The organism is Variovorax sp. LARHSF232, from assembly GCF_052871435.1.
The window spans coordinates 53,808-953,497 of the sequence record NZ_JBIXJS010000001.1 but is presented as its reverse complement, the minus strand read 5'-3'; the positions used below and the strand labels follow the sequence as shown (position 1 = coordinate 953,497).

The following is an 899,690-nucleotide window of genomic DNA, read 5'->3' as shown; positions in this document are numbered from 1 at the left end:
GCGCCAGGTGCAGGTCCTGGCGCAGCGCAGCGTCGAGCAGCGATTCGTCGGGCCGCGCATCGAAGCACTGCGCGCCCTCCATCAGGTGAATGCGGTGATGCATGGAACTCGGCCTTGAAAGCGCGGCCTACTTCTTGATGTCCGCCTCGGCCAGCACCGAATGGCCCTTGGGCGCCAGCAGATCGCGCAGCGCCTCCAGCGCGGCCAGGCCGCATTGGGTGTCTTGTTCGCCGTTGCCGCCGGAAAGGCCGACGCCGCCGATCACCTGGCCGTCGACCACGATGGGAAAGCCGCCGACGAAGACGGCGAAGCGACCCTCGAAGCTCCACTGGATGCCGAAGGCCTCGTTGCCGGGCAGGGCGGGGCCGTTGGGCGCTGTGTTGAAGAGGTGCGTGGAGCGCTTGTGGCCTGCGGCGGTGAACGCCTTGTTCCAGGCGATCTGCGGGCCGGTGACGCGCGCGCCGTCCATGCGGTCCATGGCGATCGGGTAACCGCCGTCGTCGGTGATGCAGATGGTCTCCAGCACGCTGATTTCCTGCGCCTTGCGCATGGCGGCCGCGATCATGGTGCGGGCTTCTTCGAGTTCGAGTTTGAGAGCGGTCTTCATGTGGCTGTGGTCCGTCGAGGGAAAGGAGGATCAGAGGCCGCGATACACGGTCTTGATCTGCGTGTAGAACTCCAGGCCGGTGCGGCCCGATTCGCGGAAGGTGGCGGTGCTGGAGCGCTTGAGTCCGCCGAAGGGGGCGTTGATCAGGTTGCCGGTGGTGGTGCGGTTGATCTTCACCGTGCCCGACTGGATGTCTTGTGCAAAACGATGCGCGTGCGCGGCGCTGCGGGTCGCCAGGGCGGCCGAGAGGCCGTATTCACTGTCGTTGGCCTTGGCGATCGCGTCGGCGTAGCTGTCCACCTCGATGACGGCGATCACCGGGCCGAAGATTTCCTCGCGGGCGATGCGCATCTGCTGGGTCACGTCGCTGAAGATGGCCGGCGTCACATAGAAACCATGGGCGAAGTCGCCATCCGTCAGCTGCTCGCCTCCGCACAGGAGCGTGGCCTCGGATTTGCCGATTTCGATGTAGCGCAGCACGGTTTCGAGCTGCTGGCGCGTGGCGAGCGGCCCGATGTCCATGCCCGGCAGCATTCCGCTGCCGATCTTCAGCGTGCGAACCCTGGCCACCAGCTTGTCCAGGAAGGCGGCGCGGACGGTCTTCATCACCAGCACCCGGCTGGTGCCGGTACAGGCTTGGCCGCTCAGCGACAGGCCACCCTTGATGGTGAGCTCGACGGCCTGGTCGAGGTCGGCGTCGTCCATCACGATCAGCGGATTCTTGCCGCCCAGCTCCATCTGCGTGCGCGTGGTCATGGCTGCCGCGCGGTGGATCTGCTCGCCGGCGGCGGTGGAGCCGGTGAAGGAGATGGCGCGGATCTCGGGCGACGTGGTGAGGGTCGGCCCCAGTTCCGCCGCCCGCCCGGTGACGAAGTTGAGCACGCCCTTGGGCAGGCCGGCCTGGATGAAGGCTTCCGCCAGGCGCAGCCCCGACAGCGGTGCGTCCGATGAGGGCTTGAAGATCACCGTGTTGCCGGTGATGAGCGCCGGCGCGATCTTGCGCGCCGGGATCGAGACCGGAAAGTTCCATGGGCTGATCACGCTCACCACGCCCAGCGGCTCGCGCTGGCTGTAGACCACCATGTCGGGATCGTCCTGCGGAAAGGTCTCGCCGGTGAAGGACTGACCTTCGGCCGCATAGAAGCGCAGGGTCTGCGCCGAGCGCAGGAACTCGTCCTTGGCCTGGGCCAGCGGCTTGCCTTCCTCGCGGGTGAGTTCCTCGCCGAACCTGGCGGCGTTGGCCTCGAGGTATTGGGCGGCGGCATTGAGGATGGCGGCGCGCTTGGTCACCGGCGTCTTCTTCCAGCCTTCGAAGGCGGCTGCCGCCGCGCTCACCGCGGCGCGCGCGTCTTCGGCCGAGGAGGCCTGAAAGCGGCCGACCACCTCGCGCGTGTCCGCCGGATTGATGTCGAGAAAGGTCTGGCCGCTGGCGCTGGGGCGCCAATCGCCGTCGATGCAGTTGAGGAAGGTGGCGGGTGGGGCGGTGGTCATGGCTGGCTTGCAGGGCAGTGAGGTCGTTGATGAGAATACTGTATACCGCAATGCGTGGCAAGAAGATCAGCGGTTGGCCTCCTTCATGGAGGGGGGTGGCTTGAGTTTGATTTTTACTTGGGATACAGTATTCATTAACGGCGATTCAACGCCGTCATCCGCCACCGACCAGGAGTCATCCGTGCCCGAACTCATGAACCGCGACGAATTCCGCACCGCGCTCGAGAACGCCATCAAGGGCAAGAGCGCCAACCAGTCCCCCTTCAGCCTGGCCTGGGCCGGCGGCACGCTCAGCCGCGAGCACCTGGCGCGCTGGGCCGAGAACCACTATCACTATGTCGGGCCCTTCGCCGACTATCTGGGCTACCTCTATGCCCGCATGCCCGACCATTGCACCGAGGCCAAGGATTTCCTCCTGGCCAACATGTACGAGGAAGAGATCGGCGGCGACCGTCACACCGACCTGCTGATCCGTTTCGCGCAAGCCTGCGGCACCACGCGCGAACGCGTGGTCGATCCCGACAACATGTCGCCCACCACCCGCGGCCTGCAAAGCTGGTGCTACGCGGTGGCGATGCGCGAAGACCCGATCGTGGCCGTGGCCGGTCTGGTGGTCGGGCTCGAATCGCAGGTGCCCTCGATCTACCGCAAGCAGACGCCCACCCTGCGCGAGAAGTACGGCTTCACCGACGAAGAAGTCGAGTTCTTCGACCTGCACATCGTCTCGGACGAGATTCACGGCGAGCGCGGCTACCAGATCGTGCTGGAGCACGCCAAGACGCCCGAGCTGCAACAGCGCTGTCTGAAGATCTGCGAGGTCGGTGCCCAGATGCGCCTGCTCTACACGACCGCCCTGTACCACGACTATGTCGAGGGGCGGGAAGCCGCCGCGAAGCAGCCCATGCTGCAAGCTGCCTGAGGGCGCGCGATCGTCGTTTGCTGCCCGCGCATGCCCAAGATCACTTTCCACAAGGCAGGCCGCGTCTTCGAAGACGAGGTCAAGGACAACACCAATCTGGTGGTGCGAGCCGGCATCAAGCAGTTTCCCTTTCCGCACCTGCGCTACGAGTGCGGTATGGGCAAGTGTTCCAAGTGCGCCTGCCGCGTTCTGGCGGGGGCGGAGCACCTGCCGGCGCCGAACTGGAAGGAAAAGAAGCAGCTCGGCGAGCGCCTGGAAGCGGGCTATCGGCTGGTGTGCCAGCTCTGGGTACAGCACGACCTCGAATTGGCGCAGGACGATGCGCAGCCCGCCCTCAGCACGACGAGCGAGCAAACATCGTGTACGTGATATTGACCAGCAAACCGGGCCAGTTCCGCACCGAGTTCGTCGATGGGCTGCGGCCCGTCGCGTCCTATGACTTTCTCTTCTTCGGCCGCTGCAGGGCGCGCTTCGTGATCGCCGAACTGCTCGCGGAAGTGAAGCTGCGGGTGATCGACGAGACACCACCCGAGACCTTGAACCTGGTGCCCTCGAAGTTCCTCGAGAAGTTCCAGACCCTGGAAGCAGCCCGGGCCGAGTTGCGCCAACTGGTACGCGAGGGCGATGCCGAAGTCCAACTGATTCCCACATGAGCCATACGCCAAGCATCGCCGCCGAACCGCAAGTGCCCCAGACCTCTTCGACGGTGCAGGTCACCTTCATCACGAATAACGCCAAGTGCGTGTCCGCACCCGAGGGCGGCAACCTGCTGCGGATTTCCCTGCGCGAGCAGGGCGGCATTCCCTTCAAGTGCGGCGGCGGACTGTGCGGCACCTGCAAGTGCCTGATCGAGACGGGGCGGGAACACACCGACGCCGTCAAGGCCAAGGAAAGGAAGCATCTTTCCGAGGACGACTTGAAGCAGGGCTATCGCATGGCCTGCCAGACCTTCGTGCACGGCGACATCAGCGTGTCCTGGAAACCGCGCGCGGCCACATGATCGCGGCACTTTGGCCGGAAGGCATCAGCCTGGCCGACTACGCCGGCATGTCGGCGCTGGTGCTGATTGGTGCCTGCCTGCAAGGCATCGGAGGCGTTGGCTTTGCGATGTTCTCGGCACCCATCGCAGCGCTGTTCTTTCCCGAACTGGCGCCCGGTCCCTTGCTGGCCCTGGGTTGCCCGCTGGCTCTGCTGTCCGCTCTGCGGGAACTGCATGAAGTGGACTGGCGTGCTGCGGGCACGGCGCTCGTGGGGCGGGCCGCAGGCACGCTGGCTGCTGCCGTGTGCCTGATGCTGCTGAGCGCAAATGTCTTGGCCGTCCTGTTCGCGCTCTTCATTTTGGCCGGTGTGCTGCTCAGCCTGCGCGGCGGGCGTATCGAGGCATCGCCTTCCAACGTGATGGGTGCGGGAATCGCGTCCGGCCTGATGGGCACCATCACTTCGGCCGGCGCGCCACCCTTTGCGTTGGTCATGCAATACCTGCCGCCGGCGCGGCTGCGCGCGACGCTGGGTTGCGTGTTCTTCGTGGGGGCCGCCTTCTCGCTCGTGATGCTGGCGATGGTCGGTCGCTTCGGACGGCACGAACTGTGGCTCAGCGTTTGGCTGTCGCCCTTGATGCTGGCGGGCTTCGCGCTGTCCGGACCGCTCACCAGGCGGGTGCCGCGCAAGGCGGTGCGCGGCCTTCTGCTCGGACTGTCCGCCTTCGGGGCCACCGTGCTGCTTCTGCGCGAGGCATTCGCTTCTTAGCCACACGCGAGATTCATCGTTCGGAGACTGTCTTGCAGCACATCAGCGATTCAATGGTCGACGCACTGGTGTCGCCGGCCGACGCGCAGCAGGCGCTGCGCGAGGCCTTCGGCCAGTTCGGTGCGGGTGCGGCCGCAATGCAGGAGCGCGTGCGCACCGAAGCGGGGGGCATCAAATTGTCGACACTGGGCGCGGTGATTCCCGGGCAGGGCGTGGCGGGCGCGAAGGTCTACACCACCATCGCGGGGCGCTTCTCCTTCGTCATCCTGTTGTTCTCGACAGAGGACGGGCAAGCGATCGCGTCCTTCGACGCCGGCGCCATCACGCGGCTGCGTACCGCCGCCTGCTCGGTGATCGCAGCGCAGCATCTGGCGCGGCCAGATGCGCGGTGCATGGCGCTGTACGGCGCCGGCACGCAGGGTCGGGCGCACGCCGTCCAGATGTCCAAGGCCTTTGCGCTGGCGCGCATCCAGCTGTGCACGCAGACGCCTGCGCCCGACCTGGCCGCGCAGTTGAGCGAGGCCTGCGGCGTGCCGGTACGGGTGTGCGGGGCGCAGGAGGCGCTGGAAGGCGCGGACATCGTTGTCACCGCTTCGCGCGCCACCACGCCGCTCTTTCGCGGCGAGCGGCTGCCGTCCGGCTGCTTTGTCGCGGCGATTGGCTCCAGCCTGCCGCACACGCGCGAGCTGGACGATGCGGCGCTGGCGCGGGCCGCGGTGGTGGCGGTCGAGTGGCGCCCGCAGGCATTGCGCGAAGCCGGCGACCTGGTGCTGGCTGGCGAAGGCGTGCTGGCGCCTGAAAAGATCGTCGAACTGGCGGATCTTGTGACTGGCAAAGTCCCTGGCCGCCGAGCGGCGCATGACATCGCCATCTACAAGTCGGTGGGCGTGGGCCTGGAGGACATCGCGCTGGCGGGCCTGGCGTGGCGCCGGTTCGCGCAGCGCTGAGGCCGCCGTCAGTGGGCGGCTTCGCCGGAAGGAGTGGACGCTTCCTCCAGCGCAGCTGGCAGCTCCGCGGCGCTGTAGACGTGCCGTGCCGCCAATAGCGAGGCCAGTTCGGCATCGCCGGCCACCACGGCGCGCAGGATGGCAGCGTGTTCTTCCCAGTTCTGCCGCATGCGTTCGCGGTTGTTCACGGTAAAGAAGAGCGCGGTGCGCTCGCGCAGCGAACGCATCATCTCCTGCAGAACCGAATTGGCGGCGACGCTGCCCAGCGCTTCATGGAAGTCCAGGTTCAGCGCCGAGATGCGGGTCAAGTCGTCCTCGCTCGTGAGGCGCGTGCCTTCGGCCAGGATGCGCTCCAGCCTGGCGATTTGCGCCGGGTCGTGTCGCCGCGCTGCCAGCTTGGCGTTGAGCGCCTCGAGCGTCGCGCGCACCTCGACCATTTCCCGGATCTGCTCGGGGGTAAAGCTGGTCACCGTGGCGCCGCGACGCGGCTCGATGACGACGATGCCTTCGGCGGCAAGGGCGCGCAAGGCCTCGCGCACCGGCATGCGGGAAACCCCCAGCTCTTCCGAGAGACGCCCTTCGACCAAGCGTTCCCCGGGTGCCAGTTCGCCACTGAGAATGCGCTCGCGCAGGGCGGCGAGAACCAGTTTGGTCAGCGGCGCATGGCGCGCTCCGAGTTTGCTGTCAGTCGTTGTATCCATAGCCAATTTGTATCGCCAACGTCGATTGTGCATGCACTTGGCGCCTGGGGCATTTGCGGGCTTTGGCTGTGTGCTCTTTCCTACAATCACCCCATGTTTGTTCACTTGCGCCTGCACACCGAGTTTTCCGTCGTCGACGGCACCAACCGCATCGACGAGGCCGTCAAGGCCGCTGCCAAGGACGGGCAGCCTGCGCTGGCGATCACCGACCTCAACAACCTTTTTGGGGCCGTGAAGTTCTACAAGGAGGCGCGCGGCAAGGGCGTGAAGCCGGTGCTGGGCACCGAGGTTTTTGTCGAGGGCCTGGGCAAGGATGCCGGCACGCTCACCCGCATGATTCTGCTGGTGCAGGACACCCAGGGCTACCTCAATCTGTCGGAATTGCTGGCACGCGCCTGGACGCAGAACGTGGGCCGAGGCCAGGGGCAGGCGGCTGTCAAGATGGAATGGCTGCGCGAGCTCAATGCCGGCCTCATCCTGCTGTCGGGCGCGCAGGCTGGGCCGCTGGGCCAGCCGCTGGCGCAGGGCGGGGCGCACGGTGACGCCCGTGCCGCCGAACTGGCGCTGGAACTGGCCGGCATCTTCACGCACCGCTTCTACATCGAGCTTCAGCGCGCCGGCCGCGCCGACGACGAGGCCCACGTGGTGGCGGCAGTGCAGTTGGCTGCGCGCCTGAACCTGCCGGTGGTGGCCACGCATCCGATCCAGTTCGCCACGCCGGATGACTACGAATCGCACGAGGCGCGGGTGTGCATTGCCGAGGGAGAGATCCTGGGCAATCAGCGGCGCGTTCGCAAGTTCACGCCCGAGCAGTATTTCAAGTCGGCGGCGCAGATGGAGCGGCTGTTCGCCGACGTGCCCAGCGCGATTGCCAACACGCTGGAAATCGCCAAGCGCTGCAACCTGACGCTGGTGCTGGGCAAGCCGCGCCTGCCGGACTTTCCGACGCCGGGCGGCATGCCGATCGAGGAGTATTTCCGCGTCGCCTCCTTCGAGGGCCTGGAAGAGCGCCTTGCGCATCTCTACCCCGACGCGGCCCTGCGCGACAAGGAGCGTGCGCGCTACGTCGAGCGGCTGGAGTTCGAGATCAACACCATCCTGAAGATGGGCTTCCCGGGCTACTTCCTGATCGTGGGCGACTTCATCAACTGGGCCAAGAACAACGGCTGCCCGGTGGGCCCCGGCCGGGGTTCTGGGGCGGGCTCACTGGTGGCCTATGCACTGAAGATCACCGACCTCGATCCGCTGCAATACAACCTGCTGTTCGAGCGCTTCCTGAACCCGGAGCGGGTGTCGATGCCCGACTTCGACATCGACTTCTGCCAGGGCAACCGCGACCGCGTCATCGACTACGTCAAGGACAAGTACGGCCGCGATGCGGTGAGCCAGATCGCCACCTTCGGCACCATGGCCGCGCGCGCTGCCATCCGCGACGTGGGGCGCGTGATGGACATGAGCTACACCTTCTGCGACGGCATCAGCAAGCTCATTCCGAACAAGCCCGGCAAGCCGGTCACGCTGCAGTACCCGCCCCCGGACCTGAAGGACGAGGACAAGGAGAAGTACGCGATCGCCGCCGAGCCCGAGCTGGCGCGGCGCATCGAGCGCGAGGAAGAGGTCAAGTCGCTGGTCGAGATGGCGCAGAAGCTGGAAGGCATGACGCGCAACATCGGCATGCACGCCGGCGGCGTGCTGATCGCGCCAGGCAAGCTCACCGACTTCTGCCCGCTGTATCAGCAGCCGGGCAGCGACTCGGCCGTGAGCCAGTACGACAAGGACGACGTGGAGGCGATCGGCCTGGTGAAGTTCGACTTCCTGGGCCTGGCGACGCTCACCATCCTGGAGATCGCGCGCGAGTTCATCATGAAGCGGCACAAGGGCCGCGAGAACTTCGCCTACGAGAACATTCCGCTGGACGATGCGCCGACCTATCGCCTGTTTTCCGACGGCAAGACCGAGGCCGTGTTCCAGTTTGAATCGCGCGGCATGCAGGGCATGCTCAAGGACGCGCGACCCACGCGGCTGGAAGACCTGATCGCGCTGAACGCGCTGTACCGCCCCGGCCCGATGGACCTGATCCCCAGCTTCGTGGCACGCAAGCACGGACGCGAGCCGGTGGAGTATCCGCATCCGGCCGTGGCCAGCATGCTCAGCGAGACCTACGGGATCATGGTCTACCAGGAACAGGTGATGCAGACCGCGCAGATCCTGGGCGGCTACAGCCTGGGCGGCGCCGACCTGCTGCGCCGCGCGATGGGCAAGAAGAAGGCCGAGGAAATGGCCGAGCACCGCGAGAAGTTCCGCGCCGGTGCGCTCCAGACCCATGGCATCACCCAGGAGAAGGCCGACGAGGTCTTCGACCTGATGGAGAAGTTCGCGGGCTACGGCTTCAACAAGTCGCACGCCGCTGCCTACTCTCTGCTGGCCTACCACACCGGCTGGTTGAAGGTGCACTACTGCGCCGAGTTCTTCTGCGCCAACATGACGGTGGAAATGGACAACACCGACAAGCTGAAGGTGCTGTTCGAGGACGCGGTGAAGAACTTCGGCCTCACCTTCGAGCCGCCGGACGTGAACCGCGGCAACTACCGCTTCGAGCCGGTGACCGACAAGGTGATCCGCTACGGCCTGGGCGCGGTGAAGGGCACCGGCCAGCTCGCCATCGAGGCCATCGTCAAGGCGCGGGAAGAGGGCGGGGCCTTCCGGAGCCTGTACGACTTCTGCGTGCGGGTGGATCGCCAGCGCATCAACAAGCGCACGGTGGAGGCGCTGATCAAGGCCGGCGCCTTCGACGCGCTGCAGCAGAACCGCGCATCGCTGATCGCCTCGCTGGACCGCGCCTTCGAGTTTGCCAATGCGACGACCGCCAACGCGGCGCAGGTCGACATCTTCGGCGACGCCGAGCACGGCAGTGCCACGCAGGAGCCCGAGCTGGTGGACGCCACGCCTTGGGGCGTGAAGGAACGTCTGACGTACGAGAAGACGGCCGTCGGCTTCTTCCTGTCGGGCCATCTGTTCGACGAAGTGGCGCACGAGGTGCGACGCTTCTGCAAGCGCCAGGTCGACGACCTGATCGACAGCCGCGAGCAGCAGGTGATCGCCGGCATCGTGAGCGACCTGCGGGTGATCAACGGCCAGCGCGGGCGCGTCGGCATCTTCAAGCTGGACGACAAGTCCGGCGCCATCGAGGCGACGGCGGACGAGGCGCTGCTCAATCTGCATCGCAACACCTTGAAGGACGACGAGCTGGTGATCGTCAGCGGCCGCCTGCAGCCGGGTCGCGGCGGCTTCGAGGCGCGTTTCATCGTGCAACAGATCTGGGACCTGGCGGCCGCGCGCTGCCGCTTCGGCAAGTACCTGAAGGTGGCGGTGAACGGCAAGGCGCCCGACATCGCACGCCTGGCGCGCGAGTTTCCGCCGCGGGTGGAGCAGAGTGAGCAGGGCGATCTGCGCCACGGGTTGGCCGTGCGGTTGTCACTCCAGCGTGCGGGGGCGCTGGTGGAACTGCAACTGGGCGAAGCGGCGCGCTTCTTCCCGACGGATGCGGCGCTGGCCAGCTGGATGGCGCAGGCGGAGTCGGGGAACGCTTCGGTGGTTTACGAGTAGCGTCGTTTGTCGGTTTGACGCGTTGATCCTTTGATGGTGGGGGCGCGGCAAAGGCCTGTCCATCGGCACGCGTGCGGGCCGGGCCCACTGCGCTTCTCGGCGCCCGAGAGGCGCGCCGGCACAGGGGCACACAGGCCTTTGCCAGACGCCGGGTGCTTGATCGGCCGTTCTTCTCCGGGTTGTTCAACCGCAGCGCGTCAACGCGGCAGGTGTTTGCCGCGCCACCCCCGCAGGAAGCACTCCCAGCAGGAAGCACTTGCTGAACGAGGTGCTCAATCCTTCGGTCGCAACGAAATCGTCATCGGTGTGTAGATGCGCCCATCGGTGTCGCGCGGCAGCTTGTCGGTCTTGCGCAGGGCGCGCTCGGCGGCGTCGTCCCAGCCGGGCACGCCGCTGGACTTGCGCAGCTTCACGCCGACGATGGTGCCATCGGGCGCCAGGTTGACTTCGAACTCGGCCGATGGGTTGCCCGCGACCGTTTCCACGTCGGGGTAGGTCACGTTGGGCCGTACCGCGGCCCGAACGCGGCCTGCATAGTTGCCCGAGGGACCCGACGAGCGCGCCGCCGTGCCGGTCGAGTTGTCCGGACCGGTGCCCGCCATGGCCTGCATGCGCTTGATGGTGTCGTTGCGGTCCTTGGTGGCCTGGGCGGCGGCTGCCTGCTTGCGGGCTTCTTCCTGCTTCTTCTGCTCGGCCAGCTTCTTTTGCTGCTCGTCCTTCTTGCGCTCTTGTTCTTCCTGTTCGCGCTTCTTGGCCTCGAGTTCCTTCTTTTCCTGCGCGGCCTTCTGCGCTTGCAGCTGCTTCTGCTTTTCCAACTGCTGCTGACGCTGCTGCTCCAGCTCGCGTTCGCGCTGTGCCTGAAGCTCCTTGCGCTTCTTCTCCTGCTCCAGCGCGATATCGGGTGCCTTCGGCAGCGGCGGCGGAGGCGGCGTCACGGCCTGGGGCGGCGGTGGCGGCGGGGGAGGAGGTGGCGGCGGGGCCGGCACTGGCGCGGGCGCCGGCGTGGGCGGCGCGACAGCGCGCGGCGCGGCCTGCTGCACACTGGAAGACCAGAGCTCGGCCTCGACCGCATCGTTCTCGCTGTCGCGCTTCCAGCGCACGCCCCAGGTCAGCGCGGCGATCAAGATCGCGTGGGCGATCAGTGCCAGGATGAGCGCGCGAATCGTGCCGCGTTGGGGCGGCGGCGCAAATTCGGGACGATCGGCGGCGAGGGACATGCTGCTTGAAGAGGCTTGCTTACTTGGTGCCAGTGGTCGTGACCGACAGGCCGACGCGTTCGATGCCGCTTCGCTTGAGCTGGTTCATGGCCTTGACCACGGTCTCGTACTTCACCGCCTTGTCGGCGCTGATCACCACCGGGCGGTTCTCGTCGCCGCCTTGCGCGTCGGCGGCGGCCTTGCCGATCTGGGCAAAGGGCACCGAGGTGGCGCCCGAGCCTTGCGACGGATCTTTCTTGACCTGCACCTCGTCCTCGCTCTTGATGACGATCTCGATCGGCTTGTCGGGCTGCTTGTTGGCGCGATCCACGGTGGGCAGGTTGATCACGCTGGGCGTGATGAGCGGCGCGGTGACCATGAAGATGATCAACAGCACCAGCATCACGTCGATGAACGGGACCATGTTGATCTCGTTGATGGTGCGGCGGCCGCGGCCGCGGTGGGAGACGGCGGGCATGGTGACTTGCCTTTCCTTGGCTGCCGATCAGCGGCCGCCTGGCGTGGCCTGGGTGGCGGCCGACAGGTTGCGCTGCAGGATGTTGGAGAACTCTTCGATGAAGGTCTCCAGCGAGATGGCGGTCTTGTCGATGTCGCGGGCGAAGCGGTTGTAGGCCACCACCGCCGGAATGGCGGCAAACAGGCCGATGGCGGTGGCCACCAGCGCTTCGGCGATGCCGGGCGCCACGGTGGACAGCGTCACCTGCTGCAGGCTGGCCAGGCCGGTGAAGGCATGCATGATGCCCCACACCGTGCCAAAAAGGCCCACGTAGGGCGAGACCGAGCCGACCGTGGCCAGGAAGGAGAGGTTGGATTCGATCGCGTCCATCTCGCGCTGAAAGCTGGCGCGCATGGCGCGGCGGGCCCCGTCCAGCAAGGTGACGGCGTCGCCGATCGAGCGTTCGCGCAGCTTGTGATACTCCCGCATGCCGCTCGCGAAGATGCGTTCCATGGGGCCGGCGAACTTGGCGTTCTGCGCGGCCGACGAGAACAGCTCGTTCAAGCTGGTGCCTGACCAGAACTCGCGCTCGAAGTCGTCGTTCAAGGCTCGGGTGCGCTTGAGCGAAAAATACTTGCGGAAGATCGACGCCCAGCTGGCGATGGACACCGTGACCAGCAGCAGCATGACGAGCTGCACCACGAGGCTGGCCTGGAGGATGAGGGTAACGATCGAGAAGTCTGTCTGATTCATGGCTTCACTGTTGAGAGGCGCAGCGCTGGCGAAGTTCCGCCCTTGGCGATGCGCTCGAAGACTGCCGAAACTGGGGCGGGCAGGCGGCTCGGCCGCAAGGAGGCGGCGTCGACCCAGCCGATGCGAATCGTGCCTTCGCAGAGCAAGGCTTGTGCCGGCAGTTCTTCCGGCGCGCTTTTCTGCTCTGGATTTGATAGCACGCGTTGCCCGATTATCAACGACGCGCTGCCTGCCTGGCGCAGCTGCGCTGTAACCAGGAGTTGGTCGTCCAGGCGCGCGGGGCGATGGTACTTGAGCGTGGTTTCGCTCACCACGAAGATGCCGCCCGCGCTGTCGCGCAGCGCTTGCTGCTCGATGCCCAGCGAGCGCAGCCATTCCGTGCGCGCCCGCTCCATGAACTTCAGGTAGTTGGCGTAGAAGACGATGCCGCCGGCGTCGGTGTCTTCCCAGTAGATGCGGATCGGAAAGGCGAAACTCATCTTCTCGTCAGAGGGCACGCAGCCGTTCGATCGCCTCTTCGAGATGCGCCATCGAGCTGGCGGTCGAGAAGCGCACGAAGCGGCCGGTCTGCGCCGTGCCGAAATCGCGGCCGGGCGTGATCGCCAGATGGGCCCGCTTCATGACTTCGAAGGCAAAGTCCCAACTGCCGGCGATGCCCATCTGCTCGGCCATCTTCGTGCAGTCGGCCCAGGCGTAGAAGGCGCCATCGGGCACCACCGGCACCGGCAGGCCGGCGGCTTGCAGCTGAGGAATGAACCAGTCGCGCCGCGCCTTGAATTCGCTTCGGCGGCGCTCGTACTCGGCAATGCTTTCGGGCTCGAAGCAGGCCAGCGCGGCGTGCTGCGACACGGTGCTGGCGCAGATGAAAAGGTTCTGCGCCAGGCGCTCCACCACCGGCACCAGCGCTTCGGGCACCACCAGCCAGCCCAGGCGCCAGCCGGTCATGTTGAAGTACTTGGAGAAGCTGTTGATGCTGATCACCTGGTCGTCGATGGCCAGCGCGCTGTGGCCGAACTGCTCGTCGTAGGAAAGGCCCAGGTAGATCTCGTCGATCAGCGTGATGCCGCCCTTGGATTTCACGAATTCGTGGATGCGGCGCAGCTCGTCGGGCGCGATCGAGGTGCCCGTCGGGTTGGAGGGCGAGGCCAGCAGCACGCCGCGCGTCTTGTCGGTCCAGGCGGCTTCCACCTTGGCGGCGCTGAGCTGGAAACGCTCCCCGGCCGTGGTCGGGACCAGCACCGCTTCGCCGTCGGCGGCGCTGACGAAATGCCGGTTGCAGGGGTAGCTCGGGTCCGGCATCAGGATCTCGTCGCCGCGCTCGATCAGCGCCAGGCAGGCCAGCTGCAGCGCGGCCGAGGCGCCGGCCGTGACCACGATGCGGCGCGCCGGCACGTCGATGCCAAAGCGCGTCCGATACCAGGTGCTGATGCGTTCGCGCAGGGCATCCAGGCCCATGGCGGGGGTGTACTGCGTGGCGCCGCGGCTGATGGCGCGGGCCGCAGCTTCCTGTACCAGCGGCGGCGCGGTGAAGTCGGGCTCGCCGATGTTCAGGAAGATCATCGGCCGCTCGGTGTGGGCGACCTCGCGCGCCAGCTGCGACGCGGCCTTGGCCACCTCCATCACATAGAAGGGCTCGATGCGCTCGGCGCGCGAGGAAATCCTCATGGGCGAGCCTTGCCGCTGGCGCGGTCGGCCTCGACCTCGGCAGCGCGCAATTGCGGTGCCAGGCCGTTGAGCACGGCGTTCACGTACTTGTGGCCGTCGGTGCCGCCGAATTCCTTGGCCAGCTCGATGCACTCGTTGAGCACCACGCGCCAGGGCACGTCGGGGCAGTGGCGGAATTCGTAGGCGCCAATCCACATCGCCGCATGCTCGATGGGCGAGATCTCGGCCATCTTGCGGTCCAGCAGGGGCAGGATCAGCGCGTCCAGCTCGGCCGCTTCGGCGATCGAACCATGCAGGAGGGCGTCGTAGTGCGCAGCATCGGCCTTGTGAAAGCCGGCCAGGTCGCGGGTGAAGGCGTCGATGGCGGCCGCTTCGTTGTGGCCCACCAGGTGCTGGTAGAGCGCCTGCAGGGCGAACTCGCGCGCCCGGCTGCGGGTGGACTTGGCCGAGGCCTTGCGTGCACCGGTGCTGGTGACACCGCCGCGCGTCTGGCGCGCCGGGCGCTTGTTGTCGTCGGGCTTTTGGGTGGAGTCGGTCATGCGAGGCGCGCCAGCAGTTGGGCCATTTCGACGGCCACGCGTGCCGCGTCGCGGCCCTTGTCGACTTGGCGGGCCACGGCCTGCTCGAAGTTCTCGGTGGTGAGGATGGCGTTGGCGATCGGCAGGCGATAGTCCAGCGCCACCCGGCTCACGCTGGCGCCCGATTCGTTGGCCACCAGTTCGAAGTGATAGGTCTCGCCGCGGATGATGCAGCCCAGCGCCACCAGTGCGTGGTAGCCGCCGCGCTCGGCCAGGGCCTGCAGGGCGGTGGGCACTTCCAGCGCGCCGGGCACCGTGACGTGCTCGATGTCGGACGCAGCCACGCCCAGCGATTCCAGTTCGCCCATGCAGGCCGCGGCCAGTGCGTTGGTGATTTCTTCGTTGAAGCGCGCCTGCACGATGCCGATGCGCAGCCCCTTGCCGTCAAGCGGCTGCACCGCTCCCTTGTTTGCATCTTGCATGTTGTTCTTTCTTCAGTCTTTCTTGGTGATATAGCCGGCGATTTCGAGGCCGTAGCCCGCCGCCATGCTGGGCATGCGGCGCGGCGTGCCCAGGAGGTTCATGCGGTGCACGCCGCATTCGCGCAGGATCTGCGCGCCGATGCCATAGCTGCGCAGGTCCATGCGGCCGCGCTCGGGTGCTTGTGCCGGGCGCGCCGTGCCTTCGAACTGGGCCACCAGTTCTTCGGCCGATTCGCCGCAGTTGAGGAAGACGGCCACGCCCTTGCCTTCGGCTGCGATGTGGGCCAGGCTGGCATCGAGGCTCCAGGAGTGCATGGAGCGATTGAGTTCCAGCGCGTCGAGGATCGACAGCGGCTCGTGCACGCGCACCGGCACCGTCTCGTCGGCCTGCCACTGGCCGCGCACCAGGGCCAGGTGCACGCCGCGGCTGGGCGTGTCGCGGAAGGCGTGGGCGGTGAACCAGCCCGCGGCGGTCTGGATCTCGCGGCAGCCCACCTTCTCGACCAGCGTCTCGGTGCGGCTGCGGTGCTCGATCAGCGCGGCGATGGTGCCGATCTTCAGGCCGTGCTCGGCCGCGAAGATCTGCAGGTCGGGCAGGCGCGCCATGGTGCCGTCCTCGTTCATCACTTCGCAGATCACCGAGGCGGGCGAGCAGCCGGCCATGGCGGCCAGGTCGCAGCCGGCCTCGGTATGGCCGGCGCGCATCAGCACGCCGCCGTCCACCGCCTGCAGCGGGAAGATGTGGCCGGGCTGCACCAGGTCGGCGGCCACTGCATTGGGTGCTACCGCGGCTTGCACGGTGCGGGCGCGGTCGGCGGCCGAGATGCCGGTGGTCACGCCCTGGGCCGCCTCGATCGAGACGGTGAAGGCCGTGGAATGCTTGGCGCCGTTGCGCGCCACCATGGGCGGCAGCTGCAGGCGCTCGCACATCTCGCGCGACAGGGTCAGGCAGATCAGGCCGCGCGCATGGCGGGCCATGAAGTTGATGGATTCGGGCGTGATGTGGTCGGCGGCGATCACGATGTCGCCTTCGTTCTCGCGGTCTTCCTCGTCCACCAGGATGACCATGCGGCCGGCGCGCAGTTCTTCGACGATCTCTTCGACCGGGGAGATCGGTGCGCTGGGCCGCGCGCTGGCGGCGGTGATGGGGGTGACGGCTGCGTTCATGGTTGTTTGTCTTTCTGTGGGGGCACGCCGATGGCGCCGGCTTGCAGCATGCGCTCGACATAGCGCGCCACCGTGTCGATCTCGAGGTTCACCGGGCTGCCTTCGCGCAGCTGGCCCAGGGCCGTGTTTTCTACCGTGTGCGGGATCAGGTTGATGCTGATCTCGCTGCCGTCCTTCAGGTCTTCGACGCTGTTGACCGTGAGGCTCACGCCGTTGATGGTGATGGAGCCCTTGTAGGCCAGGAAGCGGGCCAGATTGTGCGGCGCCAGCACCTTCAGCTCCCAGCTTTCGCCCACCGGCGCAAAGCGGCTGACCCGGCCGATGCCGTCCACATGGCCCGAGACGATGTGGCCGCCCAGGCGATCCTGGGCGCGCAAGGCTTTTTCCAGGTTGACCTGGGCGCCGGCTTCGGCGAGGCCGGCTGTCTTGTCGAGCGACTCGGCCGAGATGTCGATGGTGAACGCCTGCCGGGACGGGTCCAGGGTGGTCACCGTCATGCAGGCGCCGTTGAGGGCGATGCTGTCACCGAGGCCCACATCGTCGAGGTAGGCGGCAGGCGCCGCGATATGCAGGCGCTTGCCGTGCGATGAAGAGCTTCCGAGGTCGTGGACGGCGGCGATGCGCCCCACGCCGGTGATGATTCCGGTGAACATGCCTATATTTTCGCAGAGAACCTGAGGCCTCCCGGCTTTTCAGGCCGCTTCGCAGCCTGTAATTCGCCACCTCCCGAGGAGGGGACCCCACCTGCGGCCCGGCGGAGCCGGTTCCGCGGTGCGGGGCTGGCCTGTCCGCTCAGGGGTTTGTTTTGCCGAGCCAGACGTTGCGGCCGGCGAGGCGGGCGAGGATGCGCAGGTCGGGGCCGACGGATTCGACGGAGTGGAACTCGAGGTCCACGACTTGGGCCAGGGTCTGCAGGGGGCCCTGGGCGTGGATCTGGCTGGCCATGTCCATGCCGGCGCCGATCAGCTTGGGCGCGAGGTAGACCAGCAGCTCGTCGACCAGCCCTTCGCGCAGCAGGGAGCCGTTGAGCTTGTGGCCGGCTTCGACATGCAGTTCGTTCACCTCGCGGGCCGCCAGGTCGCGCAGCAGGGCGGGCAGGTCGACTTTGCCTTGGGGATTGGCCATGTAGCGCACTTCGACGCCGCGCGCTTCCAGGGGAGCGGCCTTGTCGGCATTTGGCTTGGCGGCGTAGATCCAGATGGGTCGTTCGGTATCGAACAGGCGGGCATCGGGCGGGGTCTGCAGATGGCTGTCGACGATCACCAGCGGCGGCTGGCGCGGGGTCTCGACTTCGCGCACGTCCAGGCGCGGGTCGTCTTCCAGCACGGTACCGACGCCGGTCAGCACCGCGCCGGCGCGGGCCCGCCAGGCATGGCCATCGGCACGTGCGGCATGGCCGGTAATCCATTGGCTGACGCCGTTTTCCAGGGCGGTCTTGCCGTCCAGCGAGGCGGCCAGCTTCATGCGCACCCAGGGTGTCTTGCGCAGCATGCGGCTGAAAAAACCGATGTTGAGTTCGCGTGCCTCCTCGGCGCCCGCGCCGACTTCGACCGTGACGCCGGCGGCGCGCAGCCGCTCGAAGCCCTGGCCGGCCACCAGCGGGTTCGGGTCTGCCATCGAGGCCACCACCTTGCCGATGCGCGCCTGGATCAGCGCATCGCAGCAGGGGCCGGTGCGGCCATGGTGCGCGCAGGGCTCCAGGGTGACGTAGACCGTGGCGCCTTCTACCGAGCGGCCATGCGCCTGGGCATCGCGCAGGGCCATGATCTCGGCGTGGGGGCCGCCGGTGCGCTGGGTGTGGCCGACGCCGATGACGACGCCGTCCGGCCGGGCGATCACACAGCCGACGGCTGGATTGGGTGGCGCCACGCGCTGGGCTTCGCGCGCGGCCTGAAGGGCAAGCTGTATCATGGACGCGCAAGCATAGCGGGCACGTGGGCCTGGCGCAGTCTCAGCGGTTCCAGCAGTCGCTCACCGCGGCCGTGTTGTTGACAAGGCCGCGCTCGCCGGTGCTGGTCAAGGTGAAGGTGCCGCACGGGTCCGTCGCTTGCCCGGCCTGGGGTGTCGCACGCAAGGTGAAGCGGGTGGCGGCCTCGGTGGCATCGGTCGGCGTCGTTCGGGCGATGCGGTAGCGGCCACCCGGCACCGTCGCCAGCGATTCCGGCAATGCCGCGTTGGGGTAGATGCCGGTGGCAGTGGCCTCGCGCTCCAGCCGATGCGCAGCCTGCAGCAGCCCGGTGCGCGCTTCGGCGCGGTGCGCGCGGCGCACGTAGCCGTCATAGGTTGGCAGCGCGACGGCGCTGAGGATGCCCAGCAGGGCCAGCACGATCAGCAATTCAAGAAGGCTGAAGCCGAAAAAAGGGTGGAGGCGTCGTTGCGTGTTCATTGGAGTTGGCGCCAGGACGGGCGTTTGGCGATGAATCCGAGGCGCCGGCGCGGCGGGCCTTCTGCGCTCTTTGCGTCGAAGCGAATGGCGCGCTCCTGGCCATGGCTCTTGAGCGGGACGCTGGGCTCGCCGTGAAGCTCGATGCGCGAGGCGCCGAAGCTGTTTCCCTCCTCGCCATAGAGCTGCGAGCGCGGCCGGGCGCCGTCCAGGGCTTGCAGGGTGTTGCGGAAGGCCCTGATGGCAGCTGGCTCGCAGGATTCGGGCGCATCCGGCCCTGCGTCGGCCGGCGGCGGCACCATGCTGGTCAGATCGATGAGCTTGCCCTCGAACCATTGGGGATGCGCGATGACGCGCTCGCCCGCCACCGGCAGATCCAGGAACCAGCCGCGCCTGGTTTCGCTGCCGGTGCCCGGCACGGGATGGTCGCTGGAGGTCCACAGCTGGCGACCGGCTGCAGCGCCCACCGGCGCCGGGTCGATCGCCTGTTGAACCAGGGCGCCGCGTCCCGCCGGCAGCGGCCCGGCTTCGGCCTGGTCACGAATACCGTAGAGCGTCTGGCTGCTGGTGTCGCGGCGGTCGACGTCGGTCAGCAGGCGGCCGGTGCCGAAGACCAGCATGCGTCCACCCTGGGGGTGTGGCAGCCAGACCGGCGTCACGCTGATCGGCTGGCGTTGACCATCGGCGTCCTGGGCGGTGAAGAGCGGACGGCCGTCAAAGGCGGGCTTCCATTCGGCGGCGTTGCGGCTGCCCAGATCGAAGCGCCAAAGCTGGCCGCGCAGGTCGCCGGCGTAAGCCAGGTCCGCCACCTGGTCGCCGTCGGTGTCGACCAGGCGCGGCGCCGACAGGCCGTTGCCGCCGGTCTGGCCCGCCGGAATCTTCAGCATTTCGCGCGCACCGTCGAGGTATTGGACGAGCAGCACAGCGCGCTGGTTGTCGCTGTTGTAGCCGTTGCCGATGACCAGGGCCCAGCGGCCATCGTTGAGCCGGGTGATCTGGCGCGTTTTTGTCGGCGCGCCGCGCTCGCGCACCGGCTCGGCAAAGAAGTGGCCGAGGTCCGGGTCGGCATCGGCGGTGCTGTCCAGCAGCACGAACTGCGCCGCCTGGTCTTCGGCCAGGGCCGCCGGATCGCTGACATCGAGCACGAAGTAGCCTTTGCCGCCGGCGCCCAGGAAGCCCGCCAGCAGCGTGCGGCGACGCCGAGGGCCATCGATCGTCTCGGCCGTGAAGGGCGAGCCGTCGACGTAGGGCTGGTGAACATATTGCGGCCGGGTCAGCAGGCCCAGGCGCGAGTACACACCCTGCGGAACATAGGCGAACTTCTCGACGCCGGTGTCGGCATCGAAGCCATGCAGCATGCCGCCGTTGCCGCCCAGGTAGAGCATCGCCGGGCGGGCGGGGCTGTCGCCCGATGCCGCGCGGCTGGCTGCGTACCAGAGCCCGGAGTTCACTGAATCGGCCTGGCGCGAGTCGCGGTCTCGAAAGGGGCCGCCCTGGGCCTGCTCTCGGGCGCGGTCGCCGCGCAGGTAGTGCAGGCGCTGCGGCCCCTGCACGTCGTCACTGTTCAATGCTTCCTGTTGCGACAGGGCCAGTTGATCCCAGCGGAATGCGATACCGCGCAAGATGGCGCCGCCGCCCTTGCTGGAAAAGATGACGCGCGTCTGCGGGTCGCGCTCGTCGAGCAGGCTGGCGCTGGTATGGGCCAGCGGCGAGCCCGCCTGCTGGCCCCAGGGCGAGGAGGCGCGGTCTGCTGCGTTCCCTGCCAGGGGCCGTGCCGCGACCTCGCCGCTCCAGCGGCTGGCCAGGTAGCGTGCTGCGAAGAGCAGGGCCGCGGGGTCGTGCGCTGCCTGGGTCGTTGCGGTGAGTGAGCCGATCGTGCTGATTGGCAGGGTCAGGCTCTGAGCCAGGATCGTGTCGAGCGCATCCCGGATGGCGCGGCTCGCCTCTTTGCCGTCGCCGATATTCGCCGGCTGAAGCAAAAGGGATTGCCAATCGGCCGGCGCACCGCCGCCGGACGTGGCCTTCATCGCATGCGTGGTGGCAAGCAACATGAAGGACTTGCGACAGCCCAACACCGGCTCCAGGCGCTCGGTTGGCGCTGCGGCACCGGCGCTGTGGACGCCCAGGCCTGGGCGCTGCAGATACGCCTGCGCCTGCTCGACGAGCGACTGGGGCGACACGCCGTCGCCCTCGATTGCCAGCGCGCGCAGACCTTCGGTGAAGGCCTCGAACTCGAGCCGGCGCGCATCGTCGAGCGCTTTCAGCGCGTTCCCGCCTCGGCACAGCGGGCCCGCGTCCGGCAGTGCCTCGCAGTGGCGGCTGGCCTGCCAAGCCAGGCGGATGCGGCCGCCCGGAAGTCGCTCTGCACCGAAGGCTTGGCGCAGTGCCGGCTGCAGGTCGGAAGTGGCGCCCTCATGCACGGCCACGAACACATTGGGAGCAGGCAGCCGCCCTCGCACCAACGCAGGCGCCGTGCTCAACACCAAAGGAGGCTCTGCCGGGCGTTCGGCTGAAGCGGTGCCTGCGCGCACCAGGCCCAGCGCGGCAAGGAACAAGAAGGCGCCCGTCTTCACGAGTCCACCTTCTTCAAGACGAACAGCGCCTGCAGCACCGCGCGGGTGGCTGGCTTGCGGCCTTCGGCCAGCACCGTGATGCGAAAGATGAAGGGATTGTCGGCGTCGGGCAGCAGCGCCTGGGCGCTTGGAGGTGCCGGCGCGCCGGTATTGAAGGGCAGCACGTCGACCCAGTACCAGCCCTTGGACATCAGCAGCGGGTTGCTGGCCTGCACCGAGGGCGCGCCGCTGAACTCGCCGTAGTGCGCCGCGCTGGCCTTCATCTTGTCGAGTTCGCGCTGGGGCTGGCGCCAGAACTCGGGAGCCACCTGCTCGGGCACGCAGATGCCTTGCACGCAAGAGGGCGCCTTCGATGCCAGCCAGGCACGCAGCGCTTCGAACTCGCCCAAGCCTTCCTGCGGATACCAGGGCTGGCCGCGCGTCAAGGCAGTCGCTCCGCGATTGCGGCAACTGCCCGCAAGTTCCGGCTCGCTGCGGCAGGGCGAGCCGTCGGGCCGGCGGCCCTGGATGTCGAGCTCGGCATCGCGCAGCAGGGCCTGGGCGTTGTCGAAGGCCCGCTGGTAGTCCGCTTCTGTGCCGGTGATCAGTTCGTTGAACCATGCGGTGCGCGCGGAACCGAGCACCAGCAGCGTGGCCAGCAGCACCATCGTCATCACGATCAGCAGCGTCGCGCCCTGTTGTTGCCGCGTACGAAGCTGCATGGCTCAGCGCCCTTCCTGCGTGCGCAGGCGAAACAGCTGGCGTGTCACCAGGTGCAGCCGCCCGCCGCCGGCGGCGCTTTGGCCGGTGCAGGCCGTGTAGCGGCCCTCGTAAGCGGCCGCGCGCTCATCGCCGTGCAAGTCCAGGCAGACCTCCAGTGCGATGACGGCGGGCCAGAGCCTGGCCTGCTCGACCTCGGCGGCGCGCAGGCTGCGAACCAGAAAACCCTGGCGCACCCGGTAGTGCAGCTTGAATGCGGTCACGCCGGCGACCAGTGGCTGGTTCTGGCCGGAGCTGCTTTTGCACTTCAGGCTGCCCTTGCCGTCGACCTGGAAACTGGCCTCCATGCGCTGGCCCGCCGCGATCTCCTGGCCCAGGCAGTCGCGGCGCTGGCTGGGCAGCAGAGGCGGTGCGAGCTGGGCCAGGCGCAAGGAGTCGTTGTCGCGGCCTTCTTCGCCATGGACGACGGCAGCACCTTCCATTTCATCGAATGTCGGCGACGTCGCAGCGAACCGGAAGGCGCCTTCGTCGGCCTGCAACGCGAGCGACCCCGCCGGCCGGGCCTGCAGCCCAAGCACGCGAAGCGCATGCGCGGCCTGTTGCTGCAACCGGCTCATCTCGCTGATCGCGCCAGCGGCGTCGCGCACCATCAGCAACGAAGCGATCGCCGCCGCGATGGCGATGGCGGCGATGGCCAGCCCGATCATCAGTTCGACCAGCATGGCGCCGGACTGCGACCTTGCTCGGCGGCGGCGAGGCTCAGGGCTGCACATGGCCAAAGTGGCAAAGCAGTCCGGCCGGGCAGGAAGTGCCAGGCACCGACAGCGCGACGGCATCGCCGCCCCTGGCGTGCCAGCCCACCGCGACGCCCAGCATCCGCCGTTGTGTATCGGGCGCGACGCTTGGCATGTCGAAGACCGCCGCATCGCCCAAGGGGAGGGCGCGGGCCACGCCTGCCTTCCAGTGCGCCAGATCCCACTGGGCGAGTTGGGAGGGGCTGCACCATTGCGCCTCGCAGTCGATGGCCGTTGTCGGCGCCGCGCCCCAATCGATGCGATAGCCGCCCAGCTCGGCAACGGCGCCAGGGTTGGATTGGATGCGCTCGGCCAGGTCGTCGATCAGCCGCAGCGCCTGGGCGCGGCGCAGGGCGCTCTCGGTGTCGGCCTGCGTGCGCAGCTGCACGAAGAGCATGCCCAGCAAGGCGCTGGCCAAAATCGCCAGCGCGATCAGCGACTCGAGCAGGGCCAGGCCTGCTTGCCGGCGTGCGTTCGAAGGCTTCATCCCGGGCATCGGTCCACGCCGGACCAGCTTTGCAGCCGGCCCCCGGACGACACGCAGATCACGCTCACCGCGTCGGCATCGGCGCGCGAACGCAGCACGAAGCCCAATGCGCCCAGGCCGTTGAACTGGCCCCAGGCATTGAGCTTGAAGGCGGCGCGCCGGGCTGTCTGGAACACCTCGATTCCCGGCGGTGGTTGGCCCACCTGCAGCAGTTCGTCAGCCGCGTCGCGCGCGCCGTCTTCGTCCTGGTCGGTGAAGATCTCCCAGCCGCAGCGCCATTGCGCGCCGTCTGAGCCGGCATCGCAGTCGGGTCGGCTGCCGTTGCGCGCCAGGGTGACGTGGCCGCCGCGCTTGAAGGCCTCCGCCCTGGCCGCATAGAGGCTGGACGTCAGCGCCTGGACGGCCGTGCGGACCTTCAGGCGTTCGGAGATGGCGGCAAAGCTGGGGGCGGCCAGGGCCGCGAGCACGGCAAGCACGCCGACGGCCACCAATGCCTCCAGAAGCACCAAGCCGCGCGCGTGGCGCGGCGCATGTGCAAGCCCTTGCATGCTGCTGTCTCCTCCCTGCCTTTGGACTTCATGCTAGTCCTAGCAAGGCGGCGCAGTCATGTGCCCGCCGGCCAGTCGGTGACGAATTGCCGACAAGCGGGGATCAGGTGCGAAATGAAACCTTCAAGAAGGAATGTCAGAAGCTGCGAATGAATTGGACGTGCGCGAGCAGGCTGTCTGAGCGTGCATGGCCGATTCGTTCACAGCTTCTCAGATGTCGCGCAACAACTGCCGGAACTCGTCGACGTCCTCGAAGCTGCGATACACCGAGGCAAAGCGCACATAAGCCACCTTGTCCAGGCGCTTGAGCTCGCGCATCACCAGTTCGCCCAGCTTGGTGGATTCGATCTCCCGCAAGCCGCTGGACAGCAGCTTCTGCTCGATGCGCAAGAGCGCGTTGTCGATCTGCTCGATGCTCACCGGGCGCTTGCGCAGCGCGAGCTGCATCGAGGCGCGCACCTTGCCGGCGTCGAAATCGGCACGTCGACCGTCCTTCTTCACGACCGCCGGAAAGGTGACTTCCGGCCGCTCGTAGGTGGTGAAACGCTTGTCACAGGCGCCGCACTGGCGGCGCCTGCGCACGAAGTCGCCGTCTTCCGAGATTCGGGTCTCGACGACCTGCGTGTCTGCGTGGCCGCAAAAAGGACACTTCATGCGGCGCTCTCGATGCTTATTTGTAGACCGGGAAGCGGCTGGTCAGGGCGTTGACCTTGGCGCGCACCGCTTCGATGTTGGCCGCGTCGCGCGGGTTGTCCAGCACGTCGGCAACCAGGTTGGCGGTGATGCGCGCCTCTTCGTCCTTGAAGCCGCGGGTGGTCATGGCGGGGGTGCCGATGCGCACGCCGCTGGTGACCATCGGCTTTTCCGGATCGTTCGGGATCGCGTTCTTGTTGATGGTCATGTGGGCGTCGCCCAGCACGGCCTCGGCTTCCTTGCCGGTGATGCCCTTGGCGCGCAGGTCGACCAGCATCACGTGGCTCTCGGTGCGGCCACTGACGATGCGCAGGCCGCGGCCGGTCAGCGTTTCGGCCACGATCTGGGCGTTCTTCACCACCTGCTGCTGATAGGCCTTGAACTCGGGCGTCATCGCTTCCTTGAACGCCACCGCCTTGGCGGCGATCACGTGCATCAGCGGGCCGCCTTGCAGGCCGGGGAAGATGGCGCTGTTGATCGCCTTCTCGTGCTGCGCCTTCATCAGGATGATGCCGCCGCGCGGGCCGCGCAGGCTCTTGTGGGTGGTGGAGGTCACCACGTCGGCATGCGGCACCGGGTTGGGGTACACGCCCGCGGCCACCAGGCCGGCGTAGTGGGCGATGTCGACCATGAAGATCGCGCCCACGTCCTTGGCCACCTTGGCGAAGCGCTCGAAGTCGATGCGCAGCGAATAGGCCGAGGCGCCGGCAATGATCAGCTTGGGACGGTGCTCGTGCGCCTTGCGCTCCATCGCGTCATAGTCGATGGCTTCGTTCGCGTCCAGGCCGTAGCTCACCACGTTGAACCACTTGCCGCTCATGTTCAGCGGCATGCCGTGCGTCAGGTGGCCGCCTTCGGCCAGGCTCATGCCCATGATGGTGTCGCCCGGCTTCAGGAAGGCCAGCATCACCGCCTCGTTGGCGGAGGCGCCGCAATGCGGCTGCACGTTGGCGGCATCGGCGCCGAAGAGGGTCTTGATGCGGTCGATGGCCAGCTGCTCGACCACGTCGACGTGCTCGCAGCCGCCGTAGTAGCGCTTGCCCGGATAGCCTTCGGCGTACTTGTTGGTGAGCTGGCTGCCCTGGGCGGCCATCACGGCGGGCGAGGCGTAGTTCTCGCTGGCGATCAGCTCGATGTGGTGTTCCTGGCGAGCGTGCTCGGCCTGGATGGCGGCCCAGACTTCAGGATCGGTCTCGTTGACCAGGATGTTGCGTTGGTACATGGCAGTCCTATTGAAAGGCGATGGTCCCTGTCTTCACTTGCAAACAAGGGCTGCCCAGGCGAACGGCTGATCGCCCGTCTTTTTCAATCGAACGGGCGGTACGCTTCCCAGTGGTGTGCCCCACGTCAGCGCAAGCGTTCCGGCGAGTTTCGCGGAGCGCGGCGCCTATCGCCAGTCGCGTACGGGCTCGAGTTTATCCGAGCTCGGCAATGCCGGCGCCCCGATCAGGAATCGGCGGCGAGCAGTGCGACCTTCTGGCCGCCCTCGGCGCGGGGCTTGGCGTCGGTGGTGGTGGAAGCGGGAATCGGTTGGGTCGGCTGCGGCGCGCGCAGGACCGGCGGCGCGGTCGGCACGTTGCGGCCACCCGCCACCTGGCGCAGGCGCTCGTGCTCGGCCAGCACCTTGGCGGCGTAGCCGCCGTCATCGGGCAGGTTGGCCGCGCCCACGTAGTAGCGCAGCCCACCCTCGACGGAGCCGGCGCGGGAGATGCATTCCATCAGCACCTTGACGCCCACCCGCATGTTGGTCACCGGGTCGAAAGCGGTGAGGGTGCCGCCGGCCGGCTCGTACTTGTCGCCGTGCACGCGCGTCATGACCTGCATCAGGCCTTGCGCGCCCACATGGCTTTGGGCAAAGGGGTTGAAGCTGGATTCCACCGCCACGATCGCCAGGATCAGGGTCGGGTCGAGCTTGGTGCGCTTGCCCAGGTCATAGGCCTCGGCCACCAGCACGCTCAGCGGCTCGGCCGCCACACGGTATTTCTTGCTCAGCCAGTAGGCCACCGCGGCCTGCGGCTTGGGCAGCTCGTGCGGGCTGGCGGCCGTGGTGCGCTCGATGGCGGTCGGCTCCAGGTCGACGGCCGGGGCTTCGGGCACCGGGCGGCGAGACTGCAGCCAGCTCATCAGCTGCTCTTCGCCGGACTGGCGCAGGTCAGGACGTGCCACCAGCGCGAGCGCAGCAAACACGATGGCCAGGCCGAGCAGGGCAAAGCCGTTGTGGGTGATTTCGAAAAAGCCGTCAGCCACGTCGGACAAGATGGTCCGTACCCCTTGGGCGGTGGCCGATAACGCCTGTTTCATCGCACTTCCTTTCTTATGCGGCACCCGATGTGCGTTGCCGCGGGATACGGGGCAAATGAAACGGGGCGGCGCGCGGATTGGTACTAATCAGGTCCGCGCGAAGAAGGGGTGGGAGCGCGGCCGCCTGATATTCAAGCTTGTAAACAATAAGTTCACGAAGCGGCGGATTCAAGAAGCCCGGTGCAGATTGGCACGTCAGGGCAGCGCGGATTCTAGGAGGGCCTAAATACCGGGTCAAGAATAAGAAGATTGTAGTTCATTACGAAAAGTGTATTGGTCAAGGCGCTCGAAGACCCTCGAAGGCCGACGAAATCGACCGCAAAAACCCCATTGAAAATCCGATTTGCATTGGGTGCCGGACGCGCCTAACCTTGGAATGCCTGAGTCTTTCAGGTGTCCGCCAAGGCTCGGTAGCCAGGGAATCCTCATCCCTCGGCTCGAAGGCCAAGGCCCAAGCGGTAGCAATCTCTTGCTACCAGCACGAACGGAACGATCCACTTCTGTTCGAGCGAAAAGATGGCATGAGCCTGGGGCTCGCCATCGGGCCCGGTTGCAAGACGTCACGTCGTGCGGCCGGGCTTTCTTCTTTTCGTGACCCAAATTGCGGCACACTCGCCGGCGATGAACGCTGTCTCACTGAAAAATAACAAGTGGGTGCGACGTGCTGTCGTTGCCCTGGCGGTTCTTCTGACGCTCTGGGCCATCGCCTGGGCCGCGGTGCCGCCCATCCTGAAAAGCCAGGCACAGAAGATCGCCGGCGAGAAGCTCGGGCGCCAGGTGACGATCGGCAAGGTCGACTTCAAGCCCTGGTCCCTGGAGCTGGCAGTCGACGACCTGCGCATTGCCAGCGCCGACGGCAGCCATTCGCAGCTGGACGTCGGCCGCGTATACGTGGATGCCGAGCTGCAGTCGATCCTGCGGCTGGCGCCGGTGATCGACGCGGTGTCGGTCGAGCGTCCCAAGGTCAAGGTCGTGCGCAACAAGGACGGCAGCTACGACTTCCAGGACATCCTGAAGCGCCTGGCCAGCGAGCCCGAGAAGCCCAAGGGCGATCCGGCACGCTTTGCCATCTACAACATCCAGGTATCGGGCGGCGAGGTCGATTTCGACGACCAGGCCATCGGTCCCAAGCACGAGCTGCGCAATCTGACACTGGGCGTGCCATTTCTGAGCAGCTTTGCCTCGCAGCGCGAGGTCAAGGTCGAGCCCAAGCTGTCTTTCACGCTCAATGGCAGCCCATTCGATTCGAGCGCCCAGGCGACTCCCTTTGCGGAAAAGCGGGCAGGCGGCGGACGGCTGCACTTCACCGGCCTGGATCTGAAGCCCTTTCTCAGCTACGCCCCGCCCGACCAGCTGGCCAAGGTGGCCGGCGGCAGCCTGGACGCCGACCTGCAGGTGGACTTCCAGCAGGGCGAGGCCGAGGGCCTGCGCATCACCGGGGTGGTGGAGTTTCATGACACCAAGGTGGTGGACGCCCGAGACAAGGACCTCTTGTCCTTCCAATCGCTCAAGGTGGCGCTGGCCAACGTGCGGCCGCTGGAGGGCATCGTCCACCTGAGCGAGGTCACGCTGCAGGCGCCGCAACTGGGCATCCTGCGCAACGCCCAGGGCCGGCTCAACCTGCAGCCAGCCGATCCGGCCGAGAGCGCTGGCAAGCCGGCGCCGGTTTCGCGGCCGGGGATCGAGGCGGCCAAGGGGGCAGCCAAGAAAGAGGCCTGGACGGTGCAGGTCGACAAGGTCGGGTTGCATGCCGGAAAGGTGGCCTGGCGCGACGAGAAGATCGCGCCAGCGGCGGCGATCGAACTGAGCGCACTGGAACTGGACGTCCAGGGCGTGCGCTGGCCAATGGACAAGGCCGCTCGCTTCAGTGGCGGGGCTTCCTTGGGCGGCGGCTCGATCAAGTTCAAGGGCGAAGGCACCGACAAGGTGGCCAAGGTCGAGACTGAAGTCGGCGCCTTGCCGCTGTCGATCGCCTCGGCCTATCTGGCGCAGAGCCTGGAGCCGGCCCTGGACGGCAAGCTGAGCGGCAAGATCGAAGTGGACTGGAACAAGCCCGCCCTGCAACTCAACGCGCACCGCGTGGCGGCCGATGGGCTGGCCCTGACCCAGGGCAAGACTTCCCTGGCCAGCGTTGGCCGCTTCGAGTTGACCGAGGCCAAGGCCGACCTGACCAAGCACACGCTGGCCATCGGCAGCTTCACCGCCACCGAGCCCAAGATCCGGGTGGAGCGCGACAGCGAGAAGCGCTGGATGTTCGAGCGCTGGCTCAAGACCGGTGCGCCGCAGAATGGCGGCGGTTCGGTGGCCAAGCCGACCGCGCCCAAGCCGGCCGCAGCGTCGGCGCCAGACGACAACTCCGCGCCCTGGACGCTCAGCATCGGCAACCTGGCCATCGACGGCGGCGTGGTGAACTATGCCGACAAGGCGAACGAGAAGACGCCGGTCGAAGTCGAGTTCAACCAGCTCAACCTGAAGATGCAGCAGGTCTCGCCCGGCAACACCAAGGCGTCCCCGATCGAGGCGTCCGGGCGCATCGTCTCGGGCCGGCGGGCTGACCCGGGCCGCTTCTCCTACAAGGGAAAGATCGCGCTGAAGCCGATGTCCACCGAGGGGCGTGCCGAACTGACTTCGCTGCCGGTGCATGCCTTCAAGGCCTACTTTGCCGACCAGGCGCCCAACGTCGACCTGCGCCGCTTCTATTTGAGCTATCGGGGCAGCGTGCAGTACGCGGCCGATTCGGCGGGCCCCAAGGTCGGCCTGGCCGGAGACACCTCCATGGAGGACGTCCGGGTCAACAGCGCGCTGCTGGCCCAGGCCAGCGGGGCACGCTCGGAGGCGCGCGGCGCCAGCCGGCTGCTCAGCTGGAAGTCGCTCACCCTGCGCGGCGTCAAGTTCGACATGGTGCCCAAGAAGCCGTTCTCGCTGGACGTGCGCGAGACTTCGCTCACCGACCTGTTCGCCCGGCTGGTGATCGACGAGACCGGCACGCTGCACCTGCAGGACCTGGCCAGCCGCCAGCCGGTGGACGTCGGCAAGCCGGCCGCCACCGACGCGCAAGGCAAGCCGGCCGCCGAGCCGGCCAAGACTCGGGAGAAGCTGATCGGCAAGGACACCGTCACCCAGTCGGCCCAACCCGTCACGCCGCCGCGCGATTCGGCAGCGCCTGCCGCGCCGGCCGATACCGGTCCCAAGCCGGTCATCAATTTCGGGCCGATCGCCCTGGTCAACGCCCGCATCGACTTCAACGACCACTTCATCAAGCCCAACTACTCGGCCGACCTGAGCGAGCTGACCGGCAAGCTCAGCGCCTTCTCATCCCAGCCGGTCGACGGCAAGGCGGTACTGGCCGACCTGGAGCTGCGCGGCAAGGCCCAGCAGACGGCAGCGCTGGAGATCGCCGGCAAGCTCAACCCGCTGGTGAAGCCGCTCGAGCTGGACATCACGGCCAAGATGCGCGATCTGGAGCTGGCGCCGCTGTCGCCCTATTCGGGGCGCTACGTCGGCTACGGCATCGAGCGCGGCAAGATGAGCGTCGACCTCAATTACAAGGTGGCGCCGGATGGCCGCCTCACCGCCACCAACAAGCTGGTGCTCAACCAGCTCACGTTCAGCGAAGAGCAGGTGCCGGGCGCCGAGCGCACCCTGCCGGTCAAGCTGGCGATGGCCTTGCTGTCCGACCGCAACGGGGTGGTGGACATCGATTTGCCGCTGTCCGGCTCGATCAACGATCCGCAATTCAGCCTGGCGCCGCTGATCTGGAAGGGCATCGTCAACCTGATCGTCAAGGCGGTGACTTCGCCGCTCAATCTGCTCACGGGCGGGGGAGGCGGCGGCAGTGGCTCGGGCGAGTCGAACACCATCGCCTTCGACGCCGGCAGCTCGGACCTCACGGCGACGGCCAAGGAGAGCCTGGACAAGGTGGCCAAGGCGCTGACCGACCGGCCCACTTTGCGCATGACCGTGGTCGGCACCGCCAGCCTGGACAAGGAGCGCAGCGCCTACCAGCGCCAGCGCGTGCGCGACCAGGCGCAGGCCGAGAAGCGCCGCGAGGCGGTGCGCGCCGGCAAGGAGGCCTCGGAAGTCGCACCGATGACCGACGCCGAATATCCGCAACTGCTCAGCGCCGTCTACAAGCGGGCCGACATCAGCAAGCCGCGCAACATGGTGGGGCTGGCCAAGGACCTGCCCGTGAAGGACATGGAAGACCTGCTGATGACCAGCGTCACGGTGAACGACGAGTCGATCCGCCAGCTGGCGGTGCAGCGCGGCGTGGTGGTACGCGACTACCTGCTCGAGCAGAAATTGCCGGGCGAACGCCTGTTCCTGGGCGCCGTGCAGACCAAGGCGGATGGCGACAAATGGCAGCCAGGCGCGGAGTTGAAACTCGACGCGCATTGAGCCGGGGCGGCGCGTCGGTCAAAATGGAGGGCTGCGCCGGAAATTCCGGCGCCTTTGCTTTCGAACAAAAGACCCCAAATTCAACGCGCTGTGACTTCAACTTCTTCCAAGCCCCACGACATCCAGGCTCTCGACGCGCTCACCGGCGGCGCCTTCACCGCGCCGACTGCCGGCGAGCGCGCCCAGCGCGTGCGCGACTGGCTGGCGGCGAGTCCCGCCGCCGAGCAGCTGCAGGAGGTCTTCAAGGAGCTGAGCAGCCGCGACAAGGGCGCCGCGCGCCTGGTGCGCGAAAAGCTCGATGAACTGCGCCGCGCCCGCGACCAGGCTTCCATTGCGGCCGAATGGGAGCAGAAGGCCCGCGGCTTGCTGGAACAGCCCAAGCTCAACATCGCCGATGCCCTGGCCTGGCAGCGCGACGCGGCCAAGGCCGGCGCGCCGCTGTCGCGCGAGCCGCTGGCCAGCGTCAAGACGCTGCTGGCCGATCGCGTAAAGGGCATCGAAGACTTGCAACACCGCGCCCAGGTCCATCGCGAGGCGGCCGTGCTGTTGGCGCAGCGCTTCGAGGTGCTGTCCACCAAGAGCTGGCAGGACGCGCAGGCCGCCGGCGATTCGCTGGCCGCCGATGTCGAAAGCTGGAAGCAGCAGGCCGCCGAAATCGCGTCCGACACCAACTGGAACAGCCTCGATGCGCGTTTCGCACCCCAGCTGGAGGCTTCCAAGGCCCAGCTGGTGGTGGTGTCCGACGCCTTCCAGGCCGCGTTGGCGCAGGCCGTGGCCGCCGCCGCCGATCCGGCGGCGCCGCTGCCGCCGGTGCCGGTTTGGGCCGATGAGCTGCGCGCCGCGCGTGGCTTGCCGCCTGAAGCGGCCAGCCCGGCCGCCGCTGCCACTGCCAAGCCAGCCAAGCCTGCCGCGCCCAGGGCACCCAAGGTCGATCCGGCCGTGCGTGCCGTCGCCGTCGAGGCGGTGAAGGCCGCGCTGGCCAAGCTCGAGCAGGAAACCGCCGAGGGCCATGGCAAGGCCAGCGCCGGCGCCGCCGCCGCCCTGCGCGCCGTGCTGAAAGAGCATGGCCGCCTGATCGAGCAGCCGCTGGAAGGCCAGGTGCATGCCGCCCTGATCGCCGCCGGCGAGCTGGAGGGCTGGCAGCGCTGGAGCGCAGACAAGGTGCGCGAAGAGCTGGTCGCCAAGGCCGAAGCCCTCCTCAAGCGTCCCGAGGGCCAGGCCCTGGGCGGGCGCAAGATGCAGGAAAGCCTGCGCAACCTGCGTGAGCAATGGAAGAAGGCCGACCAGGGTGGCGTGCCCAACCATGCCCTGTGGAAGCGTTTCGACGAAGCCTGCAACGAGGCGCACAAGGTGGTGGAAGCCTGGCTCGAGAAGGTGCGCGCCGACGCCGCCGAGCACCGCGCCCACCGCCTGGCCCTGATCGAAGAGGTCAAGGCCTGGGCTGCCGAGCATGCCGCCGATACCGACCTGAAGGCGCACAACCGTGCGCTGCACCAGTTTGCCGACCGCTGGCGCGATGCCGGCCATGTGGGCGAGAAAATCTTTGCCGAACTGCAGGCGCAATGGGCCGAGGCCTTCGGCGCCGCACGCGCACCCATCGAGACCGCGCAGAGGGCCAGCATCGAGCGCCGCCAGGCACTGATCGCCGAGGCCGTGGCGCTGGGCTCGGCGCCGCAGCTGCGCGTCGACGCGGTGAAGGCGCTGCAGCAGCGCTGGCAGGTCGAAGCGCAAAGCGTGCCGCTGGATCGTCGCCAGGAACAAAAGCTGTGGGACGCCTTCCGCGCCCCGATCGACGAAGCCTTCAACCGCAAGTCGGCCGAACGCGAGAAGGCCAGTGCCACGATGAGCGAGCACGACCGCTACGTGCTGGTCGCCTCCAAGGCGCTGGAAGCCGCCAATGCCGGCGGCGACGCGCAAAAGATCCGCGCTGCCATGGCCGATCTCGAAGCCGCGCTGCGCGGCGAGTTCAAGCCGGCCCCTGCCGACGGCCCCAACGTCGGAGCGACCGAAGTCGTGGCGCCCGGCCAGGCTGCCGCCGAATTTGCCGAGAGTGCCGATCTCAGCGGTGCGCCGTCCGAAGGCGGCGGCGAGAACACCGCCGAGCCCGCATCGGCAGATGCGCAGGCGGCGAACGATTTGACGGCACCCGCCGACGGCGCCGATGCTTCGGCGCGCACCGATGCGCAAGCTGCCGCGCCGGCCCCGGCCCCTGCGCCCAGGAAACCCGTGGTCGCCGTACGCGGCGACGATCGGCCTGGCGCAAAAAGGGCCGAACCGATGTCAGCCGGCCGTCCAGGCCGGCCCGGCGATCGGCGCGATGGCCGTGATTCACGCGGCCCGCGTCCGGACGCGCGCGGCAACGATCGGGGCAATGATCGGGGAGGCCGTTTCGGCGATCGCCCTGACCGTCCCGAGCGCGGCCCGCGCCTGGGCGATGCCGCCTTCCGTGCCCAGCGCGAAGCCATCGACCATGCACAGCTGGCCCTGCGCAAGCTGGCCGCGCAAGCGCATGGCGAAGCGCTCACCCAACTGATCGGCGCCTGGGAAAAGCGCGACGCCGCGCAACTGCCCAGCGTGCAGGAGCTGGGCCGCGCGGTGACGCCGGCGGTGCGGGGCACCTGGCAGCAGTCCTTGGGCGCGGCGCCCAGCAGCAACGACGCCGCGGCCGAATCGCTGCTGCGCCTCGAAATGGCGGCGGAAGTGCCGACGCCGGCCGAGCAGCTGGATGCACGCCGTGCGCTGCAGCTCAAGCTGCTGACGCGCCGCGGCGACCCAGCGCCGGACCAGACCTGGGGCCAGGACGTGGGCAAGGTGCTGGCGTCCGCGCACGATTCGGCGGCGGCGCGCCGCCTGCAGTCGGCGCTCAAGGCGCTGCTGCGCAAGTAATTGCGCGTCAGCTGCTGCGCGACTTCAGAAAGAACGCGTCGAAGAGCCGCAGCAATGCCGGCTCTTCCAGCGCGAACTGCGCACGGTTGACGAAATAGGCCTCGCAGGCCACTGCGAAGAACTCGGAAATCGATTCCGCGCCGTAGTCGTCGAGCCAGGGCGCTTCGCCGCCGAAGCGCTCGGCCACGATGATCTTCTCGCGAAAAGCCTGGTAGGCCGGCTCCATCACCGCGAACCAGGCCGCCTTGGCGGCGCGCGCGCTGGTGCAGCCGGCAAAGCCGGTGGGCAGGGGCGGGCAGCCGTTGGCGCTGCCATCGCGCATGTCGATCTTGTGGGCGAATTCATGGATCACCACGTTGTAGCCCACGTCGGTGCTCACGCTGCTGGCCAGCACGTCCTGCCAGCTGAGCATCACCGGGCCGCGGTCCATGGCTTCGCCGGCCACGACTTCTTCGTATTCGTGCACCACGCCGGCCTCGTCCATCACCTTGCGCGGCGCTACCGCTTCGGCCTTGTGCACCACCACGCCGACGAAATCGTCGTACCAGTTCATGCCGCCTCGCAGATGCAGGATGGGCAGCACGGCCTGGGCCGCGATGCAAAGCGCCACCTCGTCGGAAATGACGAAGCCGTGCGCGCCGTGGAATTCCTTGCCCTGCAAGAACTGCGCGGCCAGCAGGCGAAGCCGCTCGATATCTGCCGGCGAACGTTCGGTGGCGAGAAAGGGGTAGCGCGCAAGCGTCGCGCGCCAAGCCGTGTCGGGGATGGAGGGCAGAGGGCGCAGCTTGCGCAGCCAGCCGAACATTTCAGCGCAGGTCGACGCGCTTGGCGCCGCTGGCCGACAGGCACAGCACCTGGGCGCGTGGCGGATGCGCATCCACGTCCCAGTCGCTCAGCACGATGCGTTGCAGGCCATTGCCCAGGTCGTGCACGCGGGGGCGGTGCGTGTGGCCGTGGATCAGCGTGTGGGCATGGGCCTGCGTGAGCCACGCGCGCGCGGCGGGGGCGTCGACGTCGGCCCAGACCATGTCCGGTTCACGCTGGCGCGCCTCGCTCTGACTGCGAACCGAGCGGGCCAGCGCGCGCCTCTGCTCCAAGGGCTGGGCCAGCACCGCCTGCTGCCAGGCTTGCGTGCGCACCTGTGCGCGAAAACGCTGGTACTCGGTGTCTTCCAGGCACAGCGCATCGCCGTGGCTCAGGAGCCAGCGTTGATTCATGAAGACCAGCACCGTCGGGTCGTCGAGCAAGGTGATGCCGGCCTGCGCGGCAAAGGCGGTGCCGACCAGGAAGTCGCGGTTGCCGTGCATGAAAAAGATCGGCCGATGCGCCGCCGCCTCGTGCAGCAGGGCAGCGCACTGCGCCTCGAAGCCGGGCAGGGCGGCGGCATCGTCGCCCACCCACACTTCGAACAGGTCGCCCAGGATGAACAGGGCGTCGGCCGGCGTGGTCTGCAGGTAGCCGCGCCAGGCTTCCACCGTGGCGGGCCGTTCGGCCTGCAAGTGCAGGTCCGAGATGATGTCGACCGTGTGCCAGCCCTCGGGCGCCACGAGCTCCTGGAATGGTTGGGGCGCTTGCTGCGAACTCATTTCAGGAAGCGGCGGGCGCCATCGGTGCTCACTCGGAGATGACGACGGCCTTGTCGATCACCACATCTTCCAGCGGCACGTCGTCGTGGAAGCCCTTGCGGCCGGTCTTCACGCCTTCGATCTTGTCGACCACGTCGGTGCCCGAGATCACCTTGCCGAACACCGTATAGCCCCAGCCCTGGGCGGTGGGCGCGGTGTGGTTCAAAAAGCCGTTGTTGGCCACGTTGATGAAGAACTGCGCCGTGGCAGAGTGCGGTGCGTTGGTGCGCGCCATGGCGACGGTGTACTTGTCGTTCTTCAGGCCGTTGTTGGCCTCGTTCTCGATCTGCGCGTCGGTCGGCTTTTGCGCCATGCCGACTTCGAAGCCGCCGCCCTGAGCCATGAAGCCGGGGATCACGCGGTGGAAGACCGTGCCGTCGTAGAAGCCCTTTTTCGCGTAGGCGAGGAAGTTGGCAACGGTCTTGGGCGCCTTGTCGCCATCCAACTCGAGCGTGACGACGCCCTGGTTGCGGATGTGCAGTTCGACTTGGGGTTTGCTCATGTTGTGGCTCCTTGTGGTTACTTCGCCAAGGTGGCGGATTGAATGATGACGGGGGCGAGCGGCACGTTCTGCATGCCGCCCTTGTTGCCGGTAGGGACGGCGCGGATCTTGTCGATCACGTCCTGGCCGGCCACCACCTTGCCGAACACGGTATAGCCGTAGCCGTCGGGGTTGGGGGCATTGAGCATGTCGTTGTTCTTCACGTTGATGAAGAACTGCGAGGTGGCCGAGTTCGGATTGCCGGTGCGCGCCATGGCAATGGTGTAGGTGTCGTTTTTCAGGCCGTTGCTGGCTTCCAGAGGAATCGCATCGCGGGTGGGCTTTTGCGCCAGGTCGGCGGTGTAGCCGCCACCCTGGATCATGAACCCGTCAATCACGCGGTGGAAGACCGTGCCGTCGTAGTGCTTGTCCTTCACGTACGTGAGGAAGTTCTGCACCGTCTTGGGCGCCTTGTCGGGTGCCAGCTCGACCACGATGTCGCCGGCGGAGGTGGCCAGCTTGACGCGCGGCGCGGCCGCAGTGGGCGATTGCAATTGTGCGAAGGCGCTTGCGCTGCCAAGCAGCAGGCTGCAGGAGAGGGCCAGCGCCATGCGGCGCGCAAGGACGGGAGTGTTCAGGGCCAAAGCGTCTCTTTCTGAAACAAGGTTGGACAAAAAGCGGGGCAAAGGGGCGCTGCAAAAGCGCCGCCTGGCGCAGGAGCCTAGCGTACCGGCGACGTCCCGGCCGCCGGGGCGCTGGTGGTGTCCGCCCCGGTGCTGGCAGCGCCCTTGGCCGACGGCTTGACGGCCGGCTTGGGCAGGAACACCTCGCGCAGCAGCGCCAGCTTGGGCGCCGCGGTCGCGTTGCCCTTTTCGAGTTGCTGCGCGCGTCCGTAGGACTGGGCCGCCAGCCGCACATAGACATCGCCCAGGTTCTCGTGCGCCGTGGCGTAGCCGGGGTTGAGCTTGATGGCGGTTTCCAGGGCGTCGCGCGCCTTGCCGAACTGGCTTTGCGCGGCGTACAGGGCGGCCAGGTTGTTGTAGGGCTCGGGCAGCTCGGGGAATTCTTGCGTCAGCGCCACGAAGGCGCTGGTGGCCTCGGCTTGCTTGCCCTGCTCGGTGAGGATCACGCCGCGCAGAAAGCGCATCTGCGGATCGCGCGGCTTGCCGGCGATGTAGGTGTCGGCCTTGGTCAGCGCCTCATCGGTGCGGCCTTGCCGCAGCAGCGCGTTGACGTCCGCGTATTGGTCGGCGCGGGCGTTGCCGGCAAGACACAGAAAAACGACGGCGAGCAATGCCGCGAGGACGAAAGATCGGGGGAGGATGCGTGGAACTGCGACCTGCTGCATGAAGCCTCGGGAGTGGGAGTCGGGTTTCGCGGCAAGGCTCGAAACAACCGAAATGCGCACGGCACAGGCCGTTTATACTGCGGGGCATTGTAGCCGAGGGGGTTGCTGACACTCCCTCTTGCCACACCTCCCCTTTCCTGAAATAAAGCGTGCTTCGCCTGCTGCATCTGTCGTGCGCGGGCGCCTAAAAAGCGACGCCTTTCGAACCCCATGAGTTTGCGCATCTACAACACGCTCTCGCGTGAGCTGGAGATTTTTTTGCCGTTGAGGCCGGGCGAAGTCCGCATGTACGTGTGCGGCATGACCGTGTACGACTACTGTCACCTGGGCCATGCGCGCTCGATGATCGCCTTCGACGTCGTGCAGCGCTGGCTCAAGGCCAGCGGCTATCGCGTGAACTACGTGCGCAACATCACCGACGTGGACGACAAGATCATCAAGCGCGCGGTGGAGAACGGCGAGAGCATCCGCAGCCTGACCAACCGCATGATCGACGCGCTGCACGAGGACGCCGATGCGCTTCGCATCGAGCGCCCCACGCACGAGCCGCGCGCCACCGAGTACGTGCCGCAGATGCTGTCGATGATCGCCACGCTCGAGGGCAAGGGCCTGGCCTATCGTTCGTCAAATGGCGACGTGAACTACGCGGTGCGCAAGTTCCCCGGCTACGGCAAGCTGTCGGGCAAGACGCTGGACGAACTGCATGCCGGCGAGCGCGTGGCCGTGCTGGAAGGCAAGGACGATCCGCTCGACCCGGTGCTGTGGAAGAGCGCCAAGGCCGATGAGCCGGCCGAGGTGAAGTGGCCCAGCGAATTCGGTCCGGGCCGCCCGGGCTGGCACATCGAGTGCTCCGCCATGGCCTGCGAGTTGCTAGGTGAGACGCTGGACATTCACGCCGGCGGCGCAGACTTGCAGTTTCCCCATCACGAAAACGAAATCGCCCAGAGCGAAGGCGCACATGGCAAGCCGCTGGCGCGCGTGTGGATGCACAACGGCTTCATCAACATCGACGACGAGAAGATGTCCAAGAGCCTGGGCAACTTCTTCCTCATTCGCGATGTGTTGAAAGTCTTCGACGCCGAGACCATCCGCTTCTTCGTGCTGCGCGCGCACTACCGCAGCCCGCTGAACTACAGCGACGTGCACCTGCAGGATGCGCGCGCTTCGCTCAAGCGCCTGTACACGGCGCTGCAGCGGGTGCAGCCGGCGCCCGTGCCGTCGATCGACTGGAGCGAGCCCCATGCTGCCCGCTTCAAGGCGGCAATGAACGAAGACTTCGGCACGCCCGAAGCCGTTGCCGTGCTGTTCGAACTGGCCGGCGATATCAATCGCGCCACCCGCGATGAAGAAGCCGCGCAACTTGCCGGCCTGATGCGTGCCTTGGGCGGCACGCTCGGCATTCTTCAGGACGCGCCCGAAGCCTTCCTGCGCGCCGGTGCCAGTCTGGACGAGGCGACCATCCTGGCATTGATCGAGCAGCGCGCGCAGGCCAAGGCCGCCAAGAACTTTGCCGAGGCCGACCGCATCCGCAAGGATCTCCTGGCGCAGGGCATCGAGCTCAAGGACTCGCCCTCGGGCACCACTTGGACGGTTGTCAAATGAACGCGGCCACCAGCAAGACGACCGCCTCGAAGAGCCCGCCGATCAAGATCTTCACGCCCGACTACTGGGACGATGCCTGCAAGCACCTGGCCAAGAAGGACCGGGTCATGAAGCGCCTCATTCCGCAGTTCGGCGACGCCTGCCTGGAGTCGCGCGGCGACGCCTTCACCACCCTGGCGCGCAGCATCGTGGGCCAGCAGATTTCGGTGAAAGCGGCGCAATCGGTGTGGGACCGCTTTGCCGATCTGCCCCGGCGCCTGACGCCGGGCAACGTGCTCAAGCTCAAGGTGGACGACATGCGCGCCGCCGGCTTGTCGGCGCGCAAGGTCGAGTACCTGGTGGACCTGGCGCTGCACTTCGACAATGGCACCGTGCACGTCGACGCCTGGAAGGACATGGACGACGAGCAGATCATTGCCGAGCTGGTGGCGATCCGCGGCATCGGCCGCTGGACGGCCGAGATGTTCCTCATGTTCCACCTGATGCGCCCCAACATCCTGCCGTTGGATGACGTGGGGCTCATCAACGGCATCAGCCACAACTATTTTTCCGGCGACCCCGTCAGCCGCAGCGATGCCCGCGAGGTCGCCGTGGCCTGGGCACCTTTTTGCAGCGTGGCGACTTGGTATATTTGGCGATCGCTCGAACCGGTGCCGGTTGCGTACTAATTACAGGAGAAGACGTTGGCGAAACGAACCTTCCTCGACTTTGAGCAGCCCATTGCGGAGCTCGAATCAAAAATCGAAGAACTGCGCTATGTGCAGACCGAATCGGCGGTCGACATCTCGGAAGAAATCGATCAGCTGAGCAAGAAGAGCCTTCAGCTCACCAAGGACATCTACAGCGATCTGTCGCCCTGGCGGATCACGAAGATTGCGCGCCATCCGGAGCGTCCGTACACGCTCGACTACGTGAACGAGATCTTCACCGATTTCGTCGAGCTGCACGGCGACCGTCATTTCTCGGACGACCTGTCGATCGTCGGCGGCCTGGCGCGCTTCAACGGCACGCCCTGCATGGTGCTCGGCCATCAGAAGGGCCGCGACACCAAGGAGCGCACCGCCCGCAACTTCGGCATGAGCAAGCCCGAGGGCTACCGCAAGGCGCTGCGCCTGATGAAGACGGCCGAGAAGTTCAAGCTGCCGGTCTTCACCTTCGTCGACACGCCCGGTGCCTATCCGGGCATCGACGCGGAGGAGCGCGGCCAGTCCGAGGCCATCGGCCGCAACATCTTCGAGATGGCGCAGCTCGAGGTGCCGATCATCGTCACCATCATCGGGGAGGGCGGCTCCGGCGGCGCGCTGGCCATTTCGGTGGGCGACCAGGTGGTGATGCTGCAGTACTCCATCTACTCGGTGATCAGCCCGGAAGGCTGCGCTTCCATTCTCTGGAAGACCAGCGACAAGGCGCAGGAAGCGGCCGATGCGCTGGGCATCACGGCGCACCGCCTGAAGGCGCTGGGCCTGATCGACAAGATCGTGAACGAGCCGGTGGGCGGCGCGCACCGCGATCACCGCCAGATGGCGGTCTTCCTCAAGCGCGCCCTGGGCGATGCCTATCGCCAGGTGAGCGACCTGAAGCCGCGCGAACTGCTGGAGCGCCGCTACGAGCGCCTGCAGAGCTACGGCCGCTTCTCGGACACCCGGGCCGACACGAAGTAAAAAGGGGACCTCGGTCCCTTTTTCATTTTTTTCCTCAGCGCGCGCTGCGCCGTGCGACGCGTTCCTTCAGCGCCGCATGCAGCTCGCTCGGCATCCATCGGGCCGCCAGGCGCAGCAGCAGCACGGCCACCACGCCGTCGTCGATCCAGCCCAGCACCGGCAGCAGGTCGGACACCAGATCCAGCGGGCTCAGCACATAGAGCCCGGCCGCCAGGATCGCCAGCTTGGACGCGCCCGGCGTGCCCGGATTGCGCAGCATGGCCCAGGCCAGCGCCAACTCCTTGCGCAGCGAGAACCACAAGGTGCCCAGTTTCCACATGAATCGACTCCTTCGGCGCGCAGCGCCAACACCGCACAATGCGCGCATGCATTCTGCTGCCCGCCACCGCCCCCAAACGCCATGCCATTCATGCCGGCATGGGAAAACATCGTGACCCCCGTCGAGCATGCCGTTGCGGCCTTCGAGCCCGGCCTGCCGCTGGCCGTGGGCTTCAGCGGCGGCGCGGATTCCACCGCGCTGCTGCTGGCTTGCGCCCGGCGCTGGCCGGGTCAGGTTCATGCCTTTCATGTGCATCACGGTCTGCAGGTCGCTGCGGATGGCTTCGAGCAGCACTGCCGCGCCTTCTGCGACCAGCTTTCCGTGCCGCTGGCGGTGCGGCGCGTGGACGCGCGCCACGCCAGCGGCGAAAGCCCTGAAGACGCGGCGCGGCGTGCCCGCTATGCCTCCTTCGTGGAGCTGGCGCGCGAGACGGGCGTTGCCGTCAAGGACGTGGCCCTGGCCCACCATGCCGACGATCAGGTCGAGACCATCCTGCTGGCGCTCTCGCGCGGGGCCGGCCTGTCGGGTCTGTCGGCCATGCCGGCGCTGGCGCGGCGCGAGGGCCTGATCTATCACCGGCCCTTCCTGCAGCTGGGTGGCAACGAGATTCGCGCCTGGCTGCGCGCCCAGGGCGTGACCTGGATCGATGACCCGAGCAACGGCGACGCGCGCTACACGCGCAACCGCATTCGCGGCACGGTGCTGCCGGCGCTGGAGCAGGTCTTTCCGCAGTTTCGCGGCACCTTTGCCCGCTCGGCCAGCCACGCCGCGCAGGCGCAGGCGCTGCTGGTGGAACTGGCCGAGCAGGACCTGGCCACCGTCGGCGCGCCACCCGCCATTGCGGCGCTGCAGGGCTTGTCGCGTGCGCGCCAGGCCAACGTGCTGCGCCACTGGCTGCTGCGCATGCACCGCTGCACGCCCAGCAGCGCGCAGCTGGAAGAACTGCTGGGCCAGGTGGACGCCTGCCGCACGCGCGGCCACCGGGTGCACATCAAGGTGGGCACCGGCTTCGTCGATCGGGTGGGGGCCGTGCTCGATTGGTACAATGTCGCGCCCTCGGCGAAGCCTTCGCGCTGACCGCTGTAGGCGCGCTGCCCCCTTTCTCCAAGACACTCACCCATGGCATTGATCGTTCATAAATACGGCGGTACGTCGATGGGCTCGACCGAGCGCATCCGCAATGTCGCCAAACGCGTGGCCAAGTGGCACCGTGCCGGCCACCAGATGGTGGTGGTTCCCAGTGCCATGAGCGGCGAGACCAATCGCCTCTTGGGCCTGGCCAAGGAACTGGCGCCCAGCAAGCCGGACCCCGCATACGGCCGCGAGCTCGACATGCTGGCCTCCACCGGCGAGCAGGCCTCGTCGGCGCTGCTGGCCATTGCGCTGCAGGCCGAAGGCGTCGAGTCCGTCAGCTACGCCGGCTGGCAGGTGCAGGTGAAAACCGACAACAGCTATACCAAGGCGCGCATCGAGAGCATCGACGACGAGCGCGTGCGCGCCGACCTCGAGGCGGGCAAGGTCGTCGTGATCACCGGCTTCCAGGGCGTGGACGAAAGCGGCAACATCACCACCTTGGGCCGCGGCGGCAGCGACACCTCGGCGGTGGCCGTGGCGGCCGCCATGCGCGCCGACGAGTGCCTGATCTTCACCGACGTCGACGGCGTCTACACCACCGACCCGCGGGTCGAACCCGACGCGCGTCGCATGAAGACCGTGAGCTTCGAAGAGATGCTGGAAATGGCCAGCCTGGGCTCCAAGGTGCTGCAGATCCGCTCGGTGGAATTCGCCGGCAAGTACAAGGTGCCGCTGCGCGTGCTGTCCAGCTTCACGCCCTGGGACATCGACATCAACGAAGAAGCCGCATCCGGCACGCTGATCACTTTCGAGGAAGACGAAAACATGGAACAAGCCGTCGTATCGGGCATCGCGTTCAACCGCGACGAAGCCAAGATCTCGGTGCTGGGCGTGCCTGACAAGCCCGGCATCGCCTACCAAATCCTGGGCGCCGTGGCCGACGCCAACATCGAAGTCGATGTGATCATCCAGAACCTGAGTAAGGACGGCAAGACCGACTTCAGCTTCACGGTACATCGCAACGACTACAGCAAGACCGTGGACCTGCTCAAGACCAAGGTGCTGCCGGTCCTGGGCGCCGCGATCGTCGAAGGCGACGCCAAGATCTGCAAGGTCAGCATCGTGGGCATCGGCATGCGCAGCCACGTCGGCGTGGCCAGCAAGATGTTCCGCGTGCTGAGCGAAGAGGGCATCAACATCCAGATGATTTCCACCAGCGAGATCAAGACCTCGGTCGTGATCGACGAGAAGTACATGGAACTGGCCGTGCGCGCACTGCACAAAGCCTTTGATCTGGACCAGGTGGCCGCCTAAGATGGTGGCATAATTGCAGACTTACGGAACTGTGACCGAGTGGCCGAAGGTGCTCCCCTGCTAAGGGAGTATGGGGTGTAGAGCCTCATCGAGGGTTCGAATCCCTCCGGTTCCGCCAAAAGCAAAGTAAAAAAGCCGCTGTTGATCAGCGGCTTTTTTTCATTGGTGCATCCCGCTGCCGCGCCGGGCGGACAATACCGGAATCGTCGGAACCACCTGTAGGAGGCCATCATGACGAGACTGGTGATGCGCACGCGCAGCAAACCCTATCCGGTGACCATCGGCGGCGAGACGCAATACATGTGCGGCTGCGGCCTGTCGGCCACCCAGCCCTTCTGCGATGGCACGCACAAGCTGACGCGTGACGAAGAGCCGGGGGTGCTCTGCTGGTACGACGCCGACGTCGTGCGCAAGCAGATCGCGGATACCTTTCCCAACATCCGCGTCCCCAGCGAGTAGCGCCTCAGGCAGCCCCGGGCGTGGGATAGATGCCGCGCGCCTTGTGCAGGCGAACGAGCTGCCAAGTCAGGCCCGCAAGAAAGACCACAAACACCACCCCGATGACCTTTTGCAGCGCCGGATCATCCGGGCCGCTGAACAGCGGCGCGCCCACCGGCAGCCGGGTAAAGGTCTCCGTGAAGCCCGGGATCATGTGAAAGAAGAAGGTCAGCGAATAGCAGGCGGTCGCCACATAGGCCCAGGCGGCCCCATGCGGCTTGCGGCGCCATGCAAAGGTGGCGAGCGCGAGGACCAGCAAGGTGATGATGCCCAGCGCATGCGGCGCGCCGAAGCCGCCATGCCGGAAGATGCCGAAGCCGGTCAGGCAGGTCAGCACCGTGGCCCAGACATAGGTCTTGCCCAGGCTGGTGTCGGGAACGACGGCCTTGTCGCGCACGAAAGCCCAGATGCCTGCCCCCACCGCGACAAGGCTGATGAGGGTATGGATGGCGCCCAAGAGGGTGAGTCCGAGAATCATCGTCGAGCTCCTGTCGAAGGACACGCGCAAGCCGCGCGTCGCGAGCGTAGCGCCTCGAGCGCCAAAGCGCACGCCCCTTCGTCGGCGGGCGTGTTTTCAGTCCAGCGACACGTTGGCCTTCCTGGCCAGCGCCGCGTAGCGGGCGGCCTCGCTGCGAAAGAACCTGGTGGCGTCCTCGGGCGAACTGGGCTTGACCACGTTGCCCTGCTTGGCCATGGCTTCCGCGACCTCGGGGCTGGCGAAGGCCTTGACAAAGGCATCGTGGGTGCGCGCGACTTCCGCGGCCGGCATCCTGGCGGGCCCGACGACGGCAAACCAGCCCGCCACGTCGTAATCGGGCAGGCCCTGTTCGGCGATGGTGGGGACCTCGGGCGCGGCCGGCGAGCGGGTCGCGCCGCACAGGCCGATGGCCACCACCGCCCCGCTCTTGATGTGCTGCTGGATGGCCGGCAACGCGACCACGCCGAACTGCACCTGGCCGCCCACCAGGTCGGTCACCATCGGCCCGGTGCCCTTGTAGGGGATGTGGCGCGCCTGCACGCCGGCCTGTTCCAGAAACAGCACGCCCGCCAGGTGGATGATGGTGCCGTTGCCTGACGAGGCCATGTTGTAGTCGTCGGGCTTGGCCTTGAGCAGCGCCACCAGTTCCTTCACGTTCCTGGCCGGCAGCGACCTGGTGGCCACCAGCACCAGCGGCGTGGCGCCGATCACGCTGATCGGGGTGAAGTCGTTCACTGCGTCGAAGGGCATCTTCTTGTACACGGCCGGGTTGATCACGTGGTTGTTGGAGAACAGGCCCAGGGTCGAGCCGTCCGGCGCCGCCTTGGCCACCACCGCGGCGCCGGTGATGCCGCCGGCGCCGGGCAGGTTCTCGATCACCACCGGCTGCCCGAAGGACTTGGTGAGGGCCGGTGCGACGGCGCGCGCGATGGTGTCCACGCCCGAGCCGGCGCTGATGGGCAGCACCATGCGGATCGGCTTGTCGGAGCCCTGGGCCAGGGCCGGGAAGGCGCCGAGCGCCAGGGTGGAGGCGCCCAGGCCCAGGCCCAACAGCGCGCGGCGGGTGACGTGGTGCTCATTCATGTCTTGTCTCCTTCGTTTTCAACGGGGTTGGGGCCTGTTCAGGCCCTAGGCCGCTTGCCGGCGCGAGGCCAGCATCGCCAACACTTCCTCGGTGTGCTCGCCCGCCTTCGGCAGCGGCGAGCGCACGCCCGGCCGGCGTCCGCCCATCATGAGCGGCAGCAGCACGACTTCGGTGCTGCCGCCGTCTTCCGTCTGCATCGGCACCAGCCCGCCGCTGGCCTTGAGGTGCGGGTCCTGCACCAGCTGTTCGGGGCGCACGATGGGCGCATAGGGAATGCCGGCCGCCTCCAGCCTCGGTGCCAGCGCCTCCACCTGGTGCTGCGCCAGGATTTCGCCGAGCTGGGCCAGCAGCTGCGGCCGCACCGCCACCCGCGCGGCGTTGTCGCGATAGGCCGGCACGTCCAGCAGATCGGGGCGTTGCAGCACTCGGCACAGGGTGGCGAACTGCTTGTCGCTGACCGCGCCGATGAAGAGCTGCGCGCCTTCCGCCAGCGTGAACACGTCGTACACGCTCCAGGCCGACACGCGCGAGGGCATGGGCGGCGGCGGCTCGCCGGTCATCAGGAACTGCTGCATGTGCTGTGCGCTCAGGAACACGCAGTTCTCGAACAGGGCGCTTTGCACTTCCTGGCCGCGGCCGGTGGTCTCGCGTTCGCGCAGTGCGGCCAGCACGCCGATGGCGCCGAACATGCCGCCCATGATGTCGTTGACCGAGGTGCCGGCGCGCAGCGGACGGCCCACCGGTCCGGTCATGTACGACAGGCCGCCCATCATCTGCACCACCTCGTCGAGCGCCAGCCGGTTCTCGTAGGGGCCCGGCAGAAAGCCCTTGTGCGTGACGTAGATCAGGCGCGGATAGCGCTTGCAAAGCGTGGCGTAGTCCAGGCCCAGCTTTTCCATCAGGCCGGGGCGGAAGTTCTCCAGCACCACGTCGCACTGGCCGGCCAGCTCGGTGGCGGTGGCGCGTCCTTCCTCGCTGGTGATGTCGAGCACCACGCTCTTCTTGTTGCGATTGAAGGAGCGAAAGAAGCCGATGCCCAGGCCGGGCAGCTGGCGCGTCTTGTCGCCGCCGGGCGGCTCGATCTTGATGACCTCGGCGCCGAGATCGGCCAGGATCATGCCGCAGGTCGGGCCCATCACCATGTGGGTGAACTCGAGGACGCGGATGCCGGCCAGGGGCAGGGCAGGGATGCTTGTCATGTGGGGGTCGGAAATGCGTTGAAAGTTTTGGGCAGGCCGGCCTGCCACAGCGAACCATGCAGGGTCTCGCCCTGCAGCCAGCCGGCCACGCGTTGGCGCAGCGCCAGCAACTGGCCGATGTCGACGCCGGTGGCGAGCCCCATGCTGCCGAGCATGTAGGCCAGGTCTTCGGTCGATACGTTGCCACTGGCGCCGGGGGCATGCGGGCAGCCGCCGATGCCGGCCAGGCAGGCGTCGAAGCGGTGCACGCCGACCTCGAGCGCGGCGTAGACGTTGGCCAGGCCCAGGCCGCGCGTGTCGTGGAAGTGGCCGCACCAGAAGCGCTCGCCGGCGATCTTCAACGCTTCTTCGAACAGCGCGCGCACCATGGCCGGATCGGCATAGCCGACCGTATCGGCCAGGCTCACCCGGTCGGCGCCGGCGTCGAGCAAGGCCTGCATCAGGCGCAGCACCTCGCTCTTCTTCACCTCGCCCTGCAGCGTGCAGCCGAAGGCGGTGCCGACGCCGCCTTCGATCAGGGTCTTGGCGCCAGCAGCGTCGCGGGCGGCGCGGATGCGCGCCACCTCCGTCACCACTTCGTCAGGCGTCTTGCGCAAGTTGGCCAGGCTGTGGGCGTGGCTGGCCGAGAGCGGCACGATCATCAGGTCGGCCTGCGAGGCGATGGCGCTCTCGGCGCCGCGCAAGTTGGGGACCAGCACCGAGACGAAGAGCGCAGGCAGCGTCTTGGCGAAGTCAACCAGTGCGGCCGTGTCCGCCAATTGCGGCAGCAGGCGCGCCGGCACGAACGAGCCGACCTCGATCTCGCGCTGGCCGGCTGCGTGCGCGGCGCGGATCCACGCCTTCTTGTGCTCGGTGGCGAGGATGGTGGCGATGCTCTGCAAGCCGTCGCGCAGGCCCACCTCGCGGATCACGGCGGTGGCGGGCAGGCGCGGGTGCTGGGGCTGCATGTCTCTTGTCTCCATTCGTGGAGCAGACTTTAGGGATTCCCAGCTGATCCCTAAAGCGCTAATTTGGCACGCTAGACATTCCTGATTGGAAACTCTCGTACTGCCGCCATGCACGACCTCGACCTGACCAGTCTGCGCCTCTTCGTCACCGTCTGCGAGACCCGCAACATCGCCCGCGCCGCCGAGCTGCAAAACCTCGTGCCCTCGGCCATCAGCAAGCGCATCGCCCAACTCGAAGGGGTGGTGGGCAACGTGCTGCTCGAGCGCAAGCGGCGCGGCGTGGTGCCCACCGGGGCCGGCGAGATCCTGTTGGAGCACGCGCGCGCCATGCTGGCCAGCGCCGACCGCGTGGCGCGCGACATGTCGGCCTATGGCAAGGGCATCAAGGGGCAGGTGCGCGTGCTGGCGACGGTTTCGTCCATCGCCGAGTTCCTGCCCGACGATATTGCAGACTTCCTGCAGATGCCAGCACACCGCGACATCCGCATCGACATCGAGGAGACCCTGAGTCGCGACCTGGTGCGCGGCATCCGCGAGGGGCTGGCGCCGCTGGGCGTGTGCTGGGACGCGGCAGACCTGGAGGGCCTGCAGACACGCCGCTACCGCGGGGACCAGCTGGCCGTCGTCGCGCACCCCTCGCACCCGCTGGCCCGGCGCAAGCGCTGCGCCTTCGAGGACACCCTGGATTTCGACCACGTCGGCCTGCCGGCCTCGACCGCGGTGCACACCATGCTGGCGCGCGCCGCCGCCATCATCGGCCGCCCGTTGAGCTATCGCGCCGTGGTGACGACCTTCGATGCCGCCTTGCGTTGCGTGCGCGCCAACCTGGGCATTGCCGTCGTTCCGCGCGAAGTGGCCGAGCCGGTCGCGACCGCCTTCGGGCTGAAGATGATGCCGCTCAGCGACGATTGGGCGCGGCGCCGCTTTGCCATCTGCTTCCACGACGAGAAGCATCTGTCGCCGGCGGCGCGGCTGTTGGTGGCGCATCTGGAGCAGCGGGCGCGGGCCAAGACTAATTGACACCTAAACATTTGAAAAGTAATGTACGTGCTCGATCCATCCCCTTCCTGTCGTGGAGTGCCCGTTCATGAAAATCGCCATCCTGGGTGGAGGCCATGGCTGCTACGCCGCCGCCGCCGACCTGTCCGAAGCCGGCCATGAAGTGCGCCTGTGGCGCCGCGACGCAGCGGCGCTGGCCGCGGTGATCGAGGCGGGCTCGATCCGGCTGAAGGACGCGCAAGGTGCGCGCGACGTGAAGATTGCGCTTGCCAGCGCCAGCATCGGCGATGCCCTGCGCGGCGCCGAACTCGTCCTCATCCCGTCGCCCGCCATCGCGCAGGCCGACATCGCCCGGGCCATGGCGCCGCACCTGGTGGACGGCCAGGTGGTGTTCCTGCCGCCCGGCACCTTTGGCAGCTACGTCATGGCGCAGATCGTGCGCGCGGCAGGCAACCGCGCCGACGTGGCCTGGGCCGAGACCGGAACGCTGCCCTACCTGGCGCGCAAGCACGGCGAGCGCGAGGTCAACGTCACCATCCGCGCCATTCACCTGCCCACCGGCGTTTATCCGGCGCGCAAGGAGAAGGCGGCGATCGAGGTGATCCGTCAGGCCTATCCGGCGGTGCATGGCTGCGGCGATGCGCTGTCGGGCGCGCTGATGAACGCCGGGCCCATCATTCATCCGCCGCTGATGGTGATGAACGCCGCGCCGCTGCAGCACTTCGAGCGCTGGGACATCCACAACGAGGGCACGCAGCCGGCCGTGCGCGCCGTCACCGACCGGCTCGACCACGAGCGGATCGCCGTGCGCGACGCCTTCGGCCATGCCGGCCCGCACTACCCGCTGGCCGACCACTACGACAACGACCAATGGATGTACGGCGATGCCCACAAGAAGCTGGTGAAATCCGGCGACTGGCGCGAGCACATCGACCTGCACGCGCACCGCTACATCACCGAAGACACCGAGCTGGGCCTGGCCTTCCTGGCCTCGGCCGCGCGCCATGCGGGAGTCGATGCGCCGATCGCGCATGGCCTGCTGGCCATCGTCGGCGGCTTCCTCGGGCGCGATCTGCGCAAGGGGCCGCGCACCTTCGAGGCACTGGGCCTTTCGAGCTTGTCGCGCGACGCGCGGAAGGAGCGTCTGCATGACGGCAGCTGATGCGCATCCGCCGCGCGTCGTCGCAGTCGGTGCCGGGCGCATGGGGCGTGGCATCGCCATCGCCTTTGCCTACGCCGGCCATCGCGTCTCGCTGGTCGATCTGCGCGATCGCAGCGAGCCCGCCTGGCAGGCATTGGCCGCCGAAGCGCGTGCCGAGATCGAAGGCAGCTTGGCCGGCCTTGCCAAGCTGGGCGCGCTTGGCGCCGAGCAGGTTCAGGCCATCGCGCAGCGTGTGCAGCTGGTGCGCGCCGCGGACGCGCCGCGCGCGCTGGCGGCGGCCGAGCTGGTGTTCGAAGGCGTGCCCGAAACGCTGCAGGCCAAGCGCGAGGCCTTCGAGCACATCAACGCGCATTGCGCGGATGACGCCATCCTCACGTCCACCACCAGCAGCATCCTCGTCACGCAGATCGCACAGTTCGTGAAGCGGCCCCAGCGCTTTCTCAACATCCACTGGCTCAACCCGGCCTACGTGATCCCGGTGGTGGAACTGAGCTGCCACGCCGGCACCGACCCCGCCGTGCTGGCGCGTGCCAAGGCATTGATGGAAGAAATCGGCAAGCTGCCGGTGGTGTGCGGGCCCACGCCTGGCTACATCGTGCCGCGCCTGCAGGCGCTGGTGATGAACGAGGCGGCCCGCATGATCGAGGAGGGCGCGGCCACCGCGGAGGAAATCGACAAGGCCACGCGCTACGGCCTGGGCCTGCGTTTTGCAGCACTGGGCGTGGTGGAGTTCATCGACTTCGGCGGCGCCGACATCCTGCACCATGCGAGCCGCGAGATGGCGGCCTCGATCGACGCCGGGCGCTACCAGGCGCCGGCCATCCTGGGCCGCATGATGGAAGAGGGCCGGCTGGGCTTGAAGTCGGGCAGCGGCTTCTACGAGTACGCGGGCCGCGATGTTTCCGCCTACCGCGGCGATGTGCTGTCGCGCACGCTGGGCATGCTCAAGCATGCCGGCCTGTGGCGTGCGCCCGCTGCCCGAACGAACGACTGAACGGCAGCTGACGTGAACGCGCCGCCCATCCGCCGCGCCTTTGCCGATCTGTCGGTCGGCCAGGTCCACTACGCCGCCTGCGGTGAGCCCGGCGCACCGGCGCTGCTGTTTCTGCACCAGACGCCGCGCAGCTGGGCCGAGTTCCGGGCGGTGCTGCCGCTCGTCGGCCGGCGCTTTCATGCGATTGCGATGGACACGGTGGGTTTTGGCGACTCGGCGCCGCCACCCTGGGCGCCCAGCATCGAGCGCTGGGCGCGGGTGGCGGTGGAGCTGCTCGATGCGCTGGGCATCGAGCGCGCGCACATGGTGGGCCACCACACCGGTGGCGTCATTGCGATCGAACTGGCGGCGGCCTTTCCCGAGCGGGTGGGTGCGCTGGTGCTGTCCTCCACGCCATTCACCAACGAGGCCTTTCGCATCGCCCGGGCGCAGCGTCCGCCCATCGACGCGGTGCAGCGCAGCGCGGATGGCGCGCACCTCGTGCAGATGTGGCGCAACCGGCAGGGCTTCTATCCCGCGGATCGGCCGGACTTGCTGGAAGCCTTCGTCCTCGACGGCCTGAAGGCTTTGGGCGATCTCGAAGGCGGGCATCGCGCCGTCGCCAGCTACCGCATGGAAGAGCGCGTCGGCCGCATCACGCAGCCCGTGCTGCTGCTGCGCGCGCTGGGCGATCCTTTTGCCGCAGCGCATGCGGCCGAACTGGCGGCGCATCTTCCCGATGCGCGCATCGTCGACATCGAGGGCGGCATGGTGCCGCTGCCCGACCAGTTGCCCGAGGCCTTTGCCGGCGCGGTGCTCGACTTTCTCGACGCGCTGCGCTGAGACCGCGCAGGGCCTGCCTACTCTTCGTCCTCTTCCTCGGCTTCGTCGGACGGCGCGTGTTCGTGCAGCTCGATCATGCGGCGCAAAGTGCTCTTCAGTGCTTCCGCGCTTTCGTGGCCGAAGGGTTCCAGCACGCGGTGCTCGTGCTCGCGCGCCAGTTCCATCAGGTGCCCCACGGTGCGCTCGCCGGCCTCGGTGATGCGCACCAGCGTGATGCGGCGGTCACTGTCGTGGGGCAGGCGCTCCACATGGCCCTTCTGGCTCATGCGGTCGAGCATGCGGGTGACCGTGGGTTGCTTCGTCACCGCAATCTGCGCCAGCCGCCCGATGCTGATCGCCTCGCCGCCCGCCAGCGAGGCGAGCACCCGCCACTCAGAGACCGAGAAGCCGTGCTGGCGCGCCACCTTGTGGAACTCCGACGAGATCAGGTGGCTGGCTTGCGCCAGCAAGGCCGCCAGGTAGTCCTCGACAAAGCGCCGCTGCGGCGCTGCCGCCGCGCGTGCTGGGCCGCTTCGGCGCTGTGCCTTGGCGGGCACGGTGCTTGCTCGTCTAGGGTTATTCATGATTGTGGATAGATTCAGTTCTAAAGAATATACGTCCTTCGAACCGATTGTGTTCGAGGGTTTTCAAGGAGCACCATGGCTGAGCGATCCTTTGTCGAGGAAGTCAAGAAGCTGAAGCTGGGCGCTGGAGATGTCTTTTCCGGCGAAGGCATTCTGGCGGTGACCAAGGCCTTGCTGGAATCGGGAGTGGCCTACGTGGCCGGCTACCAGGGCGCGCCCATCTCGCACCTGATGGACGTGCTGGCCGATGCGCAGGACATCCTGGCCGAGCAGGGCATCCGCTTCGAGAACAGCGCCAGCGAGGCGACTGCGGCGGCCACGCTCGCGGCCTCGGTCAACTACCCGCTGCGCGGCGCCGTGACCTTCAAGGCCACCGTGGGCACCAACGTCGCGTCCGATGCGCTGGCCAATCTGGCCTCGGGCGGTGTCACCGGCGGCGCCCTCGTCATCGTGGGTGAGGACTACGGCGAGGGCTCCTCGATCATGCAGGAGCGCAGCCACGCCTTTGCCATGAAGTCGCAGATCTGGCTCCTGGATCCGCGGCCCAACCTGCCGTCCATCGTGGCGGCGGTGAAGGCCGGCTTCGAGCTGTCCGAGGCCAGCCGCACGCCGGTGATGCTGCAGCTGCGCATCCGCGCCTGCCACGTGCATGGCCAGTTCGTCGCCGCCGACAACCGGCCGCCCACCTTCACCCTGAAAGATGCGCTCGAGCAACCGCGGCGCGACGTCGGCCGCATCGTGCTGCCGCCTGCCAGCTTCGTGCACGAGCAGGAAAAGGTACGCGAGCGCTGGCCGGCCGCGGTGCGCTTCATCGAGGAACGCGGCCTCAACGAATTCTTTGCCGAGGGCGCCGACGACATTGGCGTCATCGTGCAGGGCGGCAGCTACAACACGCTGATGCGTGCGCTCGAGCGCCTGGGCCTGGCCGACGTGTATGGCAACAGCCAGGTGCCGCTGTACGTGATGAACGTGGCCTATCCGGTGATCGACAGCGAGGTGCTGCGCTTTTGCCAAAACAAGCGCGCGGTGCTGCTGGTGGAGGAGGGGCAGCCCAACTTCATCGAGCAGAACATGGCCACCATCCTGCGCCAGGCCGGCGTGCAGGCCGCCCTGCATGGCAAGGACATGCTGCCGGTAGCCGGCGAATACACCGCGGCCGAGCTGCTCAAGGGCGCGCGCGTCTTCTTCGAGCGCTACGGCCGGCTGGCGCCGCAGCCGGCGCCCGTGCCGGTGCGCAAGGTGATTCCGTTGGTGGCAGCGACGACAGGCATGCCCACGCCGCCCGAGCCCGAACGGCCCATCGAAGCCGTGGTGCACGCCCGCCCGCCCGGCTTTTGCACCGGCTGCCCCGAGCGCCCCATCTTCAGCGCGATGAAGCTGGTGGAGCGCGAACTGGGCCCGCACCACGTCAGCGCCGACATCGGCTGCCACCTGTTCTCCATCCTGCCGCCCTTTCACCTGGGCAACACCACCATGGGCTATGGCCTGGGCGCGGCCGGCGCGGCGGCGCTCAACGTGCCGGCGGGCAAGCGCGCGATCTCGGTGATGGGCGACGGCGGCTTCTGGCACAACGGCTTGACCAGCGGCATCGCCAATGCAGTCTTCAACCGCAGCGACAACCTCACCATCGTGGTGGACAACAACTACACCTCGGCCACCGGCGGGCAGGACATCCTGTCCTCGAGAGCGCAGAACCCGACCCGCAGCACCGGCCACGAGATCGAGCAGGCGGTGCGCGGCGTGGGCGTGAAGTGGGTGAAGACGATTCGCCGCACCTACGACGTGGCCAGCATGCGCGACACCCTGCGCGAGGCGCTGACCACGCAGGAGAAAGGTCCCAAAGTCCTGATCGCCCAGTCCGAATGCATGCTTAACAAGCAGCGCCGCGAGAAGCCTCTGGTGCGCAAGGCGCTGGCCGATGGCCAGCGGGTGGTGCGCGAGAAGTTCGGCGTCGATTCGGACACCTGCACCGGCGACCATTCCTGCATCCGCCTCTCGGGCTGCCCGTCGCTGTCGATCAAGCCCAACCCCGATCCGCTGCGCAGCGACCCGGTGGCCACCGTGCTCGACAGCTGCGTGGGCTGCGGCAACTGCGGCGACGTGTCGCAGGCCGCGGTGCTGTGCCCGTCCTTCTACAAGGCGCAGGTGGTGAGCAACCCAAGCGGCTGGGAGCGCCTGCGCGAACGCGTGCGCGCCGCGGCCATCGGCTGGCTGCAGCGCGATGAGGCCAAGCGGCGCGAACGCTACGCCTTCTAAGAACAAGAGCACCACGATGAACGCAGCACAACCCATCAAGATCGCGATCCTCGCCATGGGCGGCGAGGGCGGCGGCGTGCTGGCCGACTGGATCGTCGACCTGGGCGAGCACAACGGCTACATCGCGCAGACCACCTCGGTGCCTGGCGTGGCGCAGCGCACCGGGGCCACCATCTACTACGTCGAGCTGTACCCGCTCATGCGTGCCGAAGCCGACGGCGGCCGGCCGATCCTGGCGCTGATGCCGCTGCCCGGTGACGTTGACGTGGTGCTGGCCTCCGAGCTGATGGAAGCCGGCCGTGCGGTGCAGCGCGGCCTGGTGACGCCCGATCGCAGCACCCTCATCGCTTCCACGCACCGGGTCTATTCCATCGCGGAGAAGACCGCGATGGGCGACGGCCGGGTCGACAGCGAGCAGCTCGTCGCGCATGCCGAACGCGCCGCCAAGCGCTTCATCCGCTTCGACATGGCGCGGGCCGCGGAAGAAGCGGGCAGTGTGATCAGCGCCGTGCTGTTCGGCGCGCTGGCGGGCGCCGGCGTGCTGCCCTTCGGCCGGACCCAGTTCGAGGCCACCATCGAGCGCGGCGGCGTGGGCGTCAAGCCCAGCTTGCGCGCCTTTGGCGTGGGCTTCGAGCGTGCGCAATCGGACGGCGAAGCGGCGACGGCGGCGGCGCCCGTCAACAAGACGATCCCCGCGCCGCGTCACCCGCAAGTGAAGGCGCTGGTCGAGCGGGTGCAAAAGGACTTTCCCGCCCAGGTCCAGGCGACCTTGCTGGAGGGCGTGCGCCGCCTGATCGACTACCAGGACGTGCCCTACGCCGGGCACTATCTCGATCGTGTTCAGAAGATCCGGGAGCTGGGCGTGGACGATGGCCATCGCTTGCTGGAGAGCACCGCGCGCCACCTGGCGCTGTGGATGTCCTACGAGGACACGGCCCGCGTCGCTGCCCTGAAGACCCGCGCCACCCGCTTCGAGCGCGTGCGTGACGAGGCCGGCGTGCAGCAGGACCAGCTGGTCGCCATCAACGAGTACATGCATCCGCGCCTGCAGGAGATCTGCGAGACGCTGCCCGGCGGCATCGGCCGTTGGCTGATGAACTCCGGCGCGCCGCGCCGCCTGGTGGAGCGCATGACGAAGAATGGCCGCGTCATCCGGACCAGCTCGCTGCACGGCTACCTGCTGCTGCGCTGCGTGGCGTCGGCCCGGCGCTGGCGCCGCGGCACCACCCGCTTCGCGCACGAGAACGGGATGATCGAGCAGTGGCTGGCGCGCATCGCCGAGACGGCCAGCTTCAATCCGGCGCTGGCACTGGAGATTGCGCAGTGCCAGCGCCTCGTCAAGGGCTACAGCGACACGCACGAGCGCGGCGTGCGCAACTACGAGTTGGTGATGGAAGCTGCCCTGCGGGCCGGACAAGGCCTGGCGCCCGCCACCCTGCGCGAACTGCGCGACGCGGCGCTGGCGGACGAGCACGGCAAGCAGTTGCGCGCCAAGCTGGCGCAGTACGCCCTGGGCTGAGAAGCCGTGAAGGACAAGCAGCACATGTCGCACGACACCCCCGCCACCTTGCAACTGCGCGTCGCCGAAGCGCGCAGCCTGAATCCACTGATCCGCATGCTGCGCCTGGCGGCCGACAACGGATCGCCGCTGCCGGGCTTCAGTGCCGGTGCGCACATTCGGGTGCAGGTCAGCCTGCCGGATGGGCAGAAGGACTGGCGCCACTACTCGCTGATCAATTCGCAGGCCCGGGCCGATGCCACCGAAGCCCCGCGCGAGTACCTGATCGCCGTGCGGCGCGAAGACGACGGCCGCGGCGGCTCGCGCTTCATGCACGAAGGGCTGCAGGCCGGCGACAGCCTGCTGATCGAAGCGCCGAAGAACGATTTCCCGGTGCATGCCGGCGGGGCCCGGGCGGTGCTGATCGCCGGCGGCATCGGCGTCACGCCGCTCGTCAGCATGGCCGCGTGCCGCAAGGCCGCGAGCGCGCCGGTGCGCATGCACTACGCCGGCCGCAGCCGCGAGCTGATGGCCTTTCTTCCCGAGCTGCAGCAACTGCTGGGCGAGGACCTGCGCCTGCACACCGACGCCGAAGCCGGCGCGCCGCTGGACATCGCCGCCCTGCTCGACGACTGCGCGAGCGACGACCAGCTTTATGTCTGCGGCCCCAAGGTGATGCTCGACGCCGTGCTGGCCGCCACCCAGGCGCGCGGCTGGACGCACGAGCGGGTGCACTTCGAGCTTTTCACCACGCCGGCGTTGGAGGAGGGCGACCATCCCTTCGACGTGGTGCTGGCGCAGTCGGGCCAGACCTACACCGTCGCGGCCGACCAGACCATCCTCGATTGCCTGATCGAGCACGGCTGCGATCCGATGTATGACTGCAAGCGCGGCGAATGCGGCGTGTGCGCCACACCGGTGATGGAAGGCGAGATCGACCATCGCGACTACGTGCTCACGACACGCGAGAAGGCCGAGGGCAACGTCATGCAGATATGCATTTCGCGCTGCAAGGGAAAGCGCCTCGTTCTCGACATCTGAGCAGGAAGGAGACCCACGAATGACGACGAGCTACCGCGGCAACCCCGACGCCATCCGCGCCCTGGTGCAGCCCGACCGCGTGCACCGCGACCTCTACATCAGCCAGGAACTGTTCGAGCTGGAGCAGGAGCACTTCTTCGCCAACACCTGGAACTACGTCGGCCACGAGAGCCAGCTGCCCAAGCCCGGCGACTACATCCACGTGGAGATCGCCGGTCGCCCGCTGATCGTGGTGCGCCACACGGACAGCTCGGTGCGCGTGATGATGAACCGTTGCGCCCACAAGGGCTCGCGGCTGGTCAGCGCACCCTGCGGCAACACCGGCAAGTTCTTTCGCTGCCCCTATCACGCCTGGACCTTCAAGACCGACGGTTCGCTGTTGTCGATCCCGCTGAAGAACGGCTACGAGGGCACGCAGCTTCACGAATGCGAATCGGCCAAGGGGCTCACGGTGCTGAAGAACGTGCGCAGCTACCGCGGCTTCATCTTCGTGAAGATCAATGACACGGGGCCGGATTTCGACGCGTACTTCGGCGACTCGCTCAGCTCCATCGACAACATGGCCGACCGCTCGCCCGAAGGCGAATTGGAGATCGCCGGCGGGTGCCTGCGCTTCATGCACCAGTGCAACTGGAAGATGTTCATCGAGAACCTCAACGACACCATGCATCCCATGGTGGCGCACGAGTCCTCTGCGGGTACCGCGAAGACCATGTGGGCGGACAAGCCCACCGATGCGCCCAAGCCCATGGCGATCGAGCAGTTCGTGCCCTTCATGTCCGACTACAAGTTCTTCGAGGACATGGGCGTGCGCGTGTTCGACAACGGCCACAGCTTCTCGGGCGTGCACTACAGCATCCACAGCAAGTACTCGGCCATTCCCGAGTACGACGCCGCCATGAAGGCCGCCTACGGCCCGGAGCGCACCGCGCAGATCCTGGGGCTGGCGCGCCACAACACGGTGTACTACCCCAACCTCACGATCAAGGGCGCGATCCAGTCGATCCGGGTGATCCGCCCGATCGCGGTCGACAGGACGCTGGTGGAGAGCTGGACCTTCCGCCTGAAGGGCGCGCCGCCGGAGCTCTTGCATCGCACCACCATGTACAACCGCCTCATCAACTCGCCGTTCTCCATCGTCGGCCACGACGACCTGCAGGCCTATCGCGGCATCCAGGCCGGCCTGCACGGCAGCGGCAACGAGTGGGTGAGCCTGCACCGCAACTTCGAAGCAGAGGAAATCGGTGACAAGGACCGCACCACCATCGGCACCAGCGAGATCTCCATGCGCAACCAGTACCGGGCTTGGGAGCGCTACATGACGGCGGCGATGTGAGAGGGCCGCACGGATGAAACCGAATCCTTTGAACCGGCACTGCGGACTGCGTGCGCTGGACAAGAAGAGCCGCCTGGGGCGGGATCGCGCCGACGGCGTGCTCTGCTCCGCGAATGTCCCCCGCCGTCATCCTGCGGCTGCCGGCTCCTCCTTTATTTCGCTGCGCAGAGCACGCCATCGACGCGATCCTGACGCGCTCGGGTGGAGCCGTTGACATGACTATCACCCGCCAAGACCTCATCGACTTCGTCGTCCACGAGTGCCGCTTGCTCGACGCCAAGCAGTACGAAGAATGGAACCAGCTCTTCACCGACGACGCCTTCTACTGGGTGCCACTGGTGCCCGACCAGGAAGACGGCATCCAGCACACCTCGCATCTGTACGAGGACAAGCTGTTGCGCGAATTGCGCATCGAGCGCTTGAAGAGCCCGCGCGCCTTTTCGCAGCAGCCGCCCAGCCGCTGCCACCATCTGCTGCAGACGCCTGCCGTCGAGCGCTTCGATGAAGAAGGCAACGAGTTCGTCGTGCGCACCGAGTTCCACTACACCGAGTCGCAGGGCGACGAGCTGCAGTTCTACGTGGGCACCTTCTTCCATCACCTGAAGCAGGTCGACGGCGCGCTGCGCATGACGCTCAAGCGCGTGAACCTGCTCAACTGCGACGCGGCGCTGCCGGCCGTGCAGCTCTTCATCTAGGGCCTGTTCACACTACTTACGGAGTCGCGAAGGCATGCCAAAGCGGACAAATCAAGGCGCACGACGCAGTGTGTGCGTCGGCACACACAAGGCGTGCAACGCGGAGTTGGCGGCTTTGGCATGCCTTCCCTTCGGGTTGGCCCGCATTGGGGCCGTCTGCCGCGTTGCCCGCGCTTGCAATGCTTCAGCATTGCTGCGCACGGGCGCCTTGCATCCAGCCCCAATGCGGGCCAACGCGATCTCCGTAAGTAGTGTGAACAGGCCCTAACGCGATGATGAACACCGTCCACGATGTCTTTGCCGCCACCGCCGCGCGCACGCCAGAGGCCGAGTTTCTGTTCACCGAATCGGTGACGGCGCAGGCCTATGGCATAGCGCCGGGTGCGATCCGCTGGGGCGAGGCCGCCGCCGAGGTGACGCGACTGCGGCAGGCCTATGCGCAAGCCGGCTGGGGCCACGGCCACCGCGTCGGCCTCTTGCTGGAGAACCGGCCGGCCTTCCTGCTGCATTGGCTGGCGCTCAATGCGTTGGGCGTGAGCGTGGTGCCGATCAATGCCGAGATGCGCTCGGCCGAACTGAGCTACCTCATCGGCCACAGCGAGATCGGCCTGGCCGTGACGTTGCCCGAGCGCGCCGAGGACCTACGCGCCGCGGCCGAGCAGGCGAGGGTGCGCTTTGCCACCATGGCCACCGGCGATCCGGTGCCCACGGCGCCGAACGCGCCGCCGCGGGCCGGAGAATCCATCGGCGAAGGCACCGAGTGCGCACTGCTCTACACCTCCGGCACCACCGGCCGGCCCAAGGGCTGCATGCTGGACAACGCCTACTTCCTGCGTGCGGGCCAGTGGTATGCGTCGCTCGACGGCGTGTGCAGCATCCGGCCCGATGCCGAACGCGTCATCACCCCGCTGCCGCTCAACCACATGAACGCGATGGCCTTCTCCACCATGGTGGTGCTGGTGGCCGGCGGCTGCCTGGTGCAGCTGGACCGCTTCCATCCCAGGAGCTGGCTGCAAAGCGCACGTGAAAGCGGCGCCACCGTCGCTCACTACCTGGGCGTGATGCCGGCCATGCTGCTGTCGGCCGCGCCGTCGCCGGCCGACCGCGACCACGCCATCCGCTGGGGCTTCGGCGCCGGGGTGGACCGCAAGAACCACGCGCCTTTCGAGGAGCGCTTCGCCTTTCCGTTGGTCGAGGCCTGGGCCATGACCGAGACGGGGGCCGGCGCCTGCATCATGGCCAACCGCGAGCCGCGGCTGGTCGGCAGCAGCTGCTTCGGTCGCCGGCCCGATTTCCTGGACATGAAGCTGGTCGACGAGGAAGGCCGCGACGTGCCGCCCGATACGCCCGGCGAACTGCTGGTGCGTGCCAAGGGCGACGATCCGCGCCGTCACTTCTTCGCCGGCTACCTCAAGGACGACCAGGCGACGCGCGAGGCCTGGGCCGACGGCTGGTTCCACACCGGCGACCTGGTCCGACGCGACACGGAAGGCAACCTCTTCTTCGTCGACCGCAAGAAGAACGTGATCCGCCGCAGCGGCGAGAACATCTCGGCCGTCGAGGTGGAGAGTGTGCTCAACCAGCATCCCGCGGTGAAGGCCTCGGCGGTGGCGGCCACGCCCGATGCGGTGCGCGGCGACGAGGTGCTGGCCTGCGTCGTGCTGCGCGAGGGCATGGCCTCTTCCGACAACCTGGCCGCGGGCATCGTCCGGCATGCGCTGGATCAACTGGCCTACTACAAGGCGCCGGGATACGTGGCTTTTGTCGATGCGCTGCCGCTCACGCCCTCGCAGAAGATCCAGCGCGGCCAACTGCGCGACCTGGCACGAACACTTCCCGGGCAGCCGAATTGCATCGACACCCGGGCGATGAAGAAGAGGCAAGTATGAGCCGCCGCATGTCCTATGAGGGAGTGGCCGTCACCGTGCCGGTGACGGTGCCCTATGTGCGCTACTCGACCCACACGGCCCACTGGTTCATCGGCCAGGCGGTGGATGCGCTGGTCAAGGCCAGCGGCATCGCCAAGGAGGGCATCGATGCCCTGTGCCTGTCGAGCTTCTCGCTGGTGCCCGACACGGCGGTGGGCGTGACGCAGCACCTGGGCCTGTCGCCACGCTGGCTGGACCATGTGCCCACGGGTGGTGCTTCAGGCGTGATGTGCCTGCGCCGCGCCGCGCGGGCGGTGCAGGCGGGCGACGCCGATGTCGTGGCCTGCGTCGCGGCCGACACCAACCATGTCGACTCCTTCCGCCAGACCCTGGGCGCCTTCAGCAACTTCGCGCGCGACGCCAGCTATCCCTACGGCTCGGGCGGGCCCAACTCCATCTTCGCCTTCATCACGGCCAACTACATGCGCAGCTACGGCGCGACGCGCGAAGACTTCGGCCGCATCGCGGTGGACCAGCGCAGCAACGCGCTGGCCAACCCCAACGCCTTGTTCAAGAAGCCGCTCACGCTCGATGAATACATGGCGGCGCGGCCGATCTCCGACCCGATCCACCTGTTCGACTGCGTCATGCCATGCGCCGGCGCCGAGGCTTTTCTGGTGATGAGTGAAGCGCGGGCGCGGGACCTTGGCTTGCCGCATGTGCTGATCCGCGGTGCCATTGAGCGCCACAACGCCTTTGCCGAAGACCCGGTGATGGTGCGGGGCGGCTGGCGCATGGACCGCGCCGATCTCTACGCCCAGGCCGGCGTGCAGCCTGACGCGCTGGATTTCATCCAGACCTACGACGACTACCCGGTGATCGTGATGATGCAGTTCGAGGACCTGGGCTTTTGCGAAAAGGGCGAGGGCCCGGCCTTCGTGCGCGAGCACGGCATGACCTTCAAGGGCAGCTTTCCCAACAACACCAGCGGCGGGCAGTTGTCGGTGGGCCAGGCCGGTGCCGCCGGCGGCTTCCTGGGCATGACCGAAGCCATTCGCCAGCTGACGGACCAGGCAGGCGCCCGCGCCGTCGCCGATGCGCAACTGGGCCTGGTCGCCGGCTTCGGCATGGTGACCTACGACCGCTGCCTGTGCACTGGCGCGGTGATCTTGGGGAAATCCGAATGACCATGCCCTTGATGCGCCCCGAGCGCAAGAACCCCGTTTTGCGCACCCGGCAGATGAACCTGCCGCCCTGGCAGCGCGGCCGGGTGGCACTGGGCATCACCGCGGCGGCGGCGGAAGGCCGTTTCGAGCTACAGGTGTGCGATGACTGCGGGACCGTGCAGTACCCGCCGCGCGAGGCTTGCCACAAGTGCCTGTCGGCGGCGTTGCGCTGGCGCGCGCAGTCGGGCGAGGGCGCGCTGATTTCCAGCACCACCCTGCATCACAGCAACGACCTCTTCTTCCGCGAGCGCCTGCCCTGGCGCCTGGGCCTGGTGCACCTGGATGCCGGCCCGACCGTGGTGGTGCACCTGCACGGCGAGGTGGGCGATGCGCCGACCCGCGTGCGCGTGGGCGCCCGGCTCGACCGCGCCGGACAGGCGGTATTGATTGGATTTCCGAACGAAGGGAGCCCCCACATGGCCGACGACAAGATGCTGCGTGAAATGACCAGCGATCCCAAGTTCCGCAAGGTCCTGGTCACCGACGGCAAGACCCCCGTCGGCCAGGCCCTGGTGCGCGCCCTGGTGCAGGCCGGCGCCGACATCGTCTGGGTCGGCCATGCCGAGCCCTGGAAGAAGCTGGGCGGTCTGGACGACATCAGCGCGCTGCCGCAGGTCACGCTGGTGCCGCTGGACCTGACCAACGGCCGCCAGGTGAGCGAGCTGGCCGGCGAGATCGGCGGCAAGGTCGACATCGTGATCAACAACGCCGAAGTGCATCGCAGCTTCGGCATCGCCGCGCGGCGCGGCACCGATGTGGCCAAGGCCGAGATGGACATCAACTACTTCGGCCTCTTGCGGCTGGCGCAGGAGTTCGGGCCGGCGCTCAAGGGGCGATCGGCCGATGGCGAGACGGGCGCGACCGCGTGGGTGAACTTGCTCTCGGTCTACGCGCTGTCCAACTTCCCGCCGCACGGCACCTTCAGCGCCTCCAAGGCGGCGGCCTACTCGCTGGCGCAATGCCTGCGCGCCGAGATGCGGCCGGCCGGCATCCGTGTGTTGAACGTGTTCCCGGGGCCGATCGACGACGAATGGAACCAGCACCTGCCGCCGCCGAAGCTGGCGCCGTCGGCACTGGCCAGCGCCATCGTGAAGGCGCTGCGCGACGGCGTGGAAGACATCTATCCCGGCGACGTGGCGCAGGAATGGCTGGAGCGCTGGCGCGACAACCCCAAGGTGCTGGAACGCGAACTCGCCGCGGGCGGTAGCTGAACGAAGGATCGAAGCAATGACGACAAGCACACTCGCATCCGCCGCCGAACTGCTGGGCGGCCTGGTCAGCGCGATGGCCAGCGGCCGCATCCGCGTGGTCGACCTCACGCAAACGCTGACGCCCGAGTTCCCGCAGATCGCGTTGCCGCCCGAGATGGGCCAGTGCTGGCCCTTCCGCATCGAGGAGGTGTCCAAGTACGACGAGCGCGGGCCCGGCTGGTACTGGAACAATTTTTCCTGCGGCGAGCACACCGGCACGCACTTCGACGCGCCCATCCACTGGATCTCGGGCCGCGACCTGCCCAACAACTCGGTCGACACCATTCCGGTGCAGCACTTCGTGGCGCCGGCCTGCGTGATCGACTGCTCCGAGCAGGTCAAGAGCAACCACGACTACCTCCTGCGCGTGGAAGACATCGAGCAATTCGAAGCCGCGCACGGCCGCATCCCGGCGGGCGCCTGGGTGCTGATGCGCACCGACTGGTCCAAGCGGCAGGACCCGGAGGCGTACCAGAACTTCGACGAGACCGGCCAGCACACGCCCGGTCCGAGCACTGAGGCGGTGCGCTTCCTGGTGGAGCAGCGCGACGTGCTGGGCTTCGGCTCCGAAGCCATCGGCACCGACGCTGGCCAGGGCTACCACTTGCGCCCGCCATACCCCTGCCACTACTACATGCATGGGGCAGGGCGCTACGGCCTGCAGTGCCTCGGTAACCTCGACCAGCTGCCGCCCACCGGCGCGGTGCTGATCTGCCCGCCGCTGAAGATCCAGAAGGGCAGCGGCAGCCCCTTGCGCGTGCTGGCGCTGGTGGAGGGCGGACGATGACCATCCCCAGCCAACTCGTTGCCATCGTCACCGGCGGCAGCGCCGGCATCGGCAAGGTCATCTGCGAAGACCTGCTGGCCAAGGGCTACGAGGTGATCTCGCTGGCCCGCCGTGGCAGCGAGATCGACCACCCCAGGATGCACGACGTCGAGGTCGACCTGATGGACCGCGCGGCCACCGCCCAGGCCATCCATGACACGGTGGCGCGCTTCGAGGTGAACACGGTGGTGCACAACGCCGGCGTGATCCGCCCGGCGCTCGTGGCCGACGTGAAACTGGAAGACCTCGACGCCCTGGTCGAACTGCACCTGGCCTGTGCCATCCGCCTGGTGCAGGCCACGCTGCCGGCCATGCGGGCGCAGCGCTTCGGCCGCATCGTGCTGATGTCCTCGCGCGCGGCGGTGGGCGCGGCCACACGCACCAGCTACTCGGCCACCAAGGCCGGCATGCTCGCCATGGCGCGCACCTGGGCGCTGGAGCTGGCGAGCGAGGGCATCACGGTCAACGTGGTGGCGCCGGGGCCGATCCGCACCGACATGTTCTACGACGTGGTGCAGGAGGGCAGCGAGCGCGAACGGCTGCTCGTCAATTCGATTCCGGTCAATCGCCTTGGCGAATCGGCGGACGTGGCGCGCGCCGTGGGCTTCTTCGCCGACCCCGCCAACAGCTTCGTCACCGGCCAGGTGCTGTACGTCTGCGGCGGCACCAGCGTCGGCAGCCTCGTTGTCTAGGGTTTCCCTGCTCGCGAAATCGTGAGCACGATATATGCTTTACCACTGAACATTTGATAAATCATTGTTTACATCACCTGAGGAACGTCATGAAAGTCTCTGCCCGTCTTTGCATGCGCACCGGCCTGGCCTTGGCCGCAAGCGCGCTGGCCGTTGCCCAGGCCCTCGCCGCCGACCTCAAGGTCGGCTTCATCACCTCGATGTCGGGGCCGGTGTCTTCGCTGGGCATCCCGTATGACAAGGGCATCAAGGCGGGCATGGCCTACAAGTCCGAAGTGGCGGGCCACAAGATCACCATGGTGTCGCTGGACGATGCGTCCGACCCGTCGACGGCCGCGCGCAACGCCCGCAAGCTGATCGAGGAAGACAAGGTCGACGTCATCATCGGCACGGCCGGCTCGCCCGGCGCGCTGGCCATTGCCGCAGTGGCGCGCGAAACCAAGACGCCGCTCATCTCCATCGCCAACGCGAACCTGCCGGGCGAGGAGGGCGCGTGGATGGTGACGCTGCCGCAGCCGGCGCCGCTGATGGTGAGCGCGGTGGTCGAGCGCATGAAGGCCTCGGGTGTGAAGACGGTGGGCTACATCGGCTTCTCCGACGCCTGGGGCGACCTGGTGTACGACGCGCTGCAAAAGAGCGCTGGCCCGGCCGGCATCAAGGTGGTGAGCAACGAGCGCTATGCACGCGCCGACAGCTCGGTGGCCGGCCAGGTGCTGAAGATCGTGGCGCTCAAGCCCGACGCGGTGATCACCGGCACCTCGGGCACGCCCGGCGCCTTGCCTTACCTGGCGCTGGCCGAGCGCGGCTACAAGGGCCAGATCTATGGCACGCATGCCCTCATCAACCCCGATTTCGTGCGTGTCGGCGGCGCTTCGGTCGACGGCCTGCTGGCGCCCACCGGCCCGGTGATCGTGGCCGAGCAGCTGCCCGATTCGAATCCGATGCGCAAGGTGGCGATGGCGTTTCGCACCGCCTACCAGAAGGCCAACGGCGCCGCGCCCACCGATGCCTTCTCGGCCTATTCCTTCGACGGCTGGCTCCTGATGCTGGACGCCGCCTCGCGCACCAAGGGCGAGCCCGGCACGCCGGCCTACCGCGTCGCGCTGCGCGATTCGATTGTCTCGACCAAGGAGCTGGTGGGCACACACAGCGTCTACAACTTCAAGCCCGACAACCGCTACGGCTCCGACGAGCGCTCGCGCGTGATCGTCAAGCTCGACAAGGGCCAATGGAAACTGGTGAATTGATGATGAGCAACAAGAACAAGATTGCCAAGGGCTTCGCCCTGGCCGCCGTCGCGCTGGCCGCGGCACAAAGCTTCGCTGCCGACCTCAAGATCGGCTTCATCAGCTCGCTCTCGGGCCCGGTGGCTGCGCTGGGCATTCCCTACGAGAAAGGCATCCGCGCCGCCATCGCCGAGCATCCGCAGATCGCCGGGCGCAAGGTCGAGCTGATCGTGCTGGATGACGCCTCTGATCCGACCACCGCCGGCCGCAACGCGCGCAAGCTGGTGGTCGACGACAAGGTCGACGTGCTGATCGGCACCTCCGGCGTGCCCGGCGCCATGGCCATCGCGGCGGTGGCGCGCGAGACCGGCACGCCGCTGATCTCGCCCACGCCGGTGGTCATGCCGGGCGGCGCGGACACCTGGACCGTCACCGTCTCGCAGCCCTTCCCGCTGATGGTGGCGGCGGTGGTCGACAAGATGAAGAAGGCCGGCGTGAAGACGGTGGCCTTCATCGGCTTTTCCGACGCGCTGGGCGACCTGGCCTACGACTCGCTGGTCAAGAGCGCCGAGCCGGCCGGCATCAAGGTGGTGGCGAACGAGCGCTACGCGCGCTCGGATTCGTCGGTCGCCGGCCAGGTGCTGAAGATCGTGGCGCAGCGCCCCGACGCGGTGTTTGCCGGCAACTCCGGCACGCCCGGCGCGCTGCCCTACCTGGGACTCAGCGAGCGCGGCTACAAGGGCCAGATCTACGGCACGCACGGCCTGATCAACGCCGACTTCGTGCGCGTCGGCGGCGCTGCCATCGACGGCCTGCAGGTGCCCAGCGGCCCGGTGCTGGTGGCCGACCAGCTGCCCGACGCCAACCCGATCAAGAAGGTCTCGCTGGCCTTCCGGGCCAGCTATCAGAAAAGCAATGGCGCGCTGCCCACCGACGCCTTTTCCTCCTACACCTACGACGCCTACCTGCTGCTGCGCGACGCCGCTACGCGGGCCAAGGGCGAGCCCGGCACGCCTGCCTACCGCACACAGCTGCGCGACGCCATCATGTCGACCAAGGAGCTCGTGGGCACGCACGGCGTCTACAACTTCAAGCCCGACAACCGCTACGGCTCGGACGAGCGCGCGGTGGTCATCGTCCGTATGGAAAAAGGCCAGTGGAAGCTGGCGCCCGCGCCCTGACGCACTGAACGGCTGGCCATGTACCGCGACCATCCCGACCGCATCCGCGCCCTGGTGCAGGAGGACCGCGTGCATCGCGACCTGTACCTCAGCGAAGAGCTGTTCGTGCTGGAGCAGGAGCACTTCTTCGCCAACACCTGGACCTACCTGGGCCATGCCAGCCAGGTGCCCAATGCCGGTGACTACCTGGCGCAGGACATCGCAGGCCGGCCGCTGCTGATGGTGCGCCAGGCCGATGGCGGCATCAAGGTTCTGTTCAATCGCTGCGCCCACAAGGGCACGCAGCTGGTGAGCGACCGCTGCGGCAACACCGGCAAGTTCTTCCGCTGCCCCTATCACGCCTGGACCTACAAGCTGGACGGCTCGCCGCTGGCCATTCCGATCAAGAGCGGCTACGAAGGCACCCGCTTGAAGGACTGCGAATCGGGGCAGGGCATGACGGCGCTCACCCACGTCGCCGTGTACCGCGACTTCGTCTTCGTGCGCCTGGCCGATCGCGGCCCGGCCTTCGAGGACTATTTCGGCGAAGCCCTTGCCGCCATCGACAACCTGGTGGACCGCTCGCCCGAAGGCAAGCTGACCCTGGCCGGCGGCGCCATGCGCAACATCATCCATTGCAACTGGAAGATGTACCTGGAGAACATCAACGACACGGTGCATCCGCTGTCCACGCACGAGTCGGCCACCCGCGCCGCCAATGCGCTGTGGGAGGGCCATGCGCCCGATGAGCCCAAGCCGATGGCGATGGAGCAGATCCTGCCCTTCGGCGCTGGCTACGAGTTCTTCGACCAGATGGGCGGCCGCGTGCTGCCGCATGGGCACAGCGTGCTGGGCACCCGCTTCAGCATCCATTCCAACTATGCGCGCCTGGCCGACTATGAAGAGGCCATGCGCGCCGCCCATGGCGAAACGCGCGCCAGCGAGATCCTGCAGCGCTCGCCGCAGAACGCGGTGCTCTTTCCCAGCCTGTCGGTCAAGGGCTCGCCGCTGGCCATCCGCGTGATCCGGCCGCTGGCGGCCAACCGCACCTTGGTCGAGGCCTGGGCCTTTCGCGCGGCCGGCGCGCCCGATCTTCTGTTCGAGCGTGCGCTGGGCTACAACCGCCTGGTGTTCTCGCCCATGTCGGTGGTGGCGCATGACGACGTGCACCTGTTCGAGAGCATCCAAAAGGGCCTCGCCGCCGCTGGCAACGAGTGGGTGAGCCTGCACCGCGGCCACCGCCCCGGCGAGTTCGACGACGCGCCGGCGCAGGACACCAATGGCACCAACGAGCTGCTGATGCGCAACCAGTTCCGGGCCTGGGCCGAGTTCATGACGCTGCGCATGGGAGCCGCCGCATGAAAGACCGGTCCAGCGATCCCCTACTAAGCGAAACCGCGCTGTGCGACTTCGTCGCGCGCGAGGCCGCGCTGCTCGACGAAGGCCAGTTCGACGACTGGCTGGCGTTGTTCACTGAAGACGGCCACTACTGGGTGCCGCTCCTGGGACGCTTTCAGCAGGACGCGCAGGCGCACAACTCCATCGCCTCCGAGGACGTGCTGCTGCTCAAGCTGCGCGTCGAGCGCCTGAAGGATCCGCGCGCGCATTCGCAGCACCCGCCCAGCCGCTGCCAGCACGTGCTGCAGATCTCGCGGGTGGAAGACGTCGACCTCGAGGCCGGCAGCGCCGTGCTGCGCACGCCCTTCCTGTACATCGAGGCGCGCGGCGAACAGCAGCTGATGCTGGCCGGCAGCTATCGCCACGTGCTGGTGCGCACGCCCGAGGGCCTGCGCATGCGGCAAAAGCGCGTCGACCTGCTGGGCGCCGAGCGCGCGCTGCCGGCGGTGCAACTGTTCATCTGATCGATCGTCCCCACCGAAATCCCAACCATCGAGGAGTCCTGCGATGAAGAGCTTGATGATGATGAAGAAGACCGTGGCGCGCTGCGCGGTCGCCACGGCCCCCATGGTTGCGCTGGCCGCCTTCGCTTCCAGTGCGCTGGCGGCCGACCTGAAGGTGGGGCTGAGCGTCTCGCTCTCGGGCCCCAACTCCTCGCTGGGCGTGCCCTATTCCAAGGGCATGCAGGCGGCCCAAAGCTACAAGGGCGAGATCAACGGGCGAAAGGTGCAGCTGGTGGTGCTCGACGACGGCAGCGACCCGACCACCGCCGGCCGCAATGCCCGCAAGCTGATCGAGGAAGAGAAGGTCGACATCATCATGGGCACCTCCGGCGTGCCGGCAGCCATCGCCATGGCGCAGGTGGCCAAGGAAACGAAGACGCCGATGATCGGCCTCACGCCCATCGCGCTCGATCCGGCCGACAACCCCTGGGTGGTGACGGTGGCGCAGCCCACGCAGCTGATGATCGATGCGGTGGTGGAGCGCATGAAGCGCAACAACGTCAAGACGGTGGGCTACATCGGCTTTTCCGATGCCTGGGGTGACCTGGTCTACAACGCCATGATGAAGGCCGCGCCCAAGGCCGGCATCACGGTGGTGAGCAACGAGCGCTATGCGCGCGCCGACGCCTCGGTCACCGGCCAGGTGCTGAAGATCGTGGCGCTCAAGCCAGACGCCGTGATGACCGGCGGCGCCGGCACGCCGGGGGCGCTGCCTTTCCTGGCGCTGCAGGAGCGCGGCTTCAAGGGCGGCATCTACGGCCAGCACGGCCTCATCAACCCGGACTTCGTGCGCGTGGTCAGCGCGGCCGGGCAGGGCGCGCTGATGCCCACCGGGCCGGTGATCGTGGCCGAGCAGCTGCCGGCGGACAACCCGACAAAGAAGATCGGCCAGGACTTCCGCGCCATCTTCCAGAAAGTCAACGGCACGCCCACCACCGACGCCTTCTCGGCCTATTCCTTCGATGGCTGGATGGTGTTTGCCGACGCCGCGGCGCGCGCCAAGGGCGAGCCGGGCACGCCGGAGTTCCGCGTCTCGCTGCGCGACGCCATCTTCAGCACCAAGGAGGTGGTGGGCACGCACGGCGTCTACAGCTTCAAGCCCGGCGATCTGCATGGCGTGGACGAACGCGCCCGCGTGATCGTCAGGCTCGAGAACGGCCAGTGGAAGCTGGCCCCCTGAAATGACGCCCCCCGGCTTTTCACTTCGCTTCGCTGCGTGTAATTCGCCACCCCCCGAGGGGGCGACCCCACCTGGGGCCCGGCAAAGCCGGTTCCCCGGTGCGGGGCTGGCTCGGGCACGCAATGGTTGAAATCCGAGAAATTCGGGAAGGATGCTTGATATGACATGGGACGTGGCACTCATCCTGGGCATCGACGGCCTGGCGAACGGTGCCGTTTATCTGCTCGCCGGCCTTGGCCTGGTGCTCATCTTTTCGGTCACGCGGGTGGTGTTCGTGCCCTTTGGCGACGTGGCGGCCTTTGCCGCGCTGACGCTGGCGGCCTTCGAGACCAACCGCATGCCGCCCACCATCGGCCTGGTGCTGACGCTGGCCTTGCTGGCCATGCTGACCGAGATCGGCTCGCTGCTGCGGCGCGGCGAGCATGCGCAGATCCCCAAGGCCATCGCCCTGTGGGGCCTGGCGCCCGCCGTGCCCTGCCTGCTGGCCTGGCTGGCGGCGCACTTCGCGGCGCCGGCCGCGCTGCAGATCATCGCCAGCGTGCTGCTGGTGGCGCCGATCGCGCCGCTGCTGGCGCGCGTGGTCTACCAGCCCATTGCCGACGCCTCGGTGCTGGTGCTCTTGATCGTCTCACTGGCGCTGCACTTCCTGCTGTCGGGCCTGGGCCTCTTGTTCTTCGGCCCCGAGGGCTCGCGTACCGCGCCGCTGGCCAGCGGCACCCTGGCGCTGGGCGACGGCTTCACCGTGAGCGGCCAGGTGATGCTGATGGTGGCCTCGGCCATCGTGCTGAGCGCCATGTTCTTCCTGGTGTTCGAGCGCACGGTGGCCGGCAAGGCGTTGCGCGCCACGGCGGTGAACCGGGTGGGCGCGCGCCTGGTGGGCATCCGCCCGGCGCGCACCGCGATGCTGGCCTATGGCTGCGCCTCGCTGCTGGCCGGCCTGATCGGCGTGCTGATCGCGCCGGTGACCACCATGTACTACGACTCGGGCTTCATCATCGGCCTGAAGGCCTTCGTGGCGGCGATCATCGGCGGGCTGGTGAGCTATCCCATGACAGCCATTGGCGCCATCGCGGTCGGCCTGGTGGAGAGCTTCGCCTCCTTCTGGAGCGGTGCGCTGAAGGACGTGATCGTGTTCAGCCTCCTGATCCCGGTGCTGATGCTGCGCTCCTTCCTCACGCCGCAGGCGGACGAGGACGAAGAGGAGGTGGACCAATGAGCGCCATTCCAGACACCGGCACCGTCCCCGCAAAAGAACCGGGAGGCCTGGGAGGAACCAAGATGAACCGCACCTCGCGATTTCGCCTGCTGATCGCGCTGCTGGTCGCCGCGATCGCCCTCGCGCCGCTGGTGCTGGGCAACTTCAGCGTCTCGCTGCTCAACGACATCGGCATCGGCGCCCTGGTGGCCCTGGGCCTGGTGCTGCTGACGGGCGTGGGCGGCGCCACCTCCTTCGGGCAGGCCGCCTTTGTCGGCATCGCCGCCTATTCCACGGCCTGGCTCACCACCGCACACGGCCTCTCGCCCTGGCTGGGCCTGGCCTTCGCGCTGGCGCTCACGGGTCTTTCGGCGCTGGCCATCGGCATGCTGACCCTGCGGCTGGGCGGGCACTTCCTGCCCTTGTCCACCATTGCCTGGGGCCTGTCGATCGCCATGCTGTTCGGCAACGTGGATGCGCTGGGGCGCCACACCGGCCTGTCGAACATTCCGCCGCTGCATGTCGCCGGCTTCTCGCTGGCCGATCCGCGGGCCATCTACTACCTGATCTGGACGATCGTGGGCCTGGCCTTCCTGTTCAGCTACAACCTGATGGCCTCGCGCCCCGGGCGCGCCATCCGCAGCCTGCGCGGCGGCGCCATCCTGCTGGCCAGCGTGGGCGCCGATGCCTACAGGGTACGGCTCTCGCTGTTCGTGCTGGCTGCGCTGCTGGCGGGCCTGGCGGGCTGGCTGTATGCGCACATGAACCGCTTCGTGAGCCCGGCGCCCTTCGATGTGCGCGCCAGCATCGAGTACCTCTTGATGGCGGTGGCTGGCGGCCTGGGGCAACTGGCGGGTGCGCTGGTCGGCTCGGCCCTGGTGCTGGTGGCGAAGAACGGGCTGCAGGATGTGCTGCCGCTCATCACGCAGCGCGCCGGCCAATTGGAGGCGATCACCTTTGCCGCGCTGTTCATCCTGCTGCTGCACTTCGCGCGCGGCGGCCTGATGGGCTTTTTGCGGCGGCTGACCCGGGGCCGCTTCCAGGCGCCGCAGTCGATCGACAAGCTGGCCGAGCCGGCGGCGCCGCTGGCGCACCGCCAGCTGCCGCAGCGCGGCACGCGCATCCTGTCGGTGCAGGGCGCCGTCAAGCGTTTCGGCGGCCTGGTGGCGGTGAACGACGTGAGCTTCGACGTCGATGCCGGCGAGATCGTCGGCCTGATCGGTCCCAACGGAGCCGGCAAGTCGACCATGTTCAACCTGCTGACCTGCACCCTGCCGATGAGCGCGGGCACGGTGCGCTTCCTGGAACGCGACATCGCCGGCATGCCGCAGCGCGAGGTGGCGCGCCTCGGGCTTGCGCGCACCTTCCAGCACGTGAAGCTGCGTCCGCACATGAGCTTGCTGGACAACGTGGCCCTGGGCGCCCATTCGCGCACCCGCTCGGGCGTGCTCAAGGCGGGCCTCAGGCTGGACCGCGAGGAAGAGCGACAGATCCTGCACGCGGCCAAGCGCCAGCTGGACCGCATCGGCCTGGGCGAGCGCGCGCACGAGCTGGCCGGCAGCCTGCCGCTGGGCACGCAGCGCATCCTGGAGATTGCGCGCGCGCTGGCGGCCGATCCGGTGCTGCTGGTGCTGGACGAACCCGCCGCCGGCCTGCGCCGCAAGGAAAAGATGGCGCTGGGCGAACTCCTGCGCAAGCTGCGCGAGGAAGGGGTGACGATCCTGATCGTCGAACACGACATGGACTTCGTGATGAAACTGGTGGACCGCCTGGTGGTGATGAACTTCGGCTCCAAGCTGGTCGAGGGCGCGGCGTCGGCGGTGCGCGCCGACGAGCGGGTGCAGGCCGCCTATCTGGGGAGCGTGGCATGAGCAGTCTTATGTTGGAGATCAAGGACCTGCACGTTTCGTACGGCCAGGTCGACGCGGTGCGCGGCATCTCGCTCTCGCTCAATGCTGGCCAGATCATCTCGGTGATCGGCCCCAACGGCGCCGGCAAGACCACCTTGCTGGCGGCGGCCATGGGCCTGCTGCCGTCCAAGGGCCTGCTGCGCTTCGAGGGCGAGGACCTGCACGGCATGGATGTGGAAGCGCGGGTGGAGCGGGGCCTGTGCCTGGTGCCGGAAAAGCGCGAGCTGTTCGGCGAGCTCACCGTGCTCGACAACCTGCAACTTGGCGCCTATGCCAGGCGCATGTCCGGCGATGCGCTGCGCAAGCGCCTGAACTGGGTCTACGAGCGCTTTCCGCGCCTGGCCGAGCGTCGTTCGCAGCGCGCCAACACCCTGTCGGGCGGCGAGCGGCAGATGCTGGCGGTGGGCCGGGCCTTGATGTCGCAGCCGCGCCTCTTGATGCTGGACGAGCCCAGCCTGGGCCTGGCGCCGCTGATCGTGCGCGACATCCTCACCATCGTGCGCAAGCTGCGCGACGAGGGCGTCTCCATCCTGCTGGTGGAGCAGAACGCGCGCGCCGCACTGGAAAGCTCCGACGAAGGCTACGTGCTGGAAACCGGCGAGATCGCGCTGCACGGCGCCTCGCAGGCGCTGGCCAGCGACCCGCGCGTGCAGGCCACCTATCTGGGCGGCGCCACGCATGACGACGACTGAAGAAGAAGCCGCCGGCTACGACGTGCTGCCGGCCGCCGAGCGCACCCTGCCGGCCATGCTGCGGCGCCAGGCCGCGATCCACGGCGATCGGCCCGCGCTGACCATCGGCGCTGCTCGCTGGCGCCATGCACAGGCAGCCGACACCGTGGCGCGCCGCGCAGGCGCCCTGCAGCGCGCCGGCGTCAGGCAGGGCGACCGGGTCGCGCTGATGTGCGGCAACCGCATCGAATGCCTGGAGACTTTCCTGGCCTGTGGCTGGATCGGCGCCGTGGCGGTGCCGCTCAACACCGCATCGATGGGGCCGCAGATCCAGTACTTCCTGGGCAACAGCGGCGCGCGGCTGCTGGTGATCGAGGATGCCTTTCTCGAACGTCTGCAGACCGCCGAGCTGTCGCAATGCGCGCTGGCCGCGATCTGGGTGGTGGGCGACAGCAGCGCGGCTGCCGCAGCGGCGGGCAGCGTGCCTTGCCAGGCCTATCCCGAGGCGGATCTGCCGGCCGCCGATGCGGCGCCGGTTCAGCCCGGCGACCCGCTGGCCATCCTCTACACCTCCGGCACCACCGGCCCTTCGAAGGGCGTGCTGTGCCCGCACGCGCAGTTCTACTGGTGGGGCGTCAACAGCGCGCGCATCCTCGGCGTCGCGAGTGGCGACGTGCTGTGCACCACCTTGCCGCTGTTCCACATCAACGCCCTCAATACCTATGCGCAGGCCGCGCTGACCGGCGCCGAGGTCGTGTACATGCCGCGCTTCTCCGCCTCCGGCTTCTGGCCCGCCATGCAGGCTTGCGGCGCCACGGTGGTCTACCTGCTGGGCGCGATGGTGCCGATCCTGCTCGCGCAACCCGAAGGTGCGTCGGAGCGGGCGCATCGCGTGCGCCTGGGCCTGGGCCCCGGCGTGCCGGCGCATGCCAGCGATGCCTTTCGTGCGCGCACCGGCGTGCAGTTGCTCGAGGGCTACGGCTCGACCGAGACCAACTTCGTCATCGCCACCCACCCGAACTCGCCGCGGGGCGGCGTGATGGGCTGGCTCCAGCCCGGCTTCGAAGCGCGCGTGGCCGACGCGGCCGACGCCGAACTGCCCGACGGCGAAGCCGGCGAGCTGCTGCTGCGCGCCAGCCAGCCCCACGCCTTTGCCAGCGGCTACTTCAACATGCCGGACAAGACGGTGGAAGCCTGGCGCAACCTGTGGTTGCACACTGGCGATCGGGTGGTGCGCGAGGCCGATGGCGCCTTTCGTTTCATCGACCGCATGAAGGACGCCATCCGCCGGCGCGGCGAGAACATCTCGTCCTACGAGGTGGAGCAGGTGCTCTTGAGTCATCCGGCGGTGGCCACGGCCGCGGTGTATCCGGTGCAATCCGAGCTGGCGGAGGACGAGGTGATGGCCTCGCTGATCGCCCGGCCCGGCACGCAGATCGACCCGGAGGCGCTGGCGCGCTACTGCGAATCGCGCCTGCCGTACTTCGCCATTCCGCGCTACATGGATGTGGTCGAAGACCTGCCGCGCACGGAAAACGGCAAGATCCAGAAATACAAGCTGCGCGAACGCGGCATTACGCCCAGCGCCTGGGACCGCATGCCGGCGGCCACGCAGGCCGGCCGGCGCGCGGCCAGAGGATGACTGAATGACGACGACTGATGAACTGAAGAAGCCCCTCGAGGGCCGCCACGCCCTGATCACCGGCGCCGCCCGCGGCATCGGTGCGGAAATTGCCCGCGCCCTGGCCTCCGAAGGCGCCAGGCTGAGCCTGCTGGGCCGACGGCGCGACGCCCTGCAGCAACTGGCCGATACCTTGCCGGGCACCGGCCATGCGGTGGTCGTCGCCGACGTTGCAGATGCCGAATCGGTCACGGCCGCCTTCGCGCAGGCCCGCGCGGCGCTGGGCCCCATCGCCATCCTGGTGAACAACGCCGGCCAGGCCGAGAGCGCGCCCTTTCACAAGACCTCGCTCGCGCTATGGCAACGCATGCTCGGCGTCAACCTCACCGGGAGCTTTCTGTGCGCGCAGGCCGCGCTGCCGGACATGCTGCAGGCCGGTTGGGGCCGCATCGTGAACATCGCCAGCACGGCCGGGCAAAAGGGCTACCCCTACGTCAGCGCCTACGTGGCGGCCAAGCATGGCGTGGTCGGCCTCACCCGCGCGCTGGCGCTGGAGGTGGCCAGAAAGGGCGTGACCGTCAACGCGGTGTGCCCGGGCTACACCGACACCGACATCCTGCAGGACAGCATCGCCAACGTGGTGGCCAAGACCGGCCGCAGCGCAGAAGAAGCACTGGCCGAGTTCTCGGCCGGCAACCCACAGCAGCGTGTGGTGCAGCCGGCCGAGGTGGCCGACGCGGTGCGCTGGCTGTGCGGCGCGGCGGCGGCGTCCATCAACGGCCAGTCGATCTCGGTGTCGGGCGGGGAGGTGATGTGAGCGCGCAGGAAGCGAACGGCGCCAGCTTCTCGCGCGAGCGGCTGATCCGCTTTTCCGACTGCGACCCGGCCGGCATCGTCTTTTATCCGCAGTACTTCGTGATGTTCAATGGCCTGGTGGAAGACTGGGTGGACGAGGGCCTGGGCATCGGCTTTCGCCGGCTGGTGATCGAGCGCGGCGTCGGCTTGCCCACGGTGCGGCTGGAGGCGGATTTTCGCGCCGTCAGCCAGATGGGCGACCGGGTCGTGCTGTCGCTGGCAGTGGAACGGCTGGGCAGCCGCTCCATCACCTTGAACGCACGCTGCACCGGCGCGCAGGACGGCGAGCTGCGCATGCAGATGCGGCAGGTGCTGGTCAGCACTTCGCTGCAAAGCCATCAGGCGGTCGAGGTGCCGGCGGACATGCGCGCGGCCATCGAGCGGCGTTTTACTCGCCGTCCAGTTCCGGATAACGCCTGAAGATTCCGTCCTCGTTGAAGCCGATGCGCCGCGGGCTGTGCAGGTAGTCCCGGATGCGCTGGCGGCGCCGCACGTTGTCGTGCAGCTTGACCACCGCCGGCGTGTCGGCCAGCGCACGTGCGGCGGACTTGGGAAAGGCATGGCGCAGGCCTTCGACCAACTGGAACAGCGAGAGATCGGCATAGCTCAGGCGCTCGCCCACCAGATGCGTGTCGCCCGCCGGGTTGCGTTGCAGCACCTCTTCGAACCAGCCCAGGTACTTGGGAACGCGATGCTCGCGGAAGTCCTTGGCGCGCAGCAGGGCGGTGTCCTTCTGGTCCTCGTAGTAGAGCAGGACCGAGATCGGGTGATGCGTGTCATGCGCTTCCGCGACAGCATCCGCGATGGTCAGCTGCAGCTGGTGGGCCCACAGGGCCTCGCGCTCGTTGCGCCCGGCCAAGTCCAGGCGCGGCCCCAGATAAAGCAGGATGGCGGCGGTCTGGCCGATGACGATGTCGCCGTGCACCAGGAAGGGCGGGGCGAAGGAGGGCGTGGGGTTGGCCGGGTCGCGCAGCCGGCGGATCAGTGCCGCCTCGCCGCCGCCGTCGTGAGAGGGCGCATCGCGCGCCACGTCCAGATAGGGGGTGCCGGTCGCTTCCAGCGCCAGCCGCACGAATTCGCCGCGGCCTTGGATGCCGGGCCAGTAATGAAGCTCGTAGTCCGCCATTCGCTCTTCTTCTTTTCCATGTGGGGGTGGAGAGCGCGGACCTTACAACCTTGCACGACGGGGCCCGTGGGGCCCAAGCCTCAGGCCGAGGGGCTGCGCAGCTGGTACAGGCCGGTCTTGCGCCCGTTGATGCGCTGCAGGATGCCGTAGCCGTCGGCCAGGGCTTCGGCATAACTGGCGCAGGCCCGCGGTGCCCGCTCGAGGGTTTCGTAGTGGCCGTCGCACTGGACGTCCTCGTGAATCACCCAAAAATAGCGGCCGTCTTGGGGCCGCTCCACGGTCAGACCCATGCGTCGAATGGACATGTGTGAACTCCGGAGCGTCGTTGAATACTTTGGTTATAGATTCATGATGCTCCAAAAAGAAGGTAAAAGTTCACATTCATTGTGACCTTGTTACCCGGCGCTCAAGTGACGACCAGCCCCTCGAGCGCCGGATCGGCCGGCGGCAGCTGCAGCTTCATGTCCTTCAGGCTGCGCACGAGGAGCTGGGCGATCATCAGGTTGCGATGCGTTTTGCTGTTGGCCGGAATCACGTGCCAGGGCGCATGCTCGGTCGAGGTGGCCGCCAGCGCCTTTTCATAGGCGGTCTGGTAGGCGTCCCACTTGAGGCGCACCGCCAGGTCGCCGCGCGAGAACTTCCATTGCTTGCCGGGCGTGTCGATGCGCTCCTGCAGGCGGGTGCGCTGCTCTTCGCTGCTGATGTGCAGCATGCACTTGATGACGGTGGTTCCGGTCTCCACCAGCAGGCGTTCGAAGTCGTTGATCTGCCGATAGCGGCGCTGGGTTTCCTTCTTGTCGATCAGTTCCTCGACCACGGGCACCAGCACGTCCTCGTAGTGGCTGCGGTTCCAGATCATCAGCTGGCCGCTGCCCGGCACCACCGCGTGGCAGCGCCAAAGGAAGTCGTGCGCGCGCTCCAGCTCGCTGGGCACCTTGAACGGAATCACCCGCACGCCCAGCGGCGACGTGCGCGAGAACACCCAGCGGATGGTGCCGTCCTTGCCGCTGGTGTCCATGCCTTGCAGCACCAGCAGCACCTTGCGCCGTCCTTCAGCATGCAGGCGGTTCTGCAGCTTGTCGAGCTCGATCGCGAGTTCGGTCAGCTGTTCGCGCTGCTGGTCCTCGCTGCCCTGCGCGAAGGGGATGTCGCCGGGGTCGATCTTGGAGAGCTTGAACTTGCCGTTGCTGCTGACGCGGTAGGGTTTGAAGCTGGCCATCTTCTTGTTGCACCTTCTTGTTGCACCTTCTTGTTGGAAGGATGGAGGCTAGGGCTTGTTTCTTGATCGATCAAGCCGATTCAATCCGAGTCGTCCTCATCGTCCACACTGGCGCTCCAGCGCGAACCCCACCCGCCCGAAGCGTGATCATCCAGCTGCCGGCGCTGCCGCTTGGTCGGGCGCCCCTGCTCGATCGCCAGCGCCGGCTCGCTGCCCCCAAGCCGCCGTTGCTCGCGCGCCGCCGCCTGTGCTGCCAGGCTCTCGGCGGTTTCCTCGTACAGCTGTTGCGCGACCGGCGCCGGCCCGCGCTGGCCGCTGAGGCCACGCACGAGCACGGTTCTTTCCACCGCGCCCTGGCGCAACGTCACCGTGTCGCCGGCCTTCACTTCGCGCGAGGCCTTGGCCACGTCGCCGTTGACCTGCACCCGGTGCTTGCCGATCTCGTCGGCCGCCAGCGAGCGGGTCTTGTAGAAGCGCGCGGCCCACAGCCACTTGTCGATGCGCAGTCTTTCCATGAGGGCTATTGTTCTCCTTCCAGCGGCAGGCGTGCGGTGGCATCCAGGCCGCCGGCGGGGCGATTGTCCAAGGTCAGCGTGCCGCCTAGCGCCATCACGATCTCCTTGCAGATCGCGAGGCCCAGCCCGGAGCCCTTGGCAACGTCGCCAGCCGCAAAAGGTGCAAAAAGTCGTTGGCGCAACTCGCCCGAAATGCCGGGGCCGTCGTCGCGCACGGTCAGCACCGCCATGCCGCCCTGCGTGCGCAGGTCGATGGCCAGCTGGCCGCCGTGGGGGCTGTGCTTGATCGCGTTGTGAATCAGGTTGCGCGCCAGCTCGCCCAGCATCCACTGGTGCGCATGCACGGGCGCCGCCTCGGTGTCGATGCCGACGTCCAGCGCCTTGTCCGCCATCAGCGGCGACAAATCGAGCGCAATGCCGCGCAGCACCTGGGCGAAGTCGAGCGTGACCGATTCGGGCCGCTGGCGCAGCTGCTCCACCTTGGCCAGCGACAGCATCTGGTTGGCCAGCAAGGTGGCGCGGTCCACCGTGGCGTTGATCTCCGTCAGCGCCTGCTCGGCCGGCACGTCGCCGCGCCGCGCCGATTGCACCTGGGCCTTGAGCACCGCCAGCGGCGTGCGCAACTGGTGGGCGCTGTCGCGCACGAAGCGCTTCTGGTGGTCCAGGAGGCCTTGCAGCCGGCCCATCACCGCGGTGGTGGCGTCGATCAGCGGGCGCAGCTCGCGCGGCGCATCCGGTGCGTCGATGGGCGACAGGTCGTCGGCTTCGCGCGCCTCGATCGCCTGGCCCAGCTCGCGCACCGGCCGGGTGGCGCGCTGCACCACCATCACCGTGACGCCGGCCACCACCCCCATCAGCAGCAGTTGGCGCCACAGCATGTCGATGAGCAGCTTGCGCGCCAGCGTCTCGCGCAGCTCCAGCGTCTCGGCGACCTGCACCACGGCCATGCCGCGGCCGTTGGCGCTGGCCACCGGCTGCAGCAGCACGGCGATGCGCACCGGCTGCTCGCGGAAGTCGCCGTCGTAGAAGTCGACCAGCGCGGCGTAGGGCGGGCGCTGCGGGATCTGGCCGCGCCAGGGCGCCAGCTCGTCGAAGCCGGAGATCAGCGTGCCGTCCAGGGTCGAGACGCGGTAGTACATGCGGCTTTGCGTGTCGGCCTCGAAGGCCTCCATCGCCGCATAGGGCACGGTGGCGCGCAGTTGCGCGGCCTCGTCGAAGCCCACCACGTCGAGTTGCTCGCCGATGGTCTTGGCCGAGGCCAGCAGGGTGCGGTCGTAGGCGATGGTGGCGGCCACCAGGCTCTGGCGGTACAGGCTCACGCTGTTGATGACGATGAACAGGGCAATCGGACCCAGGATGCCGATCAGCAGCGTGCGCCGAAGGCTGGCATTGCCCGGCTTGGTCATCGGCATCGTCGTCTTCGGCTGCAAGCTAACTTTCTTTGTCTTGTTCTTCTTCGCGCAGCAGGTAGCCCAGGCCGCGCAAGGTCATCAGCGCCGCGCCGGTGCCGGCCAGCTTCTTGCGAAGGCGGTAGACCACCACTTCCACGGCTTCGTACTGCACATCGGATTCGCCCGGAAAGACCAGCTCGAACAGCCGCTCCTTGGTCACTGCGTGGCCGGGCTTGGCCATCAGCGCCTTCAACAGGGCAGATTCCCGCGGCGTCAGGTCCAGCACGTCGCCGCGGTGGTAGATGGCGCCGCTGGCCGGGTCGGCGCGCAGGCCGCCCACTTCCGGCAGGCCGATGGGGGCGGCTTCGGCGTCGGACTTCTGATGGCGGCGGCGCAGCGCGCGGATGCGCGCTTCCAACTCGTCCAGGTCGAAGGGCTTGGGCAGGTAGTCGTCGGCGCCGGCATTCAGGCCCACGATGCGGTCGCCCACGGTGCCGCGCGCGGTGAGCAGCAGCACCGGCGTGGTCAATCCGGCGGCGCGCGCCTGGCTGAGCACCTGCAGGCCATCGAGGTTGGGCAGGCTCAGGTCCAGCGCCACCACGTCGGGCTGCAGCGCGCGCCATTGCTCCAGCGCCTGCGCGCCGTCGCCGCACACGCGCACGTCGATCATGCGGCGGCCCAGCGTGCGCTGCAGGGTGGTTTGCATGGCCTTGTCGTCTTCGACGAGCAGCAGCTTCATGGTGGTGGTGTTCGGTGTTTTCCCCAGTCCGCCAGACAGCCAATTGACAGCCGGGGCGCGCATGATAGCCACGTTCATCGAGCTTCGATGACATCAGATTGCTTCCAAGAACAGGAGACCTCATGCGTCGCGATACCTTTCTGAAGTCCCTGGCGGCTCTTGCAGCCACCGGTGCGCTCCCGCTGTCGGCCTGGGCCGGCGCCAACATCAAGATGATGATCCCCGCCAATCCGGGCGGTGGCTGGGACACCACCGGCCGTGCGCTGGGCAAGGCCTTGTCCGAAACGAAAATGACCGACTCGGTCAGCTACGAGAACAAGGGCGGCGCCGCCGGCGCGCTGGGCCTGGCGCAGTTCGTCAACGGTTCCAAGGGTGACCCGAATGCACTGATGGTGATGGGCGCCGTGATGGTGGGCGGCATCATCACCGGCAAGCCGCCGGTGAGCCTCACGCAGGCCACGCCGATCGCGCGCCTGACCAGCGAATACAACGTCTTCGTGCTGCCGGCCAACTCGCCCTTCAAGACCATGAAGGACGTGGTCGAGCAGCTCAAGAAGGACCCGGGCAGCGTCAAGTGGGGCGGCGGTTCGCGCGGCTCCACCGAACACATCGCCGCGGCCATGATCGCGCGCGAAGTCGGCGCCGATCCGGCCAAGATCAACTACGTGGCCTTCCGCGGAGGCGGCGAGGCCACTGCAGCCATCCTGGGCGGCAACGTCACGGTGGGCGGCTCGGGCTACAGCGAATTCGCCGAGTACATCAAGACCGGCAAGATGAGGGCCATCGCCGTCACCTCCGCCACGCGTCTGCCCGGCATCGATGTGCCCACGCTGAAAGAGCAGGGCATCAATGTCGAGATCGGCAACTGGCGCGGCGTGTACGGCGCGCCCGGCATCAGCGCCGAGCAGCGCAAGGCGCTTACCGACCTGGTGCTGGCCGCGCTCAAGACCCCGGCCTGGAACGAGGCCATGAAGAAGAACGACTGGACGCCGGCCGTCCTGTCAGGCGATGCGTTCGCCAAGTTCGTCGATGACGAATTCGCCAGCTTGCGCGCGACCATGGTCAAGTCCGGCATGGTCTAAGGGGCCCGCCGGGCGGCGCAATTCATCAGGCACGTCCGGTCGGCGTGCTTTTTTTTCGTAGCAAACATAGACAGACAACAACACACAAGGGGTGTGACACCATGACTGCAACGCAAGCACATGAGCCGTCGCCGGATCCAGGCGCGCCGTCTTCCCGGGCCCGGTGGCCGCAGATGCTGGTGGGCCTGGGCGTGCTGCTGATCGGTGCAGCGCTGGCCTGGGGCGCCATCGACATTTCTTCCCAGGCGGGCTACGGCGGCGTCGGCCCCAACTTCCTGCCCTGGCTGGTGTCGGGCACGCTCATGATCTGCGGGCTGTGGATCTTGTGGGAAGTACGCACCGGTGGCTTTCGCCAGCTCGATGAACCCACCGGCTCGACGCACGGCTACTGGTCGGGCTTCGTCTGGGTCTCGGCCGGCCTGCTGCTCAATGCGGCGCTGATCACCATCATCGGCTTCGTGCTGAGCTGCACCCTGTGCTACCTGCTGGCGGTGCAGGGCCTGCGCCGCGCCGGCGGCCAGGCGGGCGCGAACCAGCCGCGCACCTGGCTCACCGACACCTTCACCGGCCTGGTGATTTCCGCGCCGGTGTACTGGATGTTCACCAAGTTCCTGGCCATCAACCTGCCGGGCCTCACCGGCACCGGCTGGCTCTGAGCGGCCGCCAAGAGAAAAAGGGAAGACCCAACCATGGACATCCTCAACGCGCTCTTGCAGGGCTTCGCGGCGGCGGTGACGCCGGCCAATCTGATCTGGTGCCTGGTGGGCTGCGCCCTGGGCACGGCGGTGGGCGTGCTGCCCGGCATCGGCCCGGCGGTGGCGGTGGCGATGCTGCTGCCCATCACCGCCAAGGTCGACGTGACGGCCTCGATGATCTTCTTCTCGGGCATCTATTACGGCGCGATGTACGGCGGCTCGACCACCTCGATCCTGCTGAACACGCCCGGCGAGACGGCCACCATGGTGACGGCCATGGAAGGCAACAAGATGGCCAAGAGCGGCCGCGCCGGCGCGGCGCTGGCCAGCGCGGCCATCGGCTCCTTCGTGGCCGGCACCATCGCCACGGTGATCGTCACCCTGTTCGCGCCCTACGTGGCGGAGTTCGCGGTCAGGCTCGGCCCGCCCGAGTACTTCCTCCTGATGCTGCTGGCCTTCACCACGGTGAGCGCGGTGCTGGGCAAGAGCACCCTGCGCGGCATGACGGCGCTGTTCGGCGGCCTGGCCATCGGCTGCGTGGGCCTGGACCAGATCTCGGGCCAGGGCCGCTACACCGGCGGCATGCCCGAACTGCTGGACGGCATCGAGATCGTGCTGGTGGCGGTGGGCCTGTTCGCGGTGGCCGAAGTGCTTTATGCCGTGCTGTACGAAGGCAAGACTGCGGAGAGCGAGAACAGGCTCAGCCGCGTGCACATGACCCGGCGCGACTGGCGTCGTTCGATCCCGGCCTGGCTGCGCGGCACCGCCATCGGCCTGCCTTTTGGCTGCATTCCGGCCGGCGGCACCGAGATCCCGACCTTCCTGAGCTATGCCACCGAGAAGAAGGCGGCCAAGGACCCGGAGATCAGGGCCGAGTTCGGCACCAAGGGCGCGATCGAAGGCGTGGCCGGCCCCGAGGCGGCCAACAACGCCTCGGTGACGGCGGCGCTGATTCCGCTGTTGACCCTGGGCATTCCCACCTCGAACACCACGGCCATCCTGCTGGGCGCGTTCCAGAACTACGGCATCCAGCCGGGGCCGCAGCTGTTCACCACCTCGGCCGCGCTGGTGTGGGCGCTGATCGCCTCGCTCTACATCGGCAACGTGATGCTGCTGGTGCTGAACCTGCCGATGGTGGGCCTGTGGGTGAAGTTGCTGAAGATCCCCAAGCCGCAGCTCTACGCCGGCATCCTGATCTTCGCCACGGTGGGTGCCTACGGCATGCGCCAGAGCGCCTTCGATTTGTACCTGCTGTACGGCATCGGCGTGCTGGGCGTGCTGATGCGCCGCTTCGACTTCCCGACGGCACCGGTGGTGGTGGGCATGATCCTCGGCCCCTTGGCCGAAGCGCAGCTGCGCAACGCCATGTCGATCGGCGAGGGCAGCGCGGCGGTGTTCTTCCAGCGGCCGATGTCGATCGTGCTGATCGCCATCATCGTCGGCGTGCTGGTGCTGCCGCGCTTGGCGAAGAGGCTGGGGGCGAGGAAGGCTTTGCAGCTGGCTGCTTGAGTTTTTTGCGTTCGCGGGTTGTCGGTTGTGAGTTGCCGGGCGCGTCGGCGGGCGGTGTGTGCCGGAGGCCTTCGCTGTGTCGGCCCTTCGGGCTGCCCTGCAGTGCTCGCGCCTCGTGGGGTCCGCGCAAACTCGCTCCACTCAAACAGTGCGCGGCCCTTTTTCCGCGAGTCGCTGCGCGCTTCGGCGACACAGAGGCGGCCCCCGGCACACACCGCCCGCCGACGTGACAAGTTGGGGTTGAACGCCCCCCAAACGGTCGCGGCAAGCGCGGCCGTTGATCACCCCCCGGAGCCCGGCATGCGCTGCCCGCTGGCGGCCGCCTCTGGGCCGCCGAGCAGCGCAGTGGGCCCGGCCCGCACGCGTGCCGAAGGACACGCGTGCTTCAACATCTAGCTTGCGGCAGCTGTTTGAACGGAGCGAGCGCAGCTCGCGCAGTGAGTTCTGCCGCGGGGCTGGGCTCGCGAGCAGCGCAGGGCAGTCGCGAAGCGACCGGCACAGCGAAGGCCGACAGCGGGCAGCGCATGCCGGGCGGACGCCGCTGTCGTCAAGAACACAGCTTCAGCGCTACTTCTGATCCGCCGGCAACACGATCGTCGCCCGCCCGTCCTTCGACGTGACGCCGTCCGATCCGCTGTTGGGTGGCGGCAGACCGGCCGGGCTGATGATGGTGGCGCGTCCGTCTTCCGAGGTGGTTGGCACGTCGCGTGGCGGCCCATCGGCGCGGTCCAGAGCCAGGCCGGCGTCGCGCACGCAGGCATTGCGGGCCGGGTCGGGCAGCTTGCCGCTGTTGCAGTAGGCGATCTGCCTTTCGTAGCGCTGCTGCGGCGTCAGCTGCTGCGGCTGTCCCTGGGCGGCAGCCAGAAGGCTGGCGCTGCACAGCGCGGTTCCGATCAAGAGGGCGAAGGGCTTGGACGTCATGGCGCGCATTCTCAGCCAGATACAAGCCCTTGTGCAGCACGCGTGAACGCACGCTGTGCCTGCCCGCGACAACCGGCGTTCGTTCAGGCGCCGGCGCCAACGGCCGGGCGCTGGCCGCCGCCCATGCGCGAGCGCGGTGCCCGGGCGTAGCGGCTCATGGCCAGGCCCTCGATGCTGATCTCGGGATGACGGCCGGTCATCATGTCGGCCACCAGCTTGCCGGAGCCGCAGGCCATGGTCCAGCCCAAGGTGCCGTGGCCGGTGTTGAGATACAGGTTCGAAAAGGGCGTGGCGCCGACGATCGGCGTGCCGTCCGGCGTCATCGGGCGCAGGCCGGTCCAGAAGCTGGCGCGGGCCACGTCGCCGCCGGGGAACAGGTCTTGCACCACCATCTCCAGGGTGGCGCGGCGGCGCGGATCCAGGCGCAGGTCGAAGCCGGCCAGCTCGGCCATGCCGCCCACGCGAATGCGGTCATCGAAGCGCGTCACCGCGATCTTGTAGGTCTCGTCCAGCACCGTGGAGCGGGGCGCCAGCTCGGGGTTGACCAGCGGCACCGTCAGCGAATAGCCCTTGACCGGGTACACCGGGATGTCGAGGCCCAGGGCCGACAGGGCCTGGCGCGAATAGCTGCCGAAGGCCAGCACGTAGCGGTCGGCCTTGAGCACCTCCTGGCCCACGCGCACGCCGCCGATGCGCCCGTCGTCGAGCAGCAGCTCGTCCACCTTGGTGTCGAAGCGGAACTGCACGCCCAGCTGCTCGGCCGCCAGTTGCGCCAGCGAGCGCGTGAAGAGGTGGCAGTCGCCGGTCTCGTCCTTGGGCAGGCGCAGGCCGCCTGTCAGGCGGTCCCTGGCCTGGGCCAGCGCGGGCTCCACCCCGGCCAGCTGCTCGGGCGTGAGCATTTCATAAGGCACGCCGCACGCTTCCAGCACCGCGATGTCGCGCTGCGCCGCGTCGACTTGCGCCTGGGTGCGAAACAGCTGCAGCGTGCCGCCGGTGCGTTCTTCATAGCCGATGCCGGTGTCCTGGCGCAGCTGCTGAAGGCAGCGGCGGCTGTACTCGGCCACGCGCATCATGCGTTCCTTGTTGACGGCGTAACGCTCGCTCCCGCAGTTGCGCAGCATCTGCGCCATCCAGCGCAGCTGGAACAGCGTGCCGTCGGGCCGCACGGCCAGCGGGGCATGCTTGGGTTGCAGCATCCACTTGAGCGCCTTCAGCGGAATGCCGGGCGCGGCCCAGGGTGTGGAGTAGCCCGGCGAAACCTGGCCGGCATTGCCAAACGATGTTTCTTCCGCCACACCGTCCTGCCGATCCAGCACGGTCACTTCGGCGCCAGCGCGCGCCAGGTAGTAGGCCGTTGTGGTGCCGATCACGCCGCCGCCGAGAACGAGGACTTTCATGGGTGGTACTGGGTATGTCTGGTGATTTCCAGAGTTTCTTCCATTGCGATCGGCAAAATTCTCTGAAATGATTGCATGTAGCAGTGAATATTTCTTCTGCAAGCCGCCCCGTTGGGCCAAAGACCGCAAATGCTCGAACTCGACCGCATCGACCTCAAGATCCTGGACATCCTCCAGAGCAATGGCCGCATCTCCAACACCGAGCTGGCCGAGCGCATCGGCCTGTCGATGTCGCCCTGCTCGGAGCGCGTCAAGCGGCTGGAACGGGCCGGCGTCATCACCGGCTATCACGCACGCCTGAACCCGGCGGCGCTGGGGCGCACGGTGCTGGTGTTCGTGGAGATCACGCTCGCCTCCAAATCGGGCGACGTCTTCGACAAGGTGCGCGACGAGCTGCTGCTGATGCCCGAGGTGCAGGAATGCCACCTGGTGTCCGGCGGCTTCGACTATCTCGTGAAGGCGCGGCTGCGCGGCATGGAGGAATACCGCAGCCTCTTGGGCGACATCCTCAAGAAGCTGCCGGTGGCGGCGCAGTCGAACAGCTACGTGGTGATGGAAGAGGTGAAAGAAACGCTCGCAATTCGAGTGGTGTGAGCCCTCCCGGGGTGGGGGCAGAATGCTGCCGATTGTCGGAATCGGGCCCAGTTCCTGCCGCTCGCCCGCCCCGGGTCTTCAGCGCTCTCTGCCGCGATGCGAGCGCCAGATCGAGACGATGATCCAGACGCTGTTGACGAACGCCATTAGAAAGCCGAACGATCCGAGCACCGCGAATATCGGGATGCCGAACAGTTTCGGGCCGGAGGTGACCGTCATCACAATCGATGAGCCGATGACGACCGACGCGGTCATGATGCCGATGGTGATGCGATCGATTGTGCTATCGAGCTTACGGACGAAGTTGTCGAGCCGCTTCAGATCGAGATCGATGCGCAGGCGGCCGCGGCGCGCGTCTTTCAGCAGCCGCGCGAGGTCGCGCGGCATCGAGCCGAGCAGGCCGATGAACTGGCCGAGGTTCGCGCCGCCACGGCGCCCCACCTCGGCAGGCGCGTAGCGCGCCGCGAGCGCACGGTCGACGAACGGCTTGAGCCGATCAACCAGGCGAAAGTCCGGATCGTATTTGCGCGCCGACCCTTCGAGGGTGATCAACGCCTTGAACATCAGCGTCAGGTCGGCCGGCAACGCGATGCCGTGTTCGCGCACGATCGCCGTGAGGCGCGCGATGAGGCTGCCGACCTGAATGTCCTTCAGCGGCAGGTCGGCGAAATCGGTCACGAGTTCGTCGACATCAGCGGCCAGCAGCTCCTCGTCGATCGCGTCCTCGCCGGCCCAGTCGAGCAGCACTTCGAGGATGGGCTCGTGGTCGCGGTGTGCGATGCCTGACACCAGATCGATGACCTGGTTTCGACGTGTCGTCGACAGCCGTCCGACCATGCCCAAGTCGATCAACGCGAGCCGGTTGCCGGGCAGGTAGATGACGTTGCCCGGGTGCGGATCGGCTTGAAAGAATCCGTCTACCAGGATCATCTTGAGCACTGCTTCGGCGCCCCGATGCGCGAGCTGTTTCGCGTCGAGCCCCGCACGCTCGATCGCCGCATGGTCTTCGCCGCAGGTGCCGTCGATGTGCTCCTGGACATTCATCAGATTGCTCGTCCACAGCATGAAGACCTGCGGAATCAGGATGTGAGGCTCGTCCCGGAAGTTGCGCGCAAAACGCTCGATGTTGCGCGCCTCGAGCGCAAGATCGAGCTCGCGCATCAGCGAGCGGCGAAATTCTTCGACCACGCGGGTCGGCTGGTAGCGGCGCGCCTCGGGGACTTCGCTTTCGATGACGCGCGCGAGGTGCGCAAGCAGGCGCACATCGGCCTCGATCTTGGCTTCGATGCCCGGACGGCGAACCTTCAGCACGACCTCGCGGCCGTCGCGCAGCCGCGCACGGTGCACCTGGGCGATCGATGCGGAACCCGAAGGTTCGCGTTCAAGGTCGACGAATACCTCGGAGGGCGGCCGGCCGAGCGCTCGTTCGATGACCGGCAGGATCTCTTCGAACGGCACGGGCGCGACGCTGGTGTGCAGGCGCGTTAGTTCTTCGGTCCACTCGGGTGGCAGCAGATCCTCGCGCGTCGCCAGCATCTGGCCGAGCTTGATGAAGGTGGGGCCGAGCTCCTCGAAGGCCAGTCGCAGGCGCTGCTGCGTCTCGAGCTGAGTGCCGCGGGCCACCTCACCCCAATGAAACATGGCGCCTGTGCGTTCGAGGAACGAGGCGACTCCGAGCCGGCGCACGAGGTCGCCGAGCCCGTGCCGGATGAGCACCAGGGTGATCTCGTGCAGGCGCGGCAGATCTCGCACTACGCTCACCGGCGTCTCACGCACGGGTGGGCCTATTTCGCTTTCTTGGATTCCGCCTGCTGGCGCAACGCGTCGGCGAAACCGGCAAGCAGCCCGCTGGTGAATAGCGTCATGTTCGCGCCGTACTCGCGCACTGTCTCGAAGCCCGGGACCGTCCGCGCGCGATATGAGTCGCTCATGCGGTTGGCGAACTCGCTCATCATCTGCGCGATGCCAACGCTCGCGTCAGCGCCGACCCGCTGCGCGTGCAGCGCGAGATCGACGAGATCGCGTCGGATGTTCCCAGTGGTGGCATCGGCGATATGGTTGGCGGCGGCGACGAAGTCGCCCTGCAACTTCTGCAGGGCGGCGAAGGCGTTCTTCAGGTCGTTGTCGGAAAAGTCCTTGCCGCGTGAGGCGAGCGCCGCCAGCGCCTCGTGCGCCGCTTGCGAAGACGTCTGCAGCGCCTGGTCGAGGCCGCGCAGCGCCTGCGCGAAAGCCTCGCGTGCCTGCGTGCTGTCCAGTGGCGGTTTGATGGTGCCGCCGCTCATCGCGCGCACGATTTCCTTGACACCTTCTGTGTCGAGCTTCCCGCCTGCAAGCACCTGGGCGGTCAGCTCGCGCACCCGCTCCCGGATCGCCTGCTCTTCGGCCGGCATGGAGGAATCTGCATTCCCCACCGGCGGTGTCGGATCGGTCATCTCACGACTCCCGTGTGTCGATGTGAGGGGCAGGATAACCCGATTCGTGGACTTGCTGTGCTCGAGTGAGCCGCTCGGGACTCAAGGAGCCATAGCCTTGCCTGCCGATCGGCAGCCACACCAGCGGCCTGGCAAAGCCAGTTCCACGGCGTGGCGCTTGCAGTGCCTCAGCTTGCGCTGGATGCCCGCAAATCGTCGTCGATATGCGGATCTGGCGTCTGCCCGCGCAACTTGCGCGCGGTGCGGCGCAACCAGTGCTGGATGTCGTCGATGTAGGTGAACACCGCCGGCACCACCAAAAGGCTCAGCACGGTGGAGGTGATGAGGCCGCCGATCACCGCCACCGCCATCGGCGAGCGGAAGCTCGCATCCGCCGCGCCCAGGCCGATGGCAATCGGCAGCATGCCGGCGCCCATGGCCAGGGTGGTCATGATGATCGGGCGGGCGCGCTTGTGACAGGCGTCGCGCAAAGCTTCCAGGCGCGTCATGCCGTGGTCGCGCCGCGCCACGATGGCGTACTCCACCAAGAGGATGGAGTTCTTCGTGGCCACGCCCATGAGCATGATCAGGCCGATCAGCGAGGGCATGGAAAAGGCCTTGTCGGCCACCAGCAGGCCGACGAAGGCGCCGCCCAGGGCCAGCGGCAGCGCGCACAGGATGGTGATTGGATGCAAAAAGTCTTTGAACAGCAGCACCAGCACGATGTAGATGCACAGCACGCCCGTCAGCATCGCCAGGCCGAAGCTGGTGAACAGCTCGGTCATCATCTCGGCATCGCCCACCTCGGCCACCCGCACGCCGGGCGGCAGGTTGAGGATGGAAGGCAGCTTCTCCACCGCCATCTTGGCGTCGCCAAGGCCCACGCCCGACAGCTCGATCTCGAAGTTGACGTTGCGCGAGCGGTCGTAGCGGTCGATCACCGCGGGGCCGCCTTCGGTCGTCAGCGCCGCCACCTGGCCCAGCATCACCGGTCCGCGCGCGCCTGGCACGGCCAGTCGGCCCAGCAGCCCCAGGTTCTGGCGCGCCGAGTCTTCCAGCTTGACCACGATCGGCACCTGGCGCTGTGCCAGGTTGAGCTTGGGCAGGTTCTGGTCGTAGTCGCCCAGCGTGGCCACGCGCAAGGTCTCGGCAATGGCGGTGCTGGTCACGCCCAGGTCGGCAGCGCGCGCGAAGTCGGGCCGCACGGCGATCTCGGGCCGCACCAGGCTGGCGGTGGAGGTGATGTTGCCCAGCCCGGGAATCGTGCGCAGGTCCTTTTCCACCGCCCGTGCGGCGGCCGACAGCGCCTGTGGGTCCTCGCCGGTCAGAACCAGGATGTACTTCTCGCCCGAGCCGCCCAGGCCGACGGTGCTGCGCACGCCGGGCATGGTCTGCATGGCGTTGCGGATCTCGTTCTCGATGACCTGCTTGCGCGGCCGGTCGCCGCGCGGATCAAGCTGGATGGTGAGTGTCGCCTTGCGCGTTTCCGGCGTGCCGAAGCTGGCAAACGGGTCGCCGCCGGCGCTGCCGCCGCCAATGGTGGTGTAGACGCTCTTCACATGCGGCACCGCCATCACGCGCCGGCGCGTCTCCTCGGCCGCCGCCTGCGTCTGCGCCAGGGTGGCGCCGGGCGCGAGCTGCAGGTACACCTGCGTCTGCGAGTTGTCGTCGGGCGGGATGAAGCCGGTCTTGAGCAGCGGGATCATCGCCAGCGAGCCGAAGAAGAACAGGGTGGCCAGCACCATGGTCTTGAAGCGGTGCCGCGTGCACCACTGCGCCAGCCACATGTAGGCCTTCAGCCAGCGCGGCTCCTCTTCCGCGGTGACGATCGGCTTGAGCATGTAGGCGGCCATCATCGGCGTCAGCATGCGCGCCACCACCAGCGAGGCGAACACGGCCAGCGATGCCGTCCAGCCGAACTGCTTGAAGAACTTGCCGGCCACGCCGCTCATGAAGGCGGTGGGCAAAAACACGGCGATCAGCGTGAAGGTGGTGGCGATCACCGCCAGGCCGATCTCGTCGGCCGCCTCCATCGCCGCCTGCAAGGGCGTCTTGCCCATGCGCAGGTGGCGCACGATGTTCTCCACCTCGACGATGGCATCGTCCACCAGGATGCCGATCACCAGCGAGAGCGCCAGCAGCGTCACCACGTTGATCGAGAAGCCCAGGAGGTACATGCCGATGAAGGCCGGAATCACCGACATCGGCAGCGCCACCGCCGACACCAGCGTGGCGCGCCAGTCGCGCAGAAAAAGCCACACCACCAGCACCGCCAGGATCGCGCCTTCATACAGCAGGTGCAGCGATCCGACGTACTCTTCCTCGGCCGGGTCGACGAAGTTGAAGGCCTCGGTGAGCTGGATGTCGGGGCGCTGGGCCTTCAACTCGTCCAGCTTCTTCTGGATGGCGCGGCCCACCTCGACCTCGCTGGCGCCGCGGGCGCGCGCCACTTCGAAGCCCACCACCGGCTTGCCGTCCAGCAGGGCGGCAGAGCGCGGCTGCGCAATGGTGTCGCTGATGCGCGCCACCTGGTCGAGCCGGATGCGCCGGCCGTCCGTGAGCGGAATCTGGATGTTGGCCAACTGGTCGGCCGACTCCACCGTGGCCAAGGTGCGCACCGGCTGCTCGCTGCCGCCCAGGTCGGTGCGGCCGCCCGCGCTTTCCACCTGCATCATGCGCAGCTGGCGCGAGATGTCGGCGGCGGTGGCGCCCAGGGCCTGCAGGCGTTCCGGGTCCAGGTCGATATGCACCTGGCGGGTGACGCCGCCCACGCGGTTGACCGCACCCACGCCGGGAATGGTCAAGAGCATCTTGCTGATGTCGTTGTCCACGTACCAGGACATCGCCTCCGCATCCATGCGCGAGGACGAAATGGTGAAGGCCAGCACCGGCTGCGCGGCGAAGTCCAGCTTGGTCACCACCGGGTCGCGCAGGTCGGCCGGCAGGTCGGCGCGCACGCGTTGCACGGCCGAGCGCACGTCGTCCACCGCTTCCTGCACCGGCTTTTCCAGGCGGAACTCGACGATCAGGTTGGCAGCGCCGTCCTGCACCTTGCTCGTGATGTGCTTGAGGCCCTGGATGGTGGCGATGGAATTCTCCAGCTTGCGCGCCACGTCGTTTTCCAGCTGCGAAGGCGCGGCGCCGGGCAGGGCGGCCGTGACGGTGACCGTGGGCAGGTCGATGTCCGGAAAGTTCTGCACCTTCATCGCCGAAAAGGAGAGGAAGCCGCCGAAGCTGAGCAGCACGAACAGCATCACTGCCGGAATCGGGTTGCGTATGGACCAGGCCGAGACGTTCATGGCGCGGTTCCTTCCTTGTTACTTGACGGCGTTGCCGTTGTTGGCCGCGGGCGCATTCACCACGCGCACCAGGTCGCCGTCGTTCAGGAAGCCGGCGCCTTGCACCACCACCCTGGCGTCCTGCGGCAGGGGCGTCTTGATCTCGACGCGGTCGCCGACGCGGCGGCCGGTTTCGACCTTCAGCGCCTGCACCCGCTGGTCGGGCTGCAGGACCAGCACATGGTTGAAGCCGTCGCGCGGCACGATGGACGCCTGCGGCACCGTCTTGGCCTGGTTGCGGCCCAGCTCGAAGTCGCCGCTGGCGAACATGCCGGCCTTGAGCGAGGACTTGCCGCCCATGGCGCCGGGCAGGTCCACATAGACCAGGGCGTTGCGGGTCTGCGAATCCACCGTCGGCGCCACGCTGCGCACGGTACCGCGCACCTGGGCGCCGCTGGCGCCGGTGACCACGGCCGGCGTGCCCACCGCGATGCGGCCCAGCTCGGTGGCCGTGACCTCGGCGCGCCATTCCAGGCGGCCCTGGCGGATCAGCCGAAACAGCTCGGTGCCGGCCCCGAGCACGCTGCCCACGGTGGCGGTGCGCGAGGAGATCACGCCATCGTCCGGCGCCAGCACGCGGGTGTTCTGGATGCGCACCTGCTGCGCGTCCAACATTGCCTTGGCGGCTTCGACCTTGGCCTTGGCGGTCTGCTCGGCCGTCTGGTATTGGTTGATCTGCTGCTGGCTCAGGGCGCCGGTGGCCTGCAGGGTGCGCGCACGCGCGGCGTTGCCCGCGGCGTCGTGAGCCGTGGCCTGGGCCTCGACCAGCGCAGCCTTGGCCTGCGCCAGGTCGGCTTGCACCGCTTCGCCGGAGAAGGTGGCCAAAAGCTGGCCCTTCTTCACCGCGTCGCCAACGTTCACCCGCACCTCGGCCAGGCGCAGGCCGCTGGCTTCCGAGCCCACGCTGGCTTCCTGCCAGGCGGCGATGTTGCCGTTGGCCGGCAGGTCGATGACGAGCTCGGTGTCTTCCGGCTTGGCCACCGTCACCGTCAGCGCAGGGCGCTGTGCGGCGGCGTGCTTTTTTTCCGCCGCATCTTGCGGCTGGCCCTCGCCGGCCTTGGGGCGCATGGCAAAGAAGGCGACCAGCGCCACGATGACCAGCAGGGCGAGCGCGGCGAGCAGGTGAGAGCGTTTGATGTTCTTGATCATGGCGAAGTCGATGCTGCGGCAGAAGAGACGGCGGTGCCGGCGTCGGGCCGTTGCCAGCCGCCGCCCATGGCGCGATAGAGAGTGACGAAGGCTTCGGCGCGGGCGCGCTGCAGGCCGACCAGGTTGGTTTGCGACACGAACAGCGAGCGCCGCGAATCCTCCAGCTCGAACAGGCTGGCCAGTCCGGTGTCGTAGCGCGCCTGGGTGGCGTCGAAGGAGCTCTGGAAGTTGCGCACGGCGTCGGTGGCGTCGGCAAAGCGGTCGTTGGTGCTTTGCAGGGTGACCAGCGCCGACTCGACCTCGCGCACCGCCTGGCGCACGGTGGCGCGGTATCGCGAGGCCGCCTCGTCGTAGCGCACGCCTGCCGCTTCGGCGTTGGCGGCGCGGGTGCCGGCGTCGAAGATCGGCACTTCCAGGAGCAACGGGCCGATGCTCCAGGTGTCGAGGTTCTGGCGGAAGTCGCCCATGCGGAACTGCAGGGCGGCGATGGAGCCGGTGAGGCTCAGGCGCGGATAGCGCCGGGCCTCGGCGGCGCCCGCCTCGGCGCTGGCTGCGGCGACAGCGCGCTCGGCCGCGTAGACGTCCGGGCGCTGGGCGAGGGCGGCGGCGGGCACCGCCTCGATCGCGTTCACCGCCGGCAGGGCCGGCTCCAGCGGGACGGCATCCAGCTTGGCATCGAGCGCGGCGGCGTCCAGCCCGGTCAGCGCCACCAGCGCCTTGCGCAGCAGCGTGCACTGGGCGCGTTGCTGGGTCAGGCGCGAGGCGCCGTCGGACGCGCTGGCGCGCGCACGCGCCGCATCGGCCGGGGCCTGGAAGCCGGCTTTGGCGGCCAGATCGGTCAGGCGCGCCGTCTCGTTGCGCGAGCGCGAGTCAGACAAGCTCACCTGCAGCTCGCGCTGGCAGGCGCGCTCGTCGAAGTAGTTGAGCGCGGTGTCCGCCGCCACCGACACGCGCGCTGCGTGCCAATTGGCACTGGCGCCGTCGAGCTGGGCCTGGGCCGCGTCGCGGCTGGCGGACAGGCCGCCGAAGAGGTCGATCTCCCAGCTTGACGACAGCCCGGCCTGCAAGGTGGTGATCGGCGTCAGGGGCGTGTTGGGCGCGGCGGCGGCGGCCGTGTTGCCGCGGCTGGCCTGCAGGTTGCCGTTGAGGTTGGGCACCAGCGCGGCGCCGGCCGCCACCCGGCTGGCGCGGGCATCGGCGATGCGCGCGGCGGCGCTGGCGATGCTCGGGCTCACCGACTGGGCCGAGTCGATCAAAGCCACCAGCAGCGGATCATCGAGCCGGCGCCACCATTGCGCCATCAGCACCGGAGAGCCGCTGTGCGGCAGCGGCACATGCCATTGCGCGGGGGTGGGGTCGGGCGCCTTTTCCGGCGGGCGGGTGGCGCAGGCTGTCAGCAACAGCAGGGGTGCGCTCAGGCAAAGGAGCGCGGAGAGGCGTCGTTTCGGCATGGTGTCCAGGTCTGCCGCTCGTGGCGGGGTTTGCTGGACCGGCAACCAAGAAAAAGGCCGGGGCCGGTCCGGGTTCGGGCGCGTCGCGTGGCTCGGTGGGCTGGCTTGCGCTCAAGGCGCGGAGCATAGCAAGTTGGGCCACCTGTTTTCGCGAAGCCCTGTCATCAACATTGATGAGTCGTTCGACGCGCATTGATGCCCGACTCGCAGCCCCGCTACGATGCGTGCAACCATGCCAGCTCCTGCCGCATCCCCCGCGCTCCCCCTCGACGCCGACGGCATCCTGTCGCTTGCCGCGCGCTCGATGTTCCAGCTGTTCTCCAGCATCAGCCAGGGCATGTTCCTGGTCGACCGCAGCGGCCGCATCGTCTGGATGAACGAGGGCTACAAGCGCTTTCTGCCGGCGCTGGGCTTCAATTCGGAGGACGAGTTCCTGGGCCACATGGTGGAGGACGTGATCCCCAACACCATGATGCGGCAGGTGCTGGAAAGCGGCGAACCGATCCTGATCGACCTCCTCACCAACAAGGCCGGCACTTTCGTCGTCAGCCGCATCCCGCTGCACGAAGGCGAGGGCGGGGAGAGCGGCAAGCTGGGCCCGGTGATCGGCGCCATCGGCATCGTGCTGTTCGACCAGCCGCAGACGACGCTGGCACCGCTCATCAACAAGTTCGCATTGCTTCAGCGCGATCTGGACGACGCGCGGCGCGAGCTGGCCAGCCAGCGCAACAACCCCTTGTTCAAGCACGCGGCCGACGGCCAGCGGCGCTCCAAGTACACCTTTGCCAGCTTCATCGGCAGCAGCCCGGCGGCGGTGGAGATCAAGCGCCATGCGCGGCGCGCGGCGCAGTCCAACAGCCCGGTGCTGCTGCTGGGCGAGACCGGCACCGGCAAGGAACTGCTGGCGCATGCGATCCATGCGGCGTCCTCGCGGGCCAATGGCCAGTTCGTCAGCGTCAACATCGCGGCCGTGCCCGATACCTTGCTCGAAGCCGAGTTCTTCGGCGTGGCGCCCGGCGCCTTCACCGGCGCCGACCGCAAGGGACGCGAAGGCAAGTTCAAGCTGGCCGACGGCGGCACCCTGTTTCTGGACGAGATCGGCGACATGCCCTTGGGCCTGCAGGCCAAGCTCTTGCGCGCCTTGCAGGAAGGCGAGATCGAGCCGCTGGGCTCCAACAAGCTGGTGCCCTTCGATGCGCGCCTGATCGCGGCCACCTCGCGCGACCTGACGGCGCTGGTGCGCGAAGGGCGCTTTCGCGAAGACCTCTACTACCGCCTGAACGTGCTGCCGCTGCGCGTGCCGCCGTTGCGCGATCGGCGCGCCGACATCCCGGCGCTGGTCGAGGTGCTGGGCGAGGACATGGCACTGCGCAGCGGCGAGGCGCCGCCCGAGCTCACGCCCGACGCGCTGGCGCTGCTGGCCGGCCAGCACTGGCGCGGCAACATCCGCGAGCTGCGCAACGTGCTGGAGCAGGTGGCCATGCGCAGCGATTCGCAGCGCGTCGATGCGGTGGAGTTGGAGCGCCTGATGCGCGAGTCGGGCGTGGAGCGCATCGAGGCCGCGGCTCCGCCGCACGACAACGCATCGGTGCCCGACGAGGCGGCGCGTGCCGCGGCGCTGCTGCGCCCGCTTCAGGATCAGATCGCCGAGCTGGAGCAGCGCGCCATCGCCGCCGCGCTGGCCGCCACCGGCGGCAATAAGCTGGCCAGCTCGCGCCTGTTGGGCATCTCGCGCGCGACCTTGTACGACCGTCTGGTAAACCCTGTATAAAAAGCGATCAATTGCTTGAACGGCAGGCAATGACGATGTTTGAATTTTGTCCTCTTCGAGGGAAAAACTCGGGAAAGTCCTTTGGATGCAAGGGCAGGAAAGCTGGCACGAACTGTGCAATATTCAGCCATCACCAAAAAGGAGACAGAGCAATGCATCGTCGCTATCTCGTGGCCGCCGCCGCCCTGGGCGCCATCGCCGCATCGGCCCTCAGCGTGCCCGCCTGGGCCCAGTCCGACGTCATCAAGGTCGCGCACATCTACAGCAAGACCGGTCCGCTGGAAGCCTACGGCAAGCAGACCCAGACCGGCCTGATGATGGGCCTGGACTACGCCACCGGCGGCACCATGATGGTGGGCGGCAAGAAGATCGAGATCATCGAGAAGGACGACCAGGGCAAGCCCGACCTGGGCAAGTCGCTGCTGGCCGCGGCCTACTCCGACGACAAGGCCGCGTTGGCCATCGGCCCGACGTCTTCCGGCGTGGCGCTGGCGCTGCTGCCGGTGGCCGAGGAATACAAGAAGATCCTCTTGGTCGAGCCCGCGGTGGCGGATTCGATCACCGGCGACAAGTGGAACAAATACATCTTCCGCACTGGCCGCAACTCCAGCCAGGACGCCATCAGCAACGCGGTGGCCTCGGACGCCAGCGACATCTCGATGGCCATGCTGGCGCAGGACTACGCTTTCGGCCGTGACGGCGTGAAGGCCTTCAAGGACGCGCTGAAGAAGACCAAGATCGTCCACGAGGAATACCTGCCGCCGGCCACCACCGACTTCACGGCCGGCATCCAGCGCATGGTCGATGCGCTGAAGGACAAGCCGGGCCGCAAGGTGATTGCCGTGGTGTGGGCCGGCGCCTCGAACCCCTTCAACGCCCTGGCCGATGCCGACCTGAAGAAGCGCTACAACATCGATGTGGGCACGGGCGGCAACATCTTGCCGGCCATGACCGCCTACAAGCGCTTCCCGGGCATGGAAGGCGCCACCTACTACTACTTCGGCATCCCGAAGAACCCGGTGAACGAGGCGATGGTGGCCGCGCACTACAAGCAGTTCAAGGCACCACCGGACTTCTTCACGGCCGGTGGCTTCAGCGCCGCGATGGCGCTGGTGACCGCACTGAAGAAGACCAATGGCGACACCAACACCAACAAGCTCATCGCCACCATGGAAGGCATGAGCTTCGACACGCCCAAGGGCAAGATGACCTTCCGCAAGGAAGACCACCAGGCGATGCAGAGCATGTATCACTTCCGCATCAAGGCCGACCCGGCCTTCGCGTGGGGCGTGCCGGAACTGGTGCACGAGATCAAGCCTGAAGAGATGAACATCCCGATCAAGAACAAGCGCTGATCGGGCCGCGGCGCCCGTGCGGCGCCGCTTCACACATCCAGACCGAAAACGCCGGCCGCGCCCTGGTGCGAGGCCGGTTCCGCCGCCGCATGCGCTAGACGCAGCGGCGCATGCCTCGCCCAGCCGTCAGAGCAATGAAAACAATGAGGAGACACGCCATGAGAAAGAGGATTTCGTCAGCGATTCTTAGGTTCGCCCTGGCCATCTCGGCCATCGCGCTTGCGTCGCCTGCCGCGCAAGCGGCCGTGCCGTTGCCCGCGCTCAATGTCGACACCAGCCAGACGACGGTGTCCGGTCTGTCCGGGGGCGGCTTCATGGCCACCCAGCTCGGCTACGCCTTCTCGGGCACCTTCAAGGGCGTGGGCGTGTTCGCGGGCGGGCCCTACATGTGCGCGGGCCACAGCAACTACACCGCCTGCATGTACAACGCCACGGTCAGCGCCAGCATGCTGAGCACCATGCAGGCCGATCTCAACAACTGGAGCGGCACCGCCATCGATTCGCTGGCCAACGTCGCCGGCCAGAAGATCTACATGTTCGTCGGCAACAGCGACTTCACTGTCGGCCCGAATCCGATGAACGCGCTGCAGACCCAGTACAGCAACAACGGCGTCACCGCCGCCAACCTGGAGTACGCCAAGCGCGCCAGCACGGCACACGTGTTCCCGACCGACTTCGACGCCACCGGCAACAACGCCTGCAGCAGCAGCGCCTCGCCTTACATCAGCAACTGCGGTTATGACGGCGCCAAGGCTGCGCTCAGCAAGTTCTACGGCCCGCTGAATCCGCGCAACGATGCGCCGTCCGCGGCCAACTACATCGAGTTCAACCAGGCGGCCTTCACCACCAATGCCGGCGTGTCGCCAACCGGCTGGGTCTACGTGCCGGCCAACTGCGCCGCCGGCGCCGTGTGCAAGATCCACGTGGCCCTGCACGGCTGCGTGCAGAACTACGCCACCGTCGGCGACAAGTTCATCAAGAACACGGGCTACACGCGCTGGGCCGACACCAACAGCATCATCGTGCTGTTCCCGCAGGCGCGGGTCGACAGCACCAGCCACGCCACGTCGGCCAGCGGATCGCTCGCCAACCCCAATGGCTGCTGGGACTGGATCGGCTGGTACGGCACCAACTTCGCCCAGCGCGCCGGCACGCAGGTGGCCGCGATCAAGGCCATGGTGGATCACCTCGCCTCCGGCAGCGGCAGTGGTGGCGGTGGCGGGACGGCGCTACCGGCCCCGACCGGCGTGGCCACCTCCGGCGCCACCAGCAGCAGCATGACGCTCAGCTGGAACGCAGTGAGCGGTGCCAGCGGCTACAACGTCTACCGCAATAGCAACAAGGTCAATGGCGCCCTGGTCACCGGCACCAGCTACAACGACACCGGCCTGGCCGCATCGACCAGCTACAGCTGGACCGTGGGCGCCGTCGATTCGGCCAGCGCCGAGGGCGCGCTGTCGACGCCGGCGACGGGCACGACACTGGGCGGCGGCGGCACGACCCCGCAATGCTTCACCGCCTCGAACTATGCCCACACGACGGCCGGCCGCGCCCACCAGAGCGGCGGCTATGCACTGGCCAACGGCTCCAACCAGAACATGGGCCTGTGGAACACCTTCGTCACCACCACGCTCAAGCAGACAGCGGCCAACTACTACGTGATTGGCACCTGTCCCTGAACGCGTGATTTGAATAGAAAGACATGCTGGAAACCCGAGATCTCACCATCCGCTTCGGCGGCCACGTGGCGGTGAATGCTGTGTCCTGCGCCTTCGCGCCGGGCACGCTCACCGCCATCGTCGGCCCCAATGGCGCAGGCAAAACGACTTACTTCAACCTGATCTCGGGCCAGCTCAAGGCCAGCAGCGGGACGGTGTCGCTGGACGGCCGGCCGCTCAATGGCCTGTCGCCCTCGGCGCGCACGCATGCGGGCCTGGGCCGGGCCTTTCAGCTCACCAATCTCTTTCCGCATCTGTCGGTGCTGGAAAACGTGCGGCTGGCCGTGCAGGCGACGCGCGAGGGGGCGCACCGGCGCGGCATCAACCTGTGGAGCATCTGGAGCGATCACCATGCGCTCACCGCCCGCGCCGACGAGATCCTGGCCCAGGTGGCGCTCAAGAGCCGCGAGCACGACGTCGTGGCGAGCCTGCCGCATGGCGACCAGCGCAAGCTGGAGGTGGCACTCCTGATGGCCCTCGAGCCGAAGGTCTTCATGTTCGACGAGCCCACGGCCGGCATGAACGCGGCCGAGGCGCCGGTGATCCTGGACCTGATCCGCCAGCTGAAGAAGGACAAGACCAAGACCATCCTGCTGGTGGAACACAAGATGGACGTGGTGCGCGAGCTGGCCGACCGCATCATCGTGCTGCACAACGGCACGCTGGTGGCCGATGGCGAGCCGGCAGAAGTCATTGCATCGCCCGTGGTTCAGGAAGCCTACCTGGGCATTGCCAAGGAGGCCGCATGACGACGAACCTCCTCGCGCTGGACGGCGTGCACACGCACATCGGCGCTTATCACATCCTGCACGGTGTGGATCTCGCGGTGCCCAAGGGCCAGCTCAGCATGCTGCTGGGCCGCAACGGTGCCGGCAAGACCACCACCTTGCGCACCGTCATGGGCCTGTGGCATGCCTCGCAGGGAAGCGTGCGCTTTGGCGACAGGGACATCACGCAGCTGCCGACGCCGCAGATCGCCGACCTCGGCATCGCCTACGTGCCGGAGAACATGGGCATCTTCTCGGACCTGACGGTCAAGGAGAACATGCTCCTGGCTGCTCGCGGCGCGAAGCGTGCGCAGGACATGGATGACGCACGCCTGAAGTGGATCTTCAAGCTCTTCCCCGCAGTGGAGAAGTTCTGGAACCACCCGGCCGGCAAGCTATCGGGCGGGCAAAAGCAGATGCTGGCGGTTGCGCGCGCCATCGTCGAGCCGCGCCAACTGCTCATCATCGATGAGCCCAGCAAGGGCCTGGCGCCGGCCATCATCAACAACATGATCGACGCCTTCGGCGAGCTCAAAGCGAGCGGCGTCACGATCCTTTTGGTCGAGCAAAACCTCCACTTCGCGCAGCGCCTCGGTGACACCGTGGCCGTGATGGACAACGGCCGCGTGGTCCATGCGGGAAGCATGGATGCCTTCTCACAAGACCAGGAACTGCAGCAGCGCTTGCTGGGACTCGCACTATGAAACTCGAAATGGATTGGAAGCCGCTGCTTCTGGCGCCGGTGCTGGCGCTCATCGCCTTGCCACTCACCGGCTCGTTCTCGACCTGGCTCACGCTCACCGTGGCGGGCCTGGCCATGGGCATGATCATCTTCGTCATCGCCTCCGGCCTCACGCTGGTCTTCGGCCTGATGGACGTGCTGAACTTCGGCCATGGCGTCTTCATCGCGCTGGGCGCCTTCGTCGCCAGCAGCGTGCTCGGCCTGATGGGCGACTGGACCGGCTCGCAGGACCTGTGGCGCAACCTGCTGGCGGTGTTCCCGGCCATGCTGGTGGCGATGCTCGTGGCCGGCGCCATTGGCCTCGCCTTCGAGCGCTTCATCGTGCGGCCGGTGTACGGCCAGCACCTCAAGCAGATCCTCATCACCATGGGCGGGATGATCATCGGCGAGGAGATCATCAAGGTGATCTGGGGTCCGGCACAGTTGCCGCTGCCGCTGCCCGAAGCGCTGCGCGGCTCGATCTTCATCGCCGACGCGGCGATCAGCAAGTACCGCATGCTGGCGGTGGCCGTGGGCCTGGTGGTCTTCGGCCTCCTGGCCTGGACGCTGGGCCGCACCAAGATCGGCCTGCTGATCCGCGCCGGCGTGCAGGACCGCGAGATGGTGGAGTCGCTGGGCTACCGCATCGGCCTCCTGTTCATCGGCATCTTCGTGGCCGGCAGCGCGCTGGCCGGCCTGGGCGGAACCATGTGGGGCCTGTTCCAGCAGAACCTCATTCCGCAGATGGGGGCGCAGGTCAACGTGCTGATCTTCATCGTGATCATCATCGGCGGCCTGGGCTCGACCACCGGCGCACTGATCGGCGCGCTGCTGGTGGGCCTGATGAACAACTACATCGGCTTCCTGCTGCCGGCGGCCACGCAGTTCTCCACCATCGCGCTGATGGTGGCGGTGCTGCTCTGGCGCCCGCAGGGCGTGTACCCCGTGGTCAACCGCTGAGGAGGGCCACCGAGATGTTCATGAAAAGACTCCTCTCCAATGACCTGCCGGGCAATCGCCTGCTCGTGCTTTTGCTCGCCGTCATCGTGCTGGGCCTGGCGTTCGCGCCCTTCATCTTTCCGGGGGTCAAGGCGCTCAGCGTGGCGGCCAAGATCCTGGTGTTCATCGTGCTTGTCGCAAGCTTCGACCTGCTCCTGGGCTACACCGGCATCGTGAGCTTTGCGCACACCATGTTCTTCGGCATCGGGGCCTACGGCATCGCGATCTCGGCGTCGAAGCTGGGGCCGAACTGGACTGCGATCGCGGTGGGCCTGGCGGCGTCGCTGCTGCTGTCGCTGCTGCTGTCGCTGGCCATCGGCCTGTTCTCGCTGCGGGTGCGGGCGATCTTCTTCGCCATGATCACGCTGGCGGTGGCCTCGGCCTTCCAGACGCTGGCTTCGCAGCTCTCGGCCTTCACCGGCGGCGAGGACGGCTTGAGCTTCAAGCTGCCGGAGATCATTTCGCCCAGCTTCGAGTTCGCCGAGGAGCCCTTCCTGGGTGCTTCGCTCGACGGGCGGCTGCTGTGCTATTACCTCCTCTTCGTGGCGGCCGTCGTGCTGGTGCTGGCGCTGCTGCGCATCGTCAACTCGCCCTTCGGCCGCGTGCTGCAGGCGATCCGCGAGAACGAGTTCCGGGCCGAGGCCATCGGCTACCGGGTGGTGGTCTACCGCACCGTCTCGTCGATGCTGTCGGCGCTGTTCGCCACGCTGGCCGGTGCCATGCTGGCGATCTGGCTGCGCTACAACGGGCCGGACACCTCGCTGTCTTTCGAGATCATGGTCGACGTGCTGCTGATCGTGGTGATCGGCGGCATGGGCACCATCTACGGCGCGGTGATCGGCGCCGCCATCTTCGTCATCGCCCAGAGCTACCTGCAGGACCTGCTGCGCCTGGCCAGCGAAAGCGCTGCAGCCTTGCCGTGGCTTGCCGCCGTGCTGTCGCCCGACCGCTGGCTGCTGTGGCTGGGCGTGCTCTTCGTGCTCTCCGTCTACTTCTTCCCGACCGGCGTGGTGGGGAAGCTGCGTGCTGCCGCAACAACAACAAGAGCGACTCGCTAGGCACGCCAAGAAAAACAACGACACGAGGAGACAGAAGATGGCAGGTGGCAACTGGAAAGGTTGGCGCGCCCGCTGCGCCGCGGCCGCGTTCGGCTTGCTGGCAGCGGCGGCGGCCAGTGCGCAGCAGCAACAGGGCGCCGAGCTCGTGATCGGCCAGGTGGCGCCGCTTTCCGGCGTGCTGGCCAGCACCGGCGAGCAGATGGTGCTGGGCGGCCGCCTGTACTTCGACTGGATCAACGAGCAGGGCGGCGTCCATGGCGCGCGCATCCGCGTCAAGGTGGTGGACGACGGCTACAAGGTCGACGAGACCGTGCGCCTCACGCGGGAGCTGCTGGCCAAGCCCGAGACCGTGGCCCTGTTCGGCTTTGCCGGCACCGCCAACATCGCCAAGCTGCTGGCCGACGGCGTGCTCGAGCGGGGCGGCGCAGCGCTGGTGGCGCCCTACACGGGCGGCGAGCCGCTGCGCAATCCCTTCAACCCGTGGATCTTTCACGTGCGCGCCGGCTACGGCGACGAGACCGAGCACATGGTGCAGCAGGTCACCACCCTGGGCCTGAAGCGCATCGGCGTGATGTACCAGGACGACGCCTTCGGCAAGGCGGGCCTGGCGGGCGTGAATGCGGCGCTGGACAAGCGAGGCCTCAAGCTGGCTGCTGCGGCCGGCTACGAGCGCAATACCGACAAGGTGGAGGAGGCGGTGCGGGCCATCAAGGCATCGGACGCGCAGGCCGTGATCATGATCGCGGTCAACAAGCCGGCGGCCGCCTTCATCAAGCGCTACCGCGAGGCGGGCGGCGGGGCGCAACTGTTCAACATCTCGGTGGTCGACCCGGCCGAGCTGGTGAAGGGCGCGGGCTTGTCGAACGCGCGCGGCCTGGGTATCAGCCAGGTGGTGCCCTATCCCTACCGGCCCGATCTGCCGGCGGTGCGCGAATACCAGCAGCTCTTGAAGAAGTACGCACCCGGGCAGGAGCCCAACTACACCAGCTTCGAAGAATTCCTCGGCGCCAAAGTGCTGGTCGAGGCCTTGCGCCGCGCCGGTCCCGCGCCCAGCCGAGCGCGCGTTGTGAAGGCCCTGGAGTCGATGGGCAACCACGACCTGGGCGGCGTGTTCGTCAATTTCTCGCCAGCCAACCGCATCGGCTCGCGCTATGTGGAAGTCACCGTGATCGGCAGCAGTGGAAAGCTGCTGAAGTAGTCGTCAAGCCAAGGAGAGGTCCCGCCATGTCACCCGTTTCGCACTACCTGTCTTGCGCAGGCCACGAAATCCACTACGTGGAGTGGGGCGCCGAGCATGCGCGCACCGTCATCGCCTGGCATGGCCTGGCGCGCACCTGCCGCGACATGGACGAGTTGGCCCTTGACCTGGCCGTGCGCGGCTGGCGCGTGATCTGCCCCGACACCATCGGCCGGGGCCTGAGCCAATGGAGCCGCGATCCGGACGCGCACTACCAACTGCGCTTCTACGCCCGCATTGCAGCGGACTTGTGCGCGCAGCTGGGGCTGGAGCGGCTGCACTGGATTGGCACCTCGATGGGCGGCGCCATCGGCACCGTGTGCGCCTCGGGCCTGTTCGAGCCCGCCATGAAAGGCCGCATCGCCAGCCTCACGCTCAACGACAACGCGCCGCAGCTGGCGGCGCCGGCCATCGAGCGCATCCGCTCCTACGCCGGCAGTCCGCCGGCCTTCGACACGGTGAGCGAACTGGAAGCCTTCTTCCGCCAGGTTTACGCGCCCTACGGCTGGCTCAGCGACGCGCAGTGGCGGCGCCTCGCCGAAACCTCCACCCGCCGCTTGGCCGATGGCCGCGTCACGCCGCACTACGACTCGGCGATGGTGCGCCAGTTCACCAGTCATGCGGACGACTACCTGATCTGGCCGCACTACGACGCCATCGAGGTGCCGGTGCTGTGCCTGCGCGGCGCGCAGTCCGACCTGGTGCTGCCCGAGACCGTGGCGCAGATGAAGACGCGCGGCCCCGGGCTTGCAGGCCGCCTGCAGGTGATCGAGGTGCCGGGCTGCGGCCATGCGCCGGCCCTCAACGTGCCCTCGCAACTCGATGCGGTGGCGGATTTTCTGGCCGCCAGCGAGAAATCTCACGGCGCGTGACAATGCGCTCCCTTTGAAGAAACTGGAGCATGCGATGGCGCTTTCGATGTACGAGATTTCCGTTCCACTGATCGTCCGCGGCCTCACTCAACTGGAGCACATCCTGGCCAAGGGCGCCGCCCACGCCAAGGAGAAGGACATCGACCCGGGCCAGCTGGTGCAGGCGCGCCTGGCGCCCGACATGCTCACCCTGGCCGGCCAGGTGCAGCGTGCCAGCGACACCGCCAAGGCCACCATCGCCCGCATCACCGGCGCCGAGGCGCCCGCTTTTCCCGATGAGGAAAGCACCCTCGATCAACTCGTTGCCCGTAGCGGGAAGACCCGAGCCTTCGTGCAGGGCGTGGACCGCGCGCTGTTCGATACCGCCGCCGAGCGCGTGGTGGAGATGAAGCTGGGCGGCAACGTCTTCCAGTTCAGCGGCCAGCAGTACTTGCTGGCCTTCGGCCTGCCCAATTTCTACTTTCACATCACCACCGCCTATGACGTGCTGCGCCATGAGGGCGTGCCAATCGGCAAGCGCGACTTCCTGGGCAACGTGACCCAGTGAGCTGACTCAGCTGCCCGCGCGGGTCGGCCAGCCGGCCAGGTGCTGCTGCGCGATCTCGGCCAGGGCGGCGATCCAGGCCGGGTCGTCGTTCAGGCAGGGGATGTAGTGGAAGGCCTTGCCGCCGGCCTGAATGAAGGCATCGCGGCCTTCCATGTTGATTTCTTCCAGTGTTTCCAGGCAGTCGCTGGTGAAGCCGGGGCAGATCACGTCCACCCGGCCCAGGCCCTGCGCGCCGAAGCCGCGCAAGGTGGCGTCGGTCGACGGCTCCAGCCACTTGGCCTTGCCAAAGCGCGACTGGAAGCTGACGCGCACGTGCGCTGGCGGCAGTTGCAGCCGCTCGGCCAGCAGGCGCGCAGTTTCCTGGCATTGCGCGGCATAGGGGTCGCCCAGCAGCGCGGTGCGCTCGGGCACGCCATGAAAGCTCATGAGCAGCATCTCGCCGCGGCCGTGCTGCTGCCAATGGCGCTGCACGCTGCGCGCCAGTGCGTCGATGTAAGCGGGGTCGTCGTGGTAGCCGTTGACGAAGCGCAATTCGGGCAGCCGGCGAATGCTGCGGCTCCATGCATGGACGGCGTCGATCACGCTGGCGGTGGTGGTGCCCGAATATTGCGGGTAGGCCGGCAGCACCAGCACGCGCTGCACACCCTCGGCCTTGAGTTCGTCGAGCCGCGCCCCGATGGCCGGCTGGCCGTAGCGCATCGCATCCAGCACCCGCACGCTGTGGCCGCGCTCGCCCAGAAAGCCGCGCAGCAGCAGCGCCTGCTTGGCGCTCCAGACCTTCAGCGGCGAGCCCTCCGCCATCCAGATGGCGGCGTACTTGGCGGCCGACCTGGCAGGGCGCGTGCGCAGGATGATGCCGTGCAGGATCAGCCACCAGATGGCCTTTGGAATCTCGACCACCCTCGGGTCGGACAGGAACTGCGCCAGAAAGGGCCGCACCGCGGCGGCCGTGGGCGCTTCGGGCGAGCCCAGGTTGCACCAGAGGATGGCAGTGGAGGGAGCGGAAAGGGTGTTGGGTGCGGGCGGGGCCAGGGGTTCGGGGCGAAAGCGCATGCGTATATTCTCCCGCATGACTTTTCAGCAGGAAGCCACGTCCCAGGGGCTCGAGGTGGCGCGCATCGCCGCCATCACGCTCGACCTGGACGACACCCTTTGGCCGATCTGGCCCACCATCGAACGCGCCGAGCGCGTCTTGCACGCATGGCTTGTACGCGAAGCACCGCGCACCGCCGATCTGCTCATCACGCCCGGCGTGCTGCGCGAGCTGCGCGAGGCCACCGAACGGGAGCGCTCCGACCTCGCGCACGACATGAGCGCGCTGCGCCGCGAATCGATCCGATCCGCCTTGACGCGCGCAGGCGAAGATCCCGCCTTGGCCGATCCGGCCTTCGATGCTTTCTTTGCCGAACGCCAGCGCGTCACCCTGTACGAGGACGCGCTGCCCGCCCTGCAATGGCTCAGTGCCCGCTATCCGCTGGTGGCCGTCTCCAACGGCAATGCCGACATCCATCTGACGGGCGTCGGCCCCTGGTTCCGCGGCGCCTTCAGCGCGCGGGGCTTTGGCAGCGGCAAGCCGCAGGCACCGATCTTCCATGCCGCGGCCGCCTCGCTGGGCCTTGCGCCGGATCAGGTGCTGCACGTGGGCGACGACGCCGCGCTCGATGTGCTGGGCGCCCTCAACGCCGGCATGCAGGCGGCCTGGCTGGTGCGCGACGAGCGGGCCTGGGAGCACGAGGCACAACAGCCGCAGCTGATCGTGCCGGACCTGCACGCCCTGTGCGTGGCGCTTGGCCACTGATCGTCAGCGTCCGCCGACGGCGCGTGCGATGCCCTCGTTCAGGGTGGCGGCCGTGTTGAGGTCCTTCAACAGGCTCATGCCGTTGGTCTGCGCATTGATCACCGTGTGATTGGCGATGCGCTGGTTGCTCAGCGTGTTCTGGATCACCACGCCGCCGAGGCCGCCCAGCGGGCCTTCCACCGTGTTGCCAGGACCGTTCTGCACCAGGTTCAGCGTATTGAGCTGGCGGCTCAGCTCGGTGGCCTGCGCGGCGGTGATCTTGTCGAGCTGGCCGAAGTTGAGCGTGGTCTGCGCCGCGAGCTCGCCGTTGATGTAGACCGCGCGCGTGATGCCGAAGCTCACCAGCAGGCCGGCGCCCAGGTCGAAGCCGCCGCGCTGCGAATCGAGCGTGTGGTCGCTCACGGCCATCCAGGTTTCCTCGGTACGCGCGAGCGGTTTGCCTGGCGCGTCCGCCTGGGCTTGCTGCGCGAAGGCGAGGGCGGCCAGCACTGCGAGCACTGGCGGGAAGCCATGCGCAAGTCGGCGGGCCGGCGCGGGCATCAGAAATCTCCAGGGCCCATCTTGGGCATGGTGAAGTCGCTCATGCTGCCGCGCGAGATGCCTTCGCCCAGCGGCGCGCGCGGCACGACGCGCCATTCGGCGGCGACGTTGAAGCGGGCGCGCTCCATCTGGTTGTGGATCACGAACAGCAGGCTGTTCTGCCAGCGCGCCTCGAAGTCGCGGCGCGACAGGATGCGGGTGCCGCGCGCCGGATCGCCCAGCAGCACGCGATCCGCCGAGACGCCCTTGACCACGACGAAGTGGTGGTAGCCGCTTTCGTTGATGAGCACGATGGCGGGAACGCGTGCTTCGTTGAGCTTGTCCAGCGGCAGCTGGAAGCCATCCGCCTCGAAGCCGCGCGCCTCCAGGAAGCGCTTCATGTCCAGGAGCGAGAAGCCTTCCTTGTGGATCTTGGCCTGGTTGCCGGTGCTGTACATCTCCTGGAACACCGTCTCTTCGCTGACCGGCATGCCGTAGTGATGCGTCAGCAAGGTGGCCAATGCCGCCGAGCCGCAGCTGAAGTCGTATTTCTGGATCAGCGTGGTGCGGGTGCGCGCCTGCTTCATGCTCGTGATCGGCAGGACGTAGTCGCCCCCGCCCATGCTGGGCATGTAGGCCTGCTGGGCGGCCACCGGAGTGGCCGCCGCGGCAAGCAGAAGCAGGGCGCGACAGAGCAATCGACGCATGATCGGTCAGTCCATCTGCACGTTGAGGATCACCGCGTTCTGGATCAGCACGTTGGCACCCGAGTTCTGGATCACGATCGGCAGCCCGCTCATGTTGGCGAACGCGCCGGTGCCGATGCTGTTCGTTCCCGTCGTGACCTCGTAGGCCGAGTTGTCCGCGGTCACACCGTCCAGCGCCATGTTGTTGCGCACCTGCGCACCGCCCCGGAAGCCGGACAGCGTGTCGGCGTCCACCGGTTGGGCGAACAGGCTGGCCGCAGGCCCGCCGGGTTCCACGGTTTGAGCGACCGCAGGCGCCGCGCAGACGAGCGCACAACCGGCGCACGCGAGTAGCAGTCGTTGGGCAGCTTTCATGGCGTCTCCCATGTTGTTGAGCCGGGCACGACCAGCGATCGTGCCCAGGCTTGCAAGGCGCCTTACGGCCCGCCGACCGTCAGGTTGGCCTGCACGTTGACGCTTTGCTGAACCAGCGAGGCAAAGCCGCTGTTCTGGTTCGCCAGCATCACACCGGCCGCTGACTGGCCGACGCTGGTCATGGTGTTGGACATGTTGAAGGTGCCGGCATCGACGGTAATGGTTCCGCCTGCGCCGCCCGTGCCACCTTGTCCTGCACCACCCGTGCCGCCCTGGCCGGTGTTGGTTCCGCCATTGCCGGCGCCGCCTGCACCACCGGTGCCATTGCCGCCGTTGCCGCCGTTGCCGGCGGTGTTGTCGCCGTTGGTGGCGCTGCCATTGGTGGCGCTGCCGTTGGTGGCCGAGCCGCCCGCGCCGCCGGTGCCTGCGCCCGCGGTATGCGTGCCGCCTGCGCCGCCCGTGGCCGTGCCGCCGGCACCGCCCGCACCACCTGCGCCACCGGTGTTGGTGCCGCCTGCGCCGCCAGCCCCTCCAGCACCAGCGGTATTCGTACCACCCGCGCCACCGGCCGCGCCTGCGCCGCCGGTATTCGTACCGCCCGCGCCGCCGGCGCCGCCGGCACCCGTGACACCGCCACCTTCGCCGATATTGCCGGAACGCCCACCGCGACCGCCGCGTGCGAAGCCGGCGTCACCGCCGCCTCCGCCGCCGCCGGCATTGGCGTTGCCGGTGCTGCCGCCGTCGTTACCACCGCCGCCGCTGGCGCCAAGCGCCGAGCCGCCGCGGGCGCCGCTATCGCCGTTGGCCGTGGCGCGTCCGCCGTTGCTGTCGCCGCTGGACCTGCCGCCGCGTCCGTTGCCGCCGTAGCCGGCCGTCGCGCTGCCATTGGTGGCGCTGCCGTTGGTGGCATCGCCGTTGGATGCGGAGCCGCCGTCGGCGCCGACCGCGCCGTTGCCAGTGCCGCCGTTGCCGCCCGTGGCGCTGCCCGTTGCTGTGCCGCCCCTGCCGGTGCCGCCGGTGCCGCCATAGCCCTTGCCGCCGGCCGCGGAGCCGGTGTTGTAGGCCGAGTTGCCGATGTAGGCGACGTTGTTGCCGGTCACCGTGCCGTTCAGCGTGCTGTTGGCCACCACGCGCGTGCTGTTGAAGGCATTGGTGAAGGTGCCGGTCGAGCCGTTGTTGAGCGCTGCCGAGCGCGCCGCGTTGGCATTGGCATCCCCCGTGTCGTTCCGGGTCCTGGTCACGGTCTTGGTAATCGTGGGCGTCACCGTGATCGTGGTCGTGTCCGTTGATGTGTTCGTGCCGCCGTCGCCGCTTGTCTGGTCATTTGCGGTGGCGAATGCCATCCCGCTGAAGGCCATGGCGAGAGCAGACGCTAAGAGTGTCTTTTTCATGAAGGCTCCAGGTTGGTTGATGAAACGCAAAGACAAGCGATCGACTTGCACGTGCGCAAATCGACCGTCGCGCTCTGCAACTTCGGGGCCAGTGCGTCGTGCTTGTGTGTGCGTTCGCTTCGGCACCGAGGAACGGCGCGGGTTGCGCACTGTCGGGTCCGTTGCCGCGCAGGGCCGGCGCCCGCAACGCAAGGGCTTTCGTGCTCGCATCTGTCACGCCTGCTAGACGCTGTTCACAGCACGCACACCTCGTTTGCAATGCGTTGCAGCCGCACGGGCGGCCTCGGCTGGCTTGGTGGCGGTGGCGTGACTGTCACGCCGGCGTGACAGCCGCGTCGGCTCCGCGCTCCTCTCTTTTGTGGAGGCGCCAACGACGCACCATCGGCGTGTCAAGCCGGGGATCGGGACGGAGCGCAAAAACGCTGATGCACCACATCTGAGACAGTGACCCTGTTGGCTGAAGGTTGATTACCTTTGTTTGCAAATTGTGTCTTGCCTGTTTTCGGAAGTAACGCGTACGCTGCCGCACCCAAAGATCGAACCAAGAAACGGGGTCGCGAGGGGGCCATGCAGACATCTCACCGGTGCAGGTTGCGCGTGCTCGTGCTGTGCTCGGCGCTGGCATGCCTGGGCGAGGCCGTGCAAGCCCAAAGCCAGGCGCAGAGCCAGAGCGGACGCAATGCCGTGCCGACGGCCAGGCGGGTCGATACGCTGCAGCGCCAGGTGGAGGCGCAAGGCCAGCAGATCGAGGCGCTGCGCAGCCAATTGGCCGAGCAGGAAGCGCGCTTTCGCGAGATGCAGGAGCGGCTGACGCAATCCCAATCCCAATCGCAAGAGGTTCGGCAGGAGGCGCGCAAGCCGGCGGTCCGGCCACCCGGCACGCCGGTGCCCGATGCGGGTGGCGCCGCCACCGCGGCCAGCGCGGCGGTGGCCGCAGAGAGTGCCGAGGCCGGCGAGCGGCCGGTTCAGGTGGGCGTGGCGCCGGCCGCGCAGGAAGTGGCGCCGCCGATGGCGCAGATCTTCGATGAGCCCAGCATCCTCACGCCGCCCGGGCGCTTCGTGTTCGAGCCTTCCTTCCAGTACAGCTACTCGTCCAACGACCGCGTGGCGCTGGTGGGCTACACCGTCATCCCGGCCATCCTGATCGGCCTGATCGACGTGCGCGAAGTCAAGCGCAACACGCTGGTGCCGGCGCTCACCGGGCGCTGGGGCGTGGGCAGCAAGACGGAGCTGGAGCTGAAGGTGCCTTATGTGATCCGCTCCGACTCCACCGTCAGCCGCGAGATCTTCACCGGCGCCTCGGTCGACAACGTGTTCAACACCAAGGGCAATGGGATTGGCGACGTGGAAGTGGCCATGCGCTACCAGCTCTTCAGCGCCAAGGAGAACTGGCCTTACCTGGTGGGCGGCCTGCGCTTCAAGTCGCGCACCGGCAAGGACCCCTTCGAGGTGGTGACCGACTGCGTCAACCGCTGCCTGGGCAACACCACCGGCACCGGACTGCCGCTGGATGTGCCCACCGGCTCGGGCTTCTATTCGCTGCAGCCCAGCCTGACCTGGCTCTTTCCCACCGATCCGGCGGTCTTCTTCGGCGGGCTGAGCTACACCTACAACTTCGAGCGCGACGACGTCAGCCGGCTGGTGCTCAACAACCAGCAGGAGATGCTGGGCAGCATCAAGCCGGGCGATGTCTGGGGCATGAATTTCGGCATGGGCCTGTCGATCAACGAGCGTTCGTCTTTCAGCATGGGCGTGGAGCTCTATTCGATCGGGCCGACCGAGCAAAACGGCCAGACGGTGCGCGGCTCGGTGCGCACGCAGCTCGCGTCGCTGCTGCTGGGCTACTCGTTCCGGCTCACCGACAAGACCAACATCAATGTCTCGGTGGGTGCCGGACTGACGCGCGACACCCCCGATCTCACCTTGACCGTCCGCGTCCCGATGTCCTTCTAGCGGGGTATGCATGATGCCGCCGCTTGAAGTCCTGTGCCTGACCTTGGATGGGGACGCGGGCGCCGCCGCCGCCCAGCTGGTGGCGCACGACTGGGCCGTGACCCATGCCCATACCGTGCCGGCCGCGCAGCGCATGCTGGCGCACGGCAACTTTCACGTGGGGCTCATGATCGCCGGCGCCACGCTGGGCGTTCCAGCCGCTTCCGTCGAGTCGCTGGTGCATGCGTCCGACGCCACCGAATGGGTGGCGCTGTGCGAGGCGCAGGCCCTGGAGTCGCCCGAGTTTCGCGACCTGGTGCTCGACTGCTTCTTCGACCAGCAGGTGCTGCCGGTGGACTGGAATGGCTTGGCAGTGATGCTGGCGCATGCGCAGCAGCGTGCCTTGCTGCGCCAGCGCCGGCGCAGCGAGACGCGCAGCCACGACGCGCTGGGCATGGTGGGGCAGGGCACGGTGATCGCGCGCTTGCGCGCCGAGATCCGCAAGGTGGCCAGCACCGACGCACCGGTGCTGATCGGCGGCGAAAGCGGCAGCGGCAAGGAGCTGGCGGCCCGCGCCATCCACCAGTGCTCGCAACGCGCGGCCGGGCCCTTCGTGGTGGTGAACTGCGGGGCCATCGCGCCCAGCCTGATCCATTCCGAGCTGTTCGGCCACGAGCGCGGTGCCTTCACCGGCGCATCGTCGGACCGGCGCGGGCTGATCGAGGCGGCCAACGGCGGCACCCTCTTCCTGGACGAGATCGGCGATTTGCCGCTGGACCTGCAGACCAACCTGCTGCGCTTCCTGCAGGAGAAAACCATCATCCGCGTCGGCGCGGTGCGCAACCTGAAAGTCGACGTGCGGGTGGTGGCCGCCTCGCATGTGGACCTGGCCGAGGCGGTGGCGGTGGGGCGTTTTCGCGAGGATCTCTTCTACCGGCTCAACGTGCTGTCGATCGACGTGCAGCCGCTGCGCCGGCGCATGGAAGACGTGCCGGTGCTGGCCGAACACTTCTTCCAGCGCTGCGCCGCCACCAGCCGCACGCGCGCCCGCGGCTTCAGCCGGCAGTCGATGGAGGCCATGCAGGCGCACAGCTGGCCGGGCAATGTGCGCGAGCTCTACAACCGGGTGCAGCGCGCGGTGGTGATGACCGACCGGCGCCTGATCGCGCCGGCCGATCTGGGCCTGTCGATGGCAGACAACGCAATCGGGGTGGCGCTCAACACCGCCCGCATCACGGCCGAGCGCGACATCATCTGCCTGACGCTGAACCGGGTTGGCCGCAACATCACCCATGCGGCGCGCGAACTGGGCGTGTCGCGCATGACGCTGTACCGCCTGATGGACAAGCACAGCATCACGTCGGACGAACCCTCGCGTCAGCCGGCCCCGAGCTGGAATGCGGCGCCGGCGCCGCTGCGGATCGCGCCTTCCAGGGTGGCCGGGTACGGCCCTTCCACGTAGTCGCCGCAGGCCATGAGGCCGGGCGCGATCTGCGCGGGCGGACGCACCAGGCCGGGCGTGCAGGCAAAGGTGGCGCGTTTTTCCACCACCGTCTGCAGCACGCGCAAGCCCGTCTCGCCCAGTTGTTTGGCGGCCTGCGCCAGCACCTGCGCCTGCAGTCCATCGCGCTCGGTGGCACTGGCGCTCACCACGAAGGCCAGCAGGCCGGCCGGGCCGCCCAGCTGCTCGCGGTCGAACACGAACTGCGCCGGCGCATCCGGTCCGTTGCGCAGTGCCAGCATGGGCGCGGCCAGCCGGCGCGACGCGCCTTGGGCGTAGACGGTGGCAATGGCTTCGTAGCGCAAGCCTTCGGCCGCATCCAGCCAGGGGCCTGCTTCGATGCCGGCGCCGCGCACCAGGCGCGCCGCATCCCAGGGCGCGCAGGCCAGCACGACGCGCTCGAAGGGCTCGTCATCCAGTTGCCAGTGCGCGCCCACGCGTTCGAGCGACTGCACGCGGCAGCCGGTACGCAGTTGCGCGCCGTGGCGTTGCAGCCAGGCAGCGGCGGCGTCCGGCAGCAGGCGGCCGAGATCGACGCGCGGCAGCAGCAGGTCGGCGCCGCCGCGCTCAGCGGAAAACAGAGCGTCGCGCAGCACCCGCAAAAAGACCTGCCCGCTGGATTGCGCCACCGGCGTGTTGAGTGCGGAAACGCACAGCGGCTCGACCAACTCCTGCATCACGCGCGGCGTCAGGCCGGCACACAGTTCCGCCACCGAGGCGCTCGGCGCGCACTGGAAGCCGGCGCGGCGCCAACCCAGTGCCGTGCGCAGCAGCGAGGCCTTGTCGCGCCAGTTCCAGCCGCGTGCCGCCAGGATGCCGACGGCCAGGTCCAGCGGCGCCGGCAGCCGCGGCAGGGCCAGTCCGCCGCCGTCGGCAAAGCGCAGTTGCAAGGGTGTGCGCAACAGCGCCGCCTGCGGCTCCACGTTCAGCGAGCGCATCAGTTCCAGCGTGGCGCTGTAGGCGCCGATGAGGATGTGCTGGCCGTTGTCGAGCGCAAGCCCGTTCTCGCCATCGACCCGGCGAGCCCGCCCGCCGAGGGTGCGCGCGGCTTCGAACAGCGTGACGCGATGTCCGGCGCGCGCCGCATGCACAGCGCAGGCCAGGCCGGCCCAGCCGGCGCCGACCACCGCAATCCTCATGTTCGCGCGCTCGTCACAGCCTGCCCAGGGCCTGCACGCGCCACGCCAGCCACAGCTTGCGCAAAGGCGTGAGGCTGACGCGCTGGTTCAAGACCTGGAACTGGTCGCCTTCGATCTCGCGCAGCAGGGTGCGGTAGATGCTGGCCATCATCAGCCCCGGCTTCTGGCTGCGCCGGTCGGTGGCCGGCAGCAGGGCCAAGGCCTCGTCGTAGCAGCGGTGCGCGCGCTCGGCCTGGTAGCGCATCAGCGCCACGAAGCGGTCCGAATGCACGCGGTTGAGGATCTCGTGGGCCTTCACGTCGAACTGCTGCAGCTCGTTCACCGGCAGGTAGATGCGGCCGCGCAGCGCGTCTTCGCCGACATCGCGGATCACGTTGGTGAGCTGCAGCGCCAGGCCCAGCTTGTGCGCGTACTCGGTGGTGGCCGTCTCGCTCTGGCCGAAGATGCGCGCCGCCACTTCGCCCACCACGCCGGCCACCAGGTGGCAGTAGCGCGCCAGGCCCGGGAAGTCGAGGTAGCGGGTTTGCTCCAGGTCCATCTGGCAGCCGCGGATGACTTCCTGCAGCTGGCGTTCCTCGATGCCGAAGGGCTGCACGTGCGGCATCAGCGCCTGCATCACCGGATGGTGCGGCTGGCCGGCAAAGGCCTGCGCCACTTCGGCTTGCCACCAGGCCAGCTTGGTGGCGGCAATGCCGGGGTCGCTGACTTCGTCCACCACGTCATCCACTTCGCGGCAGAAGGCATAGAAGGCGGTGATCGCGGCGCGGCGCGGTTTGGGCAAAAACAGAAAGGCGTAATAGAAGCTGCTGCCGGAGGCCGCGGCCTTGTCCTGTACGTATTGTTCTGGGGTCGTCGTCATGAAGGCTGCGATTGTCGACGCATTCGCAGCGCCCGCCAGGCCAGGCGCGGGGCATCCGTCTTGCCGACGGTGGGGCGCCGCGCGAAGCTGTCGAAATGCATCGCCTCCAGCTTGTCGAGGATGGCCAGGCCGCCTTGCACCACCAGCCGCAGCTCCCAGCCGGCGCGGCCGGGCAGGCGATGCACCAGCGGGGCGCCGCGCAGCATCAGCGCGCGGGTCCAGGCGCACTCGGCGGCCACCAGCGCCAGCGCGGCGGGTGGCGCCGGCATGCCCGCCAGCGGCTGGAAGCGGGAGAAATCCTCGCGCGCCAGGTGATGCGCGGCGCAATCCGAGAGCGGCAGGTAAAAGCGCGATCGCGGCAGGTCCAGGCTGAGGTCCTGCCAGAAGTTGATGAGCTGCAGCGCGCTGCAGATGGCGTCGCTTTGCGCCAGCGCATCGGCTTCATGCACGCCATAAAGATGCAGCAGCAGGCGGCCCACCGGGCTGGCCGAACGGGCGCAGTAGTCCAGCAATTCGGCACGGTCGGCGTAAGCGGCGCGCGCGCGCGTCTTCTCGATGTCCTGGGCAAAGGCCGAGAGCAGGTCGGCCAGCAGCCGTTCCGGCAGCGCGAACCGGGCGATGGCCGCGGCCAGCGGGCCGAATACCTGCGGCCATTGCGAGGAGCAGGGCTGGCCGCGCGCCGCCAGCGCCAGGTCGGCGCGAAAGGCGCCCAGCTGCGCCAGGCGCTCGCTGGGGCTGGCATCGCCTTCGTCCGCGATGTCGTCGGCAGTGCGGGCAAAGGCATAGATCGCCGCGATGGGCGGGCGCAGATGCGGCGGGCACAGCCAGGAGGCGACCGGGAAGTTCTCGTAGTGCTGTCCGGCCACGGCAGGCGCGGCGGCGAAAGTGGAGGGGGAAGTTGGGGAAACCGGCACGCGCGGATTGTCGGGCACCGCGCTGCCGGGCTCGGCGGCCGCGCATTCGCGTTGACATGAATTCACGTTTACCCTAAATTACTAACCGCCCGGTCATTAATGACCCTTTTCACTTCCCAGCTTCAGGTGTCTTCATGACTGTGCCCATCGCTCCAGCCATTTCGTTCCGCACCCTGGGCGCCGCGCTCCTCGTGGCCGCCAGCCTGGCCGCCTGCAAGGAGGCGCCGCAGCCGGCCGAGCCGATCCGCGCGGTGAAAGTGATGGAGGTGGGCAGCGGCTCCTATGGAAGCACCCTGGAATTTGCCGGCGAAGTGAAGGCGCGCGTGGAAAGCCGGCTCGGCTTTCGCGTGGCCGGCAAGATCACCCGGCGCCAGGCCGAGGTGGGCCAGCACGTGGAACCCGGCACGGTGCTGGCGCAACTCGATCCCAAGGACTACCAGCTGGCCGCCGACGCTGCCCGTGCCCAGGCGGCCGCGGCGCAGACGAGCCGCGATCTGGCGGCGGCCGACCTGCAGCGCTACCAGGGGCTGCGGGCCCAGAACTTCATCAGCGAAGCGGAGCTGCAGCGGCGCGAAAGCACCTTCAAGTCGGCGCAGGCGCAGCTGGAACAGGCGCAGGCCCAGGTCGCCTCGCAGGGCAACCAGGCGCGCTATGCCAACCTGGTGGCCGACGTGGCGGGCGTGGTCACGGCCGTGGAGGCCGAGCCGGGCCAGGTGGTGTCGGCCGGGACGCCCGTGGTGCGCATCGCCAACGACGGCGCGCGCGACGTGGTGTTCGCGGTGCCGGAAGACCGGGCCTCGCTCATCAAGCCGGGCTCGCCGGTGCTGATCCGCAGCTGGGCCGAGAACAACGGCCACACGCTGGACGGCACGGTGCGCGAAGTGGCGGCTGCGGCCGACGCCGTGACCCGGACCTACACCGTGAAGGTGGCCATCGATGCCGCCAAGTCGCCGCCGCTGGGCGCCACTGTCTACGCGCAGCCCAAGGCGCTGTCGCTGGCGGGCGCCCAGGTGCTCAAGCTGCCGACCAGCGCGCTGCGCCGCGAAGGGCAGGGCACGGCCGTCTGGGTGCTCGACAAGACCAGCATGACGGTGCGCTCGCAGGCGGTGCAGGTGGCCACGGCCGACGGCAACGAGGCGGTCATCGCCGCCGGCATCACGCCCGGCATGCTGGTCGTATCGGCCGGGGTGCACGTGCTGTCGCCCGGGCAGAAGGTGACGATCTACCACGACAAATACAGCAAGGCCTCCACGGCCCCAGCCGCCGCCGTCGCCGCCAAGGCCGAGCAACGCTGAAGAGGGCGCCCGCATGACGTCCCCCACCAACACCGGTTCGACCGGCGCAGCCGGCGAGGAGCCGCGCAAGCGCGGCTTCAATCTTTCCAAGTGGGCGCTCGACCATGCGCCGCTGACGCGCTACCTGATGGTGGTGCTGATGCTGCTGGGCTTTGCCTCGTACTTCCAACTGGGGCAGGACGAAGACCCGCCCTTCACCTTCCGCGCCATGGTGGTCCGCACCTACTGGCCGGGCGCCACCGCGCAGCAGGTGGCCGAGCAGGTGACCGACAAGATCGAGCGCACGCTGCAGGAGGTGCCGTACGCCGACATCATCCGCAGCTACTCCAAGCCGGGCGAGTCGCAGATCATCTTTCAGATCAAGGACAACTCGAAGCCCGGCGAGGTGGCCGACGTCTGGTACACGGTGCGCAAGAAAGTGGGCGACATCCGCGGCACCTTGCCCGGCGGCATCCAGGGGCCGTTTTTCAACGACGAGTTCGGCGACGTCTACGGCGTGATCTATGCGCTGGAGGCCGACGGCTTCTCGCCGGCCGAGGTCAAGGCCATGGCCGACGACGCGCGCCAGCAGCTGCTCCGCGTGAAGGACGTGGCCAAGGTCGAGCAGTTCGGCGTGCAGGACGAGAAGCTCTACATCGAGGTCTCGCAAAAGCGCCTGGCCCAGCTGGGCCTGGACTTCAACGCCGTGCTGGCCCAGCTGGGCTCGCAGAACGCGGTGGAAAGCGCGGGCAACATCCAGTCGCCGCAGGACGTGGTGCAGGTGCGCGTGGCCGGCCAGTTCACCGAGGTGGAGCAACTGCGTGCCATGCCGATCCGGGGCAGCTCGGGCAACCAGCTGCGCCTCTCCGACATCGCCGAAGTCCGGCGCGGCTACGTCGATCCGCCCGCGGTCAAGGTGCGCCACCAGGGCCGCGAGGTGATCATGCTGGGCGTCGCCATGACCAAGGGCGGCGACATCATCGCGCTGGGCGAGTCGCTGCGCGGCGCCACCGACGAGATCGGCCGGCGCCTGCCCGCGGGCATGAAGCTGGCGCAGGTGCAGGACCAGCCGGTGGCGGTGTCTACCTCGGTCAACGAGTTCGTGAAGGTGCTGATCGAGGCCATCGCCATCGTGCTGGCGGTGAGCTTCATTGCGCTGGGCCTGCACAAGGGCGGGCGGCTGGGCTGGTATGTGGACGTGCGGCCCGGGCTGGTGGTGGCGATCACCATTCCGCTGGTGCTGGCCGTCACCTTCCTGGCGATGAACTACTTTGGCGTCGGCCTGCACAAGATCTCGCTGGGCTCGCTCATCATCGCGCTGGGCCTGCTGGTGGACGACGCCATCATTGCGGTCGAGATGATGGTGCGCAAGATGGAGGAGGGCTACGACAAGGCGCGTGCCGCCACCTTCGCCTACGAGGTCACGGCCAAGCCCATGCTCACCGGCACGCTCATCACCGCGGCCGGCTTCCTGCCGATCGGCCTGGCCAGGTCGACGGTGGGCGAGTACACCTTTGCGATTTTCTTCGTCACCGTGATCGCCCTGGTGCTGTCGTGGATCGTCTCGGTGTATTTCGTGCCCTACCTGGGCACCCTGCTGCTCAAGGTGAAGCCGCACGACCCGGATGCGCCGCCGCACGAGCTGTTCGACACACCCTTCTACAACGCCTTCCGGCGCACGGTGAACTGGTGCGTGGCGCACCGCTGGCTGACCATCGGCGCCACCTTGCTGATCTTTGCCGTGGGCATCGTCGGCATGGGCAAGGTGCAGCAGCAGTTCTTCCCCGATTCGAGCCGCCCGGAGATCCTGATGGACGTCTGGTTCCCGGAAGGCACCTCCTTCGCCGCCAACGAAGAAGTCACCAAGCGCCTCGAGCAGCGCCTGATGCGCGAGGAGGGCGTGAAGACCGTGAGCACCTGGGTCGGTTCCGGCGTGCCGCGCTTCTACCTGCCGCTGGACCAGGTGTTTCCGCAGACCAACGTGTCGCAGCTCATCGTGCTGGCCAAGGACCTGAAGGAGCGCGAACGGCTGCGCGTGGCCTTCCCGGCGCTGCTGGCCGAGGAGTTTCCCGAGGTGCGCGGCCGCGTGAAGCTGCTGCCCAACGGCCCGCCGGTGGCCTATCCGGTGCAGTTCCGCGTGGTCGGTACCGATCCGGCCCTGCTGCGCACCTACGCCGACGAGGTGAAGGCGCAGATGCGCGAGAACCCCAACATGCGCGGGGTCAACGACAACTGGAACGAATCGGTCAAGGTGATCCGGCTCGAGGTCGACCAGGCCAAGGCGCGAACGCTGGGCGTGAGCAGCCAGGCCATCGCCCAGGCGTCGCGCACCATGTTCAGCGGCACCAACGTGGGCCAGTTCCGCGAGAACGACAAGCTGATCGACATCGTGCTGCGCCAGTCGCCGGACGAGCGCGAATCGATCTCCGACATCGGCAACGCCTACCTGCCGACGGCCTCCGGCCGATCCATTCCGCTGTCGCAGATCGCCAAGCCGGTGTTCGGCTGGGAGCCCGGCGTGATGTGGCGCGAAGGGCGCAACTATGCGATCACGGTGCAGGGCGACATCGTCGAAGGCATGCAGGGCGCCACCGTCACCGACCAGCTGCTGCCCTCGCTGCGCAAGCTCGAGGCCAAGTGGCAGGACAACGGCGGCGCCGGCTACATGATCCAGGTGGCAGGCGCGGTGGAGGAGAGCAGCAAGGGCTCTTCTTCCATCGTGGCTGGCGTGCCGATCATGCTGTTCATCATCTTCACGCTGTTGATGCTGCAGCTGCACAGCTTCAGCCGGGCCATGCTGGTGTTCATCACCGGGCCGCTGGGCATTGCCGGCGTGGCGGGGGCCTTGATGCTGTCGAACCGGCCTTTCGGTTTCGTGGCCTTGCTGGGCGTGATCGCGCTGGGTGGCATGATCCAGCGCAACTCGGTGATCCTGATCGACCAGATCGAGATGGACCGCGCGGCCGGCGTGCCGGCCTGGGACGCGATCGTCGAATCGGCGGTGCGGCGGCTGCGGCCGATCGTGCTGACGGCGGCGGCCGCGGTGTTGGCCATGGTGCCGCTGTCGCGCAGCGTGTTCTGGGGGCCCATGGCCGTCTCCATCATGGGCGGCCTGGTGGTGGCCACCGTGCTCACGCTGCTGGCGCTGCCGGCCATGTACGCGGCCTGGTTCCGGGTCAAACGCGAACCGAAGGCGATGGCGTAAAGCGACCCGGAAAGTAGCGCCCCCAAAGCCGATTAAAATACGCGGTTGCCAATTTCGCGGGCGGCTTTTTTCAAGAAGGCGGCTCGCACCTGAAGAATTTTCTGTAACGGCGCGGGTGGCGAAATTGGTAGACGCACCAGGTTTAGGTCCTGACGCTCGCAAGAGCGTGCCGGTTCGAGTCCGGCCCCGCGCACCAGCACAGAACACCCCTCACAAGGAAAAAGCCAAATGACCGTGAACGTTGAAACCCTCGAGAAGCTGGAACGCAAGATCACGCTGACGCTGCCCGTCGGCGTCATCCAATCCGAAGTGGATTCGCGCCTGAAGAAGCTGGCGCGCACCGTGAAGATGGACGGCTTCCGTCCCGGCAAGGTGCCGATGAACGTCGTGGCCCAGCGCTATGGCTACTCGGTGCACTACGAGGTGATGAACGACAAGGTCGGCGAAGCCTTCTCGCAGGCCGCCAACGAGGCCAAGCTGCGCGTGGCCGGCCAGCCGCGCATTACCGAGAAGGAAGAAGCGCCCGAGGGCGAGATGGCTTTCGACGCCGTCTTCGAAGTGTTCCCGGACGTCAAGATCAACGACCTGGCCAACGCCACGGTCGAGAAGGTCGCTGCCTCCGTGAGCGACGAAGCCATCGACAAGACCATCGAGATCCTGCGCAAGCAGCGCCGCACCTTCGCCCAGCGTCCCGCCGACGCGCAGGCGCAGGACAACGACCGCGTCACCGTCGACTTCGAAGGCAAGATCGACGGCGAGCCCTTCCAGGGCGGCAAGGCCGACGACTTCCAGTTCATCGTGGGCGAAGGCCAGATGCTCAAGGAATTCGAAGACGCCGTGCGCGGCCTGAAGGTCGGCGACAGCCGCACCTTCCCGCTGTCCTTCCCGGCCGACTACCACGGCAAGGACGTCGCCGGCAAGCAGGCCGACTTCATGGTCACCGTGAAGAAGCTGGAAGCTTCCAACCTGCCGGAAGTCAACGAGCAGCTGGCCAAGTCGCTGGGCATCGCCGACGCCACGGTGGAAGGCCTGCGCGCCGACATCAAGAAGAACCTGGAGCGCGAAGTCAAGTTCCGCCTGCTGGCGCGCAACAAGAACGCCGTGATGGACGCCTTGATGGCCAACGCCGAGCTGGATCTGCCCAAGGCCAGCGTGCAGTCGGAAATCCAGCGCATGGTGGAAAGCGCCCGCGCCGAGCTGAAGCAGCGCGGCATCAAGGACGCCGACAAGGCCCCGATCCCCGAAGACGTGTTCCGTCCCCAGGCCGAGCGCCGCGTGCGCCTGGGCCTGGTGGTGGCCGAGCTGGTGCGTGCCAACGACCTGTCGGCCAAGCTCGAGCAGATCAAGGCCCACGTGGACGAACTGGCTGCCAGCTACGAGAAGCCGGCCGACGTGGTGCGCTGGTACTTCAGCGATGCCCGCCGCCTGGGCGAGGTCGAGGCCGTGGTGATCGAGAACAATGTCACCGACTTCGTGCTGGGCAAGGCCAAGGTCACTGAAAAGGCCGTGTCCTTCGACGAACTGATGGCGCAGCAGCAGGGCTGAACTGGCGCCCCCACGCTTGCCACTTCGTGTGCTGCGCTGCCCCCCGAGGGGGATCGAGCTTGCTTGGGGCGGCCCGGCGCAGCGCTCGCCTAGCCTGTCCCTGATCCGGCATGGGGCTTGTGCTTTGCCGCACGAGCCCCATTTCGTTTGAGTACAGTACACATCTCATCCGGAGAGCAAATACATGAGCGCACAGGACATCCAAGGCCTCGGCATGGTTCCGATGGTCATCGAGCAGTCGGGCCGCGGCGAGCGGTCTTACGACATCTACTCACGCCTTCTCAAAGAACGCGTGATCTTCCTGGTCGGCGAGGTCAATGACCAGACCGCCAATCTGGTGGTGGCGCAATTGCTCTTCCTGGAGAGCGAGAACCCCGACAAGGACATTTCCTTCTACATCAACTCCCCGGGCGGCAGCGTCAGCGCCGGCATGGCGATCTACGACACCATGCAGTTCATCAAGCCGGACGTGTCCACCCTGTGCATCGGCTTTGCGGCCAGCATGGGCGCCTTCCTGCTGGCGGCCGGCGAGAAGGGCAAGCGCTTCTCGCTGCCCAACTCCAAGATCATGATCCACCAGGTGCTGGGCGGCGCCCGCGGCCAGGCCACCGACATCGAGATCCATGCCCGCGACATCCTGAAGACGCGCGAGCAGATGAACCGCATCCTGGCCGAGCGCACCGGTCAGCCGCTGGAAAAGATCGCGCGCGACACCGAGCGCGACTACTTCCTGAACGCCGACGAAGCCAAGGACTACGGCCTGGTCGACCAGGTCATTTCCAAGCGCGGCTGAGGGCCTTCAGCGGGCCCGGGCAAGGGCCCGGAGGCAGCGCCACGGCAAAGGCGGCGTTTTCCACACGGAGAACGCCGTTTTTGTTTCGTTATCATTGAGTTCAACCCGTTACGAGGCATCCGTCCATGGCCGACAAAAAAGGCTCTTCCAGCGAGAAAACGCTTTACTGCTCCTTTTGCGGCAAAAGCCAGCACGAGGTGAAAAAGCTCATCGCGGGGCCGTCGGTCTTCATTTGCGACGAGTGCATCGACCTGTGCAACGAAATCATTCGTGACGAGCTGCCGGCCGGCGAGGAAAACCGCGAGGCCAAGGGCGACCTGCCCACGCCGTCCGAGATCAAGACCAACCTCGACAACTACGTGATCGGCCAGGAACCGGCCAAGCGCATGCTGTCGGTGGCGGTGTACAACCACTACAAGCGCCTGAAGCACAAGGACAAGGCCAAGGGCGACGACGTCGAGCTGTCCAAGAGCAACATCCTCTTGATCGGCCCCACGGGCTCGGGCAAGACCTTGCTGGCCCAGACGCTGGCGCGCCAGCTCGATGTGCCTTTCGTGATGGCCGACGCCACCACCCTGACCGAAGCCGGCTATGTGGGCGAAGACGTCGAGAACATCATCCAGAAGCTGCTGCAAAGCTGCAACTACGAGGTCGAGCGCGCCCAGCGCGGCATCGTCTACATCGACGAGATCGACAAGATCTCGCGCAAGTCGGACAACCCCTCCATCACCCGCGACGTCTCGGGCGAGGGCGTGCAGCAGGCCTTGCTGAAACTGATCGAAGGCACCATGGCCAGCGTGCCGCCGCAGGGCGGGCGCAAGCACCCCAACCAGGATTTTCTGCAGATCGACACGACCAACATCCTGTTCATCTGCGGCGGCGCTTTTGCCGGCCTGGAGAAGGTGATCGAAAACCGCACCGAGGCCTCGGGCATCGGCTTCGGCGCCGCAGTGCGCAGCAAGAAGCAGCGTAGCCTGACCGACGTGTTCCGCGAAGTGGAGCCGGAAGACCTGATCAAGTTCGGCCTGATCCCCGAATTGGTGGGCCGCATGCCGGTCGTCGCCTCGCTGGCCGAGCTCTCCGAAGACGCCCTGGTGCAGATCCTGACCGAGCCGAAGAACGCGGTGGTCAAGCAGTTCATCAAGCTTCTGCAGATGGAAGGCGTGGACCTGGAAATCCGCCCGGCGGCGCTCAAGGCCATTGCTCGCAAGGCGCTGGCGCGCAAGACCGGCGCCCGCGGCCTGCGCTCCATTCTTGAACAGTCCCTGATCGACACCATGTTCGAACTTCCAAACATGAACAACGTCGAAAAGGTGGTTGTCGACGAATCAACGATCGACGAGAACAAGGCGCCGCTGCTCGTGTACCGCGAGGCGGCCAAGAAGGCCTAGTGGCCGACCAGATTCAGTTATTTGGCCACGCGCATTGCGCGCGTTTTCGGATGGGGTTTTCGCACGCACTTGAAATGCACGCGATTCCGACCATCTTTATTCTCACAACCCCTTGAGAAGGATTGCCATGTCCGGCCATACCCCTTTGCCATCCGATCCCGTCGACCTGCCGCTGCTGCCGCTGCGCGACGTGGTCGTATTCCCCCACATGGTCATCCCGCTGTTCGTGGGCCGGCCCAAGAGCATCAAGGCGCTGGAACTCGCCATGGAGGCCGAGCGGCGCATCATGCTGGTGGCGCAGAAAGCCGCGGCCAAGGACGAGCCCTCGGTGAACGACATGTTCGAGGTGGGCTGCGTCTCGACCATCCTGCAGATGCTCAAGCTGCCCGACGGTACCGTGAAGGTGCTGGTCGAAGGGCAGCAGCGCGCCCACGTCGACACCATCCACGACCACGAGAGCCATTTCACCGCCACCGTCACGCCCTCCGAGGCGGCTGACGGCGCCGCGCAGAAGGGCACCGAAGTCGAAGCGCTGCGCCGCGCGGTGATGCAGCAGTTCGACCAGTACGTCAAGCTCAACAAGAAGATCCCGCCGGAGATCCTCACCTCGATCTCCAGCATCGACGATGCCGGCCGCCTGGCCGACACCATCGCCGCGCACCTGCCGCTCAAGCTCGACAACAAGCAGGCGGTGCTCGACCTGGACGACGTCAAGGGCCGGCTGGAAAACCTGTTTGCCCAGCTCGAGCGCGAGGTCGACATCCTCAACGTCGACAAGAAGATCCGCGGCCGCGTCAAGCGCCAGATGGAAAAGAACCAGCGCGACTTCTACCTGAACGAACAGGTCAAGGCGATCCAGAAGGAGCTGGGCGAGGGCGAGGACGGCGCCGACATCGAGGAGATCGAGAAGAAGATCAAGCTCGCCAAGATGCCCAAGGAAGCGCTGAAGAAGGCGGAGGGCGAACTCAAGAAGCTCAAGCTGATGTCGCCCATGTCGGCCGAGGCCACCGTGGTGCGCAACTACATCGACGTGCTGATCGGCCTGCCCTGGAGCAAGAAGACCAAGATCAAGCACGACCTGGGGCACGCCGAAGACGTGCTCAACGAGGATCACTACGGCCTGGACAAGGTCAAGGACCGCATCCTCGAGTACCTCGCGGTGCAGCAGCGCGTGGACAAGGTGAAGGCGCCGATCCTGTGCCTGGTCGGCCCGCCCGGCGTGGGCAAGACCTCGCTCGGCCAGTCGGTGGCCAAGGCGACCGGGCGCAAGTACGTTCGCATGGCGCTGGGCGGCATGCGCGACGAAGCCGAGATCCGCGGCCACCGCCGCACCTACATCGGCGCGCTGCCGGGCAAGGTGCTGCAGAGCCTGAACAAGGTGGGCACGCGCAATCCGCTGTTCCTTTTGGACGAGATCGACAAGCTGGGCACCGATTTCCGCGGCGACCCGTCGAGCGCGCTTCTGGAGGTGCTGGACCCGGAGCAGAACCACACCTTCGGCGACCACTACGTCGAGGTCGACTTCGATCTGTCCGACGTGATGTTCGTCGCCACCTCCAACTCGATGAATATCCCGCCGGCCCTGCTGGACCGGATGGAAGTGATCCGCCTGTCGGGCTACACCGAGGACGAGAAGACGCACATCGCGCTGAAGTACCTGTTGCCCAAGCAACTGAAGAACAACGGCGTGAAAGAGGGTGAGTTGCTGGTCACCGAAGAAGCGGTGCGAGACATCGTGCGCTACTACACACGCGAAGCCGGCGTGCGCTCGCTCGAGCGCGAGCTCTCCAAGATCTGCCGCAAGGTGGTCAAGGGCATCCAGCTCAAGAAGATGGAGCCGCTGGTTACCGTCAACGGCGAGAACCTCAACGACTTCCTGGGCGTTCGCAAGTTCTCCTTCGGCCGTGCCGAGCAGCAGAACCAGGTGGGCCAGGTCGTCGGCCTGGCCTGGACCGAGGTGGGTGGCGACCTGCTCACCATCGAAGCCGTGACCATGCCCGGCAAGGGCGTCATCGCGCGCACCGGTTCGCTGGGCGACGTGATGAAGGAATCGGTCGAGGCCGCGCGCACCGTGGTGCGCAGCCGGGCACACCGCCTGGGCATCAAGGACGAGGTGTTCGAGAAGCGCGACATCCACATCCACGTGCCGGATGGCGCCACGCCCAAGGACGGCCCGAGCGCGGGCGCCGCGATGACCACCGCCTTCGTCTCGGCCCTGACCGGCATCCCGGTGCGCAGCGAAGTCGCCATGACCGGCGAGATCACATTGCGCGGCGAGGTGACGGCCATCGGCGGCCTGAAGGAAAAGCTGCTGGCCGCGCTGCGCGGCGGCATCAAGACCGTGCTGATCCCCGAAGAGAACGCCAAGGATCTGCAGGAGATCCCCGAGAACGTGAAGAACGGCCTGGAGATCATTCCGGTGAAGTGGATCGACAAGGTGCTGGAGATTGCGCTGGAGAAGCAGCCGGTGCCGCTGTCCGACGAAGAGGTGGCTGCTTCGCAGGCGGCCGTCGCGGAATTGGCCAAGCAGCGTGCGGGGCAGGCGAGCGAAGGCTCGATCAAGCACTAGCCTGACGGCGAAGATTTTTGCGGGCCTTGCGAACCAGCAAAAAACTACGCTATAATTTAAGGCTCGAAACGCGGGAATAGCTCAGTTGGTAGAGCGCAACCTTGCCAAGGTTGAGGTCGAGAGTTCGAGACTCTTTTCCCGCTCCAAATTTGAAAAAGGGAAAGCATTGCTTTCCCTTTTTTCTTGAAGGTGAGTAAAAAAGCGGCGCGTTAGCAAAGCGGTTATGCAACGGATTGCAAATCCGTCTAGTCCAGTTCGACTCTGGAACGCGCCTCCAAACTTCACGGCAAACAGCCCCGCAACCCATAGGTCGCGGGGCTGTTTTGTTTTGGGGTATCTTTGGGCTCCAGCGCATCACGTGATGCCCGAGTGGTGAAATCGGTAGACACAAGGGACTTAAACAATTTGAGCCTTCGGGGGGAAACGCCCGAAGTGAAGCCCGTCAAAGTCGGCGAAAGCCCTGGATGCCTCGCATCCGAGCCAACGCCGAGCCAAGCCCAAGCGCCACGGTTGGGAAGGTGTAGAGAGCAGACGGCGGGCACCTACGGCCGCAAGGCTATGGTGAAGGCGTGCTCCAGCCCACGAACAGTGCATGTGCGCTGGCGGCGAAAGCCGAAGTGGGAAGAAAATCCCTCGCCGCAAGGCGTGCCGGTTCGATTCCGGCCTCGGGTACCAGTCTCGAAAGCCGCCCCTGCTTCTGCCGGGGCGGCTTTTTATTTGGCAGCGCTCAGGGAATTGCCGCAGGGCGCAGCGTCGGCCATGCGGCGAAGGAACGTTTGCAGCGCCACGCGGTCCAACCAACGAAGCTTGCAAGTACGTCGACTCTAAAAGGTCGGCGGCTCTCCAGGGCCATCAGCGTGGACCACCCACCGTTGGCCCTCTTTTTTGGGGCCTACGATGCTGCCGACCGAAGCTGCCGGGCTCGATGCTCGTCAGCCACCGGGTGCACACGCTGAATGGGTGCCTGCTGCACGTCACGACGTGCAATGGCGGCCACTTCCGACATCAGGCCGCGCGCGTCCCAATCGAGCGGCCAGCCCTTCCACAGGCGCAGCGCCCCGTTGACGAACACGGCCTCGATCTGATCGCGATTGGCCAGGCGCACCAACTCCCAGGTCAGGTCCCAGCTCGGCACGAACTCCGGGACGTCGAGGTCGAGCAGCAGGAAGTCTGCGGCCAAGCCTTCGGCAATGCGCCCCGTGACCGAGCCCAGGCCCGCGGCCGCGGCGCCTTCGTGTGTGGCGTGGTCGAGCCAGAGCCAGCCGCCGCCGCAGGAGGAGTCGCCTTTGGCCAAGCCGTGGGTGAGCCGCTGCGTGGCTTCGGCCGAATCCATCAGCCGGAAGCCGTCGGCGCGCGTTCCGTCGGTGCCCAGGCCGAAAGGCACGCCGAGCATGCCGATGAGGCCGGCATCGAGCACCGCGTTGCCCTTCCATGCGCTGGCCACCGGGTTGTAGGCGACTGCGGCGCCGCTGTCGCGCAGCAGACCGATCTCGCGCGGCGTCAGCAGCGTGGCATGCGCCAGCAGGCCCGAGGCGTTGAGCGCGCCACAGGCATGCAGCAATTCGAGCGGGCGCAGGCCCCGCGCCACCAGCGAGCGCTCGACCGCGGCCAGGTGTTCGTTCACATGGGTCTGGAAGCGGCGGCCGCTCTCCAGCGTCAGCGCCGCGACCTCGCGCAACATGCGGTCGCTGGCGGCCTCGGGAATCGAGATCGCCAGCGAGGGATGCACCAGGGCGTCGTGTTCGAGCCGGGCCAGGAAGTCCTGCGCGGCATCGAAGATGCGGCGCCTAGCCGCTTCGTCGCCTTCGAGCCCGGCGTCGTTGCAGATCATGCCGAGCACGCAGCGAATGCCGGTGTCGCGCGCCGCGCCGGCGACGGCGTCCAGCCCGGCCTCGGAGCGTGTGCCGGCGTCCACCACCGTCGTGAAGCCGCCGCGCAGCGACTCCAGCGCGGAGAGCTTGGTGGCAAGGTAGGCCGCATCGGCATCCAGCGTCGACTCCATCGGCACCCAGATGCGCCGGAAGATCTCGGAGGGCTCGCCGAATGCCAGCGCCTTGCCGAAGGACTGCGTGAGATGGGTGTGGGAGTCGACCAGGCCGGGCATCAGGAGGCGCTGCGGCAAGGCAAGCGGCGCGATGCCCGGATGCGCTGCGGCAACCTCGGCCAGCGGCCCGACGGCAGCAAAGCGGCCCTTGCGCACCAGCACCCCCATGGCCTGCCGCGGTCCCTCGGGAAGCATCAGCCATTCGGGTGCGAGCAGCAGGTCGCCGCGGGTGTCCAGGAGGTCGGGAGAAATCATGATGGCTCCGGAAGAAGGTTCAGTTCAGCAACAGCCAGGCGAACCACGCGCCCACCGCCAGCAGAAGCAGCGACACCAGGCGCTGGAGTTGAAGCGTGTCCAGGCGGGCCGCGGCGCGCTGGCCCGCGATCGAGCCGGCCAGCATCAAGAGGCCGAACAGCAACGCGAGCCGCAGGTCGAGCCGGCCTTCGATCGCATGCACGGTGCTGCTCGCGAGCGCCACGGGCAGCTGGATGGCCTGGGCCGCGACCACCGCGAAGAGCACTGGCTGGCGCAGCAGCATCAATAGCGGCAGCACCAGCACCGGCCCGCCCGTGCCGGTAAGGGCCGATCCCATGCCGACCACCACGCCGACGGCCAGGAGCGCCGTGCCGGAGAGCGGGGCGGCCGCTGGCGGCGCGCTGGCCGCCGGGCGCAGCAGGCCGCGCCAGCCGGAAAACAACACCAGTGCGGTCACGCCCGCCATCAGAGCGTTCGCTGGCAACCAGCGCACCAACAGCGCGCCCGCGGCCGCGCCGGCGAGCGCACCGGCCAGCAGGGGTGCGCAGCGCGCCGCCAGTGCCGGCTGCCGGCGCAGCGGCCCGAGCGCCACCAGGGCCGGCAAGGCAAAGCCCAACGACGCCGCCGCAATCGCCTGCGGCACAGGCACGCCGCCCAGCTTGGTCAGCACCGGCACCAGCAGCACGCCTCCGATGCCCACGGCGCCGATCAGCGCGCCGGCCAGCACGATGGCCGGCAGCACGATCCAGGCGCTCGTCAGCGTCATCAGCATGGGGCGGCGCCTCGGGGCCTACTCGACCTTGATGCCGGCGGCCTGGACGACGCCGGCGATGGCCTTGCGCTCCTTCGCCAGGTAGTCGGCAAAGGCCTGTCCGGAGATCACTTGCGGCTTGACCGCAACTTCGCCGAGCTTGCGAACGATCTCCGGGTCCTTGAGCGTGCTGTCGATCGCGGCCACCCAGGCGGCGACAACCGTGGCGGGCGTGCCGGCCGGCGCCAGCACGCCAAGCCAGGAATCCATCTCGAGGCCCTTGAGTTCAGGCGTTTCCGCCAGCGTGGGAATCGAAGGCGCGCTCGGCGAACGGGCCAGCGAGGTGACGCCGAAGGCCTTGACCTTGCCGTCCTTGATGAAGGGCTGCGCCAGCGTCAGGGGCAGCACCGCGAGGTCGACCTGCCCGCCCGCGACGTCGGTCAGCACCTGCGGGCCCGACTTGTAGGGCACGTGCACGATGTCGATGCCCGCGCGCTGCTTGAACATCTCGGCCGTGACGTGCAGCGAGGTGCCGACGCCGTCGGTGCCGAAGTTGAGCTTGCCGGGCTGCGCCTTCGCCAACTTGATGAGTTCGGCCGCCGTGCTTGCCGGCAGCGTTGCCTTGCCGATTAGCACGAAGGGCGAGGTGCCCACGGTCGCGACCGGCACGAAGTCCTTGAAGGTGTCGTAGCGTACCGCCGAGGGCGCCACCAGCGGCGCAACGTTCAGCGGGCTGGCCACGGCGAATAGCATCGTATAGCCGTCCGCCGGCGCGCGCGCCACCTTCTGCGTGCCGATGGTGCCGGCCGCGCCGGCCACGTTTTCGATCACCACCGGCTGCTTGAGCGCTTCGCCCAACTTGGCAGTGAGCAGGCGCGCCGTGGCGTCGACGCCGCCGCCGGCCGAGAACGGCACAATCAGCGAGATCGGCTTGGCGGGATAGCCTTGGGCCTGGACGGCACCGAAGATGGCGCCGAGCGCGAACGCGGCGGCGGTGGAACGAAAAAGGGTTCGGGTTGCAGACATGGTCGTTTCCTCGGTCGATGAATGAACGGAAAGAAAAGCACCCAGACAGTGCGAGAGAATACTCGTTATGACAAGGTATAACAAGCAACGCAAACGGCATGCCAAGGGTTATTCCGGGATCCTCGATGTCTGAACTTCCGCAAACGCTGCACGCGCAGCTTCGGGACGACCTGCGCGCCCGCATCCTCGACGGCCGGCTTGCGCCGGGGGCCAAGCTGCCCTCGGAAGCCGAAATGACGGCCGAGCATGGCGTGAGCCGAATCACGGTGCGCCAGGCACTGGGGGCGCTTCAGGCCGAGGGCTTGATCGTCAAACTGCACGGAAAAGGTGCCTTCGTGTCTCATCCGAAGGCGGCGCAGAGCCTCAACCGGCTGCAGGGCCTGAACGAGGCACTGGCCCTGGGGCAGCACGCCGTCAGCAGCAAGCGTCTTGCATGGCGCGAAATCAAGGCGCCGCCCGCCGTGGCGCGTCAATTGCGGCTCGCACCGGGGGAGAGCGTCTACCACCTGCAGACGCTGCGCTACCTGGACCGAGAGCCGCTCTCGGTCAACAGCTCGTACCTGCCCCGTTTTCTGGGCGAGAAGCTGGCGCGGGTAGATTTCTCCCAGCGCGACCTGATCGACGTCTTCGAGCACGAGGGCGGCCTGAAGATCGGCGAGGCCCAGCTCGAGATCAGCGCAGGGCTGGCCCGCCCGCAAGACGCCAGGTTGCTGCACCTGGCGCACGGTGCGCCGGTGCTGCAGGTCGAGCGCCTACTGCACCTGGCGGACGGCGAGCCCATCCATGTCGAGATCGCAACCTATCGCGCCGACACCTTTCGCTACAAGCTCAGCTTGCGGCGCTGATGCGCAACCGCAGGTTCGGATGTTCGCGCCGCCGGCGCTGTAGCTTCCACGGCGCAGATCAGCGTTGAGCTGCGCTCCGGGTGGACTCCTGATGGGAATGGACTCTCAATAGAATCATGGCTCCCCGGCATCCACGAGAACCGAGATCATGGAACGATCAACCCGTCAACGAACCGCCATCCACGCTGCGATCGCTGCTGCGCAGCGCCCGTTGTCGCCGCAGGAAGTGCTCGAGGCGGCCCGTGCTGACGTACCGGCGCTGGGTGTGGCGACCGTCTATCGCAGTCTTCGCGCGCTGGTCGAGGAGGGTGCGATCGAGGCGGTCACCCTGCCCGGGGACACGCCTCGCTATGAGATGACTGGGCAGGGGCATCACCACCATTTCCAGTGCAACGTCTGTCATCGCGTCTTCGACATTCACGCATGCCCCGGTGGTCTCGGGCATCTGGCGCCACAGGGCTTCTCGGTGGAGAGCCACGACATCACCCTGTACGGGCGATGTGATGACTGTCAGCCCAAGGCGTCCAAACGACACCCAGCGTCGCGCAAGGGTTCGGGCACGGCGTAGCGTCGACCGTCGCCGGCGGCGACGACATCGCCAGGCGCAATCGAGGTTCCGGTGAGCCCAGACCCGGGGTTGCCGGATGGTCCGAGCTTGAACGATAATGAGAAGTCATTATCAAAAACAAGCGCGGCAATCTCATGTCATCCAGCTCGCTCCCGCAGCCACCCGGTCAGAGGGGTGCCGACCCTCGAAGGGCCAGCCCTGTCCCCAGTCTGCTGATGACGGGCGTCTGGAGGAGGGTGTTGGGAGCGCTGGCCCTGATGGCCCTGCTCTGGCTGGCCGTCGCGTGGGCACTGGGCTGATGGACGGGCCGCTCGACGCCGCGTCCATCCGGCTGCGCAACCTCACGGTGGCCTACCGTGGGCATCCGGCCGTGCACCACCTGTCGGGAGAGTTCGCGCCGGGCTCGCTGACTGCCGTGGTCGGGCCCAACGGCGCTGGCAAGACCAGCCTGCTGGCCGCCATCATGGGGCGCGTGCGGCCGGCCGGCGGCGAAGTGCAGTTCGGCGCGGGCTCGCGCAGCCGCATGGCCTGGCTGCCACAGCAGGCCGAGATCGACCGCAGCTTTCCGATCCGGGTGTTCGACCTCGTCGCGCTCGGACACTGGTCCCGGATCGGAAGTCTTGGCGGCCTGCGCACGGCGCAGCACGACGCGGTGCTTCGCGCTCTGGACGCGGTCGGCCTCGGGGGCTTCGAGCGGCGCGGCATCGCCGAACTGTCGGCGGGCCAGTTCCAGCGCGTGCTGTTCGCGCGCGTGCTGCTGCAGGACGCGCCGGTGATCCTGCTCGACGAGCCCTTCAACGCCATCGATGCGCGCACCACCGCCGATCTGCTGTCGGTGGTCGCGCGCTGGCACGCCGAGGCGCGCACCGTCATCGCGGTGCTGCACGACCTCGAACAGGTGCGCCAGCATTTCGACCGCACGCTGCTGATGGCGCGGCGCTGCATCGCCTGGGGCCCCACGGCGGAAGTGCTGCACGCCGAGAACCTGTTTCGCGCGCGACAGATGGCCGAAGCCTGGGACGACGATGCGCCACTCTGCGAGGAGGCGGCATGACGGCGGCCTCCCTGTTCATCCAGCCTTTCGCTGAATACGCCTTCATGCGCCGTGCATTGGTGGCCACGCTGGCGCTGAGCATGGGCAGCGCGCCGATGGGCACGCTGCTGGTGCTGCGGCGCATGAGCCTGGTCGGAGACGCGATGGGCCATGCGCTGCTGCCGGGCGCGGCGCTGGGTTTTCTGGTCGCCGGCTTCTCGCTCGCGGCAATGAGTGCGGGCGGATTCGCCGCCGCGCTGGCGGTGGCGCTGGCCGCGGGCTTCGTCACGCGATCCACCTCGCAGCGTGAAGACGCGAGCTTTGCCGCCTTCTACCTGATCGCGCTGGCGCTGGGCGTGATGCTGGTCTCCACCCGCGGCAGCAGCGTGGACCTGATGCATCTGCTGTTCGGCTCCATCCTCGCCGTCGACGACGCGGCGCTGCTGCTCATCGCCAGTGTCGCGAGCCTGACGCTGGTCGTGCTGGCGGTGATCTATCGCCCGCTGGTGGTCGAATGCCTGGACCCGGGCTTCCTGCGCAACGTCGGCGGACGCGGCTCCCTGGTGCACGGCATTTTCCTGATGCTGACCGTGGCGAACCTGGTGGCCGGCTTTCAGGCGCTGGGAACCCTGATGGCGGTCGGCTTGATGATGCTGCCCGCCACGGCGGCCCGCTTCTGGGCCGGCGAGCTATGGCGCCTTGCGCTGGTGGCGGCCGGCATTGCGGCGGCCTCCGGCTTTCTGGGGTTGCTGCTCTCGTTCCACGCCCAGTGGCCCTCGGGGCCCGCCATCGTGCTGGTGGCCGGTGCCGCCTACCTGATCTCCGTCATCGCGGGTCCGCGCGACGGCCTCCTTTGGCGCCAGCTGCGCCGCTCTCACCGGAAAGCATGAGATGAATCCCTCCCGTCGATCGACGATCGCGACGCTGCTGGCGCTGGCCGTGCCGTCGGCGCTGGCGCAACCCGCGCGCCTGCTGAAAGTCGTCGCCAGCTTTTCCATACTGGCGGACCTTGCTCGCGAGGTGGGCGGGAGCGCCGTGGAGGTCGTGGCGCTGGTCGGGCCCAACGCCGATGCCCATGTGTTCGAGCCCAGTCCGGCCGATGCCCGCCGACTCGCCACCGCCGACCTGGTCGTCGTCAACGGCCTGGGCTTCGAGGGCTGGATGGATCGCCTGGTGCGCGCCTCCGGTTATGGCGGTCCGATCACTGTGGCCAGTGCCGGCGTTGCCGCACGGTGGCTCGGCCGTGGACCCGACCCGCATGCCTGGCAGGACCTGGCGAACACGCAGCGCTACGTTTTGAACCTGCGCGACGCTCTGAGCCGCGCGCGGCCCGCGCTCGCCACCGAGTTCGGCCAGCGCTCGGCCCAGTACATCCAACGCCTTCAAGCCCTCGATCGCGAAGTGCGCGCACGATTCGACGCCGTCCCGCGTCCCCAGCGCCGCGTGATCACCTCGCACGATGCCTTCGGCTACTTCGCCGCCGCCTATGACATCCAGTTCCTCGCGCCGCAGGGCGTAAGCACCGACAGCGAGGCGTCGGCGGCCGCGGTGGCGCGGCTGATCGACCAGATCCGGCGCCACGACGTGCGCGCGGTGTTCGTCGAGAACATCGCCGACCCGCGCCTGGTCGAGCGCATCGCGCGCGAGGGTGGCGCGGCCGTGGGAGGCCGGCTGTACTCCGACGCGCTGTCGCCCCCCGGAACCGAGGCTGACACCTATCTGAAACTCTTCGCCCACAACGCCAGGACCATCGCCTCCGCGCTCCTCGGCCCGCGCTGAGGTCTTCGACCCACCCTCACTCCAGGAACCAGTCATGAGTCTCATCCCCGTCACCATCCTCACCGGCTTTCTCGGCAGCGGCAAGACCACCTTGCTCAACCGCATCCTGACGGAGCAGCATGGCCAGCGCGTGGCCGTGATCGAGAACGAGTTCGGCGAAGCCGGCATCGATAACGAGCTGCTGGTGCAGGAGGAGGGCGAGCAGATCGTCGAGATGAACAACGGCTGCATCTGCTGCACCGTGCGCGGCGACCTGGTGCGCATCCTGGGCGAACTGGCGCAGCGCAGAAAGAGCGGCAGCGCGAAGTTCGAGCGCGTGATCATCGAGACCACTGGGCTGGCAGATCCCGCGCCCGTGGCACAGACCTTTTTCGTCGACGAGGAAATCAGCCAGACCTATCTGCTCGACGCCATCGTCACAGTGGTCGATGCCAAGCACGCCACCGCGCAACTCGACGCGCACCACGAAGCGCAGGAACAGGTGGGGTTCGCCGACCGCATCCTGTTGTCGAAGACAGACCTCGTCTCTGCCGAAGAAGCGCATGCGCTGGAGCAACGCCTTCGGCGCATGAATCCGCGTGCTCCCATCGCCGCAGTGCATTTCGGCCAGACGCCGATCGATGACCTGCTCGACATCCGCGGCTTCAATCTGAACGCGATCCTGGAGATCGAACCCGAGTTCCTGACCGACGTGGACCATGCGCACGACGATGACGTGACGAGCTTCGTCTTCCGCGCGCAGCGTGCCTTCGATGGGGAAAGGCTGGAGGACTTCTTTGGAGCCATCCTCCGCATCTATGGCACCCAGATGATGCGCTACAAGGGCGTGATCGCGGTGGAGGGCCGCGACGAGCGGGTCGTGCTGCAAGGCGTCCACATGCTCATGGGCACCGACACCGGCACCCCGTGGAAGGCGGGCGATCCGCGCGAAAGCCGCATCGTCTTCATCGGCAAGCAGCTACCCAAGGACGTGCTCCTGCAAGGTCTCGAACAGTGCCTGGTTCCGACAGACCCCAAGGGCGCTTCGCGGCGCAGGCAGGCAGGCCGCGCGGATGAGAAGCCGAATTGAAGACCCCGATTGTTCGCGCGCTGGCCGTGGCCGGTGCCGCGCTCGCATCGTCGTCGGCTGCCTGCGCCCAGGCGGCACTGCCGGCCGTGGAGGTGAACGGCACCCGCACCGCGCCCGGCAGCACGCTGGGCCTCGACACGCCCAACGCGGCCGGCTCGCGCCTGGGCCTCGCGCCGCGCGAAACGCCGGCCAGCGTCAGCAGCCTCGGCCGAGCCGATATCGCCGAGCTCAACCTGACCCGTGCGCAGGACGTCGCGGTCCGCATGCCCGGCATCACCGAATCGTCCGCGCCCGGCAACGGCGGCACCAGCCTTGTGGCACGCGGCTTCGCAGGCCACAACTCGGTGGCGCAGATGGTGGATGGCACGCGGCTGGTCGTGGCCGCGGGCACCATCACCTACCCGTTCTCGACCTGGCCCTTCGAGTCCGTCGAAGTGCTGCGGGGGCCGGCGTCCGTGCTGTATGGCGACGGCGCGATCGGCGCGGCGGTGAACTACGTCACCCAGCCGCCGAGCTTCGGCCGCACCGAGCGCGAGGCTTTCTTCAGCCTCGGCTCCTTCGGCACGGCGCAAGGCGGGATTGGCCTGCGCGGGCCCATCAACGAGATGCTCGCGTATTCGGTCTACGTCGACGCGGGAAGAAGCGACGGCTACCGCAGGCTTGAGGACCATGGCCGCCGCAACTACGCGCTCGCGCTGGCGGTGCGGCCGAACAGTGCCCTCAAGCTCACGTTCTCCCTCGATGGCGGCCACAACGACGATGCCCGCTACTTCGGCACGCCGCTGACCCACGGGGTGCTAGACCGGCGGTTGCGCCGCACCAACTTCAACGTGGACGATTCGATCGTCAAGTACGACGATCGCATGTGGCGCGCCAAGGTCGACTACCGGGCGAGCGACAGCGTCCGCCTGCGCAACGAGACCTACCACCTCACATCCGATCGCCATTGGCGTAATGCCGAGGCCGCCACGTTCGACAGGGCAGGCACCCTGGTGAACCGCAGCGACTATCTCGAGATCCTGCACGACCAGGAACAGACCGGAAATCGCTTCGACGCGACTTTCGACGGCAGGCTCGGCAGCCTGAGGAACCGCTTCGTCGTCGGCCTGGACTGGTACCGGACCACGCTGCTGCACACCAACAACGCCCCCTACGGTGGGGCGAGCACGGTCGATCCGTTCCATTTCGCGCCGGGCACTTTCGTCAGTCCCGTGCGCACCACGCCGGGACGGCATGCGACGCTGGAAACCACCGCGCTCTTTGCAGAGGACGTGCTCGATCTCACGCCCCGCTGGAAACTGGTGACTGGCCTGCGCAGCGACCGCATGCAGTTCGACAACAGCGACCTGCGTACAGGCGACAACCTGTCGAAGAAGTACTCGCCTCTGGCCGGACGCGCCGGCGTCGTCTGGATGCCCGGCGACACGCTGTCGCTCTACGGCCAATACGGCACTGGCACCGATCCGCTGAGCGGCGCGCTGTCGCTTCCCGGCGGCGCGGCGAACTTCGACCTCACCAAGGGCCGGCAGGTGGAGGTCGGTGCCAAGGGCGCGTTGCCAGCGGTGAACGGCGAATGGACAGTGGCGCTGTATCGCATCGAGAAGCGCAATCTGCTGTCGCGCGACCCCGAGCGGCCGGACATCACCCAGCAGGTAGGCCGCCAGTCGTCGACCGGCGTCGAACTGGCTTTCGCCGCCGAGCCGCTGCCGGGCTGGACGATCGATGCGAACGCGGCGTTCCTGCGGGCACGCTACGACGACTTCAACGAATTCGCTGCGGGAACCCTGGTCTCGCGCGCGGGCAACGTACCGGCCGGCGTGCCACAGCGCACCGCCAACCTCTGGACCGCCTACCGCTTCCTGCCGAAATGGCAGGCGGGCTTCGGCATGCGCCACGTCGGCGAGCGGCAATCCAATGCGGCCAATACGGCCCGACTGCCGGCCTACACGGTGTTCGATGCCTCGCTCGCGTACGCGTACTCGCGCAGCCTGACGTTCGCGCTCACGGTCAGGAACCTGACGGATCGCGTTTATGCCGTCTCCGGCACCGGCAATGTCCGCTGGCTGCTGGGCGCGCCGCGCACCGTGCAACTGACGGCGCGTGCGACCTTCTGACGCACCGTTCTTCATGACGATGAAGAAGGCGCTGATCTTCCTGCACAAGTGGCTGGGCATCGCGCTCGCGCTGTTCTTCATCATGTGGTTCGCGAGCGGCGTGGTGCTGTACTTCGTCCCCTTCCCGAACCTGACCCAGGCCGAGCGCCTGGGGGCGCTGCCGCCCCTGCGGCTGCGGGCGGGCTGCTGTCTCACCGCCGAGCAGGCGGCACGCCGCGCCGGACTTGGCTTCACCGAAGCACGGCTGGGCATGCACGGTGACGTTCCCGTCTGGCGCCTGCTCGTGGCGCACGCCGACCCGGCCGCTCACACGCCACTTTGGCGGGCCCTCGATGCGCGCAGCGGCGAGGTGACCCCGCCGCTGTCGGAGACGGAGGCGGCCAGGGTGGCCGAGACCTTCAGCGCGCGCCGCACGCGCAGTGCCGAGCTTCTGGAGCGCGACCAGTGGACGGTGCCGCAGGGCCTCGATCCCTACCGGCCGCTGCTGAAGGTGAGGCTCGACGGCAGTGATGGGCTGGAACTCTACGTTTCGCCGGGCGCCGCCGAAGTCGTGCGCGACACGCGCCGAGGCGAGCGCTTCTGGAACTGGCTGGGCGCGGTGCCGCACTGGATCTACCCCACCGCGCTGCGGCAGTTTCCGAAGGCCTGGCACCACGCCGTCGTGTGGATCTCCATCCCCGGCGTGCTGCTGGCCGCGACCGGGCTGGTGCTGGGCGTCTGGCAGCTCTTTCTCAACCGTTCGCGCTGGATTCCTTACCGCAAGTTCTGGTTGCGCTGGCATCACATCGCAGGCCTTGCCGCGGCCGTGTTCACGCTGAGCTGGATTTTTTCAGGGCTGATGTCGATGAATCCATTCGGCGTGTTCTCTCCACGGGGTCCGACGACGGCGGAGCGCATGCTGTGGCGGGGCGCGCCGGCGCAAGCCAGGCTTGATGTCGCGGCTGCGCTGGCGCGGGCCCAAGCCCAGGGGGTTGAGACGCGTGAGCTCGAGCTCTTCAATCTGGCAGGACAGGCCTGGTACCGGCTGCGCGGCGCTGACCGCGACCTGCTGGTGCGCGCCGACATCGAGACGCCGTTGCCGCAGCCGCAAGCCGTGGCTGCGCTTCCCGACGATCTCGTCATTGCCACGCTCGCCGGGCTGCGCAAGGAAGCGGGCTCGCCGGCCGTGCGCCGCATCGTGGCCTACGACGAGCTTTACTACACCCGTGATCCCGCCGGCCCGGACGCACGCCACCAGCGTCCGCTGCCCGCGTGGCGCGCCGACTGGACCGACGGGACCACCCTCTACGTTGACGCGGCTTCGGGAGGAATGCTGCTGCGCGTCGATCGCGCCGGGCGCTGGCAGCGCATCCTGTACAACGGCCTGCACAGCTTCGACTTCGCGCCGCTGCTGGCGCGGCCGTGGCTGCGCCACTCGCTGGTGGTGGGGTTGTCGATGCTGGGCCTGGCGCTGTGCATCACCTCGTGCGTCATCGCCTGGCGTGCCCTGGGGGTGGCGTCGCGTCGGCGCAGTCCTTGAAGCCGACACGCGCGGAGTTCAGTGATGCCCTTTCCAAGGGCGGACTCCGAACCGCTACTTCGACGCAACGATCCCCGGGGGTTTCCAGGTTCCTGCACCGGCCGGCAGGATCGAAGGCGGCGACTCCTTGGGCCAGTACAGGCGCATGACCAGGTAGACGGTGTCGTTCGGCGCGGGCAGCCAGTTGGCTTCGAGCGCCTTGCCGGGCGAGTCCTTCTGGATGTAGAGCGTGAGCGAGCCGTCGGCGTTCTTCTTCATCGCCGGCAGCATCGGCGAGTTGATGAGGTAACGGTTGATCGGGTTCTTGATCAAGAGCTGGCTCTTGCCGTCGTACATCGTGACGGACCAGAAGGAGTTGACGGGTGGAAGCTGCCCCGCGGGGAAGGTGATCGTGTACTTGTGTTTGCTGGTGTCGATCGTCTCGCCGGTCGCCGTCACGCGGGTGAGGGGGTACATCGCTTCGGCGGCGTCGTTGCCGTAGACGCCGGACTTGGCACCGGCAGCGCGCCTGAGCCAGTCGCCGTTGTAGTAGTTGCGATCTCCAAAGTATGAGCCGATGCGCCAGCCGTTGATGCTCTTCACCGCGCTCGCCATGTACTTCTCGACCTTCTCGTCACCTTCCTTCATGGCCAGCAGAATCGCGGCCTTGTGTTCCAGCGAAAGATCCTTGAACTCGAAAGTCTTGCCCGGCCCCATGCCGATGCGGGCGAGCCGGGCCCGAAGCGCCTTGTCTTCGGGGGTCACTGGCACGTACTGAAGCGCGGCGTCCAGGTATTCGAAGTAGTTCTGCTTGATCCCGGCCGTGGTGGCCGGCAGGAAATTGACGGCCGGAGCGGCCGGCGGCGCGGGTCGCTTCAGAAACGCGGACAGCGGCTGCGCCTTGTAGCCAGCCTGCACCTTCTCGACGTTCGAGATGTCCTTCGGGCTGAAGAGTTGCGTGCGGAAAAGCGAGAGTGAATAGGGGGTCGTCGAGGCGAAGACTTTCTTGATGCCAGGAGGCGTCTGGCCTTTCCAGTCCGGGCCGACCACCATGTAATGGCCCGGCTCGTTGCCGGTGGCGCGGGTGCCGATGTAGCCGTAGTTGTAGGTATTGCCGTCGATCAGCTGCACCGAGTAGTAGCGCTTTCTTTCCACGGCGGGCACCGAAATCACCATTGGCTCCGCGCGCAGGTCCAGCCAGAGCACGGAATAGGGGGTGTCGCTGTTGGGCGTGACGACCGCCGTATCCTCGTAGGTGGCAACGTGGTGCTCGTTGCTGATCTTGTTGAAAGGCGCCTTGAACTGGCTGGACTTCGAGTCAACGGCGAACTCATACATCACGGCATAGTTCATCACGATCGGGAGACCGTAGATGAAGGCCTCTTCGGCGATCGCCTTGGTCTCCGCGATGCTCGGTGCAGCGATGCCTTTGGCAGCATCGGCCTTTGCCCCCAGGTTGATCGGATCGACCTTACTGGCGCAGCCAGCCGTCAGGCTGATCGCCGCGGCAAGCACCGTGAGCCATTTCATCCGTTCCGTTTTCATTTTGTCCTTCTGCCTTTCAGATCTTGATCCGCGCACCGTTGCAGCGGGCCCGCGCGATGATGACACCGGCCCCAATGGGCTGGCGGTTTTCTTGCACGCACGGCGACGCCGGTATCGAACGAGAATAGGCATTCGCAGCGCCGCCCGCACCTGCCCTTTCGGGAAGGTGGCGGTGAGTCTCCCGAGAACCCAAAGCAGGATGCGCTACCCGACATGAGTGTTGTTGTCACCGTCATCTGGCCCGTGATCGCTGCGGAGGCAGCGTGAGCGGCAGCGTAGCCATCGTCCACATCGTCGACGACGATGCGTCCTTTCTCGCGGCGACCGCTCGCCTGCTCGCGGCCAGCGGCTTTGCAGTGAAGACCTTTGCCGGTGCCGGCGAATTTCTCGCGCAATGCGGGCCGGACACCCGGGGCTGCGTGATCGCCGACCTGCAGATGCCGGGGCTCGACGGCCTGGCACTGCAGGATGCGCTTGCGCGCTTGCCCAACCCGTTGCCGCTGCTCTTTCTCACCGGCGCGGGCGACATCCCCTCGAGCGTGCGCGCGATGCGCCTGGGCGCCGAGGACTTCCTGGAAAAGCGCGCCCCGCGCGAGGAACTGCTGGACGCGGTGCGCCGCGCCCTGGCGCGCGACCTGCACGAGCGGGAGCAAAGGGCAGGGCAGGAGACGCTGCAGGCCCGCTTCGACAAGCTCTCCGAGCGCGAGCGCGAAGTGCTTTCGCACGTGCTGCTCGGGCGGCTCAACAAGCAGATGGCGGACGACATGCGGATCAACGAGCGCACCGTCAAGCTGCACCGCTCGGCCATCATGTCCAAGCTGGGCGTGCGCTCGGTGGCCGAGCTGGCGCGCCTCGCCCAGGACGCCGGGGTCCGGTAACTTGCGCCTGAGGGCGTCGCCTACTTGACCGTGTAGCCGCGGCCTTCCAGGCAGGCGGCGCGCGCCTTGGCGAAACCGGCCTGCTGCTGCTGCTGAGTGGCAGCAGCCTGCTGCTTGGCCGACGTGGCCGCCGCCGCGTTCTGGCGCCGGCTTTGCCCACGCGCGGCCATGGCGCCGGCGGCGGCACCGGCACCCGCGTCATCGCTGACGATCTCGCCGGCCACGGCACCGCGCATGGCACCGCGGGCGCCGGCGCCGGGCGTGCTGCCGGTGGCGGTGGTGGGCGGCTTGGCGGCGGCCGTGGGTGGTGGCGGCTTGGCCGGGTCGAAGCCGGTCTGCTGGACCGCCCAGGAGTGGCAGGCCGCCTCGTCGTTCTTCTGCTGCTGCGGGCTCTGCCCCTTGGCCGGATAGACGTACTGCTGCGCCCACGCGGCCTGCGAGGCCAATGCGGCCAGCCATGCCGCGCAGATCAATGTTGTTCGCTGCTTCATCTCGCCACTCTGTTCGCCGCCGCAGGCAGCGTCAACTGCCCGTTGGGGAAGGTGCAGGCCCGGGACCCGGCTTGAGGGTATGCCCGCGATTGGCGGAAATTGACAAGCAATTGTCGGCAACTGACTTTGGCGAAAGCGCGCGCACTTTCGATCATCGAGGCACCGCAAGACCTCCGCACAACGCAAGAGCACGCCATGCTTCACGAACAGATCCGCACCTCGGTGATCAACGACGAGTCGATCCCCTGGGTGCCATTCACGCCGCACAGCAGTGAGGTGCTCGTCAAGTACTTCAAGGCCGACCCGATTCGCGGCGAGACCATCCTGTTGATCAAGGCCACTGCCGGAACGCGCCTGCCCACGCACCACCACTCGGGCACGGTGCTCACCTACACCATCCAGGGCAGCTGGAAGTGCCGCGAGCACGACTGGATTGCCGGCCCCGGCAGCGTCGTGTTCGAGCCCGCCGCGTCCAGCCGCACCCCGCAGGTCCTGGCGAACAGCTGCGACCTCATCACGCTCAACATCGTCGCCGGCGATCTGATCTTCGTCGATGACGACGGGCAGGTGCTGGGCATCGAGAACTGGAAGACCGGCCTGGAGCGCTACCTGGCCTATTGCCGGACGGCCGATATCGAGCCCTCCGACATCACCGCCTTCAACTGAATTTCCCCTGCGGGGTTCGCGCCTCGCATTCACGACAAAAAAACTTCGAGGAGATCCTTCGTGCCCCAGCCTGCTTCGCGCCTTCCCTTCGCCACCCATCGCCTCAGTGCAGTGGCCAGCGCCGTGTTGGCTTCCCTTGCCCTCGCCCTGCCATCCCATGCGATGGAGATCGATGTCGGTAATCCGGACCTCAGCATCCGCTGGGACAACACGCTGCGCTACAACCTGGGCTTTCGCACGCAGGCACAGGACGCGGCGATCCTCGCCAACCCGAACTTCGACGATGGCGACCGCAACTTCAACAAGGGTTCGGCCGTCGCCAACCGAGGCGACCTGCTGAGCGAGTTCGACCTGGTCTACCAGAAGAAGTACGGCTTTCGCGTGAGCGGCACCGCCTGGTACGACGCGGCCTACCGCAACCTGGACAACCGCAGCAACGCCACCGCCAACACGCTGGTCAATGGCGTGCCGACGGCCGGCGTGCTGTCCAACTACACCTCGCGCTATGCCAAGGGCCCCTCGGGCGAACTGCTCGATGCCTTCGTGTTCGGCGGCACCACCTTCGGCGAGACCGATGTGAGCGTGCGCCTGGGCAAGCACACGGTGTACTGGGGCGAAAGCCTGCTGGGCGGCGGTGCCGTGCACGGCATCTCCTACGGCCAGTACTCGCTGGACCTGTGGAAGGCCTTCGCCACGCCGGGCATCGAGGCCAAGGAACTCTACCGTCCGCGCAACTCGATGACCCTGCAAGTGCAGCCGGCGCCCGACCTGTCCTTCTCGGCCCAGACCTTCTTCGACTGGGAGAGCGCGCGCTATCCGGAATCGGGCAGCTACCTGACGGTGAACGATGCACTGCTGTACGGCGGCGACTCGCTGATCGCCGGCCCCGGCCAGCGCCTGCTGCAGGGCCAGCCGGGCGAGCCCAAGAAGACCGGCGACTTCGGCCTGTCGGCGCGCTGGAGCCCCGAGTGGCTGGACGGCACCGCCGGCCTGTATGCCCGCCGCACGGCCGACATCCAGCCGCAGATTGCGCTGGTGCCGGCAGTGGCCGCCGGCGTGCCGGCGGGCGCCTGCTCGCGCGCCGGCCTCAGGCCCATCGGCCCCTCGACTTGCTACATCAACCCCGGCGCGGCCAGCATCGCGCAGGTCCAGGCGGGGCAGGTCGGCCAGTACCGCGCCTTCTACGGCGAGGACATCGACATCTACGGCATCAGCCTGGCCAAGAACGTCGGCGGCATCAGCCTGGGCGCCGAGCTGAGCTATCGCCACAACATGCCGCTGCAAAGCGTGCCGGTGCAGGTGCTGCCCGCGGCCCTGGTCAATCCAGCAGCCGGGCAGGTGGCCACCACGGCATTGGACGGCGGCACACCGGGCGCACGCGGCAACACCCTGCACGGTGTGTTCAACCTGCTGGGCGTGCTGCCGAAGACGGCCCTGTTCGACTCCGCCTCCTGGAACGCCGAACTGGTGTGGAACCGCTGGACCAGCGTTTCGCAGAACCCGGGCGCCTTCAAGGGCAGCGACGCCTACCGCGCGAACCCGGCCAATCTCGACGCCGTCAGCAGGGACTACATCGGCTTGGGGCTGAACTTCACGCCAACCTGGTTCCAGGTCTTCCCGAGCGTGGACATCTCGCTGCCGATGAGCTGGTCGGGCGGCCTGACGGGCGTCTCGGCCGTGACCTCGGGCGGCGCCAAGGACAACGGCTCGTATTCCCTGGGCATCGGCGCCGACGTCCAGTCCAAGTACAGCTTCACGTTGCGCTATGTCGGCTTCTATGGCGACTACAGCACGACGCCTTCCGGCGCGATGAATGTCGCGCAGAGCACCAACGCATCCTTGTCCGACCGCGGCCACGTGCTCTTCACCTTCAAGACGACCTTCTGAGTCGGATTCCCTTTGCATCCACGGAGACACATCATGAAATCCCGCACCCTCTGGGCCGGCGCACTGATCGCGCTGGCCGCCCAGGCCGCCATCGCCGCTGTTTCGGCCGAAGAGGCCAAGAAGCTCGGCGCCACGCTCACGCCCACCGGCGCCGAGCGCGCCGGCAGCGCCGACAAGTCCATCCCCGACTACACCGGCGGACTCACGACGCCGCCGGCCGGCTACGAGAAAGGCTCGGGCATCCGGCCCGACCCCTATGCCAGCGAGAAGCCGTTGTTCGCCATCAACGCGCAGAACATGGCGCAGTACGAGGCCAAGCTGACGGCCGGCACCCGCGAACTCTTGAAGAAGTACCCGACGATGCGCGTCGACGTGTACCCGTCGCACCGCTCGATGGCCTTCCCCAAGTACGTCATCGACAACACGCTGAAGAACGCCACCTCGGTGAAGACCACCGAGGACGGCCTGGGCCTGGAAGGCACCTATGCCGGGATTCCGTTTCCGATTCCCAAGACCGGCAACGAAGTGATGTGGAACCACCTGCTGCGCTTCACCGGCCAGAGCTACTACACGCAGTACGACTCGATCAACGTCGACTCCTCCGGCAAGGCGGTGCTGGCCACCACCGGCCAGATCCACATGGACTACCCGTACTACGACCCCAAGCGCAGCGGCCAGTCGGCCGAGAACGACGTCTACTTCCGCACCAAGATCGCCTACACCGCGCCGGCCCGCCGCGCCGGCGAGGCCCTGCTGGCGCAGGACTACATCAATCCGATGAAGAACGGCCGCCGCGCCTGGCAGTACCTGCCCGGCCAACGCCGCGTGAAGCTGGCACCCGACATCGCCTACGATACGCCCAACCCCGGTACCGCCGGCGCCTCGACCTACGACGACGCCTGGATCTTCAACGGCGCCATGGACCGCTACGACTTCAAGCTGGTGGGCAAGAAGGAGATGCTGGTTCCCTACAACACCTTCAAGCTGGTCTATGCCAAGGACCCCTACGCGGTGAGCACGCCCAGCCACATCCACCCCGACTACGTGCGCTGGGAAGCGCATCGCGTCTGGGTGGTGGAAGCCACGCTGAAGGCCGACAAGCGCCACATCTACGCCAAGCGCACCTTCTACGTGGACGAGGACAGCTGGGTGGCGGTGGCCTCGGACATGTACGACGCGCGCGGCCAGCTCTACCGCGCCAGCTTCGTCTACACCAACCCGTCCTACGAACTGCCCGCGCCGGCCGCCATGGGCCAGTCCTTCCACGATTTCACCACCGGCGGCTACAACGTGATGGGCCTCCTGGGCGCCTACAACGTCGGCGTCAAGTTCATCGACCCGCTGTCGGCCAACGCCTGGAGCGCCGACGCGCTGGCCGGGTCCGGCGTGCGCTGAAGAAGAACGCGAGCAAACAGGGAGAACTGCTGTGCAACGCAGAAGTTTGCTGATGGCCGCGCTCGGCGCGGTGGGCGGTGGCGGCGAAGCCTGGGCCAACGAGGTGCTGGACCGGCCGGCGCGCACCAGCGCACTGGCGGCCCGGCGCCTCGTCACCGGCATCGCCAGGGCCGGCGACGCGCTGGTCGCGGTCGGGCAGCGCGGCCATATCGTGCGTTCTACGGACAGCGGCCACAGCTGGACGCAGGCCGCAGTGCCGGTGAGCTCGGACCTCACCGCCGTGCGCTTCGTCGATGCCGAAGCGGGCTACGCGACCGGCCACGATGGCGTGGTGCTCGGCACCCGCGACGGCGGCCGCAACTGGAAGCGCCTGCTGGACGGCCGCACGGTCAACGCGCTCGTGCTCGAACACATGAAGAAGCGCGCCGCCGCCGCGCAAGCCACCGAGCAGGACCGCAAGCTGCTTGGCGAAGCGCAGCGCAACCTGGAAGCCGGCCCCGACAAGCCCTTTCTCGATCTGTACTTCGCCAACGTCAACGAGGGCTTCGTGGTCGGCGCCTATGGGCTGGTGATGCACACCGCCGACGGCGGCAGGCAATGGACGCCCTGGTTCGATCGCATCGACAACCCGCAACTGCTCAACCTCTATGCCATCTGCGCATCGGGCGGCGCGCTCTACGTGGCGGGCGAGGCCGGCCTGCTGCTCAAACTGGACCGCGAGGCAGGGCGCTTCGTGGCGCTGGCTTCGCCCTACAAGGGCAGCCTGTTCGGCCTGACGGCCACCTCCGCCGGCGTGCTGGCCTGGGGCATGCGCGGCAACGCCTTCCTCGGCACGGACGGCGGCGCCGCCTGGGCGCCGGTCACCACCGGCCTGTCTGCCAGCATCATCGGCGCCGCAGTGGCCTCGGACGGCACCGTGGCGCTGGCCGACCAGAGCGGCGGCATCGTGGCCAGCGAGGATGGCGGGCGCAGCTTCGTGCAGTCGCGCCTGCGCTCGCAGGCCCCGCTGGCGGCGCTGGCCTTCGCCGGCGGCAACAACGCCCTCGTCGTCGGCGGCCCGCGCGGCCTGGCCACGCTCGAGCTGGCGACCTAAGGACAAGTCATGACCATTTCAACCGGACTCGAGCGCATGCCGGTCGTGCGCGAGCTCGCCGATTTCCCGCGCAACTCGGGCACCTGGCTCGAGCGCGCCGTCTTCAATCACCGCCTGCTCGTCACCCTGGCCTGCCTTGTGGCCACGCTGGTGCTGGGCTTCCTGGCCACACGCGTCTCGCTCAACGCCAGCTTCGACAAGATGATCCCCGTGGGTCATCCCTACATCCAGAACTACCTGCAAAACCGCAGCGAACTGCGCGGCATGGGCAACACGCTGCGGGTGGTGGTGGAAAACGAGAAGGGCGACATCTTCGATGCACGCTACCTGCAGGCCCTCAAGCACATCAACGACGACCTGTTCCTGATGCAGGGCGTGGACCGCGCCTGGGTCAAGTCGCTGTGGACCCCGGCCACCCGCTGGACCGAGGTGACGGAGGAGGGCTTCCAGGGCGGCCCGGTGATGCCCGACAACTTCGACGGCAAGGCCGCCAGCGTGGACAAGCTGCGCCTGAACGTCGCGCGCGCCGGACTGGTGGGCAGCCTGGTGGCCAACGACTTCCAATCCAGCGCCATCGTGGCGCCGCTGCTGGACGGCAAGGATGGCGACCGGGACGCCCGCCTGGACTACTGGCGCCTGTCACGCGACATCGAGACGCAGATCCGCGACAAGTACGAGAAGGGACTCGCTGCCGACGGCCAGCCCTGGGGCGTGAAGGTGCACGTGATCGGCTTCGCCAAGATCATCGGCGACCTGCTCGACGGGCTGGTGCAGGTGATGATGTACTTTGGCGTCGCCACCGTCATCGCCGGGCTGCTGCTGTACGGCTACACGCGCTGCCTGCGCAGCACCGCCCTGGTGCTGGGCTGCTCGCTGGTGGCGGTGCTGTGGCAGGTGGGGCTGGTGCGCCTGGTCGGGCTGGAACTCGATCCCTACTCGATGCTGGTGCCCTTCCTGGTGTTCGCCATCGGCGTGAGCCATGGCGCGCAGAAGATGAACGGCATCATGCAGGACATCGGCCGCGGCACGCACCGGCTGGTGGCCGCGCGGTACACCTTCCGGCGCCTGTTCCTGGCCGGCGTCACGGCCTTGCTGGCCGACGCCATGGGCTTCGGCGTGCTGATGCTGATCCCGATCCCGGTGATCCGCGAGCTCGCGCTCACCGCCAGCATCGGCGTGGCGGTGCTGATCTTCACCAACCTGCTGCTGCTGCCGGTGCTGCTGTCCTATGTGGGCGTGAGCCCGAAGGCGGCCGCGCGCAGCCTGCTGGTGGAGAAGGCGCAGGCAGCGGGGCAGGGCAGTCGCCTGTGGGGACTGCTGGACAACTTCGCAGCCAAGCGCAACTGGGCGCTGGCCGCGGTGCTGGGCTCCCTTGCGCTGGCGGTGGTGGGATTTGCGGTGAGCCTCAAGCTGCAGGTGGGCGACCTGGACCCCGGCGCCCCGGAGCTGCGCCCGGACTCGCGCTACAACCGCGACAACGCCTACGTCGCAAAGAACTATTCGCTGTCCAGCGACCTGTTCGCCGTGATCGTCAAGACGCCCAAGGAAGGGTGCCTCAAGTACGCCACCCTGGAGCACGTGGACCGCCTGGCCTGGGAGCTGCAGCAGCTGCCCGAGGTGCGCACGACAGTGGCGCTGACCGACGTGGTGCGCCAGATCACCGCCGGCTCCTTTGAGGGCAACCCCAAGTGGCAGACCATTTCGCGCAACCAGGACATCCTGAACTACGGCGCGCAGCAGGCCACGGTGAACAACCCCGAGATGTTCAACGTCGAGTGCTCGGTGATGCCGCTGGTGGCTTACCTGAGCGACCACAAGGCGCAGACGCTGCAGAAGGTGCTGGGCGTGGTGGAGGACTTCGTCCAGGCCAACCCCACCGATCCGGCCCAGGTGCAGATCCTGCCCGCCGCGGGGTCTGCCGGCATCGAGGCGGCGACCAACATCGTGGTGCGCGAGGCCAACCGCACCATGCTGTTGTACGTGTATGCCGCGGTGATCGCCTTGTGCTTCCTGACCTTCCGCTCCTGGCGTGCGGTGCTGGTGGCGGTGATCCCGCTGGTCGTCACCTCCATCCTGTGCGAGGCGCTGATGGTTGCCTTGGGCATCGGCGTAAAGGTGGCCACGCTTCCGGTGATCGCGCTGGGCGTGGGCATCGGCGTGGACTACGCGCTGTACCTGCTGAGCGTGCAGCTCGCGGGGCAGCGCAGGGGGCTGTCGCTGGGCGCGGCCTACGCCGAGGCGGTGACTTTCACCGGCCGCGTGGTGGCACTGGTGGGCGTGACGCTGGCCGCAGGCGTGATCACCTGGGCCTTCTCGCCGATCAAGTTCCAGGCCGACATGGGAATCCTGCTGACCTTCATGTTCGTCTGGAACATGGTCGGCGCCCTGGTGCTGATCCCGGCGCTGTCGCACTTCCTGCTGAACGACAGGCACTTCCTCCTGAAGAAGCAGCAAACCGATCTCGCCGGCGCCATGTCGCCTTCGCAGCCTTCTTTTAGAACGCCATGAACCACCACACTCCCCAAGCCAAGCCCCACGCTTGTTCGGCCGCCTTCTTCAACCACAAGCTCATTGCCGTCGCGGTCGCCGGCGCCATGTCAGGTGTCTTCGGCGCGCCAGCGGCCTACGCGCAGGCGCAAGATGCCGCTGGCCCGGCCACGCCGGGCTTCAACAACAAGATCCCCAAGCAGATCCTGACCCCCGACCGGGTGGAAACGCGCATCGGCTCGCTGCGCTTCGTGGACGGCGTGCCGACGGCCGAGACGGCACGCAAGGCCTACGACAACCTGGATTTCCTGCGCGGCACCGAGGTGTTCCTGAACTTCATTCCGGCCGCCTCTCTCGAGGCCATGCGGCGGGGCAATGCGCAACTGGGCGCGGCCCGCAGCCATCAGGCGATCATCTTCGACCAGCTGCTGGACTCCAACCCGCTGCTGCTCACCGGCAACACCGACACCGTCTACTGCCTCGCCTTCCTGGACCTCCAGGCCGATGGCCCCACGGTGGTCGAAGTCCCGCCCGGCAGCGGCCCGGGCACCGTGAACGATGCGCTGTTCCGCTTCGTGATCGACATGGGCGGGCCGGGTCCCGACCGCGGCCAGGGCGGCAAGTACCTGATCGTTCCCGCCGATTTCAAGGGCGCGCTGCCCAAGTCCAAGGAAGAGGGCGGCGAGTACTACATCGCCCGCTCGCCGTCGTACGTCAATCTGCTGGTGCTGCGCGGCTTTCTCAAGGACGGCAAGCCCGACGCTGCGTCGAAGCTGTTTCGCGAGGGCATCAAGATCTATCCGCTGGGCAAGCAAACCAGCGCGCCGGCGATGCAGTTCATCAATGCCTCGACAGTGCCCTACAACACGATTCACGCCAACGACTTCGAGTTCTATCGCGAGCTGGACCACGTGATCCAGAAGGAGCCGCTGGACCTGATCGACCCCGAACTGCGCGGCTTGGCCGCTGCCATCGGCATGCGCAAGGGCAAGCCCTTCGCGCCCGACGAGCGGATGCGCAAGATCCTGACCGACGCCGTCGCTGTCGGCAATGCCACGACACGCGCGATGGCCTTCCGCAGCCGTGATCCACGCTCGGTCCTGTACGAGAACAGCCAATGGCGAACCGCCTTCATCGGCAGCGACTACCGATGGCTGGACGTCGACGGCGTCTCCGGGCGCAACCTGGATGCGCGCTCCAACTTCTTCTACATCGCCACCGTCAACACGCCGGCAATGTCGGCCAAGCTGGTGGGCCGGGGTTCCCAGTACGCCATGAGCTACGCCGACAGGGCGGGCCAGCCTTTCGACGGCGCCAAGTCCTATCGCCTGAACATTCCTGCCGACGTGCCTGCGCAGGACTTCTGGTCGGTGGTGCTCTACGACACCCAGACACGTGCGGAGCTGCAGACCTCGCAGCCCTTTCCCAGCAAGAACAGCAAGCGCAACAAGCTGGACGTGAATGCCGACGGATCGGTCGACCTGTACTTCGGTCCCAAGGCGCCGGCCGGCAAGGAGGCCAACTGGACGCAGACCGTGCCGGGCAAGGGCTGGTTCGCCGTCTTGCGCCTGTACGGTCCGCTCGAGCCATGGTTCGACAAGAAGTGGCGCCCGGGCGAGTTCGAAGCGCTGAAGTAGGAGCCTGCGATGCGATCTGCAACCTTGACCATCGAAGCAGGCCCGATCGTCACCGCGGCCGAACTGGGCTGGAAGTACGTCAGCTGGGGACTGGGCCTGTTCATCGCCGGCTTCGTGACCGGCTTCGTGCCGATCCTGCACTACATGACCGGCGCCGTGACCGGCAACGTGAGCGCCGAGTTTCTCAAGAACATCACGCTCTGGTGGGGCTGCCCGGCGATCCTGGCCGAGCTGACACTCAAGACCGGCAGCCTGGGCATGATCGGCATCGGCCTGGCCTACCTGGCAGCCGTACGGCAGGGCGCCTCGACCGTCGTATCCAGGCGCGAGCAGCTGGCTGTCGTGCTTTGTGGCTATGGGCTCATCGCCGAGCTGGTGACGGCCAGCGTCGGATTCGTGGTCTGCAACATGATCTGGCCAAGCTTCTACTACCACGCCGTGCCGGCCGGCAAGAACACCTGGCTGGCAATGCAGGGCGTCAGCATTGCCGTGTACGTCATCGGCCTGTGGCACGGCGTGGCGGGCGTGCGCCGGGCCTCGCGGGAGCAGCGGCGGTGACGCGTTCGCTCAAGCTGCTGGGCTTGAGTTGCGCCATCGTGGCCGCTGCCTTCTGGGTCTGGAGCGGCATGCCGATGATCTGCCACTGAGCCGGATTCGGGCTGGGGCTTCTCTGCCCGTACGACCGGTCCTCACGCCTCCCAGTCAGTCGGCCGGCGGCCTGCCGTCGCGCCGGATCTCGCTGGGCGCCATGCCGAACCAGCGCCGGCAGGAGCGCGTCATCGCCGACTGCTCGGAAAAGCCCAGCAGGTCGGCCAGCTGCCCCAGCGGCATCCGCGTCTGGCGCAGGTAGTGCAGGGCTGCGTCCTTGCGCGTTTCCTCGCGCAGGACCTCGAAGCTGGTGCCCTCGGCGGCCAGGCGGCGCTGCAGGGTGCGCGGGTGCAGCGCCAGCAGCCCGGCCACGCCGACCTTGTCGCCGCGCGGCGTGCCAAGCGTGCGGCGCAGGCCCAGGCGCACGCGCGCCGACACGCTTTCGCCGGGCACGCGGAAGTGCCTCGCCAGGTAGTCCTCAGTGATCTGGCGCAGGGCGGGGTTGGTGTCCTGCAGGCGGGCGTCGAGCGTGGCCGGCCCGAGGTGCAGGGCGGCACGCGGCTGCTCGACGTGGACGGGCACGCCATCGAAGAAACGCCGGTAGACGGCCAGCGGCGCGAGCGGCGCATGGGGCAGCGAGACGGCGCGCAGCTCGTAGCTGCCGCCGGCCAACAGGCGGGTGATGGTGTGCATGTCGCCCAGGCACAGGTCGATGGCCTGGCGCTGCGCGGGCAGCCGCGCCAGCCGAAGCTCGAAGCTCATCTCGGCGGCGCCTTCGAAGAGGGCGCTGCGTTCATGAAGGCTCACCACCAGCCCGGGGCTGTGCACGAACATGTGGCGCGACACATCCTCCCAGGCCCTGCGGACGGTGGGTGCGTTCTGCAGCATGATGGCCAGCGGGCCGAGCACGCTCACGTCCTGCATGCGCGACAGGCGCAGGCCGAAGTCGGGGCGGCCGGTCTCGATGGCGCTGGCTTCCAGCAGGTGAACCGCCGCGCGCAGCGAGACCAGCGCATCCTCGCCCGCCAGCGATTCCGGCGCGATGCGGTGGCGGCGCAGCAGCGCCTGCGCGTCGCCACCCAGGCTGTGCATCAGCGCCGCGTAGCCTCGCAGACCACTCGTCCGAACCATGGCTGTCATGTCTCGCAATGTCAAAGACTTGTCTCGTCATGTCAAGAAGAGAAGGTGGGGCCCCGGAATACTTGCGGGCATCCGATCGAACCACCAAAGAGACAAGACATGGCGACAAAACACTACGACGTGCTGATCATCGGTGCCGGCCTGTCCGGCATCGGCATGGCCAGCCACCTGCAGAAGGAATGCCCCGGCAAGCGCGTGGGCATCCTGGAGCGGCGCCAGGCCATCGGCGGCACCTGGGACCTGTTCCGCTACCCGGGCATCCGCTCCGACTCGGACATGTTCACCTTCGGCTACCAGCTGCGCCCGTGGCATGAGCTGAGGGTGCTGGCGGACGGCCCCTCGATCCGCCAGTACGTCGCCGACACGGCCCGCGAATTCGGCATCGACAAAAAGATCCGTTTTGGCACCAAGACCACGCACGCGGCCTGGTCCAGCGAGCACAAGCGCTGGACGGTGAGCGCGGTGGACGAGGCGAGCGGCGAGCCTTGCACCTTCACCTGCAGCTACCTGGTGAGCTGCACCGGCTACTACAACCACGACGCCGGCTACCTGCCGCGCTTTCCCGGCGTGGAGCGCTTCAAGGGGCAGTGCATCCATCCGCAGTTCTGGCCGGAGAAGCTCGACTACCGCGGCAAGCGGGTGGTGGTGATCGGCAGCGGCGCCACCGCGGTGACGCTGGTGCCCAGCATGGCGCAGGACACGACCCACATCACGATGCTGCAGCGCTCGCCCAGCTACGTGTTCTCGCTGCCCTCGCGCGACAGGATCTCCGAGCTGCTGCAGCGCGTGCTGCCCAAGCGCTGGGTTTTCGGCCTGGCGCGGCGGCGCAACCTGCTGGTGGCCCGCCTGATCTACAAGGCCTCCAAGCGCTGGCCCGCGCAGATACGGCGGCTTCTGCTGGCCGGCGTGCGCAAGCAGGTGGGGCAGGACTACGACATGAGCCACTTCTCGCCCGACTACAAGCCGTGGGACCAGCGCCTGTGCGCCGTGCCCGATGGCGACCTGTTCAAGGCGATCCGGGCGGGCAGGGCGTCGGTGGTCACCGGCCACATCGAGACCTTTACCGAGAACGGCATCCGCCTGAAATCCGGCCAGGAACTGCAGGCCGACATCATCGTGACGGCCACCGGCCTGCAGATCCAGTCCTTCGGCGGCATGGCGCTGAGCGTGGACGGCAAGGTGTGCGCGATCAACGAGCTGATGACCTACAAGGGCGTGCTGCTGCAGGACGTGCCCAACATGGGCTGGATCTTCGGCTACATCAATGCCTCGTGGACCTTGAAGGTGGACATGGCTGCGGCGTACATCTGCCGGCTGCTCAAGCACATGGACAGCCAGGGCCACGAGGTCGTGACTGCGCGCGCGCCCCAGGGCCAGGTGCAGGACGAGTCGATCGTCGCCGCGCTGCAGTCGGGCTATGCGCAGCGCGGCTCGGCGATGCTGCCGCGCCAGGGGAAGGGGGTGCCATGGCGCATCCTGCACAGCCCGGAGAAGGACCAGGTGATGCTGCTCAAGGACCCGGTCGACGATGGCGCGCTGGAGTTCGGGACCACTGCCACCGCCGCCGCAGGCACCGGCCTGCGCGGCCGACAACTGGACGCGAGCCTTTCATCGTGAAGCGCATCGCCACTTCCTTCGAGAGCGAAGGCCTGCGCTGCGCCGGCACGCTGCTGCTGCCCGATCACGGCGAGCGGGCGCCGGTCATCGTCATGGCGCACGGCTTCGCCGGCGTGCGCGCGATGCTGATGCCGCATGCGCAGCGCTTCGTCGACGCCGGCTATGCCGTCTACCTATTCGACTACCGCAACTTCGGCGACAGCGAGGGCCAGCCGCGCCATTGGGTGGACCCGTTCCGCCACCTGGAGGACTGGGATGCGGCCATCCGCCACGTGAAGACGCTGAAGGGGGTCGACGTGCAGCGCATGGTGTTGTGGGGCACGTCGCTCTCTGGCGGCCATGTGGTGTGCCTGGCGGCGCGCGGCGGGCACCGGCTTGCCGCGGTGATCGCCGGCCATCCGCTGATGAGCGGCCTGGGCGCCGTTGCGGGCATGCCGCTGCGCAAGACGCTGCGCCTGACCCTTGCCGGCTTGCGCGATCTGGCGGGCAGCTTGTTCGGCCGGGCGCACTACATGCCGGTCGTCGGCCGGCCCGGCGATTTCGCGGTGCTGACCGGCCCCGAGGCCTGGGACGGCATGGTGCAGCTGAGCGCCATCATCGAGGTGCCGTGGGAGAACAAGGTGCTGGCGCGCGTGGCGCTGAAGATCGCGCGCTACAACCCGATCCGCAGCGCACGCCGGGTGCGGGTGCCGGCGCTGGTGATCGCCGGCGCGAAGGACAGCATCGTCCCGGCGCGGATGGCCCGCGAAGCCGCTGCCCGCATGCCGCGGGGCGAGTTCGTGCTGCACGACTCCGATCACTTCCAGCCCTACTACGGCGAATACCTCGACGAGAACGTGCGGGTGCAGCTCGACTTCCTGCGCCGACACGTGGCGGTGTGAGCTGCAAGGCGGGCGCCGGGCGGCTTACTGCGATTGCTCCGACTGCCGCGCCTGCCCCCGGGCCGGCGTGCCCGCCTGAAACTCGCTGGGCGTCAGCCCGCAGTGGCGCCTGAAGGCCCGGCTGAAGTTGGCGGCGTCGCTGAAGCCCAGGTCCTGCGCCACTCGCGAGACGGTGATGCCCGGCTGTGCCAGCTGCTCGCGCGCCCGCTCGAAGCGCACCTGCTGCGACAGGTCGCGAAACTGCAGCTGCTCCTTCTTGAGGTTGCGGTCGATCGTGCGTGCCGAGATGTTCATGCGCCGCGCGATGTCGTCCAGCGTGAGCTGCTGGCCCTGCGCCTCGCGCAGCAGCATGGTGATGTAGTCGCCCCAGCCCGCATGGGGAACCGGGCGCCGCTGCAGGGGCTGTAGCCGGCCCTCGACCTGCTCGACCACCTGCGGCGAGGCCATGGGCAGCGGCTGGTCCAAAAGCCTCGCGTCGATGCGCAACTGGATGCCCGGCAATGCCCGTTCGTCGAAATGAAAGCGCGCGGGCAGCCGCTCCAGGTAGCGCGCATGGTGCGCCGGTGGCGGCATGCCCATGTAGACATCGAAGGCAGCGCCGTCCGGCCCGAGGAGCATCCGGAACTGGTTCTCGACCGAGATGGCGATAGCCTCCATGGCGAAGTGCATGGTGCGCAGCGGCATGGCCACCACTGGGCTGAATACCGCCTCGCCATGCTGTGGCCAACGGCGGTAGCGCAGGGTGAACAGCTCGAGGATGAAGTGGTAGTAGCGGCTGGTCAGCCCCAGCAGGTGGTCCAGATCGCGGCAGCTCAGCATGCCGTAGCCCAGCTGGTCGTGCGAGTTGAGCTTGATCAGCCGCCCCAGCTCGAAGCCCAGGTCGGTGCGACCGGTGAGGTGGTAGGCGGCCACGAGGAAGGCGTCGATCTCGGCCGGGGTCAGCATGCCATCGCTGCGCTCGAAGCGCCCGGCGTCCAGGCGGGCCATGGCCAGCAGGCGCGTGGTGTCCACGCCCTGGACCGCGAGCGCGCCCAGCAGCAGCGCGAAATAGCGCGCCGGCGCGCGCTTGGGCGAGGCCGTCATGCCGGGCCCCCGGGGTACTCAGGGTTAGCCCCGGTTTGTCGGGAATTGACTGGCAAGTGTCGGCAACTGAATCGCTGCGGGGGCGCCTTGAAAACCATCATCGGGGCAAGCCATTCGAAACACGTGACGGGTGGCGATCCTAGCCACATCGGCCATTCCCCACCACTGGAACAACCATGCTCTACGAACAGATCCACACCGCAGTCATCGACGACGAATCCATTCCCTGGGTGCCCTTCGCGCCCTACAGCAACGAGGTGATGCTCAAGTACTTCAAGTGCGACCCGATCCGCGGCGAGACCATCACCCTGCTCAAGGCCCCGGCTGGCGCGCAGCTGCCCAAGCACCATCACTCCGGCACGGTGATCGTCTACACGGTCAAGGGCAGCTGGAAGTACCTGGAGCACGACTGGATCGCCGGCCCCGGCAGCATCGTCTTCGAGACGGCCGCCTCCAGCCACACCCCGCAGGTGGTGGAGAACGGTGGCGAGCTCATCACGCTGAACATCGTGGTGGGCGACCTCCTCTTTCTGGGCGAGAACGACCAGGTGCTGGCCATCGAGAACTGGAAGTCCGGCGTCGAGCGCTACCTGGCCTACTGCCGCGCGGCCGACATCGAGCCGGTCGACATCACGGCATTCCACTGAGGACGGGCACCATGGGCATGAAGCGAAGCCTCCGGGTGCTCGGTGCGATCGCGGCCCTGGCGGTCGCGGCCAGTACCGCGCTTGCGCAGGACAGCCTGCCATTCCCTCCGAGGAAGTCGGGCAGCAAGGCCGGGCCGACCGTCCAGGCCTCGACCTACGCGCCCCTGCCGCCGGCCAGCCACCTGCCCAAGGGCGCGCCCAACGTATTGGTCGTGATGCTCGACGACGTGGGCCCGGCGCTGCCGGACACCTACGGCGGCGACATCCACACGCCGACCTTGTCGCGCGTGGCGAAAAGCGGCATCTCGTACAACCGCTTCCACAACGCCGCCATGTGCTCGCCAACGCGCGCGGCGCTGCTCACCGGGCGCAACCACCACCGCGTCGGCTTCGGGCAGATCGCCGAGCTGGCCAACGACTGGGACGGCTACACCGGCCGCCTGCCCGCCACGGCCGCCTCGGCCGCCAAGGTGCTGGGCTACCACGGCTACAGGACGGCGGCGTTCGGCAAGTGGCACAACACGCCGGCGGCAGAGACCACGCAGCAAGGCCCCTTCGACCTGTGGCCGACCGGGCGCCTGGTCGGCTTCGATTACTTCTACGGCTTTCTGGGCGGCGAGAGCTCGCAATGGGAGCCGGCCGTGGTCGAGAACACGGTGCGCCTGCCCGCGCCGCACCGCAAGGGCTACCACTTCACCGAGGACATGACCGACAAGGCGGTGCACTGGATCCGCCAGCACCAGGCGATCGAGCCCGGCACGCCCTTTTTCATGTACTGGGCACCGGGTGCCTCGCACGGCCCGCACCACATCTTCAAGGAATGGGCGGACAAGTACAAAGGCAGGTTCGACGAAGGCTGGGATGTGATGCGCGAGCGCATCTACGCCCGGCAGAAGGCCATGGGCTGGATTCCGCAAGACACGCAGCTCACGCCGCGCCCCGTGACGCTGCCGGCCTGGAAGGACATCCCCGAGGACGAGAAGCCCTTCCAGCGGCGCCTGATGGAGCTGTTCGCCGGCATGACGGAGCATGCCGACACGCAGGCCGGGCGCCTCGTCGACGAGCTGGAGCGCCTGGGCCTGCGCGACAACACGCTGATCTTCTATGTCTGGAGCGACAACGGCTCGTCGGCCGAAGGCCAGAACGGCACCATCAGCGAACTGCTGGCGCAAAACGGCATCCCGACGAAGGTCAAGGACCACCTCCGCGCCTTGGACGAGCTGGGCGGCCTCGACGTGCTGGGTAGCAACAAGACCGACAACATGTACCACGCGGCCTGGGCCTGGGCCGGCAGCACGCCGCACCAGGCGACCAAGCTGGTGGCGTCGCACTTCGGCGGCACGCGCACGCCGCTGGCGGTGTCGTGGCCCAAGTCGATCGAGCCGGACGCGGCCGCGCGCACGCAGTTCCATCATGTCAACGACATCGTGCCGACGATCTACGACGCGGCCGGCATCCGAGCGCCGAAGCTGGTCGACGGCGTGACGCAGGCACCGATGGACGGCGTGAGCATGCGCTACAGCTTCGGCGAGGCCAAGGCGCCGGGGCGCAAGAAGAGCCAGTACTTCGAGATCATGGGCAGCCGCGCCATCTACCAGGACGGCTGGATGGCCTCGGTCTTCGGGCCGCGCGTGCCATGGGTGCCGGGCCTTCCCAAGAGCATCGCCACCTGGTCGCCGGAGCAGGACAGCTGGGAGCTGTACGACCTGCGCTCGGACTACTCGCAGGCGAACGACCTGGCGGCGGCAAATCCGAAGAAGGTGGCCGAGATGAAGAAGGCCTTCGACGCGCAGGCGAAGTCGAACCGGGTCTACCCGGTCGGCGGCGGGCTGTGGTCGATCCTGCATCCGCAGGACGCGCCGGGCAATCCCGCCACCGAGTTCCGCTACACGCAGGACGTGGTGGCCGTGCCGGAGTTCGCCGGGCCCAAGCTCGGCGCGCGCAGCAACGTGGTCAGCATGGAGGTCGAGCTCAACCCCGACTCCGCCGGCGTGCTTTATGCGCTGGGCGCCTTTTCCGGCGGCCTTGCGCTGTGGGTGGACAAGGGCAAGCTCAGCTACGAGTACAACCTGTTCGAGGTGCAGCGCACCCGCATCGAGAGCAGCGCTGCTGCTGCGGTGGCGCTGCCGACGGGCAAGGTGCTCATCGAGGTCGAGTCGCGCATGGTCGAAAAGCGGCACGCGGCGCCGATGGACGTGGTGATCCGCGTGAACGGCCAGGAGGTGGCCAAGGGCCGCGTGCCGGTGACCGCATCGCTGGCCTTTACGGCGAACGATGCGTTCGATGTGGGGATGGACAGCTATTCGCCGGTGTCGCTGGCGTATTTCGAGCGGGCGCCGTTCAGGTTCAACGGGAGGATTGGGGGGGTGAGCATCCGGTATCTGTAGCCGCGTGTTTGCGGCGCTGGTAGGGCAGATCGGGCGGCGCGCTCTGCGCCAGGCTGCAGCGCTCACCTCGGTCGCACCCGACCCGTTAACAGAGTCAGCCAGCCAGGCGCGCTGCCAGCTGCCGCGCGGTTCGCGCGCTGGCGCCCTTGCCGGTAATCGCCAGCGCCGGGGGGTTGGCCAGCATCCGCTCGAAGACCGCCCGCACTTCTTCCGCTCCGATGTCGTCGATCATCGCAATCGCTTCGGCCACCGGCGTCACGGTCCCGCTGGCGAAGAGCTCTTCGACGGCCTGCTCCATCGTTGCGTAGGTCCGCTCCTGTGCGCGCACGCGGGACACGGTCAGCTGGTTCTTCGCCCGCTCCAGATGCACCGGATCGATGGTGGTGGCCTGCGCACGCAAAAGGCCACCCGTCGCCGTCAGCAGCGCATCCAGCTTGTCCGGGGTTGTGACCGCATGCACCACGAAGTTGGCCCAGACGTCCCCGCTGTCCATTGTGGAATGCGCCGTGTAGGCCAGGCCGAGCTGCTCGCGGACTGTGTCGACCAGGGGCGCCGACATCCCGCCTCCAAACAGGTTGGCTGCCAGTGAAGCCGCAAGGCGCCAGCGCTGCTGCGACATCTCCTCCTGCAGCGCGGGCGCCAGCGGGTAGGCAATGTTCAGGAACACCTGCGACACCTGCGTGAAGCGCCGGGCCATGGCATGACCGATGTACTTCGCGGGCGCCGGCTGTCGCGACATGAGCAGGTTGGCCGACGGGGGCACCGCTGCAAAGAGTTCCCCGGCGAGCGCGACCCAGGCTTCGACGTCGAAGTTCCCGGCCGCAGCGACGACGGTCTTTTCCGCGACGTAGTGGGACTGCACGTGGCGGACCAGGTCATGCCGGGTAAAGCTTTCAATGTTGCCGACGGTGCCGATCACAGGCATGCCCATCGGGTCGTCGCCCCAGATCGCGCGGTCGAGCAATTCGCTGGAGTAATCCTGTGGATCCTCCTCGTACTCGATGGCCTCCTGGCGAATCACTTCCAGCTCGCGCTGCAGTTCACTGTCGGGAAATGTGCTGTTCAAAACGATGTCGGCCGTCATGCGCAGCAACTGCTCCGCGTGCCGGCCCAGGCCGGTCATGAAGTAGCCGGTGGTGTCCTTGCCAGTGAACGCGTTGACATCCGCTCCGAGCCGCTCCGCATCCAGGTTGATGGCCTGAACGGAGCGGGTGGTGGTCCCCTTGAACGCCATGTGCTCCAGGACATGGCCGATGCCGTTGGTGACCGGCGTCTCGTCCCGGGAGCCGACACGCAGGAACACGCCCACACTGGCGCTCTGCACATGGGGAATGTGAATGGCGAGCAGCCTCACCCCGTTTGGAAGCGTGTGGAGGACCGTGGTGGTGCGCTCCGCGTGCAGCCGGACCATGGCTCAGCGGCCTTCCGGCTGCTGCAGCCTGACGCCGACGCCATAGAGCGCGAGCAGGCCCAGCACGTGCCCGATGGCCACGCCGGGCTCACCCGCTTCAATGCGGCCGATGGTTTGGACATGCACGCCAAGGCGCGCGGCCGCGGCGGTCTGGCCCTCGCCGGCCGCTGATCGGGCCAACCTTGCCGCTGCCCCCAATTCTCGGATTGCATGCAAGGCGTCGTCGCCGATGTCTGCCGAGATGCGCTTTCCTTTGGTCATGGGTGCATTGTCGCTGCGCCCGCGGTCTGATCGTTACCGTGATCCGGCGGCCGCTATTGGCCCGCGACCACAGTTCGCGGCCGAGCCTTGCAACGGACTTTCGGAGCGATTGCCCTGCTCGCCAAGAGCTGCTATCGGCGCGTTGACGGCCCGTTTGCGCTTGGATACTCAGGAGCGCATGATGCTTTGGCGCCCACGACGCAGTTTTTCTGCACCGTGACGGTAGGCTCCAACCGAGGAACACAATGGCGAGCGCCCCGATCCTGCCAAAGCTCTCAGCAGTTCTGCTCGCGGCATGCATGGCCGACGCCGCGCAAACTCAGACTGTGCAAGAGATCTCAGGTGCCGCTCTGGTTGAACTGGTCAGCGGGCGAACCTGGGGACTCTCAATCTATGGGACCCCGGAACGCCCTTCGCACACCAACCTCTTTGACTTTCGCAAGGACCGGTCGGTATGCGCGAGAGCGGTTGGGAGCAAGCATACGGACAAGTGCGCGGACCAGGGCAAATGGGAAGTTAAGAACAACGTGCTCTGCTGGGAACTGACATGGATGGGTGCTGAGTCAGGCTTGAAGGCTTCCTGCGTGTCCGTGAGACAGGTCGCCGGCAACCGATTTGAGCTGAGAAGCGAGAAGACGCCGGACCTGGTGTTCGCCGTAATGCAGGTCATGTGAGACTCGACGCGACAGCTCCATTCTCGGCTCCCCGCAGCGACCCTGGTACGGTAGATGAGTCAAAGCCGTGGAGGTTGAGCGCTCCACCGCGCTCTGCATTGAACGTCAACGCCTTCAAGCGGAGTCCCGGCATCCCTCGAACTTGGCTCTTGCGGATGCGACGCTTCACGATCGCGAACTGTAACTGTCGGGCCCAAGTGAGTCACCACGGGAGACCCTGGACCCCGTGGAGCCTGCCGGCGCCCAAGAAGCGCCCGCGCGGCCCGGGCAACGATACGCCATTCGTGATATGGCGAGTTGGCTGTTTGAGGTGTACAAGATTTGCGCCCGATGGGCCTTTGCGCCTGTTTGTTCAACCTCCTGAAGTGGGGGCTTTGGCCCTGGTATCACCGCCCGTGGCGGGGCAGAGGGATAGGTCATGAACAAGCTAATCGGAAAGGCTGTGTTTTGCTCCGCCGCGGCAGCAGCGGCGACGATGATGGGCGCTGCATGGGCGCACCAGGAAGGTCGAATGACGGGTGGCGGAAGCTTTGTCTGCAGTGATCCGGGGCAGCAAAAAGTGACGCACGGGTTCGAGTTGCATTGCAAGGGCGATCCGCCGGCCACGCTCGCAGAGCCAAACAATCTGGAAATCAACTTTTCCGGCGGCGACAATTTCCATCTGACCACTTTGACGAAGGCGGTGTGCACCGACACTGACGCGATCCAGCAACCCCCGAGTGCGAACTTCGACACCTTTGACGGAGCGGGAAGCGGCACCTTCAACGGGCAGCCTGCAGAAGTAACATTTACTTTCACCGATGGCGGAGAGCCTGGCACCAAAGACACCGCGCTGGTCCTCATCAAGCTGACGGGGACCGGACAAACCGTGCTCACTTGCAACACGGCGCCTCTGACCTTCGGCAATCATCAGGCGCACCAGGTGACCGGCAGCAATCAGTAACGACGGTCTCGGCACCCCGAAGGGGCATCGTTGTGGCGAATAGGAAGCGAGGAACGCGCAGGGCGTTGGCAGGCGTTTGTCTGGCAGCGCTGTCTGCGTTTGCGGGTGCATCGCTGTTTGCAGCCGACGCTGAGAAGGTGTCCTCTATCAAGGCGGACTTGATCGAGGAGCTAACTGGTAAGGATGTCGAGCGCGACGAGTCTGGCTCGGTGAGCTTCGGCGGGGCACTCTATAGCCCGTTCAGCACCGCCTTTGAAGCGGTGGCGCAACCCAGTGCCAGTGTTATGCCGACGCGGCAAAACGTGAACGAAGGGACGCCCGACCTTGTGATGATGACCGTCGCCACATCCGTCGCTGCAGGGCTCCTCGTCGTTCTTGTTCGCGTCCTAATTGCGAGCTAGGGGTCAGGCCTCGACGACGTGCCGAAGTTCGTAGCGCCTGCCTGCGACAACTCCACGTCGAGCGGATCTAGGAAAGACTGCCGAGCCACATACGACTGACCGACTTCAAAAGGATGTTTGCGCCAAGTTGAATCCTCGGAGGCCACATGGTCGGGTGGAGGCGAAAACTAAAGGACCGGCCTGAAGGCCGGTTGTGGCCGGACCCGGAAGTCTAGCTTCGGCTAACGACAGTCCGCTTCCGCTGCAAGACTGTCAGGGGAGTGCAGCGCCTGCGCGTCGGGGGCTACTGTCGCGCAAACATCGGCTGCTCGAAATGTGCAACGCGCGTAGTTCGCCCGGCGATGCAGACCTCCCGAAACTGATAGATGAATGCCGCCGTCGGCGCGGCGATCCAGGTCAGTCCCACGGGCATGCGCAGAACAGGCTGTTCGCTGTCCTCTATCGGATCCAGCCACGGTGCGTCGGCGCGCATGAACTCGCTCACCGGGATGCGATGGATGCTTGCAACTTCGCTCGCGCTGGGCTCGAGCTCGCGCGCCTCGCCGGCCCACACGACTATGGGCGTGATTGAGAATCCGGAGCGGGTGACGAAATCGTCCAGGCGGCCGAGGATGCTGGTTTCCTCCAAGCGTAGGCCAACCTCTTCATGCAGTTCGCGCAACGCGGCCTGCTCCGGCGACTCGCTGTCGTCAATGCTTCCGCCCGGCAGCGCCCATTGGCCGGGGTGGTTGCGTAGCCGGGCCGAGCGCCGCGTCAGTAGCACCGCGGCGCTGCGGCTCCAGGCGGTGGGGGCATCGATGCCGGGCAGCAAGGCGCCCGTGCCTTCCTCGATGAGGGCCAACGCCACGGCAGCCCGACGCGAATCGGTCGCACTGAGGCCGCGCTGCTCGAAGCGTCCAAGCCTGCCGGCGATCAGCTCACGTAGGGAGTCGGTGAGGTACATGCTGGCGCATTTCACTACGGAATGCGCCATTGCGTTTGCTTCCCTGTGTACTGAGAAAGATTGGCACTGATTCTTCCGGTGTGGAGGCGTCGCATATCTGAGCAAGTCATGTGATCGCTGCGGGTACCCACTCGCCATCTCGACCCGACGAAGGAGAGGGCACCACATCTCAAGCGAAGGCCTGCAGGTCATCACATCCGCTATCCCGGAGGACCGCTACCGCTGCGAAGCCGGCGGTCGCGTCAGAGGGATCGACCGACATGCCAATGGCCGCTTTGATGCTCATCCCTTCGTCGGCCTCTCAACCCCGTCCCAAGGCTTCGCGATACGCAATCGCTCACGGCATCGACTGACGAACCCACGCGCGACCGCGTCGTGTTCGCACGCCAGTAGGCAGGCCTCGAACATCGGCAGGGCCTCCGCCCAGTGCCCCGCGCGATACGCTGCCAGCGCATTCAAATAGGTTTCGCTGCACGCGCCGATCTGCTCCTGAACCCGCTCGGGCAGGCAGGCCACGCACTCGAACACCTCGAACTCTTCCGAGCGCCCTGCGACCGCGACCTGTCCGAGCGGGCGCAAACCGAAGTGGGCCGGCTGTCGAATCCGCGCCAGCGTGGCGCTGCTCAGCACCAAGGTCGCACCGAAATACTTGGTCAGGCCTTCGATGCGAGAGGCCAGGTTGACGCTGTCGCCCACCACGCTGCACTGAAAGTGGTCCGGGTCGCCGATGGTGCCGAGCGTGAGGCTTCCCCGGTGCAGGCCCATTCCAAACTGCAGTTCCGGGAAGTCCCCGCCTCGTTCGCGGTTGTATCCCTCCAGGCCTCGGCACATGGCAACCGCGCCGCGCAACGCATCGTCGGTGTCGTTCGGAAACAGAGCGAGCACGCCGTCTCCGTAGTACTGCCCGACAAAGCCGCCGTGCGCCGCGATGCCGGGCTGCACATGGGACAGGTAGCGGTTGATCATCGCGATGGTCCCGCTCGGCCCCAGTGCCAACGAGTGCGCCGTGAAGCCGCGCAGATCGACGAACAAGACGTTCATCTCGCGCTCGATGGCCTCGTTCAACTTCACATCGACGATGCTCTTGAAGCCGAGGCCACGCAGGAACTCGCGGGGCACGAAGCGCTGGTTCGCATCGGCGAGGGCGGTTTGCGTCTCCAGTGCGGCCTGGACCCTGCCGTACAGCCGGGCGTTCTCGAGCGCGATGCCTGCCTGGGCCCCCAGCGCGCGCGTGACCTCGACCCGGCTTGCGGTGAAGGCGCCGCGCGCCATGTGGTTCTCCAGGTAGAGCACGCCGATCGTGCGTCCTTGCAAGGCGATGGCCATGGCGAGCAACGAGGCCACGCCGTGCTCGCGCGCATGCGCTTCGCCGGTGAGCAGTTGGGCAGTCGCCGTGTCCTGAACAAGCACCGGCGTTTTTGAGCGCAGCGCCAGATCGACCGCTCGCCGGCTGATCGCCCCGAACGATTCCAGCGGCTCGCACCGGCTCACGGTTTCGTTGAGGCTGGCCTCGGCCTCGACCCGGAGCCGACGCTGCGAATCGAGCAGCAGCAAGAGTCCGCGATCGGCACCTGAAGCCTGCATCAGCGCCGGCATCAGCCGGCCCAGCAATGCCGACTCGTCGATTTCGCTGGAGATGGCGGCCACGGCATCGAACAGGCTCTTGAGGTCGGTGCCTTCCAGCTGGTGGTGATCGCCGGTGGTGCCGATCGAGGTCGTTGTGCGCAGGGCCGCCAGCGGCGCCGCACCGGTGCGCGCCGCCAGGGCTGGCGAGCCCCAGCGCATGAAGCTGTCCGAGGCCTGCAGCGCCGCCGCGGCAGCAGACTGCATTGCGCCTTGCGATTCGAGGATCGAAGCGATGCGCTGTTGCGCCATCGCCTGGTACATGAGCGCGCCGCGCGAGCCTTGCTCGACGGCCGCGTGCAGCTTGAGCAGCGCGTCGGCCGCACGGCCGGCACACCACGCCTGCTCGGCGTCGAGCAGCGAGACGCGATGGTCCAGGTTGAACGGCGCAAAGGCCGCCCAGCGCTTGAGCCGGCCGTGCTGCCGGTGCGCGACCTTCAGCGCGTCCTTGCCCGCCAGACCCTCCGCCACGCGCCGGTAGGCGTTCAGCGCGCGGAAGAAGGCCAGGCTCGGGACGAGGACCTGGCCGACGATGTTCTCTTCCCAGCGGGCGGCAGTCGCGAAGCGTTGCTCGGCGCGGTCGAAGCGGCCGGCGAAGTGATCGAGGATGCCCGCCGCGATCGAGCTGATCGCGATCTGCACGGCGTTGCTGGCCTGCTCGAAGCCGGGCAGCATGCGTGCATAGCCGAACCATTCGCCGTCGAGCTCGCCCGGCAGTTCGGGCAAGCGCAACGCGTCGAACAACTCGACCCACGCCAGGAAGCAGTCCTTGACGTGGATCTGCTCGCAGTCGACCAGATATCGGATCGATTCGCCGTAGCGCTCCTGCGCGTCGAGCGAGCCGCCGGCCATCAAGTGCGTGTACAGCAGCACGCCGGCACAGTACGTCGCGCTTTCTCCATCGCCGCTGTCGCGGTTGCGGGCCCAGTCGGTGTGCAGCAGCGCCGCCACTTCCGGCAAGGGCTCCTTCCAGTGCTTGATGAAGCAGTCGACCACGAAGCGCGCCCGTGCCTCGTCGGCACCGCCATAGCGCTTGCCGACCTCCAGCGCGAGAGTGCCGTAACGGTAGCCGTTGTCGATGCGGCCCAGAACGCCGCACAGCACCAGCGCCCAGACCGCGAAGCCGTAGGGCGATTGGGGCGTCAGGCCATGGCGTATCGAGAGCCTCGTGCAGGTCATGCCGATCAGCGGCAGCAGGTTCGGCTCGGCAAAGTAGGCCGCGTTGGCGATGTTGCAAAGCAGTGAAACCGCGGCGCGAATCTCGGGATCCTTGGCTTCGTGGAGTTCCGCGAAGCTCAGCGCGTCCCTGCGCCCTTGGGCTGCCAGGGCGCGCGCCACGCCCCAGAGCACGTGCGGAATCTTCGGCTTGCGAGGCAAGGCGACACCGAGCGATGCGGCCACGCCGATGCCCAGGTCCACCGCCTCGGCATAGCGGTTCTGGCTCTGCCGAACCCGTATGCGCAGGCTGTGCCCCTCGGAGGCGTGCACGGCGGTGCGTGCATGCTTGATCACGATCGCGGAGGTGGCCTCGAACTCGTCCCCCGACATCAACGCGTAGGCGCATTGGGCCAATGCCAGGTGGATGCCCATTGCAGTGTCGTAGTCCTCGGTCCACGCCTTCGGCGACAACAGGCTGGCGGCGGCGTGAAGCAACTTGCGCGCGCTGTCGAAGGCCAGTCCGCGCTGGGCACGCAAGCCCCCACTGAGCCCCAGGCGGGCCAACCGGTCGCGTTCGTCGCGCGCCTCCAGCATGTGCACGCCGAACACCACGTGGGTGAACACATCGACCACGCGTTGCTCCAGCTCGGCCGCTGGCAGATGCTGGATCAGCAGGCGGCCGATGCGCAGATGGCGCTCTGCCTGCCGCTGGGTGTCCAGCCGTTCGTGCACGGTCTGGCGCACCCGGTCGTGCTGAAAGCGATAGCGTGCGATGCCCAGCTCCGCAGTGGCCTCGTCGGGCATCGCCCAGCCGTCGAGCGACTCAAACACCTTGTAGCGCACGTCCAAGGGCACGATGACGCCGCTGCGCACCGCGGGTGCCAGCGCCACGGCGGCGGCGCTCTGGCCTGCCTCGTGCACGCTGGCGAGCGTGCGAAGGTCGAATTCGCCGCCCACGCACGACGCCGTGTCCAGCAGGTCCAGGCAGGCGGGCGGCAAGCCGCGCAGCCGCTCGGTGATGAGCGCCGCCACGTTGTCGGGCACGCCGTGCTCGTGGATGCGCGCGAGGTCCCACATCCAGGCCTGGTGCGCTTCGTCATAACGGAAGAACCGGCGTTCGCGCAATGCGTGCAGGAACTCGCCGACGAAGAACGGGTTGCCCGCCGAGACGCCGTGAATGTGCGTGCCGAGCGACTGCACCGCGCCGGCGTCCGCATGCAGGGTGTCCGCCAGCAGTTGCACCACATCGGCCGGGCGCAGCGGCCCCAGCTCGATGTCGACGCAGACGCCGGCGCCGCTGCGCAGCAGGCCCAGTGCGGTCTGCAGCGGATGGCCAGGCCCGACTTCGTTGGAACGGTAGCCCGCGATCAGGATCAGGTGCGCCAGGCTCGGGTCGGTCGCGAGGAACTCGATCAGCTGCATCGATGGCGGATCGGCCCACTGCAGGTCGTCCAGGAACATCAAGAGCGGTTGCTCGCGCGTCGCGAAGACCGCCAGGAAGCGAGCCACGACCAGGTGCAGTCGGCGCGCGGCGTCGCGCGGGGGCACCTCTTCCACTTCGGGCTGCGGGCCGACGATGGTGGCGAGTTCGGGCAGAGCGGCAGTCAGCAGTTGCCCGTGCACGCCGAGCGCTTCCTGCAGCGCGCCGCGCCTCGCTTCCAGCCGGTCCTCCGGCTCGGCCAGTTCGCGGCGCAGCAGAGCCCGCATCGCGTGCAGGATGCCCACGTAGGGCAGGTCGGCCTGGAACTGGTCGAACTTGCCCGCGCAAGCACTGCCGCGCGTTGCTGCGATCTGACGCTGAAGTTCGTTGACGAGCGAGGTCTTGCCAATGCCGCTCACGCCGGCCACGGTGACGACCACGCGTGCGCCCTCCGTCGCGAGATCGATGGCCTCGACCAGCCGCCGGTGCTCTGCTTCCCGGCCATACAGCCGATCGGGAATGCGAAAGCTGGAGCTGGCATCGGTCTGGCCGATCGGAAAAGGGCGCACCGTGCCGGTTCGGCGCAGCTCGGTGATGCATCGGCCCAGGTCATGGGCGAGCCCCTGGGCACTCGCATAGCGGTCGTCGGCATTCTTGGCCAGGAGGCGGCCCACCATCTGCGACACCACCGCGGGAAACTCCGGCCGCAGTTCGTGCAGCGGCGCCGGCGCGCGCGCGACGTGGGCGTGCGCCAGCTCAGCGGCCGACTCCATCGAAAACGGCGGGCGGCCCGTCGCCAGCTCGAACATCGTGACGCCCAGGCTGTACAGGTCGGAACGGTTGTCGACCGGGCTGGCGATGCGGCCGCATTGCTCCGGCGACATGTAGGCGAGCGTGCCCTCGATCTGGTCGAGCGCCGGCGCGTCGACGACCTCGCGTTTGAGGCGCATGGAAATGCCCAGGTCGATCAGGCGCACGCCGCCCGCACCCGGCAGCACGAGCACGTTGTACGGGTTCAGGTCCTTGTGGACCAGCCCCGATGCATGCAGCCGGCCCAGTGCGGTGGCCAGGCCGGCGCTGAGCTCGAGCCAGCGCGCCAGGGGCATCGCCTTTGCGGAAAGCAGCGTGGCCAGCGGCACGCCACCCAAGTCCTGCGTGACCAGCGCGACCGACGCATTGAAGCGCACCAGCTCGAGGTGCCGCACCACGGCGCGCTCGTCGGCATCGGCGGCGATGTTGAAGGCCCACTGGTAGCGCGCGATGTCCCGCGGCGTCGGGTTTTCCGTGGTCGGCGTCTTGATGATGACGGGGACCTCGCCCGCCGCCACGCCGCGGTACACGGAGGTGCGAGACGTCTGGTGGATCAGCTCCCGGACTTGGTAGCCACCGATTTCCACGGCAGTCGGGGCGCCGGCCGGATCAAAACTGGATGCTGGCCGGGATGGTCAGCGCGTAGGGCACTTCCGGTGGCCCAGGCTCGAGCGGCGGCGGCGGCTCGACAGCCTTGAGCGGCATGTACTGCGTCAGCGTCTTGTCGGTGCTGACCGAATCGAGGTTGTTGTGGAAGCCCTCTTGCACCAGCCACAGCAGCGGGCTGGTGAACGCGTAGTAGGTCTGGTCCAGGTTGGGCGGGATGGCCGAGGGCATGAAGAACATCGCCTGGGCCATCTCCGAGCGGTAGAGGTCATCGCCCGTGAAGATCTGGCCCGGGGTGACTGGCGGGTCGTTCGGCGAAGTGGGCGGCGCGCGGCGAATGCGCAGGTACTTGTAGACCGGCGGCACGTTCATGGCAAAGCTGTAGTGGTCGGCGCCGTGCGACACCGTCACGTCCCACATGTAGATCGCCAGCGCCTGCGCCAGGCACTTCAGGTCGAGAATCTGCTTCTCGTCGGGAAAGCCGCGCACGCATTGGTTCAGGTAGCGGGCCCAGCGCGTGACGTACGAATCCTTGGGGTCGGCTTCAAGAATCGCAAAGGCAACCGCCTCGCAAAAGGGCAGGAAGGCGCGCTCGTAATACGCCGTCAACCACCGGCTGTAGGGCGTATCGAACACGGGCGACGGCGGCGAATCCTTCAACTTGAGCAGTTGCGGCCGCATGTAGTCGTACGCCGGATAGGAATCGCTGTACGGCTGATCGGGCACGCCCGCGTAGCCGGCGGCGAACAAGAGCTTGAGGTTGTACGCGTTGCCGGTCAGCGGATCGAACCAGGAGCCGCGCGCGTTCTCGTTGACGACCGATTCCGGCCCTTCCAGCACGGCGTTGTCCAGGGCCAGGGTGTAGCTTGTATGCGGATACAGCAGCTGGAACAAGAGGTGCGTGTGCGGCACCGCCGTCTTGGTGATGGCATTGACCGAATCCATCGGGAAATGCAGGGCCGGGTGGACCACGAAAAGCATGTGGTACGCGGCACCCTGCAAGGCGTAGATCTTGGCGAGCCCCCAGGCCTGGTTGGCGGGCGTGACCATCATGCCGTTGACGCGGATACCCTCGACCACCAGCTTGCCTGCCGGCGATCCCGAAATGAAGATCTGGGTGCCGGCGCAATACATGCCTGCCAGCGGCTCGACCAGGCCCATGGCCCTGAAGTCGTACTTGAAGGTCTGGCCGCCCCCGCCGAAGCGGATGTTCTCGCGTTCGAGCAGTTCCGAATCCTCGACGGAGATCGGCTGCAGATAGCGCTGATACGACGTCGTGAACATCATCGTGGCGAACTCGGCGTCCGTCGGGGTGGTGGTTTCGATGTTCTTCGCCGCCCGCCCCGCCGCCATGGGCGGGTAGCCCACCTGGGTCTTCAGGAGCCGTTCGCCGATCGTGGCGTTCCAGAGCAGGGTCTCGATCGGCGGGATGTTGAGCACCTCGTACGCCTCGATCAGCGGGTGCGATGGCGACGGCTGCGGCCAGGGTCCTTTGCGTCCGTAGAGGAATTGATCCGGTGGCAGCGTCGCGTCGGTCATGGAAGCCCCTTCAGCTCGGTGGGTGCGGAAGGGTATCCCAGATAACCTAATCAGGATACGGGTAAATAAATCTTTCGACCTAATTCTCAAGTCCTGGCGAAGGAGGGCCGGCCGCCATTCAGCGCGGTGCATCCTTGCAGTCGTGAATAACAATCACGATGCTATGCATCAACTATCCGAAATCACAAGTCACCTTCTCCAGCGGACTCAGATTGCGCGAGGGATGCGCGTCCTCGACATCGGTTGCGGCAACGGCGAGCTCAGTCGAGCGATATCCGATCTTGTCGGACTGCAAGGCAGCGTAGTTGGCCTCGACGGCAGTCCAAGCGCAATCGAGGCGGCCAGGTCCGCGACTCAGCAGACCGGCCTCCAAAACATCGAATACGTCGTCGGGGACCTGTCCACCCTCAACTTTGAAGCCAACTCCTTTGACTGCATCGTTGGCCGGCGCGTGCTGATGTACGTGCCAAGCGCCCAGGATGTGCTTGCGAGCCTTGCTGCAATTCTTCGGCCAGGCGGGAGGATGGGATTGCAGGAGCATGACGCTACGATGACGCCTGGTCGTACAGGAAGCTGGCCTCTCCATGACCAAGTCCACCGCTGGATATGGGAAGCAGTTCGCCGCGAAGGTGCCAACCCCAATCTAGGCCTGGCGCTTGCGCCGATGCTTCAGAAGGCGGGCATGGCGGTGCAAGCGCTATGGGCGCAAGCCATTTTTGCCGGGTACGAGATGGGTGTGCACTACCCGCTGCATGAGATTGTTGGCTTCATGCAGTCTCGCATCGTCGCACTTGGTGTGGCCACTGCTGAAGAGATAGACGTGCCAACGCTTGGGAACCGACTCGAAGCAGAGCGCCAAAGCCATACTTCGACATACGTCGCAGACATGGCGGTATGCGTTGTCGCGACCAGATCAGAGGCGTCGTAAGACCGTCACGGCGAGACATCGCATGGTTTGAACTTCTGCGGAGTGGGCCGCATGCGTCCTATCCGATCGAAACCGTCGGGAGTTGGTCTGCGCCGGTGCTGGGGAGGGGCGTCACTTCAGCTTTGTTATGTCCGTGATTCGATGGGATAAAGCCGTCCCGGGAATGACGTCAGTTATAAAACCGTTCGTCCCAGTAAACGCCTCACTGAAAACATGTTCGTTGAATCGGTACGTTTGGGTCGACCCAGGGACCTCACTTTTCCCGTCGCCACTAGTAGTACTGCTATAGGATCCATCGGGGGTGCCGGTAAAGCTCACGTGTAGCGTTGCCCCATAAGTGCCAGTGCAGCCCGGCGCGGACGGATCAAGTGTGGCGTTGACAGTGGTTGCGCCGTTGCCCGGATTGACGGAAACAACGTTCGCGTACTGCGGCCCTTCGCAATATAAAAAGGTGAGGGTGGGTCCGGCTAAATAGTAAGCCTCAACAGTCCCGGCCAGCACCCCATTCGCGTCTTTCGTCTCCGCAGTGAACCCGGAGCATGCCCCGCTGATGCATACGCTACCTTGCGCATAGTCCCTCATTGTGTCGAATTTGGTAACGGGTGAGCCGCCCAAAGGGGGCGCGCTGAAGGCAGTGGAAGAAGCGCCCAGGGCAACTGAGGCAAGGCATGCGGTCAAATTGCCAAATTTCATGACCAACACCATTCATATGCCGAGTCCGCGTTGACTGTGTGAACCCAGCGTAGGCCGTTACCATAGTTCGGTTGCGCCAACGCGGCCCGTGTCTGTGCCTCCCGCCATAAGCACTCCAAGCATGATATGCCTGTGACCGGCGCCATGAGTTCATGCGGGTCAAGCGACAGTCCGCTTCCGCTGCAAGCCGAGCACGCGTGCAGCCCTACGCTTGGAGCAGGTGGGACAGCACGCTGCGGCGCGGCGCAGGGCCCACAGTTGGCCCGTAGCCCAGCCGCGCCCACATCTGGATTGTCTGGCCCGACCGCTGTGCGTCCAGCAACTTGTGGATCTGTGCGCGCATCTCGTCCTGCTCCGGATACTCCTGCAGCGCCTGTTGCAGAGGGTGCATCGCCAAGTTGTGCGCCGTGGCGGCCAGTTGTGCGCGCACGTAGGCTTGGCCCGCGAGCAACTGCGTGACGCGCTCGTTGTCGGCCGTCACCATCCAAAAGAACGCCGGCGTTGAATCAATCGCCGCGTTGAACCTCTTGATCTGGCCCTGGATGGCCTGGCTGTCGGGCGCCGAGGGGTGTGAGCGGTCGAACAAGCCCACGGCCGTGAGGAACCGCACCATCGGGTCATTCAGCGACAGCCCGTCACGATGCTGCGCGATTTCCTTCGGCCCCACGCGCAGCACTTTGTACGACTCCAGCAGCGTGCGCGGCGTGCTCAGCTCAATGCGCCACGCCCGCTTGGCGATCTCGCGCTGAACGTCCAGCGCGGCCGCCTGCGTCGGATCGCTGAAGCCCGCTGTCACCGGAAAGCCCGCCACCGCCTCGCGGATTGCCTGCAGCGCCTGTGCGCTGGGCGCCCGCATTTCGTAGGGCGAGCGATTTGTGTGGCGCCGGAACACCTGGGTGAACAATGGATCGGGCCTGATGGCCGCGTCTTCCACCAGGCGGATGCGTGCAGTAGGCCTTTGGTCGGGACGCTTGCGATCAAAGGCTCCAAGGGGAAAGAGCTGCATCTCGGCGCGGTAACCGCGCTGGCGCGCCGCCTGGTTCAGCAATTCCAGAAACGTGCCTTGGCTCATGACCATCTGGCGCGAGTACGGGTCGGTTTCGGGCAGGAGCCGCCCCAGGTCCATGTGGAGCGTGATCACGTCGGGTTCACGCAAGTCGACCAGCCACGACTGCAGGTTGTGCGAATGAGGCGCCAGGATCGCGTGCGCCAGGATCCAGCGCCGCAGGTCGGTTTCGGCGCCCGGGCCTTGCCAGGGGGCCACCGCTTCGGCCGGCAGTTCGTTGCTGCATGCCGTCACGGTCACGGCGACGGTGGCTGCCGCGATCGCCCCTCCGCCAATCAATCGCAAGGCATTGCGCCGGTTCGTCTGCATGAACTTCTCCCGTCGTTGAAGGCCTGAATTGTGAAAGCGGCGCCGCGACAGCACAATTCAAGAATGTTGAGAACAGATATGCATTCATGAATAACGCAAGCTTCGACTGGTCCTTGGTGCGCGCGTTCCTGGCGGCCATGGATCACGGCAGCCTGCTGGCCGCCGCGCGGGACATCGGCACCAGCCAGCCTACGTTGGGCCGCCACATCGTGCAGCTGGAACGTCAGCTCGCCGTCGTGCTGTTCGAGCGCACCGGCCGCGGCCTCGTGCCCACCGAACAGGCGTTGCGGCTGGCCGAAACCGCTCGCGCCATGGAGGGCAGCGCCGACCGGTTATGGCGGCTTGCGCAAGGTGCTGAAGAAGGGGGCAGAGGCGCCGTGCGCCTCAGTGCCAGCCAGCCGGTGGCCTGTGTGCTTCTGCCGCCGCTGCTTGCGCGCATGCGGGAGGTGCTGCCGCAGGTGACGGTGGAACTGGTCGTGAGCAACGCGGTAAGCAATCTGCTGCGGCGCGAGGCCGACATCGCCTTGCGCATGGTGAGGCCGCAGCAGGCCTCACTGATCACACGGCGTATCGCGCAGGTGACCATCGGTGCCTGCGCGCACCGTGACTACCTGCACCGCAGCGGCACGCCACAGCGGCCGGAAGACCTCGGCGCACACCTGTTGGTGGGCGGGGACGAGGAAAACGACGTGCGCGACCATGCCGCGGCATTGGGGATCCCGCCGGATACGCTGCGCTTCGGTCTGCGCAGCGACGACCTGATGGCGCAATGGGCTGCCGTGCGCGCTGGCCTGGGAGTTGGCTTCATCAGCGAATACGTGATGCGCACGGACCCCAAGGTGCAGCCCCTGTTGCCGACGCTGAAGCTGCCGCATTTCCCCATATGGCTCACTGTGCATCGTGAAATCCGCACCAGTCCCCGTATTCGAGCGGTGTACGACTTTCTCGCCGAGCAAGTACCTGTGGCCTTGTCGGCGCAGGGTTCATGAGTGCATGGGGCCCATCGCAAGTCCTCGACGTCCGAGACCGAGATCGAGGTTCCGGTCCCCGGCTCACGCATTCGCACTCAACGGACGTTCGAATGCGGCTCATCACTTGGGAAGCTTCGCGAGTTCCGGTTCTCGGTAGTGCTCGAACGTTCGCTTCATGAGAGCACGCAACCAACTCACGGCCGGGTCGTTGTGAAATCGGGGATGCCAATGCTGGCTCAACGCGAACTGTGGCAGCTCGATCGGTGGCTTCAGGATTCGCAGCGTGCCGTAGTTGGAGAAGACGCTCGCAAGTTCCATGGGTACGGTAGCGATGAGGTCTGGATGCCGATCGAGCAGTAGCGGCACAACAAGAAAATGAGGCGTCGTCAGGATCGGCAAGCCGACGCTGGCGGCCAACAGCTTCGCCGAACTACGCCAGTCTACGGGATCACCAGTCTGCAGCGGATCCCGCTCCCCGCGCTCAGGGATGCGCCGACCTTGTCGGAAGCCGGTCTGAAGGACTTCAATGTCCAGGTGTGGCATGGGCTCTATGCACCCAAAGGCACGCCGCCCGCGGTTCTTGCCAGGATCAACGCCGCACTTCGAGCCACGCTGAAGGACCCCGAGCTGATCAAGCGCGAGGAGGCGCTCGGTCTCGCGATCGTGAACGACGACCGGCTGGGCCCGGCAGGCCACAAGAAATTCCTGGTCGCCGAGACGGCGCGCTGGTCGAAGGTGATCAAGGACGCGGGCGAGTACGCCGACTGATGGCAGGCGCGAGACCAGCCCTCAAGCGCCGACCGTCATCCCCGCCAGCTGCCGAAACGCGCTGGGCGTCGCCCCCGCACGCCGCCTGAACGCCCGCGTGAAGTTGGCCGGATCCGTGAAGCCCAGCTGTTCGGCCACGCGCGCCACGGAGTGGCCGCGCTGCGCAAGCAGCAGGTCGCGCGCCCGCTCGAAGCGCACCCGCTGCGACAGCTCGCGAAACTGCAGCTGCTCTTGCCGCAGCTTGCGGTCGACCGTGCGGGCGGAGATGTTCATGCGCCGCGCGATGTCTTCCAGCGTCACCTGCTGGCCCTGCGATTCGCGCAGCAGCATGGTGATGTAGTCGCCCCAGCTCGCATCCGGCAGCGGGCGCGGGCGCAGCGATTCGAGGTGCTCGTCGATCTGCTCCACCACCTGCGGCGCCGCCAGCGGCAGCGGCTGCTCCAGCGCGGCGGCATCGATGCGCAGCGTGATGCCCGGCAGCGCCCGTTCGTCGAAGCGGAAGCCGTCGGCCGACAGGGCGGTGTAGCGCGCGTGGTGGCGCGGCTGCGACATGCCCAGGCTCAGGCGCCAGCGCCCCTGCTGCGCCTCGCCGGCCAGCAAGGCCAGGTGCTGGTGCACCGACACCGCGATCGACTCCATGTGAAAGCGCAGCACGCACAGCGGCATCGCCGTCACCGGGCTGAACACCGCCTCGCCATGGCCTGCCGCCACGCGGCGGTAGCGCATGCTGAACAGCTCGGTGATCAGGTGGTAGTGGCAGCTTGCCAGGCGCAGCACCTGATCCAGGTCGCGGCAGCTCAGCATGCCGTAGCCCAGCAGGCCGTGCGAGTTGGGCTTGATGCGCAGCCCCACCTCGAAGCCCAGGTCCTGCCGGCCCGACAGCCGGTACGCGCCATCGATCAGCGCCTGCGCCTCGTGCAGCGCCAGCATGCCGTCGTCGGCCAGCGCCATGCGGCCGGGCTCGATGCCAGCCAGCGCCAGCAGGCGCGCGCCGTCGACGCCTTGGGCGCGCAGCCAATCCACCATCAGCGCAAAGTAGCGCACCGGCACGCGCCGGGGTGCGCGGCGCGCAGGTGGTGGTGGTGAGGGCGGCAGCATCGGAAAAAGCGACTCGATTCGGTGCGTGCTCAGGCGATCAGCTTGACCACGCTGTGATAGCTGTTGGGCATGAGGCGCGACAGCCAGAACAGCGGCGCCGACTGGTTGCCCGTGACCACGCGCTTCTTGCCGCGGCGCACTCCGTTGAGGATGGCGGTGGCGCAGTCTTCCGGCGGCGTCGTCAGCAGCTTGTCGGCCAGCACCGAGAATCGCGCTTCCTCGTCGCCGGCGCGCGCGCAGCGGCGCGCGGCCCGCTCGATGTTGGTCTTGATGCCGCCCGGATGCACGCTGAGGGCACGCACACCGGTGCCTTCCAGCTCGCGCCACAGGCACTCGGTGAGGCCGCGTACGCCGAACTTGGAGATGTTGTAGGCGCTCTGCGCGGGAAAGCCGACCAGGCCGAACACGCTCGACATGTTGATGATGCAGCCTTCGCGCTGCGCCAGCATCATCGGCAGGAAGGCCTTGCTGCCGTAGATCACGCCCCACAGGTTGATGCCGAGCAGCCATTCGATCTCCTCGACGTTCATGTGCTCGAAGGTGCCCACGATGCTGGCGCCGGCGTTGTTGAAGACGAAGTGCGCTGTGCCGAAGTCGCGCTTGACGCCGTCGGCATGGTCGAACACGGCCTCCTTCGAGGACACGTCGAGCTTGTAGGCGCGGGCCTCGGTGCCGGCGGTCAGCATGCTCATGGTGACGGACAGGCTCGCCTGATCGATGTCGGACAGTGCCAGGCGTGCGCCGGATTGGGCCAGCTGCATGGCCAGCGCGCGGCCGATGCCGGAGCCGGCGCCGGTCACGACCGCGACCTTGCCTTTGAAAGTGGATTGCATGGGAGAGGCCTTTTTTTCTATCGGGTGAGGATGTGGATGGAGAGGGCGGCTTCCTCGATGCCGAGCAGGCCGCCGCCGTTTTCCTGGATGGCATGGCGCGCGCCATGCACCTGGCGCGCACCGGCTTCGCCGCGCAGCTGGGTGACCAACTCGTGGATCTGGCCGAGGCCGGTGGCGCCCAGCGGATGGCCCTTGGATTCCAGGCCGCCGGAGGGGTTGATCGGGATGCGGCCGCCGATGGTGAATTCGCCGCGCTCGGCCGCCGGCCCGCCCTGGCCGAGCGGCACCAGGCCGAGGTTCTCGGCCTGGATGATTTCGCCCATGGCGGAAGCATCGTGTACCTCGGCCACGTGCATGTCGGCTGGCCCCAGCCCGGCCTGCTCGTAGGCTTGCAGGGCCGCCAGGCGGCCGATGTTGCGGGCCGGCTCGTCGAGCGCGCGTGCGGTGAAGCTGCGCATCACGCTGGCTGCGAGCCTGACGCTGCGCGAGCGCGATGCGCCGATGCGCTTCAATCCGGCCTCGGTGCAGACGATGACGGCGGCCGCGCCGTCGGACAGCGGTGCGCACATCGGCAAGGTCAGCGGGTAGCTGATGGGCGCCGCCGCCAGCACCTCCTCGATGCTGAAGGCCTTGCGGATCTGCGCCAGCGGGTTGTGCACTGAATGCTGGTGGTTCTTGGCCGACACCGCCGCGATCTGGCGCTGCGTGGTGCCGTGCGTCTCCATGTGGTGGCGGCACAGGGCCGCGTAGATGGCCATGAAGCGGCTGTAGGGCTTGTCGGACTCGGAGCCGGGCGGCGGCTCGATGCCCTGGCCCATCTGCAGCAGCGTCTGGTAGTTCTGTTCGGCGCGCGAGACATCCCAGCCGGCCTCGAACAGGGCCATGGCGCGGGCCTTGTCGGGCACGTTCATCTTCTCGGCGCCCAGGGCCAATGCCACGTCGCAGGCGCCGGCCTTCAAGGATTGGACCGCTAGGTGCAACGCACTGCTGCCCGAGGCGCAGGCGTTCTCGACATTGAAGACCGGGATGGCCTCGATGCCGAGTTTGCCCAGCACCACCTGGCCGGGAATCGCGAGTTGCCCCTGCAGCGGGCCGTTGGTCACGCCGGCGTAGAAGGCGGCGCCCAGGTCACCGACGCCGCAGCCTGCATCGCGCAAGGCGCCGGTCAGCGCTTCGCGGGCCAGGTCCTCGAGCGAGCGTTCGAGGTGCCGGCCGAACAGCGTCATGCCGACGCCGGCGACGTAGATCGTGCTCATGGCAGTCTCAGACGGGGGTGCGGCGCAGGAACCAGATGAACAGGACGGCGTAGACGATGTCGCCGCTGACCAGGGCGGCCATCTGTGTCGTCGCGCTGCCGGCCAGCCAATGGCCGAACACCACCGCCACCATGGCCAACTTGGCGAAGGCGCCCAGGGCCGCGATGCCGCGGTTCGCTTTCGGGGACTGCCCGACCATCCAGTAGCCGCAGCCGAAGATGAAGATGGCGGCCAACGTGATCTGGCCGAACAGACTGTCCTGCGGCGGCTGCAGGCCCAGCGGATGCGCCAACAGCGCCAGGATCAGCACGGCGCCCCAGTTGAAGAAGGCGGCGGAATAGAACAGTGGCTTGGTTTGAGGGGGATACATGGTGATTTCTTCTCTTCAGATGGCGCGCTTGCTGCCCGCCCAGTAGGGCGCGCGCAAGTCTTTCTTCAGCACCTTTCCGGCGGCGCTACGGGGCAGGGCGGGGATGAAGTCCACCGTCTTGGGCGACTTCACCGCGCCCAGCTTGTCGCGGCACAGGGTGATGAGTTCCTCGGCGCCGACTTCCTGGCCGGGGCTGAGCTCGACCACCGCCTTCACCGCCTCGCCCCACTTGTCATCGGGCACGCCGATCACGGCGCAGTCCTGCACCGCGGGGTGGGCCCAGATCACCTGCTCCACCTCGCTGGGGTAGACGTTGAAGCCGCCGCTGATGATCATGTCTTTCTTGCGGTCGGTGATGTGCAGGTAGCCCTCGCCGTCCAGGTGGCCGACGTCGCCGGTGTGCAGCCAGCCGTCGACGATGGTCTCGGCAGTCTTTTCCGGGGCCTTGTAATAGCCCTTCATCACCAGGTCGCCGCGTACGCAGATCTCGCCGGTTTCGCCGGTGGGCAAGGGACGGTTCTGTTCGTCCAGGATCTCGACGCGCACCAGCGGGTTGGGCCGGCCCACCGAGGACAGGCGCTCGTCGCCGGCGATGCGGCCGGCGACGAAATGCTCGGCCGGGGTCAGGAAGGAAATCGAGGCCGGGCACTCGGTCTGGCCGTAGCCGCCGGTCATCACCGGGCCGAAGACCTCGATGGCGCGCTTGAGCTTTTCCACCGACATCGGCGCCGCGCCGTAGAGGAAGTAGCGCAGCGTGGAGAAGTCCACCTTCTCGATGCCGGGGACGTCCAGGAGCTTGTAGATCACCGTGGGCGGCAGGAAGAACTCCGTCACCTTGTGGCGCGCGATGGCACCCAGCAGCAGGGCGGGGTCGGGCTTGGAAAGCACCACCACCGTGCCGCCGCGCGCAGTGCAGGGCAGCGACAGCGCGCCGGCAGTGTGCGTCATCGGCGCCGCCGCCAGGTTGACCGGGAACTCGTCGCCGCCGTAGCTCATGCTGGTCATGAAGTGGGCGATGAAGGTCTGCAGGCTGCGGTGCGTGTTCATCACGCCCTTGGGCAAGCCGGTGGTGCCGCCGGTGGGCGAGATCGACACGACGTCGTCCATCTCGCAGGCGACGTCGGGACGGCTGGCGGGCGCGTCGGCCAGCCAGCGCGACATCGGCTCGGCGCCGTCATGGCTGCCGTCCAGGCAGATCCAGCGCTTCACCTTGGGCATGCGCTCGCACAAGGCGGCGATCTGCGCGCCGAAGGCTTCCTGGAAGAACACCACCTCGCAGTCGAAGCTGTCGAGGATGTAGAGGTTCTCCTCGGTGGCGTTGCGCACGTTGACCGGGATCCAGGTCATGTTGGCGCGCCACAGGCCCAGCGTGCAGATCCAGGCGCCGACGTCGTTGCCGGCCCAGACGGCGCCACGCGTGCCGGCCGCAAAGCCGTCCGCCAGGAGCTGGTTGGCGATGCGGCAGGACTGCGCACCCACCTCGTCGAAGCTGTAGCTGCGTTCGTCCTGGATGTAGGCGGCGCCGGTCGGGTTGATGCGCCAGCCGCGGTCGAAGAAGTCGATGATGGCCATGGCGGAACTCAGAGTGGCGTGACGGTGGCGCGCGCCAGGCCGCGCTGCTCCAGGAAGCCCAGCAGGTAGCGGTGGCCGAAGGCCTTGCCGGCGGAGGTGAAGCCGCGCTTGGCCGAGTCGTTGTCCAGGAGCTTGATGGCGGCGGCGGCCTGCAGCGCGCCGGTCGAGATGTAGGGCGTCAGGCCGTGCACGGTGGCGCGCACCGCGGCGAGCTGTCCGCGGCCGATGGCGAAGTCGACCGAGCGCTGGATGGTGGTGCGCTCGCGCGGCGGCATCGTGGGCGTGGTGGAGTCGACCAGGTGCTTGATGACGGCGTCCTGTTCGATCCGGCTCATGTGCTTGTATTCGGCCTCCCACTTCTTGCCGACCTGGTGCACCAGTTGCATCACCGGGTTGTCGTAGAAGCCGACCGCCGAGATGCAGGAGCGCACGCGCGCGTCGTTCTCGAAGAAGACCGGCAGCGAGGTGCCGCCCCAGGGTAGGCTGAAGACCGGCTGGGCGAAGTCGGGCGAGACGATGTTGAAGCTCGAGTCCGGCGCATGGGTCACCAGCTTCTTCTCCCACAGGTAGCACTGCTCGTGGCGGAACGCCTCGAAGATCGAGGCGGTGGAGCCCACCGTCACACCGGCGCCGACGCCGCGCGGGCCGCGGCACAGGGTGGCGGTCTCGAGCGCGTCCACGCCCTCGGTCTCCAGCGCCAGCTCGGCGGCGATTTCGGCAAAGGTGAACATGTAGGAAGTGGAGGGCGCCACCACCAGGCCGGCCTGGGCGTACAGCTTGCCGAACTGGTCGCGCACCTGGCGGATGTAGCCCTGTTCGCCGGTCGTGTCGATGTGGTGGCAGCCGGCCTTGAGCGCCGCTTCCACTGCCACCAGGCCGAAGTTCCCGAAGGGGCCCACCGTGTTGCACACCACCTTGGCGCCGCTGAAGGCGCGGGTGAGCGCTTCGACGCTGTGCTCGCACTCGATGATCTCGTAGGTGGCCGACTCCAGGCGCACCACGCGCTGAGCCATCATCTCGCGGGTGCGCTCGGCGTTGCGCGTGACCGCCGTGAACGGGATGTTCTGGTCGATCAGGACGTCCATGATCAACATGCCGGTGTAGCCGCTGGCGCCATAGACGACGACGGGATGCTTTGCCATTGGGGTGTCTCCTGGGAATGATGTGGATGAACGAAGCAGGGCAGCGGATGCGCTCTGGCTTGCGGGGAAGTTTCCGGTTTCGAAGGCACGCGGCCAATCACGGAAAGCCGCCAAATTGCAGGAGGCAGGGCGTTCACGGAAATCCGTGACGCAGGCTCCTAGGGATCGCCCGCCCCGGTGCGGCACCGGCCCGGTGCGAGAATCGCCGCGCCATGTTGTTGCCCACCCCCAGGCCGCTGTCGTTGAAGTTGTGCCCACCGCGCCCGGCCTCGATGGAGATCGAGCGCAGCGCAGTGGCCACCGCACTCGCCCGGTCCGGTGCCAGCGTGGTCCTGTTCAATGCGCCGGCCGGCTACGGCAAGTCCACCGCCATGGGGCAGTGGCTGCGTGCGCTGCGCGCGCAAGGGCTGCCGGTGGCCTGGCTGACGGCGGATGCCAACGACAATGATCCCGGCCGCTTTGCTTTTCATCTGCAGGCGGCCCTGGCGCCCTTGCTGCCCGATGCGCCACCGGCCACGGGCGGCGAGGTGGAGGCTGCCACCGGCAGCCATGCCTACCAGCTGCTCGACACCTTGGCCGTGATGGAGACGCCCTTCGCGCTGTTCGTGGACGATGCCGAGCACCTGCACAACCCCGAGGTGCTGGCCACGCTGGGCCATGTGATCGACGCCCTGGGGCCGGGGCAACGCATGGTGATCGGCGCGCGCGCCCGGCCGGCCCTGCCGTTGGCCCGGCTGCGTGCGCGCGGCCAGTTGCTGGAACTCGATCAGCTGATGCTGCGTTTCTCCGTCGGCGAGACGCAAGACTACCTGCGGGTGCGTCCGCAAGCGGCGCTGAGCGATGCCGACGTGGCCCGGCTGCAGCAGCGCACCGACGGCTGGCCGGCAGCCCTGCAACTGGCCACCGCCCTCGGCGGCTCGGCGGGCATCGACGCGGTGCTGGGTGCCAGCAGCGACTTCTCGCGCGACCTGGCGGCCTGGCTGGTGGAGGACGTGCTGGCACGCTTGCCGGATGAACAACGCAGCTTTCTGCTGCGGACCTGCCTGTTCGACAGCTTCTGCGCCGGCATGTGCGATGCCGTACTGGGGCGCGACGACAGCGCCGCGATGCTGCGCCAGACCGAGCGCGACAACCTGTTCCTGCTGAGCATCGAGGCGGAGGGCGAATGGCATCGCTATCACCCGCTGTTCCTGGCCTTCCTGCGCAGCCAGCCGGGGCTGCCCACCGCAGAGGAGGCGGTGCGGCTGCACACGCGCGCCGCCAAATGGCTGGCACAGCATGGCCGGCTGATGCCGGCGATCCAGCACGCGCTGGCCGGCGCTCAGCAGGGCCTGGCCGCCGAGCTGATGGCGACGCGCGCGCTGGAGATGGTCAACACGGGCCAGGTCGGCACGTTGCGCAAGTGGGTCGAGAGCCTGCCCGATGACCTGCTGGCGGCCAATCCCGAACTGGCGATCGCCGGCGCCTACGCCATGGCCATCCAGCACCAGCATCGGGCGGTACCGCGCCTGCTGGAGGTGGTCGGGCGCGTCGCCGAAGCGGGCTCGCAACTGGGCTACGAGCTGATGGGCGTGAAGCTGGCGACCCTGCTGTGGGCCGACGAGATGCCGCAGGCCATCGAGCTGGCATCGGCGCTTGTCGAGCGCCTCGACGATGCGCCGCCGCGCGTTGCCGGCATGGTGCACAACACCGCCGCCTTCGATCGCATCGGCTGCGGCGACTACGCCACGGCGCTGCGCTACCTGGCCACCGCCAAGCGGCTCTACGTCGGCGAGATCCACGGGCTCAACCACACCCTGTGCGTGGAAGGTGCAATCGAACTGCTTCAGGGCAATGTGCGCGAGGCGCATCAGCGCTTCGAAGCCACCCTGGGCAAGGTCATCGAGGCCGGCTGCCGCTACACCGATGCATCGGGCGTGGCTGCGAGCCACCTGGCCGAGGCGCTGTACGAGCTGAACGACTTGCAGGCGGTGGAACTGCTGGTGGAGGAATACCTCCCCGTGATCCGCGACGCCTGCATTCCCGAGCACCTGATCGTCGCCTACCGGGTGGCGGCGCGCACCCATGCGCTGCGCGGGCGGGCGGCGCAGGCCCGGCAGACCCTGGCGGAAATGCTGGACCTGGGCGACGCCTGGGGCATTCCCCGCATCGCCACGGCGGCCCGGCACGAGAAGCTGCGGCTGGCGCTGCTCGGCGGGGACGTTGCCAGCGCGCGCCAGCTCTTGAGCCTGATCGAGCAGGGTCGGGGCTGGAAGGCCCAGGCCGGGCAGATTCCCTATTCGGAAGACCTGGACGACAGCTTCATCGCAACGCTGCGCGTGGCCATGCGAACGGGCGCTGCGCCGTCGATGATCCCGCGCATCCAGGAGGCGGTGGCACAGGCCGAAGCGGTGCAGCATCACCGCCGCGCACTGCGGCTCGAGTGCCTGCTGGCTCAAGCCTACGAGGCGGCGCGCAAGCGGTCGGAAGCGCTCGAGGTGCTGGCGCGCGTGCTGCACGTGGCCTGCACCAAGGAATTGCTGCGCACCCTGGCTGACGAGCCTTGGCACCTGGCGCCGCTGCTCGATGCCATGCCACCGAGCGCCGGTGTCGACGCTGCGCACCTGGCGGCCCTGCGGGCAGCGCTGGAAATGCGTGCCGACACCGTTGCGCCCGTGAGCACGCCTGAAGGCATCGACGAGATGCTCAGCCAGCGCGAACGGCAGGTGCTGCGGCTGCTGGCAAGCGGCCTGTCGAACAAGGAATTGAGCCGCAAGCTGTTCATCAGCGAGAACACCGTCGAGACGCACCTGCGGCGCATCAACGGCAAGCTGGGAGCGCGCAATCGCACTCAGGCCGTTTCGCTGGCGCGCGAACTGGGCCTGGTCTGAGCGCCGCGCGCATGGCCTTCCTTCGAGACCGGTAGCGTAAAGCGCAGGCTGGCGCCGCCACCTTCAAGATTCTCCGCCCACAGTCGCCCTCCGTTTGCCTCGACCAGCGTGCGCGAGATCGACAGGCCCATTCCCATCCCGCTCGGTTTGGTGGTGAAGAACGACGCAAAGATCTGCTCGAACCGCTCCTTCGGAATGCCCGAACCATTGTCATTGACGGCGATCTCGACCGTCTCGGCACCGCGACGCCTCGCGGTGACCACAATGCTGCGCACCCTGTGTGCTGCTTCGTCGATGGCGTCCATGCCGTTGGAGATGAGGTTGAGCAGCACCTGCTGCAGATGGACTCGATCGCCAAGGACCGGCGGTAGATGGTGCGCAACTTGCAACACCACGCGAATGTGGCGTGCTGCGGCGTCGGGACGGACCAAAGCCGTGACATCCTCCAGAAGGTCGGGCACGTTCAGCGGCATGACCTCGACCTCGTGGCGCCGCAGCATCGCGCGCATGCGATCGATCACGGAACCTGCTCGCTGGTCATCGGCGAGGATGTCGTCAACGATCGCGCGGATTTCATCGAGGTCCACCCGATCGGTTTGCAGCATGAGTGCTGCGGCTTCGGCATTGCGCAAGATGGCGCCAAGCGGCTGGTTGATTTCGTGGGCCAGAGCAGCCGCCAGCTGACCCATCACGGACACGCGGCCTGCATGAGCGATCTCGTGCCGCAGACGCAACATCTCCTGCTCGGCTTCCTTGCGCGCAGTGATGTCGCTGCAGGCGCCCAGGCTGCGGACAGCGCGCTGGTGTTCGAACTCGAATTGTCCCTGCGCCGAGATCCACCGCGTGCTGCCATCGGAAGCGCAGACGCGAAACTCGATCTGGTAGCGGCCAGCCCTGTCCCCTCCTGCCGCCTCGGAGAACGCCAGACGAACCATGTCCTGGTCGTCAGCATGCACCTTCAACAGCAAGGGCTCCAGATCCAGCGGCTCGCTCGGCGAAAAGCCGAACAGCTGCCGCGTTCTCGGGCTCGCCCAGAAGGTGCCGGACGCGCTGTCACGCATCCACAGGCCCAGGTTCGCGGCTTGCATGGCGAGCGCCATGCGCTCCTCGCTTTCGCGCAACTCGTGCAGCAGTTTCGCCGCGTGACGCACGTTGCGACTCAGTTCGTAGGCCATCGCGAACACGATGCCCAAGGAGAACAAGCTGACCGTGATCGGCATCTCGACAACGCCCCAGAACACCAGCGCCGCCTGACCAACACCGCCCAGGGCGAAGAAGCAGGCCGTGCCGCCAATGGTGAGCGCAGGGGCCCTGCCGCCGCGGCGCCAGGCCGAGAGGCTGGCATCCAGGACAAAGATCGCGAGCAGGACCATCGACAACTGGCCGAGCAGCATCCACGGATTGGGCGTCCCGATGGCGATCGAGACGTTCTCGCCCAGGAACGGAATGGCGCGCAGCGCCGAGATCTCTTTGAAGTTCAGTGACTGTCCGGTCGTGAAGTTGGGCAGCAAGGTGACGGTCCGCAGGACGATGACTGTCCACCCCAACCAGGCGCGACCACTTTTGAGATGGCTGCGCACGAAGCCGACCAGCGACACGGTGGCGACCCAGACCGCCACCTGTCCCGCGCGATTCGCGACGGCATATTCCTCCGGCGACTGCGCTTTCATGATGGCGAGTTCGCAGAAGGCAAGCGCAGCGGTCGCCGCCGCCAGGATCGAAAAGAACAAACTCGGCCAGGCTTGCCGATCCTTCACCCACACCGGCAAATGCACGGTAGCCAGCATGAGGCACGCGGACCCGACCATGGCCCAAACAATGGTGACCCAACTCATGAAGACTCCAATCGGTGACCAGGCCCAATTCTGCCCTGGGTCAATCGGCGTCACCTTCCCCAAGGGGCAGTAGACGCCTGCAGGTTCTGGGCGCAAAGTGGCCCGGAGCCTCGATGATCATGTCTTCGCCGCCCCTCTATGTCGCGATCGTCGATGACGACGAGAGCCTGTGCCGCTCCCTGGCGCGCCTGCTGCGGGCGTCGGGAATGCAGCCCGTCACCTACACCTGTGCCGAAGACTTCCTGGCGGACCGTAAGAGCCCCAGCTTCGATTGTCTGTTGCTGGACGTCCAACTCGGCGGCCTGTCAGGCATCGAACTGGCGCGCAGCCTGAAGGCGCAAGGTGGGTATCCGCCTTTCATCTTCATCACGGCGCACGACGACGCGCAAACGCACGCCGACGCGATGGCCGTCGGCTGCGCTGCCTATTTCCGGAAGAACGATCCTGGTGCGGACATCGTCCAGGCGATCCGGCGGCTGGCCGGTTGACTCACCACCTGAAAGTCGCGCCGAGCATCGGGCCGTTGAAGCGCAGTTCCTCCAGCGGACCGCTATTCGATTTCATGTCATAGGAGATGTAGCGCCACATGCCGGTGAGTTCGCCCCACGAGAATGCATAGCTCAGGCCCGCTGCGGCCTGCCAGGTCAGGCTTGACTCGCCGGTACCCACGTCGACGTAGAAGGGCAGGCTCCACTTGCCCGATTCGCCCACGGCATAGCGTCCCTTGGCCCCCACGATGCCGTCCCACAAGGTTTCCTTGGTTTCGGCCGCGCCCGTTCGCCCTGCAGCGTCGATAGGTCCCAAGTCGCCATGGATGCTCCAGCGCAGCGAGGGCTTGAGCGAGAACATTCGCGCGCCGGCAAGGACATCCAGGGTCAGCTTGGGATCGGTCGGCACCCGGTATTCGCCGCCGAATGTCCAGAGCACGCCCTTGAGGTCCCAACTGAGGTCCGCCGAGGTGCTGGCGGGAATCTGCCCCCGGTTGATCGTGAAGTTCCGGCTGCCCTGCTTGCTCTCGCCGAGGTCGAGATAGATGAAGTCGGTGAAGAATCCGTAGCGTCCGTTGTTGGCGTCGAGGCTGCCCATGAAGGTGAACTTCAGCGCATCGATGATCTTGTCGGCGCTGACGTCGATGGTGGGGCCGCCCGGCGTCGTCGGGGCGCTCGAGGAACCGCTCAGACTGGGAAAGTAGCCGTACACGGACAAGCCGTAGCGCCACTCGCTCACGCTGCTCCCGCCGGCCTGTTGGGCATGCGCTGCCGAGAAGGGCAGCAGTACGAGCAGGGCTGCCATGCAGCGGACGCCGTGGCGTCCGGTTCGCTGGGTCGCAAACACCGCTCTACCTCTTCGGCGCCGGTTCCACCGAGAGTGCCAGCGCCTGCGTGTAGACGGCGTGGATCTGGTCTCCCACCTTGATCAGCTTGAGCTGCTCGGGATCGCGCACCTTCAGGTCGACCACGTGCTCGGGCCCACGCAGCTTGACCATCTGAGTCTTGGTGTTGACGGCAATCACGTCGGCCGTCACCTCCACCTGCTGCGCCGCGGCGCCGCCCGGCCGAGTGCCGGCCTCGGCGCGTGCGCCATCGGCGGTGTCGATCCGGCTGCGCATTTCCTTGCCGTTCTTCTTCAGTTCCAGGGACAAGGCCTGCAAGTAGCGCACGACCACGCGATCGCCCGCCTTCACCTGCGCCAGGTTGCGCACCTCAGGGCCGACGGCGGTCTTGAACACGTTGCCCTTCGGGCCCTTGAGCGTGACGACGCGCTGCTGCACATCGACGGCCTGGACGGTGGCTGTGACGCGCACTTCCTCTGCGAGGGTTGCCTTGCCCGGTGCAGACTGGGCAATCACGGCGCCGTCCGCAACTGGCTTGTCCTGGGCCATGACAGCCAGGGAAAGCGTGCTCAACAAGGTGGATGCCGCGAGGAGGTGTAGGGGTTTCATGTTGATTTTTGTGGATGAAGTGAAAGAGGAGATGGCTGAAAGGCGATCATCGGGGGAACATCAGCTGCGCCTGGAGTCTCAGCGACCACCGAGGTGCGTTGTCGGGTCGCTCGACGTTGTAGTAGGCGGAGGCTTGCAGGTTCACCGGCAGCTTGCCAAGGCGGACAATCTTGCCGACGCCCCCGCCCACTGGCACCGTCCACTTCTGGCCTCCGGCCGCCTCCCAGTTCGCGGTGATGAGCGGAGACGAGGTCAGGTACAAGCCTCCAGCAAAGTTGTAGTTCAGGAATGGCTGCAGTGTCAGCTGGTTGATCTTCGGATCGGTCGATGAGCTGCTCACCGACCAGATGTTGTTGATCAACGCGCCATAGACCCAGGGACTGCCCTTCTCGATCCGAAGCACGACCGCGGTCGGGCCCAGGCCCCAGCGATCGTTGCCGAGGCGATCGTTGGTGTGCGTCGGCAGCTGCGCCACGGCGCCGACGCCCCAGATCCATTCGCCGGAGTTCTTCGGCGACAGGAAGCCGTTGACCTGGATATCGCCGAGGCCGAAGGTCGAACCTTCGAAGGGGATAGAGGCCGGCTGCCAGATCAGCGGCATGATGGTCCGCGAGATCAGGTTCCAGTCTTCGTTGAGGCTGAAGGGCACGACCGGCTGGATGTTGAGCACGTTCTGCGTCCGCTCCTCCGGCCCCGTATCGAAGTTGGTGTTGAGCTGAAACGGCACACTGATCAGGCTGGCCAGCGGGTTCTGCGCCGCCTTGGCGAGTTCCTCGTTGCTGTGTTGCGCCTGGGCAGACGTTGACAGGAGGCCTGCGAACATGGCTTTGGCAAGCCAAATCCATTGACAGGGCAAGCGGTACTTGGTGCGGGATTGAGACATGTCTTTTGGCGCTATCGTGATGTATCGCGCAGGGCAGCGAATCGGCGCGCGAACGCCCCCGACCATTTGTTGAAGGCATCCTGCGCATAGCTCCAGCTGGTGAACGAGCTGACGTAGCCGTTCATCCATGCGACCGCTGCGGTCGTCGCACCCTTGTTCAGGTCGGCGGCGTACTTGAGTCCGATCTCGGTGTCCGCGCATTCGCCGACCACGTTGCCGGTGGCGCCGTCTCTGAACTGTGCCTCCAGCCCGGTCTGGCCCATGTAGGGGGTCGAACCCACAGGCCGTCCGGTCGCCGCGCCCGTGCCCATCTCGGCGATGAAGCCGTAGGGCACCGCCGTGCCGGCCAGGCTGGCAGCGGTGTTGGTGGGGATCAGCGAGGTCAGTGCAAATTTCAGGCGCAACACGCCCGGGCCGGGTTCATCGACGACACGGACGCCTGGCTGGAGGTTCCTGACCAAGGCCGCATGAAAGTAGTCGAGCAGCGCCTTCAGGTCCGTCGGATCCACGGGACGCTGCGTCGCGCTGGGCTCCAGATAGACCTGGATGCGCTCGATCATGACCTTGTCGTAGCTGCCCCACCGGACGTCCGGTTGCAGCCAGCACAGGAAGCCTTCCCCGCCGGGCGTGGGCTTCAACCGGCCCGGCTCCGTCAGAAATCCGACTTTGCTGATCTTGGTCTCGGCATTGTTCGACGCCACGATCCCGGTGCTGCTCGAGCCGGGCGTGGAGCAGCCCGCAAGGAGTGCGGCAGAAGCCATCGCGACGATGGCGAGATGAGGACGAGCTCGACTTCCCACGTTGGCCCCTTGTAGATTGGGCCAGAGCATAGGGGCGAACATGCACGCACGCGCCTTCCCTAAAGGGCAGTAGACGCCGCCCCGAGAAGCTCACACATTGCGCAGACCCTCCAGATGAGTGCGCCAATCCCTTCTCTATGTCGTTGTCGTTGTCGTTGATGGTGATGCGAGCCACTCCTGGGGCGGGCTTCGTGCATATGCAAAGCACACCTTCATCCGCCGGGAATAACCGGCTCGACAAAGGAGACCAATGAATCGCATCTTCCGCATCGTTTGGTCCAGGGCGCTGCGCGCCTGGGTGGTCGCATCCGAACTGGCAACGAGTCACGGGAGAAGCAGCCGGCGTGTCGAGCGCAGAGCAGGCCTTGGCAAGGCCGACCGCGGTGCCGGCGTGCAATCGGCATCGCGCTGGCGGCTGCGGCTGGGCGCATTGGCAGCGCTGCTGGCGATATATGCGCCGGCGCAGGCCGTGGACAGGTACTGGGATTCGAACAACACCGCAGTGGGTTCGGGCGGCGCCGGCATCTGGAACACGACCAGCGCGTTCTGGAGCCCGAACGGCGACGGCGTCAGCGGGCCCTACAGCGCCTGGAACAATGCCGCGCTGGACGATGCCTTCTTCGGCGGCACCGCCGGCACGGTGACATTGGGTGCGCCCATCACCGTGCACAACATGGTGTTCCTCACCAACGGCTACGTGCTGAACGGCGGCACGCTGACCCTGGGCGGAGTCGCGCCCACCATCACGACCAACCCAGGCGTGATCACCACCATCAATTCGGTCATCGCCGGCAGCGCAGGCCTCACCAAGGCCGGCACCGGCTGGCTGTTCCTGACGGGGGCCAATACCTTCAGCGGCAACATCAACGTCAATGGCGGCAGGCTGGACGTCAACGGCAACGCCGCCCTCGGCAACGTCGCCAATGTCGTCAACATGGCCAACGGCACCCGGCTGGATGTCGGCTCGACAGGCGGCGGCCTGGCAGGGCGGACGGTTTCGCTCACCGGAAGTGTCCAGATCTTCGGCAGCGGTGCCGGCAGCGGCTTCTTCACCGGCAGCGGCAGTGCCGGCTTTTTTGCCGTGGCGGTCAGCAACGACCTCAACAACTACACAGGCAGAACCACCTTCAATAGCGGGAGCGCTTCCAGCTTTACCTCCATTGCCGACCTGGGGATGGCCAGCTCTCTGGGGGCGCCCACCACCGTCGCAGATGGCACGATTACCGTCGGTGCTCCCAACCAGACCAACGCTGTTCTTCAGTACGTGGGCGATGGCGACAGCTCCAATCGCAACTGGCAGTTGAACCCCCCTGCCGGTCCGAGCGGTGAGGCGGTGTATCTCCAGAACTGGGGTACAGGCACCCTGACCCTCACGGGCAATATCGCGCTGGCTGGAGGTTCGGGCAATCGCGCTGAATTCGACGCGGTCACCGCCGACATGGAACTGCTGGGCGTGATCAGCAGCAACAACGGCCGCGATGCGTGGTTTGTTTCCAGTGCCGGGCGGACCATCCGCCTCGGTGACGCCAACACCTTCACTGGCCGCGGTGTGGTCCGGGGCGCGGGACAGGTGCAGGTCGGCACCATCGCCAACAGCGGCGTCGCCAGTTCGCTGGGGGCCGGCACCACCATCAACGTCAGTGCAGGCGGGACCTTGAGCTATACGGGCACCGGCGCCAGCAGTGACCGCAACTGGCAGATGGAGAACGGCACCCTCAACAACAACGGCAGCGGCGCGCTGACGCTGAGCGGCCCCATGGCCATCACCAATACCGCCACCCTCGGCGGCAGCTTTACCGGTGCCGACAATATCTTCACCGGTATCGTTTCCGGCAGCGGCAACCTGCGCAGTGGGGGCGATGCCACCTGGGTGCTCACCGGCGCCAACACCTACACCGGCAGCACCATCGTCAATGGCGGCGTGCTGCGCGCGGGTACATCCAGTGCCTTCGGCGCATCCACCGTCGCCCAGGTCAACGGCGGCACCCTGGACCTCAATGGTTTCAGTCGGACTTTCAGCACGCTGTCCGGCACCGGCGGCACCGTGAACCTGGGCAGCGCCACGCTGACCCTGGAAGCGCCGACCGGCACCACGGCAAGCTACGCCGGCAGCATCACCGGCAGCGGCGGCCTGACCAAGCTGGGCGCCAGCACCCAGACCCTGACCGGCGCCAACACCTACACCGGCGCCACGACCATCGGCGGCGGCACGCTCAACCTGAATTTCAGCCCCGCCGGCGGTCCGGCCAGCAACATCATCGCCAGCGCCTCCACGCTCAACATGAGCGGCGGTACGCTCAACGTGACCGGCGCGGCGGGCGAGAGCAACACCCAGACCTTCAACGGCCTGAACATCAGCGCCGGCAACAACACCATCGGCGCCAGTGCCGGCAGCGGCGGCAGCATGACGGTCAACCTGGGCGCGGTCACCCGCACCGGTGGGTTGATGAACTTCAATCTGCCGGCCAGCGGCAACATCACCACCACCAGCACCGCGCTGGGCGGCTGGGCCACGGTCAACGGCACCGACTACGCCAAGGTGGTGGGCGGCAACATCACGGCCTTCACCGCTGCCGATTACACCAACAAGGACAACGCGGCGAACTGGCTGGCCAACGAATTCATCACCGACGCGACCGGTTTCTTCGGCACGGTGAATGGCAGCGTGCAACTGGGCGGTCTGCGCTACACACGGCCGGTGTCCACCACCGTAACCGTGGCGCCCGGCGAGACCCTGGGCGTGGACGGCACCATCATCGTGGCGCCGTCCGTTCTGAACACCAGCCAGGTGATCACCGGCGGCATGCTGACCGGCGCCAATGGCGGCGACCTGGGCATCCAGCAGAACAGCACCGGCAACTTCACCATCGATTCCCAGATCGTCGACAACGGCAGCAGCATGGGCTTCGTCAAGGCCGGTACGGGCCTGGTCACCCTGACCAATTCCAACAACAGCTATACCGGCGCCACCCAGGTGGTGCAGGGCACGCTGTCGGTGAACACCATCAACAACGGGGGCGTGGCCAGCAGCATCGGCGCTTCCGCCGCCGATCCGTCCAACCTGTCGTTGGAGGGCGCCACGCTGAGCTACACCGGCGCTTCCACGACCAGCGACCGCGGCTTCACCTTCGCCAAGTCCGGCGGCATCCTGGGCAGCGGCATCGCGGTCACCAATGCGGGCACCAATCTCACCTTCACCGGTCTGGTCACAAGTCCGGACGATGCGAAGTTCACCAAGAGCGGCGCCGGCACGCTAACCCTGGCCAACGGTGCCAACGATTACGTGGGCGGCACCACCATCACTGGTGGCCTGTTGTCGGTGAGTACCCTGGCAAACGGCGGACAGACCAGCGGCATCGGCCAGTCCAGCAGCGCTTCCGCCAACCTGGTGCTCGACGGCGGTGGTCTGCAGTACACCGGTGCTACCACGACCACCAACCGCGGCTTTACCCTGGGCACCAACAGGGGCACCATCGATGTCACTGTTGCGGCCACCACCCTGACCGTCAGCGGCACCGCTGCGGGCAGCGGCGCGACCCGCTTGATCAAGGAGGGGGCCGGCACGTTGGTGCTGTCTGGTACTAACACGTACGTCGGCGGCAACACCGTCAATGGCGGCACCCTCCGGGCCGCCTCGACCCAGGCGTTTGGCACCCCCAGTACCGCTAACGTCATGACCCTGGCCAATGTGGCCGGCGTCACCCTGGACCTGAATAATTTCAACAACTTCGTCGGCCCGCTGGTTGGCGGCGGTGCCAACGGCGGCAATGTCACCCTTGGCTCGGCCACGCTGCGCATCGGTGGGGGCGGCGGCAACTATTCGGGCGTGATCAGCGGCACCGGCGGCGTCTGGCGCACTGACGGCGGTACCCAGACTTTCAACGGCTGCAACAACACCTACACCGGTGCCACTACCCTGCAGGGCGCCGTCCTGAGCGTCGACTGCCTGGCCAATGGCGGTACCGCCAGCGGCATTGGCGCGTCCGGCAGTGCGTCCACCAATCTCGTCTTCAGTAACGGCAACCTCAACTACACCGGCGGCACTGTCAGCATCGATCGCGGGTTCAGTCTTGCGGGCTATGGCGTCATCGATGTGCTCAGCGGCACCACGCTCGGCTTCAGCGGCCAGGTCGTCGGCGCAGGCGAGTTGTACAAGGACAATGCCGGCACGTTGCTGCTGTCCGGCATCAACTCGTACACCAGCAACACCCAAGTCAGAGGCGGCACGCTGCGCGCAGGGTCGAACACGGCCTTCGGCACCACCAACGCCTTCATCATGGCCAATACCGCTGGCGTATTGCTGGACCTGAACAGCTTCAATGCCAACGCGGGTGCCCTTATCGGTGGCGGCACCGCGGGCGGGAACATCGCGTTGGGCACGGGCACACTGACGATCAGGGATGGCTTTGGTCAGACGTACGCGGGTGCGATCAGCGGTACGGGCAACCTGATCAAGAACGGTGCCGGCACCCAGACGCTGTCCGGCTGCAATAGCAGCTATAGCGGGACGACCACGATCAACGCCGGCGTGCTGGCGGTCAATTGCCTGCCGAACGGTGGCGTCAACAGTTCGATCGGCGCTTCGACGTCCAATCCCGCCAACCTGGTGCTCAACGGCGGCACCCTGCGTTACGTCGGCGCGGGCGACAGCACCGACCGTCAGTTCACCCTCGGCACCAGCGGCGGCACGCTCGATGCGTCCGGCACCGGCATCATCGAGTTCGCTTCCACCGCGCCGGTGACCCTGGCGGGCGCCAACACGGCGCGCACGCTCACCCTGACCGGCACCAACACCGGCTACAACATCCTCGCCGCGCAACTGGACAACAACGGCGCGGGGATTACCTCGCTGACCAAGACCGGCACCGGCACCTGGCGCCTGACCAACGCCAGCAGCACCTACACCGGCGTCACCCGGATCAACGGCGGCGTGCTCAGCGTGGACCAACTGGCCAACGGCGGCCAGGCCAGCAGCATCGGCGCCTCGTCCAACGCGGCGGCCAACCTGGTGATCGGCAACGGCTCCACGCTGCGCTATACCGGCGCGGGCGACTCCACCGACCGCCAGTTCACCCTGGACAGCGGCGTCACCTTCATCGAGTCCTCCGGCAGCGGCGCACTGCAGTTCACCAATACCGGGGCGGTGACCCTGACCGGCACCAACACCGCGCGCACCATCGCCCTGGGCGGCACCAACACCGGCAACAACACCTTCGGCGGCACCATCGGCAACAACGGCACCGGCGCCACCACGCTGGCCAAGAACGACAGCGGTACCTGGATTCTCACCGGCAACAACACCTACACGGGCAACACCGTCATCAACGACGGCAACCTGGTGATCGGCAATGGCGGCACTACCGGCAATGCCGGCGCCGGCAACGTGATCGTCGACTCCGCGACCTCGACGCTGTCGCTGAACCGCAGCGATACCTTCACCTTCAACGGCACCCTGAGCGGCCCGGGCACCCTGGCGCAGATCGGCGCTGGCACCAGTGTGCTGACCTCGGCCAGCAACAGCATCGGCGCCACCACGATCAGCGCCGGCACGCTGCAGGTGAACGGGGCGATGCAGACACCGACCGTCGCCATGACCGGAACCTCGGCGCTGACCGTGAACGGCACGGTGCAGGCCGCTGGCGGCATCCCGGCCGCACTGAGCGGCGATGCCGGGAACCAGACCATCACAGTGGGCACCGGCGGCAACTTGCTCGCCGGCGGCGATCTGGGCGGCGGCAACGACACGGTGAATCTCACCGGCACCCTGAATACCGGCACCGGAGCCCTGGAACTGGGCGACGGCAACGACACGCTGGTCCTCAATGATGGTGCGGCGCTGCTGGGCGGCGGCGTGGATGTCGCCGCTTCGGGCGGCATCGATTCCCTGGTGGTCAACACCGTGCTGGGCCAGAGCCTGGACGGCGGCGACATAGGCGGCTTCGACATCCTGACCAAGCAGAACACCGGTACGCTGACCCTCACCGGTGCCTACGACTTCAGCGCCGGCACCACTATCGGCGGCGGCACCCTGAACGTCGACGGTCCCCTGGTCACGCCCACCGTCGCCATGGCCGACGGCACCACCCTGAACGTGAACGGCACCGTCGAGGATGCCGGCAGCACGCCTGCGACCTTGACCGGCAGCGCGGGCGCCAACACCATCACTGTCGGCGTCACCGGCACGCTGCGCGCGGACGGCGACCTCGGCGACGGCAACGACAGCGTGACCCTGGCGGGGCTCCTCAGCACCGGCGCCGGTACCCTGGCACTGGGCGCTGGCGATGACGTACTGACGCTGCAGGACGGATCGTTCATCGAGAGTGGTGACGGCGGTGTTGCCGCCGGCGCCGGCGGCAACGATCAATTGATCCTGGACAACGCCTCGGCCATGGTCTTCGACGGCGGCCAAACCGCCGGCTTCGAGACGCTGCTCAAGCAGAACAGCGGGACCGCCACCATGACCGGCAGCCAGGGTTTCAGCAACGGCACCACGATCGCGGGCGGCACGCTGGCTGTCGCTGGCGCGCTGCAGACGCCGACCATCGGCCTGGCCGACGCCACCGCACTGATCGTGGACGGCACGGTCGATGCCGGCGCCGGCACGGCGGCGGCGATCACCGGCAGCATCGGCGACAACACGGTGAGGGTGGGAGCGGGCGGCACGCTGCGGGCCAACGGCGACCTGGGCGCGGGCAGCGACGTGCTGGACGTGGCTGGCACCCTGGACACCGGCGCCGGCGTGTTCGCGCTGGGCGACGGCAACGACACGCTGACGATCCACGAGAACACCCGCATCGTGGGCACCGTGTCGGCCGGTGCCGGCATCGACACCTTCGACACCCATATCGACACCGTTGCCGACCTCGGCGCGGTGCAGGGCTTCGAGACGCTGAGCAAGACCGGTGCCGGCGTGCTGAACATCAACGGCCCGATGAGCTCGGACTTCACCACGGTCCAGGTGGCCCAAGGCATCCTGAACGTGACCGCGGCCGGCGATGTGGTTCCGGCGCCCGGCAGCACGCTGGCCACCATCGTGGCTAGCGGTGCGACGCTGAACGTGGACGGCAGCTACGGTTGCGGCACCGGCAACGACACGATGACCGTCGCAGGCACCGTATCGGGCAGCGGCACCATCGACCTGTGCGGCGGCGACGACACCCTGACCCTGCAGGACGGCGCGCTCCTGGGCAACGCCATCAGCGCAGGTCTGGGGACCGCGGATACGCTGGTGCTCGACAATGCCGGCGCGTTGGCCTTCGACGCCGGCAACACCACCAATTTCGAGTTGCTGCGCAAGGACAACGTCGGGACGGCCACCCTGAGCGGGAGCCAGAGCTTCAGCGGCGGCACCACGATCGCCGGTGGCGTTCTGGATGTGGACGGCACACTCGAAACACCCACCATCGACCTGGCCGACGGCACCGAACTGCATGTGGACGGCATCGTGCAGGCGGGCGGCCCGGCGGCAACGCTCATCACCGGCAGCACAGGCATCAATGCGGTGACCGTGGGCGTTGGCGGCACGCTGCGGGCCTCGGGCGACCTGGGCGCCGGTGCCGACGTGCTGGATGTGGCCGGCACCCTCGATACCGGTGGCGGCGTGTTCGCGCTGGGCGACGGCGACGACAACTTCGTGGTGCACGACGGCACCGTGGTGAACGGCACCATCGATGGCGGCGCGGGCCTGGACACGCGCACCTACGCCATCAACACCAGCGCCGACCTCGGCTCGCTGGTGAATTTCGAGGGCGTGACCAAGACTGGCGCCGGCGTGCTCAACATCACCGGCCCGGGCGCCACCGCGCTGCAGGATGTGCAGGTGCTCGAAGGCACGCTGGATGTTCACGCCGGCGCCAGCATCGTCGCCACCGCCGGCAGCGCGTTGAACGCCATCGTGGCCAGCGGCGCGACCCTGAACGTGGGTGGCGAGTTCGGCTGCGGCAGCGGGGCCGACAGGCTGGATGTGTCGGGCACCGTCAGCGGCAGCGGCACCGTCAATCTGTGCGGCGGCGACGACACCCTGGTGCTGAACGACGGCGCCAATCTGGCGGGGTTGGCCAACCCCATCGACGGCGACGCGGGCGCTGACCGGGTGGTACTCAACAACGCCGGCAGCCTCGTCCTCGATGCGGGCAGGCTCGCCAACTTCGAAGTGCTGCAGAAGGACAACACCGGCGAGGCGACCCTGGCCGGCGTTCACAGCTTCACCGGCGGCACCGTCCTCAACGGCGGCACCTTGACCGTGGACGGCACGCTTGAAACGCCTGCCGTTGCCATGGGCGACAACACCGTACTCAATGTCGACAACCAGCTGTCGGCCGCGGGTGGCACCGCGGCAGTCATCACCGGCAGCAGCGGCGCCAATACCGTCAACGTGCGGCAGGGCGGATTGCTGATCGCCAGTGGCGACCTGGGCGAGGGCGAAGACGTGCTGAACGTGGCCGGCACCCTGAACACGGGAGGCGGCGTCCTCGCTCTCGGTGGCGGCAGCGACACCTTTGCCATCGGCGACGGCACGGTGGTGCTGGGCACGGTGGATGGCGGCGCGGGCCTGGATGCCTTCAATCCCGACATCAACACCAGCGCCGACCTGGGTGCGCTGACCAACTTCGAGATCCTGAACAAGACCGGCAGCGGCGTGCTCAACGTCAACGGTCCCGCGCAGTCGGACTTCGTCGACGTGAATGTGCTGGCCGGTACCTTGAACATCGGCCCGGCTGGCGGGATCGGTGGGGTGCAGCACGCCACCGTGGCTGGCGGCGCCACGCTGAACCTGGATGGCAACCTGCTGTTCACGAGCGGCGACGACACCCTGACCGTGGCCGGCACCGTCACCGGCGGCGGCACGCTCGACATGGGCGCCGGCAACGACACGTTCACGATTCAGGACGGCGCGAATCTGACCGCATTGAGCACGCCGGTGCGTGGCGGTGCCGGCACCGATGTCTTCGTGGCTGACCTGGCCGGCAACGCCACCCTCGGCAGCGCCGTCGACTTCGAGACGCTGACCAAGACCAACGTCGGCACCTTGCACATCGCCGGCCCGGCGCCGTCGGCGTTCACCACCGTCAACGTCGACGGCGGCACCCTGGACATCGGCGCGGCCGGCAGCCTGGACGGCGTGCAGGACGCGAGCGTGGCCAGCGGCGCGCGCATGGTCGTGGACGGCTCGCTGCGCTTCACCCCCGGTGCGGACCGCTTCACCGTGGCAGGCAATGTCAGCGGTCTCGGCACGCTGGAGATGCTCGACGGCGACGATACGCTGACCCTGCAGGATGGTGCCGACCTGTCCGGCCTGTCGACGGCCATCGATGGCGGCACCGGCACCGACACCCTGGTCGCGGACATTGCCGGCAGCGCCACCCTGGGCGGCGCCGCCAATTTCGAAACCCTCCGCAAGACCAACGCCGGCACGCTGACCGTCGCGGGGCCGGCGCCCTCGGATTTCACCACCGTGAACGTCGACGGCGGCACGCTGGACATCGGCGCCGCCGGCAGTGTCGGCGGCGTGGTCACCACGACCGTGGCCGGTGGCGCGGCGCTGAACGTCGACGGCAACTACAGCGGCTCGAGCGGCAATGACACGATGACCATCGCGGGCGCGGTCCGCGGCGCCGGTGCCATCGCGCTCGGCGACGGCGACGACGTCGTCACGCTGCACGACGGCGCGGACCTGAGCGGCTTGCGCGGCAGCCTGGACGGCGGCGCGCACAGCGGCGGCGACACCGTGGTGCTCGACAACGCTGCGGCGTTGAGCTTCGGCGCCGGCACCGTCAGCAACTTCGAGTTCCTGACCAAGACCCATACCGGCACGGCGACGCTGGTCGGCACGCAGAGCTTCAGCGGCGGCACCGTGCTCAATGGCGGAACCTTGACCGTGGCCGGCACGCTTGAAACGCCGACCGTCGCCATGAGCGACAACACTGTCCTCAATGTTGACAATGTGCTGTCGGGCGGAGGTGGCGTTGCGGCAGTCATCACCGGCAGCAGCGGTGTCAATACCGTCAACGTGCGGGGCGGGCTGCTGGTCGCCCGCGGCGACCTGGGCGACGGCGCAGACCTGCTGGACGTCGGCAGCACCCTCGATACCGGCGGCGGCGTGTTTGCGCTGGGCGCCGGCGACGACAGCTTCGTGGTGCACGACGGCACCGTGGTCAATGGCACCGTCGACGGCGGTGCCGGCCTGGACACGCGCGTCTACGACATCAACCTGGCGGCCGATCTGGGCGCGCTGGTGAACTTCGAGGGCGTGACCAAGACCGGCACCGGCGTGCTCAACATCACCGGCCCCGGAGCGACCGCCCTTCAGGAAGTGCGCGTGCTCGGCGGCACCCTGAACATCGGCCCTGCCGGCAGCGTGGCGGCGATCGCCGGCAGCCCGCTCGACACGGTGGTGGCTGCCGGGGCGACCTTGCACGTCGACGGCAGCTACGGCTGCGGCGACGGCAACGACACGATGCGCGTGGCCGGCACCGTATCGGGTACCGGCACGATCGACATGTGCGGCGGCGAAGACGTGCTGACCTTGCAGGACGGCGCGGTGCTGGCCGCCACCATCAGCGGTGGCGGCCACGGCAGCGGCGACACGGTGGTGCTCGACACCGCCGGCGCCTTCAGCTTCGACGCGACCCGCACGACGAACTTCGAAATCCTGCGCAAGGAAAACATGGGCGAGGCGACGCTGACGGGCGCGCAGCAGTACACCGGCGGTACCGTTCTCAACGGCGGTACCTTGACCATCGCGGGGCAGCTGGGGACGCCGACCGTGACGATGGCCGACAACACGGTGCTGAACGTCGGCGGCGTGCTGCAATCGATTGGGGGCGCGGCCACAAGCATCACCGGCAGCGCCGGTACCAACACTGTGACGGTGGGCGAGGGCGGCACCCTTCGGGCGGCTGTCGACCTGGGTGACGGCGACGACAGCTTCAGCGCCAGGGGCGCGGTGGTGGGCACGCTCGCCTTTGGCGCCGGCAACGACACCGCGAGTTTCGTGGGCGGTGACATCACGGGCGTGGCCGGCCTGGACGGGGGCGACGGCGGCAACGACCGGCTCAGCTTCAGCGCGCTGAAGGTGGACGCCGATGCCATGTCCATTCCCGGCTGGGAGCGCGTGAACCTGCTGGACGGCGCCACCATGAGCCTGGGCCGCAAGCTTGGCCTGGGCGGCGGCGTATTGGCGATCGACGCGGCATCGCGCCTGCTCGCCAACGCCGGAGCGAGCATTGGCGGAAGCGTCGAGAACGCCGGCACGATCGTCACCGGAGCGAACCGCCTGGCGATCAGCGGCGGCTACACCGGACGCAACGGTGCGCTGCACGTGGCCGTGTCGCCGGGTCGCGGCACCAGCGGCGGCCTGGACATCGCGGGCGATGTCGTGGGGACCACGGCGGTGACTTTCGTCAGCGACGGCAGCGCGGCCGCGCAACTGCCAACCTCGATCCAGGTGATATCCAGTCCCAACGACGATGCCGCCACCGACGGCAGCTTCGTGGCCGCCGGTGCGAGCGATGGCACGCTGCGTTTTGCGGGCAGCGTGCATCCATGGACGCTGGGGAAGCAGGGCAACGGCTGGTACTTGAATTCCGCCGCCGACGTCCTGCTGCCGGAGATCGGTGCGTATGCCGCGCTGCCGAGCATCGCGTATGTGGGCATCCAGGACAGCAACCGGCTGTTGTTCCAGCGCATGGCCGGCATTCGCGGCGACACGCCTCGCTGCGGTGCGGATGAGACAGAGCCCCAGCGTGTCTACTCGAAGCTGACCGGCGAGTGCACTGGCTTCTGGATGGCAGCCACCTATAGCGACATGAAGATGGGCGCCAATCCCGGGTTTGGGTTCAGCGGCCAGAACCGGGGCCTGTACGCGGGTGTGGACCAGCTGCTGGAGGATCACGCGACGCGCACCTGGCGCGGTGGCGTGTTCGTGGGTTTCCAGGACGGCGACTATGGGACCAGCGGCGCCAATTCGACGGGACTGCAGGTTCCTGGCAAGGCCAAGGTGAGCATCAATGCGCCGACGTTTGGCGGATACGGCAGCATGACCTGGCGCAGCGGCACGTATGTCGACGTGACGGCGACGGGGCAGATGGCGACGAAGGCCAAGATCACGACGGCGGATGGCTACGAACAATCCATTCGCAGCGGCAGCATGGCCATGAACGCCCGCCTGGGCCATCGCTTCAAGCCCGGCGACGGCTGGACGGTGGAACCGCAACTGCAGTTGGGCGTCAGCTGGATGGCCGGCGATCATCTGCAGGATGCCAGCGGCAAACAGCTGACCATAGAGGACGCCGTGCTCCGTACGACGCGTGTGGCAGTACGCATGGAAAAGGTGTTCGAGGCGGCTGGCGGCGCACGGATCCGTCCGTGGGCGACGCTTGGACTGCAGGACACCCTGGGCGAGAAGCAAAGCAGCGTGTATGTCGGGGCGGCAGGGTCGGGTGCGGCGCCCCTGGGCTTTCCGAACCATGACCTGGGCCGGACGGCCACGCTGGACATCGGCGTGGAGGCCGAGTTGAACAAATCGGTCAACCTGTTTGTCGTGGGCTCGTATGACAAGAGTGTCGACGGCAGCAAATTCGAACAGCGTCAGGCGAATCTGGGCGTTCGCATCAAGTGGTGATGGAAATCAGCACCCCAGTCTGTGTCGCAGTCGCCGAAGAGGACGACTCCTTGGTCCCAATCAGTTCCGGAGAATTTGAATGAACCTCAACCTGAAAAGAATCACTCATCGGCTTGGCTATGCCTTGTTGGCGGCCTCGACGCTGCTGGGCACCGATCGCGTTGCACTGGCGCAAGAGACACCGGCGCCCACCGCGACAGCCGCGAAGGCGTTCAAGGACGAGCGCGCCCTCGGCTTGCTCAAGGCGATGAGTGACACGCTGGCCGGAGCGAAAACACTTGATTTCAAGATACGGGGCATCGTCCCGACGCCCTCTCCGACGGGGCAGTACGTCAGCCTGTTCGCTTCTTCGCGCGTGGTGATGCAGCGGCCCGACAAGCTGTTCGTGGCGGCGCGCGGAGATCTGTTCCCGAGCGACGTCGTTTACGACGGCAAGACCGTGACCGCCATCGGCGTGGACCGCAAGTTCTATGCGCAACGTGAGGCAGCGGGCGGCGCCGTCGAGTCACTCATGCAGAGCGAGCTGCCGGGGTCCGACGCCACGAGGCCGTTCCTGGATCTTCTCGTTGCGGACCCCTATGCGTTCTTGACGAAGGATCTTTACAGCGCGTTCTGGGTCGGTCGGTCGAGCGTCGGCGGCGTCAAGACGGACCACTTGGCGTTCACTGCCAAGGGGCTGGACTGGGAAGTCTGGATTGGCGCCAAGGACAAGCTACCGCGCTTGATGGTCATTTCCTACCGCGGCGGCGATCGTCAACCGACGTTCACCGTGGAGTTCTCTGATTGGAAGCTCGGCGCACCCGTTGCGTCGCAGACCTTCGTCGCGTCAATCCCCAAGGGTGCGGTGAAGCTCGAGTTCAAGCAGATGGACCCAGTCAAGTGATCACGCAAAGGGCAATGTGATGAAGCATATCAAGACACTCGTCTTCAGCGTCGCGATCGTGGCCGGCACGCTCGCTCCCTTGTCTGCCGCAAATGCGTGGGTCGCCGCTGCAGGAGGCTGGCGCGGCGGCGCCGTTGCGGTCGGCGGCGTGCACCACCCCTACTATCGTCCTGCCGGCTGCTACGGCTGCGGTGCTGCAGCGGGTGCGGTCGCCGGAATGGCGGTGGGCGCCGCGGTTGCGACAGCGGCGCGCCCTGCCACGGTCGTGGTCCAGCAGCCGTCGGCCATCGTCGTCCAGCAGCCCGCGTATGTGGTCGCCCCCAACATGCCGGTCGGCACCCAGCTGGCGAGCGTGCCCGATGGGGCGAGGGACATGGTCGTGAACGGCACCCACTACTACCAGGTTGGTCCAACTTGGTACAAGCCCTACTTCGGCTCCAGCGGGGTCTATTACGAAGTCGTGCCCGCACCCTAGGCCAGTCCGGCTTGGCTCCCTGAACAATCGACAAGGAAAAACCAAAAATCATGAAACAAGTACTGATTGGCTTGGTTGTCGCGGCCGCGATGGCCACGACTGCTTTCGCGCAGCCCTACAAGATGACCACACCCTTCGCGCCGGGCGTCGCCGTGCCGGACAAGATCGAGTCCTCGATCGGGACGCTGAACCTCGATTACGGCTACCCGTCTCCCGACACCGTCGACAAGATCTACGACAACCTGGACCGCTCGCGGGCGCTCCAGGCTTACCTGCTGGCGATTCCGATCGTCAATCAGGCCGGCATGCGCGAGTCGCTGCGCAAGTTCGGACCCGATAACCAGACCAACGTGATCTGGGAAAATCTGACTGATTCGAAGACTGTCGCACTGACCGCCAACGACAACACGATCTACAACTTCATGTGGGTCGACACGAGCAAGGGGCCGGTGGTGGCGGAGATTCCGCCCAAGGTGCTCGGGACGGTCGACGACTTCTGGTACAAGTGGGTGGGCGACATCGGCATCACCGGGGCCGACAAGGGCGAGGGCGGCAAGTACCTCCTGTTGCCGCCCGGATTCAAGGGCGCCATTCCACCCGGGTATCACGTTTTGCGGCCGAGCACCTTCGGCAGCTATCTGGTCTTTCGCTCTTTCCTCGTAGACGGCTCCACCCAACCCGCAGTCGATTCCGCCAAGAAGAATCTGCGCCTCTATCCCTTGGCCGAGGCTGCCAATCCGCCGCGGATGAAGTTCGTCAATGCCTCTGGGATTCCAGCGAACTTCGTCGCACCGGGCGACTACTCGTTCTGGAGCCTGTTGAATCAGGTCATCCAGGAAGAGCCGGCGGATGGCTCCGATCCCACCACCTTGGGCCTGTTCGCCTCGATCGGCATCGTCAAGGGCCAGCCCTTCAATCCCGATGCGCGGATGAAAAAGATCCTCACCGACGCCGCCAACATCGGCGCCGTGACGGCGCGGACGATCGCCTTCAAGATCCGCCCGAAGGATGCGTACTTCTTCCCGGACAGTGCGTGGCGCCTGCCGTTCCTAGGCGGCTACAAATTCGAGTCAGCACCCGGTGTCAGCAACCTGGACGGTGCGGTCTTCTTTTACTACTTTGCCATTGCCGTGACGCCGGCGATGGAGGAGAAGATGGTGGGCCGGGGCTCGCAATACCCCTGGTCGGTGCAGGATGCAAAGGGCAATCCCCTGGATGGCGGCAAGAATTACAAGCTGCGCCTGCCGCCCAACGTTCCGGTCAAGGATTTCTGGTCGGTCATCGTCTACGACAACCAGACCCGCTCGATGGTGCAAACCGACCAACTGGCCCCGAGCGTCAGCAGCCAGAGCAAGGGCGTCAAGACCAATGCGGATGGTTCGGTGGATGTCTACTTCGGACCGAAGGCCCCGGCGGGAATGGAGAACAACTGGGTGCAGACGATTCCGGGCAAGGGCTGGTTCACGCTGCTGCGCCTCTACGGTCCGCTGGAGCCGTGGTTCAACAAGACCTGGCGGCCGGGCGAGATCGAGCTGCAACCCTGATCGTCTTCGGCACGAAGCTGGCTCGTCGAAACCATGCATGCAGAGTGCCTTTTACATCGCGCACCCGGCGATCAACAATCGCTTCATGAAGCGCTTTTCGGGTCACCCTGGGACTGGACGTCCCATGGCCAGCCACGCATCTCGCCGCATTGAACGCAAGATTGCTTCGGTGCTCCTGGCCGTCGGCGCTGCGGTGTTGCTCGGCTGGCTGGTGGTGGAGCTCTACGTTGCGGCTGTGACCTTCGACTGATCGCGGATGAAGGGTGCGAAGGCGAAGACGGAGCCGGTCCGCGGCCGTCGCTGCTGCACCCAGCACCGCCTTTCCCAAGACCACCTGGCCAGGATCGCGCTCAGCGAGCCCCCGGGAGAGCATCGTGAAAGCACCCAGCCCTGTGCCGAAGCGCTGCACGAGCGGGGTACGGTACTGACGCCGAACAGCACGGCCGCCAGCAGCGCCAGGAGAGCGCAGCGCGGGAAGCTGGGTCAGGCGGTTGGGCATCGCCGCGTCACTTGAGCGCAAAGCGCAGGGTGATCGTCTTCTTGTCGGGGGTCGTCAACACGGCGACCACCTTGGCGCCCTTGTCCAGCTTCACCCCTTTGGCTTCGAGCTTGTTGCCGCCGGCGGGCTTGAGTTCCGCTTCGGATTTCTCGGCGCCGTTCAAAGCCGTCAGCTTGCCACGGGTACCGGCGGTGTCGAACGCGTCGTCGTGGTCGACCACGTAGATGGTGGCGCCGTCGCTGGTGGCCACCAGTTCGAAGGACAGGTCACTGGCGCTTTGCACCACGCCGCCGTGCATCGGCTTGGCGGCGCCGTGCGCGAACGCCTGCGTGGTGGCCAGGGTCGAGATGCTCGTCAGTACGGCTGCGACCAGATAGCTCAGGGACTTGCTCTTGATGTTCATGGAATCATTCCTTCTTTCGCATATAGCGCGCTTTGACAGGCGGCGCCGACAGCCTGTGGGATCTTGGTGGGTTCAATAGGCTTCCTGCGGGACCGAGCGTGGGCCCGCTTCGGTTTGCTTGTCTTCTTCGACCAGGCGCTCCGTCCCGCGCCGCCCGAACATCCAGAAGAGCACCGGCGTCAGCAGGGTATCGAGCAGGGTGGAGCTGACCAGGCCGCCGAAGATCACGACCGCGACGGGATGCAGGATTTCCTTGCCCGGCGCGTCGGCGGCCAGCAGCAGGGGCGTTAGCGCGAACGCGGCCACCAGCGCCGTCATGAGCACGGGCGTCAGGCGCTCCAGCGATCCGCGAACGATCATCGCCTGGCTGAAGGTCTCGCCTTCGAACTTGCACAGGTTGATGTAGTGGCTGATCTTGAGGATGCCGTTGCGCGCCGCGATGCCCGCCAACGTGATGAAGCCGACCATGGACGCCACCGACAGGCTCACGCCGGCCAGCCACATCGCCACCACGCTGCCGATGAGCGCGAGCGGGATGTTGACCATGACGATGCCGGTCAACACCGCGGACTTGTAGCGTGCGTAGAGCACCAGGAAGATCATCGTGAGCGAGACCAGCGACAGCCCGATGATCAGGGCCATCGCCTGCTCCTGGGCCTGGAACTGCCCTTCGAGGCTCACGAAGGTGCCGGGCGGCAGCGAGGTCCTGGCAATCACGCCTCGGATGTCCTGGATGATCTTGCCCATGTCGGAGCCGTCCGTGTTGGCATAGACGACGATGCGCCTGCGTCCGTTCTCGCGGCCGATCTGGTTGGGGCCGTCGGTTTCCTCGACGCTCGCGATCGCGGAGACGGGCAAGCGGCCGGCCGGCGTGTCGATCAGCGTGGCAGCGAGGTCCTGCGGGCTGCGGCGCCCGTCCGGCAGACGCAAGACCAGGTCGTAGCGGCGCTGGCCGTCGACGATCTGGGCGCCATGGGCGCCGTCGGTCAGGGCTTGCAGGATCCGGATCGCTTCGCCCGGCGACAGGCCCGTTTGCGCCAGCTTGCGCTGATCGAGCTTCACCGTGATCTGCGGGATCAGAACCTGTTTTTCGACGGTGAGGTCGACCAGGCCCGGGATGCCCGACAGGCTTTGGCGCATCTGCTCGCCCAGCCCGCGCAGGGTGTCGGTGTCGTCGCCGAAGATTTTCAGCGCAATTTGTGCCCGAACCCCGGACAGAAGATGATCCAGCCGGTGCGAAATCGGCTGGCCGATGGCGACCTGCGCCGGCAGCACCGAAAGCCTGGCGCGGATGTCCGCCATCACGGCCTCGCGGTCGCGCGCCGAGCGCTTCAGGTCGACATCGATCTCGGCGGAGTGCACGCCCTCGGCATGCTCGTCAAGCTCGGCCCGGCCGGTGCGCCGCCCGACCTGGACCACCTCGGGCACTTGGGCGATCAAGGTCTCCGCGAGTGCGCCCATGCGGTTCGCCTCGGCCAGGGCGGTGCCGGGATTGAAGACCATGCCCAGCACCAGCGATCCTTCGTTGAAGGCCGGCAGGAAGGCCCGAGGGAAGAAGGGCACGCTCGCCGCCGCGGCGGCCACCGCGAGCGCCGCGATCGCGATCAGCAGCCTGGCGCGGGTAAAGGACCAGGCGAGGATCTTCTCGTCCCAGCGCTTGAGCCGCGCGACCAGCGGGCTGTCGCCATGCTTCAGGCGCTTCATCTTCGGAAGCAGGTAGTGGCAGAGGACCGGGGTCACGGTCATGGACACCAGCATGGAGGCCAGGATCGAGACGATGTAGGCGATGCCCAGCGGCGAGAACAGGCGCCCCTCGATGCCCGGCAGCGCAAACAGCGGCACGAAGACCAGCACCACGATCACGGTCGCATAGACGATGCCCGATCGCACCTCGACGCTGGCCCGGCGCACCACCTCCAGCGTGGGCAGAGGATTGTTCGAGACCCGGTTCTGCTTGAGACGGCGCACGATGTTCTCCACGTCGACCACCGCATCGTCGACGAGTTCGCCGATGGCGATCGCGAGGCCGCCCAGCGTCATCACGTTGATCGACTGCCCGAGCAGCTTGAACACCAGCGCCGTGACCGCCAGCGACAGCGGAATCGCCACCAGCGAAATGAGCGTGGTGCGCGCCGATAGCAGGAAGGCGAACAGCACGATGGCCACCATGATGGCGCCGTCACGCAGCGCCTCGCTCACGTTGCGGATCGATGCCTCGATGAAGTCGGCTTGGCGAAACAGCACCTTGGGTGCGGCCAGGCCCGGCGGCAAGCCCTGCTTGAGCTCGCCGAGGGCCACTTCGATCGCGTGGGTGAGCTGCACGGTGTCCGCAGCGGGCTGCTTTTGCACGCTCACGATGACCGCCGGCGCCCCGTTGTAGCCGGCATCGCCGCGCTTCATGCCGGCGGCAAACCTCACGTTGGCCACTTGGTCCAGCAACACAGCGCGTCCGTCCTTCCAGGCCACGGCGATGCCCTGCAGGTCCTCGACCCGGTTCGTGCGCCCGAGATGGCGGATCAGGAACTCCCGGCTGTTGAGATCGATGAAGCCGCCACCGGCATTGCCCGCGAAGCCGCGCAAGGCCTGCTCGACCTGGCTGAGCGACACGCCGAACTGCGCCATGCGGGCCGTGTCGGGCTCCACGCGCAATTGCCGGACATCGCCACCGATCGGGATGACCTGAGAGACGCCGGGGATCGACAACAGGCGCGGGCGCAGCACGAAATCGGCATACTCGCGCGCCCGCATCGGGTCGGCTGCCGCCCGGCCTTCCGCCAGAGGCAGTGCGATCAGCATGACCTCTCCCATGATCGAAGAGACCGGGCCCATGATGGGCGTGATGCCACCAGGCAACTGCTCGCGCACCAGCGCCAGGCGCTCGGCGACGAGCTGGCGGTTGCGGTACACATCGGTGCCCCAGTCGAACTCGGCATAGAGGATGGACAGGCCCACGCCAGAGGTCGTGCGCACCCGGGTCACCCCCGGCATGCCGTTGAGCGCGGTCTCCAGCGGAAAGGTGACGAGCTGTTCCACCTCCTCGGGCGCCATGCCACCGGCTTCGGTAAGGACGGTGACCAGCGGCTTGTTGAGGTCGGGGAACACGTCCACCGGCGTGCGCCAGGCAGTGACGGCGCCGTAGACCAGCAGCAGCGCGGCCACCGCCAGCACGAAGAGGCGGTTGTGCAGGCTGTGTTGAACGATCCAGTTGAACATTTGCGCGCTCCGGTCAGCGGATCTGCGCGATCAGCGGTGCGCCTTGCACCACCACGCGGTTGTCGGCGCCGAGGCCCTGGGTGACGATCACGGTGCCGGCGTCCAGCGCCCGGTACTGCACCGGCTGCGGGATATAGCGCTCGGCACCGGACTTGATCCAGACGATCGGCTCGTTGGCGCTGTTGCGCACGACCGCCTGCGCGGGCAGGACGAAGCCCTTGATGCGCTCGTTGAGCGACGCAAGGACCGTGACAGGCTGGCCCACCGCCAAGGGCATCGCGGCGCCAGGCTTGTCGGGCTGTGCCTGGAAGGTGATCGGCAGCACGCCTTCGCGCAGCGAGCGAGCGGCGCCCAGCAGCTTTAGCTTGACGCCGGGGATGCCCTGCAGGGAGGCGTCGCCCACGCGTGCAGGCAGGGCTGCGTCCGCGGTCGTCGCCTCGACCAGGACGCGCGACGGATCGATCACTTCGAACAGAACGTCGCGCGCCTCAACGATCTGGCCGGCCACGGCGTCGGCGCGCGCGATCACGCCGGAGACGGGGGCGGAGAGCGCTTCGCGCACGCCCAGGCTCGCACCAATGCTCTTCTCGCGCGCGGAAAGGCTCTGCAGTTCGGCGCGCGCAGCGTCGATTTCCTTGCGGGGCACCGTGCCTTCGAGCGATTGCAGCCGCTGCACACGCTGTGCGGCCAGTTCGCGGCTGCTGCGCAACTCCGCCAGCTGGGCCTGCTGGTTGGCGAGCGCATAGGGCTCGGCGTGGTGCTGCACAAAAGCCAGCACTTCGCCTTTGCGTACCGCCTGGCCGGCCACAGGCAAGCCACGCGGGCCGGCCTCCACGCGTCCGCCGTGCACGGCTTGGATCCGGCCGCCGGCGTTCGGGTCGATCACGATCCGACCCGGCATTTGCACCGTGGCGGCGGCGTCGGTCTCCGTGGCCAGAACGGTCCTCACGCCGAGCCGGCGCTGGGCCAGCATTGGTACTTGCACGCTGCCATCGGGCAGGCGGGCGAGTCCCGACGTTGTGCTGCCGCCTCCGGCCGCGTCAAGATGCTCGCCATTGGGTCCGTGAGCGCCGGGGGATGCGAAAGCCGATCCCAGCGTGGTGCAACCGAGCACAAGAGCAAGCGCAACCAATGCGGACGAACGCCGTGCCGCCCGGCGCGAAATATGGGGGATTGGCGAATTCATTGCGCTGCTCCGGTCGCCGCCCGGTGGCGGCGGTTGAGGAAATAGATGGCGGCACCCAGCGCCAAGAGCGCCAGCAAAGCCCACGCTGCTCGGGGAAGCCCATGGCTGTGCTCATCATCATGGGCGTGGCCATGCGCTTGCGTCGCGGTGGCGCCCGCGCTCCTGAGGGTTCCGTCGAGGAGGTCCGACTCGGCTCCTGCCACGATGGTGACCACGATCGCATGGTCTCCCGGCGCCGCCAGTGCCTTCAGGAAGGCCGCATCATCGACGGCATAGTCGCCCAGATCGGCATGGAACTTGGCGGCGGCCTTGGTGCCACCGGACTCGACTTCGACCTTCGCTTCCAGAACCGGCTCGTTGGTCTCGAAGCGATTGATGAGCATCGAGAACTCGTCGGCGTGCAGGAGACCGACCAGCTCGAAGGCCTCCGATTTCGCCTCCAGGCGGGGCGCGCTGCTGCCGCCCACGGCGGCCTGCGCCGGCACGTCGAGATGCTCGCCGTTGGGGCCGTGCGCACCCGGCGCGGCCATGGCCGCTGCGCCCAGAAGCAGCATGAAGGGAAGGATGGCCGCCAGCACCAGATGGCTCGGCGTGCGGCGGTTGACGAAAGAGGGAGCTGTCATGGGAAAAGTCCGAGTGCTTGTTGAAGTTGGGCATGCGCCAGGCCGAGCGCGGCTTCCTGCCGCGCAAGCGCCGCTTCCGCCTGGGCCGCGGCATTCGCGGCGCGCAAGAGCTCCGGCAGAGAGCTTTCCCCTGCCTTGAAGGAGGCGTCGATGAGGTCGGCGCGCTCGCGCAGCAGCCGTGCCCGGGCGCGCGTGCTGTCGAGCTGCCGCGTGGCGCTTTGCAAACCGTCGCGCGCGACGGCAAGGTCGGCGGCCTGGCGTTCGCGTAGGCGCAGCTCCATGGTCTCGGCGACATCGAGCTCACCCAAGGCAGCGGCCTGCAGCGGAGCGTTGCGGGCGTCCGTGCCCAAGGGAATCTTCAGGCCGATGCCGATGCCGCGTTGGCTGGCCTCGCCCGGGCGGGGCGTCTCTTCGCGATAGCGCAGCGAGAGTTCCGGTGGATCTCGCCGCGATGCATTGACCGCATCGACCCGTTTGCGCGCCCGTTCCACGGCCTGCGTCGCTGCGAGCATCTCCGGGTGATGGTCGACGGTTGGGGCGGCGTCCGCATCGGCCGAGATCGAAGGCCGGGTCAGCGCCGGCATCGCATCGAGCCCGGTCAGCGTTCGCCATTGCGCCCGCGCTGCATTCACACGTTGATCGGCCTCGCTGCGAGCGGCCTCCGCTTCCAGCAGCTCCCCACGCGCTGCCAGATCATCTGCGCGCGCCAGATCGCCAGCATTCACCCGGCGCTGCACGTCGTCTGCAATTCCCCTCAGGTAGCGTGCCTGTGCTGCAACCGACGCTGCCTCGGCCAGCGCAGCCGCAAGTCTCCAGGCGGATTCGCGCACCTGCCCGACGATGCGCAAGCGCGCGGCGTCCGTCGCGGACTCGGCGAGCCTGAGTTCGGCGTCGGCCGCAGCCGCGCGCGCGTCACGCTGGCCCGGCATCCAGATCGGCCAGATGAAGCCCACCTCTGTTTCACGAAGGCCCGTGCTGGAGTGAAGGCGATCGTTGAAATGGCTCAACTCGACCTCTGGCGGTGCCGCCCAGAGGCCCGAGGCCGCCGTCTGTTCGGCACGGGCGCGGCGTGCCTGCGAATCGGCTTCGCGGGACAGGACTGCACGTTGCCAAGCGGCATCGCTGGCTTGGGCGAGTGTGACACTGGCCGGCACCGCGTTGGTCGGCGCCGAGGGCGCCGGCTGGCGTGCGAGCGCCGGCGCCGTCGCTGAAATAAAGAATCCTGCAAGGAGGCAGGAAACAGACCATGGAACGCAAGAGAAAGGGATCACGGGACCTCTGCTGACTTGCGACCATCAGCGCGGGAATACCGGACACGCATAAGCGCGCAGGGATGTCCGAACGATGATGGACCGCGTGAAAACCGCTCAGCGCGCGCAGGATGCGGCGCTGAGCAAGAGCGTTTCAGGTCGTCAGTCGAGGAGGTCGTCGAAGGCCGTCGAGATACGGCCACGGAGGTGCGGGCTCGCTGCCCAAGAAAGGTCGCTCTATGGCAGCCGGGATGAACAACGAAATGGTCGCAGGCAAGACCGCGGCGCCACCCAGGCAGCCGTCAGCGACGATGTGCTGAACGGACTCCTCCGAGACATCATGCGAAACCGAGCCATCGTCGTGGTGATGGTGCGGCTGCTCTTGCCAGTGGATCACTGCATGCGCGGCCTCTTCCAGGTCGCCCAGAGCTTGCGCGTGGCCTCCGACGGCCAGGGCCTGCCAGAAAGCAGAAATCAGCAGCAACAGAACGGGGAGCCGGCGGAGCATCGGGCGAGTCTAGCCGAGGTGGTCCACCGCTCGCGGAGGCACCTACCCCATTGCGGCGCGCCCCGGTCCGGGGGCGCCGCTCAAGTCAACTCAGGGCAAGGTGAAGTTGGTGGCGAAGGTCGCGCCCCCCGCCAGCGTCGGCGAGGACGCGGTCTTCACCGCGCCGGCCGCGCTGGCTTCCACCACGTACTTGCCAGCCGCCGCCGTGTTCGGCGCAAAGACCAGCGACGCCGGCGCAGCCACATAGGGCGCCACCAGCGGCGCATTCACCGGCACCGCGTAGGCGTAGGCGCCAGTGTCGCTGTCTACCGGGCGGTCGGCCACGACGATGGTCGGGCCACCGGAAAGCGGCTGCAGGGCACGCACCTGCGCTTCGATCGGCGAACTGCCAGTGCTCACGGCACCCGACAAGCTGGCCGTCGACGAGGTGGGCACGGCGAGCGCCGCAGTCGACGCATTGAGCGTGGTCACGGTTTCATCGGCAACGGGCACGCTGGTCACGACTGCAGTGGTGCGGCCGGGCGCCGTCAACACCAGGTGGTACGTTCCCGCAGGCACCGGCTGCAGCAGGAACTTGCCGGCGCTGTCCGGCACCGTCGCCTTGACGATGACCCCGTTCTGCTGCAGCGAAACGCTGGTCTGCGGACCGACCACGCCGACGTCCACATAGCCGAGCACGCCAGAGACCAGGCGCGGCACCACGCTCAGCACCGGCTTGAGCAGGTACTGGCCTGAGTTGCCGGCCTTCACCACTGACTTGCAGGCGTCGAAGTCGATCACGAAGTCGGCGAGTTGGTTGGCCGCCACGTCGATGTTGGCATGCACCTTCAGGCCCGATTGCTGGCCGCTGGGCGTCTTCAATGGCAATTCAGTCCCGTCGCCGCCGGTGAGGACGACCGAATTGGCCAGGGGCGTGCTGCCGCCGTTGTCCACCAGCACCAGGCGCAGTTGCGTGTACTTGCCGACCGGCAAGGTCGTTTCGCCGAGTGGGAACAGCTTGCCGTTGGTAAGCGTCAGCAGGTCGATGCGCGCGGGCGGATCCACCGGCAGTTCCGACCAGCCGGCTTCGCTTTCCGAAGCGGCGGCGCTCTGGTGCACGCGCACCGATTTCACCGTGACGTTCACCTCGTCATAGCCGCAGGCTGGCGCGTCGGTCATGGCCAGGCGCAGCGTGCCTTTCTCGGCAACGGGAGTCGAGCCCCCGTCGCCGCCTCCACCCCCTCCGCAGGCCAGGAGGGATCCCAGCACTACCGCGGATAGGGCAGTACGCAAGCAGGTGAAAGTTTTCATTTTTTGATCTCCGGAATGGAACGTGGGAATATTTCACATTCTGCGCATGCGCGGTCATTTCCAGCAAGCCGCGCGCCTGTAGATTGCGGCCTGTTTGCAACGACGCCCAGGGCCCCGATCCGATGCGACGCTATGCTCGAACCCAACGATAGAAAGGTCACTTCATGAAGAAGCTAATCGCTGCGCTTTTCGCAACTGCCATGCTCGGAGGCTGCGTTGTCTACCCCGAGGGGCCTGGGCACCCCGGTGGCGGATATGGAAAGCAATGTCCGCCCGGACAGGCAAAAAAGGGAAACTGCTAGCCCCTCGCGATCGGGTCCTGGCTTGAAGACCTTGCAAGGTGTATCCAAGTTGAGAAGTGCCCAGGGCGGGGCTTATGCTGTGGCTTAAAATCCGTCGCTTCCTGATAAGGGGACGTACCGGTTCGACCTCCCGGTTCCGGGCACCACAACACGACAAAGGGAGCAAGACATGTCCCGCTATAACGCTCCATTCGAAATCCATGTGCACGGCGACGTGCCCCTGCGCAGCGACGTCGGCTTCGCACAGATCCAGGAAGCCCTGAAGCCCCTGTGGATCTACGCGGGCGCCAAGTCGCTGGCCGATGGCGCTGCCAGCAGCTACGAGGAAGAGCCCGGCATCCGCTTCGACCAGAAAGAGCACGTGCTGCAGATCTGCTGGACGGTGGCCGGTGACGAAGACTTCCGCCATGCGCTCGACGAGATGTGCATGGGCGTGAACGAACTGGCAGAGCAGGGCGCCGCCATCGAAGTCACCTTCTACGACACCGACTACGACGAGGAAGAGGGCGACCCGAACGAGGAGTCGCGCGACGACTTCCTCATGCTCTTCGTCGGCCCCAATCCCGCCGCCATCATGCAGGTTCAACGCGACCTCTTGGTGGAAGACGTGGTGAACCTGATGGAGCGCCACTTCGAAGGCGCCGAGCTGGGCGGCGTGGTGGCCGAGATCGACAAGCTGTTCTCCGACCGCTTCGACGCGCTCGTGAACTCGCTGGAGATCGGCAAGCGCCCGCGCGGCGGCACCGGGGGCCCCGGCAGCGGCGGCCACGGCGGCGGGCGCCGCCCCAGGCATCTTCATTAGGGCCTCCCGGCTTTTCACTCCGCTTCGCTACGTGTAATTCGCCACCTCCCAAGGAGGGGACCTCACCTGCGGCCCGGCAAAGCCGGTTCCGCGGTGCGGGACTGGCACAGCGATCCGGAATGACATGTCGCTCCGCTATGCTCGCGGCGAATTCCGTTCTTCGTGGAGACGCCGTTGGCCCTGTTCCCCCTGTCCGCCCTGCGACCCGGCGTGCGCAAGCGCGAGGTGTTTGGCTGGGCCATGTACGACTTCGCCAACTCGGGCTACACCACGGTGGTGATCACGGCGGTGTTTGCCGCCTACTTCGTCGGCGGGCTGGCCCAGGGCGCGGCCTGGGGGCCGCTGGCGTGGACCGTGGCGCTCAGCATCTCCTACGCGGTCGTCATGTTCACCATGCCGGCGATCGGCGCCTGGGCCGACCTGCATGCGGCGAAGAAGCGCCTGCTGATGGCAGCGACCGCCGGCTGCGTGCTCGGCACCGTGGCGCTGGCCTTCACGCCGGGCCTGGCCGGCACGGCGGGCGGCATTGCGCTGGCGATGGGGGTCATCGTCATCTCCAACACCTTCTATTCCTATGGCGAGTCGCTCACCGGGGCCTTCCTGCCTGAACTGGCCGATGCCGAGGGCATGGGCAAGGTCAGCGGCTGGGGTTGGGCTTTCGGTTATCTGGGTGGCATGCTGACGCTGGGCATCTGCCTGGCCTATGTGCTGTGGGCCCAGGCGCAGGGGCTGCCGGCGGCGCATTTCGTGCCGGTCACCCTGCTGATCACCGCGGCCATCTACGGCGCGGCTGCCTGCGTCACCTTTGCCCTGCTGCCCGAACGCGCGCAGCCCCAGGCGGCGCGCGGCAAGGACAGCGCCTGGCGCCAGTTGCGCAAGACCTTCGGCGAGGCGCGAGCGCATCGTGACTTCATGTGGCTCCTGGCCTGCACCGTCTGCTACCAGGGCGGTGTGGCGGTGGCCATCACCCTGGCGGCGATCTATGCCGAGCAGGTGATCGGCTTCAAGCCCAGCGAAACCATGATGCTGATCTTCGTGCTCAACGTTGCCGCCGCGCTGGGCGCCTTCGGCTTCGGCTACGTGCAGGACCGCGCGGGGCACCGCCGTTCGCTGGCCGTGACCCTGGTGGCCTGGATCGTGGTGTGCCTGGTGGCGGCTTCGGCCACCAGCAAGGGCGAATTCTGGGTGGCGGCCACCATCGCCGGCTTGGCCATGGGCTCCAGCCAGTCGGCCGGCCGTGCCATGGCGGGTGTGCTGGCGCCACCTCGGCAGCTGGCCGAGTTCTTCGGCCTGTGGAGTTTTGCGACGCGTCTGGCCGGTATCGTCGGTCCGCTCGGCTACGGCCTCATCACCTGGGCCACCGGTGGCAACCAGCGCATCGCCATCCTGGCGACGGCAGGCCTGTTCATGGCGGGCATCGCGCTGTTGAAGCCGATCGACATGCAGCGCGGCCGCAGCGCGGCGCTGGCCGCTTAAGGCCCGGTCAGTTGCGCAGCGGCAGGTATGCCGCGCCGTCGTAGCGCAGGGTCAGTTCGCGGTAGCGGGCCGGATGGCTGCTTTCCACGCATTCCCCGCCCTGCAGTTCGTTGAAGGATTTCCAGTCGCTGCGGCGCACCACCAGGTCAGCCAGGCCCTTGGCGGCCGACGACCTGGCCACCGACACCTGGCTCTGCTGCTTCTCGAATTGCCCGCTGCAGCTCATGTCCCATTGGCCGCGCTCGCGCCGGACTTCCAGTTCGTCCAGCAGCAGACGCAGCTTGCTGTTGTTGCCTTGCAAGGCATAAAGCGACAGCGTTTCGCTCGACGCCGGCGCCTGCAGCGAGGTGCTGCGCCGGCTGATGCGAAGGCCGAAGCTGCGCAGCTCCGGCGCCAGCCGGTAACGGGCGCCATCGAGCGCAATGTCCGACACTGTCCATTCGTCCTTGCCGCCGGTGCGGATCGACTGCTGCAGTTGTGCCAGCACCGTGGCGCGCTCGCTGTTGCCGTTGTCGGGCTGCTGCACCACCAGCACCTCGAGATCGAGTGAATCCGCTGCATCGCCCTGCATCGGCAGCACGACCACGCTGCGCCCCAGGTGGCCGCGCCAGGCTTCGCACACGGCCAGTTCATGCAGTAGCCCGCGCTGGGGATGGCGCTTGGCGTGCAGGCGTTCGGCCAAGCCGGTCTGGCAGGCGGCCTGGGCCGTCAATTGAAAGGCGGCCAAGCCAAGGAGCAGCGCCAGGCGCCACATCACATCACGCGGTCGGCAAAGGCAGCGGCCGCAGCCAGCGCGCCGCCGCGCCTTGCAGTGCGGCGGGCTCGCCGCTGGTGAGCAGCCGCAGCGAACCGGGGCCGCCGGCCGCGAGCCGCCCCTGGGCCGCCAGCAAGCGGCGGGTCTGCTGGGCCACCGGCTCGCCGGTCTCGATCAGCTTCACGCCTGGACCGGCCAGGTGCTGCAGCTCGGAAACGATGAAAGGGTAGTGGGTGCAGCCCAGCACCATGGTGTCGATCTCGCCGGGCAGATCGCCGAAGCGGCCCAGGCCCTGCACGTACTGGTGCGACAGCGACCGGATCGCCTGCGCGTCCAGGCGCTCGATGGCGCCGGCCAGGCCGTCGCAGGGCATCAGGCTGAAGCGCACGCGGCCGCCTTGCAGCGAATCGTGCAGGGCCTTGAACTTGAGGCTGACAAGCGTCCCACGCGTGGCCAGCACGCCCACGTGGCCGGTGCGGGTGGCGGCCGCTGCCGGCTTGAGGGCCGGCTCCACCCCCACCACGATCAGCCCGGGGTGCGCCGAGCGCAACAGCGCGATGGCCGCCGCGGTGGCTGTGTTGCAGGCCACCACCAGCGCCTTGATGCCGTGTTCGTCGACCAGCCGCCTGGCCACGGCCAGCGTGCGCTCGATGACGAAGGCATCGCCGCGCTCGCCATAGGGCGCGTTCGCGGCGTCGGAGAAGTAGACGAAAGCCTCGTCGGGCAACTCGGTGCGCAGGGCGGCCAGAACGCTCAGGCCGCCCACGCCGCTGTCGAAAACGCCGATGGACGCCGGAACGCTCAAGCCGGTTCCAGCGTGATGGTCTTGAACTCGCCGCTGGCGATGCGCTTTTGCCACTCGGCCGGGCCGGTGATGTGCGCGCTGGTGCCGCCGGCGTCGACCGCCACGGTGACGGGCATGTCGACCACGTCGAACTCGTAGATGGCTTCCATGCCCAGGTCCTGGAAGCCGACCACCTTGGCCTTCTTGATGGCCTTGCTCACCAGGTAGGCGGCGCCGCCCACCGCCATCAGGTAGGCGCTCTTGTGCTTCTTGATGGCCTCGATGGCAACCGGGCCGCGCTCGGCCTTGCCGATCATGGCGATGAGGCCGGTCTGGGCCAGCATCATCTCGGTGAAGCCGTCCATGCGGGTGGCGGTGGTCGGGCCGGCCGGGCCCACGGCTTCGTCACCGATCGGGTCGACCGGGCCGACGTAGTAGATGACGCGGTTGGTGAAGTCCACCGGCAGCGGTTCGCCCTTGGCCAGCATGTCGGCGATGCGCTTGTGGGCGGCATCGCGGCCGGTCAGCATCTTGCCGTTCAGCAGCAGGGTCTGGCCCGGCTTCCAGCTGGCCACCACTTCGGGCGTGAGCGTGTTCAGGTCGACGCGGGTGCTCTTTTGCGTGTCGGGCGCCCAGTCCACCTTGGGCCACAGGTCCAGCGAAGGCGCTTCCAGGTACACCGGGCCGGCGCCATCCAGCACGAAGTGCGCGTGGCGGGTGGCGGCGCAGTTGGGGATCATCGCCACCGGCTTGCTGGCCGCGTGCGTCGGGTACATCTTGATCTTGATGTCGAGCACGGTGGCCAGGCCGCCCAGACCCTGCGCGCCGATGCCCAGCGCGTTGACCTTCTCGTAGAGCTCCAGGCGCAGCTCTTCGACTTGCGTGAGCTTTTCCTTACCGTCCTTGGCACGTTGGGCCTTGGCCTGCAGCTCGTGCATGTCCAGGTCGTCCATCAGGCTTTCCTTGGCCATCAGCGCGGCCTTCTCGGCGGTGCCGCCGATGCCGATGCCCAGCATGCCGGGCGGACACCAGCCGGCGCCCATGGTGGGCACGGTCTTGAGCACCCAGTCGACCACGCTGTCACCCGGGTTGAGCATGACGAGCTTGCTCTTGTTCTCGCTGCCGCCGCCCTTGGCGGCCACTGTCACTTCGACGGTGTTGCCCGGCACGATCTCGGTGAAGATCACCGCCGGCGTGTTGTCCTTGGTGTTCTTGCGGGCGAATTGCGGATCGGCCACGACCGAGGCGCGCAGCGTGTTGTCGGGATGGTTGTAGGCGCGGCGCACGCCTTCGTTCACCGCGTCGTCCAGGCTGCCGGTGAAGCCGCCCCAGCGCACGTCCATGCCCACCTTCAGGAACACGTTGACGATGCCGGTGTCCTGGCAGATCGGCCGGTGGCCGATCGCGCTCATCTTGCTGTTGGTGAGGATCTGCGCCATCGCGTCCTTGGCCGCGGGGCTCTGCTCGCGCTCGTAGGCCTTGGCCAGGTGCGCGATGTAGTCGGCCGGATGGTAGTAGCTGATGTACTGCAGTGCGGCGCTGATCGATTCGATCAGGTCGGCCTGCTGGATCGTGGTCGTCATGTGGGGGCTGTCCAGAGTGGGGAGGGAATCCCCTGATTATCTCAGCCAGGCCATGCCCCCCGGGGCCCGTCTGGAACCGCCGCCCCTGGGCAGGGGCGGCGCGGCGCATCAGGACTCGGCGGCGGCGCGTGCCGTCGCGATCCAGCCGTCGAACTGCTTCTGGTGTGCGCGGATCCAGCCGTCCACCTGTCGTTCGATGTCCTGCTCCGAGTTCTGGCCCTGGCTCATGCGCAGGTTCTGCGCGCCGATGTCGCCGATTGGCAGCTTCATGATCTCGAACAGCTTGGCCGCCGCGGGGTTCTCGTTTGCGAAAGCCTTGTTGGCCACGATCTGCTGCTTGTCGGGCGGGAAGCCGTAGTTCCTGCCGTTGGGCTGCATGGTGTCCATGTCCTTGGCCTCGGTGGCCGAGAAGGGCACTTGCAGCCACACCACGTCCTTGCCCGGGCGCAGCACGGCGCTGACCCAATAGGGCGTCCAGGTGTAATAGAAGATCGATTTGCCGGCCTTGTAGCGTGAGATGGTGTCGGCCATCAACGCGGCGTAGCTGCCCTGCTTGTGGGTGATCTTGCCGCGCAGCTTGTACGCCGTGAGCTGGTGCTCGATGGACAGCTCGCAGCCCCAGCCGGGATTGCAGCCGGTCAGGTCGGCCGTGCCGTCGCCGTCGGCGTCGAAGAGCGCGGCGATCTTCGGCTCCTTCATCTGCTCGATGTTGGTGATGTGGTACTGCTCGGCCGTCTTGCGGTCGATCATGTAGCCCTGCACCGCCCCGTCGGAATACGAGCCCTTGCGATAGAGCTTCGCGTCGCCGCCGCTGTTGGCATAGAAGCTGCCTTGCAGAATGGGCCAGTGGTTCGCCATGAAGGTGGCGTCGCCGTTGGCCACCGCGAGGTGCGCGGTGGCGGGTTCGAGGTCCTTCATCGGCTCGACGGTGTAGCCCAGCTTTTCCAGGGCGCGGCCCACCAGCAGGGTCTGGAAGCTCTCCTCGGCCAGCGAGCTCTTCACCGGCGTGACGGCAATGCCCTTGCCAGGCAGGGTGTCGGCCGCGTGGGCTTGGGTGGCCAGGCTACCCAGCGCGACCACGGCGCCGGCCAGCAGGCTGCGCGGCGCGAGACGAATCTTCTTGCTGTTCATGCGTTGAACTCCTTCGATGCTCATGTCGGGGATTAGTGCGCTTGGGCACCGAGGGCGGCGGCCGCTGGCGTTTGTGCCGGACGCGGCGTGCCGACCAGGCGCAGGGCAGCGCCCAGCGGGCCGGTTTGCCACCAGTGACGCGCTTCGTTGCGGTGCGAACGGCCCAGGGCCTGCGTTAGCCGGTCCAGCGTGATGGCCAGCAGCACGATGCCCACGCCGCCAACGGTGGCCAGGCCCATGTCGAGGCGGCCGATGCCGCGCAGCACCATCTGCCCCAGGCCACCGACGGCGATCATCGAGGCGATCACCACCATCGACAGCGACAGCATCAGCGACTGGTTGATGCCGGCCATGATGGACGGCATGGACAGCGGCAGCTGCACCTTGAACAGCATCTGCGCCGGCGAGGCGCCGTAGGCGCGCGCCGCTTCGATCAGGTCCGGCCGCACCTGGCGCAGGCCCAGGTTGGTCAGGCGCACCAGCGGCGGCAGCGCGAACACGATGGTGACGATCACGCCCGGCACGTTGCCGATGCCGAACAGCATCACCACCGGCACCAGGTAGACGAAGGCCGGCGTGGTCTGCATGGCGTCGAGCACGGGCCGTGTGAGGCGCTGCGCCCGGTCGCTGCTGGCCAGCAGCACGCCCAAGGGCAGGCCGATGACGATGCAGAACGCCAACGAGGTCAGCACCAGCGATAGGGTCACCATGGCTTCGGGCCAGATGCCCAGCATGGCCACCAGCAGCAGCGACACGACGGTGCCGATGGCCAGCGCGCGGCCGGCAAACTGCCAGGCCAGCAGGCCGATCAGGCCGATCATCGCCAACGGGGGCAGGCCGTTCAGCAGGCTCTCGACCGAGTCGAGGGTGGCGTCGATGGGCATTCGCGCCGACTGGAAGAGGGGGCGGAAGTGCTCGACCACCCAGCCCAGTCCCTGGTTGATCCAGGCTTCGATGGGAAGCGAGCCGTCCCAGAGCTGCCGGATGTGGAAGCCGCTCGCGCTGGGGTCGGCTGCCGCTGCCTGGTGCGCGGCGTCGAGCGTGGAGGCTGGTGCGTCCAGCCATGCGGTGCTGCTGCCGGAAGCAGACTCGTTGTAGAGCGCGGCCCAGGGGTCGACGTAGGAACCTGCCGTGGCGTCGTCGAGCGGTGCGAGCGTGGTGGTGTCGTTCATGATCTGTCCAATCTCCCTTGGGGCTTTCAGTGCGCGGCAGCGGCGGCGACGGGGGCGGCGGTCGTGGATGGCGCCTCGATCGGCGGCGTGTCGCGGTCCAGGAACTTCAGCAAGGTGGTCTTGCTGATCGCGCCGCGAAAGCGGCCGTCGCTCTGCACCACCGGCAGCGCGCAGGGCGCCTGGCCCACCTGGCCGATCAGGCCGGCCACGGGTGCGTCGGCGTCGATCGACGGCACATCGGCCAGGAAGGCATGCTGCAGGCCCAGCAATCCCGAGTGCCCGTCGAGCGCGGCGCGCAGCGAATCGGCCGACACCGTCCCGAGGTAGCGCTGCGCCGGGCTCACCACGTAGGCGAAATCACGATCCTGGTCCTCGAGTTGCTTGAGCGCGGCCCGCGCGCCGCGATCGGCGTGCTCGGACACCACGGTGAGCGATTTGCGCGCGATGTCCGCCGCCTTGAAGACCGCCGCGGTGTCCACGCCGCGCACGAAGGCGCGCACGTAGTCGTTGGCCGGGCTGCGCAGGATCTCGTCGGGCGTGCCGACCTGGATCACCTGGCCGTCCTTCATGATGGCGATGCGGTCGCCGATGCGCATGGCCTCGTCCAGGTCATGCGAGATGAAGACGACGGTGCGGCGGCGCTCCTGCTGCAGGCGCAGCAGTTCCGATTGCATCTCGGTGCGGATGATCGGGTCGAGCGCCGAGAAGGCCTCGTCCATCAGCAGGATCGAAGGGTCCGACGCCAGGGCGCGAGCCAGGCCCACGCGCTGCTGCATGCCGCCGGAAAGCTCGTCCGGGTACTTCATGCCCCAGCCCGCCAGGCCGACCTGCGCGAGTGCCGCATCGGCCTGCGCCAGCCGCTCGGCCTTGCCGGTGCCCGACAGCTCCAGGCCAAAGGCCGTGTTGTCGCGCACCGTCATGTGCGGCATCAGCGCGAAAGACTGGAACACCATGCTGATGTCCTTGCGGCGCAGCGCGCGCAACTCGCCGTCCGAGAGCTGGTTGATGTCGGCGCCGTCGATCACGACGCGGCCGGCCGTGGGCTCGATCAGGCGGTTGAGCAGGCGCACCAGCGTCGACTTGCCGGAACCGGACAGGCCCATGATGACGAAGATCTCGCCGGCCTGGATCTCGAAGCTGGCGTCGAACACGCCGATCGATTGGCCGGTGCGCGCCAGGATCTCCTCTTTGGAGTGGCCCTTGCGAACCAGTTCCATGGCATGTGCCGGCGCATCGCCGAACACCTTGAAGACGTGGTCAATGAGGATTCCCTTGGCCATCTGTTGGCTCCCTTTCCGAGTGGGTGGACAGTGGTCACGCCATACGGCAGTTCGACGCGGGCGCGTTGCCTGCAAGAAGAAGCCTGGCGTGGCATGGGCCGGAGCGAGTCCGGCTGTTGTTGTCGGGCTAGGCCCGACGAATGAGCTCTGCACCGCGACGGGATTCGAGGATCCGCGAGTAGTGCAAAGAGCAAGGCTTCAACATATCGTTGTTGATGGCCATTGGTGATTAATTATAACTTTTTGGCATGATGAACGTCAAGCCCGTGCACCCTTCAAGTGCTCCGCTTCGCTGTTCAAATGGCTGTTCGCCTCAACTCGCGGAGCTTTCTCACATGACCACCACTGCCAAGCCGCGCATCGAGCGCGACACCTTCGGGCCCATCGAGGTTCCGGCCGAGCGCCTGTGGGGCGCGCAGACGCAGCGCTCCCTGCAGAACTTCGACATCTCTGGCGAGCGCCAGCCGCGCGAGATCATCAAGGCGTTGGCGCAGGTCAAGCGGGCCTCGGCGGTGGTGAACCATGCGCTGGGCCTGCAGGACGAAAAGAAGACGCAGGCCATCGTCGCGGCTGCCGACGAAGTCATCGCGGGCGGGCACGCAGACGAGTTTCCGCTGGTGGTCTGGCAGACGGGCTCGGGCACGCAGACCAACATGAACGTCAACGAGGTGCTGGCCAACCGCGCCAGCGAGCTCTTGGGCGGCGAGCGCGGCGAGGGGCGGCTGGTGCATCCCAACGACGACGTGAACCGCAGCCAGTCGAGCAACGACGTGTTTCCCACCGCTATGCACGTGGCGGCGGTGGACGCCGTCACGCACAAGCTGCTGCCGGCCATTGCCAAGCTGCGCGCCACCTTGGCGCAGAAGGCCAGGGACTTCGACGGCATCGTGAAGATCGGCCGCACGCATTTGCAGGACGCCACGCCGCTCACGCTGGGCCAGGAGTTCTCTGGCTATGCGGCGCAGCTCGCGCATGGCGAGGCGCACGTGCGGGCAGCCTTGCCGCATCTGCGCGAACTGGCGCTGGGCGGCACCGCGGTGGGCACCGGCCTGAACGCGCCCAAGGGTTACGCGGTGGCGGTGGCGGCGGAGATCTCGCGCGTGACGGGCCTGGAGTTCGTCACTGCGCCCAACAAGTTCGAGGCCATGGCCAGCGTCGACGCGCTGGTGCATGCGCATGGCGCGCTCAAGACCCTGGCGGCCAGCATGACCAAGATCGCCAACGACGTGCGCTGGCTCGCCAGCGGCCCACGCAGCGGCATTGGCGAATTGAGCATTCCGGAGAACGAGCCGGGCTCGTCGATCATGCCGGGCAAAGTCAACCCGACGCAGAGCGAGGCGGTGACCATGCTGGCGGCGCAGGTCTTCGGCAACGACGTGGCGATCAACATCGGCGGTGCCTCGGGCAACTTCGAGCTCAATGTGTTCCGCCCGATGGTGGCGCACAACTTCCTGCAGAGCGTGCGCCTGCTGGCCGACGGCATGGTGAGCTTCAACGACCACTGCGCGGTGGGCATCGAGCCCAACCGCGAGCGCATCGCCGAACTGGTGTCGCGCTCGCTGATGCTGGTGACGGCGCTCAACACCCACATCGGCTACGACAAGGCGGCCTTCATTGCCAAGAAGGCGCACAAGGAAGGCACCAGCCTGCGCGAGGCGGCCATCGCCTCGGGGCACCTGACGGGCGAGCAGTTCGATGCGTGGGTGGTGCCTTCAAAGATGACCGGGCGCTGAAGCCCGGCGGTCAGTGCTTGTTGTTGCTTGCCGCCGACATCATGATCTTGTCGGTATAGGCGATGGCGATGGCCGAGAGCAGGAAGGTGATATGGATCGCGGTCTGGGCGATCAGCACCTTGTCGGTGTAGTTCTCGGCATTGATGAAGGTCTTGAGCAGGTGGATCGAGCTGATGCCGATGATCGACATGGCCAGCTTCACCTTCAGGACCGACGCATTCACGTGGCTGAGCCATTCGGGCTGGTCCGGGTGGTCGCGCAGGTCCATGCGGCTGACGAAGGTCTCGTAGCCGCCGACGATCACCATGATCAAGAGGTTGGAGATCATCACCACGTCGATCAGCGCCAGCACCACCAGCATGATCACCGTCTCGTTCAGGGTGGTGATGGGGGCCTGGGTCTTGTAGCCGATGCTGGTGACCAGGGCCTCCAAGGCGGTCGAGCTGCCGAAGGCGGCTTCGACCAGGTGCAGCAGTTCCACCAGGAAGTGCATCACATAGACGCCCTGCGCGATGATCAGGCCCAGGTACAGCGGCAACTGCAGCCAGCGGCTGGCAAAGATCATCTTGGGCAGCGGGCGCATCGGCGACCCGCCGGCGACGGTGGTCTTGTTGGCGTTGGATGACATGGTTTTGGGGTTTTCCGGAAGAGGTCGCGCTTGCACCGGGCGGCGCAAAGCCGCAAATTCTATTCGGGCGAGATGACGCAACGACGCCAGCAGCTACCATGCATCGTCAGTGGCCCGTAAGACCGGGCCGCCATATTCCTGCCGCAATCCCGACAAGAACTGGAGGCAAGCGCAATGAGTACCGCATCGACGACGAAACCCGCAAGCAGCAACATCGAATCCGTGCTGGTCGAAAACCGGGTGTTCCCGCCCGACGAAAGGGCCAGCAAGGGTGCCCGCATTTCCAGCATGGCCGCCTACGAGGCGCTGTGCAAGGAGGCCGAGACTGATCTGGCGGGCTTCTGGGCCAGCCGCGCCCGCGCCAACCTGGCGTGGACCAAGCCCTTCACCCGCGTGCTGGACGAATCGAACGCCCCTTTCTACAAGTGGTTCGAAGACGGCGAACTGAACGCCTCGGCCAACTGCCTGGACAGGCACATGGGCACGCCGGTCGAAAACAAGACCGCCATCATCTTCGAGGCCGACGACGGCGCCGTCACCCGGATCAGCTACAAGGATCTGCTCACCCGCGTCTCGCAGTTTGCCAACGCGCTCAAGCAGCAGGGCATCGGCAAGGGCGACCGCGTGATCGTCTACATGCCCATGACCATCGAGGGCGTGATCGCCATGCAGGCGTGCGCGCGCATCGGCGCCACCCACAGCGTGGTGTTCGGCGGCTTCTCGGCCAAGGCGCTGCAGGAGCGCATCATCGACGCGGGCGCGGTGGCGGTGATCACGGCCAACTACCAGCTGCGCGGCGGCAAGGAGCTGCCGCTCAAGTCCATCGTCGACGACGGCATCGCCCTGGGCGGCTGCGAGTGCGTGAAGACCGTGCTGGTCTACGAGCGCACCCTCCGCGACTGGCAGCGGGTGGAAGGGCGCGACAAGACCTTCACCGAGGTGCTGGAAGGCCAGAACACGCACTGCGAGCCGACGCCGGTGGGCGCCGAGCATCCGCTGTTCATCCTCTACACCTCCGGCTCCACCGGCAAGCCCAAGGGCGTGCAGCACGCCACCGGCGGCTACCTGCTGTGGGCGAAGATGACGATGGACTGGACCTTCGACATCCGGCCCGAAGACGTGTTCTGGTGCACCGCCGACATCGGCTGGATCACCGGCCACACCTACGTGGCCTACGGCCCGCTGGCGGCCGGCGCCACCCAGGTGGTGTTCGAGGGCGTGCCCACCTTCCCGCATGCCGGTCGCTTCTGGCAGACCATCGAAAAGCACAAGGTCTCCGTTTTCTATACCGCACCGACCGCGATCCGCTCGCTCATCAAGGCGGCCGACGGCGACGAGAAGGTCCATCCGAAGAATTGGAACCTGGACAGCCTGCGCATCATCGGCACGGTGGGCGAGCCCATCAATCCCGAAGCCTGGATGTGGTACCACCGGAACGTGGGCCATGAGCGCTGCCCGATCGTCGACACCTTCTGGCAGACCGAAACCGGCGGCCACGTGATCACGCCGCTGCCCGGCGCGACGCCGCTGGTGCCGGGCTCCTGCACCCTGCCGCTGCCCGGCATCATGGCCGCGGTGGTGGACGAGACCGGAAAGGACATCCCCAACGGGGGCGGCGGCATGCTCGTCATCAAGCGGCCCTGGCCCGCGATGATCCGAACCATCTGGGGCGATCCGGAGCGCTACAAGAAGAGCTACTTCCCCGAAGAAATGGGCGGCACGATCTACCTGTGCGGCGACGGCGCGGTGCGCAGCCCCGACCGCGGCTACTTCCGCATCACCGGCCGCATCGACGACGTGCTCAACGTCTCGGGCCACCGCCTGGGCACCATGGAGATCGAATCGGCCCTGGTGGCCAAGACCGACCTGGTGGCCGAGGCGGCGGTGGTGGGCCGGCCCGACGACGTCACCGGCGAAGCGGTGTGCGCCTTCGTCGTGCTCAAGCGCCCGCGCCCCACCGGCGAAGAGGCCAAGCAGATCGCCGCCGAGCTGCGCAACTGGGTGGCCAAGGAGATCGGCCCGATCGCCAAGCCCAAGGACATCCGCTTCGGCGACAACCTGCCCAAGACGCGCAGCGGCAAGATCATGCGGCGCCTGTTGCGCAGCATCGCCAAGGGCGAGGCGATCACGCAGGACACCTCCACTCTCGAGAACCCGGCCATCCTGGAACAGTTGGCAGAGGCCAACTGATCCAGGTGCGGCGTCAGCCGCGGCGGCGCGTGAGCGCGGTGCACGCCCGTGTCCGACACGGGGCTACATCGAAGTACGTTACAAACGGGCCTTCAGAAAACAAATCAGGAGGTCCCGAATGCGTTTGCGTACTGGAATTTTGCTTGTCGTCGTGTTGTTGATCGCGGCGCTTGCCACCTTGAACTGGGGCTTGCTGTCACAGCCCACGCCCATGTCGCTGGGCCTGACGCAGGTGACGGCGCCACTGGGCCTGGTGATGCTCGGCCTGACGGCGGTGCTGGGCGTGGTGTGCCTGGCCTACGTGTTCTATCTGCAGAGCACGGTGATGCTGGAAACGCGCCGCCACAACAAGGAGCTGCAGGTGCAGCGCGACCTGGCCGACAAGGCGGAGGCCTCGCGCTTCACCGAGCTGCGCAACTACCTCGATGCGCAGGAACAGAGCCGGGCCGCGCGCAATGCCGATCTGCAGGCAGAGCTGGTCAAGCGCATCGAGCAACTGGAGCTGGGCATCAAGTCACGCGCCGACCAGTCGGACAACACCACGGCTGCGCACATCGGCCAGCTGGAAGACCGCATCGAGCGCCGTACGGCGCCCTCCGATATAAATCCACAGATCTGAGGCCTCCCGGCTTTTCACTTCGCTTCGCTGCGTGTAATTCGCCACCTCCCGAGGAGGGGACCTCACCTGCGGCCCGGCGAAGCCGGTTCCGCGGTGTGGGGCTGGAAGGGTCGCGGTGGCGGCTGCGTTGTTACTTGGTTTGAAGCACCCAGGCGGCCAGCTTCTTCGCGTCGGCCTCGCTGACTTGCGTGTTGGCCGGCATCGGCACCGGGCCCCAGACGCCGGCGCCGCCCTTCACGATCTTGCCGGCGAGCAGGTCTACTGCGCCCTTGCTGTCCTTGTACTTGGCGGCCACGTCCTTGAAGGAGGGGCCGATCACCTTCTTGTCGACCGCATGGCAGGCCATGCAGTTCTTTGACTGGGCAAGTGCCAGGTCGGCCAGGGCAGGCGTCGACAACAGGCTGGCGAAAAGAGACAAAAACAACAGTGCTGATTTCATGGGGCTCTTTGTGGTCGGGGCTGCGCTAAAGTCGGCGCGAAGCCGTGCGCGCCATTGTAGGCAGCGGTGGCAAGACAACCCCGAAGGGAAAAGCAATGTGGTTCCTGGCCCTGGGCCTCTTGAGCGTGGCGCTGAAATTTTTCGAGATTGGGCCGATCGCGCAGTGGTCCTGGCTCATCGTGCTGAGTCCTTTCGGCATGGCGATGGCCTGGTGGGCCTGGGCCGACTGGTCCGGCTACACCAAGCGCAAGGCGGTCGAGCGCGAAGACCTGCGCAAGCAGGAGCGCATCGATCGCCAGCGCAGTCAGCTGGGCATGCTCAACCGCTCGCGCAACAAGCGGCGCTGAAGGACGCGGCGCCGAAGGCGGCCGCGTTATCGCCTTAGTATTTATCGAGCACCGCGCCCGAGCTGGCGCTCGAGGCATTGAAGGCGAACTTGGCCTGCACGCCACGCGTGTAGCGCGGCGCCGGCGGCGTCCAGCCTTCGCGGCGCTTGGCCAGCTCGGCCTCGGGCACGTTCAGCTCCAACTTCAGTTGGTGTGCGTCGATGGTGATCGAGTCGCCTTCATTCACGAAGGCGATGTTGCCGCCCGCAGCCGCTTCCGGCGCCACGTGGCCCACCACCATGCCCCAGGTGCCGCCGGAGAAGCGGCCGTCGGTGACAAGGCCCACGCTCTCGCCCAGGCCGGCGCCGATCAGCGCACCGGTGGGGGCCAGCATCTCGGGCATGCCGGGGCCGCCCTTGGGGCCCAGGTAGCGCAGCACCATCACGTCGCCGGCCTTGATCTTGCCGGCGAGGATGGCCGCCAGAGCCGACTGCTCGTCGTCGAACACGCGCGCCGGGCCGGTGATCACCGGATTCTTCAGGCCGGTGATCTTGGCCACCGCGCCCTCGGGCGACAGGTTGCCCTTCAGGATCGCCAAGTGGCCTTGTTCGTACATCGGGCTGTCGATGGAGCGGATCACGTCCTGATCGGCACGCGGGGTGTCGGGCACGTCCTTCAGCACGTCGGCAATGGTCTGGCCGGTGATGGTGACGCAGTCGCCGTGCAGCAGGCCGGCGTTCAGCAGCACCTTCATCACTTGCGGAATGCCGCCGGCCTTGTGCAGGTCGACCGCCAGGTACTTGCCGCTGGGCTTGAGGTCGCAGATCACCGGCGTCTTCTTGCGGATGCGCTCGAAGTCGTCGATGGACCATTCCACGCCGGCCGCATGCGCGATCGCCAGGAAGTGCAGCACCGCGTTGGTTGAGCCGCCGGTGGCCATGATCACTGCCACCGCGTTCTCGATCGCCTTCTTGGTGACGATGTCGCGCGGCTTGATGTCCTTCTTGATCGCTTCGATCAACACCTTGGCCGACTCCTTGGCCGAGTGGGCTTTTTCGTCGTGCGGATTCGCCATGGTCGAGGAGTAGGGCAGCGAGATGCCGAGCGCTTCGAAGGCGCTGGACATGGTGTTGGCGGTGTACATGCCGCCGCACGACCCCGTGCCGGGAATCGCGCGCTTCTCGATCTCGTTGAGATCCTCGTCGCTCATGTTGCCGGCGGCGTTCTGGCCCACGGCTTCGAACACGCTGACGATGTTGAGGTCCTGGCCCTTGTAGTGGCCGGGCAGGATGGTGCCGCCGTAGACGTAGATGGCAGGCACGTTGGCGCGCAGCATGCCCATCAGGCCGCCGGGCATGTTCTTGTCGCAGCCGCCGACCACCAGCACGCCGTCCATCCACTGGCCGCCCACGCAGGTTTCGATGCAGTCGGAGATGACTTCGCGGCTCACCAGCGAGTACTTCATGCCCTCGGTGCCCATGGCCATGCCGTCCGAAATGGTGGGCGTGCCGAACACCTGCGCATTGCCGCCCGCTTCCTCGATGCCGGCGATGGCCGCGTCGGCCAGCTTCTGCAGGCCGGAGTTGCAGGGCGTGATGGTGCTGTGGCCATTGGCCACGCCGACCATCGGCTTCTTGAAGTCGGCTTCCTCGTAGCCCATGGCATAGAACATGGAGCGGTTGGGTGCGCGCGACTTGCCTTCGGTGATGTTGGCGCTGCGGCGGTTGATCTGGATCGGCTTGGTGTCCATGGCGGTCTCTTGATTCGGTCTCGTGGGGCCCCAAGTATCCGCGCCTTCATTGATTGCTTCCAATCCAATTTGTCTGGTCTATTGATATGCTTGGCGAATGAGTCGGAGCATCGACCTGCGCGTCTGGCGCCAGTTCCTGGCGGTGGCGGAAGAACTGCACTTCGGCCGCGCCGCTGCGCGCCTGCACATGACGCAGCCGCCGGTGACGCAGGCCATCGCCCAGCTGGAGAAGACGCTGGGCGTGCTGCTGTTCGACCGCACACGCCGCCGCGTCGCCCTCACGCCGGCCGGCGAGGCGCTCGTGCCCGAGGTGCGCGAGCTGCTGGCCCGCGCCCAGGCGTTGCCGGCGCGCGCCCGCGCAGCGGCGGCGGGCGAAGTGGGGCGGGTCCGCCTGGCCTTTGTCTCCACCATCGGCTTCGAGCGCCTGCCGGCCTGGGTGCGCGACTTCCGCGCCGCCAGTCCGCAGGTCGCGCTGGAACTGGTGGAAGCCACCGGCGACGTGCAGCTGGAGGCTTTTGCGCGCGGCGAGATCGACGCCGGCCTGATGCTGCATTCGCCCGGCTTCGCGCCACCCGACCTGCAGCGCCTGCCGGTGGCCAGCGAGCCGCTGGTGCTGGCCGTGTCGGCGCAGCACCCCCTGGCGCGTGCCGAGAAGGTGGCGCTGGGCGATGTGCTGACCGAGCCGCTGGTGATCTTTCCGCGCCGCATCGTGCCTTCGCTGCACGACGCCATCTTCGGCCTCTACCATGCGGCCGGACGCACGCCTCGCGTGGCGCAGGAGGCGATCCAGATGCAGACCATTGTCAACCTGGTATGGGGCGGCCTGGGTGTGGCCTGGGTGCCGGAAAGCGTCACGCAGTTCCGGCGTGCCGGCGTGGTGTATCGCCGCGCGGCCGAGTTTGCTGCGCCGGTGGCGCGGCGGCGCGGACAGGGCAGCAAGCCGGCGACGCTGCCTTCTTGCGAGACCAGCCTGGTGTGGCCGGCAGAGGGCGACCAGCCGGCCCTGCAGCGCTTTGTCGATTTCGTGCGGGCCTCGGCGTCGCGAGAATCCGACGCTTCCGGCTGACAACGCTGCACCGCCCGCAGATTTGATTGGCTCCGGCGCCGGGCGCTCGCTAGGATCGCCCTTCACACCTGTTCATCCACGCCGAAAGGAGGCCTTCCATGACGACGATGCCCATGCCATTGCCGATCTCCATGCCCCCTCTTCGGCGGAGCGTGAACGCCTGAGGCCTCAAGCCCCCCGGCAGCGCCGGTCTCGTTTCACGCTTTCCGCCTGAGTTCAACGCGCTTCCGCGGCGTGTGCCGTGGCAGCTTGGCCACTCTTTTTTCTCAGGCAGACCATGAACAGTTCCTTGGATCGCCGCGCAGCGGTCGAATTGCAATTTTTTGATCCGGCCACGGCCACCGGCGCCGAATGGCAGCGTCTGCACGGCTACCGGCGCCAGCGGGCCGCGGAAGATGCGCCGGACGACCCGGTGATCAGCGACGCGGAATTCGAGACCGACCTGAAGACCCATCGGCCCTTGCACCAAAGCCAGCGGATCCTGGCCCTGCGCGATGACGCCATCGTCGGCAACCTGGTGCTCGGATTCAGGCGCCCCGGCTCGCCGGAAGCCGAGGACCATGCCGATCACATCGACGTCGGCGGCGGTGTGGCGGCAGCCCATCGGCGCCAGGGCGTTGGCCGGACGCTGGCTGCCGGCCTGGTCGATTTCATGGCCCTGCATGGCAAGTCGATCGCGACCGGCACGGTCCACTTGCCGCAAGGGCATCACTTCATGAAGATCGTCGGTGCGGCCTGCAACTTTCGGAAAGTGCAAAACCGGCTTCCCCTCTCGAACGTCGATTGGGATGCGCTTGGCCAGTGGGCGTCGTGGACGTTGTCGCGCGATCCGCGCACGGTCGGCCTGAGATGGGAGCTTCATGCCGGGCGCGTGCCGATGGACGTCCTCGCTCCACTGATGGGGCCACTGACGGTGCTGATCAACCAGCAACCGCTGGACACGCTGGACCAGCCGCGTATCCGCTACCAGCTCGAGGGCTACGAGACCTGGTACGCGGACATGGACCGCCGCGGCGGCGAGCATTTGATGGTGCTGCTGCGCGACGGCGACGAGTTGGCGGCGGTCTGCGACGCCAGCTGGGACCAGCGCTTTCCGGACCGGCTGCACCAGGCGCTCACGGCCGTTGCGGCGCCTTGGCGCGGCCTTGGGCTCGCCAAGGCCGTGAAGGCGCGCATGCTGCTGCTGGTGCAGCAACGACTGCCGCAAGTGCAGATGGTGAATACCTTCAATGCGCAGGCCAACGCGGCGATGCTGTCCATCAACCGGCGGCTCGGCTTCGCCGTGCACAAGGAGGAGGCGATCTACCAGATCACCCGCGAAAGGCTGTGCGCCTATCTGAGCCCAAAGGCCTTGGCACAATAGCCCGATGCTGATGTACCCACAGATCAACCCGGTTGCCCTGCAACTCGGGCCGATCGCCATCCACTGGTATGGCCTGACCTATCTCGCCGCCTTCGGGCTTTTCTATTTCCTGGCCACGCGGCGCCTTGCGCACGAGCCTTTCCGCTCGGTCAAGGCGCCCACGGTGTGGACGCGCAAGGACGTGGAAGACATCCTGTTCCTGGGCGTGATGGGCGTGGTCATCGGCGGGCGCCTGGGTTATTGCCTGTTCTACAAGCCGGGCTACTACCTCACGCATCCGCTGGAGATCTTCTTCGTCTGGCAGGGCGGCATGAGCTTTCATGGCGGCCTGCTGGGCGTGATCGGCGCCATGGTCTGGTATGCGCGCTCGCGTGCGCGGCCCTTCTGGCAGGTGATGGACTTTGTTGCGCCCTGCGTGCCCACCGGCCTGGCGGCGGGGCGCGTAGGCAACTTCATCAACGGCGAGCTGTGGGGGCGCTTCTCGAGCCCGGATCTGCCCTGGGGCATGGTGTTTCCGCAAAGCGGCTCGATGCTGCCGCGCCACCCTTCGCAGGTCTACCAGTTCCTGCTGGAAGGCCTGCTGCTTTTCGTGCTGCTGTGGCTCTATGCACGCAAGCCCCGGCTGGAACGCCGCGTGTCGGCGATGTTCCTGATCGGCTACGGGACCATGCGATTCATCGCCGAGTACTTCCGCGAGCCCGATGACTTCCTGGGCCTCCTGGCGCTCAACATGAGCATGGGCCAGTGGCTGTGCGTGCCGATGCTGGCCTTTGGCGCATGGCTCTACTGGAGCGCGGGGCGCAACGCGCCGGCCGCGCTGGCACAGCGCTGAGCTTTTTCAGCCGGGCGCCTGGGTCTCGAAATCCAGCGTGCGGCGGCTTTCGAAGCGGCGCGCCTGCCCGGTGATCGGATCGACAAAGGACACCGACTTGGCCAGCAGTTGCAGCGGCCGCGCGTAATCGTCGCTGCCGGCCGGGCGCAGCACCGGATAGAAGTCGTCGTGCAGGATCGGCATGCCCAGCGCCGCGCAATGCACGCGCAGCTGGTGCTTGCGGCCGGTCACCGGCGAGAGAAGCAGGCGCGCATGGCCGCCTTGCACTTCCAGCAGTTTCATGTGCGTCTCGGAGTTCGCCTCGCCGGGCGCCTCGCGCGTGCGCAGGAACGACGCGTCGTCCATCAGATGGCTGCGATGCACGCTGGGCACGATGGCGCCTTCTTGCCAGGGCACGATCGCTTCGTAGTGCTTGCGCACGGCGCGCTCGCGAAACAGGTTCTGGTAGCGGTCGCGTGTGGGTGGCTGCACTGAGAACAGCACCAGCCCGGCGGTCAGGCGGTCGATCCGGTGCATGGGTGCCAGGGTCTCGATGCCCAGCTTGCGCTTGAGCCGCACCAGCAGGCTGTGCTGAAGATAGCGGCCGGTTGGCACCACCGGCAGGAAATGCGGCTTGTCGGCCACCACCAGAAAATCGTCCTGGAACAGCACGCTTTCTTCGAAGGGGATGGCGTCCTCCTGCTCCAGCGCCCGGTAGTACCACAGCCGCAGGTGAGGGCGGTAGGCGTCGTCCGGGTCGATCGGCCCGCCCTCTGCGTCGACCACTTCGCCCACGCGCATGCGCGCACGCCAGTCCTCGCGCGTCACCAGCGGGAAGCGCTCGGCAAAGAAATCGCCGAAGCGGGCCCAGGGGCCGGCCGGCAGCGACACCCAGCTGGCGCTGACGCCGTCGCGCATCGGCAGCGGTGATATGGCGCGCACCCGGCGGCGTGGTTTTGGGGGCAAGGGCTTGCCAGATGCATTCGTCCTTTTCATAATTACGCGTAATTATCGAAAATTTCCAGTTCGTGGCGCCGATGCCGTCATTGGCAAGGCGCCTTGCAAGGAGTCGAGCGAAGGCCGGATTTCAACATGCGCGTGGTCCATAACTCCCTTCACGACGAGGTCGCCGCCAGTCTGCGCGAGGAAATCTTCGCCGGCCGCCTGGCGCCGGGCAGCTTCGTCGACGAGGCGGCGCTGTGCACCCGGCTGGAGATCTCGCGCACGCCGCTGCGCGAAGCGCTGAAGGTGCTCACCGCCGAAGGCCTGCTGCGCCACGAACCGCGGCGCGGCTGCTTTGTCAGCGAAGTCACCCAGCGCGACCTGGACGAAATCTTTCCGGTGATCGCGCTGCTCGAGGGCCGTTGCGCCTTCGAGGCGGCGCGCAATGCCAACGACGCCGACATCGCCGCGCTGGAGGTGCTGCACGACAAGCTGGAGCGGCATGCCAAGGCACACCGCATCAACGAGTACTACGCCGCCAATTTCGCCATTCACGAAGCCATCATCCTGCTGGCCGATAACCGCTGGCTGGCCCAGGTCATTGGCGATCTGCGCAAGATACTGAAATTGGCGCGCCTGCAGCAGCTGCGTGCGCCAGGCCGGCTGGAGCAGAGCCTGTCGGAGCACCTGGCGGTGTTTGCCGCACTGAAGGCACGCGACAGCGAGGGCGCGGAAGCCGCGATGCGCACCCACCTGAACCGACAACGCGAGGCGCTGCGTGCCGTGGCGCTCTTGCAGACCACGAGGATTGCAACCACATGAACAGCACCACCCTCCTGCGCATGGCGCCCGGCATGCGCGCCACTTCCTCCGCCTCTTCCGCCGACGCCAAGCCGGCCGAGCGCTCGCTGGATGTGCGCATGGCCGCCACCCTGCGCCGCTTTGGCGAAGGCCTGTCGCCGCGCGCGTTGCGCCGGGCCCTGGCCGACCTGCAGGCGGTGGTCGATTCGCGCATCAGCGAGGTGGAGGCCGGCCGCCGAGCCGCTGCCGTGGCGCAGTGGTACGCGGGCCTGGACGCCGGCGAGCGGCGCGATGTCTGGCTTTTGATGAGCGAGCGCTTCGCCCCCGACGCCAAGAAGATCCAGGCCGCACGCGAGCACTACGACGCCGTGGTCGAAGGCGCCGAAGCGGGGCACGCCGAAGTTCACCTGCGCCGTGCCCTGGTGTCGCCGCGCGCGCGCCTGCTGCAGCGCTTCGCGGTGGGCGAGCCCGGCCTTCGCTTCCTGATCGACCTGCGCGCCGAGCTGCTGCCGCACCTCAAGGGCGATTCGCGCCTGGTCGCGCTGGAGGCCGAGCTGGAGCACCTTTTTTCCACCTGGTTCGACGTCGCCTTTCTCGACCTGCGGCGCATCAGCTGGGACTCGCCCGCCTCGCTCATCGAAAAGCTGATTCGTTACGAGGCGGTGCATGACATCCGCAGCTGGGCCGACGTGAAGAACCGGCTCGACAGCGACCGCCGCTGCTACGGCTTCTTCCACCCGCGCATGCCCGGCGAGCCGCTGATCTTCGTCGAGGTGGCGCTGGTCGACCACATCAGCGACGGCATCACGCCGCTGCTGGACGAGGCCGCCGCGGTGGGCGACATTGCGCGCGCCACCACCGCCATCTTCTATTCGATCAGCAACACCCAGACCGGCCTGCGCGGCGTGAGCTTCGGCGATTCGCTGATCAAGCGGGTGGTCGAGACCCTGAGCGCGGAGTTTCCCAAGCTCAAGGTCTTTGCCACGCTCTCGCCGATCCCGGGCTTTCGCAGCTGGCTGGGCAAGCATGCGGGCGAGCTGCTCGACGGGCTGGACGAGAAACGCAGCACCGAGCTGGCACGCGCCCTGGGCGTCGACAAGCCCGCGCCGGCCGACCTGATGCATGCGGCAGAGCAGGCCCTGGCGCTGGAGGCCAAATCGCCGGTGCGCCAGCTGCTGCTGCGCGCCGCCGCCCGCTACCTGGGGCGCGAATTGCCCGATGGCCAGGCGGCCGATCCGGTGGCACGCTTTCACCTGGGCAACGGCGCGCGGGTGGAGCGGCTCAACTGGGCCGGCGACCCGTCGGCCAAGGGCCTCAAGCAGTCCTTCGGCCTCATGGTGAACTACCTGTACGACCTGAAGCGGCTGGACAAGCACCGCGCCCTGCTGGCGCAGGGGCGGGTGCCCGTCTCGCGCGAGATCGATGGTCTGCGCGCCTGATTCTTTTCTTCGACGACTTCCGACTAAAAAAGACTGGAGACACAAGCAATGAACAGCACCATTCATCGACGCGAAATTCTTCTCGGGGCCGCGGGGCTCGCGGCCTGGCCCCTCGCAGGCCTGGCGCAGTCGCCCTGGCCGGCCAAGCCGGTGACCCTGGTCGTGCCTTTTCCGGCCGGCGGCGGCACCGACGCCTTCGCGCGGCCCCTGTCGGCCCAGTTCTCCAAGGTGACGGGCAAGACCCTGGTGGTGGACAACCGCGGCGGCGCCGGCGGCACGCTGGGCGCGAGCATCGCGTCCAAGGCGCAGCCTGACGGCTACACGCTGTTCATGGGTGCTGTGCACCATGCCATCGCGCCCTCGATGTACCCCAAGCTGGACTACGACATCGAGAAGGACTTCATCCCGCTGATGCTGCTGGCCAATGTGCCGCAGGTATTGGTGGTGAATCCCAAGCGCGTCACCGCCAACAACTTCAAGGACTTCCTGGCCTACGTGAAGGCCAATCCCGGCAAGCTCAACTACGCCTCGGCCGGTGCCGGCACCTCGCACCACCTGGCGGGCGAGCTGTTCAAGCAGCAGACGGGCACCTTCATCACCCACATTCCCTACCGCGGCGCCGGGCCCGCGCTGCAGGACCTGATCGCGGGCAACGTCGATTGCATGTTCGACGGCCTGGGCTCCTCGGCGCAGCACATCAAGGCCGGCCGCATCAAGGCGCTGATGGTGTCTGGCAAGAGCCGCAACCCGGCCTTCCCGGACGTGCCCTGCGCGGCCGAGGTGGGCCTGCCCGACTACACCGTCACCACCTGGTATGGCTTGTGGACACCCAAGGGCACGCCGGCCGACGTGCAGGCACGCATCATCGAGGACATGAAGAAGTCGCTGGCGGGCGACGAGATCAAGGCAATCTGGGCCAACAACGGCGCCGAGATCCCCACGATCACGCAGGCGCAGTTCTCCGCTTTCGTCGGCACCGAGGTCAAGCGCTGGGCGGCCGTCGTCAAGTCGTCGGGGGCCGTGCTGGAGTGAAGCTGGCTGCACCTGCACCTGAAATCCGCGTGGAGCGCGAGGGCGCCCTGGCCTTCGTGACGCTGTCCAATCCGGCGCGCCTGAACGCCATGACGCGCGCCATGTGGCTGCAACTGCGCGCGGCCTTCGACGCGCTCAACGCCGACGGCGAGCTTCGCTGCGTGCTGATCCGGGGCGAGGCCGGCGCCTTCTGCGCTGGCGGTGACATCTCCGAATATCCGTCCTTCCGCTTCGACGAGGGGACGCTGGCCAACTTCCACGAAGCGGAGGTCTGGGGCGCACTGCAGGCGCTGCTCGATTGCCCGGTGCCGCTGGTGGCGCAGATCGAGGGCGCCTGCATGGGCGCCGGCCTGGAGATCGCCAGCTGCTGCGACATCCGCCTGGCCGGCAGTGCCTGCCGCTTCGGCGCGCCCATTGCCAAGCTGGGCTTTCCGATGGCGCCGCGCGAGGCCGCACTGGTGCGTGGCGCCGTCGGCGACGTGTTGGCGCGCGACATGCTCTTTTGCGCCGGCGTGCATTCGGCCGAGCGCCTGTACGACGCCGGCTTCCTGCTGCGCGTGCTGCCCGATGGCGACGTGGCCGGCGAGGCCCTGACCAGCGCCCAACGCATCCTCGAACTCGCGCCAATTGCGGCGCGCGCGAACAAGCGCAGTTTTGCCGCGCTGCAGGCTGCGCAGGTACCGCCCGGACTGCTGGCCGATGCCTACCGCTACGCCGGCGTGGCCGAACACCGCGAGGGCATCGCCGCCTTTCTGGAAAAGCGCGTTCCCAATTTTTGAGCTTGATTGACGATGAAGACCAACGCCAACCTGTACGCAGCCCTGCGCGCCGCCTTTCCCGCCGACCTCGACGCCGTCGCGGTCGAGACCGACAACGGCCTCCACTATTCCTGGCGCGACCTCGAGCGCGCCAGCGCCATGATCGCCAACCTGCTGGACAGCCTGAAGCTGGAGCCCGGCGCACGCGTCGCGGTGCAGGTGGAAAAGTCGGTCGAAGCCATGATGCTGTATCTGGCCACCTTGCGCGCGGGCTACGTCTTCCTGCCGCTCAACACCGCCTACCAGAGCGCCGAGATCGACTACTTCATCGGCAACGCCGAGCCGGCGGTGGTGGTGTGTTCCAGCCATAACGAGCCGTGGGTGCGCAAGATTGCGCAGGCCGCCGGCACGCGCCATGTCTTCACCCTGGACGACAACCGCAGCGGCAGCCTGCTGGAAGCGGCCGCGCGCTGCAGCGACCGGCACGCGGTAGCCAGCAGGGGCGCCGACGACCTCGCCGCGATCCTCTACACCAGCGGCACCACGGGCCGCAGCAAGGGCGCCATGCTGACGCACGGCAACCTGCTGTCCAACGCGCGGGTACTCAAGGACTGCTGGGGCTGGCGCAAGGGCGACGTGCTGATCCACGCGCTGCCGATCTTCCACGTGCACGGGCTCTTCGTGGCCATGCATGGCGCGCTGCTCAACGGCAGCAAGATGATCTGGTTTTCCAGGTTCGATCCTAAGAAGACCGTGGCGCGGCTGCCCGATGCCACCGTCTTCATGGGCGTGCCCACGCTCTACGTGCGCATGCTGGCCGAGCCGGCGCTGAACAAGTCGGCCGTGCGCAACATGCGCCTTTTCGTCTCGGGCTCGGCGCCGCTTCTGATCGAGACCTTCAACGAATGGCGCGAGCGCACCGGCCACACCATCCTGGAGCGCTACGGCATGAGCGAGACGGTGATGCTCACCTCCAACCCCTACGACCCGGCCCAGGGCGAGCGGCGCGGCGGCACCGTGGGCTTTGTCTTGCCCGGCGTGCAGCTGCGCGTGCGGGACGACGAGGGGCGCGACCTGGGCGCCGGCGAGATCGGCGGCATCCAGGTCAAGGGCCCCAACGTGTTTGCGGGCTACTGGCGCATGCCGGAGAAGACGAATGAAGAGTTCACCGCCGACGGCTTCTTCAAGACCGGCGACGTGGGCAAGGTGGATGCGCGCGGCTACATCAGCATCGTCGGACGCAGCAAGGACCTGATCATCAGCGGCGGCTACAACGTCTACCCGGCCGAGATCGAGGGCTACATCAACGAGCTGCCCGGCGTGGCCGAAAGCGCCCTGGTGGGCGCCCCGCATCCGGATTTCGGCGAAGTGGGAGTGGCGCTGGTCACGCTCAAGGCGGGCGCCAGGCTGGACGCCGATGCCATCCTGGCCGAGCTCAAGTCCAAGCTCGCCAACTTCAAGATTCCCAAGCGCTGCTTCGTGCTGGAAGAACTGCCGCGCAACACCATGGGCAAGGTGCAGAAGGCCCTGCTGCGCGACCAGTACAAAAATCTCTTCCTGAACTGAAATTTGCTTTTGGGAGTACCAGTCCCACACCGCGGAACCGGCTTCGCCGGGCCGCAGGTGAGGTCCCCTCCTCGGGAGGTGGCGAATTACACGCAGCGAAGCGAAGTGAAAAGCCGGGAGGCGGTCATTTGACCAAGAGGACTGAGACCTTGCTCTCGGCCACCACCTTGGTCGCCACCGAGCCCATCAAGGCACGGCCGAACAGGCCGTGGCCATGCGTGCCCATCACGATCAGGCCGGCGCCGTTGTGGGTGGCCGACTCGATGATCTCCTCGGCCGCGTGGCCGTGGCGCGCGTCGACCTTGTAGTTGGCAATGCCGCGGTCGGCCAGCAGCGTCTTCAGCGGTTCGATCACCTTGGTCTGCTCTTCGGTGTAGTAGTCCTGCACCACATCCTTGCTGACGTGGCGCGCCACGTGGCCAGGAATGCCCGGGCAGACGTGCACCAGGATCAGGTCCTGGCCGTCCACGAACATGCCGCGGTTGGCGGCCACGTAGTCGATGGCCTTGGTGGTGTAGGCGCTGCCGTCGACGGCAAGAATGATCTTCATGAGTACCTCTCGTTGTCTGAAGTTGCGGTGCAGGCGGCGTGCGCGCCGTGCATCCCGATGGTACTCAGTGCCCCGTCAAACCCTTCCAAAGCATGTAGGCGCCAAGGACATAGAGAATGCTGGCGAACACGCGCTTGAGCCTTTTCACCGGCAGGGCGTGCGCCGCCTTCGCGCCCAGCGGCGCGGTGAACACGCTGCACAGCGCGATCACGGCCAGCGCGGGCAGCCAGATGTAGCCGAAGGCGCCGGGCGGCAGACCGGTGGCGCTGCTGCCGCTGGCGATGTAGCCGACCACGTTGGCCACCGCAATCGGAAAGCCCAGGGCCGCGCTGGTGGCCACCGCGTTGTGGATGGCCACGTTGCACCAGGTCATGAAGGGCACGCTGATGAAGCCGCCGCCCGCGCCCACCAGGCCCGAGAGAAAACCGATGAGGCCGCCCGCCGCCAGCTGGCCGGCGCTGCCGGGCATCTGGCGCGAGGGCGCCGGCTTCTTGTCGAGGAACATCTGGGTGGCCGAGAAGGCGACGAAGAGGGCAAAGAAGATCGCCAGCCAGTGGCCCTTGAGCAGCGCAAACACGCCCATGCTGCCCGCCAGGCTGCCCAGCACGATGCCGGGCGCCAGGCGGCGTGCGCTGTCCCAGCGCACCATGCCGTGCCGATGGTGCGCGCGCACGCTGGAGATGGAGGTGAAGATGATGGTGGCCATCGAGGTGGCGATCGCCATCTTCACCGCCAGCCCCGAAGCCACCCCACGCTCGCTCAGGATGATGGTGAGAAATGGCACCATCACCATGCCGCCGCCGATGCCCAAAAGCCCCGCCAGGAAGCCCGTGCCGATGCCCAGCAGGGCAAGTTCGAGGACGAGAAGCGGTTCGATCGACATCAGCTGGAGGCTTTCGGACAGGACAAAAGAAACGGCCCCGGAAGTCGGGGCCGTTGCTCGGAATCAGTGTGAATCAGGGTGAACGACCCGGGTATTTTACCGGGTGAACCGAGGGTTTGCCCGAGGTCGATGCAAGGCATGGAAAAGCCGCCCGCAAGGAGGCAAAAAGCCTCCGCGAAGGGAGGCTTTTTTCAAGGGAAAAAGGTGTCTGCGAATGCCGCTGGACCGTCATCCTGAACGCAGGGTTCAGGTGGGCGAGGGCAGCAGGGCTTCGGGTTCATCTGACGCGAGATGATCACGCCCGCCAAGCAATTTACCAAGCCCGGGCTCCATAGAGCATTGGTTCAAGGAAATATAAAGCCCAACGCGCACCGCAGACAGATGCGATTTTACGCGCCTCGGTGTGACGCTCCCGCGAATATTTCCTACAGCAGGTGGCCGTCGCCGGCGAGCGCCTGGTCCAGGCGCTGCACCAGTTGCGTCAATCGCGGATCGGTGGCTTCGTTGCTCGATACCGGCGCCGGCGCTTGGGCATCGTTGGCCGGGGCCGCCTTGGCCTTTTCCACTTGCCCCAGGTCGAAAGCCAGGTTCAGCGCAGCCAGCACCGCGATGCGGTCGCGCGCCTTCACCTTGCCGGCGTCGCGGATCTTGCACATGGCGGAATCCACACGGTCCACGGCTTCGCGCAGTTGCGGCTCTCCGCCTTCGGGACAGCCAAGCACGTAGCTCTGTCCCATGATCTGTACGTCAATGTGCTTCATGCCTGATGCGCGTCATTCGAAGAAGAGGAAGAGGGCTCGTCCAGCGGCAGCTTCTCGAGCACCGCGTCCAGCCGTGCCCGGGCCGCGGACAGGCGCGACTTGAGGGCGTCGCGCTCGCGCGTCAATACCTCGACCTGTTCCTGCAACAGCGCATTGGTGCGTTGCACCTCTTCGTGGCGAACCAGAAGGCGCTCGACTCGCTCGGCGATCTGGTCGATGGGGCTGGCGGCGGACATGGTTTTGATTGTAGGGGGCGATGCGCACCGTCAACCGGCGCGCACGCGCTCGGCGGCGGCGCGCCCGGCCAGCATGGAAAGCGCGCCGAGCGCCAGCATCGCCGCGGTCAGCGCGAGGATCACCCTGCCCACGCCCCATGGCGCGGCGAAGGCGCCCACTGCCAGCCCGGCCAGCGGCTGTGCGAGGTTGTTGAGCAAGGCCATCACGCCGGTCGTCTTGCCGTAGTCGGACGCCGGAATGATGCGCTGGCGGCTGCTGCGCATGTAGATGCTGAACATCTTGTCGAAGCCGATCACCAGCAGGAAGCCGAGCGCGTAGCCCCATGCGGCGGTGCTCACTGCGGTGAGCAGGCCGCCCAGCGCAATCAGCATGAATCCGGCCAGGCCGAGCCGGTGCGCCGGGATGCGCGTGTGGGCGATGCCCATGAGGATCAGCACCGTTGCGGTGGCGCCGGCGGTCTGCAGCGCGCCGTACCAGGCGGTCGATTGCGCGTGCAGGCCGGTGACCAGCGCCGCCGAACTGGCCAAGGTCACACCGACGACGAGATTCACGCCGGCCGCCTGGATCACGAGCCTGCGCAGCCCCGGCAGGCGGATCAGATGCGCCGCTGCCGCCACCAGGTCGCCGACCAGGTGCTTGCCGCGATGGCCGGCGTGCGGGCCCAGGTCATCAGCGCGCAAGCCCCGTCGCCAGTAGCTTGCGGCGGCATCGGCCAGCAGGAAGATCGCCGCCGTGCCGCCCACCACCGCCTGCCAGGGTCCCCACGCCAGCAGCAGCGCGGCCAGCACGGGCCCGAGCACCGCGCCCGACTGGTCGGCGGTTTGCGAATAGGCCAGCACTTTTTCGAAGCGGTGCTGGTGGAAGGCGCGCGGCAGGATCACCTCTTGCGCCATCAGGCCCTGGGTCGTCAGCACGCCGCAGATGGCGGACGCGGCGATCAGCCAACCCACGCCGCCGAAGGCATGGCCCAGCAGTGCGCCCGCCACGCACACCGCGCCGCGCCAGAGCTGGCTCCAGCGCATCAGGCGCACCGGCGAGACGCGGTCGCACAGCGCGCCGCAAACGGGAAAGGACAGGAAGCGCGGGAAGGTTTCCAGCGCGAAGGCCAGGCCCGACCAGCCCACGTCCTGCGTCGTCTGGAACACCACCAGCGGAACCAGGAACAAGAGGATCTGGTCGGCAATCTTGGACAGGAACAGCGACGCAAGAAAGGCCTGGAAATTCGCCGGCGCCGGGCGCGGCTCCTGCAGCTCGCCAGGAGCCATGGGCATCGACACGTCGTGATCCTTTCGCGCGGCCGAAGCTGCCCGCATCGCGCAATCGTACGATGAAAGCAAGGGGCCACGGCAAGGCCATGCGTGGGCGCATCGCTAGAATCGCGCCCGTTGGTGCTCGCGCCGTGGTTCACGCGGCGCAGTTCAACGGGAAGCAGGAGCTCCCCGCCGTCCACACGGCGACGCCCGCCTGCGCTGCCCCCGCAACGGTCAAACAGCCGGAAGCCGCGAGTTTTTTTCTTGCGCCTCTCCACTTTCATCATTCAGCCACTGGGCGCCCTGAAACAGGTGCCTGGGAAGGCGATGAGAGCTGCGCTGCCAGCCCGGATACCGGCCAACGACGCGGCTGCCGAGCCTCAAGCCCGGCGGCCATATGCCCAAGTGCCGGCGGGGAAGCCGGCGACGGGTAGTTCTCCGTGAGTGTTTCAACCATCATGCCCACCTGCGAATCCAACGCGTGCTTTCAGACACGTGCGTCCACGCTTGCCCTGGCCCTTGCCGCCGCGCTGCCAGTCCACGCTCAATCCACCACCGGCGCCCTGGCCGAAACTGTGGTCACCGCCACCCGAACGCCGACCCGCGCGGACCAGTTGTTGTCCGACGTCGTGGTGATCGAGCGCGAGCAGATCGAGCAGCTCAACGACCGCACGCTGCCGGAGATTTTGGCGCGCACGGCCGGCGTGCAGATGACCGCCAATGGCGGCTCGGGCAAGAACAGCGGCGTGTTCATCCGGGGTACGGATGCGCGCCACACCATCCTCCTGATCGACGGCGTGCGCTACGGCTCGGCCACCGCGGGCACACCGATCTGGGACAACATCCCGGTCGACATGATCGAGCGCATCGAAGTGGTCAAGGGGCCGGCGTCGGCGCTGTACGGCAGCGATGGCGTGGGTGGCGTCGTGCAGGTGTTCATGCGCAAGGCCAAGCCCGGCGAGCCGGCGTTCCAACCGCGCGCTTCGGTCACCGTCGGCAGCGACAGCTATGCCCAGGGCTCAGCCGGTTTCAGTGGCGCCGCCGACGCCTTCACCTATTCGCTCGACGTGCAGAAGACGCGAGACAAGGGCTTCTCTTCGACCAACCAGAAGGTGCCGTTCGGCAATTTCAACCCCGACCGCGACCCCTACTACCAGGACGCGGCGAACCTCTCGCTCGGCTTCCAGATCAACCCCGACTGGAAGATCGACGGCGGCGTTCTGTACTCCGCCGGCGAGAACCACTTCGACGACGGCCCGGGCCGCGACACCTGGAGCAAGCTGCGCACCGAGACCGGCTACGTCGGCGTGCGCGGCAAGGTCATGTCCAACTGGACGACGCAGCTGCGCGCTTCGCGCGCCACGGACAAGTCGAACGCGGTGGTGGCCACGCCCTTCAACCTGCCGGGCGTCTTCGAGACGACCCAGGACCAGTACACCTGGCAGAACGACATCGCAACACCGATCGGCACCGTCGTGGCTGGCCTGGAGAGCCTGCACCAGAGTGTGAACAGCAGCACCGCCTACACGGTCGACAGCCGCACCATCAACTCGGGATTCGTCGGCCTGAACGGCAACGCCGGCGCGCACAGCTGGCAGGTCAATCTGCGGCGCGACGACAACTCGCAGTTCGGCGGCGAAAACACCTGGTTCGCCGGCTACGGCTACCGCATCACGCAGAACTGGCGTGTCAACGGCTCCTACGGCACCAGCTTCGTCGCGCCGTCCTTCAACCAGTTGTATTTCCCGGGCTTCAGCAATCCGGCATTGCAGCCGGAAGAGGGCAAGAACGCCGAACTGGGTGTCCAGTGGACCGAGGGCGCGCACAGCGTGAAGCTGGTGGGCTACGACAACAAGATCCGCGGCTTCATCACCAACACCACGCTCCCGCAGAACATCCCGCGCGCCCGCATCCAGGGCGCGACGCTGAGCTACGACGGCACTGTCGATGCGCTCGGCCTGCATGCAAGCTACGACTACCTCGACCCACGCAACGAGATCACGGACAAGCTGCTGCCGCGCCGCGCGCAGAACCAGGCGAACCTCGGTATCGACTACACGGTCGGGTCCTGGAAGATGGGCGCCACGGCGCTGTACGTCGGCACGCGCTATGACGATGTGGCCAATTCCGCGAACCGGAAGCTCGATGCCTACACGACGATCGACCTGTTCGCCGAGTACAAGATCACGCCCGCCTGGGCCGTGCAGGCCCGCGTCGCGAATCTCACGGACGAGACCTACGAGACCGCCTATGGCTACAACCAGCGCGGGCTGGCCGGCTACCTGACGGTGAAGTGGGCGCCGCGCTGATGTCGGCAGGCCGCGAGCTGATCTTGGGCGGCCAGAAGAGCGGCAAGTCGCGGCGTGGCGAGTCGCTCGCCGGCGACTGGCTCGCCCAGTCGCCGGCGCACCGCGCAGTCCTGATCGCCACCGGCCAGGCTCACGACGAGGAAATGCGCGAGCGCATTGCCCGCCACCGCGCCGACCGGATGGCGCGAGCGCCGCGCCTCGAAACCGTGGAAGAGCCGATCGACGTCGCCGGCGCGCTGCGTGCGCTCGACTCTCCGCAGACGCTGTTGGTCGTCGACTGCCTCACACTCTGGCTCACCAACGTACTGATGCCCGCCATGCAGCAAACCCAGGCCACTTCTTCCTTCGATGCGAGCGCGCAGACCGACGCACTGCTGGCTGCGCTCGCCGACGCGCGTGGCCCGGTGGTGCTGATCGGCAACGAGATCGGGCTGGGGGTGATCCCGCTGGGCCGCGAGGTGCGTGCCTTCGTCGACGCGCTGGGCCTGCTCAACCAGCGCGTGGCGGCCGCCTGCGAGCGCGTTACTCTGATGGCGGCCGGGCTGCCGCTCGCCCTGAAGGGGGCTCCCCGGTGAGTTGGCGCGGCCTGTGCCTTGCGGCGCTGCTCGGATGGGTCGGCACCGCCTTCGCGGCCAGCCTGAGCGATGACCGCGGAGTCGAGATCAGCCTGCCGCAGCCGCCGCAGCGCATCGTCTCGCTGCTGCCCTCGCTCACGGAGACGGTGTGCGCGCTGCAGGCCTGCGACCGCCTGGTCGGGGTCGACACCTTCTCCAACTGGCCGGCCTCGGTGCAGTCGCTGCCGCATCTGGGCGGGCTGGAGGATGCCAACGTCGAGGCCATCGTCGCACTCAAGCCGGATCTGGTGCTGCTGGCCAAGTCGGCGCGCGTGACGCCGCGGCTGGAGGGCCTGGGCCTGCGGGTCATGGCGCTGGAGCCCAAGTCGATGAAGGATGTGGAGCGCGTGCTTGGCAAGCTCGGCCAGGCGCTTGGCCGCGAGGCACAGGCACAGGCGCTTTGGCGGCAGCTCGACACCGGTGTGGATCACGTTGCCGCCGCGCTGCCGGCCGGCGCGCGCGGCAAGCGCGTGTACTTCGAGGTCAACAACGGGCCCTATGCTGCCGGCGAGGCCTCCTTCATCGGCGAGACGCTGCTGCGGCTCGGGGCGAAGAACATCGTGCCCGCGGCGCTCGGTCCCTTTCCCAAGCTCAACCCTGAATTCGTGGTGCGCGCGGACCCGCAGCTCATCATGGTGGGCGACCGCAATGCCTCGGCGTTGTCCGGCCGTCCGGGCTGGCAGGCAATCGAGGCGGTGCGGACGAACCGCGTCTGCGTCTTCAGCGCCGCCGAAGGAGATGTGCTGGTGCGGCCAGGGCCGCGCATGGTCGAAGCGGCGCAGATCATGGCCAACTGCCTCAAGGACCGGTTCAAATGACCAAGGCGGGCCTTGCGCTCGGGCTGCTGGCCGTCGGCATCGTGCTGGCTACGCTCGGCCTGTGCATCGGCAGCACCGGTTTCGAGAGCCTGCGCCTGGTTGCCAGCGATGCGGCAGCGCTGCAGATCGTGCGCGACATCCGCTTGCCGCGCACGCTCGGCGCCTGGCTGGCCGGTGCCCTGCTGGGCCTTGGCGGCGCGCTGGCGCAGGGGTTGTTCCGCAATCCGCTGGCCGACCCCTACCTGTTGGGCAGCTCCTCGGGTGCCCACTTCGGTGTCTCGCTGTTGCTGGTGGCGCTGGGTGCCTCGCCGGCAGCCGGCGGATGGGCCGCGCGCCTGGGCCTGACGGGCGCCGCCTTCCTCGGCGCGGTGCTGGCGGTGCTGATCACCCTGGGGCTGGCGCGCGGCGTGCAGCAGACGCTGCGTCTGTTGCTGGCCGGCGTGGTGGTCGGCATGGTGCTCGGGGCCGCCGGGTCGCTGGTCGTGCTGTGGGTGCCCGACATCATGCGTGCCATGCAGGCCTTCATGCTCGGCACCACCGGCTTCCTCGGGTGGGAGAGCGTCGGTCTCATGGGCGCGGCGCTGGCGTTGTGCCTGCTGCCTTCGATCGGTTTCGCGCGCGCGCTCGACGCGCTCACGCTGGGCGAGGCCAGCGCACGCAGCCTGGGCCTGGCGCTGCCCTGGGTGCGAATGGCGCTGATCGCGGCGCTGGCGCTTGCCACCGGCGCGGCCGTGGCGCAGGTCGGACTGGTGGCCTTCGTTGGCCTGGTGGCGCCGCACCTGGTGCGTGCCTTGATCAAGCCGACGCATGGCTGGCTGGTGCTGCTGGCGTCGCTGATGGGAGGCGCGTTGCTGCTCGCCGCCGACGTGGTGGCGCGCTGGCTGCTGGCGCCGCAGGAACTGCCGGTGGGTGTGGTGACGGCCGTGCTGGGCGGCGGCTACCTCTTGTGGCTGATGCACAGGAGGCGGCTGTGAGCGCCGAACGGCCCGCGCTGTCCGCACAGGACCTGCAGGTGAGGCTGGGCGGGCGCCTGATCGTCGACGTTCCCGCGCTGGCCCTGCCAAGCGGACGCTGGACGGCTGTCGTCGGCCCCAACGGAGCGGGCAAGACCACGCTGCTCAAAGCACTGGCGCACCTGCTGCCCGCACACGGCCAAGTGCAGCTGAACGGGCGCGATATTCAGCAATGGCCCGGCAAGGCACGTGCGCGCGCGATGGCCTGGCTGGGCCAGAGCGAGCCGGGCGCCGACGACCTGCTGGCCCACGACGTGGCGATGCTGGGGCGCCTGCCGCACCAGCCCTGGCTGGGCGCGCCGAGCGCCGAGGACCGGGCGGCGGTGGAGCGCGCGATGCGCCAGACCCAGTGCTGGGACTGGCGCGAACGGCCGCTCGGGCAACTGTCCGGCGGTGAGCGCCAGCGCGTGCTGCTGGCGCGCGCGCTGGCGGTGGAAGCGCAAGTGCTGCTGATGGACGAACCCCTGGCCAATCTCGATGCGCCGCACCAGGCCGATTGGCTGCTGACCGTGCGTGCGCTGGTCGCGGCCGGTCGCACGGTGGTGAGCGTGCTGCATGAGCTTGGCATGGCACTGCAGGCCGATGAACTGCTGGTGCTCGAGCGCGGCCGTGTGGTGCACCAGGGGCCAAGCACTGACCCGTCGAGCCACGCGGCGCTGCGCGCCGTGTTCGAGCATCGCATCGCCTTGCACCAGGTGGCCGGCCAGTGGGTCGTGCTGCCGCATTGAAACGAGAATTACGGAAACCGACCATGCAGATTGAAACGCCCCCCACCGAGAAGCCGTACGAAAAGCCGGAAGGCGAGCGCCGGGGCCTTTTGATCATCAATACCGGCGACGGCAAGGGCAAGAGCACGGCGGCCTTCGGCCTGGCGCTACGCGCCCATGGACGCGGCAAGGCGGTGAAGATCTTTCAGTTCATGAAGGTGCCGAGTGCCCGCTTCGGCGAGCACCGCATGTTCGAGCAGATCGGCATCCCGATCGAAGGGCTGGGTGACGGCTTCAGCTGGAAGAGCCAGGACCTGGAGCGGTCGGCGCAACTGGCGCGCGACGGCTGGGCGCGGGCGGCTGCCGCCATCGCATCGGGCGAGCATTTTCTGGTGGTGCTGGATGAGATCACCTATCCGCTGATCTACGGCTGGCTGCCGCTCGAGGACGTGCTGCGTGTGCTGCGCGATCGTCCCCGCGAAGTGCACGTGGTGCTGACCGGCCGCCGCGCGCCGCCGGAGCTGGTCGCGCTGGCCGACACCGTCACCGAGATGCAGATGGTCAAGCACGCCTTCCAGGCCGGCATCCCGGCGCAACGCGGCATCGAAGATTGATGCGCTCCGACCCGGCCCTGGTCGGCATCGCCGCGCTGTGGCTGGCGCTGCTGCTCGACCGCCTCTTCGGCGAGCCGCCGGCGCGTTGGCATCCTGTCGTGTGGATGGGCCACTACCTGGGCTGGATGGGGCGGCACATCGCGCCGCATGACGAGACGCCGCTGGGCGCCGATTTCAAGCGCTTCTTTGCCGGTGTGCTGGCGTGGTGCCTGGGCGCCGGCACGGTGGCGGGGCTGGCGCTGCTCGTGCAATGGGCGGCAGAGGCGCTGCCGATGTGGGCGGCGGCAGCACTGATGGGCGTGGCCCTCAAGCCGCTGCTGTCCTGGCGCATGCTGCGGCGCGAAGTGCTGGCCGTGGAGCAGGCCCTGGCCCAGTCGCTGGAGGCCGGCCGCGACCGGCTGGGGCATCTGGTCAGCCGCGACGTGACGCGCCTGGATGAAAGCCTCGTGCGCGAAAGCGCCATCGAATCGCTGGCCGAGAACCTCAACGATTCGCTGGTGGCGCCGCTGTTCTGGTTTGCCGTCGCCGGCCTGCCGGGCGCCGCGCTCTACCGCTTTGCCAACACGGCCGATGCCATGTGGGGCTACCGCGGCGTGCGCGGCGGCCGGGTCTGGGAATGGGCTGGCAAATTCGCGGCGCGGGCCGACGATGTGCTGTCGTGGATTCCGGCGCGCATCACCGCCGCGCTGCTGGCGCTGGCGGCCCTGCGCTGGCCGCGGGGCCTCTGCAAGGAAGCGCGGCGCACCCCTTCTCCCAACAGCGGCTGGCCGATGGGCGCCATGGCACTGCTGCTGGATGTGCGGCTGGGCAAGCCCGATTTCTATGTGCTGCATCGCGAGGGCCGGGAGGCGCAGCCCTACGACATCGGGCGTGCCTTGTGGCTGGGCTCGCGCGTGGTGGCGCTGGCCGGCGCGCTGGTCACGGCCGCGTTGCTGCTCCAGTGACCGGGGCCGGAGTTGCAATGACAGCGCCGCATGCCGCGCACGGCGGGCCCGATGCGCAGGGCACGCCGCTGCACGATTTCTCCACCAACGCCAATGCCTGCGGTCCCTGTCCACAGGCATTGGCCGCGCTGGCACGGACCGATGCCGCGCACTATCCCGACCCGGCCTATGGCGCACTGCGCGAGCGCCTCGCGGCCTTCCATGGCGTGCGTCCGGCGCAGGTTCACCTGGCGGCCAGCGCCAGTGAATTCATCGTGCGCATGACGGCCGCCGTTGCGCGCCAGGGCGGGCAGGGCGTTCATGTGCCGCTGCCCGGTTATGCCGACTACGCGCGGGCGGCGCAGGCCCTGGGCTTGAGGCGAGCGGCGGCGGCGGCCGATGCGCAGCTGGTCTGGCATGGCGATCCCGCCAGCCCCACCGGGCAATCGGCGCCAGCGCCGCAGCTTGCGCCGGGCGCCGTGGGCGTGCTCGACGCCGCCTATGCACCGCTGCGCCTGGGCGGCGAGGCCGCGGCGTGCGACGGCTACTGGCAGCTGTGGACGCCCAACAAGGCGCTGGGCCTGACGGGCGTGCGCGCCGCTTACGCCCTGGCACCGCCGGCGCACGACGAGGCGCTGGCCCGGACCCTGGAGGCACTGATGCCGTCCTGGCCCATCGGCGCCCATGGTGTCGCGCTGCTGCAAAGTTGGACCGAGCCCGAAGTCCAGCAATGGCTGGCGAGCTGCCTGCCGGTGCTGCGCGCGTGGAAGCTGCGCCAACTGGCCGTGTGCGAATCGCTGGGTTGGCGCTGCCTGCCTGGCGATGCCAGCTTCTTCTGCGCCGAGCCTGTCACCGTGCGCAATCTGCCTTCTCTGTTGGCGCACCTGCGCACGACGCGCGGCATCAAGCTGCGCGATACCACTTCGCTGGGCCTGGCCGGCCATGTGCGGCTCAACGTGATGCCGCCGGCATCGCAGGACGCGCTGCACGAGGCCGTCCTCGTGCATAGGCCCTAGTCCGTTTGCCGTGTTGCCGCAACGAGTGCCGCGGCTTAAGGTGCCACGCCTGCTTGGGGGCGCCACAGGAGACGAACATGCTGTTGGTCAAGGGCAACGAGGGTGCGGCGGTCAAGGCACTGAAGGCGCGGCTCTCGGCGGAACTGGGCGCGGATGCGCCGGCCTTTCCGGGCTTGGCGGCGGGTGCGGTGTTCGACGCCGACACCGAAGCCGCAGCGCGGCGCTGGCAGGCCGGCGTGGGCATCCTGGCCGACGGCATCGTCGGCCCCTACTGCCAGGTGCTGCTGGGCCTGGCGCAGCCGCGGCCCCTGGCCTTGTCGCTGGATCTGGCGTCGGTGCGGCGTCTGTTTCCGGCCACCAAACCTTCCAACATCGCGCGCTACCTGCCCTACGTTTGCGCGGCGCTGTCGGCGCTGGAGCTGACCGACCGGCCCATGATCCTGGGCGCGCTGGGCACCATCCGCGCCGAGAGCGAAGGCTTCCTGCCGATCTCGGAATACCCCTCGCAGTTCAATACCAAGCCCGGGCTGCCGCCCTTCAGCGCCTATGACGGCAGGCTGGGCAACAACGCGCCGGGCGACGGCGCGCGCTATCGCGGCCGCGGCTTCGTGCAGCTCACCGGCAAGGCCAACTACAAGACCTATTCAGAGCGCATCGGCGTCGACTTGCTGAACAACCCCGACTGGGCCAACGCGCCCGAGGTGGCGTCGCTGCTGCTGGCCGGCTACCTGGCCGACCATGCGGGCGCGATGCGCAAGGCGCTGGCCGCCGGCAACACTGCGGCGGCGCGCAAACTGGTGAACGGCGGCTCGCACGGGCTGGATCGCTTCAAGAGCGTGTTCGACATCGCGGGCGCCATCTGGCCCCTGGTGGCGGCGCCGTCGCCGGCCCCGGCCACCAGTCCGCTCGCGCCCGGCCTGGCCGCCACCGGCCGCCGGCGCGCGGGCGCCAAGAAAGCCGCCGCGGTGGCCGCCGTGGTGGCGCTGCCGGTGAAGCCGGCACGCGCCCTCGATGCGCGCAAGGACCCGGTCGACCTGCGCGACCGACCCTACCAGCCGCCGCCTTTGACCCTGCCGGACGAGTACCCGTCGCGCGAGGAAGTCGGCGCCTTCCTGCACATCTACACGCAGGCCAGGCTGATCCTCGACCAGGGCCAGGAGGGCGCCTGCACCGGCTTCGGCCTGGCCTGTGTCATCAACTACGCGCGCTGGCGCAAGGCCAGGCATCCGGTGAAGCTGGATTCGGTGAGCCCGCGCATGCTCTACAACTTCGCGCGCCGCTATGACGAGTACGCCGGCGAGGACTACGACGGCTCGAGCTGCCGCGGCGCGCTGAAAGGCTGGTTCCACCATGGCGTCTGCCTGGAAGGCGACTGGCCCTACGAGGCCAGCGGCATCGCGCGCCCGCGCTACGGCTATGCGCAGCGCGCCAGCGACCTGACCCTGGGCGTGTACTACCGCATCGACACCAAGTCGATCACCGACATGCAGGCCGCCATCTACGAGGTGGGCGCGGTGTACGTGTCGGCCAACACGCACGAAGGCTGGCAGAACGTGCCCTGGGTGAAGAGCAGGAAGATCACGCACGACAGCCTGCCGGTGATCGAGTTCGACGGCCAGCCTTCGCAGATCGGCGGCCATGCCTTCGCCTTGGTGGGCTTCAACACGCGCGGCTTCGTGGTGCAGAACTCCTGGGGCGAGCGCTGGGGCGCCGGCGGTTTTGCGCTGCTGCGCTACGAGGACTGGTTCGCCAACGGGATGGACGCCTGGGTCGCCTCGCTGGGGGTGCGCGGCGTGGTGCTGGGCCGGCTGGCCAGCGGCGCAGGCGTGGCCCGCGCGCGGGCGGGCGCGGCGCCGGCCAGCGTCTGGGACGAGGCCCGCGCCTACGAGCACAGCGTGGTGTTCGGCAACGACGGCCGCGTCTGCCGCTACCTGACGCAGGACGAGCTCAGCCGCACCTTGCTGTTCCAGGCCTGCGGCCTGCCGGACCAGTGGTTCCGCGACCCGGCCAGCCCGAAGTCGCCGGACGGCAAGAAGCGCCTGGTGATCTACGCGCATGGCGGGCTCAACAAGGAAAGCTCGGCCATCGACCGGGCCCGCGCGATGGGGCGCTACTTCGTCGGCAATGGCTGCTACCCGCTGTTCCTGGTGTGGAAGACGGGCCTCATGGAGTCGATCTGCAACATCGTGACCGAGGCGTTCGGCCGCCAGCCGGCGCGCGCCGGCGGCTTGCGTGACAGCCTGATCGAGGCCTCCGACATGCTGGTGGAAAAGACCATTGGCCGGCCGTTGGCGCGTCCGCTGTGGAGCGAAATGAAGGAGAACGCCGAGTTCGCCTGCAACCCCACGCGCGGCGGCGACCTGCTGGTGACCGCGCTTTCGAACCTGGCGCAGACCTGGGGCGATCAGCTGGAGATCCACCTGATGGGCCATTCGGCCGGCTCCATCATCCTGGGCCATCTGCTGGGCGTGCTGGCGGCGCGCAAGCTCGATGCGCGGGTGGCCTCGATCCATCTGTATGCGCCAGCCTGCACGGTGCAGTTCGCCAACCGCCACTACGCGCCGCACCGGGAGCTCATGCAGCGGCTGCACCTGTCGATCCTGTCGGACAAGAACGAGCGCGACGACAACGTGGCGGCCATCTACCGCAAGTCGCTGCTGTACTTCGTCTCCAACGCGCTGGAGCCTGACGTGCGCACGCCGCTTTTGGGCATGGCGAATGTGCTGGACGCGGCCTACAAGGCCTGGGACGGGTCATCGGCCACCGGCGAGGCGCTGGGCAACTGGCGCACTGCCGCCGCCGCCTCGGGCCTGGGCGCGCGCACCCGCATCATCGAGCCTGACAAGGTGCCGATAGCGCTGCCCGATCAACACATCAGCGCCAATCACGGCAATTTCGACAACGACGTCGAGCAGGTCGGCCGGACCCTGGCCGCGATCACCGGGCAGCCGGCGCTGCCTTTGCCGGTGACGGACCTGCGGGGCTTCTGAGGCTGCCGCCCGCGGCCCGGAACTGGCGGGGCGTGCTGCCGACCTGCAGGCGAAAGCGGCGGCTGAAATAGACCGCGTCGCCAAAGCCGCATTGCTGCGCGATGTCGCCGATGCGCGCGCTGGAGGTGAGCAGCAGTTCCTTGGCGCGCTCCAACCGGCGCTCGGTCACCAGCTCGGTGAAGGTGCGCTCGGTCTGCTTCTTCAGCAAGTGCGCCAGGTAGTTGGGCGACAGCATCGCCGCGGCCGCCGCCTCGTTGAGCGACATCTCCTGGTGCAGGTGTTCGCGCACGTAGGCCATCACGCGCTGCAGCGCATCGTGCCGCGACAGCTGGCCGCGATGGCGGCCGGCCTGTGCCAGGAGCTTTTCCTCGTGCCGGTGGCAGGCCAGGCCCAGCAGCTGGAGCAGCACGCCGCGAATCGCGCTCGTCGTGCCCAGGCGCCGGGTCTGGTTCAGGGTAGCCAACTCATCGAGCCAGCCCAGGATGCGGCCGAAATCATCCGGCGCGAAATGAAAGTCCAGATGTTCCTGGAACAGGAAGGGCGCCAGTTCGGGCAAGCGGCGGATCGGCACGTCTTCCAGGTCCAGTGGCGCGACGTCCAAGTCCGGCCAGAGGAAGCCCTGGTCGAAGTTGACGATGGCGTAGCGCGCCCCCGGCGGATGCGGCACCACGTGCACGCGATAAGGCAGCACGAAGCTCAGGTGCCCTTCGGAAAAGGGGCGCATGGAGCCGCCGATGAGCTGCTGCGAACCGCCTTCGATACTCACCTGAATCTGAAAGTACTCGTGCCGGTGCGGGCGCGCCAGCACGTCGCGCGCGCCCTCGAAGCGGATGTCGAAGTCCAGGTGGTCGGCGCGTTCCTGCATGCCGTACAGGCGCAGGTTGGAGGGGCGGGGCGGCATGGCGCGATGCTAAGGCGTGCCGCTGCTGTGTTGCCGCAGTCCTGCTTTTGCGTAGATGCGTGCGGCACAGCGCTGCCGTGGGCTTGCAAGATGGGCCGGTTATTCCAAGCTTAGGAGACAGCATGTCCAGTTCACGTCGCGGCCTGTTGGCCGCATCGGCCGTCGCGGCCGCCGGCGGTGCCCTCGGCGGTTGCGCGTTGCCGGCAGGCGCCGCGCGCTCGCCCGGCACGCCTTTCCAGATCGAGTCGACGACCATCCCGATCGCCGGCAGTACCCAGGCCTTTCCGGTGCGCCGCGTCTATTGCATCGGCCGCAACTACGCGGCGCATGCGCGCGAGATGGGTTCCGACCCGACGCGCGAGCCGCCCTTCTTCTTCCAGAAGCCGGCCGACGCGATCCAGGTGGTGCAGCCCGGCACGGTGGCCGACCATCCCTATCCGAGCCTGACCAAGAACTACCACTACGAGGTGGAACTGGTGGTGGCCCTCGCCAAGGGCGGCCGCAACATCCCGATCGCCAGCGCGCTGGACCATGTCTACGGCTATTCGCTGGGCCTGGACATGACGCGCCGCGACCTGCAGCGCGAGATGGGCGACCAGAAGAAACCCTGGGAGATTGGCAAGAGCTTCGATCACTCGGCCCCGGTGGGCCCGATCCATCCCGTCGGCCAGGTCGGGCACTTCGCCGATGGTGCGATCTGGCTCAAGGTCAATGGCCAGACCAAGCAGAACGCGACGCTCAAGCACATGATCTGGTCGGTGGCCGAGCAGATCAGCCGGCTTTCGCAGGCCTTCGAGCTGATGCCGGGCGACATCATCTATTCGGGCACGCCGGAGAACGTCGGCCCGGTGGTGCGCGGCGACCTGATCGAGATCCATATCGACGGCTTGCCGAACCTCTCGGTGCGGGTGGTCTAGCCGCTGCAAGCTGCTCGCCGTCATGCACACTCGGGTCAATGAAATCCCGATGTGTGATGGTGCTGGGCACGACCAGCGGCGCCGGCAAGAGTTGGCTGGCCACGGCCCTGTGCCGCTGGTATGCGCGGCGTGGCCTCAAGGTGGCGCCCTTCAAGGCGCAGAACATGAGCAACAACGCCCGCGTGGTGGAGGGCGGCGAGATCGGCAGCGCGCAGTACTTCCAGGCGCTGGCGGCGCGCGCCGTGCCCGACGTGCGGATGAACCCGCTCTTGCTCAAGCCCGAGCGCGACACCCACAGCCAGGTGGTGCTGCTCGGCCAGGTCCACGAAGAACTCACCGCCATGCCCTGGCGCGGCCGCAGCGAACGGGTCTGGCCGCAGATCGCGCGCTCGCTCGATGAATTGCGCGAAGAGAACGACCTGGTGGTGATCGAAGGGGCTGGCTCGCCGGCCGAGATCAACCTGATGGCGTCCGACATCGTCAACCTGCGGGTGGCGCGCCATGCCGACGCGCGCTGCCTGCTGGTGACCGACATCGACCGCGGCGGCGCCTTCGCCCACCTGTACGGCACCTGGGCGCTGATGCCGCCACAAGACCGGCAGATGCTGCGCGGCTTCGTGCTCAACCGCTTCCGCGGCGACGCCTCGCTGCTGGCGCCGGCGCCGCAGGACCTGGAGCGCCTGACCGGCGTGCCCACCGTGGCGACGCTGCCCATGTGGTGGCAGCACGGCCTGCCCGAAGAAGACGGTTTGTACGACCAAGGCGCACACGGCGCGGCCGTGCACGACGGCACGGCACGCACCGTGGCGGTGATCGCCTATCCGCGCATCAGCAACCTCGACGAGTTCCAGCCGCTGGCCGGCCTGCCCGGCATCCGCCTGCGCTGGGTGCGCACGCCGGCCGAGCTGGAAGGCGCCCACACCATCGTGCTGCCCGGCTCGAAGAACACCAGCGGCGATCTGGCCTGGCTGCGCACGCAAGGGCTGGACCGCGCCGTCGCCGCGCATGCGCAGGCCGGCGGCGCCGTGCTGGGCATCTGCGGCGGGCTGCAGATGCTGGGCGAGGCGCTGATCGATCCGCACGGCATCGACGGCAACGCGCCGGGCCTGGGCCTCTTGCCCCTGGTGACGGTGTTCGAGCGCGACAAGACGGTGCGCCGGCGCGAAGCCGTCTTTGGCGGCAACGTGCCGGGCCCGTGGGCCGCGCTGTCTGGCGTGGCGCTGCAGGGCTACGAGATCCACCATGGCCAGACGGCCCAGCATCCGGCGCTGGCGGCGGCGGGCGAGCTGGCGCACGCCGTGCTGCCCGATGGCCTGGGCTGGCGCAACGCCGCCGGCAATGTGCTGGGCTGCTACCTGCACGGCCTGTTCGAAGATGCGAAAGTGCTGCGCGCGTTGTATGGTTCGCAGGTGCCGACCTTGGACAACGTTTTCGACGGCCTCGCCGATTTCATTGACCAACATTTCGACGCCGGCGTGCTGCCCGGCCTGATCGACTGAATGACAACAACAAGCCAAGAACAACGCATTCCCGCCGTTGCCGACCTGCACGACACGGCCCTTTCCGCGGCGCTCCTGCGCGCGCTCGACAACAAGACCAAGCCGGTGGGCGCGCTGGGCCGGCTGGAGGCGCTCGCGCTGCGCATCGGCCAAGTGCTGGGCGATACGCAGCCGTGCCTGCAAGCACCGCAGATGCTGGTGTGCGCCGGCGACCATGGGTTGGCGGCGCGCGGCGTCTCGGCCTATCCGAGCGACGTCACCTGGCAGATGGTGCACAACTTCCTGCAAGGCGGGGCCGCGGTGAGCGTGCTGGCGCGCCAGCACGCGTTGGCGCTGACGGTGGTCGATTGCGGCGTGCGCCACGACTTCGAGCCGCAGCCCGGCCTCTTGATCCGCAAGATCGCGCCGGGCACGGCCGACGCGTCGGCGGGCCCGGCCATGAGCCAGGCGCAATGCAACGAGGCGATCCGCAACGGCCGCGAGATCGTGCGCGGCCTGCCGGGCAATGCGTTGTTGCTGGGCGAGATGGGCATCGGCAACTCCTCGGCGGCTTCGCTGCTGCTGGCGCGCCTCGCTGGCGTCGAACTGGATGCCTGCGTGGGTGCCGGCACCGGGCTGGACGCCTCCGGCATGGCGCGCAAGCGCGCCGTGCTGGCCGAGGTGCTGGCACTGCACGAAGGCGCGCGCGCGCCGCTGGCGGCGCTGGCGGCCTTCGGCGGCTTCGAGATCGCGACCCTGGTCGGCGCGGTGCTGGAGGCGGCGGTTCAGCGGCGCGTGATCGTGATCGACGGCTTCATCACCGGCGCTGCCGTGCTGGTGGCGCAGGCCCTGCAGCCGGCGGTGGTGCAGCGCTGCGTGGCCGCGCACGAATCGGCCGAGCCCGGGCATGCCCTGCTCTTGCGCCAGTTGGGCCTGGTGCCGCTGCTGCGGCTGGAGCTGCGCCTGGGCGAAGGCTCCGGCGCGGCGCTGGCCTGGCCGCTGCTCGAATCGGCCACCCGCATCCTGCGCGAGATGGCCAGCTTCGAGGCGGCCGGCGTGTCGCGCAAGGAAGAAGAGGGCGGTGAGGGCGGTGCCGTGGGGGCAACACCTTGAGCGGTGTCCGCCACTTCCTGCTGGCCCTGCAGTTCTTCACCCGCATCCCGGTCACCGGCGCGCTGGCGCAATGGGTCGGCTACAGCCCGGCCATGCTGCGCGAAAGCGCCGGGCACTTCCCGGGCGTGGGCTGGGTGGTGGGCGCCGTCGGCGCCGCGGTGTTCGGCCTGGCGCTGGTCCTTCTGCCGGGCGAGGCCGGGGCGCTGGCGGCGGCGCTTCTGTGCATCGTCGCCACCGTCTGGCTGACTGGCGCCTTCCATGAAGACGGGCTGGCCGACGTGGCCGATGGTCTGGGCGGTTCGCGGGAGCGGCTGCGCGCGCTGGAGATCATGAAGGACTCGCGCGTCGGTGCCTTCGGCGCCATCGCGCTGGTGCTGGCCATCGGCCTCAAGGCGGCGCTGCTGGCGGTGCTGGCCGGACAGGACGAACTCGGCGCGGCGGCGGCCGTGCTGGCGGCGCACGTGCTGGCGCGCTTCGCGCCCCTGTTCGTGATGCGCGCGCTGCCCTACGTGGGCGGCGAGGCCGGCAAGTCCAAGCCGCTGGCCGATGCCGTCAGCGCCGGCTCGCTGGCGGTGGCGGCTGCCTGGTCGCTGCCGGCGGTGCTGCTGCTGTGGACGACGCAGCCGCTGGCCAATGTGCTGGCGGCTGGTGTGCTGCTGGCCGCCGCCACTGGCTGGCTCATTCATCGCTTCCGATCGCGGCTTGCGGGCTTCACCGGCGACTGCCTGGGCGCCACCCAGCAGGTGTGCGAGCTGGCCATCTACCTGGCATTGGCGGTGCGGACGACATGAGCCCCCGGGCCGTTCCATGACCAAGCTGTGGCTGCTGCGGCACGGTCCGGTGGAATGCGCCGAAGGCACTTGCTATGGCGCCTCGGACATCAAGGCCTCGGAGCGGCACTCGCGCGAGATCGCTGCCCGCGCCGCTTCGCAGCTGCCGGCCGGCCTGGACTTCTATGCCTCGCCGCTCGCGCGCTGCGCGCAGCTGGCTTTTGCACTGGAGGCGCTGCGCCTGGACCTGCAGGCGCAGTTCGACACGCGCATTGCCGAGATGAATTTCGGCGATTGGGAGGGCCGCGCCTGGAACGACATCCCGCGCGCCGAGTTCGACGACTGGCTGCGCGACTTCGCGCATGCGCCGGCCGGCGGGAGCGGCGAAAGCACCAACGGATTCATGGACCGCGTGGGCGATGCCTACGACGACTGGCGCGCCAGCGGCCAGGACGCGGCCTGGGTCACCCATGCCGGCGTGATCCGCGCCGTGCTGCTGCTGCACGAGGGCGTGCGCAAGGTGGAGCGGGCCGACCGCTGGCCGACGCGCACCATCGCCATGGGCGAGCTGGTGCTGATCGAGGCGACCTGAAGGTTCACCGGGCCTTGGGCGCCGGCGTCTTGGGCTTGTAGTCGCAGAAGGTCGCCACCGCGCATTCCCAGCACTTGGGCTTGCGCGCCACGCAGACGTAGCGGCCCAAGAGGATCAGCCAATGGTGCGCATGCAGCCGGTATTCGGGCGGCACACGCTTTTCGAGCTTCAGTTCCACCTCGAGCGGCGTCTTGCCCGGTGCCAGGCCGGTGCGGTTGCCGACGCGAAAGATGTGCGTGTCCACCGCAATGGTGGCTTCGCCGAAAGCCACGTTGAGCACCACGTTGGCCGTCTTGCGGCCAACGCCCGGCAGCGCCTCCAGCTCGGCACGGGTCGCCGGCACCTCGCCGCCATGCAGTTCCAGCAGCATGCGGCTGGCCTCGACCAGGTGCTTTGCCTTGCTGCGGTACAGGCCGATGGTCTTGATGTATTCCTCGAGTCCTTCGACGCCCAGATCGACGATGGCCTGCGGCGTGTTGGCCACCGGAAAGAGCTTGCGGGTGGCCTTGTTCACGCCCACGTCGGTGGCCTGCGCCGACAGCAGCACGGCGGCCAGCAGCTCGAAGGGCGTGCCGTATTCCAGCTCGGTCTCGGGCGTTGGGTTGGCCGCGTGCAAGGTGGCGAAGAAGGGGACGATGTTTTCTTTTTTCATGGGCGCGCGATGATGCCCCAGGAAACCGATTTCACACCACAGGGCCTGGGGCACTGCAAGCCCGTGATTCGCCTAGTGCCGGCCGCGCCAATGCGTGCGAAAAAGATCGCTGTCCAAGAATGACAGGAGACATGCATGCACGCTCGTTCACGCCGTTCCTTCTTCTCGCGCCTGGCGCACCTGGCGAGTGCCGCCCTCGGCGGCCTGGTCTTGCTGAGTGCCGCTGCGCCCGCGCTGGCGCAGGGTTACCCGACGCGGCCCATCACGCTCATCGTGCCCTGGGGCGCCGGTGGCGGCACCGACGCCACCGCCCGCATCATCGCCAGCCTGCTCGAGAAAGACCTGGGCCAGCCGGTCACGGTGGTCAACCGCACCGGCGGCAGCGGCGTGGTGGGGCATGCCGCCATCGCCTCGGCCGCGCCGGACGGCTACACCATCGGCCTGGCCACGGTGGAGATCGGCATGATGCATTGGCAGGGCCTCACCGAGCTGACCGGCGCTTCCTACACGCCGATCGGCCTGGTCAATGCCGACCCGGCCGGCATCCAGGTGCGCGCCGACGCGCCCTACAAGAGCCTCGCCGAGCTGCTGGCGGCGATCAAGGCCAACCCCGGCAAGCACAAGGCCTCCGGCACGGGGCAGGGCGGCATCTGGCACCTGGCCATCGCCGGCTTGCTGCGCGACCAGAAGATCGATCCGGCGGCCGTGCCCTGGGTGCCCAGCAACGGCGCGGCGCCCGGCCTGCAGGACATGGTGGCGGGTGGCGTCGACATCGCGCCGGTCTCGTTGCCCGAGGCGCGCTCGCTGATCGATGCCGGCAAGGTCAAGAGTCTGGCCATCATGGCCGACAAGCCGGCGGGGCTGTACCCCAACGTGCCCACGCTCAAGGCCGCCATCGGCAGCGACTGGACCATGGCCGCCTGGCGCGGCATCGTGGCGCCCAAGGGCATTCCCAATGACGCGCGCGACAAGTTGGCCGCTGCCGTCAAGAAGGTGGCGGCCAGCAAGGAGTACACCGAATTCATGGCCTCGCGCGGCTTCGGCGTGACCTATGCCGGGCCGGAAGACTTCGGCAAGTTCATGGCCAAGTCGGATGCCGAGCTGGGTGCGACGATGAAGGCGGTCGGCATCGCCAAATGAAGCTGAACGACGCGATCTTCGGCGCCTTGCTGCTGGCGCTGGGCCTGGCGGTGCTGCTTGTCGTGCAGGGCTACCCCAAGATCCCGGGGCAGCAGGTCGGGCCGGCCCTCTTCCCCGGTCTGATCGCGGTGGGGCTTTGCGTGAGCGGCGCGCTGTTGATGCTGCGCGGCTGGCGTGAGCGCGCTGCCGCGCCCTGGCTGCGCCTGGGCGACTGGGCGCGTTCGCCGCGCCACGTGCTGGCGCTTTGCACCGTGATTGCCGGCGTCCTGTTCTACATGCTGGCCTCGCAGGCGCTGGGCTTCCTGATCTGCGCCTCGCTGCTGCTGTTCGCACTGATGCTGGCGCTGGGCGTGGCGCCCGGTCGCTCGCTGCTGGTGGCCGTGCTGGCCTCGCTGCTCATCCACTTCGCCTTCTACAAGCTGCTGCGGGTGCCGCTGCCCTGGGGCGTGCTGACGCCCATCGCCTGGTAGCGCCGATGCTGACGACCGCTGCGCTCGCCCAGGCCTTCGCGATGGTGTTCGAGCCCACCACCCTGGTGGTGATGGTGATCGCCTCGCTCTACGGACTTTTTGTCGGCGCGGTGCCGGGCCTGTCGGCCACCATGGCGGTGGCGCTGCTGGTGCCGGTGACCTTCTTCATGGCGCCCATCCCGGCCATTGCCGCCATGGTCACGGCCACCGCGATGGCGATCTTCTCCGGCGACATCCCCGGCTGCCTGCTGCGCATTCCCGGCACGCCGGCCTCGGCCGCCTACACCGACGAAGCCTTCGCCATGACGCGCAAGGGCCAGGCCGAGCTGGCGCTGGGCGCGGGCCTGGTGTTCTCCGCCGTCGGCGGCCTGTTCGGCACCGCGGTGCTGATCGTGGCCTCGCCGGCGCTGGCCGAGTTCGCGCTCAACTTCTCGTCCTTCGAATACTTCTGGCTGGTGCTGCTGGGCCTGACCTGTGCCGTCTTCATCACCTCCGACCGGCCGCTCAAGGGCCTGGTCACCTTGCTGCTGGGCCTCTTGGTGGCGTGCGTGGGCCTGGGCAATCCGGCGGGCTTTCCGCGCTTCACCTTCGGCAACACCGAGATGACTGGCGGCATCGGCATGATCCCGATGATGATCGGCATGTTCGCCATCTCCGAGGTGATCCGGCATGCGGTCGACACCTTGCCGCCGGGCGAACTGGTGGTGGAGAAGGTGGGCGGCGTGCTGCGGGGCCAGTGGGCGCTGGCGAAGAAGTACCCGCTGCAGATCCTGCGCGGCAGCACGCTGGGCACGGCGGTGGGCGCACTGCCCGGCGCCGGCGCCGACATCGCGGCCTGGATGTCCTACGCCATGAGCAAGAAGTTCTCCAAGGAGCCGCAGAAGTTCGGCACCGGCCATCCGGAGGGCATCGTCGAATCCGGCGCCGCCAACAACAGCGCGCTGGCCGGGGCCTGGATTCCGGCGCTGGTGTTCGGCATTCCGGGCGACTCGATCACGGCCATCGTGATCGGCGTGCTCTACATGAAGAACCTGAACCCGGGGCCCACGCTGTTCACCACCAATCCGCAGAACATCTATGCGGTGTTCATGCTCTTCATCATCGCCAACATCATCATGATTCCGCTGGGCATCCTGTGCATCAAGGTGGCCAAGCGCATCTTGAAGGTGCCGCGCAACGTGCTGATGCCGATCATTCTGCTGTTCTGCATTGTCGGCACCTTCGCCATCAACAACTCGCTGTTCGACGTGGGCGTGATGCTGGTGGCCGGCGTGCTGGCCTGGCTCTTGGAAGAGAACGGCTTTCCGATCGCGCCGGCCATCCTGGGCGTGGTGCTGGGCGGCATGCTGGAAGAGAATTTCATCACCTCGGTGATCAAGTCGGACGGCAGCTTGCTGGGCTTCGTGAACCGACCGATCGCGGTCGGGCTGGCGATCGTGACCCTGCTGGTCTGGGTCGTGCCGCTCTTCAAGCGCTCGTTCGGGCGGCGCGCGCAGGCGTAGCGGCGGGCTTCGGTGTTCAGCGCAAGCCTGATTGCCGGTCTGCCGCGCCCACCAGCTGCATCAGCCCCGGCCCGATGGTGTCGAGCAACTGCGCCTTCTTCGTGCGAAGGCCGGGCACCGCGCAGTTGAACAGCAGCCGGCGCGGGCCGTAGTGCAGGCGCGCGGCCACGCCGACCGCCAGCACGCCGAAGCCGGCGTCGCCCAGGTTGATGGCGAAGCCGCGCTTGGCATAGTGCGCCACGCTTTCGCGCGCGCCCTCGCTGCAGCGGGTGAACTCGTCGGGGCGCTCGCGCCGCACGCGTGACAGGAAGGCCTCGCGCTCGCCGGCCGGCAGCTGCGCCAGCCAGGCGCGGCCCATGGCGGTTTCGAGGATGCCGCGCACGGCGCCCACGCCGGGGCGCTTGAGCGTTCCTTCCTCGTAGGTGCAGGTCTCGACGTAGACCACGTCCAGGTCCATCGTCACGCCGACCGATACCGCGCCCTCGATGCGGTCGGCCAGCTGCTGCATGGCCGGGCGCAGCGATCCCAGCATGGGCGTGTTGATCACGTAGGGGTAGCCCAGCGTGACGGCGGCGGGGCCGATGAAGTAGCGGTCCAGCCGCTCGTCGTGGTCGAGGAAGCCGAGCGTGCGCAGGCTGCGGCACAGGCGCGACACGGTGGGGCGCGACAGGCCGAGCTTGGCCGCGAACTCGCTGTTGGCATGCGCGCGCGGGTCGCTCACGAAGGTCTGCAGGATCAGCAGGCCCTTCGCCAGCGTGCCGGCGAAGTAGGGGTCTTCTTCGCGGACGCGGCGCAGGTCGTCGTGGTCCTTCATCTAGGGCCTGTTCACACTACAAACGGAGATCGCGTTGGCCCGCATTGGGGCTGGATGCAAGGCGCCCGCGCGCAGCAATGCTGAAGCATTGCAAGCGCGGGCAACGCCGCAGACGGCCCCAATGCGGGCCAACCCGGAGGGAAGGCATGCCAAAGCGGCCAACTCCGCGTTGCACGCCTTGCGTGTGCCGGCGCACACGCGGCGTCGTGCGCCTTGATTTGCCCGCTTTGGCATGCCTTCGCGACTCCGTATGTAGTGTGAACAGGCCCTAGCCCACGATGGCGCGCAGCTCGGCCAGGACCTGGGCCGAGGGCGGCCGCACGCCGCGCCAGATCTGAAAGGCTTCTGCCGCCTGCTCGACCAGCATGCCCAGTCCGTCGCGCGGCGTGGCGCCGTTCTCGCGTGCCCAGGCCAGGAAGCCGGCCGCGGCGGGGCCATACATCATGTCGACGGCCAGGGCGCCGGGCTTGAGCACGCTGGCCGCCACCGGCACGGCATCGCCTGCCAGGCTGGAGGCGCTGGCGTTGATCACCACGTCGAAGCTGCCGTCGATGTCCTGCAGGGCCTGCGCCTCGACGTCGGCGTGATGGGGCAGGGCGACGGCCGCATGCCGCTGCACCAGCGTGATGGCCTTGGCCAGGGTGCGGTTGGCCACCACCACGCGGCGCGCGCCGGATTCGAGCAAGGGGCCCAACACGCCGGCCGAGGCGCCGCCGGCGCCGATCAGCAGCACGTCGTGGCCGGCCAGCGCCACGCCGGCATGCAGCGTGATGTCGTTCACCAGGCCGACGCCATCGGTGTTGTCGGCGTGGATGCCGTCGTCACGAAAGCTCAGGCAGTTCACCGCCTGCGCCAGCACCGCGCGGGGGCTGAGGTGCTGCGCAACCGCGGCCGCGTCGAACTTGAAGGGCACGGTGATGTTGCAGCCGCGCGCCGTGCCGTTCGTCGTGTCGGCACGAAATTCCGCCAGCGCTTGCGCGAAGCCGTCGATCGGCACCAGACGCCGGCCGTATTCGAGCGCTTGCCCGGTCAGTTCGGCAAAGCGGGCATGAATCCAGGGCGAGCGGCTGTGCTCGACCGGGTTGCCCATCACGCAATAGAGATCCATGTTGTGTGCGCTCGCTACGGCCTGCCCGAGGACACCTGCGTTTCCAGCGTCTCGTCGCGCGTGAACTTGAAGCGCGAGGGCAGCACGATCTGGTCGGTCTGGCGCCGCATCGCATCGCTGAACTTGCCGAAGTTGCCGATGCTGCGCACGATGGCCTGGGCGCGCCGGTCCAGGAGCTGGTTGCCCGAGCCTTCCACCACTTCGGTGCCCAGCACGCTGCCGTCGAAGTTGACCGTCACCAGCATGGTGAGTTCGCCATACAGCTTCTTGCCGGCGGCGGTGGGGAAGTTCTCGGTGCCGCGCGCCTCGATGCGCCGGCGCAGCTGATCGACGTAGACCGCGTAGGCCGCCTCTCGGGTGGCGGGGCTCACGTAGCGTTTGCGCGGGCGCGCGTTCTCCTCGTTCACCCGGCGCTCGATCTCGGCCAGCAGCTCCACCAATTGCTTGCGCTTCTCGTCCTGTGCCTTGTTCTCGGTCGGTGCGCCGGGGTTGCGCGGATCGGGCAGCGGCATGGCAGCCACCTGCTGCTTGAGCTGCGCCAGGAGCAGCATCTGCTGCGCCTGCATGGCCTCGATCTGGCGCTGCGCGTCATCCAGCGAATCGCCGACGGCGGTGAAGGCCGAGGGCGGTAGCGGGCTGGTGGCGCGGCCGCGTTCCAGGTCGCCGCCGCCGGCCAGCGAGGTCTGGGCAATGGCGCGGGCCTTGTCCGGCTTCTCGTTGGTCCTGGCGTTCACCAGGATCACTTCGAGCGCGGTGTCCTCGAACACGCGGTTGAAGGCCTGCGGGTCGACGAAACGCACGGCGAGCAAGGCAGCGTGCGCCAGCACCGAAATGCCGATCGCGATTTGCAGGGTGCTGAGGTCGCGCAGGTTCATGCGGCTGTGTTGGCAGGGGAGGAGGGGGATTCGCTCGCGGCTTCACCTTCGTCGAGGTCGACCGCGATGGCCAGCGGGCCGGCGACTTCTTCCTCGTCTTCGCCGGATTCTTCTTCCACCGCGGCGGGCGGCGTATCCAGCCGCTCGAGCACGCTGCCGTGCACGTCCAGCGAGATCTCGTCGATATCGGTCAGGCGCGCGCGCACACGGGCACCACGCGCCAGGCCCTGGGTGCCAGTCAGGGAGAACACCAGCGGCAGCGAATCGGCACGGGCCAGGGCGCCGTTGGGAATGTCCTTGATCAGGGTGGCCTCGATTTCGCTGATGCCTTCCTGCGCCAGATACTTCAGCGTCCAGAAACGCTCCATGGCGCCCTGGTAGCCGTTGTAGGTGCTGTAGGCGGCGTCGAAGCCCGAGAGGATGGAGAACAGGTCGGCGTCCTTGGGCTTGAAGGGCGCGGCCAGCGCCGCCGTCTTGCCGTGGCGTGCCGCCGCGATGATCTGCCACTGGTTCACCAGGTCGGTGTAGCGGCGCAGCGGCGAGGTGCTCCAGGCATAGCTCTTCACGCCCAGGCCGGCATGCGGCAGGGCCTTGGTGCCCATGCGGACCTTGACGCCGGGCGCCAGGCTGGCCTGGCTGCGGTACAGCCCGGGCACGCCGAGTTCGCCCAGCCAGCCGCCCCAGCTGCTGTTGGCCAGGATCATGGCTTCCGAGACGATCAGGTCCAGCGGCGCGCCGCGCGAACGGGTGCCGATCTGCACCTGCTCGCTGCCGTCGGGCTCGCCGTCGCTGCCCACCTTGTGAGCCCCCAAGCCCCCCGAGGGGGGATTCGCGCCTTGGGGCGGCCCGGCGTCGCGAATGAGGCGGAAGGTGTAGTCGGGCCGGTTGAAGTTTTCCGGCTTGCCGCGCACCACCTCGCGCTGCGCCTTCAGGTGCTTGGCCAGGCGGAACAGGAAGGACAGCGGCTCACGCAGGCCCGCTGCCGGCTGCGGCACCTCGGCGCCGGGCACGGCCGGGTCTTCCAGCCAGGCCTGGGTGATGAAGGCGTCGAGCTTGTCGTGGCGCAGATTGGCCACGATCGGCACGCGCTCCAAGCGTGTCTCGGTGCCCTGCAGCGTCAGGCTGGCCTCGTCGAAGCGAGCGTAGAGCGACACGGCGGGGCAGTCGCGCCCTTCTTCCAGCGTGTAGGCGGCCACCACCTCGTCGGGCAGCATGGTGATCTTGTGGCCCGGCATGTAGACGGTGGACATGCGCGCGCGCGCCACCTGGTCGATGGCGCTGCCGGGCGTGAGCGCCAGGCCCGGCGCGGCGATGTGCACACCCACGGTGATGGTTCCGCTGCCCAGCCCCTGCACCGACAGCGCGTCGTCGATCTCGGTGGTGTGCGAATCGTCGATGGAAAAGGCCTGCACGGCGGCCAGCGGCAGATCGTCCTGGATCGCTGGCGCGCTGAGCGCCGGAAAGCCCGTGCCCTTGGGGAAGTTCTCGAACAGGAAGCGCTTCCAGTGGAACTGGTAGGGCGAATCGATGGCGCCGGCGGCCTCCAGCAGCTCGAGCGGCGGGCGATGCGTGGCGCGTGCGGCTTCCACCACGGCCTTGTATTCGGGGGCGTTCTTGTCGGGCTTGAACAGGATCTTGTAGAGCTGCTCGCGCACCGGCGTCGGGCAGCTGCCGGCCGCCAGCTGCGTGGCCCACTCGCTGATCTGCGCCTGGATCTGCTTCTTCTTCTCGATGGCGGCCAGGGCCTGCTGCACGATCTCGGCCGGCGCCTTCTTGAAACGGCCCTTGCCGGCGCGGCGGAAATAGTGCGGCGCTTCGAACAGGGCCAGCAGGGCAGCCGCCTGCTGGGCGATGCTCGGCTGAGTACTGAAGTAGTCGGATGCCAGATCGGCAAAGCCGAATTCGCCCTCGGGCGCAAATTCCCAGGCCAGGTCCAGGTCCATGCCGGCGGCCAGTTCGCGCGCCTCGGCCAGCAGTTGCGCCGGCGCGGGCTTCTCGAAGCGCAGCACGATGTTGGCGGCCTTGACCTTGACCCGCTTGCCGCTGTCGAGCTCGACCTGGGCCGAGGACTCCGCTTCCGACAGCACGCGCCCGCCGAGGTATTTCCCGGCTTCTTCAAACAATACAAACATCCGGCAATTGTCCCTCAGGGCAGCGCCAGAAATTCCACCACCTCGCGCAGATGCGCCGACTCGAAGTCCGACAGCGCATGGTCACCACCCTCGAGCAGCTTGATCCGGCTGCCCGTATGGCGCGCCGTCATCTCGCGCCAATCCAGCACTTCGTCGCCCTTGGCGATGATCGCCAGGCAGCGCTCGGGATGTTGCAGCGGCCCCACTTCCAGCGCGCGCAGCTCCTCGATGTATTCGGGGCGGAAGTAGAAATGCACTTCTGGCGCATGCCACTGTGTCTGGTCGCCGATGTAGCGTGCCAGGTCGCGCGCCGGGTTCACGGCCGGGTTGAGCAGCACCGCTCGGCAGCCGGTGGCGGCCGCCACATGGGTGGCGTAGAAGCCGCCCAGTGACGAGCCCACCACCGCCATCGAGGCGTGTGGCCAGTCGCGCGTGCCTTCCATCACCAGTTCCATGGCAGCGCGCGGCGAGGGCGGCAGCTGCGGCGCCCACCAATGCAGCGCCGGGTGGTGGGCGGCCACATGGCGCGCCATGACCTGCGCCTTGGCCGAGCGTGGCGAGGAGCGAAAGCCGTGCAGGTAGAGCAGATGGGTGGTGGCGGTCGTCGTCGGCATGGCGGCCATGCTATCCGTCCCTTCGCGGCGGTCGGCCGTCGGCTGCGGGGATAATTGCGGCCCCATGTCAGCCGCCTTCAACCAGCCCTCGCTCGCGCGCCGCGTCGCGCCCATCTTCCAGGGTTATGACGGCTTTCTGGCCTTTGCCGTCTTGTTGCTGGCCTGCGCCGGCATGGTCACCATGTATTCCTCGGGTTTCGATCACGGCACCCGCTTTGCGGACCATGGCCGCAACATGCTCCTGGCCGGCTTCATCATGTTCGTGGTGGCGCAGGTGCCGCCGCAACGCATCATGAACTTCGCGGTGCCGATCTACGTCGTGGGCGTGGCGCTGCTGGTGGCGGTGGCCATGTTCGGCATCACCAAGAAGGGGGCCACGCGCTGGGTCAATGTGGGCGTGGTGATCCAGCCCAGCGAGATTCTCAAGATCGCCACGCCGCTGATGCTGGCCTGGTGGTTCCAGCGCCGCGAGGGGCAACTGCGCGCACTCGACTTCGTGGTGGCCACCGTGCTGCTGGCGGTGCCGGTGGGCCTGATCATGAAGCAGCCCGACCTGGGCACCTCGCTGCTGGTGATGGCGGCGGGCTTGTCGGTGATCTTCTTTGCCGGGTTGTCGTGGAAGCTGATCGTGCCGCCGGTGGCGATCGGCATCGTGGCGGTGGCGTTGATCGTGAGCTTCGAGCCCACCCTGTGCGCCGACGGCTTCGACTGGAAGGTGCTGCACGAATACCAGAAGCAGCGCATCTGCACCCTGCTCGACCCCACCAAGGACCCGCTGGGCAAGGGCTTTCACATCATCCAGGGAATGATCGCGATCGGCTCGGGGGGCGTCGGCGGCAAGGGCTTCATGCAGGGCACGCAGACCCACCTGGAGTTCATCCCGGAGCGCACCACCGACTTCATCTTTGCCGCCTATTCCGAGGAGTTCGGGCTGGTGGGCAATCTCTTTCTGATCTGCGCCTTCCTGTTCCTCATCATGCGTGGCCTGTTCATCGCCATCGACGCGCCGACCCTGTTCTCGCGCCTGATGGCCGGCGCCGTCACCATGATTTTCTTCACCTATGCCTTCGTCAACATGGGCATGGTGAGCGGCATCCTGCCGGTGGTGGGCGTGCCGCTGCCCTTCATCAGCTACGGCGGCACGGCCATGGTGACCCTCGGGCTGGGCCTCGGTATCCTGATGTCCATCTCCCGCGCCAAGAAGCTCGCCGCCAAGAACCCCGACCGAATCGAGATCGGCTAGCGCGTGCAGCGCCCAAACCGCGCACAGCCGTCGCTAGCGACACACCGCGGAACTGGCTTTGCCAGGCCGCAGATGTGGTCTCCCCCTCGGAGGGTGGAGAATTACACGAGCGGAAGCGAGTGAAAAGCCGGGGGGCATAATGTTTTTATGATCTCCCGCGAACCCACCATCGAGCGCCTGGCCACGGCGCAGCAGCTCCTGCTCACGCCCTTCGGGCTGGACGAATCGCACCTTTCGCGCGCACTGGCCGAGATCCGCGCGCACAAGGTGGACGACGCCGACCTGTACTTCCAGTACACGCGCAGCGAAGGCTGGAGCCTGGAAGAGGGCATCGTCAAGACCGGCAGCTTCAGCATCGACCAGGGCGTCGGCGTGCGGGCCGTGAGCGGCGAGAAGACGGCCTTTGCCTACTCCGACGATATTTCGGAAGCCTCGCTGCTCGACGCAGCACGCACTGTGCGCGCCATCTCGGCGGCCGGCCGCTCGGCCAAGGTCAAGGCAACGGCGCGCAAGATCGCACCCAGCCGCGCGCTCTATGGCGGCATCGATCCCATCGCGACCCTGGACAGCACCGCCAAGGTGAAGCTTCTGGAGAAGACGGAACAGCTGGCCCGCTCGCGCGATGCGCGCATCGTTCAGGTGATGGCGGGCCTGGCCAGCGAGTACGACGTGGTGCTGGTGGCGCGTGCCGACGGCACCCTGGCGGCCGACGTGCGGCCGCTGGTGCGCCTGTCGGTGACGGTGATCGCCGAGCAGAACGGCCGGCGCGAGATGGGCTCTGGCGGCGGCGGCGGCCGCTTCGGCCTGGCCTATTTCGACGATGCCCACATTGCCCAGTACGTCGACCAAGCGGTCGGCGCCGCGCTGGTCAACCTGGAATCGCGCCCGGCCCCGGCCGGCGAAATGACGGTGGTGCTCGGCCCCGGCTGGCCCGGCATCCTCTTGCACGAGGCGGTGGGCCACGGCCTGGAGGGCGACTTCAACCGCAAGGGTTCCAGCGCCTTCTCCGGCCGCATGGGCCAGCGGGTGGCAGCCAAGGGCGTCACCGTGCTGGACGACGGCACCATCGCCGACCGCCGCGGCTCGCTCAACGTCGACGACGAGGGCCATGCCAGCCAGCGCAACGTGCTGATCGAGGACGGCATCCTCAAGGGCTACATCCAGGATTCGCTCAACGCCCGCCTGATGGGCGTGGCGCCCACCGGCAACGGCCGGCGCGAAAGCTACGCCCACGTGCCGATGCCGCGCATGACCAACACCTACATGCTCAGCGGCGACAAGGACCCGAAGGAAATCGTCGCCAGCATCAAGAAGGGCCTGTACGCCACCAACTTCGGCGGCGGCCAGGTCGACATCACCAGCGGCAAGTTCGTGTTTTCCGCGAGCGAGGCCTACTGGGTGGAGAACGGCAAGATCCAGTACCCGGTGAAGGGCGCAACCATCGTCGGCAACGGACCCGAGGCGCTCAAGCGCGTGAGCCTGATCGGCAACGACATGCAGCTCGATACCGGTGTCGGCACTTGCGGCAAGGAAGGCCAGAGCGTGCCGGTGGGCGTGGGCCAGCCGACCCTGCGCATCGACGGATTGACCGTCGGCGGCACCGCCTGATACGGGCTTCGCCAAGAAGCTGTGCTAGAGTCGCCGCTCATGTCCGCCCTCCGCGCTTACTTTTTTGCCTACTTTTGGTTCCCGGTTTCCGGCGGACGAGAGGCGCGCGCGTAAAGCAAGCAGACAAGCAGAACCTCCCAAAACCGCCGGTGCCAAAAGCCCCGGCGGTTTTTTTTCGCCCCATCGCTTCCACCATCCAGATCAATTTCCAAAGGACCCCAGATGAGCAGCAGCACGAACACCGCCTCCGCCAGCGACGCCTGGTATGCGCACGTCGAGAAAACCAGCAAGACCGACGACGAACGCATCAAGGACATCAACGTGCTGCCCCCTCCCGAACACCTGATCCGCTTCTTCCCGATCCGCGGGACGCCGGTGGAATCGCTCATCACCCACACCCGCAAGTCCATCCACAAGATCATGGCCGGCAAGGACGACCGCCTGCTGGTGGTGATGGGACCGTGCTCCATCCATGACCCGGCCGCCGCGCTCGACTACGCGCGCCGCCTGAAGCCCCTGCGCGACAAGTACGCCGACAGCCTGGAAATCGTGATGCGCGTGTATTTCGAGAAGCCGCGCACCACCGTCGGCTGGAAGGGGCTCATCAACGACCCTTACCTGGACGAGAGCTTCCGCATCGACGAAGGGCTGCGCATGGCGCGCCAGCTGCTCATCGACATCAACCGCATCGGCCTGCCGGCGGGCAGCGAGTTCCTGGACGTGATCTCGCCGCAGTACATCGGCGACCTGATCTCCTGGGGCGCGATCGGCGCGCGCACCACCGAAAGCCAGGTGCACCGCGAGCTGGCCTCGGGCCTGTCGGCGCCGATCGGCTTCAAGAACGGCACCGACGGCAACATCCGCATCGCCACCGACGCGATCCAGGCGGCGGCGCGCGGCCATCACTTCCTGTCGGTGCACAAGAACGGTCAGGTGGCGATCGTGCAGACCCAGGGCAACCCGGACTGCCACGTGATCCTGCGCGGCGGCAAGGCGCCCAACTATGACGAAGGCAGCGTGGCCCAGGCCTGCAAGGACCTGGCCGCATCCAAGCTGCCGCCCACCCTGATGGTGGACTGCAGCCACGCCAACAGCGCCAAGCAGCACCAGAAGCAGATCGACGTGGTGGCCGACATCTCGGCGCAGATCGAAGCCGGCTCCAGGAGCATCTTCGGCGTGATGGTGGAAAGCCATCTGGTGGCCGGCGCCCAGAAGTTCTCGCCCGGCAAGGACAAGGTGGCGGGGCTGGAATACGGCAAGAGCATCACCGATGCCTGCATCGGCTGGGATGACTCGGCGCAGGTGCTGGACACGCTGGCGCGCGCCGTCAAGAAGCGCCGCGGCTGATCCTGTTCAGATCAGCGCCGCCAGCTCCGGCCAGTGATGGCGCATCGCGGCGGCTTCGTCGCCGTCCGGCGCCATGAAGGAGAAGTCGTCGAAGTCGAAGCCCGGGCCGACGGTGCAGGTGACGAGCGTGAAGCCGGCTTCTCCAGTGGGAATGATCGGCCGCGCCGCCTGCCATTGGCCGGCCGGCACCACATGCTGCGGGTGGGCGCCATGCATGTCCACCGGCCCCAGCTTCACATGGCGGGGCGCGGTGCGCAGCTGCGCGTCGCAGCTGTAGAGCGCCAGCGGCACGCCGCCCAGGTAGACCCAGACCTCGTCGGACAGCACCCGGTGCCAGCGCGAATGCTGGTGCGATTCCAGGAGAAAGTAGATGGTGGTCAGCGCGTCGCGCGCCGGCCGCCCATCGGCCGGCGACACGCTGCTCGCCGAGCGGTACACCTCGCGGTACCAGCCGCCCTCGGGGTGCGGCGCGAGCCCCAGCGTTTCGATCAGTTCACGCGCTTGCATGATGAGGACACTTTAGGCCGCCGCGGCCAGCGCGTCGAGCAGCTTCTGGTGAATGCCGCCGAAGCCGCCATTGCTCATGCACACCACATGGTCGCCGGGCCGCGCCGCAGCGACGACCTGGCGCACCAGTGGCTCGATGGCATCGGCCACCAGGGCACGCTCACCCATCGGGGCCAGTGCCGCGGCGGCGTCCCAGCCCAGGCCGGCGCTGTGGCAAAAAGCCAGGTCGGCCGCTTCCAGGCTCCACGGCAGTTGGGCCGCCATGGCGCCCAGCTTCATGGTGTTGCTGCGCGGCTCGAACACGGCCAGGATGCGCTCGTTTTTTTGCGCGGCGTCGTCCAGCTTGCGGCGCAGGCCATCCAGCGTGGTGCGGATGGCAGTCGGGTGATGGGCAAAGTCGTCGTAGACGCGGATCGCGCCGCCGGCGCGCGCCACGCTGCCGCGCAGTTCCATGCGCCGGCGCACGTTGCGAAAGCTGCCCAAGGCCGCCGCCGCCTCGCCGGGCGCCACGCCGACGTGCTCGGCCGCGGCGATGGCGGCCAGGGCGTTCATCTGGTTGTGCAGGCCCGAGAGTTCCCATTGCACCCGGCCGACGCGCTCGCCCTTGTGAATCACGTCGAAGGCGTCGTGCGTGCCGCTGGCTTGCCAGTCACCGCGCTCGCCGCCAAAGCCCGCCACCTCGCTCCAGCAGCCCTGGGCCAGCACGCGCGCGAGGCTTTCCTCCGTGGCGTTGACCACCAGCCGGCCGGTGGACGGCACCGTGCGCACCAGGTGATGGAACTGCCGCTCGATCGCCGCCAGGTTGTCGAAGATGTCGGCGTGGTCGAACTCCAGGTTGTTCAGGATCGCCGTGCGCGGCCGGTAGTGGACGAACTTGCTGCGCTTGTCAAAAAAAGCGGTGTCGTATTCGTCGGCCTCGATGACGAATGGAGCCCCCACGCTTGCCACTGCGTGTGCTTCGCTGCCCCCCGAGGGGGCGCTCGCTTGCTTGGGGCGGCCCGGCGCTGCGCTCGAAGCGCTGCCAAGCCGTGCCGAGACGCCGAAGTCGAGCGGTACCCCGCCCACCAGGAACCCCGGCGCCTTGCCGCAGCGCTCCAGGATCCAGGCCAGCATCGAGGTGGTGGTGGTCTTGCCGTGCGTGCCGGCCACCGCCAGCACGTGGCGGCCCTGCAGCACGTGTTCGGCCAGCCACTGCGGGCCGCTGGTGTAGCGGGCGCCGGCCTCGAGGATGGCTTCCATCAGCGGGAACTTGGGCGAGCCGTCGTCCAGCCGGGCGCGCGAGACCACGTTGCCGATCACGAAGACGTCGGGCGCCAGCGCCATCTGGTCGGCGCCGAAGCCCTCGATCAGTTCGATGCCCAGGGCGCGCAGCTGGTCGCTCATGGGGGGGTAGACACCGGCGTCGCAACCCGTGACGCGGTGGCCGGCCTCGCGGGCCAGGGCGGCCAGGCCGCCCATGAAGGTGCCGCAGATGCCGAGGATGTGAATATGCATCGGCCGATTCTAGAAGTCGCGCCGGGGCCTGCCCGGCGCGGCTTCAGCGCATCACGCGCGCAATGCCTTGGGCTGCGTTTCTCAATTTGTCCAGCTGCAGCAATGCGCTCGGCAAGGACATGCGCACGGCGGGCGCCTGCAGGGCGACGGCGCAGCGCACCGGGCCTTCGGGCTCGTCGCGCACCGGCACCGCCACGCAGACCAGGCCGTCGATGAACTCCTCGGCGTCCTCCGAGTGGCCTTCGGCGCGGATGCGCGCCAGCTCGGCCTCCAGCCGTGGGCGGCTGTCGATGGTGTGGTCGGTGAAGCGCTGGTACTGCAGGCCGTCCAGCAAGCGCTCGCGCTGCGAACGCGGCAGGTGCGCCAGGAAGAGCTTGCCGCTGGCCGAGCAGTGCAGCGGAACCCGCGAGCCGGGACGCAGGTCCATGCGCAGCGGAAAGGCGGTTTCGACCCGGTCGATGTAGAACACCTCGGCGCCCGACAGGGTGGTGAGGTTGCAGGTTTCGCCCACGTCCGCCACCAGTTGGCGCAGCAGCGCATGGCGCACGCCGGTGGTGCTGCTGGCACGCAGCACGGTTTCGCCAAAGCGGATCAGGCGCGGCGTGATGGCATAGCGGCGCGCACCGCTGCCGCGCGCCAGCAGGCCGCCGGCCTCCAGCTGCTGCAGCATGCGATGCACCGAGGGCTTGGGCTGGCCGCTCAGCCGCACCACGTCCGCCAGGGATTGGGGCTCGCCGGTCGAGGCCACGAGTTCCAGCATCTGGAGAAGGCGAAGGCCAGGCGTGTGGGCTTGCTCGGCTTCTTCGCGAGCTTCGGCGGCGGATTCAGTCAAACCCATGGTGTCGTTTCGTTTTTCGAGACTAATTGTCAGTGATTTCGAGATTGTCCCTCCAGAATCGTTAAAATGAATGACTTCTGAAGCTTTTTTCGATGGCTCACCCACTGGACAACCTCGTGATCACCGGCGCCTGCGGCGGCCTCGGCCGCGCCTTGGCGTCGGCTGCGCTGGCGCGTGGCGCCAAGGTGTCCAAGGTCGCGTTGGTGGGCCTGGACCGTGGCGTGCTGGAGACACTGGCGGCTTCTGCGCCACAGCGTTGCGCGATCTACACACCCGATGTGAGCGACGGCGCCGCCATGCAGGCCATGGCCGGCGACTGGATGGCGCGCTTCGGCGTGCCGGATGCGGTGATCGCCAATGCCGGCGTGGCCGGTGGCTTCGACACCGCGCAAGCGGCCGACCTGGCGGTGTTCAGGCGCATGCTCGAGATCAACCTGCTGGGCGTGGCCGCCACCTTCCAGCCCTTCGTGCAGCCAATGCGCGAGCGCGGCCACGGCGTGCTGGTCGGCATTGCCAGCATTGCCGGGCGGCGCGGCATGCCCGGCAATGGCGCCTACTGCGCCAGCAAGGGTGGCCTGATCCGCTATCTGCAAAGCCTGCGCGCCGAATTGCGGGGCAGCGGACTCACCGTGTGCACCGTGAGCCCGGGCTACCTGCGCACCCAGCTCACCGCCGGTAACCAGTTCCTGATGCCGGGCCTGATGGGGCCCGAGACCGCGGCCGAGGCGATCCTGCAGGCGCTGGCCAAGGGACGCGAGCAGCTGGTGCTGCCGCGCCGCGTCGGCTGGCTCTCGAACCTGCTCGAACTGCTGCCCGAAGCCTGGCATGACGCCATCCTTTTGCGGCAGCCCCGCAAACCTCGCCCCGGTGAAGCGGGTGCCACGGCCATTCCCGGCCTGGGCGCCGCGGCCCCGGGCGGCGCAGCCAGTGCCGCCGATTCACCGACCGAAACGATCGCGCGCTGACAGCGCGCGGTCCGTCGTCTTCCCCTGGAGCCTTTCGTGCCCCCTCCCGTGTCCGCACTCGTGCCTACCCACCAGCAGATCGCCCTGATCGGCGCTGGCCCGTCCGGCCTCGCCGGCGCGCGCAACCTGCACAAGCTGGGCATTCCCTTCCAGGGCTTCGAGGCCCACAGCGACGTCGGCGGCTTGTGGAACATCGACAACCCGCGCAGCACGGTCTATCAGTCGGCGCACCTCATCTCGTCCAAGCGCACCACGGAGTTCAAGGAATTCCCGATGTCCGATGGTGTGGCCGACTACCCCAGCCACACCGAGCTGGCCCGCTACTTCAGCGACTTTGCCGAGCACTTCGGCCTTCGCCAGCACTTTCGCTTCAACACCCGCGTGTTGCGGGTGGAGCCGGTTACCGAATGCGCCTCCACCTTGTGGCGAGTGAGTGTGGACGCCGGCAATGGCCGCATCGAAACGGCCGACTACAAGGGCGTGGTGATCGCCAACGGCACCCTGTCCGAGCCTTCCATGCCGCGCTTTCCCGGCTACTTCGACGGCGAGCTGCTGCACACCAGCGCCTACAAGGAGGCCAGCCTGTTCACCGGCAAGCGCGTGCTGGTGGTGGGGGCCGGCAACAGCGGCTGCGACATCGCGGTCGACGCGGTGCACTACGCGAAGAGCGTGGACATCTCGGTGCGCCGCGGCTACTACTTCGTGCCCAAGTACATCTTCGGCAAGCCGGCGGACACCCTGGGCGGCAAGCGGCCGCTGCCGGCCTGGATCAAGCAGAGGCTGGACGCCAAGGTGCTGCAGTGGTTCACCGGCGATCCGGTGCGCTTCGGCTTTCCCAAGCCCGACTACCTGATGTACGAGTCGCACCCGGTGGTCAACTCGCTGATCCTGCACCACATCGGCCATGGCGACATCGGTGTGCGGGCCGACATCGAGCGCCTGGCGGGCGACACGGTGCACTTCAAGGACGGCAGCGCGCGTGACTACGACCTGGTGCTGTGTGCCACCGGCTACAAGCTGCACTACCCCTTCATCGACCGCACCTGGCTCAACTGGCAGGGCATGGCGCCGCGGCTGTACCTCAATATCTTCGCGCCCGGCTTCGACAATCTCGCGGTGCTGGGCATGATCGAGGCCAGCGGCATCGGCTGGCAGGGCCGCTACGAGCAGGCCGAGCTGCTGGCGCGCTATTTCAAGGCGCAGGCCGATGGCAAGCCCCAGGTGGCGGCGCTGAAGGCGGCCAAGACCGGGCCCATGCCTGATCTATCGGGTGGCTACCAATACCTGAAGCTCGAGCGCATGGCCTACTACGTCAACAAGGACGCCTACCGGCGGGCGGTGCGCGACGCTTCGGCCAGGCTGGCCTGAGGCCGCGCCTTCTTTCCCATCTTCCACATCACCAGGACGCGCCATGCTCCCTGTCGACGAAATTCGGCTGAACTTCAATCCGGCCTCGCTGGTGCTGCTCAACGTGGTGCTGGGCTTCCTGATGTTCGGCATCGCGCTGGACACCCGCGTGGCCGACTTCAAGCGGGTGGCGCGCATGCCGCTGGCGATGGCGGTGGGCATCGCGGCGCAGTTCATCGTGCTGCCGGCGCTCACCTTCGGCCTGACCCTGCTGCTCAAGCCCGCGCCCAGCATTGCGCTGGGCATGATCCTGGTGGCCTGCTGCCCGCCGGGCAATGTGTCGAACATCCTGACGCACCGTGCCGGCGGCAACGTGGCGCTGTCGGTATCGATGACGGCCATCTCCAACCTGATCTCGATCGTGGTGATGCCGCTCAACTTCGCCTTCTGGGGCGGCATCCACCCCACGGCCTCGGCCCTGCTCAAGACCATTGCGCTGAATCCGGGCGAGATGGTGCTGCACATCATCGCCATCATCGGCTTGCCATTTGTGCTGGGTCTGTCGATCGCGCACTTCTTTCCCACCCTGACCGGGAAGGTGAAGAAGCCGGTGCGCATCCTGAGCTTCGCGTGCCTGATCGGATTCATCGTAGCGGCCATCGCGGGCAACTGGCGCTACTTCCTCGACTACGTGGGCCTGGTGCTGCTGGCGGTGGCCTTGCATGATGCGCTGGCTTTCGCCACCGGCTACGCCTGCGCCTCGGCCACCCGCCTGGCCGAGTACGACCGGCGCGCCGTCAGCTTCGAGGTCGGCATCCGCAACGCGGGCCTCGGGCTGGTGCTGATCTTCAGCTTCTTCGGTGGCCTGGGCGGCATGGCGGTGGTCGCCGGTGTCTGGGGTTTCTGGGACATCATCGCCGGCCTGGTGCTGGCTGCCTGGTGGGCACGCCGGCCGCTTTCATCTTCTTCCTCATCCGCCGCGCGTTCGGCCTGACTCCGCTCTCCCTCCCTATGGATATTTCTTCGCCCCTGCCGCCACGGCGCGTGCTGATTACCGGCGCCGACGGCTTCCTGGGCCGCACCGTGGTGTCGGCCCTCGCGCATCTGCCCGACATCGACAGCGTGGTGGCGCTCGACGTGCGCGAGGTGCCGACCTCGCGCCGCGTTCCAGGCGTCACCTACATGGTGCAGGACGTGCGTGCGCCCGGCCTCGCCGACACCATGGCGCAGCATTCGATCGATGCGGTGGTGCACCTGGCCGCCATCGTCACGCCGGGCGCCGGCAGCAACCGCGAGTTCGAGTATTCGGTCGACGTGCTGGGCACCCGCAATGTGCTCAAGGCCTGCGTGGCCGCCGGCGTGAAGCATCTGGTGGTTTCGTCCAGCGGCGCCGCCTACGGCTATCACGCCGACAACCCGGCCTGGATCGACGAAGACCAGGCGCTGCGCGGCAACGAGAGCTTCGCCTATTCGCACCACAAGCGCCTGGTCGAGGAAATGCTGGCCGACTACCGCCGCCGCTATCCGAAGCTGGAGCAGACAGTGCTGCGCATCGGCACCATCCTGGGTGAGCGGGTCAACAACCAGATCACGGCGCTGTTCGACAAGCCCCAGATCCTGGCGATTCGCGGCAGCGACAGCCCCTTTGTCTTCATCTGGGACGAGGACGTGACGGCCTGCATCGTCCACGCCATCAAGACCGGCCGGGCCGGCTGCTTCAACGTGGCCGGCGACGGCGCGCTGACCCTGCCGCAGATCGCGGCGCTGCTGCACAAGCCCTTGCTGTCGCTGCCGGCGCCGCTGCTCAAGCTGGCCCTCGCGGTCGGCACGCGCCTGCGCATCAGCCGCTACGGGCCGGAGCAACTCGACTTCCTGCGCTACCGGCCGGTGCTGTCCAACGAACGGCTCAAGACAGAATTCGGCTACGTGCCGCGCAAGACCAGCCTGGAGGCTTTTCTCGCCTTCAAGGCGGCGCGCAAGGTGCGAAGCCGCCAGGGCACGCTGATGCTGGCTTGAGCACGCCTGCGCGGCAGGCAGGCCGCAGTCCTGTCACGGCATTCGCGCATTGATCTTCTGCCTTGAATCCAGCACGGGCAAAATGGCTTGATGGACACCTTTTCATCTTCCTCGAAGCGAGAAATCGCCGCCTGTGCAGCACGCCTCGTGGTGGAAGAGGGGCTGGAATACGGGCCGGCCAAGCGGCGCGCGCTGCGCGAGCTGGGCCTGCCGGCGCGAACGGCGCTGCCCAACAACGATGAGCTCGAAGCGGAAGTACGCGACTACATCCGCCTGTATTGCGCCGACACGCAGCCTCAGGAACTGCATGCCCTGCGCGTGCTGGCACTGGAGTGGATGGAGCACATGGCCGCATTCAGGCCGCACATCGGCGGGGCGGTCTGGCATGGCACCGCCACCCGCTTGTCGGACATCTACATCCAACTCTTCTGCGACGACCCGAAGTCGGCCGAAATCGCCCTGATCGACCACCACGTCGACTATGAGCCGCGCATGGTCACGGGCTTTCATGGCGAGCAGGTGGAGGCGCTGAGCCTGCATGCCCGCAGCCAGGAGTTGGGCGAGGAGGTCGGGGTGCACCTCATGGTCTATGACCTGGACGACCTGCGTGGCGCGCTCAAGCCCGATTCGCAAGGCCGCGCGCCGCGTGGCAACCTGGCGGCCTTGCGCCGCCTGCTGGAAAAGGACAACTCTCCCTCATGAACGACAACAAGCCCGCTGCGCCGCCGAGCAATTCTTCCCGCCGGATCTGGCTGTATGGCGCCGCCGCGGTGCTGGCCGCCGCCGCTGGCGCCGGGGCGGCCTGGTGGAAGCAGCGCCCGGCCGGATCCGGCGGTGGAGAGCCGCTTGGCGCCGCCTTCTGGAACAAGCGCTTCGAGCGCCCGGACGGCGGCGAACTGGCCTTGGCCAGCTTGCGCGGCAAGCCGCTGCTGCTCAACTTCTGGGCCACCTGGTGCGCACCTTGCGTGGAAGAAATGCCGATGATCGACCGCTTCTTCCGCGAACAATCTGCCAACGGGCTGCAAGTTGTCGGCTTGGCCATCGATCAGCCTAGCGCGGTGCGCAAGTTCCTGCAGCGCACGCCAGTCTCCTATGCCATCGGGATGGCGGGCCTGGATGGCACCGAACTGATCCGCGAGCTGGGCAATACGGGTGGCGGCCTGCCCTTCACCTTGGCGGTGACTGCCGAAGGCATTGTTGCAGACCGTAAAATGGGGAAGCTCGAGCAGGCCGACCTCGACGCCTGGCGCCGCGTATTTTTTCACGGTTAGAATCCGACGCCTGCACTCAAGCATTTGGCGCCTGTACGCCGAAGTTCGCCGATTTTCAGGCGAGTTAATTCTAATAATCGGCTCTCTGCCGGCGATGGAGTCCCATGGATCTGCGCAAACTCAAGACACTGATCGACTTGGTGTCTGAATCCAATATTTCCGAACTGGAAATCACCGAAGCCGAAGGCAAGGTTCGCATCGTCAAGGGCGGCACCGCTGCGCCAGCTGTCCAGTACGTGCAAGCGATGCCCGCGCCTGCCGCGATCGCGCCCGTTGCCGGCGCCGTCGCAGCACCCGCCGCCGGCGCACCGGCTGCAGCCCCGGCCGCCCAGCAAGGCCACGTGGTCAAGTCGCCCATGGTCGGCACCTTCTATCGCTCGTCCAGCCCGGGCGCTGCACCCTTCGTGGAAGTGGGCGCGCAGGTCAAGGAAGGCGACACGATCTGCATCATCGAGGCCATGAAGATCCTCAACGAGATCGAGGCCGACAAATCCGGCACGATCACCCAGATCCTCGGCGAAAACGGCCAGGCGGTCGAATACGGCCAGCCGCTGTTCATCATCGAGTAAGCATGTTCAAGAAGATCCTTGTCGCCAACCGCGGCGAGATTGCCCTGCGGATCCAGCGTGCTTGCAGCGAGCTGGGCATCAAGGCAGTCATGGTCTATTCAGAGGCCGACCGCGAAGCCAAATACGTCAAGCTGGCGGAAGAGGCGGTGTGCATCGGCCCGGCGCCGTCCACGCAAAGCTATCTGAACATGCCAGCCATCATCTCGGCGGCCGAAGTCACGGATTCCGAGGCGATTCATCCAGGCTACGGCTTTCTGAGCGAGAACGCCAACTTCGCCGAACGGGTGGAGCAGAGCGGCTTCCAGTTCATCGGCCCGACGCCCGACAACATCCGCACGATGGGCGACAAGGTCTCGGCCAAGCAGGCCATGATCAAGGCCGGCGTGCCTTGCGTGCCCGGCTCCGAAGGCGAGCTGTCGGACGATGCCGCCACCAACAAGCGCATTGCCCGCGCCATCGGCTACCCGGTGATCATCAAGGCAGCGGGCGGCGGCGGTGGCCGCGGCATGCGCGTGGTGCACACCGAGGCCGCGCTGGTCAACGCCATCCAGATGACCAAGGCCGAGGCGGGGGCCGCATTCAACAATGCGGCGGTGTACATGGAGAAGTTTCTCCAGAACCCGCGCCACATCGAAATCCAGGTGCTGGCCGACAAGCACCGCAATGCGGTCTACCTGGGCGAGCGCGACTGCTCCATGCAGCGGCGCCACCAGAAGGTGATCGAGGAGTCGCCCGCGCCCGGCATCCCGCGCAAGCTGATCGAGCGCATCGGCGAGCGCTGCGCGGCGGCCTGCAAGAAGATCGGCTACCGCGGCGCCGGCACCTTCGAGTTTCTCTACGAAGACGGCGAGTTCTATTTCATCGAAATGAATACCCGTGTGCAGGTGGAGCACCCGGTGACCGAGTTCACCACCGGCATCGACATCGTGAAGACGCAGATCATGGTGGCGGCGGGCGAGAAGCTGCCCTTCACCCAGCGCCAGATCGAGATGCGCGGCCACGCCATCGAGTGCCGCATCAATGCCGAAGACCCTTACAAGTTCACGCCTTCGCCGGGCCGCATCACCATGTGGCATCCGCCCGGCGGCCCCGGCGTGCGCGTGGATTCGCACATCTACACCAACTACTTCGTGCCGCCCAACTACGACTCGATGGTCGGCAAGATCATCGTCTACGGCGACACTCGCGAGCAGGCCATGGCCCGCATGCGCACCGCGCTGAACGAGACGGTGGTGGAAGGCATCCAGACCAACATCCCGCTGCACCGCGAGCTGATGGTGGACGCCAAGTTCATGAGCGGCGGCACCAACATCCACTACCTCGAAGAGTGGCTGGCAGCGCACAAGCGCTGAAAGCAGAAAGAGCGAGGCCACCCGTGTTCGAACTGCGCCTTCTCGCGCCCGAAGACAAGATCGAGATCGTGGGCGAGGCGCTGGATGCGCTCGATGCCCTGAGCGTCTCCGTGGAAGACGCGGATGCGCAGACCGATGCCGAGCAGGCGCTGTTCGGCGAGCCCGGCATGCCGCCGCCCAAGGAGGGCTGGCAGCGCTCGCGCGTGATCGCCCTGTTTCCGGACGAGACCTCCGCGCGCGAAGCCGGCACGGTGCTGTCGGCGCAGGATTTCTTCGAGGGCTGCGAGCTGGTCGGCGTGGCCGACGTGCCCGAGCAGGACTGGGTGCGGCTCACCCAGTCGCAGTTCGCCCCGGTGGACATCACGCCCGAATTCTGGATCGTGCCCACCTGGCACGAGCCGCCCGCGGCGGCCAGGCAGGTGATCCGGCTCGACCCGGGCCTCGCCTTTGGCACCGGCACCCATCCCACCACCCGCATGTGCCTGCGCTGGATCGCCGCCCAGGCAGATCTGGCCGGCCGGCGCGTGCTCGACTACGGCTGCGGCTCCGGCATCCTGGCCATCGGCGCTGCCAAGTTCGGCGCCACCGACATCGACGCGGTGGACATCGACGAGGCCGCGGTGGAGTCGACCCGCCTCAACGCCGATGCCAACGGCGTGAAGCTGAAGGCCGGCTTGCCCGAGGCCGCGCGCGGCAGCTACGACGTGGTGCTGGCCAATATCCTGGCCACGCCGCTGAAGGTGCTGGCGCCTTTGCTGTGCCAGCACGTGGCGCCCGGCGGCGCGCTGGTGCTGGCCGGCATCCTGGCGCGCCAGGCCGACGAACTCAAGGCGGCCTACGCGCCCTACATGCAGCTCGAAGTCAGCGACAGCGAAGAGGGCTGGATCCTGATGACGGCGCGCCGGTGAGCCCTGCTGCGGCTTTGGCGCGACGCCTGGCGCGAAGCCTGAGAAGAGGCGCCCCTACAATTTGCGCCACATGAGACTCGTCACCCGCTGCCCCGCTTGCGCGACCACTTTTAAGGTCGTCCGGGACCAGCTTCGCATCTCCGATGGTTGGGTTCGTTGCGGCCGCTGCAGCGAAGTCTTCGACGCCACCCTGGATCTGCACGAGACGGATGAAGAGGGCGTGCCGATCGTGCCGCCGCCGGCCTCGTTGGCCCAAGGCGCAGCATCGACGGCCGGTCTGCAACCCGGCCGGCCACAGGCACAGGAGAACCTGCTGCCCCCGTCCACCCTGGGTGCGGGCCTGCCGGCGATGAGCTGGCCAGCCGCCGATCTGCTCGACCTCGGCCCGAAGTCGCCGTCGCTGCCCACTGCGCCTGCTGCCGAGTCGGAAGATCCGGTTCCCATTCCCACGCTGGATGGCAGCGAGCTTGGCGAAGAGCCCTGGTTCGACGAGGTCGAATTCGACGCCAAGGCGAGTTCCGCGCCGCTGGCCGAGTCTGCTGCTGCGCTGGCTGCATCGCTGTCGGCATCGTCGTCCGCTTCGCCATCCGCGCGGCAGGAGCCCGGCTTCACGCCGTCGCTGACCGCGCCTTCGCCGATCGAGGAGGCGGTCAACGCCCAGCTGCAGAAGGCGCTGCGGCGCGAGCGCATCAAGGCATTGCGCAGCGAGCGCGCGCAGCAGAAAGAGCGCGAGCGCGCGGAACAGCCCGGCGCGCCGGCCGCGAAGGAAGAAGCCGCGCAGCCCGGCACGCCGGAGCCGGTGCCTGAAGCCCTCTTGCTGGAGGCGCCCTCCGCCCCCGTCGGCCTGGCCGACGAAACGGCGGATGCGCAGGGCGAATCATCCGGCCGCCTTCGCCGCGTGCTGATCGCCGCCGGCTGCCTGCTGGCCCTGGTTCTGCTGGTGCTGCAGGTGATGCGGCACGAGCGCGACACGCTGGCCGCGCGCGAGCCCCGCTTGCGGCCCGTGCTGCAGGCCCTGTGCGAGTGGAGCAGCTGCGAGATTTCCGCCCTGCGCCAGATCGGCGCCATCACCATCGACGGCGCCTCTTTCTCGCGCGAAAAAGAGGGCGATGGCTACCGCTTGGTCTTCACCTTGCGCAACGGCGCCCGCATCCCGCTGGCCATGCCCTCCGTCGAGCTCACCCTGCTCGACACGCAGGAGCGCGCTCTGGTGCGGCGCGTGCTGTCGCCGGCGCAGTTCGGCGCACCGGCCGTGCTGGGCCCCAATGCGGAGCGCAGCGCATCGCTGCCGCTGCAACTGGCGGGCAGCCAGGCCGAGGGCCTGGCGCCGGTCGCCGGCTACCGGTTGATCGCCTTCTATCCCTGAGCGTCGTTTTTTCGAACGCTTTCTCGTCGTCTGCACGACCCATCCAAACCATCTTTTCCATGGCTACTGTCATTTGCGGCTCCCTCGCCTTCGACACCATCATGACCTTCGAAGGGCGCTTCGCAGACCAGATCCTTCCGGATCAGCTGCACATCCTGAACGTGTCCTTTCTGGTGCCGGCGCTGCGGCGCGATTTCGGCGGCTGCGCCGGCAACGTGGCCTACAGCCTCAACGCGCTGGGCGGCCGCGCGCTGCCGATGGCTACCGTGGGCAGCGACGGCGTCGACTACCTGGCGCGGCTGCGCAGCCTGGGCATCTCGACCGAGTTCGTGCGCGAGGTGCAAGACACCTACACCGCGCAGGCGATGATCATGACGGACCGCGATAACAACCAGATCACGGCCTTCCACCCAGGCGCCATGCAGCAGGCGCACATCACCCGGATCCAGGCGCGCGACGACATTCGCCTGGGCATCATCTCGCCCGACGGCCGCGATGCGATGCTGTCGCACGCCGAACAATTCAAGACAGCGGGCATTCCCTTCGTCTTCGATCCGGGCCAGGGCCTGCCGATGTTCAACGGCGACGAGCTGGCCCATTTCGTCGGCCTTGCCGACTGGGTCACGGTGAACGACTACGAGGGCCGCATGCTTTGCGAGCGCACCGGCTGGGACAGCGCCGAGGTCTCGCGCCGCGTGCGCGGGCTGATCGTCACGCTGGGCGCCGAGGGCTGCGAAGTCTGGGAGCAGGGCCAGATGACGCGGGTGCCGGCGGTCAAACCCAAGGCGGTGATCGATCCCACCGGTTGCGGCGATGCCTGGCGCGGCGCACTGCTCTACGGCCTGGAGCAGGGCTGGCCGCTCGAGCGATGCGCGGCCCTGGGCAACAAGTTGGGCGCGCTCAAGATTGCGCAGCGCGGTCCGCAGAACTACGAAGTGAATGCGGCCGAACTCGGCCTTTGATCTGGAGCGCCAACAACAATAAAAAAGCCCGGCACCTCGCGGTGCCGGGCTTTTGCCTTTCAGCCTGACGCTGGATCAGGGCTTGCCAGCCGTCGGGAACGGCCAGGCTGCCTGAGGGTTCAGCGTCGTTTGCGCAGCAGGCGCGGGGGCAGGCGCGGCCTTGGGGGCAGCGGGTGCTTTCGCAGCTTTCTTCGCAGCGGGCTTTTTCGCGGCTTTCTTGGCGGCGGGCTTCTTGGCCGCTGCCTTCTTCGCGACGACCTTCTTCGCAACCTTCTTCGCTGCCGCCTTCTTCGCCGGCGCCTTCTTGGCCGCTGCCTTCTTGGCAACGACCTTCTTCGCGACGACCTTCTTCGCGACCTTCTTCGCAGCGGCCTTCTTCGCCGGTGCCTTCTTGGCCGCGACCTTCTTGGCCACAACCTTCTTGGCGACAGCCTTCTTCGCCGCGGTCTTCACGACCTTCTTGGCGACAGCCTTCTTCGCGGCGGTCTTCACGACCTTCTTCGCCACGGCCTTCTTCGCAGCGGCCTTCACGACCTTCTTCGCAGCGGCTTTCTTAGCCGGCGCTTTCTTTGCAGTTGCCATTTCTTTCTCCTAGATCAAGTTGAAAAATCAACCTTCCGAAGCACTTCACGTCTTTCTTGTGAGCTCGTGAAGTGATCCATGGGGTTGGGGACGGATCCCCAGCACCATGAACACCTGAGCCCCGGGCGCCGCACTCTGCCGGTGCATTGGGCGCCAAGGGCGATTCCTGAATACTTGTTTTCTTCTTGTTGAACGCGAAACTCAATCCCAAGAAAGGGCGCCACCCGACTGGTATTCGATCACTCGGGTTTCGAAGAAATTGCGCTCTTTCTTCAGGTCAATCATTTCGCTCATCCAGGGGAACGGGTTTTCCTCGTTCGGGAAGAGCGCTTCGAGGCCGATCTGCGTGGCACGCCGGTTGGCGATGTAGCGCAGGTAGCCCTTGAACATGGAGGCATTCATGCCGAGCACGCCGCGCGGCATGGTGTCTTCGGCGTAGCGGTATTCGAGCTCGACGGCCTTCTGGAACAGCGCCTTGATCTCGGCCTTGAACTCGGTCGTCCACAGGTGCGGGTTCTCGAGCTTGAGCTGGTTGATCAGGTCGATGCCGAAATTGCAGTGCATCGACTCGTCGCGCAGGATGTACTGGTACTGCTCGGCGGCGCCGGTCATCTTGTTCTGCCGGCCCAGCGCCAGGATCTGGGTGAAGCCGACGTAGAAGAACAGGCCTTCCATCAGGCAGGCGAAGACGATGAGCGACTTCAGCAGCGTCTGGTCGTTTTCGTGCGTGCCGGTGTGGAAGTTCGGGTCGCTGATCGCCTCGATGAAGGGGATCAGGAACTGGTCCTTCTCGCGGATTGACGCGACCTCGTTGTAGGCGTTGAAGATCTCCGACTCGTCCAGGCCGAGCGATTCGACGATGTACTGGTAGGCGTGCGTGTGGATCGCTTCTTCAAAAGCCTGGCGCAGCAGGAACTGGCGGCATTCGGGTGCCGTGATGTGGCGGTAGGTGCCCAGCACGATGTTGTTGGCGGCCAGCGAATCGGCCGTCACGAAGAAGCCGAGGTTGCGCTTGACGATGCGGCGCTCGTCTTCGGTCAGGCCGTTCGGGTCTTTCCAGAGCGCGATGTCGCGCGTCATGTTCACTTCCTGCGGCATCCAGTGGTTGGCGCAGGTGGCGAGGTATTTTTCCCAGGCCCACTTGTACTTGAAGGGCACCAGCTGGTTGACGTCGGTCTGGCCGTTGATGATGCGCTTGTCGGCAGCATTGACGCGGCGGGCCGCAACAGGCTGTGCGGCGGTGGGAGCAATTTGCGAAGTCGGCAATTCCATCGAGCGGCTGATCGGCGAGATCGGCGCAACGCTGTTCGATGAGTGCTGCAATCCTTGTTGCATGTCCTTTGACAAGGTGGGCTTGACTTCTTCGTCCCAGGTCAACATAAAAAATCCAATGCTCAAATTATGTGAGCAACGATGTGAGTTGAAAAGTGCTCGTCCACATCGCGCTCGATTATCTCGTTCTTATGTTGTTCGCATGCATCGCACTGTGTCAGGCGATGCCGCGAATTCACGTCGTATTTACTGGCAGGCCTCGCAGCCCGGATCGTCGATCGCGCAGAACTTGATGTCGGTCGCAGGCGTTGCATTCATCTGCGCTTGTGCAGCGGCCGCGGCGGCTTCGAGTGCGCTCATCTGCGGCGGCTCGCTGCCCGAGGACACGGCGTTGAGGCGCCCCGATTGCACGGTGGACTTCTCGGCGTGCGTGGCGCTGATGGTGCGCAGGTAGTAGGTGGTCTTCAGGCCGCGCAGCCAGGCCAGCTTGTAGGTGTCGTCCAGCTTCTTGCCCGACGCGCCCGACATGTAGATGTTGAGCGACTGTGCCTGGTCGATCCACTTCTGGCGGCGCGCCGCGGCTTCCACCAGCCAGGTGGTTTCCACCTCGAAGGCGGTGGCGTAGAGCGCCTTGATGTCCTGCGGCACGCGGTCGATCGGGCGCAGCGAGCCATCGAAGTGCTTCAGGTCCATCACCATCACGTCGTCCCACAGGCCCAGGCGCTTGAGGTCGCGCACCAGGTAGTGGTTGATTACGGTGAATTCGCCCGACAGGTTCGACTTGACCGACAGGTTGCCGAAGCAGGGTTCGATGGACGCGTCCACGCCGATGATGTTGGAGATGGTTGCGGTCGGCGCAATGGCCACGCAATTGGAATTGCGCATGCCGTCCTGCTTGATCTTCTGGCGGAGCTGCTCCCAGTCGAGCGAGGCCGAGCGGTCCACCTCGACATAGCCGCCGCGCGCCTTCTCGAGCAGTTCCAGCGTGTCCAGCGGCAGCACGCCCTTGTCCCACAGCGAGCCCTTGTAGCTCGAATAGCGGCCGCGCTCCTTGGCCAGTTCGGTCGATGCCCAGTAGGCGTGATAGCAGATCGCTTCCATCGAGCGGTCGGCGAATTCCACCGCTTCCTGCGAGGCGTAGGGAATGCGCAGTTCGTAAAGCGCGTCCTGGAAGCCCATCAGGCCCAGGCCCACGGGACGGTGCCGCAGGTTGGAGTCGCGCGCCTTCTTGACCGCGTAGTAGTTGATGTCGATCACGTTGTCGAGCATGCGCATCGCGGTGGAAATGGTGCGCTTGAGCTTCTCGTGGTCGACCGCGCCGTCCTTCAGGTGCTGCAGCAGGTTGACCGAGCCCAGGTTGCAGACGGCGGTTTCGGTGTCGCTGGTGTTCAGCGTGATCTCGGTGCACAGGTTGGACGAGTGCACCACGCCGGCATGCTGCTGGGGCGAGCGCACGTTGCAGGCATCCTTGAAGGTGATCCAGGGATGGCCGGTCTCGAACAGCATCGTGAGCATCTTGCGCCACAGGTCGCTGGCCGGCAGGGTGCGGCTGGGCTTGATGTCGCCACGCGCGGCCTTCTCTTCATAGGCGACGTAGGCGGCTTCGAAGTCGGCGCCGAACTTGTCGTGCAGGTCGGGCACGTTGCTCGGCGAGAACAGCGTCCAGTTGCCCTTTTCCATGACGCGGCGCATGAACAGGTCGGGAATCCAGTTGGCCGTGTTCATGTCGTGCGTGCGGCGGCGGTCGTCGCCGGTGTTCTTGCGCAGCTCCAGGAACTCCTCGATGTCGAGGTGCCAGGTTTCCAGATAGGTGCAGACCGCGCCCTTGCGCTTGCCGCCCTGGTTCACCGCCACGGCGGTGTCGTTCACCACCTTCAGGAAGGGGACGACGCCTTGCGATTCGCCGTTGGTGCCCTTGATGTGGCTGCCCAGCGCCCGCACGCGGGTCCAGTCGTTGCCCAGGCCGCCGGCAAACTTCGACAGCAAGGCGTTTTCCTTGATCGACTCGTAGATGCCGTCCAGGTCGTCCGGCACGGTCGTCAGGTAGCAGGAGGACAGCTGCGAGCGCAGGGTGCCGCTGTTGAACAGGGTGGGCGTCGACGACATGAAGTCGAAGGACGACAGCACCTCGTAGAACTCGATGGCGCGCGCTTCGCGGTCGATTTCGTTCAGCGCCAGGCCCATGGCCACGCGCATGAAGAAGGCCTGCGGCAGTTCGATGCGAGCCTTGCGCACATGCAGGAAGTAGCGGTCGTACAGGGTCTGCAGGCCCAGATAGTCGAACTTCAGGTCGCGTTCGGCCTTCAGGGCGCCGCCCAGCTTGACCAAGTCGTACTGCAGCAGCTTTTCGTCGAGCAGCTCGTTCTCCACGCCCTTCTTGATGAACTGCGGGAAGTAGTCGGCGTAGGTCTGGGCGCGCTCGGCGGGCATGACTTCGCGGCCGACGATCTCCTTGAAGATCGTGTGCAGCAGCAGGCGGGCGGTGGCGAAGGTGTAGTCGGGATCCTTCTCGATCAGCGTGCGGGCGGCCAGGATCGAGGCCTTGTAGACCTCGTCCAGCGGCACGCCGTCGTACAGGTTGCGCATCGTCTCGGCGACGATCGGCTCGGCGCTGATGGATTCGCCCAGGTCCGTGCAGGCCGATTCGATCAGGCCCTTGAGCTCGCCCAGGTCGAGCGCCACGCGCTCGCCGCGATCCAGCACGTGCAGGGTCGGCAGGGCCGGCGCTTCTTGCGGCTCGCCCTGGCGCACGCGCTCCTGGCTGCGGCGCTCGCGGTAGAGCACGTAGGCGCGGGCAATCTCGTGATGGCCGCCGCGCATCAGGCCCAGCTCGACCTGGTCTTGCACGTCTTCGATGTGGAAGGTGCCGCCGCTGGGGCGCGAGCGCATCAGCGCGCGCACCACGGCCTGGGTCAGGCCGTCGACCGTCTCGCGCACGCTGGCCGAGGCCGCGCCCTGGGTGCCGTGAACTGCCAGGAACGCCTTCATCATCGCGATGGCGATCTTGTTCGGCTCGAAGGGCACCACGGCCCCGTTGCGTCGAATGATCTGGTAGTTGGCGAGGGCGGCGCTGGTGGGCGAGCCGGCCACATCACGGGCCGGGGCCGAGGTCGGCACTTGGCGGGGCACGGCGGACGAAGGGTTCTGGACAGTTTGCATTCGGGGTCCTTATGAGCGACTTTTGTTGTAGGGGCGATGCCGCGGCACCGGCTTCGCAGGGGGCTGGCGACATCGTCAGCGGCCTGCGGTTCGCACACTATATATGGGGTCTGAGGGGGCCACAATCTACTACAGGTGGTGTTTTTCACCTTTCTTGACGCTGCACTGCAGCAGCCTTCCTGCAGCCCATCGGCGCGGGCACGCGCCAACTCTGGCTCAAGCAGCGCGAAGCCAGCAAGCTCGCGGCCTGCAGCCCGATTCAGGCCGCAAAGCCGCATGGTTGCTGGCATGGCCCTTCGAATCTTTTGACTGACAGTGTGGCGCCGCGTGTGCATCGGCGCCACGGGCGCGATTGAGAAAATTCAGCGTGCCAGCACGGCTTGCGGAAAAACGCGGTCCGGCCAGCCCAAGGGGCGGCGCAAACGATGCCAGTCGAAGCCGGGGCCCGGGTCCAGCTTGCGGCCCGGCGCGATGTGCTCGTGCCCGGCCACGTGGGCGATCGGATAGCGCTGCGCGATGGCCGGCAACAGGCTCTGAAGCGTCTCGTACTGCCCGGCTTCGAAGGCCTCGCCTTCCAGGCCCTCGAGCTCGATGCCGATCGAATCGTCGTTGCAGTTGTCGCGGCCGCGCCAGCACGAGGCACCCGCATGCCAGGCGCGCGCATCGCAGTCGACGAACTGCCACAGCGCGCCGTCGCGCCGCACATAGAAATGCGCCGAGACTTCCAGCCCGCGGATGGTCTGGAAGTAGGGATGCGCATCCCAATCGAGGGTGTTGCTGAACAGGCGCTGCACCTCGTCGCCGCCGTAGCGGCCGGGCGGCAGGCTGATGGAATGCAGCACGATCAGATCGATCTGCGCGCCAGCGGGGCGCGGCCCGAAATTGGGCGAAGCCTGCCAGCGGGCAAAGCGGTAGCGCCCGCCCTGCCAGAGCTGGGAAGCATCCGCACTATTCATCGGCGCCACTGGCGGTCGCGTCGTCGCCGTTCGGGGTGGTGATGCCCAGGCGCGCGATGCGGTAGCGAATCTGCCGCAGGCTCAGGCCCAGACGGGTCGCGGCCGCGGTGCGGTTGAAGCCGCTTTCCTGCAGGGCGCGCACGAGGATGTCGCGCTCCTGCTTGTCCAGGTAGGCCTCAAGGTCCGAGGGCAGCGCCGTGCGCGGCATGGGCATGGCAGCGACAAACTCCGGCGGCGCGGGGCGCGCCACGGCAACGGGTGCGGCATTCAGCGACGCGCGCGCTTCCATGGCCAGGCCATCCGGCTCGGTCGGCTCGAAATCCAGATGCAGTTCGTCGCCATCGGTGAGCGCGACGGCACGATGCAGCAGGTTCTCCAGCTCCCGCACGTTGCCGCGCATGGGATGTGCGGCCAGGCTGGCCAGCACCGACGCGGACAGCTGCGGCACCGGCATGCCGCTGTCGCGGGCAATGCGCGTCAGCAGGGCATTGCACAAGGCGGGCAGGTCGCCGCGCCGCTCGCGCAACGCGGGCACCGCGATCTCGATCACGTTGAGGCGATAAAAGAGGTCTTGCCGAAAGCGACCCGCCGCCACCTCGGCCTGCAGGTCCTTGTGGGTGGCGCTGACGATGCGCACGTCCACCGCGTCTTCCTGCGTCGAGCCGATCGGCCGCACGCTGCGCTCCTGGATGGCGCGCAAGAGCTTGGACTGCATGGCCAGCGGCAGGTCGCCGATTTCGTCGAGGAACAGCGTGCCGCCGCGTGCCGCCTGGAAGTAGCCGTCGCGGTCGGCGGCCGAGCCGGTGTAGGAGCCCTTGCGCGCGCCGAAGAACTCGGCCTCCAGCAGGTTCTCGGGAATGGCGCCGCAGTTGACCGCGATGAAGGGGCCGTCGCCGCGCTGGCTGCAGGCGTGCACCGCGCGCGCCACCAGTTCCTTGCCGGTGCCCGACTCGCCGCGCACCAGCACCGGCGCCATGCCGCGCGCCACCTTGGCGATGCGCGACTTGACCAGGCGCATGGCTTCCGAGTCGCCGACCAGCCGGTCCAGTGCCGCATCGCTGGTGCTGGGCGGCGCGCCGGTCTTGTCGCTGACAGCGTCGGGCAAGGCGGGTGCCGGCGCCTTGGCCGGCGGCGGCACCGCCTGATCGCGCACTGCGGAGGCGACCACCGCGCGGAACTGCTTCAGGTCGACCGGTTTGGTCAGGTAGTCGAAGGCACCGGCCTTCAAGGCTTCCACTGCGTTCTCGGCCGAGCCGTAGGCGGTCATCACCACGCAGCGCTCGCTGCGCTGTGCCTGCTGGATGCGATGCAAGAGCTCCATGCCCAGGCCGTCGGGCAGGCGCATGTCGGTGATCACCGCATCGAAGCGTTGCGCCTGCAGGGCCTGCCAGGCTTCGGCCACCGTGCCGGCGGCTTCCACGCGATAGCCTTCGCGCAAGAGCGTCAGTTCGTAGAGCGTGCGCAGGTCCGGTTCGTCGTCGACGACCAGGATCTGGGCAGGGCGTGCGGAAGGGGGCTGGGGGCTGTTCACGGTCTTTATTGTGTCAGCCGCCTTTCGGCGGGCGCGAAGGAAACATAAAACTCGTTGCCTTCCGGCCCATTGGCCGCCAGGGCACGGCGCTCGTAGCCGATGCTGGCGCCATGGCGCTCGCACAGCTCGCGGCAGATGAAGAGGCCCAGGCCCGAGGAGCGGCTTTCCGATGAGAAGAAAGGCTCGAAAAGATGGCGCTGCACCGCGCCTTCCAGCGGCGCGCCGTCGCTCCACACCTGCAGGTTGGCGCGGCCGTTCGGCGCGACGCGGGTGGCGACCTGGATCGAGCCTTCGCGATCGCCGGCATAGCGCGCCGCGTTGTCCAAGAGATTGACCAGGATGCGGCGCAAATGCTCCACGTCGAAGCGCACCGCGCAGCCGCTGGTGTCGAGTTGCAGCAGCACGCCCTGGCGCTGGCTCTGGTGCACCCACTCCTCGGCCAGGGTGCGCACCGTGCCGTCCAGCACCAGCTGCTCACCCAGCGGCAGCATCCGCTGCTGTCGGGCCCGCGAGACGTCGAGCACGTCATCCACGATGCGTGCCAGGCGCTGTGCGTTGTGCTGCACCATCTCGGTCAGCCTGCGGTGGCCGGGCTCCTGCAGATCTTCGCCCAGCAGTGCGCTGGCCTGGGTGATGGCGGCCAGCGGGTTGCGGATCTCGTGCGCCACGGCGGCCGACATGCGGCCCATGGCTGCCAGCTTCTCGGTGCGGATGCGCGCCTCCAACTCTCGCAGGTCCTGCAGGAACATCACGCAAAGGCCGTCGATGCGCTGGTCGATGGAGGGCGTGAGCCGCGTGCGCACGCGCACTTCGCGTGCCGACCCTTGAGCTTGCGCCACCGGGATCTCCTGCGACAGGCCCTTGCCGCGCGCGAAGGTTTGGCGCGCCAGCGCCGCCAGCGCCTGCCAGGCCGGCCGGGTGTCCAGGGCAAAGGGCAGGGCCAGCTTGGCCAGGCCTTGGCCCAGGATCTCGTCGGCCGCGGGGTTGGCGGCATGCACCTGGCCCTTGGCATCGATCACCAGCACGCCTTCGCTGAGCGTTTCGATCACCAGGTCATTCACCAAGGCATGCAGTCGGGCGGTGCTGCGGTTGCGCAGCGCGATGGTTTCCTCGCGCGCCAGCCGCAGGGCCAGCTCGTGCGCCAGCAGGGCCACGACGAAGAGGCCGGTGCCGGTGAGCGCCGCCTGGACGAAGCGCGTCGGCGAGTCGCCGCCCGATTGGACCCAATGCCAGCCGGCGTCCGCCAGCAGCAGCAAGGTGGCGGCGGCCGTGGTACCCAGGCCCACCGACACGCTGCCCAGCACCGCCGCCATCAGCACCGGCAAGGCAAAGAGCGGGGCATAGTTGATGTTGCCCACCTGCAGCAACTGCAGCAGGGCGAAGACCGACAGATCGATGCCGATGGTGGCAAGCCAGGCGCCGCCAAAGTGCGGGATCGGCGGCATCAGCCGTGCATAGCGCCACCCGAGCAAAGTGGCGACGAGGTAGCCCCCTGACAGCGCCAGCAGCACCGGCGGCGTGGCGGTGCCGATGCCGTAGGTGAAGCCCTGCAGCATCACCAGCACCACCGCGACGAAGCAGCGCGCCGTCATGAAGCCGCGCAGCAGGCGCAGCAGGGCGGCGCTTCGGATGCTGCCGCGACTGTCGAGCCCGCCCCAATCCGTCGCAGACTCGCCGCGCGACCAGAGCAAGCGGGTCATGCTGCCCCCACGCTCGGCACTGGCGTGTCCTCGCTGCGCCCCGAGGGGGCGCGAGCTTGCTTGGGGCGGCCCGGCGCTGCGCTCATCGATCGGCCTGTCGGTGCGCGGCGCAGCAGTACATCTTGCCGCCTGCGCCCGGCAGGGCATCGGCGGCCGGCAGGTGGACACCGCAGAGGGCGCAGCGCAGCATGGCCTGCGGCGGCGGCACGGCAGGCGGCGCGCTGGGCGGCGGCGGGGCGGCGCGCGATTCGTCCTGCCGGTTCGCGCGCCAGATCATGTAGGCGACCCACACCACCAAGAGGACCAGCAGGTACTTCATACAGCGCGATGCAGAACCACTTCGAGCACGAAGCGCGAACCCACGTAGGCCAGCAGCAGCAGGACGCTGCCCATATAGAGAACGCGCGTCGCGGCGCGGCCGCGCCAGCCAAAGCGCGCCCGGCCGATCAGCAGCACGCCGAAGGTGACCCAGGCGAGCAGCGAAAACACGGTCTTGTGGTCCCACTTCCAGGCGCGCACCGAGGTGCCGTAGAGCACTTCGCTGAACAGGAAACCGGCCAGCAGGGTGGCCGTGAGCAGCACGAAGCCGCCGCTGACGAAGCGGAAGGTGAGGCGTTCCAGCGTGAGCAGCGGCACGCCGCCGGCCGGCCCGCTGGCACTGGCCTGGCGGATCTGCTTTTCGGCGCGGCTCATCAGCCAGGCATGGATGACCGCCGCACCGAACAAGCCGTAGGACGCAATGCCCAAGGCCAGATGCAGCGGCAGCCAGGGCGAGGCGGACACATGCAGCGGCGTGCCGGGAAAGGCGATGGCCAGCAGCACCGCCAGCGCGCCCAGCGCGGGCAGCACGCGGCGCACACTCAGGTGCGGATAAAGCTGGCTCTCGACCGCATAGACGGTGAGCACCAGCCAGGCGGTGACCGACAAGGCCGGGGCAAAGCCGAAACGCGGCTGCCCGCCCGCCAGCCCGCAAGCCAGGGTGGCGAAGTGCAGCAGCCAGGCCAGGCCGAGCAGCCATTGGGTGGCCGATCGGTTCAAGCGGGTGGCAGCGGCGGCGGCGATCCCGTAGGCGGCCGCGGTGGCGATGCCCAGTGCCACGCCGAGTGGGGAGGGGCTCGCTAAAATCATCGCTCGGAGTTTAGCCGTACACCTCAGGCGCCCCGCTTGTCGGAGCGCGTCCCAGCGTCCCCCTCACCCCGCCCTGTTGTCGGGCAGCATCATGGCCACCGCCCTCACTGAAAAATTCTCCCGCCTCGTCAAGCAGATGAGCGGGCAGGCCCGCATCACCGAAAGCAACGTGCAAGACATGCTGCGCGAGGTGCGCATGGCCCTGCTCGAAGCCGACGTGGCGCTGCCCGTGGTGCGCGACTTCGTGGCGCGGGTCAAGGAAAAGGCGCTGGGCCAGGAGGTGCTGGGCTCGCTCAAGCCGGGCCAGGCCCTGGTGGGCATCGTCAACCGCGAGCTGGCGGCCACCATGGGCGAGGGTGTGTCTGACATCAACCTGGCGGCCCAGCCGCCGGCGGTGATCCTGATGGCCGGCCTGCAGGGCGCCGGCAAGACCACCACCACCGCCAAGCTGGCCAAGCATCTGATCGAGAAGCGCAAGAAAAAGGTGCTGACGGTCTCCGGCGACGTCTACCGCCCGGCTGCCATCGAGCAGCTCAAGACGGTGACCCGGCAGGCCGGTGCCGAGTGGTTTCCCAGCACGCCCGACCAGAAGCCGCTGGATATCGCGCGCGCCGCCATCGACCATGCGCGGCGCCATTTCTTCGATGTGCTGCTGGTCGACACGGCCGGACGCCTGGCCATCGATGAAGTGCTGATGAACGAGATCCGAGAGCTGCATGCCGCGCTCAACCCGGTCGAGACCCTGTTCGTGGTCGACGCCATGCAGGGTCAGGACGCGATCAACACCGCCAAGGCCTTCAAGGAGGCGCTGCCGCTCACCGGCATCATCCTGACCAAGACCGACGGCGATTCACGCGGCGGCGCGGCCTTGTCGGTGCGCCAGGTGACCGGCGTGCCGATCAAGTTCGCCGGTACCAGCGAGAAGATCGACGGGCTGGAGGTGTTCGACGCCGAGCGCCATGCCGGCCGCATCCTGGGCATGGGCGACATCGTGGCGCTGGTGGAGCAGGTCACGGCCGGCGTCGACGTGGCCGCGGCCCAAAAGCTCGCGGCCAAGGTCAAGAGCGGCGGCTTCGACCTCAACGACTTCCTGTCCCAGCTGCAGCAGATGAAGCAGATGGGCGGCTTGTCGAGCCTGATGGACAAGCTTCCGGCCCAGATGGCGGCCAAGGCCAGCGAGGCCGACCTCACGCGTGCCGAGCGCGACATCCGGCGCAAGGAAGGCATCATCAACAGCATGACGCCGCTGGAGCGCCGCAAGCCCGAACTGCTCAAGGCGACGCGCAAGCGCCGCATCGCCGCCGGTGCCGGCGTGCAGGTTCAGGAAGTGAACCGGCTGCTGGGCGAGTTCGAGCAGATGCAGGGCATGATGAAGAAGATGAAGGGCGGCGGCCTCATGAAGATGATGAAGAAGATGGGCGGCATGAAGGGCGGCCTGCCCGGCATGGGCGGCGGTGGCGGCGGTGGCGGCGGCATGCCGCGCTTCTAAGCAGATAGAGGACGCCCAAGAAAAAACCCGGCCAAGGCCGGGTTTCTTGTTCAGGCCAGTTCTAGGCGAACTCGGCCAGCGATTTCTTCATCTTCTTCATGGCGGCCACCTCGATCTGGCGGATGCGCTCGGCGCTCACGCCATAGTCGGCCGCAAGTTCGTGCAGGGTCATGCCGCCCGAGCCGTCGTCGTTCACCTTCAGCCAGCGCTCTTCCACGATGCGGCGGCTGCGCGGGTCCAGCGCCAGCAGCGCGGTGCTGATGCCGTCGCTGGACAGGCGATCGCGCTCGCGCGATTCGATCTGCGCGGTGGGTTCCTGCGAGGCGTCGGCCAGGTAGGCGATCGGGCCGAAGGCTTCGTCGCTGTCATCCGAGGGGCTCGGGTCGAGCACCACGTCGCCGCCCGAGAGGCGGGTTTCCATCTCCAGCACCTCTTCGCGCTTGACCTTGAGCTGGCTGGCCATCTGCTCGACCTCGGCTTCGCTCAGCGTGTCGCGGTGGGTGTCGGCGTCAATGGCAGCCGCGTCGGCCTTGAAACTCTGTTTCATCGAGCGCAGGTTGAAGAACAGCTTGCGCTGGGCCTTGGTCGTCGCGACCTTGACCATGCGCCAGTTCTTCAGGATGTACTCGTGGATCTCGGCCTTGATCCAGTGCATGGCGTAGCTCACCAGGCGAACGCCCTGGTCGGGGTCGAAGCGCTTCACTGCCTTCATCAGGCCGACATTGCCTTCCTGGATCAGGTCGCCGTGCGGCAGTCCGTAGCCCAGGTACTGGCGGGAAATGGAGACGACCAGGCGCAGGTGCGACAGGATCAGCGCGCCGGCGGCGTCCAGGTCGTTCTGGTCGCGCAGGCGGCGTGCAAAGCCCTGCTCTTCCTCGAGGGTGAGCAGGGGCAGCCGGTTGGCGGCCGAAATATAGGCGTCCAGATTGCCCAGCGGCGGCACCATCGCCCATGGGTTGGCGACGGCAAGCTGGTTGGCAGAAGCTCCAGACAGACTCATGAGGGAACCTCCTTCTTGGGTTTTCATATTAGCACTCGATTGGAGGGAGTGCTAAGTGAAGGGTTCCCCGATGGATGCTATCCGCGTGATAGATATTTGCTACCAGCGAATTCCGAAGCGATTCAGGATCCAGGCCACGACGAACAGGGGCCCGACCCACAGATATTGGATGTCTTCGAAGAAAGAAGGTTTCTTGCCTTCGATCTTGTGGCCGATGAACTGGAAGATCCAGCCCACGACAAAAAGCCCGGCTGAAATTGGCAGTACATGGGGCCCCATGGCGTAGACCAGGGCGAACATCACCACCGTCCAGACCGCCATGATCGCCAGCAGCACCGGCGCCTTGAGCCGCAGGTAATAGACCATGCTGGCCGCCACGAAGGCGTAGGCCACCCAGGGGTGCAGGGCGTAGAGCAGGCCCACGATGCTCACCATGATGGCCGGGATCGCCACCACGTGAATCAGTTCGTTGGTCGGGTTGCGGTGGCTTTCGCCATAGTGGGCCAGCAGGCGGTCGACCTTGCGGGTCTCCCCCTCGAAGGCATGGAAGGCGGTGTCGCTCATCGTCTGTCTCCTCGTCTTTTTTGGACCGGACTCAGTCAACCCAGGAGCGCTTGTGCGAACTCTCGGGCATCAAATGTTTCCAGATCCTCGAGTTTCTCACCCACGCCGACAAAGTAAACCGGAATCGGCTTCTCGCGGGCAATGGCGCACAGCACGCCGCCCTTGGCCGTGCCGTCCAGCTTGGTGACGATGAGGCCGGTAAGACCCAGCGCGTCGTCGAAGGCGCGAACCTGGGCCAGGGCGTTCTGGCCGGTGTTGCCGTCGATGACGAGCAGTAGCTCGTGCGGCGCGGTGCCATCTGCCTTGGCGATCACGCGCTTGATCTTCTTGAGCTCGTCCATCAGGTGCAGCTGCGTCGGCAGGCGGCCGGCCGTGTCGACCAGCACCACGTCCTTGCCGCGAGCACGCCCGGCGTTCACCGCGTCGAAGCTGACAGCCGAAGGGTCGCCGCCCTCCTGGCTGATGATCTCCACCGTGTTGCGGTCGGCCCAGACGCCCAGCTGCTCGCGCGCCGCCGCCCGGAAGGTGTCGGCCGCGGCCAGCAGCACCGAGCAGCCTTCGCTGGCCAGGTGCTTGGTCAATTTGCCGATGGAGGTGGTCTTGCCTGCCCCGTTCACCCCCGCCACCATGATCACGGTGGGCGTGTACTGGCCGATCACCAGCGGCTTTTCCAGTGGCTTGAGCAGTTCGGCAATGGCTTCGGCCAGCAGTACCTTGACCTGGGAGGCGTCGGTGGCCATGCTGGACTTGACCCGGCGGCGCAGGTCTTCCAGGAGGAATTCCGTTGCCTTCAAGCCGGTATCCGCCATCAACAGCGCCGATTCGAGCTCTTCATACAGAGCCTCGTCGATCTGGGCATTGACGAACGCGGCCTGGATGCTGGTGCCGGTCTTGCGCAGGCCGGTCTTGAGGCGGTCGAGCCAGCGGCCGCGCTCGGCCGTGGCCGCCGGGGCTGGCATCGGCGCGGGAATGGGCGCTGGCGCGGCAACCGGAGGCGGTGGCGCCGGGGCCACTTCCGGGGCGACAGCTGGCGCGGGAGCGGCGGCGACGTCCGGTATGTCGATGGGCGGCGCGGGTGTCAGGGTAGGCTCCGGCTCCCTGCCGCCGCCACCAAACCAGGTGGAGGGCGAAAACATCGAGCGGCCGGCTGCTGGAGCTGGCGCTGGAGCTGGCGCCTCCGGGGCCGTTTCCGGCGCCGGCGCAGGCACCGGCGCGGCTTCGCCACCGGGCAGGGGCGCCTCGACGGGCGGTTTTTTCTTGAAGAAACTGAACATTGAGGGCTTTTTACAATCCGAACGATTCTATGAAACACCCCTCAGAACAGCTTTTCGTGCGTCGGCGGCCCACAGCGGCCGCTTTTTTGCGCGGCATCTGCGGCATCTGCGCGGTGGCGCTGTCCGGGGCCCTGGCGGCCGGTCCGGCGCTTGCCCAGGCCGATCCAACGCCAGCCGGCGCGGCCAGCCGCACCGGCGCCAGCCGCGCCCAGCAGTTCACCCTGGCCAATGGCATGAGCCTGATCGTGCAGCCCGATCGCCGCGCGCCGGTGGCCGTGCAGATGCTGTGGGTGCGTGCCGGCTCCATGGAGGAGGTGGACGGCACCTCGGGCGTGGCCCATGCGCTGGAGCACATGATGTTCAAGGGCAGCAGCAGCACCAAGCCAGGCGAGTTCTCGCGCAAGGTGGCGGCGCTGGGCGGGCGCGAGAACGCCTTCACCACGCGCGACTACACCGGCTACTACCAGCAGATTCCGGTGGAGAAGCTGGAAGAGGTGATGAAGCTGGAGGCGGACCGCTTCGCCCACAACCAGTGGCCCGATGAAGAGTTCAAGCGCGAGATCGAGGTGGTCAAGGAAGAGCGCCGCATGCGCACCGAAGACCAGCCGCGTTCGCTCTTGATCGAGCAGCAGAACGCCGCCACTTTCGTCGCCTCGCCCTACCACCGGCCGGTGGTCGGCTGGATGAGCGACCTGGATGCGATGCAGCCTGATGACGTGCGCGACTTCCATCGCCGCTGGTACGTGCCGGCCAACGCCGCCCTGGTGGTGGCCGGCGACGTCGACGTTGGCGAGGTGAAGCGCCTGGCCGAGAAGTACTACGGCGCGATTGCCGCGCGCCCGGTGCCGGCTCGCAAGCCCCGCACCGAGCCTGAGCAGCGTGGCATCCGCCGCATCGAATTCAAGGCGCCGGCCGAGCAGGCTTACGTCTCGCTGGCTTTCCGCATGCCGCAGATCAGCCGGATCGACGATGAGCAGAACGACACCTGGGCGCTGGCCGTGCTGTCGGCGGTGCTGGACGGCTATGCCGGCGCCCGGCTGGACCGCGCCCTGACCCAGGGGCCGGACCGCGTGGCCGATTCGGCGGGCGCCTATGCGGGCTTCGTCGGCCGCGGCCCGCAACTCTTCGGCCTGGACGGCGTGCCGGCCGCGGGCAAGACGCCCGAGGCGGTCGAGGCGGCACTGCGCGCCGAGGTGGCGCGCATTGCCAAGGATGGCGTGTCGCCCTCCGAGCTGGCCCGGGTCAAGACCCAGTGGGTGGCCAGCCAGACCTACAAGCTCGACTCGGTGATGTCGCAGGCGCGGGAACTGGGCGCTAACTGGGTGCAGGGCCTGCCGCTGGACGCCAGCGAGCGCATCCTGGCGCGCCTGCAGGCGGTGACCCCGCAGCAGGTGCAGGCAGTGGCCGCGCGCTACTTCGGCGACGATCAACTCACCGTGGCCACCCTGCGCCCGCTGCCGCCAGACAGCGGCAAGAAGCCGCGCCCGCGACCGAGCCCGGCCCCGGGCCGCGAGGGAGAGTTGCACTGATGATGATGAAAAAGATGAATGCAGGCGCCCTGCGCCTGCTGGCCCCTGCTGCGCTGGCCCTCGCCAGCCTCGGCGCGCAGGCCGCGCTGCCGATCCAGCATTGGACCCAGCCCAGCGGCGCCAGGATCTACTTCGTGGCCACCGATGCGCTGCCGATCGTCGACGTGCAGCTCGACTTCGATGCCGGCGATCGCCATGACCCATCCGTCCAGGCCGGCCTGGCCAGCGTGACGGCAGACATGCTGGAAAAGGGCGTGGCCGCCAAGGGCGCCGAGCCCGCGCTGGACGAGAACGCCGTCGGCGAAGCCTGGGCCGACCTGGGCGCCAGCTTCGATGCCGGCGCCGGCAGCGACCGCATGAGCTTCAGCTTGCGCAGCCTGTCCCGGCCCGATCTCCTGGACCAGGCGGTCGCCCTGGCCGCGCGCGAGATCGGCGAGCCGGCCTTTCCCGAGCACATCTGGCGGCGCGAGCGCGAACGCATCGTCGCGGGCATCAAGGAGGCCAACACCAAGCCCGGCACCATCGCCGGCCGCGCCTACGGCAAGGATGTCTATGGCAGCCATCCCTACGGCTACGAGCCGACCGAGGAAACGCTGGCGCGCATCGACGTGCCTGCCATGCGCGAGTTCTACGCGCGCCATGTGGCGCCTTGCCGCGCCAAGCTCAGCATCGTCGGCGCGCTCGACCGCGGGCAGGCCGACCGCATCGCCGCGGCGCTGTTGGCCCGCCTGCCGGCCTCGTTCGACTGCGGCGCGCTGGCACCGGTGCCGGAGGTGGCCGCGCTGGCCGCGCCCAAGGTGGAGCGCATTCCATTTGCCTCGGCCCAGGCCCATGTGCTGATCGGCCAGCCCGGCTACCCGCGCCGCGACCCGGACCACTTCGCCCTGACCCTGGGCAACTACGTGCTGGGCGGCGGCGGTTTCGTCTCGCGCCTGACCGAAGAGGTGCGCGAGAAGCGCGGCCTGGCCTACAGCGTGTACAGCGGCTTCTCGCCGGGGCTGCATGCCGGCGCCTTCACCATCGGTTTCCAGACCCGGCCCGACCAGGCCGACGCGGCAGTGAAGGTGGCGCGCGAGGTGCTGCGCAAGTTCGTGGCCGAAGGCCCCACCCCGGCCGAACTGCAGGCCGCCAAGGACAACCTGATCGGCGGCTTTCCGCTGCTGCTCGACAGCAACCGCAAGCTGGTGGGCAACGTCGCCAACATCGCCTGGAATGACCTGCAGCTCGACTACCTGGACACCTGGCGCTCGCGCATGAACGCCGTCACGGTGGCGGACGTGAAGTCCGCCTTCCAGCGCAAGCTGCGCCCTGACGACATGGTGACCGTCATCGTCGGCGCGAAGCCTTGATCCACCCCGGAATCTGGCGGCGCGCTTTCACCGGCGCGTGAAAGGCTCGGCGGCGAAGTAAAAGCCGCTGAAGGACCCAAACGAGCATTCCGGATGGCCCGGCAGGTACAGCGACCGTTCGTACACCTGCCAATGGTCCTTGAGCGCGTAGCCCAAGGCCTCGATGTCGCGAACGAAGCGCTGGCGATTGAGCACTTGCACTGGTGCAAAGCAGCCCTCGCCGATGTTCTGCGCGGTGACGAAATCATCGCCTTCGTACAGCGGCACCCTGTTGAGCAGCACATGCGCGGGCATTGAAGCGCATCGCTGGAGCAGCTCGGCCGGCCGCGCGTTCTCCATGTATTGAAGTGCGCCGGCGGCGATCCAGATGTCGATGCCGCGCATGGCGAGGGCTTCCTGCAGATCCGCGGTGAAGCTCAACGCGCTGCACCCGCGCGCGGCCGCGAGCGCCTGCCCGATGGTGACCATGACCGGAACTTCGACGATGCGCCAGCAGAGCGCCTCTGGCATGTCGATGTACGACCGGTAGGCGTGGTAGTGCACGCCCACGGAGCCGCCGATGTCGAGGATGCGACTGGCACCGGCGCCAAGGGCCCGGGCCAGCCACCACATCACCGGGTAGTCGTATTCGAAGACCTGCACGGTCCGGACGTTGACGTATTCGGCGGCCAGCGCGCCGAAGTTGAATCCCGGATTCGTCGGCAACCAGGCGCGCGCGGCGGCGAAGCTGTCGAACAGCCCGAAATAGGAGCCGAAACCCTCCTCGGAGAGAAACTGCCGACGCCGCCACCGCATCAGGGCGCCTCGCGTCAGGGGCCCCTCCAGGAAGGCACGCACCGCCTGTGACGTGCTCGCGTGTGCCATGCGCTTGTCCTGTGCATGGGTTCGGCTCAGCGCGCCGCCTCGAGCCGGGTCACGGTGTACTTCCCGTCGATCTTCTCCGCCAGGAAGCGGACCTTGTCGCCAGCCTGGACCTTGTCCAGCATGGCATCGTCCTTCACTTGGAACACCATCGTCATGCCCGGCATGTCGAGGTTCTTCAGCGGCCCGTGCTTGAGGGTCAGCTTCTTGTTGTCCTTGTCGACCTTGCGGACCTCGCCTTCGGAAAGGTCACTGGATGCAGATGCCTCCTTTGAGGTGGCGGAGGGCATCTGGCTGGGCTGGGCCTGGGCCAATCCAGCGAACGCGAATGCGACGGTGGCGGCAATCAATGCCGAACGGGCGTTGAACATATTCGATCCTTGGAAGTAGATGGGAGTCCGGCGTGGAGGCCCTACTCGGCCGCGTGCTTGCTGGAAGACCTGGCCACGTTCACCGCGCCCTTCATCCCTGCGTCATAGTGGCCCGGCTGCAGGCAGGCGAAGTCGACCCTGCCGGCCTTGGTGAACTGCCAGACCACCTCGCCTGTCTTGCCCGGGTCCAAGGTCACCATGTTCGGATCGGCGTGCTCCATCTCGGGGTTCTTCTTCATGACTTCGTAGTGCTCCTTCAATTCCTTCTCGGTGCCCAGCACGAGTTCATGCTTGATCTTTCCGGAGTTGCGCACGATGAATCGCACCGTCTCGTTCTGCTTCACGTCGATATTGGCCGGTGTGAAGCGCATGTTGTCGGTCATGTCGATCTTGATTGTGCGCGTTGCCTTGCTCGCAACGCCGGGCTTGCCGATGGCGGCATCGGCGTCGTGGCCGTGGCCGCCGGCGTGGTTGCCGGCGGCGTAGGCGCTTGCGACCGCAAATGCGGCGAATGCACTCAGGGCGAAGAGGCGGAGGGTTTTCATGTGGATCCTTTCGTTGCAGTCTTGAAGAGGGGAAGTCAATGGCCGGCGTGGCCACCGGGTTTGCGTACCTGCACTTCAATGTTCTTGGCAGGCATGTTCTGTGCGGGCATGGCAGCCGAGCCGGCATCTCGCGCTCGAGGCGGCTCGGCCGTCGGAGCGTTCAGCGCATAGGCCACCGTGCCCTTCGGGTGCTTGAACCACCCGGGGTTGCGAAAGTCGCCGGGCTTCTGGTTCCTGCGCACCTTCAGCACACTGAACATGCCGCCCATCTCGACCGAGCCGAAGGGGCCGGCGCCGGTCATCATGGGCGCGGTGTTGTCCGGGATGGGCATCTCCATCTCGGTCATGTCGGCCATGCCGCGTTCGCCCATCACCATGTAGTCGGGCACGAGCTTCGTGATCTTGCGCACCATGTCCTGATGGTCGACGCCAATCATCGTGGGCACGTCGTGCCCCATGGCGTTCATTGTGTGGTGGCTCTTGTGGCAATGAAAGGCCCAGTCGCCTTCCTCGTCGGCCACGAACTCGATCTGGCGCATCTGTCCTACAGCCACGTCGGTCGTCACCTCGGGCCAGCGCGCAGCCAGTGGCGTCGGGCCGCCATCGGTGCCGGTCACCTGGAACTCGTGCCCGTGCAGGTGCATGGGGTGGTTCGTCATGGTCAGGTTGCCCATGCGGATGCGCACCTTGTCGCCCAGCCTGACATTGAGCGAATCGATGCCGGGGAAGATGCGGCTGTTCCACGACCACAGGTTGAAGTCCAGCATGGTCATGATCTTGGGCGTGGCGCTGCCCGGCTCGATGTCGTAGGCGTTGAGCAGAAAGACGAAATCTCGGTCCACCGGCTCGATCAGCGGGTGCGCGGCCCTGGGGTGCGTGACCCAGAAGCCCATCATCCCCATCGCCATCTGCACCATCTCGTCCGCATGCGGGTGGTACATGAAGGTGCCGGGCCGGCGCGCCACGAACTCGTAGACGAAGGTCTTGCCAGGCTGGATGGCCGGCTGCGTCAGGCCGGTGACGCCGTCCATGCCGTTGGGCATGCGCTGGCCGTGCCAGTGAATGCTGGTGTGCTCGGGTAGCCGGTTGGTGACGAAGATGCGCACCCGGTCGCCTTCCACCACCTCGATGGTGGGGCCGGGCGACTGGCCGTTGTAGCCCCACAGGTTGGCCTTGAAGCCGGGCGCCATTTCGCGCACCACCGGCTCGGCCACCAGGTGGAATTCCTTGACGCCCTTGTTCATGCGCCAGGGCAGGGTCCAGCCGTTGAGGGTGACAACCGGGTTGTAGGGGCGGCCGTTGGTGGGCGCCAGCGGCGGCATGGTGTCGGGCTTGGTTTGCAGCACCGGCTCGGGCAGGGCGGCCATGGCCACCTTGCTCACGGTGGCGGCGGCAATGGCGCCCGCGAGGAAGTTGCGTCGGTTGTTCATAGCTTGAATCTCTGAATGGAAAGGGCCGCGCCTCAATGCGCGGCGCTCGAAGCGGCGGCGCGCGGGGCGGCGCTCGCGCCGGACATGTCCGCGCCCACCGGCCGGCCCATCACCTGGGCGCCCAGGGCGGCATCGGCCAGCCAGAACTGCTGTTGCGCCTCGATGGCATTGCGCACGCTGGCGACCTGGTCGCGCGCCTCGGCCAAGAGCTCGAACACGCCGATCAGCATGCCGTTGTAGCGAAGCACGTTTTCTTCCTGCATGGCCTGGCGCAAGGGCACGACCTCGTCGCGGTAGTGGCGCGCGATGTCGTGGCTGGTGCGGTAGGCGCCGTAGCTTTCGCGCAGCTGCGAGGTGGCGGCACGCGCCGTCGCCTCGTAGCGGTTGGCGGCAGCCAGCGATTGGGCGTCGAGCTGGTCGCGCCGCGCCGAGCCCCAATCGAACAGCGGCAGCACGATGTCGAGCTCGAAGCCGCGGCGCGTGCCCCGGTGGCCTTCGGCGTTGTCGAAAATCGTGTCATGGCGCAGGCCCAACTCCGCGTCGACGTAGGTCGACAAACGGTTGATGCCTTGCGATTGGCCGGCCAGGTCGAGCTGTGCGCGGGCCAATTGCAGGTCCAGCCGCTGCTGGGCGGCGCTGGCCGATACCTCGCCGCCTTCGCGCGGCGCCTGAGGTAGATCGGGCAGGCGCTCGGGCAGCTTCAGGGCGGCGGCTTGCGCGTCGGCAAGGCCCAGCGCACGCACCAGGGTTTCGCGCGTGGACGTGCCGGCCTGGCGTGCCAGCGCCAGCTGCGTCGTGGCATCGGCATAGAAGGCCTGCTGGCGGGCACGCTGCAGCTTGCTGAAGTTGCCCACCTGCTGCATGCGGCGCGCCAGCTCGGCGCTGGCGGCGGCCGATTCATTCACCTGCTCGGCGTACTGCAGCGCCTGCTGCGCAGCCACGGCACGCACCCAGGCCTGCTTGACCTGCGTGACCTGGTCCACCACCGTGCCGGTCAGCTGCAGCTTGGCTTGCGTGGTCTGCTGCTGCGCCATCGACAGGCGCCGCGGCAGCAGCAAAAGATCGACCAGGCCGAAGGAGATCAGGCGGCCGATTTCCAGCTCGTCGCCCAGACGCATGCGCTCGAAGCTGAACACCGGGTTGGGCATGCGCCCGCTCTGGTTGGCGGCCGAGAGCTGGGCCCAGTTGTCCGCCAGCAAGGCTTGCAGAGCCGGGCTGTTGGCCAGGGCCAGGCGCACTGCATCGTCTTGCGACAGCGGCTTGGCCAGCAATTCCTCGGCCAGGGCGGCGCGCCTGTCGCGCGATTCCTGACTGCGGCTGAGCTCCAGCTGGCCCTGGGTGAACTGGGGCGCGCGCTCGTTGCTTTCCTTCAGCGCATCGTCGATGCCGACGCTGGCGCAGCCGGCCAGCAGCAGGGCGGCGGCCGCGGTGACGCCAAGACGGAACAGAGGCTTCATCGCTGCTGCTCCTTGCTTGCCGGCGCGGCCGGTGCCGGCATGGCATGGCCCGCATGCCCGGCGTGGGGATCGGCCTTGGGATCGGCCTGGGCGCCGCCTTCCGCCGTCGCCTCCTTGGCATAGGCGCGCCAGCCGCCGCGCTGGTTCACGGTGTCGTTGGCTTGCTTCCAGTCGACCGCCTTGTCGTCTTGCTGGAAAGGCCGGTAGCCCTCGAAGGCGGAGCGGTAGGGCAGGGCCGGCGGCTCAGCCGGTCCTGGTGGATGGGATGGCATTGCCTGCGCCAGGGCATTCGGTGCCGCGATGGCCGACAGGACAGCCAGCCAGGCGGCCGGCAAAAATTGAAACATGGATTCCTCGCGAGGTCATGAACGAAACGCGTCGGCGGGCCCGCGAACGCGGGCCCTGGCGACGGGCGATGCATGAGCGGCCGCGTGCTGCGGCCGCGGCTCAGGCGCGAGGAGGTTTGAAGAGCGCGCGCGGTGCCAGGCTGGCGCGCGCGTCAATGGGCTCTGCCAGGCGGGCTTGCGGCAGGGGATGGAAGGCGTCGGGCAGCGGCGCGCTGATCAGCGCGGCGGCATGACAGCTGCCACAGGTGCTGCATTTGTGCTGCGTGGCGTCGACGGCCACCTGGTCGTGGTCGGCGCTGTCGTGCGCGTCGTCCTGCTGCGCCATCTCGCCATGCTGCATGTGCTTGGCATGGTCATGCGCTGCCGCCGGACCGGCATCGTTGCGCACGCCGGCCTGCTGGGCCGGCAAGGCGCACAGCACCATGGTCGCAGCCGCGTAGCCCTGGAAGGGCACGGCGAGCATGAGAACCCACAGCAGGAGGGCGCGCAGACGAGGCATGGCGAAGCATTTTATAGACGCATCGCAGGGCCGTGCATGACATCCCCGTCATGTCGTCAGGATTGCGAGTGGCATAGACTCGCGCCGATGACCATGACGCGCAGCTTCAAGCAATGGATCGGCCGCGGCCTGATCGGCTTGCTGCTGTTTGCGCAGCTGGCGGTTGCGGCCTATGCCTGTCCCGCGCTGTCCCAGGCGCGGGCCGATTCGACCGCCGCCGTCGTCGTCCGGCAACAGCAGCAGCCCCAGGACATGGCCGGCATGAACTGCGAGCAGATGGCCGGGCCGGCCGACGAGGCTGCGCCCAATCTGTGCGCCGAGCATTGCCGCTTCGGCCAGCAGCAGGGGGTGCAGCCGCTGCCGCAGCCGCTGCCGGCTTTGCTGGTGGCGCTCTACGTGCTGGCTCCGGCACCAGCCGAAACCGGGATGCCGGATTTGAGGCCCGCCACGCCGTCTGACGAAGACCTGGCTGCGGCCTTTCCGCCGCACGCCATCCTGCACTGCTGCCTGCGAACCTGATCTCTCGTACGAACGCGCGCTGACGCTTCCCCGAGGGGGCGTCGGCCGCCATGCGCGCGTCGCGCCTGTGCGTGGCCCGCGACTGCACCTGTCGTCGTCCGGAGATTCCATGTTCATTCTTTCCTTGCTTCGCACAGCCTGGCTGCCGACCCTGCTGCTGCTATTGCCAAATGCCTATGCCCAACCGGCGCCGCTCGGCCTGGAGCAGGCCCTGCAGGCCGCCCAGGCCCGCTCGCGCCAACTCGCCGCGCAAGACACCGCCGCCAGCGCCGCGCGCGACATGGCGCTGGCCGCCGGCCAACTGCCCGACCCCATGCTCAAGGCCGGCATCAACAACCTGCCGATCAACGGTCCGGACCGCTTCAGCCTGACCCAGGACTTCATGACCGAGCGCGCCATCGGCTTCTCGCAGGAGTTCACCCGCGAAGGCAAGCGCCAGGCCCGCACCGCCCGCTACGAGCGCGAAGCGGAGGTGGCCGAGGCCGGCAGGCAGGCGGCGCTCGCCAATCTGCGGCGCGACACCGCCCTGGCGTGGCTGGAGCGCCATCACCAGGAGCGCCTGCGCGAGCTGCTGCGCGCCCAGCGCGCCGAGGCGGCACTGCAGATCGAGGCCGCCGAAGCCGCCTACCGCGGCGGGCGCGGCGCGCAGGCGGACGTGTTCGCCGCCCGCTCGGCCGTCGCCCAGATCGACGACCGCATCCTGCAGACCGATCGCGACGTCGCCACGGCCAGAACCCGACTGGCGCGCTGGGTGGGTGGCGAAGGCGCCGACCGACCGCTCGCCGCGCCGCCCGATCTGTCGGCGCTGCGCAAGCTCGAGGCGGCCGGCCTGCAGGCGCATGTGGCGCATCACCCGCAGCTGGCGCTGCTGGCGCGGCAGGAAGACGTGGCGCGCGCCGAGGCCGAGATTGCGCGGAGCAACAAGCAGGCGGACTGGAGCGTGGAACTGATGTACAGCCAGCGCGGGCCGGCCTATTCGAACATGGTCTCGCTCAACTTCCTGGTGCCGCTGCAGATCGACCCGGCCAATCGGCAGGACCGCGAGCTGGCCGCCAGGCTGGCGCAGGCCGAGCAGGTGCGCGCGCAGCGCGACGAAGCCCTGCGCGAGCACCTGGCCGAAGCGCGCGCCTGGCTGCAGACCTGGCAGGGCAACCGCGAACGCCTGGCGAACTACGACAAGGCCCTGATTCCGCTGGCCGCCGAGCGCACCCGCGCCGCGCTCGCCGCCTACCGGGGTGGCGCCGGGCCGCTCGCGGCGGTGCTGGATGCGCGCCGCATGGAGATCGACACGCGCGCCGAGCGCTTGCGCCTCGAACTGGAAACCGCCGCCCTGTGGGCCCGGCTCGAGTACCTCATTCCACCTGAACACACGGCCATGGCTTCGGCCGCGCTGGAGCAACCATGACGAAATCCAAACTGATCCTGATCGGCCTGCTCGCCACCGGCCTGCTCGGCGCGGCGGGCTATGGCCTGTACGCCACGGGCATGCGGCGCGGCATGGAGGTGGGTGGCGCACCGCCGGCCGCGGGCGTCGAAGCGCCGCCCGCGGCGGCGGTGCCGGCGACTGCGGCGGCGGACAACGAGTCCGGCGAAGACGCGACCCGCCGCCACATGGCCGCCGGCATCAAGGCGGGCGACGTCGACCCGGCCAACGGCAAGAAGGTTCTCTACTACCACGACCCGATGGTGCCGGGCAACCGCTTCGACAAGCCGGCCAAGTCGCCTTTCATGGACATGATGTTGTCGCCGGTCTACGCAGGCGGCGACAGCGACCAGGGCAAGGTCACGGTGAACCCGCGCGTCCAGCAAAACCTCGGTGTGCGCACCGCGCTCGTGGCCGAAGGCACCTTGTCGCCCCAGGTGGCGGCGGTCGGCAGCATCGCCTTCAACGAGCGCGACCAGGTCATCGTGCAGGCCCGGGCCACCGGCTTCGTCGAGCGGCTGCACGTGCGTGCCACGCTCGACCGCGTGCGCAAGGGGCAGCCGCTGGCCGAGCTCTACGTGCCGGACTGGATCGCGGCCCAGGAGGAGTACCTGTCGGTTGCGCGCATGCGCGGCACCGACCTCGCGCCGCTGCTGGACGGCGCCCGCCAGCGCATGCGGCAGGCCGGCATGAGCGAGGGGCAGATCGAACTCGTCGCGCGCAGCGGGCGCACGCACCCCCGCATCACCCTGGCGGCGCCGATTGCCGGGGTTGTCACCGAATTGGCGACGCGAGAGGGGATGACCGTGATGGCGGGCGCCACGCTGTTCCGCATCAACGGCCTGTCGACCGTCTGGGCCAACGCCGAGGTGCCCGAGAGCCAGTCCGCCCTGGTGCGCCCGGGCGCCAAGGTGCAGGCCAGGACGCCGGCTGTGCCGGGGGAGGCCTTCGAAGGCCAGGTGCAGGCCATCCTGCCCGAGGTGGACCCGACAACCCGCACGCTGAAGGCGCGGCTGGAACTGGCGAACCCGGGCGCGCGCCTGGTGCCCGGCATGTTCGTCTCGATGCAGTTCATGGACATGCGCGAGCACAAGTCGCTGTTGATCCCGACCGAAGCCGTCATCCAGACCGGCAAGCGCACCGTGGTCATGCTGGCCGAAGAGGACGGGCGCTTCCGCCCGGTGGAGGTCGAGATCGGCATCGAAAGCGGCGGCCAGACCGAGATCAGGCGCGGTTTGCAGGCCGGCCAGCGCGTGGTCGTGTCCTCGCAATTCCTGATCGACTCGGAAGCCAGCCTCAAGGGTGTGGAGGCGCGTATGAACAGCGTGCCGGGCGCCGGCGCCGAGAGCAGCGCCCAAAAGCATGTGGGCGAGGCCAAGGTGGAGAGCATCGGCAGGGATGCCATGACCCTGTCGCACGACCCCATTCCCACCATGAAGTGGGGCCCGATGACGATGGACTTCAAGCTACCCGCCGGCGGCGCGCCGCGCAACGTCAAGGCTGGGGACCGCGTCACCTTCGAGTTCTTCATGGGGGCGGACGACGTGCCGCAGCTCACCCGCGTGACGCCGATGGCCGCCCAGGCCGGGGCGGCCTCCGAAACGGGTCGCAAGCCATGATCGCCAAGCTCATCCGCTGGTCGATCGCCAACCGCTTCCTGGTCCTGCTGGCGACGGTGATGGTCAGTGCCTGGGGCGTGTACTCGGTGCTGCGCACGCCGCTCGACGCGCTGCCGGACCTGTCCGACGTGCAGGTGATCATCCGCACCACCTACCCGGGCCAGGCGCCGCGCATCGTCGAGAACCAGATCACCTACCCGCTGACGACGACCATGCTGTCGGTGCCGGGCGCGAAGACCGTGCGCGGCTATTCGTTCTTCGGCGACTCCTTCGTCTACGTGCTGTTCGAGGACGGCACCGACCAGTACTGGGCGCGTTCGCGCGTGCTGGAGTACCTGAACCAGGTGCAGTCGCGCCTGCCGCCCAGCGCCAAGGCCTCGCTGGGGCCCGACGCCACGGGGGTTGGCTGGATCTACCAGTACGCGCTGGTCGATCGCAGCGGTACGCTGGATGCGTCCCAGCTGCGCGCCCTGCAGGACTGGTTCCTCAAGTACGAGCTGAAGACGGTGCCCGACGTCGCCGAGGTCGCCTCGGTGGGCGGCATGGTGCGTCAATACCAGGTCGTGCTCGATCCCGACAAGCTGGCGGCCTACCGGATTCCCCACACCAGGGTCGTCGACGCGATCCAGAAGGCGAACCAGGAAGCCGGCGGCTCCGTGCTCGAGCTGGGCGAGGCCGAGTACATGGTCCGCGCCTCGGGCTATCTGCAAAACCTGGATGACTTTCGCAAGGTGCCGCTCGCGACGACCGATGCCGGCGTGTCGGTTCGCCTGGGCGACGTGGCGCGCGTCCAGGTCGGCCCGGAGATGCGCCGCGGCATCGGCGAGCTCGACGGCGAAGGCGAAACGGCCGGCGGCGTGATCGTGATGCGCTCGGGCAAGAACGCGCTGGAGACCATCGCCGCGGTGAAGCAGAAGCTCCAGGCGCTGCAGGCCGGCCTGCCGCAGGGCGTGGAGATCGTGCCGACCTACGACCGCTCCAGCCTGATCGAGCGCGCGGTGCAGAACCTCGGGTACAAGCTGCTGGAAGAGTTTCTCGTGGTCGCGCTGGTGTGCTTCGTCTTCCTGTTCCACCTGCGCTCCGCCTTCGTGGCGATCGTCTCGCTGCCGCTGGGGATCCTGGCTGCCTTCATCGTCATGCGCTATCAGGGCGTCAACGCCAACATCATGTCGCTGGGCGGCATTGCCATCGCCATCGGCGCCATGGTGGACGCGGCCGTGGTCATGATCGAGAACGCGCACAAGCACCTGGAGCAGTGGAACCACGCGAACCCGGAGAAAACCCTGGCGGGCGAGGCGCGCTGGCGCGTGATCGGCGAATCGGCGGCCGAGGTCGGCCCGGCGCTGTTCTTCTCGCTGCTGATCATCACGCTGTCCTTCGTCCCGGTGTTCACGCTGGAGGCGCAGGAGGGGCGGCTGTTCTCGCCGCTGGCCTTCACCAAGACCTATGCGATGGCGGCCGCGGCGGGCCTGTCGGTGACGCTGATCCCGGTGCTGATGGGCTACCTGATCCGGGGCCGCATTCCCGACGAGAAGACCAATCCGTTGAACCGCTTTCTCATCGCGGTCTATCGGCCCCTGCTCGACGTGGTGCTGCGCTGGCCGAAGCTGACGCTGGTCTTCGGCGCGGCCGCGCTGGTGCTCAGCCTGTGGCCGCTGCAGCGCATTGGCGGCGAATTCATGCCGCGGCTGGACGAAGGCGATCTGCTCTACATGCCTTCGGCGCTGCCCGGCCTGTCGGCCGGGAAGGCCGCCGAACTGCTGCAGCAGACCGACCGGCTGATCAAGACGGTGCCCGAGGTGGCCAGCGTGTTCGGCAAGGCCGGGCGCGCCGAGACGGCCACCGATCCGGCGCCGTTGGAAATGTTCGAAACCACCATCCAGTTCAAGCCGCGCGATGAATGGCGCCCCGGCATGACCCAGGACAAGCTGGTCGAGGAACTCGACCGCGCCGTCAGGGTGCCGGGCCTGACCAACATCTGGGTGCCGCCGATCCGCAACCGCATCGACATGCTGGCCACGGGCATCAAGAGCCCAGTCGGGGTGAAGGTGGCCGGCAACGACCTGGCGACCATCGACCGCATCACCGGGGAGATCGAGCGCGTGCTCAAGGACGTGCCGGGCGTGTCGAGCGCGCTGGCCGAGCGGCTCACGGGCGGACGCTACGTGGACGTGAACATCAAGCGCGACGAGGCCGCGCGTTTCGGCATGAACATCGCCGACGTGCAGTCGGTGGTCGCCTCCGCGGTGGGCGGCGAGAACATCGGCGAGACCGTCGAAGGCCTGCAGCGCTTTCCGATCAACGTGCGCTATCCGCGCGAAATCCGCGATTCACTGGAAAAGCTGCGCACCCTGCCGATGGTCACCGAGCGCGGTGCGCGCCTGGTGCTGTCCGACGTGGCCGACGTGCGCATCACCGACGGCCCGCCCATGCTGCGCAGCGAGAACGCGCGGCTGTCGGGCTGGGTTTACGTGGACATTCGCGGGCGCGACCTGCGCTCGGCGGTGCAGGAGATGCAGCGCGTGGTGGACAAGCAAGTGAAGCTGCCGCCCGGCTACTCGGTGTCCTGGTCGGGGCAGTTCGAGTTCCTCGAGCGCGCGACGGCCAAGCTCAAGGTGGTGGTGCCGTTCACGTTGCTGATCATCTTCGTGCTGCTGTACCTGACCTTCAAGCGCTTCGACGAGGCGCTGCTGATCATGGCGGCGCTGCCCCTCGCGCTGATCGGGGGCATCTGGCTGATCTACCTGCTGGGCTACAACCTGTCGGTGGCGGCGGCGGTGGGCTTCATCGCACTGGCGGGCGTGGCCGCCGAGTTCGGCGTGATCATGCTGCTGTACCTCAAGCAGGCCTGGGCCAGGCGCGTCGAGGCCGGCCAGGCCGGCGAGGCGGACCTGCTCGACGCCATCCGCGAAGGCGCCGTGCTGCGCGTGCGGCCCAAGGCCATGACGGTGGCCGTCATCCTGGCCGGGCTGGCGCCCATCATGTGGGGCGCGGGCACCGGCTCGGAAGTGATGCAGCGCATTGCCGCGCCGATGGTGGGCGGGATGATCAGCGCGCCGCTGTTGTCGATGTTCTTCATCCCGGCGGCCTATCTGCTGATGCGGCGGCGGACGAGGGAACGTGCTTCATGATGACGCGCCCTCGTATGCGCCTGGCGCTATCGGCCGGGCTGCGTGCTGGCCTGGTCGGATCCTCGCGGCGCACCGGTGCCCGGCGCACCCAGGCGTGCTGCCTGTTCCCAGCCGGGGCTGCGGCGCGCCGCTTCCAATTCGGTCACTACTTGGGCGCGTGTCTTGCCGGGCCCGCTCGCCGGACCGGTCGGCGGTGCGCCGTAGCGGGATACGGCGTCCCAGTTCGGTTGCCGGCGCGCCTCCTCGAATTCAGCGGCGACCTGTGCGCTCGACTTGCCTGGCCCGGCATGCTCCGGGTGGTAGGTCACGCCGGCTTCGGTCGGGGCGGGGTGGACCGGATCGGCATTCGCAGTGGCCCAGGGCAGGGCGAACAGCGCGAGCGCCAGGGCAGGGGTCTTTTTCAACAGCATGGCGGATCTCCTTGTGGGTGGTCCCGGATCGACCACCGATCCGGACAGGCCTACGCTAAAAATCCAGGCCGTCAATTGCCCGGCGCCGCGATGACAAAGTTGTAATGCGTACGCCGCCTGCCCCCAACCAGAATCGCAAGATGCGCATCCTGGTCATCGAAGACGAACCCAAGCTCGGTGACTACCTGCGCAAGGGTTTGTCGGAAAGCGGCTTTGCGGTCGACCTGGCGCGCGACGGCATCGAGGGCCGCGCTCTGGCGCTGGCCGGCGACCACGAGCTGCTGGTGCTCGACGTGATGCTGCCGGGCATCGATGGCTTCGCCGTGCTGCAAGCGGTGCGGGCCCAGCACGCCATGCCGGTGCTGATGCTGACCGCGCGCGACGAAGTGTCCGACCGGGTGCGTGGCCTGCAGTCCGGCGCTGACGACTACCTGGCCAAGCCCTTTGCCTTCTCCGAACTGCTGGCCCGCATCCAGGCGCTGCTGCGGCGCGGCCCGTTGCGCGAAGTCGTGCACTACGGGCTGAAGGACCTGGAACTGGACCTGATCAGCCGCAAGGCCACGCGCGCCGGCCGGCGCCTGGACCTGACGGCCAAGGAGTTCGCCCTGCTGGCGCAGCTGATGCGGCGCCAGGGGCAGATCCTGTCGCGCACCCAGTTGGCCGAGCAAGTGTGGGGCATGAACTTCGACAGCGAGACCAACATCGTCGAGGTGGCGATCCGTCGGCTGCGCAGCAAGATGGACGACCCTTTCGGCGAAAAGCTGCTGCACACGGTTCGCGGCATGGGCTACGTGCTGGAAAGCCGCCGGGACGAAGACTTGTGAGCGCCGGCCGTTCGATCCAGGGCTTGTTGACCCGTTGGCTGGCCTTGCAGACGTTGGCGGGCCTGAGCCTGATCTGCGCCTCCATCTACGCTGTCACCGCCTGGAGCTTCCATCTCAAGCAGGACGACGGGTTCGAGCGCGGCATCGGCATGGTGCGCCACCTGATCGAGGAATTCGGCGACGATCTTGATGAAGCCAAGCTGCGCCACCGGCTGGAAGATGGCTTCGCGCAGCACCAGGGCAACGCCATCGTCCTGCGGCGCGACGGCGAGATCATCTACAGCGACACGCCGGCTGGCTCCGCGGCGCGCTGGATCTGGCGCAACAGCGAATGGCAGGACGCGCGGCAGCCCGGCTCCCATTTGCAGTTGCAGGTTGGTCTGGACGTGCAAGAGGACGCGCGGCTGTTGCGGCGCTTGGGCTGGACCTTGCTGGCAGCGGTGCTGCTGGGCACCTTGTTGGTTTCACTCACCGGGGCGCTGCTGGTGCGCCGCGGCTTGCGACCGCTCAAGGCACTGGCCCGGCAGACCGCGGATACCGGCCCCGCTCATCCAGGCCGTCGCATCGACGCCGCGCACTACGCAGCCGAACTGCAGCCCTGGGTCGCACAGTTCAACGCGGTGCTGGAGCGCGCCGAACTGGCCTACGGCCAATTGGAATCCTTCAACGCCGACGTGGCACACGAACTGCAGACGCCGCTGGCCAATCTTGTTGGCGAGATCGAGGTGGAATTGGTGCGGCTGCGCTCGGTCGAAGAGCTGCGCGACCGGCTGCTGTCGAACCTGGAAGAGGCGCGGCGCCTGTCCTCCATCGTCAAGGCCATGTTGTTCCTGTCCCAGGCCGACCGCGGCGCACTGGCGCTGCGCTCGGAGCCCGCCAGCCTGGCGCAGCAGGTGCGCGCTGTCGTGGAGTTTCACGAGGCGGCGCTGGAAGCCGGCGATCTGCAAGTGGACATCCAAGGCGACGCGCGTGCCGCCGTCGACGTGTCGCTGCTGCGCCGGGCCATCGCCAATCTGCTGGGCAACGCGATGCGCTATTCCCCGGCGCGGTCCCGCATCGCGGTCACGATCGAAGCGCAGGGGGCCTGGGTCTGGCTGACCGTGGGCAATCAAGGCCCGGCGATTGCGCCCGATGCGCTGCCTCATCTGTTCAAGCGCTTCTTTCGAGCCGAGCGCTCGCGCGTCGGCTCCTCGGAGCATCACGGCCTGGGTCTGGCCATCGTGGCCGCCATCGCGCGCATGCACGGCGGCCAGACGCGGGCCGCCTCGGGTGGCGGACGGACCGAGATCGGGTTTTCGATCCATATCGGGCCTGGCAGTCCGGGCACGGCGGGAACTCAGGTGTAATCCGGCGCATGAGCAGCAGCAGAAAAGCCCCGTCCGCGCCCGCCAAGAAGAGCGCCCCCGCCCGGCCCGCGCGCGCGAACGAGGTGCGCATCATCGGCGGGCAATGGCGGCGCACCCGCCTTGCGGTGGCCGACAAGCCCGGCCTGCGCCCGACGCCGGACCGGGTGCGCGAGACCCTGTTCAACTGGCTGGCCAGCATCGCCGGCGCCGGCGGCGGCGAGTTGCCGGGCTGGCATTGCGTGGACGTGTTTGCCGGCACCGGCGCGCTGGGCTTCGAAGCCGCCTCGCGCGGCGCCGCCTCGGTCGTCCTGTGCGAGCAGGATGCCGCGTTGGTGGCCCAGCTCAAGACGGTGCAAGTCAAGCTGGACGCCAAGGCCGTGCAGGTCGAGCGCGGCAATGGCCTCGCCTGGCTGGCCCGCTGCGCGCCGCGCAGCCTGCAGGCGGTGTTTGTCGATCCGCCCTTCGAGCAGGCGGCGCTGTACCCGCAGGCGCTGCGCGCCGCCGTGCCGGCGCTGGCCGAGGGCGGGGTGGTCTATCTGGAGGCGGCGCGGCGCTGGGAAGATGCGGAACTGGCTGAGTTCGGCCTTTCGGTCTTCCGGCACCTGAAGGCCGGGGCGGTGCATGCACACCTCCTGCGTACATAATCCGCCGAAATGACGCATACCCCGCATTGAGGAGGAATCACCCATGTCCAGCGTGATAGCGGTCTACCCCGGCACTTTCGACCCCATGACGCTCGGGCACGAGGACGTCGTGCGGCGCGCGACGCAGCTTTTCTCCAAGGTGATCGTGGCGGTCGCGGCCGGCCATCACAAGAAGACGCTGTTCACCCTGCAAGAGCGCATCGAGATGGCGAGGAACGTGGTCGCCCCCTACAGCGATCAGGTCTCGGTGGAAAGCTTCTCCGGCCTGCTGCGCGATTTCGTGGTGGCGCGCGGCGGCAAGGCCATGGTGCGCGGCCTGCGTGCCGTGACCGACTTCGACTATGAATTCCAGCTTGCCGGCATGAACCGCTCCCTGATGCCGGAGGTTGAAACCGTGTTCCTCACGCCCAGCGACAAGTACCAGTTCATCTCCAGCACCTTCGTGCGCGAGATCGCGGTGCTGGGCGGCGAGATCGACAAATTCGTCTCGCCCCAGGTGGCGCAGCGGCTGGCTGCCAAGGTGCGCAGCCTCGGGCGGGAATGAGCGCCGCCCGGCCGCCCGAAGGCGCGAAAGCCCCCTCGGGGGGCAGCAAGCACACGCAGTGGCGAGCGTGGGGGCTGGAATGAGCACGGCATTGCCGCGTCTGCACCCGTTGGGCGATGCCGCGCTGCTGTGCGAGCTGCCGGCGCCGGCCACGCTGGAGGCGCAGCAGAAGATCTGGGCACTGAGCGCCCGCGCGGCCGAGTGGCCGGGCGTTGGCGAGATGTTGCCCGGCATGAACAACCTCACCCTCTGCTTCGACCCCGAGCGCATCGCGCTGGCGGAACTGGAAGCCCAGGTGCGCGACGCCTGGCCGAAGCTCAAGGCCACCGCCATCGCCGGGCGCCGGATCGAGATCCCGGTGGCCTATGGCGGCGAAGACGGCCCCGACCTGCACGAGGTGGCGCGCCATACCGGCCTGACGGCGCAAGAGGTGGTGCGGCGCCACAGCCAGGCCGACTACCTGGTGTACTTCCTGGGCTTCCTGCCCGGCTTTGCCTTTCTGGGCGGCTTGCCGCCCGAGCTGTCCACGCCGCGCCGCAGCGAGCCGCGGACAGCGGTGCCGGCGCGCTCGGTGGGCATCGGCGGCGAGCAGACCGGCATCTATCCGCTGGTGTCGCCGGGCGGCTGGCAACTGATCGGCCGCACCCCGCTGGAACTGTTCGACCCGGAGGCCGAATCGCCCACCTTGCTGCGGCCGGGCGACAGCGTTCGCTTCGTCGCGGAAAGCATCACCGCGTGAGCGCAGCGCCGGGCCGCCCCAAGCGAGCTCGCGCCCCCTCGGGGGGCAGCGAGGACACGCCAGTGCCGAGCGTGGGGGCTGCATGAGCGTTTTGATTCTTAGGCCGGGGCCGCTGGCCTCGGTGCAGGACCTGGGCCGCTACGGCCATCGCCAGCTCGGCATCTGCCCCGGCGGCGCCCTCGACAGCGTGTCGCTGGCCCTGGCCAACCGCCTGGTGGGCAATGCCGATGGCGCGGCCGGGCTCGAGTTGACGCTGGGCGGCTGCGAGATCCGCTTCGAGCAGCACACACGCATCGCGCTGGCCGGCGAGGCTTTTGGCGCCAGGCTCGACGGCATGCCGCTGCCGCCTTGCTGGAGCGTGCCGGTTGCCGCCGGCCAGACCTTGAAGCTGGGCGGCGCCGCGACCGGTGAGCGCCCGGGCTTGCGCAGTTGGCTGGCGGTGGCCGGCGGCATCGACGTGCCGCCGGTGCTGGGCTCGCGCAGCACCGACCTGAAGGCCGGCTTTGGCGGGCTGGAGGGCCGTGCCCTGCGCAAGGGCGACCGGCTGGCCATTGGCAGCTCTGTCCTCACCGAAGCGCAGCGCACCCGCCGCGCCTTCGGCGTGCGGGCACCGGACGCCGGCGACGCGTCCGGCGCGCCCACCACCCTGCGCGTGCTGCCCGGGCCCGAGGCCGAGCAGTTCCTGCAGGCCGCGCGCAAGCAACTTCATGCCGAGACCTGGCGCATCACGCCGCAAAGCAACCGCATGGGCAGCCGCCTGGCCGGGCCCGAGCTCAAGCGCAAGCGGGGCAGCAGCGACATGCTTTCGGCCGGCGTGGTGCCCGGCACCATCCAGGTGCCGCCCTCGGGCCAGCCGATCATCCTGATGGGCGACGCGCAGACCACCGGTGGCTATCCGCGCATCGCGGTGGTGATCCGCGCCGATTTGTGGAAGCTGGCGCAGGCGCCGCTGGGCGGCCTGCTCCAGCTGGTCGCCGTGGACGAACAAGCCGCACGCGATGCATGGAATGCGCAGCAGCGTTATCTTGCGTCGGTGGCACAGGGACTCTCGTTGATGGGGTGGCCACAAGGAGCACAAGATGGAAATTGACCTGAACGCCGACCTGGGCGAAGGCGCCGGCAGCGACGAAGCGCTGCTGGGCCTGGTCAGTTCGGCCAACATCGCTTGCGGCTGGCATGCCGGCGACGCTCAGACCATGCGCCAGTGCGTGCGCTGGGCGCTGCAGCATGGCGTGGCGATCGGCGCGCACCCGAGCTTTCCGGACCGCGAGAACTTCGGCCGCAGCACCATGCACCTGCCGCCCGAGGAGATCACCGCCGGCGTGCTCTATCAGATCGGCGCCCTGGCGGCCATCGTCAAGGCTGAAGGCGGCACCCTGGCGCACGTCAAGCCGCACGGCGCCCTGTACAACCAGGCCGTGAAAGATCCGCAGCTGGCCGAGGCCATCGTCGATGCGGTGCGCCACTTCGACCCTAGGCTCAAATTCTTCGGCCTGGCCGGCAGCGGCATGATCGATGCGGCCCTGCGTGCCGGCCTCGAGCCGGTGGAAGAAGTCTTCGCCGACCGCGGCTACATGCCCGACGGCAGCCTGGTGCCGCGCAGCCAGCCCGGCGCCCTGATCGAGGACGAAGAGCAGGCGCTGGCCCAGACCCTGTCGCTGGTGCGCGACCACCAGGTCCGGGCCATCGACGGCAGCACCGTCGCGGTCAACGCCCAGTCGGTCTGCCTGCATGGCGATGGCGCCCATGCCCTGGCTTTTGCGCGCCGCATCCGCGAGCGGTTGACGGTCGAAGGCATTGCCATCAAGCCGCGATGAACAAGTGAATGAAGGCGGTTCTCCTCACCGGCTTCGAGCCCTTCGAGCGCGACAGCGTCAACCCTTCGTGGGAAGCGGCTCGGGCGCTCGACGGCTGGCGCTGCGAGCTGCCGGATGGCGATGTGGCGCTGGTGCATGCGCGCCGGATTCCCTGCGCGTTCGGCGCGGCGCTGCACGCGCTCGACCAGGCCATCGATGAAGTGCAGCCGCAGCTGGTGCTGGCCATCGGCCAGGCCGGCGGGCGCAGCGAGATCACGCCGGAGCGGGTGGCCATCAACGTCGACGACGGCCGCATCTGCGATAACGCGGGCTGCCAGCCGATCGACGTGCCGGTGATCGAGGGCGCACCGGCGGCGTACTTCTCCACGCTGCCGATCAAGGCCCTGGTGCATGATCTGCGCGCCGCCGGCATTCCGGCTTCGGTGTCCAACAGCGCCGGCACCTTCGTCTGCAACCACCTCTTCTTCGGCCTGATGCACCGCATCGCGACCCGGCCGGTGTCGGGGGGCTTGCGCGGCGGCTTCATCCACATACCGCTGCTGCCCGAACAGGCGGCGCGCAAGCCGGGGGCCTTGCCCAGCCTGGCGCTGGAGACGGTGGTGGCGGCCCTGCGCATCGCGGTGCGCACCGCGCTCACGGCGGGCGAAGACATCCGCGAAGGCGGCGGTGCCTTGCACTGAATCGGAGAGGACTGAAGGCATGCGGATACTGCTCGTCGAGGATGACCGCGTGCTGGCGGACGCGCTGTCGCGCGCGCTGGTGCAGTCCGCCCATGCGGTGGACGTGGTCGCCACCGGCGAAGAGGCCGACCATGCCCTGGCGCTGGGCATCTACGACCTGGCGATCCTGGACATCGGCCTGCCGGGCCTGAGCGGCCTGGACGTGCTCAAACGCCTGCGCGCACGCAAGTCCACCACGCCGGTGCTGATGCTCACCGCCTTCGACACCCTGGCCGATCGCGTGCGCGGCCTGGACCTGGGCGCCGACGATTACCTGGCCAAGCCCTTCGACCTGCCCGAGCTGGAGGCGCGCGTGCGGGCGCTGCTGCGCCGCGGTACCCAATCCACCCCTTTCCTCGAACACGGCCCGCTGCGCTTCGACACCGTGGGCCGGCGCGTCTACGTCGACAAGAAGCCGCTGGACCTGTCGCCGCGCGAACTGGCCGTGCTGGAACTGCTGCTGATGCGCGCCGGCCGCGTGGTGAGCAAGGAGCACATGGTCAACCACCTCTACGGCTGGGGCGACGAGGTGGGCGACAACGCGATCGAAGTCAATGTGTACCGCCTGCGCAAGAAGCTGGAGCCGCTGGGCTGCGAGATCCGCACGGTGCGCGGCATGGGCTATCTGATCGACAGCAGCAGCGATGTGGAAGGCTGAGCCCAGGCTGCAGCGCAAACTGCTGGCCTGGCTGCTCGGGCCGCTGGCCGTGCTGCTGGTGCTGGATACCGGCGCCGCCTACTGGAACTCGCTGCGCTTTTCCAATCTCGCCTACGACCGCGCGCTGCACGAGATCGGCCGCGAGATCGGGCTGCACGTGAAGCTCGATGGGGCGCGCCCCCGGCTCGAACTGTCGGAGGCCGCGGCCAACATCCTCTTGCTCGACCAGGAGGACCAGCTGTTTTACCGCGTCGTCAGCGAGGACGGCACCGAGCTGGGCGGCAATGCGCAGATGCCGGCGCCGCGCATGGACAAGTCGGCCCAGCCCTACTTCTATGGCGATGCGGTGGGCGGCGAGCCGGTGCGCATGATGGCGGCCTGGATGCCGCTGGGCGGGGATGCGGGGCCGCCGCTGGTGCTGGTGCAGGTGGCCGAGACGCTGAACAAGCGCACCCGCTTCACCTGGGAGATGGTGGCCAGCGTGGTGCTGCCGCAGCTCTTGCTGATCGTGATGGCCACCGCGGTGGTCTGGTTCGGCGTCTCGCGCGGCCTTGCGCCGCTGCAGCGGCTGCGGCGCGCCGTCTCGAACCGCTCGCACCTGGACCTGAGTCCGATCGACACGCACGACGTGCCGGGCGAGGTGCGTCCGCTGGTGGACGAGGTCAACGAGCTGATGGCGCGCTTGGGGACCACCTTCGATTTTCAGAACCGCTTCGTGGCCGACGCCGCGCACCAGTTGAAGACGCCGGTCAGCGGCCTGAAGGCGCAGATCGAGTTGGCGCTGCGCGAAAGCGACCTGCAGCGGGTGCGCCATTCGCTGGCGCAGCTTTACATCAGCGCCGACCGGCTTTCGCGCCTGGTGCGCCAGCTGCTTTCGCTGGCGCGCAACGAGCCGGGCGCGCTCGACTCGGTTGCGCTGCAGCCGCTGGATCTGAATGCGCATGCGCTGGAGGTCAGCATGGACTGGGTGCCGCAGGCGATCAAGCGCAACATCGACCTGGGCTTCGAGGGCGCGGAGCATCCGCTGATGATCGGCGCCGACCCGGATCGCCTGCGCGAACTGGTCAACAACCTGATCGACAACGCCATCCGCTACAGCCAGGAGGGCGGCCGCGTCACGGTGCGCACCAGCCAGATCGGCCAGGACCAATGCCGCCTGGCCATCAGCGACGACAGCCGCAGCATCCCGGTGGCCGAGCGTGCCCGCATCTTCGAACGCTTCCACCGCCTGCTGGGCACGCAGGAGGACGGCAGCGGCCTGGGCCTGGCCATCGTCAGCGAGATCGCCAGCCTGCACGGTGCGCGCATCACGCTGGAGGAGGATGCCGACGGCGTGGGCAACACCTTCAGCGTCTTCTTCCCCCTGCGCTCGGAGGACTGAGAAGTTGAGCCTGTCAGCTGGCTGACAGCTTGGCGATAGGCGGCTGACAGGTGGCCGGCAGCAAGGTGACAGGACGGCTCCCTAAGCTCGATTGAAGCGGAACCAGCGTGGTTCCGACGAACCTTCAATCGAGGAGACACCGTGTCCTTTCTTTCCAGCCCGGAGTTCTGGGTCGCCCTGTCGCAGATCATCCTGATCAACATCGTCCTCTCAGGCGACAACGCCGTCGTCATCGCGATGGCCTCGCGTTCGCTGCCGCCGGCGCAGCAGAAGAAGGCGATCCTGTTCGGCAGCGTCGGCGCCATCGTGCTGCGCGTGGTGCTCACCTTCTTCGCCGTCTACCTGCTCACCTTGCCCTACCTCAAGCTGGTGGGTGCCGCGCTCTTGCTGTGGATCGGCGTCGGCCTGCTGCAAGGCGGTGAAGGCGACGAAAACCTGGAAGGCCACTCCAGCCTGGCCGCCGCCATCAAGACCATCGTGGTGGCCGACCTGGTGATGAGCCTGGACAACGTGGTCGGCGTCGCTGCCGCGGCCAAGGGCAACGTGCCGCTCCTGGTGTTCGGCCTGGTGATCAGCATCCCGCTGATCATCTTCGGCAGCACGCTGATCCTGAAGCTGATGGACCGCTTCCCGGCCATCATCACGCTGGGTGCCGCCCTCTTGGGCTGGGTGGCCGGCGAGATGGCGATGAACGATCCGTCCATTCACCACTGGGCCGCCGAGCAGCACGTGCTGCACAAGGTGGTGCCGGCGCTGGGCGCGGTGCTGGTGGTGGTGGTCGGCAAGTGGCTGAACTCGCGCACCCCGGCGCCGAAGACCGTCAAGCCGATCGCCGAGCATCCTGTCGACCAGCCTGCTGCCTGACGGTGCCCCGGTGAGCCGCATCCTGCTGCCCATCGATCCGGACCAGCCGGCCCGCACCCGCGCGGCCGTCGAGCAGGTGCTGCGCATGCGCGTCAGCGGGCCGGTCACGGTCCGGCTGCTGCGCGTGCAGCCCAAGCTGTCCGGCCACGTCGCCATGCTGTTCGGCACGGGCGAACTGCACGAGCTGCTGCAAAAGACCGGTGCCGAAGACCTGCAGCTCGCACAGACCCTGCTGGAGCTGGCCGGCGTGTCCTACACCAGCACGGTGCTGGTGGGGCGCAGCGCCGAGACCATCGTGACCGCCGCGCGAGACTTCCACTGCGACCGCATCGTCTTCGGCCGCGACGAGCCTGGCCTGGCCGGAAAGCTGTTCGGCTCGCTCGCGCAGCAGGTGCGCCAGCTGCTGGACGACGCCAGCGGCGGTCCCCAGGTCATCGGCTGATGGCGTTTCTCAAGCAAATGTGGCTTTGCCACTTTGCTTGATCCCCCACGGGGGGCGGGCCGGGCTGGCCCGGCCCTGGGGGCTCAGCGGGCGACGAACTGCACCAGCCAGTCGCCCAGCACCGCGTTGACGAAGCGCGGCTTCTCCATCGTGAGCATGTGGCCGCACTCGGGCACCCAGCGCAGTACGGCGCCGGGCACCAGCGCGGCGATCTCGCGCGAACAGGCGGGCGGCGTCAGCAGGTCTTTTTCGCCACACATCACCAGCACCGGGCAGCGCAGCTGCGGCAGGTGGATGCGCGCATCGGGCCGCTGCATCAAGGCGCGGTTCTGCGCGATGAGCTGCTGTGCGCCCGCGTCCAGGATGATCTGCAGGTAGCGCTGCACCAACGCCTCGTCCTGGGCCTGCTTTGGATGAAAGGCGAAGGCGATGTTGGGTTCCAGCACCTCGCGCACTTCGCCGCGCTCGAACAGCGCGATGGCGTCGGCCCGCAGCTGATAGGTCTCGGGTGATTCGGGCTGGGCATTGGTGCCCAGCAGCGCCAGGCCGGCGATGCGCTCGGGCGCCTGGCGTGCCACTTCCATCGCGACCATGCCGCCCATGGAGGCGCCGCACAGCAGCAGCGGGCCGCCTTGCTCGCGCAGCACCGCGGCGGCCATGTCCTCGATGCGTCCATGGCGCATGTGGGCATCGCTGACGCGCGGATTCAGGGCCGCGGGAAGCGCCGGCATCTGGGCCAACCAAAGGCGCTCGTCGCAAGCGAGGCCGGGCAGCAAGACAAGCGTGGGAGTAGGCATGGGCGGCAATTTTGCGCGATGAGCGGGCGCCCGTTCAGTCCACCGTTTGGTGGATGCGCCGTGCGTTCGCCGCCGCTAGAGTGAGCGCCTGCATTCCTGACGAACCGAGGTCTGTCATGGAAAAGGAATCGAAGTCCGGCGGTGGTGTTTCCTCCAGCGGCATCATCGCCGTCGTGATGCTCACGGCCGGCGTGCTGTTCATCCGCGAAGTGCCGCTGGAAACCACGCGCTTGCCGGTGAACGAACCGCGCATCCAGCAAAGAAGCGTGGTGCAGGACGTCGATGCCCGGCTCTGGCAAGACCCCTTCGGCGCCGTGGCGCGGGCCCGCGAGGAGGCCTACAAGGCCGACAAGGACCTGGCCCGGAAGGCGGACGAGCGGCGCAGCCCACAGCACCTCAAAGACGAAATCGTCACGCAGATGGCGCGCACGGCGCGTGCCGTCGAGGTGCTGGCCGTCATGCTGCCGGGCGGCCCCTATTCCGAGAACCTGGAGACGCGGCGGCGCGTGCGCTATGCGGTGCTGGCCGGCCTCAATGCCAGCCGGCTGGCGCCCTTCGACGCCGAGCACGTGGCGTATTTCTTCCCCAAGGGGATTGCCGTGGACGAGGGCGGAAAGCCGCGCATCCTGACCTACGGGCAGATCGTGGCGCACGAGCCGATCGTGCCCTACGAGTGGTTCGAGCCCATCCCCTCCTCGGCCCAGCGGCCGGGCGACGACGTGCGGCCCGCAGTGCTGGTGCTGTGGCTGGACGGTGACGCCTTCGGCGCGAAGCCGCTGTCCGGCATGCGTGACCTGGTCCGCTCCCTGCACCCCTTGCAGCTCAGCTGGCGCGTGCTGGGGCCCGGCGGCTCCGACGGGCTGCGCGGCATGGTGGATGAGCTGCGCCAGCAAGGGCCCGAGCAGCCGATCTCGAGCGACTTCATGCAGATGCGGCTGCGCTACTACTCGGCGTCTGCCACCGCGCCGGATGCGCGCATCTTCGGCACGCAGCCGGCGCTGCAGACGCCCGGAGACAGTCTGTCCGACTTTCTGGCTCGCCATCACGTTGAGCTGGTGCGCACCATCGGCGACGACGACAAGCTCGCCAAGGCGCTGATGGACGAGCTCGGATTGCGCGGCGTGCGTGCCGGCATGGTGCCTGTCAGCCCGGGTGAGCGCGACGCGGCGAAACCGTGGGCGGATAACCGCGCGGCCTGCGACACGCACCGCTCCGGCGGGCCGAAGCTGCCGAGCCACATCGCCGTCATCTCGGAGTGGGACACGCTGTACGGCCGCACGCTGCGCAGCGAGTTTCGCGCCGGCGCATCCGAGCCCGGCTTCTGCGTCAACGCCTTCAGCTATGTGCGCGGGCTGGACGGCCAGTTGCACGGCAGCGGCGCCGAGGGCGCGGCCAAGTCGGGGAGCGGCAAGGCGGGCGACGGCAAGGAAGAGGGCCGGCGGCGCGACGGCACCTACGTCGAGCTGGCCGAGGGCCAGAGCCAGTTCGACTACCTGCGGCGGCTGGCGCTGCGCATGGCCGAGCGCGACCGCGAGCTGCGCGAGGCCAGCCCGGACGGCAAGGGCCTGCGCGCCATCGGCGTACTGGGCTCGGACGTGCACGACAAGCTCCTGGTGCTGCAGGCGCTGCAGCCGGAGTTTCCCAACGCGATCTTCTTCACCACCGACCTGGACGCGCGCTTCCTGCATCCGCGCGAGAAGGCCTGGACGCGCAATCTGATCGTCGGCTCCAACTTCGGGCTGCGCCTGGCCGACCGGCTGCAGTCCACCGCGCCGCCGTTTCGCGACAGCTACCAGGTCTCGGCCTTCCTCTCGACCCGCGTGGCCATGGACGACGCGCGGCGCGCCCTGATGGCGCAGTCGCCGGCCGCGGCCGGCATGGCGCCTGGCGCCTTCGGGCCGACGCCGCAAGCCATCATCGACAGCTGGTTCGCCACGCCGCGCCTGTTCGAGATCGGCCGCACCCAGGCCTTCGACTTCAGCCCGACGGCGCCCGCCGTGCCGGCCATGCCGTCGATGCCGACCGAGCGGTCCGACCGAGCCGGCCCGCAGGCCCTCTTCATGCTGCCCGTGTCGGTGGCGCCTCCTTCTCTGGCCTTCGCGCCGGGCGCCAGCGGCCGCTGCGAAGGTCCCTTGTGGGAACGCTGCGGCGGCATCCATCCGCGGCCCAGCGCGCTTTATCCCAAGCTGCGCACCGCCACCCTGGTGTTCGTGCTCGGCTGGCTGATCCTGCCGCTGTGGCTGGCGCCGATCCTGGCCAGCCGGGCGCTGCGCAAGCGCCTCGCGTACTTCCTGACGGGCAAGGGGCAGGCCCGTGTCGCGGCCTGGCGCCGCGCCGGTCTGGTGGTGTTCCTGCTGCTGCTGAATCTGGCGCTGCCCTGGTGGCTGGCCGGCCAGTGGGAGCCCTTTGCCATCTGGCTCACGCGCGAAGGCAAGCCCTTGCTCGGCTTGGAGGGCATCAGCATCTGGCCGACCGAGGCGATCCGCCTCATCACGCTGGTGCTGTGCCTGTACCTGATCCTCATCGGCTGGACCGCGCTGGCGCAGAACCTGGACGACATCATCGACCGCTTCAAGCTGGACCGCACCCGGCAGCAGCTGGTGGCCGAGCAGCGCGACGCCGAGCGCGCGCTGACGCGCTGGCAGCGCTTCGTCAACATGTTCGCGCTGAACTTCGTGTATCCGCCCGGCGTGGCCAGCGCAAGCGGCATGCAGCCGGAGACGGTGGAGTTCTGGCGCCGCTACATCGTGCAGAACCGTTTCAGCGCCCGCGCCACCCGCACCTTGGCCTGCGTGCTGCTGGCGCTGGCGGTGAGCGTGTTTCTCTGGGCCGCGCTCGACGACGCCTGGTACGTGCCGCAGCGCGGGCCGCTGTCGCTGGCGGTGCACCAGGGGCTGCACGGGCTGATGTTCGGCGCCATCTACTTCCTGGTGTTCTTCGTGGTCGATGCCACCGCCTTCTGCGTAACGTTCGTGCGCGGCCTGCGCCAGCAACGCACCAACTGGCCGGCGCCCACCCTGGCCAAGTTCGAGCGCGAGCTGCAGATTCCGCGCGCCTACCTGGACAACTGGATCGACCTCGAGTTCATCGCCTGGCGCACCCAATGCGTGACGCGGCTGATCTACTTCCCCTTCATCGTGCTGTCGCTGTTCCTGGTCTCGCGCAGTGCCGCCTTCGACGACTGGTACATGCCCACCACCGGCATCGTGCTGGCGGTGCTGGGCGCCAGCGTGGCGCTGGCCTGCGCGGTGGCGCTGCGCTATGCGGCCGAGGCCTCGCGCCGCCACGCCATGGAAAGGCTGCGCGACGAGATCACGCGGGTGAGCGGCGAGCCGCCCCCGCCTGCGCCGGCGCCGACGACGCTGAAGCCGCCCGCCATTCCGCTGGGCCACGTGCCGCCACCGGACCCGCCGAAGCCGGCCCAGCTCAACCTGCTGCTGTCGCGCATGGACCACCTGCACGAAGGCGCCTTCGCGCCCTTCTGGCAGCAGCCCTTGCTGAAGGCGGTGCTGCTGCCCTTTGCCACGCTGGGCGGCACCAGCCTGCTGGACTACCTGGCGCTGGTCAACGTATGAAGACCGCTAGCGGCCCCAGCGCAGCACCAGCGGATCGAGCCGCCGCGCGGTTTCGAGAAGGCCTTCGCGTGTGGCTGGGTGCATCGGCGGAAAAGGGTGGCGCGGCGCCTCGCAATCGATGATGCCGCCCGCCTTCATCAGCGCCTTGGCGGCCAGCAAGCCGCACTGCCGGTTCTCGTAGTTGATGAGCGGCAGCCAGCGGCCGTAGGCATCGACTGCTTCCTCGCGCCGTCCGGCACGGTAGGCATCGACGATGGAACGGATGCCGTCGGGGAAGCCGCCGCCGGTCATGGAGCCGGTGGCGCCTGCCTCCAGGTCGGGCAGCAGGGTGATCGCTTCTTCGCCGTCCCACGGGCCTTCGATGGCGTCTCCGCCCAGGCGCAGAAGCTCGCGCAGCTTGGCGGCGGCACCGGCGGTCTCGATCTTGAAGTAGCTCACCTGCTCGATCTCGCGCGCCATGCGCGCCAGGAAGGCAGCCGACAGCGGGGTGCCGGCCACCGGCGCGTCCTGGATCATGATGGGGATGTCGATGGCCTGCGACACGCCGGCATAGAACTCGAAGATCTTCTCTTCCGGCACGCGGATGGTGGCGCCGTGATAGGGCGGCATCACCATCACCATGGCGGCGCCGGCCTCCTGCGCGCGCCGGCTGCGCTCGGCGCAGATGCGCGTGCCGAAGTGCGTGGTGGTGACGATCACCGGAACCCGGCCCGCCACGTGCGCGAGGATGGCGTCGGTGAGCACTTCGCGCTCGGCGTCCGACAGCACGAACTGCTCGGAGAAGTTGGCCAGGATGCACAGGCCGTTGGAGCCGGCATCGATCATGAAATCGACGCAGCGCTTCTGGCTGGCCAGGTCCAGCTCACCGCTTTCGGTGAAGGTGGTGGGCACGACCGGGAAGACGCCCTGGTAGCGGCGGATGGGGCGGATGGACGTCATGGCGATTCCTTGTGGCTTGCAACGACACCGAAGCGATGCACGGTGCAACTGGTGAAGATTTCGCCGGGCCGCAGCACGGTCGACGGAAAGCCCGGCTGGTTGGGCGAATCGGGGAAGTGCTGGGTCTCCAGGCACAGGCCATCGCTCTGGCGCAGCACCTGGCCGTGGGCGCCGGCGAGGCTGCCGTCGAGGAAGTTGCCTGAATAGAACTGCAGGCCAGGCTCGGTGGTGTGGATCTCCATCGTGCGGCCTGATGAAGGCTCTTCCAGCCGCGCGGCCAGGTGCAAACCCGGCGTGTTGTCGTCCAGCACGAAGTTGTGGTCGTAGCCGCGGGCGCGCAGCAGCTGCAGGTGCGGCGTGCGGATGCGTTCGCCAATCGGCGTCGGCTGGCGGAAGTCGAAGGGCGTGCCATCCACCGGTGCGATGCCCTCGGGGATCAGCGTGTTGTCCACCGGGCAGTAGCGGCTGGCGGGAACCGTCAGCCGGTGGCCCATCACGTCGCCGGTGCCGCCGCGCAGATTGAAGTAGTCGTGGTGGCTCAGGTTGCAGACCGTGGGCCGGTCGCAGGTGGCGCGGTAGTCGATGCGCCACTGTGGGCCAGGCCCCAGCGTGTAGCGCACCTCCACGTCCATGCGTCCCGGGTGGCCGCCGTCGCCGTGCGCGCTGCTGTGGCGCAGCAGCAGGCTCGCGCTGCCGTCGGCCGCCGGCGCTTGCTGCGGCTCGATGTCCCACCAGCGCTTGCCGAAGCCGCGCGGGCCGCCATGCAGGGCATTCGCGCCGTCGCTGGCTTCCAGTTGCACCGCCTCCCCATCCAGCGTGTAGCGGGCCCGTGCGATGCGGTTGGCGTAGCGCCCGACGATGGTGCCCATGTGCGGGTTGCGCGTCTCGTAGTCCGCCAGGCTGGGCAGGCCCAGCACGATGTTGGCGAGCCGCCCTTCGCGGCCGGGCACCAGGAGCTCGGTGACGATGCCGCCCAGGTTGATGGCCGACAGGCGCAGGCCCGCGGCGTGCAGCGTGTATTGCGTGACGGGCGTGCCATCGGCCAGCCGGCCGAACTCGCGTTGCTCGGTGCGTGCGGGCGCAGCGCCCATGCTCAGGTCCAGCCGCCGTCGACGACGAAGTCCTGCGCAGTGCACATGGCGCTGTCGTCGGCCGCAAGGAACAGCGCCATGCTGGCGATGTGCTGCGGCATCAGCGGCTGGTTGATGCACTGGCCCTTGGCGATCTCGTCTTTCGACTCGGGCTTGACCCACAGGCGCAGCTGCTTGTCGGTCATGACCCAGCCCGGCACCAGCGTGTTGACCCGGATGTTGGACGGCCCCAGGTCGCGCGCCAGGCTGCGCGTGAGGCCCTGCACCGCCGACTTGGCCGTGAGGTAGACCGGCATGCTGCCCTGCTTGAGCATCCAGCTGACCGAGCCCAGGTTGATGATGGAGCCGCCGCCGGCCGCGCGCATGTCCGGCGCCACCGCTTGCGCGGAAAAGAACTGGTGCCGCAGGTTGACGGCGATGCCCAGGTCCCACGTCTGTGGCGTGGTTTCCTCGATACTGTGGCGCTTGTCGTTGGCCGCGTTGTTGAGCAGCACGGTGATGAGCCCGTTGCTGGCGCGAATCGCCTCGATGGCCACCTTCAGCGCCGCGATGTCGGTGAGGTCAGCGTGCACGAACAGCGGTTCATGGCGCGCCCCGGTGGCCAGCGCGGCCGCCAGCGCATTGCCGTTGCCCGCGTCGATGTCGATGAAGCCGACCTTCGCGCCCTGCGCCACGAAGTTCTCGACCAGGGTGGCGCCGATGCCGCTGGCGCCACCGGTGATGAGCACGCTGCGATCCTGCAGGCTGGGATAGAGAGCATTCATTGGGGGTCAGATTCCAATTTCGTCGCGGGGTTCATCCGGCGAATTGCGCCGCCGGCAGGCCCGGGCTGTCCAGCGTCACGGCGAAGAGGGCGCCGGCCAAGGGCTGGGCGGCGCGCTCTTCGGTCGTGAGGCCGCTCCAGGCGCTGGTGATGTAGAGCGTGCGCAGATCGGGGCCACCAAAGGCGCAGTCGGTGATGTTGGCGGCAGGCAGCTCGATGCGGCACAGCTCCGCGCCGCTCACCGGGTCCAGGCAGCTGACGCGCGAGCCGGCCCAGTGGCAAAGCCAGAGGCGGCCGGCAGCGTCGGTCGTCATGCCGTCGGGCAGGCCCTCGCCCTTGGCCAGCCGCAGCCATTCGCGCTCGTTGCGGAGGGTGCCCGATTCAGGCTCGAAGTCGTAGGCGCGGATGCGGCCGCGCACCGTTTCGTTGAAGTACAGGGTGCGGCCGTCGAGCGACCAGGCCGGGCCGTTGCTCACCGCCACGCCTTCGATGTGGCGCGTGCAGCGGCCGTCGGGGTCGAAGCGGTAGAGCGCGCCGGTGGGCGCTTCGCATGCGTAGTCCATGCTGCCGCCCCAAAAGCGCCCTTGCGCGTCGCACTTGCCGTCGTTGAAGCGGTTGCTGGCCGGCTCCGTGTCGGGTTTGTGCAGCATGCGTGGCACCGGCTTGTCCGCGTTCGGATCGAACAGCGCGAAGCCATGGCGCAGCGTGACGATCAGGCCCTGGCCGTTGGCGCGTTCGGCCAGCGCGGAGATCTCCTCGTCGAAGTCCCAGCTGCTGCGCGCGCCGTCGCTGGGGCGATAGCGGTACAGCTTGCAGCCCAGGATGTCGAGCCAGTACAGCGCCTGTTCGCGCTCTGACCAGACGGTGCCTTCGCCCAGTTCGGCGCCGGCGTTCCAGATGACGCGGGGCGCGTCGAGCACGCGCGGCGCGGGCAGGGATGAGGTGGCGGGGTTCAGGGCTTGTCTCCTTCGTTGTCGTTGGCGGCCGATGCTAGCGCCGACGACCCATGCTGGAAAGACGGCAAAAAGGCATCGATCGATGCCTGCTTTGTTATGTCAGTCCATCTCCAGCCGCACTCCATACACCTCGCCGCTGGCGGCCTTGAGCGCGCGCATCATCACCTTGGCGGCAGGCGAGAGCAGGCGGTCGGTGCGGGTGATGATGCCGAAGGCGTCCATGTGGCAGTTCATCGCCACCGGCAGCACCGCCACGATGCCGTGCGCCGCGTAGTAGCGCGCCACGTCAGTCGCCACGATCGCCACCATGTCGCTTTGCTGCAGCATGCGGGTCGTGAAGAGCAGGGCCGAGGTCTCGATCAGGTTGATCGGCGGCGCCAGGCCTTCTTCCTGGAACATCAAATCGAAGCGGTGCCGCAGCACGCTGCCGGCGGGCGGCACGATCCAGCCGCTGGCGACCACATCGCGCAAGGTCAGGCCGCTCATGCCCAGCAAGGGATGGCCGGGCCGCACCAGGGCGCTGATGGGTTCTTCCACCAGCGCCTCGTAGCGCAGCTGGGTCTTGTCGTGCTCGGCAAACAGGCGCGCCACCAGCATGTCCAGCTTGCCCTGGGCCAGGCGCTCCAGCAGCACCGGGCTGGTCTCGATCTCCAGCGACACCTGCAGGCTGGGGTGCTCGCGCTTGACCATCGCCACCGCCGGCGGCAGCAGCGACAACCCGGGCGCGGTGATGCAGCCCACCGCCACCTGGCCGAAACGCCCGGCCTTCAGGCCGACCAGCTCGTCGTGCGCCTGGTTCAGGCTCGCCAGCGCCACCCGGGCGTGGCGGATCATGGTTTCCCCGTACCAGGTCGGGCGCATGCCGCGCGGCAGGCGCTCGAACAGCGGCACCTCCAGCACGTCCTCCAGGTCCTTCAGGAGTTTGGAGGCGGCCGGCTGCGTCATGTTCAGCACCTGGGCGGCGCGGTGGATGTTGCCTTCTTCGGCCAGGGCCACCAGCAGGAGGAGCTGGCGGGTCTTCAGGCGCGCGCGGATGTACCAGTGGCTGTAGTTGGTCATTGATGTCCAAGGGTTTTCGTCAATCCGATTTCTGATATCGATTCAGCCCAAATCTTCATTGGAAAGCTATCGGTGACATTCCTACACTCCGCGACACCTTGAAGCGAAGCGACCTCCAGCACAAAGCCCGCCAGTACATCAACGGCCGTTGGGAAACGGGTGTCACCACGGGCATCAGCCGAAATCCGTCCGACACGGGCGAGGTCGTGGCCGAGTACGCGCGGGCCGATCGCAGCCAGGCCGAGCGGGCCATCCGTGCCGCCGCCGACGCCTTTGCCTCCTGGAGCCACAGCACGCCGCAGCGGCGCGCCGATGCGCTGGACCAGATCGGCAGCGAGATCCTGGCGCGCAAGGACGAGCTGGGCCTGCTGCTGGCGCGCGAAGAAGGCAAGCCCTTGCCCGAGGCAGTGGCCGAGGCCGCCCGCGCCGGCCAGATCTTCAAGTTCTTCGCCGGCGAGGCATTGCGCAGCCCGGGCGAGACGGTGGCGTCGCTGCGCCCCGGCGTGCAGGTGGACGTGACGCGCGAGCCGGTGGGCGTGGTGGGGCTGATCACGCCCTGGAACTTCCCCTATGCCATTCCGGCCTGGAAGATCGCGCCGGCGCTGGCCTTCGGCAACAGCGTGGTGTTCAAGCCCTCCGAACTGGTGCCGGCCTGCGGCTGGGCGCTGGCCGAGATCATCAGCCGCGCGGCCCTGCCGGCCGGCGCCTTCAACCTTCTGATGGGCAGCGGCCGCGAGGTCGGCCAGGCCATCGTCGAGCATCCGGCGGTGGACGCGCTGAGCTTCACCGGCTCGGTGCCGGTGGGCGAGCGCCTGCTGCAGGCGGGCGCCGCGCGGCGCGCCAGGCTGCAGCTGGAGATGGGCGGCAAGAACCCGCTGGTGGTGATGGCCGACGCCGACCTGGAGCGCGCGGTGGAATGCGCGCTGCAGGGCGCTTTCTTTTCCGCCGGCCAGCGCTGCACTGCCTCCAGCCGCCTGATCGTCGAGTCATCGGTGCATGACAGCTTCGTCGCCCGGTTGCGCCAGCGCATGGCGGCACTGAAAGTCGGCCATGCACTGGAGCCCGGCATCGAGATCGGCCCGGTGGTGGATGGCCCCCAGCTGCAGCGCAACCTGGATGCGGTGCAGGCCGCCCGCGAGGAAGGGGCCGAGCATGTCTGGGGCGGCGACCTTCTGCAGCGCGCGAGCCCGGGCCATTACATGAGCCCGGCGCTCTTTCTGGCGCAGCCCGAGCACCGGGTGGCGCGCGACGAGATCTTCGGCCCGGTGGCCTGCGTGCTGCGCGCCGACGACTACGAGCACGCGCTGCAGCTGGCCAACGACACGCCCTTCGGCCTGTGCGCGGGCATCTGCACCCGGTCGCTGGCCCATGCCACGCATTTCCGGCGCCATGCCAAGGTCGGCATGACCATGGTCAACCTGCCCACGGCCGGCGTGGACTACCACGTGCCTTTTGGCGGGCGCAAGGCTTCCAGCTACGGCCCGCGCGAACAAGGCCGGCAGGCGGCCGAGTTCTACACCGTCACCAAGACCGGCTACATGCAAGCCTGAGCATTCTTCGCTTTCCGTCCGCTCATTCAAACCAACCACAGGAGACAACCATGAGCATCAACCGTCGTACCCTCACTGCCGCCCTGGCCGCGGCCTCGGTCACCGGCGTCCTGCCCCTGTCGGCCTTCGCGCAAAAGAAGATCGTGCTGGGCTTCGCCCAGGTCGGCGCGGAAAGCGAGTGGCGCACCGCGAACACCGAATCCATCAAGTCGGCCGCGCAAGAGGCCGGCATCGAGCTGAAGTTCTCCGATGCCCAGCAGAAGCAGGAGAACCAGATCAAGGCCATCCGCTCCTACATCGCGCAGAAGGTGGACGTGATCGCCTTCTCGCCGGTGGTGGAGACCGGCTTCGAGACCGTGCTGCGCGAGGCCAAGGCGGCCAAGATCCCGGTGGTGCTCACCGACCGCTCGGTCAACGTGAAGGACGACAGCCTCTACGTCACCTTCATGGGCTCGGACTTCACCGAGGAAGGCCGCAAGGCCGGCCGCTGGCTCGTCGAGAAGATGAAGGGCAACCCGGGCCCGGTGAACATCGTCGAGCTGCAGGGCACGGTGGGCTCGGCGCCGGCCATCGACCGCAAGAAGGGCTTCGAGGAAATCATCAAGGCCGACCCGAAGTTCAAGGTCATCCGCTCGCAGACCGGCGACTTCACCCGCGCCAAGGGCAAGGAGGTGATGGAAGCCTTCCTCAAGGCCGAGGGCAAGAAGATCAATGTGCTGTACGCGCACAACGACGACATGGCGATCGGCGCGATCCAGGCCATCGAGGAAGCGGGCATGAAGCCGGCCAAGGACATCGTCATCATCTCGATCGACGCCGTGAAGGGCGCCTTCGAGGCCATGATGGCCGGCAAGCTCAACGTGTCGGTGGAATGCAGTCCGTTGCTCGGGCCGCAGCTGATGAGCGCGGTGAAGGACATCAAGGAAGGCAAGCCGGTGCCCAAGCGCATCATCACCAAGGAAGGCATCTTCCCCATGGAGATCGCCGCTGCCGAATTCCCCAAGCGCAAGTACTGATTCGAGCAAGCCTCAGGAGCAACAGACATGAAGAGACACTTTCTCAAGCGCCTTCTGGGCGGCCTGGCGGCCGCCGGGCTGTTCTGCATCCCGGCGCTCGCCTTGTCGCAGGACAAGGGCCTGGTCGCCGTCTCGATGCCCACCAAGTCGTCCGCGCGCTGGATCGCGGACGGCTCCAACATGGTCAAGTCGCTGGGCGAGAAAGGCTACAAGGCCGACCTGCAGTACGCCGACGATGACATCCCCAACCAGCTGGCCCAGATCGAGAACATGGTCACCAAGGGGCCGAAGGTGCTGGTGATCGCCGCCATCGACGGCAGCACCTTGTCGGACGTGCTGCAGAAGGCGGCTGACAAGGGCATCAAGGTGATCGCCTACGACCGGCTGATCCGCGGCTCCAAGAACGTCGACTACTACGCCACCTTCGACAACTTCCAGGTCGGCGTGCTGCAGGCGCAGTCGATCGAGAAGGCATTGGATCTCAAGGCCGGCAAGGGCCCCTTCAACATCGAGCTGTTCGGCGGCTCGCCCGACGACAACAACGCCTTCTTCTTCTACAACGGCGCGATGTCGGTGCTCAAGCCCTACATCGACAGCGGCAAGCTGGTGGTGCGCAGCAAGCAGATGGGCATGGAGAAGGTGGGCACGCTGCGCTGGGACGGCGCGGTGGCGCAGGCGCGCATGGACAACCTCTTGTCGGCCTACTACAGCAAGGAGCGGGTGCATGCGGTGCTGTCGCCCTACGACGGCTTGTCGATCGGCATCCTGTCTTCGCTCAAGGGCGTGGGCTATGGCTCGGCCTCGCTGCCGATGCCGGTGGTGACCGGGCAGGACGCCGAGGTCCCGTCGATGAAGTCCATTTTGCGCAAGGAGCAGACATCCACCATCTTCAAGGACACGCGCGAGCTGGCCAAGGTCACGGTGAGCATGGTGGACGCGATGATGGCCGGCAAGAAGCCCGAGGTGAACGACACCAAGACCTACGAGAACGGCGTGAAGGTGGTGCCCTCGTACCTGCTCAAGCCGGTCAGCGTCGATGCCTCCAACTGGAAAGCGGTGCTGGTCGACAGCGGCTACTACAAGGAAAGCCAGATCAAGTGATGCCCCAGGGCGACACGATCCTGGCGATGCGCGGGATCACCAAGACCTTTCCAGGCGTCAATGCGCTGGACAACGTCAACCTTGCGGTGCGCGCGGGCGAGATCCATGCGGTGGTGGGGGAGAACGGCGCGGGCAAGTCGACCTTGATGAAGGTGCTCAGCGGCGTCTACCCCGCCGGTTCCTACGCCGGCGAGATCCACTTCGACGGAGCGCCGCGGCGCTTTCGGGACATCGGCGACAGCGAGAAGCTGGGCATCATCATCATCCACCAGGAGCTGGCGCTGGTGCCGCTGTTGTCGATTGCCGAGAACATCTTTTTGGGCAACGAGCGCGCGCGCGGCGGCATCATCGACTGGACGCTGGCCTACGGCCAGACGCGGGCGCTGCTGGCCAAGGTGGGCCTGCGCGAATCGCCCGGCACGCTGGTCACCAACCTGGGCGTGGGCAAGCAGCAGCTTGTGGAAATCGCCAAGGCGCTGTCCAAGGACGTGCGCCTTCTGATCCTGGACGAGCCGACCGCCAGCCTCAACGAAAGCGACAGCGACGCGCTGCTGGCCCTGCTGCTGGAGCTGAAGGCGCAGGGCATTGCCTCCATCCTCATCTCGCACAAGCTGGGCGAGGTCGCCAAGGTGGCCGATGCGATCACGGTGTTGCGCGACGGCGCCACGGTCGAGACGCTGGATTGCCGCGCGGGCCCGGTGAGCGAAGACCGCATCATCCGCGGCATGGTGGGGCGCGACATGGCGCACCGCTACCCGCAGCGCCAGCCCCGCATCGGCGAGACCATCTTCGAGGTGCGCGACTGGCGCGTGCGCCATGCGCAGCACGCCGACCGCGAGGTGGTGAAGGGCGTGAACCTGACGGTGCGGCGCGGCGAGATCGTCGGCATTGCCGGCCTCATGGGCGCGGGGCGCACCGAATTCGCCATGAGCGTGTTCGGCCGCAGCTATGGCCAGGGCATCAGCGGCAGCGCCTTCATGCATGGCCAGCCGGTGGACATCGGCACCGTGAGCAAGGCCATCGCCCATGGCATCGCCTATGTCACCGAAGACCGCAAGGCCCTGGGCCTGGTGCTGGAGGAAGAGATTCGCACCAACATCAGCCTGGCCAACCTGGCCGGCGTATCGAAGGCGGGCCTGCTCGACGCGGGCCGCGAGTTCAAGGTGGCCAGCGACTACCGCAAGGCACTGCGCATCCGCTGCGCCGGCGTGACGCAGCATGCGGTCGACCTGTCGGGCGGCAACCAGCAGAAGGTGGTGCTTGCCAAGTGGCTCTTCACGCAGCCCGAGCTCCTGATCCTGGACGAGCCCACGCGCGGCATCGACGTGGGCGCCAAGTACGAGATCTACACCATCATCGACCAGCTGGCGAGCGAGGGCAAAAGCATCCTGATGATCTCTTCCGAACTGCCGGAACTGCTGGGCATGTGCGACCGCATCTATGTCATGAACGAAGGCCGCTTCGTCGCCGAGATGCCGGTGGCAGAGGCATCGCAGGAGCGCATCATGCGGGTCATCGTCAACTCGGGGAGCGGCGATCATGGGCAGCAGTGAAGCAAAGGTGGCGGCGGAACCGGTGCGCGCACCGGGTCTGCCGGTGGCCGCCACGTCGGCGCACAAGGGCTTCGTGCAGAGCAACCTGCGCGAGTACGGCATGCTCATCTCGCTGGTCGCGATCATGGCGCTGTTCCAGGTGCTGACCGACGGCACCCTGATGCGGCCGCTCAACCTGACCAACCTGGTGCTGCAGAACAGCTACATCGTCATCATGGCGCTGGGCATGCTGCTGGTGATCGTGGCCGGCCACATCGACCTGTCGGTGGGCTCGGTGTGCGGCTTCATCGGCGCGTTGGCGGCGGTGCTGATGGTGCAGTACGACTGGCCCTACCTGCCCACCGGGCTCTTCTGCATCGTGGCCGGCGCGCTCATCGGCGCGGCGCAGGGCTGGTTCGTGGCGTACGCGCGCATGCCTTCCTTCATTGTCACGCTGGCCGGCATGCTGGTGTTCAAGGGGCTCACGCTGGCGCTGCTGGCGGGCCAGTCGGTGGGACCTTTTCCGACGGCCTTCCAGAAGCTCAGCTCGGGTTTCGTGCCCGATCCCTTCGGCGCCGAGTCGCTGCGCCTGGCCTCGCTGGTGCTGGGCGCGGTTGCGGCGCTGGCGCTGCTCCTGTCCAAGCTGCGTGGCCGCGCCCAACTGGCGCGCCACGGCATGGAAGAGGAGCCCTTCGGCTTCTTCCTGGTGAAGAACCTGTTCTTTGCAGCAGCCATCCTCTATTTCTGCTACCTGTTGGCCACCTACCGCGGCCTGCCCAACGTGCTGATCGTGATGGCGGTGCTGATCGTGGCCTACGACTTCGTCACGCGCCGCACCACCGTCGGCCGGCGCATCTACGCGATGGGCGGCAATGAAAAGGCAGCGCGGCTGTCGGGCATCCACACGCAACGCCTGGCCTTTCTCACCTTCGTGAACATGGGCGCGCTGGCGGCGCTGGCGGGCCTGGTGTTTGCGGCGCGCCTGAACACGGCCACGCCCAAGGCGGGCCTGGGCTTCGAGCTGGACGTGATCGCGGCATGCTTCATCGGTGGCGCCTCGGCCTCGGGCGGCGTGGGCCGAGTGATGGGCGCGGTGATCGGCGCCTTCATCATGGGGGTGATGAACAACGGCATGTCGATCATGGGCATCGGCATCGACTACCAGCAAGTCATCAAGGGGCTGGTGCTGCTGGCGGCGGTCTTCATCGACGTCTACAACAGGAACAAATGATGGCCGACGCACTGCCTGCCGCGTTGGAGCTGCGCGGCATCCACAAGCGCTTTGCCGGCGTGGCGGCGCTGCAGGACGTGCAGCTGGTGCTGCGCCCCGGCGAGATCCATGCGCTGATGGGACAGAACGGCGCCGGCAAGTCGACCCTGATCAAGGTGCTGACGGGGGTCCACGCCGTCGATGCGGGCGACATGCGGTTGAATGGCCAACCGATCCGGCCGGGTTCGCCCCTGGAGGCGCAGCGCCTGGGCATCAGCACCGTCTACCAGGAAGTGAACCTGTGCCCCAACCTGTCGGTGGCCGAAAACATCTTCGGCGGCCGCTATCCGCGCCGCAGCTGGCTTGAGGGCCGGCGGATCGACTGGGCCGCGGTGAACCGGGGCGCGCGCGAACTGCTGGCGCGGCTGGACGTGGACATCGACGTCTCGCAGCTGCTGTCCAGCTACCCGGTGGCAGTGCAGCAGATGGTGGCGATTGCCCGGGCACTGGGCGTGTCGGCGCGCGTTCTGATCCTGGACGAGCCCACGTCCAGCCTGGACGAGGACGAGGTGCAGAAGCTCTTTTCGGTGCTGCGGCGTTTGCGCGGCGAGGGCCTGGCCATCCTGTTCGTCACGCACTTCCTGAACCAGGTCTATGCCATCTCGGACCGCATCACGGTACTGCGCAACGGCCGCTTCGTGGGCGAATGGCCGGCCGCCGGACTGGGGCCGCAGGCCCTGATCACGGCCATGGTGGGGCGCGAGGTCGACCTGTCCGCTGGCGGCGCGGCGGCGCATCGCCCGCCGCTGGCGGCCGACGCGCCGGTGCTGCTGCAGGCCGAGCAGATCGCGCAGGCCGGCCAGCTGAAGCCGGTGGACCTGCGCCTGCGTCGTGGCGAGGTGCTGGGGCTGGCCGGCCTGCTGGGCTCGGGTCGCACCGAACTGGCCCGCCTGCTGTTCGGCCTGGCCAGGCCCGACCAAGGCAGCTTGCGCATCGATGGCGAGGAAGTGCGTTTCGCCAGCCCGGCCGAGGCGGTGCGGCGCGGCCTGGCCATGTGCCCGGAAGAGCGCAAGAGCGACGGCATCGTGGCCGAGCTCTCCTTGCGCGAGAACATCGCGCTGGCGCTGCAGGCCAGCCTGGGCCTGAAGCGCAACCTTTCGCGCGCCGAGCAGACCGCGCTGGCCGAGCGCTTCGTGAAGGCCCTGGGCATCAAGACCACCAGCGTGGAAACGCCGATCGGCCTCTTGTCCGGCGGCAACCAGCAGAAGGCCATGCTGGCGCGCTGGCTGGCGACCAACCCGCGTCTTCTGCTGCTGGACGAACCCACGCGCGGCATCGACGTGGCGGCCAAGCAGGAAATCATGGACGAGATCCTGCGCCTGGCCGACGGCGGCCTGGCGGTGCTCTTCATCTCGTCGGAAATGAACGAGGTGGTGCGCGTGTCGCACCGCATCGCGGTGCTGCGCGACCGGCGCAAGGTGGGCGAGCTGCCGGCCGGCAGTTCGGAAGACGCGGTGTACGAACTCATCGCGGCACAGACATGAGCAGCAGCACCGCAAGCCTTCTGCAGCGCTGGGGCCAGCATCGCCTCCTGTGGCCGCTGGTCACGCTGGTGCTGCTGCTGGCGATCAATGCCGCCTTCAACCCCACCTTCCTGCACATCGAATGGCGCGACGGCCACCTGTACGGCAGCCTGATCGACATCCTGAATCGGGCCGCGCCGCTGATCCTGGTGTCGCTGGGCATGACGCTGGTGATCGCCACCCGCGGCATCGACATCTCGGTGGGCGCGGTGGTGGCCATCGCGGCGGCGCTGGCGGCCTACATGATCGGCGGCTCGCTGGTGGTGAAGGACGGCGCGGCGGCCGAAGTCAGCCGCTTTCCGATGTGGCTGGCGATCGCCTCTGCGCTCGGGGTGGCGTTGGCCTGCGGCCTGTGGAACGGCATCCTGGTGGCGCGCATCGGCATGCAGCCCATCATCGCCACCCTGATCCTGATGGTGGCCGGGCGCGGCATCGCGCAGCTCATCACCGGCGGGCAGATCATCACGATCTACTACGCGCCCTATTTCTTCATCGGCAGCGGCTACCTGCTGGGGCTGCCGTTCTCGCTGTTCATCGCGCTGGCGGTGTTTGCCGTCTTGTACCTGGCCATCACGCGAACGGCGCTGGGCCTGTTCATCCAGTCGGTGGGCATCAATCCGGCGGCGGCCTACCTGTCGGGCGTGCGGGCGCGGCGGCTGATCGTCGGCGCCTACATGTTCTGCGGCTTTTGCGCCGGCGTGGCGGGCCTGCTCGTCAGCTCCAACGTGAAGAGCGCGGACGGCAACAACGCCGGCGCGCTGCTGGAGCTGGACGCCATCCTGGCCGTGACCCTGGGCGGCACCCTGCTGACCGGCGGGCGCTTCAGCCTGGTGGGCAGCGTGATCGGCGCGCTCATCATCCAGACCCTGACCTACGCCATCTATTCCCTGGGCGTGCCGCCGGAGATCAACCTGCTGGTGAAGGCGGTGGTGGTGTTCCTGGTGATGCTGCTGCAGTCGGCCGAGTTCCGGGCCTCGGTGCGCGGGCTGGTGCGCCGTGCGCCGCGCGGGGCGGGTGTGCGATGAGTTCGGCGGTGTCCATCCGGCGCGACGCTGCGCCTGAATCAAAGCGCAGCCCGCGTCACCCGCCTCGACTGCAGCCCCGCTACCTGCCGCTGGCCGCCACCATCTCGCTGTTCGTGCTGATGGCGGCGCTGGGCTCGGTGTTCTATCCGGGCTTCTTCTCGCTGCAGGTCTTCCTCAACCTGCTGATCGACAACGCCTTTCTCTGCGTGGTCGCAGTCGGCATGACTTTCGTGATCCTGTCGGGCGGCATCGACCTGTCGGTGGGCGCGGTCATCGCGCTCAGCACCATGGTGTCGGCCGCGCTGGTGGAAAAGCACGGCTGGCCGCCGCTCGCGGTGATTCCGCTGGTGCTGGCCATGGGCACGCTGTTCGGCGCCTTCATGGGATTTTTGATCGAGCGCTTTCGGCTGCAGCCCTTCATCGTGACCCTGGCCGGCATGTTCCTGGCCCGGGGGCTGTGCTATGTGATCAGCATCGATTCGATCAGCATCGGCCACGAAACCTACGCCGACATCGCGCAGCTGCGCGTGCCGGTGTGGGGCGACGCATCGATCACGCTGTCAGCGCTGATCGCCCTGGCGGTGGTGGCGCTGGCGGTGTTCGTGGCGCACTACACCGCCTTCGGCCGCACCGTCTACGCGATCGGCGGCAACGAGCAATCGGCGCTGCTGATGGGGCTGCCGGTGCGCAGCACCATCGTGGGCGTCTACACGCTGTCGGGCTTTTGCTCGGCCCTGGGCGGTGTGCTGTTCACCTTCTACATGCTGTCCGGCTACGGACTGCATGCGATGGGGCTGGAACTGGACGCCATCGCCGCCGTGGTGATCGGCGGAACGCTGCTCACCGGCGGCGTGGGCTATGTGGTGGGCACCCTCTTCGGCGTGATGATGCTGGGCATCATCCAGACGCTGATTGCCTTTGACGGCACCCTGAGCTCCTGGTGGACGCGCATCGTGGTGGGGGCGCTGCTGTTTGTGTTTTGCCTGCTGCAGCGCCTCTTTGGCGCGCGGGCGGCAGGCGGCCCTAGTTGAGCTGCGGCCGCGAAGGGATCGGTGTCACCGTCTCGCGGATGGCGCCGCCGCCCAGCACGCTGCCGTCGATCGAGGTCACGCCGGTGCCGAGCACGCGGTCCTCGCAGGCCGTGCGGTCTTCTGCCGGCTGCACCTGGCAGCGGGCCAGCGCGTTGTTGCGGTAGACGTCGGTCGGGGCATTGGTCAGGGCGCCCTGGCGCGCTGCCTGCTGGGCAGCGCCGGCTTCGCGGATGCAGGCGGCACGGTCTTGCTGGATGTTGTCGCACAGCGCGCGTTCGGCCTGGTATTGGCTGCCGCCGGCGCCGGCTCGGCCCGACGGACCCGCGGCGATGGCGCTCGAGGCGGCCAGCAGGCTGCCGGCGGCCAGCAAGGCCGAGCAACCTATTCGAATCGAGTAATTCATGGCTTCGCTCCTTGAATTGGCAGGCAACACGCCACGACGGCGCGTTTCTGCCAGTTCAGTTTGCGAGCCCCGCCGCACCGGCCTTGTCGGACGGCCCCGGCCCTGCCCGCGGCGTCGCCGGCGCCTGTCGGCGTAGGACGAGTCCTTCGAGAAGGCCTTGAAAAAAGGCCTCAGGCCTCGGCAATGCGCTTGGCCAGGTGCTCCAGCGCTTCTTCCACCTGATCGACCAGGATCAGCGACAGGTCGCCTGGTTCGAGCCGCGCCAGCGCCTTGTCGATGGCGATGAACTCGCCGCGGATCTCGTCGATGTAGCGGGTGCGGGTGGCGCCCTGCAGGCCCTGGCGCAGGAGGCCCATCACCTCGCCGTCGGCGCGCCCGCGCTGGGCCGCGTCCTGGTAGAGGAGGACGTCGTCGAAGGCCCGGCCCAGGATCGCGGTCTGGTCGCGGATGTCCTCGTCGCGCCGGTCGCCGGCCCCGCTGATCACCACCGAGCGGCGCTTGGCCGGCATGGTGTCCACCGCGGCCACCAGGGCGCGCATGGCGTCGGTGTTGTGGCCGTAGTCGGCGATCACGGTGGCGCCGCGGTAGTCCATCACGTTGAAGCGGCCCGGCACGCCGTGCGTGTCGCTCTTGAAGCTGGCCAGACCGCTGCGGATGGTGTCCCAGTCCAGGCCCACGGCCCAGGCTGCGGCCACCGCCGCCATCACGTTGTCGACCTGGAAGCCGATGGTGCCGTTGCGGGTGATCGGCACGTCGCGCAGGGGCACGCGCTCGCGCCATGAGCCTTCGGAGGCGACGATCGCGTCCTGGTCGACGAACACGGTGCGCTTGCCCTGGGCGCGGTGCGTGGCCATCACCGGGTGCGAGCGGTCGGCGGTGAAGAAGATGACGCCGCCCGGGCAGCTGGCGGCCATGGCCGCCACGGTGGGATCGGCCGCATTGAGCGCCGCGTAGCCGCCGGGCGCCACGTTGCGCACGATCACGCGCTTGAGCACGGCCAGCTCGTCCACCGTGGTGATGTAGTTCAGGCCCAGGTGGTCGCCTTGCCCCAGGTTGGTGACCACCGCTACCTGGCAGCGGTCGAAGCCCAGGCCTTCGCGCAGGATGCCGCCGCGCGCCACCTCGAACACGGCCGCGTCCACGTCGGGGTGCAAGAGCACGTTGCGCGCGCTCTTCGGGCCGCTGCAGTCGCCGCTGTCGGTCTGGCGGCCGTCCACGTAGACGCCGTCGGTGTTGGTCATGCCGGTGCACAGGCCGCTGGAGGCCAGCAGGTGGTTGATGAGGCGCGCGGTGGTGGTCTTGCCGTTGGTGCCGGTGACGGCGATCACCGGGATGCGGCCGTCGTCGCCGGCAGCGAACAGGGTGTCCATCACCGCTTCGCCCACCGGGCGGCCACGGCCGAAGGAGGGCGAGATGTGCATGCGCAGGCCGGGCGCGGCGTTGACTTCGACCACGCCGCCGCTTTGCTCTTCCAGCGGCACCAGCATGTTCTCGCACACCATGTCGACGCCGCAGATGTGCAGGCCCACCATCTGCGCCGCATCGACGGCGCGCGCGGCGATCTCGGGATGCACCGTATCGGTCACGTCGGTGGCGGTGCCGCCGGTGGACAGGTTGGCGTTGTTGCGCAGCACCACGCGCTGGCCCAGCTCGGGCACGCTGTCGGGCTTGAGGCCCTGGGCTTCGAGGCGGCCGACGGCGATGTCGTCCAGCCGGATCTTGGTGAGCGAGGTGGCGTGGCCCTCGCCGCGGCGCGGATCGAGGTTGACGGTGTCGACCAGCTGGCGCACGGTCGAGACGCCGTCGCCGATCACCTGCGGCGGATCGCGGCGCGCCGCGGCCACCAGCCGGTCGCCCACCACCAGCAGGCGGAAGTCGAATCCGGGCAAAAATTTCTCGACCATCACCTCGCCGTACTCGGCGGCGGCGGCATAGGCAGCCGCCAACTGCTCGCGCGAAATGATGTTGACGGTGACGCCCTTGCCCTGGTTGCCGTCCTGCGGCTTGACCACCACCGGCAGGCCGACTTCAAGGGCGGCGGCCCAGGCATCGTCGACATCCTTGACGGGGCGGCCCAGCGGCACCGGCACGCCGGCGGCGTTGAGCAGCTGCTTGGTGAGCTCCTTGTCCTGCGCGATCGACTCGGCCACGCCGCTGGTGGCGTCGACTTCGGCGGCCTGGATGCGGCGCTGCTTGGAGCCCCAGCCGAACTGCACCAGGCTGCCCTTGGTGAGCCGGCGATAGGGAATGCCGCGCGCCACCGCCGCATCGGCGATGGAGCCGGTGCTCGGGCCCAGGCGCTCGGATTCGTCCAGGTCGCGCAGTTGCGCGATGGCGTCGTGTGCGTCGAAGGCGGTGCCGCGCAGGGCCGCTTCGATCAGCTGCTGCGCCAGCTTCAGCGCGAGCCGGCCCGCGGCTTCTTCGCCGTACTGCACCACCACCTGGTAGACGCCCTCATCGGTGGTGGCGGTGGTGTGGCCGAAGTTGACCGAGCAGCCGGCCTGCGCCTGCAGCGCCAGCGCCGCGTGCTCCAGCACGTGCGCCAGCGCCAGCGGCTGCCCCAGCACGATCGGGTGCAGCTCGCCGATGGTGGGGAACAGGGCACGCAGGTGCTGCTCGAAGCCGGGCAGTTCGCTGATGGCGTTCTCGGCGCCCTGGCAGGCGACGATGGCTTCGATGGCCGTGTGCCGGCTCCAGAGATTGGGCCCGCGCAGGGCGCGGATGCGGGTGACTTCCATGGGATCTTGTCAGCTCAGGCGAGTTGTAGTGGTTGCGTCTCTAGAAATGGCACGCTTTGCGACAGCTGCAGCGAGGCCAGGGCCGACTGCAGGTCGGCCTCGAAGGCTTCCACGCCGGCGCCGATCAGGTTCAGCGGAATGCCCAAGGCCCAGACGGCGGCCACCGCGGCCAGCAGGCTTTCCAGGCCGACGCCGGCATGGCTGGCGCGCCAGACGGTGAGGCGGCCCAGGCCCGGCAGGAAAGATTCGCTGCTGCCGTTGGCCAGCACGATGCGGTCTTGCCGCACCAGCACCGCCTTGCCGCCCTTGGCCTGGTGTTCGGCCAACGATTGGGCCTGCGGGTCGGCGCAATAGAGGATCACGTCGCCATCGCACAGGGGCGCCAGGCCCGCCACGCGCGGGTCGGCGCCATTGAGCACCGCGGTGCCTTCGGCCAGCACCACGTCGACCTGGGTGCGCAGCACCTTGACCATCTGGTCGCTTTCGCTGACGTCGAAATGGCCCAGCGCTTCGAAGCCGTCCAGGTCGGTGACGATGCCGATCTGGCAGCGGTCGTAGGGCAGGCCGTCCCTCAGGATGGTCTCTGCCCCGTTCTCGATCACCACCGCCTGCACCGAGCGGTTCACCAGCAGGCGGTGGCCGGCTTCCCAGTTGGCGCTGTCGCGCGCGTCGACGCGGCGGCGCTCCAGGAACAGGCCGTCGCGGCAGGCCAGGCCCGTGTGCAGGCCGGACAGGCCGACCAGCCAGGCCACCAGGCGCGCCAGCACGGCGGTGCCGTGCGAGCCGGCCACACCCACCACCGGGATGCGGCCGGGGGCGGCGTCGATGCCGTCGTCGGGGAACAGGTGGTCGCAGATGGCGCGGCCCACCGGACGCGGCGAGCCGATGGCGGGTTTCAGGTGCATCAAGAGGCCCGGCCCGGCGTTCACTTCGACGATGGCGCCGCCCTGGGCCTGCAGCGGCTTGGCGATGTCCTGCGCCACCATGTCGATGCCGGCGATGTCCAGGCCCACCACGCGCGCCGCCAGCACCGCGGCATGCGCCACTTCAGGATGGACCTGGTCGGTGCAGTCCACGCCCAGGTTGCCGTTGCGCTGGATGGTGACCACGCGGCCGGCCGCCGGCACCGAGGCGCCGTCGAGTTCCTGGCGCTTGAGCTCGAGCTGCAGCTTGGCGTCGGTGTCCAGCACGATGATGTCCAGCGGAAATTCTTCTTCGGCGCCGCGGCGCGGGTCGCTGTTGAGCTGGCTGTCGATGAGCTGCGCCACCGTCTGCTTGTCGTCGCCGGTCACGGTGATGATCTCGCCGCGCGCGGCGGCCACCACCTGGCCGCCCACCACCAGCAGGCGATGCTCGGAGCCGCGGATGAAGCGCTCGACCATCACGTCGCTGCCTTCGGGCTCGGCCACCGCAAAGGCGGCCATCACTTCCTCGCGCGTCGTCAGTTCCAGCGAGACGCCGCGGCCGTGGTTGGCATCCGAGGGCTTGACGGCCACCGGCAGGCCGATGTCCTGCGCGGCTTCCCAGGCTTCCTCGGCGCTCTCGACCACCCGGCCTTCGGGCACCGGCACGCCGCAGTTGGCCAGGAGCGACTTGGTGAGCTCCTTGTCGCTGGCGATGGATTCGGCAATGGCGCTGGTGTAGTCGGTCTCGGCGGTCCAGATGCGGCGCTGCGTGGCGCCGTAGCCCAGCTGGACCAGGTTGCCCGCGTTCAGGCGCATGGAGGGAATGTCGCGGTCGGTGGCGGCGCCGACGATGGCGGCGGTGCTGGGGCCGAGGTAGCAGTCTTCCAGCTTGGCTTTGACCGCATCCACCGCGGCCTGCACCTCGGCCTTGCCGAAGCGGTCGTTGTTGATGGCCGCCATCAGCAGGCGGTGGCCCTGGGCCAGCGCCACGCGGGCCACCTGCTCGTCGCGGGCGCGGAACACCATGCGGTAGACGCCGTGCTTGGAGGTGCTGCGCGTCTGGCCGAAACCGGTGGGCATGCCGGCCAGGTTCAAGAGTTCGATCACCACGTGCTCCAGAACGTGGCCGGCCCAGGTGCCCTCGGTCAGGCGCTGGATGAAGCCGCCGCGCTCGCCCACGCCGCAGTGGTGCTCGATCAGCGCCGGCAGCAGGGTGGTGAGACGATCGGTGAAGCCGTCGATCTTGTTGGAGGGGAAGTCTTCCAGGGCTCCGAGATCGAGCCAGACTTCGAGTACCGGACGGTAGGTCCAGATGTTGGGACCGCGCAAATAGTTGACGCGAAGAAGTTGAATGTCGTCGAAACGGGTCATGGAAACGTTCGTAGGGCGTTCAGGCGCGCGTCATGCGCGGCCCGGGCGAAAAAAGCGCCTGGGGTATCAGTCAAAATCGGCGCCCGCGGGACACCTGAATAAGGTCCAAGTATCGGCTCACGGCCCGCCATCCATAAATACATGCAATATCTTGATTCACCGGGCGCCCGTGAGGGCGAGGCCACCAGGGCCTCGGATGCGCTGAAAAGCCAGCTCGTTGCCGGGGAAAACGTTCTGGCCACCCTCGTGGTTGACCTCGACGCCCAACTGCGCTTTGGCGCCGGCCTGCTGGCGCTGACCGATCAGCGCTTGCTGGCGCGCGATAGTGCCGGCGGGCAGTGGCGTCAGTGGTCGCTCGCTGCGCCGCAACTGGCGCTGCAGCTGGCCGACCATGCCGGCGTCGGTACCCTGGACCTGGCCGATGGCCGGCAGATGCTAGGTCGTTGGCATTACACCCTGGCGGGCCAGGCCGCGGCCTTGCGGCTCTTGAAGCTGTTCGGGCAGCGCGGCGCCCGCGCCGAGCTGGCCGAGGAGGAGGCCGCCGCCCCCGAGGCGGACACCGACACCGAACTCCAGATCCCGCCCTCCACCTGGGTGCTGCTGCGCCTGGGCCGCTTTGCCCGGCCCTATCGCAAGCAGCTCATCATCGGTTTCCTGCTGACCCTGGCCTCGACCGCGGCCACCCTGGTGCCGCCCTACCTGACCATCCCGCTGATGGACGACATCCTGATTCCGTTCCAGAACGGGCAGCAGATCTCCTTCACCAAGGTGGCGCTGTTCCTGGGCGCGCTGCTGGCCGCGGCGCTCACCGGCTGGGGGCTGGGCTGGGCGCGCACCTACCTGCTGGCGCTGGTCTCGGAGCGCATCGGCGCCGACCTGCGCACCACCACCTACGAGCACCTCCTGACCCTGCCGCTGGACTACTTCGGCGGCAAGCGCACCGGCGACCTGATGGCGCGCATCGGCTCGGAGACCGACCGCATCAACGTCTTCTTGTCGCTGCATGCGCTGGACTTCCTCACCGACGTGATCATGATCGGCATGACGGCGGCGATCCTGATCTCCATCAACCCATTGCTGGCCGTCGTCACGCTGGTGCCGCTGCCCTTCATCGCCTGGCTGATCCACGTGGTGCGCGACCGCCTTCGCACCGGCTTCGAAAAGATCGACCGGGTCTGGGGCGAGGTCACCAACGTGCTGGCCGACACCATCCCCGGCATCCGCGTGGTAAAGGCCTTTGCCCAGGAAAAGCGCGAGGCCGACCGCTTTCGTGCCGCCAACGCCTACAACCTGAAGGTCAACGACAAGCTCAACAGGACCTGGTCGCTGTTCACCCCCACGGTCTCGCTCCTGACCGAGATCGGCTTGCTGGTGGTGTGGGGCTTCGGCATCTGGCAGGTGGCGCGCGGCCGCATCACGGTGGGGGTGCTCACCGCCTTCATCGCCTACATCGGGCGCTTCTACACGCGGCTCGATTCGATGAGCCGCATCGTCTCGGTGACGCAGAAGGCGGCCGCCGGGGCCAAGCGCATCTTCGACATCCTGGACCACGTGAGCAACGTGCCGGAGCCGGCCAACCCGGTGAAGCTCGATTCGGTGCAGGGGCGCATCGAAATGAAGGAACTGGGCTTCCGCTATGGCAGCCGCGCGGTGATCCGCGACCTCGACCTCGTCATCGAGCCCGGCGAGATGATCGGCCTGGTGGGCCACAGCGGCTCGGGCAAGAGCACGCTGGTCAACCTGATCTGCCGCTTCTACGACGTGACCGATGGCGCCATCAAGGTCGACGGCACCGACATCCGCCGCTTTGCGGTGGCCGACTACCGGCGCCACGTGGGCCTGGTGCTGCAGGAGCCCTTTCTCTTCTTCGGCACCATTGCGCAGAACATCGCCTACGGCAAGCCGGACGCGACGCGCGAGGAGATCGTGGCCGCCGCCCGCGCCGCCCACGCGCACGATTTCATCCTGCGCCTGCCCCAGGGCTACGACTCGCTGGTGGGCGAGCGCGGCCAGGGTCTGTCGGGCGGCGAGCGCCAACGCATCTCGATCGCGCGCGCCCTCTTGATCGACCCGCGCATCCTGATCATGGACGAGGCCACCTCGGCGGTGGACACCGAGACCGAGAAGGAAATTCAGAAGGCGCTGGACAACCTGGTGCAGGGCCGCACCACCATCGCCATCGCGCACCGCCTGTCGACGCTTCGCAAGGCCGATCGCCTGGTGGTGATGGACCGTGGCGAGATCGTCGAGGTCGGTCCGCACGATGAATTGATGGAGCGCCAGGGCGCTTATTGGCGCCTCTATCAGGCGCAGGCCCGCCAGGTGGATGACGACGGCGAGATGCCGTCGCCGGCGCCGGCGCCCGCCCATGCGGCCCATCCGGCAGGAACGGCTTGATGACGATGACAGACATGAACAAGCTCCACCTGGAACGCGACAGCCTGGGCCGGCTGGCACTGCTGCCGGACGACGGCGCTGCACCGGAACCCGTGGTGCCCGTGCGCGCCTTTCCGCTGACGGCGCCGGACCACGGCATCTCGCTGGTCGGCGGCGATGGCCGCGAACGCGTCTGGATCGACGATCTGCAGGCGCTGCCCGAAGCATCGCGCCGACTGCTTGCCGAGGTGCTGGCGGTGCGCGACTTCGCGCCCACCTTGCTGGCGCTGCACAAGGTATCGAGCTTCGGCGTGCCCAGCACCTGGAGCGTGAGCACCGACCGCGGCGACACCAGCTTCGTGCTCAAGGCCGAGGAAGACATCCGACGGCTGGAGGATGGCGCCTTGCTGATCGCCAGCGCGGCGGGCGTTCAGTTCCGCGTGCCGGAGCCGGCGGCGCTGGACCGGCATTCGAGAAAACTGCTGGAGCGCTTTCTGTGAGGTGCGTCCGAGCCTGATCAGGAGGCGGAAGGCTGAAGCAGCGCGCCAGGATCGAGGTAAAACATGCGCATCCAACCGCGCGATGCGTCGCTGTAATGCCACGGCAGCGGGAAAATCGAAACGATGGCGTAGTGAAGGTGCGGCGCTTTGCCTGCGGCATTGCCCGTCGTGCCGACCTGGCCGATGCGGGATCCACGCGCGATGAGCAGCGGTACTTGAAGGTTGCTCTCGGAAAGATGAGCGTAGTAGTGGATGCGCCATTTCGGCCCAAGAACTGCAACCACATTGCCACCGAGGCGGAGCTTTCCTCGATAGATGAGGATTCCCGAAGTGGCCGAGAGCACATCCGTTTCCAATGGAGCAAAGATATCGATGCCCTTGTGAACGCCGGAGACTCCCCAGGGTTCAAACCAGAAGGATTTCGGATTCCAATCCTGACTGGTCGCGCCGCTCACGGGAATGACGGGCGCGCCAGGCACGAGGAAGCCGGCGCCAAGCAGCAGCACGAGCGCCACGAAGGTGTAGCCCCGTTGCCCGGGGCCAGTTTGCTTCTTCATGGACTCCGCCTGCCTCATGTCAATGCACCGCCAGACTAAGCACAGTGATTGTCGTTGCGACCACCGCAAGGAGCATGCCTCCTGCTCCAAGTCGCCAGACAAGCGTTCGGCTCGTCGCGCCAACAATCCCTCCGGCAAGCATGCCTGCGATTGGACATAGGAGCACTGTTCCACTCATCGACAAGGCGACCCAGGTGGGACAGAGCTCGTCGCAACGCGGCGTCCAGAAGTGCCACAAGGCTGCTCCGACTGAGGCGCCAGCGATGGCCGATACGATGAGCAAGACCTTCACCGCACCTCCCAAAACAAAATCTCCGTTGCCTTGCCGAGATCCGAGTAGCCAAGCCCGCTTTCGAGGCCCAAGTTGAAGCGAAAAAAGTTGGTCATTGCGCCCCGGACACTCCCCGACGTCATCCGAGATCCCTTCCATAGGTCAATATGTCCCCCACTGGGAGCTGACTGCCCAACGCGAATCCAGTAATTCTTGAACGCGACGATGCCGGTGCGGCCCTTGATCTTCTCCTGCCAGTTCTTCCCGGTGATGTTCTCGGGCGTGCCCATGCTTGCCATCGGCTTCAAGCGCAGCCAATCGGCCATCTCCGAAGCCAGAACAGCCGTACGTTTGCCGTCCAATCGAATCTGGCCTTTGCCTCGAAACGAGTGCATTTCGACGCCGACCTTGTGCAGCGTCACGCTCAAGCGGATCGCGCATTGATTCTCAAAACCTTGTGGCACCTCGCCTGTCTTGGGGTCGACGTAAGGGGTACCGCCTGGATAGGCGTCCCACAACTCTGCAAAGCGGACCTTCTTGAGTTGTACCGTCGCCCTGGAGTCTGGTGTTGTGTTGGTCGGAACCCGCTGCGCTCTATTAGGCATCGTGGTCTCCCAATTGCTTCGCTAGGGCCTCGTCTCCCCAGTAGAGCGTCAGCGAACCAGCGGCCATCGTGACGATGCGGGGCAACTGCCCTTGTTCATCAGTGTGACCGAACAAAGACCGGCCATCGGAGGTTTCAACGAAGTACGGGTAGTCGGCAATGGGACCTTCCGACGTATGTGCAACGACAAGCTCATCGAAGTCTTCCGCACCTCCGCAAATGCGGCCGGACCTGATTCAGGCGATTCGGCCGCCGCCTCTCCGCCGCCCATGTCTTCAAAGTACGCATCGCCAGCCAAAGTGGCGACGATGCGTTGAGGACGCGCGCACCTGCACAGCACCACGTCACCATCCAGCGCCACTTCGCCCATGAAGTTCATGCGACGTGGCCCGCCGGCCTTTGCAATCCTGCCGGTGCTCTTGCAGGCTTCGCAATACGCTTGGCCGCCAATCAGAGCGGCTTGGTGCCTCGCTTCACCGAAAGTAAAGCTCGGTCCTGAGTAGGGCTGTATCGTTCCTCCGTTTTGCAGTGCATCGCCCACGGCGGCAAATCTGCGCATCATGGCCGCGCCTCCACGCTGGCGCTTGCTGGCTTGTCAGTCTGCATATTCGAGATCTCCCTGATCGTTGTCCGCGCAAATCTACACTGGCATGCCATTGGGAACAAACAACGTCACACAGAGTTTTCATGCATACATCTGCCCTCGTTCTTTTCTCCGGCGGCCAGGACTCCACCACCTGCCTGGCCGATGCCCTGTCGCGCTACGAACGGGTGGAGACGCTGGGCTTCGACTACGGCCAGCGGCATCGCATCGAGCTGGATGTGCGCCTCATCGTGCTGGCCAAGCTGCGCGACGCCTTTCCGGATTGGGCCGGCAGGTTGGGCGAGGACCATCTGCTGAAGGTCGACGTGCTGTCGCAGGTGAGCGAATCGTCGCTCACGCAGGACATTGCCTTTTCCATGCAGTCCAACGGCCTGCCCAACACCTTCGTGCCGGGACGCAACCTGCTGTTCCTGACGCTGGCCGGCGCGCTGGCCTACCGGCGCGGGCTCGACGTGATCGTCACGGGCGTCTGCGAGACCGATTACTCCGGCTACCCCGATTGCCGCGACGACACCATGAAGGCGATGCAGCTGGCGCTCTCGCTGGGCATGGACAAGCGCCTGGTGATCGAGACGCCGCTCATGTGGATCGACAAGGCCGAAACCTGGGCCATGGCCAGGCGCCTGGGCGGCGAGGCGCTGCTGCGCCTCATCGTCGAAGACACCCACACCTGCTACGAAGGCGAGCGCGGCCAGCTGCACGCCTGGGGCCACGGCTGCGGGCGCTGCCCGGCCTGCGCGCTGCGCGCCCGGGGCTGGGAGCGCTACGCCGCTTCCGAGGCCGCCACCCGATAGCGGGCCGCCGAGCCCTGCGGCTCGGGCACCAGGTTCCAGCGCTTGCCGTGGTGCTCGCCCACCGCGGCACGGTGCGCAATCGACACCATCGCGCCGCCGGCGGCCTGCACCTGTTCCACCAGGCGCCGATAGAGCGTGCGCTCGGCCTCGGCGTCCAGCGCGCTGGTGGCCTCGTCGGCAAAGAGCCAGGACGGCTTCTTCAGCAGCACCCGCGCGATCGCCAGGCGCTGCTGCTCGCCGCCGGACAGCTTCTGGCTCCAGGCGTCGCTGTCGTCCAGGCGGTCTGCCAGGTCAGGCAGCAGTGCGTCCGTCAGTGCCTGGCGCAAGGCTTCGTCGCTGTAGGCGCTGGCCGGCTCGGGATAGGCCAGGGCATCGCGCAGCTTGCCGTCCGGCACATAGGGCCGCTGCGGGATGAACATGGCGTCTTGCGGCACCTGCGCCTGGCCGCGCGCAAAGGGCCAGATGCCGGCCAGGGTACGGAACAGGGTGGACTTGCCGCTGCCCGAAGGGCCTTGCAGCAGCACCGTGTCGCCCGGCTGCACCGCCAGGGTCGTGTTGGCCAGCAGGGCGGTGCCGTCCGGCAGCGCAATCGACAGGCCGTCGGCGCGCAGCGCGGGCGTGGCGCCGGCCGGTACCGAGCGCTCCACCTCGCCCGCTTCCTCGGTATGCGCGCGCATGGCGGCCTCGAAGCTGGTCAGGCGATCGGCGGTGGCGCGCCACACGGCCACGCGGTCGTAGTTGTCGACAAACCAGGACAGGGCGTCCTGCACCCGCCCGAAGGCCGAGTTCACCTGCATCAGCTGGCCCAGCTGGATGGCGCCGGAAAAGAAGCGCGGCGCCTGCACGATGAAGGCGAAGACCACGGAGGCCTGGCCGAAGAAGGAGGTGAAGGCCACCAGGTTCTTCTGCTGCTTGATGAGTCTGAGGTAGTTGCCCAGCACCGAGCCGAAGCGCTTGTTCAGCTGGCCGTGCTCCACCGGGGCGCCTCGGTCCAGGGCAATGGCCTCGCTGTATTCGCGCACCCGCACCAGGTGATGCCGGAAATCGGCCTCGAAGCGCTGCTGGCGGAAGTTGAGCCCGATCAGCGGCCGGCCGATGTAGTGGGTGATGATGGTGCCGACGATACAGTAGCCCAGCGCGACCCACACCATGGAGCCGGGAACGCTGAACTCGCGCCCGCCCAGGCTCCAACTGACGACGCCCGACAGCCCCCACAGCAGGCCGATGAAGCTCACCAGCGTGAGCACCGCGTTCAAGAGGCCCATCGACAAGGTCATCGTGTAGTCGGTGAACATCTGCATGTCTTCCTGGATGCGCTGGTCCGGGTTGTCCGGCGGGCCGTCGCCCGATTGCGCATAGCGCGCCAGCTCCAGCCGGTAGAAGGTGTTGTGCGACATCCAGCGCGTGAGATAGCTGTGCGTCATCCAGGTGCGCCAGCGCAGCTGCAGAAGTTGCGTGATGTAGAACTTCAGCACCTGGATCGCGATGTTGAAGAAGGCGATCCAGCCGAAGACGCCCATCTCCCGCCAGAACACGGCGGCGTCCTTGTTCTGCAGGGCGTCGTAGAAGCGGCCGTACCACTGGTTGCCCAGCACCAGCACGTACACCAGCGCGATGTTGAGCGCGATGACGACGAGCAGCATGCCGCGCGCCCTCCAGCGCTCTTCGCTGTGCATGAAGTAGGGTGCGGCCAGCGCGCCGATCCGGCGCAAGGTGGTGGCAAGGGGGGTGCGGGGCGTTTCGGCAGTGGCCATGGTTCTCGTGGGGGCTGCGCCACGCGGCGCGATGACGCATCCTAGCGTCCACCGTGCCAGCGTCCTTAAGCGGCGCTGAAAATCCGCCGCTGCGTGCTCAGCCCTTGTCGTTGCTGATGCCGCTGGCCACATGCCCCGCCGGCACGTGGCGGGCAGCCGAATCCACGTGGCCGGTCTGGTCGTCGAAGAAGAAGTCGGGCTCGAATTCGCGCAGGAACTCGCCCTTTTGCAGGCCGGCGAGGAACATCGCCTCGTCGACCCGGATGTTCCAGTTCATCAGGGTCTGGATCGCGCGGCGGTGGGCGGGCGCGCCGCGCGCCGTCACCAGCGCCGTGCGGATGCGCATGCCGGTGCTGGAAGCCTGCTGCAGGCGGTGCAGCGCCACCAGGAAGGGCTTGAAGGGGCCGGCGCCCAGCGGCACCGCGGCCTTGCTCGTCTCATGGGCCTGGAAGGCGTCCAGGCCTTCGCGCTGGAACACCTGTTCCGCCTCGTCCGAAAACAGCACCGCGTCGCCGTCGAAGGCGATGCGCACCTCGTCCGGATGCAGCGCACTGGCCAGGGCGCCGTCGACGCGCACGTGGGCGGCCGGGAAGCCGGCGGCCAACGCCTCGCGCACGTCCGAGGCATTGGCCGACAGGAAGATGTCGGCATTGAGCGGCTTCAGATAGCGAAAGGGCGGGCGCCCCTGGGTGAACACGCCGCGCTGCACGCGCAGCTCGGCCGCCGCGCCGGAGTTGAAGATGCGCATGCCCGACACCGGGTCGTTGCGCGACAGGATCACCACCTCCACCCGCTGCACCCCATCGTCGTTGAAGCGCAGGAGCTTGCGGATCATCGAATAGGCGATGCCGGGCGCGGCGGGCACGTCGACCCGCTCGAGCTGAAGGCGCATGTAGGCGTCGGGATCGCCGGCGTCGAACAGGCGGTTTTCTTCCTCGAGGTTGAACAGGGCGCGCGAGGAGATTGCCACCACCAGTTTGTCGTCGAGCGTGACCGGCATGGCGCTACTTCACTTCACGAACTGGTTGAGCTGGATGATGGGCAGCAGAACGGCGAGCACGATCATCATGACGACGCCGCCCATGGCGACGATCAGCAAGGGCTCGAGGATGGTCGCCAGCTGCATGGCGCGGCGCTGCACCTCGCCGCTGAGCTGGTTGGCGGCGCGCTGCAGCATCAGCGGCAGCTGGCCGGTCTGCTCGCCCAGGCGGGCGAACATGGAGACGATGCCGGGAAAGCGCTTTTTCTGCGCCAGCGCGGAGGCCAGCGGCGCGCCTTCGCGCACCAGCACCAGCGCATCGAGCGCGTCGGTGCGCATGGCGCGGTTGTTCAGTGTCTCGGAGGCCGCCTGCAACGCGCGCAGGATCGGCACGCCGGCGGTCGCCAGCATCGCCAGGGTGCTGGCAAAGCGCGCCGCGTTGTAGCCGCGCGCCAGCCGCCCCACCAGCGGCAGGGTCAGCCACAGGGCGTCGAACCTTTCGGCGACGGCGGGCCGCGCCAGCGCCACCCTGGCGGCGATGCCGGCGGCAACGAGGGCGCCGAGCATCAGCCAGCCGTAGTTGCGAACCAGGTCGCTCAGGCCCAGCATCATCACCGTGAGAAAGGGCAGGGCGCGCTTGGTGCCGGCAAACACGTTGGCCACCTGCGGCACCACGTAGCTCACCAGGAAGATCACGATGGCGATGGCCACCAGGGTCACGATGGCCGGGTACAGGGCGGCGCCCATCAGCTTTTGCGCGAGGGCCTGGCGCTGTTCCAGGTCATCGGCCAGGCGCTCCAGCACCAGGTCCAGGCTGCCGCTTTGCTCGCCGGCGCCGATCACGGCGGTGTAGATCGGCGAGAAGTCGCGCGAATGGCCCGAGAGCGCACGTGCAAAGGGCGAGCCGGCATTGACTTCGGCGCGCAGCGAAGCCACCAGGTTGCGCTGGCGCTCGCTGTCGGCTTCTTCCATGAGGGCGGTGAGCGCGCGCTCCAGCGGCAGGCCGGAAGACATCAGGCCGGCCAGCTGGCGCGTCCAGACCGCCAGGCCGGTGGCGCTGAAGACGCGGCCGCCGCCCAGCCAGCGCTGCCAGCCGCCGCCGCCCGCGTGCGCCTGGCCGCCGGCCACCGGGTTGACCGCGAGCGGAATGAGGGACTGGGCGCGCAGCAGGCCGCGCGCCGCGCGGGCGGTGTCGGCTTCCAGCACGCCCTTGCGCGGCTGGCCTTGCTGGTCGATGGCTTCAAAGGAATAGGCAGGCATGTCGTCCAAGCGCCAGAATGGCGTTTCGGGGTCATTGTCGGCGAGCCGCGTGACCGGATCGCGCGTGTTATCCAGAACGCACATTATTGGAGACAGCCATGTACCAGAACTCCCTTCTTGCGGGCCAGCGCATCCTGGTGACGGGCGGCGGCACCGGCCTGGGCCGGGCGATGGCCGAGCGCTTCCTGGGCTTGGGGGCGGACGTGGCCATCTGCGGCCGGCGTGTCGCGGTCTGCGAGGAGACGGCGGCTGTGTGGCGAGCGCAGTTTCCGGGGCGCCGCATCGACACCTTTGGCGTCGACATCCGCAACGCGCAGAGCGTGGACGAGATGGTCGAGAGCCTGTGGCAAAGCGGCGGCCTCACCGGCCTGGTGAACAACGCGGCCGGCAATTTCGTCTCGCCCACCGAGGCGCTGTCGCCGCGCGCCTTCGACGCCGTCGCCAACATCGTGTTCCACGGCACCTTCTACGTGACGCAGGCGGTGGGCAAGCGCTGGATCGCCGAAGCCAAGTCGGGCCAATGGAAGGCCGGCTCGCCTTACCGCAGCGTGATGAGCATCATCGTCACCTGGGTCGACACCGGCAGCCCCTACGTGGTGCCTTCGGCCATGAGCAAGGCCGGCATCGAGGTGATGACCAAGTCGCTGGCGGTGGAATGGGCGCGCTACGGCATTCGGCTGAACGCGGTGGGTCCGGGCGAGATCCCGACCGAAGGCATGAGCAAGCGCCTCAACCCGGGCGAGGAGCCCGGCCAGCGCAGCCGCGAGCACAACCCGATGGCGCGGCCCGGCCAGATGAGCGAGCTGCAGAACCTGGCCACCTTCCTCTTGGCGCCGGGCCAATGCGACTGGCTCACCGGCCAGAGCATCATGATGGACGGTGGCAATGCCCTGGCCACCGGCGGCACCTTCTATGCGCTGCGCGAATGGAGCGATGGCGACTGGCAGGCCGCACGAGAGCGCATCGAGGCGCAGAACGCGAAGGACAAGACCCAGCGCTGAAGACGCGCGCCTAGTCTCTTGTTACGCGCAGCAGCTCGGCGCGCGAGGTGATGCCCTCGGCGACCAGCCGTTCGCCGTCCTCGCGCATCGAGCGCAGGCCGCCCTTCTCGCCCGCCACGAAGAGCTGGCTCTCGGGCGCCTTGCTGTGGATCAGCGACTGCACCGTGTCGTCGGCCACGAGCAGTTCGAAAATGCCGGTGCGGCCCTGATAGCCGGTGCTGCCGCAGGTGTCGCAGCCCGCGCCCTGGCACACCGGGCAGATCTTGCGCACCAGCCGTTGCGCCAGCACGCCCAGCAGCGACGAGCTCAAGAGGAAGGGCTCGACGCCCATGTCGGTCAGGCGCGTGACGGCGCTCACCGAATCGTTGGTGTGCAGGGTGGCCAGCACCAGGTGGCCGGTGAGCGAGGCCTGGATGGCGATCTGCGCGGTCTCGAAGTCGCGGATCTCGCCGATCATGATCACGTCCGGGTCCTGCCGCAGGATGGCGCGCAGGGCCTTGGCGAAGGTCAGCTCGATCTTGGCGTTGACCTGCGTCTGGCCGATGCCGGGCAGCTCGTATTCGATCGGGTCTTCCACCGTCATGATGTTGCTGTGGCTCGAATCGAGCCGGCTCAACGCCGCATACAGGGTGGTGGTCTTGCCGGAGCCCGTGGGGCCGGTCACCAGGATGATGCCGTGCGGCTGCTCGATCAGGCGCTCGAAGCGAGACAGCGTGTCGCCCTGCATGCCCACCGCCTCCAGCGTGAGGCGGCTCTCGTTCTTGTCCAAGAGGCGCAGCACCGCGCGCTCGCCGTGCGCACTGGGCAGGGTGGAGACGCGCACGTCCACCGCCCGCGTGCCGATGCGCAGCGAGATGCGGCCGTCCTGCGGCAGGCGCTTCTCGGCGATGTCCAGGTCGGCCATGATCTTCAGGCGCGAGATCAATGCCGCGTGCAGCGCACGGTTGGGCTGCACCACCTCGCGCAAGCTGCCGTCGATGCGAAAGCGCACGGACGACGTGCGCTCGTAAGGCTCGATGTGGATGTCGCTGGCGCCGTCGCGCGCGGCCTGCGTGAGCAGGGCGTTGAGCATGCGGATGATCGGCGCGTCGCCCGCCGATTCCAGCAGGTCTTCCACCGCCGGCAGCTCCTGCATCATGCGAGACAGGTCGGCATCGCTCTGCACTTCGCTCACCACCGAGGCGGCGCTCGATTCGCCCTGCGCATAGGCGGTGCTGATGCGCTGCGCCAGCTCGGCAGCGGGCAGCGGCTCGAAGGCGCCCACCCGGTACTTGCGCAGCACCTCGCCCAGCGCGCTCTTGGCCGGCGACTGCGGCATCCACAAGGTCAGGCTGTCGTCGTCGGCCTGCTCCAGCAGCAGCTGCTGGGTGCGGGCAAAGGCATAGGGCAAGGGGTAGCGCATGGCAGGCCTCGTCAGGGCAGCTCGCGGCCGGACGACGGGTCGGCGGTCGGCGGCAGCGCGCCCTTGAGCGGGCCGGGCTGCAGCTTGGTGTCGAGCGGCGCCATGGGTGGCGGAATCAGGCGCGTGCCCTCCATACGGGTGCTGCCCGGCCTCGCCGCATCGGCCGCGGCAGGTGTCTGCGGCGGTGCCATGGGCGGCACCAGAGGTGACGTCTTGATGTTGTTCATGAAGATGTTCTCCTGCGGCTGCTGGCGCGTCTGCATCGAGCGGATGGACTCGTAGCGGTCGTAGGCCAGCACATTGCCGACGTTGTTGTCGCGCACCACCACCGGACGCAGGAAGACCATCAGGTTGGTCTTCTTGCGGGTGCGCTGCTCGTTGCGGAACAGGTAGCCGAGCACCGGGATGTCGCCCGCCAGCGGCACCTTGTCGATCTGGTTGCCGTACTCGTCCTGCAGCAGGCCGCCCAGCACGATCATGTTGCCGTCGTCCACCACCACATTCGATTCGATCGAGCGCTTGTTGGTCGTGGGGCCATTGGCATTGAGCAAGGTCCCGGGCTGGATCGTCGAGACCTCCTGGAAGATCTGCAGCTTGACCGTGTTGTCCTCGTTGATGGTCGGGCGCACGCGCAGCGTGAGGCCCACGTCCTTGCGCTCGATGGTCGTGAAGGGGCTGACCGAGTTGCCGACGCCGCCGGTGTTGGCGTACTGGCCGGTGACGAAGGGCACGTTCTGGCCGATGACGATCTTGGCTTCCTCGTTATCCAGCGTCAGCAGGTTGGGCGTCGACAACACGTTGGCGTCGTCGTTGCTCTGCAGGAAGTTGGCCAGGAAGCCCAGTACGCTTTGTCCGTTGATGGTGGTGCCGATGCCGATGTTCAGGCCGGTCGACGGCGTGCCGCTCGGCGTGGTGCCGCCCAGCGACAGGTTCAGGATGTTGGCGCCGGTCACACCGGAGTTGGTGCCGATGAACTGGTTGTCCTTGCCGCCGATCAGGCCCTGCCATTGAATGCCGAACTGGGCCAGCTTGTCGGTGCTGACCTCGGCGATCAGCGCTTCCACCAGCACCTGCGCGCGCTTGCTGTCCAGCCGGTCGATCACGGCGCGCATCTGCCGGTACTGCGGCTCGGAGGCGGTGATGATCAGCGAGTTGGTGGACGGGTCGGCCTGTACCTGGCCGCCGGTGGACGGCTGGTTGGTGGCCAGCGGCGCGGTGGACTGCGGGCTGGCCCCGCCTTGCATGCCGGCGGTGGCGCTGACCGGCGTCGTGGCCGGTTGCTGCTGCTGCCCCGGCGTGGTGCCGCCGGGCGCGCCGGTGGTGCCGCCGCGTCCATCGGAGGACACGGCCGCGCGCAGGGTGGTCGCCAACTTCACCGCATCGGCGTTCTTCAGGTAGACCACGTAGATGTTGCCGGCGGCGCCGTTGCCGGTGGTGTCCATCGGCGCCTTGTCCAGCTTTTCGATCAGGGTGCGCACCAGCTGTGCGCGCGCCGGGTTGGCGGCGCGCAGGATGATGGCGTTGCTGCGCGGCTCGGCCAGCAAGGTGGTGCGGAAGGTGGCGTCGGCCTGCCCCGGCGCGGCGCCCGGCGCTCCGGGGGCGCCACTGCCACCGCCTTCGACCAGGCGCTGCACCAGCGGCACCAGGTCGGTGGCGATCGAGTGGCGCAGCTGGATCACCTCCACGTCCGAGGCATTGGGCACGTCGAGCGCGGCAATGATGCGCGCCAGGCGCCGCATGTTTTCCGCATAGTCCGTGATCACCACCGAGTTGTTGCCGGGGTTCACGTTGATGGTGTTGTTGGGAGCGATCAGCGGGCGCAGCACCGGCAGCAGGCTGTTGGCCGACTCGTAGTTGAGCTTGAAGACCTGCGTGACGATCTGGTTGCCGGCCACGCGCTGGGTCTGCCCGGTGGTGGTGGTGACGGTGTTGGACTGCAGCTTGGCGTCGGCCTCCGGCACGATCTTGTAGAGCCCTTCCGACTCCACCACCGCGAAGCCCTGCAGCCGCAGCGCGGCGGCAAACTGGTTGAAGGCGGCGGCCGGCGGCACCGGCCGGTCGGTCACCAGGTTGATGGTGCCTTTCACGCGCGGGTCGACCACCACGTCGCGGCCGGTCACCACGGCCATGGTGCGGGCCACCGATTCGATCTCGGCGTTGCTGAAATTCAAGGTGATCGGCTCGCCGCGCTGCGGCGCCGCCGTGCTCTCCTGCGCCATTGCGGGCAGGGTGCCGAGGCTGGTTGCGGCCAGCAGCAGCTGCGCTGCCAGCGCCAGGGCGCCGATGCGAAATCCGTATGGCGAAGTCGATGAAGGCTTCATGGTCAACCCAGGTTGATGATCGTACGCGCGCCTTCGCGCCGCCCGATGATGTTCAAGAGATTCGAAAGTGCGTCTTCGCGCCCCGGCGCGGCGCTGGCTTCGCCGGAAAAGCGCAGCCGGTTGCCGGTCCAGCGGCCGCTGCCCGACAGCCGCAGGCTGCCTTCGCGCGTGGTCAGGAGCAGGCTGGGCGCGCTGCCGCCCTCCAGCACGACGCGATAACTGCCCATCGGCCGCAGGGTCGACAGGCTGGACGAGATGTCGGTGGCATCGAGCGTGGCGCGGCCCTGGAAGGCTAGCTGCTGCCGGTTCAGGTGCAGTTCCAGCCCTTGGGTGCTGAGGTCCAGCACGCCTTCGGGCTTGAGCGTATTGAAGGGCGCGCCGAAGCCGCTGAGCAGCGCGGCCGGCCAGCGCGACTGGCCGTCGCGCAATTGCAGGTGCAGGCCCTGCACGCCGGGCCGGGCGACCAGCGCCAGCGGTTGTTGCGTGCAGCAGGGCAGGTCGAGCGCGGCCGACAGGCCGCGCCAGGCCGGCCGCAGCTTCCAGGCCAATGCGCCTGGCAGCGAGATGGAATCGGCGCCGCCGGCACCGCTGGCAAACACCACGCTGGCGACGCCGTTCCAGACGGTGCCGCGCGGGTTGACCAGCACCAGGTGGCCAGCGGACTGTTCACGCAGCAGGGCGGCGAGCCAGCGCGCCGGCGCGAACAACGCCAGGGTCAAGAGGCCGCCCAGCAGCGCTCCCAGCAACGCCCAGCGCCAGCCATGGCCGCGCGATGCGGGCGGGCGGAAGGACGCGGTGCGCGTGGCCATGGCGTGCGGCTCTCAGCGGGCGGCCGGCAGGCTCATGACGAGCGTGCCGTCCCAGCGTGGCTTGGCCGGGCCATCGGCGGGCGCGGGGGGCGGGGTGGGAGCGGCGGGCGCAGTCCTGGGGTTGGCGCCCGGCGCGGGCGCACTGGCGCGGGTCAGGTGCACCTCGCGCGGCACCGCCCGCGCATTGCCGCGGGCTTGTGCCAGCCATTGCGCCAGCGCGTCGGCCGGCACGTTCTTGATGCTGACGTTCACGCCTTCGGCGCTGCCTTGCTGCTGCAGTTGCGCAGCCGGGCCCAGGCTGGCGCTGACGCTGCCTTCCAAGGCCTTGAGCGCCTCGTCCCGGTTGGCGCGGGGCTGGGCCTGCAGGGCTTTGGCCTGGGCTTGAAGGGTGGTCATCTGCTGCAGCTGCGCGTCCAGGCGCGCGTGCTCGGCGGGGGCCGCGCGCAGGGTTTTCAGGGCCGGCGCCAGCGCGATCCACCACAACAGCGCAATGCCGACCAGCGCCGCCGCCATGCCGGCCAGGCGCCGCTCGCGCGCGTCCATCGCCGCCCAGCGGGCGCGCAGTTGGGCAAGAAGGGCGTTGGCGTTCATCGCGCCGCCTCCGCCTGTACCAGCAGCAGGTCGCCTTCGCCGCGCGCCTGGTAGCCGCGCGGCGCCAGTTGCCCGGCCAGGCGATTGAGTTCGTCCGGCGTCAGCGCCAGGCCGCGCAGGCGCAGCTGGCCGGCGCTGTAGTCGATGGCGGTGGGTACGCGCCCCGGGGGCAGGGCGCCGCCCAGGGCCGCCAGCATGGGCTCCAGGTCGAGCCGGGCCACGCCGCCGGTGGCCTGCTGCAGCGCAGCCACTTCGCGCGCCATCTGCACCGGCGCGTCGACCACCAGCTTCACCGAAGGAAAAGTCTGGGTCAGGACAGTTTGAATGGCGCTGCGTTTGGCATCCAGCGCACGGCGCTCTTTCCAGGCCCAGGCATTCAGGCCGATCAGTTGGGCCAGCACCAGCACCACGGCGCCCCAGCGGGCGGCGCGCCAGCGCGGCGCGTGGCGCAGCTGCTGCCACCAGGAGGCGAGCTTCTTGCCGGCGCGCATCCGGTTGCTGCTGGCCAGGTCGAACTGCGCCAGGTCCCAGGGGCCGCGCGCGGCCTGCAGCCAGCGTTCGGCACGCTGCACGATGGGCAGGCGCATGCCCAGCAGCGCCTCCGCTTGCGCCGCCACGGCCGGCTCGCCGCTGGCGATCACGGTGTCGACCGGCGCGCTGGCGGCGGCGGCCAGGTTGGCGGCATTCAACGGCAGGGTGACGACGCCGTTGGCATCGCAGACCGTGAACTGGGGTGTTTCCGGATCGCCGGTGACGAACAGCAGCGTGGGCGCGGCGTCCGGCTGCGGGGCGAACTCGGGCACGATGCGCGTCACCCGCTTGCCGGCGCCTTCCAGTGCATGGACCGCGTCACGCAGCGCCGCGCGGCCGCACACCGCCACCCAGGCCGGGCTGCTGGCCTTGGCGCCGGGCGCCAGTGCGAAATGCAGGGTCTCGGCGTCTTCCAGCAGGCGTTCTTCCAGCAGGCCTTCGAGCACGGATCGAAGGCGGGTGTTGCTCCCCAGACTGCCGGGCGGCAGGGTCAGGCTGTGCCAGGACAAGGCAGCGGCGGGCACCAGCAGGGTGACTTCAGGGCTCGCCGGCAGCAGTGCCAGCGGCGCGCTGCCGTGACCGGCGACGGCAGCGCCGTCATCGGTGGCACGCACCCAGCCGTATTCCGCGCCGGCCGAGGCCGGATTCAGCGGGGAGGTGACGAGCATCAGGGGCATCTTGTTGTCGGCGCAGAACCGGCCATTGTAGGTCGGGCAACTGAAGGTCTCGCTACAGATTTGATAGCTGGCAGCGCAGGAACCGTAAGGCTTTTTCGCCAAACTGTGCCAGCGGTTTATGACTGCGGTCCGTGTGTCTCAGGGTTTGTTGGGGGGTGGCGTGGCGCCGACGCCACGCTGGCGCCAGACGATGGACAGCTGCGTGCCGTCGCGCCGGAGCAGGGAGTGCTCCTGCACCCAGATCCGGTCCAGCCGCAGCCGGGCAATCACTTCGAAATAGCTGGTGCCCACGCTTTGCTGGCCTTCGGCGAACTGGGCCGTGCTTTCGGGGATCAGCTTGCGGGCGTCGTCCAGGGTGGCGAAAAAGCGGGCGGTGCGCTGCACCACCAGGCGCTTGGCGCTGGCCAGGTCCAGCCCCGGCACGCTGGCCGCCAGCACTTCGGCGCTGGCGGTGTTGATGTTGACCGGCGTCGAGATCGGCAGGATGGTGACGTAAGGTTCCAGCGCCGCCGCGGTCGAGGATGACACGCCCAGCCAGGCCAGCTGCGGCAACTGTTGCGGCATCAAGGGGGCGCCGCCCCCCTCGCTGTCCTGGAGTCCGGCGCCGATTTCGCTGCCGCCGCCGCTGCTGCCGGTACCACCAGTTCCACCGGTTCCGCCAGCTCCACCGGTTCCGCCGGTTCCGCCGGTGCCGGTGCTTGGGGTCAGTCCGGCGCCGGCGCGAACCAGATTGGCTGTCAGCACGCCCACTTCCTGCGTCGGCAGGCCCAGCAGGCCGAACAGCTTGGTAAAGGAGGTGACGGCGGCCTGCACCGGCTTGCCGCCCACCACCAGGTTGTTCACGTTCAGCTTGGACTGCGCATCGATGATCCGGCCGGACATGAAGGCGTCGGGCAGGCCCTCGATGGCGTCGCTCGCGATGTTCTTTTCGGCCGCCAGGAAGCTGGTCAGCCGTGCCTCTTCCAGCGGCACCGCCCAGGGTTCGGCCAGGTGGTCGGCGCCGCCGGCGCGACCGTCCTCGCGCAGGATCAGGCGCGACCAGTCGAGCGCCCCCACCAGCACCCAGGCCGACTGCACCCGCGTGCGTTCGGCCGCTTCGACCTCGACGGCGCGCCATTGCTGCCACATGGCGGCCGCAGCCAAGGTGGCGACCAGGGTCACGGTCAGCATCGCGGCCAGCAGGGCCGCGCCGCGCTGGCGGTGTCCGCTTCGATGCTCGGGCTTGCGCGTCATGACTTGGTGTAGGTGGCGTTGGGGCGCACCCAGTCCAGCGAGATGGCGCCGGACAGGCCGGCGCCGGGCGGCAGTTCCAGCAGCAGGCGAACGCCGTCCGGCAGGGCCACGTTGGTGCCCAGCGCCTCGGCGCTCACGGCCGGGCCCCAGGCGTCGTTGCGGAAGTACAGCACTTGCCAGGACGCGACTGGCATCAGGGCGACTGCGCTGCCGCCCTGGATCGAGTTGTTGCCTTCCTGGGCCCAGCTGCCCGCCTGCTGCCAGGCTTGCTGCCAGTCGCCGCGGGTGCTGAGCGGCACCGACTGCCAGCGCTCCCACCGCATGCCGGTGGCGTCGCCGCGCAAGGTCCAGGCGACCACCAGCATCGCGGGGCTGCCGCCGGCGCTGCTGCGGCGAGTGAGGCGCAGTGCCCGGCCGCTCCAGTCGATGGTGCGGGTCGGGGCCATGGCCACGGCGTTGTCCAGGTCGCTGTTCCATTGGGCCAGCGAGGCCTGCAGGGTGAGCACGGCATCGGCGCGTTCGCGCAGCTGCGATTGGGCGCGGGTCATGCCGTCGATGCCGCGCCAGCTCATCACCGCCAGCAGGGCCAGCACCGCGATGGCCACCAGCAGCTCGATCAGGGTGAAGCCGCAGTCGGCAGCGGAAGGGCGCCGCATCTTCATCATCATCAGTAGCGCCCCACCACGGTCGACAGGCGCAGGATGGGTGATTCGTCGACGGCGCGCACCTGCACGTCGACGCGCCGGAAATTGGGGTTCAGGGTGGGCGTGGTCGAGACCGTGACGTTGAAGGCGTTGTCGGCCTGACGGCACACCAGGCCGGCGTCGCCGACGGCCGGCATCTGGCGCGCCAGCCGGGCCTTGATCAGTTCGTTCTCGGCGCAGATCTGCGCCAGCAGAAGGTCGGATTCGCGCTGCGCGTTGCGCACCAGCGCCGTGGTGGCCTGGGTGCCGGCCGCCAGCGCGATGGCGACGATGCCCAGCGCCACCAGCACCTCGATCAGGGTGAAGCCGCGTGGGCGGCGAGAAGGGCGCCTCATGGCGTGCTCACCGAAAAGGGGCGCAGGCCGTCGGTGGCCACCAGCAGGCTGCGCCCGGGCAGGTTGTCGGCGCCGATCGTCACCTGCTGGGCCGCGATGATGGGTTCGGGCCCGAGCTGGATCGCATCCGCCCGCAGGCCATTGGCCGTGAGGCTCTGCACCTGGATGCCGTTGGCCAGCCATTGGGTCGGCAGGGTGTTGTCGTCGACGCCTTCGAAGATGAAGCCCTGTTCGGTGAGATGCCAGCGCACCGGCACGCCGCTGGCGCGCGACTGGGCGCGTGCCGCTTCGAACAGGGCGGCCAGGCGCTCGGCCTCGCGGTCCAGCGTGGCCTCGCCGCTGTCACGCATGGCAAAGGCCACGCCGGCCATGGCCAGCGCGATGATGGCCATCACCACCAGCAATTCGATCAGCGTGAAGCCGCGGCCCGCGCGCGCGGCGCTGCCTCGGCGCGCGGGGAGGAAATGCAATGGCCGCTTACTGCCAGCTGCCAACGTCGGCATTCCTGGCTTCGCCGCCCGGCTGGCCGTCAGCGCCGAGCGAAAACACGTCGATCTCGCCCTTCACCCCGGGGTTCAGGTACTGGTAGGGCTGGCCCCAAGGGTCCTTGGGGAGCTTTTCGACGTAGGGCTTCCAGTTGGGCGCCGCCGGGCCGGTGGTGGGCCGTGTCAGCAGCGCCTGCAGGCCTTGCTCGGAGGTGGGGTAGCGCTGGTTGTCCAGGCGATAGAGCTTGAGCGCCTGCATCAGGTTGTTGACGTCGGTGCGGGCGGCCGTGACGCGCGCATCGTCGGCGCGGTCGATCACGTTGGGCACGATCAGCGCGGCGAGCACGCCGATGATCACCAGCACCACCATCAGCTCGATCAGGGTGAAGGCGCGTTGCAGGCGCTGGCGCGAACGGGTGGCAAATCGCTTCATGAGGGGGAATGGGGTCGAAGGGGTGAGGGGGACGCCGCATGAAGCGGCACGCTCGGTGAATGATAATCCGGCCCCATGTCAGCATTACTCGATGCGTCGCCGCGCTGGCCTGCGGCCCTGGGCACCACCTGCGTGTGGGCGCTGGCCGCTGCCTGCTTGATGTTCTGGGGACTCAAGCTGGCAGCGCCGCCGGAGTCGGTCGCGCCGCCCGCGCTGGTGAGCGCGCCGGTAGCGGTCGATCCGGCCGAGGTGGCGAAGCTGTTCGGCGCCACGCCCGCGCCGCTGGCCTCGCTGGCGCCCGATGCGGGCAATCGCTTCATGCTGCTGGGTGTGGTGGCCGACGGCGACATGCAGGGTGCCGCGCTGATCGCGGTGGACGGCAAGGCGCCGCGGCCCTATCGCGTGGGCCAGCAGGTCGGCGACGGCTACGTGCTGCAGTCGGTGGACGTGCGCGCCGCCACGGTGGGCGCGGGCGCCGACACGCCGCCGCTGCTGACCCTGCAGATGCCCAAGCCGGTCAGTGCGCCGGGCGTCACGCCGGCTTCGCAAAGGCCCGACGCCAGACGTCCTGCGCCTGCGACGGCGCCCCGCTGAAGCGTCTGCCCGGCTGAGTTCAAGCCTGCAGGAACAGGCGGTAGGCCGGGTTGGCTGTCTCTTCCACGAACGGGTAGCCGAGCGTCTCCAGGAAGCCGTTGAAGGCTTCGCTGTCGGCCGGCGGCACCTGCAGCCCGACCAGGATGCGGCCGTAGTCCGCCCCCTGGTTGCGGTAGTGAAAGAGGCTGATGTTCCAGTTGGGCTTGAGCAGGCTCAGGAACTTGAGCAGCGCGCCCGGGCGCTCCGGAAACACGAATCGCAGCAGCCGTTCTTCGTGGGCCAGGCCGGTGCGCCCGCCCACCATGTGGCGCAGGTGTTCCTTGGCCAGCTCGTCATGCGTCAGGTCGAGCGCGGCAAAGCCGTGCGCGCCGAACGTGTCGGCGATGGTCTTCGATTCGCCGCGCGTGGTGGTCGTGAGGCCGACGAAGACGTGGGCCACCTCGGCATCGCTGATGCGGTAGTTGAACTCGGTGACGTTGCGCGAGGCGCCCGGCAACTGGCCGACCAGTTCGCAAAAGCGCCGGAAGCTGCCGCGTTCCTCGGGAATGGTCACGGCGAACAGGGCTTCGCGCTCCTCGCCCACTTCGGCGCGCTCGGCCACGAAGCGCAGCCGGTCGAAGTTCATGTTGGCGCCGCACAGGATGGCGGCGTAGGTTTCGCCGCGCGTGCCACGCTCTTCCACGTACTGCTTGATGGCCGCCACCGCCAGCGCGCCCGCCGGCTCGACGATGCTGCGCGTGTCGATGAAGACGTCCTTGATGCCGGCGCAGACGGCGTCGGTGTCGACCGAGATGAATTCGTCCACCAGGTTGCTGGCGATGCGGAAGGTTTCCTCGCCCACGAGCTTGACGGCGGTGCCGTCCGAGAACAGGCCGACGTCGGGCAGCGTGACGCGCGCCTTCGCCGCGACCGACTGCAGCATGGCGTCGGAGTCGTTCATCTGCACGCCGATCACGCGGATCTCGGGGCGCAGTGCCTTGATGTAGTTGGCCACACCCGAGATCAGGCCGCCGCCGCCGATGGCGACGAACACCGCATCCAGCCTGCCTTGGTGCTGGCGCAGGATTTCCATGGCGATGGTGCCCTGGCCGGCGATGACGTCGGGGTCGTCGAAGGGATGGACGAAGGTCAGGTCGTGCAGCTTTTGCTGCTCCAGCGCGTAAAGGTAGGCGTCCGAGTAGCTTTCGCCGTGCAGATGCACTTCGCCGCCCAGGGCGCGCACGGCGTCGACCTTGAGCTGCGGCGTCGTCACCGGCATCACCACCACCGCGCGCGCGCCCAGCTTGTGCGCGCCCAGGGCCACGCCCTGCGCATGGTTGCCGGCCGAGGCGCAGATCACGCCGCGCGCCAGCTGTTCGGGCGACAGGTGCGCCATCTTGTTGAAGGCGCCGCGCAGCTTGAAGCTGAACACCGGCTGCTGGTCTTCGCGCTTGAGCAGCACGGTGTTGCCGAGCCGGGCGCTCAGGGCGCGGGCCGGCTCCAGGGGCGATTCCACCGCCACGTCATAGACGCGGGCGGTGAGGATCTTCTTCAGGTAGTCGGCAGGCGTGAGCGCGGCGGCGGAGGCCGTCGCTGGCGCAGCGGGCGAATTGGGCTTCGGGGAGGCGGAGGAATTCATGGTGGCAGCCCAGCATGATACGAGCGCGCCGTCATTGGGCCGGGCCAGGCGCCACCGCAAAGAAAAAAGCCCCAAGCCTTGCGGCTCGGGGCTAAATCCACCAATTGGGAGGGTGGAGGAGACAACTTGTGCACGTCCAAACGTGCGATGAAATAAAGTATACCCAGTGCTTGCTGCATTGCAACAAGTCCTGAGTGATTTTTTTCATGGAAGCTTTCAAGCAATGGAATGCACAGTCAGCTGGACCGGCGGTGCCGGGACCGACTCCGCCATGGGTTTTGTGGCCGAGACCGGCAGCGGCCATGTCCTGATGATGGATGGCGCGCCCGATGCCGCCAAGCCTGAGAACGGCGGCCGCAACCTGGCCCCGCGCCCGATGGAGACGGTCCTGGCCGGCGCCGGCGGCTGCACCGCCTACGACGTCGTGCTCATTCTCAAGCGCGGGCGCCACAAGGTGGAGCGCTGCAGCGTCAAGTTGACCAGCGAACGCGCCGAGAGGGATCCAAAGGTATTCACCAAGATCCACCTGCACTTCACCGTGGCCGGCAAGGCAATTCCGCCCGCAGCGGTGGAACGGGCCATCCAGATGAGCCACGACACCTATTGCTCGGCCACCATCATGCTGGCCAAGACGGCCGAAATCACCACCAGTTTCGAGCTGATCGAGGTCTGATCGCGCTAGATGCGGTGCGCCACGGTGGTCATGACGCGGGCCGCCAGGCGCATCATCGAGCGGGCCGGCGCCGGCAGTTCTGCTGCGCCGGCACTCCAGGCCTGCGCCGCGTGGCGTGCTTCGTCCAGCTTCATCTGGGTGACGATGGCGCGCGATGCGTGATCGGGCGCGGGCAGGCGGTCCAAGTGGCCGTCCAGGTGGGCCTCCACCTGGCGCTCGGTTTCCGCCACGAAGCCCAGGCTGAGCTTGTCGCCCAGCCGCCCGGCCACCAGGCCCAGGCCGAAAGCACCGGCATACCAGAGCGGATTGAGCAAGGAGGGCCGGGCGCCCAGTTCCTCCAGGCGCTGCCGCGTCCAAGCCAGGTGATCGGTCTCTTCGCGCGACGCTTCCAGAAAGTGCTCGCGCAAGGCTGGGTCGCGCGTCGATGCCGCTTGCGCGGTGTAAAGCGCCTGGGCGCAGACCTCGCCCACATGGTTGACGCGCATCAGCGCTCCCGCCTCGCGCCGCTGGGCTTCGCTCAGCGGCTCATCGAAGGTGACGGGCCTGGGCACCTCGCGGGTGGCCGCCGGACGGGCGAAAACGGTGCGCAGGGCATCGTCGGCGAGCTCGAGCAATGAATCAATCGACCGGTTCATCGCCCAATTGGAACCCAATCGCCGGCAGGCCGGGCATTGAGGCCTTTGTATTCCATATGGTGAAGCGTGGTTGGCGCCTGTTTCTCTGTTGCACCACTGCAACGAAACGGCTCGCCCCATAGATATTTAGGCTGAATTGCTTTGCCCTTGCGCATGTCGTCTGGTGCAATAGCGACAACTTCCCAAAAGGAGGTTGGCCCGGGGTCCGGTGGGAGCACAAAAGTGCCAGTCACAGTGTGAGCCCTCTGCACCGGAGCCCTATGTTTAACCTTGGAGAAACTTGCAATGAAAAAATCTCTAGTTGCTCTGGCTGCTCTGGCCGTCGCCGGTGCCGCCTCGGCTCAGTCGTCTGTCACGCTGTTCGGTATTCTGGACGCTGGCATCAGCTATTACGAGAACGAAAACTTCAACGGCGTGAAGGCCAGCCGTACGGACCTGTCGACCTCGGGTTACAACTCGAGTCGCATCGGTTTCCGCGGCACGGAAGATCTGGGCGGTGGCCTGGCAGCTAGCTTCTGGCTCGAAGCCGGCCTGGGCAACGACGTCGGCACCGCCGGTAGCGGCAGCCTGACCACGGCAAGCAGCCAGCTCTTCAACCGTCGTTCGACCGTCAGCCTGTCGGGTCGCTTCGGTGAAGTTCGCCTTGGCCGCGACTACACCCCGACCTTCTGGAACGACACGATCTTCGATCCGTTCGGCACCAACGGTGTGGGTACCAACGCTGTCTCGACGACCGGCGGCGGCACGCTCCTGGGTAACGCCCTCGGCCTGGCAAACAACAGCAACTACGTTCGCACGAACAACACCGTTGGCTACTTCCTGCCGGCCAACCTGGGCGGCTTCTACGGTCAGTTCCAGTACGGCCTGCCCGAGCGCGTCGAGTTCGACCCGTCGGCCGCTACGCCGGCCACGACCGCACTGACGTTCGACGGCCGCTTTGTGGGCGGTCGCGTCGGCTACGCCAATGGCCCGCTGGATGTGGCTATCGCCTACGGCGAGAACGTGATCACCCGCAACTTCCAAGGCGGTGGTCGTGCTGAAAGCAAGATCGGCAACCTCGGCGCTTCGTGGGACTTCGGCTTCATGAAGCTGATGGGCGAGTACAACCAGACCGACGTGAACTCGGACGTGCTGATCCCCGCAACCGGCACCCGCCCGATCGTCGATGCTTCCAGCAAGGGCTACCTGATTGGTGCGACCTTCCCGATCGGCCCCGGCCTGATCCGCACTTCGTACTCGTACACGGACTTCGATCTGGGTAACGTTGGCGACGATCCGGAAGCACAGAAGTTCGCGATCGGCTACGTGCACAACCTGTCGAAGCGCACCGCCCTGTACGCGACCGCTGCCTACGTGAAGAACAAGAACAACGACACCGCCGGCGCTGCTGGTACGGCTCTGAGCGTGATCACCGGCGGCCCGCTGCCCGGTGGCGCGGTCGAGAAGTCGTACGGCTACGACTTCGGTATCCGTCACTCGTTCTAATCTGAAGCTGGCCTAGTGCCAGCTCGGATCGAATGATCGAAGCCACACGATGCAAATCGTGTGGCTTTTTTCTTTGCCGCCGTGCGTCCCGCATGGGATGAAGCCGGGCATGCGCCTTGCTCTTCCTGAACAAGATAGATACAACCTGAAACGATGTTCGCATTCGTTCTTCGCCGTCTGGCTCAAGCCATCGTCGTGATGGTGGTCGTGGCATTCATTGCCTTCCTCTTGTTCCAGTACGTCGGGGATCCGGTCGTCTTCCTGCTCGGGCAGGACGCGAAGCCCGATCAAATCCGCCAATTGAGGGCGGACCTGGGTCTGGATCGGCCCTTTTTCGTGCAGTTCTGGCACTTCCTGATCAATGCGGCCCAAGGCGAATTCGGCCTGAGCCTGCGCCAGGGCGCCAAGGTCTCGCGCCTCATCGTCGAGCGCCTTCCGGCCACCCTGGAGTTGTCGATCGTCGCCGCCATCCTGGCCCTGGTCATCGGCCTGCCGATGGGCGTCTACGCGGCGCTGCGCCGCGGTACCTTCATGAGCCAGGCTCTGATGGCGCTGTCGCTGCTGGGCGTGTCGCTGCCGACCTTCCTGATCGGCATCCTCTTGATCCTGGTGTTCTCGGTCGGGCTGGGCTGGTTTCCCAGCTTCGGGCGCGGCGACACGGTCAACGTGTGGGGCTGGAGCACCGGCTTGCTGACCCGCGACGGCTGGTGGCACCTCGTCCTGCCGGCCATCACCCTGGCCATCTTCCAGCTCACGCTGATCATGCGGCTGGTGCGCTCCGAAATGCTGGAAGTGCTGCGTACCGACTACATCAAGTTCGCGCGTGCACGCGGCCTGTCGGACCGCGCCATCCACTTCGGCCATGCCCTGCGCAACACGCTGGTGCCGGTCATCACCATCACCGGCCTGCAGCTGGGTTCGCTGATCGCCTTTGCCATCATTACCGAGACGGTGTTCCAGTGGCCTGGCATGGGCCTGTTGTTCATCCAGGCCGTCACCTATGCGGACATCCCCGTGATGGCGGCCTATCTGTGCCTGATTGCGCTGATCTTCGTCACCATCAACCTCGTTGTTGACTTGCTTTATTTCGCGGTCGATCCCCGGCTCCGTGTTTCGGTGCGGGGAGGCCACTAGGATGAAACTGCCCCCACGCTCATCGCTTCGCGTATCGCTGCCCCCCGAGGGGGCGAGTCAGCGGCTACGGGCGGCCGGGCGCCACTGACATGACCACTGTTCGTTACCAGGCCTCCGGCCGCGCCTTCGCCCATATCGCCCGCTTCCATCCCGAGATCGCCGCCTTGCGGCGTGATCTGCATGCGCATCCCGAACTGGGCTTCGAAGAGGTCTATACCAGCGCCCGCGTGCAGGAGTCGCTCAAGGCCTGCGGCGTCGACGAGATCCACACCGGCATCGGCAAGACTGGCGTGGTGGCGGTGATCCGCGGCCGCTCCAGCGCCAGCGGCCGCATGATCGGCCTGCGTGCCGACATGGACGCGCTGCCCATGCACGAGGACAACGACTTCGCCTGGCGCTCCGCCAAGGGCGGCCTGATGCACGGTTGCGGCCACGACGGCCACACCGCCATGCTGGTCGGCGCGGCCCGCTACCTGGCCGAAACCCGCAACTTCGACGGCACCGCCGTGCTGATCTTCCAACCCGGCGAAGAAGGCTTTGCCGGCGCCCGCGTGATGATCGAGGACGGCCTGTTCGAGCGCTTCCCGGTCGACTCGGTGTTTGCCATGCACAACTGGCCCGGCATGGCGCCGGGCACGGTGGGCATCAACTCGGGCCCCATGATGGCCGCGGCGGACCGCATCACCATCGAGGTGGCGGGCAAGGGCGGGCACGGTGCCCATGCCTACCTCACGGTCGATCCGGTGGTGGTGTCGGCGCACCTCATCACCGCCATCCAGACCATCGTTTCGCGCAACGTACGGCCGATCGACACGGCGGTGATCAGCATCTGCGCCGTGCAGGCGGGCGACCTGGGCGCGATGAGCGTGGTACCGGGCCGGGCAACCCTGGTGGGCACCGTGCGCACCTTCAGCGCGAAGGTGCAGGCCGAGGTCGAAAAGCGCCTGGTGGAGCTGTGCAGCGCGGTGGCCTCGGGCTTCGGCGCCAGCGCCACGGTCAAGTTCGAGCGCATCTACCCGGCCACCATCAACTCCGCCGCCGAGGCGCTGTTCGCCGGCGATGTGGCCCAGGCGCTGGTGGGCGCGCGCAATGTGGAGCGCAACATGGAACCCAGCATGGGCGCGGAAGACTTCTCCTTCATGCTGCAGAAAAAACCCGGGGCCTATCTGCGCATCGGCCAGGGCGTGAAGGACGGCGCCTTCCTGCACAACAGCCGCTACGACTTCAACGACGAGATCCTGCCGCTGGGTGCCGCCATGCACGCCAGCCTGGTCGAGCAGGGCATGCCGCTGGCGGCCGAGCGCCCAATGGAAAACGCCAAGGCTCAGGCATCCAAATTGCACGCATCATCCGCCGCACATTAGTCAATCTTGTTATCTAGGAGTCCCTCCATGAATTTTCAGCAAAAGTTGATCGCAGCATCCGTCCTGGCGCTGGTGTCGGCACTGGCCGGCGCGCAGACCGTCCGTATCGCCAACCAGGGCGATGCGCTCTCGCTCGATCCGCACTCGCTGAACGAGTCGCTGCAGCTCAGCGTGACGCAGAACGTCTACGAGACCCTGACCGGCCGCAACAAGGACCTGAGCCTGGCCCCGCTGCTGGCCACCAGCTGGAAGCAGACCAGCCCCACGGTGTGGCGCTTCGAGCTGCGCAAGGGCGTGCAATTCCATGACGGCACCCCCTTCACCGCCGACGACGTGGTGTTCAGCTTTGCCCGCGCGGCCGGCGAGGGCTCGGACATGAACAGCTACACCAACGACATCAAGGAAGTGCGCAAGGTGGGCGACCATGCGATCGACATCGAGACCAAGGCGCCTTTCCCCATCCTGCCGGACGTGATTTCGCAGGTGGCGATGATGAGCAAGAAATGGTGCGAGGCGAACGGCGCCGCCCGTCCGGTGGACCGCCGCAAGGGCGTGGAGAACACCGCGTCCTTCAAGGCCAACGGCACTGGCCCCTTCCGCGTGCGCGAGCGCCAGCCCGACGTGCGCACAACCTTCGTTCGCAACGGCACCTACTGGGGCAAGATCGAGGGCAACGTGCAGGACGTCATCTTCACCAAGATCGGCAACCCGTCGACCCGCGTGGCAGCCCTGCTGTCGGGCGAAGTGGACGTGATGGAGCCGGTGCCGGTGCAGGACGTCGCGCGCGTCAACGCCAGCTCCAACGCCAAGGTGATCGTCGGCCCTGAACTGCGCACCATTTTCCTGGGCATGGATCAGAAGCGCGACGAACTCTTGTATTCCAGCGTGAAGGGCAAGAACCCCTTCAAGGACAAGCGCGTGCGCCAGGCCTTCTACCAGGCCATCGACATCGAGGGCATCAAGCGCACCGTGATGCGCGGTGCCTCGCGTCCCACCGGCCTGATGGTCGGCCCCGGCATCAACGGCTGGACCGATGCGCAGGACAAGCGCCTGCCCTACGACACCGAAGCCGCCAAGAAGTTGATGACCGAGGCCGGCTATCCGCAGGGCTTCGAAGTGTCGATGAACTGCCCGAACGACCGCTACGTCAATGACGCGCAGATCTGCCAGGCGGTGGCGGCGAGCTTGGCCAAGATCAACGTGAAGATCAACCTGGTGGCCGAGACCAAGGGCACCTACTTCCCGAAGATCCTGCGCCGCGACACCAGCTTCTACATGCTGGGCTGGACGCCCTCGACCTACGATTCGCACAACGCCCTGAACGCGCTGATGGCAACCCCTGACGCCAGTGGCACCGGCCAGTTCAACCTGGGTGCCTACAGCAACCCCAAGGTGGACGCGCTGACCAAGCAGATCCAGGGCGAGACCGACATGGCCAAGCGCACCGCGCTGATCAAGGAAGTGTTCACCGTGCACACCGACGACGTCGGCCACCTGCCGCTGCACCAGCAGTCGCTGGCCTGGGGTGTCAGCAAGAAGGTCACGCTGACCCAGTTGGCCGACAACTTCATGTTCTTCAAGTGGATGAGCGTGAAGGGCGATTGATCCCGACCTGCCGCCCGCGGGGCGGCCTGCATGCCCGCCGGCCACAAGCCTGCGGGCATGCCATTTGCACCAACCGAATGCATTCCGTCCGCACTTGATGATCAAGCAAATCTCGCGCTGGTTCGACAGCGACATCGGCTATAGCTTCCGTACTTCGCCCGTGGCCATTGCCGCGGCCATCGTCGGCGCCATCTGCCTCTTCTGTGCGGTGTTCGCGCCCTGGATCGCGCCGCACAACCCCTACGACCTGTCGACGCTGGAGCTGTCCGATGCGCGCCTGCCGCCGGCCTGGTATCCGGAAGGCAGCAGCAAGTACCTGCTGGGCACCGACGAGCAGGGCCGCGACATTGTCTCCACCCTCATGTACGGCGCGCGCATCTCGCTGGTGGTGGGCGTGGCTTCGGTGCTGCTGTCGATGCTGGTGGGCGTCACGCTCGGGCTGATCGCCGGCTTTCGGGGCGGCTGGGTCGATGCCTTCCTGATGCGCCTGTGCGACGTGATGCTGTCCTTCCCGGCCATCCTGGTGGCCCTGCTGATCGCTGGCGTGGGGCGCGCCCTGTTTCCGGATGCGCACACCACCGTGGCCTTCGGCGTGCTGATCCTGGCCATCTCGCTGACCAAGTGGGTCGACTACGCGCGCACCGTGCGCGGCTCGACGCTGGTGGAGCGCAACAAGGAATACGTGCAGGCGGCGCGGGTCACCGGCGTCTCGCCGCTGCGCATCATGCGCAAGCATGTGCTGCCCAACGTGCTGGGGCCGGTGTTCGTGATCTCCACCATCCAGGTGGCGACAGCCATCATCACCGAGGCCACCTTGTCCTTTCTGGGGGTCGGCGTGCCGCCCACCTCGCCGTCGCTGGGCACCCTGATCAGCAACGGCAACCAGTTCCTCTTTTCGGGCGAGTGGTGGATGACGGTGTTCCCCGGCATCACCCTGGTGCTGATCGCCCTGAGCGTCAACCTGCTTGGCGATTGGCTGCGCGACGCGCTCAACCCCCGCCTGCGCTGAAGCACACCATGTCTCTGCTCGAAGTCCGAAACCTCATCGTCGAGATTCCCGGCCGGCGCGGCACCTTGCGCGCGCTGGACGACATTTCCTTTTCCATCGCGCCGGGCGAGGTGCTGGGCGTGGTGGGCGAGTCCGGCGCCGGAAAGTCGCTGACCGGCGCCGCCATCATCGGCCTCCTGGAGCCGCCGGCTCACGTGGCGGGCGGCGAGATCCTGCTGGAGGGCCAGCGCATCGATCGGCTGAATCACGCGCAGATGCGCCACATCCGCGGCAAGCGCATCGGCGCCATCTTCCAGGACCCGCTCACTTCGCTCAACCCGCTCTACACGATAGGTCGCCAGCTCGAGGAAACCATCCGAGCGCACCTGCCGGTGACGCAGGCGGAAGCGCGCCGGCGCGCCATCAGCCTGCTGGAAGACACCGGCATCCCGGCGGCGGCGCAGCGCATCGACCACTACCCGCACCAGTTTTCCGGCGGCATGCGCCAGCGGGTGGTGATTGCCCTGGCGCTGGCGGCCGAACCCACGCTGATCGTGGCCGACGAGCCCACCACCGCGCTGGACGTGTCGATCCAGGCGCAGATCATCAGCCTGCTCAAGCGCCTGTGCCACGAGCGCGGCGCGGCGGTGATGCTGATCACGCACGACATGGGCGTGATCGCCGAAACCTGCGACCGCGTGGCCGTCATGTACGCCGGCCGCATCGCCGAGGTGGGACCGGTGCATGACGTGATCCATGCGCCCGCACATCCCTACACGGTCGGCCTGATGGCCTCCATTCCCGACATGAGCCAGGAGCGCGAGCGCCTCAACCAGATCGATGGCGTCATGCCGCGCCTGAACGCCATCCCCACCGGCTGCGCCTACCACCCGCGCTGCCCACGCGCCTTCGATCGCTGCTCGCGCGAGCGGCCCGACCTGCTGGCGGCGGGCAGCACCCGCGCGGCCTGCTGGCTGCATGACGTCAAGGAGGCGGTGGCATGAACGCGCAAACCTTGGTCAAGCCTCTTGTGCAGGTCGAAGACCTGGCCAAGACTTTCGACGTGTCGCTGCCCTGGCTGAATCGCGTGATCGAGCGGCAGCCGCGCACCCTGCTGCATGCGGTGGATGGCGTGAGCTTTGCCATCGAGCGCGGCAAGACCCTGGCCTTGGTGGGCGAGTCCGGCTGCGGCAAGAGCACGGTGGCGCGCCTGCTGGTGGGGCTGTATGAGCCCACCCGTGGCCGCGTCGATTTCGATGGCCAGGATGCGCATGCGGCCTTTGCGTCGAGCGGCGGGCGCAAGCTGCGCAAGCGCATCCAGATGATCTTCCAGGACCCGTACGCCAGTCTGAATCCGCGCTGGACGGTGGAAGCCATCATCGGCGAGCCCCTGCTCGAGCATGGCCTGGTGACCGAAAAGTTTGCCCTGCGCGAGCGCGTCGGCGAGCTTCTCCTGTCGGTGGGCCTGAGCCCGCTGGACCGCATCAAGTACCCGCACCAGTTCTCCGGCGGCCAGCGCCAGCGCATCTCGATTGCGCGGGCCCTGGCCACCGCGCCCGAGTTCCTGGTGTGCGACGAGCCCACCTCCGCGCTCGACGTCAGCGTGCAGGCGCAGGTGCTCAACATCATGAAGGACCTGCAGCGCGAGCGCGGCCTGACCTACCTGTTCATCTCGCACAACCTGGCCGTGGTGCGCCATGTGAGCGACAGCGTCGGCGTGATGTACCTCGGGCGCATCGTCGAGATCGCCGACAAGGAGCGCCTGTTCGGCAACCCCCGCCATCCTTACACCCGCATGCTGCTGGACGCGATTCCGCAGATGCATGCCACCGGCCGCGCCCGCACGCCAGTGCAGGGCGAGGTGCCCAACCCGCTATCGCCACCCACCGGCTGCAGCTTTCACCCGCGCTGCCCGCACGCCAACGCGCGCTGCGCCGCCGAGCGCCCGGCCTTGCTGGGGATCGGCGGCATCCGCGTCGCCTGCCACGCCGTGGAAGAGGGACGCATCTAAAGCTCCCGGCACGCCTGCGTTCCAGCCCCACACCGCGGAACCGGCTCTGCCGGGCCGCAGGTGAGGTCCCCTCCTCGGGAGGTGGCGAATTACACGCAGCGAAGCGCAGTGAAAAGCCGGGAGGCCTTTTACTGTTCCTCGCCCCAGGCAAAGCCATCGCGGGCGATCATGGCGCTGGAGGCGCTGGGGCCCCAATTGCCGGCCGCATAGGGGCGGGGCGTACCGTCGCTCGACCAGGCATCGAGCAGCGGCTCGACCCAGCGCCAGGCTTCTTCCTGCTCGTCGCGGCGCACGAAGAGGTTCAGGCGGCCGTCGATCACGTCCAGGAGCAGGCGCTCGTAGGCGCCCACGCGCTCGGCCCCGAAGCGCTTGTCGAAGTCCAGGTCCAGCTGCACCGGCGCCAGGGGCGGCGTCACGCGCACGCCGCTCTTCTGGCGCTTGTCCTGCGCCTGGGCCAGCAGGTGCAGCTCCAGCCCGTCCTTGGGTTGCAGGTTGATCACCAGCTTGTTGGCATTGCCGGCCGGCAGCCGGAAGATGGCATGCGGCGCCGGGCGGAAGTTGACCTCGATGCGCGCGTCGCGCGAAGCCAGCCGCTTGCCGGTCCGGATGTAGATCGGCACGCCGGCCCAGCGCCAGTTGGCGATCTCGGTGCGCAGGGCGACGAAGGTTTCGGTCTTGCTTTCCGCATCGACGCCGGGTTCCTCGCGGTAGCCGACCACGCGTTCGCCGTAGGCGGTGCCCGTTGCGTACTGGCCGCGCACCGCGTGCAGGCCGATCTCCTCGGCTGTCCACGGCTTGAGCGAGCGCAGCACCTTGAGCTTCTCGTCGCGGATGGCGTCGGCGTGCGAGTTGATGGGCGGCTCCATGCCGATCGCGCAGACCAGCTGCAGCGCGTGGTTCTGCACCATGTCGCGCAGCGCGCCGGTCTGGTCGTAGAAGCTGCCCCGCTTTTCCACGCCCAGGTCTTCGGCAATGGTGATCTGGATGTTGGCCACGTGTTCGCGGCGCCAGATCGGCTCGAACAGCGCGTTGCCAAAGCGCATGGCAAAGAGGTTCTGCACCGAGGGCTTGCCCAGGTAGTGGTCGATGCGGAAGATCTGGTTTTCCGACAGCACCCGCTGCACCGCGTCGTTGATGGCGCGGTTGGACTTGAGGTCGTGCCCCAGCGGCTTCTCGAGCACCATCCGCGTGTTCGGCGTGTTCAGGCTGGCGGCGGCGATCTGCTCGACCACCGCGGTGAACAGGGCGGGGGCGGTGGCCAGGTACATCACCACCGTGTCGGCATTGCGCGCCTTCAGGAGCTCGGCCAGCCGCGCGTAGTCGTGCGGCTTGGACAGGTCCATGCGCAGGTAGTGCAGCATGGAGGCGAACTCCTTGAATTCCTCCGGGCTGGGCCGCTTGGCGCCTTCCACTGCCTTGAAGCGCGACTGGATCAGCTCGCGATAGGCGTCATCCGACAGGTCATCGCGCGCCACGCCGATGATGCGCCCGCCCTCGGGCAGACTGCCGTGGCGAAAGGCCTGGAACAGGGCCGGCATCAGCTTGCGCCATGCCAGGTCGCCGGTGCCGCCGAAGAGAACGAGGTCGAAGCTCATCTGCAAGTGTCCGTGGGTCGGGAAAGCCGGATTCGTGCCAAGCCCGCCACTTTAACGGCACTTGCTGGCGCGGACCGCTCGGCCCGCGCTGCTGCAGGTGATGGGTGTTGCAACGGGGCCGCGCCCGCGTCGGCACGGCCCGTGCGCGATCGAACTCAGTGCGCCGTGCGCACCACCTTGTCGACCTCGAAGCCCAGGGTGCGCGCGTAGTCCAGTTCGGTCTGCAGGCTGGCCTCGTCCAGTTGCGGCACGCGCGACAACACCCAGAGGTAGCCGCGGTCGGGCGAGCCGACCAGCGCCACCTGGTAGTCGCGGTCCAGCTTGAGGATCCAGTAGTCGCCCCAGGCAAAGGGCATCCAGCCCAGCCAGCCGGGCAGGAAGCGCACCTTCAGCCGGCCGGCGCCGGGCATGCCAGGCATGTTCACCGGGCGGGCGACGCCCACCGCCTCTTCGGTCTGCCCGTCTTCGCGCTGGCAGCGATTGCGTACCTCCATGGTGCCGTCCGGCAGCGGGGTGTAGTGCGCCGTCACCGGGCCGGTGCCGGCCTTCTGGAAGGGGTTGGGCAGGCGTGCCTGCTCATACCACAGGCCCGCGTAGCGCTTCAGGTCCACCGGCGCGACCACCTGCAGCGGAGCGCGCATCAGCGGCGCCCCGTCCGCCGGGCCAGCCGGCGCTGCGGTGCGCAGCGTGCGTGCGCGGCGCAGGGCCAGCAGGGCCATCGCGCCGCCGACGGCAAAGGCTGTCGCCAGGGCACCCATCGAGGCGCCATGCGTGGCCGCTGTTCCGTGCGTCCTGGAAGCCGGCCGCAGGGTGTCGTGCTTGAGATGCAACATGGCTGGATCTCCAAACGTTTGACGTGTGTTTCAAGCTAACCGGTGCCAGGAGTACAGGCCGTCGGACGCAGAGCACATGTTCTGTAGTTTTGCGGCGGGATAATGTTTGGCATGAACCAGCTCGAAGCCCTCCGCCAATGGACCACCGTCGTTGCTGACACCGGCGACTTCCGTCAACTCGATGCCTTCAAGCCCCAGGACGCGACCACCAACCCGTCGCTGATCCTCAAGGCGGTGCAGAAGAGCGACTACCGCCCCCTGCTGGACGAGGTGCTGGCCAGGCACCGCGGCGCGCCGCTGGACCAGGTCATCGACCGGCTGCTGGTGCGCTTCGGGTGCGAGATCCTGTCGATCATCCCGGGCCGGGTGTCGACCGAGGTGGATGCGCGCCTGAGCTTCGATACCTCCGCCACCATCGCCCGGGCCGAGCGCATCGTGGCGCTGTACCGGGCCGAGGGCATCGACACCCAAAAGCGCCTCCTGATCAAGGTCGCTTCCACCTGGGAGGGCATCGAGGCCGCCCGCGTGCTGGAGCAAAAGGGCATCCACACCAACCTCACGCTGCTGTTCTCCTTTGCCCAGGCGGTCGCCTGCGGCGCGGCCGGGGTCAAGCTGATCTCGCCCTTTGTCGGGCGCATCTACGACTGGTACAAGAAGTCGGCCGGCGCCGGCTGGGTGGAAGCCGACAACGCCGGCGCCAACGACCCCGGCGTGAAGTCGGTGCGCCAGATCCACGACTACTACAAGCGCCACGGCATCGCCACCGAGGTGATGGGCGCGAGTTTCCGCAACACCGGCCAGATCGCCGCGCTGGCCGGCTGCGACCTGTTGACCATCAGCCCGGACCTGCTGGCCGAGCTGGCAAACAGGCCCGACAGCGACGCGCCGCTCATCCGCGCCCTCGACCCGCAGGCGGCCCAAGGGCGCGACATCCCCGGCGTGACCTACGACGAGGCGGGCTTCCGCTTTGCCCTCAACGAAGACGCGATGGCGACCGAGAAGCTGGCCGAAGGCATTCGGGCCTTTGCCGCGGACGCCGTCAAGCTGGAAAAGCTGATGACGGAGGCTTCTTCATGACCGTGCGCTGCGACCGCACCCCCGCCTGGCAAGAACTGCGCAAGCACTTCGAGGCCACGGCGCGCCAATTCGACTTGCGTCAGGCTTTCGCCGCCGACCCCGGCCGCTTTGCGCATTTCAGCCAGAGCGCACCGGCGCTTTTTGCCGACCTGTCGAAGAACCTGATCGACGCGAAGGCAGAAGAACTGCTCTTCGCCCTGGCCCGCCAGTGCGGCCTGCAGGCCCGCATCGACGCCATGTTTGCCGGCGAGCGCATCAATGCCACGGAAGACCGGGCCGTCATGCACTTCCTGTTGCGCGCCGGGGCCGCACCGGCCGGCAGCCTGGCGGGCGAACTCGGGCAGGTGCACACCACCTTGGACGCCATGCTGGCCTACGCCGACGCCATGCGGGCCGACCACACCATCACCGACGTGGTCAACATCGGCATCGGCGGCTCCGACCTGGGGCCGCAGATGGCGGTGCTGGCGCTCGACGAATTCGTGGCGCCGGGCAAGCGCTTTCACTTCGTCTCGAACGTGGATGGCCACGAGCTGGCCGGCGTGCTCAAGGGCTTGGCGCCGGAGCACACGCTGTTCCTGATCGCCTCCAAGACCTTCACCACGGCCGAGACCATGGCCAACGCGCACTCGGCCAAGCGCTGGTTTGAGCAGTCCGGTGGCACCGACATCGCACGCCACTTCGCTGCGCTCACCACCAACGTGGAGGCGGCGCGCGAGTTCGGCATCAGCACCACCTTCGGCTTCTGGGACTGGGTGGGTGGGCGCTATTCGCTGTGGTCGGCCATCGGCCTGCCAATCGCGCTGGCCATCGGTTCCGAGGGCTTCCGCGCCTTGCTGGCCGGCGCCCATGCGATGGACGAGCATTTCCGCAACACGCCGCTGGAGCGCAACCTGCCGGTGCGCCTGGGCCTGCTGGACGTCTGGTATCGCAATTTCCACGGCTTCACCAGCCGCAGCATCGCGCCCTATCACAGCGCGCTCAAGCGCCTGCCGGCCTACCTGCAGCAGCTGGAGATGGAAAGCAACGGCAAGCGGGTCGACCTCGCCGGCGATGTGCTGCCCTTCGGCACCTCGCCGGTGTTGTGGGGCGAGCCCGGCACCAACGGCCAGCATGCCTACTTTCAGATGCTGCATCAGGGCACCGACGTCGTGCCGCTGGAGTTCATCGCGGTGCGCGATGCCTCGCACGATCTGGCAGGCCACCATGCCAAGTTGCTGGCCAATGCGCTGGCGCAGGCCCAGGCGCTGATGGTCGGCAAGGAAGATGCCGGCGGGCACCGCCACTTTCCCGGCAACCGTCCCAGCACCTTCTTCGTGCTGGAAAAGCTCACGCCGCAAGCGTTGGGCGCCTTGATCGCCCTGTACGAGCACCGCGTGTTCACCAGCGGCGCCCTGTGGGGCATCAACAGCTTCGACCAGTGGGGGGTGGAGCTGGGCAAGGTGCTGGCCAGGGACATCGAGCCGCGCCTGTCCTCGGGCGACGTGGCCGGGCTGGATGCCTCCACCGCCGGCCTGTTGGCGCGGCTGCGCCAGGGTTGAGTTCAGCCGGCAACAACGGCTGCCTATTGCGTCCGGGCCTTATGATGCCCCCGGGGAATTTGTCCCGGGGCATCAAAGAGGAGTTGACTCATGAACTTTGTCCAAGCGGTCCAGGTCTGTCTGCGCAAGTACGTCGACTTCGAGGGCCGCGCGGCCCGACCGGAGTTCTGGTGGTTTGCGCTGTTCCAGGTTGTCGTGCTGGTGGTCGCGGCGATGCTGGGCCGAACCGTCTACACCATTGCCGCGCTGGCGCTGGTGCTGCCCTCGCTGGGAGTGGGCGCACGCCGCCTGCACGACATCGGCAAGAGCGGCTGGTTCCTGCTCATTCACCTGATCCCCGTCATCGGCATCCTGGTGCTCATCTATTTCTGGGTGCAGCCGACCCAGCCCGAGAGCAATAACTACGGGGCGCTGCCGGCCTGATGAGGTCCGGCCCGGGCGCACTGCGTCCGAAACGCCATGCCAAGGGCCGCTGATGCGGCCCTTTTTTTTCGGGTGCTTGTTGCCGGCTCTGCGGCGTGGGGCTGGCTTCTGGCCGATCTTGCGGGCACGGGGGTTGCATGCATTGCCGACTCGTACATCCATCAGGAGCGAAGCCAGATGAACCGCAACGACGTCACCGAAAAGATCATCACCGCCAAGGTCGCCAAGGGCCTCACGTGGGATGCCGTGGCCAAGAAGATCGGCCAGTCGAAGGAATGGACCACGGCTCTGTGCCTGGGCCAGATGACGGCCACCGCCGAGCAGGCGCAGGTGCTGGGCGAGGTCTTCGGCCTTGCGGGTGAAGAGCAGAAGTGGCTGCAGGTGGTGCCCTACAAGGGCTCGCTGCCGACCTCTGTGCCCACCGATCCATTGATCTACCGCTGGTACGAGATCGTCAGCGTGTACGGCACCACCATCAAGGAGTTGATCCACGAGGAATTCGGCGACGGCATCATGAGTGCGATCGATTTCAAGATGGACATCACGCGCGAGGCCGACCCCAAGGGCGATCGCGTCAACGTGGTGCTGTCGGGCAAGTTCCTGCCGTACAAGACCTATTGAACGCTTTTCGAGCGGGCATAAAAAAAGCGCGGCCGAGGCCGCGCTTCTTGTTGTGGCCCGAAGCACTGCGAGGTGCTCCGGAGCGACACGTGGCAATTACATGCCCATGCCGCCCATGCCACCCATGCCGCCCATGTCGGGCATGCCGCCGCCAGCACCGCCTTCATCCTTCGGTGCGTCGGCGACCATGGCTTCGGTCGTCAGCAGCAGCGAGGACACCGAAGCGGCGTTCTGCAGCGCGGTGCGGGTCACCTTGGTCGGGTCCAGGATGCCCAGCTCGAGCATGTCGCCGTAGGTGTCGTTGGCGGCGTTGAAGCCGAAGTTGCCCTTGCCGGCCAGCACGGCGTTGACCACCACCGAGGCTTCGCCACCGGCGTTGTTCACGATCTCGCGCAGGGGCGCTTCGATGGCCTTGAGCACCAGCTTGATGCCGGCGTCCTGGTCAGCGTTGTCGCCCTTGAGCTTGTCGCCCACGGCTTGCTTGGCACGCAGCAGGGCCACGCCGCCGCCGGCCACAACGCCTTCTTCCACTGCAGCGCGGGTGGCGTGCAGGGCGTCTTCGACGCGCGCCTTCTTTTCCTTCATTTCGACTTCGGTGGCAGCGCCAACCTTGATCACGGCAACACCGCCGGCCAGCTTGGCCACGCGCTCTTGCAGCTTCTCGCGGTCGTAGTCGCTGGTGGCTTCTTCGATCTGCACGCGCACTTGCTTGACGCGGGCTTCGATGTCAGCGGCAGCGCCGGAGCCGTCGATGATGATGGTGTTTTCCTTGCCCACTTCGATGCGCTTGGCTTGGCCGAGGTCGGCCAGCGTCACCTTCTCGAGGGTCAGGCCCACTTCTTCGGCGATGACCTTGCCGCCCGTCAGGATGGCGATGTCTTCCAGCATGGCCTTGCGGCGGTCGCCGAAGCCAGGCGCCTTGACGGCCACGACCTTCAGGATGCCGCGGATGGTGTTCACGACCAGGGTCGCCAGGGCTTCGCCCTCGACTTCTTCGGCAATGATCAGCAGGGGACGGCCAGCCTTGGCAACTTGCTCCAGCGTGGGCAGCAGGTCGCGGATGTTGCTGATCTTCTTGTCGAACAGCAGGACGAAGGGGTTGTCCAGAATCGCGGATTGCTTTTCCGGGTTGTTGATGAAGTAGGGCGACAGGTAGCCGCGGTCGAACTGCATGCCTTCGACGACGTCGAGTTCGCTGTCGAGCGACTTGCCGTCTTCCACGGTGATCACGCCTTCCTTGCCGACCTTGTCCATCGCGTCAGCGATCAGCTTGCCGATGGTCTCGTCGCTGTTGGCCGAGATCGAGCCGACTTGCGCGATTTCCTTGGACGTGGTGGTCGCCTTCGAAGCCTTCTTCAGCTCGGCGACCAGGCTGGTGACAGCCTTGTCGATGCCGCGCTTCAGGTCCATCGGGTTCATGCCGGCGGCAACCAGCTTGAAGCCTTCGCGAACGATGGCTTGTGCCAGCACGGTCGCGGTGGTGGTGCCGTCACCGGCGTTGTCCGAAGTCTTGGAAGCCACTTCCTTCACGAGCTGGGCGCCCATGTTCTGCAGCTTGTCCTTGAGTTCGATTTCCTTGGCCACGGACACACCGTCCTTGGTCACGGTAGGGGCGCCGAAGGAGCGCTCGAGCACCACGTTGCGACCCTTGGGGCCCAGGGTCACCTTGACTGCGTTGGCCAGGATGTTCACACCCTCGACCATGCGCGCGCGGGCTTCGCCGCCGAAGACTACGTCTTTTGCTGCCATGTTCTTTAACTCCGAAATTCAGTTAATTAATCAGTTGGGGACAGAGCAGTCAGCCGCTTCGCGCCTGCCTGGTCTGTCCCGCAAAATCACTTTTCGACGACTGCGAAGAGGTCGTCTTCCTTCATCACCAGCAGCTCGTCGCCGTCGACCTTGACGGTCTGGCCCGAGTACTTGCCGAACAGGACGCGGTCGCCGACCTTGATGTTCATGGCGATCAGGTCGCCCTTGTCGTTCTTCTTGCCCGGGCCGACGGCCAGCACTTCGCCTTGATCCGGCTTTTCGGCGGCGTTGTCGGGGATGACGATGCCCGAGGCGGTCTTGGTTTCGCTTTCAATGCGCTTGACGATCACGCGATCGTGCAAAGGACGAAGTTTCAATTGCATCTCCTGATATGAAACGGGGGAAGGAACCGGGCCCCAGGCGGGGCGCCAGCGGCCAAATCGACTGGAGGAGGGTGCCGTTGTTAGCACTCAACCTCAGCGAGTGCTAATCATAAGGGTTTTTGTGACGCTTTCAAGAAGGCGGGCAGGGGCGCAGGGGCAAACCCAGGCCTCGACGTAGGCGCCGATGAGGCCGACCCGTCGGACGGCGGGAGGCGCCGGCCCCCGCCGTTGGCCGTCGGAGCACGCCGTCAGGCGAAGGGGCAACTGGCGCCCGGCTCGCAGCGAAAGCAGAGGACGGACGGTGCTATCGGCCAGCGCCATGCTGGCGTCACCGTGAACAAGAACGAGGAGCCCGCCATGCCGATCCCGATTCCCCGCCCCGACCGCGATCCGATCCCGCTGGTGCTGGGCGCGCCCCTGCCGCCCCATCAAGCGCCGGTCCAGGCCCCCAAGCCGGCGCCATGCAGCATGCCACCGGCGATGCCGTCACACGAGTCGAAGTAAGGCGGTCGGGAGGGCTCAGCCCAGGCGCCCTTGTGCCCGCAGCTGCGCGCCGATGCGCGCGATTTCTGCCTCGCCCTTCGCCAACGCCTGCGGGCTCGTATGCACCGAGTAGTGACCCATCACCAGATCATGCGGGTGCTTGCGGGCCGAGCCCAGTACAAAGGCTGTCTCGCCGTGCGCCACGAAGTCGATCGCATCGCCGGACTCTTCGAGCATTGCCAATTCGCCCGCACCGATCGGATCTGAGTCCCCGGCGTCGAGCCGGCCGGCATTGACGGCGACCCACGCCACCGTCTGGCCGGCAGGAGGCGTGAAGCGCCAGCGTTGGCCGTCTTGCAGATGCACGGCCAGATAGGTCATTGGCGCCGGTGCAGGAACGGGGCTGGTCGCCGCCCCGTAGCTGCCGAGCAGCACCCGCGCCGGACCATCCCGCGGCACCTGCGCAGGAGCCAGGTAGAGGCTGTGCGCTGGCGCGTTCTCCGTGTCGGCCGGCAAAGCGACCCATAGCTGGAAGCCGCGCACGCGCGCCACGCCGGGCGCCGGCGCACCCGTGTGCCAGACGCCGTTGCCGGAGCGCATCCATTCGACGCCGCCACTTCGCAGCACACCCTGTTCGCCGGTCGTGTCTTCATAGAGCGTGTCGCCTTCGATCAGATAGGTCAGCGTGGCGATGCCCGAGTGGGGATGCATGCCGAAGCCCTTGTGCCCGCCCGCGGTATCGAAGCCGAAGAGGTCGAGGAACACGAAGGGCTTGAGGAATTCGCCCAGGTCGCTCGGGCTCACCAGCCGCGTGATCGGCCCATGCGTGCTGCCGCGCGTGCGGTAGACGATGGCGCGCGGCTGGGCCGTGGCAGGGCTTGACGCCAGGGCGTCGGTGCCGATGTCGAAATGTTGTTGTTGCGAGCGCATGGTCTGCCTTCGAGAAAAGGGATGCCCTGAAGATAGGGCGCCGTTCATTGCTCGACTAGACGGCACAATTGGAATTAACTCATCCAAAAATACGACGAATCACCCGCAGAATGCTCGACCTGAATGACATCGCCATCTTTGTGCAGGTCGTGCGCTGCGGCAGCTTTGCCGAAGCGGCGCGGCGCCTGGGCATGCCGTCCAACACGGTGAGCCGACGGCTCCAGCAACTCGAAGCCCAGCTGGGCGCGCGCCTTTTGCAACGCTCCACCCGCAAGCTCACGCTGACCAGTGCCGGCCGGGACTTTCACGAGCGCTGCGCCGGCGCTGTGGACGGGCTGATCGAGGCCGGACAGGCCCTGGCGGCCGGCGGCCAACAGCCCAGCGGCCTGGTACGCGTGGCCGCGACGGCCGATTTCTTCGACTTCTTCCCGATGCAGTGGGTGGCGCAATTCCTGGCCGCGCACCCGTTGGTACGTCTGGACTTCGTACTCAGCGACGAGAAGGCCGACCTCATCGCCGACCAGATCGACGTGGCCATCCGAGGCGGCCCCTTGCCCGATTCCGGCTACGTCGGCCGGCAGCTCTTTGGCGCGCGCAGCGGCGGCCTGGTGGCCAGCCCTGCCTACATCGCAGCACGCGGAGCGCCCGGCACCTTGCAGGCGCTGACGCAGCACGACTGCGTGACGTCGGCGCCCCCGAGCGGCCGCATCAGTTGGCGCCTGACCGGGCCCGACGGCGTCGTGGAGCAGGTCCAGGTCAGCGGACGCTTCAGCGGCAACACGGCGCAGGCGCTGCGCAAGGCCGCACTGGCGGGCCTGGGCATTGCGCTGCTTCCGCCCGCCGTCGCCCTTCGCGACATCCAGGCCGGGTTGCTGGTGCCGGTGCTGCCGCAGTACCAGCACACGCGCCACGGCCTGAGCGTGGTGTATCCGAGCCGTCGGCACCTGCCGCTGGCGGTGTCGGCGTTCATCGCCCTGGTGACTGAAAAGATGAGCTCGGGCTGGCTGTCCTGACAAGGCGCCGGCCAGGGGCTGGGTGCGCCGGATCGCAGCGTTGCACTGCCCCCGGGGGCTAAGTTCTAGGGGTTTGCGGCGGGTACGCGGGGCTGTCGTTCCACCGCAGAATCCGCTGCGTCATGAAAGCTCCGCTGCATGCCACCGCCGTCCTTGCCGTGTTCGCGCTCGCGTCGCACGCGCAGGAAAACGGCGGCGAGGAGCCGGTGCGCAGCCTGGCGCCCATCACCGTGACGACGCCGCGCGGCGCCGCCCCGCCGCTGACGGTGCCGGCCTCGGTGGACGCCGTGGACGGCACGCAACTGCGCAACGCCCAGATGCAGGTCAACCTGTCGGAATCGATGGGCAGCGCGCCGGGGCTGCAGATCCAGAACCGGCAGAACTACGCGCAGGACCAGCAGCTGTCCATCCGCGGCTTCGGCGCACGCTCCACCTTCGGCGTGCGCGGCGTGCGCATCTACGTGGACGGGGTGCCGTCCACCATGCCGGACGGCCAGGGCCAGACCTCCAACATCGACATCGGCTCGGCCGATCGGGTCGAGGTGCTGCGCGGGCCCTTCTCGGCCTTGTACGGCAACTCCTCGGGCGGCGTGCTGCAAGTCTTTACCGAGGATGGCGAGGGGCCCCCGCGCCTGGGCTTCGGCGTGGCGGGCGGCAGCTTCGGCAGTTGGCGCGAGAGCCTGCAGCTGAGCGGCTCCAACGGCCCCTTCAGCTACCTGCTGAGCGGCAGCCATTTCGAGACCGACGGCTACCGCGACCACAGCGCGGCCGAGCGCAGCATCATCAACGGCAAACTCGGCTTTGCGCTGCAGGACGACAGCAAGCTCACGGTGGTGCTCAACGGCGTGCGCATCCGTGCCCAGGACCCGCTCGGCCTGACCCCTGCGGAGTACCAGCAGGACCGACGCAGCGCCGCGCGGGCGGAGCAGTTCAACACCCGCAAGACGGTCGGCCAGATGCAGGCGGGTGTGATCTATGAGCGGCGCCTGAATGCCGACAACGACCTGCGCCTGATGGTCTATGGCGGCGAGCGCAGCACCACGCAGTTCCAGGCCATTCCGCCCACGGCCCAGCTGGCGCCCTCGAGCGCCGGCGGCGTGATCGATCTGAAGCGCGACTACGCCGGGCTCGATGCCCGTTGGACCACGCGCGGCCTGCTGGCCGGACGTCCCTTCGAGCTGAGCACCGGCCTGGCCTACGACACCATGGACGAGGACCGCAAGGGCTACGAGAACTTCACCGGCAGCGCGCAGGCGCCGACCGCGCTGGGCGTGCAAGGACGCCTGCGGCGCGACGAGCGCAACGACGTCTACAACGTCGACCCCTATGTGCAGGGCCAGTGGCGCTTTGCCGACCGGTGGACCCTGGAGGCCGGCCTGCGCTACAGCAGCGTCAAGTTCAAGTCCGCCGACAACTATGTCCGCCCGGGCAATGGCAACGACAGCGGCTCGGCCAGCTACGAGCACGCCCTGCCGGTACTGGCGCTGCGCTTTGCGCCGGCGCAGGACCTGTCTTTCTACGGCACCTGGGGCCGCGGCTACGAGACGCCCACCTTGAACGAGCTGTCCTACAGGCCGGACGGGCGCAGCGGCTTCAACTTTGCGCTGCAGCCGGCGGTCAGCAGCAGCTTCGAGCTGGGCGCCAAGGTGCGCATCGCCAGCGGATTTCTGACGGCTGCCATTTTTCAGACGCGCACCGACGACGAGATCGTGACCAACGCCAATGTCGGCGGCCGCTCCACCTTCCGCAACGCGCCGAGCACCAAGCGCGACGGCTTCGAGTTGGCCTGGTCGCAGGAGACGCCCAGCCATTGGCGCACCCAGCTGGCCTACACCTGGCTGCGGGCGCGCTACAGCGATGCCTTCTGTTCGCCCCTGCCGTGCACCGGCGCCAACACGGTGCTGGCCGGCAACGAAATCCCGGGCGTGGCGCCCCAATCCTTCTTTGCCTCCTTCGGCTATGTGCCGCCGCAGGGCTGGCGCGCCGGCGTCGAGATGCGGGCGCTGGACAAGATCTGGGCCAACGACTTGAACACCCTGAGCGCGCCGGGCTATGCGGTGCTGGGGCTGTATGCCGGCTACCTCTGGAAATGGGAGCGCTGGGAGCTCAATGCCTTTGCCCGGGTCGACAACCTGCAGGGCAAGCAGTACATCGGCGCGGTCATCGTCAATGAGGCCAATGGCCGCTACATCGAGGCGGCGCCGACGCGCAACTGGACAGCGGGGCTGGGCGCGGCGTATCGTTTCTGATACGGGCCGCCGGGGCCCGCTGCCCCATGAAATTCGAGAACCGTCAGCAGGCAGGCAGGCGCCTGGCGCAGGCGCTGATGGCTTGGCATGGCCGCAAGGATCTGCTCGTGCTGGCGCTGCCGCGCGGCGGCGTGCCGGTGGCGGCCGAAGTGGCCAAGGCCCTGCAGGCGCCGCTCGACGTGGTGGTGGTTCGCAAGCTGGGCTACCCGGGCCAGGAAGAATTCGCCATGGGCGCCATCGCTTCGGGCGGGGTGCAGGTGATGTCGGACGTCGCCGGCGGCTGGCCCGTCTCCGAACAGGCGGTGCGCTCGGCCGTGCAGCGCGAGCAGGCGGAACTGCTGCGGCGCGAACAGGCCTATCGTGGCCACAAGCCACCGCCGCGCATCAAAGACCAGGTGGTGATCCTGGTGGACGATGGGCTGGCCACCGGCGCCACCATGCGCGCCGCGGTCCAGTCGGTCCGCATCGGCCAGCCTGCACGCATCTTGGTGGCGGTGCCGGTGGCATCGAGCGACGCGCTCGCCAGCGTCGGCAGCGTGGCCGACGAGGTGGTGTGCCTGCAGACGCCCGAGCCCTTCCATGCGGTCGGGCTCTGGTATCGCGACTTCGATCAGACCTCGGACGAGGAGGTCGCGCAGTTGCTGGGGCGGGCTACTTGAGGCCGGCAGCAGCACGCAGCAAGGCAGCTTTGTCCGTTCTTTCCCAGCTGAACTCCGGCTCTTCGCGCCCGAAGTGGCCATAGGCGGCGGTCTTGGCGTAGATCGGGCGCAGCAGGTCCAGCATCTGGATGATGCCCTTGGGACGCAGGTCGAAGTGCTCCTGCACCAGGTCGGCGATTCTTGCGTCGGGGATCACGCCGGTGCCTTCGGTGTAGACCGTCACGTTCATCGGGCGGGCCACGCCGATGGCGTAGGCCACCTGGATCTGGCACTGGCGCGCCAGGCCGGCGGCCACGATGTTCTTGGCGACGTAGCGGGCTGCGTAGGCGGCCGAGCGGTCGACCTTGCTCGGGTCCTTGCCGGAGAAGGCGCCGCCGCCGTGCGGGCAGGCGCCGCCGTAGGTGTCGACGATGATCTTGCGGCCCGTCAGGCCGCAATCACCCTGCGGGCCGCCGATGACGAAGCGGCCGGTCGGGTTGATCAGGTACTTGGTTTCCTTCAGCCACTCCTTGGGCAGCACCGGCTTGATGATTTCCTCGATCACCGACTCAATGAAAGAGGCCTTCATCTTGGTCGGCGTCTCGCTCTGGTCGGGATGGTGCTGGGTCGAGAGCACCACGGTGTCGATGCTGTGCGGCTTGCCGTCCACGTAGCGCATGGTCACCTGGCTCTTGGCGTCCGGGCGCAGGAAGGGCAGGCGGCCGTCCTTGCGCAGCTGGGCCTGGCGCTCGACCAGGCGGTGCGCGTAGTAGATCGGCGCGGGCATCAGCTCGGGCGTCTCGTCGCAGGCGTAGCCGAACATCAGGCCCTGGTCGCCGGCGCCGGTGTTGAGGTGGTCGTCGCTGGCATGGTCCACGCCCTGGGCGATGTCATTGGACTGCTTGTCGTAGCAGACCATCACCGCGCAGCCCTTGTAGTCGATGCCGTAGTCGGTGTTGTCGTAGCCGATGCGCTTGATGGTGTCGCGCGCCACCTGGATGTAGTCCACGTGCGCGTTGGTGGTGATCTCGCCCGCTAGCACCACCAGGCCGGTGTTGGTCAGCGTCTCGGCGGCGACGCGCGAGCGCGGGTCCTGCGCGAAGATGGCATCGAGGATCGCATCGGAAATCTGGTCGGCAACCTTGTCGGGATGGCCTTCGGAAACCGACTCGGAGGTAAAGAGAAAATCGTTCGCCATGTGCTGAAACTCCGTCTTATTGAAAAGGTGGATTGGCGCGTTTGCCGACCCCTGGAGTTCTGGCGAACGCTTTAGCAGTGGTTGTTTAACGTCGCCCTGCAAGTAGTTCCGTAACTCGGCGACAATTTGCATTCTATAAGAGCCGCGCTTCGAGTGCCCCGAGCAATACGCTGCGCGCGCGTCCGGTCTTTCTTCCCCTGTCGTTTTTGGATGATCACCCTGTTCCGCCTGCTTGCCCGCGTGCCCCTTTCCCTGATGCATCGGCTGGGCACGCTCTTGGGCTGGATGGTTTGGTGGGGGTCGTCGGGTTACCGCAGCCGCTTCAAGGCCAACGCGCAGGCGGCCGGCTTCGCGCCCGAGCAATACCGCCGGGCCATCGCCGCCGCTGGCGCCGCCCTGGCCGAACTGCCCTGGCTGTGGGGCCGACCCGCCGGTGAGAGCGTGCTGCCCAAGGTGGCGCGCTGGAGCGGGGTTGAAGAAGTGGAGGCCGCGCTTTCGGCCAAGAAGGGCGTGATCTTCATCACCCCCCACATCGGCAGCTGGGAAATGCTGGGTCAGGCGATCGGTGAGCGATTTGTCGATGCGCATGGCCCGATGACCGCGCTGTACCGGCCGGCGCGCAAGGCCTGGATGAGCGAGCTGGTGGCCGGCTCGCGCGAGAACCGGCGCGGCCTGAAGATGCTGCCCACCAATACCATGGGCGTGCGCGGCCTGATGCGCGCCCTGAAGTCCGGCGGCTACACCGGCATCCTGCCGGACCAGGTGCCGCCGCTGGGGCAGGGCGTCTGGGCGCCTTTCCTGGGGCGACCGGCCTACACCATGACCCTGCTGCCGCGCCTGGCGCAGCAGACCGGTGCCCGGGTCTTTCTGGCCGCGTGCGAGCGGCTGGCGCCGGGCCAGGGCTATGCCATCCGTTTCGAGGCCTTGAACGACACGGCGCTGAACGACCCCAAGGCCACGCCCGAGGCGGCCGCCACGGCGATGAACGTCGGCATCGAGAAGCTCATCCGCGAGTTGCCTTCGCAGTACGTCTGGGACTATGCGCGCTACAAGGAGCCGCGCAGCGAGATGGAGATCGCGCAATGAGTTTTTCAGCGCGCTTGGGCATCGGCTTCATGAAGGTGATCGCGCACCTGCCGCTGCCCGTCTTGCGCGGCGTCGGGGCCGGGCTCGGGCGCCTGTTGCATTCCGTCGCCCTGCCGCGCCGGCGCGTGGTGGATGCCAACCTCAGGTTGTGCTTTCCCGAGCTGACGGAAGAAGAGCGCCAGCGCATATCCCGCGAGACCTTCGTCTTCGTGGCGCAGTCCTGGCTGGACCGCAGCTGGCTCTGGCATGCGCCGCGCAAGGTGGTGGAAAGCCGGCTGCGCCTGCGGGGCAGCGAACAGGACCTGAGCGAGCTGGCGAACGGCGAGCAGGCCGTGATTCTTTTTGCGCCGCACTTCTACGGCCTGGACGCGGCCGCCACCACGCTGACCATGCACCTGGCGCGCCCGTCGATGACGATCTACACGACGCAGCGCGATCCGATGATCGACGCCTGGGCGCGCGAGGGCCGCACGCGCTTTGGCAACGTCACCGCGCTGGAGCGCACCGACGGCGTCAAGCCGGTGCTGCATCGCCTGCGCCGGGGCGAGGTGCTGTACCTGCTGCCGGACATGGACTTCGGCCCGAGCCAGTCGATCTTCGTGCCCTTCTTCGGCGTGCAGGCGGCCACTGTGCCTTCGCTGTCGCGCTTCTCGCAGCTGGGCCGCGCCATCGTGATGCCGGTGCTCTCGCGCCTGACGCGAAGCGGCTACGAGATCGAGCTGCTGCCGGCCTGGCAGGACTTTCCCACCGGCGACATCGAAGCCGATACCGCGCACATGAACAAGATGCTGGAGGGCTACATCCGCGCCATGCCCTCGCAGTACTACTGGGTGCACCGGCGCTTCAAGACGCGCCCCGAGGGCGAGCCGACGATTTACTAAGTTCTAAGGAGAAGGCCGCGCGAAGCGCTCGATCTCGCGCGCCACCAGATCCGGCTGCTCGTGCACGATCCAGTGCGTCGCGCCGGAAATCTTCCTGAGTTGCATCTTCGGTACGTAATCTTCCAGCCCGTCCAGCAGGCCAGGCAGCAGCGCGATGTCGTCCATGGCCCACAGCACCAGGGTGGGCAGCTCGACCGTGAATCGTTCGCGCGGCAGCTCGGGAAAGACGCGCGGCAGCTCGGGAAAGACGCGCGGCGGCTCGCCCGGTGCCGCCGGCTTGAGCGGCGTGACGCGGTACAGGTTGCAGGCGCCGGTGAGGCCCGCATCCCACACCTGCCGGTACTGCGCCTTCACCTCGTCGGTGAGCCACTCGCGTCCCGGCGGTGCGGCGAAGAAGGGCCACAGGCGCCGGTAGTCGTCCTCTGCCAGCAACTGCTCGGCATCGGGGCGCGACAGGAAGCTCATGTAGGCACTGGCCTCCTGCTGCGCCGGGCTGCTCTGCAGTTCGCGCAAGAAGGTGCCTGGGTGCGGCGAGTTGATGATGGCCAGCCGATCCAGCCGCCCCGGATGCGCATTCGCCAGGCCCCAGCCGAAGGCGCCGCCCCAGTCGTGCGCCACCAGGGTGTCGATGTGGCCGCCGGGGCCTTCCAGCGCGGCCAGTTCGAGAATGTCCTTGACCAGCAGGTGCGCCCGGTAGGCCTCGACCTCGGGCGGCGAACTGGACTGCTCGAAGCCGCGCAGGTTGGGCGCCAGGCAGCGGTAGCCACCATGCTCGGGCTGCGCGAAATATTCGAGCAGCGGGTCCCAGATGAAGGCCGCTTCCGGAAAGCCGTGCAGGAACAGCATCAGGGGCCTTCCGGCTTCGCCCGTGGCGCGGCAACTGAGGGTGATGCCGTGGGGCAGGGTGCGCTGGAAGGTCTGGATCATGGCGTGCTGTCTCCGTGCGGGCTACGGCGCAGCTGCAGGTTCTCCTTGCGCGGCGCCGTCTTCTTGTGGATGCACCCAGCGCCACAGCAGTTCGGCCGCTTCGCCCACGCCCTGGCGCTTGAGTGCGGAGAATAGTTTGACCTCGCCGCCGCCGGCTTGCAGTCGCGTGATCGACAGCGCCTTGGCGCCTTCGGAGCGGGTCAGCTTGTCGGCCTTGGTCAGCAGCACCAAAAATTTCAGGCCCTGTTCGACGCGCGGGCGGATCACGTCCAGCAGGATCTCGTCCAGTTCGGTCATGCCGTGGCGCGGGTCGCACATCAACACCACGCCGCGCAGGCTGGGCCGCGTCATGAGGTAGTTGCCCATCACCCGCTGCCAGCGCAGCTTGGCTTCGCGCGGCACCGCCGCATAGCCGTAGCCCGGGAGGTCGGCCAGCACGGCGTCGTCGATCTTCTGCTTGCCCACGCCGAACAGGTTGATGTGCTGCGTGCGCCCCGGCGTCTTGGAGGCAAAGGCCAGGCGGGTCTGCTGGGTCAGCGTGTTGATGGCGGTGGACTTCCCCGCGTTGGATCGGCCGACGAAGGCGATCTCGGGCAGCTCGAGCGTAGGCAGGTGCTCCAATTGCGGGGCGCTGGTCAGAAAATGGGCAGTGTGCAGCCAGCCCAGGGCCACGCGCTCGCGCGCGGCGGCATCGTCCTTTGCGGTGGAGGGCGTGGCCGGCGAGTGTGGCGGGGGGGTCATTACTGAGCTTTCGTTATGAGGTTGCCATTGTAGAATCGCAAGGTTTTGCGCCCTAAAACCAAACCCCTCGATATGAAGTCGCTTCACTTTCTGCGCGCAGCCGTGTTGGCCGCGACTGCCCTTGTCAGTGTCAGTGCCAGCTTCGCGGCTGATGGTCATGCCGATGCGCCCGCTGGGTCCGCTGCGGTGGCGGCGGCGCCCAAAGCCGCCAAGCCCGACCTCGCCAAGGGGGAAGCCATCTTCAATGCAACGCCGGCCAACAGCCAGAGCTGCGCGTCTTGCCACAACGCCGACGGCAACTCGTCCATCGCCGCCAATCCCAAGCTGGCGCAACAGCACCCCGAATACATCCTCAAGCAGCTGCAGGACTTCAAGTCCGGCAAGCGCAAGAGCCCCATCATGAAGCCGCTGGCCACGGCGCTGAGCGATGAGGACATGCGCAATATCGCCTGGTTCGTCGGCTCGAAGAAGGGCAAGCCCGGCTTCGCCAAGGACAAGGAACTGGTCGGCCTGGGCGAGAAGATCTATCGCGGCGGCATCGCCGACCGCCAGGTGCCCGCCTGCGCCGGCTGCCACAGCCCCAACGGCGCCGGCATGCCCGCCCAGTACCCGCGCCTGTCGGGCCAGCACGCCGACTACACCACCGCCCAGATGGTCGCCTTCCGCGACGGCCAGCGCCAGAACAACCCGGTGATGAACGGCGTGGCCGCCAAGCTCAACGACCGCGAGATCAAGGCAGTGGCCGACTACGTTGCCGGCCTGCGCTGATCCAGGGCGCGCATTGGTCTTGAACTAAACCGCCGCACAACAAACCCAACAAGGCGGGCCGATCCAGCGGGATCGCCCGCCTTTGTTTTTTTCTTTTCCATCGAGCATGTCCGTTTCCACCCACGGCCTTCGCGTTCATCGCGGCCCGCACGCCTGGCGCGTGGCGGTGGAGCTGCTGTCGTCGATGCGCTTTGCCATCGCGCTGCTGACGGTCATCTGCATCGCCTCGATCATCGGCACCGTGCTCAAGCAGCACGAGCCGCTGGTCAACTACGTCAACCAGTTCGGTCCCTTCTGGGCCCAGGTGTTCCGGGCGGCGCAACTCGATTCGGTGTACAGCGCCTGGTGGTTCCTGCTGATCCTGTTCTTCCTGGTGGTGAGCACCACCTTGTGCATCGTGCGCAACACGCCGCATATCGTGCGCGAGCTCCGGACGGTGAAGGAAGACATCCGCGCCAGCAGCCTGCGCGCCTTCGGCCAGCGCGCCGAAACCCTGCTTGCCGGCGAGACGCCAGAGGCCGCGGCCCGGCGCATCGGCCAGCTGCTGGCCGGCGGCGGCTGGAAGGTCAAGCTGCAGCAGCGCGAGGCGCCCGAAGGGGCGGCCGGCTGGATGGTGGCCGCGCGCGCCGGCGGCGCCCACAAGCTGGGCTACCTGGCGGCGCACAGCGCCATCGTGCTGGTGTGCCTGGGCGGCCTGCTCGACGGCGACCTGGTGGTGCGGGCCCAGACCTGGTTCAACGGCAAGAGCGTCTACACCGGCGGCGGCCTGATCGCCGACGTGCCTGCGGCGCATCGGCTGTCGCCGGCCAACCCGACCTTCCGCGGCAACATCCTGGTGCCTGAAGGCCAGCGTTCCAGCGTCGCGATCCTGAACCAGGAAGGCGGCGTGCTGCTGCAGGACCTGCCTTTTTCCATCGAGCTGAAGAAATTCATCGTCGACTACTACTCGACCGGCATGCCCAAGCTCTTTGCCAGCGAGGTGGTGCTGCATGACCGCGAGACCGGCGAAGAAGTGCCGGCACGCATCGAGGTGAACCATCCGGCCAGCTACAAGGGCGTGGAGATCTACCAGTCCAGCTTCGACGACGGCGGCTCCAGCGTGAAGCTCAAGGCCGTGCCGATGGGCGCGGCGGCAAAGGCCTTCGAGATCGAAGGCACGATCGGCGCCAGTGCGCGCATCACCAACGGCAGCGACCAGCTCACGCTCGAGTTCACCGCGCTGCGCACCATCAACGTCGAGAACTTCGGCTCGCCGCAGGGCGGCAGCGCGGTGGACGTGCGCAAGGTCGACCTGCGCCAGCAACTCGAGTCGCGCCTGGGTGCGGCCCACAAGCCGAACCAGGAAAAGGAGCTGCGCAACATCGGCCCGAGCATCGGCTACAAGCTGCGCGACGCCGCGGGCCAGGCGCGCGAGTACCAGAACTACATGGTGCCGGTCGACACCGGCGACGGCCAGGCGATGTTCCTGCTGGGCGTGCGCGAGCAGCCCAACGAGCCCTTCCGCTACCTGCGCGTGCCGGCGGACGAGCAAGGCTCGATGGACGGCTTCGTGCGCATGCGCGCCGCGCTGGCCGACGGCACCTTGCGCCAGAAGGCGGTAGACCGCTACATCGCCCGCGTGGCCGACGCCAAGCGGCCGGAACTGGCCGAGCAGCTGCGTGTTTCGGCGGCGCGTGCGCTGGCCCTGTTCGCCGGCAGCGAGCGGGCCAGGGCGGACGCCACCAGCCAGGGTGGCTGGCAGGCGATTGCCGAGTTCATGGAAGCCAATGTGCCCGAAGGCGAGCGCGAGCGCGCCGGCGGCGTGCTGGTGCGCATCCTGAACGACGTGCTGTTCGAGGTGCTTAACCTGAGCCGCGCCCAAGGCGGCCTTCCCGAACTGCCGACCGACGAAAAGACCCAGGCCTATTTGACGCAGACCGTGCTGGCGCTCAGCGACATCTACTTCTACCCGGCCCCGGTGGCCATGATGCTGACCGACTTCAAGCAGGTGCAGGCCAGCGTGTTCCAGGTGGCGCGCGCCCCTGGCAAGAACATCGTCTATCTGGGCTGCCTGTTGCTGATCGTGGGCATTTTTGCCATGCTCTACGTGCGCGAGCGCAGGCTGTGGGTCTGGCTGGCGCCGGGGCGCGAAGCGCAGGGCGCCGCCGCCACCATGGCGATGTCGGTCAACCGCAAGACCCTGGACAGCGACCGCGAATTCGAGCAGCTGCAGCGCAAGCTGCTTGGCATCCAAAAGGAACAGTCGCCATGACGACGACCACCACGACACTCTCCTTGAACGACAGCTGGCTGGCACGCCGCAACGCCTTCGACTGGATCTTTGCCGTGCTGGTGCTGGCCGGCGGCCTCTTTGCCTTTGCGCGCTATGCCGGCGCGATGGACGTCTACGAGAAGGCCATCTTGCTGGGCGCCATGCCGGCCGCCATCTGGCTGGGCTGGTTCTGGCGGCCGCTGGCGGTGCTGGGGCTGGTGGTGGCCGCGGCCTCGCTGCTGGGCATCGTCTCCTATCAGGGCGAGCTGGCGCGCGCCGACAGCGTGTTCTGGCTCAAGTACTTCCTGTCGAGCCAGTCGGCCATTCTCTGGATGAGCGTGCTCTTCTTCATGAGCACGGTCTTCTACTGGCTGGGCTTCTTCGGCGGTTCGCAGGCCGACACCATGGAGCTGATTGGCTCACGCATCGCCTGGACGGCGGTGACCATGGCGCTGATCGGCACCATGGTGCGCTGGTACGAGAGCCACCTGCTGGGCCCCGACATCGGCCACATCCCGGTGAGCAACCTGTACGAAGTCTTCGTGCTGTTCTGCTGGATCACCACCGTCTTCTATCTGTACTACGAGTCGCACTACGGCACCCGCACGCTGGGCGCCTTCGTGATGCTGGTGGTGAGCGCCGCGGTGGGCTTCCTGCTCTGGTACACGCTGGTGCGCGACGCGCAGCAGATCCAGCCGCTGGTGCCGGCCTTGCAAAGCTGGTGGATGAAGCTGCATGTGCCGGCCAACTTCATCGGCTATGGCACCTTCGCGCTGTCGGCCATGGTGGCGTTTGCCTATCTCATCAAGCAGCAGGCCACCGAGACGCGCTGGTACAAGCTGACGCCGATCTGGCTCCTGGGCGTGGCGCTGTGCTTCGTGCCGGTGGCCTTCCGCCAGCGCGCGCAGGAAGCCGGCGGCAGCTACTGGCTGGTCTACGCCGCCATTTCGGCGCTGATCGCGGCCGGCATCCTCCTCTCGCGCAAGCGCATTGCTGCGCGCCTGCCGGCGCCGCAGGTGCTTGACGACGTGATGTACAAGGCCATTGCCGTCGGCTTCGCCTTCTTCACCATTGCCACCGTGCTGGGGGCGCTGTGGGCGGCCGATGCCTGGGGCGGCTACTGGAGCTGGGACCCGAAGGAGACCTGGGCGCTGATCGTCTGGCTCAACTATGCGGCCTGGCTGCACATGCGCCTGGTCAAGGGCCTGCGCGGCACCGTGGCGGCCTGGTGGGCGCTGGCGGGGTTGGCGGTGACCACCTTCGCCTTCCTGGGCGTCAACATGTTCCTCAGCGGGCTGCACAGCTACGGCACGTTGTAGCGGCCCACCGGCCTTTGGTTTGTGAACCAATTTGCGTGTCCGGGTAACCAACAGCTCGGACGGCGCGAACTAAAAGCGACGCGAAATCAAACCGAAAGGCGATCCATGCTGATTCACTCCCCAGACAAGGGCTTTGTGCACCTGCGCTCCAGCGAAATCACGCCGCGCAGCGTGTACGAAGGCCGGCGCGATCTGCTCAAGCTGCTGGCTGGCGGCGCAGCCGGTGCGGCACTGGCCTCCTGGGCCGGCCGCGAGGCGCTGGCTGCCGTGCCGGCGCCGGGCAAGCTGGCTGCGCTCAAGGGCGTGCCCTCCACGGTGCCTGGCGCGCAGACGATGGAAAAGCTCACCGACTACAAGGACGCGTCGAGCTACAACAACTACTACGAGTTCGGCACCGACAAGGGCGACCCGGTGAAGAACGCCCACACCTTGAAGACCCGGCCCTGGACGGTCGAGGTCGAGGGCCTGGTCAAGAAGCCGGGCAAGTACGGTATCGAAGACCTGCTCAAGCTCAGCGCGCAGGAAGAGCGCATCTACCGCCTGCGCTGCGTCGAGGGCTGGTCGATGGTGATTCCCTGGGTGGGCTATTCGCTGGCCGAACTCATCAAGAAGGTCGAGCCGCAGGGCAATGCCAAGTACGTCGAGTTCGTGACGCTGGCCGATCCCAAGACCATGCCCTTCGTCGGCTCCCGCATTCTCGACTGGCCCTACACCGAGGGCCTGCGCATGGACGAGGCCATGCATCCGCTCACCTTGCTGAGCTTCGGCATGTACGGCGAGGTGCTGCCCAATCAGAACGGTGCGCCGGTGCGCATCGTGGTGCCCTGGAAATACGGCTTCAAGTCGGCCAAGTCGATCGTGAAGATCCGCTTCGTGGAGAAAGAGCCGGGCACCGCCTGGAACAAGGCGGCGGCGCAGGAGTACGGCTTTTATTCCAACGTCAATCCCGAGGTGGACCACCCGCGCTGGAGCCAGGCGACGGAGCGGCGCATCGGCGATGGCAGCGGCTTGTTCGCCAAGCGCCACAAGACGCTCATCTTCAACGGCTACGAGGCGCAGGTCGGCCAGCTTTACGCCGGCATGGACCTGAAGAAGTTCTACTGAAGAGGGCCGGGCCCATATGAACGCGCTGCTCTTGAACAAGGCGGCCAAGCCGGTCGTCTTCTTGCTGAGCTTGCTGCCCTTTGCTTGGCTGGTCTGGGGTGCCTTCACCGATGGCCTGGGTGCCAACCCCGCCGAGTATCTGATTCGCGCCACCGGCGACTGGACCTTGCGCTTCCTGTGCATCGTGCTGGCCGTGACACCGCTGCGCGTGATGACGAAGACGCCGGCGCTGGCGCGCTTTCGGCGCATGCTGGGCCTGTTTGCCTACTTCTACGTCTGCGTCCACCTGCTGAGCTACGGCTTCTTCGACATGGGCCTGGAGCTGGGCGAGATCGCCAAGGACATTGCGAAGCGCCCCTTCATCCTGGTGGGCTTCTCCGCCTTCGTGCTGCTCACGCCGCTGGCGGCCACTTCCTTCAACCGCGCGATCAAGGCGCTGGGCACCCGACGCTGGCAGTTGCTGCACAAGCTGGTCTATCTCATCGCCGGGCTCGGCCTGCTGCATTTCTTCTGGATGCGCGCTGGCAAGAACGACTTTGGCGAAGTGTTCGTCTACGCGGCCATCATCGGCGCGCTGCTGGCCTGGCGCGCCTGGAACGCCTGGACCAAGCGGCGCGCGCAAGTATTGCCGGCTGCACGCGCGCAGCTGTCCAAATAAGGCTTCAGTCGCTGCCGGCCAGCTCGTTGCGAAGCTGGTCTTCGAAGGTCTCGCGCCGCCGGATCAGCGTGGCGCGATCGCCGCTCACCAGCACTTCCGCGGCGCGGTTGCGGGTGTTGTAGTTGCTGGCCATGCTCATGCAATAGGCGCCGGCGGACAGCACCGCCAGCAGGTCGCCGCTGCGCACATTCAGCAGGCGGTCGCGGCCGATCCAGTCGCCGCTTTCGCAGACCGGCCCCACCACGTCGTAGGTCTGCGCTTCGCCCTGGCCGCGCGCCGACACCGGCACGATGCGATGGAAGGCCTGATACATGGCCGGGCGCGGCAGGTCGTTCATGGCCGCATCGACGATGCAGAAGTTCTTGTCTTCGCCCGGCTTGGTGTAGAGCACCTCGGTCACGCAGACGCCCGCATTGCCGACCATCGAGCGGCCCGGCTCGATGATGAGCTTTCGGCCGCCGAAGCCGCGCGCATCGATGCGCGCCAGCAGCTGCTTCCACAAGGCATCGGCAGCCGGCGGCGTGTCGCCGTTGTAGTCGATGCCCAGGCCGCCGCCGAAGTCGATGTGATGCAGTGCGATGCCGGCGGCCTCGATCGCCTCGACCAGGTCCAGCACGCGCTCCAGCGCGTCCAGGTAGGGCGAGGCTTCGGTGATCTGCGAGCCGATGTGGCAGTCGATGCCCACCACTTGCAAGCCCGGGAGCGATGCGGCATGCCGATACGCGTGCAGCGCGCGGTCGTGCGCGATGCCGAACTTGTTGCCCTTGAGCCCGGTCGAGATGTAGGGGTGGGTCTTGGGGTCGACGTTGGGATTGATGCGGATGCTCACCTTGGCGCGCTGGCCTTCGGCGACTGCCACCTCGTTGAGCACATCCAGCTCTTCCTCGCTCTCGACGTTGAAGCAGCCGATGCCGGCGGCCAGCGCCTGGCGCATCTCGCCGCGGGTCTTGCCCACGCCCGAGAAGATGATCTTGGACGGTTCGGCGCCAACGGCCAGCACGCGTGCCAGCTCGCCGCCCGAAACGATGTCGAAGCCGCAACCGGCCTTCGCAAACACACGCAGGATGCCCAGCGAGGAGTTGGCCTTCATCGCGTAGCACACCAGCGCGTCCCGTCCTTCGAAGCCGCGCTGGTAGGCCGCCAGCGCATCGAGCATCCATTGCTTGGAGTAGACGAACAGCGGCGTGCCGTGCTCGCGTGCCAGCGCCTCGAGCGAGACCTGCTCGACTTGCAGCAGATCGCCGTGGCGCGCAACATGGGGTTGGCCGGGCAGCGGCGGCGAAGTTGGGTTGCTCATCGTGCGGTCCCGGTCGGGGTGTCGTTGCGCTTGTTGGGAGGGTTGGTGGCCTGTTCGCCCTGCGGCTGCACCGTGGTGCTTTCGCTGCGCGGCGGGATTGGCAGCAGCAATTCCGGCAAGGTGGCGCGCGAGGCCGCGGCCGGGTCGGTGGGCAGGTACAAGGGTCCGCGCTGGCCGCAACCAGCGAGGCCAACCCCGAGCGCGGCAAGGCCAATGGCGCTCACTAGAATTTGGCTGACATTCAACATAACGAAATTGTAATGACCGACCCCGAGTACATGGACCGCGCGGAGGCGGCCTTAGCTGCCATCGAGCGCGGCTGCGACCGCATCAATGACGCCACCGACGCCGACATCGACAACCAGCGCGTGGGCGGCATGATCACCATCACCTTTCGCAACGGCAGCCAGCTGGTCATCAATCTGCAAAAGCCTTTGCATGAGATCTGGCTGGCGGCGCGCTCGGGCGGCTATCACTACCGCCACGATGGCCAAGCTTGGGTAGACACCAAGACCGGCGCCGAGTTCTTTGCCCAGCTGTCGCGCGAAGCGACGACGCAGGCGGGGCAGCCGCTCGGCTTTTCCGCGGACTGAATAGCGCGCCGCGGGCGAGCGCCCGGCCCTAGTTCCTGAACAGATCGAGGATGCGGTTGCGCTCCTCGGGTGCCGGCCCTGGCGCGGCAGGCGCAGGCGCGCCAGGAGACGCCTCGTTGCCCGGCGCAGGCGAGGTATCGACGCCCAGGGAACTCACGCCGCGGCCCGGCGCGTATTCGTCGAAGTACCACTCGCCGCCCATGTTGACGACGCCGCTGGACGGCGGTGCCACTTCGGCAACCGCGACGCCCTTGAGCGCGCTTTGCATGTAGTTGATCCAGATCGGCAGACTCAGGCCGCCGCCGGTTTCCTTGTCGCCCAGGCTGCGCGGCGTGTCATACCCCATCCAGGCCACCGCAGCCATGGTCGGCTGGAAGCCGGCAAACCAGGCGTCCAGCGAATCGTTGGTGGTGCCGGTCTTGCCGTACAGATCGGCCCGCTTGAGCATGCGCTGCGCGTTGGCGGCAGTGCCAGAGCGCGCCACCTCCTGCAACAGGCTGCTCATGATGAAGGCGTTGCGCGCCGACACCGCGCGCATCGTTTCGTTGGGCAGGGGAGGTTGCTTGTCGACCAGTACCCGATCCTTGTGGTCGGTGACACGGGTGACCAGATAGGGATTGACGCGATAGCCGCCGTTGGCAAAGGTCGAATAGCCCACCGCCATCTGCATCGGCGTGACCGAGCCGGAGCCCAGCGCCATCGGCAGGTAGGCGGCGTGCTTCTCGCGGTCGAAGCCGAAACGCGTGATCCAGTCCTGCGCGTAATGCGTGCCGATGGACTGCAGGATGCGGATCGACACCATGTTCTTGGACTTTGCCAGGGCCCGCCGCATCGACATCGGCCCGTCGAAGCCGCCACCGTAGTTCTTGGGCTCCCAAGGTTGGCCGCCGGTCGTGCCGGCATCGAAGAAGAGCGGGCCGTCGTTGATCACGGTGGCCGGGGTGAAGCCTTTTTCCAGTGCGGCCGAATAGATGAAAGGCTTGAAGCTGGAGCCCGGCTGGCGCCAGGCCTGGGTGACGTGGTTGAACTTGTTCTTGCCGAAATCGAAGCCGCCCACCATGGCCTTGACAGCGCCGTCGCGCGGATCCATGGCGACGAAGGCGCCTTCGACCTCGGGCAACTGGGTGATTTCCCACGAATCCTTGGGCGTGCGCGCCACGCGGATCACGGCGCCGCGGCGGATCTTGATGTTGGGCTGTGCCTTGTCCGACAGGCCGGACTGCGCCGGCCGCAGGCCTTCGCCGATGATCTGGACGGCCTCGCCGTTGGCCCGAACTGCCTGCACTTCCTTGGGCGAGGCCTTGAGCACCACCGCTGCCAGCACGTCGCCGTTGTCGGGGTGGTCGGCCAGGGCTTCGTCCACCGCATCGTCCAACTCGCCGGGCGCGTTGGGCAGGTCGACGAACTTCTCGGGCCCGCGGTAGTACTGCTTGCGCTCGTAGTCCATGATGCCCTTGCGCAGCGCCTTGTAGGCAGCCTCCTGGTCGGCGGCGACGAGCGAGGTATGGACCTTCAGGCCACGCGTGTAGGTGCTGTCGCCGTACTGCGCATACATCAGCTGGCGCACCGTTTCGGCCACGTATTCGGCATGCAGGCGGTCCGGGTTGGCGCCGTCGCGAAGATGCAGGTCTTCTTTGCGTGCCTCTTGCGCCTGCTGCTCGGTGATGAAGCCCGCATCGACCATGCGGTCGATCACGTACAGCTGCCGCGCACGTGCCCGGCTCGGGTTGTTCACCGGATTGTTTGCGCCCGGCGCCTTGGGCAGCCCCGCCAGCATGGCGGCCTGGGCGATCGTGATGTCCTTGAGCGGCTTGGCGAAATAGGCTTCTGATGCGGCGGCGAAGCCGTAGGCCCGATTGCCCAGGTAGATCTGGTTCAGGTAGATCTCCAGGATCTGGTCCTTGCTCAGCAGGTGCTCGAGCTTGAAGGTCAGCAGGATCTCGTAGATCTTGCGCGTGTAGGTCTTTTCCGAGCTCAGGTAGACGTTGCGCGCCACCTGCATCGAGATGGTCGAGGCGCCCTGGCTCTTGACCCGGTTGAGGTTGGCCAGTGCCGCGCGCATGACGCCCTTGTAATCCACCCCGCCGTGCTCATAGAAGCGCGAGTCCTCGGCCGCGAGGACGGCGTCCTTCATGACCTTGGGGATGCTGTCTATTGGAGAGAGATTTCTCCGCTCTTCGCCGAATTCGCCAATCAGCACGCCCTCAGAAGAAAATACTCTTAAGGGCAATTTCGGCCGGTACTCCGACATCTCCGAAATGTCGGGCAAATTGGGATATGCCACGGCCAGCGCCACTGCAATCACGAAAAGCAGCGAAAGCGCGCCCGCAGCCAGCAAGCCGAAGCTCCACAACACGAGGCGCAAAACCCATGTGAGCCACGTGGGGCGCTGGGAAGGAGGGGGTGATGCGGACTTGGAGGTTTGCCCGGAGGGGCGATTCTTTTCGGGCATGGAGTCGGGCGAAGTCGACGCTCATTATAAAAACGCGTCCCTCGCGAACGGCTCTATCTGCGCCTTTAAGACCCAAGTACTCGAATTTGTGACCTAAGTTGCACGGACACGCATTTACGTCAGCTTTTGACAACGAATGTTGCCGAGTGCGTAGCTTGCCGCTTGGATCGCTGGAGAGCTTGCACTAGCATCAGCCCGAAGCCGGAATTTTTACGCACATTTTTCGAATCGTTACAACTCATCGGGATCGAACTTGGCTGCAATTGGATCGCTGTTTCGCCGTCAGTCCGCGCCGTTGCTCGGACTGGACGTTAGTTCGTCCAGCGTCAAGCTGGTCGAACTTGGGCGCGACGCGTCGGGCAAGTTGGTGCTCGAGCGTTGCGCGATCGAGCCGCTGGAGCGTGGCTGGATCACCGACGGCAACGTCGAGAAATTCGATGAAGTCGCCGAAGCCGTGCGTCGCGTGGTGCGCAAGAGCGGCACCCGCACCAAGCATGTGGCGCTGGCGCTGCCGCCTTCCGCGGTGATCACCAAGAAGATCGTCCTGCCGGGCGGCCTGAGCGAACAGGAGCTCGAGATCCAGGTCGAATCCGAGGCGAACCAGTACATCCCCTTCTCGCTGGACGAAGTGAGCCTGGACTTTTGCGTCATCGGGCCGGCCAACAATTCCACCGGCGACGTCGAGGTGTTGATCGCCGCCTCGCGCAAGGAGAAGGTGCAGGACCGCCAGGGCCTGGCCGAGGCCGCGGGCCTGAAGGCGATGATCCTGGACGTCGAGTCCTATGCTTCTCGCCTGGCGGCTTCGCGCCTGATCGAGCAGCTGCCTGGCCAGGGCCAGGACGCGGTGGTGGCCCTGTTCGAAGTTGGCGCATCCACCACCAGCATGCAGGTGCTGCGCAACGACGAGGTGCTGTATGACCGCGACCAGGCTTTTGGCGGCGCACAGCTCACCCAGCTGATCGTGCGCCAGTACGGCTTTTCGGCGGAAGAGGCCGAGACCAAGAAGCGCAGCGGCGACCTTCCCGATGACTACGGCAGTGGCGTGCTCAAGCCCTTCGTGGCCAGCATCGCCCAGGAAATCGCCCGCGCATTGCAGTTCTTCTTTACCAGCACGCCCTACAACCGGGTGGACTATGTGCTGCTGGCCGGTGGCTCGGCATCGTTGCCGGGCCTCACCAGCGCCGTGACGCGCCAGACTTCTTTCGCGTGCTCGCTGATCAATCCCTTCGATGGCATGGAGATGGCGGCCGGAATCCGCGAGAAGAAGGTGCGGCGTGAAGCGCCTTCTTATCTAACCTCGTGCGGCCTGGCCATGCGGAGGTTCCAGCAGTGATCCTCATCAACCTGCTCCCGCACCGCGAGGCCGCGCGCAAGCGTCGGCGCGACAATTTTTATGCTGCCCTGGGCGCCTCGGCGCTGATCGGTGGCCTGATCGCCGGTGCCGCCTACGTCTGGTACGAAGCCCAGATCGCCAGCCAGAACTCGCGCAACCAGTTCCTGCAGGCCGAGATCACCAAGCTGGAAGCCGAGATCCGCGAGATCTCCACCCTGCAGGCCGAGATCGCTGCACTGCGCGCGCGCCAGCAGGCCGTGGAAGACCTGCAGGGCGATCGCAACATGCCGGTGCATCTGCTCAATGAGTTGGTGCGGCAGCTGCCCGATGGCGTCTACCTCACGACCATGAAGCAGGACAACCAGACGGTCACCCTGCAGGGCATGGCGCAGTCCAACGAGCGCGTGTCCGAGCTGCTGCGCAACTTGGGCAACAGCAGCCCCTGGCTGGTCAAGCCCGAGCTGGTCGAGATCACGGCGGCAACGGTTTCGCTGAGCGCGCGCGATCAGCGCCGGGTGGCCAATTTCACGATGCGTATCGGCCTGAAGCGGCCGACCGACGCGAACAAGCCTGCGCAGGACGCGCCGGCCGGCAAGGCGCCGGCCACGGCGGCAAAGGGGTAAGGGCGTATGGCAAAGAAACGCTCCACGCAAAGAATCGACGTCGCCGCCTCCGCGCGGCGCATGGCCAACCAGTTCCGGGGCCTCAACCCCAATGACCCGTCGGTCTGGCCGACGCTGCCGCGCTACGCCCTGTTCCTGCTGGTGGTGGTGGCGGTGCTGGTGGGCCTGTGGTTCCTCTGGCTCACCAACTCGAACGACGAGCTGGAAGCGGCGCGCGCCAAGGAAGTGAGCTTGCGCGAGGACTACAAGAAGAAGGTGGCGCAGGCTGCCAACCTCGATTTGCTGAAGAAGCAGCGCGAACAAGTTCAGCAGTACGTGATCCTGCTCGAGAAGCAACTGCCCAGTAAGGCGGAAATGGACGCGTTGCTATCCGACATCAACCAGTCCGGCCTGGGCCGCAGCCTGCAGTTCGAGCTGTTCCGGCCCGGCCAGGTGTCGGTGAAGGACTACTACGCCGAGCTGCCGATCGCCGTGCGCGTCACTGGCCGCTACCACGACATGGGCGCCTTCGCCGCCGACATCGCCAACCTCTCGCGCATCGTGACCTTGAACAACCTGGCGATCACGCCGCAGAAGGATGGTGCGTTGACGATGGACGCCACCGCCAAGACCTTCCGTTACCTCGATCCGGAAGAGCAGGCCTCCCAGAAGCGCGCCGCCGCGCAGAAGGGTGCCAAGAAATGACCCGCCTGTGCAACATCGCCTGGATGGGGCTCGCCCTGCTGGCATTGACCGGCTGCGTGGGCTCGGACCGCGAGGAACTCCAGCAATGGATGGCCGAGCAGCGCGCCCAGGTGCGCCCGAACGTCCCGCCCATTTCCGAGCCGAAGAAGTTCACGCCGCAGGCCTACAGCGAAGGCGCTGCTTTCGAGCCCTTCAACAGCATGAAGCTGACGCAGGCGCTGCGCCGTGATTCCAACCAGCCCAGCATGTCCGGCCTGATCGCGCCCGAGCTTGCTCGCCGCAAGGAGGCCCTGGAGGCCTATCCGCTGGACGCCATGGCGATGGTCGGCAGCCTGGCTCGAAATGGTCAGCCGGTGGCGCTGATCAACGTGGACAAACTGCTTTATCAAGTACGGGTGGGCAACTACCTGGGTCAGAACTACGGGCGCATTACCCGTATCACCGAAACCGAACTCGGCTTGCGTGAAATCGTGCAGGACGCCGCCGGTGAATGGATCGAACGCCCGGCGACGCTGGTGTTGCAAGAGAGGTCGAAGAAATGAATCAAAGAAAAATCGCGATGGCAACGTGGCTGCGTGCCGTTGGCGCCACCGTGCTCGCGCTTGGTGCGGCCTGCGCGGCCCATGCGCAAAACGCGATCGAGTCGGTCACCAGCTCGATGCAGGCGGGCAGCGAGCTCATCCGCATCGACCTGACGCAGCCGCTGTCGGCCTTGCCGACCGGCTTCGCCATCCAGTCGCCGGCGCGCATTGCGCTCGACTTCCCCGGCGTGACCAATGCCATTGGCCGTTCGACCATCGACGTGAATCAGGGCAACCTGCGTTCGGTCAACGTGGTGCAGGCCGGCGAGCGCACGCGCCTGGTGCTCAACCTGAAGGAAGCCACCACCTACAAGGCCGAACTGCAGGGCAAGTCGGTGCTGGTGCAGCTGGGCCAGGTGGCCGGTGTGGCGCAGGCGCAGTCCGCGACGTCCCAGTTCGCCGAGAACCGCAACCGCGACTCGCTGCCGCTGCGCGACATCGACTTCCGCCTGGGCTCGGACAAGACCGGCCGCGTGATCGTCGATCTGGCCAACAACCAGGTGGGCGTGGACATCCGTCCCCAAGGCAAGAACCTGGTGGTCGAATTCACCAAGACGACCTTGCCTGAAGGCCTGCGCCGCCGCCTGGACGTGGCCGACTTCGGCACGCCGGTGCAGACCATCACCACCCAGCAGCAGGGCGAGCGCGTGCGCATGGTGATCGAGCCCAAGGGCGAGTGGGAGCACAGCGCCTACCAGAGCGACAACCAGTTCGTGGTGGAAGTGCGTCCCCGCAAGATCGACCCGACCAAGCTCACCCAAGGCGTTGGCTACAGCGGCGAGAAGCTGTCGCTGAACTTCCAGAACATCGAGATCCGCTCGCTGCTGCAGGTCATTGCCGACTTCACCAACTTCAACATCGTCACCTCCGATTCGGTGACCGGTGCCCTGACCCTGCGCCTCAAGGACGTGCCCTGGGACCAGGCGCTGGACATCATCATGCAGGCCAAAAACCTGGGCATGCGCAAGAACGGCTCCGTGCTGTGGATCGCGCCCAAGGACGAGATCGACGCCAAGGAAAAGCGTGAGTTCGAAGCCCAGGCAGCGATTGCCAACCTGGAGCCGCTGCGCACCCAGTCCTTCCAGCTCAACTACACGAAGGCGATCGTGATCGCCCAGGGCTTGACCGGCCAGGGCCTGGCTGGCGGCGGCGGTGGCGGTGGCGGTGGCGCCAACAACACCCGCATCCTGAGCCCGCGCGGCAGCGTGATTGCCGAATCGCGCACCAACCAGCTGTTCGTGTCCGACATCCCCTCGCGCCTGGCCGACGTGGCCGAGCTGATCACGAAGCTGGACATACCGGTGCGCCAGGTGCTGATCGAGGCGCGTATCGTGGAAGCTTCCGACACCTTCGGCAAGTCGCTGGGTGTGCGCATGGGCGGGGCCTTCATCAACAACAACAGCTCCATCGGCACGCAGCCGACCCTGTCGGGCAACACCGCCACCTTCGGCTCGCCGACGTCGGGCAACTTCGTGAACCTGCCGGCCATCAGCCCCAGCGGCACCGGCAACGTGCCGGGCACCTTCGCGATCTCGCTGTTCAACTCCAGCTTCTCGCGCCTGCTGAACCTGGAAATCTCCGCCCTGGAAGCCGACGGCAAGGGCAAGGTGGTGTCCAGCCCGCGGGTGGTGACGGCTGACCAGACCAAGGCACTGATCGAGCAGGGCACCGAGCTGCCCTACCAGGTGGCGACCTCCAGCGGCGCGACCTCCATCGCCTTCCGCAAGGCCAACCTCAAGCTCGAGGTGACGCCGCAGATCACGCCGGAGGGCAACATCATCCTGACCCTGGACGTCAACAAGGACACCGTGGGCCAGCAGACCCTGGCGGGCTTCGCCATCAACACCAAGCACGTGCAGACCGAAGTGCTGGTGGAGAACGGCGGCACGGTGGTCATTGGTGGTATCTTCGAGATGACCGAAACCAATGACGAATCGCGCATCCCGGTGCTGGGTGAGGTGCCTTATGTGGGGGCACTGTTCCGGACGCGCAATCGCACTGCGAACAAGACCGAAATGCTCGTCTTTATCACCCCGAAGATGATTACCGACCGTAACGCCGCGCGCTGACGCGCGGGGCGTGGCGCCCGCTGTGTGGCGGTAGCACTCGTTGGCCTTCCCGGTTCCGGGAAATCTGCAGTCGGGCGACGCTTGTCGCAGCGACTGCAGTGGCCTTTTGTGGACACCGATCAGCTCATCGAGCAGCGCATCGGCTGCTCGATCCGCGACTATTTCGATCGTGAGGGCGAAGCCAGCTTTCGCGACATCGAGCAGGCCGTGATTGCCGAGTTGGCGCAGGCGCCCACCGGCGTCCTGGCCACCGGCGGCGGCGCCGTGCTGCGCGAGGCCAACCGGCACCAGCTGCACCGCAGCTTCCACGTCATCTACCTGCGCTCTTCCCCTGAAGACCTGTTCCGACGGCTGCGGCATGATGTCAAGCGGCCGCTGCTGCAAGTGCAGGACCCGCTGGGCCGCCTGCGCGAGCTGCACACGGCGCGCGACCCGCTGTACCGCGAGACGGCGCACGACATCGTCGACACCGGCCGCCCCACGGTGGCCATGCTGGTCAATCTGATCGTGATGCAGCTGGAACTGGCCGGCATCGCCGTTCCGCCAGCGGACGACACGCCAATTTGATTGGCCTGCCGCAGGGCGCGGCCTTGGGCCAGCGCCTAAACTCGACGGCTATGCCAGTGCCAGCCCCCCATGCGCGTGTCGAGATCGAACTCGGCGAAAGAAGCTATTCCATCCTGATCGGCAGCGGCCTGCTGCAGGAGCCCCAGGCGCTCGACGCGCTGCCCCGCGCCGCCAGCGCGCTCATCGTCACCAACTCCACTGTCGGCCCGCTGTACACCGCCCAGCTGCGCGAAGCGCTGGCCGGGCGCCACGCCCAGGTCCATGTGCTGGAGCTGCCCGACGGCGAGGTCTACAAGGACTGGGCCACGCTCAACCTGATCTTCGATGCACTGCTGAGCCACGGCTGCGACCGCAAGACGGTCCTGTATGCACTGGGCGGCGGCGTGGTGGGCGACATGACCGGCTTTGCCGCGGCCAGCTACATGCGCGGCGTGCCCTTCGTCCAGGTGCCGACCACCTTGCTGGCCCAGGTCGATTCCTCGGTGGGTGGCAAGACGGCCATCAACCACCCGCTGGGCAAGAACATGATCGGCGCCTTCTACCAGCCGCAGCGCGTGCTGTGCGACCTGGCAACGCTCAAGACCCTGCCGCCGCGAGAGTTGAGCGCGGGGCTGGCGGAGGTCATCAAGTACGGGCCGATCCACGACATGGACTTCCTGGCATGGATCGAGGCGAATCTGCAGGCCCTGCTCGCGCGCGAGCCGGCCGCGCTGGCCCATGCGGTGCGCCGCAGCTGCGAGATCAAGGCCCTGGTGGTAGGCCAGGATGAGCGCGAAGCCGGCCTGCGCGCCATCCTCAACTTCGGCCACACCTTCGGCCATGCCATCGAGTCCGGCCTGGGCTATGGCGAGTGGCTGCATGGGGAAGCGGTGGGCTGCGGCATGGTGTTGGCGGCAGAGCTCTCGCAGCGCCTGGGCGGTGTCGATGCCGCCTTTGTGCAGCGGCTCACGAAGCTGATCGAGGCTGCCGGCCTGCCGGTGCGCGGGCCCGCGCTGGGGGCCGAGCGCTACCTGGCGCTGATGCGCGTCGACAAGAAGTCCGAAGCCGGCGAAATCCGCTTCGTGGTGCTCGACAAGCCGGGCTCGGCCGTCGTGCGCAGCGCGCCTGACGCCATGGTGCGTGACGTTCTCGCCGCTTGCTGCGAGCCGCTCTGAGATGAGCCTGGCGCCTTACGCGAGCCATGCGGCAGCGTCGCGCGGCAGGCGCCACGCGGAGCCGCCGGCGCCCACGCGCGACGACTTCCAGCGCGACCGCGACCGCATCGTTCACTCCACTGCCTTCCGGCGCCTGGTCTACAAGACGCAGGTCTTTCTCAACCACGAGGGAGACCTGTTCCGGACCCGGCTCACCCATTCGCTGGAAGTGGCGCAGCTGGGCCGTTCGGTGTCGCGCTCGCTGCAGCTCAACGAAGACCTGGTCGAGGCCATTGCATTGGCGCACGACCTGGGCCACACGCCCTTCGGCCATGCCGGCCAGGACACGCTGAACGACTGCATGGCGCAGCACGGCGGCTTCGAGCACAACCTGCAGAGCCTGCGGGTGGTCGACCGGCTGGAGCACCGCTATCCGCAGTACGACGGCCTCAACTTGAGCTTCGAGACGCGCGAGGGCATCCTCAAACATTGCTCGCGCGCCAATGCCGAGCGCATCGAACAGGGCGAGCCGCACGGCGTTGCGCACCGCTTCCTCGCGCGTACGCAGCCCAGCCTGGAAGCCCAGCTGTGCAACCTGGCCGACGAGATCGCCTACAACGCACACGACATCGACGATGGCGTGCGCTCCGGGCTGATCGATATCGGCCAGCTGGCGCAAGTCGAGCTGTTCGAGCGCTTCCGGCGCGAAGCCGTGGCCGAGTACCCCCAGCTGGCCGGCCGCCGCCTGCTTTATGAAACCATCCGCCGCATGCTCAGCGCGCAGGTCTACGACGTGATCGATGCCACCCGCGCGGCCCTTGCCGAGGCTGCGCCCGGCGATGCCGACGCCGCGCGGCGGTGCCCGCCGCTGGTGCTGTTCAGCGATGCGATGCGGGTCCAGTCGAGCGAGCTCAAGCGATTCCTGTTTGCCAATCTGTACCGCCATCCGCGCGTGGTCCAGACCACCACCCAGGCGCAGGACGTGGTGCGCGAGCTGTTCGACGCCTACCTGGCGCAACCCGCGGAAATGCCCCAGGCCTATGCGGAGCAAGCCGATCTGCACCGCGCCGTGGCCGACTACATCGCCGGCATGACCGACCGCTACGCCATGCGCGAGCACGAGCGCCTGACGGGCCGCACATGGATCGCCTGAACACGCCAGCTGCCGGCGAGCGGCGCGATGGCTCGGTGCCGGCGGCGGCCTTCGCCGTGGTGGCGGCCGGTGTCGCCGCCGCCCTGCACCTGGGCAAGCTGCCGCCAGCGGTGCCCGCGCTGCGCGAAGCGCTGGGCATCAGCCTGGTGGAGGCCGGCTTTCTGCTGTCGCTGGTGCAGTTGGCGGGCATGACGCTGGGCCTGGTGGCGGGCCTGGCGGCCGATTCGCTGGGCTTGCGACGCAGCATGCTGATCGGGCTGGCCCTCGTCACCCTGGCCGGCAGTGCCGGCGCATTCGTCGATCCCGGGCCGCACGCGCTGACTTTCTTGCTGGCCCTGCGCGCGCTGGAGGGCGTGGGTTTCCTGCTGACCGTGATGCCGGGGCCCGGCCTGATCCGCGCGCTGGCGCCGCCCGACGCCGAAAAGAGCGCGCTGGGTTTGTGGGGCGCCTACATGCCGCTGGGCGTGGCGCTGGCCTTGCTGGTCGGGCCGCCGTTCATCGCTCGCAGTGGCTGGCCTGGCTGGTGGTGGCTGCTGTCGGCGATCTCGGCCGTCGCGGCGATCTGGGTCGTGCGTGCGGTGCCGCCCGATGCCCGACCGCAAGGCGGCCCGGCCACCGCGCCAGCTTGGCGCGAGCGCCTGTCACAGACCTTGGGCGCGGCCGGGCCGCGCATGCTCGGCTTGGCATTTGCCGTCTACTCCGCGCAATGGATGGCGGTGATCGGCTTCCTGCCTGCCATCTATGCCGAAGCCGGCATCGCGGCCGGCTTGAGCGGCGTGCTGAGCGCGGCGGCGGCCGCGGCCAACATCGTCGGCAACCTGGCCGGTGGTCGGCTGCTGCAGGCGGGCGTTGCGCCCGAGCGGCTGCTGCGCTGGGGCTTTGGCGTGATGCTGGTGGGCAGCGTGGCCGCCTTCGCGCAGTGGGGACATGGCGACGAAGTCCGGGCGCTGCCGGCAGCGCTGCGCTACGCTTGTGTTTGCCTTTTTTCGCTGGGCGGCGGCATGGTGCCGGCGACCCTGTTCATGCTGGCGGTGCGGCTGGCGCCGTCGTCCACCACCGTATCGACCACGGTTGGGCTGATGCAGCAGGCTTCATCGCTGGGACAATTCTTCGCGCCGCCCGCGGTCGCCTGGCTGGCGCACCGTGCCGGTGGCTGGCAATGGACCTGGGTGGCCACCTTGGCCTGCTCGCTGGTCGGCATGCTGGCGGTGGCGCGGCTGGCGGCCCTGCGCCAGCACCTGGCAGGGACCACAACCACGGCGAGCAACACATCGGCATCACCATGATGATGAACATCGACGACGCGATCACGGCGCGCGACAACGCCTATGAAGAGCGCGTGCTGGCCGACACCCGGCGCTGGCTGGAGCGCGCCGTCATCGGCCTGAACCTGTGCCCCTTTGCGAAGGCGGTGCATGTGAAGCAGCAGATCCACTATGCGGTCTATCACCAGGCCGACGAAGCGGGCCTGCTGGATGCCCTGATGTTCGAGGCCGCCCAACTGCTGGCGCACGACGCGGCGGTGCGTGACACCACCTTGCTGATCGCGCCGCAGGCGCTGGCGGACTTTCTGGATTTCAACGACTTCACCGGCCGGGCTGAGCGCCGGCTGGCGCGCGCGGGCTACGACGGCGTGCTGCAGCTGGCCAGCTTCCACCCCCGATTCCAGTTCGCCGGCAGCGAGGAGGGCGACATCGCCAATGCCACCAACCGCTCGCCCTATCCCACCCTGCATCTGCTGCGCGAGGACAGCGTGAGCCAGGCAGTCGATGCCTTTCCCGATGCGGCCGACATCTTCGAGCGCAACATCGAGACACTGGAGCGCCTGGGCCCCGACGGCTGGGTTGCGCTGGACGTCGGCCCCGGCGGAGACATGAAATGACCCTGGCGCTCAAGCTTTCCAAGACCGAGAAGGCGCAGGCCGAGGTGCAGCAGGAGCTGCGGCCGGGGCAGTCGATCGAGCTGCTCAAGGAGTTGCACATCCTCACGCGGGAAGGGCGGCTCAACCAGGATTCGCGGCGCAAGCTCAAGCAGGTCTACCACCTGTTCCAGTTCATCGAGAAGCTGCTGCTGGAGCTGCCCGAGGAGGGCAAGCATGCAAGCCTGGCGGACCATGGTGCCGGCAAGTCCTACCTGGGCTTCATCATCTACGACCTGTTCTTTCGCGCGCGCGGCGAAGGTGGGCTCAGTGGGCACGATGGGCATGTTTACGGCATCGAGACGCGTTCCGAGTTGGTGTCGCGCTCGCGCGAACTGGCGGCGCGGCTGGGCTTCGACCGCATGTCCTTCCTCAACCTCAGCGTGGCCGAGGCGACCGGCGCGGCCGAGCTGCCCGAGCGCATCGACGTCGTGACCGCGCTGCACGCCTGCGACACCGCCACCGACGATGCCATCGCCTTTGGTCTGGCCAAGAAGGCCCGCTTCATGGTGCTGGTGCCCTGTTGCCAGGCGGAGGTGGCGGCCTGCCTGCGCGAAAGCAAGGCGCTGGCCTTGTCTCGCACGCCGCTGGCCGAGCTGTGGCGCCATCCGCTGCACACGCGGGAAATCGGCAGCCAGCTCACCAACGTGCTGCGCTGCCTGTTTCTGGAGGCGCACGGCTACCAGGTCACGGTGACGGAACTGGTGGGCTGGGAGCACAGCATGAAGAACGAGCTCATCATCGCGCGCCACACCGGCCACCGGAAGGCGAGTGCGGCGGCAAGGCTTTCGGAGTTGCTCTCCCAGTTCGGGCTGGAGTCCTTGCTGGAAAGCCGCTTTCGCCTCGGCTGAGCGGCCGCGCTTCGGGCAGCACCATGGCACGCCTTCCCCGCCTGACCTTGCCGGGCCAGCCGCACCATGTGATTCAGCGCGGCAACAATCGCCAGCCCATCTTTGCCGACCGAGAGGATCGCGAAATGCTGCTCGCGCTGATCGGCGAGCATGCGGCCCGGCTGCAGGTGGCGCTGCATGCCTACGTGCTGATGGACAACCACTTTCACCTGCTGGCCACGCCATCGACCGGCGACGGCTTGCCGCAGTGGATGCAGGCGGTGGGGCGGCGCTACGTGCGCTATTTCAACGACCGCCATGGGCGCAGCGGCACCTTGTGGGAGGGCCGCTACCGCTCCACCCTGATCCAGACCGATCGCTACTTCCTGGCCTGCATGGCCTACATCGATCTGAATCCTGTGCGCGCGGGGATGGTCGCCGATGCACGCGACTACCCCTGGTCCAGCCATGGCCACTATGCGGGGCTGCGCAGCGACAAGCTGATCACGCCGCACCCGCTGTACTGGTCGCTGGGCAACACCCCCTTTGCCCGCGAAGCGGCCTACGCCGAACTGGTGCACGCCGGTGTTGCGCAGGCCGACATCACGCTCTTGACCGAAGCCACCTTGCGCGGCTGGGCGGCTGGCGATGCTGGTTTTGTGGAATTGCTACAAAAGAACACTGATCGTCGCGTGGTCAAGGGCAGGCCAGGACGACGCCCACGGGTCGAAAAAAGCTAGTCTGAATTGCGGCTCGGCATTGCCCAGCTTGGTTGGGTTGCTACCATTTTTGATATGCCCCCATTTAAATTCCGAGCAAATTACTTGGAATTTAATTAGAATCTGACCCCCATTAAAGTGGTTGGCATTGATTGTGCAACGCAATATCCTTGCGATCCCTGCGAAAAACTGTCCAAGGAGTGCGCCATGACGACGGCTGCCGAAATTCAATACCTGCAAGAACATGGCCTGTACTCGGGCGCCAATGAGCATGACGCGTGCGGCGTCGGCTTCGTGGCCCACATCAAGGGTGAAAAGAGCCATGCCATCGTCCAGCAGGCGCTGAAGATCCTCGAGAACCTCGACCATCGTGGCGCCGTCGGCGCCGACAAGCTGATGGGCGACGGCGCCGGCATCCTGGTGCAACTGCCCGATCTGCTCTACCGCGAAGAAATGGCCAAGCAGGGCGTGACCCTGCCGCCTTTGGGCGAGTACGGCGTGGGCATGATCTTCCTGCCCAAGGAACACGCCTCGCGCCTGGCCTGCGAGCAGGAAATGGAGCGCGCCATCAAAGCCGAAGGCCAGGTGCTGCTGGGCTGGCGCGACGTGCCGGTGAACCGCGAGATGCCGATGTCGCCCGCGGTGCGTGAAAAGGAGCCGATCCTGCGCCAGGTCTTCATCGGCCGCGGCGACGACGTGATCGTGCAGGACGCCCTGGAGCGCAAGCTCTACGTGATCCGCAAGACGGCCAGCGCCAACATCCAGCGCCTGAAGCTCAAGCACAGCAAGGAGTACTACGTTCCCAGCATGTCGAGCCGCACGGTGGTCTACAAGGGCCTGCTGCTGGCTGATCAAGTGGGCACCTACTACCTTGATCTGCAAGACAATCGCTGCGTCTCGGCCCTGGGCCTGGTGCACCAGCGCTTCTCGACCAACACCTTCCCGGAGTGGCCGCTGGCCCACCCCTACCGCTACGTCGCCCACAACGGCGAAATCAACACGGTCAAGGGCAACTACAACTGGATGAAGGCGCGCGAAGGCGTGATGTCTTCGCCCGTGCTCGGCGCCGACCTGGCCAAGCTGTACCCGATCAGCTTCGCCGGCCAGTCCGACACCGCGACCTTCGACAACTGTCTCGAACTGCTGACCATGGCCGGCTACCCGATCAGCCAGGCCGTGATGATGATGATTCCGGAGCCGTGGGAGCAGCACGCCACCATGGATCCGCGCCGCCGCGCCTTCTACGAGTACCACGCCGCGATGCTGGAGCCGTGGGATGGCCCGGCCTCGATCGTGTTCACCGACGGCCGCCAGATCGGCGCCACGCTGGACCGCAATGGCCTGCGCCCCTCGCGCTACTGCGTGACCGACGACGACCTGGTCATCATGGCTTCCGAATCCGGCGTGCTGCCGGTGCCGGAGCAGAAGATCGTGCGCAAGTGGCGCCTGCAGCCCGGCAAGATGTTCCTGATCGACCTGGAACAGGGCCGCATGATCGACGACGAGGAAGTCAAGTCGACGCTGGCCAACAGCAAGCCCTACAAGCAGTGGATCGAGAACCTGCGCATCAAGCTCGACAGCGTGCAGGCCGAATCGGTCACGGTGCCCAAGTCCGAGGTCAAGCTCCTGGACCAGCAGCAGGCCTTCGGCTACACGCAGGAAGACATCAAGTTCCTGATGAGTCCGATGGCGCAGGCGGGTGAAGAAGGCATCGGCTCCATGGGCAACGACAGCCCGCTGGCCGTGCTGTCCAGCAAGAACAAGCCGCTGTACAACTACTTCAAGCAGCTGTTCGCGCAAGTGACCAACCCGCCGATCGACCCGATCCGCGAGGCGATCGTGATGTCGCTGGTGTCCTTCGTCGGCCCGAAGCCGAACCTGCTGGACATCAACCAGGTCAACCCGCCGATGCGGCTCGAGTTGTCGCAGCCGGTCCTGGACTTTGCCGACATGGCCAAGATCCGCGACATCGGCAAGTACACGCAGGGCAAGTTCAAGAGCTATACGCTGGACATCACCTACCCGCTGGCGTGGGGCGATGAGGGCGTGGAAGCCAAGCTGGCTTCACTGTGCGCGGAAGCGGTCGATGCCATCAAGGGCGGCCACAACATCCTGATCGTCAGCGATCGCGGCGTCAGCGCCACCCAGATCGCCATTCCGGCGCTGCTGGCGCTGTCGGCGGTGCACCAGTTCCTGGTACGCGAAGGCCTTCGCACCACCGCCGGCCTGGTGGTGGAAACCGGCTCGGCGCGCGAAGTGCATCACTTCGGCGTGCTGGCCGGCTACGGCGCCGAAGCCGTCCATCCCTACCTGGCGATGGAAACCCTGGCCGCCATGCACGAAGACCTGCCCGGCGACATGAGCGCCGAGAAGGCCATCTACAACTATGTGAAGGCGATCGGCAAGGGCCTGTCCAAGATCATGTCGAAGATGGGTGTGTCCACCTACATGAGTTATTGCGGCGCCCAGCTGTTCGAGGCCATCGGCCTGAACACCGAGACGGTCGAAAAGTACTTCACCGGCACCGCCAGCCGGGTCGAGGGCATCGGCGTGTTCGAGATCGCGCAGGAAGCCATCCGCACGCACAAGGCCGCCTTCGGCGACGACCCGGTGCTGTCCAACATGCTGGACGCCGGCGGCGAATACGCGTGGCGCACCCGTGGTGAAGAGCACATGTGGACGCCCGACGCGATTGCCAAGCTGCAGCACAGCACGCGCGCCAACAACTTCAGCACCTACAAGGAATACGCGCAGCTCGTCAACGACCAGAGCCGGCGTCACCTGACGCTGCGTGGCCTGTTCGAGTTCAAGTTCGATCCGACCAAGGCCATCCCCGTGGACGAAGTCGAGCCGGCGGCCGAGATCGTCAAGCGCTTCGCCACCGGCGCCATGTCACTGGGCTCCATCAGCACCGAGGCGCATTCCACGCTGGCCATTGCCATGAACCGCATCGGCGGCAAGAGCAACACCGGCGAGGGCGGCGAAGACCCGGCGCGCTACCGCAACGAACTCAAGGGCATCCCGATCAAGAAGGGCGACACGCTCAAGAGCGTGATCGGCGAAGCCAACGTCGAGGTCGACCTGCCGCTTGCGGATGGCGACTCGCTGCGCTCGCGCATCAAGCAGGTGGCTTCGGGCCGCTTCGGCGTCACCGCCGAGTACCTGTCCTCGGCCGACCAGATCCAGATCAAGATGGCGCAAGGCGCCAAGCCCGGCGAAGGCGGCCAGCTGCCCGGCGGCAAGGTGTCGAACTACATCGGCGCGCTGCGCTACTCGGTTCCGGGCGTGGGCCTCATCTCGCCGCCGCCGCACCACGACATCTACTCCATCGAAGACCTGGCGCAGCTGATCCACGACCTGAAGAACGTGGCGCCGCATTCCAGCATCAGCGTCAAGCTGGTCAGCGAGGTGGGCGTGGGCACCATCGCCGCGGGCGTCGCCAAGTGCAAGAGCGACCACGTGGTGATCGCCGGCCATGACGGCGGCACGGGCGCATCGCCCTGGTCGTCCATCAAGCATGCCGGCAGCCCCTGGGAAATCGGCTTGGCCGAAACCCAGCAGACCTTGGTGCTGAACCGCCTGCGCGGGCGCATCCGGGTGCAGGCCGACGGCCAGATGAAGACCGGCCGCGACGTCGCCATCGGCGCGCTGCTGGGCGCCGATGAATTCGGCTTTGCCACCGCCCCGCTGGTGGTGGAGGGCTGCATCATGATGCGCAAGTGCCACCTCAACACCTGCCCGGTGGGCGTGGCCACGCAAGACCCGGTGCTGCGCAAGAGGTTCACCGGCAAGCCCGAGCACGTGGTGAACTACTTCTTCTTCGTCGCCGAGGAAGTGCGCCAGATCATGGCCCAGCTGGGCGTGCGCAAGTTCGACGACCTGATCGGCCGCGCCGACCTGCTCGACATGCGCAAGGGCATCGAGCACTGGAAGGCACGCGGCCTGGACTTCAGCCGCCTGTTCGCCAGAGCCGAGGTGCCGGCCGAAGTGCCGCGCTTCCATGTGGAGAACCAGGACCACGGACTGGAAAAGAGCCTGGACGTCAAGCTGATCGAGAAGTCGCGCCCCGCCATCGAAAAGGGCGAAAAGGTGCAGTTCATCGAGGTGGCGCGCAACGTCAACCGCTCGGTGGGCGCGATGCTCTCGGGCGCGCTGACCAAGGTGCATCCGCAGGGCCTGCCGGACGACTCGATCCGCATCCAGCTGGAAGGCACGGGCGGCCAGTCCTTCGGCGCCTTCCTGCAGCGCGGCATCACGCTTTACCTGATCGGTGACGCCAACGACTACACCGGCAAGGGCCTGTCGGGCGGCCGCGTGGTGGTGCGCCCGAGCCTGGATTTCCGCGGTGAAGCGATCAAGAACACCATCGTCGGAAACACCGCGCTCTACGGCGCGACCACCGGCGAGGCCTTCCTGTGCGGCGTGGCCGGCGAGCGCTTTGCCGTGCGCCTGTCGGGCGCCACGGCGGTGGTCGAAGGCACCGGCGACCATGGCTGCGAATACATGACCGGCGGCACGGTGGCCGTGCTGGGCAAGACCGGGCGCAACTTCGCGGCCGGCATGAGCGGCGGCGTGGCCTTCGTCTACGACGAGGACGGCGAATTCGCCTCGCGCTGCAACCTGTCGATGGTCTCGCTGGACAAGGTGCTGACCTCGGCCGAGCAGACCGCCAGCGTCAAGCGCGCCGTCTGGCACGGCGGTCAGACCGACGAGGCGCTGCTGCGCAAGCTCTTGGAAGACCACCACCGCTGGACCGGCAGCAAGCGCGCACGCGAGCTGCTGGACCACTGGGCGACGGCGCGCACCCGCTTCGTCAAGGTGTTCCCGAACGAGTACAAGCGCGCACTGTCCGAGATCCACGACCGCGAGGTGGAAGCCAGCAGCAGCGGCAACAACGCGCATGTGGGCCTGGAGCCGCATGCCACGCGCCAGCCGGCCAAGGTCTGAGCCCAAGGCAGCAGCACACACAAGAACACAAGGACAGCACGATGGGAAAAATCACCGGCTTCATGGAGCATGAGCGCATCGAGGAGGGCTACAAGCCCGTCAAGGAGCGCGTCAAGCATTACAAGGAATTCGTGGTCGGCCTGAACGCCGAACAGGCAAAGGTCCAGGGCGCACGCTGCATGGACTGCGGCACGCCCTTTTGCAACAGCGGCTGCCCGGTCAACAACATCATTCCGGACTTCAACGACCTCGTTTATCGCAACGATTGGCAAAGCGCCTTCGCGGTGCTGGATTCGACCAACAACTTCCCCGAGTTCACCGGCCGCATCTGCCCGGCGCCCTGCGAAGCCGCCTGCGTGCTCAACGTGAACGACGACCCGGTGGGCATCAAGTCGATCGAGCACGCCATCATCAACCGCGCCTGGGAAGAGGGCTGGGTCGAGGCGCATCCGGCGCGCCACAAGACCGGCAAGAAGGTGGCGGTGGTGGGTTCCGGCCCGGCCGGCATGGCGGCGGCGCAGCAGCTGGCGCGTGCCGGCCATGACGTCACCCTGTTCGAGAAGAACGACCGCATCGGCGGCCTGCTGCGCTATGGCATCCCCGACTTCAAGATGGAGAAGTCGCACATCGACCGCCGCGTCGAGCAGATGAAGGCCGAAGGCGTGGTGTTCCGCACCGGCGTGGTCGTGGGCGCTGCCAAGGATCCGCTGGGCAAGGGTTCCAAGGTCACCAACTGGGCCAAGGAAACGGTCACGCCCGAAGAGCTCGACAAGGAGTTCGATGCGGTGGTGCTGACCGGCGGCGCCGAGCAGTCGCGCGACCTGCCGGTGCCCGGCCGCGACCTGGACGGCATCCATTTCGCGATGGAGTTTCTGCCGCAGCAGAACAAGGTCAACGCCGGCGACAAGGTCAAGGGCCAGATCACTGCCTCCGGCAAGCACGTTATCGTGATCGGCGGCGGCGACACGGGCTCCGACTGCGTGGGCACCAGCAATCGCCACGGCGCCGCCAGCGTCACGCAGTTTGAACTGCTGCCGCAGCCGCCCATCGAGGAAAACCGTCCGATGACGTGGCCCTACTGGCCGATCAAGCTGCGCACCAGCTCCAGCCACGAAGAAGGTTGCGAGCGCGAGTTCGCCATCTCGACCAAGGAATTCATCGGCGAGAAGGGCAAGGTCACCGGCCTCACGACCGTTCGCGTCGAGTGGAAGGACGGCAAGATGGTCGAGGTGCCCGGCAGCGAGCAGGTGCTCAAGGCCGACCTGGTGCTGCTGGCCATGGGCTTTGTCAGCCCCGTCGCGCCGATGCTGGAAGCCTTCGGCGTCGAGAAGGATGCGCGCGGCAATGCCAAGGCCACGGTCGAGTTCATCGGCGGCTATGCCACCAACGTGCCGAAGGTGTTTGCCGCCGGCGACATCCGCCGCGGCCAGTCGCTGGTGGTGTGGGCCATCCGCGAAGGCCGCCAGGCCGCTCGCGCGGTGGACGAGTTCCTGATGGGCTTCAGCGACCTGCCGCGCTAGGAGGCTGTCGGGCTTGGGCATGGCCCCGCGTTGCGCGAGGCAGGGCGCAGGCAAGGCGCCAAGCGCAAGCTGGACTGAAGTCCAGCGAGCATTGGCAACGCCGCATGCGCCCTGTCTCGCGCAACCCTTCGCGCTGCCTGGGACTGCCATGCCGCGTTGCGGGCTCGTTGTGTGGCTCGCCACACGGCCTCGCCCACGCCTTGCCTGGCAGTCCCAGGCAGCGGCGCGGGGCCATGCCCAAGCCCGACGGCCTCCTAGTGTTGGAAAAACGCCAGCCATCGCGTTCATTTATCATCGTGTAACCGCAGAGCCGGGATTCCCTCATCGGAACACCCGGCTCTCTTTTTTTTGCACGATGACCGCCTTGGCCATTCCCTCCTCACTCGTCGAATTCAGGAACCTTGCCTTCGGCTACGACACACGCGTCATCCTGGACGGCGTGTCGTTTCGCGTTCCGCGCGGGCGGGTCACCGCCATCATGGGCGCGTCCGGCGGCGGCAAGACCACGGTCCTGCGGCTGATCGGCGGGCAGTTGCGCGCCCAGCGCGGCGAGGCCTTGTTCGATGGCCAGGACGTCGCCAGCCTCGACCGGACGCAGCTTTATCAGGCGCGCCGGCGCATGGGCATGCTGTTCCAGTTCGGCGCGCTGTTCACCGACATGAGCGTGTTCGACAACGTCGCCTTTCCGCTGCGTGAGCACACCCCGCTGTCCGAGGCGCTGGTGCGCGACATCGTGCTGATGAAGCTGGAGGCCGTGGGCCTGCGCGGCGCGCGCGACCTGATGCCCAGCGAAGTTTCCGGCGGCATGGCGCGGCGCGTGGCACTGGCGCGCGCCATCGCGCTCGATCCCGAACTGGTGATGTATGACGAGCCCTTTGCCGGACTCGACCCGATTTCGCTGGGTACCGCCGCGCAGCTGATCCGGCGCCTGAATGACTCGCTGGGGTTGACCAGCATCGTGGTTTCGCACGACCTGGAGGAAACCTTCGGCATCGCCGACCACGTGGTGATCCTCGCCAACGGCCGCGTGGCGGCCGAGGGCTCGCCGGCCGAGGTGCGCGAAAGCACCGATCCGCTGGTGCATCAGTTCGTCAATGCGCTGGCCGACGGGCCGGTGCATTTCCACTATCCGGGCGTCAGCGTGGACGATGATTTCGGCAACGCCGATGGGGGGCGGGCATGAGTATTTGGCGCCCGTCCGACCTCGGCTTTGCCGTGCGCTCCAAGCTGTCCGACCTGGGCTGGGGGGCGCAGCTGTTCGTGCGCCTGCTGGCACAAGCCGGCGCCAGCGCGCGCCGCTTTGGCCTGGTGCGCGACCAGATCCACTTTCTGGGCAACTACTCGCTGGCGATCATTGCGGTCTCGGGCCTGTTCGTCGGCTTCGTGCTGGGGCTGCAGGGCTACTACACCTTGCAGCGCTATGGCTCCGCCGATGCGCTGGGGCTGCTGGTGGCGCTGAGCCTGGTGCGCGAGCTGGGGCCAGTGGTGGCGGCCTTGCTGTTCGCTGGCCGCGCCGGCACCTCGCTGACCGCAGAGATCGGCCTGATGAAGGCGGGCGAACAACTGAGCGCCATGGAGATGATGGCGGTCGACCCGGTGCAGCGCATCCTGGCGCCGCGCTTCTGGGCGGGCGTCATCACCATGCCGCTGCTGGCGGCGGTGTTCAGTGCTGTCGGCGTGGCCGGCGGCTATGTGGTGGGCGTCGTCATGCTGGGCGTGGATTCGGGCGCCTTCTGGGGCCAGATGCAGGGCGGTGTCGATGTCTGGCGCGATGTCGGCAACGGCGTGGTCAAGAGCCTGGTGTTCGGCGTCACGGTCACCTTCGTGGCGCTGCTGCAAGGCTATGAGGCGCAGCCCACGCCGGAAGGCGTGTCCCGGGCCACCACGCGCACGGTGGTGATGGCGTCGCTGGCGGTGCTGGGGCTGGACTTCGTGCTCACCGCCATGATGTTCAGCATCTGAAAAAGAGCGTGCGGGCGCTGAAGAGATAGAAAAGAGAAGGGTACAAGAAATGCAACGTTCCAAGAACGACATCTGGGTCGGCCTGTTCGTGCTGATCGGCGCTGCTGCCTTGCTGTTCCTTGCGCTGCAGTCGGCCAACCTGCTGAGCCTGAGCTTCCAGAGCACCTACAAGGTGAGCGCGCGTTTCGACAACATCGGCGGGCTGAAGCCGCAAACCGCGGTCAAGAGCGCCGGCGTGGTGGTGGGGCGTGTTGAATCCATCACCTTCGACGACAAGAACTTTCAGGCAGACGTAACATTGGCGTTGCAAAGCCGTTACAGTTTCCCCAAGGACAGCTCGCTCAAGATCCTGACCAGCGGCCTTCTCGGTGAACAGTACATTGGCATCGAGGCAGGCGCGGAAGAAAAAAACCTGCAGGCGGGCGACACCATCACGGCAACCCAGTCGGCGGTAGTCCTTGAAAACCTGATCAGCCAATTCCTCTACAGCAAGGCCGCGGAAGGCAGCCAAGCTGCGGGGGGCACGTCCAACAACAAGAAATGAAGCCAACTTTGATCCGCCACGGGGCGGGTAGCGCGCCCGGCAGCACGGCCCGCCGGCTCGGGGCCGTGGCCCTGGTCGCGGCCTGCCTGGGCGGTTGTGCCACCGGCCCGCAAGCCAATCCAGTCGACCCGCTCGAGCCCTTCAACCGCGGCGTGACGCGCTTCAACGACGTCGTCGACGGCGCGGTCATGCGGCCCGTGGCCGTGGCCTACGAGACCGTCGTTCCGCAACTGCTGCGCACCGGCGTCACCAACTTCTTCAACAACCTGACCGACGTCTGGAGCTTTGCCAACAGCGTGATGCAGCTGCGTGGCCAGCAAAGCGCGCAAACCTTCATGCGGGTGAACGTCAACACCTTCTTCGGGCTGGGCGGCTTTCTCGATGTTGCCAGCGAGGCGGGCATCGAGCGGCATCGCGAAGATTTCGGCCAGACCCTGGGACGCTATGGCGTGGGCGCGGGCCCCTACCTGGTGCTACCCATCCTCGGGCCGTCGACCGTGCGCGACACGGCGGCGTTGCCGGTGGACTATCAAGGTGGGCTGATCTCCAACGTCGACAACATTCCGTTGCGCAACTCGATGTATGCCTTGCGTCTGGTGGATGCCCGGGCCGAATTGCTGAAGGTCGACCGCATGCTTGACCAGATGGCCCTCGACAAGTATTCGTTCACGCGGGACATCTTCCTGCAGCGCCGGCGCAATGACGTCTACGACGGCAATCCGCCTGACGAGCCTTGAGCCACGGCGCGCGCGCCTACAACACAACGGGAACCTCGCGCACGAAACCGGCCCCTAAGCGGGCAGGAACATCGTGCGAGCGCATCGAACAAGGGATCTTTCACATCATGCACAACAAGACGACCACTGCCACTCTTCATCAACGCCGCGGCTTCGGCCGTGTGCTGCTGGCCGGCGCGCTGCTGGTGGGTGCGGCCGTCGGGCTGGCGCCCTTGGCGCGCGCCGCCGACGAGGCGCCCGATGCGCTGGTCAAGCGCCTGACCACCGACGTGCTGCAGACGATCAAGTCCGACAAGTCGATCAAGGCCGGCGACATCAACAAGATCATGCTGCTGGTCGACACCAAGATCATGCCCAACGTCAACTTCCAGCGCATGACCGCCTCGACCGTCGGCCCGAAGTGGCGTGAAGCCACGCCGGAGCAGCAAAAGCGCCTGCAGGAAGAATTCAAGACGCTGCTGGTGCGCACCTATGCCGGCGCGCTCGACCAGGTCACCGACCAGGAAGTCACCGTGCGGCCCTTCCGTGGCTCAGCCGAAGACAAGGAAGTGCTGGTGCGTACCGAGGTGCGCGGCAGCGGCGAGCCGGTGCAGCTCGACTACCGCCTGGAAAAGACCCCGGGCGAGGCCGGTGGCTGGAAGATCTACAACCTCAACGTGCTGGGCATCTGGCTGGTCGATACCTATCGCACCCAGTTCACCCAGGAGATCAACAGCAAGGGCATCGACGGCTTGATTGCCTCCCTGGCAGCGCGCAACAAGGCTGGTGTCACTGGCGTCAGCGGCGCCAAGAGCTGAGGCGCGGGCGCTTTCCAATGGCCATGATGCTGGTTCTGCCCGCCAAGCTCACGCACGACGACGTGCCCGCCTGCCTGCGCATGCTGCAGCAAGGCGTGGCGGGGAGCAACGGCTCGTCCACGGTGGTAGACGCCAGCGCGCTCGCCCAGTTCGATTCCTCCGCGCTGGCCGTGCTGCTCGATTGCCGGCGCGAAGCCCTGGCCCTGGGTCGCGGCTTCGCCGTCAAGGCCCTGCCGACCCGCCTGCGCGAACTGGCCTCGCTCTACGGCGTCGCCGCGCTGCTGCCGGCCGCACCCTGAGCCGGTCGCACCCTGAGCCGGCCCGGTGTGGCCGGCGCGGGGCGGGGATTTCCCCGGGCCCGTAAAATCGCGCCCTTCCATGCCCGCCATCTCGTTTCAGTCTGTTTCCAAGACTTATCCCCCCTCGCGCCAACAGCGCGCCCAAGGCAAGGCGGGTCTGCAAGCCCTCGACAACGTCAGCTTCGACATCGAGCCTGGCGAATTCTTCGGGCTGCTGGGGCCGAACGGCGCCGGCAAGACCACCCTGATCAGCATCCTGGCCGGCTTGTCGCGGCCCACGACCGGTGCGGTGCGCGTGCATGGCTTGGACGTGCAGGCCCAGTTTGCCGATGCCCGGCGCCAGCTCGGCGTGGTGCCGCAAGAGCTGGTGTTCGATCCCTTCTTCAACGTGCGCGAGGCGCTGCGTATCCAGTCGGGCTACTTTGGCATCCGCAACAACGACGACTGGATCGACGAGTTGCTGCACAGCCTGGGCCTGTCTGACAAGGCCGGCGCCAACATGCGCCAGCTTTCGGGCGGCATGAAGCGCCGCGTGCTCGTGGCGCAGGCGCTGGTGCACAAGCCGCCGGTGATCGTGCTGGACGAGCCCACCGCCGGCGTCGACGTCGAGCTGCGCCAGACGCTCTGGCAGTTTGTCGCCAAGCTCAACAAGCAGGGCAGCACCGTACTGCTCACCACGCACTACCTGGAAGAGGCGGAAGCCCTGTGCAGCCGCATCGCCATGCTCAAGCAGGGCCGCGTGATCGCGCTGGACCGCACCAGCGAGCTGCTGCGCGCGGCCGCCAGCAACGTGCTGCGCTTCAAGACCGACGGCCAGCTGCCCTGGGAGATCGCCCGCCACGCGCGCATCACCGGCCGGATCGTGCAGCTGCCGGCGCAGAACGCACACGAGGTCGAGCAGTTGCTGGCCGCCATCCGCCAGGCCGGCCTGGCCGTGGAAGACGTCGAGATGCGCAAGGCTGACCTCGAAGACGTGTTCATCGACCTGATGGCCGGCGAGCAGACGCCGCTGGAGGTGGCAAGATGATGATCACCGCCGTTGGCTGGCGCGCGCTGCTTTACAAGGAGGTCCTGCGCTTCTGGAAGGTCGGCTTCCAGACCGTGGGCGCGCCGGTGCTCACCGCCGTGCTTTACCTGATGGTGTTCGGCCACGTGCTGGAAGACCACGTGAAGGTCTACGGCAGCGTCAGCTACACCGCCTTCCTCATTCCCGGCCTGGTGATGATGAGCGTGCTGCAGAACGCCTTTGCCAACAGCTCGTCCTCGCTGATCCAGAGCAAGATCATGGGCAACCTGGTGTTCGTGCTGCTCACGCCGCTGTCGCACTGGGGCTGGTTCTTTGCCTACGTGGGCTCCTCGATCGTGCGCGGCATCGCAGTGGGCGTGGGCGTGTTCGCCGTCTGTCTCTTCTTTGCCGTGCCCGGCTTCGTCGCGCCGCTCTGGGTCCTGGTGTTCGCCTTCCTCGGCGCTGCCATGCTCGGCACACTGGGGCTGATCGCCGGCCTGTGGTCGGAAAAGTTCGACCAGATGGCGGTGTTCCAGAACTTCCTGATCATGCCCATGACCTTCCTGTCGGGCGTGTTCTATTCGATCCATTCGCTGCCGCCCTTCTGGCAGAAGGTGAGTCACCTCAATCCCTTCTTCTACATGATCGACGGCTTTCGCTATGGCTTCTTCGGCGTGAGCGATGCGTCGCCCTGGCTCAGCCTGGCCATCGTCGGCGGCGCCTGGCTCATCGTGAGCGCCCTGGCCGTGCACCTCTTGCGCATTGGCTACAAGATCCGCGGATAACGCACCATGACCCCCACGCTCATCACTTCGTGTATCGCTGCCCCCCGAGGGGGCGCAACGCCCTTCGGGCGGCCGGGCGGGCGTTGACATGACCGCCGAAGAACTGCAATCCATCATCGCCGCCGGCCTGCCGTGCGAGCACATCGCGCTCGAGGGCGACGGCCGGCACTGGTATGCCACCATCGTTTCGGCCGAATTCGAGGGCAAGCGCCTCATCCAGCGCCACCAGCGGGTCTACAAGACGCTCGGTGAGAAAATGCATACGGACGAGGTGCATGCCCTCTCGATGAAAACCTTCACGCCGGCCGAGTGGGCCGCCCAATCGCGCTAGCCCTCATCTTTCTGGACTGCTCATGGACAAATTGCTGATTCGCGGCGGGCGCCAGCTTCGCGGCGAAGTCCCCGTTTCCGGCGCCAAGAACGCCGCCCTGCCCGAACTCTGTGCCGCCCTCCTGACCGAGGAGCCGGTCGTGCTGCACAACGTGCCGCGCCTGCAGGACGTGGCCACCATGCTCAAGCTGGTGCGCAACATGGGCGTCGTGGCCGATCGCGACGACAACGGCACCGTGCGCTTGAACGCACGCGACCTCACCCACCCCGAAGCGCCCTACGAGCTGGTGAAGACCATGCGTGCGTCCGTGCTGGCCCTGGGCCCGCTGATCGCGCGCTTCGGCCATGCCAAGGTTTCGCTGCCGGGCGGCTGCGCCATCGGCTCGCGTCCGGTGGACCAGCACATCAAGGGCCTGCACGCCATGGGCGCCGAGATCAGCGTCGAGCACGGCTACATGGTCGCCACGCTGCAGAAGGGCCGCACCCGCCTGCATGGCGCGCGCATCACCACCGACATGGTCACCGTCACCGGCACCGAGAACTTCCTTATGGCCGCCGCCCTGGCCGACGGCGAGACGGTGCTGGAGAACGCCGCCCAGGAACCGGAGATCACCGACCTGGCCGAGATGCTGATCGCGATGGGCGCGAAGATCGAAGGCCACGGCACCAGCCGCATCCGCATCCAGGGCGTCGAGCGCCTGCATGGCTGCGAGCACCGCGTGGTGGCCGACCGCATCGAGGCCGGCACCTTCCTGTGCGCGGTGGCGGCGGCCGGCGGCGACGTGCTGCTGCGCCATGGCCGCGCGGATCACCTGGACGCGGTGATCGAAAAGCTCATCGAAGCCGGCGCCGAAGTCACGGCGGTGGAGGGCGGCATCCGCGTGCGCGCCAGCGGCCGCCTGAAGGCGCAAAGCTTTCGCACCACCGAATACCCGGGCTTCCCGACCGACATGCAGGCCCAGTTCATGGCGCTCAACGTGATCGCGCAGGGCACCTCCACGGTGACCGAGACCATCTTCGAGAACCGCTTCATGCACGTCGACGAGATGCTGCGCCTGGGCGCCAAGATCCAGACCGACGGCAAGGTGGCCGTGATCGAAGGCGTGCCGCAGCTGTCCGGCGCCACCGTGATGGCGACCGACCTGCGGGCGTCGGCCAGCCTGGTGATCGCCGGCCTGGTGGCCGATGGCGAAACCCTGGTCGACCGCATCTACCACCTGGACCGTGGCTACGACCGCATGGAAAGCAAGCTGCGCGCGATCGGTGCCGACATCGAGCGGGTGACGGGAGCCGCAGCGTGATCACCCTGGCGCTTTCCAAGGGCCGCATCTTCGAGGAGACCCTGCCTCTGCTGGCCGCTGCCGGCATCGAGGTGACGGAAGACCCCGAAAAATCGCGCAAGCTCATCCTCGCCACCACCCGGCCCGACGTGCGCGTGGTGCTGGTTCGCGCCTCCGACGTGCCCACCTATGTGCAGTACGGTGGCGCCGACCTGGGCGTGACCGGGCTCGACGTCTTGCTCGAGCATGGCAACCAGGGCCTGTACCAGCCGCTCGACCTGAAGATTGCCGCCTGCCGCCTGAGCGTGGCGGTGCGCGCCGACTACGACTACGCCTCGGCCGTGCGCCAGGGCGCGCGCATCAAGGTGGCGACCAAGTACGTCGGGCTGGCGCGCGAGTTCTTTGCCAGCAAGGGCGTGCACGTCGACCTGATCAAGCTCTACGGCAGCATGGAGCTGGCGCCGCTCACCGGCCTGGCCGACGCCATCGTCGACCTGGTGTCCACCGGCAACACGCTCAAGGCCAATCACCTGGTCGAGGTCGAGCGCATCATGGACATCAGCGCCCGCCTGGTGGTGAACCAAGCCGCGCTCAAGCTCAAGCGCGAACCCATCCGCCACATCATCGACGCCTTTGCCAAGGCGACCCCCGGCAACCCATGACCCTCACCGCCGCCCCCGCGCGTCTGTCGACCGCCTCCGCCAGTTTCGAAGCCGACTTCAAGGCGCGCCTGCATTGGTCGGATGAAACCGACGCGGCCATCGAGCAGCGGGTGGCGGACATCCTGGACGACGTGCGCCAGCGCGGCGACGCGGCAGTGCTCGAGTACACCGCACGCTTCGACCGGCTCGAGGCCAAGGACATGAAGGCGCTGGAACTGAGCGCCGCCGAGCTGCGTGCTGCCTTCGACGGCCTGCCCGCCGCGCAGCGCCAGGCGCTGGAATCGGCCGCACGCCGTGTGCGCAGCTACCACGAGGCGCAAAAGAAGGCCTGCGGCGAAAGCTGGAGCTATCGCGACGAAGACGGCACCCTGCTCGGCCAGAAGGTCACGCCGCTGGATCGCGTCGGCATCTACGTGCCGGGCGGCAAGGCCGCCTATCCTTCCAGCGTGCTGATGAACGCCATTCCGGCCCACGTGGCCGGCGTGGGCGAGATCATCATGGTGGTGCCCACCCCGGGCGGCGAAAAGAACCCGTTGGTGCTGGCCGCTGCCCACGTGGCCGGCGTCACGCGCGCCTTCACCCTGGGCGGCGCCCAGGCGGTGGCGGCGCTGGCCTACGGCACCGCCAGCGTGCCGGCGGTCGACAAGATCACCGGCCCCGGCAATGCCTACGTGGCCGCGGCCAAGCGCCGCGTGTTCGGCACCGTGGGCATCGACATGATCGCCGGCCCCAGCGAGATCCTGGTGCTGGCCGACGGCACCACGCCGCCCGACTGGGTAGCCATGGACCTGTTCAGTCAGGCCGAGCACGACGAGCTGGCGCAAAGCATCCTGCTGTGTCCGGATGCGGCCTACATTGACGCCGTGCAGCGCGAGATCGACCGCTTGCTGCCCACCATGCCGCGCGCCCAGATCATTGCCGCGTCGCTCAACGGCCGCGGCGCCCTCATCCACACGAAGAGCATGGAAGAGGCTTGCGAGATCAGCAACCGCATTGCGCCGGAGCACCTGGAAGTGAGCAGCCGCGAGCCTGCCCGCTGGGAACCGCTGCTGCGCCATGCCGGCGCGATCTTCCTGGGCGCCTTCACCAGCGAAAGCCTGGGTGACTACTGCGCCGGCCCGAACCACGTGCTGCCCACCAGCGGCACCGCGCGCTTCTCCAGCCCGCTGGGCGTCTACGACTTCCAGAAGCGCAGCAGCCTGATCGAGGTGAGCCAGGCCGGGGCCCAGGTGCTGGGCCCGATCGCCGTGACCCTGGCCGAGGGCGAGGGCCTGCAGGCGCATGCCGAAGCCGCTCGCATGCGGCTGGACAAGTAGTCATGCGGGTGGTTCGCGCGTCGGCCGTGCTGGCCCTGCTCTTGGCTGCCGCCGGCGCACAGGCCATGAGCATCCGGGAAATGCGCACGCTGGAAGCCAACGAGAAAGAAGGAAAGATCTACGCCAGCTACTACCTGGTCGGCGTGATGGAAGGCCTGCGCGAAGCCAGCGACATCGCCCTGCGCAATGGCCAGAAGCCGAGCTTCTGCATCGAAGGCCGGCGCCTCGAGCCCACCATGGCGCGCGCGCTCTACCAGAGCGAACTGAGCCGCAACGCGGACAGCTACGAGGCCGACATGCCCGTGCAGCTGGTCGTCAAGGCGGCCCTGCAGAACAGCTTTCGCTGCACCCACTGAATTCTTCCTTCATGAACGCAACCGAGCCCATCGCCAAGTCCCCCCTGCAACGCATCCGCGCCGACGTGCAGGGCATGCATGCCTATGCGGTGCAGGATTCGCGCGGCCTGGTCAAGCTCGACGCCATGGAGAACCCCTTCGGCCTGCCGCCAGCGCTGCAGGCCGAGCTGGGCCGGCGCCTGGGCGCGGTAGCGGTCAACCGCTATCCCGGCGAACGCATCGCCGACCTGCAGCGCGCGCTGGCCGCCCACGCGGGCCTGCCGGAGGGCTTTGCCCTGATGCTCGGCAACGGCTCGGACGAGCTGATCTCGCTCTTGGCCATGGCCTGCGACCTGCCTGGCGCCACCATTCTGGCGCCGGTGCCCGGCTTCGTGATGTACGCCATGAGCGCGCAGCTGCAGGGCCTCGCCTTCGTCGGTGTGCCGCTCACGGCCGACTTCGAGCTCGACGAGGCCGCCATGCTGGCCGCCATCGCCAAGGAACGCCCGGCCATCGTCTACCTGGCCTACCCCAACAACCCGACGGCCAACCTGTGGGACGACGCGGTGATCGACAGGATCATCGAAGCCCAGGGCGCGCAGGGCGGCCTGGTGGTGATCGACGAGGCCTACCAGCCCTTTGCCGCGCGCAGCTACATCGACCGCGTGGCGAAGTACGGCCACGTGCTCTTGATGCGCACCCTCAGCAAGTTCGGCCTGGCCGGGGCGCGCCTGGGCTACCTGATGGGGCCGGCCGCACTCGTCGCCGAGATCGACAAGCTGCGCCCGCCCTACAACATCAGCGTGCTCAACTGCGAGTGCGCGCTCTTCGCGCTCGAGCATGCAGAGGTCTTCGCCCACCAGGCCAGGACCATCCGCGAACAGCGCGCCTGGATCTTCGAGGCGCTGGCCCGCTTGCCGGCGGTGAAGAGCTGGCCCAGCCAGGCCAACATGATCCTGGTGCGGGTGCCCGATGCCAGCAAGGCCTTCGAGGGCATGAAGGCGCGCGGCGTGCTGGTCAAGAACATTTCTAAAATGCACCCATTGCTGGCCAATTGCCTGCGGCTCACGGTCGGAACGCCCGACGAGAATCGGCAGATGCTGGCAGCCCTCGAACAATCTCTATGAACACCCCCACGGCTCCCGAAGCAGTCACCAGCGTTGCAGTCGGCGCGCGCACGGCGCAGGTCGAGCGCAATACCGCTGAAACCAAGATCAAGGTGAGCGTCAACCTCGACGGCACCGGCCGCGCGCAGCTTTCCACCGGCATCGGCTTCTTCGACCACATGCTCGACCAGATCGCGCGCCACGGCTTGATCGACCTGGAGATCGACTGCAAGGGCGACCTGCACATCGACGGCCACCACACGGTGGAAGACGTCGGCATCACCCTGGGCCAGGCGGTGGCCAAGGCGGTGGGCGACAAGAAGGGCATCCGCCGCTATGGCCACGCCTATGTGCCGCTGGACGAAGCGCTGTCGCGCGTGGTCATCGATTTTTCCGGCCGGCCGGGCCTGGTGATGGACGTGCCCTTCACCAGTGGCATGATCGGCGGCTTCGACAGCCAGCTCACTTATGAGTTTTTCCAGGGCTTTGCAAATCACGCCTTCGTCACCTTGCACATCGACAACCTCAAGGGCGTCAATGCGCACCACCAGTGCGAAACCGTTTTCAAGGCCTTTGCCCGCGCGCTGCGCGCGGCGCTGGAGCTCGATCCGCGCTCCGCGGGCGTCATTCCTTCCACCAAGGGTTCGCTCTAGTCCACCTTTGGCTTCCCTCGTGATGTTTTCAGTTTTCCGCTAGCAGAACGCATGGCTAATACCGTTGCGGTCGTCGACTACGGCATGGGCAATCTGCGCTCCGTGTCGCAAGCCGTCCAGCACGCGGCCGACGAGGTCGGCGTGCAGGTTTTCGTCACCTCCGATCCACGGGTGGTGCGTGACGCCACCCGTGTCGTGCTGCCGGGGCAGGGCGCCATGCCCGACTGCATGCGCGAGCTGCGCGAATCGGGCCTGCTCGAATCGGTGCTCGAGGCGGCTGCCAGCAAGCCGCTGTTCGGCGTGTGCGTGGGCATGCAGATGCTGCTCAGCCACAGCGAGGAGGGCGCCACCGACGGGCTGGACCTGATCCCCGGACGCGTGGTCAAGTTCGAGCTTGCAGGCCGCCTGCAGCCCGATGGAAGCCGCTACAAGGTGCCGCAGATGGGCTGGAACCAGGTGCGCCAGGCCCAGCCGCATGCGCTGTGGGCCAAGGTGCCGGATGAGGCCTGGTTCTACTTCGTGCACAGCTTCTACGCGCGGCCGATGGATCCGCGCCACAGTGTGGGCGAGGCTGAATACGGTGAACGCTTTACCGCTGCCGTGGCCCGCGATAATATTTTTGCGACTCAATTCCACCCAGAGAAAAGTGCGGAATTCGGGTTGCAGCTCTATCGAAACTTTCTCCACTGGAACCCCTGAGCCCCCTGCCGGGGTGCCCTTGCCATGCTGTTGATTCCCGCAATCGATCTCAAAGACGGCCGCTGCGTTCGCCTGAAACAGGGCGACATGGAGCAATCCACCATCTTCAGCGAAGACCCCGCCGCCATGGCGCGCAAATGGGTCGACGCCGGTGCGCGCCGCCTGCATCTGGTCGACCTGAATGGCGCCTTTGCCGGCAAGCCACAGAACCACATCGCCATCAAGTCGATCTTGCGTGAAGTGGGTGACGACATCCCGGTGCAGCTGGGCGGCGGCATCCGCGACCTGGACACCATTGAGCGCTACATCGACGACGGCCTGCGCTACGTGATCATAGGCACCGCCGCGGTGAAGAACCCCGGCTTCCTGAAGGACGCCTGCAGCGCCTTCGGCGGTCACATCATCGTCGGCCTGGACGCCAAGGACGGCAAGGTCGCCACGGACGGCTGGAGCAAGCTCACCGGCCACGAGGTGGCCGACCTGGGCAAGAAGTTCGAGGACTACGGCGTCGAGTCGATCATCTACACCGACATCGGCCGGGACGGCATGCTCTCGGGCATCAACATCGAGGCCACCGTGCGCCTGGCGCAGGGCCTCACCATCCCGGTGATCGCCTCGGGCGGACTGTCGAACATGCAAGACATCGAGAAACTGTGCGCGGTGGAGGGCGAGGGCGTCGAGGGCGTGATCTGCGGCCGTGCCATCTACACCGGCGACCTCGATTTCGCCGCCGCCCAGGCCCGCGCCGACGAGCTGGCCAACGCCTCCTGACGAGGGCCTGTTCAGGCCCTGCTACTTCTCTGGCTTGACCGCCAGTTGCTCGATGATGCTGGCCAGCTGGGCGCTCATCGGCAGGTCGATGCTGCTGCCGGTGGGGAGTTTGCGCAGGAACCAGCGCTTGTACTGGCGATCGATCTCGCCGTCCTGGGCCAGGATCTGGAAAGCCTCCTGCACCACCTTGGCCAGTTGCGGATCGTCCTTGCGGAACATGATGCCGTAGGGGTCGTAAGAGAGGTAGTCGCCCAGCACGACATAGTCGGCCTGGGCTGCGCGCTGGGCGATCAGGCCGTAGAGCAGCACATCGTCGGTGGCAAAGGCATCCGCCTGTCCCTTGGCCACCAGCTCGAAGGCCTCTGCATGCTCGGACGACGCAACGATCGCCATGCCGAGCTTGAACTTGGCATTGAGCTCGTGCAGCGTCTTCTCGTTGGTGGTGCCGGCGGTCACGGCCACCCGCTTGCCCGCCAAGTCGCGAAACGAGCGTATCGGCGAGCCCTTCTTCACCAGCAGCTTGGTGCCCGAGACGAAGATGGTGGGCGAGAAGGCCACGCGCTTCTGTCGTTCCAGGTTGTTGGTGGTGGAGCCGCATTCCAGGTCGATCTGGCCGCGCTCCACCGCGTCGATGCGCGAGGCGGCGGTCACCGGCACCCAGCGCACCGTGAGGCTCTTGTTGATCGCGTCCTCGATCGACGTGACCAGCGCCTTGCACAGCTCCACCGAATAGCCCACCGGCTCGTTGCGCGGCGACAGGAAGGAAAAGGGCACCGAAGATTCGCGATAGCCCAGCGCGATGCTGCCGCTGGCCCGCACCTTGGCCAGGGTGCCCGAGAGTTCGACCGGCGCCGGCGTGACGGTGGGCGGCGTGGCGTCCTGCTCGATTTGCGCGCGCGCGGCCGGCGAAAGCAGCAGCAGGCCGCCCAGCAGCGCCATCAGCAGGCCGGCGGCGCCGCGCCGGGCCACGGGTGAGGCGGGCAATGCCGGCATCTGCGGCCCCCTTTGCTCAGCCATGCGCCGCTTGCGTGGCGGGCACGGGTTCGGCGGTGTCCAGGGTGAGCGCATTGGCCGCGGCTTCGTCCTCGGGCATCAGTTCGCCCTCCCACTTGGCGACCACCGCGGTGGCGATGGAATTGCCCACTGCGTTGGTGGCCGAGCGCCCCATGTCCAGGAAGGTGTCCACGCCCAGGATCAGCAAGAGGCCTGCCTCGGGAATGTTGAATTGGTTCAGCGTGGCCGCGATCACCACCAGCGAAGCGCGCGGCACGCCGGCCATGCCCTTGGACGTGAGCATGAGGATCAAGAGCATCGTGATCTGCGTGCCGATCGACAGGTGGATGTTGTAGGCCTGGGCAATGAAGAGCACGGCAAAGGTGCAATACATCATCGAGCCGTCCAGGTTGAAGGAGTAGCCCATCGGCATCACGAAGCTGGAGATCTTGCGCTTGACGCCGAAGCGGTCGAGCGCGTCGAGGATCTTCGGGTAGGCCGCCTCGGAACTGGCGGTGGCGAAGGACAGCAGGAAGGCCTCCTTGATCAGCACCAGCAACTTGAATACGCGGCGGCCGAGGAACGTGTAGCCGGCCAGGATCAGTACGCCCCACAAGAGAAACAGGCCCAGGTAGAAGTCGCCCATGAAGACGGCGAACTTGAGCAGGATCTCCAGCCCGTTCACCGCCACTGTCGCTGCCATGGCGGCCAGCACTGCGAGCGGCGCCAGCTTCATCACGTAGCCGGTGATCTTGAGCATGGCGTGCGAGAGCTCGTCGATGGCAGCCACCAGCGTCTTGCCCTTCTCGCCCAGCGAAGCCAGGGCGACGCCGAAGAACATCGAGAACACCACGATCTGTAGGATCTCGTTGTTCGCCATGGCTTCGGCAAAGGATTTGGGCACCGTGTGGCTGACGAAATCCTTCAGGGTGAACTTGGAGGTCGCCAGGTTGGCCGAGGCGCCGATGTCCGGCAGCGGCAGACCCAGGTTGGCGCCGGGCTGCAGCAGGTTGGCCATCACAAGGCCAAGGACCAGCGAAATCAGCGAGGCCGTAATGAACCACCCCAGCGCCTTGCCGAACACCCGCCCCACCGACGATGCGTCGCCCATGTGCGCAATGCCCACCACCAGTGTGGAAAACACCAGCGGCCCGATCAGCATCTTGATCAGCCGCAGGAACACGTCGGAGATCAGCGAGATGTAGCCGGCGATCTCCGCCGCTGACTTGTGGTTGGGAAAGCTGACATAGATCATGTAACCCAGCACGATGCCGAGCACCATGGCGATCAGGATCCAAATGGCGGGTGGCAGTTTTTTCTTCATGTTGCTTCCTCCATGCGCGGTGGTCTGGCGAGGCAACCGCATTTCATGACAAATTCCAGGACGCCGCAATGGCGCCCTGGCGCCGGGAGAACGTCGCGCGGCATGCCCAGGCTCCTAGAATCGAGGTATGTCCATTCAAGCCCTCGAATTTCATGGCCTGCCCGCCCTCCGCCTGGCGCTGCCGGAGGGCGATGCGATCGTGGTGGCGCGGCACGGCGCGCAGGTGCTGTCCTGGACCAGCGGCGGCGCAGAGCGGCTCTACCTCAGCCCCAAGGCGCTGATGGATGGCCACAGCGCGATCCGTGGCGGTGTGCCGATCTGTTTTCCCCAGTTCAACCAGCGCGGCAGTCTGCCCAAGCATGGCTTTGCGCGCAACATGGCCTGGCAGCCAGAGCCCTGGCGGGAGTCGGAGCCAGGCGAACTGGCGCTCGTTCTGCACGACAACGACGCTACGCGCGCCTTCTGGCCGCATGCCTTCCGTGCCCGCCTGGCGGCGACGCTCAAGCCGCGCAGCCTGCGCATCACCTTGACGGTGGACAACACCGGCGCTGCGCCATGGAGCTTTGCCGCCGCCCTGCACACTTACCTGCGCGTGGACGACATTGCCGATGTCCGCCTGGAAGGGCTGCAAGGCGCCAACCGCTGGGATGCAGTGCGCGATGACCGGCATGTGGAGATGGCGCCGGCGCTGCGCTTCGATGCCGAATTCGACAGCGTCTACGCGGCACCTTCGCGTGGTCTGCGCCTTGTCCAGCCAAGCGCCACCCTGGCCATCACGCAAAGCGCCAGCTGTACCGAAACCGTGGTCTGGAACCCGGGCGCGCTGCTCAGTGCCAAGCTGGCCGACATGCCAGAGGATGGCTATCGCCACATGCTGTGCGTGGAAGCCGCGCGCATCGACGAGGCGGTGCAGCTTTTCGGCGGCGCCCAATGGAAGGGCTGGCAAGAACTTGCCCTTTCCTGAACCCATTTTTTGCAACACATCATGCTTGCCAAGCGAATCATTCCCTGCCTGGACGTCACCGGCGGCCGCGTCGTCAAGGGCGTCAACTTCCTCGAGCTGCGCGACGCCGGCGACCCGGTCGAGATCGCGGCGCGCTACAACGCGCAGGGCGCCGACGAACTGACCTTTCTGGACATCACCGCCACCAGCGACGGGCGAGATCTCATCCTGCCGATCATCGAGGCGGTGGCCTCGCAGGTCTTCATCCCGCTCACCGTGGGCGGGGGTGTGCGCACGGTGGCCGATGTGCGCCGGCTGCTCAATGCGGGCGCCGACAAGACCAGCTTCAACTCGGCCGCCATTGCCGATCCGCAGGTGATCTCCGATGCCTCGGCCAAGTACGGCGCCCAGTGCATCGTGGTGGCCATCGATGCCAAGCGGCGCTTGGCGCAAGACGAAATGCGCATCGACCCGGACGGCAATCCGATCGGCCCCGGCTGGGACGTCTACAGCCACGGCGGGCGCAAGAACACCAGCCTGGACGCGGTGCAATGGGCGGTCGAGATGGCGCGTCGCGGTGCCGGCGAGATTCTCCTGACCAGCATGGACCGCGACGGCACCAAGAGCGGCTTCGACCTGGCGCTCACTCGCGCCGTGAGCGATGCAGTGAGCGTGCCGGTGATCGCCTCCGGCGGCGTCGGCAACCTGGACCACTTGGCCGACGGCGTGCAACAGGGCGGCGCCGACGCCGTGCTGGCCGCCAGCATCTTCCACTACGGCGAGTACACCGTCGGCCAGGCCAAGGCCTGCATGGCGGCGCGCGGCATTCTGGTGCGCCAGTGAGCCCGGCCGCGTGGCGGTCATCCGCGGGTGGGACAATAGCCCGATGAATTGGCTCGATGAAGTGAAGTGGGACGCGAACGGCCTGGTGCCGGTGATCGCGCAGGAGGCCGCCAGCGGCGACGTGCTGATGTTCGCCTGGATGGACCGCGAGGCCCTCGCCAAGACGGCCGAACTGGGCCGCGCCGTCTACTTCAGCCGCTCGCGTGCCAAGCTGTGGTTCAAGGGCGAGGAATCGGGCCACTTGCAGACCGTGCACGAGATCCGGATCGACTGCGACAACGACGTCGTGCTGCTCAAGGTCACGCAGCTCGGCCACGAGCCCGGCATCGCCTGCCACACCGGCCGCCACAGCTGCTTCTTCAGCAAGTACGAGAATGGCCAGTGGGTCGTGACCGAGCCGGTCCTGAAAGACCCCGAAAGCATCTACAAGTAAGACCACCCTGACGATGAGTAGTAGTAACGACGCCCTGGCGCGCCTTGCCGCCGTGATCGAAAGCCGCCTGCCGGCGCGCGGCGGCGATCCCGACGCGAGCTATGTCGCCCGCCTGCTGCACAAGGGCCCCGACGCCTTCCTGAAAAAGATCGGCGAAGAGGCCACCGAGGTGGTGATGGCCGCCAAGGACGCCGACCACGGCGGCGACCGCCAGAAGGTGGTCAACGAGATCGCCGACCTGTGGTTCCACAGCATGATCGCGCTGGCGCACTACGGCCTGGCGCCGGCCGACGTGGTGGCCGAGCTGGAGCGCCGCGAAGGCACCAGCGGCATCGAGGAAAAGGCCCTGCGCAAGGCGCAGGCGCGCGAGGCCTCGAACGACTGAGAGAAGAAAGGACGAACATGGCCAACGACATCGTTCCCGCGTCCCCCGACGACTCGCTCAAGACCTGGGGCTGGGTTAGCTACATCCTGCACCTGATCGTGGCCGTGGCAGCCGTGCTGCCGGGCGCACAAGTGTCCATTGCGCTGCTGCTGGTGGCGCTGGTGATCGATCTGGTCAAGCGCGACGACGCGGCCGGCACCTGGCAGGCCACGCATTTCAGCTGGCGCATCCGCTCGGTGCTGTGGGCCGGCCTTGCATACCTGCTCACTTCGTGGCTGTGGCTCTTGCTGCTGGTGCCCGGCTGGATCGCCTGGGTGCTGATTTCCCTCTGGTTCCTCTACCGCATCGTCAAGGGCATGGTGCGGATGAACGCCGGCCAACCCATGGAGCCCACGAATGTCGTCTGACCCGAACTGCATCTTCTGCAAGATCATCGAAGGCAAGATCCCCTCGAAGAAGGTCTACGAGGACGACGAGCTGTTTGGTTTCCACGACATCGCGCCCTGGGCGCCAGTGCATTTCATGCTGGTGCCCAAGCGCCACATTGCGTCCATGTCCCAGCTCACCCCCGAAGATGCGGCGCTGATGGGCAAGATCATGATCCTGGCGCCCAAGCTGGCGCTCGAGAATGGCTGCCGCCCTTATCCGGAAGGCGGATTCCGGGTGGTGATCAACACCGGCGCCGAAGGTGGCCAGGAAGTTCAGCATCTCCATGTTCACGTCATGGGTGGCCCGCGACCCTGGCTGCGGGGCTGACATCTTCCCGCGTCTAAAATTGCAGCAATTCTTCAGGAGCTTTCCATGGGTTCGTTTTCTATCTGGCACTGGCTGATCGTTCTGTTGATCGTCGTGATGGTGTTTGGCACCAAGAAGCTCAAGAACATGGGCTCCGACCTGGGCGGCGCCGTCAAGGGCTTCAAGGACGGCATGAAAGACGGCTCCGCCGCCTCCGGCGATGCACCGGCCGCCCCGCCGGCGCAGGTGACGTCGGCCACCGCCGCGTCCGACAAGCCGACGATCGACGTCGAAGCGCGCCAGAAGTCCTGAGTTCCACGCTTCCACTGACGTGCTCGAACTCGGCATTTCCAAGCTCGCTTTGATCGGCGCCGTGGCGCTGGTCGTCATCGGCCCGGAAAAGCTGCCGCGCGTGGCGCGCACCGTCGGCACCTTGCTGGGCAAGGCCCAGCGCTACGTGAACGACGTCAAGGCCGAAGTCAACCGCTCGATGGAACTGGACGAGTTGCGCAAGATGAAGGACTCTGTCGAGGGCGCCGCCCGCGACGTCGAGCAGAGCATCCGCACCGGCGCCGGCGAAGTGCAGCAGCAGCTGGAAGGCGGCGAATCCGCGGGCGACCTGCCTTTCACCCCGCTGGAGGTGCCGCCGTCCTATCCGCAGTACAGCCATCCGCGCAAGAACTGGCGCCTCAAGCAGGGCGCCACCCCGCAGTGGTACAAGGCGCGCAATGGTGTGCGCACCAAGGCGCTGTCCGGCGCCGCCCGGGTGGCGCGCTACCGTCCCCACAAGATCAACTAGCAACGCGCATCCCGCGCGTCCCCTTTTTCGCGTCCATCGCGTCCAAACGCGCGCCGGATACCGGCCGACCCATGATCCATGGCTGATTCCGACAAGAACAAAGACGACGAACTCGCTGGCACCGAGCAGCCCTTCGTCGCGCACCTCATCGAGCTGCGCGACCGGCTGCTCTACTGCGTCTACGGGCTGGCGGTGGCCGGCGCGCTGCTGGCCATCTGGCCGGGCCCCGCCGGCCTGATCGACATGATCGCGGTGCCCATCAAGGCCCACATGCCGCCGGACGCCAAGCTGATCGCGGTGGGCGTGTTCTCGCCCTTCTTCGTGCCGCTCAAGGTGCTGTTGATGGCGTCGGTGCTGTTGGCGCTGCCCTGGCTGATGTACCAGATCTGGATGTTCGTGGCGCCCGGCCTGTACAGCCACGAAAAGAAGTTCGCCCTGCCGCTGATCATCTTCGGCAGCCTGCTGGCCTACGGTGGCATTGCCTTCGTGCAGTTCTTCGTGCTGGACAAGATGTTCGGCTTCATCCAGCGCTTCACGCCGGCCAGCGTGGCGGCCACGCCCGACATCGCGTCCTACGTGGAGTCGATCCTCTCGCTCTACATCGCTTTCGGCGTGGCCTTCCAGGTGCCGATCGTGGTGATGCTGCTGGTGCGATTCGAGATGGTCACCGTCGAAAAGCTGCGCGCCTTTCGTGGCTACTTCATCGTGGCGGCCTTCGTCGTTGCTGCGGTGCTGACGCCGCCCGACGTCATCTCGCAGCTGGCACTGGCGATTCCCATGTGCCTGCTCTACGAGGTCGGCATCATTGCCGCGCAGTACTTTGTGAAGATCTCGAAGGCGCCCGACGCCGAGGGCGAGGCCTCAGAGAAGGCCGATTCGGCCTGACCTGACGTGAAAAGGCCCCCGACCGGGGGGGCTTGGATCATTCCCTTTCGGGTAGGCGCCGCAACGGGGCCTTGGGGCGCAGGCCCGGCGTGACATCGAGCTCCATCTTGTCGCCGCCGCGCTGAAGCGAGAAGCGGGTCGCGCTGCCCGGCTTGAGGCCAGCCACCGTGGTGAGCAGTTCCTGCACGTTGTCGATCTTCTTTTCGGCCACGCCGGTGATGACGTCGCCCGGACGGATGCCCGCGCGCGCTGCCGGGCCGTTCTGCAGCACACCGGTGATGATGACGCCGCTCTTGGCCTTCACGCCGAAGGTCTCGGCCAGCTCGGGCGACAGGTCGTTCGGCTCCACCCCGATCCAGCCGCGCGTGACCTTGCCTTCCTTCACGATGTCTTCCAGCACCTGCTTGGCGGTGGACACCGGAATGGCGAAGCCGATGCCCATGCTGCCGCCCGAGCGCGAGTAGATCGCCGTGTTGATGCCCTCCAGGTTGCCGCTGATGTCGACCAGCGCGCCGCCCGAGTTGCCGGGGTTGATCGCGGCATCGGTCTGGATGAAGTTCTCGAAGGTGTTGATGCCCAGCTGGTTGCGCCCCAGTGCCGACACGATGCCGCTGGTGACGGTCTGGCCCACGCCGAATGGGTTGCCGATGGCCAGCACCTGGTCGCCCACCTGCAGCGAATCCGAATTGCCCAGCACGATGATCGGCAGCTTGTCCAGGTCAATCTTCAGCACGGCCAGGTCGGTGTCGGGGTCGGTACCGATCACCTTGCCCACGGCATGGCGGCCGTCGTTGAGCGTGACCTCGATCTCATCGGCGCCTTCCACCACATGGTTGTTGGTCAGGATGTAGCCCTCGGGGCTGACGATCACGCCGCTGCCCAGGCCCACTTGCGGCTGGTCCGCCTGGTCACCGAAGAAGAAGCGGAACCAGGGGTCGTTGCTGCGCGGATGGCGCGGCGCCGCCTTGCTGGTGTTGATGCTCACCACCGCCGGCGCGGCCCGCTTGGCCGCGGCGCTGAGGCTGCCGGCCGCGGGCGGCTGCGGCCCGGCCACCGGCGCCTCGATCACCGAGACCACGCCGCCCAGGCTGGTCGAGCGCTGATGGATCCACTCGGGCTTGAGCGTGGCGACCACGAAATAGGCGGCCAGGACGACCGTGACGGCCTGGGAAAAGAGCAACCAGAAGCGCTTCATTTGGAATGGGTGTGATGAGGCCTGTGATTGTCCCTCAGCCGCCCGGGCCGAATCTCGACGCAACGGTCGAAAATGCGAGCGCCCGCCGGCGAGACCAGGGTACAAACCCTAGTATGCGGCGGCGCCATCCCGATCGGCCGCGAAGTGCCGGGCGCTTGGGTGTTCGTGGCCGGGGGGCATGGGATGCGGGAGGGCGCGGCCAGCGCGACAATGGCGCGATGAGCACGACGCGCCATGAACTCCTCCACGCCCTCGATCTGCTGCTGGCACCCGAACGCTTCAAGGATTACGGGCCCAACGGCCTGCAGGTCGAGGGCCGCATCGCGGTGCGCAAGATCGTGTCGGGCGTGACGGCCAGCCGTGCCCTGATCGAGGCGGCCATCCATGCCGACGCCGACGCCATCTTCGTGCACCACGGCCTGTTCTGGCGCGGCCAGGACGGCCGCGTCACCGGCTGGATGCGCCAGCGCCTGGGCTTGCTGCTGGGCGACGACGTCAATCTCTTTGCCTACCACCTGCCGCTGGACGCGCACCCCGAGCTGGGCAACAACGCGCAGCTGGGGCTGCACCTGGGCCTGGTGGCGCACGCGGGCTCGGCGGGACGTTTCGGCGAGCAGGAGATCGGCTTCCTGGGGGCGCCCGAAGACGGTGCCAGCTTCGACAACGGCAAGAAGCTCGCCGCGCATGTGGAGCATGCGCTCAAGCGGCCGGTGACCCTGGTTGACGGCGGACACCAGCGGCCCATCAAGAACATCGCCTGGTGCAGCGGCGGCGCGCAGGGCTACTTCGAGGCGGCGATCGCCGCCGGCGCCGATGCCTTCATCACCGGCGAGATATCCGAGCCGCAGGCCCACTACGCACGCGAGATGGGCGTGAGCTTCATCGCCTGCGGGCACCACGCCTCCGAGCGCTACGGCGCGCCTGCCGTGGCCGCCCACGTGGCGGCGCAGCTCGGACTGGTGCACGAGTTCATCGACATCGACAACCCGGCGTGACGATGCAAACCCCGGCCCTCCGCACGGCGCAGGCGCCGCTGGCCATCACCATGGGCGATCCGGCTGGCATCGGGCCGGAGATCGTGGTGAAGGCCTTTCGCGACGCACCCGATGTGGCGCGTGGCTGCTTCGTGGCGGGTGACGTGGGCTGCATGCGGCGTGCCGCTGCCCTCCTGGCCAAGCCGGGTGCGCCTGCCCCCCCGGTGGCGCAGATCGAGCATCCGGACGAGGTGCCGGGCGTGCCGCCCGGCTGCCTGCCTGTGCTGCAGGTGGTGGCGCCGGTGCCGACGCAGCTGCAGATTGGCCGGGTCAGCGCCGCTGCCGGCCGTGCCGCCGGCGATGCCGTGACCTGGGCCGCGCGGGCTGCGTTGGCGGGCGAGATTTCCGCCATCGTGACCGCGCCCTTGCACAAGGAGGCGCTGGCAGCGGCCGGCTTCGAGTTTCCCGGCCACACCGAGTTGCTGCAGTGGGAGGCGGCCAGGCATCTGGGCCGCGGCGTGGACGAGGTGCCGGTGCGCATGATGCTGGCCAACGATGAGCTGCGCACGGTGCTGGTCAGCATCCATGTGTCGCTGCGCCAGGCGATCGAGGCGGTGAGCTTCGACGGTGTGCTGCAGACCTTGCGCATCGCGCATGCCGCGCTGTCCCGCGCCCTGGGGCGAGTACCGCGCATTGCGGTGGCCGGACTCAACCCGCATGCGGGGGAGGGCGGGCTGTTCGGCTCGGAAGAGCAGGCCATCATTGCGCCGGCCATTGCCGCCGCTTGCGCCGAGGGCATCGAAGCGAGCGGCCCCTATGCGCCGGACACCGTCTTCATGCGCGCCCGCCGAGGCGAGTTCGATGCTGTGATCGCGATGTACCACGACCAGGGGCTGATTCCGGTGAAATACCTCGGGGTGGAAAAGGGCGTGAACGTGACCTTGGGCCTGCCGCTGGTGCGCACCAGCCCGGACCACGGCACCGCCTTCGACCTGGCGGGCACGGGGCGCGCCGACGCGGCCAGCCTCATCGAGGCGATCCGAGTGGCGCGCTCCCTGGTCCGGCAAACCGGGGAAATCGGCTGCGCGTGAGTGCCTGCCAGGGGCGCAATCTAGGCGCCGGACGCAGCCGGGTTGAACACCCGGCGAGGACGGCAACAACGAGTGCGCCCCTGGCAGGCACTCACCCGTTGGGCCGGGGCAGCGCAGGGCGCATGGCGGCGTTGCGGAGCGCAGCCAAGGCGCGCAGCCTTGGCTGCGCTCCGCGCCTTGCCCTGCATCCTGCGCTGCCCCGGCGCGCAGCCGATTTCCCCGGTTTGCCGGACCTTCAGACCCGCCTGAGGCTGTCGCGAATCTCGCGCAGCAGCACCACGTCTTCCGGTGGCGGCGGCGGTTCGGCCGGCGCGGCGGGTTGCGCGCTGCGCAGGCGGTTGATCTGCTTGACCATGATGAAGATGATGAAGGCCAGGATCACGAAGTTCACCGCCACGGTGATGAAGTTGCCGTAGGCCAGCACCGGCACGCCGGCCTTCTTGAGATCGGCCAGCGTGTTGGTCACGCCTGCGGGGGCATTGCCCAGCACGAGGTACAGGTTCGAGAAATCCAGCTTGCCAAATACCAGGCCGATGACCGGCATGATGACGTCGGCCACCAGGGAGTCGACGATCTTGCCGAAGGCGCCGCCGATGATCACCCCGACGGCCAGGTCAATCACGTTGCCCTTGACCGCGAACTCCCGAAACTCGCTCATGAAGCTCATGTTGATTCCCCGCATTCTTGTTGAGTGAAAAGGGCGCCCAGTTTATCGGGACGCGCGGGCGCAACACAGGGGCCTGCCGCGCCCCGGTTCGCGTTGAGTTCGCCAATTGCGCTCCGCTACAATCGCCGGTTGACCCAAGTACCCCAACGAAGAAGATTGAGGACCCACAATGAGTGAGACCACCGTCGGCCTGCCCCGGATCGACAGCAGCAAGAGGACATGGTTGATCGCATCCGGCTGTGCTGGTGCGGTGGGTGGCGTGGCAACAGCCATCCCATTCGTGAGTACCTTCCAGCCCTCGGAAAAGGCCAAGGCGGCGGGAGCGCCGGTCGAGGTTGACATCGGCGGCCTGAAGCCCGGCGAGAAGCTCACCGTCGAATGGCGCGGCAAGCCGGTCTGGATCCTCAAGCGCACGCCCGAACAGGTGGCCGAACTGGCCAAGCTCGACGGCCAGCTGGCCGACCCGGCCTCCAAGCGCAACCCCGACGAATTCACCCCCAAGTACGCGCAGAACGAGCATCGCTCGATCAAGTCCGACGTGCTGGTGGTGGTGGGCATTTGCACCCACCTCGGCTGCTCGCCGATCGACAAGTTCCAGACCGGCCCGCAGCCCTCGCTGCCCGCCAACTGGGAAGGCGGCTTCCTGTGCCCTTGCCATGGCTCGACCTTCGACCTGGCCGGCCGCGTCTTCAAGAACAAGCCCGCGCCCGACAACCTGCCGGTGCCGCCGCACATGTATCTATCCGACACGCGCCTCCTGATCGGCGACGACAAGGCTGCCTGAGGACAAGAACATGGCTGAATTCAAGGAAATCTCCCCGAACGCCGCCGCCGGCCAGAAGTTGCTGAACTGGGTCGACAACCGCTTCCCGCTCTCCAAGCTCTACAACGAGCACATGGCGGAGTACTACGCGCCGAAGAACTTCAACTTCTGGTACATCTTCGGCTCGCTGGCCCTCCTGGTGCTGGTGATCCAGATCGTCACCGGCATCTTCCTGGTGATGCACTACAAGCCCGACGCGAACCTGGCCTTCGCCTCGGTCGAGTACATCATGCGCGACGTGCCCTGGGGCTGGCTGATCCGCTACATGCACTCCACCGGCGCCTCCGCCTTCTTCGTGGTGGTGTACCTGCACATGTTCCGCGGCCTGCTCTACGGCAGCTACCGCAAGCCGCGCGAGCTGGTCTGGATCTTCGGCTGCGCGATCTTCCTGTGCCTGATGGCAGAGGCCTTCATGGGCTACCTGCTGCCTTGGGGCCAGATGAGCTACTGGGGTGCGCAGGTGATCGTGAACCTGTTCGCCGCCATCCCCTTCATCGGTCCTGACCTGGCCCTGCTGATCCGCGGCGACTACGTGGTGAGCGACGCCACCCTGAACCGCTTCTTCAGTTTCCACGTCATCGCGGTGCCGCTGGTGCTGCTGGGCCTGGTGGTGGCGCACCTGATCGCGCTGCACGAAGTGGGCTCCAACAACCCCGATGGCGTCGAGATCAAGTCCAAGCTGGACGCCAAGGGCAATCCGCTCGACGGCATTCCCTTCCACCCCTACTACACGGTGCACGACATCCTGGGCGTGGTGGTGTTCCTCTTGATCTTCTCGGCGGTGATCTTCTTCGCGCCCGAAGCCGGCGGCTACTTCCTGGAGTTCAACAACTTCATTCCGGCCGACTCGCTCAAGACGCCCAATCACATCGCGCCGGTCTGGTACTTCACGCCCTTCTACTCGATGCTGCGTGCCGTCACCGAAGAGATGATGTGGGCGCTGATTGCCTGCGTGGTCGCCGGTGCCGTCTTCGGTGTCTGGAAGACGCGCCTGATCAGCGTGGTCAAGGCCGCGATCGTGGTCGTGGCGGTGCTGGTCTGCTGGGCCATGCTGTCGACCGACGCCAAGTTCTGGGGCGTGATCCTGATGGGCGCCGCCGTCATCATCCTGTTCTTCCTGCCCTGGCTGGACCACAGCCCCGTGAAGTCGATCCGCTACCGCCCGAGCTGGCACAAGTGGGTCTACGGCGTGTTCGTCGTCAATTTCGTCGTGCTGGCCTACCTGGGCGTGCAGCCGCCGTCGCCAACGGGCGAGCGCGTGTCGCAAGTGGGCACCTTGTTCTATTTCGGTTTCTTCCTGCTGATGCCGTGGTGGAGCCGTCTTGGCGAGTTCAAGGCCGTTCCCGACCGCGTGACCTTTGCGGCGCATTGAGCGGGAGCACACAAGAATGAAGAAACTCATCCTCACGCTGATTGCCGCGCTCGGTTTCGTGGCCGGCGCGCACGCCGCCGAAGGCGGCATCGTCTGGGACAAGGCGCCGAACAAGACGAACGACATGGCCTCGCTGCAAAACGGCGCCAAGCTCTTCGTCAACTACTGCCTCAACTGCCACTCGGCCGCCTTCATGCGCTACAACCGCCTGCAGGACATCGGCATCAGCGAAAAGCAGATCAAGGACAACCTGCTGTTCACCACCGACAAGGTGGGCGAAACCATGCAGGCCAACATCAACCCGCGCCAGGCCAAGGACTGGTTCGGCACGGTGCCGCCCGACCTGACCCTGGTGGCGCGTTCGCGCGCCGGGCATGGCGGCACGGGCGCCGACTACCTCTACACCTACCTGCGCACTTTCTACCGCGACGAGAGCAAGGCCACCGGCTGGGATAATCTGGCCTTTCCGAGCGTGGCCATGCCCAACGTGCTGTGGGAACTGCAGGGCGATCGCCGCCCCGTCTACAAGGAAGTCGTCGAGCACGGCCACAAGGTGCGCGTGGTCTCGGGTTTCGAGCAGGTGACGCCGGGCAGCATGACGACGCTGCAGTTCGACCAGGCGGTGGGCGACCTGGTGAACTACATGCAATGGATGGCCGAGCCCGTGCAGAACACGCGTGTGCGGGTCGGTGTCTGGGTTTTGTTGTTCCTGTCGCTGGCCCTGGTTTTCGTGTGGCGCTTGAACGCCGCTTTCTGGAAAGACGTCAAGTAATTTCCAAAACGCCGACCGGGTCGCCAGTGCCCCCGGTCCCGCAGAGTGGGTTGCCGCCAACGCAACCCACTCTTTTTGATTTTTAGGAGTCTGCCGCCATGATGGTGCTTTATTCAGGAACCACCTGCCCCTTTTCCCATCGTTGCCGCTTCGTGCTGTTTGAAAAGGGCATGGATTTCGAGATTCGCGACGTCGATCTCTACAACAAGCCCGAAGACATCAGCGTGATGAATCCGTACGGCCAGGTGCCCATCCTGGTCGAGCGCGACCTGATCCTGTACGAGTCGAACATCATCAACGAGTACATCGATGAGCGCTTCCCGCATCCGCAGCTGATGCCCGGCGACCCGGTGGACCGTGCCCGCGTGCGTCTGTTCCTGCTGAACTTCGAGAAGGAATTGTTCGTGCACGTCGCCACCCTGGAGAACCGCACCGCCAAGGGCAACGAAAAGGCGCTGGAGAAGGCCCGCAGCCACATCCGCGACCGCCTGACCCAATTGGCCCCGGTGTTCCTGAAGAACAAGTACATGCTGGGCGACAACTTCTCGATGCTCGACGTGGCCATCGCGCCGCTGCTGTGGCGCCTGGACTACTACGGCATCGACCTCAGCAAGAACGCGGCGCCGCTCTTGAAGTACGCCGAGCGCATCTTCTCGCGCCCGGCTTACATCGAGGCATTGACCCCGTCCGAAAAGGTGATGCGCAAGTAAGCGGTAGAGTTGCTGTCAGGCAACTTTGCATTTCACGAGCCAGATGATCAGCGCGATCGAATCCTCTTCCACCCGCCCGTACCTCATTCGGGCCTTGTACGAATGGTGCACCGACAACGGCTTCACGCCCTATATCGCGGTGCAGGTCGACGACGCCGTGCAGGTGCCGCGCGAGTACGTGAAGAACGGCGAGATCGTGCTGAACATCAGCTTCGACGCTACCAGTTCGCTGAAGCTGGGCAACGAGTTCATCGAATTCAAGGCCCGCTTTGCCGGTAGCGCCCGCGAGATCATCGTGCCGGTAGGCCGTGTGATCGCGATCTACGCCCGCGAGAACGGCCAAGGCATGGCCTTCCCGGCGCCCGCGGCCGGCAGCGGCAGTCAGACCACGCCCGCAGCACCTGGTGCGGCCGGCAGCCTGGCGCTGTCGCAGCCGGGCAAAGGTGGTGCGCCGCGCGGGGCCGAAGCCGATGCCGCACGCATCGTGCATCTGGTGACCGGTGACGCCGAAGCCGGCAGCGGTGGTACGACGGTGTCCGCAGCGCCGTCGTCATCCGAAGGCGACGACGAGCCGCCCAAGCCGCCGGCTGGGGCAGGCGCACGTCCTTCGCTCAAACGCGTCAAGTAAGGCGCGTCAGAAATCCGTTTTTGGCCGGCCGATAAAATGCCGGTTCCCAAGCCGCTTTAGCTCAGTTGGTAGAGCACCCGCCTTGTAAGCGGAAGGTCGTCCGTTCGATTCGGACAAGCGGCACCATTTTTTCTCACAGCAGCGACTCGATGGGCAGGACTTCCAGGAAGTCCACCCACAGCCGGCGCATGCCGCTGGTGCCGGGCTCCGTCGTGTAGCGTGTTTCCAGGCCGTCCGCGCCGCGTTCGATCCACTCCATCTGGCCTTGCGGCGTCAGCCGCACCAGATAGGCCGCATTGGGCAGGTGATTGTCGAGTTGGCTGGACAGCCGGTTTGCCAGCTTGGGGCTGTCGATGATCACCCCCATTTCCGTGTTGAGGCGAGCCGAGCGCGGGTCAAGGTTGAAGGAGCCCACGAACAGGCGCTTGCGGTCCGCCGCAAAGGTCTTGGCATGCAGGCTGGCAGCCGACCCGCCGCCGGTCGAGCCGCTGCCGGGCAAGCCGCGCGGCCGGCTGTCCTCGTCGGGCGGCGGAACAGCCGCGCCGGGCTTCAATTCGTACAAGGTGATGCCGGCCTCGAGCAACTGCCTGCGGTACTTGGCATAACCCGCGTGCACCGGCGCCACGTCGGTGGCGGAGAGCGAATTGGTCAGCACGCGCACCTTGACGCCGCGCTTGGCCAAGGCTGTCAGGCCGGCCGTGCCCTCCTTGCCGGGCACGAAATAGGGGGACACCAGGTCGAGCTCGCTGGCGGGCCGGCCCAGGGCCTGCTCCAGCTGCGGCAGCATGTGCAGATCGGTTCGGTCGGGGGGCTCCAGCGCCTTGGACGGCGCGTCGTGAATCACGTGTGCCGAGGTCCATTCGAAATCCACCTGGCCCTGCGCGACCTGCGTGACCAGCCGCGTCTGGCGGGTTGCTTCGGCGTATGCATGCGCCTGCGGCCTCTCGCGGTTGGCTGTCCACGCAGCCTGCAGCTGCGCCAAGCCATCCGGCTCCGCGGGCGCCAGCAGGCTGGCGGCAGGGTAGGCGGACACGCTGTTCCAGAACAGGTCGAACTCCTGCGACACCTCGCGCACCACCGGCCCCACGGTCATCACGTCCAGATCCTGAAAGCCCACTTCCATGTTCGCGCCGAAGTATTCGTCGCCGATGTTGCGCCCGCCCACGATCGCCACCTGGCTGTCCGCAGTGAAGGACTTGTTGTGCATGCGATGGTTCACGCGGGTGAAATCGCGCAGGAAGTCGCCGGCCCGGAAGCGCCTGTTGGCAAAGGGATTGAACAGGCGCAGCTCGATGTTGGGGTGCGCATCCAGGGTTGCCAGCATGGGGTCCATGCCGCCGGTGTTGGCGTCGTCGAGCAGCACGCGCACCCGCACGCCGCGCTCTGCCGCCTTCCAGACTTCCTCCCACAGCAGTTCGCCGGTGGTGTCGCGGTGCCAGATGTAGTACTGCAGGTCCAGGCTGCGCTCTGCCGCGCGCGCCAGCAGGACGCGCGCGGCAAAGGCTTCGTTGGCGACCGACAGGGCATGGATGCCCGACTGGCCCGCGTGCCGTGCCGTCATCTGCCGCACGCCTTGCCCAAGCTGGGTATCGCCGGTGTTGCTCAGCGCCTTCGATTCGGTGCGCGCAACTTCCGTGGGCAGCGAGGCGCAGCCGCAAAAGGCGAGCACCAGCGCAGGGGCAAGAAAGACACGCAAGACGGACTTGAGCGACACGGCATCTCCAGGGCGACGGTGTGGGCGGATTCTATGGCCGCACCTTGCGGCGCCATCCCCCGCAGCCTGCTGCGCGCGTGCGCTCAGCGCCGGGAACGCACCTTGATGCGCAAGGTGCTGACGTGCCAGCCGCGCACGCGCAGGCGGCCCAGCAGCATGGGCACCAATTGGCGCAGTTTTGCCGCGGCGGCGTTGCTGCCGACCAGCACGCACCACTCCTCGCCTTCGGCCGGGCCCGGTTGCACGCCGGCGCGCAATTCAGCCGGAATCAGGTCCTGCACGGCGCGCAGGCGCTCCGCGGCATCACGGGCGCGCTCAGCCAAGGCTGCCAGGGTCGGAGAAGCCTCGGTGGCCTGCTGCACGGTAAGAGGATTGAAGCGCCGGTTCACGAACGAAGAAGGGAAAGACAAGGTGGCTAAAATCTATGGTTTGCCGGCGTTCCGGCGGCCTGGACCGCTTGCATTCATGCGACTTGCATTCTTGCGAGACTTGCATTCTTGCGAAGTGCGCTCAAGTGTTCATTTTGACTATCTTAGGGATTTCGGTCGAAGCGCCCACATGTGCATGTGCATGTGCGGGGGTTGACCTCCACTCATGGCCACCAACTTCCTGACCCAGATCTTCGGCAGTCGCAACGACCGTCTCCTGAAGCAATACCGCAAGACGGTAGCGCGCATCAACGACCTCGAGGCGCAGTTCGAGAAGCTCAGTGAAGAGGCCTTGCGCGCCAAGACGACCGAATTCAAGGAGCGCGTTGCCAAGGGCGAGACGCTGGACGATCTGCTGCCCGAGGCTTTTGCCACCGTGCGCGAAGCGTCCAAGCGCGTCATGAAGATGCGCCATTTCGACGTGCAGCTGCTGGGCGGCATGGCCCTGCACTACGGCAAGATCTCGGAAATGCGAACCGGCGAGGGCAAGACCCTCACTGCCACCTTGCCGGTGTATCTGAACGCCCTGACCGGCCAGGGCGTGCACGTGGTCACCGTGAACGACTACCTGGCCAACCGCGACGCCCAGTGGATGGGCCGTCTGTACAACTACCTGGGACTGGCGGTGGGCATCAACCTGCCGAACATGCCGCGCGATGAGAAGCAGCAGGCCTATCTCGCCGACATCACCTACGGCACCAACAACGAGTACGGCTTCGACTACCTGCGCGACAACATGGTCTACGAGACGCAGGACCGGGTTCAGCGCGGCCTGAACTACGCCATCGTCGACGAGGTGGACTCGATTTTGATTGATGAGGCGCGCACGCCCCTGATCATCAGCGGCCAAGCCGAAGACCATACCGAGCTGTACCTGGCCATGAAGCAGGTGGTGCCGCTGCTCACCCTCCAGGAAGGCGAGGCCGACCCACGCACTGGCGAAGGCATCACCAAGCCGGGCGACTTCACGGTGGACGAGAAGACGCACCAGGTCTTCCTCACCGAAGATGGCCACGAGAAGGCCGAGCAGCTGCTGTCCGAATTCAAGATGCTGCCCGATGGCGCGTCGCTCTACGATCCGGCCAACATCACCCTGATGCACCACCTCAACGCGGCGTTGCGGGCCCAGCACCTGTACCACCGCGACCAGCATTACGTGGTGCAGCAGGGCGAAGTGATCATCGTCGACGAGTTCACCGGCCGCTTGATGACGGGCCGCCGCTGGAGCGACGGCCTGCACCAGGCGGTGGAAGCCAAGGAAGGCGTGAACATCCAGGCCGAGAACCAGACCCTGGCCTCGATCACCTTCCAGAACTACTTCCGCCTGTACGGCAAGCTCGCCGGCATGACCGGCACAGCCGACACCGAGGCCTACGAATTCCAGGAAATCTACGGCCTGGAAACCGTCATCATTCCACCGAACCGTCCGAGCAAGCGCGACGACCAGCTCGACCGCGTCTACAAGACCACGCGCGAGAAGTACCAGGCCGCGATCGAAGACATCCGCGAATGCCACGAGCGCGGCCAGCCGGTGCTGGTGGGCACCTCGTCCATCGAGAACTCGGAAATCATCTCGGGCCTGCTGACCGAGGCCGAGCTGCCGCACCAGGTGCTCAACGCCAAGCAGCATGCGCGCGAAGCCGACATCGTGGCGCAGGCGGGCCGCCCCAAGATGATCACCATCGCCACCAACATGGCGGGCCGCGGCACCGACATCGTGCTGGGCGGCAACGTGGAAAAGACCATCGAGGCGCTGGAGCAGGACGAGACCGTCGATGCCGCCAGCAAGCAGGCCGAGATCGAGCGCCTGCGCGCCCAGTGGGCGAAGGAGCATGAGCTGGTGGTGGCGCAGGGCGGCCTGCGCATCATCGCCACCGAGCGCCACGAGTCGCGCCGCATCGACAACCAACTGCGCGGCCGTTCGGGCCGCCAGGGCGACAACGGTTCCTCGCGCTTCTACCTGAGCCTGGACGATCCGCTGATGCGCATCTTCGCGGGCGATCGCGTCAAGGCGATCATGGACCGCCTGAAGATGCCCGACGGCGAGGCGATCGAGGCGGGTATCGTCACCCGCAGCATCGAAAGCGCGCAGCGCAAGGTGGAGGCGCGCAACTTCGACATCCGCAAGCAGCTGCTCGAGTACGACGACGTGTCGAACGATCAGCGCAAGGTGATCTACCAGCAGCGCAACGACATCCTGGACGCCGCCGATCTGACCGCGCAGATCGCCGCGTTGCGCGAAGGCTGCTTCATGGACCTGACGCGCCAGCACGTGCCGGCCGAGTCGGTCGAAGAGCAATGGGACCTGGACGGCCTGGAGCGCGTGCTGAGCAACGACTGGGGCATCGAGCTGCCACTGCGCCAGGAAGTGGAGGCCGCCAGCGCCATTTCCGACGAGGATCTGGTCGAGAAGGTGGTGGCTGCGGCCAACACCGTCTTCGATGCCAAGGTGGCGCTGATCGGGCAGGAGAACTTCACCCAGTTCGAGCGCATGGTGCTCTTGCAGAGCATCGACACCCACTGGCGCGAGCACCTGGCTTCGCTGGACTACCTGCGCCAGGGCATCCACCTGCGCGGCTATGCGCAAAAGCAACCCAAGCAGGAATACAAGCGCGAAGCCTTCGAGCTGTTCGGCCAGTTGCTCGACTCGGTCAAGAACGAGGTCACACGCCAGCTGATGACGGTGCGCGTCCAGTCCAGCGAGCAGCTGGACGAAGCTGCCCAGGCCATGGAAGACCGCGCCGACAGCATCAGCAACGTCACCTACACCGCGCCCACCGAAAGCGGCGAGCCCGAAGTGCGGATCGACGAAGAAACCCTGCGCCGGGCCGCTACCGGCACCCTGTCTGCCGGTGCCATGGCCTTTGCCCGCGTCGGCCGCAACGATCCCTGCCCCTGCGGCAGCGGCAAGAAGTACAAGCACTGTCACGGGAAGCTGAGCTAATTCCTGCCAGCCCCGTTGAACGCCCGCGGGGCCGGACCAGCCGGCTACGCGGGCGTTTTGCCATCAATTGTGTGTGCACCCCCTAGGAGAGATCGATGCCCGTGAACCTTTCTGCCCCTGATCCGGCCGCCCTGTTCGCGGTACCCGGCGTTCGCATCGGTGTTGCCGAAGCTGGAATCCGCAAGGCCAACCGCAAGGACCTGACCGTGGTGTTGATCGACGAGGGTGCCGCCGTGGGTGGCGTCTTCACCCAGAACCGTTTTTGCGCGGCGCCGGTGCAGGTGTGCCGTGATCACCTGCAAAAGAACTTCGGCATTCGCGCGATGGTCATCAACACCGGCAATGCCAATGCCGGCACCGGCGAAGACGGATTGATGCGCACGCGCGCCACCTGCATCGCGCTGGCGCGCAAGCTGGAGATTGCGCCGGAGCAGGTGCTGCCTTTTTCCACCGGCGTGATCATGGAGCCGCTGCCGCTGGACCGCATCGAGGCGGGCCTGCCGGCCGCCATCGCTGACGCCATGCCTGCTCATTGGGCGCGCGCGGCCGAAGGCATCATGACCACCGACACCCTGCCCAAGGCCTTCAGCGCCCGCGCGCAGGTGGGCGGCGCCATGGTCACCATCAGCGGCATCAGCAAGGGCGCCGGCATGATCCGCCCGAACATGGCGACCATGCTGGGCTTCATGGCGACCGACGCAAAGATCGACCCGGCACTGATCCAACCGCTGGCCAAGCAGCTGGCCGACGCCTCCTTCAACCGCGTCACCATCGACGGCGACACCTCCACCAACGACTCCTTCGTGGTGATCGCCACGCAGAAAGCCGCCAACCTGGTCATCACCTCGCTCGAGTCGGCCGACGGCCAGGCCCTGCTGGCCGCCATGCAGGACGTGGCGCGCCAGCTGGCGCAGGCCATCGTGCGCGACGGCGAGGGCGCCACCAAGTTCATCACCGTGCGCGTGGAGGGCGGCCGCAACGGCGCCGAATGCCGCCAGGTGGCCTACGCCATCGCCCATTCGCCGCTGGTGAAGACCGCCTTTTTCGCCAGCGACCCGAACCTGGGCCGCATCCTGGCGGCGGTGGGCTATGCCGGCATCGAGGATCTGGACCAGACCGGCATCGACCTGTACCTGGACGAGGTGCACGTGGCGGTGAAGGGCGGACGCAACCCGAGCTACCGCGAAGAAGACGGCCAGCGCGTGATGAAGAAGAGCGAGATCACGGTGCGCGTGCTGCTGGGCCGCGGCGAGGCGGCCGACACGGTCTGGACCTGCGACCTGAGCCACGACTACGTGTCGATCAACGCCGACTACCGCTCATGAACGAGAAATTCGAGCGCCTGATCGAACGGGCCGAGCAGCTGATCCATCGCATCGAATCCGTGCTGCCGCAGCCGCTGTCGGCGCCGGCCGACTGGAACGCCTCCATCGCCTGGCGCTACCGTCGCCGCAGCTCCGGCCACGGCACATTGGAGCCGGTGCGCCATGTGGCGACCATGTCGCTGGATGCGCTCAAGGAAATCGACGCCCAGAAGGAAAAGATCGAGCGCAACACGCGCCAGTTCGTGGAGGGCAAGCCGGCCAACAATGTGCTTTTGACCGGCGCAAGAGGAACCGGCAAGTCTTCGCTGATCCGCGCCTGCCTGCACGCCTATGCGGCGCAGGGCCTGCGCCTGATCGAGGTCGACAAGGCCGAACTGGTGGACCTGCCGGACATCATCGAGGTGGTGTCGCAGCGTCCCGAGAAGTTCATCATCTTCAGCGACGACCTGAGTTTTGACGAAGGCGAGCCGGGCTACAAGGCGCTCAAGTCGATCCTGGATGGCTCGATCGCGGCATCCACGCCCAATGTGCTGATCTACGCGACCAGCAACCGGCGCCACCTGCTGCCCGAGTACATGAAGGACAACCTCAGCTACACCCACACCGAGGACGGCGAGGTGCATCCGGGCGAGGTGATCGAGGAGAAGATCTCTCTGTCGGAGCGCTTCGGCCTGTGGGTCAGCTTCTATCCCTTCACCCAGGCCGAGTACCTGGCGATCGTGGCGCAGTGGCTGTCGCACTTCGGCGCGAGCCCGGCGGCGATCGAGGCGGCACGCCCGGAGGCACTGGTGTGGGCGTTGGAGCGCGGTTCGCGCAGTGGCCGCGTGGCCTACCAGTTCGCGCGTGATTTCGCGGGGCGGGCAAACGCATGAGCCGCGCCCGGCCGCCCGAAGGGGCTCGCACCGCAGTGCGCAGCGCGAAGGTTACCTAATGAGCGAGCCCAGAAAGCACACAGAGGTTGCCGTCGGCATCCTGATCCGCGAAGACAACGCGCTGCTGCTGTCGACCCGCCCCGAAGGCAAGCCCTACGCCGGCTATTGGGAATTTCCGGGCGGCAAGATCGAGGCCGGGGAAAGCGTGGAAGAAGCGCTGCGGCGTGAACTGCACGAGGAACTGGGCATCACCATCGGCGGCGCGCAGGTCTGGAAGACCACCGAGCACGACTACCCGCACGCGCTGGTGCGCCTGCATTGGTGCAAGGTGCACGCCTGGACCGGCGAATTCGAGATGCGCGAAGGCCAGGCCATGTGCTGGCAGCAGCTGCCGCTGGACGTCGCGCCGGTGCTGCCTGGCGCGCTGCCCGTGCTGGCCTGGCTGGCCCGGGAACGCGGGCTCGCCGCCTGATTCGGCCCGCGCCGCCTGCTACTGAAGGCGCGGATCGCCGAAGGGCTCGTCGTCGGGCGGTGCCTCGGCGGGCATCGCGAATTCTTCGCTGGCCCAGGCCCCCAGGTCGATGCCCTTGCAGCGCGCGCTGCAGAAGGGTCGATAGGAATTGCTGGGCGCATAGATGCTGTCTTGCCCGCAAGCGGGGCACTTCACGATGCGCGCGGCAAAGTTCTTGGCGTCTTCCATGGCGAAAAACTCAGGCGCAGAGCGTCAGCTCGAAGGCGGTGTCTTCGGTACTCTGATGCAGCCGGTCGTCGGCTTCGTGGCGCATCAGGCGCACCGACACCATCAGCCGGTTGCCACTGATCTCGGGAATGAGTCCCAGCGCCGGGTCGATGCGCAGGCGCAGCAGCTGAAAGCTGCGGCCAGGCGGCAAGGTCTGCTGGTACTGGCCGTTGGTGGCCATTACCTTGTAGGGCACGTCGGCATCGCGCAGCAGCTTCAGCAGCAGGTAGACCGATTCGGCCATGGGCGCCAGGGTGGCAGCCCAGCGCTCGATGTCGGCGCGGCGCGCGGCGGCGCTGCGATGTTGCCAGGCGAAGTAGGCCGGCAGGTCGAATTCGCAGGTGCCGCCCGGAATATTGGCGCGGCTGCGGATGCTCATCAGCCACTCGTTTTCCGTCAACGACTGGCCGGCCTTGCCGTGGATGGCGTTGAGGGTGTTGAAGTTGCGTTCCAGCTGGCCAATGACCTGTTCCAGCACCGATTCCGAAATGGCCGGATTGCCGCGGTAGCTGCTGAAGATTCCCTTGTGCTTGTCAAGGTCACGCAGCAGGTCGGACTTGAGGTCGGCGCGCGCGGACACGTCCATGATCTCGAAGATCGTGACCAGTGCGTAGTGGTGCGAGAGCGGCGAGTCCGCAGGCACCAGCTCGCCAAGGCGGCGAAACAGGTGCTCCAACCGAAGGTAGGTGCGGATGCGCTCGTTGAAGGGGTACTCGTAAAGGATCACGCGGCTCGGTTTCCAGTCGAGGTCATCATAAACGTCAGGAGCGGTCGCCGGTCGCTCAAGTTGCGACGCCGGTCCATTGTTGCCAGAGGCTGCGCACCTCGTCCTCGAGTTGCGCAAAGCTGAGATTTTCGTTGTAAATCACCGCGTCGGCAGCAGCCCGGCGCAAAGGCCTGGGCGCCTGGTGGGCGATCACGGCCTGCACCGCTTCGGGCGCCCATCCGGAACGCGCGACGACTCGTTGCAATTGAATCGCTTCGCTTGCATCGACCACCAGCACCCGTTCGACGATCGCGCGCCAGCGCCGCGACTCCACCAGGAGCGGCACGTCGAAAACGACAAGGGCGCCAGTGGCCGCCGCGGCCTGCCGTTCGCATTCCTGGCCGATCAGCGGATGCAGGATCGCTTCCAGCCTGCGTTTGGCCTGCGGGTCGCCGAAGGCCAGTGCGCGCATGCGCTCGCGGTCCAGGCCACCATCGGCGGCCACCATGTCAGGGCCGAATTCGATCTTGATGGCCGGCATGGCGCTACCGCCGGGGGCCGCCAGCGCCCGTGCAATGCCGTCGGTGTCGATCAGGCTCGCGCCCTGGGCCACCAGCATGGCGGCCACGGTGCTCTTGCCGCTGCCGATGCCACCGGTCAGGCCGACGCGTCGCATGGCGGCAGTGTTAGAGCGCCAGCGCGCCCAGGGGGAAGGCGAAGGGAATCCATTGCCGCACAGTATCGGGCCCGGCGACGAGGCAGACGAGTCCGGCGCCGGCCAGGAAGGGGCCAAACGAGATCGGAATGTCCTTGTGGGCCAGCTTGCCGGCCAGCAGCAGCAGCGAACCGAGCACCGCGCCGACCAGCGAGGAGACCAGCACGATGGCGATCAGGTAGTCGGCGCCAAGCCAGGCGCCCAGCGCCGCCAGCAGCTTGAAGTCGCCATAGCCCATGCCTTCCTTGCCGGTGGCGATGCGATAGACGTGATAGATCAGCCACAGGCTCAGATAGCCGAACACCGCGCCCCAGACGGCTGCCGTCAGCGGCACGCCGGTGAGGCCCGCCGCCGCGCCGATCAGGCCAAGCCAGAGCAGCGCGTAATTGAGCGAATCGGGCAGGTACTGGGTGTCCAGGTCGATCAGGAACTGGCAGATCAGCAATGCGGCGAACGCAGCCCACAGCGCGCCCGTGACCGTCAGGCCGAAGCGCCAGGCGCACAGTGCGAACAGGGCGCCGCTGACCAGTTCCACCAGCGGATAGCGGGGGCTGATCGGCGTCTTGCAGGCGCCGCAGCGCCCGCGCAGGAACAGGTAGCTGAGCACCGGCACGTTCTGGTACCAGCGAATGGCAGCGCCGCAGTGGCCGCAGCGCGAAGCAGGACGCGACAGGTTGAAGGGGGGCAGGGCATCGATGGACTTGGCCGCTTCGTCGGCGGCTTTCTCCAGCGCCGCCGGCGTCGTCGTCTTGGGGCCGAACACCAGGCTCCACAGCGAGGGCACGCCATCGACCTTCATCAGGTTGCCCACGGCATCGCCCAGCCACTGCCGGTACATCATGACCGGCGTGCGGTAGATCACCACGTTGAGAAAGCTGCCGACGAGCAAGCCCAGGACGCCGGCCAGTGCGGCGTCGAACCCCTGCGAGACGAGCATCAGACGACCTGGCCGAGCTTGAAGATGGGCAGGTACATCGACACCACGATGCCGCCGATGATCACGCCCAGGAACACGATGATGATCGGCTCCATCAGGCTCGAAAGGCCGGCGACCATGTCGTCGACTTCCGACTCGTAGAACTCGGCCGCCTTGCCCAGCATGTGGTCGATGGAGCCCGACTCTTCGCCGATCGCCGTCATCTGCAGCACCATCGACGGAAATAGGTTGGCGTTGGTCATCGCACTGGTCAGGCTGGTGCCGGTCGAGACTTCCTGCTGGATCTTTGTGGTCGCCAGCGCGTAGACCGAGTTGCCCGAGGCGCCGCCCACGGAATCGAGCGCTTCCACCAGCGGAACGCCGGCGGCGAACATGGTCGACAAGGTGCGGGTCCAGCGCGCAATGCACGATTTTTCGACCAGCTCGCCGAAGATCGGCAGGCGCAGCAGCAGGCGGTCCATCACCTGTTGCACCCGCTCGTTGCGCTTCCATGCCTGCAAGAAGAAGTACAGGCCGCCACCGATGACGCCGAAGATCAGCCACCAGTAGGAGACGAAGAACTCGCTCATGGCCATCACGAACAGCGTCGGCGCGGGCAGGTCGGCGCCGAAGGAGGTGAACACCTGCTTGAAGGCCGGGATCACGAAGATCATGATGATCGCCACCACCACGAAGGCCACCACGACCACCGAGGTCGGGTACATCATCGCCGACTTGATCTTGGACTTGATCGCCTCGGTCTTTTCCATGTACGTGGCCAGGCGGTCCAGCAGCTCTTCCAGAATACCGGCGGCTTCGCCGGCTTCGACCAGGTTGCAGTAGAGGCTATCGAAGTACTTGGGAAACTTGCGGAAGGCCGACGACAGCGAGGTGCCGGTTTCCACGTCGCTGCGGATGTCGTTGAGCAGCTTCGAGACGCTGGCATTGGCATTGCCGCGGCCCACGATGTCGAAGGCTTGCAAGAGCGGCACGCCGGCCTTCATCATGGTCGCCAGCTGGCGCGTGAAGATCGCGATGTCCTTGGGCTTGATCGCCTTGCCCGAGCTCATCTTCTTCTTCTTGATCTTGGTCGTCAGCACGCCTTGGCGGCGCAGCGAGGCCATGACCTGGTTTTCGCCGGCAGCGCGGAGCTCGCCGCGAAGGATCTTGCCGTTGCGGTCCTTGCCTTCCCATTCGAAGACAGATTCCTTGAGGGTGCGTGACGTTGCTGCGGTGGCCATGGATTCTTCTCCGGTGCGCCGTGTTATTCGTTGGTGACCGCCACCACTTCTTCAAGCGATGTCAGTCCCTGCATGACTTTATGTAGACCCGACTGGCGCAGGTTACGCACGCCCTCGGCTTCCGCCTGCTTGGCGATGTCGAGCGCGCTGCCGTCGCGCAGGATGATCTTCTGGATCTCTTCGCTGATCGGCATCACCTGGTAGATGCCGACGCGGCCCTTGTAGCCGCTGTTGCAGGCCGAGCAACCGACGGGGCGGTAGGGCTTCCAGCTGCCGTTGAGGTCGCTGGCCTTGAAGCCGGCGTCGAGCAGCGCTTGGCGTGGCACGTCTTGCACTTCGCGGCACACGGTGCACAGGCGGCGCGCCAGGCGCTGGGCGGTGATCAGGATCACGCTCGATGCGATGTTGAAGGGCGCGATGCCCATGTTGCGCATGCGCGTGAGGGTGGTCGGCGCGTCGTTGGTGTGCAGCGTCGAGAGCACCAGGTGGCCGGTTTGCGCGGCCTTGATCGAGATGTCGGCCGTTTCCAGGTCGCGAATTTCGCCGACCATGATGATGTCGGGATCCTGGCGCAGGAAGGCGCGCAGCGCGGTGGCGAAGGTCAGGCCCGCCTTTTCGTTGACGTTGACCTGGTTGACGCCCGGCAGGTTGATTTCCGAAGGATCTTCTGCCGTTGCGATGTTCACGCCCGCCTTGTTCAAAAGGTTCAGGCAGGTATAGAGCGACACCGTCTTGCCCGAGCCGGTCGGGCCGGTCACCAGCACCATGCCGTAGGGGCGGCCGATGGCGCTGAGCAGGCGTTCTTTCTCGACCGCGTCGTAACCCAGGGCATCGATGCCCAGGCGCGCGCTGCTCGGGTCGAGGATACGGATCACGATCTTCTCGCCAAACAGCGTCGGCAAGGTGCTCACCCGGAAGTCGATGACGCGCTCGGGCCCGATCTTGAGCTTCATCCGGCCATCTTGCGGGATGCGCTTTTCGGAGATGTCCAGGCGCGAGATCACCTTGATGCGCGAAGCCAGCTTTTCCTTGATGACGATCGGGGGTGTGGCGATCTCGCGCAACTCGCCGTCGACCCGGAAGCGCACGCGGTAGTGGTGCTCGTAGGGCTCGAAATGGATGTCCGATGCCCGCATGCTGAAGGCGTCCAGCAGCATCTTGTGCAGGAAACGCACCACCGGCGCGTCTTCGACTTCGGCGGTGGCCTGGTCGCTGGTGTCCGGCGCCTCGGCGGCAGTGTCGTCGAACTCGAACTCGACGCCGACGATGCTGTCGATGGTCTCCGCCGCACTGACAGCCGCGGCCTCGACCATGCGCGACAGCTTGTCGTATTCGGCGATGACCCAGTCCACGCCCATCTGCGAGGCGAACTTGATCTTCTCGACCGCCTGCTGGTCCGACGGGTCGGCCGTCGCCACGATCAGGCGGTTGCTGCGCTTGCTCAGGACGACGATGCGATACGCCTGGCACATCTTCGGATCGAGCAGATCCTTGGGCAGGCGCTGCGCGTCGACCGCATCGAGATCGAGCAGGGGCGCACCGAAGGCGCTGGACAGCGTGTGGGCCAGGTCAGCCGGCGAGACCGCGCCGGAACCGGTCAGCTCGGCGATGAAGCTGCTGCGCGCACTTCGAGATTTTTGATAGATCTCTTCGGCGACCTTGGCCTGCAGCTTGCCGGCCGAGATCAACGCGCGGGCCAGCCCCGGCAACGCGACCGGCGTGCTGTCCTTTGCTAGCGGTTCTGCGGCAGCGGCCATTCAAAGATCGTAAAAAGCGTCACAAATTGATTCTTGATCATCGCTGATCGACTTGACGGCGTAAACCGCCGGCCCGGGGCATCGCGCGCATCATTTGGCATTACTTGGCCAAATCTCTCAGGGGAAAGTAACACCTTCGTCCCATCGTTGTGGCGCCCTCGCAGGACCATTCAAAAGGATAGCGCAATGGGGCGAAGACAAGCCCCGAACAGGCGCCTCGTTACTTGAGGTGTCGACTCTGCGCCACGGTTGTTTTTGGAAGGCTCCAGACGTGGCAGGCGCAGTTCTTTTCTCTCTGATGGCAACGCGCATCCGAAACCCGAACTTTTGGCTTCGCCCGAGGCCAGGTGGGTCGGGGAGCGCCGACGAGTCTTGCGTGGCGGCGAGCCAAAGAAAAAGGGCCCGGCGATGTTTTCGCCGGGCCCTTCGAGGGGTGTTGGTGGTGGGCCCTGAGTGACTCGAACACTCGACCTACGGATTAAGAGTCCGCTGCTCTACCAACTGAGCTAAGAGCCCCTGAAATACATTGCTGCTTTCAGGCAATCCAAAAATTATAGCGCATCTTTTGGCAACCCCGGCAGAAGCGGCCGACGCCGCTCACCTTCTTTGCGCGGAAGGGGCGAATTTTCTTGGGCCCCGCGCCTCGCACGCCTGCCTGATGTGCCCGATGCCCGTGCTTCGGCGCCTTAAATCAAAGGTTCGCATCCCAACTTGGCCACGGTTTTCGGCGTGTGGCATAGCGCAGACATCTGCCAAATAGTGCCGAAATGTGAACTGGCTGAGCCGTCGTCCCCGCATGGCCGCGCCTACGATGCGCCGACCCAGACCGAAGAAGACAGCCATGCCAGTTCATTTCGCCGCACCCCTGATCCGAAGCGCCCTTGTCATCGCACTTGGCGCCGCGAGCCTGGCAGCCAGTGCCCAGATTCACCGCTGCAAGGATGAGAAGGGCCAGACCGTCTTGTCGGACCGTCCTTGCGCGGTCAGCACAGAGGCGCAGCAGGATGCGCCCAAGGGTGCGGGCGGCGGCGCTGTCGATCGCATTGCCGCGCCGCAAATGGTCAGTGCCCGCATGCGCGACATGTCGGCCCAATACGACTTCATTCCCGACCGCGGCGCGCGGCAGGGTACGCAAGCACCGCGAGCCAAATAGCGCTGCAGGCCGCCCGAAAACGAACAACGCTCTGCGCCGCGAAGCGTAGAGCGTTGAGGAGTTGTTGGTGGAGAGGAGGAGGATCGAACTCCCGACCTCCGCATTGCGAACGCGGCGCTCTCCCAGCTGAGCTACCCCCCCAACAATGAACAAAGTCTAGCGCGATTTCGTGGCGACCGCGTTTCGGCGGGCGCCATGCCAATATCGCCGTCCAGGCAAAAAATGGAGATGCGAGCGATGAGGCTGGACGACCCCGAGTGGCTGGAGCGCATGTACAACAACCGTGCGCGGGTGCCCGAACACGGCGACTATTTCGAGCGCTGGGCGGCCGAGTCGGCCCGGGTGCGGGCGTCGACCGACTGCCGCACCGACTTGCCTTACGGCCGCGGGGTCAACGAGACCCTGGATGTCTTTCCTGCGCAGAGCGCGAACGGCGGCCCGGCGCCGGTGCTGGTCTTCATCCACGGCGGCTACTGGCGTTCGCTGGACAAGAGCCAGCATTCATTCATTGCGCCCGCCTTCACCCGGCGCGGCGTCTGCGTGGTCGCTCCCAACTACGCGCTGTGTCCGGGAACGGAGGCCGCGCCGGTGAGCATCTCGGACATCGCCCTGCAGATGGTCAAGGCGCTGGAATGGACCTGGCGCCACATTGCCGGGCACGGCGGGGATCCAGGCCGGATCGCGGTTGCGGGCCATTCGGCCGGCGGGCATCTGGCGGCCATGCTGCTGGCGTGCGACTGGAAGAAGGTGGCGACCGACCTGCCGGCGCAGTTGGTACGCCATGCGCTGTCAGTGTCCGGGCTGTTCGATCTGGAGCCCTTGCGCCGCACGCCGTCCTTCCAGGTGTCTCTGCGCCTCACGCCGGAAGATGCGCGGCGCCTGAGCCCCGCCTTCTGGCCTGCGCCAGCAGCGGGCCGCCTCTACGGCGTGGTGGGCGCCAACGAAAGCGAGGAGTTCCTGCGCCAGAACGCGCTGATCGCCAAGGCCTGGGGCGAGCGGGTGGTGCCAGTGTGCGAAGAGGCGCCCGGGCGCGACCACTTCAGCATCGTCGATGCGCTGGCCGACCCGGCGCACCGGCTGCACGCCCTGGCCATGGACTTGCTCGCGCGCCCCTAGACAGGCGCCGCCTTCTTACATGAGCAGGTGCTCGCCCGCGTTGTCGCCGCCCAGGGTGACGTAGTTGACCTTGCGGATGTCCATCAGCTTGAGGCCGCCGGAATAGCTGATGGAGCTTTGCACGTCCTGCTCCATCTCGACCAGCGTATCGGCCAGCTTGCCCTTGACGGGTTCCAGGATGCGCTTGCCCTCGACGTGCTTGTACTCGCCTTTGTTGAAGTCGCTGGCCGAGCCGTAGTACTCCTTGAACAGGGCGCCATCCACTTCCACCGTCTTGCCGGGCGATTCCTCGTGGCCGGCAAAGAGCGAGCCGATCATCACCATGGAGGCGCCGAAGCGGATGCTTTTGGCGATGTCGCCATGGTCGCGGATGCCGCCGTCGGCAATGATCGGCTTGGTGGCCACGCGCGCGCACCACTTGAGCGCCGACAGTTGCCAGCCGCCGGTGCCAAAGCCGGTCTTGAGCCGCGTGATGCAGACCTTGCCCGGGCCGATGCCCACCTTGGTGGCGTCCGCACCCCAGTTTTCCAGGTCGATCACTGCCTCGGGCGTGCCGACATTGCCGGCAATCACGAAAGACTTCGGCAGCTTCTCCTTGAGGTAGCCAATCATGTTCTTCACCGTGTCGGCATGGCCGTGCGCGATGTCGATGGTGATGAATTCCGGCACCTGGCCCTGTTCGGCCAACTGGTCGACCGTGTCGTAGTCGGGCTTCTTCACGCCCAGAGAGATCGACGCGAACACGCCCTTGGCGTGCATGTCCTTCACGAACTTCACGTTGTCGATGTCGAAGCGGTGCATCACGTAGAAGTAGCCGTTCTGGGCCAGCCAGACGCAGATGGACTCGTCCACCACCGTTTTCATGTTGGCCGGCACCACCGGAATGCGGAACTTGTGGCCGCCCAGCTCGACGCTGGCGTCGCACTCGGAACGGCTTTCCACGCGGCACTTGCGCGGAAGAAGAAGGATGTTGTCGTAGTCGAAGATTTGCATGAACCAGGCCCCAGAAGAAAGTCGTCAGAAGAAACGAGAGAGCGCTTGGTCCGGCCGGTTTTTTGCGGCGCCCTGCGAGAAGCAATCGGCCACAAAAAAACCGGGCGCAAGAAACTTGGGCCCGGTGATTGATTTTACGCCCTTGTGCCAAGGCGTGCTGCAACTCGAAATCGTATGAGGCCCATACGCTGTGCTTTCTACAATCGGTCAAATGCTTACTGAATTCGAAGCGGCCGCCCAATCGCCGCTGCTCCAGCACCTCAACGCCGAGCAGCGCGCGGCCGTGACCTTGCCTGCCGGCCATGCCCTGATCCTGGCCGGCGCCGGCTCCGGGAAGACGCGCGTCTTGACCACGCGCATTGCATGGCTTTTGCAGACCGGCCAGGTGTCGCCCGGCGGAATCCTGGCCGTCACTTTCACCAACAAGGCGGCCAAGGAGATGCTCACCCGCCTCTCGGCCATGCTGCCGGTGAACGTGCGCGGCATGTGGATCGGCACCTTCCACGGCCTGTGCAACCGCTTCCTGCGAGCGCACTGGAAGCTGGCGGGCCTGCCCTCGACCTTCCAGATTCTCGATACGCAAGACCAGCTGTCGGCCATCAAGCGCCTGATGAAGCAGTTCAACGTCGACGAAGAGCGCTTCCCGGCCAAGCAGACCCAGTGGTTCATTGCCGGCGCCAAGGAAGATGGCCTGCGCCCGCGCGACGTCGAGGCGCGCAGTGAGGACGACCGCAAGAAGGTGGAGCTCTACCAGCTCTACGAAGAGCAATGCCAGCGCGAAGGCGTGGTCGATTTCGGCGAATTGATGCTGCGCAGCTATGAGCTGCTGCGCGACAACGACCCGGTGCGCGAGCACTACCAGCGGCGCTTCCGCCACATCCTGGTCGACGAGTTCCAGGACACCAACCGCCTGCAGTACGCCTGGCTCAAGATGCTGGCCGGCAACACGGTGGACGGCCGTTTCGTCTGCGGCGACAGCAGCGTTCTGGCGGTGGGCGACGACGACCAGAGCATCTACGCCTTTCGCGGCGCCCGGGTGGGCAACATGGCCGACTTCGTGCGCGAATTCGACGTGCAGCACCAGATCAAGCTGGAGCAGAACTACCGCAGCTTCAGCAACATCCTCGATTCGGCCAACCAGCTCATCAGCCACAACTCGAACCGGCTGGGCAAGAACCTGCGCACCGATCAGGGCCCGGGCGAGCCGGTGCGCGTCTACGAGTCGCCTACCGACTTCGCCGAGGCCCAGTGGGTGGTGGAAGAGATGCGCCAGTTGGTGCGCGACGATTTCGAGCGCAAGGAAATGGCGGTGCTCTACCGCAGCAACGCCCAGAGCCGGGTGCTGGAAACGGCGCTCTTCAACGCGGGCGTGCCTTACCGGGTGTATGGCGGCTTGCGCTTCTTCGAGCGCGCTGAAATCAAGCACGCGCTGGCCTACCTGCGCCTGTTGGAGAACAAGGACGATGACACCAGCTTCCTGCGCATCGTGAATTTCCCGCCGCGCGGCATCGGCGCCCGCAGCATTGAGCAGCTGCAGGATGCGGCACGCGCGGCCGGCTGCTCGCTGCACGATGCGGTGAGCCGCATTGGCGGCAAGGCCGGCAGCAACCTGTCGGCCTTCGTCGCCAAGATCGACGTGCTGCGCGAGCAAACCCAGGGCATCACCCTGCGCGAGATCATCGAGCTGGTGCTGCAGCACAGTGGCCTGGTCGAGCACTACCGGGCCGACCGCGAAGGCGCCGATCGCGTTGAGAACCTGGACGAACTGGTGAACGCGGCCGAGAGCTTCGTTACCCAGGAGGGCTTCGGCCGCGATGCGGTGGCGCTGCCGGTGGACGAGCTGCGCCAGTCGCCAGCCAGCCAGGGCATCGACACGTCCAGGCACCTGCTCGACGAGCTGTTGCCGCCGCCGCCCAATGCCGAGACCGGCGAGACACTGAGTCCGCTGGCCGCCTTCCTGACGCATGCGGCCCTCGAGTCCGGCGACAACCAGGCGCAGGCCGGCCAGGACGCGGTGCAGTTGATGACGGTGCATGCCGCCAAGGGCCTGGAATTCGACTGCGTCTTCATCACCGGCCTGGAAGACGGCATCTTCCCGCACGAGAACTCCATGAGCGACCGCGAAAGCCTGGAGGAAGAGCGGCGCCTGATGTACGTGGCCATCACCCGGGCCCGCAAGCGCCTGTACCTGAGCCATTCGCAGACCCGCATGCTGCATGGCCAGACGCGCTACAACGTGAAGAGCCGCTTCTTCGAAGAGCTGCCGGAAGAGGCGCTCAAGTGGCTCACGCCCAAGAACCAGGGCTTCACCCCGTCGGCCTTCGGCTACGGCGGCGGCTATGGCAGCACGCGTGGCGGCGGGGGTGGTTACGGCAGCAGCAGCTACGGCGGTGGCAGCAACAACAAGGAGACCTTCGCCAGCCCGCCCGTGCCGCCACAGAAGGCCGCGCCCTCGCACGGCTTGCGCTCAGGCCTGCAGGTCTTCCACAACAAGTTCGGCGAAGGCACCGTGCTGGCGCTGGAAGGCAGCGGCGACGACGCGCGCGCCCAGGTGAAGTTCGCGCGCCACGGCGTGAAGTGGCTGGCGCTCAGCGTCGCCAAGCTCACGCCCATCTGAGCACCGCACGACGGCGCTCAGTCCTCGGAGAAGGAATCGCGGAAGCTGAACCAGATCGAGCTGAAGAACATCGCCGCCATCACCAGCGCGCCGCCCACCATCAGCACGCTGCCGATGGCCGAGGCAGCGTCGCCGCCGCCCATGGCGCCGATGGCCACCATCAGGCCGGTGATGAGGCTGATGACGATGCCGGCGCCGATAAAGACGCCCAGCCAGACGATGCCAAACACGGTGAGCGCGCCGATGTTGCGAAAGCACGCCACCAGGCTGAAGAAGATGCTCTTGACCGGCGGCACGCGGTGCCAGTGCATCAGCGCCGGCGCATGCCAGAAGGCCAGCGACAGCGGGATGTACAGCGCCATGGCGATCCACAGCGCGATCTGAAAATCGGTCTGCTGCGCGGCTTCGCGCGTGAGCGGCCGGCCCAGCAGGTAGACGCCGGCAAACTGGCCGCCGTCGGCCAGTGCCGAAATGCCCATCACCAGCAAGAAGCAGCCGGCATAGATCGCGCCCAGCACCAGGAGCGGCTGCAGGTCCTGGCGCACCGCGCGCAGCGCCGCCATGAACACGCTGCCGGCCGGCGGCTTGACGCCGGGCGTGACGGTGGTGCTGGCGCTGGCGGCCATCAGTCCCAGGGTCATGGTCGGCAGCAGCACCAGGGCCAGGGTGCCGCCGATCAGCGGCAGCTGCGAGGCGATCGACACCATCGCCATAAAGAAGAAGAACAGCGAGATGAAGGCCAGCGGCTGCTTGAAAAAGGCTTGCAGCCCCAGGCGCACCCAGAGGGTGCCGTTGCGGGCGGGGACGATGTTGAGTTTCACGGTGTAGTCAGGCGAACGCCGCCATCTCGGCTGCTTCGCTGCGGTAAGTGTCGAAAGGGTGCAAGGCCAGCGCCCGGTGGCGCAGCACCCGTTCGAAGTGCCGGGGGTCGTGCGGCTTGAGCATCGAGGCTTCGCGCGGCAGGTGGAAGTCCCACAGGCGCGAGATCCAGAAGCGCAGCGCCGCCGCCCGCAGCATGGCTGGCAGCAGGTTGCGCTCGGCCGCGCCCAGGGGGCGCACCGACTGGTAGGCCTCCAGCAAGGCGTTGGCCCGTTCCGGATGATCCACGCCGGTGGGCAGGTCGATGGCCCAGTCGTTCAGGCACACCGCCAGGTCGAACAGCCAGCTGTCGGTGCCGGCAAAGTAGAAGTCGAACACGCCGCTCAGGTGCGGCGGATGGCCGGGCTCGTCCTCGCGGATGGCGAACATCGCGTTGTCGCGAAACAGGTCGGCATGCACCGGGCCGCGCGGCAGCGCCGCGTAGGCGGGCGACTGCGCGACGTGGTTCTGGTAGGCCAGCTCGCTGGCCAGCAGCGTCGCTTGCGCTTCGTCCAGGTAGGGCATCACCACCGGCGCCGTCTCGTTCCACCAGGCCAGGCCGCGCAGGTTGGGCTGGATGCGCGGGAAATCGCGCGCCGCCTGGTGCATCCGGGCCAGGTGGCGGCCCAGTTCGGCGCAATGGGCCACGGTGGGCGCCAGCTCGCTCTTGCCGGACAGCCGGTGCACCACCGCCGCCGGCTTGCCGGCCACTAAGTGGAGAAATTCGCAAGGTGCGTTGGCGGGGATTTCCAGCGCATGGCCGTCGGCCGGCTTCACGCCCGGGTCGGCAAAGGGTTCCGGCACCTCAATGCCCTTGGCCGCCAGGTGCTTCATGAGGCACAGGTAATAGGGCAGCTGGTCGGCGCGCAGACGCTCGAACAGCGTCAGGACGTACTCGCCCTGGTCGGTGCTGACAAAGTAGTTGGTGTTCTCGATCCCGCCTTCGATGCCCTTGAGCGCTTGCAACTGGCCCAGGCCCAGGCGCGCCATCAGCGCGCCGGCTTCGTCGAACCCGACTTCGGTAAAGACAGCCACTGGCTGCTCAGAACTTCAGGACGTTCCAGAGCGTGGGGCCGGTCCCGCTGCCCGCGTCGCCCTGGCCCTGCGATTGGGTGCGGCTGGAATCGGTGGGCTTGACCTCGTAAGCCGGCATGCGTCCCTTGGGGGTGACGGTGATGGACTGGGTCTGGCCGCCATAGCGCAACTCGTCGACCTTGGCGCCGCCATCGTCGATGTGGATGCGCTCGATCTTCTGGTTGCGTCGGCCCTCGCGGTTCTTGTCTTCCTGTGTCGTCGCTGCTGCATCGGGCCCTGGGGTGGCAGCAGCTGCCGGTGCGCTGGTGGCGGGGGCAGTCTGGGCCTGGGCGGCACCGAGCGCGGCGCTGCATGCCAAAGCCAGCAGCGCGTAACGAACAAGTGAAGAAGTTTGACGGGCCATAAAAGCTATTGTAGGTGGCGCCACGGCCTTTTGCTGGCACCTTTTGCGGCCCGGAAGGGCGCATGCACGGCAGGCAAAATGCCCGCATGACCGACACCAAGACCCTGCTGCTCGTGGATGGCTCGAGCTATCTCTACCGCGCCTTCCATGCGATGCCCGACCTGCGGGCAGTGCCCGGCGACAGCACGAGCCCCGCGACCGGCGCCATTCGCGGAATGATCAACATGATGACGGCGCTGCGCCGGGAAGTTCGGGCCGACTACGCCGCCTGCATATTTGATGCCCCTGGAAAAACCTTCCGCGATGCGTGGTATCCGCAATACAAGGCGAACCGCTCGCCCATGCCGGATGACCTGCGCAGCCAGATCGACCCTATCCACGAGGTGGTGCGCCTCTTGGGTTGGCCGGTGCTTTGCGTGCCCGAGGTCGAGGCAGACGACGTGATCGGCACCCTGGCCCATGTGGGCGCCAGCCACGGCATGGAGGTGATCGTCTCCAGCGGCGACAAGGACATGAGCCAGTTGGTGACCGAGCACATCACCATCATCGACACCATGAACGGCAAGAAGCGCGACGTGGCCGGCGTCACGGCCGAATTCGGCGTGCCGCCCAGCTTGATGATCGACTACCAGACCCTGGTGGGCGACACCGTGGACAACGTGCCGGGCGTGGAGAAGGTGGGCCCGAAGACGGCCGCCAAGTGGCTGCTGGAATACGGCTCGCTCGACGCCCTGGTGGCGCGCGCCGCCGAGGTCAAGGGCGCCGCCGGCGAGAACCTGCGCAAGGCGCTGGAGTGGCTGCCTCAGGGCCGCCAGCTGGTCACCATCCGCACCGACTGCGATCTTGGCGAACACGTGAAGGGCCTGCCCGCGCTGGACGCCATTGCCATCGGCCCGCTGCAGGTCGATGCGCTCAAGCTGTTCTACGACCGCTACGGCTTCAAGACCCTGGTCAAGGCACTGGAAGCGCAGGAAGTGCCGCCCGAACTGGTGGGCGAAGTCAAGAAGGGCGAGGTTGCTCCCAGCCTGTTCGACGAGCCTTCCGTGGCTGCCGCCGCGGCGGCCAGCAACCTGGTCTACGACACGGTGCTGAGCTGGGAGGCTTTCGACGCCTGGCTAGCCCGGCTGGAAGCGGCCGAGCTGGTGTCGCTGGACACCGAAACCAATTCGTTGGACGAGATGGTGGCGCAGATCGTCGGCATCTCCTTCAGCGTGAAGCCGGGCGAGGCCGCCTACGTGCCGCTCGGCCACAACTATCCCGACGCGCCGGTGCAGCTGCCGCTGGCCGAGGTGCTGGCGCGGCTCAAGCCCTGGCTGGAAGACGGCAGCAAGAAGAAGCTGGGCCAGCACGTCAAGTACGACCGCCACGTGTTCGCCAACCACGGCATCGAAGTGCAGGGCTACGCCCACGACACCATGCTGCAAAGTTATGTGCTGGAGGTGCACAAGCCCCATGGCCTGTCCAGCTTGGCCGAGCGGCACCTGGGACGCACCGGCATCGACTACGAGGCGCTGTGCGGCAAGGGTGCGCACCAGATTCCCTTTTCGCAGGTCGACATCGCCAAGGCAGCCGAATACGCCTGCGAGGATTCGGATCTCACCCTGGACGTGCACCGCGCGCTCTGGCCGCAACTGGAAGCCAACGAGCAACTGCGCTTCGTCTACCAGCTGGAGATGGACAGCAGCGAGGCGCTCTACCGGATCGAGCGCAATGGCGTGCTGATCGACGCCCCCACCCTGGCCGCGCAGAGCCATGAGCTGGGCACCCGCATCATGGCGCTGGAGCAGGAGGCCTACGCGCTGGCCGGCCAGCCCTTCAACCTGGGCAGCCCCAAGCAGATCGGCGACATCTTCTTCAACAAGCTGGGCCTGCCGGTGGTGAAGAAGACGCCCAGCGGCGCCCCCAGCACCGACGAAGAGGTGCTCGAGAAACTGGCGGAAGACTTCCCGCTGCCGGCCAAGATCCTGGAGCACCGGGGCTTGTCCAAGCTCAAGGGCACCTACACCGACAAGCTGGGGCAGCTGGCCCATCCGCGCTCGGGCCGGGTGCACACGCACTACGCGCAGGCGGTGGCGGTAACGGGGCGGCTGTCCAGCAACGACCCGAACCTGCAGAACATCCCGATCCGCACGCCCGAAGGCCGGCGCGTGCGCGAGGCCTTCATCGCGCCGGCGGGCAGCCAGATCGTGAGCTGCGACTACTCGCAGATCGAGCTGCGCATCATGGCCCACCTCAGTGGTGACGAGGCCCTGCTGCGCGCCTTCACCGAAGGCCTGGACGTGCACCGCGCCACCGCGGGCGAGGTGTTCGGCGTGGCGCCCGAGCAGGTCAGCAACGAGCAGCGCCGCTACGCCAAGGTGATCAACTTCGGCCTGATCTACGGCATGAGCAGCTTCGGCCTGGCGCGCAATCTGGGCATCGAGAACGGCGCGGCCAAGAGCTACATCGACCGCTATTTCGCGCGCTACCCGGGCGTGAAGGCCTACATGGACGGCACGCGGCAATCGGCCAAATCCAAGGGCTACGTCGAGACCGTGTTCGGCCGGCGCCTGTACCTGCCGGAGATCAACTCGCCCAACGGCCCGCGCCGCGGCGCCGCCGAGCGCGCCGCCATCAACGCGCCGATGCAGGGCACGGCGGCCGACCTGATCAAGCTGAGCATGGTCAAGATCCAGGATGTGCTGGACGCGCAGAAGCGCGCCAGCAAAATGATCATGCAGGTGCACGACGAACTGGTGTTCGAGGTGCCCGAGGCGGAGCTCGACTGGGTCAAGACCGAGGTCCCCCGTCTGATGGCTGGCGTGGCGCAACTCAAGGTGCCGCTGCTGGCCGAAGTGGGCGTCGGCCCCAACTGGGACAAGGCCCATTGATTCGACAACAAGGCAGAGAAACAAGGAAAGACTAGATGAAGATCTCGCGCACGACACGCGCCCTGGTGCTGGCATTTGCCGGCTTGGCGAGCCTCGGCCTGGCCCATGCGGCCAAGGACGAGCAGGTGCTGGCCGAAGCGGCCAGGCAAAAGCGCGTACTGCTCGAAACGCTCAAGGAATACGTCTCCATCGAATCGGGCAGCCGCGACCTGGAGGGGCTGGACAAGCTCGCCGACCTGATCGCCGGCAAACTGCGTGCGCTGGGCGGCAAGGTGGAACTGATCGAGCCGGCCGGCGACGAGGTCTACCGGATGGAAGACACGCCGGAGAAGATCGGCAAGGTGGTGCGCGCCACCTTCACCGGCACCGGCAGCAAGAAGATCATGCTGATCGCGCACATGGACACCGTGTACCAGCGCGGCATGCTCGAGAAGCAGCCCTTCCGGGTGGATGGCGACAAGGCCTTCGGCCTGGGCATCGCCGACGACAAGCAGGGCGTGGCCGTCATCACCCATGCGGTGGCGCTGTTGAAGGCGCTCAACTTCAAGGACTACGGCACGCTCACCGTGCTCATCAACGGCGACGAGGAGATCAGCTCGCCCGGTTCACGCGCCCTGCTCACGAAGCTGGGCGGCGAGCACGATGCCGTGCTGTCCTTCGAAGGCGCTTCGGTCAAGGAAGACAAGCTCTCGCTGGCCACCGCCGGCATCGCTTCGGTCACGCTCAACGTCACCGGCAAGGCTTCGCATGCCGGCTCGGCGCCGGAGCTGGGCGTGAACGCGCTGTACGAGCTGTCGCACCAGGTCCTGCGGATGCGCGATCTGTCGGACCCGGCCACGGGCCTGAAGATGAACTGGACCATCTCCAAATCCGGCACCAATCGCAACGTGATCCCGGCCACCGCCACGGCCGGCGCCGACGTGCGCGTGCTGAAGGTGAGCGACTACGACCGCATCGAAAAGCAGGTGCAGGAGCGGATGAAGAAGCAGCTGGTGCCCGAGGCCAAGGTCGACATGCGCTTCGAGCGCCGCCGCCCGCCGCTGGAAGCCAGTAGCGCCTCCAGTGCAATGGCGACCCACGCGCAAGCCATCTACAAGGAGCTCGACCGTCCGCTGGGCGCCGATGCGAAGGCCGCCGGCGGCGGCACCGACGCCGCCTTTGCGGCCTTGAAGACCAAGGCCGCCGTGGTGGAACGCTTCGGCCTGCAGGGCTTCGGCGCGCACACGGCCGATGCCGAGTACGTGCTGATCGACTCGATCGAGCCGCGACTGTACCTTGCGGCGCGCATGATCATGGACATCTCGCGCGGCCAGGTGCCGGGGCTCTAGGCGCTTTCTTCCTGCGCCAGCGCCTGCGCGATCCGTTGCGCCGAACCGAAGGCCAGCGTGAAGCCCAGCGCCCCGTGGCCGGTGTTGAACAGCAGGTTGGCGGGGGCGCGCAGCAGGCGTCCGATGATCGGCCGGCCAGTGGGCGTGGCCGGGCGCATGCCGGTCCAGGGGTGCAGCGCATCGAAGCGGCTGCAGTGCGGAAACAGAGCACGGGTGGCGGCCTCCAGCGTTTCGATGCGCTCGGCCGGAATGCTGGCATCGTGGCCCACCAGCTCGGCCATGCCGGCCACCCGCAGGCGTGATCCGATGCGCGCGAACACCACCTTGCGCGCGCTGTCGGTCACGCTCACATGCGGCGCGGCGCCCGGTGCGTCATCGACTTCGAGCGTGATGCTGTAGCCCTTGAGCGGGTAGACCGGCAGGTAGACGCCCAGCTCACGCGCCAGGCGCTGCGACGCGCTGCCCAGTGCCAGCACATAGGCGTCTGCCTCGAAGGGGCCGGCGCTGGTGCGCAGCGCGGCAACGCGCGCGCCGGCCTCGACGAAGCCCTGCACCTCGACCCCCAGGTGAAAGGCCACGCCGCGCTGCGCCAGCGCATCCTCCAACTCTGCGCACAGCTTCAGGCAGTCGGCGGCGCATTCGCTGGGCGTGTAGATCGCGCCGGCCATGCGGTCGCGGTAGTAGGCCAGGGCCGGCTCGATGGCGATGCATTCGTCGGGCGTCACCAGGCGCTGGCTGCCGCTGCCGCCAAGCGCGCGCTGCAGCGCGAGCTGGCGGCGCGCGCCTTCCAGCGCAGAGGCGCTGCGGTAGAGCACCAGCTTGCCGGTGCTGGAGAAGTCGCAGGCTGGCCGCAGCTGCACCATCATGTCTTCGAAGGCGGCGCGGCTCTGTGCCGCCAGCGCCAGCAGCTGCGCCGTCGTCTCGCGCGAGGTGCGTGCATTGCAGGCGGCCAGAAAGGCCAGGCCCCACCGCCATTGCAGCGGATCGAGCGTCGGCCGCAGCTTCAGCGGCGAGCTGGGCGAGAGCAGCAGTTGGGGCAGCTGCGCCCAGATCGATGGGTCGGCCAGCGGTTGCACGTAGGAATAGCTCAGTTGCGCCCCGTTGCCGCTGCTGGCGCCATGGCCAGGCGCATTGCGGTCGATCACGCTCACCTGGTGTCCCTCGCGCTGCAGTTGCCAGGCTGTCGCCAATCCGACGATGCCGGCGCCGAGTACACACACGTGCATGGGTTTCATGGCTTGCGATTGTGTGGGCAAGTGTGGGCAAGTCCGCGGGTCGCCGAGCATTGCGCGGCGATGTGTGGCCTTCCTACACTGGCCCTTCTTTTGCTACGCATCCCACTTGTCAAACGAAAGGCTCGCTCGCATGAAACTGTCCGTCCTGTTCTCCGCCTTGCTGCTCGCTGCGTCCGGCGCACAAGCTGCCGACACCTTGGGCAAGATCGCCCAGAGCGGCAAGATCACCCTGGCCTACCGCGAATCGTCGGTGCCCTTCAGCTACCTCAACGGGCCGAATCAGCCGATCGGCTTTTCGGTGGAGCTGGCCAATGCAGTGGTCGAGTCGGTGAAGAAGAAGCTGGGCAAGCCCGCCCTGGAAGTGGCGTGGATGCCGGTGACTTCGCAAAACCGCATTCCGCTGATCTCCAACGGCACGGTCGACCTGGAGTGCGGCTCCACCACCAACAACACGGCCCGCGCGAAAGAGGTGAGTTTTGCCGTCAACCACTTCTATACCGGCACGCGCCTGTTGGCGAAGAAGTCCTCGCGCGTCAAGGACTACGCCGACCTGGCCAAGAAAACCGTGGCTTCGACCACCGGCACCACCAACGCGCAGGTCATGCGAAAGTACAACAGCGAAAAGGGGCTGGACATGGACATCGTGCTGGCCAAGGACCATGCCGATGCCTTCCTCTTGGTCGAGTCCGGCCGCGCCGTGGCCTTTGCCATGGACGACATCCTGCTCTATGGCCTGATGAGCAACGCCAAGGCGCCGGCGGAGCTCGAGGTGGTGGGCGAGGCGCTGCAGGTGGAGCCCTATGCCTGCATGCTGCCCAAGGACGATCCAGCCTTCAAGCAGGTGGTGGACGACACCATCGTCGGCCTGATGAAGAGCGGCGAGTTCGAGAAGATGTACACCAAGTGGTTCATGTCGCCCATCCCGCCCAAGAACGCGCCGCTGGGCCTGCCCATGAGCCCGCAGCTGCGCGGCAGCATCAAGGCGCCGAACGACAAGCCGGCCACTTGACAGCATTGCTAAGATGAATGACGCGCTGCCGCCACCGGTAGCGTGGGTCACTCACCTCGGGAAAAGCCGGCCAGCGCCGGCTTTCCCTTTTTCTGCCTTGCCATGAATCTCCTAGCCATCATTGCGGCGACCCTGGTCGCGGGTATCGGCAGCGTCTGGATCGCTGCCTTGCTCATGCGAATGCACGTGGGCGGGGCGGCCCAGGACAGCGCGCAGTCGCTGCTGAGTCTGGCGGCCGGCGCGCTGCTGGCCACCGCCTTCATGCACCTGCTGCCCGAAGCCTTCGAGAGCGGCCTGCGGCCCGCTGCGCTGTTTGCCATGCTGCTCGGTGGGCTGGTGCTGTTCTTCCTCCTGGACAAGGCCGAGCTGTGGCACCACGGGCACGAGCATCACCAACATGAGCATGCGCACGCGCACGGGCATGCCCATCACCACCATGACGCCCCGCGCACCGGCGGCGGCTGGGCGGTGCTGACAGGCGACAGCGTGCATTGCTTCGGCGACGGCATCCTGATTGCGTCCGCCTTCATGGCCGACCTGCGCCTGGGCGCGGTGGCGGCCCTGGCGGTGCTGGCACACGAAGTGCCGCACCACATCGGCGACCTGGTGGTGTTGCGGCAGAGTTCGTCGGACGCCCGCGCCGCGCTGGTCAAGGTGTCGCTGGCGGGCACCATGACGGCACTGGGCGGCCTGGTTGGCTGGTGGCTGGTCGACCAGCTGAAGGGCCTGCTGCCCTATTTCCTGGTGCTGGCCAGCAGCAGCTTCATCTACGTGGCGTTGGCCGACCTGATCCCGCAGCTGCAAAAGCGCCTGGGTGCGCGCCAGACCGGCGCGCAGATCGCCTGGCTGCTGGCCGGCATTGCGCTGGTCACGCTGGTGAGCATGGTGGTGCACGGCGGCCATGACCACGCGCACGACTCGCACGATGAGCCCCATGCACACGAGGCGGACGGGCACGGCCACAAGCACTGAGTGAGGCGCCGTGGGGAGGGCGGCCCGCAAACTTTCTGTGACACGCTCGCCCCTAGCGTAACAGCCGGATCGCGCGCAACATCGGGGTCTGTTCGCCCAGGAATCCGATCATGAAGCGCCAAGAATCCAAACTTCAGCCCGGAAAGCCCGCCAGCGACGCAAAGGGCAAGAAGCAACTGCCCGGCGACGGCGAGGTCTTCGATCCGCCCGAAACCGAGCTGGAGGACGATGCCGATGCCCCGGACGAGCTGGAGGAGGAAACCGGCCTGGACCTCACCGACGCCAGCGAACTCGACGCCGACAACGTGCTGGCGGACGAGGAGTTCGATCGGGTCATGCAAGCCCCGGACTGATCCTCAGGGCTCGGGACCTTGGCGCGTCGGCAATCCCGGCGTATTGCTCCATTCGCTCCAGCTGCCCGCATAGAGCGCCGTGCTGCCCAGGCCCGCAACCTGCATCGCCAGCAAGTTGGGCACGGCGCTGACGCCGCTGCCGCAGTGGTGCACCACCGTGGCCGGGTCGCGCCCCGCGAGAAGGGCGTCGAATTCGGCGCGCAGCTGGGCGGCCGGCTTGAACTTGCCGTCCGGCCCCAGGTTCTGCGAGAAGGGGCGGTTGAGGGCGCCAGGGATATGGCCCGCGATCGGGTCCAGCGGCTCTACCTCGCCGCGGTAGCGCGGTGCGGCGCGCGCGTCGATCAAGGTTTGGGCCGGGCTCTCCAGGCGCTCGGCCACCAGCCGCGTATCGACCAGCGTCACCCGTGGCGCCCCCGGCACGAAGTTGGACCGGAACCGCGCCGGCTCCTCGGCGCTGCTCAGTTCGCCGCCGGCGTCCTGCCAGGCCGCAAGGCCGCCGTCGAGCACGGCTACCGCCTCGTGCCCCATCCACTTGAGCATCCACCACAGGCGCCCGCAGTAGTTGGCGCCGTTGCGGTCGTAGACCACGGCCTGCATCTCGTTGGCAAAGCCCACGCTGGACAGCCAGGCGGCAAAGGTCTCGCGGCTGGGCAGGGGATGGCGGCCGCCGGAGGCGGGCGCGCCGGCTTCTTTCGGCGCGATCACCACGCCACCCTTGCCGGGCACGCCATGCTTGGCGCTCAGCGCGTTGTCGAGATGGGCGTAGACCGCGCCGGGGATGTGCGCCTCGCGGTACTGGCGCTCGCCGGCGTCGGGCTGCGTCAGATCGAAGCTGCAGTCGAAGACCATCAGCGTGGTGACGCTGTCCTTGCTCTGCTGCAGCGCCTGCAGTTGCGGGGCGGAGATCAGGGTGGTGTAGGCCATGGATAGTGTCTCCGATCAAAAGAGAAAAATCAGTGCTCTTCGGCCGGCGCACGCGGCACCGCGCGCTGGCGCAGCACGGTGGCGGCGATGCCGCTGGCCACGATCAGCGCCATGCCGGCCCAGCCCAGGCCGTCGATCTTGTCGTTGAAGACGATCAGGCTGTAGAAGGCCGCGAACACAATGCCCGAATATTGCAGGTTGGCAACCACCAGCGTGGCGGCCGGGGTCTTGGCGGTGGCGTAGGCGCGCGTCATGCACAGCTGGCCCAAGGCCGCCAGCACGCCCACCGGCAGCAGCCACAGGGCGTGGCCCCAGTTCCAGGGCGAGATGCCGGTGACGAGTATCGCCAGGCCGCCGGCCACCAACGAACCCAGGGCGAAATAGAAGACCGTGCGGGTCTCCGGCTCGCCGATGCGCGACAGCGCGATCACCTGCATGTAGGCAAAAGCGGCCGTCAGGCCCGACAGCAGGCCCATCAGCCCGGCAAAGCCCTGGTTGGCCCCGATGGTGGGGCGCAACATCAGCACCACCCCGCCGAAGCTCGCCAGTACCGTGAGCACCAGCGGCGCCTGCAAGGGCGGGCGCGGCACGCTGCCGTCGCGGCCAGGCACCGGCATCCAGGCCAGCAGCGTGCCGCCGATCAGGAAGGCGGCGATCCACACGCTGCTCATGTAGTTGAGGGTCATGGCGGTGGCCAGCGGCATGCCGGCAATCGCATAGAACCAGGCGCCCAGCGACACCACGCCGACCAGGCTGCGCCACGCATGCATGCCCGGGTAGCGGGTGGCCAGTGAAACGCCTTGCCGGCGCGCCAGCAGCCACAGGAAGACGATGCCGATGACGCCGCGCCAGAACACCAGCTCGGCGCTCGTGAACCAATCCGAAGCCAACTTGACGCACACGCCCATCGAGGCAAAGAGGAGTGCGGCCAGAACCATCCAGAGCGCTTGCATGTGTCGTCTTCTTCTTTTTGGATGCAGCGGCCCGCGCCGCAAGCAGGCGAGGCGGCCAAGAAAAAAATGGGACCCTAGCCCGCCGGCGCCATCTCCGCGCGGTACCACTCGTGGAACTGCTGCATGCCGTCTTCCATCGGGCTCTGGTAGGGGCCGGCCTCGTCGTCGCCGCGCAGCATGAGGGCGCGGCGGCCGGCGTCCATGCGCTCGGCGATCTCGTCGTCTTCCACGCAGGTTTCCATGTAGGCGGCACGCTGCGCCTCGACGAATTCGCGCTCGAAGGCGACGATCTCCTCGGGGTAGAAGAACTCCACCATGTTCAGCGTTTTCTGCGGCCCGACCGGGTGCAGGGTCGACACGGTGAGCACGTGGGGATACCACTCGATCATCACGTGCGGATAGTAGGTGAGCCAGATGGCGCCGAACTTCGGCGGCTTGCCTTCGCGGTACTTGAGCAGTTGCTCCTGCCAGCGCTGGTACACCGGGCTGCCGGCGCGGCCCAGGCGGTTGGCCACGCCCACCGTCTGCACCGAGTAGTTCTTGTTGAACTCCCAGCGCAGGTCTTCGCAGGTGACGAAGCTGCCCAGGCCGGGATGGAAGGGGCCGACGTGGTAGTCCTCGAGGTAGACCTCGATGAAGGTCTTCCAGTTGTAGTTGCACTCGTGCAGCTCGACGTGGTCGAGCGCATAGCCCTCGAAGTCGAGCTCGGCACGCGGGCCCAGGCGGGCCAGGTCGGCCCCGATGTCGCGGCCGTTGGCCTCGAACAGGAGGCCGTTCCACTCGGTGAGCGGATAGTTGTGCAGGTTCAGGCAGGGGTCCTGCTCGAAGTGCGGCGCGCCGATCAGGGTGCCGGTGGTGCGCGGATCGGCCGCGGCGTAGGTCCAGCGGTGCAGCGGGCACACGATGTTGCCGCCCCCTTGCGCGTCCAGCGCACCGCGGCCCTGCAGGATCACGGCCTGGCGATGCCGGCAGACGTTGGAAATCAGCTCCACGCCCTTGGGCGTGTGCACCAGCGCCCGGCCCTCGTGCTCCTGGGGCAGGGTGTGGAAGTTGCCGCGCTCGGGCACGGCCAGGCGATGGCCGACGTAGCGCGGCCCCTCGCCAAAAAGTGTCTGCATCTCGCGGGCGTAGAGCGCCTCGTCGAAATAGGCCGAAACATGAAGTTGGCTGGAAGCCTGCTGCAGTTGAAGACTTAAATCAGACATGGGTGACCTGACCAAGCTCCCCACATGGACAAAACAGGGAGAAGAAACGCTAGAAGAAAAGGCAGGGCAGCCAAAGGAAGCTAAGTGAGGCCTTGCCGCGTGGCGCACGCACGAATATTGCGCGTTGCACGGAAAAAGAGCGGGAATTGTACCCGGCGCCAGCGATTGCGGCCCAGCCCTAAAATCTCCTGTTTGACGCGAGAGAGCATGCCCAAGGCATCCCCCATTTCCACACCCGACGCGAGCGCGCTGCCGGCCACCTACGAGGCGGGCCTGGCGGAGCTCGAGCAACTGGTCGCGGCCCTCGAGTCGGGCCAGCTTCCGCTCGACCAATTGCTGGCCAGCTATCAGCGCGGGGCCGCCTTGCTGGCCTTCTGCCGCGACAAGCTGCAGGCCGTGGAGGACCAGATCAAGGTGCTGGACGCGGGCAACCTCAAGACATGGGCGCCCGAATGAGCGCAGTGCCGGGCCGCCCCAAGCAAGCGAACTCCCCCTTGGGGGGCAGCGCAGCACACGAAGTGGCAAGCGTGGGGGCATGCATGAGCGCAGTGCCGGGCCGCCCCAAACAAGCGAACTCCCCCTTGGGGGGCAGCGAGGACACGCAGTGCCGAGCGCGGGGGCTTCAATAATGGCTGCCCTGATGGAACAACCGGAACACTGGGACGCCGCCCGCCTCGCCGCCTGGAGCGAACCGCAGCTGGCGCGCGTCGAGGCCGCGCTGTCGCGCTGGGTGGGCGTCGATGCGCCGGTGCTGCTGGGCGATGCCATGCGCTATGCGGTGCTGGACGGCGGCAAGCGGCTGCGGCCGCTCCTCGTGCTGGCGGCCAGCGAGTCGGTGGGCGGCAACGGCGAAGCCGCCCTGCGCGCCGCTTGCGCCACCGAGCTCATCCACGCCTATTCGCTGGTGCACGACGACCTGCCGTGCATGGACAACGACGTGCTGCGCCGTGGCAAGCCCACCGTGCATGTGAAGTTCGGCGAGGCCGACGCGCTGCTGGCTGGCGATGCCCTGCAGGCCCTGGCCTTCGAACTGCTCACGCCGGAAGACGCCGGCTTCGCGCCCGTGGTGCAGGCCCGCCTCTGCCGCCTGCTGGCGCGCGCTGCCGGCAGCGAGGGCATGGCCGGCGGCCAGGCGATCGACCTGGCCAGCGTCGGCATGGCGTTGGACGAAGAGAGCCTGCGCCAGATGCATCGGCTCAAGACCGGCGCTTTGCTGCAAGGCAGCGTCGAGATGGGCGCGGCCTGCGCCGAGAAGGTGGCGCCGTCGGCCCTGGCCGCGCTGCGCTCCTTTGGCGCCGCGCTGGGCCTTGCTTTCCAGATCGTCGACGACATCCTCGACGTGACGGCCGATTCGCAAACCCTGGGCAAGACCGCCGGCAAGGACGCCGCCAGCGACAAGCCGACCTATGTTTCCCTGCTCGGCCTCGATGGCGCGCGCGCCGAGGCGGTGCAGTTGCACCGCGAGGCGCTGGCTGCGCTCGAGCGCAGCGGCCTGGCCGACACCGGCGCGCTGCGTGCGCTGGCCAGCATGGTCGTCGAGCGCGATCGATAACAAACAAGACTCCCCGATGGTCCCGCTACTCCCCACGATTTCCGATCCCGCGCAGTTGCGCCGCCTGGACCGCCCGCAGCTCAAGCAACTGGCCGACGAGGTGCGCGCCTGCGTGCTCGACAACGTCTCGCGCACCGGGGGGCACCTGAGCTCCAACCTCGGGACCGTGGAGCTGACGGTGGCGCTGCACTACGTGTTCAACACGCCGCACGACCGCCTGGTGTGGGACGTGGGCCACCAGACCTATCCGCACAAGATCCTCACGGGCCGGCGCGAGCGCATGCCGACCCTGCGCCAGCTGGGCGGCCTGTCGGGCTTTCCGCAGCGTAGCGAAAGCGAGTACGACACCTTCGGCACCGCCCATTCGTCGACCAGCATTTCGGCGGCGCTGGGCATGGCGATGGCGGCCAAGCAGAAGGGCGAAGACCGCCATGCGGTGGCCATCATCGGCGACGGTGCATTGACGGCCGGCATGGCCTTCGAGGCGCTCAACAACGGCGGCGTCTGCGATTGCAAGCTCTTGGTGATCCTGAACGACAACGACATGTCGATCAGCCCGCCGGTGGGCGCGCTCAACCGCTACCTGGCTCAGCTGATGAGCGGCAACTTCTACGCCGCCGCCAAGAACGTCGGCAAAAGCGTGCTGCGCAAGGCGCCGCCCCTGTTCGAGCTGGCCAAGCGGCTGGAGGAGCAGGCCAAGGGCATGGTGGTGCCGGCCACGCTGTTCGAGAAGTTCGGCTTCAACTACGTGGGCCCGATCGACGGCCACGACCTCGATTCGCTCATTCCCACCCTGGAAAACCTGAAGCACCTGGAAGGCCCGCAGTTCCTGCACGTGGTCACCAAGAAGGGGCAGGGCTACAAGCTGGCCGAGGCCGACCCGGTGGCCTACCACGGCCCCGGCAAGTTCGATCCTTCGGTGGGCCTGGTCAAGCCGGCCAGCGCGCCCAAGACCACCTTCACCCAGGTCTTCGGCCAATGGCTGTGCGACATGGGCGAACAGGACGCGCGCCTGGTCGGCATCACGCCGGCCATGCGCGAAGGCTCGGGCCTGGTCGAGTTCGAGCAGCGCTTTCCCAATCGCTACTACGACGTGGGCATCGCCGAGCAGCATGCCGTGACCTTCGCCGCCGGTTTGGCTTGCGAGGGCTTGAAGCCCGTGGTGGCGATCTACTCCACCTTCCTGCAGCGCGCCTACGACCAACTGGTGCACGACGTGGCCATCCAGAACCTGCCGGTGGTGTTCGCGCTCGACCGCGCGGGCCTGGTCGGGGCCGACGGCGCCACCCATGCGGGCGCCTACGACATTCCCTTCCTGCGCTGCGTTCCCAACATGGGCATTGCCTGCCCGGCCGACGAGGCCGAGTGCCGGCAGCTGCTGACCAGCGCCTTTGAACAGGACCACCCGGTGGCGGTGCGCTATCCGCGCGGCGCCGGTGTCGGCAAGACCCCGCACGCGGCGCTCGATGCGCTGCCGTTGGGCAAGGGCGAGGTGCGGCGCGAAGGCGCGCGCATCGCCATCCTGGCCTTCGGCACGCTGCTCTATCCGGCCCTGGCGGCGGCCGAGGCGCTGGACGCCACCGTGGCCAACATGCGCTGGGTCAAGCCGCTGGACCGCGAGCTGCTGCTGGAAATCGCGCGCACGCATGACGCCATCGTCACTGTGGAAGAGGGCGCCGTCATGGGCGGCGCCGGCAGTGCGGTGTCCGAGGCGCTGCAGGAAGCCGGCATGGTGCGGCCGATGCTGCAGCTGGGCCTGCCCGACCGCTTCATCGAGCATGGTGATCCGGTCAAGCTGCTGTCGAGCGTCGGCCTGGATGCGGCCGGCATCGAGCAGTCGATCAGGCATCGCTTCGCGCATCTGATCGATCAGGGTTTCTCCGGAGAAAGAAATCGGGCTGGAGGGATGTAACCGCTTTCTACAATCTCTGCGGCTATCAACCAGTCGTCTACGCGGCCACGAGCCGCGTTTTCTTTTTTCCTTCCCAAGCATTCGGAGTCAACTCAATGGATCGTCGTTCCCTTATCAAGAACGCTGGCATCGCCGGCGTCCTGGCTGCCGGCATTGCGCCCGCAGTGCATGCACAGGCCGCGGTGCGCTGGCGCCTGGCTTCCAGCTTCCCGAAATCGCTCGACACGATCTATGGTGGCGCCGAAGTGTTCGCCAATGCGGTCAAGGCCATGTCCGGCGGCAAGTTCGAGATCTCGGTGCATGCCGGCGGCGAGCTGATGCCTCCCTTCGGCGTGGTGGACGGCGTGCAGAACGGCTCCGTCGAACTGACGCACACGGTGCCCTACTACTTCTACGGCAAGAACCCCGCCTTCGCGCTGGGCTCGGCCGTGCCCTTCGGCCTCAACGCACGCCAGATGACCGCCTGGATGCGCCATGGCAACGGCCGCAAGCTGATGAACGAGTTCTATGCCGGCTACGGCATGCTCAGCTTCGCCGGCGGCAACACCGGTACCCAGATGGGCGGCTGGTTCCGCAAGGAAATCAAGTCCCCGGCCGACTTCAAGGGCATGAAGATGCGCCTGGGCGGCGGCCTGATCGGTGAAGTGATGACCAAGATGGGCGCCGTGCCGCAGAGCATTCCCGGCGGCGAAATCTACCAATCGCTGGAAAAGGGCACCATCGATGCCGCCGAGTGGGTCGGTCCTTACGACGACCAGAAGCTGGGTTTCAACAAGGTCGCGCCTTTCTACTACTACCCCGGCTGGTGGGAAGGCGGCCCCGAGGTCGACTTCTTCGTCAACCGCAAGGCCTACGACGCGCTGTCGGCCGAGAACAAGGCCATCATCGACGCGGCTTCCGCACTGGCCTCCACCGACATGCTGGCCAAGTACGACGCGCTGAACCCCACCGCGCTCAAGCAGCTGGTGGGCGCCAAGACCAAGGTGCTGCCCTTCTCGCAAGCCATCCTCGACGCCTCCTTCAAGGCCTCGATGGAAGTGTTCGCCGAGAACGACGCCAAGAGCCCCGAGTGGAAGAAGATCTACGCCGACATGCGCGCCTTCCAGCGCGACCAGGTGCTGTGGTTCCGCTTTGCCGAAGCCCGCTACGACCAGTTCATGGCATCGCAGAAGCTGTAAAGCGAAGCATCCGCTGAACAAGAAAAGCCCCGCACTGCGGGGCTTTTTCTTTGGCGCTCGATTCGCGCCGCGCCTACTTCTTTTCCTGCTGCTGCATCGAATCCTGCAGCGCCTTCATGGGGTCGTCCTCCGCCGCCGGTGCAGCAGGCGCGGCCGGTGCCTCGGCACCGCCGGGCGCCGGCGCAGCACCCGGCATTTCGGGCATGGCGGGCGCCTCGAAGGAGGGCGGTGCCATGTTCTCCATCATTTCGTTGCCGATCTTGTCCAGGTCCATCTTCTGCGCCTTGTCCAGGCCGCTGGAGACGATGCCCGGGAAGGCGATGATCAGGCCCACCATGATGATCTGGATCACCACGAAAGGCACGGCGCCCCAATAGATCTGCATGGTCGTGACCGGCTGGATGGTCTTCTTGGTGATCCGGTCGGTGTACTCCTTGGTCGGCGCCACGCTGCGCAGGTAGAACAGGGCAAAGCCGAAGGGCGGGTGCATGAAGGAGGTCTGCATGTTCACCGCCAGCAGCACACCGAACCAGATCAGGTCGATGTCCAGCGCGACCGCCACCGGCGCCAACAGCGGCACCACGATGAACGACAGCTCGAAGAAGTCCAGGAAGAAGGCCAGGAAGAAGATCAGCGCGTTCACCAGGATCAGGAAGCCGAGCTGGCCGCCGGGCATGCCGGTGAGCAGGTGCTCGACCCAGCGCGGTCCGTCGACGCCCTGGAACACCAGGCTGAAGATGGTCGAGCCGATCAGGATGAACACCACGAAGCACGACAGCTTGGTGGTGGTGTTGAGCGCCTGCTTGATCAGGTGCATGTCCAGGCGCCTGCGCACCATGGCCATGATGAAGGCGCCCAGCGCGCCCATGGCGCCGCCTTCGGTCGGCGTGGCCACGCCCAGGAAGATGGTGCCCAGAACCAGGAAGATCAGCAAGAGCGGCGGGATCAGCACGAAGGTGACCCGCTCGGCGATGCGCGACAAAAGGTTCAGGCCGGTGATGCGGTTGATCACGGCCAACACGAAGGCCAGCAGCACGCCCACGCACATCGACACCACGATGGTCTCGTCGGTTGCCACCGACGTCACCTCTTGGCCCGTCCACCAGGTGTGAACGTCGGCGATGTGTTCGCCAAAGAAGATGGCGGCCGCGGTCGACAGGGCGACCACCACCAGGAGCGAAGGCAGTCCGCTGCTGCCGTTGGGCTCGCGGAAGGTGCGTGCCTCCAGCGGCAGCGCCGGTACCCACTTGGGCTTGAAGATGGCCAGGAGGATCACGTAGGCCGCGTACATCGCGGTCAGGATGAAGCCAGGCACGAAGGCGCCCTTGTACATGTCGCCCACGCTGCGGCCCAGCTGGTCGGCCATGATGATCAGCACCAGCGAGGGCGGGATGATCTGCGCCAGCGTGCCCGATGCGGCGATCACGCCGGAGGCCAGGCGCCGGTCATAGCCGTAGCGCAGCATGATGGGCAGCGAGATGAGGCCCATCGAGATCACCGAGGCCGCCACCACACCGGTGGTGGCCGCCAGCAGTGCGCCGACAAAAATCACCGCCAGCGCCAGGCCGCCGCGCACCGGGCCGAACAGCTGGCCGATGGTGTCGAGCAGGTCCTCGGCCATGCCGCTGCGCTCGAGGATCAGCCCCATCAAGGTGAAGAAGGGAATGGCCAGCAGCGTGTCGTTCTGCATGATGCCGAAGATGCGCAGCGGCAGCGCCTGCAGCAGCGCCTCGGGCAGCAAGCCCAGCTCAATGCCGACGAAGCCGAAGAACAACCCGCAGGCGCCCAGGCTGAAGGCCACCGGAAAGCCGAACAGCAGGAAGACGATGAGCCCCGCGAACATGATCGGGGCGAAGTTCGAAGTGATGAATTCCATGATGGTGGGACCCTGCTTCAGCCGGCTTTGGGCTTGTTGTTATTGCCGCCGTTCGCTGCCGCTGCCGCGGCCTCGGCCTCAGTTTGGCGGCGGATCGCTTCGACCAGTTCTTCCTCGGGGGTCTTTTCCACCGGCTTGTGGGTCGGGTCCGCGATGCGGCCCTGCAGGAAGGCGATGCGCTTGATGAACTCCGACAGGCCCTGCAGCAGCAAGAGGCCAAAGCCCAGCGGCATCATCAGGTACACCGGCCAGCGGATCAGGCCGCCGGCGTTGTTGGACATCTCGCCCGAGCGGAAGCCTTGCAGGAAGAAGGGAACGCCATACCAGAGCACGGCCAGGCAGACCGGCGTGAGGAAGAAGGCAAAGCCGATGAGGTCGATCCAGATCTGCGCCCGCTTGCTCAGGCGCCCCGACACCACGTCGATCTTCACGTGCTCCTGGTTCAACAAGGTGTAGCCGGCGGCGACCAGGAAGGCGGCGGCGAACAGGTACCACTGGATCTCGAGCCAGGCGTTGGAGCTGACGTTGAAGATCTTGCGCACCGTCGCGTTGACGCCGCTGATGACGGTGGAGGCGAGGATCAGCCAGATGACGTACTTGCCGATCTGGCCATTGAGCCAGTCGACACCTCGGGAGAACTTGAGCAGGCTATTCATGCCGGGCCTTGGATAAAGGGAACACTGAATATGAAAGCACCCGGGGCACCCCCCTGTGAGGAGGCGCCCCGGGTGAGTCGGGAGCCCGCGATTTTAGAAGCAGCCGAGCGGTGCTTTCCCAAGGGGCTGCTGGTGTATTCCCTAGGGTACAGCCGCGTCGCCATAATTGCCCATGCCTTCGTCCACGCCGCTGCTGCCGGCACCCGGCCTGCCGCATTCGATCGACTCGCCCGACATGCGCCGCGCCGGCCGCGAACTGCTGTCGCTGGCGCTGATCGACGCGCGCAACCACACACTGCATCTGCTGACCCTGTTCGAGCAGGCCTTGGCGAAAGCAGGCCTGGCGCAGGTGCCGCAGCTTGCGGACGTGGTGCCGCCGGTCTGGTTGGCCGGCCACGTTGGCTGGTTTGCCGAATGGTGGATCGCGCGCAATACGCAGCGCGCCTTCGGCATCGATTGCCCGCAGCGTCCCACCCGCCTGGCCTCCATCGAACCGCAGGCCGACCTGTGGTGGAACCCGGCGCAGCGCGCGCCGGACGAGCGCTGGGCGAGCGACCTGCCAGATCTCGCGGCCACCAAGGCCTATCTCCTGGAAACGCTGGAAAGCACGCTCGAGCTGCTGGAGCGCGCCGCCGAGACCGACGCCGGGCTGTACTTCTATCGCCTCGCGCTCTTTCACGAAGACCTGCGCGGCGAGCAGCTGATCGTGATGGCGCAAACCCTGGGCCTGTCGCTTGGCGCCGAGTTGCCGCCGCCCGGTGCCACGCGCGAGCCGCTGCTGTTGCCGGCCACGCGCTGGCGCCTGGGCCTGGCCAGCGTTGGCGAAGGCAGCGGCTTTGCCTTCGCCCAGGAGTGCGGCGAGGAGGAGCTCGAGGTGCCCGAGTTCGAGATCGATGCGCAGCCGGTCAATTGGTACCAGTTCGTCGAATTCGTCGACGACGGCGGCTACGACCGCGAGGACCTGTGGTCGCCCGAGGGCTGGGCCTGGCTGCAGGCGGTCGGCGACCGGCGCGCGCCGCGCCATGTCGAGCAGATCGGCGCCGCGCGCCACGGCACCGGGGGCTCGGTGCTGCAGCGCCGCTTTGGTGTCGCCACCCGCGCGGCGGGCCACCAGAGCGCGATGCACTTGAGCTGGTGGGAGGCTGATGCCTGGGCGCGCTGGGCCGGCCGGCGCCTGGCGACCGAGGCCGAGTGGGAGATCGCTGCCCATGGCGCCGCCCGGCGCGGCTTTCGCTGGGGCGAGGTGAGGGAATGGACCGCAGGCCGGTTGCGTCCCTGGCCCGGTTTTCGCGCCGACCCCTGGAGCGCCGGCAGCGAGTTTGACCCACAACCGGCCTTCGGCCAGGCCCGGGTGCTGCGCGGCGCCTCCTTTGCCACGCGCGCGCGGCTGCGCTCGGCGCACTGGCGCGGCTTTGCGCTGCCTTCGCGGGATGAGGGCTTCGTCGGCTTTAGAACCTGCGCGCTATGAAGAAGCGTGCGCCTTCTCGCTCCTGAAGCTCCACCACGGCAAGAGCGCCCGCAGCGACTGCACCTGGCCGCTGGCGGCGCACTCGTAACCGAGCATGGTGCCCAGCTGATGCTGCCAGGCCTTGCTGCGCAGCACCGCCAGCAGGGCCTGTGTGGACGGCTGCTCCAGCGCCGTCTTCAGGCACACCAGGTGATAGCGCTCGTGCACCAGCGGCACGAAGTCCAGCCCGGCACCGCGTGCGGCCGATTCCAGGCCGAGCCCCGCATCGGCCTGGCCTGACTCGATCGCATGGGCGACGGCCGCGTGCGAGGGCTCGCAGTGTGCGTAGCCGGCGATGTCCGGCGCTGCCAGCTGTGCCTCGGCCAGCAGTTCGTCCAGCAGCACCCGCGTGCCGGTGCCCAGCGCGCGATTGACGAAGCGCGCCCGGCGCCCCGCGACGTCGGCCATCACGCTCAGGCGCAGCGGATTGCCCGGCGCCACCATCAGGCCCTGGATGCGCCGCGCAAAGCCGATCACCTTGTGCTGGCCCGGCTTGAGCAGCGGCTTGTAGGTGCGCTGCGCCAGCGACCCCAGGGGCGGCCGCTCGCGCGTGTGAAAGCCCGCCATCACGCAGCGGCCCTGGTTGAGCGCGCGGATCGCGTCCACGCTGCCGCTGAACTGGATGTCCAGATGCACCTGCGCGGTGGCGGCCGCGTGCGCGCGCAGCGCCACCAGTGCATCGTCGTGGCTGGCATGCAGGCTCAACACGTGGATGCTGTCGTTGAAGGCGAGGGCGAAGGCACGCTCCAGGTCGGCATGCAGCGCCTCGATCTGCGCCGCCAGCCGCGCCTGCGCCTGGCGCTCGGCCCACAGGAGCTTGTCACCGAACTCCGACAACTGCGCCGACTGGCCGGCATCGCCCGCCACCAGCCGATGGCCCAAGAGGCCTTCCCAGCGCTTGAGCTCGCCCCACACGTGGCGGTACGAGAGGCCCAGGTGGCGCGCCGCGCCCGAGATCGAGCCGCTTTCGCGCACCGCCTGCAGCAACTCCATCAAGGGATTGCGAATGCGCGGCCTGCCGGCGCCGCGCGACGCGATCGCATAGGAGAGTTCGATTTGCTGAGGCGCCACGCGGCGATTATGCAAAGCATCATCAACCTATGAACAGGCTTGCATAGGTCGACTTTGTGACAGTTCGATACTGGCACGGGTCGAAATCCATTCGACGAGCGGAACGGCATGAACACCTTCACCGAAAGCGCACTCGCCTCGTGGCAGCTGCTGGTCTCGGGCGACCCGGCCTTATGGGCCATCGTCGGCCGTTCGCTGCTGGTGAGCGCCAGCGCCTGCGTCCTGGCTTGCGGGGCAGGGCTGCTGGCCGGTGCCTGGCTCGGCACGACCCGCTTTGCCGGCCGCGGCGTGCTGCTGACCCTGCTCAACACCTTGCTGGCGCTGCCGTCGGTAGTGGTGGGCCTCCTGATCTACCTGTTGCTTTCCAACTCCGGCCCGCTGGGCTTTCTGGGCTGGCTGTTCTCCTTCAAGGCGATGGTGCTGGCACAGGCGGTCCTGGTGCTGCCGGTGGTCACGGCGCTGACGCGCCAGGTCGTCGAAGATGCGGACCGGGCCCATGGCGAGCAGTTGCGCTCGCTCGGCGCCGCCTCCTTCACCCGTGCCCTGCTGCTGGCGTGGGACGAACGCTATGCCCTGGTCACGGTGCTGATTGCCGCCTTCGGCCGCGCCGTGTCGGAAGTGGGCGCGGTGATGGTGGTGGGCGGCAACATCGACGGCTTCACGCGGGTGATGACCACCGCCATCGCGCTGGAGACCAGCAAGGGCGACCTGCCGCTGGCCCTGGCCCTGGGCGCCGTCCTGCTGTTGGTGGTGCTGGTGCTCAACCTGGCGATCTCGCTGTTGCGCGGCTGGCGCGAGCGGGTCGACGGCGGCGCCGTGCAGGCCGCGGCAAGAGGAGCGCTGGCATGACGCAGACCCCGACCGCACCGCCGCTGTTCATGCTGCGCAGTGCCGGCGTGCGCTACGGCCAGATCGATGCGCTGCAGGCGTTGAGCCTGACCATCCATGCCGGCGAACGGGTGGCCCTGGTCGGCGCCAACGGCAGCGGCAAGAGCACCTTGCTGCGCCTGCTGCACGGCCTGGTGCCTGCCGCCAGTGGCAACTTCGCCAGCCTGGCGCCCGCGCGCATGCAGGCCATGCTGTTTCAGCGCCCGCACATGCTGCGCGCCAGTGCGCTGTCGAACGTGGCACTGGCGCTGTGGCTGCGCGGCGTGCGCTGGCGCGATGCGCAGCGTTGGGCCATGGCCGCGCTGAACCGGGTCGGCCTGGGCACGGTGGCGCGCCGCAACGCACGCACCCTGTCCGGCGGCCAGCAGCAGCGCCTGGCTCTGGCCCGCGCCTGGGCGCTGGCGCCGGCGGTGCTGCTGCTCGACGAGCCCACCGCCAGCCTGGACCCCACCGCCAAGCGTGAAGTCGAAGCGCTGATCGGCGAAGTGGCGGACGGCCGCACCCTCATCTTTGCCAGCCACAACCTGGGCCAGGTCAAGCGCCTGGCCACCCGCGTCATCTACCTGGAGCACGGCCGCGTGCTGGCGGACCTGCCGGTCTACGACTTTTTCTACGGCGCCTTGCCCAAGGAGGCCCTGTTGTTTGTCAAAGGAGAACTCGCATGATGATGAAGCTGAAGTTGTCGCGGAGGCGCTGGGGCCTGCAGGTATCGGGCCACGGCCTGCTGCTGGCCGGCGTGCTGCTGGCGGGCCTGGTCGACGACGTGCGGGCCGAAGAGATCACCATGGCTTCGACCACCTCCACCGAGCAGTCGGGCCTGTTCTCGCACCTGCTGCCAGAGTTCAAGAAAGCCAGCCAGATCGACGTGAAGGTGGTGGCGGTAGGCACCGGCCAGGCCATCGACATGGCGCGCCGCGGCGATGCCGACGTGCTGTTCGTGCACGACACCGCGGCCGAGGAGAAGTTTGTCGTCGACGGTCTTGCCGCCAGGCGCTACCCGGTCATGTACAACGACTTCGTGCTCGTGGGCCCGGCCAGGGACCCGGCTGGCGTGAAAGGCAAGGACATCGCGCCGGCGCTGAAGAAGATCGCCGCCGCCAACGCGCCCTTCGTCTCGCGCGGCGACAAGAGCGGCACCGACGCGGCCGAGCGGCGCCTGTGGGCGCAGGCGGGTGTCGGCGAGGCCGGCCAGAGCGTGCCCAACGACAAGAAGGGCAGCGGCTACAAGGAATGCGGCTGCGGCATGGGCCCGGCGCTCAACATCGCGGCCTCGAGCAGTGCCTATGTGCTGGCCGATCGTGGCAGCTGGCTCAGCTTCAAGAACCGCGCCGATCTGGCCGTCGTGGTGGAAGGCGACAAGCGCCTGTTCAACCAGTACGGCGTGATGGTGGTGAGCCCGATCAAATTTCCGCAACGCAACTCGGCCGGGGCGCAGAAGTTTGTCGACTGGATGATCTCGCCGGCCGGCCAGGCCAGCATTGCTGCCCACAAGATCGGCGGCGAGCAGTTGTTCTTTCCGAATTCGGCGGCAAACTGAGCTGGGACCCGCTCTCTGCCGCGCAGGCTCCTGGTGGCGCGGCTCCTCAGCGGCCGGTCGATGCGGCGGTGAAAACCGCCAATTGAGCGTCGAAGGCACGCTTGAAGGCCGGGCGCGCTTCGCCGCGGGCGACATAGGCGAAGAGCTTCGGATATTCGTCCAGCAAGCCCGATCCGTTCAACCTGCGCAGCACCGTCACCATCAGAAGGTCACCGGCGCTGAACGCACCATCGAGCCAGTCGGCATCGCCCAGGCGAGCGGAAAGTTCGCCAAGCCGGACACGAATGCGATCCTCGACGATCGGCAGGCGCTGCGTGTACCAGGTCTCGTCGCGCTCCTGAAGCACGGCGTATTGCCGATCAACGATCGGCGGCTCCAGCGTACTGAGCGCGCAAAACATCCATGTGATCGCGCGCGCCCGGGCATTCGCATCGCCTGGTAGCAGGCCCGCATGGTGCTGCGCGATATGGAACACGATCGCCCCCGACTCGAACAGGACGAGATCGCCTTCTTCGTAGGTCGGAATCTGCCCGAAAGGATGAAGCGCACGATGCGCCGCCTGCTTCATCTCGCTGAACGAAACAAGACGAACGTCGTAGGGCTGGCCCACTTCTTCGAGCGCCCAACGAACACGCATGTCACGCGCCTGTCCCTTGCCGCGGTCGGGTGAGCGCTCAAAGGCAGTGATGGTGGGGGTCATTGCAAGGCTCCAGGCAATTGCACGATGCATTCTCGTTCGACATGTGGACACTGTCCAAATCCTTTGTTATATTGTGGACACCGTACACAACCAATCCAAGGAATCGATATGGCTACCCTCATGTTCGTCAATCTGCCGGTGAAGAACCTCGACCAGTCCATGGCCTTCTTCAAGCGGCTAGGCTTTCAGTTCAACCCGCAGTTCACCAACGAGCAGGCCGCTTGCATGATCGTGAGCGACACCAGCTACGTCATGCTGCTGGTCGAGGATTTCTTCAAGACCTTCACCGACAAGCCGCTGGTCGATGCCAACCGGGCCACCGAGGTGCTGGTGTGCTTGTCGGCCCAGGACCGGGCTGGCGTCGACGCCATGGTGGCCAAGGCCGTGGCTGCCGGCGGCAAGGCGCATCGCGAGCCGGTGGACCACGGCTTCATGTACGGCCATGGCTTCGAGGATCTGGACGGCCACCAGTGGGAAGTCATGTTCATGGAGGCCAGCGCGGTCGAGCCGGTGGCGGCGGCAAGCGCAAAGTAAGGGCAGGATTTTTTTTTGGAAGGAGCAGGGGATGACCCACGGACTCGACGTACGCCGACGCTGGCTGGCCCTGATGGTGCTGTGCCTGGGCGTTTTGATGATCGTGCTGGACACGACCATCGTGAACGTGGCACTGCCCTCGATCCAGGCCGACCTGGCGTTCAGTGAAACCTCGCTGGTCTGGGTCGTCAACGCCTACATGCTGACCTTCGGCGGCTTCCTGCTGCTGGGCGGCCGGCTGGGCGATCTGTATGGGCATCGCCGGTTGTTTCTCATCGGCATCACGCTGTTCACCGTTGCCTCGCTCGCCTGCGGCCTGGCCGGCACGCAGGCGCTACTGGTCGGCGCGCGTGCGGTGCAGGGGCTGGGCGGTGCGGTGGTGTCGGCGGTGGCGCTGTCGCTCATCATGAATCTGTTCACCGAGCCGGGCGAACGCGCCAAGGCGATGGGCGTCTACGGTTTCGTGTGCGCGGGCGGCGGCAGCATCGGCGTGCTGCTCGGCGGCCTGCTCACCAGCGCCTTGAGCTGGCACTGGATCTTTCTGGTCAACCTGCCGATCGGCGTCGCGGTGTATGCGCTCTGCCTCGCGCTGCTGCCCGGCGGGCGCGGCCACGCCGCGGGCGAGCCGCTGGACGTGGCCGGTGCCGTCAGCGTCACCACCGCGCTGATGCTGGCGGTGTACGCGGTGGTCAATGGCAACGGGGCCGGCTGGGGGTCGGTGCAGACGCTGGCGCTGCTCGGCGCCGCCGTGCTGCTGCTGGGCCTCTTTATCGTGATCGAGTCGCGCGTCGCCCATCCGCTGATGCCGCTGGCGCTCTTTGGCCTGCGCAAGGTGGCGGTCGCCAACGTCGTGGGCGTACTGTGGGCTGCGGCGATGTTCGCGTGGTTCTTCATTTCTGCGCTCTACCTGCAGCGGGTGCTGGGCTATGCGCCCATGCAGGTGGGCCTGGCCTTCCTGCCGGCCAACCTGATCATGGCGGCCTTCTCGCTGGGCGGTTCGGCAAAGCTGGTGATGCGCTTCGGCATGCGCGGTCCGCTGGCGGCCGGCCTGGCGATGGCGGCCCTGGGCCTGGCGCTCTTCGCGCTGGCGCCGGTCGGCGGCGACTTCCTGCTGCATGTTCTGCCGGGCATGACCTTGCTGGGCATCGGCGCGGGCGTGGCCTTCAATCCGCTGCTGCTGGTGGCGATGAGCGACGTGGCGCCCAGCGAGTCGGGCCTGGCATCGGGCGTGGTCAACACCTCGTTCATGATGGGTGGCGCCCTCGGGCTGGCGGTGCTGGCGAGCCTGGCGGAAGCACGCAGCGGTGCGTTGCTGCGCGCGGCCGATGCAACGCCGCTGGCCGCCCTGACCGGGGGTTACCAGGCGGCCTTCATGGTGGGAGCAGCGTTCGCGGCGCTGGCCGCAGTTATTGCCTGGGTGGCGCTGCGCGAGCGGCGTATGCCGGCAGCTTTTGCAAGCTAGCGTGCTGCGCCGGCGCGCCTTGACCTCCCAGGTTATCGCCTGAACGCCGCCCACCGGCGACCATTCCTTCACCCGCTGCTTGTGAAGCGGTGCAACACCGAAAGGAAATCGCCATGAACACCGTTGACGCCACCCACATCGCCGCCGACGTCGCCCAGCGCTACATCCAGCTCTGGAACGAAGCCGACCCGGCGCGCCGCCTCGAACTGCTGGAAGCCGGCTGGACCCAGGACGCCCGCTACATCGATCCGATCATGCAGGCGCAGGGGCGCGAAGGCATCAGCTCGCTGGTGGCAGCCGTGCAGGCGCGCTTTCCGGGCTTTCGCTTCAACCTGCTGGGCAAGCCCGACGCGCACGGCGAGCACCTGCGCTTTTCCTGGACGCTGGGGCCGGAGGCTTCGCAAGACCTGATCCAGGGCACCGACTTCGTGCAGCTGGCGGACGGACGCCTGCACAGCGTCACCGGCTTTCTGGACAAGGTGCCGGCGGCCGCCTGATGTCTCATATGAGTGCTGCCAGCAGCAGCGCGAACAGTGCGAGACGCGATGCGGGCGCAGGTAGGTCCAGAGGATGTGCATGGCGCCAGTATGCGGCGCTGCTGTTCAGGGCGCGTGCACAGGACACCGGGGACTCCCCTCCGCGAATGTCCCCCGCTTCGCTTCTCCTTTATTTCGCTGCGGGGAACACCCAGTGCCCTGCGCACGAGGGCACGCTCTGTGTTTGCGGCCGATTCGCGGAGCAAGGTGCCCTGTCGGCGTAAGCGCGCCCTGAACGTCACCGCCAACCAATCAAGACATTGCCTTGATCACCGCCGGCACCGTCAACACCGCCGTGTAGTACCCCATGAACTGCACGCCGGTGTTGAACCCGATCGCACGCGACAGCAGCCCACCGAGCAGGCCCATCGTCAGGATCACCAGCAGCCCCAGCAGCTGGCCTTCCCACACGCTGATCACCACGATCAAGCCGACGAAGGTCGCGATGATCGCCTCGTGGCTCACCTTGCGCGAAACGAATAGCGCCGCGCGGCGCGCGAAGTTCATCGTGAACGGATAGGCCACCAGCGCCGCGAGCACCACGGCCAGCATGCCGTAGCCCAGGAACTCCCAGTGGTTCAGCAGGTTGTGCAGGTTGTGCGTCTGGCCCGTGGCCGAGTCGATGGTGAACAATGGCGGTGCGTTGAACAGTGGCGCGGCCGGGCCCGCAGCAACGGGGCTCAGCGGCAGGCCGATGGCGATCAGCGGGATCAGCGCTTCGGCGATGTAGGTGGCTTCGGTCACGCCGTTGCGCGCGGCCAGCGTGGTGGTGAGGCGGTGGTATGCATGCTTGATGCGCGAACCGACCAGCTCGCCCAGCACCACCGTCATCGCGACCGGGCTGAACACGAAGGTGGCGCTGGAGATCGCGGCGGTGGCAAAGGTCCACTTCACCTGCGCGCGGTCGAGCACCTTGAACGGGTTCGGGAAATAGCCCGTCCAGCCCTTCACGTCGGGCGCGAGCGAGAAGGTGCGGACCTTGTCGCGCTTCATGCGCGCACGCGCCGCGGGCGAGATCACCGAGAACAAGTCGGCCACCAGCGGCCCGATCGCGATGCCCAGGAAGTAACTGATGCTGAGCTTCACGCCGTACTTGCCGGTGAGCGCCTGCAGCGCCACGATCACCATCACGAACGGCACCAGCGTGGCGACCGAGGCCCAGCGTCCGCTCGAGAAGTAGGCAATGGCCACGGCCGCCACCACGAAGATCCACGGCGCCGCCTTGGTGATGGCCGCGCCGTACGGCGCCAGCAGCACCGCGAACAGCACGGCCAGCGGCACCGCGAGAAAGGCCGCGATGATCGCGCCCGACACCATCTTGCGCAGCGCGATGTGCGGCACGCCCAGGTTGCGCAGCACGTTCGCGTCCTGCAGCAGCGGCGTGGCCATGGTGTCGCCCGGAATGCCGAGCAGCGCAGTGGGCACCGCGTGCGTCATGTGCTTGGCCACGGCCGCGGCCAGGAAGAAGGTGAACACGCCTTCGGGCGGTACGCCGAGCAGCACCACCAGCAGCGTGAGCGGCGCAAGCGTGGTGGTTTCGTCGGTGCCCGAGACGAGGCCGATGGCCGCGAACACGATGGCGCCCACGAGGCCCATGCCGGTGGCGACGAGGATCTGGTTGAACAGGGCGGCGTCGATCACGGTGCGGCTCCTTCGGTGCTGCGGGTGCGGGGCTTGTACGACGCGAACAGATCGTAGATTTCCAGCTCCTTCATTTCGCGCATCACGGAGGGTGGCAGGTCGTCCACCGAGCCCAGGTCGCCATGCTCGCCGGCCAGTTCGGCCAGAACTTCTTCGCGCCAGCGCGGATCGGGGTCTGTGCCCTCGATCACCTCACGCTTGGGCGCGAAGAGGTTCGCGCAGATCAACCCCGAGACGACGCAGCCGCAGAGGCCCGCGAGCATCGCGTAGGCGCGCGCCAGCTCGGGCGTGCTCACGACGCTCGCGAGCACGCGGCTCCCCACGAGGTAGCCCGTGAGGCTCACCGCGACGCCGATCACGATCGACCAGGCAAGGTGGCCCAGGTCGGCCGTGTCGCCCCATATCTCCACCAGCCGCCAGCGGGCGGGCGTTGCACTGTCTGCGTTCATTCGAGTTGTCTCCGTCTTGGTTGTGTGACAGCTGCGTGCGCAGCCGCCGCGGTGTCGGTCGCGGCCAGTTGTGCGAGCTCCTCCCGCGTTGCTTATTTCTTGCGCAGCGCTTCGAGCAGTGCCACGGCGCGGTCGGTGCGCACGTCGTGCTCTGCCGTCATCTGCTTGGCGATGTGGTCGATCTCGTCGCCGGTCGCACCCGCGACCAGCGCGATGTTGCGGGCATGCAGCGCCATGTGGCCGCGCTGGATGCCTTCGGTGGCGAGCGCGCGCAAGGCGCCGAGGTTCTGCGCGAGGCCCACGGCCACTGCGACTTCGCCGAGTTCCTGTGCCGACTTCACGTCGAGGATCTTCAGTGCAAGCCGCGCGAGCGGGTGCGTCTTCGTCGCGCCGCCGACAAGGCCCACCGGCATCGGCATCTCAATGGTGCCGACGAGTGCGCCGCTCGTGTCCTTCTCCCACGTGGTCAGCGAGGAGTAGCGCCCGCTGCGACAGGCGTATGCATGTGCGCCGGCTTCCACCGCGCGCCAGTCGTTGCCGGTCGCGACGATCACGGGGTCGATGCCGTTCATGATTCCCTTGTTGTGCGTCGCCGCGCGGTAGGGGTCGATGGCCGCGAAGGTGTAGGCGTCGATCACGCCCTCGACCACTTGTTCGCCGCTGCGCTCGCGCGTGGCCAGCACAGAAGGTGCAAGCCGCACGCGCGCACGTGCCAGCCGCAGGTCCGCCAGGTTCGACAGGATGCGCAGGCGCACCGTGCCACCCGTGAGCTTTTCGACCAGCGGCGACACCGCCTCGGCCATGGTGTTGACCGTGTTCGCGCCCATCGCATCGCGCACGTCGACGATGAGGTGCATCACCACCATCGCGCCGCGCGGCGTGTCGCAGAACACATGCACCTCGATGTCCCGGCAGCCGCCGCCCAGGCCGATCAGCACCTTGTCGCGGCTGTTCGCCACGGCCAGGATCTCCTCGCGCGCACGCAGCAGCGCGAGCCGTGCGCCGTACGGGTCGGTGATGCCGATCACCTGCACCTGCGCGCGCATCAGCGGCCCGGTGCTGGAGGCCTCGAAGCCGCCGCCCTCGCGCGCCAGCTTGGCCATGAACGACGCGGCGGCGACCACCGAGGGCTCTTCGACCGCCATCGGCACGAGGAAGTCGCGCCCGTTCACGGTGAAGTTGCCGGCCACGCCCAGCGGCAGCTCGAAGGTGCCGATCACGTTCTCGACCATGCCGTTGGCGCGGTCCACGCTCAGCGCGCCGGGCTGGGCGAGCAGCGCCACCTCGTCGTCGCTGAGCGAGGCGGCTTGTGCGATGTGGGCCAGGCGTTGGGCGGGCGTGAGTGCGCGGAAATTGGGAATGCGGGAATCGGCGGCCATCGGGACGTGTCTCTTCGGAAGGTGAATTCGGGAGCAGGAAATTTAGGCCGGCTGTACCGCTCGCGGAAGGCACAGTTTGGCGGGACAGTGCGGACAGTGGTGCGCCGCCACGGCCTGCTGTGTCACAGTCGGAGCCCATGACCACGATCGCCGATTCGCTCGCCGACACCCTCGCGCGCCAGATCGCGAGCGGTGCCTACAAGGCCGGCGACAAGCTGCCGTCTCTGCGCGAACTCGCGCAACTGCATGGCTACGCCAAGAACACCGTGGTGGCCGCTTTCGAGCTGCTGGTGTCGCGCGGCCTTGTCGAGCCGCGGCGCGGTTCGGGCTACTACGTGCTCGCGCAGGCCACGGCCACCCCCAAGCCGGCCGAGGAAGTCGCCGGCAGCCTCGGCCGCGCGATGGACATCGTTTGGCTCATGCGCGAGCAGCTCAAGACGCAGCCCGATGCGGTGGCCGTGGGCGACGGCTTTCCGCCGGTCGAATGGCTCGCCGATGTGCGCCTGGACAAGTACCACCCGAAGGTCGTGCGCACGGGGCTCGGCGCGCTGTTCCGCTACGGCAGTCGCTTCGGCTACGCGCCGCTGCGCGACCACCTCGTGCGCAAGCTGGCCGACTTCGGCATCGGCGCGGAGCCACGGCAGATCGTGCTCACGCACGGCGCCAACGAGGCGATGGACATCGTCATCCGCTACTTCGTGCCGCCCGGCGGCAAGGTGCTGGTCGACGATCCTGGTTACTACCCGCTCTTCGGCAAGCTCAAGCTCGCGGGTGCGCAGATGTTGGCCGTGCCGCGTCTGGCGGACGGGTCCGACCTCGACGTGCTGGAGCAGTTGCTCATCGCCGAGCGGCCGCGTCTCTTCTTCACGCAGTCACTCGCGCACAACCCCACAGGCTCCGACATCTCGCCCGCCAAGGCCTTCCGCGTGCTGCAGCTCGCGCAGAAATACGATCTGGTGATCGTGGAGAACGATCCACTGGCCGACTTCAAGCCGACCGCGTTGCCGCGGCTTTCGGCGCTCGACCAGCTGGAGCGCACGATCTACATCGGCAGCTTCTCGAAGTCGTTCTCGGCGGCGCTGCGCGTGGGCTTCATCGCCTGCGGGGCGGACCTGGCGAGCGACCTCGCCGACCTGAAGGCGTTGATCCACGTGAGCAGCTCGGAGTACAGCGAGCGCACGGTCGATGTGATCCTGAGCGAGGGCCACTACCAGCGGCACCTCAACCGCCTGCAGACCCGCCTCGGCGAGGCCACGCGCAAGGCGCTGCAGCTTTTCGATTCGGTCGACGCGGAGGTCTTCGCGCGCACCCCGCAGTCGCTCTACATCTGGGCCGCGCTGCCCGGCGTGGCCGACTCGCTGGCCCTTGCCAAGGAACTGCTGCCGCGCAAGATCGTGATGGCGCCGGGACGCATCTTCAGCGTCGATTCGACGCAGGTCTCGCGCTGGTCGCGCTTCAACGTCGGCGCGATGGCCGATCCGCGATTCGCGAAGGCGCTGCGCACCGCGCTGCGGCGACGCGCCTGAATCACATCAGGCGTGCTTCGGCCCGGCGATGCGCCCGTGCTCGATGCGGATCACCGCCTGTGCCAGCGCATGCACATCCTGCGGATCGTGGCTGACCAGCAGGGTGGGCACCTGAACGCGCTCCAGCATGCCGGCTAGCTCGTCGCGCAGGCGCGCTCGCAGGTCGATGTCCAGCGCGGACAGCGGCTCGTCCAGCAGCAAGAGCCGCGGCGAGGTGGCCAGGGCACGCGCCAGCGCCACCCGCTGCTTCTGCCCGCCCGACAGGTGGCGCGGCAGGGCGCGGCGCAGCGCCTCCAGGTCGAACTGCGCCACCAGCTCGTCGATGCGCGCCTGCGCGCCCGGCTCCAGGCGCTGGCCCAGCCGGCGCACGCCGAAGCGCAGGTTGTCTTCCACGCTCAGGTGCGGAAACAGGGCGTAGTCCTGGAACACGAAGCCGATGCCGCGCGCGCGGGCCGGCAGGTCGATGTGTTGCGTGCTGTCGAGCAGCGTCTCGCCGTCCACGCGGATGTGGCCGCTGACATGCGGCACCAGCCCGGCGATGGCCAGCAGCAGCGTGGACTTGCCGGAGCCCGACGGGCCCAGCAGGGCAGTGCGCGCCGCCCCCGAAGCAAAGGCCGCGTCGAGCTCGAAGCGGCGGTCGCTCGATTCCAGGGTCAGCTTGACTTGTATATCCAGCATGTCAGTGCCTCGGCTGCAAAAGACGGCTGGCGATCACCAGCAAGACGATGCACAGCACCGAGATCACCAGGGTCAGGCCGAGGGCCAGCGGATCGTCGCCCGCCTGCACCGCGGTGTAGACAGCCACCGACAAGGTCTGCGTCTTGCCCGGCAGGTTGCCGGCAATCATCAAGGTGGCGCCGAACTCGCCCATGGCGCGCGCAAAGGTCAGCGCCAAGCCGGCGGCGATGCCGCGCGTGGCCAGGGGCAGGGCGATCCGCAAGAACACCTCCCATTCGCTGGCGCCCAGGGTGCGCGCGGCCTGGGCGAAGCGCGCGTCGGTGTCCTCGAAGGCGGCGCGCGCGGCCTTGTAGATCAGCGGAAAAGTCACCACCGCCGCTGCGATCACCGCGCCCTGCCAGGTGAAGAGGAGCTGGATGCCGAACCATTGCTCCAGCCACTGGCCGATCACGCCGTGGCGGCCGATCAGCACGATGAGGTAATAGCCCAGCACCGTGGGCGGCAGCACCATCGGCAGCACGAGCATCGCGTCCAGCACGCTGTGGCCGGCAAAGCGGCGCTGCGCCATCCAGCGCCCGACAGCGATGCCGCAGGCGCCGGCGATCAGGGTGGCCAGCAGGGCCACCTTCAAGGTGAGCCACAGCGGCTGCAGCATCTGCGGCGAAAGGCTGTCGATCATGGCGGCGAGAAGCCGAAGCGCTGCAGGATGGCCTGGCCCTCGGCGCCGCGCACGAAGGCGGCGAAGGCGCGCGCGCTCTCGGCATTGCGGCTCGCCGCCACCTGGGCGATGGGGTAGCTCACCGGCGTGGCGGTGGGCACGGTGAAGGCGATGCGGGTCTTGCCGGGCTCGATCAGCGCGTCGGTGCGGTAGACAAAGCCGGCATCCACTTCGCCACGTGCCACGTAGTTGAGCACCTGACGCACGCTCTCGCCGTAGATCCACTTGGCCCGCAGCGCATCGGCAAGGCCGGCCTGGGCCACCGCGTCGGCCGCGTACTTGCCGGCCGGCACGGTGGCGGCCGTGCCGGCGGCGATGCGCTTGTAGTCGGCGCCGGCCAGGTCCTTCAGGCTCGCCGGTTTCGCGGTGCTGGCTGCCGGCAGCACCACGACCAGCGCGTTGCGGGCGAACTCGGCGCGCGTGCCTTCGGCCAGCAGCCTGGCGCTGGCGGCGCGGTCCATGGTGGCTTGGTCGGCCGAGGCGAACACGTCGACCGGCGCGCCCTGCTGAATCTGAGCCAGCAGCGGGCCCGAGGCGGCGAAATTGAAGATGACCTTGCGGCCCGGATTCGCCTTCTCGTAAGCTGCGCCGATCTGCTGGAAGGCGTTGCCCAGGCTGGCCGCGGCCGACACCACCAGCTCCTGCGCGTGCAGCGGCAGCGTGCAAGCCAGGGCCAGCGCTGTAAGAAGGCGGCGCGGTGTCTTCATCAATTCGCTATTCACAAAAGGAATAGCGCAAGTGTAGCCAACCGGCCTGCAACGGGCTTGCAAAGGGCTTGCACAATGGCGCCCCATGGTCAATCCCCGCTACACGGACGCGCTCGGCCACGGCATGAGCGACAAGCGCGTCGAGATCCTGCGCGGCATCGCGCGCACCGGCAGCATCTCGCAGGCCGCACGCGAGGCCGGTGTCAGCTACAAGGCCGCCTGGCAGGCCATCGACACTTTGAGCAATCTGGCCGGTGTGGCCCTGCTGGAACGGGCCGTGGGCGGCGCCGGCGGCGGCGGCGCCTCGCTCACCGCGCACGGTACCCAGCTGCTGGACCTGGCCGATGCGCTGGAGGCGGCGCGCCGCAGCGTGCATGAGCGCTGGACTGCCGGCCAACGCAGCGCGGCGGCGGCGCAGGGCATGGGTGCCGGCCAGGCCCTGGCGCGCCTGGCCCTGCGCACCAGCATGCGCAACCAGCTGCCGGCGCGGGTCGAAGCCCTGGAAGCGGCCGGCCGCATCGTGCGGGTGCGCATGCAGCTGGGCGAATCCGGCCGCATCGCCGCGCGCATCACGCAGGAGAGCGCGCAACTGCTGGGACTGGCGCCAGGCATGCCGGTGGTCGCGCTGTGCAAGGCGACGGCGGTGCGCATTGCCCGCCAAGGGGCGACGGGCAACAAGGCCAACGTGCTGGCGGGCACCGCCAGCCGGGTGGCGCGCGGCGACAGCGGCGACGAAGTGACGGTGGCGCTGGCGCCGGGCCTGCAGCTGGTCGGCTTTGCCCCGGCCGGCAGCGGCCTGCGCACGCGTGCGCGGGTCAGCGCGCTGGTGGACGAGTCGGCCGTGGTGGTGGCGCTGGAAGGCTGAAGCGCCGGGCGTTCAGGGCGCGCGGCGGCGCCCCTGCCACAGCTTGCGGTACACGGTGGCGCGGCTGATGCCCAGCGTGCGCGCCGCCTCGGCCACGTTGCCGCGGGCGTCGTCGACCGCGCGGCGGATCAGTTCACCCTCGAGCTCGCGCAGGCGCGGCTTTTTCTGCGCCACGGCATGGGATGCCGCGACGCGTTCGGCCGGCTGCACCCGGGCCCGCACGCGCAGGCCCGACCACAGCGGCACCTCGATCGACACGTCCTCGCGCCGCGCCGCATCGAAGAGCATGGCCAGGGGCAGGGCGAACAGGTCCTGCGCATGCAGCGCCGAGCGGCTGCCGACCAGGGGCTGGTGCAGCATCTGGCGGGCGCAGGCGTTGGCGCCCGTCACATAGCCTTCATCGTCCAGGCCCAGAAGGCCCATCGCCTCGGGACCGACGCTGTAGCCGGGCCAGGCCAGGTGCAGCAGCAGGGCGCAGCGGTGCTGCAGCACCAGCGCGTCTTCGATGCTGCGGGCCGACATCGCGGCCAGGTGCTTGAGTTCGGGCCGCTCCTGCACGTTCACGCCGGTCAGGTCCAGCATGCCGACGCAGGCGCCGTCGGGGCCGAACAGCGGCGCGCCGGCGCAGCTGTAGACGCTGGTGTCGTCGAAGAAATGCTCACCGCGGTGCAGCCATACCGGCTGCAGCTCGGCCAGCGCCGCGCCGATGGCGGTGGTGCCCGCGCTGGCCTCCGACAGGTCGACGCCGACGCGTGCCAGGTCGAGCGCGCGCCGCTCGGCACTGTCCGCCAGCTCGGGCAGGGCGCCGACGTCCACGACGATGCCCTGCCCGTCGGTCAGGATCGGAAAGTAGCGGGTGTCCGCCAGCGTGCGCGACAGGCGCTCCAGCACCGGCCGCGCCGCCGTCACCAGCTGCCGGTTGCGCTCGGCGACCTCGCGCGCCCGCGGCCCGGACACCGCATCGAAGCTCGGGCCCTGCTGCGGGCGCTGGCCGGCGCCCAGGCAGCGCTGCCAGGAGCGCGTGATCCACGGCTCGATGGCAGGAGGCGTGCCGCGCGGTGCGGCACCGTCGAGCCACGCGCGGCGCGCCTGCGCAATGGCGGCGATGCGCTCGGGCTGCTGCGGCGCGGGGGCAGTGGAGGTGAGCATTTGCTGGTCGTTCTGCGTGGGGCGTCGGGCGCCGTTGGGAGGCCAGGACGGCAGGGCCTGTTTCATTTTGAGAATTTCCGCTGCGACGCGCAATGCGTCTAGGGTTTTGCCTAGCATTGCCCTCGGGGACGGCGTCCAATATGCCGTGCGCCCCATCAGCCATCCCAACACTTGGAGACAGCCAAATGCAGGTATCACTCAAGGTCAATGGCCAGGCGGTCACGCTCGACGCGCCGCCCAACACGCTGCTGGTTCAGGCCATCCGCGAAAACCTTCGGCTCACCGGCACCCACGTGGGTTGCGACACCGCCCAGTGCGGCGCCTGCACGGTGCACCTGAACGGCAAGGCCATCAAGTCGTGCAACGTGCTCCTGGCGCAGGTGCAGGGCGGCGAGGTCACCACCATCGAAGGCATTGCGCAGGCCGACGGCACCCTGCATCCCATGCAGGCCGCCTTCAAGGAGTGCCACGGCCTGCAATGCGGCTTCTGCACGCCCGGCATGGTGATGAGCGCCATCGACCTGTGCAAGAACCATCCCGATGCCAGCGAGAGCGAAGTGCGCGAGCTGCTGGACGGCAACCTGTGCCGCTGCACGGGCTACCAGAACATCGTCAAGGCAGTGGTCATGGGCGGCAAGTCCATGACCACCGCCTGAGCAAGAAGGAGAGACATCATGGGTGCATCCGACTTCGCCAGCCTGCCGCACATCGGCGAGCCGCTTCGCCGCAAGGAAGACGTGCGCTTCCTCACCGGCCAGGGCCAGTACACCGCCGACGTGCTGATGGAACGCCAGGCGCATGCGGTGTTCGTGCGCTCGCCGCACGCGCACGCCAAGATCAATGGCGTCGACATCGCGGCCGCCAAGGACATGCCGGGCGTGATCGGCATCTTCAGCGGCAAGGACATCGACGGCAAGATGGGTGGCCTGCCCTGCGGCTGGCTCATCAACAACCCCGACGGCTCGCCGATGAAGGAGCCGCCGCACCCCATCCTTGCCATCGGCAAGGTGCGCTACGTGGGCGACCAGGTGGCGATGGTGGTCGCCGAGACGCTGGAGCAGGCCAAGAACGCTGCCGAAGCCGTGGTGGTCGACTACGACGCGCTGCCCGCGCTGGTGAGCGTGGCCGACGCCGCAAAAAAACAGAGTGGCGTCACCATTCACGATGCCGCGCCCGACAACCAGTGCTACAAGTGGGTGCTGGGCGACAAGGCGCAGGTCGATGCCGTCTTCGCATCGGCGGCGCACGTCACCAAGCTCGACCTGGTGAACAACCGGCTGGTGCCCAACGCCATCGAGCCGCGCGTGGCGATTGGCGCCTACAACCGCGCGAACGAGGAATACACCCTCTATGTCGCCAACCAGAACCCGCACGTCGAGCGCCTCCTGATGACGGCCTTCGTGCTGGGCCTGCCCGAGCACAAGGTGCGGGTGATCGCTCCCGACGTGGGCGGCGGCTTTGGATCCAAGATCTTCCTGTATGCGGAGGACGTGGCGCTCACCTGGGCGTCCAAGCAGCTCAACCGCAGCATCAAGTGGACGGCCGAGCGCTCCGAGTCCTTCCTGACCGACGCGCATGGCCGCGACCACGTGAGCCACGCCGAGATGGCGATGGATGCCAATGGCAAGTTCCTCGCGCTGCGGGTGCACACCAATGCCAACCTGGGCGCCTACCTGTCAACCTTCTCGACCGCGGTGCCCACCATCCTGTACGCCACCCTGCTGGCCGGCCAGTACACCACGCCGCAGATCTACGTCGAGGTGGATAGCTGGTTCACCAACACCGCGCCGGTCGATGCCTACCGCGGCGCCGGGCGGCCCGAGGCCACCTACCTGCTGGAGCGGCTGGTGACGCGCTGCGCCTGGGAAATGAAGCTGGGCCAGGACGAGATCCGCAAGCGCAACTTCATCACCACCTTCCCCTACCAGACGCCGGTGGCCCTGCAGTACGACACGGGCGACTTCCACGCCTCCATGGACAAGGCGCAGCAGCTGGCCGAGGTCGACAGCTACGCGGCGCGCAAGGCCGCCACCGAGGCCAAGGGCAAGCTGCGCGGCATCGGCTACTCCAGCTACATCGAGGCCTGCGGCATCGCGCCCTCGAACATTGCCGGGGCGCTGGGCGCGCGCGCCGGCCTGTTCGAATGCGGCGAGATCCGGGTGCACCCGACCGGCAGCGTGACGGTATTCACCGGCTCCCACAGCCACGGCCAGGGACACGAAACCACCTTTGCGCAGGTGGTGGCGGCGCGCCTGGGCATCCCGGTGGAGAACGTGGACGTAGTGCACGGCGACACCGGCCGCGTGCCCTTCGGCATGGGCACCTACGGCTCGCGTTCCATCTCGGTGGGCGGCGCGGCGATCATGAAGGCGCTCGACAAGATCGAGGCCAAGGCCAAGAAGATCGCGGCCCACCTGATGGAAGCCAGCGATGCCGACATCGAATTCGCAGGCGGCGAATTCAGCGTGAAGGGCACCGACAAGAAGATCCCCTTCGGCCAGATCGCACTGACGGCCTACGTGCCGCACAACTACCCGCTCGACAAGCTGGAGCCGGGCCTCGACGAAACCGCCTTCTACGACCCGACCAACTTCACCTTCCCCGGGGGCACCTACATCTGCGAGGTGGAGGTGGACAAAGGCACCGGCGAGGTGACGGTAGACCGCTTCACCGCGGTGGACGACTTCGGCACCATCATCAACCCGATGATCGTCGAGGGCCAGGTGCAGGGCGGCATCGTGCAGGGCATCGGCCAGGCCCTCCTGGAAAACTGCGTGTACGACAACGAGACCGGCCAGCTGCTCACCGGCAGCTTCATGGACTACGCCATGCCGCGCGCGCGCGACTTCCCCAACTTCAAGCTGGACACCACCTGCACCCCTTGCACCCACAACCCGCTGGGCACCAAGGGCTGCGGCGAGGCCGGCGCCATCGGCTCGCCGCCGGCGGTGATCAACGCCGTGCTCGACGCGCTGGGCCCGCTGGGCGTGAAGGACATCGACATGCCCGCATCGCCGAATCGGGTGTGGGAAACCATGCACGCCGCCGGCGCCGTCTGACCGAACGAACGAAGAAGGACCATCACCATGTATGCATTCACCTTCGAACGTCCCACCTCGCTGGCCGATGCGCTGAAGCTGGCCGCTGCCGGCGGCAAGCCGCTGGCGGGCGGACAGACGCTGCTGGCCTCGATGAAGCTGCGCCTGTCGGCACCCGAACAGCTGGTGGACCTGGGCGCCATCAAGGAGCTGACCGGCATCAAGAAAGACGGCAACCAGCTCGTGATCGGCGCCATGACGCGGCATGCTGACGTGGCCGGGAATGCCGAGGTCAAGTCGGCCTTTCCGGCGCTGGCCTTCCTCGCCAGCCACATCGGCGACCGGCAGGTGCGCGCGATGGGCACCATCGGCGGCTCGCTGGCCAACAACGATCCGGCCGCCTGCTACCCGGCCGCGGTGCTGGCTACCGGCGCAACGGTCGTGACCTCGCAGCGCGAGATCGCAGCCGACGACTTCTTCCAGGGCCTTTTTGCCACCGCACTGAAAGATGGCGAGCTCATCACCGCGGTGCGCTTCCCCATTCCGAAGCGCGCGGTGTACGAGAAGCAGTTGCAAAAGGCCTCGCACTTCCCGCTGGTGGGCGTGTTCTTGGCGCAGTTCGACAACGGTGTGCGCGTGGCCATCACCGGCGCCGGCAACGGCGTGTTCCGCCACCAGGGGCTGGAGGATGCGCTGAACAAGAGCTTTACGCCGGAAGCGGCGGCCGCAGTGAAGATCGACGCGAGCGATCTCAACAGCGACCTGCATGCTTCCGCGGCCTACCGCGCCAACCTGATCAGCGTGCTCACGCAGCGCGCCGTCAAGAAGGCGATCGGCTAATCTCGTGCGATGACAACGCCTGACGCTGCCGCGCCTTTCCCATCCATCGACGCGGTCGTGCAGGCGCTGCAAGGCGCGGGTTACTTCGCCGACCGGCGGCTGGCGACGGCCGTCTTCCTGGCCCTGAAGCTGCAGCGCCCGCTCCTGCTCGAAGGCGAGCCGGGCGTCGGCAAGACCGAACTGGCCAAGGCCCTGTCGCAGGCGCTGGGCCGCGAGCTCTTGCGCCTGCAGTGCTACGACGGCCTGGAGCAGCGCGAGGCGCTCTACGAATGGAACTACGCAGCGCAGCTCCTTCACATGCGCGCGGCGGAAGCGCATGGCGCATCGCACGACATCGAATCCGAGGTCTACCAGCCGCGCTACCTGGTGCGCCGCCCGCTCTTGCAGGCGCTGGAGACGCTGCCGCCCGGCGCCGTGCTGCTGATCGACGAGGTGGATCGCGCCGACGAACCCTTCGAAGCCTTCCTGCTGGAATACCTGGGCGAGTACCAGGTCAGCATTCCGGAGCTGGGCACGGTGCGCGCCATCGTGCCGCCGGTGACCATTCTGACCAGCAACCGCACGCGTGACCTCCACGATGCGGTGAAGCGCCGCTGCCTCTACCACTGGCTGGACTACCCGGAGCGCGAGCGCGAGTTGGCCATCGTGCGGGCCCAGGTGCCGCAGGCCGGCGAGCAGCTGTCGCAGCAGGTGGCCGATTTCGTCGGCCGGCTGCGCACCATGCCGCAGGCCACCGCCTTCCAGCGCGTGCCCGGCATTGCCGAGAGCGTGGAATGGGCGCGCGCGCTGGTGGCGCTGGACACCTTGGAGCTCGACCCCGAGGTGGTGGTCGACACGGCCGGCATCCTGTTCAAGCAGCGCGACGACGTGGCCGCGCTGACCCAGGCGCTGGCCGGCGAACTGCTGAAGCCCGCCGAAGGCTGACAAAAACCATGGGCTCGGTGCAGCAGCTCGGCGACGCCCGGCGCGGCAAGCTGGCCGGCAACATCGCTGCCTTTGGCCGCGCCTTGCGGCGCGCCGGCGTGCCCACCGACGCCGCACGCATCGCGCTGGCTTCGCAGGCGGCGCAACTCGTGGGCGTGCAAAGCCGCCAGGATCTCAGCGCCGCGATGGAGGCGGTGATGGTGAGCCGCGAACAAGACCGCCTGGTGTTTCGCGAACTGTTCGACGCCTGGTTCCAGGATCCGGAGCTGGCCAACAAGATGCTGGCGCAGATGCTGCCCAGCAGCGAAGGCAAGGCCGAGCCGCCGCGCCGCCGCCCGCGCGTGCGCGAGGCGCTGGCGGCACCCGTGGCACCCAAGCTCGCCGCGCAGGACGACAAGGAGGTGCAGTTCGACGCCGCCATGACGGCCAGCGAGCGCTCGCGCCTGCACCATGCCGACTTCAACGCGCTGGGGGCCGGCGAGTACCGGCTGGTGGAACGCCTGGCGCGCGAGATCGCTCTGCCGGTGCCCACCCTGCCGGCGCGGCGGCTGCGCATCGCCGGGGTGGGACGCGCGCACTCGCGCATGCATTGGCCGGGCGTGCTGCACGAAGCCGGCCGCACCGGGGGCGAGTTGCTCTGGCTGCCGCGACTTACGCAACGCCAGCAGCCGCTGCCCTTGCTGGTGCTGGTCGATGTTTCGGGCTCGATGGAGCGCTATGCGCGCCTGCTGCTGGCCTTCCTGCATGCGGCCACGCGGCGCGCCGGCCGGCGCGACGTGTTCGCCTTCGGCACGCACCTGACCGACCTGACGCCGGCCTTCAAGCTGGCCGATACCGACGAGATGCTGCTCGCCGCCGGCGCCGCCATCGACGACTTTGCCGGCGGCACGCGGCTGGGCGAATCGCTGGCGCAGCTGCGCACGCGCCAGGCACGCCGCCTGATCGGCCGGCGCACGCTGCTGTTGGTGATCAGCGATGGCCTGGACACTGGCGAGCCCGCGCTGCTGGAGGATGGCCTGCTTTGGCTCAAGCGGCATTCGCGCCGCTTGCTGTGGCTCAACCCGCTGCTGCGCTTCGAGGGCTACGCTCCCCTGGCGCGTGGCGCGGCCATGCTGCATCGCCATGCAGACGCGATGCTGGCGGTCCACAATCTCCATGCACTGGAACAGCTGGCCCGAAGCCTGGCTGCGCTGATGAAGACCACCACCAACGGTGCCCGCTGAAACAAGCATCACAAACAAAAGGAACGAGCATGGACATGCAAGGCACACGGCAGCTGGGCGTGACGCAGCAGCAAGCCTGGGACGCGCTGAACGACCCCGAGGTGCTGAAGAAGTGCATCCCCGGTTGCGACAAGTTCGAGAAGGGCGCGCAAGACAACCAGTACGCCGTCGGCATGGCGGTCAAGGTCGGACCGGTGTCGGCCAAGTTCACCGGCAAGGTCACGCTCACCGACATCCAGCCGCCGGCCAGCTACAAGTTGGCGTTCGAAGGGCAGGGCGGCGTGGCCGGCTTCGGCAAGGGCGCGTCCAGCGTCAGCCTGGTGCCCAATGCCGGTGGCTGCGAGCTGGCCTACACGGTGCAGGCGCAGGTAGGCGGCAAGGTGGCGCAGCTGGGCCAGCGCCTGATCGACGGTGCAGCCAAGTCGATGGCGGACGATTTCTTCAAGCGCTTCGACGAGGAAATGCAGGCGCGCTACCCCGTCGCCGCTGCCGCGGCGCCTGCAGCCGATGCAGCGCCGGCGCCCAAGCTCGGCTGGTGGGCGCGTTTCCTGCGCTGGCTGGGCTTCGGTAAATCGACCGCATAGGCGCAGCAAGAGATAAAGGGCCTTTCATGGAAAACCTGGACGTCATGGTGCTGCGCACCCTGCGCGATTGGCGCCTGGCAGGGCGGCGCGCCATGCTCACGACGGTGGTGCGCACCTGGGGCTCGTCGCCCCGCCCCGTCGGCTCGATCATGGCGCTGGCGGAAGATGGCGCGGTGGTCGGCTCGGTATCGGGCGGCTGCATCGAAGACGACCTGATCGCGCGCTACAGCCGCGCCCACGGCGCCCAGCATCAGATGCCCGAAAAAGGCGCACCGGTGCTGGTCAAGTACGGCATCACCGCCGACGAGGCGCACCGCTTCGGCCTGCCCTGCGGCGGCACCTTGGAGCTGCTGCTGGAAGTCGATCCGGACGCCGAATCGCTCCAGGCCCTGGTGGCCGAACTGGAGCAGGGCCGGCTGATGCAGCGCAGCGTATCGCTCAAGGACGGCAGCGTGCGCCTTGCGCCTTCGCAGGCGCCAGCCGAGCTGACGGTGAACGACGCCGAGCTGGTCAACACCTTCGGCCCCGAATACCGCATGCTCTTGATCGGCGCCGGCCAACTGGCCGAATACCTGGCGACCATGGCGCGCTTCTCCGGCTTCGCCGTCACCTTGTGCGACCCGCGTGCCGAGTACCGCACGGCCTGGGAGCTGCCCGGCGTGGCGCTCTCCACCGAGATGCCCGACGACGCCGTGCGCAACTTCAACCCCGACCGGCGCAGCTGCGTGGTGGCCCTCACGCACGACCCCAAGCTGGACGACCTGGCTTTGCTCGAGGCGCTGGCGAGCGATGCTTTTTATGTCGGCGCCATCGGCTCGCGCCGCAATGCGCAGGCCCGGCGCGAACGCATGATCGAGCACTTCGAACAGACGGAAAGCTCGCTGGCCCGGCTGCGCGGCCCGATCGGCATCTACATCGGCAGCAAGACCCCGCCGGAAATCGCGGTGAGCGTGATGGCGGAGATCCTCGCGGTGAAGAACAGCGTGCCGCTGCCGCGCGAGATGGAAGTGGCGCATGCGAAATCGCTACAAGGTTGAAGGCCGGGTAGCCCTTTAGCAATAGACGCCGCCCGCGCGCGTCTCTTGCAAGCCACTGCCCGATGTAACGGTGGCCCTCATGCGGGCCGAACGCGGCGAATCGACACGCAGACAAAGGAAAATGAAAGCCGAGGCTCAGACCCTCGGATCCCCATTTTCCTGATGCAGTTCTTTTCATTACTCCACCTCAGCAGCGGGTCGGTCCGCTTCGTCACGCAACGTTCGGCGCTGATGATGGCGAGCGGCGCCGCTGTGGTCTTCTCGGTCATCGCGCTCGCGGCAGGTGTCGCGATCGGCATGCATGTGTCGTCTGCGTCCGGCAGCAGCAGCACCGCGGACAACCCGCGCGCGCATCACACGACGCGCGACTACGTGGTCGGTGAAATCGGCAAGCTCAATGCGTCGGTCGCGCAGATCGAGCCACGCATCGCCCACCTGGCCAAGCAGCTTGGCGAGTTGCGCCATCTTCAAACGCGCCTGACGACGGGCAAGAAGGCCGCACCGCGAAAGCCTGCCGGCGAGATCGATCCCGAGGGAGAAGGCGGCCCGATGCTGCCGCCCAGGCATTGCCCCGAGGCGTCGGCAGTGCCGACGGCGCCAACGCAGACCACCGCCCGGAACACGCAGCAGCAGATCGATTGCATCGGTGCCTTGCTGACCCTGCTCGAACGAGAGGCCGTCGCGCATGCCAACGTCTGGGCATCGATCCCGGGGCGCGCTCCGATCGACGGCGGCCGCTTCAGCTCGGCTTTCGGGAATCGCGTGGACCCATTCAACAGTCGACTGAGTTTTCATTCCGGCGTCGATCTGGTCGCGCCGGCTGGCACGCCGATCCTCGCCACCGCCGGCGGCCGCGTAGTCTTCGCCGGCGAGAGAGACGGCTACGGCCACGTCGTGGAAATCGATCACGGCAACGGGCTCGTGACCCGCTACGCCCACGCATCGCGCCTGATCGTGCGCCAAGGCGATGTGGTGTTGCCGCGCCAGAACATCGCGGAAGTCGGATCGACCGGTCGCTCGACGGGGCCGCACCTGCACATGGAAGTGCTGGAGAACGGAACGCCCGTCAATCCGGCCGGCTACATGGCCTTGTTCGCCGAGCGCCCGAATGGTTGATCGCCGCTTTGACCGCCTGACGCAGCGCGCGTACGAACTCCAGCCTCTTCGCTCGCGCATCGCCGGCTTCGGCAAGTGGGTCGTTGCCTGTACGGCATGTCTTGTGCTGGGCGCCGCTGCGGCGATCGGGTACACGCAACAGCAGCAGCGTTTGCTGTGCGTTCCTTGCGTTGCCGAGCCCTCGGACGACAGCGTCCGGCTGGAACTGACGCGCGCCCGGCTCGCGCTCGAGCAGGAGGCGGCGGCGCGAGCCGCCGTCCAGGAGACCGCCGATGCGTCGGCTGCGCAAGCCAGGCGATTGAGCGAAGAGCTGCGCTTCCTGCGCAGCCAGGCGCAACAGCCGCGCCGCTGACCCCCTACATCAGAAAAGAAACGTCTATGTTTGGAAGCAAGAAAAGTTCACCGGATATTCGCCGAACCAAGTTCACGACCCTGATTGCGCGGGACGTGGTGCTTGCCGGCGACCTTGAGTTCGCCGAGGGCCTGCGCCTGGATGGCCATGTCAAAGGCAATGTCAGCGGCAAGGCCGACAGCCAGGCGCTGCTTGTGCTGAGCGAGCACGGCAAAATCACGGGCAACGTGCGTGGCTACGATCTGATCGTCAATGGAACGATCTTCGGTGACGTGATCGCCGATCATTTCGTCGACCTGCAGGCCAATGCGCACGTCACCGGCAACATCGAGTATCTGCAGCTGCGAATGGACTGCGGCGCGACGGTGGACGGCAAGCTGACGAAGCGCGACGCCGCGGCACCGGTACCGGTAGCGGCACCGGCGCCCGCGCTCGCCGGCAAGCCAACTGCGCCCGCACTCATCGGCCCCGCAAAAGTCTGAATGCCGCGGGTATCGCGATCGGCTATGGGGCCAATCGCGAATCGCGAGGGGTGAGGCTGGTGCTCTCCTGCAAACTGCCTCGTTTGCACGCCCTGGAGATCAACCCAGTGGCAAGATCCCAGGACAGGAGACACCCCCCGATGAACACCACCCGCAGATTGCTGCTGACCGCGGCCGGCCTCGCGCTGGCCTTTCCGTTGACCGCCGTTCACGCCCAGAACGCGGCCGCCGCCTACCCCGCCAAGCCGATCCGCCTGATCGTGCCGTTCCCGCCCGGCGGCGGCACCGACATCCTGTCGCGCCTGGTCGCGACCAAGCTCACCGAAGTTGCGAAGTGGACGGTGGTGCCCGACAACCGCGCCGGCGCCGGCGGCACCATCGGCATCGCCGAGGCGGTGCGTGCCGCGCCCACGGGCTACGACATGGTGATGGGCCAGAAGGACAACATGGTCGTCGCGCCCTGGCTCTACAAGAACCTGAGCTACGAGCCGACCAAGGACCTGACGGCCGTCGCCCACGTGGCCTACACGCCGGTGGTGATCGTCACCCGCACCGACTCGCGTTTCAAGACGCTGAAGGACGTGGTCGACGCCGCGCGTGCCGAGCCTGACGCCATCACCTACGGATCGCCCGGCAACGGCACCACCATCCACCTGGCCGGCGAGATCTTCAAGAGTGCGGCCAATATCAAGATCCGCCACGTGCCCTACAAGGGCTCGAACGCGGCCATGATGGACGTGCTGGCCGGCAACGTGGACCTGATGGTGTCTTCGCTGCCCTCGGCCATGGCCCAGATCAAGGCCGGCAAGCTGCGCCCGCTGGCCGTCACCTCGGCCAAGCGCAGCACCACGCTGCCGGAGATTCCGACCGTGGCCGAGCTGGGCTACAAGGACTTCGACGTCAGTACCTGGTATGGCCTGTTCATGCCCGCGGCGACTCCCAGGGAGATCGTGATCAAGGTCAATGCCGAGGTGAACAGGCTCTTGGCCACGCCCGAGATGAAGGACGCGATCCACGCCCAGGGCGCCGAGCCGCAGGCGATGACGCCGGATCAGTTCGGTGCGCTGCTCAAGACCGACTACCAGAAGTGGAAGGGGATCGTGCAGGCGTCGGGGGCGACGATCGAGTAGTCGCGCCCAGGAGCCTACGTGCCAACCTGCGTATAGACCGCGCTGTTGGCTTCAAGCCAGCGGCGCGAGGCGCTGTCATCGTGCCGGGAGGGATGGAAGTCGGCGCGAAGGTAGTCCAGCCAGGGCCGGAAGATGCTGGTGACCAGGCCATGCCGGGCAAAGAGGAACACGCCGGCGTTCTTCCACGTCGACAGCTTCCACAGCGTGCCGTCGCGGCGCAGGTTGGCCACGGTCTGGCGAAGCATGTCGCCGACGAAGATCAGCGACACGCGGCGGAACCAGCGCTTGCGCCAGGCCTCGTTGCCGCCCACGGCGCGGTACAGGTCGAAGGCGGTGCTGCGATGCTCTGATTCTTCCGCGCTGTGCCACAGCCACAAGGTGCGCAGGCGCGCATCTTCTTCGCCCAGCCATTCCGGATGGCGCAGCATCCAGTCCGCGAAGATGGCCGTGAAATGCTCGTTGGCCGCCGTGATGCCCAGCCAATGCCGGATGTCGAAGCCCTCGAGCGCACCGAGACGCGCACGGGCGCGCGGCTCCCAGTCATTGACCAGGCCCGCGCTGTCCAGGTGTTCGTTGTACAGGGCGTGCAGCCGGCGATGCGTGGCCTCCTGGCCGACGAAGCCCTGCACCTCCGTGGCGAACTGCGCCTGCTGCTCTTCCGGCAGCGCCTTGAAGCCGCTGCGCACCGCATCGATGAAGAACTGCTCGCCGACCGGAAAGCTCATCGACAGCGCATTGAAGAAGGCGGTGCGAAAGGCATCGCCGCCGCACCAGTGGCGCGCGATCGGCGCCTGCATGTCCACGAGAAGGCGGCGAACGACGAGGGTGCTCATGGGGTGATTCTGCTCCTTCCGCGCGTTGGTACGCGAGATGTGAGAGCGGCGCTCAGGCGCTTTGCGCGATGAGCTCGTCGATGCGCTTGTCGTTGGTGGCTTCAGGTCGGCTGCGTGTGCGGCTGCGTTGGCCATCGATGGCCAACGCCGCTTCGCCATGCACCGTCACGCGCCGCACCACACGCGGCTGATCGCCGTAGTCGTCGATGGCGAAGTGCTGCGTCGCACGGTTGTCCCAGATCGCGACGTCGTCCTGCCGCCACTGCCAGCGCACGGTGTTCTCCAGCCGCGTGACGCGGCTTTGCAGCAGGTCGAAGATGCGCGCCGACTCGTTGCTCGACAGGTCCACCAGCTTCTTCACGAAGTGGCCCAGCAGGAGCGAACGCTCGCCCGACACCGGGTGCACATGCACCACCGGATGCTCGGCCTCGTACACCGCCGAGACAAACACCTTGCGGTGATGCGCGAGGCGCGCATCGTCGATCTGCGAGCGCTCGGCGCCGTAGTCATAGTCGTTGCTGTGGACCGCCCACAGGCCGTCGGCCAGTTGCTTGAGGGTCGCCGGCAGGCGCTCGTAGGCCAGCGCGGCATTGGCCCATACGGTATCGCCGCCATAGGCCGGAATCGTCACGCCGCGCAGGATCGAGATTTTCGGGAAAGCATCGACGAAGGTCACGTCGGTGTGCCACGAATCGGCGCGCCCGCCCTTGGAGGCATCGAGCTCGAACAGGCGCGTGCCTTGCGGCGCGGGCACGGTCGGGTGCGCCACCGTGCGCCCGAAGCGCGCGCCAAAGCCCTGGTGCGAGGCGTCGTCCAGCTGCGTCTGCCCGCGAAAGAACAGCACCTTGTGCCTCACCAGTGCGGCATTCAATTGGTCGATGGTGTGCTGCGGCAGGTCGGGCGCCAGCTTCAGGTCCAGCACCTCGCCGCCGATGTGGCCGGCCACGCGGCGAATGCGCAGGTCACCAAAGCGGGTGTCGAGAGAAGAAGAGGAAACGGGGGCAATGCTGCTCATGCGTGCGGGCCTCGAAGAAAGGAAGAAGCGATGCATTCTCGAAGTGCGGGCGCGTATGGCGAACGAACGAATCGTTGCTTTGAAATGAACGAATGATCTGTAGCGCATGAGACCTTTCGAATCCCGGCGCTTGACATGCAAGTAAATGCCTGCATATCATTGCCCCATGCTTTTTTTGCGAATCACATGGCACCTTCTGTTCAGACTGCCCAGATCGACAAGGTCTTCAAGGCGCTGGCCGACCCCAGCCGCAGGCATCTGCTCGACCTGCTTCATCGGGACAACGGCCAGACCCTCACGGCCCTTTGCGAGCACATGGACATGACGCGCCAGGCCGTGACCCAGCACCTGCAATTGCTGGAGGACGCCAACCTCGTGGCCGTCATCTGGCAGGGGCGCGAAAAGCTGCACTACCTCAACCCGGTGCCGCTGCACGAGATGTACGAGCGCTGGGTCCGCAAGTTCGAGCAGGGGCGCCTGGGTGCCTTGCAAAACCTGAAGAAGAGACTGGAGCGTGATGACGATGACAAAACCTGACTTTGTGTACGTGACCTACATCGCAACGACGCCGCAGAAGCTGTGGCAGGCGCTGACTGACCCGGACGTGGCGCGCCAGTACTGGCTGAACCCGGAGACCGATGACCCGGCGCATGTGAATGTGTCGGACTGGAAGCCTGGTTCCCGCTGGGCGCACCGTCGCGTCGATGAAGCCGGCACGGTCGACGTGGTGGGCCAGGTGCTCGAGAGCGATCCGCCCAGACGGCTGGTGCTCAGCTGGGCCCGGCCCAAGGACAGCGAAGACGCGTCAATGCACTCGCGGGTTGCATTCGACATCGAGTCGAAGGTCGGCGGCATGGTGCGGCTGACGGTGGTGCACGACCAGCTGGAGAACGACCCCCAGATGCACTCGGCCATCTCGGGCGGCTGGCCCATGATTCTCTCCAACCTCAAGACGCTGCTGGAAACCGGCAAGGCGCTGCGGCGCCCCGATCTCGAAAGGAAGCCATCATGAGCAAGCCCTACACCGGCGGCTGCGCCTGCGGCGCGATCCGCTACGACATCGCCGGCGAACCGCTGGCGATGAACGATTGCCAGTGCCGCGACTGCCAGCGCACGAGCGGCACCGGGCACGGCTCCTACCTGAGCTTCCCGCGCGCGGGCGTGACGCTCAGCGGCCAGGGCACGCATTGGGACATGGTCGCTGATAGCGGCAACGTGAAGACCCGCGGCTTCTGTCCCGTCTGCGGCTCGCCGGTCTATCTGACCTTCGCGGCCATGCCCGAGGTCTTCACCGTGCACGCCGCGAGCCTGGACGACCCGGGCCGCTACCAGCCGACGATGCTGACCTATACCGTGCGCGGCCACGCCTGGGACCCTGTCGATCCGGCCTTGCAGAGCTTCGACCGGATGCCGCCTGGCGCTTGATCCGGCCCCCGGGGCGCTCAGCGCTCGTGCTTCACGAACTCGCAGATGAAATCGACGAAGCTCTGCGCCGCCGGCGACAGCGATCGCGCCGCAGCGCTGTAGATGCACACCTCGCGGTAGAACACCGGATCGACCAGCGGCCGCATGGCCAGGCCGTGCCCCTGCACCAGCGGAGCCGCATACGAAGGGCAGGCGGTCACGCCCAGGCCGGCGGCCACCAGCCCCAGCGCGGTGGTCATGTACGACACCTGGTGCACCGGCAACACCAGCGGCGCGGACAGGCCGGCAGCCGCCAGCTCGGGCTCGAGCCGGCGCATGAAGTCGTGCGTGGGCGCAATGAAGGGCAGACCGGCCAGTTCGCGCCAGCGCACCTGCTTCTTGCGGGCCAGCCGGTGGTCGGTCTGGCAGATGAAGTGATGGCGGTCGCGCAGCAGCGGCTGGCGTGTCAGTTCGGATGGGGCCGCGCCGTCGGGGCCGACGGCCAGCTCCACCTGTGCCGACAGCACGCGCTCCAGCATCAGCTCGGGCACCGTGTCCCACAGCTGCACTTCGACGTCGGGGAACTGCTGGCGGTAGGCGGCGATCACGCGCGGCATCAGGGTGCAGGCCATCATCTGCGGCGCGGCCACGCGCAACAGGCCCTTCTTCTTGTCGCGCAGCTCGCCCACGCTGTGCACCGCGTCCTCCAGTTCGCGCAGCACGCGCTGGGCAAAGGGGTAGAGGTCGCGGCCGGCTTCCGACAACTCCACTCGCCGCGTGTTGCGGTCCAAGAGGCGCACACCCAGTTCGGCTTCCAGCTCGCGCACCAGCACGCTCATGGCGGCCTGGGTCAGGTGCAGCTGGCGCGCGGCTTCGGTAAAGCTGGCGCAGTCCGCCACCGCGATGAAGGCCCGCAGCTGGCGCAGGGTGAGGTTCATGCCGCTCGGGTGGCGATCAGCGCGATTCGCTTTTATCGGGCGTCGGCGACACCGACGCCGGCGGCACCTTGTGCGAGCGCAGCTCGTTCATGCGTTCCCGGAACAGGGCGGCGCGCATCAGGAAGATGGTGGTGACAGGCGCGGTCAGTGCCACGAAGATGGCGATCAGCACCGCATGCAGGAACAGGCTGGCGCCCTGCACCGAGAAGTAGACGCTGGTGGCGATCATCGTGCACCACACGCCCACGGTGGCGCCCAGCGTGGGCGCGTGGATGCGGCGGAAAAATGTCGGCAGCCGCACCAGGCCGAAGGAGCCGATGGCGGCAAAGGCCGCGCCCACCACCGCGAAGATTCCCGTGAGCACTTCGGCCCACAGAGGCAAGGGGCCGACGATGAGGTCGGTCATTCGGAAATCTCCGTGCTGCAAACGTAGGTGCGAGCCCCCTTCGGAGCGGCCGGGCGGGGGCTCATTCGATCACCTCGCCGCGCAGCAGGAACTTGGCCAGGGCGGTCGAGCCGACAAAGCCGAACAGCGCGATCAGCATGGCCGCCTCGAAGTACACGGCGCTCGCGTAGTTGATGCCCAGCACCAGCATCATCAGCATGCCGTTGATGTACAGGCAATCCAGCGCGGTGATGCGGTCCTGCGCGGTGGGGCCTGCCAGCAGGCGATAGAGCGCGCACAGCATGGCCACGGCCAGCAGCAGCAGCGCCAGCTTCAAGGACCAGAAGAGCACGGGGGTCATTGGGTCAGCTCCCTGCTATGCACCGCGGTGCGAGCCCTCTTCGGAGCGGCCGGGCGGGGGTTCATGATTCAAAGATCTCCATCAGCGGGCGCTCGTAGCGCGACTTGACGAGGGCAATGAAGGCCTCGTCGTCGCGCAGGTCGAACACGTGGATGATCAAGGTGCTTCGGTCAAAGGACAGCTCGGCCCAGGCGGTGCCCGGCGTCAGGCAGAAGATCATGGCCAGCACCGCCAGGCCGTTCGGGTCGCGCATGTCCATCGGGATCTGGACGAAGTGCGAGGCGATGTCGCGCGTGCGGTGGGTCAGCAGCAGGCGCGCCACGTCCCAGGCCGACTGCAGCAGGTCCTGCAGCACGTGGCCGGCCAGCTTCAGCATGACAAGGGGCCGCCGCACCGTTGCGTGCTTGGGGCGCAGGCTGCGCGTCAGCAGCGGCACCGCCACCGCCAGCAGCGCGGCCAGCAGCAAGGTGGCCGGGTGCACCGACTGGTTCAAGAGGATCCACACCACGAACAGGGCCAGCGACAGGGCTGTCGAGGGTATCCAGCGCTTGAGCATCACGGTTGGCCTTTCTTCTCGGGAGACGGCAGCGTCGGCTTTTGGCGTGCCTGCAGCACCGCGCGGCGGTACTCCTGTGGCGCGCGCAGGGCCTGGGCGGTGGCGCTTGCATGCTGCATCACGTGGCCGGCGCCCAGGGTCAGTGCCAGGCTGGCGGCGATGAGGCCGGCCACCGGCAGCACTTCCAAGGCACGCAGGGTAGGCTGCCCGCCGTCGGGCGAGGTCCAGAAGTGCCGGATGCCGGCGCGGCTCAGCGCCACCAGGGTAAAGAAGCCCGACACCAGCAGCAACGCCAGGAAGAGCCAGCCGGCCGCGCTCACTCGCGGCACCTCCAGCACGCCGGCCAACATCGCGAACTTGCCGATGAAGCCCGACAGCGGCGGCAGGCCCGCCAGCAGCAGGGTGCAGGCCACGAAGGCCAGGCCGAGAAAAGCAACGCCGGCCGGAATGGCGCGGCCGTAGAGCGCCTGCGCGTCATCGTCCAGGTTGACGTCGGCCAGCGGCTTGAGGTCTTCCGCCAGGAAGGGGGCCGCCCCGGCCGACTCGAAGGCCGCGATGCTGGCACCGGCATTGCGCCAGCGTTCGATCATGTCGATCAAAAGGAAGAAGCCGGACGCCGCCAGGGTCGAGCTCAGCAGGTAGTACAGGGCGCCGGCCCATACGCCGGGCTGGGCCAGCCCGATGGCTGCCAGCAATGTGCCGGCCGACATCAGCACGCTGAAGCTGGCAAGGTTGGCCAGCCGCTGGGTGCCGATGGTGCCGAGTGCGGCCACGAACAGCGTGATCAGGCCCAGGGCCGTCAGCACGTTCTGTCCGAAGTACTCGGCCGCAGGCGTGGCGTCGCCGGCGAAGAACAGCGTCCACAGGCGCAGCACGGTGTACACGCCCAGCTTGGTCAGCAGGGTGAAGACGGCACTGACCGGCAGCACCGCCGCGCTGTAGGCCGGCACCAGCCAGAAGTTGAGCGGCCAGGCGCCGGCCTTGGCGAAGAAGGCGGTGGCCAGGATGGCGCCGGCCGCATGCACCAGGCCGCGGTCGGCGGCGGGCAGCTGCGCGATGCGCGCGCTGAGGTCAGCCATGTTGAGCGTGCCGGTCACGCCATACATCAGCGCCGCGCCCACCAGGAACAGCGCCGAAGCCACCAGGTTGATGGCGATGTAGTGCAGCCCGGCGCGCGCGCGCAGCTTGCCCGAGCCGTGCAGCAGCAGGCCGTAGGAAGCGGCCAGCATCACTTCGAAAAAGACGAACAGGTTGAACAGGTCGCCGGTCAGGAAGGCGCCGTTCAGGCCCATCAGCTGGAGCTGCAAGAGCGGATGGAAATGCACGCCGGCGCGGTCCCAGCGCGAGGTGGAATAGATGGAGGCGGCAAAGGCGACGACGCCGGTCAGCGCCACCATCATGCTGGACAGGCGGTCGGCCACCAGCACGATGCCGAAGGGCGCGCGCCAGTTGCCCGGCAGGTAGACGCCGATCGAGCCCGGGCCGCTGCCGGTGTCCGGTGCATTGACCCAGCGCAGCAGTGCCAGCGCGACCAGGAGGCCCAGCAGGCCCGACACCACCGCCAGTACCGACTTGAGCCGGCGGTGCCGCTCTTCGAGGGTGAGCATCAGGCCCGCCGTGACCAGCGGCAGCAGGATCGGCGCCGCCACCAGGTGCGGCATGGTGGCGTCCAGCAGGCGGTCGACCAGGGCGAAGAACTGGATCATCGTTCCCCCTCTTCGCCGTCCACGTGGTCGGTGTCGTGCAGCCCGCGCGTGGCCAGCAGCACCACCAGGAACAGGGCCGTCATGGCAAAGCCGATCACGATGGCGGTCAGCACCAGGGCTTGCGGCATCGGGTCGGCGGTGTTGATCATGGTCGAGGCGATGCCTGGAATCAGGATCGGCTCGCTGTCCACCTTGAGCCGGCCCATGCTGAAGATGAACAGGTTGACCGCATAGGACAGCAGGGTCAGGCCCATGATCACCTGGAAGCTGCGCGGGCGCAGCAGCAGGTAGACGCCCGAGCCGGTGAGGACGCCGATGGCGATGGCGAGCACGGCTTGCATCAGGCGCCCGCTCCCTGCAGTGCCACTGCCGCTTCCCGGGCCGCGGCTTCCTCTGCTTCGGTGCGCTCGAGCTGCTCTTCGGCCCAGCGGTGACTGCGGATCGACTGGTGGGCCAGCGCGGTGAGGATCAGCATGGTCGAGCCCAGCACCAGCGTGAAGACGCCGATGTCGAAGAACAGCGCGCTGGGCACATGCACTTCGCCCAGGAGCGGCAGATCGAGGTGCGCCGTGTGCGTGGTGAGAAAGGGAAAGTCCAGCAGCACGGCGCCGCCGCCGGTGGCCAGCGCCAGCAGCAGCCCGGTGGCGATCCAGCGGCGCGGATAGATGCGCAGGTGCTCTTCGACCCATTCGGCGCCCGAGACGATGTACTGCAGCAGCAGCGCCACCGACATCACCAGGCCGGCCACGAAGCCGCCGCCCGGCTGGTTGTGGCCGCGCATGAAGAAGTAGACCGACACCAGCACCGACAGCGGCAGCAGCAGCCGTACCAGCACCGCCGGCACCATCAGGTAGCCGATGGCGGTGTCCTGCAAGAGGCGCGGATTCACCAGGTCGCTGTGGCCGTAGGGCGAATGCGGCACCAGTTGCTGGGGCGGCAGCGCCATCGATTCGGCGGCGGGGCGAAAGCGCCGCAGCAGCGCATAGACGGTGAGCGCCACCGCGCCCAGCACGGTGATCTCGCCGAAGGTGTCGAAGCCGCGGAAGTCCACCAGCATCACGTTCACGACGTTGGTGCCGCCGCCTTCGCTCAGCGCGTGGTCGAGGAAGAAGGCGGAAATGCTCTGCGGGAAGGGCCGCGTCATCAAGATCCAGGACAGCGCCGCCATGCCGCAACCGGCGGCGCCGGCAACCGCCAGGTCGCGGCTGCGCCGGCCCCAGCGGCGCCAGCGCGAACCCGCCGGCTGCGCGCCCGCCTTGCGCAGCGGCAGCCAGCGCAGGCCCAGCAGGATCAGCACCGTGGTCACCACCTCGGCGATGAGCTGCGTCAGCGCCAGGTCGGGTGCGGAGAACCAGATGAAGGTGATGCAGCACACCAGGCCGGCGGCGGAGGTCAGCATGAGCGCCGCCAGCCGGTGGAACTTGGCCTGCCAGGCTGCGGCCACGGCGCAGATGCCGCCGATCAGCCAGGTCATGGCGAACATGGTGGAGAAGGGCAGCAGCTCGCTCGGCGTGTGGTGCGCCGGCTGCACGTAGAGCGAGACGGCCGCGCCCGACACGGCCAGCAGCACCATCAGCAGCAGCTGGGTCTGCAGGCGCCGCGTGCCCAGGATGCGGCGGCCACGCCGTCCGCCTTCGCTCAGGCGCGCCAGCGTGTTCTCGAAGGCGCGCTGGCCGTCGAAGCGGTGCAGCAGCGGCGTCACCTCGAGGCCGCCCCGTGCACGCAGGCGCCGCTGCAACCGATAGATGAGCACGCCGCCGGCCAGCGCCACGAAGCTCATCAGCAGGGGCAGGTTGAAGCCATGCCACAGGGCCAGGGTGTAGTCGGGCAAGGTGCCGCCCACCACAGGGCGCGCGGCCGCGGCGAGCATCGGGCCGACCGACCAGGCCGGTGCGACGCCCACCACCAGGCAGATCACCACCAGGACCTCGCCCGGCACTCGCATCCAGCGCGGCGGCTCGTGTGGGGTCTTGGGCACGTCGGGGCCGCAGGGCGGGCCGAAGAACACGTCCACCACCAGGCGCAGCGAATAGGCCACGCTGAACATGCCGGCCAGCGTGGCGGCCAGCGGCAGGCCGATGTTCATCCATGGCGCCGCCTGGATGAAGGTGGTCTCGGCGAAGAACATTTCCTTGGAAAGGAAGCCGTTGAGCAGCGGCACGCCGGCCATGGCCGCGCTCGCGATGATGGCCAGCGTGCCGGTGATGGGCATCAGCTTCAAGAGGCCGCTGAGCTTGCGGATGTCGCGCGTGCCGCTCTCGTGGTCGATGATGCCGGCCGCCATGAAGAGGGACGCCTTGAAGGTGGCGTGGTTCATCACGTGGAAGACCGCCGCCACCGCCGCCATCGGGCTGCCCAGGCCCAGCAGCAGCACGATGAGGCCCAGGTGCGAGATGGTGGAGTAGGCCAAGAGCGCCTTCAGGTCGCGCTGGAACATCGCCAAGTAGCCGCCAAGCAGCAAGGTGGTGGCGCCGGTGCAGGTGACCAGCCAGAACCAGGCGTCGGTGCCCGAGAGAACCGGCCACAGGCGCGCCAGCAGGAACACGCCCAGCTTCACCATGGTGGCCGAATGCAGATAGGCCGACACCGGGGTCGGCGCCGCCATGGCGCGCGGCAGCCAGAAGTGGAAAGGAAACTGCGCGCTCTTGGTGAAGGCGCCCAGCAGCACCAGCAGCAGCGCCGGCAGATAGAGGGCATCGGCGCGGATCTTGTCGCCGGCGGCCAGCACGGTGCTGAGCTCGTAGCTGCCGACGATGCGGCCCAGGATCAGCACGCCGGCCAGCAGGCACAAGCCCCCCGCGCCAGTCACGGTGAGCGCCATGCGGGCGCCGCGGCGCGCGTCGCGCCGGTGGTGCCAGTAGCCGATCAAGAGAAAGGAAAACAGGCTGGTGAGTTCCCAGAACAGCACCAGCTGGATGAGGTTGCCCGACAGCACCACGCCCATCATCGCGCCCATGAAGGCGAGGAAGAAGGCGAAGAAGCGCGGCACCGGGTCCGAGGAGGACATGTAGTAGCGCGCATAGAGCACCACCAGCGCGCCGACGCCCAGCACCAGCATGGCGAATAGCCAGGCAAAGCCGTCCAGCCGCAGCACGATGTCCAGCCCCAGCGCGGGTATCCAGCGGAAGCGCTCGACGATCACCTCGCCCTGTGCGACCCGCGGAAAGAGCCACGCGATCTGGATGGTGCAGCCGAGCGCGACAAGGCCCGCCAGCGTCGACTCCCGGTTGCGCGCGTTGGCGGGCATCAGGGCCGCAAGAATGCTGGCGATGAAGGGGAGCGCGATAACGAGGACCAGCGGCATCGCGGCCGATTCTATAGACCGACCGTGCCAGCTTGACGCGTGCGCGTGTACCGCGCGGGCCGGAGCGACGGATCAGGCTGCAGTGAATGCGTGCACCGTGCGCACGCCGAGCCATGTCAGCAGCAGCGAGCCGCACACGTGCGAGGCCGCGGTGGCCAGCGCGATACCCAGCCGCCCCTCCATCAGCATCGTGACGACCTCGATCGAGAAGCTGGAAAAGGTGGTGAGCCCGCCCAGAAAGCCGGTGACCAGCGCCATGCGCCACACGGGCGAGATGTCGGGCAGCAGGGCCAGGCCGGCCACCACCACACCGATCAGGTAGCCGCCGATCAGGTTGGCGGCCAGCGTGCCCAATGGCACAGCGCCCATGCCCAGCCAGAGCGTGAGGCCCCAGCGCGCCAGTGCGCCGATGGCGGCGCCCAGGCTGATGGCGATGACGGCCGGCAGCAGCGCGCTCACTTCTCCACGCCCATCACCGCATTCGGCAGCACCGTGACGATGCCCGGAAAGACCGTGATGAGCGCGATGCACGCCACCAGGCAGAAGAAGAAGGGGATGGCCGCCTTGGCAATGATGTTGCTGTCCTTGCCCGTCATGTTCTGCAGCACGAACAGGTTGAAACCCACCGGCGGCGTGACCTCGGCGATCTCCACCAGCAGCACCACGAAGATGCCGAACCACACCAGGTCGAAGCCGGCCTTCTGCACCATCGGCAGCACCACAGCGGCGGTGAGCACGATCATGCTGATGCCGTCGAGCGCGGTGCCCAGCACCAGGTAAACCAGCACCAGTGCGCTGATCAGGGCGTAGGGCGAGAGGTGCATGCTGTCCACCCACTCGGCCAGCTCGCGCGGGATGCCGGTGAAGGCCATGGTCTTGGTCAGGAACGCGGCGCCGGCCAGGATGAACATGATCATGCAGCTGGTGCGCGTGGCGCCCATCAGCCCGTCCTTGAAGTTCTGCCATGTCAGGCTCCTGCCCCAGGCCGCGATGGCCAGCGAGCCCAGCACGCCGAAGGCCGCGCACTCGGTGGCGGTGGCCCAGCCGGCCACCAGCACCCAGACGATGAAGACGATGAGCAGTCCGCAGGGAATCAGGTTGCCCGAGAGCCGGATCTTCTGAATGAAGCTCGTCGGCGGGTCGGCCGGTGGCACCTGGTCGGGATGGGTGAGGCTCCACCAGCCGATGTAGCCCGAGAACAGCAGCATCAACAAGAGGCCCGGCAGGAAACCGGCCAGGAAGATGCGGATGATGGAGGCGTCGGCTGCCACCGCGTAGACCACCATCGTGATCGAAGGCGGGATCAGGATGCCCAGCGTGCCGGCGGTGGCCAGCGAGCCGATGGCCAGCTTCTCGTTGTAGCCGCGGCGCTTCAGTTCGGGCAGCGCCACCTTGGCGATGGTGGCGCAGGTGGCGGCCGAAGAACCCGAGACCGAGCCGAACACGCCGCAGCCCAGGATGGTGGTGTGCATCAGGCGCCCGGGCACCTTGTTGAGCCAGGGGCGCAGTCCTTCGAACATCTCCTCGCTGAGCTTGGTGCGAAACAGGATTTCGCCCATCCAGATGAACAGCGGCAGCGCGGCGAGCTCCCAGCTGGCGTTGCTTTCCCAAAAGGCGGAAAACAGGTTCTTGCCCGGCAGCGTGTTGGTGAAGAAGGCCTGGCCGACCCAGCCGACGATGGCCAGGGTCATGGCGATCCAGACGCCGCCGGCCAGCAGCACCAGCATGATGGCGAGCAGCAGCGCGCCCATGAGAAGAGTGTCGAGCATGGGCCTGTCTTCAGATGTCGGAAGAAAAATCGCCGGCGGCGTGCCGCTCTTCGACCGCGCGCTGGTAGCTGGGCTTTTCGCCGCGCAGCACGCCGACCAGCTCGTCGATCATGGCAATCAGCAGCAGCCAGCAGCCGATCACGAAAGTGGACTGCGGAATCCAGATGGGAATGACCAGGAGGCCCGTCGCCATTTCGGCAAAGGCGTAGCTCTCCCAGGTGAAGCTGGTGGCCCAGTAGGTGAGGTAGCTCACCGCCACCGCCGCGATCAGGAGGCAGCTGACGTCGAGCGCGCGCCGCACCTTGGGCGGCACCGCATCGAGCAGCAAGGTGACGCGCACGAAGTCGCCGTGCCTGAAGGCATGCGCCATGGCAAAGAACGCGGCGGCGGCGCACAGCCAGGCCACCGCGTCGTTCAGCCCGCTGACGTGCCAGTTCACCTGGCGGCCGACGCCGGCCACGATCATCAGCACGAAGATCAGGAACACGCAGAAGGCACCGAGGGCGCCTGCGCCCTGGTAGAGACCATCCAGCAGCCGGCGCATCGCGGCCTACTTCTTGTAGGCGTCGATGATCGCCTTGCCATCTGCGCCGGCGGCCTTGAGCCAGTCGGCCTGCATGATGCCGCCGACCTGGCGCATGTCGGCGTCCAGCTTGGCCGAGGGCTTGTGGATCTTCATGCCGCGTTCGGTCAACAGGCGCTTGTACTCGTCGTTCTTCTCCTGAGCCACCTTCCAGCCGCGCGCTTCCGCGTCGGCTGCCGCCTTGGTCAGCGCCGCCTTGGTGGCCGGGTCGAGCGCTTCGAAGGCCTTGAGGTTGACCAGCACCGCGTTCTTCGGAATCCAGGCCTGGGTGTCGTAGAAGTTCTTGATGTGCTCGTAGGTCTTGGTGTCGTAGCCGGTGGAGCCGGAACTCATGTAGCTCTCGATGACGCCGGTGGCCATGGCCTGGCTCAGTTCGGCCTGCTGGATCTGCACCGGCTGCGCGCCGATCAGCTCGGCGATCTTGGCGGTGGCCGGGCTGTAGGCGCGCCACTTGATGCCGCGCAGGTCGGCCACCGAGGCGATTTCCTTCTTCACGTAGATGCCCTGTGGCGCCCAGGGCACCACGAACAGCACCTTCATGCCCTGGGCCGCCAGCAGCTTGTCGAGGGCCGGCTTGGACACGTCGTGGAGCTTCTTGGCTTCGGGGTAGGTGGTGGCCAGGAAAGGCACGCCGTCCAGTGCGTAGATCGGGTTCTCGTTGGCGAAGTTGGCCAGCAGGATCTCGCCGGCCTGCGCCTGGCTGCTCTGCACCGCGCGCTTGATCTCGGGCGCCTTGAACAGCGAGGCATTGGGATGCACCGCGATCTTGAGCTTGCCGCCCGTGGCGGCGTCCACATCCTTGGCGAACTGCGTGATGTTCTCGGTGTGGTAGTTGGCCGGCGGGTAGGCGGTGGGCAGGTCCCATTTGGTTTGAGCCTGGGCGGCAAGGGCCAGGCTGAGTCCGGCGAGGGCGACGCAGAGCTTGCGATTCATGGGTTCTCCAACAACGGCGGAAAAAATGAAGAGGCGAGCTTACGTGCAAGTAACGGGCCACGGCCTGGGGCATTTCCCTGCCTGCATGCCCGCGCCGCGGTGCCCAATAAAAACGGGCCACACAAGGTGGCCCGTTGTCTGCCCTTTGGGGTTGCCTACTGCTTGGCGGGCGCGCCCTTGACCGCGACGGTGGCCGGCTTGGCCGCGACCGGGGCGCTGGTGGCCTTGTAAGCCTGGCCATTGACGGTGAGCCCTTCAGCCGAGAGCTTCTCGGCCTTCTTGCCCTTCACGCCCTTGACCCGTGCCATGAGGTCATCCCAGCTCTTGAATTCACCCTGCTTGCGCGCATCGACGATGCGCTGCGACATGGCGGGGCCGACGCCCTTGACGCCATCGAGCTCGGCGGGGCTCGCCTTGTTGGCGTCCACCGCGGCAAAGGCGGCTGCAGCGCAGAGCATGGCCAGGCTGGCCAGAATCTTCTTCAACATTGATGGTCTCCCTGATGTCTTCTTGAACTGGAAGCAGCATTGCGTTGCTCCACCGGCCGCAGGATGCGGACCGGTGCCTGCTCAACGGGAGTTCGACGGCGCGGGTTGACGGAGAAAATTCGCCGTCTGGGCCCGACGTTTCGTCGTCAGAGTTCTTCCACGCGACGCGGCGGGTAGCTGTCCCAGGCCTGGCAGCCGGGGCAATGCCAGAAGTACTGGTGTGCCTCGAAGCCGCAGGCTGCGCAGCGGTAGCGCATCAGGGGGCGCACCGCCTGCTCGATGGCGCGCTGCACCGGCGGATGCAGCGCTTCGCGGTCGAAGCGCTCGCCAGCCAGCCAGCGGCTGGCGGCGACCAGCGAGGGCTGCTGCTGCAAGTGGGCGATGTAGCTGTCGCGGGGGCAGGAGACGGCGGCGGTGGCCTCTTCGTCGACCAGGGTGGTGCCGCCCAGTGCCACGATGGCTTCCACCACGTCGATCGACGGTGCCGCCGCATAGCGGCGCTGCAGCAGGGCCAGGGCTTCGCCGGAACGCTGGGAGGCGGTGGCTGCTTGCTGCATCAGCGACGCATACAGCGGTAGCGATAACGGTGCTGTTTCCGCCAGGGCCACCAGGGTGTCGAAGGCCTGGGCCGAGGCGCCCTTGCGCAGTTGCAGGGCGGCCGATTCGATGGCGGGCCGTGGTGCTGCCGGCGCGATCTGCGCGGCCTGCGCGAGCAGGCGCTCGGCTTCTTCCAGTTCGCCGCGCGACACGTGTTCGGCCGCTTGCTCGCAAAGATAGTGGGCGCGCCGCGTGCCGTAGCTGGCCTGATCCGATTCGTCGAGCTTCTGGGCTACGGCGGAGGCCTGCGTCCATTCGCGCGAGCGCTCGTAGATGGCCAGCAGCGCCAGTCGCGCCTCGTTCTCGTAGCGCGTGCCTTCCAGCTTTTGCAGCGCGGCCTCGGCGCGATCCAGCAGGCCGGCGCGCAGGAAGTCCTGAGCCAGCGCGTGCTGGGCGCGATCGCGGTCGGCCCGGCTCAGGTCGCCGCGCGACAGCAGGTGTTCGTGCACCCGCACCGCGCGCTGGTACTCGCCGCGCCGGCGAAACAGGTTGCCCAGGGCGAAGTGCAGCTCTTGCGTGTCGGGGTCGTTCTGCACCGCCTCGATGAAGGCGTCGATGGCCTGGTCCTGCTGCTCGTTGAGCAGGAAGTTCAGGCCGCGAAAGTAGGCCTTGGGCGCCTGGCGGTTTTCCAGCCGCAGCTGGCGCAGGTCGAAGCGCGAGGCCAGCCAGCCCAGCACGAAGGCCAGCGGCAGCCCCAAAAGGAGCCAGCTGAGATCAAAGTCCATGGTGGCGCGCGACGGGCAGTTCGTTGCTGTTGTTGTTGCTGCCGTTGTTGGCGACAGGCAGTGCGGCCGCGGGGCTGGCGGCGGCCGGTAGTTTGGCCGCGTTGCTGCGGTGCTTCCACCAGCCCGGCAGCATGCCCAAGGCGCCCACCACGATGCCGCCGGCAAACGCGACCAGCACCACCAGCACCAGCGGCGCGCGCCAGTGCGTGCCGAAGAAGAAGTTGACGGTGGCGTCGTGCTGGTTGTTCAGCGCGAAGGCGAAGAGGGTAAAAAAAATGGCTGCCTTGAGCAGCCACAGGAGGTATTTCATGGATGCTTTCCGGTGGGCCGGAAAGATTCTACGTTCGCGCTCAGTCCTTGCGGGCCGATGGCGCGCTGTCGAGTTGCGCGGTGCGCTCGTCCACCGCTTCGCGCAGGGCCTTGCCCGGCTTGAAGTGGGGCACGCGCTTTTCCGGCACGGCGACGCTTTCACCCGAACGCGGATTGCGTCCGATGCGCGGCGGCCGGCGGCTCACCGAGAAACTGCCAAAGCCACGGATCTCGATCCGGTTCCCGCGAACCAGCGCGTCGCTCATCGCATCGAGGATGGTCTTGACGGCGGATTCAGCGTCGCGGTGCGTGAGCTGCGCGAAACGGGCGGCGAGTTCTTCGACGAGATCGGAACGGGTCATTTGCCTAGCAAGTTGGGGACAGAGCACGCAGCGCTACGCGTCGCGTGGTCTGTCCCGCAAAATCACTTGGATTCGCCGTTGTTGTCCAGCTTGGCGCGCAGCAGGGCGCCCAGGCTGGTGGTGCCGGCGTTTTCGCGCGCCGACTGCTGGCTCAGGCTGGCCATGGCGCCTTGCTCGTCAACCATGTCCTTCTGCTTGACCGACAGCTGGATGTTGCGGGTCTTGCGATCCACATTGACCACCACGGCCGTGACTTCGTCGCCTTCCTTCAGCACGTTGCGGGCATCTTCCACGCGGTCACGCGAGATTTCCGAAGCGCGCAGGTAGCCGATGATGTCGCCGCCCAGGTCGATCTCGGCGCCACGTGCATCCACGGTCTTGACCTTGCCGGTCACGATCTGGCCCTTGTCGTTCACCGAGGTGAAGGTGGTGAACGGGTCGCCGTCCAGCTGCTTGATGCCCAGGCTGATGCGCTCGCGGTCGACGTCGACAGCCAGCACGATCGCTTCGACTTCCTGGCCCTTCTTGTAGTTGCGCACGGCAGTTTCGCCGGGCTCGTTCCAAGACAGGTCGGACAGGTGCACCAGGCCGTCGATGCCGGCAGCCAGGCCCACGAACACGCCGAAGTCGGTGATCGACTTGATCGGGCCCTTGACGCGGTCGCCGCGCTTGGTGTTTTGCGCGAACTCTTGCCACGGGTTGGCCTTGCACTGCTTCATGCCCAGGCTGATGCGGCGCTTGTCTTCGTCGATCTCGAGGACCATGACTTCGACTTCGTCGCCCAGCGAGACGATCTTGTTCGGCGCGATGTTCTTGTTGGTCCAGTCCATTTCCGAGACGTGCACCAGGCCTTCGATGCCCGGCTCGAGCTCGACGAACGCGCCATAGTCGGCGATGTTCGTGACCTTGCCGAACAGGCGGGTGCTTTGCGGGTAGCGGCGCGAAACGCCCATCCACGGGTCGTCGCCCATTTGCTTGAGACCCAGCGAGACACGGTTCTTTTCGGTGTCGAACTTGAGAATCTTGGCGGTGATTTCCTGGCCGGCCTGAACGACTTCGCTCGGGTGGCGGACACGGCGCCAGGCCATGTCGGTGATGTGCAGCAGGCCGTCGATGCCGCCGAGGTCCACGAAGGCGCCGTATTCGGTGATGTTCTTGACCACACCGCGCACGACTGCGCCTTCCTTCAGCGTTTCCATCAGCTTGGCGCGCTCTTCGCCCATGCTGGCTTCGACCACGGCACGGCGCGACAGCACGACGTTGTTGCGCTTGCGGTCGAGCTTGATGACCTTGAATTCGAGGGTCTTGTTCTCGTAGGGGGTCAGGTCCTTGATCGGACGCGTGTCGATCAGCGAACCCGGCAGGAATGCGCGGATGCCGTTGACCAGCACGGTGAGGCCGCCCTTGACCTTGCCACTGGTGGTGCCGGTGACGAATTCGCCGGACTCGAGCGCCTTCTCGAGGCTCATCCACGAGGCGAGGCGCTTGGCGGTATCGCGCGACAGGATGGTGTCGCCGTAGCCGTTTTCGACGCTGCCGATGGCAACAGAAACGAAATCGCCGGCCTGGACTTCGAGTTCACCCTTGTCGTTCTTGAACTCTTCGATCGGCACGTAGGCTTCGGACTTGAGGCCTGCGTTGACGACGACGTGGTTGTGCTCCACGCGAACGACTTCGGCGGTGATGACTTCGCCCGAGCGCATCTCGGAGCGCTTCAGGGATTCTTCGAATAGGGCGGCAAAAGATTCAGACATTGTGTTTTCCTTCCGTCACGCAGGTTTCCAGTCGCACCATTGCGGCTGTTTCTAAGGCTGGAGACGGCGGTTTGTGGGCCAGAAGCCCGGTTGGTTGAACAACCCATCAAGGCCGGTGCGCTGACGCGCGGCGGGGACCCGATGGACGGTAGCCCTTCAGCTGGTGACCGAGGGCCAGCCCTTCAAGACAAAGGCTCGAAAGGCTGCACTTGCTCCCACCACTGGAACACCTGATCGACCGATTGCGAGATCGTCTGATCGGAGTTGTCCAGAAGGCGAGCATCCTGCGCCGGTTTCAGGGGGGCCGTGCTGCGGGACATGTCCCGGGCATCGCGCGCCTCCAGATCCTGGCGAAGACCGTCAAGTGTAACGGAAATTCCCTTTGAAATCAATTGCTTATACCGGCGCTCGGCCCGGTGGGCTGCGCTGGCGGTCAGGAAGACCTTGAGCGCGGCGTCGGGGAAGATCACCGTGCCCATGTCGCGTCCGTCGGCCACCAGGCCAGGCAGGCGGCGGAAGCACTTTTGCAGGTCGGCCAGCGCCAGGCGCACGGCCGGCAGGGCGGACACGCGTGAGGCGTCCATGCCGGCGGCCTCGGTGCGGATGGCCTCACTCACGTCTTCGCCGGCCAGCAGCACCTTGCCGTCCGTGAACGAGAGGGGCAGGGCGCGGGCCATGTCGGCGATGCGCGCCTCATGCTCGGGCGTAGCCGTGAGGCCGGCGCGCGTCATGGCCAGGCCGGTGACGCGGTAGAGCGCGCCCGAGTCCAGGTAGTGGTAGCCCAGCTGGCGCGCCACTTCCATGGCCAGGGTGCCCTTGCCGGAGGCGGTGGGGCCGTCGACGCAGATCACCGGCACCGCGGCCGGTTCGCTCACCGAGAACAATGCCTCGAAATAGTCGGGGAAGGTCTTGGCAACGCACTTGGGGTCCAGGATGCGCACCGGCAGGCCGTCCGGATTGAAGGCGGCCAGCGAAAAGCACATCGCGACCCGGTGGTCGTCGTAAGTGTGGATGCTGGCCGCACGCCATGTGCTGGCGGCCAGGGGCTGGATGCGGATGAAGTCGGGCCCGGTCTCGACCTGGGCACCGAGCTTGCGCAGCTCGTTGGCCATGGCGTCGATGCGGTCGGTTTCCTTCACGCGCCAGCTGGCGATGTTGGTCAGGCGGCTGGGGCCGTCGGCAAACAGCGCCATCACGGCCAGGGTCATGGCGGCATCGGGGATGTGATTGGCATCCAGGTCGATGGCGCGCAAAGGCCAGTGGCCGCGCGAGATCTGCAGCCAGTTGGTGCCGCTCTCGACCTTGGCGCCCATCGCCTGCGCAGCTTCGACGAAGCGGATGTCGCCCTGGATCGAATCGGCGCCCACGCCTTCGATGCGGATGCCGGCCTGCCCCGGGGTCGGCGCGGCGATCGCGCCCAGCGCGATGAAGTAGCTGGCCGAAGACGCGTCCGCTTCCACATGGATGCTGCCCGGCGAGCGGTACTGGCTGCCGGCCGCAATGGTGAAGCGGCTCCAGCCCTCGCGCTGAACGTCGATGCCGAAGCGCGCCAGCAGGTTCAGGGTGATCTCGATGTAGGGCTTGGAAATCAGCTCGCCGATTACTTCGATCACAACGTCCTGGCGTGCCGAGGCCAACGGCAGGGCCAGCAGCAGGGCAGTGAGGAACTGGCTGGAGACGTCGCCGCGCACGCGGATCGGCGCGTCGAGGCGCAGCCCCTCATGCGCCACCGGATGGATGCGCAGCGGCGGATAGCCGGGGTTGCCCAGGTAGTCGATCTCGCAGCCCAGGCCCGCCAGGGCATCGACCAGGTCGCCAATGGGCCGCTCGTGCATGCGCGGCACGCCGCGCAGCTCGAACTCGCCACCCAGGAGGCTCAGCGCCGCGGTAAGCGGGCGCATGGCGGTGCCGGCGTTGCCGAGGAAGAGCTCGGCCTGCCGCGCGTCGTCCTTGAGCTTGCCGCCCAGGCCTGTGATGCGGGTGACGCCGTCGGCGCGCTGCTCGACACCGCAGCCCAGTTGGCGCAGCGCCGCCAGCATGACGCGGGTGTCGTCGGAGTCGAGCAGGTCGTGCACCTCGGTCGTGCCTTCGGCCAGGGCGGCCAGCAGCAGCACGCGGTTCGAGATGCTCTTGGAGCCCGGCAGCCGCACGGTGCCGCCGGCAGCCCGCAGCGCGGGAAGGTCGAGAAAGACGGTGTCGAACATGACGAAAAAAGAGGGTCAGGCGTCCGGCGATTCGGTGCTGCTGCCCAGGCGCCACGGGCCGCGCAACTGGCTGGCGGCTGCGATGGCCTGTTCCAGCCCGGCCGCCTGGCCGCTGCTCATCAGCGCCTCGAGCGCGTCCAGCGATTGTCGGAAGGCCTGCGACTGGCGCAGCACCTGCTCGCGGTTGGCCAACAGCACGTCGCGCCACAGGGTGGGCTCGCCGGCAGCGATGCGGGTGAAGTCGCGAAAGCCGGGCCCTGCCAGATCGAGGAACTGCTGGCACTCGGGCTGCGCGGCGATGCCATTGATGAAGGCGAAAGCCAGCAGGTGCGGCAGATGGCTCACGGCCGCAAAGGCGCTGTCGTGCGCCTCATGCGTCATGATGCTGACCTGGGCGCCGACGCCGGTCCAGACCTGCGAGGCCCGCTGCACGTTGGAGCGCAGCGTGGCCTTGATGGGCGTGAGCACCACCTGGCGGCCGGTAAAAAGATCAGCGTCTGCGTGCTCGATGCCCGCCACTTCCTTGCCGGCAATGGGATGCGCCGGCACGAAGCACTTGAGCTTGCCCTCCAGCCCGATGCGCGCCGCTTCGATGACGTCGCTCTTGGTCGAGCCCACGTCCATCACCAGCGTCTCGGCGCCGATGCCGTGGCGGATCGCCTTGAAGGTGGCTTCGGAGGCTGCCACCGGCACCGCCAGCAGCACCAGGTCGGCGCCGGACACGGCCAGCAGGGCGGATGGAGCCGCCACGTCGATCACGCCCAACTGCTTGGCGCGTTCGGTGGTCGAGGGCGACTTGCTGTAGCCGACCACCCGCTTGACCAGCTTGGCGCGCTTGAGCGCCAGGGCGAAGGAGCCGCCCATCAGGCCGCAGCCGATCAGCCCGAGTTGCTCGAACATCGCTTCAGGCTTTCACGGGATAGGCGCCCAGCACCTTGTAGAAGGCGCACAGCTGGCGCAGCTCGCCGAGGGCCGCAGCCACGTTGGGCTGGGAAGGGTGGCCGTCGAGGTCGATGTAGAAGTAGTACTCCCACTGGCCGGTGCGCGCGGGGCGCGACTCGAAGCGGGTCATCGAGACGTTGTTGTTCTTGAGTGGCACCAGCAGGTCGTGCACCGCGCCCGGCCGGTTCGGCACCGACACCACCAGGCTGGTGCAGTCGTGTCCCGAGGCCGGCGGCATGGCCAGCGTGGATGGCAAGGCGATGACGGCGAAACGCGTGCGGTTGTAGGCGTCGTCCTGGATGGCGTGGGCCACGATGTGCAGCCCGTATTGCGTGGCAGCGCGCTCGCTGGCCAAGCCAGCCCAGGCCGGGTTGGTGGCGGCCAGGCGCGCGCCTTCGGCATTGCTGGCGACGGCGCGCCGCTCGGCATGCGGCAGGTGCTTGGCCAGCCAGGCCTGGCACTGGGCCAGGGCTTGCGGGTGGGCCAGCACGGCCTCGATGCCTTCCAGCGAGATTTCCTTGCGCAAGAGGTTGTGGCGAACCAGCAGGCTCACCTCGCCCACCACGTGCGTGGGCGAATGCAGGAACATGTCGAGCGAGCGCGTGACCACGCCCTCGTTGGAGTTCTCCACGCCCACCACGCCGTATTGGGCGCTGCCGCTGGCCGTGGCGTGGAACACCTCGTCGAAGCTGGCGCAGTGGATCAGGTCGGCGGCGCCGCCGAAGTATTCGATGGCGGCCTGCTCGCAGAAGGTGCCTTCGGGGCCGAGCACCGCCACGCGCTGCGGCGATTCGAGCGCCAGGCAGGCCGACATGATCTCGCGCCAGATGGCCGAGACATGCGAGTTCTTGAGCGGCCCGGGGTTGCCCTTGGTCATCTTCTCGATGACCTGGGCCACGCGGTCAGGGCGGAAATAAGGGGTGCCTTCGCGCTTCTTGACCTCGCCTACCAGCTCGGCGACATGCGCGCGCTTGTTCAAGAGTGCAAGCAGCTGCTGGTCCAGCGAGTCGATCTGCACGCGCAGATCGGCCAGGCTGGCGGAAGGATCGGAAGGGGGTGTTGGCGAGGCGGGGGAGGTCATGCGAATCAAGCGTGAAGTCGCTCGAATTCTCGCATGTACCCCACGAGCGCCTGCACGCCCGCCAGCGGCATGGCGTTGTAGATGCTGGCCCGCATGCCGCCCACTGACTTGTGGCCCTTGAGCTGCAACAGGCCCGCTTCGCGGGCACCGGCCAGGAAGGCCTCGTTGCGGCTCTCGTCGGCCAGGAAAAAGGGCACGTTCATGCGCGAGCGGCAATTCGGCGCCACCTTGTTGGCGTAGAAGGCCGAGGCGTCGATGAAGTCGTACAGCAGGCTGGCCTTGGCCACGTTGCGCGCTTCCATGGCCGCCACGCCGGCCAGCTCGCCTTCGCGCTGCTGCAGCAGCCACTGGAAGGTGAGGCCCGCCATGTAGATGGCCCAGGTCGGCGGCGTGTTGTACATCGACTGGTTGTCGGCCACCGTCTTGTAGTTGAAGGCGCTCGGACAGATGTCCAGGGCATCGCCCAGCAGCTCATCGCGCACGATCACCAGCGTGAGGCCGGCAGGCCCCAAGTTCTTTTGCGCACCGCCGAAGGCCAGGCCAACGCGCGTCCAGTCGACGCTGCGCGAGGCCACGTGCGAAGAAAAGTCGATCACCAGCGGCGCCGTGCTGCCCAATGCTGCCAGGTCCGGCAGCTGCTGGAACTCGACGCCATGAATGGTCTCGTTGGAGCACACGTGCACGTAAGAGGCGCCGTCCGTCAGCTGCCAGCGGGCCGGGTCGGGCAGGCTGGTGTGGCCGCCCTCCGCATTGCTGGCGGCGAGGTGCGCACTGCAGTAGCGCTGCGCTTCCTTCAGCGACTTCTGGCTCCAGCTGCCGGTGACCACGAAGTCCACCGACTTGCCGCGCGACAGGTTGAGCGGAACGATGGCGTTCTCGCCCAGCCCGCCGCCCTGCATGAACAGCACGTGGAACTGCGCGGGGATGGCCAGAAGCTGACGCAGATTGGCTTCGGCCTGCGCCAGGATGGCGCCGAATTCCTTGCCGCGATGGCTCATCTCCATCACGCTCATGCCGCTGCCCTGCCAGTCGAGCATCTCCGAGGCGGCGCGTTGCAGCACCGCCTCCGGCATGGCGGCCGGACCGGCCGAGAAGTTATACGGGCGCTGCCCCGGCGCGGGGCTCACTTCTTCGCCGGCGCCTTGGCAGGGGCCTTGCCGGCATCGCCGCCGGTCGGCGCGCCGAGCGCCTTCGCCACGCTCGCGTCGAGCGCGCGGATTTTCGGCTCGATGGTGGCGCGCGTGTCTTCAACCACCTTCTTGGTGAGGGCGGTCTGCATCTGCGGATTCATTTCCTGGTACTTCTTGGCCAGCGGCGAGCTGATCCAGGCGACCAGTTGCTTGAGTTCATCTTCGGTGAAGTTCTGCTCAAGGATCGGGCCCAGCGTGGTGGGCGCAGCCTGCAGGGCCTTGTCGCGCACGATCGGGTAGGACTCGTCGAAGTACTTCTTCAGTTCGGCGTCGGCGGCCTTGGCGGCGGCTTCACGCTTGTCCGCGGGAACCTGGCTCTGCAGGTAGCCGGAGCCTGCCTGCGCAATCGGGTCGCTTGCCTGCTGAACCAGCGCACGAGACAGCGCTTCGATGCCGGGGCGCTGCAAGTCGAGGAACTGCTTGACCAGCGCGGCCTTGCCGTTCTGTGCCCAGGCGAAGGACGAGGCGGTCAGTGCCACGGCCAGCACGGCAAGTTTGATCTTTTTCACTGAGGGTTCTCCGTAGAAGATGTTGAAGTGTCGTCGGCACCTGTTTCGGTGTCGCCGTTTGCGTCATTCTCGACGATGCGTTGCAAGCCACTGAGCTTGGAGCCTTCGTCCAGGCCGATCAGCGTCACGCCTTGGGTGGCACGGCCGAGTTCGCGGATCTCGGCGACCCGCGTGCGGACGAGCACGCCCTTGTCGGTGATCAGCATGATCTCGTCGTCCGCGTGCACCAGGGTGGCTGCAACGACCTTGCCGTTGCGCTCACTCTGTTGAATCGCAATCATGCCCTTGGTTCCGCGGCCATGACGGGTGTACTCGGTAATACTTGTCCGCTTGCCGTAACCGTTTTCGGTGGCGGTGAGCACGCTCTGCTGCTCGTCCTCGGCCACCAGCATGGCGATCACGCGTTGCGTTTCTTCCAGCGACATGCCGCGCACGCCGCGCGCATTGCGGCCCATCGGACGCACGTCGTTCTCGTCGAAGCGCACCGCCTTGCCGCCGTCGGAGAACAGCATCACGTCGTGTGCGCCATCGGTGAGGGCCGCGCCGATCAGATAGTCGCCCGCATCCAGGTCCACGGCGATGATGCCGGCCTTGCGCGGGTTGTTGAATTCGTCCAGCGCGGTCTTCTTCACGGTGCCCATCGAAGTGGCCATGAAGACGAACTGGTCTGCCGGGAAGGTGCGCTTGTCGCCGGTGAGCGGCAGCACCACGTTGATCTTCTCGCCCTCTTGCAGCGGGAACATGTTGACGATCGGGCGTCCACGCGAGCCGCGCGAGCCGGCCGGCACTTCCCACACCTTGAGCCAGTACAGCCGGCCGCGGTTGGAGAAGCACAGGATGTAGTCGTGCGTGTTGGCGATGAAGAGCTGGTCGATCCAGTCGTCTTCCTTGGTCGCCGTAGCCTGCTTGCCGCGCCCGCCGCGCTTTTGCGCGCGGTACTCGCCCAGCGGCTGGCTCTTGATGTAGCCGCTGTGCGAGAGGGTCACCACCATGTCGGTGGGCGTGATCAGATCTTCGGTGGAAAGGTCGAAGGCGCTGTGCTCGACCTGGCTGCGGCGTGCGCCCAGCTTGGTCTGGCCGAACTCCTGCTTCAGCGTGGAGAGCTCGTCGCTGATGATGGTGGAGACGCGCGCCGGCTTCGACAAAATGTCGAGCAGGTCCTCGATCTCGGACATCACGTCCTTGTACTCGGCGACGATCTTGTCCTGCTCCAGGCCGGTGAGGCGCTGCAGGCGCATCTGCAGGATTTCCTGGGCCTGCGTGTCGGACAGGCGGTACAGGCCGTTGTCGCCCATGCCGAATTCCTTTTCCAGACCTTCGGGACGGTAGTCGTCGGCATTCACCACGCCGCCGTCGGCGCGGGAGCGGGTCAGCATCTCGCGCACCAGCTTGCTGTCCCAGCTGCGGGCCATCAGTTCGGCCTTGGCCACCGGCGGGGTGGGCGCGTTGCGGATGATCGAGATGAAGTCGTCGATGTTGGCCAGCGCCACCGCCAGGCCTTCCAGCACGTGGCCGCGCTCGCGCGCCTTGCGCAGCTGAAACACGGTGCGGCGCGTTACCACTTCGCGGCGGTGCTGCAGGAAGACCTCGACCAGATCCTTCAGGTTGCACAGCTTCGGCTGGCCGTCGATGAGCGCGACCATGTTGATGCCGAAGGTGTCCTGCATCTGCGTCTGCTTGTACAGGTTGTTGAGCACCACCTCGGGCACTTCGCCGCGCTTGAGCTCGATCACCAGGCGCATGCCCGATTTGTCGGACTCGTCCTGGATGTGGCTGATGCCCTCGAGCTTCTTCTCGCGCCAGAGCTCGGCCATGCGCTCCTGCAGGGTCTTCTTGTTGACCTGGTAGGGCAGTTCGTCGACCACGATGGCCTGGCGCTGGCCGCGGTCGATGTCCTCGAAGTGGACCTTGGCGCGCATCACCACCTTGCCGCGGCCGGTGCGGTAGCCGTCCTTGATGCCGTTGATGCCGTAGATGATGCCGGCGGTGGGGAAATCGGGCGCAGGCACGATTTCCATCAGTTCGTCAATAGTGGCCCCCGGATTGGCCAGCAAATGCAGGCATGCATCCACCACTTCGACCAGGTTGTGCGGCGGAATATTGGTGGCCATGCCCACCGCAATACCACCCGAGCCATTGACCAGAAGATTGGGCAACTTGCTGGGCAAAACCAGCGGTTCTTTTTCGCTGCCGTCGTAATTGGGACCGAAATCGACAGTTTCCTTGTCGATATCCGCCAGCATTTCATGCGCGATCTTGGCCAAGCGAATTTCGGTGTATCGCATGGCTGCGGCGTTGTCGCCGTCGACCGAGCCGAAATTGCCTTGGCCGTCAACCAGCATGTGGCGCATGGAAAAATCCTGCGCCATCCGCACGATGGTGTCGTACACCGACTGGTCGCCGTGCGGGTGGTACTTGCCGATGACGTCGCCAACGATACGGGCCGACTTCTTGTAGGGCCGGTTCCAGTCGTTGTTGAGTTCGTGCATGGCAAACAACACACGGCGGTGCACCGGCTTGAGGCCGTCGCGGGCGTCTGGAAGTGCGCGCCCGACGATCACGCTCATCGCGTAATCGAGATAGCTGCGGCGCATCTCCTCTTCGAGGCTGATGGGTAGAGTTTCTTTGGCGAACGAGGTCATGAAGGGGAGAGCCGGCGAGCAAGGACCGGAAATTTTACGCCCTCGGCGGTGTAGCAGCGCCGCAACAGATGGGCCGTATTCGGCCTTTGACGGGCGTTTGGGGGTGGCGTTCCGGCCTGTTTGCTAAAGACCCTATGGCACAATCGTCTCAGCGTTTTGGGTGGTGGTCACTTAAAGCGTCCTTGTTTCGCAGCGCGGCTGCGGCTTTTTCCCCAAGAGGAGAACCATGAAGAAACTGAATAAAGTGGCGATGATGTTTGCAGTCGCTGCGCTCGCCACTGCCGCCGGCGCGCAGACCCGTGTCACGTCCGCTAACGGTGGTCCCGTGCTCGACAACTGGCAAAACGGCACCGGCGAACTGGTCTGGAAGAACGGCACGAACGAACTGTGCTGGCGCGACGCGAACTGGACCCCCGCCACGGCCGCTGTTGGCTGCGACGGCGCTCTGGTTCCCGCCGCTGCTCCCACTCCGGCGCCTGCTCCGGCTCCGGCTCCCGCTCCGGCACCTGTCGCTTCGAAGGTCACCTTCGCCGCTGACGCGTTCTTCGACTTCGACAAGGCTGTGCTCAAGCCCGAAGGCCGCGCCAAGCTGGACGATCTGACCAGCAAGATCCGTGGCGTCAACCTGGAAGTGATCATCGCCGTCGGCCATACCGACTCGATCGGTTCCGATACCTACAACCAGAAGCTGTCGGTTCGCCGCGCTGAAGCCGTCAAGGCCTATCTGGTCTCGAAGGGCATTGAACGCAACCGCGTCTACACCGAAGGCAAGGGCGAGAAGCAGCCGATCGCGGACAACCGCACCAAGGAAGGCCGCGCCAAGAACCGTCGCGTGGAAATCGAAGTGGTCGGCACGCAAGCCACCAAGTAATCCGCAAGGATTTACGAATGAAACCCCGCTTCGGCGGGGTTTTTTCATTGAAGCCCCGCCCGTGCGGGGCTTTTTTCTTTCCCGTTGGCGCCGTTTCATAATCACGCAATGAGCACCAATAACGTGAATGCAGACCCGGCCGAATTGGCCAAATTCTCCGAACTCGCCCATCGCTGGTGGGATATGGAAAGCGAGTTTCGGCCGCTGCACGAAATCAATCCATTGCGCCTCGAATGGATCGACGGCCTGGCCCCGATGGCCGGCCGGCAGGCACTGGACGTGGGCTGCGGCGGCGGCATCCTGGCCGATTCGATGGCACGCAAGGGCGCGCAGGTGCTGGGCATCGACCTGGCGGACAAGGCCCTGAAGGTGGCCCAGCTGCATGCGCTGGAAGCCGGCACCCAGAACGTCAAGTACCGCCACGTGAGCGTCGAGGACCTGGCGGCCGAGCAGCCGGCCAGCTACGACGTCGTGACCTGCATGGAAATGCTGGAGCACGTGCCCGAGCCCGCCTCGGTGGTGCAGGCCTGCGCCACCCTGGTCAAGCCGGGCGGCTGGGTCTTCTTCTCCACCATTCATCGCAACCTGAAGGCCTTCCTCTTTGCCATCGTGGGGGCCGAGTACGTGCTGGGCATGCTGCCCAAGGGCACCCACGAGTACCGCAAGATGATCCGGCCGAGCGAACTGGCCGCGTTCTGCCGCGTGGCCGGCCTGGACCTGCGCCATACCCGCGGCCTGGAATACAACCCGCTGACGCGGCGCTACCGGCTGAGCGACAACACCAGCGTCAACTACATGTTCGCCACCCAGCGGCCGGAGGCATCGGCGTCATGATGACGACGAGTGCACGCGACATCGAAGCCGTCCTGTTCGACCTGGACGGCACGCTGATCGACAGCGCGCCCGACCTCGGCGCCGCCGCCGACAAGATGCGCACCGACCGCGGCATGGCGTCGCTGCCCCTGGAGCGCTATCGGCCCATGGCCGGCTCCGGCGCGCGCGGCATGCTGGGCGTGGCCTTCGGCATCACGCCGGACCATCCAGACTTCCCCGAGTTGCGCGAGGAGTTCTTTGTCAACTACGAGCGCGCCATGACGGTTCGCACGATGGCCTTCGCGGGCGTGCCCGAGCTGATCGAGCAACTGCACCAGCTCGACCTGCGCTGGGGCGTGGTGACCAACAAGTCGGTGCGCTTCGCCGCGCCGCTCACCGCGGCCATGCCGCTGTTTACGAGCTCTGGCGCGCTGGTCTGCGGCGACACCACGCCGCATGCCAAGCCGCACCCCGAGCCCTTGCTGGAAGCCGCGCGCCGCCTGGGCGTGCTGCCTTCGCGCTGCCTGTTCGTCGGCGACGATGAGCGCGATGTCATCGCCGGCCGTGCTGCCGGCATGCGCACCGTGGCTGCCACCTACGGCTACCTGGGCGACCGGGCCGACACGGTGCTTTGGAACGCCGATGCCAGCATCGGAAGCCCGGCGGCGCTGATGTCCCTCATTCAGTCAGCGAATTCTGGGCGCTCCCCCTTTTAATACCGGCGGAAGCCCTAAAATACGTGTTCCTGGGGCTGCATTGGTTTCGACGTGGGTTCGGAATCGCAGCGGGGCATGTCGAGCTGAATGCGCTCGTAAAACAGATTCAAACAAACTAACTGCAAACGACGAACGTTTCGCACTCGCTGCTTAATTGCCAGTGAGCCTTGCAACAGTTGGCCGATGGGCTGGGCAAGGGGGTCTGGAGCAATCCTGACCTCCCGGCTGCAAGGATAATTACATGGGCTGGCTCCGATCCGGGTACCTTGGGTCGGGGCGAGAAAATAGGGTGCTGGCGGCCGGTGTAGCGTGCGACTGCGCGACACCGGTGGCGAGATCCAAATCAGATCGCTAAACATGTAGAACTGCGCGAAGAAGGCTTGCGGACGGGGGTTCGAATCCCCCCAGCTCCACCAACATACCGACGCCCGGCCGCCATGCGGTCGGGCGTTTTCGTTTTCAGCGCCTCATCCGGCCTGCACCGCTGGCTGCAGCGCAATGATGGCCATCCCGGCCAGCGCCACGAAGGCCCCCACTGCATCCCAGCGCGTCAACGCGATGCCGTCGACGAAGCGCAGCCACAGCAAGGCGACCGCGATGTACATGCCGCCGTAAGCCGCATAGGTGCGGCCGGCGGCACTTGGATGCAAGGTGAGCAGCCAGGCGAACAAGGCCAGCGAAAGCGCGCCGGGCAGCAGGAGCCACAGCGGCTTGCCCTGCCGCAGGACCAGCCATGGCAGGTAGCAACCGACAATCTCGGCAAGGGCGGTGAGCGCGAAGAGCGTGGCGACTTTCAAGAGGTCCATGGGGATGTTCTTGGCTTTCAGCTTCCGATGGCGCATCGATTGTGTGGCCGCCAGTGCGCCAAGCGTGCGCAGGCAGCACTTATAGTGGCGAGCCAAGCGGTCGTGCCCCGCCGACCGTCCCATCAAAGAGCCTGAAAAAACGCCACCATGCCGGATTCAGTCACCAGCCTGCTCAGCAACTACTACGATGCGGTGCCCTACGACTCGCATCCGTTCCCGCAGACCGCCGCGGAGCACCTGGAGGCCATTGCCTTCCTGTTCGGCCTGGAGACCCCGCCGCCGGCCGGCGCCCGGGTGCTGGAGCTGGGCTGCGCCTCGGGCGGCAACCTGATTCCGTTTGCCGCACGCCATCCGGGCGCCAGTGCGCTGGGCGTGGAGCTCTCGCCCCTGCAGGCCAGGCGCGGTGCGCAGGCGGTGGAACGCGCGGGGCTCGCCAACTTGCGGCTGCGCACCTTCGACATCGCCGACATCGACGACGCCTTCGGCCAGTTCGACTACATCATCTGCCACGGCGTCTACAGCTGGGTGCCGCAGCCGGTGCAGGAGGCCATCTTGCGCGTGTGCTCGCGCAACCTGGCGCCCCAGGGCCTGGCCTACGTCAGCTACAACGTCTATCCGGGATGGAAGTCGCGCGAGATCGTGCGCGATGCCATGGTGCTGCGCGGCGGCCCGCGCGACGAGCCCGAGGAAAAGCTCTCCTATGCGCGCGGCATGCTCGATTTTCTCGCGCACTCGGCCCGGCCAGGCAGCGTGCTCAAGGCCACGCTCGAGGACATGATGCCGATCGTGCGCAGCGCCAGCACGTCCTACCTGATGCACGAGTTCCTCGAGCCCTGCAACGCACCGTGCTATTTCAAGGAGTTCGTGGCGCGGGCCAACACGCTCGGGCTGGCCTACCTGGCCGATGCCGAGCCGGCCACCATGTTCGTGCAGAACTACGGCGAAGAGGTGCGCGGCCCGCTGCTGCGGGAATGCGGCGGCAGCCAGCTGATGATGGAGCAGTACCTCGATTTCCTGGTCAACCGCACCTTCAGGCAGAGCCTGCTGGTCAAGCAGGAACGCTCCGCGCAGATCCGCTACCGGCTCGATCCCGCGCGGCTGCGCCAGCTGGAGTACGCGGGCGTGTTCTTTGCCGAAGACGGCGGCCCGCTCACGCTGGACGGGCGCGAACAACCCTGCCACGCCTTGCGCAACCTCAAGGTGACCCTGCGCTTGCCGGTGCACAAGGCGGTGGCGCTGGTGCTGGACGAGCGCTATCCGGCCTCGGTGCCGGTGCCGACCTTGCTCACGGCGGTGTCCGAGCGCATCGGCGAGCCGCGCGCGACGGTCGAGGCCTTCGTCATGGCGATGCTGGAAGAGCTGCTGATCCTCGGCGCGGTGCGCGTCCGGCGCGCACCGGTCGACGCTGCGGCCCACGTGCCGGAACTTCCGCGCGCCCTGGCCGCCGTGCGCAATGCGCCCGAACTTGCGCTGGCCGCCGGAGCGCAAGCCAGTGCCTGCAACCAGTGGCACGAACAGGTGCCGCTGTCGGTGCTCGAGCGATGCCTGCTGCCCCTGCTGGACGGCGCGCATTCGCACGAGGCGCTGGCCGAATTCCTGGCCGGCGAGGCGCGTGCCGAGCGCCTGCGCTTCATCAAGGACGAACAGCCGCTGACCGAAGACAACGCGCTGCGTGACTTCACCCGGCAACAGGTGGCGCTGGCCCTCAAGGACCTGCGGCGCAAGGGCCTGTTGACCGCCGCCTGACAGAGAAATAAGCGCGGCGGGCAATCCATGCAAAAAGAGAAAACCATCCAGGAGAGAACATGAAAGCGATGCAACCCCAACTTCGCGCCGTTCTGGGCGCGGTCCTGACATTGGCCGCCTGCGGCGTGGTGCAAGCCGCCTCGCGCGCGCCGGTGGCTGCCGAAAACGGCATGGTCGTCAGCGCCCAGCACCTGGCGAGCCAGGTCGGTGTCGATGTGCTCAAGCGCGGCGGCAACGCCGTGGACGCCGCCGTGGCGGTGGGCTATGCGCTGGCGGTGGTCTATCCGGCCGCCGGCAACCTGGGCGGCGGCGGCTTCATGACCCTGCAGCTGGCCGACGGCCGCAAGACCTTCCTCGACTTCCGCGAGAAGGCGCCGCTGGCGGCTACTGCCAACATGTACCTGGACAAGGACGGCAACGTCATCAAGGGCCTGAGCACCCATGGCCACCTGGCGGTGGGCGTGCCCGGCTCGGTGTCGGGCATGGAGTACGCCCGCGAGAAGTACGGCACCATGAAACGCGCCGCGCTGATCGCGCCTTCCATCGCGCTGGCCGAGAAGGGCTTCGTGCTGCAGCAGGGCGACGTCGACATGCTGGCCACCGCCACTGCCGACTTCAAGAAAGACCTGGCCACGGGCGCCATCTTCCTCAACAAGGGCGAGCCCTTTGCCGTGGGCCAGAGACTGGTGCAGAAAGACTTGGCCAAGACCTTGCGCGCCATCAGCCAGAAGGGCACCGACGGCTTCTACAAGGGCCCGGTGGGCGCCGCCATCGTCGCGTCCAGCCAGGCCGGCAAGGGCATCATCACCCAGGCCGACTTCGACCAGTACCAGACACGCGAGCTGGCGCCGGTCGAATGCGACTACCGCGGCTACCGCATCGTGTCGGCCCCGCCGCCCAGCTCTGGCGGCGTGATCATCTGCGAGATGCTCAACATCCTGGAGGGCTACCCGCTGAAGGACCTGGGCTTTCGCTCGGCAGAGGCGGTGCACTACCAGATCGAAGCCATGCGCCACGCCTACGTGGACCGCAACAGCTACCTGGGCGATCCGGACTTCGTGAAGAATCCGCTCGACCGCCTGCTGGACAAGGGCTATGCGGAGAAGATCCGCGCCGTGATCGACCCGAAGAAGGCCGGCGTCTCCAAGGACATCAAGCCCGGCGTGCCGCCGCATGAAGGCAGCAACACCACCCACTACTCGATCGTCGACCAGTGGGGCAACGCCGCCTCGGTGACCTACACGCTGAACGACTGGTTCGGCGCCAAGGTCACGGCTGCCAAGACCGGCGTACTGCTGAACAACGAGATGGACGACTTCACCGCCAAGATCGGCGTGCCCAACCTGTACGGCCTGGTGCAGGGCGAGGCCAATGCCATCGCCCCGGGCAAGCGCCCGCTGTCGTCGATGAGCCCGACCATCGTCACGCAGAACGGCAAGCCGGTGATGGTGGTGGGCACGCCCGGCGGCAGCCGCATCATCACGGCGGTGCTGCACACGATCCTCAACACCGTCGACTACGGCATGACGGTGCAGGAGGCGGTGGATGCGCCGCGCTTTCACCAGCAGTGGCTGCCCGACGTGACCAACGTCGAAACTTTTGCCCTGAGTCCAGACACCCGCAAGATCCTCGCCGACATGGGCCACAACCTGGGCGTGCCGCAGCCGGCCAACCACATGGCGGCGATCCTGGTGGGCGCGCCTTCGCTGGGCGGCAAGCCGGTGGGCAAGAACCGCTTCTACGGCGCCAACGATCCGCGCCGCAACACCGGGCTGGCGCTGGGCTACTGATCGATGCAGCTGCAGGAGATTCTTTTCACGCAGGGCTTCGGCACCCGGCGCGTCTGCGCCGGGCTGGTCCAGCAGGGCCACGTGACGGTCGAGGGCCAGCCGGTCGACGATGCCTTCGCGGAGTTCGACGCGGTCGATGGCCTTCGCTTCACGGTCCAGGGCACGCCCTGGATCTACCAGGCCAAGGCCTACCTGATGCTGCACAAGCCGGCCGGCACCGAGTGCTCGCAAAAGCCTTCGACCTATCCCAGCATCTACACCTTGCTGCCGTCGGCCCTGCGGCTGCGTCCCAACAAGGGCGCGGTGCAGGGCGTGCAGGCGATCGGCCGGCTGGACCAGGACACCACCGGCCTCTTGCTGCTCACCGACGACGGCCAGTTCATCCACCGCATGGGCTCGCCCCGGCACCACGTGCCCAAGGTCTACGAGGTGACGGCCAAGCATCCGGTGGACGACGCCCAGGTGCAAAAGCTCCTGGCCGGCGTGGTGCTGGACGACGACCCCAAGCCCGTGCGGGCGGCGGCCTGCGAGGCCACCGGCACCCATCAGTTGCAGCTGACGCTGACCGAAGGCAAGTACCACCAGGTCAAGCGCATGGTGGCGGCGGTGGGCAATCGGGTGGAGGCGCTGCACCGCTCGCAGATTGGCGCGCTCACTCTTTCCGATGACCTGGCGCCCGGCCAATGGCGCTGGCTGGCGCCGGCCGAAGTGGAGGCGTTGCGCAGCGGCAAATAGGGTGCGTAACGGTCAGCGCGGGTCATCGCGAACAGGGCTTGCAACGTTAGACTCGCTGTCACCCTTTTCGGAACTTCCCTTGCGATTCCCCGCCTCACTGAAAGGCCGCTTTGCGGCCTTTTTAATGTCCGCCGTTGCCGTCACCACCGGCGCGTCTGCCAGCCTCGCATCCGACAAGCTGCCGTCCCCGATCCTGGTGCTCAATTCGCTGGATGCTTCTGTCAGCGTGATCGACCCCAGCCGCTGGAGCGAAACCCAGCGCATCAACACCGGCAAGGAACCGCACCACCTGTACCTGACGCCCGACGAGCGCTCGGTGATCGTGGCCAATTCCGCCAGCGATTCGCTCACCTTCATGAATCCGCGCACGGCCGAAGTGCAGCGCGTGGTGACCGGCATCATCGACCCGTATCACCTGCGCTTCTCGCCGGACATGAAGTGGTTCGTCACGGCCGGCAACCGGCTCAACCATGTCGACATCTACAGCTGGGACGGCAAGGACGTGAAGCTGGCCAAACGCATTGCCACCGGCAAGACGCCCAGCCACATCTGGATCGACGGCAAGAGCACCACCGCCTTCGTCACCATGCAGGACAGCGACGAGCTGGTCGCCGTCGACCTGGCCAGCCAGACCATCCGCTGGCGCGTGCCCACCGGGCCGATGCCGGCGGACGTCTTCGGCGTGCACCAGGACAAGACGCTGCTGGTGGGCCTGACCGGCGGCGAAGGCGTGCAGGTCTTCGACGTGGCCGGCGCCGCGCCGCGCGCCATCGGCATCATCTTCACCGGCAAGGGGGCCCATGCCTTCCGCGCCCTGGGCGACGGCAAGAGCGTGCTGGTGAGCAACCGGGTGGCCAACACCATCAGCCGCATCGACATCGCCACCCTGAAGGTGGTCGAGACCTTCGCCGTGCCGGGCGGCCCCGATTGCATGGACGTGTCGGCCGACGGCAAGACCCTTTACGTGACCTCGCGCTGGGCCAAGAAGCTCACCGTGGTCGACCTGGCCAGCCGCCAGGTGATACGGCAAATCAACGTAGGCCGGTCGCCGCATGGCGTCTGGACACTGGACCATGCGCGTCGTTAAGAACTTTCTCATTGCGGTGCTGGCGCTGGGCGGGGGCGCGGCATTGCCGCTGTCGACCCATGCGCAGGCCCCGGCCCCGGCCGCCGCTACCTGCAGCAAGCCGGTCTATCTCACCTTCGACACCGGCCACATGGGCGTTGCGAACCAGGTGGCCGAGGTGCTCAAGCGCCAGGACGTGCGCGTCACCTTCTTTGCCGCGGCCGAGCGCACCACGACTGGCGGCGACAGCCTGGACAACAGCTGGAAAGCCTGGTGGACGGCGCGCGCCGCCGAAGGCCACGAATTCGCCTCGCACACCTACGACCATGTCTACTGGCGCGGCGACGTGAAGGGCGTGGAGCCGCGCTTTCGCGTGCGCCCCACCGCGGGCGGCCTGGCCAATCGCGAGTTCACCTGGACCGCGGCCCAGTACTGCGAAGACATCGCCAAGGCCTCGCAGCGCCTGCTCGACATGACGGGCAAGAAGCCGCTGCCGCTGTTTCGTGCGCCGGGCGGCAAGACCTCATCCCGGCTGCTGGCCGCGACGCGCAAGTGCGGCTTCGAGCACGTGGGCTGGGCGCCGGCCGGCTTCCTGGGCGACGAGCTGCCCAGCGAAACCTACAGCAACGAGAAGCTCCTGCTGCAGGCCCTGCAGAACATCCGCAGCGGCGACATCCTGATGGCTCACCTGGGCATCTGGTCGCGCCAGGACCCGTGGGCGCCGGCAGTGCTGGAACCGCTCATCCTGGGCCTGAAGCAGGAAGGCTTCTGCTTCCAGACCCTGCGCCAGCATCCCGCCTACCGCGACTGGATCGCAGCGCACTCGGCGAACTGACCATGCTGCTCGATTGGTTCACCGACGAATTCGCCGCCATGCAAGGCTGGCTGTTCGAGCAGGTGGTGGAGCCGCTGGTGTTCCACATCGGCCTGGGCGGCTGGGTCGAAGATGCTTTTGACGCCACCGGCTGGCTGCTGGTGGGCCTGATCCAGATCGCCATCCTCTTGGCCATCATCGGGCCGCTGCAGCGCTGGCGCCCGGTCGATCCGGTGACCGACAGCGCGGCGGTGCGCACCGACATCCTCTACACCCTGCTGCATCGCCTGGGCCTCTTTCCCCTGGCCATGTTCTTTGCGCTACAGCCCTTCTTCGACGGCCTGGTGGGGCCGCTGCGCACCGCCGGCTGGAGCGGCTGGCAGCTCGACGCCATCTGGCCCGGCGTGACCGACCTGCCGTGGGTGTCCTTCCTGCTCTACCTGGTGGTGCTGGACTTCATCGACTACTGGGTCCACCGCGGCCAGCATGGCTTCCAGTGGTGGTGGAGCCTGCATGCGCTGCACCATTCGCAGCGCCAGATGACCATGTGGTCGGACAACCGCAACCATCTGCTGGACGACGCCCTGCGCGATTGCATCATCGTGCTGGTGGCGCAGCTCATCGGCGTGGCACCGGGACAGTTCATCGCGCTGGTGGCCATCACGCAGCTGTCGGAAAGCCTGCAGCATGCCAATCTGCGGCTGTCCTTCGGATACATCGGCGAACGCCTGTGGGTCAGCCCTCGCTTTCACCGGCTGCATCACAGCGTGGGCGTCGGGCATGAGTCGCCGTCCGAACGGCCCGGCGCCCCCGTCCGCCTGGGCGGCCACAACTTCGGCGTGTTGCTGCCCTGGTGGGATGTGCTGTTCGGCACCGCCAATTTCGAGAACCGCTACGACCCGACCGGCATCCGCGACCAAGTCGAGCCCGACGCCAGCGGCCGCTTGCGCGACTACGGGCGCGGCTTCTGGGCGCAGCAGTGGCTGGGGCTGATGCGGCTGGCCGGCCGCGCCTGACTGAAGCCTCCCGGCTTTTCACTTCGCTTCGCTGCGTGTAATTCGCCACCTCCCGAGGAGGGGACCTCACCTGCGGCCCGGCGAAGCCGGTTCCGCAGTGTGGGGCTGATGAAGAACGTGCCAGGGGTGGTCCTTGTTGCCACTGGTAGTTGCTATCCTTCGCGCCGATGCGTCTTATTCTCGATTCCTTCTGGCGCGCCGTTGCCTATTGCCTGCACCCGCGCGTGATCGTGCTGTCGATTGCGCCGCTCGTGCTGATGGCGGCGCTGGCGGCCGGTCTGGGCTACTTCTATTGGGACCCGGCGGTGGCCTGGATGCGCGAGGCGCTGGATGCCTGGCCGATTCTCACCACCTTGTGGGGCTGGATCGAGCGGGCCGGTGCCAGCGACGTGAAGGCGGTGCTGGCGCCGCTGGCGGTGGTGTTCGCCGCCACTCCGGTGATCGTGGTGCTGTCGCTCCTGATCGTCTCGGGCCTGATGGCGCCGCCACTGACCCGGCTCGTGTCGCAGCGCCGCTTTCCGGCCTTGCAGGAGAAGAAGGGCGCTTCCTTCATCGTCAGCGTGTTCCGCTCGCTGGGCATGACCGTGCTGGCGCTGCTGGCCCTGATCGTCTCGGTGCCGCTGTGGCTGGTGCCGCCGCTGGTGCTGGTGCTGCCGCCGGTGATCTGGGGCTGGCTCACCTACCAGGTGATGAGCTTCGACGCCTTGGCCGAGCATGCCGACGCCGAAGAGCGCCGCACCGTGCTGCGCGCCAACCGCTGGCCGCTGTTCGGCATCGGCATCCTGTGCGGCTTGCTGGGCGCCGCGCCCAGCGTGGTGTGGGCCTCGGGCCTGTTGTTTGCCGCCGCCTTCTTCGTGCTGGTGCCGCTGGCCATCTGGATCTACACGCTGGTGTTTGCCTTCTCGGCGCTCTGGTTCGCCCACTATTGCCTGGATGCCCTGGCCCAGCTGCGCGCGGCGCGCGCAGCTGCCGCGCCGCCGTCCGGCGCCCTGCCAGCCGTGGAAATCGACCCGGCCGCCAGCGCCCAATGGGGAGCCCCTTGATGAACAACGACAAGAAAAGCAACGTGCGCTTCGGCCTGATCGTGATCGGCGATGAGATCCTGTCGGGCAAGCGCATCGACAAGCACATGCCCAAGGTGATCGAGCTGCTGGGCGCCCGCGGCCTGGCGCTCAGCTGGGCCGAGTACGTGGGCGACGACCCGGTGCGCATCACCGCTGCGCTGACGCGCGCCTTCGCCTCCGGCGACGTGGTCTTGTCCACCGGCGGCATCGGCGCCACCCCGGACGACCACACGCGCCAGTGCGCCGCCAGGGCGCTGGGTGTGCCCTTGGCGCTGCACCGCCAAGCCGAGGCGCTGATCCGCGAACGCATGCAGGACACGGCGCGCGAGCAGGGCATCCCTTACGAGCCCGACCGGCCGGACAACATCCACCGCCTGAACATGGGCGTGTTTCCGGCGGGGGCCGAGATCATCCGCAACCCCTACAACAAGATTCCCGGCTTTCGCGTCAACGAGGTGCATTTCGTGCCCGGCTTCCCGGTGATGGCCTGGCCGATGATCGAGTCGGTCCTGGACGAGCGCTACGCGCACCTTTTTGCAGCGGGCGGCATCATCGAAAAATCGGTGATCGTCTTCGGCACGATGGAGGCCACTCTGACGCCATTGATGGAGTCCATCGAACGCCAATTCGCCGGCATCAAGGTGTTCAGCCTGCCCAGCGTCGACCACCCGGAATTCGGCCGGCACATCGAATTGGGCGTCAAAGGCCATCCTGAGCAGATCGAAGCGGCCTACACTCTGCTGCTTGACGGCCTGCACGGGTTTGACGCGCGACTTGGTCCTGAATTGGTGCGCTAGTCGCTAAGGCACCAAATAAGAGCTTAACAGCACCACAATGGTGCGTCATGCGCCAGCAACACCCAGTGCGGGCTGCCGTCCCAATGGCACAGAACCTGCATCCTGTGCACCAGATTTCTTCACAACCCATCCAACCAGGAGAATTTGATGGCTAAGACCGTCGCCGATGTACTCAAACTCGTCAAGGAAAACGAGGTCAAGTTCGTCGACTTCCGTTTCACCGATACCCGCGGCAAGGAGCAGCACGTCACGGTGCCGGTCTCGCATTTCGACGAGGACAAGTTCAGCGCCGGCCATGCCTTCGACGGTTCCTCGATCGCCGGCTGGAAGGGCATCGAAGCCTCCGACATGCTGCTGATGCCCGACCCGAATACGGCCGTCATCGACCCCTTCTTCGAAGAAACCACGCTGAACCTGACCTGCGACGTGCTGGAGCCGGCCGACGGCAAGCCGTACGACCGCGATCCGCGTTCCATCGCCAAGAAGGCCGAGGCCTACCTGAAGGCTTCGGGCCTGGGCGACACCGCCTTCTTCGGTCCGGAACCCGAATTCTTCATCTTCGACGACGTGCGCTGGAAGGCCGACATGTCGGGCAGCTTCGTCGAGATCGACGTCGACGAAGCCCCCTGGAACACGGGCAAGAAGTACGAGTCGGGCAACTCCGGCCACCGTCCCACCGTCAAGGGCGGCTACTTCCCCGTGCCCCCGGTCGACAGCACGCAAGACATCCGCGCCGAGATCTCGCTGGTGCTCGAATCGCTGGGCATCCCGGTCGAAGTGTTCCACCACGAAGTGGCCGGCGCCGGCCAGAACGAAATCGGCACCAAGTTCTCGACCCTGGTCGAGCGTGCCGACTGGACGCAAAAGCTCAAGTACGTGATCTGGAACGTCTGCCACGCCTACGGCAAGACGGCCACCTTCATGCCCAAGCCGATCCAGGGCGACAACGGCTCCGGCATGCACGTGCACCAGTCGATCTGGAAGGACGGCAAGAACCTGTTCGCCGGCGACGGCTATGCGGGCCTGTCGGACACCGCGCTGTACTACATCGGCGGCATCATCAAGCACGCCCGTGCCTTGAACGCCATCACCAACCCCGGCACCAACAGCTACAAGCGCCTGGTGCCCGGCTTCGAAGCCCCGGTGAAGCTGGCCTACTCGGCCAAGAACCGCTCGGCGTCGATCCGCATCCCGTTCGTGAGCAACCCCAAGGGCCGCCGCATCGAAGCGCGCTTCCCGGATCCGCTGGCCAACCCCTACCTGTGCTTCTCGGCGCTGCTGATGGCCGGTCTGGACGGCATCGAGAACAAGATCCACCCGGGCGAAGCCGCCACCAAGGACCTGTACCACCTGCCGCCGGAAGAAGACGCGCTGGTGCCCACCGTCTGCCACAGCCTGGACCAGGCACTTGAGTACCTCGACAAGGGCCGTGCCTTCCTGACCAAGGGCGGTGTGTTCACCGATGCCTTCATCGATGCCTACATCGACCTGAAGATGCAGGAAGTGACGCGCTTCCGCATGGCACCGCACCCCGTCGAATTCGACATGTACTACTCCCTGTAAGCCGGATGGCCTCGTGCGCTTGGCGCTCGAGGCCTCTGGTGTCGCAGCCAAGGGACGGCCAAGTGCCGTCCTTTTTCATTTGTGGGGACATGACCCTGGCGTGGATATCGAATTGCATCAAAATGCGTCGATTGCCAGACACCCCGTCAAGATCATGAAGACTCGTCATCACACCTTTCTGTTGGCCGTTTCGTTGGCTGCCATTGCCACGCAGTCCTACGCCCAGACTGGGAAGGTCTGGCGCTGCGGCAACGAATACACGAACAACGCCACCGTCGCCCAGCAGCGCGGCTGCAAGGTGATGGAAGGCGGCAACGTCACGGTGGTGCAGACGTCGCGCCCCAACGTTGCGGCAGCCGGTGGTAGCAGCAGTGGCGCCCGCTCGCCGGCCGGCAGCCCGCGCGTGGACAGCGCCGACCAGCGTGCCCGCGATACCGATGCGCGTGCGGTGCTCGAATCCGAACTGCGCAAGGCCGAATCCAAGCAGGCCGAGCTCTTGAAGGAATACAACAACGGCCAGCCCGAGAAGCAGGGCTCGGAAGCCAAGAACTACCAGAAGTATCTGGACCGCACCGCCGAGATGAAGGCCCAGATCGATCGCAACGAGAGCGACATCGCCGGCATCCGGCGCGAACTCGGCCGCCTGGCGCCGCCGCCCGCCGCGGCCGCGCCCGGGCCCACCACCAACTGATGACGCCTCGCTTCTCCTGCCTGCCGAGGCCCTGAGATGGCTTTCGGCAAACCCGCTGCGCCCGCCAAGCGCTTTCAGGCCTTCGACCTGCTGGCGACCCTGATCGCGGTGGTCAAGAGCGACGGCTCGGTGCTGTTTGCCAATGCGGCGCTGGAAGATGCCCTTGGCACCTCGCGCCGCACGCTCGAAGGCTCGCAGTTCGGCGCCTGCTTCAACGAGCCGCAGGTGCTGCGTACCGCCATCGACGGCGCCCGCGCCAACGATTTCGCCACCCTGCGCTACGAAGCCTTCCTGCGCCGCGTCAACCACGACATGCTGCCGGTCCAGGTCACCCTGGCGCAGGCCGACAGGCCGGGCGAGCTGATCGTCGAGATGTCGGCGCTGGAGCAGCAGGTGCGCCAGGACCGCGAAGAGCGCCTCCTGGACCAGGCCAAGGCCAACAAGGAGCTGATCCGCAACCTGGCGCACGAGATCAAGAACCCGCTGGGCGGCATCCGCGGCGCCGCGCAGCTCTTGCAGATGGAAGTGGAGACGCGCGACCTGGTGGAATACACCCAGGTCATCATCCACGAGGCGGATCGGCTGCAAACCCTGGTCGACCGGCTGCTGGCGCCGCACCGCAAGCCCCACGTGGTGGGCGACGTGAACATCCACGAAGTCTGCGAGCGGGTGCGCTCGGTGATCCTGGCCGAGTTCCCGCGCGACCTGCATATCGAGCGCGACTTCGACCCTTCCATTCCCGAGTTCCGGGGCGACCGCGAGCAGCTGATCCAGGCCACGCTCAACATCACCCACAACGCCGCGCAGGCGCTGGCCGAGCGGCGCGCCGCCGGCGACGCCCAGATCACCTTCAAGACCCGAGTGGCGCGCCAGGTGATCTTCAACAAGCAGTGGTATCGATTGGCACTGGAATTGCATGTCATCGACAATGGACCGGGTGTGCCGGACGCGATCAAGGATCGGATCTTTCTTCCCCTCGTTTCCGGGCGGGAAGGTGGAACCGGCTTGGGATTGACGCTGGCGCAAACCTTCGTGCAACAGCATCACGGCGTGATCGAGTGCGACAGTGTTCCGGGCCGAACCGATTTCAAGATATTGATACCGCTGCCCTAGCGACAAGGAACTAAATGAAGCCGATCTGGATAGTTGACGACGACCAATCGATCCGCTTCGTACTCGAGAAGGCGCTGCTGCGCGAAGACCTGCCCACGCGCAGCTTCACCAACACGCGCGAAGTGCTGGCCGCGCTCGATGCCGCCGCCGACGACGAAAGCCAGGGCCCGCAGGTGCTGGTGAGCGACATCCGCATGCCCGGCGGCTCCGGCCTCGAGCTCTTGGACAGGATCAAGCAGAAGCATCCGGGCTTGCCGGTCATCATCATGACCGCCTACTCCGACTTGGACAGCGCGGTCTCGGCCTTCCAGGGCGGCGCCTTCGAGTACCTGCCCAAGCCCTTCGACTTGCCGCGCGCGGTGGAGCTGATCCGCCGCGCGGTCGACGAAAGCCAGCGCGAAGAAGTGGCCGAAGAACGCATGGTGGCCGCGCCCGAGATGCTGGGCCAGGCGCCCGCCATGCAGGACGTGTTCCGCGCCATCGGCCGGCTGTCGCAAAGCAATGTCACGGTGCTGATCACCGGCGAATCGGGGTCCGGCAAGGAGCTGGTGGCGCGCGCGCTGCACAAGCATTCGCCGCGCACCAATGGGCCCTTCGTCGCCATCAACACGGCGGCGATCCCCAAGGACCTGCTGGAGAGCGAGCTGTTCGGCCACGAGCGCGGCGCCTTCACCGGAGCCCAGACCATGCGGCGCGGCCGCTTCGAGCAAGCCGAGGGCGGTACGCTGTTCCTCGATGAAATCGGCGACATGCCTTTCGACCTGCAGACGCGCCTGCTGCGCGTGCTGTCCGACGGGCACTTCTATCGCGTGGGCGGCCACAACGCCGTGAAGGCGAATGTGCGCGTGATCGCCGCCACCCACCAGGATCTGGAGCAGCGCGTCAAGGTCGGCGGCTTTCGCGAAGACCTGTTCCACCGCCTCAACGTGATCCGGCTGCGCCTGCCGGCGCTGCGCGAGCGGCGCGAAGACGTGCCATCGCTCACGCGCCACTTCCTGCAGCAAAGCGCCAAGCAGCTGGGCGTGGATCCCAAGCGCATTTCCGACGCGGCGCTGGCGCAGCTGTCCAACTTCGGCTTCCCCGGCAATGTGCGGCAGCTGGAGAACATCTGCCACTGGCTCACGGTGATGGCGCCGGCCCAGTTGATCGAGCCCAAGGACCTGCCGCCGGAAGTGCTGGTGGGCAGCGGCGCTGGCGAGGCGCCGATGCCGGCGCAGGCTGGCGCAGGGCATTTCGCTGCTGGCAGCGCCGAGCACGATCTGGCGGCGGAGTTGCCCGGTTCGGCCCTTTCCGCGGGCGCGCCCGCATCGGCGGCTGCCGGTGCTGCGCCTTCAGTGGCTGCCTCATGGGAGAGCGGGCTGGAGCAAGAGGCGCAAGCCCTGCTTGCGGCCGGCCGTCATGACGTGTGGGATGCCCTCACGCGCCGCTTCGAATCGCGCCTGATCCTGACCGCGCTGGCCAACACCCGGGGCCGCCGCATCGAAGCAGCGCAGAAGTTGGGCATCGGCCGCAACACCATCACGCGCAAGATCGCCGAGCTGCACCTCGATCGCGACGCGACGGACTAACTGCTTCCATCTACCGGCCGCGCTGGCCCTTGGTCAGCGTGTCGAGCTGGAACTTGCCGCCGCGGTCCCACAGCCAGGTTTCGACATAGGTGTGGGCGCCCACGCCGCTCGGTGGCGCAGGCAGTGGCGAAGCGTCGGTGATCAGCTGCGCGATCATCGGCGGCACCTCGGGCGCGTGCGAGGGCGTGCGGCTGAAGCTGACCTTCTTGACCCGCCCGTCGGCTTCCACGTGCGTCTCGACCACCACCACCGCGTAGACCAGCGGCGGAATCTTGGTCGGGTAGATGCGCTGGGGATACTTCTTGTAGATATGACCCGCGCCGGTCTTGCGGTAGGCCTTGATGGCTGGCGTCTGGAAGCTGATGGTGGTGTCAGCGCGCGCGCCGGGCACTTCGTCCGCCGGTGCATCGGGCTTCGCGGCGCCGGTGCCCGGCAGCTTCATCTCGGCGCAGCCCGCAAGGGCGAAGGCCAGCGTGATTGCGGCCAGCTGAAGACGCGGGTGCTTGTGCATGGTGCGAGTCATTTTGCGCCCGCTCTCAAAGCTCGAGGATCACCGGCGCATGGTCGCTGGGCTTTTCCCACTTGCGCGGCACGCGATCGATGACGCAGCCTTTGACCTCGCGCGCCAGCGGCTGGCTCACCAGGATGTGGTCGATGCGCAGGCCGCGGTTCTTCTGGTAGCCCAGCATGCGGTAATCCCACCACGTGTAGCTCTTCTCGGGCTGCTCGAACAGGCGGAAGCTGTCGACCAGGCCCAACTCCAGCAGCGCCTTGAAGTGGTTGCGCTCCTCGGTCGTGTGGTGGATGGTTTCGGCCAGGCCGATGGGATCGAAGCTGTCGCGGTCTTCCGGCGCGATGTTGAAGTCGCCCAGCAGCACCAGATTCGAATGCGTCACCAGCTCGGCACGCAGCCAGTCGCGCAGCGCGTCGAGCCAGCGCATCTTGTAGGCGAACTTGTCGGTGCCCGGCGCCTGGCCGTTGACGAAGTAGCCATTGATCACCCGCAGGTTGCCGGCCGGCGTATCGACGGTGGCGCTGATCACCCGCGAATGCTCGTCGGTGAAGCCGCCGATGTTGCGCATCACATCGCGCGCCGGCGCGCGGCTCAGGATGGCGACGCCGTTGTAGGTTTTCTGGCCGAACACGGCAGCGTCATAGCCGGCGGCCTGCAGCTCCATCAAGGGAAACTTGTCGTCGCTGAGCTTGAGCTCTTGCAGGCACAGCACATCGACCGGATTGGCGGTCAGCCAGTCGAGCACGTGCTGCAGGCGGGCGGTGAGGGAATTGACGTTCCAGGTGGCGATCTTCATGGCGTATCGGGAGCTTTGTTGCAGGGCAAATTATCGGTCTGCTCCTGCACGCTGGCCGCAGCCTTAGAACGTGACGCCGATCGAGGCCACGAAGACCTGCTCGCTGGAGCCCGGGTTGAACCAGTAGCCGCCCACGGTGAAGCGCCGCCAGGTGACTTGCGCAAACGGCCCGCGCTGCAGCTCGCGCTCGCCCCCGTAGGCCCGGGTGCGTTGCGCGGCCAAGCCCAGGCGCAGCCATTCGACCGGCCGCAGGCCGAGTTCGCTCCAGGCGTAGAAGTAGCTGTCGCCCTTGTCTTCGTGGTGCCGCACGTATTCGGCTTCGATGTAGAAGTCGAGCCGGCCCCAGGCCAGGCTGGCTTCCAGCGCGGGCACGAAGGCCCGGGTGGTGCCCCAGGCGCCGCCGAGCAGCGGGGTGAGCTCCCACGTCAAGGTTTCGCCGCCTGTGAAGGTCCAGCCGGCGAAGGCCGAGCGCGCGCCTATCGATTCGTAGTTGACGCGTGCTTCCAGATGCAGCGCGCCGCGGTCCGCCACCACGATCGCGCTGTTGTAGTTCTCGCCGCCACGGACGCGGGTGGGGTAGAGGGTGGCGCCGAATTCCCAATCGGGCTTGCTGGGCGCGGCGGCGCGGCGGCCGCTTCCCTCGTTTCCCGATTCCAATTCCTCCTGCGCATGGGCGCTCGCCGCCAGCAGGAGCGAGCCGAGGCCTGCAGCAGCCAGGCGGCGCGCGTTCATCATCCGCCCAGCAGGTTGATGGCCACCACCAGAACGCTGCCAAGGCCCGCCATCAGCAATCCCGCCTTCCAGCTGCCATAGCCGGCATAGCGCCCCAGGCCCAGGCCGCCGATGAACAGCAGGGCAAGGGCAATGGCGCGCGACACGTTCTTGGCCGTGCCCACGTCGTCCAGCAAGACAAAAGGCAGCACCACCGGAAAGGTGGCGGCCACCACGACCAAGAAGACCGCCAGGGCAGCCAGCAGGTCCTGTGAATTCAGCTTGGGTCGCGGACGCGGTTCCGGCATGGCCAGTGCCAGCGCCCGGCCGCGGTCGGTGATGGTGCGCACCAGGTACATCACCGCGTCGACCAGGCCCCAGGCCAGATTGCAGCCCAGGGCGGCGATGAACATGGCCCGGATCTCGGCCTGGCCGGATTCCGCCACCGAGAGGGCGCCGACGAAGCTGAGGGCCATCAAGAGGCCGAACAGCGCCTCGGAGATGCGGTCCACCGGGTTGAGCACTCGCTCCCGACGGGGCTGCGCAGGAGGCACGGCGTTGGTCATCGTTCAGGCATCGGAAAGGTGTCGAACAACAGCCCGCGCAGCCATTGGTTGCCCGGGTCGCGATGAAAGCGAGCATGCCAGAAAGAGTTGATGGCCACTTGCGGCAATTGCGCCGGATGCGCCCGCCAGACCAGGCCGAAGGGCTCGGCCAGGCTTTCGGCGAGCTTTTGCGGCACGGTGGCGATCATGGTGCTGGCGCGCAGGATGTGGCCGACGGCGACGAAGTGCGGCACCGTGAGCCGAACCCGCCGCACGATGCCCTGGGCCGCCAGCAGTTCGTCCACCTGGCCATGGCCGGTGCCGGCGGCCTGGATCAGCACATGGTCGGCCGCCCCGAAATCCTTCAGGCTCATGCGGCCCTTGGCGGCCAGCGGATGCTGCGCGCTGAACAGGCACACATAGCGCTGCATGAACAGGCGCCGCTGGAAGAAGCCGGCCTTGAGCTGCGGCAAGAGGCCGATGGCGATGTCCACCTGGCCGGCCTCCATCGCGTCGCGCAGGTTCACCGCGGTGTTGCGCACGGTGCTGATGCTCACGCCAGGGGCGGCGCGCGACAGCGCGTCCATCAAGGGGGGCGTGAAATAGATCTCGCCGATATCGGTCATGGCCAGGGTGAAGCGGCGCCGGCTGCTGGCCGGATCGAAGGCCGTGTGCTGGTTGAGCGCATCGTGCAGTGCGCTCATGGCCGAGGCCACCGGCTCGGCCAGCTGCAGGGCGAAAGGCGTGGGCTCCATGCCGCGCGCGGTGCGCAGAAAAAGCTCGTCGCCCAGCAGCTTGCGCAGGCGCGCCAGCGCATTGCTGACGCCCGGCTGCGACAGGCCCAGGCCTTCGGCCACGGCCGAGACGCGTTTCTCGGCCAGCATGCGGTCGAACACCAGCAAGAGGTTCAGATCGATCTCGCGCAGCTCCATCTCGTATTCGCGCCAGCTATTTTGTGAATTCACAAAATTCTATTGGCAAATGTGAAGGGCGTGCCGAAGATGCGCCGAGGAGACAAGCACGATGAGCAACACAACCACCGTATTTCCCGAGACGGTGCGCTGGGAGTCCGATGGCACCAGCCGCATTCCCTTCATGGCCTACCAAGGCGAGGCGCAGCACAAGAAGGAGCTGGAGCGCTTCTTCTACAACAAGCACTGGTGCTACGTGGGCCTGGAGGCCGAGATCCCCAGCCCGGGCGACTTCAAGCGGAGCAGCATCGGCGAGCGCTCGGTGATCATGGTGCGCGACATGCAAGGCGAGATCCGCGTGGTCGAGAACGTCTGCGCGCACCGCGGCATGCGCTTTTGCCGCGAGCGCAGCGGCAACCGCAAGGACTTCACCTGCCCCTACCACCAGTGGAACTACTCGCTCGCGGGCGACCTGCAGGGCGTGCCGTTTCGGCGCGGCGTCAAGCAGGATGGCCAGGTGCACGGCGGCATGCCGGCGGACTTCAAGCTGGAGGACAACAGCCTCAACAAGCTCAAGGTGGCGCGGCGCGGCGGCGTGGTCTTTGCGTCCTTCGACCACGGCATCGAGTCGCTGGAAGACTTCATCGGCCCCACGGTGCTGCAGTACTTCGACAGGCTCTTCAATGGCCGGCAGTTGAAGATTCTCGGCTACAACCGCCAGCGCATCCCGGGCAACTGGAAGCTGATGCAGGAGAACATCAAGGACCCGTACCACCCGGGCCTGCTGCACACCTGGTTCGTCACTTTCGGGCTCTGGCGCGCGGACAACAAGTCGCAGCTGAAGATGGACGCGCACGGCCGCCATGCCGCCATGATTTCCACCCGCGGCGCGTCCGGCAAGGCGGCGCAGGTGACGCAGGTCTCCAGCTTCAAGGAGAGCATGCAGCTGAAGGACCCGCGCTTTCTCGACATCGTGCCCGAACCCTGGTGGGGCGGGCCGACCGCGGTGATGACCACGCTTTTTCCCAGCGTGATCCTGCAGCAGCAGGTCAACAGCGTGTCCACGCGCCACATCCAGCCGGTGGGCCCGGACGCCTTCGATTTCGTCTGGACGCACTTCGGTTTCGAGGACGACAGCGAGGAGATGACGCAGCGGCGCCTGCGCCAGGCGAACCTGTTCGGGCCGGCCGGCTTTGTCTCGGCCGACGACGGCGAGGTGATCGAGTTCTCGCAGCAGGGCTTCAAGCAGAAGCCCTACCACCGCACCATGGCCGAGCTGGGCGGGCGCGAGGTGGAAAACACCGAGCACATGGTCACCGAGACGCTGATCCGCGGCATGTACCGCTACTGGCGCGAGGTGATGGAGGCGCCGCAATGACGCAGGACTACCTGGACCTGGCGCGGCTGTATGTGGACTACGCGCACGCCGTCGACTCCGGCAACTGGGACTTGTGGCCTGCATTCTTCATCGACCAGTGCAGCTACCGCCTGCAGCCGCGCGAGAACTTCGAACGCGGCCTGCCGCTGGCCACCTTGTCCTTCGAAAGCCGGGGCATGCTGGAAGACCGCGTCTACGGCATCCGCGAGACGCTGTTTCACGACCCCTACTACCAGCGCCACGTGGTGGGCCTGCCGCTGGTGCACCGGGTGGAGGACGACGGCACCATCCACAGCGAAGCCAACTACGCGGTCTTTCGCACCAAGCTGAGCGAGCCCAGCACCGTGTTCAACGTCGGCCGCTACATCGACACGGTGGTGCGCACCGATGCCGGCCTGAAGTTCGCGTCGCGCCTGGTGGTGTACGACAGCGAGTTGATCCCCAATTCCATCATCTATCCCATCTAAAAATGAACGACTTCTGGATCGACGCCGCGGCCCTCGACGAACTGCCTGCCGAGGACGTCAAGGGCGTCCAGCTCGAAGGCCTGGACATCGCGCTGTACCGCGTGCAGGGCGAGGTCTACGCCACCAGCGACATCTGCACCCATGCCCAGGCCCGCCTGTGCGAAGGCTTCCTGGAAGGTCACGAGATCGAGTGCCCGCTGCACCAGGGCCGCTTCGACGTCCGCAGCGGCAAGGCGATGTGCGCGCCGCTCACCGAAGACCTCAAGGTCTACCCGGTGAAGATCGAAGGCGGGCGGGTGTTCATCGCGCTGGACTGAAGCGCTGGCTGCTTGCCGCCTGCCCGGGCGGCTTTTCCATTGTCTTTTTCCAGCCGCGTCTGGCTGCAAGGGTGCGCGCGCGCTTCGATTTTGTACCCGGATTAAATATCTATTGCTGACGCAATAGATCTCAAATTCTGCGTACTTTCCCCCTATCTCTCACTTCATTTGATGTGAACAGTTCACTTTTGGAAACACATGTACTACAAATAGTAACCACGCGACCAAGGGCGACCCCATGAAGCAGCCAGAAAGTCCAAACCCGGACCACGAGTTTGAAACCAGCGTCCTTTCGGACGCTCAGATGGCTGCGCAGATGAGATTGGTTCTGGCGGTGGCGGCCATGATGGCAGCGTGCGTGGATGCCGGCTTCGGCCGTCAACTGAGCCAGGCGGCGTGGATCGCCTTTGCCGGCTACCTGCTGTACAGCACAACCGTCTTCACGCTGGTGCGCTGGGCGCCGGCGGCTTTGCAGGGCCGGCTGGCGCATTGGCTGGACGTGGCCTGGTTCACCATGATCATCGCGCTGGCCGACGGCGCGCAGAACCTCTACTTTCTCTTCTATTTCTTCGCCATCCTGTGCGCCGCCTTCCGTTGGGGCTACGAAGAGGGCGCGCGCGTCACCGTGGCATCGGTGGCTTCCTTCGCCGCGTGCAGCCTGCTGGCAAGCCGGCACGGCGACGCAGCGCAGCTGCTGATGCGCATCACCTTCTTGTTGGCCCTGGGCCACATGATCGTTTATTGGGGCGGCTCCAAGCTGGCCTTCCAGCGCCGGCTGGCGCTGCTGCGCGAGGTGTGCCGCCTGTCCAACCCGCGCTTCGGCGCCGCCGCCACGCTGGACCGCCTGCTGCACCGCACGCTGGACTTCTACCGCGCCCAGCATGTGCTGCTGCTGATGCGCGATACGGCGAGCGGCAGCTGGACACTGCGCTCGCTGGCCGCCGGCGCGAAAGAGGGCGCACATGGCATGCGTGTGGAGCAACTGGATGAGGCCGCCGCCATCCGCTGGAGCGCCCTGTGCCCGGCACAAGCCATGCTGGTGAACCGCCTGGCCTGGCTGGGATGGCGCCGCCCGGGAATCCGCTACGACGCCGCGCAAGGCCGCTGGAAGCGCTGCGATGGCGACGCCGCCCGCCGCTGCACCGCGCTGGCTGACATGCTGGAGGCGAGCAGCCTCATCAGCGCGCCGCTGCCGGCGCAGTGCGAGCGCGGCTTCATCATCGTGTGCGGGCCGGAAAGCCACTTCCGGAAATCCGACGCGCTGTTCCTGGAGCATCTGGCCGGCCAGGTGATGCCCATGGTGCAGAACATCGACGCGCTGGATCGACTGGTCAGCGAGGCGGCATCCAACGAACGCCTCAAGCTGGCACTGGACCTGCACGACACCGCGATCCAGCCCTACATCGGCCTGAAGCTGGGCCTGGGCGCGCTGTGCAGCAAGGCCAGCCCCGACAACCCGCTGCGCGGCGACCTCGAAGGCCTGGCGCAGATGTGCGACCAGGTGCTGGCCGATCTGCGCCACTATGCGCGCTCGGTCAAGCAGCCGGCCGCGGAGCCGGCCGCCGCTGCCGTCCCGCGCAGCATCGCGCCTCAATTGCGGGCGCAGGTCGAGCACCTGCGCCGCCAGTGGGGCGCGGCCATCGACATCGACGTGGACGAAGGCCTGCGCGTCGGCCACCGGCTCGGCGCGGCGGTGCTGCAGGTCGTGCGCGAAGGCGTCAACAACATCGGCAAGCATGTCCGAACGCCCGCCGGGCGGGTGCGCGTGCGGCGCGTCGGCGAGCGCATCCAGATCCATATCGAGAACCCCAGCGGCGACGTGCCCCAGCTGGCCTTCCAGCCGGCATCGATCACCGAGCGGGCCCGCGCCCTCGGCGGCTCGGCCGCCGTGCAACTGGGCGAGCCCGGCAAGACCGCGGTGCTGGTGCAGATCCCGGTATGAACGCCGCCGGATCGGCCTTGGTGCCTGAAACGCAGTCGCCACCCATTGCCGTGATGGTCGTCGACGACCATCCGACCATGCTGTGGGGCCTGTCACGCCTGATCGAGGCGCAAGCCGGCGGCATGCGCCTGGCGGCCAGCGCCAGCAGCTGCGAGGAAGCCCTGGCGCTGGTCGCCGAGGCGGCGCCCGACGTGATCGTGCTCGACCTCGACCTGGGCGGGCGCTGCTCGATCGAGATCATGGCGCAGCTGCAGCAACAACGGCCCGGCACGCGCGTGCTGGTCCTCACGGCCGAGCGCGATCCGCACAAGCTGGACCAGGCGGTGCTGGCCGGCGCCCAGGGCGTGCTGCGCAAGGACGCGCCGGCGCAGCGGGTGGTGGAGGCCATCGAGCGCGTGCATCGGGGCGAAATGCTGGTGGACGTCGCCACCCTCGGGCGCCTTCTCAACGAGCTGCGTACACCTCAGCAGCCGGATCCGGAAGTTCGCAAGCAGGCCCAGCTCACGCCCAAGGAGCGCAAGATCATCGATGCGGTGCTGCACTGCGAGGGCGCCTCGAACAAGGCCCTGGCCGACCGTTTGTTCGTGACCGAGCACACGCTGCGCAATCACCTGAGCTCGATCTACCAGAAGCTGGATTTGTCGAACCGGCTGGAGCTCTACATCTACGCGCGCAAGCATCAGCTTGGGGCAACATAGGCGGCGGTTCTAGTTTCAGTCCCACACCGCGGATCCGGCTTCGCCGGGCCGCAGGTGAGGTCCCTCCTCAGCCCCCTCCGCTGAGCATCGGCACCATCTGACGGATCATCCGGATCACCGCTGGACTCAGGATCACCAGCGAGACCACGGGGAAGATGCACAGCACCAGCGGCAGCAGCATCTTGGTCGGGACCTTGGCCGCCTGTTCCTCGGCCCGCGTCTGGCGCTTGTGGCGCAGGTCGTCGGAGAACACCCGCAGCGAATCGCCGATGCTGGTGCCGAAGCGGTCGGCCTGGGTCAGCATGGTGGCGAAGGTGCCGATTTCCTCGACGCCGGTGCGCAGCGCCAGGTTGCGCAGCGACTTCTCGCGGGCGGCACCGGCGCGCATCTCCAGGTTGGTCCAGTGCAACTCCTCGGCCAGCGCCGTGCTTTTGAGCTTGATTTCCTCGGTGACCTTGGTGAGGGCCGCGTCCAGCCCCATACCGGCTTCCACGCACACCAGCGTCAAGTCGGCCGCGTCGGGAAAGTTCTCGAAGATCTCGCGCCGCCGATCGCGTGTTGCCAGCCACAGCATCAGATTCGGCAGGTAGTTGGCCGCCAGGGCCACCGCCATCACCTTGAACAAGAGCTCCATCGTCGAGGACGTGCCTGCCGCGCGCAACACCAGGTAGGCCAGCGCCGCGAAGGCCAGCGGCAGCAGGGTCTTGAGGCCGAAGTAGATCAGGGGTGCGTCCGCGTGGCGGATGCCGGCCTGCAGGAATCGCAGCCGCAGCGGCGTGGCATCGCCCTCAGCAGTCGGCGAGGACAACTGCGCGAAGGGCCCGACCAGGCGCACCATGGTTTCGGTCCAGGCTGACTTGTCATCGCGCGGTGCCAGTGCGCGCACGCGTTCCTCGGTGCGGGTGGGCGTGAGCCAGATCACCAGGCCCGCCAACGCCAGCGTGACGGCCAGGAATACCAGAAGGGGAAAGAGTGTCATCGTGGTCTCCAGATTGCTAGACGCGGATTCGTACCAGGTAGCGCAGCAACACAATGCCCGTCAGCATCAGCCCCGCCATGACCTTGAGCATCGTGTGGCCGATCGGGTCCGTCCACAGCGGCGCCACGAAGTCGGGGCTGAACATGTTGAGCAGAAAGGCCAGCGCAAAGGGCATCAGGCCCAGAATCCACGCCGACAGCCGTCCCTCGGCCGACAGCACTCGCACCTTGGCCAGGAGCTTGTGCCGCTCGCGCACCAGCCGGCTCAGGTTACCCAGCACCTCGGTGAGGTTGCCGCCCGAGTCGCGCTGGATCAGCACCGCCACCACGAAGTAGCGCAGGTCCGTCAGCGGCACCCGCTCGCCCAGGTTGTTCAGGGCCTGCTGCAACGCGACGCCGAAGTTCACCTCTTCGCTCACCAGGCGGAACTCGCCGGCAATCGGCTCGCTCATTTCTTCACTCACCATCTGGATGCCGGTGCCGAAGGAGTGGCCCGCGCGCAGCGCGCGCCCGATCAGGTCCAACGCCTCGGGCAGCTGCTGCTCGAAGCGCTGCAGGCGCTTTTGCCGTAGAACCCGCAAGTAGATCAGGGGCAAGCAAACGCAGGTAAAGCCGAGCGCAACAGCGATCAGCAGCGGCAGCCGAGCCAGGTTGTGCGCCGCCAGCAAGCCACCCACGCCCAGCAGCGCGGAGCTCAGCAGGACCTGTACCGGGCGCCATGGCTTGCCCGCCTGCTGGATCAGGTGCTCCAGATGCGCGGCGCGCGGCAGCGAGAGCAGCGTCCGCTCCAGCCAGGGCAGCTCGTCCTGGGACCGGTGCTTGCGCAGCCGGGCCTGTGCCTGCGCATCGGCCGGCTCGGCCAATGTACGCATCCGTTCTCGCAACTGGCGTGCCTCGCGCCCATGCCTGCTCCGCCACAGCAGGTACAGGCCCTCCAGCAGCAGCAGCACGGTGACGAAGACCAGGACCGTCACCGTGACCAGCGTGTCTCCACCCAGATGATTCAGCATGCTGCCCCCTGTTTGTTCATTTGTTCATTCACTCATTCGTAGCGGCGGCCGGGATCGAATATGCCGTCGGGCAGTGCGGCACCGAAGGCGCGCAGCCGCTCGGCAAAGCGCGGCCGCACGCCGGTGGCCTTGAAGTGGCCCTGCACCTCTCCGTTCTCGCCCACGCCGGTCTGCTGGAAGGTGAAGATCTCCTGCATGGTCACCACTTCGCCCTCCATGCCGGTGATCTCCTGGATGCTGGTGATCTTGCGCCGTCCGTCCACCATGCGCAGCACCTGCACCACCACCCCGATGGCCGATGCGATCTGCTGGCGCGCCGCCTTGTGCGGCAGGTTCAGGTCGGCCATGCCGATCATGTTTTCCAGCCGGGACAGGGCATCGCGCGGCGTGTTGGCGTGGATGGTGGTGAGCGACCCTTCGTGGCCGGTGTTCATCGCCTGCAGCATGTCCACCGCCTCGGCGCCGCGCACCTCGCCGATCACGATGCGGTCGGGCCGCATGCGCAAGGCGTTGCGCACCAGCGCGCGCTGGCTGATCTCGCCGCGGCCCTCGATGTTCAGGGGCCGCGTCTCCAGCCGCACCACGTGCGGCTGCTGCAGCTGCAGCTCGGCCGCGTCCTCGATGGTGATGATGCGTTCGCTGGCCGGGATGTAGCCCGACAGGATGTTCAGGAGCGTGGTCTTGCCGGCGCCGGTGCCGCCCGAGATGAGCATGTTGACCTTGGACTTGGCCAGCGACTCCAGCAGCTGTGCCATCTGCGGCGTCAGCGTCTTGAGGTCGTTGACCAGGTTGTCCATCTTCAGCGGAATGTGCGCGAAGCGGCGAATGGACATCATGGCCCCGTCCAGCGCGATCGGCGCGATGACGGCGTTCACGCGCGAGCCATCGGGCAGGCGCGCGTCCACCATCGGGCTGGATTCGTCGATGCGCCGCCCCACCAGCGAGACGATCTTGTCGATGATGCGCAGCAGGTGCTTCTCGTCGGTGAAGCTGACGTTGGTCAGCTCCAGCTTGCCCCGGCGCTCCACGTAGATCTGCTCGTAGGAATTGACCAGGATGTCCGACACCTGGGAGTCGGCCATCAGCAGCTCCAGCGGGCCGAAGCCCAGCATCTCGTGCTGGATGTCGCGGATCAGCATGCGCCGCTCGACCTCGTTGATCGCCTGCGGCTCCTCCTGCAGCAGGCGGCCCACGGCGGCGCCGATCTCATGGCGCAGCAGCTCGGGCTTGAGCGTCTCCAGCGCCGTCAGGTCGAACTGCTCCAAAAGCTTCAGGTGCATGCGCTCCTTGAGCAGCTTGTAGGCTTCCGAGAAGCCCTGGCCGGTGAAGGAGACAGCGCCCGTGTCTTGAGACGGCGCGCGCGCCAGGGACTCGGAGCCCAGGCTGTCGAGCTGCTCGCGGATCGAAGCGGCGGGGCTTTCAGTGCGCAGTGCGCTCAGGTTCTGCATGACGGACTCTCCTTGGTTCAGGCGCGGCGGAACAGGCGCCCGAGCAGGCTGGGGCTGCCTTCCTCGCGCGGGCTGAGTTGCTGGGCCAGCTCGCTGAGGCTGCGGCTCACGGCGTGCGACTTGGACAGGCTGACCAGCGGCACGCCGCGGTTGATGGAAAGCGCGACGTCGCGCGGCGCATCGGCGACGGTATGCAGCTCCACATTGCCCAGCAGGCGGCGCATGTCGGCCAGGCCGATGTCGCTTGTCTTCTCCATGCGGTTGACGATGGCCTGCACCCGTGCGGGTGGGTAGCCCAGCGACTTGAAGGCCTGCATCAGCTTGGTGGCATTGCGCAGGTAGGGCAGGCCCGGCTGCAGCACCATGAAGATGCGCTGCGCCCGGTCCAGCGCGCGGATGGACAGGGCGTTGAGCCCCAGCGGAAGATCGACGAGCACGAAGTCGTAGTGCTGCGCCGCCAGGCGCACGATGGCTTCCACATGCTCGGCTTTCACCTCGGCCGCGCGAGAAAGATCCTCGGGCGCCGCCAGCACGCTGAAACCGGCATCCACCTTGATGGCGCTGGCCGCGAGCAGCGAGGCGTCCAGCCGGTCGATGCCGGTGGCCAGGTCGGCCAGGGTGGTGGGGGCCTTGGCGTCGCTGACGAAGGACAGGGCATTGCCGAACTGCAGGTTCAGGTCGATCAGCAGCACCTGGTGCTGCGCGGCTGCCAGCAGGCAGGCCAGGTTGGTGGCGATGAAGGTGGCGCCTGCGCCGCCCTTGCAGGGTGTAAAGGCGATTACCTGCCCACCGCTGTCGCCGCTGCCGTTGGAGCTACCGGCAGTGCTGCGGCGCGTAGCCGTCATGCGGGCGGCTGCGCGAGCCACAGCGGTCTCCAGTGCCTCGGGCGGTACCGGCGAAGGGAGCACCTCACGCACGCCCACGCGCATCGCCTGCAGCAGGAATTCGGGTGTCTGCATGGCGCACATCAGCAGCACGGCGATCTCGGGGTGCGCGGAGGTCAGCTGCTCCACCAGCGCGAGTTCGTGCGGATCGCAGCACATGCCGTCCACCAGCATCAGGTCAGGATGCGACTCCTGCGCCACCGCCGCCATGCGGCTCTTGCCGCCCTCGAAGCTCTGGACGATATGGCCCTTGGCCTCCAGGCCTGGCTGCAGCGTCCGCAGGTGCTGCGGATTGGGGGAGATGAGTGCGATCTTCATGATGGGCTTTCGGGGCGGTTCAGGGGCAGATGGCGGCGCTGTTCGGGTCCAGCCGCATCACCTCGCGCGGCAGGTAAGTCGAGAACTGCGGCATGGCGATCAAGGGGGCGACGGCGCCGGCAATGGGCGAGATCCACTGGTAGTTCAGGTCGGTGATGCCGACGGTGACGCCTTCGCAGGTGGCCGCGGTGCACTCGGCGGGCGACCAGTCCACCGCAATGGTTTGCACTTGCGGCAGCAACTCCTGCATCTGCGCCAGTACCTCGTCGGCGCGAAAGGTGTCGTCGCACACGGCGGCGTAGCGCGCGCCGTAGCGGGTCACTTCGCTGGCGGCGTTCCAGGTGAACAGCATGCGCGAGAAGTCCACGATGCCCAGCGCAAAGGTCAGGAAGATCAACAGCCCCAGGGCGAATTCCAGGGTGGTGGCGCCGCTGCAGGCGAGGCGTGGTGCGGGTGTCATAGCGGAGCCCTCATGGTCGCGCTGATGGTCGGGTAGTTGATGCCGCCCTGCGCATCGCCTAGCGCCGTGCCGAAAACGTTGGCTACCAGCGGGAGAAAGCGGTAGCCGCTGATGCGCACCGTCACGCTCTGGAAGATGGGCGTCGTGCCGGTCGGCTGCCAGGTGCAGCAGGTGGCGGCCGGCACGTTGTCCAGCCCCAGGTTGTGCACCAAGGGATTGCCGGTGCCGGCGAGGTTGCCGTAGACCATGAGGTTGCGCGCCTCGGCGACGTGTGTCCCCGGCGGCTGCACCGACAAATATCGAGCCCCGTCGCGCACCGCCTTCACCAGCACGTGGTACTGGTACACCGCGCGGCCGAATTCGGTGGTGATGAAGGTCAGCAGGAGCAGCAGCGGGATGATCAGCGCCAGCTCGATCAGCGCCGCTCCGCGCTGCTTGTGATGGGTATGTTTGCCTTGGCGCATGGCTCACCTCACCAGGACGGGTACCAGGGGGCCCAGCGTGCCGCCAGCCAATCCGCTGGTCGTGCAGGGGCTGCCGAGACTGCTGGCGTTGCCCAGGTACTCCAGGTTGGTATCGCCCATGGGCTGCTCCAGGGGCTGCAGCATCAGCATGCACATGAAGCCGACCGCTCGGTTGCCCTCGTCGATGACCGGTATCAGCACGACGCGCCGGTCATAACCGTACTGCTTGTGACCACCGGAGGTGTTGCCCGGTGGCGCCAGCTTCTTGAAGCTGTTGAGCTTGAGGCCGGTGATGTTCTCGCAATCATTGACCTGCGTACTGGTGTTGCCGCAGGAAGCGAAGGCTGCACGCTTGGTGACGAAATTCTGCGCGCTCGGATCCGCGCCCACGCCGGGGCTGCCTTTGTGGGCATTGAAGGGTTCTCCCCGCACTGGGTCTATCCCCCAGTTTTCCTGGGTGTAGGAGTAGCCCGTGTAGTCCGGACGCTGCACTGCGGGGTCGCCGCTGTTCTTGTAGATGCCGAAGCGCTCGTTCCATACGTCCGTCACGGCGCTTTGCACGCCTGGCGTGCCCAGCGTGTCGCCGATCTCGGTGCCGCAATAGCCGTTGAGTTCGTTCACGGTTTCCGAGGCGCTGTTGGATCCATCCAGGTTGGCCCAGCCAACGTTGCCGCCAGAAGGGGTGCCGTTGATGAGCTTGACCCATTGGCCCACCGTCAGGCCGTAGTCCGGCGCGGTGGCCCCAGCGGCCGGCTTGAAGGCGACCGGGAGCGGGCAGCTGGTCTGCGCGGGGGTACGGGTAGCCACAGCGCTGGTCGCCACAGTGCCGGTGGCGGGAACAATGGCGCTGTTGGAAAAGGCATTGAGCGCCTGCAGCAGCCACAGGCCGATGTTGGAATGGGTGTGCGAGCACTGGGCGTAGCGCGCCAACAGCGGGTCGGCGGTGACGGCGTAGCTCGCGTCGCGAAAGCTGACGTCGGTGTCAACGATCTGGCCTTGGCCGGACCAGTCGGCCGATTGCAGGTTGACAGCATTGGCATTGCCTGCCGCGATGCCGGAGGCGATGGCGCGGTCTTTGGCGGTGATGCTGCCATCCAGCTCCGCGGCCGCGGACAGGGCGCAAGCGTCGAGCGCCGTCTGCAGCTCGCCGCGCACCACGAACATGCGCCCGAAGTCCAGCGCGATGCCCATGAACCCCAGAAGAAAGAGCAGGAGCAGCGCCGTTGTGATGATGAAGGCGCCGCGCTGGCGTTCAGGCAGGTGAATGCGGGCCTGATGCATACGCGATTGCATTGAGTTCACCTGTTCTGAGTGGGGAGTGGTGTTGGTCTGCCTGGCGGTTCGAGACAGCGGCCCTGATGGACTCTCGCTGTCTCGCCGTTGCTTTCGCGTTAGGGTGCGGCGGGTGCTACGGCGCAGCTGCCGGTCGTGAGGCAGGTTCCCACCTTGGTGATCCACGCTGGGAACGCAGTAGTGATAAGGCCCGTATTGAACGCCGCAATCAGCGCAAGCGACACCACGGCGACGATCAGTGCGTACTCGATGATCTGGGCGCCTTCTTCGTCACGCAGGAAGTTGCGGGTGGATTTCAGAAATGCATTCATGGCAAAACTCCTAGAGTTGAGGTTGGAGAAAGAAAACTTCTTCATTCATGCCGCGCAGGAAGAGCGCGGCGGGAGATGGATGAGTGTTGTGTCGGGTCTTGGCTCGATACGTGCTCCTTTCGTTACTGACTGCCGCCACCACCATTGCCGCCGATCGCGCCACCAATGTTGATGACGTTGACCACGGGCGGTGGCGACTTGAAGCTTTGCTGGTAGCGCTGCACGGTTTCGCGTGCCGCCACACCATCCATGCCCTCGGGCTTGGAGTCGCTCTCCAGGCCTGCATTGGGATTGATGGTCATCTGGCGCTTGGCGTCGCGCACGGCCTCGCCGAAGCGGGCGTCGTAGTTGGGCGTCATCGAGTTGCAGCCGGCGAGCAGGGCGGCGAGCAGCAACAGGGCCGTGGAGATTCGGGTCATGGCGCTTCCTCTTTGTGTGCGTTTCATTGAGCCGGACGGGGGGCGGGCGCAGCGGGCGTGACTTCCTGCACCGGCGCCGGCGCGGGCGTCAGGCTTTCCATGCTGCCGTTGAGGTAGACCTCGGCGCGGGTGGGCACCACGTGGTTGTCGGTGGGCACGCGCACGGGCCCGGCGATGGGGCGTACCAGGCGCGGGGTGATGACGAACATCAGCTCGCTCTGCTCGGTCTGGAACTCGGTGCTGCGGAACAGCGCGCCCATCACCGGCACTTCGCCCAGGCCTGGGAAGCGCTTGACGGCCTCGCCCATGTTGTTCTTGATGAGGCCGGCAATGACGAAGCTCTGGCCGTCGTTGAGTTGCACCGTGGTGTCGGCGCGCCGCACGGTCATGGAGGGCAGCACGGCGGTCGCGCCATTGATGGTGGTGAAGGGCGAACCGGTCTGCGACAGGTCCGACACCTCCGACACCAGCTTGAGGTTGATGCGTCCGTCGCCCAGCACGGTGGGCAGGAACTTGACGCCGATGCCGAACTCCTTTTCTTCCAGCGTGACGGTGCCGATGCCGCTGGGGTTGCTGCCGGACGACTGGGACACCGGGATGAAGATCTTGCCGCCCGACAGGAAGCTCGCCTGCTGCCCGCTGATGGCCATGATGTTGGGCTCGGCCAGCACCCGCACCAGGCCATCGTCTTTCTGGCCATCGATATCGATCACGTAGCGGCCTACCTTCAGCGCCTCCACCAGCCCGGCGCCGCCACTGAGGAAGTTGCTGATCAGCGAGTAGTTGTAGGTGCCGCTGCCGCTGGCGCGGAACGCGCCGACGCTGGCACCGAGGCGGTCCAGCAGCTTCTTGCTGACCTCGGCGATCTTCACTTCCAGCATCACCTGCTGCGAAGAGCCCACGCGCAGCAGGTTGACGATGCGCTTGCTGTCGCCGCCGTAGGCCATGGCCAGGTTCATCAGGTCGTCCACGCGCGGGGCGCTGCTGATCTGGCCGGCCAGCACGATGCTCTTGTCGGCGCTGAGCACGCGCACGCCGCGCTCCTCGGGCATCAGCTCGTGCAGCTTGGCCTGCAGCGCGCTGGCGTCCACGGTGACGGTCACGTCCTTGATGAAACAGGTGCCGGAGGCGTTCTGCAGAACCACGTTCATGGTGCCGGCCTGCCGTCCGCGGAAGAACAGGTCGGTGGGGCTGAGCAGCATCACCTCCACGTCGCCCATGCCTGGGGTGCCCTGCGCGCCCCCGGCTCCGCCCGGTGCCGCGCCGGCGCCTTGGCGAGCCGCCTGGCCGCTGACGATGACCCGCGTTACCCGCTGCTTGAGCGGGATCACGGCGGACTTGCCCAGCACCACCTGGCTGGGCTCGTCGTCCGGAACGATCGAGGTGCAGCGCTGGCTGAGCGACACGACCGGTGCGGCGACCGCCGGTGCCGGTTGTGCTGCGGCTGCGGTCGGCGCAGGCGCGGCAGCGGCCTGGGCGTATGCGGCCATGGGTGCGGCGAGCGCGGCGGACAGCGCAAGAAGTGGGGCGTAGGTGATGGTTTTCACTGGGCGGGCTCCGGCTGGCGTGTTCATGTCAGAAGCAGGTGACCTGGCGCTGCGCGTGGTGCACGACCTCGACGCATTCCGAGGCACGCGCTACTGCTGCTGGGCGCGGCCGCGCCGCCTGTGGCTTGGCGGTAGCAGCCGGCGCGGTCGATACCGGCTGCAGCGGCTGCTTCAAGCCCCACAGCTCGTCCTTGGTCATGCCCTTGGTGGCGACCATCTTCTTGTCCATCTGGTTGCGCAGCACCAGCGACAGGGTGCCGACGCTGCGCGCCAGGTCGAGCTTCTCGGCGTCTTCCAGCGACAGCTCCAGGGTCACGGCGTTGACCACCTTGGGCTTGGTCTCGTCGCGGCTGGCCTCCTGCGCCACCGCCAGCACCAGCACATGCTCGAGCACGGTCTTGCTGATCTGGCGCGGCTCATCTCCCTTGGCGACGGTCTGCTGCGCGTTGACCACCACGTCCACGTGATTGCCCGGCAGCGCAAAGCCGGCCACACCCACCACGTCGTTGACGCGCACGGTCATGGCGCGCTTGCCTTCGGCGATCACCGCCGACAGGCCGCCGGTGGTGCCCACCGGTGCCAGCTTGCCTTCCAGGATGGGTTCGCCGCGCAGCACGGCGGTGCGCAGCACGCGCTCTTGCACCAGCTTGGGATCGGTGAAGGCGCCGGGCGGCATGGCGCCGCTGGGCCAGTCGACGGTCTGCAGCATCTGGGCGTTGAGGCGATTGCCCAGCTGCACGTCCACTGCCGCCACCACCACCTTGTTGGAAGCGATGCCGGCGCGGCGCTGCACCCAGCCGGTGGCGTAGACGGCAGCGGCGAGCCCGGTCAGCAGGGCAAGCAGCAGCAGGACGATGGCTCTCATGTTTCTCATGGCGTTCTCCGATGGGGACTACAGGTAGCCCAGTTGTGCCGCTACGACCTGGAACAGCGTGCCGGCGCCGATGCACAGCGCGAAGGGCAGCTTGCCGACGGACTGGCGGCGGTCAATCGCGGGTGCGGTGACCACGCCGGCCATGCCGGCCGTGACCATGCCCTGCGCGGCGTTCTTCAGATTGCCCAGCATGCGCAGCAGCTTGCGGTGGTAGATGGCGAAGGCCAGGGCCACGACGCCGCTGGCGATGAAGCTCAGCAGCACCGCCTGGAAGGTGGCGGCGGCACCCAGGAAGGCGCCCACCATGGCCATCAGCTTGACGTCGCCCGCGCCCATCGCGCCCAGCGCGTAGCAGGGCAGCAGCAGTACGAAGCCCAGCGCCAGGCCGGACAGCGCCTGCACGGCGCCGGCGCCGGGCGTGCGCGCCATCACCATGCCGCTGAGCAGGGCGAACAGCGCGCCGCCGAAGGTGAGCCAGTTGGGAATGCGGTAGCTGCGGCAATCGGTGACGCTGGCGATCAGCAGCAGCGCGAACAGCGCCAGCATGCGTGGATCGCTGGCGAGCATCGACAGAAGTGACAGCAGGGCCTGGATTTCTTTTTCGTTGTTCATGGCAGGGCGGCGTTCGGGATCAGGACTGGCCCTGCATGGCCAGCAGAATCAGCAGTGCCAGCACCAGCACGATCGAACTGACCAGCGCGATTTCCATGAAGGACGTGCCGCCTTCCCCACGCAGCAGGTGGGAGAGGCAACAGGGGCGCGGTTCCAGTTCGAACATTCGGATCTCCATGGGTGCTTGCTTCGTGAGGCCTGCGCCTTGGGGTGCGCTGGCCTCGGCCATGGATCCGAATGTGAACTTTGGTGTTCAAGAGCGCATGAGCAATGCGCCCTCAATCGGGGGAGACATCTGCCCTGGGCTTGTGCGGGCCGACCCCTGACAAATGTCCTGGCCGGACGGCCAAGGGCCTGTTCACACCATTTACGGGGTCGCGAAGGCATGCCAAAGCGGGCAAATCAAGGCGCACGACGCCGCGTGTGCGTCGGCACACGCAAGGAGTGCAACGCCGAGTTGGCCGCTTTGGCATGCCTTCCCTTCGGGGTGGCTCGCATTGGGGCCGTCTGCGGCGTTGCCCGCGCTTGCAATGCTTCAGCATTGCTGCGCACGGGCGCCTTGCATCCGGCCCCAATGCGGGCCAACGCGATCCCCGCAAATAGTGTGAACAGGCCCTAGCGCAGCGGCCAGGCCTCGCCGTCGCGATGGATGTGCCAGCGCTCGGGCGCCACGCCCTCGAAAGCGCTGACATAGCGGGGCGCGTTGCGATCCTCGTTGCTGGCGTCGCGGATCACGATGCCTTCGATGCGCTGCGGCTGCGCACGGGCCACTTCGCCATAGATCTCGGGGTCGAGCTCGCCCGAGTCGCCGACCAGCAGAAAGCGCCGCCGCGGAAAGTCTTCCATCAGCCGCGCGATGCCGGCCAGCTTGTGCGCGCGCGATTCGCCTTCGCCTGGAATCAGGGTGCGCCAGGTGGTGCTCTCGCGCAGGTGCACGCTGCCGGGCGGAAAGCCCTCGTCACGCAGGAAGGCGCCCAGTGCCGGCAGCAGCTGGATCGGGCTGGACGAGAGATAGTGAAAGCGCGTCTGCGGATCGCGTGCCAGCTCGCGGTAGTGCTCGGCCATGCCCGGCACCGCGGCGAAGCGGCGGGCGAAGGTGTTGAGCAGCATCTGCTGCTGGTCGCGCACCTGGGTGATCTTCACCGTGTCGTCGATGTCGGAGATCACCGAGAGGCCGTGCGCCGGCACCACCAGCGCGCGCCCCTCGATGCGGCGCGGCAGCGGCCTGGCCACCACGGCATGAAAGCGCAGCCAGGGCGTCTGCCGTGGGTCGGGTGTGAGCGCGAGCGTGGCGCGCAGTTGGGTGCGCCCGCCTGCGTCGCTCGAGGGCATGGAGACATGCGCCGGGCCGGGGCCGAAGTCGATGTCGAGCACCGTGCCTTCCTCGGGCTCGGCATGAAAGAGCGAAGTGCGCTGCGCAAAACGCAAGCGCGCGGCCGGCGTCATGTTGTCGAGCCGAAGGCCAAGGTAGCGGGCCAGGCCCGCATCGAGCATCCGATGGCGGTCCTTCTCGTGGATCCAGGCCTGCAGGTCGACCTCGAAGTTTCCGTCGCCGAGTTCCCGCGCCGTGCTGGGCAGGAAGAGCACTTCTTCGTCGGGATCGAGCGGCTCGGCCTTGGCGTGGGCCTCGTTGCCCGCCCAGAAGAAAGCGGCCAGCGGCAGTGCAGGCAGTGCAGTGAGAAGGCGCCGTCGTTGTCGGTCAGGCAGGGCGGCGCTCATAGGTGACGAAGCTGAAAGGCAGCCCGTCCCTGGCAGCGGCATGCGTGCTGCGGCTCGTCTCGCGCCAGCCGGCGTCCAGCTCGGGTGCGAAGGTATCGCCCTCGAAGTCGCGCTCGATCTCGGTGACCACGGCGCGCTGTGCCAGCGGCATGGCCTGGGCGTAGATCTCGCCGCCGCCGATCACCCAGACTTCGGGCGCATCGGCGCAAAGTTCGATGGCGGCCTGCAGGGTGGCGGCGCGCTCGGCGCCCGCGGCCTGCCAGTCGGCCTGGCGGGTGATGACGATGTTGCGGCGACCCGGCAGCGGCCGAAAGCGCACGGGCAGCGAATCCCAGGTCTTGCGGCCCATCAGCACCGGCGCGCCGCCGGTCGTCTGCTTGAAGTGCGCCAGGTCTTCCGGCAGGTGCCAGGGCATCTGGCCGTCCTTGCCGATCACGCCGTTGCGGGCGCGCGCGAAGATGACATTGACGCCAGGCGACTTCATCTTCAGACGGCCACCGGCGCCTTGATGGCCGGATGCGACACATAGTCCAGCACCTCGAAGTCTTCGTACTGGTAGTCGAAGATCGAGGCCGGCTTGCGCTTGATGTTCAAGGTGGGATAGGGGTAGGGCGCGCGGCTCAGCTGCAGCGCCACCTGTTCGGCGTGGTTGCTGTAGATGTGGCAGTCGCCGCCGGTCCAGATGAAGTCGCCCACGTCCAGGTCGCACTGCTGCGCGATCATGTGCGTCAGCAGCGCGTAGCTCGCGATGTTGAAGGGCACGCCCAAAAAGATGTCGGCGCTACGCTGATAGAGCTGGCAGCTCAGGCGGCCGCGCTCGCCCGGTGCCTGCGGCGGCGCCACGTAGAACTGGAAGAAGGCGTGGCAGGGCATCAGCGCCATCTTGGAAAGATCCGCCACGTTCCAGGCGCTCACGATGATGCGGCGCGAATCGGGGTTGCTCTTCAAGGTGTCGATCACCTGCTGGATCTGGTCGATGTGGCCGCCGTCCGGCGTGGGCCAGCTGCGCCATTGCACGCCATAGACCGGGCCCAGGTCGCCGTCTTCGCGCGCCCACTCGTCCCAGATGGTGACGCCACGCTCCTTCAGCCAGTTGTTGTTGGACGAGCCGGTGAGGAACCACAAGAGCTCGACGATGATGGACTTCAGGTGCACCTTCTTGGTGGTGACCAGCGGAAAGCCTTCGTTGAGGTCGAAGCGCATCTGGTGGCCGAACACGCTCTTGGTGCCGGTGCCGGTGCGGTCCGCCTTGAACACGCCGTGGGTGTCGACGTGGCGCATGAAGTCTTCGTATTGGGAGCGGATGGGGCGGGGGGTCATGTCAATGCTTGGGTTCGGGGCGCAGCACCCGCCCCGGATTCAGGATGTTCTGCGGATCCAGCGCGCCCTTGATGGCCCGCATCATCGACAGCGCCACCGGCGACTTGTGCTTTTCCAGCTTGTGCGCCTTGAGCGAGCCGATGCCGTGCTCGGCCGAGATGGAGCCACCGAAGCGCTGCACCGCGTCGTAGACCAGGGTGTTGATGCGCTCTTCTTCGTTCGCGAGGAAGGCACGCGCATCGCCGTCGGCCGGTGCCTGCACGTTGTAGTGCAGGTTGCCGTCGCCCAGGTGGCCGAAGTTCACCAGGCGCACGCCCGGAATCGCTTCTTGCAGCAGGGCGTCGGTCTGTGCCACGAAATCCGGAATGTGCGACACCGCGACCGAGATGTCGTGCTTGATGTTCAGGCCCTCTTCGGCCTGCGCCAGCGGAATGCTTTCGCGTACGTGCCACAGCGCCTTGGCCTGACCGAGGTTCTCGGCCACCACCGCGTCGCTGACGCATCCGTCCTCGAAGGCCTTTTCCAGCAAGGCCTCGAAGCGTTCGCGCGCATGCTGTTCCGATTCGTTGTCGGAGTTCTCCAGGAGCACGCACCAGGGCGATGCACCATCATCCTCGGCGATGAAAGGCACGCGCTGCGACGGAAAATGCTTGGCCACCAGGCCGAGGGCAAAGCGGCCCATCACCTCGAAGCCGGTGAGGCCCGCGCCCAGTTGCTGGTGCGCCAGGCCCAGCAGCTGCACCGCATGCGCCAGCGACGGCACGGCAGCCCAGGCAGTGAGCCGCGCCGCCGGCAGCGGGTACAGCTTCATGGTGGCGGCGGTGATGACGCCCAGCGTGCCTTCGCTGCCGATCAGCAAATCGCGCAGGTCGTAACCCGTGTTGTCCTTGCGCAGGCCGCTGGTGCCATCCCAGATCTCGCCCTGGGCCGTGACCACTTCCAGGCCCAGGCACAGCTCGCGCGCATTGCCATAGCGCAGCACCTGGGTGCCGCCGGCATTGGTCGCCAGGTTGCCGCCGATGGTGCAGCTGCCTTCGGCGGCCAGGCTCAGAGGGAACAGGAAGCCGGCGTTGCGTGCGGCCTCCTGCAGGCTTTGCAGCACGCAGCCGGCCTCCACCGTCACTGTGAGGTTGGCGGCATCGATGCCGCGAATCGCGCTCATGCGCGAAAGGCTCAGCAGCACCTGGCTGCCGCTGGCGTCGGGAATGGAACCGACCGCCAGGCCGGTGTTGCCGCCCTGCGGCACGATGGCCGTACCGGCCGCCGCGCAGGCCTTGACCACGTCGGCCACCTGCTGCGTGTTGGCCGGGCGCACCACCGCCAGCGCCTTGCCGCGCTCGCGCTTGCGCCAGTCCTGTTCCCAGGCGGTGAGGTCGCCCTCGGTCAGCACCTGGGTCTCGCCGACGATGCGGCGCAGTTGCTCGAGCAGTTCGGTCTTCTTCATCATCCAGCTTCGCTTTCGGCTGCGCGCAGTGCGTCGGCGCGGGCCAGGCGGGTGCGTACATGCCACGCGCAGGCCACGAAGAGCAGCAGGCACAGCACGATCTCGATGCCGGCCAGCACCCGGCCCATGGGCTGCGTGTCGCTCCAGGCGCGCACCACGCCCTCGGTGAAATAGATCCAGACCAGAAGGCTCACCCAGCGGTAGGTGTACATGCGCTTCTTCAGCAGGCCGGCTAGCGGCAGCACCAGCGGCAGCACCTTGAGCGCCAGCAGGGAGCCGCCCGGGCGAAGCGGCGCCAGCCACATTTCCCAGGCAAGGCCAAGGACGATCAGGGCGGCCAGGCTGCCGACGGCGAGCGCGCGCGTGGTTGCCACGACGCGGTTGTCGGCGGCAGGCAGCGGCGTGGCGCGGGCGGAGGTACGGGGGAGAGGAGCGGCAGGAAGAGGCATGGCAGAAAGAAACCCGATGGCATGATAGCGACCCATGAATCGCCACTCGCTATGGAGGGAGCTGTCCCATTTTCCGTGGCGCAACACCGCTGCCGTGCTGGGCGAGCGTTTTCGCGAAGACCGGCTGGGCCTGTCGGCCAGCAGCCTGACCTTCACCACCACCATCGCGCTGGTGCCCTTCTTCACCGTGGCGCTGGCGCTGTTCACCGCCTTCCCGATGTTCGCCAAGATGCAGGGGCGGGTGCAGCGCTGGCTGGTCGAGAGCCTGATCCCGGAGAACATCGCGCGCCAGGTGCTGGGCTATCTGACGCAGTTCGCCAGCAAGGCCGGTGGCCTGGGCGTGCTGGGCCTGGCGGTGCTGCTGCTCACGGCCTTTGCGCTGATCCTGACCATCGACAAGACGCTCAACAACATCTGGCGGGTGCGCAGGCCGCGGCCGTTGGCGCAGCGGGTGCTGGTCTATTGGGCGGCCGCCACCCTGGGCCCGCTGGTGCTGGCGCTGAGCCTGTCCACCACCTCCTATGTCTTTGCGGCCTCGCGCGGGCTGGTGGACGACGCTGGGCTCAAGCTGGTGTTCGACATGGCGGAGTTCTTCCTCTTGGCCGGCGGCATGGCGGGGCTCTATCACTATGTTCCCAACACCGAGGTCAAGTGGTCGCATGCCTGGGCCGGCGGGCTGTTCGTGGCGATTGCCATCGAGATCGCCAAGAAGCTGCTGGCCTTCTACTTCGGCCTCGTGCCCACCTATTCCGTGCTGTACGGCGCCTTTGCCACCCTGCCGATCCTCTTGGTGTGGATCTACATCGCATGGGTGATCGTGCTGTTCGGCGCGGTGATCGCAGCCTACCTGCCCAGCCTGTTGAGCGGGGTGGCGCGGCGCGGTGGATCGCCGGGCTGGCCGCTGCAGCTCGCGCTCGAGGCGCTGCAGCACCTGGCCGTGGCGCGCGACGCACCGCAGACAAAGGGGCTCGGTGCGGCCAAACTGGTGGCCCGCATGCGTGTCGATGCCCTGCAGCTGGCACCGGTGCTGGAAACGCTGGTCGCGCTCGACTGGGTCGGCCGCATCGCCGAGGAAAGGGCCGACGGGGAACCGCGGCTGGTGCTGCTGGTCGACCCCGAAACGACCGCGCTGGAGCCGCTGCTGCGCGAGCTGATGATGACGCGCGCCGAGCCCCTGGTCGCGCTGTGGAACAAGGGCCCGCTGTCCGAGCTGAGCCTGGGCGACGTGCTGCCCAAGGCGCCGCTGACTACAGCTTGACCCTGCCCAACAAGACGTCGCGGTACATCGCCCAGTCGCCCATGAAGCTGTAGAGCGGGCGCTTGAAGGAGGCCGGCTTGTTCTTCTCGAATCCGAAGTGGCCGATCCAGGCGAAGGCGTAGCCCACCACGATGGCCGGGAGCAGCCACCACCAGTTGCCGGTCAGGATCAGCGTGGCCAGGCACACGAGCGAGAGCGAAGAACCCACGAAGTGCAGTTGCCGGCAAGTGCGGTTGCTGTGCTCGCTCAGATAGAAGGGATAGAACTCGGCAAAGCTCTTGAAGCTGCGCGGGTCGACGGCCGGGCCGCCATGGGCGGGTGTTGTGGCGGTATTCATCGTTGTCTCCTGTGGGGCGCTTGGCCTTTGCCCATAATAGTGAGGCGGTCCACCAGCCGCCAACCCGCAAACCCTTCCTTCGCCCCACCCATTCTTGTGAGCGCATTGCCGACCCCTGGAGCAGCCCCCGCTGCCGACGACGACGCCCCCTGGGTGGTTTGCCTGTGCGCCGAGTGGTGCGGCACCTGCCGCGACTACCGCCCGCTGTTCGAGGAAGTGGCGCGCGCCCACCCCGGTTTTCGTTTTGCCTGGGTGGACATTGAGGACCATGCGGAATTCGCCGACGAATTCGACGTCGAGACTTTCCCCACCGTGCTGGTGGCCGGGCAGGACGGCACCCGTTTCCTCGGGCCCCTGCTGCCCAATGCCCAGACCCTGTCTCGAATGCTGACGGCCCTTTCGGCGCCGCAGCCCAGTGACGAGCATGTCGCGGCATTGCTCGCCGCACTGGCGCGCTCGCCCGGCGAGTTCCAGCTGCCCTAGCGCGCGCCGAGAAATTCGGCGAGGGCGAACAGCACCGCGTCGGGCGCTTCCGACATCAGCGCGTGCCCCGCTTCCACCGTCACCACGCGGGCATCGCCTGCTGCGCGGCTGGCCAGCTTCTGCGCGGCGGCCGCCTGCGTCATCTGGTCGGCTGAACCCAGGAGGAACAGCACCGGGCAGCGCAGCGCCTCGAGGGCGGCCTCGCCGCCGGCGTAGTCGTTGCAGGCGGAAAAGCCGACGTGGAACAGGTTGGCCTCGCGGTTGCTCGCCAACACCCGGCGCATCAGCGCGCGCGAGCTGCCGTAGAGCCAGGTGCCCGGCCCGAGGGTTGAGGGTGGCGGCGCCAGCATGGAATGCGAGAAGGTGTTGACCATGGCGATGGCGCGCTGCGGCTCGTTCAGCGACGCGTCCAGCAGCGCCGGCGAGACCTTCATCGGGTAGGCCGTGCCAACCAGCGCCAGCGCCGTCACCCGATCCGGCGCACGTGCTGCCGTCTCCAGCGCGATCAACGATCCGAAGCTGTGGCCCACCAGGGCCGCCCGTTCGATGCCCGCCGCGTCGAGCAGGGCGATGATGAATTGCGCCGCCTCTTCCACGCTGGCCGGCGGCGTGCCGCCGCTCTTGCAATGCCCGGGAAGATCGATGGCCAGCACGTTCCAGCCGTGGTGGGCGAACCAGCGGCTTTGCAAGATCCAGACGCTGTGGTCGTTCAGCACGCCGTGGATGAAAAGCACCGTGGGCTTGGCCGCATCGAAGGGCTTGCCGCCGGTGTAGGCGTAGACGGGTTGTGCGGTGACCGTGATGTTCATGCTGCTTTCTCCGCGGCCTTCAGCGCCCGCTTGAGGTCATCGATCAGGTCGGCCGGATCCTCCAGCCCGATCGACAGGCGGATCGTGCCTTGCGTGATGCCGGCGCCGGCCAGCGCCTCGTCCGTCATGCGGAAATGCGTGGTGCTGGCGGGGTGGATCACCAGGCTGCGGCAGTCGCCCACGTTGGCCAGGTGGCTGAACAGGCGCAAGGTCTCGATGAACTTCTTGCCCTGCTCTCGGTTGCCCTTGAGGTCGAAGCTGAACACCGCGCCCGCACCCTTGGCGCCGTGGCGCAAGAGCTTGTTGGCCAGCGCGTGGCTCGCGTGCGACGGCAGCAGCGGATGGCCCACGTGCGCCACGAAGGGGTGGCTGGCCAGGAACTCCACCACCTTCTGCGTGTTGTCGATGTGGCGCTCCATGCGCAGCGGCAGGGTCTCGATGCCCTGCAGGATCAGCCAGGCCGTGTGCGGGCTCATCGACGCGCCGAAGTCGCGCAAGCCCTCGCGCCGCGCGCGCAAGAGGAAGGCGCCCACCGTGCTCTCTTCCGAGAACACCATGTTGTGGAAGCCTTCGTAGGCCTGAGTCAGCTCGGCGAATTTGCCCGAGCGTTCCCAGTCGAAGCTGCCCCCATCCACCACGATGCCGCCGATGACCGTGCCGTGCCCCGACAGGAACTTCGTGGCCGAGTGGTAGACCAGGTCGGCGCCCCAGTCGAAGGGCTTGATGAGGTAGGGCGAAGTCAGCGTGGAATCCACCAGCAGCGGCACGCCGGCGTCGTGCGCGATCTCGCTGACGTCCGGAATGTCCAGCACGTCCAGGCCCGGATTGCCTACCGTCTCGCCGAACAGCAGCTTGGTGTTGGGCCGGATGGCGGCGCGCCAGCCGTCGAGGTCGCCGGGCTTGACGAAGGTGGTGTCGATGCCGAAGCGCCGCATCGTGTAGTGCAAAAGGTTTTGCGAGCCGCCGTACAGCGCGGTGCTGGCCACGATGTGCGAGCCGGCCCCCATCAGCGTGGCGATGGACAGGTGCAGCGCCGCCTGCCCGCTGGCCGTGGCGATGGCGCCGATGCCGCCTTCCAGCGCCGACACGCGCTGCTCCAGCACCGCGTTGGTCGGGTTGCTGATGCGCGAGTACACGTGGCCGGCGCGCTCCAGGTTGAACAGCGAGGCAGCGTGGTCGCTGGACTCGAACACGAAGGAGGTGGTGAGGTGGATCGGCACGGCGCGCGCGCCGGTGGTGGGGTCGGGCGCGGCGCCCGCATGCAGCGCGAGCGTGTCGAAGCCGGGATCGGAATAGCCGGGCATGGGAGCCTTTCAGGAAAATGAGTTCGCAAACGACCCGTTACGTCTGCAAGACAGCGACGGTGTCGTGGACGTGCCAATGAGCGGTCATTGTGTGGGATTTGTGGGCTATATTTGAATCGGCATCAGCCCACCAGTAGAGGAGCACACCCCATGAAAGTCAGCGACATCCTGCGTGTGAAGGGCAACACGCTCTTCACCATCACGCCCGATGAGCCCCTGGCGGATGCCGTCAACATCATGGCCGACAAGGACATCGGCTCGCTCGTCGTGATGGAGCATGGCGACCTGGTGGGCATGCTCACTTTCCGAGAGGTGATCGTGGCCATCGTGGCCAACGGCGGTACGGTCGGCAGCACCCTGGTGCGCAAGGCCATGGACGACGCCCCGGTCACCTGCACCCTGGAGACCGACCTCGACGAGATCCGCCGCATCATGCTGGAGCGTCACGCGCGCTACATGCCCGTGATGGACAAGCGCATGCTGATGGGCGTGGTGAGCTTCTACGACGTCGCCAAGGCGGTGGTCGACAGCCAGAACTTCGAGAACAAGATGCTCAAGGCCTACATCCGCGACTGGCCGGCGGAGGAAGAAGACAGCAAGAGCTGAACGCCGAGGTCGACGCGCCTCATTCCTTGATGTTCGCCGCCTGCACGATCTTCTGATTGCGCACGTACTCGGCCTGCACAAACTTGCCGAGGTCCTCGGCCGAGCCGCTGCCGGGCAGCGCGCCTTGCTCCTGCATCTTGGCCCGCACCTCCGGGTCCTTCAGCACCGCGTTCAATTCCTCATTGAGGCGCTTGACGGTGGCCGCCGGCGTGGCGACCGGCGCGAAGATGCCGGTCCAGCTCACCATCGAATAGTCCTTCAGGCCCGGCATCTCGCTGAAGGCCGGCACCTGCGGCAGGCTCTGCAGCCGCTGGCCGCCGGTCACGCCCAGGGCCTTCAGGCGCCCGCCCGTCACGTGCGCAATGGCGCTGGTGCTCACCAGCATCGCCAGGTCGACCTGGTTGCCGATCACGTCGGTGGCGATCTGCGCGCCGCCGCGGTAGGGGATGTGGGTGACGTAGATGCCGCTCTTTTCCTTGAGCAGTTCCATCGCCAGCTGCAGCACCGTACCCACGCCGGAGGTGGCGTAGTTGTACTTGCCGGGGGAGGCCTTGGCGAGCTTGACCAGGTCGGCGTAGCTCTGTACCGGCAGGCCGGGCCGCGCCACCAGCACCATCGGCGCGGTGTTGAGCATGCCCACCGGCGCCAGGTCCTTCAGCGGGTCGAACTTGAAGGCGGCGGGGTTGATGAGCTTGCCGATGGCGATCGCGCTGTCCGGCCCGGCCACCAGGGTGTAGCCGTCGGCCGCGGCGTTCACCGCCTTGGCCACGCCGATGGCGCCGCCGGCGCCGGTCACGTTCTCGATCACCACCGACTGCTTGAGCCGCTCGCCCAGCTTGGTGGCGACCAGGCGGGCGTTGTAGTCCACGCTGCCGCCGGCCGAGTAGGGAACGATCAGGGTGATGGGCTTGGCCGCGGGCCAGGCGGCTTGCGCGAAGGCCGTGCCAGGCAGCACGACTGCGAGCAGAGAGGCAAGGACGAGGGGCTTGGTCGAGGGCATGGTCAGGTTCCGGAGGAGGAAGAAGAGGGGTCGGGAAGATGGCGCTCGCGCAGCTGGTCGAACTCGGCGCCCCATTGCGCGTGCCAGGCACGGCGCCGGTCGTCGTCGATCCAGGCGCCATCCAGGCCGTTGCGCATGAAGCCGCGCAGGTCGGAAAGGCCGAAGCCGAAGTCCCGCACCATCATGGCCCAGGCCTGGGTGGGCGTGACCTTGTGCAGGGTCGGGTCGTCGGTGTTGGGGTGGATGCGAAGGCCCAGCCCCGGCATGCGGCGGATCGGATGGTCCATCGCCCAGCGCTCGGGCGCCAGGGTGCGCAGGTAGTAGGAGTTGGTCGGCACCACGGTGAAGAGCACGCCGCGATCGGCGCATTCGCGCGCGAAGTCGGGCTGGTCCACCACCGTGTAGCCGTGGTCGATGCGGTCCACCTGCAGCAGGTCGAGCGCGGTGCGCACGTTGGTCCAGGGCATGCCGAACTCGCCGGCATGCGCGGTGGTCTTGAGGCCGGCGCGGCGCGCGCGCTGGTAGGCCTCGATGAACAGTTCCGGCGGACGGTCGACTTCGCGATAGTCGATGCCGATGCCGATCACTTCTTCCTCGCGGCGGTTCGCCAGCACCCAGTCGACCATCTCCACCGCAGCCTCGGGGCTGGCCTCGCGGTCGATGGCGGCGATCAGGCGGCCGGTGATGCGCCAGTCGCGCTGTGCGTCGTGGATGGCCCGCACGATCGCTTCCTGCGCCGCGCGGTAGGGGATGCCGGACGCATGCACCGTGCCGGTCGGGTTCCAGAAGAACTCGGCGTAGCGCACGTTGTGGCTGGCGGCGTCCTGCAGGTATTCGTAGGTGAGCCGATGCAGGTCGTCGGGGCTTCGCACCAGCTGCGCATCGAGCGCGCGCAGCACCCGCAGCACGCCCACCGGCTTCTCGCCGCGGGTGTAGAAGCCTTCGATCTCGTCCTGCGCCAGCGGTGAGCCTGCGCGGCGGTTGAGCTCGGAGAAGGTGGCGTGACGCACCGTGCCGAACAGGTGGCAGTGCAGCTCGACCTTGGGGATCGCGTGCAGAAAGGCGTCGAGCGAGGCGGGGGTCATGCCCGGCAGTCTAGGCAGCGGCTACTCATAAGTGAAGTTTTGAATTTTTATAATTTCATTCATTCAACTGATTGCCGGGAAGAGAGCAAGCCATGGAACCCCAGCCCCTGCGTGCCCTGACCTTGCGCCAGCTGCAGTGCTTCTCGGTGCTGGTGCAGGAGGGCCATTTCGGCCGCGCTGCGCAGCGGCTTGCCATCACCCAGCCGGCCCTGAGCAACGCCATCAAGCAGATGGAAAAGCTGCTGGGCGCCGAACTGCTGACCCGCTCCACCCACCGCCTGGCCCTGACGCCGGTGGGTGCAGAAGTGCTGGCGCGCACCGATTTCCTGGTCAACACGGTGGAGGTGGCGCTGCGCGACATCGAGAGCACGGTGCGGCGCGGCCGCGCCTTCGTGCGCATCGGCGTGATTCCCTCGGCCAGCGGCGGCGTGGCGGCCGCGGTGGGCGATTTTCTGCACGAGACCGGTCAGGCGCTGGAGCTGACCTGGCGCGACGCACCGTCCACCACCTTGCTGGCCGAGGTGCGCAGCGGGCAGCTCGATTTCGCCGTGGCCGCCATCACCGAGCCGCCCGGCGGCCTGGCCTGCGTCGAGCTGTTTCGCGATCCGCTGGTGCTGGTGGCGCGCCGCGACCATGCGCTGGCCGGCGCGCAGGAGGTGAGCTGGGAGGCGATCGGCGGCGAGCGCCTGGTGCTGTTCGAAAGCGGCAGCATGCCGGCCCTGGGCAATCCGGCGCGCGCCCAGTTTGCGCAGGGTGCCGAGCCCTACCGGGTGAGCTATTCCGAAACCCTCTACGCACTGGTGCGCGGTGGGCTGGCGCTGGGGCTGATGCCGCGGCTGTACACCGACTCGCTGCGCGATCCATCGCTCGTCGTGCTGCCACTGGCCAAGCCCAAGGTGGAGCGGCGCGTGGTGCTGGTCTACCAGCCGGGGCCGATGCGCAATGTGGTGGCGCAAGCGCTGATCAGCTTCCTGCGGGAGCGGCTGCCGCTGCCGCCCGGACTGCCCATGCGGCGCATCTCAAGGAAGAAGGAAGAGAAGGCGCCAAGAACAAAGGCAAAGCGCGCGCGCCCCGCCACCTAGAGGCTCAGGCGGACACCGCTCGCGCCGGCGTCGTCCGCGCGCCGTACAGCTCGGTGGCGTTGTGAATGATCTCGCGCACCCTCGGGTAGATCTGCTGGTTCCACCGGCTGCCGCTGAACACGCCGTAGTGCCCCACACCGGCTTGCAGGTGATGCGTCTTGAGGTAGGGCCGGATGCCGGTGCACAGGTCTTGCGCCGCCACCGTCTGGCCAACGGCGCAGATGTCGTCGCGCTCGCCCTCCACCGTCAGCAGCGCAGTGCGGCGGATGGCTGCCGGATTCACCTTGCGATCGCCCACCGTGAGCACGCCGCGCGGCAGGTCGTAGGTCTGGAACACCCGCTCCACCGTCTCCAGGTAGAACTCGGCCGGCAGGTCGTTGACCGCGAAGTACTCGTCGTAGAAGTTGCGGATGGTGTCGGCCTGTTGCAGCTCGCCGTCCACCAGGTGCTGATAGAGCAACTCGAACTGCTTCTTGTGCCGCGGTGCGTTCATGCTCATGAAGGCGGTGAGCTGCAGGAAGCCGGGGTACACGCGGCGCATCGTGCCCGCGTGCGGCCAGGGCACGCGGCTGATCAGGTTGCGCCGGAACCATTCGATGGGCCGGTCGGTGGCCAGCTTGTTCACCGCGGTCGGATTGACGCGGCAGTCCACCGGCCCGGCCATCAGGGTCAGGCTGATGGGCGTGGCCGGGTGGTCGTCCTCGGCCATCAGCGCGGTGGCGGCCAGCGCCGCCACGCAGGGCTGGCACACCGCCACCAGGCTCACGCCCGGGCCGACAGCCTCCAGGAACTGGATGATCTGGCGCGTGTAGTCGTCCAGCCCGAAGCCGCCGTGCCACAGCGGCACGTCGCGTGCGTTGTGCCAGTCGGTGATGTAGACGTCATGGTCGCGCAGGAGCGTGCGCACCGTTTCGCGCAGCAGGGTGGCGAAGTGGCCCGAAAGTGGTGCGGCCAGCAGCACGGGCGGCTGCACGGCCGGGCTCTGCTTGCGGAAATGCAACAGGGTGCCGAAGGGCGCCACCAGCACCGGCTCCTCGTACACGGCCACCTCCTGGCCGTCGACCCTCACCTGCGTGATGCCGTAGGCCGGCCGCGAATGCGTGAGCCGCATGCGCGAAAACACGTCGAGGAAGGCCGCCATCCGCCGCGTGGCAGTGCGCTCGTCCTGCGCCTGCCACAGGGCGCTGCCAAGGTACTGCGCCGCAAGCCGCATCGGCGAAGTGGAATCCATGGAGGACTGGTAGGCCCGATACAACATGCAAGGCTTGCAGGCAAGTTGCGGGCCAAGCCGGCGCATCGCGTTCGCGTCGGGCGCACCGTTCTGGCACAAGCCTTGCACTGGCCCCGTGACATCAGGAGCAGCACATGGCCAAACCCGTTCTCACCATCAGCAGCAAGAACTACGGTGCCTGGGCGCTGCGCGGCTGGCTGATGTGCCGCCTGGCGGGATTGGATTTCAGCGAAAAGGTGATTCCGCCGGACGACCCGGCCATGAAGGCCGAGATGCTGCTGCTCTCTTCCTCGATGCTGGTGCCTTCGCTGCAGCACGGCGGCGTCAAGGTCTGGGACACGCTGGCCATTGGCGAGTACCTCAACGAGATCAAGCCCAGGGCGGGCCTCTTGCCGGCCGACGCCAAGGCCCGCGCCCATTGCCGGGCGATCTGCGGCGAGATGCATTCGGGCTTCGGTTCGCTGCGCAGCGCGCTGCCGATGAACATCAAGGCCCGCTTCCCCAGCTTCAAGGTGTGGTCGCGCGCGCAGGCCGACATCGACCGCATCGTTGCCATCTGGCGCGAATGCCTGCAAAGCTACGGCGGGCCCTACCTGTTCGGCGCGACGCCTTGCATGGCCGACGCCATGTACGCACCCGTCGTCACCCGCTTCCTGAGCTACGACGTGATGCTGGACAAGGTCTGCGCCGCCTACTGCAAGCGCATCATGGAACTGCCGGCGATGCAGGAATGGGTGAAGGCCGCCAAGGCCGAGCCCGAGGAAATCGACGAGCTCGACGCGGAGTTCTAGGCTTCGCGGGCGGGCGTCGCTGCAAAGAAGTCCATCGCCGCGGCCACGCCCGAGCCAGCCAGTTTCACGCCGCCCAGCTTCAAGCCCATTTCGACACCGGCCAACGTGGCCATCAGCGTGAGGTCGTTGCAGTCGCCCAGGTGGCCGATGCGGAACATGCGGCCCTTGAGCTTGCCCAGGCCCGTGCCCAGCGAGAGGTCGAAGCGCTGGTGCATCAGCCGGCGCAAGCCGTCGGCATCGACGCCTTCGGGCGTGATCACGCCGGTCAGCACCGGCGAGTGCAGGGCCGCGTCGGCGCACTGCGTGGGCAGGCCCCAGGCGCCGACGGCCGCGCGCACGCCTTCGGACCAGCGCTTGTGGCGCGCAAAGATGGCGGGCAGGCCCTGGTCCAGGATCATGTCCAGAGCCTCCGACAGCCCGTAGAGCAGGTTGGTGCTGGGCGTGTAGGGCCAGTAGCCGCTGGCGCTCATCTCCACGATCTCGTCCCAGGCCCAGTAGGCGCGCGGCAGCTTGGCGTCTTTGGCACGTGCGAGGGCCTTGGGCGAGAGGGCATTGAAGCTGATGCCCGGCGGCAGCATCAGACCCTTTTGCGAGCCGCTCACGGTGACATCCACGCCCCATTCGTCGTGCCGGAAGTCCGCGCTGGCCAGGCCGGAGATGGTGTCGACCATCAAGAGGGCCGGGTGGCGCGCGGCATCGATGGCGCGGCGCACCGCGGCGATGTCGGAGGTGACGCCGGTGGAGGTCTCGTTGTGCACCACGCACACTGCCTGGATGCGGTGGTTGCTGTCCTTGCGCAGACGCTCTTCGATCAGTTCGGCGCGCACGCCGTTGCGCCAGGCCAGGGGCAGGCCGGTTTCCTTGTCGGTGCCGGGCAGCGCCAGGAACTCGGGCTCCAGCCCCAGCTTGAGCGCCATCGCCCGCCACAGGCTGGCGAAATGGCCGGTCTCGTACATCAGCACCGAATCGCCGGGGCTCAAGGTGTTGACCAGCGCGGCCTCCCAGGCGCCGGTGCCCGAGGCCGGGTAGATCGCCACCGGGTGCCGCGTCTGGAAGATCTGCTGCATGCCCGCGACCACCTTCTTGCCCAGCGCGCCGAACTCCGGCCCGCGGTGGTCGATGGTGGGCAGGCTGATGGCGCGCAGGATGCGGTCGGGCACCGGGCTGGGGCCGGGGATCTGCAGGAAGTGGCGGCCGCTGGGATGCTGGTTCAGGGAAATCATTTGTCTTGTCTCCTGTGTCTTCTTCAGAGTTGAACTTCGGCCTGGCCGATGCCGGGGAATTCGGCCAGCACCCGATCGCCGGCCGTCGCCAGCGGCAGGCCGCACCAGGTGCCGGTGGTGACCACCGTGCCGGCGCGCACCACAGCGCCGTCCTGGGTGGCGTGGCGCAGCCAGGCCATCAGCACGAAGGCCGGGTCACCCATGGAATGCGTGCCCTGGAACTCCAGCACCGGCCGCGCGCCGATATGCACGCGGCAGCGCTGCGCCGACCAGTCGCGCGGCGCAAAGGGTTGCCAATCGCCCAATACCAGGGCGCCATGCGATTGCAGGTCGGCCAGCTTGGCCAGCGCCGGTGCCTCCAGCGCTTCGCGCCAGCGTGAATCCACCAGCTCGATCGAGACGCACATGGCATCGACCAGCGCGCTGGCGCTGGCCAGGTCCAAGCCGGCGGCACGCGTGGCATCCACGTCGGCGCCCAGCCGCAGCGCAATCTCGGCCTCGATGCCGCGCAGATGAAAGGGCCAGGCGCGCGCGTCGGCGGGGCTTGGCCAGATGCCGGCAGGCGGCAAGGGCGCGTGGGTCAGCGTGGCATCGCGCGAGGGCCCGCCGGATTTCCAATGGCGCGCTGATGCGCCGTCCTGGAACCAGCCGAGCGCGCGGGCCACGCCTGCCTGCACTGCATAAGCGGCAGCGGCGTCAGGCAGCGGCACCTGGGCCGCAGGGGTGGCGCGGTGCGCGTTGCGCGCCGTCACCAGGGCCGCGACTGCGGCATCGATCATCGTCATGGTTTCTTGTTCCTTCGTTCACAGCTTTTCATAGCGTGGGCCAGCGGTCGGCCCAGGGGGCAGCGGCCTCGTAGGCAACGCCGATATCGAGCAGCAGATCATCGGCGCCAAAGGGACCGATCAGCTGCAGCCCGATCGGCAGGCCCTCGCGCGAAGGCGCAGCCGGCAGCGCCAGGCCGGGCAGGCCGGCGGCATTGACCCAGCCGGTGTAGACCGCATGGCCGCGCGGACCCACCTCCTGGCCGTCGATGTGCGTGGGGTAGGCCTCGTGCGCTGGCCAGGGCAGGGCGGCGGCCGCTGGCATGGCGATGAGGTCGAAGCGTTCGAACATGGCCGCGGATTCGCGGCGCAGCCGATGCACCCGTTCCATGATCTGCCAGACCCGCGCGCCCGAGATGCGGCGGCCGGCGTCGGCCGCGGCCCGGTACTTGAGGCTGGCTTGTGCCTCCCAGTCCGGCTGCTGCTCGAACATGGCGGCCAGGCCCACCTGGCCGATTTCGGGCCAGGCCTGCAGCACGAAGTGCACGTCCAGCGGCAGCGCGCCGTCTTCCACCGAATGCCCCAGGGCGGCCAGCTGCCGCACGGCAGCGCGGCAACTGGCCGCGATCTGGCGGTCCAGCGGATTGGCGTTCAGATGCTCCACATAAAGAATCCGCAGCGCCTTCGCAGCGGCCGGCGGCCGACGCGCCGCCGCGGCCCAGGCCGCAGCCTGCGAGGAGCGGTCGGCCAGCGACGCACCGCGCACCGCGTCGAACAGCAGGCGCACGTCGGCCACCGTGCGGCCCACCGGGCCGATGCAATCGAAGTCCAGCAGCAGGCCCGGCAGCGCATGCTGGCGCGGCCAGGCGCTGAGCGAGGGCTTGAGCCCCACCAGGCCGGTGTGCGAGGCCGGCCGCCGGATCGAGCCGCCGCCGTCCTGTGCGATGGCCAGCGGCCCCATGCCGGCCGCCACCGCCGCCACCGCGCCGCCGCTGGAGCCACCGGGCGTGAGCTCCGGTGCCCAGGGGTTGCCGGTGACGCCGAACAGCGGATTGGCGGTGTAGCCGTCGTTGGCGAACTCCGGCACGTTGGTCTTGCCCAGGATCAGCGCGCCGGCAGCGCGGGCCCGCGCCGCCGCCAGCTCGTCATGGCCGGGCCGATAGTCGGCCAGGGCCGGCGTGCCGCAGGTGGTGGGCAGGTCGGCCAGGAACAGGCTGTCCTTCACCGTGAGCGGAATGCCGTCCAGCGGCGACAAGGGATGCGCCTTGGCGAAGCGGTGCGTGGCGGCCTGCGCCTCGGCCAGCACCGCATCGTCGCGCCGCGCCACCACCGCGGTCAACCGCGGGTTGACCGCGTCGATGCGCTCCAGGATGTCACGCACGACCGCCAGCGGCGTCAGGCTGCCATGGCGATAGCGGTGCGCCAGCTCGGTGGCACTCAGCGCCCACAGTTCCTGCTGTCTGCTCATCGGCTGCGCCCTACATCTTCGAAGGCAGCCAGGTTGCCAGGCCCGGCACGACCATCAGCAGCAAGGTGAAGCCGATCATGATGGCCGCGTAGGGCAGCGCGCCCCAGATCGCATCTTCCAGTCCGCCCTTGTCCGGCCGGATGCCGTGCACCACGAACAGGTTCATGCCCACCGGCGGCGTGATCAGCCCCAGCTCGCACATCAACACGATGAAGATGCCGAACCAGATCGGATCCACGCCCAGTGCGGTGGCGATCGGGTAGGTGATCGGGATGGTCGCCACCTGCATCGACAGCACGTCCATGAACATGCCCAGGATCAGGTAGAACACGATCAGCGCCAGGATCAGGCCGGTGGCGGAAAGGCCCAGGCCGGCAACCCACTTGGTCATCGCCTCGGCCACCCCGGTCAGGCTGATGGTGAGGTTGAGGATGAAGGCCGCGGTGATGATGAGCAAAATCATGCCGCTCACCCGCGCGGTCGAGATGAAGCAGGTGCGCAGCACCTCCCAGCTCAGCTTGCCCGACTGCCAGACGAAGAACAGGGCGGCGATCACGCCCAGCGCCGCGCTCTCGGTGGTGGTGGCGATGCCGAAGTACAGGCTGCCCATCACGATGCCGAACACCACCAGCGGGGGCACCAGGTAGCGCAGCACGCGCAGGCGCTCCGGCAACGGTACTTTTTCCTCGCGCTTGACGTCGCCGCTCATCACGCTGGAGATCCAGATCCACAGCATGAAGCAGCCGGTGAGCAGGATGCCCGGGATGATGCCGGCGATGAAGAGCTTGCCGATCGAGTTGTTGGTGAGCGAGCCGTAGACGATCATGTTCACGCTCGGCGGAATCAGGATGCCGAGCGTGCCGCCGGCCGCCAGCGAGCCGAGCGAGGCGCGCATCGAATAGCCGCGCTTTTGCAGCGACGGCAGGGCGACGGTGCCCACGGTGGCAGCGGTCGCCACCGACGAACCCGAGGTCGCGGCAAACAGCGCGCAGCTGCCGATGTTGGTGTGCAGCAGGCCGCCCGGCAGCCGGCCCAGCCAGGCCGACAGCGCGATGTACATGCGGTCGGCGATGCCCGAGCGCAGCAGCAGTTCGCCCAGCAGCACGAACAGCGGGATGGATGTGAGCAGGTTCTCGTTCTGCACGCCCCAGACCACCGGTGCGATCGAGTCCATGAAGGGCACGCCGTAGGCGGCGATGCCGCCGACGATGCCCACCAGCGCCATCGAGACGGCGATCGGGATGCCCACCAGCATCAGGCCGATCATGGCGAAAAAGGCGAAACCGATGATGGCGATGTTCATGGCTGTTCTCCTGGGGCGCCGCCCTGGCGCACGGCGAGGTCTTCCAGCTCTTCCTTGAGCTCTTCCTTCGCGCTCTTGGGGTGGAAGTCGTGGTTCAGTGTGTCGACGCGGTGCGTCAGCAGCAGCACCGTGGCGCGCACCGCGTAGCCGATGGCCACCAGCGCGAAGGTCACCAGGCCCGCGTACCACACGCCCTGTGGATAGATCAGCGGCGTGGCCCAGGGAGTCTGGGCCGTGCTGCGGTACTGCAGCGTGTCGCCAATCACCTTGAAGGCGATCCAGGCGATGAAGGCGCCCAGGATGGCCAGCGTCATGATCGACAGCCAATTGAGCAGCGCCTGCGTGCCGCGCGAGAACTTCTCGTGGAACACGTCCACGCGGATGTGGTTGCGGCCCATCAGCGCCAGGCTGAAGGCAATGGTGGAGCCCACCGCCAGCGCGTAGCCGCCCAGCTCGTCGGCGCCTTGCAGCGAGACATTGAACAGCTTGCGGCTGATCGTCTCGACCGCGACCACCACGGAGAGCGCGAGGAAGATGCCGCCGAAGACGGTGGCCAGCAGGGTTTCGATGCGGTCCTTCATGTGGAAGCTTTTCTGGTCGGCCGGGGCCGGCCGGGCTGCCGCGGGGGCGGCGCCCGGCGCATGCACAGGGGGTGCAGCGCTCATATCGGTGTCTCCTTCAGATATCGGGAACGAGAGGTGCTGGCCTTACTTGAGGCCGATGACCGGCGCGACGGTGGCGGTCCACTTCTGCGAGCAGCCCGGGTTCGACTTGTCGCACACCTCGGCCCATACCGGCAAGGAGACCTTGTTCACCGCGCTGCGCACCAGCTCGCCGTCGGCTGGCGAGACGGGCACGCTGGTCAGCTTGAACTTCTTGCCGGTGGTGCAGGGATCCTTGCCGGCGTTGCAGTTGAGCGCGTCCTGGAACAGCTCTTCCGAGTACTTCCAGATGTCATCCGTGAGGCCGTCGAAGGCAGCCTTGAGCTTGGCTTGCTGGTCCGGCTTCAGGCTGTTCCAGGCCTTGAGCGAGATGGCATAGCCGTTGAGCGCCATCTGGAAGCCCAGCGGCAGCTGGTGCGTCGTCACTTCCGGCCAGCCGGCCGAGTTGGCGCTCGACGGCCCGGTGATGGCGCAGTCCACCACGCCCAGCGACAGCGACTGGTGCGTGTCGGCAAAGGACACCGGCACCGGCGTGGCGCCCACCAGCTCGATGAACTTGGCCAGGTTCTGGTCGTACACGCGCACCTTCATGCCCTTGATGTCGGCCAGCTTGCTGATCGGCTTCTTGCAAAAGAGGATCTGCGGCCCGAAGGGCCACACGCCCAGGAGCTTGACGTTGAACTGCTGCTGCAGCCGCGCGTCCACCGTGTCGAAGTAGGCCTTGGCCACCTTCCGGCCGGTGGCGTAGTCGGGGCTGGCGCCCACCAGGTCCAGGCCCAGCAGGGTCGGTTCGTCGCGCGAATTCTGCGAGACGCGCAGCGACACGATGTCGAACAGGCCGGCCTTCATCACGCGCAGCTGCTCGGTGTCCTTGATGCCCAGGGTGTCGATGGGCTTGTAGTCGACGTCGATCGGCAGCCCGGTCCTGGCGGCGAACTGCTCGAAGAACGGTTGCTCCTTGTTCTTCTGGATCAGGCCGGTGGCCAACGGCTGGCCGATGGCCTTGAACTTGATGCGGTCGTCCGCGTGGGCGGGCAGCGCCAGGGCGGCGGCGACGGCCAGGGCGGCATGGATGTACTTGAGTTTTTTCATGGCGGGGCAACTCCTGGGTGGTGAAATGAAGGAAGGAAGGGAGGGCGGGAAGAAACATCAATAGCCGAGCGCGCGCGGCAAGGCCGTCACGATCGAGGGGAGCAACATGCACAGCACAAGCACCGCGTACATCAGCGCGATGAAGGGCCAGGCGTTCCTGACCAGTTCGCGCATCGAGATCTGGGTGACGCCGCAGACCACGAACAGCACCACACCCACCGGCGGTGTCAGCATGCCGATCACCAGGTTGAGCACGAACAGGAAGCCGAAGTGCAGCGGGTCGATGCCGTAGGCCAGGGCGATCGGGTGCAAGAGCGGCACCAGCATGATGTAGGCCGCATTCGATTCGAGGAACATGCCCACCACGAACAGCAGCAGCGCGACCAGCGCCATGAAGACCAGCGGGTCGGAGGTGAGCGCGCGCAGCAGCGCCGAGAGCTGTTGTGGCAGCAGGTCGACGGTCATCAGGTAGGTGATGACCGAGGCGAAGGCGATGAGGGCGCCGACCACCGCCGAAGTGATGGCGGCGCGCACCACGATGCCCGGTAGGTCGCGCAGCTGCAGTGCCCGGGTGACGAAGAAGCCGATGGCCAGGGCGTAGACCACTGCGATGGCCGCGCCTTCGGTGGCGGTGAAGGCGCCGCCGACGATGCCGCCGATCACCACCACCGGCATGGCCAGCACGATGATCGAGCGCTTGAGTTCCGCCAGCACGCGTGCCAGGCGGAAGGGCTCGCCGGTGACGGCCCAGCCGCGCCGGCCGGCAATCCAGGAGCACAGCAGCATGAAGCCGATGCAGATGATGATGCCGGGCACCACGCCGGCCATGAACATGCCGCCCACCGACACCGAGGAGCCGGCCATGAAGGCGTAGACGATCATCGCGCCCGAGGGCGGGATGATCGGGCCGAGATTGGCGGCCGCCGCCACGATCGCTGCGGCGAAGCCGCGGTCGTAGATCTTGGTGAGCGAGGGCACCAGGATCGACGACAGCGCGCTGGCATCCGACACCGCCGCGCCCGAGACGGTGGCCAGGCCCGCGCCCGAAAGCATGGTGACATGCGCCATGCCGCCGCGCACCCGGCCCACCAGCGCATTGGCCAGCGCGATCAGCCGCTCCACGATGCCGGCCTTGATCATCAGCTCGCCGGCGAGCATGAAGAAGGGGATCGACATTAGCGGGAAGGAATTGACCGCATGCATCATGCGCTGCGGCACCATCGAGTAATCCACGCCGCTGTACGCCAGCGCTGCCAGCGCGGCGGCGCCCATGGCAAAGGCGATCGGCAGGCCGAACACGGCCAGCAGCATGAATCCGAGAACGACCGCGAGGCTCATAGTGCCCCCACGCTTGCCACTTCGTGTGCTGCGCTGCCCCCCGAGGGGGTGCGAGCTTGCTTGGGGCGGCCCGGCGCGGCGCTCATTCAGCGCTCCCTGCAGCGACCTGGGGCGGGCCTTGCACCGCGATGCGCAGCAGATGCAACGCGCTCAACGCCGCGCCGACGCCCACCGGCACGATGAACCAGCCCACACTCCAGTCCAGCGTGGACATCAGCTCGTCCCACTGCTCGCGCGCCACGCCCAACGCAGCCCAGGCGATGGCGCCCATCATCAGGGCGCTCAGCGCGGCGGCCAGCCGGCGCAGCACGCGCTGCACCGCCGGCGGGAACTTCAGCACCACAACGTCGATGCCGATGTGCGCGCCCTGGCGCACGCCCAGCGGAATCGCCAGGAAGATGCTCCAGACAAAGGCCAGGCGCGAGATCTCGTCGGCCCAGTCGATCGATCGGTTGAATCCATAGCGCAGCAGCACCTGCGCCGACACCACGCCCACCATGGCCGCCACGGCCGCCAGCAGTGCGGCCGTCACGGCGCGGTCGAGCAGATCCAGCATTCGGCCGGGCAGGGAGGCCGTGTCATATACGGCGGGCAGCACGGTGGCAGTCATGGCGGGTCCTTCTTCCCTCTTGGTGCTCAGGGCTTGGCAGCTTCGGCCAGCACCTGGTCCACCAGATCGGCGCCGGCGCGCTTCTTCACGCCGTCCAGCACCGCCGGCAGCGCGATCTTGCGCATCTCGTCGCGGGCGGCCGGGGTGATCTCGGTGTAGGTCATCTTGGCCTTGAGCTCGGGCAGCACCTTGGCTTCGGCCTCGATGGCCAACTTGCGTTGCTGGACGATGGTGTCGCGCATGGCTGCCCGCACCGCCTTCTGGTGTTCCGGCTTCAACTGATCGAAGGCCTTCTTGCTCGCCACCACCGCGATGAGGTCGAAGAAGTGGCCGGTATTCGACAGGTGCTTCTGCACCTCGCCGTAGCGTGAGGCGGCGATCACGGTGTAGGGGTTCTCCTGCGCGTCCACCACGTGCTGCTCGAGCGCGGAATAAAGCTCCTTGACGTCCATCGCCACGGGGTTGGCGCCCAGGGCGCGGAAGGTCGCCAGGTGGGTCTCGTTGGGCTGCAGACGCAGCTTCAGGCCCTTGAGGTCGGCCGCGGTCTTGATCGGGCCGCGGCTGTTGGTGACGTGGCGCATGCCCAGCTCCATCCAGCCCAGGCTGACGAAGCCCTTGTCCTGCAGCTTCTTGTCGATGGCGGCGCCCACCGGGCCGTCGATCACGCGAAAGGCCGCTTCACGGTCGGAAAAGATGAAGGGCAGGCTCACCGCTTCCAGCTCGGGCGCGATGCGCGACAGGAAGGCGGCGCCGACCCAGGTCAGCGCCAGCGTGCCGGAGCGCACCGCGTCGACGTTCTCCTTGGCGCCGCCCAGCTGCATGGCCGGGAACACGTCGACCTGCAGCTGGTTGCCGGTCAGGCGCGCAACTTCTTTCTTGAACACCTGGTCGACCGCCACGCTGCTGGGATGCTCGCTGGCGAAGTTGCCGGCGATCTGCAGTTTCTGTTGGGCGCAGACCGGCAGCAGGGCGCCGGCCAGTGCAAGCGCAGCGGCGAGGCGGCGCAGGGGTTGGTGAGCATGCATGGGCTTTCCTTTCTGGATCGGCTGCGAAACGCTGTCCGAGATGTTGGGTTGGATGAGCAAGAGGCGCGTCATGCGGCGCCTCCGTTTTTGCGCGCCGGCATCAGGCTGGGGACGCCGCAAGGCAGGAAGCGGCCGCGGCCGGGACGTGCATGGAAGGCGCCATCCCACACCACCTCGCCAGCGGCCAGAGTGATCGCCGGCCACGCGCGCAGGCGCTGGCCGGCGTAGGGCGTGTAGTCGACGGCGTGGTGCAGTTGCTCGTTGGACAAGATGAACTCGCGCTCTTCCCACACCACCAGGTCGGCGTCGCTGCCGATCGCAATCGTGCCCTTGCGCGGATGCAGGCCATAGGCCTTGGCCGGGTTGGTGGACGTGAGTTCGACGAAGCGGTTGAGCGTCATGCGACCGCCCAGCACGCCCTCGGAATAGAGCAGCGGCAGGCGGGTCTCGATGCCGGGAATGCCGTTCGGGATGTGGCGAAACGTCACTTCTTCGCCGCCCGGCTTCTTGCCTTCCGGCGCGTCGTACTTGAAGGGCGCGTGGTCGGAGCTGAAGACGGTGAACAGGCCGTCGTTCAGCCCGGCCCAGATCACTTCCTGGTTGGCCTTGTCGCGCGGCGGCGGGCTGCACACGCACTTGGCGCCGTGGTAGCTGTCGTCCAGGCCCAGGTCGGCGGCGGTGAGGAAGAGGTATTGCGGGCAGGTCTCGGCAAACACCGACAGGCCATGCGCGCGCGCCCAGCGGATCTGCTCCACCGCCTCGCGGCCCGAGACGTGCACGATCAGAATGGGCACGTCCACCAGCTCGGCCAGCGCGATGGCGCGGTGCGTGGCTTCGCGCTCCACCAGCATCGGCCGGGACTGTGCATGGAAGCGCGGCGCGGTGCGGCCGGCGGCTTCGAGCTTCTTCGTCAGCCACTCGATGCAGTCGGCGTTCTCGGCGTGGATCATGGCCATGGCGCCGTGCTGCCGGGCGACCGACAACACGTCGAGGATCTGGCCGTCGTCCAGCTTCAGATCGTCATAGGTCATGTAGATCTTGAAGGAGCTGTAGCCCTCGCGGATCAACGCGGGCAGCTCTTCATTCAGCACCTGCGGCGTGGGGTCGCTGACGATCAGGTGGAAGGCGTAGTCCACATGCGCCTTGCCTTCGGCGCGCGCGTGGTAGTCGGCCACGGCGGCGCGAAGCGACTGGCCTTTTTCCTGTGCGGCGAAAGGGATCACGGTGGTCGTGCCGCCGCAGGCCGCGGCGCGCGTGCCGGTGTGGAAGTCGTCGGCCATGCGGATGGGCGGGGCCATCGGCTGATCCAGATGGCAGTGGGCGTCGACGCCGCCGGGCGTGACGACGCGGCCGGCCACGTCGATCTCGCGCGCGCCCTTGGGCAGGTTCTGGCCGATCTGCACGATGCGCCCGCCTTCGACGCCGATGTCGGCGTCGAAGGTGTCGGCGGCCGTGGCAATGCGAGCGTTGCGCAGCACCAGGTCAAGCGCGCTCATGCCCGGGCCCCGTTGGCACCAATTTTGTGCGATTCGTTCGACATCAATGTTGACAATATGGCTGACTTCATTCCGCTATGCCCTGTGTCGGTGCATCTTCGAGGTGTTTCCCTCGATAGAACTGCTGTTGCAAGCTCCGGGCCAGTGTTGGAAGGCCTGGCGCCTTTAATGTCGACATGATCGTCAACAAAGCAATTCTCGAATCTAGTGTTAACACTACTGTCGACAAAAAATCTGCCACACCGCAGAATGCCTCCCATGAACAAGAAGACCACCCGTCTGGGCGTGCTCACGCCGTCTTCCAACACCGCGCTGGAGCCGCTAACCAGCGCTCTGGCCGACGCGGTGCCTGGCTGCAGCGCTCACTTCTCGCGCTTCAAGGTGACCGAGATCGCGCTGTCCGACCAGGCGCTGGGCCAGTTCGACGACAGCAAGATCCTGGCGGCGGCCGAACTGCTGGCCGACGCCAAGGTCGACGTGATCGGCTGGAGCGGCACCTCTTCGGGCTGGCTGGGCTTCGACGCCGACCGTCGCCTGGTCGAGCGCATTCGGGAACGCACCGGCATTGCGGCCACCACCGCCGTGCTGGCGCTGAACGAACTGCTGGCGTTGCGCGGCATCACCCGCATCGCGCTGGTGACGCCCTACACGGCGGACGTGCAGCAGCGCATCGTCCTGAACTACGCCAAGCTGGGCATCGAGGTGGTGGCCGAGCGCCACCTGGGCATTCGCGTCAACCACGACTTCGCCCTGGTCGAGCCGGACCTGCTGCGCGCGCAGATGCGCGAGGTGGCTGAAGCGAAGCCGCAGGCGATCACCACCTTCTGCACCAACCTGCGCGCCGCCTCGATGGCCGAATCGGTCGAGGCCGAACTGGGCATTCCGCTGCTGGACACCGTGAGCACCACGGTCTGGGGCCAGTTGCGGGCGGCTGGTGCGGCTACGTCGCAGGTGCGTGGCTGGGGCCAGCTCTTCTCATGGCAATGAGCGAGGACGACGACGCGCTGCGCCTGGCGCTCGAAGGGGGTGATGGCCTCCGTACAATCGCCGACGCTTCTTCTTTTGCACGCGCCGGGCGTTCATCGCTGCGCTCGCGCAAGAGCCCTTCCACCGTCACGCACGACCCGCACCACAACCACGCGCACATGCCGCCGACCCGACCCGCTCGCCGCGGCGCTACGCCGGCCCGGCTCCAGCGCGAGAACGCGCACGACGAGATCTACGAGAAGATCTACGTCGCCATCCTCGAGCATCGCCTGCACCCCGGCACCAAGCTGGTGGAAGAGCGCATGGCCGAGATCTTCAACGTCAGCCGCGCGCGCATTCGCGAGGTGCTGGCGCGGCTGGCGCACGAGCAGATCGTCGAGCTCTATCCGCAGCGCGGCGCCTTCGTGGCGCGGCCCACCATCGAGCAGGCGCTGGATGTGTTCGAGGCGCGCCGGCTGATCGAGCCCGCGGTGCTGCGGCGCCTGGTTGAAACCCTGACGCCGGAGAAGCTGGCCAAGCTGCGCCAGCACCAGGAGCTCGAGCTCGATGCACGCCGGCGCGACGACAAGCGGGCGGTGATCCGCCTGTCGGGCGAGTTCCATTCGCTGGCGGCCGAGCTGGCGGGCAACACCGCGCTGACGCGCAGCATGCGCGAGCTGTCGGTGCTGACCTGCCTGATGATCTTTCTCTACGACGCGCCGACCTCCACCAGTTGCCGTGCCGACGAGCATTCGCAGATCATCGACGCCATCGCCAAGCGGGATGCCGGCCGCGCCGAGAAGCTCATGCTGGAGCACCTCGACCACATCGAGAGCAGCATGAAGCTGGAGGTGGGCGAGGAACCGGTGGACCTGGAAGCGATCTTCAAGAGCTGACAGCGGCGCGAATACCTGCCCTTGAAAGCGGGGCATGCAAGGCGGTGCGCGTTGGCACATACTGTACAAACATACAGTAGCGTGACTTGCCATGCCCGACGCCTTCATCCCCCTGCACGCCATCAAGGGCCGCGGTGCGGCCTCGCACCTGGCCCACCGCTTCGAGAAGGACGCCCGCAGCGACTTCGACGACGGCTGGGGCACGCTGGACGAATCGCAAGCCGAACTGCCGCCCTTGCAAACCGAGGTGCGCTTCGAGGACGTGAAGTCGGTGCTGGGCAGCAACGACTCGCCCGACGTGCCTTTCGACCGCTCGCTCAATCCCTATCGCGGCTGCGAGCACGGCTGCATCTACTGCTTTGCCCGGCCCACGCACAGCTACCTCAACCTGTCGCCCGGCCTGGACTTCGAGACCAAGCTGATCGCCAAGCGCAATGTGGCGCAGGTGCTGCGCGCGGAACTGGGCAAGAAGGGCTATCGGCCCAGCCAGATCGCAATCGGCACCGCCACCGACTGCTACCAGCCGATCGAACGCGAGCTGCGGCTCACCCGCGCGGTGATCGAGGTGTTGAACGAATGCCGGCACCCCTTTGCGCTGGTGACCAAGTCCAGCGCGGTGGAGCATGACCTGGACCTGATCGCGCCGATGGCCGCAGCGCGGCTCGCCGCGGTGTACCTGACCGTGACCACGCTCGATGGCGAGCTGGCGCGCAAGCTCGAGCCGCGTGCGGCCGCGCCGCATCGGCGGCTGCGCACCATCCGCACCCTGGCCGAGGCGGGCGTGCCGGTGGGCGTGAGCCTGTCGCCGCAGATCCCCTTCATCACCGAAGACATGGAGCAGGTACTGGACGCGGCCTGGGCGGCCGGCGCGCGCAGCGCCTTCTACAACGTGGTGCGCCTGCCCTGGGAGGTGGCGCCGCTCTTCAAGCAATGGCTGGAAGTGCACTACCCGCAGCGTGCGGACAGGGTGATGTCGCGCATCCGCGAGATGCGCGGTGGCAAGGACTACGACGCCAGCTTCGACACGCGCATGAAGGGCACCGGCACCTGGGCCCAGTTGATCGCGCAGCGCTTCGAGAAAGCGACGCACCGCATCGGATTCAACCGGGAGCGCATCGCGATGGATCTGGAGGCCTTTCGGCCGCCCGGTGCGCAGGGACAGGGCAGCTTGTTCTAGGGCCTGTTTAGGCGAGGCCCAGGGCCTTGGCGTGGTGCGCCAGGTGGTCGGCCATGAAGCTCTGGATGAAGTAGTAGCCGTGGTCGTAGCCCGCGTGCCGTCGCAGTTGCAGCGGCTGGCCCACCGCGCGGCAGGCCGCCTCCAGGCGCTCGGGGTGCAGTTGCTCGGCCAGGAATTTGTCGGCCAGGCCCTGATCGACCAGGATGCCGCCGGGGTAGGGCGGCGCCGTTTGCGACTGCATCAGCGCGCTGGCATCGTGTGCGAGCCAGGCCGAATTGTCTTTGCCAAGGTAGTTGCCAAAAGCCTTCTGCCCCCACGGGCACTCGCTGGGCGCGCAGATCGGCGCGAAGGCGGAGAGCGACTTGAACCGACCCGGATGGCGCAAGGCCAGGGTCAGCGCCCCATGGCCACCCATGGAGTGGCCAAAGACGCCGATGCGCGCGGTGTCGAGGCGCAAGTGCTGCGCCGCGCCGGGCAGCAGCTCGTTCAGGAGCCAGCTTTCCATGCGCCAGTGCGTGGCCCAGGGTTCCTCGCTGGCGTCGAGATAAAAGCCGGCGCCGATGCCGAAGTCCCAGCTGGCCGTTGCGCCCGGCAGGCTTTCGACGGCCGGCCCGCGCGGACTGGTGTCGGGCGCGATGAGCGCCAGGCCCAGTTCGGCCGCCAGGCGTTGCGCACCGGCCTTGATCATGAAGGTTTCTTCGGTGCAGGTGAGGCCGGCCAGGTAAAGCAGGGCCGGCACGGGTCGCCCGTCTTGGGCCTGCGGCGGCAGGAAGACCGAGAAGCGCATCGGCAGGCCGGTTTCGCGCGAGGCTTGTTCGTAAAAGCCCATCACGCCGCCAAAGCAGCGGTGTTCGGAAAGTGTCTGCAAAAGAAAGCTCATGGCGTGTTGTTGGCCACCAGTTCCATCACGGCATCGGCAAAGAGCAGCGGTTTTTCCTGGGGCAGGTTGTGGCCGGCGCCCGGCACGATGCGGTGCGAGCGCGGGCCGGCGAAGCGATCCGCATGCTGCTGCACATCGGCGGGTTCGCGCACGCCGTCGTCGCTGCCGTCGAAGGTGATGCAGGGCACGCCGATGGGTGGCTGCGCTGCGAGGCGCGCCTCGATGTCCGCGTAGGCCGGATCGCCCGGCACCAGGCCGAAGCGATGGCGATAGGAATGGATCACCACCTCGACGAAGTCGGGGTTGTCGAAAGCGGCGGCGCTGCGCTCGAAGGTGGCGTCGTCGAATGGCCAGCTGGGTGACCACAGCCGCCACAGCAGCCGCGCGATGGCACGCCGATCCCGCTCCAGGCCCACGCGCCCGCGCTGGCTGTGAAAGTAGTACTGGTACCAGAGCCGGTGCTCGCTTTCCGGCAGGTCCGGCTCCATGGCGCGCGCAATGTTCTGGATGTTGTAGCTGTTGTAGGAAACGAGGCCCGCGCAACGCCCGGGCCACAACGCCGCCACCACGCAGCAGGCGCGCCCGCCCCAGTCATAGCCGGCCAGCACGGCGCGCGGAATTGCCAGGGCGTCCAGCAGCGCCAGCAGGTCGGCGCCGAAAGCCGCCTGCTCGCCGGAGCGCGGCGTGGCGGCATCGAGAAAACGCGTGGTTCCGTAGCCGCGCATGTAGGGCACGACGACGCGGCAGCCCTGGGCCGCCAGCAGCGGCGCCACCTCGGCGTAGGCGTGGATGTCGTAGGGAAAGCCATGCATCAGCACCACCGGCGGGCCGTCGGCCGGCCCGGCCTGGTGGTAGGCCACCTCGAGCACGCCGGCGCGGACGCGGTGCGTGGCTCGCATGGCTAGTAGATGACGACGCCGCGGATCGACTCGCCGCGTTTCATGAGGTCGAAGCCCTCGTTGATCTTTTCCAGCGGCATGGTGTGGGTGATCAGATCGTCGATGTTGATCTTGTTCTCCATGTACCAGTCGACGATCTTCGGCACGTCGGTGCGCCCGCGCGCGCCGCCGAAGGCCGAGCCTTCCCATTTGCGGCCGGTCACCAGCTGGAAGGGGCGCGTGCTGATCTCGGCGCCCGCTTCGGCCACGCCGATGATGATGCTGCGGCCCCAGCCCTTGTGCGTGCACTCCAGCGCCTGGCGCATCACCTGCGTGTTGCCGATGCACTCAAAGCTGTAGTCGGCGCCGCCGTCGGTGAGCTGCACGATGGCATCCACAACGTTGTCGACGTTCTTCGGGTTGATGAAGTGCGTCATGCCGAACTTGCGCGCCATGGCCTCGCGCGCCGGGTTGATGTCCACGCCGATGATCTTGTCGGCGCCCACCATCTTGGCGCCCTGGATCACGTTCAGGCCGATGCCACCCAGGCCGAACACCACCACGTTGGCGCCCGCCTCGACCTTGGCGGTGAAGATCACGGCGCCGATGCCCGTGGTGACGCCGCAGCCGATGTAGCAAACCTTGTCGAAGGGCGCGTCCTCGCGAATCTTGGCCAGCGAGATCTCGGGCGCCACCGTGTAGTTGCTGAAGGTGGAGGTGCCCATGTAGTGAAAGATCGGTTGGCCGTCGATCGAGAAGCGGCTGCTGCCGTCGGGCATCAGGCCCTTGCCCTGGGTGGCGCGGATCTTCTGGCACAGGTTGGTCTTGCGCGACAGGCAAAACTTGCACTGGCGGCATTCGGGCGTATACAGCGGAATGACGTGATCGCCTTTTTTCAGCGTGGTCACGCCCGGTCCTACATCGACCACAATGCCGGCGCCTTCGTGGCCGAGGATGGCCGGGAAGATGCCTTCGGGGTCGGCGCCCGAGAGGGTGTAGTAGTCGGTGTGGCAGATGCCGGTGGCCTTGATCTCCACCAGCACTTCGCCGGCTCGCGGGCCCTCCAGGTCGACGGTTTCGATGGTCAGGGGCGCGGCGGATTTCCAGGCGACGGCGGCACGTGTTTTCATGGTGGTTCGATCGGTGTGTTGAGTCTGGCGGGCACTATACGGCGCCCATCCCTTTCTGATCGTGAACCCGAAAAAGGATCGATCATCGATCGACTCCGATCGCTCAATGCGCATGCGCGCGGTCTGGCGCTGGCGACAGGCCGGGTGCGGACTTAAAGTGGTGCCTCCTTGCCTCCATCAGACCCTTTCTCGGCCCCCCGACCATGATCAGCGGAAAGACCACCCTCATTGCGCACCTGGGCTACCCCACCGAGTCCTTCAAGGCGCCGATGATCTACAACCCCTGGTTCGAGCGCCAGGGCATCGATGCCGTGGTGATGCCCATGGGCGTCAAGGCCGAGCATTACCCGCAGGTGCTGAAGTCGCTGGCCCAGCTCACCAATCTGCGCGGCGCCCTGGTCACCATGCCGCACAAGGTGACGACCATGGGCCTGGTGGATGAGGTGACGACCACCGCGCGCATCGCCGGCGCCTGCAACGCGGTGCTGCTGCGTCCCGACGGCAGCCTGCTGGGCGACCAGTTCGACGGCGCCGGCTTCGTGCGCGGCGTGGAGCGCAAGGGCCGCTCACTGCAGGGCACGCGGGTGCTGGTGTCGGGCGCGGGCGGCGTGGGCTGCGCCATCGCGGCGTCGCTGGCGGCCGCGGGCGTGGCTGAGATGGCCCTGTTCGATCTGAACGCGGCCTCGGTCGAGGCGCTGGCGACGCGGCTGCGCAGCCACTACCCGCAGCTCAAGGTCAGCACCGGCTCCAACGATCCGGCCGGCTTTGACGTGGTGGTCAATGCCACGCCGCTGGGCATGAAGGAGGGCGACCCGCTGCCCTTCGACGTGGACCGCATCTCGCCTTCGAGCTTCGTCGGCGAGGTGGTGATGAAGTCGGAATACACGCCGCTGTTGCGCGCGGCACGTGAGAAGGGCTGCATGGTGCAAGTGGGCACCGACATGCTGTTCGAGATGATTCCGGCCTACCTGGAGTTCTTCGGCTTTGGCAGCGCCACGCCCGAGGAACTGCGGGCCGTGGCGCAGATACAGTACTGACATCGACTCTCACGCCAAGAAGCATCATGAAGAAGATCCTTGTCCTCAACGGCCCCAATCTCAACCTGCTCGGCACCCGCGAGCCCGCCACCTACGGCCACGAAACCCTGGCCGACGTCGAGCAGTTGTGCAAGGAAGCCGGCAAGGCCGTTGGCGTGGAAGTGGACTGCCGCCAGTCCAACCACGAAGGGCAGCTGATCGACTGGATCCACGAGGCCGGCCGCGAGATTGCCGCCGGGCGCATGCTGGGCGTGGTGATGAATCCGGGCGCCTACACCCACACCTCGATCGCGCTGCACGACGCGATCAAGGGCGCCAACGTGCCCTTGATCGAGCTGCACATTTCGAACGTGCACGCGCGCGAATCCTTCCGGCACCACTCCTACATCTCGCCGGTGGCGCGCGGCATCATCGTCGGCTTGGGTGTGAAGGGCTACCAGCTGGCCATCGAGGCGCTGGTACGCGTTTCTGAGTAGGTCGAGCGAAGCGAAGTGAGAAGCCGGGAGGCCTCATCACCCTGGGGCGGTTGCCTTGTAGCGGGTGATGTGGCCGCGCCCGTCCACGCTCTCCAGGTGCACGTCGAAGCCCCACAGGCGCGCCACGTGCTTGAGCACTTCGTTGGCCTCCTTGTTGAGCGGGCGGTCGTTGTGCTGGGTATGCCGCAAGGTCAATGAGCGGTCGCCGCGCAGGTTGACGCTCCATACCTGGATGTTGGGCTCGCGATGGTTCAGGTCGTACTGGCGCGAGAGCGCTTCGCGCAGTTGGCGATAGCCGCTGTCGTCATGGATGGCGGCAACCTCGAGCTCGGGCTCATCCTCGATGTCGGCAACGGCAAAGAAGCGGAAGTCGCGCATCAGCTTGGGTGACAGGAACTGGCCGATGAAGCTCTCGTCCTTGAAGTTGCGCATGGCGTAGTCGAGCGAGGTCTGCCAGTTGCTGCCCGCCAGGTCGGGGAACCAGCGCTTGTCTTCTTCCGTCGGCTTCTCGCAGATGCGCCGCAGATCGGTGTACATGGCAAAGCCCAGCGCGTACGGATTGATGCCGCTGTAGGCCCGGTGGCCGATGGGCGGCTGAAACACCACATTGGTGTGCGACTGCAGCCACTCGATCATGAAGCCGTCGGCCAGCAGGCCTTCGTCGTACAGCGTGTTGAGCAGGGTGTAGTGCCAGAAGGTGGCCCAGCCCTCGTTCATCACCTGCGTCTGGCGCTGCGGGTAGAAGTACTGCGCCACCTTGCGCACGATGCGAACCACCTCGCGCTGCCAGGGCTCGAGCAGGGGCGCGTTCTTTTCAATGAAATAGAGCAGGTTTTCCTGCGGCTCGGCCGGGAAGCGCTTGCTGACTTCCTCGCTCGATTCCAGCCCGCTGCGCCGTGGCAGGGTGCGCCACAGGTCGTTCACCTGCTGCTGCAGGTAGTGCTCGCGATCTGCGCGGCGGATCTGTTCCTGGGCGAGAGAGAGCTTCTGCGGCCGGCGATAACGGTCCACGCCGTGGTTCATCAGCGCGTGGCAGGAATCGAGCAGGTCTTCGACCGCCGCCAGGCCGTGCTTTTCCTCGCACTCGGAGATGTAGTTGCGGGCATAGACCAGGTAATCGATGATGGACGAGGCATCGGTCCACATCTTGAACAGGTAGTTGCCCTTGAAGAAGCTGTTGTGGCCGTAGGCCGCGTGGGCAATCACCAGGGCCTGCATCGCCATGGTGTTTTCTTCCATGAGATAGGCGATGCAGGGGTCGGAATTGATGACGATCTCGTAGGCCAGGCCCATGTGGCCACGCCGGTAGTTCTTCTCGGTCGAGATGAACTGCTTGCCGTAGGACCAGTGGCGATAGATGACCGGCATGCCCACCGAGGCGTAGGCATCCATCATTTGTTCGGCGGTGATGATCTCCAGCTGGTTGGCGTAGGTGTCGAGCTTGTAGCCGCGCGCCACGCGGGCGATCTCGCCGTGGTATTGCTCGATCAGCTCGAAGGTCCAGTCCGAGGGGCTGGGCAGTGGTTCGCGTGCCTTGCCGCTGGGCTTTTTTTCGACGTCGCTTGTCATGCCGGCGCTCCCTCCTTCTTGAACAGATCGCGGAACACCGGGTAGATGTCCTGCGCATCCGCCACCTTGCGCATGGCGAAGTTCTTGTGGGCGTCGGCCAGCTGAACGTATTCCTCCCACAGGTTCTGCTCGGCGTCGGCCACCTGCACATAGGCGTAATAGCGCACCAGCGGCAGCAGTTGCTCGTCGAGGATCTTGCGGCACTGGCCGCTGTCCTGGTGCCAGTTGTCGCCGTCGCTGGCCTGCGCGCCGTAGATGTTCCACTCGTTGCTCGGATAGCGCGCCTTCACGATGTCGTGCATGAGCTTGAGCGCGCTCGACACCACGGTGCCGCCGGTTTCGGTGGTGTGAAAGAACTCGTCCTCGGTGACTTCAGTGGCTTGCGTGTGATGCCGGATGAACACCAGGTCGATCTTGTCGTAGTGACGCGTCAAGAACAGGTACAGCAGCATGAAGAAGCGCTTGGACATGTCCTTGCGCGCCTCGTCCATGGAGCCGGACACGTCCATCAGGCAGAACATCACGGCCCTGGCCGAGGGCACCGGCACGCGCACCCGGTTGCGGTAGCGCAGGTCGATCGGGTCGAGGAAGGGGATGCGCTTCATGTTCTTGCGCATCTCCTCGATCTTGAGCTCGGTCTCCTTGATCTCGCGCATGATCAGCGCGTCGTCCTGCGCGCGCGGGTTGCGCTGGAGCTTGGCGAGGTGTTCCTCGAGTTGGCGCAGCTCGCGCCGGGGTTCGCCGCCAAGCGCGATGCGGCGCGACAGCGCGCCGCGCATGGAGCGCACCACGTGCAGATTGCTGGGCATGCCGTCGGTGACGAAGCCGGCCCGGTGGCTCTTCCATTCGGGCACCTCGGCCAGTTGGGTGCGCACCAGGTGGGGCAGGGCCAGGTCCTCGAAGAAGACCCGCATAAACTCTTCCTTGGTCAGGCGAAAGACGAAGTCGTCCTCGCCCTCGCCGCTGTCGGAAGCCTGCGATCCGCCGCCGCCCCCGCCGCCGCCTTGCGGGCGCTCGATGCGGTCGCCCTTGACGTACTCGCGGTTGCCGGGGTGCACATACTCACGGTTGCCGCCCTCGCCGTGGCCGAACACGGGCTCGGACACGTCATGACGGGGCAACGTGACGTCTTCGCCCTGTTCCAGGTCGCGGATGCCGCGACCGCTGACAGCGCGCTTGACTGCTTCGCCGATCTGCTCGCGGTAGCGGCGCAGGAAGCGCTCGCGGTTGCCGATGGACTTGTTCTTTCCGGACAACCGGCGATCGATGATCTGCTGAAGCACGGACAAGGATTGTTCTCCTCAGTGGGTGACGCTTCTTGGGCGTCACCCGTCATTCTTCATGAACTCTTGCGAACGCGCAGATACCACTCGCACAACAGGCGCACTTGCTTGGCGGTATAGCCCTTTTTGACCATGCGGTTGACGAAGTCTTCGTGCTTCTTCAACTCGTCGGCGCTGCTCTTGGCGTTGAAGCTGATCACCGGCAGCAGCTCTTCGGTGTTGGAGAACATCTTCTTCTCGATCACCGTGCGCAGCTTTTCGTAGCTCGTCCACAGCGGGTTCTTGCCCGCGTTGCCGGCCCGCGCGCGCAGCACGAAGTTGACGATCTCGTTTCGGAAGTCCTTCGGGTTGCTGATGCCTGCCGGCTTCTCGATCTTTTCGAGCTCGGTGTTGAGCGAGCCGCGGTCGAAGACCTCGCCGGTGTCGGGGTCGCGGTATTCCTGGTCCTGGATCCAGTAGTCGGCATAGGTGACGTAGCGGTCGAAGATGTTCTGGCCGTATTCCGAATAGCTCTCCAGGTACGCGGTTTGGATCTCCTTGCCGATGAACTCCGCATAGCGCGGCGCGATCAGCTCCTTGATGTAGGACAGGTATTTTTGCTCGGTCTCGGGCGGGAACTGCTCGCGCTCGATCTGCTGCTCCAGCACGTACATCAGGTGCACCGGGTTGGCTGCGATCTCGGAGCTGTCGAAGTTGAACACCTTCGAGATGATCTTGAAGGAAAAGCGCGTGGAGATGCCGGCCATGCCTTCGTCCACGCCGGCGTAGTCGCGGTATTCCTGGATCGACTTGGCCTTGGGGTCGGTGTCCTTCAGGTTGTCCCCGTCGTACACCAGCATCTTGCTGAAGATGCTGGAGTTCTCGGGCTCCTTCAGGCGGGTCAGCACCGCGAACTGCGACATCATGCGCAAGGTGCCTGGGGCGCAAGGCGCGTGAGCCAGCGAGGAGTTGCGCACCAGCTTCTCGTAGATCTTGATTTCTTCTGAGACGCGCAGGCAGTAGGGCACCTTCACGATGTAGATGCGGTCCAGGAAAGCTTCGTTGTTCTTGTTGTTGCGGAAGGCCTTCCATTCGCTCTCGTTGCTGTGGGCCAGCACGATGCCGTCGAAGGGGATGGCGCCGAAGCCTTCGGTGCCCTTGTAGTTGCCTTCTTGCGTGGCCGTGAGAAGGGGATGCAGCACCTTGATCGGTGCCTTGAACATTTCGACGAACTCGAGCAGGCCCTGGTTGGCCAGGCACAGGCCACCGGAATAGGCGTAGGCATCCGGGTCGCTCTGCGCATAGGTCTCGAGCTTGCGGATGTCGATCTTGCCGACCAGGGAGGAGATGTCCTGGTTGTTCTCGTCACCCGGCTCGGTCTTGGCCACGGCCACCTGGCGCAGCACCGAGGGGAAGCGCTTGACGATCTGGAACTGGCGGATGTCGCCGCCAAACTCTTCCAGCCGCTTCACCGCCCAGGGCGAGAGGATGCGCTGCAGGTAGCGGCGCGGAATGCCGTATTCCTTCTCGAGGATCTCGCCGTCCTCGGTCTCGTTGAACAGGCCGAGGGGCGACTCGTTGACCGGCGAATCCTTCAGCGAATAGAAGGGCACGTGCTCCATGAGCTGCTTGAGCCGCTCGGCGATCGAGCTCTTGCCGCCGCCGACCGGGCCCAGCAGATAGAGGATCTGCTTCCTTTCTTCCAGTCCCTGGGCTGCGTGCCGGAAGTAGGACACCACCTGTTCGATGGCGTCTTCCATGCCATAGAACTCCTTGAAGGCCGGGTAGAGCTTGATGATCTTGTTCGAGAAGACGCGCGACAGGCGCGGGTCGTTGCGCGTGTCGACCAGTTCCGGCTCGCCGATGGCCTGCAGCATGCGTTCGGCCGCGGTGGCGTAGGCGCTGGGGTCTCGTTTGCAGATCTCCAGGTATTCCTGGAGTGAAAGAACCTCTTCCCGAGTCCGCTCGTAACGGGCTGCGAAGTTGCTGATGACATCCATGTTCACACCTCCAACGACAGTCAAGGGTGGGCGCTGCCCGGACCTTCCGTGCCGCACGCTACCGCTGCTTCCGCAAGAAATGTGCTCAGCGTCGTTTGCATGCCCTTGGAAAATCCCTCATTAAGCTTCAAACCTGCTCCACATCGTAAACAACAAAACGAAACCGTGGAATTGTTTTTTAAATTGAGAACGTGGCTCGAGTGCAAAAGTTCCCGACAAAACGCGACAGCATTTGATGTCGCCGACAGGCATATCGATAGAACGTGAAAAAGTGTGCAGCGAGGGCCGCAAGACGCTCATTTCCCCCTTGGAGAATGGGGGCGAGTCAGGCGTGCGATCCGGTCCGCCGGGTTGCGTGCCGCGCTCATTCTCATAATCTATAAGTAATAAACGAAACTGTGAGGAAAACTATTTCCGCAACTGTTGCATCCGGAATTAGAATTGAAGACTCTGCAGCACCGATCACACTTCGGTAATGCAAAAAAAGCAGCCAACGGGCTGCTTTTTTTGCCTGCAGTGCAGCATTTCTACTCGACTTTCCCGATTCTTCGGACTGCGCCAGTCATGGTGCGTGCGTCCGCATCCCAGTAGGCCTGGAAATCGGGCGCATCGAGGTAGGCGATCGGGCTGCCGGCTTTCTCGATCACCTGCACCACCGCCGGGTCGACGGCCGCCCGCGCCGCGGCAGTGCGCAGCCTGGCGATCACGTCATCGGGCGTGGCTGCCGGCACGAACAACCCCGACCATTGCGCAAACCTCACCGGGTAGCCCAGTTGCGTGAGGCTGGGCACTTCGGGCAGGGAAGCCAGCGGTCGGTCGCCCCAATGCGCCAGCGCGCGCAACTTGCCGGCCTTGATCTGCTGGGCCACGGTCGAAGGGCCGGTGGCGATCGCATCCACCTGGCCGGCCAGCAGGGCGACGATGGCCGGGCCCGCACCGGTATAGGGAATGTGCGTCATGCGAAAGCCGGCCGTGTTCTTCAGCATCTCCATGGGCACATGCATGGTGCCGTAGTTGCCGGAACTGCCGTAGTTGTAGGCCGCCGGCTTGGCCTTGGCGTCGGCCAGGAACTCGGCCATGTTCTTCCATGGTGCGTCGGCGCGCACCACCAGCACCGTCGGGTCGGCGGTGAAGCGTGCGATCGGCTTGAACTGGTTCATCTGGTAGGCGGGCTTGCGGTCCAGCAGCGCGTCGGCCTCCGGAAGGATCGAAATGGAGGACAGGCTCAAGAGCACCGTGTAGCCATCGGCCGGCGCGCGCGCCACGTGGCCGATGCCCACCGCGCCGCCGGCGCCGGCCCGGTTTTCCACCACGACCGTTTGCTTGAGCTCGCGCGACAGCGCCTCGGCCACCGGCCGCGCCACCGTGTCGGCCACGCCGCCCGGCGGAAAGGGCACGATCATCGTGAGCGGCTTGCTGGGCCAGGTGCTCTGGGCAAGTGCGCCGATGGACCAGGTCGTGCTGACGGCAAGTGCCGTGGCGATTTGCAGCAGGCTGCGGCGGGTGCTGGGCATGGATCGGTCTTTCGTTGGAAGTCGGGATGTTCTCACTCGAAGCGGTTCTCGATCGCGCCCAGCCCGTCGATCTCGATGCGCACCACATCGCCCGCCTTCAGATAGCGCGGCGGTGCGAAGCCTTGGCCGACGCCGGCGGCGGTGCCGGTCGCGATCACGTCACCAGGGTACAGCGTGATGCCGCGCGAGCAGGTCTCGATCAGGGAGGGGATGTCGAAGATGAGGTCGGTGGTCTGCGCGTCCTGGCGCAGCTCGCCGTTGACCCAGCAACGCACCCGCGTGTCGCTGCCGTTCATCGCGTCGGCGGTGACGATCCACGGGCCCATGGGGCAGAAGGTGTCGAAGCTCTTGCCCAGGTCCCATTGCTGGTGGCGCATCTGCACGTCGCGCGCGGTCACGTCGTTGATGATGGTGTAGCCGAACACGTGGGCCATCGCATCGGCGCGCGCAATGTTGCGCCCGCCGCGGCCGATGACCACTGCGAGTTCGGCCTCGTAGTCGATCTGGTCCGACACCTGCGCGCCCGGCAGGCGCACCGTTTCGTGCGGGCCGGTCACCGATTCGGGCACCTTGGTGAAGACGATCGGCCAAGCGTCCGCCTTTGGCGTGTTGTCCTTGAACACCGAGCCGGCCAGTTCCCTGGCGTGGGCGTGGTAATTGCGTCCGACGCAGAAGATGTTGCGCCGGGGCAGCGGCAGCGGGGCCTCCAGCCGCAGCTGATCCATCGGCACCGGGGCGCTGGTGAGCGTCAGGCTCTCGAGGCCTTGAACGCCATCTTCGATCAGGGCCTGCGCGCCGCGCAGTGCCCGTGCCTCGGTCCACTGGAAAGGTGCCACGCTCAGCAGGTCGTCTGCAACGATGCCGACTTGGCGCCGGCCTTGGTGGTGAAAGGTCGCGATCCGCAAAATTGATCTCCTGGTTGGCACAAATGCTACCAATCGAGTACCAAATGGGCAATAAAATCAGCGCATCACCATGAAGGCAGCGCATGCGGGGCTGCTTATCCAATTTCTGAGGGTAGATCTAAAGTGCACAGCGCTCTGACACTGCGACAGACCATCCTGGAGAACCTGCAATCGCGCACCTGGCGCGCCGGTCATCGCCTGCCGACCGAGCGGGATCTGAGCGAGCAGTACGGCCTGAGCCGCTCCACCGTGCGCCGCGTGCTGGCCGAACTGAAGGGCAAGGGCCTGATCACCCAGACGGTGGGGAGCGGCACCTATGTCACCGAGGAAGTGGGCGTCGCGCTGGCGCAGATCGCCAGCAGCGCCTCGCCGTTGGCCACCAGCCCGGCCGAGCTGATGAGTGCGCGGCTGGTGCTGGAGCCGGCCATCATCGGCATGGTGGTGGGCAATGCCACCGCAGCCGATTTCGAACGCATGGACGAATGCTGCGCCAAGGGCGAGGCGGCCGCCACCATCGAGGACTTCGAGCTGTGGGACGGCAAACTGCACGAGGCTATCGCCGACGCGGCGCACAACACCTTCATCGCCACCGTGTTCCAGCGCATGAACGAGGTTCGCGCGCAAAGCGAATGGGGCATGCTCAAGCGGCGCACCGCCACGCCGGAGCGGCGCCAGGCCTACCAGCTCGAGCACCGTGCGCTGGTCGCGGCGCTGCGGGATCGCGACGGCGCCCGCGCGGCCCAGCTGTGCCTGGATCACCTCACGCACGTCAGGCGAAACCTTTTAGGCTACTAGAATGTTTCGGGCGGGTTGCGCCCGGCCGGTCGTTGACCGGCACCGCGACGGCCGCTATATTGGGCCGGCTTTGGGGTCATAAGACGCCAAAGCGAACCAAATAAGAATGGAGCGGAAATGGCCTTGTTCGGACACATCCTCTCAGGCCTCATCGGCGGCGATCGCGGCGAGTGCGGCAATCGCTCGACGCGATGCGCCAACGCCAGGGTCGTCTCGTGAACGTGCTGTGCGCCGGGGCGGCGCAGGGTCTGGTCAGGGCGCTTCAGGGCGTGTTCCTTGAATTCACCGGGGCCCGGATCGACAGTCGCTTCGGCTCCGTCGGCGCCATGCGCGATGCCTTTCTCGCCGGCGCTCCCTGCGACGTGCTGATCGTGACGGCGCCGCTGGTGGCGCAATTGCAGGCCGCCGGCCGGCTGCTTCCCGGTTCGGAAGGTGCCCTGGGCCGGGTGCGTACCGGCCTGGCGATGCGCGGCGAGTCGCCGCGGCCAAGGGTTTCGACCACGGAAGACCTGAAAGCCACCCTGCTGGCTGCCAGCACCGTCTATTGCGCCGACATCCACCGTTCGACGGCTGGCATTCACTTCGGATTGATGCTGCATGAACTGGGCATCGACGACCAGGTCATGCCTCGCCTGCGCTGCCTGCCCGACGGCACCGCAGCCATGCGCGAGCTGGCTGCCGATGGCCGCGGCGGTGCGCTCGGCTGCGCGCAGATCACGCAGATCCGCTATACGCAGGGCATCTCTCTGCTGGGTGCGTTGCCGCCGCAGTTCGAACTGGCCACGGTGTACTGCGCCGCTGTCAGTGCAAAGGCCCGTCAACCCGAGCAGGCTCGGCGCTTCGTCGATCTGATCGCCGGCGTGCGCACGCGCGTCATGCGGGGGCAGGTGGGTTTCGAGGTGGTGCCCGAGGCGCCGGCGCAGCCAGCGCTCAAGGAACTGGCGATGCGGCCGGGCGCGGGCTTGGCGTCCTGAAATAGCGCCCGCCCGCGATTGCGAAACCGTGAGTTGGAGCCAGGGGCATGAGCATCGGCGGCCCCTTCCAGCAAGCGCCGCTAGCCCGCAGGGCTTCAGCCAGTCCCGCACCGAGGAACCGGCTTTGCCGGGCCTCAGGTGGGGTCGCCCCCTCGGGGGGTGGCGAATTACACGCAGCGAAGCGAAGTGAAAAGCCGGGGGGCGGGCACTAGCTGAAAAACTCTTTGGCCTTGTCGAACCAGCCTTTGTCCGTCGGGCTGTGCTTGTTGCCACCCTTCTTCAGGGATTCGTCGAGTTCCTTCAACAGCTTGCGCTGGTGCTCGGTGAGCTTGACCGGCGTCTCCACCCGCACGTGGCAGTACAGGTCGCCCGGGTAGCTCGAGCGCACGCCCTTGATGCCCTTGCCGCGCAGGCGGAACTGCTTGCCGCTTTGCGTGCCGTCGGGAATGTCGATGGCGGCCGCGCCCTTGAGTGTGGGCACCTCGATCTCGCCGCCCAGCGCCGCGGTGGTCACGGCGACGGGCACCACGCAATGCAGGTCGTCGCCGTCGCGTTCGAAGATCTCGTGCTTCTTCAGCCGGATCTCGATGTACAGGTCGCCCGGCGGCCCGCCGTTGGTGCCGGGCTCGCCGTTGCCGGTGCTGCGGATGCGCATGCCGTCGTCGATGCCGGCCGGGATCTTCACTTCCAGCGTCTTGTTGTTCTTGATCTTGCCCTGGCCATGGCAGGTGGTGCAGGGCTCGGGAATGATCTTGCCGGTGCCGCGGCATTGCGGGCAGGTCTGCTGCACGCTGAAGAAGCCCTGGCGCATCTGCACCGCGCCGGCGCCGTGGCAAGTGGTGCAAGTGATGGGCTTGGTGCCGGGCTTGGCGCCCGAGCCGTGGCAGGTGCCGCATTCGTCCCAGCTGGGGATACGGATCTGCGCGTCCTTGCCTTCGGCCGCTTCCTCCAGCGTGATCTCCATCGCGTAGCTGAGGTCGTTGCCGCGGAACACCTGGCGTCCGCCGCGCGCGCGGCCGCCGCCGCCGAACACGTCGCCGAAGATGTCGCCGAAGGCTTCCGCGAAGCCGCCGAAACCTTCCGCGCCGGGGCCGCGCATGTTGGGGTCGACGCCCGCATGGCCGTACTGGTCGTAGGCCGCGCGCTTCTGGCCGTCCGACAGCATCTCGTAGGCCTCCTTGGCCTCCTTGAACTTGGCTTCCGATTCCTTGGCCGTGTCACCATGGTTGCGGTCGGGGTGGTGCTTCATCGCAAGCTTGCGATAAGCCTTCTTGAGTTCTTCATCGCTCGCGTTCTTGGGAACGCCGAGGATCTCGTAGTAGTCGCGTTTGGTGGACATGGTCGGTCGCGTCGTCGTCGTGGGATCTGGCTAGCTAGAACGGAAAAAGGCTGGACCACCTTGCACGGTCGTCCAGCCTTGAATGGGCCTGTCGAATCAGCCCTTCTTCACTTCCTTGACTTCGGCGTCGACCACGTTGTCGTCGCCAGCCGCCGCGCCCGATGCGCCGCCGGCATCATGGCCGCCCGCACCTTGCGCAGCGGCGCCTGCGGCGGCCGCCTGGTCGGCGTACATCTTCTCGCCCAGCTTCTGGCTGGCCGTCATCAGCGCGTTGGTCTTGTCTTCAATGGCCGACTTGTCCTCGCCCTTGACGACTTCCTCGAGCTCCTTGATGGCCGCCTCGATCTTTTCCTTCTCGCCGGCGTCCAGCTTGTCGCCATGCTCGGTGAGCGACTTGCGCACGCTGTGCACCATGGCTTCGCCCTGGTTGCGCGCCTGCGCCAGCTCGACCTTCTTCTTGTCCTCGGCCGCGTTCAGCTCGGCATCCTTCACCATCTTCTGGATTTCTTCTTCCGACAGGCCGGTATTGGCCTTGATGGTGATCTTGTTTTCCTTGCCGGTGCCCTTGTCCTTGGCGCCCACGTGCAGGATGCCGTTGGCGTCGATGTCGAAGCTCACCTCGATCTGCGGCGTGCCGCGTGCGGCCGGCGGAATGCCTTCCAGGTTGAACTCGCCCAAGAGCTTGTTGCCAGCGGCCACTTCACGCTCGCCCTGGAACACCTTGATGGTCACGGCCGGCTGGTTGTCGTCGGCGGTGGAGAAGGTCTGCGCGAACTTGGTCGGGATGGTCGTGTTCTTGGCGATCATCTTGGTCATCACGCCGCCCATGGTCTCGATGCCCAGCGACAGCGGGGTCACGTCCAGCAGCAGCACGTCCTTGCGGTCGCCCGAGAGCACCTGGCCCTGGATGGCGGCGCCGACGGCCACGGCCTCGTCGGGGTTCACGTCCTTGCGCGGGTCCTTGCCGAAGAATTCCTTCACCTTCTCCTGCACCTTCGGCATGCGGGTCATGCCGCCCACCAGGATCACGTCGCTGATGTCGTTGACCGACACGCCGGCATCCTTGATGGCGGTGCGACAGGGCGCGATGGTGCGCTCGATCAGCTCGTCCACCAGGCTTTCCAGCTTGGCGCGGGTCAGCTTGATGTTCAGGTGCTTCGGACCCGAGGCATCGGCCGTGATGTAGGGCAGGTTGATGTCGGTCTGCGTGCTGTTGGACAGCTCGATCTTGGCCTTCTCGGCCGCTTCCTTCAGGCGCTGCAGCGCGAGCACGTCCTTGGACAGGTCCACGCCCTGGTCCTTCTTGAACTCGCTGATGATGTAGTCGATCACGCGCTGGTCGAAGTCTTCGCCGCCCAGGAAGGTGTCGCCATTGGTCGACAGCACTTCGAACTGCTTCTCGCCGTCGACGTCGGCAATTTCGATGATCGAGATGTCGAAGGTGCCGCCGCCCAGGTCATACACGGCGATCTTGCGGTCGTGCTTGTCCTGCTTGTCCAGGCCGAAGGCCAGGGCCGCCGCGGTGGGCTCGTTGATGATGCGCTTGACGTCCAGGCCGGCGATGCGGCCGGCGTCCTTGGTGGCCTGGCGCTGGCTGTCGTTGAAGTAGGCCGGCACCGTGATCACGGCTTCGGTCACCGGCTCGCCCAGGTAGTCCTCGGCGGTCTTCTTCATCTTGCGCAGGATCTCGGCGCTGATCTGCTGGGCAGCCAGCTTCTTGCCGCGCACCTCGACCCAGGCGTCGCCGTTGTCGGCCTTGACGATGGAGTAGGGCATCAGGTCGATGTCCTTTTGCACTTCCTTCTCGTCGAACTTGCGGCCGATCAGGCGCTTGACGGCGTAGATCGTGTTCTTCGGGTTGGTGACAGCCTGGCGCTTGGCCGACGCGCCGACCAGCACTTCGCCGTCTTCCTGGTAGGCAACGATGGAAGGCGTGGTGCGCGCGCCTTCGGAGTTCTCGATCACACGAGTGGTGTTGCCCTCCATGATCGAGACGCACGAGTTCGTGGTGCCGAGGTCGATGCCGATGATTTTGGCCATGTTGCTTACTCCTGAGATCTAAAGAATTTGTTGTGTTGAACTTGTGGATAACCCTGCCGGATTCAAGGGATGCAGCGGGGATATCTTGTGGATCAGTTGGGCGCGCTGACGGTGACCAGCGCCGGGCGCAGGACCCGGTCGGCAATCGTGTAGCCCTTCTGCAGCACGCCCACCACGGTGTTGGGCTCCTGGCCGGGTGCCGGCACCATCGAGATGGCCTGGTGCTGGTGCGGGTCGAACTTGGCGCCCGGGGCCGGTGCGATTTCCAGCACCTTGTTGCGCTCGAGTGCGCTCTTGAGCTGGCGCAGCGTGGCTTCGGCGCCTTCGCGCAGCTGCTCGGGGGTGGCGTCCTGCACGGCCAGCCCGGCTTCCAGGCTGTCGGTCACTGGCAGCAGGCTTTCGGCAAAGGCTTCCACCGCGAACTTGCGGGCCTTGCTCACTTCGTCGTCGGCGCGGCGGCGGGCGTTCTGCACGTCGGCCTGGGCGCGCAGGAACTGGTCGGCCAGCTCGGCATTCTTGGCTTCCAGCGCCGCCAGCTCGCCCTGGATCTGGGCCAGGGCCTGCTGTGCATCAGCCTCGTTGGCGGCCATCGCCGCTTCGAGTTCTTCCGGGCTGACGTCGTCCTGGAGGTTGGGCTGTTCGGGTTTTTGAGCTTCAGACATCATCGATAGGTCGGCCAAATGTCGGCCAAGCAGGAATATGAAAACAATTGCGGCCTAGGTGGGGCCGCACTTGCGCTTTTCAAGACAGAAATTTGCGCGCCGGCGGGCGGCAAAAAGGCGGCCCGCAGGCCGCCTTTTGTACTTGGGCGCCCGGGGCGCCGAATTCAATGCTCGCCGCTGATCCGGGCTCAGCGTCTCAATGCGCGTCGAGCAGTTCGACGTCGAACTTCAAGGTGGCGTTGGGCGGAATCACGCCGCCGGCGCCACGGGCACCGTAGCCCAGCTGCGGCGGGATGATCAGGGTGCGATGGCCGCCGATCTTCATGCCGGCGACGCCTTCGTCCCAGCCCTTGATGACCTGGCCCGCGCCCAGCGAAAAGGCGAAGGGATCATTGCGGTCGCGGCTGGAATCGAACTTGGCGCCCTGCACGCCGTCGTTGTAGAGCCAGCCCGTGTAGTGCACATGCACATGCTGGCCGGCCTTGGCTTCGGCGCCGCTGCCGACGGTGGTGTCTTCGTATTGCAGGCCCGAAGGCGTGGAGGTGGGCATGGGTGGGCTCCTTGAATGCGCTGAAAGGGGCGAAGTTTAAGGCAGCCGCCCTATCGAGGAGCAGCCGGCGCCGCGGCTGCAGGCGCTGTCTTGCGGCCCTGGCCCAGCTGCCAGCGGGCGGCAAAGGCCTGCAGGTCGGACAGGCGCTTGAGCAGGTCCTGCCCGCTCAGGGTGAGGCTGTAGCCTTCGCTGCCATGGGCCACGATGCCGGCCTCGCGCAGTTCCTTGATGCGGGTATTGAGCGTATTGGGTGTGATGCCGCCCACGCTGTCCTGCAAGAGCCTGAAGGTCTGGGCGTGGCCGTCGCGCAGGGCCCACAGCACGCGCATGGCGTAGCGCGCTTCCAGGAGTGCCAGCAACTGGCTGATGGCCGCGGTTTCCTTCGTGCTCATCTGAAATGGGTCTCCTGGGCGGCGCTGCCGCTAGCTAGGGCCTGTTCACACTATTTATGGGGATCGCGTTGGCCCGCATTGGGGCTGGATGCAAGACGCCCGCGCGCAGCAATGCTGAAGCATTGCAAGCGCGGGCAACGCCGCAGACGGCCCCAATGCGTGCCAACCCGAAGGGAAGGCATGCCAAAGCGGCCAACTCCGCGTTGCACGCCTTGCGTGTGCCGACGCACACGCGGCGTCGTGCGCCTTGATTTGCCCGCTTTGGCATGCCTTCGCGACCCCGTAAATAGTGTGAACAGGCCCTAGTCACTTGCTCGGCAGGTGAATCGGGCCGGCGACTATAGCGCAAGAAAAGACCGCCTGCTACGACTTTTGTAGCTACGGATACAAGCTGGCTGCGGGCTGCGGGATGGCCAACATTTCAGGCCGGCCAGTCTTGCGCCATCGCTTCGCCCAGCCGGATCGCGCCGCCGGGCGCCCAGCCCGGATTGAACTGGAGGCGCGGCGCCGGAAACAGCATGACCACGGTCGAGCCCAGCAGGAAGCGGCCCATCTCCTCGCCCTTCTTCAGCTCGATTCCTTGGCCGCTGTAGTCCCATTCGCGCACCTTCTTGACGCGCGGCGGGTTCACCACGCCGTGCCAGACGGTGGCCATGCTGCCGACGATGGTGGCGCCCACCAGCACCAGCACGAAGGTGCGGCCATGCGTGGATTCGAAAACGCAGGCCACCCGCTCGTTGCGGGCAAACAGCCCCGGCACGCCACGCGCCGTGGCGGGGTTGACCGAGAACAGCTCGCCGGGCACATGGATCATGCGCAGCAAGCGCCCGTCGCAGGGCATGTGGATGCGGTGGTAGTCGCGCGGGCTCAGGTAGAGCGTGGCGAAGCTGCCGTTGGCAAACTGCGCGGCCAGTTGCGCGTCGCCGCCGACCAGGGCGGTGGCGCTGTACTGGTGGCCCTTGGCCTGGAAGATCTGCCCGGCCTCGATGGCGCCGAACTGGCTGATGGCGCCGTCCACCGGGCAGACCAGGGCCGCATCGGCGATGGGGCGGGCGCCGGGCTTGAGCGCCCGCGTGAAGAAGTCGTTGAAGCTGGCGTAGCTGGCGATGTCGGCGTCCAGCGCCTCGCCCATGTTCACGCCGTACTTGGCGACGAAGCGGCGAACGATCCAGGTGGTGACGGCACCACGCTCCTTGCCCGCCACCCAGCCGGCAAAGGAGGTCAGGGCCTGCTTGGGCGCCAGGTATTGCGCAAGGAGGGAGAGGCGTTCGGACGGCAAGAGCGGGGGGCAGCCTCGAAGGCAGCTTCTGGGTATTGGGTAGAGGGGAGCGCGATTCTAGCCAGCCGCTGGGGCCGGCCTGTGAGCGTTTCTCCCCAGGCCGTGCCGGCGGCCGCCGCGCTCTGTTCGGCTCTATTCGGCCTTGATGTTCGCCGCCTTGATCACCTGCGCCCACTTCTCGACCTCCGCCTTCTGGAAGGCGGCGATCTGCGCGGTCGTCATGTCGGCCGGCTCCATGCCGAAGCCCTTGAGCTTGGTCTGCATCTCGGGCTCGGCCAGGATCTTGCGGATCTCGGTGTGCAGCCGGTCCACGATCGGCGCCGGCGTGCCGGCCGGCACGAAGATGGCCTGCCACGACAGCACCGAGAAATCTTCCAGACCCTTGATGCCCGACTCCGCAACCGTCGGCACGTCGGGCATGGACGCCAGCCGTTTTGGCGAGGTGACGGCAATGGCGCGCAGCTTGCCGCTCTGGATGTGCGGCGCGGCCACCACGGTGGTGTCGAACATCATCTCGACCTGGCCGCCGATCACGTCCTGGATGGCGGGGCCGCTGCCCTTGTATGGCACGTGGGTGAACTTGACGCCCGACTTGAAGGCCAGGAGTTCCAGCGACAGGTGCTGCGAGGTGCCGGTGCCCGCCGAGGCGGACGACAGGCCGCCGCTGGCCGCCTTGGCCTTGCTGGCCTCGATCACGTCCTTCAGCGTCTTGTAGGGGCTGGCCTGGTTCACCACCAGCACCACCGGGTTGGTGCCGATCAGGGTAACCGGCGCGAAGGACCTGACCGGGTCGTAGCCGATCTTGGGATACATGCTCACGTTGATCGCATGCGAGCTGATGGTGCCGCCCAGCAAGGTGTAGCCGTCCGGTGCGGCGCGCGACGCGATCTCCGAGCCCACGCTGCCGCCGGCCCCGCCCTTGTTGTCGATCACCACGCTGGTGCCCAGCGCCGTGCCCAGTTTCTGGGCGATGAGGCGGCCCAGGGTGTCGGTGGTGCCACCGGCCGGGAAGGGCACCAGGTAGGTGATGGCCTTGCCGGTCGGCCAGTTGCCTCCCTGGGCCAGGGAGGCGGGCAGGGCGGTCGCGGCGAGCAGGGCGGTGGCGCCTTGGATGAGGGTGCGGCGTTGCATGTGCGTGTCTCCTTTTTTTCGTGATGCGAATGAATGGGTCAGGGCAGCTCGACGATCTCGACCCAGTTCGGGTTCTTGCCGGCCGCGAAGCGCTTGGGCGTGCCGGGCAGGCCGGTTTCGGGGTCGAGCGGGTGCAGCGAAACGCTGTGCGAATCCTGTCCCGCGGCGATGAGGAAGCGGCCCGAGGGATCGATGGCGAAACCGCGCGGCGTCTTCTCGGTCGGCACCTGTCCGAGCGCCTGCAGCCGCCCGGTCGCGGAATCGATGCGGAAGACCGAGAGCAGGCTGGACGTGCGCTCCGACGCATACAGCGTGCGGCCGTCGGGCGACAGGCGCAGCTCGGCCGCCCAGGGCTTGCCGCCAAAGCCTGGCGGCAGCGTGCTGATGCGCTGCACCTCGCGCAAGGTGCCGCGTGCCGCGTCGTAGTCCATCACGCGCAGTCCGGCGTCGAGCTCGTTCAGCACGTACATGTGCTGCTGGGCCTTGTCCCACACGAAGTGGCGCGGACCGGATTTGTCCGGTCCGACGGCCGTCAGCGCCGGTTCGTTGGCGCTGAGCCGGCCCGAATCGGCATCGAAGCGCCAGCTGGAGAGGTTGTCGCCGCCCAGGCTGGTGGCGAACACGTAGCGGTTGGCCGCGTCCGCGTGGATGGCGTGCGCATTCGGCGCCGTCGGGATGAGCTGCTGCACGGCGCCCACCACGCCGTTCTTGTCGATGCTGTTGACGGTGATCTTGTGCCCAGGATAGGACGCCGCGAACAGCCAGCGGCCGGTGGCGTCCGTGTCGATGCTGGCCATGCTGTCGGCCAGCGGCGCCTCGCCCAGCTTGCGCAGCTTGCCGCTGGCCGGATCGATGGCCAGGCTCGCCACCCGATAGGGCTGCGAGCGCAGCGCCACGTACAGCACACGCTTGTCGGGCGAGGTGGCCATCGGCATGGCGGTACCGCCGACGGGCACGGTTTCCACCGGCGCCAGGCTGGCCGCGGCGCGGTCAAGTGCGAAGACCGAGACGTCCTGGCTGTCCGCATTGGCCACGTACACCCAGGTGGCTGCGCTTGCGGGGCCGGCCAGTGCAAGCAGCAGTCCGGCGATGAGGTTTGGGGCGCGTCCTTGCAGGGTCATGGCATGTACTGCCCGCCGTTGATTTCCAGGATCTGCCCGGTCACGTAGCCCGACAGCTGTTCCGACGCGAGATAGAGGAAGGCGCCCACGCATTCCTCGGGTGTGCCGACGCGCCCCATGGGGATGCTGGCGCGAAAGCTATCGAGCATTTGCGGGGTCGAGTAGCGGTCGTGGAATGGCGTCTGGATCACGCCCGGCGCCACCGCGTTGACGCGGATCTTGTCGGCCACCAGTTCCTTCGCCAGCCCGCGCGTGGCGGTGCTGACGAAGCCCTTGGCGCCGGCGTACAGGTAGGCACCCGGCCCGCCGCCGTGGCGCGCCGCCACGGAGCTCACGTTGATGATGCTGCCGCCCTTGCCCGTGGCGCGCATCAATGGCACCACTTCGCGGCAGAAGGCCAGCGCGGAGCGTGCATTGAGATGCAGCACCTCGTCGAAGAGCTCGTCGCTCATCTCGCCGATCGGCACGCGCTGAACCAGGCCGCCGGCGTTGTTGACCAGCACGTCGATGCTGCCGAGCCTGGTGTGCGTTTCCTGCACGACGCGGCGGATGGCGGCGCTGTCGCGCACGTCGCCCTGCACGGCAAAGGCGGAGCCGCCGGCGGCCGTGATGTCGGTCACGACCTGGCTGGCAGCATCGACCGAGCTGTTGTAGTGCACCGCCACCCGCATGCCCTGGGCCGCGAAGGCGCGCGCCACCGCGGCGCCGATGCCGGTGCTGGCGCCGGTCACGAGGACGGTCTTGCCGTTCAGGTCGTTCATTGCTTTGCTCCTTGTCGGTCGGATCAGGTCACGGGGGCGGGGTTGAACAGCACCAGCGCGTTGTGCAGCTTCCAATGCTCGGCCCAGGTCTTCTTGCGGCCACTGGCCACTTCCAGCATCAGGCGGAACAGCTCCCAGCCGATGTCTTCGATGCTGGCCTCGCCGTCGGCGATGCGCCCGGCGTTGACGTCCATCAGGTCGTGCCAGCGCCGCGCCAGGTCGCTGCGGGTGGCCACCTTGATCACCGGCACCTCGGCCAGGCCGTAAGGCGTGCCGCGGCCGGTGGTGAACACATGCAGGTTCATGCCCGCCGCCAGCTGCAAGGTGCCGCAGATGAAGTCGGATGCCGGCGTCGCGGCGTACAGAAGACCCTTCTGCTTCGCCTTCTCGCCCGGCGCGACCACGCCGGAGATGGCCGACGAGCCGCTCTTGACGATCGAGCCCATCGCCTTCTCGACGATGTTGGACAGGCCGCCCTTCTTGTTGCCGGGCGTGGTGTTGGCGCTGCGGTCGACCCGGCCGCGCTCCAGGTAGCGGTCGTACCAGTCCATCTCGCGCACCATGGCTTGCGCCACCTCCGGCGAGGCCGCGCGCGAGGTGAGCTGGTCGATGCCGTCGCGCACCTCGGTGACCTCGGAGAACATGACGGTGGCGCCGGCGGCCACCAGCAGATCGGTGCAAAAGCCCACCGCCGGATTGGCGGTGACGCCGGAGAAGGCGTCGCTGCCGCCGCACTGCACGCCCACCACCAGTTCGCTGGCCGGCACCGTCTCGCGGCGGCGTGCGTTCAGGCGCTCCAGGTGCTCCTCGGCCTGCGTCATGATCGAGTCGATCATCGACATGAAGCCGACATGCGCCTCGTCCTGCAGGCACACCACGTCCAGCTGGTTCTCGGCGCTTGCGCCCACATCGGCCACGTTGCGTTCATCGACCAGGGGGATGCTGCCAGGCGGCAGCAGGCGCTCGGGTTGCAGCTTCTCGCAGCCCAGGCTGATCACCATCACCTCGCCGCCGAAGTTGGGGTTGAGGCTGATGTTGCGCAGGGTGCGGATCGGCACCACCGCATCGGGCGCATCGATGGCGACGCCGCAGCCGTAGCTGTGGGCCAGGCCCACCACGTCATCGACGTTCGGGTACTTGGGCAAGAGCTCGGCCTTGATGCGGGCCACGGCGAAATCGGTGACGCCGGCCACGCACTGCACCGTCTGCGTGATGGCCAGGATGTTGCGTGTACCGACCGAGCCATCAAGGTTGCGGTAGCCCTCGAAGGTATAGCCGGAAAGCGGCGCCAGCGGCGGCGGCTTCACGGTGGCCTCCGGCAGGCCTTCCAGCCCCGGCGCCTCGGGCATGCGCATCAGCCGCTCGTGCACCCAGCTGCCGCGCGGCAGGGCCTTGAGGGCATAGCCGATCACCACGTTGTAGCGCCGGATCGCCTCGCCTTCGGCCAGGTCCTCGAGCGCCACCTTGTGGCCCTGCGGCACGTTGTCGACCAGAGCGAGGCCATCGTCGAACACGGCCCCGGCCTTCAGCCCGCCGTCGTTGGCGACGATGGCGACGTTGTCGGCCGGATGGACCTGGATGCGGTGGGGTGCGCGCGTGCTCATGGTGTCTTACTTGGCGGTGGGGCTGACCAGCTCCGGCAGCCACAACGAGAAGGCCGGCACGTAGGTCACCAACATCAGGCAGATCAGCAAGGCGCCGTAGAAGGGCCAGATCGATCGCATCACCTGCCCGACCGACACGCCCCCTATCGCGCAGCCGATGAACTGGGTGGTGCCCACCGGCGGCGTGTTCAGCCCCAGCGCGCAGTTGATCAGCATCACGATGCCGAACTGCACCGGGCTCATGCCGAACTGCATGGCGATGGGCAGGAAGATCGGTGTGCAGATCAGGATGGTGGCCGCCATGTCCAGGAAGGTGCCCAGCACGAACAGCAGCACGTTGATCATCAGGAAGATGACCCAGGGCGAGCTCGACACGCTGGTCATCAGCTCGCCGGTCTTCTGCGGCACCTCGTACAGCGCCATGAAGTAGCCGAAGGCCGAGGAGATGCCGATCAAAAGCAGCACCACGCCGGTCGTCTTGACTGCCTTGGCGCAGGCCTTCAGGAAGTCGTGCCAGCTCAGTGACCGGTACACGAACACGGTGACGATCAGCGCCCACAGCACCGCGGTCGCGGCCGATTCGGTGGCCGTGAACACGCCCGACAGGATGCCCACCAGGATGATGACCACGATCATGAGGCCCGGCAGCGCACCGATGAACGACGCCAGCACCTCGCCCCAGCCCGGGAAGGCGCCACGGATCGGGTAGCCGCGGCGGATCGCCACGTAGTAGGCCGCGCCCAGGTTGCACAGCGTGAGGATCAGCGCCGGGATGAGGCCCGCCAGGATCAGGCTGAGCACGCTCACCGAGGCGATGCCGGTGGTGGCCAGGGTGAAGATGATCAGGTTGTGCGAGGTGGGCATCAGCGCGCCCACCAGCGCCGCATGCGTCGTCACGTTGACGGCGTAGTCGGCGTCGTAGCCTTCCTTCTTCATCAGCGGGATCATCACGGAGCCCATGGCCGAGACGTCGGCCACCGGCGAGCCGGCCACGCCGCCGAACAAGGTGCAGCCCACCACGTTGCTCATGCCCAGGCCGCCGCGCACGTGGCCCACCATGCTGTTGGCAAAGCGCACGATGCGCTGCGCGATGCCGCCATACAGCATCAGCTCGCCGGCGAACACGAAGAAGGGAATGGCCAGGAAGGAGAAGATCTGCATGCCGCCGACCATCTTCTGGAAGACGATGGCGATCGGCATGCCCGAATACAGCACGGTCGTGATCGAGGCCAGGCCGATCGAGAACGCAACCGGCACGCCCAGCACGAGCAGCGCCAGGAAGACCAGGGAAAGAACGGTCAGTTCCATGCAGGCATCACCTCTTCGTCGCGCAGCAGGGCGACGATATGTTCGATTGAAAACATGACGATCAGGGCGCCCGAGACGCACAGTGCAAGGTAGTCCAGACCGACGGGCACGCCCATCATGGGCTTGATGTCGGTCCACTTGAGCTGGGTCCAGATCCAGCCGCTCCAGGCCATGATGGCGCCGAACAGCGCGACCAGCGCATGGATGAGGATCTCGATCTTCAGGCGCATGCCCTCGGGCAGCAGGGCGACCAGCGAGTCCAGGCCGATGTGGCCCGCATCGCGCACGCCGACGGCCACGCCCAGAGCGGTGACGTACAGCACCAGTTGCAGCGCCAGGCCTTCGGCCCAGGTCGGGGTGTCGTTGAAGACGTAGCGGCCGACCACCTGGTACTGCACGCAGACGATGATGGTGATGAGCATCGCCACGGCCAGCATCAGGCTGGCCTTGGACAGGAGGGCGCACAAGCGCGTGTAGGCGTGGCGCGCCGGTGGGCGCGCATCGGGGTTGTCGATGCCGTGCAGGAAGGCGGCTTCGGCAACGTTCGCGTCCACCAGCGGATCGGCGTGCGTCATGGGTTGTCTCCCTTGAGAAATCGGGGCCCTCCCCGCAGGGGCGGGGAGGGCGTCTGCTTTACTTGCTGTCTTGCACGGACTTGACCAGGCGCTGCAGGTCAGGCGTGGAGATGAACTTCGCGTACACCGGCGTCATGGCGGCACGGAAGGAGGCCTTGTCCACGTCCGACACGATGGTCGCGCCGCCCTTGGTCACCACTTCCAGCGACTTGGCTTCCTGCTCGTCCCACTTCTTGCGCTGGAAGGCGACCGATTCCTTGGCCGCGGCGCGGAACATGTCCTGGTCGGCCTTGGACATCTTGTCGAAGATCACCTTGGAGATCACCAGCATCTCGGGCGCCATCGAATGCTCGGTGCGCGAGTAGATCTTCACCGCTTCATAGTGCTTGAAGCCGTCGTAGGAGGGGATGTTGTTCTCGGCGGCGTCGATCAGGCCGGTCTTCAGGGCGGTGTAGACCTCGCCGGCGGGCATCGGCGTGGCGTTGGCGCCCATGGCGCTCACCAGCGCCACCCACAGGTCGGACTGCTGCACGCGGATCTTCAGGCCCTTGGTGTCGGCGATCGACTTGACGGGCTTCTTCGTGTAGATGGAGCGCGAGCCGCTGTCGTAGAAGGCCAGGCCCACCAGGCCTTCGTGCTCGCAACCCTTGAGGATTTCGTCGCCGATCGGGCCGTCCAGCGACTTGCGCATGTGGGCGATCGAGTCGAACAGGAAGGGCATGGTCGGCACCAGCGTCTTCGGGCACATCGAGTTGAGCGCGCTGATGTTCACGCGGTTCATCTCCAGCGCGCCGATCTTGACCTGGTCCAGCGTTTCCTTCTCGGTGCCCAGGGCGCTCTTGTTGAAGACCTTGATCTTGTATTTGCCGTTGCTGCGCTTGTCCAGCAGTTCGCTCATGTGCTTGACGGCGGCGACGGTGGGGTACTCGTCGCTGTTGTGCACGTCGGCCGAACGGAATTCCACGGCCTGCGCGGACAGCGCGCAGGCGCTGGCGGCAAGCGCGATCAGGTGGCGGGTGTATTTCATTTGTCTTCCTCTTTGCTTTGGTGGTGGTTGATGAAACGTTTTGAGGGAACCGGATTTCAGAAGCGGCACGCGGGCTCGGGCAGACCCGTGATGCCGGGGTTCAGGGCGAACACCCCCCCGGCAAGCGGCTGGTCCGACAGGTCGCCGCCGGGGCGGATCGAGGTCACGAACAGCGTGTCCAGGCCACTGCCGCCAAAGGCGCACATGGCGGGCTTCTTGACCGGCACGGGCAGGGAGCGGTCGAGGCGGCCATCGGGCGTGAAGCGGTGCACCAGGCCGGCGTCGTTGCCGCAGATCCAGTAGCAGCCCTCGGCGTCGACGGCGGCGCCGTCGGGACGGCCAGGCAACGGCTTCATGTCGACGAACAGGCGCCTGTTGTGCGGCGTGCCGCTGGCCGTGTCGTAGTCGAAGGCCCAGATCGCCTGCACGTTGGGGTGCGAGTCCGACAGATACATGGTGCGCCCGTCCGGGCTGAAGGCCATGCCGTTGGGCACGATGAGCTGGTCGAACTGCAGGCGCAGGGCAGCCTCGGCGTTCACGTCGCTCTGGTAGCGGTAGACCCGGCCGACATCACGCGCGGCCGCCATGTCCATCAGCATCGTGCCGGCCCAGAAGCGCCCCTGGCGGTCGCAGCGGCCGTCGTTGAAGCGCATGCCGGGCAAGGCGTGTGCCACGTTCGCCACGCGGCTGGCGGCCAGCGTGCCGTCGTCTCGGGTGGCGATGGCGAACAGGCCGCTTTCCATGCCGGCAATCCACTGGCCCGGATGGCCGGCGCGCGGCGCGATGCAGGCCAGCATTTCGTCGCCCGTCCAGAGCGTGTGGGCGCCGCTGGCCGGATCGATGCGGTGCAGCTGCCTGGCCGGGATGTCGACCCAATAGAGGGCTTGTTCTTCCGCGCTCCAGATCGGGCTTTCGCCCGTGCCGCAGCGCGCGTCGAGGATGAGTTCGGCTTGCATGGCCTTGGATACGCTGCGCGCTCTTGGCGTCAGTCGCCGAAGGGGCCCTGGGCGGTGAAGGCGCCGCCCTGGTAGATGGCGTTGGGGTCGCTGGGCGCCACGGGGGGCTGGGCCTCGACCTTGTCGCGAAAGACCTCCGAGCTGTCCTGCGGCGCGAAGCCCAGGTGCGCCGCGGCACTGTTGTCCCACCACATGTTCTTGTTGGCCGACACGCCGTAGACCACCGTGTGCTTCACGTCGGGCGTGAAGAGCGACTTTTCGACCAGCTGGGTGAGGTCGCGGTAGCTCAGCCAGGTGCTCATCATGCGGCGGTTGGCCGGCTCGGGGAAGGAGGAGCCGATGCGGATGCTCACCGTCTCGATGCCGTAGCGGTCCCAATAGAACTGCGCCAGGTCTTCGCCGAAGGACTTGGACAGGCCGTAGTAGCCGTCCGGGCGGCGCGCCGCATGCGCGTCGATGTGCTCGTCCTGCCTGTAGAAGCCGATCGTGTGGTTGGAACTGGCGAACACGACGCGCTTCACGCCATGGCGCCGCGCCGCCTCGTACACGTGGAAGACGCCGCGAATATTGGCTTCCAGGATCTGCTCGAAGGGCCGCTCCACCGACACGCCGCCCAGATGGACGATGGCGTCGCAGCCGGCCACCAGCGCATCGACGGCCTTCTTGTCGGCCAGGTCGCAGGGCACGACTTCTTCATGGGGGCCGGCGGACGGGGCCATCTCGGCCACGTCGGACAAGCGGATCACGCGCGCCATGGGCTGCAGCCGTTCGCGCAGGACCTTGCCCAGGCCGCCGGCCGCGCCGGTCAGCAGGAGGCGCGAAAGGCGCGGGGCGGGGGAGGAAGCGCCTTTAGTGGCGCCGGAGGTCTCGCTCATGTCGTCTTGTCTCGTCTTCAGTTATCTGTTGTCGTACAACTCGTGTGCCATTATCATCAGGCCATGACGCGAATGTCAACAGCAGTTCCCACCCCCGACGGTTCTGCGCCGCCGGCATCGGCGCCCGCGCCCTTCGTGGCGCGCGAGCGGCAGCGCGGGCGTGGGCTGGCCCACAGCCTGGTGGACGACTTCAGCGCGCGCATCCGCGATGGCGCGTTGCGCCCCGGCGACAAGCTGCCCACCGAGTCGGCCATCATGCAGGCCTTCGGCGTCAGCCGCACGGTGGTGCGCGAGGCGCTGTCCAAGCTGCAGGCGGCCGGCCTGGTGGAGACGCATCACGGCATCGGCACCTTCGTGCTGCAGCCGCGCGCGGCGGGCGTGTTCCGTCTCGATGCCGGCGACATCGCCACCTCGGTCGACGTGCTGGCCGTGCTGGAGCTGCGCATCAGCCTGGAAACCGAATCGGCCGGCCTGGCCGCCATGCGCCGCACCGAGGAGCAGCTGCAGGCGATGCGCCGCGCGCTCGACGATTTCGAGGCCAACGTGGCGCAGGCCGGCGACACCGTCGCGCCGGACTTCCGCTTCCATTTGCAGATCGCCCAGTCCACCGGAAATCCGTACTTCGCGGACATCATGAGTCACCTGGGCACGACCATCATTCCGCGCACGCGCATCAACGCGCTGCGCAACCTGGACCGCGGCGGCGAGTACCTGAGCCGGGTGAACCGCGAGCATGAAGAGATCTATGCCGCCATCGCGCGGCGCGATCCCGAATCGGCGCGCGCGGCCATGCGCATCCACTTGACCAACAGCCGCGAGCGCCTGCGAGTGGCCCAGGAAGCGGCGCGCCAGGCGCAGCAGGGCGGCGACGGCAACCCCTCGCGCTGAACGCCGGGCCGCGCCCGGTTGTTCTTTTTTCTGGACAGGTCATCTCTTAAGTTGTACGATGACTGATAACAAAGCTGCCCCGGCCAGCGACGCTCAGCGCGACGTGCGTGCCAAGGCATCTCTCTTCTTCCTTCACTCATCCACAAGGGGACACACACCATGAGCCAAGACCGCCGCCGCCATCTGATCGGCGCCACGCTTCTATTGGGTTCGCTGGCACTCGCACAGGCGCCGGCCCTGGCGCAAGCACAGTGGCAGCCGAGCAAGCCGATCAAGATCGTGGTGCCTTACCCGCCCGGCGGCTCATCGGACATCATTGCCCGCGCCATCAGCCAGCCGCTGTCGGCTGCACTGGGCCAGCCGGTGATCGTCGAGAACAAGCCGGGTGCCAACGGCAACCTGGGGGCGGACTTCGTGTCCAAGTCGACGCCGGACGGCTACACGCTGCTCTTGTGCGATGTCGGGGCGCTGGCCATCAGTCCCTCGGTTTACACCAAGCTCAGCTTCGATCCCTCCAAGGACCTGCGCGGCGTGACCATGCTGGCCTATTCGCCGCACCTGCTGGTGGTGAATCCTTCGGTGAAGGCGGCCAACCTGAAGGAACTGGTGGCCCTCTCCAAGACCGGCGACCTCAACTTTGCCGTGACCGCCACCGGCAGCGCGCCGCACCTGGCCGGCGTGGCACTGCAGCGCGCCGTCAATGCCAAGTGGACCTATGTGCCCTACAAGGGCGGCGTTCAGGCGATCCAGGACACGGTGGCCGGCCAGACCCAGGTGCTGATGAACGGCATGCTCGCCACCTTGCCGCAGGTGCAAGGCGGCAAGCTCAAGGTGCTGGGCGTGTCCAAGGCCACGCGCATGCCGCTGATCGGCGATGTTCCCACCATTGCCGAACAGGGCGTGCCCGGCTTCGAATCGGGCACCTGGCAAGGCGTGCGCGTGGCGCGCGGCACGCCCGACGCCGTGGTGCAGCGACTGAACAAGGAACTGATCACCGTGATCCGCTCGGCCGACATCCGCTCGCGCCTGGCCGGGCAAGGCGCCGAGGTGGTGACCATGACGCCGGCCGAGGAAGAGCAGTTCTTCAGCAAGGAGCGCGCACGCTGGGCGCAAGTCGTGAAGGCTGCCGACATCCGTCTTGATTGAGCCTTCCGTTCGATCTCTTTTCCAATTGCGACCCTACTTTTTCTGGACCGTTCGATGAATCCCCAAGAACTCAAATCCATCATGGGCTCCGGCCTGCTTTCCTTTCCGCTGACCGACTTCGATGCGAACGGCGACTTCCACAAGGCCGGCTATGTCAAGCGCCTCGAGTGGCTGGCGCCGTACGGCGCGAGCGCGCTGTTTGCGGCGGGCGGCACCGGCGAATTCTTCTCGCTGACGGCCGAGGAATACCCCGAGATCATCCAGACCGCAGTCGACACCTGCCGCGGCGTGGTGCCCATCATTGCCGGCACCGGCGGCCCGACCCGCTTTGCCATCCAGTGCGCGCAAGCGGCAGAGAAGGCCGGCGCGCACGGCATCCTCTTGCTGCCGCACTACCTGACCGAAGCCGGCCAGGAGGGCCTGGCGGCGCATGTGGAGGCGGTGTGCAAGAGCGTGAAGTTCGGCGTGATCGTCTACAACCGCGCCAACAGCAAGCTCAAGCCCGAGACGCTGGCCCGCCTGGCCGAGCGCAATCCCAACCTCGTCGGCTTCAAGGACGGCGTGGGCGACATCGAGGCCATGGTCGCCATCTACCAGAAGATGGGCGACCGCTTCGCCTACCTGGGCGGCCTGCCCACCGCCGAGGTGTATGCCGCGGCCTACAAGGCGCTGGGCACGCCGGTGTATTCGTCGGCCGTGTTCAACTTCATCCCCAAGACCGCCATGGATTTCTACAAAGCGGTGGCAGAGGACGACATGGCGACGCAGCATCGCCTGCTGAAGAACTTCTTCATGCCTTATCTTGATCTGCGCAATCGCATGGCAGGCTACGCGGTGAGCATCGTCAAGGCCGGCGCGAAAGTCGTCGGCCACGACGCCGGACCGGTGCGCGCGCCGCTCACCGACCTCAAGCCCGACGAAATGGACAAGCTCAAGGCGCTGATCGACACGCTCGGTCCGCAGTAATCTGCATCCTGAACCGAGGAGCGACGCAACATGCAGCAGCACGACAACTTCATCGGAGGCGATTGGGTCAAGGGCAACAGCTACAGCCCGAACCTGAACCCGTCCAACCTGGCCGACACCATCGCCGAATACGCACAGGGTGACGCCGCGCAGGTGGACGCGGCCGTGGCGGCCGCCACCGCGGCCTTCCCGGCCTGGGCCACCGGCAGCATCCAGGCCCGATCCGATGCGCTGGACAAGATCGGCAACGAGATCCTGGCGCGCAAGGAAGAACTGGGCACCCTGCTGGCGCGCGAAGAGGGCAAGACCCGCGCCGAAGGCATCGGCGAAGCCGCACGCGCCGGCTACATCTTCAAGTTCTTCGCCGGCGAATGCCTGCGCCTGGGCGGCGAAGTGCTGCCCTCGGTGCGCCCGGGCATCGGCGTGGAGATCACGCGCGAGCCGGTGGGGGTGGTGGGCCTGATCACCCCCTGGAACTTTCCCATCGCGATTCCTGCCTGGAAGGTGGCGCCCGCGCTGGCCTTCGGCAATTGCGTGCTGCTCAAGCCGGCCGACCTGGTGCCGGGCTGCGCCTGGGCGCTGGCCGAGATCATCAGCCGCTCGGGCATTCCGGCCGGCGTGTTCAACCTGGTGATGGGACGCGGCAGCGTGATCGGCAATGCGCTGGTCGAGCATCCGGGCATCCATGCCATCAGCTTCACCGGCTCGGTCGGCGTGGGCCGCGGCATTGCGCTGCGCTGCGCACAGACGCACAAGAAGGTGCAGCTCGAAATGGGCGGCAAGAACCCGCAGGTGGTGCTCGATGACGCCGACCTGGCGCAAGCGGTGGAACTGAGCGTGCAAAGCGCCTTCTATTCCACCGGGCAGCGCTGCACGGCATCCAGCCGCCTGATCGTGACCGAGGGCATCTATCCGAAGTTCATCGCGGCGATGAAGACGCGCATGGAGAAGATCCAGGTGGGCGACGCGCTGGCGCAGGGCACCGATATCGGCCCGGTGTCCAGCCAGAGCCAGCTGGAGCAGGACCTCGCCTACATCGAGATCGGCAAGGGCGAGGGCGCCACCCTGGCGGCCGGCGGCCAGCGCCTGAAGCTGGACAGCGATGGCTTCTACATGTCGCCGGCGCTGTTCTCGGAATCGGTGGCCGCCATGCGCATCAACAAGGAAGAGATCTTCGGCCCGGTGGCGAGCGTGATCCGGGTCAAGAACTACGACGAAGCCCTGGCCACGGCGAACGACACGGCCTTCGGCCTGTCGGCCGGCATTGCCACCACCAGCCTGAAGTACGCCACGCACTTCAAGCGCCACAGCCAGGCCGGCATGGTGATGGTGAACCTGCCGACGGCGGGCGTGGACTACCACGTGCCCTTCGGCGGCCGCAAGGGCTCGAGCTACGGCCCGCGCGAGCAGGGTCGCTATGCGCAGGAGTTCTTCACCACGGTGAAGACGGCTTACACGCTGGCTTGAGCGCGGACCGCTTCCTGGTGGGCAGGGTTCATGCTCACCTCGGCAGCGCCAGCGCGAAGGTCAGGCTGGCCACCCCGAGCAGGGTGGACATCGTGACCAGGCCGGCGACGAAGGCGCCGTTGTAGCCCATGCGCGCCGCCAGCACATAGGCGCTGGAGGCGGTGGGCACGGCGGAGAAGGTCATCAGCACGCTGGCCTGCATCGGCTCCAGGCGCATCACGCGCACCAGGCCCCACGCCACCAGCGGCAGCATCAGATGCCGGATCGACAGCACCGACACCGCCAGCACTTTGCCGCGCCCCAGCATGGCGAACTGCATGCCGGCGCCGGCGGCCATCAGGCCCAGCGCCAGGGAGGCGCCGCCGATGCGCGAGAGGGTGGGCGTGAGCCAGCCGGGCACGGTGAAGCCCAGCACGTTGGCCAAGAGGCCCGAGGCGGTGGCGATGATCAGCGGGTTGCGCACCAGCTGGTGCAGGAAGCCGGTCTGCGCGTGGCGCGCCATCGGCCAGACCGAGGCCACGTTGAGCAGCGGCACGCACACGCCGATCAGCACCGCGATCAACAGCAGCCCCTGTGCGCCGGCCAGGCGTTCGGCCAGCGTCAGGCTGATGAAGGAGTTGAAGCGGAAGGCCACCTGCGCGCTGGCCGCATGTTCGCGCTTGTCGATGTGATGGCGCAGCCAGGGCAGGAAGGGCAGGCTGTAGGACAGCGCGATGCCGGAGAGGCTCAGCATCACGCCGGCCGCCACCAGGCTGGAGGTGGCGCCAAAATCCAGCGGGCTGCGCACGATGGAGTGGAACAGCAGCACCGGAAAAAGAAAGTAGTACACCAGGCTGTCGACCTGGTCCCACACCTTGCGATTGAGGGCGGTGTAGCGGCACAGAAGCCAGCCGCAGGCGATGAGGGAGAAGTCGGGGAAGAGCAGCTGCGCGTAATTCACCGGCTCGAGGATAACGGGCCTCCTTGGGTAATCCATGGAGCGGCCGGGCCCGGCTTGCAGCTAGGATTCGCACCTTCAGGTTTTGTCGACATCCCCCAACTAGGAGTTCTCTGATGATTCAACGTCGCCAATGGGCCGCGCTCGCCGGTGCGGCCGCGCTGCTGACACTGGCTGGCCCCAGCCTGGCGCAGGGCTATCCCAACAAGCCGATCGAACTGCAGGTGCCTTTCGCCCCTGGCGGCACCACCGACATCGTGGCGCGCGTCGTGGCCGATCCGCTCAGCCGGGTGCTGGGCCAGAGCGTGGTGGTGGTCAACAAGGCGGGTGGCGGCGGCATCGTCGGCGCCAACGAGACCGCCAAGGCAACGCCGGACGGCTACAAGCTGGGCGTGGCCACGGTGTCGAGCACCGCTGCCAATCCGGCGATCAACCCGAAGGTGCCCTACAACCCGATCACCGACTTCACGCCGATCATCAACATCGCGGCCACACCGAACGTGATCGCGGTCAACCCGAGCTTTCCGGCCAAGAACTACGCCGAGTTCGTGGCCGAGCTCAAGCGCAACCCGGGCAAGTATTCCTACGCCAGCTCGGGCACCGGCGGCATCGGCCATCTGCTGATGGAGCTGTACAAGAGCCTGTCGGGCACCTTCGTCACCCATATCCCCTACCGCGGCGCCGGCCCGGCGCTCAACGACACGGTGGGCGGCCAGGTGCCGATGATCTTCGACAACATCCCCTCGGCCCTGCCTTTCATCCAGGCCGGCAAGCTGGTGCCCCTCGTGGTGGCCGCGCCGCAGCGGCTGAAGGAACTGCCCAATGTGCCCACCTTCAAGGAAGTGGGCCTGGAGCCGGTGAACCGCATGGCCTACTACGGCATCCTGGGCCCCAAGGGCCTGCCGAAGGAGGTGGTGGACAAGATCAGCGCCGGCACCAAGAAGGCGCTGGAAGATCCGGCCGTTCGCAAGCGCATCGAGGACACCGGCTCGATCATCGTGGCCAACACGCCCGAGCAATTTGCCGCGCAGATCAAGGCCGAGTACGACATCTACAAGCAGGTGGTGGTCAAGCAGAAGCTTTCGCTCGACTGATCGTCGCCCCCCGTGCCGACGAAGCCGCCCGATGGGCGGCTTTTTTCTTGTTTGCTATCTTTGCGGCCCGATGAGCGCAACAGACCCCAAAACCGCATTCCCCGAGATCGATGAATTCATCGACGGCCTGTGGCTGGAGCACGGCCTGGCCGGAAACACGCTCGAGGCCTACCGGCGCGACCTGCGCCTGTTTGCGCAATGGCTGCGCGAGCGCGGCGGCGGCCTGGACGGCGCGCGCGAGAACGACCTGCAGGCCTACATGGGCGCGCGGCTTTCGCAAAGGGGCAAGGCCACTTCGGCGAACCGGCGGCTGACGGTGTTCAAGCGCTACTACCGCTGGGCCCTGCGCGAGCGGCGCATCGACGCCGACCCGACCCTGCGCCTGGTGCCGGCCCGCCAGTCGCTGCGCGTGCCCAAGACCTTGACCGAAAAGCAGGTGGAAGACCTGCTGGCCGCGCCCGACCTGGGCACGCCGCTGGGCCTGCGAGACCGCGCCATGCTGGAGCTGATGTATGCCAGCGGCCTGCGGGTGAGCGAGCTGGTCGGCCTCAAGGCCTTCGACCTGAGCCTCAACGACGGTGTGCTGCGCGTGCTGGGCAAGGGCAGCAAGGAGCGGCTGGTGCCCTTCGGCGCCGAGGCGCGCCGCTGGATCGAGCGCTACCTGCACGAGGCGCGCGACGAGATCCTGGCCGGCCAGCAGACCGCCGACCTGTTCGTCACCGCACGCGGCGCCGGCATGACGCGGGTGATGTTCTGGATCATCGTCAAGAAATGCGCGCTGGCCGCCGGCATCCGCTCGCCGCTGTCGCCGCATACGTTGCGCCATGCCTTTGCCACGCACCTGCTCAACCATGGCGCCGACTTGCGCGCGGTGCAGATGCTGCTGGGGCATGCCGACATTTCCACCACCACCATCTACACCCACGTGGCGCGCGAGCGGCTCAAGCAGTTGCACGCGCAGCACCATCCGCGTGGATAGCGCCAATACGACACAAAAGCACATGACCCTGAATTCCGAATCGAGCCTCTCGCGCCGCGCCTTCGTGGCCGGCGCCGTCGCCAGCACGGCGCTGTGCAGCCTGGGCGTCGGCGCCCAGGCCTTGCCCAAGACCTTGCGCATCATCGTGGCCTACCCGGCCGGCGGCGTCAGCGACGTGATCGCCCGCGCCCTGGGCGACAAGCTGGCCTCGCAACTGGGTTGCACGGTGGTGATCGAGAACAAGGCCGGCGCCAGCGGCAGCATCGGCATGGACGCGGTGGCCAAGGCGCCGGCCGACGGCAGCGTGCTGGGCTTCTCGGCCATCAGCCCGCTGGTGCTCAATCCGCACCTGGCGAAGTCGCCCTTCGATCCGCAGAAGGACATCGCGCCCGTGGCCGGCGTGATGGTGTCGCCGGTGCTGATCCTGGCCACCTCGGCCAGCGGCGCGCGCGACTTGCGCGCCTTGCTGGCGCAGGCCAAGGCGACGCCCGGTGCGGTGCGCTGGGCCACCTCCGGCCCGGCCTCGCTGGGGCACATCATCCTGGCGCAACTGCAGGCCGCGGCCGGGGTCGACATCACCCACGTGCCCTACAAGGGCGGCGGCCAGCAGATGAACGACGCGCTGGGCGGCCAGTTCGAGATCCTGTCGATCAACGCCGGGCCCACCCTCGCGCCGCATATCCAGTCGGGCAAGCTGCGGGCGCTGGCGGTGGGCGCCCCGGCCCGGCTGGACAGCCTGCCGCAAGTGCCGACCCTGGCCGAACTGGGTTTCAAGGCGGCCAACCTGTCGTCGCGCTTCGGGGTGTTTGCGCCCGCGGCAACACCCGCGGTGCTGCTCGATCGCTACAACCTCGAGATCAACAAGGCGCTGCAGACGCCCGAGCTTCGCGCCAAGCTGCTCGCCACCGACAACCTGCCCTTGAGCGGCACCGCCGGTGCCTTCGCCGCCGAGATCGCGCAGGAGTACGACAGCAACGGGCGCATCATCCGCGCCGCCGGCATCAAGGCGGAATGACGTCTAGGACTGTGCGTCCAGCGCGCGCAGTTCGTCGTCGCTGAAGCCGGCGCGCGCCCTGGCCTCCAGGTTGAAGGGCGGCTTCAGGCGCGGTGCCTCGTAGTGCGCCACCAGGCGCGGATAGAGCGCCTCCGGGTCCTTGCCGGCGCGCTCGCACAGCCACCGGTACCAGTGGTTGCCGATGGCGACGTGGCCGACCTCGTCGGCCAGGATGACGTCCAGGATCGCCACCGCCTGATGCGCGTCGGGCGTGTCGACGCGGCGCAGCTTGGCTTGAATGAGCGGCGTGGCATCGAGCCCGCGCGCTTCCAGCGTGCGCGGCACCAGGGCCATGCGGGCCAGCACGTCGTCACGGGTGCGTTCGCACATGGTCCACAGGCCGTCGTGGCCAGGGAAGTCGCCATAGCGCCAGCCCATGGCCTGCAAGTGCGCATGCAGCAGGCCGAAGTGCTGCGCCTCCTCGTCGGCAACGCGCAGCCAGTCGCGGTAGTAGTCGGCCGGCATGCCGTCGAAGCGCCACAGCGCATCGAGTGCCAGGTTGATGGCATTGAATTCGATGTGGCAGATGGCGTGCACCAGCGCGGCCCGCCCCTCGGTCGTGAAGGGCGAACGGCGCGGCACCGCGGTGGCCGCCACGCGCAAGGGGCGCTCGGGGCGGCCGGGCACGCCTTCGTCATCGCCGGCGCTGCGCACGGACGCGTCGCCGATGCCCGCCAGGTCGTCGCTTGCGGCCAGCGCGCGGGTGGCTGCCACTTTCTGATCGGGGTCCGCCAGGCGCAAGGCCGCCAGGGCGCGAAGGCGAGGGTGCATCCCTACAATTCTAGTTTTCAAGGGGATCTTGCATGGCCTTGTATGAACTCGATGGCGTGGCGCCGCAATTGGCCAAGGGCGCCTGGGTGGCCGACAGCGCGCAGCTGATCGGCAACGTGCTGCTGGGCGAGAACGCCAGCGTCTGGTTCGGCACCGTGGCGCGCGGCGACAACGAGCCCATCACCATCGGCGCCAACAGCAACGTGCAGGACTTGTCGGCCCTGCATTCGGACATGGGTTCGCCCCTGACCCTGGGCGACAACGTGACGATTGGCCACATGGTGATGCTGCACGGCTGCACCATCGGCGACAACTCGCTGGTCGGCATCGGTGCGGTGGTCTTGAACAACGCCCGTATCGGCCGCAACTGCATCGTCGGCGCGGGCAGCGTGGTGACCGAGGGCAAGGAATTTCCCGACAACTCCCTCATCCTCGGCTCGCCCGCCAAGGTGGTGCGCACACTGGACGAGGCCTCGGCCGCGAAGCTGCGCGCCAACGCCCAGCATTACGTGGATAACAGCGAGCGCTTCCGCAAAGGCCTGAAGAAGGTCGGCTGAAATCCGCATCCCGGAAGGACCCTACGCTTTGAGCGAACTGCATAAATTCCTGTTCGAAGGCCTGCCGGTGCGTGGCATGGTCGTGCGCCTGACCGACGCCTGGCAAGAGATATTGGCGCGCCGTGCCTCCAACACCGCCACCGGCGCCTACCCGCCGCCGGTGGCCGAACTGCTGGGCGAGATGACGGCAGCGGCTGCGCTGATGCAGGCCAACATCAAGTTCAAGGGTTCGCTCATCCTGCAGGTGTTCGGCGACGGGCCGGTCAAGGTCGCAGTGGCCGAAGCCAAGCCCGACCTGAGCCTGCGCGCTACCGCCACCGTGACCGGGGGCATTGCGCCCGACGCGCGCCTGCCCGACATGGTGAACCTGCACGGCAAGGGCCGCTGCGCCATCACGCTGGAGCCGGCCGAGCGCGTGCCCGGCCAGCAGACCTACCAGGGCGTGGTGCCGCTGGCGGACGAGCATGGCAAGCCACTGGTGCAGCTCAATGAGGTGCTGCAGCATTACATGCTGCAAAGCGAGCAGCTCGACACCACGCTGATGCTGGCGGCCAATGACAAGGTGGCGGCGGGCCTGTTGATCCAGCGCCTGCCGACCAAGGGCCAGGCCAACCTGGCGGGCTCCGGCGAAGGGTCGAGCCAGGGCATCTCGCTGGAAGACCGCATGGGCCACAACGAGGACTACAACCGCATCTCCATCCTGGCCGGAAGCCTGACGCGCGACGAGCTGCTGAACCTGGACGTCGACACCATCCTGCGCCGCCTGTTCTGGGAAGAGAAGCTGCTGCGCTTCGAGCCGCAGGCGGGCATGCTGGGCCCGCGCTTTCGCTGCACCTGCAGCCGCGATCGCGTGGCCGGCATGATCCGCGGCCTGGGCGTGCACGAGGCAGAAGAGATCCTGGCCGAGCGCGGCGATATCGAGGTGGGCTGCGACTTCTGCGGCAAGCAGTACCGCTTCGACGCGGTCGATGCGGCGCAGATCTTCACTGCGCCGGGCGACCAGCAGCCCGCGAGCTCGACCGTTCAGTGAGCCGGCGCCTCAAGGCGCAGGCTCGGTTCCCTGATCGAGCTTCTTGTCCAGCAGGTCCCGGAAGAGGCGATGCTCGCAGGCGGGGTCGGAGCACTTGTCGCAGTTCCAGCGCCATGGCTTGCCCGTCGTCTGCGTGGCGGATTCCGCGGGCGGCAGGCCCAGCAAGGCTTGTATCAGGTGCCAGGCTGAAACAAGGCGCGCCTCGGCGTCGCCATGCAGCACCGAAAAGCCGATGCCCGATTGCATCAGGTGCTGGCGCCATTGCAGGTCTTCGGCTTCACCCGTGCTGTCGCAGGGTGCCAGCAGCAGGACCAGGGCCGGTTTCTGCAAGGCCGCGAGCGCAGCGGCGTCTTCGATCACCTCGGCGCGCAGCAGCGTGGACTGCAGGCGCGGGGCCAGTGCATCCGCCAATGCATGCCGGCCGCTACGGGCGGCGCCCAGCAGCGCGATCGGCGAAGGCATTGGCGGCGAGGCGGTGATGTGGCTCGCTCAGCGCGTGATCTGAACGAACACTTCGTTGGGCTTGACCATGCCCAACTCGGCGCGGGCCCGCTCCTCGACCATCTCGAGGCCTTCCTGCAGGTCGCGCACTTCGGAGGCCAGGCGTTCGTTGGCCTGGGCGGCGCGGGCGTTGGCCTCGGTCAGCTTGCCCAGAGTCTCGCGCTGTTGCGCGACGTCGGGCACGCTGCCGCGCCCGGTCCACAGTTGGAACTGCAGAACCAGGAGCAGCAGGACGAGAACGATCGGGACGATGCGCGAGCGCATGGAGCCGTGTGGTCTTCAGGCCTTCGTTTCGCGCGCCGTGCCGTTAGGCGCTCAGCGCAGGTTGTAGAAGGCCGCGCGGCCGGGATAGCTGGCCACGTCACCCAGGTCTTCCTCGATGCGCAGCAGCTGGTTGTACTTGGCCATGCGGTCCGAGCGCGACAGGCTGCCGGTTTTGATCTGGCCGGCGTTGGTGCCCACCGCGATGTCGGCGATGGTCGAGTCTTCGGTTTCGCCCGAGCGGTGGCTGATGACGGCGGTGTAGCCGGCACGCTTGGCCATCTCGATGGCGGCGAAGGTCTCGGTCAGGGTGCCGATCTGGTTGATCTTGATCAGGATCGAGTTGGCGATGCCCTTGTCGATGCCTTCCTTCAGGATCTTGGTGTTGGTGACGAACAGGTCGTCGCCCACCAACTGGACCTTCTTGCCCAGGCGCTCGGTCAGGTGCTTCCAGCCGGCCCAGTCGCCTTCGTGCATGCCGTCCTCGATGCTGATGATCGGGTACTTGTCGCACCAGGTGGCCAGCATGTCGGTCCAGCTTTCGGCCGTGAGGCTGAGCTTCTCGCCCGACAGCTCGTACTTGCCGTCCTTGTAGAACTCGCTGGCGGCGCAGTCCAGGCCCAGGGCGATCTGCTCGCCGGCGGTGTAGCCGGCCTTGTCGATGGCTTCCAGGATCAGCTGGATGGCTGCTTCGTGGCTTTCGACGCTGGGGGCAAAGCCACCTTCGTCGCCCACCGCCGTGCTGATGCCCTTGTCGTGCAGGATCTTCTTGAGCGCATGGAACACCTCGGCGCCATAGCGCAGCGCTTCGCGAAAGCTCGGCGCGCCCACCGGGATGATCATGAACTCCTGCAGGTCCAGGCTGTTGTTGGCGTGCGCACCGCCGTTGATGACGTTCATCATCGGCACCGGCATCTGCATGCCGCCCATGCCGCCGAAGTAGCGGTACAGCGGCAGGCCCGACTCTTCGGCGGCGGCGCGCGCCACCGCCATCGACACGGCCAGGGTCGCGTTGGCGCCCAGGCGGCTCTTGTTCTCGGTGCCGTCCAGGTCGCACAGGGTGCGGTCGAGGAAGGCTTGTTCGCTGGCATCCAGGCCCAGCACCGATTCGGAGATTTCGGTGTTGATGTGCTCGACGGCACGCAGCACGCCCTTGCCCAGGTAGCGGCTCTTGTCGCCGTCACGCAGCTCGATGGCTTCGCGCGAACCGGTCGAGGCGCCCGAGGGCACGGCGGCGCGGCCCATGGTGCCCGATTCGAGCAGCACGTCGCATTCGACGGTGGGGTTGCCTCGGCTGTCCAGGATTTCGCGGCCGACGATGTCTACGATTGCACTCATGGTCTTGGATGGTGAGTTGGTGTTGTGGGAGAGGGGTGTTCGGTTCAGAGACCTTCGACGGCGATCATGCGCATCACCGCGGCGCCGGCACGCGCTTCACGCGCCTTGTGGTACTCGGGCGTCTCGTAGAAGGCCTTGGCGGCTTCGAAGCTCGGGAACTTGAGGATCACGATGCGCGAGGGCGTCCAGTCGCCTTCCAGCACCGCCACCTGGCCGCCGCGCACGCAGACTTCGGCGCCGTGGGCTTGCATGGCCACCGAGGACCACTTCTTGTATTCCTCGTACTGCGTCGGGTTGGTGACTTCGACGTGGGCGATGACGTATCCGCTGCTCATGATGTCTCTTGCTTCTTTCAGGCTTGGAAGTTGTTTTCGAGAAAAGGCGTCTTCTTGGTGACGCGGTCCAGTGCCACCAGCGTCTCCAGCAGCGCCTTCATGTGCTTGAGCGGCACCGCGTTGGGGCCGTCGGAAAGCGCCTTGTTGGGATCGGGATGCGTTTCCATGAACAGGCCCGCGATGCCCACGGCGACGGCGGCGCGCGACAGCACCGGCACCATCTCGCGCTGGCCGCCCGAGCTGGTGCCCTGGCCGCCCGGCAGCTGCACCGAGTGGGTGGCGTCGAACACCACCGGGGCGCCGGTCTCGCGCATGATCGCCAGCGAGCGCATGTCCGACACCAGGTTGTTGTAGCCAAAGCTGGCACCGCGTTCGCAGGCCATGAAGCTGTCTTCGGGCAGGCCCTTCTCGCGGGCCGCGTCGCGTGCCTTGTCGATCACGTTCTTCATTTCGTGCGGCGACAGGAACTGGCCCTTCTTGATGTTCACCGGCTTGCCCGACTGCGCCGCGGCGCGGATGAAGTCGGTCTGGCGGCACAGGAAGGCGGGGGTCTGCAGCACGTCGACCACCTTGGCGGCCTCGGTGATGTCGTCTTCGCTGTGCACGTCGGTGAGCACCGGCAGGACCAGCTCGCGCTTGACCTTGGCCAGGATCTCCAGGCCACGCTCGCGGCCCGGGCCGCGAAAGCTCGAGCCCGAGCTGCGGTTGGCCTTGTCGAAGCTGCTCTTGAAGATGAAGGGAATGCCCAGCGCGGCGGTGATTTCCTTCAGCGTGCCGGCGGTGTCCATCTGCAGCTGCTCGGACTCGACCACGCAGGGGCCGGCGATCAGGAAGAAGGGCTGGTTGAGCCCGATGTCGAATCCGGCAAGTTTCATGCGACGACCTTCAAAGATTTTTTGTCCACCCCTTGATGCGCCAGCGCCGCGTCGACGAAGGCGTTGAACAGCGGATGGCCGCTCCAGGGCGTGGACTTGAATTCGGGGTGGAACTGCACGCCCATGTACCACGGATGCTGGGCCTTGGGCAGCTCGACGATCTCGGTGAGCTGCTCGCGCTGCGTCAGGGCCGAGATCACCAGGCCGGCCTTGCGCAGCTGGTCCAGGTAGTTCACGTTGGCTTCATAGCGGTGGCGGTGCCGCTCGGTCACCACGTCGCCATAGATGCTGTGCGCCAGGGTGCCGGGCTCCACGTCGGAGCTTTGCGCGCCCAGGCGCATGGTGCCGCCCAGGTCGGACTGCTCGTTGCGCGTCTTGATGCTGCCGTCGGCATCTTTCCATTCGGTGATCAGCGCGATCACCGGGCAGGGCGTGCTGGCATCGAACTCGGTGCTGTTGGCTTCCGGCAGGCCCGCCACGTTGCGCGCGTACTCGATGGTGGCCACCTGCATGCCCAGGCAGATGCCCAGGTAGGGGACCTTGGTCTCGCGGGCAAAGCGCGCCGCGCAGATCTTGCCTTCCACGCCGCGCTGGCCGAAGCCGCCGGGTACCAGGATGGCGTCGTACTTGGCCAGGCGCGAGACGTTGTCGGGCGCGATGGTTTCCGAATCGATGTACTCGATCTTCACGCGCGCATGGTTCTTCATGCCGGCGTGGCGCAGCGCTTCGTTGAGCGACTTGTAGCTGTCCGACAGGTCGACGTACTTGCCGACCATGGCGATGGTCACTTCATGCTGCGGATGCTCCACCTCGTGCACCAGGTCGTCCCAGCGCTGCAGCTTGGCCGGCGGCGTGTTGATGCGCAGCTTGTCGCAGATGAGGCCGTCCAGGCCCTGCTCGTGCAGTATGCGCGGCACCTTGTAGATGGTGTCCACGTCCCACATCGAGATCACGCCCCACTCGGGCACGTTGGAGAACAGCGAGATCTTGGCGCGCTCTTCCTCGGGAATGGGCCGGTCGGCGCGGCACAGGAGGGCATCGGCCTGGATGCCGATCTCGCGCAGCTTCTGCGCCGTGTGCTGTGTGGGCTTGGTCTTCAGTTCGCCGGCCGCAGCGATCCAGGGCAGGTAGCTCAGGTGCACGAAGGCGGCCTGGTTGGGGCCGGCGCGCAGGCTCATCTGGCGCACCGCTTCGAGGAAGGGCAGCGACTCGATGTCGCCCACCGTGCCGCCGATCTCGACGATGGCCACGTCCACTTCATCGGGCGTGCCGATGCCGGCGCCGCGCTTGATGAAGTCCTGGATCTCGTTGGTGATGTGCGGGATCACCTGCACCGTCTTGCCCAGGTAGTCGCCGCGGCGCTCTTTCTCGAGCACGCTCTTGTAGATCTGGCCGGTGGTGAAGTTGTTGGCCTTGCGCATCCTCGTGGTGACGAAGCGCTCGTAGTGGCCCAGGTCCAGGTCGGTCTCGGCGCCGTCGTCGGTAACGAACACCTCGCCGTGCTGGAACGGCGACATCGTGCCCGGGTCTACGTTGATGTAGGGATCGAGCTTGATGAGGGTGACTTGGAGGCCGCGCGATTCGAGGAGCGCGGCGAGGGAGGCGGAGGCGATTCCCTTGCCCAGGGAAGACACCACACCGCCGGTGACGAAGACGAATTTGGTCATGCCATTACCGAACGCGAGATTCGGGCAGTGGGAAATTCGAATTATAGGGGTTGGCCCCAAGTGGGTGCGCCGCGCGGGCCAAATACCGGGACGCGCACCGTCATTACACTTGCGACCCTATGCAAGACCTTGCCGGCAAACACATCGTCCTCGGCCTCACCGGAGGCGTCGCCTGCTACAAGTCGGCCGAGCTGTGCCGGCTGATGGTCAAGGCCGGCGCCACGGTGCAGGTGGTGATGACGGAGGCAGCCACCCAGTTCATCACGCCGGTGACCATGCAGGCGCTGTCGGGCCGGCCGGTCTACCTCTCGCAGTGGGACGCGCGCGAGCCCAACAACATGCCGCACATCAACCTGAGCCGCGAAGCCGATGCGATCGTGCTGGCGCCGTGCAGCGCCGACTTCATCGCGCGGCTGGTGCAGGGGCGCTCGGACGAGCTGCTGAGCCTGATGTGCCTGGCGCGGCCCATCGGCCGGGTGCCGCTTCTGATTGCGCCGGCGATGAACCGCGAGATGTGGTCGCACCCCGCCACCTTGCGCAACCTGGCGCAGGTGCAGGCCGACGGCGCCATCGCGCTGGGCGTGGGCAGCGGCGAGCAGGCCTGCGGCGAGACCGGCGACGGCCGCATGCTGGAGCCGGCCGAGTTGATGGAAGACATCGTCGCCCACTTCCAGCCCAAGGTGCTGATCGGCCAGCACGTGCTGGTGACGGCCGGGCCCACCTTCGAGGCGCTCGATCCGATCCGCGGCATCACCAATCATTCCTCCGGCAAGATGGGCTTTGCCATCGCCCGCGCCGCGCGCGAAGCCGGCGCCCAGGTCACGCTGGTGGCCGGGCCGGTGCACCTGCCCACGCCGCGCGGCGTCGTGCGCATCGACGTGCAGTCGGCTCAGCAGATGCTGGCGGCGGCGCAGACCATGGGCGAGGAGGCCAGCGTCTTCGTCGCCACCGCCGCGGTGGCCGACTGGCGGCCGGCCAGCCACAGCAACCAGAAGATCAAGAAGGACGGCAGCGGCAAGGCGCCGACGCTGAGCTTCGTCGAGAACCCCGACATCCTGCTGGCGCTGGCGCAGAGCGAGCGCGCCAAGCGCGGCCAGCTATTTTGCGTGGGCTTTGCCGCCGAGAGCGAGAACCTGGTGGAACATGCCAAGGCCAAGCGCGAGCGCAAGGGCATTCCGCTGCTGGTGGGCAACATCGGCCCGCTCACCTTCGGCCAGGACCACAACAGTCTGCTGCTGGTGGACGCGGCCGGCATCCGCGAACTGCCGCGCGCGCCCAAGCAGGTGCTGGCACGCGAACTGGTGGCCGAGATTGCGGCGCGCCTGCCCGCGTGGAAGCTGGCCTGATCGCCATGAATCCGCAGTGGGACACACCGCCCAACGGCGACTTCGCAAGCTATGTGGAGCGGCTGACGGCGCAGGCCGCGCTGCGCGCCGCTGCTTCCGCGCAACCTGCCCAGCATGGGATGCTGGTGCAGGGGGAAGAGGGCGAGGCGCCGCCGTCCGAGCCGGTGTTGCCGCAGCCTGAGCAGGAACAGGCGGCCGCCCGCGCCCGGGCGCTCTTCGGCGCGCCGGGCCAGCAGTTGCCGACCGAACACCCGCTGGTGCACGGACTCAGGCTGGCACTCAAGAAACTGGAAAACAGCCTGCAGCAGCACGGCATTGCACAACGCAAGAACAAATGAGAATCGACGTCCGCATCCTTGATCCCCGCATGGCCGAGCAATTGCCCGCCTATGCCACCCCCGGCAGTGCCGGCCTCGACCTGCGCGCCTGCCTGGACGCGCCGATCACCCTGGAGCCCAACGGCTGGCAGCTGGTGGGCACCGGCATCGCCATCCACCTGGCCGACCCCGGCTATGCGGCGCTGATCCTGCCGCGCTCGGGCCTGGGCCACAAGCACGGCATCGTGCTGGGCAATCTGGTCGGCCTGATCGACAGCGATTACCAGGGCGAACTGAAGGTGAGCGCCTGGAACCGCAGCAGCGTGCCTTTCGTGCTGCAGCCCATGGAGCGCCTGGCGCAATTGATGATCGTGCCGGTGGTGCAGGCGCAGTTCAACCTGGTGGCCGAGTTTCCGCCCAGCGAGCGGGGCGAGGGCGGCTACGGCTCGACCGGCAAGCACTGAAGAGCAAGGCGCCTGTTTCAGGCAGGTAAAGCCGGGAACCCGGCGTGAAACCCTGTGCTCGAAATGGGTGAAGGGTGCGTTGTATCTGTCACATGGAATGCGCACAGCGCACCGTATTGACGACGACGAGGAGCACACCATCATGAACAACACGCTCAACAACCGATTCCGATTCGCCCGACTGGGCCTTGGCGCGGTGGCACTGGCCGCCCTGACTGCCTGCGTGGCGCCGGCCCCGTACTACCAGCAGACCACCACCTACCCCTATTCGCCGGCGCCATACCCCATCGCCGCCACGCCGGCGCCGTACGCAGCCTATGGGCGCGTGGTGAACATCGAGGTGCTGCAGACCCAGACGAACGGCGGTCCTACCAGCGGCGGCGGCGCGGTGGCCGGCGGCGTGGTGGGTGGCGTGCTGGGCAACCAGATCGGCCACGGCAGCGGCCGTGCCGCGGCCACTGCGCTGGGCCTGGTCGGCGGCGCTCTGCTGGGCAATGCGATCGAGGCGAACAACCGCGCTCCACGCGTCTACCAGAGCTATCGCGTATCGATCCAGACCGACAACGGCAACTACCGCGCCTTCGACGTGTCCAGCCCCGGCGACCTGCGTGTGGGCGACCGGGTGCGCATCGACGGCAATCAGATTTCACGCATCTGAAACGCATCCACGCCAAAGAAAAAGCCGGGCAAGTGCCCGGCTTTTTTGTGCGCTTCGCGCCGGACTCCTTCAGTGCATGGTGTCGTTGCCCGGTGCCATGGTTTGCACCTTGAAGAAGCCCGAGCCCGTGGTGCCGCTGCCGATTTCTTCCTCGGTGGCTTCGCGCACTGCCACCACCGTCAGGTCCAGCCTCAAGGCGATGCCGGCCAGCGGGTGGTTGCCGTCGAGCACCACATGCTCGGGGTAGATTTCGGTCACGGTGTAGAGCTTGTCGGTCGGCAGGCCGGCGCTGGTGCCCTTGGGCAATGCCGCGCCGTCGAAGGTCATGCCCTCTTCGAGCTCCTTGGGGAAGGCGGCGCGTGGTTCGAGAAAGATCAGTTCCTCGTCGAAGTCGCCGAAGGCCTGCTCGGGCTCCAGGTGCAACTGCAACTTGGCGCCCGGTTCGTGGCCTTGCAACACGGCTTCGATGGCCTTGAGCAGGTCGTCGCCGCCCACCAGGAACTCGACCGGCTCGTCGAGTTCATCGAGCAGGTCGCCCAGTGTGTCCCGGAGCGTCCAGGTCAGCGCGACCACGCATTGTTCTGTGATTTCCATACGAGAATTGTCCCATGGACATCCAATCGCCACTGGCCCTGCTGGGCGGCATCAGCCCCCAGCAATTCATGCGCCGCTACTGGCAGAAAAAACCCCTTCTCATCCGCGGCGCTGTGCCTGCCATGGTGCCACCGATCGCCCGTGCGGCGTTGCTCGACCTTGCTGCACAAGAGGGCGTTGAATCGCGCCTGATCCAGCGCGGCGCCAAGGACAAGATCTGGACCTTGCGCCACGGCCCCTTCAACCGCCGCGCCCTGCCGCCGGCCAGCCGCCCCGGCTGGACCCTGCTGTTGCAAGGCGTGGACCTGCACCACGACGGCATCCATTCGCTCTTGCGGCAATTCCGCTTCGTGCCCGACGCCCGGCTGGACGACCTGATGATCAGCTATGCCAGCGACCAGGGCGGCGTCGGCCCGCACTTCGACAGCTACGACGTGTTTCTGCTGCAGGCGGCCGGCCGGCGCCGCTGGTCGATCGGGCGGCAACGCGACATGCGGCTGCAGGAAGGCGTGCCGCTGAAGATACTGGAACAGTTCGAGCCCGAAGAGAGCTTCGTGCTCGAAGCCGGCGACATGCTGTACCTGCCGCCGCGCTATGCACACGACGGCGTGGCCGAGGGCGGCGACTGCATGACCTATTCCATCGGCCTGCGCTCGCCCGCCAAGCGCCACCTGGGCGCCGACCTGCTGGCGCGCGTGGCTGAGGCGCATGCAGAAGAGCTCGAGCACGCGGCGCCGCTGAGCTCGGCCCACACGCACTACCGTGACCCGGGCCAGGGCGCGGTCGACGCGCCGGCTGCCATGCCCGAGGCGCTGCAGGCTTTCGCGCGCGAGGCGGTGGCGCTGGCGCTGCGCGAACCCGATGCGATCGAGCGCGCGCTTGGCGAATCGATGACCGAGCCCAAAGCCAACGTCTGGTTCGACGAAGGCGAGCCGCCCGACGAACCCTGGCAGCGCCTTGCCTTGGATCGCCGTACCCGCATGCTCTACGACGCGCGCCACGTCTACATCAATGGCGAGAGCTTTCGCGCCGGCGGGCGCGATGCCACCTTGATGCGCCGCCTGGCGGATCGGCGCGAACTCGCCGCCAAGGAGCTGGCCGGTGCCAGCGATGACGCACTGGCGCTGCTGCGCGACTGGTGCGAAGCAGGTTGGGCCCATGCCGATTGAGCCTGCGCCCGCCGGCGCCTCTGCGCTGCCCGCGGGCCCCTTTGCCGGCCCCGAGGCGTTTGCGGATCTGATCCGCAGCGCGCTCGATGCCGCGGCGCGCGAAGGCTGGCGCGAGTGGGTCTGGAGCGACCCCGACTTTGCCGACTGGCCGCTGGGCGAGCGCGCCGTGGCCGAGGCCTTGCAGAAGTGGTCGGCAGCGGGGCGCCGCCTGACGCTGCTGGCCGAGCGCTTCGACGTGTTCGAGCGCCATCACGCACGCTTCGTGCATTGGCGCCGCATGTGGGGTCACATCGTCGACGCGCGCGTGTGCCGGGGCGCGGGCCTGCCCGCGGTGCCCAGCGCCATCTGGACGCCCGGCTGGGCACTGCGCCGGCTCGACGTCGAGCGCTGCAACGGGCACAGCGGCACCGACGCGCTGGGCCGTCGCGCCTTGCGCGAAGCACTGGACGAATGCCTGCGCGCGAGCCGCGCGGGCTTTCCGATCACCACGCTGGGCCTGTAGGCCAAGGCCGCAAACACCCTTTGATACACGGTCGTGCCATGGTTGTGCCATATGCCGGGGCTAGAATTTTTTGGTCCTCGACTCGCTAACAAGGAGCACTCATGAACAAATCCGTCTGGCTCGTCTCTTCGCTGATCGGTGCTGCCGCGTTGACCGCGTGCGGCAAGCAGGAGACCTCTGCGCCGGCCGTCAATACGCCGCCGCCCGCGGCAGTCACCCCGGCTCCGGCACCGCCGCCGTCGCCGGCCGCACCTGCTGCCGCGCCTGCACCTTCAGCACCGGCATCGGATTCGGCAGCCGCACTGGATGAAGCCAACAAGGCCACGGAAGCCGCGCGCAAGGCCGCTGCCGACGCAGCCGCTTCGGCACCGAAGAAGCAATAGTGAGAGGGCGATTGCCCCGAGCATGAAAAAGCCGCCCTCGGGCGGCTTTTTCATTGGGCCGCTTGACGGCCGATCAGACGTCGAGCCAGGGCGTGCCCTCGGCCGCATTGGCCGTCAGCATCTCGTCGGCATGGGCGCCGAGCACCTGCGCCATGATCGTGCGCACGATCTCTGGCCGGTTGTTCTGTTCGCTCAGGTGGGCGGCCACCAGGTGGCGCAGGCTGGCGTGGCTGAGTGCCTTGGCAATGCCGGCTGCGGCGTCGTTGGACAGATGGCCCCACCTGCCGCCGACGCGCTGCTTGAGAAAAGGCGGATAGCCGGAGCCGGCAAGCAGTTCGCTGTCGTGGTTGAACTCCAGCAGCAGCGCATCGAGGCCCGCGAGCTGCGCAATGACGTGCGGCGTGGCATGTCCGAGGTCGGTCAGGATGCCCAGGTGCCGCGCGCCGTCGCTGCAGCGCAGCTGCAGCGGCTCGCGCGCATCGTGCGGCACGGTGAAGGGACGCAACTGCAGTTCGCCGATCGCGATCGCTTCGCTGTCGCGGGCAAAGAAGACGCGGCCTTCGTAGTCGCGCGCGCCGCTGGCCAGCCAGGTGCCTTCGCTCATCCACACCGCAACGTCGTGGCGTCGCGAGAAGGCATGCGCGCAACCGATGTGGTCGCCGTGCTCGTGGGTGATGAAGATGGCGGTGATGTCGGTGGGCGCCAGGCCGGCGCGCGCTAGGCGCGCCTCCAGGTGGCGCAGGCCGAATCCGCAATCGATCAGCAGGCGGGTGGTGTGCCCGCCGCTGCCGGCTTCGATCAGTGTGGCGTTGCCGGTGCTGCCGCTGCCGAGGCTTCGGAAGCGCAGCATGGCCCTACTTCATGTCGTCGGCGATGACCTGGACGATCTTCTTGGCGTTGTCGGTCGTGTCAGGTGCGCCGGTGTCGTTGAGCACGCTGATGATGCTTGCCTCGCCCTGGCTCTTGACCTGCACGCGCAGCTTGAGCGGCTTGGCGTCCTGGCCGGCACGGCCGAAGCTCAGGATCTTGGCCAGGGTGCCGGGCTCCTTGCGGTCCGGCGGCACGTAGCGCACGAAGTAGGTGCCGGCGGCGCGGTCGCGGTCTTCGACGGTGAAGCCGGTGCGGTCCAGCGTCAGGCCGACACGGCGCCACGCGCGGTCGAAGTTCTCGTTGATGCGCACCGTGGGCTGGCCGTTCTCCACGCTCACCGTGGCGCGCTGCACCACGGGCGGCGCGCCGGCGGCCAGCATGGCCTTGGACTGCTCTTGCGGCACGCCCAGCTTGACCATCATGCGGCGCAGGAACTCGGTTTCCAGCTCGGGATCGGCCTGGCGCGGCTGCCAGATCGTCTGGTCCTTGCTGCTGTTGGAATAGACCTCGGTCATGCCGCGGTGGCTCACGAAGATTTCGGTGCCGTTGCCGCTGCGCTCCAGGCGCGTGCGGAAGCGGTCGAGTTCGCCGGTGGAGTAGAGCGAATCGACCAGCTTGCCCAGCGTGCCGCGGATGACGTCCTGCGGCAGCTTGGCGCGGTTCTCGGCCCAGTCGGTTTCCATGATGCCGATGTTGCGCTGATCGGTGGACAGCAAAAAGCCGTTCTCCATCCAGAAGTCGCGGATCGGGTCCCACAGCTGATCGGGCGAGCGGTTGACCACCAGCCAACGCTGCGAGCCGGAACGCTCCATGCGCACGTCGCCGATCGCGCTCGACGCCGTGGGGGCGCTTGGCGCGTTGGCCATACTGGCCTGCATCGCGTTGGCCGACACGGGGGCGCCGGGCACGACGTAGCGGTTGTCGCGCGACAGCTGCGTGAGGTCGGGCGGCACTTCCAGCGTGGGCACCTTGCCGGCGCTCTTGTAGTCGATCTTGTCGCTCTCGAACACGGAGCAGGCGGCAAGGCTGGCGGCGACGGCCAGCAATGCGAGGCGCGATAGGGTATTCAAGGGGTTTCTTCCTGGGTGGATGGGCGCGAGGTCTCGGGGAGCCGATCTATGCGCGGCGGGCGTCTGGCCCGCGGGTGCGCAATGGGTTGCCGGCTTGCATGGCGGCGCTGGAGGCGTCTTTTCGGTCAATCCTTGAGTAGGCCGCTCTGGCGCAGTGCGGCCTCGACCACGGGGCGAGCCCCTTCGGACAGCTCGGTCAGGGGCAGGCGCAAGGTGCCGCCGCACAGGCCGAGCCGGGACATGGCCCACTTCACCGGGATCGGGTTGGGCTCCACGAACAGATGGCGGTGCAGGGGCAGAAGTTCCATTTGGATCTGCATCGCGCGCTTCACGTCGCCGGCAATGGCGGCCACGCACAGTTCGTGCATCTTGCGCGGCGCCACGTTGGCCGTGACGCTGATGTTGCCCTGGCCGCCGCACAGCATGAGCGCCACGGCGGTCGGATCGTCACCGGAGTACACGGCAAAGCCCTTGGGCACTTCGCGGATCAGCCACTGCGCACGCTCGATGTTGCCGGTGGCCTCCTTGATGCCGATGATGCCGGGCACCTGCGCCAGACGCAGCACCGTGTCGTGCGCCATATCGGCCACGCTGCGGCCGGGCACGTTGTAGAGCACCGTCGGCAGGTCGCCGACTGCTTCGGCAATCGCCTTGAAGTGCCGGTACTGGCCTTCTTGCGTGGGCTTGTTGTAGTAGGGCACGACCTGCAATTGCGAATCGGCGCCGACGCCCTTGGCGAACTTGGCCAGCTCGATCGCCTCGGCCGTGGAATTGGCGCCGCAGCCCGCCATGACGGGCACGCGTCCCTTGGCCTGCTCGACCGAGACGCGGATGATTTCGCAATGCTCTTCGACGTCGACCGTGGGCGACTCGCCCGTGGTGCCGACCACGCCAAGGCAATCGGTGCCTTCTTCGATGTGCCAGTCGATCAAGCGGCGCAGGGCCGGGTAGTCGACGCTGCCGTCTTCATGCATCGGCGTCACGAGTGCGACGATGCTGCCAGTCAGTTGCTGCAAGGGGGTGTCTCTTTGGGACGAAAAGTCCTCATTCTACCGGGGCCGGACCTCCGGCCGGTACCTCAGCCCCCTGGCGCCAACGGATAGCGGGGAGGGGTTTCTCCCGGGTGATTGGCGGGCCGCACGGCGGCGATGCGCTGGACGAAGCGCTCCGGCGCGGCAAGGAACCCGTCCTCGTAAGCCACCACGCGCAAATCGGCGGCGGCGCGCAGCAGTTCGCCGTTTTCAAGCAGGAAGTCCGGGCGCGAAGGCTTGCCCACGCTTTCGTTTCCCCGCGCAAAGGTTTCGTAGAGCAGCACCCCGCCGGGCGCCACCGCGGCCACGATGTCGGGCAGGCGCGCGCGCCAGAGGTAGTTGGTGACCACCACCGCGTCGAAGGCCTGGCCGGCGAAGGGCCAGGGGCCTGCCTCGATGTCGGCCAGCACGGTCTGGCCGAAGGCGCTGGCGCTGGCCAGCGCCTGTTCGTCGCGGTCCACGCCGGTGACCGGGTGGCCGCGTCCGGAAAACCAGCGCATGTGGCGCCCGCTCCCGCAAGCCACGTCCAGCACGCGGCCGCCGGCCGGCAGCAGGTGCGACCAGCGCTGGATCCAGTCGGAAGGGGTGGCCAGGGCGAGATGCGCGTCGCTCGCCATGGTCTTCAAAAGCATGACCAGACCTGGTCGACCAGCGTCACGAGAAAAGTCGGGCGGGTGTAGAGCACGAACACCGCGGCCAGCACCGCCGCCGCCGCGGCCAGCCAGGCGGCGTGCTGCAGGTGGCGGCGCGTCTCGTGTTGCATCCGGCGATTGTCGCTGTCTTCCCGGCCTCAGGCGGCTTGCGCGGCCGGGCGCGTCGGCCGGGCAATGGCGCCTTCGCGCACCGGCAGGTTGATCAGGGCCGCGAACACGCCCAGCGCGATGGACAGCCACCAGACGACGTCGTAGCTGCCGGTGCGGTCGTACAGGAAGCCGCCCAGCCACACGCCCAGGAAGGAGCCCACCTGGTGCGACAGGAAGACGAAGCCGCTCAGCATCGACAGGTGCGACACGCCGAAGATGCCGGCAATGATGGCGTTGGTCGGGGGCACGGTGGACAGCCACAGGAAGCCGATCACCGCCGAGAACACGTAGACCGAGGCCGGCGAGATCGGCACCGCGAGGAAGATGGCAATGGCAATGGCGCGCCCCAGGTAGATGGCCGCCAGGATCTTGCGCCGCGCCAGCCGCTGGCCCAGCGAGCCGGCGATGTAGGTGCCGAACACGTTGAACAGGCCGATCAGCGCCAGCGCGTAGCTGGCCACTTCGGGGCCCAGCCCCTGGTCGCGCAGGTAGCTGGGCATGTGCACGCCGATGAACACCACCTGGAAGCCGCAGACGAAGTAGCCCGCCATCAGGAGCTTGAAGCTCGGGTAGCGAAAGGCTTCCGCCAGCGCCTGGACGATGCTCTGCTCCCGATGCGCCTGGCCGGCGCCGTGGCGTGGCTCGCGCAGGCCCATGGCCAGCGGCACGATCAGCAAGGTGGCGGCTGACAACACCAGCAGGGCGTTCTGCCAGCCCAACTGCGCGATCAGCTGGCCTTCTACCGGCACCATGAGGAACTGGCCGAAGGAACCGGCCGCGGCGGCCACGCCCATGGCCCAGGAGCGCTTTTCAGCCGGAATCTGGCGCCCGATCACGCCGTAGATCACGGCATAGGTGGTGCCGGCGTGGGCCGCGCCGACCAGCACGCCGGTGGTCAGGGTGAACATCAGCGGCGTGGTCGACAGGGCCATGCCCACCATGCCCAGGGCATAGATCACGGCGCCCAGCACCAGCACCTTGGCGGCCCCCAACTTGTCGGCCAGCATGCCGGCAAAGACGCCCATCACGCCCCACGAGAGGTTCTGCACCGCCAGCGCGAAGGAGAAAGTCTGGCGCGACCAGTCCTGCGCCTGGGTGATTGGTTGCAGCCACAGGCCGAAGCCATGGCGGATGCCCATCGACAGGGTGACGATCAGGGCGCCGCACAGCAGCACCTGCCGCAGGCTCAAGGGTTGGGTGGAGTTCATGGCGGGCAAATGTAGCCAAAAGAGGCCATGAGCCTCGGCGCGATTCATGAATAACCTGCGCGGAATCAATGCGCGCGCCGCATCAAATGCCCGCCCGGCCCCAAGGCGGCTGCCTTCAGCCGGCTGCCAACGCGCGGGCGCGCTGGCGCGCGGTGGGCGGAAATCCGTGCGCGCAGGCGCGATAGGCCAGCAACAGCGCCGCCAGCAGAAGCAGCACGGCCACCCACGGCAGCACCTGGGCGCCGCGCGCATCGAGCAGCGCGCCACCTGCCAGGCCGCCACCGGCAATGCCGATGTTCCAGACCGTGACCAGCATCGACTGCGCGGTGTCGGCCGCCTCGCCGGCAGTCTGCGCGGCGGCGGTCTGGTAGAGCGTGGGTGCGCCGCCGAAGCTCAGGCCCCAGAGCGCCACGCCCAGCCAGACCGCGCCTGGCTGTGCGCCCAGCGCGGCCAGCGCCAGCGCCGCCAGTGCAAAGGCGGCCGTGCTCAGCAGCGCCAGGGCGCGCAGCCGCTGGTCGATGAGCGTGCCGGCGATCCACAGCCCGGCCACCGAAGCCAGCCCGAACACCAGCAGGACCCGCTCCACCTGCGTGGCCAGCCCGGAGCGCGCCAGGATCGGCGCGATGTAGGTGTAGAGGATGTTGTGCGACAGCACCGCCGCCAGCATCACCAGCAGCACCGGACGCAGCCCCGGCAGCGCCACGATCTGGCGCAGGCTGCGGCGCTGGCCCGCCTCCTGACCTGCGAAGTCCGGCACTTGCCAGCGCACCCAGGCAAGCAGCAGCAGCGCGACCAACGAAATGCCCCAGAAGGCAAAGCGCCAGCCCAGCGCCGCGCCGAGCCAGGTGCCGGCCGGAATGCCCAGCGACAGCGCCAGCGGGATGCCCAGCATGGCGACCGCGATGGCGCGGCCACCCTGCCCGGGCGCCACCATGCGCGCCGCATAGCCGGCCAGCAGCGACCACACCAGACCGGCAAACACGCCGGCCAGAAAGCGCGCCACCAGGGTCAGTCCGTAGTGCGGCGACAGCGCCACCACCGAGTTGACGACCATGAAGCCGGCGATGGCCGCCAGCAGCAGCGGTCGGCGCCGCCAGCCGCGGGTGGCCACCACCAGCGGGATCGCCGCCAGCAGGGAACCGATGGCATAGGCCGTCACCAGTTGTCCCACCAGCGCCTGGGTCACGCCCAGGCCGTCGGCGATCTGGGGCAGCAGGCCGGCCGGCAGGGCCTCGTTGAGCAAGGTGAGGAAGCCCGCCGCGGCCAGTGCCAGCAGGCCCGACAGCGGCAGGCGCGGCTCGGGGGTGGAAGAGGGTGGGTGCATCGTTGAACTTGAAGAAATGGACATGCACCGCACGATAGGCAGGCCGCGACTGCGGATAAAGATGGGTAGAGTTCCGTTCAAGCCGGACATCAATGTCCGTAATGAGGAAACACCCATGGACAGCCTCAGTGGCTTCAATGTTTTCGTGCAGGTGGCCGAGACCCGCAGCTTCGTGGCCGCCGGGCGGGCGCTCGGCGTTTCGGCGTCGGCCGTGGGCAAGCGCGTGGCGCGGCTGGAAGAGCGGCTTGGCGTGCGGTTGTTCCACCGCAGCACGCGCAGCATCACGCTGACGGCCGAGGGTGTCCAGTTCCTGGCGCGCAGCCGGCGCGTGCTGGCCGAGATCGAGGCGGCCGAGGCGGAACTGTCGCATTCGGCCGGCGCACCGCGCGGGCGCTTGCGGGTCAGCCTGCCGGTAGTCAGCGGCCTGGTGCTGCCGGCGCTGGCAGACTTCATGGCCGCCTACCCCGACATCGTGTTGGACCTGGACTTCAGCGACCGCCTGGTCGACGTGATCGAAGAGGGCTTCGATGCCGTGCTGCGCACCGGCGAGCCGCACGATTCGCGCCTGTCGGCAAGGCGGCTGGGTGCCTTCACCCAATGGCTGGTCGCGTCTCCCGACTACCTGGCGCGCCACGGCGAGCCGCAAACGCCGGCGGAACTGGCGCGCCATGCCTGCCTGCACTACCGCTACCCGGCCACCGGCAAGATCGAGGCATGGCCACTGCCTTCTGGCGAGGACGGCGCGCCGCCGCGCGTGCCGGTCTCGATGGTCTGCAACAACATCGAGACCCGCTTGTGCTTCGCGCTGCGCGGCCGCGGCATTGCCCTGTTGCCGGACTTCAGCGCGCGCGAGGCGCTGGACCAGGGGCTCCTGCGCCGCGTGCTGCGCGCGCATGTCGAGCCGCAGAGCATTGCGCTGCGCGTCATGTGGCCCTCGGGACGACAATTGCCGCCCAAGGTGCGGGTCTTCATCGATTTTCTGAGCGAGCGGCTCTTCAGTCCGGCGCGCACTGTATGAGTATCCAGTAAAGTGCCCCGCCGGTCACTACAATCCGCCCCCATGGCAACCACTCCCGCGTATTCGGAGGGCTCGATTCGGGTCCTCAAGGGGCTCGAGCCCGTCAAGCAGCGGCCGGGCATGTACACCCGCACCGACAACCCGCTGCACATCATCCAGGAAGTGCTGGACAACGCCGCCGACGAGGCGCTTGCCGGCTATGGCAAGAAGATCAAGGTCACCCTGCACGCCGACGGCTCGGTCAGCGTGGAGGACGACGGCCGGGGCATTCCCTTCGGCCTGCATCCCGAGGAAAAGGCGCCGGTGGTGGAGCTGGTCTTCACCCGGCTGCACGCGGGCGGCAAGTTCGACAAGGGCTCCGGCGGGGCCTACAGCTTCTCGGGCGGCCTGCACGGCGTGGGCGTGAGCGTGACCAACGCGCTGTCCAAGCGGCTCGAGGTGCAGTCGCACCGCGAAGGCCAGGTGGCGCGTCTCGCCTTCTCGGCGGGCGACGTGATCGAGCCCCTGCAGGTGCGGCCCGCCGAATCCGGCGAACGCCGCCTGGGCACCACGGTTCGTGCCTGGCCCGACGGAAAATATTTCGAATCGCATGCGCTGCCGATCCACGAGCTGACGCACCTCCTGCGCAGCAAGGCGGTACTGATGCCCGGCGTGGCCGTCACCCTGGTCAACGAAAAGACCAAGGAAACGCAGCAGTGGCTCTACAAGGGCGGCCTGCGCGACTACCTGATGCAGACCCTCAATGGCGATCCGGTGATCCCGCTGTTCGAGGGCACGGGCTATGCCGACAAGAACGCCGACAGCTTCGCCGAAGGCGAGGGCGCCGAATGGTGCGTGGCCTTCACCGAAGAAGGCCAGCCGGTGCGCGAGAGCTACGTCAACCTGATTCCCACCAGCGCCGGCGGCACGCACGAGAGCGGGCTGCGCGACGGCCTGTTCAACGCGGTCAAGAGCTTTGTCGAGCTGCACTCGCTCTTGCCCAAGGGCGTGAAGCTGCTGCCCGAAGACGTGTTCGCGCGCGCTTCCTACGTGCTGTCGGCCAAGGTGCTGGACCCGCAGTTCCAGGGCCAGATCAAGGAGCGCCTGAATTCGCGCGATGCGGTGCGGCTGGTGTCCAGCTTCGTGCGCCCGGCGCTCGAGCTGTGGCTCAACCAGCACGTCGATTACGGCAGGAAATTGGCCGAGCTTGCCATCAAGGCCGCGCAGACTCGCCAGCGCGCGGGCCAGAAGGTGGAAAAGCGCAAGGGCTCGGGCGTGGCCGTGCTGCCGGGCAAGCTCACCGACTGCGAGAGCAAGGACATCGCCCACAACGAAGTCTTCCTGGTCGAGGGCGACTCGGCCGGCGGCAGCGCCAAGATGGGCCGCGACAAGGAAAGCCAGGCCATCCTGCCGCTGCGCGGCAAGGTGCTCAACACCTGGGAAGTGGAGCGCGACAGGCTGTTTGCCAACAACGAGATCCACGACATCTCGGTGGCCATCGGCGTCGATCCACACGGCCCCGACGACACGCCCGACCTCTCGGGCCTGCGCTACGGCAAGGTCTGCATCCTGTCGGATGCGGACGTGGACGGCTCGCACATCCAGGTGCTGCTGCTCACCCTCTTCTTCCGCCATTTCCCGAAGCTGATCGACACCGGGAACGTCTACGTGGCCAAGCCGCCGCTGTTTCGCGTGGACGCGCCGGCGCGCGGCAAGAAGCCGGCGGCCAAGATGTACGCGCTGGACGAGGGCGAGCTCACCGCCATCCTCGACAAGTTGCGCAAGGACGGCGTGCGTGAAGGCGCCTGGACCATCAGCCGCTTCAAGGGCCTGGGCGAGATGAGCGCCGAGCAGCTGTGGGAAACCACCCTCAACCCCGACACCCGGCGCCTGCTGCAGGTGCGCCTGGGCCGGCTCGACTTCGTCCAGACCCAGAGCGAGATCACCAAGCTCATGGGCAAGGGCGAGGCGGCGGCGCGGCGCGAACTCATGGAATTGCGCGGCGATGATGTCGAGGTCGACATTTAAGTGGCTGGCCGTGCTGGCCTGGCTCGCACTTGCTGCGGGGGGCGCGCGCGCCGCCAACATCTACGGCTACGTGGATGAAAAGGGCGGGGCGCATTTCGCGTCCGAGCCTTTGGATGCGCGCTACCAGCTCTTCTTCAAGGACGGCCAGAGCTTCGACACCGCCAAAGGCCTGGCGCCGCCGCGCGGCAAGGGAGCAACGCCTGCCGCGCGCAGCCTGCTGGTCATGTTCGACGCGTCGCCGGGCTACCAAGGCGCCAAGCGGGCCCTGCGGGATGCCTCGCGCGCCCACGCCATCGACTATGAGCTGCTGCAGGCCCTGATCGCCACGGAGTCGGGCTTCGATGCCCAGGCGGTATCGCCCAAGGGCGCGATCGGCCTGATGCAGGTGATGCCGGACACCGCGCAGCGCTACGGCCTGCGCACCGACGCCAAGTCGACGCTGGAAGGCAAGCTCTTCGATCCGCGCACGAACATCGCCACCGGTTCGCGCTACCTGCGCGACCTGATGGCGCTGTACCCGGGGCAGCTCGAGCTGGCGCTGGCCGCCTACAACGCCGGCGAGGGCGCGGTGCAAAGGGCTGGCAACCGCATTCCGAACTACCCCGAAACACAGAACTACGTCAGCACCGTGCTGCAGCTTTACGCCTACCTCAAGCCCGCGGCCGCCATCCAGGCAGGCCAGGCGCCGGGGCGCGTGCGCATGGAGCTGCTGGTGCCCAAGGGTGGCGCGCTGGGGCGCGGCAACGTGCCTTCGGCGCCGCAGGGCACAACACAGACGCAATCAAGCGATAGATAGAACAAGATGGACTCTTCCCAACCGACGCTCGACCTTTTGCCGCCCGACGACGACGGCGGCCTGACCCTGGGCGACTACGCGCAGCAGGCTTATCTGGAATACGCGCTTTCCGTGGTCAAGGGCCGCGCGCTGCCCGACGTCAGCGATGGCCAGAAGCCGGTGCAGCGGCGCATTCTTTACTCGATGTCGCGCATGGGCCTGGGCTTTGGCGGCGCCAATGGCACCGTGGGCGCCAAGCCGGTGAAAAGTGCGCGCGTGGTCGGCGATGTGCTGGGCCGCTTCCACCCGCACGGCGACCAGGCCGCCTACGACGCGCTGGTGCGCATGGCACAGGACTTCGCACAGCGCTATCCGCTGGTGGACGGCCAAGGCAACTTCGGCAGCCGCGACGGCGACGGCGCCGCGGCCATGCGCTACACCGAGGCGCGGCTGGCCCGCATCACCAGCCTGCTGCTCGACGAGATCGACGAAGGCACGGTGAACTTCGTGCCCAACTACGACGGCAGCACCAACGAGCCCAGCCTGCTGCCGGCGCGCCTGCCCTTCGTGCTGCTCAACGGCGCCAGTGGCATTGCGGTGGGCCTGGCCACCGAGATCCCCAGCCACAACCTGCGCGAGATCGCCGACGCCTGCGTCGCGCTGATCAAGAGCGGCGGCAAGCTCAGCGACGAAGAGCTGCTCGGCCTCATCCCCGGCCCGGACTATCCGGGCGGTGCGCAGATCATCAGCAGCAGCGCCGACATTGCCGAGGCCTACCGCACCGGCCGCGGCTCGCTCAAGGTGCGCGCCCGCTGGAAGATCGAGGAGTTGGCGCGTGGCCAGTGGCAGCTGGTGGTCAACGAACTGCCGCCCGGCGTCAGTACGCAGAAGGTGCTGGAAGAAATCGAGGAGCTCACCAATCCCAAGGTGCGCGCCGGCAAGAAGGCGTTGAGCGCGGAGCAGACGCAGCTCAAGGCCTCGGTGCTGGCGGTGCTGGACGTGGTGCGCGACGAATCGAGCAAGGACGCACCGGTGCGGCTGGTGTTCGAGCCCAAGACCAGCCGCATCAGCCAGGAAGAATTCACCACCACCTTGCTGGCCCAAACCTCGCTGGAAAGCTCCGCGTCCATCAACCTGACCATGGTGGGCATCGACGGCAAGCCGGTGCAGAAGTCGCTGCGTCAGATGCTCGTCGAATGGGTGCAGTTCCGCGAGACCACGGTGCAGCGCCGCTCGCAGCACCGCCTGGACAAGGTGCTGGACCGCATCCACATCCTCGAGGGCCGGCAGCTGGTGCTGCTCAACATCGACGAGGTGATCGCCATCATCCGCGCGGCCGAGGACCCGAAGGCGGCACTGATCGCGCGCTTCTCCTTGAGCGATCGCCAGGCCGAGGACATCCTTGAAATCCGCCTGCGCCAACTGGCGCGGCTGGAAGCCATCAAGATCGAGCAGGAGCTCAAGGGCCTGCGCGAAGACCAGAAGAAGCTGGAAGAGATTCTGGGCAGCCCGGCCGCGTTGCGCCGCCTGCTCATCAAGGAAATCGAGCAGGACGCCAAGACCTTCGAGGACCCGCGCCGCACCCTGATCCAGGCCGAGAAGCGCGCCGTCGCCGAAGTGCGCTTGGTGGACGAGCCGGTCACCGTGATCGTTTCGCAAAAGGGTTGGGTGCGCACGCAAAAAGGCTGGGCCGCCGATCGCAGCACCCCGCCGGAATACAGCTTCAAGTCGGGCGACGCGCTCTACGAGGCCTTCGAATGCCGCTCGGTCGACACCCTGCTGGTGTTCGGCACGGCCAAGGACAAGAGCGTGCGCATCTACACCGTGCCGGTGGCTCAGCTCCCCGGCGGGCGCGGCGACGGCCAGCCGGTCACCACCCTGATCGAGCTGGAAAGCGGCACGCACGTGGCGCACTTCTACGCCGGCCCCGTGGGTGCCAGCCTGCTGCTGGCCAACAGCGGCGGCTATGGCTTCATCGCCACGGTGGAAAACATGATGTCGCGCCAGCGCGGCGGCAAGGCCTTTGTCGACGTGGGCGAGGGCGAACAGCTGTGCCGTCCCTCGCTGGTGGGCGGCGCCGGCGGCGCCGAGCCGCAGCCCATGGCCACCCATGTGGCCTGTGCGTCGACGGCGGGCCGCATCCTCACTTTCGAGATCGCCGAGCTCAAGGCGCTGCCCAAGGGCGGGCGCGGGCTCACGCTGATCGACCTGGATGCCAAGGACTCGCTGGCAGGTGCCGCGGCCTACACGCGCAGCGTGAAGATCGAAGGCATCGGCCGAGGCGCCAAGGCGCGCGACGAGACGCTGGAGATCCGCTCGCTCAACAATGCCCGCGCCGGCCGCGGACGCAAGGGCAAGGCGGCCGACCTCGGCTTCAAGCCGACCTCGATCGTGCGGGTGCAGTGATGAACCTGGACATCGGCCTCCTCGGCATCCTCATCATTGTGGTCAGTGGCGTGATCAGCTTCGTCGTGGGACGCAAGCTGTCGGAAAAGCGGCGCGCGAAAAAGCACAACGAAAAGCGCGCCGCCGAGCTCGCCTCGCAAAGCCGCCAGGTCCGGCGCGCACATAAACGGCGCAAGCAATGAGCCCACCCCCGAATCTCCGCGCACTTCGTGTCGCTCCGGATCCCCCCTCAAGGGGGCGACACCAACGGCCTGGCAAAGCCAGTTCCGCGGTGTCTCTGGCTTGATTCGGATCCCTCACCTCCAACAGCCTATTCCATGTCCCTTTCTCCCGTCGAAATCGAAACCGGCCCCCATCCCACTGCTTCCATCGTGCTGATGCACGGCCTGGGCGCCGACGGCAACGACTTCGTGCCGATTGCGCAGGAGCTGGATCTGTCCGGCGTGGGCCCGGTGCGCTTCGTCTTTCCGCATGCGCCGGTGATGCCGGTCACCGTCAACGGCGGCTACCAGATGCCGGCCTGGTACGACATCTACGGCCCGAACCTGGTGCAGCGCGAGGACGAGGCCGGCCTGCGCCGCTCGCAGGCCAGCATCGAGGCGCTGATCGCCAAGGAAAAATCGCGCGGCATTGCGTCCGGGCGCATCGTGGTGGCGGGCTTCTCGCAAGGCTGCGCCATGGCCCTGATGACCGGCTTGCGCCATCCGGAAAAGCTGGCCGGCATCGTCGGCCTGTCGGGCTACCTGCCCCTGGCCCAGACCCTGGCCGCCGAGCGTCATGCAGTCAACCAGGACACGCCGATCTTCATGGCCCACGGAAACGCCGATCCGGTCGTGCCGCTGGCGCGCGCCACTGCCTCGCGCGACGCGCTGGCGCAGCTGGGCTACAGCATCGAGTGGCACCAATACCCGATGGCGCACTCGGTCTGCATGGAGGAAATCGCCGATCTCAACGCCTGGCTGCTGCGCGTCCTGGCGTTCTGAGCCCCCAGGGCCGGGCCAGCCCGGCCCGCCCCCCGAGGGGGATCAAGCCAAGTGGCAGAGCCACATTTTCTTGAGAGTCGCCCCGCCGGGGGCGCTTGACCGTCCCCGAGCAAGGCTTGCCGGCCCGTGCTAACTTCCAGCCCCACAAAAGAACGACCGGTCCTATCGATATGAGCACATTGCAGGAGCGCCTGGCCGCACTCTCGCCCGCACGCCTCCTGGGAATGCGGCGCGGGATCGAGAAGGAAAGCCTGCGGGCGCAACCCGACGGGTCGCTGGCGCTGACGCCGCATCCGGCAGAGCTGGGCTCGGCGCTGACGCATCCGCATATCACCACCGACTTCAGCGAATCGCAGGTCGAGCTGATCACAGGCGCCCACACCGAGGTCGAGGCCTGCCTGCAGGAGCTCATCCGCATCCACCAGTTCACCTACCGGGCGCTGAAGGACAACGACGAACGGCTGTGGGTGTCGAGCATGCCCTGCGGCCTACCGGCCGACGAGACCATTCCGATCGGGCGCTACGGCTCTTCCAACGTGGGCCGGGCCAAGAGCGTCTACCGCATGGGCCTGGCCTACCGCTATGGCCGGCGCATGCAGACCATCTCGGGCATCCACTACAACTGGTCGCTGCCCGAAGTCACGAGCGAGCAGTACTTCGGCCTCATCCGCAATTTCCGGCGCCACGCCTTCCTGCTCCTGTACCTGTTCGGCGCCTCGCCGGCGCTGTGTTCCAGCTTCGTGGCCGGGCGCGCGCACGAGCTGCAGCCCATCGGCGAAGGCAGCATGTACATGCCGCACGGCACGTCGTTGCGCATGGGGCGGCTGGGCTACCAGAGCGATGCGCAAGCCTCGCTGGCGGTGAGCTACAACAGCCTGGACGGCTACGGCGCCTCGCTGGAAGACGCGCTCACGCGCCCATGGCCGGCCTACGAGGCGATCGGCATCCAGGGCCCGGGGGGCGAATACAACCAGCTGGCCACCAGCCTGCTGCAGATCGAGAACGAGTTCTACGGCACGATCCGCCCCAAGCGCACCATCTTTACCGGCGAGCGCCCGCTGCACGCATTGCGCGAACGCGGCGTCGAATACGTTGAAGTGCGCCTGATGGACCTCGACCCTTTCGAGCCGGTGGGCATCCAGGCCTCGACCATGCGCTTCCTGGATGTGTTCCTGATGCACTGCCTGCTGTCGGACAGCCCCAACGACACGCCGGCGGAAATCGCCGAGCTGGCGCGCAACCAGCACCTGGCGGCAGCGCGCGGGCGCGAGCCCGGCCTGCAGCTGGCGCGCAATGGCCGCGAAGTGACGCTGACCAATTGGGGGCTGCAGCTCATCGAGCAATTCGGCCCCATCGCCGCCGCGCTGGATGCGGCGCATGGCGGCACGGCGCATGCGGATGCCGTGCGTGCAGCCGCAGCGGCACTGCGTGCGCCCGACAGCCTGCCTTCGGCGCGGGTGCTGGCGGCCATGGCCCAGGCGCACGGCAATTCCTTCGTCTCCTTCGTGCGCGCGCGCTCCGAGGCCACGCGCAAGCATCTGATGGGCCTGCCCTGGGCCGAGCACGAGCACGCGCATTTCGAGCAGATGACTCAAGACTCCATCCTGGCGCAGAAGAAGATCGAAGAGGGCGACACCTTGCCCTTCGAGCTCTATCGCCAGCAATACGTTTCTGCCGATCGCCTGGGGCTGCGGCGTCGCGCGGCACTCACCTCTACCCTCTAGACACGGCTGTGCGCCGCATGCCTGCCCTGGCGGCAGGCGTTGCGACAGCGTGCGCCACAAGCTTTCATCATCACATCGACAGCAGGAGACTTCGCATGAGCAACAACGACAACAAGATCGACTTCAAGGGCCGCGTGGCCATCGTCACCGGCGCCGGCGGCGGCCTGGGCCGCCAGCATGCGCTGGCATTGGCGGCGCGCGGCGCCAAGGTGCTGGTGAACGACCTGGGCGGCACCGTCAGCGGCACGGGAGGCGGCTCGCCCACGGCGGCGCAGGCGGTGGTCGACGAGATCAAGGCGGCTGGCGGCGAGGCGATTGCCAACGGCGCCTCGGTCACCGATTTCGTGGCGGTGCAGGCCATGGTCAAGCAGGCGGTCGATGCCTGGGGCCGGGTCGACATCCTGGTGAACAACGCCGGCATCCTGCGCGACAAGAGCTTTTCAAAGATGGAGCTGGCCGACTTCCAATTGGTGGTGGACGTGCACCTGATGGGTTCGGTGAATTGCACCAAGGCCGTCTGGGCCTTGATGAACGAGCAGAAGTACGGCCGCATCGTGATGACCACTTCGTCGTCGGGCCTGTACGGCAACTTCGGCCAGAGCAACTACGGCGCCGCCAAGCTGGCGCTGGTGGGCCTGATGCAGACCCTGTCGATCGAAGGCGCGAAGAATGACATCCGCGTCAACTGCCTGGCGCCCACCGCGGCCACTCGCATGACCGAGGACCTGTTCCCCAAGGAAATGCTGGAGGCCTTCAAGCCCGAAGCCGTGGTGCCCGCGATGCTGGTGCTGGCCAGCGAGCAGGCGCCCAACCGCACCATCCTGTGCGCCGGCGCCGGCACCTTCGAGGCGGCCCACATCACGCTGACGCAAGGCGCGTACATCGGCATCGGCGCGCATGCGCCCGAGGCGTTGGCTGCGCGCCTGGCCGAAGTCAGCGATCGCGCCAACGAGCAGGTGCCGCAGAGCGGCACGGCCCAGGGCAGCAACGAAGTGGCCAAGGGGATGGCCGCCAGCGGCCGCGGCTGATCTTCAGTCAGCCGGCTCTTCGTCGGGTGCGGCGCCGATGGCGTCGTTGCTGCGGATCGAATCACGGCGGCGGTGATCGGCCACGCGGCCGAGCTTGCTCTCCAGCAGGTGCTTGAGTTTCTCCAGCGCGCCGCGAAAGGCCTCGTCGGTGCCGCTGGCGTGCTGCGTGACCGCCACCGGCGCCTGGCGCGCCAGGCGCGCCTCCATCACGCAGCGCTTGTCGCTGGCGCCGCCCTTGTCGGGCGAACCGGCCGCCAGGTGCACCTCGATGCGGGTGATGTCGCCGGCAAAGCGGATGAGGGCCTGCTTGATCTCGCCCTCGGCCCAGCGCTCCAGCGCTTCCCTGTTGTCGATGCCGTTGCTCGTGTTGACCTGCACTTGCATTGCCGAGGCTCCCGTTCGCATTGCCGACGATGCATGATGGCGCTTTTTACACCCCAACGCCAACCCGATTGTTGCCATGGTTCAACTGCCCGATACCCTTTGCTACCTCAACGGTGAATACACCCCGCTCAACCAGGCCAAGGTCTCGGTGCTGGACCGCGGCTTCATTTTTGGCGACGGCATCTACGACGTGGTGCCGGTCTATGGCCGCAAGCTCTTTCGCTTTGCCCAGCACCTGGCGCGGCTGGACCGCAACCTGGGCAAGCTGCGCATCGCCAATCCGCACAGCAGCGACGAATGGCTGGCGCGCTGCCGCAAGCTGATTGCCGCGCATGCCAGCGAGGACCAGATGATCTACATCCAGGTCACGCGCGGCGTGGCGCCGCGCGACCATGTGATGCCCAAGGACATCGCGCCCACGGTGTTCATCATGGCCAGCGCCATGAAGCCGCCCAGCGCGCAAGCGGTGCGCGAGGGCGTGGCCTGCGTCACGGCACAAGACTTCCGCTGGGAGCGTGGCGACATCAAGAGCACGTCGCTCTTGGGCAACGTGCTGGCGCGCCAGGTGTCGGCCGACGTCGGCGCCACCGAGACCATCCTGTTTCGCGAAGAGCAGCTCACCGAGGCTTCGTCCTCCAATGTCTGGGTGGTGCAGGGCGGCGCGGTGCATGGCGTGCCCAAGAGCGAGCATGTGCTGGAAGGCATCCGCTACGAGCTGATCCGCGAGCTGTGCGAAGACGAGGGCATTCCCTTTTCGCTGCAGCCCGTCAGCGCGGCCCAGGTGCGCGGTGCCGACGAGCTGATGATCAGCTCGGCCAGCAAGGAGGTACTGCCGGTGGTGCTGCTCGACGGGAAGCCGATCGGCAGCGGCCAGCCCGGGCCGGTGTTCGAGCGCCTGTACAGCGCCTACCAGCGAGCCAAGGCAGCGCAGTCGACGCCCTGAAAAGACGATGCCGATCCAATGGTTCCCAGGTCACATGAACGTGACCAAGAAGGCGATTACCGAGCGCATGACCGAGATCGACGTGGTCATAGAACTGCTCGACGCCCGCCTGCCCGGCTCCAGCGCCAACCCGATGCTGCACGCGCTCACCGGCCACAAGCCGCGCCTGAAGGTGCTCAACAAGCAGGACCTGGCCGACCCGGAGGTCACGGCGCGCTGGCTGGCGCACTACAACGCCCAGCCCGAGACGCGCGCCATCGCGCTGGACGCCAGCGAGCGCGCCCCGGCGCAGCAGCTGGTGAAGGCCTGCCATGCATTGGCGCCCAATCGCGGCGGCATGGCCAAGCCAATGCGCGTGCTGATCTGCGGCGTACCCAACGTGGGCAAGTCCACCCTGATCAACACGCTGCGGGGCGAGCGCAAGGCCAAGACCGGCGACGAGGCCGGCATCACCAAGCTGGAGCAGCGCATCACTCTGGCCGACGACTTCTACCTGTGGGACACGCCCGGCATGCTGTGGCCGCGCATCATCGTGGACAAGAGCGGCTACAACCTGGCGGCCAGCGGCGCCGTCGGCCGCAACGCCTACGACGAGGAAGAGGTGGCGCTGGAGCTGCTCGACTACCTGCGCCAGCACTACGCGAGCGCGCTGGAGGCGCGCTTCAAGCTCGACGCGCCGATTGCGCCGCTGCGCGACGAGGACGTGCTGGAAGCCATCGGCCGCAAGCGCGGCGCCCTGTTGGGCAAGGGCCGCGTCAATCTGCAGAAGGCGGCGGAGATCGTGATGAACGAATTTCGCAGCGGCACGCTCGGCCGCGTCAGCCTGGAAACGCCGGATGAGTTTGGGCAGTGGCTGGCCGAGGGCGAGCAGAAAGAAGCACAGCGCCAGGCCAAGAAGGCGGCGCGCAAGTCCAAGCAGCGCGGCGGTGGCGCGGATGCTTCGGAGCTGGCCGCCGATTGAGCCGTGTGAGCCGCGTGGCCGACGGCATTCAGCCCGGCCCGGCCTGCTCCCCGCAGGCAATGTCCAGCAGCGCCTGCTGCTCTTCGGGGCTGCGGTGTGCAATGAGTTTCAGGAGCGCCGCGCCATCCTGCATCTGGATGCCGTTGGCCTTGGCGAACTCCATGGCTTCGGAATCGAAGGTGGTGCTGGTGACGTAGGTTCCGTGTGCCAGGCCCTGCGTGCTCATCACGCGAAGAAAATCGCGCAGCTGCGGCGCGCTGACCGACCGGCCTTTCGTCAGGTGGCGGCAGCGCACGACGCGCGGCTCGGACATGTGGCGCGACTGAACCCAGATGTCGATCACGTCCCCGTCGCCGGCTTGGCCGTGGACGCTGGTGGCAAAGCCGGCCTGCTTGAAGAAGGCCCGGCACAGCGCCTCGAACTGGCGCTGGTCGATGCGGCTCAGCACGCGCGGGCTCCAGCTGGTTTCGCGCGGCGCCGCGACTTCATCCGCGCCATCGTCGCCCGCGACAGGATGCACGGCAATGGTGTCGACGAAGTTGGGTTCCAGCTCCGGCACCGCGCCGCCGCGGCCCACGCCCAGCGCCTGCAGCACCGAGGGGCGCGTCATGCCTTCATGCGGGTCGTCCTCTGCCGGCGCATCGGTGTGGCCGGGCAGGGGGCGTGCGATGCGCTGGAAGCCCAAGTAGATCAGGCCCAGCACCAGCGCCAGCCATGCCACCGGCCGCAGCGCCTGCGCCACCGTGGCGAACAGGCTGTCTTGCGGCAACTGATGGGAAGCGAGCAGCACCAGGAGCCCCAGCAGGGCCACCAGCCAGCCCTTGGCGCGGGAGGCCGCGGAGCTTGTGCTCTTTCGCCCGCGTCGTACTCGGTCAGGGTCGCTCATGGCATCCATGGGGCGTGTAACCAAAAGTTGTAGTGCGATGGAGTGTACGAGTTTGGTGACGAAATTGACACAATTCAACGCATGACCGAAGAAGCGCTGCCTCCCCTCGAAGTCCTGCCCCGCGACGTCTGCGCCTACGCGGAGGGCAACATCGGCATTCCCTACGTGCACCGCTTCGAATCCGGCCGGCCGGGGCCGCATGTGCTGGTCAATGCGCTGACGCACGGCAACGAGATCTGCGGCATGGTGGCGGCCACGCATCTCCTGGATACGGGCGTGCGGCCGACGATCGGCACGCTCACCATCAGCTTTGCCCATGTCGAGGCCTACGACGCCTTCGATGCGAAAGCGCCGTATGAGAACCGGCAGCTGGTGCACAACCTCAACCGGGTCTGGTCCGACGAATGGCTGGACGGCCCCGAGCACAGCCCCGAACTGCGCCGTGCGCGCGAGCTGCGGCCGGTGGTGCAGGCGGCCGATCACATCCTGGACATTCATTCGACCAGCCAGCCAGTCGACCCCTTCTGGGTCTACCCGGCCTTTGCGCGCAATGCCGAAGTGGCGCTGGCCATCGGCCGTCCGTCGATCCACCTGGTGATGCCCAAGGGCCTGAGCTCGGGCACGCCGCTGATCCAGCATGGGCGCCACGGCGAGGACGCGGGCACGGCCGGCGCGGCGCTGGTGGTCGAGTGCGGCCAGCACTTCCTGCAGGCCTCCGCCGACCTGGCGGTGCGGGTGAGCCGGGACTTCCTGGCGCATTTCGGCCTGATCGAGCGAGAGCCCGCGCCGGAACCTGCCGCGCCAAGGCGCTTCGAGCTCATGCAGACCCGCATGGTGAAGACGCCCGAGTTCCGCTTCACGCGGCCGCTGGTGGGTTTCGAGACCTTCGCCAAGGACGAACTGATCGCCGTCGACGGCGACGAGGAAATCCGCTCGCCTTGTGACGACTGCACGGTGTTGATGCCGGCGCGCCGGCCCATGGTCGGGCGCGAAGGCGTCTACCTGGCGAGGCCGATCTAGCCGGTGATGAAGAGGGCCGGGTCCACCATGGCCCGGTTCAGGCTCACCGACCAGTGCAGGTGAGGTCCGGTCACGCGCCCGGTGGCGCCCACTTCGCCCAACTGTTCGCCCGCGCGCAGCACGTCGCCCACGCGAACGTCGATGGCGCTCAGGTGGCAGTACATGCTGAGCAAGCCCGCGCCATGATCCAGCCAGACCGTGTTGCCGTTGAAGAAGTAGTCGCCGGTATCGATCACCTTGGCCGCCAGCGGCGCCACCACCGGCGTGCCGGTGGCCGCCGCGATGTCCATGCCGCTGTGCGGATTGCGGGCCTGGCCGTTGAAGACGCGGCGCAGGCCGAAGGAACTGGAGCGTCGCCCCGGCGACGGCACGCACATCTGCATCGACGCGTGCGGCACGGTCTCGCTGAAAGTGGCCATCACACCGGCCAGGTGCGTGCGCTCGCGCTGGTAGCGTGCCTCGTCTTCCGCCGACAGATCCACCGTGCGCGGCGGAACCTTGAGCCGCTGCTCGCTGTATTTCTTGGCTGCCACCTGGTAGCTCAGCCGGCGCGCGCCCGCGCCCTTGGCGCCGCGCAGATCGATGCTGCGCTCGCCCGGCGTGGCCGCCAGCGGAATGCCCACCAGCGCCGTCCACTCGATGGCGTCGCCCAATACGAGTACAGGAATCTGGTCGGCAAAAGCCAGCGGCCGCTCGGGCGCCGGGCCCAGCGAAAGGCGCGCGATGCCGCCGGGCACCTGCGCGGTGCGCGGCCAGAGTTCGGAGCCGCCATCAGCGGGCGTGCTGGCACGCAGCTCGAGTGCCTGAAGCGCAAGCAGGCCGGCACCGCCAGCCAGCAGATCTCGTCGACGAAACTGCATGGGCACCGCCTATTTGCCCCAGCTGTCGCGCATGCCCGCCGTGCGGTTGAACACCACGCGGCCTTCGCCATTGGCCTTGGCGTCCAGCACGAAGTAGCCGTGGCGCTCGAACTGGAAGGCGACGTCGCTGTGGGCCTGGGCCAGCGCGGGCTCGACATAGGCCTGGCAGCGCTGCAGGCTGTCGGGGTTGAGCTCGTCGACCAGTTCGCCGCTGCCCGGATTGGTGGCGGCAAAGAGCCGCTCGTACAGGCGCACTTCGACCTGCAGCGCGTCGGCAGCGGCCACCCAGGTGATGTTGCCCTTCACCTTGATGGCATCGGCGCCCGGCGTGCCGCTCTTGGTGTCGGGCACCAGCCTGGCCTGCACTTCGACGAGGTGCCCGTTGGCGTCGCGGGTGGCGCCGATGCATTCGATGACGTGGCCGTACTTCAGCCGCACCTTGTTGCCGGGGAACAGGCGGAAGAAGCCCTTGGGCTGCACGTCCTCGTAGTCGGTGCGCTCGATCCAGATCTCGCGGCCCAGCTTGAAGCGGCGCGTGCCCATGTCGGGATGGTGCGGATGCACCGGCGCGCTGCAGGCATCCAGCGCGTCGTCGCTGCCCATCAGATCGGCCCAGTTGCTGATGACCAGCTTGACCGGATCCAGCACCGCCATCGCGCGCGGCGCGATCGGGTCCAGCGTGTCGCGCAGCGCGGCTTCCAGGCTGGCGTAATCGATCCAGCCGCCGACCTTGGTGACGCCCGAGCGCTCGCAAAAGAGCTTCAGCGCATCGGGCGTGTAGCCGCGCCGCTTGAGGCCCGCCAGGGTGGGCATGCGTGGGTCGTCCCAGCCCTCGACGTGGCCCTCTTCCACCAGTTGGCGCAGCTTGCGCTTGCTGGTCACCACGTGGGTGACGTTGAGCCGCGCAAATTCGTACTGGCGCGGGTGCGGGCTGGCGATCAGGCCGCCTTCGGCCAGGCGGTCCAGCAGCCAGTCGTAGAAGGGCCGCTGGTCCTCGAACTCCAGCGTGCAGACGCTGTGCGTGATCTGCTCCAGCGCGTCCTCGATCGGATGGGCAAAGGTGTACATCGGATAGATGCACCACTTGTCGCCGGTGTTGTGGTGGGTGGCGCGGCGGATGCGGTACAGCGCCGGGTCGCGCAGGTTGATGTTGGGGCTGGCCAGGTCGATCTTGGCGCGCAGCACGGCGGCGCCATCGGGCAGCTTGCCATCGCGCATGTCGCGAAAGCGGGCCAGGTTTTCATCGGGCGTGCGGGCGCGAAACGGGCTTGCCGTGCCGGGCGTGTTGAAGTCGCCGCGGTGGATGCGCATCTCTTCGGCGCTTTGCTCGTCCACGTAGGCCAGGCCGGCGTCGACGAGGTATTCGGCCGCGCGGTACATGAAGTCGAAGTAGTCGCTTGCGAAGTACTGGTGCGAGGCCTGCGCGCCCGGGTGCGAGGGGTCGTCGGCGATGGAGGTGCCGTAGCCCATCCAGTGCACGGCTTCGCGGATGGCGTCGACGTATTCCTGTTCTTCCTTCTCGGGGTTGGTGTCGTCAAAGCGCAGGTGGCACACACCGCCGTACTGCTCGGCCAGGCTGAAGTTCAGCCAGATGCTCTTGGCATGGCCCAGGTGCAGGTAGCCGTTGGGCTCGGGCGGAAAGCGAAGGCGCACGCGCGCCGGGTCTTGCATGCCCTGGGCATGATGGACGGCGTCGCCGGGCGATCCGCCCCACTTGCGCGCGGCGTAGGTGCCCTGCCCAAGATCGTTTTCGATGACGTGGCGCAGGAAATTGCTGGGCTTGGCCGGCTCTTTTTCGGCAGGGGATTTCATCATGGGATTCTAGAAGGCCGAGGCCGACGTTACTTTCTGCAACGATCTTCACTTTGCATCGTGCACGGGATTCACAGGTCGCGCGTTCAATGACGGCATGGGCAGCTTCTTCGGGGGCGCGTCCAAGGAGATCCAAAATGACACTTCATCGTTCCTTCTTCAAATGGGCTGCCGCCTCGGTGCTGGCCGCCGGCGCCCTGGGCGCGGCCGCCACGGCCTCTGCCGGCGTGTCCTGGTCGGTCAACGTGGGTGTTCCGGGCGTGGTGGTGGCTCCGGCGCCGGTGTACTACCCGCCGGCCCCCGTGTACTACGCGCCCCCGCCGCCGGTTTACTACCGTCCGGCCCCGGTCTATTACGCGCCGCCGCCCGTTTACTACCGTCCGGCGCCGGTCTACATCCATGGTGGCAGCTACTACCGCGGCGGCCCCAGGTACTACCGCGATGGCCGCGGGCATGGCCATGGTCATGGTCATAGTCATCGTCGCGACTGGCGCTAGTACCGCCAAAGTTGCACAAACAAGAAAGCCGGCTCGTCGAGCCGGCTTTTTGCTTTTTACATCGCCCGGAAAAGATGGGCATAGAGCCGGCTCACCGCCACCTTTTCCTGCCGGCCGCGCAGGCGCAGGTGCAGCTTGCCGGCTTCGTCGCGGTGCACCGATTCGACGGCATCGCTCTTCACCACCACCGCGCGGTGCACCTGCCAGAAGACTTCCGCATCCAATTGCGGGAGCAGTTGCTTCAGCGGCGTGCGGATCAGGTATTCCTGGCTGGCGGTGAGCACCCGCACGTACTTGTCGGCCGCCTCGAAATACAACACATCCTGCACCGGCACCATATGCACGGTGCTGCCGCCGGCGTCGCTGGCGGCGATGAACTTCAGCTGTTGTTGCGGCGAGGCGGCTGGCATCGGCGCACCGGCCGCACCGATCAGGCGCCGCCATTCGGCCAGCGTCTGCTCCAGCAGTTCGGGCGGCGCGGCCGGTAGGCGCGGCGCGGCCTGCCGCTGCGCCGCCAGGGCCTGCTGCACCCGGGCCACCGTCTTGCGCAGCCGCTCGGGCTGCACGGGCTTGCGCACGTAGTCGATGGCCTGGGCGTCGAAGGCGCGCACCGCGTACTCGTCATAAGCGGTGACGAACACCAGTTGCGGCATGGGCGCCTCGGTGGTGGGCCAGCTGTCGGCCAGCTCCATGGCCGCGCCCAGGCCGTCCAGGCCCGGCATGCGGATGTCCAGGAACAACACCTGAGGCAACTGCGCCAGCGCCTCCTGCACGGCGCTGCGGCCGTCGCCCACCACGGCGAGCACCTCCAGCTCGGGCCAGGCAGCGCGCAGTTCGTCGTGCAGGGCCTGGGCCAGCAGGGGCTCGTCTTCGGCGATCAGTGCGGTGGCTTTCATGCGTTCAAGGGGATGTGAAGAATGGCGCGCGTGCCGCCGGCGGGCAGGGCGTCCAGCTGCAGGGTGCCGCGCGAACCGTAGACGGTGGCCAGGCGCTCGCGCACGTGTGCCAGGCCGAAGCTGCTGTTGCCGTCGACCGCGGGCAGTTGTGCATCTGCGATTCCCACGCCGGTGTCGCAGACCTCGATGAGTAGCTGCCCGCCGTCGCTGCTCTTTTGCGCGCGCACGATGATCTCGCCGCCTTCCACCTTGGGCTCCAGTCCGTGCCGAATGCTGTTTTCCACCAGCGGCTGCAGGATCAGCGGCGGCACCGGCAGCTCGCGCAGCTCGGGCGGCAGCTCCAGGCGAAAGCGCAGGCGTGCGCCCATGCGCACCGCCATCAGTTCCAGGTAGTCGGACAGGCGCTCGAACTCGGCCGCCAGCGGGTGCGCCAGCACGCGCGAGCCCGACAGTGTGGCGCGCAGGTAGTTGTTCAGCCGGTCCAGCATGGCGATGGCGCGCGGCGGGTCGGTGGCGATCAGCACGCGCAGGTTGGCCAGGGTGTTGAACAGCATGTGCGGCTCCAGCTGCGTCTCCAGGAGCTTCAGCCGCGCCTCCGAGGCATCGCGCTCGGCGGCATTGACGCGCGCCGCCAGCGTCTCGCGGTGCCCGCGCGAATAGAAGAAATAGCTGCCAATCAGGCCGGCCGCCACGGTGATCATGAGCGAGACGCGCTGGTCGCGCTGCGATTCGATCCAGGGGGGATTGGCGCCGCCGCCGAAGAAGCGGTCACCCACCGTCGTGCCCAGGTAGTAGCCGACCACGATGCCGATCACCGTCAGCACAAAGCCGCGCCAGCCGTGCGGCCAGCCGCCGGGATCGTCGGCGCGGCGCAGCGGAAAGCGGCCGAACTCGATCACCGCCCAGATCGTGCTGCCGATGCACAGCGAGTAGCCGAGCTGATTGAGATAGCTCTTGTTCGGCCAGATGGTGGTCGTGACGGCCGCGACGGCGAAGCAGAAGGCCACCACCAGCAGGTAGTGGCGCAGCACGTCGCGCCATTCGATCTTGATCATGGCGCCGATTCTGGACGATGCCGGGATCAGGCCGCTACGGCTCACCACCGGTCGCGCGCCTGCAGCGCGGCACGTTCGCGCGCCACCATCCGCTCCATGAGATTGTTGCCCGGCGCCAGCACCCAGACCGCCAGGCCGTGGATGGCCAGGCCCAGCCCCCATCCCAGCAGCGGGTAGATGGCCCAGTGCCGGCCGGTGGCCAGCGACAGGGCCACCAGCCCCGTGTTCACCGCGAGGAACACGGCGGCATGCAGGCCCCAGCCCAGCTTGGCGCGGGCGCGCCGCAGGGCCAGGTGTTCGATGGCGCGCTCGTTGGCGCCGATGGTGTGGGTTGCGTTCATGGCAAGTCTCCTGGCGAGGTTCGAGGTGTTTCGAGATTCACTTGGCGATGACGGCGCCCGCGGGCGTGGCCGCACTGCGCATCGCCAGTTTCCAAAGTCGCAGCGAGCGGGCCGCGAAGACGCCGGCAAAGGCGCCGTACAACGCGCTGATGGCGGCGGCAAACCCGGCTTGGTGCACCAGCTGCGGATGCATCGTCTGCAGCACGCCGACCGTGTACTTGGTGAAGAAGATGCCCATCATCAGCGCCATCGGGACGATGCCGCCCACCAGGTGAAAGCTGCGCGTGGCAGCGTCGTAGCGGGTGCCAGGCGGCAACGGGCGGCGCAGCACAATGAAGGCCAGCAGGCCGGTCGCCGCGCCCCAGGCCAGCAGGTAGGCCGGGGCATCGCCGAAGGTGGTGATCACGCTGGCCAGCGACAGGCCGCTCAGGGTCAGCGACAGCAGCGTGATGCGCAGCGGGCCCACCTGGCCCGAGCTCATCTGCTTGATGCCCAGCCAGGCGAGGCCGAAGAAGGTGGCGAAGACCCACTTGGGCGTGTGCGAGAGGATCTGCATCAGCATCGTCATGGCAAGAGCTCCTGGTGATTGGGGTTGGCGCCACTTTGCTGACGTGCCGCACGCGGCGCGAGCGGGATGCGACGAACTGCTGCCTGCCGGCGCGAAATGCAGCCGGCGGCGATGGCCGTGCGGCGCCTTTACCGGGGCTTTACCCGGGAGCAAGGGGGCCGTCGCATTCACCCAAAGGCCGCGCGCTACGATCCGCGCGGCGCCAGTGCTTGTGCGCCGACTTGCCTTCGCCTCACCAGGAACGACATGGATTCCCGCCCGCCCGAACCCCCGCACCACCCCGCCGACCAGGACACGGCCCCGACGGCGCGCAAGCCGCGCCGCTGGCTCGGTGCCCTGGTGGCGTTGCTGGCGCTGGCGGGGGTGGTCGGCGGCGCCTGGTACCTGGTGAACCGCTCGCCCGCCGCCGAGAGCAACGGCATGCCCGGCGGCGGACCTGGCGGCCAGCGACCGCCCGGCGCGGCGGCGCGCGCACCGGGCGCCGGCGGCAACGGCCCGCTGGTCACGGTCGGCCAGGCGGTGGTGCGCAAGGCCAGCGTGCCGGTCATGCTGGATGCACTGGGCACGGTGACGCCGGTCACCACCGTCACCGTGCGCCCGCAGGTGGCGGGCGTGATGACCGAGGTGCTGTTCACCGAAGGCCAGATGGTGAAGAAGGGTGAGGTGCTGGCCCGCATCGACCCCCGTTCCTACGAGCAGGCGCTGATGCAGGCCCAGGGCGAGCGCGCCCGCGACGAGGCGCAGCTGGAAGCTGCGCGCGTCACCCTGGCGCGCTTCAAGACCCTGCTGGGGCAGGACTCGATCGCCCGGCAGGAGGTCGACACCCAGGCGGCGCTGGTCAAGCAGCTGGAAGGCACCGTCACCACCGACCGCGCGCAGGAAGCCGCCGCCAAGCTCAACCTCGACTTCACCCGCGTCACCTCGCCGATCAACGGCCGCGTCGGCCTGCGCACGGTGGACCCGGGCAACTACATCTCGGCCGGCGCCACCACCGGCATCGCCGTCGTCACCCAGATCACGCCGATCGACGTGCAGTTCGCCATTGCGCAGGACCGGGTGCCCGAGATCCAGGCGCGCCTGGCCCAGGGCGCCACGCTGGCCGTCACGGCCTATGACCGCACGCGCGTCAACCAACTCGACACCGGCACCTTTTCCACCCTGGACAACCAGATCGACACGACCACCGGCACCGTCAAGGCCAAGGCGCGCTTCGACAACGCCGCGGGCGCGCTCTTTCCCAGCCAGTTCGTCAACGTGCGGCTGGAGCTGCGCCGCATCGAGAACGCGCTGGTGATTCCGGTCACCGCGCTGCGCACGGCCGGCACCGGCAACTACGTCTACGTCATCAACGAGGACAAGACGGTCTCGATGCGCAACGTGACGCGCGGCGAGGCCGGCATCGAGAACGTGGTGATCGCCCAGGGCCTGGAAGAGGGCGAGCGGGTGGTGACCGAAGGCGGCGACCGCCTGAAGGACGGCTCGCGCGTGCAGCTGCCCACCGATGTGCCGGCTGGGCCGCGCGGCGCCGGCCGCGCCCCGGGCGCACGCGAGGGCGCCGGAGCGCGCGGCGACGGCACGCAGCCGCAGCAACAAGGCCAGCGCCAGCGCCGCCAGCAACGACCTGAATGAAGGTGTCCACGTGAGCGCCCTGTCGCCATCCCGTCCCTTCATCGAGCGGCCGGTCGCCACTGCCCTCCTGATGCTCGCCATCGTGCTGGCGGGCCTGGTGGCTTTCAGGTTCCTGCCGCTGTCGGCGCTGCCGCAGGTGGACTACCCCACCATCCAGGTGCAGACGCTGTACCCCGGCGCAAGCCCGGAGGTGATGGGCCGCACCGTCACCGCCCCGCTGGAACGGCAGCTGGGCCAGATGTCGGGGCTGGTGCGCATGTCATCGACCAGCGCTGCCGGCGTGTCGGTCATCACCCTGCAGTTCGGCCTGTCGGAGAAGCTGGACGTGGCCGAGCAGGAGGTGCAGGCCGCCATCAACGCCAGCAGCTCGCTGCTGCCGGCCGACCTGCCGGCGCCGCCCGTCTATGCCAAGGTGAACCCCGCCGACGCGCCGGTGCTCACGCTGGCCATCAGCTCGCGCACCATGCCGCTGACCGAGGTGCAGAACATCGTCAACACGCGCCTGGCGCAAAAGATCAGCCAGGTCAGCGGCGTGGGCCTGGTCACGCTCTCGGGCGGACAGCGGCCGGCCGTTCGCATCCAGGCCGACACGCAGGCGCTGGCCTCCTACGGCATTGGGCTGGACGTGCTGCGCACCGCCATCTCCAACGCCAACGCCAACAGCGCCAAGGGCAGCTTCGATGGGCCGAAGCGCGCCTACACCATCAATGCCAACGACCAGCTGGTCACCGTCGAGGACTACAAGGCCCTCATCGTGGCCTGGCGCAACGAGGCGCCGGTGCGCCTGAGCGACGTGGCCCGCGTGGTGCAAAGCGCCGAGAACACGCGCCTGGGCGCCTGGGCCGGCGGTGCCTGCCTGGCGGGCTTCGGCGGCGAGCAATGCAACGTGGGGGCCGAAGGCCGCCTGCTCACGCCGGCGATCATCATGAACGTGCAGCGCCAGCCCGGTGCCAACGTGATCTCCACGGTGGACGCCATCAAGAAGCAGCTGCCCGAGCTGCGCGCCGGCCTGCCGCCCACGCTGGACGTGCAGGTACTGTCCGACCGCACCACCGGCATCCGCGCCTCGGTGATGCACGTGGAGATCGAGCTGCTGCTGGCGGTGGTGATGGTGGTGCTGGTGATCTTCTTCTTCCTGCACAGCCTGCGCGCCACCATCATCGCCAGCCTGGCGGTGCCCATTTCGCTCATCGGCACCTGCGGCCTGATGTATCTCCTGGGCTATAGCCTGAACAACCTGAGCCTGATGGCGCTGACCATCGCCACCGGCTTCGTGGTGGACGACGCCATCGTGATGATCGAGAACATCTCGCGCCACCTGGAGGCGGGCGAGCGGCCCTTTGCGGCGGCGCTCAAGGGCGCGACCGAGATCGGCTTCACCATCATCTCGCTCACGGTGTCGCTGATCGCGGTGCTGATCCCGCTTCTCTTCATGGGCGACGTGGTGGGGCGCCTGTTCCGCGAGTTCGCGGTGACGCTGGCCATCACCATCCTCATTTCGGCGGTGGTCTCGCTCACCCTGGTGCCGATGATGGCGGCGCGCTGGCTCACAGGAAAACGCCGGGCCGCCCCAAGTTTTCCTGCGCCCCTCGGGGGCGAGCCCCGGCGTGCCGGGGCTTGGGGGCCCAGCAGCGAGCCGCACAACGCCACGCGCGGCGTGGCCGGCCGGGTGCAGAAGTTCATTGATGCGGTGATCGCGCGCTACGACCTGTGGCTGCAGTGGGTGCTGCGGCACCAGCCGCTCACACTGCTCATCGCCCTGCTGACCCTGGTGCTCACGGTGCTGCTCTATGTGGTGATCCCCAAGGGTCTGTTCCCGACGCAGGACACCGGCCAGCTGCAGGTGCGCATCGAGGCGGCGCAGGATGTGTCGTACGAGCGCATGGCGCAGCTGCAGATGGCGGCGGCCCGCACCATCCTGGCCGACCCCGCGGTGGAGAGCCTGAGCTCCGTCACTGGCGTGGACGCCGCCAACAACACCATGCTCAACGCCGGCAGCCTGCTGGTGAACATGAAGCGCTCGCGCTTCTCCTCGCAGGAGGAGACCATGGCGCGGCTGCGCGCCGCCGTGCTGCGCGACGTGGCCGGCGTGCGCATCTACCTGCAGCCCACGCAGGACCTGACCATCGACGCCGAAACCGGCCCGACCGAATACCGCTTCTCGATCGAGGCCGTGGATTCGGCCACGGTGACCGAGTGGGTGCGCAAGCTCTCGGCGCAGCTGCAGCAAAGCGCGCAGGACCAGGTGCGCAACGTCACCAGCGACGCCGGTGCCCAGGGCATGTCGGCCTTCGTCGACATCGACCGCAACACGGCATCGCGCCTGGCAGTGACGGCCAGCGCCATCGACGACGTGCTCTACAGCGCCTTCGGCCAGCGCATCGTCTCGACCATCTTCACCGAGACCAACCAGTACCGCGTGATCCTGGAGGCGATGCCCGATTCGATCAACTCGCCGCACGACCTGGGCACGCTCAACCTCAAGACCGGCTCGGGTGCGCCGACGCCCTTGTCGGCGGTCGCCACCGTGCGCGAGCAGCTGGCGCCGCTGCAGATCACGCACGTGGCGCAGTACCCGGCCGCCACCGTCGGCTTCGACACCGCGCCCGGCGTCTCGCTGGGCCAGGCGGTGGACGCGATTCGCGATGCCGCCAAGGAAGTGGGCCTGCCGGCCGGCGTGACGCTGACCTTCCTGGGCGCCTCGGGCGCCTACGAGAAATCGCTCACCAACCAGCTGTGGCTGATCCTGGCGGCGGTGGTGTGCGTCTACATCGTGCTGGGCGTGCTGTACGAGAGCTACGTCCACCCGCTCACCATCCTGTCGACCTTGCCATCGGCCGGGGTCGGCGCGCTGCTGGCGCTGATGCTGACCGGCCACGACCTGGGGGTGATCGGCATCATCGGCATCATCTTGCTGATCGGCATCGTCAAGAAGAACGCGATCATGATGATCGACTTCGCCATCGATGCGCAGCGCCACCAGGGCAAGTCGGCGCAGGAGGCGATCCACCAGGCGGCGCTGCTGCGCTTCCGCCCGATCCTGATGACCACGCTGGCGGCCCTGTTCGCCGCCGTGCCGCTGATGCTGGGCTTCGGCGAAGGCGCCGAGCTGCGCCGGCCGCTGGGCCTGTCGATCTTCGGCGGGCTGGTGCTGAGCCAGGTGCTGACCCTGTTCACCACGCCCGTCATCTACCTGGCCTTCGATCGGCTCGGCCAGCGGTTGGCGGGACGCCGCGGCGACGAGGTGGCGGCACGCTGATGGACGACGAGGCGAATCGGCCATGAATCTGTCCAGGCCCTTCATCGAGCGCCCCATCGCCACGGTGCTGCTGACCATCGGCATCGCGCTGGCCGGCATCGCCGCCTTCTTCGTGCTGCCGGTCTCGCCGCTGCCACGCGTCGACTACCCGACGATTTCGGTCAGCGCCAATCTCTCGGGCGCCAGCCCCGACACCATGGCCAGCAGCGTGACCACGCCGCTGGAGCGGCGCCTTGGCATCATCCCCGGCGTCAACGAGATGACCTCGAGCAGCTCGACCGGGTCTTCCCGCATCAGCCTGCAGTTCGACCTGAACCGCGACATCAACGGCGCGGCGCGCGAGGTGCAGGCGGCCATCAACGCGGCGCGGGTGGACCTGCCGGCCACGTTGCGCAGCAACCCGACCTATCGCAAGCGCAATCCGGCCGATGCGCCGGTGGTGATCCTGGCGCTCACCTCGCGCACGCGCACGCCGGGGCAGATCTACGACGAGGTGTCCAACGTCGTCAGCCAGCGCCTCGCGCAGGTCGACGGCGTGGGCGAGGTGGAGATCGGCGGCGGCTCGCTGCCGGCGGTGCGCATCGAGCTCCTGCCTTACGCCTTGAACCAGTACGGTGTGAGCAGCGAGGACGTGCGCGCCGCGATCCAGGCCACCAATGCGAACCGGCCCAAGGGCGTGATCGAGGGCGAGGGCCGGCGCCTGCAGATCTACACGCCGCAGCCGGCGCGCCGCGCGGCCGACTACCGCGACCTGGTGATCGCCTGGCGCAACAACGCCGCGGTGCGGCTGTCGGACGTGGCGCGGGTGGTCGACGGCGTGGAGAACCGGCGCACGCTGGGCCTGTTCAACGGGCAGCCGGCCATCATCGTGCTGGTGACGCGCGAGCCGGGTGCCAACATCATCAAGACGGTGGACGGGGTCAAGGCGCTGCTGCCGGAGCTGCGCGCACAGCTGCCGCAGGACATCGAGGTCGACGTTGCCTCGGACCGCACCAACTCCATCCGCGCCTCGCTGCGCGAGGTCGAGCTCACCCTGATGATCTCCATCGTGCTGGTGGTGCTGGTTGTCGGGCTGTTTCTGCGCAGCGTGCGCGCCACGGTGATTCCGGCAGTTGCCACCGTCGTCTCGCTCTTGGGCACTTTCGGCGTCATGTACCTCCTGGGCTTCTCGCTCAACAACCTGAGCCTGATGGCGCTCACGGTGGCCACCGGCTTCGTGGTGGACGACGCCATCGTGGTGCTGGAGAACACCAGCCGCCACATCGAGGCCGGCATGGACCGATTCGAGGCGGCGCTGCGCGGCGCGCGCGAGGTGGGCTTCACCGTGCTGTCGATCAGCCTGTCGCTGGTGGCGGTGTTCATCCCGCTCCTGTTCATGGACGGGCAGGTGGGGCGGCTGTTCCGCGAGTTCGCCATCACGCTGTCGGCGGCGGTGCTCATTTCGCTGGTGATCTCGCTCACCACGACGCCCATGATGTGTGCCTGGCTGCTGCGCGGCGAGAAGAAGCACGATGACAAGCCCAAGCGCCGCCCTTGGTGGGGCGCCCGCTGGGCCGAGGCCGGCTACGACTTCACCCTGCGCAGCTACGCGCGCAGCCTCGACTGGGCGCTGGCGAGCAAGGGCCTGGTCATCTTCATCCTGCTGGCGGTGATCGGCCTGAACATCTACCTGTTCAAGCACATCCCCAAGGGCTACTTCCCGCAGCAGGACAACGGGCAGCTCAACGCGGGCATGCGGGCCGACCAGAGCATCTCGTCCGATGCGCTGGGCCAGAAGCTGCGCGAGGCGGTGGACATCATCCACAAGGACCCGGCGGTGGACACGGTGGTGGGCTTCTCCGGCGGCGGGCGCGCCGGCGGCGGCTTCATGTTCGTCAACCTGAAGCCCCTGGCCGAGCGCAAGGTGAGCAGCCAGGTGGTGATCGCGCGGCTGCGCCCGCAGCTGGAGCGCATCACGGGCCTGCGCATCTTCCTGGGCCAGGTGCAGGAGCTGCGCATGGGTGGGCGCTCCAGCAACTCCGCCTACGAATACACGCTCAAGTCCGACAACCTGACCGACCTGCGCAACTGGACCACCAAGCTGGCCGACCGGCTCAAGCAGGAGTCCAAGCTCACCGACGTCGACAGCGACAGCACCAGCGACAACGGCGTGGAGAGCTTCGTCACGGTGGACCGCGACAGCGCGGCGCAACTGGGCCTGACCAACCGGGCCATCGACAACGCCCTGTACAACGCCTTCGGCCAGCGCTCGGTGGCCACTATCTACGACGAGCTGAACCAGTACTCGGTGATCATGGAATGGGCACCCCGCACCATGCAGGGCCCGCCGGCGCTGAAGGACGTGTACCTGCCGTCCTCGACCGCGGCCGCCACCGGCCAGAGCGTGACTACCACCTCGGCCAACCCGGGCCAGCGCGGTGCCTCCACCGGCGCGCCGCTCACCACCGCGGCCAGCACGATGGTGCCGCTGTCCACCGTGGCCAAGTTCTCCGAGCGGGCCATCCCGACCTCGATCGCGCACGAAGGCGGCGAACTCTCGAGCACCATCTCCTTCAGCCTGCCCGAGGGCGTGCCGCTCTCCGAGGCGCGGCAGGTCATCGAGCAGGCAGTGGCCGACATCGCCATGCCCATCAACGTGCGCGGCGGCTTCTCCGGCACCGCGGCGGGCTTCCAGCAGACCCAGGGGCAGCAGCTGCTGCTGATCCTGGCCGCGCTGGTGGTGATCTACATCGTGCTGGGCATCCTGTACGAAAGCCTGATTCATCCGGTGACGGTGCTCACCACGCTACCCTCGGCCGGGGTCGGCGCGGTGATCGCGCTGCTGCTCTTTCGGATGGAGTTTTCCATCATGGCGCTGATCGGCGTGTTCCTTCTGATCGGCATCGTGAAGAAGAACGCCATCCTGATCATCGACTTCGCGCTGGAGGCCGAGCGCGCGCGCGGCCTGTCTGCCGCCGAGGCCGTGCGCGAGGCCTGCATGCTGCGCTTTCGCCCGATCCTCATGACCACGCTGGCGGCAGCGCTGGGTGCGCTGCCGCTGGCCGTCGGCTTCGGCCAGGGCGCCGAGCTGCGCCAGCCGCTGGGCGTGGCCATCATCGGCGGCCTGATCGCCAGCCAGCTGCTGACCCTGCTGACCACGCCGGTGGTCTATGTGCTGATGGACAAGTTGCGCCGCCCCGCGCCCGACGAGCGGCACTTGTCCCGCGCCGCCGGCGAACAAGCCCCGGCCGCCTGAACCCCTTGCATTTGCTGCTGACTTCATGAAGACCCGTTCCTCCTTCCTTCTCTGGCGCGGTGCGCTGGCGGCCTCTTTGCTGGCCGCCGCGCTGGCCGGCTGCGCCGTCGGCCCGGCCTACGAGCGGCCCGAAGCGCCGACCCCGGCCGCCTGGAAGGAGGCGCCGGTGGCCCAGGGCTGGGCACCTGCCACGCCGGCCGATGCGCTGGAGCGCGGGCAGTGGTGGAAGCTGTTCGCCGACGCGGGGCTGGACGCGCTCGCCGAGCAGGTGCAACTGTCCAACCAGAACATCGCGATCGCGGTGGCCAACTACACGCAAGCTCAGGCGGCGGTGCGCGAACAGCGCGCGGCGCTCTTTCCCACCGTGGCCTTCACGGGCAACGCACGGCGCAGCGGCGAGCGCGGCAACGGCGCCACCGGCACCAGCAGCGTCGCGCTGGGTGCCTCCTGGGAGCCTGATCTTTGGGGGCGCCTGCGCGAGTCGGTGACCGGCGTCCAGGCGCAGGCGCAGGCCAGCGAGGCCGACCTGGCTTCGGCCCGCCTGTCGATGCTGGGCGAACTGGCGATCAACTACTTTTCGCTGCGCGAGGCGGATGCCGAGATCGGGGTGCTGGACGTCACCATCGAAGGCTACGAGCGCTCGCTCACCATCACCCGCAACCGCTACCAGGCCGGCATTGCCGCACAAAGCGACGTGCTGCAGGCCGAAACGCTGCTGGCCAACACGCGTGCGCAGCGCGCAGCGCTGGTGCGCACGCGCGCCGCGCTGGAGCACGCCATCGCGGTGCTGACCGGTGTGCCGCCGGCCGGATTCGTGCTGCCCTCGGTGGCCTGGACGCCTGTCGTGCCGCGCATTCCCAGCGGCGTGCCGTCGGAGCTGCTGCAGCGCCGCCCCGACATCGCCTCGGCCGAGCGGGCGGTGGCCGCCGCCAATGCGCAGATCGGCATTGCGCGCTCGGCCTACTACCCCAGCTTCAGCATCGACGCATCGCTCGGCCGATCCAGCACGCGCATCGCCGACCTCTTCAACGCCTCCAACACGCTGTGGGCGCTCGGCCTGTCGGTGGCGCAGGTGGTGTTCGACGCCGGCGCCATCGGCGCGCGGGTGGACCAGGCCACGGCCGCGCGCGATGCGGTCATCGCGCGCTACCGCCAGACCGTGCTGACGGCCTTCCAGAGCGTGGAGGACCAGTTCAGCGGCGCCGCCAGCCTGGAGGAACAGCTCAGGCAGTACGCGCTGGCCTCGCAGGCCGCCGACAAGACCGAAGAGCAGATCGTCAATCGCTACCGCGCCGGGCAGGTCGGCTATACCGAGGTGGTGGTCGCGCAGGTGTCGGCGCTGAATGCGCGGCGCAACGTGCTGCAGCTTCAGGTGGCGCAGCAACTGGCGGCGGTCGGGCTGATCCAGGCACTGGGCGGCGGCTGGCAGGGGCTGGAAGGGCAGCAGCAAGCCACGCGCTGACGCCCCGCGATAATCGGCGCCACTTCTTCTCAACAGGCAAGGAAACGCGCGTGGATATCGTCCTGCTGCTCAAGGCGGCCGTCATGGGTGTGGTCGAGGGCCTCACCGAGTTCCTCCCCATCTCGTCGACCGGCCACCTGATCCTGGCAGGCTCGCTGCTGGGCTTCGACGACGACAAGGCCAAGGTCTTCGATATCGCGATCCAGACCGGCGCCATCTTCGCCGTCATCCTGGTCTATTGGCAGAAGATCCATTCCACCGTGGTGGCGCTGCCGCGCCAGCCCAGGGCGCGGCGCTTCGCGCTCAACGTGCTGATCGGCTTTCTGCCGGCGGTGATCCTGGGGCTTTTGTTCGGCAAGGCGATCCAGGCGCACCTGTTCACGCCCGCGGTGGTGGCCGCCACCTTCATCGTCGGCGGCTTCGTCATCCTGTGGGCGGAAAAGCGCCCGCCCGGTTCGATCCGCGTGGAGAACGTGGACGACATGACGCCCTGGGACGCGCTCAAGGTCGGCCTGGTTCAGTGCTTCGCCATGATCCCCGGCACCAGTCGATCGGGCGCCACCATCATCGGCGGCATGCTGTTGGGCCTGTCGCGCAAGGCAGCCACCGATTTCTCCTTCTTCCTGGCCATCCCGACGCTGATCGGCGCCGGCGTCTACAGCCTCTACAAGGAGCGGGCGCTGCTGTCGATGGCCGATCTGCCGCTCTTTGGCGTGGGGCTGGTGTTCTCCTTCATCAGCGCCTGGATCTGCGTGCACTGGCTGTTGCGCTACATCTCCACCCACAACTTCATTCCCTTCGCCTGGTACCGCATCGTGTTCGGCATCATCGTGCTGGCCACCGCCTGGAGCGGCACGGTGGCCTGGAAGCACTGACCCACGCCCGTATCGGCTCACTTCGTGTCGCCTGCGCCCAACGTCAGCGGGCTGCTCGACATTCAACTGTCACGGTTCCTGAACAGACTTGCAGGGCAACGCGAGGGCGTCTACACGCCCTCGCGTTGCCCTTTCAATGCAAGAACCCAGGGAGATTTCCGTGAAATTCAAGATCAAGCGCGCGGCCGCTGCTGCCGCGCTGCTGGCTGGCGCCGTCCATCCGGCCTTCGCCCTCAACATCCTCGTCACCAACGACGACGGCCTCACGAGCAACCTCAAGGCCTTGTACGACGCGCTCAAGGCCGAAGGCCACGACGTGGCGGTGGCGGTGCCCTGCACCGGCCAGAGCGGCCGCGGCGCCGGCATCGTGATGTACAGCACCACCACCATCGTGCCGGACAACGACAAGACACAGATCGAGGCCGAGGGCGGCTGTCACAACGGCGCCGCACCCACCGGCGCACCGGCGGTTGGCCCCTTTACCAAGAGCGGCTTCACCAATGGCGACTACCACTACGTGCACGGCACGCCGGTGATGGCCGCCCTGTACGGCCTCGATGTGATGGCGCAGGGCCGCTGGGGCAAGGCGCCCGACGTGGTGCTGTCGGGCCCGAACGAAGGGCAGAACCTGGGCAAGATCATCAACAGCTCGGGTACCGTGGGCAATGCCCAGACCGCCGCCGCCCGTGGCATTCCCGCCATCGCGCTGAGCGCGGGCGTGGACACCACCGACAACGCCGGCTTGGCCAATCCCTACTCGGTGGCGGTGGCGCAGCTCAGCGTCAACTTGCTGAAGGCGCTGCGGGCCAAGGCCGGCGCGGGCCCGCTGCTGCCCCAGGGGCTGGCGCTCAACGTCAACTTCCCCGACAAGCCGACCACCGCGATGAAATTCGCCTTCTCGCGCCTGGGCAGCTACGACGCGTACATCCTCAAGTTCAAGAACACGCCGCCCTACGGACTGGGCTTCTCGCTGGCGACGGCCACCCCCACAGCCGAGCAGGCCGAGGACGAGTCGGTGCTTTACAAGAGCAAGGTGGCGGTGACGGCGATGCAGGTGGGCTTCGAGCACCGCCCGGCCGGCCAGCAATGGCTGCGCCTGCGCCTGGCCGATCTGTTCGGCCAATGAAGGGGGTGGGCATGAATCGCACCCTCTCGAACGGGGCCGCCGCGCTGGCGGCCGCTCTGGCCCTGGCCGGCTGCGGCGGCGGCAGCAACAACGACGGCGCCGTGACGCCGGCGCCCAGCAGCCCCAAGGTGACGGTGCAGGACCTGGCGCCGGGCAGCTACATCGTCAGCGTGGGCGATGCCAATGCACCCACCGTGGGCAAGTACTACGCCGGCGCCAACGGCAGCCGCCTGCTGGCGCTGGCCAACAAGGACGACCAGCTCGACAGGCTCTTCAAGCGCGACCCGGGCGCGTCCTCGTGGACCGCGATCCCGGCGGTGGACCAGGACCTGCAGCTGGCCCTGCTGCGCAGCGACGCACTGGTGGCGCAGAGCGCCGACCCGGCAGCGCTGGCCGGCAACTACGCGGCCGCGCTGTCGGATGGCGCGCCCGCACGCTTGCGCATCGCCGCGAGCGGCGCGATCACGGCGCTCGACACGGCCTGCAAGTTGTCGGGGCAGCTCGGCGCCAGCACGCTGCCTTCCACGCTCAAGCTGAGCCTGGCCGCCAGCGGCTGCGCGGGCCTGCCGGCCACGGGCAGCGGCGTGCTGGTGATCGACAGCGACTACGCCCCCGCGCGTTTTCGCCTGATCGCCGACAACGGCACGCAGGCGCTGGACCTCTGGGCCTACAAGGAGTAGCGCCGGCGGCTGCCCCGCTACGACGCGTTCCCGACCAGCACCGGCGCTGCCCGGTACTGCTCGGGAAACAGTCGCTTGAGGTTCTCTATCTTCGGCTGGTCGTGCTGAATGATGTAGGGCTGGTTCGGGTGACGCACCAGGTAGTCCTGGTGATACGCCTCCGCCGCGTAGAAGGGCTTGCCCTGCTCGATGGTGGTGGCGATGGGCTGGTCGAAGACCTTGGTGCGCTGCAGCTGTGCGATGTAGGCCTGCGCCTGGCTGGCCTGTTCGGCTGATTGCGCGAAGATCGTCGAGCGGTACTGCGGGCCCCAGTCCGGCCCCTGGCGGTTCAGCTCGGTGGGGTTGTGCGCCACCGAAAAATAGATTTGCAGGATGCGGCCGTAGCTGATGCGACGCGGGTCGAATTCGATGCGCACCGCCTCCGCATGCCCAGTGTTGCCGCTGGTCACCAGGTTGTAGCGGGCGCTCTTCTCGTCGCCGCCGGCATAGCCCGATACGGCGCGCGACACGCCCTCCACATGCTGGAAAACGCCTTGCACGCCCCAGAAGCAGCCGCCGGCCAACACGGCCGTCTCGCTGCTGCCCGTTTGATGCGCGGCGGCGCTGTTTTCAGTGTCTGGCGCGGGCACCAGTACGGCACCGCTTGTGATCAAGGCCGTGGCGCCGCCCTTGATAGCGAGCGCGGCCAACACCGCCAGCGCGGCGATCAGGACAAAGGCGGCCCAGCGTGCGGCTCGTTGCGAATTCATGTGGACTTGGCCTCCTGCCGTGCTTCTTCCAGCAGCTGCCGGATCACCTGTTCGGACTTCTGGTACTCGCCTTCGCCGAAATGGTGGAAGCGGATGCGGCCCTTGGCATCGATGAAATAGTGGGCCGGCCAGTAGCGATTGTTGAAGGCGCGCCAAATGGCGAAGTTGTTGTCGATCGCCACCGGGAACTGCACGTCAAGCGCCTGCACCGCGCGCTTCACGTTGTCGATGTTCTTCTCGTAGGCGAACTCGGGCGAATGCACGCCCACCACCACCAGGCCTTGGTCCTTGTACTTGCGGTGCCATTCGCGCGCGTGGGGCAGGGCGTTGCGGCAGTTGTAGCAGCCGAAGGTCCAGATATCGACCAGCACCACCTTGCCGCGCAACTGTCCGGTGGCCAGGGGCGGCGAGTTGAGCCATGCCACCGCGCCGTCAAGCGGCGGCATCGTGCCTTGCACTGGAAGATCCAGGCGCGCGGTTTCTCGCAGCTGCATCTTGTGCAGTCGCTCCGGCACGAGCCTTTGCTCCAGCGCCTGGCTGCCGCCCGATTGCGAAAGCCGGGCCAGCGCGCCGGTGTCCAGCCCCAGCGCGATCGCCGCCACGCCGGCCAGCACCGCGATGCCCAGGCCGCGGCGCAACCATTCGCTGAAGGCCAGCGAACGCTTGAGCCGTGCCAGCAGCCGGCCGCCCAGCAGCAGCGCCAGCGCCAGCGAAGTGGCGGCGCCCAGCGCGTAGCTGAGCAGCAGCCCGAAGGTGCGCAGCGAAGGTCCTTCCAGCATCGCGCCGCCGAGGATGATGCCCAGCACCGGCCCCGCGCATGGCGCCCACAGCAGGCCGGTGGCCACCCCCATCAGCAGCGCGCCGCGCGGCGTGCCAACGGCATCAGCCGGCGACGACAGGCGCGCGCCCAGCGCGACCAGGGGTTGCATCAGCCATGCGGCAAGCGAGGGCAAAAGCAGCATGGCGCCGGCCAGCGCCAGCAGCGCCAGCGCAGCCCAGCGTCCGTACTCGTTGAGCGCCACCGCCCAACCGCCGGCCACCGCGCCCAGCGAGGCCACGCCGGCGAAGGTCAGCGCCATGCCGGCCAGCATGGGCAGGCCGTTCTTTGCAAAGGGTTCACCCGCGCGCGTGAACAAGAAGGGGATCACCGGCAGGATGCACGGCGACAGGATGGTGAGCACGCCGGCCAGGTACGCCAGGATGACGATCAGCATGGGGAGCACCTCCGGTAGGGAGCGCAACGCGGGAGCTGCATTGCCCAATCTACTTCGTGGCCGGCGGCACCCTGGTTACAGGGTCTTCATCGGCGATGATCGCGCCTTTCGCGGCCGCATTCCCAAGAAAAGGAAAACAAGACATGCATGTGCGTCTTGCCTGGGTTCCGTCCGTCCTGTGGTTCGCTGCCGGCGGCGCGATGGCCAACAGCCCGACGCTGTCGCGCTTGTGCGCATCGCGGGCCAGGTTCATGAACCAGTAGCCATGCGGGCCGTCCGGTGACAGGGTGTCGATCTCGCGCAGCAGCCCTGCGCGCAATTCCGGCTGCACCAGGGCACGGTCCACGATCGCGATGCCGGCGCCGCCCACCGCCGCATTGATCACCTGATTGAGGGTGCTGAATTCGAGGCCGGCGTGCGGATCGACCTGGCGCGCGCCATTCGTCTCGCACCAGCGTTGCCACAGCGGCAGGCGCGCGCTGCCTTCCAGTACGTGCAGCAGGGTGCCATCCTCGATGGGCGGCGCGTTGTCGTCCTTGCGCCACAGCGAAGGGCTGGCCACCAGCAGATGCTGCTCCAGGAACAGGCGGCTGCTGCCGGGCAGGCCCCAGTCGCCATCGGCGAAGACCACCGCGGCGTCGAAGCCGCGCAGGTCGCGTGGCTGTTGGGCAAGGTCGGTGGTCAGCGAAAAATCGATGTGCGGGTGCGCCTCCCGAAAGCCGGCCAGCCGCGGCGCCAGCCAGCGCGCGGCGAAGGTGGGCGGCAGGTTGACCTTGAGCACCAGCCGCTGTGCGGAACCTTGGGCCGCAGCGACCGCGCCCTGGATGTTCTTGAAAGCTTCGTCGATGCCGGCCGCCAGAATGCGCCCCGCCTCGGTCAGCGCCAGGCCCTGCGCCGTGCGCAGGAACAGCGGCTTGCCAATCCAGTTCTCCAACTGCTTGACCTGGCGGCTGATGGCGCCCTGGGTGACGCACAGCGCCTCCCCGGCCTTGGTGAAGCTGCCGGCCTGCGCCGCCGCGGCAAAGCTGCGCAGGGCATTGAGGGGCGGCAACTGGCGCGGCATGCCGGCGCTCTTGTGCCTACAGCAGGTTGCGCAGCGAAGCCTCGACGGCGGCCGCGGTGGCGATGGGCTTTTCCATGGGGAAGAGATGGGTGCCGTCCAGCATCATGATGCGGCCCTTGGTCACCTGCTCGGTCATGGCCATGCCCACGCGCTTCATCTCTTCGGACTGGCGTCCGCCGATGAAGGCCGCCTTGCACTTGAGCGGGTTCCGGCGCAGCAGGCCGCTCAGGTTGTGGGGCAACGAGTCGTAGATGGCGGTTTCCACGTCGCGGTCGAAGCTCAGCAGGCGCGAATCGTCGGCGTCGAAGGTGCCGTGCTCGATGTAGTCGCGCAGCACGCGCTCGTCCCACCTGGCAAATGCCTTCTTGATGCGGAAGTGCTCGAACACCGCATCGCGGTGCTCCCATTGGTTCTTGCGCCTGCGGCTGATGGCGCTTGGCGACACGCTCTTCATGAGCGGCGTGCGCTTGGCCAGCTCCAGCGCACCGGCGCGCCAGCCGCCCAGGATGGGCGAGTCGATCAGCACCACGCCGCGCGCCAGCTCAGGGTGGCGGGCCGCGCACATGAGGCTCAAAAAGCCGCCCAGCGAGTGGCCGACCAGGAACACCGGCCCGCCAACGAACTCGACCCGCTCGCGCGCGAAGTCGGCCAGCTGCTGCACCAGGTGCGGCCAGTTGTCGGTGACGGGGTACTTCGGGTCGTGCCCGAACTTCTCGATGGCGTCGACGTCGAAGCCGCGGTTGCGCAGGCTGTCGAGCATCACGCGATAGGTACTGGCGGGAAAGCTGTTGCCGTGGGAAAAAACAATGGGTGACACGTTGAAGGACGCGTGCGCGAAGCGCCGCGTTGACTCCTTAGATCAATTTTTCGTCGGGCGTCGAGATCTTGCGCAGCGCGCCGTGGCGCGTCGCCGGCATGCGCAGCGGGTGCTGCGTGGCGCCGCCGTCCCACTCCGGGTCTTCCAGGCTGTCGAACACCTCGCGCAGCTTCTGGCCCCAGCTGTTGTGCAGCATGCGGTAGTAGGGGTTGTCGGCGTCGATGCAGATCACGCGGTCGGTCTGCAGGGCATTGGCTTCGTACACCACCAGGTCCAGCGGCAGCCCGACCGAGAGGTTCGATTTCATGGTCGAGTCCATCGACACCAGCGCGCACTTGGCGGCCTCGTCCAGCGGCGTGTCGGGCGTGAGCACGCGGTCCAGCACCGGCTTGCCGTACTTGGATTCGCCCACCTGGAAATAGGGCGTCTCGGTGGTGGCCTCGATGAAGTTGCCGGCGGCGTAGACCAGAAAGAGGCGCATGCCTTCGCCCTTGACCTGGCCGCCGAAGATGAAGGAGACGTTGAAGTCCAGCCCGGCCTGCTTGAGCGATGCGCCGTCGCGCTCGTACACATGCCGCACGGCCGAGCCCAGCACCCGCGCCGCGTCGAACATGCTGGTGGCGTTCCAGATGGTGATGGGTGGACCGTCTTCGCTTTCGCGCAGCTCCTCGATCTGCAGGATCTCGCGCACCGACTGCGAGATGCTCAGGTTGCCGGCCGACAAGAGCACCATGAAGCGCTCGCCCGGCTGCTCGTACACGATCATCTTGCGGAAGGTGCTGATGTGGTCCACGCCCGCGTTGGTGCGCGAATCCGACAGGAACACGAGACCAGCGTTGAGTTTGATGCCGACGCAGTAAGTCATGGGGCTCGCTTTTTTGGAAGGCGGGACCATCAGTGCTGTTCGCGCCGATGAAGTTTCTGCAAGGCGTAGAGGGCGTCCAGCGCCTCTCTGGGGCTCATCGCATCGGGATCGAGCGCGGCCAGGGCCGATTCTACGGCGCTGGGTGCCTGCGCTTCGCTCACCGGCGGCGGCGCGAACAGGTCGACCTGCGCGCGCGTTTCGGTCTGCTGCGCCTCCAGTGCGCCCAGGGCCTTTTGCGCGTGGTTGACCACGGCCGCCGGCATGCCGGCCAAACGCGCCACCTGGATGCCGTAGCTGCGGCTGGCCGGGCCCGGCTGCATCTCGTGCAGGAAGACGATATTGCGCCCCGCCTCGGTGGCGCTCACATGCATGTTCACCGCCTGGTGGTGCGAGGCCGGAAACTCCGTCAGCTCGAAATAGTGCGTGGCAAACAGGGTGAAGGCGCGCGAGCGGTCATGCAGGAAGGCGGCAATGCCGGCCGCCAGCGCGAGGCCGTCGAAGGTGCTGGTGCCGCGGCCGATCTCGTCCATCAGCACCAGCGACTGGGCGCTAGCGCCGTGCAGGATCTGCGCCGCCTCGGTCATTTCCAGCATGAAGGTCGATTGCGCGTTGGCCAGGTCGTCGGCCGCGCCGATGCGGGTGTGGATGGCGTCGATGGGCCCGAGCCGGCAGGCCTTGGCCGGAACGTGCGAGCCGATCGAAGCCAAGAGCACGATGATCGCGATCTGCCGCATGTAGGTGGACTTGCCGCCCATGTTCGGGCCGGTGATCACCTGCATGCGCTGCTGCGGCCCCAGGAGGGTGTCGTTGGCGATGAAGCTGCCGGCCGACTTCTCGGCGAGACGCGCCTCCACCACCGGATGGCGGCCCTGGATGATCTCGATGCAGGGGTGCGCCACAAACTCCGGCGCATTCCAGTTCAGGGTGTGGGCGCGCTCGGCCAGGGCGCATAGCGCGTCCAGCGAGGCCAGGGCGAAAGCCACGCCGGTCAACCGCTGCACGTGGGGCTGCAGCGCATCGAGCAACTGCTCGTAGAGCCACTTCTCGCGCGCCAGGGCGCGGTCTTGCGCCGACAGGGCCTTGTCCTCGAAGGTCTTGAGCTCGGGCGTGATGAAGCGCTCGGCGTTCTTCAGGGTCTGGCGCCGGCGATAGTCTTCCGGCACCTTGGCGAGGGCGCTTTGCGTCACCTCGATGTAGAAGCCATGCACCCGGTTGAATTGAACCCGCAGGTTGGCAATGCCGGTGCGCTCGCGCTCGCGCACTTCCAGCTGGAGCAGGAAGGCATCGCAGTTCTCGCCGATGGCGCGCAGCTCGTCCAGCTCGGCATCGAAGCCTTCGGCGATCACGCCGCCGTCGCGGACCAATGCCGACGGCTCGGCCTTCAGCGCGCGCGCCAGCAGTTCGGCGCAGCCTTCCGGCGGAACGAAGTCTTCGGCGATGCGCGCCAGCAGGGCGGCGCCGCGCGGCAGCACCGGTGCCAGCACCCGCGCCTTGTCGAGCGCCAGGCCCAGGGCCACCAGTTCGCGCGGCTTGACCTGGCGCAGGGCGATGCGCGCGGCGATGCGTTCCACGTCGCTGGTGGACTTGAGCTGGTCGCGCAGGGCGCGCCATTGCGGCAGGGCCGTGGCGGCATGGGGCGTGCCAAGGGCGGCGATGGCCTCGAGCCGTTCACGCGCCGCCGTGCGTTCGCGCCGCGGCGACAAGAGCCAGCGGCGCAGCAGCCGGCTGCCCATGCCGCTCATGCAGGTGTCGAGCAGCGAGAAGAGGGTGGGGGCGCTCTCGCCGCGCAGCGTCTGCACCAGCTCCAGGTTGCGCCGGGTGGTGGCCGGCAGCTCGATGAATTCGTCGTCCTGCTCCACCGCCAGCCGCTGCACGTGCGACAGGGCCCGGCCCTGGGTGTGCTCGGCATAGCCCAGCAGCGCAGCGGCCGCGGCCTGGGCCTGGGCCAGTTCCTGCGCGCCCCAGGCGGCCAGGGTGGCGGCGCCCATCAGATCGCCCAGGCGCCGCTCGCCCAGGCCGGCATCGAACTGCCAGGCCGGGCGCACGGTGAGGGTGAAGGCATTGCCGTTGCCGTTGGCGCTGCGCGCATCCTTCAGCCGTTGCTCGAAGGCCGGCGTGACCTCGGCGCTGTAGACCAGCTCGCTCGGGCCGATGCGCGCCAGCCAGGCTTCCAGCTCGTCTGCCTCGAACTCGGCCAGGTGCATCTGGGCGCCGGTCACGCTGAGCCAGGCGGCGCCGCAGACGTTGCGGCTGCCGGCGTGCAGGGCCAGCAGCAGCGCGTCGGTCTTGTCGCTCAGCAGTTCGGCCTCGGTCAGGGTGCCGGGCGTGACCACGCGCACCACCTTGCGCTCCACCGGCCCCTTGCTGGCGCCGACCTCGCCCACCTGCTCGCAGATGGCGACCGATTCGCCCAGCTTGATCAGGCGCGCCAGGTAGGCATCGACCGAATGAAAGGGCACGCCCGCCATCACCACCGGCGAGCCGGCCGACTGGCCGCGCTGGGTGAGCGTGATGTCGAGCAGGCGCACGGCTTTTTCCGCGTCGCTGTAGAACAGCTCGTAGAAATCGCCCATCCGGTAGAAGAGCAGGGTGTCGGGGTGGTCGGCCTTGAGCTGCAGGTACTGCTGCATCATCGGCGTGTGCGCACTGAGGTCCAGGGCGTCGGAAGTCATCGTCGGGAAAGCGGTTGAGGCGGTGTCGAACAGCCTGGAACTATACGGGGCCCGCCCGGCCAGCTGCCGGGCACTTGCCCGGCGGCCCGCCACCCAATAGCCTTGACGATTTTCCAAAGATCACCTTCTCCATGGGCACCCAGTACTACACCGCTGCCAGCCTCGACGGCTTCATCGCCACCGAAGACCATTCGCTCGATTGGCTGTTTCCGCTCGTCGACATCAACGCGACCAGCTACCCGCAGTTCATCCAGGGCGTCGGTGCCTTAGCCATGGGCTCCTCCACCTACGAATGGATGCTGCGTCACCTGGTCCATGCGCCGGGCGCTCCCGAAGGCGGCGCGCCCTGGCCCTATGCGCAGCCCACCTGGGTGTTCAGCAGCCGCAAGCTCGAAGCGATCGCCGGCTCCGATGTCCGCTTCGTGAAGGGCGACGTCCGTCCTGTTCACGAGGCGATGCGGGCGGCGGCGAATGGCAAGAACATCTGGCTGGTCGGCGGCGGCGACCTGGTCGGCCAGTTCTTCGATGCCGGGCTGCTGGACGAGATCATCGTGCAGGTCGGCTCGGTCACCCTGGGCCAAGGCCAGCCGCTGCTGCCGCGCCGCATCGCGCTGCCGCGCCGCCTCGAACTGATGGAAGCCAAGCGCTTCGGGCCGGGCATGGCCGAACTGCGCTACCAGGTGCTGCCCGCATGACCTCGCTGTTCCTGAAGTGCCTGCTGGGCGCGTTGGCGGTGCTGCTGATCGCCCTCCTGTCCAAGTCCAGGAGCTTCTTCATTGCCGGGCTGGTGCCGCTGTTTCCGACCTTTGCCCTGATTGCCCACTACATCGTCGGCTCGGATCGCTCGGCGGCGGACCTGCGAACCACTGCGCTGTTCGGCCTGTGGTCGCTCATTCCGTACGCGATCTACTTACTTGCGGTGTACTGGCTCAGCGTCCGATACTCGCTGGCCAGCACGCTGCTGCTTGCGACATTCGCCTGGAGCGCGGCCGCCGCGCTTCTTCTGGCCGCCTGGACCCGGGCCTATCCCGCCGGCGCCTGAACCTCATCAACCTGCCTGACGACCGATGTACTACCTGCACGGCTTCTGCCAATCCGGCAACACCTTCAAGGTTGCCTTTCTGCTGCGCGCGCTGAACCAGCCCTGGGAGCCGCGCTTCGTCGATTTCATGCACGGTGCCACGCGCACCGGCGAATGGCGACATGACTTCAACGAGATGGGCGAGGCGCCGGTGCTCGACGACGGCGAGCGGCGCCTGACCCAGTCCGGCGTGATCCTGCACTACCTGGCCGACAAGCACGGCGCCTTTGCCGGCACCACGCAGGACGAGCGGCTGGAGGTGCTGCGCTGGATCCTGTTCGACAACCACAAGTTCACCAGCTATTTCGCGACCTATCGCTTCATGAAGGCCTTCGGGCCCAGCGCGCCGGATCCGGCGGTGATGAGCTGGCTGCGCGGCCGGCTGGACGCCGCCTTCGGCATTGTCGACAAGCACCTGGCAGGGCGCGACTACATGGTGGGCACGCAGCCCACCATTGCCGACATTTCGCTGGGTGGCTATCTCTTCTATCCGAGCGACGAGAGCGGCTACGAGATCGACGGGCGCTTCGACAACATCGCGGCATGGCGCGAGCGGCTTCGCCAAATTCCGGGCTGGGGCGATCCCTACGCAGTGCTGCCGGGCGAGTACATCGCGCCGAAGTGGTGAACGAATCGGGCCTCGACGCGATGAAGAAGCTGCTGCTGCTGCTGGTATCGCACCTCGCCGTCCTGTCCATCGGCTTCGGGCTGGGCATCTATGTGCTGCCGATCCTCGTCGCGCCGTCGCCGCCGACGGCGGCCGACGTGCGTGCGCATGCGGGGCAGGCTGCATTCAGGGGGATGTTCCGCCGCAATCTGAAGGACAGCGACATGCTGCACTGGGGCGAGGGCGAGCTCTCGGTCGGGCCCAAGGCCGTCGCGCTGATGGGCGAGATCGCGCCTGGCCCCGACTACAAGCTCTACCTGTCGCCCGAGTTCGTCGAGACCGAGGCCGACTTCCATCGCCTGAAGCCCACCATGCTTCGCGTGGGCGATGTGAAGACTTTCAAGAACTTCATCGTGCCGCTGCCCGAGGGCGTGGATCCCGCGCGCTACAACACGGCCATCGTGTGGTGCGAGAGCTTCAGCCAGTTCATCAGCGCGGCCAAATACAGGTAGGAAGGAGATTCCTCATGCGCACCGCCTTGTTCCTTGCCGCCGGTTTCCTGCTGCTGGCCGCCTTCTTCATCCTGGCCCGGCTGTTCTCGCAGAACTACCCGGCGGCCGGCAGCTGGGCGACCTGGGCCTTCCTGCTGTTGTGGCTGGCCGTGACCGGCGCCAACATGTGGGTGGGCGTGAACAAGGCGGGCTACGGCGTGGCGGAAGAGCTGCCCATCCTGGCCTTGCTATTCGGCGTGCCGGCGGTGGTGGCCTTGCTGCTCAGGTGGAAAGTGCTCTCTTGAAGATGAGCCGGCCGGCCCGATCTGCCAGTTCCCCTTCATGGATGGAGTGAAGCCTTGACCGACAAAAGCGTTCCTACTTTGTATGAATGGCTCGGCGGTATCGAAGCGCTGCAGCGCCTGACCACCCGCTTCTACGAGCACGTGAAGGCCGACCCGGTGCTGGAATCCGTCTTCGCCCACATGGGCGGCGACCATCCGGCGCATGTGGCGGCCTTTTTGGCAGAGGTGTTGGGCGGCCCCGACGCGTATTCCAGGCAGCATGGCGGCCACGCGCACATGATCCGGCAGCACCTCCATCGGCACCTCGAGCAGGCACAACGACGCCGCTGGGTGGAACTGCTCCTGCAGACCGCCGACGAGCTGGCCATGCCCGACGACCCCGAGTTCCGATCCGCGCTGGTCGGCTACCTGGAATGGGGCTCGCGCCTGGCGGTCATCAACTCGCAGCCCGGCGCCACGGCCGACGCCGATGCGCCCATGCCCAAGTGGGGCTGGGGCGAGGTCAAGGGGCCGTATACCGGTTGAGGGCTGACCGGTTGACCGGCGGCGGCCCACAGGAGGTCACGATGCCAGAAGATTCCAGCGTGCAAGGCGGCTGCTTTTGCGGCGCGATCCGCTACGAGGCCTCGGCCACAGCGCTTCTGGGCAGCACGGTCTGCCACTGCCAAACCTGCCGGCGCGTTGCAGGCGCGCCCGCGGTGGCGTGGGTCACGTTTGCCGCCGACCAGTTCAGGTTCACGCAGGGCCAGCCTGTGGCTTTCAATTCGTCGCCGGGCGTGCGCCGCACCTTTTGCCCGGCCTGCGGCACGCCGCTCACCTATGCGCTTGCAGCGACACCCTCCGAGCTGGATGCGACCACCTGCTCGCTGGACCATCCGGAGGCCTTCCCGCCCACGCATCACTCTTGGCTGAGCCACAACCTGCCGTGGCTGCGCTTCGGCGATGGCCTGCCGACGTATCCGGAATCGCGCATCGACGACAGCCCGTGAGCGAGCGCCTGAAATCGTTTGCGTCAGTCAAGCCGCTGAATCTGCGCTGAACACGCCGCCCCGCGCCACCACGCGCCCCCGGCTGATCACGGTGCGCGCCAGCGGGCCGCTCACCACCGCCTCGGCGATGTTCTGGGCGGGAAGCAGCAGCAGGTTGGCGGCGCATCCCGGCGCCAGGCCGTAGTCGGCGATGCCCAGCGCCTGGGCGCCGCCCTGACTGACGATGTCGAAGGCGTCGGCCAGCTGCTCGTCCTTGCTCCAGCCGAAGCGCATGGCGATCAGGCGGGCGCGGTCCAGCATGTCGCCGTTGCCCATGGGCGACCAGGTGTCGCGGATGCCGTCGGAGCCGGAGCACACGTTCACGCCGCGGCTGCGCAGCAAGGCCAGCGGCGGCACCGTGAAATGCCCCGGCGCGCAGCTCATGATCGAGATGCCCAGGCGCGCCAGCCGGTCGGCCAGCGGGTGCAGGTCTGCGGGCGCGAAGGCGCCCAGGGCGTAGGCATGGCTGATCATCACCCGGCCTTGCAGGCCGTGGGCCTCGGTCATGTCGGCGATGCGCTCGATCTCGAAACGGCCCAGTTCGCCGCCGTCGTGCAGGTGGATGTCGATGCCGCGCTGGCCGAAGCGGGTGGCCAGCTCGAACACCGTTTCCAGATGGCGGATCGGGTCGCGGTCGATGCCCGCCGGATCGATGCCGCCGACCACCTCCAGCCCCATGTCCAGCGCGTGCTCCATCAGTTCGGCGGTGCCGGGTACGGTGAGCAGGCCGCCTTGTGGGAAGGCCACCAGCTGCATGTCGACGAGATGCGCGTAGCGCCGGCGCAGCGCCAGCATCTCTTCGATGTGCGCCAGGCCGAACACCGTCTGCACGTCCACGTGGCTGCGAAAGTACAGCGAGCCGCGGGCAATGCACTGCTCGATGAGCGGCGCGGCGCGCTCGGCCAGGGGCATGCCGAAGTCCTTCAGCACCGCTTGCTCGTTGCTGATGCGATGGTTGCGCGTGGGGCCGGCGCTGTTGGGCCGCCAGGGCGCGCCCCACAGGCTCTTGTCGAAATGCACGTGCGCTTCCACCAGCGCCGGCAGCAGCATCAGGCGGCCCTGGCCGTCGGCCAGGGTGGGCAGCGTGGGCGCGGCCGTGCCGGCGGGCAGCACGGCGGCGATGCGCTCGTCCTCGATCAGCAGGTCGGCGGCCTCGGCGCGGCCCAGCGGGCGCACGTTGCGGATGGCTTGGGTGGTCTGACTCATTGGGTACCCTTGTGCTTCAGCTTAGCGAATCGATGGCGTTGGCGGCGTTCGGCGCCTCCATCGAGAAACGGTCGCGCGTGCGCACATAGAAGCTGGCACCGAAGCGCGCCACCGGAAAGTAGTTCTGCAGCTTGACCCGGTAGCGCTCCAGGTCGATCAGGTCTTCGCGCGCATGCAGCCACAGCACCTCGCCGATGAAGATGTGGCGGCTGGCGGTTTCCAGCTTTTCCGACAGCCGGCATTCGAAGGCCACCGGTGCCTGCACGATGCGCGGCGGCTGCACCGCGCAGGAGGGCGCCGAGGTGAAGCCCACCGCATCCAGCTCGCTGTGGGTGGCGGGCAGGCGGTCGCCGCAGCGGTGCATCTGCTCGGCCATGGGTTCGTCGGCGATGTGCACCACGAACTCGCCGTTGGCCAGGATGTTGGCCGAGGTGTCCTTGAGCAGGTCGTCCTGCAGCTTGTTGATGCTGATCATGAGGATGGGCGGGTCTTCGCCCCGTGGCGGGCGTCGTGCCCAGGCATATTGTCAGCAAGACGCGCTGTCGCATGTTGACACGTGCCTGGTGCATTTGTCGTGCCTCGCCCGGCGGTGGGCGCCAAAAGCGCGACTGGCGCTGCGCCTTGTGGGCGCGCGCCAGTCGTGGAGCCTGCGGGGGAAAGAGGGGCGGGCTAGGACGCGATGCCGTGCGCGTCCGCGCCGTCGATCAGCCGCGCCGCCAGGCGGGCCGACATCTCGAGCCGGCGCACGTCGCGCTCGTCCAACTGGCCATCGGGCTCGTGCCGAAAGAAGCACAGCATGCCGTGAATGCGCCCGTCGGCCAGCCGAACCGGCGCACCGATGCCGGCGCCGATCGGCTTGTCTTCGGCCGCCCGTCGGCTGCCGCCGCCTGCGGCGCCGTGAGCCGCGTTTGCGCGGTCGGCGATGAAGCGCACCTGCACGCGCAGGTCTTTCTCGAGCAGCCGGACCAGACCGGCAATCGCCCGGTCCGCCAGCGGCACCATGCCGGACTCGGCCGAGCCCTCGTCCGCTTCGGTGCTGAACAGCCACATGGCCGCCGCGCGCGACGCATCGATGCTGCGGCGCAACTGCGGGACCATCGTCGATCCATCTACGACTGCGAAAGCCATGTCCTGTTTCCCATCTTCTTTTTGTTGCTCGCCCGAAGGCGCGGAAACGTCGGCGCTGCGCAGAATCGAATGGAAAGAGGCCAACGGGCCCAGGGCGGCGACGACGTCCGCGTTTTTGCCTGAGGCGGTCCTGCCCGTCGTCCCCAAACAAGGGGATAGGTAACTAGTTCACAGGCCCTAACTCGGTCAGGACTTGAGCGCCCACTTGCCCGTGTTGCCCTGGCAGAAGGTGTAAACGCCTTCGTCCTTCACCAGCTTGTAGCTGTTGGCGATGCGCAGCTTGCGGCACTTTCGGGGCGCGGCGGCTTCGTCGGTGCCAGCCGGCGTCACGGTGCCGGCGGCGCCGGTCTTGTCGTTCTTCCAATCCAGCGCGGGGCCTTCCGGCGGGCCGGCCAGCGCCTTCTCGACGCTGTCGTGCATCAGCTTGAAGTCGGCGGCGTTGAACTTGGCGGCCGGGCTGTTTTTCAGGAACAGCAGGTCGGCGGCCTGGACGGCGGCGGGGACGGCAGCGGCAAGTGCGGTGGCCAGCAAGGTCGCGGCAAGGGCTTTCATGTCGGAGGGCTCCAGATATTTCTGCAGCCATTGTGCCCGGCCCCGCCGGCCGAATGCGTGTTCGGACTACAGGTCGACCAGCACCTCGAAGCCGCCGTAGATCATGCGCTTGGCGTCGAAGGGCGCGGTCTTCATGTCCATCATGTCTTTCATGCGCGGGTCTTTCATGACCTTGTCGTTCACCTCGTCGCGCTTGGCGCGCGACTCATAGACGATCCAGGAAAAGAACACCACCTCGTCCGCCTTGAGGTTCACGCTTTGCGGAAAAGAGGTGACTTCGCCGGGCTTCACATCGTCGCCCACGCATTCGCGAAACTGAAGGGCGCCGTATTCGCGCCAGATCTTGCCGGCTTTTTCCGCCATGTCGCGGTAGGCATCGATGTTGCTGCGGGGAACGGGAACGACGAATCCATCTACATAGGGCATGCTGGGTCTCCTGGTGGTTTTCGATCTTCAGATGGCGCCGATGCTGCCGGTGACCGGCAGCACGAGGCCCGTGATGTAGCTTGCGCAGCAGGGCGACGCAAGAAAGACATAGGCGGGCGACAGCTCTTCCGGCTGGGCCGGGCGCTTCATGTCCGTCTTCTCGCCGAAATGGGCGATGCGCCCGGCCTCCTGGTCGGCCGGGTTGAGCGGCGTCCACACCGGGCCCGGCGCCACCGCGTTGACGCGGATCCCCCGGTCGATCAGGTTGCTGGCCAGCGCCTTGGTGAAGGCGTGGATCGCGCCCTTGGTGGCCGCATAGTCGAGCAGGTGGCCGCTGCCTCTGAAGCCGGTCACCGAGCCGGTGTTGATGATGCTGGCGCCCTGGCCCAGGTGCGGGAGCGCGGCGCGCGCCATGCGGAAGTAGCCGCCGATATTGGTCTGCAGCGTCATGGCCAGCCGCTCGTCGCTCACATCCTCGAGGCGGGCGGCATGCATCTGGAAAGCCGCGTTGTTCACCAGGATGTCGAGCCGCCCCAGGGTCTTCACCGTTTGCGCCACCGCGCCGCGGCAGAAGTCGCTGTCCGCGACGTCGCCCGGTATCAGCAGGCAGCGCTGGCCCTCGGCTTCCACGTGGGTCTGCGTTTCGCTCGCGTCCTTGTGCTCGTCCAGGTAGACGATGGCGACGTCCGCGCCCTCGCGGGCAAACAGCACCGCCACCGCGCGGCCGATTCCCGAATCGCCACCGGTCACCAGCGCGCACATGCCCTGCAGCTTGCCGCTGCCACGGTAGTCGGGTGCCAAAAAGCGGGGCCGCAGTTCCATCTCCGCCTCCAGCCCTGGCTTGGCCAGGCGCTGGCGCGGCAGCGGGATTTCCGGCTGGTCCCGGTGGCCGGCCTGCACTGCGTGCCGGCGGCCCTTGGGCGATGCGCGGCTGGCGGCGCTGTCGCGCGCATCCTGCTCGCGCTGGATCTTGCGCTGGCGCTGCGCCACCGCGGCCGTCTGGCTCGTGCTCGGGCGCGCGCGCTTGCCCACGTTGCTTGTTGCCATGGCGCCGGCGCGCACTCAGGCGGATTCGCGGCGCTTGCGCGTGGCGGCGGCCTTCTTGGCGGATGCCGAGCGCGCGGCAGCAGGGCGCGTCGCCGACGCACGGCCGCCCAGGCGCCCGCCCTTGCGCGAAGCGCTGTGGCTCTCGGCCTTGCCGCGTCCGGAGCCGCTCTTTTCGCCACCGCCGCTTTCCTTGTTCACCGTGGCCCAGGCGCGGCGCGCGGATTCCTCTTCGGGAACGCCGCGCTTCTCGTAGCCTTGCTCGATGTGCTCGGCCCGGCGCTTCTGCTTGTCCGTGTAGGCCGACTTGTCACCTCTTGGCATGACACAACTCCTTCATTCGCATGTTGGCGAAGGGTCATGCTGCGCGCAGCCGCGGGCCCTGCGTGTAGGAGCAGTGCGCGGGTGGTGGTCGGCCAGCTGTCACCCGCCGGAGCCCTTGGCGGGATCCCGGAACGCCGCCTCTCCGGCGTCCGACACCTCGACCCACTTCTTGTCGGGCGCCGCATCGTCCGCGCCGTAGTTGTCGTGCCAGTTCCACCACTTGTAGGTCGGCGTCTGCGGGTAGCCCTCCGGCGAGTCTTCCCAGACCTCCTGGCGGCCCAGCGGCGTGATGTCCAGGTAGTTCCAGGTGCCGCCCATCTGCTCGTCGCCGCGGTTGTTGATGAAGTAGGTGCGGAACACGCGGTTGCCGTTGTTGCTGTCGCGATAGAACACGTTGGTGCCGTGCCACTCGTCCACCCCGAAGTCGGCGTCGAAGCGGTCGGTGAGGGTGAACCACGGCATCTCCCAGCCCATCCGCGCCTTCAGCCGCGCGATGTCCGGCTGGGGCGCACGCGAGACGAAGACAAGGGTGGTGTCACGGGCGTTCAGGTGGGCGAGGTGGGCCACCTGGTCGGCCACCATGGAGCAGCCCCGGCAGGCGTGCTCGGGCCAGCCGTACACGCCCGGCTCGAAGAAGGCGCGGTAGACGATCAACTGGCGCCGGCCGTCGAACAGCTCGGGCAGGCTGACCTTGCCCGCGGGACCCTCGAAGGCGTAGGCCGATTCGACGGCCATCCAGGGCATCCGCCGGCGCTCGGCGGCCAGGGCGTCGCGGGCGCGGGTCTGGGCCTTTTCCTTCACGAGCAACTGCTCGCGGGCCGCCTCCCACGCTTCGCGCGACACGACGGGTGGTGTGTGCATGGCAGGCTGCTGCGCGCCTTGCCGTTCGTTCTCGGTTGACTGGGTCATGGCTGAAATCTCCTGACTGGGTGCTGTTGCTCATCGGTCCTTGTTGGCCGTGAGAAAAGTTTGGCACCGGAAGCCGGATGCTGGGAGTAACAAATGTGGCGGTATTCCGAGGGTGCGGAGACGCCCCATCTCGATTAGCTCGGTGCTCCGCTGAACTTGGGAGCGAGCGCTGCCGCCAAATCGATCATCCGCACAGCCAGCGGTGACAGGCTCCGGCCGCGCAACCAGATGGCGTGTATCTCGGCGGTCAGGGGAGCGGTGGCGCCAGCCATCGTGATGCACCGCAGTGAGCGCCCCGCGCTCAAGGCCAACTGATGAGGTAGCAGGGCCAGCAGGTCCCCCTCGAGAGCAAGCCGCATCAAGGTATTGAGATCGTCGCACTCCAGCGTTACCGGCAGGGGCTCGGCCGGTCCAAAGCCAAGCACGCTGGCGATCTGCGCGCGCAAAGCGGGTGTGGTGGAAACCATGCCGATTCCATACTGTTTCAGCGCTTCACGCTTCACCGGACCCTTGCGCGCCAACGCGTGCCTACTTCGGCAATAGACGCCCCCATGCATCCGAACCAGCGGCAGTGTCTGCAAGCGGGAATCAGCATCCATCAGCCGGGGATCGGCAATGAAAAAGTCGATCTCCTCCGCGCGCAAGAGCTCCAGCAGACTGGCCAGATTGCCACTGCGCATTCGTACGACGACGCTGGGACCCTCCTTGCGCAGTTCCGCCAGCAGCGGCGGAGCCAAGGTGGCGGCCGGGATCGGTCCGGCGCCGAAGTTCAACTCGCCCAACGCGCCGCTGCGCAGCAGGGAAACGTCGCGCTCGAAGCAGTGATCCTCGAACACAAGCTGCCTGGCCCGCATCAGCACCGTCTGGCCGGCCACGGTCAAGTGCGCTCCTGCTGGAGTCCGGTCGAACAGTTGTACGCCCAGTCTGGCCTCGAGGGCCTTGATGCTGCGGCTGAAAGCCGCGTGGCTCAGGTGCACCCGTTCTGCCGCTCGGGCAAAACGGCCTTCTTCTGCCAGCGCAATCAGGTGGTGAAGTTGTCGCAAATCCATGTTGTGTGAAACGCAATAGAACCTAACTAATTGTGCACTGGACATCACCTCCGAGCGCTTGAATGATCGGGGAATAGCGAAAGCAATTTCGGAGATTGTGTTGTCCAGATTACTTGTATTGGCGGCGGCGGCCGCACTCGCCGTGGGGCCCGCATGGAGCGCCACTCCCAAGCGTCCGAACATCGTGATGGTCGTGTTGGATGACGTGGGCATGAGCGATCTCGGGGCCTTCGGCAGCGAGATCGCCACACCCGTGCTGGACAAGATCGCCAAGGATGGCGTGCGTTTCACCAACTTCCACGTCGCCGCGGCCTGCTCGCCGACTCGGGCCATGCTCATGACCGGCGTAGACAACCACCGCGCGGGGGTGGGCACGCTCGAAAACGTGATTGCCGACAATCAGAAAGGCAAGCCGGGCTACGAGGGCCATCTCAACGATCGCGTTGTTTCGATCGGCAGCCTGCTTGCCGACGCTGGCTACCGCACCTACTTCTCTGGCAAATGGAATCTTGGCGAAACCGGCGACAAGTCGCCGGCCACGCACGGCTTTCAGAAATCGGTGGCCCTGGCGCAGACCGGCAGCGACAACTTCGAGAGCAAGCCTTATGCGCCGATCCACGAATCGTCGCACTGGTTCGAGGGCACGCAGGAAATTCCTTTGCCCAAGGACTTCTACTCGAGCCGCTACTACGTCGACCGCATGATCGGCTGGCTCGATGCCGACAAGACCCAGGACAAGCCATTCTTTTCCGTGGTTTCGCTGCAGGCGAATCACTATCCACACCAGGCGCCGAAGGAATACATCGACCGCTACCTCGGCCGCTACGACAAGGGCTGGGATCAGCTGCGCGCGGAGCGCTACGCGCGCCAGGTTCAGATGGGCCTTTTCCCCGCCGGACTGACGCTGCGCCAGAGCCCCGATTCGCGCGCCTGGAAGGATCTGAAGCCGCAGGAGCAGCGCGACTACGCCAAGCGCATGGCGGTCTACGCCGGCATGCTCACCGCAGCCGACACCGAGATCGGACGCCTGCACAAGCACCTGGAACAGACCGGCGAGCTCGACAACACCGTCTTCATGGTGCTGTCGGACAACGGAGCCGATCCCTATCGCCTCGACAAGACCTTCTGGTTTTGGTACCCGTTCAACTACTCGGTCGACTACGAGAACCTCGGCCAGAAGGGGGCTTTCTCGGCCTATGGCCAGGACTGGGCGCAGGTGTCCAACACACCACTCCACTTGTTCAAGGGCAACGCCCACGAAGGCGGGATGCGTACGCCCCTGTTCGTGTCCTGGCCGGCACGCTTCGCCGGCGGCCGAATCAGCGACAGCTTCACTCACGTGAAGGACATCGTGCCCACGCTGCTGGAACTGGCCGACGCGGCTGCGCCCAATGGCCGCTATCAAGGCCGCGAGGTACTGCGCCCCGACGGCGCGAGCATGCTTGCGCATCTGGACGGACAGGTCCCGCGAGTGCACGCGCCCGATCGAGCCATTGGCTATGAAATGGCCGGCAATTCAGCCTTGTTCAAGGGGGATCTCAAGCTGGTCAAGGACCTGGCACCTTTCGGGGACAACGCCTGGCATCTCTACGACATTCGCCGGGACCCGACGGAATCGCAGGATCTGAAGGAGCGGCAACCTGAGGTGTTCAAGACCATGCAGGCTGACATGCAGCACTACTTTTCGAGCAACGGCGTGGTGGTGCTGCCTGACAACTACAAGCCGATACGCGCGCTGGTCAAGAACAATGCAGGCCTGCTGTTGAGGATGCTGTGGCCGTACCTGCTGACCCTGCTGGCCGCGGTGAGCCTGCTGAGCTGGAGTGCCTGGCGTTTGATCAGGAGATTGCGCCGCCGGCGCACTGCCGGCTGATCACCTGCCATTCATCTCGCCGCGCAACACCCGCGCGGCAGCCACCATATTCGACAGCGCCGCCTCGGTCTCGGCCCAGGCACGGGTCTTCAGCCCACAGTCCGGGTTGATCCACAGGTGCGCTGCCGGCACGACGGCGGCGGCCTTGCGCAGCAGCCGCACCATCTCGTCCACGGTCGGCACGCGCGGTGAGTGGATGTCGTAGACGCCCGGGCCGATCTCGTTCGGATACTTGAACTCGCCAAATCCGCGCAGCAGCTCCATGTCGGAGCGGCTGGTCTCGATGGTGATCACGTCGGCGTCCATCGCCGCGATCTCGGGCAGGATGTCGTTGAACTCCGAATAGCACATGTGGGTGTGGATCTGCGTCTGGTTTGCCACGCTGCTGGCGCTGATGCGAAACGAGCGCGTCGCAGCTTGCAGGTAAGCCTTCCAGCCGGCACGCCGCAGCGGCAGGCCTTCGCGGATGGCCGGCTCGTCGATCTGGATGATGCCGATGCCGGCCTTCTCCAGGTCGACCACTTCGTCGCGGATCGCCCAGGCGATCTGCTCGGTCGTGACGCTGCGCGGCTGGTCGTCGCGCACGAAGGACCACTGCAGGATCGTGACCGGGCCGGTGAGCATGCCCTTCATCGGCAGCCTGGTCAGGCTCTGCGCGTAGGCGGTCCACTCGACCGTCATCGGCGCGGGCCGCGCCACGTCGCCATAGATGACCGGCGGCTTCACGCAGCGCGAGCCGTAGGACTGCACCCAGCCGTTGGCGGTGAAGGCGAAGCCGTCGAGCTGCTCGCCGAAGTACTCGACCATGTCGTTGCGCTCGGCCTCGCCATGCACCAGCACGTCGATGCCCAGCGCTTCCTGCTTGCGCACGGCCAGTTCGATCTCGGCCCTCATCTTTTCGCCATAGGCAGCTGCGTCGAGCTCGCCGCGCCTGAAGGCGGCGCGTGCGGCGCGGATCGCGCCGGTCTGCGGGAAGGAGCCGATGGTGGTGGTGGGTAGCGGCGGCAACGCGAAGCGGGCGCGCTGTTCGGCCTGGCGCGCGGCAAAGCCGGAAGCGCGCCGGTCATCGCTGGCGACGCTGCGCGCCACGCGCAAGGCAACGTCGGCACGGTGAACGCGCGCGCTGCCACGGCGCGCTGCGGCAGCCTTGCGGGCGGCAAGAAGCTCGACCTCCACCGCGCTTTCCTCGCCATCGAGCGCGGCGCGCAGCACGCGCAGCTCATCGAGCTTCTCGACGGCGAAGGCCAGCCAGGACCGCACTTCGGCGTCGAGCCCGATCTCGGCCGCGAGGCTGAAGGGCACGTGCAGCAGCGAGCACGAGGGCGCGATCCAGAGTTCGCCCCGGTGCTTGTCGGCCACCGGCTTGAGTTTGGCCAGCGCGGCGTCGGGATTGGCGCGCCAGATGTTGCGGCCATCGACGATGCCCACCGACAGCACCTTGTGCGCCGGCAGCCAATCGGCCACGCCGATGAGTTCGGCCGGTGCCCGCACCGCGTCCACGTGCAGGCCGGCCACCGGCAGCTGGCAGGCCAGCCGCAGGTTGTCCGCCAGCGGAGAGAAGTAGGTGGCCAGCAGCAGTTTGGGCGCGCTGCGCGCCAGCTGCCAGTAGCTGCGCTCGAAGGCGTTGCGCCAGGCCTGCGGCAGATCCAGGCCAAGAATCGGTTCGTCGATCTGCACCCATTCCACGCCCTGCGACTTGAGCCGGGCGAGCAGCTGTTCATACACCGGCAGCAGCGGCTCCAGCAGCGAGAAGCGATCGAAGCCGGCCTCCTTCTCCTTGCCCAGCCACAGGAAGCTCAGCGGCCCGAGCAGCACCACCTTGACCGGGTGGCCCAACTGCTGGGCCTGGGCCACTTCGTTGAACAGGCGCACCGATGAAAGGCCAAAGCGCGTGCTGGCCGAGAACTCCGGCACCAGGTAGTGATAGTTGGTGTCGAACCACTTGGTCATCTCCAGCGCAAAGGTGGCGTGGCTGTGGTGGGCGCATCCATCGTGCGCGCAGGCATGGCCTGCCTCGTCGGCCACGCCGCGCGCCATCGTGAAATAGCGCACCAGCTCGGGCGCGTCGCCGGCAAATTCGAAGCGCGCCGGCTCGCAGCCGAGCAGCTGGATGTGGTTGGCCACGTGGTCGTAGAAGGCGAAGTCGCCCACGGTGACGAAGTCCAGGCCGGCGTCGCGTTGCGCCTGCCAGTGCTGTGCGCGCAGCTGCGCGCCGACCGCTTCGAGGGCGGCGGCATCGATCTGGCCGCGCCAATGCTTTTCGAGGGCGAACTTCAGTTCGCGTTGGGCGCCCATGCGCGGGAAACCGAGGGTGTGGGTACGGGTCATGCCGGCATCATGGCCAAGGGCAGCCTATGATTCAAACGATAGTTTTTGTGCCACAACTTGAATTCTGTTCATGATCAATTCGCTCCTCGAGCTGCGCCACCTGCGCACCCTGGCAGCGCTGCGCGACACCGGCAGCCTGGTGCGCGCGGCGCAGCTGCTCAACCTGACGCAGTCCGCGCTGTCGCACCAGATCAAGCTCCTGGAAGCGCACTACGGCCTGCCGCTATTCGAGCGCAAATCGGTGCCGCCGCGCTTCAGCGCCGCCGGCCTGCGCCTGCTGGGGCTGGCGGACCAGGCGCTGCCGCTGGTCGGCGGCGCCGAGCGCGATCTGGCGCGCTTGTCCTCGGGGCGCAGCGGACAGCTGCGCATCGTGGTCGAGTGCCACACCTGTTTCGACTGGCTGATGCCGGCCATGGATGCCTTCCGCCAGTGCTGGCCGGAGATCGAGCTGGACATCGTCTCGGGCTTCCACCCCGACCCGATCGCGCTGCTGCTGCAGGACCGGGCCGAGGTGGCCATCGTCTCCGAGCAGGACCCGGCCGAAGCGGTCGACTACCACCCGCTGTTCCGCTTCGAGATCGTGGCGCTGCTGGCCAATGACCACCCGCTCGCCGCCAAGCCCTACCTCACCGCGCGCCACTTCGCCGACCAGACGCTCATCACCTACCCGGTGCCCGACGAGATGCTGGACATCGTGCGGCAGGTGTTGCAGCCGGCCGGCGTGGAACCGGCGCACCGGCGCACCACCGAGCTGACGGTGGCGATGCTGCAGCTGGTGGCCAGCGGGCGCGGCCTGGCCACCTTGCCGGTGTGGGCGGTGCAGGGCTACCTGGACCGCGGCTACGTGACGGCGCGCCCGGTCGGCAAGCGCGGACTGCAAGGCGAACTGCACATCGCGTGCAGCGCAGCCACCTCGCGCCAGGCCTGGCTGGCGGACTTCGTGCAGATCACGCGGGAAAGTTCCTTCGCGAGCCTGCCGGCCATCGCGCTCTTGTGAACCCTCAGCGCGGCGGCATGTCGCTGTCGGTGTAGCAAAGACTCACGCTGGCGTCCGCTGCAATGGGCGGCATGCTGGCGTCCCATTCTTCCCAGGCCGCACGCATGGCGGCCAGCCGCTGCGGCTCCTTCTTGGCCAGGTTGGCGCGCTCGCGCTCATCCCGCGCGATGTTGAACAGGTAGTCGTTGCCGTCCACCCGCAGGTACTTCCAGTCGCCATCGCGCAGGGCGCGCTGGCTGCGGTGGTTCATGCGCCAGTGCATGGGGCGGTCGAACCGGTGGCCGGCATCGCGCAGCACCGGCAATAGCGAAAGGCCGTCCAGCGGATAGCGCATGTCGGCGGCCACGCCGGCGGCGTCGAGCAGGGTGGCCGACCAGTCCATGGTCAGGCAATGCTGTTCGCTGGTGGTTCCGCCTGCAATGGCCGCGGGCCAATGGGCGAGCCAGGGCACCCGGATGCCGCCTTCGGTCAGATCCATCTTGCCGCCCACCAGCGGCCAGTTGTCGGAGAAGCGTTCGCCGCCGTTGTCGCTGGTGAAGACCACCAGCGTGTTGTCGGCGATGCCGGCCTTTTCCAGCGCCGCCATCAGCCAGCCGATGCCTTCGTCCATCTGCTGGATCATGCGGCGGTAGGTGTGGATGTTGCCGCCGTCCAGGTGGTAGAGCGGGCTGCTGGCGATCGCGTGGGCCACGTCTTCGTCCTCGCGCGTTTCCCAGGGCCAGTGCGGCGCGGTGTAGTGCAGGCTGAGGAAGAAGGGTGCGTCCTGCTGCGCGACGCGCTCGACGTAGTCGACGGCGCGGCGCGAGATCAGGTCGGTGAGGTAGCCCGCCTGCTTGCACTCTTCTTCGCCCAGCCACAGGTCATGCGTGCCGCGCGAATCGCAGTGGGTGAAGTAGTCGACGCCGCCCGACATGGGGCCGAAAAACTCCTCATAGCCGGAGCGCAGCGGCCCGAAGGCCGGCGGGTAGCCCAGGTGCCATTTGCCGATGAGGGCGGTGCGGTAGCCGGCGCTCTTCAGCAGCGAGGGCAGGGTCGGGTGCTCCGGCGGCAGGCCCAGGGTCGAGCTGCCGCGGCTCTTGCTGTTGATCGGCTCCTCGGCCGCGCCGCGCAGCCGGTACTGGTAGCGCGCCGTCATCAGCGCAAAGCGGGTGGGCGAGCACACCGGCGAATTGGCGTAGCCCTGGGTGAAGCGGATGCCCTTGGCGGCCAGCCGGTCCAGCACCGGCGAGATGGGGGCGCGGCCGCCGTAGCAGCCCAGGTCCGCATAGCCGAGGTCGTCGGCGACGATGAAGACAATGTTGGGGCGCGTCATGCGATGGCTCACTCAGGGCTGATAGCCGGACTTCTTGACCACAGGCGCCCACTGCTCGCGGAAGGCCTTGAGCATGGCCACGGTCTGCGCCTGCGTGCTGGCCACGGCAGTCATCTTGGCGTCGTGGAAGCGCTTGATCGTCTCCGGGTCCTTCATCACTTCGTGGATGGCCTTGGACAAGAGCGCCACTTTGGCCTGCGGCATGCTGGCGGGGGCGAAGAAGGCGTTCCAGCCGGTGGCGGTGAGGTCCAGCCCCGCTTCCTTGAAGGTCGGGATCGTCGGCGCGAACTCGGAGCGCCGCGCGCCCGACATGGCCAGGATGCGGATCTTGCCGGCCTCGTGCTGCGGCAGCGCCACGTCGAAGGTGTCGAAGGCGATCGGGATCTGGCCGCCGATCAGGTCGGTGAGCAGCGGGCCGGAGCCGCGGTAGCCCACCACCTGCCCGGTCACGCCGGCCTTCTCGGCCGTCATCAGCGCAAAGAAGTGCGGCAGGCTGCCGGTGGCGGGCACGCCGAAGTTGGCCTTCTCGGGGTTGGCGCGCATCCAGGCCACCAGGTGCGACAGCTCCTTCACCGGTACGGCGGTAGCCACCGAGAGCGCGAACTCGTAGTCGTTGACGTGCGAGACGGCAACGAAGTCCTTCTCGGCGTCGTAGCCGTTGTCCTTGAAGACCAGCGGCGCCACCACCATCACGGCGGGGTTGGCCACCATCAGGACGTTCTGGCCGGCCGGCGTGGCTTTCACCTGCTGCGCCGCCAGGCGACCGCCGGCGCCGGTCTTGTTGTCCACCACCACCGGCACGCCCAACTTGGGCCCGAGCTTGTCGGCCACGATGCGCGCCACCTTGTCGGTGGCGCCGCCGGGCGCATAGCCCACCACGATGCGCAGCGGGCCATCGAGCGCTGGCTGCTGGGCATGCAGCGCCGGGCTGGCGGCGGCGAGGCTGCCCAGGCCGAGGGCGGCGAGCAGGGTGCGAAGGGTCTTTGCAATGGGCATGGCTGTCTCTCCTGGTTCGAAGGCGGGTCGGCGCCCACTGTAGGACCGCGACAATCGATTGTTCAAATCAACTGCTTTGCGGAGTTACCCGATGGCCGACACGGCTTTACCCGGCGCAGGACCGCTGCTCGACGACCTGTTGCTCTATCGGCTGAGCCGCCTGCTGGCGGTGGGCGGCAGCCCGGTGATCCGGCTGTGCGAGGGACGCTTCGGCATCACGCGCCGCGAATGGCGGGTGCTGGCCACGCTGGCCGAGCACGGCGGCGCGCTCGGCTCTTCGCAGCTGGCCGACGTGGCGCAACTGGACCGCGCACGCACCTCGCGGGCGATCGGCTCGCTGGCGGACAAGGGATTGATCTCGCGCACACACCTGGCGGGCGACCGTCGCCACGTGCGCCTCACGCTCAGCGCGGCCGGCGAGGCCATCCACGCGCAGTTGCTGCCGCTGGTGCGCAGCATCAATGCAGAGCTGATGTCGGTGCTGGCGCCGGCCGATGCGGCGCAGTTCGACCGCTCGCTGGCCAGCCTGCAGGCGCAGGCCGAGCATTTGCTCGCCAGCGGCGCCTCCGCAGCGCTGCCCAAGGCCGATCGCCGCCGCGGGGGCAAGAAGAAGACGGCTACTGCTGCAGCGGTTCGATGACGGCTGCGGCAGCGATCGCTTCCATGGTCAGGTGGATGGATTCTCGCGGCCCGACGACTGCAGCACGCGCGCCGCATCGTCGCGCAATTGCAGCGCAATGCGCGTGGCGAAATCCAGTCGGCGCAGCAGCCAGGGACTGACGTCGTTGTCGAAAGGGTCCGGCAGCGTGATCGGTCCGCCCGCGCTGGGCATGGCCGGCACGCCCTCGGGCAGGGCGGCCAGCGAGGCGTCGTCCGGCTTGGTGGACAGCGCGGTCTCGATGCGCTCGGCGGTGCGCGCCAGCGGCCCTTCGATATCGGCCGGCGTGAGGCGGTCGCGGCGCAGCACCAGCATCGACTTCACCGCACTGAGCTGGGCCAGCAATTGGTAGCTGTGCGCCTGCAGGTATTCCAGTGGTTCCAGGGGCGGCTGCACCGCGCGCGGCTCGGAGAGCGAGCGCTGGGTGGCCTGCACCAGCGCCGACAGGCTGTCGTAGGCCTCGCGCCGCGCCAGCCGCCAGGCCAGCTCGGGCGCGTCGTCGGCGGCGCGCAGCTGGCCCAGGCCCAGCGCCAGCCTGGCATGCTTGGCTTGCGCGCGCAGGGTGCGCGCCACCAGGTTGGGCAGCTGGTGCCGTTCCCAGGAAGGCAGCACGTAGCAGAAGGCCCAGGCCAGGCCGGCGCCGATCAGGGTGTCGGCGATGCGCTCGAACAGGGCGAAGGTGGGGGCCATGCCGGTGTTCAGGATGTGCGCCTGCACCAGCCCCAGCACGGTGGCCGCAACCGCGGTGACGAGGTAGCGCCGGATCGCAAAGCCATGGGCGATGGCCTGCGCGATGGTCAGGCTCGCCAGCAGCATCAGGGGCGTGGGGTGCGCCGACAGCAGCGCGGTGGCCAGCACGCAGCCCAGCAGAGTGCCGGCCACGCGGTGATTGCGCCGCTCCAGCGTCTGCGAGAGGCTGCCGCGCAGCACCACCACGATGGTCAAGAGGATCCAGTAGTCGTGCGAGCCCCAGGGCAGCAGCAGCGCGATGGCATAGCCCGCCGCGATGGCCAGCGTCGCGCGGATGGCGTGGCGCAGCGGCGGTGCATCCCAGCGCCAGACACCGAGGAAGGGCGCCAGCGACCAGTCCGTGGGGCTCACGAACATCTTCCAGCCGGCGCGCACCACCGCCAAGTCGGGCGCGCTGTCGCCGCGCGCCAGCGAGATGAGGCGCAGCACGTCGTCGTTGAGGTGGCCGATGCGGTTGGCCATGCCGCGCGCCAGCAGCGCCGGCGTGGGGCCCATGCGGCCGTCGGCGGCCGGGCCTTCGTCGTGCGGCAGGCGGATCTCGGCAAGCAGCGGGCGGCGGTCCAGCGGCGGCTCGGGCTGGTGGCCCAGCAGCAGGTCGTCGGCCAGGGCGGCGGTTTCGCCGGCCAGCTCCTGCAGGATGAGGCGCATCTCGCGCAGCACCTGGGAACCGCCGGGATGCGACTTGAGCGCTTCCAGGTCCAGCTCGGTGGCCACCAGGTGGTCGCGCATCTCCAGCGCGATCATCAGCATGCCAGCCAGTTGCTGCCGGCGCGGCGTGCGCGGCGACTCCAGCACGATGTCGCGCGCGGCCTGAAGCTGGTCGGCCAGCGCCGCCTGGTCGCGCAGCAACTGGCCCAAGAGGGGCGCGCCCACCTCACGCACGTCGTCGGTCTCGCTGGGGGCGCAGAACTGCTGCGCCTGCGTGCGCATCAGCGCGGCCAGCGAGAACAGCACGTCGGCGGTGAACTGCACCCGGTAGCGCGCATTGAGCGCCGAGTTGGCCAGCTGCGACCAGATCAGGTACAGCCCGGCGCCCAGGCCGAAGTGCAGCGTGGTCTGCCAGGCTTCGTGCCAGCCCAAGGACGCCGGCGTGGCCATCGAGAAGACCATGGAGAACATCACCGCGATGGCGATCGGGATGCCGCGCTTGCCCCAGGCCATGGCCAGGAAGGCCAGGAAGGTGGCAGGCACCAGCAACAGGCCCAGCTGCAGCGGCTTGGCATGCAGCATCTGCACCGCGAAGAAGAGCGGCAGGCTCAGCAGGGGCGCGGGCAGCATCTGATAGAACTTGCCGCGGCGCGGTGCCGCAAGGTCGGGCGGCGCCGTGACCAGCACGCCGACCGATGCGGCCGCCCCGGCCACGGCGCCCAGCCAGAGGTGCACGCCGGCCGAGATCAGCGCCAGGCCGAGCGCGACCGAGATGCCATTGAGAACGTAGTAGGAGAGCGCGATGCGCACGCCCGCGCGTACCCGCCTGGCCGCGGCGCGCTGCGCCTGCATCACTTGACGGTGGTCGGGTCCGTCGGCGCGGTGCCTGCTGTCGACAGGCGTGCGCGGGTCAGCTTGCGCGGCGCGGGCGCGGCGGCGGGTGCGGGCGTGGTTTCGGTGCCGGCCGCGGCCTCGGCGCCTTCGGGCTGCTGCAGGGCCACGGTGCTGCGGGCGTAGATGTCGCTGTCGGCGCCCTGTTCATCGCCGCCCTGGCGTGCAGCGCTGGCGCTCACCGAACGCATGCGGTCCGAGGCGCGCAGCTTGTCGTCCACGCTGGCGAACTTGGAGTACTTGGAAAGGAGCGGCACCAGTTGGCCATAGACGCGCGGGGCGCCGGCCAGGCATTCGCGCTGCTCCAGAAAGTCGGGCTCGCCAGTGAAGTTGCCGATCAGGCCGCCGGCCTCGGTCACCAGCAGCGATCCGGCCGCCACGTCCCAGATGTTGAGGCCGGTCTCGAAGAAGGCATCGGAGAAGCCGGCCGCCACGTAGGCCAGGTCGAGCGCGGCCGCACCCGGGCGGCGCAGGCCGGCAGCGCGCGGCATCAGGTCGGCCATGATGGCCAGGTACTGCTTGAAGTTGTCGCCGGTGCGAAACGGAAAGCCGGTGGAGATCAGGCATTCGTTCAGCTTCACCCGCTTGCTCACGCGGATGCGGCGCTCGTTCATGTAGGCGCCGCGGCCCTTGGTGGCGGTGAACAGGTCGTTGCGGGTGGGGTCGTAGATCACGGCCTGTTCGATCTTGCCCTTGACGGAAAGGGCGATCGAGACGCAGTAGACCGGGAAGCCGTGGATGAAGTTGGTGGTGCCGTCCAGCGGATCGATGATCCACACGAAATCCGAATCCTGCGCGCCATGCTGGCGGCCCGACTCTTCGGCCAGGATGCCATGGCCAGGGTAGGCGGTGAGCAGCGTCTCGATGATCGCGGCCTCGCTGGCGTGGTCGACTTCGGTGACGAAGTCATTGACCTGCTTTTGCGAGATGCGCACGGCTTCGACGTCGAGTGCGGCGCGATTGATGATGGCGCCAGCGGCGCGGGCGGCCTTGATGGCCACGTTGAGCATGGGATGCAGGTTGGACGACATAGATTGTGAGAAGAGCGGCGCGGGGAAGGCGGGGAGCGGCCCGGCGATGCGGGCGGCGACAATCTTGCGATTTTACCCGGCCCCCCTGTTTACAGGCCGTTTCAGTTCTGTCGTCCCTCATGCGCACCCGTTTTATCCTCATCCAGACCAGCCACGCCGGCAATGTCGGCGCCGCCGCCCGTGCCATGCGCACCATGGGTTTCGACGACCTGGTGCTGGTGGCGCCGCGCTGGGCCAACGTGCTCAAGCGCGAAGAAACCATCCAGCGTGCCAGCGGGGCACTGGACGTGCTGGCCAAGGCGCGCATCGTCGAGACGCTGGACGAGGCGCTCGATCGCGTCACCCACCTGTGCGCCACCGCCATGGTGCCGCGCGACTTCGGCCCGCCCACGCGCACGCCGCGCGAGCACCTGTCGCAACTGGTGCAGCAGGGCGGCGGCGAGCAGCACGTGGCCTTCCTTTTCGGTTCCGAGCGCTTCGGCATGCGCAACGAGGATGTCTACCGCTGCCACGTGGCCCTGAGCATTCCGACCGACCCCAGCTTCGGTTCGCTCAACCTGGGTGCGGCCATCCAGGTCATCGCCTACGAATGGCGCTTGGCCCTGGGCGGCTACGAGGTGCGCGATGCGACGGCGCCGGTGCAGGCGGCCGATGCCAAGGCACAGGCCGGCATGCTGGCGCACTGGGAACGTGCGCTGGTGGAGATCGGCTTTCTCGACCCGAAGGCGCCCAAGAAGCTGATGCCGCGCCTGACGCAGCTCTTTAATCGGGCGCAGCCGACGCCCGAAGAGATCCACATCCTGCGCGGCATCGCCAAGGCGATGGTCGATCCGCACCGGCCTGCCACGGACGGGGAGCCCCCATCGCCTGCAAGCGATCGCGGCCAGCGATAGACTCGCCGGCCCTATCGATATCGCCAAAACATCCATGTTCAAGCGCCTGCGCTCCGATATCCGCTGCATCCTCGAGCGCGACCCGGCGGCCCGTTCGGCCTTCGAAGTCCTGACGCTCTACCCCGGCCTGCATGCCGTGGTGCTGCACCGTCCGGCGCACTGGTGCTGGAACCATGGCCTGCGCTGGCTGGCCGGCTTCATTGCCCACCTGGCGCGCTGGCTTACCGGCATCGAGATCCATCCCGCGGCAAGAATCGGCGAGCGCGTGTTCTTCGACCACGCCATGGGCGTGGTGGTGGGCGAAACCGCCGAAATCGGCGACGGCTGCACCATCTACCAGGGCGTGACCCTGGGCGGCACCTCGCTCTACAAGGGCGCCAAGCGCCATCCCACCCTGGGACGCAACGTGGTGGTGGGGGCGGGCGCCAAGATCCTGGGCGGCTTCACCGTGGGCGACGGCGCCCGCATCGGCTCCAACGCGGTGGTGACCAAGCCGGTGCCGGCGGGCGCCACGGCAGTGGGCATTCCGGCGCGAATCATCCCGGCGGGCGAGACCCCTTCCGCGCCGCAAGCGCCGGGCAAAGAGGGCTTCACGGCCTACGGCGTGACGCAGGGCGACGACCCGCTGTCGCTGGCCATGCGCGGGCTGATCGACAGCGCCTCTTCGCAAGAGCACCAGATCGCCTTGCTGTGGCAGGCGATCGAGAAGCTTGCGCAGCCGCTGCCCGAGCGCGACTGCGTGCCCGGCGACGCGGCGCGCGAGGAGTGCTTCGAGAAGGAAAAGCTCGCGCAGCTGGTGGGGAAGTAGCCTGCTAGTCGAACGTGCGGATGGCCGCCTTCGGCCGCCACACCTTGCATACCGCCGGATCGCTTTCCAGATAGGGCCCGCCGATCAGGTCGATGCAGTAGGGCACGGCGGCGAAGATGCCGGGAACGAGCTGCTGGCCGGCGTCGTCCTTGAGGCCTTCCAGCGTCTCGGCAATGGCCTTGGGCTGGCCGGGCAGGTTGACGATCAGGCTCTGGCCGCGGATCACCGCCACCTGGCGCGACAGGATGGCGGTGGGCACGAAGCGCAGGCTGATCTGGCGCATCTGCTCGCCAAAGCCCGGCATCTCCTTGTCGGCCACCGCCAGGGTGGCTTCGGGCGTGACGTCGCGCACGGCGGGGCCGGTGCCGCCGGTGGTGAGCACCAGCGAGCAGCCGGCATCCGCCAGCTCGATCAGCGTCTGGCTGATCTGGGCCTGCTCGTCGGGAATCAGGCGCGGCTCGAAGGCGAGCGGATTCTTCAGTGCACGAGAGAGCCAGTCGCGCAGGGCCGGCAGGCCCTTGTCCTCGTAGACGCCGCTGGAGGCGCGGTCGCTGATCGAAACGATGCCGATGCGTACGGGGTCGTAGGTCATGGGAGGGCTTGGCGTCTCAGGCGTCTTCTTCGCGGGATTGTTCGGCGGCGGCCGCGGCATGGTCGCTGCCGTCGTGGGCGGACAGCTCGGCTCGCACGATCTGAAAGATCTCGCGGTAGGCCCGGCCCTGGCGCGGCGCCTCGCCGGGCGGCCCGCCCTTGAGGTCCTTGCGGGCCTGGCGCACCAGGGCGCGCAGCTGCTGCGCGTCGGAGGCCGGGTGCGTCTCGATCCAGCCGCCCAGCGCGTCGTCGTCCACGATCAGGCGGTCGCGCCACAGCTCGGCCTCGTGCAGGGCGGCGGTGGCTTCGGCGCTGGGGCGATCCTGCTCGTCCAGGGCAATGCGGATGGCTTCCAGCGTGTCGGGCTCCTGCAGGCGCATCTGCTTGCCGATGAACTGCATCTGCCGGCGCTTGCCTTCGAAGTTGGTGATGCGCTTGGCTTCGACGATGGCATCGCGCAGCTTGTCGCTGATCGGCAATTCGTCGAAGGCGGCGGCGCGCAGCTTCAGCAAGGCCTCGCCGAGCGCTTGCAGCTCGGAGCTCTCGCGTTTCAGGTCGGTCTTGCTGGTCTCGGTGCCCTTGAGCTCGCGCTTGAGCTCCTGGTCGAGTTCGCTGCCTTCGGCCACGAACTGGCCGCGGACGAAATAGCCTTTTTTGGGTTTGCGGGGCATGGGTTCTGACGATGTTGGTTCGCCTTCCGGGGCGCTGCAAGCGAGGCCGCGCGGCCCGGTGGGCACAAGTATCATTGTCCTCCACATGTCCTCTACCTCTACCTCGCGCGCCGAGGGTGGCTTTGCCTACAGCCGCTCCCACTTCGAAAACCTGGTCGACACCGCCTTGGCCCACGCCAGGAAGCTGGGCGCCACCGATGCCGGCGCGGAGGCTTCCGAAGGCTGCGGCCTCTCCGTCTCGGTGCGCAAGGGCGAGCTGGAGAACGTCGAGCGCAACCGCGACAAGTCGCTGGGCGTGACGGTCTACGTCGGCCAGCGCCGCGGCAACGCCAGCACTTCCGACTTCTCCGAGGCCGCCATCGCCCAGACGGTGCAGGCGGCCTACGACATCGCGCGCTTTACGGCCGAAGACCCGGTGGCCGGCCTGCCGGACGAGGACGACATCGTGCGCGAACAGCCCGAGCTCGACCTGTTCCATCCCTGGGACATCACGAGCGAGCAGGCAGCCATTCTGGCCCTGGAATGCGAGGCGGCGGCGCTGTCGACCGACCGGCGCATCACCAACAGCGAAGGCGCCGGCGTCTCGGCCCAGCAGAGCCATTTCTTTTCCGCCCACACGCATGGCTTTCGGGGCGGCTACGCCAGCTCGCGCCATTCGATCTCGGTGGCGCCCATTGCAGGCAAGGGCGACCAGATGCAGCGCGATGCCTGGTACAGCTCCATGCGCTCGGCCGACGAACTGGCCAGCCCGCAGGCGGTGGGCCGCTATGCGGCAGAGCGGGCACTGAGCCGCCTGAAGTCGCGCAAGATCAAGACCACCGAATGCCCGGTGCTGTTCGAGTCGCCGCTGGCGGCCGGCCTGCTGGGCTCGCTGGTGCAGGCCACCAGCGGCGGTGCGCTGTACCGCAAGAGCAGCTTCCTGCTCGACTCGCTGGGCAAGAAGGTGCTGGCCGACCACATCAGCGTCGACGAAGACCCGCATGTGCGGCGCGGCAAGGGCAGCGCGCCCTTCGACGACGAAGGCGTGGCCACCAAGGCGCGCAAGGTCGTCGACGGCGGCCGGCTGGAAGGCTACTTTCTGTCGACCTACTCGGCGCGCAAGCTGGGCATGAAGACCACCGGCAATGCTGGGGGCTCGCACAACCTGGTGCTGCGTTCCTCGCTCACCCAGGCCGGCGACGACCTCGATGCCATGCTGCAGAAGCTGGGCACGGGCCTGTTCGTGATCGAGCTGATGGGCCAGGGCGTCAACTACGTCACCGGCGACTATTCGCGCGGCTGCAGCGGCTTCTGGGTGGAGAAGGGCCGCATCGCTTTCCCGGTGGAAGAGATCACCATCGCCGGCAACGTGAAGGACATGCTGCTGGGCATCCAGGCCGTGGGCGCGGATGCCTACAACTACGGCGCCAAGACCACCGGCTCCATCCTGGTCAACCGGATGAAGGTTGCCGGAAGCTAGGCCTTCAGCACCTGCCAGGCCTCGCGCACCCGCGCGATGGTCTGCAGGTAGGGCGTGATGAAGCCCTCTGGCACCTGATCGGGCGCCAGCCAGGAAAACTCGAAGATCAACCCGTCTTCCTCCGGACTGCCCATGGCCACATGCTCGAAGCGCTCCGGCAGGGGTGCTTCGGCGCGCATCAGGTACAGGTGCCACAGCTGCGGGTGGCGGTGCTTGTTGCCCTCGACGCCGGCCGGGCAGTCGCGATCCAGGGTGCCCAGCGGGTGCAGGGGTCCGGTGTAGTGAATGCCGGATTCTTCCAACAGTTCGCGCCGCACCGCATCTTCGGGTGCCTCGCCGGGCTCCACCGTGCCCTTGGGCAGTTGCATGTTGCGGTCTCCCGGGTGATGGAAGACCAGTAGGCGCCCGGTGGCGTCCACCAGGCAGGCGCAGGCCTTGTGGATGACGGGGCGGTGCGTCTGCATGTAGGCGCTCAGCCGCCCGAAGACAGGGCGGCCTTCACGGCGGCGCTGACCTGGCCCATGTCGGCCTTGCCGGCCAGCTTGGCCTTCACGGCGCCCATCACCTTGCCCATGTCGCCGGGGCCCTTGGCGCCCAGCTCGTCCACGATGGCCTTCACCTCGGCGACGATCTCTTCAACGCCCATGCGCTGGGGCAGGTAGGCCTCCAGCACCTTGATCTCGGCGGCTTCCTTGTCGGCCAGGTCCTGGCGCCCGCCCTGGGTGAAGGCGGCGACCGAGTCCTTGCGCTGCTTCACCATCTTGTCGAGCACGGCGACGATGGCTGCGTCGTCCAGCTCGATGCGCTCATCCACTTCCTTTTGCTTGAGCGCGGCCATCAAGAGGCGGATGGTGGCCAGGCGTTCCGAGTCCTTGGCGCGCATCGCGGTCTTCATGTCTTCGGTGATCTGGTCCTTGAGGCTCATGGCGTGGTTCCTTGAATTGGGGCAAGCAAGAATGACAAGAGCCGCGGCAGGATACCCTGGCGCGGCTCGAAGGTGCGTCGGTACGTAGGACCGGCGCAGCGGGTGCCAGCTTCTTAGTAAAGCTTCTTGGGCAGCTGCATGCTGCGCACGCGCTTGTAGTGGCGCTTGACGGCCGCGGCCTTCTTGCGCTTGCGCTCGGCGGTCGGCTTTTCGTAGAACTCGCGGGCACGCAGGTCGGTCAGCAGGCCCAGCTTCTCGATGGTGCGCTTGAAGCGGCGCAGGGCGACGTCGAAAGGCTCGTTTTCTTTAACGCGGATGGTGGTCATTTATCTCGTTGATGGTGGATTTGGCTCGAAGAAGATCAGGCTCCAAGCCGGGGGTCCTCAACTAAAACTGGTGCGGCCGTTGAGGTAAGGCCAAAAGTTAGCCCGCAATTATAGCGCGGATTGCGCGCCGGCCAACGCTTGGGCGCAGGCGGCGGCGCTGGCCCAGGCCCACTGGAAGTTGTAGCCCCCCAGCCAGCCGGTCACGTCGACCACTTCCCCAATGAAATAGAGCCCGGGCTGCTTCGATTCCATGGTCTGGGACGACAGCTCGCGCGTGTCCACCCCACCGGCCGTCACTTCGGCCTTCTTGTAGCCCTCGGTGCCGCTGGGCGTGATCTGCCAGCGGCTGATGCGCTCGGCCAGCTGCGCCAGCGCCTTGTCGGCGGCTTCGTTGATGGGGCGGGCGAGGGTGGCGTCCTGGCCGGCCCAGGCATCGGCCAGGCGGGCCGGTACCCATTGGGCCAGCTCATTGGCAATGCGCTTCTTCGAGCGCGCCTTGGCCGCGTGCAGGGCATCGCCCACCTCGATGCCGGGCGCGAAGTCCAGGGTGAGCGGTGCGCCGGGCTTCCAGTAGCTGGAGATCTGCAGCACCGCCGGGCCCGACAGGCCGCGGTGGGTGAAGAGCAGGTCTTCCAGGAAGCTCATGCGATCCTTCTTGGCGCCGGTCTCGATCTGCACGGGCAGCGCCAGGCCGGCCAGGTCGGCGTAGGGCGCCCAGCTGTCGCCGCCAAAGGTGAGCGGCACCAGGGCCGGGCGCGGCGCCACCACGCGCAGGCCGAATTGCGCAGCGGTGCGGTAGCCGAAATCGCTGGCGCCGATCTGCGGGATCGACAGGCCGCCGGTGGCCACCACCAGCTTCGGTGCGCGCACTTCGCCGCGCGAGGTCTGCAGGACATAGCCTTCACCGTCGCCAAAGCGCAGCTCGCCCGCCTTGCAGGGCTGCCAGTGCGCAACCGAGCCGGCCGCGCATTCGGCCAGCAGCATGTCGATGATCTGCTGCGAGGGCCCATCGCAAAAGAGCTGGCCCTTGTGCTTCTCGTGATAGGCGATGCCGTGCTTTTCCACCAGCTCGATGAAGTGCTGGGGCGTGTAGCGCGACAGCGCCGAGCGGCAGAAGTGCGGGTTGTCGCCGATGAAGTGGCGCTGCGGCGCGCGCACGTCCAGATCGCGGTTGGTGAAGTTGGCCCGCCCGCCGCCGGAGATGCGGATCTTTTCGGCAATGCGCTCGTTGTGGTCGAGCAGGAGCACCTTCAGGCCCTGCTGCCCGGCCTGGGCTGCGCAGAACAGGCCGGCGGCGCCGGCGCCGATGACGATGGCGTCGAAGGTGTTGGGTTCTGTCATGGAGGACAGAACCTTAACTCAGCCGAGCGCGCGCACTTCCTGCTGCCGCTCGGTTTGCACCGCCGCCATGCCGCGCAGCACGTCGCCGACCACGATGATCGCCGGGCTGCCCATGCCGCTTTCCGACAGCGCCTCGTGCATGCGCTCCAGGTTGCTGAGAACGTGGCGCTGGGTCGGCAAGCTGGCGTCCTGCACCACCGCCACCGGCGTATCGCCCGGCAGGCCGGCCAGGAGGCCGTGCTGGATATGGGCCGCGCCCGAGACGCCCATGTAGATCACCAGGGTGAGGCGCGCGTCGCGCGCCGCCGCCGCCAGCTTGCGCCAATCGGTGGGTTGCTCCGTGCTGCTCTGCCCGGTCTTGGCATGGCCGGTGACGAAGACCACGCCCTGGGCGCGGTCGCGGTGCGTCAGCGGCACATGCAGCGCCGTCACTGCCGCCAGGCCGGAGGTGATGCCGTTGACGACCTGGGCCTCGATGCCCGCTTCGCGCAGGTGCTCCACCTCTTCGCCGCCGCGGCCGAAGATGAAGGGGTCGCCGCCCTTCAGGCGCACCACGTGCTCGCCCTCGCGCACCGCGGTGATCATCAGCTTCTCGATGAAGGCCTGCGGCGTGCTCTTGCAGCCGCCGCGCTTGCCGACGTGGACGATGCGGGCATCGGGCCGCGCATGGGACAGGATCTCGTCGTTCACCAAATCATCGACCAGCAGCACGGTGGCCGCCCCGATCGCCTTCACGGCCTTGAGCGTGAGCAGGTCCGGGTCGCCGGGGCCGGCGCCGACCAGGGTGCAGCTGCCTTGCAGGGAGGTGAGGTGTTTCATGCGGCTTGGGCGGCGGATGCCTTGGCTGAATGGGAATGAAGGGGCGCTGTCGCCAGCAAGGCGGCGAGATGCAGCACCTGCTCGACCTGGCGCGCAATGGCGGCCGGAACGGGCAGTGCGCCGTCGAGCACGCGGCGGGTGTAGTCGACCGTGGTGTCCAGGTCGTTGCCTTCTGGCAGGCCGGGCACTTGCGACAGGGTGCCGGATTCCTGCGCCTGCAGCGCGATGCGTTCGCCGCGCACGAAGCCGTCGACCTGCGCCGTGCGGCGCGGGTCCGCCACGCTTTCGCCTTCCAGGCCGCGCGACAGCAGGGCATTCATTGCCAGCAACTGGAAGGTCTCGGCCATCGATTCGGCGTAGGCCGGATGCGTGTAGCTGCTGATCACCAGGTTCTCGCCCAGGCCCGGCTGCATCAGCTTGACCACGCTGTGCCCGGGATTGCGCAGGCCCACCACCTTGCGCACGTCGAGCAGACGCTTGAGGCCGGGGCACATGAGTTGCGTGCTCGCATGCGCGAGTTCGCCGTCGGCCAGCGCGCGCACTTCGGACAGGGGGCCGATGCCCATGGCCTCCAGCACGGCCGGCGCGGTGACGCGCCTTGCCTCGGTCTGGCTACCATGCAGCAGCACCGGCAATCCTTCGCGTGCCAGCAGCAGCCCCAGCAGCGGCGTGAGCACCGGCAGCTTGCGCGCGCCGTTGTAGCTGGGGAGCACCACCAGCGGCCGATCGGAAGCCGGAAAACGCGCCAGGCGGGCGTGGGTGGCGTCCAGAAAGCCGGCCATTTCCTCGGCCGTCTCGCCCTTGATGCGCATGGCAATGCAGAAGGCCCCCATTTCGAGATCGGTCACCTGGCCGTCCAGCACCTGGCCGAACAGGTCGCAGGCGTGCTCGCGCGACAGCGGCTTGGCGCCGCGCGCGCCGCGCCCGATTTCCTTGATGTAGTGGCTGATTCCCATGGGTGCTCGAATTGTCCCGCAAGGCTTATGCCGAAATGCGATGTTCCTTATGCCAATGCCGCTGCCGGGGTCGTGCCCGCGCGCACCATGCGCTTGAGTTCGGGCAGGCAGGAGCCGCAGTTGGTGCCGCACTTGAGCTGGCCCTGCAAGGCCGCCAGGCGCTCCTCGTCATTGCCGGCGCAGGACTGCAGGGCGCTGCCGATGGCCGGCTCGGTGACGCCGAAGCAGCTGCAGACGATCCGGCCCTTGCTGGCCACGCCCACCGGCGCAGTCGCGCCCGGACGCAGCAACAGCCGGCCAAAGGATTGTGCGGGCAGCTGGTCCTGCAGCAGCGCCTTGATCCAGGCCTGCGCGCTGGTGTCGCCGGCCAGCAGGAAGCCTTCCAGGTGCGCCTCGTTGCTGCCCGCGCCGCCGACGCGCACCAGTCGCGCGGTGCGGCGCTGGCCGTGCCGTGCATCGGCGTAGCGCAGGGTGTCGCTGCCTGCCAGGCCCAGCAGTTCCTCGATGCGCGCCAGCAGTGCGTCGGGGGCCGGGTCGTGCCCGGCGGCCCGGAACAGCACGCCGCTGCGCTCGGCCGCGCCACCCTTGTCGTTGAGTGCGCCGCCCGAGCCGAAGGGCACGCAGCTGGCAAATGGGAACTCTTTCATCAATGCGCGCAGCGCCTGCAAGCTCGCCAGGGAGCGGCCTTCCGGCAGCCAGGCCGCCGCCAGCAGCGACCAGGGCATCTCGGCCTTGAGGATCTTCACCGCCGCATGCTTGAGCTCGGGCTGCTTGGAGTCGGGGCAGAAGGCCGAGGTGGTCAGGGCGTTGATGCCGGCCAGCGGCTCGCCGGTGGACGAGCGGCCGCTGAGGTATTCGGGGCCCCAGTGCATGGCGACGAAGGTCTGGCTGAGGCCGACCTCCGGGCTGGCCTGCACCGGCAGCACGATGGCGCCGCGACGCGAGGTGAGGTAGACCAGGTCGCCGTCTTTCAACTGGCGCCGCGCCATGTCCTGGCCGTGCATCTGCACCGCCGGCTCGGGCACGTGGCCGAACAGGCGACCCAAGGTCCCGGTGCGGCTCATGCCGTGCCACTGGTCGCGCAGCCGGCCGGTGTTGAGCGAAAAGGGAAAGCGCGCCTCACGCTGTTCGAAGGTGGGCTTGTAGGGCGTGGCGACGAAGCGCGCCTTGCCGTCGGGGGTGGGGAATACGCCGTCTTCGTACAGGCGTGCGCGTCCGCCGGCCTGACCTTCTGGCATGGGCCACTGCTGCGGGCCTTGCGCCTCGAGCAGGGACCAGGAAAGACCAGTGATGTCCAGGTCGCGCCCGCGCGTCGATTCGCGGTGCTCGTTCCAGATGGCTTCGGCGCCAGCTTCGCTGTCGGCCTCGTAGGGGAACAGGCTGGACGCCGCACGCGCCGGCAAGCGCGCTTCGAGCCGACGGGCGAAGTCGACCACGGCCGACCAGTCATGGCGTGCCTCGCCCGGCGCGGCAACGGCGGTCCGGACGCGCGAGATGCGGCGCTCGCTGTTGGTCACGGTGCCGGTCTTCTCGCCCCAGGTGGTGGCCGGCAGCAGCAGATCGGCAAATTCGCAAGAGGCGGTGGTGGCAAAAGCTTCTTGCACCACGACGAACTCGCAGCGCGTGAGGGCGCGGCGCACGGTGGCCTGGTCGGGCATCGATTGCGCCGGGTTGGTGCAGGCGATCCACAGGGCGCGGATCTCGCCGTCCGCGGCCGCCTGGAACATCTCGACCGCGGTCTTCCCGGGCTTCTCGGGCACCGAGGGCACGCCCCAAAGCGCAGCCACTTCGGCGCGGTGCTGCGGGTTCGACAGGTCGCGGTGCGCGGACAAGAGATTGGCCAGGCCGCCGACTTCGCGTCCGCCCATGGCGTTGGGCTGGCCGGTCAGCGAAAAGGGGCCGGCGCCCGGCTTGCCGATCTGCGCGGTGGCCAGGTGCAGGTTGATGAGGGCGGCGTTCTTGGCGGTGCCGTTGGAAGATTGGTTGAGGCCCTGGCAATAAAGGCTCAGGGTGGCCGGCGAGGTGGCGAACAGGCGCGCGGCCTGCAGCAGATCGTCCTTGGAGATGCCGCAGATCTGCGCGACCTTGTCCGGCGTGCAGTCACGCACCGTGGCCTTGAGTTCGTCGAAGCCGCTGGTGTGCGCGGCGATGTAGTCGGGCCGGGTCCAGCCTTCCCACAGCATGAGGTGCAGCATGCCGTGGAACAGCATGACGTCGGTGCCGGGCTGGACGGCCAAGAACAGGTCCGCGATCTCCACCGTGTCGGTGCGGCGCGGGTCGGCCACGATGATCTTCATCGCGGGGTTGGCACGCTTGGCGTCCTCGATGCGGCGAAACAGGATGGGATGCGCCCAGGCGGCATTGCTGCCGACGATGAACAGGCACTGCGCATCGTGCAGGTCGTCGTAACAGGCGGGTGGCGCGTCGGCGCCCAGGGTCTTCTTGTAGCCGGCCACTGCGCTGCTCATGCACAGGCGCGAGTTGGTGTCGATGTTGTTGGTGCCAATGAGGCCCTTGGCCAGTTTGTTGAAGACGTAGTAGTCCTCGGTTAGCAGCTGGCCGGAGACATAAAAGCCGACTGCGTCGGGGCCGTGTTCGCGAATGACCTGGGCGAACTTCAGCGCCGCGATGTCGAGTGCGCCATCCCAGCTGACGGGCTGGGGGGCGGCGCCCCGTTGCAGGCGCTGCATGGGCTGCAGCAGGCGCGTCTGGCGCGTCACCTCGGCGCTCGCCGTGAGGTGAAGGGTGGAACCCTTGGTGCACAGGCGGCCGAAATTGGCGGGGTGATCCGGGTCGCCGCGCACGCCGGTGATCTGGGCGCCATCGGATTCGATGATGACGCCGCAGCCCACGCCGCAGTAGGGGCAGGTGGACCTGGTTTCAGCCATGGCTGCCAATGGACAGGCTGCGGCGTTCACATTCGGCGCGAAGCGCAGGGCCGTAGGCCACTGCGCAGCCGACGCCGCAGTAGGGGCAGGTCGACCTGGTTTCAGTCATTCGCTTTCAGGCCTCCGTGGCGACGTGTTGGGGCCCGGCGCGCGGTGCCTCGAGGTCCACCGCATGCGTTTCCAGCTCGCGCGCATTGAGCATCACCTCGCCGTCCTGCACCTTGCAGGCAAAGCGGGGTGTGCAGCCCTCGTCCGGTTGCTTCGCGCAGCCGTCGTCGAGGCCAATGGTCCAGTTGTGCAGCGGGCAGGCCACGCTGGTGCCGAACACGATGCCCTGGCTCAAGGGGCCGCCCTTGTGCGGGCAGCGGTCGAGCAGCGCAAATACCTGGTTCTCGGCATTGCGGAATACGGCCACGGCCACGCCCGCGGGACGCGCCACGCGGCGCGCGCCGAGTACGGGGATGTCGTCGACACGGCAGATGACTTTCCATTCGCTCATGGTGGGGCTCTTCAGGTTCTATCGGTTTTCAGGTTGGAATACTGGCCGGTGATGCGGTCCATGATCGCCAGCAGGTTTTCGCTCGTGACGAATACGTCGGACATCAGCCTGGGCGAGGCGCCCGCGCCATCCAGGCGCGCAATGCCGTGGTTGAAGAACACCCACTGTGCGTCGGCCAGCACCAGTTCTTCCTTGATTTGGGTCGTGGCCTCGGGCGCGTTGCGCAGGATCTCCAGCGCGGCGACGAACTCCGAGCGCGCCTTGGCAATTTCGGCCGCGCTGCCGGCCGGATCGATCCGCATGCCGTTGGCCAGGTAGAACTTGGCCATTCGCTGGGACAACATGCGTTGCCGGCCCGCGATGTTGACCAGCCTGCCGACCGCCTGGCCCGATGCCGCTTCGTACTGGGCGGTGCCCTGGTGCGCCAGGGCGAGCACGGCGGCGTCCAGCTTGACGACCTTGGCGCCCGCCTCCCTGCTGGGCGCGGCGTGCGTCAGTTCCTTCTTGAACTCGCCCCAGGTGCCGCCCAGCGCGTCGTAGGTTTCCCGGATGGCGGCGCTCGGCGCGAAGCTGCGCAGCTCCACCAGCTGGCGATCGAACAGGGCAATGGAACGGTCCAGCACTTGTTGGGCATTGCGCGTCTCCACGCTCTGCGCCAGTGCCAGGTAGGCTTTGCTCGCGCGCTGCGACAGCATGCGCTGGCGCCCCGCCTTGTTGATGGCGTCGTTGAGGTCGGCCACCTGGGCGTGCGCGCCCACGGCGAGCAGGGCGGTCTGGGCGATGAAGAAGCGTCTGTTCACGCCGTGCCTTCGGGTTGCGCGCATCATGCGGGCAGCGCCTTGAACTGCCGCACGTCGACCGACGCCTGGCTCGATTCGAACCAGGGATCGGGCTCGCCGTCCAGCGCGAACTGCAGGCGTTCCCACAGCGCCTTGCGGCCTTCGGCGTCGTCCACGATCTTCTTCTTCACGTAGTCCAGGCCCACGCGGCCGATGTAGTGCACGGTGCGCTCCAGGTACCAGCCTTCCTCGCGGTACAGCTGCAGGAAGGCGCCGGAATACTCCATCACCTCCTCGGCCGTCTTTACCTTCACCAGGAACTGCGCCACCTCGGTCTTGATGCCGCCGTTGCCGCCCACGTACAGCTCCCAGCCGGAGTCGACGCCGATCACGCCCACGTCCTTGATGCCGGCCTCGGCGCAGTTGCGCGGACAGCCGGAGACGGCCAGCTTCACCTTGTGCGGCGAGTACATGGCCCACAGGGCGCGCTCCAGGTCCTTGCCCATTTGCGTGCTGTCCTGCGTACCGAAGCGGCACCACTCGCTGCCCACGCAGGTCTTCACCGTGCGCAAGGACTTGGCATAGGCGAAGCCCGATGGCATGCCGATGTCCTTCCAGACGTTCTCCAGGTCTTCCTTCTTCACGCCCAGCAGGTCGATGCGCTGGCCGCCGGTGACCTTCACCGTCGGGATCTGGTACTTGTCGGCCGCGTCGGCGATGCGGCGCAGCTCATCGGGTGTGGTGTGGCCGCCCCACATGCGCGGGATCACCGAGTAGGTGCCGTCCTTCTGGATGTTGGCGTGGCTGCGCTCGTTGATGAAGCGGCTTTGCGGATCGTCCTTCGCCTCCTTGGGCCAGGTCGAGATCAGGTAGTAGTTGATGGCCGGGCGGCAGGTGGCGCAGCCGTTGGGCGTGCGCCAGCCGAGGTTGCGGAACACCGCGTCGTGCGTCAGGTAATGCTCCTTGCGGATGGCGTCGCGTGCATCCTGGTGGCTCACGTCGGTGCAGGCGCAGATCGCCTTCTTCTTCGGCGCCGCCGAGTAGTCGCCGCCGGCGGTGAACATCAGGATCTGCTCCACCAGGCCGGTGCACGAGCCGCACGATGCGCTGGCCTTGGTGTGCTTCTTCACCTCGTCGAGCGTGAACAGGCCCTTCTCCTTGATCGCCTTGCAGATGGTGCCCTTGCTCACGCCATTGCAGCCGCAGACCTCGGCGTCGTCGGGCATGCTGGCGGCCTTGTTGTGGCCTTCGTGCCCCGTGTCGCCGATGTTCGACTCGCCGAACATCAGCTTGTCGCGGATGTCGTGCACGCTGCGGCCGTCGCGCAGGAGCTTGAAGTACCAGCTGCCGTCCACGGTGTCGCCGTACAGGCAGGCGCCGATCAGCTTGTCGTCCTTGATCACCAGCTTCTTGTAGACGCCCCCGAAGGGGTCGCTCATCACGATCTCCTCGCAGCCCTCGCCGCCCATGAAGTCGCCGGCGCTGAACAGGTCGATGCCCGTCACCTTCAGCTTGGTCGAGGTGAGCGAGCCCTGGTAGCGGCCGATGCCGAACTGCGCCAGGTGGTTGGCGGCGACCTTGGCCTGCTCGAACAGGGGCGCCACCAGGCCGTAGGCGACGCCGCGGTGCTGCGCGCATTCGCCCACCGAGTAGATGCGTGCGTCGGTCACCGTCTGCATGGTGTCGTTCACCACGATGCCGCGCTCGCAGTGCAGGCGCATCTTTTGCGCCAGGTCGGTGTTGGGACGGATGCCCACCGCCATCACCACCAGGTCGGTGGCCACCTCGGTGCCGTCCTTGAAGCGAATCATGGTGACGCGGCCTTCCTCGTTGCCCACCAGCTCCTGCGTCTGCGCGCCGATCAGGAACTTCAGGCCGCGGTCCTCCAGCGACTTCTGCAGGAGCTTGCCGGCCACGTCGTCCAGCTGGCGCTCCATCAGCCAGGGCATGACATGCACCACCGTCACGTTCATGCCGCGCAGCATCAGGCCGTTGGCCGCTTCCAGGCCCAGGAGGCCGCCACCGATCACGACCGCGTTCTTGTGCACGCGCGCCGCCTCGATCATGTAGTCGGTGTCGGCGATGTCGCGGTAGGCGATCACGCCCTTCAGGTCCTTGCCGGGAACCGGCAGCATGAAGGGGTTCGAGCCGGTGCACATCAGGAGGCGGTCGTACGCGGCCTCGGTGCCGTCCTCGGCGCGCACGATGCGCTTGACGCGGTCCACCTCCACCACCTTCTTGGCGGCGTGCAAGGTGATCTTGTTCTCGGCGTACCACTCCCAGCTGTTGAGCACGATCTCATCGACCGTCTGCTCGCCTGCCAGCACCGGCGACAAGAGAATGCGGTTGTAGTTGGGATGCGGCTCGGCGCCGAAGACGGTGATGTCGTAGAGATCGGGCTCGATCTTGAGCAGCTCTTCGATGGTTCGCACGCCGGCCATGCCGTTGCCGACCATCACGAGCTTGAGTTTCTTCATCATGGGGCTCTACCTTTCCTTCGGATTCAAGCGGGAACGAGATTCGCGACGGCGCGCGTGGACAATCGCGCGCCATGAGCTTTGAAGTGGATATCGGCTACCAGAGCCGGCGCGGGCCGCGCGAGCTGAACGAAGACTTCGCCGGCTGCGTGCATGCGCCGCCCGGCGAGGAGGCGCGCGGGCTGATCGGCGCCATTGCCGACGGCGTCTCCACCGGCGGCCACGGCCTGGAGGCGGCGCAGAGCACGGTGATGGGGCTCTTGGCCGACTACTTCGCCACGCCCGACACCTGGGAGCCCACGGCGGCGCTGGACCGGCTGATCGGCGCGCAGAACGCCTGGCTGGCCGACCACAACCGGCGCCGCCATGCGGGCGCGGCGCTGACCACCCTGACGGCGCTGGTGCTGCACGGCCAGAGCTACACCCTGGCCCACGTGGGCGACACCCGCGCCTGGCGCGTGCGTGCCGGCGACGCGGCGGCCCAGTTGCTGACGCAGGACCATGCCTTCGACCATCCGGACCTGCGCAGCCGCCTGACCCGCGCCATCGGCCTGGACGACCAGGTGCGGGTCGACTACGCCCAGGGCGATGCGCGCGTGGGCGACTGCTTCGTGCTCAGCAGCGACGGCGTGCACGGCGTGCTCAAGCCGGCGCAGATCGGCGCGCTGGCCTTGCAGGGCGACAGCGCGGCGCAGGCCAGCGAGGCGCTGGTGGAGGCGGCGCTGGCCGTCGGTTCGCGCGACAACGCCACCGCCCTGGTGATCCGCGTGCTGGGCCTCGATGCCCGGCAACTCGACGATGAGCTGGGCGACGTGCGCCGGCTCGATCCGCCGCCCGTGCTCAAGGTGGGCGACGTGCTCGACGGCTACCAGATCACGGCCCCGGTGGCCGACACCGGCGTGCATCTGCTCTACCAGGCGCGCCATCCTCAGACCCGCACGCTGGTGGCGCTGAAGACCCTGCATCCCTCGCGCGCCAGCGACCCCGAGGAGCGCGCCATGCTGGCGCACGAGGCCTGGCTGGGCTTGCGTGTCAGCGCGCGTGCCGACAGCGGGCTGGTGCGGGTGCATGAGCGTGCCGCCGATGCCAGCGCCCTGTACCTGGTGTTCGACTGGCACGGTGGCCAGACCTTGGAGCAGATGCAAAAGAGCGAGCGGCGCGGCAGCGTGGCCGAGGTGGTGGCCGCGGCCATCGAACTCAGCAAGGCCCTGGGGCGCCTGCACCGCCAGGGTGTCGTGCATCGCGACATCAAGCCCGGCAATCTGCATCGGGGCGACGACGGGCACTGGCGCATCCTGGACCTGGGCGTGGCCTTGTCCGGCCGCGAGAGCGCGGCCCAGCGCGAGCTGCATGCCGGCACGCCCAGCTACATCAATCCCGAGCAGTGGGATGGCGCGCCGGCCGACGCCGCGAGCGACCTCTTCGCGCTCGGCGCGACGCTCTACCAGTGGCTGGCCGGCCGCCTGCCCTATGGCGAGATCGAGCCCTACCAGGCTGCACGCTACCGGCACGACCCCGCCTCGCTGACGCGCATCCGCCCCGACGTGCCCGTGTGGCTGGACCACCTGGTGCGCAAGGCGGTGGCAAGGGACCCGCGCCAGCGCTTCGAGACCGCCGAGGAGCTGCTGCTGGCGCTGGAACGCGGCGCTTCGCGGGCCATCGGCGCGCCCGCGGCCACGCCGCTGTTGCAGCGCGACCCGGCCGCGCTGCTCAAGCTCGGGCTGGGCCTCTCGCTGCTGCTGAACCTGTTGCTCATCGTGTGGCTCTTGTTCTTGCCACGCTGAGCGGGTAGGGCGGGTCTTCATGGCCGTGCCGCCCTGCGCAGCTCGGCGCTCTTGCTGGCCGGCGCGTCATGGGCTGCAGCCGCCAGGCGCGCACGGCCGCCTTTTTCCGCCCAGGTGCGCGTCCAGCGGATCTGCATGACGCGCATCACGCCCAGCATCACCAGCGACAGGACGGCGAAGAAGACGAAGCCCCACAGGTAGCTGCCCAGGTACTGCTTGGACAAGCCCATGGCGTTGGGCACCAGGCCGCCGCCCAGGGCACCGATCTCGCCGATCATCGAGCCGGCCACCGCGGTGCTGGTGGGCCAGCGCAGCGGCACCAGCTGGAACAGGGCGCCATTGCCCGCGCCCAGCGCGGCAAAGCACACGATCAGGAGCAAGGTGGTGAGGGCCAGCGAGGATGAGGCGAGGCCCACCAGCGTGAGGGCCACGGTGACGACCACCAGCACCAGGGTGAGCGTGTTGACGCCACCCCAGCGGTCCGAGATCCAGCCGCCGAAGACCCGCACCGCCGCGCCCATGAAGGCCGCCAGCATGGTCAGCTGGCCCGCCTGCACCTTGCTCACGCCGAACTGGTCGTGATAGTAGGAGGGCAGGAAGGTCGTGAGGCCGATGAAGCCGCCGAAGGTCACGCCGTAGATCAGGCTGAAGACCCAGCCGTCCTTCTCGAACAGACAGGCGATGTGCGCGCGCAAGCTCGCGTGGCTGTCGACGTCCGGCGGCTCCTTCGCGAGGAACACCATCACCAGCATCGGCAGCAGGATGGCGCCGGCCGCCACCGCGTAGACGCTCTGCCAGCCCAGCCATTGCGCCAGCGGCGGCGCCACCAGCACCGATACCGCGGTGCCGACATTGCCGGCGCCCACGAGGCCCATGGCCAGGCCTTTGTGCTGCGGCGGGAACCAGCCCGAGCCCAGCGACAGTGCCACGCCGAAGCTGGCGCCCGCAATGCCCAGCAGCACGCCCATGGCCAAGAGGTCGTTGAAGCTCTTGACCATGAAGAAGCCGAACAGCATGGCCACCGCGATCAGGCCCATCTCGACCAGCGTCGCGTTCTTGCGACCGATGTATTGGGAGAGCACGCCCAGCGGAAAGCGCATCAGCGCGCCAGCAATGATGGGCACCGACAGCATCAGGCCCTTTTGCGCCGGCGAGAGGTTGAAGGTCTCGCTGATGAAGGGCGCCATCGCGCCGTTGAGCACCCAGATGCAACACGAGAAGGCGAAGTACAGGAAGGCCGCGAAGAGGGTCGGTCCGTGGCCGGATTTCAGAAAGGACTTGAAGCTGGTCATGGCGCTCTGTTCTTCAAATGCAAATGCCTCGGCGCAGCCTTGCGAGAGGCTGGGTCGTGGGATGGAGTGGGATCGGGGGGCCGGCGACGAACGCCGCCGGCATGAAGGGTGTTGTGCCGGGCGGGCTGGCCCCGGCCGCGCACGAGACACGGCGAAAGGGCGCCGCGTCGTCATCACCAAAGCGGTGCTTCGTTACACCGCCCCCACAGTCTTGCAAGAGGCGTGCCTGATTTGATGCACGCGCCTGGCCGATGAGGCTGAGAGTCTTTCCCCCATGCCCGCTCATCCCGCCCTGACGCGCCCACTCTGCGTTGCAAATGCTCGCCGTAGCCCAAGCTACGGCTGTGCTTTGCGCCTTGATTGGGCACGCCAGCGCGGTCTGCTCGGGCATGCGAGAAAAACTCCCAGCCTCTATGCTCGCGGCCTTGTCATGAACTCTCTTCTTCTGGTTCTGCCCGGTGAAAACGCCGACATCGCCTGCCTCACGCCGCTGCATGCAGCGCTGCCGGACGCGCGGCTCACGCTCGCCGGGCAAGACGCCTGCAGCAAGCTGGTGCAGGCGGTCGCGGAGCATGCACCTCGCCAGGTCCTGATCTGTGCACCGGATGCTGGCGAAATGGGCGAACTGCTCGACGCGTTGCGTGCCTGGGAAGGCCGGCCGCCTTGCGCACTGAGTCTGCTGTGTGCGGCAGCGCCCGGGCGCGAGCTTCAGGACGCGCTGGTGGCGCTGGGCGTGCAGGCCTGGGCCGTGCGCGAAGGCCTCGATACAGACGGCCTGGCGGCGCTGCTCGCGCTGGCTCAGACGCGCTGGCAGCGCGAGGCCGGCCTGCGCGCGCAGATCGAAGCGCTGCAAGCGCGCCTGGACGAGCGCAAGTGGATCGACCGCGCCAAGGGCCTCCTGATGTCGGCCCGCGGCATCGGCGAGGACGAAGCCTTCGGCCTGCTGCGCGGCGCGGCGATGCATGCCAACCTGCGCCTGGGCGAGGTTTCGCGCTCGGTGCTGGAGGCCGCGCAATGGGCCGAGGCCATCAATCGCGCCGGCCAGCTGCGCATGCTGTCGCAGCGGCTCGCGCGGCTGGCGGTGCAGGCCCTGGCCAAGGTCGATGTGCGGCGCAGCCAGGTGCTGCGCAAGGAGTCGGTGGAGCGGGTGCAGGCCAACCTGGACTACCTGGGCACCCTGGCGCTCGACGAGCGTGGCGCGCAGGACCTGGCTGGCGTGCGCGTGGCCTGGGACCAATTTTCCGGCGCACTGGACGAGCGTTTGGCACCCGCCAGCCTGGCCGAACTGGACGCGCATGCGCAAGCCTTGCTGGAAAGAGCGGAAGCGCTCGCCGATGCGCTGGAAGCCACCGGCGCACGCCGCGCCCTGCGCATCGTCAACATCTGCGGACGCCAGCGCATGCGCGCCCAGCGCCTGGCCAAGGACGCGCTGCTGGCTTCGGTGCTCGGCCTGGCGGATGCCCAGGCCCGGCTCGCGCCGACCATGGACGAATTCGAAGCCGCCCTCTTGGAACTGGAACGCGCGCCGCTCAGCTCGAGCGAGATCCGCGCCACGCTGGCCGCTGCGCGCGACGAATGGTTGCGCCTGCTGGGCGGCGTGCGCAATGCCGACAGCGCCGAAGGCCGCATGGCGCTGGTGCGCTCCAGCGAGGCGCTGCTGCAAAGCTTCGACCAGCTCACCGCCGCCTACGAGCACAGCCTCCAGGTCATCATGTCTTGAAATGAAGCCTCCCGGCTTCTCACTGCGCTTCGCTGCGTGTAGTTCGCCACCTCCCGAGGAGGGCGCACTGAAGCCTCCCGGCTTTTCACTCCGCTCTGCTCCGTGTAATTCGCCACCTCCCGAGGAGGGGACCCCACCGGCGGCCCGGCGGAGCCGGTTCCGCGGTGTGGGGCTGGAATGGGAGTGGCGAGCGTGCATGACGCTGGCCCATTCTTTGGCCTACGCCGCGACCTTCTCCACGTGCGCTTGGCGCGTGTAGAGGAAGTCGATCACGGCCTTGCGGGCGTGAACGTAGGTGGGCTCTTCGGCGAGTTCGACGCGGTTGCGCGGGCGCGGCAGATCGACCTTCAGCACCTCGCCGATGGTGGCGCCGGGGCCGTTGGTGAGCATTACGATCTTGTCGGACAGCAGCACCGCCTCATCCACGTCGTGGGTCACCATCACCACAGTGCTGCGGGTGTTGACGACGATGGCCAGCAGTTCGTCCTGCAGCTTGGCGCGGGTGAGGGCGTCCAGCGCACCGAAGGGCTCGTCCATCAGCAGCACCTTCGGTTCCATCGACAGGGCGCGGGCGATGCCCACGCGCTGCTTCATGCCGCCGGAGATTTCGCCCGGGCGCTTCTGAGCGGCGGCCGTGAGGCCGACCAGCGCCAGCGCCGCATCGGTGCGCGCCCTGAGCTGGGCCTTGTTTTCCGTGGCACCGAATACCCGCTCCACCGCCAGGTAGACGTTCTCGAAGCAGGTGAGCCAGGGCAAGAGCGAATGGTTCTGGAACACCACGGCGCGCTCCGGCCCGGGGCCGCGGATCTCGCGGTTGGCGCACAAGAGGGTGCCCTGGCTTGGTGCGGCGAGCCCGGCGATCAGGTTGAGCAAAGTCGACTTGCCGCAGCCCGAGTGGCCGATCAGGGTGACGAACTCGCCCTTGGCCACGTCCAGGTCGATGGCCTGCAGCGCCAGGAAGCTGCCCTTGGCGGTCTTGAAGCGCTGTTCGACGCCGCGGATCTCGATGTACTTGTCATCGTTGTTCATGCCTTGACCTCCTCAAAGGTGAATGCGGTGGCGATGCGGATCAGCGCGAACTCCAGCACCAGGCCCACGATGCCGATCACGAAGATCGCGATGATGATGTTCTTGACGTTGAGGTTGTTCCACTCGTCCCAGACCCAGAAGCCGATGCCCACGCCGCCGGTCAGCATCTCGGCCGCGACGATCACCAGCCAGGCGGTGCCCACCGCCAAGCGGACGCCGGTCAGCATGTAGGGCAGCACGGCGGGAAAGAGGATCCGGGTGAGCACCTTCCATTCGGACAGCTGAAGCACCTTGGCCACGTTCATGTAGTCCTGCGGCACGCGCTGCACGCCCACCGCGGTGTTGATGACCATGGGCCAGATCGAGCAGATGAAGATGGTCCAGATGGCCGCCGGATTGGCGCCCTTGAAGACCAGGAGGCCGATGGGCAGCCACGCCAGTGGCGACACCGGCCGAAGCAGGCTGATCAGCGGATTGAACATGCGCGCCAGAAATTCGAAGCGCCCGATGGCAAAGCCGGCCGGAATGCCGACCGCCGCCGCCAGGCCGAAGCCCAGCGCCACGCGCTGCAGCGAAGACAGCACGTTCCAGCCCACGCCCTGGTCGTTCGGCCCCTTGCTGTAGAACGGGTCGCTGAACACCTCCAGCGCCTGCTTCCAGGTTTCCAGCGGCGAGGGAAAGCCGCTGGTGCTGCGCAGCGCCACGAGCTCCCACACCAGCACCAGAAGGCCCAGGCCCAGCAGCGGCGGCAGCACGCGCATCCATAGCCAGCTCCAGTCGCGCGGGACACGCGCGGCGGGCGGCTCGGAGAACGGGGGCACGACAGCTCGGGCCGGCGCCGGCGCGGCGGCTGGCAGTTTGGATGCGGCGGATGAGGGAACGGGCACCGCGCGCGCGGCCTCGAGCGGGGAGTGAAAGACGGCACTGACCATGATGGGCTCCTTGTCAGGCGACATTGACCTTGAATGAATCGGCGTACTTCTTCGGATCCTTGCCGTCCCACACCACGCCGTCGAACAGCTTGCTGCTGCGCATCGCGTCCTTGGGAACCGGCGTCTTGGTGGCGGCCGCCGCCTGCTTGTAGATGTCGAGCTTGTTGATCTCGGTGGCCACCTTGAGGTAGTCGGGATGCTCCTTCAGGAGGCCCCAGCGCTTGTGCTGCGTCAGGAACCACATGCCGTCCGACAGGTAGGGGAAGGTCACCGCCCCGTCGTTGTAGAACTTCATGTGATTGGGGTCGTCCCAGTTCCTGCCCAGGCCGTTGGTGTAGCGGCCCAGGATGCGCTGGTTGATGGCGTCGACGCTGGTGTTGACGTAGCTCTTGTCGGCAATCGTCTCGGCCATCTTGTTCTTGTTCTGCAAGCCCGCGTCGATCCACTTGCCGGCTTCGATGATCGCGGCCGTCACGGCGCGCGCGGTGTTGGGGTACTTCTTGACGAAGTCGCCCGTGGTGCCCAGCACCTTTTCCGGGTGATCCTTCCAGATGTCTTGCGTGGTCACGGCGGTGATGCCGATGCCGTCCATGATGGCGCGCTGGCCCCAGGGCTCGCCCACGCAGTAGCCGTCCATGTTGCCCACCCGCATGTTGGCCACCATCTGCGGCGGCGGCACGGTGATGACCTTGGCATCCTTCATCGGGTTGATGCCGTTGGCCGCCAGCCAGTAATACAGCCACATGGCGTGCGTGCCGGTCGGGAAGGTCTGGGCGAAGGTGTATTCGGCCTTCTGGCTGGCCATCAGCTTGGCCAGCGAGGCGCCGTCCACCGCGCCCTTGTCGGCCAGCTTCTTCGACAAGGTGATGGCCTGGCCGTTGTTGTTGAGGGTCATCAACACGGCCATGTCCTTCTTGGGGCCGCCTAGCCCCAAGTGCACGCCATAGACCAGGCCGTAGAGCACGTGGGCGAAGTCCAGTTCGCCGTTGATCAGCTTGTCGCGCACGCCGGCCCAGCTGGCTTCCTTGCTGGGCACGATCTTCACGCCGTACTTCTTGTCGATGCCCAGCACCGAGGCCATGACGACGCTGGCGCAATCGGTGAGCGGAATGAAGCCGATCTTGACTTCTTCCTTCTCGGGCTTGTCGGAGCCCTGGGCCCAGACCGCGGCGCGCAGCGCGGGGTCGATGCCGAGCGCGCCGATGGCGGCGCCCTGCAAGACGCGTCGGCGGCTGAGGCCGGGCTTGTTCGTTGGCGGCTGCTTGCGCTGCGGATCGATCATGGGGCGAACTCCAACTGGTAAAGAGAAAAACAAAAAAGGCGTCCGCATCGCACGCAGGGCACGCTCGTGGAAAAACGAGCCCTTGCGGGATGGGGACGCCTTTGTCCGTTGCTGCAGGCGGGCACCCATCGTGGATGTCCCCTGCTTTTTTCAAGAAAGACCGCCGTTGGCCTTTGCGCCAGGTGAACGCAAGGGCCGTGCCAGCGGGACCCGATCATTCATCTGCTATCGAAAAAGGAGCGGGAAAGGCGCGGCGCGGCAACGCCCAAAGGCAGTTGGCTCAGCCAGCCGGCCGCACCGCGTTTCTTGTGCAGTGCACCAATACGGGTCGGGCAGCGCTCAGGACGCTGCATCCTTGGGCAGGAATTCCGCCATCGCCAGCACCGACTCGGCCACTTCCACCAGCCGGCGCTTCTGGTTCATGGCGGTCTGGCGCAGCATCTTGTGCGCCTCGTCCTCGGAGAGGCGCCGGTGCGCCATCAAGAGGCCCTTGGCACGCTCGACCACCTTGCGCTCGTTCAGCGCGGCGCGCACCGTCTCCAGCTCGTCGTTCATGGCCTGCAGGCGCTGCGACTGCTCTTGCACCAGCTGCAGGATGGAGCGCTCCAGCTGGCGGCCGTAGGGCGTGGCGGCGCTCTCGGCGGGCGGCGGCGCCGCGGGATCCGCGCCGCGCGCATCGCCAAAGAAGAAATCAGCCGTGTCCGGCGGGCCCTGCTGCGCCCAGCGGGCCAGCAGCTGCTCGTGCGCCTGCAGTTCGGCCAGGGCCTGCGCCGTGCGCTCTTGCGACAGCGCGCGCAGCTCGGCGGCAAGCAGCGCCTCGATGTCCTGCATGGCGTCGATCCGGCGGGTGCAGCAGTCGAACCAGATCGGGCTGAGTTCGGCGTCCAGCGCCGCCCCGGCGGGCGCGCCGCAGGCCAGCCGGCGCAGGCGTTCCAGCTCCACCAGTTCGACGGGGGCCTGGCTGGTTCGCCAGTGCTCGACCAGCGACGGGCTGGCGAATTCGACGAAGGTGTGAAAGCAAGCCTCCTGCGAGGCGATCAGCTGCAGCCACTGCTGCTGGCGCGCCGGCTCGCTGCGGCCAGCTGCGAAGGCGGCGGCGCCGCAGGCGCGCTCCTGGCCGGCGAATTCCTTGCCCTGCATGAAGTTGAACATCGCCACCAGGCGGCGCGAGATCTCCGGGTCGGTGGCGCCGTCGGCGGCCTCGAAGACCACGGCCAGCAGCCCGGCGATCAGCTTCACGAAGGCCGCGGTGGCATGGGCCGTATCGATCTGGAGGGCGCCGACGCGCTGGCGCAGGGCCGGCAAGGCGTCCAGCCCGGGTAGAACCCAGGCGATGCGGCTGAACAGGCGGGCGCCGTTGACGGTGCGACGGGTGCGCTCGGCAGCCAACGCGTCGAACCCGGCGCGCACCGCCTGCTCGCAAGCCAGGCACGCGTGGATCTGCGCTTCGCGCCGCTCGCCAAAGCGCTGGCCGCGCGAAGCCAAGAGGCCGTTGGACAGGCCCCGCTCGCGCTGCAGCGCATGGACCAGCCGGCCGATGGCCGCCACCAGCTCGCTGGTGCGCGCCAACTCGCCCTGCGCGTCGATTTCGCAACGCAGGGCGGCAACGAGGAAATTGAGGCCGGTGCTCATGCTTGGGGGTGGGGATCTGAGGACATCGAGCAACATTCATGCCCCAATCTGGTGTGCCGCCTACACTCCTTGCATGTTTGTTCTGGGAATCGAATCCTCGTGCGATGAAACCGGCGTGGCGCTGGTTGAGCTGCAAGGCAGCGCGGTGCCGCGCCTGGCCGCGCATGCGCTGCACAGCCAGATTGCCATGCACCAGGCCTATGGCGGCGTGGTGCCGGAGCTGGCCAGCCGCGACCATATCCGGCGCGTGCTGCCGCTGACCCAGACGGTGCTCGCCGAAGCGGGCTACGCCATCGGCGATGTCGACGTCGTCGCCTACACGCGGGGCCCCGGCCTGGCCGGCGCGCTGCTGGTGGGCGCCGGCGTGGCTTGCGCCCTGGGCGCTGCGCTCGACAAGCCGGTGCTTGGCGTGCACCACCTGGAAGGACACCTGCTGTCGCCCTTCCTGAGCGCCGACCCGCCGGAATTCCCCTTTGTCGCGCTGCTGGTCTCGGGTGGCCACACCCAGCTGATGGAGGTCGACGCCGTGGGGCACTACAAGGTGCTGGGCGAAACCATCGACGATGCTGCCGGCGAAGCCTTCGACAAGAGCGCCAAGCTGATGGGCCTGCCCTATCCCGGCGGGCCGTGGCTGGCCAAGCTGGCGGAGGGCGGCGACGAGTCGGCCTTCAAGCTGCCTCGTCCCCTGCTGCACAGCGGCGATCTCGACTTTTCCTTTGCCGGATTGAAGACGGCCGTGCTGACGCAGGTGCGCAAGGTGGGCGATGAGTTGGAGGCGCGCAAGCGCGACCTGGCGGCCTCGACCCAGGCGGCGATCGTCGAAGTGCTCCTGAAAAAATCGCTGGCGGCGCTGGACCAGACCGGACTCAATCGCCTGGTGGTGGCCGGTGGCGTGGGCGCCAACCAGCGTCTGCGCGAGCAGCTGAATGCCGCCTGCGCCAAGCGCGGCGTGCGCGTTCACTACCCCGAATTGCACCTGTGTACCGACAACGGCGCCATGATCGCGATGGCGGCTGCCATGCGCATCCAGGCCGGGCTGGAACAGCCCGCGGCACGCTATGCCTTCGACGTCAAGCCGCGATGGCCATTGGATGCATTGCCTGCGCAGGCCTGATCCTGGGCCTTGGCCTGGGCTGATGGCTCACGGCGGGCAGCGGCAGCACGTCCAGCATCTTCTTCCATAGCCTGGACCACTGCGGCCAGTCATGACCGCCCTCGGTGGTGAAGACGTGGTCCGAGGGCAGGGCCTCGGCCAGCAGCTTGTGGTTGGAAGCGAAACGGTCGGCCAGGCCAAAGCCAAGATAGAGCGGCGGCAGGTGCTTTTGCGCCTTCCTTGAATCGGCGTATTGCTGCAGCCAGGGCCACAGCTTGCGGTCCATTTCCTGGTCGGGCAGGGGGCCGTCAGGGGCCTTCCAGGCGCGCAGGCCGCCGGCCTTGTGAATTTCCGCGCCCAATGGGCGACGGCCCAGGTAGGGCGCCAGCGCGACGATGCCATCGACACCGCCCGGGCGCGCCAGCTCGTGGATCAGGGCGCCAAAGCCGCCGATGGAAATCCCCACCAGCCAGATGGCGCTGTAGCCGCGCGCCCGTTGCGGCCGCAAGACATCCGAATCCAGCCGCTCGATGAAGGTCTGGTCGTAGTAATAGGAGACATCGGCGTGCACCAGCAGCACATCAGCCGCCAAGTCGCGCTCGCGCACTGCGTTCACGAAGCCTTCGCGCTCGAACTCGTCCGGATGCAGAAAGGCACCCGGCAGGAAGACCATGAGCGTTTCCGATCGTGACTTCGTACTCGCGGGCATGAGCTGCGTATCCATTGGTTTCCTTCGCGTCAAGGGTGATCGCCACGGCGATGCGCCTACATATGTGAATACTTCACAGAAAAGCTCTCAAAGGCGCGGAAATTTGGCATAGACGCTACACCAGACGGCATTATTGTGAATGCGTCACAAAAAGGAATGGCAACTAAAGGTTGCATTTGGTGCTTTTGCGCAACAACGAAAAGCCCGCCATTGGCGGGCTTTCATGTTTTTCCCTCTGTGCGAGGGGCATTGAGGCCGATCAGTTGATGGCCAATTGGGCAACCTTGCTTTCCGGCAGTTTCTTGGCCAGCTTGAGCGTCAGCACGCCATTTTCCAGTTTGGCTTCGCTGGCGGTCGCGTCGATTTCCAGCGGCAGTTCATAAGCTGCCTTGTACTGGCGCTTGGCGTCGGCCTTGCTGTCGACGCGCACCACGGCGCCTTCGATGCCGATCGTCAGGTCTTCGCGCGACAGGCCCGGAACGTCCAGCGACAGGGTCCAGCTCTTCTCGTCCTGCTCCAGTTGGAAGGAGCGTTGCGGCGCGAAGGCGAGGGCGTCGTCGAAGAAGCGCTCGAGGCGGTGGTCGAAGGCGCGCGGCGAGTAGCTGCGGGTGCGAACGGTGGGTGCGAAGAACATCAGGAACTCCTTGGGGGTGATTAGCACATGGGGACAAAGGTGTGTCCCTTACACTGCGCGGCCTTCCAACCATGAGTGCCGCCTGCAACCAAACTGGTAGCGGTGGCAGGCGTTTCAAGTCGATGAATCCAAGACTTTTTGTTCGCCGCAAGGCCTTGAAATTGGGCCTGGCGACGCTATGTGCCGCCGCCCTCGCGGCGCCGCTGCACGCCCAGACGCAGCCCGCCGGCAGCCCTATACGCCTGGCATTGATCGAGAGCATGAGCGGCCCCTTCGCCAACACCGGCGAGGCCGTGTATCGCAACCTGCTGTGGGCGGTGGAGCGGGTCAACCAGCGCGGCGGCGTGAAGCTGCCTGGCGGCGCGCGCCAGCTGCAACTGGATCGCTACGACAGCAAGGGGCAAAACGAAGAGGCGCTGTCGGCGCTGCGTTCGGCCATCGACGACGGTGCACGCATCGTGCTGCAGGGCAACTCTTCGGCCACGGCGGCGGCATTGATCGACGCCATCGAGAAGAACAACGAGCGCGATCCCTCGCGCCGCACCCTGTTCCTGAACTACTCGGCGGTGGATCCGGTGCTCACCAACGAGCGCTGCAGCTTCTGGCATTTCCGTTTCGACGCCCACGCGGACATGCGGGTGACGGCGCTGATGGAAGTGATCAAGGACGACAAGTCGGTGCAGCGCGCCTACCTGATCGGGCAGGACTACAGCTTCGGCCAGGCAGTGCTGCGCGAGTCGCGCAAGCAGCTGGGGCAGCTTCGCCCCGACGTGCAGATCGTCGGCGACGAACTGCATCCCATGGGCCGGGTGAAGGACTTCTCGCCCTACGCCAGCAAGATCATGGCGAGCGGTGCGCAGGCAGTGATCACCGGCAACTGGGGCAATGACCTCACGCTGCTGGTGAAGGCGGCGCGCGAGGCCGGCTACCAGGGCAAGTTCTACACCTTCTATGGCAATGCGCTGGGTGCGCCCGCGGCCATCGGCGATGCCGGCATCGGCCGCGTGGTCGCGGTGGCCGATTGGCTGCCCAATGTGCAGACGCCCGAGTCGGAGGCCTTCTACAAGGCCTTCCGCACCCGCTTTCCGAAGGCCTCGGACGACTACGTCCACATGCGCATGCAACTGCTGGTCGAAGCGCTGGCGCAGTCGCTGGAGCGCGCCGGCAGCACCGACACGGTGGCGGTGGCGCGCGCCATGGAAACTGCCGACGTGCAACTCGCCGGCCAGCGTGGCCGCATGCGCGCGGCGGATCACCAGTTCCAGCAGCCGCTGGTGGTGGGGCTGATGGACAAGCAGGGCACGCCGGGCGTCAAGTTCGACGTGGAAGGCTCCGGTTACGGCTTTCGCGTGATCAAGACCATCGCGCCGCAGCAAGCCGAGATGCCCACCACCTGCCGCATGCAAAGGCCCTGAGCGATGCGACAAGCCATTCAAGACCTCGAAGCCTCGCGCATCCGCGAGGTGGCCAACGCCGGCCTCGGCCGCGACGACGTGCTGCCCTTCTGGTTCGGCGAAAGCGACGAGGTCACGCCCGACTTCATCCGCCAGGCCGCCATCGATTCGCTGCAAAAGGGCGAGACCTTCTATGCGCACAACCTCGGCCTGCCCGAGTTGCGCGAGGCGGTCGGCAGTTACATGAGCCGGCTGCATCCACGCATCGACGCCGGCCGCATTGCCATCACCTCGGGCGGCGTGAACGCGCTGATGCTAGCGGTGCAGGCGCTGGTCGACGCCGGCGACGAGGTGGTGGCCATCACCCCGGTCTGGCCCAACCTGACGGCGCAGCCGGCCATCATGGGGGCCACGGTGCGCTGCGTGCCGCTGGTGGCCAAGGACGGCGAATGGACGCTGGACCTGCAGGCGGTGCGCGCCGCCGTCACGGGCAAGACTCGGCTCCTGATCGTCAACGCCCCCAACAACCCCACCGGCTGGACCCTGACGCGCGAGGAGCAGCAGGCGCTGCTGGATCATTGCCGCGCCTCCGGCACCTGGATCCTGGCCGACGAGGTCTACGAGCGGCTCTACTACGAGCCCACGCCCAACGGCTGCGCGCCCAGCTTCCTCGACATCTCGGTGTCGGAGGACCGGCTGGTGGTGGTGCACAGTTTCAGCAAGAGCTTCCTGATGACCGGCTGGCGCCTGGGATGGCTGGTGCTGCCGCCTTCATTGGTCGACGGGATGGGCAAGATCATCGAGTTCAACACCTCCTGCGCCAGCGTGTTCACGCAGCGCGCGGGCGTCGTGGCGCTGCAGCGCACCGACGAGGTGACGCCGCGAGTGGTCGCTCACCTCAAGCAATGCCGGGACACCCTGGTGCCGCTGCTGGCGGCCGTGCCCGGCGTCAAGGTGGCAGCCGCCAAGGGTGGCATGTACGCCTTCTTCCGGCTGGAAGGTTTCGGCGACTCCCTGGCGCTGGCCAAGCGGCTGGTGCTGGAGGCCGGGCTGGGTCTGGCGCCTGGCGCCGCCTTTGGCCCGGAAGGTGAGGGCTGGCTTCGCTGGTGCTTCGCCTCCAGGGACCTGGGCCGGCTGGAAGAGGGCGTCCGCCGGCTGCGGGCCTGGCTGACCGCACAATAGCCTGACAGGGGCGCTGGAGGTCGCCTGGCCCGGGCGCGTTATAATTCCTGGGTTTTGCAGTTCGCAAAGCGCACGGTGGGTTCAGTTCCAGCGCCCAACCGCAAGTCAAACATCGTCGGAACAAGAAGGAAATTGAAATGATCGCAGCCTCCATCAAGGCCGAAGTCGTCAAAGACAACGCCCGCGCCGCCAACGACACCGGCAGCCCCGAAGTGCAAGTTGCACTGCTGACCGCCCGCATCAACGAGCTCACCCCTCACTTCAAGACGCACGCCAAGGACCACCACGGCCGTCGCGGTCTGCTGCGCATGGTGAGCCGCCGCCGCAAGCTCCTGGACTACCTCAAGTCCAAGGATGCCGAACGCTACACCGCGCTGATCGCCAAGCTGGGTCTGCGCAAGTAAGCATCGACTGCATGCGTAAAACGCCTGAGTTAGCCCGCTAGCTCAGGCGTTTTTCACTTCGGAGCCGCCAAACAGAGCGAAGCTGTGTCATTCCAATGAGGTCCCAAGGTGGGTTTCACTGGAATGGCATCGTGTTCTGCGAAGCGCTCCGAGCCCCGCAGGCCATTCGTGGTCTGCTATCAAAACAGGAGCAAACATGAGCCTCTTCAACAAAGTCACCAAGTCCTTCCAATGGGGCGACAAGACCGTCGTCATGGAAACGGGCGAAATCGCGCGCCAGGCCTCTGGCGCTGTCGTGGTCGACATCGACGGCACCGTGGTGCTGGCCACCGTGGTGGCATCCAAGTCTGCCAAGGCGGGCCAGGACTTCTTCCCGCTGACCGTCGACTACATCGAGAAGACCTACGCCGCCGGCAAGATTCCCGGCAGCTTCTTCAAGCGTGAAGCCAAGCCGAGCGAGCTGGAAACGCTCACCTCGCGCCTGATCGACCGCCCGATCCGCCCGCTGTTCCCCGAAGGCTTCCTGAACGAAGTGCACGTGGTCATCCACACGCTGTCGCTCAACCCCGAAGTCGATGCCGACATCGCCGCCATGATCGGCGTGAGCGCGGCCCTGTCGATCTCCGGCGTGCCCTTCAGCGGCCCGATCGGCGCCGCCCGCGTGGGCTACATCAACGGCCAGTACGTGCTCAACCCCGGTCAGACTGCCCGCAAGGATTCGCAGATGGACCTGGTGGTCGCCGGTACCGAAGCTGCCGTGCTGATGGTCGAGTCCGAAGCGCAGCAGCTGTCGGAAGAAATCATGCTGGGTGGCGTGGTGTTTGGCCACGAGCAAGCCCGCGTGGCGATCAACGCCATCCATGAACTGGTGCGCGAAGCCGGCAAGTCGGTGTGGGACTGGCAGGCCCCGGCCGAAGACGAGGCCTTCGTCGCCAAGGTCAACGGCCTGGCCGAAGAGAAGCTGCGCGCGGTCTACCAGATCCGCAGCAAGCAAGCCCGTACACAAGCCCTGAAGGAAGCCAACGCCGGCGTGCTGGCGGCGCTGAAGGAAAGCGGCGAGCCCTTCGACGCCGGCAAGGTCAGCGACCTGCTGTTTGCCATCGAGTCGAAGATCGTGCGCAGCCAGATCCTCGAAGGCGAGCCGCGCATCGACGGCCGCGACACGCGCACCGTGCGCCCCATCGAGATCCGCAACAGCGTGCTGCCCCGCACCCACGGTTCGGCCCTGTTCACCCGCGGTGAAACCCAGGCGCTGGTCGTGACCACGCTGGGCACCGAGCGCGATGCGCAGCGCATCGACGCGCTGGCCGGCGAGTTCGAAGACCGCTTCCTGTTCCACTACAACATGCCTCCCTTTGCCACCGGCGAAGTGGGCCGCATGGGCTCCACCAAGCGCCGCGAAGTGGGCCACGGCCGCCTGGCCAAGCGCGCGCTGGTCGCCTGCCTGCCGAGCAAGGAAGAGTTCCCCTACACCGTTCGCGTGGTGTCGGAAATCACCGAATCCAACGGCTCCTCGTCGATGGCCTCGGTCTGCGGCGGCTGCCTGTCGATGATGGACGCCGGCGTGCCGATGAAGGCCCACGTGGCCGGCATCGCCATGGGCCTGATCAAGGAGGGCAACCGCTTCGCGGTGCTGACCGACATCCTGGGCGATGAAGATCATCTGGGCGACATGGACTTCAAGGTGGCCGGTACCACCAACGGCATCACCGCCCTGCAGATGGACATCAAGATCCAGGGCATCACCAAGGAAATCATGCAGGTCGCCCTGGCCCAGGCCAAGGAAGCGCGCATGCACATCCTGGGCAAGATGCAAGAGGCGATGGGCGAGGCCAAGACGGAGGTGTCGAGCTTCGCGCCCAAGCTCTACACGATGAAGATCAACCCCGAGAAGATCCGGGACGTGATCGGCAAGGGCGGCGCCGTGATCCGCGCGCTGACCGAAGAGACCGGCTGCCAGATCAACATCGAGGAAGACGGCACCATCACCATCGCCGCGACCGATGCCGCCAAGGCCGACGTCGCCAAGCAGCGCATCGAGCAGATCACCGCCGAAGTCGAAATCGGCAAGGTCTACGAAGGCCCGGTCACCAAGATCCTGGACTTCGGCGCCCTGATCAACCTGCTGCCCGGCAAGGACGGCCTGCTGCACATCAGCCAGATCGCGCACGAGCGCGTCGAGAAGGTCACCGACTACCTGAGCGAAGGCCAGATCGTGAAGGTCAAGGTCCTCGAGACCGACGACAAGGGCCGCGTCAAGCTGTCGATGAAGGCACTGGCCGAGCGTCCGGCTGGCATGCCCGAAGAGCGCGAATTCCGCGGCGAGCGTGGTGATCGTGGTGATCGTGGCGACCGCCGCGAGCGCGCTCCGCGCGAAGACCGTGCGCCCCGCGAAGATCGCCAGCCGCGCGAGGACCGCCAACCGCGCGGCAACAACGGCGAAACCGCCGATGTCGCACCGGCCACGCCCCAGCAGCAAGAGCAGCAGCCGCTGCCGGGCACCGAGTCCAATAGCCAGCAAGGCTGATCCGCCGAAGGGCCCGCCGCAGCGCGGGCCCTGACGCCTTGGCCATCCATCTGAACATTCCCGCCGCCCGGTTCCGGGTGGCTCGACGACCAGAGAACCATGAAAGCCATCGAGATTGCGTCCTATGGTGCGCCCGAGATGCTGCGCGAGGCCGAGCGCTCCGCGCCGGTTGCGGGTGCGGGTGAGCTGCTGATTCGCGTTGCGGCAAGCGGCGTCAACCGGCCGGATGTTCTGCAGCGAATGGGTCACTACCCGGTGCCGCCGGGCGCGTCCGACCTGCCGGGCCTGGAAGTGGCTGGCGAGATCGTGGCGGGCGACGAGGCCGCGCTGCGCGAAGCCGGCTTGCGTGTTGGCGACCGCGTCTGCGCCCTGGTGGCCGGTGGCGGTTACGCAGAACTCTGCGTGGCGCCGGTCGCGCAGTGCCTGCCGGTGCCCAAGGGCTGGAGCGACATCGAGGCGGCGTCGCTGCCCGAGACCTTCTTCACCGTATGGAGCAATGTGTTCGATCGCGGCCGCCTGCAACAGGGCGAGACGCTGTTGATCCAGGGCGGCACCAGCGGCATCGGCGTGACGGCGATCCAGCTCGGCAAGGCGCTGGGCGCCACCGTGATCGCCACCGCCGGCAGCGACGAGAAGTGCGAAGCGTGCAAGCGCCTCGGTGCAGACCATGCAATCAATTACAGAAGCTCCGATTTCGTGGAAGAGGTCAAGCGCCTCACCGCGGGCAAGGGCGTGGACGTGATCCTCGACATGGTGGCCGGCGACTACGTGGCGCGCGAGATCGACTGCCTGGCCGACGACGGCCGGCTGGTCATCATCGCGGTGCAGGGCGGCGTCAAGAGCGGCTTCAATGCGGGGCAGGTGCTGCGCCGGCGCCTGACCATCACCGGCTCGACCTTGCGGCCGCGGCCGGTGGCGTTCAAGGGCGCCATTGCCAAGGCACTGCGCGAGAAGGTCTGGCCGCTGCTGGAAAGCGGCGCCGTGCGTCCGGTGATCCACAGCACCTTTGCGGCCGGCGGCGAGCCCACCGGCGCGAGCCGGGCGCATGCCTTGATGGAATCGAACCAGCACATCGGCAAGATCGTGCTGACCTGGTAGGACCCAAGCAACAACTAGCGACATGAACAAGAAGAAGCTGATCGCCGGCAACTGGAAGATGAACGGCAGCCTGGCGGCCAACGAGAGCCTGCTGAAGGCGCTGGCGCAGGGCCTGGGCGCGCCGCCGGCCTGCGACGTGGCGGTGTGCGTGCCTGCGCCCTATTTGGCGCAGGTGCAATCGCTGGTGGCGGGCACGTCCATCGCGCTCGGCGCGCAGGACGTGTCGCAGCACGAGCAGGGCGCCTACACCGGCGAGCAGTCGGCGGCCATGCTGCGCGAGTTCGGCGTGCGCTATTGCCTAGTCGGCCACTCGGAGCGGCGCCAGCACCACGGCGAGAGCGACGATCTGGTGGCAGCCAAGACCGCGGCTGCGCTCAAGCATGGCGTGACGCCCATCGTCTGCGTCGGCGAGACCCTGGCCGAGCGCGAAGGCGGCCACACCGAAGAGGTGGTCAAGCGCCAGCTGGCGGCGGTGATCCATGTCAATGGGCACTGCATCAGCGAGATCGTGGTGGCCTACGAGCCCGTGTGGGCCATCGGCACCGGCAAGACGGCCACGCCGGAACAGGCCCAGGCCGTGCACGCGCTGCTGCGCGCGCAATTGCACCACGCGGCCAGCGACCATGCCGCCGGCATCCGCATTCTTTATGGCGGCAGCATGAATGCCGCCAATGCGGCACAACTGCTGGCACAGCCCGACATCGACGGCGGATTGATCGGCGGCGCCTCGCTGAAGGCGCCCGACTTTCTGCAGATCATTGCGGCAGCGCACTGAATCGCTGCCCATTTTTCGAATTTAGGAGTTAGAGCGAATGAACGTGTTTATGAACCTGCTGGTCGGCATCCAGATGCTGTCCGCCCTGGCCATGATCGGCCTCATCCTGATCCAGCACGGCAAGGGCGCCGACATGGGCGCAGCCTTCGGCAGCGGCAGCGCCGGCAGCCTGTTCGGTGCCAGCGGCAGTGCCAATTTCCTGTCGCGCACCACGGCTGTGCTGGCGGCGGTGTTTTTCATCTGCACGCTGGGCCTGGCCTACCTGAGCCACTCGCGCCCGACCACGGGCGGCGCCAGCTTGCTCGAGCGCGCTGCCACGCAGGCGCCGGCCCCCGCGGCGCCGGCCACGCCCGCAGGTTCCGCTTCCGAGATTCCGGCAGGCGCCGCGCCGGCACCGGCCGCCGGTGCGCCGGCAGCGCCCGCACCTGCGGCGCCTGCAGCCCCTGCAGCCCCTGCGACGGGTGGCGCGGGTCAGATCCCGAACAAATAAGCCGATGAACTTGTGTGCAGTCGTGAGCGGAAACGGCTGCATTTCAGGGTAAACTCTAAAGCTGTCCGGAAAGCCAAAACCCAGCAAACGGGTCCTCATGCCATCCGGGCACACAAAACCGCCGTCGTGGTGAAATTGGTAGACACGCTATCTTGAGGGGGTAGTGGCGAAAGCTGTGCGAGTTCGAGTCTCGCCGACGGCACCAAATCTCACCGGCAGGGAGCCATTTCCTGCCGGTGGCAAGCGGTAAAGAAACCCCCGATGAGCCTCGATTCCTATCTCCCCGTCCTCTTGTTCATCCTGGTCGGTGTCGGTGTAGGTGTCGCACCGCAGGCCCTCGGCTATCTCCTGGGTCCCAATCGCCCGGACGAGAAGAAGAACTCCCCCTACGAGTGCGGCTTCGAAGCCTTCGAAGACGCGCGCATGAAGTTTGATGTTCGCTACTACCTGGTAGCCATCCTCTTCATCCTCTTCGACCTTGAAATCGCTTTTCTCTTTCCTTGGGCAATTGCGCTCAAGCAGATCGGTGCCGCCGGCTTCTGGGCCATGATGATTTTCCTGGCCATCCTCGTCGTAGGTTTCATCTACGAGTGGAAAAAAGGCGCGCTCGATTGGGAATGACGAGGAACACGCAAAATGGCCATTGAAGGCGTCCTGAAAGAAGGCTTTGTCACCACCACCTACGACACGGTGGTGAACTGGGCCAAGACCGGCTCCCTGTGGCCGATGACATTCGGCCTCGCGTGCTGCGCGGTGGAGATGATGCATGCGGGCGCAGCCCGCTACGACATCGACCGCTTCGGCATGCTGTTTCGCCCGAGCCCGCGCCAGTCCGATCTGATGATCGTGGCCGGCACCCTGTGCAACAAGATGGCGCCGGCGCTGCGCAAGGTCTACGACCAGATGCCCGAGCCGCGCTGGGTGCTGTCGATGGGCTCGTGCGCCAACGGCGGCGGCTACTACCACTACAGCTACTCGGTGGTGCGCGGCTGCGATCGCATCGTGCCCGTCGATGTCTATGTTCCCGGCTGCCCGCCCACCGCGGAAGCGCTGCTGTACGGAATCATCCAGCTGCAGCAGAAGATCCGCCGTACCAACACCATTGCGCGGGCCTGAGGGCGCAACGACGATGACTGCGACGATGACCGATATCGCCATCTCTCCCGAAGCCCTGCAAGCCAACATCACCGAGGCGCTCGGCGCCAAGGCCAAGCGCGTGACGCTCGCCCTGGGCGAAGTCACCGTGGTGGTGGGCGCTGACGACTACCTGGAAGCCGCGCAGATCCTGCGCGACGCGCCGGGCTGCCGCTTCGAGCAACTGATCGACCTGGCTGGCCTGGACTATGCCGACTACCGCGACGGCGAGTGGCAGGGCGAGCGCTTCTGCGTCGCCACCCACCTCCTGTCGGTGAGTCTCAACCAGCGCGTGCGCCTGAAGGTGTTTGCGCCCAATGAAGACCTGCCGGTGGTGGATTCGCTCACGCCGCTGTGGAATGCCGCCGAATGGTTCGAGCGTGAAGCCTTCGACCTGTACGGCATCGTCTTCGAAGGCCATCGCGACCTGCGCCGCATCCTGACCGACTACGGCTTCATCGGCCATCCCTTCCGCAAGGATTTCCCGGTCTCCGGCCACGTGGAAATGCGCTACGACCCCGAGCAGAAGCGCGTCATCTACCAGCCGGTGACGATCGAGCCGCGCGAGATCACGCCGCGTGTGATCCGCGAAGACAACTACGGCGGCGGCCTTCACTGATTTGCTGCGCTCACATGGCTGAAATCAAGAACTACACCCTCAACTTCGGACCTCAGCACCCTGCGGCGCACGGCGTGCTGCGTCTGGTGCTGGAGCTCGACGGCGAAGTCATCCAGCGCGCCGACCCGCACATCGGCCTCTTGCATCGCGCCACCGAAAAGCTGGCCGAGTCGCGCACCTTCATCCAGTCGCTGCCCTACATGGACCGTCTCGACTACGTGTCGATGATGAGCAACGAGCATGCGTACTGCCTGGCCATCGAGAAGATGCTGGACCTGGACGTGCCCGAGCGCGCCCAGTACATCCGCGTCATGTTCGCGGAAATCACGCGCCTGTTGAACCACCTGCTGTGGCTCGGCGCGCACGGGCTGGACTGCGGTGCGATGAACATGCTCATCTACTGCTTCCGGGAGCGTGAAGACCTGTTCGACTTGTACGAGGCCGTCTCCGGCGCGCGCATGCACGCGGCCTACTTCCGTCCGGGCGGCGTGTACCGCGACCTGCCGGATTCGATGCCGCAGTACAAGGCCAGCAAGATCAAGAACGCCAAGGCGATCGAGCGGCTCAACGAGAACCGCCAGGGTTCGATGCTCGACTTCGTCGACGACTTCTGCAAGCGCTTCCCGAAGATGGTCGACGAGTACGAGACGCTGCTCACCGACAACCGCATCTGGAAGCAGCGCACCGTGGGCATCGGCGTCGTCACGCCCGAGCGCGCGCTCAACCTGGGCTTCACCGGCCCGATGCTGCGTGGTTCGGGCGTCGAGTGGGACCTGCGCAAGAAGCAGCCCTACGACGTGTACGACCGCATGGATTTCGACATCCCGATCGGCAAGACCGGCGACTGCTACGACCGCTACCTGGTGCGCGTGGAAGAAATGCGCCAGGCCAACCGCATCATCCAGCAGTGCTCGGCCTGGCTGCGCGCCAACCCCGGCCCGGTGATCACCTCCAACCACAAGGTGGCCGCGCCTTCGCGCGAATCGATGAAGAGCAACATGGAGGAGCTGATCCACCATTTCAAGCTCTTCACCGAAGGCTTCCACGTACCCGAGGGCGAGGCTTATGCGGCGGTAGAGCATCCCAAGGGAGAGTTCGGCATCTACCTGGTGAGCGATGGTGCCAACAAGCCCTACCGCCTGAAGATCCGCGCCCCCGGCTTCCCGCACCTGGCGGCGCTGGACGAAATGGCCAGGGGCCACATGATCGCCGACGCCGTGGCCGTGATCGGCACGATGGACATCGTGTTCGGCGAGATCGATCGATGAGTGAGCACATGACTACCGACACCCACCAGGGCGCCGCTGCGGCGCCCCTGTCCGCGGCAACGCTGGAGCGTTTCGCGCGCGAAGTGGCCAAGTACCCGTCGACGCCCACCGGCAGGCAGTCGGCGGTGATGGCCTGCCTGACGATCGTCCAGCAGGACGAGGGCTCCGTGAGCCTGCAGCGCGAGCGCGACGTTGCCGCCTACCTGGGCATGGCGCCGATCGCGGTGCACGAGGTCACGACCTTCTACAACATGTACAACCAGCGACCGGTTGGCAAGTTCAAGCTCAACGTCTGCACCAACTTGCCGTGCCAGTTGCGCGACGGCCAGCACGCGCTGGCCCACCTCGAGAAGAAGCTGGGCATCCACATGGGCGAGACCACGCCGGACGGCCTGTTCACCCTGCAGCAGAGCGAATGCCTGGGCGCGTGTGCCGATTCGCCGGTGATGCTGGTCAATGACCGCACGATGTGCAGCTTCATGAGCGACGACAAGCTCGACCAGCTGGTCGATGGCTTGCGCGCCAGCGCCGAAGGGAAAGCGCCATGATGACCGCCGAACAAGTCCTCGCCCAGTTCCAGGCGACGGGCGTCCAGACCTGCTTTCACGACCGCCACATCGAGCCGCAGATCTATGCGGGCCTCGACGGCACCAACTGGCGCCTGGCCGACTACGAAGCACGCGGTGGCTACAAGGCCCTGCGCAAGATCCTCGCCGAGGGCCTCACGCCCGACCAGGTGATTGCCGAAGTCAAGACCTCCGGCCTGCGCGGCCGTGGCGGCGCAGGCTTTCCGACGGGCCTGAAGTGGAGCTTCATGCCGCGCCAGTTCCCGGGCCAGAAGTACCTGGTGTGCAACTCGGACGAAGGCGAGCCGGGCACCTGCAAGGATCGCGACATCCTGCAGTTCAACCCGCACATCGTGATCGAGGGCATGGCCATCGCTGCCTACGCGATGGGCATCAGCGTGGGCTACAACTACATCCACGGCGAGATCTTCCAGACCTACGACCGTTTTGAAGAAGCACTGGAAGAAGCGCGCGCCGCCGGCTTGCTCGGCGACAGGATTCTGGGCAGCGCCTTCAACTTCCAGCTGCATGCGGCGCACGGCTTCGGCGCCTACATCTGCGGCGAAGAAACCGCGCTGCTCGAATCGCTGGAAGGCAAGAAGGGCCAGCCGCGCTTCAAGCCGCCGTTCCCGGCCAGCTTCGGCCTGTACGGCAAGCCCACCACGATCAACAACACCGAGACCTTTGCCGCGGTGCCGTGGATCATCAACAACGGCGGCCAGGCTTACCTGGAATGCGGCAAGCCGAACAACGGCGGCACCAAGATCTATTCGGTCAGCGGCGACGTCGAGCTGCCGGGCAACTACGAAGTGCCGATGGGCACGCCCTTCTCCAAACTGCTCGAACTGGCCGGCGGCGTGCGCAAGGGCCGCCAGCTCAAGGCCGTGATCCCGGGCGGATCGTCGGCGCCGGTGCTGCCCGCTTCCACCATGATGGAGTGCACCATGGACTACGACTCGATCGCCAAGGCCGGGTCGATGCTGGGTTCGGGCGCCGTCATCGTGATGGACGACAGCCGCTCCATGGTCGAGTCGCTCAAGCGTCTCTCGTACTTCTACATGCACGAGTCCTGCGGCCAGTGCACGCCCTGCCGCGAAGGCACGGGCTGGCTGTGGCGCCTGGTGGACCGCATCCACCGCGGCGAAGGCAAGGCCACCGACATGGACCTGCTCAACTCGGTGGCTGACAACATCCAGGGCCGCACCATCTGCGCGCTGGGCGACGCCGCCGCAATGCCGGTGCGCGCCATGATCAAACACTTCCGGCACGAGTTCGAGGCGCTGATCCCGGGCTACGTTCCCAAGGCGCCCGCGAAGGTCTGAGACCGAAAAACATATGGTTGAAATCGAACTCGACGGCAAGAAGGTTGAAATCGCCGAAGGCAGCATGGTCATGCATGCGGCCGACAAGGCGGGCACCTACATTCCGCATTTCTGCTATCACAAGAAACTGAGCATCGCGGCCAACTGCCGCATGTGCCTGGTCGACATCGAAAAGGCGCCCAAGCCCATGCCGGCCTGCGCCACCCCGGTGACGCAGGGCATGATCGTGCGCACCAAGAGCGACAAGGCGATCAAGGCGCAGCAATCGGTGATGGAGTTTCTGCTCATCAATCACCCGCTGGATTGCCCCATCTGCGACCAGGGTGGCGAATGCCAGCTGCAGGACCTGGCCGTGGGCTACGGCGGCTCCAGTTCGCGCTACGACGAAGAAAAGCGCGTGGTGTTCCACAAGGACGTCGGCCCGCTCATCAGCATGGAAGAGATGAGCCGCTGCATCCATTGCACGCGCTGCGTGCGCTTCGGCCAGGAAGTGGCCGGGGTGATGGAGCTGGGCATGTCCAATCGCGGCGAGCACGCCGAGATCGAGACCTTCGTCGGCGAGTCGGTCGACTCCGAGCTGTCGGGCAACATGATCGACATCTGCCCGGTCGGCGCGCTCACCAGCAAGCCTTTCCGCTACAGCGCCCGCACCTGGGAGCTGTCGCGCCGCAAGTCGGTCAGCCCGCACGATTCCACCGGTGCCAACCTGATCGTCCAGGTCAAGAGCAACCGCGTGATGCGCGTGGTGCCCTTCGAGAACGAGGACGTCAACGAATGCTGGATCGCCGACCGCGACCGCTTCTCCTATGAAGCGCTGAACGGTCCGGAGCGCCTGACGCAGCCCATGCTCAAGCAGGGCGGCCAATGGCAGCAGGTCGACTGGCAGACGGCGCTCGAGTATGTCGCCAATGGCCTGAAGCAGATCAAGAACGACCACGGTGCCCAGAGCATCGGCACCCTGGCCAGCCCGCACAGCACGCTGGAAGAGCTGTACCTGGCTGCGCAACTCACGCGCGCCCTGGGCAGCGACAACATCGATCACCGGCTGCGCCGCGCGGCCTTCGAGCAAGGAAGCGGCGTGCGCTGGCTCGGTACGTCGATCGCTTCGCTCTCGCAACTGCAGCGCGTGCTGGTCGTGGGCTCCAACCTGCGCAAGGACCATCCGCTGTTTGCCCAGCGCATTCGTCAGTCGGTGCGCAAGGGTGGGGCGCTGAACGTCGTCACCTCGCCGTCGCTGCTGGCCGATGCTGACGCCTGGGCCATCGCGATCGCCAACGCCGCCGTGGCCGAAGCCGGCCAATGGGTGGCGGTGCTGGCCGGCGTGGCCGCGGCCATCGCGCAGGACAAGGGCGTGAGCGCGCCTGTCGCCGGCGTGCAGGCCGACGACTCCGCCAAGGCCATCGCTGCCTCGCTGGCCGGCGGTGAACGCAAGGCCATCCTGCTGGGCAACGCGGCTGCGCACCATGCCCAGGCCGAATCGCTGCTGGCCCTGGCCAACTGGATCGGCGCCCAGACCGGCGCCACGGTCGGCTACCTGACCGAAGCGGCCAACACCGTGGGTGCGCAGTGGGTCGGTGCCCAGCCGCAAAAGGGCGGCTTCCATGCCGGCCAGATGCTGGCTGGCGGTCTGAAGGCGGTGCTGCTGCTCAACAACGAGCCGGTGTTCGACTCTGCCGCTGGCAGCAAGGCCATCGAAGCGCTGAGCCAGGCCGAGATGGTCGTGAGCCTGAGCCCCTTCAAGGCGAATCTCGAATTCGCCGACGTGCTGCTGCCGATCGCGCCCTTTACCGAGACGCCGGGTACCTTCGTCAATGCCGAAGGCCGCGTGCAGAGCTTCCACGCCGTGGTCAAGCCGCAAGGCGAGGCGCGTCCCGCCTGGAAGGTGCTGCGCGTGCTGGCCAACCTGCTGGGCCTGCCGGGCTTTGCCTTCGAGTCGACCGCCGACGTGCTGGCGGCTGCCGGCGTGGCCGGCCAGGTGCCGGCCGAGCGGCTCAGCAACGCGACGACGGCGAGCCCCGTGCTCGCGGCCGACGCGCAAGCCGAGCCGGTGGTAGCCAGCATCTATCAGCTCGATTCCATCGTGCGCCGCGCTCCCTCGCTCCAACTGACCGCCGACGCGCGCCGCGCTTCGGGCGTCGCCAGCCGCGAGGAGGCACTGGCATGATCGATTCGATCTACGGCTTCGGCCTGGGCCTCGGTTCCGCCGGCTGGTGGACGGGCGTCATCTGGCCTGTGATCTGGACCCTGGTGAAGATCATCGTGGTCGTCATCCCGCTGATGCTCGCGGTGGCCTACCTCACCCTGTGGGAGCGCAAGGCCATCGGCTTCACGCAGATTCGCCTGGGCCCCAACCGCATCGGCCCGCTGGGCCTCTTGCAGCCCATCGCCGACGCGCTCAAGCTCCTGACCAAGGAAATCATCCTTCCGACGGTCGCCAACAAGAGCCTGTTCCTGCTGGGACCCATCATGACCATCATGCCGGCCCTGGCCGCATGGGTGGTGATTCCCTTCGGGCCGGACGTGGCGCTGGCCAACATCAATGCCGGCCTTCTGTTTGTGATGGCCATCACCTCGCTGGAGGTCTATGGCGTGATCATCGCCGGCTGGGCCTCGAACTCGAAGTACGCCTTCCTGGGTGCGCTGCGCGCCTCGGCCCAGATGGTGAGCTACGAAATCGCGATGGGCTTCTGCTTCGTCGTGGTGCTGATGGTGTCGGCCAGCCTGAACATGACCGACATCGTCACGAGCCAGGGCAGGGGCCACTTCGCCTCGATGGGCATGGGCTTCCTGTCGTGGAACTGGTTGTCGCTGATGCCGATCTTCTTCGTCTACTTCATCTCGGGCCTGGCCGAGACGAACCGCCACCCCTTCGACGTGGTGGAAGGCGAATCGGAAATCGTCGCGGGCCACATGATCGAGTACTCGGGCATGAGCTTCGCCATGTTCTTCCTGGCCGAGTACGCCAACATGTGGCTGGTCTCGATCCTGTGCGTGATCCTGTTCCTCGGCGGCTGGCTGCCACCTTTCGAGTTCCTGTCCTTCATCCCGGGCTGGATCTGGCTGGGCGCCAAGACCTTCTGCGTGGTCACCATGTTCCTGTGGGTGCGCTCGACCTTCCCGCGCTTCCGCTACGACCAGATCATGCGTCTGGGTTGGAAGATTTTCATTCCGGTCACCCTGGTGTGGCTGGTGGTGGTCGGCGCCTGGATGCAGACCCCCTTCAATATCTGGAAATAACTGGAATCGCCATGTCTGCGAACGCCGTAACAGCCTCGGCTCCGTTCTCGCTGAAGGACTTCTTGTCCAGCTTCATGCTGATCGAGTTGTTCAAGGGCCTTGCCGTCACCGGCAAGTACGCCTTCTCGCGCAAGATCACGGTGCAGTTTCCCGAAGAAAAGACCCCGCTGTCCCCGCGCTTTCGCGGCCTGCACGCGCTGCGCCGCTACGAAAACGGCGAAGAGCGCTGCATTGCCTGCAAGCTGTGCGAGGCGGTGTGCCCGGCGCTGGCCATCACCATCGAATCGGAGGTGCGTGACGACGGCTCGCGTCGCACCACGCGCTACGACATCGACATGACCAAGTGCATCTTCTGCGGCTTCTGCGAAGAAAGCTGCCCGGTCGACTCGATCGTGGAAACCCACATCTTCGAATACCACGGTGAGAAGCGGGGCGACCTGTACTTCACCAAGGACATGCTGCTCGCCGTGGGCGACCGCTACGAAAAAGAAATCGCCGCCAACAAGGCGGCCGACGCCAAGTACCGCTGAAGCGGACTGGGCCCGACCACACAAGCGAACTCGATCCATGGACGTCAAGACCGGTCTGTTCTATCTCTTTGCCGCGGTGCTGCTGTTTGCGGCCTTCCGCGTCATCACCGCGCGAAACCCGGTCTACTCGGCCTTGTACCTGGTGCTCGCCTTCTTCCAGGCATCGGCCATCTGGCTCTTGCTGCGCGCCGAATTCCTGGCCATCACGCTGGTGCTGGTCTACGTGGGTGCGGTGATGGTGCTGTTCCTGTTCGTCGTGATGATGCTGGACATCAACGTCGACAGCCTGCGACAAGGCTTCTGGAAGCACTTCCCGCTGGCGGCAGCCGTCGGTGCGCTGATTGCCCTTGAAATGGCCGCGGTGCTGATGGGGGGCTTCCGCCTCGAAGGTGCGCCGCGCGGCGCCACCATGGGCATGGCGCCGGGCAGCTCCAACACGCTGGAACTGGGCCAGCTGCTCTACACCGAATACCTCTACCCGCTGCAAGTTGCGGCCGTGATCCTGCTGGTGGCGATCATCGCGGCCATCGCGCTCACCTTGCGCAAGCGCAAGGACAGCAAGCACATCGACCCGGCCATCGCCGTGCGCGTGAAGGCGCGCGACCGGGTGCGCATCGTCACGATGCCGGTCACCCGCGCCGCCGAGCCGGCGGCCGCCGCTGAACCACAAGCCGACGCGCAACCGGGAGCCAAGGCATGACCATCTCGCTGGGACACTTTCTCTCGCTGGGCGCCATCCTGTTCGCGCTGTCGGTGATCGGCATCTTCCTGAACCGCAAGAACCTGATCATCTTGCTGATGGCCATCGAGCTGATGCTCCTGGCCGTGAACATGAATTTCGTCGCCTTCTCCTACTACCTGGGCGACATGCACGGACAGATCTTCGTGTTCTTCATCCTGACGGTGGCGGCGGCCGAGTCGGCCATCGGGCTGGCGCTGCTGGTGCTGCTGTTCCGCAACAAGTCGAACATCAACGTCGACGAGCTCAACGCGCTCAAGGGTTGAAGGAACGAGAACCAACATGAGCGCAACTCTTTCCGCATCCACGCTGCTGGCGGTCCCGCTGGCACCCCTGGCCGGCTCCTTGATCGCCGGCATCCTTGGCACCAAGTTCGGCGGCAACCTGATCGGCCGCCGTGCATCGCACTCGGTCACCATCCTGGGCGTGCTGATCGCCTTCGTCATCTCGGCGATGACGCTCAAGAGCGTGGCGCTGGACGGCGCCCGCTTCGAAGCCACCATCTACGAGTGGATGGTGATCGGCGGGTTGAAGATGGAAGTCGGCTTCCTCATCGACGGCCTCACGGCCATGATGATGTGCGTCGTCAGCTTCGTCTCGCTCATGGTGCACATCTACACCATCGGCTACATGGAGGAAGACGACGGCTACAACCGCTTCTTCGCCTACATCTCGCTGTTCACCTTCTCGATGTTGATGCTCGTCATGAGCAACAACATGCTGCAGCTGTTCTTCGGCTGGGAAGCGGTGGGCCTGGTGTCGTACCTGCTGATCGGCTTCTGGTACAACAAGCCGACCGCCATCTTCGCCAACCTGAAGGCCTTCCTGGTCAACCGCGTGGGCGACTTCGGCTTCATCCTGGGCATCGGCCTGGTGGCGGCCTACGCCGGCTCGCTGAACTACGGCGAAGTGTTCGGCCAGGCCGGCGAGATTGCCAAGCTTGGCTTCCCCGGCACCGACTGGATGCTGATCACCGTGATCTGCATTTGCCTGTTCATCGGCGCCATGGGCAAGAGCGCGCAGTTCCCGCTGCACGTGTGGCTGCCCGATTCGATGGAAGGCCCGACCCCCATCTCCGCGCTGATCCACGCCGCCACCATGGTGACGGCCGGCATCTTCATGGTGGCGCGCATGTCGCCGCTGTTCGAGTTGAGCGACACGGCACTGAGCTTCATCCTGGTGATCGGTGCCATCACGGCGCTGTTCATGGGCTTTCTGGGCATCATCCAGAACGACATCAAGCGCGTGGTCGCCTACTCGACGCTGTCTCAGCTGGGCTACATGACGGTGGCGCTGGGCGCCTCGGCCTATTCGGTGGCGGTGTTCCACCTGATGACGCACGCCTTCTTCAAGGCGTTGCTGTTCCTCGGTGCCGGCTCGGTCATCATCGGCATGCACCACAACCAGGACATCCGCTGGATGGGCGGCGTGCGCAAGTACATGCCCATCACCTGGATCACCTCGCTGCTGGGCTCGCTGGCGCTGATCGGCACGCCACTGTTCGCTGGCTTCTACTCCAAGGACAGCATCATCGAGGCGGTGCACGAGAGCCACCTGTGGGGCGCCAACTTCGCCTACTGGTCGGTGCTGGCGGGCGTGTTCGTCACGGCTTTCTATTCGTTCCGCATGTACTTCCTGGTCTTCCACGGCAAGGAACGCTACGACCAGAATCCGGACGCGCATCACCACGATGCGCACGATGAGCCCAACCATGGCCACCGCGAAGACCACTCGACGCCGCATGAGTCGCCCTGGGTGGTGTGGCTGCCGCTGGTGCTGCTGGCCATCCCCTCGGTGGTGATCGGCTACATGACCATCGACGGCATGCTCTTCAGCGAATTCTTCAAGGACTCGATCATCGTCGACGCGACGCGCCACCACGCCATGACCGAATTGAAGGAAGCCTTCCACGGCCCGATGGCCATGGCGCTGCACGGCCTCACGGCCTGGCCCTTCTGGCTGGCATTGGCCGGCGTGGTGACGTCCTGGTACATGTACCTCGTCAACCCGGCGGTCCCGGCGGCCATTCGGCGCGCCTTCGGCCCGATCTACCGCCTGCTCGAGAACAAGTACTACATGGACTGGTTCAACGAGAACGTGATCGCCCGCGCCACACGCGCCCTGGGCAACGGCCTGTGGAAGGGCGGCGACCAGGGGCTGATCGACGGCGCCATCGTCAACGGTTCCTGGAAGGTCGTGGGCCGCGTGTCCGGCGTGGTGCGCTGGGTGCAGTCGGGCTACATCTATCACTATGCGTTTGCCATGCTGCTCGGCGTGTTCGTGCTGATGTCCTACTTCGTATGGTTCAAGCGATAAGCGGCGGCACTGGAGAAAAACAAAAATGGGTTTGCTGAGTCTTGCCATCTGGCTGCCGATCGGTTTCGGCGCCGCGCTGCTGGCCTTCGGGCGTGACGACCAGGCGCGCCTCGTGCGCTGGGTTGCGCTCATCGGCTCGATCCTGAGCTTCATCGTCACCGTTCCGCTGTACGCCGGCTTCCAGCTGAAGACGGCGGCGATGCAGTTCGTCGAGAAGAGCCCGTGGATCGACCGCTTCAACATCTTCTACCACGTGGGGGTCGACGGCCTGTCGCTGTGGTTCGTGCTGTTGACGGCCTTCATCACGGTGGTGGTGGTGATCTCGGCCTGGGAAGTGATCACCGAGCGCGTCAATCAGTACATGGGCGCGTTCCTGATCTTGTCGGGCCTGATGATCGGCGTGTTTTCCGCGCTCGACGGCGTGCTGTTCTACACCTTCTTCGAAGCCACCCTGATCCCGATGTACCTCATCATCGGCATCTGGGGCGGGCCCAACAAGATTTACGCTGCCTTCAAGTTCTTCCTGTACACCTTGCTGGGCTCGCTACTCCTGCTGGTGGCCTTGATCTACCTGTACAACGTCTCGGGCGGCAGCTTCGACATCCTCACCTGGCACCAGGTCAAGCTGAGCGGCCATGTGCAGACGCTGGTCTTCTTCGCGCTGTTCGCCGCCTTCGCCGTCAAGGTGCCGATGTGGCCGGTTCATACCTGGCTGCCGGACGTGCACGTCGAGGCGCCCACCGGCGGCTCCGCCGTGCTGGCCGCGATCATGCTGAAGCTGGGTGCCTACGGCTTCCTGCGCTTCTCGATGCCGATTGCGCCCGACGCGGCGCACGAGTGGGCCTGGTTCATGATCGCGCTGTCGCTCATCGCCGTGATCTACGTCGGCCTGGTGGCGCTGGTGCAGACGGACATGAAGAAGCTGGTGGCCTACTCGTCGGTGGCGCACATGGGCTTCGTCACGCTGGGCTTCTTCATCTTCAACGACCTGGGCGTGGCCGGCGGCATCGTGCAGATGATCGCGCACGGTTTCGTTTCGGGCGCCATGTTCCTTTGCATCGGCGTTCTGTACGACCGCGTGCATTCGCGTGAAATCGCCGACTACGGCGGCGTGGTCAACACCATGCCCAAGTTCGCCGCCTTCGCGCTGCTGTTCGCCATGGCCAACTGCGGCCTGCCGGCCACCGCCGGATTCGTGGGCGAATGGATGGTGATCCTGGGTGCCGTCAAGGCCAACTTCTGGCTGGGCCTGGGCGCAGCCACCGCGCTGATCTTCGGCGCCGCCTACACCCTGTGGATGTACAAGCGCGTCTACCTGGGCGATGTGGGCAACGACCACGTGAAGGAACTGACGGACATCAACGGCCGCGAATTCCTGATGCTGGCGCTGCTGGCGATTCCCGTGCTGTGGATGGGCCTGGACCCGAAGCCTTTCACCGACGTGATGGACGCATCGGTGGCCGAGCTGCTGCGCCACGTGGCGATTTCCAAGCTGCCATAACTCCACGCTGAACAAGAGAACGAGATGATTGACAAACTCAGCTGGATCACCATCTACCCGGAGATCGTGCTCCTGGTCATGGCCTGCATCATCGCGCTGGTCGACCTGTCGTCGAACGACCCGCGCCGCACCCGCACCTACATCCTGACGCTGCTCACGCTGGCGGTGGTGGCGTACCTCACCGGCCTCAACGCCAGCAATGGCCAGACCGTGTACGGCTTCGGCGGCATGGTGGTGAGCGACCCCATGGGCAACTGGCTCAAGTGCTTTGCCAGCATTGCGCTGATGGCCACCCTGGTCTACGGCCGCCCCTATGCGGCCGACCGCGAGATGCTGCGCGGCGGCGAGATGTTCACCCTGAGCATGCTGGCTCTGCTGGGCATGTTCGTGATGATCTCGGGCAGCAACTTCCTCCTGATCTACCTCGGCCTGGAACTGCTCACCTTGTCGAGCTATGCGCTGGTCGCGCTGCGCCGCGACAACGCGGTGGCCAGCGAAGCGGCCATGAAGTACTTCGTCCTGGGCGCGCTGGCCAGCGGCTTCCTGCTGTACGGCCTGTCGATGATCTACGGCGCCACCGGCACGCTGGACGTGAACGAGGTCTTCAAGATCATCGCCAGCCGCGCCGTCAAGCACCAGGTGCTGGTGTTCGGCCTGGTGTTCATCGTGGCCGGCCTGGCGTTCAAGGTGGGCGCTGCCCCCTTCCACATGTGGGTGCCCGACGTCTACCAGGGCGCGCCCACGGCCGTCACCCTGCTGATAGGCGCGGCGCCCGAACTGGCCGCCTTCGCCATCATCATCCGCCTCTTGGTGGAGGGCCTGCTGCCGCTGGCCATCGACTGGCAGCAGATGCTCACCGTGCTGGCCATCGGTTCGCTTTTGATCGGCAACCTGGCGGCCATTGCCCAGACCAACCTCAAGCGCATGCTGGCCTACTCGACCATCGCGCAGATGGGCTTCATGCTCTTGGGCCTGGTGGCTGGCGTGGTGAACGACAACACCTACAACGCGCAGTACGCTTACAGCGCGTCGATGTTCTACGTCATCACCTACGTGCTCACAACCCTGGCCAGCTTCGGCATCATCCTGCTGCTGGCGCGCGAAGGCTTCGAGAGCGAAGAGATCACCGACTTTGCCGGCTTGAACCAGCGTAGCCCGCTTTACGCGGCCGTCATGGCGATCGCCATGTTCTCGCTGGCCGGCATTCCGCCGATGGTGGGCTTCTACGCCAAGCTGGCGGTGCTGCAGGCGCTGATCGCTTCCGGCCAGGCCTTCTACATCGGGCTGGCAGTGTTCGCGGTGATGGCTTCGCTGGTCGGCGCCTTCTACTACATCCGCGTGGTGAAGGTCATGTACTTCGACGAGCCGGTGACGGCCAGCACCGTCTCGGCGCCCGGCGACGTGCGCGCGGTGCTCTCCATCAACGGCGCCCTGATCCTGATCCTGGGCATCGTGCCGGGCGGCCTGATGGCGCTGTGCGCCAAGGCCATCGTGGCCACCCTCGCGGGCTGAGAGCCCGAGAGCCCGCGCACGCGTGTCGTCGCAAAGTGCTTCGGTCTGGCTGGTGCTGGTGGTCGCCCTGGTGGCGGCCAACCTGCCTTTTGCCAATGAGCGGCTGTTTGCGCTGATTGCGCTGCGCTCGGGCCGCAAGGGGCTCGGGCTGCGCTTTGCGGAGCTGCTGGTCTTCTATTTTCTGGCGGGCGGCGTGGGCCTGCTGTTCGAGCGCCGCGTCGGGCAGATCGCGGCCCAGGGCTGGGAGTTCTACGCAGTCTCGGGGGCATTGTTCCTGGTGCTGGCCTTTCCTGGCTTCACCTGGCGCTACCTGATCAAGCATCACCGGAGTTGAGGATGGACGACGGTCATCTGAAGGAAGAGCGTGTCGACGGCACCTTGCTCTTCAAGGGCAATTTCCTGGAAGCGCGGCGCGACACGGTGCGCATGCCCGACGGCCACACCGCCACGCGCGAATACGTGGTGCATCCGGGTGCCGTGGTGGTCATTCCCATGCTGGACGACGGCCGCGTCGTGCTGGAGCGCCAGTACCGCTACCCGGTCGGCCATGTGATGGTCGAGTTCCCGGCCGGCAAGCTCGATGCGGGCGAGGATCCGCTCTTTTGCGGGCAGCGCGAGCTGCTGGAAGAAACCGGCTACAGCGCCCGCGAATGGGCCCATGCGGGTGCCATGCACCTGGCCGTGGCCTATTCCACCGAAATCATCCATGTCTACTTCGCCCGCGGCCTGTCGCTGGGTGAGCGCCAGCTCGACCATGGCGAATTCCTCGACGTGATCACCGCCAGCGTGGACGAGCTGCTGGGCTGGTGCCGCGACGGCACCGTGACCGACGCCAAGTCGCTCACCTGCACCCTCTGGCTGCAGAACGTCTTGTCGGGCGCATGGACACTCGATTGGCAGGAGACGGCCGCCAACGGCCGGGCCGGATAATTGCGGGCATGAAGGTCCTCAACCTCCAGTGCTCGCATGGCCACGGATTCGAAGGCTGGTTCGCGTCGAACGAAGCGTTCGAGGCGCAGCTGTCCGGCGGCCTGGTCGAGTGCCCGGTGTGTGGCGGCAAGGACATCACCAAGCTGCTGGCTGCGCCGCGCCTCAACCTGGGCGGCGGCAAGGCGCCGGCCGAGCCGCAAGCGGCACAGGCCTTGCAGGCACAGCACCAACAGCAGCAGCAGAACGGACGCTGGCTGCGCGCCGTGCGTGAGCTGATGGCCACGACCGAGGACGTGGGCGAGCGCTTCGCGGACGAGGCGCGCAAGATCCACTACGGCGAAGTCAAGGAACGCGGCATCCGCGGCCAGGCCACGCGCGAGGAAACCGCGGCGCTGGCGGACGAGGGCATCGCCGTGATGCAGATCGCGCTGCCCGCGGCGCTCAAGGAAACGCTGCAATAGGGCGTCCTGGCGCGGGCAGCAACGCTCGCGCGCCAGCCGGTATCGAATCCGGCTACTGCGCGGTTCTGGCGCGGTTACCAACTCACTAATCAAGCACTCCGCGCCGCGCGTCGAACGAGCATTCGTTCGCCTCGCGCAGCAGCGCCTTTCCTTCAGGCGATGTCGCACCGGGCACTTTCTTTCTCAACCACTTTGGAAAGTTGCCATGAAGAAATCAATCTCCGGTGTCCTTCTTGCCGTGGCCACGGTCTGCGGCGCCTGCGCCTTGCCCGCGGCCTCGGCGCACGCCCAGAGCGAAGCCTCGCTTGCGCTCTCGGCGCTGCCGGTCGCCTCGGTGGTACTGAGCACTGCAGCGGCGGCAACGGCAGCGAGCGCCGCGGTGGCCATTCCGGTCGCACTGTCGGTGGCCGGCAGTCAGCTCATCATCAAGAGCGTGCAGGTCTCGGGCGATGCCGTGGTGTACGTGCTGGAGCGGGCCGCCGACGGTGCGCAGGCCAGCGTCCGCGTGTCGCTCGGCTCGGCCAGCTACTCGGTCAAGCAGGTCGATACGGCGGTGAGCGTGGTGATCATTTCCACTGGCGTGATGCTGGTGGCCACGGGCGAAGTGCTGGCTTTCATTCCCAACGAACTGGGCCGCGCGCTGCTGCATAGCGCCAAGGTGTCGGGCTGATGGCGATGCGTGCGTTCAAGTTGGCACCGGCGCTGAGCGCCGCCTTTCTATGCGCGGCGCTTGCCGCGCACCATGCACCCGCCGCCGCCGGGCGTTCCTGCGAGGCCAAGATGCCCGATGCGCAGGCCTTTCGCCAGGGCCTGCAGCTGGCGCAACGCACCGCGCTGGCGCTGGATGCCAGCGGTGCCAAGGTGGTGATCCTGGCGCGTGCCGGCCAGGACCTGCGCAAGTACGGCCTGCGCTATTCCCACCTGGGTATCGCCTACAAGAGCGGGGAGGGGACATGGCGCGTGGTTCACAAGCTCAACCAGTGCGGAAGCGCGCGCGCCAGCGTGTACCGCCAGGGCCTGGGCGACTTCTTCCTGGACGATCTGTGGCGCTACGAGGCGGCCTGGGCGGTACCGGCGCCGGATGTGCAGGCGCAGTTGCTGAGCCTGATGCAGGCGCCGCCCCAACAGCTGCTGCGCGTCAACCAGCCGGCCTACAGCCTGGTCTCCTATGCCTGGGGCCGGAAGTACCAGCAGTCCAACCAATGGGTGATCGAAACCATGGCGCTGGCCATGGAGCCGGCCGGCGTCGATGGCCGCGCGCGGGCGCAGGCCTGGCTGCAGTTCAAGGGCTACGAGCCGACGACGCTCAGGCTCAGCCCGCTGACCCGCCTGGGTGGCCGCATCTCATCCGCCAACGTGGCCTTCGACGACCATCCCGACGAGAAGCGCTTCTCGGACCGCATCGAAACCGTGACGGCCGATTCGGTCTTTGCCTGGCTGCAAAGGAGCGCCCTGGCGGCGCCGCCGGTGACGCTCAAGCTGTGAGCGTCGTCATCATGCAGTGAACTGCAGCGCGGCCAGCCTTGCGTAGACGCCGCCCTGGGCCACCAGTGACGCGTGCGTGCCTTGCTCGACGATGCCGCCGTGGTCCAGCACGACGATGCGGTCGGCCTTTTGCACGGTGGCAAGGCGGTGCGCGATCACCAGGGTCGTGCGGTTCGCCATGGCGCTGTCCAGCGCGGCCTGGACCATGCGTTCGCTCTGCGCATCGAGCGCACTGGTGGCCTCGTCCAGCAGCAAGAGCGGGGCGTTCTTCAAGATGGCGCGGGCAATCGCGATGCGCTGGCGCTGGCCGCCCGACAGGCGAACGCCGCGCTCGCCGAGAAATGTGTTGTAGCCCTCGGGCAGGGCGCTGATGAAATCGTCGGCAAAGGCGGCGCGCGCGGCCGCGTGCACCTCGTCCTCGCTGGCCCCGGGGCGGCCGTAGCGGATGTTCTCCAGCGCGCTGGCCGAGAAGATCACCGCGTCCTGCGGCACCAGCCCGATGTGGGCCCGCAGGTCATCGAGCGCCAGGGCGTCGAGCGCCGCGCCATCGATCAGGATGCGGCCCTGCTGCGGGTCGTAGTAGCGCAGCAGCAGTTGCAGCACGGTGCTCTTGCCGGCGCCGCTGGAGCCCACCAGCGCCACCGTTTCGCCGGACGCGATGTCGAGGCTGAAGTCGCGCAGCGCCGGCGTGTCCGGCCGCGACGGGTAGTGGAAGCGCACCGCCTCGAAGCGGATGGTGCTGCCGGCGGTGGGCGCCGGCACCTGCACCGGCTGGGCCGGCGAGCGGATGTCGGCCTGCGCGTGCAGCAGCTCCATCAAGCGTTCCGTGGCGCCGGCGGCGCGCAGCAGATCGCCATAGACCTCGCCCAGCACCGCCGCCGCGCCGGCCAGGATGATCACGTACACCACCGTCTGCCCAAGGTGGCCGGCGCTGATGCTGCCTTGCAGCACCGCCTGCGTGCCTTCGTACAGGCCCCACAGCAGCGCAGCCGAGGTGGCGATGATGATGAAGGCCACCAGCACCGAGCGCGCCTTGGTGCGGCGCACGGCGGTGTGGAAGGCGTTGTCGGTGGAGGCGTGGAAGCGCTTCGCCTCGCGCTCTTCCGCCGTGTAGCTCTGCACCACGGGGATCGCATTGAGCACCTCGGCGGCGATGGCGCTGGCGTCGGCCACACGGTCCTGGCTGGCACGCGACAAGCGCCGCACCCGGCGGCCGAACCACATGCTGGGCAATACGATCAGCACCAGGATCAGCAGCACCTGGGTCATCACATAGGGATTGGTCCAGACCAGCATGGCCAGGGCGCCGATGCCCATCACCGCGTTGCGCAGCCCCATGCTGAGCGATGAACCGACCACCGTCTGTACCAGCGTCGTGTCGCCGGTGATGCGTGACAGCACTTCGCCGGTCTGGGTGGTCTCGAAGAAGGCCGGGCTTTGGCGCAGCACGTGCGAATAGACGGCGTTGCGCAGGTCGGTGGTGACACGCTCGCCCAGCCAGCTGACCGTATAGAAGCGCGCCGCCGAGAACAGGCCGAGCGCGACCGCCACGGCAAACAGTTCGAGGAAATGGCCGCGCAGCCCCATGGCCTGCGTGCCCTTGTCGGCACTGATCAGGCCGCCATCGATCAAACCACGCAGGGCCAGCGGAAAAACCAGCGTCGTCAGGGCCGCGAGAACCAGGAACACCGCCGCCAAGGAAATCTGCAGCCGGTAGGGCCGAAGAAAGGGCGCCAGGCCCGACAGGGATCGGGGGGTGCCCTTGGCGGGCGAACGGGGTGATGTGTCAGAAGCAGCGGCAGCCATTGGCGGATTTTATCGAACGCTTGCCCGCTCAAAAGCGGCCTTGACAATAACTGCTGCGGCAAATAATATTTTCAGCATGACTGATCAGAACGCGCCCCCACCCGCCCCCGACAAGTCCGAGCCGGTCGATTTCTATCGTCCGGAGAGCTATCGGGCGGAGGAGAGCGTCGGTTACATGATGAAGCGGATCCTGTCCTCGATCAGCCAATCGGTGGAGTCGAGCCTGTGCGAACCGGGCAGCCCCACCTATCCGCAGTGGATTCCGCTGCACAAGCTGCACATGGGCGTGGCCACCACGGTGGCCGAACTGGCGCGCGAATGCCAGCTCGACACCGGCGCCATGACGCGCCTGCTCGATCGCCTGGAAGCCAAGGGCCTGTGCCGGCGCGTGCGCTCGCAGTCGGACCGGCGCGTGGTGAACATCGAGCTCACCGATGAAGGCCGCGCGGCCGCGCAGGAGGTGCCGCACTTCCTGGCCCGCGTGCAGAACGAATACCTGGCCGGCTTCACGCGCGAGGAATGGGAAGAGCTCAAGAGCTACCTGCGCCGCATCCTCGACAACGCGCAAGCCATCTCGGCCCGTGAAGAAAGAAAAGAAGATGACTCGAGCGCTTCCTGAGCGCCTGTGGCGCAGCGGCGTGGCCATTGCCGCCTCGCTCGCTCTGGCCGTCCTTGCCGGCTGCGCCGACATGTCCGGCATCGACTCGCAGGCCAGGTTGCGCGATTCGCAATCGCTCGGCCTGGGCGCCGAAAGCGCTGGCGGACTGCGTGTCAGCGACGTGGAGCGCAACGAGGTCGAAGCCCGCTGGTGGCTCGCCTTCGGCGATGCCCAGCTCAATGGCCTGGTCGACCAGGCGCTGCAGGGCAATCCCAATCTCGCGATCGCGCGAGCGCGCGTGGCCAAGGCGCAGTCGTCGCTTGACGTGGCACGCTCGGCCGACCTGCCGCAGGTCGGCGCCGGCCTGGACCTGACGCGCCAGCTGTTCAGCAACAACTTCATCTATCCGCCGCCGCTGGGCGGCTCGATCCGCGACTCCGGCGCGCTGCTGCTCAGCGGCAGCTGGGAACTCGACTTCTTCGGCAAGAACCGCAGTGCCATCGAAGCCGCCGTCGGCGGCGCCAATGCGGCCATCGCCGAGGCCGAGGCGGCCCGCATCCTGCTGGCCTCGCGCGTGACCAATACCTATATCCAGTGGGCCCGGCTGGACGGCCTGGAAGCGGTCGCCAAACGCACGGTGGCGCAGCGCGAGGAAACGCTGAAGCTGGTGCGCGACCGCGTCTCGGCCGGGCTGGACACGCGGCTCGAGTTGCGCCAGAGCGAATCGGGCATTCCCGAGGCACGCCAGCGCATGGAGTCGCTGGCCGAGCAGATCGCGCAGACCCGCCATGCGCTCGACGCCCTGGTGGGCCAACCCGGTGCCAGCGAGAAGTTGAAGGCGCCGGCGCTCGACGGCTTCAAGGCGATCGCGCTGCAGCCGAGCATCCCGGCCGACCTGCTGGGCCGCCGTGCCGACGTCGCCGCTGCGCGCTGGCGCGTCGAGGCCGCGACCCAGGACGTGGCCTACGCCAGGACGCTCTTCTATCCCAACATCGACCTGGTGGCCACCGCGGGCTACCAGAGCCTGGGCTTCGACAACCTGCTCAAGCCCGGCAGCCGGCTGTGGAGCTTCGGCCCGGCGATCCGCCTGCCGATCTTCGAGGGCGGCCAATTGCGCGCCAACCTGCGCGGCAAGGATGCCGATCTCGACGCCGCCATCGAGAGCTACAACAACACGGTGCTCGACGCGGTGCGCGACGTCGCCGACCAGGTCACTGCGATCCAGTCGGTGGCGCGCCAGCAGGTGCAGCAGCAGCTGGGCCAGGAAGCCGCCGAAGGCGCCTACGAGATCGCGGTGCAGCGCTACAGCGCGGGCCTGGGTACCTATCTCAACGTGCTGACGGCCGAGAACAACGTGCTGCTGCAGCGCCAGAACCAGGTCGATCTCGCGGCCCGTGCGCTCAGCACCCAGGTCGGCCTCGCCCATGCGCTGGGCGGCGGCTACCAGGCGCCCACCAGCACGGCCGCCCTGCGCTGAGCTGAGCACCTTCGGATCGAAAGAAAACACACGCCATGACCGATCAAGACAAACAGGTCCCTGCGGCCGCTGCTGCGGCGACCGAAACCGCGCCCGCCGGCAACGGCAATCGCCGCAAGGCATTGAGCGCGCTGGCCGCCATCGTGGTGGTCGCCGGAGCCGGCTGGGGCGCGTATGAATGGCTGGTGGCCAGCCACTACGAGTCGACCGACAACGCCTACGTGCAGGGCAACGTGATCCAGATCACGCCGCAGATCGCCGGCACCGTGATGTCGATCATGGCCGACGACACCGACTACGTGAAGGCCGGCCAGCCGCTGGTCAAGCTCGACCCGGCCGATGCCCGCGTGGCGCTCGACCAGGCGGAGGCGGCGCTGGCACAGACGGTGCGCCAGGTGCGCACCCTGTATCTCAACAACGGCTCGCTGGCCGCCCAGGTGGCGCTGCGCGAGGCCGACATCGTGAAGGCCAGGAGCGACATCGGCCGCGCCGAAGACGACCTGCAGCGGCGCAAGGCGCTGTCGGGCAACGGCGCCGTCTCGAAGGAAGAGCTCAACCATGCCGAAACGGCACTGTCCAATGCGAAGAGCGCACTGTCGGCGGCGCAAGCCGGCGTGACGGCGGCGAAGGAGCAGCTGGCCAGCAACCAGTCGCTCACCGAAGGCACCAGCGTGCAGCAGCACCCCAGCGTGCTGGCGGCCGCGGCCAAGGTGCGCGAGGCCTATCTGGCGACGCAGCGCATCGACATCCCGGCACCGGTCGACGGCTACGTGGCCAAGCGCACCGTGCAGCTGGGCCAGCGCGTGGCGGCGGGCACGCCGATGATGTCGGTGGTGCCGCTCAACCAGGTCTGGGTCGACGCCAACTTCAAGGAAGTGCAGCTGCGCAGCATCCGCCTGGGCCAGCCGGTGAAGCTGACGGCCGACGTGTACGGCACCAAGGTCGAGTACACCGGCAAGGTGGCAGGCCTGGGCGTGGGCACCGGCGCCGCCTTTGCCCTGCTGCCGGCACAGAATGCCACCGGCAACTGGATCAAGGTGGTGCAGCGCGTGCCGGTGCGCATCGCGCTCGACGGCGAACAGCTCAAGTCCAACCCGCTGCGCGTGGGCCTGTCGATGGACGCGCAAGTGGACGTGTCGAACAAGGACGGCAAGATGCTGGCCACCGCGCCGCGTCCCAGCGCGCTGTCGCAGACCCAGGTCTACAGCGCGCTCGACCAGGGCGCGGATGCAGAGGTGCAGCGCATCATCGCCGCCAACCTCGGCAGCAAGCGCGCCGACGTCGGCGCGCTCGCGCAGCCCGCGCGCCCGCCGCGCGGCAGCCACGCAGCGCAGCCGGCCAATCCTTCCTGAACCGTTCCGGCGCGCACTGAATGTCGTCCGCACCCGCGACCATCCCGCCGCCGCCGCTGGAAGGCTCGGCGCGCATCTGGGGCACCGTGGCCCTGTCCGCCGCGACCTTCATGAACGTGCTGGACTCGTCCATCGCCAACGTCTCGCTGCCGGCCATTGCCGGCGACCTGGGCGTGAGCGCGACGCAGGGCACCTGGGTCATCACCAGCTTCGCCGTGGCCAATGCCATCGCGGTGCCGCTGACGGGCTTCCTGACGCAGCGCTTCGGACAGGTGCGCCTGTTCATGGCCAGCATCATCCTGTTCGTGATCACGTCCTGGATGTGCGGCCTGGCGCCGAACATGACGACTTTGATCGCCTTTCGCGCGCTGCAGGGCTTCGTGGCCGGGCCGATGATTCCGCTGTCGCAGACGCTGCTGCTGTCGAGCTATCCGCGCGCCAAGGCGGGCCTCGCCATGGCGCTGTGGTCGATGACCACGCTGGTGGCGCCGGTGATGGGGCCGCTCCTGGGTGGCTGGATCACCGACAACATCTCCTGGCCCTGGATCTTCTACATCAACATCCCGGTGGGCATCCTGGCGGCGCTCATTACCTGGGGCATTTACCGCGACCGCGAAAGCGTCACGCGCAAGGTGCCCATCGACGCCATCGGCCTGGCGCTGCTGGTGCTGTGGGTCGGCTCGCTGCAGCTCATGCTGGACAAGGGCAAGGAGCTGGACTGGTTCCACTCGGCCGAAATCATCGCGCTGAGTGTCACGTCGGTGGTCGGCTTCGCCTTCTTCCTGGTCTGGGAGCTGACCGACAAGCATCCGGTGGTCGACCTGTCGCTGTTCAAGCGCCGCAACTTCTGGACCGGTGCGGTCGCAACAGCGGTGGCCTATGGCCTTTTCTTCGGCAACATCGTGTTGCTGCCGCTGTGGCTGCAGCAGCACATGGGCTACACCGCCACCCAGGCGGGGATGGCAATGGCACCGGTGGGCCTGTTGGCGATCGTGCTGTCGCCGATGGTGGGGATGACGGTGGGCAAGGTGGACCCGCGCCGCTATGCGACCTTCTCCTTCCTCGTCTTCGCGCTGGTGCTGTGGATGCGCGCCGGCTTCAACACGCAGGCCGACTTCACCACCATCATGATCCCGACGGTGGTGCAGGGCATCGCCATGGCCTTCTTCTTCATTCCGCTGGTCACGATCACGCTGTCGGGCCTGTCGCCCGATCGCATCCCGGCGGCCTCGGGCCTGTCGAACTTCTTGCGCATCACCGGCGGCGCCATCGGCACCTCGGTTACCACCACCTTGTGGGAAAACCGCGCCACCTTGCACCACGCGCAGCTGGTGGAGTCGGTCAATCTCGGCAACGGTGCGGCGACCAGCGCCATCTCGGGGCTGGGCGCGAGCGGCTTCAGTGCCGACCAGGTGCTGGCGCAGCTCAATCGAATGGTTGACCAACAGGCTTTCATGCTGGCCACGTCCGACATCTTTTATGCCTCGGCGGTGCTTTTCATCATGCTGATTCCGCTCGTGTGGCTGGCGCGGCCGCAACGGGGCGCGGCTGGCGCGGACGCCGCAGCAGGCGCCCACTGACGATGCCCGTTCAGCAGGGCGCGCCGATCCGGTGCGCGCCCTGCACACAGGCCGTGCACGCGGCCGCTGTGGTTGCACTGCAGCATAGGCATTTGCCCCAGTATTAAATTCGACTGCCACTGCCAACAATGCGGTCCGCGCCCATGGTGGCGCGTCAAGATGGGCCGCATGATTCAATTTCTGCCAACGCTTCCGGGTGGTCTCGCTACATGAGCGACGTCATTCTCGAGACACGCCAGCTCACCAAGGAATTCAAGGGCTTCACCGCAGTCAGCAATGTCGATCTGTCGGTGCAGCGCGGTGCCATTCATGCGCTGATCGGGCCCAACGGCGCAGGCAAGACGACCTGCTTCAACCTGCTCACCAAGTTCCTGGAGCCCACCGCGGGCACCATTCTTTTCAACGGGCACGACATCACGCATGAGCGGCCGGCGCAGATCGCACGGCGCGGCATCATCCGCTCCTTCCAGATCTCGGCGGTGTTCCCGCACCTCACCTTGATGGAGAACGTGCGGCTGGGCCTGCAGCGCGCGCTGGGCACCTCCTTCTTCTTCTGGAAGAGCGAGAAGAGCCTGAACGCGCTCAATGCGCGCGCGGTCGAATTGCTGGCGCAGGTGGGCCTGGAAGACCTGGCCGACGAGCAGACGGTGAACCTGCCTTACGGCCGAAAGCGGGCGCTGGAGATCGCCACCACCCTGGCCATGGAGCCCGAACTGATGCTGCTGGACGAGCCCACGCAGGGCATGGGCCACGAAGACGTGCAGCGGGTGGCCGAACTCATCAAGCGGGTCTCGGTGGGCCGCACCATCTTGATGGTGGAGCACAACATGAGCGTGGTCTCGACCATCGCCGACACCATCACGGTGCTGCAGCGCGGCGCCGTGCTGGCCGAGGGGCCCTATGCGCAGGTCTCGACCAATCCGCAGGTGATGGAGGCCTACATGGGCACCACCGACGGCCAACTGCAAGGGGCCCACTGATGGCAGTGCCGGCACTGGAGATCAAGGGCCTGCAGGCCTGGTACGGCGAGTCGCACGTGCTGCACGGCGTCGACATGGTGGTGCAGCCGGGCGAAGTGGTCACCCTGCTGGGGCGCAATGGCGCCGGGCGCACCTCGACCATGCGCGCCATCCTGGGGCTGACCGGTTCGCGCAAGGGCAGCATTCAGATCAACGGCACCGAAACCATCCACCTGCCCACGCACCGCATCGCGCACCTGGGCGTGGGCTACTGCCCGGAAGAGCGCGGCATCTTCGCCAGCCTGTCGGCCGAAGAAAACCTGCTGCTGCCGCCGGTGCTCAAGGGCGCGGGGCAGGGCATGGCGGTGGCCGAGATCTATGAGATGTTCCCCAACCTGGCGGAGCGCCGCAACAGCCCGGGCACGCGCCTGTCGGGCGGCGAGCAGCAGATGCTGGCGGTGGCGCGCATCCTGCGCACCGGCGCCAAGCTGCTGCTGCTCGACGAGATCTCCGAGGGCCTGGCCCCGGTCATCGTGCAGGCATTGGCGCGCACCATCCAGACCCTGCGCGCCAAGGGCTACACCATCGTCATGGTGGAACAGAACTTCCGCTTTGCCGCGCCGCTGGCCGACCGCTTCTACGTGATGGAGCACGGCCGCATGGTCGAGGCCTTCAGCGCTTCGGCCCTCGACGCCAAGATGCCGGTGCTGCACGAGTTGCTGGGCGTCTAGCCAGCGTTCATTTCTCATCCATCGATCACCACCAACCCAGGAGACTCTCTCATGCAATTCAAGCTCAAACATGTGGCCTTCATGCTCGCCGCCGCGGGTCTTGTCAGCCAGGCCGCGCAGGCCCAGGAGAAGGTCGTCATCGGCTACATCAGCGACCTGTCCGGCCTGTATGGCGACCTCGAAGGCAAGGGCGGCCTCACGGCGATCCAGATGGCGATCGAGGACATGGGCGGCAAGGTGCTGGGCCAGCCGGTGGAAGTGCTGTCGGTGGACCACCAGAACAAGCCGGACATCGCGGCCTCGAAGGCGCGCGAGTGGATCGACACGGCAGGCGCGACGATGATTTTCGCCGGCACCAATTCCGGCGTGGCGCTGGCCACCTCCAAGGTGGCGCAGGAGAAGAAGCGGGTGTTCTTCACCAACGGCGCCGCCACCTCGGCGCTGACCAACGCCCAGTGCAGCCCCTACACCGTGCACTACGCCTACGACACCGTCGCGCTGGCCAAGAGCACCGGCGGCGCGGTGGTCGACACCGGCGGCAAGAGCTGGTTCTTCCTGACGGCCGACTATGCCTTCGGCCATTCGCTGGAAGGCGATACCGCCAAGGTGGTCAAGGCCAAGGGCGGCACGGTGGCCGGCGCGGTGCGCGCGCCGCTCAATGCATCGGACTTCTCGTCCTTCCTGCTGCAGGCGCAGAACTCCAAGGCGCAGGTGCTGGGCCTGGCCAACGCCGGCGGCGACTTCATCAACTCGATCAAGGCCGCCAAGGAATTCGGCATCGACAAGTCGATGAAGGTGGCCGGCCTGCTGGTGTTCCTGACCGACGTCAAGAGCCTGGGCCTGCCGGCCACGCAGGGCCTGCTGCACACCACCAGCTGGTATTGGGACATGGACGACGAGACTCGCAAGTGGGCGGCCCGCTACGAAGCCAAGACCAAGCAGAAGCCCACCGACATCCAGGCCGCCGACTACTCCGCCACCATGACCTACCTGAAGGCGGTGGAGGCAGTGAAGTCCACCGACGCCGACAAGGTGATGGCCCACCTGAAGAAGACGCCCATCAACGACTTCTACGCCAAGGGCGGCGTGATCCGTCCGGACGGCCGCATGGTGCACGACATGCTGCTGGCCGAGGTGAAAAAGCCGGCCGAATCCAAAGGCCCCTGGGACCTGCTGAAGATCGTCAAGAAGGTGCCGGGCGACCAGGTCTTCACGACCAAAGAAGAGAGCACCTGCGCCCTCTGGAAATAATCACCGCCCTGACCTGAACGCTTCATCCCATCCATGACGATTTCCCTGCCCGCCCTGCTGAGCCAGCTCTTGCTGGGCCTGGTCAACGGCTCCTTCTACGCAATCTTGAGCCTGGGGCTGGCGGTGATCTTCGGCTTGCTCAACGTCATCAACTTCGCGCACGGCGCGCTGTTCATGATGGGGGCAGTGCTGACATGGATGGCGATGAACTACTTCAACGTCAACTACTGGGTGATGCTGGTCGTGGCGCCGCTCATCGTCGGCGCCTTTGGCGTGCTGATCGAGCGGCTGCTGCTGCGCTGGATCTACAAGCTCGATCATCTCTACGGCCTGCTGCTGACCCTGGGCCTCACCTTGCTGATCGAAGGCGGCTTTCGCTCGGCCTATGGTGTGTCGGGCCTGCCCTACAACACGCCGGACCTGCTTTCCGGCGGCACCAACCTGGGCTTCATGTTCCTGCCCAACTACCGCGCCTGGGTGGTGCTGGCCTCGCTGGTGGTGTGCTTCGCCACCTGGTATGCGATCGAGAAGACGCGGCTGGGGGCCTACCTGCGCGCCGGCACCGAGAACCCGCGGCTGGTGGAGGCCTTCGGCGTCAACGTGCCGCTGATGGTCACGCTCACTTACGGCTTCGGCGTGGCGCTGGCCGCCTTCGCCGGCGTGCTGGCCGCGCCGGTGATCCAGATCTCGCCGCTGATGGGGCAGAACCTCATCATCATCGTGTTCGCGGTGGTGGTGATCGGCGGCATGGGCTCGATCATGGGCGCCATCCTCACCGGGCTGGGGCTCGGCGTGGTCGAGGGGCTGACCAAGGTGTTCTATCCCGAGGCGTCCTCCACCGTGGTCTTCGTCATCATGGTGGTGGTGCTGCTGCTGCGCCCGGCCGGCCTGTTCGGCAGCGAGAAATAATGAAGAAGATCTCCATCGTCATCTACGGCGCGCTGCTGCTGGCGCTGCTGCTTGCGCCTTTCATCGGCTTCTATCCGGTCTTCGTGATGAAGGTGCTGTGCTTTGCGCTCTTCGCCTGCGCCTTCAACCTGCTGCTCGGCTACACGGGCCTCCTGTCCTTCGGCCATGCCGCCTTTCTGGGCAGCGCCGCCTACGTGGCCGGCCAGGCGCTGAAGGTCTGGCACCTCACGCCCGAGCTCGCGCTGATCGCCGGCACCTTGATGGGCGCGCTCTTGGGCCTGGTGTTCGGCTGGCTCGCCATCCGCCGCCAGGGCATCTATTTTTCGATGATCACGCTGGCACTTGCCCAGATGATCTATTTCGTCGCCCTGCAGGCGCCCTTCACCGGCGGCGAGGACGGGCTGCAAAGCGTGCCGCGCGGCAAGCTCTTCGGCCTGGTCGACCTCCGCAGCGACCTCACCATGTACTACGTGGCGCTGGCCATCGTGGTGGCCGCCTTCCTACTGATTGCCCGCACCGTGCATTCGCCCTTCGGCCAGGTGCTCAAGGGCATCAAGGAGAACGAGGCGCGCGCCATCTCGCTGGGCTACGACGTCAACCGCTTCAAGCTGCTGGCCTTCGTCATCTCGGCGGCGCTGTCGGGCCTGGCCGGCTCGCTCAAGACCCTGGTGCTGGGTTTCGCCACCTTGAGCGATGTGCACTGGACGGCCTCCGGCCACGTGATCCTGATGACCCTGGTCGGTGGCCTGGGCACGCTCAGCGGCCCGCTGGTCGGCTCGGCCGTGGTGGTACTGCTGGAAAACAAGGTGGGCGACTTCGGCGCCTTCATGGCGGAGCTCACGCGCATCGACTGGTTCAACACCCTGGGCGAGTCGGTCACCATGGTCACCGGCCTCATCTTCGTCGTCTGCGTGCTGGCCTTCCGGCGCGGCGTGATGGGCGAGGTGATCGCTTTCATGGATCGGCAGCGCGCGCGGCGCTGAGGAGCGCATTGCATGGCTTTCATTGCCAAGGGCAGTTTCACGGTCGAGATGAAGCCGCAGGCCGAACCCGGTGTCATTGACGGTGTGAGTCTCGGGCGCATGTCCCTCGACAAGCGTTTCGAGGGTGACCTGGCCGGCACCGGACGCGGCGAGATGCTGACCGCACTGACGCCGGTGCAAGGCTCCGCCGGCTATGTGGCGATCGAGCGCGTTTCCGGCACGCTGCACGGGAAGAGCGGCGGCTTTGTCTTCCAGCACGCCGGCACCATGACGCGCGGCGCGCAGCAACTGTCGATCACCGTGGTGCCCGATTCGGGCACGGGTGAGCTCAGCACGATTGCCGGCAGCTTCAAGCTGCAGATCGTGGACGGCAAACATTCTTACGAGTTCGAGTACACGCTGTGAGCCCCATGACGCTGCAAGCACTCGACGCCTTTGAGGCCGCGTCATCTCTACAGCTTCAGCGCACCCGCATACCCCGTCATTTCCAGATAGCCGCGCCCCACGACCGCACCGCGCTCGTCGAGTAGGTCGGACAGGCCTTCCCAGTAAACGGTGCCGGTGGAGCCGCGGCTGTCCAGCTCCTGGTTGTCCAGCAGCGCCTTGACCGAGAAGCGCCCCACCGGCGTGGCCACGGTCCATTCGACCGGGTAGTCGGCTTGCGTGGCCGGGCTCTTCCAGCGGCGGCCGGCTTCGAAGCGCAACTCGCCCGGCGCGAACGCGCGCAGCTCGCCGCTCCTGCTGCGCCACGAGCCGCCGGCCCAGAGCGAGCGCCCGTCGCGATCGCGCAGCCGGAAGGCGGTGAGGGCGGCGCCGTCTGCCAGGTTCATGCCGATCCAGTCCCAGCCCACTGCCCCCGGCGGCATGATGGTCTCGCTCCACTCGTGGTCCAGCCAGGCGCGGCCATCATTCAATTCGAAGCGGCTGGCCCCAAGGCCGATGTGCCCTTGCACCTTCAGCTGCGGCTCGCTGTAGTAGTAGCTGGTTTCGTTGGGCCCGGCGCCCTTGCGCGACAGGCCGGCCTCGCCTTGCAGCAGCACCGGCTGCGTCGGCGTGAAGCGCAGGACCAGGCTGAAGTCGTTCGCCGCGATGCTGGCGGCATAGGAGCCGCCTGCTTCCCGATGCAGGCGCCAGTCGCGCAGCCGCACGTCGGTGTCCTGCTCGGAGGCGGAAGCCACGCCCATGCCGGCGCGCGCGATGCGCTGGTCATGCAGCAGGCGACCGCCCTTCAGGTCGGTGACGGCTGCGTGGGCGAAGATCAGCTGCTTGGCAGCAAAGGCGGAGCGCAGCTTTTGCGTGGCATCGACCCGCGAGCGGAAGAAGGTGAGCTGAAAGCCGAAGCTGCGCACGCCGCCGCCGGCCTGCGGCATGCCGGCATGGCCGGTGATGTACCACCATTCGGTGCGGTGGTCGGGATGGCTGCCGAAGTCGCGCGGAAACTGCAGCGGCCGCTGCAATGGCAATGGCGCTGCAATCGTCCGCGCGCAGGGCGCAGCCAGCACGGCCGCAAGCAGTGCGCGCCTTTGCATCACCAGTCCTCCTTCACCGCCAGCACGGCGTCGCGGCCGGCGGCGGCACGGCCGGCCAGCCAGGCGGTGAGCGTGCCGGCTGCCAGCACCGCGGCGCACAGGAGCGCCAGCCGCCACCACGGCACCATCAGGTCCATGGTCCAGTGAAAGCTCTGCGGGTTGACCACATGCACCAGGATCAGCGCCACCGCCAGCCCCAGCGCCAGGCCGGCCAGCGCGCCGATGGCGGTCCAGGCCATGCCTTCGCCGGCCACCACGCCCAGGATCTGTCCGCGGGTGAAGCCCAGGTGCGCCAAGAGGCCGAATTCCTTGCGCCGCGCCAGCACTTGCGCGCTGAAGCTGGCGGCAATGCCGAACAGGCCGATGCCGATCGCCACCGCCTGCAGCCAGTAGGTGACGGCAAAGCTGCGGTCGAAGATGCGCAGCGAATTGGCGCGGATGGCGTGGACCGAAGCAAATTCAACCGGTTCGCTGCTGCCCAGCCGCTCGGCGGCCAGCGCGCGGATGGCCGCCTGCACATCGCTTTCGGAGGCAGCCGGTGCCAGCCACAGCGCGATGTCGCTCACGTTACGCTCGCCGGTGAGGCGCTCGAAGTCGCGCGCATCCAGGGTGATGGCGCCGAACTGCCGCACATAGTCGCGCCATACGCCGGCCACGAAGAAGCGTGGCGCGGGGCCAGCGGCGCCGGCGGCAAAGGCCCGCGACAGTGGCTCGAATTCGCCGCCCGGCCGCGCGCCGTACAGATCGACCACTGCTTCGCTCACATACACGCCGATCGAGCCGGCCGGCACCGGCACCTGCTCGCCAACCAGGGGCAGGGTGCGCGCCGGGTCGCTGTCGTCGAAGCTGCGCGAGATCAGCGTGAGCGCAGGCCGGCTGCTGTCGAGCAGCAGGGCGCGCGTGCGCAAGGTACCGGTGCGCGCCACGCCCGGCAGCTGCGCCACCGCCTGCACGAAGTCCGGCGTGAAGGCCGCCGCGTCCAGCGCGCCGGCGGCGCTGCTGCCGCTGCCGGCCGCGCGCACATACAGCTGCGCCGGCAGCACCGCGTCGAGCCAGCGCGAGACCGATTCGCGAAAACTGGCGACCATCACCGTGAGCGCCACCGCCAGGCTCAGGCTGGCCACGACGCCGCTCACCGCCACTGCCGCGCTGCCGCGCATGCGGCGCGCGCGTTCCACCGCCAGCATGGGCAGCAGACGTTGCGCCAACCGCGGCGCCGCACGGTCGTAGAGCGCGCCGATCAGCACCGGCAAAGTGGCGATGCCGCCCACCAGCAGGAACCCGACCGCGAGGTAAGCCGCCACGGGCACACCGAACAGAGGCGGCGCCAGGGCCAGCAGGGCGCCGATGGCCATCAAGGCGGCGCCGAGCCAGCGGGTCCGGCGCGAGCCGGGTGCGGTGCTGGTGGCCCCCAGCCCCTTGAGCGTGAGCGCCTCCGGCAGCGCCTGCGCCGCGCGTGCCGGCCACCAGCCGCCCACCAGCGCCGCTAGCAGCCCGAGCGCGCCATAGACCAGCGCCGCGCTGCTGTTCCAGCGCAGCGTTGGCGCCACACCCGGAAAGTAGCCCCCTCCGAGGTCGCCGCCGAGCAGGTGCAGCGCCAGTGCCGCGAGCCCGGTGCCGAGCGCGATGCCGGCCAGGCTGCCGACCAGCCCCAGCACGCCGCATTCGAGCAGCACCAGTTGCAGGCGCTGCCGCGGCGTGAGACCCAGCACGCCCAGCAGCGCGAACTGCTGCGAACGCTTGGCCACGGCCAGCGAAAGCACCGAGAACACCAGGAAGGCGCCGGTGAATAGCGCCACCAGCGCCAGCACCGTCAGGTTGACGCGGTAGGCGCGCGACAGGTTGCTGACGCGCTGCGCCGCATCGCCCGGCTCGGCCAGCCGCAGCCCGGCCGGCCAACTGGCCGATTGCTCGATCGAACGGGCGAAGGCGGCGCGGTCGGTGCCCGTCACGAGGCGGATGTCGACGCGGCTGAGCTGGCCCAGCCGCTCGAACAGATCCTGCGCGGCGCCGATGTCCATCACCGCCAGCGCGGCGCCGCCGGCCGTCACGCTGCCCGCCACTGCAAGCCGGTGCGTTTGTGTGCCCGACTGGATCTCGACGGTGTGCGCTTTCGCACCGACCACGCTGCGCGCCGCCGCATTGAGAAAGATCTGCCCGGGTGCCAGCATCGCCAGCCGGTCCGCGCCGGTGGCCGGTTGCGGCACCAGTGCCGGCGCCATCTGCGGCAGCGCCAGCGCATCCACGCCCAGCACGCGCAGGGCGATGCGCTTGCCGTCCGCCAGCAGCTGCGCCTGGGTCTCGAGCACCGGGCTGGCCAGCGCGACCTGTGGATGGCCGGCGACGCGGGAAAAAAGCGCTTCGTCGAATCCACCCTGGGCGGCGCGCAGCTCCAGGTCGGGCTGGCCATTGACCGAACGAACCGCGCTTGCGAATTCGTCGAGCGCCGAGGCATTGATGAGGTGCACCGAGAACGCCAGCGCCACGCCCAGCATCACGGCCACCACCGCCGCCGCGTTGCGCCAGGGGTGGTGGCGCAGCTCGCGCCAGGAGAAGGTGCGCAAGAGGGAGAGCATGGCGCGTCCTACGGCAGCCGTGCGCAGGCGTGCGCAAGGTAGGCGCGCACCGCCGGGCTGGCCGAGAGGCCGCCGGCCCGTGCGTAGGCGGCGCGCGCGCCTGTGGCGTCGCCGCTGGCGCCCAGGAGGTGCGCGCGCGCCGCCCAATAGGGTTGGTAGCTGGCGACCTGTGCCGCGTCGATGGCATCCAGCGCCTGCAGGCCGGCCGCCGGGCCATCGGCATTGGCCAGCGCGCAGGCACGGCTGACGTGCGCGCCGACGCTCGGCCGAAGGGCGAGCAGCCCGTCGTACAGCGCCACCAGCGCCTGCGCCGGCGCCGGGGCGCAGCGCCGACGCTGCGTGTGGGCCGACTGGATGGCCGCTTCGAGCTGGTAGGCGCCGAGGGCCGACAGGCGTGCCGCCTCCCACAGGCCCCGTTCGGCTTCGACCAGCATGGGCTCGTTCCACAGGCGTGTGTCCTGCGCATCGAGCGGCACATAGGCGCCCTCCGCATCGCGCCGCGCGGCCGCGCGGCTTTCGCAAAACAGCATGAGGGCCAGCAGGCCGCGCGGCTCGGCTTCGCCCGGCATCAGGCTGCACAGGATGCGCCCGAGCTCGATGGCTTCCAGGGTCAGGCCGCGCTGCGCGGCGTCGGAACCTTCGACATCGTCCCAGCCAGTGCCATAGGCGGCGTAGATGCCGTCCAGCACGTCTTGCAGGCGCTGCGGCAGATCTAGCGCGCGCGGGTATTCGAAGCCGATGCCGGCCTCGCGGATGCGTGCCTTGGCGCGCACCAGGCGCTGGCCCAAGGTGGCCGGCGCCACCAGGAAGGCGTTGGCGATACGGCTGGCGTCCAGGCCCAGCACCGTTTGAAGCATCAGCGGCGCGCGCGCCTGCGCATCGATGGCGGGATGCGCGCATACGAAGAAGAGGCGCAGGCGCTCGTCGGGCACCGCGCCGGCGCTGTCGGCTTCGCCGTCGATCTCGTCGGCCAGCAACAGCAGAGTTTGCGTTGCCGCTTGCTCGACCTTCGCATGACGCCAGGCGTCGAGCGTCCGGTGGCGCGCCACCTGCAGCAGCCAGGCCTCGGGCTGCCGGGGAATGCCGTCCTGCGGCCAGCGCTCCAGCGCACGCGCAAAGGCATCGGCCAGCGCGTCTTCCGACGCGGCGATGTCGCGCGTACGTGCCGACAGGATCGCCACCAGTCGCCCGTAGGACTGGCGCGCGGCCCGATCGGCTGCCTGGTGCGCGGCACTGGTGGTCACGCGCCCGGCGCCTTGATGATCGGGCGCACTTCCACGCCGCCCGTCGAGGCGCAAGGTGCGCGCGCTGCCCATTCCAGCGCGGCGTCCAGGTCGGCCACGTTGATGACGAGGAAGCCGCCGAGCTGCTCCTTGGTGTCGGCAAAGGGCCCGTCCTGCACCTGGCGCTTGTCGCCGCGCAGGCGCAACGAGGTGCCCGTCATCGGCGGCTGCAAGCCGTTGCCGGAAATCCGGATGCCGGCCTTGTCGATGGTGTCGATGTAGGCCATCCAGCCGCCGAAGAAGGCTTGTGCTTCGGGGCCGCTGCGCTGCGCGAAATCGGCCGGGGATTCGTAGAACATCAGCATGTATTCCATGGTGGACTCCTGGGTTGGAATGTGCTCGAGCAGGATCGCTCACCCCAATGACGCCTCGCGGCGGGCCATTTCGACAGCAGTGTGCAATCTTTTTCCAGGGCCTGTTCACGCCCTAGGCGATGCCGTCGGCGCGCAGGTGCAGCACCCGGTCGGCGCGCGCGGCCGCCGCCTCCGAATGGGTGACCAGCACCAGCGAGGCGCCGTGCTCGCGGGTCTGGCCGGCCAGGACCTCCATCACCTTGGCGGCGGTGGCTGGATCGAGATTGCCAGTGGGCTCGTCGGCCAGCAGCAGGGCGGGGCGGTGCACCAGGGCGCGGGCAATGGCCACCCGCTGCAACTGCCCGCCGCTGAGCTGCTGCGGCAGCCGCTCGCCGGTGCCGGCCAAGCCCACCGCGGCCAGCATCTGCGCCACCCGCGCCTCGTCGCGGCGGCCTTGCAGCATGAGCGGCAGCGCCACGTTCTGCGCCACGTCCAGGTGCGGCAGCACATGGAAGGCCTGGAATACGAAGCCCACCTGCGTGCGCCGCCACAGCGCACGCTGCTGTGCGTCGAGCGCGCCGAGGTCGATGTCCGCATGCGCGATGCTGCCGGCGTCCCACCGATCGAGCGCGGCCATGCAGTTGAGCAGGGTGGACTTGCCCACCCCCGATTCGCCAACGATGGCGACGAATTCGCCGGGTGCCACATCGAGCGAGACGTTGCGGAACACCGGCGTTTCGCCATAGTGCTTGGCCAGTGCGCGAACAGCCAGGCCCCTGGCGTTCATGCAGCCTGCACCCGCCCTTGGGCGATCCATGCATCGGCCTGGCGCAGCACCTGCTGCACGGCATCGGCTGCGCTCGCTTCGATCACCTGGCGCTGCGGCATGGCGCGCAGCCAGGTGATCTGCCGCTTGGCCAGTTGGCGCGTGGCGGCAATGCCGCGCTCGCGCAGCTGCGCCATCGGCCAGAGGCCATCGAGCGCCTCCCAGGCCTGGCGGTAGCCGACGCAGCGCATCGAGGGCAGCTCGGGCCGCAGGTCGCCGCGCGCGCGCAGCGCACGCACTTCATCCAGGAAGCCGGCAGCCAGCATGGCGTCGAAACGCTGCGCAATGCGCTCGTGCAGCCAGGCGCGCTCGAGGGGCTCCAGCGAGATCAGTGCAAGCGGCGGCGCCTCTTGGGGCGCGGCTTGCTGCGCATGAAAGCTGGACAGCGGGCGGCCACTGGCATGCCAGACCTCCAGCGCACGCTGGATGCGCTGGCTGTCGTTGGGCGACAGGCGTGCGGCCGTCGGCGGATCGACCACGGCGAGTTGCGCATGCATGGCCGGCCAGCCCTTGGCCGCGGCTTCCTCTTCGATGCGCGCACGCAGCGCCGGCGCGGCGCTGGGCATTTCGTCGATGCCGTGGACGAGCGCGTTGAAGTAGAGCATGGTGCCGCCCACCAGCAGCGGCAGCCGGCCGCGGGCGCGGATCTCGCCGATGAGGCGCGTGGCGTCGCGCTGGAATTCGCCGGCGTTGTAGCTGTCTTGCGGATCGCGGATGTCGATCAGGTGGTGCGGCACCTGCGCCAGTTCATGCGGGCTGGGCTTGGCCGTGCCGATGTCCATGCCGCGATAGACCAGCGCGGAGTCGACGCTGACGATCTCGACGGGCAGCACGCGCGCCAGCGCCAGGGCGGCGGCGGTCTTGCCGCTGGCGGTGGGGCCGGCCAGGCCGATCCAGGTGGCGGCAAGTGGTGGGGAGGGCGGCATGCGCCCGAGGGTATCAAAGGCGCTGCGCGCTCAGCTGAACGGGCTCGTCTTGCAGCGGCGGGTCTTCCGGCGGCTTCATGCGAAACAGCTGGTTCAGCGCGGCGCGGTATTGCGCCGCGCCCACCGTGTTGGTGCTGTGATGCGAACCGCCATTGACCAGCACGAACATCTTGGGCACGGTGGCCGCTTCATAGAGCTTGCGTCCGAGTTCGGGACGGATCAGGTCGTCCAGTGCGCCATGCACCACCAGCAGCGGTGCGCCGATGTCCTTGACCCTTGCCAGCGCATCGAAGCGCTGCGTGAGGAAGGGCGAAAAGGGCAGCCAGCCCCACTTGAAGCTGCTCACCACATCGGAGATGGAGGTGAAGGTGCCTTCGACGATGGTGCCGCTTTCGTCGTCCACGCGCGAAGCCAGGTCGATGCCGATGGCGCCGCCCAGCGAATGGCCGAAGATGTAGCGCCGCTGTTGCGGATGGCGCGCCGCCAGCCAGGTCCAGGCGGCCAGGGCGTCTTCGCGCGCCGAGTCTTCGGAGGGGAGGCCTTTGCTGCTCTTGCCAAAGCCCCGGTAGTCCACCGCCAGCACCGAGAAGCCCAGCGCATGCATGCGCTGGATGCGCGGCGCCGAGCCCGCCACATTGAAGCGCGCGCCATGCAGGTACAAGAGCACCGGCGTGTCGACCGACTCGGGCTTGCCGCCCAGCCACAGGCCGTGCAGGCGCGCCGGTTCACCGGTCAGGGAGGATTTGAAGTCGATCCAGACGTCGTCCATGTCCGCTGTCATGGAGGCCGTGTTGCCCCAACTGCGATCGCTGGGTTGAAAGATCCATTCGCGCTGCTGGGCGTCGAGTGTGGAACAGCCGCCGGCAAGCGTGCCGGCAAAGACAGTCGTCAGGGCGAACAGGGACCAGCGTTTCATTCGTTCGATAGGAACTGCAATCGATTGGCGGGTGGGACCCAAAGTTCCGCGCGTCTTGTCTCGTTGGCGCGGTCAAGACACTACGCAACGCCCGTGCCAGGCTGCTGGATGACAGCTTGGTACGGCCGAAGTGTTACAAACAAGCAGGTTTTCAGCTTGACGGCTTATACGACCAGCAGAGGAAAGAGCGGGTGCGCCATGGGCGCGCCGGCCGGCAGTTCGTCCGCCAGGCCGGGAAATTCCGGCGAGGTCTTCCAGTTGCGCGGCGCATGCCGCGTGTCGTCGCCCAGGAAGCGCACCGAGAACACGCGCCGCCGATCGGGGCCTTCCACGCCGCCGGCGGCATGCAGTGCCAGCATGTGGAAGCACACCACATCACCCGGCTCGATCTCCCAGCCGATGATGGGAAAGTCTTCGCGCCGCGCCTCGATGTTCGGCAAGTCCTGCAGGCTGCCTTCGGGGAACCACTTGGCCTGGTTGTCCATGAAGGTGCGTGGCATCAGCCAGGGCCCCAGGTGGGAGCCGGCCACGAACTCCAGCGTCGCCTGGCGTGCTACCGGGTCAACCGGAATCCACATGCTCACGTTCTGCCGGCCCTCGATGTTGTAGTAGGGCTGGTCCTGGTGCCAGGGCGTGCGCTGCCGTGTCCCAGGCTCCTTCACCAGCACGTGGTCGTGGTAGAGCCGAACACTGGCGCTGTGCATCAGCCGCTGGGCCGCCAGCGCCACCGGCGTTTCGGCGACAAAGCGCTCGAACTGCTCGATGTGCTGCCAGTTGCAGAAGTCCTCGAAGAAGCGGCCCGGGTCGTCCGGCCGGCTGGCGATCTTGGCGCGCGGGCTGGGCGTGGCCAGGTTGGCGTCGATGCCGGCACGCAGCAGGGCGACTTCGTCAGCGCTCAGCAGCTGGCGGATGCACACCGCACCGTCGCGCGCGAAGTTGGCCACCAGTTCATCGCCGACGCGCTGCTGGATACGCTCCCGCAGCAGCGGACTCCATTCGGGCAACGCGGTGATGGCCATGCTGGGTCTATCTCCCTCGCAAAAACAGCGCATCCAGATCGCGCAGCGTGACCTGCCGCCAGGTCGGGCGGCCGTGGTTGCACTGGTCCGAACGCTCGGTGGCTTCCATCTGGCGCAAGAGCGCGTTCATCTCGTCCACGGTCAGCTTGCGATTGGCGCGCACCGCGCCGTGGCAGGCCATGGTGGCAAGCAGTTCGTTCTGGGCGCGCTGCACCACGGTGCTGGCGTCGTGCTGCGCCAGTTCGGCCAGCACGCTGCGCGCCAGCTCCACCGGATCGCCGTCGGCCAGGGTGCCGGGCACGGCACGCACGGCCAGGGTCTTCGGCGAGAAGGGTGTGATCTCCAAGCCGAGCGCCGGCAGCACCGCGCTACAGGCTTCCGCCGTCGCCACCTCTTGCGGCGTGGCGGCAAAGGTGGCGGGAATGAGCAGCGGCTGGCTGCCGATGGCCGCGCCGTCCAGTTGCGTCTTGAGGCGCTCGTAGACGATGCGCTCGTGCGCCGCATGCATGTCGACGATGACCAGGCCCTGCGCGTTCTCCGCCAGGATGTAGATGCCTTGCAACTGCGCCAGCGCGCGGCCCAGGGGCCAGGCCGGGGCGTTGTCGGCCGCGCCGTCCATCGGCGCTGCTGCACTTGCCAGCGGCGCAGGGGCGACGACGAACGAGGCAGGCGAGGCTTCATCTGCGGGCCGCTCGTAGGGGCGGCTCGGCCACATGGCGGCGCTGTCGCCGGCGCCTTGCCTTCTTTCCTGCGCAACGGCGAATTGCATGGACGGCTGCGACCAGGGGCGCAGCGGCGCCGTGGCCGCAGGCGGTGGTTCGAAGGCCGGCAGCGGCGTGGCCGCGTCGGCCAGCGGCGCCGTCACGCCATGGCCGGCGCGCGGAATCGCCAGTGCGTTCTCGATGGCGCGGCGCACCGCCTGGTGCACCTCGCGCCCATCGCGAAAGCGCACCTCGATCTTGGTGGGGTGCACGTTCACGTCCACCCGCGCCGGATCGATTTCCAGGAACAGTGCATAGACCGGCTGGCGCTGCCCATGCAGCACGTCCTCGTAGGCGCTGCGCACCGCGTGGGCCAGCACCTTGTCGCGCACGAAGCGGCCGTTGACGTAGAAGAACTGCTGGTCGCCGCGCGAGCGCGCCGCATCCGGAATGCCGGCGCGGCCGCTCACGCGCACCGTGCTGCCCGGATGCGCGACGGCCACGCTGCGCGTCACGAAGTCTTCGCTCAGCGCATCGGCCAGCCGCGCCTCGAGCGAGCCGGCCGGGCGCCACTGCTCGGCCAGCTTGCCCTCATGCCAGATGGCGAAGCCCACCTCGGGCCGCGCCAGGGCATGGCGCCGCACCGCTTCCACGCAATGGGCGAGTTCGGTGGCATCGGTCTTCAAAAACTTGCGGCGTGCCGGCGTGGCGAAGAAGAGTTCCCGCACTTCCACCGTGGTGCCGATGGCGCGGGCGATGGGGCGCAGCTCGCCCGAGCGGCCGTCGAGCGACCAGCCGCCCTCGCTGCCGCCATCGGCTGTGCGCGAATGCAGCGACAGCTCGGCAATCGAGTTGATGGCCGCCAGCGCCTCGCCGCGAAAGCCCATGGTGCCCACGGTTTCCAGCTCGAGCAGGCTGGTGATCTTGCTGGTGGCATGGCGGCGCAGGGCCACCGGCAGCTCGCTGGACGGAATGCCCTGGCCGTCGTCTTCCACCGAGATGAGACGCACGCCGCCGGCCAGCAGCCGCACCACGACCTGGCGGGCACCGGCGTCGAGCGCGTTGTCCACCAATTCGCGCACCACCGAGGCAGGGCGCTCCACCACTTCGCCGGCAGCGATCTGGCTGATCAGCTCATCCGGCAGTTCGCGGATGGGACGGCGCGGGGACGGGGGACGGGCGAAGGAAGAGGGAAGGACGGCGCTCACCGGGGCATTCTAGGGAAAGGGGGACCCTCGTGATAATCGGCGGATGGACATTGTCAGCTTTCTCATCGACTTCATCCTGCACGTCGACAAGCACCTGGAGGCCTTCGTCGTGGCTTATGGGCCCTGGGTCTACGCACTCCTGTTCGCCATCGTCTTCGTCGAGACCGGGCTGGTGGTCATGCCCTTCCTGCCGGGCGATTCGCTGCTCTTCATCGTCGGCGCCCTGTGCGGCGCGGGAATGATGAGGTACCCGATCGCCTGCGGCGTGCTGCTGGTGGCGGCGATCTTGGGCGACCAGTGCAACTACAGCATCGGCCGCTATTTCGGGCCCAAGGTCTTTCAGTGGGAAAGCTCGCGCTTTTTCAACAAGAAGGCCTTCAACCAGGCGCACGACTTCTACGAGCGCTATGGCGGCGTCACCATCATCCTGGCGCGCTTCATGCCCTTCATCCGCACCTTTGCGCCATTCGTGGCCGGGGTGGCGAACATGAGCCGGCCGAAGTTCACCGCCTACAACGTGGTGGGTGCATTGCTGTGGGTGCTGGGCATTGCGACGGCGGGCTATTTCTTCGGCAATCTGCCTTTCGTGCGTGAGCACCTGGACAAGATCATCTGGGCCTTGATCCTGCTGCCCGGCCTGATCGCGATCTATGGCGCCTGGCACGCGGGGCGCAAGGCGCCTTCGGCCAGCGCCTGATTCCTCAAGCAAAAAAAAGAGCGTGCCGTGGGCACGCTCTTGCGCGTCATGGCGCGAAGCCTGCGCATCGTCGTCAGTCGTCAGTAGCGCGGGCCGTTGTTCGGGTAGTAGTTGTAGCGGCGGTTGTAGTCGCTGCGCCGGCCGACCTCATTGCCGATCAAGGCACCGGCAGCAGCGCCACCGATGGTGCCGACGGCACTGCCGTCGCCGATCGCATGACCCACTGCGCCGCCGACCACGGCACCGCCCGCCGTACCCAACTGCTGATTGCTCGGACCGCTGGCGCAGCCGGCCAGCAGGGCTGTGCCGGAAAGCGCAATCGCAGAAAGCCAATAGCGTGTCTTCAACATGATCTTCACCTATGAAATGGCGATGAAATCACTCTAGGCTTCGCGCTTTTCGGCAGTTGTAGGAGCCCGGCGCGTGCGCTTGCGCGCCATGTCGCGCGAACGCCGACAGACCCTGCCCGCCCCGCAAGGCCTGCCGGCTTTCTCCTATGCAAGAGAATGAAAACACCCGACACCGGGCCCAGGGCGCCACGTCGACAGTGGTGTTTTTGGAGCACGGCATGCGCTCTGGAAAGGCCCGCTCTCCTTCCCAACTGACTGGCAAGCTGGTGGTGCTGGGCTTCGGCAGCGTCGGCCAGGCCGTGCTGCCGGTGTTGTTCCAGGAGCTGGGCATCCAGCCGGGCCAGGTCAAGGTCGTCAAGGCGCGGGAAGACGGCTCGGGCATTGCCGCCGAGCTGGGCGTGGAAGTCATCGTCGCCGAGCTGGCCGAAGGCAACTACGAGACGGTGCTTGCGCCGCTGCTTGCCGCGGGCGACTTCCTGCTGAACCTCTCCGTGGAGGTATCGAGCCTGGCCTTGATCAAGCTGTGCAGGCGCCAGGGCAGCCTCTACCTGGACACCTGCAACGAGCCATGGAAGGGCCGTTACGAGAATCCTGCGCTTGCGCCTTCGCGGCGCTCCAACTATTCGCTGCGCGAAGAGGTGCTGGCCTGGCGAATGGACCGGCGCTCCGGCCCGACAGCGCTGATCACCCAAGGGGCCAATCCGGGCCTGGTGTCGGCGCTGGTCAAGCAGGGGCTCTTGAACATCGCCGCCGACAACCAGCTGGCGTACCAGACCCCGCAGGACTACGAGGAATGGGCAGCGCTCGCGCGCAAGCTGGAGATCAAGGCGATCCACATCGCCGAGCGCGATACCCAGGTTGCGCGCGCCCGGAAGAAGCGCGGTGAATTCGTCAACACCTGGTCGGTTACCGCCTTTGTCGACGAAGGCCTGCAGCCGGCCGAGTTGGGGTGGGGCACGCACGAGAAGCATTGGCCGGCGGATGCACGGCGACACGGATTCGGCTGCGATGCCGCGATCTTCCTGGGCCGGCCCGGGATCGCCACCAAGGTGCGAAGCTGGACCCCGCTGGAAGGGCCCTACCACGGCCTTCTGGTGACGCATGCGGAAGCGATCTCCATCGCCGATCACCTCACGCTGCGGGAAGAGGGCAGCGTGGTCTACCGCCCGACCGTGCACTATGCCTACCATCCTTGCGACGACGCCATGCTGTCCGTGCACGAGCTGGCGGGCAGCAACTGGGAGCTGCAAAAGAGCCGCCGCATCCTGCGCGACGACATCGAGTCAGGCATGGACGAGTTGGGCGTGCTGCTCATGGGCAACGGCAAAGGCGCCTATTGGCTCGGATCACACCTGTCGATCGAGCGGGCACGCGAGCTTGCGCCATTCAACAGCGCAACCAGCCTGCAGGTGGTGGCCGGCATCCTGGGCGGCATGCGCTGGATGCTGCGCAACCCGGAGGCCGGCGTGGTGGAGCCGGACGACATCGATCACCAGCTCGTGCTGGAAGCAGCGTCGCCCTACCTGGGCGAGATGGTTGGCGTGTACAGCGACTGGACGCCGCTGAAGGGTCGTTCCGAGCTCTTCAAGGAAGAAAAGGACGAGACGGATCCTTGGCAGTTCCTGAATTTCAGGGTGGCCTGATTGCTGCTGCAAAAAGAACTCGGCGTCGTCGAGAACTCGTACTACGAAGCGAGCACGCGCCGGCCCACGGCGGCGGCGGCCCTGACCGGCGCGGTGAAGGCCGATGTCTGCGTCATCGGCGGCGGCTATGCCGGCGTCTCGGCGGCGCTCGAGCTTGCCGATCGCGGCATGTCGGTGGTGTTGCTGGAGGCGCAGCGCATCGGCTGGGGCGCCTCGGGCCGCAACGGCGGGCAGGTGATCGTCGGCTTCGGCGCGGACGGCGAATGCGCCATTGAAAAGCAGTTTCCCCCGGAGGAGGCCAGGCGCGCCTGGGACGTGTCGGTGGAGGCCGTGCAACTGCTGCGCGAGCGCATTGCGCGCTACGCCATCGAATGCAATTGGCAAGACGGCTTTCTGAGCCTGGCCGTCAAGCCGCGCAAGACGCGGGAACTGCAAAGGTGGGCCGAGCACGTGTGCCGCACCTATGGCTACGCCACCCAATGGCTGAGCCGGCCCGAGGTGCGCAGCCGGGTCGACAGCGAGCGCTTCGACAGCGGCGTGTTCGACGCGCAATGCGGGCATCTTCATCCCTTGAAGTACTGCCTCGGCCTGGCAGAGGCGGCGCAGCGGGTCGGCGTGCGCGTGTTCGAAAACTCGCCGACCCTGCGCATCGAGCGCGGCCACAGCGCCCTGGCCAAAACCGCCCAGGGCGAAGTCTCTTGCGACTTTCTCGTGTTGGCCGGCAACGTGTACCTGGCGGAATACGGTGGCGACATCGCGCCCGAAGTAAGCCGGCGCATCATGCCGGTAGGCACCTACATCGTGGCGACCGAGCCGATGGATCGCGAACGCGCCGACAGCCTGATGCGGGGCCGGCCGGCCGCATCCGATACCAACTTCGTGCTGGACTACTTCCGGCTCACGGACGATCACCGCCTGCTCTTCGGCGCCGGCGACAGCTACAGCGCCAAGACGCCGCGCAACCTGATCGAAAAGATCCGGGCCAACCTGCTTCGGGTGTTCCCCCAGCTCGCGGACCTGGACATTCCCTACGCGTGGGGCGGCTTCGTCGACATCACGATGAACAAGGCGCCCGACTTCGGCCGCCTGGACCCCAACATCTACTACCTGCAAGGCTTCTCCGGCCACGGCATCGCGATGGCCGGCATGGCCGGCAAGCTGGCGGCCGAAGCCATCGCGGGCCAGGCGGAACGCTTCGATTTGTTCTCACGCATCCATCACCACGGCTTTCCCGGCGGCGCGCTGATGCGCACGCCGGCGCTGGTCCTGGGCACGCTGTACTACCGGCTGCGCGACCTGCTGTGAGGTGCGCGTCAGAGCTGACGGCTGCGCGCCAGCGGCGGATTCTGCGCAAAGTAGCGCTGGATGCCGCGCATCAAGGCATCGGCCAGATCTTCCTGGTACCTGCTGCTGCGCAGGTTGGACTCTTCTTCCGGGTTGCTGATAAACGCCGTCTCGACCAGCACGCTGGGAATGTCGGGCGCCTTGAGCACCGCGAAGCCGGCCTGCTCGACCCGCGGCTTGTGCAGCCGCGCCCCGATGCCGCGAATCTCGCCGAGCATGGCGCTGCCCAGCTTCAGGCTGTCGTTGATCTGCGCGGTGGTGCTCATGTCGAGCATGGCGCGCTGCACGTGCAGGTCTTCTGCCCGGATGTTGAGGCCGCCCACCTTGTCGGCATCGTTCTCCTTGTTGGCCAGCCAGCGCGCCGCGCTGCTGGAGGCGCCGCGCTCGCTCAGCGCAAACACGCTGGCGCCACGCGCATCCGGGTTGGTGAAGGCGTCGGCATGGATGCTGACGAACAGGTCGGCCTGCACGCGCCGCGCCTTCTGCACGCGTACATGCAAGGGCACGAAAAAGTCGGCGTCGCGCGTGAGAAAGGCGCGCATCGGGTTGCCGCCCACGGTCGAGCTGTTGATGCGGTCGCGCAAGCGGTGCGCCACCTGCAGCACGATGTCTTTCTCGCGCGTGCCGTTGGGGCCGATGGCGCCGGGGTCCTCGCCGCCATGGCCGGGGTCGAGCGCGACGATGATGATGCGGTCGGTGCGGGTGGAGGTTGCCGCGACCTGGGCCGGCGGCGTTGCCGGCGCGACGCTGGGCGGCATCGCCGGGCGCGGCGTGGCAATGGCCACCGCGGGCGGCAGCGGCGGCGTCGCCGGCGCGCCGGGCGTGGGCCGGGCCGCCTGTTGCGCCATCAGGTCGCCCAGCGGGTCGGCCGTGGCCGGCTTGGGTTGGGCAAAGGCCGGCGCGGGTGCCGTTGCGGGCGCATCGCGCAGGCGCTCGGCGATCAGCGCTTCCATCGGGTCGATCGGCTGCTCGGGATAAAGGTCGAGCACCAGCCGATGCTTGTAGGCAGCCACCGGCGCCAGCGAGAAGACCTGCGGCAGCACCGACTTCTTGAGGTCGAACACGATGCGCACCACCTCGGGCGCGAACTGGCCGACGCGCAAGCCGTTGATGTAGGGATCGTCGGGCCGGATCTTGCCGACCAGCTCGCGCAGCGCCGGATTGAGGTCGATGCCCTCCACATCCACCGCCAGCCGCGGCGGATTGCCCACCACCAGCTGGCGCGACTGCAGCCGTCCGTCCGATTCGATGGTGACGCGCGTGTAGTCGGCGGCAGGCCAGACGCGCACGGCAAGAATCGTGGCGCCAAAGGCGATGTGCTGGCGGCCCAGCAGCAGCGCCAGGGTCCCGCCCTGCAGTAGCAAGCGCCGCCGCAAAAGGCCCCCACGCTCTCCCACTGCGTGTGGTTCGCTGCCCCCCAAGGGGGTGCGAGCCCCCTCCGGAGCGGCCGAGCGGGGGCTCATGCGCCGGCTTCCTGGAGCAGCCGCCGGCCGCGCGCGCTGTTGGCTTGCAGGGTGACAGTTCGCGTGTCGTCGTCGCTCATTGCTTCAATTTTAATAGCAAGGTCTTCAATTGGAATGTGGCCCGCCGCCTTCTCCGGCCATTCGGCCAGCTTGAGGCCGGGGCCCGCAAAGATGTCGCGAAAGCCCGCGTCTTCCCATTCGCGCGGGTCACTGAAGCGGTAGAAGTCGAAGTGGTGGATGGCAAGGCCCGATGGCGCCGCGTGCGGCTCCACCACCGCATAGGTCGGGCTCTTGATGCGGCCGCGCACGCCCAGCGCATGCAGGAGGTGGCGCACGAAGGTGGTCTTGCCGGCGCCCAGGTCGCCGTGCAGCGAGATATAGGCATCGGCCAGTGCCGGCTGCGCTGCCATGGCGCGCGCCAGCGCGGCGGCAAAAGCCAGCGTATCGTCTTCATCACGCCAGCGGCGTGTTTCTACAATCGGCAAGTGATCGGCAGCAAGCAACTCGTATCCCGTATTCAGGCGCTGGCGCGGGAGCTCGGATTCTCCCAAATCGGCGTGACGGGCGTCGACTTGTCCAGTGCAGAGCCTGGATTGATGCGCTGGCTCGAAAAAGGTTTCCATGGCGAGATGGCCTACATGGCTGCGCATGGCATGCGCCGCGCCCGGCCGGCCGAGCTGGTGCCCGGCACGGTGAGCGTGATCACGGCGCGCATGGACTACCTGCCGCGCACCACGCCTGGCGAGTGGCAGCGCATCGAGTTCGAAAGGCTGGAGCGCCCGCAAGAGGCCATCGTGTCGATGTACGCGCGTGGCCGGGACTATCACAAGGTGCTGCGCGCGCGCCTGCAGAAGCTGGCCGATGGCATTGCGGCCGAGGTCGGCCCCTTCGGCCATCGCGTCTTCACCGACTCGGCGCCGGTGCTCGAGGCCGAGCTGGCTTCGCGCAGCGGCCAGGGCTGGCGCGGCAAGCACACCCTGGTGCTGGACCGCGAGGCCGGCTCGATGTTCTTCCTCGGCGAAATCTACGTGGACCTGGCCTTGCCGCCGAGCGAGCCGGTGAGCCCGCACTGCGGATCGTGCAGCGCTTGCATCGACGTCTGCCCCACGCGCGCCATCATTGCGCCCTATCGGCTCGATGCGCGGCGCTGCATCTCCTACCTGACGATCGAGCATGCCGGCCCAATCCCGATCGAGCTGCGCCCGCTCATGGCCAACCGCATCTACGGCTGCGACGACTGCCAGCTCGTCTGCCCCTGGAACAAGTTCGCCAGGAAGAGCGCGCTTGCCGATTTCGATCCGCGTGAAGGCCTCACCGGCCGCACCCTGGCCGAGCTCTTTGCCTGGACCGAAGAGGAGTTTCTTGCGCGCACCGAAGGCAGCCCGATCCGCCGCATCGGCCATGAGCGCTGGCTACGCAACATCGCGGTGGCGCTGGGCAACGCGCTGCGTGCCGGCGACGCCTCGGCGCGGCAGGCGCTGGAAACGCGCAGGCAGCATCCCAGCGCGCTGGTGCGCGAGCACGTGGCGTGGGCCTTGCAGCAGGCCTAAACGCAGCCAGGTGGGATTTTCGGGTGCCTCATGCCTTGGGTGTGGGAAGGATGCGCTCGCTGCGCGCGGGCAGCATCGAGCTGTTGAAGATGGCATCGGCCGAGGGCCGGGTCTTGAGACCGAAGGTGTCGGCCACCTCGTCGACCTGCTGTTCGAGCGTGAGCTTGCGGATTTCGCCGAGGCCGTGGTCGCGTGTGTCCGCCGCGCCCACGTACTGCGCCGTGAGGCTCCAGCGTTCAAGTTCGACCTTCTCGTCGAGGATCGGTTCGCGCTGGCGCATGGCCGCGATGCTGGGCGCGGGGTTGGCAAAAGTCTCGACGATGGCGCGGTTGGTCGCGCGCAGGAAGGCGGCGACCAGCCTGGGGTTCTGCGCGATCAGGTTGCTGCTCGCGAGGATCGCGTTGCCGTACAGATTGACGCCGGCGTCCGAATACTTGAGCACCGAGAGCTCGTCGATCTTCATGCGCGCGAAGAGCGAGACGGCGGAATCGTGGAAGTAGGTGGCGGCATCGACATCGCCGCGCACCATCACGTTGTCGCGTGCACTGAAGTCGGTGGTCTGCCACTGGAAGGCATCGCCGCGCATGCCCTGCTTGCGCGCCACCATCGGCCAGGCGCGGCGCGTGGACTCGACAGCGGCGGCCGCCACCTTCTTGCCCGTGAGGCTCTTGAAGTCGCTTGTCACGCCGCGGTCCTTGCGGCCGATGATCACGAACGGTGCGCGGTTGTAGTACTGGTACACGGCCTGCACGACCGGCGTGCCGGGGTTCTGTGCGTTGAACTCGACCAGCGAACTGATGTCGCCCAGGCCCAACTGGTACACGCCGCTCGCGATGCGGGTGATCGACGCGACCGAGCCGGCGCCGGTGTCGATCGTCACGTCCAGCCCCTCGTCGCGGTAGTAGCCCTTGGCCTGCGCGAGGAAGAAGGGCGCGGTCTGGCCGTTGATGCGGAAGTCGAGCGTGAACTTGAGCGGGGTGAGCTTGCCGCCCTGCGCGAACACGGCAGGAGCGGCGAGGGTGGCCGCGGTGGCTGCGGCAATAAAGGATCGGCGTTGCATGGTGGGGCCTCGGAGTCGATGGTCTTGACGGATGCCTCCCGCCGGGGCAGGAGGCGCCTCAAGAGCAATTTCCGGGCGGGCGCACGGGGATGGTGCGTGCGCTGCTGAACGCTTCTACTCTTGGCGGCGGACTTGCACGAGGCATGCCAGGGTGCGCCACAATCCGGGCGCGCAAATTGCAAGTCGATCGGCGCAGAGTAGAAGCGTTCAGCCTCGCGCGCAGCTTGTTTTTCAGGCGCATCGACGAAGCAGGAAATTGCTCTTTCAGTTCGTTCCCACACGCAACATCGAAGGAGTTCGCCCATGCTCGTCACTCGACAACCCGTCTTCCGCAAGTTCTGGCATGCCGTCATGCCGCTCACCGAACTGGCCCGCGGCCCGAAGCCCTTCCGGCTGATGGGCGAAGACATCGTGCTGTTTCTCGACGCCGACGGCCAGCCGGCCGCGCTGCGCGACCGCTGCTGCCACCGCACCGCGAAGCTCTCGAAGGGCTGGTGCGTGGACGGCGAAGGCAAGGCCTGCGGGCAGGGCGCGATCCAGTGCGGCTACCACGGCTGGACCTACGACCGCAGCGGGCAGGTGGTGCGCATCCCGCAGTACGAGGCTGACCGCAGGATCTCGCCCGACTACAAGACCACCGCCTACCGCTGCACCGCGCGCTACGGCTATGCCTGGGTGGCGCTGGAGGAGCCCATCGCGGACATTCCGGTCATTCCCGAATTCGAAGACCCGGGCTATCGCACCATCTTCCAGTTCTACGAGGAGTGGCAGACCAGCCCGATGCGCGCGCTCGAGAACTCGTTCGACAACTCGCACTTCAGCTTCGTGCACCGCGCCACCTTCGGCGTGGCCGCGAGCCCGAAGCCGAGCAAGTACGAGCTGGTGGACAACGAGTCAGGCTTCCATGCCGAGACGGTGATCGAAGCGACCAATCCGGTGAAGTTCCATGCGATCAGCGGCGTGACCGATGCGATCACCACGCGCCACATGCGCAACGCCTACTTCCTGCCGTTCTCGCGCCGGCTCGACATCGAGTACCCGAGCGGCATCCGCCACATCATCATCAACTGCTTCACGCCCATCGACGACGGGCGCATGCAGCTGTGCCAATGGCTGTTCCGCAACGACACCGAGGCCGACTGCGCGGCGCAGATGCTGATCGACTTCGACGAGGAGATCACGCGCGAGGACAAGGACATCCTCGAATCGACCGACCCGGATGCGCTGGTCGATACGCGGCGGCGTGGCGTGGAGTATTCGATGGAGTCGGATCGGCCAGGGATGCTGATTCGCAAGCATCTGATGCAGCTGCTGGCGAAGCATGGCGAGGCGGAGGTGTACCGCGGATCCCAAGAACTTGTCCGCAAATAGTCGGGGTCGGCTGGCGGTCGATTTGTGCGCATGACGGCGTTGCAAATCCTCGCCATAGCTTCGGCTATGTCTCCGGTTTGCGCCTTGCCCTGCACCCAAATCGCCTCGCCATCCTCCGCCCGCCTATTTGCAGACAAGTTCTAAGCTGCCTTAGAACCGCTGGCTTTGGATTTGCCATCTTGTCACTTCTGTGCATGCGCGATCAGAGCACATCCTGGACTGGTTTCACGTCGCGATGCGCATTGAACAGCTCCTGCAGACAACGCGAGGCTTGCGCAACGAGAGGCAGCAGCCCCTCATGATCCAAATCGAACGAGTAGAGTGGTTCCTCTGGCATGGCAACGTGTTTCGATCACCGACGAGACGAAGGATGAGGCATCGTCGTCGTTCACCGCAGCCGCGAGCCGCCAGCGCACGAGGGCCTCGGCTCGTGGCACGTCGCGCTTCGGATGCGATGGGGGCAGCGACAGGATCGCCCGCGCGACGCCGCCGCCAATGCACGGGTGCCGTTGCGCCATCAGGAGCATCTCTTCACCCACCGCGACGCGCAGCTCGTCAGCTCGCCCGGTGATGCGTTCGCTGTCGATCCAGCGCAGGACGAACCACACGGATTGCAGCGCCAGGTCGATCTCGGCGAGTTGGTTCAGGCTGTGCCCGAAGCCCATGCCGAAGGGCTTGTGCCGCGCAATTCGGGCCGCCGTCGATATGTCTTAAGCGGCATTGCGGCCGAAAAGGCATGTGCCTAGAATCCGCCGCTCAACGAACAGCGAGGGAGGGTAGTCCTGTGGCTTTCTTCGCGCTTGTCGAGTTCTGAGACGCGGCTTGTGGTCACGCGCCCTCCCGTCATTTCCGCCAAGCGGCGCGTCGAGATTCCGCAGCGCCTGGACGAGGCCACGCTCTCGGCGGCCATCGCGCGCCGCCTCGGCTCGCCTGACGCGCTTCCCGCCGGATTCGGCGCCCCGGGGCCCGTGGTCTGGGTCGATGGCGCTGACGAAGTGCTGGTTCATCTGCCTTTGGTGCGCGTCGCGCTGCGCGACCGGCTCGTCGCCGTCAGCGTCGATCTTGAAACCGACCAGACCGGCCGCGAGACGCTGGTCATGCCCTTCTCCGTCGGCGGCCTGCGCGATCCCGCCGGCCTGATTGCCGCCGCCGAAGCGCTGCCGCGCGGCGATGGCCTGCTGGTTGGGCGCTGGGGCCGCATCCTGCAGGAGGCAGTGTGGAGCGCGCTACTCTCGGTCGTCGACGACTACGCGAGCCGCCTGAAAAAGCTGCCATTCGGTTTCACGGCCAGCAACGGCGTGCTATCCCTTCGCGCGGCCAGGCCCGATGAGCTGGCTGCATTGCGCACTGCGGTGCGCGCGGTCATGTCGCAACCGGCGCCCGAGGCGCAGCGGTAGACACAACAGAAGCGAGCAGGACGATGGCGTTGAATCTCAACCCCGAACTGCTCGATGCGGCGAAGGCGATCGGCCTCGTCAAGGAGAACGGCGACTTCGACGCTTCGTGGTTCGAGCATGTGTTCGAACGCGCGACCTCGGTGCTGTCGAATCCGGCGCAGCGGCGCGCCTTGTTCTCGATGCTCGACCGGCTTGCGCCGCCGCGCAATCCGCCTGGCACCCCGGCAGGGGAGAAATGGCACCCGTTGCTGGGCGAGCAGCCGCAGGGCAATGCGTACTTCACCGTCAAGACCGTCGGCAACGATGCGATCGTCGGCCTCGCGGGCGAGGTGCATGGCGGGCCGAGCGGCGGGCCGGAGGGCGCGTTGCGGGTGCACGTGCCGCTGCTGCGATTCGGCAACGGTGCGCCGCTGCTTGTGGCTGGCCAGACGCAGGCACCGTTTGCGCTCGACCTGCGCGTGCAACTCGACTTGAGCCGCGCCGACGGCGAAGCGATCACGCTCGCCGCCGCGCGGGTCTCGCTGCGCTGGGCCTGCGCAACGGCTGCGGCACCGGTGATCGTCATCGTGCTCGAAGGCTTGGGCCTCGACGACGGCGGCACGCGCGACCTGACACTCGACCCGACCGAACTCGGCGGCGCCGCTGTTGAAGTCATCAGTGCGCTGGTCAAGCAACTGTTGCCCACCAGCGGCCCGGCCGCCGCGCTCACCCATCTGCTCGGACTGCTCGGCCTGGACGAAGACCCGGTGCCGCCGCTGCCGATCGCCAACCTCACACAGGGCCCGGCGGCGCTGCAGGCGTGGCTGAACTCGATCATCGATGGCGGCCACCTCGGCACCTGGCTCGGCCACTTCGGCGGGCTGGTCGGCCTGCCGGTGGCGACGCAGGGCGCGGGCACGCTGGACGAGCCGCGCCGCATTCGCCTGCTCGCACTTGGCACCAACGGGGAATTCAGCCTCGGCGTCGCGCGCGCCGACAACCGCCTGCACCTGTCGCTCAACCTGCGGGTCGCGCCCAACGGCGCATCGCCGCCGGCACGCCTCGATGCGAGCGCGACGCTGATCGCGATTCCGCTTTCCGGCACGGGCTCGGCGCTGCCGCTCCCGCACGCACATGTCCTCGTCACATCCCCCGGCGGCGCGAGCGGCACGCTGGTGAATGAGCCCGGCACGATCGTCGTCGATCGCCTGAACGCCGGCTTGCGCTGGAACGGTGCGCAAGGCGCGCTGCTGCCGACGCTCGAACTGCTCGGCGTCACCTTCGGCGCGACGCCGAAGCGCGAGCGCATCGACCTGACGCACGCCGATTCGGTCGCCGATGCGGCGGCAGCCGGGCTCGAGGCGGCTCTGACCGCCTTGCTGGGCGGTGCGGGCGCGCCATTGCTCGCGATCGTCGGCCTGGCCAACCCGCAAGGCGCGCCGGGCGGCTGGCCGCATCGCCTGAACGCTGCCCGCCTGCAGGATTTCGCGACGCAGCCGACGCGCACGCTCGGCGAGCTGCACCACGCGATGCTGGGCGACGCGACGAACCACTGGGGTTTCATCCTCGACGAATTGCGCCGCCTGTTCGGGCTGCCCGGCGCGGTGACGGGCAGCGGCACGCCCGACTCGCCCTGGTTCGTGCCGCTCGCGTCCACGCCGGCGCTTGCCGTCGGCATTGCCGCATGGAACGACACGCCGGGCGACCCGGTCGCGCGCCTGCGCATCGGCCTGCGTGCGCAGATGGCGAGCGCGCCGTGGCAGCTCGCCTGGCGATGCGACGTGCTGGGCTTCGACATCGCGGCCAACGGCAGCGCCGACGTGCGCCTGTTCGAGGGCCAGACGGTGCGGCTGCTGGTCGGCCCATTCCCGGCGCTCAGTGCGCAGACGGCAATCACCGCCGACGGCTTCGCTGCGCAGCTGAAATGGGAGCCCGGCAGCGGCTTGAACGGCTCGGCGCAACTGGCGAACCTGCGCATGCGCGTCGACGGCACCGACCTTGCGCTCGGCACGCTGGCACTCCCGCCGGCGGCACCTTTCGATCTCGGCAACCCGGCCAGCCTGCCGCTGCCGGCCGCGCAGCTCACGCGCATCGCCAGCGTGCTGCTGGCGCGCGCCTTGCGCGAAAGCCTTGGGCCGGCAGGGGAGTGGGCCGGTGCGCTGATCGGCCTGCATGGCGAGCTGCCGAAGCTGCCGGCCGATTGGCCGACGCTGTTCGACCCGGCCGACCCGCTGAAGATCGCGAACGATCCGGAAGCGGCCCTTCGCAGCTGGCTCGACCGGCTCGTCGCCGGCAGCGCGAACGGCCCCGACGAAAGCGCGGCGACGGCGATGCCGCACGTCACGCGCCTGATCGCGTGGCTGCAGCAAGGCTTGCAAGCGGGTGCCGGAACGCCGCCCGACCTGAACGTGATCGCTGCATCGTTGCCGACCTTGCGCGGCAGCGGCGTGTATGCCGACCCCTGGTGCGTGCCGCTTCTTGGTAGCGGCGCGGCGGCGCGCACCGAGCTGCTGCTGTGGCTGGACCCCGATGGTGCGCCGACCGCATGGGCCGGCGCGCTCGCCGGCGCGATCGGGGCGAGCGGCGATGCCTTGACGATGCTGCGCGCCGCCGCGCCGCTCGCCGCGCTGGTGCCGCCGCTGCGCGAGGCGATGCAGGGCGGCTCGGTCGCTGCCTTTGCCGCCGGGCTCGACAACCTGGCGCGTTCGCTGGAAGACAGCGACGGTTTCGTGCCGACCGTCTCTCAACGCGTGGTGCACGCCGACTGGACGCTCGGCGCCATCGTGCCCTTTGTCGCGCACCACTTGCAGCCGGGCCATGCCGATCTGATCGACCAGGCGCTGGACCAGATCGACGCGTGGGAAGCCGCGCCGGCGAACCGCGCGGTGCTCTTGCTGCACCCGGCCTTTGCACAGCGCACGTGCTGGGATGCCCTGATCGCGGCGGCGGTCGCACGCGATGCCGGCGCCGCGCCGACGAGTGCAGACCAGCGCCATTTCAATCTGCGCGTGCCCGGCGCGAATCCGCTGACCGTCGACCTGAGCGGCACGGCCGGCGTCTCGCGCATTTACACCGCCGACCTCGCCGACGACGGCAGCGGCAATCACGTGACGCTTGCGCAGCAGATCGCGCGCGTTGCCGCACGCATCGCGCAACTGCGGCCCGGCGCGAAGCTTTTCATCGTTGCGCACTCGACAGCCGGCGTCGCGGCGCGCCAGTTCTGTGCCGACTCGCCCGCGCTTGTTTCCGGCATCGTCACGATCGGAACGCCGCACCGTGGCGCGCCGCTCTCGGCCCTGCGCGAGACCTCGCTGGCGCAAGCGCTGCGCCTCGCGGGGCGCTGGCTTGCGTCGGTGCCGGCGTCGCCGGTCAAGGATGCGCTGGTGGAACTTCACGCCGCGCTCGACGGCTGGCGAGAAGGCGGGGCGGGCGAATTGCCGGTCGCGAGCGTGTTTCCGGTCGGCAGCTTCGCGCCGGCCGCCAGCGTCGCGACCCATGGCGTGCCTGCGCTCGCGCTCGGCAGCCGCCTCGGTTCCGATGCGTTCGTGGCGCTGCGCAGCGGGCTCGGTGCCCTCGTGGGCGCTTCGAGCGGCACGCCGCCCACGCACCTCGGTGTCGGTGTGCGCGCCGCGCTGGGCGAGCGGATTGATTCGCTCGCCGCCATCCGCCTCCACGTGCGCGCCGACCTCGCGCGCATCGCGCTGCGCAGCGGCGTTGCCGAACCCTCGCGCCCCGCGCAAGCCCTGAGTGCGACCTTGACGCTGGAAGACCCGCTGGGCGGCTACCTCGTCGGCCCGGCGCAGGCGCATGCGGCCATCGGCATGCCCATCGTCGATGTGCGCGTGCGCGCCCTTCGCCTGGGAATGCGGCTCACGCGCGGCAGCGGAGGTGCGTTCGCGGCAACGGTCGAGGCCGAAGCGCTGGACGCGGCTTTCCACGGCCCGACCCTTCCGCGCCTCACGCTCGACCATCCACTGGCCGCCCAGGTGATCGGCGCCGCATTCGACCGCGTGTTCAACCCGCCGCCCTCGCCGGGCAGCCTGGTAGCCGAACTCTCCGAAGCACTACAGGCGATCGGCCTGTTGGCGGTGAACGCGCAAGCGCGTGTCGGCTTCTCGATGGATGCCTTGTCCGCATTGCGCGCCGATGCGCTCGGCTTCCTGCTGCCGCGCCTGAACACCGCGCTCGCGCGCCCCGAAGGCTGGCTCGGATTGCGTCCAACGGCCGATGGCTTTGGCTGGCCGCTCGGTGACCTTCAGTTGAATGCGCGCCGCATCGCGTCCAACACGCGCTGGCAGATCGGCCTCGCGTTCGAATACCAGATCAGCGTGGGGACCGGCGGGCAGATGCCGATCAGCCTGCAGGTCGATGCCGGCCTCGACCTGGGCTCGGCCTCGCTCGCTATGCGGCCGACCGGCCATCTGCAGCTCATGCTCGGCGACATCTCGCTGCAAGCGGACTTTGCCGGCGCCGCGCCGCAGTTCGCGGTGCTGGCGCCGCCGTGGCTCGATGCGCCGTTCACGCTGCTGCCCTTGCCGCCGGCGAACGCGCTGCTGGGCAAGCTCAACGAGTTGCTGCCGCGCTTCCTGATCTCGACGACCGTGTCGCGGCTGATCGAAGCGCTGCTGAAGGCCAGCGGGGCGCCAACTACGCGGATCGCGGCGCTCGATGCGCTCATCCTCGATCCGGTGCGCTTCCTGACCCGGCCGAACGCACTCGGCGGCAGCGCAAGCGCCGGGGGAGGTGGTGGCCTGCTCGACGGCAGCAAGATCGCCGCGTTGCTCTCGGCCATTGCCCGCGCGCTCGGGCAACCCGGGCCGGCGCTCGACCTGCCCGGCAGCCTGCAGGTGACGGCCAGCGGCGCCAGCGAGGTCACCTTCGCGCTCGGCACCAGCGCGCCAATTGGCGGCGTTCTGGGGCTGGCCGCTCAGCTGAAAATCGACGAGTTGCTCCATGCGAGCCCGGGCGGCAACGTCTCGCTGAACATCCCGGCGGCCGGTGCTTTCCCCGGACTTGGCATGGCGTTCGGCGTGAACGGCAGCGGACAGGTCACGCTCTCCGTCACGCCGGTCGGTGGCGCGACGATCCAGTTGCTGCCGACCTTCAGCGGCCTTGGCGCCCTGATCAGCGGCGCCGTGCAATCCCTGTTGCCCGCGGTCCTCGATGCGATCGACGACGAGTTGGCCGCGTCGCCGCTGAAAACCAACTCGCTTGCCGTCGCCGGTGCGCTCGACCTGTACGACGCGGGCGGTGGCTTTGCCGCGCATGCGACCCAGTGGCGCGCGCTGCTGACCGATGGATCGATCGCCAGCATCGGCGGCGGTTTGCGCGGCGCGTTCATCACTGCAGCGCGCACGCTGCTCAATACGCTCACCGGAACCACCGCCTTCGAGATCGACGGCTCGCGGCTGCGCTGGACTTCTCCTGCCTTGCCCGGCGTTTCGGGCACCTTGCGCATCGCGGCGGGTTGGGATGCCGGCGGCCCGTCGTTCAAGCTCGAAGCGCTGAACTGGCGCATTGACAACGCGCCGCTGCGCCTGTCGCTTGCGGGCGGCTTCGAGTCGAGCGCGCTTGCAGTGAGCGCGTCGCTCGGTGCGGACCTGTCCGTGATCAGCGTGCCGGCCGTGCCCGCGCTGCTCTTCTCGGCGAGCGGCAGCGGCGTCGTACTGAACCTGCGCCCCTTCGGCGCCGCCAGCGCCGCGCCGCTCGAAGTGCAGTTGCTGCCGAATCCGCAAGTCGTCGCGACCGATGCGCTGCCCGGCGAGCTGGCAACGAAATGGCTGCTGCCGATTGCCGCCAAGGTGATCTTCGAGGCGACGCGCGACGTTCATGCCTCCAAGCTGTGGGACACCGGCCCGACGCTCGGCGCCGTGCTCGATGCTGCGCAGCTGCGCACCGGCACCAACCTCGTGGCGGTGATGCCCGCGCTGCCCGCGCTGGTGACCGGCGCGCTGCAAGGCTTGCTGGCGGGCCTGTCGCTGCCGGTGGGCACGCTGAACATCGGCATCTCGGGCGACGCCGGCAAGCTCGGCGCCAAGCTCAAGGGGAAGCTGCCGATCCCCATCGGCGACTTCGAGCTCACGCTGTACTTCGGGCATCGCCCGTCGGGGCCGCTCGGCGATGCGGATGCGGGTTTCACGCTCAACCTGTTCTCGCTGCCGAGCTTCCAGTTCCAGCCGCAGCTCAAGGCGCGCGGCATCGGTCTGGGCTTCTCGAACAGGAACGACAAGCCGCTGGTCGACACCGACATCATCCGCATCGGCGAGGTCGCGGCGCTGGCCTTCTTCAACGTGAATCTGTTCGGCGCATTTGCAACCAGCGGCTGGGGTTTCGAAGCCGAGCTGGCGCGTTTCGGCCTGCCGCTCGGCGCCGCAACGGGCGGGGGCGCAAGGGGCGGCAACCCGGTCGCATCGAGCCTGCTGAGCAGCGACGGCGGCGGCACCGGGGGCGACACCACCGGCGTCAGCCCGGAGTGCGACATCGGCATCCGCTTCATGGCGCCGAGCGACTTCTCGCTGACGATCGGCGGGGAGAGCGGGGCGCTGTGGATCACCGTCCAGAAGCAGTTCGGCCCGATCTACATCGAGCAGATCGGCGTGCAGACGCTCGAGAACGGCAAGAAGGTCAGCCTGCTGCTGGACGGCGGCGTGAAGGTCGCCGCGCTCGCGGTACAGGTCGACGACCTGGCAATCATCATTCCGATCACCAAGATGGGCGATGCCTCGCAGTGGGGCCTCGACCTCAAGGGCATGGCAGTCGCGATGGAGGCGGGCACCGTCAAGATCGCAGGCGGCCTGCTGAAGAACCCCGGCCCGCCGGTGAGCTACGACGGCGCATTGATGGTCGATGTGGCGGGACGTGGCTTCACTGCCATCGGCTCCTACGCCAAGCCGACAGACGAGCTGGGCGAGTACACCTCGTTCTTCGTGTTCGTGTCGGTCCCGATTCCGCTCGGCGGCCCGCCTTACTTCTTCGTGCTCGGCCTGGGTGGCGGCGTCGGCATCAACCGCGCGCTGATCGTGCCGACCGATCTCAATGAGATCCCCGGTTTTCCGCTCGTCGCGGCGATCGACAACAGCGGCTTCGCCAACGACCCGATGGGCGCGCTGCGCCAGATGGGCACCAACATCCCGCCCCGGCGCGGCGGCTTCTGGCTGGCGGCGGGGCTCAAGTTCTCGACCTTCGTCGTCGTGAATTCGACGGCGGTGATCTACGTTGCGCTCGACCACGGCTTCGAAGTCGGGCTGCTGGGCCTGTCGCGCATGGCGCTGCCGACCGAAGACTTCGCCATCGCGCAGATCGAACTGGCCCTGAAGGCGCGCTTCTCGACGGCCGAAGGGCTGCTCTCGGTGCAGGCGCAACTCACCGACCGTTCGTACCTGTTCCACCCCTCGTGCCAGCTCACCGGCGGCTTTGCGTTCTTCCTGTGGTTCAACACCGGCAAGTTCGTGCTGACGCTGGGCGGCTATCACAAGGCCTTCTCGAAACCGCCCGAATTCCCGGTGGTGCCGCGCCTGGGCTTCCGATGGAGCGTGAGCGATTGCGTGGTGATCAAGGGCGAGTCGTACTTTGCGCTGACCACCACCTGCGTCATGGGCGGCGGCCGGCTGGAAGCGAGCTACCGCGGCGGCCCGGTGAAGGCCTGGTTCAAGGTCTATCTCGACGTGCTGGTGTCGTGGGACCCGTTCTACTACGTCTTCGAGACCGGCATCGAGATCGGCGCGTCGGTCGACACCTGGCTGGGCGAGATCGGCGTCAGCCTGGGCGCGGCGGTGCACATCGAAGGTCCGCCGATGTTCGGCTGGGTCGAGGTCGAGATCGTCGTCGTCACGATCCGCGTCGAGTTCGGCGATCCGTCGCACGACGTCGACTACATCGAGGACTTCGGCGTCTTCCGCGACAAGTACCTCACCACCGGCGACGGCCGCGACAACCCGGTGGACGTGCACCTGCGCGCCGGCCTGCTGCCAACCAACCCGCCCGGGGCCGACCCCGCGCCGGGCACGTCGGATGCGCCGTGGGTGGTGGGCGCCGAATGGGCCTTCGAGTCCGAAACCCGCGCGCCGACGAATGCGATGCGCTGGGACGATGGCGACCGCGGTGTCGACAGCGGCCTGGGCGGCGCGATCGACCTCGCACCGATGAACCGGCGCTCGGTGACCAGCCGGCACGAACTGCGCGTGCGCCTGGCCAACGGCAACGCGGTGCCGCTGGCGCTCGACCCGGACCGCTTCATCCTCACGCAGCGCGGCGGCAACTTCCCCGAAGCCACGTGGCGCTGGCAAGACCCGAGGAATATGAAGGCGGGCGCGGCGAACATCCGCCGCCTCGCGGGCGTGCGCGTCGACGGCGTGGCGGAGATCGTCAACCGCAGCGCGCTGGTGCAGATCACCGGCGCCGTTGATGACCTGCCCGAGTACGCGCTGCCGCTGCCCTTCGACCAGCCCGGTTCGATCTTCTTCACGGACCTGATCGAGATCGGCACCGTCGCCACGACGCTGGGCGACCTGACGGTGCAGTGGACCGTGGACGAGCGCCGCTTCGCGACTGCGACCTTGCTGTCCTCGCCCGAGTTCGCCACGGCGCGCAGCGCGGTGGGCGGCAAGCCCTTGAGCGCGCTCGGCCAGCGCGACCTCAACACGCGTTCGTCGCCAGCCCGGGTCGTGCCGTTGACGACCGGCCTGTCGATGGAAGCGCCGGGCCAGCCCGCGCCGACGCCGTTCCAGGACGGCGCCGATGTGGCGGTGCGGCTCGACGCGCCTCGCCTGATGGCCGTGATGCGCCAGCGTGGCGCACCGACCCTGAGCGAACCGCTCGCGTTGCGCACCACGGTCGCCAAGGTCAGGGAAGCCCAGCGCGCGCCGCGCATGTCGGCACCGCGCGCCAAGGCGATGCCCGGCGCGCGCCTGCACCGTGCCGCTGCCGCGCAGACCGCAGCACCCACCCGCGCGGTGCAAGGCGAACGCAGCCTGTTGAATCCACTCTTCGCGCCGAACGCCATCGCGCATGCCAAGGCCTTTGACGAAGCGGCCCAGCGCGTGATGGGCAACGGCTTCGAGGTGCCCGCCGGCACGACCCATTTGTGGCAACTGCCTGAAACCGACGAAGCCGGCCGCGCGCGCATTCGCCTGCACGTCGGCGGCGATGGCGCGTCGCGCATCACCTGGCTCGACCGGCACGGTGAAATCCTGTCGGACGAAGAACACGTGGCTTCGCAGGACCAGGTGATCTCGATGCCCGAGGGCGCCGCGATGCTCGCGGTCGGCTGCCTCGGCCGCGTTCCCGGTGCGCGCATGAGCACCGAACAACGCCGCATCGGCATGGCTCACATCTCGCAGAACTGGTCGCAGGCCGGCGGCGTTCCTGCCGTCGGATGGCAGGCCGGCAGCATGCTCGCCATGGTCGGCGCGCACACGCTGCTCGGGCGCGGCGCGAGCATCACGACCTCGCGGCCGATCGAGGCCGGCCGGCGCGGCTTGCTCAGCGCCGGCCTGGTGCGCGCGGGCGACGTGATGGCGCGGCAGAACGGCATCGAGACGCGCTTGCCGGCGGACGTGTCGGTCGTCGTGATCCAGCTCGACGCGCTGGATGCCAGTGCGGCAAACGATGGCGATCTGGCGATCGCGTGCAACGGCGCCACGCTGTCGCGCAAGCCCGTGGTCGTGACCGCCGGCACGCGCCGCACCCTGATCTACGACGCCACGCCCGACGAAGACGGCAAGAAGCAAGGCCACATCGAAGTGAGCGTCGGCAGCCGCAGCGCGTGGCGCGCGGCCGGTGTGATCGGCCTCACAGGCAATGCGCAGGGCTGGGGCGAGCGGCTGGCCGGCAGCGTGCCGCCGGAACTGGTTTCGCCGCTGGCGCTGAGCGCGGACGGCAGCGTCACGGTGCGCTTCGAGGTGCTGCCCGCAAGCGGGCGCGTCAGGACGCTGAATCCGACCAAGCCACCGAAGCCGGTGAGCCCGGTCAAGCCGAAGGACAAGGCAAAGGAAAGGGTGACCCATGGCTGACGTCATCCCGCCATCGGGGTCGATGTACCTCTACGACTACGCGGCTGCGCCGCTGCGCCCGGGCGCGTACCGCTACGAGGTGTCGACCACGATCGAAAAAGGCAGCAGCTCCAATACGCTGTCCAACGAGCGCTACTTCAACGTCGAAGGCCCGCGCTTCGTGCTGAACCCGGGCGACATCGCGGGCGTGGTGCCGCCGCGCAATTCGCAGGGGCCGTTCTCGGCGGTGCTGCCGCAGATCGTGATGCGCCGGCGCACGCTGCCGTGGGAACGGGTGGTGGCCGAATCGCTCCCCGCGCCCAGCGCGCCCGGCGCCTTGCCGAACCAGAACCCGGGCTACCCGACTCCGTGGCTCGCGCTCTTGCTGCTGGCCGAAGGGGAGAGCTGGGAACTCAAGCCCAACCTGCCGCTGGAAAGCGTGCTGCCCGGCGACGTCTTCAAGAACATCGGCTCGCCGCCCAACGTGCTGGTCGAAGCGCTCGACATCTCGCGCAGCCTGCTCGATTCGGTGCTGCCCGCGCGCGAGGAATTGCAGTTGCTCTCCCACGTGCGGCGCGTCAATCCGAACGACCGCGAGCTGTCGGTGGAAGGCAGCGACGGCTGGTTCTCGGTGGTGGTGTGCAACCGGCTACCGACGCCCGGCAAGAAATGCCGCGCGGTGCTCGTCTCGCTCGAAGGCCGTACCGACCTGGTGGCCACGAACCCGCCGCCCTTCGTGTCGAGCAAGGGTGGGGGACTGGTCGGCATGTTCGACGACGTGCTGGTGAACGTGGTCGAGAACGACAACCAGGTGTTCGTCTCGCGCCCCGCGGCTGCCGCATTCCTCGATGCGCCGCCGCGCTTCCTGTCGGCGGAAAAATTCGAGTTCGTTGAGGTGCTCGAAGAGAAGAACGTGCTGTCCACCGTGACCACGATTCCGAACCTGACGCTCCAGCGCTCCAAGCTGGTGGCGCTGCACTCGTGGAGCTTCACCTGCGAAGGCGACGGCGACTTCATGATGCTGATGCAGAACCTCGACGTGGGCCTGATCGGCAAGACGAAGAACAACAAGCCGCCCGTGACCGATACCGGCCACATCCGCGTCGAACTCGGCACGCGCGCCGGCACCAAGGAGACCGCGCTGTACCGCGGCCCGCTGGTGCCGATGCCGCTGCAGCGCGACCCGGCCGGGCCGTACCACAGCGCGGACCAGGCGCGGCGCATCGCGCCCGAACTCGGCATGCAGGACATCTCGTACGCCTGCGCCTTCGAGGTGGGCCGGCTGCTCGCCGCCGCCGATGCGCGGCTCGCGCAGGAGCTGATGCGCTGGCGCCGCAAGGGTTTTCGCGCCAGCGCGCGGCTCGACGTCATGGCCGACCTGGAAGCGCGGCTGGACATCGTGCTCGCCGAGGCGATTCCGCAGAAGCTGCAGCGCTATGTGCTGCCGGTGATCGCGGGCGAGTTGATCAAGACCTTCACAACCTCGGGTCCCCCGACGGGCGATCCCTTCGGCATGGGCCTGGTGGCGAAGACCACAGGGCTGCAACCCGAGCTGTTCGCCAAGGCTTTCGCGCTCGACGGCGGCATCGAGGCCGGGCGGGAAGTACTGCTCGGGCTGGGGCAGCCGCTCGCGATGAACGTGCCCGCCGTTGCCGAGCCTGTTCTGAAAGGCGGCACGCTCGAAGAGGTGCTGAAAGACGTGGAAGGCCTGGGTGTGCTGCGCGACACGCGCGTCCAGGTGATCGACAACGTGCGCATCCGAATCGACACCATCGGAAAGCTCGGCGGCGCAGTGTTCGGCGGCGTGAAGACGGGAGGCCGGAAATGAAGCAGCCCTGGGTTAGCAGCAAGGAAGCGCTCAGCGAGCGCCTGGTCGCGCACAAGCAGGTCGATGCGCCTTCGCAGGAAGCGCAGATGCCACCCTACATGGAGACCTTTCTCTCGCACCTGCGCCTGTTGATCGGCGTTCCCTTCGACTACCTCATTCCCGACGCGCGGATGCTGCCGATCGAGTCGATCCGCTTCTTCTACCTCGACCGGTCGTGGACCGACCGGCTGGTCGACGGCGCGATTGCCGTCGGCAAGATCGGCTCGCGCGAGCAGGCCCACCACCAGGCCCGCGCAAGCTATGTCTCGCGCCAGCTCGACATCACCGAGCGTCATGTGCGCGACCTGCAGCGCCGGCGACTGGAGTTCAGCGATCTCTCCAAGCTGCCTCTGCCGGGCACGGCCGACCGCGTCACCGGTTTCCTGATGCGCTCGCGCGCCGTCTCGGGTTGGCCGCAGATGGATGTGCGCGCGTACCGCTTCGATGGCACGGTCGGTCCGAACAACCCGCCGCGCAACTTCGACCCGGCCGCTCCGGCGATCGCCGCCAAGCAGTTGAAGACCTTGCGGCTGGAGCGCCTCGCGCCGGGCGTGATGATCGCGCTCTTCCAGGGCGTGCCGAACATGGTGATGTGCGAGGAACCGCACCACGGCATTCAGTTCGGCGTCAACAACGACGAGGGCCACTTGACGACGCTGCGGCGCGATGCGGCCGGCGTTGCCATCGCCAACACCAAGCCGCTCGAGATCCCGATCCGCAAGGGCGGCCTGCGCGTGCTCGCGATCTCCGAAATCCGCCGCCGGCTCGAAGAAGCGCGCACGACCAACCTGCCGGGCGCGCCTGCGACGCCGCAGATGCCGGTGCAAAACGGCGCCGGCAATTTCGCCATCGGCATGCTCGACCGGCCCTGGCGCCAACGCTTCCAGGGCAACGGCGGTCAACCCGACTTCCACGGCAGCGGGCGCTACGTGGCCAACTTCAAGCTCGCCGTGATGACGATGGACCCGGGCGTGCCGGTGATGTTGAAGGAGTTCGGGTCGTGAGCACCTTTACCCGCTTCGACTTCGGCCTCAACGCCTCCGTCGGCCTCACGGCGCAGATGGCGTCGACCTGGTCGCCGTGGCTGCCGCGCGACCCGCGCCTGCTGGTGCCGGTGCACCTCGATGTGCTGATGGTGCGAACGGAGAGCAGTACCGCGGTGTGGGCCGAAACCGGACTGAGTGGGGCCGATCTGCAAGCGCCTCCACCCTTCACCCCACGCAGTGCTCCGCGCGGCAAGGGCGCCTACCTGCTGTGGGCGCCACCGGACGCGCTGGCGCGCGGGCGCAAGCCGCACGACAACGAAGAGGGCCCCATCGAGTTCCCGCCGCTGCCCGAGCGCTGGCTGGTGCTGCGCATGTCGCCTTCGCGCCTCATCACCAACCGCCGCACGCTGCGCGGATGGGTGCTGAAGGCCGACGAGCCCGGCACCCCGCCCATTCCGCTCGACCAGTATGTCGATGCCATCGAACCGCTGGATGGCGCCTCGACTGGCCCGGCCGTTACCGCCGTGGGGCCGGGGCAACTCGACTGGATCGGCTACTTCGACAACGTCGAGAACCGCTTCGGCTTTCACGATTCGCTGACGGACGTGAGCACGGGGCCCATCGCCTACCTCGTGTGCGGCTGGTACCGCGACCCGGATCGCGATCCGCTGTCGGACCCCGACATCCGCACGCAGGCGCAATTCGAGGCCCTGTTGTCCGATTTTCGGTGGCATTTGCCGGATCATTTGTTCAAGCAGGCCCAATCCCGCGCCATCAAGCAAAGCGAAGCGCTGGACACGATGGGCCTGGCCATTATCAAAGGTGTGAAGACTGCGTACCGCAGTTCGACGATGGCAGGCCAGGTGACTGACACGGTGACCAAGGCCGAGGCCAAGTCGCTCGGCAGGGTGAAGGTGGCGCAGGCTGCGTGGTGGCCGCGTCTTTCGCTCTACCACGGCGCAGTGGTCGGCATCGGGTGGCCGAACGCGGCGCTCGATGAGCGGGGCGCGGCGGTGCTTGGCACGGGCGTGGGCGGCGCGGAAGTCGGTGGCCCGCCGCGCCCGCAGGACGTGAAGGTGGGCTTCGGCGCAACGCTCACCGACGCGCTCGCGGCCATGATCGCGCGGCGCGACAACAACCACCTCGAACGCGCCCGCGTCCTGCAAGCCTTCCAGCTCGGCGCGATGAACGAGCTGGACGACCCCGACGGCCGCGCCAAACTCGACGCGCTGCTGCACTCGACCACGTTCACGTCGCTGCTCGGCGGCAGCATCACCGAGCGCGTGTGGCAGCCGCCGCTGGGCGAGCCGCCGGCCGAAGCAGTTCCGAAAGTGGCCGGACCCGGCGTGTTCGAGCGCTACTACCGGCGCGACGGCAAGGGCACGCGCGGGGCAGGGGGCAAGGCGCTGCTGGGCAAGGAGGGCAAGCGCACGGCCTCCGCGAGTTCGAAGGCGCGCGGCGGCACGCAGCCGACGGACGAGCGCCAGTTCTTCTCGGTCAAGAGCCCGTCTTCCAGCCGCAGCGCGCCGTTCAAGGGCGCGTCCAGCATCGCGAAGGCGGCCGCCGCCGCGCCGCCTTCGCAATTCAAGGCGACCGCGTACGCCGGCAAGGAACTGATGGCGCAGACCGAAGTGGCGCAGGGCAATCTCGGCCGGGTCAGCCAGATTCTCAGGACCGGCCCGCAAGTCACGCCGTACCGCCCGGGGCGCTGGGTCGACCGCGAGCGGCCGCTGCCGCGCTTCTACCGGCCGCTCGATCCGCAACTGGTCATCGAAGGCATCAAGCGCGCGTACCAGTACGGCGGCGACGGCCGCTTCTCGCGCGACGGGTGGCTCGGCTGCCGGCTCTCGGGCACTCCCGTCAAGGACTACCGGCTGAAGTCCTTCAACCGCACCGTCAATGCCGAAGACTTCCTGGACCGCTCGATTTCCAACGGCAGCATGCCGCCCGAGTGCGAAGACCTGCTGAACGAACTCGCGCTGCTCGACCCGGGCTCGTCGCTGCCGATCGCGCGGCTCGCCACCGCGAAAACGCGCGCCTCCGCGACCACGCAACGCGCGATCGCCGACACGGTGCAGGTCCAGCAAACCGCCTGGTGGGCCACCCGCGACCCGCGCACCGATCCGAGCGCGGTGCTGAGCCTCGCGCCCTTCGCCGGCACGCTGCCGTCGCCGGTCGCGATCAACGTGCCGGCCAGGCCGTGGAATCCGCTGCACCTCGAGTGGCGCGTCGAGTACATCGCATCGCCACGCCAGATCGAGGACTGGACGCTGGGCGAGATCGACTACAACGAAGACGTGCCGGACTTGCCGCCGCCAAGCAGCGTGACGCCGCTGCCGTTCGAAGGCCGCAGCCCCTTGTCGGCGGGTGTCGGCCGCACCATCGCGGGCGCCATTCGCCGCACGCTCGCCGATGCGAACGCCGAGCGCGCCGATGCAGGCGGCACCGTGCTCGTGCATGCGGTGCAGGCGGCGGAATCGTCGGGCGCGATGAAGTTCAGCCAGCAACTCAGCGGCATGGTGGCTGGGGTGGGCACGGCGGACAGCATCGACGCGCAGGACCGCGCCACGCTGGGCGACATCGCAGCCGCGCTGGAACAGTCCGACCTGCTCTCCGGCTCGCTCGACGGCCTGCACACCAAATTGCGCGCCGGCTTCATCGGCGACGGCGCGGCGGCACCGGGCGACGGCAGCGTGCCGCCGAATTTCGTCGCCTTGCGCTCGGGCTTTTTGCGCATCGTGCGCTTGCGTGTGGTCGATGCCTTCGGCCAGGTGCTCGATCTCGCGGGGTCGAGCGAGGCAAGCAACCCTGACACCGTCACCAAGGCGGTCGGTAGAAGCGAATCGCTCGAAGTCACCTCGCGCCCCGAATGGCTGGCGCTGCCGCCGCGCCTGACATCGCCTGCGCGGCTGTGGCTGCGCTTCATGGACTCGAAGGGCGGCCCCGACGAAGCACGCGACAAGACAGATGTCGATGAAGAGATCACGCCCGTGTGCGGCTACCTGATGCCGAACCACCTGGACGATGCATTGCTGTTCTATGCGGACGATGGCCGTGACCTCGGTGTGGTGCGCCGCAACGAAAGCAACCGCATCGCGTGGGAAGACGCGCCGGGCGCGCCGTCCACGGTGGGCGCCTCGCCGGCGCAGGCGATCTCGAACCCCTTCGCCGCCGGCATCGCGCAAGGCCTCACCGACTGGGGCGCCAGCGACGCCGGCCTGCTCGACGGCTCGCAGGACAGCGACACCGCCTTGCGCGCACTGATGCGCGTGATCGACACGACCCGCTGGACGGTCGACCCCTTCGGCCACCAGGGCGAGGAACACCTGGCGCTGCTCGTCGGCCAGCCGGTGGTCGTCGTGCGCGCGGTGCTGCGTCTCGAAGTCGACGAGCCGGTGGACCTGACGAAGGTCGAAGGCTTCGCCATGCCGGTGCGTCTGGGCGCGCTGACGCAGTGGCAAGACGGCTTGCTCGGCTACTTCGTCGACGACGACTACCGCACGCTGCATTGCTCGCAAGCCTCGGTCGCCGAACTCGCGCGGGCCTTCGGCCAGAGCCAAGGCTTCCTGCAGGCGGTGGAAGACGTGCCGGCCTATGCCGACAGCTTCGGCGACAACGGCGCGATCGTGCCGATCACCCACCCTTATGTGGACCGCAGCGGCGTGATCACCATGCGCCCGAACCGCGATGTGAAGCTGACCTTGCTGGTCGAGCCGCACACGCTGGTGCACGCCACCTGCGGCCTGCTGCCGCGCAAGGAAGTCGGCCTGCGGCGCGAATGGACACAGGATGCGCTCGCCAAACTCTCGCCGACCTTCCGCTTCGGTCCGGTGCTGGTCGATCCGAAGAAGGTGCGCATGCCGGTCGCGGTCGACTTGCACGGCACGTGGAGCTGGGACCACCGCACCGACGTGACCACGTGGGAAAACCTGCCGGTCGCGCATGCCACGCACGACGCGCTGTTCCCGCAGGATGCGCCGGTCGGCAGCGAAGGCTGGCTGCGCTTGCGGCCCTTCGATCCAGAGGCGGAGGCGCAGGAGGGGCAGGGACCATGAGACGCCGGGCTGCTTCCAAGGCGAATACCGCAGCGCGCAGCACGGAGGTCTTCGAATGAGTTCGAACAAGTGGACCCTGCTCGGCCCGACCGGCGTGCTCGACGGGCAGATGCACCTGCCCTCGACGCCGGACGGCCCGACGATCGCCGGCCGCGTCACTTGCCTTGTGCGCGGCAGCGGCACGTCCACCTTCATCGGCACGGCCGGCGGCGGCGTCTGGCATTCGCCGGACGACGGCGTGACCTGGCGTTCGCTGACGGATTTCCTGCCTTGTGCCTCCATCGGCGCGTTGGCCTTCGATGCGGCGAACAACCGGCTGTGGATCGGCTCCGGCGAAGGCAACCGCGCGGGCAGGGCGATGTTCGGCCAGGGCCTGTTCACGCTCGACACGACGACCGTGGGCAACGCCAGCCCGACGATCGCGCGCATGGTGAACCTGCCCGCACCGCGCGGCGCGGACGATTTCCGCCGGCTGCGCAGCGCGCAGATATTGCTCGAACCCAACGCCGCCAACCCGCCGATCGTCTGGTGGGGCACGAACGAAGGCCTGTTCCGCTCGACCGACAGCGGCGCCAATTGGGCGCAAGTGACCTTCAACGGCGCCGCGCGCGACGACGTGGCTTCGATGGTGTTGTGCACCTCGACCGGCACGGCGCGCATGCTGGTCGGGTTGTGGGACCAGCGCCTGTACATCCGCCAGGCGGCAGACCCGACCCAATTCGACGCGCTGACCACCGACCTCGGTGCGCTCGCTGCAACGCCGACCATCGGCCAGCGCATCGTGCTCGCGGTCGCGCCGAGCAATTCCGAGCGCGTCTACCTCGCCTTGGGCAAGAGCGACAACACCTGGGACGGCATTTACAGCAGCAATGCCGGCGGCAAGGGCTGGACCAAGGTGGGCTTCCCCACGCCGACATCGCCGCAGCGTCCGCTCGGGCAATCGCACTACAACATCATCCTCACGGTGCACCCGACGACGCCGAACACGCTGTACTTCGGCGAGACCGGCATCTGGCGCAGCATCGACGGCGGCACGACGTGGACCGATCTGGCGTCGACCGCACCCGGCACGCACTCGGACCAGCATGCGCTCGTGTTCGAGGCCGCCAACCCAAGCCGCTGCTGGCTTGGCAACGACGGCGGCATCTGGCTTTCGACCGACGGCGGCACGACCTGGGCGTCGCGCAATCGCGGCCTCTCGACCCTGCAGTACTACGCGCTGGTGCACCACCCGAACGTGGACAGCGTGCTGCTCGCGGGCGCACAGGACAACGGCACGCAGCGCTTTGCAGGCCACCCGGCCTGGCACCTGATCGGCGGGGGCGACGGCTTCTACTGCGGCATCGACCCGCTGACCCCGCGCTTCTGGTACTCGAGCTATGTGTACCGCGACGGCGCCGGCAACATCAGGGCGATCCAGCGCTCGGACGCGGCTGGCGCCAGCTGGGTTCCCAAGACCGGCGGCATCGACCCGACCGAATACGCGGCCGGCGTCGAGCCCTTCTATGTGCCCTTCATCTGCGACCCGACGGCCGACAGCGTCGTGTGGCTCGGCACCACGCGCCTGTGGCGCACGAGGGACCGCGGCGAAGGCTGGCTCGCGGTGCGCAAGGGCGACGGCACCCTGTTCTCGACGACGACTGGCGCGCCGAGCAGCGGCAACAGCATCACGTGCATCACGGTCGATCCGAATGACGCGAACAACATCTACGTCGGCACGGCCGATGGACAGTTGATCCGCGTGCACATTGACAGCATCAATGCGACGACCGGGCAGCCGACAGCCACCATCACCGTGGCACGCACCACCGGCGCCGCCGCGCGGCCCGATGCGATCGAGTTCACCGACCTGGCCGTGCCCAAGCTCGCGGCCGGCGCGCCGCTCGCGCCGGTGTACGCGGTGCAGGGCAGCAGCTACCTGACGTTCCGCGGGTCGGAGCCCAGCGCCGTGGCGTCCGGCCGCGTCTGGAAGCACGACTTCGCGAGCGGCGCCGCGACCGACTGGACGGCGCTCGGCACGACGATCCCGGCGGTCACGTTCCCGTCCGGGCCCGACCTGCCGTTCCAGTGGAACTTCGTGAACGCGATCGCGATCGATCCGACCAACGCGCAGCGCATTTTCATCGGCTGCCACATGGGCGTGTTCGAGAGCACGAACGGCGGCACCGCGTGGACCGCAACGCACAACAGCGACCTGCCGTTCGCGCCGGTGGTCGACCTGCAGTTCCACCCGACGCACCGCCTGCTGCGCGGCGCGACGATGGGCCGCAGCGTGTGGGAGCGCCTCGTCGATGCGGTCGCGCCGCCCGACACGCAAGCCGACATCTACATCCGCGACAACGTGATCGACATCGGCCGCTTCGACACGCCGGTCAGCGGCGCCGATCCGCTCGCCGCCAGCGGCACGCTCGCCTGGTTCGATGCAGTGGACATCAAGGTCGATACCGAAGCCTTCATCGGCGGTTTCGAGACGGCGCCCGGCACCATCGACTACACGCCGGGCGGCGCGCTCGACTACGTCGGCTTCCAGCGACTCGGCAGCGACGCATTGCAGCGCGACGTCGAGACCCGGGTGCATCTGCAAGTGCTCAACCGCGGCCCCGCCGCCGCATCGAACGTGAAGGCCCGTGTCTACTGGACCGACCGCCAGCCCGACGGCAACTTCACCGCACTGCCTGCGGATTTCTGGACGCTCTTCCCCGACGGCGCGCTGCCCGAGGCCGGCGCATGGCACCCGGTCGCCGCATCTCAAACCAAGGCGAGCGCGCTACCCGGCGAACCGCACGTGTTCACCTTCACTTTCAGCGCGCCCACAGGGCTGCACGATGTCGGGCTGTTCGCCGTCGTCACCTGCGACGAAGACTCGATTTCCGAGACCCGCACCGATGTGCAACTCGTCGCGACGACCAACAAGCGCACCGCGCTGCGCCGTGCCGACCTGAATGCCTCGACCGGCAGCATCGTCCTGGGCGTGTTGGTGGCGATCGGCGCGGCGGCCCTCATCGTGGGGGCCATCGCCGCGACGGCGTGACCGTATTCAACATCAAGGAATGAAGGGAAGCAGATGTACACGCTCATCCGCAATGCCGGCGTCAAACGCGCCTTGATCGACGAGGCGGTTCCGTTGCTGCTGTCCTTCGCCGTCGCCGAGATGTTCTACAAGTTTCACAGCTTCATGCTCGAGACGGGAGCCTTCTTGCTGACCTGGCTTGCGGTGAGCTATATGGGCAGCGCGATCAAGACGCGCTTCAAGCGCAACGGCTGAGCGCTTGCCTTTGCCCTGGGGCTGGCAGTTACGCCTCAAACTGAGGCAGTTCGGGGCACGCCCCTTGACCTTCCTGTGGTGTTTCGAGCCCGCCACGACGCCTATCAGCTGTGCGTCATCACTTGCCCCGCGAAGTAAACGACCTCCCATTTGACCCGCGCGTGGTGACGACGCCTAGCTGCCCGGCTGCTTGTGGCGGCGCCGCCGCAACCACCATTCGACCGTCTCGAACAGCGCCTCGCTGAGCAGCGCCAGCGCCGCGGCCGGCAGTGCGCCGGCCAGCAGCAGGTCGCGGTCGTTGAGGGCCAGGCCGGTGACGATGCGCTCGCCAAAGCCGCCGGCGCCGACAAAGGCCGCAATGGTGGCGGTGCCGATCGCAATGGCGGTGGCGGTGCGCACACCGGCGATCAAGGTGGGCAGGGCGATCGGCAGCTGCACCAGGCGCAGGTTCTGCGCGTGCGTCATGCCCAGCGCGGTGCCGGCCTGGCGCAGGCCTTGGGGCACCTCGGCCAGGCCGGCCACCGTGTTGCTCATGATCGGCAGCAGCGAATAGAGGGTGAGCGCGATCAGCGCCGGCAGGGTGCCGATGATGCCCAGCAAGGAGATCAGCACCGCCAGCAGTGCCAGCGAGGGAATGGTCTGCATGAGGCCGGTGACGCCCAGCACCAGCGCGCGCACGCGCTGGCGCGGAAAGATCCAGATACCCAGCGGCACCGCAACCAGCATGGCGAGGCCGACCGACACGGCCACCAGCAGCAGGTGCTGGCGCGCCAGGCGCCCCAGGTCCGCTCCGAACAGCTTGGCGGCAAAGCCGCGGCTGGCTTGCGCCGCGCCGCCGGCCTGGCCTTGGGCCAGGAAGTCGCGCGCAATGGCGTCGAAGGGCGCGCCCTGCAGTTCGGCGCGCGCGTTCATCGAGATCATGGCGCGTTCGTCGATGCGGCCCTGCAGCGCGGCCATGGCAGCCCAGGCCTTGGGAAAGCGCTGCGGCACGTCGAGCCGGTGCAGCACCACCGCGTCGTAGCGCGGGAAGTAGGCGCGATCGTCCTGCAGCACCGCCAGGCCCAGGTGATCGATCTTGGCGTCCGTGGTGTAGATGTCCATCACGTCGATCTGCTTGGCGGTGATGGCGTCGTAGGCCAGGCCGTGGTCCAGGCCGGTCGGCTTGTGCGGCAGGCCATAGCGCCGGGCCAGGCCGCCCCAGCCGTCGGCGCGACCGATGAATTCGTTGGACAGGCCCAGCTTCAGTTCGGGATGGCGCGCCAGGTCGCTCAGGCTGCGGATGCCCAGGCGCTTGGCATCGGCGGCGCGCATGGCCAGCGCGTAGCCGTCGTTGAAGCCCAGCGAAGGTCCCAGGCCCAGCCCCAGCGCTGCCAGGCCGGCCTGCATCTGCTCGCGCGACATGTCGGCCGGCCCTTTGAGGATCTCCAGCGCGATGGTGCCGGTGTACTCGGCATACAGGTCGATGGCGCCCGAGCGCAGCGCCTCGTAGACGATGGCCGTATTGCCCAGGCCCTGGCGCACCACCGGCGGCGATGGCAGCACGGGCGCGGCGCTCTGGGCCAGCAGCTCGGCAAGGATGTAGGACTCGGTGAAGCGCTTGGAGCCGACACGCAAGGGCTCGCCCTGCGCCGATGCGGGTGCCGCAGCAAGGCACAGCAGCACGGAAGCGAACACCGCGGCAAGCCAGGCGTGAAGGCGGGGCCAATGCATCGCGGGCAGTGTAAAGGTTGGTGGGCACGGGCAGGCCAGCCTCCTACATGCAATGGTGCGGCCGGCCGATGCGGGGCCGGAGCGAACAGGACCACAGTGCGCACATGCCAAAAGCGCTCCATGAGGCAGCGCGCGCTCACCCGGCGGACGATGTGCGGCACGGTGTGATGCGCCTGCCTTCGGTCGTCATCGAGAGCTACAGCCTCGAGCTGCGCGACGAGGACGGCTTTGTCGGCGACCAGGCCAGCCAGACCGCCTTTCGCGCCCTGCTCGAGCGCTGGCGCAAGCGATTGCGTTCGCGCCGCGGCAAGGATCCGCTGGGCAAGGTGCCCAGCCACGAGATCGAGAAGAAGGAGCTCGACCAGGCCATCCAGCAACGCCGCGCCACCGAGGCCGGCGATCTGGTGCATGCGGCGATCGAGGAGTTTTCGCTCGAGCTCACCCATGTGATCCGGCGCTACCTGCGCCAGAAGTCCTGGCGCAAGGTGCAGCGCATCGTGGTGGGCGGCGGTTTTCCGGGCAGCGGCGTGGGCGAGCGCGCGGTGCTGCAGGCGGCGGCCATCCTGCACCATGCGCAGTGCCCGGTGCAGCTGGCGCGCCTCGCCCACGAAGTGGACGACGGCGGCCTGATCGGCTGGGTGCACCTGGCGCCGCCCGACATGATCGAACAGTACGAAGCCATCCTGGCGGTGGACATCGGCGGAACCAACGTGCGCTGCGGCATCGTCCAGATGCGGCGCGCGAAGGCCCCCGACATGTCGCGCGCCCGCGTGCTGCGCCGGCACAAGTGGCGCCACGCCGACGACGCGCCGCCGCGCAAGCAGTTGCTGCAGGGCATCGCCGACATGCTGCACGAACTGATCGCCCATGCGCGCAAGAAGCGAATCGCGCTGGCGCCCTTCGTGGGCATCGCCTGCCCGGGGCTGATCCGCGAAGACGGCTCGATTGCGCGCGGCGCGCAGAACATGCCGGGCGACTGGGCCAACGACAACTTCCACCTGCCCAGCGCCCTGGCCAAGCTGCTGCCCAGCATCCACAAAGAGCCGGTGCTGGTGCTGCTGCACAACGATGCGGTGGTGCAGGGGCTGAGCGAGCTGCCCTTCATGCAGGACGTGAAGCACTGGGCGGTGCTCACCATCGGCACGGGCCTGGGCAACGCCAGCTTCACGAACCGGCAACGGCCGCGCTCTACTTCTTCAGATCAGACCTGAAAGGCGATGGTCAGCAGCAGGCCCTCGGCCAGGTCGCGCGCCAGGCTGGGCCGGCGGGCGCGGAAGGTTTCGCCGGCCGAAGCGGTGGTCTCGATCCAGTGAGCCAGCCAGTCGATTTCCTTCGGGTCGTAGAAGACCACGGCCGACTCGTGATTGAGCAGAAGGCTGCGCCCGTCCAGGTTGATGCTGCCGCACAGGGCCAGGTCTTCGTCCACCACCACCGCCTTGGCATGCACCATGAAGGGCAGCATGCGAAAGGTGACGCCGGCGCGCGCCAGGTCGCGCATGGCGCGCGAGCGCACGAAGTCGGCCAGGTGATGGTTGGACACCTGCGGAATGGCGATGGTGACCTGCACCCCGCGGCGTGCGGCCAGCCGCAGCGCATCGCGCAGGCCGTCGCCCGGTACGAAGTAGGGCGTGATGGCCAGCAGCCGGTGCTGGGCGCGAAAGCTGGCGTCGATGAGCAGGGCCAGGGCCGTGTCTTCGGTCTGATCGGGGCCGCTCGGCAGGAACTGCGCCAGATTGCCGCCGCGCGGCTGCGCCAGATCGGGGATGCTGCGCGGCTTGCGCTTGCGCACCGAGGCCCAGTCGTGCGAGAACTGGCGCGCCGCGGCCGCCGCCACATTGCCCCGCAGGTCGAAAGACAGGTCGAGCCAGGGCTGCGGGTAGTGCTCGTTTCCGCAGAAGTATTCGCCCGCCAGGTTGCGCCCGCCCGACCACAGCCACTGGTCGTCGGCAATGGCCAGCTTGCGGTGGTTGCGCAGGTTGCGCGGGCCGGTGTGGCGCAGGCTGAACAGCGGGCGGAACACCGCCACGTCGCCGCCGGCTTCGCGCAGCTGCTCGAAGTGGCGGCGCGGCAGGCTCAGGGCGCCAAAGCCGTCCAGCAGCACGCGCACTTTGACGCCTTCGCGCGCACGCCGCACCAGGCGCGAGAGCACGTCTTGTCCGAAAGCGTCGGTGCCGATGATGAAGGTGCCCACGTCCAGCCGCTCGCGCGCCCCCTCGATCACCTCCCAAAGCGCTGCGCGGGCGTCGGTGCCGTCCGCATGCATGCGGATGTCGCAGGGGCTGGGCGGCGCCAGGCCGAAGCTTTCGATGAGTTCGGCGGCCCAGTGGCTGGCCGGCGACGAACGCGGCGGCCGCGGCGAGCCGGCCGGACGCAGCTTGCGCTGGCCGAACAGCAGGTAGATCGGCAGCATCACGTAGGGCAGCAGCACCAGCGCCATCACCCAGGCAATGGCGGTGGTGGGCGCGCGCTGCTGGCGTTGCGCGCGCGTGGTCAGCACGTAGACCAGCAGGGCGACGGCGACGACGAGAAAATGCTGGGAGGGCGAAGGGAGCCAGTCGAACAGGGAATCCGCCATGGCGGGCTGCTTCAGCGCTGCAGGAAGGCCGGCACGCCGCGGCCGTGGGAGGCGAGGAAGCGCATCATGGGATCGACCACCGCGCGCACCGCGGGTCGCCCGCCTACGCGTTCGCGCCAGGCGATCAGACGCGGCGTGGCATCGCTCATCTGGCCCCCACGCTCGCCCACTTCGTGTGGCTTGCTGCCCCCCGAGGGGGCTTTCGCGCCTTCGGGCGGCCGGGCATCGCTCATGCCCGCCCCCTTGCGGTCGGCAAACACGCAAGCCATGTAGAAGGCGATGTCGGCAAATGAGTAAGGGCCGGCCAGGTACTCGCGGCCTTGCAGCAGCAGCTGCTCCAGCTCGCCGTAGATGCGCTCGCAGGCCGCGCAGGCGGCGCGTGCTGGGGCGCTTTGCATATCGTCCTGCAGGCCGAAGAGCTTGTAGACCTGCGGGAAAAAGACCTCGTCGGCGCGCAGTTCCAGCTGGCGCGCCCGGGCGCGCGCAGCAACCTCGCGCGGCCACAGGGGCGGGTTGGGGTAGCGGTCTTCCAGGTATTCGAAGATCTGGGTCGAATCGAAGATCTCGACCTCGTCGTCGACCAGCACCGGCACCTGCGCCTTCGGGTTGACGCGCAGCACCTCGGGGTGCTTGGGCTGATAGTTGTCGCCCTGGTCGAAGGGGACCATGACCAGCTCGAAATCCAGCCCCTTCTCGAGCGCCGCGATCTGCGCCTTGGCGCCGAAGAGGCTGAGGGGGCCGGAGTAGAGCGTGGTTTTTTTCATGGCCCCGAGTTCAACATGAATCGACGCCTTCGGGCAACGCCCGGCCCTGGGAGCTCAGGTGGAACCCCAAACCTCCTGCGCCGTCTCGACCACCAGGCGCAGCTTGGCGCGCTGCGCCTCCACCGCGATGTTGTTGCCGTGCACCGTGCTGGAGAAGCCGCATTGCGGCGACAGCGCCAGCTGCTCGAGCGGGGCGTACTTGGTGGCCTCCTCGATGCGGCGCTTGAGCTCGTCCTTGTCTTCCATCTCGCCGAACTTGGTGGTGACCAGGCCCAGCACCACCGTCTTGCCCTTGGGCAGGTAGCGCAGCGGCTTGAAGTCGCCCGAGCGGGCGTCGTCGTATTCCATGAAGTAGGCGTCCAGGTCCATCTCCTTCAAGAGGGCTTCGGCCACCGGCTCGTAGTTGCCGGCCGCCGCGTGCGTGCTCTTGAAGTTGCCGCGGCACAGGTGCATGGCCAGGAGCATGCCCGGCGGCTTCTGCGCCACCACCTTGTTGATGAACTTGGCGTAGCGGTGCGGCAGCTCGTTGGGATCGTCGCCGCGCTGGCGTGCTGCCTCGCGCATGTGCTCGTCGCATAGATAAGCCAGGTTGGTGTCGTCCATCTGCACGTAGGTGCAGCCGGCCGCGGCCAGCGAGCGCAGCTCGTCGCCATAGGCCTTGGCCACGTCGTCGTAGAAATCGGGCTCGAGTTCCGGGTAGGCCGTCTTGCTGATGCCCGCGCGCCCGCCGCGAAAGTGCAGCATGGTGGGCGAGGGGATGGTCACCTTGGGCGTGTTGCCCTTGGACACCTGGCTCTTCAGGTACTGGAAGTCGGCCAGCTGGATCTGCTTGGCGTGCGTGACCTTGTCCAGCACGCGCATCACCGGCGGCGCCAGCTCCTCGGTGCCGTCGGGCTTTCGGATGGTGACCGGGATGTCGGTCTTCACGCCGCCCAGCTGCTCCAGGAAATCGATGTGGAAATAGGTGCGGCGGAACTCGCCGTCGGTGATGCTCTTGAGGCCGATGTCCTCCTGGAACTTCACGATTTCGGTGATGGCCTTGTCTTCGACTTCACGAAGCTGCTCGGCGCTGATTTCGCCGTTGGCCTTCTTCTCGCGCGCCTCCAGCAGGTACTTGGGGCGCAGGAAACTGCCGACATGGTCAAAGCGGGCGGGCAGGTGGGCGTGCTGGGACATGAGTGGACTCCGTGCAGGCTGGGAAACAGTTGAAAAACGATCGTATACGCTCTGAGAGGCAGCGCAATGTATACATTTAATTCCGTAATTACCCTTGATTCGCGTACTTTGGCTGGACTTTGGCGTTTCACTGTATACAGTGAGTATCCATGAATGCCGCGACGAGTCCATCTTTTCCGTTGAACGCCTGGTATGCCGCCGCCTACGACGTGGAGGTCAGGCACGCCCTGCTGTCTCGCACCGTCTGCAAGCAGAAGCTGGTGCTGTTTCGCCGCACCGACGGCCAGGTCGCGGCGCTGGAAGACGCCTGCTGGCACCGGCTGATGCCGCTGTCGCTGGGCCGGCTGGAGGGTGACGAGCTGGTCTGCGGCTACCATGGCCTGGTCTACAACAGCCAGGGCCGCTGCACCCACATGCCCAGCCAGGAGACGCTCAACCCTGCCGCCTGCGTGCGCAGCTTTCCGGTGGTGGAGAAGCACCGCTTCGTCTGGGTCTGGCCCGGCGACCCGGCCAAGGCCGACCCGGCGCTGGTGCCCGACATGCACTGGAACGACGACCCGCAATGGGCGGGCGACGGCAAGATGATTCGCGTCAACTGCGACTACCGCCTGGTGGTCGACAACCTGATGGACCTGACGCACGAGACCTTCGTGCACGGCTCCTCCATCGGCAACCGCGCGGTGGCCGAGGCGCCCTTCGTCGCCACCCACGGCGACCGTTCCGCCACCGTCACGCGCTGGATGGAGGCCATCGACGCGCCGCCCTTCTGGGCCGGGCAGATCCGCCATGCGCGCGGCTACCAGGGCAAGGTCGACCGTTGGCAGATCATCCGCTTCGAGGCGCCCTGCACGGTGAACATCGACGTCGGCGTGGCCGAGGCCGGCAGCGGCGCGGTGCCCACGGGCGCGTCGAGCGGCGACCGCAGCAAGGGCGTGAATGGCTACGTGCTCAACACCATCACGCCGGAGACCGACAAGACCTGCCTGTACTTCTGGGCCTTCGCGCGCAACTATTGCCTGGGTGAGCAGCGCCTGACGCACGAGTTGCGCGAAGGCGTGGCCGGCATCTTCCGCGAGGACGAGGTGGTGCTCGAGGCCCAGCAGCGCGCCATGGACGAGCGGCCCGATCACACCTTCTACAACCTCAACATCGACGCCGGCTCGATGTGGGCGCGCCGCCTGATCGACCGGATGATCGAGTGCGAGCAGCCGCGCATGCCCACCATTGCGATCCAGCCCGAGCGGGCGCAGGCATGAACGCGGCACCGGTTCCGGATGTCGTCGAGCCCGGCGGCTCGCAGGCGGTGAAAGCGCAGCTACGCCTGCGCGAGCTGATCCTGGCCGGCGAATTGGCCGGCGGCACCCGCATCGCCGAAGTGGCGGTGTCCGAGATGCTGGGCGTTTCACGCACGCCGGTGCGCAGCGCCCTCATGCGGCTGGAGCAGGAAGGCCTGCTCGAAGCCCTGCCCAACGGCGGCTACGCGGTGCGCACATTTTCCGAGCGCGACGTGTCCGACGCCATCGAGCTGCGTGGCACCCTGGAAGGCCTGGCGGCGCGGCTGGCGGCCGAGCGCGGCGCGCCGCCGGTGGTGCTGCGCGAGGCGCGCGCCTGCCTGGCGCGCATCGACGAGCTGCTGCGCGAAAGCGCGCTGGACGATGCAGGCTTCTCGCGCTACGTGGCCTCCAACGAGCAGTTCCATGCGCTGCTTTCCGAGATGTCGGGCAGTCCGCTGATTGCCCAGCAGCTGGAGCGTGCCGTCAACCTGCCGTTTGCCTCGCCTTCGGCCTTCGTGGTGGTGCAGGCCAACTCGCCGGCCGCGCGCGACATGCTGGTGATCGCACAGGACCAGCACACCCAGGTGCTGGATGCCATCGAGGCACGCGAGGGCGCCCGCGCCGAGGCGCTGATGCGCGAGCACAGCCGCATCGCGCGGCGCAACCTGCGCGAGGCCCTGCATGGCACGGTCGATCATTCCCTGCCGGGCGTGCAGCTGATCCGACGCCGCAGCTGAACAAGAAGAGAGACATGAAGAGCGAGATTCATTGGATGCCGGCGCGCATCGCCGCCACGCGCGACATGACACCCACGGTGCGCGAGCTCCTGATCCGTCCCGATTCGGGCCTGGCCGCGCCGCACGATCCCGGCGCCCATCTGCAGGTGCAGGTGCTGGCCGGAGGGCGCATGCAGACGCGCTCCTATTCGCTGGTGGGCGAACCGGACGGCCAGGCCTGGCGCATCGCCGTGAAGCGGATGGACGACGGCCGCGGCGGCTCGCTGGCCATGTGGCGACTGGCGGTGGGCGACCGGCTGCTGGTGAGCGAGCCGCAAAGCCACTTTTCCTTGGACTTGAACGCGCCGGCCTACCTGGTGGTGGCCGGTGGCATCGGCATCACGCCGCTGGTGTTCATGGCGCAGCGGCTGGCGCAACTCGCGCAGCGCAGCGGCGCCAGCGTGCGCATGCTCTACGGCGCGCGCAGCCAGGACGAGCTGGCCTACCTGCCCGAGCTGCAGGCCGCGCTTGGCGAGTGCGTGGTTGCGCATGTCGGCGTCGCGCCCATCGACTTTGCGGCCGAGATTGCGCGGCTGCCCGCCGGCGCGCAGCTGTACACCTGCGGCCCGGTGCCGATGCTGGAAGCCGTCAAGCGCGCCTGGAGCGAGGCGGGGCGCCCGCTGGCCGACCTGCGCTTCGAGACCTTCGGCAGCAGCGGCCGCCTGCCCACCCAGGCCTTCAGGCTGCGGGTGCCCCGGCACGGTCTAGCCATCGAGGTGCCGGCCAGCACCACCCTGCTGGAGGCGCTGGAAGCCGCCGGCGTGCAGACCTTGTGGGATTGCCGGCGTGGCGAATGCGGCTTGTGCGCGCTGGATGTGCTGGCCGTCGACGGCGAGATCGACCACCGCGACGTCTTCCTGGGCGAGCACGAAAAGAAGGCCAACACCCGCATCTGCGCCTGCGTGTCGCGCGCGGTGGGTACGCTCACGATCGACTCGGCCTACCGGCCCGACTGACGCTTTCCTGTCTGCGCGATCATCGCGCAAGTTGCCCGGACAGCGCGCAGCAATGCACGCCGCTTAGGTGATTGCGGCGAATCGTGACTGTTGCAAATTGTTGAAAATGGGTGGGCATTGCCTTCCCTCTGATAAAGGAGAACTCCATCATGAAACGCCGTCATCTCATCCAGGCCACCGGCCTGACCGCACTTGCGCTGGCCGCGCCGCTGGCACTGGCGCAAGGCGCTCCGTTCAAGATCGGCCTGGTGCTGCCCATGACCGGCCAGCAGGCCAGCACCGGCCGCCAGATCGAGGCGGCGGCGCGCCTGTACATGGCGCAGAACGGCGACACGGTGGCAGGGCGCAAGGTCGAGCTCATCATCAAGGACGACACCAGCCTGCCGGACGTGACCAAGCGGCTGGCGCAGGAACTGATCGTCAACGAGAAGGTGGACGTGCTGGCCGGCTTCGGCATCACGCCCTCGGCCATGGCCACCGCGCCGCTGGCCACCCAGTCGAAGACGCCGATGGTGGTGATGGCGGCCGCCACGTCGGCCATCACCAACGCCTCGCCCTACATCGTGCGCTCGAGCTTCACGCTGCCGCAGGTGTCGGTGGCGATGGGCGACTGGGCGCCCAAGAACGGCATCAAGTCGGTCGTGACCCTGGTCACCGACTACGGCCCGGGCAACGACGCCGAGAAGTTCTTCAGCGAGCGCTTCACGCTCAACGGCGGCAAGGTGATCGAGAAGCTGCGTGTGCCGCTGCGCAACCCCGACTTCGCCCCATTCCTGCAGAAGGTGCGCGACGCCAAGCCCGATGCCCTGTTCGTCTTCGTGCCCTCGGGCGCCGGCGCGGCGGTGATGAAGCAGTTTGTCGAGCGCGGCATGGACAAGGCCGGCATCCGTCTGATCGCCACGGGCGACGTGACGGACGACGATCAGCTCAACGACATGGGCGACGGCGCGCTGGGCGTGGTCACCACCCACCACTACTCGGCCGACCACAACTCGCCTACGAACAAGAAGTTCGTCGAAGCCTTTCAGAAGGCCAACAAGGGCATGCGCCCCAACTTCATGGGCATCGGCGGCTATGACGGCATGCGCGTGATCTATGAGGCGCTCAAGGCCACCAAGGGCAAGGGCGGCGGCGACGCGCTGCTGGCCGCCATGAAGGGCCAGATCTTCGAAAGCCCGCGCGGCCCGGTGCTGATCGACGCGCAGACGCGCGACGTGGTGCAGGACGTGTACCTGCGCAAGGTCGAGAAGAAGAACGGCCAGCTCTACAACGTGGAGTTCGACGTCATCAAGGCCGTGAAAGATCCCGGTAAAGAAAAGCAGAACTGAGGCGGCGTACAGCAGACATGCTCACCATTCTTTTCGATGGCATCGCCTACGGCATGCTGCTGTTCGTCCTCGCGGTCGGTCTGGCCGTGACGCTCGGCCTGATGAATTTCATCAACCTGGCCCACGGCGCCTTCGCCATGGCCGGCGGCTACCTCACCGTGTTTGCGATGCAGAAGCTGGGCGTGCCATTTTTGGCCTGCCTGCCGCTTGCGTTCGTCGTGGTGGGCGTGGCCGGCGCGCTGCTGGAACGCACCCTGTACCGGCCCATGTACGGCAAGCCGCACCTGGACCAGGTGCTGTTCTCGATCGGCCTGGCCTTCATGGCGGTGGCGGCCGTCGACTATTTCGTCGGCTCCTCGCAGCAGAACATCCATCTGCCCGAGTGGCTGCGTGGCCGCAGCGAGATCGGCGACGGCGCCCTGCAGCTGGGCATGGGCCACTACCGCATCTTCATCATCGCGGTGTGCGCGGTGCTCACCGTGGTGCTGCAGCTCATCCTCTCCCGCACCCGCTTCGGCAGCCGGCTGCGCGCGGCGGTGGATGACCCGCGCGTGGCCTCGGGCCTGGGCATCAACGTCAACGTGGTGTTCCTGCTGACCTTCGCGGTGGGCTCCGGGCTGGCGGGCCTGGGCGGCGCGCTGGGCGCCGAGATCCTGGGGCTGGACCCGACCTTCCCGCTGAAATGCATGATCTATTTCCTGATCGTGGTCTCGGTGGGCGGCACCTCCTCCATCACCGGGCCGCTGCTGGCGGCGCTGCTGCTGGGCATTGCGGACGTGGCGGGCAAGTACTTCATCCCCAAGATGGGGGCATTCACCGTCTATCTGCTGATGATCGTCATTCTGTTGTGGCGTCCGCAGGGTCTGTTCACGCGCAAGGGGGCCAAGTGATGGGTGCTCCTTCTGCCATGCAGTCTGCGCTGCTGCGCAATGCGCGCTGGCGCCTCTGGGAATTCGCGCTGTGGACGCTGGCCTTTGCGCTGCCGCTCGTCATGCCTTCGCACGCGCTGATGATCAACGAGATCGCCATCGTCGCGCTGTTCGCGATGTCGCTCGACCTGATCCTGGGCTACACCGGCATCGTGTCGCTGGGCCACGCGGCTTTCTTCGGCTTCGGCGCCTACGTGGCTGCGCTGTTCGCCAAGCATGTGATGCCCGACCCGACGGTGGGCCTGGTGGTGGCGATCGCGCTGTCGGCCGTGCTGGGCGCGCTGGCCAGCGTCACCATCCTGCGCGGCACCGACCTGACGCGCCTCATGGTCACGCTGGGCACCGCCTTGCTGCTGCTGGAACTGGCCAACAAGCTGGACTGGCTCACCGGCGGCGCCGATGGCCTGCAGGGCGTGGTGATGGGGCCGGTGCTGGGCCTGTTCGAGTTCGACCTGTTCGGCCGCACGGCCGCCTGGTATTCGATTTCGGTGGCCTTCGTGCTCTTTCTCTTCATGCGTCGCATCGTGCATTCGCCCTTCGGCGCCACGCTCAAGGCGATCCGCGACAACCGGCTGCGCGCCATGGCCATCGGCATTCCGGTGATCTCGCGCCTGGCGGTGATCTATACCGTGGCCGCCGCGGTGGCCGGCGCCGCCGGTGCCTTGCTGGCGCAGACCACCGGCTTCGCCTCGCTCGACGTGCTGGCCTTCGACCGCTCGGCCGACGTGATGCTGATGCTGGTGATCGGCGGCGTTGGGTGGCTCTATGGCGGCGTGGCCGGCGCCATCGTGTTCAAGGTGCTGCAGGACTGGCTGTCGGCCGTGACGCCGCAGTACTGGATGTTCTGGATCGGCCTGATCCTGGTGCTGCTGGTGCTGGTCGGGCGCGAGCGCTTGCTGCGGCCCTGGACGTGGCTTGGCCGCAAAAACGGAGCGAAGGCATGAGCGCGAGTCCGGTGCTTTCTGCCAGCGGCCTGGTGATGCGCTTCGGCGGCATCACCGCCACCAACAACGTCTCGCTGCAGCTGCGCCCGGGCGCGCGGCATGCGCTGATCGGCCCCAACGGGGCCGGCAAGACCACCCTGATCAACCTGCTGACCGGCGTGCTCACGCCCACCGAGGGCCGCATCGAGCTCTTGGGCGAAGACATCACCCGGCTGGCGCCGCATCAGCGTGTGGCCCGCGGCATGGTGCGCACCTTCCAGATCAACCAGCTGTTCGACTCCATGACGCCGCTGGAGACGCTGGCGCTGGTGGTGTCGCAGCACAAGGGGGTCGGCCGCCAGTGGTGGCAGGCACTGGGGAACTCGAAAGCGGTGACCGAACGCGCTGAACAGCTGCTCGAGCAGTTTCGGCTCGTCGACGTGGCCCATGTGCAGACGCGCCACCTGGCCTACGGCAAGCGCCGCCTGCTGGAAATTGCCATCGCGCTGGCCTGCGAGCCGCGCGTGCTGCTGCTGGACGAACCGGTGGCCGGCGTGCCGGCGGGCGAGCGCGAGGAATTGCTGCAGACCGTGGGTGCGCTGCCGGCCGATGTCTCGGTGCTGCTGATCGAACACGACATGGACCTGGTATTTAGCTTTGCCGACCGCATGACGGTGCTGGTCAACGGCACCCTTCTGACCGAGGGCGACCCCGACGCCATTGCCAACGACCCGAAGGTGAAAGAGGTCTACCTGGGCCATGGGGAGGTGGCGGCGCATGGCTGAGCTTCTCCTGCAAATCGAAGCGCTCAGCGCCGGGTATGGCGAGGCAGTGGTCATCCATGACGTCTCGCTCCGGCTGGGCGAGGGCCAGACCCTGGCGCTGCTGGGCCGCAACGGCACCGGCAAGACCACCTTGATCAACACCCTGGCGGGCGTGACGCGCCAGCACGGCGGCAGCATCCGACTGGCCGGCCAGCCCCTGCACAAGCTGGCGCCGCATCAGCGCGCGGCGGCTGGCATCGGCTGGGTGCCGCAAGAGCGCAATATCTTCAAGTCGCTCACGGTGCACGAGAACCTGACGGCGGTGGAGCGTCCCGGCCAGTGGAGCGCGGCACGCGTGTACGAGATGTTCCCGCGCCTGGCCGAGCGCAAAGGCAACCTGGGCACGCAGCTGTCGGGCGGCGAGCAGCAGATGCTGGCCGTGGGCCGCGCGCTGGTGCTCAACCCGCGCCTGCTGCTGCTGGACGAGCCGCTGGAGGGCCTGGCCCCCATCATCGTGGAAGAGCTGCTGCGCGCCATTCGCCGCATCGCCCGCGAGGAAGGCCTGGCCGCCATCATCGTGGAGCAGCATCCGCAGGCGATCCTGGCGATCTCGGACGAAGCGGTGGTGCTGGACCACGGCACCGTCGTGCATGCCGAGCGTGCGGCGGTGCTGCGCGCGCAGCCGGAAGTGCTGGGGCGCCTGCTGGGCGTCGCGCGCTAGTTCAGGCGGTCAGACCGCGTGCTCGCGCCCGATTTCCGGCCAGCGGCGGCGCAGCCAGAACCACGCGACCAGCCCCACCGACATCATGGCGAAGGAGGTGAGCGCCAGCAGCAGGGTGGAGTGCATCACCAGCGGCGCCACCGCGCCGGCCACCACGCCGTTGGCCACCGCGCCGATCACCGCCTGCAATGACGAGGCCATGCCGCGCCGCTCGGGGTGCAGGTCCAGCACCAGCAGGGTGACGACCGGCACCATCAGGGCCCAGCCGTAGGCAAAGATGCATACGGGCCACAGCGCCCAGCTCATGTGCGCCGGGAAGATCGCGTTGGCCGTCACGTTCACGATGGAGGTCAGCAGCATGATCAGGAAGCCGTCGCGGATCTGCCGCTTGGGCCGCACGTTGCCGGCCTTGCGCCCGCTGTGCCAGGCCCCCAGCATGATGCCGCCGATGGTGAGCACGAAGAACCAGAAGAACTGAGTGGGCGCCAGCTGCAGGTGCTCGCCCAGGAAGGCGGGCGCCGACAGCACGTAGAGGAACATGCCGTTGAAGGGCACGCCGCTGGCCAGCGCCAGCAGCAAAAAGCGCGGGTCCGAGCACAGCGCCCAATAGCCGCGCAGCAGGTGGCTGGGATGGAAAGGCTGTCGCTGGTTGAGGTGCAGGGTCTCGGGCAGCAGGCGCCAGTTGAAAGCGAACAGCAGCACGCCCACGCCCACCAGGAACCAGAAGATGCTGTGCCAGCCCAGGTGCACGAACAGGAAGCCGCCGATGATCGGCGCGATGGCCGGCGCCACGCCGAAGTAGATGGTCACCTGGCTCATCACCCGCTGCGCTTCGGCCGGCGGGAACATGTCGCGGATGACAGCGCGCGAGACCACGATGCCGGCGCCCGCCGCCATGCCCTGCAGCGCGCGGAAGAACACCAGCTGGCCGATGGTCTGCGACAGCGCGCAGCCCAGCGAGGCGAGGGTGAACACCACCAGCCCCCACAGCACCACCGGTCGGCGCCCGAAGCTGTCGGACAGCGCGCCATGGAACAGGTTCATGAAGGCGAAGCCGAACAGGTAAGCCGACAGGGTCTGCTGCATCTCGACCGGGCTGGCGCCGATCGAATCGGCGATGCCGGAAAAGGCCGGGATGTAGGTGTCGATGGAAAAGGGCCCCAGCATGCCCAGCAACGCCAGCAGCACGGCCAGCGCCCAGCGCGGCGCCTTCCAGATGATTGCGGCATCGGGGTTCATGGCAAACGTTCTCCGTTCTTGTTCGGGCAAAGAAAAAGCCCGGCACCCGCTTGCGCGGGGGCCGGGCTCTTGGGCTCCGGTCGGGCCGGAAGGAGCTTACAGCGTATCGATGAAGCTGCGCAGCTTGTCCGAGCGGCTCGGGTGCTTGAGCTTGCGCAGCGCCTTGGCTTCGATCTGGCGGATGCGCTCGCGCGTCACGTCGAACTGCTTGCCCACTTCTTCCAGCGTGTGGTCGGTGCTCATCTCGATGCCGAAGCGCATGCGCAGCACCTTGGCTTCGCGCGGCGTCAGGCTGTCCAGGATGTCCTTGACCACGTCGCGCAGGCCGGCCTGCATGGCGGCGTCGATCGGCGCGGTGTTGGTGCTGTCCTCGATGAAGTCGCCCAGGTGCGAATCGTCGTCGTCGCCGATGGGCGTTTCCATCGAGATCGGCTCCTTGGCGATCTTCATGATCTTGCGGATCTTGTCCTCGGGGATCTCCATCTTGGCGGCCAGGATGCCGGCATCGGGCTCGAAGCCGAACTCCTGCAGGTGCTGGCGGCTGATGCGGTTCATCTTGTTGATGGTCTCGATCATGTGCACCGGGATGCGGATGGTGCGTGCCTGGTCGGCGATCGAGCGCGTGATGGCCTGGCGGATCCACCAGGTGGCGTAGGTCGAAAACTTGTAGCCACGGCGATATTCGAACTTGTCGACCGCCTTCATCAGGCCGATGTTGCCTTCCTGGATGAGGTCGAGGAACTGCAGGCCGCGGTTGGTGTACTTCTTGGCGATGGAAATCACGAGGCGCAGGTTGGCCTCGATCATTTCCTTCTTGGCATCGCGCGAGGACGATTCGCCCTGGTTCATGCGCTTGTTGATGTCCTTGAGCTCGGCCAGCGGCACCACCACGCGCGACTGGATGTCGGCGAGCTTCTGCTGCAGTTCCTGCACCGGCGGGATGTTGCGTTGCATCACCACGCTCCAGGACTTGCCGGCGGCGGCCTGCTTCTCGACCCACTTCAGGTTGAGCAGGTTCGAAGCGACGCGCTGGCCCTTCTTGTCGTAGCCGGAGAAGTCGCGGATGAAGTCTTCCTGCGGGAAGCCGCACTTGTCCACGATGATGCGGCGCAGCTCGCGCTCTTTCTTGCGCACGTCGTCCACCTGGGTGCGCACCATGTCGCACAGCTTCTCGATGGTGCGGGCGGTGAAGCGGATGGTCATCAGCTCATCCGACAGCGCCTTCTGCGTCTTCAGGTAGGCGGGCGTGCCGTAGCCTTCCTTGTCATAGATCTTGTGGACCTTCTCGAACAGCTCGGCCATGCGGTCGAAGCGGGCGAGGGCCTCGCGCTTGAGCTCTTCCAGCTTCTTGGTCAGGGCCTTGGAGCCGCCGTTGCCGTCGTCGTCGTCGTCTTCGTCGAACTCGTCGAAGTCTTCTTCGGCCACGTAGTCGTCGGCCTCGTTCGGGTTGGAGAAGCCGTCGACCACGGTCGAGATGACAACCTTGCCGTCTCGGATTTCCTGGCCCAGGCGCAGGATCTCGGCGATGGTGGCAGGCGAGGCCGAGATGGCCTGCATCATGTCCATCAGGCCGCCTTCGATGCGCTTGGCGATCTCGATTTCGCCTTCGCGCGTGAGCAGCTCGACCGTGCCCATTTCGCGCATGTACATGCGCACCGGGTCGGTGGTGCGGCCGAATTCGCTGTCCACGGTGGACAGGGCGGCTTCGGCTTCTTCCTCGGCTTCTTCCACGGTGGCGGCGGTGGGCGCCACGTTGTTCTGGAACAGCGTTTCGGCGTCGGGCGTCTGCTCGTAGACCGCCACGCCCATGTCGTTGAGCATGGAGACCACGACTTCCATGGTCTCGGCGTCGACCAGCTTGTCGGGCAGGTGGTCGGAGATTTCGCCTTGCGTCAGGTAGCCGCGCGTCTTGCCCAGGGTGATCAGGGTCTTCAGGCGCGAGCGCCGCTTGGCCAGGTCTTCTTCGGACAGGACGGTTTCGTCCAGGCCGAATTCCTTCATCAAGGCGCGTTCCTTCGCCTTGCTGATCTTCATGCGAAGCGGCTTGACCTTTTCCGGGGTCCCGGCGGCTGCCGGTTCACCGGCCAGATCCTCCTCGATGTCCGACAGGTCGATGTCACTGGTCGCCGGCGCCTCGGCCGCTGCCTTGGGCTTGCGGCCGCGCTTGGCGCCCGTGGTGGCGGCGCCGGTGCCGGCCGCCTTGGGCGGACGGCCGACCTTCTTGGCGGGGGCGGCGGTGGCGATGATCTTGTCGGCGGCCTTCTTCAGCTCGGCGGAGGTGGGGGTGGCTTTGGTGGTGCTGCTGCTGGTCACGGTTTTGGCTTTCTTCACCGCAGCGCTTTTGGACGCTGTGGTCGCCGTCTTGCTTGCCGGCTTGGTGGCAGGCTGGGAGGACGGCTTCTTGCCGGCGGCAGATTTCGTGGCGGAAACGGCAGGCTTCTTTGTACTGGGCATACGACCTCGAACATCAAGAAAAAAGCGGATTCACACAGCGCCACAAACCCGGCGCGGGCATAGGACAGATGCAAGGATGCAAGGGGGACTTGGCAGTACCCCTGTACACGGTGCGCCGGCAAGATGAAAGGGCGAACATTTGGTGTGCAGTCCTTGCGGTAATTTGGCCCTTATCCCGTCTTGGGAATGCATTGCGCTTTGGGGCCGGCCCGGAGGTGCTGCTGTCGCTCTTGCCAGCTCGTGCTGACTTTTAGGCCATGCACGAAGCCTTACATTATAGCGTCCTGCTGCTTTTTCAAGCAGGGAATTGACCCACCCCTGAATCTCTGCGCACTTCGTGTCGTTCCGGATTCCCCTTCAAGGGGCGACACCAGCGGCCTGGCGGAGGCAGTTCCGCGGTGTTTCTGGTGAAAACCCTTATTTAGGTCCTACAGGCTCGCCTGGAGTTCCCTGCGGCGCGCTTCCAGGGCTCGATAGCGCTCCGGCGCGGTCGGATCGGTGCCAAAAGCGCTGGCGGTTTCCGTCAATTGGGCGCCCAGGCGCTCGATCAGCATGCGGGCCAGCACGTCCTTGAGCTCGGCCGCCGTGTCGGCGCCGGCCTGGCCGGATGCTTCCGGCCCTTCTTCCATGTCGCCCACCGGGGCGCCGTCCGGCCCGGTCATGAGGCGCAGGGCCAGCGGCTCGACGGCCACGTCGCGCAGGCCCTCGCGCAGGGCGGCCCAGGGCAGGTTGCCGTGCTCGTGGTATTGGCTGTCGAGCCAGCGGAACAGCTCGCCCAGCTCGCCCGGCAATTCGCACAGCACCGTGTGCAGCTCGTGCGACAGGCCGCCCCAGGGCGCCATGTTGGTCAAGAGCAGGCGCGCCGCCACTTCCGGCCGACTGGGCGGGCGGATCCGGCCCTGCGGCCGCGGCGGCCGCTGGCCTTGCCTGCGGTCGCGCCAACTGCCCGTGCGGCGGCTGCCGCCGCTTTTGCCGCCGCTGCTGCTGCCGTAGTCGAAGTGCCGCTCGCTGCCGCCTTCCCAGGGCGGGCTCGAAGGGCCGTCCCAGGGCGGCGGTGCGTCATCCGCCATCGATGCCGCGCGCCGGCCCGGTGGCGCCGCCGCCGGCGCCCACAGTTCGGCAAGCTCCTGCGCGCCCAGCTGCACCATGCCGGCAATCTCGCCCAGCAGCTGGCGCTTGAGCGCGCCTTCGGGCAGGGCGCTCCAGAGCGGGCGCACGTTGCTGCTCAGGTGGGCCCGGCCCTCTGCACTGCCGAGGTCGCAGCCTTCGCGGGCCGCCTCGATCATGAAGCGCGACAGCGGCGTCGCCTCGTTGACGAAGCGCGCGAAGGCGTCGGCGCCGTACTCGCGGATGAAGCTGTCCGGGTCGTGCTCGGCCGGCAGGAACAGGAACTTGATGGTGCGGGTGTCGCTGGCAAAGGGCAGGGCGGCATCGAGCGCCTTGCGCGCCGCGCGCCGCCCGGCGGCGTCGCCGTCGAAGCTGAACACCACCGAGTCGGTGAAGCGAAAGAGCTTCTGCACGTGCTCGTTGGTGCAGGCCGTGCCCAGGGTGGCGACCGCGTTGGGAAAGCCCAGCTGGGCCAGGGCCACCACGTCCATGTAGCCCTCGGTCACCAGGGCATAGCCCTGTTCGCGCAGGGCAAGGCGCGCCTCGAACAGGCCGTACAGCTCGCGGCCCTTGCTGAACACCGGCGTCTCGGGCGAATTGAGGTACTTGGGCTTCTCGTCGCCCAGCACCCGGCCGCCGAAGCCGATGCATTCGCCCTTGATGTTGCGGATCGGGAACATGACGCGGTCGCGGAAGCGGTCGTAGCGCTTGTCCTCGCCGTCCTCGCCCACGATCACCAGGCCGCTTTCCACCAGCAGGGGTTCGTCGTAGTTGGGGAACACGCTGGCCAGCGAGCGCCAGCCCTCGGGCGCATAGCCCAGGCCGAAGCGCTTGGCGATCTCGCCCGACAGGCCGCGGCCCTTGAAGTAGTTGATGGCCCGGTCGGAGCGCTTGAGCTGCGCCCGGTAGGCCTCGCCAGCCTTTTCCAGCACGCCGGTCAGCGTGACCTGCTTTTCGCGCGCCTTGGCTGCGCGTTCCCGGTCCTGCGGCGAAGCGTCGTCCTCGGGCACCTGCAGGCCATACTGGCCGGCCAGGTCGTGCACCGCCTCGACAAAGCCCATGCCGGCATGTTCCATCAGGAAGCCGATCGCATTGCCATGGGCCCCGCAGCCGAAGCAGTGATAGAACTGCTTGGTCGGGCTCACCGAGAACGAGGGCGACTTCTCGCCGTGGAAGGGGCACAGCCCCATGAAATTGGCCCCGCCCTTCTTGAGCGGCACGTAGCGGCCGACGATCTCGACGATGTCGGCGCGAGCGATCAGCTCCTGGATGAAAGAGGCGGGAATGGTCATGAGGGCGGCGGGCTCTTCAAATCATACGCAAGGGGGCGCAGAGGCGAACGGGCGGTGACATACTGGCCCGAAGGAGCCCGTTCCCGCATGAACCGCAGGCAGCCCTTTCTTGTCGCCATCCGGCATCCCTTGCGCTTTGCCTGGGAGGCGGCCAAGGCCTTCAGGGCCAATCAAGGGTTGCTGCTGGCGGGGGCGGTTGCCTACTACGCGCTGCTGTCCATCGTGCCGCTCCTGATTTTGAGCGTGATGGCGCTGTCGAGGTTCATCGACCAGGCGGAACTGCTCGCCACCGTCGGGCGCTACCTGGAATGGGTGGTGCCGGGGCAGTCGAAGGCGCTGGTGGGGGAGCTGGCCAACTTCATGCTGCACCGTGACGTGCTCGGCCCGGTGCTGCTGGTCACCTTGCTGTTTTTCAGTTCGCTGGCCTTCACCGTGCTGGAAAGCGCCATGTCGGTGATCTTCCATCACCGCCGGCAGGAGCGCTCGCGCCACTTCCTGGTCTCGGCTGTCATGCCCTACCTCTACATCGTGTGCCTGTGCGCCGGGCTGTTGCTGGTCACGCTGGTGGCGGGGGCGCTGCAGGTGATCGGGCAGGAAAGCATCGATTTTCTGGGGCGCAGCTGGTCGCTGTCGGGCGTGTCGGGCGTGCTGCTGTACCTGCTGGGCCTCGCGGGCGAAATCTTCCTCCTGACCTCGATCTACCTGGTCATGCCGGTGGGGCGGCTGTCGCTGACCCACGCCCTGCTGGGCGGCGTGACCGCTGCCTTGCTGTGGGAGCTGACGCGCCGGTTGCTGATCTGGTACTTCTCGACCCTGTCGCAGGTCACCGTCGTCTACGGCTCCCTGACGAGCGCGATCGTGGTTCTGCTGAGCCTGGAGATCGCGGCGACCCTTTTGCTGTTCGGCGCCCAGGTGATCGCCCAGTACGAGCGGCTGGAAAAGCGCGCCCAGGCCGGGCGCGACATGGAGTCGCCGCCCGGCAGCAAGCGGTAGGCTCCTAACGCGGCGCCAGGCGGATGGCGCCGTCCAGGCGGATCACCTCGCCGTTGAGCATGTCGTTCTCCAGGATGTGGCGCACCAGCTTGGCGTAGTCCTGCGGGGTGCCCAGGCGCGAGGGGAAGGGCACGCTGGCGGCCAGGGCGTCCTGCACCTCCTGCGGCATGCCAAAGAGCATGGGCGTGCCGAAGATGCCGGGGGCGATGGTCATGTTGCGGATGCCGCTGCGCGCCAGGTCGCGGGCGATCGGCAGGGTCATGCCCACGATGCCGCCCTTGGAGGCGCTGTAGGCGGCCTGGCCGATCTGGCCGTCATAGGCCGCGATCGAGGCGGTGGAGATCAGCACGCCGCGCTCGCCGGTGGCTTCCGCTTCGTTCCTGGCCATGGCGTCGGCCGCCAGGCGGATCATGTTGAAGCTGCCCACCAGGTTGACGCTGATGGTCTTGGCGAACACGGCCAGCGCGTGCGGGCCGTTCTTGCCCACGGTCTTTTCGGCCGGCGCCACGCCGGCGCAATTGACCAGGCCGACCAGCTTGCCGAGCTTGAGCGCGGCTGCCACGGCCGCCTGGCCGTCGGCCTCCTGGCTCACGTCGCACTTGATGAACGCGGCGCCGATTTCCTTGGCCACCGCCTCGCCCTTGTCGGCCTGCATGTCGGCGATCACCACCTTGCCGCCGGCGCCCGCCAGCATGCGCGCCGTGCCTTCGCCCAGGCCGGACGCGCCGCCGGTGACGATGAATACCTTGCCTTCGATTTGCATATGAAAGTCTCCTTGAAGCAGGAGGCGATTATGGAAGGCGTGGGCACCGCAAAAAAAAGAGCCCCATCCGAAGACGGGGCTCAATTGGATCCCGAGGGACCCAAGGAGACAACTTGTAGGGCTTAGCGCTTGCGCGAAGCGGTCTGGGCGGTGCTCTTGGCGGCGTTCACGGCCGTGGTCGAGACGGCCTGGAAGTTGGCTTCGGCCACGTCCGAAGCTTGCTTGACGGCCTTTTGCACCGATTCGAACGCGTTGTTGGCAGCGGCCACGGCGCTCTTGAGCACGGCAACGGCGGTTTCCGAGCCGGCCGGGGCGTTCTTGGAGGCGCTGTCGATCAGGCCGACGATGGTCTGCTGCGCTTCGGAAGCCTTGGCTTCGAAAGCCTTGCCGAACTCGGCGCCGGTGCCTTGGGCGATATCGTACAGATGACGGCTGTAGGAAGCGGTCTTTTCGGCCAGGGGCTGGAACAGGCTGGCTTGCAGCGCCAGCAGTTCTTGCACGTCTTTCACTTCCAGGGCGGCCTGGGCGGTGGAGGCGGCTTCGGTCAGGGCAGCCTTGGAGGCGGTGACGTTCAGTTCGACGATCTTCTCGACGCCTTCGAAGGCCTTGGTGGTCAGGCCGAACAGGGTTTCGAGGTTGGCTTTTTGGGCGGAGATGATTTGGTCGGCGGTCAGGGCCATGAGGGTGCTCCAGTGGAAAATGAGTGAAAAACAGGAAGGACGAGTCGCTTGGTTAGCTGCTACCCGTGCATTCATGTTGCGGTGCAGCATGGGTGAAGTATGGGACAGGCCGATGACAGGATCAAGGCCTTTTTGCTGCATTGCAGCAATCTAGGGTTGGCTTTCTAAAACCGAGTGGCTGTCCGGCCCGCTGGCAGAATCGCCCGCCATGAGCAGCCGCCCCACGCCCCACCTTCGCAGCAGCTACCGCGCCTTCCGCTCGATCCCGACGCGCTGGGCCGACAACGACATGTACGGCCACGTCAACAACGTCGTCTACTACGGCTGGTTCGACACGGCGGTGAACGCCCACCTGATCGAGTGCGGCGCGCTCGACATCCAACAGGGCCAGGTGATCGGCCTGGTGGTGGAAACCCATTGCAACTACTTTGCCTCGCTGGCTTTTCCGCAGACGGTGGAGGCGGGCATTCGGGTCGCCCACGCCGGTAGCTCCAGCATCCGCTATGAAATCGGCCTGTTCGCTGAAGGCGCACAGACGGCGGCGGCGCAGGGGCATTTCGTGCATGTCTACGTGGACCGCGCCACGCAGCGGCCGGTGCCGCTGCCGCCGGCACTGCGGGCGGTGGCTGACGCGCTGCGCGCAGGCTGAAAAAGAGGCAGAAGAAAAAGGGCGCCCGCGGGCGCCCTTTGTTGTGGCCGTGCCGGGCTCACTTCTTCGTCATCGCGGCCCGCAGGTCGGCCTTGCTCTTGCTTTCCTCGGCCCTGACCTGCTTTACGCAGGCGGCCTTGGCGTCGCCGGTCTGGTCGTCGCACTTTTCCTTGGCGACCGCATAGGCGGCATCGACCTTCTCTTGCTCGACCTTCATGGCCCGGGCGTCACTGGGCATGAACATCTGGTCCAGTTCGGCCTTGGCAACTTTCTGCTTGCCTTCGGCTTCCTTCTGGCAGACGTCCTTGGCGTTGTCCTTCATGCCATCGCACTTGGCCTTGTCCATCTTGTAGTCGGCCTCGATCTTTTCCTTGGCGACCTTGTACTCGTCCTGCGTCATCGCGACCGCCTGGGTCGCGGCAAAGCACGATGCAATCGCAAGCATCAAGAGATGACGTTTCATGGTTTTGCTCCTTTCGCTGTTCGGGTCGGCTTCAGTTCTTTTCGAAGAACGCGCCGGGATTGCGGCTTTCCCAATCCTTGACCTGCTTCTCGGCTTCCTCGCGGCTGATGCCGTGGCGCTCCTGGATGCGGCCCAGCAACTGGTCGCGCTTGCCGGCGATGACGTCGAAATCGTCGTCGGTGAGCTTGCCCCACTGTTCCTTGATCTTGCCCTTGAACTGCATCCAGTTGCCTTGAACGGTGTCCTTGTTCATACATGAACTCCTTCGCGTCGGTGGAACGAACGGCAGTTGCCTGCCGGCGTGAAGTGACTGTAGGTTCGCCCCCGAAACGCATTGGTAGGACCGCCGGGAAAGGGGCCGTAGGCACCCGCCGACGGGCACCGTGATAATCGAGCGCACGCACAAGAGAGACTGCGCCTGCGGCCTGCGCCTTCGAAAATGATCATTCAAAGCCTGCTCGACACCGACCTCTACAAGTTCACGATGATGCAAGTGGTCTTGCATCACTTTCCGGGCGCGCGGGTCGAATACCGCTTCAAGTGCCGCAACCCCGGGGTGGACCTGGCGCAATTCGCCGGCCAGATCCGCGAGGAGGTGCGCAGCCTGTGCCAGCTGCGCTTCAAGGACGCCGAGCTGGCCTACCTGCGCTCGATGCGCTTCATCAAGAGCGACTTCGTCGATTTCCTGGGCCTGTTCCAGCTCAACGAGAAGTACATCAGCATCATTCCGCGGCCATCGGGCGAGCTCGACATCCGTATCGAGGGGCCATGGCTGCACACCATCCTGTTCGAGATCCCGGTGCTGGCGATCGTCAACGAGGTGTACTTTCGCAATACGCAGCCGCAGCCCGATCTGGCCGAGGGCCGGCGCCGGCTGGAGGACAAGATCGCGCTGCTGCAGGGCGATGGCCTGTCGGACCTGAAGATCGCCGACTACGGCACGCGCCGGCGCTTTTCCAAGGAATGGCACGAAGAGGTGCTGCGCACCCTGTCGGCGCGCCTGGGCGCGGTGACGCCGCCCACTGCCACCGGCAGTGTGGCCGCGCACGCCGTGCGGCCTGCCCAGTTGGCTGGCACCAGCAACGTGCTGTTCGCGATGAAGCTGGGCCTCATTCCGCTGGGCACCATGGCCCATGAGTATCTGCAGGCCTGCCAGGCGCTGGGTCCGCGGCTGCGCGACAGCCAGGTCTTCGGCTTCGAGAGCTGGGCCCGCGAGTACCGCGGCGACCTGGGTATTGCGCTGTCGGACGTGTATGGCATGACGGCCTTCCTGCGCGATTTCGACATGTATTTTTGCAAGCTCTTCGACGGCGCGCGGCACGACAGCGGCGACCCCTTCCAGTGGGGCGAGCGCATGATCGCCCACTACGTGGCGAACCGGGTCGACCCGCTCACCAAGACGCTGATCTTCAGCGACGCGCTCACCGTGCCGCGCACCATCGAGCTGTACCAGCAGTTCCGCGGGCGCTGCCAGCTGGCCTTCGGCATCGGCACCAACCTTACCAACGACCTGGGCTACGAGCCGCTGCAGATCGTCATCAAGATGGTCCGCTGCAACGACCAGCCGGTGGCCAAGCTGTCGGACACGCCCTCCAAGAACATGTGCGACGACGAGCGCTACCTGGCCTACCTGCGCCAGGTCTTCAACATTGCCCAACCTGCCTGAGAGCTTCCAACAACAATGAACGGTTCCTCCCTGTCGCCCCTGTGGGGCGTGCCCTTCGCCGGCCTGCTGCTTTCGATCGCCGTGATGCCGCTGCTGGCGCCGAAGTTCTGGCACCACCACTACGGCAAGGTGACGGCGGCGTGGGCGCTGGCCTTCGCGCTGCCCTTTGCCCTGATGTTCGGCTTCTCCGCCATGCTGCACGAGCTGGTGCACGTGCTGCTGGGCGAGTACATGCCCTTCATCATCCTGCTCACCGCCCTGTTCGCGGTGGCCGGCGGCATCTACATCCGCGGCAACCTGCACGGCAGCCCCGGGCTCAATACGGCGCTGCTGGCCATCGGCGCGGTGCTGGCTTCGCTGATGGGCACCACCGGCGCGTCGATGCTGCTGATCCGCCCGCTCATCCGCGCCAACGACAACCGCGTCCACAAGGCGCACGTGGTGGTGTTCTTCATCTTCATCGTGTCCAACGTGGGCGGCTCGCTCACCCCGCTGGGTGACCCGCCGCTGTTCCTGGGCTTCCTGAAGGGCGTGGAATTCTTCTGGACCGCCAAGCACATCTTTCCCGAGACGCTGTTCACCGTCGGCGCGCTGCTGGTCCTGTTCTGGCTGATGGACCGCCACTACTACAAGAAGGAAGGCGTGCTGCCGGTCGACCCCACGCCCGACACGCAGCGCCTGGGCTTTGACGGCGCCGTCAACTTCGTGCTGCTGGCGGCGGTGATCGGCCTGGTGCTGCTCAGCGGCATCTGGAAGTCGCCGGTGCACTTCGACGTGTATGGCGCGCACATCGGCCTGCCGGGGCTGGTGCGTGACGTGGGCCTCGTCGCCATCGTCTTCATCTCGCTGTGGATCACGCCGGGCCGCGTGCACGCCGACAACCAGTTCGGCTGGGGCCCGATGGCCGAGGTGGCCAAGCTCTTCGCTGGCATCTTCCTGACCATCGTGCCGGTGATCGCCATGCTCAAGGCGGGCGTGGACGGCCCCTTCGGCGCGATTGTGCGCGCCGTGACCCGGCCCGACGGCACGCCCGATCCGGCCATGTACTTCTGGGCCACCGGTGCGCTGAGCTCCTTCCTGGACAACGCGCCGACCTACCTGGTCTTCTTCAACAGCGCGGGGGGCAATGCAGCGGTGCTGATGACCACCCAGGCCGCCACCCTGGCCGCGATTTCCGCAGGGGCCGTCTTCATGGGCGCCAACACCTACATCGGCAACGCCCCCAACCTGATGGTCAAGGCCATCGCCGAAGACCGCAACGTTCGCATGCCCAGCTTCTTCGGCTACATGCTGTGGTCCGGCGCCATCCTGGTGCCGCTGTTCGTCATCCAGACCTTCCTCTTCTTCCTCTGAACGCCATGACCCGACCCAAGGTACTCGTCGCCCGCGCCATCTTTCCTGAAACCATCGCGCGGCTCGCGCAGCACTTCGACGTGGAAGCCAACCAGGCCGACGAAGCCTGGGGCAAAGAGCAGTTCGTCGCCAGGCTCCAGGGCAAGGCCGGCGTCTTCACCACCGGCTCCGAGCGCGTCGACGGCGAGCTGCTGGATGCCTGCCCGCAGCTCAAGATCTGCGCCAACATGGCGGTGGGCTACAACAACTTCGACGTGGATGCGATGACGGCGCGCGGCGTGCTGGCCACCAACGCGCCGGACGTGCTGACCGAAACCACCGCCGACTTCGGCTTTGCCCTGTTGATGGCCACCGCCCGCCGCATCGCCGAAAGCGAGCATTACCTGCGCCGCGGCGAATGGACCCGGTGGCGCTTCGACATGTTTGCCGGCTCCGACATCCATGGCAGCACGCTGGGCATCATCGGCATGGGCCGCATCGGCCAGGGCATTGCCCGGCGTGGCGCGCTGGGCTTTGGCATGAAGGTGATCTATCACAACCGATCGCGCCTCGACGCCGCGACAGAGGCCCAGTGCCAGGCCATCTACGTCGGCAAGGAAGAGCTGCTGCGCACCGCAGACCACGTGGTGCTGGTGGTGCCCTACAGCCCGGCCTCGCACCACACCATCGGCGCGGCCGAGCTGGCGCTGATGAAGCCCAGCGCCACCCTGGTCAATATCGCGCGCGGCGGCATCGTGGATGACGCCGCGCTGGCGGCAGCCCTGCGCGACAAGCGCATCGCCGCGGCCGGCCTCGACGTGTTCGAGGGCGAACCCAAGGTGCACCCGGACCTGCTTACCGTGCCCAACGTCGTCCTGACGCCGCACATCGCCAGCGCCACCGTGCCGACCCGGCGCGCCATGGCCGACCTGGCCGTCGACAACCTGATCGCCTACCTGACGCGCGGCGAAGCCAAGACGCCGCTCAACCCCGCCGTGCTGTCGGCGCCCCGCAAGTAAGAAGCAACGCATTTTGGAAACCTGGATCCTGGCGGGCCTGGCGGCCCTGAACCTCCTGTTGCTGGTCTGGCTGTTGCTGCGCAAGCCACCGGCACCCGATCACGGCGAATTGCTCAAGGCGCTGGCCAGCGCCAACGAAAGAACCGAGCGCGAGCTGCGCCACGAGATCGGCGAAAGCGCGCGCGGCGCCCGGCAGGAAACCATGCAGGCCTTCGCCACCTTTCAGCAGAGCCTGCTGCAACAAGGCGCCGAGGCCACGCGCACGCAGAACGCACAGATGGATGCCTTCGCGCACCAGCTGTCGCTCTTGCAAAAGACCTTGGCCGACACGCTGGCCACGCAGCTGCAGGGCCTGGCCGAGTCGAACGCACGACGCCTGGCCGAAGTGCGCGCCACCATGGAGACGCAGCTCGCTCAGCTGCAGCAGAGCAACACCGCCAAGCTCGACGAGATGCGCCAGACGGTGGACGAGAAGCTGCAAAGCACGCTGGAGACACGCCTGGGCGAGAGCTTCAAGCAGGTGGCCGAGCGGCTGGAGCAGGTGCACAAGGGCCTGGGCGAGATGCAGTCGCTGGCGGTTGGCGTGGGCAGCCTGCAGCGCGTGCTGACCAACGTGAAGACGCGCGGCGTGTTCGGCGAAGTGCAGTTGGAGGCGCTGCTCGAGCAGGTGCTGACCAACGAGCAGTACGCACGCCAGGTCGAGACCAAGCCGCGCAGCGGCCAGCGGGTGGACTTCGCGGTGCGCTTTCCGGGCCGTGGCGACGATGGCGCGCCGGTGTGGCTGCCGATCGATGCCAAGTTTCCGCGCGAAGACTACGAACGCCTGCTGGACGCGCACGAGCGCGCCGACGCCGCCGCCGCCGACAGTGCGGCCAAGGCGCTGGAGGCGCGTATCCGGGTCGAAGCCAAGTCCATCGCCGAGAACTACCTGGCGGCGCCGTACACCACCGACTTCGCCATCCTCTTCCTGCCGGTGGAAAGCCTCTATGCCGAGGTGCTGCGGCGCCCCGGCCTGATGGATGCGCTGCAGCGCCAGCACCGCGTCACGCTGGCCGGCCCGACCACGCTGCTGGCCATGCTCAACAGCCTGCACATGGGCTTTCGCACCCTGGCGCTGGAGCACCAGGCGTCCGAAGTCTGGAAGGTGCTGGGCGCGGTCAAGACTGAGTTCGAGCGCTATGGCGAGTGGGTCGGCCGGGTGAAGGAGCAGGTGGCCAAGGCCTCCGACACGCTCGACAAGGCCGACACCCGCGCCAAGCAGATGCGCCTGGCGCTGCGCAAGGTCGAGGCGCTGCCCGAGGCGCAAGCCCAGGCCTTGCTGCCGCTGGCTGACCCACAGTTGCCGCTGGACGAAGACCTTTCGTGAGCGCCGCACGGCCGCCCGAAGGTGCGAATACTCCCTTGGGGGGCAGCGAGCACACGCAGTGGCGAGCGTGGGGGCTATGACGCCGGAACTGCTGCGCCTCATCCTCGCGCAGGTGTTCCTGCACGCGTCGATGACGGGCATGCGGCTGGCGGCGCCCCTGTTGGCCTTGCAGCAAGACTACAGCGCGGCGGCGGTGGGTGTGATGCTGTCGCTCTTCGCGCTGACGCAGGTATTTCTCGCGCTGCCGGCCGGACGCTACGCCGACCGGCACGGGCTCAAGCGCCCGCTGGCCATTGCCGTCGCTTGCGCCGCCTGCGGGACGGCATTGGCAGCCGTCTTCCCGGTATTCCCGGTGCTGTGCCTCGCGGCCCTCCTGACCGGCGGCGCAACGGGCGTCACCGTGATCGTGCTGCAGCGCCATGTGGGCCGATCGGTCAGCAGCCCGACCGAACTCAAGAAGGTCTTCAGCTGGCTGGCGATCGCGCCGGCGGCGGCCAACTTCATGGGTCCCTTTTGCGCCGGGTTCCTGATCGACCATGCCGGCCGCAGTGCCGGCGACCTGACGGGTTTTCGCGCCGCCTTCGCGCTCTCGGCCTTGCTTGCGCTGGCGTGCTGGCTGCTGGCACGGGGCGCGCATGAGACGCCCGATGCGGCCCCGCCCAGCAGCGGCCCCAAGCCGCGCGCCTGGGACCTGCTGGCCGAACCGATGTTCCGGCGCCTGTTGTTCATCAACTGGCTGCAGTCCGCCGCCTGGGACGTGCACACCTTCGTGCTGCCGCTGCTGGGCCACGAGCGCGGCCTGTCCGCTTCAGTGATTGGCTCGATCCTGGGCGCCTTCGCGGTGGCGGCTGCCGGCATCCGCATCGTGCTGCCGCTGCTGGCTGCGCGCCTGAGCGAGCGCCAGGTAATCACCGCGGCCAACGTGCTGACCGCCGCCGCTTTTGCCGCCTATCCGCTGATGCCCGGTCCCTTGAGCATGGGCCTGTGTTCCGTGCTGCTGGGCATCGCACTGGGAGCTGTGCAGCCGATGGTGATGAGCATGCTGCACCAGATCACGCCGCAGGCGCGCTACGGCGAGGCGTTGGCGCTGCGGGTGATGACGCTCAATGCCTCGAGCGTGGCGATGCCGATGGTGTTCGGCGCCGCCGGCGCACTGGTCGGCGTGGCCGGCGTGTTCTGGCTGGTTGGCGGCGTCGTGGCGCTGGGAACACCCGCGGTCAGCGGGCTGCAGGCGCCGCCGCGCGCCGATCACAACTTGTAGAAGCGCGCGATTGCATCCCAGGCGTCCTGCGGCGTGTCGACGTATTCGAAGAGCTTGATGTCTTCCGGCGAGATCACGCCTTCTTCCACCAAAAAGTCGAAGTCGATCAGCCGGCGCCAGTAGTCGGAACCGAACAGCACGATCGGCACCTGCCGCGACTTGCGCGTCTGGACCAGGGTCACCACCTCGAACAGCTCGTCCAGCGTGCCGAAGCCGCCAGGGAAGGCCACCAGCGCCTTGGCACGCATCATGAAATGCATCTTGCGGATGGCGAAGTAGTGGAACTTGAAACTCAGCGCCGGCGTGACAAAGGGGTTGGCCGCTTCTTCCATCGGCAAAGCGATCGCCAGGCCCACGCTGAGGCCGCCGGCCTCGTAGGCGCCGCGATTGGCCGCTTGCATGATGCCGGGGCCGCCGCCGGTGCAGACGAAGAGCTTGTCCTCAGGTTCCTTGTCGTTGCTGTACTTGGCCACCAGGGTGCCGAAGGCGCGCGCCTGCTCGTAGTAGTGGGTGCCGCGCGCGAGACGGCGCCAGCGTTCGGCGCCAGCCTGGTCGCCGGCGGCTTCGGCCTGGGCCAGCAGGGCGCCGGCTTCTTCCTGGCTGCGAAAGCGGGCACTGCCGAACACCACCACCGTGTTCTCGATGCCATGGGCGCGCATCTCCAGGTCGGGTTTCATCAGCTCCAGCTGCATGCGCAGGCCGCGGGTCTCGCGGCGCAGCAGGAACTCGGGATCGGCGAAGGCCAGGCGCGAAGGATCATGGTCCAGCGGCAGGCCCTTGTCGGCATGCGACTGCAGCGTGGCCCACGCATCGGCCAGGCGCTTGTCGTGAAGGTTGTGGATGGAGTTGGGCATGTGCTTGTTCTTGGTGTCGTCGGGCGGCAATTTTGCGCCTTGGAGGCGCTACGCAGGAATCATCAGGCCGGCTTGCCGTGGCGGCCGGCACCCTGGACGAAGCGCGCGGCGCCGGCGGCGCCTTCGGCCGCGACGATGGGCACGCCATGGCGACCTTCCTGTCGGAGTGCCTCGGCCAGCGGCAGTTCCCACTGGGCATAGGCCGAGGCCCGGTCGGCCAGCATGCATTGCTGCGGAAAAGCCGCCAGCTCATGCGCCAATTGCTCGGCTGCGCGGCGTGCCTCGCCATCGGGCACCAAGCGGTTGACCAGGCCCATGGCGAGCGCTTCGTCCGCCGCCACGGCCCGGCCCGTGAGGATCAGGTCCAGCGCCCGGCCCATGCCGACGATGCGCGGCAGCCGCACCGTACCGCCATCGATCAGCGGCACGCCCCAGCGGCGGCAGAACACGCCCAGCACGGCGCCTTGCTCGGCCACCCGCAGGTCGGCCAGCAGGGCGAGTTCCAGCCCACCGGCCACCGCATGGCCGCTGATGGCGGCAATCAAGGGCTTGGACAAGGCCATGCGGGTCGGCCCCATCGGGCCGGTGCCTGCGCCTTCGGGGTCAAGCTCGTTGCGGCGTGCCGGATCGCCCACCGCCGACAGGTCGGCGCCGGCGCAGAACACGCCATGCTCGCCCCACAGCACGGCCACGCGCAGGCTGTCGTCAGCCTCGAAGCGGGCGAAGGCTTGCTGCAGGGCATCGGCAGTCGGCCGGTCTACCGCATTTCGTTGCTGGGGGCGGCTCAGCACGATGGTGCAGACCGGGCCGTCGATCTCGCTGCGCACGCTGGGAGAGGTGGAAGTGCTCATGCGCGCAGGGTACAAAAGAAAAAGGCTCCCGAGGGAGCCTTTCTTGGTTTGCGTGCCAGCAAGGAAGCTTAGACGCGCTTGCGGTATTCACCGGTGCGGGTGTCGATTTCGATCTTGTCGCCTTGCGAGACGAACAGCGGCACCGGCACTTCGAAGCCGGTGGCGATCTTGGCGGGCTTGAGCACCTTGCCCGAGGTGTCGCCCTTGACGGCCGGCTCGGTCCAGGTGATTTCGCGCTCGACGCTGGTAGGCAGCTCGACCGAGATGGCCTTGCCTTCGTAGAACACCACTTCGACCGGCATGCCGTCTTCGAGGTAGTTCAGGGCGTCACCCATGTTCTCGGCTTCGACTTCGTACTGGTTGTAGTCGGCGTCCATGCAGACATACATCGGGTCGGCGAAGTAGGAATAGGTGCAGTCCTTCTTGTCCAGCACGATCTGGTCGATCTTGTCGTCGGCCTTGAAGACCACTTCGGTGTTGAAGTTGGCGATCAGGCTCTTCATCTTCATGCGCACGGTGGCGCTGTTGCGGCCGCCGCGGCTGTATTCGGTCTTGAGGACGACCATCGGGTCCTTGCCGTGCATGATGACGTTGCCGGCGCGGATTTCTTGAGCGATTTTCATAGCGTTGAGTCTCTGGAGGATGTGCCGCTTGGCGCATCGTCGGGACGGGTGGCTTAAAAAGCGCTGGCCCTGGACGCCCTGAACGTATACCCCGCGGCGGGTTCGGCGAATCTGTTCTTTGATTTGGCGCCGATGTCCGTATTGGCAAGGCCCAGATTCGCAAAGCCCGTTATTTTAGCTTTTTTGGGCGACGAAGCGCCGAAGGTGGCTGGCCAGGTCCGGCTGAGCGAGCAAACGCCCCCGTGCTTCCCGCAGCACCGAGCCCCATCGCGCCAGCGTCGGTGCGTCGGGCAGGCGCAAGCCCTGTGCCGAGAATCCGTTCCAGGCGTAGTGGAACTCGCGCAGCGATTCGGGCGCCTCCAGCCAGTCGAGGAAGGCGCCCAGCTTCATGTGGTGGGCGTCATCGTCCTGCGGGTAGATCTGCCAGGCCAGCGGCGCGCCGGCCCACAGGCCGCGCACCAGCGAATCTTCGCCCCGTACGAAATTGAGGTCGCAGGACCACAGAAGATGGTCGAACTCGTCCTGCGGCACATGAGGCAGCCAGGACAGCGCCAGCGATCCGCCAGCTTTTCCCGACGGATACAGGGCGCGCACCGCGGCGGCGGCGCGGCCGGCGGTAACGATCAGGCGGGTCGGCTCCGGGCTCGCCCGAAGCTGCGCCAGCAGGGCGCGCAGGGCCGGGGGCTCGTAGCTGAACAGCGAAACGAGCCGTTCGCCGCGCCATTCGATGCCCTGCCGCGCCAGCCAGGCGGCGCGGTCGAAGGCGGCGCGCCGCGCCATCAGGTCGGGCTCGCGCAGCAGGCCGCCGGTGGCCGGCGTGAAACCGGGGTAGAAGAAGTGCTTGGTGAGCCCGGCGCCGGGTCCGCGAAACACCGGCGAGGGCAGGCCGTGCAGGCGCTCCACATAGGGTTCGGCCGAGAGGTATTCGAGATTGATCCAGCAGCGCTTCCTGCCGTCGGATTGCATTGCCTGCACGATTTGCGCAATCACGGCCGCTGCGGGGTCGCAGCCAAAGGCCTCGACCAGCACGTCTGGCGCCCTCTCCGGCGCCAGGTGCTCGGGCGCGATCGCGGCGTCCTCGTGCCAGCGCAGCACGGTGACGCCCGGGCAGCCCCTCGGCGCCATCCAGGCCAGGGCGGAGGCGTCGTCGATCCACAGGCGCACCGCATCGCCGCCCGCGGCCAGGGCGCGGGCCAGCCGCCAGCAGACGCCGACGTCCCCGTGGTTGTCGATGACCTTGCAGAAAATGTCCCAGCGCATCGCGGGATACTCTACAGCCCGTTGAATCACGCTCATTGCCGCAGACCCCACGCATGTCGGAAACCCATTCGGATCAACTGCTCGCCGAAGTGGCAGCCTTGCCCTCGCTGCCGGGGGTCTACCGCTATTTCGACGCCGCCGACGGCGTGCTCTACGTGGGCAAGGCGCGCAACCTGAAGAAGCGGGTGTCGAGCTACTTCCAGAAGAACCATGGCGGCACGCGCATCGGCCACATGGTGTCGAAGATCGTTCGCATGGAAACGACGGTGGTGCGCACCGAGGCCGAGGCGCTCCTGCTCGAGAACAATCTCATCAAGAGGCTCAAGCCCAAGTACAACATCCTGTTTCGGGACGACAAGAGCTATCCCTACCTCAAGCTGGCCGCGCACGAGTTCCCGCGCATGGCCTACTACCGCGGCGCGGTGGACCGCAAGCACCGCTACTTCGGGCCCTATCCCAGCGCCTGGGCGGTGAAGGAATCGATCCAGTTGCTGCAGAAGGTCTTTCGCATCCGCACCTGCGAGGACACCGTCTACAGCAACCGCACCCGGCCCTGCCTGCTCTACCAGATCAAGCGCTGCAGCGGGCCCTGCGTGGGCCTCGTTTCGCAGGAGGACTACGCGCAGGACATCGCCAATGCCGAGGCTTTTCTTTTGGGCGATTCGCAGCAGGTGCTGCACCAGCTCGAGGCGCGCATGACGGCGCATGCGCAAAAGCTGGAGTTCGAGCAGGCGGCGGAGCTGCGCAACAAGATGTCGGCCCTGTCGCGCGTGCTGCACCAGCAGGCGGTGGAAAGCACCACCTCCGACAAGGACGTGGACATCCTGGCGGTCAAGGTGCAGGGCGGCAAGGCCTGCGTCAACCTGGCCATGGTGCGCGGCGGCCGGCACCTGGGCGACCGCGCCTACTTTCCGGTGCACGTGGACGACGCGGCGCAGATCCGTGCCGAGGACGAAGAGGCCCAGGCGCCGGTCGAGCAGCAGGTGCTGGAGGCCTTCATCGCGCAGCACTACATCGACGTGCCGGTGCCGCCGACCCTGGTGCTGGGCGAGCAGGTTGAGCGTGAACTGGTGGAGGCGGTCGCGCAGCAGGCCGGCATTCGCATCACCGCCGTGTTCCAGCCGCGCGAGCAGCGAAGGCTCTGGCTGGAGATGGCGCAAAAGAACGCCGACATCCAGCTGGCGCGCCTCTTGGCCGAAGAAGGCTCGCAGCAGGCGCGCACCCGCGCGCTGGTGGATGCGCTGGAGATCGCGCCGGACGAGCTCGACAACTTCCGTGTCGAGTGCTTCGATATTTCGCACACGGCCGGCGAGGCGACGCAAGCTTCGTGCGTGGTGTTCGAGCGCCATGCCATGCAAAACCGCGAATACCGGCGCTACAACATCGAGGGCATCACGCCCGGGGACGACTACGCCGCCATGCGCCAGGTGCTGCTGCGCCGCTACGGCAAGCTGGCCGAAGCGATGGCCGCCGAATCCGACGCGCCCACGCCGGGCGATGCTTCGGGCGCCGACGCCAAGCCCGGCACCCTGGCCGCGCGCATGCCCGATCTGGTGCTGGTCGATGGCGGCAAGGGCCAGGTGTCGATGGCGCGCGAGGTGTTCGGCGAACTGGGCCTGCCGCTGTCGCTGATCGTCGGCGTCGAGAAGGGCGAGGGCCGCAAGGTCGGCCTGGAAGAGCTGGTCTTCGCCGACGGCCGCGAGAAGGTCTATCTGGGCCGCGACTCCGCGGCGCTGATGCTGATCGCGCAGATTCGCGACGAGGCGCACCGCTTCGCCATCACCGGCATGCGGGCGCGCCGCGCCAAGGTGCGGGTGGGCGGCAGCCAACTGGAGGATATCCCCGGCATCGGGCCGAAGCGGCGGGCTCGGCTGCTGCAGCGCTTTGGCGGCATCCGCGGCGTGGCGGGCGCCAGCGTGGAAGACCTGGCGTCGGTGGATGGCATCGCCTTCGATCTGGCCGAAGAGATCTACCGAGCATTGCACTAGGGCAACCTGGCGCGGTCGCGCCTACATGACACAATCACATCAATGTTCTGGACACTGCCCACCCTCATGACCTGGACGCGCATCGTCGCGATCCCATTGCTCGTTGGCGTGTTCTACCTTCCCTTGGCCGAGCCGGTGCGCAACCTGATTGCCACGGTGATGTTCATCGTGTTCGCCGCCACCGACTGGCTCGACGGCTTCCTGGCCCGCAAGCTCAACCAGACCTCGGCCTTCGGCGCCTTCCTCGATCCGGTGGCCGACAAGTTCCTGGTCTGCGCCTCGCTCTTGGTGCTGGTGCACCTGCAGCGGGCCGACGTGTTCGTGGCGCTCATCATCATCGGCCGCGAGATCGCGATTTCGGCGCTGCGCGAATGGATGGCGCAGATCGGTGCCAGCAAGAGCGTGGCCGTGCACATGATCGGCAAGGTCAAGACGACGGTGCAGATGGTGGCGATCCCCTTCCTGCTCTTCAACGGCGTGCTGTGGGGCGTGATCGATACCGGCCTGTGGGGCCAGTGGCTGATCTGGATCTCGGCCGTGCTCACCGTCTGGTCGATGGTCTACTACCTGCAAAAGGCGATCCCCGAGATCCGGGCCCGCGCCAAATGAGCGCGACGGCGGTGGCCCGTGCTTCGGGCTGGGTGCGCGCCATGCCCATCATCTTCGTGCTGATCTGGAGCACCGGCTTCATCGTCGCGCGCTACGGCATGCCCTATGCGCCGCCGCTGAAGTTCCTGGTGGTGCGCTATGCGCTGTCGCTGATCTGCTTTGGCGCGTGGGTGGCGGCCGCGCGCGTGGCCTGGCCGGCCAACCGGGTCCAGTGGCTGCACCTGGCGGTCACTGGTGTTTTCATGCAGGCCGGCTACCTGGGCGGCGTCTGGGCGGCGGTGCGCGCCGGCATGGGTTCGGGGCTGATCGCCTTGCTGGTGGGCATTCAGCCGGTGTTGACGGCCATCTGGCTGTCGTCCCGCGGCGGCGCCATCTCGCGCCGGCAGTGGGCCGGCTTGCTGCTGGGTTTTGCCGGGCTCGTCATGGTGGTGTGGCGCAAGCTGGGGCAGGGCGGCGAAGTGACCGGGCTCAGCATGTCGCTGGCCTTGCTGGCGCTGCTGTCGATCACCATCGGAACGCTCTATCAGAAACGTTATGTTGCCCCTTGCGATGTGCGCAGCGCCAGCATGGTTCAACTGGCGGCGGCGCTGGTGGTGAGCCTGCCCTTTGCCTGGCTGGAGAGCGATCCGATGCAATGGAACGCGGCCTCGCTGGGCGCCATGGCCTGGTCGGTGCTGGCACTGACCCTGGGCGGCAGCTCGCTTTTGTACATACTCATCCAGCGCGGCAGCGCGACTGCGGTGACCAGCCTGTTGTACCTGGTGCCGCCCTGCACGGCCGTGATGGCCTGGCTGCTGTTCGATGAACCGATCACCGTGCTGACCGTGGCCGGCATTGCCATCACCGCCATCGGCGTGAGCCTGGTCGTGCGCGAGCAACGAAACCAAGAGACGCAAGGAGTCGCATCATGAGCAGCGGAAAGAAAAGAATCGCCGTCATCGCCGGCGATGGCATCGGCAAGGAAACCATGCCCGAGGGCCTGCGCGTGGTCGACGCCGCGGCGCGCAAGTTCGGCATCGACCTGCACTTCGACCACTTCGACTTCTCGAGCTGGGACTACTACGAGAAGCACGGCCAGATGCTGCCGGACAACTGGAAGGACCTGATCGGCGGCCATGACGCCATCTATTTCGGCGCAGTGGGCTGGCCCGAGAAGATTGCCGATCACGTCTCGCTGTGGGGCTCGCTGCTCCTGTTCCGCCGCGAGTTCGACCAGTACATCAACCTGCGCCCCGCCCGCCTCATGCCCGGCATCATTGCGCCGGTGGTGCGCCGCGACGGCAGTCCGCGCCAGCCCGGCGAGATCGACATGTACATCGTGCGCGAGAACACCGAGGGCGAGTACTCCAGCATCGGCGGACGCATGTATCCCGGTACCGAGCGCGAGATCGTGATGCAGGAGACGGTGATGTCGCGCCACGGCGTGGACCGGGTGCTCAAGTTCGCTTTCGATCTTGCACAGGCTCGGCCCAAGAAGCACCTGACCAGCGCCACCAAGTCGAATGGCATCGCCATCACCATGCCCTACTGGGACGAGCGCGTGGCCGAGATGGCCAAGCGCTATCCGGATGTGCGCCAGGACAAGTTCCACATCGACATCCTCACCGCGCATTTCGTGCAGCGTCCCGATTTCTTCGACGTGGTGGTGGCCAGCAATTTGTTCGGCGACATCCTGTCCGACCTGGGGCCTGCGTGCACCGGCACCATCGGCATTGCGCCCAGCGCCAACCTCAATCCGGACCGCACCATGCCTTCGCTGTTCGAGCCGGTGCACGGCTCGGCGCCGGACATCGCGGGCAAGGGGATCGCCAATCCGATCGGCCAGATCTGGTGCGGCGCCATGATGCTGGAGTTCCTGGGCAGCAAGGACGCGCACGACGCGATCTTGTCTGCCATCGAGAAGGTGTTGGCGCCCCAAAGTGGAGCGCCGCGTACACCGGATATCGGTGGAAATGCAACGACCAGCGACGTCGGCCGTGCCATCGAGATGGCCCTTTGAAATAGGACTTCACGAAACGCCTCTAAAATCGCGGCGCCCGCTGTGCTACACGACGTTGTGCCTTATTGACACCCCGTAGACCAGTGGCTTTAATCCTTGTCGGCAGTGCGCTGCCGACGTGTCAGATTTCCTCCTCCATCGCCATCCCCACGCGGCCGTGCCGCGTGGATGGCTTTGCAGTTGACGAATCACTCCGACCAACTTTTATTCGACAAGGGGCCCTTGTGAACAAGACCGAATTGATTGAGCACATTGCGAAGAACGCAGACATTTCCAAAGCAGCAGCTACCCGCGCACTCGAGTCGACCATCGGCGCGATCCGCACCACGCTGAAGAAAGGCAACTCCGTGTCGCTCGTCGGTTTTGGTACTTTCGCCGTGGGCAAACGGGCCGCCCGCACCGGCCGCAATCCGCGCACCGGCGCTGCGATTAAAATCAAGGCCGCCAAGATCCCGAAGTTCCGTCCCGGCAAGGCGCTGAAAGATGCGCTGAACTAAGACGTAGGTTCACGGTGGGGTGCTTAGCTCAGCTGGTAGAGCGGCGCCCTTACAAGGCGTAGGTCGGGGGTTCGAGCCCCTCAGCACCCACCACCCGAATCAATCAAAGGCGAACAAGTTGTTCGCCTTTTTTGTTGTGCAGCAGAGAGCCCACGGCAAACCGCCACCAGAGAGAAGCCTAATGTTTGATTTCTTCCGCAAGTACAACAAGATCATGATGGTGCTCTTGTTCTTGCTGATCATCCCTTCGTTCGTGCTGTTCGGCGTCGAGCGTTTCACGGATGGCAGCGGACAGGGCGAGAAGGTCGCACGGATCGACGGACGCGACATCACGCGGCCCGAATGGGATGCGCGCCATCGCAGCGAGGTCGACCGCATCCGCCAGCAGATGCCCAACATCGATGCGGCACTGCTCGATTCCGACAACGCACGCTACGCCACGCTGGAGCGCATGGTGCGCGAGCGCGTGCTGGCGGCAGAGGCGTCCAAGTCGCACCTGGCCGTGCCGGAAGAGCGCCTTGCGCGCTACTTCGCGCAGGAGCCGGGCCTGGCCACCTTCCGAAAGCCCGACGGCACCTTCGATCGCGAGCTGTTCATGCGCGCCACCGGCCAGACGCCGGAGCAATACGAAGCGGCCGTGCGCGCCGAGATGGCCACGCAGCAGGTGCTGCTCGGCGTACATGCCGGCGCCTTTGCTTCCAAAGCGCAGGCCGATGCCACGCTGGGCGCCTTCTACGATCGCCGCGAGGTGCAGCTGGTCCGCTTCAAGCCCGAGGACTTCACGTCCAAGGTCAACGTGAGCGACGCCGACCTGGAGGCCTACTACAAGGAACACGTGGCGCAGTACCAGGCGCCCGAAGAGGCCAGCGTCCAGTACGTGGTGCTCGACATCGATACGGTCAAGAAGGGCATTGCGGTCAATGAGGCAGACCTGAAGACCTACTACGAGCAGAACAGCGCGCGCTTCGGCACCCCCGAAGAGCGCCGTGCCAGCCACATCCTCATCAACGCGCCGGCCACTGCCAAGCCTGAAGAAAAAGAGAAGGCCAAGGCCAAGGCGGAAGAATTGCTGGCGCAGGTGCTGGCAGCGCCCAACACCTTTGCCGAGGTGGCGCGCAAGAATTCGCAAGACCCCGGCTCGGCCGAGCGGGGTGGCGACCTGGACTTCGTGACCCGTGGTGCCATGGTCAAGCCTTTCGAGGACGCCATGTTCGCACTCAAGAAGGGTGAGATCACGCCCAAGCTGGTCGAGACCGAGTTCGGCTATCACATCATCAAGCTGGACGACATCAAGCCCGGCGTGGTGCCGCCCTTCGAGAAGGTGCGCGCGACCATCGAAGCGGACATGCGTACCCAGCAGGCGACGACCGAATTTGCCAAGGCGGCCGAGACCTTCAGCGACGCGGTTTACCAGCAGGCCGACAGCCTGCAGCCGGCTGCGGACAAGCTGAAGTTGACCCTCCAGACCGCAACCAAGGTGGGGCGCCAGCCCGCGGCCGGTGCCGCCGGCGCGCTGGCCAACCGCAATTTCCTCAATGCCTTGTTCGCGCCCGATTCGCTGGAACGCAAGAACAACACCGAATCGATCGAAGTGGGTCCCAACCAGTTGGCAGCCGGGCGGGTGACGCAGTATTCGCCGGCACGCACCTTGCCTTTTGCCGAGGTGAAGGAGCAGGTGCGTGCGCACCTGGTGAATGCCCGCGCCGCCGAGCTGGCGCGCAAGGAAGGCGAGGCCAAGCTGGCCGCCTGGCAGGCCGACGCCAAGGGCGCCAGCCTGGGCGCGCCGGTGGTGCTGTCGCGCATGGACGCACAAGGCCAGCCGCCCCAGCTCGTGGATGCGGCACTGCGTGCCGACGGCGCCAAGCTGCCGGTCTTCGCCGGCGTCGACCTGGGCGCGCAGGGCTATGCGGTGCTGCGCGTCAACAAGTCCGTGCCGCGCGAGACGCCGAGCGCCGAGGTGGCGCAGCGCGAAGCTTCCCAGATCACGCAGGCGATCTCGTCGGCGGAAGACCAGGCCTACTACAACCTGCTCAAGGCCCGCTACAAGGCCGAGATCCTGGTGCCGCGGCCGGCCGATACCTTGCCGGCGGCGCGCTGATCCGGCCCTCGCAAATTTTCAGGATAGAATAGCGAGCTTCTCTAAATGGTGGCTGTAGCTCAGCTGGTAGAGTCCCAGATTGTGATTCTGGTCGTCGTGGGTTCGAGTCCCATCAGCCACCCCAAGTCATAAAGAAACAGGCACCTTGCGGTGCCTGTTTTGCTTTGTGGGATCCCGTTTAAGGTCCCGTTTAAACATGGGCGGCATGGGCGGCATGGGCGACCTCACCGATCTTGATGCCGATGCGCAGTCGCGCGCGATCCACGCCCGCGAGCTGTCCTGCCGCGAAGTGATGCAGGCCTATCTGGCGCGCATCCACCAACTCAATCCGCACTTCAACGCGATCGAATCCGGGCGCCAGCGGCTCAACGTGCAGGCCGGCGCCGGCCAGCACGCCCAGGGCCTCTTCGCGCAGCGGCAGGATGCCCGGCTCCGATCCGGAGGCGGTGTGGCGAGCCTGGCTGGTCTGGCGCAGGGCGCTGGTGGCCTCCGGGGTGGCGGCCGCGCTGGCGCTGCCCGGTGCGCGCGAGAAGATCAAGCCCGAGGCGCTGTGGGAGGACGACAGCGCGGCAAGCCTGGGTTTTGCCGAGTTCATGCAGGCCAGCGTGCAGCGCAGCGCCTTTCATGCACAACTGGTGGGCCTGCTGGAGCGCTTCGACGCCCTGATGCTGCCGGCAGCCCAGGTCTTGCCCTTCGATCTGCAACTGCGCTGGCCGCAGCAGATCGCCGGGCGCCAGATGGACACCTACCACCGTTGGATGGAGGTCACGCTCTACGCGGCCTTTGCCGGTTTGCCGGCCATCAGCGTGCCGGCCGCGTTCGATTGGCAGGGGCGCCTGCCAATGGGTCTGCAACTCATCGGCAGGCCGGGCGGCGACGCGGCGTTGTTGCAATTGGCGGGTCTTTACGAGCAATTGATGGCCGATGTCATCAAAAGACGGCCAGACGAATCGTTCCGAAGCGTTTAGGTCCCGCGCCTATTGCGCGGTCGCGCCAATGCAAGCCGCATTCAGTCGAAGCGCCGTTCGGCCCCACCGGCACTCTTTTTTGCCCGGGCCAACGGTGTCCATTGTTTTTTGCGGCGGCCTTGAATTAGAATTTTTGTGTTTTCAATTCGAGGAATCCGGAATGACCACCCTTGCCGATATCAATTCCCAGATCAAAAAGCACGACGAGCAGATTGCACAATTGCGCCAGCAGGCCGAGACGCTTCGCAATCAGGAACGCGCCGGCGTGATCGAGGAGATCCGCAAGAAGATCGCCGAATATGGCATTAGCGCCTCCGATCTCAAACTGACCGTCCGGGGTCCCGGGCGTCGCGCGGCTGCAACCGCCGCTACCCGCGGCGCCGCCAAATATCGCGGCCCAACGGGCGAAACCTGGTCGGGCGGCCGCGGCCGCAAGCCGCGCTGGGTGACCGAGGCACTGGCGGCCGGCAAGTCGCTTTCGGAATTCGAGATCAAGTAAAGCTTGGGTCCCGCCTCCCCAAAATGCAAAAGCCCGCTGGTGCGGGCTTTTTTCTTGCCAGCGAGCGGCGCGAATGGAGCGTGGCGGGCTCAGTTCACCATCACCAGTTTGCCCATCACGCCGCGCGAGCCCATATGGGCGTAGGCCTCCTTCAATTGGGCCATGGGCATGGTGCGGTCGATCACCGGCTTGATCTTGCCCTGGCCGTACCAGGCCGCCAATTGCGCCATCATTTGGGCATTGGCCTTGGGTTCGCGCTTGGCGAAATCGCCCCAGAACACGCCGACCAGCGCGGCGCCCTTGAGCAGGGGCAGATTGAGCGGCAGCGCGGGGATCGGGCCCGACGCGAAGCCCACGACCAGGTAGCGGCCGCGCCAGCCGATGGAGCGAAATGCAGGCTCGGCAAAATCACCACCTACGGGATCGTAAATGACGTCCGGGCCCTTGCCGTCGGTGGCCTGCTTGATGGCTTCCCTGAAGTCGTTGGGCAAGCCGTGCGTGCTGTAGTTGATGGTGAGATCGGCGCCAATCGATTTGCACAACTGGCATTTCTCGTCGGTCGATGCCGCTGCAATCACCTTGGCGCCGGCGGCTTTTGCAATTTGAATGGCCGCGGTGCCGACGCCGCCGGCCGCGCCCAGTACCAGCACGGTTTCTCCGGCCTTGAGTTGTGCACGGTCCATCAATGCGTGCCACGAAGTGGCGTAAATCATGATGAAGGCGGCAGCGTCCACATGGCCAAAACCATCCGGCAGCGGCATGCACATCACTGCGGGTGCCAAGGTATGGGTTGCAAATCCACCGGTGCCCGAAAGGCAGGCCACGTTTTGGCCCACCTTCAAGTGCGTCACGCCTTCGCCCACCGCCTGCACCACGCCCGCATATTCGGAGCCGGGAACAAATGGCAGCGGCGGCTTGATTTGATACTTGTTCTGCACGATCAGCAGATCGGGGAAATTCAGGCTGGCCGCCTTGATTTCAATCAGCACCTGGCCCGGGCCGGGCTGCGGCGTGGGCAGTTCTTTCCAGCTCAGCGCATCGACGCCGGTCGGGTTTTCGCAAAGCCATGCGTGCATGGAAGGTCTCCTAATTCGGGCGGCCATGATACGGGCCGGTTCAAGCGCATCAATGTCTCAGGGGTGACCGGGCGCATCCTAGAATGACGCACCGATTCGACATCATGAAAATTCTCATTTCCAACGACGACGGCTACCAGGCACCCGGCATCGTCGCGTTGCACGCGGCCCTGAAGGACATTGCCAACGTCGAAGTCATCGCACCCGAGCACAACAACAGCGCCAAGTCGAACGCGCTCACGCTGGCGGCGCCCTTGTACGTGCACAACGCGCACAACGGCTTTCGCTACGTGACCGGCACGCCGGCCGATTGCGTGCACATCGCGCTCAAGGGCCTGCTCGAGTACCGGCCGGACCTGGTGGTCTCCGGTATCAACAACGGCGCCAACATGGGCGACGACACCATCTATTCGGGCACCGTGGGTGCGGCGATGGAGGCCTACCTGTTCGGCGTGCCGGCGATCGCCTTCTCGCAGATCGAGAAGGGCTGGGCCAACATCGACGCGGCGGCTCAGGTGGCCAAGCGCCTGGTGCAGCAGATCGAGCGCGAGCGCATGCTGCAAGGCGAGCCCTGGCTGCTCAACGTCAACATTCCCAATCTGCCGCTCGAGCAGCTCAAGCCAATCAAGGTATGCCGCCTGGGCCGGCGCCATGCGGTCGAACGCGTCATCACGCAAACCAGTCCGCGCGGCGAAACGATGTACTGGATTGCCGGCGCCGGCGGCGCCAAGGACAGCGGCGAGGGCACCGACTTTCATGCCACCGCTGCGGGCCATGTGGCGCTGACACCCTTGCAGATCGACCTGACCGATCACGCCCACCTGGGCACGTGGCGCGAGGCGGTGACCCGTCTCGCTGCGTCGGTGTAGGCGGCCGCGTGAAGCAACGCCCCGCCTTTCCCGCCCGGCTTGCGCCGGCGGCGCCGACGACGACGGCCTTCGGTGGCCGTGCCAAGCCGGCTGGCGCCGTGATGAACAAGGCGACGCCCGCGCGCGCGGCCTCGCAAGCCGCAGCTGCGGTGCCGAGCACGCCGTCGATGGCGTCGGATGCGGTGCGTGCCCGCATGGTGCACAAGCTCGCTGCCCAGGGCATCGCCGACGCGCGCGTGCTGCGTGCCATGTCGATCGTCGAACGGCATCGTTTCGTCGATAGCGCCCTCGTCAATCAGGCTTATGAAGACACCAGCCTGCCGATCGGTCTGGGCCAGACGATTTCCAAGCCCAGCGTGGTGGCGCGCATGATCGAGCTGTTGCTGGCCGCGCCGGCGCTGGCCGGCAAGCCCGATGGTCGTCTGGGCCGGGTGCTCGAGATCGGCACCGGCTGCGGCTACCAGGCTGCAGTGCTGAGCCATGTGGCGAGCGAGGTCTACAGCATCGAACGCTTGCGCGGCCTGAACGAACGAGCCCGATCCAACCTGCGCCACTTCAGGCTGGCCACGGTGCACCTGCTGTTGGGCGATGGCATGCTCGGCTATCCCAAGGGTGCGCCCTATGCGGGCATCATTGCGGCCGCGGGCGGCGAGGCCGTGCCCGAAGCCTGGATCTCGCAACTGGCCATCGGCGGGCGCATCGTGGCGCCCTCCCGCTCTGCCGATGGCGGGCAGGCGCTGGTGGTGATCGACCGCAGCAATGCCGGCGTGCACAGGCGCGTTCTTGAGGCGGTTCACTTTGTCCCCCTAAAATCCGGGATTGCTTGAAGGAGGAATGCATGCAGGGTTATGGTCGTCGAGCTTCAATTGCCGGCACTTGGTTGGCAATGGCGCTCGTATTTGCAGGCTGCACCACGCCCCGCACACCCGCACCTGTCGAAGATCGCGGCAGCGCGAGCCGCACGTCGGGCGCCGCGGCCGCGGCGCCAGGTATGCCGGTTCCGCCGGTCACCACCGATGCTTCGGGCAAGCCGCTGCCGGGCATCGAGAATTACGGCAAGCCTGGCTACTACGCCGTGCGGCCGGGCGACACGATCATGCGCATCGGCCTGGAGACCGGGCAGAGCTGGCGCGACATTGTCAAGTGGAACAACCTCGAGAACGCCAACCTGATCGAAGTCGGCCAGGTGCTGCGCGTGATCCCGCCTGTGGGTGCTACTTCGCCCGCGGTCGCGCCGGTTGTGGCCGGCGCGCCGTCGACGGCTGGTGCTTCGGCCCCCGCTGCAGGAACCAGCGCCGCAGCGGGTGCGGCTGCAGGAACCGCGGTGGCAACGGCAGCCCCTTCGTCGGCCGCCGCGGCTGCCGCGGCTGCTGCGACGGCACCGGCCAAGCCGACACCGCCGGTGGCGGCCTCCGGCGATGACGACCTGGGCTGGATCTGGCCGGCCCAAGGCCAGCTGATCGCCGGTTTCGACGAGGTGAAGAACAAGGGCCTGGACATCAGCGGCCGTGCCGGCGACTCGGTGCTTGCCGCAGCCGATGGCCGCGTGGTCTACGCCGGTGCCGGCTTGCGCGGCTACGGCAACCTGATCATCCTCAAGCACAACAACACCTTCCTCACCGCCTATGCGCACAACCAGGCGCTGCTGGTAAAGGAAGACCAGTCGGTGCAAAAGGGCCAGAAGATCGCCGAGATGGGCAGCAGCGACGCCGACCGGGTGAAGCTCCATTTCGAGATTCGCCGCCAGGGCAAGCCGGTCGATCCGGCGCGCTACCTCCCCACACGGTAATGCCATGGCAAGCCCGCAACCCCGTCGCACGCTGCTTGCGCGCGGGGCAGCGGGGCGGGGCCGCGCAGCGCGGCGCGAAGGCGCCGAGCCGAAGACATCAGCGCAGGCTGACAGCGCGATCAACGGCGCCGGGCCAGCGCAAGAACTGCACGACGGCGCATCTGAAATCTCCCCGACGGAGCTGTTCGGCGGACCCGCCGGCGAAGGCGGCGACTCGCTGACGCACTATTTGCGCGAGGTCCGGCGCACCCAGCTGTTCACGCCCGACGAGGAATACCGTTGTGCCTGCGCGGCGCGGGCCGGGGACTTCGCCGCGAGGCAGTCGATGATCGAGCACAACCTGCGCCTGGTGGTGAACATTGCCAAGGGCTACCTGGGCCGCGGCGTACCGCTCATCGACCTGATCGAGGAAGGCAACCTCGGGCTCATGCACGCCATCACCAAGTTCGAGCCGGAGCGCGGCTTTCGCTTCTCGACCTACGCGACCTGGTGGATCCGGCAATCGGTGGAGCGCGCGGCCATGATGCAAAGCCGCGCGATCCGGCTGCCGGTGCATGTGGTGCGCGAGCTGCAGCAGGTGTTGCGCGCGCGTCGGACCCTGGAGGCCGATCCGCATTTCATCGAGACACGCCCTGACGGCGTGCGCGTGGAAGACGTGGCCGCGCTGCTGGGTCGAGACACGCACGAGGTGGCCGACCTGCTGGCGCTGGCCGAAACGCCGCGCTCGCTGGACGCTGGCGGTGACCACGGCGACGGCAGCTTCACCTTGGCCGATACCGTGGCTTCGGAAGATGAGGGCGCGGACCCTTCGGGCGTGACCCAGGCCCACGAGGTCGAGCGGCTGCTCAACCAATGGGTGCAGGCGCTCAGCGAGCGTGAGCGCGAGGTGCTCGAGGGCCGCTACGGCCTGCACGACCGCGAGCCCGAAACGCTGGAGGTTCTCAGTGTGCGGCTGGGCCTCACGCGCGAGCGCGTGCGCCAGATCCAGAACGAAGCGCTGGCCAAGATGCGGCGGCAGCTGGCACGCTCGGGCGTGGGGCGCGACGCCTTGTTCTAGGGTGAACAGGCCCTGGCCGGTTGGCGGCCTGAGACAATTCAGGCATGACGGATTCCATACAGAAAAAGAGTGCGCTCCCCCATGATGAGGGCGAATGGCTGCAGGTCGAATCGCTGGACCTGGACGCACAGGGCGTCGCCCGCAAGACAGATGGCAAAGTGGTGTTCATCGAAGGCGCGCTGCCCTTCGAGGAAGTGCAGTTCAAGCTGCTGCGCACCAAGAACAACTGGGAGCAAGGCGTGCTGAGCGCCACGCGGCGCGAGTCTTCACAGCGCGTGCGGCCCGGTTGTCCCCATTTCGGCCTGCACGCGGGCGCTTGCGGCGGCTGCAAGATGCAGCACCTGGACGCTGCGGCGCAGGTGGCGGTGAAGCAGCGCGCGCTGGAGGACCAGCTGTGGCACCTGGGCAAGGTCAAGCCGGAGAACCTGCTGCGTCCGCTGGAAGGGCCGGCATGGCACTACCGCTACCGCGCCCGATTGTCAGTGCGCCATGTGGTGAAGAAGGGCGTGGTGCTGATCGGCTTTCACGAGCGCAAGAGCCGCTACATCGCCGACATGACGGTCTGCCCGGTGCTACCGGAAGCGGTCAGCGCCATGCTGGTGCCCCTGCGCGAGCTGATTGGCTCGATGGACGCGCGCGAGACTTGTCCGCAGATCGAACTGGCTTGCGGCGATGCGCCGGGCGGGGCGCAGCTGGGCGTCATCGCCCTGGTGCTGCGCCACCTGGAGCCGTTGTCCGACGCCGACATCGCGCGCCTGCGGGCTTTTGCGCAGGTGCATGAAGGCGTGCAGTGGTGGCTGCAATCCAAGGGCCCGGAGACGGTCCGACTGCTTGACGAGGACAGCCCGCAGCTGCGCTACGAGCTGCCCGATTTCGGCATCAGCATGCCCTTCAAGCCGACCGACTTCACCCAGGTCAATCCGCACATCAACCGTGTGCTGGTCACGCGTGCCCTGCGCCTGCTCGACGTGCAAAAGGGCGAGCGCGTCATCGACTGGTTCTGCGGCCTGGGCAACTTCACCTTGCCGCTGGCGACGCAGGCAGCGGAGGTGCTGGGCATCGAGGGCAGCGACGCGCTGGTCGGTCGCGCCACCGACAACTACCAGGCGAACCGGGCGGCGGCGGTCGACGGCCGCAGCCTGTGCCCGACCGCATTCGTTGCGCGCAACCTGTTCGAGATGACGCCCGAGATGCTGGTGCGCGACGGCTACGCGCAGCGCTGGCTGGTCGACCCGCCGCGCGAAGGTGCCTTTGCGCTGGCCAAGGCCCTGGCCGACCTGCATCAGCAGCGCCTGGAGCATCCGGAAGAAGCGCCTGCGCCGGGCGGGTGGGCGCCGCCCAAGCGCATCGTCTACGTGAGCTGCAACCCGGCGACCTTGGCGCGCGACGCGGGCTTGCTGGTGCACCAGGCGGGCTACCGCTGCATGCATGCGGGGGTGATCAACATGTTCCCGCATACGGCGCACGTCGAGTCGATGGCTGTCTTCGATTTGGCAGACTGAGCACGCAAAGAAAAAGGGCCCCGCGGGGCCCTTTCTCGTTGCTTCAGCAGGCGCGATCAGTCGCGTTCGCCGCCGAAGATGCCCAACAGGGCCAGCAGGCTCTGGAACACGTTGAACAGGTCCAGGTACAGGGCCAAAGTGGCGCTGATGTAGTTGGTCTCGCCGCCGTCGATGATCTGCTTCAGGTCATACAGCATGTAGGCCGAGAAGATGCCGATGGCCGCCACCGAAATCGCCGCCATGCCGGCCGTGGAGCCGACGAACACGTTGATGATCGCGCCGACCATCAGCACCAGTGCGCCCACGAAGAGCCACTTGCCCATGCCGGAGAGATCGCGCTTGATCACGGTCGCCAGCGAGGCCATCACCAGGAACACGCCGGCGGTGCCGCCGAAGGCCGTCATCACCAGTTCGGAGCCGTTCTTGAAGCCCAGCACCATGGCGATCATGCGCGACAGCATCAGGCCCATGAAGAAGGTGAAGCCCAGCAGCACCGGCACGCCGGCGCCCGAGTTCTTGGTCTTCTCGATGGCGAAGATGAAGCCGAAGGCGCCGCCCAGGAAGACGATCAGGCCCAGGCCTCCGCTCAGTGAACGGGTGATGCCGGTGGAAACGCCCAGCCAGGCTCCCAGCACCGTCGGGATGAGGCTCAGTGCCAGCAGCCAATAGGTGTTGCGCAGGACGCGCTGACGCTGCGCCTGGTCCAGGCCGAGCCCGTAGCCGTGCGAAGTGTCGAGGGTAGTGACGCGGTCGTTCATGGAACAGATCTCCTTGTAAGCTGCCGTATCGGCAGATGGGGACGATTCTAGGCGGCTGCAAGGGTCGCCCTACGAATATGCACTCTGCGCTGTTCCTACAGTTTGTAGGGGCTCTGCGCAGTCGGGGCGTTATGCTTTGCGGTTTATCCCGATTTGCAGCCACATTCATGAAGACCAAGCACTATCTCGAACTCGCCGACGTCAAGGCCATCGCCGCCGCTGCCGAAGCCGAGGCGCTCAAGAACAACTGGGCCGTAACCATCGCCATCACCGATGACGGCGGCAATCTGCTGTGGTTGCAGCGCCTGGACGGCGCAGCCGCGTTGTCCTCGCACATTGCCCCGGCCAAGGCGCACACCGCGGCCATGGGCCGGCGTGAAAGCAAGGGCTATGAAGACATCATCAACGGCGGCCGCAGCGCCTTCCTGACGGTGCCCGCCGTGCAGGGGCTGCTGGAAGGCGGCGTGCCGATCGTCAAGGATGGCCAGGTGATCGGCGCCGTTGGCGTGAGCGGCGTCAAGTCGAACGAAGACGCGCAGATCGCGCGCGCGGGTATCGCGGCCATCGGCCTCTGAGCAACGCCTGAAAAAAGAACAAAGCCGCCGACCCGTGAGGGCGGCGGCTTTTTTCTTTCTTGATGCTTCAGCGTAGTTAAAAAAAGCTTGGCTGTAGGTAAACCGTTGGCTAGCAAAAAACGACCCT

General features: G+C 67.3%; 827 protein-coding genes, 10 tRNA genes, 2 other RNA genes, 4 pseudogenes and 2 riboswitches (1 of these 845 only partly in view). Of the genes and pseudogenes, 454 read left to right on the top strand and 389 right to left on the bottom strand.

The annotated features are described in order from the left end of the window. The 3 genes in view from ACIPRI_RS04495 to ACIPRI_RS04485 are tightly spaced (at most 30 nt apart) and all read right to left on the bottom strand, a layout consistent with a single transcriptional unit that may run on beyond the window. Positions 1-103 carry the 5' portion of a 2Fe-2S iron-sulfur cluster-binding protein gene (locus ACIPRI_RS04495; protein ID WP_446588907.1) on the bottom strand. 908 nt of this gene lie to the left of the window's left edge, so the window shows 103 of its 1,011 coding nt (coding positions 1-103); it begins with the start codon at positions 101-103; its stop codon lies beyond the left edge, outside the window. Between the two features lie 24 nt (positions 104-127). Further along, positions 128-607, bottom strand: coding sequence for a GlcG/HbpS family heme-binding protein (locus ACIPRI_RS04490; protein WP_446588905.1), 480 nt, complete (start codon positions 605-607; stop codon positions 128-130). Positions 608-637: 30 nt separating this feature from the next. After that, entirely contained in the window at positions 638-2,098 is a 1,461-nt protein-coding gene (locus tag ACIPRI_RS04485) for an aldehyde dehydrogenase family protein (protein ID WP_446588903.1), read from the bottom strand. 181 nt (positions 2,099-2,279) lie between these two features. Between ACIPRI_RS04485 and ACIPRI_RS04480 the strand changes: the two genes are divergently transcribed. From ACIPRI_RS04480 to ACIPRI_RS04455, 6 genes are read left to right on the top strand one after another with little or no spacing between them, the layout of a single operon-like run. Next, entirely contained in the window at positions 2,280-3,017 is a 738-nt protein-coding gene (locus ACIPRI_RS04480; RefSeq protein WP_446588901.1) for a TenA family transcriptional regulator, read from the top strand. 30 nt (positions 3,018-3,047) lie between these two features. Then, positions 3,048-3,386 (top strand): 2Fe-2S iron-sulfur cluster-binding protein, encoded by a 339-nt coding sequence (locus tag ACIPRI_RS04475; RefSeq protein WP_446588899.1) that lies wholly within the window; start codon positions 3,048-3,050, stop codon positions 3,384-3,386. After that, entirely contained in the window at positions 3,377-3,670 is a 294-nt protein-coding gene (locus ACIPRI_RS04470; protein WP_446588897.1) for a ferredoxin, read from the top strand. The genes ACIPRI_RS04475 and ACIPRI_RS04470 overlap by 10 nt, the downstream gene beginning before the upstream one ends. Next, complete coding sequence (locus tag ACIPRI_RS04465) at positions 3,667-4,017, top strand: 2Fe-2S iron-sulfur cluster-binding protein (protein ID WP_446588895.1); 351 nt, start codon at positions 3,667-3,669, stop codon at positions 4,015-4,017. The genes ACIPRI_RS04470 and ACIPRI_RS04465 overlap by 4 nt, the downstream gene beginning before the upstream one ends. A gap of 47 nt (positions 4,018-4,064) precedes the next feature. After that, positions 4,065-4,763 (top strand): sulfite exporter TauE/SafE family protein, encoded by a 699-nt coding sequence (locus tag ACIPRI_RS04460; protein WP_446588893.1) that lies wholly within the window; start codon positions 4,065-4,067, stop codon positions 4,761-4,763. Positions 4,764-4,795: 32 nt separating this feature from the next. Continuing rightward, positions 4,796-5,710, top strand: coding sequence for an ornithine cyclodeaminase family protein (locus ACIPRI_RS04455; protein ID WP_446588891.1), 915 nt, complete (start codon positions 4,796-4,798; stop codon positions 5,708-5,710). A gap of 8 nt (positions 5,711-5,718) precedes the next feature. On the opposite strand, the gene ACIPRI_RS04450 is transcribed toward ACIPRI_RS04455, so the two are convergent. Next, positions 5,719-6,444 carry a GntR family transcriptional regulator gene (locus tag ACIPRI_RS04450; RefSeq protein WP_446588889.1) on the bottom strand — a complete coding sequence of 242 codons (726 nt, stop codon included), beginning with the start codon at positions 6,442-6,444 and terminating at the stop codon, positions 5,719-5,721. A 60-nt stretch (positions 6,445-6,504) separates the two neighbouring features. On the opposite strand from ACIPRI_RS04450, the gene dnaE reads away from it, so the two are divergent. Then, on the top strand, positions 6,505-10,017 hold the full coding sequence (dnaE, locus tag ACIPRI_RS04445) for a DNA polymerase III subunit alpha (RefSeq protein ID WP_446588887.1): 3,513 nt from the start codon (positions 6,505-6,507) through the stop codon (positions 10,015-10,017). 272 nt (positions 10,018-10,289) lie between these two features. Here the strand turns inward: dnaE and ACIPRI_RS04440 are convergent, their stop codons facing one another. From ACIPRI_RS04440 to ACIPRI_RS04350, 19 genes are all read right to left on the bottom strand, one after another. Continuing rightward, a complete protein-coding gene (locus ACIPRI_RS04440; RefSeq protein WP_446588885.1) occupies positions 10,290-11,234 on the bottom strand; it encodes a TonB family protein in 945 nt (314 codons plus the stop codon). 19 nt (positions 11,235-11,253) lie between these two features. Beyond that, a complete protein-coding gene (locus tag ACIPRI_RS04435) occupies positions 11,254-11,691 on the bottom strand; it encodes an ExbD/TolR family protein (protein WP_446588883.1) in 438 nt (145 codons plus the stop codon). A gap of 27 nt (positions 11,692-11,718) precedes the next feature. Next, positions 11,719-12,423, bottom strand: a complete 705-nt coding sequence (gene tolQ, locus ACIPRI_RS04430) for a protein TolQ (protein WP_446588881.1) — start codon at positions 12,421-12,423, stop codon at positions 11,719-11,721. Then, a complete protein-coding gene (locus ACIPRI_RS04425) occupies positions 12,420-12,902 on the bottom strand; it encodes a tol-pal system-associated acyl-CoA thioesterase (RefSeq protein ID WP_446588879.1) in 483 nt (160 codons plus the stop codon). Before ACIPRI_RS04425 ends, tolQ begins: the two co-directional genes overlap by 4 nt. Positions 12,903-12,909: 7 nt before the next feature. After that, positions 12,910-14,088, bottom strand: coding sequence for a pyridoxal phosphate-dependent aminotransferase (locus ACIPRI_RS04420; protein ID WP_446588877.1), 1,179 nt, complete (start codon positions 14,086-14,088; stop codon positions 12,910-12,912). Further along, positions 14,085-14,627 (bottom strand): transcription antitermination factor NusB, encoded by a 543-nt coding sequence (gene nusB / locus ACIPRI_RS04415; RefSeq protein WP_446588875.1) that lies wholly within the window; start codon positions 14,625-14,627, stop codon positions 14,085-14,087. Before nusB ends, ACIPRI_RS04420 begins: the two co-directional genes overlap by 4 nt. Beyond that, positions 14,624-15,088: a 6,7-dimethyl-8-ribityllumazine synthase gene (ribH, locus tag ACIPRI_RS04410; RefSeq protein WP_446588873.1), complete on the bottom strand. Its 465-nt coding sequence runs from the start codon at positions 15,086-15,088 to the stop codon at positions 14,624-14,626. The genes nusB and ribH overlap by 4 nt, the downstream gene beginning before the upstream one ends. Before the next feature lie 12 nt (positions 15,089-15,100). After that, complete coding sequence (gene ribBA, locus ACIPRI_RS04405) at positions 15,101-16,255, bottom strand: bifunctional 3,4-dihydroxy-2-butanone-4-phosphate synthase/GTP cyclohydrolase II (RefSeq protein ID WP_446588871.1); 1,155 nt, start codon at positions 16,253-16,255, stop codon at positions 15,101-15,103. Further along, positions 16,252-16,908 carry a riboflavin synthase gene (locus tag ACIPRI_RS04400; RefSeq protein WP_446588870.1) on the bottom strand — a complete coding sequence of 219 codons (657 nt, stop codon included), beginning with the start codon at positions 16,906-16,908 and terminating at the stop codon, positions 16,252-16,254. Before ACIPRI_RS04400 ends, ribBA begins: the two co-directional genes overlap by 4 nt. Before the next feature lie 139 nt (positions 16,909-17,047). After that, a complete protein-coding gene (gene ribD, locus ACIPRI_RS04395; protein ID WP_446588868.1) occupies positions 17,048-18,166 on the bottom strand; it encodes a bifunctional diaminohydroxyphosphoribosylaminopyrimidine deaminase/5-amino-6-(5-phosphoribosylamino)uracil reductase RibD in 1,119 nt (372 codons plus the stop codon). A gap of 40 nt (positions 18,167-18,206) precedes the next feature. Beyond that, positions 18,207-18,641 carry a type IV pilin protein gene (locus ACIPRI_RS04390; protein WP_446588866.1) on the bottom strand — a complete coding sequence of 145 codons (435 nt, stop codon included), beginning with the start codon at positions 18,639-18,641 and terminating at the stop codon, positions 18,207-18,209. Then, positions 18,638-21,211 carry a pilus assembly protein gene (locus tag ACIPRI_RS04385; RefSeq protein WP_446588864.1) on the bottom strand — a complete coding sequence of 858 codons (2,574 nt, stop codon included), beginning with the start codon at positions 21,209-21,211 and terminating at the stop codon, positions 18,638-18,640. Before ACIPRI_RS04385 ends, ACIPRI_RS04390 begins: the two co-directional genes overlap by 4 nt. After that, the gene (locus ACIPRI_RS04380; protein ID WP_446588862.1) at positions 21,208-21,912 is read right to left on the bottom strand and encodes a pilus assembly PilX family protein; all 705 of its coding nucleotides are present in this window, start codon (positions 21,910-21,912) and stop codon (positions 21,208-21,210) included. The genes ACIPRI_RS04385 and ACIPRI_RS04380 overlap by 4 nt, the downstream gene beginning before the upstream one ends. A 3-nt stretch (positions 21,913-21,915) precedes the next feature. Next, positions 21,916-22,632 carry a hypothetical protein gene (locus ACIPRI_RS04375; protein ID WP_446588860.1) on the bottom strand — a complete coding sequence of 239 codons (717 nt, stop codon included), beginning with the start codon at positions 22,630-22,632 and terminating at the stop codon, positions 21,916-21,918. 37 nt (positions 22,633-22,669) lie between these two features. Next, entirely contained in the window at positions 22,670-23,191 is a 522-nt protein-coding gene (pilV, locus tag ACIPRI_RS04370; protein ID WP_446588858.1) for a type IV pilus modification protein PilV, read from the bottom strand. Next, positions 23,188-23,739, bottom strand: a complete 552-nt coding sequence (locus ACIPRI_RS04365; RefSeq protein WP_446588856.1) for a GspH/FimT family protein — start codon at positions 23,737-23,739, stop codon at positions 23,188-23,190. The genes pilV and ACIPRI_RS04365 overlap by 4 nt, the downstream gene beginning before the upstream one ends. Positions 23,740-23,949: 210 nt before the next feature. Continuing rightward, positions 23,950-24,393: a transcriptional regulator NrdR gene (nrdR, locus tag ACIPRI_RS04360; RefSeq protein WP_446588854.1), complete on the bottom strand. Its 444-nt coding sequence runs from the start codon at positions 24,391-24,393 to the stop codon at positions 23,950-23,952. Positions 24,394-24,409: 16 nt separating this feature from the next. Further along, positions 24,410-25,654 (bottom strand): serine hydroxymethyltransferase, encoded by a 1,245-nt coding sequence (gene glyA / locus ACIPRI_RS04355; RefSeq protein WP_446588852.1) that lies wholly within the window; start codon positions 25,652-25,654, stop codon positions 24,410-24,412. Between the two features lie 45 nt (positions 25,655-25,699). Continuing rightward, a riboswitch (ZMP/ZTP riboswitch) is annotated at positions 25,700-25,843 on the bottom strand. 35 nt (positions 25,844-25,878) lie between these two features. Continuing rightward, positions 25,879-26,733: a transglycosylase SLT domain-containing protein gene (locus ACIPRI_RS04350; protein ID WP_446588850.1), complete on the bottom strand. Its 855-nt coding sequence runs from the start codon at positions 26,731-26,733 to the stop codon at positions 25,879-25,881. A gap of 621 nt (positions 26,734-27,354) precedes the next feature. Between ACIPRI_RS04350 and ACIPRI_RS04345 the strand changes: the two genes are divergently transcribed. Both ACIPRI_RS04345 and ACIPRI_RS04340 read left to right on the top strand, forming a co-directional pair. Continuing rightward, positions 27,355-31,131: a DUF748 domain-containing protein gene (locus tag ACIPRI_RS04345; RefSeq protein ID WP_446588848.1), complete on the top strand. Its 3,777-nt coding sequence runs from the start codon at positions 27,355-27,357 to the stop codon at positions 31,129-31,131. 90 nt (positions 31,132-31,221) lie between these two features. Beyond that, positions 31,222-34,017 carry a DUF349 domain-containing protein gene (locus tag ACIPRI_RS04340; protein ID WP_446588846.1) on the top strand — a complete coding sequence of 932 codons (2,796 nt, stop codon included), beginning with the start codon at positions 31,222-31,224 and terminating at the stop codon, positions 34,015-34,017. Positions 34,018-34,024: 7 nt separating this feature from the next. On the opposite strand, the gene ACIPRI_RS04335 is transcribed toward ACIPRI_RS04340, so the two are convergent. From ACIPRI_RS04335 to ACIPRI_RS04315, 5 genes are all read right to left on the bottom strand, one after another. Beyond that, positions 34,025-34,822, bottom strand: coding sequence for a M90 family metallopeptidase (locus tag ACIPRI_RS04335; RefSeq protein WP_446588844.1), 798 nt, complete (start codon positions 34,820-34,822; stop codon positions 34,025-34,027). Between the two features lies 1 nt (position 34,823). Then, positions 34,824-35,603, bottom strand: coding sequence for a UDP-2,3-diacylglucosamine diphosphatase (locus ACIPRI_RS04330; protein ID WP_446588842.1), 780 nt, complete (start codon positions 35,601-35,603; stop codon positions 34,824-34,826). 28 nt (positions 35,604-35,631) lie between these two features. Then, complete coding sequence (locus tag ACIPRI_RS04325; RefSeq protein ID WP_446588840.1) at positions 35,632-36,144, bottom strand: peptidylprolyl isomerase; 513 nt, start codon at positions 36,142-36,144, stop codon at positions 35,632-35,634. Between the two features lie 17 nt (positions 36,145-36,161). Continuing rightward, positions 36,162-36,734, bottom strand: a complete 573-nt coding sequence (locus tag ACIPRI_RS04320) for a peptidylprolyl isomerase (protein ID WP_446620378.1) — start codon at positions 36,732-36,734, stop codon at positions 36,162-36,164. A 110-nt stretch (positions 36,735-36,844) separates the two neighbouring features. Beyond that, positions 36,845-37,417: a tetratricopeptide repeat protein gene (locus ACIPRI_RS04315; protein ID WP_446588838.1), complete on the bottom strand. Its 573-nt coding sequence runs from the start codon at positions 37,415-37,417 to the stop codon at positions 36,845-36,847. Positions 37,418-37,681: 264 nt separating this feature from the next. Between ACIPRI_RS04315 and cysS the strand changes: the two genes are divergently transcribed. Genes cysS through ACIPRI_RS04300 form a run of 3 tightly spaced genes read left to right on the top strand, consistent with a single transcriptional unit; the run spans position 37,682 to position 40,734 of the window. Beyond that, entirely contained in the window at positions 37,682-39,073 is a 1,392-nt protein-coding gene (cysS, locus tag ACIPRI_RS04310; protein ID WP_446588836.1) for a cysteine--tRNA ligase, read from the top strand. Then, positions 39,070-39,741, top strand: coding sequence for a DNA-3-methyladenine glycosylase family protein (locus ACIPRI_RS04305; protein ID WP_446588834.1), 672 nt, complete (start codon positions 39,070-39,072; stop codon positions 39,739-39,741). Before cysS ends, ACIPRI_RS04305 begins: the two co-directional genes overlap by 4 nt. Before the next feature lie 15 nt (positions 39,742-39,756). Beyond that, on the top strand, positions 39,757-40,734 hold the full coding sequence (locus ACIPRI_RS04300) for an acetyl-CoA carboxylase carboxyltransferase subunit alpha (protein ID WP_446588832.1): 978 nt from the start codon (positions 39,757-39,759) through the stop codon (positions 40,732-40,734). A gap of 34 nt (positions 40,735-40,768) precedes the next feature. On the opposite strand, the gene ACIPRI_RS04295 is transcribed toward ACIPRI_RS04300, so the two are convergent. After that, complete coding sequence (locus ACIPRI_RS04295; RefSeq protein ID WP_446588830.1) at positions 40,769-41,053, bottom strand: YkvA family protein; 285 nt, start codon at positions 41,051-41,053, stop codon at positions 40,769-40,771. 81 nt (positions 41,054-41,134) lie between these two features. Between ACIPRI_RS04295 and tilS the strand changes: the two genes are divergently transcribed. From tilS to ACIPRI_RS04275, 4 genes are all read left to right on the top strand, one after another. After that, positions 41,135-42,130, top strand: coding sequence for a tRNA lysidine(34) synthetase TilS (gene tilS, locus ACIPRI_RS04290; protein ID WP_446588828.1), 996 nt, complete (start codon positions 41,135-41,137; stop codon positions 42,128-42,130). Between the two features lie 42 nt (positions 42,131-42,172). After that, a complete protein-coding gene (locus tag ACIPRI_RS04285) occupies positions 42,173-43,441 on the top strand; it encodes an aspartate kinase (protein WP_446588826.1) in 1,269 nt (422 codons plus the stop codon). Between the two features lie 25 nt (positions 43,442-43,466). Beyond that, positions 43,467-43,559 (top strand) — tRNA-Ser (locus tag ACIPRI_RS04280). A gap of 113 nt (positions 43,560-43,672) precedes the next feature. Next, the gene (locus ACIPRI_RS04275) at positions 43,673-43,900 is read left to right on the top strand and encodes a CDGSH iron-sulfur domain-containing protein (RefSeq protein WP_446588824.1); all 228 of its coding nucleotides are present in this window, start codon (positions 43,673-43,675) and stop codon (positions 43,898-43,900) included. A 4-nt stretch (positions 43,901-43,904) separates the two neighbouring features. Here the strand turns inward: ACIPRI_RS04275 and ACIPRI_RS04270 are convergent, their stop codons facing one another. From ACIPRI_RS04270 to ACIPRI_RS04255, 4 genes are all read right to left on the bottom strand, one after another. After that, complete coding sequence (locus ACIPRI_RS04270; RefSeq protein ID WP_446588822.1) at positions 43,905-44,417, bottom strand: hypothetical protein; 513 nt, start codon at positions 44,415-44,417, stop codon at positions 43,905-43,907. Between the two features lie 96 nt (positions 44,418-44,513). Continuing rightward, positions 44,514-45,500 (bottom strand): Bug family tripartite tricarboxylate transporter substrate binding protein, encoded by a 987-nt coding sequence (locus ACIPRI_RS04265; protein ID WP_446588820.1) that lies wholly within the window; start codon positions 45,498-45,500, stop codon positions 44,514-44,516. Between the two features lie 45 nt (positions 45,501-45,545). After that, on the bottom strand, positions 45,546-46,700 hold the full coding sequence (locus ACIPRI_RS04260; protein ID WP_446588818.1) for a CaiB/BaiF CoA transferase family protein: 1,155 nt from the start codon (positions 46,698-46,700) through the stop codon (positions 45,546-45,548). Continuing rightward, entirely contained in the window at positions 46,697-47,647 is a 951-nt protein-coding gene (locus tag ACIPRI_RS04255; protein WP_446588816.1) for a hydroxymethylglutaryl-CoA lyase, read from the bottom strand. The genes ACIPRI_RS04260 and ACIPRI_RS04255 overlap by 4 nt, the downstream gene beginning before the upstream one ends. A 108-nt stretch (positions 47,648-47,755) precedes the next feature. On the opposite strand from ACIPRI_RS04255, the gene ACIPRI_RS04250 reads away from it, so the two are divergent. The 4 genes from ACIPRI_RS04250 (at position 47,756) to ACIPRI_RS04235 (ending at position 51,624) form a co-directional block, all read left to right on the top strand. Further along, the gene (locus ACIPRI_RS04250; RefSeq protein WP_446588814.1) at positions 47,756-48,667 is read left to right on the top strand and encodes a LysR family transcriptional regulator; all 912 of its coding nucleotides are present in this window, start codon (positions 47,756-47,758) and stop codon (positions 48,665-48,667) included. A gap of 67 nt (positions 48,668-48,734) precedes the next feature. Continuing rightward, positions 48,735-49,808, top strand: a complete 1,074-nt coding sequence (locus tag ACIPRI_RS04245) for an NAD/NADP octopine/nopaline dehydrogenase family protein (protein WP_446588812.1) — start codon at positions 48,735-48,737, stop codon at positions 49,806-49,808. Next, entirely contained in the window at positions 49,795-50,802 is a 1,008-nt protein-coding gene (locus ACIPRI_RS04240; RefSeq protein ID WP_446588810.1) for a 3-hydroxybutyryl-CoA dehydrogenase, read from the top strand. Before ACIPRI_RS04245 ends, ACIPRI_RS04240 begins: the two co-directional genes overlap by 14 nt. A gap of 12 nt (positions 50,803-50,814) precedes the next feature. Continuing rightward, positions 50,815-51,624 carry an alpha/beta fold hydrolase gene (locus ACIPRI_RS04235; RefSeq protein ID WP_446588808.1) on the top strand — a complete coding sequence of 270 codons (810 nt, stop codon included), beginning with the start codon at positions 50,815-50,817 and terminating at the stop codon, positions 51,622-51,624. A gap of 17 nt (positions 51,625-51,641) precedes the next feature. Here the strand turns inward: ACIPRI_RS04235 and ACIPRI_RS04230 are convergent, their stop codons facing one another. Beyond that, the gene (locus ACIPRI_RS04230; RefSeq protein ID WP_446588806.1) at positions 51,642-52,160 is read right to left on the bottom strand and encodes a MarR family winged helix-turn-helix transcriptional regulator; all 519 of its coding nucleotides are present in this window, start codon (positions 52,158-52,160) and stop codon (positions 51,642-51,644) included. Positions 52,161-52,262: 102 nt separating this feature from the next. On the opposite strand from ACIPRI_RS04230, the gene ACIPRI_RS04225 reads away from it, so the two are divergent. The 21 genes from ACIPRI_RS04225 (at position 52,263) to ACIPRI_RS04125 (ending at position 77,014) form a co-directional block, all read left to right on the top strand. Then, positions 52,263-54,443 (top strand): thiamine pyrophosphate-dependent enzyme, encoded by a 2,181-nt coding sequence (locus ACIPRI_RS04225; protein ID WP_446588804.1) that lies wholly within the window; start codon positions 52,263-52,265, stop codon positions 54,441-54,443. Between the two features lie 16 nt (positions 54,444-54,459). Further along, the gene (locus tag ACIPRI_RS04220; protein WP_446588802.1) at positions 54,460-55,962 is read left to right on the top strand and encodes an indolepyruvate oxidoreductase subunit beta family protein; all 1,503 of its coding nucleotides are present in this window, start codon (positions 54,460-54,462) and stop codon (positions 55,960-55,962) included. Between the two features lie 24 nt (positions 55,963-55,986). Continuing rightward, entirely contained in the window at positions 55,987-56,982 is a 996-nt protein-coding gene (locus tag ACIPRI_RS04215) for a PDR/VanB family oxidoreductase (protein ID WP_446620377.1), read from the top strand. 19 nt (positions 56,983-57,001) lie between these two features. Continuing rightward, positions 57,002-58,318 carry an aromatic ring-hydroxylating dioxygenase subunit alpha gene (locus ACIPRI_RS04210; protein WP_446588800.1) on the top strand — a complete coding sequence of 439 codons (1,317 nt, stop codon included), beginning with the start codon at positions 57,002-57,004 and terminating at the stop codon, positions 58,316-58,318. 215 nt (positions 58,319-58,533) lie between these two features. After that, a complete protein-coding gene (locus ACIPRI_RS04205; RefSeq protein ID WP_446588798.1) occupies positions 58,534-59,013 on the top strand; it encodes an aromatic-ring-hydroxylating dioxygenase subunit beta in 480 nt (159 codons plus the stop codon). A gap of 272 nt (positions 59,014-59,285) precedes the next feature. Next, positions 59,286-60,902, top strand: coding sequence for an AMP-binding protein (locus ACIPRI_RS04200; protein WP_446588796.1), 1,617 nt, complete (start codon positions 59,286-59,288; stop codon positions 60,900-60,902). Next, a complete protein-coding gene (locus ACIPRI_RS04195; protein ID WP_446588794.1) occupies positions 60,899-62,068 on the top strand; it encodes a thiolase family protein in 1,170 nt (389 codons plus the stop codon). The genes ACIPRI_RS04200 and ACIPRI_RS04195 overlap by 4 nt, the downstream gene beginning before the upstream one ends. After that, positions 62,065-63,318, top strand: a complete 1,254-nt coding sequence (locus ACIPRI_RS04190; RefSeq protein WP_446588792.1) for an SDR family NAD(P)-dependent oxidoreductase — start codon at positions 62,065-62,067, stop codon at positions 63,316-63,318. Before ACIPRI_RS04195 ends, ACIPRI_RS04190 begins: the two co-directional genes overlap by 4 nt. Before the next feature lie 16 nt (positions 63,319-63,334). Next, the gene (locus ACIPRI_RS04185) at positions 63,335-64,144 is read left to right on the top strand and encodes a cyclase family protein (RefSeq protein ID WP_446588790.1); all 810 of its coding nucleotides are present in this window, start codon (positions 63,335-63,337) and stop codon (positions 64,142-64,144) included. Further along, positions 64,141-64,875 carry an SDR family NAD(P)-dependent oxidoreductase gene (locus ACIPRI_RS04180; protein WP_446588788.1) on the top strand — a complete coding sequence of 245 codons (735 nt, stop codon included), beginning with the start codon at positions 64,141-64,143 and terminating at the stop codon, positions 64,873-64,875. Before ACIPRI_RS04185 ends, ACIPRI_RS04180 begins: the two co-directional genes overlap by 4 nt. A gap of 89 nt (positions 64,876-64,964) precedes the next feature. Further along, on the top strand, positions 64,965-66,122 hold the full coding sequence (locus ACIPRI_RS04175) for an ABC transporter substrate-binding protein (RefSeq protein WP_446588786.1): 1,158 nt from the start codon (positions 64,965-64,967) through the stop codon (positions 66,120-66,122). Then, positions 66,122-67,282 carry an ABC transporter substrate-binding protein gene (locus tag ACIPRI_RS04170; RefSeq protein ID WP_446588784.1) on the top strand — a complete coding sequence of 387 codons (1,161 nt, stop codon included), beginning with the start codon at positions 66,122-66,124 and terminating at the stop codon, positions 67,280-67,282. The genes ACIPRI_RS04175 and ACIPRI_RS04170 overlap by 1 nt, the downstream gene beginning before the upstream one ends. Before the next feature lie 12 nt (positions 67,283-67,294). Further along, positions 67,295-68,623, top strand: a complete 1,329-nt coding sequence (locus ACIPRI_RS04165) for an aromatic ring-hydroxylating dioxygenase subunit alpha (RefSeq protein WP_446620376.1) — start codon at positions 67,295-67,297, stop codon at positions 68,621-68,623. Continuing rightward, the gene (locus ACIPRI_RS04160; protein ID WP_446588782.1) at positions 68,620-69,123 is read left to right on the top strand and encodes an aromatic-ring-hydroxylating dioxygenase subunit beta; all 504 of its coding nucleotides are present in this window, start codon (positions 68,620-68,622) and stop codon (positions 69,121-69,123) included. The genes ACIPRI_RS04165 and ACIPRI_RS04160 overlap by 4 nt, the downstream gene beginning before the upstream one ends. A gap of 43 nt (positions 69,124-69,166) precedes the next feature. Then, entirely contained in the window at positions 69,167-70,342 is a 1,176-nt protein-coding gene (locus ACIPRI_RS04155; RefSeq protein ID WP_446588780.1) for an ABC transporter substrate-binding protein, read from the top strand. Positions 70,343-70,502: 160 nt separating this feature from the next. Then, on the top strand, positions 70,503-71,558 hold the full coding sequence (locus ACIPRI_RS04150) for a branched-chain amino acid ABC transporter permease (protein WP_446588778.1): 1,056 nt from the start codon (positions 70,503-70,505) through the stop codon (positions 71,556-71,558). 62 nt (positions 71,559-71,620) lie between these two features. Then, complete coding sequence (locus ACIPRI_RS04145) at positions 71,621-73,408, top strand: branched-chain amino acid ABC transporter ATP-binding protein/permease (protein ID WP_446620375.1); 1,788 nt, start codon at positions 71,621-71,623, stop codon at positions 73,406-73,408. Beyond that, positions 73,405-74,139: an ABC transporter ATP-binding protein gene (locus tag ACIPRI_RS04140; RefSeq protein ID WP_446588776.1), complete on the top strand. Its 735-nt coding sequence runs from the start codon at positions 73,405-73,407 to the stop codon at positions 74,137-74,139. The genes ACIPRI_RS04145 and ACIPRI_RS04140 overlap by 4 nt, the downstream gene beginning before the upstream one ends. After that, positions 74,126-75,760: an ATP-dependent acyl-CoA ligase gene (locus tag ACIPRI_RS04135; RefSeq protein ID WP_446588774.1), complete on the top strand. Its 1,635-nt coding sequence runs from the start codon at positions 74,126-74,128 to the stop codon at positions 75,758-75,760. Before ACIPRI_RS04140 ends, ACIPRI_RS04135 begins: the two co-directional genes overlap by 14 nt. Positions 75,761-75,764: 4 nt before the next feature. Then, entirely contained in the window at positions 75,765-76,556 is a 792-nt protein-coding gene (locus ACIPRI_RS04130) for an SDR family NAD(P)-dependent oxidoreductase (protein ID WP_446588772.1), read from the top strand. Further along, a complete protein-coding gene (locus ACIPRI_RS04125) occupies positions 76,553-77,014 on the top strand; it encodes an acyl-CoA thioesterase (RefSeq protein ID WP_446588770.1) in 462 nt (153 codons plus the stop codon). The genes ACIPRI_RS04130 and ACIPRI_RS04125 overlap by 4 nt, the downstream gene beginning before the upstream one ends. Here ACIPRI_RS04125 and ACIPRI_RS04120 read toward each other — a convergent pair. The 6 genes from ACIPRI_RS04120 to ACIPRI_RS04095 form a co-directional block, all read right to left on the bottom strand. After that, positions 76,983-77,720, bottom strand: coding sequence for a glutathione S-transferase (locus tag ACIPRI_RS04120; RefSeq protein ID WP_446588768.1), 738 nt, complete (start codon positions 77,718-77,720; stop codon positions 76,983-76,985). The two genes, ACIPRI_RS04125 and ACIPRI_RS04120, sit on opposite strands and share 32 nt — an antisense overlap. A gap of 80 nt (positions 77,721-77,800) precedes the next feature. Then, complete coding sequence (locus ACIPRI_RS04115; RefSeq protein WP_446588766.1) at positions 77,801-78,025, bottom strand: hypothetical protein; 225 nt, start codon at positions 78,023-78,025, stop codon at positions 77,801-77,803. A 101-nt stretch (positions 78,026-78,126) separates the two neighbouring features. Further along, a complete protein-coding gene (locus ACIPRI_RS04110; protein WP_446588764.1) occupies positions 78,127-78,939 on the bottom strand; it encodes a PPK2 family polyphosphate kinase in 813 nt (270 codons plus the stop codon). 80 nt (positions 78,940-79,019) lie between these two features. Further along, positions 79,020-79,454, bottom strand: a complete 435-nt coding sequence (locus ACIPRI_RS04105) for an RNA-binding S4 domain-containing protein (RefSeq protein ID WP_446588762.1) — start codon at positions 79,452-79,454, stop codon at positions 79,020-79,022. A gap of 5 nt (positions 79,455-79,459) precedes the next feature. Further along, positions 79,460-80,866: a sensor histidine kinase gene (locus ACIPRI_RS04100; RefSeq protein ID WP_446588760.1), complete on the bottom strand. Its 1,407-nt coding sequence runs from the start codon at positions 80,864-80,866 to the stop codon at positions 79,460-79,462. Between the two features lie 19 nt (positions 80,867-80,885). Next, the gene (locus ACIPRI_RS04095) at positions 80,886-81,584 is read right to left on the bottom strand and encodes a response regulator transcription factor (RefSeq protein WP_446588758.1); all 699 of its coding nucleotides are present in this window, start codon (positions 81,582-81,584) and stop codon (positions 80,886-80,888) included. 122 nt (positions 81,585-81,706) lie between these two features. Between ACIPRI_RS04095 and ACIPRI_RS04090 the strand changes: the two genes are divergently transcribed. The 3 genes from ACIPRI_RS04090 to ACIPRI_RS04080 all read left to right on the top strand — a co-directional run bounded on the left by ACIPRI_RS04090 (position 81,707) and on the right by ACIPRI_RS04080 (position 84,870). Then, on the top strand, positions 81,707-82,666 hold the full coding sequence (locus ACIPRI_RS04090; protein ID WP_446588756.1) for a Bug family tripartite tricarboxylate transporter substrate binding protein: 960 nt from the start codon (positions 81,707-81,709) through the stop codon (positions 82,664-82,666). A 101-nt stretch (positions 82,667-82,767) separates the two neighbouring features. Further along, positions 82,768-83,322 (top strand): tripartite tricarboxylate transporter TctB family protein, encoded by a 555-nt coding sequence (locus tag ACIPRI_RS04085; protein WP_446588754.1) that lies wholly within the window; start codon positions 82,768-82,770, stop codon positions 83,320-83,322. A 33-nt stretch (positions 83,323-83,355) separates the two neighbouring features. Next, a complete protein-coding gene (locus ACIPRI_RS04080; RefSeq protein ID WP_446588752.1) occupies positions 83,356-84,870 on the top strand; it encodes a tripartite tricarboxylate transporter permease in 1,515 nt (504 codons plus the stop codon). Between the two features lie 567 nt (positions 84,871-85,437). Here the strand turns inward: ACIPRI_RS04080 and ACIPRI_RS04075 are convergent. Together ACIPRI_RS04075 and ACIPRI_RS04070 are read right to left on the bottom strand one after the other, a co-directional pair. Further along, positions 85,438-85,791 (bottom strand): hypothetical protein, encoded by a 354-nt coding sequence (locus tag ACIPRI_RS04075; RefSeq protein WP_446588750.1) that lies wholly within the window; start codon positions 85,789-85,791, stop codon positions 85,438-85,440. An 83-nt stretch (positions 85,792-85,874) separates the two neighbouring features. Then, positions 85,875-87,188 (bottom strand): D-amino acid dehydrogenase, encoded by a 1,314-nt coding sequence (locus ACIPRI_RS04070; RefSeq protein WP_446588748.1) that lies wholly within the window; start codon positions 87,186-87,188, stop codon positions 85,875-85,877. 129 nt (positions 87,189-87,317) lie between these two features. Here ACIPRI_RS04070 and ACIPRI_RS04065 point away from each other — a divergent pair, with 129 nt between their 5' ends. Further along, complete coding sequence (locus ACIPRI_RS04065) at positions 87,318-87,782, top strand: winged helix-turn-helix transcriptional regulator (RefSeq protein ID WP_446588746.1); 465 nt, start codon at positions 87,318-87,320, stop codon at positions 87,780-87,782. Positions 87,783-87,860: 78 nt separating this feature from the next. Here the strand turns inward: ACIPRI_RS04065 and ACIPRI_RS04060 are convergent, their stop codons facing one another. The 5 genes from ACIPRI_RS04060 to ACIPRI_RS04040 all read right to left on the bottom strand — a co-directional run bounded on the left by ACIPRI_RS04060 (position 87,861) and on the right by ACIPRI_RS04040 (position 96,131). Beyond that, positions 87,861-89,543 (bottom strand): ABC1 kinase family protein, encoded by a 1,683-nt coding sequence (locus ACIPRI_RS04060; RefSeq protein WP_446588744.1) that lies wholly within the window; start codon positions 89,541-89,543, stop codon positions 87,861-87,863. Positions 89,544-89,566: 23 nt separating this feature from the next. Continuing rightward, positions 89,567-90,214: a DUF6781 family protein gene (locus tag ACIPRI_RS04055; protein ID WP_446588742.1), complete on the bottom strand. Its 648-nt coding sequence runs from the start codon at positions 90,212-90,214 to the stop codon at positions 89,567-89,569. A gap of 167 nt (positions 90,215-90,381) precedes the next feature. Beyond that, entirely contained in the window at positions 90,382-93,492 is a 3,111-nt protein-coding gene (locus ACIPRI_RS04050) for an efflux RND transporter permease subunit (RefSeq protein WP_446588740.1), read from the bottom strand. Between the two features lie 18 nt (positions 93,493-93,510). Then, on the bottom strand, positions 93,511-94,677 hold the full coding sequence (locus ACIPRI_RS04045) for an efflux RND transporter periplasmic adaptor subunit (RefSeq protein WP_446620374.1): 1,167 nt from the start codon (positions 94,675-94,677) through the stop codon (positions 93,511-93,513). Beyond that, positions 94,677-96,131: an efflux transporter outer membrane subunit gene (locus ACIPRI_RS04040; RefSeq protein WP_446588738.1), complete on the bottom strand. Its 1,455-nt coding sequence runs from the start codon at positions 96,129-96,131 to the stop codon at positions 94,677-94,679. Before ACIPRI_RS04040 ends, ACIPRI_RS04045 begins: the two co-directional genes overlap by 1 nt. Positions 96,132-96,363: 232 nt before the next feature. Here ACIPRI_RS04040 and ACIPRI_RS04035 point away from each other — a divergent pair, with 232 nt between their 5' ends. The 10 genes from ACIPRI_RS04035 (at position 96,364) to ACIPRI_RS03990 (ending at position 107,176) form a co-directional block, all read left to right on the top strand. Beyond that, the gene (locus ACIPRI_RS04035; protein WP_446588736.1) at positions 96,364-97,902 is read left to right on the top strand and encodes a sigma-54 interaction domain-containing protein; all 1,539 of its coding nucleotides are present in this window, start codon (positions 96,364-96,366) and stop codon (positions 97,900-97,902) included. Positions 97,903-98,054: 152 nt separating this feature from the next. Next, on the top strand, positions 98,055-99,257 hold the full coding sequence (locus ACIPRI_RS04030) for a substrate-binding domain-containing protein (RefSeq protein ID WP_446588734.1): 1,203 nt from the start codon (positions 98,055-98,057) through the stop codon (positions 99,255-99,257). A gap of 158 nt (positions 99,258-99,415) precedes the next feature. Then, entirely contained in the window at positions 99,416-100,936 is a 1,521-nt protein-coding gene (locus ACIPRI_RS04025; RefSeq protein ID WP_446588732.1) for an extracellular catalytic domain type 2 short-chain-length polyhydroxyalkanoate depolymerase, read from the top strand. Positions 100,937-100,959: 23 nt separating this feature from the next. Beyond that, on the top strand, positions 100,960-101,724 hold the full coding sequence (locus tag ACIPRI_RS04020) for an ABC transporter ATP-binding protein (RefSeq protein ID WP_446588730.1): 765 nt from the start codon (positions 100,960-100,962) through the stop codon (positions 101,722-101,724). Then, on the top strand, positions 101,721-102,446 hold the full coding sequence (locus tag ACIPRI_RS04015) for an ABC transporter ATP-binding protein (protein WP_446588728.1): 726 nt from the start codon (positions 101,721-101,723) through the stop codon (positions 102,444-102,446). The genes ACIPRI_RS04020 and ACIPRI_RS04015 overlap by 4 nt, the downstream gene beginning before the upstream one ends. Further along, positions 102,443-103,423, top strand: coding sequence for a branched-chain amino acid ABC transporter permease (locus tag ACIPRI_RS04010; protein ID WP_446588726.1), 981 nt, complete (start codon positions 102,443-102,445; stop codon positions 103,421-103,423). The genes ACIPRI_RS04015 and ACIPRI_RS04010 overlap by 4 nt, the downstream gene beginning before the upstream one ends. A 14-nt stretch (positions 103,424-103,437) precedes the next feature. Next, positions 103,438-104,520 (top strand): branched-chain amino acid ABC transporter permease, encoded by a 1,083-nt coding sequence (locus tag ACIPRI_RS04005; RefSeq protein ID WP_446588724.1) that lies wholly within the window; start codon positions 103,438-103,440, stop codon positions 104,518-104,520. A gap of 37 nt (positions 104,521-104,557) precedes the next feature. Further along, complete coding sequence (locus ACIPRI_RS04000) at positions 104,558-105,718, top strand: ABC transporter substrate-binding protein (RefSeq protein WP_446588722.1); 1,161 nt, start codon at positions 104,558-104,560, stop codon at positions 105,716-105,718. Between the two features lie 26 nt (positions 105,719-105,744). After that, positions 105,745-106,629, top strand: a complete 885-nt coding sequence (locus ACIPRI_RS03995; protein ID WP_446588720.1) for an alpha/beta fold hydrolase — start codon at positions 105,745-105,747, stop codon at positions 106,627-106,629. A 34-nt stretch (positions 106,630-106,663) separates the two neighbouring features. Next, positions 106,664-107,176: a DUF1993 domain-containing protein gene (locus tag ACIPRI_RS03990; protein ID WP_446588718.1), complete on the top strand. Its 513-nt coding sequence runs from the start codon at positions 106,664-106,666 to the stop codon at positions 107,174-107,176. Between the two features lie 6 nt (positions 107,177-107,182). Here ACIPRI_RS03990 and hemH read toward each other — a convergent pair whose 3' ends face one another. Further along, positions 107,183-108,229 (bottom strand): ferrochelatase, encoded by a 1,047-nt coding sequence (gene hemH / locus ACIPRI_RS03985; protein WP_446588716.1) that lies wholly within the window; start codon positions 108,227-108,229, stop codon positions 107,183-107,185. Positions 108,230-108,245: 16 nt separating this feature from the next. Here hemH and ACIPRI_RS03980 point away from each other — a divergent pair, with 16 nt between their 5' ends. After that, positions 108,246-108,974, top strand: coding sequence for an HAD family hydrolase (locus ACIPRI_RS03980; protein ID WP_446588714.1), 729 nt, complete (start codon positions 108,246-108,248; stop codon positions 108,972-108,974). Positions 108,975-108,977: 3 nt separating this feature from the next. On the opposite strand, the gene ACIPRI_RS03975 is transcribed toward ACIPRI_RS03980, so the two are convergent. From ACIPRI_RS03975 to ACIPRI_RS03960, 4 genes are all read right to left on the bottom strand, one after another. Then, positions 108,978-109,514 (bottom strand): hypothetical protein, encoded by a 537-nt coding sequence (locus ACIPRI_RS03975; RefSeq protein ID WP_446588712.1) that lies wholly within the window; start codon positions 109,512-109,514, stop codon positions 108,978-108,980. Next, complete coding sequence (locus tag ACIPRI_RS03970) at positions 109,514-110,200, bottom strand: C39 family peptidase (RefSeq protein WP_446588710.1); 687 nt, start codon at positions 110,198-110,200, stop codon at positions 109,514-109,516. The genes ACIPRI_RS03975 and ACIPRI_RS03970 overlap by 1 nt, the downstream gene beginning before the upstream one ends. 6 nt (positions 110,201-110,206) lie before the next feature. Continuing rightward, on the bottom strand, positions 110,207-110,554 hold the full coding sequence (locus ACIPRI_RS03965; protein ID WP_446588708.1) for a hypothetical protein: 348 nt from the start codon (positions 110,552-110,554) through the stop codon (positions 110,207-110,209). Positions 110,555-110,616: 62 nt separating this feature from the next. After that, complete coding sequence (locus tag ACIPRI_RS03960) at positions 110,617-111,945, bottom strand: hypothetical protein (RefSeq protein ID WP_446588706.1); 1,329 nt, start codon at positions 111,943-111,945, stop codon at positions 110,617-110,619. A gap of 567 nt (positions 111,946-112,512) precedes the next feature. Between ACIPRI_RS03960 and ACIPRI_RS03955 the strand changes: the two genes are divergently transcribed. Continuing rightward, a complete protein-coding gene (locus ACIPRI_RS03955; RefSeq protein WP_446588704.1) occupies positions 112,513-113,898 on the top strand; it encodes a transporter in 1,386 nt (461 codons plus the stop codon). A gap of 10 nt (positions 113,899-113,908) precedes the next feature. Beyond that, the gene (locus ACIPRI_RS03950) at positions 113,909-115,339 is read left to right on the top strand and encodes a sigma-54 interaction domain-containing protein (RefSeq protein WP_446588702.1); all 1,431 of its coding nucleotides are present in this window, start codon (positions 113,909-113,911) and stop codon (positions 115,337-115,339) included. Here ACIPRI_RS03950 and hpnE read toward each other — a convergent pair. Genes hpnE through hpnC form a run of 3 tightly spaced genes read right to left on the bottom strand, consistent with a single transcriptional unit; the run spans position 115,255 to position 118,242 of the window. After that, positions 115,255-116,517, bottom strand: coding sequence for a hydroxysqualene dehydroxylase HpnE (gene hpnE / locus ACIPRI_RS03945; protein WP_446588700.1), 1,263 nt, complete (start codon positions 116,515-116,517; stop codon positions 115,255-115,257). The two genes, ACIPRI_RS03950 and hpnE, sit on opposite strands and share 85 nt — an antisense overlap. Positions 116,518-116,530: 13 nt before the next feature. Further along, positions 116,531-117,376 carry a presqualene diphosphate synthase HpnD gene (hpnD, locus tag ACIPRI_RS03940; protein ID WP_446588698.1) on the bottom strand — a complete coding sequence of 282 codons (846 nt, stop codon included), beginning with the start codon at positions 117,374-117,376 and terminating at the stop codon, positions 116,531-116,533. Further along, positions 117,373-118,242 carry a squalene synthase HpnC gene (hpnC, locus tag ACIPRI_RS03935; protein ID WP_446620373.1) on the bottom strand — a complete coding sequence of 290 codons (870 nt, stop codon included), beginning with the start codon at positions 118,240-118,242 and terminating at the stop codon, positions 117,373-117,375. The genes hpnD and hpnC overlap by 4 nt, the downstream gene beginning before the upstream one ends. A gap of 182 nt (positions 118,243-118,424) precedes the next feature. Between hpnC and ACIPRI_RS03930 the strand changes: the two genes are divergently transcribed. From ACIPRI_RS03930 to ACIPRI_RS03890, 9 genes are all read left to right on the top strand, one after another. Next, positions 118,425-119,585, top strand: a complete 1,161-nt coding sequence (locus ACIPRI_RS03930) for an efflux RND transporter periplasmic adaptor subunit (protein WP_446588696.1) — start codon at positions 118,425-118,427, stop codon at positions 119,583-119,585. Between the two features lie 13 nt (positions 119,586-119,598). Beyond that, on the top strand, positions 119,599-122,769 hold the full coding sequence (locus ACIPRI_RS03925) for an efflux RND transporter permease subunit (RefSeq protein WP_446588694.1): 3,171 nt from the start codon (positions 119,599-119,601) through the stop codon (positions 122,767-122,769). 109 nt (positions 122,770-122,878) lie between these two features. Then, positions 122,879-122,965: transfer RNA gene (locus tag ACIPRI_RS03920), tRNA-Leu, on the top strand. 32 nt (positions 122,966-122,997) lie between these two features. Beyond that, positions 122,998-124,314 carry a trigger factor gene (gene tig, locus ACIPRI_RS03915; protein WP_446588692.1) on the top strand — a complete coding sequence of 439 codons (1,317 nt, stop codon included), beginning with the start codon at positions 122,998-123,000 and terminating at the stop codon, positions 124,312-124,314. 184 nt (positions 124,315-124,498) lie between these two features. Next, positions 124,499-125,107, top strand: coding sequence for an ATP-dependent Clp endopeptidase proteolytic subunit ClpP (gene clpP, locus ACIPRI_RS03910; RefSeq protein WP_446588690.1), 609 nt, complete (start codon positions 124,499-124,501; stop codon positions 125,105-125,107). 125 nt (positions 125,108-125,232) lie between these two features. Further along, positions 125,233-126,498 carry an ATP-dependent Clp protease ATP-binding subunit ClpX gene (gene clpX, locus ACIPRI_RS03905; RefSeq protein WP_446588688.1) on the top strand — a complete coding sequence of 422 codons (1,266 nt, stop codon included), beginning with the start codon at positions 125,233-125,235 and terminating at the stop codon, positions 126,496-126,498. Between the two features lie 127 nt (positions 126,499-126,625). Continuing rightward, positions 126,626-129,067: an endopeptidase La gene (gene lon, locus ACIPRI_RS03900; RefSeq protein ID WP_446588686.1), complete on the top strand. Its 2,442-nt coding sequence runs from the start codon at positions 126,626-126,628 to the stop codon at positions 129,065-129,067. Between the two features lie 70 nt (positions 129,068-129,137). Continuing rightward, positions 129,138-129,213, top strand: a tRNA-Gly gene (locus ACIPRI_RS03895). Positions 129,214-129,270: 57 nt separating this feature from the next. After that, positions 129,271-129,344, top strand: a tRNA-Cys gene (locus ACIPRI_RS03890). 615 nt (positions 129,345-129,959) lie between these two features. Here the strand turns inward: ACIPRI_RS03890 and ACIPRI_RS03885 are convergent. From ACIPRI_RS03885 to ACIPRI_RS03875, 3 genes are read right to left on the bottom strand one after another with little or no spacing between them, the layout of a single operon-like run. After that, positions 129,960-131,366: an amidohydrolase family protein gene (locus ACIPRI_RS03885; protein ID WP_446588684.1), complete on the bottom strand. Its 1,407-nt coding sequence runs from the start codon at positions 131,364-131,366 to the stop codon at positions 129,960-129,962. Between the two features lie 19 nt (positions 131,367-131,385). Beyond that, positions 131,386-132,138 (bottom strand): TSUP family transporter, encoded by a 753-nt coding sequence (locus tag ACIPRI_RS03880; RefSeq protein WP_446588682.1) that lies wholly within the window; start codon positions 132,136-132,138, stop codon positions 131,386-131,388. An 18-nt stretch (positions 132,139-132,156) separates the two neighbouring features. Beyond that, positions 132,157-133,143, bottom strand: coding sequence for a Bug family tripartite tricarboxylate transporter substrate binding protein (locus tag ACIPRI_RS03875; RefSeq protein WP_446588680.1), 987 nt, complete (start codon positions 133,141-133,143; stop codon positions 132,157-132,159). 125 nt (positions 133,144-133,268) lie between these two features. Here ACIPRI_RS03875 and ACIPRI_RS03870 point away from each other — a divergent pair, with 125 nt between their 5' ends. From ACIPRI_RS03870 to ACIPRI_RS03835, 8 genes are all read left to right on the top strand, one after another. Beyond that, positions 133,269-133,988, top strand: coding sequence for a GntR family transcriptional regulator (locus tag ACIPRI_RS03870; RefSeq protein ID WP_446588678.1), 720 nt, complete (start codon positions 133,269-133,271; stop codon positions 133,986-133,988). A gap of 148 nt (positions 133,989-134,136) precedes the next feature. Continuing rightward, positions 134,137-134,556 carry a Fur family transcriptional regulator gene (locus ACIPRI_RS03865; RefSeq protein ID WP_446588676.1) on the top strand — a complete coding sequence of 140 codons (420 nt, stop codon included), beginning with the start codon at positions 134,137-134,139 and terminating at the stop codon, positions 134,554-134,556. 298 nt (positions 134,557-134,854) lie between these two features. Continuing rightward, complete coding sequence (locus tag ACIPRI_RS03860; protein ID WP_446620372.1) at positions 134,855-135,610, top strand: metal ABC transporter ATP-binding protein; 756 nt, start codon at positions 134,855-134,857, stop codon at positions 135,608-135,610. After that, positions 135,607-136,479 carry a metal ABC transporter permease gene (locus tag ACIPRI_RS03855; RefSeq protein ID WP_446588674.1) on the top strand — a complete coding sequence of 291 codons (873 nt, stop codon included), beginning with the start codon at positions 135,607-135,609 and terminating at the stop codon, positions 136,477-136,479. Before ACIPRI_RS03860 ends, ACIPRI_RS03855 begins: the two co-directional genes overlap by 4 nt. Position 136,480: 1 nt before the next feature. Continuing rightward, positions 136,481-137,368, top strand: a complete 888-nt coding sequence (locus ACIPRI_RS03850; protein ID WP_446588672.1) for a metal ABC transporter substrate-binding protein — start codon at positions 136,481-136,483, stop codon at positions 137,366-137,368. Between the two features lie 34 nt (positions 137,369-137,402). Next, the gene (locus ACIPRI_RS03845; RefSeq protein ID WP_446588670.1) at positions 137,403-138,437 is read left to right on the top strand and encodes a CobW family GTP-binding protein; all 1,035 of its coding nucleotides are present in this window, start codon (positions 137,403-137,405) and stop codon (positions 138,435-138,437) included. Continuing rightward, positions 138,434-140,551: a TonB-dependent receptor gene (locus ACIPRI_RS03840; protein ID WP_446588668.1), complete on the top strand. Its 2,118-nt coding sequence runs from the start codon at positions 138,434-138,436 to the stop codon at positions 140,549-140,551. Before ACIPRI_RS03845 ends, ACIPRI_RS03840 begins: the two co-directional genes overlap by 4 nt. A gap of 13 nt (positions 140,552-140,564) precedes the next feature. Further along, positions 140,565-142,070: a PepSY domain-containing protein gene (locus tag ACIPRI_RS03835; RefSeq protein ID WP_446588666.1), complete on the top strand. Its 1,506-nt coding sequence runs from the start codon at positions 140,565-140,567 to the stop codon at positions 142,068-142,070. A gap of 54 nt (positions 142,071-142,124) precedes the next feature. Here the strand turns inward: ACIPRI_RS03835 and ACIPRI_RS03830 are convergent, their stop codons facing one another. After that, positions 142,125-143,744, bottom strand: coding sequence for a DUF1254 domain-containing protein (locus tag ACIPRI_RS03830; RefSeq protein WP_446588664.1), 1,620 nt, complete (start codon positions 143,742-143,744; stop codon positions 142,125-142,127). A gap of 113 nt (positions 143,745-143,857) precedes the next feature. Between ACIPRI_RS03830 and ACIPRI_RS03825 the strand changes: the two genes are divergently transcribed. Then, complete coding sequence (locus tag ACIPRI_RS03825) at positions 143,858-144,472, top strand: response regulator transcription factor (RefSeq protein WP_446588662.1); 615 nt, start codon at positions 143,858-143,860, stop codon at positions 144,470-144,472. 20 nt (positions 144,473-144,492) lie between these two features. Here ACIPRI_RS03825 and ACIPRI_RS03820 read toward each other — a convergent pair whose 3' ends face one another. Further along, on the bottom strand, positions 144,493-144,963 hold the full coding sequence (locus tag ACIPRI_RS03820; protein ID WP_446588660.1) for a hypothetical protein: 471 nt from the start codon (positions 144,961-144,963) through the stop codon (positions 144,493-144,495). Between the two features lie 195 nt (positions 144,964-145,158). Here ACIPRI_RS03820 and ACIPRI_RS03815 point away from each other — a divergent pair, with 195 nt between their 5' ends. Genes ACIPRI_RS03815 through ACIPRI_RS03785 form a run of 7 tightly spaced genes read left to right on the top strand, consistent with a single transcriptional unit; the run spans position 145,159 to position 154,686 of the window. After that, entirely contained in the window at positions 145,159-145,629 is a 471-nt protein-coding gene (locus tag ACIPRI_RS03815) for a 2,4'-dihydroxyacetophenone dioxygenase family protein (RefSeq protein ID WP_446588658.1), read from the top strand. A gap of 60 nt (positions 145,630-145,689) precedes the next feature. Next, on the top strand, positions 145,690-147,516 hold the full coding sequence (locus tag ACIPRI_RS03810) for a DUF1302 domain-containing protein (protein ID WP_446588656.1): 1,827 nt from the start codon (positions 145,690-145,692) through the stop codon (positions 147,514-147,516). A 33-nt stretch (positions 147,517-147,549) separates the two neighbouring features. Next, the gene (locus ACIPRI_RS03805) at positions 147,550-148,911 is read left to right on the top strand and encodes a DUF1329 domain-containing protein (RefSeq protein ID WP_446588654.1); all 1,362 of its coding nucleotides are present in this window, start codon (positions 147,550-147,552) and stop codon (positions 148,909-148,911) included. Between the two features lie 31 nt (positions 148,912-148,942). Further along, complete coding sequence (locus ACIPRI_RS03800; protein WP_446588652.1) at positions 148,943-150,004, top strand: WD40/YVTN/BNR-like repeat-containing protein; 1,062 nt, start codon at positions 148,943-148,945, stop codon at positions 150,002-150,004. Positions 150,005-150,013: 9 nt separating this feature from the next. Further along, positions 150,014-152,512, top strand: a complete 2,499-nt coding sequence (locus ACIPRI_RS03795; protein ID WP_446588650.1) for an efflux RND transporter permease subunit — start codon at positions 150,014-150,016, stop codon at positions 152,510-152,512. Further along, positions 152,509-154,128, top strand: coding sequence for a DUF1254 domain-containing protein (locus ACIPRI_RS03790; RefSeq protein ID WP_446588648.1), 1,620 nt, complete (start codon positions 152,509-152,511; stop codon positions 154,126-154,128). Before ACIPRI_RS03795 ends, ACIPRI_RS03790 begins: the two co-directional genes overlap by 4 nt. A gap of 9 nt (positions 154,129-154,137) precedes the next feature. Then, on the top strand, positions 154,138-154,686 hold the full coding sequence (locus ACIPRI_RS03785; protein WP_446588646.1) for a hypothetical protein: 549 nt from the start codon (positions 154,138-154,140) through the stop codon (positions 154,684-154,686). 144 nt (positions 154,687-154,830) lie between these two features. On the opposite strand, the gene ACIPRI_RS03780 is transcribed toward ACIPRI_RS03785, so the two are convergent. After that, the gene (locus ACIPRI_RS03780) at positions 154,831-155,847 is read right to left on the bottom strand and encodes an AraC family transcriptional regulator (RefSeq protein ID WP_446588644.1); all 1,017 of its coding nucleotides are present in this window, start codon (positions 155,845-155,847) and stop codon (positions 154,831-154,833) included. A gap of 108 nt (positions 155,848-155,955) precedes the next feature. Here ACIPRI_RS03780 and ACIPRI_RS03775 point away from each other — a divergent pair, with 108 nt between their 5' ends. Both ACIPRI_RS03775 and ACIPRI_RS03770 read left to right on the top strand, forming a co-directional pair. Then, positions 155,956-157,473 carry a flavin-containing monooxygenase gene (locus tag ACIPRI_RS03775; RefSeq protein ID WP_446588642.1) on the top strand — a complete coding sequence of 506 codons (1,518 nt, stop codon included), beginning with the start codon at positions 155,956-155,958 and terminating at the stop codon, positions 157,471-157,473. Next, positions 157,470-158,354, top strand: a complete 885-nt coding sequence (locus tag ACIPRI_RS03770; RefSeq protein ID WP_446588640.1) for an alpha/beta hydrolase — start codon at positions 157,470-157,472, stop codon at positions 158,352-158,354. The genes ACIPRI_RS03775 and ACIPRI_RS03770 overlap by 4 nt, the downstream gene beginning before the upstream one ends. A gap of 24 nt (positions 158,355-158,378) precedes the next feature. Here ACIPRI_RS03770 and ACIPRI_RS03765 read toward each other — a convergent pair whose 3' ends face one another. Continuing rightward, positions 158,379-159,437, bottom strand: a complete 1,059-nt coding sequence (locus tag ACIPRI_RS03765; RefSeq protein WP_446588638.1) for a helix-turn-helix domain-containing protein — start codon at positions 159,435-159,437, stop codon at positions 158,379-158,381. 176 nt (positions 159,438-159,613) lie between these two features. On the opposite strand from ACIPRI_RS03765, the gene ACIPRI_RS03760 reads away from it, so the two are divergent. Both ACIPRI_RS03760 and ACIPRI_RS03755 read left to right on the top strand, forming a co-directional pair. Then, the gene (locus ACIPRI_RS03760) at positions 159,614-160,084 is read left to right on the top strand and encodes a 2,4'-dihydroxyacetophenone dioxygenase family protein (RefSeq protein WP_446588636.1); all 471 of its coding nucleotides are present in this window, start codon (positions 159,614-159,616) and stop codon (positions 160,082-160,084) included. 11 nt (positions 160,085-160,095) lie between these two features. Continuing rightward, entirely contained in the window at positions 160,096-162,471 is a 2,376-nt protein-coding gene (locus tag ACIPRI_RS03755) for an arylsulfatase (RefSeq protein WP_446588634.1), read from the top strand. 94 nt (positions 162,472-162,565) lie between these two features. On the opposite strand, the gene ACIPRI_RS03750 is transcribed toward ACIPRI_RS03755, so the two are convergent. Together ACIPRI_RS03750 and ACIPRI_RS03745 are read right to left on the bottom strand one after the other, a co-directional pair. Then, positions 162,566-163,882, bottom strand: a complete 1,317-nt coding sequence (locus ACIPRI_RS03750; protein ID WP_446588632.1) for a M16 family metallopeptidase — start codon at positions 163,880-163,882, stop codon at positions 162,566-162,568. A gap of 3 nt (positions 163,883-163,885) precedes the next feature. Continuing rightward, a complete protein-coding gene (locus ACIPRI_RS03745; RefSeq protein WP_446588630.1) occupies positions 163,886-164,143 on the bottom strand; it encodes a helix-turn-helix domain-containing protein in 258 nt (85 codons plus the stop codon). Positions 164,144-164,388: 245 nt separating this feature from the next. On the opposite strand from ACIPRI_RS03745, the gene ACIPRI_RS03740 reads away from it, so the two are divergent. From ACIPRI_RS03740 to ACIPRI_RS03730, 3 genes are all read left to right on the top strand, one after another. Then, on the top strand, positions 164,389-164,817 hold the full coding sequence (locus ACIPRI_RS03740; protein WP_436295984.1) for a hypothetical protein: 429 nt from the start codon (positions 164,389-164,391) through the stop codon (positions 164,815-164,817). A 418-nt stretch (positions 164,818-165,235) separates the two neighbouring features. After that, positions 165,236-165,760, top strand: coding sequence for a hypothetical protein (locus ACIPRI_RS03735; RefSeq protein ID WP_446588627.1), 525 nt, complete (start codon positions 165,236-165,238; stop codon positions 165,758-165,760). Positions 165,761-165,897: 137 nt separating this feature from the next. Continuing rightward, on the top strand, positions 165,898-166,161 hold the full coding sequence (locus tag ACIPRI_RS03730) for a hypothetical protein (RefSeq protein ID WP_446588625.1): 264 nt from the start codon (positions 165,898-165,900) through the stop codon (positions 166,159-166,161). Between the two features lie 283 nt (positions 166,162-166,444). Here ACIPRI_RS03730 and ACIPRI_RS03725 read toward each other — a convergent pair whose 3' ends face one another. The 3 genes from ACIPRI_RS03725 to ACIPRI_RS03715 all read right to left on the bottom strand — a co-directional run bounded on the left by ACIPRI_RS03725 (position 166,445) and on the right by ACIPRI_RS03715 (position 174,260). Continuing rightward, positions 166,445-167,104, bottom strand: a complete 660-nt coding sequence (locus ACIPRI_RS03725; RefSeq protein ID WP_446588623.1) for an NUDIX hydrolase — start codon at positions 167,102-167,104, stop codon at positions 166,445-166,447. A 282-nt stretch (positions 167,105-167,386) separates the two neighbouring features. Then, a complete protein-coding gene (locus ACIPRI_RS03720) occupies positions 167,387-172,702 on the bottom strand; it encodes an AAA family ATPase (protein WP_446588621.1) in 5,316 nt (1,771 codons plus the stop codon). Between the two features lie 22 nt (positions 172,703-172,724). Beyond that, positions 172,725-174,260 carry a hypothetical protein gene (locus ACIPRI_RS03715; RefSeq protein WP_446588619.1) on the bottom strand — a complete coding sequence of 512 codons (1,536 nt, stop codon included), beginning with the start codon at positions 174,258-174,260 and terminating at the stop codon, positions 172,725-172,727. Here ACIPRI_RS03715 and ACIPRI_RS03710 point away from each other — a divergent pair. Then, a complete protein-coding gene (locus ACIPRI_RS03710; protein WP_446588617.1) occupies positions 174,259-175,188 on the top strand; it encodes a class I SAM-dependent methyltransferase in 930 nt (309 codons plus the stop codon). The two genes, ACIPRI_RS03715 and ACIPRI_RS03710, sit on opposite strands and share 2 nt — an antisense overlap. 898 nt (positions 175,189-176,086) lie before the next feature. On the opposite strand, the gene ACIPRI_RS03705 is transcribed toward ACIPRI_RS03710, so the two are convergent. Further along, the gene (locus ACIPRI_RS03705; RefSeq protein WP_446588615.1) at positions 176,087-177,310 is read right to left on the bottom strand and encodes an Acg family FMN-binding oxidoreductase; all 1,224 of its coding nucleotides are present in this window, start codon (positions 177,308-177,310) and stop codon (positions 176,087-176,089) included. A 32-nt stretch (positions 177,311-177,342) separates the two neighbouring features. On the opposite strand from ACIPRI_RS03705, the gene ACIPRI_RS03700 reads away from it, so the two are divergent. After that, positions 177,343-178,245, top strand: coding sequence for a LysR family transcriptional regulator (locus ACIPRI_RS03700; protein WP_446588613.1), 903 nt, complete (start codon positions 177,343-177,345; stop codon positions 178,243-178,245). A gap of 102 nt (positions 178,246-178,347) precedes the next feature. On the opposite strand, the gene ACIPRI_RS03695 is transcribed toward ACIPRI_RS03700, so the two are convergent. Next, a complete protein-coding gene (locus tag ACIPRI_RS03695) occupies positions 178,348-178,770 on the bottom strand; it encodes a hypothetical protein (RefSeq protein ID WP_446620392.1) in 423 nt (140 codons plus the stop codon). Here ACIPRI_RS03695 and ACIPRI_RS03690 point away from each other — a divergent pair. Next, positions 178,666-178,995 (top strand): annotated as a pseudogene (locus ACIPRI_RS03690) (tripartite tricarboxylate transporter substrate-binding protein); the annotation flags it as partial. The gene ACIPRI_RS03695 and the pseudogene ACIPRI_RS03690 sit on opposite strands and share 105 nt — an antisense overlap. 21 nt (positions 178,996-179,016) lie before the next feature. On the opposite strand, the gene ACIPRI_RS03685 reads toward ACIPRI_RS03690, so the two are convergent. From ACIPRI_RS03685 to ACIPRI_RS03660, 6 genes are read right to left on the bottom strand one after another with little or no spacing between them, the layout of a single operon-like run. Further along, a complete protein-coding gene (locus ACIPRI_RS03685; protein ID WP_446588611.1) occupies positions 179,017-180,093 on the bottom strand; it encodes an AraC family transcriptional regulator ligand-binding domain-containing protein in 1,077 nt (358 codons plus the stop codon). A gap of 29 nt (positions 180,094-180,122) precedes the next feature. Beyond that, positions 180,123-180,926: an SDR family NAD(P)-dependent oxidoreductase gene (locus ACIPRI_RS03680; RefSeq protein WP_446588609.1), complete on the bottom strand. Its 804-nt coding sequence runs from the start codon at positions 180,924-180,926 to the stop codon at positions 180,123-180,125. Between the two features lie 17 nt (positions 180,927-180,943). Then, positions 180,944-182,182, bottom strand: a complete 1,239-nt coding sequence (locus ACIPRI_RS03675) for a thiolase family protein (RefSeq protein WP_446588607.1) — start codon at positions 182,180-182,182, stop codon at positions 180,944-180,946. Positions 182,183-182,189: 7 nt separating this feature from the next. Beyond that, entirely contained in the window at positions 182,190-182,552 is a 363-nt protein-coding gene (locus ACIPRI_RS03670) for a hypothetical protein (protein WP_446588605.1), read from the bottom strand. A 15-nt stretch (positions 182,553-182,567) separates the two neighbouring features. Then, positions 182,568-184,124, bottom strand: coding sequence for an AMP-binding protein (locus ACIPRI_RS03665; RefSeq protein ID WP_446588603.1), 1,557 nt, complete (start codon positions 184,122-184,124; stop codon positions 182,568-182,570). 8 nt (positions 184,125-184,132) lie between these two features. Continuing rightward, positions 184,133-185,266 carry a saccharopine dehydrogenase family protein gene (locus ACIPRI_RS03660; protein WP_446588601.1) on the bottom strand — a complete coding sequence of 378 codons (1,134 nt, stop codon included), beginning with the start codon at positions 185,264-185,266 and terminating at the stop codon, positions 184,133-184,135. 212 nt (positions 185,267-185,478) lie between these two features. On the opposite strand from ACIPRI_RS03660, the gene ACIPRI_RS03655 reads away from it, so the two are divergent. Then, complete coding sequence (locus ACIPRI_RS03655) at positions 185,479-188,136, top strand: LuxR C-terminal-related transcriptional regulator (protein WP_446588599.1); 2,658 nt, start codon at positions 185,479-185,481, stop codon at positions 188,134-188,136. On the opposite strand, the gene ACIPRI_RS03650 is transcribed toward ACIPRI_RS03655, so the two are convergent. Further along, positions 188,097-189,971, bottom strand: a complete 1,875-nt coding sequence (locus ACIPRI_RS03650; RefSeq protein WP_446588597.1) for a sensor histidine kinase — start codon at positions 189,969-189,971, stop codon at positions 188,097-188,099. The genes ACIPRI_RS03655 and ACIPRI_RS03650 overlap by 40 nt on opposite strands. Before the next feature lie 113 nt (positions 189,972-190,084). Here ACIPRI_RS03650 and ACIPRI_RS03645 point away from each other — a divergent pair, with 113 nt between their 5' ends. After that, positions 190,085-190,459 carry a response regulator transcription factor gene (locus ACIPRI_RS03645; protein WP_446588595.1) on the top strand — a complete coding sequence of 125 codons (375 nt, stop codon included), beginning with the start codon at positions 190,085-190,087 and terminating at the stop codon, positions 190,457-190,459. Position 190,460: 1 nt separating this feature from the next. Here ACIPRI_RS03645 and ACIPRI_RS03640 read toward each other — a convergent pair whose 3' ends face one another. The 4 genes from ACIPRI_RS03640 to ACIPRI_RS03625 are packed head-to-tail and all read right to left on the bottom strand — an operon-like array spanning position 190,461 to position 193,557. After that, positions 190,461-191,264 carry a hypothetical protein gene (locus tag ACIPRI_RS03640; protein ID WP_446588593.1) on the bottom strand — a complete coding sequence of 268 codons (804 nt, stop codon included), beginning with the start codon at positions 191,262-191,264 and terminating at the stop codon, positions 190,461-190,463. A gap of 46 nt (positions 191,265-191,310) precedes the next feature. Next, positions 191,311-191,913 (bottom strand): hypothetical protein, encoded by a 603-nt coding sequence (locus ACIPRI_RS03635; RefSeq protein WP_446588591.1) that lies wholly within the window; start codon positions 191,911-191,913, stop codon positions 191,311-191,313. Between the two features lie 46 nt (positions 191,914-191,959). Further along, positions 191,960-192,796: a transporter gene (locus ACIPRI_RS03630; RefSeq protein WP_446588589.1), complete on the bottom strand. Its 837-nt coding sequence runs from the start codon at positions 192,794-192,796 to the stop codon at positions 191,960-191,962. A gap of 11 nt (positions 192,797-192,807) precedes the next feature. Beyond that, a complete protein-coding gene (locus ACIPRI_RS03625) occupies positions 192,808-193,557 on the bottom strand; it encodes a DUF3313 domain-containing protein (protein ID WP_446588587.1) in 750 nt (249 codons plus the stop codon). Between the two features lie 289 nt (positions 193,558-193,846). Here ACIPRI_RS03625 and ACIPRI_RS03620 point away from each other — a divergent pair, with 289 nt between their 5' ends. The 5 genes from ACIPRI_RS03620 to ACIPRI_RS03600 all read left to right on the top strand — a co-directional run bounded on the left by ACIPRI_RS03620 (position 193,847) and on the right by ACIPRI_RS03600 (position 209,370). Next, positions 193,847-206,218 (top strand): autotransporter-associated beta strand repeat-containing protein, encoded by a 12,372-nt coding sequence (locus ACIPRI_RS03620; RefSeq protein WP_446588585.1) that lies wholly within the window; start codon positions 193,847-193,849, stop codon positions 206,216-206,218. 79 nt (positions 206,219-206,297) lie between these two features. Further along, positions 206,298-207,101: a DUF2092 domain-containing protein gene (locus tag ACIPRI_RS03615; RefSeq protein WP_446588583.1), complete on the top strand. Its 804-nt coding sequence runs from the start codon at positions 206,298-206,300 to the stop codon at positions 207,099-207,101. 19 nt (positions 207,102-207,120) lie between these two features. Beyond that, positions 207,121-207,576, top strand: a complete 456-nt coding sequence (locus tag ACIPRI_RS03610; protein WP_446588581.1) for a hypothetical protein — start codon at positions 207,121-207,123, stop codon at positions 207,574-207,576. 50 nt (positions 207,577-207,626) lie between these two features. After that, positions 207,627-209,120 (top strand): DUF1254 domain-containing protein, encoded by a 1,494-nt coding sequence (locus ACIPRI_RS03605; RefSeq protein ID WP_446588579.1) that lies wholly within the window; start codon positions 207,627-207,629, stop codon positions 209,118-209,120. Positions 209,121-209,244: 124 nt separating this feature from the next. Further along, entirely contained in the window at positions 209,245-209,370 is a 126-nt protein-coding gene (locus ACIPRI_RS03600; RefSeq protein WP_446620391.1) for a hypothetical protein, read from the top strand. A 256-nt stretch (positions 209,371-209,626) separates the two neighbouring features. On the opposite strand, the gene ACIPRI_RS03595 is transcribed toward ACIPRI_RS03600, so the two are convergent. The 7 genes from ACIPRI_RS03595 to ACIPRI_RS03565 all read right to left on the bottom strand — a co-directional run bounded on the left by ACIPRI_RS03595 (position 209,627) and on the right by ACIPRI_RS03565 (position 218,092). Continuing rightward, complete coding sequence (locus ACIPRI_RS03595) at positions 209,627-210,022, bottom strand: hypothetical protein (RefSeq protein ID WP_446588577.1); 396 nt, start codon at positions 210,020-210,022, stop codon at positions 209,627-209,629. Positions 210,023-210,094: 72 nt separating this feature from the next. Continuing rightward, positions 210,095-213,235, bottom strand: a complete 3,141-nt coding sequence (locus tag ACIPRI_RS03590) for an efflux RND transporter permease subunit (RefSeq protein ID WP_446588575.1) — start codon at positions 213,233-213,235, stop codon at positions 210,095-210,097. A 13-nt stretch (positions 213,236-213,248) separates the two neighbouring features. Next, on the bottom strand, positions 213,249-214,421 hold the full coding sequence (locus ACIPRI_RS03585; RefSeq protein ID WP_446588573.1) for an efflux RND transporter periplasmic adaptor subunit: 1,173 nt from the start codon (positions 214,419-214,421) through the stop codon (positions 213,249-213,251). Continuing rightward, positions 214,418-215,044 (bottom strand): hypothetical protein, encoded by a 627-nt coding sequence (locus ACIPRI_RS03580; RefSeq protein WP_446588571.1) that lies wholly within the window; start codon positions 215,042-215,044, stop codon positions 214,418-214,420. Before ACIPRI_RS03580 ends, ACIPRI_RS03585 begins: the two co-directional genes overlap by 4 nt. Then, entirely contained in the window at positions 215,041-216,315 is a 1,275-nt protein-coding gene (locus ACIPRI_RS03575) for a TolC family protein (RefSeq protein WP_446588569.1), read from the bottom strand. The genes ACIPRI_RS03580 and ACIPRI_RS03575 overlap by 4 nt, the downstream gene beginning before the upstream one ends. A gap of 133 nt (positions 216,316-216,448) precedes the next feature. After that, positions 216,449-216,802: a hypothetical protein gene (locus tag ACIPRI_RS03570; protein ID WP_446588567.1), complete on the bottom strand. Its 354-nt coding sequence runs from the start codon at positions 216,800-216,802 to the stop codon at positions 216,449-216,451. Positions 216,803-216,892: 90 nt separating this feature from the next. After that, positions 216,893-218,092, bottom strand: coding sequence for a DUF4382 domain-containing protein (locus ACIPRI_RS03565; protein ID WP_446588565.1), 1,200 nt, complete (start codon positions 218,090-218,092; stop codon positions 216,893-216,895). A 471-nt stretch (positions 218,093-218,563) separates the two neighbouring features. On the opposite strand from ACIPRI_RS03565, the gene ACIPRI_RS03560 reads away from it, so the two are divergent. Next, on the top strand, positions 218,564-219,196 hold the full coding sequence (locus tag ACIPRI_RS03560) for a DUF6806 family protein (protein WP_446588563.1): 633 nt from the start codon (positions 218,564-218,566) through the stop codon (positions 219,194-219,196). Positions 219,197-219,370: 174 nt separating this feature from the next. Next, positions 219,371-220,672, top strand: coding sequence for an MFS transporter (locus ACIPRI_RS03555; RefSeq protein ID WP_446588560.1), 1,302 nt, complete (start codon positions 219,371-219,373; stop codon positions 220,670-220,672). 7 nt (positions 220,673-220,679) lie between these two features. Here ACIPRI_RS03555 and ACIPRI_RS03550 read toward each other — a convergent pair whose 3' ends face one another. From ACIPRI_RS03550 to proV, 6 genes are all read right to left on the bottom strand, one after another. Beyond that, positions 220,680-221,399, bottom strand: a complete 720-nt coding sequence (locus ACIPRI_RS03550; protein WP_446588558.1) for a hypothetical protein — start codon at positions 221,397-221,399, stop codon at positions 220,680-220,682. A gap of 31 nt (positions 221,400-221,430) precedes the next feature. Further along, positions 221,431-222,231 (bottom strand): glutamate racemase, encoded by an 801-nt coding sequence (murI, locus tag ACIPRI_RS03545; protein ID WP_446588556.1) that lies wholly within the window; start codon positions 222,229-222,231, stop codon positions 221,431-221,433. Next, positions 222,228-223,793: a fumarate hydratase gene (locus ACIPRI_RS03540; protein WP_446588554.1), complete on the bottom strand. Its 1,566-nt coding sequence runs from the start codon at positions 223,791-223,793 to the stop codon at positions 222,228-222,230. Before ACIPRI_RS03540 ends, murI begins: the two co-directional genes overlap by 4 nt. Before the next feature lie 108 nt (positions 223,794-223,901). Next, positions 223,902-224,924: a glycine betaine/L-proline ABC transporter substrate-binding protein ProX gene (proX, locus tag ACIPRI_RS03535; protein WP_446588552.1), complete on the bottom strand. Its 1,023-nt coding sequence runs from the start codon at positions 224,922-224,924 to the stop codon at positions 223,902-223,904. A 32-nt stretch (positions 224,925-224,956) separates the two neighbouring features. Beyond that, entirely contained in the window at positions 224,957-226,096 is a 1,140-nt protein-coding gene (gene proW, locus ACIPRI_RS03530) for a glycine betaine/L-proline ABC transporter permease ProW (protein WP_446588550.1), read from the bottom strand. A gap of 26 nt (positions 226,097-226,122) precedes the next feature. Next, positions 226,123-227,376, bottom strand: coding sequence for a glycine betaine/L-proline ABC transporter ATP-binding protein ProV (gene proV / locus ACIPRI_RS03525; protein ID WP_446588548.1), 1,254 nt, complete (start codon positions 227,374-227,376; stop codon positions 226,123-226,125). Positions 227,377-227,711: 335 nt separating this feature from the next. On the opposite strand from proV, the gene fumC reads away from it, so the two are divergent. Continuing rightward, positions 227,712-229,109 carry a class II fumarate hydratase gene (fumC, locus tag ACIPRI_RS03520; protein WP_446588546.1) on the top strand — a complete coding sequence of 466 codons (1,398 nt, stop codon included), beginning with the start codon at positions 227,712-227,714 and terminating at the stop codon, positions 229,107-229,109. A 10-nt stretch (positions 229,110-229,119) separates the two neighbouring features. Here the strand turns inward: fumC and ACIPRI_RS03515 are convergent, their stop codons facing one another. Beyond that, positions 229,120-229,737, bottom strand: coding sequence for a TIGR00645 family protein (locus ACIPRI_RS03515; protein WP_446588544.1), 618 nt, complete (start codon positions 229,735-229,737; stop codon positions 229,120-229,122). A gap of 174 nt (positions 229,738-229,911) precedes the next feature. Here ACIPRI_RS03515 and acs point away from each other — a divergent pair, with 174 nt between their 5' ends. Both acs and ACIPRI_RS03505 read left to right on the top strand, forming a co-directional pair. Then, positions 229,912-231,927: an acetate--CoA ligase gene (acs, locus tag ACIPRI_RS03510; RefSeq protein WP_446588542.1), complete on the top strand. Its 2,016-nt coding sequence runs from the start codon at positions 229,912-229,914 to the stop codon at positions 231,925-231,927. A 118-nt stretch (positions 231,928-232,045) separates the two neighbouring features. After that, positions 232,046-232,546 carry a LapA family protein gene (locus ACIPRI_RS03505; protein ID WP_446588540.1) on the top strand — a complete coding sequence of 167 codons (501 nt, stop codon included), beginning with the start codon at positions 232,046-232,048 and terminating at the stop codon, positions 232,544-232,546. A 130-nt stretch (positions 232,547-232,676) separates the two neighbouring features. Here the strand turns inward: ACIPRI_RS03505 and ACIPRI_RS03500 are convergent, their stop codons facing one another. Next, the gene (locus ACIPRI_RS03500) at positions 232,677-232,985 is read right to left on the bottom strand and encodes a c-type cytochrome (protein ID WP_446588538.1); all 309 of its coding nucleotides are present in this window, start codon (positions 232,983-232,985) and stop codon (positions 232,677-232,679) included. Positions 232,986-233,080: 95 nt separating this feature from the next. Here ACIPRI_RS03500 and ACIPRI_RS03495 point away from each other — a divergent pair, with 95 nt between their 5' ends. Then, positions 233,081-233,332, top strand: a complete 252-nt coding sequence (locus ACIPRI_RS03495) for a TIGR04438 family Trp-rich protein (RefSeq protein WP_446588536.1) — start codon at positions 233,081-233,083, stop codon at positions 233,330-233,332. A 34-nt stretch (positions 233,333-233,366) separates the two neighbouring features. Here ACIPRI_RS03495 and ilvD read toward each other — a convergent pair whose 3' ends face one another. Next, positions 233,367-235,061: a dihydroxy-acid dehydratase gene (gene ilvD / locus ACIPRI_RS03490; protein ID WP_446588534.1), complete on the bottom strand. Its 1,695-nt coding sequence runs from the start codon at positions 235,059-235,061 to the stop codon at positions 233,367-233,369. Positions 235,062-235,158: 97 nt separating this feature from the next. Here ilvD and ACIPRI_RS03485 point away from each other — a divergent pair, with 97 nt between their 5' ends. The 3 genes from ACIPRI_RS03485 (at position 235,159) to lgt (ending at position 238,322) form a co-directional block, all read left to right on the top strand. Next, positions 235,159-236,127, top strand: a complete 969-nt coding sequence (locus ACIPRI_RS03485; RefSeq protein WP_446588532.1) for a LysR family transcriptional regulator — start codon at positions 235,159-235,161, stop codon at positions 236,125-236,127. A 277-nt stretch (positions 236,128-236,404) separates the two neighbouring features. Then, positions 236,405-237,490: a GNAT family N-acetyltransferase gene (locus ACIPRI_RS03480; RefSeq protein ID WP_446588530.1), complete on the top strand. Its 1,086-nt coding sequence runs from the start codon at positions 236,405-236,407 to the stop codon at positions 237,488-237,490. Between the two features lie 4 nt (positions 237,491-237,494). After that, positions 237,495-238,322: a prolipoprotein diacylglyceryl transferase gene (gene lgt, locus ACIPRI_RS03475; protein WP_446588528.1), complete on the top strand. Its 828-nt coding sequence runs from the start codon at positions 237,495-237,497 to the stop codon at positions 238,320-238,322. Positions 238,323-238,328: 6 nt separating this feature from the next. Here lgt and ACIPRI_RS03470 read toward each other — a convergent pair whose 3' ends face one another. Next, a complete protein-coding gene (locus ACIPRI_RS03470) occupies positions 238,329-239,219 on the bottom strand; it encodes a pseudouridine synthase (RefSeq protein ID WP_446620371.1) in 891 nt (296 codons plus the stop codon). Between the two features lie 174 nt (positions 239,220-239,393). Between ACIPRI_RS03470 and ACIPRI_RS03465 the strand changes: the two genes are divergently transcribed. From ACIPRI_RS03465 to ACIPRI_RS03445, 5 genes are read left to right on the top strand one after another with little or no spacing between them, the layout of a single operon-like run. Beyond that, on the top strand, positions 239,394-240,065 hold the full coding sequence (locus ACIPRI_RS03465; protein ID WP_446588525.1) for a GntR family transcriptional regulator: 672 nt from the start codon (positions 239,394-239,396) through the stop codon (positions 240,063-240,065). After that, the gene (locus ACIPRI_RS03460) at positions 240,062-241,483 is read left to right on the top strand and encodes a malonyl-CoA decarboxylase (RefSeq protein WP_446588523.1); all 1,422 of its coding nucleotides are present in this window, start codon (positions 240,062-240,064) and stop codon (positions 241,481-241,483) included. The genes ACIPRI_RS03465 and ACIPRI_RS03460 overlap by 4 nt, the downstream gene beginning before the upstream one ends. 48 nt (positions 241,484-241,531) lie before the next feature. Next, positions 241,532-242,515 (top strand): Bug family tripartite tricarboxylate transporter substrate binding protein, encoded by a 984-nt coding sequence (locus ACIPRI_RS03455; protein ID WP_446588521.1) that lies wholly within the window; start codon positions 241,532-241,534, stop codon positions 242,513-242,515. Then, complete coding sequence (locus ACIPRI_RS03450) at positions 242,512-243,294, top strand: enoyl-CoA hydratase/isomerase family protein (RefSeq protein WP_446588519.1); 783 nt, start codon at positions 242,512-242,514, stop codon at positions 243,292-243,294. Before ACIPRI_RS03455 ends, ACIPRI_RS03450 begins: the two co-directional genes overlap by 4 nt. Positions 243,295-243,306: 12 nt before the next feature. Beyond that, positions 243,307-244,839: a malonate--CoA ligase gene (locus ACIPRI_RS03445; RefSeq protein ID WP_446588517.1), complete on the top strand. Its 1,533-nt coding sequence runs from the start codon at positions 243,307-243,309 to the stop codon at positions 244,837-244,839. A 124-nt stretch (positions 244,840-244,963) separates the two neighbouring features. Here the strand turns inward: ACIPRI_RS03445 and ACIPRI_RS03440 are convergent, their stop codons facing one another. The 6 genes from ACIPRI_RS03440 to ACIPRI_RS03415 all read right to left on the bottom strand — a co-directional run bounded on the left by ACIPRI_RS03440 (position 244,964) and on the right by ACIPRI_RS03415 (position 248,541). After that, on the bottom strand, positions 244,964-245,389 hold the full coding sequence (locus ACIPRI_RS03440; RefSeq protein WP_446588515.1) for a universal stress protein: 426 nt from the start codon (positions 245,387-245,389) through the stop codon (positions 244,964-244,966). A 64-nt stretch (positions 245,390-245,453) separates the two neighbouring features. Then, a complete protein-coding gene (locus ACIPRI_RS03435; RefSeq protein WP_446588513.1) occupies positions 245,454-246,272 on the bottom strand; it encodes a sulfite exporter TauE/SafE family protein in 819 nt (272 codons plus the stop codon). A 201-nt stretch (positions 246,273-246,473) separates the two neighbouring features. Then, positions 246,474-246,655: non-coding RNA, 6S RNA (gene ssrS / locus ACIPRI_RS03430), on the bottom strand. A 42-nt stretch (positions 246,656-246,697) separates the two neighbouring features. After that, a complete protein-coding gene (locus ACIPRI_RS03425; RefSeq protein ID WP_446588511.1) occupies positions 246,698-247,033 on the bottom strand; it encodes a cell division protein ZapA in 336 nt (111 codons plus the stop codon). Beyond that, positions 247,030-247,269, bottom strand: coding sequence for a DUF904 domain-containing protein (locus ACIPRI_RS03420; protein WP_446588509.1), 240 nt, complete (start codon positions 247,267-247,269; stop codon positions 247,030-247,032). The genes ACIPRI_RS03425 and ACIPRI_RS03420 overlap by 4 nt, the downstream gene beginning before the upstream one ends. A 30-nt stretch (positions 247,270-247,299) precedes the next feature. Further along, the gene (locus ACIPRI_RS03415) at positions 247,300-248,541 is read right to left on the bottom strand and encodes an MFS transporter (protein WP_446588507.1); all 1,242 of its coding nucleotides are present in this window, start codon (positions 248,539-248,541) and stop codon (positions 247,300-247,302) included. A gap of 99 nt (positions 248,542-248,640) precedes the next feature. Then, positions 248,641-248,897: riboswitch (cobalamin riboswitch) on the top strand. Between the two features lie 63 nt (positions 248,898-248,960). On the opposite strand from ACIPRI_RS03415, the gene ACIPRI_RS03410 reads away from it, so the two are divergent. The 9 genes from ACIPRI_RS03410 (at position 248,961) to ACIPRI_RS03370 (ending at position 259,524) form a co-directional block, all read left to right on the top strand. After that, the gene (locus ACIPRI_RS03410; protein ID WP_446588505.1) at positions 248,961-250,829 is read left to right on the top strand and encodes a TonB-dependent receptor domain-containing protein; all 1,869 of its coding nucleotides are present in this window, start codon (positions 248,961-248,963) and stop codon (positions 250,827-250,829) included. Continuing rightward, positions 250,829-251,404: a bifunctional adenosylcobinamide kinase/adenosylcobinamide-phosphate guanylyltransferase gene (locus tag ACIPRI_RS03405; RefSeq protein ID WP_446620370.1), complete on the top strand. Its 576-nt coding sequence runs from the start codon at positions 250,829-250,831 to the stop codon at positions 251,402-251,404. Before ACIPRI_RS03410 ends, ACIPRI_RS03405 begins: the two co-directional genes overlap by 1 nt. Then, the gene (locus tag ACIPRI_RS03400; protein WP_446588503.1) at positions 251,401-252,261 is read left to right on the top strand and encodes an ABC transporter substrate-binding protein; all 861 of its coding nucleotides are present in this window, start codon (positions 251,401-251,403) and stop codon (positions 252,259-252,261) included. The genes ACIPRI_RS03405 and ACIPRI_RS03400 overlap by 4 nt, the downstream gene beginning before the upstream one ends. Next, positions 252,258-253,235, top strand: a complete 978-nt coding sequence (locus ACIPRI_RS03395; RefSeq protein ID WP_446588500.1) for a FecCD family ABC transporter permease — start codon at positions 252,258-252,260, stop codon at positions 253,233-253,235. The genes ACIPRI_RS03400 and ACIPRI_RS03395 overlap by 4 nt, the downstream gene beginning before the upstream one ends. Further along, positions 253,232-254,002: an ABC transporter ATP-binding protein gene (locus ACIPRI_RS03390; protein WP_446588498.1), complete on the top strand. Its 771-nt coding sequence runs from the start codon at positions 253,232-253,234 to the stop codon at positions 254,000-254,002. Before ACIPRI_RS03395 ends, ACIPRI_RS03390 begins: the two co-directional genes overlap by 4 nt. Before the next feature lie 23 nt (positions 254,003-254,025). Continuing rightward, on the top strand, positions 254,026-254,595 hold the full coding sequence (gene cobO, locus ACIPRI_RS03385) for a cob(I)yrinic acid a,c-diamide adenosyltransferase (RefSeq protein WP_446588496.1): 570 nt from the start codon (positions 254,026-254,028) through the stop codon (positions 254,593-254,595). Next, positions 254,595-255,539 (top strand): adenosylcobinamide-phosphate synthase CbiB, encoded by a 945-nt coding sequence (cbiB, locus tag ACIPRI_RS03380; protein ID WP_446588494.1) that lies wholly within the window; start codon positions 254,595-254,597, stop codon positions 255,537-255,539. Before cobO ends, cbiB begins: the two co-directional genes overlap by 1 nt. Positions 255,540-255,556: 17 nt before the next feature. Next, entirely contained in the window at positions 255,557-256,534 is a 978-nt protein-coding gene (locus ACIPRI_RS03375; protein WP_446588492.1) for an aminotransferase class I/II-fold pyridoxal phosphate-dependent enzyme, read from the top strand. A gap of 77 nt (positions 256,535-256,611) precedes the next feature. Continuing rightward, positions 256,612-259,524, top strand: coding sequence for a C1 family peptidase (locus tag ACIPRI_RS03370; protein ID WP_446588490.1), 2,913 nt, complete (start codon positions 256,612-256,614; stop codon positions 259,522-259,524). Here ACIPRI_RS03370 and ACIPRI_RS03365 read toward each other — a convergent pair. Continuing rightward, entirely contained in the window at positions 259,472-260,425 is a 954-nt protein-coding gene (locus ACIPRI_RS03365) for a helix-turn-helix domain-containing protein (protein ID WP_446588487.1), read from the bottom strand. The two genes, ACIPRI_RS03370 and ACIPRI_RS03365, sit on opposite strands and share 53 nt — an antisense overlap. Positions 260,426-260,547: 122 nt before the next feature. On the opposite strand from ACIPRI_RS03365, the gene ACIPRI_RS03360 reads away from it, so the two are divergent. The 5 genes from ACIPRI_RS03360 to ACIPRI_RS03340 are packed head-to-tail and all read left to right on the top strand — an operon-like array spanning position 260,548 to position 265,295. Further along, positions 260,548-261,342, top strand: a complete 795-nt coding sequence (locus ACIPRI_RS03360) for a fumarylacetoacetate hydrolase family protein (RefSeq protein ID WP_446588485.1) — start codon at positions 260,548-260,550, stop codon at positions 261,340-261,342. Positions 261,343-261,380: 38 nt separating this feature from the next. Next, positions 261,381-262,841: a cobyric acid synthase gene (locus tag ACIPRI_RS03355; RefSeq protein WP_446588483.1), complete on the top strand. Its 1,461-nt coding sequence runs from the start codon at positions 261,381-261,383 to the stop codon at positions 262,839-262,841. Further along, entirely contained in the window at positions 262,842-263,933 is a 1,092-nt protein-coding gene (gene cobT, locus ACIPRI_RS03350; RefSeq protein WP_446588481.1) for a nicotinate-nucleotide--dimethylbenzimidazole phosphoribosyltransferase, read from the top strand. Next, positions 263,930-264,724: an adenosylcobinamide-GDP ribazoletransferase gene (locus tag ACIPRI_RS03345; RefSeq protein ID WP_446588479.1), complete on the top strand. Its 795-nt coding sequence runs from the start codon at positions 263,930-263,932 to the stop codon at positions 264,722-264,724. Before cobT ends, ACIPRI_RS03345 begins: the two co-directional genes overlap by 4 nt. 16 nt (positions 264,725-264,740) lie before the next feature. After that, a complete protein-coding gene (locus tag ACIPRI_RS03340) occupies positions 264,741-265,295 on the top strand; it encodes a histidine phosphatase family protein (RefSeq protein ID WP_446588477.1) in 555 nt (184 codons plus the stop codon). 4 nt (positions 265,296-265,299) lie between these two features. On the opposite strand, the gene nth is transcribed toward ACIPRI_RS03340, so the two are convergent. Beyond that, the gene (gene nth / locus ACIPRI_RS03335) at positions 265,300-265,947 is read right to left on the bottom strand and encodes an endonuclease III (protein ID WP_446588475.1); all 648 of its coding nucleotides are present in this window, start codon (positions 265,945-265,947) and stop codon (positions 265,300-265,302) included. A 135-nt stretch (positions 265,948-266,082) separates the two neighbouring features. Here nth and ACIPRI_RS03330 point away from each other — a divergent pair, with 135 nt between their 5' ends. The 3 genes from ACIPRI_RS03330 to ACIPRI_RS03320 are packed head-to-tail and all read left to right on the top strand — an operon-like array spanning position 266,083 to position 269,059. Continuing rightward, positions 266,083-267,087 (top strand): tripartite tricarboxylate transporter substrate binding protein, encoded by a 1,005-nt coding sequence (locus tag ACIPRI_RS03330; RefSeq protein ID WP_446588473.1) that lies wholly within the window; start codon positions 266,083-266,085, stop codon positions 267,085-267,087. Further along, positions 267,084-267,557, top strand: a complete 474-nt coding sequence (locus tag ACIPRI_RS03325) for a tripartite tricarboxylate transporter TctB family protein (RefSeq protein WP_446588471.1) — start codon at positions 267,084-267,086, stop codon at positions 267,555-267,557. Before ACIPRI_RS03330 ends, ACIPRI_RS03325 begins: the two co-directional genes overlap by 4 nt. A gap of 5 nt (positions 267,558-267,562) precedes the next feature. Beyond that, on the top strand, positions 267,563-269,059 hold the full coding sequence (locus ACIPRI_RS03320; protein WP_446588469.1) for a tripartite tricarboxylate transporter permease: 1,497 nt from the start codon (positions 267,563-267,565) through the stop codon (positions 269,057-269,059). 16 nt (positions 269,060-269,075) lie between these two features. On the opposite strand, the gene ACIPRI_RS03315 is transcribed toward ACIPRI_RS03320, so the two are convergent. From ACIPRI_RS03315 to ACIPRI_RS03295, 5 genes are all read right to left on the bottom strand, one after another. Further along, positions 269,076-269,873 (bottom strand): IclR family transcriptional regulator, encoded by a 798-nt coding sequence (locus ACIPRI_RS03315; protein WP_446588467.1) that lies wholly within the window; start codon positions 269,871-269,873, stop codon positions 269,076-269,078. A gap of 268 nt (positions 269,874-270,141) precedes the next feature. Further along, entirely contained in the window at positions 270,142-270,981 is an 840-nt protein-coding gene (gene aroE / locus ACIPRI_RS03310; protein ID WP_446588465.1) for a shikimate dehydrogenase, read from the bottom strand. A 14-nt stretch (positions 270,982-270,995) separates the two neighbouring features. Next, entirely contained in the window at positions 270,996-271,856 is an 861-nt protein-coding gene (locus ACIPRI_RS03305; protein WP_446588463.1) for an energy transducer TonB, read from the bottom strand. Next, the gene (locus tag ACIPRI_RS03300) at positions 271,853-273,988 is read right to left on the bottom strand and encodes a ribonuclease catalytic domain-containing protein (RefSeq protein WP_446588460.1); all 2,136 of its coding nucleotides are present in this window, start codon (positions 273,986-273,988) and stop codon (positions 271,853-271,855) included. Before ACIPRI_RS03300 ends, ACIPRI_RS03305 begins: the two co-directional genes overlap by 4 nt. 14 nt (positions 273,989-274,002) lie before the next feature. Further along, on the bottom strand, positions 274,003-274,602 hold the full coding sequence (locus tag ACIPRI_RS03295; protein ID WP_446588458.1) for a YqiA/YcfP family alpha/beta fold hydrolase: 600 nt from the start codon (positions 274,600-274,602) through the stop codon (positions 274,003-274,005). Between the two features lie 64 nt (positions 274,603-274,666). Here ACIPRI_RS03295 and rodA point away from each other — a divergent pair, with 64 nt between their 5' ends. The 3 genes from rodA to ACIPRI_RS03280 all read left to right on the top strand — a co-directional run bounded on the left by rodA (position 274,667) and on the right by ACIPRI_RS03280 (position 278,800). After that, positions 274,667-275,845 (top strand): rod shape-determining protein RodA, encoded by a 1,179-nt coding sequence (gene rodA, locus ACIPRI_RS03290; protein ID WP_446588456.1) that lies wholly within the window; start codon positions 274,667-274,669, stop codon positions 275,843-275,845. Positions 275,846-275,992: 147 nt separating this feature from the next. Then, positions 275,993-277,453 carry a metalloprotease TldD gene (gene tldD / locus ACIPRI_RS03285; protein WP_446588454.1) on the top strand — a complete coding sequence of 487 codons (1,461 nt, stop codon included), beginning with the start codon at positions 275,993-275,995 and terminating at the stop codon, positions 277,451-277,453. 222 nt (positions 277,454-277,675) lie between these two features. After that, positions 277,676-278,800: a 3-deoxy-7-phosphoheptulonate synthase gene (locus ACIPRI_RS03280; RefSeq protein WP_446588452.1), complete on the top strand. Its 1,125-nt coding sequence runs from the start codon at positions 277,676-277,678 to the stop codon at positions 278,798-278,800. A 6-nt stretch (positions 278,801-278,806) separates the two neighbouring features. Here the strand turns inward: ACIPRI_RS03280 and ACIPRI_RS03275 are convergent, their stop codons facing one another. From ACIPRI_RS03275 to ACIPRI_RS03265, 3 genes are read right to left on the bottom strand one after another with little or no spacing between them, the layout of a single operon-like run. After that, positions 278,807-279,307, bottom strand: coding sequence for a cupin domain-containing protein (locus ACIPRI_RS03275; RefSeq protein WP_446588449.1), 501 nt, complete (start codon positions 279,305-279,307; stop codon positions 278,807-278,809). A 12-nt stretch (positions 279,308-279,319) separates the two neighbouring features. Beyond that, positions 279,320-280,801: a UDP-N-acetylmuramate:L-alanyl-gamma-D-glutamyl-meso-diaminopimelate ligase gene (mpl, locus tag ACIPRI_RS03270; protein ID WP_446588447.1), complete on the bottom strand. Its 1,482-nt coding sequence runs from the start codon at positions 280,799-280,801 to the stop codon at positions 279,320-279,322. Positions 280,802-280,844: 43 nt separating this feature from the next. Further along, entirely contained in the window at positions 280,845-281,639 is a 795-nt protein-coding gene (locus ACIPRI_RS03265) for an IclR family transcriptional regulator (protein WP_446588445.1), read from the bottom strand. Between the two features lie 92 nt (positions 281,640-281,731). Between ACIPRI_RS03265 and ACIPRI_RS03260 the strand changes: the two genes are divergently transcribed. The 11 genes from ACIPRI_RS03260 to ACIPRI_RS03210 all read left to right on the top strand — a co-directional run bounded on the left by ACIPRI_RS03260 (position 281,732) and on the right by ACIPRI_RS03210 (position 292,395). Beyond that, positions 281,732-282,604: an SDR family oxidoreductase gene (locus tag ACIPRI_RS03260; protein ID WP_446588443.1), complete on the top strand. Its 873-nt coding sequence runs from the start codon at positions 281,732-281,734 to the stop codon at positions 282,602-282,604. A 36-nt stretch (positions 282,605-282,640) separates the two neighbouring features. Continuing rightward, positions 282,641-283,972: a flavin-containing monooxygenase gene (locus ACIPRI_RS03255; protein ID WP_446588440.1), complete on the top strand. Its 1,332-nt coding sequence runs from the start codon at positions 282,641-282,643 to the stop codon at positions 283,970-283,972. Between the two features lie 43 nt (positions 283,973-284,015). Continuing rightward, positions 284,016-284,945: a bile acid:sodium symporter family protein gene (locus tag ACIPRI_RS03250; protein ID WP_446588438.1), complete on the top strand. Its 930-nt coding sequence runs from the start codon at positions 284,016-284,018 to the stop codon at positions 284,943-284,945. A 17-nt stretch (positions 284,946-284,962) separates the two neighbouring features. After that, a complete protein-coding gene (locus ACIPRI_RS03245; protein WP_446588436.1) occupies positions 284,963-285,967 on the top strand; it encodes an SDR family oxidoreductase in 1,005 nt (334 codons plus the stop codon). Between the two features lie 90 nt (positions 285,968-286,057). Beyond that, the gene (locus ACIPRI_RS03240) at positions 286,058-286,669 is read left to right on the top strand and encodes a hypothetical protein (RefSeq protein WP_446588434.1); all 612 of its coding nucleotides are present in this window, start codon (positions 286,058-286,060) and stop codon (positions 286,667-286,669) included. Next, positions 286,666-287,238, top strand: coding sequence for a TlpA family protein disulfide reductase (locus ACIPRI_RS03235; RefSeq protein ID WP_446588432.1), 573 nt, complete (start codon positions 286,666-286,668; stop codon positions 287,236-287,238). Before ACIPRI_RS03240 ends, ACIPRI_RS03235 begins: the two co-directional genes overlap by 4 nt. Positions 287,239-287,342: 104 nt before the next feature. Next, positions 287,343-287,807: an acetyl-CoA carboxylase biotin carboxyl carrier protein gene (gene accB / locus ACIPRI_RS03230; protein ID WP_446588430.1), complete on the top strand. Its 465-nt coding sequence runs from the start codon at positions 287,343-287,345 to the stop codon at positions 287,805-287,807. A gap of 2 nt (positions 287,808-287,809) precedes the next feature. Continuing rightward, positions 287,810-289,159 carry an acetyl-CoA carboxylase biotin carboxylase subunit gene (accC, locus tag ACIPRI_RS03225; RefSeq protein WP_446588428.1) on the top strand — a complete coding sequence of 450 codons (1,350 nt, stop codon included), beginning with the start codon at positions 287,810-287,812 and terminating at the stop codon, positions 289,157-289,159. A 23-nt stretch (positions 289,160-289,182) separates the two neighbouring features. Continuing rightward, positions 289,183-290,067, top strand: a complete 885-nt coding sequence (prmA, locus tag ACIPRI_RS03220) for a 50S ribosomal protein L11 methyltransferase (RefSeq protein ID WP_446588426.1) — start codon at positions 289,183-289,185, stop codon at positions 290,065-290,067. A 70-nt stretch (positions 290,068-290,137) separates the two neighbouring features. Beyond that, positions 290,138-291,433, top strand: coding sequence for a zinc-ribbon and DUF3426 domain-containing protein (locus ACIPRI_RS03215; RefSeq protein WP_446588423.1), 1,296 nt, complete (start codon positions 290,138-290,140; stop codon positions 291,431-291,433). A gap of 59 nt (positions 291,434-291,492) precedes the next feature. Beyond that, positions 291,493-292,395, top strand: coding sequence for a carbohydrate kinase family protein (locus ACIPRI_RS03210; protein WP_446588421.1), 903 nt, complete (start codon positions 291,493-291,495; stop codon positions 292,393-292,395). A gap of 75 nt (positions 292,396-292,470) precedes the next feature. Here ACIPRI_RS03210 and ACIPRI_RS03205 read toward each other — a convergent pair whose 3' ends face one another. From ACIPRI_RS03205 to ACIPRI_RS03170, 8 genes are all read right to left on the bottom strand, one after another. Next, positions 292,471-292,977, bottom strand: coding sequence for a histone H1-like DNA-binding protein (locus ACIPRI_RS03205; protein WP_446588419.1), 507 nt, complete (start codon positions 292,975-292,977; stop codon positions 292,471-292,473). Positions 292,978-293,178: 201 nt separating this feature from the next. Next, positions 293,179-294,357 carry a ribonucleotide-diphosphate reductase subunit beta gene (locus ACIPRI_RS03200; protein ID WP_446588417.1) on the bottom strand — a complete coding sequence of 393 codons (1,179 nt, stop codon included), beginning with the start codon at positions 294,355-294,357 and terminating at the stop codon, positions 293,179-293,181. Positions 294,358-294,495: 138 nt separating this feature from the next. Further along, a complete protein-coding gene (locus ACIPRI_RS03195; protein ID WP_446588415.1) occupies positions 294,496-297,408 on the bottom strand; it encodes a ribonucleoside-diphosphate reductase subunit alpha in 2,913 nt (970 codons plus the stop codon). A gap of 362 nt (positions 297,409-297,770) precedes the next feature. Further along, positions 297,771-298,364 carry a 1,6-anhydro-N-acetylmuramyl-L-alanine amidase AmpD gene (ampD, locus tag ACIPRI_RS03190; RefSeq protein WP_446588412.1) on the bottom strand — a complete coding sequence of 198 codons (594 nt, stop codon included), beginning with the start codon at positions 298,362-298,364 and terminating at the stop codon, positions 297,771-297,773. Then, positions 298,357-299,895: a sigma-54-dependent transcriptional regulator gene (locus tag ACIPRI_RS03185; RefSeq protein ID WP_446588410.1), complete on the bottom strand. Its 1,539-nt coding sequence runs from the start codon at positions 299,893-299,895 to the stop codon at positions 298,357-298,359. The genes ampD and ACIPRI_RS03185 overlap by 8 nt, the downstream gene beginning before the upstream one ends. A gap of 5 nt (positions 299,896-299,900) precedes the next feature. Beyond that, on the bottom strand, positions 299,901-301,595 hold the full coding sequence (locus tag ACIPRI_RS03180) for a two-component system sensor histidine kinase NtrB (RefSeq protein ID WP_446588407.1): 1,695 nt from the start codon (positions 301,593-301,595) through the stop codon (positions 299,901-299,903). Positions 301,596-301,677: 82 nt separating this feature from the next. After that, positions 301,678-301,914 (bottom strand): PP0621 family protein, encoded by a 237-nt coding sequence (locus ACIPRI_RS03175; protein WP_446588405.1) that lies wholly within the window; start codon positions 301,912-301,914, stop codon positions 301,678-301,680. Then, the gene (locus tag ACIPRI_RS03170; RefSeq protein WP_446588403.1) at positions 301,911-302,723 is read right to left on the bottom strand and encodes a cytochrome C assembly family protein; all 813 of its coding nucleotides are present in this window, start codon (positions 302,721-302,723) and stop codon (positions 301,911-301,913) included. Before ACIPRI_RS03170 ends, ACIPRI_RS03175 begins: the two co-directional genes overlap by 4 nt. A gap of 91 nt (positions 302,724-302,814) precedes the next feature. Between ACIPRI_RS03170 and ffh the strand changes: the two genes are divergently transcribed. Next, the gene (ffh, locus tag ACIPRI_RS03165) at positions 302,815-304,212 is read left to right on the top strand and encodes a signal recognition particle protein (protein ID WP_446588401.1); all 1,398 of its coding nucleotides are present in this window, start codon (positions 302,815-302,817) and stop codon (positions 304,210-304,212) included. A gap of 61 nt (positions 304,213-304,273) precedes the next feature. Here ffh and rpoH read toward each other — a convergent pair whose 3' ends face one another. The 3 genes from rpoH to ftsY form a co-directional block, all read right to left on the bottom strand. After that, positions 304,274-305,212, bottom strand: coding sequence for an RNA polymerase sigma factor RpoH (rpoH, locus tag ACIPRI_RS03160; protein ID WP_446588399.1), 939 nt, complete (start codon positions 305,210-305,212; stop codon positions 304,274-304,276). Between the two features lie 99 nt (positions 305,213-305,311). Further along, on the bottom strand, positions 305,312-305,776 hold the full coding sequence (locus ACIPRI_RS03155; protein WP_446588397.1) for an Mpo1 family 2-hydroxy fatty acid dioxygenase: 465 nt from the start codon (positions 305,774-305,776) through the stop codon (positions 305,312-305,314). Positions 305,777-305,811: 35 nt separating this feature from the next. Continuing rightward, positions 305,812-307,050, bottom strand: a complete 1,239-nt coding sequence (gene ftsY, locus ACIPRI_RS03150; protein WP_446588395.1) for a signal recognition particle-docking protein FtsY — start codon at positions 307,048-307,050, stop codon at positions 305,812-305,814. 29 nt (positions 307,051-307,079) lie between these two features. On the opposite strand from ftsY, the gene ACIPRI_RS03145 reads away from it, so the two are divergent. Further along, the gene (locus ACIPRI_RS03145; RefSeq protein WP_446588393.1) at positions 307,080-308,579 is read left to right on the top strand and encodes a M16 family metallopeptidase; all 1,500 of its coding nucleotides are present in this window, start codon (positions 307,080-307,082) and stop codon (positions 308,577-308,579) included. Positions 308,580-308,584: 5 nt separating this feature from the next. After that, complete coding sequence (locus ACIPRI_RS03140; protein ID WP_446620369.1) at positions 308,585-309,928, top strand: M16 family metallopeptidase; 1,344 nt, start codon at positions 308,585-308,587, stop codon at positions 309,926-309,928. A 27-nt stretch (positions 309,929-309,955) separates the two neighbouring features. Here the strand turns inward: ACIPRI_RS03140 and ACIPRI_RS03135 are convergent, their stop codons facing one another. The 7 genes from ACIPRI_RS03135 to ACIPRI_RS03105 all read right to left on the bottom strand — a co-directional run bounded on the left by ACIPRI_RS03135 (position 309,956) and on the right by ACIPRI_RS03105 (position 315,438). Continuing rightward, positions 309,956-310,765 carry a methyltransferase, TIGR04325 family gene (locus ACIPRI_RS03135; RefSeq protein ID WP_446588391.1) on the bottom strand — a complete coding sequence of 270 codons (810 nt, stop codon included), beginning with the start codon at positions 310,763-310,765 and terminating at the stop codon, positions 309,956-309,958. Between the two features lie 53 nt (positions 310,766-310,818). Continuing rightward, a complete protein-coding gene (locus ACIPRI_RS03130; protein ID WP_446588389.1) occupies positions 310,819-311,160 on the bottom strand; it encodes a copper-binding protein in 342 nt (113 codons plus the stop codon). A gap of 41 nt (positions 311,161-311,201) precedes the next feature. Beyond that, positions 311,202-311,705 carry a cupredoxin domain-containing protein gene (locus ACIPRI_RS03125; RefSeq protein ID WP_446588387.1) on the bottom strand — a complete coding sequence of 168 codons (504 nt, stop codon included), beginning with the start codon at positions 311,703-311,705 and terminating at the stop codon, positions 311,202-311,204. Positions 311,706-311,740: 35 nt separating this feature from the next. Next, positions 311,741-313,135 (bottom strand): multicopper oxidase family protein, encoded by a 1,395-nt coding sequence (locus tag ACIPRI_RS03120; RefSeq protein ID WP_446588385.1) that lies wholly within the window; start codon positions 313,133-313,135, stop codon positions 311,741-311,743. Positions 313,136-313,167: 32 nt separating this feature from the next. After that, positions 313,168-314,592 (bottom strand): TolC family protein, encoded by a 1,425-nt coding sequence (locus ACIPRI_RS03115; protein ID WP_446588383.1) that lies wholly within the window; start codon positions 314,590-314,592, stop codon positions 313,168-313,170. Next, the gene (locus tag ACIPRI_RS03110) at positions 314,589-314,939 is read right to left on the bottom strand and encodes a hypothetical protein (protein ID WP_446588381.1); all 351 of its coding nucleotides are present in this window, start codon (positions 314,937-314,939) and stop codon (positions 314,589-314,591) included. Before ACIPRI_RS03110 ends, ACIPRI_RS03115 begins: the two co-directional genes overlap by 4 nt. Before the next feature lie 100 nt (positions 314,940-315,039). Beyond that, a complete protein-coding gene (locus ACIPRI_RS03105; protein WP_446588379.1) occupies positions 315,040-315,438 on the bottom strand; it encodes a hypothetical protein in 399 nt (132 codons plus the stop codon). An 87-nt stretch (positions 315,439-315,525) separates the two neighbouring features. On the opposite strand from ACIPRI_RS03105, the gene ACIPRI_RS03100 reads away from it, so the two are divergent. The 4 genes from ACIPRI_RS03100 (at position 315,526) to ACIPRI_RS03085 (ending at position 322,130) form a co-directional block, all read left to right on the top strand. Beyond that, positions 315,526-315,957, top strand: a complete 432-nt coding sequence (locus ACIPRI_RS03100; RefSeq protein WP_446588377.1) for a hypothetical protein — start codon at positions 315,526-315,528, stop codon at positions 315,955-315,957. Positions 315,958-316,066: 109 nt separating this feature from the next. Then, entirely contained in the window at positions 316,067-317,362 is a 1,296-nt protein-coding gene (locus ACIPRI_RS03095) for a TolC family protein (protein WP_446588375.1), read from the top strand. Beyond that, on the top strand, positions 317,359-318,999 hold the full coding sequence (locus tag ACIPRI_RS03090; RefSeq protein WP_446588373.1) for an efflux RND transporter periplasmic adaptor subunit: 1,641 nt from the start codon (positions 317,359-317,361) through the stop codon (positions 318,997-318,999). Before ACIPRI_RS03095 ends, ACIPRI_RS03090 begins: the two co-directional genes overlap by 4 nt. Continuing rightward, positions 318,996-322,130 (top strand): efflux RND transporter permease subunit, encoded by a 3,135-nt coding sequence (locus tag ACIPRI_RS03085; protein WP_446588371.1) that lies wholly within the window; start codon positions 318,996-318,998, stop codon positions 322,128-322,130. Before ACIPRI_RS03090 ends, ACIPRI_RS03085 begins: the two co-directional genes overlap by 4 nt. A 26-nt stretch (positions 322,131-322,156) precedes the next feature. Here the strand turns inward: ACIPRI_RS03085 and ACIPRI_RS03080 are convergent, their stop codons facing one another. After that, on the bottom strand, positions 322,157-322,540 hold the full coding sequence (locus ACIPRI_RS03080; protein ID WP_446588369.1) for a DUF4148 domain-containing protein: 384 nt from the start codon (positions 322,538-322,540) through the stop codon (positions 322,157-322,159). Between the two features lie 140 nt (positions 322,541-322,680). On the opposite strand from ACIPRI_RS03080, the gene ACIPRI_RS03075 reads away from it, so the two are divergent. From ACIPRI_RS03075 to ACIPRI_RS03020, 12 genes are all read left to right on the top strand, one after another. After that, entirely contained in the window at positions 322,681-323,364 is a 684-nt protein-coding gene (locus tag ACIPRI_RS03075; protein ID WP_446588367.1) for a heavy metal response regulator transcription factor, read from the top strand. After that, the gene (locus tag ACIPRI_RS03070; RefSeq protein ID WP_446588365.1) at positions 323,361-324,710 is read left to right on the top strand and encodes a heavy metal sensor histidine kinase; all 1,350 of its coding nucleotides are present in this window, start codon (positions 323,361-323,363) and stop codon (positions 324,708-324,710) included. The genes ACIPRI_RS03075 and ACIPRI_RS03070 overlap by 4 nt, the downstream gene beginning before the upstream one ends. A gap of 8 nt (positions 324,711-324,718) precedes the next feature. Continuing rightward, positions 324,719-325,354, top strand: coding sequence for a 16S rRNA (guanine(966)-N(2))-methyltransferase RsmD (gene rsmD / locus ACIPRI_RS03065; RefSeq protein ID WP_446588363.1), 636 nt, complete (start codon positions 324,719-324,721; stop codon positions 325,352-325,354). 43 nt (positions 325,355-325,397) lie between these two features. Then, on the top strand, positions 325,398-325,898 hold the full coding sequence (coaD, locus tag ACIPRI_RS03060; protein ID WP_446588361.1) for a pantetheine-phosphate adenylyltransferase: 501 nt from the start codon (positions 325,398-325,400) through the stop codon (positions 325,896-325,898). A 79-nt stretch (positions 325,899-325,977) separates the two neighbouring features. Then, positions 325,978-326,637 carry a 5-oxoprolinase subunit PxpB gene (gene pxpB / locus ACIPRI_RS03055; RefSeq protein WP_446588358.1) on the top strand — a complete coding sequence of 220 codons (660 nt, stop codon included), beginning with the start codon at positions 325,978-325,980 and terminating at the stop codon, positions 326,635-326,637. Between the two features lie 82 nt (positions 326,638-326,719). Beyond that, positions 326,720-327,727 (top strand): 5-oxoprolinase subunit C family protein, encoded by a 1,008-nt coding sequence (locus ACIPRI_RS03050; RefSeq protein WP_446588356.1) that lies wholly within the window; start codon positions 326,720-326,722, stop codon positions 327,725-327,727. Beyond that, positions 327,717-328,454, top strand: a complete 738-nt coding sequence (gene pxpA / locus ACIPRI_RS03045) for a 5-oxoprolinase subunit PxpA (RefSeq protein ID WP_446588354.1) — start codon at positions 327,717-327,719, stop codon at positions 328,452-328,454. The genes ACIPRI_RS03050 and pxpA overlap by 11 nt, the downstream gene beginning before the upstream one ends. Positions 328,455-328,462: 8 nt before the next feature. Next, positions 328,463-329,134, top strand: a complete 672-nt coding sequence (gene pcp / locus ACIPRI_RS03040) for a pyroglutamyl-peptidase I (RefSeq protein WP_446588352.1) — start codon at positions 328,463-328,465, stop codon at positions 329,132-329,134. Positions 329,135-329,153: 19 nt separating this feature from the next. Continuing rightward, entirely contained in the window at positions 329,154-329,831 is a 678-nt protein-coding gene (locus ACIPRI_RS03035) for a response regulator (RefSeq protein ID WP_446588350.1), read from the top strand. Continuing rightward, a complete protein-coding gene (locus ACIPRI_RS03030) occupies positions 329,818-331,212 on the top strand; it encodes a sensor histidine kinase (protein WP_446588348.1) in 1,395 nt (464 codons plus the stop codon). Before ACIPRI_RS03035 ends, ACIPRI_RS03030 begins: the two co-directional genes overlap by 14 nt. Before the next feature lie 141 nt (positions 331,213-331,353). Next, entirely contained in the window at positions 331,354-332,076 is a 723-nt protein-coding gene (locus ACIPRI_RS03025) for a TerC family protein (protein ID WP_446588346.1), read from the top strand. A gap of 10 nt (positions 332,077-332,086) precedes the next feature. After that, complete coding sequence (locus ACIPRI_RS03020) at positions 332,087-332,518, top strand: universal stress protein (RefSeq protein WP_446588344.1); 432 nt, start codon at positions 332,087-332,089, stop codon at positions 332,516-332,518. An 83-nt stretch (positions 332,519-332,601) separates the two neighbouring features. Here ACIPRI_RS03020 and ACIPRI_RS03015 read toward each other — a convergent pair whose 3' ends face one another. Next, on the bottom strand, positions 332,602-333,315 hold the full coding sequence (locus tag ACIPRI_RS03015; protein WP_446588342.1) for an alpha/beta fold hydrolase: 714 nt from the start codon (positions 333,313-333,315) through the stop codon (positions 332,602-332,604). A 116-nt stretch (positions 333,316-333,431) separates the two neighbouring features. Here ACIPRI_RS03015 and ACIPRI_RS03010 point away from each other — a divergent pair, with 116 nt between their 5' ends. Beyond that, complete coding sequence (locus tag ACIPRI_RS03010; RefSeq protein WP_446588340.1) at positions 333,432-336,890, top strand: hypothetical protein; 3,459 nt, start codon at positions 333,432-333,434, stop codon at positions 336,888-336,890. 6 nt (positions 336,891-336,896) lie between these two features. Here the strand turns inward: ACIPRI_RS03010 and ACIPRI_RS03005 are convergent, their stop codons facing one another. The 5 genes from ACIPRI_RS03005 to ACIPRI_RS02985 form a co-directional block, all read right to left on the bottom strand. After that, entirely contained in the window at positions 336,897-337,829 is a 933-nt protein-coding gene (locus ACIPRI_RS03005) for a dihydrodipicolinate synthase family protein (protein ID WP_446588338.1), read from the bottom strand. Further along, positions 337,826-338,920 carry an aldose epimerase family protein gene (locus ACIPRI_RS03000; RefSeq protein WP_446588336.1) on the bottom strand — a complete coding sequence of 365 codons (1,095 nt, stop codon included), beginning with the start codon at positions 338,918-338,920 and terminating at the stop codon, positions 337,826-337,828. The genes ACIPRI_RS03005 and ACIPRI_RS03000 overlap by 4 nt, the downstream gene beginning before the upstream one ends. A 2-nt stretch (positions 338,921-338,922) precedes the next feature. Next, a complete protein-coding gene (locus ACIPRI_RS02995) occupies positions 338,923-339,684 on the bottom strand; it encodes an SDR family NAD(P)-dependent oxidoreductase (protein WP_446588334.1) in 762 nt (253 codons plus the stop codon). A gap of 31 nt (positions 339,685-339,715) precedes the next feature. Beyond that, the gene (locus ACIPRI_RS02990; protein WP_446588332.1) at positions 339,716-340,603 is read right to left on the bottom strand and encodes an SMP-30/gluconolactonase/LRE family protein; all 888 of its coding nucleotides are present in this window, start codon (positions 340,601-340,603) and stop codon (positions 339,716-339,718) included. 135 nt (positions 340,604-340,738) lie between these two features. Beyond that, positions 340,739-341,698, bottom strand: coding sequence for a LysR family transcriptional regulator (locus tag ACIPRI_RS02985; RefSeq protein WP_446588330.1), 960 nt, complete (start codon positions 341,696-341,698; stop codon positions 340,739-340,741). Between the two features lie 98 nt (positions 341,699-341,796). Here ACIPRI_RS02985 and ACIPRI_RS02980 point away from each other — a divergent pair, with 98 nt between their 5' ends. From ACIPRI_RS02980 to yjfF, 8 genes are read left to right on the top strand one after another with little or no spacing between them, the layout of a single operon-like run. Then, positions 341,797-343,248, top strand: a complete 1,452-nt coding sequence (locus tag ACIPRI_RS02980; protein ID WP_446588328.1) for an aldehyde dehydrogenase family protein — start codon at positions 341,797-341,799, stop codon at positions 343,246-343,248. A 50-nt stretch (positions 343,249-343,298) separates the two neighbouring features. Beyond that, entirely contained in the window at positions 343,299-344,264 is a 966-nt protein-coding gene (locus tag ACIPRI_RS02975) for an ABC transporter substrate-binding protein (RefSeq protein WP_446588326.1), read from the top strand. Positions 344,265-344,291: 27 nt separating this feature from the next. After that, on the top strand, positions 344,292-345,365 hold the full coding sequence (gene chvE, locus ACIPRI_RS02970; RefSeq protein ID WP_446588324.1) for a multiple monosaccharide ABC transporter substrate-binding protein: 1,074 nt from the start codon (positions 344,292-344,294) through the stop codon (positions 345,363-345,365). Then, a complete protein-coding gene (mmsA, locus tag ACIPRI_RS02965) occupies positions 345,365-346,918 on the top strand; it encodes a multiple monosaccharide ABC transporter ATP-binding protein (protein ID WP_446588322.1) in 1,554 nt (517 codons plus the stop codon). Before chvE ends, mmsA begins: the two co-directional genes overlap by 1 nt. Further along, complete coding sequence (gene mmsB / locus ACIPRI_RS02960; RefSeq protein ID WP_446588320.1) at positions 346,905-348,128, top strand: multiple monosaccharide ABC transporter permease; 1,224 nt, start codon at positions 346,905-346,907, stop codon at positions 348,126-348,128. Before mmsA ends, mmsB begins: the two co-directional genes overlap by 14 nt. Then, the gene (locus ACIPRI_RS02955; protein WP_446588318.1) at positions 348,128-349,651 is read left to right on the top strand and encodes a sugar ABC transporter ATP-binding protein; all 1,524 of its coding nucleotides are present in this window, start codon (positions 348,128-348,130) and stop codon (positions 349,649-349,651) included. The genes mmsB and ACIPRI_RS02955 overlap by 1 nt, the downstream gene beginning before the upstream one ends. Beyond that, on the top strand, positions 349,648-350,715 hold the full coding sequence (locus tag ACIPRI_RS02950) for an ABC transporter permease (RefSeq protein WP_446588316.1): 1,068 nt from the start codon (positions 349,648-349,650) through the stop codon (positions 350,713-350,715). The genes ACIPRI_RS02955 and ACIPRI_RS02950 overlap by 4 nt, the downstream gene beginning before the upstream one ends. After that, a complete protein-coding gene (gene yjfF, locus ACIPRI_RS02945) occupies positions 350,712-351,746 on the top strand; it encodes a galactofuranose ABC transporter, permease protein YjfF (protein ID WP_446588314.1) in 1,035 nt (344 codons plus the stop codon). Before ACIPRI_RS02950 ends, yjfF begins: the two co-directional genes overlap by 4 nt. Here the strand turns inward: yjfF and ACIPRI_RS02940 are convergent. The 3 genes from ACIPRI_RS02940 to ACIPRI_RS02930 form a co-directional block, all read right to left on the bottom strand. Next, positions 351,739-352,149, bottom strand: coding sequence for a hypothetical protein (locus ACIPRI_RS02940; RefSeq protein ID WP_446588312.1), 411 nt, complete (start codon positions 352,147-352,149; stop codon positions 351,739-351,741). The genes yjfF and ACIPRI_RS02940 overlap by 8 nt on opposite strands. 170 nt (positions 352,150-352,319) lie before the next feature. Next, positions 352,320-354,887, bottom strand: a complete 2,568-nt coding sequence (gene cphA / locus ACIPRI_RS02935; RefSeq protein ID WP_446588310.1) for a cyanophycin synthetase — start codon at positions 354,885-354,887, stop codon at positions 352,320-352,322. Positions 354,888-354,901: 14 nt separating this feature from the next. Then, positions 354,902-357,163, bottom strand: a complete 2,262-nt coding sequence (locus ACIPRI_RS02930; RefSeq protein ID WP_446588308.1) for a cyanophycin synthetase — start codon at positions 357,161-357,163, stop codon at positions 354,902-354,904. 141 nt (positions 357,164-357,304) lie between these two features. Here ACIPRI_RS02930 and ACIPRI_RS02925 point away from each other — a divergent pair, with 141 nt between their 5' ends. Then, positions 357,305-359,560: a cyanophycin metabolism-associated ABC transporter gene (locus tag ACIPRI_RS02925; RefSeq protein ID WP_446588306.1), complete on the top strand. Its 2,256-nt coding sequence runs from the start codon at positions 357,305-357,307 to the stop codon at positions 359,558-359,560. Between the two features lie 5 nt (positions 359,561-359,565). After that, the gene (locus ACIPRI_RS02920; protein ID WP_446620368.1) at positions 359,566-360,039 is read left to right on the top strand and encodes a cyanophycin metabolism-associated DUF1854 family protein; all 474 of its coding nucleotides are present in this window, start codon (positions 359,566-359,568) and stop codon (positions 360,037-360,039) included. Positions 360,040-360,056: 17 nt separating this feature from the next. Here the strand turns inward: ACIPRI_RS02920 and ACIPRI_RS02915 are convergent, their stop codons facing one another. The 3 genes from ACIPRI_RS02915 to ACIPRI_RS02905 form a co-directional block, all read right to left on the bottom strand. Continuing rightward, on the bottom strand, positions 360,057-360,596 hold the full coding sequence (locus ACIPRI_RS02915; RefSeq protein ID WP_446588304.1) for a M23 family metallopeptidase: 540 nt from the start codon (positions 360,594-360,596) through the stop codon (positions 360,057-360,059). Between the two features lie 288 nt (positions 360,597-360,884). Further along, positions 360,885-361,472: a type VI secretion system amidase effector protein Tae4 gene (locus ACIPRI_RS02910; protein WP_446588302.1), complete on the bottom strand. Its 588-nt coding sequence runs from the start codon at positions 361,470-361,472 to the stop codon at positions 360,885-360,887. A 48-nt stretch (positions 361,473-361,520) separates the two neighbouring features. Next, entirely contained in the window at positions 361,521-362,033 is a 513-nt protein-coding gene (locus ACIPRI_RS02905) for a PAAR domain-containing protein (protein WP_446588300.1), read from the bottom strand. 125 nt (positions 362,034-362,158) lie between these two features. Between ACIPRI_RS02905 and queC the strand changes: the two genes are divergently transcribed. After that, positions 362,159-362,869, top strand: coding sequence for a 7-cyano-7-deazaguanine synthase QueC (queC, locus tag ACIPRI_RS02900; protein WP_446588298.1), 711 nt, complete (start codon positions 362,159-362,161; stop codon positions 362,867-362,869). Here the strand turns inward: queC and ACIPRI_RS02895 are convergent. The 3 genes from ACIPRI_RS02895 to gspF all read right to left on the bottom strand — a co-directional run bounded on the left by ACIPRI_RS02895 (position 362,839) and on the right by gspF (position 366,862). After that, complete coding sequence (locus ACIPRI_RS02895) at positions 362,839-364,623, bottom strand: ABC transporter ATP-binding protein/permease (RefSeq protein WP_446588296.1); 1,785 nt, start codon at positions 364,621-364,623, stop codon at positions 362,839-362,841. The genes queC and ACIPRI_RS02895 overlap by 31 nt on opposite strands. A 97-nt stretch (positions 364,624-364,720) precedes the next feature. Then, positions 364,721-365,623, bottom strand: coding sequence for a 5'-nucleotidase (locus tag ACIPRI_RS02890; RefSeq protein ID WP_446588294.1), 903 nt, complete (start codon positions 365,621-365,623; stop codon positions 364,721-364,723). A gap of 9 nt (positions 365,624-365,632) precedes the next feature. Beyond that, positions 365,633-366,862: a type II secretion system inner membrane protein GspF gene (gene gspF / locus ACIPRI_RS02885; RefSeq protein WP_446588292.1), complete on the bottom strand. Its 1,230-nt coding sequence runs from the start codon at positions 366,860-366,862 to the stop codon at positions 365,633-365,635. Positions 366,863-366,960: 98 nt separating this feature from the next. Between gspF and ACIPRI_RS02880 the strand changes: the two genes are divergently transcribed. Further along, positions 366,961-367,863, top strand: coding sequence for an SDR family oxidoreductase (locus ACIPRI_RS02880; protein ID WP_446588290.1), 903 nt, complete (start codon positions 366,961-366,963; stop codon positions 367,861-367,863). 10 nt (positions 367,864-367,873) lie between these two features. Here the strand turns inward: ACIPRI_RS02880 and ACIPRI_RS02875 are convergent, their stop codons facing one another. The 10 genes from ACIPRI_RS02875 to gspG all read right to left on the bottom strand — a co-directional run bounded on the left by ACIPRI_RS02875 (position 367,874) and on the right by gspG (position 377,384). Next, positions 367,874-369,265 (bottom strand): GspE/PulE family protein, encoded by a 1,392-nt coding sequence (locus tag ACIPRI_RS02875; protein ID WP_446588288.1) that lies wholly within the window; start codon positions 369,263-369,265, stop codon positions 367,874-367,876. 11 nt (positions 369,266-369,276) lie between these two features. Then, positions 369,277-371,586: a type II secretion system secretin GspD gene (gspD, locus tag ACIPRI_RS02870; RefSeq protein ID WP_446588286.1), complete on the bottom strand. Its 2,310-nt coding sequence runs from the start codon at positions 371,584-371,586 to the stop codon at positions 369,277-369,279. Between the two features lie 2 nt (positions 371,587-371,588). Then, positions 371,589-372,395: a type II secretion system protein N gene (gene gspN / locus ACIPRI_RS02865; RefSeq protein WP_446588284.1), complete on the bottom strand. Its 807-nt coding sequence runs from the start codon at positions 372,393-372,395 to the stop codon at positions 371,589-371,591. Between the two features lie 12 nt (positions 372,396-372,407). Continuing rightward, the gene (gene gspM, locus ACIPRI_RS02860) at positions 372,408-372,986 is read right to left on the bottom strand and encodes a type II secretion system protein GspM (protein ID WP_446588282.1); all 579 of its coding nucleotides are present in this window, start codon (positions 372,984-372,986) and stop codon (positions 372,408-372,410) included. Then, positions 372,983-374,194, bottom strand: coding sequence for a type II secretion system protein GspL (gene gspL / locus ACIPRI_RS02855; RefSeq protein ID WP_446588280.1), 1,212 nt, complete (start codon positions 374,192-374,194; stop codon positions 372,983-372,985). The genes gspM and gspL overlap by 4 nt, the downstream gene beginning before the upstream one ends. Before the next feature lie 138 nt (positions 374,195-374,332). Further along, the gene (gspK, locus tag ACIPRI_RS02850) at positions 374,333-375,427 is read right to left on the bottom strand and encodes a type II secretion system minor pseudopilin GspK (protein WP_446588278.1); all 1,095 of its coding nucleotides are present in this window, start codon (positions 375,425-375,427) and stop codon (positions 374,333-374,335) included. Then, entirely contained in the window at positions 375,424-376,095 is a 672-nt protein-coding gene (locus ACIPRI_RS02845; RefSeq protein WP_446588276.1) for a PulJ/GspJ family protein, read from the bottom strand. The genes gspK and ACIPRI_RS02845 overlap by 4 nt, the downstream gene beginning before the upstream one ends. Next, positions 376,095-376,466, bottom strand: a complete 372-nt coding sequence (gene gspI / locus ACIPRI_RS02840; RefSeq protein WP_446588274.1) for a type II secretion system minor pseudopilin GspI — start codon at positions 376,464-376,466, stop codon at positions 376,095-376,097. The genes ACIPRI_RS02845 and gspI overlap by 1 nt, the downstream gene beginning before the upstream one ends. Next, positions 376,463-376,969: a pilus assembly FimT family protein gene (locus tag ACIPRI_RS02835; RefSeq protein WP_446588272.1), complete on the bottom strand. Its 507-nt coding sequence runs from the start codon at positions 376,967-376,969 to the stop codon at positions 376,463-376,465. Before ACIPRI_RS02835 ends, gspI begins: the two co-directional genes overlap by 4 nt. Further along, complete coding sequence (gspG, locus tag ACIPRI_RS02830) at positions 376,944-377,384, bottom strand: type II secretion system major pseudopilin GspG (RefSeq protein ID WP_446588270.1); 441 nt, start codon at positions 377,382-377,384, stop codon at positions 376,944-376,946. The genes ACIPRI_RS02835 and gspG overlap by 26 nt, the downstream gene beginning before the upstream one ends. Positions 377,385-377,459: 75 nt before the next feature. On the opposite strand from gspG, the gene ACIPRI_RS02825 reads away from it, so the two are divergent. After that, the gene (locus tag ACIPRI_RS02825) at positions 377,460-377,978 is read left to right on the top strand and encodes a type II secretion system protein N (protein WP_446588268.1); all 519 of its coding nucleotides are present in this window, start codon (positions 377,460-377,462) and stop codon (positions 377,976-377,978) included. Between the two features lie 19 nt (positions 377,979-377,997). Here the strand turns inward: ACIPRI_RS02825 and ilvA are convergent, their stop codons facing one another. After that, positions 377,998-379,596: a threonine ammonia-lyase, biosynthetic gene (gene ilvA, locus ACIPRI_RS02820; RefSeq protein WP_446588266.1), complete on the bottom strand. Its 1,599-nt coding sequence runs from the start codon at positions 379,594-379,596 to the stop codon at positions 377,998-378,000. A 223-nt stretch (positions 379,597-379,819) separates the two neighbouring features. Here ilvA and ACIPRI_RS02815 point away from each other — a divergent pair, with 223 nt between their 5' ends. Next, positions 379,820-380,269 (top strand): OsmC family protein, encoded by a 450-nt coding sequence (locus ACIPRI_RS02815; protein ID WP_446588264.1) that lies wholly within the window; start codon positions 379,820-379,822, stop codon positions 380,267-380,269. A 5-nt stretch (positions 380,270-380,274) separates the two neighbouring features. Here ACIPRI_RS02815 and coq7 read toward each other — a convergent pair whose 3' ends face one another. After that, positions 380,275-380,904, bottom strand: a complete 630-nt coding sequence (gene coq7 / locus ACIPRI_RS02810; protein WP_446588262.1) for a 2-polyprenyl-3-methyl-6-methoxy-1,4-benzoquinone monooxygenase — start codon at positions 380,902-380,904, stop codon at positions 380,275-380,277. 285 nt (positions 380,905-381,189) lie between these two features. Here coq7 and ACIPRI_RS02805 point away from each other — a divergent pair, with 285 nt between their 5' ends. The 7 genes from ACIPRI_RS02805 to ACIPRI_RS02775 all read left to right on the top strand — a co-directional run bounded on the left by ACIPRI_RS02805 (position 381,190) and on the right by ACIPRI_RS02775 (position 389,491). After that, entirely contained in the window at positions 381,190-382,389 is a 1,200-nt protein-coding gene (locus ACIPRI_RS02805; protein ID WP_446588260.1) for a porin, read from the top strand. Between the two features lie 153 nt (positions 382,390-382,542). Then, positions 382,543-383,523 (top strand): ABC transporter permease, encoded by a 981-nt coding sequence (locus ACIPRI_RS02800; protein ID WP_446588258.1) that lies wholly within the window; start codon positions 382,543-382,545, stop codon positions 383,521-383,523. Positions 383,524-383,612: 89 nt separating this feature from the next. Then, positions 383,613-384,887, top strand: a complete 1,275-nt coding sequence (locus tag ACIPRI_RS02795) for a M20 aminoacylase family protein (protein ID WP_446588256.1) — start codon at positions 383,613-383,615, stop codon at positions 384,885-384,887. A 27-nt stretch (positions 384,888-384,914) separates the two neighbouring features. After that, a complete protein-coding gene (locus ACIPRI_RS02790; protein WP_446588254.1) occupies positions 384,915-386,492 on the top strand; it encodes an ABC transporter substrate-binding protein in 1,578 nt (525 codons plus the stop codon). Positions 386,493-386,589: 97 nt separating this feature from the next. Continuing rightward, positions 386,590-387,501, top strand: coding sequence for an ABC transporter permease (locus ACIPRI_RS02785; RefSeq protein WP_446620367.1), 912 nt, complete (start codon positions 386,590-386,592; stop codon positions 387,499-387,501). A gap of 8 nt (positions 387,502-387,509) precedes the next feature. Beyond that, the gene (locus ACIPRI_RS02780; RefSeq protein WP_446588252.1) at positions 387,510-388,484 is read left to right on the top strand and encodes an ABC transporter ATP-binding protein; all 975 of its coding nucleotides are present in this window, start codon (positions 387,510-387,512) and stop codon (positions 388,482-388,484) included. After that, positions 388,481-389,491: an ABC transporter ATP-binding protein gene (locus ACIPRI_RS02775; RefSeq protein ID WP_446588250.1), complete on the top strand. Its 1,011-nt coding sequence runs from the start codon at positions 388,481-388,483 to the stop codon at positions 389,489-389,491. Before ACIPRI_RS02780 ends, ACIPRI_RS02775 begins: the two co-directional genes overlap by 4 nt. 128 nt (positions 389,492-389,619) lie before the next feature. Here the strand turns inward: ACIPRI_RS02775 and zwf are convergent, their stop codons facing one another. Together zwf and ACIPRI_RS02765 are read right to left on the bottom strand one after the other, a co-directional pair. Beyond that, a complete protein-coding gene (gene zwf, locus ACIPRI_RS02770; RefSeq protein ID WP_446588248.1) occupies positions 389,620-391,086 on the bottom strand; it encodes a glucose-6-phosphate dehydrogenase in 1,467 nt (488 codons plus the stop codon). A gap of 155 nt (positions 391,087-391,241) precedes the next feature. Further along, positions 391,242-391,919 carry a lipocalin family protein gene (locus ACIPRI_RS02765; RefSeq protein WP_446588245.1) on the bottom strand — a complete coding sequence of 226 codons (678 nt, stop codon included), beginning with the start codon at positions 391,917-391,919 and terminating at the stop codon, positions 391,242-391,244. Between the two features lie 111 nt (positions 391,920-392,030). Here ACIPRI_RS02765 and tal point away from each other — a divergent pair, with 111 nt between their 5' ends. The 4 genes from tal (at position 392,031) to cynS (ending at position 395,581) form a co-directional block, all read left to right on the top strand. Further along, complete coding sequence (gene tal, locus ACIPRI_RS02760; protein WP_446588243.1) at positions 392,031-392,996, top strand: transaldolase; 966 nt, start codon at positions 392,031-392,033, stop codon at positions 392,994-392,996. After that, a complete protein-coding gene (pgi, locus tag ACIPRI_RS02755) occupies positions 392,993-394,537 on the top strand; it encodes a glucose-6-phosphate isomerase (RefSeq protein ID WP_446588241.1) in 1,545 nt (514 codons plus the stop codon). Before tal ends, pgi begins: the two co-directional genes overlap by 4 nt. Positions 394,538-394,627: 90 nt before the next feature. Beyond that, positions 394,628-394,960 (top strand): DUF805 domain-containing protein, encoded by a 333-nt coding sequence (locus tag ACIPRI_RS02750; RefSeq protein WP_446588239.1) that lies wholly within the window; start codon positions 394,628-394,630, stop codon positions 394,958-394,960. 177 nt (positions 394,961-395,137) lie between these two features. Then, positions 395,138-395,581 (top strand): cyanase, encoded by a 444-nt coding sequence (gene cynS, locus ACIPRI_RS02745; protein WP_446588237.1) that lies wholly within the window; start codon positions 395,138-395,140, stop codon positions 395,579-395,581. 96 nt (positions 395,582-395,677) lie between these two features. Here cynS and groL read toward each other — a convergent pair whose 3' ends face one another. Both groL and groES read right to left on the bottom strand, forming a co-directional pair. Beyond that, positions 395,678-397,330, bottom strand: a complete 1,653-nt coding sequence (groL, locus tag ACIPRI_RS02740; RefSeq protein WP_446588235.1) for a chaperonin GroEL — start codon at positions 397,328-397,330, stop codon at positions 395,678-395,680. 86 nt (positions 397,331-397,416) lie between these two features. Next, positions 397,417-397,707, bottom strand: coding sequence for a co-chaperone GroES (gene groES / locus ACIPRI_RS02735; protein ID WP_442284792.1), 291 nt, complete (start codon positions 397,705-397,707; stop codon positions 397,417-397,419). Between the two features lie 363 nt (positions 397,708-398,070). Between groES and ACIPRI_RS02730 the strand changes: the two genes are divergently transcribed. Continuing rightward, a complete protein-coding gene (locus tag ACIPRI_RS02730) occupies positions 398,071-398,217 on the top strand; it encodes a hypothetical protein (protein ID WP_446588232.1) in 147 nt (48 codons plus the stop codon). Positions 398,218-398,232: 15 nt separating this feature from the next. Here ACIPRI_RS02730 and ACIPRI_RS02725 read toward each other — a convergent pair whose 3' ends face one another. Continuing rightward, on the bottom strand, positions 398,233-399,126 hold the full coding sequence (locus ACIPRI_RS02725; protein ID WP_446588230.1) for a pirin family protein: 894 nt from the start codon (positions 399,124-399,126) through the stop codon (positions 398,233-398,235). Between the two features lie 110 nt (positions 399,127-399,236). On the opposite strand from ACIPRI_RS02725, the gene ACIPRI_RS02720 reads away from it, so the two are divergent. The 3 genes from ACIPRI_RS02720 to ACIPRI_RS02710 all read left to right on the top strand — a co-directional run bounded on the left by ACIPRI_RS02720 (position 399,237) and on the right by ACIPRI_RS02710 (position 403,047). Then, on the top strand, positions 399,237-400,139 hold the full coding sequence (locus ACIPRI_RS02720) for a LysR family transcriptional regulator (RefSeq protein ID WP_446588228.1): 903 nt from the start codon (positions 399,237-399,239) through the stop codon (positions 400,137-400,139). 122 nt (positions 400,140-400,261) lie between these two features. Then, positions 400,262-402,388, top strand: a complete 2,127-nt coding sequence (locus ACIPRI_RS02715) for a TonB-dependent receptor family protein (RefSeq protein ID WP_446588226.1) — start codon at positions 400,262-400,264, stop codon at positions 402,386-402,388. 26 nt (positions 402,389-402,414) lie between these two features. After that, entirely contained in the window at positions 402,415-403,047 is a 633-nt protein-coding gene (locus ACIPRI_RS02710) for a phosphoribosyltransferase (RefSeq protein ID WP_446588224.1), read from the top strand. Here the strand turns inward: ACIPRI_RS02710 and metK are convergent. Continuing rightward, positions 403,040-404,224: a methionine adenosyltransferase gene (gene metK / locus ACIPRI_RS02705; RefSeq protein ID WP_446588222.1), complete on the bottom strand. Its 1,185-nt coding sequence runs from the start codon at positions 404,222-404,224 to the stop codon at positions 403,040-403,042. The two genes, ACIPRI_RS02710 and metK, sit on opposite strands and share 8 nt — an antisense overlap. 210 nt (positions 404,225-404,434) lie before the next feature. On the opposite strand from metK, the gene ACIPRI_RS02700 reads away from it, so the two are divergent. Together ACIPRI_RS02700 and ACIPRI_RS02695 are read left to right on the top strand one after the other, a co-directional pair. Next, on the top strand, positions 404,435-405,310 hold the full coding sequence (locus ACIPRI_RS02700) for a lysophospholipid acyltransferase family protein (protein WP_446588220.1): 876 nt from the start codon (positions 404,435-404,437) through the stop codon (positions 405,308-405,310). Beyond that, complete coding sequence (locus ACIPRI_RS02695) at positions 405,307-406,191, top strand: LpxL/LpxP family acyltransferase (RefSeq protein WP_446588218.1); 885 nt, start codon at positions 405,307-405,309, stop codon at positions 406,189-406,191. The genes ACIPRI_RS02700 and ACIPRI_RS02695 overlap by 4 nt, the downstream gene beginning before the upstream one ends. Before the next feature lie 3 nt (positions 406,192-406,194). On the opposite strand, the gene ACIPRI_RS02690 is transcribed toward ACIPRI_RS02695, so the two are convergent. Continuing rightward, positions 406,195-407,118, bottom strand: a complete 924-nt coding sequence (locus ACIPRI_RS02690; RefSeq protein ID WP_446588216.1) for an alpha/beta fold hydrolase — start codon at positions 407,116-407,118, stop codon at positions 406,195-406,197. Positions 407,119-407,139: 21 nt separating this feature from the next. Beyond that, complete coding sequence (gene yihA / locus ACIPRI_RS02685; protein ID WP_446588214.1) at positions 407,140-407,859, bottom strand: ribosome biogenesis GTP-binding protein YihA/YsxC; 720 nt, start codon at positions 407,857-407,859, stop codon at positions 407,140-407,142. A gap of 72 nt (positions 407,860-407,931) precedes the next feature. Between yihA and ACIPRI_RS02680 the strand changes: the two genes are divergently transcribed. The 5 genes from ACIPRI_RS02680 to ACIPRI_RS02660 all read left to right on the top strand — a co-directional run bounded on the left by ACIPRI_RS02680 (position 407,932) and on the right by ACIPRI_RS02660 (position 413,959). Then, positions 407,932-408,627 carry a c-type cytochrome gene (locus ACIPRI_RS02680; RefSeq protein WP_446588212.1) on the top strand — a complete coding sequence of 232 codons (696 nt, stop codon included), beginning with the start codon at positions 407,932-407,934 and terminating at the stop codon, positions 408,625-408,627. A 106-nt stretch (positions 408,628-408,733) separates the two neighbouring features. Next, complete coding sequence (locus tag ACIPRI_RS02675; RefSeq protein WP_446588210.1) at positions 408,734-410,878, top strand: cytochrome c biogenesis protein ResB; 2,145 nt, start codon at positions 408,734-408,736, stop codon at positions 410,876-410,878. After that, positions 410,875-412,197, top strand: a complete 1,323-nt coding sequence (ccsB, locus tag ACIPRI_RS02670) for a c-type cytochrome biogenesis protein CcsB (RefSeq protein WP_446588208.1) — start codon at positions 410,875-410,877, stop codon at positions 412,195-412,197. Before ACIPRI_RS02675 ends, ccsB begins: the two co-directional genes overlap by 4 nt. 105 nt (positions 412,198-412,302) lie before the next feature. Beyond that, a complete protein-coding gene (gene msrP, locus ACIPRI_RS02665; protein ID WP_446588206.1) occupies positions 412,303-413,301 on the top strand; it encodes a protein-methionine-sulfoxide reductase catalytic subunit MsrP in 999 nt (332 codons plus the stop codon). 16 nt (positions 413,302-413,317) lie between these two features. Next, on the top strand, positions 413,318-413,959 hold the full coding sequence (locus tag ACIPRI_RS02660) for a sulfite oxidase heme-binding subunit YedZ (RefSeq protein WP_446588204.1): 642 nt from the start codon (positions 413,318-413,320) through the stop codon (positions 413,957-413,959). A 4-nt stretch (positions 413,960-413,963) separates the two neighbouring features. Here the strand turns inward: ACIPRI_RS02660 and lysA are convergent, their stop codons facing one another. From lysA to ACIPRI_RS02645, 3 genes and pseudogenes are all read right to left on the bottom strand, one after another. Further along, positions 413,964-415,256: a diaminopimelate decarboxylase gene (gene lysA, locus ACIPRI_RS02655; protein ID WP_446588202.1), complete on the bottom strand. Its 1,293-nt coding sequence runs from the start codon at positions 415,254-415,256 to the stop codon at positions 413,964-413,966. Continuing rightward, positions 415,253-415,417, bottom strand: coding sequence for an LPS translocon maturation chaperone LptM (locus tag ACIPRI_RS02650; protein WP_446620390.1), 165 nt, complete (start codon positions 415,415-415,417; stop codon positions 415,253-415,255). Before ACIPRI_RS02650 ends, lysA begins: the two co-directional genes overlap by 4 nt. 15 nt (positions 415,418-415,432) lie before the next feature. After that, positions 415,433-415,504, bottom strand: a pseudogene (locus ACIPRI_RS02645) (hypothetical protein); the annotation flags it as partial. 12 nt (positions 415,505-415,516) lie between these two features. Here ACIPRI_RS02645 and cyaY point away from each other — a divergent pair. Beyond that, entirely contained in the window at positions 415,517-415,849 is a 333-nt protein-coding gene (cyaY, locus tag ACIPRI_RS02640; protein WP_446588200.1) for an iron donor protein CyaY, read from the top strand. A gap of 28 nt (positions 415,850-415,877) precedes the next feature. Here cyaY and ACIPRI_RS02635 read toward each other — a convergent pair whose 3' ends face one another. Further along, positions 415,878-418,301, bottom strand: coding sequence for a penicillin-binding protein 1A (locus ACIPRI_RS02635; protein WP_446588198.1), 2,424 nt, complete (start codon positions 418,299-418,301; stop codon positions 415,878-415,880). A gap of 253 nt (positions 418,302-418,554) precedes the next feature. On the opposite strand from ACIPRI_RS02635, the gene ACIPRI_RS02630 reads away from it, so the two are divergent. From ACIPRI_RS02630 to hisA, 31 genes are all read left to right on the top strand, one after another. Further along, positions 418,555-419,634: a pilus assembly protein PilM gene (locus tag ACIPRI_RS02630; RefSeq protein WP_446588196.1), complete on the top strand. Its 1,080-nt coding sequence runs from the start codon at positions 418,555-418,557 to the stop codon at positions 419,632-419,634. Beyond that, positions 419,631-420,257: a PilN domain-containing protein gene (locus tag ACIPRI_RS02625; RefSeq protein ID WP_446588194.1), complete on the top strand. Its 627-nt coding sequence runs from the start codon at positions 419,631-419,633 to the stop codon at positions 420,255-420,257. The genes ACIPRI_RS02630 and ACIPRI_RS02625 overlap by 4 nt, the downstream gene beginning before the upstream one ends. Before the next feature lie 6 nt (positions 420,258-420,263). Further along, positions 420,264-420,941, top strand: a complete 678-nt coding sequence (locus ACIPRI_RS02620) for a type 4a pilus biogenesis protein PilO (RefSeq protein WP_446588192.1) — start codon at positions 420,264-420,266, stop codon at positions 420,939-420,941. Next, complete coding sequence (locus tag ACIPRI_RS02615) at positions 420,938-421,483, top strand: pilus assembly protein PilP (protein ID WP_446588190.1); 546 nt, start codon at positions 420,938-420,940, stop codon at positions 421,481-421,483. Before ACIPRI_RS02620 ends, ACIPRI_RS02615 begins: the two co-directional genes overlap by 4 nt. Beyond that, on the top strand, positions 421,480-423,591 hold the full coding sequence (pilQ, locus tag ACIPRI_RS02610; RefSeq protein ID WP_446588188.1) for a type IV pilus secretin PilQ: 2,112 nt from the start codon (positions 421,480-421,482) through the stop codon (positions 423,589-423,591). The genes ACIPRI_RS02615 and pilQ overlap by 4 nt, the downstream gene beginning before the upstream one ends. Before the next feature lie 24 nt (positions 423,592-423,615). After that, the gene (locus tag ACIPRI_RS02605; RefSeq protein ID WP_446588186.1) at positions 423,616-424,158 is read left to right on the top strand and encodes a shikimate kinase; all 543 of its coding nucleotides are present in this window, start codon (positions 423,616-423,618) and stop codon (positions 424,156-424,158) included. A gap of 50 nt (positions 424,159-424,208) precedes the next feature. Further along, positions 424,209-425,312 carry a 3-dehydroquinate synthase gene (aroB, locus tag ACIPRI_RS02600; RefSeq protein ID WP_446588184.1) on the top strand — a complete coding sequence of 368 codons (1,104 nt, stop codon included), beginning with the start codon at positions 424,209-424,211 and terminating at the stop codon, positions 425,310-425,312. A 1-nt stretch (position 425,313) separates the two neighbouring features. Next, positions 425,314-426,444, top strand: a complete 1,131-nt coding sequence (locus ACIPRI_RS02595; RefSeq protein ID WP_446588182.1) for a deoxyguanosinetriphosphate triphosphohydrolase — start codon at positions 425,314-425,316, stop codon at positions 426,442-426,444. Continuing rightward, positions 426,432-427,730, top strand: a complete 1,299-nt coding sequence (locus tag ACIPRI_RS02590; RefSeq protein WP_446588180.1) for an MFS transporter — start codon at positions 426,432-426,434, stop codon at positions 427,728-427,730. The genes ACIPRI_RS02595 and ACIPRI_RS02590 overlap by 13 nt, the downstream gene beginning before the upstream one ends. A gap of 2 nt (positions 427,731-427,732) precedes the next feature. After that, positions 427,733-428,326: a DUF1415 domain-containing protein gene (locus ACIPRI_RS02585; RefSeq protein ID WP_446620366.1), complete on the top strand. Its 594-nt coding sequence runs from the start codon at positions 427,733-427,735 to the stop codon at positions 428,324-428,326. Beyond that, positions 428,323-429,213 carry a class I SAM-dependent methyltransferase gene (locus ACIPRI_RS02580; protein WP_446588178.1) on the top strand — a complete coding sequence of 297 codons (891 nt, stop codon included), beginning with the start codon at positions 428,323-428,325 and terminating at the stop codon, positions 429,211-429,213. Before ACIPRI_RS02585 ends, ACIPRI_RS02580 begins: the two co-directional genes overlap by 4 nt. Before the next feature lie 23 nt (positions 429,214-429,236). Continuing rightward, positions 429,237-429,932, top strand: a complete 696-nt coding sequence (locus ACIPRI_RS02575) for an REP-associated tyrosine transposase (protein ID WP_446588176.1) — start codon at positions 429,237-429,239, stop codon at positions 429,930-429,932. A 186-nt stretch (positions 429,933-430,118) separates the two neighbouring features. Then, a complete protein-coding gene (locus ACIPRI_RS02570; RefSeq protein WP_446588174.1) occupies positions 430,119-434,858 on the top strand; it encodes a glutamate synthase-related protein in 4,740 nt (1,579 codons plus the stop codon). 41 nt (positions 434,859-434,899) lie between these two features. Continuing rightward, entirely contained in the window at positions 434,900-436,378 is a 1,479-nt protein-coding gene (locus ACIPRI_RS02565; protein ID WP_446588172.1) for a glutamate synthase subunit beta, read from the top strand. Positions 436,379-436,733: 355 nt separating this feature from the next. After that, positions 436,734-437,561: an ABC transporter ATP-binding protein gene (locus tag ACIPRI_RS02560; protein WP_446588170.1), complete on the top strand. Its 828-nt coding sequence runs from the start codon at positions 436,734-436,736 to the stop codon at positions 437,559-437,561. Next, entirely contained in the window at positions 437,558-438,340 is a 783-nt protein-coding gene (gene mlaE / locus ACIPRI_RS02555; RefSeq protein ID WP_446588168.1) for a lipid asymmetry maintenance ABC transporter permease subunit MlaE, read from the top strand. Before ACIPRI_RS02560 ends, mlaE begins: the two co-directional genes overlap by 4 nt. A 49-nt stretch (positions 438,341-438,389) precedes the next feature. Next, positions 438,390-438,884: an outer membrane lipid asymmetry maintenance protein MlaD gene (gene mlaD, locus ACIPRI_RS02550; protein WP_446588166.1), complete on the top strand. Its 495-nt coding sequence runs from the start codon at positions 438,390-438,392 to the stop codon at positions 438,882-438,884. Continuing rightward, positions 438,881-439,621, top strand: coding sequence for an MlaA family lipoprotein (locus ACIPRI_RS02545; RefSeq protein WP_446588164.1), 741 nt, complete (start codon positions 438,881-438,883; stop codon positions 439,619-439,621). The genes mlaD and ACIPRI_RS02545 overlap by 4 nt, the downstream gene beginning before the upstream one ends. A gap of 107 nt (positions 439,622-439,728) precedes the next feature. Then, positions 439,729-440,418 carry an MlaC/ttg2D family ABC transporter substrate-binding protein gene (locus ACIPRI_RS02540; protein ID WP_446588161.1) on the top strand — a complete coding sequence of 230 codons (690 nt, stop codon included), beginning with the start codon at positions 439,729-439,731 and terminating at the stop codon, positions 440,416-440,418. Positions 440,419-440,444: 26 nt separating this feature from the next. Further along, the gene (locus ACIPRI_RS02535; protein ID WP_446620365.1) at positions 440,445-440,717 is read left to right on the top strand and encodes an STAS domain-containing protein; all 273 of its coding nucleotides are present in this window, start codon (positions 440,445-440,447) and stop codon (positions 440,715-440,717) included. Positions 440,718-440,796: 79 nt separating this feature from the next. Then, a complete protein-coding gene (locus ACIPRI_RS02530; RefSeq protein ID WP_446588159.1) occupies positions 440,797-441,744 on the top strand; it encodes an ABC transporter ATP-binding protein in 948 nt (315 codons plus the stop codon). Next, entirely contained in the window at positions 441,744-442,508 is a 765-nt protein-coding gene (locus ACIPRI_RS02525) for an ABC transporter permease (RefSeq protein ID WP_446620364.1), read from the top strand. The genes ACIPRI_RS02530 and ACIPRI_RS02525 overlap by 1 nt, the downstream gene beginning before the upstream one ends. An 88-nt stretch (positions 442,509-442,596) precedes the next feature. Beyond that, positions 442,597-442,839, top strand: coding sequence for a BolA family protein (locus tag ACIPRI_RS02520; protein ID WP_446588157.1), 243 nt, complete (start codon positions 442,597-442,599; stop codon positions 442,837-442,839). A 22-nt stretch (positions 442,840-442,861) separates the two neighbouring features. Next, a complete protein-coding gene (murA, locus tag ACIPRI_RS02515) occupies positions 442,862-444,139 on the top strand; it encodes a UDP-N-acetylglucosamine 1-carboxyvinyltransferase (protein WP_446588155.1) in 1,278 nt (425 codons plus the stop codon). Further along, the gene (gene hisG, locus ACIPRI_RS02510; protein WP_446588152.1) at positions 444,136-444,780 is read left to right on the top strand and encodes an ATP phosphoribosyltransferase; all 645 of its coding nucleotides are present in this window, start codon (positions 444,136-444,138) and stop codon (positions 444,778-444,780) included. Before murA ends, hisG begins: the two co-directional genes overlap by 4 nt. Next, complete coding sequence (gene hisD / locus ACIPRI_RS02505; protein ID WP_446588150.1) at positions 444,777-446,096, top strand: histidinol dehydrogenase; 1,320 nt, start codon at positions 444,777-444,779, stop codon at positions 446,094-446,096. Before hisG ends, hisD begins: the two co-directional genes overlap by 4 nt. A gap of 2 nt (positions 446,097-446,098) precedes the next feature. Continuing rightward, positions 446,099-446,452, top strand: coding sequence for a hypothetical protein (locus tag ACIPRI_RS02500; protein WP_446588148.1), 354 nt, complete (start codon positions 446,099-446,101; stop codon positions 446,450-446,452). Between the two features lie 11 nt (positions 446,453-446,463). Further along, complete coding sequence (gene hisC / locus ACIPRI_RS02495) at positions 446,464-447,558, top strand: histidinol-phosphate transaminase (protein WP_446588146.1); 1,095 nt, start codon at positions 446,464-446,466, stop codon at positions 447,556-447,558. Continuing rightward, positions 447,555-448,190 carry an imidazoleglycerol-phosphate dehydratase HisB gene (gene hisB, locus ACIPRI_RS02490; RefSeq protein WP_446588144.1) on the top strand — a complete coding sequence of 212 codons (636 nt, stop codon included), beginning with the start codon at positions 447,555-447,557 and terminating at the stop codon, positions 448,188-448,190. The genes hisC and hisB overlap by 4 nt, the downstream gene beginning before the upstream one ends. Before the next feature lie 51 nt (positions 448,191-448,241). After that, a complete protein-coding gene (hisH, locus tag ACIPRI_RS02485) occupies positions 448,242-448,889 on the top strand; it encodes an imidazole glycerol phosphate synthase subunit HisH (protein WP_446588142.1) in 648 nt (215 codons plus the stop codon). Between the two features lie 24 nt (positions 448,890-448,913). Beyond that, complete coding sequence (gene hisA / locus ACIPRI_RS02480; protein WP_446588139.1) at positions 448,914-449,660, top strand: 1-(5-phosphoribosyl)-5-[(5-phosphoribosylamino)methylideneamino]imidazole-4-carboxamide isomerase; 747 nt, start codon at positions 448,914-448,916, stop codon at positions 449,658-449,660. A 21-nt stretch (positions 449,661-449,681) separates the two neighbouring features. On the opposite strand, the gene ACIPRI_RS02475 is transcribed toward hisA, so the two are convergent. Both ACIPRI_RS02475 and ACIPRI_RS02470 read right to left on the bottom strand, forming a co-directional pair. Further along, positions 449,682-450,599: an amino acid ABC transporter substrate-binding protein gene (locus tag ACIPRI_RS02475; RefSeq protein ID WP_446620363.1), complete on the bottom strand. Its 918-nt coding sequence runs from the start codon at positions 450,597-450,599 to the stop codon at positions 449,682-449,684. Positions 450,600-450,669: 70 nt separating this feature from the next. Next, positions 450,670-451,977 (bottom strand): dicarboxylate/amino acid:cation symporter, encoded by a 1,308-nt coding sequence (locus ACIPRI_RS02470; protein ID WP_446588137.1) that lies wholly within the window; start codon positions 451,975-451,977, stop codon positions 450,670-450,672. 127 nt (positions 451,978-452,104) lie between these two features. On the opposite strand from ACIPRI_RS02470, the gene ACIPRI_RS02465 reads away from it, so the two are divergent. From ACIPRI_RS02465 to tatC, 9 genes are all read left to right on the top strand, one after another. Then, positions 452,105-452,941, top strand: a complete 837-nt coding sequence (locus tag ACIPRI_RS02465) for a D-hexose-6-phosphate mutarotase (RefSeq protein WP_446588135.1) — start codon at positions 452,105-452,107, stop codon at positions 452,939-452,941. A 21-nt stretch (positions 452,942-452,962) separates the two neighbouring features. After that, complete coding sequence (gene hisF / locus ACIPRI_RS02460; RefSeq protein WP_446588133.1) at positions 452,963-453,763, top strand: imidazole glycerol phosphate synthase subunit HisF; 801 nt, start codon at positions 452,963-452,965, stop codon at positions 453,761-453,763. Positions 453,764-453,806: 43 nt separating this feature from the next. After that, entirely contained in the window at positions 453,807-454,196 is a 390-nt protein-coding gene (gene hisI, locus ACIPRI_RS02455) for a phosphoribosyl-AMP cyclohydrolase (RefSeq protein WP_446588131.1), read from the top strand. Positions 454,197-454,209: 13 nt separating this feature from the next. After that, positions 454,210-454,581, top strand: a complete 372-nt coding sequence (locus ACIPRI_RS02450; RefSeq protein WP_446588129.1) for a phosphoribosyl-ATP diphosphatase — start codon at positions 454,210-454,212, stop codon at positions 454,579-454,581. A gap of 17 nt (positions 454,582-454,598) precedes the next feature. Further along, complete coding sequence (locus ACIPRI_RS02445; protein WP_446588127.1) at positions 454,599-454,988, top strand: DUF4870 family protein; 390 nt, start codon at positions 454,599-454,601, stop codon at positions 454,986-454,988. Beyond that, on the top strand, positions 454,978-455,337 hold the full coding sequence (locus ACIPRI_RS02440; RefSeq protein WP_446588125.1) for a histidine triad nucleotide-binding protein: 360 nt from the start codon (positions 454,978-454,980) through the stop codon (positions 455,335-455,337). Before ACIPRI_RS02445 ends, ACIPRI_RS02440 begins: the two co-directional genes overlap by 11 nt. 45 nt (positions 455,338-455,382) lie before the next feature. Further along, entirely contained in the window at positions 455,383-455,628 is a 246-nt protein-coding gene (gene tatA, locus ACIPRI_RS02435; RefSeq protein ID WP_446588123.1) for a Sec-independent protein translocase subunit TatA, read from the top strand. 19 nt (positions 455,629-455,647) lie between these two features. Further along, positions 455,648-456,115, top strand: a complete 468-nt coding sequence (gene tatB / locus ACIPRI_RS02430; RefSeq protein WP_446588121.1) for a Sec-independent protein translocase protein TatB — start codon at positions 455,648-455,650, stop codon at positions 456,113-456,115. Between the two features lie 78 nt (positions 456,116-456,193). Continuing rightward, the gene (tatC, locus tag ACIPRI_RS02425; RefSeq protein ID WP_446588119.1) at positions 456,194-457,000 is read left to right on the top strand and encodes a twin-arginine translocase subunit TatC; all 807 of its coding nucleotides are present in this window, start codon (positions 456,194-456,196) and stop codon (positions 456,998-457,000) included. A gap of 37 nt (positions 457,001-457,037) precedes the next feature. On the opposite strand, the gene ACIPRI_RS02420 is transcribed toward tatC, so the two are convergent. Beyond that, positions 457,038-458,195 carry a S1C family serine protease gene (locus ACIPRI_RS02420; protein WP_446588116.1) on the bottom strand — a complete coding sequence of 386 codons (1,158 nt, stop codon included), beginning with the start codon at positions 458,193-458,195 and terminating at the stop codon, positions 457,038-457,040. A 218-nt stretch (positions 458,196-458,413) separates the two neighbouring features. Here ACIPRI_RS02420 and ACIPRI_RS02415 point away from each other — a divergent pair, with 218 nt between their 5' ends. Beyond that, positions 458,414-459,190, top strand: coding sequence for a Nif3-like dinuclear metal center hexameric protein (locus tag ACIPRI_RS02415; protein ID WP_446588114.1), 777 nt, complete (start codon positions 458,414-458,416; stop codon positions 459,188-459,190). Between the two features lie 2 nt (positions 459,191-459,192). Next, entirely contained in the window at positions 459,193-460,260 is a 1,068-nt protein-coding gene (pdxA, locus tag ACIPRI_RS02410; RefSeq protein ID WP_446620362.1) for a 4-hydroxythreonine-4-phosphate dehydrogenase PdxA, read from the top strand. A gap of 235 nt (positions 460,261-460,495) precedes the next feature. Here the strand turns inward: pdxA and mscL are convergent, their stop codons facing one another. After that, positions 460,496-460,927: a large conductance mechanosensitive channel protein MscL gene (gene mscL / locus ACIPRI_RS02405; RefSeq protein WP_446588112.1), complete on the bottom strand. Its 432-nt coding sequence runs from the start codon at positions 460,925-460,927 to the stop codon at positions 460,496-460,498. Positions 460,928-461,096: 169 nt separating this feature from the next. On the opposite strand from mscL, the gene petA reads away from it, so the two are divergent. From petA to ACIPRI_RS02375, 6 genes are all read left to right on the top strand, one after another. Next, complete coding sequence (gene petA / locus ACIPRI_RS02400) at positions 461,097-461,711, top strand: ubiquinol-cytochrome c reductase iron-sulfur subunit (RefSeq protein ID WP_446588110.1); 615 nt, start codon at positions 461,097-461,099, stop codon at positions 461,709-461,711. A 10-nt stretch (positions 461,712-461,721) separates the two neighbouring features. Beyond that, positions 461,722-463,122, top strand: a complete 1,401-nt coding sequence (locus ACIPRI_RS02395; RefSeq protein WP_446588108.1) for a cytochrome b — start codon at positions 461,722-461,724, stop codon at positions 463,120-463,122. A 16-nt stretch (positions 463,123-463,138) separates the two neighbouring features. Further along, positions 463,139-463,894, top strand: a complete 756-nt coding sequence (locus ACIPRI_RS02390; RefSeq protein ID WP_446588106.1) for a cytochrome c1 — start codon at positions 463,139-463,141, stop codon at positions 463,892-463,894. 98 nt (positions 463,895-463,992) lie between these two features. Next, positions 463,993-464,604 carry a glutathione S-transferase N-terminal domain-containing protein gene (locus tag ACIPRI_RS02385; RefSeq protein ID WP_062473683.1) on the top strand — a complete coding sequence of 204 codons (612 nt, stop codon included), beginning with the start codon at positions 463,993-463,995 and terminating at the stop codon, positions 464,602-464,604. 43 nt (positions 464,605-464,647) lie between these two features. After that, the gene (locus tag ACIPRI_RS02380) at positions 464,648-465,232 is read left to right on the top strand and encodes a ClpXP protease specificity-enhancing factor (protein ID WP_446588103.1); all 585 of its coding nucleotides are present in this window, start codon (positions 464,648-464,650) and stop codon (positions 465,230-465,232) included. 50 nt (positions 465,233-465,282) lie between these two features. After that, a tRNA-Thr gene (locus ACIPRI_RS02375) sits at positions 465,283-465,358 on the top strand. Between the two features lie 7 nt (positions 465,359-465,365). Here the strand turns inward: ACIPRI_RS02375 and ACIPRI_RS02370 are convergent. The 3 genes from ACIPRI_RS02370 to ACIPRI_RS02360 form a co-directional block, all read right to left on the bottom strand. Further along, positions 465,366-466,946 (bottom strand): phospholipase D family protein, encoded by a 1,581-nt coding sequence (locus ACIPRI_RS02370; RefSeq protein WP_446588101.1) that lies wholly within the window; start codon positions 466,944-466,946, stop codon positions 465,366-465,368. An 83-nt stretch (positions 466,947-467,029) separates the two neighbouring features. Next, positions 467,030-467,335: a hypothetical protein gene (locus tag ACIPRI_RS02365; protein ID WP_446620361.1), complete on the bottom strand. Its 306-nt coding sequence runs from the start codon at positions 467,333-467,335 to the stop codon at positions 467,030-467,032. Between the two features lie 143 nt (positions 467,336-467,478). Next, positions 467,479-467,538 carry a hypothetical protein gene (locus tag ACIPRI_RS02360; protein ID WP_446620360.1) on the bottom strand — a complete coding sequence of 20 codons (60 nt, stop codon included), beginning with the start codon at positions 467,536-467,538 and terminating at the stop codon, positions 467,479-467,481. Positions 467,539-467,540: 2 nt separating this feature from the next. Between ACIPRI_RS02360 and secA the strand changes: the two genes are divergently transcribed. The 4 genes from secA (at position 467,541) to ACIPRI_RS02340 (ending at position 472,987) form a co-directional block, all read left to right on the top strand. Further along, complete coding sequence (secA, locus tag ACIPRI_RS02355) at positions 467,541-470,318, top strand: preprotein translocase subunit SecA (protein WP_446588098.1); 2,778 nt, start codon at positions 467,541-467,543, stop codon at positions 470,316-470,318. A 95-nt stretch (positions 470,319-470,413) separates the two neighbouring features. Further along, complete coding sequence (argJ, locus tag ACIPRI_RS02350; protein ID WP_446588096.1) at positions 470,414-471,643, top strand: bifunctional glutamate N-acetyltransferase/amino-acid acetyltransferase ArgJ; 1,230 nt, start codon at positions 470,414-470,416, stop codon at positions 471,641-471,643. Next, complete coding sequence (locus ACIPRI_RS02345; protein ID WP_446588094.1) at positions 471,640-472,515, top strand: ATP-binding protein; 876 nt, start codon at positions 471,640-471,642, stop codon at positions 472,513-472,515. The genes argJ and ACIPRI_RS02345 overlap by 4 nt, the downstream gene beginning before the upstream one ends. Positions 472,516-472,573: 58 nt before the next feature. Further along, on the top strand, positions 472,574-472,987 hold the full coding sequence (locus ACIPRI_RS02340) for an NUDIX domain-containing protein (RefSeq protein WP_446588092.1): 414 nt from the start codon (positions 472,574-472,576) through the stop codon (positions 472,985-472,987). Between the two features lie 18 nt (positions 472,988-473,005). Here the strand turns inward: ACIPRI_RS02340 and ACIPRI_RS02335 are convergent, their stop codons facing one another. From ACIPRI_RS02335 to ACIPRI_RS02305, 7 genes are all read right to left on the bottom strand, one after another. Beyond that, on the bottom strand, positions 473,006-473,215 hold the full coding sequence (locus ACIPRI_RS02335) for a DNA gyrase inhibitor YacG (RefSeq protein WP_446588090.1): 210 nt from the start codon (positions 473,213-473,215) through the stop codon (positions 473,006-473,008). A gap of 10 nt (positions 473,216-473,225) precedes the next feature. Next, positions 473,226-473,981, bottom strand: coding sequence for a cell division protein ZapD (gene zapD / locus ACIPRI_RS02330; RefSeq protein ID WP_446588088.1), 756 nt, complete (start codon positions 473,979-473,981; stop codon positions 473,226-473,228). Positions 473,982-474,036: 55 nt separating this feature from the next. After that, complete coding sequence (gene coaE, locus ACIPRI_RS02325) at positions 474,037-474,636, bottom strand: dephospho-CoA kinase (RefSeq protein ID WP_446588086.1); 600 nt, start codon at positions 474,634-474,636, stop codon at positions 474,037-474,039. 10 nt (positions 474,637-474,646) lie between these two features. Continuing rightward, the gene (locus tag ACIPRI_RS02320; RefSeq protein ID WP_446588084.1) at positions 474,647-475,612 is read right to left on the bottom strand and encodes a prepilin peptidase; all 966 of its coding nucleotides are present in this window, start codon (positions 475,610-475,612) and stop codon (positions 474,647-474,649) included. Next, complete coding sequence (locus ACIPRI_RS02315; RefSeq protein WP_446588082.1) at positions 475,612-476,832, bottom strand: type II secretion system F family protein; 1,221 nt, start codon at positions 476,830-476,832, stop codon at positions 475,612-475,614. The genes ACIPRI_RS02320 and ACIPRI_RS02315 overlap by 1 nt, the downstream gene beginning before the upstream one ends. A 23-nt stretch (positions 476,833-476,855) precedes the next feature. After that, positions 476,856-478,589, bottom strand: coding sequence for a type IV-A pilus assembly ATPase PilB (pilB, locus tag ACIPRI_RS02310; protein ID WP_446588080.1), 1,734 nt, complete (start codon positions 478,587-478,589; stop codon positions 476,856-476,858). A 440-nt stretch (positions 478,590-479,029) separates the two neighbouring features. Next, a tRNA-Lys gene (locus ACIPRI_RS02305) sits at positions 479,030-479,105 on the bottom strand. Between the two features lie 280 nt (positions 479,106-479,385). On the opposite strand from ACIPRI_RS02305, the gene ACIPRI_RS02300 reads away from it, so the two are divergent. Further along, entirely contained in the window at positions 479,386-479,742 is a 357-nt protein-coding gene (locus ACIPRI_RS02300; RefSeq protein WP_446588078.1) for a DUF4124 domain-containing protein, read from the top strand. Positions 479,743-479,807: 65 nt separating this feature from the next. Here the strand turns inward: ACIPRI_RS02300 and ACIPRI_RS02295 are convergent. Then, positions 479,808-479,883: transfer RNA gene (locus ACIPRI_RS02295), tRNA-Ala, on the bottom strand. Between the two features lie 96 nt (positions 479,884-479,979). On the opposite strand from ACIPRI_RS02295, the gene ACIPRI_RS02290 reads away from it, so the two are divergent. Continuing rightward, complete coding sequence (locus ACIPRI_RS02290) at positions 479,980-480,858, top strand: alpha/beta hydrolase (protein WP_446588076.1); 879 nt, start codon at positions 479,980-479,982, stop codon at positions 480,856-480,858. Between the two features lie 15 nt (positions 480,859-480,873). Here ACIPRI_RS02290 and ACIPRI_RS02285 read toward each other — a convergent pair whose 3' ends face one another. After that, positions 480,874-481,851, bottom strand: a complete 978-nt coding sequence (locus ACIPRI_RS02285) for a GMP reductase (RefSeq protein ID WP_446588074.1) — start codon at positions 481,849-481,851, stop codon at positions 480,874-480,876. A gap of 211 nt (positions 481,852-482,062) precedes the next feature. On the opposite strand from ACIPRI_RS02285, the gene ACIPRI_RS02280 reads away from it, so the two are divergent. After that, entirely contained in the window at positions 482,063-484,468 is a 2,406-nt protein-coding gene (locus tag ACIPRI_RS02280) for a UvrD-helicase domain-containing protein (protein ID WP_446588072.1), read from the top strand. A gap of 17 nt (positions 484,469-484,485) precedes the next feature. Here ACIPRI_RS02280 and ACIPRI_RS02275 read toward each other — a convergent pair whose 3' ends face one another. Genes ACIPRI_RS02275 through ACIPRI_RS02265 form a run of 3 tightly spaced genes read right to left on the bottom strand, consistent with a single transcriptional unit; the run spans position 484,486 to position 486,764 of the window. Continuing rightward, positions 484,486-485,289 carry a BPSS1780 family membrane protein gene (locus ACIPRI_RS02275; protein ID WP_446588070.1) on the bottom strand — a complete coding sequence of 268 codons (804 nt, stop codon included), beginning with the start codon at positions 485,287-485,289 and terminating at the stop codon, positions 484,486-484,488. Positions 485,290-485,296: 7 nt separating this feature from the next. Continuing rightward, positions 485,297-486,361: a homoserine kinase gene (locus ACIPRI_RS02270; protein WP_446588068.1), complete on the bottom strand. Its 1,065-nt coding sequence runs from the start codon at positions 486,359-486,361 to the stop codon at positions 485,297-485,299. 7 nt (positions 486,362-486,368) lie between these two features. Then, positions 486,369-486,764, bottom strand: coding sequence for a hypothetical protein (locus ACIPRI_RS02265; protein WP_446588066.1), 396 nt, complete (start codon positions 486,762-486,764; stop codon positions 486,369-486,371). A gap of 86 nt (positions 486,765-486,850) precedes the next feature. On the opposite strand from ACIPRI_RS02265, the gene polA reads away from it, so the two are divergent. Beyond that, entirely contained in the window at positions 486,851-489,634 is a 2,784-nt protein-coding gene (polA, locus tag ACIPRI_RS02260) for a DNA polymerase I (RefSeq protein ID WP_446588064.1), read from the top strand. 35 nt (positions 489,635-489,669) lie between these two features. Beyond that, positions 489,670-490,962, top strand: a complete 1,293-nt coding sequence (locus ACIPRI_RS02255; RefSeq protein WP_446588062.1) for a M20/M25/M40 family metallo-hydrolase — start codon at positions 489,670-489,672, stop codon at positions 490,960-490,962. On the opposite strand, the gene ACIPRI_RS02250 is transcribed toward ACIPRI_RS02255, so the two are convergent. Continuing rightward, positions 490,959-492,188: a D-amino acid dehydrogenase gene (locus ACIPRI_RS02250; protein WP_446620359.1), complete on the bottom strand. Its 1,230-nt coding sequence runs from the start codon at positions 492,186-492,188 to the stop codon at positions 490,959-490,961. The two genes, ACIPRI_RS02255 and ACIPRI_RS02250, sit on opposite strands and share 4 nt — an antisense overlap. Before the next feature lie 139 nt (positions 492,189-492,327). On the opposite strand from ACIPRI_RS02250, the gene ACIPRI_RS02245 reads away from it, so the two are divergent. The 3 genes from ACIPRI_RS02245 (at position 492,328) to ACIPRI_RS02235 (ending at position 494,531) form a co-directional block, all read left to right on the top strand. After that, on the top strand, positions 492,328-493,206 hold the full coding sequence (locus ACIPRI_RS02245) for a transporter substrate-binding domain-containing protein (protein WP_446588060.1): 879 nt from the start codon (positions 492,328-492,330) through the stop codon (positions 493,204-493,206). Between the two features lie 102 nt (positions 493,207-493,308). Then, positions 493,309-494,178 carry a ZIP family metal transporter gene (locus ACIPRI_RS02240; protein WP_446588058.1) on the top strand — a complete coding sequence of 290 codons (870 nt, stop codon included), beginning with the start codon at positions 493,309-493,311 and terminating at the stop codon, positions 494,176-494,178. A gap of 110 nt (positions 494,179-494,288) precedes the next feature. Next, positions 494,289-494,531, top strand: a complete 243-nt coding sequence (locus ACIPRI_RS02235) for a hypothetical protein (RefSeq protein WP_446588056.1) — start codon at positions 494,289-494,291, stop codon at positions 494,529-494,531. Positions 494,532-494,534: 3 nt separating this feature from the next. Here ACIPRI_RS02235 and ACIPRI_RS02230 read toward each other — a convergent pair whose 3' ends face one another. From ACIPRI_RS02230 to ACIPRI_RS02220, 3 genes are all read right to left on the bottom strand, one after another. Next, complete coding sequence (locus ACIPRI_RS02230; protein ID WP_446588054.1) at positions 494,535-495,455, bottom strand: sulfurtransferase; 921 nt, start codon at positions 495,453-495,455, stop codon at positions 494,535-494,537. Between the two features lie 29 nt (positions 495,456-495,484). Then, the gene (locus ACIPRI_RS02225) at positions 495,485-496,408 is read right to left on the bottom strand and encodes a DMT family transporter (RefSeq protein ID WP_446588052.1); all 924 of its coding nucleotides are present in this window, start codon (positions 496,406-496,408) and stop codon (positions 495,485-495,487) included. Between the two features lie 74 nt (positions 496,409-496,482). Continuing rightward, positions 496,483-497,613: an aromatic ring-hydroxylating oxygenase subunit alpha gene (locus tag ACIPRI_RS02220; RefSeq protein WP_446588049.1), complete on the bottom strand. Its 1,131-nt coding sequence runs from the start codon at positions 497,611-497,613 to the stop codon at positions 496,483-496,485. 207 nt (positions 497,614-497,820) lie between these two features. On the opposite strand from ACIPRI_RS02220, the gene ACIPRI_RS02215 reads away from it, so the two are divergent. The 4 genes from ACIPRI_RS02215 (at position 497,821) to ACIPRI_RS02200 (ending at position 502,255) form a co-directional block, all read left to right on the top strand. Continuing rightward, the gene (locus tag ACIPRI_RS02215; RefSeq protein WP_446588047.1) at positions 497,821-498,069 is read left to right on the top strand and encodes an exodeoxyribonuclease VII small subunit; all 249 of its coding nucleotides are present in this window, start codon (positions 497,821-497,823) and stop codon (positions 498,067-498,069) included. 184 nt (positions 498,070-498,253) lie between these two features. After that, positions 498,254-499,165: a polyprenyl synthetase family protein gene (locus ACIPRI_RS02210; protein ID WP_446588045.1), complete on the top strand. Its 912-nt coding sequence runs from the start codon at positions 498,254-498,256 to the stop codon at positions 499,163-499,165. Positions 499,166-499,181: 16 nt separating this feature from the next. Continuing rightward, positions 499,182-501,077, top strand: a complete 1,896-nt coding sequence (gene dxs / locus ACIPRI_RS02205) for a 1-deoxy-D-xylulose-5-phosphate synthase (protein WP_446588043.1) — start codon at positions 499,182-499,184, stop codon at positions 501,075-501,077. Between the two features lie 95 nt (positions 501,078-501,172). Continuing rightward, positions 501,173-502,255 (top strand): TRAP transporter substrate-binding protein, encoded by a 1,083-nt coding sequence (locus ACIPRI_RS02200; protein ID WP_446588041.1) that lies wholly within the window; start codon positions 501,173-501,175, stop codon positions 502,253-502,255. Between the two features lie 73 nt (positions 502,256-502,328). On the opposite strand, the gene ACIPRI_RS02195 is transcribed toward ACIPRI_RS02200, so the two are convergent. Together ACIPRI_RS02195 and ACIPRI_RS02190 are read right to left on the bottom strand one after the other, a co-directional pair. Continuing rightward, the gene (locus tag ACIPRI_RS02195; protein ID WP_446588039.1) at positions 502,329-504,131 is read right to left on the bottom strand and encodes a TRAP transporter large permease; all 1,803 of its coding nucleotides are present in this window, start codon (positions 504,129-504,131) and stop codon (positions 502,329-502,331) included. Positions 504,132-504,148: 17 nt separating this feature from the next. Then, positions 504,149-504,787 carry a TRAP transporter small permease subunit gene (locus ACIPRI_RS02190; RefSeq protein WP_446588036.1) on the bottom strand — a complete coding sequence of 213 codons (639 nt, stop codon included), beginning with the start codon at positions 504,785-504,787 and terminating at the stop codon, positions 504,149-504,151. Between the two features lie 172 nt (positions 504,788-504,959). Between ACIPRI_RS02190 and ACIPRI_RS02185 the strand changes: the two genes are divergently transcribed. Next, positions 504,960-506,255, top strand: coding sequence for an SUMF1/EgtB/PvdO family nonheme iron enzyme (locus ACIPRI_RS02185; protein WP_446588034.1), 1,296 nt, complete (start codon positions 504,960-504,962; stop codon positions 506,253-506,255). Here ACIPRI_RS02185 and ACIPRI_RS02180 read toward each other — a convergent pair. Continuing rightward, the gene (locus tag ACIPRI_RS02180; protein ID WP_446588032.1) at positions 506,250-507,365 is read right to left on the bottom strand and encodes a substrate-binding domain-containing protein; all 1,116 of its coding nucleotides are present in this window, start codon (positions 507,363-507,365) and stop codon (positions 506,250-506,252) included. The genes ACIPRI_RS02185 and ACIPRI_RS02180 overlap by 6 nt on opposite strands. A 108-nt stretch (positions 507,366-507,473) precedes the next feature. Here ACIPRI_RS02180 and ACIPRI_RS02175 point away from each other — a divergent pair, with 108 nt between their 5' ends. From ACIPRI_RS02175 to ACIPRI_RS02165, 3 genes are read left to right on the top strand one after another with little or no spacing between them, the layout of a single operon-like run. Further along, on the top strand, positions 507,474-508,214 hold the full coding sequence (locus ACIPRI_RS02175) for an ABC transporter permease (protein ID WP_446588030.1): 741 nt from the start codon (positions 507,474-507,476) through the stop codon (positions 508,212-508,214). After that, on the top strand, positions 508,211-508,918 hold the full coding sequence (locus ACIPRI_RS02170) for an ATP-binding cassette domain-containing protein (RefSeq protein ID WP_446588028.1): 708 nt from the start codon (positions 508,211-508,213) through the stop codon (positions 508,916-508,918). The genes ACIPRI_RS02175 and ACIPRI_RS02170 overlap by 4 nt, the downstream gene beginning before the upstream one ends. After that, positions 508,918-509,790, top strand: a complete 873-nt coding sequence (locus ACIPRI_RS02165) for an extracellular solute-binding protein (RefSeq protein ID WP_446620358.1) — start codon at positions 508,918-508,920, stop codon at positions 509,788-509,790. The genes ACIPRI_RS02170 and ACIPRI_RS02165 overlap by 1 nt, the downstream gene beginning before the upstream one ends. Positions 509,791-509,836: 46 nt before the next feature. Here ACIPRI_RS02165 and ACIPRI_RS02160 read toward each other — a convergent pair whose 3' ends face one another. Then, on the bottom strand, positions 509,837-510,490 hold the full coding sequence (locus tag ACIPRI_RS02160) for a glutathione S-transferase family protein (protein WP_446588026.1): 654 nt from the start codon (positions 510,488-510,490) through the stop codon (positions 509,837-509,839). 108 nt (positions 510,491-510,598) lie between these two features. Between ACIPRI_RS02160 and ACIPRI_RS02155 the strand changes: the two genes are divergently transcribed. The 3 genes from ACIPRI_RS02155 (at position 510,599) to ACIPRI_RS02145 (ending at position 512,983) form a co-directional block, all read left to right on the top strand. Then, entirely contained in the window at positions 510,599-511,024 is a 426-nt protein-coding gene (locus ACIPRI_RS02155) for a VOC family protein (protein ID WP_446588024.1), read from the top strand. 31 nt (positions 511,025-511,055) lie between these two features. After that, complete coding sequence (locus ACIPRI_RS02150; RefSeq protein ID WP_446588022.1) at positions 511,056-512,486, top strand: DHA2 family efflux MFS transporter permease subunit; 1,431 nt, start codon at positions 511,056-511,058, stop codon at positions 512,484-512,486. 113 nt (positions 512,487-512,599) lie between these two features. Then, positions 512,600-512,983 (top strand): nuclear transport factor 2 family protein, encoded by a 384-nt coding sequence (locus tag ACIPRI_RS02145; RefSeq protein WP_446588020.1) that lies wholly within the window; start codon positions 512,600-512,602, stop codon positions 512,981-512,983. Positions 512,984-513,274: 291 nt separating this feature from the next. Here the strand turns inward: ACIPRI_RS02145 and ACIPRI_RS02140 are convergent, their stop codons facing one another. The 3 genes from ACIPRI_RS02140 to ACIPRI_RS02130 all read right to left on the bottom strand — a co-directional run bounded on the left by ACIPRI_RS02140 (position 513,275) and on the right by ACIPRI_RS02130 (position 516,491). Next, the gene (locus tag ACIPRI_RS02140) at positions 513,275-514,618 is read right to left on the bottom strand and encodes a tripartite tricarboxylate transporter permease (protein ID WP_446620357.1); all 1,344 of its coding nucleotides are present in this window, start codon (positions 514,616-514,618) and stop codon (positions 513,275-513,277) included. Positions 514,619-514,659: 41 nt separating this feature from the next. After that, positions 514,660-515,112, bottom strand: coding sequence for a hypothetical protein (locus tag ACIPRI_RS02135; protein ID WP_446588018.1), 453 nt, complete (start codon positions 515,110-515,112; stop codon positions 514,660-514,662). Positions 515,113-515,204: 92 nt separating this feature from the next. Continuing rightward, positions 515,205-516,491, bottom strand: a complete 1,287-nt coding sequence (locus ACIPRI_RS02130; protein ID WP_446588016.1) for a hydroxymethylglutaryl-CoA reductase, degradative — start codon at positions 516,489-516,491, stop codon at positions 515,205-515,207. A gap of 137 nt (positions 516,492-516,628) precedes the next feature. Between ACIPRI_RS02130 and ACIPRI_RS02125 the strand changes: the two genes are divergently transcribed. Continuing rightward, entirely contained in the window at positions 516,629-518,017 is a 1,389-nt protein-coding gene (locus ACIPRI_RS02125) for an aminotransferase-like domain-containing protein (RefSeq protein WP_446588014.1), read from the top strand. Between the two features lie 6 nt (positions 518,018-518,023). Here the strand turns inward: ACIPRI_RS02125 and ACIPRI_RS02120 are convergent, their stop codons facing one another. The 3 genes from ACIPRI_RS02120 to modA are packed head-to-tail and all read right to left on the bottom strand — an operon-like array spanning position 518,024 to position 520,120. After that, a complete protein-coding gene (locus tag ACIPRI_RS02120; protein WP_446588011.1) occupies positions 518,024-518,695 on the bottom strand; it encodes an ATP-binding cassette domain-containing protein in 672 nt (223 codons plus the stop codon). A 1-nt stretch (position 518,696) separates the two neighbouring features. Further along, complete coding sequence (modB, locus tag ACIPRI_RS02115) at positions 518,697-519,374, bottom strand: molybdate ABC transporter permease subunit (protein ID WP_446588009.1); 678 nt, start codon at positions 519,372-519,374, stop codon at positions 518,697-518,699. Next, positions 519,371-520,120, bottom strand: coding sequence for a molybdate ABC transporter substrate-binding protein (gene modA, locus ACIPRI_RS02110; protein WP_446588007.1), 750 nt, complete (start codon positions 520,118-520,120; stop codon positions 519,371-519,373). The genes modB and modA overlap by 4 nt, the downstream gene beginning before the upstream one ends. 85 nt (positions 520,121-520,205) lie before the next feature. Between modA and ACIPRI_RS02105 the strand changes: the two genes are divergently transcribed. After that, positions 520,206-520,985 (top strand): TOBE domain-containing protein, encoded by a 780-nt coding sequence (locus ACIPRI_RS02105; protein ID WP_446588004.1) that lies wholly within the window; start codon positions 520,206-520,208, stop codon positions 520,983-520,985. A gap of 12 nt (positions 520,986-520,997) precedes the next feature. Here ACIPRI_RS02105 and ACIPRI_RS02100 read toward each other — a convergent pair whose 3' ends face one another. Next, the gene (locus tag ACIPRI_RS02100; protein WP_446588002.1) at positions 520,998-522,134 is read right to left on the bottom strand and encodes a helix-turn-helix domain-containing protein; all 1,137 of its coding nucleotides are present in this window, start codon (positions 522,132-522,134) and stop codon (positions 520,998-521,000) included. A 185-nt stretch (positions 522,135-522,319) separates the two neighbouring features. Between ACIPRI_RS02100 and ACIPRI_RS02095 the strand changes: the two genes are divergently transcribed. From ACIPRI_RS02095 to ACIPRI_RS02045, 11 genes are all read left to right on the top strand, one after another. Continuing rightward, positions 522,320-522,790, top strand: coding sequence for a (2Fe-2S)-binding protein (locus ACIPRI_RS02095; protein WP_446588000.1), 471 nt, complete (start codon positions 522,320-522,322; stop codon positions 522,788-522,790). An 18-nt stretch (positions 522,791-522,808) separates the two neighbouring features. After that, positions 522,809-525,193, top strand: a complete 2,385-nt coding sequence (locus tag ACIPRI_RS02090) for a xanthine dehydrogenase family protein molybdopterin-binding subunit (protein WP_446587998.1) — start codon at positions 522,809-522,811, stop codon at positions 525,191-525,193. A 27-nt stretch (positions 525,194-525,220) separates the two neighbouring features. Next, on the top strand, positions 525,221-526,012 hold the full coding sequence (locus ACIPRI_RS02085; protein ID WP_446587996.1) for an FAD binding domain-containing protein: 792 nt from the start codon (positions 525,221-525,223) through the stop codon (positions 526,010-526,012). Positions 526,013-526,021: 9 nt separating this feature from the next. Then, on the top strand, positions 526,022-526,936 hold the full coding sequence (locus tag ACIPRI_RS02080) for an AAA family ATPase (RefSeq protein ID WP_446587994.1): 915 nt from the start codon (positions 526,022-526,024) through the stop codon (positions 526,934-526,936). A gap of 8 nt (positions 526,937-526,944) precedes the next feature. Continuing rightward, positions 526,945-528,159: a vWA domain-containing protein gene (locus ACIPRI_RS02075; RefSeq protein WP_446587992.1), complete on the top strand. Its 1,215-nt coding sequence runs from the start codon at positions 526,945-526,947 to the stop codon at positions 528,157-528,159. A gap of 29 nt (positions 528,160-528,188) precedes the next feature. After that, the gene (locus ACIPRI_RS02070) at positions 528,189-528,743 is read left to right on the top strand and encodes a CoxG family protein (protein WP_446587990.1); all 555 of its coding nucleotides are present in this window, start codon (positions 528,189-528,191) and stop codon (positions 528,741-528,743) included. A gap of 26 nt (positions 528,744-528,769) precedes the next feature. Then, positions 528,770-529,780, top strand: a complete 1,011-nt coding sequence (locus ACIPRI_RS02065; protein WP_446587988.1) for an XdhC family protein — start codon at positions 528,770-528,772, stop codon at positions 529,778-529,780. A gap of 162 nt (positions 529,781-529,942) precedes the next feature. Next, positions 529,943-530,896, top strand: a complete 954-nt coding sequence (locus tag ACIPRI_RS02060) for a M23 family metallopeptidase (RefSeq protein ID WP_446587986.1) — start codon at positions 529,943-529,945, stop codon at positions 530,894-530,896. Continuing rightward, positions 530,889-531,248 carry a hypothetical protein gene (locus ACIPRI_RS02055; protein ID WP_446587984.1) on the top strand — a complete coding sequence of 120 codons (360 nt, stop codon included), beginning with the start codon at positions 530,889-530,891 and terminating at the stop codon, positions 531,246-531,248. Before ACIPRI_RS02060 ends, ACIPRI_RS02055 begins: the two co-directional genes overlap by 8 nt. Positions 531,249-531,274: 26 nt before the next feature. Beyond that, complete coding sequence (locus ACIPRI_RS02050) at positions 531,275-531,730, top strand: bactofilin family protein (protein ID WP_446587982.1); 456 nt, start codon at positions 531,275-531,277, stop codon at positions 531,728-531,730. Between the two features lie 140 nt (positions 531,731-531,870). After that, entirely contained in the window at positions 531,871-532,860 is a 990-nt protein-coding gene (locus tag ACIPRI_RS02045) for a Bug family tripartite tricarboxylate transporter substrate binding protein (RefSeq protein ID WP_446587980.1), read from the top strand. A 14-nt stretch (positions 532,861-532,874) separates the two neighbouring features. On the opposite strand, the gene ACIPRI_RS02040 is transcribed toward ACIPRI_RS02045, so the two are convergent. Together ACIPRI_RS02040 and ACIPRI_RS02035 are read right to left on the bottom strand one after the other, a co-directional pair. After that, positions 532,875-533,693, bottom strand: a complete 819-nt coding sequence (locus ACIPRI_RS02040) for a metal-dependent hydrolase (protein WP_446587978.1) — start codon at positions 533,691-533,693, stop codon at positions 532,875-532,877. A 52-nt stretch (positions 533,694-533,745) separates the two neighbouring features. Next, the gene (locus tag ACIPRI_RS02035; RefSeq protein ID WP_446587976.1) at positions 533,746-534,708 is read right to left on the bottom strand and encodes a TauD/TfdA dioxygenase family protein; all 963 of its coding nucleotides are present in this window, start codon (positions 534,706-534,708) and stop codon (positions 533,746-533,748) included. Positions 534,709-534,894: 186 nt separating this feature from the next. Between ACIPRI_RS02035 and ACIPRI_RS02030 the strand changes: the two genes are divergently transcribed. From ACIPRI_RS02030 to ACIPRI_RS02020, 3 genes are read left to right on the top strand one after another with little or no spacing between them, the layout of a single operon-like run. Beyond that, positions 534,895-535,245, top strand: a complete 351-nt coding sequence (locus tag ACIPRI_RS02030) for an ArsR/SmtB family transcription factor (RefSeq protein ID WP_446587974.1) — start codon at positions 534,895-534,897, stop codon at positions 535,243-535,245. After that, positions 535,232-535,720: an SRPBCC family protein gene (locus ACIPRI_RS02025; RefSeq protein WP_446587972.1), complete on the top strand. Its 489-nt coding sequence runs from the start codon at positions 535,232-535,234 to the stop codon at positions 535,718-535,720. The genes ACIPRI_RS02030 and ACIPRI_RS02025 overlap by 14 nt, the downstream gene beginning before the upstream one ends. Continuing rightward, positions 535,717-536,133 carry a GFA family protein gene (locus ACIPRI_RS02020; RefSeq protein WP_446587970.1) on the top strand — a complete coding sequence of 139 codons (417 nt, stop codon included), beginning with the start codon at positions 535,717-535,719 and terminating at the stop codon, positions 536,131-536,133. The genes ACIPRI_RS02025 and ACIPRI_RS02020 overlap by 4 nt, the downstream gene beginning before the upstream one ends. 17 nt (positions 536,134-536,150) lie before the next feature. Here the strand turns inward: ACIPRI_RS02020 and ACIPRI_RS02015 are convergent, their stop codons facing one another. From ACIPRI_RS02015 to gyrA, 22 genes are all read right to left on the bottom strand, one after another. Next, positions 536,151-537,050: a LysR family transcriptional regulator gene (locus tag ACIPRI_RS02015; protein WP_446587968.1), complete on the bottom strand. Its 900-nt coding sequence runs from the start codon at positions 537,048-537,050 to the stop codon at positions 536,151-536,153. Between the two features lie 16 nt (positions 537,051-537,066). After that, positions 537,067-537,456: a monovalent cation/H(+) antiporter subunit G gene (gene mnhG, locus ACIPRI_RS02010; RefSeq protein ID WP_446587966.1), complete on the bottom strand. Its 390-nt coding sequence runs from the start codon at positions 537,454-537,456 to the stop codon at positions 537,067-537,069. A gap of 61 nt (positions 537,457-537,517) precedes the next feature. Further along, a complete protein-coding gene (locus ACIPRI_RS02005) occupies positions 537,518-537,796 on the bottom strand; it encodes a K+/H+ antiporter subunit F (RefSeq protein WP_446587964.1) in 279 nt (92 codons plus the stop codon). A 61-nt stretch (positions 537,797-537,857) separates the two neighbouring features. Continuing rightward, positions 537,858-538,352, bottom strand: a complete 495-nt coding sequence (locus ACIPRI_RS02000) for a Na+/H+ antiporter subunit E (protein WP_446620356.1) — start codon at positions 538,350-538,352, stop codon at positions 537,858-537,860. Continuing rightward, complete coding sequence (locus ACIPRI_RS01995; RefSeq protein WP_446587962.1) at positions 538,352-540,058, bottom strand: monovalent cation/H+ antiporter subunit D; 1,707 nt, start codon at positions 540,056-540,058, stop codon at positions 538,352-538,354. The genes ACIPRI_RS02000 and ACIPRI_RS01995 overlap by 1 nt, the downstream gene beginning before the upstream one ends. Next, positions 540,055-540,399: a Na+/H+ antiporter subunit C gene (locus ACIPRI_RS01990; RefSeq protein ID WP_446587960.1), complete on the bottom strand. Its 345-nt coding sequence runs from the start codon at positions 540,397-540,399 to the stop codon at positions 540,055-540,057. Before ACIPRI_RS01990 ends, ACIPRI_RS01995 begins: the two co-directional genes overlap by 4 nt. Then, entirely contained in the window at positions 540,399-543,362 is a 2,964-nt protein-coding gene (locus ACIPRI_RS01985) for a monovalent cation/H+ antiporter subunit A (protein ID WP_446587958.1), read from the bottom strand. Before ACIPRI_RS01985 ends, ACIPRI_RS01990 begins: the two co-directional genes overlap by 1 nt. 72 nt (positions 543,363-543,434) lie before the next feature. Next, positions 543,435-543,812: a fluoride efflux transporter CrcB gene (gene crcB / locus ACIPRI_RS01980; protein WP_446620355.1), complete on the bottom strand. Its 378-nt coding sequence runs from the start codon at positions 543,810-543,812 to the stop codon at positions 543,435-543,437. Positions 543,813-543,817: 5 nt separating this feature from the next. Next, complete coding sequence (locus ACIPRI_RS01975) at positions 543,818-545,131, bottom strand: TRAP transporter large permease (protein ID WP_446587956.1); 1,314 nt, start codon at positions 545,129-545,131, stop codon at positions 543,818-543,820. 10 nt (positions 545,132-545,141) lie between these two features. Next, positions 545,142-545,675, bottom strand: a complete 534-nt coding sequence (locus ACIPRI_RS01970; protein WP_446587954.1) for a TRAP transporter small permease — start codon at positions 545,673-545,675, stop codon at positions 545,142-545,144. Between the two features lie 6 nt (positions 545,676-545,681). Continuing rightward, the gene (locus tag ACIPRI_RS01965; protein ID WP_446587952.1) at positions 545,682-546,647 is read right to left on the bottom strand and encodes a TRAP transporter substrate-binding protein; all 966 of its coding nucleotides are present in this window, start codon (positions 546,645-546,647) and stop codon (positions 545,682-545,684) included. Between the two features lie 155 nt (positions 546,648-546,802). Then, positions 546,803-547,135 carry a ComEA family DNA-binding protein gene (locus ACIPRI_RS01960; protein ID WP_446587950.1) on the bottom strand — a complete coding sequence of 111 codons (333 nt, stop codon included), beginning with the start codon at positions 547,133-547,135 and terminating at the stop codon, positions 546,803-546,805. A gap of 146 nt (positions 547,136-547,281) precedes the next feature. Beyond that, entirely contained in the window at positions 547,282-548,457 is a 1,176-nt protein-coding gene (lapB, locus tag ACIPRI_RS01955) for a lipopolysaccharide assembly protein LapB (protein ID WP_446587948.1), read from the bottom strand. Continuing rightward, positions 548,447-548,767 carry a LapA family protein gene (locus tag ACIPRI_RS01950; RefSeq protein WP_446587946.1) on the bottom strand — a complete coding sequence of 107 codons (321 nt, stop codon included), beginning with the start codon at positions 548,765-548,767 and terminating at the stop codon, positions 548,447-548,449. Before ACIPRI_RS01950 ends, lapB begins: the two co-directional genes overlap by 11 nt. A gap of 40 nt (positions 548,768-548,807) precedes the next feature. Further along, positions 548,808-549,128, bottom strand: a complete 321-nt coding sequence (locus tag ACIPRI_RS01945; protein ID WP_446587944.1) for an integration host factor subunit beta — start codon at positions 549,126-549,128, stop codon at positions 548,808-548,810. 62 nt (positions 549,129-549,190) lie between these two features. Beyond that, complete coding sequence (rpsA, locus tag ACIPRI_RS01940) at positions 549,191-550,882, bottom strand: 30S ribosomal protein S1 (protein WP_446587942.1); 1,692 nt, start codon at positions 550,880-550,882, stop codon at positions 549,191-549,193. Positions 550,883-551,064: 182 nt separating this feature from the next. Beyond that, positions 551,065-553,086: a bifunctional 3-phosphoshikimate 1-carboxyvinyltransferase/cytidylate kinase gene (locus ACIPRI_RS01935; protein WP_446587940.1), complete on the bottom strand. Its 2,022-nt coding sequence runs from the start codon at positions 553,084-553,086 to the stop codon at positions 551,065-551,067. Between the two features lie 15 nt (positions 553,087-553,101). Next, positions 553,102-553,986 carry a prephenate dehydrogenase gene (locus ACIPRI_RS01930; protein ID WP_446587938.1) on the bottom strand — a complete coding sequence of 295 codons (885 nt, stop codon included), beginning with the start codon at positions 553,984-553,986 and terminating at the stop codon, positions 553,102-553,104. 4 nt (positions 553,987-553,990) lie between these two features. Continuing rightward, positions 553,991-555,109: a prephenate dehydratase gene (pheA, locus tag ACIPRI_RS01925; RefSeq protein ID WP_446587936.1), complete on the bottom strand. Its 1,119-nt coding sequence runs from the start codon at positions 555,107-555,109 to the stop codon at positions 553,991-553,993. A gap of 5 nt (positions 555,110-555,114) precedes the next feature. Beyond that, entirely contained in the window at positions 555,115-556,182 is a 1,068-nt protein-coding gene (serC, locus tag ACIPRI_RS01920) for a 3-phosphoserine/phosphohydroxythreonine transaminase (protein ID WP_446620354.1), read from the bottom strand. A gap of 50 nt (positions 556,183-556,232) precedes the next feature. Beyond that, positions 556,233-556,808 carry a DUF2059 domain-containing protein gene (locus ACIPRI_RS01915; RefSeq protein WP_446587934.1) on the bottom strand — a complete coding sequence of 192 codons (576 nt, stop codon included), beginning with the start codon at positions 556,806-556,808 and terminating at the stop codon, positions 556,233-556,235. Then, positions 556,805-559,450 carry a DNA gyrase subunit A gene (gene gyrA / locus ACIPRI_RS01910; RefSeq protein WP_446587932.1) on the bottom strand — a complete coding sequence of 882 codons (2,646 nt, stop codon included), beginning with the start codon at positions 559,448-559,450 and terminating at the stop codon, positions 556,805-556,807. Before gyrA ends, ACIPRI_RS01915 begins: the two co-directional genes overlap by 4 nt. A gap of 226 nt (positions 559,451-559,676) precedes the next feature. On the opposite strand from gyrA, the gene ompA reads away from it, so the two are divergent. The 4 genes from ompA to ssrA all read left to right on the top strand — a co-directional run bounded on the left by ompA (position 559,677) and on the right by ssrA (position 562,266). Continuing rightward, positions 559,677-560,321 carry an outer membrane protein OmpA gene (gene ompA / locus ACIPRI_RS01905; protein ID WP_446587930.1) on the top strand — a complete coding sequence of 215 codons (645 nt, stop codon included), beginning with the start codon at positions 559,677-559,679 and terminating at the stop codon, positions 560,319-560,321. A 108-nt stretch (positions 560,322-560,429) separates the two neighbouring features. After that, positions 560,430-561,155 (top strand): bifunctional 2-polyprenyl-6-hydroxyphenol methylase/3-demethylubiquinol 3-O-methyltransferase UbiG, encoded by a 726-nt coding sequence (ubiG, locus tag ACIPRI_RS01900; RefSeq protein WP_446587928.1) that lies wholly within the window; start codon positions 560,430-560,432, stop codon positions 561,153-561,155. Next, complete coding sequence (locus ACIPRI_RS01895; RefSeq protein WP_446587926.1) at positions 561,152-561,850, top strand: HAD-IA family hydrolase; 699 nt, start codon at positions 561,152-561,154, stop codon at positions 561,848-561,850. The genes ubiG and ACIPRI_RS01895 overlap by 4 nt, the downstream gene beginning before the upstream one ends. A 31-nt stretch (positions 561,851-561,881) precedes the next feature. Then, positions 561,882-562,266, top strand: a transfer-messenger RNA (tmRNA) gene (ssrA, locus tag ACIPRI_RS01890). A gap of 51 nt (positions 562,267-562,317) precedes the next feature. On the opposite strand, the gene ACIPRI_RS01885 is transcribed toward ssrA, so the two are convergent. After that, positions 562,318-562,656: a YnfA family protein gene (locus tag ACIPRI_RS01885; RefSeq protein ID WP_446587924.1), complete on the bottom strand. Its 339-nt coding sequence runs from the start codon at positions 562,654-562,656 to the stop codon at positions 562,318-562,320. Between the two features lie 147 nt (positions 562,657-562,803). Here ACIPRI_RS01885 and ACIPRI_RS01880 point away from each other — a divergent pair, with 147 nt between their 5' ends. The 12 genes from ACIPRI_RS01880 (at position 562,804) to ntrC (ending at position 576,619) form a co-directional block, all read left to right on the top strand. Next, on the top strand, positions 562,804-564,402 hold the full coding sequence (locus ACIPRI_RS01880; protein ID WP_446587922.1) for a methyltransferase regulatory domain-containing protein: 1,599 nt from the start codon (positions 562,804-562,806) through the stop codon (positions 564,400-564,402). A 68-nt stretch (positions 564,403-564,470) separates the two neighbouring features. Next, positions 564,471-566,192: a gamma-glutamyltransferase gene (gene ggt / locus ACIPRI_RS01875; protein ID WP_446620353.1), complete on the top strand. Its 1,722-nt coding sequence runs from the start codon at positions 564,471-564,473 to the stop codon at positions 566,190-566,192. Positions 566,193-566,195: 3 nt separating this feature from the next. Beyond that, complete coding sequence (locus ACIPRI_RS01870; RefSeq protein ID WP_446587920.1) at positions 566,196-566,927, top strand: pseudouridine synthase; 732 nt, start codon at positions 566,196-566,198, stop codon at positions 566,925-566,927. A 124-nt stretch (positions 566,928-567,051) separates the two neighbouring features. Continuing rightward, the gene (locus tag ACIPRI_RS01865) at positions 567,052-568,014 is read left to right on the top strand and encodes a YVTN family beta-propeller repeat protein (protein ID WP_446587918.1); all 963 of its coding nucleotides are present in this window, start codon (positions 567,052-567,054) and stop codon (positions 568,012-568,014) included. Then, positions 568,001-568,828 (top strand): polysaccharide deacetylase family protein, encoded by an 828-nt coding sequence (locus ACIPRI_RS01860; protein ID WP_446587916.1) that lies wholly within the window; start codon positions 568,001-568,003, stop codon positions 568,826-568,828. Before ACIPRI_RS01865 ends, ACIPRI_RS01860 begins: the two co-directional genes overlap by 14 nt. 5 nt (positions 568,829-568,833) lie before the next feature. Next, positions 568,834-569,823: a sterol desaturase family protein gene (locus ACIPRI_RS01855; RefSeq protein WP_446620352.1), complete on the top strand. Its 990-nt coding sequence runs from the start codon at positions 568,834-568,836 to the stop codon at positions 569,821-569,823. Between the two features lie 167 nt (positions 569,824-569,990). After that, complete coding sequence (locus ACIPRI_RS01850; RefSeq protein ID WP_446587914.1) at positions 569,991-570,866, top strand: EI24 domain-containing protein; 876 nt, start codon at positions 569,991-569,993, stop codon at positions 570,864-570,866. After that, on the top strand, positions 570,866-571,684 hold the full coding sequence (locus ACIPRI_RS01845) for a competence/damage-inducible protein A (RefSeq protein ID WP_446587912.1): 819 nt from the start codon (positions 570,866-570,868) through the stop codon (positions 571,682-571,684). The genes ACIPRI_RS01850 and ACIPRI_RS01845 overlap by 1 nt, the downstream gene beginning before the upstream one ends. Positions 571,685-571,831: 147 nt before the next feature. Further along, a complete protein-coding gene (gene glnA, locus ACIPRI_RS01840) occupies positions 571,832-573,247 on the top strand; it encodes a type I glutamate--ammonia ligase (RefSeq protein WP_446587910.1) in 1,416 nt (471 codons plus the stop codon). A 154-nt stretch (positions 573,248-573,401) separates the two neighbouring features. Further along, positions 573,402-573,938, top strand: a complete 537-nt coding sequence (locus ACIPRI_RS01835) for a hypothetical protein (protein WP_446587908.1) — start codon at positions 573,402-573,404, stop codon at positions 573,936-573,938. A 36-nt stretch (positions 573,939-573,974) separates the two neighbouring features. Then, on the top strand, positions 573,975-575,051 hold the full coding sequence (glnL, locus tag ACIPRI_RS01830) for a nitrogen regulation protein NR(II) (protein ID WP_446587906.1): 1,077 nt from the start codon (positions 573,975-573,977) through the stop codon (positions 575,049-575,051). Positions 575,052-575,065: 14 nt separating this feature from the next. Continuing rightward, entirely contained in the window at positions 575,066-576,619 is a 1,554-nt protein-coding gene (ntrC, locus tag ACIPRI_RS01825; protein WP_446587904.1) for a nitrogen regulation protein NR(I), read from the top strand. A gap of 10 nt (positions 576,620-576,629) precedes the next feature. On the opposite strand, the gene ACIPRI_RS01820 is transcribed toward ntrC, so the two are convergent. The 5 genes from ACIPRI_RS01820 to ACIPRI_RS01800 all read right to left on the bottom strand — a co-directional run bounded on the left by ACIPRI_RS01820 (position 576,630) and on the right by ACIPRI_RS01800 (position 580,117). Continuing rightward, on the bottom strand, positions 576,630-577,142 hold the full coding sequence (locus tag ACIPRI_RS01820) for a hypothetical protein (RefSeq protein ID WP_446587902.1): 513 nt from the start codon (positions 577,140-577,142) through the stop codon (positions 576,630-576,632). A 13-nt stretch (positions 577,143-577,155) separates the two neighbouring features. Continuing rightward, the gene (xth, locus tag ACIPRI_RS01815) at positions 577,156-577,929 is read right to left on the bottom strand and encodes an exodeoxyribonuclease III (RefSeq protein ID WP_446587900.1); all 774 of its coding nucleotides are present in this window, start codon (positions 577,927-577,929) and stop codon (positions 577,156-577,158) included. A 63-nt stretch (positions 577,930-577,992) separates the two neighbouring features. Beyond that, the gene (locus ACIPRI_RS01810) at positions 577,993-578,664 is read right to left on the bottom strand and encodes a hypothetical protein (protein WP_446587898.1); all 672 of its coding nucleotides are present in this window, start codon (positions 578,662-578,664) and stop codon (positions 577,993-577,995) included. Beyond that, on the bottom strand, positions 578,661-579,206 hold the full coding sequence (locus tag ACIPRI_RS01805; RefSeq protein WP_446587896.1) for a hypothetical protein: 546 nt from the start codon (positions 579,204-579,206) through the stop codon (positions 578,661-578,663). The genes ACIPRI_RS01810 and ACIPRI_RS01805 overlap by 4 nt, the downstream gene beginning before the upstream one ends. After that, positions 579,203-580,117, bottom strand: a complete 915-nt coding sequence (locus tag ACIPRI_RS01800; RefSeq protein WP_446620351.1) for a LysR family transcriptional regulator — start codon at positions 580,115-580,117, stop codon at positions 579,203-579,205. Before ACIPRI_RS01800 ends, ACIPRI_RS01805 begins: the two co-directional genes overlap by 4 nt. A gap of 91 nt (positions 580,118-580,208) precedes the next feature. Here ACIPRI_RS01800 and ACIPRI_RS01795 point away from each other — a divergent pair, with 91 nt between their 5' ends. The 5 genes from ACIPRI_RS01795 (at position 580,209) to ACIPRI_RS01775 (ending at position 584,898) form a co-directional block, all read left to right on the top strand. After that, positions 580,209-581,474 (top strand): aromatic ring-hydroxylating dioxygenase subunit alpha, encoded by a 1,266-nt coding sequence (locus tag ACIPRI_RS01795; protein WP_446587894.1) that lies wholly within the window; start codon positions 580,209-580,211, stop codon positions 581,472-581,474. Next, a complete protein-coding gene (locus ACIPRI_RS01790; protein ID WP_446587892.1) occupies positions 581,471-581,941 on the top strand; it encodes an aromatic-ring-hydroxylating dioxygenase subunit beta in 471 nt (156 codons plus the stop codon). The genes ACIPRI_RS01795 and ACIPRI_RS01790 overlap by 4 nt, the downstream gene beginning before the upstream one ends. A 2-nt stretch (positions 581,942-581,943) precedes the next feature. Then, complete coding sequence (locus ACIPRI_RS01785) at positions 581,944-582,258, top strand: non-heme iron oxygenase ferredoxin subunit (protein ID WP_446587890.1); 315 nt, start codon at positions 581,944-581,946, stop codon at positions 582,256-582,258. Positions 582,259-582,574: 316 nt separating this feature from the next. Further along, a complete protein-coding gene (locus tag ACIPRI_RS01780) occupies positions 582,575-584,200 on the top strand; it encodes a sensor histidine kinase (RefSeq protein ID WP_446587888.1) in 1,626 nt (541 codons plus the stop codon). Beyond that, the gene (locus ACIPRI_RS01775; protein ID WP_446587886.1) at positions 584,197-584,898 is read left to right on the top strand and encodes a response regulator; all 702 of its coding nucleotides are present in this window, start codon (positions 584,197-584,199) and stop codon (positions 584,896-584,898) included. Before ACIPRI_RS01780 ends, ACIPRI_RS01775 begins: the two co-directional genes overlap by 4 nt. Before the next feature lie 67 nt (positions 584,899-584,965). On the opposite strand, the gene ACIPRI_RS01770 is transcribed toward ACIPRI_RS01775, so the two are convergent. The 18 genes from ACIPRI_RS01770 to ACIPRI_RS01685 form a co-directional block, all read right to left on the bottom strand. Further along, a complete protein-coding gene (locus ACIPRI_RS01770) occupies positions 584,966-585,877 on the bottom strand; it encodes a type II secretion system F family protein (RefSeq protein WP_446587883.1) in 912 nt (303 codons plus the stop codon). Positions 585,878-585,893: 16 nt separating this feature from the next. Next, positions 585,894-586,886, bottom strand: coding sequence for a type II secretion system F family protein (locus ACIPRI_RS01765; RefSeq protein ID WP_446587881.1), 993 nt, complete (start codon positions 586,884-586,886; stop codon positions 585,894-585,896). A gap of 32 nt (positions 586,887-586,918) precedes the next feature. Further along, positions 586,919-588,334, bottom strand: a complete 1,416-nt coding sequence (locus ACIPRI_RS01760; protein ID WP_446587879.1) for a CpaF family protein — start codon at positions 588,332-588,334, stop codon at positions 586,919-586,921. A 17-nt stretch (positions 588,335-588,351) separates the two neighbouring features. After that, positions 588,352-589,536, bottom strand: a complete 1,185-nt coding sequence (locus ACIPRI_RS01755; RefSeq protein ID WP_446587877.1) for an AAA family ATPase — start codon at positions 589,534-589,536, stop codon at positions 588,352-588,354. Positions 589,537-589,555: 19 nt separating this feature from the next. After that, complete coding sequence (locus ACIPRI_RS01750) at positions 589,556-589,996, bottom strand: TadE/TadG family type IV pilus assembly protein (RefSeq protein WP_446587875.1); 441 nt, start codon at positions 589,994-589,996, stop codon at positions 589,556-589,558. Further along, positions 589,993-590,460, bottom strand: coding sequence for a TadE/TadG family type IV pilus assembly protein (locus tag ACIPRI_RS01745; protein ID WP_446587873.1), 468 nt, complete (start codon positions 590,458-590,460; stop codon positions 589,993-589,995). The genes ACIPRI_RS01750 and ACIPRI_RS01745 overlap by 4 nt, the downstream gene beginning before the upstream one ends. A 3-nt stretch (positions 590,461-590,463) precedes the next feature. Continuing rightward, positions 590,464-591,753: a pilus assembly protein TadG-related protein gene (locus tag ACIPRI_RS01740; RefSeq protein ID WP_446587871.1), complete on the bottom strand. Its 1,290-nt coding sequence runs from the start codon at positions 591,751-591,753 to the stop codon at positions 590,464-590,466. A gap of 98 nt (positions 591,754-591,851) precedes the next feature. Further along, on the bottom strand, positions 591,852-592,064 hold the full coding sequence (locus tag ACIPRI_RS01735; protein WP_446587869.1) for a Flp family type IVb pilin: 213 nt from the start codon (positions 592,062-592,064) through the stop codon (positions 591,852-591,854). A 122-nt stretch (positions 592,065-592,186) separates the two neighbouring features. After that, entirely contained in the window at positions 592,187-592,483 is a 297-nt protein-coding gene (locus tag ACIPRI_RS01730; RefSeq protein ID WP_446587867.1) for a hypothetical protein, read from the bottom strand. 23 nt (positions 592,484-592,506) lie between these two features. Beyond that, positions 592,507-593,973: a type II and III secretion system protein family protein gene (locus ACIPRI_RS01725; RefSeq protein WP_446620350.1), complete on the bottom strand. Its 1,467-nt coding sequence runs from the start codon at positions 593,971-593,973 to the stop codon at positions 592,507-592,509. 85 nt (positions 593,974-594,058) lie between these two features. Then, positions 594,059-594,904, bottom strand: coding sequence for a Flp pilus assembly protein CpaB (cpaB, locus tag ACIPRI_RS01720; protein WP_446587865.1), 846 nt, complete (start codon positions 594,902-594,904; stop codon positions 594,059-594,061). Between the two features lie 18 nt (positions 594,905-594,922). Next, positions 594,923-595,516 (bottom strand): A24 family peptidase, encoded by a 594-nt coding sequence (locus ACIPRI_RS01715; RefSeq protein WP_446587863.1) that lies wholly within the window; start codon positions 595,514-595,516, stop codon positions 594,923-594,925. Between the two features lie 19 nt (positions 595,517-595,535). Beyond that, entirely contained in the window at positions 595,536-595,682 is a 147-nt protein-coding gene (locus tag ACIPRI_RS01710) for a hypothetical protein (protein ID WP_446587861.1), read from the bottom strand. 449 nt (positions 595,683-596,131) lie between these two features. Then, positions 596,132-597,235, bottom strand: a complete 1,104-nt coding sequence (locus ACIPRI_RS01705) for a phosphatidate phosphatase App1 family protein (RefSeq protein WP_446587859.1) — start codon at positions 597,233-597,235, stop codon at positions 596,132-596,134. Next, positions 597,216-597,719 (bottom strand): dihydrofolate reductase, encoded by a 504-nt coding sequence (locus ACIPRI_RS01700; protein WP_446587857.1) that lies wholly within the window; start codon positions 597,717-597,719, stop codon positions 597,216-597,218. The genes ACIPRI_RS01705 and ACIPRI_RS01700 overlap by 20 nt, the downstream gene beginning before the upstream one ends. 2 nt (positions 597,720-597,721) lie before the next feature. Continuing rightward, entirely contained in the window at positions 597,722-598,555 is an 834-nt protein-coding gene (locus ACIPRI_RS01695) for a thymidylate synthase (RefSeq protein ID WP_446587855.1), read from the bottom strand. A gap of 1 nt (position 598,556) precedes the next feature. Then, the gene (locus ACIPRI_RS01690) at positions 598,557-600,002 is read right to left on the bottom strand and encodes an FAD-binding oxidoreductase (RefSeq protein WP_446587853.1); all 1,446 of its coding nucleotides are present in this window, start codon (positions 600,000-600,002) and stop codon (positions 598,557-598,559) included. Continuing rightward, positions 599,999-600,448 carry a DUF2069 domain-containing protein gene (locus ACIPRI_RS01685; protein ID WP_446587851.1) on the bottom strand — a complete coding sequence of 150 codons (450 nt, stop codon included), beginning with the start codon at positions 600,446-600,448 and terminating at the stop codon, positions 599,999-600,001. Before ACIPRI_RS01685 ends, ACIPRI_RS01690 begins: the two co-directional genes overlap by 4 nt. Positions 600,449-600,482: 34 nt before the next feature. Between ACIPRI_RS01685 and ACIPRI_RS01680 the strand changes: the two genes are divergently transcribed. After that, entirely contained in the window at positions 600,483-601,706 is a 1,224-nt protein-coding gene (locus ACIPRI_RS01680; RefSeq protein ID WP_446587849.1) for a YihY family inner membrane protein, read from the top strand. Here the strand turns inward: ACIPRI_RS01680 and ACIPRI_RS01675 are convergent. Continuing rightward, positions 601,696-602,043, bottom strand: a complete 348-nt coding sequence (locus tag ACIPRI_RS01675; RefSeq protein WP_446587847.1) for an Mpo1-like protein — start codon at positions 602,041-602,043, stop codon at positions 601,696-601,698. The genes ACIPRI_RS01680 and ACIPRI_RS01675 overlap by 11 nt on opposite strands. A gap of 96 nt (positions 602,044-602,139) precedes the next feature. Between ACIPRI_RS01675 and ACIPRI_RS01670 the strand changes: the two genes are divergently transcribed. Beyond that, complete coding sequence (locus tag ACIPRI_RS01670) at positions 602,140-602,526, top strand: thioredoxin family protein (protein ID WP_446587845.1); 387 nt, start codon at positions 602,140-602,142, stop codon at positions 602,524-602,526. On the opposite strand, the gene ACIPRI_RS01665 is transcribed toward ACIPRI_RS01670, so the two are convergent. Both ACIPRI_RS01665 and ACIPRI_RS01660 read right to left on the bottom strand, forming a co-directional pair. Beyond that, positions 602,523-603,335 carry an alpha/beta fold hydrolase gene (locus ACIPRI_RS01665; protein WP_446587843.1) on the bottom strand — a complete coding sequence of 271 codons (813 nt, stop codon included), beginning with the start codon at positions 603,333-603,335 and terminating at the stop codon, positions 602,523-602,525. The genes ACIPRI_RS01670 and ACIPRI_RS01665 overlap by 4 nt on opposite strands. Further along, complete coding sequence (locus tag ACIPRI_RS01660; RefSeq protein ID WP_446587841.1) at positions 603,332-604,639, bottom strand: O-acetylhomoserine aminocarboxypropyltransferase; 1,308 nt, start codon at positions 604,637-604,639, stop codon at positions 603,332-603,334. The genes ACIPRI_RS01665 and ACIPRI_RS01660 overlap by 4 nt, the downstream gene beginning before the upstream one ends. Before the next feature lie 150 nt (positions 604,640-604,789). Between ACIPRI_RS01660 and ACIPRI_RS01655 the strand changes: the two genes are divergently transcribed. Continuing rightward, on the top strand, positions 604,790-605,245 hold the full coding sequence (locus ACIPRI_RS01655) for a CBS domain-containing protein (protein ID WP_446587839.1): 456 nt from the start codon (positions 604,790-604,792) through the stop codon (positions 605,243-605,245). 19 nt (positions 605,246-605,264) lie between these two features. Here the strand turns inward: ACIPRI_RS01655 and ACIPRI_RS01650 are convergent, their stop codons facing one another. Together ACIPRI_RS01650 and add are read right to left on the bottom strand one after the other, a co-directional pair. After that, positions 605,265-606,245 (bottom strand): Bug family tripartite tricarboxylate transporter substrate binding protein, encoded by a 981-nt coding sequence (locus ACIPRI_RS01650; protein ID WP_446587837.1) that lies wholly within the window; start codon positions 606,243-606,245, stop codon positions 605,265-605,267. A gap of 2 nt (positions 606,246-606,247) precedes the next feature. Beyond that, positions 606,248-607,330 carry an adenosine deaminase gene (gene add / locus ACIPRI_RS01645; RefSeq protein WP_446587835.1) on the bottom strand — a complete coding sequence of 361 codons (1,083 nt, stop codon included), beginning with the start codon at positions 607,328-607,330 and terminating at the stop codon, positions 606,248-606,250. A gap of 92 nt (positions 607,331-607,422) precedes the next feature. Between add and ACIPRI_RS01640 the strand changes: the two genes are divergently transcribed. Further along, positions 607,423-608,412: a LysR family transcriptional regulator gene (locus ACIPRI_RS01640; RefSeq protein WP_446587833.1), complete on the top strand. Its 990-nt coding sequence runs from the start codon at positions 607,423-607,425 to the stop codon at positions 608,410-608,412. 4 nt (positions 608,413-608,416) lie between these two features. Here ACIPRI_RS01640 and ACIPRI_RS01635 read toward each other — a convergent pair whose 3' ends face one another. Further along, positions 608,417-609,670: a polyhydroxyalkanoate depolymerase gene (locus tag ACIPRI_RS01635; RefSeq protein WP_446587831.1), complete on the bottom strand. Its 1,254-nt coding sequence runs from the start codon at positions 609,668-609,670 to the stop codon at positions 608,417-608,419. Between the two features lie 107 nt (positions 609,671-609,777). On the opposite strand from ACIPRI_RS01635, the gene ACIPRI_RS01630 reads away from it, so the two are divergent. Further along, positions 609,778-610,434: a glutathione S-transferase gene (locus ACIPRI_RS01630; RefSeq protein ID WP_446587829.1), complete on the top strand. Its 657-nt coding sequence runs from the start codon at positions 609,778-609,780 to the stop codon at positions 610,432-610,434. On the opposite strand, the gene ACIPRI_RS01625 is transcribed toward ACIPRI_RS01630, so the two are convergent. The 10 genes from ACIPRI_RS01625 to hydA all read right to left on the bottom strand — a co-directional run bounded on the left by ACIPRI_RS01625 (position 610,431) and on the right by hydA (position 621,415). Continuing rightward, entirely contained in the window at positions 610,431-611,657 is a 1,227-nt protein-coding gene (locus ACIPRI_RS01625) for a pyridoxal-phosphate-dependent aminotransferase family protein (protein ID WP_446587827.1), read from the bottom strand. The genes ACIPRI_RS01630 and ACIPRI_RS01625 overlap by 4 nt on opposite strands. Positions 611,658-611,680: 23 nt before the next feature. Then, the gene (locus ACIPRI_RS01620) at positions 611,681-612,442 is read right to left on the bottom strand and encodes a fumarylacetoacetate hydrolase family protein (protein WP_446587825.1); all 762 of its coding nucleotides are present in this window, start codon (positions 612,440-612,442) and stop codon (positions 611,681-611,683) included. Positions 612,443-612,470: 28 nt separating this feature from the next. Beyond that, positions 612,471-613,889: an amidase gene (locus ACIPRI_RS01615; protein WP_446587823.1), complete on the bottom strand. Its 1,419-nt coding sequence runs from the start codon at positions 613,887-613,889 to the stop codon at positions 612,471-612,473. A 10-nt stretch (positions 613,890-613,899) separates the two neighbouring features. After that, complete coding sequence (locus tag ACIPRI_RS01610) at positions 613,900-615,192, bottom strand: TRAP transporter large permease (protein WP_446587821.1); 1,293 nt, start codon at positions 615,190-615,192, stop codon at positions 613,900-613,902. Continuing rightward, the gene (locus ACIPRI_RS01605; protein ID WP_446587819.1) at positions 615,189-615,857 is read right to left on the bottom strand and encodes a TRAP transporter small permease subunit; all 669 of its coding nucleotides are present in this window, start codon (positions 615,855-615,857) and stop codon (positions 615,189-615,191) included. Before ACIPRI_RS01605 ends, ACIPRI_RS01610 begins: the two co-directional genes overlap by 4 nt. Positions 615,858-615,899: 42 nt before the next feature. Further along, complete coding sequence (locus ACIPRI_RS01600) at positions 615,900-616,946, bottom strand: TRAP transporter substrate-binding protein (protein ID WP_446587817.1); 1,047 nt, start codon at positions 616,944-616,946, stop codon at positions 615,900-615,902. 57 nt (positions 616,947-617,003) lie between these two features. Then, positions 617,004-618,284 carry a TRAP transporter large permease gene (locus ACIPRI_RS01595; protein ID WP_446587815.1) on the bottom strand — a complete coding sequence of 427 codons (1,281 nt, stop codon included), beginning with the start codon at positions 618,282-618,284 and terminating at the stop codon, positions 617,004-617,006. 82 nt (positions 618,285-618,366) lie between these two features. Beyond that, positions 618,367-618,894: a TRAP transporter small permease gene (locus ACIPRI_RS01590; protein ID WP_446587813.1), complete on the bottom strand. Its 528-nt coding sequence runs from the start codon at positions 618,892-618,894 to the stop codon at positions 618,367-618,369. Positions 618,895-618,920: 26 nt separating this feature from the next. Next, positions 618,921-619,991: a TRAP transporter substrate-binding protein gene (locus ACIPRI_RS01585; protein WP_446587811.1), complete on the bottom strand. Its 1,071-nt coding sequence runs from the start codon at positions 619,989-619,991 to the stop codon at positions 618,921-618,923. Beyond that, positions 619,988-621,415, bottom strand: coding sequence for a dihydropyrimidinase (hydA, locus tag ACIPRI_RS01580; RefSeq protein ID WP_446587809.1), 1,428 nt, complete (start codon positions 621,413-621,415; stop codon positions 619,988-619,990). Before hydA ends, ACIPRI_RS01585 begins: the two co-directional genes overlap by 4 nt. Before the next feature lie 258 nt (positions 621,416-621,673). On the opposite strand from hydA, the gene ACIPRI_RS01575 reads away from it, so the two are divergent. The 3 genes from ACIPRI_RS01575 to ACIPRI_RS01565 all read left to right on the top strand — a co-directional run bounded on the left by ACIPRI_RS01575 (position 621,674) and on the right by ACIPRI_RS01565 (position 624,454). After that, on the top strand, positions 621,674-622,402 hold the full coding sequence (locus ACIPRI_RS01575; RefSeq protein ID WP_446587807.1) for a maleate cis-trans isomerase family protein: 729 nt from the start codon (positions 621,674-621,676) through the stop codon (positions 622,400-622,402). Between the two features lie 158 nt (positions 622,403-622,560). Next, entirely contained in the window at positions 622,561-623,277 is a 717-nt protein-coding gene (locus ACIPRI_RS01570; protein ID WP_446620349.1) for a GntR family transcriptional regulator, read from the top strand. 91 nt (positions 623,278-623,368) lie between these two features. Further along, positions 623,369-624,454 carry a PA0069 family radical SAM protein gene (locus ACIPRI_RS01565; RefSeq protein WP_446587805.1) on the top strand — a complete coding sequence of 362 codons (1,086 nt, stop codon included), beginning with the start codon at positions 623,369-623,371 and terminating at the stop codon, positions 624,452-624,454. A gap of 7 nt (positions 624,455-624,461) precedes the next feature. On the opposite strand, the gene fghA is transcribed toward ACIPRI_RS01565, so the two are convergent. The 3 genes from fghA to ACIPRI_RS01550 are packed head-to-tail and all read right to left on the bottom strand — an operon-like array spanning position 624,462 to position 627,342. Next, positions 624,462-625,334 carry an S-formylglutathione hydrolase gene (gene fghA / locus ACIPRI_RS01560; protein ID WP_446587803.1) on the bottom strand — a complete coding sequence of 291 codons (873 nt, stop codon included), beginning with the start codon at positions 625,332-625,334 and terminating at the stop codon, positions 624,462-624,464. After that, complete coding sequence (locus ACIPRI_RS01555) at positions 625,331-626,233, bottom strand: alpha/beta fold hydrolase (RefSeq protein WP_446587801.1); 903 nt, start codon at positions 626,231-626,233, stop codon at positions 625,331-625,333. Before ACIPRI_RS01555 ends, fghA begins: the two co-directional genes overlap by 4 nt. A 2-nt stretch (positions 626,234-626,235) precedes the next feature. Then, positions 626,236-627,342 carry an S-(hydroxymethyl)glutathione dehydrogenase/class III alcohol dehydrogenase gene (locus ACIPRI_RS01550; protein WP_446587799.1) on the bottom strand — a complete coding sequence of 369 codons (1,107 nt, stop codon included), beginning with the start codon at positions 627,340-627,342 and terminating at the stop codon, positions 626,236-626,238. Positions 627,343-627,545: 203 nt separating this feature from the next. Here ACIPRI_RS01550 and ACIPRI_RS01545 point away from each other — a divergent pair, with 203 nt between their 5' ends. Together ACIPRI_RS01545 and aroQ are read left to right on the top strand one after the other, a co-directional pair. Next, positions 627,546-628,379 (top strand): shikimate dehydrogenase family protein, encoded by an 834-nt coding sequence (locus ACIPRI_RS01545; protein WP_446587797.1) that lies wholly within the window; start codon positions 627,546-627,548, stop codon positions 628,377-628,379. A 26-nt stretch (positions 628,380-628,405) separates the two neighbouring features. Then, positions 628,406-628,855: a type II 3-dehydroquinate dehydratase gene (gene aroQ / locus ACIPRI_RS01540; protein ID WP_446587795.1), complete on the top strand. Its 450-nt coding sequence runs from the start codon at positions 628,406-628,408 to the stop codon at positions 628,853-628,855. A gap of 36 nt (positions 628,856-628,891) precedes the next feature. Here the strand turns inward: aroQ and ACIPRI_RS01535 are convergent, their stop codons facing one another. The 5 genes from ACIPRI_RS01535 to ACIPRI_RS01515 all read right to left on the bottom strand — a co-directional run bounded on the left by ACIPRI_RS01535 (position 628,892) and on the right by ACIPRI_RS01515 (position 636,105). Then, positions 628,892-630,424 carry a SpoVR family protein gene (locus ACIPRI_RS01535; protein WP_446587793.1) on the bottom strand — a complete coding sequence of 511 codons (1,533 nt, stop codon included), beginning with the start codon at positions 630,422-630,424 and terminating at the stop codon, positions 628,892-628,894. Then, the gene (locus tag ACIPRI_RS01530) at positions 630,421-631,713 is read right to left on the bottom strand and encodes a YeaH/YhbH family protein (protein ID WP_446587791.1); all 1,293 of its coding nucleotides are present in this window, start codon (positions 631,711-631,713) and stop codon (positions 630,421-630,423) included. Before ACIPRI_RS01530 ends, ACIPRI_RS01535 begins: the two co-directional genes overlap by 4 nt. A 50-nt stretch (positions 631,714-631,763) precedes the next feature. Next, positions 631,764-633,686: a PrkA family serine protein kinase gene (locus ACIPRI_RS01525; RefSeq protein ID WP_446587789.1), complete on the bottom strand. Its 1,923-nt coding sequence runs from the start codon at positions 633,684-633,686 to the stop codon at positions 631,764-631,766. A gap of 527 nt (positions 633,687-634,213) precedes the next feature. Then, positions 634,214-635,200 (bottom strand): Bug family tripartite tricarboxylate transporter substrate binding protein, encoded by a 987-nt coding sequence (locus ACIPRI_RS01520; protein WP_446587787.1) that lies wholly within the window; start codon positions 635,198-635,200, stop codon positions 634,214-634,216. 32 nt (positions 635,201-635,232) lie between these two features. Continuing rightward, the gene (locus ACIPRI_RS01515; protein ID WP_446587785.1) at positions 635,233-636,105 is read right to left on the bottom strand and encodes a fumarylacetoacetate hydrolase family protein; all 873 of its coding nucleotides are present in this window, start codon (positions 636,103-636,105) and stop codon (positions 635,233-635,235) included. Between the two features lie 123 nt (positions 636,106-636,228). Between ACIPRI_RS01515 and ACIPRI_RS01510 the strand changes: the two genes are divergently transcribed. Further along, on the top strand, positions 636,229-636,900 hold the full coding sequence (locus ACIPRI_RS01510; protein ID WP_446587783.1) for a FadR/GntR family transcriptional regulator: 672 nt from the start codon (positions 636,229-636,231) through the stop codon (positions 636,898-636,900). Between the two features lie 215 nt (positions 636,901-637,115). Further along, a complete protein-coding gene (locus tag ACIPRI_RS01505) occupies positions 637,116-637,874 on the top strand; it encodes a molybdate ABC transporter substrate-binding protein (protein ID WP_446587781.1) in 759 nt (252 codons plus the stop codon). Between the two features lie 208 nt (positions 637,875-638,082). Here the strand turns inward: ACIPRI_RS01505 and dnaJ are convergent, their stop codons facing one another. From dnaJ to ACIPRI_RS01430, 15 genes are all read right to left on the bottom strand, one after another. Further along, complete coding sequence (gene dnaJ / locus ACIPRI_RS01500) at positions 638,083-639,213, bottom strand: molecular chaperone DnaJ (protein ID WP_446587778.1); 1,131 nt, start codon at positions 639,211-639,213, stop codon at positions 638,083-638,085. A 96-nt stretch (positions 639,214-639,309) separates the two neighbouring features. Further along, positions 639,310-641,253 carry a molecular chaperone DnaK gene (gene dnaK / locus ACIPRI_RS01495; RefSeq protein WP_446587776.1) on the bottom strand — a complete coding sequence of 648 codons (1,944 nt, stop codon included), beginning with the start codon at positions 641,251-641,253 and terminating at the stop codon, positions 639,310-639,312. 92 nt (positions 641,254-641,345) lie between these two features. After that, positions 641,346-641,915 (bottom strand): nucleotide exchange factor GrpE, encoded by a 570-nt coding sequence (gene grpE, locus ACIPRI_RS01490; protein WP_446620348.1) that lies wholly within the window; start codon positions 641,913-641,915, stop codon positions 641,346-641,348. 196 nt (positions 641,916-642,111) lie between these two features. Then, positions 642,112-642,465: an FKBP-type peptidyl-prolyl cis-trans isomerase gene (locus tag ACIPRI_RS01485; protein WP_446587773.1), complete on the bottom strand. Its 354-nt coding sequence runs from the start codon at positions 642,463-642,465 to the stop codon at positions 642,112-642,114. A 50-nt stretch (positions 642,466-642,515) separates the two neighbouring features. Then, entirely contained in the window at positions 642,516-642,857 is a 342-nt protein-coding gene (locus ACIPRI_RS01480; protein WP_446587771.1) for a winged helix-turn-helix transcriptional regulator, read from the bottom strand. A gap of 421 nt (positions 642,858-643,278) precedes the next feature. Continuing rightward, positions 643,279-644,136 carry an archaetidylserine decarboxylase gene (gene asd, locus ACIPRI_RS01475; protein ID WP_446587769.1) on the bottom strand — a complete coding sequence of 286 codons (858 nt, stop codon included), beginning with the start codon at positions 644,134-644,136 and terminating at the stop codon, positions 643,279-643,281. A gap of 132 nt (positions 644,137-644,268) precedes the next feature. Continuing rightward, positions 644,269-645,267: a Bug family tripartite tricarboxylate transporter substrate binding protein gene (locus ACIPRI_RS01470; protein ID WP_446587767.1), complete on the bottom strand. Its 999-nt coding sequence runs from the start codon at positions 645,265-645,267 to the stop codon at positions 644,269-644,271. A 38-nt stretch (positions 645,268-645,305) separates the two neighbouring features. Next, complete coding sequence (locus ACIPRI_RS01465; protein WP_446587765.1) at positions 645,306-646,388, bottom strand: lactonase family protein; 1,083 nt, start codon at positions 646,386-646,388, stop codon at positions 645,306-645,308. Further along, positions 646,385-647,149, bottom strand: a complete 765-nt coding sequence (locus tag ACIPRI_RS01460; protein WP_446587763.1) for an SDR family NAD(P)-dependent oxidoreductase — start codon at positions 647,147-647,149, stop codon at positions 646,385-646,387. The genes ACIPRI_RS01465 and ACIPRI_RS01460 overlap by 4 nt, the downstream gene beginning before the upstream one ends. A 23-nt stretch (positions 647,150-647,172) precedes the next feature. Further along, positions 647,173-648,753 (bottom strand): galactarate dehydratase, encoded by a 1,581-nt coding sequence (gene garD, locus ACIPRI_RS01455; RefSeq protein WP_446587761.1) that lies wholly within the window; start codon positions 648,751-648,753, stop codon positions 647,173-647,175. A gap of 6 nt (positions 648,754-648,759) precedes the next feature. Continuing rightward, positions 648,760-650,061: a TRAP transporter large permease gene (locus ACIPRI_RS01450; RefSeq protein WP_446587759.1), complete on the bottom strand. Its 1,302-nt coding sequence runs from the start codon at positions 650,059-650,061 to the stop codon at positions 648,760-648,762. Further along, positions 650,052-650,498 (bottom strand): TRAP transporter small permease, encoded by a 447-nt coding sequence (locus ACIPRI_RS01445; protein WP_446620347.1) that lies wholly within the window; start codon positions 650,496-650,498, stop codon positions 650,052-650,054. Before ACIPRI_RS01445 ends, ACIPRI_RS01450 begins: the two co-directional genes overlap by 10 nt. Before the next feature lie 196 nt (positions 650,499-650,694). Then, on the bottom strand, positions 650,695-651,663 hold the full coding sequence (locus ACIPRI_RS01440) for a TRAP transporter substrate-binding protein (protein ID WP_446587757.1): 969 nt from the start codon (positions 651,661-651,663) through the stop codon (positions 650,695-650,697). 56 nt (positions 651,664-651,719) lie between these two features. Continuing rightward, positions 651,720-652,619 carry an SMP-30/gluconolactonase/LRE family protein gene (locus tag ACIPRI_RS01435; protein WP_446587755.1) on the bottom strand — a complete coding sequence of 300 codons (900 nt, stop codon included), beginning with the start codon at positions 652,617-652,619 and terminating at the stop codon, positions 651,720-651,722. Positions 652,620-652,648: 29 nt separating this feature from the next. Then, the gene (locus tag ACIPRI_RS01430; protein WP_446587752.1) at positions 652,649-653,494 is read right to left on the bottom strand and encodes an NAD-dependent epimerase/dehydratase family protein; all 846 of its coding nucleotides are present in this window, start codon (positions 653,492-653,494) and stop codon (positions 652,649-652,651) included. A 72-nt stretch (positions 653,495-653,566) separates the two neighbouring features. Between ACIPRI_RS01430 and ACIPRI_RS01425 the strand changes: the two genes are divergently transcribed. From ACIPRI_RS01425 to ACIPRI_RS01410, 4 genes are all read left to right on the top strand, one after another. Then, positions 653,567-654,382: a FadR/GntR family transcriptional regulator gene (locus ACIPRI_RS01425; RefSeq protein ID WP_446587750.1), complete on the top strand. Its 816-nt coding sequence runs from the start codon at positions 653,567-653,569 to the stop codon at positions 654,380-654,382. A gap of 159 nt (positions 654,383-654,541) precedes the next feature. Continuing rightward, positions 654,542-655,528 carry a Bug family tripartite tricarboxylate transporter substrate binding protein gene (locus ACIPRI_RS01420; RefSeq protein WP_446587748.1) on the top strand — a complete coding sequence of 329 codons (987 nt, stop codon included), beginning with the start codon at positions 654,542-654,544 and terminating at the stop codon, positions 655,526-655,528. Between the two features lie 54 nt (positions 655,529-655,582). After that, on the top strand, positions 655,583-656,494 hold the full coding sequence (kdgD, locus tag ACIPRI_RS01415; protein WP_446587746.1) for a 5-dehydro-4-deoxyglucarate dehydratase: 912 nt from the start codon (positions 655,583-655,585) through the stop codon (positions 656,492-656,494). Positions 656,495-656,524: 30 nt separating this feature from the next. Then, positions 656,525-657,961, top strand: a complete 1,437-nt coding sequence (locus tag ACIPRI_RS01410) for an aldehyde dehydrogenase family protein (protein WP_446587744.1) — start codon at positions 656,525-656,527, stop codon at positions 657,959-657,961. Positions 657,962-657,995: 34 nt separating this feature from the next. Here ACIPRI_RS01410 and ACIPRI_RS01405 read toward each other — a convergent pair whose 3' ends face one another. Then, positions 657,996-658,901: an AEC family transporter gene (locus ACIPRI_RS01405; protein ID WP_446587742.1), complete on the bottom strand. Its 906-nt coding sequence runs from the start codon at positions 658,899-658,901 to the stop codon at positions 657,996-657,998. 116 nt (positions 658,902-659,017) lie between these two features. Between ACIPRI_RS01405 and ACIPRI_RS01400 the strand changes: the two genes are divergently transcribed. The 3 genes from ACIPRI_RS01400 to ACIPRI_RS01390 all read left to right on the top strand — a co-directional run bounded on the left by ACIPRI_RS01400 (position 659,018) and on the right by ACIPRI_RS01390 (position 661,986). Then, positions 659,018-659,992 (top strand): tripartite tricarboxylate transporter substrate binding protein BugE, encoded by a 975-nt coding sequence (locus ACIPRI_RS01400; protein ID WP_446620346.1) that lies wholly within the window; start codon positions 659,018-659,020, stop codon positions 659,990-659,992. A gap of 70 nt (positions 659,993-660,062) precedes the next feature. Next, positions 660,063-660,971, top strand: a complete 909-nt coding sequence (gene xerD / locus ACIPRI_RS01395; RefSeq protein WP_446587740.1) for a site-specific tyrosine recombinase XerD — start codon at positions 660,063-660,065, stop codon at positions 660,969-660,971. Positions 660,972-660,993: 22 nt separating this feature from the next. Then, positions 660,994-661,986 (top strand): Bug family tripartite tricarboxylate transporter substrate binding protein, encoded by a 993-nt coding sequence (locus tag ACIPRI_RS01390; RefSeq protein WP_446587737.1) that lies wholly within the window; start codon positions 660,994-660,996, stop codon positions 661,984-661,986. A gap of 3 nt (positions 661,987-661,989) precedes the next feature. On the opposite strand, the gene ACIPRI_RS01385 is transcribed toward ACIPRI_RS01390, so the two are convergent. Continuing rightward, on the bottom strand, positions 661,990-662,796 hold the full coding sequence (locus ACIPRI_RS01385) for a ferritin-like domain-containing protein (RefSeq protein ID WP_446587735.1): 807 nt from the start codon (positions 662,794-662,796) through the stop codon (positions 661,990-661,992). 32 nt (positions 662,797-662,828) lie between these two features. On the opposite strand from ACIPRI_RS01385, the gene ACIPRI_RS01380 reads away from it, so the two are divergent. Continuing rightward, positions 662,829-663,353 (top strand): gamma carbonic anhydrase family protein, encoded by a 525-nt coding sequence (locus ACIPRI_RS01380; protein WP_446587733.1) that lies wholly within the window; start codon positions 662,829-662,831, stop codon positions 663,351-663,353. A 28-nt stretch (positions 663,354-663,381) separates the two neighbouring features. Beyond that, the gene (hslO, locus tag ACIPRI_RS01375) at positions 663,382-664,383 is read left to right on the top strand and encodes an Hsp33 family molecular chaperone HslO (RefSeq protein ID WP_446587731.1); all 1,002 of its coding nucleotides are present in this window, start codon (positions 663,382-663,384) and stop codon (positions 664,381-664,383) included. A gap of 9 nt (positions 664,384-664,392) precedes the next feature. Here hslO and ACIPRI_RS01370 read toward each other — a convergent pair whose 3' ends face one another. Genes ACIPRI_RS01370 through ACIPRI_RS01345 form a run of 6 tightly spaced genes read right to left on the bottom strand, consistent with a single transcriptional unit; the run spans position 664,393 to position 669,360 of the window. Continuing rightward, positions 664,393-664,845: a hypothetical protein gene (locus ACIPRI_RS01370; RefSeq protein ID WP_446587729.1), complete on the bottom strand. Its 453-nt coding sequence runs from the start codon at positions 664,843-664,845 to the stop codon at positions 664,393-664,395. Between the two features lie 27 nt (positions 664,846-664,872). Further along, the gene (locus ACIPRI_RS01365) at positions 664,873-665,148 is read right to left on the bottom strand and encodes a septum formation initiator family protein (RefSeq protein ID WP_446587727.1); all 276 of its coding nucleotides are present in this window, start codon (positions 665,146-665,148) and stop codon (positions 664,873-664,875) included. Positions 665,149-665,199: 51 nt separating this feature from the next. Further along, on the bottom strand, positions 665,200-666,483 hold the full coding sequence (gene eno, locus ACIPRI_RS01360) for a phosphopyruvate hydratase (RefSeq protein WP_446587723.1): 1,284 nt from the start codon (positions 666,481-666,483) through the stop codon (positions 665,200-665,202). 44 nt (positions 666,484-666,527) lie between these two features. Next, positions 666,528-666,818: a DUF1330 domain-containing protein gene (locus ACIPRI_RS01355; RefSeq protein ID WP_446587721.1), complete on the bottom strand. Its 291-nt coding sequence runs from the start codon at positions 666,816-666,818 to the stop codon at positions 666,528-666,530. Between the two features lie 17 nt (positions 666,819-666,835). Beyond that, the gene (gene kdsA, locus ACIPRI_RS01350) at positions 666,836-667,693 is read right to left on the bottom strand and encodes a 3-deoxy-8-phosphooctulonate synthase (RefSeq protein WP_446587719.1); all 858 of its coding nucleotides are present in this window, start codon (positions 667,691-667,693) and stop codon (positions 666,836-666,838) included. Then, entirely contained in the window at positions 667,690-669,360 is a 1,671-nt protein-coding gene (locus ACIPRI_RS01345) for a CTP synthase (protein WP_446587717.1), read from the bottom strand. The genes kdsA and ACIPRI_RS01345 overlap by 4 nt, the downstream gene beginning before the upstream one ends. A 119-nt stretch (positions 669,361-669,479) precedes the next feature. On the opposite strand from ACIPRI_RS01345, the gene coaBC reads away from it, so the two are divergent. The 4 genes from coaBC to ACIPRI_RS01325 all read left to right on the top strand — a co-directional run bounded on the left by coaBC (position 669,480) and on the right by ACIPRI_RS01325 (position 672,145). After that, complete coding sequence (coaBC, locus tag ACIPRI_RS01340) at positions 669,480-670,706, top strand: bifunctional phosphopantothenoylcysteine decarboxylase/phosphopantothenate--cysteine ligase CoaBC (RefSeq protein ID WP_446587715.1); 1,227 nt, start codon at positions 669,480-669,482, stop codon at positions 670,704-670,706. 5 nt (positions 670,707-670,711) lie between these two features. Continuing rightward, a complete protein-coding gene (locus tag ACIPRI_RS01335; RefSeq protein ID WP_446587713.1) occupies positions 670,712-671,044 on the top strand; it encodes a hypothetical protein in 333 nt (110 codons plus the stop codon). Further along, positions 671,041-671,487, top strand: a complete 447-nt coding sequence (gene dut / locus ACIPRI_RS01330) for a dUTP diphosphatase (protein ID WP_446587711.1) — start codon at positions 671,041-671,043, stop codon at positions 671,485-671,487. Before ACIPRI_RS01335 ends, dut begins: the two co-directional genes overlap by 4 nt. 142 nt (positions 671,488-671,629) lie before the next feature. Next, positions 671,630-672,145 (top strand): glycine zipper 2TM domain-containing protein, encoded by a 516-nt coding sequence (locus ACIPRI_RS01325; RefSeq protein WP_446587709.1) that lies wholly within the window; start codon positions 671,630-671,632, stop codon positions 672,143-672,145. Positions 672,146-672,214: 69 nt separating this feature from the next. Here ACIPRI_RS01325 and ACIPRI_RS01320 read toward each other — a convergent pair whose 3' ends face one another. Continuing rightward, positions 672,215-672,739 (bottom strand): FKBP-type peptidyl-prolyl cis-trans isomerase, encoded by a 525-nt coding sequence (locus ACIPRI_RS01320; RefSeq protein WP_446587707.1) that lies wholly within the window; start codon positions 672,737-672,739, stop codon positions 672,215-672,217. Between the two features lie 14 nt (positions 672,740-672,753). Here ACIPRI_RS01320 and ACIPRI_RS01315 point away from each other — a divergent pair, with 14 nt between their 5' ends. From ACIPRI_RS01315 to ACIPRI_RS01305, 3 genes are all read left to right on the top strand, one after another. Beyond that, the gene (locus ACIPRI_RS01315) at positions 672,754-673,908 is read left to right on the top strand and encodes a JmjC domain-containing protein (RefSeq protein ID WP_446587705.1); all 1,155 of its coding nucleotides are present in this window, start codon (positions 672,754-672,756) and stop codon (positions 673,906-673,908) included. Further along, on the top strand, positions 673,898-674,410 hold the full coding sequence (locus tag ACIPRI_RS01310; protein ID WP_446587703.1) for a hypothetical protein: 513 nt from the start codon (positions 673,898-673,900) through the stop codon (positions 674,408-674,410). Before ACIPRI_RS01315 ends, ACIPRI_RS01310 begins: the two co-directional genes overlap by 11 nt. 101 nt (positions 674,411-674,511) lie before the next feature. After that, a complete protein-coding gene (locus tag ACIPRI_RS01305; RefSeq protein WP_446587701.1) occupies positions 674,512-674,793 on the top strand; it encodes a hypothetical protein in 282 nt (93 codons plus the stop codon). Positions 674,794-674,866: 73 nt separating this feature from the next. Here the strand turns inward: ACIPRI_RS01305 and ACIPRI_RS01300 are convergent, their stop codons facing one another. The 7 genes from ACIPRI_RS01300 to ACIPRI_RS01270 all read right to left on the bottom strand — a co-directional run bounded on the left by ACIPRI_RS01300 (position 674,867) and on the right by ACIPRI_RS01270 (position 681,099). Next, the gene (locus ACIPRI_RS01300; protein ID WP_446587699.1) at positions 674,867-675,643 is read right to left on the bottom strand and encodes an MBL fold metallo-hydrolase; all 777 of its coding nucleotides are present in this window, start codon (positions 675,641-675,643) and stop codon (positions 674,867-674,869) included. Positions 675,644-675,647: 4 nt separating this feature from the next. After that, complete coding sequence (gene bamC / locus ACIPRI_RS01295; protein WP_446587697.1) at positions 675,648-676,733, bottom strand: outer membrane protein assembly factor BamC; 1,086 nt, start codon at positions 676,731-676,733, stop codon at positions 675,648-675,650. 125 nt (positions 676,734-676,858) lie between these two features. After that, positions 676,859-677,749, bottom strand: coding sequence for a 4-hydroxy-tetrahydrodipicolinate synthase (gene dapA, locus ACIPRI_RS01290; RefSeq protein WP_446587695.1), 891 nt, complete (start codon positions 677,747-677,749; stop codon positions 676,859-676,861). Between the two features lie 62 nt (positions 677,750-677,811). After that, positions 677,812-678,396: a class I SAM-dependent methyltransferase gene (locus ACIPRI_RS01285; RefSeq protein WP_446587694.1), complete on the bottom strand. Its 585-nt coding sequence runs from the start codon at positions 678,394-678,396 to the stop codon at positions 677,812-677,814. Beyond that, positions 678,387-678,527, bottom strand: coding sequence for a hypothetical protein (locus tag ACIPRI_RS01280; RefSeq protein WP_446587693.1), 141 nt, complete (start codon positions 678,525-678,527; stop codon positions 678,387-678,389). The genes ACIPRI_RS01285 and ACIPRI_RS01280 overlap by 10 nt, the downstream gene beginning before the upstream one ends. 27 nt (positions 678,528-678,554) lie before the next feature. Then, complete coding sequence (locus tag ACIPRI_RS01275) at positions 678,555-679,775, bottom strand: MFS transporter (RefSeq protein ID WP_446587691.1); 1,221 nt, start codon at positions 679,773-679,775, stop codon at positions 678,555-678,557. Positions 679,776-679,890: 115 nt separating this feature from the next. Beyond that, a complete protein-coding gene (locus ACIPRI_RS01270; RefSeq protein WP_446587689.1) occupies positions 679,891-681,099 on the bottom strand; it encodes an MFS transporter in 1,209 nt (402 codons plus the stop codon). Between the two features lie 115 nt (positions 681,100-681,214). Between ACIPRI_RS01270 and ACIPRI_RS01265 the strand changes: the two genes are divergently transcribed. From ACIPRI_RS01265 to ACIPRI_RS01230, 8 genes are all read left to right on the top strand, one after another. After that, positions 681,215-682,117, top strand: a complete 903-nt coding sequence (locus ACIPRI_RS01265) for a LysR family transcriptional regulator (protein WP_446587687.1) — start codon at positions 681,215-681,217, stop codon at positions 682,115-682,117. A 42-nt stretch (positions 682,118-682,159) separates the two neighbouring features. Then, a complete protein-coding gene (locus ACIPRI_RS01260; RefSeq protein WP_446587685.1) occupies positions 682,160-684,124 on the top strand; it encodes a DNA topoisomerase IV subunit B in 1,965 nt (654 codons plus the stop codon). After that, positions 684,102-684,920: a lytic transglycosylase domain-containing protein gene (locus ACIPRI_RS01255; protein ID WP_446587683.1), complete on the top strand. Its 819-nt coding sequence runs from the start codon at positions 684,102-684,104 to the stop codon at positions 684,918-684,920. Before ACIPRI_RS01260 ends, ACIPRI_RS01255 begins: the two co-directional genes overlap by 23 nt. Positions 684,921-684,926: 6 nt before the next feature. Then, positions 684,927-687,305 (top strand): DNA topoisomerase IV subunit A, encoded by a 2,379-nt coding sequence (gene parC, locus ACIPRI_RS01250; protein ID WP_446587681.1) that lies wholly within the window; start codon positions 684,927-684,929, stop codon positions 687,303-687,305. Further along, entirely contained in the window at positions 687,305-687,487 is a 183-nt protein-coding gene (locus ACIPRI_RS01245) for a hypothetical protein (protein WP_446587679.1), read from the top strand. Before parC ends, ACIPRI_RS01245 begins: the two co-directional genes overlap by 1 nt. A 135-nt stretch (positions 687,488-687,622) precedes the next feature. Then, entirely contained in the window at positions 687,623-688,288 is a 666-nt protein-coding gene (locus ACIPRI_RS01240) for an alpha/beta hydrolase (RefSeq protein WP_446587677.1), read from the top strand. Between the two features lie 170 nt (positions 688,289-688,458). Next, positions 688,459-690,012: a glutamate--cysteine ligase gene (gshA, locus tag ACIPRI_RS01235; protein ID WP_446587675.1), complete on the top strand. Its 1,554-nt coding sequence runs from the start codon at positions 688,459-688,461 to the stop codon at positions 690,010-690,012. Between the two features lie 95 nt (positions 690,013-690,107). Further along, positions 690,108-691,040, top strand: coding sequence for an SDR family NAD(P)-dependent oxidoreductase (locus ACIPRI_RS01230; RefSeq protein WP_446587673.1), 933 nt, complete (start codon positions 690,108-690,110; stop codon positions 691,038-691,040). A 3-nt stretch (positions 691,041-691,043) separates the two neighbouring features. Here ACIPRI_RS01230 and ACIPRI_RS01225 read toward each other — a convergent pair whose 3' ends face one another. Continuing rightward, positions 691,044-691,424, bottom strand: a complete 381-nt coding sequence (locus ACIPRI_RS01225) for an HPF/RaiA family ribosome-associated protein (protein WP_446587671.1) — start codon at positions 691,422-691,424, stop codon at positions 691,044-691,046. Between the two features lie 76 nt (positions 691,425-691,500). Between ACIPRI_RS01225 and ACIPRI_RS01220 the strand changes: the two genes are divergently transcribed. Then, positions 691,501-692,367, top strand: coding sequence for a D-amino acid aminotransferase (locus ACIPRI_RS01220; protein ID WP_446587669.1), 867 nt, complete (start codon positions 691,501-691,503; stop codon positions 692,365-692,367). A 7-nt stretch (positions 692,368-692,374) separates the two neighbouring features. After that, positions 692,375-693,328: a ribosome biogenesis GTPase YlqF gene (gene ylqF / locus ACIPRI_RS01215; protein ID WP_446587667.1), complete on the top strand. Its 954-nt coding sequence runs from the start codon at positions 692,375-692,377 to the stop codon at positions 693,326-693,328. Between the two features lie 28 nt (positions 693,329-693,356). Here the strand turns inward: ylqF and ACIPRI_RS01210 are convergent, their stop codons facing one another. Further along, positions 693,357-694,214, bottom strand: a complete 858-nt coding sequence (locus ACIPRI_RS01210) for a restriction endonuclease (RefSeq protein WP_446587665.1) — start codon at positions 694,212-694,214, stop codon at positions 693,357-693,359. Between the two features lie 81 nt (positions 694,215-694,295). On the opposite strand from ACIPRI_RS01210, the gene ACIPRI_RS01205 reads away from it, so the two are divergent. Beyond that, the gene (locus tag ACIPRI_RS01205) at positions 694,296-695,234 is read left to right on the top strand and encodes a succinylglutamate desuccinylase (protein ID WP_446587663.1); all 939 of its coding nucleotides are present in this window, start codon (positions 694,296-694,298) and stop codon (positions 695,232-695,234) included. On the opposite strand, the gene ACIPRI_RS01200 is transcribed toward ACIPRI_RS01205, so the two are convergent. Together ACIPRI_RS01200 and ACIPRI_RS01195 are read right to left on the bottom strand one after the other, a co-directional pair. Continuing rightward, on the bottom strand, positions 695,231-696,094 hold the full coding sequence (locus tag ACIPRI_RS01200) for a peptidoglycan DD-metalloendopeptidase family protein (protein ID WP_446587661.1): 864 nt from the start codon (positions 696,092-696,094) through the stop codon (positions 695,231-695,233). The two genes, ACIPRI_RS01205 and ACIPRI_RS01200, sit on opposite strands and share 4 nt — an antisense overlap. 9 nt (positions 696,095-696,103) lie before the next feature. Continuing rightward, entirely contained in the window at positions 696,104-697,906 is a 1,803-nt protein-coding gene (locus ACIPRI_RS01195; RefSeq protein WP_446587659.1) for a glutamine--tRNA ligase/YqeY domain fusion protein, read from the bottom strand. Between the two features lie 137 nt (positions 697,907-698,043). Here ACIPRI_RS01195 and ACIPRI_RS01190 point away from each other — a divergent pair, with 137 nt between their 5' ends. Then, entirely contained in the window at positions 698,044-698,403 is a 360-nt protein-coding gene (locus ACIPRI_RS01190; RefSeq protein ID WP_446587657.1) for a hypothetical protein, read from the top strand. Positions 698,404-698,459: 56 nt separating this feature from the next. Here the strand turns inward: ACIPRI_RS01190 and ACIPRI_RS01185 are convergent, their stop codons facing one another. From ACIPRI_RS01185 to ACIPRI_RS01170, 4 genes are read right to left on the bottom strand one after another with little or no spacing between them, the layout of a single operon-like run. After that, positions 698,460-699,299: a LytR/AlgR family response regulator transcription factor gene (locus ACIPRI_RS01185; RefSeq protein ID WP_446587655.1), complete on the bottom strand. Its 840-nt coding sequence runs from the start codon at positions 699,297-699,299 to the stop codon at positions 698,460-698,462. Further along, on the bottom strand, positions 699,296-700,354 hold the full coding sequence (locus ACIPRI_RS01180; protein WP_446587653.1) for a sensor histidine kinase: 1,059 nt from the start codon (positions 700,352-700,354) through the stop codon (positions 699,296-699,298). The genes ACIPRI_RS01185 and ACIPRI_RS01180 overlap by 4 nt, the downstream gene beginning before the upstream one ends. 41 nt (positions 700,355-700,395) lie before the next feature. Beyond that, positions 700,396-700,695 (bottom strand): 2TM domain-containing protein, encoded by a 300-nt coding sequence (locus tag ACIPRI_RS01175; protein ID WP_446587651.1) that lies wholly within the window; start codon positions 700,693-700,695, stop codon positions 700,396-700,398. Between the two features lie 37 nt (positions 700,696-700,732). After that, a complete protein-coding gene (locus ACIPRI_RS01170) occupies positions 700,733-701,263 on the bottom strand; it encodes a DUF6622 family protein (protein ID WP_446587649.1) in 531 nt (176 codons plus the stop codon). 246 nt (positions 701,264-701,509) lie between these two features. On the opposite strand from ACIPRI_RS01170, the gene ACIPRI_RS01165 reads away from it, so the two are divergent. The 7 genes from ACIPRI_RS01165 to ACIPRI_RS01135 all read left to right on the top strand — a co-directional run bounded on the left by ACIPRI_RS01165 (position 701,510) and on the right by ACIPRI_RS01135 (position 713,529). Then, on the top strand, positions 701,510-702,892 hold the full coding sequence (locus ACIPRI_RS01165; protein WP_446587647.1) for an efflux RND transporter periplasmic adaptor subunit: 1,383 nt from the start codon (positions 701,510-701,512) through the stop codon (positions 702,890-702,892). Positions 702,893-702,911: 19 nt separating this feature from the next. Then, a complete protein-coding gene (locus ACIPRI_RS01160) occupies positions 702,912-706,151 on the top strand; it encodes an efflux RND transporter permease subunit (RefSeq protein ID WP_446620345.1) in 3,240 nt (1,079 codons plus the stop codon). 22 nt (positions 706,152-706,173) lie between these two features. Continuing rightward, positions 706,174-709,386 carry an efflux RND transporter permease subunit gene (locus ACIPRI_RS01155; RefSeq protein ID WP_446587645.1) on the top strand — a complete coding sequence of 1,071 codons (3,213 nt, stop codon included), beginning with the start codon at positions 706,174-706,176 and terminating at the stop codon, positions 709,384-709,386. Positions 709,387-709,411: 25 nt separating this feature from the next. Further along, positions 709,412-710,848: an efflux transporter outer membrane subunit gene (locus ACIPRI_RS01150; protein WP_446587643.1), complete on the top strand. Its 1,437-nt coding sequence runs from the start codon at positions 709,412-709,414 to the stop codon at positions 710,846-710,848. Positions 710,849-710,898: 50 nt separating this feature from the next. Further along, a complete protein-coding gene (locus ACIPRI_RS01145) occupies positions 710,899-711,723 on the top strand; it encodes an undecaprenyl-diphosphate phosphatase (protein WP_446587641.1) in 825 nt (274 codons plus the stop codon). A 160-nt stretch (positions 711,724-711,883) separates the two neighbouring features. Next, positions 711,884-712,849 carry a 5'/3'-nucleotidase SurE gene (surE, locus tag ACIPRI_RS01140; protein WP_446587639.1) on the top strand — a complete coding sequence of 322 codons (966 nt, stop codon included), beginning with the start codon at positions 711,884-711,886 and terminating at the stop codon, positions 712,847-712,849. Positions 712,850-712,860: 11 nt separating this feature from the next. Next, positions 712,861-713,529, top strand: a complete 669-nt coding sequence (locus ACIPRI_RS01135) for a hypothetical protein (RefSeq protein WP_446587637.1) — start codon at positions 712,861-712,863, stop codon at positions 713,527-713,529. Positions 713,530-713,546: 17 nt separating this feature from the next. On the opposite strand, the gene msrA is transcribed toward ACIPRI_RS01135, so the two are convergent. From msrA to mutS, 6 genes and pseudogenes are all read right to left on the bottom strand, one after another. Further along, entirely contained in the window at positions 713,547-714,278 is a 732-nt protein-coding gene (gene msrA, locus ACIPRI_RS01130; protein ID WP_446587635.1) for a peptide-methionine (S)-S-oxide reductase MsrA, read from the bottom strand. Positions 714,279-714,298: 20 nt separating this feature from the next. Continuing rightward, positions 714,299-715,492 (bottom strand): annotated as a pseudogene (locus tag ACIPRI_RS01125) (cytochrome c biogenesis protein DipZ); the annotation flags it as partial. 49 nt (positions 715,493-715,541) lie between these two features. Further along, positions 715,542-716,555 (bottom strand): LysR substrate-binding domain-containing protein, encoded by a 1,014-nt coding sequence (locus ACIPRI_RS01120; protein WP_446587632.1) that lies wholly within the window; start codon positions 716,553-716,555, stop codon positions 715,542-715,544. Positions 716,556-716,571: 16 nt separating this feature from the next. Further along, complete coding sequence (locus tag ACIPRI_RS01115) at positions 716,572-717,372, bottom strand: alpha/beta fold hydrolase (protein WP_446587630.1); 801 nt, start codon at positions 717,370-717,372, stop codon at positions 716,572-716,574. A 37-nt stretch (positions 717,373-717,409) separates the two neighbouring features. Further along, positions 717,410-718,237, bottom strand: coding sequence for a peptidase (locus ACIPRI_RS01110; protein ID WP_446587628.1), 828 nt, complete (start codon positions 718,235-718,237; stop codon positions 717,410-717,412). Between the two features lie 29 nt (positions 718,238-718,266). Further along, on the bottom strand, positions 718,267-720,909 hold the full coding sequence (gene mutS, locus ACIPRI_RS01105) for a DNA mismatch repair protein MutS (RefSeq protein ID WP_446587626.1): 2,643 nt from the start codon (positions 720,907-720,909) through the stop codon (positions 718,267-718,269). Positions 720,910-721,040: 131 nt separating this feature from the next. Here mutS and ACIPRI_RS01100 point away from each other — a divergent pair, with 131 nt between their 5' ends. The 7 genes from ACIPRI_RS01100 to ACIPRI_RS01070 are packed head-to-tail and all read left to right on the top strand — an operon-like array spanning position 721,041 to position 724,382. Further along, the gene (locus ACIPRI_RS01100; RefSeq protein WP_446587624.1) at positions 721,041-721,604 is read left to right on the top strand and encodes a dihydrofolate reductase family protein; all 564 of its coding nucleotides are present in this window, start codon (positions 721,041-721,043) and stop codon (positions 721,602-721,604) included. Beyond that, a complete protein-coding gene (locus tag ACIPRI_RS01095; protein ID WP_446587622.1) occupies positions 721,601-721,951 on the top strand; it encodes a GlpM family protein in 351 nt (116 codons plus the stop codon). Before ACIPRI_RS01100 ends, ACIPRI_RS01095 begins: the two co-directional genes overlap by 4 nt. A gap of 25 nt (positions 721,952-721,976) precedes the next feature. Further along, positions 721,977-722,618 carry a glutathione S-transferase family protein gene (locus ACIPRI_RS01090; protein ID WP_446587620.1) on the top strand — a complete coding sequence of 214 codons (642 nt, stop codon included), beginning with the start codon at positions 721,977-721,979 and terminating at the stop codon, positions 722,616-722,618. Then, complete coding sequence (locus ACIPRI_RS01085) at positions 722,612-723,109, top strand: DM13 domain-containing protein (protein WP_446587618.1); 498 nt, start codon at positions 722,612-722,614, stop codon at positions 723,107-723,109. Before ACIPRI_RS01090 ends, ACIPRI_RS01085 begins: the two co-directional genes overlap by 7 nt. 14 nt (positions 723,110-723,123) lie before the next feature. Beyond that, positions 723,124-723,393, top strand: coding sequence for a hypothetical protein (locus ACIPRI_RS01080; protein ID WP_446587616.1), 270 nt, complete (start codon positions 723,124-723,126; stop codon positions 723,391-723,393). Positions 723,394-723,447: 54 nt separating this feature from the next. After that, complete coding sequence (locus ACIPRI_RS01075; protein WP_446587614.1) at positions 723,448-723,918, top strand: group II truncated hemoglobin; 471 nt, start codon at positions 723,448-723,450, stop codon at positions 723,916-723,918. A 41-nt stretch (positions 723,919-723,959) separates the two neighbouring features. After that, entirely contained in the window at positions 723,960-724,382 is a 423-nt protein-coding gene (locus ACIPRI_RS01070; protein ID WP_446587612.1) for a GFA family protein, read from the top strand. A gap of 27 nt (positions 724,383-724,409) precedes the next feature. On the opposite strand, the gene ACIPRI_RS01065 is transcribed toward ACIPRI_RS01070, so the two are convergent. The 9 genes and pseudogenes from ACIPRI_RS01065 to ACIPRI_RS01025 form a co-directional block, all read right to left on the bottom strand. Then, positions 724,410-725,627, bottom strand: coding sequence for an amidohydrolase family protein (locus tag ACIPRI_RS01065; protein ID WP_446587610.1), 1,218 nt, complete (start codon positions 725,625-725,627; stop codon positions 724,410-724,412). 16 nt (positions 725,628-725,643) lie between these two features. Then, positions 725,644-726,123, bottom strand: a pseudogene (locus tag ACIPRI_RS01060) (flavin reductase family protein); the annotation flags it as partial. Between the two features lie 173 nt (positions 726,124-726,296). Continuing rightward, on the bottom strand, positions 726,297-726,755 hold the full coding sequence (locus ACIPRI_RS01055; protein ID WP_446587608.1) for a GAF domain-containing protein: 459 nt from the start codon (positions 726,753-726,755) through the stop codon (positions 726,297-726,299). A 186-nt stretch (positions 726,756-726,941) separates the two neighbouring features. After that, a complete protein-coding gene (locus tag ACIPRI_RS01050; RefSeq protein ID WP_446587606.1) occupies positions 726,942-727,307 on the bottom strand; it encodes an RT0821/Lpp0805 family surface protein in 366 nt (121 codons plus the stop codon). A 66-nt stretch (positions 727,308-727,373) separates the two neighbouring features. Beyond that, positions 727,374-727,733, bottom strand: a complete 360-nt coding sequence (locus ACIPRI_RS01045) for a DUF1428 domain-containing protein (RefSeq protein ID WP_446587604.1) — start codon at positions 727,731-727,733, stop codon at positions 727,374-727,376. A gap of 27 nt (positions 727,734-727,760) precedes the next feature. After that, positions 727,761-728,780, bottom strand: a complete 1,020-nt coding sequence (locus ACIPRI_RS01040) for an SDR family oxidoreductase (RefSeq protein WP_446587602.1) — start codon at positions 728,778-728,780, stop codon at positions 727,761-727,763. Between the two features lie 15 nt (positions 728,781-728,795). Then, positions 728,796-729,101 (bottom strand): plasmid stabilization protein, encoded by a 306-nt coding sequence (locus ACIPRI_RS01035; RefSeq protein WP_446587600.1) that lies wholly within the window; start codon positions 729,099-729,101, stop codon positions 728,796-728,798. A 99-nt stretch (positions 729,102-729,200) separates the two neighbouring features. Then, a complete protein-coding gene (locus ACIPRI_RS01030) occupies positions 729,201-730,010 on the bottom strand; it encodes a DUF899 domain-containing protein (protein ID WP_446587598.1) in 810 nt (269 codons plus the stop codon). Positions 730,011-730,144: 134 nt separating this feature from the next. Beyond that, positions 730,145-731,059: a LysR family transcriptional regulator gene (locus tag ACIPRI_RS01025; protein WP_446587596.1), complete on the bottom strand. Its 915-nt coding sequence runs from the start codon at positions 731,057-731,059 to the stop codon at positions 730,145-730,147. Between the two features lie 58 nt (positions 731,060-731,117). Here ACIPRI_RS01025 and ACIPRI_RS01020 point away from each other — a divergent pair, with 58 nt between their 5' ends. Beyond that, a complete protein-coding gene (locus ACIPRI_RS01020; protein ID WP_446587594.1) occupies positions 731,118-732,932 on the top strand; it encodes an arylsulfatase in 1,815 nt (604 codons plus the stop codon). Here ACIPRI_RS01020 and metE read toward each other — a convergent pair whose 3' ends face one another. Then, on the bottom strand, positions 732,933-735,260 hold the full coding sequence (gene metE, locus ACIPRI_RS01015; protein WP_446587592.1) for a 5-methyltetrahydropteroyltriglutamate--homocysteine S-methyltransferase: 2,328 nt from the start codon (positions 735,258-735,260) through the stop codon (positions 732,933-732,935). Between the two features lie 70 nt (positions 735,261-735,330). Here metE and ACIPRI_RS01010 point away from each other — a divergent pair, with 70 nt between their 5' ends. After that, positions 735,331-736,257 (top strand): LysR family transcriptional regulator, encoded by a 927-nt coding sequence (locus ACIPRI_RS01010; protein ID WP_446587590.1) that lies wholly within the window; start codon positions 735,331-735,333, stop codon positions 736,255-736,257. Between the two features lie 4 nt (positions 736,258-736,261). On the opposite strand, the gene ACIPRI_RS01005 is transcribed toward ACIPRI_RS01010, so the two are convergent. Together ACIPRI_RS01005 and ACIPRI_RS01000 are read right to left on the bottom strand one after the other, a co-directional pair. Further along, positions 736,262-737,569: a sulfatase family protein gene (locus ACIPRI_RS01005; protein ID WP_446587587.1), complete on the bottom strand. Its 1,308-nt coding sequence runs from the start codon at positions 737,567-737,569 to the stop codon at positions 736,262-736,264. Between the two features lie 12 nt (positions 737,570-737,581). Continuing rightward, the gene (locus tag ACIPRI_RS01000; RefSeq protein ID WP_446587585.1) at positions 737,582-738,565 is read right to left on the bottom strand and encodes a Bug family tripartite tricarboxylate transporter substrate binding protein; all 984 of its coding nucleotides are present in this window, start codon (positions 738,563-738,565) and stop codon (positions 737,582-737,584) included. A 91-nt stretch (positions 738,566-738,656) separates the two neighbouring features. Here ACIPRI_RS01000 and ACIPRI_RS00995 point away from each other — a divergent pair, with 91 nt between their 5' ends. Beyond that, positions 738,657-739,205: a MarR family winged helix-turn-helix transcriptional regulator gene (locus ACIPRI_RS00995; protein WP_446587583.1), complete on the top strand. Its 549-nt coding sequence runs from the start codon at positions 738,657-738,659 to the stop codon at positions 739,203-739,205. Between the two features lie 27 nt (positions 739,206-739,232). Here ACIPRI_RS00995 and ACIPRI_RS00990 read toward each other — a convergent pair whose 3' ends face one another. Both ACIPRI_RS00990 and ACIPRI_RS00985 read right to left on the bottom strand, forming a co-directional pair. Further along, positions 739,233-741,473 carry an FUSC family membrane protein gene (locus tag ACIPRI_RS00990; RefSeq protein WP_446587581.1) on the bottom strand — a complete coding sequence of 747 codons (2,241 nt, stop codon included), beginning with the start codon at positions 741,471-741,473 and terminating at the stop codon, positions 739,233-739,235. Next, complete coding sequence (locus ACIPRI_RS00985) at positions 741,473-742,543, bottom strand: inositol monophosphatase family protein (protein ID WP_446587579.1); 1,071 nt, start codon at positions 742,541-742,543, stop codon at positions 741,473-741,475. Before ACIPRI_RS00985 ends, ACIPRI_RS00990 begins: the two co-directional genes overlap by 1 nt. Positions 742,544-742,662: 119 nt before the next feature. Here ACIPRI_RS00985 and ACIPRI_RS00980 point away from each other — a divergent pair, with 119 nt between their 5' ends. Together ACIPRI_RS00980 and cysE are read left to right on the top strand one after the other, a co-directional pair. Further along, positions 742,663-743,436 (top strand): RNA methyltransferase, encoded by a 774-nt coding sequence (locus ACIPRI_RS00980; protein ID WP_446587577.1) that lies wholly within the window; start codon positions 742,663-742,665, stop codon positions 743,434-743,436. A gap of 34 nt (positions 743,437-743,470) precedes the next feature. Then, entirely contained in the window at positions 743,471-744,244 is a 774-nt protein-coding gene (gene cysE, locus ACIPRI_RS00975; protein WP_446587575.1) for a serine O-acetyltransferase, read from the top strand. A gap of 4 nt (positions 744,245-744,248) precedes the next feature. On the opposite strand, the gene mog is transcribed toward cysE, so the two are convergent. After that, positions 744,249-744,836, bottom strand: a complete 588-nt coding sequence (mog, locus tag ACIPRI_RS00970; protein WP_446587573.1) for a molybdopterin adenylyltransferase — start codon at positions 744,834-744,836, stop codon at positions 744,249-744,251. A 16-nt stretch (positions 744,837-744,852) separates the two neighbouring features. Next, positions 744,853-745,506: a ribosome biogenesis factor YjgA gene (yjgA, locus tag ACIPRI_RS00965; RefSeq protein WP_446587571.1), complete on the bottom strand. Its 654-nt coding sequence runs from the start codon at positions 745,504-745,506 to the stop codon at positions 744,853-744,855. 85 nt (positions 745,507-745,591) lie between these two features. Here yjgA and pmbA point away from each other — a divergent pair, with 85 nt between their 5' ends. Next, on the top strand, positions 745,592-746,965 hold the full coding sequence (gene pmbA, locus ACIPRI_RS00960) for a metalloprotease PmbA (RefSeq protein WP_446587569.1): 1,374 nt from the start codon (positions 745,592-745,594) through the stop codon (positions 746,963-746,965). On the opposite strand, the gene ACIPRI_RS00955 is transcribed toward pmbA, so the two are convergent. The 11 genes from ACIPRI_RS00955 to nirB form a co-directional block, all read right to left on the bottom strand. Further along, complete coding sequence (locus tag ACIPRI_RS00955; protein ID WP_446587567.1) at positions 746,962-747,429, bottom strand: NUDIX domain-containing protein; 468 nt, start codon at positions 747,427-747,429, stop codon at positions 746,962-746,964. The two genes, pmbA and ACIPRI_RS00955, sit on opposite strands and share 4 nt — an antisense overlap. Before the next feature lie 8 nt (positions 747,430-747,437). After that, a complete protein-coding gene (locus tag ACIPRI_RS00950; RefSeq protein WP_446587566.1) occupies positions 747,438-747,890 on the bottom strand; it encodes a GatB/YqeY domain-containing protein in 453 nt (150 codons plus the stop codon). A gap of 113 nt (positions 747,891-748,003) precedes the next feature. Next, positions 748,004-748,216 (bottom strand): 30S ribosomal protein S21, encoded by a 213-nt coding sequence (gene rpsU / locus ACIPRI_RS00945; RefSeq protein WP_007833691.1) that lies wholly within the window; start codon positions 748,214-748,216, stop codon positions 748,004-748,006. Between the two features lie 108 nt (positions 748,217-748,324). Continuing rightward, a complete protein-coding gene (locus ACIPRI_RS00940; RefSeq protein WP_446587557.1) occupies positions 748,325-749,557 on the bottom strand; it encodes an NAD(P)/FAD-dependent oxidoreductase in 1,233 nt (410 codons plus the stop codon). Between the two features lie 18 nt (positions 749,558-749,575). Beyond that, a complete protein-coding gene (cobA, locus tag ACIPRI_RS00935) occupies positions 749,576-750,376 on the bottom strand; it encodes a uroporphyrinogen-III C-methyltransferase (protein ID WP_446587555.1) in 801 nt (266 codons plus the stop codon). Continuing rightward, positions 750,373-751,332, bottom strand: coding sequence for a DNA-binding protein YbiB (ybiB, locus tag ACIPRI_RS00930; protein ID WP_446587553.1), 960 nt, complete (start codon positions 751,330-751,332; stop codon positions 750,373-750,375). Before ybiB ends, cobA begins: the two co-directional genes overlap by 4 nt. 47 nt (positions 751,333-751,379) lie before the next feature. Next, a complete protein-coding gene (locus tag ACIPRI_RS00925) occupies positions 751,380-754,220 on the bottom strand; it encodes a nitrate reductase (protein ID WP_446587550.1) in 2,841 nt (946 codons plus the stop codon). After that, positions 754,213-754,329: a hypothetical protein gene (locus ACIPRI_RS00920; RefSeq protein WP_446587548.1), complete on the bottom strand. Its 117-nt coding sequence runs from the start codon at positions 754,327-754,329 to the stop codon at positions 754,213-754,215. Before ACIPRI_RS00920 ends, ACIPRI_RS00925 begins: the two co-directional genes overlap by 8 nt. 6 nt (positions 754,330-754,335) lie before the next feature. Continuing rightward, positions 754,336-754,719, bottom strand: a complete 384-nt coding sequence (gene nirD / locus ACIPRI_RS00915; protein WP_446587546.1) for a nitrite reductase small subunit NirD — start codon at positions 754,717-754,719, stop codon at positions 754,336-754,338. A gap of 11 nt (positions 754,720-754,730) precedes the next feature. Next, entirely contained in the window at positions 754,731-755,519 is a 789-nt protein-coding gene (locus ACIPRI_RS00910; RefSeq protein WP_446587544.1) for a type IV pili methyl-accepting chemotaxis transducer N-terminal domain-containing protein, read from the bottom strand. 23 nt (positions 755,520-755,542) lie between these two features. Beyond that, positions 755,543-757,975 carry a nitrite reductase large subunit NirB gene (gene nirB / locus ACIPRI_RS00905; protein ID WP_446620344.1) on the bottom strand — a complete coding sequence of 811 codons (2,433 nt, stop codon included), beginning with the start codon at positions 757,973-757,975 and terminating at the stop codon, positions 755,543-755,545. A gap of 74 nt (positions 757,976-758,049) precedes the next feature. Here nirB and ACIPRI_RS00900 point away from each other — a divergent pair, with 74 nt between their 5' ends. After that, positions 758,050-759,759 (top strand): bifunctional protein-serine/threonine kinase/phosphatase, encoded by a 1,710-nt coding sequence (locus ACIPRI_RS00900; RefSeq protein ID WP_446587543.1) that lies wholly within the window; start codon positions 758,050-758,052, stop codon positions 759,757-759,759. A 17-nt stretch (positions 759,760-759,776) separates the two neighbouring features. Here the strand turns inward: ACIPRI_RS00900 and ACIPRI_RS00895 are convergent, their stop codons facing one another. Further along, positions 759,777-761,051, bottom strand: a complete 1,275-nt coding sequence (locus ACIPRI_RS00895) for an MFS transporter (protein ID WP_446587541.1) — start codon at positions 761,049-761,051, stop codon at positions 759,777-759,779. A 430-nt stretch (positions 761,052-761,481) separates the two neighbouring features. On the opposite strand from ACIPRI_RS00895, the gene ACIPRI_RS00890 reads away from it, so the two are divergent. After that, positions 761,482-762,771 (top strand): ANTAR domain-containing protein, encoded by a 1,290-nt coding sequence (locus ACIPRI_RS00890; RefSeq protein ID WP_446587538.1) that lies wholly within the window; start codon positions 761,482-761,484, stop codon positions 762,769-762,771. 219 nt (positions 762,772-762,990) lie between these two features. On the opposite strand, the gene ACIPRI_RS00885 is transcribed toward ACIPRI_RS00890, so the two are convergent. The 4 genes from ACIPRI_RS00885 to ACIPRI_RS00870 all read right to left on the bottom strand — a co-directional run bounded on the left by ACIPRI_RS00885 (position 762,991) and on the right by ACIPRI_RS00870 (position 767,646). Continuing rightward, a complete protein-coding gene (locus ACIPRI_RS00885) occupies positions 762,991-763,800 on the bottom strand; it encodes an ABC transporter ATP-binding protein (RefSeq protein WP_446587536.1) in 810 nt (269 codons plus the stop codon). Continuing rightward, a complete protein-coding gene (gene ntrB / locus ACIPRI_RS00880) occupies positions 763,797-764,732 on the bottom strand; it encodes a nitrate ABC transporter permease (protein ID WP_446587534.1) in 936 nt (311 codons plus the stop codon). Before ntrB ends, ACIPRI_RS00885 begins: the two co-directional genes overlap by 4 nt. 13 nt (positions 764,733-764,745) lie before the next feature. Then, positions 764,746-766,014 carry a CmpA/NrtA family ABC transporter substrate-binding protein gene (locus ACIPRI_RS00875; RefSeq protein WP_446587532.1) on the bottom strand — a complete coding sequence of 423 codons (1,269 nt, stop codon included), beginning with the start codon at positions 766,012-766,014 and terminating at the stop codon, positions 764,746-764,748. Between the two features lie 339 nt (positions 766,015-766,353). After that, a complete protein-coding gene (locus ACIPRI_RS00870) occupies positions 766,354-767,646 on the bottom strand; it encodes a nitrate- and nitrite sensing domain-containing protein (RefSeq protein ID WP_446587530.1) in 1,293 nt (430 codons plus the stop codon). Positions 767,647-767,719: 73 nt separating this feature from the next. Between ACIPRI_RS00870 and tsaD the strand changes: the two genes are divergently transcribed. Further along, positions 767,720-768,760, top strand: a complete 1,041-nt coding sequence (gene tsaD / locus ACIPRI_RS00865; protein WP_446587528.1) for a tRNA (adenosine(37)-N6)-threonylcarbamoyltransferase complex transferase subunit TsaD — start codon at positions 767,720-767,722, stop codon at positions 768,758-768,760. Here tsaD and ACIPRI_RS00860 read toward each other — a convergent pair. Further along, a complete protein-coding gene (locus ACIPRI_RS00860; RefSeq protein WP_446587526.1) occupies positions 768,717-769,448 on the bottom strand; it encodes an alpha/beta hydrolase-fold protein in 732 nt (243 codons plus the stop codon). The two genes, tsaD and ACIPRI_RS00860, sit on opposite strands and share 44 nt — an antisense overlap. Positions 769,449-769,707: 259 nt before the next feature. Next, on the bottom strand, positions 769,708-770,082 hold the full coding sequence (locus ACIPRI_RS00855; RefSeq protein ID WP_446587524.1) for an Hsp20/alpha crystallin family protein: 375 nt from the start codon (positions 770,080-770,082) through the stop codon (positions 769,708-769,710). 122 nt (positions 770,083-770,204) lie between these two features. On the opposite strand from ACIPRI_RS00855, the gene ACIPRI_RS00850 reads away from it, so the two are divergent. The 27 genes from ACIPRI_RS00850 (at position 770,205) to ACIPRI_RS00720 (ending at position 795,572) form a co-directional block, all read left to right on the top strand. After that, the gene (locus ACIPRI_RS00850; RefSeq protein ID WP_446587522.1) at positions 770,205-771,497 is read left to right on the top strand and encodes a branched-chain amino acid ABC transporter substrate-binding protein; all 1,293 of its coding nucleotides are present in this window, start codon (positions 770,205-770,207) and stop codon (positions 771,495-771,497) included. 3 nt (positions 771,498-771,500) lie between these two features. Continuing rightward, positions 771,501-772,658 (top strand): pyridoxal phosphate-dependent aminotransferase, encoded by a 1,158-nt coding sequence (locus tag ACIPRI_RS00845; RefSeq protein WP_446587520.1) that lies wholly within the window; start codon positions 771,501-771,503, stop codon positions 772,656-772,658. Between the two features lie 137 nt (positions 772,659-772,795). Beyond that, positions 772,796-773,062 (top strand): 30S ribosomal protein S15, encoded by a 267-nt coding sequence (rpsO, locus tag ACIPRI_RS00840; RefSeq protein WP_056579564.1) that lies wholly within the window; start codon positions 772,796-772,798, stop codon positions 773,060-773,062. A 196-nt stretch (positions 773,063-773,258) separates the two neighbouring features. After that, positions 773,259-775,589, top strand: a complete 2,331-nt coding sequence (gene pnp, locus ACIPRI_RS00835; RefSeq protein ID WP_446587517.1) for a polyribonucleotide nucleotidyltransferase — start codon at positions 773,259-773,261, stop codon at positions 775,587-775,589. Positions 775,590-775,688: 99 nt separating this feature from the next. After that, the gene (locus ACIPRI_RS00830; protein ID WP_446587515.1) at positions 775,689-776,687 is read left to right on the top strand and encodes an NAD(P)H-quinone oxidoreductase; all 999 of its coding nucleotides are present in this window, start codon (positions 775,689-775,691) and stop codon (positions 776,685-776,687) included. A 22-nt stretch (positions 776,688-776,709) separates the two neighbouring features. Continuing rightward, positions 776,710-777,462: a triose-phosphate isomerase gene (tpiA, locus tag ACIPRI_RS00825; RefSeq protein ID WP_446587513.1), complete on the top strand. Its 753-nt coding sequence runs from the start codon at positions 776,710-776,712 to the stop codon at positions 777,460-777,462. A gap of 37 nt (positions 777,463-777,499) precedes the next feature. Then, a complete protein-coding gene (gene secG / locus ACIPRI_RS00820; protein WP_446587511.1) occupies positions 777,500-777,952 on the top strand; it encodes a preprotein translocase subunit SecG in 453 nt (150 codons plus the stop codon). Between the two features lie 120 nt (positions 777,953-778,072). Further along, positions 778,073-778,157, top strand: a tRNA-Leu gene (locus tag ACIPRI_RS00815). Positions 778,158-778,213: 56 nt separating this feature from the next. Beyond that, positions 778,214-778,573, top strand: coding sequence for an NADH-quinone oxidoreductase subunit A (locus ACIPRI_RS00810; RefSeq protein ID WP_446587509.1), 360 nt, complete (start codon positions 778,214-778,216; stop codon positions 778,571-778,573). A gap of 15 nt (positions 778,574-778,588) precedes the next feature. Further along, positions 778,589-779,068: a NuoB/complex I 20 kDa subunit family protein gene (locus ACIPRI_RS00805; protein ID WP_068644562.1), complete on the top strand. Its 480-nt coding sequence runs from the start codon at positions 778,589-778,591 to the stop codon at positions 779,066-779,068. Positions 779,069-779,093: 25 nt separating this feature from the next. Next, positions 779,094-779,705 (top strand): NADH-quinone oxidoreductase subunit C, encoded by a 612-nt coding sequence (locus ACIPRI_RS00800; protein ID WP_446587506.1) that lies wholly within the window; start codon positions 779,094-779,096, stop codon positions 779,703-779,705. 14 nt (positions 779,706-779,719) lie between these two features. Further along, positions 779,720-780,973, top strand: coding sequence for an NADH-quinone oxidoreductase subunit D (locus tag ACIPRI_RS00795; RefSeq protein ID WP_446587504.1), 1,254 nt, complete (start codon positions 779,720-779,722; stop codon positions 780,971-780,973). A gap of 8 nt (positions 780,974-780,981) precedes the next feature. Next, positions 780,982-781,521 (top strand): NADH-quinone oxidoreductase subunit NuoE family protein, encoded by a 540-nt coding sequence (locus ACIPRI_RS00790; RefSeq protein ID WP_446587502.1) that lies wholly within the window; start codon positions 780,982-780,984, stop codon positions 781,519-781,521. Further along, positions 781,518-782,861 (top strand): NADH-quinone oxidoreductase subunit NuoF, encoded by a 1,344-nt coding sequence (gene nuoF / locus ACIPRI_RS00785; protein WP_446587500.1) that lies wholly within the window; start codon positions 781,518-781,520, stop codon positions 782,859-782,861. The genes ACIPRI_RS00790 and nuoF overlap by 4 nt, the downstream gene beginning before the upstream one ends. A 13-nt stretch (positions 782,862-782,874) precedes the next feature. Continuing rightward, positions 782,875-785,025, top strand: a complete 2,151-nt coding sequence (gene nuoG / locus ACIPRI_RS00780) for an NADH-quinone oxidoreductase subunit NuoG (RefSeq protein WP_446587498.1) — start codon at positions 782,875-782,877, stop codon at positions 785,023-785,025. Next, on the top strand, positions 785,022-786,098 hold the full coding sequence (nuoH, locus tag ACIPRI_RS00775; RefSeq protein WP_446587496.1) for an NADH-quinone oxidoreductase subunit NuoH: 1,077 nt from the start codon (positions 785,022-785,024) through the stop codon (positions 786,096-786,098). Before nuoG ends, nuoH begins: the two co-directional genes overlap by 4 nt. Before the next feature lie 11 nt (positions 786,099-786,109). Further along, a complete protein-coding gene (nuoI, locus tag ACIPRI_RS00770) occupies positions 786,110-786,628 on the top strand; it encodes an NADH-quinone oxidoreductase subunit NuoI (RefSeq protein WP_446587494.1) in 519 nt (172 codons plus the stop codon). Between the two features lie 37 nt (positions 786,629-786,665). Then, a complete protein-coding gene (locus tag ACIPRI_RS00765) occupies positions 786,666-787,328 on the top strand; it encodes an NADH-quinone oxidoreductase subunit J (RefSeq protein WP_446587492.1) in 663 nt (220 codons plus the stop codon). Next, complete coding sequence (gene nuoK / locus ACIPRI_RS00760) at positions 787,325-787,633, top strand: NADH-quinone oxidoreductase subunit NuoK (protein WP_130372883.1); 309 nt, start codon at positions 787,325-787,327, stop codon at positions 787,631-787,633. Before ACIPRI_RS00765 ends, nuoK begins: the two co-directional genes overlap by 4 nt. Positions 787,634-787,649: 16 nt before the next feature. Then, entirely contained in the window at positions 787,650-789,683 is a 2,034-nt protein-coding gene (nuoL, locus tag ACIPRI_RS00755) for an NADH-quinone oxidoreductase subunit L (protein WP_446587489.1), read from the top strand. A 25-nt stretch (positions 789,684-789,708) separates the two neighbouring features. Continuing rightward, a complete protein-coding gene (locus ACIPRI_RS00750) occupies positions 789,709-791,184 on the top strand; it encodes an NADH-quinone oxidoreductase subunit M (RefSeq protein ID WP_446587487.1) in 1,476 nt (491 codons plus the stop codon). A gap of 24 nt (positions 791,185-791,208) precedes the next feature. After that, on the top strand, positions 791,209-792,696 hold the full coding sequence (gene nuoN / locus ACIPRI_RS00745) for an NADH-quinone oxidoreductase subunit NuoN (protein ID WP_446587485.1): 1,488 nt from the start codon (positions 791,209-791,211) through the stop codon (positions 792,694-792,696). 22 nt (positions 792,697-792,718) lie between these two features. Further along, positions 792,719-793,030 (top strand): DUF2818 family protein, encoded by a 312-nt coding sequence (locus ACIPRI_RS00740; RefSeq protein ID WP_446587483.1) that lies wholly within the window; start codon positions 792,719-792,721, stop codon positions 793,028-793,030. A gap of 2 nt (positions 793,031-793,032) precedes the next feature. Then, positions 793,033-793,626 (top strand): NUDIX domain-containing protein, encoded by a 594-nt coding sequence (locus tag ACIPRI_RS00735; protein WP_446587481.1) that lies wholly within the window; start codon positions 793,033-793,035, stop codon positions 793,624-793,626. An 8-nt stretch (positions 793,627-793,634) separates the two neighbouring features. Further along, positions 793,635-794,087, top strand: coding sequence for a DUF1178 family protein (locus tag ACIPRI_RS00730; RefSeq protein ID WP_446587479.1), 453 nt, complete (start codon positions 793,635-793,637; stop codon positions 794,085-794,087). Positions 794,088-794,292: 205 nt separating this feature from the next. Continuing rightward, the gene (locus tag ACIPRI_RS00725; protein ID WP_446587477.1) at positions 794,293-794,757 is read left to right on the top strand and encodes a hypothetical protein; all 465 of its coding nucleotides are present in this window, start codon (positions 794,293-794,295) and stop codon (positions 794,755-794,757) included. Continuing rightward, on the top strand, positions 794,757-795,572 hold the full coding sequence (locus ACIPRI_RS00720) for a DUF2145 domain-containing protein (RefSeq protein WP_446587475.1): 816 nt from the start codon (positions 794,757-794,759) through the stop codon (positions 795,570-795,572). The genes ACIPRI_RS00725 and ACIPRI_RS00720 overlap by 1 nt, the downstream gene beginning before the upstream one ends. Positions 795,573-795,581: 9 nt before the next feature. On the opposite strand, the gene ACIPRI_RS00715 is transcribed toward ACIPRI_RS00720, so the two are convergent. Beyond that, positions 795,582-797,378: an ABC transporter transmembrane domain-containing protein gene (locus tag ACIPRI_RS00715; RefSeq protein ID WP_446587473.1), complete on the bottom strand. Its 1,797-nt coding sequence runs from the start codon at positions 797,376-797,378 to the stop codon at positions 795,582-795,584. Between the two features lie 76 nt (positions 797,379-797,454). Here ACIPRI_RS00715 and ACIPRI_RS00710 point away from each other — a divergent pair, with 76 nt between their 5' ends. From ACIPRI_RS00710 to ACIPRI_RS00665, 10 genes are all read left to right on the top strand, one after another. Beyond that, positions 797,455-797,997: a MarR family winged helix-turn-helix transcriptional regulator gene (locus ACIPRI_RS00710; protein ID WP_446587471.1), complete on the top strand. Its 543-nt coding sequence runs from the start codon at positions 797,455-797,457 to the stop codon at positions 797,995-797,997. Then, positions 797,978-799,453 (top strand): efflux transporter outer membrane subunit, encoded by a 1,476-nt coding sequence (locus ACIPRI_RS00705; protein WP_446587469.1) that lies wholly within the window; start codon positions 797,978-797,980, stop codon positions 799,451-799,453. The genes ACIPRI_RS00710 and ACIPRI_RS00705 overlap by 20 nt, the downstream gene beginning before the upstream one ends. Positions 799,454-799,488: 35 nt before the next feature. Continuing rightward, the gene (locus ACIPRI_RS00700; protein ID WP_446587467.1) at positions 799,489-800,805 is read left to right on the top strand and encodes an efflux RND transporter periplasmic adaptor subunit; all 1,317 of its coding nucleotides are present in this window, start codon (positions 799,489-799,491) and stop codon (positions 800,803-800,805) included. 20 nt (positions 800,806-800,825) lie between these two features. Beyond that, a complete protein-coding gene (locus ACIPRI_RS00695; RefSeq protein ID WP_446587465.1) occupies positions 800,826-802,385 on the top strand; it encodes a DHA2 family efflux MFS transporter permease subunit in 1,560 nt (519 codons plus the stop codon). 209 nt (positions 802,386-802,594) lie between these two features. Further along, complete coding sequence (locus ACIPRI_RS00690; RefSeq protein WP_446587463.1) at positions 802,595-803,365, top strand: ABC transporter ATP-binding protein; 771 nt, start codon at positions 802,595-802,597, stop codon at positions 803,363-803,365. Next, the gene (locus tag ACIPRI_RS00685) at positions 803,365-804,075 is read left to right on the top strand and encodes an ABC transporter ATP-binding protein (RefSeq protein WP_446587461.1); all 711 of its coding nucleotides are present in this window, start codon (positions 803,365-803,367) and stop codon (positions 804,073-804,075) included. The genes ACIPRI_RS00690 and ACIPRI_RS00685 overlap by 1 nt, the downstream gene beginning before the upstream one ends. A gap of 51 nt (positions 804,076-804,126) precedes the next feature. Continuing rightward, a complete protein-coding gene (locus ACIPRI_RS00680; RefSeq protein WP_446587459.1) occupies positions 804,127-805,326 on the top strand; it encodes an ABC transporter substrate-binding protein in 1,200 nt (399 codons plus the stop codon). A 33-nt stretch (positions 805,327-805,359) separates the two neighbouring features. Continuing rightward, entirely contained in the window at positions 805,360-806,235 is an 876-nt protein-coding gene (locus ACIPRI_RS00675; RefSeq protein ID WP_446587457.1) for a branched-chain amino acid ABC transporter permease, read from the top strand. Further along, positions 806,235-807,218, top strand: a complete 984-nt coding sequence (locus tag ACIPRI_RS00670; RefSeq protein WP_446587455.1) for a branched-chain amino acid ABC transporter permease — start codon at positions 806,235-806,237, stop codon at positions 807,216-807,218. The genes ACIPRI_RS00675 and ACIPRI_RS00670 overlap by 1 nt, the downstream gene beginning before the upstream one ends. A 12-nt stretch (positions 807,219-807,230) precedes the next feature. Continuing rightward, positions 807,231-807,623: a DUF3224 domain-containing protein gene (locus ACIPRI_RS00665; protein WP_446587453.1), complete on the top strand. Its 393-nt coding sequence runs from the start codon at positions 807,231-807,233 to the stop codon at positions 807,621-807,623. Between the two features lie 47 nt (positions 807,624-807,670). Here the strand turns inward: ACIPRI_RS00665 and ACIPRI_RS00660 are convergent, their stop codons facing one another. The 9 genes from ACIPRI_RS00660 to mutL all read right to left on the bottom strand — a co-directional run bounded on the left by ACIPRI_RS00660 (position 807,671) and on the right by mutL (position 818,495). After that, positions 807,671-808,747 (bottom strand): lipocalin-like domain-containing protein, encoded by a 1,077-nt coding sequence (locus ACIPRI_RS00660; protein ID WP_446587451.1) that lies wholly within the window; start codon positions 808,745-808,747, stop codon positions 807,671-807,673. Then, entirely contained in the window at positions 808,747-811,323 is a 2,577-nt protein-coding gene (locus ACIPRI_RS00655; protein WP_446587449.1) for an FtsX-like permease family protein, read from the bottom strand. The genes ACIPRI_RS00660 and ACIPRI_RS00655 overlap by 1 nt, the downstream gene beginning before the upstream one ends. 8 nt (positions 811,324-811,331) lie before the next feature. Then, entirely contained in the window at positions 811,332-812,567 is a 1,236-nt protein-coding gene (locus ACIPRI_RS00650; RefSeq protein ID WP_446587447.1) for an RNA polymerase sigma factor, read from the bottom strand. Next, positions 812,564-812,920 carry a YciI family protein gene (locus tag ACIPRI_RS00645; RefSeq protein ID WP_446587445.1) on the bottom strand — a complete coding sequence of 119 codons (357 nt, stop codon included), beginning with the start codon at positions 812,918-812,920 and terminating at the stop codon, positions 812,564-812,566. Before ACIPRI_RS00645 ends, ACIPRI_RS00650 begins: the two co-directional genes overlap by 4 nt. A 112-nt stretch (positions 812,921-813,032) precedes the next feature. Beyond that, positions 813,033-813,686 carry an ABC transporter ATP-binding protein gene (locus tag ACIPRI_RS00640; RefSeq protein ID WP_446587443.1) on the bottom strand — a complete coding sequence of 218 codons (654 nt, stop codon included), beginning with the start codon at positions 813,684-813,686 and terminating at the stop codon, positions 813,033-813,035. Continuing rightward, the gene (gene miaA / locus ACIPRI_RS00635) at positions 813,683-814,651 is read right to left on the bottom strand and encodes a tRNA (adenosine(37)-N6)-dimethylallyltransferase MiaA (RefSeq protein ID WP_446587440.1); all 969 of its coding nucleotides are present in this window, start codon (positions 814,649-814,651) and stop codon (positions 813,683-813,685) included. The genes ACIPRI_RS00640 and miaA overlap by 4 nt, the downstream gene beginning before the upstream one ends. A gap of 13 nt (positions 814,652-814,664) precedes the next feature. Beyond that, positions 814,665-815,567 carry an alpha/beta hydrolase gene (locus ACIPRI_RS00630; protein ID WP_446587438.1) on the bottom strand — a complete coding sequence of 301 codons (903 nt, stop codon included), beginning with the start codon at positions 815,565-815,567 and terminating at the stop codon, positions 814,665-814,667. A gap of 164 nt (positions 815,568-815,731) precedes the next feature. Beyond that, the gene (locus ACIPRI_RS00625) at positions 815,732-816,586 is read right to left on the bottom strand and encodes a phytanoyl-CoA dioxygenase family protein (RefSeq protein ID WP_446587436.1); all 855 of its coding nucleotides are present in this window, start codon (positions 816,584-816,586) and stop codon (positions 815,732-815,734) included. A gap of 7 nt (positions 816,587-816,593) precedes the next feature. Further along, the gene (mutL, locus tag ACIPRI_RS00620) at positions 816,594-818,495 is read right to left on the bottom strand and encodes a DNA mismatch repair endonuclease MutL (RefSeq protein WP_446587434.1); all 1,902 of its coding nucleotides are present in this window, start codon (positions 818,493-818,495) and stop codon (positions 816,594-816,596) included. Positions 818,496-818,538: 43 nt separating this feature from the next. On the opposite strand from mutL, the gene ACIPRI_RS00615 reads away from it, so the two are divergent. Further along, positions 818,539-819,192 (top strand): DedA family protein, encoded by a 654-nt coding sequence (locus ACIPRI_RS00615; RefSeq protein ID WP_446587432.1) that lies wholly within the window; start codon positions 818,539-818,541, stop codon positions 819,190-819,192. 80 nt (positions 819,193-819,272) lie between these two features. On the opposite strand, the gene ACIPRI_RS00610 is transcribed toward ACIPRI_RS00615, so the two are convergent. Further along, positions 819,273-819,542, bottom strand: a complete 270-nt coding sequence (locus tag ACIPRI_RS00610) for a glycine zipper 2TM domain-containing protein (RefSeq protein ID WP_446587430.1) — start codon at positions 819,540-819,542, stop codon at positions 819,273-819,275. A gap of 218 nt (positions 819,543-819,760) precedes the next feature. Here ACIPRI_RS00610 and ACIPRI_RS00605 point away from each other — a divergent pair, with 218 nt between their 5' ends. After that, entirely contained in the window at positions 819,761-821,185 is a 1,425-nt protein-coding gene (locus ACIPRI_RS00605) for a homospermidine synthase (protein WP_446587428.1), read from the top strand. After that, entirely contained in the window at positions 821,186-822,490 is a 1,305-nt protein-coding gene (locus ACIPRI_RS00600) for an NAD(P)/FAD-dependent oxidoreductase (protein WP_446587426.1), read from the top strand. Positions 822,491-822,498: 8 nt separating this feature from the next. On the opposite strand, the gene ACIPRI_RS00595 is transcribed toward ACIPRI_RS00600, so the two are convergent. Both ACIPRI_RS00595 and tsaE read right to left on the bottom strand, forming a co-directional pair. Beyond that, positions 822,499-823,992: an N-acetylmuramoyl-L-alanine amidase gene (locus ACIPRI_RS00595; RefSeq protein WP_446587423.1), complete on the bottom strand. Its 1,494-nt coding sequence runs from the start codon at positions 823,990-823,992 to the stop codon at positions 822,499-822,501. Next, on the bottom strand, positions 823,989-824,495 hold the full coding sequence (gene tsaE, locus ACIPRI_RS00590; RefSeq protein ID WP_446587421.1) for a tRNA (adenosine(37)-N6)-threonylcarbamoyltransferase complex ATPase subunit type 1 TsaE: 507 nt from the start codon (positions 824,493-824,495) through the stop codon (positions 823,989-823,991). Before tsaE ends, ACIPRI_RS00595 begins: the two co-directional genes overlap by 4 nt. Between tsaE and queG the strand changes: the two genes are divergently transcribed. Beyond that, the gene (gene queG, locus ACIPRI_RS00585) at positions 824,478-825,542 is read left to right on the top strand and encodes a tRNA epoxyqueuosine(34) reductase QueG (RefSeq protein WP_446587419.1); all 1,065 of its coding nucleotides are present in this window, start codon (positions 824,478-824,480) and stop codon (positions 825,540-825,542) included. The genes tsaE and queG overlap by 18 nt on opposite strands. A 28-nt stretch (positions 825,543-825,570) precedes the next feature. Here the strand turns inward: queG and ACIPRI_RS00580 are convergent, their stop codons facing one another. Beyond that, entirely contained in the window at positions 825,571-826,602 is a 1,032-nt protein-coding gene (locus tag ACIPRI_RS00580; RefSeq protein WP_446587417.1) for an ABC transporter substrate-binding protein, read from the bottom strand. 303 nt (positions 826,603-826,905) lie between these two features. Here ACIPRI_RS00580 and ACIPRI_RS00575 point away from each other — a divergent pair, with 303 nt between their 5' ends. Further along, a complete protein-coding gene (locus tag ACIPRI_RS00575) occupies positions 826,906-827,973 on the top strand; it encodes an aromatic ring-hydroxylating dioxygenase subunit alpha (protein WP_446587415.1) in 1,068 nt (355 codons plus the stop codon). A gap of 296 nt (positions 827,974-828,269) precedes the next feature. Here ACIPRI_RS00575 and ACIPRI_RS00570 read toward each other — a convergent pair whose 3' ends face one another. Then, entirely contained in the window at positions 828,270-828,638 is a 369-nt protein-coding gene (locus ACIPRI_RS00570; protein WP_446587413.1) for a hypothetical protein, read from the bottom strand. 159 nt (positions 828,639-828,797) lie between these two features. Between ACIPRI_RS00570 and ACIPRI_RS00565 the strand changes: the two genes are divergently transcribed. The 7 genes from ACIPRI_RS00565 to ACIPRI_RS00535 are packed head-to-tail and all read left to right on the top strand — an operon-like array spanning position 828,798 to position 849,511. After that, entirely contained in the window at positions 828,798-829,370 is a 573-nt protein-coding gene (locus ACIPRI_RS00565; protein ID WP_446587411.1) for a hypothetical protein, read from the top strand. A 23-nt stretch (positions 829,371-829,393) separates the two neighbouring features. After that, positions 829,394-839,359, top strand: coding sequence for a DUF6603 domain-containing protein (locus tag ACIPRI_RS00560; protein WP_446587409.1), 9,966 nt, complete (start codon positions 829,394-829,396; stop codon positions 839,357-839,359). After that, positions 839,352-841,166 (top strand): hypothetical protein, encoded by a 1,815-nt coding sequence (locus tag ACIPRI_RS00555; protein WP_446587407.1) that lies wholly within the window; start codon positions 839,352-839,354, stop codon positions 841,164-841,166. Before ACIPRI_RS00560 ends, ACIPRI_RS00555 begins: the two co-directional genes overlap by 8 nt. Next, positions 841,163-842,209, top strand: a complete 1,047-nt coding sequence (locus ACIPRI_RS00550; protein ID WP_446587405.1) for a hypothetical protein — start codon at positions 841,163-841,165, stop codon at positions 842,207-842,209. Before ACIPRI_RS00555 ends, ACIPRI_RS00550 begins: the two co-directional genes overlap by 4 nt. After that, positions 842,206-846,246 (top strand): hypothetical protein, encoded by a 4,041-nt coding sequence (locus ACIPRI_RS00545; protein WP_446587403.1) that lies wholly within the window; start codon positions 842,206-842,208, stop codon positions 846,244-846,246. Before ACIPRI_RS00550 ends, ACIPRI_RS00545 begins: the two co-directional genes overlap by 4 nt. 55 nt (positions 846,247-846,301) lie before the next feature. Then, on the top strand, positions 846,302-849,277 hold the full coding sequence (locus ACIPRI_RS00540) for a WD40/YVTN/BNR-like repeat-containing protein (protein WP_446587401.1): 2,976 nt from the start codon (positions 846,302-846,304) through the stop codon (positions 849,275-849,277). Positions 849,278-849,310: 33 nt separating this feature from the next. Beyond that, positions 849,311-849,511 carry a hypothetical protein gene (locus ACIPRI_RS00535; protein ID WP_446587399.1) on the top strand — a complete coding sequence of 67 codons (201 nt, stop codon included), beginning with the start codon at positions 849,311-849,313 and terminating at the stop codon, positions 849,509-849,511. 174 nt (positions 849,512-849,685) lie between these two features. Here ACIPRI_RS00535 and ACIPRI_RS00530 read toward each other — a convergent pair whose 3' ends face one another. Continuing rightward, positions 849,686-851,221, bottom strand: a complete 1,536-nt coding sequence (locus ACIPRI_RS00530; RefSeq protein ID WP_446587397.1) for a glycine betaine ABC transporter substrate-binding protein — start codon at positions 851,219-851,221, stop codon at positions 849,686-849,688. Between the two features lie 104 nt (positions 851,222-851,325). Here ACIPRI_RS00530 and ACIPRI_RS00525 point away from each other — a divergent pair, with 104 nt between their 5' ends. Further along, the gene (locus tag ACIPRI_RS00525; protein ID WP_446587395.1) at positions 851,326-852,432 is read left to right on the top strand and encodes an ROK family protein; all 1,107 of its coding nucleotides are present in this window, start codon (positions 851,326-851,328) and stop codon (positions 852,430-852,432) included. Here ACIPRI_RS00525 and ACIPRI_RS00520 read toward each other — a convergent pair. The 3 genes from ACIPRI_RS00520 to ACIPRI_RS00510 are packed head-to-tail and all read right to left on the bottom strand — an operon-like array spanning position 852,423 to position 855,736. Then, a complete protein-coding gene (locus tag ACIPRI_RS00520; protein WP_446587393.1) occupies positions 852,423-853,796 on the bottom strand; it encodes a phospholipase D-like domain-containing protein in 1,374 nt (457 codons plus the stop codon). The genes ACIPRI_RS00525 and ACIPRI_RS00520 overlap by 10 nt on opposite strands. An 11-nt stretch (positions 853,797-853,807) precedes the next feature. Next, entirely contained in the window at positions 853,808-854,560 is a 753-nt protein-coding gene (locus ACIPRI_RS00515) for a glutathione S-transferase family protein (RefSeq protein WP_446587391.1), read from the bottom strand. Between the two features lie 54 nt (positions 854,561-854,614). After that, entirely contained in the window at positions 854,615-855,736 is a 1,122-nt protein-coding gene (locus ACIPRI_RS00510) for a 5-methyltetrahydropteroyltriglutamate--homocysteine S-methyltransferase (RefSeq protein ID WP_446587389.1), read from the bottom strand. 149 nt (positions 855,737-855,885) lie between these two features. On the opposite strand from ACIPRI_RS00510, the gene ACIPRI_RS00505 reads away from it, so the two are divergent. From ACIPRI_RS00505 to ACIPRI_RS00470, 8 genes are all read left to right on the top strand, one after another. Then, positions 855,886-856,992, top strand: a complete 1,107-nt coding sequence (locus ACIPRI_RS00505; RefSeq protein ID WP_446587387.1) for an aromatic ring-hydroxylating dioxygenase subunit alpha — start codon at positions 855,886-855,888, stop codon at positions 856,990-856,992. Next, on the top strand, positions 856,989-857,747 hold the full coding sequence (locus ACIPRI_RS00500; protein WP_446587385.1) for a GntR family transcriptional regulator: 759 nt from the start codon (positions 856,989-856,991) through the stop codon (positions 857,745-857,747). The genes ACIPRI_RS00505 and ACIPRI_RS00500 overlap by 4 nt, the downstream gene beginning before the upstream one ends. A gap of 14 nt (positions 857,748-857,761) precedes the next feature. After that, a complete protein-coding gene (locus ACIPRI_RS00495; protein WP_446587383.1) occupies positions 857,762-858,742 on the top strand; it encodes a PDR/VanB family oxidoreductase in 981 nt (326 codons plus the stop codon). A 149-nt stretch (positions 858,743-858,891) separates the two neighbouring features. Then, positions 858,892-860,070 carry an ABC transporter substrate-binding protein gene (locus ACIPRI_RS00490; protein WP_446587381.1) on the top strand — a complete coding sequence of 393 codons (1,179 nt, stop codon included), beginning with the start codon at positions 858,892-858,894 and terminating at the stop codon, positions 860,068-860,070. A 17-nt stretch (positions 860,071-860,087) separates the two neighbouring features. Then, the gene (locus ACIPRI_RS00485; protein ID WP_446587379.1) at positions 860,088-860,960 is read left to right on the top strand and encodes a branched-chain amino acid ABC transporter permease; all 873 of its coding nucleotides are present in this window, start codon (positions 860,088-860,090) and stop codon (positions 860,958-860,960) included. Continuing rightward, a complete protein-coding gene (locus ACIPRI_RS00480; RefSeq protein ID WP_446587377.1) occupies positions 860,960-861,943 on the top strand; it encodes a branched-chain amino acid ABC transporter permease in 984 nt (327 codons plus the stop codon). The genes ACIPRI_RS00485 and ACIPRI_RS00480 overlap by 1 nt, the downstream gene beginning before the upstream one ends. After that, positions 861,940-862,707, top strand: coding sequence for an ABC transporter ATP-binding protein (locus ACIPRI_RS00475; RefSeq protein WP_446587375.1), 768 nt, complete (start codon positions 861,940-861,942; stop codon positions 862,705-862,707). Before ACIPRI_RS00480 ends, ACIPRI_RS00475 begins: the two co-directional genes overlap by 4 nt. Next, positions 862,700-863,407: an ABC transporter ATP-binding protein gene (locus ACIPRI_RS00470; protein ID WP_446587373.1), complete on the top strand. Its 708-nt coding sequence runs from the start codon at positions 862,700-862,702 to the stop codon at positions 863,405-863,407. Before ACIPRI_RS00475 ends, ACIPRI_RS00470 begins: the two co-directional genes overlap by 8 nt. A gap of 9 nt (positions 863,408-863,416) precedes the next feature. Here the strand turns inward: ACIPRI_RS00470 and ACIPRI_RS00465 are convergent, their stop codons facing one another. From ACIPRI_RS00465 to dnaG, 3 genes are all read right to left on the bottom strand, one after another. Further along, on the bottom strand, positions 863,417-864,646 hold the full coding sequence (locus ACIPRI_RS00465) for a multidrug effflux MFS transporter (RefSeq protein ID WP_446587371.1): 1,230 nt from the start codon (positions 864,644-864,646) through the stop codon (positions 863,417-863,419). Between the two features lie 96 nt (positions 864,647-864,742). Further along, the gene (gene rpoD, locus ACIPRI_RS00460; protein WP_446587369.1) at positions 864,743-867,100 is read right to left on the bottom strand and encodes an RNA polymerase sigma factor RpoD; all 2,358 of its coding nucleotides are present in this window, start codon (positions 867,098-867,100) and stop codon (positions 864,743-864,745) included. 428 nt (positions 867,101-867,528) lie between these two features. Further along, complete coding sequence (gene dnaG / locus ACIPRI_RS00455) at positions 867,529-869,499, bottom strand: DNA primase (RefSeq protein ID WP_446587367.1); 1,971 nt, start codon at positions 869,497-869,499, stop codon at positions 867,529-867,531. Positions 869,500-869,586: 87 nt separating this feature from the next. On the opposite strand from dnaG, the gene ACIPRI_RS00450 reads away from it, so the two are divergent. Further along, positions 869,587-870,492, top strand: coding sequence for a YihY/virulence factor BrkB family protein (locus tag ACIPRI_RS00450; protein ID WP_446587365.1), 906 nt, complete (start codon positions 869,587-869,589; stop codon positions 870,490-870,492). A gap of 4 nt (positions 870,493-870,496) precedes the next feature. Here ACIPRI_RS00450 and ACIPRI_RS00445 read toward each other — a convergent pair whose 3' ends face one another. Next, entirely contained in the window at positions 870,497-871,255 is a 759-nt protein-coding gene (locus ACIPRI_RS00445; RefSeq protein ID WP_446587363.1) for a 3-hydroxyacyl-CoA dehydrogenase, read from the bottom strand. A gap of 122 nt (positions 871,256-871,377) precedes the next feature. Continuing rightward, positions 871,378-871,935 carry a phasin family protein gene (locus tag ACIPRI_RS00440; RefSeq protein WP_446587361.1) on the bottom strand — a complete coding sequence of 186 codons (558 nt, stop codon included), beginning with the start codon at positions 871,933-871,935 and terminating at the stop codon, positions 871,378-871,380. 208 nt (positions 871,936-872,143) lie between these two features. Between ACIPRI_RS00440 and ACIPRI_RS00435 the strand changes: the two genes are divergently transcribed. Then, the gene (locus tag ACIPRI_RS00435) at positions 872,144-872,584 is read left to right on the top strand and encodes an acyl-CoA thioesterase (protein WP_446587359.1); all 441 of its coding nucleotides are present in this window, start codon (positions 872,144-872,146) and stop codon (positions 872,582-872,584) included. Between the two features lie 58 nt (positions 872,585-872,642). Here ACIPRI_RS00435 and ACIPRI_RS00430 read toward each other — a convergent pair whose 3' ends face one another. Together ACIPRI_RS00430 and ACIPRI_RS00425 are read right to left on the bottom strand one after the other, a co-directional pair. After that, on the bottom strand, positions 872,643-873,047 hold the full coding sequence (locus ACIPRI_RS00430) for a hypothetical protein (RefSeq protein ID WP_446587357.1): 405 nt from the start codon (positions 873,045-873,047) through the stop codon (positions 872,643-872,645). A 31-nt stretch (positions 873,048-873,078) separates the two neighbouring features. Next, positions 873,079-873,300, bottom strand: coding sequence for a CsbD family protein (locus tag ACIPRI_RS00425; protein ID WP_446587355.1), 222 nt, complete (start codon positions 873,298-873,300; stop codon positions 873,079-873,081). Positions 873,301-873,486: 186 nt separating this feature from the next. On the opposite strand from ACIPRI_RS00425, the gene pncB reads away from it, so the two are divergent. From pncB to ACIPRI_RS00400, 5 genes are all read left to right on the top strand, one after another. Then, positions 873,487-874,713 (top strand): nicotinate phosphoribosyltransferase, encoded by a 1,227-nt coding sequence (pncB, locus tag ACIPRI_RS00420; protein ID WP_446587353.1) that lies wholly within the window; start codon positions 873,487-873,489, stop codon positions 874,711-874,713. Positions 874,714-874,728: 15 nt separating this feature from the next. Next, the gene (locus ACIPRI_RS00415; RefSeq protein ID WP_446587351.1) at positions 874,729-876,066 is read left to right on the top strand and encodes a sodium:proton antiporter; all 1,338 of its coding nucleotides are present in this window, start codon (positions 874,729-874,731) and stop codon (positions 876,064-876,066) included. Between the two features lie 5 nt (positions 876,067-876,071). Then, positions 876,072-877,064 carry a 2-hydroxyacid dehydrogenase gene (locus ACIPRI_RS00410; protein ID WP_446587349.1) on the top strand — a complete coding sequence of 331 codons (993 nt, stop codon included), beginning with the start codon at positions 876,072-876,074 and terminating at the stop codon, positions 877,062-877,064. 13 nt (positions 877,065-877,077) lie between these two features. Further along, on the top strand, positions 877,078-878,430 hold the full coding sequence (locus ACIPRI_RS00405; RefSeq protein WP_446587347.1) for a DNA recombination protein RmuC: 1,353 nt from the start codon (positions 877,078-877,080) through the stop codon (positions 878,428-878,430). Between the two features lie 76 nt (positions 878,431-878,506). After that, positions 878,507-879,691 carry an MFS transporter gene (locus tag ACIPRI_RS00400; protein WP_446587344.1) on the top strand — a complete coding sequence of 395 codons (1,185 nt, stop codon included), beginning with the start codon at positions 878,507-878,509 and terminating at the stop codon, positions 879,689-879,691. On the opposite strand, the gene ACIPRI_RS00395 is transcribed toward ACIPRI_RS00400, so the two are convergent. The 4 genes from ACIPRI_RS00395 to earP all read right to left on the bottom strand — a co-directional run bounded on the left by ACIPRI_RS00395 (position 879,679) and on the right by earP (position 883,279). Further along, entirely contained in the window at positions 879,679-880,545 is an 867-nt protein-coding gene (locus ACIPRI_RS00395; RefSeq protein WP_446587342.1) for an LOG family protein, read from the bottom strand. The two genes, ACIPRI_RS00400 and ACIPRI_RS00395, sit on opposite strands and share 13 nt — an antisense overlap. Positions 880,546-880,607: 62 nt before the next feature. Further along, positions 880,608-881,396 (bottom strand): crotonase/enoyl-CoA hydratase family protein, encoded by a 789-nt coding sequence (locus ACIPRI_RS00390; RefSeq protein WP_446587340.1) that lies wholly within the window; start codon positions 881,394-881,396, stop codon positions 880,608-880,610. A 68-nt stretch (positions 881,397-881,464) separates the two neighbouring features. After that, complete coding sequence (gene efp / locus ACIPRI_RS00385) at positions 881,465-882,019, bottom strand: elongation factor P (RefSeq protein ID WP_446587338.1); 555 nt, start codon at positions 882,017-882,019, stop codon at positions 881,465-881,467. Between the two features lie 174 nt (positions 882,020-882,193). After that, positions 882,194-883,279, bottom strand: a complete 1,086-nt coding sequence (gene earP, locus ACIPRI_RS00380) for an elongation factor P maturation arginine rhamnosyltransferase EarP (protein WP_446587336.1) — start codon at positions 883,277-883,279, stop codon at positions 882,194-882,196. Between the two features lie 53 nt (positions 883,280-883,332). Between earP and uvrC the strand changes: the two genes are divergently transcribed. The 8 genes from uvrC to ACIPRI_RS00340 all read left to right on the top strand — a co-directional run bounded on the left by uvrC (position 883,333) and on the right by ACIPRI_RS00340 (position 890,594). After that, positions 883,333-885,267, top strand: a complete 1,935-nt coding sequence (uvrC, locus tag ACIPRI_RS00375) for an excinuclease ABC subunit UvrC (protein WP_446587334.1) — start codon at positions 883,333-883,335, stop codon at positions 885,265-885,267. A gap of 42 nt (positions 885,268-885,309) precedes the next feature. After that, positions 885,310-885,876 carry a CDP-diacylglycerol--glycerol-3-phosphate 3-phosphatidyltransferase gene (gene pgsA / locus ACIPRI_RS00370; protein ID WP_446587332.1) on the top strand — a complete coding sequence of 189 codons (567 nt, stop codon included), beginning with the start codon at positions 885,310-885,312 and terminating at the stop codon, positions 885,874-885,876. Then, positions 885,873-886,787: a DMT family transporter gene (locus ACIPRI_RS00365; RefSeq protein WP_446587330.1), complete on the top strand. Its 915-nt coding sequence runs from the start codon at positions 885,873-885,875 to the stop codon at positions 886,785-886,787. Before pgsA ends, ACIPRI_RS00365 begins: the two co-directional genes overlap by 4 nt. Beyond that, positions 886,784-887,875, top strand: coding sequence for a tartrate dehydrogenase (locus ACIPRI_RS00360; protein ID WP_446587328.1), 1,092 nt, complete (start codon positions 886,784-886,786; stop codon positions 887,873-887,875). Before ACIPRI_RS00365 ends, ACIPRI_RS00360 begins: the two co-directional genes overlap by 4 nt. A 224-nt stretch (positions 887,876-888,099) precedes the next feature. Then, the gene (locus ACIPRI_RS00355; protein ID WP_068642416.1) at positions 888,100-888,372 is read left to right on the top strand and encodes an HU family DNA-binding protein; all 273 of its coding nucleotides are present in this window, start codon (positions 888,100-888,102) and stop codon (positions 888,370-888,372) included. A 17-nt stretch (positions 888,373-888,389) separates the two neighbouring features. Next, a tRNA-Val gene (locus ACIPRI_RS00350) sits at positions 888,390-888,465 on the top strand. An 88-nt stretch (positions 888,466-888,553) separates the two neighbouring features. After that, positions 888,554-890,470, top strand: coding sequence for a SurA N-terminal domain-containing protein (locus tag ACIPRI_RS00345; RefSeq protein WP_446587325.1), 1,917 nt, complete (start codon positions 888,554-888,556; stop codon positions 890,468-890,470). A gap of 48 nt (positions 890,471-890,518) precedes the next feature. Next, positions 890,519-890,594: transfer RNA gene (locus tag ACIPRI_RS00340), tRNA-His, on the top strand. A gap of 66 nt (positions 890,595-890,660) precedes the next feature. On the opposite strand, the gene ACIPRI_RS00335 is transcribed toward ACIPRI_RS00340, so the two are convergent. After that, on the bottom strand, positions 890,661-890,864 hold the full coding sequence (locus tag ACIPRI_RS00335; protein ID WP_446587323.1) for a hypothetical protein: 204 nt from the start codon (positions 890,862-890,864) through the stop codon (positions 890,661-890,663). Between the two features lie 28 nt (positions 890,865-890,892). Here ACIPRI_RS00335 and ACIPRI_RS00330 point away from each other — a divergent pair, with 28 nt between their 5' ends. Further along, the gene (locus tag ACIPRI_RS00330; RefSeq protein WP_446587321.1) at positions 890,893-891,438 is read left to right on the top strand and encodes an amidase family protein; all 546 of its coding nucleotides are present in this window, start codon (positions 890,893-890,895) and stop codon (positions 891,436-891,438) included. 160 nt (positions 891,439-891,598) lie between these two features. Then, positions 891,599-891,937, top strand: coding sequence for an H-NS histone family protein (locus ACIPRI_RS00325; RefSeq protein WP_446587319.1), 339 nt, complete (start codon positions 891,599-891,601; stop codon positions 891,935-891,937). A gap of 89 nt (positions 891,938-892,026) precedes the next feature. Here ACIPRI_RS00325 and ACIPRI_RS00320 read toward each other — a convergent pair whose 3' ends face one another. Then, positions 892,027-893,013 carry an NADPH:quinone oxidoreductase family protein gene (locus ACIPRI_RS00320; RefSeq protein WP_446587317.1) on the bottom strand — a complete coding sequence of 329 codons (987 nt, stop codon included), beginning with the start codon at positions 893,011-893,013 and terminating at the stop codon, positions 892,027-892,029. A gap of 104 nt (positions 893,014-893,117) precedes the next feature. Here ACIPRI_RS00320 and surE (ACIPRI_RS00315) point away from each other — a divergent pair, with 104 nt between their 5' ends. Genes surE (ACIPRI_RS00315) through rlmD form a run of 5 tightly spaced genes read left to right on the top strand, consistent with a single transcriptional unit; the run spans position 893,118 to position 898,230 of the window. After that, positions 893,118-893,882 (top strand): 5'/3'-nucleotidase SurE, encoded by a 765-nt coding sequence (surE, locus tag ACIPRI_RS00315; RefSeq protein WP_446587314.1) that lies wholly within the window; start codon positions 893,118-893,120, stop codon positions 893,880-893,882. An 8-nt stretch (positions 893,883-893,890) separates the two neighbouring features. Then, positions 893,891-894,709 carry a protein-L-isoaspartate(D-aspartate) O-methyltransferase gene (locus tag ACIPRI_RS00310; protein ID WP_446587312.1) on the top strand — a complete coding sequence of 273 codons (819 nt, stop codon included), beginning with the start codon at positions 893,891-893,893 and terminating at the stop codon, positions 894,707-894,709. An 11-nt stretch (positions 894,710-894,720) separates the two neighbouring features. Further along, positions 894,721-895,671, top strand: coding sequence for a peptidoglycan DD-metalloendopeptidase family protein (locus ACIPRI_RS00305; RefSeq protein WP_446587310.1), 951 nt, complete (start codon positions 894,721-894,723; stop codon positions 895,669-895,671). Positions 895,672-895,675: 4 nt separating this feature from the next. Next, complete coding sequence (locus ACIPRI_RS00300) at positions 895,676-896,728, top strand: sigma-70 family RNA polymerase sigma factor (RefSeq protein ID WP_446587308.1); 1,053 nt, start codon at positions 895,676-895,678, stop codon at positions 896,726-896,728. Between the two features lie 44 nt (positions 896,729-896,772). Next, positions 896,773-898,230 (top strand): 23S rRNA (uracil(1939)-C(5))-methyltransferase RlmD, encoded by a 1,458-nt coding sequence (rlmD, locus tag ACIPRI_RS00295; RefSeq protein ID WP_446587306.1) that lies wholly within the window; start codon positions 896,773-896,775, stop codon positions 898,228-898,230. 56 nt (positions 898,231-898,286) lie between these two features. Here the strand turns inward: rlmD and ACIPRI_RS00290 are convergent, their stop codons facing one another. Continuing rightward, entirely contained in the window at positions 898,287-898,988 is a 702-nt protein-coding gene (locus ACIPRI_RS00290) for a Bax inhibitor-1/YccA family protein (protein ID WP_446587304.1), read from the bottom strand. Between the two features lie 167 nt (positions 898,989-899,155). Here ACIPRI_RS00290 and ACIPRI_RS00285 point away from each other — a divergent pair, with 167 nt between their 5' ends. Continuing rightward, positions 899,156-899,563, top strand: a complete 408-nt coding sequence (locus tag ACIPRI_RS00285; RefSeq protein ID WP_446587302.1) for a GlcG/HbpS family heme-binding protein — start codon at positions 899,156-899,158, stop codon at positions 899,561-899,563. The last annotated feature ends 127 nt before the right edge of the window (positions 899,564-899,690 follow it).

Bases quoted from the DNA above. Each gene is read 5' to 3' on its own strand.
- ACIPRI_RS04490 (WP_446588905.1), bottom strand. From the start codon at position 607: ATGAAGACCGCTCTCAAACTCGAACTCGAAGAAGCCCGCACCATGATC.
- ACIPRI_RS04485 (WP_446588903.1), bottom strand. From the start codon at position 2,098: ATGACCACCGCCCCACCCGCCACCTTCCTCAACTGCATCGACGGCGAT.
- ACIPRI_RS04475 (WP_446588899.1), top strand. From the start codon at position 3,048: ATGCCCAAGATCACTTTCCACAAGGCAGGCCGCGTCTTCGAAGACGAG.
- ACIPRI_RS04465 (WP_446588895.1), top strand. From the start codon at position 3,667: ATGAGCCATACGCCAAGCATCGCCGCCGAACCGCAAGTGCCCCAGACC.
- ACIPRI_RS04460 (WP_446588893.1), top strand. From the start codon at position 4,065: ATGTCGGCGCTGGTGCTGATTGGTGCCTGCCTGCAAGGCATCGGAGGC.
- ACIPRI_RS04450 (WP_446588889.1), bottom strand. From the start codon at position 6,444: ATGCACAATCGACGTTGGCGATACAAATTGGCTATGGATACAACGACT.
- dnaE (WP_446588887.1), top strand. From the start codon at position 6,505: ATGTTTGTTCACTTGCGCCTGCACACCGAGTTTTCCGTCGTCGACGGC.
- ACIPRI_RS04440 (WP_446588885.1), bottom strand. From the start codon at position 11,234: ATGTCCCTCGCCGCCGATCGTCCCGAATTTGCGCCGCCGCCCCAACGC.
- ACIPRI_RS04435 (WP_446588883.1), bottom strand. From the start codon at position 11,691: ATGCCCGCCGTCTCCCACCGCGGCCGCGGCCGCCGCACCATCAACGAG.
- tolQ (WP_446588881.1), bottom strand. From the start codon at position 12,423: ATGAATCAGACAGACTTCTCGATCGTTACCCTCATCCTCCAGGCCAGC.
- ACIPRI_RS04425 (WP_446588879.1), bottom strand. From the start codon at position 12,902: ATGAGTTTCGCCTTTCCGATCCGCATCTACTGGGAAGACACCGACGCC.
- ACIPRI_RS04420 (WP_446588877.1), bottom strand. From the start codon at position 14,088: ATGAGGATTTCCTCGCGCGCCGAGCGCATCGAGCCCTTCTATGTGATG.
- nusB (WP_446588875.1), bottom strand. From the start codon at position 14,627: ATGACCGACTCCACCCAAAAGCCCGACGACAACAAGCGCCCGGCGCGC.
- ribH (WP_446588873.1), bottom strand. From the start codon at position 15,088: ATGCAAGATGCAAACAAGGGAGCGGTGCAGCCGCTTGACGGCAAGGGG.
- ribBA (WP_446588871.1), bottom strand. From the start codon at position 16,255: ATGAACGCAGCCGTCACCCCCATCACCGCCGCCAGCGCGCGGCCCAGC.
- ACIPRI_RS04400 (WP_446588870.1), bottom strand. From the start codon at position 16,908: ATGTTCACCGGAATCATCACCGGCGTGGGGCGCATCGCCGCCGTCCAC.
- ribD (WP_446588868.1), bottom strand. From the start codon at position 18,166: ATGATACAGCTTGCCCTTCAGGCCGCGCGCGAAGCCCAGCGCGTGGCG.
- ACIPRI_RS04390 (WP_446588866.1), bottom strand. From the start codon at position 18,641: ATGAACACGCAACGACGCCTCCACCCTTTTTTCGGCTTCAGCCTTCTT.
- ACIPRI_RS04380 (WP_446588862.1), bottom strand. From the start codon at position 21,912: ATGCAGCTTCGTACGCGGCAACAACAGGGCGCGACGCTGCTGATCGTG.
- ACIPRI_RS04375 (WP_446588860.1), bottom strand. From the start codon at position 22,632: ATGCTGGTCGAACTGATGATCGGGCTGGCCATCGCCGCCATCGCCATC.
- pilV (WP_446588858.1), bottom strand. From the start codon at position 23,191: ATGAAGCCTTCGAACGCACGCCGGCAAGCAGGCCTGGCCCTGCTCGAG.
- ACIPRI_RS04365 (WP_446588856.1), bottom strand. From the start codon at position 23,739: ATGCAAGGGCTTGCACATGCGCCGCGCCACGCGCGCGGCTTGGTGCTT.
- nrdR (WP_446588854.1), bottom strand. From the start codon at position 24,393: ATGAAGTGTCCTTTTTGCGGCCACGCAGACACGCAGGTCGTCGAGACC.
- glyA (WP_446588852.1), bottom strand. From the start codon at position 25,654: ATGTACCAACGCAACATCCTGGTCAACGAGACCGATCCTGAAGTCTGG.
- ACIPRI_RS04350 (WP_446588850.1), bottom strand. From the start codon at position 26,733: ATGAAACAGGCGTTATCGGCCACCGCCCAAGGGGTACGGACCATCTTG.
- ACIPRI_RS04345 (WP_446588848.1), top strand. From the start codon at position 27,355: ATGAACGCTGTCTCACTGAAAAATAACAAGTGGGTGCGACGTGCTGTC.
- ACIPRI_RS04335 (WP_446588844.1), bottom strand. From the start codon at position 34,822: ATGTTCGGCTGGCTGCGCAAGCTGCGCCCTCTGCCCTCCATCCCCGAC.
- ACIPRI_RS04330 (WP_446588842.1), bottom strand. From the start codon at position 35,603: ATGAGTTCGCAGCAAGCGCCCCAACCATTCCAGGAGCTCGTGGCGCCC.
- ACIPRI_RS04325 (WP_446588840.1), bottom strand. From the start codon at position 36,144: ATGAGCAAACCCCAAGTCGAACTGCACATCCGCAACCAGGGCGTCGTC.
- ACIPRI_RS04320 (WP_446620378.1), bottom strand. From the start codon at position 36,734: ATGGCGCTGGCCCTCTCCTGCAGCCTGCTGCTTGGCAGCGCAAGCGCC.
- cysS (WP_446588836.1), top strand. From the start codon at position 37,682: ATGAGTTTGCGCATCTACAACACGCTCTCGCGTGAGCTGGAGATTTTT.
- ACIPRI_RS04305 (WP_446588834.1), top strand. From the start codon at position 39,070: ATGAACGCGGCCACCAGCAAGACGACCGCCTCGAAGAGCCCGCCGATC.
- ACIPRI_RS04295 (WP_446588830.1), bottom strand. From the start codon at position 41,053: ATGTGGAAACTGGGCACCTTGTGGTTCTCGCTGCGCAAGGAGTTGGCG.
- tilS (WP_446588828.1), top strand. From the start codon at position 41,135: ATGCCATTCATGCCGGCATGGGAAAACATCGTGACCCCCGTCGAGCAT.
- ACIPRI_RS04285 (WP_446588826.1), top strand. From the start codon at position 42,173: ATGGCATTGATCGTTCATAAATACGGCGGTACGTCGATGGGCTCGACC.
- ACIPRI_RS04275 (WP_446588824.1), top strand. From the start codon at position 43,673: ATGACGAGACTGGTGATGCGCACGCGCAGCAAACCCTATCCGGTGACC.
- ACIPRI_RS04270 (WP_446588822.1), bottom strand. From the start codon at position 44,417: ATGATTCTCGGACTCACCCTCTTGGGCGCCATCCATACCCTCATCAGC.
- ACIPRI_RS04265 (WP_446588820.1), bottom strand. From the start codon at position 45,500: ATGAATGAGCACCACGTCACCCGCCGCGCGCTGTTGGGCCTGGGCCTG.
- ACIPRI_RS04260 (WP_446588818.1), bottom strand. From the start codon at position 46,700: ATGACAAGCATCCCTGCCCTGCCCCTGGCCGGCATCCGCGTCCTCGAG.
- ACIPRI_RS04255 (WP_446588816.1), bottom strand. From the start codon at position 47,647: ATGCAGCCCCAGCACCCGCGCCTGCCCGCCACCGCCGTGATCCGCGAG.
- ACIPRI_RS04250 (WP_446588814.1), top strand. From the start codon at position 47,756: ATGCACGACCTCGACCTGACCAGTCTGCGCCTCTTCGTCACCGTCTGC.
- ACIPRI_RS04245 (WP_446588812.1), top strand. From the start codon at position 48,735: ATGAAAATCGCCATCCTGGGTGGAGGCCATGGCTGCTACGCCGCCGCC.
- ACIPRI_RS04240 (WP_446588810.1), top strand. From the start codon at position 49,795: ATGACGGCAGCTGATGCGCATCCGCCGCGCGTCGTCGCAGTCGGTGCC.
- ACIPRI_RS04225 (WP_446588804.1), top strand. From the start codon at position 52,263: ATGGCTGAGCGATCCTTTGTCGAGGAAGTCAAGAAGCTGAAGCTGGGC.
- ACIPRI_RS04220 (WP_446588802.1), top strand. From the start codon at position 54,460: ATGAACGCAGCACAACCCATCAAGATCGCGATCCTCGCCATGGGCGGC.
- ACIPRI_RS04215 (WP_446620377.1), top strand. From the start codon at position 55,987: ATGTCGCACGACACCCCCGCCACCTTGCAACTGCGCGTCGCCGAAGCG.
- ACIPRI_RS04210 (WP_446588800.1), top strand. From the start codon at position 57,002: ATGACGACGAGCTACCGCGGCAACCCCGACGCCATCCGCGCCCTGGTG.
- ACIPRI_RS04205 (WP_446588798.1), top strand. From the start codon at position 58,534: ATGACTATCACCCGCCAAGACCTCATCGACTTCGTCGTCCACGAGTGC.
- ACIPRI_RS04200 (WP_446588796.1), top strand. From the start codon at position 59,286: ATGATGAACACCGTCCACGATGTCTTTGCCGCCACCGCCGCGCGCACG.
- ACIPRI_RS04195 (WP_446588794.1), top strand. From the start codon at position 60,899: ATGAGCCGCCGCATGTCCTATGAGGGAGTGGCCGTCACCGTGCCGGTG.
- ACIPRI_RS04190 (WP_446588792.1), top strand. From the start codon at position 62,065: ATGACCATGCCCTTGATGCGCCCCGAGCGCAAGAACCCCGTTTTGCGC.
- ACIPRI_RS04185 (WP_446588790.1), top strand. From the start codon at position 63,335: ATGACGACAAGCACACTCGCATCCGCCGCCGAACTGCTGGGCGGCCTG.
- ACIPRI_RS04180 (WP_446588788.1), top strand. From the start codon at position 64,141: ATGACCATCCCCAGCCAACTCGTTGCCATCGTCACCGGCGGCAGCGCC.
- ACIPRI_RS04175 (WP_446588786.1), top strand. From the start codon at position 64,965: ATGAAAGTCTCTGCCCGTCTTTGCATGCGCACCGGCCTGGCCTTGGCC.
- ACIPRI_RS04170 (WP_446588784.1), top strand. From the start codon at position 66,122: ATGATGAGCAACAAGAACAAGATTGCCAAGGGCTTCGCCCTGGCCGCC.
- ACIPRI_RS04160 (WP_446588782.1), top strand. From the start codon at position 68,620: ATGAAAGACCGGTCCAGCGATCCCCTACTAAGCGAAACCGCGCTGTGC.
- ACIPRI_RS04155 (WP_446588780.1), top strand. From the start codon at position 69,167: ATGAAGAGCTTGATGATGATGAAGAAGACCGTGGCGCGCTGCGCGGTC.
- ACIPRI_RS04150 (WP_446588778.1), top strand. From the start codon at position 70,503: ATGACATGGGACGTGGCACTCATCCTGGGCATCGACGGCCTGGCGAAC.
- ACIPRI_RS04145 (WP_446620375.1), top strand. From the start codon at position 71,621: ATGAACCGCACCTCGCGATTTCGCCTGCTGATCGCGCTGCTGGTCGCC.
- ACIPRI_RS04140 (WP_446588776.1), top strand. From the start codon at position 73,405: ATGAGCAGTCTTATGTTGGAGATCAAGGACCTGCACGTTTCGTACGGC.
- ACIPRI_RS04135 (WP_446588774.1), top strand. From the start codon at position 74,126: ATGACGACGACTGAAGAAGAAGCCGCCGGCTACGACGTGCTGCCGGCC.
- ACIPRI_RS04130 (WP_446588772.1), top strand. From the start codon at position 75,765: ATGACGACGACTGATGAACTGAAGAAGCCCCTCGAGGGCCGCCACGCC.
- ACIPRI_RS04120 (WP_446588768.1), bottom strand. From the start codon at position 77,720: ATGGCGGACTACGAGCTTCATTACTGGCCCGGCATCCAAGGCCGCGGC.
- ACIPRI_RS04115 (WP_446588766.1), bottom strand. From the start codon at position 78,025: ATGTCCATTCGACGCATGGGTCTGACCGTGGAGCGGCCCCAAGACGGC.
- ACIPRI_RS04110 (WP_446588764.1), bottom strand. From the start codon at position 78,939: ATGGCCAGCTTCAAACCCTACCGCGTCAGCAGCAACGGCAAGTTCAAG.
- ACIPRI_RS04105 (WP_446588762.1), bottom strand. From the start codon at position 79,454: ATGGAAAGACTGCGCATCGACAAGTGGCTGTGGGCCGCGCGCTTCTAC.
- ACIPRI_RS04100 (WP_446588760.1), bottom strand. From the start codon at position 80,866: ATGCCGATGACCAAGCCGGGCAATGCCAGCCTTCGGCGCACGCTGCTG.
- ACIPRI_RS04095 (WP_446588758.1), bottom strand. From the start codon at position 81,584: ATGAAGCTGCTGCTCGTCGAAGACGACAAGGCCATGCAAACCACCCTG.
- ACIPRI_RS04090 (WP_446588756.1), top strand. From the start codon at position 81,707: ATGCGTCGCGATACCTTTCTGAAGTCCCTGGCGGCTCTTGCAGCCACC.
- ACIPRI_RS04085 (WP_446588754.1), top strand. From the start codon at position 82,768: ATGACTGCAACGCAAGCACATGAGCCGTCGCCGGATCCAGGCGCGCCG.
- ACIPRI_RS04080 (WP_446588752.1), top strand. From the start codon at position 83,356: ATGGACATCCTCAACGCGCTCTTGCAGGGCTTCGCGGCGGCGGTGACG.
- ACIPRI_RS04075 (WP_446588750.1), bottom strand. From the start codon at position 85,791: ATGACGTCCAAGCCCTTCGCCCTCTTGATCGGAACCGCGCTGTGCAGC.
- ACIPRI_RS04070 (WP_446588748.1), bottom strand. From the start codon at position 87,188: ATGAAAGTCCTCGTTCTCGGCGGCGGCGTGATCGGCACCACAACGGCC.
- ACIPRI_RS04065 (WP_446588746.1), top strand. From the start codon at position 87,318: ATGCTCGAACTCGACCGCATCGACCTCAAGATCCTGGACATCCTCCAG.
- ACIPRI_RS04055 (WP_446588742.1), bottom strand. From the start codon at position 90,214: ATGACCGATCCGACACCGCCGGTGGGGAATGCAGATTCCTCCATGCCG.
- ACIPRI_RS04050 (WP_446588740.1), bottom strand. From the start codon at position 93,492: ATGAACGTCTCGGCCTGGTCCATACGCAACCCGATTCCGGCAGTGATG.
- ACIPRI_RS04040 (WP_446588738.1), bottom strand. From the start codon at position 96,131: ATGCCGAAACGACGCCTCTCCGCGCTCCTTTGCCTGAGCGCACCCCTG.
- ACIPRI_RS04035 (WP_446588736.1), top strand. From the start codon at position 96,364: ATGCCAGCTCCTGCCGCATCCCCCGCGCTCCCCCTCGACGCCGACGGC.
- ACIPRI_RS04030 (WP_446588734.1), top strand. From the start codon at position 98,055: ATGCATCGTCGCTATCTCGTGGCCGCCGCCGCCCTGGGCGCCATCGCC.
- ACIPRI_RS04025 (WP_446588732.1), top strand. From the start codon at position 99,416: ATGAGAAAGAGGATTTCGTCAGCGATTCTTAGGTTCGCCCTGGCCATC.
- ACIPRI_RS04020 (WP_446588730.1), top strand. From the start codon at position 100,960: ATGCTGGAAACCCGAGATCTCACCATCCGCTTCGGCGGCCACGTGGCG.
- ACIPRI_RS04015 (WP_446588728.1), top strand. From the start codon at position 101,721: ATGACGACGAACCTCCTCGCGCTGGACGGCGTGCACACGCACATCGGC.
- ACIPRI_RS04010 (WP_446588726.1), top strand. From the start codon at position 102,443: ATGAAACTCGAAATGGATTGGAAGCCGCTGCTTCTGGCGCCGGTGCTG.
- ACIPRI_RS04005 (WP_446588724.1), top strand. From the start codon at position 103,438: ATGTTCATGAAAAGACTCCTCTCCAATGACCTGCCGGGCAATCGCCTG.
- ACIPRI_RS04000 (WP_446588722.1), top strand. From the start codon at position 104,558: ATGGCAGGTGGCAACTGGAAAGGTTGGCGCGCCCGCTGCGCCGCGGCC.
- ACIPRI_RS03995 (WP_446588720.1), top strand. From the start codon at position 105,745: ATGTCACCCGTTTCGCACTACCTGTCTTGCGCAGGCCACGAAATCCAC.
- ACIPRI_RS03990 (WP_446588718.1), top strand. From the start codon at position 106,664: ATGGCGCTTTCGATGTACGAGATTTCCGTTCCACTGATCGTCCGCGGC.
- hemH (WP_446588716.1), bottom strand. From the start codon at position 108,229: ATGCGCTTTCGCCCCGAACCCCTGGCCCCGCCCGCACCCAACACCCTT.
- ACIPRI_RS03980 (WP_446588714.1), top strand. From the start codon at position 108,246: ATGACTTTTCAGCAGGAAGCCACGTCCCAGGGGCTCGAGGTGGCGCGC.
- ACIPRI_RS03975 (WP_446588712.1), bottom strand. From the start codon at position 109,514: ATGCCCGCGCCGGCCCGCCGACTTGCGCATGGCTTCCCGCCAGTGCTC.
- ACIPRI_RS03970 (WP_446588710.1), bottom strand. From the start codon at position 110,200: ATGCGTCGATTGCTCTGTCGCGCCCTGCTTCTGCTTGCCGCGGCGGCC.
- ACIPRI_RS03965 (WP_446588708.1), bottom strand. From the start codon at position 110,554: ATGAAAGCTGCCCAACGACTGCTACTCGCGTGCGCCGGTTGTGCGCTC.
- ACIPRI_RS03960 (WP_446588706.1), bottom strand. From the start codon at position 111,945: ATGAAAAAGACACTCTTAGCGTCTGCTCTCGCCATGGCCTTCAGCGGG.
- ACIPRI_RS03955 (WP_446588704.1), top strand. From the start codon at position 112,513: ATGCAGACATCTCACCGGTGCAGGTTGCGCGTGCTCGTGCTGTGCTCG.
- ACIPRI_RS03950 (WP_446588702.1), top strand. From the start codon at position 113,909: ATGATGCCGCCGCTTGAAGTCCTGTGCCTGACCTTGGATGGGGACGCG.
- hpnE (WP_446588700.1), bottom strand. From the start codon at position 116,517: ATGAGGATTGCGGTGGTCGGCGCCGGCTGGGCCGGCCTGGCCTGCGCT.
- hpnD (WP_446588698.1), bottom strand. From the start codon at position 117,376: ATGACGACGACCCCAGAACAATACGTACAGGACAAGGCCGCGGCCTCC.
- ACIPRI_RS03930 (WP_446588696.1), top strand. From the start codon at position 118,425: ATGACTGTGCCCATCGCTCCAGCCATTTCGTTCCGCACCCTGGGCGCC.
- ACIPRI_RS03925 (WP_446588694.1), top strand. From the start codon at position 119,599: ATGACGTCCCCCACCAACACCGGTTCGACCGGCGCAGCCGGCGAGGAG.
- tig (WP_446588692.1), top strand. From the start codon at position 122,998: ATGACCGTGAACGTTGAAACCCTCGAGAAGCTGGAACGCAAGATCACG.
- clpP (WP_446588690.1), top strand. From the start codon at position 124,499: ATGAGCGCACAGGACATCCAAGGCCTCGGCATGGTTCCGATGGTCATC.
- clpX (WP_446588688.1), top strand. From the start codon at position 125,233: ATGGCCGACAAAAAAGGCTCTTCCAGCGAGAAAACGCTTTACTGCTCC.
- lon (WP_446588686.1), top strand. From the start codon at position 126,626: ATGTCCGGCCATACCCCTTTGCCATCCGATCCCGTCGACCTGCCGCTG.
- ACIPRI_RS03885 (WP_446588684.1), bottom strand. From the start codon at position 131,366: ATGATTTCTCCCGACCTCCTGGACACCCGCGGCGACCTGCTGCTCGCA.
- ACIPRI_RS03880 (WP_446588682.1), bottom strand. From the start codon at position 132,138: ATGCTGATGACGCTGACGAGCGCCTGGATCGTGCTGCCGGCCATCGTG.
- ACIPRI_RS03875 (WP_446588680.1), bottom strand. From the start codon at position 133,143: ATGTCTGCAACCCGAACCCTTTTTCGTTCCACCGCCGCCGCGTTCGCG.
- ACIPRI_RS03870 (WP_446588678.1), top strand. From the start codon at position 133,269: ATGTCTGAACTTCCGCAAACGCTGCACGCGCAGCTTCGGGACGACCTG.
- ACIPRI_RS03865 (WP_446588676.1), top strand. From the start codon at position 134,137: ATGGAACGATCAACCCGTCAACGAACCGCCATCCACGCTGCGATCGCT.
- ACIPRI_RS03860 (WP_446620372.1), top strand. From the start codon at position 134,855: ATGGACGGGCCGCTCGACGCCGCGTCCATCCGGCTGCGCAACCTCACG.
- ACIPRI_RS03855 (WP_446588674.1), top strand. From the start codon at position 135,607: ATGACGGCGGCCTCCCTGTTCATCCAGCCTTTCGCTGAATACGCCTTC.
- ACIPRI_RS03850 (WP_446588672.1), top strand. From the start codon at position 136,481: ATGAATCCCTCCCGTCGATCGACGATCGCGACGCTGCTGGCGCTGGCC.
- ACIPRI_RS03845 (WP_446588670.1), top strand. From the start codon at position 137,403: ATGAGTCTCATCCCCGTCACCATCCTCACCGGCTTTCTCGGCAGCGGC.
- ACIPRI_RS03835 (WP_446588666.1), top strand. From the start codon at position 140,565: ATGACGATGAAGAAGGCGCTGATCTTCCTGCACAAGTGGCTGGGCATC.
- ACIPRI_RS03820 (WP_446588660.1), bottom strand. From the start codon at position 144,963: ATGAAGCAGCGAACAACATTGATCTGCGCGGCATGGCTGGCCGCATTG.
- ACIPRI_RS03815 (WP_446588658.1), top strand. From the start codon at position 145,159: ATGCTTCACGAACAGATCCGCACCTCGGTGATCAACGACGAGTCGATC.
- ACIPRI_RS03805 (WP_446588654.1), top strand. From the start codon at position 147,550: ATGAAATCCCGCACCCTCTGGGCCGGCGCACTGATCGCGCTGGCCGCC.
- ACIPRI_RS03795 (WP_446588650.1), top strand. From the start codon at position 150,014: ATGACCATTTCAACCGGACTCGAGCGCATGCCGGTCGTGCGCGAGCTC.
- ACIPRI_RS03790 (WP_446588648.1), top strand. From the start codon at position 152,509: ATGAACCACCACACTCCCCAAGCCAAGCCCCACGCTTGTTCGGCCGCC.
- ACIPRI_RS03785 (WP_446588646.1), top strand. From the start codon at position 154,138: ATGCGATCTGCAACCTTGACCATCGAAGCAGGCCCGATCGTCACCGCG.
- ACIPRI_RS03780 (WP_446588644.1), bottom strand. From the start codon at position 155,847: ATGGTTCGGACGAGTGGTCTGCGAGGCTACGCGGCGCTGATGCACAGC.
- ACIPRI_RS03775 (WP_446588642.1), top strand. From the start codon at position 155,956: ATGGCGACAAAACACTACGACGTGCTGATCATCGGTGCCGGCCTGTCC.
- ACIPRI_RS03765 (WP_446588638.1), bottom strand. From the start codon at position 159,437: ATGACGGCCTCGCCCAAGCGCGCGCCGGCGCGCTATTTCGCGCTGCTG.
- ACIPRI_RS03760 (WP_446588636.1), top strand. From the start codon at position 159,614: ATGCTCTACGAACAGATCCACACCGCAGTCATCGACGACGAATCCATT.
- ACIPRI_RS03755 (WP_446588634.1), top strand. From the start codon at position 160,096: ATGGGCATGAAGCGAAGCCTCCGGGTGCTCGGTGCGATCGCGGCCCTG.
- ACIPRI_RS03750 (WP_446588632.1), bottom strand. From the start codon at position 163,882: ATGGTCCGGCTGCACGCGGAGCGCACCACCACGGTCCTCCACACGCTT.
- ACIPRI_RS03745 (WP_446588630.1), bottom strand. From the start codon at position 164,143: ATGACCAAAGGAAAGCGCATCTCGGCAGACATCGGCGACGACGCCTTG.
- ACIPRI_RS03740 (WP_436295984.1), top strand. From the start codon at position 164,389: ATGGCGAGCGCCCCGATCCTGCCAAAGCTCTCAGCAGTTCTGCTCGCG.
- ACIPRI_RS03735 (WP_446588627.1), top strand. From the start codon at position 165,236: ATGAACAAGCTAATCGGAAAGGCTGTGTTTTGCTCCGCCGCGGCAGCA.
- ACIPRI_RS03725 (WP_446588623.1), bottom strand. From the start codon at position 167,104: ATGTACCTCACCGACTCCCTACGTGAGCTGATCGCCGGCAGGCTTGGA.
- ACIPRI_RS03710 (WP_446588617.1), top strand. From the start codon at position 174,259: ATGGAAGCCCCTTCAGCTCGGTGGGTGCGGAAGGGTATCCCAGATAAC.
- ACIPRI_RS03715 (WP_446588619.1), bottom strand. From the start codon at position 174,260: ATGACCGACGCGACGCTGCCACCGGATCAATTCCTCTACGGACGCAAA.
- ACIPRI_RS03700 (WP_446588613.1), top strand. From the start codon at position 177,343: ATGAATAACGCAAGCTTCGACTGGTCCTTGGTGCGCGCGTTCCTGGCG.
- ACIPRI_RS03695 (WP_446620392.1), bottom strand. From the start codon at position 178,770: ATGCCACACCTGGACATTGAAGTCCTTCAGACCGGCTTCCGACAAGGT.
- ACIPRI_RS03685 (WP_446588611.1), bottom strand. From the start codon at position 180,093: ATGCTGCCGCCCTCACCACCACCACCTGCGCGCCGCGCACCCCGGCGC.
- ACIPRI_RS03680 (WP_446588609.1), bottom strand. From the start codon at position 180,926: ATGCAATCCACTTTCAAAGGCAAGGTCGCGGTCGTGACCGGCGCCGGC.
- ACIPRI_RS03675 (WP_446588607.1), bottom strand. From the start codon at position 182,182: ATGAGCACGATCTACGTCGCCGGCGTCGGCATGACGCTGTTCGGCCGG.
- ACIPRI_RS03670 (WP_446588605.1), bottom strand. From the start codon at position 182,552: ATGTATCCCCCTCAAACCAAGCCACTGTTCTATTCCGCCGCCTTCTTC.
- ACIPRI_RS03665 (WP_446588603.1), bottom strand. From the start codon at position 184,124: ATGGCCATCATCGACTTCTTCGACCGCGGCTGGCGCATCAACCCGACC.
- ACIPRI_RS03660 (WP_446588601.1), bottom strand. From the start codon at position 185,266: ATGGCAAAGCATCCCGTCGTCGTCTATGGCGCCAGCGGCTACACCGGC.
- ACIPRI_RS03655 (WP_446588599.1), top strand. From the start codon at position 185,479: ATGTTGTTGCCCACCCCCAGGCCGCTGTCGTTGAAGTTGTGCCCACCG.
- ACIPRI_RS03650 (WP_446588597.1), bottom strand. From the start codon at position 189,971: ATGAGTTGGGTCACCATTGTTTGGGCCATGGTCGGGTCCGCGTGCCTC.
- ACIPRI_RS03645 (WP_446588595.1), top strand. From the start codon at position 190,085: ATGATCATGTCTTCGCCGCCCCTCTATGTCGCGATCGTCGATGACGAC.
- ACIPRI_RS03640 (WP_446588593.1), bottom strand. From the start codon at position 191,264: ATGGCAGCCCTGCTCGTACTGCTGCCCTTCTCGGCAGCGCATGCCCAA.
- ACIPRI_RS03635 (WP_446588591.1), bottom strand. From the start codon at position 191,913: ATGAAACCCCTACACCTCCTCGCGGCATCCACCTTGTTGAGCACGCTT.
- ACIPRI_RS03630 (WP_446588589.1), bottom strand. From the start codon at position 192,796: ATGTCTCAATCCCGCACCAAGTACCGCTTGCCCTGTCAATGGATTTGG.
- ACIPRI_RS03625 (WP_446588587.1), bottom strand. From the start codon at position 193,557: ATGGCTTCTGCCGCACTCCTTGCGGGCTGCTCCACGCCCGGCTCGAGC.
- ACIPRI_RS03620 (WP_446588585.1), top strand. From the start codon at position 193,847: ATGAATCGCATCTTCCGCATCGTTTGGTCCAGGGCGCTGCGCGCCTGG.
- ACIPRI_RS03615 (WP_446588583.1), top strand. From the start codon at position 206,298: ATGAACCTCAACCTGAAAAGAATCACTCATCGGCTTGGCTATGCCTTG.
- ACIPRI_RS03610 (WP_446588581.1), top strand. From the start codon at position 207,121: ATGAAGCATATCAAGACACTCGTCTTCAGCGTCGCGATCGTGGCCGGC.
- ACIPRI_RS03605 (WP_446588579.1), top strand. From the start codon at position 207,627: ATGAAACAAGTACTGATTGGCTTGGTTGTCGCGGCCGCGATGGCCACG.
- ACIPRI_RS03600 (WP_446620391.1), top strand. From the start codon at position 209,245: ATGGCCAGCCACGCATCTCGCCGCATTGAACGCAAGATTGCTTCGGTG.
- ACIPRI_RS03595 (WP_446588577.1), bottom strand. From the start codon at position 210,022: ATGAACATCAAGAGCAAGTCCCTGAGCTATCTGGTCGCAGCCGTACTG.
- ACIPRI_RS03590 (WP_446588575.1), bottom strand. From the start codon at position 213,235: ATGTTCAACTGGATCGTTCAACACAGCCTGCACAACCGCCTCTTCGTG.
- ACIPRI_RS03585 (WP_446588573.1), bottom strand. From the start codon at position 214,421: ATGAATTCGCCAATCCCCCATATTTCGCGCCGGGCGGCACGGCGTTCG.
- ACIPRI_RS03580 (WP_446588571.1), bottom strand. From the start codon at position 215,044: ATGACAGCTCCCTCTTTCGTCAACCGCCGCACGCCGAGCCATCTGGTG.
- ACIPRI_RS03570 (WP_446588567.1), bottom strand. From the start codon at position 216,802: ATGCTCCGCCGGCTCCCCGTTCTGTTGCTGCTGATTTCTGCTTTCTGG.
- ACIPRI_RS03565 (WP_446588565.1), bottom strand. From the start codon at position 218,092: ATGAAAACTTTCACCTGCTTGCGTACTGCCCTATCCGCGGTAGTGCTG.
- ACIPRI_RS03560 (WP_446588563.1), top strand. From the start codon at position 218,564: ATGTCCCGCTATAACGCTCCATTCGAAATCCATGTGCACGGCGACGTG.
- ACIPRI_RS03540 (WP_446588554.1), bottom strand. From the start codon at position 223,793: ATGACGACCACGATCCAGCAGGCCGACCTGATCGAATCGATCAGCGCC.
- proX (WP_446588552.1), bottom strand. From the start codon at position 224,924: ATGAACAGCAAGAAGATTCGTCTCGCGCCGCGCAGCCTGCTGGCCGGC.
- proW (WP_446588550.1), bottom strand. From the start codon at position 226,096: ATGAACGACACCACCACGCTCGCACCGCTCGACGACGCCACGGCAGGT.
- proV (WP_446588548.1), bottom strand. From the start codon at position 227,376: ATGGCCAAGGGAATCCTCATTGACCACGTCTTCAAGGTGTTCGGCGAT.
- fumC (WP_446588546.1), top strand. From the start codon at position 227,712: ATGACCACCACTGCCAAGCCGCGCATCGAGCGCGACACCTTCGGGCCC.
- ACIPRI_RS03515 (WP_446588544.1), bottom strand. From the start codon at position 229,737: ATGTCATCCAACGCCAACAAGACCACCGTCGCCGGCGGGTCGCCGATG.
- acs (WP_446588542.1), top strand. From the start codon at position 229,912: ATGAGTACCGCATCGACGACGAAACCCGCAAGCAGCAACATCGAATCC.
- ACIPRI_RS03505 (WP_446588540.1), top strand. From the start codon at position 232,046: ATGCGTTTGCGTACTGGAATTTTGCTTGTCGTCGTGTTGTTGATCGCG.
- ACIPRI_RS03500 (WP_446588538.1), bottom strand. From the start codon at position 232,985: ATGAAATCAGCACTGTTGTTTTTGTCTCTTTTCGCCAGCCTGTTGTCG.
- ACIPRI_RS03495 (WP_446588536.1), top strand. From the start codon at position 233,081: ATGTGGTTCCTGGCCCTGGGCCTCTTGAGCGTGGCGCTGAAATTTTTC.
- ilvD (WP_446588534.1), bottom strand. From the start codon at position 235,061: ATGGACACCAAGCCGATCCAGATCAACCGCCGCAGCGCCAACATCACC.
- ACIPRI_RS03485 (WP_446588532.1), top strand. From the start codon at position 235,159: ATGAGTCGGAGCATCGACCTGCGCGTCTGGCGCCAGTTCCTGGCGGTG.
- ACIPRI_RS03480 (WP_446588530.1), top strand. From the start codon at position 236,405: ATGAACAGTTCCTTGGATCGCCGCGCAGCGGTCGAATTGCAATTTTTT.
- lgt (WP_446588528.1), top strand. From the start codon at position 237,495: ATGCTGATGTACCCACAGATCAACCCGGTTGCCCTGCAACTCGGGCCG.
- ACIPRI_RS03470 (WP_446620371.1), bottom strand. From the start codon at position 239,219: ATGCGCGACGGCGTCAGCGCCAGCTGGGTGTCGCTGCCGGCCGGCCCC.
- ACIPRI_RS03465 (WP_446588525.1), top strand. From the start codon at position 239,394: ATGCGCGTGGTCCATAACTCCCTTCACGACGAGGTCGCCGCCAGTCTG.
- ACIPRI_RS03460 (WP_446588523.1), top strand. From the start codon at position 240,062: ATGAACAGCACCACCCTCCTGCGCATGGCGCCCGGCATGCGCGCCACT.
- ACIPRI_RS03455 (WP_446588521.1), top strand. From the start codon at position 241,532: ATGAACAGCACCATTCATCGACGCGAAATTCTTCTCGGGGCCGCGGGG.
- ACIPRI_RS03445 (WP_446588517.1), top strand. From the start codon at position 243,307: ATGAAGACCAACGCCAACCTGTACGCAGCCCTGCGCGCCGCCTTTCCC.
- ACIPRI_RS03440 (WP_446588515.1), bottom strand. From the start codon at position 245,389: ATGAAGATCATTCTTGCCGTCGACGGCAGCGCCTACACCACCAAGGCC.
- ACIPRI_RS03435 (WP_446588513.1), bottom strand. From the start codon at position 246,272: ATGTCGATCGAACCGCTTCTCGTCCTCGAACTTGCCCTGCTGGGCATC.
- ACIPRI_RS03425 (WP_446588511.1), bottom strand. From the start codon at position 247,033: ATGAAGCACATTGACGTACAGATCATGGGACAGAGCTACGTGCTTGGC.
- ACIPRI_RS03420 (WP_446588509.1), bottom strand. From the start codon at position 247,269: ATGTCCGCCGCCAGCCCCATCGACCAGATCGCCGAGCGAGTCGAGCGC.
- ACIPRI_RS03415 (WP_446588507.1), bottom strand. From the start codon at position 248,541: ATGCCCATGGCTCCTGGCGAGCTGCAGGAGCCGCGCCCGGCGCCGGCG.
- ACIPRI_RS03405 (WP_446620370.1), top strand. From the start codon at position 250,829: ATGTCGGCAGGCCGCGAGCTGATCTTGGGCGGCCAGAAGAGCGGCAAG.
- ACIPRI_RS03395 (WP_446588500.1), top strand. From the start codon at position 252,258: ATGACCAAGGCGGGCCTTGCGCTCGGGCTGCTGGCCGTCGGCATCGTG.
- cobO (WP_446588496.1), top strand. From the start codon at position 254,026: ATGCAGATTGAAACGCCCCCCACCGAGAAGCCGTACGAAAAGCCGGAA.
- cbiB (WP_446588494.1), top strand. From the start codon at position 254,595: ATGCGCTCCGACCCGGCCCTGGTCGGCATCGCCGCGCTGTGGCTGGCG.
- ACIPRI_RS03375 (WP_446588492.1), top strand. From the start codon at position 255,557: ATGACAGCGCCGCATGCCGCGCACGGCGGGCCCGATGCGCAGGGCACG.
- ACIPRI_RS03370 (WP_446588490.1), top strand. From the start codon at position 256,612: ATGCTGTTGGTCAAGGGCAACGAGGGTGCGGCGGTCAAGGCACTGAAG.
- ACIPRI_RS03365 (WP_446588487.1), bottom strand. From the start codon at position 260,425: ATGCCGCCCCGCCCCTCCAACCTGCGCCTGTACGGCATGCAGGAACGC.
- ACIPRI_RS03360 (WP_446588485.1), top strand. From the start codon at position 260,548: ATGTCCAGTTCACGTCGCGGCCTGTTGGCCGCATCGGCCGTCGCGGCC.
- ACIPRI_RS03355 (WP_446588483.1), top strand. From the start codon at position 261,381: ATGAAATCCCGATGTGTGATGGTGCTGGGCACGACCAGCGGCGCCGGC.
- cobT (WP_446588481.1), top strand. From the start codon at position 262,842: ATGACAACAACAAGCCAAGAACAACGCATTCCCGCCGTTGCCGACCTG.
- ACIPRI_RS03340 (WP_446588477.1), top strand. From the start codon at position 264,741: ATGACCAAGCTGTGGCTGCTGCGGCACGGTCCGGTGGAATGCGCCGAA.
- nth (WP_446588475.1), bottom strand. From the start codon at position 265,947: ATGAAAAAAGAAAACATCGTCCCCTTCTTCGCCACCTTGCACGCGGCC.
- ACIPRI_RS03330 (WP_446588473.1), top strand. From the start codon at position 266,083: ATGCACGCTCGTTCACGCCGTTCCTTCTTCTCGCGCCTGGCGCACCTG.
- ACIPRI_RS03325 (WP_446588471.1), top strand. From the start codon at position 267,084: ATGAAGCTGAACGACGCGATCTTCGGCGCCTTGCTGCTGGCGCTGGGC.
- ACIPRI_RS03320 (WP_446588469.1), top strand. From the start codon at position 267,563: ATGCTGACGACCGCTGCGCTCGCCCAGGCCTTCGCGATGGTGTTCGAG.
- ACIPRI_RS03315 (WP_446588467.1), bottom strand. From the start codon at position 269,873: ATGAAGGACCACGACGACCTGCGCCGCGTCCGCGAAGAAGACCCCTAC.
- aroE (WP_446588465.1), bottom strand. From the start codon at position 270,981: ATGGATCTCTATTGCGTGATGGGCAACCCGGTCGAGCACAGCCGCTCG.
- ACIPRI_RS03305 (WP_446588463.1), bottom strand. From the start codon at position 271,856: ATGAACCTGCGCGACCTCAGCACCCTGCAAATCGCGATCGGCATTTCG.
- ACIPRI_RS03300 (WP_446588460.1), bottom strand. From the start codon at position 273,988: ATGTTTGTATTGTTTGAAGAAGCCGGGAAATACCTCGGCGGGCGCGTG.
- ACIPRI_RS03295 (WP_446588458.1), bottom strand. From the start codon at position 274,602: ATGCCGACGACGACCGCCACCACCCATCTGCTCTACCTGCACGGCTTT.
- rodA (WP_446588456.1), top strand. From the start codon at position 274,667: ATGTCAGCCGCCTTCAACCAGCCCTCGCTCGCGCGCCGCGTCGCGCCC.
- tldD (WP_446588454.1), top strand. From the start codon at position 275,993: ATGATCTCCCGCGAACCCACCATCGAGCGCCTGGCCACGGCGCAGCAG.
- ACIPRI_RS03280 (WP_446588452.1), top strand. From the start codon at position 277,676: ATGAGCAGCAGCACGAACACCGCCTCCGCCAGCGACGCCTGGTATGCG.
- ACIPRI_RS03275 (WP_446588449.1), bottom strand. From the start codon at position 279,307: ATGCAAGCGCGTGAACTGATCGAAACGCTGGGGCTCGCGCCGCACCCC.
- mpl (WP_446588447.1), bottom strand. From the start codon at position 280,801: ATGCATATTCACATCCTCGGCATCTGCGGCACCTTCATGGGCGGCCTG.
- ACIPRI_RS03265 (WP_446588445.1), bottom strand. From the start codon at position 281,639: ATGGGTTTGACTGAATCCGCCGCCGAAGCTCGCGAAGAAGCCGAGCAA.
- ACIPRI_RS03260 (WP_446588443.1), top strand. From the start codon at position 281,732: ATGGCTCACCCACTGGACAACCTCGTGATCACCGGCGCCTGCGGCGGC.
- ACIPRI_RS03250 (WP_446588438.1), top strand. From the start codon at position 284,016: ATGCTCCCTGTCGACGAAATTCGGCTGAACTTCAATCCGGCCTCGCTG.
- ACIPRI_RS03245 (WP_446588436.1), top strand. From the start codon at position 284,963: ATGGATATTTCTTCGCCCCTGCCGCCACGGCGCGTGCTGATTACCGGC.
- ACIPRI_RS03240 (WP_446588434.1), top strand. From the start codon at position 286,058: ATGGACACCTTTTCATCTTCCTCGAAGCGAGAAATCGCCGCCTGTGCA.
- ACIPRI_RS03235 (WP_446588432.1), top strand. From the start codon at position 286,666: ATGAACGACAACAAGCCCGCTGCGCCGCCGAGCAATTCTTCCCGCCGG.
- accB (WP_446588430.1), top strand. From the start codon at position 287,343: ATGGATCTGCGCAAACTCAAGACACTGATCGACTTGGTGTCTGAATCC.
- accC (WP_446588428.1), top strand. From the start codon at position 287,810: ATGTTCAAGAAGATCCTTGTCGCCAACCGCGGCGAGATTGCCCTGCGG.
- ACIPRI_RS03215 (WP_446588423.1), top strand. From the start codon at position 290,138: ATGAGACTCGTCACCCGCTGCCCCGCTTGCGCGACCACTTTTAAGGTC.
- ACIPRI_RS03210 (WP_446588421.1), top strand. From the start codon at position 291,493: ATGGCTACTGTCATTTGCGGCTCCCTCGCCTTCGACACCATCATGACC.
- ACIPRI_RS03205 (WP_446588419.1), bottom strand. From the start codon at position 292,977: ATGGCAACTGCAAAGAAAGCGCCGGCTAAGAAAGCCGCTGCGAAGAAG.
- ACIPRI_RS03200 (WP_446588417.1), bottom strand. From the start codon at position 294,357: ATGTTGACCTGGGACGAAGAAGTCAAGCCCACCTTGTCAAAGGACATG.
- ACIPRI_RS03195 (WP_446588415.1), bottom strand. From the start codon at position 297,408: ATGCAAACTGTCCAGAACCCTTCGTCCGCCGTGCCCCGCCAAGTGCCG.
- ampD (WP_446588412.1), bottom strand. From the start codon at position 298,364: ATGAATAGTGCGGATGCTTCCCAGCTCTGGCAGGGCGGGCGCTACCGC.
- ACIPRI_RS03180 (WP_446588407.1), bottom strand. From the start codon at position 301,595: ATGACCCGCTTGCTCTGGTCGCGCGGCGAGTCTGCGACGGATTGGGGC.
- ACIPRI_RS03175 (WP_446588405.1), bottom strand. From the start codon at position 301,914: ATGAAGTACCTGCTGGTCCTCTTGGTGGTGTGGGTCGCCTACATGATC.
- ACIPRI_RS03170 (WP_446588403.1), bottom strand. From the start codon at position 302,723: ATGATTTTAGCGAGCCCCTCCCCACTCGGCGTGGCACTGGGCATCGCC.
- ffh (WP_446588401.1), top strand. From the start codon at position 302,815: ATGGCCACCGCCCTCACTGAAAAATTCTCCCGCCTCGTCAAGCAGATG.
- rpoH (WP_446588399.1), bottom strand. From the start codon at position 305,212: ATGAGTCTGTCTGGAGCTTCTGCCAACCAGCTTGCCGTCGCCAACCCA.
- ACIPRI_RS03155 (WP_446588397.1), bottom strand. From the start codon at position 305,776: ATGAGCGACACCGCCTTCCATGCCTTCGAGGGGGAGACCCGCAAGGTC.
- ftsY (WP_446588395.1), bottom strand. From the start codon at position 307,050: ATGTTCAGTTTCTTCAAGAAAAAACCGCCCGTCGAGGCGCCCCTGCCC.
- ACIPRI_RS03145 (WP_446588393.1), top strand. From the start codon at position 307,080: ATGAAACACCCCTCAGAACAGCTTTTCGTGCGTCGGCGGCCCACAGCG.
- ACIPRI_RS03140 (WP_446620369.1), top strand. From the start codon at position 308,585: ATGAAAAAGATGAATGCAGGCGCCCTGCGCCTGCTGGCCCCTGCTGCG.
- ACIPRI_RS03130 (WP_446588389.1), bottom strand. From the start codon at position 311,160: ATGTTCAACGCCCGTTCGGCATTGATTGCCGCCACCGTCGCATTCGCG.
- ACIPRI_RS03125 (WP_446588387.1), bottom strand. From the start codon at position 311,705: ATGAAAACCCTCCGCCTCTTCGCCCTGAGTGCATTCGCCGCATTTGCG.
- ACIPRI_RS03120 (WP_446588385.1), bottom strand. From the start codon at position 313,135: ATGAACAACCGACGCAACTTCCTCGCGGGCGCCATTGCCGCCGCCACC.
- ACIPRI_RS03115 (WP_446588383.1), bottom strand. From the start codon at position 314,592: ATGAAGCCTCTGTTCCGTCTTGGCGTCACCGCGGCCGCCGCCCTGCTG.
- ACIPRI_RS03110 (WP_446588381.1), bottom strand. From the start codon at position 314,939: ATGTTTCAATTTTTGCCGGCCGCCTGGCTGGCTGTCCTGTCGGCCATC.
- ACIPRI_RS03105 (WP_446588379.1), bottom strand. From the start codon at position 315,438: ATGCCTCGTCTGCGCGCCCTCCTGCTGTGGGTTCTCATGCTCGCCGTG.
- ACIPRI_RS03100 (WP_446588377.1), top strand. From the start codon at position 315,526: ATGACCATGACGCGCAGCTTCAAGCAATGGATCGGCCGCGGCCTGATC.
- ACIPRI_RS03095 (WP_446588375.1), top strand. From the start codon at position 316,067: ATGTTCATTCTTTCCTTGCTTCGCACAGCCTGGCTGCCGACCCTGCTG.
- ACIPRI_RS03090 (WP_446588373.1), top strand. From the start codon at position 317,359: ATGACGAAATCCAAACTGATCCTGATCGGCCTGCTCGCCACCGGCCTG.
- ACIPRI_RS03085 (WP_446588371.1), top strand. From the start codon at position 318,996: ATGATCGCCAAGCTCATCCGCTGGTCGATCGCCAACCGCTTCCTGGTC.
- ACIPRI_RS03080 (WP_446588369.1), bottom strand. From the start codon at position 322,540: ATGCTGTTGAAAAAGACCCCTGCCCTGGCGCTCGCGCTGTTCGCCCTG.
- ACIPRI_RS03075 (WP_446588367.1), top strand. From the start codon at position 322,681: ATGCGCATCCTGGTCATCGAAGACGAACCCAAGCTCGGTGACTACCTG.
- rsmD (WP_446588363.1), top strand. From the start codon at position 324,719: ATGAGCAGCAGCAGAAAAGCCCCGTCCGCGCCCGCCAAGAAGAGCGCC.
- coaD (WP_446588361.1), top strand. From the start codon at position 325,398: ATGTCCAGCGTGATAGCGGTCTACCCCGGCACTTTCGACCCCATGACG.
- pxpB (WP_446588358.1), top strand. From the start codon at position 325,978: ATGAGCACGGCATTGCCGCGTCTGCACCCGTTGGGCGATGCCGCGCTG.
- ACIPRI_RS03050 (WP_446588356.1), top strand. From the start codon at position 326,720: ATGAGCGTTTTGATTCTTAGGCCGGGGCCGCTGGCCTCGGTGCAGGAC.
- pxpA (WP_446588354.1), top strand. From the start codon at position 327,717: ATGGAAATTGACCTGAACGCCGACCTGGGCGAAGGCGCCGGCAGCGAC.
- pcp (WP_446588352.1), top strand. From the start codon at position 328,463: ATGAAGGCGGTTCTCCTCACCGGCTTCGAGCCCTTCGAGCGCGACAGC.
- ACIPRI_RS03035 (WP_446588350.1), top strand. From the start codon at position 329,154: ATGCGGATACTGCTCGTCGAGGATGACCGCGTGCTGGCGGACGCGCTG.
- ACIPRI_RS03030 (WP_446588348.1), top strand. From the start codon at position 329,818: ATGTGGAAGGCTGAGCCCAGGCTGCAGCGCAAACTGCTGGCCTGGCTG.
- ACIPRI_RS03015 (WP_446588342.1), bottom strand. From the start codon at position 333,315: ATGCCTACTCCCACGCTTGTCTTGCTGCCCGGCCTCGCTTGCGACGAG.
- ACIPRI_RS03010 (WP_446588340.1), top strand. From the start codon at position 333,432: ATGGAAAAGGAATCGAAGTCCGGCGGTGGTGTTTCCTCCAGCGGCATC.
- ACIPRI_RS03005 (WP_446588338.1), bottom strand. From the start codon at position 337,829: ATGACGTCCATCCGCCCCATCCGCCGCTACCAGGGCGTCTTCCCGGTC.
- ACIPRI_RS03000 (WP_446588336.1), bottom strand. From the start codon at position 338,920: ATGGGCGCTGCGCCCGCACGCACCGAGCAACGCGAGTTCGGCCGGCTG.
- ACIPRI_RS02995 (WP_446588334.1), bottom strand. From the start codon at position 339,684: ATGAATGCTCTCTATCCCAGCCTGCAGGATCGCAGCGTGCTCATCACC.
- ACIPRI_RS02985 (WP_446588330.1), bottom strand. From the start codon at position 341,698: ATGACCAACTACAGCCACTGGTACATCCGCGCGCGCCTGAAGACCCGC.
- ACIPRI_RS02975 (WP_446588326.1), top strand. From the start codon at position 343,299: ATGAGCATCAACCGTCGTACCCTCACTGCCGCCCTGGCCGCGGCCTCG.
- chvE (WP_446588324.1), top strand. From the start codon at position 344,292: ATGAAGAGACACTTTCTCAAGCGCCTTCTGGGCGGCCTGGCGGCCGCC.
- mmsA (WP_446588322.1), top strand. From the start codon at position 345,365: ATGCCCCAGGGCGACACGATCCTGGCGATGCGCGGGATCACCAAGACC.
- mmsB (WP_446588320.1), top strand. From the start codon at position 346,905: ATGGGCAGCAGTGAAGCAAAGGTGGCGGCGGAACCGGTGCGCGCACCG.
- ACIPRI_RS02955 (WP_446588318.1), top strand. From the start codon at position 348,128: ATGGCCGACGCACTGCCTGCCGCGTTGGAGCTGCGCGGCATCCACAAG.
- ACIPRI_RS02950 (WP_446588316.1), top strand. From the start codon at position 349,648: ATGAGCAGCAGCACCGCAAGCCTTCTGCAGCGCTGGGGCCAGCATCGC.
- yjfF (WP_446588314.1), top strand. From the start codon at position 350,712: ATGAGTTCGGCGGTGTCCATCCGGCGCGACGCTGCGCCTGAATCAAAG.
- ACIPRI_RS02940 (WP_446588312.1), bottom strand. From the start codon at position 352,149: ATGAATTACTCGATTCGAATAGGTTGCTCGGCCTTGCTGGCCGCCGGC.
- cphA (WP_446588310.1), bottom strand. From the start codon at position 354,887: ATGGAAGTCACCCGCATCCGCGCCCTGCGCGGGCCCAATCTCTGGAGC.
- ACIPRI_RS02930 (WP_446588308.1), bottom strand. From the start codon at position 357,163: ATGACCCGTTTCGACGACATTCAACTTCTTCGCGTCAACTATTTGCGC.
- ACIPRI_RS02925 (WP_446588306.1), top strand. From the start codon at position 357,305: ATGCAATATCTTGATTCACCGGGCGCCCGTGAGGGCGAGGCCACCAGG.
- ACIPRI_RS02920 (WP_446620368.1), top strand. From the start codon at position 359,566: ATGACAGACATGAACAAGCTCCACCTGGAACGCGACAGCCTGGGCCGG.
- ACIPRI_RS02915 (WP_446588304.1), bottom strand. From the start codon at position 360,596: ATGAAGAAGCAAACTGGCCCCGGGCAACGGGGCTACACCTTCGTGGCG.
- ACIPRI_RS02910 (WP_446588302.1), bottom strand. From the start codon at position 361,472: ATGCCTAATAGAGCGCAGCGGGTTCCGACCAACACAACACCAGACTCC.
- ACIPRI_RS02905 (WP_446588300.1), bottom strand. From the start codon at position 362,033: ATGATGCGCAGATTTGCCGCCGTGGGCGATGCACTGCAAAACGGAGGA.
- queC (WP_446588298.1), top strand. From the start codon at position 362,159: ATGCATACATCTGCCCTCGTTCTTTTCTCCGGCGGCCAGGACTCCACC.
- ACIPRI_RS02895 (WP_446588296.1), bottom strand. From the start codon at position 364,623: ATGGCCACTGCCGAAACGCCCCGCACCCCCCTTGCCACCACCTTGCGC.
- ACIPRI_RS02890 (WP_446588294.1), bottom strand. From the start codon at position 365,623: ATGCCGGTCACGCTCGACGACAAACTGGTGGTGGCAATCTCCTCGCGC.
- gspF (WP_446588292.1), bottom strand. From the start codon at position 366,862: ATGCCTGCCTATTCCTTTGAAGCCATCGACCAGCAAGGCCAGCCGCGC.
- ACIPRI_RS02880 (WP_446588290.1), top strand. From the start codon at position 366,961: ATGTACCAGAACTCCCTTCTTGCGGGCCAGCGCATCCTGGTGACGGGC.
- ACIPRI_RS02875 (WP_446588288.1), bottom strand. From the start codon at position 369,265: ATGCGCTACCCCTTGCCCTATGCCTTTGCCCGCACCCAGCAGCTGCTG.
- gspD (WP_446588286.1), bottom strand. From the start codon at position 371,586: ATGAAGCCTTCATCGACTTCGCCATACGGATTTCGCATCGGCGCCCTG.
- gspN (WP_446588284.1), bottom strand. From the start codon at position 372,395: ATGGCCACGCGCACCGCGTCCTTCCGCCCGCCCGCATCGCGCGGCCAT.
- gspM (WP_446588282.1), bottom strand. From the start codon at position 372,986: ATGAACGCCAACGCCCTTCTTGCCCAACTGCGCGCCCGCTGGGCGGCG.
- gspL (WP_446588280.1), bottom strand. From the start codon at position 374,194: ATGCCCCTGATGCTCGTCACCTCCCCGCTGAATCCGGCCTCGGCCGGC.
- gspK (WP_446588278.1), bottom strand. From the start codon at position 375,427: ATGACGCGCAAGCCCGAGCATCGAAGCGGACACCGCCAGCGCGGCGCG.
- ACIPRI_RS02845 (WP_446588276.1), bottom strand. From the start codon at position 376,095: ATGATGATGAAGATGCGGCGCCCTTCCGCTGCCGACTGCGGCTTCACC.
- gspI (WP_446588274.1), bottom strand. From the start codon at position 376,466: ATGAGGCGCCCTTCTCGCCGCCCACGCGGCTTCACCCTGATCGAGGTG.
- ACIPRI_RS02835 (WP_446588272.1), bottom strand. From the start codon at position 376,969: ATGCCGACGTTGGCAGCTGGCAGTAAGCGGCCATTGCATTTCCTCCCC.
- gspG (WP_446588270.1), bottom strand. From the start codon at position 377,384: ATGAAGCGATTTGCCACCCGTTCGCGCCAGCGCCTGCAACGCGCCTTC.
- ACIPRI_RS02825 (WP_446588268.1), top strand. From the start codon at position 377,460: ATGTCAGCATTACTCGATGCGTCGCCGCGCTGGCCTGCGGCCCTGGGC.
- ilvA (WP_446588266.1), bottom strand. From the start codon at position 379,596: ATGAATTCCTCCGCCTCCCCGAAGCCCAATTCGCCCGCTGCGCCAGCG.
- ACIPRI_RS02815 (WP_446588264.1), top strand. From the start codon at position 379,820: ATGGAATGCACAGTCAGCTGGACCGGCGGTGCCGGGACCGACTCCGCC.
- coq7 (WP_446588262.1), bottom strand. From the start codon at position 380,904: ATGAACCGGTCGATTGATTCATTGCTCGAGCTCGCCGACGATGCCCTG.
- ACIPRI_RS02805 (WP_446588260.1), top strand. From the start codon at position 381,190: ATGAAAAAATCTCTAGTTGCTCTGGCTGCTCTGGCCGTCGCCGGTGCC.
- ACIPRI_RS02800 (WP_446588258.1), top strand. From the start codon at position 382,543: ATGTTCGCATTCGTTCTTCGCCGTCTGGCTCAAGCCATCGTCGTGATG.
- ACIPRI_RS02795 (WP_446588256.1), top strand. From the start codon at position 383,613: ATGACCACTGTTCGTTACCAGGCCTCCGGCCGCGCCTTCGCCCATATC.
- ACIPRI_RS02790 (WP_446588254.1), top strand. From the start codon at position 384,915: ATGAATTTTCAGCAAAAGTTGATCGCAGCATCCGTCCTGGCGCTGGTG.
- ACIPRI_RS02785 (WP_446620367.1), top strand. From the start codon at position 386,590: ATGATCAAGCAAATCTCGCGCTGGTTCGACAGCGACATCGGCTATAGC.
- ACIPRI_RS02780 (WP_446588252.1), top strand. From the start codon at position 387,510: ATGTCTCTGCTCGAAGTCCGAAACCTCATCGTCGAGATTCCCGGCCGG.
- ACIPRI_RS02775 (WP_446588250.1), top strand. From the start codon at position 388,481: ATGAACGCGCAAACCTTGGTCAAGCCTCTTGTGCAGGTCGAAGACCTG.
- zwf (WP_446588248.1), bottom strand. From the start codon at position 391,086: ATGAGCTTCGACCTCGTTCTCTTCGGCGGCACCGGCGACCTGGCATGG.
- ACIPRI_RS02765 (WP_446588245.1), bottom strand. From the start codon at position 391,919: ATGTTGCATCTCAAGCACGACACCCTGCGGCCGGCTTCCAGGACGCAC.
- tal (WP_446588243.1), top strand. From the start codon at position 392,031: ATGAACCAGCTCGAAGCCCTCCGCCAATGGACCACCGTCGTTGCTGAC.
- pgi (WP_446588241.1), top strand. From the start codon at position 392,993: ATGACCGTGCGCTGCGACCGCACCCCCGCCTGGCAAGAACTGCGCAAG.
- ACIPRI_RS02750 (WP_446588239.1), top strand. From the start codon at position 394,628: ATGAACTTTGTCCAAGCGGTCCAGGTCTGTCTGCGCAAGTACGTCGAC.
- cynS (WP_446588237.1), top strand. From the start codon at position 395,138: ATGAACCGCAACGACGTCACCGAAAAGATCATCACCGCCAAGGTCGCC.
- groL (WP_446588235.1), bottom strand. From the start codon at position 397,330: ATGGCAGCAAAAGACGTAGTCTTCGGCGGCGAAGCCCGCGCGCGCATG.
- ACIPRI_RS02730 (WP_446588232.1), top strand. From the start codon at position 398,071: ATGCCGATCCCGATTCCCCGCCCCGACCGCGATCCGATCCCGCTGGTG.
- ACIPRI_RS02725 (WP_446588230.1), bottom strand. From the start codon at position 399,126: ATGCGCTCGCAACAACAACATTTCGACATCGGCACCGACGCCCTGGCG.
- ACIPRI_RS02720 (WP_446588228.1), top strand. From the start codon at position 399,237: ATGCTCGACCTGAATGACATCGCCATCTTTGTGCAGGTCGTGCGCTGC.
- ACIPRI_RS02715 (WP_446588226.1), top strand. From the start codon at position 400,262: ATGAAAGCTCCGCTGCATGCCACCGCCGTCCTTGCCGTGTTCGCGCTC.
- ACIPRI_RS02710 (WP_446588224.1), top strand. From the start codon at position 402,415: ATGAAATTCGAGAACCGTCAGCAGGCAGGCAGGCGCCTGGCGCAGGCG.
- metK (WP_446588222.1), bottom strand. From the start codon at position 404,224: ATGGCGAACGATTTTCTCTTTACCTCCGAGTCGGTTTCCGAAGGCCAT.
- ACIPRI_RS02700 (WP_446588220.1), top strand. From the start codon at position 404,435: ATGATCACCCTGTTCCGCCTGCTTGCCCGCGTGCCCCTTTCCCTGATG.
- ACIPRI_RS02695 (WP_446588218.1), top strand. From the start codon at position 405,307: ATGAGTTTTTCAGCGCGCTTGGGCATCGGCTTCATGAAGGTGATCGCG.
- ACIPRI_RS02690 (WP_446588216.1), bottom strand. From the start codon at position 407,118: ATGATCCAGACCTTCCAGCGCACCCTGCCCCACGGCATCACCCTCAGT.
- yihA (WP_446588214.1), bottom strand. From the start codon at position 407,859: ATGACCCCCCCGCCACACTCGCCGGCCACGCCCTCCACCGCAAAGGAC.
- ACIPRI_RS02680 (WP_446588212.1), top strand. From the start codon at position 407,932: ATGAAGTCGCTTCACTTTCTGCGCGCAGCCGTGTTGGCCGCGACTGCC.
- ACIPRI_RS02675 (WP_446588210.1), top strand. From the start codon at position 408,734: ATGTCCGTTTCCACCCACGGCCTTCGCGTTCATCGCGGCCCGCACGCC.
- ccsB (WP_446588208.1), top strand. From the start codon at position 410,875: ATGACGACGACCACCACGACACTCTCCTTGAACGACAGCTGGCTGGCA.
- msrP (WP_446588206.1), top strand. From the start codon at position 412,303: ATGCTGATTCACTCCCCAGACAAGGGCTTTGTGCACCTGCGCTCCAGC.
- ACIPRI_RS02660 (WP_446588204.1), top strand. From the start codon at position 413,318: ATGAACGCGCTGCTCTTGAACAAGGCGGCCAAGCCGGTCGTCTTCTTG.
- lysA (WP_446588202.1), bottom strand. From the start codon at position 415,256: ATGAGCAACCCAACTTCGCCGCCGCTGCCCGGCCAACCCCATGTTGCG.
- cyaY (WP_446588200.1), top strand. From the start codon at position 415,517: ATGACCGACCCCGAGTACATGGACCGCGCGGAGGCGGCCTTAGCTGCC.
- ACIPRI_RS02635 (WP_446588198.1), bottom strand. From the start codon at position 418,301: ATGCCCGAAAAGAATCGCCCCTCCGGGCAAACCTCCAAGTCCGCATCA.
- ACIPRI_RS02620 (WP_446588192.1), top strand. From the start codon at position 420,264: ATGGCAAAGAAACGCTCCACGCAAAGAATCGACGTCGCCGCCTCCGCG.
- ACIPRI_RS02615 (WP_446588190.1), top strand. From the start codon at position 420,938: ATGACCCGCCTGTGCAACATCGCCTGGATGGGGCTCGCCCTGCTGGCA.
- pilQ (WP_446588188.1), top strand. From the start codon at position 421,480: ATGAATCAAAGAAAAATCGCGATGGCAACGTGGCTGCGTGCCGTTGGC.
- aroB (WP_446588184.1), top strand. From the start codon at position 424,209: ATGCCAGTGCCAGCCCCCCATGCGCGTGTCGAGATCGAACTCGGCGAA.
- ACIPRI_RS02595 (WP_446588182.1), top strand. From the start codon at position 425,314: ATGAGCCTGGCGCCTTACGCGAGCCATGCGGCAGCGTCGCGCGGCAGG.
- ACIPRI_RS02590 (WP_446588180.1), top strand. From the start codon at position 426,432: ATGGATCGCCTGAACACGCCAGCTGCCGGCGAGCGGCGCGATGGCTCG.
- ACIPRI_RS02585 (WP_446620366.1), top strand. From the start codon at position 427,733: ATGAACATCGACGACGCGATCACGGCGCGCGACAACGCCTATGAAGAG.
- ACIPRI_RS02580 (WP_446588178.1), top strand. From the start codon at position 428,323: ATGACCCTGGCGCTCAAGCTTTCCAAGACCGAGAAGGCGCAGGCCGAG.
- ACIPRI_RS02575 (WP_446588176.1), top strand. From the start codon at position 429,237: ATGGCACGCCTTCCCCGCCTGACCTTGCCGGGCCAGCCGCACCATGTG.
- ACIPRI_RS02570 (WP_446588174.1), top strand. From the start codon at position 430,119: ATGACGACGGCTGCCGAAATTCAATACCTGCAAGAACATGGCCTGTAC.
- ACIPRI_RS02565 (WP_446588172.1), top strand. From the start codon at position 434,900: ATGGGAAAAATCACCGGCTTCATGGAGCATGAGCGCATCGAGGAGGGC.
- ACIPRI_RS02560 (WP_446588170.1), top strand. From the start codon at position 436,734: ATGACCGCCTTGGCCATTCCCTCCTCACTCGTCGAATTCAGGAACCTT.
- mlaE (WP_446588168.1), top strand. From the start codon at position 437,558: ATGAGTATTTGGCGCCCGTCCGACCTCGGCTTTGCCGTGCGCTCCAAG.
- mlaD (WP_446588166.1), top strand. From the start codon at position 438,390: ATGCAACGTTCCAAGAACGACATCTGGGTCGGCCTGTTCGTGCTGATC.
- ACIPRI_RS02545 (WP_446588164.1), top strand. From the start codon at position 438,881: ATGAAGCCAACTTTGATCCGCCACGGGGCGGGTAGCGCGCCCGGCAGC.
- ACIPRI_RS02540 (WP_446588161.1), top strand. From the start codon at position 439,729: ATGCACAACAAGACGACCACTGCCACTCTTCATCAACGCCGCGGCTTC.
- ACIPRI_RS02535 (WP_446620365.1), top strand. From the start codon at position 440,445: ATGCTGGTTCTGCCCGCCAAGCTCACGCACGACGACGTGCCCGCCTGC.
- ACIPRI_RS02530 (WP_446588159.1), top strand. From the start codon at position 440,797: ATGCCCGCCATCTCGTTTCAGTCTGTTTCCAAGACTTATCCCCCCTCG.
- ACIPRI_RS02525 (WP_446620364.1), top strand. From the start codon at position 441,744: ATGATCACCGCCGTTGGCTGGCGCGCGCTGCTTTACAAGGAGGTCCTG.
- ACIPRI_RS02520 (WP_446588157.1), top strand. From the start codon at position 442,597: ATGACCGCCGAAGAACTGCAATCCATCATCGCCGCCGGCCTGCCGTGC.
- murA (WP_446588155.1), top strand. From the start codon at position 442,862: ATGGACAAATTGCTGATTCGCGGCGGGCGCCAGCTTCGCGGCGAAGTC.
- hisD (WP_446588150.1), top strand. From the start codon at position 444,777: ATGACCCTCACCGCCGCCCCCGCGCGTCTGTCGACCGCCTCCGCCAGT.
- ACIPRI_RS02500 (WP_446588148.1), top strand. From the start codon at position 446,099: ATGCGGGTGGTTCGCGCGTCGGCCGTGCTGGCCCTGCTCTTGGCTGCC.
- hisC (WP_446588146.1), top strand. From the start codon at position 446,464: ATGAACGCAACCGAGCCCATCGCCAAGTCCCCCCTGCAACGCATCCGC.
- hisB (WP_446588144.1), top strand. From the start codon at position 447,555: ATGAACACCCCCACGGCTCCCGAAGCAGTCACCAGCGTTGCAGTCGGC.
- hisH (WP_446588142.1), top strand. From the start codon at position 448,242: ATGGCTAATACCGTTGCGGTCGTCGACTACGGCATGGGCAATCTGCGC.
- hisA (WP_446588139.1), top strand. From the start codon at position 448,914: ATGCTGTTGATTCCCGCAATCGATCTCAAAGACGGCCGCTGCGTTCGC.
- ACIPRI_RS02475 (WP_446620363.1), bottom strand. From the start codon at position 450,599: ATGGCGCTGCTGGGCGGCCTGCTGCTGCTTTCGCCGGCCGCGCGCGCG.
- ACIPRI_RS02470 (WP_446588137.1), bottom strand. From the start codon at position 451,977: ATGAAGAAAAAACTGCCACCCGCCATTTGGATCCTGATCGCCATGGTG.
- ACIPRI_RS02465 (WP_446588135.1), top strand. From the start codon at position 452,105: ATGTCCATTCAAGCCCTCGAATTTCATGGCCTGCCCGCCCTCCGCCTG.
- hisF (WP_446588133.1), top strand. From the start codon at position 452,963: ATGCTTGCCAAGCGAATCATTCCCTGCCTGGACGTCACCGGCGGCCGC.
- hisI (WP_446588131.1), top strand. From the start codon at position 453,807: ATGAATTGGCTCGATGAAGTGAAGTGGGACGCGAACGGCCTGGTGCCG.
- ACIPRI_RS02450 (WP_446588129.1), top strand. From the start codon at position 454,210: ATGAGTAGTAGTAACGACGCCCTGGCGCGCCTTGCCGCCGTGATCGAA.
- ACIPRI_RS02445 (WP_446588127.1), top strand. From the start codon at position 454,599: ATGGCCAACGACATCGTTCCCGCGTCCCCCGACGACTCGCTCAAGACC.
- ACIPRI_RS02440 (WP_446588125.1), top strand. From the start codon at position 454,978: ATGTCGTCTGACCCGAACTGCATCTTCTGCAAGATCATCGAAGGCAAG.
- tatA (WP_446588123.1), top strand. From the start codon at position 455,383: ATGGGTTCGTTTTCTATCTGGCACTGGCTGATCGTTCTGTTGATCGTC.
- tatC (WP_446588119.1), top strand. From the start codon at position 456,194: ATGGCTGATTCCGACAAGAACAAAGACGACGAACTCGCTGGCACCGAG.
- ACIPRI_RS02420 (WP_446588116.1), bottom strand. From the start codon at position 458,195: ATGAAGCGCTTCTGGTTGCTCTTTTCCCAGGCCGTCACGGTCGTCCTG.
- ACIPRI_RS02415 (WP_446588114.1), top strand. From the start codon at position 458,414: ATGAGCACGACGCGCCATGAACTCCTCCACGCCCTCGATCTGCTGCTG.
- pdxA (WP_446620362.1), top strand. From the start codon at position 459,193: ATGCAAACCCCGGCCCTCCGCACGGCGCAGGCGCCGCTGGCCATCACC.
- mscL (WP_446588112.1), bottom strand. From the start codon at position 460,927: ATGAGCTTCATGAGCGAGTTTCGGGAGTTCGCGGTCAAGGGCAACGTG.
- petA (WP_446588110.1), top strand. From the start codon at position 461,097: ATGAGTGAGACCACCGTCGGCCTGCCCCGGATCGACAGCAGCAAGAGG.
- ACIPRI_RS02395 (WP_446588108.1), top strand. From the start codon at position 461,722: ATGGCTGAATTCAAGGAAATCTCCCCGAACGCCGCCGCCGGCCAGAAG.
- ACIPRI_RS02390 (WP_446588106.1), top strand. From the start codon at position 463,139: ATGAAGAAACTCATCCTCACGCTGATTGCCGCGCTCGGTTTCGTGGCC.
- ACIPRI_RS02385 (WP_062473683.1), top strand. From the start codon at position 463,993: ATGATGGTGCTTTATTCAGGAACCACCTGCCCCTTTTCCCATCGTTGC.
- ACIPRI_RS02380 (WP_446588103.1), top strand. From the start codon at position 464,648: ATGATCAGCGCGATCGAATCCTCTTCCACCCGCCCGTACCTCATTCGG.
- secA (WP_446588098.1), top strand. From the start codon at position 467,541: ATGGCCACCAACTTCCTGACCCAGATCTTCGGCAGTCGCAACGACCGT.
- argJ (WP_446588096.1), top strand. From the start codon at position 470,414: ATGCCCGTGAACCTTTCTGCCCCTGATCCGGCCGCCCTGTTCGCGGTA.
- ACIPRI_RS02345 (WP_446588094.1), top strand. From the start codon at position 471,640: ATGAACGAGAAATTCGAGCGCCTGATCGAACGGGCCGAGCAGCTGATC.
- ACIPRI_RS02340 (WP_446588092.1), top strand. From the start codon at position 472,574: ATGAGCGAGCCCAGAAAGCACACAGAGGTTGCCGTCGGCATCCTGATC.
- ACIPRI_RS02335 (WP_446588090.1), bottom strand. From the start codon at position 473,215: ATGGAAGACGCCAAGAACTTTGCCGCGCGCATCGTGAAGTGCCCCGCT.
- coaE (WP_446588086.1), bottom strand. From the start codon at position 474,636: ATGCGACGCGTCGGCCTGACCGGTGGCATCGGCAGCGGCAAGAGCACC.
- ACIPRI_RS02320 (WP_446588084.1), bottom strand. From the start codon at position 475,612: ATGCTCGTCTCGCAGGGGTTCGACGCCGCACTGGCCGGCGTCCTGGGC.
- ACIPRI_RS02315 (WP_446588082.1), bottom strand. From the start codon at position 476,832: ATGGCCACCGCAGCAACGTCACGCACCCTCAAGGAATCTGTCTTCGAA.
- pilB (WP_446588080.1), bottom strand. From the start codon at position 478,589: ATGGCCGCTGCCGCAGAACCGCTAGCAAAGGACAGCACGCCGGTCGCG.
- ACIPRI_RS02300 (WP_446588078.1), top strand. From the start codon at position 479,386: ATGGCCGCGCCTACGATGCGCCGACCCAGACCGAAGAAGACAGCCATG.
- ACIPRI_RS02290 (WP_446588076.1), top strand. From the start codon at position 479,980: ATGAGGCTGGACGACCCCGAGTGGCTGGAGCGCATGTACAACAACCGT.
- ACIPRI_RS02285 (WP_446588074.1), bottom strand. From the start codon at position 481,851: ATGCAAATCTTCGACTACGACAACATCCTTCTTCTTCCGCGCAAGTGC.
- ACIPRI_RS02280 (WP_446588072.1), top strand. From the start codon at position 482,063: ATGCTTACTGAATTCGAAGCGGCCGCCCAATCGCCGCTGCTCCAGCAC.
- ACIPRI_RS02265 (WP_446588066.1), bottom strand. From the start codon at position 486,764: ATGGCCCGTCAAACTTCTTCACTTGTTCGTTACGCGCTGCTGGCTTTG.
- polA (WP_446588064.1), top strand. From the start codon at position 486,851: ATGACCGACACCAAGACCCTGCTGCTCGTGGATGGCTCGAGCTATCTC.
- ACIPRI_RS02255 (WP_446588062.1), top strand. From the start codon at position 489,670: ATGAAGATCTCGCGCACGACACGCGCCCTGGTGCTGGCATTTGCCGGC.
- ACIPRI_RS02250 (WP_446620359.1), bottom strand. From the start codon at position 492,188: ATGCACGTGTGTGTACTCGGCGCCGGCATCGTCGGATTGGCGACAGCC.
- ACIPRI_RS02245 (WP_446588060.1), top strand. From the start codon at position 492,328: ATGAAACTGTCCGTCCTGTTCTCCGCCTTGCTGCTCGCTGCGTCCGGC.
- ACIPRI_RS02240 (WP_446588058.1), top strand. From the start codon at position 493,309: ATGAATCTCCTAGCCATCATTGCGGCGACCCTGGTCGCGGGTATCGGC.
- ACIPRI_RS02235 (WP_446588056.1), top strand. From the start codon at position 494,289: ATGAAGCGCCAAGAATCCAAACTTCAGCCCGGAAAGCCCGCCAGCGAC.
- ACIPRI_RS02230 (WP_446588054.1), bottom strand. From the start codon at position 495,455: ATGGCCTACACCACCCTGATCTCCGCCCCGCAACTGCAGGCGCTGCAG.
- ACIPRI_RS02225 (WP_446588052.1), bottom strand. From the start codon at position 496,408: ATGCAAGCGCTCTGGATGGTTCTGGCCGCACTCCTCTTTGCCTCGATG.
- ACIPRI_RS02220 (WP_446588049.1), bottom strand. From the start codon at position 497,613: ATGTCTGATTTAAGTCTTCAACTGCAGCAGGCTTCCAGCCAACTTCAT.
- ACIPRI_RS02215 (WP_446588047.1), top strand. From the start codon at position 497,821: ATGCCCAAGGCATCCCCCATTTCCACACCCGACGCGAGCGCGCTGCCG.
- ACIPRI_RS02210 (WP_446588045.1), top strand. From the start codon at position 498,254: ATGGAACAACCGGAACACTGGGACGCCGCCCGCCTCGCCGCCTGGAGC.
- dxs (WP_446588043.1), top strand. From the start codon at position 499,182: ATGGTCCCGCTACTCCCCACGATTTCCGATCCCGCGCAGTTGCGCCGC.
- ACIPRI_RS02200 (WP_446588041.1), top strand. From the start codon at position 501,173: ATGGATCGTCGTTCCCTTATCAAGAACGCTGGCATCGCCGGCGTCCTG.
- ACIPRI_RS02195 (WP_446588039.1), bottom strand. From the start codon at position 504,131: ATGGAATTCATCACTTCGAACTTCGCCCCGATCATGTTCGCGGGGCTC.
- ACIPRI_RS02190 (WP_446588036.1), bottom strand. From the start codon at position 504,787: ATGAATAGCCTGCTCAAGTTCTCCCGAGGTGTCGACTGGCTCAATGGC.
- ACIPRI_RS02185 (WP_446588034.1), top strand. From the start codon at position 504,960: ATGCCTTCGTCCACGCCGCTGCTGCCGGCACCCGGCCTGCCGCATTCG.
- ACIPRI_RS02175 (WP_446588030.1), top strand. From the start codon at position 507,474: ATGAACACCTTCACCGAAAGCGCACTCGCCTCGTGGCAGCTGCTGGTC.
- ACIPRI_RS02170 (WP_446588028.1), top strand. From the start codon at position 508,211: ATGACGCAGACCCCGACCGCACCGCCGCTGTTCATGCTGCGCAGTGCC.
- ACIPRI_RS02165 (WP_446620358.1), top strand. From the start codon at position 508,918: ATGATGAAGCTGAAGTTGTCGCGGAGGCGCTGGGGCCTGCAGGTATCG.
- ACIPRI_RS02160 (WP_446588026.1), bottom strand. From the start codon at position 510,490: ATGACCCCCACCATCACTGCCTTTGAGCGCTCACCCGACCGCGGCAAG.
- ACIPRI_RS02155 (WP_446588024.1), top strand. From the start codon at position 510,599: ATGGCTACCCTCATGTTCGTCAATCTGCCGGTGAAGAACCTCGACCAG.
- ACIPRI_RS02150 (WP_446588022.1), top strand. From the start codon at position 511,056: ATGACCCACGGACTCGACGTACGCCGACGCTGGCTGGCCCTGATGGTG.
- ACIPRI_RS02145 (WP_446588020.1), top strand. From the start codon at position 512,600: ATGAACACCGTTGACGCCACCCACATCGCCGCCGACGTCGCCCAGCGC.
- ACIPRI_RS02140 (WP_446620357.1), bottom strand. From the start codon at position 514,618: ATGGGCCTCGTGGGCGCCATCGTGTTCGCGGCCATCGGCCTCGTCTCG.
- ACIPRI_RS02135 (WP_446588018.1), bottom strand. From the start codon at position 515,112: ATGAACGCAGACAGTGCAACGCCCGCCCGCTGGCGGCTGGTGGAGATA.
- ACIPRI_RS02130 (WP_446588016.1), bottom strand. From the start codon at position 516,491: ATGGCCGCCGATTCCCGCATTCCCAATTTCCGCGCACTCACGCCCGCC.
- ACIPRI_RS02125 (WP_446588014.1), top strand. From the start codon at position 516,629: ATGACCACGATCGCCGATTCGCTCGCCGACACCCTCGCGCGCCAGATC.
- ACIPRI_RS02120 (WP_446588011.1), bottom strand. From the start codon at position 518,695: ATGCTGGATATACAAGTCAAGCTGACCCTGGAATCGAGCGACCGCCGC.
- modB (WP_446588009.1), bottom strand. From the start codon at position 519,374: ATGATCGACAGCCTTTCGCCGCAGATGCTGCAGCCGCTGTGGCTCACC.
- modA (WP_446588007.1), bottom strand. From the start codon at position 520,120: ATGAAGACACCGCGCCGCCTTCTTACAGCGCTGGCCCTGGCTTGCACG.
- ACIPRI_RS02105 (WP_446588004.1), top strand. From the start codon at position 520,206: ATGGTCAATCCCCGCTACACGGACGCGCTCGGCCACGGCATGAGCGAC.
- ACIPRI_RS02100 (WP_446588002.1), bottom strand. From the start codon at position 522,134: ATGCTCACCTCCACTGCCCCCGCGCCGCAGCAGCCCGAGCGCATCGCC.
- ACIPRI_RS02095 (WP_446588000.1), top strand. From the start codon at position 522,320: ATGCAGGTATCACTCAAGGTCAATGGCCAGGCGGTCACGCTCGACGCG.
- ACIPRI_RS02090 (WP_446587998.1), top strand. From the start codon at position 522,809: ATGGGTGCATCCGACTTCGCCAGCCTGCCGCACATCGGCGAGCCGCTT.
- ACIPRI_RS02085 (WP_446587996.1), top strand. From the start codon at position 525,221: ATGTATGCATTCACCTTCGAACGTCCCACCTCGCTGGCCGATGCGCTG.
- ACIPRI_RS02080 (WP_446587994.1), top strand. From the start codon at position 526,022: ATGACAACGCCTGACGCTGCCGCGCCTTTCCCATCCATCGACGCGGTC.
- ACIPRI_RS02075 (WP_446587992.1), top strand. From the start codon at position 526,945: ATGGGCTCGGTGCAGCAGCTCGGCGACGCCCGGCGCGGCAAGCTGGCC.
- ACIPRI_RS02070 (WP_446587990.1), top strand. From the start codon at position 528,189: ATGGACATGCAAGGCACACGGCAGCTGGGCGTGACGCAGCAGCAAGCC.
- ACIPRI_RS02065 (WP_446587988.1), top strand. From the start codon at position 528,770: ATGGAAAACCTGGACGTCATGGTGCTGCGCACCCTGCGCGATTGGCGC.
- ACIPRI_RS02060 (WP_446587986.1), top strand. From the start codon at position 529,943: ATGCAGTTCTTTTCATTACTCCACCTCAGCAGCGGGTCGGTCCGCTTC.
- ACIPRI_RS02055 (WP_446587984.1), top strand. From the start codon at position 530,889: ATGGTTGATCGCCGCTTTGACCGCCTGACGCAGCGCGCGTACGAACTC.
- ACIPRI_RS02050 (WP_446587982.1), top strand. From the start codon at position 531,275: ATGTTTGGAAGCAAGAAAAGTTCACCGGATATTCGCCGAACCAAGTTC.
- ACIPRI_RS02045 (WP_446587980.1), top strand. From the start codon at position 531,871: ATGAACACCACCCGCAGATTGCTGCTGACCGCGGCCGGCCTCGCGCTG.
- ACIPRI_RS02040 (WP_446587978.1), bottom strand. From the start codon at position 533,693: ATGAGCACCCTCGTCGTTCGCCGCCTTCTCGTGGACATGCAGGCGCCG.
- ACIPRI_RS02035 (WP_446587976.1), bottom strand. From the start codon at position 534,708: ATGAGCAGCATTGCCCCCGTTTCCTCTTCTTCTCTCGACACCCGCTTT.
- ACIPRI_RS02030 (WP_446587974.1), top strand. From the start codon at position 534,895: ATGGCACCTTCTGTTCAGACTGCCCAGATCGACAAGGTCTTCAAGGCG.
- ACIPRI_RS02025 (WP_446587972.1), top strand. From the start codon at position 535,232: ATGACAAAACCTGACTTTGTGTACGTGACCTACATCGCAACGACGCCG.
- ACIPRI_RS02020 (WP_446587970.1), top strand. From the start codon at position 535,717: ATGAGCAAGCCCTACACCGGCGGCTGCGCCTGCGGCGCGATCCGCTAC.
- ACIPRI_RS02015 (WP_446587968.1), bottom strand. From the start codon at position 537,050: ATGAACCTCACCCTGCGCCAGCTGCGGGCCTTCATCGCGGTGGCGGAC.
- mnhG (WP_446587966.1), bottom strand. From the start codon at position 537,456: ATGACCGACCTCATCGTCGGCCCCTTGCCTCTGTGGGCCGAAGTGCTC.
- ACIPRI_RS02005 (WP_446587964.1), bottom strand. From the start codon at position 537,796: ATGACCCCCGTGCTCTTCTGGTCCTTGAAGCTGGCGCTGCTGCTGCTG.
- ACIPRI_RS02000 (WP_446620356.1), bottom strand. From the start codon at position 538,352: ATGCTCAAGCGCTGGATACCCTCGACAGCCCTGTCGCTGGCCCTGTTC.
- ACIPRI_RS01995 (WP_446587962.1), bottom strand. From the start codon at position 540,058: ATGATCCAGTTCTTCGCCCTGGTCGACCGCCTGCTGGACGCCACCATG.
- ACIPRI_RS01990 (WP_446587960.1), bottom strand. From the start codon at position 540,399: ATGCAAGCCGTGCTCGCCATCGCCATCGGCGTCCTCACCGGCTCGGGC.
- ACIPRI_RS01985 (WP_446587958.1), bottom strand. From the start codon at position 543,362: ATGCCGCTGGTCCTCGTTATCGCGCTCCCCTTCATCGCCAGCATTCTT.
- ACIPRI_RS01975 (WP_446587956.1), bottom strand. From the start codon at position 545,131: ATGCTCGACACTCTTCTCATGGGCGCGCTGCTGCTCGCCATCATGCTG.
- ACIPRI_RS01970 (WP_446587954.1), bottom strand. From the start codon at position 545,675: ATGCGCCGGCTGCTGGATGGTCTCTACCAGGGCGCAGGCGCCCTCGGT.
- ACIPRI_RS01965 (WP_446587952.1), bottom strand. From the start codon at position 546,647: ATGAATCGCAAGCTCTGCGTCGCCCTCGCCGGACTCAGCCTGGCCCTT.
- ACIPRI_RS01960 (WP_446587950.1), bottom strand. From the start codon at position 547,135: ATGTTGAAGAAGATTCTGGCCAGCCTGGCCATGCTCTGCGCTGCAGCC.
- lapB (WP_446587948.1), bottom strand. From the start codon at position 548,457: ATGGACTTTGATCTCAGCTGGCTCCTTTTGGGGCTGCCGCTGGCCTTC.
- ACIPRI_RS01950 (WP_446587946.1), bottom strand. From the start codon at position 548,767: ATGAAATACCTCCTGTGGCTGCTCAAGGCAGCCATTTTTTTTACCCTC.
- ACIPRI_RS01945 (WP_446587944.1), bottom strand. From the start codon at position 549,128: ATGACCCGTTCCGATCTCGTCGAAGAACTCGCCGCCCGTTTCGCGCAG.
- rpsA (WP_446587942.1), bottom strand. From the start codon at position 550,882: ATGTCTGAATCTTTTGCCGCCCTATTCGAAGAATCCCTGAAGCGCTCC.
- ACIPRI_RS01935 (WP_446587940.1), bottom strand. From the start codon at position 553,086: ATGTTCGACACCGTCTTTCTCGACCTTCCCGCGCTGCGGGCTGCCGGC.
- ACIPRI_RS01930 (WP_446587938.1), bottom strand. From the start codon at position 553,986: ATGTTCGAGCAACTCGGGCTGATCGGCTGCGGCCTGATGGGCGGCTCC.
- pheA (WP_446587936.1), bottom strand. From the start codon at position 555,109: ATGACCTCCCCCGCCTCGCCAACACCCCCTTCCGATCCTTCCGCCAGC.
- serC (WP_446620354.1), bottom strand. From the start codon at position 556,182: ATGCCGGAGGCGGTGCTGCAACGCGCCGCCTCGGAGATGCTCGACTGG.
- gyrA (WP_446587932.1), bottom strand. From the start codon at position 559,450: ATGACCTCGTTCGCCAAAGAAACTCTACCCATCAGCCTCGAAGAGGAG.
- ompA (WP_446587930.1), top strand. From the start codon at position 559,677: ATGAAGAAACTGAATAAAGTGGCGATGATGTTTGCAGTCGCTGCGCTC.
- ubiG (WP_446587928.1), top strand. From the start codon at position 560,430: ATGAGCACCAATAACGTGAATGCAGACCCGGCCGAATTGGCCAAATTC.
- ACIPRI_RS01895 (WP_446587926.1), top strand. From the start codon at position 561,152: ATGATGACGACGAGTGCACGCGACATCGAAGCCGTCCTGTTCGACCTG.
- ACIPRI_RS01885 (WP_446587924.1), bottom strand. From the start codon at position 562,656: ATGGACCTCTTGAAAGTCGCCACGCTCTTCGCGCTCACCGCCCTTGCC.
- ACIPRI_RS01880 (WP_446587922.1), top strand. From the start codon at position 562,804: ATGCCGGATTCAGTCACCAGCCTGCTCAGCAACTACTACGATGCGGTG.
- ggt (WP_446620353.1), top strand. From the start codon at position 564,471: ATGCAACCCCAACTTCGCGCCGTTCTGGGCGCGGTCCTGACATTGGCC.
- ACIPRI_RS01870 (WP_446587920.1), top strand. From the start codon at position 566,196: ATGCAGCTGCAGGAGATTCTTTTCACGCAGGGCTTCGGCACCCGGCGC.
- ACIPRI_RS01865 (WP_446587918.1), top strand. From the start codon at position 567,052: ATGTCCGCCGTTGCCGTCACCACCGGCGCGTCTGCCAGCCTCGCATCC.
- ACIPRI_RS01860 (WP_446587916.1), top strand. From the start codon at position 568,001: ATGCGCGTCGTTAAGAACTTTCTCATTGCGGTGCTGGCGCTGGGCGGG.
- ACIPRI_RS01850 (WP_446587914.1), top strand. From the start codon at position 569,991: ATGCGTCTTATTCTCGATTCCTTCTGGCGCGCCGTTGCCTATTGCCTG.
- ACIPRI_RS01845 (WP_446587912.1), top strand. From the start codon at position 570,866: ATGAACAACGACAAGAAAAGCAACGTGCGCTTCGGCCTGATCGTGATC.
- glnA (WP_446587910.1), top strand. From the start codon at position 571,832: ATGGCTAAGACCGTCGCCGATGTACTCAAACTCGTCAAGGAAAACGAG.
- ACIPRI_RS01835 (WP_446587908.1), top strand. From the start codon at position 573,402: ATGAAGACTCGTCATCACACCTTTCTGTTGGCCGTTTCGTTGGCTGCC.
- glnL (WP_446587906.1), top strand. From the start codon at position 573,975: ATGGCTTTCGGCAAACCCGCTGCGCCCGCCAAGCGCTTTCAGGCCTTC.
- ntrC (WP_446587904.1), top strand. From the start codon at position 575,066: ATGAAGCCGATCTGGATAGTTGACGACGACCAATCGATCCGCTTCGTA.
- ACIPRI_RS01820 (WP_446587902.1), bottom strand. From the start codon at position 577,142: ATGACTCGCACCATGCACAAGCACCCGCGTCTTCAGCTGGCCGCAATC.
- xth (WP_446587900.1), bottom strand. From the start codon at position 577,929: ATGAAGATCGCCACCTGGAACGTCAATTCCCTCACCGCCCGCCTGCAG.
- ACIPRI_RS01810 (WP_446587898.1), bottom strand. From the start codon at position 578,664: ATGATGAACGCGCGCCGCCTGGCTGCTGCAGGCCTCGGCTCGCTCCTG.
- ACIPRI_RS01805 (WP_446587896.1), bottom strand. From the start codon at position 579,206: ATGACCAACGCCGTGCCTCCTGCGCAGCCCCGTCGGGAGCGAGTGCTC.
- ACIPRI_RS01800 (WP_446620351.1), bottom strand. From the start codon at position 580,117: ATGGAGCTGCGCGAGATCGATCTGAACCTCTTGCTGGTGTTCGACCGC.
- ACIPRI_RS01795 (WP_446587894.1), top strand. From the start codon at position 580,209: ATGAGCAACACAACCACCGTATTTCCCGAGACGGTGCGCTGGGAGTCC.
- ACIPRI_RS01790 (WP_446587892.1), top strand. From the start codon at position 581,471: ATGACGCAGGACTACCTGGACCTGGCGCGGCTGTATGTGGACTACGCG.
- ACIPRI_RS01785 (WP_446587890.1), top strand. From the start codon at position 581,944: ATGAACGACTTCTGGATCGACGCCGCGGCCCTCGACGAACTGCCTGCC.
- ACIPRI_RS01780 (WP_446587888.1), top strand. From the start codon at position 582,575: ATGAGATTGGTTCTGGCGGTGGCGGCCATGATGGCAGCGTGCGTGGAT.
- ACIPRI_RS01775 (WP_446587886.1), top strand. From the start codon at position 584,197: ATGAACGCCGCCGGATCGGCCTTGGTGCCTGAAACGCAGTCGCCACCC.
- ACIPRI_RS01770 (WP_446587883.1), bottom strand. From the start codon at position 585,877: ATGACACTCTTTCCCCTTCTGGTATTCCTGGCCGTCACGCTGGCGTTG.
- ACIPRI_RS01765 (WP_446587881.1), bottom strand. From the start codon at position 586,886: ATGCTGAATCATCTGGGTGGAGACACGCTGGTCACGGTGACGGTCCTG.
- ACIPRI_RS01760 (WP_446587879.1), bottom strand. From the start codon at position 588,334: ATGCAGAACCTGAGCGCACTGCGCACTGAAAGCCCCGCCGCTTCGATC.
- ACIPRI_RS01755 (WP_446587877.1), bottom strand. From the start codon at position 589,536: ATGAAGATCGCACTCATCTCCCCCAATCCGCAGCACCTGCGGACGCTG.
- ACIPRI_RS01750 (WP_446587875.1), bottom strand. From the start codon at position 589,996: ATGACACCCGCACCACGCCTCGCCTGCAGCGGCGCCACCACCCTGGAA.
- ACIPRI_RS01745 (WP_446587873.1), bottom strand. From the start codon at position 590,460: ATGCGCCAAGGCAAACATACCCATCACAAGCAGCGCGGAGCGGCGCTG.
- ACIPRI_RS01740 (WP_446587871.1), bottom strand. From the start codon at position 591,753: ATGCAATCGCGTATGCATCAGGCCCGCATTCACCTGCCTGAACGCCAG.
- ACIPRI_RS01735 (WP_446587869.1), bottom strand. From the start codon at position 592,064: ATGAATGCATTTCTGAAATCCACCCGCAACTTCCTGCGTGACGAAGAA.
- ACIPRI_RS01730 (WP_446587867.1), bottom strand. From the start codon at position 592,483: ATGACCCGAATCTCCACGGCCCTGTTGCTGCTCGCCGCCCTGCTCGCC.
- ACIPRI_RS01725 (WP_446620350.1), bottom strand. From the start codon at position 593,973: ATGGCCGCATACGCCCAGGCCGCTGCCGCGCCTGCGCCGACCGCAGCC.
- cpaB (WP_446587865.1), bottom strand. From the start codon at position 594,904: ATGAGAAACATGAGAGCCATCGTCCTGCTGCTGCTTGCCCTGCTGACC.
- ACIPRI_RS01715 (WP_446587863.1), bottom strand. From the start codon at position 595,516: ATGAACAACGAAAAAGAAATCCAGGCCCTGCTGTCACTTCTGTCGATG.
- ACIPRI_RS01710 (WP_446587861.1), bottom strand. From the start codon at position 595,682: ATGTTCGAACTGGAACCGCGCCCCTGTTGCCTCTCCCACCTGCTGCGT.
- ACIPRI_RS01705 (WP_446587859.1), bottom strand. From the start codon at position 597,235: ATGAGCGCCGCCCTGCCTGACCGACAACGACGGCGCCTTCTCACTGCA.
- ACIPRI_RS01700 (WP_446587857.1), bottom strand. From the start codon at position 597,719: ATGAAGTCGCCTGGCGTCAATGTCATCTTCGCGCGCGCCCGCAACGGC.
- ACIPRI_RS01695 (WP_446587855.1), bottom strand. From the start codon at position 598,555: ATGACCCCCCGCCCCATCCGCTCCCAATACGAAGACTTCATGCGCCAC.
- ACIPRI_RS01690 (WP_446587853.1), bottom strand. From the start codon at position 600,002: ATGATGAAGAAGACCGAACTGCTCGAGCAACTGCGCCGCATCGTCGGC.
- ACIPRI_RS01685 (WP_446587851.1), bottom strand. From the start codon at position 600,448: ATGCCTCTTCCTGCCGCTCCTCTCCCCCGTACCTCCGCCCGCGCCACG.
- ACIPRI_RS01680 (WP_446587849.1), top strand. From the start codon at position 600,483: ATGAATCGCCACTCGCTATGGAGGGAGCTGTCCCATTTTCCGTGGCGC.
- ACIPRI_RS01675 (WP_446587847.1), bottom strand. From the start codon at position 602,043: ATGAATACCGCCACAACACCCGCCCATGGCGGCCCGGCCGTCGACCCG.
- ACIPRI_RS01665 (WP_446587843.1), bottom strand. From the start codon at position 603,335: ATGAACATCACGGTCACCGCACAACCCGTCTACGCCTACACCGGCGGC.
- ACIPRI_RS01660 (WP_446587841.1), bottom strand. From the start codon at position 604,639: ATGCCCGGCTATTCCGATCCCGGCTTCGACACGCTCGCGCTGCATGCG.
- ACIPRI_RS01655 (WP_446587839.1), top strand. From the start codon at position 604,790: ATGAAAGTCAGCGACATCCTGCGTGTGAAGGGCAACACGCTCTTCACC.
- ACIPRI_RS01650 (WP_446587837.1), bottom strand. From the start codon at position 606,245: ATGCCCTCGACCAAGCCCCTCGTCCTTGCCTCTCTGCTCGCAGTCGTG.
- add (WP_446587835.1), bottom strand. From the start codon at position 607,330: ATGACCCCCGCCTCGCTCGACGCCTTTCTGCACGCGATCCCCAAGGTC.
- ACIPRI_RS01640 (WP_446587833.1), top strand. From the start codon at position 607,423: ATGGAACCCCAGCCCCTGCGTGCCCTGACCTTGCGCCAGCTGCAGTGC.
- ACIPRI_RS01635 (WP_446587831.1), bottom strand. From the start codon at position 609,670: ATGTTGTATCGGGCCTACCAGTCCTCCATGGATTCCACTTCGCCGATG.
- ACIPRI_RS01630 (WP_446587829.1), top strand. From the start codon at position 609,778: ATGGCCAAACCCGTTCTCACCATCAGCAGCAAGAACTACGGTGCCTGG.
- ACIPRI_RS01625 (WP_446587827.1), bottom strand. From the start codon at position 611,657: ATGATTTCCCTGAACCAGCATCCCAGCGGCCGCCACTTCCTGCAGATC.
- ACIPRI_RS01620 (WP_446587825.1), bottom strand. From the start codon at position 612,442: ATGACGATGATCGATGCCGCAGTCGCGGCCCTGGTGACGGCGCGCAAC.
- ACIPRI_RS01615 (WP_446587823.1), bottom strand. From the start codon at position 613,889: ATGAGCAGACAGCAGGAACTGTGGGCGCTGAGTGCCACCGAGCTGGCG.
- ACIPRI_RS01610 (WP_446587821.1), bottom strand. From the start codon at position 615,192: ATGAACATCGCCATCATCGGTTTCGCCTTTTTCGCCATGATCGGCCTG.
- ACIPRI_RS01605 (WP_446587819.1), bottom strand. From the start codon at position 615,857: ATGAGCGCTGCACCCCCTGTGCATGCGCCGGGCGCCGCCCCCGCGGCA.
- ACIPRI_RS01600 (WP_446587817.1), bottom strand. From the start codon at position 616,946: ATGAAAAAACTCAAGTACATCCATGCCGCCCTGGCCGTCGCCGCCGCC.
- ACIPRI_RS01595 (WP_446587815.1), bottom strand. From the start codon at position 618,284: ATGAGCCTCGCGGTCGTTCTCGGATTCATGCTGCTGGCCGTGTTCGGC.
- ACIPRI_RS01590 (WP_446587813.1), bottom strand. From the start codon at position 618,894: ATGACTGCCACCGTGCTGCCCGCCGTATATGACACGGCCTCCCTGCCC.
- ACIPRI_RS01585 (WP_446587811.1), bottom strand. From the start codon at position 619,991: ATGACGCGCCTCTTGCTCATCCAACCCAACATCTCGGACAGCGTTTCG.
- hydA (WP_446587809.1), bottom strand. From the start codon at position 621,415: ATGAGCGCGCTTGACCTGGTGCTGCGCAACGCTCGCATTGCCACGGCC.
- ACIPRI_RS01575 (WP_446587807.1), top strand. From the start codon at position 621,674: ATGAACAAGAAGACCACCCGTCTGGGCGTGCTCACGCCGTCTTCCAAC.
- ACIPRI_RS01570 (WP_446620349.1), top strand. From the start codon at position 622,561: ATGCCGCCGACCCGACCCGCTCGCCGCGGCGCTACGCCGGCCCGGCTC.
- ACIPRI_RS01565 (WP_446587805.1), top strand. From the start codon at position 623,369: ATGCCCGACGCCTTCATCCCCCTGCACGCCATCAAGGGCCGCGGTGCG.
- fghA (WP_446587803.1), bottom strand. From the start codon at position 625,334: ATGAGCTTTCTTTTGCAGACACTTTCCGAACACCGCTGCTTTGGCGGC.
- ACIPRI_RS01555 (WP_446587801.1), bottom strand. From the start codon at position 626,233: ATGCGAGCCACGCACCGCGTCCGCGCCGGCGTGCTCGAGGTGGCCTAC.
- ACIPRI_RS01550 (WP_446587799.1), bottom strand. From the start codon at position 627,342: ATGAAAACACGTGCCGCCGTCGCCTGGAAATCCGCCGCGCCCCTGACC.
- ACIPRI_RS01545 (WP_446587797.1), top strand. From the start codon at position 627,546: ATGATCAGCGGAAAGACCACCCTCATTGCGCACCTGGGCTACCCCACC.
- aroQ (WP_446587795.1), top strand. From the start codon at position 628,406: ATGAAGAAGATCCTTGTCCTCAACGGCCCCAATCTCAACCTGCTCGGC.
- ACIPRI_RS01535 (WP_446587793.1), bottom strand. From the start codon at position 630,424: ATGACAAGCGACGTCGAAAAAAAGCCCAGCGGCAAGGCACGCGAACCA.
- ACIPRI_RS01525 (WP_446587789.1), bottom strand. From the start codon at position 633,686: ATGGATGTCATCAGCAACTTCGCAGCCCGTTACGAGCGGACTCGGGAA.
- ACIPRI_RS01520 (WP_446587787.1), bottom strand. From the start codon at position 635,200: ATGCCCAGCACCCGCCGCAGCCTGCTGCAAATCGCCACGGCACTTGCC.
- dnaJ (WP_446587778.1), bottom strand. From the start codon at position 639,213: ATGTCCACCAAACGCGACTACTACGAGATCCTCGGCGTTCCCAAGAAC.
- dnaK (WP_446587776.1), bottom strand. From the start codon at position 641,253: ATGGCCAAAATCATCGGCATCGACCTCGGCACCACGAACTCGTGCGTC.
- grpE (WP_446620348.1), bottom strand. From the start codon at position 641,915: ATGTCTGAAGCTCAAAAACCCGAACAGCCCAACCTCCAGGACGACGTC.
- ACIPRI_RS01485 (WP_446587773.1), bottom strand. From the start codon at position 642,465: ATGCCCACCTCCACGCCTTCGGGCCTGCAATACGAAGACACCACCGTC.
- ACIPRI_RS01480 (WP_446587771.1), bottom strand. From the start codon at position 642,857: ATGAGCACGAAGGAAACCGCGGCCATCAGCCAGTTGCTGGCACTCCTG.
- ACIPRI_RS01470 (WP_446587767.1), bottom strand. From the start codon at position 645,267: ATGCAACGCCGCACCCTCATCCAAGGCGCCACCGCCCTGCTCGCCGCG.
- ACIPRI_RS01465 (WP_446587765.1), bottom strand. From the start codon at position 646,388: ATGACCCTGCAAGGACGCGCCCCAAACCTCATCGCCGGACTGCTGCTT.
- ACIPRI_RS01460 (WP_446587763.1), bottom strand. From the start codon at position 647,149: ATGAACGACCTGAACGGCAAGACCGTCCTCGTGACCGGCGCCAGCACC.
- garD (WP_446587761.1), bottom strand. From the start codon at position 648,753: ATGAGCACGCGCGCACCCCACCGCATCCAGGTCCATCCGGCCGACAAC.
- ACIPRI_RS01450 (WP_446587759.1), bottom strand. From the start codon at position 650,061: ATGGAACTGACCGTTCTTTCCCTGGTCTTCCTGGCGCTGCTCGTGCTG.
- ACIPRI_RS01445 (WP_446620347.1), bottom strand. From the start codon at position 650,498: ATGCTGGCCGTGGCGATGCTCATCACCATCATCGTCTGCGTGCAGTAC.
- ACIPRI_RS01440 (WP_446587757.1), bottom strand. From the start codon at position 651,663: ATGAAATACACCCGCCACCTGATCGCGCTTGCCGCCAGCGCCTGCGCG.
- ACIPRI_RS01435 (WP_446587755.1), bottom strand. From the start codon at position 652,619: ATGCAAGCCGAACTCATCCTCGACGCGCGCTGCGGCACGGGCGAAAGC.
- ACIPRI_RS01430 (WP_446587752.1), bottom strand. From the start codon at position 653,494: ATGAGCGAGACCTCCGGCGCCACTAAAGGCGCTTCCTCCCCCGCCCCG.
- ACIPRI_RS01425 (WP_446587750.1), top strand. From the start codon at position 653,567: ATGTCAACAGCAGTTCCCACCCCCGACGGTTCTGCGCCGCCGGCATCG.
- ACIPRI_RS01420 (WP_446587748.1), top strand. From the start codon at position 654,542: ATGAGCCAAGACCGCCGCCGCCATCTGATCGGCGCCACGCTTCTATTG.
- kdgD (WP_446587746.1), top strand. From the start codon at position 655,583: ATGAATCCCCAAGAACTCAAATCCATCATGGGCTCCGGCCTGCTTTCC.
- ACIPRI_RS01410 (WP_446587744.1), top strand. From the start codon at position 656,525: ATGCAGCAGCACGACAACTTCATCGGAGGCGATTGGGTCAAGGGCAAC.
- xerD (WP_446587740.1), top strand. From the start codon at position 660,063: ATGAGCGCAACAGACCCCAAAACCGCATTCCCCGAGATCGATGAATTC.
- ACIPRI_RS01390 (WP_446587737.1), top strand. From the start codon at position 660,994: ATGACCCTGAATTCCGAATCGAGCCTCTCGCGCCGCGCCTTCGTGGCC.
- ACIPRI_RS01385 (WP_446587735.1), bottom strand. From the start codon at position 662,796: ATGCACCCTCGCCTTCGCGCCCTGGCGGCCTTGCGCCTGGCGGACCCC.
- ACIPRI_RS01380 (WP_446587733.1), top strand. From the start codon at position 662,829: ATGGCCTTGTATGAACTCGATGGCGTGGCGCCGCAATTGGCCAAGGGC.
- ACIPRI_RS01370 (WP_446587729.1), bottom strand. From the start codon at position 664,845: ATGCCTTCGCCGATCGCGCTGCTGGGCGCCGCCCGTAGCGGCCGGCAT.
- ACIPRI_RS01365 (WP_446587727.1), bottom strand. From the start codon at position 665,148: ATGCGCTCGCGCATCGTCCCGATCGTTCTCGTCCTGCTGCTCCTGGTT.
- eno (WP_446587723.1), bottom strand. From the start codon at position 666,483: ATGAGTGCAATCGTAGACATCGTCGGCCGCGAAATCCTGGACAGCCGA.
- ACIPRI_RS01355 (WP_446587721.1), bottom strand. From the start codon at position 666,818: ATGAGCAGCGGATACGTCATCGCCCACGTCGAAGTCACCAACCCGACG.
- kdsA (WP_446587719.1), bottom strand. From the start codon at position 667,693: ATGAAACTTGCCGGATTCGACATCGGGCTCAACCAGCCCTTCTTCCTG.
- ACIPRI_RS01345 (WP_446587717.1), bottom strand. From the start codon at position 669,360: ATGACCAAATTCGTCTTCGTCACCGGCGGTGTGGTGTCTTCCCTGGGC.
- coaBC (WP_446587715.1), top strand. From the start codon at position 669,480: ATGCAAGACCTTGCCGGCAAACACATCGTCCTCGGCCTCACCGGAGGC.
- ACIPRI_RS01335 (WP_446587713.1), top strand. From the start codon at position 670,712: ATGAATCCGCAGTGGGACACACCGCCCAACGGCGACTTCGCAAGCTAT.
- dut (WP_446587711.1), top strand. From the start codon at position 671,041: ATGAGAATCGACGTCCGCATCCTTGATCCCCGCATGGCCGAGCAATTG.
- ACIPRI_RS01325 (WP_446587709.1), top strand. From the start codon at position 671,630: ATGAACAACACGCTCAACAACCGATTCCGATTCGCCCGACTGGGCCTT.
- ACIPRI_RS01320 (WP_446587707.1), bottom strand. From the start codon at position 672,739: ATGGAAATCACAGAACAATGCGTGGTCGCGCTGACCTGGACGCTCCGG.
- ACIPRI_RS01315 (WP_446587705.1), top strand. From the start codon at position 672,754: ATGGACATCCAATCGCCACTGGCCCTGCTGGGCGGCATCAGCCCCCAG.
- ACIPRI_RS01310 (WP_446587703.1), top strand. From the start codon at position 673,898: ATGCCGATTGAGCCTGCGCCCGCCGGCGCCTCTGCGCTGCCCGCGGGC.
- ACIPRI_RS01305 (WP_446587701.1), top strand. From the start codon at position 674,512: ATGAACAAATCCGTCTGGCTCGTCTCTTCGCTGATCGGTGCTGCCGCG.
- ACIPRI_RS01300 (WP_446587699.1), bottom strand. From the start codon at position 675,643: ATGCTGCGCTTCCGAAGCCTCGGCAGCGGCAGCACCGGCAACGCCACA.
- ACIPRI_RS01285 (WP_446587694.1), bottom strand. From the start codon at position 678,396: ATGCTTTTGAAGACCATGGCGAGCGACGCGCATCTCGCCCTGGCCACC.
- ACIPRI_RS01280 (WP_446587693.1), bottom strand. From the start codon at position 678,527: ATGCAACACGAGACGCGCCGCCACCTGCAGCACGCCGCCTGGCTGGCC.
- ACIPRI_RS01275 (WP_446587691.1), bottom strand. From the start codon at position 679,775: ATGAACTCCACCCAACCCTTGAGCCTGCGGCAGGTGCTGCTGTGCGGC.
- ACIPRI_RS01270 (WP_446587689.1), bottom strand. From the start codon at position 681,099: ATGCACCCACCCTCTTCCACCCCCGAGCCGCGCCTGCCGCTGTCGGGC.
- ACIPRI_RS01265 (WP_446587687.1), top strand. From the start codon at position 681,215: ATGGACAGCCTCAGTGGCTTCAATGTTTTCGTGCAGGTGGCCGAGACC.
- ACIPRI_RS01260 (WP_446587685.1), top strand. From the start codon at position 682,160: ATGGCAACCACTCCCGCGTATTCGGAGGGCTCGATTCGGGTCCTCAAG.
- ACIPRI_RS01255 (WP_446587683.1), top strand. From the start codon at position 684,102: ATGATGTCGAGGTCGACATTTAAGTGGCTGGCCGTGCTGGCCTGGCTC.
- parC (WP_446587681.1), top strand. From the start codon at position 684,927: ATGGACTCTTCCCAACCGACGCTCGACCTTTTGCCGCCCGACGACGAC.
- ACIPRI_RS01245 (WP_446587679.1), top strand. From the start codon at position 687,305: ATGAACCTGGACATCGGCCTCCTCGGCATCCTCATCATTGTGGTCAGT.
- ACIPRI_RS01240 (WP_446587677.1), top strand. From the start codon at position 687,623: ATGTCCCTTTCTCCCGTCGAAATCGAAACCGGCCCCCATCCCACTGCT.
- gshA (WP_446587675.1), top strand. From the start codon at position 688,459: ATGAGCACATTGCAGGAGCGCCTGGCCGCACTCTCGCCCGCACGCCTC.
- ACIPRI_RS01230 (WP_446587673.1), top strand. From the start codon at position 690,108: ATGAGCAACAACGACAACAAGATCGACTTCAAGGGCCGCGTGGCCATC.
- ACIPRI_RS01225 (WP_446587671.1), bottom strand. From the start codon at position 691,424: ATGCAAGTGCAGGTCAACACGAGCAACGGCATCGACAACAGGGAAGCG.
- ACIPRI_RS01220 (WP_446587669.1), top strand. From the start codon at position 691,501: ATGGTTCAACTGCCCGATACCCTTTGCTACCTCAACGGTGAATACACC.
- ylqF (WP_446587667.1), top strand. From the start codon at position 692,375: ATGCCGATCCAATGGTTCCCAGGTCACATGAACGTGACCAAGAAGGCG.
- ACIPRI_RS01210 (WP_446587665.1), bottom strand. From the start codon at position 694,214: ATGAGCGACCCTGACCGAGTACGACGCGGGCGAAAGAGCACAAGCTCC.
- ACIPRI_RS01205 (WP_446587663.1), top strand. From the start codon at position 694,296: ATGACCGAAGAAGCGCTGCCTCCCCTCGAAGTCCTGCCCCGCGACGTC.
- ACIPRI_RS01200 (WP_446587661.1), bottom strand. From the start codon at position 696,094: ATGCAGTTTCGTCGACGAGATCTGCTGGCTGGCGGTGCCGGCCTGCTT.
- ACIPRI_RS01195 (WP_446587659.1), bottom strand. From the start codon at position 697,906: ATGAAATCCCCTGCCGAAAAAGAGCCGGCCAAGCCCAGCAATTTCCTG.
- ACIPRI_RS01190 (WP_446587657.1), top strand. From the start codon at position 698,044: ATGACACTTCATCGTTCCTTCTTCAAATGGGCTGCCGCCTCGGTGCTG.
- ACIPRI_RS01185 (WP_446587655.1), bottom strand. From the start codon at position 699,299: ATGAAAGCCACCGCACTGATCGCCGAAGACGAGCCCCTGCTGGCCCAG.
- ACIPRI_RS01180 (WP_446587653.1), bottom strand. From the start codon at position 700,354: ATGATCAAGATCGAATGGCGCGACGTGCTGCGCCACTACCTGCTGGTG.
- ACIPRI_RS01175 (WP_446587651.1), bottom strand. From the start codon at position 700,695: ATGAACGCAACCCACACCATCGGCGCCAACGAGCGCGCCATCGAACAC.
- ACIPRI_RS01170 (WP_446587649.1), bottom strand. From the start codon at position 701,263: ATGACGATGCTGATGCAGATCCTCTCGCACACGCCCAAGTGGGTCTTC.
- ACIPRI_RS01165 (WP_446587647.1), top strand. From the start codon at position 701,510: ATGGATTCCCGCCCGCCCGAACCCCCGCACCACCCCGCCGACCAGGAC.
- ACIPRI_RS01155 (WP_446587645.1), top strand. From the start codon at position 706,174: ATGAATCTGTCCAGGCCCTTCATCGAGCGCCCCATCGCCACGGTGCTG.
- ACIPRI_RS01150 (WP_446587643.1), top strand. From the start codon at position 709,412: ATGAAGACCCGTTCCTCCTTCCTTCTCTGGCGCGGTGCGCTGGCGGCC.
- ACIPRI_RS01135 (WP_446587637.1), top strand. From the start codon at position 712,861: ATGAATCGCACCCTCTCGAACGGGGCCGCCGCGCTGGCGGCCGCTCTG.
- msrA (WP_446587635.1), bottom strand. From the start codon at position 714,278: ATGAATTCGCAACGAGCCGCACGCTGGGCCGCCTTTGTCCTGATCGCC.
- ACIPRI_RS01120 (WP_446587632.1), bottom strand. From the start codon at position 716,555: ATGCCGCGCCAGTTGCCGCCCCTCAATGCCCTGCGCAGCTTTGCCGCG.
- ACIPRI_RS01110 (WP_446587628.1), bottom strand. From the start codon at position 718,237: ATGACTTACTGCGTCGGCATCAAACTCAACGCTGGTCTCGTGTTCCTG.
- mutS (WP_446587626.1), bottom strand. From the start codon at position 720,909: ATGACTTCCGACGCCCTGGACCTCAGTGCGCACACGCCGATGATGCAG.
- ACIPRI_RS01100 (WP_446587624.1), top strand. From the start codon at position 721,041: ATGGGCACCCAGTACTACACCGCTGCCAGCCTCGACGGCTTCATCGCC.
- ACIPRI_RS01095 (WP_446587622.1), top strand. From the start codon at position 721,601: ATGACCTCGCTGTTCCTGAAGTGCCTGCTGGGCGCGTTGGCGGTGCTG.
- ACIPRI_RS01090 (WP_446587620.1), top strand. From the start codon at position 721,977: ATGTACTACCTGCACGGCTTCTGCCAATCCGGCAACACCTTCAAGGTT.
- ACIPRI_RS01080 (WP_446587616.1), top strand. From the start codon at position 723,124: ATGCGCACCGCCTTGTTCCTTGCCGCCGGTTTCCTGCTGCTGGCCGCC.
- ACIPRI_RS01070 (WP_446587612.1), top strand. From the start codon at position 723,960: ATGCCAGAAGATTCCAGCGTGCAAGGCGGCTGCTTTTGCGGCGCGATC.
- ACIPRI_RS01065 (WP_446587610.1), bottom strand. From the start codon at position 725,627: ATGAGTCAGACCACCCAAGCCATCCGCAACGTGCGCCCGCTGGGCCGC.
- ACIPRI_RS01055 (WP_446587608.1), bottom strand. From the start codon at position 726,755: ATGGCTTTCGCAGTCGTAGATGGATCGACGATGGTCCCGCAGTTGCGC.
- ACIPRI_RS01050 (WP_446587606.1), bottom strand. From the start codon at position 727,307: ATGAAAGCCCTTGCCGCGACCTTGCTGGCCACCGCACTTGCCGCTGCC.
- ACIPRI_RS01045 (WP_446587604.1), bottom strand. From the start codon at position 727,733: ATGCCCTATGTAGATGGATTCGTCGTTCCCGTTCCCCGCAGCAACATC.
- ACIPRI_RS01040 (WP_446587602.1), bottom strand. From the start codon at position 728,780: ATGGCAACAAGCAACGTGGGCAAGCGCGCGCGCCCGAGCACGAGCCAG.
- ACIPRI_RS01035 (WP_446587600.1), bottom strand. From the start codon at position 729,101: ATGCCAAGAGGTGACAAGTCGGCCTACACGGACAAGCAGAAGCGCCGG.
- ACIPRI_RS01030 (WP_446587598.1), bottom strand. From the start codon at position 730,010: ATGACCCAGTCAACCGAGAACGAACGGCAAGGCGCGCAGCAGCCTGCC.
- ACIPRI_RS01025 (WP_446587596.1), bottom strand. From the start codon at position 731,059: ATGGATTTGCGACAACTTCACCACCTGATTGCGCTGGCAGAAGAAGGC.
- metE (WP_446587592.1), bottom strand. From the start codon at position 735,260: ATGACCCGTACCCACACCCTCGGTTTCCCGCGCATGGGCGCCCAACGC.
- ACIPRI_RS01010 (WP_446587590.1), top strand. From the start codon at position 735,331: ATGATCAATTCGCTCCTCGAGCTGCGCCACCTGCGCACCCTGGCAGCG.
- ACIPRI_RS01005 (WP_446587587.1), bottom strand. From the start codon at position 737,569: ATGACGCGCCCCAACATTGTCTTCATCGTCGCCGACGACCTCGGCTAT.
- ACIPRI_RS01000 (WP_446587585.1), bottom strand. From the start codon at position 738,565: ATGCCCATTGCAAAGACCCTTCGCACCCTGCTCGCCGCCCTCGGCCTG.
- ACIPRI_RS00995 (WP_446587583.1), top strand. From the start codon at position 738,657: ATGGCCGACACGGCTTTACCCGGCGCAGGACCGCTGCTCGACGACCTG.
- ACIPRI_RS00990 (WP_446587581.1), bottom strand. From the start codon at position 741,473: ATGCAGGCGCAGCGCGCCGCGGCCAGGCGGGTACGCGCGGGCGTGCGC.
- ACIPRI_RS00985 (WP_446587579.1), bottom strand. From the start codon at position 742,543: ATGTCGTCCAACCTGCATCCCATGCTCAACGTGGCCATCAAGGCCGCC.
- ACIPRI_RS00980 (WP_446587577.1), top strand. From the start codon at position 742,663: ATGCGCACCCGTTTTATCCTCATCCAGACCAGCCACGCCGGCAATGTC.
- cysE (WP_446587575.1), top strand. From the start codon at position 743,471: ATGTTCAAGCGCCTGCGCTCCGATATCCGCTGCATCCTCGAGCGCGAC.
- mog (WP_446587573.1), bottom strand. From the start codon at position 744,836: ATGACCTACGACCCCGTACGCATCGGCATCGTTTCGATCAGCGACCGC.
- yjgA (WP_446587571.1), bottom strand. From the start codon at position 745,506: ATGCCCCGCAAACCCAAAAAAGGCTATTTCGTCCGCGGCCAGTTCGTG.
- pmbA (WP_446587569.1), top strand. From the start codon at position 745,592: ATGTCCTCTACCTCTACCTCGCGCGCCGAGGGTGGCTTTGCCTACAGC.
- ACIPRI_RS00955 (WP_446587567.1), bottom strand. From the start codon at position 747,429: ATGCAGACGCACCGCCCCGTCATCCACAAGGCCTGCGCCTGCCTGGTG.
- ACIPRI_RS00950 (WP_446587566.1), bottom strand. From the start codon at position 747,890: ATGAGCCTCAAGGACCAGATCACCGAAGACATGAAGACCGCGATGCGC.
- rpsU (WP_007833691.1), bottom strand. From the start codon at position 748,216: ATGACCACCATCCGCGTTAAAGAAAACGAGCCTTTCGACGTCGCCCTG.
- ACIPRI_RS00940 (WP_446587557.1), bottom strand. From the start codon at position 749,557: ATGACAGAACCCAACACCTTCGACGCCATCGTCATCGGCGCCGGCGCC.
- cobA (WP_446587555.1), bottom strand. From the start codon at position 750,376: ATGAAACACCTCACCTCCCTGCAAGGCAGCTGCACCCTGGTCGGCGCC.
- ybiB (WP_446587553.1), bottom strand. From the start codon at position 751,332: ATGGGAATCAGCCACTACATCAAGGAAATCGGGCGCGGCGCGCGCGGC.
- ACIPRI_RS00925 (WP_446587550.1), bottom strand. From the start codon at position 754,220: ATGGCTGAAACCAGGTCCACCTGCCCCTACTGCGGCGTGGGCTGCGGC.
- ACIPRI_RS00920 (WP_446587548.1), bottom strand. From the start codon at position 754,329: ATGACTGAAACCAGGTCGACCTGCCCCTACTGCGGCGTCGGCTGCGCA.
- nirD (WP_446587546.1), bottom strand. From the start codon at position 754,719: ATGAGCGAATGGAAAGTCATCTGCCGTGTCGACGACATCCCCGTACTC.
- nirB (WP_446620344.1), bottom strand. From the start codon at position 757,975: ATGAAGAAACTCAAGCTCGTGATGGTCGGCAACGGCATGGCCGGCGTG.
- ACIPRI_RS00900 (WP_446587543.1), top strand. From the start codon at position 758,050: ATGAGCTTTGAAGTGGATATCGGCTACCAGAGCCGGCGCGGGCCGCGC.
- ACIPRI_RS00895 (WP_446587541.1), bottom strand. From the start codon at position 761,051: ATGACCAGCTTCAAGTCCTTTCTGAAATCCGGCCACGGACCGACCCTC.
- ACIPRI_RS00890 (WP_446587538.1), top strand. From the start codon at position 761,482: ATGAACTCTCTTCTTCTGGTTCTGCCCGGTGAAAACGCCGACATCGCC.
- ACIPRI_RS00885 (WP_446587536.1), bottom strand. From the start codon at position 763,800: ATGAACAACGATGACAAGTACATCGAGATCCGCGGCGTCGAACAGCGC.
- ntrB (WP_446587534.1), bottom strand. From the start codon at position 764,732: ATGGTCAGTGCCGTCTTTCACTCCCCGCTCGAGGCCGCGCGCGCGGTG.
- ACIPRI_RS00875 (WP_446587532.1), bottom strand. From the start codon at position 766,014: ATGATCGATCCGCAGCGCAAGCAGCCGCCAACGAACAAGCCCGGCCTC.
- ACIPRI_RS00870 (WP_446587530.1), bottom strand. From the start codon at position 767,646: ATGAGCACCGGCCTCAATTTCCTCGTTGCCGCCCTGCGTTGCGAAATC.
- tsaD (WP_446587528.1), top strand. From the start codon at position 767,720: ATGTTTGTTCTGGGAATCGAATCCTCGTGCGATGAAACCGGCGTGGCG.
- ACIPRI_RS00860 (WP_446587526.1), bottom strand. From the start codon at position 769,448: ATGCCCGCGAGTACGAAGTCACGATCGGAAACGCTCATGGTCTTCCTG.
- ACIPRI_RS00855 (WP_446587524.1), bottom strand. From the start codon at position 770,082: ATGTTCTTCGCACCCACCGTTCGCACCCGCAGCTACTCGCCGCGCGCC.
- ACIPRI_RS00850 (WP_446587522.1), top strand. From the start codon at position 770,205: ATGAATCCAAGACTTTTTGTTCGCCGCAAGGCCTTGAAATTGGGCCTG.
- ACIPRI_RS00845 (WP_446587520.1), top strand. From the start codon at position 771,501: ATGCGACAAGCCATTCAAGACCTCGAAGCCTCGCGCATCCGCGAGGTG.
- rpsO (WP_056579564.1), top strand. From the start codon at position 772,796: ATGATCGCAGCCTCCATCAAGGCCGAAGTCGTCAAAGACAACGCCCGC.
- pnp (WP_446587517.1), top strand. From the start codon at position 773,259: ATGAGCCTCTTCAACAAAGTCACCAAGTCCTTCCAATGGGGCGACAAG.
- ACIPRI_RS00830 (WP_446587515.1), top strand. From the start codon at position 775,689: ATGAAAGCCATCGAGATTGCGTCCTATGGTGCGCCCGAGATGCTGCGC.
- tpiA (WP_446587513.1), top strand. From the start codon at position 776,710: ATGAACAAGAAGAAGCTGATCGCCGGCAACTGGAAGATGAACGGCAGC.
- secG (WP_446587511.1), top strand. From the start codon at position 777,500: ATGAACGTGTTTATGAACCTGCTGGTCGGCATCCAGATGCTGTCCGCC.
- ACIPRI_RS00810 (WP_446587509.1), top strand. From the start codon at position 778,214: ATGAGCCTCGATTCCTATCTCCCCGTCCTCTTGTTCATCCTGGTCGGT.
- ACIPRI_RS00805 (WP_068644562.1), top strand. From the start codon at position 778,589: ATGGCCATTGAAGGCGTCCTGAAAGAAGGCTTTGTCACCACCACCTAC.
- ACIPRI_RS00800 (WP_446587506.1), top strand. From the start codon at position 779,094: ATGACCGATATCGCCATCTCTCCCGAAGCCCTGCAAGCCAACATCACC.
- ACIPRI_RS00795 (WP_446587504.1), top strand. From the start codon at position 779,720: ATGGCTGAAATCAAGAACTACACCCTCAACTTCGGACCTCAGCACCCT.
- ACIPRI_RS00790 (WP_446587502.1), top strand. From the start codon at position 780,982: ATGACTACCGACACCCACCAGGGCGCCGCTGCGGCGCCCCTGTCCGCG.
- nuoF (WP_446587500.1), top strand. From the start codon at position 781,518: ATGATGACCGCCGAACAAGTCCTCGCCCAGTTCCAGGCGACGGGCGTC.
- nuoG (WP_446587498.1), top strand. From the start codon at position 782,875: ATGGTTGAAATCGAACTCGACGGCAAGAAGGTTGAAATCGCCGAAGGC.
- nuoH (WP_446587496.1), top strand. From the start codon at position 785,022: ATGATCGATTCGATCTACGGCTTCGGCCTGGGCCTCGGTTCCGCCGGC.
- nuoI (WP_446587494.1), top strand. From the start codon at position 786,110: ATGTCTGCGAACGCCGTAACAGCCTCGGCTCCGTTCTCGCTGAAGGAC.
- ACIPRI_RS00765 (WP_446587492.1), top strand. From the start codon at position 786,666: ATGGACGTCAAGACCGGTCTGTTCTATCTCTTTGCCGCGGTGCTGCTG.
- nuoK (WP_130372883.1), top strand. From the start codon at position 787,325: ATGACCATCTCGCTGGGACACTTTCTCTCGCTGGGCGCCATCCTGTTC.
- nuoL (WP_446587489.1), top strand. From the start codon at position 787,650: ATGAGCGCAACTCTTTCCGCATCCACGCTGCTGGCGGTCCCGCTGGCA.
- ACIPRI_RS00750 (WP_446587487.1), top strand. From the start codon at position 789,709: ATGGGTTTGCTGAGTCTTGCCATCTGGCTGCCGATCGGTTTCGGCGCC.
- nuoN (WP_446587485.1), top strand. From the start codon at position 791,209: ATGATTGACAAACTCAGCTGGATCACCATCTACCCGGAGATCGTGCTC.
- ACIPRI_RS00735 (WP_446587481.1), top strand. From the start codon at position 793,033: ATGGACGACGGTCATCTGAAGGAAGAGCGTGTCGACGGCACCTTGCTC.
- ACIPRI_RS00730 (WP_446587479.1), top strand. From the start codon at position 793,635: ATGAAGGTCCTCAACCTCCAGTGCTCGCATGGCCACGGATTCGAAGGC.
- ACIPRI_RS00725 (WP_446587477.1), top strand. From the start codon at position 794,293: ATGAAGAAATCAATCTCCGGTGTCCTTCTTGCCGTGGCCACGGTCTGC.
- ACIPRI_RS00720 (WP_446587475.1), top strand. From the start codon at position 794,757: ATGGCGATGCGTGCGTTCAAGTTGGCACCGGCGCTGAGCGCCGCCTTT.
- ACIPRI_RS00715 (WP_446587473.1), bottom strand. From the start codon at position 797,378: ATGGCTGCCGCTGCTTCTGACACATCACCCCGTTCGCCCGCCAAGGGC.
- ACIPRI_RS00710 (WP_446587471.1), top strand. From the start codon at position 797,455: ATGACTGATCAGAACGCGCCCCCACCCGCCCCCGACAAGTCCGAGCCG.
- ACIPRI_RS00705 (WP_446587469.1), top strand. From the start codon at position 797,978: ATGACTCGAGCGCTTCCTGAGCGCCTGTGGCGCAGCGGCGTGGCCATT.
- ACIPRI_RS00700 (WP_446587467.1), top strand. From the start codon at position 799,489: ATGACCGATCAAGACAAACAGGTCCCTGCGGCCGCTGCTGCGGCGACC.
- ACIPRI_RS00695 (WP_446587465.1), top strand. From the start codon at position 800,826: ATGTCGTCCGCACCCGCGACCATCCCGCCGCCGCCGCTGGAAGGCTCG.
- ACIPRI_RS00690 (WP_446587463.1), top strand. From the start codon at position 802,595: ATGAGCGACGTCATTCTCGAGACACGCCAGCTCACCAAGGAATTCAAG.
- ACIPRI_RS00685 (WP_446587461.1), top strand. From the start codon at position 803,365: ATGGCAGTGCCGGCACTGGAGATCAAGGGCCTGCAGGCCTGGTACGGC.
- ACIPRI_RS00680 (WP_446587459.1), top strand. From the start codon at position 804,127: ATGCAATTCAAGCTCAAACATGTGGCCTTCATGCTCGCCGCCGCGGGT.
- ACIPRI_RS00675 (WP_446587457.1), top strand. From the start codon at position 805,360: ATGACGATTTCCCTGCCCGCCCTGCTGAGCCAGCTCTTGCTGGGCCTG.
- ACIPRI_RS00670 (WP_446587455.1), top strand. From the start codon at position 806,235: ATGAAGAAGATCTCCATCGTCATCTACGGCGCGCTGCTGCTGGCGCTG.
- ACIPRI_RS00665 (WP_446587453.1), top strand. From the start codon at position 807,231: ATGGCTTTCATTGCCAAGGGCAGTTTCACGGTCGAGATGAAGCCGCAG.
- ACIPRI_RS00660 (WP_446587451.1), bottom strand. From the start codon at position 808,747: ATGCAAAGGCGCGCACTGCTTGCGGCCGTGCTGGCTGCGCCCTGCGCG.
- ACIPRI_RS00655 (WP_446587449.1), bottom strand. From the start codon at position 811,323: ATGCTCTCCCTCTTGCGCACCTTCTCCTGGCGCGAGCTGCGCCACCAC.
- ACIPRI_RS00645 (WP_446587445.1), bottom strand. From the start codon at position 812,920: ATGGAATACATGCTGATGTTCTACGAATCCCCGGCCGATTTCGCGCAG.
- ACIPRI_RS00640 (WP_446587443.1), bottom strand. From the start codon at position 813,686: ATGAACGCCAGGGGCCTGGCTGTTCGCGCACTGGCCAAGCACTATGGC.
- miaA (WP_446587440.1), bottom strand. From the start codon at position 814,651: ATGCCGCCCTCCCCACCACTTGCCGCCACCTGGATCGGCCTGGCCGGC.
- ACIPRI_RS00630 (WP_446587438.1), bottom strand. From the start codon at position 815,567: ATGAAACGCTGGTCCCTGTTCGCCCTGACGACTGTCTTTGCCGGCACG.
- ACIPRI_RS00625 (WP_446587436.1), bottom strand. From the start codon at position 816,586: ATGGCCATCACCGCGTTGCCCGAATGGAGTCCGCTGCTGCGGGAGCGT.
- ACIPRI_RS00615 (WP_446587432.1), top strand. From the start codon at position 818,539: ATGGACATTGTCAGCTTTCTCATCGACTTCATCCTGCACGTCGACAAG.
- ACIPRI_RS00610 (WP_446587430.1), bottom strand. From the start codon at position 819,542: ATGTTGAAGACACGCTATTGGCTTTCTGCGATTGCGCTTTCCGGCACA.
- ACIPRI_RS00605 (WP_446587428.1), top strand. From the start codon at position 819,761: ATGCGCTCTGGAAAGGCCCGCTCTCCTTCCCAACTGACTGGCAAGCTG.
- ACIPRI_RS00595 (WP_446587423.1), bottom strand. From the start codon at position 823,992: ATGAGCCCCCGCTCGGCCGCTCCGGAGGGGGCTCGCACCCCCTTGGGG.
- ACIPRI_RS00580 (WP_446587417.1), bottom strand. From the start codon at position 826,602: ATGCAACGCCGATCCTTTATTGCCGCAGCCACCGCGGCCACCCTCGCC.
- ACIPRI_RS00575 (WP_446587415.1), top strand. From the start codon at position 826,906: ATGCTCGTCACTCGACAACCCGTCTTCCGCAAGTTCTGGCATGCCGTC.
- ACIPRI_RS00570 (WP_446587413.1), bottom strand. From the start codon at position 828,638: ATGGGCTTCGGGCACAGCCTGAACCAACTCGCCGAGATCGACCTGGCG.
- ACIPRI_RS00560 (WP_446587409.1), top strand. From the start codon at position 829,394: ATGGCGTTGAATCTCAACCCCGAACTGCTCGATGCGGCGAAGGCGATC.
- ACIPRI_RS00555 (WP_446587407.1), top strand. From the start codon at position 839,352: ATGGCTGACGTCATCCCGCCATCGGGGTCGATGTACCTCTACGACTAC.
- ACIPRI_RS00550 (WP_446587405.1), top strand. From the start codon at position 841,163: ATGAAGCAGCCCTGGGTTAGCAGCAAGGAAGCGCTCAGCGAGCGCCTG.
- ACIPRI_RS00540 (WP_446587401.1), top strand. From the start codon at position 846,302: ATGAGTTCGAACAAGTGGACCCTGCTCGGCCCGACCGGCGTGCTCGAC.
- ACIPRI_RS00535 (WP_446587399.1), top strand. From the start codon at position 849,311: ATGTACACGCTCATCCGCAATGCCGGCGTCAAACGCGCCTTGATCGAC.
- ACIPRI_RS00530 (WP_446587397.1), bottom strand. From the start codon at position 851,221: ATGCATTGGCCCCGCCTTCACGCCTGGCTTGCCGCGGTGTTCGCTTCC.
- ACIPRI_RS00525 (WP_446587395.1), top strand. From the start codon at position 851,326: ATGCCAAAAGCGCTCCATGAGGCAGCGCGCGCTCACCCGGCGGACGAT.
- ACIPRI_RS00520 (WP_446587393.1), bottom strand. From the start codon at position 853,796: ATGGCGGATTCCCTGTTCGACTGGCTCCCTTCGCCCTCCCAGCATTTT.
- ACIPRI_RS00515 (WP_446587391.1), bottom strand. From the start codon at position 854,560: ATGAAAAAAACCACGCTCTACTCCGGCCCCCTCAGCCTCTTCGGCGCC.
- ACIPRI_RS00510 (WP_446587389.1), bottom strand. From the start codon at position 855,736: ATGTCCCAGCACGCCCACCTGCCCGCCCGCTTTGACCATGTCGGCAGT.
- ACIPRI_RS00505 (WP_446587387.1), top strand. From the start codon at position 855,886: ATGAATGCCGCGACGAGTCCATCTTTTCCGTTGAACGCCTGGTATGCC.
- ACIPRI_RS00500 (WP_446587385.1), top strand. From the start codon at position 856,989: ATGAACGCGGCACCGGTTCCGGATGTCGTCGAGCCCGGCGGCTCGCAG.
- ACIPRI_RS00495 (WP_446587383.1), top strand. From the start codon at position 857,762: ATGAAGAGCGAGATTCATTGGATGCCGGCGCGCATCGCCGCCACGCGC.
- ACIPRI_RS00490 (WP_446587381.1), top strand. From the start codon at position 858,892: ATGAAACGCCGTCATCTCATCCAGGCCACCGGCCTGACCGCACTTGCG.
- ACIPRI_RS00485 (WP_446587379.1), top strand. From the start codon at position 860,088: ATGCTCACCATTCTTTTCGATGGCATCGCCTACGGCATGCTGCTGTTC.
- ACIPRI_RS00480 (WP_446587377.1), top strand. From the start codon at position 860,960: ATGGGTGCTCCTTCTGCCATGCAGTCTGCGCTGCTGCGCAATGCGCGC.
- ACIPRI_RS00475 (WP_446587375.1), top strand. From the start codon at position 861,940: ATGAGCGCGAGTCCGGTGCTTTCTGCCAGCGGCCTGGTGATGCGCTTC.
- ACIPRI_RS00470 (WP_446587373.1), top strand. From the start codon at position 862,700: ATGGCTGAGCTTCTCCTGCAAATCGAAGCGCTCAGCGCCGGGTATGGC.
- ACIPRI_RS00465 (WP_446587371.1), bottom strand. From the start codon at position 864,646: ATGAACCCCGATGCCGCAATCATCTGGAAGGCGCCGCGCTGGGCGCTG.
- rpoD (WP_446587369.1), bottom strand. From the start codon at position 867,100: ATGCCCAGTACAAAGAAGCCTGCCGTTTCCGCCACGAAATCTGCCGCC.
- dnaG (WP_446587367.1), bottom strand. From the start codon at position 869,499: ATGACCATTCCCGCCTCTTTCATCCAGGAGCTGATCGCTCGCGCCGAC.
- ACIPRI_RS00450 (WP_446587365.1), top strand. From the start codon at position 869,587: ATGAACCGCAGGCAGCCCTTTCTTGTCGCCATCCGGCATCCCTTGCGC.
- ACIPRI_RS00445 (WP_446587363.1), bottom strand. From the start codon at position 871,255: ATGCAAATCGAAGGCAAGGTATTCATCGTCACCGGCGGCGCGTCCGGC.
- ACIPRI_RS00440 (WP_446587361.1), bottom strand. From the start codon at position 871,935: ATGGCCCTGACCGCCGACCAAATCATCTCCGCCCAAAAAGCCAACCTC.
- ACIPRI_RS00435 (WP_446587359.1), top strand. From the start codon at position 872,144: ATGAGCAGCCGCCCCACGCCCCACCTTCGCAGCAGCTACCGCGCCTTC.
- ACIPRI_RS00430 (WP_446587357.1), bottom strand. From the start codon at position 873,047: ATGAAACGTCATCTCTTGATGCTTGCGATTGCATCGTGCTTTGCCGCG.
- ACIPRI_RS00425 (WP_446587355.1), bottom strand. From the start codon at position 873,300: ATGAACAAGGACACCGTTCAAGGCAACTGGATGCAGTTCAAGGGCAAG.
- pncB (WP_446587353.1), top strand. From the start codon at position 873,487: ATGATCATTCAAAGCCTGCTCGACACCGACCTCTACAAGTTCACGATG.
- ACIPRI_RS00415 (WP_446587351.1), top strand. From the start codon at position 874,729: ATGAACGGTTCCTCCCTGTCGCCCCTGTGGGGCGTGCCCTTCGCCGGC.
- ACIPRI_RS00410 (WP_446587349.1), top strand. From the start codon at position 876,072: ATGACCCGACCCAAGGTACTCGTCGCCCGCGCCATCTTTCCTGAAACC.
- ACIPRI_RS00400 (WP_446587344.1), top strand. From the start codon at position 878,507: ATGACGCCGGAACTGCTGCGCCTCATCCTCGCGCAGGTGTTCCTGCAC.
- ACIPRI_RS00395 (WP_446587342.1), bottom strand. From the start codon at position 880,545: ATGCCCAACTCCATCCACAACCTTCACGACAAGCGCCTGGCCGATGCG.
- ACIPRI_RS00390 (WP_446587340.1), bottom strand. From the start codon at position 881,396: ATGAGCACTTCCACCTCTCCCAGCGTGCGCAGCGAGATCGACGGCCCG.
- efp (WP_446587338.1), bottom strand. From the start codon at position 882,019: ATGAAAATCGCTCAAGAAATCCGCGCCGGCAACGTCATCATGCACGGC.
- earP (WP_446587336.1), bottom strand. From the start codon at position 883,279: ATGCGCTGGGACATTTTCTGCAAGGTCATCGACAACCACGGGGACGTC.
- uvrC (WP_446587334.1), top strand. From the start codon at position 883,333: ATGTCGGAAACCCATTCGGATCAACTGCTCGCCGAAGTGGCAGCCTTG.
- pgsA (WP_446587332.1), top strand. From the start codon at position 885,310: ATGTTCTGGACACTGCCCACCCTCATGACCTGGACGCGCATCGTCGCG.
- ACIPRI_RS00365 (WP_446587330.1), top strand. From the start codon at position 885,873: ATGAGCGCGACGGCGGTGGCCCGTGCTTCGGGCTGGGTGCGCGCCATG.
- ACIPRI_RS00360 (WP_446587328.1), top strand. From the start codon at position 886,784: ATGAGCAGCGGAAAGAAAAGAATCGCCGTCATCGCCGGCGATGGCATC.
- ACIPRI_RS00345 (WP_446587325.1), top strand. From the start codon at position 888,554: ATGTTTGATTTCTTCCGCAAGTACAACAAGATCATGATGGTGCTCTTG.
- ACIPRI_RS00330 (WP_446587321.1), top strand. From the start codon at position 890,893: ATGCCCGGCTCCGATCCGGAGGCGGTGTGGCGAGCCTGGCTGGTCTGG.
- ACIPRI_RS00325 (WP_446587319.1), top strand. From the start codon at position 891,599: ATGACCACCCTTGCCGATATCAATTCCCAGATCAAAAAGCACGACGAG.
- ACIPRI_RS00320 (WP_446587317.1), bottom strand. From the start codon at position 893,013: ATGCACGCATGGCTTTGCGAAAACCCGACCGGCGTCGATGCGCTGAGC.
- surE (WP_446587314.1), top strand. From the start codon at position 893,118: ATGAAAATTCTCATTTCCAACGACGACGGCTACCAGGCACCCGGCATC.
- ACIPRI_RS00305 (WP_446587310.1), top strand. From the start codon at position 894,721: ATGCAGGGTTATGGTCGTCGAGCTTCAATTGCCGGCACTTGGTTGGCA.
- ACIPRI_RS00300 (WP_446587308.1), top strand. From the start codon at position 895,676: ATGGCAAGCCCGCAACCCCGTCGCACGCTGCTTGCGCGCGGGGCAGCG.
- rlmD (WP_446587306.1), top strand. From the start codon at position 896,773: ATGACGGATTCCATACAGAAAAAGAGTGCGCTCCCCCATGATGAGGGC.
- ACIPRI_RS00290 (WP_446587304.1), bottom strand. From the start codon at position 898,988: ATGAACGACCGCGTCACTACCCTCGACACTTCGCACGGCTACGGGCTC.
- ACIPRI_RS00285 (WP_446587302.1), top strand. From the start codon at position 899,156: ATGAAGACCAAGCACTATCTCGAACTCGCCGACGTCAAGGCCATCGCC.